The organism is Agrobacterium salinitolerans (genome assembly GCF_002008225.1).
GTDB lineage: Bacteria > Pseudomonadota > Alphaproteobacteria > Rhizobiales > Rhizobiaceae > Agrobacterium > Agrobacterium salinitolerans.
In genome coordinates, this window is sequence record NZ_MRDH01000006.1 from 279,943 (window position 1) to 1,161,597 (window position 881,655).

General features: G+C 59.8%; 846 protein-coding genes, 13 tRNA genes, 5 pseudogenes, 2 riboswitches and 1 other annotated feature (1 of these 867 only partly in view). Of the genes and pseudogenes, 392 read left to right on the plus strand and 472 right to left on the minus strand.

The window, feature by feature from the left end; translation table 11 throughout:
• Positions 1–266 carry the beginning of a TSUP family transporter gene (locus tag BS627_RS05435; protein ID WP_077982235.1) on the minus strand. It extends 538 nt beyond the left edge of the window, so 266 of the gene's 804 nt are visible here — the first part of the coding sequence; the start codon lies at positions 264–266; the stop codon falls past the left edge of the window.
• 183 nt (positions 267–449) lie between these two features.
• Between BS627_RS05435 and BS627_RS05440 the strand changes: the two genes are divergently transcribed.
• From BS627_RS05440 to recJ, 5 genes are all read left to right on the plus strand, one after another.
• Positions 450–1,409 (plus strand): nucleoside hydrolase, encoded by a 960-nt coding sequence (locus BS627_RS05440; protein ID WP_077982911.1) that lies wholly within the window; start codon positions 450–452, stop codon positions 1,407–1,409.
• Positions 1,410–1,702: 293 nt separating this feature from the next.
• A complete protein-coding gene (locus BS627_RS05445; RefSeq protein WP_077982236.1) occupies positions 1,703–2,923 on the plus strand; it encodes an LL-diaminopimelate aminotransferase in 1,221 nt (406 codons plus the stop codon).
• A gap of 60 nt (positions 2,924–2,983) precedes the next feature.
• Entirely contained in the window at positions 2,984–4,294 is a 1,311-nt protein-coding gene (locus BS627_RS05450) for a homoserine dehydrogenase (protein WP_077982237.1), read from the plus strand.
• 186 nt (positions 4,295–4,480) lie between these two features.
• A complete protein-coding gene (locus tag BS627_RS24475) occupies positions 4,481–4,705 on the plus strand; it encodes a hypothetical protein (protein ID WP_003524853.1) in 225 nt (74 codons plus the stop codon).
• A 97-nt stretch (positions 4,706–4,802) separates the two neighbouring features.
• Positions 4,803–6,611, plus strand: coding sequence for a single-stranded-DNA-specific exonuclease RecJ (gene recJ, locus BS627_RS05460; RefSeq protein ID WP_077982238.1), 1,809 nt, complete (start codon positions 4,803–4,805; stop codon positions 6,609–6,611).
• Between the two features lie 128 nt (positions 6,612–6,739).
• Here the strand turns inward: recJ and BS627_RS05465 are convergent.
• The 6 genes from BS627_RS05465 to BS627_RS05490 form a co-directional block, all read right to left on the minus strand.
• A tRNA-Glu gene (locus BS627_RS05465) sits at positions 6,740–6,814 on the minus strand.
• Between the two features lie 449 nt (positions 6,815–7,263).
• Positions 7,264–7,338 (minus strand) — tRNA-Glu (locus BS627_RS05470).
• Between the two features lie 303 nt (positions 7,339–7,641).
• Positions 7,642–8,415 carry an amino acid ABC transporter ATP-binding protein gene (locus BS627_RS05475; RefSeq protein ID WP_077982239.1) on the minus strand — a complete coding sequence of 258 codons (774 nt, stop codon included), beginning with the start codon at positions 8,413–8,415 and terminating at the stop codon, positions 7,642–7,644.
• Positions 8,416–8,426: 11 nt separating this feature from the next.
• On the minus strand, positions 8,427–9,584 hold the full coding sequence (locus BS627_RS05480; RefSeq protein ID WP_077982912.1) for an amino acid ABC transporter permease: 1,158 nt from the start codon (positions 9,582–9,584) through the stop codon (positions 8,427–8,429).
• Between the two features lie 2 nt (positions 9,585–9,586).
• Complete coding sequence (locus BS627_RS05485; RefSeq protein WP_077982240.1) at positions 9,587–10,783, minus strand: amino acid ABC transporter permease; 1,197 nt, start codon at positions 10,781–10,783, stop codon at positions 9,587–9,589.
• Positions 10,784–10,891: 108 nt separating this feature from the next.
• Positions 10,892–11,914, minus strand: a complete 1,023-nt coding sequence (locus BS627_RS05490; RefSeq protein ID WP_162520376.1) for an amino acid ABC transporter substrate-binding protein — start codon at positions 11,912–11,914, stop codon at positions 10,892–10,894.
• Between the two features lie 377 nt (positions 11,915–12,291).
• Between BS627_RS05490 and BS627_RS05495 the strand changes: the two genes are divergently transcribed.
• Complete coding sequence (locus BS627_RS05495; RefSeq protein ID WP_077982241.1) at positions 12,292–13,479, plus strand: cystathionine beta-lyase; 1,188 nt, start codon at positions 12,292–12,294, stop codon at positions 13,477–13,479.
• A gap of 2 nt (positions 13,480–13,481) precedes the next feature.
• Here BS627_RS05495 and BS627_RS05500 read toward each other — a convergent pair whose 3' ends face one another.
• Both BS627_RS05500 and BS627_RS05505 read right to left on the minus strand, forming a co-directional pair.
• Positions 13,482–14,663: an FAD-dependent monooxygenase gene (locus BS627_RS05500; protein WP_077982242.1), complete on the minus strand. Its 1,182-nt coding sequence runs from the start codon at positions 14,661–14,663 to the stop codon at positions 13,482–13,484.
• 30 nt (positions 14,664–14,693) lie between these two features.
• On the minus strand, positions 14,694–14,939 hold the full coding sequence (locus BS627_RS05505) for a zinc-finger domain-containing protein (protein WP_035261222.1): 246 nt from the start codon (positions 14,937–14,939) through the stop codon (positions 14,694–14,696).
• A gap of 170 nt (positions 14,940–15,109) precedes the next feature.
• Between BS627_RS05505 and BS627_RS05510 the strand changes: the two genes are divergently transcribed.
• The 3 genes from BS627_RS05510 (at position 15,110) to BS627_RS05520 (ending at position 17,198) form a co-directional block, all read left to right on the plus strand.
• The gene (locus BS627_RS05510) at positions 15,110–15,886 is read left to right on the plus strand and encodes an alpha/beta fold hydrolase (RefSeq protein ID WP_077982914.1); all 777 of its coding nucleotides are present in this window, start codon (positions 15,110–15,112) and stop codon (positions 15,884–15,886) included.
• Positions 15,887–16,029: 143 nt separating this feature from the next.
• Entirely contained in the window at positions 16,030–16,854 is an 825-nt protein-coding gene (gene cysE / locus BS627_RS05515; RefSeq protein WP_077982243.1) for a serine O-acetyltransferase, read from the plus strand.
• Positions 16,855–16,994: 140 nt separating this feature from the next.
• Positions 16,995–17,198, plus strand: coding sequence for a DUF3126 family protein (locus BS627_RS05520; protein WP_003502851.1), 204 nt, complete (start codon positions 16,995–16,997; stop codon positions 17,196–17,198).
• A 58-nt stretch (positions 17,199–17,256) separates the two neighbouring features.
• Here the strand turns inward: BS627_RS05520 and BS627_RS05525 are convergent, their stop codons facing one another.
• Positions 17,257–18,651: a cytochrome P450 gene (locus tag BS627_RS05525; RefSeq protein WP_077982244.1), complete on the minus strand. Its 1,395-nt coding sequence runs from the start codon at positions 18,649–18,651 to the stop codon at positions 17,257–17,259.
• A 116-nt stretch (positions 18,652–18,767) separates the two neighbouring features.
• On the opposite strand from BS627_RS05525, the gene BS627_RS05530 reads away from it, so the two are divergent.
• Positions 18,768–19,430 carry a TetR/AcrR family transcriptional regulator gene (locus BS627_RS05530; RefSeq protein ID WP_077982245.1) on the plus strand — a complete coding sequence of 221 codons (663 nt, stop codon included), beginning with the start codon at positions 18,768–18,770 and terminating at the stop codon, positions 19,428–19,430.
• A gap of 88 nt (positions 19,431–19,518) precedes the next feature.
• Here the strand turns inward: BS627_RS05530 and fdhA are convergent, their stop codons facing one another.
• Together fdhA and BS627_RS05540 are read right to left on the minus strand one after the other, a co-directional pair.
• Positions 19,519–20,709 carry a formaldehyde dehydrogenase, glutathione-independent gene (gene fdhA / locus BS627_RS05535; protein WP_077982915.1) on the minus strand — a complete coding sequence of 397 codons (1,191 nt, stop codon included), beginning with the start codon at positions 20,707–20,709 and terminating at the stop codon, positions 19,519–19,521.
• Positions 20,710–20,869: 160 nt separating this feature from the next.
• On the minus strand, positions 20,870–21,742 hold the full coding sequence (locus tag BS627_RS05540; protein WP_077982246.1) for an ATP-binding protein: 873 nt from the start codon (positions 21,740–21,742) through the stop codon (positions 20,870–20,872).
• 206 nt (positions 21,743–21,948) lie between these two features.
• Here BS627_RS05540 and yajC point away from each other — a divergent pair, with 206 nt between their 5' ends.
• The 5 genes from yajC to BS627_RS05565 all read left to right on the plus strand — a co-directional run bounded on the left by yajC (position 21,949) and on the right by BS627_RS05565 (position 26,804).
• Entirely contained in the window at positions 21,949–22,296 is a 348-nt protein-coding gene (yajC, locus tag BS627_RS05545) for a preprotein translocase subunit YajC (RefSeq protein WP_003524964.1), read from the plus strand.
• An 80-nt stretch (positions 22,297–22,376) separates the two neighbouring features.
• On the plus strand, positions 22,377–24,941 hold the full coding sequence (gene secDF / locus BS627_RS05550; protein WP_077982247.1) for a protein translocase subunit SecDF: 2,565 nt from the start codon (positions 22,377–22,379) through the stop codon (positions 24,939–24,941).
• Positions 24,941–25,333, plus strand: coding sequence for an Mth938-like domain-containing protein (locus tag BS627_RS05555; RefSeq protein ID WP_077982248.1), 393 nt, complete (start codon positions 24,941–24,943; stop codon positions 25,331–25,333). Before secDF ends, BS627_RS05555 begins: the two co-directional genes overlap by 1 nt.
• A gap of 23 nt (positions 25,334–25,356) precedes the next feature.
• Positions 25,357–26,202, plus strand: a complete 846-nt coding sequence (locus BS627_RS05560) for a phytoene/squalene synthase family protein (RefSeq protein WP_077982249.1) — start codon at positions 25,357–25,359, stop codon at positions 26,200–26,202.
• 143 nt (positions 26,203–26,345) lie between these two features.
• On the plus strand, positions 26,346–26,804 hold the full coding sequence (locus BS627_RS05565) for a hypothetical protein (RefSeq protein ID WP_077982250.1): 459 nt from the start codon (positions 26,346–26,348) through the stop codon (positions 26,802–26,804).
• 19 nt (positions 26,805–26,823) lie between these two features.
• Here BS627_RS05565 and BS627_RS05570 read toward each other — a convergent pair whose 3' ends face one another.
• From BS627_RS05570 to lipB, 3 genes are all read right to left on the minus strand, one after another.
• A complete protein-coding gene (locus BS627_RS05570; protein ID WP_165691197.1) occupies positions 26,824–27,759 on the minus strand; it encodes a DMT family transporter in 936 nt (311 codons plus the stop codon).
• A gap of 86 nt (positions 27,760–27,845) precedes the next feature.
• Complete coding sequence (locus BS627_RS05575; RefSeq protein WP_077982251.1) at positions 27,846–28,913, minus strand: NAD(P)-dependent alcohol dehydrogenase; 1,068 nt, start codon at positions 28,911–28,913, stop codon at positions 27,846–27,848.
• 66 nt (positions 28,914–28,979) lie between these two features.
• Positions 28,980–29,711 carry a lipoyl(octanoyl) transferase LipB gene (gene lipB, locus BS627_RS05580; protein ID WP_089153229.1) on the minus strand — a complete coding sequence of 244 codons (732 nt, stop codon included), beginning with the start codon at positions 29,709–29,711 and terminating at the stop codon, positions 28,980–28,982.
• A 189-nt stretch (positions 29,712–29,900) separates the two neighbouring features.
• Between lipB and BS627_RS05585 the strand changes: the two genes are divergently transcribed.
• Positions 29,901–29,985: transfer RNA gene (locus tag BS627_RS05585), tRNA-Leu, on the plus strand.
• Between the two features lie 497 nt (positions 29,986–30,482).
• Positions 30,483–30,980 (plus strand): PAS domain-containing protein, encoded by a 498-nt coding sequence (locus BS627_RS05595; RefSeq protein ID WP_244614230.1) that lies wholly within the window; start codon positions 30,483–30,485, stop codon positions 30,978–30,980.
• Positions 30,981–31,056: 76 nt separating this feature from the next.
• On the opposite strand, the gene BS627_RS05600 is transcribed toward BS627_RS05595, so the two are convergent.
• Positions 31,057–31,224, minus strand: a complete 168-nt coding sequence (locus BS627_RS05600; protein WP_003502827.1) for a Thivi_2564 family membrane protein — start codon at positions 31,222–31,224, stop codon at positions 31,057–31,059.
• 122 nt (positions 31,225–31,346) lie between these two features.
• Between BS627_RS05600 and BS627_RS05605 the strand changes: the two genes are divergently transcribed.
• Positions 31,347–31,775, plus strand: coding sequence for an OsmC family protein (locus tag BS627_RS05605; protein WP_077982254.1), 429 nt, complete (start codon positions 31,347–31,349; stop codon positions 31,773–31,775).
• Positions 31,776–31,778: 3 nt separating this feature from the next.
• Here BS627_RS05605 and BS627_RS05610 read toward each other — a convergent pair whose 3' ends face one another.
• Genes BS627_RS05610 through BS627_RS05620 form a run of 3 tightly spaced genes read right to left on the minus strand, consistent with a single transcriptional unit; the run spans position 31,779 to position 34,893 of the window.
• The gene (locus BS627_RS05610) at positions 31,779–32,273 is read right to left on the minus strand and encodes a peptide deformylase (RefSeq protein ID WP_077982255.1); all 495 of its coding nucleotides are present in this window, start codon (positions 32,271–32,273) and stop codon (positions 31,779–31,781) included.
• Positions 32,274–32,290: 17 nt separating this feature from the next.
• Positions 32,291–32,593 carry a hypothetical protein gene (locus BS627_RS05615; RefSeq protein ID WP_077982256.1) on the minus strand — a complete coding sequence of 101 codons (303 nt, stop codon included), beginning with the start codon at positions 32,591–32,593 and terminating at the stop codon, positions 32,291–32,293.
• Entirely contained in the window at positions 32,593–34,893 is a 2,301-nt protein-coding gene (locus BS627_RS05620) for an FdhF/YdeP family oxidoreductase (RefSeq protein ID WP_165691139.1), read from the minus strand. Before BS627_RS05620 ends, BS627_RS05615 begins: the two co-directional genes overlap by 1 nt.
• A 393-nt stretch (positions 34,894–35,286) precedes the next feature.
• Here BS627_RS05620 and mgtE (BS627_RS05625) point away from each other — a divergent pair, with 393 nt between their 5' ends.
• Positions 35,287–36,714 carry a magnesium transporter gene (gene mgtE, locus BS627_RS05625; RefSeq protein ID WP_077982258.1) on the plus strand — a complete coding sequence of 476 codons (1,428 nt, stop codon included), beginning with the start codon at positions 35,287–35,289 and terminating at the stop codon, positions 36,712–36,714.
• A gap of 72 nt (positions 36,715–36,786) precedes the next feature.
• Positions 36,787–37,173 (plus strand): MerR family transcriptional regulator, encoded by a 387-nt coding sequence (locus BS627_RS05630; protein ID WP_003524989.1) that lies wholly within the window; start codon positions 36,787–36,789, stop codon positions 37,171–37,173.
• Between the two features lie 287 nt (positions 37,174–37,460).
• Here BS627_RS05630 and BS627_RS05635 read toward each other — a convergent pair whose 3' ends face one another.
• Both BS627_RS05635 and BS627_RS05640 read right to left on the minus strand, forming a co-directional pair.
• On the minus strand, positions 37,461–38,426 hold the full coding sequence (locus BS627_RS05635) for a heparan-alpha-glucosaminide N-acetyltransferase (protein WP_077982259.1): 966 nt from the start codon (positions 38,424–38,426) through the stop codon (positions 37,461–37,463).
• Positions 38,427–38,491: 65 nt separating this feature from the next.
• Complete coding sequence (locus BS627_RS05640; RefSeq protein ID WP_077982918.1) at positions 38,492–39,184, minus strand: DUF599 domain-containing protein; 693 nt, start codon at positions 39,182–39,184, stop codon at positions 38,492–38,494.
• A gap of 503 nt (positions 39,185–39,687) precedes the next feature.
• On the opposite strand from BS627_RS05640, the gene cobU reads away from it, so the two are divergent.
• The 5 genes from cobU to ccoP all read left to right on the plus strand — a co-directional run bounded on the left by cobU (position 39,688) and on the right by ccoP (position 43,844).
• The gene (cobU, locus tag BS627_RS05650) at positions 39,688–40,209 is read left to right on the plus strand and encodes a bifunctional adenosylcobinamide kinase/adenosylcobinamide-phosphate guanylyltransferase (protein WP_077982260.1); all 522 of its coding nucleotides are present in this window, start codon (positions 39,688–39,690) and stop codon (positions 40,207–40,209) included.
• A 237-nt stretch (positions 40,210–40,446) separates the two neighbouring features.
• Complete coding sequence (ccoN, locus tag BS627_RS05655; protein WP_077982261.1) at positions 40,447–42,069, plus strand: cytochrome-c oxidase, cbb3-type subunit I; 1,623 nt, start codon at positions 40,447–40,449, stop codon at positions 42,067–42,069.
• Between the two features lie 10 nt (positions 42,070–42,079).
• Positions 42,080–42,811: a cytochrome-c oxidase, cbb3-type subunit II gene (ccoO, locus tag BS627_RS05660; protein ID WP_077982262.1), complete on the plus strand. Its 732-nt coding sequence runs from the start codon at positions 42,080–42,082 to the stop codon at positions 42,809–42,811.
• Between the two features lie 13 nt (positions 42,812–42,824).
• On the plus strand, positions 42,825–42,977 hold the full coding sequence (locus BS627_RS05665; protein ID WP_077982263.1) for a cbb3-type cytochrome c oxidase subunit 3: 153 nt from the start codon (positions 42,825–42,827) through the stop codon (positions 42,975–42,977).
• Between the two features lie 3 nt (positions 42,978–42,980).
• Complete coding sequence (ccoP, locus tag BS627_RS05670) at positions 42,981–43,844, plus strand: cytochrome-c oxidase, cbb3-type subunit III (RefSeq protein ID WP_077982264.1); 864 nt, start codon at positions 42,981–42,983, stop codon at positions 43,842–43,844.
• A 56-nt stretch (positions 43,845–43,900) separates the two neighbouring features.
• On the opposite strand, the gene BS627_RS05675 is transcribed toward ccoP, so the two are convergent.
• The 3 genes from BS627_RS05675 to BS627_RS05685 are packed head-to-tail and all read right to left on the minus strand — an operon-like array spanning position 43,901 to position 45,135.
• A complete protein-coding gene (locus tag BS627_RS05675) occupies positions 43,901–44,347 on the minus strand; it encodes a VOC family protein (RefSeq protein WP_077982265.1) in 447 nt (148 codons plus the stop codon).
• Between the two features lie 16 nt (positions 44,348–44,363).
• Positions 44,364–44,720, minus strand: coding sequence for a VOC family protein (locus BS627_RS05680; RefSeq protein ID WP_077982266.1), 357 nt, complete (start codon positions 44,718–44,720; stop codon positions 44,364–44,366).
• Between the two features lie 10 nt (positions 44,721–44,730).
• A complete protein-coding gene (locus BS627_RS05685; RefSeq protein WP_077982919.1) occupies positions 44,731–45,135 on the minus strand; it encodes an SRPBCC family protein in 405 nt (134 codons plus the stop codon).
• Positions 45,136–45,254: 119 nt separating this feature from the next.
• Between BS627_RS05685 and ccoG the strand changes: the two genes are divergently transcribed.
• The 5 genes from ccoG (at position 45,255) to gndA (ending at position 51,372) form a co-directional block, all read left to right on the plus strand.
• Positions 45,255–46,838: a cytochrome c oxidase accessory protein CcoG gene (gene ccoG, locus BS627_RS05690; protein ID WP_077982267.1), complete on the plus strand. Its 1,584-nt coding sequence runs from the start codon at positions 45,255–45,257 to the stop codon at positions 46,836–46,838.
• Positions 46,835–47,335 (plus strand): FixH family protein, encoded by a 501-nt coding sequence (locus BS627_RS05695; RefSeq protein ID WP_077982268.1) that lies wholly within the window; start codon positions 46,835–46,837, stop codon positions 47,333–47,335. Before ccoG ends, BS627_RS05695 begins: the two co-directional genes overlap by 4 nt.
• Positions 47,332–49,623, plus strand: coding sequence for a cation-translocating P-type ATPase (locus BS627_RS05700; RefSeq protein ID WP_077982269.1), 2,292 nt, complete (start codon positions 47,332–47,334; stop codon positions 49,621–49,623). The genes BS627_RS05695 and BS627_RS05700 overlap by 4 nt, the downstream gene beginning before the upstream one ends.
• Positions 49,620–49,778 (plus strand): cbb3-type cytochrome oxidase assembly protein CcoS, encoded by a 159-nt coding sequence (ccoS, locus tag BS627_RS05705; protein ID WP_077982270.1) that lies wholly within the window; start codon positions 49,620–49,622, stop codon positions 49,776–49,778. Before BS627_RS05700 ends, ccoS begins: the two co-directional genes overlap by 4 nt.
• Positions 49,779–49,941: 163 nt before the next feature.
• On the plus strand, positions 49,942–51,372 hold the full coding sequence (gndA, locus tag BS627_RS05710; RefSeq protein ID WP_077982271.1) for an NADP-dependent phosphogluconate dehydrogenase: 1,431 nt from the start codon (positions 49,942–49,944) through the stop codon (positions 51,370–51,372).
• A 67-nt stretch (positions 51,373–51,439) separates the two neighbouring features.
• Here the strand turns inward: gndA and BS627_RS05715 are convergent, their stop codons facing one another.
• The 3 genes from BS627_RS05715 to BS627_RS05725 all read right to left on the minus strand — a co-directional run bounded on the left by BS627_RS05715 (position 51,440) and on the right by BS627_RS05725 (position 55,590).
• A complete protein-coding gene (locus BS627_RS05715) occupies positions 51,440–51,766 on the minus strand; it encodes an RcnB family protein (RefSeq protein ID WP_077982272.1) in 327 nt (108 codons plus the stop codon).
• A gap of 190 nt (positions 51,767–51,956) precedes the next feature.
• Positions 51,957–52,988 carry an L-glyceraldehyde 3-phosphate reductase gene (mgrA, locus tag BS627_RS05720; RefSeq protein ID WP_077982273.1) on the minus strand — a complete coding sequence of 344 codons (1,032 nt, stop codon included), beginning with the start codon at positions 52,986–52,988 and terminating at the stop codon, positions 51,957–51,959.
• Between the two features lie 103 nt (positions 52,989–53,091).
• Entirely contained in the window at positions 53,092–55,590 is a 2,499-nt protein-coding gene (locus BS627_RS05725) for a beta-mannosidase (protein ID WP_165691140.1), read from the minus strand.
• Positions 55,591–56,079: 489 nt separating this feature from the next.
• On the opposite strand from BS627_RS05725, the gene BS627_RS05735 reads away from it, so the two are divergent.
• Positions 56,080–57,132 carry a LacI family transcriptional regulator gene (locus tag BS627_RS05735; protein WP_089153217.1) on the plus strand — a complete coding sequence of 351 codons (1,053 nt, stop codon included), beginning with the start codon at positions 56,080–56,082 and terminating at the stop codon, positions 57,130–57,132.
• Positions 57,133–57,321: 189 nt separating this feature from the next.
• Here BS627_RS05735 and znuA read toward each other — a convergent pair whose 3' ends face one another.
• Positions 57,322–58,314: a zinc ABC transporter substrate-binding protein ZnuA gene (gene znuA / locus BS627_RS05740; protein ID WP_077982275.1), complete on the minus strand. Its 993-nt coding sequence runs from the start codon at positions 58,312–58,314 to the stop codon at positions 57,322–57,324.
• A 104-nt stretch (positions 58,315–58,418) separates the two neighbouring features.
• On the opposite strand from znuA, the gene znuC reads away from it, so the two are divergent.
• Genes znuC through zur form a run of 3 tightly spaced genes read left to right on the plus strand, consistent with a single transcriptional unit; the run spans position 58,419 to position 60,560 of the window.
• Positions 58,419–59,339 (plus strand): zinc ABC transporter ATP-binding protein ZnuC, encoded by a 921-nt coding sequence (gene znuC / locus BS627_RS05745; RefSeq protein ID WP_077982276.1) that lies wholly within the window; start codon positions 58,419–58,421, stop codon positions 59,337–59,339.
• Positions 59,332–60,150 (plus strand): zinc ABC transporter permease subunit ZnuB, encoded by an 819-nt coding sequence (gene znuB, locus BS627_RS05750; RefSeq protein WP_077982277.1) that lies wholly within the window; start codon positions 59,332–59,334, stop codon positions 60,148–60,150. The genes znuC and znuB overlap by 8 nt, the downstream gene beginning before the upstream one ends.
• Entirely contained in the window at positions 60,147–60,560 is a 414-nt protein-coding gene (gene zur / locus BS627_RS05755; RefSeq protein WP_077982278.1) for a zinc uptake transcriptional repressor Zur, read from the plus strand. Before znuB ends, zur begins: the two co-directional genes overlap by 4 nt.
• Positions 60,561–60,596: 36 nt before the next feature.
• Here the strand turns inward: zur and BS627_RS05760 are convergent, their stop codons facing one another.
• Entirely contained in the window at positions 60,597–61,130 is a 534-nt protein-coding gene (locus BS627_RS05760) for a gamma carbonic anhydrase family protein (protein WP_077982279.1), read from the minus strand.
• 33 nt (positions 61,131–61,163) lie between these two features.
• Entirely contained in the window at positions 61,164–61,853 is a 690-nt protein-coding gene (locus tag BS627_RS05765; RefSeq protein WP_077982280.1) for a fumarylacetoacetate hydrolase family protein, read from the minus strand.
• A gap of 138 nt (positions 61,854–61,991) precedes the next feature.
• Here BS627_RS05765 and dusA point away from each other — a divergent pair, with 138 nt between their 5' ends.
• Complete coding sequence (gene dusA / locus BS627_RS05770; protein ID WP_077982281.1) at positions 61,992–63,002, plus strand: tRNA dihydrouridine(20/20a) synthase DusA; 1,011 nt, start codon at positions 61,992–61,994, stop codon at positions 63,000–63,002.
• A gap of 6 nt (positions 63,003–63,008) precedes the next feature.
• Here the strand turns inward: dusA and BS627_RS05775 are convergent, their stop codons facing one another.
• Both BS627_RS05775 and uvrA read right to left on the minus strand, forming a co-directional pair.
• Positions 63,009–63,809, minus strand: coding sequence for a DUF72 domain-containing protein (locus tag BS627_RS05775; protein WP_077982282.1), 801 nt, complete (start codon positions 63,807–63,809; stop codon positions 63,009–63,011).
• A gap of 56 nt (positions 63,810–63,865) precedes the next feature.
• Positions 63,866–66,787, minus strand: coding sequence for an excinuclease ABC subunit UvrA (gene uvrA, locus BS627_RS05780; protein WP_077982283.1), 2,922 nt, complete (start codon positions 66,785–66,787; stop codon positions 63,866–63,868).
• A gap of 264 nt (positions 66,788–67,051) precedes the next feature.
• Here uvrA and BS627_RS05785 point away from each other — a divergent pair, with 264 nt between their 5' ends.
• On the plus strand, positions 67,052–67,633 hold the full coding sequence (locus tag BS627_RS05785; RefSeq protein ID WP_165691141.1) for a single-stranded DNA-binding protein: 582 nt from the start codon (positions 67,052–67,054) through the stop codon (positions 67,631–67,633).
• Positions 67,634–67,701: 68 nt separating this feature from the next.
• Here BS627_RS05785 and BS627_RS05790 read toward each other — a convergent pair whose 3' ends face one another.
• Both BS627_RS05790 and BS627_RS05795 read right to left on the minus strand, forming a co-directional pair.
• Positions 67,702–68,850 (minus strand): CBS domain-containing protein, encoded by a 1,149-nt coding sequence (locus BS627_RS05790; RefSeq protein WP_077982284.1) that lies wholly within the window; start codon positions 68,848–68,850, stop codon positions 67,702–67,704.
• A 132-nt stretch (positions 68,851–68,982) separates the two neighbouring features.
• Complete coding sequence (locus BS627_RS05795; RefSeq protein WP_077982285.1) at positions 68,983–69,612, minus strand: MarC family protein; 630 nt, start codon at positions 69,610–69,612, stop codon at positions 68,983–68,985.
• A 217-nt stretch (positions 69,613–69,829) separates the two neighbouring features.
• On the opposite strand from BS627_RS05795, the gene gyrA reads away from it, so the two are divergent.
• Positions 69,830–72,622, plus strand: coding sequence for a DNA gyrase subunit A (gene gyrA, locus BS627_RS05800; RefSeq protein ID WP_077982286.1), 2,793 nt, complete (start codon positions 69,830–69,832; stop codon positions 72,620–72,622).
• A gap of 97 nt (positions 72,623–72,719) precedes the next feature.
• Here the strand turns inward: gyrA and BS627_RS05805 are convergent, their stop codons facing one another.
• The 3 genes from BS627_RS05805 to BS627_RS05815 form a co-directional block, all read right to left on the minus strand.
• Positions 72,720–72,980 carry a hypothetical protein gene (locus BS627_RS05805; protein WP_077982287.1) on the minus strand — a complete coding sequence of 87 codons (261 nt, stop codon included), beginning with the start codon at positions 72,978–72,980 and terminating at the stop codon, positions 72,720–72,722.
• Between the two features lie 83 nt (positions 72,981–73,063).
• The gene (locus tag BS627_RS05810) at positions 73,064–74,557 is read right to left on the minus strand and encodes a D-alanyl-D-alanine carboxypeptidase (RefSeq protein ID WP_077982288.1); all 1,494 of its coding nucleotides are present in this window, start codon (positions 74,555–74,557) and stop codon (positions 73,064–73,066) included.
• Between the two features lie 138 nt (positions 74,558–74,695).
• Entirely contained in the window at positions 74,696–75,415 is a 720-nt protein-coding gene (locus tag BS627_RS05815) for a hypothetical protein (RefSeq protein ID WP_077982289.1), read from the minus strand.
• A 137-nt stretch (positions 75,416–75,552) separates the two neighbouring features.
• Here BS627_RS05815 and BS627_RS05820 point away from each other — a divergent pair, with 137 nt between their 5' ends.
• The 4 genes from BS627_RS05820 (at position 75,553) to BS627_RS05835 (ending at position 76,729) form a co-directional block, all read left to right on the plus strand.
• Positions 75,553–75,816 (plus strand): hypothetical protein, encoded by a 264-nt coding sequence (locus tag BS627_RS05820; protein ID WP_003502742.1) that lies wholly within the window; start codon positions 75,553–75,555, stop codon positions 75,814–75,816.
• Positions 75,817–75,831: 15 nt separating this feature from the next.
• Positions 75,832–76,059, plus strand: coding sequence for a hypothetical protein (locus tag BS627_RS05825; RefSeq protein ID WP_077982290.1), 228 nt, complete (start codon positions 75,832–75,834; stop codon positions 76,057–76,059).
• A gap of 328 nt (positions 76,060–76,387) precedes the next feature.
• Positions 76,388–76,552 carry a hypothetical protein gene (locus tag BS627_RS05830; RefSeq protein ID WP_077982291.1) on the plus strand — a complete coding sequence of 55 codons (165 nt, stop codon included), beginning with the start codon at positions 76,388–76,390 and terminating at the stop codon, positions 76,550–76,552.
• An 87-nt stretch (positions 76,553–76,639) separates the two neighbouring features.
• Positions 76,640–76,729: transfer RNA gene (locus BS627_RS05835), tRNA-Ser, on the plus strand.
• Between the two features lie 131 nt (positions 76,730–76,860).
• Here the strand turns inward: BS627_RS05835 and BS627_RS05840 are convergent.
• Complete coding sequence (locus tag BS627_RS05840) at positions 76,861–77,199, minus strand: hypothetical protein (RefSeq protein ID WP_077982292.1); 339 nt, start codon at positions 77,197–77,199, stop codon at positions 76,861–76,863.
• A 318-nt stretch (positions 77,200–77,517) separates the two neighbouring features.
• Between BS627_RS05840 and BS627_RS05845 the strand changes: the two genes are divergently transcribed.
• The 28 genes from BS627_RS05845 to BS627_RS05980 all read left to right on the plus strand — a co-directional run bounded on the left by BS627_RS05845 (position 77,518) and on the right by BS627_RS05980 (position 118,091).
• Positions 77,518–78,606: a septal ring lytic transglycosylase RlpA family protein gene (locus tag BS627_RS05845; RefSeq protein ID WP_089153218.1), complete on the plus strand. Its 1,089-nt coding sequence runs from the start codon at positions 77,518–77,520 to the stop codon at positions 78,604–78,606.
• 75 nt (positions 78,607–78,681) lie between these two features.
• On the plus strand, positions 78,682–79,854 hold the full coding sequence (locus BS627_RS05850; protein ID WP_077982293.1) for a D-alanyl-D-alanine carboxypeptidase family protein: 1,173 nt from the start codon (positions 78,682–78,684) through the stop codon (positions 79,852–79,854).
• A gap of 137 nt (positions 79,855–79,991) precedes the next feature.
• Positions 79,992–80,666: a dTMP kinase gene (gene tmk, locus BS627_RS05855; RefSeq protein WP_077982924.1), complete on the plus strand. Its 675-nt coding sequence runs from the start codon at positions 79,992–79,994 to the stop codon at positions 80,664–80,666.
• Positions 80,659–81,684: a DNA polymerase III subunit delta' gene (locus tag BS627_RS05860; protein WP_077982294.1), complete on the plus strand. Its 1,026-nt coding sequence runs from the start codon at positions 80,659–80,661 to the stop codon at positions 81,682–81,684. The genes tmk and BS627_RS05860 overlap by 8 nt, the downstream gene beginning before the upstream one ends.
• A gap of 111 nt (positions 81,685–81,795) precedes the next feature.
• A complete protein-coding gene (gene metG / locus BS627_RS05865) occupies positions 81,796–83,346 on the plus strand; it encodes a methionine--tRNA ligase (protein ID WP_077982295.1) in 1,551 nt (516 codons plus the stop codon).
• An 11-nt stretch (positions 83,347–83,357) separates the two neighbouring features.
• Positions 83,358–84,140, plus strand: a complete 783-nt coding sequence (locus BS627_RS05870) for a TatD family hydrolase (protein WP_077982925.1) — start codon at positions 83,358–83,360, stop codon at positions 84,138–84,140.
• 2 nt (positions 84,141–84,142) lie between these two features.
• Positions 84,143–84,967 (plus strand): MBL fold metallo-hydrolase, encoded by an 825-nt coding sequence (locus tag BS627_RS05875; RefSeq protein ID WP_077982296.1) that lies wholly within the window; start codon positions 84,143–84,145, stop codon positions 84,965–84,967.
• A gap of 21 nt (positions 84,968–84,988) precedes the next feature.
• The gene (locus BS627_RS05880; RefSeq protein WP_077982297.1) at positions 84,989–86,770 is read left to right on the plus strand and encodes a chloride channel protein; all 1,782 of its coding nucleotides are present in this window, start codon (positions 84,989–84,991) and stop codon (positions 86,768–86,770) included.
• Between the two features lie 488 nt (positions 86,771–87,258).
• Positions 87,259–88,560: an MFS transporter gene (locus BS627_RS05885; RefSeq protein WP_077982298.1), complete on the plus strand. Its 1,302-nt coding sequence runs from the start codon at positions 87,259–87,261 to the stop codon at positions 88,558–88,560.
• Between the two features lie 265 nt (positions 88,561–88,825).
• Positions 88,826–89,905, plus strand: a complete 1,080-nt coding sequence (locus tag BS627_RS05890) for an efflux RND transporter periplasmic adaptor subunit (RefSeq protein WP_165691143.1) — start codon at positions 88,826–88,828, stop codon at positions 89,903–89,905.
• The gene (locus tag BS627_RS05895; protein WP_077982300.1) at positions 89,902–93,027 is read left to right on the plus strand and encodes an efflux RND transporter permease subunit; all 3,126 of its coding nucleotides are present in this window, start codon (positions 89,902–89,904) and stop codon (positions 93,025–93,027) included. The genes BS627_RS05890 and BS627_RS05895 overlap by 4 nt, the downstream gene beginning before the upstream one ends.
• Positions 93,024–93,785 (plus strand): 4'-phosphopantetheinyl transferase family protein, encoded by a 762-nt coding sequence (locus tag BS627_RS05900; RefSeq protein ID WP_077982301.1) that lies wholly within the window; start codon positions 93,024–93,026, stop codon positions 93,783–93,785. The genes BS627_RS05895 and BS627_RS05900 overlap by 4 nt, the downstream gene beginning before the upstream one ends.
• A 23-nt stretch (positions 93,786–93,808) precedes the next feature.
• A complete protein-coding gene (locus BS627_RS05905) occupies positions 93,809–94,588 on the plus strand; it encodes an amidohydrolase (RefSeq protein ID WP_077982302.1) in 780 nt (259 codons plus the stop codon).
• Between the two features lie 136 nt (positions 94,589–94,724).
• A complete protein-coding gene (locus tag BS627_RS05910; protein ID WP_077982926.1) occupies positions 94,725–95,384 on the plus strand; it encodes a TetR/AcrR family transcriptional regulator in 660 nt (219 codons plus the stop codon).
• 404 nt (positions 95,385–95,788) lie between these two features.
• Positions 95,789–102,910 carry a type I polyketide synthase gene (locus tag BS627_RS05915; RefSeq protein WP_077982303.1) on the plus strand — a complete coding sequence of 2,374 codons (7,122 nt, stop codon included), beginning with the start codon at positions 95,789–95,791 and terminating at the stop codon, positions 102,908–102,910.
• A 142-nt stretch (positions 102,911–103,052) separates the two neighbouring features.
• Positions 103,053–107,216: a hotdog fold thioesterase gene (locus BS627_RS05920; protein ID WP_077982304.1), complete on the plus strand. Its 4,164-nt coding sequence runs from the start codon at positions 103,053–103,055 to the stop codon at positions 107,214–107,216.
• A 14-nt stretch (positions 107,217–107,230) separates the two neighbouring features.
• Positions 107,231–108,877: a PfaD family polyunsaturated fatty acid/polyketide biosynthesis protein gene (locus BS627_RS05925; RefSeq protein WP_077982927.1), complete on the plus strand. Its 1,647-nt coding sequence runs from the start codon at positions 107,231–107,233 to the stop codon at positions 108,875–108,877.
• 26 nt (positions 108,878–108,903) lie between these two features.
• On the plus strand, positions 108,904–110,268 hold the full coding sequence (locus tag BS627_RS05930) for an aspartate aminotransferase family protein (protein WP_077982305.1): 1,365 nt from the start codon (positions 108,904–108,906) through the stop codon (positions 110,266–110,268).
• Positions 110,265–111,032, plus strand: a complete 768-nt coding sequence (locus tag BS627_RS05935) for an SDR family NAD(P)-dependent oxidoreductase (RefSeq protein WP_077982306.1) — start codon at positions 110,265–110,267, stop codon at positions 111,030–111,032. The genes BS627_RS05930 and BS627_RS05935 overlap by 4 nt, the downstream gene beginning before the upstream one ends.
• Positions 111,033–111,045: 13 nt before the next feature.
• Positions 111,046–112,275, plus strand: a complete 1,230-nt coding sequence (locus tag BS627_RS05940; protein WP_077982307.1) for an SDR family oxidoreductase — start codon at positions 111,046–111,048, stop codon at positions 112,273–112,275.
• A 102-nt stretch (positions 112,276–112,377) separates the two neighbouring features.
• Positions 112,378–112,731: an ArsR/SmtB family transcription factor gene (locus BS627_RS05945; RefSeq protein ID WP_077982308.1), complete on the plus strand. Its 354-nt coding sequence runs from the start codon at positions 112,378–112,380 to the stop codon at positions 112,729–112,731.
• A gap of 83 nt (positions 112,732–112,814) precedes the next feature.
• On the plus strand, positions 112,815–113,342 hold the full coding sequence (locus tag BS627_RS05950) for an arsenate reductase ArsC (protein WP_077982309.1): 528 nt from the start codon (positions 112,815–112,817) through the stop codon (positions 113,340–113,342).
• Positions 113,342–114,400, plus strand: a complete 1,059-nt coding sequence (gene arsB, locus BS627_RS05955) for an ACR3 family arsenite efflux transporter (RefSeq protein ID WP_077982310.1) — start codon at positions 113,342–113,344, stop codon at positions 114,398–114,400. The genes BS627_RS05950 and arsB overlap by 1 nt, the downstream gene beginning before the upstream one ends.
• Positions 114,401–114,402: 2 nt before the next feature.
• Positions 114,403–114,825: an arsenate reductase (glutaredoxin) gene (gene arsC, locus BS627_RS05960; protein WP_077982928.1), complete on the plus strand. Its 423-nt coding sequence runs from the start codon at positions 114,403–114,405 to the stop codon at positions 114,823–114,825.
• Positions 114,782–115,528: an arsenical resistance protein ArsH gene (gene arsH, locus BS627_RS05965; RefSeq protein ID WP_165691145.1), complete on the plus strand. Its 747-nt coding sequence runs from the start codon at positions 114,782–114,784 to the stop codon at positions 115,526–115,528. Before arsC ends, arsH begins: the two co-directional genes overlap by 44 nt.
• A gap of 141 nt (positions 115,529–115,669) precedes the next feature.
• A complete protein-coding gene (locus BS627_RS05970; RefSeq protein ID WP_077982312.1) occupies positions 115,670–117,052 on the plus strand; it encodes an ISNCY family transposase in 1,383 nt (460 codons plus the stop codon).
• Positions 117,053–117,201: 149 nt separating this feature from the next.
• Positions 117,202–117,486: a hypothetical protein gene (locus tag BS627_RS05975; protein WP_131829410.1), complete on the plus strand. Its 285-nt coding sequence runs from the start codon at positions 117,202–117,204 to the stop codon at positions 117,484–117,486.
• 341 nt (positions 117,487–117,827) lie between these two features.
• On the plus strand, positions 117,828–118,091 hold the full coding sequence (locus tag BS627_RS05980) for a hypothetical protein (RefSeq protein WP_131829411.1): 264 nt from the start codon (positions 117,828–117,830) through the stop codon (positions 118,089–118,091).
• Between the two features lie 327 nt (positions 118,092–118,418).
• On the opposite strand, the gene BS627_RS05985 is transcribed toward BS627_RS05980, so the two are convergent.
• The gene (locus tag BS627_RS05985) at positions 118,419–118,871 is read right to left on the minus strand and encodes a DUF5680 domain-containing protein (protein ID WP_077982315.1); all 453 of its coding nucleotides are present in this window, start codon (positions 118,869–118,871) and stop codon (positions 118,419–118,421) included.
• A 166-nt stretch (positions 118,872–119,037) separates the two neighbouring features.
• On the opposite strand from BS627_RS05985, the gene BS627_RS05990 reads away from it, so the two are divergent.
• Genes BS627_RS05990 through fghA form a run of 3 tightly spaced genes read left to right on the plus strand, consistent with a single transcriptional unit; the run spans position 119,038 to position 121,042 of the window.
• Positions 119,038–119,493 carry a YaiI/YqxD family protein gene (locus tag BS627_RS05990; protein WP_077982316.1) on the plus strand — a complete coding sequence of 152 codons (456 nt, stop codon included), beginning with the start codon at positions 119,038–119,040 and terminating at the stop codon, positions 119,491–119,493.
• A 25-nt stretch (positions 119,494–119,518) separates the two neighbouring features.
• Positions 119,519–120,178, plus strand: coding sequence for a DUF1345 domain-containing protein (locus BS627_RS05995; RefSeq protein WP_077982317.1), 660 nt, complete (start codon positions 119,519–119,521; stop codon positions 120,176–120,178).
• A gap of 30 nt (positions 120,179–120,208) precedes the next feature.
• Positions 120,209–121,042 (plus strand): S-formylglutathione hydrolase, encoded by an 834-nt coding sequence (fghA, locus tag BS627_RS06000; protein WP_077982318.1) that lies wholly within the window; start codon positions 120,209–120,211, stop codon positions 121,040–121,042.
• Positions 121,043–121,101: 59 nt separating this feature from the next.
• On the opposite strand, the pseudogene BS627_RS06005 reads toward fghA, so the two are convergent.
• From BS627_RS06005 to crcB, 6 genes and pseudogenes are all read right to left on the minus strand, one after another.
• A pseudogene (locus tag BS627_RS06005) lies at positions 121,102–121,491 on the minus strand (RidA family protein).
• A 231-nt stretch (positions 121,492–121,722) separates the two neighbouring features.
• The gene (locus BS627_RS06010) at positions 121,723–122,211 is read right to left on the minus strand and encodes a hypothetical protein (protein WP_077982319.1); all 489 of its coding nucleotides are present in this window, start codon (positions 122,209–122,211) and stop codon (positions 121,723–121,725) included.
• A gap of 60 nt (positions 122,212–122,271) precedes the next feature.
• Entirely contained in the window at positions 122,272–123,066 is a 795-nt protein-coding gene (locus BS627_RS06015; RefSeq protein ID WP_077982320.1) for an ATP12 family chaperone protein, read from the minus strand.
• A gap of 29 nt (positions 123,067–123,095) precedes the next feature.
• Positions 123,096–123,764: an HAD family hydrolase gene (locus BS627_RS06020; RefSeq protein WP_077982321.1), complete on the minus strand. Its 669-nt coding sequence runs from the start codon at positions 123,762–123,764 to the stop codon at positions 123,096–123,098.
• A 6-nt stretch (positions 123,765–123,770) separates the two neighbouring features.
• On the minus strand, positions 123,771–124,760 hold the full coding sequence (locus BS627_RS06025; protein WP_077982322.1) for an RluA family pseudouridine synthase: 990 nt from the start codon (positions 124,758–124,760) through the stop codon (positions 123,771–123,773).
• A gap of 66 nt (positions 124,761–124,826) precedes the next feature.
• Positions 124,827–125,204, minus strand: coding sequence for a fluoride efflux transporter CrcB (crcB, locus tag BS627_RS06030; RefSeq protein ID WP_077982323.1), 378 nt, complete (start codon positions 125,202–125,204; stop codon positions 124,827–124,829).
• A gap of 204 nt (positions 125,205–125,408) precedes the next feature.
• On the opposite strand from crcB, the gene BS627_RS06035 reads away from it, so the two are divergent.
• Positions 125,409–125,711, plus strand: coding sequence for a hypothetical protein (locus BS627_RS06035; protein ID WP_077982324.1), 303 nt, complete (start codon positions 125,409–125,411; stop codon positions 125,709–125,711).
• 234 nt (positions 125,712–125,945) lie between these two features.
• Here the strand turns inward: BS627_RS06035 and BS627_RS06040 are convergent, their stop codons facing one another.
• Both BS627_RS06040 and BS627_RS06045 read right to left on the minus strand, forming a co-directional pair.
• Positions 125,946–126,923: a copper chaperone PCu(A)C domain-containing protein gene (locus BS627_RS06040; RefSeq protein ID WP_077982325.1), complete on the minus strand. Its 978-nt coding sequence runs from the start codon at positions 126,921–126,923 to the stop codon at positions 125,946–125,948.
• Between the two features lie 87 nt (positions 126,924–127,010).
• Positions 127,011–127,391, minus strand: coding sequence for a hypothetical protein (locus BS627_RS06045; RefSeq protein ID WP_077982929.1), 381 nt, complete (start codon positions 127,389–127,391; stop codon positions 127,011–127,013).
• Positions 127,392–127,563: 172 nt separating this feature from the next.
• Between BS627_RS06045 and BS627_RS06050 the strand changes: the two genes are divergently transcribed.
• From BS627_RS06050 to BS627_RS06070, 5 genes are all read left to right on the plus strand, one after another.
• Positions 127,564–127,749, plus strand: coding sequence for a DUF3008 family protein (locus BS627_RS06050; protein WP_077982326.1), 186 nt, complete (start codon positions 127,564–127,566; stop codon positions 127,747–127,749).
• 158 nt (positions 127,750–127,907) lie between these two features.
• Positions 127,908–127,995: riboswitch (glycine riboswitch) on the plus strand.
• Positions 127,996–128,146: 151 nt separating this feature from the next.
• The gene (gene gcvT, locus BS627_RS06055; RefSeq protein WP_077982327.1) at positions 128,147–129,286 is read left to right on the plus strand and encodes a glycine cleavage system aminomethyltransferase GcvT; all 1,140 of its coding nucleotides are present in this window, start codon (positions 128,147–128,149) and stop codon (positions 129,284–129,286) included.
• A gap of 28 nt (positions 129,287–129,314) precedes the next feature.
• Positions 129,315–129,677 (plus strand): glycine cleavage system protein GcvH, encoded by a 363-nt coding sequence (gene gcvH / locus BS627_RS06060; RefSeq protein WP_077982328.1) that lies wholly within the window; start codon positions 129,315–129,317, stop codon positions 129,675–129,677.
• Positions 129,677–132,541 carry an aminomethyl-transferring glycine dehydrogenase gene (gene gcvP, locus BS627_RS06065; protein ID WP_077982329.1) on the plus strand — a complete coding sequence of 955 codons (2,865 nt, stop codon included), beginning with the start codon at positions 129,677–129,679 and terminating at the stop codon, positions 132,539–132,541. The genes gcvH and gcvP overlap by 1 nt, the downstream gene beginning before the upstream one ends.
• Positions 132,542–132,695: 154 nt before the next feature.
• Positions 132,696–133,502 carry an endonuclease/exonuclease/phosphatase family protein gene (locus BS627_RS06070; RefSeq protein ID WP_077982330.1) on the plus strand — a complete coding sequence of 269 codons (807 nt, stop codon included), beginning with the start codon at positions 132,696–132,698 and terminating at the stop codon, positions 133,500–133,502.
• Between the two features lie 38 nt (positions 133,503–133,540).
• Here the strand turns inward: BS627_RS06070 and BS627_RS06075 are convergent, their stop codons facing one another.
• Entirely contained in the window at positions 133,541–133,996 is a 456-nt protein-coding gene (locus BS627_RS06075) for a hypothetical protein (RefSeq protein ID WP_089153230.1), read from the minus strand.
• Here BS627_RS06075 and BS627_RS24480 point away from each other — a divergent pair.
• Positions 133,995–134,159 carry a hypothetical protein gene (locus BS627_RS24480; protein ID WP_165691147.1) on the plus strand — a complete coding sequence of 55 codons (165 nt, stop codon included), beginning with the start codon at positions 133,995–133,997 and terminating at the stop codon, positions 134,157–134,159. The genes BS627_RS06075 and BS627_RS24480 overlap by 2 nt on opposite strands.
• Before the next feature lie 58 nt (positions 134,160–134,217).
• Here the strand turns inward: BS627_RS24480 and BS627_RS06080 are convergent, their stop codons facing one another.
• The 5 genes from BS627_RS06080 to cysG all read right to left on the minus strand — a co-directional run bounded on the left by BS627_RS06080 (position 134,218) and on the right by cysG (position 139,143).
• On the minus strand, positions 134,218–135,030 hold the full coding sequence (locus BS627_RS06080) for a ferredoxin--NADP reductase (protein WP_077982331.1): 813 nt from the start codon (positions 135,028–135,030) through the stop codon (positions 134,218–134,220).
• Between the two features lie 146 nt (positions 135,031–135,176).
• Positions 135,177–135,683, minus strand: a complete 507-nt coding sequence (locus BS627_RS06085) for a DUF934 domain-containing protein (protein WP_077982933.1) — start codon at positions 135,681–135,683, stop codon at positions 135,177–135,179.
• A 10-nt stretch (positions 135,684–135,693) separates the two neighbouring features.
• Entirely contained in the window at positions 135,694–137,364 is a 1,671-nt protein-coding gene (locus tag BS627_RS06090) for a nitrite/sulfite reductase (protein WP_077982332.1), read from the minus strand.
• An 8-nt stretch (positions 137,365–137,372) separates the two neighbouring features.
• Positions 137,373–137,687, minus strand: coding sequence for a DUF2849 domain-containing protein (locus BS627_RS06095; RefSeq protein WP_077982333.1), 315 nt, complete (start codon positions 137,685–137,687; stop codon positions 137,373–137,375).
• A complete protein-coding gene (cysG, locus tag BS627_RS06100; RefSeq protein ID WP_077982931.1) occupies positions 137,680–139,143 on the minus strand; it encodes a siroheme synthase CysG in 1,464 nt (487 codons plus the stop codon). Before cysG ends, BS627_RS06095 begins: the two co-directional genes overlap by 8 nt.
• 218 nt (positions 139,144–139,361) lie before the next feature.
• On the opposite strand from cysG, the gene BS627_RS06110 reads away from it, so the two are divergent.
• A complete protein-coding gene (locus tag BS627_RS06110) occupies positions 139,362–139,994 on the plus strand; it encodes a deaminase (RefSeq protein ID WP_420836195.1) in 633 nt (210 codons plus the stop codon).
• 77 nt (positions 139,995–140,071) lie between these two features.
• On the plus strand, positions 140,072–140,917 hold the full coding sequence (mazG, locus tag BS627_RS06115; protein ID WP_077982335.1) for a nucleoside triphosphate pyrophosphohydrolase: 846 nt from the start codon (positions 140,072–140,074) through the stop codon (positions 140,915–140,917).
• A gap of 229 nt (positions 140,918–141,146) precedes the next feature.
• Here mazG and hflX read toward each other — a convergent pair whose 3' ends face one another.
• The 8 genes from hflX to dusB all read right to left on the minus strand — a co-directional run bounded on the left by hflX (position 141,147) and on the right by dusB (position 151,903).
• A complete protein-coding gene (hflX, locus tag BS627_RS06120) occupies positions 141,147–142,583 on the minus strand; it encodes a GTPase HflX (RefSeq protein WP_193600481.1) in 1,437 nt (478 codons plus the stop codon).
• Positions 142,584–142,675: 92 nt separating this feature from the next.
• Complete coding sequence (gene hfq / locus BS627_RS06125) at positions 142,676–142,918, minus strand: RNA chaperone Hfq (RefSeq protein ID WP_003496145.1); 243 nt, start codon at positions 142,916–142,918, stop codon at positions 142,676–142,678.
• 184 nt (positions 142,919–143,102) lie between these two features.
• Positions 143,103–144,479: a Trk system potassium transporter TrkA gene (gene trkA / locus BS627_RS06130; RefSeq protein WP_077982336.1), complete on the minus strand. Its 1,377-nt coding sequence runs from the start codon at positions 144,477–144,479 to the stop codon at positions 143,103–143,105.
• Positions 144,480–144,527: 48 nt separating this feature from the next.
• Positions 144,528–145,892 carry a nitrogen assimilation response regulator NtrX gene (gene ntrX / locus BS627_RS06135; RefSeq protein ID WP_003521348.1) on the minus strand — a complete coding sequence of 455 codons (1,365 nt, stop codon included), beginning with the start codon at positions 145,890–145,892 and terminating at the stop codon, positions 144,528–144,530.
• On the minus strand, positions 145,882–148,143 hold the full coding sequence (locus tag BS627_RS06140) for a sensor histidine kinase NtrY-like (protein ID WP_077982337.1): 2,262 nt from the start codon (positions 148,141–148,143) through the stop codon (positions 145,882–145,884). The genes ntrX and BS627_RS06140 overlap by 11 nt, the downstream gene beginning before the upstream one ends.
• A gap of 150 nt (positions 148,144–148,293) precedes the next feature.
• Positions 148,294–149,745, minus strand: coding sequence for a nitrogen regulation protein NR(I) (gene ntrC / locus BS627_RS06145; RefSeq protein ID WP_077982338.1), 1,452 nt, complete (start codon positions 149,743–149,745; stop codon positions 148,294–148,296).
• On the minus strand, positions 149,742–150,890 hold the full coding sequence (locus tag BS627_RS06150; protein WP_077982339.1) for a two-component system sensor histidine kinase NtrB: 1,149 nt from the start codon (positions 150,888–150,890) through the stop codon (positions 149,742–149,744). Before BS627_RS06150 ends, ntrC begins: the two co-directional genes overlap by 4 nt.
• Positions 150,887–151,903, minus strand: coding sequence for a tRNA dihydrouridine synthase DusB (dusB, locus tag BS627_RS06155; RefSeq protein ID WP_077982340.1), 1,017 nt, complete (start codon positions 151,901–151,903; stop codon positions 150,887–150,889). Before dusB ends, BS627_RS06150 begins: the two co-directional genes overlap by 4 nt.
• Before the next feature lie 276 nt (positions 151,904–152,179).
• Here dusB and BS627_RS06160 point away from each other — a divergent pair, with 276 nt between their 5' ends.
• Entirely contained in the window at positions 152,180–153,367 is a 1,188-nt protein-coding gene (locus BS627_RS06160; RefSeq protein ID WP_077982341.1) for a bifunctional 2-C-methyl-D-erythritol 4-phosphate cytidylyltransferase/2-C-methyl-D-erythritol 2,4-cyclodiphosphate synthase, read from the plus strand.
• Positions 153,364–153,873, plus strand: a complete 510-nt coding sequence (locus BS627_RS06165; protein ID WP_077982342.1) for a CinA family protein — start codon at positions 153,364–153,366, stop codon at positions 153,871–153,873. Before BS627_RS06160 ends, BS627_RS06165 begins: the two co-directional genes overlap by 4 nt.
• On the opposite strand, the gene BS627_RS06170 is transcribed toward BS627_RS06165, so the two are convergent.
• Both BS627_RS06170 and BS627_RS06175 read right to left on the minus strand, forming a co-directional pair.
• Positions 153,855–154,310 carry a type II toxin-antitoxin system RatA family toxin gene (locus BS627_RS06170; protein WP_035217445.1) on the minus strand — a complete coding sequence of 152 codons (456 nt, stop codon included), beginning with the start codon at positions 154,308–154,310 and terminating at the stop codon, positions 153,855–153,857. The genes BS627_RS06165 and BS627_RS06170 overlap by 19 nt on opposite strands.
• 9 nt (positions 154,311–154,319) lie before the next feature.
• Positions 154,320–154,888, minus strand: a pseudogene (locus tag BS627_RS06175) (P-loop NTPase family protein).
• A gap of 240 nt (positions 154,889–155,128) precedes the next feature.
• On the opposite strand from BS627_RS06175, the gene BS627_RS24485 reads away from it, so the two are divergent.
• The 3 genes from BS627_RS24485 to BS627_RS06190 all read left to right on the plus strand — a co-directional run bounded on the left by BS627_RS24485 (position 155,129) and on the right by BS627_RS06190 (position 157,190).
• Positions 155,129–155,305, plus strand: coding sequence for a hypothetical protein (locus BS627_RS24485; protein WP_003496171.1), 177 nt, complete (start codon positions 155,129–155,131; stop codon positions 155,303–155,305).
• 126 nt (positions 155,306–155,431) lie between these two features.
• Positions 155,432–156,166: a helix-turn-helix transcriptional regulator gene (locus tag BS627_RS06185; RefSeq protein ID WP_077982935.1), complete on the plus strand. Its 735-nt coding sequence runs from the start codon at positions 155,432–155,434 to the stop codon at positions 156,164–156,166.
• A gap of 94 nt (positions 156,167–156,260) precedes the next feature.
• Positions 156,261–157,190, plus strand: a complete 930-nt coding sequence (locus tag BS627_RS06190; protein WP_077982344.1) for a DMT family transporter — start codon at positions 156,261–156,263, stop codon at positions 157,188–157,190.
• Positions 157,191–157,391: 201 nt separating this feature from the next.
• On the opposite strand, the gene lipA is transcribed toward BS627_RS06190, so the two are convergent.
• The 11 genes from lipA to BS627_RS06245 form a co-directional block, all read right to left on the minus strand.
• Complete coding sequence (gene lipA / locus BS627_RS06195; RefSeq protein WP_077982345.1) at positions 157,392–158,363, minus strand: lipoyl synthase; 972 nt, start codon at positions 158,361–158,363, stop codon at positions 157,392–157,394.
• A gap of 102 nt (positions 158,364–158,465) precedes the next feature.
• Entirely contained in the window at positions 158,466–158,714 is a 249-nt protein-coding gene (locus BS627_RS06200; protein ID WP_063949028.1) for a GlsB/YeaQ/YmgE family stress response membrane protein, read from the minus strand.
• A gap of 95 nt (positions 158,715–158,809) precedes the next feature.
• Positions 158,810–160,255 (minus strand): dihydrolipoyl dehydrogenase, encoded by a 1,446-nt coding sequence (lpdA, locus tag BS627_RS06205; RefSeq protein ID WP_077982346.1) that lies wholly within the window; start codon positions 160,253–160,255, stop codon positions 158,810–158,812.
• Between the two features lie 57 nt (positions 160,256–160,312).
• Complete coding sequence (locus tag BS627_RS06210) at positions 160,313–160,957, minus strand: SGNH/GDSL hydrolase family protein (RefSeq protein ID WP_077982347.1); 645 nt, start codon at positions 160,955–160,957, stop codon at positions 160,313–160,315.
• A gap of 12 nt (positions 160,958–160,969) precedes the next feature.
• Positions 160,970–162,328: a pyruvate dehydrogenase complex dihydrolipoamide acetyltransferase gene (locus tag BS627_RS06215; protein WP_077982348.1), complete on the minus strand. Its 1,359-nt coding sequence runs from the start codon at positions 162,326–162,328 to the stop codon at positions 160,970–160,972.
• A gap of 14 nt (positions 162,329–162,342) precedes the next feature.
• Positions 162,343–163,764: a pyruvate dehydrogenase complex E1 component subunit beta gene (locus tag BS627_RS06220; protein ID WP_077982349.1), complete on the minus strand. Its 1,422-nt coding sequence runs from the start codon at positions 163,762–163,764 to the stop codon at positions 162,343–162,345.
• Positions 163,765–163,781: 17 nt separating this feature from the next.
• Complete coding sequence (gene pdhA / locus BS627_RS06225) at positions 163,782–164,825, minus strand: pyruvate dehydrogenase (acetyl-transferring) E1 component subunit alpha (protein ID WP_077982350.1); 1,044 nt, start codon at positions 164,823–164,825, stop codon at positions 163,782–163,784.
• Between the two features lie 153 nt (positions 164,826–164,978).
• Positions 164,979–165,296 (minus strand): FtsB family cell division protein, encoded by a 318-nt coding sequence (locus tag BS627_RS06230; protein WP_077982351.1) that lies wholly within the window; start codon positions 165,294–165,296, stop codon positions 164,979–164,981.
• 313 nt (positions 165,297–165,609) lie between these two features.
• Complete coding sequence (gene eno / locus BS627_RS06235) at positions 165,610–166,884, minus strand: phosphopyruvate hydratase (protein ID WP_077982352.1); 1,275 nt, start codon at positions 166,882–166,884, stop codon at positions 165,610–165,612.
• 136 nt (positions 166,885–167,020) lie between these two features.
• Positions 167,021–167,866: a 3-deoxy-8-phosphooctulonate synthase gene (gene kdsA / locus BS627_RS06240; protein WP_077982936.1), complete on the minus strand. Its 846-nt coding sequence runs from the start codon at positions 167,864–167,866 to the stop codon at positions 167,021–167,023.
• Positions 167,866–168,771, minus strand: coding sequence for a VOC family protein (locus BS627_RS06245; protein ID WP_165691148.1), 906 nt, complete (start codon positions 168,769–168,771; stop codon positions 167,866–167,868). The genes kdsA and BS627_RS06245 overlap by 1 nt, the downstream gene beginning before the upstream one ends.
• A 242-nt stretch (positions 168,772–169,013) precedes the next feature.
• Between BS627_RS06245 and BS627_RS06250 the strand changes: the two genes are divergently transcribed.
• A complete protein-coding gene (locus BS627_RS06250; RefSeq protein ID WP_077982353.1) occupies positions 169,014–169,493 on the plus strand; it encodes a MarR family winged helix-turn-helix transcriptional regulator in 480 nt (159 codons plus the stop codon).
• Positions 169,483–170,358 carry an amidohydrolase family protein gene (locus BS627_RS06255; RefSeq protein ID WP_077982354.1) on the plus strand — a complete coding sequence of 292 codons (876 nt, stop codon included), beginning with the start codon at positions 169,483–169,485 and terminating at the stop codon, positions 170,356–170,358. Before BS627_RS06250 ends, BS627_RS06255 begins: the two co-directional genes overlap by 11 nt.
• A gap of 288 nt (positions 170,359–170,646) precedes the next feature.
• On the opposite strand, the gene ligM is transcribed toward BS627_RS06255, so the two are convergent.
• Together ligM and BS627_RS06265 are read right to left on the minus strand one after the other, a co-directional pair.
• Entirely contained in the window at positions 170,647–172,062 is a 1,416-nt protein-coding gene (gene ligM, locus BS627_RS06260) for a vanillate/3-O-methylgallate O-demethylase (protein ID WP_077982355.1), read from the minus strand.
• A 155-nt stretch (positions 172,063–172,217) separates the two neighbouring features.
• Positions 172,218–172,952, minus strand: a complete 735-nt coding sequence (locus BS627_RS06265) for a GntR family transcriptional regulator (RefSeq protein ID WP_077982356.1) — start codon at positions 172,950–172,952, stop codon at positions 172,218–172,220.
• Between the two features lie 284 nt (positions 172,953–173,236).
• Here BS627_RS06265 and BS627_RS06270 point away from each other — a divergent pair, with 284 nt between their 5' ends.
• Positions 173,237–174,157 (plus strand): methylenetetrahydrofolate reductase, encoded by a 921-nt coding sequence (locus tag BS627_RS06270; protein WP_077982357.1) that lies wholly within the window; start codon positions 173,237–173,239, stop codon positions 174,155–174,157.
• A gap of 58 nt (positions 174,158–174,215) precedes the next feature.
• Here BS627_RS06270 and BS627_RS06275 read toward each other — a convergent pair whose 3' ends face one another.
• On the minus strand, positions 174,216–175,013 hold the full coding sequence (locus BS627_RS06275; protein WP_077982358.1) for a crotonase/enoyl-CoA hydratase family protein: 798 nt from the start codon (positions 175,011–175,013) through the stop codon (positions 174,216–174,218).
• 143 nt (positions 175,014–175,156) lie between these two features.
• Between BS627_RS06275 and BS627_RS06280 the strand changes: the two genes are divergently transcribed.
• The 9 genes from BS627_RS06280 (at position 175,157) to BS627_RS06320 (ending at position 186,193) form a co-directional block, all read left to right on the plus strand.
• Positions 175,157–176,992, plus strand: coding sequence for a feruloyl-CoA synthase (locus BS627_RS06280; RefSeq protein WP_077982938.1), 1,836 nt, complete (start codon positions 175,157–175,159; stop codon positions 176,990–176,992).
• Entirely contained in the window at positions 176,989–177,750 is a 762-nt protein-coding gene (locus BS627_RS06285) for an SDR family oxidoreductase (RefSeq protein WP_077982359.1), read from the plus strand. Before BS627_RS06280 ends, BS627_RS06285 begins: the two co-directional genes overlap by 4 nt.
• Positions 177,751–177,754: 4 nt before the next feature.
• Positions 177,755–179,347 carry an acyl-CoA dehydrogenase family protein gene (locus BS627_RS06290; RefSeq protein ID WP_077982939.1) on the plus strand — a complete coding sequence of 531 codons (1,593 nt, stop codon included), beginning with the start codon at positions 177,755–177,757 and terminating at the stop codon, positions 179,345–179,347.
• 67 nt (positions 179,348–179,414) lie between these two features.
• Positions 179,415–180,563, plus strand: a complete 1,149-nt coding sequence (locus BS627_RS06295) for an ABC transporter substrate-binding protein (RefSeq protein ID WP_077982360.1) — start codon at positions 179,415–179,417, stop codon at positions 180,561–180,563.
• 150 nt (positions 180,564–180,713) lie between these two features.
• A complete protein-coding gene (locus BS627_RS06300) occupies positions 180,714–181,748 on the plus strand; it encodes a branched-chain amino acid ABC transporter permease (RefSeq protein ID WP_077982361.1) in 1,035 nt (344 codons plus the stop codon).
• Between the two features lies 1 nt (position 181,749).
• Positions 181,750–183,522, plus strand: coding sequence for a branched-chain amino acid ABC transporter ATP-binding protein/permease (locus BS627_RS06305; protein ID WP_077982362.1), 1,773 nt, complete (start codon positions 181,750–181,752; stop codon positions 183,520–183,522).
• Positions 183,519–184,241 carry an ABC transporter ATP-binding protein gene (locus tag BS627_RS06310; protein WP_077982363.1) on the plus strand — a complete coding sequence of 241 codons (723 nt, stop codon included), beginning with the start codon at positions 183,519–183,521 and terminating at the stop codon, positions 184,239–184,241. Before BS627_RS06305 ends, BS627_RS06310 begins: the two co-directional genes overlap by 4 nt.
• Positions 184,242–184,539: 298 nt before the next feature.
• Positions 184,540–185,262: a transcriptional repressor LexA gene (gene lexA / locus BS627_RS06315; protein ID WP_077982364.1), complete on the plus strand. Its 723-nt coding sequence runs from the start codon at positions 184,540–184,542 to the stop codon at positions 185,260–185,262.
• Positions 185,263–185,515: 253 nt separating this feature from the next.
• Entirely contained in the window at positions 185,516–186,193 is a 678-nt protein-coding gene (locus BS627_RS06320; RefSeq protein WP_077982365.1) for a glutathione S-transferase family protein, read from the plus strand.
• Positions 186,194–186,197: 4 nt separating this feature from the next.
• On the opposite strand, the gene BS627_RS06325 is transcribed toward BS627_RS06320, so the two are convergent.
• The gene (locus BS627_RS06325) at positions 186,198–188,642 is read right to left on the minus strand and encodes a ComEC/Rec2 family competence protein (protein ID WP_077982940.1); all 2,445 of its coding nucleotides are present in this window, start codon (positions 188,640–188,642) and stop codon (positions 186,198–186,200) included.
• Positions 188,643–188,949: 307 nt separating this feature from the next.
• Between BS627_RS06325 and gltA the strand changes: the two genes are divergently transcribed.
• Positions 188,950–190,239, plus strand: a complete 1,290-nt coding sequence (gltA, locus tag BS627_RS06330) for a citrate synthase (RefSeq protein ID WP_003502585.1) — start codon at positions 188,950–188,952, stop codon at positions 190,237–190,239.
• Between the two features lie 78 nt (positions 190,240–190,317).
• Here the strand turns inward: gltA and BS627_RS06335 are convergent, their stop codons facing one another.
• The 19 genes from BS627_RS06335 to BS627_RS06425 all read right to left on the minus strand — a co-directional run bounded on the left by BS627_RS06335 (position 190,318) and on the right by BS627_RS06425 (position 208,420).
• Complete coding sequence (locus BS627_RS06335) at positions 190,318–191,052, minus strand: amino acid ABC transporter ATP-binding protein (protein WP_077982366.1); 735 nt, start codon at positions 191,050–191,052, stop codon at positions 190,318–190,320.
• A complete protein-coding gene (locus BS627_RS06340) occupies positions 191,030–191,689 on the minus strand; it encodes an amino acid ABC transporter permease (RefSeq protein ID WP_077982367.1) in 660 nt (219 codons plus the stop codon). Before BS627_RS06340 ends, BS627_RS06335 begins: the two co-directional genes overlap by 23 nt.
• Positions 191,686–192,357, minus strand: a complete 672-nt coding sequence (locus BS627_RS06345) for an amino acid ABC transporter permease (RefSeq protein ID WP_077982368.1) — start codon at positions 192,355–192,357, stop codon at positions 191,686–191,688. The genes BS627_RS06340 and BS627_RS06345 overlap by 4 nt, the downstream gene beginning before the upstream one ends.
• Positions 192,358–192,437: 80 nt before the next feature.
• Complete coding sequence (locus BS627_RS06350; RefSeq protein WP_077982369.1) at positions 192,438–193,223, minus strand: transporter substrate-binding domain-containing protein; 786 nt, start codon at positions 193,221–193,223, stop codon at positions 192,438–192,440.
• A gap of 6 nt (positions 193,224–193,229) precedes the next feature.
• Positions 193,230–193,940, minus strand: coding sequence for a GntR family transcriptional regulator (locus tag BS627_RS06355; protein ID WP_077982370.1), 711 nt, complete (start codon positions 193,938–193,940; stop codon positions 193,230–193,232).
• A gap of 161 nt (positions 193,941–194,101) precedes the next feature.
• Positions 194,102–195,286 (minus strand): lipid-A-disaccharide synthase, encoded by a 1,185-nt coding sequence (gene lpxB, locus BS627_RS06360; RefSeq protein WP_077982371.1) that lies wholly within the window; start codon positions 195,284–195,286, stop codon positions 194,102–194,104.
• A 4-nt stretch (positions 195,287–195,290) separates the two neighbouring features.
• A complete protein-coding gene (locus BS627_RS06365) occupies positions 195,291–196,163 on the minus strand; it encodes an LpxI family protein (RefSeq protein ID WP_165691150.1) in 873 nt (290 codons plus the stop codon).
• A 3-nt stretch (positions 196,164–196,166) separates the two neighbouring features.
• Positions 196,167–196,982 (minus strand): acyl-ACP--UDP-N-acetylglucosamine O-acyltransferase, encoded by an 816-nt coding sequence (lpxA, locus tag BS627_RS06370; protein WP_077982372.1) that lies wholly within the window; start codon positions 196,980–196,982, stop codon positions 196,167–196,169.
• A complete protein-coding gene (gene fabZ / locus BS627_RS06375) occupies positions 196,979–197,446 on the minus strand; it encodes a 3-hydroxyacyl-ACP dehydratase FabZ (RefSeq protein ID WP_065653924.1) in 468 nt (155 codons plus the stop codon). Before fabZ ends, lpxA begins: the two co-directional genes overlap by 4 nt.
• Positions 197,439–198,506, minus strand: coding sequence for a UDP-3-O-(3-hydroxymyristoyl)glucosamine N-acyltransferase (gene lpxD, locus BS627_RS06380; RefSeq protein ID WP_077982373.1), 1,068 nt, complete (start codon positions 198,504–198,506; stop codon positions 197,439–197,441). The genes fabZ and lpxD overlap by 8 nt, the downstream gene beginning before the upstream one ends.
• Positions 198,507–198,555: 49 nt before the next feature.
• Positions 198,556–200,880 carry an outer membrane protein assembly factor BamA gene (gene bamA, locus BS627_RS06385; protein ID WP_077982374.1) on the minus strand — a complete coding sequence of 775 codons (2,325 nt, stop codon included), beginning with the start codon at positions 200,878–200,880 and terminating at the stop codon, positions 198,556–198,558.
• Positions 200,881–201,079: 199 nt separating this feature from the next.
• Positions 201,080–202,201, minus strand: coding sequence for an RIP metalloprotease RseP (gene rseP, locus BS627_RS06390; protein ID WP_165691200.1), 1,122 nt, complete (start codon positions 202,199–202,201; stop codon positions 201,080–201,082).
• Between the two features lie 49 nt (positions 202,202–202,250).
• Positions 202,251–203,084 (minus strand): phosphatidate cytidylyltransferase, encoded by an 834-nt coding sequence (locus BS627_RS06395; protein WP_077982376.1) that lies wholly within the window; start codon positions 203,082–203,084, stop codon positions 202,251–202,253.
• Positions 203,084–203,827: an isoprenyl transferase gene (locus BS627_RS06400; RefSeq protein WP_077982377.1), complete on the minus strand. Its 744-nt coding sequence runs from the start codon at positions 203,825–203,827 to the stop codon at positions 203,084–203,086. Before BS627_RS06400 ends, BS627_RS06395 begins: the two co-directional genes overlap by 1 nt.
• Before the next feature lie 65 nt (positions 203,828–203,892).
• The gene (gene frr, locus BS627_RS06405) at positions 203,893–204,450 is read right to left on the minus strand and encodes a ribosome recycling factor (RefSeq protein WP_004441558.1); all 558 of its coding nucleotides are present in this window, start codon (positions 204,448–204,450) and stop codon (positions 203,893–203,895) included.
• 61 nt (positions 204,451–204,511) lie between these two features.
• On the minus strand, positions 204,512–205,234 hold the full coding sequence (gene pyrH, locus BS627_RS06410) for a UMP kinase (RefSeq protein ID WP_077982942.1): 723 nt from the start codon (positions 205,232–205,234) through the stop codon (positions 204,512–204,514).
• Between the two features lie 97 nt (positions 205,235–205,331).
• Positions 205,332–206,258, minus strand: coding sequence for a translation elongation factor Ts (gene tsf / locus BS627_RS06415; protein ID WP_077982378.1), 927 nt, complete (start codon positions 206,256–206,258; stop codon positions 205,332–205,334).
• Between the two features lie 358 nt (positions 206,259–206,616).
• The gene (gene rpsB, locus BS627_RS06420; RefSeq protein ID WP_003496241.1) at positions 206,617–207,384 is read right to left on the minus strand and encodes a 30S ribosomal protein S2; all 768 of its coding nucleotides are present in this window, start codon (positions 207,382–207,384) and stop codon (positions 206,617–206,619) included.
• 193 nt (positions 207,385–207,577) lie between these two features.
• The gene (locus tag BS627_RS06425) at positions 207,578–208,420 is read right to left on the minus strand and encodes a cell envelope integrity EipB family protein (RefSeq protein ID WP_077982379.1); all 843 of its coding nucleotides are present in this window, start codon (positions 208,418–208,420) and stop codon (positions 207,578–207,580) included.
• Between the two features lie 116 nt (positions 208,421–208,536).
• On the opposite strand from BS627_RS06425, the gene BS627_RS06430 reads away from it, so the two are divergent.
• From BS627_RS06430 to BS627_RS06445, 4 genes are read left to right on the plus strand one after another with little or no spacing between them, the layout of a single operon-like run.
• A complete protein-coding gene (locus BS627_RS06430) occupies positions 208,537–209,007 on the plus strand; it encodes a RidA family protein (protein WP_077982380.1) in 471 nt (156 codons plus the stop codon).
• On the plus strand, positions 209,004–209,744 hold the full coding sequence (locus tag BS627_RS06435; protein ID WP_165691151.1) for a glycerophosphodiester phosphodiesterase: 741 nt from the start codon (positions 209,004–209,006) through the stop codon (positions 209,742–209,744). The genes BS627_RS06430 and BS627_RS06435 overlap by 4 nt, the downstream gene beginning before the upstream one ends.
• The gene (locus BS627_RS06440; RefSeq protein WP_077982381.1) at positions 209,741–210,934 is read left to right on the plus strand and encodes a GNAT family N-acetyltransferase; all 1,194 of its coding nucleotides are present in this window, start codon (positions 209,741–209,743) and stop codon (positions 210,932–210,934) included. The genes BS627_RS06435 and BS627_RS06440 overlap by 4 nt, the downstream gene beginning before the upstream one ends.
• A gap of 23 nt (positions 210,935–210,957) precedes the next feature.
• A complete protein-coding gene (locus tag BS627_RS06445; protein WP_077982382.1) occupies positions 210,958–211,389 on the plus strand; it encodes an HIT family protein in 432 nt (143 codons plus the stop codon).
• Positions 211,390–211,511: 122 nt separating this feature from the next.
• Here the strand turns inward: BS627_RS06445 and BS627_RS06450 are convergent, their stop codons facing one another.
• Positions 211,512–212,363, minus strand: coding sequence for an urea carboxylase-associated family protein (locus BS627_RS06450; protein ID WP_077982383.1), 852 nt, complete (start codon positions 212,361–212,363; stop codon positions 211,512–211,514).
• 110 nt (positions 212,364–212,473) lie between these two features.
• On the opposite strand from BS627_RS06450, the gene BS627_RS06455 reads away from it, so the two are divergent.
• A complete protein-coding gene (locus tag BS627_RS06455) occupies positions 212,474–213,337 on the plus strand; it encodes a LysR substrate-binding domain-containing protein (RefSeq protein WP_077982384.1) in 864 nt (287 codons plus the stop codon).
• Positions 213,338–213,349: 12 nt separating this feature from the next.
• On the opposite strand, the gene BS627_RS06460 is transcribed toward BS627_RS06455, so the two are convergent.
• From BS627_RS06460 to BS627_RS06485, 6 genes are all read right to left on the minus strand, one after another.
• Positions 213,350–213,694 carry an AzlD domain-containing protein gene (locus BS627_RS06460; protein ID WP_165691152.1) on the minus strand — a complete coding sequence of 115 codons (345 nt, stop codon included), beginning with the start codon at positions 213,692–213,694 and terminating at the stop codon, positions 213,350–213,352.
• Positions 213,691–214,449, minus strand: coding sequence for an AzlC family ABC transporter permease (locus tag BS627_RS06465; RefSeq protein ID WP_020810567.1), 759 nt, complete (start codon positions 214,447–214,449; stop codon positions 213,691–213,693). The genes BS627_RS06460 and BS627_RS06465 overlap by 4 nt, the downstream gene beginning before the upstream one ends.
• 167 nt (positions 214,450–214,616) lie before the next feature.
• Positions 214,617–217,130: an ATP-dependent Clp protease ATP-binding subunit ClpA gene (clpA, locus tag BS627_RS06470; protein ID WP_077982385.1), complete on the minus strand. Its 2,514-nt coding sequence runs from the start codon at positions 217,128–217,130 to the stop codon at positions 214,617–214,619.
• Between the two features lie 10 nt (positions 217,131–217,140).
• On the minus strand, positions 217,141–217,497 hold the full coding sequence (clpS, locus tag BS627_RS06475) for an ATP-dependent Clp protease adapter ClpS (protein ID WP_003502541.1): 357 nt from the start codon (positions 217,495–217,497) through the stop codon (positions 217,141–217,143).
• 283 nt (positions 217,498–217,780) lie between these two features.
• Positions 217,781–220,369: a cell cycle histidine kinase CckA gene (gene cckA / locus BS627_RS06480; RefSeq protein ID WP_077982386.1), complete on the minus strand. Its 2,589-nt coding sequence runs from the start codon at positions 220,367–220,369 to the stop codon at positions 217,781–217,783.
• A 174-nt stretch (positions 220,370–220,543) separates the two neighbouring features.
• On the minus strand, positions 220,544–220,822 hold the full coding sequence (locus BS627_RS06485; RefSeq protein ID WP_077982387.1) for a hypothetical protein: 279 nt from the start codon (positions 220,820–220,822) through the stop codon (positions 220,544–220,546).
• A 234-nt stretch (positions 220,823–221,056) separates the two neighbouring features.
• Between BS627_RS06485 and BS627_RS06490 the strand changes: the two genes are divergently transcribed.
• Positions 221,057–222,304, plus strand: coding sequence for a flagellar biosynthetic protein FliO (locus BS627_RS06490; protein WP_165691153.1), 1,248 nt, complete (start codon positions 221,057–221,059; stop codon positions 222,302–222,304).
• Between the two features lie 111 nt (positions 222,305–222,415).
• Here BS627_RS06490 and dksA read toward each other — a convergent pair whose 3' ends face one another.
• A complete protein-coding gene (gene dksA, locus BS627_RS06495; RefSeq protein ID WP_003496274.1) occupies positions 222,416–222,835 on the minus strand; it encodes an RNA polymerase-binding protein DksA in 420 nt (139 codons plus the stop codon).
• Positions 222,836–223,137: 302 nt separating this feature from the next.
• Here dksA and BS627_RS06500 point away from each other — a divergent pair, with 302 nt between their 5' ends.
• From BS627_RS06500 to BS627_RS06515, 4 genes are all read left to right on the plus strand, one after another.
• Complete coding sequence (locus BS627_RS06500; RefSeq protein WP_245307050.1) at positions 223,138–223,614, plus strand: SixA phosphatase family protein; 477 nt, start codon at positions 223,138–223,140, stop codon at positions 223,612–223,614.
• A 128-nt stretch (positions 223,615–223,742) separates the two neighbouring features.
• Positions 223,743–225,221, plus strand: a complete 1,479-nt coding sequence (locus tag BS627_RS06505; RefSeq protein ID WP_077982389.1) for a YcjX family GTP-binding protein — start codon at positions 223,743–223,745, stop codon at positions 225,219–225,221.
• Positions 225,218–226,297, plus strand: a complete 1,080-nt coding sequence (locus BS627_RS06510; protein WP_077982390.1) for a YcjF family protein — start codon at positions 225,218–225,220, stop codon at positions 226,295–226,297. Before BS627_RS06505 ends, BS627_RS06510 begins: the two co-directional genes overlap by 4 nt.
• Before the next feature lie 129 nt (positions 226,298–226,426).
• A complete protein-coding gene (locus BS627_RS06515; RefSeq protein ID WP_077982391.1) occupies positions 226,427–226,987 on the plus strand; it encodes a hypothetical protein in 561 nt (186 codons plus the stop codon).
• Between the two features lie 14 nt (positions 226,988–227,001).
• Here BS627_RS06515 and folK read toward each other — a convergent pair whose 3' ends face one another.
• From folK to folP, 3 genes are all read right to left on the minus strand, one after another.
• Positions 227,002–227,517: a 2-amino-4-hydroxy-6-hydroxymethyldihydropteridine diphosphokinase gene (gene folK / locus BS627_RS06520; RefSeq protein WP_170985571.1), complete on the minus strand. Its 516-nt coding sequence runs from the start codon at positions 227,515–227,517 to the stop codon at positions 227,002–227,004.
• A gap of 4 nt (positions 227,518–227,521) precedes the next feature.
• Complete coding sequence (folB, locus tag BS627_RS06525; RefSeq protein ID WP_063951134.1) at positions 227,522–227,887, minus strand: dihydroneopterin aldolase; 366 nt, start codon at positions 227,885–227,887, stop codon at positions 227,522–227,524.
• 75 nt (positions 227,888–227,962) lie between these two features.
• A complete protein-coding gene (gene folP, locus BS627_RS06530; protein ID WP_077982392.1) occupies positions 227,963–228,748 on the minus strand; it encodes a dihydropteroate synthase in 786 nt (261 codons plus the stop codon).
• A gap of 179 nt (positions 228,749–228,927) precedes the next feature.
• Between folP and BS627_RS06535 the strand changes: the two genes are divergently transcribed.
• A complete protein-coding gene (locus BS627_RS06535; RefSeq protein ID WP_077982393.1) occupies positions 228,928–229,554 on the plus strand; it encodes a DUF922 domain-containing Zn-dependent protease in 627 nt (208 codons plus the stop codon).
• Positions 229,555–229,860: 306 nt separating this feature from the next.
• Here BS627_RS06535 and BS627_RS06540 read toward each other — a convergent pair whose 3' ends face one another.
• Positions 229,861–230,181 (minus strand): 2Fe-2S iron-sulfur cluster-binding protein, encoded by a 321-nt coding sequence (locus tag BS627_RS06540; RefSeq protein WP_077982394.1) that lies wholly within the window; start codon positions 230,179–230,181, stop codon positions 229,861–229,863.
• 129 nt (positions 230,182–230,310) lie between these two features.
• Complete coding sequence (locus tag BS627_RS06545; protein ID WP_077982395.1) at positions 230,311–230,679, minus strand: Hpt domain-containing protein; 369 nt, start codon at positions 230,677–230,679, stop codon at positions 230,311–230,313.
• 476 nt (positions 230,680–231,155) lie between these two features.
• On the opposite strand from BS627_RS06545, the gene BS627_RS06550 reads away from it, so the two are divergent.
• Positions 231,156–237,488, plus strand: a complete 6,333-nt coding sequence (locus BS627_RS06550; protein ID WP_077982396.1) for an apolipoprotein A-IV repeat region-like domain-containing protein — start codon at positions 231,156–231,158, stop codon at positions 237,486–237,488.
• Between the two features lie 186 nt (positions 237,489–237,674).
• On the opposite strand, the gene BS627_RS06555 is transcribed toward BS627_RS06550, so the two are convergent.
• Positions 237,675–239,624 carry an elongation factor G gene (locus BS627_RS06555; RefSeq protein WP_077982397.1) on the minus strand — a complete coding sequence of 650 codons (1,950 nt, stop codon included), beginning with the start codon at positions 239,622–239,624 and terminating at the stop codon, positions 237,675–237,677.
• Between the two features lie 249 nt (positions 239,625–239,873).
• Entirely contained in the window at positions 239,874–240,791 is a 918-nt protein-coding gene (locus BS627_RS06560) for a PhzF family phenazine biosynthesis protein (RefSeq protein ID WP_077982947.1), read from the minus strand.
• A 305-nt stretch (positions 240,792–241,096) separates the two neighbouring features.
• Here BS627_RS06560 and BS627_RS06565 point away from each other — a divergent pair, with 305 nt between their 5' ends.
• On the plus strand, positions 241,097–241,870 hold the full coding sequence (locus BS627_RS06565; protein WP_077982398.1) for an NAD kinase: 774 nt from the start codon (positions 241,097–241,099) through the stop codon (positions 241,868–241,870).
• 21 nt (positions 241,871–241,891) lie between these two features.
• Positions 241,892–242,392, plus strand: a complete 501-nt coding sequence (locus BS627_RS06570; RefSeq protein ID WP_077982948.1) for a hypothetical protein — start codon at positions 241,892–241,894, stop codon at positions 242,390–242,392.
• Between the two features lie 27 nt (positions 242,393–242,419).
• On the opposite strand, the gene BS627_RS06575 is transcribed toward BS627_RS06570, so the two are convergent.
• From BS627_RS06575 to BS627_RS06590, 4 genes are all read right to left on the minus strand, one after another.
• Positions 242,420–242,890, minus strand: a complete 471-nt coding sequence (locus BS627_RS06575) for a cysteine hydrolase family protein (RefSeq protein ID WP_077982399.1) — start codon at positions 242,888–242,890, stop codon at positions 242,420–242,422.
• Positions 242,891–242,964: 74 nt separating this feature from the next.
• Positions 242,965–244,096 (minus strand): peptide chain release factor 2 gene (gene prfB, locus BS627_RS06580; protein WP_103036232.1). Its coding sequence is split into 2 segments (ribosomal slippage): positions 242,965–244,026 and positions 244,028–244,096, totalling 1,131 coding nucleotides; the frame shifts between segments, so codons are not numbered across the junction.
• Positions 244,097–244,194: 98 nt separating this feature from the next.
• Positions 244,195–246,642, minus strand: coding sequence for a penicillin-binding protein 1A (locus tag BS627_RS06585; protein ID WP_077982401.1), 2,448 nt, complete (start codon positions 246,640–246,642; stop codon positions 244,195–244,197).
• Positions 246,643–246,969: 327 nt separating this feature from the next.
• Positions 246,970–248,229: an N-acetylmuramoyl-L-alanine amidase gene (locus BS627_RS06590; RefSeq protein WP_077982949.1), complete on the minus strand. Its 1,260-nt coding sequence runs from the start codon at positions 248,227–248,229 to the stop codon at positions 246,970–246,972.
• 645 nt (positions 248,230–248,874) lie between these two features.
• On the opposite strand from BS627_RS06590, the gene BS627_RS06600 reads away from it, so the two are divergent.
• Positions 248,875–251,763 (plus strand): Rne/Rng family ribonuclease, encoded by a 2,889-nt coding sequence (locus BS627_RS06600; protein ID WP_077982402.1) that lies wholly within the window; start codon positions 248,875–248,877, stop codon positions 251,761–251,763.
• Between the two features lie 138 nt (positions 251,764–251,901).
• On the opposite strand, the gene BS627_RS06605 is transcribed toward BS627_RS06600, so the two are convergent.
• The 3 genes from BS627_RS06605 to BS627_RS06615 form a co-directional block, all read right to left on the minus strand.
• Positions 251,902–252,606 (minus strand): SDR family oxidoreductase, encoded by a 705-nt coding sequence (locus BS627_RS06605; protein ID WP_077982403.1) that lies wholly within the window; start codon positions 252,604–252,606, stop codon positions 251,902–251,904.
• A gap of 131 nt (positions 252,607–252,737) precedes the next feature.
• On the minus strand, positions 252,738–253,097 hold the full coding sequence (locus BS627_RS06610; protein WP_077982404.1) for an antibiotic biosynthesis monooxygenase family protein: 360 nt from the start codon (positions 253,095–253,097) through the stop codon (positions 252,738–252,740).
• Positions 253,094–253,420 carry an NIPSNAP family protein gene (locus BS627_RS06615; protein WP_003521451.1) on the minus strand — a complete coding sequence of 109 codons (327 nt, stop codon included), beginning with the start codon at positions 253,418–253,420 and terminating at the stop codon, positions 253,094–253,096. The genes BS627_RS06610 and BS627_RS06615 overlap by 4 nt, the downstream gene beginning before the upstream one ends.
• A 74-nt stretch (positions 253,421–253,494) precedes the next feature.
• On the opposite strand from BS627_RS06615, the gene BS627_RS06620 reads away from it, so the two are divergent.
• On the plus strand, positions 253,495–254,178 hold the full coding sequence (locus BS627_RS06620; protein WP_077982405.1) for an ArsR/SmtB family transcription factor: 684 nt from the start codon (positions 253,495–253,497) through the stop codon (positions 254,176–254,178).
• Between the two features lie 24 nt (positions 254,179–254,202).
• Here the strand turns inward: BS627_RS06620 and BS627_RS06625 are convergent, their stop codons facing one another.
• Positions 254,203–255,360 carry a pyridoxal phosphate-dependent aminotransferase gene (locus BS627_RS06625; RefSeq protein ID WP_165691201.1) on the minus strand — a complete coding sequence of 386 codons (1,158 nt, stop codon included), beginning with the start codon at positions 255,358–255,360 and terminating at the stop codon, positions 254,203–254,205.
• Positions 255,361–255,533: 173 nt separating this feature from the next.
• Between BS627_RS06625 and BS627_RS06630 the strand changes: the two genes are divergently transcribed.
• From BS627_RS06630 to aat, 5 genes are all read left to right on the plus strand, one after another.
• Positions 255,534–256,301, plus strand: coding sequence for a DsbA family protein (locus BS627_RS06630; protein WP_077982407.1), 768 nt, complete (start codon positions 255,534–255,536; stop codon positions 256,299–256,301).
• Positions 256,302–256,426: 125 nt separating this feature from the next.
• Positions 256,427–256,864 carry a type II 3-dehydroquinate dehydratase gene (aroQ, locus tag BS627_RS06635; RefSeq protein ID WP_077982408.1) on the plus strand — a complete coding sequence of 146 codons (438 nt, stop codon included), beginning with the start codon at positions 256,427–256,429 and terminating at the stop codon, positions 256,862–256,864.
• 25 nt (positions 256,865–256,889) lie between these two features.
• A complete protein-coding gene (gene accB / locus BS627_RS06640) occupies positions 256,890–257,381 on the plus strand; it encodes an acetyl-CoA carboxylase biotin carboxyl carrier protein (protein WP_077982409.1) in 492 nt (163 codons plus the stop codon).
• A 12-nt stretch (positions 257,382–257,393) separates the two neighbouring features.
• Complete coding sequence (accC, locus tag BS627_RS06645) at positions 257,394–258,740, plus strand: acetyl-CoA carboxylase biotin carboxylase subunit (protein ID WP_077982410.1); 1,347 nt, start codon at positions 257,394–257,396, stop codon at positions 258,738–258,740.
• A 6-nt stretch (positions 258,741–258,746) separates the two neighbouring features.
• Positions 258,747–259,361 (plus strand): leucyl/phenylalanyl-tRNA--protein transferase, encoded by a 615-nt coding sequence (gene aat / locus BS627_RS06650; RefSeq protein ID WP_077982411.1) that lies wholly within the window; start codon positions 258,747–258,749, stop codon positions 259,359–259,361.
• Between the two features lie 15 nt (positions 259,362–259,376).
• On the opposite strand, the gene BS627_RS06655 is transcribed toward aat, so the two are convergent.
• The 5 genes from BS627_RS06655 to gatB all read right to left on the minus strand — a co-directional run bounded on the left by BS627_RS06655 (position 259,377) and on the right by gatB (position 263,135).
• On the minus strand, positions 259,377–259,814 hold the full coding sequence (locus BS627_RS06655; protein WP_077982412.1) for a DUF2155 domain-containing protein: 438 nt from the start codon (positions 259,812–259,814) through the stop codon (positions 259,377–259,379).
• Positions 259,815–259,946: 132 nt separating this feature from the next.
• Entirely contained in the window at positions 259,947–260,345 is a 399-nt protein-coding gene (locus tag BS627_RS06660) for an NADH:ubiquinone oxidoreductase subunit NDUFA12 (protein ID WP_077982413.1), read from the minus strand.
• A 109-nt stretch (positions 260,346–260,454) separates the two neighbouring features.
• Entirely contained in the window at positions 260,455–260,928 is a 474-nt protein-coding gene (locus BS627_RS06665) for a GNAT family N-acetyltransferase (RefSeq protein ID WP_077982414.1), read from the minus strand.
• Positions 260,925–261,422 carry a GNAT family N-acetyltransferase gene (locus BS627_RS06670; protein WP_077982415.1) on the minus strand — a complete coding sequence of 166 codons (498 nt, stop codon included), beginning with the start codon at positions 261,420–261,422 and terminating at the stop codon, positions 260,925–260,927. The genes BS627_RS06665 and BS627_RS06670 overlap by 4 nt, the downstream gene beginning before the upstream one ends.
• 207 nt (positions 261,423–261,629) lie before the next feature.
• On the minus strand, positions 261,630–263,135 hold the full coding sequence (gene gatB, locus BS627_RS06675; protein WP_077982416.1) for an Asp-tRNA(Asn)/Glu-tRNA(Gln) amidotransferase subunit GatB: 1,506 nt from the start codon (positions 263,133–263,135) through the stop codon (positions 261,630–261,632).
• 151 nt (positions 263,136–263,286) lie between these two features.
• Here gatB and BS627_RS06680 point away from each other — a divergent pair, with 151 nt between their 5' ends.
• Positions 263,287–263,619, plus strand: coding sequence for a DUF1294 domain-containing protein (locus BS627_RS06680; protein ID WP_077982417.1), 333 nt, complete (start codon positions 263,287–263,289; stop codon positions 263,617–263,619).
• Here the strand turns inward: BS627_RS06680 and BS627_RS06685 are convergent.
• Positions 263,601–264,110, minus strand: a complete 510-nt coding sequence (locus BS627_RS06685) for a GNAT family N-acetyltransferase (RefSeq protein ID WP_077982418.1) — start codon at positions 264,108–264,110, stop codon at positions 263,601–263,603. The two genes, BS627_RS06680 and BS627_RS06685, sit on opposite strands and share 19 nt — an antisense overlap.
• A gap of 275 nt (positions 264,111–264,385) precedes the next feature.
• On the opposite strand from BS627_RS06685, the gene BS627_RS06690 reads away from it, so the two are divergent.
• Complete coding sequence (locus tag BS627_RS06690; RefSeq protein WP_077982419.1) at positions 264,386–264,643, plus strand: YjhX family toxin; 258 nt, start codon at positions 264,386–264,388, stop codon at positions 264,641–264,643.
• A 58-nt stretch (positions 264,644–264,701) separates the two neighbouring features.
• Here the strand turns inward: BS627_RS06690 and gatA are convergent, their stop codons facing one another.
• The 3 genes from gatA to BS627_RS24490 form a co-directional block, all read right to left on the minus strand.
• Entirely contained in the window at positions 264,702–266,183 is a 1,482-nt protein-coding gene (gene gatA / locus BS627_RS06695; protein ID WP_077982420.1) for an Asp-tRNA(Asn)/Glu-tRNA(Gln) amidotransferase subunit GatA, read from the minus strand.
• Between the two features lie 56 nt (positions 266,184–266,239).
• Positions 266,240–266,527 (minus strand): Asp-tRNA(Asn)/Glu-tRNA(Gln) amidotransferase subunit GatC, encoded by a 288-nt coding sequence (gatC, locus tag BS627_RS06700; RefSeq protein ID WP_077982421.1) that lies wholly within the window; start codon positions 266,525–266,527, stop codon positions 266,240–266,242.
• A 125-nt stretch (positions 266,528–266,652) separates the two neighbouring features.
• The gene (locus tag BS627_RS24490) at positions 266,653–267,357 is read right to left on the minus strand and encodes a metal-dependent hydrolase (RefSeq protein ID WP_165691156.1); all 705 of its coding nucleotides are present in this window, start codon (positions 267,355–267,357) and stop codon (positions 266,653–266,655) included.
• 84 nt (positions 267,358–267,441) lie between these two features.
• Between BS627_RS24490 and BS627_RS24495 the strand changes: the two genes are divergently transcribed.
• A complete protein-coding gene (locus BS627_RS24495; RefSeq protein ID WP_165691157.1) occupies positions 267,442–267,744 on the plus strand; it encodes an alkylphosphonate utilization protein in 303 nt (100 codons plus the stop codon).
• A gap of 14 nt (positions 267,745–267,758) precedes the next feature.
• Positions 267,759–268,238 carry a Holliday junction resolvase RuvX gene (ruvX, locus tag BS627_RS06710; protein ID WP_077982423.1) on the plus strand — a complete coding sequence of 160 codons (480 nt, stop codon included), beginning with the start codon at positions 267,759–267,761 and terminating at the stop codon, positions 268,236–268,238.
• Here ruvX and BS627_RS06715 read toward each other — a convergent pair.
• From BS627_RS06715 to BS627_RS06740, 7 genes are all read right to left on the minus strand, one after another.
• Complete coding sequence (locus BS627_RS06715; RefSeq protein WP_003521478.1) at positions 268,190–268,507, minus strand: DUF6105 family protein; 318 nt, start codon at positions 268,505–268,507, stop codon at positions 268,190–268,192. The genes ruvX and BS627_RS06715 overlap by 49 nt on opposite strands.
• A complete protein-coding gene (locus BS627_RS24930; protein WP_269834464.1) occupies positions 268,504–268,638 on the minus strand; it encodes a hypothetical protein in 135 nt (44 codons plus the stop codon). The genes BS627_RS06715 and BS627_RS24930 overlap by 4 nt, the downstream gene beginning before the upstream one ends.
• A 276-nt stretch (positions 268,639–268,914) precedes the next feature.
• The gene (locus BS627_RS06720; RefSeq protein ID WP_020012359.1) at positions 268,915–269,559 is read right to left on the minus strand and encodes a TetR/AcrR family transcriptional regulator; all 645 of its coding nucleotides are present in this window, start codon (positions 269,557–269,559) and stop codon (positions 268,915–268,917) included.
• A 154-nt stretch (positions 269,560–269,713) separates the two neighbouring features.
• Positions 269,714–270,085: a type II toxin-antitoxin system RelE/ParE family toxin gene (locus BS627_RS06725; RefSeq protein ID WP_077982424.1), complete on the minus strand. Its 372-nt coding sequence runs from the start codon at positions 270,083–270,085 to the stop codon at positions 269,714–269,716.
• On the minus strand, positions 270,082–270,378 hold the full coding sequence (locus BS627_RS06730) for a type II toxin-antitoxin system ParD family antitoxin (protein WP_077982950.1): 297 nt from the start codon (positions 270,376–270,378) through the stop codon (positions 270,082–270,084). Before BS627_RS06730 ends, BS627_RS06725 begins: the two co-directional genes overlap by 4 nt.
• Before the next feature lie 63 nt (positions 270,379–270,441).
• Positions 270,442–271,053 carry a GNAT family N-acetyltransferase gene (locus BS627_RS06735; RefSeq protein ID WP_077982951.1) on the minus strand — a complete coding sequence of 204 codons (612 nt, stop codon included), beginning with the start codon at positions 271,051–271,053 and terminating at the stop codon, positions 270,442–270,444.
• Between the two features lie 137 nt (positions 271,054–271,190).
• Entirely contained in the window at positions 271,191–272,843 is a 1,653-nt protein-coding gene (locus tag BS627_RS06740; RefSeq protein WP_077982425.1) for an acyl-CoA dehydrogenase family protein, read from the minus strand.
• Between the two features lie 336 nt (positions 272,844–273,179).
• Between BS627_RS06740 and BS627_RS06745 the strand changes: the two genes are divergently transcribed.
• The 5 genes from BS627_RS06745 to dprA all read left to right on the plus strand — a co-directional run bounded on the left by BS627_RS06745 (position 273,180) and on the right by dprA (position 277,910).
• On the plus strand, positions 273,180–273,611 hold the full coding sequence (locus BS627_RS06745; RefSeq protein WP_077982426.1) for a DUF4440 domain-containing protein: 432 nt from the start codon (positions 273,180–273,182) through the stop codon (positions 273,609–273,611).
• A gap of 238 nt (positions 273,612–273,849) precedes the next feature.
• Positions 273,850–274,791: an aspartate carbamoyltransferase catalytic subunit gene (locus BS627_RS06750; protein ID WP_077982427.1), complete on the plus strand. Its 942-nt coding sequence runs from the start codon at positions 273,850–273,852 to the stop codon at positions 274,789–274,791.
• Positions 274,788–276,080, plus strand: a complete 1,293-nt coding sequence (locus BS627_RS06755; RefSeq protein ID WP_077982428.1) for a dihydroorotase — start codon at positions 274,788–274,790, stop codon at positions 276,078–276,080. The genes BS627_RS06750 and BS627_RS06755 overlap by 4 nt, the downstream gene beginning before the upstream one ends.
• Before the next feature lie 48 nt (positions 276,081–276,128).
• The gene (gene plsY, locus BS627_RS06760; RefSeq protein ID WP_162520362.1) at positions 276,129–276,746 is read left to right on the plus strand and encodes a glycerol-3-phosphate 1-O-acyltransferase PlsY; all 618 of its coding nucleotides are present in this window, start codon (positions 276,129–276,131) and stop codon (positions 276,744–276,746) included.
• A 21-nt stretch (positions 276,747–276,767) separates the two neighbouring features.
• Positions 276,768–277,910: a DNA-processing protein DprA gene (gene dprA / locus BS627_RS06765; protein WP_077982429.1), complete on the plus strand. Its 1,143-nt coding sequence runs from the start codon at positions 276,768–276,770 to the stop codon at positions 277,908–277,910.
• Here dprA and BS627_RS06770 read toward each other — a convergent pair.
• On the minus strand, positions 277,863–278,096 hold the full coding sequence (locus BS627_RS06770; RefSeq protein WP_077982430.1) for a hypothetical protein: 234 nt from the start codon (positions 278,094–278,096) through the stop codon (positions 277,863–277,865). The genes dprA and BS627_RS06770 overlap by 48 nt on opposite strands.
• A gap of 259 nt (positions 278,097–278,355) precedes the next feature.
• On the opposite strand from BS627_RS06770, the gene topA reads away from it, so the two are divergent.
• The 6 genes from topA (at position 278,356) to rpmG (ending at position 286,007) form a co-directional block, all read left to right on the plus strand.
• Positions 278,356–281,040, plus strand: a complete 2,685-nt coding sequence (gene topA / locus BS627_RS06775) for a type I DNA topoisomerase (protein WP_077982431.1) — start codon at positions 278,356–278,358, stop codon at positions 281,038–281,040.
• Complete coding sequence (gene rnr, locus BS627_RS06780) at positions 281,037–283,391, plus strand: ribonuclease R (protein ID WP_077982432.1); 2,355 nt, start codon at positions 281,037–281,039, stop codon at positions 283,389–283,391. The genes topA and rnr overlap by 4 nt, the downstream gene beginning before the upstream one ends.
• Before the next feature lie 42 nt (positions 283,392–283,433).
• Positions 283,434–283,877 (plus strand): DUF983 domain-containing protein, encoded by a 444-nt coding sequence (locus BS627_RS06785; protein ID WP_077982433.1) that lies wholly within the window; start codon positions 283,434–283,436, stop codon positions 283,875–283,877.
• Positions 283,878–283,939: 62 nt separating this feature from the next.
• Complete coding sequence (locus BS627_RS06790; protein ID WP_077982953.1) at positions 283,940–284,566, plus strand: NUDIX hydrolase; 627 nt, start codon at positions 283,940–283,942, stop codon at positions 284,564–284,566.
• A gap of 17 nt (positions 284,567–284,583) precedes the next feature.
• On the plus strand, positions 284,584–285,750 hold the full coding sequence (locus BS627_RS06795; RefSeq protein ID WP_162520391.1) for an MFS transporter: 1,167 nt from the start codon (positions 284,584–284,586) through the stop codon (positions 285,748–285,750).
• 89 nt (positions 285,751–285,839) lie between these two features.
• Positions 285,840–286,007 carry a 50S ribosomal protein L33 gene (rpmG, locus tag BS627_RS06800; protein ID WP_003496403.1) on the plus strand — a complete coding sequence of 56 codons (168 nt, stop codon included), beginning with the start codon at positions 285,840–285,842 and terminating at the stop codon, positions 286,005–286,007.
• A gap of 894 nt (positions 286,008–286,901) precedes the next feature.
• Here rpmG and BS627_RS06805 read toward each other — a convergent pair.
• Complete coding sequence (locus BS627_RS06805; protein WP_077982435.1) at positions 286,902–288,272, minus strand: PleD family two-component system response regulator; 1,371 nt, start codon at positions 288,270–288,272, stop codon at positions 286,902–286,904.
• An 18-nt stretch (positions 288,273–288,290) separates the two neighbouring features.
• The gene (locus BS627_RS06810) at positions 288,291–288,662 is read right to left on the minus strand and encodes a response regulator (protein ID WP_077982436.1); all 372 of its coding nucleotides are present in this window, start codon (positions 288,660–288,662) and stop codon (positions 288,291–288,293) included.
• A gap of 131 nt (positions 288,663–288,793) precedes the next feature.
• Between BS627_RS06810 and BS627_RS06815 the strand changes: the two genes are divergently transcribed.
• From BS627_RS06815 to BS627_RS06825, 3 genes are all read left to right on the plus strand, one after another.
• Positions 288,794–289,102 (plus strand): DUF3572 domain-containing protein, encoded by a 309-nt coding sequence (locus BS627_RS06815; protein WP_077982437.1) that lies wholly within the window; start codon positions 288,794–288,796, stop codon positions 289,100–289,102.
• Between the two features lie 69 nt (positions 289,103–289,171).
• Positions 289,172–290,455 (plus strand): DNA polymerase IV, encoded by a 1,284-nt coding sequence (locus BS627_RS06820; protein WP_077982438.1) that lies wholly within the window; start codon positions 289,172–289,174, stop codon positions 290,453–290,455.
• Between the two features lie 167 nt (positions 290,456–290,622).
• Positions 290,623–291,861 (plus strand): L,D-transpeptidase family protein, encoded by a 1,239-nt coding sequence (locus BS627_RS06825; RefSeq protein ID WP_077982439.1) that lies wholly within the window; start codon positions 290,623–290,625, stop codon positions 291,859–291,861.
• A 22-nt stretch (positions 291,862–291,883) separates the two neighbouring features.
• Here the strand turns inward: BS627_RS06825 and dnaE are convergent, their stop codons facing one another.
• From dnaE to BS627_RS24500, 26 genes are all read right to left on the minus strand, one after another.
• A complete protein-coding gene (gene dnaE, locus BS627_RS06830; protein ID WP_077982440.1) occupies positions 291,884–295,384 on the minus strand; it encodes a DNA polymerase III subunit alpha in 3,501 nt (1,166 codons plus the stop codon).
• A gap of 433 nt (positions 295,385–295,817) precedes the next feature.
• Positions 295,818–296,501, minus strand: coding sequence for an ABC transporter ATP-binding protein (locus BS627_RS06840; protein ID WP_077982441.1), 684 nt, complete (start codon positions 296,499–296,501; stop codon positions 295,818–295,820).
• Between the two features lie 15 nt (positions 296,502–296,516).
• Positions 296,517–297,824 (minus strand): lipoprotein-releasing ABC transporter permease subunit, encoded by a 1,308-nt coding sequence (locus tag BS627_RS06845; RefSeq protein WP_077982442.1) that lies wholly within the window; start codon positions 297,822–297,824, stop codon positions 296,517–296,519.
• Positions 297,825–297,949: 125 nt separating this feature from the next.
• Positions 297,950–299,272 carry a proline--tRNA ligase gene (gene proS, locus BS627_RS06850; RefSeq protein WP_077982954.1) on the minus strand — a complete coding sequence of 441 codons (1,323 nt, stop codon included), beginning with the start codon at positions 299,270–299,272 and terminating at the stop codon, positions 297,950–297,952.
• Positions 299,273–299,908: 636 nt separating this feature from the next.
• A complete protein-coding gene (locus tag BS627_RS06855) occupies positions 299,909–300,178 on the minus strand; it encodes a DUF1467 family protein (protein ID WP_077982955.1) in 270 nt (89 codons plus the stop codon).
• A gap of 166 nt (positions 300,179–300,344) precedes the next feature.
• The gene (locus BS627_RS06860; protein WP_077982443.1) at positions 300,345–302,012 is read right to left on the minus strand and encodes a ribonuclease J; all 1,668 of its coding nucleotides are present in this window, start codon (positions 302,010–302,012) and stop codon (positions 300,345–300,347) included.
• Between the two features lie 203 nt (positions 302,013–302,215).
• Positions 302,216–302,956, minus strand: a complete 741-nt coding sequence (locus tag BS627_RS06865) for a biotin--[acetyl-CoA-carboxylase] ligase (protein WP_165691158.1) — start codon at positions 302,954–302,956, stop codon at positions 302,216–302,218.
• Positions 302,957–302,982: 26 nt separating this feature from the next.
• Complete coding sequence (gene nuoN / locus BS627_RS06870) at positions 302,983–304,425, minus strand: NADH-quinone oxidoreductase subunit NuoN (RefSeq protein ID WP_077982445.1); 1,443 nt, start codon at positions 304,423–304,425, stop codon at positions 302,983–302,985.
• Positions 304,426–304,443: 18 nt separating this feature from the next.
• Entirely contained in the window at positions 304,444–305,955 is a 1,512-nt protein-coding gene (locus BS627_RS06875) for an NADH-quinone oxidoreductase subunit M (protein WP_063951192.1), read from the minus strand.
• Positions 305,955–307,952, minus strand: a complete 1,998-nt coding sequence (gene nuoL / locus BS627_RS06880) for an NADH-quinone oxidoreductase subunit L (protein WP_077982446.1) — start codon at positions 307,950–307,952, stop codon at positions 305,955–305,957. The genes BS627_RS06875 and nuoL overlap by 1 nt, the downstream gene beginning before the upstream one ends.
• A 7-nt stretch (positions 307,953–307,959) precedes the next feature.
• Positions 307,960–308,268 carry an NADH-quinone oxidoreductase subunit NuoK gene (gene nuoK, locus BS627_RS06885; protein ID WP_003521516.1) on the minus strand — a complete coding sequence of 103 codons (309 nt, stop codon included), beginning with the start codon at positions 308,266–308,268 and terminating at the stop codon, positions 307,960–307,962.
• Between the two features lie 27 nt (positions 308,269–308,295).
• Positions 308,296–308,910 carry an NADH-quinone oxidoreductase subunit J gene (locus tag BS627_RS06890; RefSeq protein ID WP_003521517.1) on the minus strand — a complete coding sequence of 205 codons (615 nt, stop codon included), beginning with the start codon at positions 308,908–308,910 and terminating at the stop codon, positions 308,296–308,298.
• 136 nt (positions 308,911–309,046) lie between these two features.
• On the minus strand, positions 309,047–309,538 hold the full coding sequence (gene nuoI, locus BS627_RS06895) for an NADH-quinone oxidoreductase subunit NuoI (protein ID WP_077982447.1): 492 nt from the start codon (positions 309,536–309,538) through the stop codon (positions 309,047–309,049).
• A 36-nt stretch (positions 309,539–309,574) separates the two neighbouring features.
• The gene (gene nuoH, locus BS627_RS06900) at positions 309,575–310,621 is read right to left on the minus strand and encodes an NADH-quinone oxidoreductase subunit NuoH (protein ID WP_077982448.1); all 1,047 of its coding nucleotides are present in this window, start codon (positions 310,619–310,621) and stop codon (positions 309,575–309,577) included.
• 13 nt (positions 310,622–310,634) lie between these two features.
• Positions 310,635–312,716: an NADH-quinone oxidoreductase subunit NuoG gene (gene nuoG / locus BS627_RS06905; protein WP_077982449.1), complete on the minus strand. Its 2,082-nt coding sequence runs from the start codon at positions 312,714–312,716 to the stop codon at positions 310,635–310,637.
• Positions 312,717–312,865: 149 nt separating this feature from the next.
• Positions 312,866–314,170 carry an NADH-quinone oxidoreductase subunit NuoF gene (gene nuoF / locus BS627_RS06910; protein ID WP_077982450.1) on the minus strand — a complete coding sequence of 435 codons (1,305 nt, stop codon included), beginning with the start codon at positions 314,168–314,170 and terminating at the stop codon, positions 312,866–312,868.
• Positions 314,171–314,180: 10 nt separating this feature from the next.
• Complete coding sequence (locus BS627_RS06915) at positions 314,181–315,278, minus strand: NADH-quinone oxidoreductase subunit E (protein ID WP_077982451.1); 1,098 nt, start codon at positions 315,276–315,278, stop codon at positions 314,181–314,183.
• 16 nt (positions 315,279–315,294) lie between these two features.
• Complete coding sequence (locus BS627_RS06920) at positions 315,295–315,555, minus strand: hypothetical protein (RefSeq protein WP_077982452.1); 261 nt, start codon at positions 315,553–315,555, stop codon at positions 315,295–315,297.
• Positions 315,555–316,745 carry an NADH-quinone oxidoreductase subunit D gene (locus BS627_RS06925; RefSeq protein WP_077982453.1) on the minus strand — a complete coding sequence of 397 codons (1,191 nt, stop codon included), beginning with the start codon at positions 316,743–316,745 and terminating at the stop codon, positions 315,555–315,557. Before BS627_RS06925 ends, BS627_RS06920 begins: the two co-directional genes overlap by 1 nt.
• A 1-nt stretch (position 316,746) precedes the next feature.
• Positions 316,747–317,175: a GFA family protein gene (locus tag BS627_RS06930; protein ID WP_077982454.1), complete on the minus strand. Its 429-nt coding sequence runs from the start codon at positions 317,173–317,175 to the stop codon at positions 316,747–316,749.
• Positions 317,172–317,774, minus strand: a complete 603-nt coding sequence (locus BS627_RS06935; protein ID WP_003496465.1) for an NADH-quinone oxidoreductase subunit C — start codon at positions 317,772–317,774, stop codon at positions 317,172–317,174. The genes BS627_RS06930 and BS627_RS06935 overlap by 4 nt, the downstream gene beginning before the upstream one ends.
• A 21-nt stretch (positions 317,775–317,795) precedes the next feature.
• Positions 317,796–318,380 (minus strand): NuoB/complex I 20 kDa subunit family protein, encoded by a 585-nt coding sequence (locus BS627_RS06940; protein ID WP_003496467.1) that lies wholly within the window; start codon positions 318,378–318,380, stop codon positions 317,796–317,798.
• Positions 318,371–318,736, minus strand: a complete 366-nt coding sequence (locus BS627_RS06945; RefSeq protein WP_003496469.1) for an NADH-quinone oxidoreductase subunit A — start codon at positions 318,734–318,736, stop codon at positions 318,371–318,373. The genes BS627_RS06940 and BS627_RS06945 overlap by 10 nt, the downstream gene beginning before the upstream one ends.
• Before the next feature lie 434 nt (positions 318,737–319,170).
• A tRNA-Asp gene (locus BS627_RS06950) sits at positions 319,171–319,247 on the minus strand.
• A 41-nt stretch (positions 319,248–319,288) separates the two neighbouring features.
• Positions 319,289–319,365: transfer RNA gene (locus tag BS627_RS06955), tRNA-Asp, on the minus strand.
• An 89-nt stretch (positions 319,366–319,454) separates the two neighbouring features.
• Entirely contained in the window at positions 319,455–319,604 is a 150-nt protein-coding gene (locus BS627_RS24500) for a hypothetical protein (protein WP_161596349.1), read from the minus strand.
• A gap of 208 nt (positions 319,605–319,812) precedes the next feature.
• Between BS627_RS24500 and BS627_RS06960 the strand changes: the two genes are divergently transcribed.
• Both BS627_RS06960 and BS627_RS24505 read left to right on the plus strand, forming a co-directional pair.
• Positions 319,813–319,888, plus strand: a tRNA-Val gene (locus BS627_RS06960).
• A 319-nt stretch (positions 319,889–320,207) separates the two neighbouring features.
• Complete coding sequence (locus tag BS627_RS24505) at positions 320,208–320,345, plus strand: hypothetical protein (RefSeq protein WP_165691159.1); 138 nt, start codon at positions 320,208–320,210, stop codon at positions 320,343–320,345.
• A gap of 205 nt (positions 320,346–320,550) precedes the next feature.
• On the opposite strand, the gene BS627_RS06965 is transcribed toward BS627_RS24505, so the two are convergent.
• The 5 genes from BS627_RS06965 to clpP all read right to left on the minus strand — a co-directional run bounded on the left by BS627_RS06965 (position 320,551) and on the right by clpP (position 328,597).
• Positions 320,551–322,749, minus strand: a complete 2,199-nt coding sequence (locus tag BS627_RS06965; RefSeq protein WP_077982455.1) for an esterase-like activity of phytase family protein — start codon at positions 322,747–322,749, stop codon at positions 320,551–320,553.
• A gap of 255 nt (positions 322,750–323,004) precedes the next feature.
• Positions 323,005–323,280, minus strand: a complete 276-nt coding sequence (gene hupB, locus BS627_RS06970) for a DNA-binding protein HupB (protein ID WP_003496481.1) — start codon at positions 323,278–323,280, stop codon at positions 323,005–323,007.
• A gap of 288 nt (positions 323,281–323,568) precedes the next feature.
• Positions 323,569–325,986, minus strand: coding sequence for an endopeptidase La (lon, locus tag BS627_RS06975; RefSeq protein WP_077982456.1), 2,418 nt, complete (start codon positions 325,984–325,986; stop codon positions 323,569–323,571).
• 410 nt (positions 325,987–326,396) lie between these two features.
• Positions 326,397–327,674 (minus strand): ATP-dependent Clp protease ATP-binding subunit ClpX, encoded by a 1,278-nt coding sequence (gene clpX / locus BS627_RS06985; RefSeq protein ID WP_063951205.1) that lies wholly within the window; start codon positions 327,672–327,674, stop codon positions 326,397–326,399.
• Between the two features lie 290 nt (positions 327,675–327,964).
• On the minus strand, positions 327,965–328,597 hold the full coding sequence (clpP, locus tag BS627_RS06990) for an ATP-dependent Clp endopeptidase proteolytic subunit ClpP (RefSeq protein WP_004441299.1): 633 nt from the start codon (positions 328,595–328,597) through the stop codon (positions 327,965–327,967).
• A 452-nt stretch (positions 328,598–329,049) separates the two neighbouring features.
• On the opposite strand from clpP, the gene BS627_RS06995 reads away from it, so the two are divergent.
• Together BS627_RS06995 and BS627_RS07000 are read left to right on the plus strand one after the other, a co-directional pair.
• On the plus strand, positions 329,050–330,297 hold the full coding sequence (locus BS627_RS06995) for a GGDEF domain-containing protein (RefSeq protein WP_077982457.1): 1,248 nt from the start codon (positions 329,050–329,052) through the stop codon (positions 330,295–330,297).
• A gap of 82 nt (positions 330,298–330,379) precedes the next feature.
• The gene (locus tag BS627_RS07000) at positions 330,380–331,633 is read left to right on the plus strand and encodes a cytochrome P450 (protein WP_165691160.1); all 1,254 of its coding nucleotides are present in this window, start codon (positions 330,380–330,382) and stop codon (positions 331,631–331,633) included.
• Positions 331,634–331,671: 38 nt separating this feature from the next.
• On the opposite strand, the gene BS627_RS07005 is transcribed toward BS627_RS07000, so the two are convergent.
• The 3 genes from BS627_RS07005 to BS627_RS07015 form a co-directional block, all read right to left on the minus strand.
• On the minus strand, positions 331,672–332,016 hold the full coding sequence (locus BS627_RS07005) for a cupin domain-containing protein (RefSeq protein ID WP_077982458.1): 345 nt from the start codon (positions 332,014–332,016) through the stop codon (positions 331,672–331,674).
• 12 nt (positions 332,017–332,028) lie between these two features.
• Positions 332,029–333,312 (minus strand): O-acetylhomoserine aminocarboxypropyltransferase, encoded by a 1,284-nt coding sequence (locus tag BS627_RS07010; RefSeq protein WP_077982459.1) that lies wholly within the window; start codon positions 333,310–333,312, stop codon positions 332,029–332,031.
• 73 nt (positions 333,313–333,385) lie between these two features.
• Positions 333,386–333,820 carry a CoA-binding protein gene (locus tag BS627_RS07015; RefSeq protein WP_077982460.1) on the minus strand — a complete coding sequence of 145 codons (435 nt, stop codon included), beginning with the start codon at positions 333,818–333,820 and terminating at the stop codon, positions 333,386–333,388.
• A 905-nt stretch (positions 333,821–334,725) separates the two neighbouring features.
• Here BS627_RS07015 and BS627_RS07020 point away from each other — a divergent pair.
• The 6 genes from BS627_RS07020 (at position 334,726) to BS627_RS07045 (ending at position 339,693) form a co-directional block, all read left to right on the plus strand.
• The gene (locus tag BS627_RS07020; protein WP_077982461.1) at positions 334,726–335,562 is read left to right on the plus strand and encodes an EamA family transporter; all 837 of its coding nucleotides are present in this window, start codon (positions 334,726–334,728) and stop codon (positions 335,560–335,562) included.
• 252 nt (positions 335,563–335,814) lie between these two features.
• Entirely contained in the window at positions 335,815–336,279 is a 465-nt protein-coding gene (gene rplM, locus BS627_RS07025; protein WP_077982462.1) for a 50S ribosomal protein L13, read from the plus strand.
• A gap of 2 nt (positions 336,280–336,281) precedes the next feature.
• Positions 336,282–336,749, plus strand: a complete 468-nt coding sequence (gene rpsI / locus BS627_RS07030) for a 30S ribosomal protein S9 (protein WP_003521540.1) — start codon at positions 336,282–336,284, stop codon at positions 336,747–336,749.
• A gap of 131 nt (positions 336,750–336,880) precedes the next feature.
• Positions 336,881–337,834 carry an agmatinase gene (gene speB, locus BS627_RS07035; protein ID WP_077982463.1) on the plus strand — a complete coding sequence of 318 codons (954 nt, stop codon included), beginning with the start codon at positions 336,881–336,883 and terminating at the stop codon, positions 337,832–337,834.
• A 70-nt stretch (positions 337,835–337,904) separates the two neighbouring features.
• Positions 337,905–338,837 carry an N-acetyl-gamma-glutamyl-phosphate reductase gene (argC, locus tag BS627_RS07040; RefSeq protein WP_077982957.1) on the plus strand — a complete coding sequence of 311 codons (933 nt, stop codon included), beginning with the start codon at positions 337,905–337,907 and terminating at the stop codon, positions 338,835–338,837.
• Positions 338,838–338,847: 10 nt separating this feature from the next.
• On the plus strand, positions 338,848–339,693 hold the full coding sequence (locus BS627_RS07045; RefSeq protein WP_077982464.1) for an aminoglycoside phosphotransferase family protein: 846 nt from the start codon (positions 338,848–338,850) through the stop codon (positions 339,691–339,693).
• Positions 339,694–339,699: 6 nt separating this feature from the next.
• Here BS627_RS07045 and BS627_RS07050 read toward each other — a convergent pair whose 3' ends face one another.
• On the minus strand, positions 339,700–340,803 hold the full coding sequence (locus tag BS627_RS07050; protein WP_165691202.1) for a COX15/CtaA family protein: 1,104 nt from the start codon (positions 340,801–340,803) through the stop codon (positions 339,700–339,702).
• Between the two features lie 141 nt (positions 340,804–340,944).
• Between BS627_RS07050 and BS627_RS07055 the strand changes: the two genes are divergently transcribed.
• Positions 340,945–341,157 carry a DUF2842 domain-containing protein gene (locus BS627_RS07055; RefSeq protein ID WP_077982466.1) on the plus strand — a complete coding sequence of 71 codons (213 nt, stop codon included), beginning with the start codon at positions 340,945–340,947 and terminating at the stop codon, positions 341,155–341,157.
• A gap of 97 nt (positions 341,158–341,254) precedes the next feature.
• On the plus strand, positions 341,255–342,481 hold the full coding sequence (gene uppA, locus BS627_RS07060; RefSeq protein WP_077982467.1) for a polysaccharide biosynthesis GNAT family N-acetyltransferase UppA: 1,227 nt from the start codon (positions 341,255–341,257) through the stop codon (positions 342,479–342,481).
• 28 nt (positions 342,482–342,509) lie between these two features.
• Here the strand turns inward: uppA and uppB are convergent, their stop codons facing one another.
• Complete coding sequence (gene uppB, locus BS627_RS07065) at positions 342,510–344,777, minus strand: polysaccharide biosynthesis protein UppB (RefSeq protein WP_077982468.1); 2,268 nt, start codon at positions 344,775–344,777, stop codon at positions 342,510–342,512.
• A gap of 210 nt (positions 344,778–344,987) precedes the next feature.
• Between uppB and uppC the strand changes: the two genes are divergently transcribed.
• The 6 genes from uppC (at position 344,988) to BS627_RS07100 (ending at position 350,787) form a co-directional block, all read left to right on the plus strand.
• Positions 344,988–345,560, plus strand: coding sequence for a polysaccharide export protein UppC (gene uppC / locus BS627_RS07070; RefSeq protein WP_077982469.1), 573 nt, complete (start codon positions 344,988–344,990; stop codon positions 345,558–345,560).
• A gap of 16 nt (positions 345,561–345,576) precedes the next feature.
• Complete coding sequence (gene uppD, locus BS627_RS07075; protein ID WP_162520438.1) at positions 345,577–346,719, plus strand: polysaccharide biosynthesis type 4 glycosyltransferase UppD; 1,143 nt, start codon at positions 345,577–345,579, stop codon at positions 346,717–346,719.
• 223 nt (positions 346,720–346,942) lie between these two features.
• Entirely contained in the window at positions 346,943–348,496 is a 1,554-nt protein-coding gene (gene uppE, locus BS627_RS07085; RefSeq protein WP_077982472.1) for a polysaccharide biosynthesis glycosyltransferase UppE, read from the plus strand.
• Complete coding sequence (uppF, locus tag BS627_RS07090) at positions 348,493–349,734, plus strand: polysaccharide biosynthesis O-antigen ligase family protein UppF (RefSeq protein WP_077982473.1); 1,242 nt, start codon at positions 348,493–348,495, stop codon at positions 349,732–349,734. The genes uppE and uppF overlap by 4 nt, the downstream gene beginning before the upstream one ends.
• 77 nt (positions 349,735–349,811) lie before the next feature.
• Complete coding sequence (locus BS627_RS07095; protein WP_003521552.1) at positions 349,812–349,961, plus strand: hypothetical protein; 150 nt, start codon at positions 349,812–349,814, stop codon at positions 349,959–349,961.
• A 172-nt stretch (positions 349,962–350,133) separates the two neighbouring features.
• Entirely contained in the window at positions 350,134–350,787 is a 654-nt protein-coding gene (locus BS627_RS07100) for a hypothetical protein (RefSeq protein WP_077982475.1), read from the plus strand.
• 59 nt (positions 350,788–350,846) lie between these two features.
• Here the strand turns inward: BS627_RS07100 and BS627_RS07105 are convergent, their stop codons facing one another.
• Positions 350,847–351,383 (minus strand): DUF1269 domain-containing protein, encoded by a 537-nt coding sequence (locus tag BS627_RS07105; RefSeq protein ID WP_077982476.1) that lies wholly within the window; start codon positions 351,381–351,383, stop codon positions 350,847–350,849.
• A 218-nt stretch (positions 351,384–351,601) separates the two neighbouring features.
• Between BS627_RS07105 and BS627_RS07110 the strand changes: the two genes are divergently transcribed.
• From BS627_RS07110 to BS627_RS07120, 3 genes are all read left to right on the plus strand, one after another.
• A tRNA-Pro gene (locus BS627_RS07110) sits at positions 351,602–351,678 on the plus strand.
• Between the two features lie 138 nt (positions 351,679–351,816).
• Positions 351,817–352,077, plus strand: coding sequence for a hypothetical protein (locus BS627_RS07115; RefSeq protein WP_077982477.1), 261 nt, complete (start codon positions 351,817–351,819; stop codon positions 352,075–352,077).
• A 222-nt stretch (positions 352,078–352,299) separates the two neighbouring features.
• On the plus strand, positions 352,300–352,503 hold the full coding sequence (locus tag BS627_RS07120) for a hypothetical protein (RefSeq protein ID WP_077982478.1): 204 nt from the start codon (positions 352,300–352,302) through the stop codon (positions 352,501–352,503).
• A 304-nt stretch (positions 352,504–352,807) separates the two neighbouring features.
• On the opposite strand, the gene BS627_RS07125 is transcribed toward BS627_RS07120, so the two are convergent.
• Together BS627_RS07125 and BS627_RS07130 are read right to left on the minus strand one after the other, a co-directional pair.
• Positions 352,808–353,362: a dual specificity protein phosphatase family protein gene (locus tag BS627_RS07125; RefSeq protein WP_165691203.1), complete on the minus strand. Its 555-nt coding sequence runs from the start codon at positions 353,360–353,362 to the stop codon at positions 352,808–352,810.
• Positions 353,363–353,500: 138 nt separating this feature from the next.
• Complete coding sequence (locus tag BS627_RS07130; RefSeq protein WP_077982480.1) at positions 353,501–354,088, minus strand: YqaA family protein; 588 nt, start codon at positions 354,086–354,088, stop codon at positions 353,501–353,503.
• A 521-nt stretch (positions 354,089–354,609) separates the two neighbouring features.
• Between BS627_RS07130 and BS627_RS07135 the strand changes: the two genes are divergently transcribed.
• A complete protein-coding gene (locus BS627_RS07135) occupies positions 354,610–355,254 on the plus strand; it encodes an exopolysaccharide biosynthesis protein (protein ID WP_077982481.1) in 645 nt (214 codons plus the stop codon).
• A 3-nt stretch (positions 355,255–355,257) separates the two neighbouring features.
• Here BS627_RS07135 and BS627_RS07140 read toward each other — a convergent pair whose 3' ends face one another.
• A complete protein-coding gene (locus BS627_RS07140) occupies positions 355,258–355,536 on the minus strand; it encodes a hypothetical protein (protein ID WP_077982482.1) in 279 nt (92 codons plus the stop codon).
• Positions 355,537–355,712: 176 nt separating this feature from the next.
• Here BS627_RS07140 and BS627_RS07145 point away from each other — a divergent pair.
• Positions 355,713–355,787 (plus strand) — tRNA-Asn (locus tag BS627_RS07145).
• Positions 355,788–355,871: 84 nt separating this feature from the next.
• Here the strand turns inward: BS627_RS07145 and BS627_RS07150 are convergent.
• Positions 355,872–356,231: a DUF2934 domain-containing protein gene (locus tag BS627_RS07150; protein ID WP_077982483.1), complete on the minus strand. Its 360-nt coding sequence runs from the start codon at positions 356,229–356,231 to the stop codon at positions 355,872–355,874.
• 167 nt (positions 356,232–356,398) lie between these two features.
• On the opposite strand from BS627_RS07150, the gene BS627_RS07155 reads away from it, so the two are divergent.
• Entirely contained in the window at positions 356,399–356,638 is a 240-nt protein-coding gene (locus BS627_RS07155) for a hypothetical protein (protein ID WP_077982958.1), read from the plus strand.
• Between the two features lie 57 nt (positions 356,639–356,695).
• Here BS627_RS07155 and BS627_RS07160 read toward each other — a convergent pair whose 3' ends face one another.
• The 3 genes from BS627_RS07160 to BS627_RS07170 all read right to left on the minus strand — a co-directional run bounded on the left by BS627_RS07160 (position 356,696) and on the right by BS627_RS07170 (position 358,216).
• Positions 356,696–357,139, minus strand: coding sequence for a TIGR02594 family protein (locus tag BS627_RS07160; RefSeq protein WP_077982484.1), 444 nt, complete (start codon positions 357,137–357,139; stop codon positions 356,696–356,698).
• Positions 357,140–357,252: 113 nt separating this feature from the next.
• Positions 357,253–357,810, minus strand: a complete 558-nt coding sequence (locus BS627_RS07165) for a methylated-DNA--[protein]-cysteine S-methyltransferase (RefSeq protein WP_077982485.1) — start codon at positions 357,808–357,810, stop codon at positions 357,253–357,255.
• A gap of 136 nt (positions 357,811–357,946) precedes the next feature.
• Positions 357,947–358,216 carry a DUF982 domain-containing protein gene (locus BS627_RS07170; RefSeq protein WP_162520436.1) on the minus strand — a complete coding sequence of 90 codons (270 nt, stop codon included), beginning with the start codon at positions 358,214–358,216 and terminating at the stop codon, positions 357,947–357,949.
• Positions 358,217–358,405: 189 nt separating this feature from the next.
• On the opposite strand from BS627_RS07170, the gene BS627_RS07175 reads away from it, so the two are divergent.
• The 4 genes from BS627_RS07175 (at position 358,406) to sseA (ending at position 363,193) form a co-directional block, all read left to right on the plus strand.
• Entirely contained in the window at positions 358,406–359,845 is a 1,440-nt protein-coding gene (locus tag BS627_RS07175; RefSeq protein ID WP_077982487.1) for a cryptochrome/photolyase family protein, read from the plus strand.
• A 122-nt stretch (positions 359,846–359,967) separates the two neighbouring features.
• Positions 359,968–361,005: a cysteine synthase A gene (locus BS627_RS07180; RefSeq protein ID WP_077982488.1), complete on the plus strand. Its 1,038-nt coding sequence runs from the start codon at positions 359,968–359,970 to the stop codon at positions 361,003–361,005.
• 12 nt (positions 361,006–361,017) lie between these two features.
• Entirely contained in the window at positions 361,018–361,755 is a 738-nt protein-coding gene (locus tag BS627_RS07185) for an alanyl-tRNA editing protein (protein WP_077982489.1), read from the plus strand.
• Between the two features lie 16 nt (positions 361,756–361,771).
• Complete coding sequence (sseA, locus tag BS627_RS07190; protein ID WP_077982959.1) at positions 361,772–363,193, plus strand: 3-mercaptopyruvate sulfurtransferase; 1,422 nt, start codon at positions 361,772–361,774, stop codon at positions 363,191–363,193.
• Positions 363,194–363,496: 303 nt separating this feature from the next.
• On the opposite strand, the gene BS627_RS07195 is transcribed toward sseA, so the two are convergent.
• On the minus strand, positions 363,497–364,378 hold the full coding sequence (locus tag BS627_RS07195) for a DUF4344 domain-containing metallopeptidase (protein ID WP_089153220.1): 882 nt from the start codon (positions 364,376–364,378) through the stop codon (positions 363,497–363,499).
• A gap of 164 nt (positions 364,379–364,542) precedes the next feature.
• Between BS627_RS07195 and BS627_RS07200 the strand changes: the two genes are divergently transcribed.
• From BS627_RS07200 to BS627_RS07210, 3 genes are all read left to right on the plus strand, one after another.
• Positions 364,543–365,010, plus strand: a complete 468-nt coding sequence (locus BS627_RS07200) for a DUF1203 domain-containing protein (RefSeq protein ID WP_077982490.1) — start codon at positions 364,543–364,545, stop codon at positions 365,008–365,010.
• Positions 365,011–365,107: 97 nt separating this feature from the next.
• Complete coding sequence (locus tag BS627_RS07205) at positions 365,108–365,443, plus strand: PilZ domain-containing protein (RefSeq protein WP_077982961.1); 336 nt, start codon at positions 365,108–365,110, stop codon at positions 365,441–365,443.
• A gap of 207 nt (positions 365,444–365,650) precedes the next feature.
• A complete protein-coding gene (locus BS627_RS07210; RefSeq protein WP_077982491.1) occupies positions 365,651–367,639 on the plus strand; it encodes a bifunctional 2',3'-cyclic-nucleotide 2'-phosphodiesterase/3'-nucleotidase in 1,989 nt (662 codons plus the stop codon).
• A gap of 172 nt (positions 367,640–367,811) precedes the next feature.
• Here the strand turns inward: BS627_RS07210 and BS627_RS07220 are convergent, their stop codons facing one another.
• Entirely contained in the window at positions 367,812–368,354 is a 543-nt protein-coding gene (locus BS627_RS07220; RefSeq protein WP_077982493.1) for a DUF2087 domain-containing protein, read from the minus strand.
• Between the two features lie 241 nt (positions 368,355–368,595).
• Positions 368,596–369,564 carry a LysR family transcriptional regulator gene (locus tag BS627_RS07225; RefSeq protein ID WP_077982494.1) on the minus strand — a complete coding sequence of 323 codons (969 nt, stop codon included), beginning with the start codon at positions 369,562–369,564 and terminating at the stop codon, positions 368,596–368,598.
• Positions 369,565–369,712: 148 nt separating this feature from the next.
• On the opposite strand from BS627_RS07225, the gene BS627_RS07230 reads away from it, so the two are divergent.
• Positions 369,713–370,330: an FMN-dependent NADH-azoreductase gene (locus BS627_RS07230; RefSeq protein ID WP_072494288.1), complete on the plus strand. Its 618-nt coding sequence runs from the start codon at positions 369,713–369,715 to the stop codon at positions 370,328–370,330.
• Positions 370,331–370,362: 32 nt separating this feature from the next.
• Here BS627_RS07230 and BS627_RS07235 read toward each other — a convergent pair whose 3' ends face one another.
• The 3 genes from BS627_RS07235 to ilvA form a co-directional block, all read right to left on the minus strand.
• A complete protein-coding gene (locus tag BS627_RS07235; RefSeq protein WP_077982495.1) occupies positions 370,363–371,628 on the minus strand; it encodes a GGDEF domain-containing protein in 1,266 nt (421 codons plus the stop codon).
• A 117-nt stretch (positions 371,629–371,745) separates the two neighbouring features.
• Positions 371,746–372,057 carry an HlyU family transcriptional regulator gene (locus BS627_RS07240; protein WP_077982496.1) on the minus strand — a complete coding sequence of 104 codons (312 nt, stop codon included), beginning with the start codon at positions 372,055–372,057 and terminating at the stop codon, positions 371,746–371,748.
• A gap of 71 nt (positions 372,058–372,128) precedes the next feature.
• A complete protein-coding gene (gene ilvA, locus BS627_RS07245; RefSeq protein ID WP_077982497.1) occupies positions 372,129–373,403 on the minus strand; it encodes a threonine ammonia-lyase in 1,275 nt (424 codons plus the stop codon).
• An 80-nt stretch (positions 373,404–373,483) separates the two neighbouring features.
• Here ilvA and BS627_RS07250 point away from each other — a divergent pair, with 80 nt between their 5' ends.
• Positions 373,484–374,941, plus strand: coding sequence for a TrkH family potassium uptake protein (locus BS627_RS07250; protein ID WP_162520435.1), 1,458 nt, complete (start codon positions 373,484–373,486; stop codon positions 374,939–374,941).
• Between the two features lie 106 nt (positions 374,942–375,047).
• Positions 375,048–375,302, plus strand: a complete 255-nt coding sequence (locus BS627_RS07255; protein ID WP_003521591.1) for a heavy-metal-associated domain-containing protein — start codon at positions 375,048–375,050, stop codon at positions 375,300–375,302.
• Between the two features lie 325 nt (positions 375,303–375,627).
• On the opposite strand, the gene BS627_RS07260 is transcribed toward BS627_RS07255, so the two are convergent.
• From BS627_RS07260 to BS627_RS07335, 16 genes and pseudogenes are all read right to left on the minus strand, one after another.
• Entirely contained in the window at positions 375,628–377,121 is a 1,494-nt protein-coding gene (locus tag BS627_RS07260; RefSeq protein ID WP_077982963.1) for an ABC transporter substrate-binding protein, read from the minus strand.
• A gap of 230 nt (positions 377,122–377,351) precedes the next feature.
• Positions 377,352–378,362, minus strand: coding sequence for an ABC transporter ATP-binding protein (locus BS627_RS07265; protein ID WP_165691204.1), 1,011 nt, complete (start codon positions 378,360–378,362; stop codon positions 377,352–377,354).
• Positions 378,363–378,373: 11 nt separating this feature from the next.
• Entirely contained in the window at positions 378,374–379,441 is a 1,068-nt protein-coding gene (locus tag BS627_RS07270; protein WP_077982498.1) for an ABC transporter ATP-binding protein, read from the minus strand.
• 138 nt (positions 379,442–379,579) lie between these two features.
• The gene (locus BS627_RS07275; RefSeq protein WP_077982499.1) at positions 379,580–380,485 is read right to left on the minus strand and encodes an ABC transporter permease; all 906 of its coding nucleotides are present in this window, start codon (positions 380,483–380,485) and stop codon (positions 379,580–379,582) included.
• Positions 380,475–381,419 (minus strand): ABC transporter permease, encoded by a 945-nt coding sequence (locus BS627_RS07280; RefSeq protein ID WP_077982500.1) that lies wholly within the window; start codon positions 381,417–381,419, stop codon positions 380,475–380,477. The genes BS627_RS07275 and BS627_RS07280 overlap by 11 nt, the downstream gene beginning before the upstream one ends.
• Before the next feature lie 74 nt (positions 381,420–381,493).
• Positions 381,494–381,982, minus strand: coding sequence for a Cu(I)-responsive transcriptional regulator (gene cueR, locus BS627_RS07285; protein WP_077982501.1), 489 nt, complete (start codon positions 381,980–381,982; stop codon positions 381,494–381,496).
• A 47-nt stretch (positions 381,983–382,029) separates the two neighbouring features.
• A pseudogene (locus BS627_RS07290) lies at positions 382,030–382,329 on the minus strand (2Fe-2S iron-sulfur cluster-binding protein); the annotation flags it as partial.
• An 11-nt stretch (positions 382,330–382,340) separates the two neighbouring features.
• Entirely contained in the window at positions 382,341–384,836 is a 2,496-nt protein-coding gene (locus tag BS627_RS07295; protein ID WP_420836196.1) for a heavy metal translocating P-type ATPase, read from the minus strand.
• A 237-nt stretch (positions 384,837–385,073) separates the two neighbouring features.
• Positions 385,074–385,159, minus strand: a tRNA-Leu gene (locus BS627_RS07300).
• A 236-nt stretch (positions 385,160–385,395) separates the two neighbouring features.
• Positions 385,396–386,124: a nuclease gene (locus BS627_RS07305; protein WP_077982503.1), complete on the minus strand. Its 729-nt coding sequence runs from the start codon at positions 386,122–386,124 to the stop codon at positions 385,396–385,398.
• Between the two features lie 164 nt (positions 386,125–386,288).
• Positions 386,289–386,819: a MerR family transcriptional regulator gene (locus tag BS627_RS07310; RefSeq protein ID WP_077982504.1), complete on the minus strand. Its 531-nt coding sequence runs from the start codon at positions 386,817–386,819 to the stop codon at positions 386,289–386,291.
• A gap of 272 nt (positions 386,820–387,091) precedes the next feature.
• Entirely contained in the window at positions 387,092–387,430 is a 339-nt protein-coding gene (locus tag BS627_RS07315) for an integration host factor subunit alpha (protein ID WP_003502236.1), read from the minus strand.
• A gap of 244 nt (positions 387,431–387,674) precedes the next feature.
• Complete coding sequence (locus tag BS627_RS07320) at positions 387,675–388,646, minus strand: beta-ketoacyl-ACP synthase III (RefSeq protein ID WP_077982505.1); 972 nt, start codon at positions 388,644–388,646, stop codon at positions 387,675–387,677.
• Between the two features lie 4 nt (positions 388,647–388,650).
• Positions 388,651–389,712, minus strand: coding sequence for a phosphate acyltransferase PlsX (gene plsX / locus BS627_RS07325; protein WP_077982506.1), 1,062 nt, complete (start codon positions 389,710–389,712; stop codon positions 388,651–388,653).
• A gap of 101 nt (positions 389,713–389,813) precedes the next feature.
• Entirely contained in the window at positions 389,814–390,377 is a 564-nt protein-coding gene (locus BS627_RS07330) for a YceD family protein (protein ID WP_077982507.1), read from the minus strand.
• An 8-nt stretch (positions 390,378–390,385) separates the two neighbouring features.
• Positions 390,386–390,925 carry a ubiquinol-cytochrome C chaperone family protein gene (locus BS627_RS07335; protein ID WP_077982508.1) on the minus strand — a complete coding sequence of 180 codons (540 nt, stop codon included), beginning with the start codon at positions 390,923–390,925 and terminating at the stop codon, positions 390,386–390,388.
• Positions 390,926–391,196: 271 nt separating this feature from the next.
• Between BS627_RS07335 and BS627_RS07340 the strand changes: the two genes are divergently transcribed.
• Positions 391,197–391,727: an outer membrane protein assembly factor BamE gene (locus BS627_RS07340; protein ID WP_077982509.1), complete on the plus strand. Its 531-nt coding sequence runs from the start codon at positions 391,197–391,199 to the stop codon at positions 391,725–391,727.
• A 75-nt stretch (positions 391,728–391,802) separates the two neighbouring features.
• Here BS627_RS07340 and BS627_RS07345 read toward each other — a convergent pair whose 3' ends face one another.
• The 12 genes from BS627_RS07345 to BS627_RS07400 form a co-directional block, all read right to left on the minus strand.
• Complete coding sequence (locus tag BS627_RS07345) at positions 391,803–393,941, minus strand: sodium-translocating pyrophosphatase (RefSeq protein WP_077982510.1); 2,139 nt, start codon at positions 393,939–393,941, stop codon at positions 391,803–391,805.
• Positions 393,942–394,159: 218 nt separating this feature from the next.
• A complete protein-coding gene (locus BS627_RS07350) occupies positions 394,160–395,383 on the minus strand; it encodes an MFS transporter (protein ID WP_077982511.1) in 1,224 nt (407 codons plus the stop codon).
• Positions 395,384–395,462: 79 nt separating this feature from the next.
• Complete coding sequence (nusB, locus tag BS627_RS07355; protein WP_010971444.1) at positions 395,463–395,960, minus strand: transcription antitermination factor NusB; 498 nt, start codon at positions 395,958–395,960, stop codon at positions 395,463–395,465.
• A gap of 4 nt (positions 395,961–395,964) precedes the next feature.
• The gene (gene ribH / locus BS627_RS07360; RefSeq protein WP_077982966.1) at positions 395,965–396,411 is read right to left on the minus strand and encodes a 6,7-dimethyl-8-ribityllumazine synthase; all 447 of its coding nucleotides are present in this window, start codon (positions 396,409–396,411) and stop codon (positions 395,965–395,967) included.
• Positions 396,412–396,575: 164 nt separating this feature from the next.
• Positions 396,576–397,208 (minus strand): LysE family translocator, encoded by a 633-nt coding sequence (locus BS627_RS07365; RefSeq protein ID WP_077982512.1) that lies wholly within the window; start codon positions 397,206–397,208, stop codon positions 396,576–396,578.
• Between the two features lie 124 nt (positions 397,209–397,332).
• Positions 397,333–397,944: a riboflavin synthase gene (locus BS627_RS07370; protein ID WP_077982513.1), complete on the minus strand. Its 612-nt coding sequence runs from the start codon at positions 397,942–397,944 to the stop codon at positions 397,333–397,335.
• Positions 397,944–399,188: a bifunctional diaminohydroxyphosphoribosylaminopyrimidine deaminase/5-amino-6-(5-phosphoribosylamino)uracil reductase RibD gene (gene ribD / locus BS627_RS07375; protein WP_077982514.1), complete on the minus strand. Its 1,245-nt coding sequence runs from the start codon at positions 399,186–399,188 to the stop codon at positions 397,944–397,946. Before ribD ends, BS627_RS07370 begins: the two co-directional genes overlap by 1 nt.
• A gap of 2 nt (positions 399,189–399,190) precedes the next feature.
• Positions 399,191–399,670: a transcriptional regulator NrdR gene (gene nrdR / locus BS627_RS07380; RefSeq protein WP_006312828.1), complete on the minus strand. Its 480-nt coding sequence runs from the start codon at positions 399,668–399,670 to the stop codon at positions 399,191–399,193.
• 12 nt (positions 399,671–399,682) lie between these two features.
• Positions 399,683–400,972, minus strand: coding sequence for a serine hydroxymethyltransferase (glyA, locus tag BS627_RS07385; RefSeq protein WP_077982515.1), 1,290 nt, complete (start codon positions 400,970–400,972; stop codon positions 399,683–399,685).
• Positions 400,973–401,326: 354 nt separating this feature from the next.
• The gene (locus BS627_RS07390; protein ID WP_077982516.1) at positions 401,327–402,658 is read right to left on the minus strand and encodes a L,D-transpeptidase family protein; all 1,332 of its coding nucleotides are present in this window, start codon (positions 402,656–402,658) and stop codon (positions 401,327–401,329) included.
• 366 nt (positions 402,659–403,024) lie between these two features.
• Positions 403,025–403,534 carry a transcriptional regulator LdtR gene (gene ldtR / locus BS627_RS07395; RefSeq protein WP_026363448.1) on the minus strand — a complete coding sequence of 170 codons (510 nt, stop codon included), beginning with the start codon at positions 403,532–403,534 and terminating at the stop codon, positions 403,025–403,027.
• 234 nt (positions 403,535–403,768) lie between these two features.
• Positions 403,769–404,206, minus strand: coding sequence for a DUF6163 family protein (locus BS627_RS07400; protein WP_077982517.1), 438 nt, complete (start codon positions 404,204–404,206; stop codon positions 403,769–403,771).
• Between the two features lie 174 nt (positions 404,207–404,380).
• Between BS627_RS07400 and hemB the strand changes: the two genes are divergently transcribed.
• The 5 genes from hemB to BS627_RS07425 all read left to right on the plus strand — a co-directional run bounded on the left by hemB (position 404,381) and on the right by BS627_RS07425 (position 407,590).
• Positions 404,381–405,394, plus strand: a complete 1,014-nt coding sequence (gene hemB / locus BS627_RS07405; protein ID WP_077982518.1) for a porphobilinogen synthase — start codon at positions 404,381–404,383, stop codon at positions 405,392–405,394.
• A 97-nt stretch (positions 405,395–405,491) separates the two neighbouring features.
• Entirely contained in the window at positions 405,492–405,950 is a 459-nt protein-coding gene (locus BS627_RS07410) for an RDD family protein (protein WP_077982519.1), read from the plus strand.
• A gap of 177 nt (positions 405,951–406,127) precedes the next feature.
• Entirely contained in the window at positions 406,128–406,886 is a 759-nt protein-coding gene (locus tag BS627_RS07415; protein WP_077982520.1) for an arginyltransferase, read from the plus strand.
• 96 nt (positions 406,887–406,982) lie between these two features.
• On the plus strand, positions 406,983–407,204 hold the full coding sequence (locus BS627_RS07420; RefSeq protein ID WP_059752528.1) for an AbrB/MazE/SpoVT family DNA-binding domain-containing protein: 222 nt from the start codon (positions 406,983–406,985) through the stop codon (positions 407,202–407,204).
• Positions 407,201–407,590 (plus strand): type II toxin-antitoxin system death-on-curing family toxin, encoded by a 390-nt coding sequence (locus BS627_RS07425; RefSeq protein ID WP_077982521.1) that lies wholly within the window; start codon positions 407,201–407,203, stop codon positions 407,588–407,590. Before BS627_RS07420 ends, BS627_RS07425 begins: the two co-directional genes overlap by 4 nt.
• A gap of 66 nt (positions 407,591–407,656) precedes the next feature.
• Here the strand turns inward: BS627_RS07425 and parC are convergent, their stop codons facing one another.
• Positions 407,657–409,909, minus strand: coding sequence for a DNA topoisomerase IV subunit A (gene parC / locus BS627_RS07430; protein WP_077982522.1), 2,253 nt, complete (start codon positions 409,907–409,909; stop codon positions 407,657–407,659).
• 229 nt (positions 409,910–410,138) lie between these two features.
• Between parC and BS627_RS07435 the strand changes: the two genes are divergently transcribed.
• The gene (locus BS627_RS07435; protein WP_077982523.1) at positions 410,139–411,329 is read left to right on the plus strand and encodes a hypothetical protein; all 1,191 of its coding nucleotides are present in this window, start codon (positions 410,139–410,141) and stop codon (positions 411,327–411,329) included.
• A gap of 43 nt (positions 411,330–411,372) precedes the next feature.
• Here the strand turns inward: BS627_RS07435 and BS627_RS07440 are convergent, their stop codons facing one another.
• The 4 genes from BS627_RS07440 to aspS all read right to left on the minus strand — a co-directional run bounded on the left by BS627_RS07440 (position 411,373) and on the right by aspS (position 417,036).
• Complete coding sequence (locus BS627_RS07440) at positions 411,373–412,854, minus strand: SulP family inorganic anion transporter (protein WP_077982524.1); 1,482 nt, start codon at positions 412,852–412,854, stop codon at positions 411,373–411,375.
• Between the two features lie 75 nt (positions 412,855–412,929).
• Positions 412,930–412,985: a sequence feature (sul1 is cis-regulatory element that is thought to sense ions involved in sulfur or methionine metabolism; They are found in Alphaproteobacteria), on the minus strand.
• Between the two features lie 77 nt (positions 412,986–413,062).
• A complete protein-coding gene (creD, locus tag BS627_RS07445; protein ID WP_165691162.1) occupies positions 413,063–414,514 on the minus strand; it encodes a cell envelope integrity protein CreD in 1,452 nt (483 codons plus the stop codon).
• A gap of 255 nt (positions 414,515–414,769) precedes the next feature.
• Complete coding sequence (locus tag BS627_RS07450) at positions 414,770–415,246, minus strand: FUSC family protein (protein ID WP_077982525.1); 477 nt, start codon at positions 415,244–415,246, stop codon at positions 414,770–414,772.
• 2 nt (positions 415,247–415,248) lie between these two features.
• Positions 415,249–417,036, minus strand: a complete 1,788-nt coding sequence (aspS, locus tag BS627_RS07455) for an aspartate--tRNA ligase (protein ID WP_077982526.1) — start codon at positions 417,034–417,036, stop codon at positions 415,249–415,251.
• 191 nt (positions 417,037–417,227) lie between these two features.
• On the opposite strand from aspS, the gene BS627_RS07460 reads away from it, so the two are divergent.
• From BS627_RS07460 to BS627_RS07495, 8 genes are all read left to right on the plus strand, one after another.
• Complete coding sequence (locus BS627_RS07460) at positions 417,228–418,499, plus strand: MFS transporter (protein ID WP_077982527.1); 1,272 nt, start codon at positions 417,228–417,230, stop codon at positions 418,497–418,499.
• Positions 418,500–418,581: 82 nt separating this feature from the next.
• Positions 418,582–419,742 carry a ribonuclease D gene (gene rnd / locus BS627_RS07465; RefSeq protein WP_077982528.1) on the plus strand — a complete coding sequence of 387 codons (1,161 nt, stop codon included), beginning with the start codon at positions 418,582–418,584 and terminating at the stop codon, positions 419,740–419,742.
• The gene (locus BS627_RS07470) at positions 419,723–419,971 is read left to right on the plus strand and encodes a hypothetical protein (RefSeq protein ID WP_077982529.1); all 249 of its coding nucleotides are present in this window, start codon (positions 419,723–419,725) and stop codon (positions 419,969–419,971) included. The genes rnd and BS627_RS07470 overlap by 20 nt, the downstream gene beginning before the upstream one ends.
• Positions 419,972–420,223: 252 nt before the next feature.
• Positions 420,224–421,252 (plus strand): adenylate/guanylate cyclase domain-containing protein, encoded by a 1,029-nt coding sequence (locus BS627_RS07475; protein ID WP_077982530.1) that lies wholly within the window; start codon positions 420,224–420,226, stop codon positions 421,250–421,252.
• Between the two features lie 152 nt (positions 421,253–421,404).
• Complete coding sequence (locus BS627_RS07480) at positions 421,405–422,763, plus strand: esterase-like activity of phytase family protein (RefSeq protein ID WP_077982531.1); 1,359 nt, start codon at positions 421,405–421,407, stop codon at positions 422,761–422,763.
• Between the two features lie 239 nt (positions 422,764–423,002).
• Positions 423,003–423,350 carry a YunG family protein gene (locus tag BS627_RS07485; protein WP_077982532.1) on the plus strand — a complete coding sequence of 116 codons (348 nt, stop codon included), beginning with the start codon at positions 423,003–423,005 and terminating at the stop codon, positions 423,348–423,350.
• A gap of 173 nt (positions 423,351–423,523) precedes the next feature.
• On the plus strand, positions 423,524–423,871 hold the full coding sequence (locus BS627_RS07490) for a hypothetical protein (RefSeq protein ID WP_077982533.1): 348 nt from the start codon (positions 423,524–423,526) through the stop codon (positions 423,869–423,871).
• Positions 423,872–424,019: 148 nt separating this feature from the next.
• A complete protein-coding gene (locus BS627_RS07495; protein ID WP_077982534.1) occupies positions 424,020–424,652 on the plus strand; it encodes a DapH/DapD/GlmU-related protein in 633 nt (210 codons plus the stop codon).
• A gap of 47 nt (positions 424,653–424,699) precedes the next feature.
• Here the strand turns inward: BS627_RS07495 and ppx are convergent, their stop codons facing one another.
• From ppx to BS627_RS07515, 4 genes are all read right to left on the minus strand, one after another.
• Positions 424,700–426,223, minus strand: coding sequence for an exopolyphosphatase (gene ppx, locus BS627_RS07500; RefSeq protein WP_077982535.1), 1,524 nt, complete (start codon positions 426,221–426,223; stop codon positions 424,700–424,702).
• Entirely contained in the window at positions 426,220–428,418 is a 2,199-nt protein-coding gene (locus BS627_RS07505; protein WP_077982968.1) for an RNA degradosome polyphosphate kinase, read from the minus strand. Before BS627_RS07505 ends, ppx begins: the two co-directional genes overlap by 4 nt.
• A 101-nt stretch (positions 428,419–428,519) precedes the next feature.
• Positions 428,520–429,248 (minus strand): DnaA regulatory inactivator HdaA, encoded by a 729-nt coding sequence (gene hdaA / locus BS627_RS07510; RefSeq protein WP_077982536.1) that lies wholly within the window; start codon positions 429,246–429,248, stop codon positions 428,520–428,522.
• Between the two features lie 2 nt (positions 429,249–429,250).
• Complete coding sequence (locus BS627_RS07515) at positions 429,251–430,408, minus strand: AI-2E family transporter (RefSeq protein WP_077982969.1); 1,158 nt, start codon at positions 430,406–430,408, stop codon at positions 429,251–429,253.
• Positions 430,409–430,648: 240 nt separating this feature from the next.
• Between BS627_RS07515 and BS627_RS07520 the strand changes: the two genes are divergently transcribed.
• The 5 genes from BS627_RS07520 (at position 430,649) to BS627_RS07540 (ending at position 434,989) form a co-directional block, all read left to right on the plus strand.
• Positions 430,649–431,443 carry a class I SAM-dependent DNA methyltransferase gene (locus tag BS627_RS07520; protein WP_077982537.1) on the plus strand — a complete coding sequence of 265 codons (795 nt, stop codon included), beginning with the start codon at positions 430,649–430,651 and terminating at the stop codon, positions 431,441–431,443.
• Between the two features lie 123 nt (positions 431,444–431,566).
• Positions 431,567–432,640 (plus strand): phosphoribosylformylglycinamidine cyclo-ligase, encoded by a 1,074-nt coding sequence (purM, locus tag BS627_RS07525; RefSeq protein ID WP_077982538.1) that lies wholly within the window; start codon positions 431,567–431,569, stop codon positions 432,638–432,640.
• Positions 432,637–433,311, plus strand: coding sequence for a phosphoribosylglycinamide formyltransferase (gene purN / locus BS627_RS07530; protein WP_077982539.1), 675 nt, complete (start codon positions 432,637–432,639; stop codon positions 433,309–433,311). Before purM ends, purN begins: the two co-directional genes overlap by 4 nt.
• 131 nt (positions 433,312–433,442) lie before the next feature.
• The gene (locus BS627_RS07535) at positions 433,443–434,378 is read left to right on the plus strand and encodes an omptin family outer membrane protease (protein ID WP_077982540.1); all 936 of its coding nucleotides are present in this window, start codon (positions 433,443–433,445) and stop codon (positions 434,376–434,378) included.
• 227 nt (positions 434,379–434,605) lie between these two features.
• On the plus strand, positions 434,606–434,989 hold the full coding sequence (locus BS627_RS07540; RefSeq protein WP_131829412.1) for a hypothetical protein: 384 nt from the start codon (positions 434,606–434,608) through the stop codon (positions 434,987–434,989).
• Positions 434,990–435,024: 35 nt separating this feature from the next.
• On the opposite strand, the gene BS627_RS07545 is transcribed toward BS627_RS07540, so the two are convergent.
• Together BS627_RS07545 and BS627_RS07550 are read right to left on the minus strand one after the other, a co-directional pair.
• A complete protein-coding gene (locus BS627_RS07545) occupies positions 435,025–435,651 on the minus strand; it encodes an NUDIX domain-containing protein (RefSeq protein ID WP_077982542.1) in 627 nt (208 codons plus the stop codon).
• Between the two features lie 55 nt (positions 435,652–435,706).
• Entirely contained in the window at positions 435,707–437,929 is a 2,223-nt protein-coding gene (locus tag BS627_RS07550; RefSeq protein ID WP_165691163.1) for a molybdopterin-containing oxidoreductase family protein, read from the minus strand.
• A 41-nt stretch (positions 437,930–437,970) separates the two neighbouring features.
• Between BS627_RS07550 and BS627_RS07555 the strand changes: the two genes are divergently transcribed.
• Positions 437,971–438,834 (plus strand): 23S rRNA (adenine(2030)-N(6))-methyltransferase RlmJ, encoded by an 864-nt coding sequence (locus tag BS627_RS07555; protein ID WP_077982543.1) that lies wholly within the window; start codon positions 437,971–437,973, stop codon positions 438,832–438,834.
• A 5-nt stretch (positions 438,835–438,839) separates the two neighbouring features.
• Here BS627_RS07555 and BS627_RS07560 read toward each other — a convergent pair whose 3' ends face one another.
• Entirely contained in the window at positions 438,840–439,787 is a 948-nt protein-coding gene (locus BS627_RS07560; RefSeq protein WP_077982544.1) for a lysylphosphatidylglycerol synthase domain-containing protein, read from the minus strand.
• Positions 439,788–439,994: 207 nt separating this feature from the next.
• On the opposite strand from BS627_RS07560, the gene BS627_RS07565 reads away from it, so the two are divergent.
• Positions 439,995–440,768: a ribonuclease T2 family protein gene (locus BS627_RS07565; protein WP_077982545.1), complete on the plus strand. Its 774-nt coding sequence runs from the start codon at positions 439,995–439,997 to the stop codon at positions 440,766–440,768.
• A gap of 112 nt (positions 440,769–440,880) precedes the next feature.
• Complete coding sequence (locus BS627_RS07570; RefSeq protein ID WP_077982546.1) at positions 440,881–441,477, plus strand: glutathione S-transferase; 597 nt, start codon at positions 440,881–440,883, stop codon at positions 441,475–441,477.
• A gap of 115 nt (positions 441,478–441,592) precedes the next feature.
• Here the strand turns inward: BS627_RS07570 and BS627_RS07575 are convergent, their stop codons facing one another.
• A complete protein-coding gene (locus tag BS627_RS07575) occupies positions 441,593–442,249 on the minus strand; it encodes an outer membrane protein (RefSeq protein ID WP_077982547.1) in 657 nt (218 codons plus the stop codon).
• A gap of 349 nt (positions 442,250–442,598) precedes the next feature.
• Here BS627_RS07575 and BS627_RS07580 point away from each other — a divergent pair, with 349 nt between their 5' ends.
• The 5 genes from BS627_RS07580 to BS627_RS07600 all read left to right on the plus strand — a co-directional run bounded on the left by BS627_RS07580 (position 442,599) and on the right by BS627_RS07600 (position 446,834).
• Complete coding sequence (locus BS627_RS07580; RefSeq protein ID WP_077982548.1) at positions 442,599–443,387, plus strand: SDR family oxidoreductase; 789 nt, start codon at positions 442,599–442,601, stop codon at positions 443,385–443,387.
• The gene (uvrC, locus tag BS627_RS07585) at positions 443,384–445,429 is read left to right on the plus strand and encodes an excinuclease ABC subunit UvrC (RefSeq protein WP_165691164.1); all 2,046 of its coding nucleotides are present in this window, start codon (positions 443,384–443,386) and stop codon (positions 445,427–445,429) included. The genes BS627_RS07580 and uvrC overlap by 4 nt, the downstream gene beginning before the upstream one ends.
• Before the next feature lie 103 nt (positions 445,430–445,532).
• The gene (pgsA, locus tag BS627_RS07590) at positions 445,533–446,120 is read left to right on the plus strand and encodes a CDP-diacylglycerol--glycerol-3-phosphate 3-phosphatidyltransferase (protein WP_077982549.1); all 588 of its coding nucleotides are present in this window, start codon (positions 445,533–445,535) and stop codon (positions 446,118–446,120) included.
• On the plus strand, positions 446,120–446,374 hold the full coding sequence (gene moaD, locus BS627_RS07595; RefSeq protein ID WP_077982550.1) for a molybdopterin converting factor subunit 1: 255 nt from the start codon (positions 446,120–446,122) through the stop codon (positions 446,372–446,374). Before pgsA ends, moaD begins: the two co-directional genes overlap by 1 nt.
• A gap of 4 nt (positions 446,375–446,378) precedes the next feature.
• On the plus strand, positions 446,379–446,834 hold the full coding sequence (locus BS627_RS07600; protein ID WP_077982551.1) for a molybdenum cofactor biosynthesis protein MoaE: 456 nt from the start codon (positions 446,379–446,381) through the stop codon (positions 446,832–446,834).
• A gap of 111 nt (positions 446,835–446,945) precedes the next feature.
• Here the strand turns inward: BS627_RS07600 and BS627_RS07605 are convergent, their stop codons facing one another.
• On the minus strand, positions 446,946–447,842 hold the full coding sequence (locus BS627_RS07605; protein WP_077982552.1) for a branched-chain amino acid ABC transporter permease: 897 nt from the start codon (positions 447,840–447,842) through the stop codon (positions 446,946–446,948).
• A 61-nt stretch (positions 447,843–447,903) separates the two neighbouring features.
• On the opposite strand from BS627_RS07605, the gene BS627_RS07610 reads away from it, so the two are divergent.
• Together BS627_RS07610 and BS627_RS07615 are read left to right on the plus strand one after the other, a co-directional pair.
• A complete protein-coding gene (locus BS627_RS07610) occupies positions 447,904–448,455 on the plus strand; it encodes a CGNR zinc finger domain-containing protein (protein WP_077982553.1) in 552 nt (183 codons plus the stop codon).
• Positions 448,452–448,964 carry a hypothetical protein gene (locus BS627_RS07615; RefSeq protein ID WP_077982554.1) on the plus strand — a complete coding sequence of 171 codons (513 nt, stop codon included), beginning with the start codon at positions 448,452–448,454 and terminating at the stop codon, positions 448,962–448,964. Before BS627_RS07610 ends, BS627_RS07615 begins: the two co-directional genes overlap by 4 nt.
• Positions 448,965–449,175: 211 nt before the next feature.
• On the opposite strand, the gene ndk is transcribed toward BS627_RS07615, so the two are convergent.
• Complete coding sequence (gene ndk / locus BS627_RS07620; protein WP_003496769.1) at positions 449,176–449,598, minus strand: nucleoside-diphosphate kinase; 423 nt, start codon at positions 449,596–449,598, stop codon at positions 449,176–449,178.
• A gap of 103 nt (positions 449,599–449,701) precedes the next feature.
• Complete coding sequence (locus BS627_RS07625) at positions 449,702–450,397, minus strand: glutathione S-transferase family protein (protein ID WP_077982555.1); 696 nt, start codon at positions 450,395–450,397, stop codon at positions 449,702–449,704.
• 256 nt (positions 450,398–450,653) lie between these two features.
• Between BS627_RS07625 and BS627_RS07630 the strand changes: the two genes are divergently transcribed.
• Together BS627_RS07630 and BS627_RS07635 are read left to right on the plus strand one after the other, a co-directional pair.
• Positions 450,654–451,700, plus strand: coding sequence for a GGDEF domain-containing protein (locus BS627_RS07630; protein ID WP_165691165.1), 1,047 nt, complete (start codon positions 450,654–450,656; stop codon positions 451,698–451,700).
• A gap of 69 nt (positions 451,701–451,769) precedes the next feature.
• Positions 451,770–453,653: an ABC-F family ATP-binding cassette domain-containing protein gene (locus BS627_RS07635; protein ID WP_077982973.1), complete on the plus strand. Its 1,884-nt coding sequence runs from the start codon at positions 451,770–451,772 to the stop codon at positions 453,651–453,653.
• Positions 453,654–453,874: 221 nt separating this feature from the next.
• Here BS627_RS07635 and BS627_RS07640 read toward each other — a convergent pair whose 3' ends face one another.
• The gene (locus tag BS627_RS07640; RefSeq protein ID WP_077982556.1) at positions 453,875–455,815 is read right to left on the minus strand and encodes an EAL domain-containing protein; all 1,941 of its coding nucleotides are present in this window, start codon (positions 455,813–455,815) and stop codon (positions 453,875–453,877) included.
• Between the two features lie 112 nt (positions 455,816–455,927).
• Positions 455,928–457,004, minus strand: coding sequence for a GGDEF domain-containing protein (locus BS627_RS07645; protein ID WP_245307022.1), 1,077 nt, complete (start codon positions 457,002–457,004; stop codon positions 455,928–455,930).
• A gap of 445 nt (positions 457,005–457,449) precedes the next feature.
• Between BS627_RS07645 and BS627_RS07650 the strand changes: the two genes are divergently transcribed.
• Positions 457,450–458,376, plus strand: coding sequence for a Gfo/Idh/MocA family protein (locus BS627_RS07650; RefSeq protein ID WP_077982557.1), 927 nt, complete (start codon positions 457,450–457,452; stop codon positions 458,374–458,376).
• A gap of 202 nt (positions 458,377–458,578) precedes the next feature.
• Here the strand turns inward: BS627_RS07650 and BS627_RS07655 are convergent, their stop codons facing one another.
• Both BS627_RS07655 and BS627_RS07660 read right to left on the minus strand, forming a co-directional pair.
• Positions 458,579–459,028, minus strand: a complete 450-nt coding sequence (locus BS627_RS07655; RefSeq protein ID WP_077982558.1) for a DNA polymerase III subunit chi — start codon at positions 459,026–459,028, stop codon at positions 458,579–458,581.
• 25 nt (positions 459,029–459,053) lie between these two features.
• Positions 459,054–460,547 (minus strand): leucyl aminopeptidase, encoded by a 1,494-nt coding sequence (locus BS627_RS07660; RefSeq protein ID WP_077982975.1) that lies wholly within the window; start codon positions 460,545–460,547, stop codon positions 459,054–459,056.
• 299 nt (positions 460,548–460,846) lie between these two features.
• Between BS627_RS07660 and BS627_RS07665 the strand changes: the two genes are divergently transcribed.
• The 7 genes from BS627_RS07665 to BS627_RS07695 all read left to right on the plus strand — a co-directional run bounded on the left by BS627_RS07665 (position 460,847) and on the right by BS627_RS07695 (position 469,301).
• Complete coding sequence (locus BS627_RS07665) at positions 460,847–462,016, plus strand: LptF/LptG family permease (protein WP_077982559.1); 1,170 nt, start codon at positions 460,847–460,849, stop codon at positions 462,014–462,016.
• Positions 462,013–463,101: an LPS export ABC transporter permease LptG gene (gene lptG, locus BS627_RS07670; protein ID WP_077982560.1), complete on the plus strand. Its 1,089-nt coding sequence runs from the start codon at positions 462,013–462,015 to the stop codon at positions 463,099–463,101. The genes BS627_RS07665 and lptG overlap by 4 nt, the downstream gene beginning before the upstream one ends.
• Positions 463,101–465,482 (plus strand): LPS-assembly protein LptD, encoded by a 2,382-nt coding sequence (locus tag BS627_RS07675; RefSeq protein ID WP_077982561.1) that lies wholly within the window; start codon positions 463,101–463,103, stop codon positions 465,480–465,482. Before lptG ends, BS627_RS07675 begins: the two co-directional genes overlap by 1 nt.
• 295 nt (positions 465,483–465,777) lie before the next feature.
• Positions 465,778–466,725 carry a SurA N-terminal domain-containing protein gene (locus BS627_RS07680; protein WP_077982977.1) on the plus strand — a complete coding sequence of 316 codons (948 nt, stop codon included), beginning with the start codon at positions 465,778–465,780 and terminating at the stop codon, positions 466,723–466,725.
• Positions 466,726–466,751: 26 nt separating this feature from the next.
• Positions 466,752–467,774 carry a 4-hydroxythreonine-4-phosphate dehydrogenase PdxA gene (pdxA, locus tag BS627_RS07685; RefSeq protein WP_077982976.1) on the plus strand — a complete coding sequence of 341 codons (1,023 nt, stop codon included), beginning with the start codon at positions 466,752–466,754 and terminating at the stop codon, positions 467,772–467,774.
• Complete coding sequence (rsmA, locus tag BS627_RS07690) at positions 467,774–468,604, plus strand: 16S rRNA (adenine(1518)-N(6)/adenine(1519)-N(6))-dimethyltransferase RsmA (RefSeq protein WP_077982562.1); 831 nt, start codon at positions 467,774–467,776, stop codon at positions 468,602–468,604. The genes pdxA and rsmA overlap by 1 nt, the downstream gene beginning before the upstream one ends.
• Before the next feature lie 73 nt (positions 468,605–468,677).
• The gene (locus BS627_RS07695; RefSeq protein ID WP_077982563.1) at positions 468,678–469,301 is read left to right on the plus strand and encodes an alpha/beta hydrolase; all 624 of its coding nucleotides are present in this window, start codon (positions 468,678–468,680) and stop codon (positions 469,299–469,301) included.
• A 1-nt stretch (position 469,302) separates the two neighbouring features.
• On the opposite strand, the gene gmk is transcribed toward BS627_RS07695, so the two are convergent.
• The 7 genes from gmk to fabD all read right to left on the minus strand — a co-directional run bounded on the left by gmk (position 469,303) and on the right by fabD (position 476,318).
• Positions 469,303–469,965, minus strand: a complete 663-nt coding sequence (gene gmk / locus BS627_RS07700) for a guanylate kinase (protein ID WP_077982564.1) — start codon at positions 469,963–469,965, stop codon at positions 469,303–469,305.
• Positions 469,966–469,970: 5 nt separating this feature from the next.
• A complete protein-coding gene (locus BS627_RS07705; RefSeq protein WP_077982565.1) occupies positions 469,971–470,858 on the minus strand; it encodes a YicC/YloC family endoribonuclease in 888 nt (295 codons plus the stop codon).
• A gap of 67 nt (positions 470,859–470,925) precedes the next feature.
• Positions 470,926–472,146, minus strand: coding sequence for an endolytic transglycosylase MltG (gene mltG, locus BS627_RS07710; RefSeq protein WP_077982566.1), 1,221 nt, complete (start codon positions 472,144–472,146; stop codon positions 470,926–470,928).
• Positions 472,147–472,453: 307 nt separating this feature from the next.
• Positions 472,454–473,716, minus strand: coding sequence for a beta-ketoacyl-ACP synthase II (gene fabF / locus BS627_RS07715; protein WP_077982567.1), 1,263 nt, complete (start codon positions 473,714–473,716; stop codon positions 472,454–472,456).
• Between the two features lie 250 nt (positions 473,717–473,966).
• Complete coding sequence (locus BS627_RS07720; RefSeq protein WP_003502080.1) at positions 473,967–474,203, minus strand: acyl carrier protein; 237 nt, start codon at positions 474,201–474,203, stop codon at positions 473,967–473,969.
• Between the two features lie 350 nt (positions 474,204–474,553).
• Positions 474,554–475,291 carry a 3-oxoacyl-[acyl-carrier-protein] reductase gene (gene fabG / locus BS627_RS07725; RefSeq protein ID WP_003520726.1) on the minus strand — a complete coding sequence of 246 codons (738 nt, stop codon included), beginning with the start codon at positions 475,289–475,291 and terminating at the stop codon, positions 474,554–474,556.
• Positions 475,292–475,373: 82 nt separating this feature from the next.
• Entirely contained in the window at positions 475,374–476,318 is a 945-nt protein-coding gene (fabD, locus tag BS627_RS07730; protein WP_089153231.1) for an ACP S-malonyltransferase, read from the minus strand.
• Between the two features lie 225 nt (positions 476,319–476,543).
• Between fabD and BS627_RS07735 the strand changes: the two genes are divergently transcribed.
• From BS627_RS07735 to rplI, 5 genes are all read left to right on the plus strand, one after another.
• Positions 476,544–477,587, plus strand: coding sequence for an aldo/keto reductase (locus BS627_RS07735; protein ID WP_077982569.1), 1,044 nt, complete (start codon positions 476,544–476,546; stop codon positions 477,585–477,587).
• Positions 477,588–477,875: 288 nt separating this feature from the next.
• A complete protein-coding gene (gene rpsF / locus BS627_RS07745) occupies positions 477,876–478,337 on the plus strand; it encodes a 30S ribosomal protein S6 (RefSeq protein ID WP_003502065.1) in 462 nt (153 codons plus the stop codon).
• Positions 478,338–478,350: 13 nt separating this feature from the next.
• Entirely contained in the window at positions 478,351–478,599 is a 249-nt protein-coding gene (rpsR, locus tag BS627_RS07750; protein WP_003502063.1) for a 30S ribosomal protein S18, read from the plus strand.
• A 148-nt stretch (positions 478,600–478,747) separates the two neighbouring features.
• Positions 478,748–479,722 (plus strand): DUF2232 domain-containing protein, encoded by a 975-nt coding sequence (locus BS627_RS07755; RefSeq protein WP_077982570.1) that lies wholly within the window; start codon positions 478,748–478,750, stop codon positions 479,720–479,722.
• A 14-nt stretch (positions 479,723–479,736) separates the two neighbouring features.
• Positions 479,737–480,312, plus strand: a complete 576-nt coding sequence (gene rplI, locus BS627_RS07760; protein WP_077982571.1) for a 50S ribosomal protein L9 — start codon at positions 479,737–479,739, stop codon at positions 480,310–480,312.
• Between the two features lie 103 nt (positions 480,313–480,415).
• On the opposite strand, the gene BS627_RS07765 is transcribed toward rplI, so the two are convergent.
• The 3 genes from BS627_RS07765 to BS627_RS07775 are packed head-to-tail and all read right to left on the minus strand — an operon-like array spanning position 480,416 to position 483,681.
• The gene (locus BS627_RS07765; RefSeq protein ID WP_077982572.1) at positions 480,416–481,483 is read right to left on the minus strand and encodes an HlyD family secretion protein; all 1,068 of its coding nucleotides are present in this window, start codon (positions 481,481–481,483) and stop codon (positions 480,416–480,418) included.
• Positions 481,484–481,501: 18 nt separating this feature from the next.
• Complete coding sequence (locus BS627_RS07770) at positions 481,502–483,229, minus strand: MFS transporter (RefSeq protein ID WP_245307026.1); 1,728 nt, start codon at positions 483,227–483,229, stop codon at positions 481,502–481,504.
• Positions 483,226–483,681, minus strand: a complete 456-nt coding sequence (locus BS627_RS07775; protein WP_077982573.1) for a MarR family winged helix-turn-helix transcriptional regulator — start codon at positions 483,679–483,681, stop codon at positions 483,226–483,228. The genes BS627_RS07770 and BS627_RS07775 overlap by 4 nt, the downstream gene beginning before the upstream one ends.
• A 325-nt stretch (positions 483,682–484,006) precedes the next feature.
• Here BS627_RS07775 and BS627_RS07780 point away from each other — a divergent pair, with 325 nt between their 5' ends.
• A complete protein-coding gene (locus BS627_RS07780) occupies positions 484,007–485,503 on the plus strand; it encodes a replicative DNA helicase (RefSeq protein WP_003520716.1) in 1,497 nt (498 codons plus the stop codon).
• A 99-nt stretch (positions 485,504–485,602) separates the two neighbouring features.
• On the opposite strand, the gene BS627_RS07785 is transcribed toward BS627_RS07780, so the two are convergent.
• The 3 genes from BS627_RS07785 to BS627_RS07795 form a co-directional block, all read right to left on the minus strand.
• Positions 485,603–485,905, minus strand: a complete 303-nt coding sequence (locus BS627_RS07785) for an AzlD family protein (protein ID WP_077982574.1) — start codon at positions 485,903–485,905, stop codon at positions 485,603–485,605.
• Positions 485,902–486,606, minus strand: coding sequence for an AzlC family ABC transporter permease (locus BS627_RS07790; protein ID WP_077982575.1), 705 nt, complete (start codon positions 486,604–486,606; stop codon positions 485,902–485,904). Before BS627_RS07790 ends, BS627_RS07785 begins: the two co-directional genes overlap by 4 nt.
• A 94-nt stretch (positions 486,607–486,700) precedes the next feature.
• On the minus strand, positions 486,701–487,558 hold the full coding sequence (locus BS627_RS07795) for an AraC family transcriptional regulator (RefSeq protein ID WP_165691166.1): 858 nt from the start codon (positions 487,556–487,558) through the stop codon (positions 486,701–486,703).
• Positions 487,559–487,644: 86 nt separating this feature from the next.
• Here BS627_RS07795 and alr point away from each other — a divergent pair, with 86 nt between their 5' ends.
• The 14 genes from alr to rarD all read left to right on the plus strand — a co-directional run bounded on the left by alr (position 487,645) and on the right by rarD (position 499,785).
• Positions 487,645–488,820, plus strand: coding sequence for an alanine racemase (gene alr / locus BS627_RS07800; protein ID WP_077982576.1), 1,176 nt, complete (start codon positions 487,645–487,647; stop codon positions 488,818–488,820).
• 65 nt (positions 488,821–488,885) lie between these two features.
• Positions 488,886–489,197 (plus strand): type II toxin-antitoxin system ParD family antitoxin, encoded by a 312-nt coding sequence (locus tag BS627_RS07805; RefSeq protein WP_077982980.1) that lies wholly within the window; start codon positions 488,886–488,888, stop codon positions 489,195–489,197.
• The gene (locus BS627_RS07810) at positions 489,136–489,444 is read left to right on the plus strand and encodes a type II toxin-antitoxin system RelE/ParE family toxin (protein WP_245307028.1); all 309 of its coding nucleotides are present in this window, start codon (positions 489,136–489,138) and stop codon (positions 489,442–489,444) included. Before BS627_RS07805 ends, BS627_RS07810 begins: the two co-directional genes overlap by 62 nt.
• A gap of 6 nt (positions 489,445–489,450) precedes the next feature.
• Positions 489,451–490,857: a DNA repair protein RadA gene (gene radA / locus BS627_RS07815; RefSeq protein ID WP_077982578.1), complete on the plus strand. Its 1,407-nt coding sequence runs from the start codon at positions 489,451–489,453 to the stop codon at positions 490,855–490,857.
• A gap of 89 nt (positions 490,858–490,946) precedes the next feature.
• Complete coding sequence (locus BS627_RS07820; RefSeq protein WP_077982579.1) at positions 490,947–491,534, plus strand: CvpA family protein; 588 nt, start codon at positions 490,947–490,949, stop codon at positions 491,532–491,534.
• Between the two features lie 139 nt (positions 491,535–491,673).
• Complete coding sequence (purF, locus tag BS627_RS07825; protein WP_077982580.1) at positions 491,674–493,182, plus strand: amidophosphoribosyltransferase; 1,509 nt, start codon at positions 491,674–491,676, stop codon at positions 493,180–493,182.
• A gap of 146 nt (positions 493,183–493,328) precedes the next feature.
• Positions 493,329–494,069: an SDR family NAD(P)-dependent oxidoreductase gene (locus BS627_RS07830; RefSeq protein ID WP_077982981.1), complete on the plus strand. Its 741-nt coding sequence runs from the start codon at positions 493,329–493,331 to the stop codon at positions 494,067–494,069.
• 212 nt (positions 494,070–494,281) lie between these two features.
• The gene (gene cysS / locus BS627_RS07835) at positions 494,282–495,667 is read left to right on the plus strand and encodes a cysteine--tRNA ligase (RefSeq protein WP_077982581.1); all 1,386 of its coding nucleotides are present in this window, start codon (positions 494,282–494,284) and stop codon (positions 495,665–495,667) included.
• Positions 495,668–495,982: 315 nt separating this feature from the next.
• A complete protein-coding gene (locus BS627_RS07840; RefSeq protein WP_245307030.1) occupies positions 495,983–496,291 on the plus strand; it encodes an endonuclease domain-containing protein in 309 nt (102 codons plus the stop codon).
• Positions 496,288–496,764 (plus strand): GFA family protein, encoded by a 477-nt coding sequence (locus tag BS627_RS07845; protein ID WP_077982583.1) that lies wholly within the window; start codon positions 496,288–496,290, stop codon positions 496,762–496,764. The genes BS627_RS07840 and BS627_RS07845 overlap by 4 nt, the downstream gene beginning before the upstream one ends.
• Complete coding sequence (locus tag BS627_RS07850; RefSeq protein WP_077982584.1) at positions 496,761–497,225, plus strand: GFA family protein; 465 nt, start codon at positions 496,761–496,763, stop codon at positions 497,223–497,225. The genes BS627_RS07845 and BS627_RS07850 overlap by 4 nt, the downstream gene beginning before the upstream one ends.
• Positions 497,222–497,707: a GFA family protein gene (locus BS627_RS07855; RefSeq protein WP_077982585.1), complete on the plus strand. Its 486-nt coding sequence runs from the start codon at positions 497,222–497,224 to the stop codon at positions 497,705–497,707. Before BS627_RS07850 ends, BS627_RS07855 begins: the two co-directional genes overlap by 4 nt.
• Positions 497,704–498,660 carry a prolyl aminopeptidase gene (gene pip / locus BS627_RS07860; RefSeq protein ID WP_077982586.1) on the plus strand — a complete coding sequence of 319 codons (957 nt, stop codon included), beginning with the start codon at positions 497,704–497,706 and terminating at the stop codon, positions 498,658–498,660. The genes BS627_RS07855 and pip overlap by 4 nt, the downstream gene beginning before the upstream one ends.
• Positions 498,661–498,876: 216 nt before the next feature.
• Positions 498,877–499,785, plus strand: coding sequence for an EamA family transporter RarD (rarD, locus tag BS627_RS07865; protein ID WP_077982587.1), 909 nt, complete (start codon positions 498,877–498,879; stop codon positions 499,783–499,785).
• Between the two features lie 83 nt (positions 499,786–499,868).
• Here rarD and BS627_RS07870 read toward each other — a convergent pair whose 3' ends face one another.
• Positions 499,869–500,489 (minus strand): LOG family protein, encoded by a 621-nt coding sequence (locus BS627_RS07870; RefSeq protein WP_077982588.1) that lies wholly within the window; start codon positions 500,487–500,489, stop codon positions 499,869–499,871.
• Positions 500,490–500,645: 156 nt separating this feature from the next.
• Here BS627_RS07870 and BS627_RS07875 point away from each other — a divergent pair, with 156 nt between their 5' ends.
• The 6 genes from BS627_RS07875 to BS627_RS07895 all read left to right on the plus strand — a co-directional run bounded on the left by BS627_RS07875 (position 500,646) and on the right by BS627_RS07895 (position 508,397).
• Entirely contained in the window at positions 500,646–502,658 is a 2,013-nt protein-coding gene (locus BS627_RS07875; protein WP_077982589.1) for a LysM peptidoglycan-binding domain-containing protein, read from the plus strand.
• A gap of 110 nt (positions 502,659–502,768) precedes the next feature.
• Positions 502,769–504,655, plus strand: coding sequence for an ABCB family ABC transporter ATP-binding protein/permease (locus BS627_RS07880; RefSeq protein ID WP_077982982.1), 1,887 nt, complete (start codon positions 502,769–502,771; stop codon positions 504,653–504,655).
• 106 nt (positions 504,656–504,761) lie between these two features.
• Positions 504,762–505,517, plus strand: coding sequence for a phosphatidylserine decarboxylase (locus BS627_RS07885; protein WP_077982590.1), 756 nt, complete (start codon positions 504,762–504,764; stop codon positions 505,515–505,517).
• A 22-nt stretch (positions 505,518–505,539) separates the two neighbouring features.
• Positions 505,540–506,409, plus strand: a complete 870-nt coding sequence (gene pssA, locus BS627_RS07890; RefSeq protein ID WP_077982591.1) for a CDP-diacylglycerol--serine O-phosphatidyltransferase — start codon at positions 505,540–505,542, stop codon at positions 506,407–506,409.
• Positions 506,410–506,581: 172 nt separating this feature from the next.
• Complete coding sequence (locus BS627_RS24935; RefSeq protein WP_264673018.1) at positions 506,582–506,713, plus strand: hypothetical protein; 132 nt, start codon at positions 506,582–506,584, stop codon at positions 506,711–506,713.
• A 391-nt stretch (positions 506,714–507,104) separates the two neighbouring features.
• Positions 507,105–508,397 carry a GGDEF domain-containing response regulator gene (locus BS627_RS07895; protein WP_077982592.1) on the plus strand — a complete coding sequence of 431 codons (1,293 nt, stop codon included), beginning with the start codon at positions 507,105–507,107 and terminating at the stop codon, positions 508,395–508,397.
• Between the two features lie 210 nt (positions 508,398–508,607).
• Here the strand turns inward: BS627_RS07895 and BS627_RS07900 are convergent, their stop codons facing one another.
• Positions 508,608–509,369 (minus strand): SOS response-associated peptidase, encoded by a 762-nt coding sequence (locus BS627_RS07900; protein WP_077982593.1) that lies wholly within the window; start codon positions 509,367–509,369, stop codon positions 508,608–508,610.
• A gap of 10 nt (positions 509,370–509,379) precedes the next feature.
• Positions 509,380–509,703, minus strand: a complete 324-nt coding sequence (locus tag BS627_RS07905) for a YnfA family protein (protein WP_077982594.1) — start codon at positions 509,701–509,703, stop codon at positions 509,380–509,382.
• Positions 509,704–509,837: 134 nt separating this feature from the next.
• On the opposite strand from BS627_RS07905, the gene BS627_RS07910 reads away from it, so the two are divergent.
• From BS627_RS07910 to BS627_RS07950, 9 genes are all read left to right on the plus strand, one after another.
• Positions 509,838–510,254: an NUDIX hydrolase gene (locus tag BS627_RS07910; protein ID WP_077982595.1), complete on the plus strand. Its 417-nt coding sequence runs from the start codon at positions 509,838–509,840 to the stop codon at positions 510,252–510,254.
• A gap of 98 nt (positions 510,255–510,352) precedes the next feature.
• Complete coding sequence (locus BS627_RS07915) at positions 510,353–510,790, plus strand: TIGR02301 family protein (RefSeq protein WP_077982596.1); 438 nt, start codon at positions 510,353–510,355, stop codon at positions 510,788–510,790.
• A 105-nt stretch (positions 510,791–510,895) separates the two neighbouring features.
• Positions 510,896–511,153: a hypothetical protein gene (locus BS627_RS07920; protein ID WP_003501987.1), complete on the plus strand. Its 258-nt coding sequence runs from the start codon at positions 510,896–510,898 to the stop codon at positions 511,151–511,153.
• 14 nt (positions 511,154–511,167) lie between these two features.
• Positions 511,168–511,935, plus strand: a complete 768-nt coding sequence (locus BS627_RS07925; RefSeq protein WP_077982597.1) for a hypothetical protein — start codon at positions 511,168–511,170, stop codon at positions 511,933–511,935.
• Between the two features lie 122 nt (positions 511,936–512,057).
• Positions 512,058–512,906 carry a CAF17-like 4Fe-4S cluster assembly/insertion protein YgfZ gene (ygfZ, locus tag BS627_RS07930; protein WP_077982983.1) on the plus strand — a complete coding sequence of 283 codons (849 nt, stop codon included), beginning with the start codon at positions 512,058–512,060 and terminating at the stop codon, positions 512,904–512,906.
• A 2-nt stretch (positions 512,907–512,908) separates the two neighbouring features.
• Positions 512,909–513,532 (plus strand): YfbR-like 5'-deoxynucleotidase, encoded by a 624-nt coding sequence (locus BS627_RS07935; RefSeq protein ID WP_165691168.1) that lies wholly within the window; start codon positions 512,909–512,911, stop codon positions 513,530–513,532.
• Positions 513,529–514,047 carry a tyrosine phosphatase family protein gene (locus BS627_RS07940; protein WP_077982598.1) on the plus strand — a complete coding sequence of 173 codons (519 nt, stop codon included), beginning with the start codon at positions 513,529–513,531 and terminating at the stop codon, positions 514,045–514,047. The genes BS627_RS07935 and BS627_RS07940 overlap by 4 nt, the downstream gene beginning before the upstream one ends.
• A 78-nt stretch (positions 514,048–514,125) precedes the next feature.
• Positions 514,126–514,947 carry a mechanosensitive ion channel family protein gene (locus BS627_RS07945; protein WP_077982599.1) on the plus strand — a complete coding sequence of 274 codons (822 nt, stop codon included), beginning with the start codon at positions 514,126–514,128 and terminating at the stop codon, positions 514,945–514,947.
• A 166-nt stretch (positions 514,948–515,113) separates the two neighbouring features.
• Positions 515,114–515,800, plus strand: a complete 687-nt coding sequence (locus BS627_RS07950) for a metal-binding protein ZinT (RefSeq protein WP_077982600.1) — start codon at positions 515,114–515,116, stop codon at positions 515,798–515,800.
• Between the two features lie 52 nt (positions 515,801–515,852).
• On the opposite strand, the gene BS627_RS07955 is transcribed toward BS627_RS07950, so the two are convergent.
• The 3 genes from BS627_RS07955 to BS627_RS07965 all read right to left on the minus strand — a co-directional run bounded on the left by BS627_RS07955 (position 515,853) and on the right by BS627_RS07965 (position 518,707).
• On the minus strand, positions 515,853–516,671 hold the full coding sequence (locus tag BS627_RS07955; RefSeq protein ID WP_077982601.1) for an ABC transporter permease: 819 nt from the start codon (positions 516,669–516,671) through the stop codon (positions 515,853–515,855).
• Entirely contained in the window at positions 516,668–517,456 is a 789-nt protein-coding gene (locus BS627_RS07960) for an ABC transporter ATP-binding protein (protein WP_165691169.1), read from the minus strand. Before BS627_RS07960 ends, BS627_RS07955 begins: the two co-directional genes overlap by 4 nt.
• Before the next feature lie 207 nt (positions 517,457–517,663).
• A complete protein-coding gene (locus BS627_RS07965) occupies positions 517,664–518,707 on the minus strand; it encodes an ABC transporter substrate-binding protein (protein ID WP_077982602.1) in 1,044 nt (347 codons plus the stop codon).
• A gap of 288 nt (positions 518,708–518,995) precedes the next feature.
• Here BS627_RS07965 and BS627_RS07970 point away from each other — a divergent pair, with 288 nt between their 5' ends.
• From BS627_RS07970 to BS627_RS07985, 4 genes are all read left to right on the plus strand, one after another.
• Positions 518,996–520,555, plus strand: coding sequence for a VOC family protein (locus tag BS627_RS07970; RefSeq protein WP_077982986.1), 1,560 nt, complete (start codon positions 518,996–518,998; stop codon positions 520,553–520,555).
• Positions 520,556–520,811: 256 nt separating this feature from the next.
• Positions 520,812–523,583 carry a DUF2339 domain-containing protein gene (locus BS627_RS07975; RefSeq protein ID WP_165691170.1) on the plus strand — a complete coding sequence of 924 codons (2,772 nt, stop codon included), beginning with the start codon at positions 520,812–520,814 and terminating at the stop codon, positions 523,581–523,583.
• A complete protein-coding gene (locus BS627_RS07980; RefSeq protein WP_077982603.1) occupies positions 523,580–524,224 on the plus strand; it encodes an HD domain-containing protein in 645 nt (214 codons plus the stop codon). The genes BS627_RS07975 and BS627_RS07980 overlap by 4 nt, the downstream gene beginning before the upstream one ends.
• Positions 524,225–524,235: 11 nt before the next feature.
• Positions 524,236–525,078, plus strand: coding sequence for an MOSC domain-containing protein (locus BS627_RS07985; protein ID WP_077982604.1), 843 nt, complete (start codon positions 524,236–524,238; stop codon positions 525,076–525,078).
• Between the two features lie 253 nt (positions 525,079–525,331).
• On the opposite strand, the gene BS627_RS07990 is transcribed toward BS627_RS07985, so the two are convergent.
• Positions 525,332–526,066, minus strand: a complete 735-nt coding sequence (locus BS627_RS07990; RefSeq protein WP_077982605.1) for a class I SAM-dependent methyltransferase — start codon at positions 526,064–526,066, stop codon at positions 525,332–525,334.
• A 166-nt stretch (positions 526,067–526,232) separates the two neighbouring features.
• Between BS627_RS07990 and BS627_RS07995 the strand changes: the two genes are divergently transcribed.
• Positions 526,233–527,447 (plus strand): MFS transporter, encoded by a 1,215-nt coding sequence (locus tag BS627_RS07995; protein ID WP_165691171.1) that lies wholly within the window; start codon positions 526,233–526,235, stop codon positions 527,445–527,447.
• Position 527,448: 1 nt separating this feature from the next.
• Here BS627_RS07995 and recO read toward each other — a convergent pair whose 3' ends face one another.
• The 11 genes from recO to rpoZ all read right to left on the minus strand — a co-directional run bounded on the left by recO (position 527,449) and on the right by rpoZ (position 536,731).
• Entirely contained in the window at positions 527,449–528,219 is a 771-nt protein-coding gene (gene recO / locus BS627_RS08000; RefSeq protein ID WP_077982606.1) for a DNA repair protein RecO, read from the minus strand.
• A 56-nt stretch (positions 528,220–528,275) separates the two neighbouring features.
• The gene (locus tag BS627_RS08005) at positions 528,276–528,653 is read right to left on the minus strand and encodes a response regulator (RefSeq protein ID WP_077982607.1); all 378 of its coding nucleotides are present in this window, start codon (positions 528,651–528,653) and stop codon (positions 528,276–528,278) included.
• A 134-nt stretch (positions 528,654–528,787) separates the two neighbouring features.
• The gene (locus tag BS627_RS08010; RefSeq protein ID WP_077982608.1) at positions 528,788–529,540 is read right to left on the minus strand and encodes a Crp/Fnr family transcriptional regulator; all 753 of its coding nucleotides are present in this window, start codon (positions 529,538–529,540) and stop codon (positions 528,788–528,790) included.
• Between the two features lie 239 nt (positions 529,541–529,779).
• Complete coding sequence (era, locus tag BS627_RS08015; RefSeq protein WP_165691172.1) at positions 529,780–530,730, minus strand: GTPase Era; 951 nt, start codon at positions 530,728–530,730, stop codon at positions 529,780–529,782.
• A gap of 74 nt (positions 530,731–530,804) precedes the next feature.
• The gene (rnc, locus tag BS627_RS08020) at positions 530,805–531,524 is read right to left on the minus strand and encodes a ribonuclease III (RefSeq protein ID WP_077982609.1); all 720 of its coding nucleotides are present in this window, start codon (positions 531,522–531,524) and stop codon (positions 530,805–530,807) included.
• Positions 531,521–532,267, minus strand: a complete 747-nt coding sequence (gene lepB, locus BS627_RS08025) for a signal peptidase I (protein ID WP_077982610.1) — start codon at positions 532,265–532,267, stop codon at positions 531,521–531,523. Before lepB ends, rnc begins: the two co-directional genes overlap by 4 nt.
• Before the next feature lie 206 nt (positions 532,268–532,473).
• Positions 532,474–532,878 carry a holo-ACP synthase gene (gene acpS, locus BS627_RS08030; RefSeq protein ID WP_077982611.1) on the minus strand — a complete coding sequence of 135 codons (405 nt, stop codon included), beginning with the start codon at positions 532,876–532,878 and terminating at the stop codon, positions 532,474–532,476.
• Positions 532,875–533,453, minus strand: a complete 579-nt coding sequence (locus BS627_RS08035; protein ID WP_077982612.1) for a DUF2062 domain-containing protein — start codon at positions 533,451–533,453, stop codon at positions 532,875–532,877. Before BS627_RS08035 ends, acpS begins: the two co-directional genes overlap by 4 nt.
• 177 nt (positions 533,454–533,630) lie before the next feature.
• On the minus strand, positions 533,631–533,777 hold the full coding sequence (locus BS627_RS08040) for a hypothetical protein (protein WP_003496944.1): 147 nt from the start codon (positions 533,775–533,777) through the stop codon (positions 533,631–533,633).
• 197 nt (positions 533,778–533,974) lie between these two features.
• A complete protein-coding gene (locus tag BS627_RS08045) occupies positions 533,975–536,209 on the minus strand; it encodes a RelA/SpoT family protein (RefSeq protein WP_077982990.1) in 2,235 nt (744 codons plus the stop codon).
• A 132-nt stretch (positions 536,210–536,341) separates the two neighbouring features.
• Positions 536,342–536,731 (minus strand): DNA-directed RNA polymerase subunit omega, encoded by a 390-nt coding sequence (rpoZ, locus tag BS627_RS08050; protein WP_077982613.1) that lies wholly within the window; start codon positions 536,729–536,731, stop codon positions 536,342–536,344.
• A 392-nt stretch (positions 536,732–537,123) separates the two neighbouring features.
• Here rpoZ and BS627_RS08055 point away from each other — a divergent pair, with 392 nt between their 5' ends.
• Both BS627_RS08055 and BS627_RS08060 read left to right on the plus strand, forming a co-directional pair.
• Positions 537,124–537,693 carry a LabA-like NYN domain-containing protein gene (locus BS627_RS08055; RefSeq protein ID WP_004440903.1) on the plus strand — a complete coding sequence of 190 codons (570 nt, stop codon included), beginning with the start codon at positions 537,124–537,126 and terminating at the stop codon, positions 537,691–537,693.
• A gap of 214 nt (positions 537,694–537,907) precedes the next feature.
• Complete coding sequence (locus tag BS627_RS08060) at positions 537,908–539,407, plus strand: methyl-accepting chemotaxis protein (RefSeq protein ID WP_077982614.1); 1,500 nt, start codon at positions 537,908–537,910, stop codon at positions 539,405–539,407.
• 186 nt (positions 539,408–539,593) lie between these two features.
• On the opposite strand, the gene smpB is transcribed toward BS627_RS08060, so the two are convergent.
• Both smpB and dapA read right to left on the minus strand, forming a co-directional pair.
• Complete coding sequence (smpB, locus tag BS627_RS08065) at positions 539,594–540,076, minus strand: SsrA-binding protein SmpB (protein ID WP_077982615.1); 483 nt, start codon at positions 540,074–540,076, stop codon at positions 539,594–539,596.
• A 161-nt stretch (positions 540,077–540,237) separates the two neighbouring features.
• Positions 540,238–541,122 (minus strand): 4-hydroxy-tetrahydrodipicolinate synthase, encoded by an 885-nt coding sequence (dapA, locus tag BS627_RS08070; RefSeq protein WP_077982991.1) that lies wholly within the window; start codon positions 541,120–541,122, stop codon positions 540,238–540,240.
• A 362-nt stretch (positions 541,123–541,484) separates the two neighbouring features.
• On the opposite strand from dapA, the gene BS627_RS08080 reads away from it, so the two are divergent.
• Positions 541,485–543,557, plus strand: a complete 2,073-nt coding sequence (locus BS627_RS08080) for a lytic transglycosylase domain-containing protein (protein WP_165691173.1) — start codon at positions 541,485–541,487, stop codon at positions 543,555–543,557.
• 144 nt (positions 543,558–543,701) lie between these two features.
• Here BS627_RS08080 and BS627_RS08085 read toward each other — a convergent pair whose 3' ends face one another.
• From BS627_RS08085 to BS627_RS08100, 3 genes and pseudogenes are all read right to left on the minus strand, one after another.
• Complete coding sequence (locus BS627_RS08085) at positions 543,702–544,766, minus strand: porin (protein WP_077982616.1); 1,065 nt, start codon at positions 544,764–544,766, stop codon at positions 543,702–543,704.
• A gap of 603 nt (positions 544,767–545,369) precedes the next feature.
• Positions 545,370–546,499 (minus strand): annotated as a pseudogene (locus BS627_RS08090) (porin).
• Positions 546,500–547,192: 693 nt separating this feature from the next.
• Positions 547,193–547,283, minus strand: a tRNA-Ser gene (locus BS627_RS08100).
• Between the two features lie 162 nt (positions 547,284–547,445).
• Here BS627_RS08100 and BS627_RS08105 point away from each other — a divergent pair.
• A complete protein-coding gene (locus BS627_RS08105; protein ID WP_077982618.1) occupies positions 547,446–547,787 on the plus strand; it encodes a hypothetical protein in 342 nt (113 codons plus the stop codon).
• 89 nt (positions 547,788–547,876) lie between these two features.
• Entirely contained in the window at positions 547,877–548,053 is a 177-nt protein-coding gene (locus BS627_RS24510; RefSeq protein WP_162854288.1) for a hypothetical protein, read from the plus strand.
• A 1-nt stretch (position 548,054) separates the two neighbouring features.
• Here BS627_RS24510 and BS627_RS08115 read toward each other — a convergent pair whose 3' ends face one another.
• A complete protein-coding gene (locus BS627_RS08115; protein ID WP_077982620.1) occupies positions 548,055–548,855 on the minus strand; it encodes an aldolase/citrate lyase family protein in 801 nt (266 codons plus the stop codon).
• Positions 548,856–548,862: 7 nt separating this feature from the next.
• Positions 548,863–550,080: an NAD(P)/FAD-dependent oxidoreductase gene (locus BS627_RS08120; protein ID WP_077982621.1), complete on the minus strand. Its 1,218-nt coding sequence runs from the start codon at positions 550,078–550,080 to the stop codon at positions 548,863–548,865.
• A 306-nt stretch (positions 550,081–550,386) separates the two neighbouring features.
• Between BS627_RS08120 and BS627_RS08125 the strand changes: the two genes are divergently transcribed.
• Together BS627_RS08125 and BS627_RS08130 are read left to right on the plus strand one after the other, a co-directional pair.
• The gene (locus BS627_RS08125) at positions 550,387–550,734 is read left to right on the plus strand and encodes a hypothetical protein (protein WP_035240153.1); all 348 of its coding nucleotides are present in this window, start codon (positions 550,387–550,389) and stop codon (positions 550,732–550,734) included.
• Between the two features lie 158 nt (positions 550,735–550,892).
• On the plus strand, positions 550,893–552,005 hold the full coding sequence (locus tag BS627_RS08130) for a pyridoxal phosphate-dependent aminotransferase (RefSeq protein ID WP_077982622.1): 1,113 nt from the start codon (positions 550,893–550,895) through the stop codon (positions 552,003–552,005).
• 328 nt (positions 552,006–552,333) lie between these two features.
• On the opposite strand, the gene BS627_RS08135 is transcribed toward BS627_RS08130, so the two are convergent.
• Complete coding sequence (locus BS627_RS08135; protein WP_003524109.1) at positions 552,334–552,597, minus strand: SEL1-like repeat protein; 264 nt, start codon at positions 552,595–552,597, stop codon at positions 552,334–552,336.
• A 581-nt stretch (positions 552,598–553,178) separates the two neighbouring features.
• Here BS627_RS08135 and BS627_RS08145 point away from each other — a divergent pair.
• The 7 genes from BS627_RS08145 (at position 553,179) to vapC (ending at position 557,090) form a co-directional block, all read left to right on the plus strand.
• Positions 553,179–553,517 carry a DUF2147 domain-containing protein gene (locus tag BS627_RS08145; protein WP_077982624.1) on the plus strand — a complete coding sequence of 113 codons (339 nt, stop codon included), beginning with the start codon at positions 553,179–553,181 and terminating at the stop codon, positions 553,515–553,517.
• A gap of 163 nt (positions 553,518–553,680) precedes the next feature.
• Positions 553,681–554,277, plus strand: coding sequence for a hypothetical protein (locus tag BS627_RS08150; RefSeq protein ID WP_077982625.1), 597 nt, complete (start codon positions 553,681–553,683; stop codon positions 554,275–554,277).
• Between the two features lie 148 nt (positions 554,278–554,425).
• Positions 554,426–554,608 (plus strand): hypothetical protein, encoded by a 183-nt coding sequence (locus BS627_RS24515; protein WP_162520419.1) that lies wholly within the window; start codon positions 554,426–554,428, stop codon positions 554,606–554,608.
• Between the two features lie 11 nt (positions 554,609–554,619).
• Positions 554,620–554,796 carry a hypothetical protein gene (locus tag BS627_RS24520; RefSeq protein WP_162520402.1) on the plus strand — a complete coding sequence of 59 codons (177 nt, stop codon included), beginning with the start codon at positions 554,620–554,622 and terminating at the stop codon, positions 554,794–554,796.
• A 105-nt stretch (positions 554,797–554,901) separates the two neighbouring features.
• Positions 554,902–556,407: an AMP nucleosidase gene (gene amn / locus BS627_RS08160; protein WP_077982626.1), complete on the plus strand. Its 1,506-nt coding sequence runs from the start codon at positions 554,902–554,904 to the stop codon at positions 556,405–556,407.
• A 66-nt stretch (positions 556,408–556,473) separates the two neighbouring features.
• Positions 556,474–556,704 carry a type II toxin-antitoxin system VapB family antitoxin gene (locus BS627_RS08165; RefSeq protein WP_077982994.1) on the plus strand — a complete coding sequence of 77 codons (231 nt, stop codon included), beginning with the start codon at positions 556,474–556,476 and terminating at the stop codon, positions 556,702–556,704.
• On the plus strand, positions 556,701–557,090 hold the full coding sequence (gene vapC, locus BS627_RS08170; protein ID WP_003524104.1) for a type II toxin-antitoxin system VapC family toxin: 390 nt from the start codon (positions 556,701–556,703) through the stop codon (positions 557,088–557,090). The genes BS627_RS08165 and vapC overlap by 4 nt, the downstream gene beginning before the upstream one ends.
• Before the next feature lie 3 nt (positions 557,091–557,093).
• Here vapC and BS627_RS08175 read toward each other — a convergent pair whose 3' ends face one another.
• The 3 genes from BS627_RS08175 to BS627_RS08185 all read right to left on the minus strand — a co-directional run bounded on the left by BS627_RS08175 (position 557,094) and on the right by BS627_RS08185 (position 560,099).
• Complete coding sequence (locus tag BS627_RS08175) at positions 557,094–557,564, minus strand: OsmC family protein (protein WP_077982627.1); 471 nt, start codon at positions 557,562–557,564, stop codon at positions 557,094–557,096.
• 59 nt (positions 557,565–557,623) lie between these two features.
• Positions 557,624–559,000 carry an aspartate aminotransferase family protein gene (locus tag BS627_RS08180; RefSeq protein WP_165691174.1) on the minus strand — a complete coding sequence of 459 codons (1,377 nt, stop codon included), beginning with the start codon at positions 558,998–559,000 and terminating at the stop codon, positions 557,624–557,626.
• Between the two features lie 190 nt (positions 559,001–559,190).
• Complete coding sequence (locus BS627_RS08185; protein ID WP_077982629.1) at positions 559,191–560,099, minus strand: diacylglycerol/lipid kinase family protein; 909 nt, start codon at positions 560,097–560,099, stop codon at positions 559,191–559,193.
• Between the two features lie 235 nt (positions 560,100–560,334).
• Here BS627_RS08185 and BS627_RS08190 point away from each other — a divergent pair, with 235 nt between their 5' ends.
• Positions 560,335–561,579 (plus strand): MFS transporter, encoded by a 1,245-nt coding sequence (locus BS627_RS08190; RefSeq protein ID WP_077982630.1) that lies wholly within the window; start codon positions 560,335–560,337, stop codon positions 561,577–561,579.
• A gap of 283 nt (positions 561,580–561,862) precedes the next feature.
• Positions 561,863–563,236, plus strand: a complete 1,374-nt coding sequence (gene mgtE, locus BS627_RS08195; RefSeq protein WP_077982631.1) for a magnesium transporter — start codon at positions 561,863–561,865, stop codon at positions 563,234–563,236.
• 65 nt (positions 563,237–563,301) lie between these two features.
• Here mgtE (BS627_RS08195) and BS627_RS08200 read toward each other — a convergent pair whose 3' ends face one another.
• Together BS627_RS08200 and BS627_RS08205 are read right to left on the minus strand one after the other, a co-directional pair.
• Positions 563,302–564,138, minus strand: coding sequence for an undecaprenyl-diphosphate phosphatase (locus BS627_RS08200; protein ID WP_077982632.1), 837 nt, complete (start codon positions 564,136–564,138; stop codon positions 563,302–563,304).
• A gap of 120 nt (positions 564,139–564,258) precedes the next feature.
• Complete coding sequence (locus BS627_RS08205; RefSeq protein ID WP_077982633.1) at positions 564,259–564,648, minus strand: winged helix-turn-helix transcriptional regulator; 390 nt, start codon at positions 564,646–564,648, stop codon at positions 564,259–564,261.
• 103 nt (positions 564,649–564,751) lie between these two features.
• Here BS627_RS08205 and BS627_RS08210 point away from each other — a divergent pair, with 103 nt between their 5' ends.
• Complete coding sequence (locus BS627_RS08210; RefSeq protein ID WP_077982634.1) at positions 564,752–565,768, plus strand: zinc-binding alcohol dehydrogenase family protein; 1,017 nt, start codon at positions 564,752–564,754, stop codon at positions 565,766–565,768.
• A gap of 77 nt (positions 565,769–565,845) precedes the next feature.
• On the opposite strand, the gene BS627_RS08215 is transcribed toward BS627_RS08210, so the two are convergent.
• The 3 genes from BS627_RS08215 to BS627_RS08225 form a co-directional block, all read right to left on the minus strand.
• The gene (locus BS627_RS08215) at positions 565,846–566,586 is read right to left on the minus strand and encodes a pentapeptide repeat-containing protein (protein WP_077982635.1); all 741 of its coding nucleotides are present in this window, start codon (positions 566,584–566,586) and stop codon (positions 565,846–565,848) included.
• 359 nt (positions 566,587–566,945) lie between these two features.
• Positions 566,946–568,610, minus strand: coding sequence for an electron transfer flavoprotein-ubiquinone oxidoreductase (locus BS627_RS08220; protein ID WP_077982995.1), 1,665 nt, complete (start codon positions 568,608–568,610; stop codon positions 566,946–566,948).
• A 353-nt stretch (positions 568,611–568,963) separates the two neighbouring features.
• A complete protein-coding gene (locus BS627_RS08225; protein WP_077982636.1) occupies positions 568,964–569,590 on the minus strand; it encodes a TetR/AcrR family transcriptional regulator in 627 nt (208 codons plus the stop codon).
• Positions 569,591–569,651: 61 nt separating this feature from the next.
• On the opposite strand from BS627_RS08225, the gene BS627_RS08230 reads away from it, so the two are divergent.
• On the plus strand, positions 569,652–570,521 hold the full coding sequence (locus tag BS627_RS08230) for a DMT family transporter (RefSeq protein ID WP_077982637.1): 870 nt from the start codon (positions 569,652–569,654) through the stop codon (positions 570,519–570,521).
• A 45-nt stretch (positions 570,522–570,566) separates the two neighbouring features.
• Here the strand turns inward: BS627_RS08230 and BS627_RS08235 are convergent.
• Positions 570,567–570,881, minus strand: a pseudogene (locus tag BS627_RS08235) (cation transporter); the annotation flags it as partial.
• A 196-nt stretch (positions 570,882–571,077) separates the two neighbouring features.
• Positions 571,078–571,425 (minus strand): hypothetical protein, encoded by a 348-nt coding sequence (locus BS627_RS08240; protein ID WP_077982638.1) that lies wholly within the window; start codon positions 571,423–571,425, stop codon positions 571,078–571,080.
• 198 nt (positions 571,426–571,623) lie between these two features.
• On the opposite strand from BS627_RS08240, the gene BS627_RS08245 reads away from it, so the two are divergent.
• Entirely contained in the window at positions 571,624–572,733 is a 1,110-nt protein-coding gene (locus BS627_RS08245) for a helix-turn-helix transcriptional regulator (protein WP_077982639.1), read from the plus strand.
• A 49-nt stretch (positions 572,734–572,782) separates the two neighbouring features.
• On the opposite strand, the gene BS627_RS08250 is transcribed toward BS627_RS08245, so the two are convergent.
• A complete protein-coding gene (locus BS627_RS08250; RefSeq protein ID WP_077982996.1) occupies positions 572,783–573,703 on the minus strand; it encodes a cation diffusion facilitator family transporter in 921 nt (306 codons plus the stop codon).
• Between the two features lie 180 nt (positions 573,704–573,883).
• Between BS627_RS08250 and BS627_RS08255 the strand changes: the two genes are divergently transcribed.
• On the plus strand, positions 573,884–574,672 hold the full coding sequence (locus tag BS627_RS08255; RefSeq protein ID WP_077982640.1) for an SDR family oxidoreductase: 789 nt from the start codon (positions 573,884–573,886) through the stop codon (positions 574,670–574,672).
• A 22-nt stretch (positions 574,673–574,694) separates the two neighbouring features.
• Here BS627_RS08255 and BS627_RS08260 read toward each other — a convergent pair whose 3' ends face one another.
• Positions 574,695–575,600, minus strand: coding sequence for a sensor domain-containing diguanylate cyclase (locus BS627_RS08260; RefSeq protein WP_077982997.1), 906 nt, complete (start codon positions 575,598–575,600; stop codon positions 574,695–574,697).
• 477 nt (positions 575,601–576,077) lie between these two features.
• On the opposite strand from BS627_RS08260, the gene BS627_RS08265 reads away from it, so the two are divergent.
• The 3 genes from BS627_RS08265 (at position 576,078) to BS627_RS08280 (ending at position 578,648) form a co-directional block, all read left to right on the plus strand.
• On the plus strand, positions 576,078–577,376 hold the full coding sequence (locus tag BS627_RS08265; RefSeq protein ID WP_077982998.1) for an Hsp70 family protein: 1,299 nt from the start codon (positions 576,078–576,080) through the stop codon (positions 577,374–577,376).
• Between the two features lie 43 nt (positions 577,377–577,419).
• The gene (locus tag BS627_RS08270; RefSeq protein ID WP_077982641.1) at positions 577,420–578,304 is read left to right on the plus strand and encodes a uracil-DNA glycosylase; all 885 of its coding nucleotides are present in this window, start codon (positions 577,420–577,422) and stop codon (positions 578,302–578,304) included.
• A gap of 152 nt (positions 578,305–578,456) precedes the next feature.
• Positions 578,457–578,648 carry a hypothetical protein gene (locus BS627_RS08280; RefSeq protein ID WP_003509784.1) on the plus strand — a complete coding sequence of 64 codons (192 nt, stop codon included), beginning with the start codon at positions 578,457–578,459 and terminating at the stop codon, positions 578,646–578,648.
• A gap of 302 nt (positions 578,649–578,950) precedes the next feature.
• On the opposite strand, the gene BS627_RS08285 is transcribed toward BS627_RS08280, so the two are convergent.
• A complete protein-coding gene (locus BS627_RS08285) occupies positions 578,951–579,886 on the minus strand; it encodes a DMT family transporter (RefSeq protein ID WP_077982642.1) in 936 nt (311 codons plus the stop codon).
• A gap of 440 nt (positions 579,887–580,326) precedes the next feature.
• On the opposite strand from BS627_RS08285, the gene pepN reads away from it, so the two are divergent.
• The 3 genes from pepN to BS627_RS08300 all read left to right on the plus strand — a co-directional run bounded on the left by pepN (position 580,327) and on the right by BS627_RS08300 (position 585,997).
• Positions 580,327–582,975, plus strand: coding sequence for an aminopeptidase N (pepN, locus tag BS627_RS08290; protein ID WP_077982643.1), 2,649 nt, complete (start codon positions 580,327–580,329; stop codon positions 582,973–582,975).
• A gap of 138 nt (positions 582,976–583,113) precedes the next feature.
• Positions 583,114–583,434 (plus strand): carboxymuconolactone decarboxylase family protein, encoded by a 321-nt coding sequence (locus tag BS627_RS08295; RefSeq protein ID WP_077982644.1) that lies wholly within the window; start codon positions 583,114–583,116, stop codon positions 583,432–583,434.
• A 226-nt stretch (positions 583,435–583,660) separates the two neighbouring features.
• Entirely contained in the window at positions 583,661–585,997 is a 2,337-nt protein-coding gene (locus BS627_RS08300; RefSeq protein WP_077982645.1) for a PAS domain-containing sensor histidine kinase, read from the plus strand.
• A 216-nt stretch (positions 585,998–586,213) separates the two neighbouring features.
• Here BS627_RS08300 and BS627_RS08305 read toward each other — a convergent pair whose 3' ends face one another.
• The 21 genes from BS627_RS08305 to BS627_RS08405 all read right to left on the minus strand — a co-directional run bounded on the left by BS627_RS08305 (position 586,214) and on the right by BS627_RS08405 (position 608,641).
• On the minus strand, positions 586,214–589,183 hold the full coding sequence (locus BS627_RS08305) for a bifunctional [glutamine synthetase] adenylyltransferase/[glutamine synthetase]-adenylyl-L-tyrosine phosphorylase (RefSeq protein ID WP_077982646.1): 2,970 nt from the start codon (positions 589,181–589,183) through the stop codon (positions 586,214–586,216).
• Positions 589,184–589,394: 211 nt separating this feature from the next.
• A complete protein-coding gene (locus tag BS627_RS08310; protein WP_077982647.1) occupies positions 589,395–590,804 on the minus strand; it encodes a sensor histidine kinase in 1,410 nt (469 codons plus the stop codon).
• A gap of 9 nt (positions 590,805–590,813) precedes the next feature.
• Positions 590,814–591,572, minus strand: a complete 759-nt coding sequence (locus BS627_RS08315; protein ID WP_077982648.1) for a response regulator transcription factor — start codon at positions 591,570–591,572, stop codon at positions 590,814–590,816.
• Between the two features lie 303 nt (positions 591,573–591,875).
• Entirely contained in the window at positions 591,876–593,444 is a 1,569-nt protein-coding gene (locus BS627_RS08320) for a Do family serine endopeptidase (protein ID WP_077982649.1), read from the minus strand.
• Positions 593,445–593,596: 152 nt separating this feature from the next.
• A complete protein-coding gene (locus BS627_RS08325; protein ID WP_089153223.1) occupies positions 593,597–594,061 on the minus strand; it encodes a cytochrome c-type biogenesis protein in 465 nt (154 codons plus the stop codon).
• On the minus strand, positions 594,058–596,049 hold the full coding sequence (locus tag BS627_RS08330) for a heme lyase CcmF/NrfE family subunit (protein ID WP_077982650.1): 1,992 nt from the start codon (positions 596,047–596,049) through the stop codon (positions 594,058–594,060). The genes BS627_RS08325 and BS627_RS08330 overlap by 4 nt, the downstream gene beginning before the upstream one ends.
• Positions 596,046–596,558 (minus strand): cytochrome c maturation protein CcmE, encoded by a 513-nt coding sequence (gene ccmE, locus BS627_RS08335; RefSeq protein WP_077982651.1) that lies wholly within the window; start codon positions 596,556–596,558, stop codon positions 596,046–596,048. Before ccmE ends, BS627_RS08330 begins: the two co-directional genes overlap by 4 nt.
• Positions 596,555–597,709 carry a c-type cytochrome biogenesis protein CcmI gene (gene ccmI / locus BS627_RS08340; RefSeq protein WP_165691205.1) on the minus strand — a complete coding sequence of 385 codons (1,155 nt, stop codon included), beginning with the start codon at positions 597,707–597,709 and terminating at the stop codon, positions 596,555–596,557. The genes ccmE and ccmI overlap by 4 nt, the downstream gene beginning before the upstream one ends.
• Positions 597,710–597,883: 174 nt before the next feature.
• Entirely contained in the window at positions 597,884–598,312 is a 429-nt protein-coding gene (locus BS627_RS08345; protein WP_077982653.1) for a hypothetical protein, read from the minus strand.
• Positions 598,313–598,417: 105 nt separating this feature from the next.
• On the minus strand, positions 598,418–599,818 hold the full coding sequence (locus BS627_RS08350; protein WP_077982654.1) for an ATP-binding protein: 1,401 nt from the start codon (positions 599,816–599,818) through the stop codon (positions 598,418–598,420).
• Positions 599,808–600,479, minus strand: a complete 672-nt coding sequence (locus BS627_RS08355; protein ID WP_006311298.1) for a response regulator transcription factor — start codon at positions 600,477–600,479, stop codon at positions 599,808–599,810. The genes BS627_RS08350 and BS627_RS08355 overlap by 11 nt, the downstream gene beginning before the upstream one ends.
• A gap of 93 nt (positions 600,480–600,572) precedes the next feature.
• Positions 600,573–600,827 (minus strand): hypothetical protein, encoded by a 255-nt coding sequence (locus tag BS627_RS08360; protein ID WP_077982655.1) that lies wholly within the window; start codon positions 600,825–600,827, stop codon positions 600,573–600,575.
• 136 nt (positions 600,828–600,963) lie between these two features.
• Positions 600,964–601,170, minus strand: coding sequence for a hypothetical protein (locus BS627_RS08365; protein ID WP_165691176.1), 207 nt, complete (start codon positions 601,168–601,170; stop codon positions 600,964–600,966).
• A 34-nt stretch (positions 601,171–601,204) separates the two neighbouring features.
• Positions 601,205–605,005: a baseplate multidomain protein megatron gene (locus BS627_RS08370; RefSeq protein ID WP_077982656.1), complete on the minus strand. Its 3,801-nt coding sequence runs from the start codon at positions 605,003–605,005 to the stop codon at positions 601,205–601,207.
• Between the two features lie 15 nt (positions 605,006–605,020).
• Positions 605,021–605,455 (minus strand): C40 family peptidase, encoded by a 435-nt coding sequence (locus BS627_RS08375; RefSeq protein ID WP_077982657.1) that lies wholly within the window; start codon positions 605,453–605,455, stop codon positions 605,021–605,023.
• A complete protein-coding gene (locus BS627_RS08380; protein ID WP_077982658.1) occupies positions 605,452–606,336 on the minus strand; it encodes a DUF2163 domain-containing protein in 885 nt (294 codons plus the stop codon). The genes BS627_RS08375 and BS627_RS08380 overlap by 4 nt, the downstream gene beginning before the upstream one ends.
• A complete protein-coding gene (locus BS627_RS08385) occupies positions 606,333–606,971 on the minus strand; it encodes a TIGR02217 family protein (RefSeq protein WP_077982659.1) in 639 nt (212 codons plus the stop codon). The genes BS627_RS08380 and BS627_RS08385 overlap by 4 nt, the downstream gene beginning before the upstream one ends.
• A gap of 45 nt (positions 606,972–607,016) precedes the next feature.
• Positions 607,017–607,598 carry a phage tail tape measure protein gene (locus tag BS627_RS08390; protein WP_077982660.1) on the minus strand — a complete coding sequence of 194 codons (582 nt, stop codon included), beginning with the start codon at positions 607,596–607,598 and terminating at the stop codon, positions 607,017–607,019.
• 70 nt (positions 607,599–607,668) lie between these two features.
• The gene (locus tag BS627_RS08395) at positions 607,669–607,878 is read right to left on the minus strand and encodes a rcc01693 family protein (protein ID WP_077982661.1); all 210 of its coding nucleotides are present in this window, start codon (positions 607,876–607,878) and stop codon (positions 607,669–607,671) included.
• Entirely contained in the window at positions 607,875–608,234 is a 360-nt protein-coding gene (locus tag BS627_RS08400) for a gene transfer agent family protein (RefSeq protein WP_077982662.1), read from the minus strand. The genes BS627_RS08395 and BS627_RS08400 overlap by 4 nt, the downstream gene beginning before the upstream one ends.
• Positions 608,234–608,641, minus strand: a complete 408-nt coding sequence (locus BS627_RS08405; RefSeq protein ID WP_077983002.1) for a phage major tail protein, TP901-1 family — start codon at positions 608,639–608,641, stop codon at positions 608,234–608,236. The genes BS627_RS08400 and BS627_RS08405 overlap by 1 nt, the downstream gene beginning before the upstream one ends.
• A gap of 89 nt (positions 608,642–608,730) precedes the next feature.
• On the opposite strand from BS627_RS08405, the gene BS627_RS08410 reads away from it, so the two are divergent.
• Positions 608,731–609,930, plus strand: coding sequence for an MFS transporter (locus BS627_RS08410; RefSeq protein ID WP_165691177.1), 1,200 nt, complete (start codon positions 608,731–608,733; stop codon positions 609,928–609,930).
• A 7-nt stretch (positions 609,931–609,937) separates the two neighbouring features.
• Here the strand turns inward: BS627_RS08410 and BS627_RS08415 are convergent, their stop codons facing one another.
• The 11 genes from BS627_RS08415 to BS627_RS08465 form a co-directional block, all read right to left on the minus strand.
• Complete coding sequence (locus BS627_RS08415) at positions 609,938–610,333, minus strand: DUF3168 domain-containing protein (protein ID WP_077982663.1); 396 nt, start codon at positions 610,331–610,333, stop codon at positions 609,938–609,940.
• Positions 610,330–610,665, minus strand: a complete 336-nt coding sequence (locus tag BS627_RS08420; RefSeq protein WP_077982664.1) for a phage head closure protein — start codon at positions 610,663–610,665, stop codon at positions 610,330–610,332. The genes BS627_RS08415 and BS627_RS08420 overlap by 4 nt, the downstream gene beginning before the upstream one ends.
• Before the next feature lie 3 nt (positions 610,666–610,668).
• On the minus strand, positions 610,669–611,238 hold the full coding sequence (locus tag BS627_RS08425; protein ID WP_077982665.1) for a head-tail connector protein: 570 nt from the start codon (positions 611,236–611,238) through the stop codon (positions 610,669–610,671).
• 198 nt (positions 611,239–611,436) lie between these two features.
• Positions 611,437–612,693: a phage major capsid protein gene (locus tag BS627_RS08430; RefSeq protein WP_077982666.1), complete on the minus strand. Its 1,257-nt coding sequence runs from the start codon at positions 612,691–612,693 to the stop codon at positions 611,437–611,439.
• Positions 612,694–612,725: 32 nt separating this feature from the next.
• Positions 612,726–613,298 carry an HK97 family phage prohead protease gene (locus BS627_RS08435; protein WP_077982667.1) on the minus strand — a complete coding sequence of 191 codons (573 nt, stop codon included), beginning with the start codon at positions 613,296–613,298 and terminating at the stop codon, positions 612,726–612,728.
• A gap of 29 nt (positions 613,299–613,327) precedes the next feature.
• Positions 613,328–613,648, minus strand: coding sequence for a DUF6107 family protein (locus BS627_RS08440; RefSeq protein ID WP_077982668.1), 321 nt, complete (start codon positions 613,646–613,648; stop codon positions 613,328–613,330).
• A gap of 194 nt (positions 613,649–613,842) precedes the next feature.
• Positions 613,843–615,009 carry a phage portal protein gene (locus BS627_RS08445; RefSeq protein ID WP_077982669.1) on the minus strand — a complete coding sequence of 389 codons (1,167 nt, stop codon included), beginning with the start codon at positions 615,007–615,009 and terminating at the stop codon, positions 613,843–613,845.
• 269 nt (positions 615,010–615,278) lie between these two features.
• Entirely contained in the window at positions 615,279–615,587 is a 309-nt protein-coding gene (locus tag BS627_RS08450; protein WP_003522330.1) for a Dabb family protein, read from the minus strand.
• A gap of 58 nt (positions 615,588–615,645) precedes the next feature.
• Positions 615,646–616,284 carry a lysozyme family protein gene (locus BS627_RS08455; RefSeq protein ID WP_077982670.1) on the minus strand — a complete coding sequence of 213 codons (639 nt, stop codon included), beginning with the start codon at positions 616,282–616,284 and terminating at the stop codon, positions 615,646–615,648.
• Between the two features lie 569 nt (positions 616,285–616,853).
• Positions 616,854–618,104: a DNA-packaging protein gene (locus tag BS627_RS08460; RefSeq protein ID WP_374638180.1), complete on the minus strand. Its 1,251-nt coding sequence runs from the start codon at positions 618,102–618,104 to the stop codon at positions 616,854–616,856.
• Positions 618,105–618,109: 5 nt separating this feature from the next.
• Positions 618,110–618,625 (minus strand): hypothetical protein, encoded by a 516-nt coding sequence (locus BS627_RS08465; protein WP_077982671.1) that lies wholly within the window; start codon positions 618,623–618,625, stop codon positions 618,110–618,112.
• A gap of 360 nt (positions 618,626–618,985) precedes the next feature.
• Between BS627_RS08465 and BS627_RS08470 the strand changes: the two genes are divergently transcribed.
• Positions 618,986–620,626: an alpha/beta hydrolase gene (locus BS627_RS08470; protein WP_165691206.1), complete on the plus strand. Its 1,641-nt coding sequence runs from the start codon at positions 618,986–618,988 to the stop codon at positions 620,624–620,626.
• Between the two features lie 23 nt (positions 620,627–620,649).
• On the opposite strand, the gene BS627_RS08475 is transcribed toward BS627_RS08470, so the two are convergent.
• The gene (locus BS627_RS08475; protein WP_077982673.1) at positions 620,650–621,489 is read right to left on the minus strand and encodes an SDR family oxidoreductase; all 840 of its coding nucleotides are present in this window, start codon (positions 621,487–621,489) and stop codon (positions 620,650–620,652) included.
• Between the two features lie 142 nt (positions 621,490–621,631).
• Between BS627_RS08475 and BS627_RS08480 the strand changes: the two genes are divergently transcribed.
• Positions 621,632–622,000 carry a winged helix-turn-helix transcriptional regulator gene (locus BS627_RS08480; RefSeq protein ID WP_003509204.1) on the plus strand — a complete coding sequence of 123 codons (369 nt, stop codon included), beginning with the start codon at positions 621,632–621,634 and terminating at the stop codon, positions 621,998–622,000.
• A 115-nt stretch (positions 622,001–622,115) separates the two neighbouring features.
• Here the strand turns inward: BS627_RS08480 and BS627_RS08485 are convergent, their stop codons facing one another.
• A complete protein-coding gene (locus BS627_RS08485; protein WP_077982674.1) occupies positions 622,116–622,547 on the minus strand; it encodes an Lrp/AsnC family transcriptional regulator in 432 nt (143 codons plus the stop codon).
• A gap of 144 nt (positions 622,548–622,691) precedes the next feature.
• On the opposite strand from BS627_RS08485, the gene BS627_RS08490 reads away from it, so the two are divergent.
• Positions 622,692–623,792 carry a saccharopine dehydrogenase family protein gene (locus BS627_RS08490; protein ID WP_077982675.1) on the plus strand — a complete coding sequence of 367 codons (1,101 nt, stop codon included), beginning with the start codon at positions 622,692–622,694 and terminating at the stop codon, positions 623,790–623,792.
• Between the two features lie 193 nt (positions 623,793–623,985).
• Here the strand turns inward: BS627_RS08490 and BS627_RS08495 are convergent, their stop codons facing one another.
• Positions 623,986–625,446, minus strand: a complete 1,461-nt coding sequence (locus BS627_RS08495) for a protein adenylyltransferase SelO (RefSeq protein ID WP_077982676.1) — start codon at positions 625,444–625,446, stop codon at positions 623,986–623,988.
• A 169-nt stretch (positions 625,447–625,615) separates the two neighbouring features.
• Between BS627_RS08495 and BS627_RS08500 the strand changes: the two genes are divergently transcribed.
• A complete protein-coding gene (locus tag BS627_RS08500; RefSeq protein ID WP_089153233.1) occupies positions 625,616–627,331 on the plus strand; it encodes a glycoside hydrolase family 32 protein in 1,716 nt (571 codons plus the stop codon).
• A gap of 69 nt (positions 627,332–627,400) precedes the next feature.
• On the plus strand, positions 627,401–627,574 hold the full coding sequence (locus tag BS627_RS08505) for a hypothetical protein (RefSeq protein ID WP_077982677.1): 174 nt from the start codon (positions 627,401–627,403) through the stop codon (positions 627,572–627,574).
• A 75-nt stretch (positions 627,575–627,649) separates the two neighbouring features.
• Here BS627_RS08505 and BS627_RS08510 read toward each other — a convergent pair whose 3' ends face one another.
• Complete coding sequence (locus BS627_RS08510; RefSeq protein ID WP_173989587.1) at positions 627,650–629,038, minus strand: MFS transporter; 1,389 nt, start codon at positions 629,036–629,038, stop codon at positions 627,650–627,652.
• A 176-nt stretch (positions 629,039–629,214) separates the two neighbouring features.
• Here BS627_RS08510 and BS627_RS24525 point away from each other — a divergent pair, with 176 nt between their 5' ends.
• Complete coding sequence (locus BS627_RS24525; RefSeq protein ID WP_077982678.1) at positions 629,215–629,463, plus strand: hypothetical protein; 249 nt, start codon at positions 629,215–629,217, stop codon at positions 629,461–629,463.
• Here BS627_RS24525 and BS627_RS08520 read toward each other — a convergent pair.
• From BS627_RS08520 to BS627_RS08555, 8 genes are all read right to left on the minus strand, one after another.
• The gene (locus BS627_RS08520; RefSeq protein WP_077982679.1) at positions 629,460–629,825 is read right to left on the minus strand and encodes a KluB; all 366 of its coding nucleotides are present in this window, start codon (positions 629,823–629,825) and stop codon (positions 629,460–629,462) included. The genes BS627_RS24525 and BS627_RS08520 overlap by 4 nt on opposite strands.
• On the minus strand, positions 629,815–630,084 hold the full coding sequence (locus tag BS627_RS08525; RefSeq protein WP_077982680.1) for a ribbon-helix-helix domain-containing protein: 270 nt from the start codon (positions 630,082–630,084) through the stop codon (positions 629,815–629,817). The genes BS627_RS08520 and BS627_RS08525 overlap by 11 nt, the downstream gene beginning before the upstream one ends.
• Before the next feature lie 69 nt (positions 630,085–630,153).
• A complete protein-coding gene (mazF, locus tag BS627_RS08530; RefSeq protein ID WP_077982681.1) occupies positions 630,154–630,513 on the minus strand; it encodes a type II toxin-antitoxin system toxin MazF in 360 nt (119 codons plus the stop codon).
• Positions 630,513–630,779 carry a type II toxin-antitoxin system antitoxin MazE gene (gene mazE / locus BS627_RS08535; protein WP_059753836.1) on the minus strand — a complete coding sequence of 89 codons (267 nt, stop codon included), beginning with the start codon at positions 630,777–630,779 and terminating at the stop codon, positions 630,513–630,515. The genes mazF and mazE overlap by 1 nt, the downstream gene beginning before the upstream one ends.
• A gap of 68 nt (positions 630,780–630,847) precedes the next feature.
• Positions 630,848–631,048 (minus strand): heavy-metal-associated domain-containing protein, encoded by a 201-nt coding sequence (locus BS627_RS08540; protein ID WP_077982682.1) that lies wholly within the window; start codon positions 631,046–631,048, stop codon positions 630,848–630,850.
• Positions 631,049–631,101: 53 nt separating this feature from the next.
• The gene (gene cueR / locus BS627_RS08545) at positions 631,102–631,524 is read right to left on the minus strand and encodes a Cu(I)-responsive transcriptional regulator (protein WP_006311241.1); all 423 of its coding nucleotides are present in this window, start codon (positions 631,522–631,524) and stop codon (positions 631,102–631,104) included.
• Positions 631,521–634,103, minus strand: a complete 2,583-nt coding sequence (locus BS627_RS08550; RefSeq protein WP_165691179.1) for a heavy metal translocating P-type ATPase — start codon at positions 634,101–634,103, stop codon at positions 631,521–631,523. The genes cueR (BS627_RS08545) and BS627_RS08550 overlap by 4 nt, the downstream gene beginning before the upstream one ends.
• A 175-nt stretch (positions 634,104–634,278) precedes the next feature.
• Positions 634,279–634,887 (minus strand): class I SAM-dependent DNA methyltransferase, encoded by a 609-nt coding sequence (locus BS627_RS08555; RefSeq protein WP_077983008.1) that lies wholly within the window; start codon positions 634,885–634,887, stop codon positions 634,279–634,281.
• 107 nt (positions 634,888–634,994) lie between these two features.
• Here BS627_RS08555 and BS627_RS08560 point away from each other — a divergent pair, with 107 nt between their 5' ends.
• Together BS627_RS08560 and BS627_RS08565 are read left to right on the plus strand one after the other, a co-directional pair.
• Positions 634,995–635,270: a type II toxin-antitoxin system RelB/DinJ family antitoxin gene (locus tag BS627_RS08560; RefSeq protein ID WP_077982683.1), complete on the plus strand. Its 276-nt coding sequence runs from the start codon at positions 634,995–634,997 to the stop codon at positions 635,268–635,270.
• Positions 635,267–635,602, plus strand: a complete 336-nt coding sequence (locus BS627_RS08565) for a type II toxin-antitoxin system YafQ family toxin (protein WP_077982684.1) — start codon at positions 635,267–635,269, stop codon at positions 635,600–635,602. Before BS627_RS08560 ends, BS627_RS08565 begins: the two co-directional genes overlap by 4 nt.
• Before the next feature lie 34 nt (positions 635,603–635,636).
• On the opposite strand, the gene blaOXA is transcribed toward BS627_RS08565, so the two are convergent.
• Together blaOXA and BS627_RS08575 are read right to left on the minus strand one after the other, a co-directional pair.
• Positions 635,637–636,461, minus strand: coding sequence for a class D beta-lactamase (gene blaOXA / locus BS627_RS08570; protein WP_077982685.1), 825 nt, complete (start codon positions 636,459–636,461; stop codon positions 635,637–635,639).
• A gap of 169 nt (positions 636,462–636,630) precedes the next feature.
• A complete protein-coding gene (locus BS627_RS08575) occupies positions 636,631–637,122 on the minus strand; it encodes a YcgN family cysteine cluster protein (RefSeq protein ID WP_077982686.1) in 492 nt (163 codons plus the stop codon).
• 253 nt (positions 637,123–637,375) lie between these two features.
• On the opposite strand from BS627_RS08575, the gene BS627_RS08580 reads away from it, so the two are divergent.
• Complete coding sequence (locus BS627_RS08580; RefSeq protein WP_077982687.1) at positions 637,376–639,568, plus strand: transglycosylase domain-containing protein; 2,193 nt, start codon at positions 637,376–637,378, stop codon at positions 639,566–639,568.
• Between the two features lie 205 nt (positions 639,569–639,773).
• On the opposite strand, the gene BS627_RS08585 is transcribed toward BS627_RS08580, so the two are convergent.
• Positions 639,774–640,673: a LysR family transcriptional regulator ArgP gene (locus tag BS627_RS08585; RefSeq protein ID WP_077982688.1), complete on the minus strand. Its 900-nt coding sequence runs from the start codon at positions 640,671–640,673 to the stop codon at positions 639,774–639,776.
• Positions 640,674–640,959: 286 nt separating this feature from the next.
• Here BS627_RS08585 and BS627_RS08590 point away from each other — a divergent pair, with 286 nt between their 5' ends.
• Positions 640,960–641,568, plus strand: coding sequence for a LysE/ArgO family amino acid transporter (locus BS627_RS08590; RefSeq protein ID WP_077982689.1), 609 nt, complete (start codon positions 640,960–640,962; stop codon positions 641,566–641,568).
• On the opposite strand, the gene BS627_RS08595 is transcribed toward BS627_RS08590, so the two are convergent.
• Complete coding sequence (locus BS627_RS08595; protein ID WP_077982690.1) at positions 641,565–642,953, minus strand: M20 family metallopeptidase; 1,389 nt, start codon at positions 642,951–642,953, stop codon at positions 641,565–641,567. The two genes, BS627_RS08590 and BS627_RS08595, sit on opposite strands and share 4 nt — an antisense overlap.
• Positions 642,954–643,064: 111 nt before the next feature.
• Here BS627_RS08595 and BS627_RS08600 point away from each other — a divergent pair, with 111 nt between their 5' ends.
• Together BS627_RS08600 and BS627_RS08605 are read left to right on the plus strand one after the other, a co-directional pair.
• The gene (locus BS627_RS08600) at positions 643,065–643,652 is read left to right on the plus strand and encodes a DUF1214 domain-containing protein (RefSeq protein ID WP_077982691.1); all 588 of its coding nucleotides are present in this window, start codon (positions 643,065–643,067) and stop codon (positions 643,650–643,652) included.
• Positions 643,645–644,193, plus strand: a complete 549-nt coding sequence (locus tag BS627_RS08605) for a DUF1254 domain-containing protein (RefSeq protein WP_077982692.1) — start codon at positions 643,645–643,647, stop codon at positions 644,191–644,193. The genes BS627_RS08600 and BS627_RS08605 overlap by 8 nt, the downstream gene beginning before the upstream one ends.
• 19 nt (positions 644,194–644,212) lie before the next feature.
• Here the strand turns inward: BS627_RS08605 and BS627_RS08610 are convergent, their stop codons facing one another.
• A complete protein-coding gene (locus BS627_RS08610) occupies positions 644,213–644,401 on the minus strand; it encodes a hypothetical protein (protein ID WP_162854287.1) in 189 nt (62 codons plus the stop codon).
• Positions 644,402–644,962: 561 nt separating this feature from the next.
• Between BS627_RS08610 and BS627_RS08615 the strand changes: the two genes are divergently transcribed.
• On the plus strand, positions 644,963–645,898 hold the full coding sequence (locus BS627_RS08615) for a DUF2336 domain-containing protein (protein WP_245307052.1): 936 nt from the start codon (positions 644,963–644,965) through the stop codon (positions 645,896–645,898).
• A gap of 56 nt (positions 645,899–645,954) precedes the next feature.
• On the opposite strand, the gene BS627_RS08620 is transcribed toward BS627_RS08615, so the two are convergent.
• The 3 genes from BS627_RS08620 to BS627_RS08630 form a co-directional block, all read right to left on the minus strand.
• Positions 645,955–646,308, minus strand: coding sequence for a DUF1491 family protein (locus BS627_RS08620; protein ID WP_077982694.1), 354 nt, complete (start codon positions 646,306–646,308; stop codon positions 645,955–645,957).
• A 261-nt stretch (positions 646,309–646,569) separates the two neighbouring features.
• On the minus strand, positions 646,570–647,472 hold the full coding sequence (locus tag BS627_RS08625) for a peptidoglycan-binding domain-containing protein (protein ID WP_165691180.1): 903 nt from the start codon (positions 647,470–647,472) through the stop codon (positions 646,570–646,572).
• Complete coding sequence (locus BS627_RS08630; protein ID WP_077982696.1) at positions 647,444–648,976, minus strand: sensor histidine kinase; 1,533 nt, start codon at positions 648,974–648,976, stop codon at positions 647,444–647,446. The genes BS627_RS08625 and BS627_RS08630 overlap by 29 nt, the downstream gene beginning before the upstream one ends.
• A 487-nt stretch (positions 648,977–649,463) precedes the next feature.
• Between BS627_RS08630 and BS627_RS08635 the strand changes: the two genes are divergently transcribed.
• On the plus strand, positions 649,464–649,889 hold the full coding sequence (locus tag BS627_RS08635; protein ID WP_077982697.1) for a DUF5330 domain-containing protein: 426 nt from the start codon (positions 649,464–649,466) through the stop codon (positions 649,887–649,889).
• 201 nt (positions 649,890–650,090) lie between these two features.
• Positions 650,091–650,507, plus strand: a complete 417-nt coding sequence (locus tag BS627_RS08640; RefSeq protein ID WP_077982698.1) for a SufE family protein — start codon at positions 650,091–650,093, stop codon at positions 650,505–650,507.
• A 3-nt stretch (positions 650,508–650,510) separates the two neighbouring features.
• Here the strand turns inward: BS627_RS08640 and BS627_RS08645 are convergent, their stop codons facing one another.
• The 10 genes from BS627_RS08645 to BS627_RS08690 all read right to left on the minus strand — a co-directional run bounded on the left by BS627_RS08645 (position 650,511) and on the right by BS627_RS08690 (position 658,981).
• Positions 650,511–651,338, minus strand: a complete 828-nt coding sequence (locus BS627_RS08645) for a DUF6456 domain-containing protein (RefSeq protein WP_077982699.1) — start codon at positions 651,336–651,338, stop codon at positions 650,511–650,513.
• Positions 651,331–651,753, minus strand: a complete 423-nt coding sequence (locus BS627_RS08650; RefSeq protein WP_077982700.1) for a helix-turn-helix domain-containing protein — start codon at positions 651,751–651,753, stop codon at positions 651,331–651,333. Before BS627_RS08650 ends, BS627_RS08645 begins: the two co-directional genes overlap by 8 nt.
• Positions 651,754–652,156: 403 nt before the next feature.
• Positions 652,157–652,585, minus strand: a complete 429-nt coding sequence (ros, locus tag BS627_RS08655; RefSeq protein ID WP_003497181.1) for a MucR family transcriptional regulator Ros — start codon at positions 652,583–652,585, stop codon at positions 652,157–652,159.
• 427 nt (positions 652,586–653,012) lie between these two features.
• A complete protein-coding gene (gene mnhG / locus BS627_RS08660; RefSeq protein ID WP_077982701.1) occupies positions 653,013–653,351 on the minus strand; it encodes a monovalent cation/H(+) antiporter subunit G in 339 nt (112 codons plus the stop codon).
• Entirely contained in the window at positions 653,348–653,734 is a 387-nt protein-coding gene (locus BS627_RS08665; protein WP_077982702.1) for a cation:proton antiporter, read from the minus strand. The genes mnhG and BS627_RS08665 overlap by 4 nt, the downstream gene beginning before the upstream one ends.
• Entirely contained in the window at positions 653,731–654,210 is a 480-nt protein-coding gene (locus BS627_RS08670) for a Na+/H+ antiporter subunit E (protein WP_077982703.1), read from the minus strand. Before BS627_RS08670 ends, BS627_RS08665 begins: the two co-directional genes overlap by 4 nt.
• A complete protein-coding gene (locus tag BS627_RS08675; RefSeq protein WP_077982704.1) occupies positions 654,207–655,784 on the minus strand; it encodes a Na+/H+ antiporter subunit D in 1,578 nt (525 codons plus the stop codon). The genes BS627_RS08670 and BS627_RS08675 overlap by 4 nt, the downstream gene beginning before the upstream one ends.
• 19 nt (positions 655,785–655,803) lie before the next feature.
• Positions 655,804–656,181 (minus strand): Na+/H+ antiporter subunit C, encoded by a 378-nt coding sequence (locus BS627_RS08680; RefSeq protein WP_077982705.1) that lies wholly within the window; start codon positions 656,179–656,181, stop codon positions 655,804–655,806.
• Positions 656,181–656,600: a Na(+)/H(+) antiporter subunit B gene (locus tag BS627_RS08685; RefSeq protein WP_077982706.1), complete on the minus strand. Its 420-nt coding sequence runs from the start codon at positions 656,598–656,600 to the stop codon at positions 656,181–656,183. Before BS627_RS08685 ends, BS627_RS08680 begins: the two co-directional genes overlap by 1 nt.
• Entirely contained in the window at positions 656,597–658,981 is a 2,385-nt protein-coding gene (locus tag BS627_RS08690; RefSeq protein WP_077982707.1) for a putative monovalent cation/H+ antiporter subunit A, read from the minus strand. Before BS627_RS08690 ends, BS627_RS08685 begins: the two co-directional genes overlap by 4 nt.
• Positions 658,982–659,182: 201 nt before the next feature.
• Here BS627_RS08690 and msrB point away from each other — a divergent pair, with 201 nt between their 5' ends.
• Entirely contained in the window at positions 659,183–659,590 is a 408-nt protein-coding gene (gene msrB / locus BS627_RS08695; RefSeq protein WP_077982708.1) for a peptide-methionine (R)-S-oxide reductase MsrB, read from the plus strand.
• Positions 659,591–659,774: 184 nt separating this feature from the next.
• Here msrB and BS627_RS08700 read toward each other — a convergent pair whose 3' ends face one another.
• From BS627_RS08700 to BS627_RS08715, 4 genes are all read right to left on the minus strand, one after another.
• Positions 659,775–660,272 carry a GNAT family N-acetyltransferase gene (locus tag BS627_RS08700; RefSeq protein WP_077982709.1) on the minus strand — a complete coding sequence of 166 codons (498 nt, stop codon included), beginning with the start codon at positions 660,270–660,272 and terminating at the stop codon, positions 659,775–659,777.
• 122 nt (positions 660,273–660,394) lie between these two features.
• Positions 660,395–661,063, minus strand: a complete 669-nt coding sequence (trhA, locus tag BS627_RS08705; RefSeq protein ID WP_077982710.1) for a PAQR family membrane homeostasis protein TrhA — start codon at positions 661,061–661,063, stop codon at positions 660,395–660,397.
• A 319-nt stretch (positions 661,064–661,382) separates the two neighbouring features.
• Positions 661,383–661,703, minus strand: a complete 321-nt coding sequence (locus BS627_RS08710; protein WP_077982711.1) for a TraR/DksA family transcriptional regulator — start codon at positions 661,701–661,703, stop codon at positions 661,383–661,385.
• Positions 661,704–661,783: 80 nt separating this feature from the next.
• Positions 661,784–662,194 (minus strand): universal stress protein, encoded by a 411-nt coding sequence (locus BS627_RS08715; protein ID WP_077982712.1) that lies wholly within the window; start codon positions 662,192–662,194, stop codon positions 661,784–661,786.
• Positions 662,195–662,471: 277 nt separating this feature from the next.
• Here BS627_RS08715 and BS627_RS08725 point away from each other — a divergent pair, with 277 nt between their 5' ends.
• Positions 662,472–663,332, plus strand: coding sequence for a VOC family protein (locus BS627_RS08725; protein WP_077983010.1), 861 nt, complete (start codon positions 662,472–662,474; stop codon positions 663,330–663,332).
• An 84-nt stretch (positions 663,333–663,416) separates the two neighbouring features.
• The gene (locus BS627_RS08730; RefSeq protein WP_077982713.1) at positions 663,417–664,577 is read left to right on the plus strand and encodes an AI-2E family transporter; all 1,161 of its coding nucleotides are present in this window, start codon (positions 663,417–663,419) and stop codon (positions 664,575–664,577) included.
• 17 nt (positions 664,578–664,594) lie between these two features.
• On the opposite strand, the gene BS627_RS08735 is transcribed toward BS627_RS08730, so the two are convergent.
• The 4 genes from BS627_RS08735 to BS627_RS08750 all read right to left on the minus strand — a co-directional run bounded on the left by BS627_RS08735 (position 664,595) and on the right by BS627_RS08750 (position 668,149).
• Positions 664,595–665,686 carry a bifunctional transcriptional activator/DNA repair enzyme AdaA gene (locus BS627_RS08735; protein WP_165691181.1) on the minus strand — a complete coding sequence of 364 codons (1,092 nt, stop codon included), beginning with the start codon at positions 665,684–665,686 and terminating at the stop codon, positions 664,595–664,597.
• Between the two features lie 270 nt (positions 665,687–665,956).
• Positions 665,957–666,682 carry a polysaccharide deacetylase family protein gene (locus tag BS627_RS08740; protein WP_077982715.1) on the minus strand — a complete coding sequence of 242 codons (726 nt, stop codon included), beginning with the start codon at positions 666,680–666,682 and terminating at the stop codon, positions 665,957–665,959.
• A 51-nt stretch (positions 666,683–666,733) separates the two neighbouring features.
• On the minus strand, positions 666,734–667,642 hold the full coding sequence (locus BS627_RS08745; RefSeq protein ID WP_077983011.1) for a dihydrodipicolinate synthase family protein: 909 nt from the start codon (positions 667,640–667,642) through the stop codon (positions 666,734–666,736).
• 105 nt (positions 667,643–667,747) lie between these two features.
• Positions 667,748–668,149 carry a DUF930 domain-containing protein gene (locus BS627_RS08750; protein WP_077982716.1) on the minus strand — a complete coding sequence of 134 codons (402 nt, stop codon included), beginning with the start codon at positions 668,147–668,149 and terminating at the stop codon, positions 667,748–667,750.
• A gap of 223 nt (positions 668,150–668,372) precedes the next feature.
• On the opposite strand from BS627_RS08750, the gene BS627_RS08755 reads away from it, so the two are divergent.
• From BS627_RS08755 to BS627_RS08785, 5 genes are all read left to right on the plus strand, one after another.
• A complete protein-coding gene (locus tag BS627_RS08755; RefSeq protein WP_077982717.1) occupies positions 668,373–670,472 on the plus strand; it encodes a S9 family peptidase in 2,100 nt (699 codons plus the stop codon).
• Between the two features lie 494 nt (positions 670,473–670,966).
• On the plus strand, positions 670,967–671,977 hold the full coding sequence (locus BS627_RS08765; protein ID WP_077982718.1) for an ABC transporter substrate-binding protein: 1,011 nt from the start codon (positions 670,967–670,969) through the stop codon (positions 671,975–671,977).
• A gap of 244 nt (positions 671,978–672,221) precedes the next feature.
• A complete protein-coding gene (locus tag BS627_RS08775; protein WP_077982719.1) occupies positions 672,222–673,130 on the plus strand; it encodes an ABC transporter permease in 909 nt (302 codons plus the stop codon).
• Complete coding sequence (locus BS627_RS08780; RefSeq protein WP_077982720.1) at positions 673,123–674,241, plus strand: quaternary amine ABC transporter ATP-binding protein; 1,119 nt, start codon at positions 673,123–673,125, stop codon at positions 674,239–674,241. Before BS627_RS08775 ends, BS627_RS08780 begins: the two co-directional genes overlap by 8 nt.
• 288 nt (positions 674,242–674,529) lie before the next feature.
• The gene (locus BS627_RS08785) at positions 674,530–674,817 is read left to right on the plus strand and encodes a hypothetical protein (RefSeq protein WP_077982721.1); all 288 of its coding nucleotides are present in this window, start codon (positions 674,530–674,532) and stop codon (positions 674,815–674,817) included.
• A 10-nt stretch (positions 674,818–674,827) separates the two neighbouring features.
• On the opposite strand, the gene dmeF is transcribed toward BS627_RS08785, so the two are convergent.
• Together dmeF and dmeR are read right to left on the minus strand one after the other, a co-directional pair.
• Complete coding sequence (gene dmeF / locus BS627_RS08790; protein WP_077982722.1) at positions 674,828–675,817, minus strand: CDF family Co(II)/Ni(II) efflux transporter DmeF; 990 nt, start codon at positions 675,815–675,817, stop codon at positions 674,828–674,830.
• Positions 675,818–675,894: 77 nt separating this feature from the next.
• Entirely contained in the window at positions 675,895–676,167 is a 273-nt protein-coding gene (dmeR, locus tag BS627_RS08795) for a Ni(II)/Co(II)-sensing transcriptional repressor DmeR (protein ID WP_077982723.1), read from the minus strand.
• Between the two features lie 129 nt (positions 676,168–676,296).
• Here dmeR and BS627_RS24530 point away from each other — a divergent pair, with 129 nt between their 5' ends.
• From BS627_RS24530 to BS627_RS08815, 4 genes are all read left to right on the plus strand, one after another.
• Positions 676,297–676,644: a hypothetical protein gene (locus BS627_RS24530; RefSeq protein ID WP_165691182.1), complete on the plus strand. Its 348-nt coding sequence runs from the start codon at positions 676,297–676,299 to the stop codon at positions 676,642–676,644.
• 60 nt (positions 676,645–676,704) lie between these two features.
• The gene (locus tag BS627_RS08805; protein WP_077983013.1) at positions 676,705–677,118 is read left to right on the plus strand and encodes a MerR family transcriptional regulator; all 414 of its coding nucleotides are present in this window, start codon (positions 676,705–676,707) and stop codon (positions 677,116–677,118) included.
• A gap of 203 nt (positions 677,119–677,321) precedes the next feature.
• Positions 677,322–677,810, plus strand: a complete 489-nt coding sequence (locus tag BS627_RS08810; RefSeq protein WP_077982725.1) for a GNAT family N-acetyltransferase — start codon at positions 677,322–677,324, stop codon at positions 677,808–677,810.
• A 21-nt stretch (positions 677,811–677,831) separates the two neighbouring features.
• On the plus strand, positions 677,832–678,398 hold the full coding sequence (locus BS627_RS08815; RefSeq protein WP_077982726.1) for a type 1 glutamine amidotransferase family protein: 567 nt from the start codon (positions 677,832–677,834) through the stop codon (positions 678,396–678,398).
• 85 nt (positions 678,399–678,483) lie between these two features.
• On the opposite strand, the gene BS627_RS08820 is transcribed toward BS627_RS08815, so the two are convergent.
• The 7 genes from BS627_RS08820 to BS627_RS08850 form a co-directional block, all read right to left on the minus strand.
• Positions 678,484–678,798, minus strand: a complete 315-nt coding sequence (locus tag BS627_RS08820; protein WP_077982727.1) for a hypothetical protein — start codon at positions 678,796–678,798, stop codon at positions 678,484–678,486.
• 4 nt (positions 678,799–678,802) lie between these two features.
• The gene (locus tag BS627_RS08825) at positions 678,803–679,513 is read right to left on the minus strand and encodes a CbtA family protein (protein WP_077982728.1); all 711 of its coding nucleotides are present in this window, start codon (positions 679,511–679,513) and stop codon (positions 678,803–678,805) included.
• An 11-nt stretch (positions 679,514–679,524) separates the two neighbouring features.
• Positions 679,525–679,707, minus strand: a complete 183-nt coding sequence (locus BS627_RS08830) for a CbtB domain-containing protein (RefSeq protein ID WP_010971223.1) — start codon at positions 679,705–679,707, stop codon at positions 679,525–679,527.
• 161 nt (positions 679,708–679,868) lie between these two features.
• Positions 679,869–680,097, minus strand: a riboswitch (cobalamin riboswitch).
• A gap of 138 nt (positions 680,098–680,235) precedes the next feature.
• Positions 680,236–681,156: a c-type cytochrome gene (locus BS627_RS08835; protein WP_077982729.1), complete on the minus strand. Its 921-nt coding sequence runs from the start codon at positions 681,154–681,156 to the stop codon at positions 680,236–680,238.
• 91 nt (positions 681,157–681,247) lie between these two features.
• The gene (locus tag BS627_RS08840) at positions 681,248–681,682 is read right to left on the minus strand and encodes a c-type cytochrome (protein WP_162520410.1); all 435 of its coding nucleotides are present in this window, start codon (positions 681,680–681,682) and stop codon (positions 681,248–681,250) included.
• Between the two features lie 260 nt (positions 681,683–681,942).
• Positions 681,943–682,788 carry a metallophosphoesterase gene (locus tag BS627_RS08845; protein WP_077982730.1) on the minus strand — a complete coding sequence of 282 codons (846 nt, stop codon included), beginning with the start codon at positions 682,786–682,788 and terminating at the stop codon, positions 681,943–681,945.
• A 112-nt stretch (positions 682,789–682,900) separates the two neighbouring features.
• Positions 682,901–683,503 carry a superoxide dismutase gene (locus BS627_RS08850; RefSeq protein ID WP_077982731.1) on the minus strand — a complete coding sequence of 201 codons (603 nt, stop codon included), beginning with the start codon at positions 683,501–683,503 and terminating at the stop codon, positions 682,901–682,903.
• A gap of 220 nt (positions 683,504–683,723) precedes the next feature.
• Here BS627_RS08850 and BS627_RS08855 point away from each other — a divergent pair, with 220 nt between their 5' ends.
• Positions 683,724–684,068 carry a hypothetical protein gene (locus tag BS627_RS08855; protein ID WP_165691183.1) on the plus strand — a complete coding sequence of 115 codons (345 nt, stop codon included), beginning with the start codon at positions 683,724–683,726 and terminating at the stop codon, positions 684,066–684,068.
• A 4-nt stretch (positions 684,069–684,072) separates the two neighbouring features.
• On the opposite strand, the gene BS627_RS08860 is transcribed toward BS627_RS08855, so the two are convergent.
• Positions 684,073–684,615: a GNAT family N-acetyltransferase gene (locus BS627_RS08860; protein WP_077983015.1), complete on the minus strand. Its 543-nt coding sequence runs from the start codon at positions 684,613–684,615 to the stop codon at positions 684,073–684,075.
• A gap of 96 nt (positions 684,616–684,711) precedes the next feature.
• Here BS627_RS08860 and BS627_RS08865 point away from each other — a divergent pair, with 96 nt between their 5' ends.
• Positions 684,712–685,599 (plus strand): LysR family transcriptional regulator, encoded by an 888-nt coding sequence (locus tag BS627_RS08865; RefSeq protein ID WP_077982733.1) that lies wholly within the window; start codon positions 684,712–684,714, stop codon positions 685,597–685,599.
• Between the two features lie 74 nt (positions 685,600–685,673).
• On the opposite strand, the gene BS627_RS08870 is transcribed toward BS627_RS08865, so the two are convergent.
• Positions 685,674–688,031: a methyl-accepting chemotaxis protein gene (locus BS627_RS08870; protein WP_077982734.1), complete on the minus strand. Its 2,358-nt coding sequence runs from the start codon at positions 688,029–688,031 to the stop codon at positions 685,674–685,676.
• A gap of 170 nt (positions 688,032–688,201) precedes the next feature.
• Entirely contained in the window at positions 688,202–689,083 is an 882-nt protein-coding gene (locus BS627_RS08875; RefSeq protein WP_077982735.1) for a branched-chain amino acid aminotransferase, read from the minus strand.
• Positions 689,084–689,418: 335 nt separating this feature from the next.
• On the opposite strand from BS627_RS08875, the gene tam reads away from it, so the two are divergent.
• Positions 689,419–690,189 carry a trans-aconitate 2-methyltransferase gene (tam, locus tag BS627_RS08880; protein ID WP_077982736.1) on the plus strand — a complete coding sequence of 257 codons (771 nt, stop codon included), beginning with the start codon at positions 689,419–689,421 and terminating at the stop codon, positions 690,187–690,189.
• Between the two features lie 237 nt (positions 690,190–690,426).
• Here tam and BS627_RS08885 read toward each other — a convergent pair whose 3' ends face one another.
• Both BS627_RS08885 and BS627_RS08890 read right to left on the minus strand, forming a co-directional pair.
• The gene (locus BS627_RS08885) at positions 690,427–690,795 is read right to left on the minus strand and encodes a VOC family protein (protein WP_077982737.1); all 369 of its coding nucleotides are present in this window, start codon (positions 690,793–690,795) and stop codon (positions 690,427–690,429) included.
• A gap of 48 nt (positions 690,796–690,843) precedes the next feature.
• The gene (locus BS627_RS08890) at positions 690,844–691,551 is read right to left on the minus strand and encodes a helix-turn-helix transcriptional regulator (RefSeq protein ID WP_077982738.1); all 708 of its coding nucleotides are present in this window, start codon (positions 691,549–691,551) and stop codon (positions 690,844–690,846) included.
• 204 nt (positions 691,552–691,755) lie between these two features.
• Here BS627_RS08890 and BS627_RS08895 point away from each other — a divergent pair, with 204 nt between their 5' ends.
• Entirely contained in the window at positions 691,756–692,583 is an 828-nt protein-coding gene (locus tag BS627_RS08895; RefSeq protein WP_077982739.1) for an aldo/keto reductase, read from the plus strand.
• Positions 692,584–692,607: 24 nt separating this feature from the next.
• Here the strand turns inward: BS627_RS08895 and BS627_RS08900 are convergent, their stop codons facing one another.
• The 3 genes from BS627_RS08900 to BS627_RS08910 all read right to left on the minus strand — a co-directional run bounded on the left by BS627_RS08900 (position 692,608) and on the right by BS627_RS08910 (position 695,128).
• Positions 692,608–693,219 carry a LysE family translocator gene (locus tag BS627_RS08900; RefSeq protein ID WP_077982740.1) on the minus strand — a complete coding sequence of 204 codons (612 nt, stop codon included), beginning with the start codon at positions 693,217–693,219 and terminating at the stop codon, positions 692,608–692,610.
• A 273-nt stretch (positions 693,220–693,492) separates the two neighbouring features.
• Complete coding sequence (locus BS627_RS08905) at positions 693,493–694,299, minus strand: AraC family transcriptional regulator (RefSeq protein WP_077982741.1); 807 nt, start codon at positions 694,297–694,299, stop codon at positions 693,493–693,495.
• Positions 694,300–694,369: 70 nt separating this feature from the next.
• Positions 694,370–695,128 (minus strand): SDR family oxidoreductase, encoded by a 759-nt coding sequence (locus BS627_RS08910; RefSeq protein WP_077982742.1) that lies wholly within the window; start codon positions 695,126–695,128, stop codon positions 694,370–694,372.
• Positions 695,129–695,231: 103 nt separating this feature from the next.
• Between BS627_RS08910 and BS627_RS08915 the strand changes: the two genes are divergently transcribed.
• Positions 695,232–695,663, plus strand: coding sequence for a winged helix-turn-helix transcriptional regulator (locus BS627_RS08915; protein WP_077982743.1), 432 nt, complete (start codon positions 695,232–695,234; stop codon positions 695,661–695,663).
• A 7-nt stretch (positions 695,664–695,670) separates the two neighbouring features.
• Here the strand turns inward: BS627_RS08915 and BS627_RS08920 are convergent, their stop codons facing one another.
• Positions 695,671–696,063 carry a hypothetical protein gene (locus BS627_RS08920; protein ID WP_077982744.1) on the minus strand — a complete coding sequence of 131 codons (393 nt, stop codon included), beginning with the start codon at positions 696,061–696,063 and terminating at the stop codon, positions 695,671–695,673.
• 313 nt (positions 696,064–696,376) lie between these two features.
• Between BS627_RS08920 and BS627_RS08925 the strand changes: the two genes are divergently transcribed.
• Positions 696,377–697,948: a helicase HerA-like C-terminal domain-containing protein gene (locus tag BS627_RS08925; RefSeq protein ID WP_077983016.1), complete on the plus strand. Its 1,572-nt coding sequence runs from the start codon at positions 696,377–696,379 to the stop codon at positions 697,946–697,948.
• Positions 697,949–698,002: 54 nt separating this feature from the next.
• Here BS627_RS08925 and BS627_RS08930 read toward each other — a convergent pair whose 3' ends face one another.
• Together BS627_RS08930 and BS627_RS08935 are read right to left on the minus strand one after the other, a co-directional pair.
• Positions 698,003–698,353 (minus strand): Atu4866 domain-containing protein, encoded by a 351-nt coding sequence (locus BS627_RS08930; protein WP_077982745.1) that lies wholly within the window; start codon positions 698,351–698,353, stop codon positions 698,003–698,005.
• 13 nt (positions 698,354–698,366) lie between these two features.
• Positions 698,367–699,089 (minus strand): SDR family oxidoreductase, encoded by a 723-nt coding sequence (locus BS627_RS08935; protein ID WP_077982746.1) that lies wholly within the window; start codon positions 699,087–699,089, stop codon positions 698,367–698,369.
• 121 nt (positions 699,090–699,210) lie between these two features.
• Here BS627_RS08935 and BS627_RS08940 point away from each other — a divergent pair, with 121 nt between their 5' ends.
• On the plus strand, positions 699,211–700,107 hold the full coding sequence (locus BS627_RS08940) for a LysR family transcriptional regulator (RefSeq protein ID WP_077982747.1): 897 nt from the start codon (positions 699,211–699,213) through the stop codon (positions 700,105–700,107).
• Positions 700,108–700,148: 41 nt separating this feature from the next.
• On the opposite strand, the gene BS627_RS08945 is transcribed toward BS627_RS08940, so the two are convergent.
• From BS627_RS08945 to BS627_RS08955, 3 genes are all read right to left on the minus strand, one after another.
• Positions 700,149–700,928, minus strand: coding sequence for a VOC family protein (locus tag BS627_RS08945; protein ID WP_077983017.1), 780 nt, complete (start codon positions 700,926–700,928; stop codon positions 700,149–700,151).
• A gap of 94 nt (positions 700,929–701,022) precedes the next feature.
• Positions 701,023–701,517, minus strand: coding sequence for a DUF1579 domain-containing protein (locus tag BS627_RS08950; RefSeq protein WP_077982748.1), 495 nt, complete (start codon positions 701,515–701,517; stop codon positions 701,023–701,025).
• Positions 701,518–701,544: 27 nt separating this feature from the next.
• Complete coding sequence (locus BS627_RS08955) at positions 701,545–702,273, minus strand: DUF899 domain-containing protein (protein ID WP_077982749.1); 729 nt, start codon at positions 702,271–702,273, stop codon at positions 701,545–701,547.
• Positions 702,274–702,420: 147 nt separating this feature from the next.
• Here BS627_RS08955 and BS627_RS08960 point away from each other — a divergent pair, with 147 nt between their 5' ends.
• The 3 genes from BS627_RS08960 to BS627_RS08970 all read left to right on the plus strand — a co-directional run bounded on the left by BS627_RS08960 (position 702,421) and on the right by BS627_RS08970 (position 705,318).
• Positions 702,421–702,867: a MarR family winged helix-turn-helix transcriptional regulator gene (locus BS627_RS08960; protein ID WP_077982750.1), complete on the plus strand. Its 447-nt coding sequence runs from the start codon at positions 702,421–702,423 to the stop codon at positions 702,865–702,867.
• Between the two features lie 102 nt (positions 702,868–702,969).
• The gene (locus BS627_RS08965) at positions 702,970–703,392 is read left to right on the plus strand and encodes a YciI family protein (RefSeq protein WP_077983018.1); all 423 of its coding nucleotides are present in this window, start codon (positions 702,970–702,972) and stop codon (positions 703,390–703,392) included.
• 411 nt (positions 703,393–703,803) lie between these two features.
• Positions 703,804–705,318, plus strand: coding sequence for an ABC-F family ATP-binding cassette domain-containing protein (locus tag BS627_RS08970; RefSeq protein ID WP_077982751.1), 1,515 nt, complete (start codon positions 703,804–703,806; stop codon positions 705,316–705,318).
• Positions 705,319–705,341: 23 nt separating this feature from the next.
• Here the strand turns inward: BS627_RS08970 and BS627_RS08975 are convergent, their stop codons facing one another.
• The 3 genes from BS627_RS08975 to BS627_RS08985 form a co-directional block, all read right to left on the minus strand.
• Positions 705,342–706,103, minus strand: a complete 762-nt coding sequence (locus BS627_RS08975) for an RES family NAD+ phosphorylase (RefSeq protein ID WP_165691184.1) — start codon at positions 706,101–706,103, stop codon at positions 705,342–705,344.
• On the minus strand, positions 706,063–706,446 hold the full coding sequence (locus BS627_RS08980; RefSeq protein ID WP_077983019.1) for an MbcA/ParS/Xre antitoxin family protein: 384 nt from the start codon (positions 706,444–706,446) through the stop codon (positions 706,063–706,065). Before BS627_RS08980 ends, BS627_RS08975 begins: the two co-directional genes overlap by 41 nt.
• Before the next feature lie 108 nt (positions 706,447–706,554).
• Entirely contained in the window at positions 706,555–706,977 is a 423-nt protein-coding gene (locus tag BS627_RS08985) for an organic hydroperoxide resistance protein (protein WP_003509379.1), read from the minus strand.
• A 191-nt stretch (positions 706,978–707,168) separates the two neighbouring features.
• Here BS627_RS08985 and BS627_RS08990 point away from each other — a divergent pair, with 191 nt between their 5' ends.
• Complete coding sequence (locus BS627_RS08990) at positions 707,169–707,627, plus strand: MarR family winged helix-turn-helix transcriptional regulator (RefSeq protein WP_077982752.1); 459 nt, start codon at positions 707,169–707,171, stop codon at positions 707,625–707,627.
• A gap of 176 nt (positions 707,628–707,803) precedes the next feature.
• Entirely contained in the window at positions 707,804–708,583 is a 780-nt protein-coding gene (locus tag BS627_RS08995) for a hypothetical protein (protein ID WP_131829414.1), read from the plus strand.
• A 42-nt stretch (positions 708,584–708,625) separates the two neighbouring features.
• Here the strand turns inward: BS627_RS08995 and BS627_RS09000 are convergent, their stop codons facing one another.
• The 3 genes from BS627_RS09000 to BS627_RS09010 all read right to left on the minus strand — a co-directional run bounded on the left by BS627_RS09000 (position 708,626) and on the right by BS627_RS09010 (position 711,499).
• Positions 708,626–709,654, minus strand: a complete 1,029-nt coding sequence (locus BS627_RS09000) for a calcium-binding protein (RefSeq protein WP_077982754.1) — start codon at positions 709,652–709,654, stop codon at positions 708,626–708,628.
• 55 nt (positions 709,655–709,709) lie between these two features.
• Positions 709,710–710,435, minus strand: a complete 726-nt coding sequence (locus BS627_RS09005; protein ID WP_077982755.1) for a L,D-transpeptidase — start codon at positions 710,433–710,435, stop codon at positions 709,710–709,712.
• Between the two features lie 155 nt (positions 710,436–710,590).
• Positions 710,591–711,499, minus strand: a complete 909-nt coding sequence (locus tag BS627_RS09010; protein WP_077982756.1) for a L,D-transpeptidase — start codon at positions 711,497–711,499, stop codon at positions 710,591–710,593.
• A gap of 166 nt (positions 711,500–711,665) precedes the next feature.
• Between BS627_RS09010 and BS627_RS09015 the strand changes: the two genes are divergently transcribed.
• Together BS627_RS09015 and BS627_RS09020 are read left to right on the plus strand one after the other, a co-directional pair.
• A complete protein-coding gene (locus tag BS627_RS09015) occupies positions 711,666–714,383 on the plus strand; it encodes a heavy metal translocating P-type ATPase (RefSeq protein WP_077982757.1) in 2,718 nt (905 codons plus the stop codon).
• 154 nt (positions 714,384–714,537) lie between these two features.
• Positions 714,538–715,320, plus strand: coding sequence for a glycosyltransferase family 32 protein (locus BS627_RS09020; RefSeq protein WP_162520407.1), 783 nt, complete (start codon positions 714,538–714,540; stop codon positions 715,318–715,320).
• Positions 715,321–715,354: 34 nt separating this feature from the next.
• Here the strand turns inward: BS627_RS09020 and BS627_RS09025 are convergent, their stop codons facing one another.
• From BS627_RS09025 to BS627_RS09040, 4 genes are all read right to left on the minus strand, one after another.
• Positions 715,355–716,320: an alpha/beta hydrolase family protein gene (locus BS627_RS09025; protein ID WP_077982759.1), complete on the minus strand. Its 966-nt coding sequence runs from the start codon at positions 716,318–716,320 to the stop codon at positions 715,355–715,357.
• 172 nt (positions 716,321–716,492) lie between these two features.
• On the minus strand, positions 716,493–718,118 hold the full coding sequence (locus BS627_RS09030) for a cisplatin damage response ATP-dependent DNA ligase (protein WP_077982760.1): 1,626 nt from the start codon (positions 718,116–718,118) through the stop codon (positions 716,493–716,495).
• Between the two features lies 1 nt (position 718,119).
• A complete protein-coding gene (locus BS627_RS09035; RefSeq protein ID WP_165691207.1) occupies positions 718,120–719,130 on the minus strand; it encodes a ligase-associated DNA damage response exonuclease in 1,011 nt (336 codons plus the stop codon).
• Between the two features lie 227 nt (positions 719,131–719,357).
• Positions 719,358–720,887 (minus strand): MDR family MFS transporter, encoded by a 1,530-nt coding sequence (locus BS627_RS09040; RefSeq protein ID WP_165691185.1) that lies wholly within the window; start codon positions 720,885–720,887, stop codon positions 719,358–719,360.
• A 140-nt stretch (positions 720,888–721,027) separates the two neighbouring features.
• Here BS627_RS09040 and BS627_RS09045 point away from each other — a divergent pair, with 140 nt between their 5' ends.
• Entirely contained in the window at positions 721,028–721,543 is a 516-nt protein-coding gene (locus tag BS627_RS09045; RefSeq protein WP_077982761.1) for a MarR family winged helix-turn-helix transcriptional regulator, read from the plus strand.
• Positions 721,544–721,625: 82 nt separating this feature from the next.
• Complete coding sequence (locus tag BS627_RS09050; RefSeq protein ID WP_077982762.1) at positions 721,626–722,285, plus strand: glutathione S-transferase family protein; 660 nt, start codon at positions 721,626–721,628, stop codon at positions 722,283–722,285.
• 140 nt (positions 722,286–722,425) lie between these two features.
• Here the strand turns inward: BS627_RS09050 and BS627_RS09055 are convergent, their stop codons facing one another.
• Both BS627_RS09055 and BS627_RS09060 read right to left on the minus strand, forming a co-directional pair.
• Complete coding sequence (locus BS627_RS09055) at positions 722,426–723,046, minus strand: glutathione S-transferase family protein (protein WP_077982763.1); 621 nt, start codon at positions 723,044–723,046, stop codon at positions 722,426–722,428.
• A gap of 134 nt (positions 723,047–723,180) precedes the next feature.
• Positions 723,181–724,179 (minus strand): asparaginase, encoded by a 999-nt coding sequence (locus BS627_RS09060; protein WP_077983023.1) that lies wholly within the window; start codon positions 724,177–724,179, stop codon positions 723,181–723,183.
• 73 nt (positions 724,180–724,252) lie between these two features.
• Here BS627_RS09060 and BS627_RS09065 point away from each other — a divergent pair, with 73 nt between their 5' ends.
• Positions 724,253–725,005 carry a DUF3750 domain-containing protein gene (locus BS627_RS09065; RefSeq protein WP_162520405.1) on the plus strand — a complete coding sequence of 251 codons (753 nt, stop codon included), beginning with the start codon at positions 724,253–724,255 and terminating at the stop codon, positions 725,003–725,005.
• A gap of 4 nt (positions 725,006–725,009) precedes the next feature.
• Here the strand turns inward: BS627_RS09065 and BS627_RS09070 are convergent, their stop codons facing one another.
• Positions 725,010–726,353: a chloride channel protein gene (locus BS627_RS09070; protein WP_165691186.1), complete on the minus strand. Its 1,344-nt coding sequence runs from the start codon at positions 726,351–726,353 to the stop codon at positions 725,010–725,012.
• Between the two features lie 145 nt (positions 726,354–726,498).
• On the opposite strand from BS627_RS09070, the gene BS627_RS09075 reads away from it, so the two are divergent.
• Together BS627_RS09075 and BS627_RS09080 are read left to right on the plus strand one after the other, a co-directional pair.
• Positions 726,499–726,774: a YlcI/YnfO family protein gene (locus tag BS627_RS09075; RefSeq protein ID WP_077983025.1), complete on the plus strand. Its 276-nt coding sequence runs from the start codon at positions 726,499–726,501 to the stop codon at positions 726,772–726,774.
• Positions 726,771–727,070 carry a type II toxin-antitoxin system RelE/ParE family toxin gene (locus BS627_RS09080; protein ID WP_077982765.1) on the plus strand — a complete coding sequence of 100 codons (300 nt, stop codon included), beginning with the start codon at positions 726,771–726,773 and terminating at the stop codon, positions 727,068–727,070. Before BS627_RS09075 ends, BS627_RS09080 begins: the two co-directional genes overlap by 4 nt.
• Before the next feature lie 3 nt (positions 727,071–727,073).
• On the opposite strand, the gene betA is transcribed toward BS627_RS09080, so the two are convergent.
• The 3 genes from betA to betI form a co-directional block, all read right to left on the minus strand.
• Positions 727,074–728,723 (minus strand): choline dehydrogenase, encoded by a 1,650-nt coding sequence (gene betA / locus BS627_RS09085; protein ID WP_077982766.1) that lies wholly within the window; start codon positions 728,721–728,723, stop codon positions 727,074–727,076.
• A 216-nt stretch (positions 728,724–728,939) separates the two neighbouring features.
• Positions 728,940–730,421, minus strand: a complete 1,482-nt coding sequence (gene betB, locus BS627_RS09090; protein ID WP_077982767.1) for a betaine-aldehyde dehydrogenase — start codon at positions 730,419–730,421, stop codon at positions 728,940–728,942.
• 11 nt (positions 730,422–730,432) lie between these two features.
• Positions 730,433–731,053 (minus strand): transcriptional regulator BetI, encoded by a 621-nt coding sequence (gene betI / locus BS627_RS09095; protein WP_077983026.1) that lies wholly within the window; start codon positions 731,051–731,053, stop codon positions 730,433–730,435.
• Between the two features lie 364 nt (positions 731,054–731,417).
• Here betI and BS627_RS09100 point away from each other — a divergent pair, with 364 nt between their 5' ends.
• From BS627_RS09100 to BS627_RS09110, 3 genes are all read left to right on the plus strand, one after another.
• A complete protein-coding gene (locus BS627_RS09100; protein ID WP_077982768.1) occupies positions 731,418–731,654 on the plus strand; it encodes a ribbon-helix-helix domain-containing protein in 237 nt (78 codons plus the stop codon).
• A 183-nt stretch (positions 731,655–731,837) separates the two neighbouring features.
• A complete protein-coding gene (locus tag BS627_RS09105) occupies positions 731,838–733,640 on the plus strand; it encodes a GGDEF domain-containing protein (RefSeq protein WP_077983027.1) in 1,803 nt (600 codons plus the stop codon).
• A gap of 87 nt (positions 733,641–733,727) precedes the next feature.
• Positions 733,728–734,741: an NAD(P)H-quinone oxidoreductase gene (locus BS627_RS09110; RefSeq protein WP_165691187.1), complete on the plus strand. Its 1,014-nt coding sequence runs from the start codon at positions 733,728–733,730 to the stop codon at positions 734,739–734,741.
• Positions 734,742–735,121: 380 nt separating this feature from the next.
• Here BS627_RS09110 and BS627_RS09120 read toward each other — a convergent pair whose 3' ends face one another.
• The 5 genes from BS627_RS09120 to BS627_RS09140 all read right to left on the minus strand — a co-directional run bounded on the left by BS627_RS09120 (position 735,122) and on the right by BS627_RS09140 (position 739,799).
• Positions 735,122–736,162, minus strand: coding sequence for a sulfate/molybdate ABC transporter ATP-binding protein (locus tag BS627_RS09120; protein WP_077983029.1), 1,041 nt, complete (start codon positions 736,160–736,162; stop codon positions 735,122–735,124).
• Positions 736,163–736,173: 11 nt separating this feature from the next.
• Positions 736,174–737,046 (minus strand): sulfate ABC transporter permease subunit CysW, encoded by an 873-nt coding sequence (gene cysW / locus BS627_RS09125; protein ID WP_077982769.1) that lies wholly within the window; start codon positions 737,044–737,046, stop codon positions 736,174–736,176.
• Positions 737,039–737,896: a sulfate ABC transporter permease subunit CysT gene (cysT, locus tag BS627_RS09130; RefSeq protein WP_077982770.1), complete on the minus strand. Its 858-nt coding sequence runs from the start codon at positions 737,894–737,896 to the stop codon at positions 737,039–737,041. The genes cysW and cysT overlap by 8 nt, the downstream gene beginning before the upstream one ends.
• 192 nt (positions 737,897–738,088) lie before the next feature.
• A complete protein-coding gene (locus BS627_RS09135) occupies positions 738,089–739,114 on the minus strand; it encodes a sulfate ABC transporter substrate-binding protein (protein ID WP_077982771.1) in 1,026 nt (341 codons plus the stop codon).
• Between the two features lie 244 nt (positions 739,115–739,358).
• Positions 739,359–739,799, minus strand: coding sequence for an RrF2 family transcriptional regulator (locus BS627_RS09140; protein ID WP_003494308.1), 441 nt, complete (start codon positions 739,797–739,799; stop codon positions 739,359–739,361).
• 204 nt (positions 739,800–740,003) lie between these two features.
• On the opposite strand from BS627_RS09140, the gene BS627_RS09145 reads away from it, so the two are divergent.
• The 3 genes from BS627_RS09145 to cysN are packed head-to-tail and all read left to right on the plus strand — an operon-like array spanning position 740,004 to position 743,267.
• Positions 740,004–740,801, plus strand: a complete 798-nt coding sequence (locus BS627_RS09145) for a phosphoadenylyl-sulfate reductase (RefSeq protein ID WP_077982772.1) — start codon at positions 740,004–740,006, stop codon at positions 740,799–740,801.
• Positions 740,802–740,829: 28 nt separating this feature from the next.
• Positions 740,830–741,783, plus strand: a complete 954-nt coding sequence (gene cysD / locus BS627_RS09150) for a sulfate adenylyltransferase subunit CysD (protein WP_077982773.1) — start codon at positions 740,830–740,832, stop codon at positions 741,781–741,783.
• Positions 741,783–743,267: a sulfate adenylyltransferase subunit CysN gene (gene cysN / locus BS627_RS09155; protein ID WP_077982774.1), complete on the plus strand. Its 1,485-nt coding sequence runs from the start codon at positions 741,783–741,785 to the stop codon at positions 743,265–743,267. The genes cysD and cysN overlap by 1 nt, the downstream gene beginning before the upstream one ends.
• 768 nt (positions 743,268–744,035) lie before the next feature.
• Here cysN and BS627_RS09160 read toward each other — a convergent pair.
• Positions 744,036–744,112, minus strand: a tRNA-Pro gene (locus BS627_RS09160).
• Positions 744,113–744,376: 264 nt separating this feature from the next.
• Here BS627_RS09160 and BS627_RS09165 point away from each other — a divergent pair.
• The 4 genes from BS627_RS09165 (at position 744,377) to BS627_RS09185 (ending at position 747,711) form a co-directional block, all read left to right on the plus strand.
• Complete coding sequence (locus BS627_RS09165) at positions 744,377–744,799, plus strand: hypothetical protein (protein WP_077982775.1); 423 nt, start codon at positions 744,377–744,379, stop codon at positions 744,797–744,799.
• A 385-nt stretch (positions 744,800–745,184) separates the two neighbouring features.
• Positions 745,185–746,900: a malate dehydrogenase (quinone) gene (mqo, locus tag BS627_RS09175; protein ID WP_165691188.1), complete on the plus strand. Its 1,716-nt coding sequence runs from the start codon at positions 745,185–745,187 to the stop codon at positions 746,898–746,900.
• Between the two features lie 228 nt (positions 746,901–747,128).
• Positions 747,129–747,410 carry a type II toxin-antitoxin system ParD family antitoxin gene (locus BS627_RS09180; RefSeq protein WP_077982777.1) on the plus strand — a complete coding sequence of 94 codons (282 nt, stop codon included), beginning with the start codon at positions 747,129–747,131 and terminating at the stop codon, positions 747,408–747,410.
• On the plus strand, positions 747,400–747,711 hold the full coding sequence (locus BS627_RS09185) for a type II toxin-antitoxin system RelE/ParE family toxin (RefSeq protein WP_077982778.1): 312 nt from the start codon (positions 747,400–747,402) through the stop codon (positions 747,709–747,711). The genes BS627_RS09180 and BS627_RS09185 overlap by 11 nt, the downstream gene beginning before the upstream one ends.
• A gap of 12 nt (positions 747,712–747,723) precedes the next feature.
• Here BS627_RS09185 and BS627_RS09190 read toward each other — a convergent pair.
• Positions 747,724–747,798 (minus strand) — tRNA-Gln (locus BS627_RS09190).
• A gap of 203 nt (positions 747,799–748,001) precedes the next feature.
• Between BS627_RS09190 and BS627_RS09195 the strand changes: the two genes are divergently transcribed.
• Positions 748,002–748,910 (plus strand): MBL fold metallo-hydrolase, encoded by a 909-nt coding sequence (locus BS627_RS09195; RefSeq protein ID WP_077983031.1) that lies wholly within the window; start codon positions 748,002–748,004, stop codon positions 748,908–748,910.
• A 249-nt stretch (positions 748,911–749,159) separates the two neighbouring features.
• On the opposite strand, the gene BS627_RS09200 is transcribed toward BS627_RS09195, so the two are convergent.
• Entirely contained in the window at positions 749,160–750,080 is a 921-nt protein-coding gene (locus BS627_RS09200) for a DUF1499 domain-containing protein (RefSeq protein ID WP_077982779.1), read from the minus strand.
• 320 nt (positions 750,081–750,400) lie between these two features.
• Between BS627_RS09200 and BS627_RS09205 the strand changes: the two genes are divergently transcribed.
• Together BS627_RS09205 and BS627_RS09210 are read left to right on the plus strand one after the other, a co-directional pair.
• On the plus strand, positions 750,401–751,765 hold the full coding sequence (locus tag BS627_RS09205; RefSeq protein WP_077982780.1) for a dicarboxylate/amino acid:cation symporter: 1,365 nt from the start codon (positions 750,401–750,403) through the stop codon (positions 751,763–751,765).
• A gap of 151 nt (positions 751,766–751,916) precedes the next feature.
• A complete protein-coding gene (locus BS627_RS09210; protein WP_077982781.1) occupies positions 751,917–752,189 on the plus strand; it encodes a hypothetical protein in 273 nt (90 codons plus the stop codon).
• Here BS627_RS09210 and ppdK read toward each other — a convergent pair.
• Positions 752,167–754,893 carry a pyruvate, phosphate dikinase gene (ppdK, locus tag BS627_RS09215; protein WP_077982782.1) on the minus strand — a complete coding sequence of 909 codons (2,727 nt, stop codon included), beginning with the start codon at positions 754,891–754,893 and terminating at the stop codon, positions 752,167–752,169. The two genes, BS627_RS09210 and ppdK, sit on opposite strands and share 23 nt — an antisense overlap.
• 226 nt (positions 754,894–755,119) lie before the next feature.
• Here ppdK and BS627_RS09220 point away from each other — a divergent pair, with 226 nt between their 5' ends.
• Positions 755,120–756,091 (plus strand): VOC family protein, encoded by a 972-nt coding sequence (locus BS627_RS09220; protein WP_077982783.1) that lies wholly within the window; start codon positions 755,120–755,122, stop codon positions 756,089–756,091.
• A 436-nt stretch (positions 756,092–756,527) separates the two neighbouring features.
• On the opposite strand, the gene BS627_RS09230 is transcribed toward BS627_RS09220, so the two are convergent.
• The 3 genes from BS627_RS09230 to BS627_RS09240 all read right to left on the minus strand — a co-directional run bounded on the left by BS627_RS09230 (position 756,528) and on the right by BS627_RS09240 (position 761,416).
• The gene (locus BS627_RS09230) at positions 756,528–759,995 is read right to left on the minus strand and encodes a chromosome segregation SMC family protein (RefSeq protein WP_077982785.1); all 3,468 of its coding nucleotides are present in this window, start codon (positions 759,993–759,995) and stop codon (positions 756,528–756,530) included.
• A gap of 84 nt (positions 759,996–760,079) precedes the next feature.
• On the minus strand, positions 760,080–760,760 hold the full coding sequence (locus BS627_RS09235) for a DsbA family protein (RefSeq protein WP_077982786.1): 681 nt from the start codon (positions 760,758–760,760) through the stop codon (positions 760,080–760,082).
• Positions 760,761–760,888: 128 nt separating this feature from the next.
• Positions 760,889–761,416: a DUF721 domain-containing protein gene (locus BS627_RS09240; RefSeq protein ID WP_077982787.1), complete on the minus strand. Its 528-nt coding sequence runs from the start codon at positions 761,414–761,416 to the stop codon at positions 760,889–760,891.
• Positions 761,417–761,514: 98 nt separating this feature from the next.
• On the opposite strand from BS627_RS09240, the gene mutY reads away from it, so the two are divergent.
• Together mutY and BS627_RS09250 are read left to right on the plus strand one after the other, a co-directional pair.
• Entirely contained in the window at positions 761,515–762,651 is a 1,137-nt protein-coding gene (gene mutY / locus BS627_RS09245) for an A/G-specific adenine glycosylase (RefSeq protein ID WP_077982788.1), read from the plus strand.
• A 46-nt stretch (positions 762,652–762,697) separates the two neighbouring features.
• The gene (locus BS627_RS09250) at positions 762,698–763,309 is read left to right on the plus strand and encodes an HAD family hydrolase (protein ID WP_077982789.1); all 612 of its coding nucleotides are present in this window, start codon (positions 762,698–762,700) and stop codon (positions 763,307–763,309) included.
• A gap of 333 nt (positions 763,310–763,642) precedes the next feature.
• Here BS627_RS09250 and BS627_RS09255 read toward each other — a convergent pair whose 3' ends face one another.
• Positions 763,643–764,788 (minus strand): site-specific DNA-methyltransferase, encoded by a 1,146-nt coding sequence (locus tag BS627_RS09255; RefSeq protein WP_077982790.1) that lies wholly within the window; start codon positions 764,786–764,788, stop codon positions 763,643–763,645.
• A 237-nt stretch (positions 764,789–765,025) separates the two neighbouring features.
• On the opposite strand from BS627_RS09255, the gene BS627_RS09265 reads away from it, so the two are divergent.
• Positions 765,026–766,126 carry a hypothetical protein gene (locus tag BS627_RS09265; RefSeq protein WP_077982791.1) on the plus strand — a complete coding sequence of 367 codons (1,101 nt, stop codon included), beginning with the start codon at positions 765,026–765,028 and terminating at the stop codon, positions 766,124–766,126.
• Positions 766,127–766,210: 84 nt separating this feature from the next.
• Here BS627_RS09265 and BS627_RS09270 read toward each other — a convergent pair whose 3' ends face one another.
• Entirely contained in the window at positions 766,211–766,684 is a 474-nt protein-coding gene (locus BS627_RS09270) for a DUF1284 domain-containing protein (RefSeq protein ID WP_077982792.1), read from the minus strand.
• Between the two features lie 45 nt (positions 766,685–766,729).
• Positions 766,730–767,410 carry a GntR family transcriptional regulator gene (locus tag BS627_RS09275; RefSeq protein WP_077982793.1) on the minus strand — a complete coding sequence of 227 codons (681 nt, stop codon included), beginning with the start codon at positions 767,408–767,410 and terminating at the stop codon, positions 766,730–766,732.
• A gap of 222 nt (positions 767,411–767,632) precedes the next feature.
• Here BS627_RS09275 and BS627_RS09280 point away from each other — a divergent pair, with 222 nt between their 5' ends.
• Positions 767,633–768,322: an HAD family hydrolase gene (locus BS627_RS09280; protein ID WP_077982794.1), complete on the plus strand. Its 690-nt coding sequence runs from the start codon at positions 767,633–767,635 to the stop codon at positions 768,320–768,322.
• A 194-nt stretch (positions 768,323–768,516) separates the two neighbouring features.
• Here BS627_RS09280 and BS627_RS09285 read toward each other — a convergent pair whose 3' ends face one another.
• Positions 768,517–769,056, minus strand: a complete 540-nt coding sequence (locus BS627_RS09285) for a PilZ domain-containing protein (RefSeq protein WP_165691208.1) — start codon at positions 769,054–769,056, stop codon at positions 768,517–768,519.
• 275 nt (positions 769,057–769,331) lie between these two features.
• On the opposite strand from BS627_RS09285, the gene thrC reads away from it, so the two are divergent.
• The 4 genes from thrC to BS627_RS09305 all read left to right on the plus strand — a co-directional run bounded on the left by thrC (position 769,332) and on the right by BS627_RS09305 (position 775,654).
• Complete coding sequence (thrC, locus tag BS627_RS09290; RefSeq protein ID WP_077982796.1) at positions 769,332–770,729, plus strand: threonine synthase; 1,398 nt, start codon at positions 769,332–769,334, stop codon at positions 770,727–770,729.
• A 21-nt stretch (positions 770,730–770,750) separates the two neighbouring features.
• Positions 770,751–772,049, plus strand: a complete 1,299-nt coding sequence (locus tag BS627_RS09295; protein WP_077982797.1) for a M16 family metallopeptidase — start codon at positions 770,751–770,753, stop codon at positions 772,047–772,049.
• A 93-nt stretch (positions 772,050–772,142) separates the two neighbouring features.
• Positions 772,143–772,742: a GNAT family N-acetyltransferase gene (locus tag BS627_RS09300; RefSeq protein WP_077982798.1), complete on the plus strand. Its 600-nt coding sequence runs from the start codon at positions 772,143–772,145 to the stop codon at positions 772,740–772,742.
• Positions 772,739–775,654 (plus strand): sensor domain-containing phosphodiesterase, encoded by a 2,916-nt coding sequence (locus tag BS627_RS09305; RefSeq protein WP_077982799.1) that lies wholly within the window; start codon positions 772,739–772,741, stop codon positions 775,652–775,654. The genes BS627_RS09300 and BS627_RS09305 overlap by 4 nt, the downstream gene beginning before the upstream one ends.
• 145 nt (positions 775,655–775,799) lie before the next feature.
• On the opposite strand, the gene BS627_RS09310 is transcribed toward BS627_RS09305, so the two are convergent.
• From BS627_RS09310 to BS627_RS09320, 3 genes are all read right to left on the minus strand, one after another.
• Positions 775,800–776,894: a zinc-binding metallopeptidase family protein gene (locus BS627_RS09310; RefSeq protein ID WP_077983032.1), complete on the minus strand. Its 1,095-nt coding sequence runs from the start codon at positions 776,892–776,894 to the stop codon at positions 775,800–775,802.
• A gap of 157 nt (positions 776,895–777,051) precedes the next feature.
• Positions 777,052–777,243: a CsbD family protein gene (locus tag BS627_RS09315; protein ID WP_077982800.1), complete on the minus strand. Its 192-nt coding sequence runs from the start codon at positions 777,241–777,243 to the stop codon at positions 777,052–777,054.
• Positions 777,244–777,349: 106 nt separating this feature from the next.
• Complete coding sequence (locus tag BS627_RS09320) at positions 777,350–777,955, minus strand: YqgE/AlgH family protein (RefSeq protein ID WP_077983033.1); 606 nt, start codon at positions 777,953–777,955, stop codon at positions 777,350–777,352.
• A gap of 161 nt (positions 777,956–778,116) precedes the next feature.
• Between BS627_RS09320 and BS627_RS09325 the strand changes: the two genes are divergently transcribed.
• The 3 genes from BS627_RS09325 (at position 778,117) to BS627_RS09335 (ending at position 782,579) form a co-directional block, all read left to right on the plus strand.
• On the plus strand, positions 778,117–778,968 hold the full coding sequence (locus tag BS627_RS09325; protein WP_077982801.1) for a protein-disulfide reductase DsbD domain-containing protein: 852 nt from the start codon (positions 778,117–778,119) through the stop codon (positions 778,966–778,968).
• A gap of 100 nt (positions 778,969–779,068) precedes the next feature.
• The gene (locus BS627_RS09330) at positions 779,069–779,554 is read left to right on the plus strand and encodes a peroxiredoxin (protein WP_077982802.1); all 486 of its coding nucleotides are present in this window, start codon (positions 779,069–779,071) and stop codon (positions 779,552–779,554) included.
• A gap of 502 nt (positions 779,555–780,056) precedes the next feature.
• Complete coding sequence (locus tag BS627_RS09335; protein ID WP_245307040.1) at positions 780,057–782,579, plus strand: autotransporter domain-containing protein; 2,523 nt, start codon at positions 780,057–780,059, stop codon at positions 782,577–782,579.
• A 14-nt stretch (positions 782,580–782,593) separates the two neighbouring features.
• Here BS627_RS09335 and BS627_RS09340 read toward each other — a convergent pair whose 3' ends face one another.
• The 12 genes from BS627_RS09340 to coxB form a co-directional block, all read right to left on the minus strand.
• Positions 782,594–782,902: a Dabb family protein gene (locus tag BS627_RS09340; RefSeq protein ID WP_077982804.1), complete on the minus strand. Its 309-nt coding sequence runs from the start codon at positions 782,900–782,902 to the stop codon at positions 782,594–782,596.
• A 135-nt stretch (positions 782,903–783,037) separates the two neighbouring features.
• The gene (gene rnhA / locus BS627_RS09345; RefSeq protein ID WP_060723001.1) at positions 783,038–783,478 is read right to left on the minus strand and encodes a ribonuclease HI; all 441 of its coding nucleotides are present in this window, start codon (positions 783,476–783,478) and stop codon (positions 783,038–783,040) included.
• On the minus strand, positions 783,475–784,443 hold the full coding sequence (locus BS627_RS09350) for a homoserine kinase (RefSeq protein ID WP_077982805.1): 969 nt from the start codon (positions 784,441–784,443) through the stop codon (positions 783,475–783,477). The genes rnhA and BS627_RS09350 overlap by 4 nt, the downstream gene beginning before the upstream one ends.
• Before the next feature lie 92 nt (positions 784,444–784,535).
• Positions 784,536–785,582 (minus strand): 4-hydroxy-3-methylbut-2-enyl diphosphate reductase, encoded by a 1,047-nt coding sequence (gene ispH / locus BS627_RS09355; RefSeq protein WP_077982806.1) that lies wholly within the window; start codon positions 785,580–785,582, stop codon positions 784,536–784,538.
• 77 nt (positions 785,583–785,659) lie between these two features.
• Entirely contained in the window at positions 785,660–786,394 is a 735-nt protein-coding gene (locus BS627_RS09360) for an SURF1 family protein (protein ID WP_077983034.1), read from the minus strand.
• Between the two features lie 10 nt (positions 786,395–786,404).
• The gene (locus BS627_RS09365; protein ID WP_077982807.1) at positions 786,405–786,791 is read right to left on the minus strand and encodes a DUF983 domain-containing protein; all 387 of its coding nucleotides are present in this window, start codon (positions 786,789–786,791) and stop codon (positions 786,405–786,407) included.
• A 292-nt stretch (positions 786,792–787,083) separates the two neighbouring features.
• Positions 787,084–787,959 (minus strand): cytochrome c oxidase subunit 3, encoded by an 876-nt coding sequence (locus BS627_RS09370; RefSeq protein ID WP_077982808.1) that lies wholly within the window; start codon positions 787,957–787,959, stop codon positions 787,084–787,086.
• A 61-nt stretch (positions 787,960–788,020) separates the two neighbouring features.
• Positions 788,021–788,638: a cytochrome c oxidase assembly protein gene (locus BS627_RS09375; RefSeq protein ID WP_077982809.1), complete on the minus strand. Its 618-nt coding sequence runs from the start codon at positions 788,636–788,638 to the stop codon at positions 788,021–788,023.
• A gap of 29 nt (positions 788,639–788,667) precedes the next feature.
• Complete coding sequence (locus tag BS627_RS24940; protein WP_077982810.1) at positions 788,668–788,799, minus strand: hypothetical protein; 132 nt, start codon at positions 788,797–788,799, stop codon at positions 788,668–788,670.
• Positions 788,799–789,752, minus strand: coding sequence for a heme o synthase (locus BS627_RS09385; protein ID WP_077982811.1), 954 nt, complete (start codon positions 789,750–789,752; stop codon positions 788,799–788,801). Before BS627_RS09385 ends, BS627_RS24940 begins: the two co-directional genes overlap by 1 nt.
• Before the next feature lie 498 nt (positions 789,753–790,250).
• Positions 790,251–791,957, minus strand: a complete 1,707-nt coding sequence (ctaD, locus tag BS627_RS09390) for a cytochrome c oxidase subunit I (RefSeq protein WP_077982812.1) — start codon at positions 791,955–791,957, stop codon at positions 790,251–790,253.
• A 16-nt stretch (positions 791,958–791,973) separates the two neighbouring features.
• Positions 791,974–792,837 carry a cytochrome c oxidase subunit II gene (gene coxB / locus BS627_RS09395; RefSeq protein WP_077982813.1) on the minus strand — a complete coding sequence of 288 codons (864 nt, stop codon included), beginning with the start codon at positions 792,835–792,837 and terminating at the stop codon, positions 791,974–791,976.
• A gap of 443 nt (positions 792,838–793,280) precedes the next feature.
• Between coxB and BS627_RS09400 the strand changes: the two genes are divergently transcribed.
• From BS627_RS09400 to BS627_RS09415, 4 genes are all read left to right on the plus strand, one after another.
• Complete coding sequence (locus BS627_RS09400; RefSeq protein WP_003521101.1) at positions 793,281–793,805, plus strand: invasion associated locus B family protein; 525 nt, start codon at positions 793,281–793,283, stop codon at positions 793,803–793,805.
• A gap of 82 nt (positions 793,806–793,887) precedes the next feature.
• On the plus strand, positions 793,888–795,303 hold the full coding sequence (tldD, locus tag BS627_RS09405) for a metalloprotease TldD (RefSeq protein ID WP_077982814.1): 1,416 nt from the start codon (positions 793,888–793,890) through the stop codon (positions 795,301–795,303).
• Positions 795,304–795,502: 199 nt separating this feature from the next.
• A complete protein-coding gene (locus tag BS627_RS09410; protein WP_077982815.1) occupies positions 795,503–795,940 on the plus strand; it encodes a bleomycin resistance protein in 438 nt (145 codons plus the stop codon).
• A 6-nt stretch (positions 795,941–795,946) separates the two neighbouring features.
• The gene (locus BS627_RS09415) at positions 795,947–796,621 is read left to right on the plus strand and encodes an HAD family hydrolase (RefSeq protein ID WP_077982816.1); all 675 of its coding nucleotides are present in this window, start codon (positions 795,947–795,949) and stop codon (positions 796,619–796,621) included.
• Here the strand turns inward: BS627_RS09415 and BS627_RS09420 are convergent.
• A complete protein-coding gene (locus BS627_RS09420; protein ID WP_077982817.1) occupies positions 796,610–796,918 on the minus strand; it encodes a pyrophosphohydrolase domain-containing protein in 309 nt (102 codons plus the stop codon). The genes BS627_RS09415 and BS627_RS09420 overlap by 12 nt on opposite strands.
• Positions 796,919–797,072: 154 nt before the next feature.
• Between BS627_RS09420 and BS627_RS09425 the strand changes: the two genes are divergently transcribed.
• Complete coding sequence (locus BS627_RS09425) at positions 797,073–797,852, plus strand: sulfite exporter TauE/SafE family protein (RefSeq protein ID WP_162520616.1); 780 nt, start codon at positions 797,073–797,075, stop codon at positions 797,850–797,852.
• A 29-nt stretch (positions 797,853–797,881) separates the two neighbouring features.
• On the opposite strand, the gene pdxH is transcribed toward BS627_RS09425, so the two are convergent.
• Positions 797,882–798,502 (minus strand): pyridoxamine 5'-phosphate oxidase, encoded by a 621-nt coding sequence (gene pdxH / locus BS627_RS09430; RefSeq protein ID WP_077982818.1) that lies wholly within the window; start codon positions 798,500–798,502, stop codon positions 797,882–797,884.
• A 56-nt stretch (positions 798,503–798,558) separates the two neighbouring features.
• On the opposite strand from pdxH, the gene BS627_RS09435 reads away from it, so the two are divergent.
• From BS627_RS09435 to BS627_RS09450, 4 genes are all read left to right on the plus strand, one after another.
• A complete protein-coding gene (locus BS627_RS09435; protein ID WP_077982819.1) occupies positions 798,559–799,008 on the plus strand; it encodes an RT0821/Lpp0805 family surface protein in 450 nt (149 codons plus the stop codon).
• Positions 799,009–799,220: 212 nt separating this feature from the next.
• On the plus strand, positions 799,221–800,321 hold the full coding sequence (locus BS627_RS09440) for a DnaJ C-terminal domain-containing protein (RefSeq protein WP_077982820.1): 1,101 nt from the start codon (positions 799,221–799,223) through the stop codon (positions 800,319–800,321).
• A gap of 131 nt (positions 800,322–800,452) precedes the next feature.
• Positions 800,453–801,271: an enoyl-ACP reductase FabI gene (gene fabI, locus BS627_RS09445; RefSeq protein WP_077982821.1), complete on the plus strand. Its 819-nt coding sequence runs from the start codon at positions 800,453–800,455 to the stop codon at positions 801,269–801,271.
• A 30-nt stretch (positions 801,272–801,301) separates the two neighbouring features.
• A complete protein-coding gene (locus BS627_RS09450) occupies positions 801,302–801,895 on the plus strand; it encodes a histidine phosphatase family protein (RefSeq protein WP_077982822.1) in 594 nt (197 codons plus the stop codon).
• 217 nt (positions 801,896–802,112) lie between these two features.
• Here the strand turns inward: BS627_RS09450 and BS627_RS09455 are convergent, their stop codons facing one another.
• Entirely contained in the window at positions 802,113–802,373 is a 261-nt protein-coding gene (locus tag BS627_RS09455) for a DUF1344 domain-containing protein (protein ID WP_162520615.1), read from the minus strand.
• A gap of 436 nt (positions 802,374–802,809) precedes the next feature.
• On the opposite strand from BS627_RS09455, the gene aroC reads away from it, so the two are divergent.
• Together aroC and ribB are read left to right on the plus strand one after the other, a co-directional pair.
• Positions 802,810–803,907 (plus strand): chorismate synthase, encoded by a 1,098-nt coding sequence (gene aroC, locus BS627_RS09460; RefSeq protein WP_077982824.1) that lies wholly within the window; start codon positions 802,810–802,812, stop codon positions 803,905–803,907.
• 11 nt (positions 803,908–803,918) lie between these two features.
• A complete protein-coding gene (gene ribB / locus BS627_RS09465) occupies positions 803,919–805,019 on the plus strand; it encodes a 3,4-dihydroxy-2-butanone-4-phosphate synthase (protein ID WP_077982825.1) in 1,101 nt (366 codons plus the stop codon).
• A gap of 274 nt (positions 805,020–805,293) precedes the next feature.
• Here the strand turns inward: ribB and BS627_RS09470 are convergent, their stop codons facing one another.
• Entirely contained in the window at positions 805,294–806,487 is a 1,194-nt protein-coding gene (locus tag BS627_RS09470; RefSeq protein WP_077982826.1) for a winged helix-turn-helix domain-containing protein, read from the minus strand.
• Between the two features lie 112 nt (positions 806,488–806,599).
• On the opposite strand from BS627_RS09470, the gene BS627_RS09475 reads away from it, so the two are divergent.
• The 7 genes from BS627_RS09475 to dxs all read left to right on the plus strand — a co-directional run bounded on the left by BS627_RS09475 (position 806,600) and on the right by dxs (position 812,947).
• Entirely contained in the window at positions 806,600–807,280 is a 681-nt protein-coding gene (locus BS627_RS09475; RefSeq protein ID WP_077983036.1) for an energy-coupling factor ABC transporter ATP-binding protein, read from the plus strand.
• Entirely contained in the window at positions 807,277–807,882 is a 606-nt protein-coding gene (locus tag BS627_RS09480) for an energy-coupling factor transporter transmembrane component T family protein (RefSeq protein ID WP_077982827.1), read from the plus strand. The genes BS627_RS09475 and BS627_RS09480 overlap by 4 nt, the downstream gene beginning before the upstream one ends.
• 31 nt (positions 807,883–807,913) lie before the next feature.
• On the plus strand, positions 807,914–808,477 hold the full coding sequence (locus BS627_RS09485; protein ID WP_077982828.1) for a biotin transporter BioY: 564 nt from the start codon (positions 807,914–807,916) through the stop codon (positions 808,475–808,477).
• 22 nt (positions 808,478–808,499) lie between these two features.
• A complete protein-coding gene (locus BS627_RS09490; protein ID WP_077982829.1) occupies positions 808,500–809,435 on the plus strand; it encodes a histone deacetylase family protein in 936 nt (311 codons plus the stop codon).
• A 2-nt stretch (positions 809,436–809,437) separates the two neighbouring features.
• The gene (locus tag BS627_RS09495; protein WP_003503059.1) at positions 809,438–809,692 is read left to right on the plus strand and encodes an exodeoxyribonuclease VII small subunit; all 255 of its coding nucleotides are present in this window, start codon (positions 809,438–809,440) and stop codon (positions 809,690–809,692) included.
• Positions 809,693–810,004: 312 nt separating this feature from the next.
• Complete coding sequence (locus BS627_RS09500; RefSeq protein ID WP_077982830.1) at positions 810,005–810,928, plus strand: pirin family protein; 924 nt, start codon at positions 810,005–810,007, stop codon at positions 810,926–810,928.
• A gap of 99 nt (positions 810,929–811,027) precedes the next feature.
• Complete coding sequence (gene dxs, locus BS627_RS09505) at positions 811,028–812,947, plus strand: 1-deoxy-D-xylulose-5-phosphate synthase (RefSeq protein ID WP_077982831.1); 1,920 nt, start codon at positions 811,028–811,030, stop codon at positions 812,945–812,947.
• Positions 812,948–813,136: 189 nt separating this feature from the next.
• Here the strand turns inward: dxs and BS627_RS24945 are convergent, their stop codons facing one another.
• From BS627_RS24945 to BS627_RS09515, 3 genes are all read right to left on the minus strand, one after another.
• A complete protein-coding gene (locus BS627_RS24945; protein WP_276327073.1) occupies positions 813,137–813,265 on the minus strand; it encodes a hypothetical protein in 129 nt (42 codons plus the stop codon).
• A 17-nt stretch (positions 813,266–813,282) separates the two neighbouring features.
• The gene (locus tag BS627_RS09510; RefSeq protein ID WP_077982832.1) at positions 813,283–813,738 is read right to left on the minus strand and encodes a DUF995 domain-containing protein; all 456 of its coding nucleotides are present in this window, start codon (positions 813,736–813,738) and stop codon (positions 813,283–813,285) included.
• A 139-nt stretch (positions 813,739–813,877) separates the two neighbouring features.
• On the minus strand, positions 813,878–814,339 hold the full coding sequence (locus BS627_RS09515) for a DUF995 domain-containing protein (RefSeq protein WP_120649311.1): 462 nt from the start codon (positions 814,337–814,339) through the stop codon (positions 813,878–813,880).
• 135 nt (positions 814,340–814,474) lie between these two features.
• Here BS627_RS09515 and BS627_RS24350 point away from each other — a divergent pair, with 135 nt between their 5' ends.
• The 3 genes from BS627_RS24350 (at position 814,475) to BS627_RS09530 (ending at position 817,656) form a co-directional block, all read left to right on the plus strand.
• Entirely contained in the window at positions 814,475–815,587 is a 1,113-nt protein-coding gene (locus BS627_RS24350) for a hypothetical protein (RefSeq protein ID WP_131829415.1), read from the plus strand.
• A 107-nt stretch (positions 815,588–815,694) separates the two neighbouring features.
• Positions 815,695–816,813 carry a helix-turn-helix transcriptional regulator gene (locus BS627_RS09525; protein WP_146032702.1) on the plus strand — a complete coding sequence of 373 codons (1,119 nt, stop codon included), beginning with the start codon at positions 815,695–815,697 and terminating at the stop codon, positions 816,811–816,813.
• A 96-nt stretch (positions 816,814–816,909) separates the two neighbouring features.
• Positions 816,910–817,656, plus strand: coding sequence for a polysaccharide lyase family 20 protein (locus tag BS627_RS09530; protein ID WP_077982836.1), 747 nt, complete (start codon positions 816,910–816,912; stop codon positions 817,654–817,656).
• A 66-nt stretch (positions 817,657–817,722) separates the two neighbouring features.
• Here the strand turns inward: BS627_RS09530 and BS627_RS09535 are convergent, their stop codons facing one another.
• Positions 817,723–819,744 (minus strand): methyl-accepting chemotaxis protein, encoded by a 2,022-nt coding sequence (locus BS627_RS09535; RefSeq protein WP_077982837.1) that lies wholly within the window; start codon positions 819,742–819,744, stop codon positions 817,723–817,725.
• Positions 819,745–820,012: 268 nt separating this feature from the next.
• On the opposite strand from BS627_RS09535, the gene BS627_RS09540 reads away from it, so the two are divergent.
• A complete protein-coding gene (locus BS627_RS09540; RefSeq protein ID WP_077982838.1) occupies positions 820,013–820,765 on the plus strand; it encodes a TlyA family RNA methyltransferase in 753 nt (250 codons plus the stop codon).
• Positions 820,762–822,012, plus strand: coding sequence for a class I SAM-dependent RNA methyltransferase (locus tag BS627_RS09545; protein WP_077982839.1), 1,251 nt, complete (start codon positions 820,762–820,764; stop codon positions 822,010–822,012). The genes BS627_RS09540 and BS627_RS09545 overlap by 4 nt, the downstream gene beginning before the upstream one ends.
• On the opposite strand, the gene BS627_RS09550 is transcribed toward BS627_RS09545, so the two are convergent.
• The 3 genes from BS627_RS09550 to BS627_RS09560 all read right to left on the minus strand — a co-directional run bounded on the left by BS627_RS09550 (position 822,013) and on the right by BS627_RS09560 (position 825,180).
• Positions 822,013–822,333, minus strand: a complete 321-nt coding sequence (locus BS627_RS09550) for a hypothetical protein (protein WP_077983037.1) — start codon at positions 822,331–822,333, stop codon at positions 822,013–822,015.
• A 293-nt stretch (positions 822,334–822,626) separates the two neighbouring features.
• On the minus strand, positions 822,627–823,385 hold the full coding sequence (locus BS627_RS09555) for a crotonase/enoyl-CoA hydratase family protein (protein WP_077982840.1): 759 nt from the start codon (positions 823,383–823,385) through the stop codon (positions 822,627–822,629).
• 10 nt (positions 823,386–823,395) lie between these two features.
• Entirely contained in the window at positions 823,396–825,180 is a 1,785-nt protein-coding gene (locus BS627_RS09560) for an acyl-CoA dehydrogenase (RefSeq protein WP_077982841.1), read from the minus strand.
• 220 nt (positions 825,181–825,400) lie between these two features.
• Between BS627_RS09560 and BS627_RS09565 the strand changes: the two genes are divergently transcribed.
• Positions 825,401–826,396, plus strand: coding sequence for a transporter (locus BS627_RS09565; RefSeq protein WP_077982842.1), 996 nt, complete (start codon positions 825,401–825,403; stop codon positions 826,394–826,396).
• Positions 826,397–826,453: 57 nt separating this feature from the next.
• Here the strand turns inward: BS627_RS09565 and BS627_RS09570 are convergent, their stop codons facing one another.
• From BS627_RS09570 to BS627_RS09585, 4 genes are all read right to left on the minus strand, one after another.
• Positions 826,454–826,969, minus strand: a complete 516-nt coding sequence (locus BS627_RS09570) for a BA14K family protein (RefSeq protein ID WP_077982843.1) — start codon at positions 826,967–826,969, stop codon at positions 826,454–826,456.
• 223 nt (positions 826,970–827,192) lie between these two features.
• Complete coding sequence (locus BS627_RS09575; RefSeq protein WP_077982844.1) at positions 827,193–827,654, minus strand: BA14K family protein; 462 nt, start codon at positions 827,652–827,654, stop codon at positions 827,193–827,195.
• A gap of 185 nt (positions 827,655–827,839) precedes the next feature.
• The gene (locus BS627_RS09580) at positions 827,840–828,922 is read right to left on the minus strand and encodes an FAD-binding oxidoreductase (protein WP_089153226.1); all 1,083 of its coding nucleotides are present in this window, start codon (positions 828,920–828,922) and stop codon (positions 827,840–827,842) included.
• A 7-nt stretch (positions 828,923–828,929) separates the two neighbouring features.
• Entirely contained in the window at positions 828,930–830,174 is a 1,245-nt protein-coding gene (locus tag BS627_RS09585; RefSeq protein WP_077983039.1) for an aromatic ring-hydroxylating oxygenase subunit alpha, read from the minus strand.
• A 331-nt stretch (positions 830,175–830,505) separates the two neighbouring features.
• Between BS627_RS09585 and BS627_RS09590 the strand changes: the two genes are divergently transcribed.
• From BS627_RS09590 to BS627_RS09600, 3 genes are all read left to right on the plus strand, one after another.
• Positions 830,506–831,114: a DUF6656 family protein gene (locus BS627_RS09590; protein WP_162520482.1), complete on the plus strand. Its 609-nt coding sequence runs from the start codon at positions 830,506–830,508 to the stop codon at positions 831,112–831,114.
• Positions 831,115–831,179: 65 nt separating this feature from the next.
• Positions 831,180–832,157 (plus strand): L-threonylcarbamoyladenylate synthase, encoded by a 978-nt coding sequence (locus BS627_RS09595; RefSeq protein WP_077983041.1) that lies wholly within the window; start codon positions 831,180–831,182, stop codon positions 832,155–832,157.
• A gap of 50 nt (positions 832,158–832,207) precedes the next feature.
• Positions 832,208–833,641, plus strand: coding sequence for an FAD-binding oxidoreductase (locus tag BS627_RS09600; protein WP_077982845.1), 1,434 nt, complete (start codon positions 832,208–832,210; stop codon positions 833,639–833,641).
• Positions 833,642–833,654: 13 nt separating this feature from the next.
• On the opposite strand, the gene BS627_RS09605 is transcribed toward BS627_RS09600, so the two are convergent.
• Positions 833,655–834,173, minus strand: a complete 519-nt coding sequence (locus BS627_RS09605; protein WP_077983042.1) for a glycosyltransferase family protein — start codon at positions 834,171–834,173, stop codon at positions 833,655–833,657.
• 274 nt (positions 834,174–834,447) lie between these two features.
• Here BS627_RS09605 and BS627_RS09610 point away from each other — a divergent pair, with 274 nt between their 5' ends.
• The 3 genes from BS627_RS09610 (at position 834,448) to BS627_RS09620 (ending at position 837,853) form a co-directional block, all read left to right on the plus strand.
• Positions 834,448–835,605, plus strand: a complete 1,158-nt coding sequence (locus BS627_RS09610) for a PA0069 family radical SAM protein (protein ID WP_165691189.1) — start codon at positions 834,448–834,450, stop codon at positions 835,603–835,605.
• Between the two features lie 336 nt (positions 835,606–835,941).
• Positions 835,942–836,595 (plus strand): ribonuclease HII, encoded by a 654-nt coding sequence (locus BS627_RS09615; protein WP_077982846.1) that lies wholly within the window; start codon positions 835,942–835,944, stop codon positions 836,593–836,595.
• Positions 836,596–836,677: 82 nt separating this feature from the next.
• A complete protein-coding gene (locus BS627_RS09620; RefSeq protein WP_077982847.1) occupies positions 836,678–837,853 on the plus strand; it encodes a S41 family peptidase in 1,176 nt (391 codons plus the stop codon).
• A 329-nt stretch (positions 837,854–838,182) separates the two neighbouring features.
• Here BS627_RS09620 and BS627_RS09625 read toward each other — a convergent pair whose 3' ends face one another.
• From BS627_RS09625 to BS627_RS09680, 12 genes are all read right to left on the minus strand, one after another.
• Positions 838,183–838,668 (minus strand): F0F1 ATP synthase subunit B, encoded by a 486-nt coding sequence (locus BS627_RS09625; RefSeq protein WP_077982848.1) that lies wholly within the window; start codon positions 838,666–838,668, stop codon positions 838,183–838,185.
• A gap of 1 nt (position 838,669) precedes the next feature.
• Entirely contained in the window at positions 838,670–839,311 is a 642-nt protein-coding gene (locus tag BS627_RS09630; protein WP_077982849.1) for a F0F1 ATP synthase subunit B, read from the minus strand.
• A 79-nt stretch (positions 839,312–839,390) separates the two neighbouring features.
• Positions 839,391–839,618 carry a F0F1 ATP synthase subunit C gene (locus BS627_RS09635; protein ID WP_003494147.1) on the minus strand — a complete coding sequence of 76 codons (228 nt, stop codon included), beginning with the start codon at positions 839,616–839,618 and terminating at the stop codon, positions 839,391–839,393.
• Positions 839,619–839,691: 73 nt separating this feature from the next.
• Positions 839,692–840,441 carry a F0F1 ATP synthase subunit A gene (locus BS627_RS09640; RefSeq protein WP_004440258.1) on the minus strand — a complete coding sequence of 250 codons (750 nt, stop codon included), beginning with the start codon at positions 840,439–840,441 and terminating at the stop codon, positions 839,692–839,694.
• A gap of 60 nt (positions 840,442–840,501) precedes the next feature.
• Entirely contained in the window at positions 840,502–840,867 is a 366-nt protein-coding gene (locus BS627_RS09645; RefSeq protein WP_077982850.1) for an AtpZ/AtpI family protein, read from the minus strand.
• A gap of 270 nt (positions 840,868–841,137) precedes the next feature.
• Positions 841,138–842,301, minus strand: coding sequence for a cell wall hydrolase (locus BS627_RS09650; protein ID WP_162520480.1), 1,164 nt, complete (start codon positions 842,299–842,301; stop codon positions 841,138–841,140).
• 146 nt (positions 842,302–842,447) lie between these two features.
• The gene (locus BS627_RS09655) at positions 842,448–844,367 is read right to left on the minus strand and encodes a potassium transporter Kup (protein ID WP_077982851.1); all 1,920 of its coding nucleotides are present in this window, start codon (positions 844,365–844,367) and stop codon (positions 842,448–842,450) included.
• 15 nt (positions 844,368–844,382) lie between these two features.
• On the minus strand, positions 844,383–845,360 hold the full coding sequence (locus tag BS627_RS09660; protein ID WP_162520479.1) for a magnesium transporter CorA family protein: 978 nt from the start codon (positions 845,358–845,360) through the stop codon (positions 844,383–844,385).
• Positions 845,361–845,698: 338 nt separating this feature from the next.
• Positions 845,699–846,829, minus strand: a complete 1,131-nt coding sequence (locus BS627_RS09665) for an Mrp/NBP35 family ATP-binding protein (protein WP_077983045.1) — start codon at positions 846,827–846,829, stop codon at positions 845,699–845,701.
• A gap of 122 nt (positions 846,830–846,951) precedes the next feature.
• On the minus strand, positions 846,952–848,175 hold the full coding sequence (locus BS627_RS09670) for a CmpA/NrtA family ABC transporter substrate-binding protein (RefSeq protein ID WP_077983046.1): 1,224 nt from the start codon (positions 848,173–848,175) through the stop codon (positions 846,952–846,954).
• A gap of 78 nt (positions 848,176–848,253) precedes the next feature.
• Entirely contained in the window at positions 848,254–848,994 is a 741-nt protein-coding gene (locus BS627_RS09675; RefSeq protein WP_077982853.1) for a helix-turn-helix transcriptional regulator, read from the minus strand.
• A 211-nt stretch (positions 848,995–849,205) separates the two neighbouring features.
• On the minus strand, positions 849,206–850,075 hold the full coding sequence (locus tag BS627_RS09680) for an IclR family transcriptional regulator (protein ID WP_165691190.1): 870 nt from the start codon (positions 850,073–850,075) through the stop codon (positions 849,206–849,208).
• Between the two features lie 71 nt (positions 850,076–850,146).
• Between BS627_RS09680 and BS627_RS09685 the strand changes: the two genes are divergently transcribed.
• The 4 genes from BS627_RS09685 to BS627_RS09700 are packed head-to-tail and all read left to right on the plus strand — an operon-like array spanning position 850,147 to position 853,380.
• Positions 850,147–850,929: an SDR family NAD(P)-dependent oxidoreductase gene (locus BS627_RS09685; protein ID WP_165691191.1), complete on the plus strand. Its 783-nt coding sequence runs from the start codon at positions 850,147–850,149 to the stop codon at positions 850,927–850,929.
• Complete coding sequence (locus BS627_RS09690; RefSeq protein ID WP_077982854.1) at positions 850,929–851,843, plus strand: 2-dehydro-3-deoxygalactonokinase; 915 nt, start codon at positions 850,929–850,931, stop codon at positions 851,841–851,843. The genes BS627_RS09685 and BS627_RS09690 overlap by 1 nt, the downstream gene beginning before the upstream one ends.
• 15 nt (positions 851,844–851,858) lie before the next feature.
• Positions 851,859–852,488 (plus strand): 2-dehydro-3-deoxy-6-phosphogalactonate aldolase, encoded by a 630-nt coding sequence (locus tag BS627_RS09695; RefSeq protein ID WP_077982855.1) that lies wholly within the window; start codon positions 851,859–851,861, stop codon positions 852,486–852,488.
• Between the two features lie 4 nt (positions 852,489–852,492).
• Positions 852,493–853,380, plus strand: coding sequence for an SMP-30/gluconolactonase/LRE family protein (locus BS627_RS09700; protein ID WP_077983049.1), 888 nt, complete (start codon positions 852,493–852,495; stop codon positions 853,378–853,380).
• Positions 853,381–853,514: 134 nt separating this feature from the next.
• On the opposite strand, the gene BS627_RS09705 is transcribed toward BS627_RS09700, so the two are convergent.
• On the minus strand, positions 853,515–854,867 hold the full coding sequence (locus tag BS627_RS09705) for a putative bifunctional diguanylate cyclase/phosphodiesterase (RefSeq protein ID WP_077982856.1): 1,353 nt from the start codon (positions 854,865–854,867) through the stop codon (positions 853,515–853,517).
• An 86-nt stretch (positions 854,868–854,953) separates the two neighbouring features.
• Positions 854,954–856,564, minus strand: a complete 1,611-nt coding sequence (locus BS627_RS09710) for a response regulator (protein WP_165691209.1) — start codon at positions 856,562–856,564, stop codon at positions 854,954–854,956.
• 410 nt (positions 856,565–856,974) lie between these two features.
• Here BS627_RS09710 and mutL point away from each other — a divergent pair, with 410 nt between their 5' ends.
• Together mutL and BS627_RS09720 are read left to right on the plus strand one after the other, a co-directional pair.
• Entirely contained in the window at positions 856,975–858,807 is a 1,833-nt protein-coding gene (gene mutL / locus BS627_RS09715; protein WP_077983050.1) for a DNA mismatch repair endonuclease MutL, read from the plus strand.
• Between the two features lie 139 nt (positions 858,808–858,946).
• The gene (locus BS627_RS09720; RefSeq protein ID WP_077982858.1) at positions 858,947–859,168 is read left to right on the plus strand and encodes a DUF2093 domain-containing protein; all 222 of its coding nucleotides are present in this window, start codon (positions 858,947–858,949) and stop codon (positions 859,166–859,168) included.
• Positions 859,169–859,278: 110 nt separating this feature from the next.
• Here BS627_RS09720 and lpxK read toward each other — a convergent pair whose 3' ends face one another.
• The 6 genes from lpxK to BS627_RS09750 all read right to left on the minus strand — a co-directional run bounded on the left by lpxK (position 859,279) and on the right by BS627_RS09750 (position 865,290).
• Positions 859,279–860,325 (minus strand): tetraacyldisaccharide 4'-kinase, encoded by a 1,047-nt coding sequence (lpxK, locus tag BS627_RS09725; RefSeq protein ID WP_077982859.1) that lies wholly within the window; start codon positions 860,323–860,325, stop codon positions 859,279–859,281.
• Positions 860,326–860,473: 148 nt separating this feature from the next.
• Complete coding sequence (locus BS627_RS09730; protein WP_077982860.1) at positions 860,474–861,211, minus strand: HAD family hydrolase; 738 nt, start codon at positions 861,209–861,211, stop codon at positions 860,474–860,476.
• Complete coding sequence (gene waaA, locus BS627_RS09735) at positions 861,205–862,527, minus strand: lipid IV(A) 3-deoxy-D-manno-octulosonic acid transferase (RefSeq protein ID WP_077982861.1); 1,323 nt, start codon at positions 862,525–862,527, stop codon at positions 861,205–861,207. The genes BS627_RS09730 and waaA overlap by 7 nt, the downstream gene beginning before the upstream one ends.
• Before the next feature lie 215 nt (positions 862,528–862,742).
• The gene (locus BS627_RS09740; RefSeq protein ID WP_006313175.1) at positions 862,743–862,982 is read right to left on the minus strand and encodes a DUF4170 domain-containing protein; all 240 of its coding nucleotides are present in this window, start codon (positions 862,980–862,982) and stop codon (positions 862,743–862,745) included.
• 61 nt (positions 862,983–863,043) lie between these two features.
• Positions 863,044–863,850 (minus strand): 3'(2'),5'-bisphosphate nucleotidase CysQ, encoded by an 807-nt coding sequence (locus BS627_RS09745; RefSeq protein WP_077982862.1) that lies wholly within the window; start codon positions 863,848–863,850, stop codon positions 863,044–863,046.
• A gap of 93 nt (positions 863,851–863,943) precedes the next feature.
• Positions 863,944–865,290, minus strand: coding sequence for a TldD/PmbA family protein (locus BS627_RS09750; RefSeq protein ID WP_077983051.1), 1,347 nt, complete (start codon positions 865,288–865,290; stop codon positions 863,944–863,946).
• A 116-nt stretch (positions 865,291–865,406) separates the two neighbouring features.
• Between BS627_RS09750 and BS627_RS09755 the strand changes: the two genes are divergently transcribed.
• Complete coding sequence (locus BS627_RS09755; protein ID WP_077982863.1) at positions 865,407–867,230, plus strand: monovalent cation:proton antiporter-2 (CPA2) family protein; 1,824 nt, start codon at positions 865,407–865,409, stop codon at positions 867,228–867,230.
• 200 nt (positions 867,231–867,430) lie between these two features.
• Here the strand turns inward: BS627_RS09755 and BS627_RS09760 are convergent, their stop codons facing one another.
• The 3 genes from BS627_RS09760 to BS627_RS09770 all read right to left on the minus strand — a co-directional run bounded on the left by BS627_RS09760 (position 867,431) and on the right by BS627_RS09770 (position 871,029).
• Positions 867,431–868,357 (minus strand): patatin-like phospholipase family protein, encoded by a 927-nt coding sequence (locus BS627_RS09760; RefSeq protein ID WP_077982864.1) that lies wholly within the window; start codon positions 868,355–868,357, stop codon positions 867,431–867,433.
• A 187-nt stretch (positions 868,358–868,544) separates the two neighbouring features.
• Entirely contained in the window at positions 868,545–869,102 is a 558-nt protein-coding gene (gene rsmD, locus BS627_RS09765; protein WP_077982865.1) for a 16S rRNA (guanine(966)-N(2))-methyltransferase RsmD, read from the minus strand.
• The gene (locus BS627_RS09770) at positions 869,083–871,029 is read right to left on the minus strand and encodes a pseudouridine synthase (RefSeq protein ID WP_077982866.1); all 1,947 of its coding nucleotides are present in this window, start codon (positions 871,027–871,029) and stop codon (positions 869,083–869,085) included. The genes rsmD and BS627_RS09770 overlap by 20 nt, the downstream gene beginning before the upstream one ends.
• A gap of 71 nt (positions 871,030–871,100) precedes the next feature.
• On the opposite strand from BS627_RS09770, the gene BS627_RS09775 reads away from it, so the two are divergent.
• Positions 871,101–871,559 carry a nucleoside deaminase gene (locus BS627_RS09775; RefSeq protein WP_077982867.1) on the plus strand — a complete coding sequence of 153 codons (459 nt, stop codon included), beginning with the start codon at positions 871,101–871,103 and terminating at the stop codon, positions 871,557–871,559.
• A gap of 46 nt (positions 871,560–871,605) precedes the next feature.
• On the opposite strand, the gene BS627_RS09780 is transcribed toward BS627_RS09775, so the two are convergent.
• The 4 genes from BS627_RS09780 to BS627_RS09795 form a co-directional block, all read right to left on the minus strand.
• Positions 871,606–872,259: a hypothetical protein gene (locus BS627_RS09780; RefSeq protein ID WP_077982868.1), complete on the minus strand. Its 654-nt coding sequence runs from the start codon at positions 872,257–872,259 to the stop codon at positions 871,606–871,608.
• A 142-nt stretch (positions 872,260–872,401) separates the two neighbouring features.
• Positions 872,402–875,323, minus strand: a complete 2,922-nt coding sequence (ileS, locus tag BS627_RS09785; RefSeq protein WP_077983052.1) for an isoleucine--tRNA ligase — start codon at positions 875,321–875,323, stop codon at positions 872,402–872,404.
• Positions 875,324–875,602: 279 nt separating this feature from the next.
• Positions 875,603–876,583, minus strand: a complete 981-nt coding sequence (locus BS627_RS09790) for a bifunctional riboflavin kinase/FAD synthetase (protein WP_077982869.1) — start codon at positions 876,581–876,583, stop codon at positions 875,603–875,605.
• Between the two features lie 47 nt (positions 876,584–876,630).
• A complete protein-coding gene (locus tag BS627_RS09795; protein WP_077982870.1) occupies positions 876,631–877,479 on the minus strand; it encodes a TIGR01459 family HAD-type hydrolase in 849 nt (282 codons plus the stop codon).
• A gap of 367 nt (positions 877,480–877,846) precedes the next feature.
• Here BS627_RS09795 and groES point away from each other — a divergent pair, with 367 nt between their 5' ends.
• The 4 genes from groES to BS627_RS09815 all read left to right on the plus strand — a co-directional run bounded on the left by groES (position 877,847) and on the right by BS627_RS09815 (position 881,531).
• Entirely contained in the window at positions 877,847–878,143 is a 297-nt protein-coding gene (groES, locus tag BS627_RS09800; RefSeq protein WP_077982871.1) for a co-chaperone GroES, read from the plus strand.
• Between the two features lie 73 nt (positions 878,144–878,216).
• On the plus strand, positions 878,217–879,851 hold the full coding sequence (gene groL / locus BS627_RS09805; RefSeq protein WP_077982872.1) for a chaperonin GroEL: 1,635 nt from the start codon (positions 878,217–878,219) through the stop codon (positions 879,849–879,851).
• Positions 879,852–880,512: 661 nt separating this feature from the next.
• The gene (locus tag BS627_RS09810) at positions 880,513–880,932 is read left to right on the plus strand and encodes a hypothetical protein (protein WP_077982873.1); all 420 of its coding nucleotides are present in this window, start codon (positions 880,513–880,515) and stop codon (positions 880,930–880,932) included.
• Between the two features lie 152 nt (positions 880,933–881,084).
• Positions 881,085–881,531 carry a DoxX family protein gene (locus BS627_RS09815; protein WP_077982874.1) on the plus strand — a complete coding sequence of 149 codons (447 nt, stop codon included), beginning with the start codon at positions 881,085–881,087 and terminating at the stop codon, positions 881,529–881,531.
• Positions 881,532–881,655: the final 124 nt, after the last annotated feature.

Here is an 881,655-nt window from a genome sequence, read left to right on the forward strand (position 1 = left end):
ATTCCGCCGGCCATGGCCATCAGCGCCATAGGCAGTTGCTCTTTGAGGCTAACGTGGCCTCGTCTCGCATAGGCCAGTGTCGCAGAGGCGGAACCGAACTGGGCCTGCAGCTTGTTGGTGCCGAGCGTATCGAGTGGGGCAATTCCCATGATCATCATCGCCGGAATGACGATGAGACCGCCGCCGCCGGCGATGGAATCGATAAAGCCGGCAAAGATGGCGACGCAGAAAAGGACGAGAAAAACGTTGAGGGCGATGTCTTGCACTGGGGATGTCCGGGCAGGCGGCGGGAGAGGGCTTCTTCTTTCACTGAAAAGACTGCCACGCAATATTTTTCTGCATGACATGCCGCTTGCGGGGGGATTGCGGTGTTGCCGCTTATCGTTATGTTTCCGTGGCGCGTCGCCGGAAAAAGCGGATGGCGCTTGAGACATATGGATGAGGGCATTATGCATAAAGTGATATTCGATACGGATCCCGGTGTGGACGACGCCATGGCGCTTCTGTTCCTGCATCGTCACCCCGATATCGATCTGATCGGCGTCACCACGGTTTTCGGCAACGCCCCCATCGATATCACCACCCGCAATGCACTCTTTCTCAAACGGGAATGGCAGATGAATGCACCGGTGGCGAGAGGCGCCGGGGTGACCTTCGATCCTGCCCGCAAGGAAGGCCATTGGCCGACCTTCATCCACGGCGAAAACGGCCTCGGCGATATCGATATCCCTGAAACCATCGATCTGCCGCTCGATCCGCGCCCGGCCCATCGCTTTATCATTGAGACGGTGAAGGCCTATCCCGGTGAGGTGACGCTGATCGCGGTCGGCCGCATGACCAATCTGGCGCTGGCACTGCGTGAGGAACCGGATTTCGCCGCGCTGGTCAAGGACGTCATCGTCATGGGCGGCGCCTTCGACATGAACGGCAATGTCTCGCCGGCGGCCGAGGCGAATATTCATGGCGATCCGGAAGCGGCCGACCTTGTCTTTACCGCGCCCTGGCGCGTCACCGTCGTCGGTCTCGACGTGACGACAAAAACCGTGATGACAAGCGCCTTCATGGCGGAGATGGCGGAGGCTGGCGGCAAGCCCGTGCAGTTGCTTTCCGACCTGTCGCAGTTCTATATCGATTTCTACAAGACCCGGACCGGCGACGGCATGGTGGTGCATGATAGCTGCGCCTGCGTTTATCTCGTTGCACCGGAACTGTTTACCACCCGCAGCGGCCCGGTGCGCGTCGTCTGCGGCGGACTTGCCGACGGCCAGACGATCCAGAAACCGGATGGCCGCGCTTTTCCGCCGGGCGACTGGGACGGGCATCCGAGCCAGCTTATCTGCACGGATATCGAGCCGGAACGCGTGCTTTCGGTCATCCGTGCGGCAATTGTGAAGGGTGAGCGCGGCTGAAGGGCCGTTCTTGAGCATGGCTTGCCTTGCATTTTCCAAGAATCTGGCGTTATGCAAGTTCCCTGATCATAGTGCGCGATCTGCCTTGCGGGAAGGGCTGCGAAGGCCGAACCGGAAGGACGGGCGGATCACCGTTATGCAGCGTGGGCCGAGAAAAGCCTTGTAGGTTTTCCCGTTCTTTGCGCTACAATGAATAACGCCTGCCGGGTCGGTTCGTGTCGGCGGCGTTTAAAAACAAAAAACGAACCTTCGTTATGGGCCGGTGGAACCGGTCCATTCCCATGAGGAAAGTGATGGAAGAGTTTCACAAGGTCCGGCGTCTGCCGCAATACGTCTTCGAACAGGTCAACCGTTTGAAAGCGAGCGCGCGAGCGGCCGGGGCCGATATCATCGATCTCGGCATGGGCAATCCCGACCTTCCGACTCCGAAGGCCATTGTCGACAAGCTTTGCGAGGTCGTCCAGGATCCGCGCACCCATCGTTATTCCTCGTCCAAGGGCATTCCCGGCCTTCGCCGCGCGCAGGCCGCCTATTATGCCCGCCGTTTCGGCGTCAAGCTGAACCCCGATACGCAGGTCGTCGCGACCCTCGGCTCCAAGGAAGGTTTCGCCAATATGGCGCAGGCCATCACGGCACCTGGCGACGTGATCCTGTGTCCGAACCCCACCTATCCGATCCATGCCTTCGGCTTCCTGATGGCGGGCGGCGTTATCCGCTCGATGAATGTCGAGCCTGACGACAGCTTCTTCGGACCGCTGGAGCGCGCCGTGCGCCACTCCATCCCGAAGCCGCTGGCGCTGATCGTCAACTACCCGTCAAACCCGACGGCGCATGTCGCCTCGCTCGATTTCTACAAGGACGTGATCGCTTTTGCGAAGAAGCACGAGATCATCGTGCTGTCCGACCTTGCCTATTCGGAAATCTACTTCGACGACAACAATCCGCCGCCTTCGGTTCTCGAAGTTCCCGGCGCCATCGATGTCGCGGTGGAGTTCACCTCCATGTCTAAGACCTTCTCCATGCCCGGCTGGCGCATGGGCTTTGCCGTCGGCAACGAGCGGCTCATCGCGGCGCTGACGCGGGTGAAATCCTATCTCGATTACGGCGCCTTCACGCCGATCCAGGTTGCGGCGACGCATGCGCTGAATGGCGACGGCTCCGACATCGCGGAAGTGCGCAGCGTTTATCGCCGCCGCCGCGACGTCATGGTCGACACGTTCGGCAAGGCCGGTTTCGAGGTTCCACCGCCGGCGGCGACCATGTTCGCCTGGGCGAAAATCCCGGAAAAATTCCGCCATCTCGGCAGCCTGGAATTCTCCAAGCTACTGGTCGAGAAGGCAGATATTGCCGTTGCTCCCGGCATCGGCTTTGGCGAAATGGGCGATGATTACGTCCGTCTCGCGCTCGTGGAAAACGAGCATCGAATTCGTCAGGCAGCGCGCAATCTGAAGCGTTTCCTGTCGAGCGCAGACGAAACGATGCACAATGTCGTTTCGCTGAACGCCCACAGATAAGGGCAACCGAAGGCGGCCGGGCCTCGGCCGCCACCATCACCAGCAATCAGGAACATACCCATGGCAGATTCATTGAGAATCGGCATAGCGGGGCTCGGCACTGTCGGCGCTTCGCTCGTGCGCATCCTCCAGCAGAGAAGCAACGAACTTGCGATTACCTGCGGACGCGCGATTGAGATTATTGCGGTGAGCGCGCGCGATCGTTCGCGCGACCGCGGCATTGATCTCAAGGGTATTACCTGGTTCGACACGCCGGAGCAGATGGCGAGCGAAGCCGATATCGACGTGTTCGTCGAACTGGTCGGCGGTGCTTCCGGCCAGGCGGAAAATGCGGTGCGCGCCGCACTCGCCCGCGGTCTCCATGTGGTGACAGCCAACAAGGCGCTGCTGGCCAAGCACGGCGTCGAACTGGCGACCCTTGCCGAAGACAAGGGCGCGCTGCTAAACTTCGAAGCGGCGGTGGCCGGCGGTATCCCCGTCATCAAGGCGCTGCGTGAGTCTCTCACCGGCAACCATGTGTCGCGCATCTACGGCATCATGAACGGCACCTGCAATTACATCCTGACCAAGATGGAGAAGGAAGGGCTGTCCTTTGAGGCGTGCCTGAAAGAAGCGCAGCGGCTGGGTTATGCCGAAGCCGATCCGGCTTTCGATATCGAGGGCAACGACACAGCCCACAAGCTTGCCATTCTGACAACGCTTGCCTTCGGCAACAAGATTTCGGCCGACGATATCTATCTGGAAGGCATCACCAATATTTCCAGCGAGGACATTCAGGCGGCCGCCGAACTCGGTTACCGCATCAAGCTTCTCGGCGTGGCGCAGGTGACCGAATCCGGCATCGAACAGCGCGTGCATCCGACCATGGTGCCGCTCGATTCCGTTATCGCCCAGGTGGATGGCGTCACCAATGCGGTGGCGATCGAATCCGACATTCTCGGGGAATTGCTGATGGTTGGCCCGGGTGCGGGCGGCAACGCCACGGCCTCCGCCGTACTGGGCGACATTGCCGATATCGCCAAGAGCCGTCCGGGCGCCCAGCAGGTGCCGGTTCTCGGACGTCCGGCGAAATCGCTGACGGAATATCGTCGCGCCAAGATGAAAAGCCATGAGGGCGGTTATTTCATTCGCCTGACGGTGAAGGATCAGGCTGGCGTCTTCGCCTCCATCGCCACCCGCATGGCGGATAACAACATCTCGCTCGAATCCATCGTGCAGCGCCAGCGCGTGCATGTGGAAGGCGCGCCGCAGACCATCATCCTCGTCACCCATGCGACGATGGAGGATGCGATCCGCAAGGCGGTGAAGGCGATCAAGAACGAGAAATATCTCGTCAGCGAGCCGCAGGTCATCCGCATCGAGCGGACCTGAGCCGTTTCATTATTTTGATGACATCAAAAGCCGCGCTTCCAGATGGAGGCGCGGTTTTTCGTTGTATTGCAGCCGGCATCACGCCGGTCGTCGGGCACCCATAAAATTTGAGGGGAAGGCATCGGAAACGCTGGAAAACAAGGCGATTCGGCACTATGGTCAATCCGTTCACCAAGCGAGGGAGGCGTGGCCGTGACATCGATCATCCTGTTCAAGGACAATAAGCGCGCAGGTGTTGCAGCCGCCCATCACCGGGCGCGGCCTCACAATGCCAACGACAATATTCGCAGCATGGAATTCGACATGGGGGAGCATGAGCGCAATTGGTGTTCGCTCGCGGTCTTTTCGTTGCTGCTGCTGGTCGGCGCCGTCTCAATCGTCAGCCCGTTTTTCTCGATTTTTTCGGTGTGACTCCGTCAAGGCGCGTTTTTGCTTGAAAAACACGCCTTCGCCATTTAGCCCGTTCTAACCAAGGCGCGGAACGCGCATGAGAAGATGAAGGGACAGGATGGCAATGTTGGAGCCGGCCGATACCGTGGCCCGCGCATTTCTAAGCGTGGAGCGGTCGGCGACAGAACAGCGCTGGGTATCGCGGCTGGATCAGGCCGGGCAGAACCGCGCGCTGGCAATGTCTCAGGTCCATGGGATTCCCGAATTGATTGCGCGGGTGCTGGCCGGGCGTGGCGTGGGCGTCGATGACGCTTTGGCGTTCCTCGATCCGACCATTCGTTCGCTGATGCCCGATCCGCATATGCTGACCGATTGCGAAGAGGCTGCCGAAAGGCTGGTGCGTGCCATCGAGACCGGCGAGAAGGTGGCGATATTCGGCGATTACGATGTTGATGGCGCTGCCTCTTCGGCGCTGATGTATCGCTTTCTCGCGCATTTCGAGTTGATGCCGGAAATCTATATTCCCGACCGCATTTTTGAAGGGTACGGGCCGAACCCGGCGGCAATGCAGCAGCTGGCCGCCAATGGCGCGACGCTGATCGTCACCGTCGACTGCGGTTCCACCAGTCATGAGTCGCTTCGGGCCGCAAAGGACGCCGGAACGGATGTGGTGGTGATCGACCACCATCAGGTCGGCACGGAACTGCCGCCAGCGGTGGCGCTGGTCAATCCCAATCGCGAGGACGATCTGTCGGGGCAGGGGCATCTCTGTGCCGCCGGTGTGGTGTTTCTGGTGCTGGTGGCCACGTTGCGGCTGCTGAAGGACAGACGCAACCGGCAGGCCTTCACGCTCGATCTGCTGTCGCTGCTTGATATCGTCGCGCTTGCGACGGTCTGCGACGTGGTGCCGCTGAAGGGGCTGAACCGCGCTTATGTGGTGAAGGGGCTGATTGCCGCACGGCACATGAACAATGCGGGACTTGCGGCGCTGTTCAAGAAGGCGGGGCTCGGCGGGCCTGTGACCCCCTATCATTTCGGTTTCCTGATCGGGCCGCGCATCAATGCCGGCGGCCGCATTGGCGATGCCGCGCTTGGCAGTCGTTTGTTGACGATTGATGATTCCTCGCAGGCCGAGGTGATTGCCGAGCGGCTGGATGAGCTTAATCGCGAGCGGCAGGCCATGGAAGCCGCCATGCTGGCTGAGGCCGAGGCCGAGGCGCTGTTCGAATATGGCGACGGCTCCGGTGCGGGCGTCATCGTCACCGCCCGGGAAAACTGGCATCCGGGTATTGTCGGATTGCTTGCCTCGCGTCTGAAGGACCGTTTCCGTCGTCCAGCCTTCGCCATTGCCTTCGATCCCTCCGGCAAGGGCACCGGCTCGGGTCGCTCGATCAACGGCTTCGATATGGGGCGCATGGTGCGCGCCGCCGTGGAGGCTGGGTTGCTGGTCAAGGGCGGCGGCCATGCCATGGCGGCCGGACTGACGGTGGAGCGCGCCAATCTCGGCAAGCTCAGGACATTCTTCGAGGAAGCGGCCGCAAAGACGGTGAACGAGCTGGTGCAAAGCAGCGTGCTGAAGATCGATGGCGCCATCGGCGCATCAGGCGTGACATTGCAGCTTGTCGACCAGCTGGAACAGGCCGGTCCTTACGGATCAGGCCACTCGCAGCCGGTTTTTGCCGTGCCGGCGCATCGCCTGCGCGATGTAAGGCTTGTGGGCACAGCGCACGTCAAAATCACGCTGGAGGCCATGGATGGCTCGCGGCTGGACGGCATCGCGTTTCGCGCCGCAGAAGCGCCTCTGGGGCAGATGCTGCTGAATGCACGTGGCAGGAACATTCACGTCGCAGGCACGGTGGGTGCCGATCTCTGGCAGGGCCAGAGGCATGTGCAGCTGCGCGTACTGGACGCGGCTTTCGCACCCTGACGGGGCTGCGGATCAAACTTCCATTTTATGGGAAAAGCTTACTGACCGCCGGAAGCGGTATGCGTCTTCATTCTCACGCATCGCGTGAGGATTCTAATGCAGATCACTGATTTTCAAGGAAAAGCAAGTGGCACGCCCTAGGGGAGTCGAACCCCTCTTTTCAGAATGAAAATCTGACGTCCTAACCGATAGACGAAGGGCGCGTGCGCTTGTGGTGTGGCGCCCTTATAGTCACGCTCCCGTTGCTCCGCAAGCGGAAAAATCGATTTTTCTCGCTTCGTGACGAGTTTTTTTATGGAGGACGGAAAGGCTGTGGAAAACTGCGCTGGAACCGGCCAAGGCCTTGAAATATCGCCGCTATCGCGGCGCGTCGGCAATGCCTTCATGCCTCGTGGAAGGCCCGGGAAGCGCTTTTCCAACCCTTAGCTGGCATCTGCTGCCCGCCAAACAGAACCGCGCTGTGATTTGGCTGGAAGGGGAAAGGCAAGCGGGTCGATTTGCCTGTTGGCGTTTCGGCCAGCTTGCCTTCCATCGGGGGGACAGCATTCTAACGTGCTCGGCGAGAATCGGTTCCGCTGCATTGATCGCGCGTAGCGATTTTGCGAACTGACGCGGTGCATCTACATTTTGAAGAGGAAAACACGAAGGCAAGTGGCACGCCCTAGGGGAGTCGAACCCCTCTTTTCAGAATGAAAATCTGACGTCCTAACCGATAGACGAAGGGCGCGTGCGCTTGTGGTGTGGCGCCCTTATAGTCAGGCTCCCGAAGGTCTGCAAGCGGAAAAATGCATGATTTGACAAAAAAATGACATGGGCCACCAGAACCCCTGGAAAACAAGGATTCTCGTTTCGTAACAATTGGTTAAACTGCGATGTCGAGCGCATTTTTGTGCTCTTGGCGCTTCGAGAGCGGTGGAATCACAAAATCGAAATCGTCGCGCTCGTGCATGGAGATAAAGATTTCAGCAGATCTCCAGAAACGAAAACGGGGCCGAAACGGCCCCGCTCGATATACGTGTCGATTGCAGTCTCAGTGCAAAATCTGGCTGAGGAACAGCCGGGTGCGCTCATGCTGCGGATTGTCGAAGAATTCGGCGGGCGAATTCTGTTCGACGATCTGGCCCTGGTCCATGAAGATGACGCGGTTTGCGACCTGACGGGCAAAGCCCATTTCGTGGGTTACGCATAGCATGGTCATACCGTCTTCGGCGAGGCTGACCATGGTGTCGAGCACTTCTTTCACCATTTCCGGGTCGAGCGCCGAGGTCGGCTCGTCAAACAGCATAATCTTCGGCTTCATGCAGAGCGAGCGGGCAATCGCCACGCGCTGCTGCTGGCCGCCGGACAGCTGGCCGGGATACTTATTCGCCTGCTCGGGGATCTTGACGCGCGTCAGATAGTGCATAGCCACTTCCTCGGCTTCCCTCTTGGGCATCTTGCGAACCCAGATCGGCGCCAGCGTGCAGTTTTCAAGGATCGTCAGATGCGGGAAGAGGTTGAAGTGCTGGAACACCATGCCGACTTCACGACGCACTTCATCGATCTTCTTGAGATCGTTGGTGAGTTCTATTCCGTCGACATTGATCGTACCTGACTGATGTTCTTCCAGCCGGTTGATGCAGCGGATCATGGTGGACTTGCCCGAGCCCGAAGGGCCGGCGATGACGATGCGCTCACCTTTCATGACCTTCAGGTTGATATCGCGCAGCACGTGGAAGTCGCCATACCACTTGTTCATGCCGATGAGTTCTATCGCCACGTCCGTAGTCGAGACGGCCAGTTCTTTTGCTTGGGTTTCTGCCATTTGAGCGTCCCTTATCGTTTATGCCCGGTGTCGAGGTGCCGTTCCATGAACAGCGAATAACGCGACATGCCGAAGCAGAATATCCAGAATACGAAGCCTGCGAAAATATAGCCAGTCATGGCGGTGACGGGCGTGGCCCAGTTCGCATCCGATTGGTTGAGTGTGACAATACCGAGCAGGTCGAACATGCCGATGATCGAGACCAGCGACGTATCCTTGAACAGCCCGATGAAGGTGTTGACGATGCCCGGAATGACGAGCTTCAGCGCCTGCGGCAGCACGATCAGTCTCGTCTTCTGCCAATAGTTCAGGCCGAGTGAATCTGCACCTTCATATTGTCCCTTTGGAATGGCCTGCAGGCCGCCGCGGATCACCTCCGCCATATAGGCCGAGGAGAATAGCGACACGCCGACGAGCGCGCGCAGGAACTTGTCGAAGGTCCAGCCATCGGGCAGGAACAAAGGCAGCATGATGCTGGCGAAGAACAGCACGGTGATCAACGGAATGCCTCTGATGACTTCGATGAAGAGCACGCAGAGCATCTTGATCACCGGCATGTTGCAGCGCCGGCCGAGCGCCAGAAGAATGCCGAAGGGCAGCGACACCGTGATCCCGAAGAATGACAGGATGAGCGTCACCATCAGGCCGCCCCAGAGCTGCGTTTCGACCACAGGCAGGCCGAAGACGCCGCCGATAAGCAGGAAAAACGCAATGAAGGGCAGGATGATGAAGAGCGCCAGCGCATTGAGACGCTTGAACGGCGCCTTCGGAATGAGCATCGGGATCAACAGGATGGTGAACATCACCATGACGAGGATCGGACGCCAGCGTTCATCGATGGGGTAGCGGCCAAAGACGAATTGGCCAAGCTTGGCCGAAACGAAAGCCCAGCACGCACCGGACTGGCCGTCCGGCAGGGCGCCGCCCTGCGAAGCGGTCAGGCAGGCGATACGATCGCTGCCGGTCCATACCGCGTCGATGAACAGCCAATCGATAATCGGTGGCACAATATAGGCCAGCAGAGCGATGGCAATGACGGTGAAAACCGTATCCTTCGGCGTAGCGAAGAGTTTGGTGCGCAGCCAATGCGTTACCCCGACCGCGCTGGATGGCGCGGGGCGGGCTTCTTCAATGGTCTGTCGCACGAAGGCTTGGTTGCTGATCGTCATCGTCATCTCTCCACCAGGGCCATTTTCGCGTTGAACCAGTTCATGACCACGGCCGTGAGCAGGGACAGCGAGAGATAGATGACCAGCCAGATTGCAACGATTTCAACCGCCTGACCCGTCTGGTTCAGGATCGTGCCGCCAACCGAGACGATGTCGGCGAAACCGACGGCGACTGCGAGTGACGAGTTCTTGGTCAGATTGAGATACTGGCTCGTCAGCGGCGGGATGATGATGCGCATCGCCTGCGGAACGACGATCAGTCGCGTCGTGGTGCTGGAACGAAGTCCCAGTGCATCCGCAGCTTCCGTCTGCCCCTTCGCCACGGCCTTGATGCCGCCGCGAACGATTTCGGCGATAAAGGAGGCGGTATAGAAGGAGAGCGCCAGGAACAGCGACATGAATTCAGGTGCGACGACCGCGCCCCCGGTGAGATTGAACCGTCCGGCGATCGGATAGTCGAATGTCAGCGGCGCGCCAAGCGCCAGAAATGTGGCCAGCGGCAGGCCGATGATGAGAAGCGTCGCCGTTATTCCGGTACGGAACTGCTGCCCGGTTCTCTCCTGTCTGGCTTTCGCCCAGCGATAAACGAAGAAGCTGAGGACAATGGCGACGAGAAAGGCCAGCGGCACGAGCCAGGTGCCTTCTCCCCACAACGGCTTGGGAAAGAAGAAGCCGCGATTGTTGAGGTAGGTTCCGAGTGGAAGTTCCAGCGATTCGCGCGCCTGCGGCAGAACCGAGATGACGCCCTTGTACCAGAAAAAGATGACGAGCAGCGGCGGGATGTTGCGGAAAATTTCCACATAGGCCTGCGCGAGTTTCGAAATCAGCCAGTTGTTGGACAGCCGGGCGATGCCGACGATGAAACCGATGATCGAGGCGGCGATGATGCCGAAAAACGCAACCTGGATCGTGTTGAGAATGCCAACGAGCAATGCCCGGCCATAGGTCGCATCGCTGGTATAAGCGATCAGCGACTGGCCGATATCGAAACCGGCTCTTCCATCGAGGAAACCGAAGCCGGACGAGATGTTTGACCGTTGAAGATTGGTGATCGTATTCGTCACGATGATCCAGACGAAGGCGGCCAGGACGACGACTGTCAGGACCTGATAAAAAATGCCGCGTATGCGTGGATCGTAGATAAATGACGACGCGCTTTGCGCGCGCGATCGTTGCGAACTGACCGCGTTGCCTGCCATAGGCACCTTTCCCTTTTATATGCTCTTTGCGAGCTTATTTATATAATTTGAAGCGGAGGCCGGGCGTTGCCCAGCCTCCTTATATGATCTAGCCGGTAATGGGGCCGATCAACGGACCGGCGGTGCGTATTGCAGGCCGCCCTTGGTCCACAGCGCGTTCTGGCCACGCTCGATCTTCAGCGGAGAGCCTGCGCCGACGTTGCGGTCGAAGACTTCGCCGTAGTTGCCCACCAGCTTGATGATGTTGTAGGCCCAGTCGTTGGTCACGCCGAGATCAGTGCCGATCTTGGTGCCTTCTTCCGTGCCGAGCAGGCGCTTCACGTCCGGATTGGCGCTGTTCTTCTGCTCATCGACATTCTTGGAGGTGACGCCAAGCTCTTCGGCGTTGACCATCGCATAGTGAACCCAGGTCACGATGTCGAACCACTGGTCGTCACCCTGGCGAACGGCCGGGCCAAGCGGTTCCTTGGAGATGACTTCCGGCAGAACGATGTTTTCTTCCGGGTTCTTAAGCTTCAGACGGATGGCGTAGAGACCCGACTGGTCGGTGGTGTAGACGTCGCAACGACCGGAATCATAGGCAGACGTCGCGTCGGATTCCTTTTCGAAAACGACCGGGTTGTACTGCAGATTGTTGGTCTTGAAGTAGTCGGCCAGGTTGAGCTCGGTGGTCGTGCCGGTCTGAACGCAGACGGCGGCGCCGGAGAGTTCAAGAGCGGACTTCACGTTGAGGCCCTTCTTGGCGATGAAGCCTTGGCCGTCATAATAGTTGACGGTGCGGAAGTTGAAGCCCAGCGACGTATCGCGGCTGATCGTCCAGGTGGTGTTACGGGTCAGAACATCGACTTCACCGGACTGGAGAGCCGGGAAGCGGTCCTTGCTCGAAAGGGCGACAAACTTGGCTTTCGAAGGATCACCGAAAACCGCGGTGGCGATACCACGGCAATAGTCAACGTCGATACCGGACCATTCACCCTTGTCATCGGGATTGGAAAATCCCGGAATGCCAGCACTAACGCCGCACGTGACGAAACCTTTCGACTTGACATCCTGAAGCGTCGCAGCCGAAGCGACCGAGGCTCCTCCCAAAACTGCTGCGCCGATGGCGGCTGACAGAATTGCCTTTTTCATTTTTCCCAACCTTTGTTTGTTATCGTCACTTGGAAGAGGACCGGCATATTTATTTTCCCCAGCTCCCCCTTCAGCGAGATCTTTTTCGATCCGCTCTTTCTATCACAATCGCAATTGGCAGCGGGGTCAAGACGTGCGGGCAATAATTGTGCCTATAAAACGGAATTTTCCAAATTTTGGTCGGGAAGTGTGCAAAGGGTGAAAATATAAGCATATTTTTGCGGAAATTTGCACTTGCTTAGTATTTGCATACTTCTTGTATTCTGGTTGGCGACGGGGTCGCTCCGACCCGCTCTGGCGTCCCTGCCGGACTTGACCTTGCGTTGCACTCTTAGCATTGTCGAACGCGTCAATGTTCCTTCGAAAGTTGATCTGAAATGACCAAGACAAATGACCTGCTTTCCGCCGCAGGTGTGAATACGCGCCTGGCCCACGGCGGCAACGATCCCGCCGACTGTTTCGGTTTCGTCAATCCGCCCATCGTGCGTGGCTCGACTGTGCTTTTTCCCGACGCGGAGACGCTCTCGACCGAAAACCAGAAATACACCTATGGCACCCACGGCACGCCGACGACGGATGCCTTGTGCAATCTCGTCAACGAACTGGAAGGTTCGTTCGGAACTATCCTTGTGCCTTCGGGTCTTGCGGCCATTACCGTGCCATTCCTTGCCTATCTCGCCGCCGGTGACCATGCGCTGATCGTCGATTCCGTCTATTTCCCGACGCGCCGTTTCTGCAATACGATGCTGAAGAAGCTGGGTGTCGAGGTGGAATATTACGACCCGGCAATCGGGGATGGCATAGAGGCTCTCATCCGGCCGAACACCAAGCTGGTGCATCTGGAAGCGCCAGGCTCCAACACCTTCGAGATTCAGGATGTCAGGCTGATCGCGGATATCGCTCACCGGCATGATTGTGTGGTGACGATGGACAATACCTGGGCGACGCCGCTTTATTTCAAGCCGCTCGATTTCGGCGTCGATGTCTCCATTCACGCCGCCACCAAATATCCTTCGGGCCATTCGGATGTGCTGATGGGTTTCGTTTCGGCCAATGAAAAGCACTGGAAGGCGCTTGATCAGGCCAATGCCAATCTGGGCATCTGCGTTACCTCTGACGATGCCTACCAGATCCTGCGCGGCATGCGCACCATGGGAATCAGGCTGGCGCACCATCAGAAAAGCGCGCTCGATATCGCCACATGGCTGGAGAGCCGTGACGACGTCGTTCGTGTACTGCATCCGGCGCTGCCGAGTTTTGCAGGGCACGAACTCTGGAAGCGCGACTTCAAGGGCGCAAGCGGTGTTTTCTCCTTTGTGCTGAAGGCGGAGGAAGGCAAATACAAGCAGGCGGCGGCCGCTTTCCTCAATGCGCTGACCTTCTTCGGGCTGGGCTATTCCTGGGGCGGGTACGAATCGCTTGCCGTTTCGGTCTCGCTTGTCGACAGAACCATTGCCAAGGGCCCTTCGGAAGGGCCGGTCATCCGCCTGCAGATCGGGCTCGAGGATATCGCCGATCTCAAGAAGGACCTCGAGGCCGGGTTTGCGGCTGCGGCCGGGATTTAACCTCAGCCTTTGGCGCGGTAGCCGTAGAGCCAGTCGAAATCCTTCAGGAAGGCGTCGGTGGGGCGCGTGGAAAACACGAAGTCCCGCGCAATACGCACCGGGCCTGTGGCGTGATAGGCAAAACGGTTGAGGGAGGCCCGCTTGCGGGCCTTTTCTATGCGCGGCAGGCGCAGGGCCTCAAAGCCGGCAAGGGCCTGCCGCAAGGGCAGGGGCTTTTCGGCATTGCCGCCTGCCGTCGCCCACGCAAGTTCAAACGCATCCTCTATCGCCATCGCGGCGCCCTGCGCGGCGAAGGGCATCATGGCATGCGCCGCATCGCCGATCAGCACCGTGTCACGGCCATTATGCCAGCGGCCGGGGCCGGCCTGATAGAGCGGCCAGAAGGTCGGATTTTCAGACGAATCGAGCAATCGGACGATATCCGGGCTGAAGCCGCGAAACTGTTCCAGCAGCATGGCTTTCTGCCGCCCGCCCGATTCCGCCCGCCAGGTTGCGCCCGGGTCGGCGCCGAGCGCGATGGCGACAATGTTGAAGCCGCCGACTTCCTTCAGCGGATAAGCGACGATATGGCCGCCGGAGCCGAGATAGGCGGTCACGGCGCTTTTGTTGATGGCTGACGGCACATCGTTTGCGGCGACCGTGAAGCGCCAGGCAATATTGCCGGAGAAGGTGGCTGCGGGGGCGGAAGGGACCGCGAAACGCGCCGCCGACCAGACGCCGTCCGCGCCGACGATCAGGTCATGGTCACGGAAGGTGGTTGCGGCAATCACGTCCACCGTCGCGTTTTCGATGCGCTTGCCGAGATGAAGGCGGCAGAGCGGGTTACGTGTCACCGCCTGGAAAAGTGCATTCTGCAGCGTCGAGCGGTGCAGTACGCCGTAGGGTGCGCCCCAGCGGCTGCGGGCCACCGCGCCCATCGGCAGGGAGAGCAGCGTGGCCAGCGATTTTCCGGAGGCGAGTTCGACGCTGAGAGGTTCGGTCCAGCGCGCCTCGATATCAGGCAGTACCCCAAGCGTGTCGAGAATGCGGGCGGCATTGGGCGAGAGTTGCAGGCCGGCGCCCACTTCCGTCAGCTCACCGGCCTGCTCGATGATGTCACAGTCGATCCCGTAACGGGCAAAAGACAGGGCAGCGGTGAGACCGGCGATGCCGGCACCGACAATGGCTACGGATTTGATGGGCATTGGTGCGCCCCGATCAGGAAAAGTGGAAGGTCAGGCGGCCTTCACATGGAAGACGCAGCCCGGAGGATTGGTCTGCTCGGCCTTCAGCGACGGATTGTAGCGGTAAAGGGTGGAGCAGTAGGAACAGACCTTCTCATTGTCGTCGCCCATATCGATGAAGATATGCGGATGATCGTAAGGAACGGAAGCGCCGGTGCACATGAATTCCTTGACGCCGATCTCGATCATGCGGTGTCCGCCATCGTTCTGGAAGTGGGGAATGGAATGCCCGGCCATGTTCGTCTCCAAATGCAATATCGTTATCGAGCCGCAATCCGTCTTTGCGTGCCGGCTCGTCGTTGCGGATATGTAGACTCAAACGCATTGCATCTCCATAAAAATCGTCAGCAAAACATGTTCAACATCGCTAATTCCTGCCATACGGTCCGGCAAAAAGGATGTCCTTGATGAATCTCAACGCGCCGCAGTTTTCCGATTTTTCCCATGACGGCCTTCGTCTTGCCTATTTCGACGAGGGTGATCCGGCGGGCGAACCGGTTCTTTTGATCCACGGCTTCGCCTCCAGCGCCAATGTCAACTGGGTGCATCCCGGCTGGCTGAAGACGCTGGGTGAGGCGGGCTACCGCGTGATCGCCATCGATAATCGCGGCCATGGCGCAAGCGACAAGCCGCACGATTCCGAAGCCTATTATCCGCCCGTCATGGCCGGGGACGCGGTGGCGCTGCTCAATCATCTCGGTATCGCCGAGACGCATGTGATGGGCTATTCCATGGGCGCGCGCATTTCCGCATTTCTCGCCATGGCGCATCCGGAGCGCGTGCGGTCGCTGGTCTTCGGCGGGCTTGGCATCGGCATGGTCGAAGGCGTTGGCGACTGGGATCCGATTGCCGCGGCGCTTCTCGCACCTTCGCTCGATGTCGTCACCCATGAGCGCGGCCGCATGTTCCGAGCTTTTGCTGACCAGACGAAAAGCGACCGGCTTGCGCTTGCCGCCTGTATCGAGACGTCCCGGGTTCTCGTCACCCGCGAACAGGCGGCAAAGATCGATGCGCCAACGCTGATCGCGGTTGGAACGAAGGACGATATTGCCGGTTCCGGTACGGAGCTTGCCGCGATCATGCCGCATGCGCGGGCGATCGACATTCCCGGCCGCGACCACATGCTGGCCGTCGGCGACCGGGTGTTCAAGGCGGCGGTGCTGGAATTTTACCGCTCGCTTTGAGCGGGCGCGGCAAGAAACGTTTTTTCATGCTGCATGAAGAAAAACTGAAGCCTTGCCGCCTTTAAAGTCGTCATTCGAATCCCATTTCTAATGCACGTCTTTTTCTGTATAAAGAACGACCACTGCAAACGAGGAGACCATTCATGGTCGCACGTACCGAGGCCCGTCAGCCGGAACAGCTGGCGATCGTCGATCCCATCTGGGGCAGCCTGCTCAATGAAGCTCGAAGTGCTGCGGCACAGGATCCGCTGCTGTCGGCCTTTCTTTATTCGACCATCCTCAACCACCGGTCTCTCGAAGAATGTGTGATCTACCGCATCTGCGAACTCCTCGATCATCCCGACATGCAGGCCGTGCTGCTGCGCCAGACCTTCCAGGACATGCTGGATGACTGGCCGGAATGGGGAAGCGTGCTGCGCGTCGACATTCAGGCCGTTTACGACCGCGACCCCGCCTGCACGCGCTTCATGGAGCCGCTCCTCTATTTCAAGGGGTTCCAGGCCATCCAGACCCACAGGCTCGCCCATTGGCTGCTGCAGAAGGGCCGCAGGGATTTGGCGCTTTATCTGCAGAGCCGCTCATCGAGTATCTTCCAGACCGATATCAATCCGGCCGCGCGCATCGGCAAAGGTATCTTCCTTGATCACGCGACGGGGCTGGTGGTCGGCGAGACGGCGGTGATCGGTGACAACGTCTCCATCCTCCACGGCGTCACGCTCGGCGGCACCGGCAAGGAAGGTGCGGACCGCCACCCGAAGATCGCCAATGGCGTGATGATCGGTGCGGGGGCGAAAATCCTCGGCAATATCGAGATCGGCAGCTGCTCGCGCATTGCCGCCGGTTCGGTGGTGCTGAAACCCGTTCCGCCGAAGACCACGGTTGCCGGCGTGCCGGCGCGGGTGGTGGGAGAAGCAGGGTGTTCGGAACCCTCGCGTCTGATGGACCAGCTTATCGGGGCCGATATCTGACCGGCCCTGTCGCGCTCTGATGGGCCGGCATTTTCACGGTTGTGCGTGTGGAAGACGCGGATGACGTGCCGCTTTCACTTTACTTTGGCCTTTATCCCATGCCAAAAGCGGGCCAACGTGAACCGCACAGGAGAATAGTGGTGAAAGCCGACGAAATCAAAAAACTCGACGCCTATTTCAAGCGCACTTTCAATGAAAAGATGATTGTGAAGGCGCGTCCGCGCAAGGACGATTCCGCCGAAGTGTATCTTGGCGAAGAGTTTCTCGGCGTCGTCTACATCGATGACGAAGACGGCGACCGTTCCTACAACTTCTCCATGGCGATCCTCGACGTCGATCTGTGATCGTCACCATCCGGTGACGGATGAGTTTCGCATTCAATGAAACAGTCGCCCGTGGTGGTTACACCGCGGGCGATTTGTTTTGACGCTCTGTGATCTGCATCATCAGCCGCTCCTGCGGCCGCAATGTCACCCGCATCAGCGGTTCCGCCGACGTGGTGGTTTTGTTTTCGAGATGGTTCGTCTGAAGGATGACGGCAAGGATCGCCACGGCCTCCATCATCGCGAACGCATTGCCGATGCAGACACGCGGCCCGGCGCCGAATGGCATATAGGCGTATCGGTGGCGCGCCTTCACCTTCTCGGGTTCAAAACGTGACGGATCGAAGCGTTCGGGTTCGTCCCAAAGGGCCGTGTGCCGGTGTACGGCATAAATCGGTACGTACAACACGGTTCCGGCCGGAATGTCATGTTCGCCGAGCCTGAAGTCTTGAAGCGCGGTGCGCGTTATGACGGGGGCAGGCGGGTAAAGCCGCATCGCCTCCGAAAACACCTGTCTGATATAGGTGAGATTGGCGACATGTTCGGCTGCAACCGGCTTGCCGGCGGTGACGGCCTCGATTTCCTCAACCACCTTTCTTTCCATTTCCCGCTTCTGCGACAGAAGATGAAATGTCCAGGCAAGGCCGAGGGCAGTCGTTTCATGGCCGGCGGTTATGAAGGTCAGCAGATTATCGATGATATCAGTGTCGTTCATTGTCCGGCCTGTTTCCGGGTCCCTGGCTTCAAGCAGCATGGAGACGAGATCGGCCCTGTCGGTGGGATTCTGCCGCCGGCCGGCGATCACCGTTGCAAGGCTGGTGCGCAGGTAATCGACCGCGGCGCGCGCTTTGCGCCGGCCGGGATGCGGCAGCCATTCCGGTGCGCCCAGCATGGCAAGTGCGAAGGTCCAGCCGGTCGGTTTCAGGTAATCGGTGATGCTCTGCTCCACGCGGCCGATATCGATGCCATATCCGCCCGACATCATGGTTTCGACGATGATGTCGAAGGTGGTCCGCATCATTTCATGGCCGATATCGATGTCGGCGGTGGAGGACGAGTGCCAGCGTGTTTGCGTGCGGCGGGCCGTTTCGATCATGACGGGCAGCAATTCCAGCAGCTTTTCATAGCGGAAGGCGGCGGCGACGGATTGCCTTTGCCACCTCCAGTGATCACCGTCGGCCGTCAGAAGGCCTTGGCCAAGCGCGGGGCCGAGTGCCCGGCGGACATCTTCACCCTTGCCGAGCAGAGCGGCATTCTTCACTAGAGCCTCGTGGATGAGCACGGGATCGGCCAGATGAACCCGCATGATGCCGCCGAGGTGGCTAAAGACCGCGGGTTCGCTGAAAATCTCCGGCGGCAATGCCTTCAACGGATTGCGGATAAGGGAGAGAGCGAGACGCGCCGTGGCGAGTTTCGATACGGATTGCGGTCCGGTCGTATCGGTGGACGGGGTGCGAAGGCCGGTTTCGGTCATCTGCTGGTCCTTTATGCCCGTTGAACAATGGCAACTTGCTGTTAAGGTGTGTACCTTATTTTTGAATAATTTAAGGTGATCACCTTAATTTTCAATAGCGGGATGCGATTTCGATAATGAGCAATGATGCGAAACGACCGGCGCGTGCTCGATCCTCCACGCGCGACAGGATTCTGGATACCGCTCTTGACCTCTTCAACGGGCGGGGGCCAGACCGTGTAACGACGGCGGAAATTGCCGGTGCGGTGAAGATCAACGAGGGTAATCTCTATTACCATTTCCGTACAAAGGAATCGCTGGTTCTTGCGCTGTTTGCGCGCTTCGAGGCCGATGCGGTGGCATTGGTCGCAACTGTCGATGGGGCGGATGAGGGCGCGGCGGAAACCTATGCCGGTTTCCTGCGGCAATGGTTCTCGCTGGTGTGGAACTACCGCTTTCTGTTTCGCGATCTCGTCGGTCTGCTTGCGCTTGCGCCGGGACTGGTGGAGCCGGTGAGGACGATAAGTGCTGAGATGCGGCTTGCCGTTGGAGACATCGTCGGGCGCATGCAGAAAGCGGGGCTGGTGATTATTCCCGAAAATGAGCGCGATGCGGTTTTGACCAATCTGTGGATCGTCTCGACCTATTGGGCGGCCTATCTCACTCTGCAGGACGGTGTCAGCGAATTTGGACCACAGCAACTAGAGTGGGGCTTGCGGCAGGTCTCCAGCCTGTTCAGGCCTTACCTCTCGGCGGACGCCATTGCCGCGCTCGAAGCGCTTGCCAGAAACGAAGCGTAATATCTCCATTCGGAGACATGGAGATAAAAAACGCCCGCGGCGAGATTGCCGCGGGCGCGTTCATTCCATGGAAGAATTGTCGGCTATATCAGGCTGCCTTTAGCAGATCGCCATGCGGATCAAGCACGAACTTGGTGGCCGCGCCCTGATCGAAGCTTTCATATCCCTGCACGGCATCGTCGAGCGCAATGATCTTGGCGTTGACGATATCGGCAATCGGCAGGCGGTCGTGCAGGATCGCCTGCATGAGCTGACGGTTATATTTCAGCACCGGCGTCTGGCCGGTGTGGAAGGATTGCGCCTTCGCCCAGCCGAGGCCGAAGCGCAGCGACAGGGCGCCCTGTTTTGCAGCGTTGTCAACCGCGCCGGGGTCTTCGGTGACGTAAAGCCCGGGAATGCCGATGGAGCCGGCGGCGCGGGTGATTTCCATCATCTGGTTGAGAACGATGGCTGGCTGTTCGCCGCCGGAATGGCCGCGGGCTTCGAAGCCGACGGCGTCGATGGCGCTATCCACCTCGTTGGTGCCGACGATTTCTGCAATCATGTCGCCCAGCCGGTCGCCCTTGGAAAGATCGACGGGTTCAAAACCGACTTTTGCCGCATGGGCGAGACGATCCTTGTTGAAATCGCCGACCATGACAACGGCCGCACCCAGAATGCGGGCGGAGGCGGCGGCAGCAAGGCCGACCGGGCCGGCACCCGCTACATAAACCGTGGAGCCGACGCCGACGCCCGCCTTCACCGCGCCATGGAAGCCGGTCGGCAAAATGTCGGACAGCATGGTGAGGTCGCGGATCTTCGACATCGCCTTGTCGCGATCGGGGAATTTCAGCAGGTTGAAATCGGCATAGGGGATCGTGACATAACGGGCCTGTCCGCCGATCCAGCCGCCCATATCGACATAACCGTAGGCGCCGCCGGCGCGGGCAGGGTTCACGGTCAGGCAGACGCCGGTATCCTGCGACTTGCAGCAGCGGCAACGGCCGCAGGCGACGTTGAACGGCACGGAGACAATGTCGCCGACCTGCAGCATCTCGACGTCGATGCCTTTTTCGATGACTTCGCCGGTGATTTCATGGCCAAGAACAAGGCCTGGCATCGCGGTGGTGCGACCGCGCACCATATGCTGGTCGGAGCCGCAGATATTCGTGGAAATCACCTTGAGAATGACGCCGTGCTCGATGCGGCGGCCATCCGGCGCTTCAAGCTTGGGGTCGTCGATGTCGCGGACTTCGACCTGACCCGGCCGCATGTAAACGACGCCTCTATTCCTGCTCATATCCATCTCCTCCATGGTTCGAACACCGTACCTGTCCGCTCCTCTGCGGCAGGATGACTGGGTGGGTGTAGCAAACCACGGGAGGGGAGATGTGGCGTTCGGGAATACGACACGCGGTGTGGTCGTAACGACACCGTGTTTCGCCCGATGTCAGGGCGCGTTATCTTTCGAGTGGCTTTCTGAGGCGGCCGGCGGCGTCCTGAATATATTGCCAGGCCACACGGCCCGAGCGGCCGCCGCGCGTGGTCGCCCATTCCAGCGCCTCGTGATGCAGCGTTTCACGGTCCAGACCCAGATCGAAATGCGTCGCATAGCTGTCGATCATCGTCAGATAGTCTTCCTGGCCGCATTTATGGAAGCCGAGCCACAGGCCGAAACGGTCCGAAAGCGAGACTTTCTCCTCAACCGCTTCGGATGGATTGATGGCGGTGGACTGCTCGTTCTCCATCATGTGGCGGGGCAGAAGATGGCGGCGGTTGGACGTCGCATAAAAAAGCACATTGTCGGGTCGTCCTTCAATGCCGCCATCCAGCGCCGCCTTCAACGACTTGTAGGCCGTATCGTCATGGTCGAAGGAAAGATCATCGCAGAAGACGATGACGCGATGACCTGACGTCTTCAGGATGTCGAGCAAAGCGGGCAGGGTGTGGATGTCCTCGCGGTGCACTTCCACCAGTTTGAGCGAAACGCCGCTCGCCGTGCGCACATCTTCGTGAACGGCCTTGACCAGCGAGGATTTACCCATGCCGCGCGCGCCCCATAAGAGCACGTTATTGGCGGCAAAACCTTCCGCGAAACGCAGCGTATTTTCGTGGAGGATATCACGCACATGATCGACACCGCGAATGAGTTTCAACGCGATGCGGTTGGGGCGGGGAACCGGCTGGATGAAGGAGTTGACTGGGACCCAGACGAAACAATCGGCCGCATTCCAGTCGTTTACGGCGGGCGCCGGCCCGGCCAGACGTTCCACGGCGATGGTGAGCCGGCGCAGTTCTGAAAGAAGCAGGGAGGCCGTTTCTTCTCGAATCATGGTGTTTCTTCCGCTTGTCTCGTGTTCAAAACTCTGTTTTGCGCCCGGCCTAGCATGGCGTTTCAGGCCCATAAAGGTTAAGAGGTCCGGAATCGGTACGGCGTGGGCCCTGCATCTGTTGCAATCCCGGCGTTCCCCACTATATTCCGGCGGCTTGAAAGCTGGGGCGGCATCCAAGGTCGTGCCGTAATTCTGAGGAGTTTTATATGTTCATTAGTCAAGCTTTTGCCCAGGACGCAGCAGGCGGCGCATCGGCCTTCGGTTCCGGCCTTGAAATGCTTTTCCTGTTTGCGCCGCTCATGGTGGTCTGGTACTTTTTCCTTATTCGCCCGCAGCGTGCGCAGATGAAGAAGCGCCAGGAAACGCTGACCAATATTCGCCGCGGCGATCAGGTCGTTCTCGGCGGAGGCATCGTCGGCAAGGTGACCAAGGTCATCGATGACAATGAGCTCGAAGTCGAAATTGCTGAAGGCGTGAAAATCCGTGCCGCCCGCGCCTACATTGCCGAAGTGCGTGTGAAGGGCGAAGTGGTCAAGACGGAAGCCGCTTCCTGATCCTGCCGGATTATCGAATGCCCGATTGCGAATTTTGACGGGTTGCGCGTAGCGCGACCCCAACCCTGACCGAGATCGAAATGCTTCATTTTTCCCGTTGGAAAACAGTCTTCATCTGGCTGCTTGTGCTGGCAAGCGTCGTCATCGCCTCTCCCAACCTGTTTACGGACAAGCAACTGGAAGGCATGCCTGCCTGGTACAAGGACAACAAGGTAACGCTCGGTCTCGACCTTCAGGGCGGTTCGCACATCATGCTCAAGATCGAGCGTTCCGACATCGTCAAGGAACGGCTTGAAACGATCGTGGGCGATGTGCGTACGCAGCTTCGCGACGCCAACATCCGCTATTCGGGGCTTACCGGCAACGGGCAGCAGATCCAGGTCCGCATCAGCGACCCCGCTCAGGTGGAAGCAGCAAAGAATGCACTTCGTGAACTGACGCAGCCGGTGTCCGCCGGCACGCTGGTTGGCGGCTCCATCACCGAAGTGACGATGAATGACGGCGGCGACAATCTGCTCAGGCTCAACCTGACGGATGAAGGCATCGACTACCGTCTGTCGTCCGCCGTGTCGCAGTCCATCGAGGTCGTGCGTCGCCGCGTTGACGAAGTCGGCACCACCGAGCCTCTCATCCAGCGTCAGGGGTCGGACCGCATCATCGTGCAGGTGCCCGGCCTTCAGGATCCGCAGCGCCTGAAATCGCTTTTGAACCAGACGGCAAAGCTGTCCTTCCGCATGGTAGATACCACCATGCCGGTACAGGAAGCTATGAATGGTCGTCCGCCCGCGACCTCCGAGGTTCTCTATTCGCAGGACGATCCCCCGGTTCCCTATCTGGTGGAACGCCGTGCGCTTGTTTCCGGCGACAATCTCGTCGACGCGCAGGCAAGCTTCAACCAGCAGACCAACGAGCCGGTCGTTACCTTCCGTTTCGACAGCCGCGGTGCGCAGCGCTTTGCGCAGGCGACGCAGCAGAATGTCGGCAAGCCTTTCGCCATCGTGCTCGATAATCAGGTCATCTCCGCGCCTGTCATCCGTGAGCCGATCATCGGCGGTTCGGGACAAATCTCCGGTAATTTCTCGGTGCAGGGCGCCAACGATCTCGCGGTTCTGCTCCGCGCCGGCGCGCTGCCGGCCACGCTGACCGTGGTTGAAGAGCGCACCGTCGGTCCGAGCCTCGGTAGCGACTCCATCACCGCCGGCCTGACGGCCAGCGCGATCGGCGCCGTCGGCGTCCTCATCTTCATGTTCGTCTTCTACGGCTTCTTCGGCCTGCTGGCGAATATCGCCCTTATCGTCAACGTCGTGATGCTGATTGCGGTGCTGAGTGTGATCGGATCGACGCTGACGCTACCGGGTATTGCTGGTATCGTCTTGACCATCGGCATGGCCGTGGATTCCAACGTTCTGATCTACGAGCGCATACGCGAAGAGGTGAAGAGCGGGAAACCGCTGATCCAGGCGCTGGATAACGGTTTTACACGCGCCTTTGCGACCATTGTCGACGCCAACCTGACGACGCTGATCGTGGCTAGCGTGTTGTTCTACATGGGTACCGGTCCGGTCAAGGGCTTCGCGGTCACGCTGGCCGTCGGTATCATCACAACCGTCTTCACGGCCTATACGCTGACGGCGTGGATGTTCGGCTACTGGGTTCGCCGCAGTCGTCCGAAACACTTGCCGAAGGGTGTCCGCACCGCCATGTTCGACGGCCGCGATATCCCCTTCATGCGCTACCGTCGCGTGGTCTTCATGATCACCGGCGCTGTGATGCTCGCCTGTGTCGGCGGCTTCGTCGCCAAGGGGCTTAACCTCGGTATCGATTTCCAGGGCGGCTCGGTCATCGAAGTGCGCGCCAAGCAGGGCGATGCCGATATTGCCGATATTCGCGATCGTCTGAACCAGCTGAACCTCGGTGAAATCCAGGCGCAGAATTTCGGTACGCCGCAGGATGTTCTCATCCGCATCCAGGCGCAGGACGGCGGGGAAAATGCCGAACAGTCCGCCATCACCATGGTGCGCGGTGAGCTTGAGGACAAATATGACTTCCGCCGTGTAGAAGTTGTCGGCCCTGCCGTTTCCGGCGACCTGACCACGTCCTCCACTATCGGCGTAGTGCTCGCCATGGCGGCGATCATGGTCTATATCTGGGTTCGTTTCGAGTGGCAGTTCGCGCTCGGTGCGGTCATCTCCATGGTGCACGACGTGGTCTTCACGATAGGCTTGTTCGTGTTCCTCGGAATAGAATTCAACCTGACCAGTATCGCGGCGATTTTGACGATCATCGGTTATTCGTTGAACGACACCGTCGTCATCTATGACCGCATCCGCGAAAACCTCAGGCGCTATAAGAAGATGCCGTTGCCGATGATTATCGACGCGTCGCTAAACCAGACGCTGTCGCGTACCATCCTTACCGGTCTGACCGTGCTGCTGGCACTGCTCGCGCTCTACCTCTTCGGCGGCGAGGTCATCCGCTCATTCACCTTCGCCATGCTGTTCGGCGTCGGTATCGGGGTGTTCTCCTCGGTCTATATCGCAGCTCCGGTGCTGATTGCGTTCAAGCTGCGCCCCGAAAGCAAGGATGCGGAAGACGAGAAGGACGACAAGTCCGGTAACGCCATCGGCGGCAAGCCTGCCGTCTGATGGCTGGCGGGATCGAAATACGCCCGGCCCATTTTCCCGGCCGGGCGCCCATCGATGCCTATGGCAACGGCGGGTTCCGTTTTGCCGACATGTCGCATCGCGGTTCGCTGCTGCTCCTGCCTTCGGGTATCTATGGGTGGGAGCCCGTTGATGCGAAAGAATTGACTGTCGGACATTTCGAAAAGCTTCTGGCGGAAGCGCAGGATATCGAAGTGCTGTTGATCGGAACGGGTGATGGCATGCGGGTTCTGCCGAAGGAATTGCGCGCCGCCTTCAAGGAGGCGGGCATTGCCGTTGACCCGATGAGCACGGGCGCCGCCGTGCGCACCTATAATATCATGCTGTCGGAATCGCGCGCTGTGGCTGCGGCGCTGATTGCCGTCGAAGGCTGACAGGACGTTTCGCGCGGGGAACCATGGCACCCACAGAAAATCTCGACGTCTGCCTCGCGACGCTGCGCGATACCGATCGCGATCGCTATCTCGCGTCTCTTCTGTCGCCCGCAGACAGGCGCAATGCCCTTGCCGCATTATACGCCTTCAACGCCGAAATCGCCCGCATCCGCGATTCCGTGCGCGAAGCACTGCCCGGCGAGGTGCGCATGCAATGGTGGCGCGATCTTCTCGACGGCAATCCACACGGCGACAGCCAATCCCACCCGGTGGCTGCAGCGCTTTTGACGACGATCGAGCACTATCGCCTGCCGCGTCCGGTTCTGGCCAATATGATCGAGGCGCGTATCTTCGATCTCTATGACGACCTGTTCGAGGATCGCAATGCGCTGGAAGGCTATGCCGGAGAGACTGCATCCGCATTGATCCAGCTTGCAAGTCTCGTGCTTTCCACTGAAGACGCCGCATCCAGCGCGGAGGCGGCAGGGCACGCGGGCGTGGCGCAGGCCATGGCCGGCATGTTGCTGCTCATGCCGCTGCACCGGCGTCGCGGGCAGGTCTATATTCCCGCCGATATGCTGGCTGCGGCCGGGCTAGACCGCGAAACATTTCTCGAAGGGCAGGACAGGCAGCGCATCGGTATCGCCATTGAAATTTTTGCGGCCCATGCGCTGGATCATATCGAGAAGGCGAGGCGTGCGAAGATTTCGAAAAATGTCTTTGCCGCCTATCTTCCCGTCGCCCTGTCCGGTCCGGTCATAGCTGCCGCGAGAAAGGCAGGGAGCGGCGTATTTGACGGCGACCTGCAACTGTCGCAGCTTCGCCGGCAATGGCTGCTGGCAAAGGCTTCCTTCCTCAAGCGTTTCTAATGGCGCTGACTGAGCCAGGCTGCGAATCGAGGTCGATCCCGCTAGCCACACTTCACACAAGCCTCGGTCTATATGAACCTGAATCGGTTCGCATCGTTTCGATTCGCGAATCTTGATGTTGTTATACTGAGGGAGCGCCCCGGATGAATATTGCGATCTGGATTATCGTTTTCGTGCTGCTTTCAGTCTTTGCCGTTTACGCCTGGCGCATGTCGCGGGCGACGGATGAGGATAACAGTCATGATGTGGGGCAGGCGATCATGGATTTCGCCCGCGCCTTTCCCAATGAGGCGATCAGAAGCCTGCATATGACGGCGGATGGTGGTGGTGCCTTCGTGCGGCTGCACGACAACAAGGCCGGCTTCATGCGCAATATGGGATCGCATTATGTGTGCGTGATGATCGATCCCGAGCGCATCCGGGTCGAAAGTCTTGAGAGCGGTGACGGTTTCGTCGTCACCTTCTTTGACATGCCGAAATATAGCGGCTCATACCGGTTCAAGTCGGCCGGAGAGGCGGCCGAGGTTTCCCTCTGGCTGCTTGGCAGTCTCGTGGAGGCGCAAGATCACCACGACGAAGGGCCGCTGCCCTCGAAGAGTTGAGAAATAACTGTGCCGGCTGTCATTGTCCGTCAAGCGGCGGGTTTGCGCCGTCTTTCTGGCGCTCGCGCCAGATGATGAACAGGCCGGATGCGACGATAATGACGATGCCAAGCCATTTCGACGGCGTCGGGAAATCTGAAAACAGCGCAAAACCGAGGATCGTCGCCGAGATGATCTCGAAATACTGGAACGGCGCCAGCAGAGAAAGCGGCGCCAGCCGGAAGGCCCTGACGATCAACAGGTGCATGTAGCCGGATATCGATCCCAATAATACGAGAAGGGCAAGGGCGAAGCCGGATTGCGGAAGCGAGACGGCGAAATCCCTGTCGCCTAGCGCATCACCGGCGAAGAGTGCGGCACCCATGAATACGGTCCCCGCGATGCCGGACATGGTCTGCATGACCAACGGGCTGTCGGCATCGCCGATGGCGCGGTTCAAAAAGAGGTAGAGCGTATAAAGAAAGGCGCAGGCAACCGGCAGAAGCGACGTCCAGCCGAAGATTTCGAAGCTGGGCTGGATGACGATCAGCGCGCCGCCGAAGCCCACCGCAATCGCGGTCCAGCGCTTCCAGCCCACTTTGTCGCCGAGGAAGAGGGCCGACATCATGGTCAGCATGAAGGGCTCGACGAAATAGATTGCGAAGACATCGGCGAGCGGCATGTATTTGACGGCGGCGAAGAACATCAGGCTGGCCGAGGCGTGCAGGACGCCACGCAGGCAGTTCATCCATGGCCGCTTGGCGCTGAACAGCGCCCTGGGCGACACCACGATCAGCAGCGGCAGGGTGCAGAGCAGCTGGAAAAAGAAGCGATAGAAGGTCACCTGCGCTGGCGACATGCCACCGCTTACCGCCATGTATTTGGCAATCGCATCCATGACCGGCAGCACCAGCATGCAACCCGCCATGATGGTCATGCCCCTGGCGATATCGTTGAAACCGGTCTGGCTGGTCATGGATCGGGAAGTCATGGGGCAGGCTGCGCTTTCGACCGAAAGGTCCAACGGGAAAGGGGCGCCCGCAAGGTCGCCCCCTTTCAGGGTCAGGCGGCCTTCTGGCGCGGCAGGCTCTTCATATCAATGACGAAGCGATAACGCACATCGCTTTTTATCATGCGTTCATAAGCGTCGTTGATCTGATCGATATCGATCATCTCGATTTCGGCGGCGATGCCTTTTTCGGCGCAAAAATCGAGCATTTCCTGCGTCTCGGGAATGCCGCCGATCATCGAGCCGGCAAAGGTCTTGCGGCCGGGAATGAGGCTGAAGGCCATCACCGAGAGCGGCTTTTCCGGCGCGCCCACCTGGACCAGCGCGCCGTCACGTTTCAGCAGCGCCAGATAGGCGTTGATGTCATGGTCGGCGGCCACGGCATCGATGATGAGATCGAGGCTCGAAGCGGCCTTCTTCATCTGCTCGGCGTCGCGTGAGACGATCACCTCGTGGGCGCCGAGCTTTTTCGCATCCTCCGCTTTGGCGGGCGAGGTGGTGATCATCACCACCTTTGCGCCCATGGCATTGGCGAGCTTGACGGCCATATGGCCGAGACCGCCAAGACCGACGACGCCGACACGTTTGCCGGGTCCGGCGTTCCAGTGACGCAGCGGCGAATAGGTGGTGATACCCGCGCAGAGCAGGGGTGCTGCTGCCGCCGGATCGAGGCCTTCGGGAATGTTGAGGACGTAACGGTCATCGACGACCACATGGGCGGAATAGCCGCCAAGCGTATGCGCGCCGGCGCCCATCGCCTTGTCGGGGGAATTATAGGTGCCGGTCATGCCGTTTTCGCAATATTGCTCCAGACCCTCGGCGCAGCTTGCGCATTCCCGGCAGCTATCGACAATACAGCCGACGCCGACGCGGTCGCCCGCCTTGAACCGGGTGACCTGCGAGCCGACACGGCCGACGCGGCCGATGATTTCGTGGCCGGGAACGCAAGGGTAGAGGGAGCCCGCCCATTCGCTGCGGGCCGTGTGGATATCGGAGTGGCAGACGCCACAGAATTCGATCTCGATTTCGACGTCGCGCGGGCCGGGATCGCGACGCTTGATGGTCGCAAGCTTCATCGGCGAAGAACCGTCATCGCAGGCATAAGCGGATGTTGTGAACATGATCGTTCCTCCTCTTGTGGTGATCGATGCTGGAAACACCGGCCTGCGGCAAAGGTTGCGGTGGGATCAGCCGCTTGCGCCGGTTTCGGGCACTGCCGGGCCAAAAACCTCCTCGAAGGCCTCGCGCAGCAGAACGTCGACGTCTCCGATCATAACCGGCAATCCAAGATCGACAAGGCTGGTGACGCCATAGGCGCTGATGCCACAGGGAACGATGCCGGAAAAATGCGATAGGTCGGGATCGACATTGATCGAGAGCCCGTGGAAGCTCACCCATTTGCGCAGCCTGATGCCAAGCGCCGCGATCTTATCCTCGGCCATGCCGCCATCGGGAAGCAGTGGTTTCTCCGGCCGCCTGACCCAGACGCCGACGCGGTCCTCGCGCCGCTCGCCACGGACATTCATCTTGTCGAGCGTGCGGATGATGACATCCTCCAGCGCCGCCACATAGGCGCGGACATCCTGCCGCCGCCGTTTCAGATCGAGCATCACGTAGACAACCCGCTGGCCTGGCCCGTGATAGGTATATTCACCGCCGCGACCCGTGGCGAAGACGGGGAAACGCTCCGGCTCTATAAGGTCGGCGGCATCGGCGCTGGTGCCGGCGGTGTAGAGCGGCGGATGTTCCAGAAGCCAGACGAGTTCATCGGCCTCGCCGCTGGCGATGGCGGCGACTTCACGCTCCATTTCCTCAATCGCCTGCTCATAGGGCACGAGGCCTTCCGAGATTCGCCAGCGAACGGGCGGCGAACCGGGAGCGGGCAGCATGTTTGTCTCTATATCGGTGCGTGTGAGCATGAAAAAGTCCTTTCCACAGCCTTCTCGCAAAATGGCGAGACGGCCGCAACCCCAGCATTTCCGGGCTTCCTGCATATAGGATGGTGCGGTGCGATTTTTAATTTCAAAAAACTGTCACGACGCTCTTGTGCACCGAAAATCCTTTTGCTACATGCACCCCCGTCGGCGCAAGTCGACGCCTACCACGATGCGGTCGTGGCGGAATTGGTAGACGCGCAGCGTTGAGGTCGCTGTGGGGCAACCCGTGGAAGTTCGAGTCTTCTCGACCGCACCAAAGAAACCCGCTTCGGCGGGTTTTTTCTTTTTTAGCCAGTCGTTTAGATAGCTTTCTGTTTTCTGCTCGCGGTTTCGTTGGAACAGAGCTCGGGCGGCTTCGATGTGATTTTCGTCACTACCCGGGCTTTATAATTTGGTTCGGAGAACTCTCGACCTGCCGCTACTTCAGCATGCTCGTCGCGACCTAGCGTCGAATGATATTTGAGGCGGTACCATTTCCCTGATGGTTGCCATCTCCGACGCGATACGGGTCACCGTCCATCACTTGGTCCATGCGCCATTGAGACCCTCGATATGGGCTTTCCCACGTCTGGCACCCGGCAAGAGCGGCAGTTGCCGTCAGCACTCCGAAAGTGAGAGCGGTTCGCAGCATATTAGCCTCCTATGAAATTTCGTCGCACAGTTATGTAGGACGAGGTTGGCGGCTTTGCGATGTCCCCCAGGAATTTATCGCTCCTTTGAGACCGTACTCGATCTGACCGGCGTGAAATTTCGGTGGATATCAATGCACGCTCCGGTGGACATCGGCCTCACCCTAAAAAACGAGGGGTGGAATATCAGAGGTCTGATGTTAGCTTTCGTCAGGAAAAATGTCCGGGGGGTTTCGTGCTGGGGGACAAAACGGATTCAGACAATGCGCTTGGCTATTACATGTGGAGTATTTCCGACAACAGGCTGATCATGGATGCCGTCACCGCGGAGTGTCATGGTTTTTCGGAACCGGTTGCGTCACGCGGGGTGACGATCGAGGCTATACTCGAAAGAATAGATGTCGAAATGCGCGATCAGGTGGCGCAGGCCATTTTTGAGAGCATTACGACAGGTGTTTTTTTTGACCAGCGTTATAAGGTCAATCTGCCGGACGGATCGAAACGATGGATCGTGGCGAAGGGCAGGGCGATTTTTGATGCCGACAATACGCCGTTTCTGGGCATTGGCAGCGTTCGGGATATTACCCTGAAAAAAACCTATCAGTTCGAGCCTCGGCAATAGCAATCCGGGCTTTTGAAACCGCGCATAAAAAGAGGCGGCCTTCGCCGCCTTTTTTCATCTGCACCGTGCTTGGACATCAGAAGACGGCAAGATATTTCAGCAGCGAAATAATGCCGATGATGATGACGATCACCTGCGCAATCTGTTTCGCACCGCCGCCGACCGGCAGGCGCGCGATAAGCCACAAGACGAGCACAATCACCAGAAAGGTGATCAGAATGCTGACGAGCGTAGATGTAACCATATGTCCCAGCTCCCTGTAAAATAAAGGCTTCAACGGTCGTTCACCGTTGTGTGAGTAAAAAGCGCCAGATAGATTTTTGTTCCATGCAGTTGATTGCGCGCGATTAAATTAGGACTTGCTGAATGGCAGATGGTGGGAAGGTGAAGTTGCGTCCCGTGGGGGCGAGGGCCGAGGTGGGGCGGCTCGGTCGCCCCGCCATTTCGACGGTGACAGGCGGTAAACTGGATCTCGTGACCGGCGTTGCAGAGCCGGGATTCAACCCGATTGATCTACTGTATTCGTCACTCGCCGCCTGTCTTGCACTCAGCGCCCGGATCGCCGCCAGTCGGCTAGGTTTGCTGGAGCGCTTCAATGGTGTGGTTGTCGAGGTCACGGGCGAAAAATCCGCCGAGGAGCCGTACAGCATTGTCCGTTTCGACATTGGCATCGCGGTGAGCGGCGATTTCGATGAGAATAGCCGCAACGCCATTGCCCATCTTGCCGAGGATATATGCACTGTCAGCAACACGCTGAAGGGCGATGCGGAATTCGCGATGTCTGTTACCGGCTGACGATCAAGGCTTCCGGGATTTCTCCCATTTTTTCACCAGCCGGTCGCGCTTGAGCTTCGAGAGGCGCTTCAGCCAGAAAATGCCATCCAGCTGGTCGATCTCGTGCTGGATGCAGACGGCGTGAAATCCCTCGGCGGTCTGCCGGTGTTCGCCGCCGGATATGTCCCGAAACCTCACCTCGACACTGCAAGGCCGCTCCACCTCGTCGGTAAAGCCCGGCATGGAGACGCTGCCCTCCATATGGCGCATGGTCTGCGTGGATTGGCTGATTATTTCGGGATTGATGTAGGTCAGGACGGTTCCCGGTGTCAGTTCCAACACGAAAACCCGCTGTTTTATGCCGATGTGGGCGGCGGTGATGCCGACGCCGGGTGCAGCGCGCATCGTGTCGATCAGGTCCGTTACCAGCTGTTGCAATTGCCCGTCGAAAGCCGTGACCGGCGCGCAGATTTCGGACAAACCGGGATGAGGGTAGGGCAGGATCGGCCTGATTGCCAAGGAATGCTCCGTTCGTTTCAAATCCGCAGGGACGCCGCCGCGAGGGCCTGTCCTTCTTCGGTTGCCTCCAGAAAGCTGCGCTGGGTGCGGGCATCGCGTTGTGTCACCCGCACGAAACGTGGCGACAGGGCTGTGATTTCGCGCAGAATGAGGGCGTGCGCAAGCCCCAGCCGATTGGCGATGCTGCGGCTGTCAGCGGCGATGTTGAGACGAAGCGAAAGAAGGATCGCCGCGCCCGTGGCTGTCAGCGCCCGTGAGGAGCTTTCCTGAACCCGGTCCACCGCCGCCATGAACGCGGCGGCGGACTGCGCCTCGTCCATCAGGAGGCGTCCGGGCGCAGGCGAACAGAGACGAGCACCGATTTCGATGTCGGCGTGAAACTGTCTTCGCCATAGCTCGATAGCGGCACCAGCACGTTCAGTTCCGGATAATAACCGCCGACGCTGCCCTGCGGGATATTATAGGGCACCAGCCGGAAATTCCGCGCAATGCGTTCCACGCCGTCGCCATATTCGCCGATGACATCGACACGCTGGCGGGAATGGGCGCCGAGCGTTTCCATGTCCTTCGGGTTCATGAAGATGACGTGGCGCTCGCCATAGACGCCGCGATAACGGTCGTCCATGCCGTAGATCGTGGTGTTGTATTGATCGTGGCTGCGGAAGGTCTGCAAGACAAACAGGTCATCGCGCGTGAGCGCCTGCTGGTGTTCGGTCTGTTCGGGTAGCGGACCGCTATAGAAGGTGGCCTTTTTCGCCGGCGTGTTCCATTCCCGTTCGGCTGCTGCGTTGCGCAGATGAAAACCGCGCGGCACGCGTACGCGCTCGTTGAAATTATCGAAACCGGGAATGACCCGCTCGATCATGTCGCGGATGAGGTCGTAATCATCGGCAAGCGCCTTCCAGTCGACATGGGCATTGCCAAGCGTCGCCTCGGCGATGCCAGCGACGATGGCCACTTCCGAACGCAGCTCATCCGAGGCCGGTGGATTGATGCCGCCGGAACCGTGCACCATGCTCATGGAATCCTCCACCGTGACGATCTGCGAGCGCCCGGCCGAATTGCGGTCGATTTCCGTTCGGCCGAGGCAGGGCAGCACAAAGGAGGTTTCGCCCGGCACCAAGTGCGAATGGTTGAGCTTGGTGGCGATGTTGACGGTCAGCTTCTGCTTTTCGAAAGCCTTGACGATCAGCGGGCTGTCGGGCGTCGCCCGCATGAAATTGCCGCCGAGCGCGATGAAAGTCTGAGCCTTGCCGTCCAGCATCGCGGCGACGGCTTCGACGGTATTGTGGCCGGGCTTGCGCGGCATGGGGACGCCAAGTTCCTTTTCCAGCGCATCGAGAAGCGCGGGCGGGGCTTTTTCATCGATGCCGACGGTGCGGTCGCCCTGCACGTTGGAATGGCCGCGCACGGGGCAAAGGCCGGCGCCCGGACGGCCGATATTGCCACGCAGCAGCATGAAATTGGTGATCTCGCGAACGATAATGACCGAATGCCTGTGCTGCGTGACACCCATGGCCCAGGTGGCGATGACGGAACCGGCGTTCATGTAGATGCGGGCGGCTTCCTCGATCTCCGCGCGGGTGAGGCCGGACTGGTCGAGGATGCTCTCCCAGCTCGTCGCATCGACGGCGGCGCGATAGGCATCGAATTCGGCCGCATGTTCGGCGATGAAGTCGTAGTCGATGATGGCGGGCTCGCCCGCCGCCCTTGCTGCATCGTCGGCGGCGAAGACTGCCTTGCTCATGCCGCGCACTGCCGCCATATCGCCACCCTGACGCGGCTGGTAATAGTTGGTGGCGATTTTCGTGCTGCTGCCGGTGATCATTTCGATCTTGTCCTGGGGGTCGGCGAAACGCTCGAGACCCTTTTCCCGGATGGGATTAAAGACAGCGATGCGGGCGCCGCGAAGGGCGGCGCGGCGCAAGTCGCCAAGCATGCGTGGATGGTTGGTACCGGGATTTTGCCCGATGACGAAAATGGCGTCCGTCTGCTCGAAATCCTCCAGCAGCACCGTGCCCTTGCCGACGCCGATCGATTCTTTCAGGCCGACGCCGCTCGCCTCGTGACACATGTTGGAGCAGTCGGGGAAATTATTGGTACCGTAAAGCCTGACCATCAACTGATAGAGGAAGGCCGCCTCGTTGGAGGCGCGGCCGGAGGTATAGAACTCAGCCCGGTCGGGACTGTCGAGGCTGTTGAGGATACGGCCGATTTCGGCGAAGGCATCGTCCCAGGAGACAGGCAGATATCTGTCGCTCGCCCGGTCATAACGCATGGGATGGGTGAGGCGGCCCTGTTTTTCCAGTTCGTAATCAGACCAGCTGCGCAGTTCGGATACGGTGCGGCTGGCGAAGAAATCCGGCGGCACCCGGGCTTCCGTTGCTTCCCATGACACCGCCTTGACGCCGTTTTCGCAGAACTCGAAAGAGGAGCCATGTTCCGGGTCTCCCCAGGCGCAGCCCGGGCAGTCGAATCCATCCGGCTGGTTGGTCTTCAAAAGCGTGCGGGCGCCGGAAATCGGGGCGCCGGATTCCAGGAGGCGTTTGCCGACGCTTTTGAGTGCGCCCCAGCCACCTGCGGCGGAGGATGCCTTGCCTATGAAATCCGTCTTGCTCATGATTGTGATTCCCGGGATGTGTCTTCTTGTGCGCGCCCGACGGCGCTTGCCGTTTGTCAAAAGCATCTTCAAAAGCGCTGATCCGCACCGCCTGTCAATGTCTTAATTGTGCATTGCGGCAAAACCTTTGTTCGCCCATTCGACATTTAAAACGGGAACGGCGTAAAGGGGGTGGACGTTGTCGTAAAACAAGCCGCGCAGATTGGCTAAACATGCTTATGGCCGCTGGCTGAGACCCTGCCGGCCAATAGGAAGAGGAATGTCGAATGGATTTTTTGCCGCGGCCGGAGAGCTTGCGTATTTGCTGCTACCCGGTTGTTGACAATATACCTTTTAACGCCATTCTGCCTGCGCATCCGTGCACTGCCATATTTGAATACAAGGGGACGCCAGATGACAGACCGTGACGACGATCCTGTCGCGCCCGAGGACATGAAGCCGACGGAAGCGCCCTCCGATATCTACGCCGAAGACGGTTCGGTACGCTCCGATTTTCTGACGATGGTGGGTGCGGCGATCGCTGACCGCGATCTGCTTTTCCTGCGCAAGAATGTGGCGCGGCTGCACGAATCGGAACTCGGTGACCTGCTGGAATCCATCCTGCCGGAACAGCGCCATGCGCTGGTGCGGCTTCTCGGTTCCGATTTCGACATGACGGCGCTGACCGAGGTGGATGAGGGCATCCGTCTCGATATCGTTGACCAGATGTCGAATGAACAGATTGCCGCCGGCATTGGCGAGCTGGATTCGGACGACGCCGTCTATATTCTCGAGGACCTCGACGACGAAGACCGCGAGGATATTCTCTCGCAACTGCCGTTCACCGAACGCGTGCGGCTGATGCGGGCGCTGGATTATCCAGAAAGTTCGGCCGGTCGCCGCATGCAGACGGAATTCGTCGCCGTGCCGCCGTTCTGGACCGTGGGGCAGACCATCGACTACCTGCGCGAGGAGGAGGAGCTGCCGGAATCCTTTTCGCAGATTTTTGTCATCGATCCCACCTTCAAGCTGGTCGGCGCGCTCGATCTCGACAGGGTTCTGCGCGCCAAACGTCAGGTGAAGATCGAAACGATCATGCACGAGACCAACCACTCCATTCCGGCGGAGATGGACCAGGAAGAGGCCGCGCAGCTTTTCGAGCAATATGACCTTCTCTCCGCCGCCGTGGTCGATGATAACGGCCGACTGGTGGGCGTGCTGACCATCGATGACGTGGTGGACGTCATTCAGGAAGAGGCCGAGGAGGATTTGCTGCGCCTTGGCGGTGTCGGTGACGAAGAGCTGTCGGACTCGATTGCCAGCACGTCCCGTTCGCGCGTGCCCTGGCTTGCGGTTAACCTTATCACCGCCTTTCTCTCCGCCTCTGTCATCAGCCTGTTCGATGCAACGATCCAGCAGATCGTCGCGCTGGCGATCCTGATGCCGGCGGTGGCCGGTATGGGCGGTAATGCCGGATCGCAGACCATGACGGTGTCGGTGCGGGCGCTCGCCACCAAAAGCCTCGATATTCACAACGCTGCGCGCATCATCCGGCGCGAGGCGGGCGTGGGTATTCTGAATGGCATGCTGTTCGGCTGCGCCATCGGCATCGTTGCCGGTATCTGGTTTCAGGATATCCATATCGGCGGCATCATCGCCACGGCCATGTGCCTCAACATGCTGGCGGCGGCGCTGGCGGGCATTCTCATTCCGCTGGTGCTCGACAAGTTTGGCGCGGACCCGGCGGTCTCGTCGGCAGTTTTCGTGACGGCGGTCACCGATATTGTCGGCTTCTTCGCCTTTCTGGGGATCGCGACCTGGTGGTACGGTATTTCCGGATAGGGCCAGACGGGCGAAAATTGACTTTTACGTGAAGGTCAAATAATATCTTCCGGTGATGAATCGGATAGGCCCTTGGACAAGTATTATAGCATAACCGAACTGACACGCGAATTCGGTGTTTCCACCCGCACCTTGAGGTTTTACGAGGACGAGGGACTGATTCACCCTGAACGTCGCGGGCGCACACGGCTTTTCAGGGCTGCAGACCGCCGCCTCATTCAGGAAATCCTGCGCGGCCGCCGTATCGGTTTCACGATCTCCGAAATTCGCGAGATCATTCACGTCTACAAGGAACCGCCGGGCGAATCGGGCCAATTGGTGCTTCTGATGAAGAAGGTCGATGAAAAGCGTGCCGAGCTTCGGCAAAAACGCAAGGACATCGAAGAGACGCTGGCGGAACTCGACAATGTCGAAGAAGCCTGTCTGACGCGGCTTGCCGAAATCGGCGTTGGGACATGAAAGCAGCTCGTGCTGCTTGATTCGTCAGTGATTTTATGCCGAAAACAGGCCTTAAGCCTTCTATCTTTACCGCATTCCTTTGGGGGACGATCGCCAGAGTGGTGATGGGCCGCGTTGGAGCGAGTATGTGCCGCTTGTCGCCTTCTCCCCGCCGGGGAGAAGGTCGCGGCAGCGGGATGAGGGGGCTAGGGTAGAGATATTCGGCAACGTTGCCCCCTCATCCGACCCTTCGGGCCACCTTCTCCCTCCTCGGGGAGAAGAAACAAGCGGCAAGCCCTGACGTCTCCCTACTGTGCCTCAACCGTGCACTGTTGCGCCACCTCACTGACCTTCGTCTGCTGATCGGCGTTGAGCTTGCCTTCCATCATCGTGTCGAACAGGTTTTCCGCCTGCAGCTTCTCCAGTGTGCAGCCGCAGAAACGCTGGCACAGTTCCAGCCCGTTGGCCTGCTCGACACAGCTCTTTTCACAGCTCGATTTGTAAAGCTCGACCTGATCGACAGGCGAGGGTGGGGCTATGAGCGACAGGGTATAGACAAGGCCGATAAGCACCGGCTGGTGGATGAGGTAGAATGCCAGGCTGTGGCGGCCGGCGCCTGCGATCAGGTTGCGAGGCGAACTCGGGCTTCGAAAGCGGTCGAGCCAGTCGCGCGGCGTGACGAATTGCGACACCGCAAGCCCGGCAAGGAAGGGCGCAAGCCAGGGCAGAAGCGGCACATAGTCGTTCGAACGGGGCGGCGTGGTGGAAAAACCAATCCAGGCCAACCATTTTGCGTTGAACAGTTCGGACTGCAGATAGTGAGGCAGGGTGAAGGCGATCACGGCAAAAAGCAACGTCACGGCCGCGGGGGCTCGCACGAACAGCAACCCGACAAGGCTTGCCGCGGCGATATTGTGCAATATGCCAAAGAAGATGAAGCTGTCAGGAAAGGCGAAATAGGTGGCGATGGTAATGAGCAGTGCCGAGCCGGCCACCATCGCAAAACGTTTGCCGAAAGACGGCCAGTTGACGCCCTTACCATGGGCGAGAAACAGGCTGAAACCGGCCAGAAACAGGAATGAGCTGGCGATGCCGCGCGCATAGAGTTTCCACAGGCCGGTGGTTGCCGTGCCGGGTTCCAGATAGCCGAAATATTCCAGATTCCATGTGAAGTGGTAGGACGCCATGGCGATGAGGGCCAGCCCGCGCAGGGTGTCGAGACCGCCTATGCGGCCTTTGCGGCGGTTTTCGTTTGCGGCTGCGTTCGTGTTCATGGTTTCCGTTTTCGGCTTTCGGGGGGCGGTATCACGCTCGGCTTGGCCCCTGAAGTGCGGCTATTTCAAGGCCTGTTTTCTTCCATAATGGCGCGCCGTGCTTCGGAAAAGAACTGGCGGCGTAACAACGCCACGATGATGATGAGCGTGCTGGCGATGAAGACATAGGGGCTGATGAACCAGCCGAGATAACCGATTGACAGAAAGATGGTCCGCAGGCCGTCATTGAAGTTCTTAGCAGCGATGATGTTCATCTTTATGACGTTTTCGGCTGCCCGCTCGGCCGCCCTGCGATCGGCGCCGACATCGTGGACCATGGGAATGGCGCCGAACAGGATGGTGCAATAGTTGAACAGGCGGTAGGACCAGCCGAACTTGAAGAAGGAATAACCGAAAAGACAGGTCAGCCCGATGACCTTCAGCTCGAAGGCCGTGCGCCCGGCATACTGCACGAACGGCATGTCGCGAAACACCGATTCGACCTGTTCTGTGGCGCCCAGCAGGGCGAAACATCCGCCGATGGCGAAGATGGAGGTGGAGGCGAAGAAGGCGGTGCCATTCTGAAGGCCGGCCATGATCTGCGTGTCGATCATCTTCAGGTCGCGCTTCAGCGAATTCATGATCCACTCGCGGCGGCGCTCGGCCATGGCCTGGTTGAGGCTGGCTCTCGAAAACAGCCTCGTGCCCGTCGTGACATGGGTATAAACGGCCCATAGCAGGATGAAAACCACGATCGAGATATAGTCCATCACGGTCATCACGGGCAGGCCACCTTGCTGTTTGCGAATCTTCGAAAGCATATTGATTTGAAGGCCATGGCAAGGCAATGGCGGCGGCTGCCGTCACTCCATATTCTCCTTGGGCGTTGCGGTTTCATCATTCGGTTTTTCGCTAACGTTCCGGTAACCAAGTCGCTTTATCAATCCAGTCGCGGACGATGTGTCTGCCGGTTCCGGGTTAAGGTTTTGCGTCCCGGTTCCGCCCGTTTTTTCGCCAGCGGCGAGGGCCGATTGACAGAATGGCCGTTCGCACCTAGCCTTTTATCTGGACCGGTGTTTCCGGTATCCGGAGCAGCCAAGGCTGATATGCCTCGCATCCTGCAGGCAGGTCTTGTTTTCTCCGGCCCGGTATCAGCGGCAGTCCGGCATGAGCAACCGGGGAACGCCTTTTTCTACGAATCGTTCCCTTCCTGTCTGTCTGCCCCTGGCTTGCGACACGGCGAAGATGCCGGTCCGTTTCATTCTCTTCCTTCAGGTTTCAGATGACAGATAAAAACCGCTCCGTTTTCATTCTTGGCGGCGCGCGCTCAGGCAAGTCCCGTTTTGCGGAGGAGCTTGCGGGCAAGTCGGGTGGAAGCCTGCATTATCTGGCCACTGGCCGGGCATGGGATGACGAGATGCGCGACCGCATCGTCCATCATCAGGCGCGGCGCGGCGGCGAATGGACAACGCATGAAGCGCCCGTCGATATTGCCGCCGTGCTGGACCAGCTCGGCGCGCCGGAAAATGTCGTTCTCATCGATTGCCTCACCCTGTGGCTCACCAATCTGATGATGGAGAACGCCGATATCGAGGCTGCTTTTGCGGCGCTCGAGACGGCGATTGCATCGGCTCGAGCTAAGCTGATTCTCGTCTCCAACGAAGTCGGTCTCGGCATCGTGCCGGAAAACCGCATGGCGCGGGAATTTCGCGATCACGCCGGCCGCCTGCATCAGCGAATCGCCGCCATTGCCGCAGAAGTCTATTTCGTCTCCGCCGGCCTGCCCCTGAAGATGAAGGGCTGAAGGGTACGCGCGCAAGCGGGGCCGGCATCGCTGCGCATTTTGCTCTTGTACAAATTTCTCTCGTAAAGTCGCGTCCCGTTTTGCCGGGGCTGCGACAGCTTTGCTTTCTTGACCTGGATCAAGGTGGCGCTCTCCCGCCGGTGGCAATGCTCCAACCGACGCATAGGCACGTTTTCGCTCTCTTGGGCGCGTGCCGTGCCTTTCGTCGGTCGGCTTGCACGTTGGGGGAAACCAACAATGAATTACACGTTAGAAACCGCGATCGTGGCGCTCGGCGCCTTTCTCGCGTTGCTTGGGGCAGCCTTTGCCCATGACAGTCTTTTCGCAGCCCATATGTGGGTATTGTTCTTTACGCTTCTGGTCAGCACGGTGCTTTTGCTGCGCCGTGTCTCCTTCGCGCCTGTCGGTTCTGCCACGCGTGCTCACTTGAAGTCGGAATATTTCGACGAGGTGGTGAAATACGGCGTCATCGCCACTGTGTTCTGGGGTGTCGTCGGCTTTCTGGTTGGCGTTGTCGTGGCGCTTCAGCTCGCCTTTCCCGATCTCAACCTCGCGCCCTATTTCAATTTCGGCCGGATGCGGCCGCTGCACACATCGGCGGTTATCTTCGCTTTCGGGGGAAATGCGCTGATTGCCACCTCCTTTTACGTGGTGCAGAGAACCTGTCGCGCGCGGCTGTTCGGCGGCAATCTCGGCTGGTTCGTGTTCTGGGGCTACAACCTCTTCATCGTCATGGCCGCCACCGGCTATCTGCTCGGCATCACGCAGGGCCGCGAATATGCGGAACCGGAATGGTATGTGGATATCTGGCTGACCATTGTCTGGGTCGCCTATCTGCTGGTGTTCCTCGGTACGATCCTCACGCGCAAGGAGCCGCATATCTATGTGGCGAACTGGTTCTACCTCAGTTTCATCGTCACCATCGCCATGCTGCATATCGTCAACAATCTCGCCATTCCCGTCTCGTTCCTTGGCGTCAAGAGCTATTCGGCTTTTTCGGGCGTGCAGGACGCGCTGACGCAATGGTGGTACGGCCATAACGCTGTCGGCTTCTTCCTGACAGCCGGCTTCCTCGGCATGATGTATTATTTCATTCCCAAGCAGGTGAACCGCCCGGTCTATTCCTACCGCCTGTCGATCATCCACTTCTGGGCGCTGATCTTCATGTATATCTGGGCCGGCCCGCACCATCTGCACTATACGGCGCTGCCGGACTGGGCGCAGACGCTCGGCATGGTGTTCTCGATCATGCTGTGGATGCCGTCCTGGGGTGGCATGATCAACGGCCTGATGACGCTTTCGGGTGCCTGGGACAAGATCCGTACAGACCCCATCGTGCGCATGATGGTGATGGCGGTGGCCTTTTACGGCATGGCGACCTTCGAAGGTCCGATGATGTCGATCAAGGCCGTCAACTCGCTCAGCCACTATACCGACTGGACCATCGGCCATGTGCATTCGGGTGCTCTCGGCTGGAACGGCATGATCACCTTCGGCGCGATCTATTACCTGACGCCGAAACTCTGGGGCAGGGAGCGTCTTTACAGCCTGCAACTCGTCAACTGGCACTTCTGGCTCGCCACGATCGGCATCGTCATCTACGCGGCCGTCATGTGGGTGGCCGGCATCCAGCAGGCGCTGATGTGGCGCGAATACGATACCCAGGGCTTCCTCGTCTATTCCTTCGCGGAGTCGGTCGCGGCGCTGTTCCCCTATTACGTGATGCGTGCATTGGGCGGCCTGATGTTCCTCAGTGGCGCGCTGATCATGGCCTACAACGTCACAATGACCATCCTCGGTCATCAACGCGAGGAGGGCGCCAGCAAGGGCGCGGCTCCTTCGCTGCAGCCCGCTGAATAAGGAGAGGCCGATGTCCATACTCGACAAACACGGCGTCATCGAACGTAACGCCACCCTGCTTCTGGTCGGCTCGCTGCTCGTCGTCTCAATCGGCGGTATCGTGGAAATCGCACCGCTCTTTTATCTCGAAAACACCATCGAGAAGGTGGAAGGCATGCGGCCCTACACGCCGCTGGAACTGGCCGGGCGCAACATCTACATCCGCGAGGGATGTTATGTCTGCCACAGCCAGATGATCCGACCGTTCCGCGACGAGGTGGAGCGTTACGGGCATTACAGCCTGGCAGCGGAATCCATGTATGACCATCCGTTTCAGTGGGGTTCCAAGCGCACGGGGCCGGATCTTGCGCGTGTCGGCGATCGTTATTCGAACGAGTGGCACGTGCAGCATCTGGCCGATCCGCGTTCGGTCGTGCCGGAATCGATCATGCCCTCCTATGCTTTCCTGAAGACCACGACGCTGAAGGTCACCGAGGTTTCTATGGAGCTGAAGGCCAACCGCGCCGTCGGCGTACCCTATAGCGACGAGATGATCGAAAAGGCGAGCGCTGACATGAAGGCGCAGGCTGACCCGAATGCCGATACCAGCGAGCTGCTAGCGCGTTACCCGAAGGCCAAGGTCGGAGATTTCGACGGCGATCCGGCCAAGCTCACCGAAATGGATGCGCTTGTGGCCTATCTGCAAATGCTCGGCACGCTGGTCGATTTCTCGACCTATGACGATGCCGCCGGATACCGGTGAGGAGGTGTGAGCCATGGAAACCTACACGGCCATGCGCCACTTCGCCGATAGCTGGGGTCTGCTTGCCATGACCCTGTTCTTTGCCGGCGTCGTTATTTTCACCCTTCGCCCAGGCTCGAGAAAAGCCGCGGACGATGCCGCCGGCATTCCGCTCAAGGAGGACTAGGATATGTCCGAAAAACACATCGATAAAATCAGCGGCGTCGAAACCACTGGCCATGAATGGGACGGTATCCGCGAGTTGAACAACCCAATGCCGCGCTGGTGGGTCTGGACCTTCTATCTCACTATACTGTGGGCCATAGGCTATACCATCGCCTATCCGGCATGGCCGCTGATCAACGGGGCGACGCAAGGGTTGCTCGGCTGGAACAGCCGCGGCGATATTGCCGCCGATATTGCCGATGCAAAACAGTTGCAGAGCGTCTTTGTCGACAAAATCGCCAATGCGTCGCTTGCCGAAATTCAGACCGACCCGGCCCTGAGTCAATTTGCCCTTTCCGGCGGCGCGGCCGCTTTCAAGGTCAATTGCATTCAGTGTCACGGTTCGGGCGCGGAAGGCGGGCAGGGTTATCCCAACCTCAACGATGACGACTGGATGTGGGGCGGCAGCGTCGAGGACATCTATACAACGGTGAAGCACGGCATTCGTTTTGCCGACGATGCTGATACGCGTGCTTCGGAAATGCCGGCCTTCGTCGACATTCTGAAGTCTGACGAAATCCGCGAGGTTGCCGCCTATGTCGTCAGTCTGACGGGAACGCCTTCCAATCCGGCGCTGGTGGAACCTGGCAAACAGGTTTTTGCGGATAATTGCGCTTCTTGCCACGGTGAGGATGCCAAGGGCAACCGCGAGTTCGGAGCACCCAATCTTGCCGATGCTATCTGGCTGAAGGCCCACGGCGAAGAAGGTATCGCTGCACAGATACGGTCACCGAAACATGGGGTGATGCCTGCCTGGGGAGAGCGTCTCGGCGATACGACCGTCAAGCAGCTTGCCATCTTCGTGCATTCGCTTGGTGGGGGTGAATGAGGTGAGCAGAATGTGAAGAAGGGGCGCCGGGGAGGCGCCCTTTTATCATGGGCAGATCAGGCGTTGTCCGCCCGTCCATCCGGATATTCGGCTGGTCCCTTCAACTCGATCTTGTTGCCGAAGGGATCACGGAAATAGAACGAATGTCCCATTCCTCTCGCGCCGCCGTGAAAGGCTTCCTGTTCTATCGTAACGTTAAATTTCGCCAGATGTGCGCGAAGCGCATCATGGTTCAGGGGACCGGTCGCTATGCAGATGTGATCGACATTCCGTCCTCCGGCGACGGGCGGAGCAGCCTTTGTGCCACCGGGATGTGTGACATCCCACAGCACGATCAAGGCATTTCCGCACCAGACCTGTTCCATGCCGAGAGCAGGATAAGAGTAACCATCAGTGCACCCCAGCACGTTCCGGTAGAAATCGAGCGCCCGCGCCATATCGTCGACGATGAAGACGATATGATCGATACCGACCAACGAAAAAGGCGGCGTTGTCAAAGTCATTGCGGGTTCCTGCCGATCAGTTTTTCGACCAGACGGCCAGTTCGTATCCATCCGGATCGGTGAAATGGAAACGCCGGCCGCCGGGAAAGGCGAAGATCGCGACGCTGATCTGGCCGCCGGCGGCCTCGATACGCCGTTGCACATCCTCGATATCGGCGGCGTAGAGAATGACGAGCGGTCCGCCCGTGGAAGAAACCGGCGCGGTGGTGGTGAAGCCGCCCGTCAGGCGGCCGTCGGAGAATTCGCAATATTGCGGACCGTAATCCTTGAAAGTCCAACCGAACGCGCCGCCGTAAAATTCCTTGCTGCGCTCGATATCGGCGACGTTGAATTCGACATAGTCGATGCGTCGGTCGTTTGTATTCGTGATCATCTTTCCTCCATCAATCCTTTTCGAGCAGCGCCTTCAGCGTTTCGAGATCGGCCGTGACCGCTCTTGCATCCTGATCGAAATCCTCGTCCGTCATGCCCTGAAGGCGAAGCAGGGTGAAACTCACCTCCGTACCGTCGCCATTCGGTGTCACCCGTAGCGCGTTATAAACTTTGATACCATCCGGCAATGTCACGACGTGGTCGATGACGCCCAATTCGTTTGCGGGCGCAAAATTGACGCGTACCTCGCCAAGCGGCCCGCCCTCGGCGATCCAGTCTTGGCCATCGGCTTTAAGACCGCCCGCAAGGCCCGCGGCCCAGCGGGGCATATTCTGAGGGTCGGAGGCGAAGTTGTAGACCTCAGCCCACGGTTTTTCGATGGATAGATGAATGATTCTCGACTGCATGACAGGCATTTCATCCTCCCTGACGGCGCTTTCCCGCGACTGCGCCACTTTGTCGTCACTTGATGCAAGTCAAGGATGTTTCACTGCGGAGATGGGAGAAAGCAAGGAGATAAAAATGGACTCCTATCATGAACATCTATCGCGCCGGACAGGATCGCCCGCAACAGCCGGTTGAAAGACTGGAGGCGGAAGCCGTCAATTCCGCAAAAACGCGCAAACCGCTCTATGAAGCGCGCAAGAAGATTTTTCCCAAGCGCGCCGAGGGCCGGTTCCGGCGGTTCAAATGGCTGGTAATGCTGATCACGCTCGGCATTTATTATCTGACGCCATTCCTGCGCTGGGACCGTGGCCCCTATGCGCCAGATCAGGCGGTGTTGATCGATATCGCCAACCGGCGCTTTTATTTCTTCTTCATCGAAATCTGGCCGCAGGAGTTCTTTTTCGTCGCCGGATTGCTGGTCATGGCGGGGCTGGGGCTCTTTCTCGTCACCTCCGCCGTTGGGCGCGCATGGTGCGGTTATACCTGTCCGCAGACCGTCTGGGTCGATCTGTTTCTGGTGGTCGAGCGGGCGATAGAGGGCGACAGGAACGCTCGCATGAAACTGGATGCGGCGCCCTTCACGTTTGGCAAGTTACACAAGCGGGTGTTGAAACATGCGGTCTGGCTGGTCATCGGTGTTCTGACAGGTGGAGCCTGGATCTTCTATTTTGCCGATGCGCCGACGCTGGCGAGAGAGTTCCTGACCGGCGAAGCACCCATGATCGCTTACACCACCGTCGCGATCCTCACCGCTACTACCTATGTCTTCGGCGGGCTGATGCGGGAACAGGTCTGCACCTATATGTGCCCCTGGCCGCGCATTCAGGCAGCGATGCTGGACGAGAATTCGCTTGTCGTCACTTATAATGACTGGCGGGGTGAACCGCGCTCGCGGCACGCTAAAAAGGCTGCGGCGGCAGGGGAGAGCATCGGCGATTGCGTCGATTGCAATGCCTGCGTTGCGGTCTGTCCCATGGGCATCGACATCAGGGACGGGCAGCAGCTGGAATGCATCACCTGCGCGCTCTGTATCGATGCCTGTGACGGGGTGATGGACAAGATCGGCAAACCGCGCGGGCTGATCGCCTATGCGACGCTGTCCGAATACCAGTCCAATATGGCGCTGGCGACCGGCAACGGCGAATACGCCATCCGTCCCGCCAATGTGCGCGAAGAGGACGGCCGTTTCAGTAGGCGCGTGCGCCACTTCAACTGGCGCATCATCTTCCGGCCGCGCACGCTGCTTTATACGGCCATCTGGGCTGCCGTTGGCATGGGCATGCTGTTTGCGCTGGTGACGCGCGAGCGGCTGGCGCTCAATGTCCTGCATGACCGTAATCCGCAATATGTGCTGGAATCGAACGGTTCGATCCGTAACGGCTACACGGTCCGAATCCTCAACATGGTGCCGCAGCCGCGCATAATGAGGCTGACGATGGACGGCCTTCCGAATGCGGTGATGAAGATAAACGGCATGGCCGATACGGCTGCCCGGGCTTTCGAGGTGACCGTGGAGCCGGATGAAGCGACGACGCTGAAGGTATTTGTCACCCTGCCGGGCGCGGATGTTGCGCGGGTAGCTGAAAATTTCGAATTCATCGTCAGCGATACGGCCGGCCACGAAACGGCCCGTTACGATGCGGTCTTCAATGCTCCGGGAGTGAAAAAATGACGGTGAACAATCAACGCGCCTCCGGTTTCACATTTACAGGCTGGCACATGCTCGGCGTGATGGTGCTGTTCTTTGGTACCATCATTACCGTCAACATGATCATGGCCTGGAACGCGATCCATAGCTGGAGCGGGCTTGTGGTGCCCAATACCTATGTGGCCAGCCAGCAGTTCAACGCCAAGGCGGAGGCCGCCAAGGCAAGGGCTGCAACCGGCATCAAGGGCAGGCTGGCGGTGGATGAAAAGACGGTGCGTTACGAAGTTTTCCATCCGGATGCCGGGCCTGTCGACACGGATACGGTGACGGCGCATTTCCGCCGGCCCGTGGGTGAGAGCCAGAATTTCGACATGGAGCTGACCCCGGTTTCCACGGGTGTTTTCACTGCTGCGCATGACATGTTGCCCGGCCAATGGATCGTCGAAGTGACAGCCGTCAAGGATGGCCGGATCATCGTGCATGAGGGCACGCGGATCGCCGTCATAAGGGGGCGCAAATGAGCTGCTGCGCACCGGGAACGGAAGGGTCGCTGCAACTCGGCGAACCGGTCAATCCGCCATCGTCGGAGGAATTGCTGCTGGCGAGCCGCGATCTGGGGCAGGGTCTTCGCCAGACCGATCTCAGCGTGCCGGGTGTTTATTGCGGCGCCTGCATCACCACCATCGAGACTGCGCTTCGCCGCGTGCCGCAAGTGGAGCGGGCGCGGGTGAACCTGTCGTCGAAACGGGTGGCGGTCGTCTGGAAGGAAGAGGTCGATGGTGTCAGGACCGATCCTGCCGATCTTGCCCGCGCGATCCTTTCAACCGGATACACGACACATCTTTTCGCGAGCGGACCGGATGCTTCGGACGCGTTGCGCTCGCAGCTTATCAGGGCGGTGGCGCTCTGCGGCTTTGCGTCCGCCAACATCATGCTGCTGTCGGTCTCCGTCTGGTCGGGGGCGGATGCGGCGACGCGTGACATGTTCCACTGGATTTCGGCGATGATCGCCGCGCCGGCGCTGATCTATGGCGGGCGTTTCTTTTATCGATCGGCTTGGAATGCGCTGAAACATGGCCGCACCAATATGGATGTGCCGATCGCGCTCGCCATCACGCTTTCCTACGCCGTTTCGCTGTGGGAGACGATCCATCACGGCGAACACGCGTGGTTCGACGCGACGGTATCGCTGCTGTTCTTCCTGCTGATCGGTCGCACGCTTGATCATGTCATGCGCGACAAGGCGCGCTCGGCGATTGCCGGATTGGCCCGCCTTTCGCCGCGCGGCGCTACCGTCATCGACGCGGACGGGGTGCGGGACTACCGGTCGCTTGCGGATATCGAACCCGGAATGTCGATTGCGATTGCGGCGGGTGACCGGGTAGCGGTGGATGCCGTGGTGGTCTCCGGCAGCAGCGATCTCGACATGTCCATCGTCAATGGTGAAAGCGCGCCGCGCCGCGTTGCGGCAGGCGACAGCCTGCAGGCCGGCACGCTCAATCTCACCGGTTCGCTTGTCGCCCGGGTGACTGCGTCCGCAAAGGATTCCTTCCTTTCGGAAGTGATCGGGCTGATGGAAGCGGCCGAAGGCGGGCGGGCACGTTACCGGCGTATCGCTGACCGTGCTGCAAGCTATTATTCGCCTGTGGTGCATCTTCTGGCGCTGGTGACGTTTCTCGGCTGGGGCATTTTCGGCGGCGACTGGAAACAGGCGATGCTGATCGCCATTGCGGTTCTCATCATCACCTGCCCCTGCGCGCTCGGCCTTGCCGTTCCCGTGGTGCAGGTGGTGGCCGCAGGAAGGCTGTTCCGGCACGGTATCATGGTCAAGGAAGGTTCGGCCATGGAGCGGCTTGCTGAAATCGACACCGTGCTGTTTGACAAGACCGGGACCCTGACCGTCGGAAAGCCGAGGCTGGTCGAGACCGGAGATGTAACGCCGGCCATCATGGCGATTGCCGCCGGCCTTGCCGCCCATTCGCGGCATCCGTTGTCGAAGGCTGTGCATGCTGCCTATAGCGGTGCCTTGCCGGCCTATGAAACGGTGCGGGAAATTCCGGGGTCGGGCGTCGAGGCCGAGACGGAAGCCGGCACTTACCGGCTCGGCAATCGCCGTTTCGCCTGTCTGGATGAGGCACGGGTCGACAATGGCGATGCGCGGTCGGAAGTGGTGCTTTCTCTCGATGGCCGGCATCTGGCGAGCTTTGGCTTTGAGGACAAGCCGCGCGCGGGTGCGGTGGCGGCATTGCGCAGCCTGTCTGGGCGGGGCCTTGCGCAGGAGATCGTCTCGGGTGACCGGGCAGCAGCCGTCAGCGCCATGGCGCAGCGGCTGGGGATCGGCAACTGGCGCGCGGACCTGTCGCCGAAGGACAAGGCGGCGCGCTGTGCCGCGCTTGCCGGCGAGGGGCGCAGAGTGCTGATGGTGGGAGACGGTATCAACGACGCTCCGGCGCTTGCCGCTGCGCATGTGTCCATGGCGCCCGCCACCGCCGCCGATATTGGCCGGCAGGCCGCCGATTTCGTGTTCATGCAGGAGAATCTCGATGCCGTGCCTTTCGCAATCGAGACATCGCAGCGGGCAGGAAGGCTTGTCCGGCAAAACTTTGCGCTTGCCATCGGCTATAACGTCGTCGCCGTGCCGATTGCGATTGCCGGCTATGCGACGCCGATGATTGCGGCCATTGCCATGTCGACGTCTTCGCTGGTTGTTGTTGCCAATGCGTTGCGCCTTGCTGGAGCGGCTGAAACTGTCCGTCCCCGGAGCGATGTAACAACAGGATTTGCGGGCGAGGGGGCGCAACTGGCATGAACATGCTGATCTATCTCATTCCCGTCGCGCTGTTCTTAGGGGCACTTGGCCTTTTCGCCTTCCTCTGGTCGGTGCGTTCGGGCCAATATGAGGATATGGACGGGGCCGCCTGGCGAGTAATCGATGATGGTGATGACCGGCCACGGCCCTCTTGACGGAAAAACAAACGGTCAGTTTTGAACTTGTATCGACCTGTCGCAAATATGCAAAGCTGACTTGCGTCATCAAAATTTAATCGTTTCAGTCGCGGCCAGCCTTGCCGTTTGGTGATTACAGTGCCACAACACGACCACCTAAAAGCAAGATGGAGGCACATCCGTGGAACAGGCAGAAATCGGTTTGATCGGTCTCGGCGTCATGGGCTCGAACCTGGCGTTGAACATCGCTGAAAAAGGCAACAAGATCGCCGTATTCAACCGAACCCCTGAAGCGACGAAAAAATTTTACGCTGAAGCCGGGGCGTTGCAGGGGCAGTTGATCCCCTGCGAAACCATCGAGGAATTCGTCGCCGCCATTCGCCCTCCACGCCCGATCATCATCATGATCAAGGCCGGCGATCCGGTGGACCAGCAGATGGAAATCCTGAAACCGCATCTCTCGAACGGCGACATCATGATCGACGCCGGCAATGCCAATTTCCGCGATACGATCCGCCGTTTCGATAACCTCAAGGACAGCGGTCTGACCTTTATCGGCATGGGCGTTTCCGGCGGTGAAGAAGGTGCGCGTCACGGACCGTCGATCATGGTCGGCGGCACCGAAGACAGCTGGAAGCGCGTCGAGAAGGTGCTGACATCCATCTCCGCCAAGTACAACGACGATCCGTGCGTGGCTTGGCTCGGCAATGACGGTGCGGGTCATTTCGTCAAGACGATCCATAACGGCATCGAATATGCCGACATGCAGATGATCGCCGAAATCTACGGCATTCTGCGTGATGGCCTTGGCATGAGCGCGGTTGAGATCGCCGACGTGTTCGCTGAGTGGAACAAGGGGCGCCTGAATTCCTACCTGATCGAGATCACCGAGAAGGTCCTGCGCGCCGCCGATCCGATCACCGGCAAGCCGATGGTCGATCTGATCCTCGACAAGGCCGGCCAGAAGGGCACCGGCAAATGGTCGGTCATCGAAGCCCAGAATATGGGCGTCGCCGCAACCGCCATCGAGGCGGCCGTGGCTGCCCGTATCCTGTCGTCGCAGAAGGATGAGCGTGAAGCTGCCGAGAAGATTTTCGGTCTGCCGACCCTCGCAGCGGCACCCGCCGACAAAAAGGCGTTTATCGCCGATCTGGAAAGCGCGCTTCTGGCCGCCAAGGTCGGCGCCTATGCGCAGGGCTTCGCCATCATGTCGGCCGCGTCGAAGGAGTTCAACTGGAACCTGCCGATGCCGACGATCGCCCGTATCTGGCGCGCCGGCTGCATCATCCGCTCGGAATTCCTCGATGAGATCACTTCGGCCTTTACGAAGGATCCGCATGTGGCCAACCTCATCGTGACGCCGGCCTTCTCCGCCATCGTCAAGGATACCGACGCGCCGCTGCGTCGTGTGGTTTCCTATGCCGTGCTCTCCGGCCTGCCTGTTTCGGCGCTGGCTTCGGCACTCGGCTATTTCGATGCCTATCGCCGCGGTCGCGGCAGCGCCAACCTCATCCAGGCGCAGCGCGACTTCTTCGGCGCCCACGGCTTCGAACGCACCGACGGTGTGGACAAACCGCACGGCCCTTGGGGCAGCGGCGCGGATAGCTTCTGATAGGCTGAAACAACAAACGACAAAAGGCCCGCGCGAGCGGGCCTTTTTCATTTCATCTATGCCTCGATTAGCGGGCGGCGGCGAGACCGACGATGAGGCCGCTGACGGCGTTGATGAGCAGGAACTGGTTGTCGACGCGCACCCAGCGCTGGTCGCGGCGCGGTTCGGCAAGGCGATAGCGGCGGTAGTCACGGCGGTCCACCATGTTGCGGCGCTCACGGGCCGAGAGGCGCTGGCCGCGATCCCAGCGGTGCTTCTTGACGATGACTTTCTTGGTGGTGACCTGACGCTCGACGGTAACGCCGCGATGGCGGTCGTCGTGGCGGCTCTGGGCCTGAGCCATCGGGGCTGCAAGAACGGTGGCTGCCAGAAGAATGGTGACGAACTTTTTCATGGACGTTTCCTCTCGTGTTTCGATGAGGAGAACTTACGAATAAACGAATGAACGGAAACTGAATTTAAAATTACATTTATGTAATGGTTATTAACGGTTAGGTGCGGACATTAATTCTTCGGTTGCAGATTGCAATCCGGCTTTTGGAGTGAGACCGCCCGGTATCCGCCGGACGGCCTTGCTTCATATATCAGGCCCGTTCGGCGGATTTTGCCCAGAGGTTGATATCAGCGTCCTTGGCGTAACGGTCGATTTCCGCAAGCTCGTCGGCGGAGAAATCGGCGTTGTCGAGCGCCTTCACGCAATCCTCGACCTGTTCGACACGGCTTGCGCCGATCAGCGCCGAGGTGATGCGGCCGCCGCGCAGAACCCAGGCGATGGCCATCTGCGCCAGCGTCTGGCCGCGGCGTTCGGCAATGCTGTTCAGCGCGCGGATGTTTTCGACATTGCGCTCGTTGAGAAAGGCCGGGTTGAGCGACTTGCTCTGCGAGGCGCGGCTACCCTGCGGCACGCCACCGAGATATTTCGTCGTCAACATGCCCTGCGCCAGCGGCGAGAAGACGATGGAGCCGATGCCCAATTCTTCCAACGTGTCGACGAGACCATCTTCTTCGATCCAGCGATTGATCATCGAATAGCTCGGCTGATGGATGATGCAGGGCGTGCCGAGGTCCTTCAGGATCGCGGCGGCCTCACGGGTGCGCTTCGAATTATAGGAGGAAATGCCGACATAAAGCGCCTTGCCCGAGCGTACGATCTGGTCCAGCGCGCCGCAGGTTTCCTCAAGCGGTGTGTTGGGGTCGAAACGGTGGGAATAGAAAATATCGACGTAGTCCAGCCCCATGCGCTTCAGGCTCTGGTCGCAGGAGGCGATTACATATTTGCGGCTGCCCCATTCGCCATAGGGACCTGGCCACATGTTGTAACCGGCCTTGGAGGAGATGATCATCTCGTCGCGATAACCTCTGAAATCCGTCTTCAGAATTTCGCCGAAGGCGGTTTCGGCGCTGCCGGGCGGCGGGCCGTAATTGTTGGCGAGATCGAAATGGGTAATGCCGAGATCGAAAGCACGGCGGCAAATGGCCTGTTTCGTCTGGTGCGGCGTATCGTTGCCGAAATTGTGCCAGAGGCCGAGCGAGATCGCCGGCAGCTTCAGGCCGGTCTTGCCACAATGATTATATTTCATGGATGTGTATCGGTTTTCGGCCGGTTGCCAAACCATGGTTATTCCTCCATTTGCTGATGACTGGCTGCCACAGAACCCGGCAACCCTTTGAACTGTCGACGACAGGCGCATGTGCACCTGTCATTCCCGAGAGGGATGGTTATGCCTTTCTCCGCATCGTTTCAATGTCGGGATTGGGCGAGGATTGGCAGGTGTGAAGATCGAAGATGTGGAAATGCGGCTGGGGGCCGCCCGCCTTCGGGGTGAAAATGATGCGGCGCGTTTCGCCGGCCGAAAGATCGAACAGATTGTCCGAATATCGACCCGGCTGGTCCGCCTCCAACATGACGAAGAGGGCGAGACCGGCGGCGGTGACATCGATTTCGAACTGGCCGTTTTTCAGCGGGCTGACGGAGAGATCCAACCCGGCGGGCTCAAGATCCAGCGCCTTGTAGCTATCGCGCACATGATGGCCTTCGCCGGTCATGCCGTTGGAGGCGATGAAGCTCCACGCAAGGATAGCGCCATCCGGCAGGCTGTCCATGTCGATGTCTGTCAGCGTCGCGGCCTTATCCGTCGCGCATGTGCCGTTGGCGGATTTCAGCGGCACGCGGTTGCCGTCCATGGTCAGCGCAACGATGTTCATGTCAATTTCCACATCCTCCGCCGTGTCGTTGACCATGGAGAATTTCACCCGGCGTCCATCCTCCGAGGGAATGGCCGAGACCGTGACTGGCTGGAAGAAACGGCGGGCAGCATAGTGCAGCGCTTTCCAGCCGCCGCCATAATCGAGGCTCGACCATGAGGCGACCGGCCATGTGTCGTTGAGCTGCCAATAAAGCGTGCCCATGCAATGGGGCTTGAGCGAGCGCCAGTAATCGACAGCCGTGCGTATGGCCAGCGCCTGCTGCACCTGACTGAGATAAACGAAATTCTTGAAATCCTTGGGGAAGCGGAAGTAGCGGAACATGGTGCCCGCAATCCGCTCATTGCCGCCGACATTCTTCTGGTGCAGTTCGATGACCGGGGAGGCGATGTTCATGTCCTTCTCTTCCGCATAGGTGCGGATGACAGGCATGGACGTATAGGATTGGAAACCGAATTCGGAGCAGAAGCGCGGCTTGACCGAGCGGTAATTGTCGAACGACTTGTTCTCGTGCCAGACGGACCAATAATGCATGTCGCCGGAGCCATCCGCGTGCCAGGCGTCGCCATAATCGAGATAGCCCGAGGCGGGGCTTGACGGCCACCAAAGCGCTTCGGGAGCGGCTTTTTTCAGGGCTTTTTCGATAGTGCGGTTCAGGCGGTCGTAAGCCACGAGATAACGGTCGCGATTGTTGCGGGATTCATCGAACCAGGTCAGCGCGCCCACCAGTTCGTTATCACCGCACCAGAGTGCAATGGACGGATGCGAGGAGAGGCGTTTGACCTGATAATCGACCTCGTGTTCGACATTGTCGAGGAAGTCATCGGTGCAAGGATAGAGATTGCAAGCGAACATGAAGTCCTGCCAGACCAGAAGGCCTAGACGGTCGCAGAGATCATAGAACCAGTCTTCCTCATAAAAGCCGCCGCCCCAGACACGTATCATGTTCATATTGGCCTCGACCGCGGAGCAGAGGAGATCTTCGGTCTTTTCCCGGCTGGTCAGCGAATAAAGCGCATCGGCGGGAATCCAGTTGGCGCCGCGGCAGAAGATTTCCCGTCCGTTGATGCGGAAGGCGAAGCGGCTGCCGGCCTCATCCTTGTCGGTCAGAAGCTCGATGGTCCTGAAGCCGATCTGCCGGGTCACGGTCTCATCGGGTAATTCCACGGTCAGTCTGTAGAGCGTCTGCTCGCCACTGCCGACCGGCCACCAGAGTTCCGGATTTTCCACGAAGAAGACGTGGCGTATCACCGTTTCGCCGGCGCCGACGCCGCAATCGAGCCTGAGCCTATCGTCATTCAGCGACAGATAGACCGGCAGGCTTGCCGGTCCCTCGGCAAAAAGGGTGACGGTCACATGCAGTTCGACACCGCCTTCGACATGGTGCTGCGAGGTAACGACATGTTCGATGCGGGCTGTATCGAGCCGCTTCAGCAGGATTTTGCCGTAAAGTCCAAGCGGCGCAATCGCGATATTCCAATCCCAGCCGAAATGGCATTGCGGCTTGCGCAGCATGTTGCCATTGGCAATGGGTGAATTGCCGGGGTGATAGGGAATATAAAAAGGCTGCCGCGCCTGCCGGTCCGCACCGGCAGCGATATTAGAATGGAAATGAATCCGGATTGTGTTTTCACCCGGCCGAACAGCCCGCGAAACATCCGGGCGGTAACGGCGAAAACAATTGTCGACGCTCAGGACCGGGACGTCGTTGACGAAGACGATGGCGACCGTGTCGAGGTAATCGATATCGAGATACCAGCTGGCGTCAGCCTCATCGAGAATGAAAGTGCGCTCAAGGATCCAGTCTCGCTGCGCGACCCATTGCACGGCCTTCTCGTTGGCGCCGTGATAGGGGTCTGGAATGATGGCGGCATTTTTGAGCGCGGAGTGAATATCGCCCGGAATGGAAATCTCGGTGGCATGGTCTCCTTCCACTGAGGCCAAGTGCCAAAGCCCGGCCAGATCGATGACGGTTTCGGGCGTGGAGGAAGAAATCATGATCGGACCCTGCATAATATGAATTCAACGAAGACGGCCGGCATTATGATGCAGGCTTGTGTCAGAATATGGGGAGAATGGATCGACGCAAAGCGGCCGTGATACGTTTATGCGGCTTTGCGATTTCCTCCCTCCGGCAACGTTACCGTAAAACTATCCTCCCGTCATTCCTTTGAATGTCCTGTGGACGCCAGAAAAATACCGGGCGTTTATTGAGTGGGACGCAGAAGTTCTGGTGAGTTACAATTTTTCTGTTTTATCAATTTATATCAGTAATTTATTCTATTTATTTAATTTAAATAATTAGGATGTTTGTCCGTCAATATCCACAATTTCCAGACCTTGAGGAGTGGCTGACGGCGGGGAGATATTTTCTCGATCTATATCGTTATAGCCGGATCGGCGGATATGCAGAAAAGGCCCACTCTGTGGCCGAGACCTTTGCCTTTGCAACAGAGCAAAAGCTATCTATGATTATCGTTCGGTAAAGCGTGGCGAAATGACATGAACGATACTGGAAAATCCGGCAGGGACGACATATCCGCGACGACGGGCGAGCGTCCGACCTTGAAGACCATCGCCTATATGACGGGTCTCGGCATCACCACCGTTTCGCGCGCACTGAAGGATGCGCCCGATATCGGCGCTGAAACCAAGGAGCGCGTGCGGCTGATCGCCCGGCAGATCGGTTACCAGCCAAACCGCGCCGGGGTGCGCCTTCGCACCGGCAAGACCAATGTGATTGCCCTTGTGCTGAGCGTCGATGAAGAACTGATGGGTTTTACCAGCCAGATGGTATTCGGCATCACCGAGGTTCTTTCCACGACACAATATCATCTGGTTGTGACGCCCCACATCCATGCCAAGGATTCGATGGTGCCGATCCGCTATATTCTCGATACCGGTTCGGCGGATGGGGTCATTATTTCGAAAATCGAGCCCAACGATCCGCGTGTTCGTTTCATGACCGAGCGCAACATGCCCTTCGTCACCCATGGGCGGTCCGATATGGGCATCGACCATGCTTTTCACGATTTCGACAATGAGGCCTATGCCTATGAGGCGGTCGAGCGGCTGGCGCAATGCGGACGCAAAAGGATCGCCGTCATCGTGCCGCCATCGCGGTTTTCGTTCCACGATCACGCCCGCAAGGGGTTCAACCGGGCGATCAGGGATTTCGACCTTAGCGAATTTCCGCTGGACGCCATCACCATCGAAACACCGCTTGAAAAAATCCGCGATTTCGGCCAGCGGTTAATGCAATCCGATGACCGTCCCGACGGCATCGTTTCGATCAGCGGCAGCAGCACCATCGCGCTGGTGGCGGGTTTCGAAGCAGCGGGTGTTAGGATCGGCGAAGATATCGATATCGTCTCGAAACAGTCCGCCGAGTTCCTGAACTGGATCAAACCGCAGATCCACACCGTCAATGAAGATATCAAGCTGGCGGGCAGGGAGCTTGCAAAGGCCCTTCTGGCGCGCATCAACGGCGCGCCGCCGGAAACCTTGCAGGGCATCAGCAGCCCTGTCTGGTCTTCGATGGCGCCGAAGCCGTAGCGAGCTGCTTTGCGATTGATGGCGCGACGTGCCTACGATTGTCGCGCCTCGTTTCCTTATGCGGTACTTTATATTTCAATCGCAAGTAACTGTTTTGAAATATGCGTTCTTCCGGTAATTCACGCTTCGGCCGTTTCCGGTTCAAAGCTGGAATGACGGCGCCGAAGCGTTTGGGGCAGCAAATGCGCTTCAGGACAGGCAGTCCTTCAGCGAGCCGGCAATGCCGCGCATCAGCTTGAAATAGAGGTCCGGGCCGGGTTCCAGTGTTGCAGCCTCCGGATCGAGCGTCGCCGATTTCGCGGCGGTGCCTTCGGTGATGACCGAAATCAGCTTCGGCTCGAATTGCGGTTCAGCGAAGACGCAGGTTGCGCCGAGTTGGCGAACCTTTTCCTGCATCTGTTTGACGCGGTCCGCCCCCGGCAGGGTTTCGGGGCTTACGGTGATCGATCCCGCCGTCTTCACACCGTAACGATGCTCGAAATATTGATAGGCATCGTGGAAGACGATGAAGGGCTTGTCCTTCACCGGCTCGACCGTTTCCCTGAGTTCGGCATCGAGCGCATCTAGGTCGTCTATCAGTTTTTTGGTATTGGCCTGATAGGTCGCGGCATTGCCGGCATCGGCGGCGATCAGAGCGGTTTCTATCGTCTGCGCCATGGCCTTGGCATTGGCGGGGTCGAGCCAGAGATGGGTGTCATAAGCGCCGTGGTCATGGTTCCCGTGGCCCTCCGCATGGTCGTGTCCATGATCGTGTGCGCCTTCCTCTTCGGCGTGGCCGTTATGTGCATGATGGCCTTCGTCGCCATGGTCGTGTGCTTCAAAGGGGCCGCCTTCCCGGAAGGGCAGCTTCTCGAGCCCCTTGGCGTCTTCCAGTTCAACGACGGTCGCCTTGCTGGCAAGCGCCTCCAGCGGCTTTTCCAGGAATGCTTCCAGTCCCGGCCCGACCCAGAAGACCACATCCGCCTTTTCCAGCTCGCGCGCATTGGAAGGTCTGAGATTATAGGTATGCGGTGAGGCAGCGCCGTCGACGATGAGCTGCGGTTCGCCGACGCCCTGCATGATGGCGGCGACGAGAGAATGGACGGGCTTGATCGAGACCACGACATCGGGCGCGGCGGTGGCGCCTGAAGCGGCCGCCGCTATTGCCACGGATGCCATGAGCGGGACCAGGAACGATTTCATGAAATGCACTCCACTTGAACAAGTATAGTTATGTTATTACATTTATTGCGTAACTCTATAACGTATGCAATAGCGGTAGGCAACATCGCCGAACGGACAATGCCATGCTTCATTCCGCCCGTAAGGGTAACGATACACTGGTTTCCCTTGCCAATGCCGGCGTGCAGCGCAACGGCCGATGGCTGGTGCGCGGCGTGGAGTTTTCCGTCAGCAAAGGCGAGATCGTCACGCTGATCGGCCCGAACGGTTCCGGCAAGTCAACGAGCGCGAAAATGGCAATCGGTGTGGTGAAGCCGACTGAGGGCGAGGTCTCGCGCATTGCCGGTCTGAGGGTCGGTTATGTGCCGCAGAAGCTTTCGGTTGATTGGACCATGCCGCTTTCGGTGCGCCGGCTGATGACGCTGACCGGGCCGCTGCCAGCCCGTGAAATCGACGCGGCGCTGAATGCGACTGGTATTGCGCATCTTGCCAATGCCGAGGTCCAGCACCTTTCCGGCGGCGAGTTCCAGCGCGCGCTTCTGGCTCGCGCCATCGCCCGCAAGCCCGATCTGCTGGTTCTTGACGAGCCCGTGCAGGGTGTTGATTTCTCCGGCGAGATAGCTCTCTATGATCTGATAAAAAATATCAGAAATTCAAATAATTGCGGAATTCTGTTAATCTCCCATGACCTGCATGTGGTGATGGCGGAAACCGATACCGTGATATGCCTGAACGGCCATGTCTGCTGCCGGGGCACGCCGCAGGCTGTGAGCCAGAGCCCGGAATATATGCGACTGTTCGGTGGCGCCGCGGCCAAGGCGCTTGCCGTCTACAGCCACCATCACGATCATACCCATTTGCCCGATGGCCGGGTGCAGCATGCGGATGGTTCGGTGACCGATCATTGCCACCCGGAGGATGGGCACCACCATATGCATGACCATGGCCACCATCACGACAACCATGACGAATGCGGCTGCGGCCATGAGCATGAACATGGGGGCCATACGCCTTCCAGTGAGCGACAGGGAGACCGCCATGTTTGACGATTTCTTCGTTCGCGCCATGGTCGCCGGTATCGGTGTTGCGCTGACTGCCGGTCCTCTCGGCTGTTTCGTCGTCTGGCGTCGCATGGCCTATTTCGGCGATACAATGGCCCATTCGGCGCTGCTCGGCGTCGCGCTGTCGCTGCTGTTGCAACTCAACCTCATCGTCAGCGTCTTTATGGTGGCGTCGGCCGTGTCGATCCTGCTTCTCTTCTTGCAACGGCGGCAGGCGCTTTCCTCCGATGCCTTGCTTGGCATCCTGTCCCATTCCGCGCTGGCGATCGGCCTTGTCATCGTCGCCTTCATGAGCTGGGTGCGCATCGATCTCGTCTCGTTTCTGTTCGGCGATATTCTTGCCGTCACCCGCAGCGATATCGCCCTGATATGGGGCGGCGGGCTGGTGGTCGTCATCTCCATGGTGTTCCTGTGGCGGTCGCTGCTTGCCTCCACCGTCAATACGGAGCTGGCCGAGGCCGAGGGGTTGAACCCGGAGCGTGCAAAGCTGATCTTTACGCTGTTGATGGCGCTGGTGATCGCCATTGCCATGAAGGTGGTCGGCATCATGCTCATCACCTCGCTGCTCATCATACCGGCCGCGACCGCCAGACGCTTTTCCGGCACGCCTGAGGTGATGGCGGTGGTGGCTTCGCTGATCGGTGCGGTCGCCGTTGTCGGCGGCCTGTTCGGCTCGCTGACCTATGATACACCGTCCGGCCCATCCATCGTGGTTGCCGCGGTGATCCTCTTCGTTATAAGCCTGTTGCCGGCGCCGGGTTTTTCCCGCGACGCGGAAGAAGGAGGCAGATCATGAATGCTCAGACCCAGCAGAACCTCACCAAGAACCAGTCGCTGGTCATGAATGCCCTCTCAAACGCGCATCAGCCGCTGAGCGCCTATATGATCCTCGACAAGCTGCGCGACGAGGGGTTTCGTGCGCCGCTGCAGGTTTACCGGGCGCTGGAAAAGCTGGTGGAATTTGGTCTCGTGCACCGGCTCGAGAGCCTCAACGCCTTTGTCGCCTGCACCCATACGCAGGCAGAGTGCTGCTCGCAGCACCATGGCACGGTGGCTTTCGCCATCTGCGAGTCCTGCGGACAGGTGACGGAATTCCACGATCACGAAATCGACCACCGTCTCGAGCGCTGGGTGAAGGACAGCAAGTTCAAGGCGGAAAAGACCACCATTGAAATTCGGGGCCTCTGCGCCGCCTGCTCGGCTTAATCTCACGACGGGGCGGGCGTAGGCGCCCGCCGTTTCCTATCCCTCGATGATCGCCAGATCCTTCGAAAAACGTTTCCAGTTTTCGATGTATTTCTCCGCCGAGCGGCGAAGCCCCGCGACGGTGTCATCATCCAGCGTCCGGATGGCGCGCGCCGGCGAGCCGACAATCAGGGAATTGTCCGGAAATTCCTTGCCCTCCGTCACCAGCGCATTGGCGCCGACGAGGCAGTTGCGGCCGATCTTCGCACCATTCAGGATCGTCGCGCCCATGCCGATGAGCGAATTGTCGCCAATGGTGCAGCCATGAACGATGGCATGGTGGCCGATGGTGCACATTTCGCCGATGACGGCGGGAAAACCGGGGTCGCTATGCACCATCACGCCTTCCTGAATATTGGTGCCGCGCCCGATGCTGATCGGCTCGTTATCGCCGCGCAGCGTCGCGCCGAACCAGATGCCGACATCCTCGCCGAGCGTCACCGAACCGATGACATTGGCGTCGGGCGCTACCCAGTAGCGATCAGCCGCAGGGGTTTGTGGCACCCGGTCGGCGAGGCGGTAAAGCGGCATGGCGGTGTCCTTCCCTTTTGTTTTTTACGGCCTTTAGGCAACCGTCACGGCAAGCGTGCCGACACCCTCGACGCCGCATTCGATGCGGTCGCCGCGCACGATCGGGCCGACGCCGGCCGGCGTGCCGGTCATGATGACGTCACCGGCGGCAAGCGTGAACAGCTTGGAGAGCTCGGCAATCACTTCCGGCACCTTCCAGATCATCTGGGCAAGGTCGCCCGTCTGCTTGCGTTCGCCATTGACGTCGAGCCAGATCGCGCCGGTGGCGGGATGGCCGATCCTGTCTGCGGGAACGATGGGGGAGACCGGTGCGGAATATTCGAAGGCCTTCGCGCCTTCCCAGGAGCGGCCCATCTTCTTCAGGCCGTCCTGCAGGTCGCGGCGGGTCATGTCGATACCGACCGCGTAACCCCAGACATGGTCCAGTGCCGAGGACGCCGGGATATCGGCGCCGCCGCCTTTCAGAACCACGACACATTCGACTTCGTAATGTACGTTCGATGACAGCGGCGGGTAGGGGAAGTCCTCACCGGCTGGCAACAGATTGTCCGGGTTCTTCTGGAAATAAAAGGGCGGCTCGCGCGAGGGATCGTGGCCCATCTCAATGGCGTGATCGGCATAATTGCGGCCGACGCAATAGACCCGCCGTACGGGAAACAGGTCGCCCGTGCCTTCAACGGGCAGGAGAACGGGTTTGGGAGCGGGGATGACGGTGGCGGCCATGTGGATTTCCTGTCGTCTTTTTTGAGTGCAATTCTTGTCCCGCGATTCCGGGGCGATTTCCAGTTCAAAATGACCCTGCCTGCAAAACTGGCTTTTTACGGTCCTTTGTTGTAGAAGCCGGCGCAAAGAGGTTAATCCATGTACAGACAAGCGCTTGCAAGCGGCGAAAAAATCTTCGCCGTGGCCCCCATGATCGATTGGACCGATACGAGGTGCAGATTTCTGCACCGGCAATTGTCGAAGCGCGCGCTGCTTTATACCGAAATGATCGTCGCCGACGCCATCATCCATGGTCAGCGTGAGAGGTTGCTCGGTTATCATCCTCAGGAGCATCCCGTGGCCTTGCAGCTCGGCGGTTCTGATCCCGCCAAGCTTGCCGAGGCGGTGCGGATTGCCGGCGATTACGGTTATGACGAAATCAACCTCAATGTCGGCTGTCCTTCGGACCGCGTGCAATCCGGCACCTTCGGCGCCTGCCTGATGCGTGAGCCTGACGTCGTTGCGCAATGTATTTCCGAGATGAAGGCCGTTGCTGCTGTGCCCGTCACGGTCAAATGCCGGATCGGCGTTGATGACCAGGAGCCCGAAACCGTCTTGCCGGATTTTCTGGCGCGGGTGGTTGCTGCCGGTGCGGATGCGGTCTGGGTTCATGCGCGCAAGGCCTGGCTTCAGGGGCTTTCGCCGAAGGAAAACCGCGAGGTGCCGCCGCTTGATTATGATCTCGTCTATCGCATGAAGCGGGAGAACCCTCACGTCTTTATCGGTATCAATGGCGGTATCGCTGATCTGGATCAGGCGAGCAGGCATCTCCAACATATGGATGGCGCGATGCTCGGCCGCGCCGCTTATCACAACACGTCTATTCTTGCCGATGTCGACCATCGCATCTATGGCGAAGAGGCTCGCCAGCCGGACTGGATGGCGCTGCGAGATGCGATGATGGCCTATGCCGCCGACTATATCGCCGCAGGCGGACGTCTCAACCACGTCACCCGCCACATGGTCGGACTGTTTCAGGGCATGCCTGGCGCGCGTCGTTTTCGGCAAATCCTTTCCAGCGACGCCACTCGTCCGGGGGCAGGGCCGGAGGTGATCGAGGCCGCTTTTGCGACAATCGATTTCAGCCCGACGAAAGAAATGGTGGGCTGAAAGCGCTCAGACCGCTTTTTGCAGTTCCTGCGCACCCACGGGTGCATTGACCTTGCCGCCGGTGATGAAGAAGGCGAAGACGTCACGCGGGGTCTTTTCGACCGACCGCTCAGGCGCAATCAGCGGCAGATCGTCAGGCACGCCGCCCGCCGCATAGGTCTTGACCCGTTTGGCCCAGTCGCTGATCCCGGTCTGCGGATAACAGGTCTTGATATCGTCCTCGCCCTTCTGCAGGCGGCAATAAACGAAATCGGCGGTCACGTCAGGCAGCATCGGATAGTCATGATGATCGGCGCAGACGACCGCGACCTTGTGTTTGGCGATGAGATCGATGAATTCCGGCACCTGGAATGTCTCGTTGCGGACCTCCACCACATGCCGCAGGGAGATACCGTCCTGTTTTTCCGGCAACAGCGCCAGAAACGCACCGAAATCATCCGCATCGAATTTCTTCGTGGGCGCAAACTGCCAGAGGATCGGGCCGAGGTGGGCGCCGAGTTCCGTCAACCCTTGAGTCAAAAACTTCGTCATGGATTCACCGGCCTCGGCCAGAACCCTGCGATTGGTGACGAAGCGGCTTGCCTTCAGCGAGAAGACGAAATCCTCCGGCACTTCGGAAGCCCATTTGGCGAAGGTCTCCGGCTTCTGGCTGCTGTAATAGGTGCCGTTCACCTCAATGGCGGTAAGCTGCCGGCTGGCGTGCTCCAGCTGGCGCTTCTTCGGCAATTTTTCGGGATAAAACGTGCCTTCCCAGCGCTCGAAGGTCCAGCCGCCGATACCGGTGCGAATCGTGCCTGATGTCGACATGTGTTATTTCTCCTCCGGCCTTCGGCCTTTCGTACCCTTGCGACGAAAGCTGCGGATTACTCCGCAGCCTCCCGTTTTCCGGCTGGCCGGCGCTCCAGAAGCTCCTTCAGGAAATGACCGGTATAGGAACGCTCGACCTTCACAATGTCCTCCGGCGTGCCAGTCGCCACCACTTCGCCGCCGCCCGTGCCGCCTTCAGGCCCGATATCGATGATCCAGTCCGCCGTCTTGATGACTTCGAGATTGTGCTCGATCACCACGACGGAATTGCCCTGTTCGACCAACGCATGCAGCATTTCCAGCAGCTTGTTGACATCGTGGAAATGCAGGCCGGTCGTCGGCTCGTCGAGAATATAGAGCGTGCGGCCCGTCGAGCGCTTTGACAGTTCCTTGGCGAGCTTGACGCGCTGCGCCTCGCCGCCGGAGAGCGTATTGGCCTGCTGGCCGACCTTGATGTAACCGAGGCCGACATCAAACAGCGATTGCAGCTTGTCGCGCACCGCCGGAACCGCCGCGAAGAACTCCACACCTTCCTCGACCGTCATGTCCAGCACATCGGCGATGGACTTACCCTTGAAGGTGACATCCAGCGTCTCGCGATTGTAGCGCTTGCCGTGGCAGACGTCGCAGGTGACGTAGACGTCGGGCAGGAAGTGCATCTCGATCTTGATGACGCCATCGCCCTGGCAGGCCTCGCATCGTCCGCCCTTGACGTTGAAGGAGAAGCGGCCGGGCGCATAACCGCGCGCTTTTGCTTCCGGCAGGCCGGCGAACCAGTCGCGGATCGGCGTGAAGGCGCCGGTATAGGTGGCCGGGTTGGAACGCGGCGTGCGGCCAATGGGCGACTGGTCGATATCGATCACCTTGTCGATGAATTCGAAACCGTCGATGCGGTCGTGTTCGGCCGGGATTTCGCGCGCACCCATCACCCGGCGCGCCGCCGATTTATAAAGCGTCTCGATCAGGAAGGTGGACTTGCCGCCGCCAGATACGCCGGTTACGGCGGTGAAGACGCCAAGCGGCACAGCTGCGGTGACATTCTTCAGATTGTTGCCGCGTGCACCGAACACCTTGATCTCGCGGCCCTTCTTGGGCTTGCGGCGCTCAGCCGGCACGGCAACGCCGAGTTCGCCGGAGAGATATTTGCCGGTCAGCGATTTTGGATTGGCCATCACCTCCTGCGGCGAACCTTCGGCAATGACCTGGCCGCCGTGGATACCGGCCGCCGGGCCAATGTCGACCACATAATCCGCCGTCAGAATGGCATCTTCGTCGTGTTCGACCACGATGACGGTATTGCCGATATCGCGCAGATGTTTCAGCGTATCGAGCAGGCGGGCATTGTCGCGCTGATGCAGTCCGATCGAGGGTTCGTCGAGAACATAGAGAACGCCTGTCAGGCCCGAGCCGATCTGCGAGGCCAGACGGATACGCTGGCTTTCACCGCCGGAAAGCGTGCCTGAATTGCGCGACAGGCTGAGATAATCCAGCCCGACATCGTTGAGGAAGCGCAGCCGTTCGCGGATTTCCTTGAGGATACGCACCGCGATTTCGTTCTGCTTGGCGTTGAGGTTTTCCGGCAGCACCTCAAACCAGTCGCGCGCCGTACGGATCGACATTTCGGTAACTTCACCGATGTGCAGCTTGTTGATCTTGACGGCGAGCGCTTCCGGCTTCAGGCGATAACCGGCGCAGGCCGGGCAGGGGGCCGCCGACATGTAACGTTCGATTTCCTCGCGCGCCCAGGCGCTGTCCGTCTCTTTCCAGCGACGTTCCAGATTGGGCACGATGCCTTCGAAATTCTTCACCGTCTTGTAGGAGCGGGCGCCGTCCTGATAGTTGAATTCGATCTTGTCATCGGTGCCCTGCAGGATGGCGTGCTGCGCTTCTTTCGACAGGTCCGACCATTTGCTCGACAGCTTGAAGCCGAAAGTCTTGCCGAGCGCTTCCAGTGTCTGGTTGTAATAGGGTGAGGAGGATTTGGCCCAGGGCGCTATCGCGCCGTCGCGCAGCGTACGGGCCGGCTCCGGTACGATGAGGTTTTCATCGACCTTCTGCTGCGAGCCGAGACCGTCGCAGCTGGGACAAGCGCCGAAGGGATTGTTGAAGGAGAACAGCCGCGGCTCGATTTCCGGAATGGTGAAACCGGAAACAGGGCAGGCGAATTTTTCCGAAAACAGCACCCGTTCATGGGTCTCGTTAAGCGACTTGTTGGCGGAGCCACCGGCGGCGGTCTCTTCGGGCGGCAGAGGCTTGTCGGCGAATTCGGCAATTGCCAGCCCGTCGGCAAGCTTGAGGCAGGTTTCGAGACTGTCGGCGAGGCGCGCGGCCATATCCGGGCGCACGACGGCACGGTCCACCACCACGTCGATATCGTGCTTGTATTTCTTGTCGAGGGCAGGAACGTCGGCGATCTCGTAGAACTGGCCATCCACCTTGACGCGCTGGAAGCCCTTTTTCATCAGCTCGGCGAGTTCTTTCTTGTACTCGCCTTTGCGGCCGCGCACGATCGGCGCAAGAATATAAAGACGCGTGCCTTCCTCGAAAGCGAGGATACGGTCGACCATCTGGCTGACCGTCTGACTTTCGATCGGCAGGCCGGTCGCAGGCGAATAGGGCACACCGACACGCGCGAACAGCAGGCGCATATAGTCGTAAATCTCGGTGACGGTGCCAACCGTGGAGCGTGGATTGCGCGACGTGGTCTTCTGCTCGATGGAGATTGCCGGTGACAGACCGTCGATCTGGTCGACATCCGGCTTCTGCATCATTTCCAGGAACTGGCGCGCATAGGCCGAAAGGCTTTCGACATAACGGCGCTGGCCCTCGGCATAGATCGTGTCGAAGGCAAGCGACGACTTGCCCGAGCCGGAAAGCCCGGTCATGACGATCAGCTTGTTGCGCGGCAGATCCAGATCGATGCCCTTGAGATTATGCTCGCGGGCGCCACGGATGGAAATCGTCTTCAGTTCACTCATGACAGGGCTCGGACAAAAATAACAGGCTTGATGGCAGCGCGTCCTTATGTAGTGACGCAGCCGGAGGTGTCGAGGTCTATTTCCTATCGGTCGCAGCTTTTCGGAATGCTTGACTCGAAATCTGCGATTTAATAGAACAAAAAAGGAACGAATTGCAAGCGCGAATGTCTGCTCCCGCAGCTTAAGATTATTCTTTGTGGATAGTTCCCCGGCTGCGGTGCCCTTTGTGGGCGGCGGCGGTTATTGTGTGGCGAATTTTTTGAAATGCAATTGCCGGTCATGATGGCCGGCGGACAGGATGACGAGATGGCTGGTAGCGTAAACAAGGTAATTCTGATCGGAAACGTGGGCGCCGATCCCGAAATCCGCCGGATGCAGGATGGCCGCCCCATCGCCAATCTGCGCATTGCCACTTCGGAGACCTGGCGGGACCGTAACAGCGGCGAGCGCCGCGAGAAGACCGAATGGCACACCGTCGTCGTCTTCAACGAAGGCCTGTGCAAGGTGGTCGAGCAATATGTCAAGAAGGGCGCCAAGCTCTATATTGAAGGCCAGTTGCAGACGCGCAAATGGCAGGACCAGACCGGTAACGACCGTTACTCCACCGAAATCGTGCTTCAGGGCTTCAACTCTACGCTGACCATGCTTGACGGTCGCGGCGAAGGCGGCGGCCGTAGCGGCGGTGGAGATTTTGGCGGCGGCAACGATTATGGCAGCGGCGGCGGCTCCAGCTATGGCGGCGGTTACGACCAGCAGTCCTCGTCGCGCGGCGGCTCTTCCCGTAGCGGCGGCGGGCAACCTTCAGGCGGCTTCTCCAACGACATGGATGACGATATCCCGTTCTGAGCGGAAGCTCGCAGATTGTGGAAGGCGGGCGTAGCAAGGCTGCTGCCCGCCTTTAATTTTAGATCGGCTCAGGCCGCCACCTTGTCCGCCAGCATCGCAACCATGACATCCGATTGCGACACGATGCCCACCATCTTTCCCTTGGCGTCGATAACCGGCAGGTAATGTAGACCTTCCTCCGCAAAACGGATGATGGCCTCCTCGATCGAGGTTTCAGGCTGCACGGTTTTTACCGGGGAGGTCATGATGTCCTTGACGGTATCGTTGGGGGCGCTTGCGCCTGATAGAATCCGGCGCAGCCGCTGCAGGAAGCCAATGGAGGGGCGACCGTTTCTCCAGCTTGCCTTCTCCAGGAAATCGGTCTGGGTAACGATGCCGAGGATTTCGGCCTTATCATTGGTGACGGGCAGTGCCTTGAAATGGTGGCTGCGCATCAACGCATGGGCGTGGCGCAGGCTGTCATCGGGGGCGACACCGATCACATCCCGCGACATGACACTGGCGCAATCGAGATGCAGCGCGCGGCGGCGGTAAGAGCGCAGTTCGGTCTTGCGCAGGATGGCTTCGAGCTCGTCCCGGTCAATATCGAGAAACTCGTCATATTCCTTCAGCACCTCATCGAGATCGCTGGAGGAAAAGCCGATTTTCTGGATAGGGGTGGGATCGGTAGTGCCATGGGCGGCCTTTCCAGACTTCAGGCCGTGGGGATAAGTGCGGCCGGTGGCATTGTTATAGACGAGCGCGAGTGCCAGAAGGATCAGTGAGTTTCCGGCGACCGGCCAGAGCAGGAAGTCATAACCGAGGCTGTGTACGGCGGGGCCGCCGAGAACGGCCGTCAACGCGACGGCACCGCTTGGCGGATGCAGGCAGCGCAGCGCCATCATGGCGGCAATGGCAAGGCTGACGGCGAGCGCGCTGGCGAGGAATGGATCCGGCACCAGTAGCGCTGCGGTTACACCCACGAAAGCCGATACGAGATTGCCGCACAGGATCGACCAGGGTTGCGCCAGCGGGCTGGAGGGCACGGCGAATAAAAGCACGGCCGAGGCGCCCATCGGTGCGATCATGGCGGGCAGGGTGGGATCGAAACGCAGAGCCAAACTGCCGAGAAGCCCAGTCAGCAGAATGCCTAAAAAGGCGCCGCTTGCGGAGCGCAGCCTTTCCCTGTTGCTGACGGGGGCGGCATCCGGGATGAGGCGGCGCAGCGTGGAGCGCATGAGAACAACTTTCGAGACCGGAAAAGATGCGCGTCTTTTAGCCGAAATGCCGGCCGGATTTAAAGCGCGGATTTTCCGGAGTTATAACCGCATACGGGATTTTGTTGCGCGGACATGGGATCGCACCGAAGATCAGAAATCAAAGGCCGATTTTATGCCGTCGACCACGAATTGCACTGATAGTGCCGCCAGCAGCACGCCGAGCAGCCGGGTGAGGATCGCACGGCCGGTATTGCCGAGAAAGCGGTCCATGCGTTCCGAGACGATCAGGGCTACATAAACGAGGGCCATGGCGAAAGCGAGGATCAGGATGAGCACCACCATCTCGACCGTGGTCTTCATCGATCCGGCTAGCAGCACGGTGGCTGAAATCGCGCCCGGCCCGGCGATCAGTGGCAGCGCCAGCGGAAAGACCGCCAGATTGTGAAGCTGGTCCCTGGTGATGGCGATTTCGGAAGTCTTTTCCTTGCGCTCCTGGCGTTTTTCGAAAATCATCTCGAAGGAAATCCAGAACAGCAGAAGGCCGCCGGCGATGCGGAAGGCGCCGAGCGAGATGCCGAGAAGATTGAGGATCGCGAGGCCGAAAAGCGCGAAGACGGCGAGAATGCCGAAGGCGATGATGGAGCCGCGCAGCGCCACCTGGCTGCGCTGGTCGCGCGTCATGCCGACGGTGAGCGCCAGGAAAACGGGGGCGAGACCCGGTGGATCGAGTGTGACCAGAAGTGTGGTGAGCGCATTGATGAGCGTTTCGCTGCTGGCCATTCTTTCCCCGCTTATTGCCTTTTTGCATATGACCCTACGCAAGTCGTGGCTGCTTTGAAAGGGAACGGACCCACTTTTGCCGGGCTAAATCGTGAAAAGCGGCGTTCGTCTTGCAAATGACGCAAAAGCCTGTTCAAAACTCGCCGGGAAATTGGCTTAACGTTGCTGTTTCCGCTATAAAAATCCATCCGATTCTTAACAGAGAATGTGATCCGTTTTGACTGACCAGAGCCCCCCCGGCGGCGGAAAACTTCCGCCAGGCATTGAACCGATTTCCATCATGGAGGAAATGCAGCGGTCGTATCTCGATTACGCCATGAGCGTTATCGTGTCCCGCGCGCTTCCCGATGTGCGAGACGGCCTGAAGCCGGTCCATCGTCGTATCCTCTACGGCATGTCCGAACTCGGCATCGACTGGAACAAAAAATACGTCAAATGCGCCCGCGTTACCGGGGACGTGATGGGTAAATTCCATCCGCACGGCAATTCGGCGATCTACGACGCTTTGGCGCGCATGGCGCAGGACTGGTCGCTCCGCCTGCCGTTGATCGACGGGCAGGGCAATTTCGGCTCCATCGACGGCGATCCCCCGGCGGCAGAACGTTATACCGAATGCCGTCTGGACAAGGCCGCGCATTCGCTGCTCGACGATCTCGACAAGGAAACGGTCGATTTCCGCGATAACTATGACGGCACATTGCAAGAGCCAGTCGTCATTCCGGCCAAGTTCCCGAACCTTCTGGTCAACGGGGCAGGCGGCATCGCCGTCGGCATGGCCACTAATATTCCGCCGCACAATCTTTCTGAGGTTATCGACGGCTGTATCGCTCTCATCGAAAATCCGGCGATCGAGCTGCCGGAACTGATGCAGATCATTCCTGGCCCGGATTTCCCGACCGGCGCGCTGATCATGGGCCGGTCCGGCATCCGCTCGGCTTACGAGACGGGTCGCGGATCGGTCATCATGCGCGGCCGCGCCACCATCGAACCGATGCGCGGCGACCGCGAGCAGATCATCATCACCGAGGTTCCCTATCAGGTGAACAAGGCGTCGATGATCGAAAAGATGGCCGAACTGGTCAAGGAAAAGCGCATCGAGGGCATTTCCGACCTGCGCGACGAGTCCGACCGCCAGGGCTACCGCGTCGTCGTCGAGCTGAAGCGCGATGCCAATGCCGATGTCATCCTGAACCAGCTTTACCGTTACACGCCGCTGCAGACCTCCTTCGGCTGCAACATGGTGGCGCTGAACGGCGGCAAGCCGGAGCAGATGACACTGCTCGACATGCTGCGCGCTTTCGTTTCGTTCCGCGAGGATGTCGTCAGCCGCCGCACCAAATATCTGCTGCGCAAGGCGCGCGAGCGCGCGCATGTGTTGGTCGGTCTGGCGATTGCGGTCGCCAATATCGACGAGGTCATCCGCGTCATTCGCCATGCGCCCGATCCCGCTTCGGCCCGCGAAGAGCTGATGACGCGGCGCTGGCCGGCGCAGGATGTGGAAAGCCTGATCCGTCTGATCGACGATCCGCGCCACCGCATCAATGAAGACGGCACCTACAATCTCTCCGAAGAGCAGGCGCGCGCCATTCTCGAACTTCGCCTTGCCCGCCTCACAGCGCTCGGCCGCGATGAAATCGGCGACGAACTGAACAAGATCGGCGCTGAAATATCCGAATATCTGGAAATTCTGTCGTCGCGCCTGCGCATCCAGCAGATCGTCAAGGACGAGCTTGTCGCCGTCCGTGATGAGTTCGGCACGCCGCGCCGTTCCGAGATTGTCGAGGGCGGCCCAGATATGGACGATGAAGACCTCATCGCCCGCGAGGACATGGTCGTCACCGTTTCGCATCTCGGCTACATCAAGCGCGTGCCGCTGACCACGTATCGGGCGCAGCGTCGCGGCGGCAAGGGTCGTTCCGGCATGGCGACGCGCGACGAGGATTTCGTCAACCGTCTCTTCGTTGCCAATACCCATACGCCTGTCCTGTTCTTCTCCTCGCGTGGAATCGTCTACAAGGAAAAGGTCTGGCGTCTGCCGATCGGCACGCCGCAGTCCAAGGGCAAGGCCCTCATCAACATGCTGCCGCTGGAGCCCGGCGAGCGCATCACCACCATCATGCCGTTGCCCGAGGACGAAACGACCTGGGAAACGCTGGATGTAATGTTCTCGACGACGCGTGGCACGGTTCGCCGCAACAAGCTCGGCGATTTCGTACAGGTCAACCGCAATGGCAAGATCGCCATGAAGCTGGACGAGGAGGGCGATGAAATCCTCTCCGTCGAAACCTGTACGGACCGCGACGACGTGTTGCTGACGACCGCGCTCGGCCAGTGCATCCGCTTCCCCGTGGACGATGTGCGCGTCTTTGCCGGCCGCAACTCCGTCGGTGTGCGCGGCATCAACATGGCCGAGGGCGACCGCATCATCTCCATGACCATTGTGGGCCATGTGGAAGCTGAACCGTGGGAGCGCGCGGCCTATCTGAAGCGTTCGGCTACCGAGCGGCGTGCCGCAGGCGTTGATGAGGACGATATTGCGCTCGTCGGCGAGGAAGTTACAGAAGAGGGTGAACTCAGCGAAGAGCGTTATCAGGAACTGAAGGCGCGCGAAGAATTCGTGCTGACGGTTTCCGTGAAGGGCTTCGGCAAGCGTTCCTCTTCTTACGACTTCCGCACCTCGGGTCGCGGCGGCAAGGGCATCCGCGCCACCGATACGGCAAAGACCAACGAGATCGGCGAACTCGTCGCTGCCTTCCCGGTGGAGGAGGGCGACCAGATCATGCTGGTTTCCGATGGCGGTCAGCTCATCCGCGTTCCGGTCAACGGAATCCGCATCGCCAGCCGCGCCACCAAGGGCGTGACTATTTTCTCGACCGCCAAGGATGAGAAGGTGGTTTCCGTGGAGCGTATCAACGAGCCGGAAGGCGACGACGAAGCAGAAAACGGCAATGGCGAAGACGCCGCCGCCGATCTGCCTGATACGCTGGAGGCGCCGGAAAGCGAGGCGTAAGCCGCCTCGTTATCTTCGGTTACCAATCAAGAAAAACCCCGCGGCGCTCAGGCTCCGCGGGGTTTTTTGCTTGCGTCTTGTCGACTGCGTTTGATTTTCAGCGGATCCGAATATGCACCGGTGCGCGGCCCGAGCGGCTTGCGACATGAAGGTGGATGTTTGCTTCCGGCTGATTGGAGCGCCAGGCGCGGGCGCCATGCGACAGAAGCAGCGCCACGAGATCGCGCGTCTTCGCCTTGGAACGGTTAAGACCGAGATCGGCGATACGCATCGCCGCCTCGTGAATGGGATGCAGAACCGACAGGTTGCCATGCCCGTTGCCAGACGCAATGTCCGAATAATTCTCGTTGACTGCCATCTTGGAAAGCCTCGCTACACATTACAAATTTCGAGGAGACAGGCGATGTTTCGAGCGTGAACCACCGCCTGCGAAAACGTCTGTTACTGGAGTGACGCCCAGCAGCTGACGCCTTTCTTTTTCAATGCATTGCATGCATTCACCGCGGCGTTCTGGCCATCGAAGCCGCCGAAACGGGCGCGGTAGATCTGGGAGCCGTCCTTGTTGAAGGCAACCGTGAAGGGCTTTGCGGAGCGCAGCGCCGCACCGCCTTTTTCCTGCGCGTTGTGCAACAGGCCGCGCGCGGAGTTCTCGTCGGGAGATGCTCCGATCTGGATCACCCAGCTTCCCTGCGGAATTTCCGACCTGGCCGAAACTGAAGGGGCGGAGACGACAGGTGTCGTAGTGGACGCGGTGACGATATTATCCACCTTGGTCGAGTTGGTGATCAGCTTACGGTCCGGCGCGGAAGGCGCACGAGCAATCGGGTCCTTGCCCTTCTGCCAGGTTGCGGCTTCCATTGCCTTGACGGCCGCATTGGAAGAGGAGCCTGCAAAAGCGGTGACCGGCGCTTCCTCGTAACGGGCCTGCGGGACTGGACCGGAACTGGGCAGGCCGGCTGCCGTTGCAGCAACCGGCACGGAAGGAACGGCAGCGGCTACGGCGGCAGGCTCCTCGACCGGTGCGGAGCGGGTTTGCGCGATCAGGTTGCTGTTGCCGCCACGCGATGCCTGCGGCAGGTATGTTGCGACAAGCTTGCGCATGGTGGCGTCACGGGCAGCGCTGGAGCGACCGCCGAGAACGACGGCGACGATGGAACGTCCGTCAAGCTGAGCCGATGTGGCAAGGTTGCTGCCGGCTGCACGGGTATAACCGGTCTTGATGCCATCCACACCCTTCACGGTTCCGACAAGGCGGTTATGGTTGCCGATAACCTGCTTGCCGAAGTTGAAGGTACGGGTGGAGAAGTAGCCGTAATATTGCGGGAAATGCTGGCGAAGCGCGATACCGAGACGGGCCTGGTCGCGTGCCGTTGTCATCTGCGCCGTGTTGGGCAGGCCGTTGGCGTTGCGATAGGTCGTGCGGGTCATGCCGAGCGCCCGGGCCTTGGCGGTCATCATTCTGGCGAAACGGTCTTCCGAGCCGCCGAGATATTCGCCGAGCGCGGTTGCCATGTCATTTGCGGACCGGGTGACCAGTGCAAGGATGGCCTGTTCCACGGTGATGCTGCCGCCGGCGCGTACGCCGAGCTTGGACGGCGGCTCCTTGGCGGCGTTGGCTGACACCGGCACCTTCGAATCGAGCGAGATACGTCCGGTATTGAGCGCCTCGAATGTCAGATAAAGCGTCATCATCTTTGTCAGCGACGCCGGATAACGCAGCCCGTCCGGATCCTCGCCATAAAGAACCTTGCCGGTCTTGGCATCGACGACGATGCCCGCATATTTCGGATCGGCCTTTGCGGTTTGAACGGATGTTGCGGTTATGAACGCCGCAGCAAGGGTTAACGCAATAAACCTCACAAAAGACGTCGCACCCGCTTTGCGCGAATGTGCCCCGGATAGACTTTTCAACACTGCTGAACTCTTCAATCGCATATTTCTGTTCCGCTCGGACACGCCCCGCCCGATGCTCCGAGACAAAACTTTATCGGGTTGGCGTTACCAAGTGGTTTATGAAAGGTATCCGCCTTCCATAAAATGCGACTTTTCGCACCCAATCTGTGCCGTGCTGTTTCACCGATTTCCGTCTTTTACGAGGCGGCGCTCGATATAGTTTTTCACCTCCGCATCCAGCTTTTGCCATTGGGGCAGCAGGGCGGAGGAGAAACGGTAGAACAGGCTGAGGTCCTGTCCGGCGTGAATATCCCTCTGACAATCGCTGCCGGTGGCCGCCTGCGGCGTTTGCGGCAGCAGGCAGCGCACCACATAAACGCTTTTGCCATCGCGATCGCCGGTCAATATGACTTCCTTGCCATAGCCGGAATCGGTCCGCAGACGGTGCAGCAGCAGGCCGTGCTTCAACGGCATCGGCTCTCCCTCCGTCAGCCGCGAATAGATCGGCCCGAAACGACCGGACATGTCCTCGGACATGGTGCTTTGTGAAAGCTGGATGAAAATCAGACCTGCCGCCTGCGCGGGATCGTCGAAAACGGCGCGATTCGCTTCCTCATACCCCTTGAGATCAGGCCAGCTTAGATAAAGGTCGACGCGCTCCCGTTCTCCACCGAGGCGCTCGGAAGGCGCCCGCAGGGTGTTTTTGGCAAGCTTCAGCCGGTCGTTGCCGATGACGATCTCGACCTCTTCGGTGTCCGTCGTCTGGCCGGCCTGAAGAATCCGCTCGCCATACCATTTGATGCCGACATTTAGGACGCCGAGAAAGACGAGCAGAATTGCGGCGATAAGGACGGACCGCAGGACGAGTGATGATGACAGCAGAGGTTTCTGGTCGTTCATGGGCTTCCATATTCATTCCGGCCGCCGGATGCGTTTCCCGCCGGGAAATAGCCGTGCAAAGCTTTAACCCGAGGCGATCGGCATTGAAATGATGTTTTGCCGCTGCTACCTGATAACAACCAAGCAAAGGACGGCATATGGCAGCGCGCGACAGATATTCCCGGAAGCTCGAATGTTCCAAATGTGGTCATCAGGGTTTTGCCGAAGCGTCGGAATCGGATGACAAGAGCCGCCGGGACGTCGATTTTCGCATCGATGAAATGCCGCGCGGATTTCGCGCGGAGCGCGTCTCGGGCGATCCGACGGATTTCATGATCCGCTGCGCCCAGTGCGGCAATATATTCCGTTTCTTGCAGAAAACCGCCTATGCGCCCGGAGGCGAGCCGCGCGTGAAGGCCTGAAGGAAAGGTGCCGGCATGACCTTACCACAACAACCGAACGGAGCGCCGCAAAGGCGCAAGCCGATCTGGCCGTGGATCGTGCTGCTGGTGCTGACGCTCTCGGCCATCTATTCCTATAATCGCGCCAACGAAATCATCACCGAGTTGTCCGATAGCTTGCCGCCGGCGCTGCTAAATCTGTTCGAGGATATTCTTCGAGGTGACGGCCGGCACGGCAATGGCGGGCCGAGCATCGGCGTCTGAGACGATGGCGGTTATCGGCCGCTGGCCTTTCGGTCACGCTTCTTTTTTTGTGGTCATAATAGAAAAAAAGCCCCGCAAAGAGGCGGGGCAGGTTGATCGCTCGGGGAAAGTTGGGCAATGCCCGGGAGCGATGGCCTGATATAAATGACAATAGTGCTGACGCGATAGGCCATTTCCGTCTCAAACAGTACGCCTATGCATAAATTTCACCCAATTCGCGGATTTTTGAACGATAAGTTCGCCGAATCTGTAAGACAACTTGACAGACTTTCACTTTGTTCTTTGCGTTGCCCAGAATTGCACATATTCGGCTTTAAGATAACGTGACATGAGCAAACGCATGGATAAATCGGGAATCCTCTTTGTGGCGCTTTTGCTGGCGCTTGTGGCAATCGTTTTAAGCCTGACGCTATTCGATACGGCTCAGCAGGCGCCGTCGATACCTTCAGGTGACGGATCCCTGTTGCCGCCGGCAACGACACCGGGGCAATGATCTGCCAACCACGAAAGAAGAGCGACGCCGCTCGACCGGTCGGGATTGACGACCTTTTTCAAACCGCTATAAAGCCTCACCACCGATGGATGGGTGTCCGAGTGGTTTAAGGAACCGGTCTTGAAAACCGGCGTGCGTGAGAGCGTACCGTGGGTTCGAATCCCACCCCATCTGCCATCAAGCTTTAAAATCATTCGAACAATGCTGCGGTGAGGGATGCTTCGACCCCGCTTCCTGGCTTTGGAATGGCTGGAAAACAGCGCGAGCGGGAATCCCGCTGTGCAGCGGGTTCCATTTTGTCGATGCAATCATATTTCCGGGCAGCCCCGCTCATTGGCGAAGGTGATGCGATCCGGTCCCCGGCGCGTGAAGCCTTCTACGACGACACGACCCGGGGTGACGCGCACGACCTCGGGATCGCGCAGGCCGGCGTCACGGGCGGCGGCGCGGGCTTCGCGTTCGCTACAGCCGCGCATGCGGGGCGGGCCGCGGCGGTCTACGTCCCGGTCACGATCGCGGATGATGGGGCGAACGCCGTCGGGGCCAATTCTGAGTTCCATGTCCTGCGCACCTGCGGGGATCGGCGCGGCGAAGGATACCAAGGCGATGACCATTGCCAGAGCTACAGTTTTCATTGGCTTGATCATGTTTCCTCCCTCAGCCGAAACCGGCGGAAAGCTCGTTTCTTTGCGGGGAGAGAACGCGGTTGCCCTCCGTTTGTTCCTTGCGGATGCAGTGAGCGGGAGATGTTGAGGCGGGTAAATCCGGCCCGATGGGTGGGCTCAAAAGATAGAAATCATTAACCACGTTCGTTACAATTTTATCGAATTTGCAGCAGTCGTTCGCATTTTCGCCACGTTATGCACAAGATTAAGCGACTGTTAGGTGCTTCGATGGCAGGGGCAAATAATCGAGGCAAGTGAGGGTGCGGTTCTCCGAGCCAATAGCAGCGTGGGGCAGACGATTTGAATTCTAGGGTCAAGAAACTCGGCATCAACGCCAGGTCGGGCGTGAAGTGGCTTGCCATTTCCGTGCTTTGCGCCGCAACCGCATCGTGTTCCACGACATCCGAGACCAAGCCTAAGCCCAAGCGCAGCAAGGAATATTTTTCCGAATCCGAATATGGCGTCAAAGCCAGTCCGCGTGTGGCCGATGGCAAGGCCATTCCCAAGGGCGGCGGGCGCGAGCTGATCGGCAATGCCTATACCGTCAAGGGCCGCCGTTATTTCCCCAAGGAAGAACCGGGTTACAACAAGACCGGCCTTGCCTCCTGGTATGGTTCCGCCTTCCATGGTCGCCTGACCGCCAATGGCGAAGTCTACGACAAAGAACATCTTTCTGCCGCACATCCGACATTTCCCCTGCCGAGCTACGCGCGCGTTACCAATATGGACAATGGCGCGTCGGTTCTGGTGCGCGTCAACGATCGCGGACCGTTCCATGAAGGCCGCCTGATCGACGTTTCAAGCAAGACGGCCGATCTTCTCGACATGAAGACCACTGGCACGGCCAATGTGCGGGTACAATACGCCGGACGTGCGCCGCTCGATGGTCACGACATGCCTTATCTGATGGCATCTTATATTCCGAAGGGTTCTCGCTCACCGGGTGTGGCGCCGGAAGGGCAGATCGCGACAGGCGTGATGGTGGCTTCAGCCTCGCCGAATTTCGTTCCGGCTCCGGCGTCCAACCCGAATTATGGCGGCTCGACCCAGACAGCGCTTGTCGGCTCCAGGAAGAATGCAGCGCTGCAGGCCATGCCGCTGGTCAATGGTTCGGCACCGGCTTTCGAACAGTTCGCGATCCTGCCGGAAATCGGTCCTTTCCTGGCCGAACGTCCGGAAGGCAATTTCATGCGTGAACCGGCGGCGCCCGGCGGCAATTATCTGCGTGTGCCGACGCCTTCCTCCAAATTTGCGGCGGCCTATTCCGAAGAATCGGCTACGGTCTCCAGGACCGCGAGCGCCTTCGACAGCGTGCTCGTCGACCGTGGCGCACTTAACGAGCAATCGATACTCGCCCATGTGAAACGTCAGCAGGCGAAGTCGCGCTGACGAATTGAAGGATACGGCCGGCCTTTTGCCTTTGTCGCGGGCAGCCGGTTACGGCAGGCAGGACTGGGCGGTTTCATGCGCAAGGCCATTCATCGCTCCTATTGTTCGCTCCTGGCAGCGGCAGCGTTTGCGCTTTTCAGTGCAAGCCCGGCACAATCGCAGACCGGCCCCTTCATCGCCAAGGCGGAACAGGCCTATATGATCGATGCCGAAACAGGCACGGTGCTTCTTTCGCAAAATGAGGATCAGCCTTTTCCGCCCGCATCGCTCGCCAAGCTGATGACGGTGGAAGTGGTGCTGGATGCGCTGTCAAAGGGGCAGGTGACGGCAGAGACGGCTTATCCCGTCTCGGAATATGCCTGGCGCACGGGCGGCGCGCCTTCACGCACCTCGACGATGTTCGCGGCGCTGAAATCCTCGGTCAGCATCAACGATCTCTTGACCGGGATCATCGTTCAGAACGCCAATGACGGCTGTATCGTCGTCGCCGAAGGCATGGCAGGTTCGGATGCCGCTTTCGCCAAACGCATGACGGTGAGGGCGGACGAACTGGGCATGAGCCGCAGCACCTTTACCAATTCGACCGGGCTTCCCGACCCCGGCAACCGGACGAGTGCGAGGGATATGGTGCGCCTTGCCCAGCATCTGCATGACACCTATCCCGACCGTTACGGGCTTTTTACCAAGCCGGATTTCGAATGGAACCGGATTTTCCAGCGCAACAAGAATACGCTCCTGATGCCCGGTAGCGGTATCGACGGTCTCGGTCTCGGTTTTGCGGAAGGCAGCGGTTTTGCGGCTGTCGTTTCGGCCGAGCGGGGAGGCCGCCGGGTCTATCTGGCGCTTGGCGGCATCGCGGACGACAAGACGCGGCAGGAAGAGGCCCGCCGGGTGGTGGACTGGGGCCTGACCGCCTTTGAAAAACGCCATCTCTTCAGCAGGGACGAAGCCGTCGGGTCTGTCAGCGTTTATGGCGGCGATGTTTCGCATATCGATCTTTCGCCGAAGGAAGATGTGAGCGTGCTTGTGCCGGTCAATAATCCGGACCGTATTTCTGGCCGGATCGTCTATCGCTGGCCCCTGAATGCGCCGCTGGACGTCGGTGCAAATGCCGGAACGCTTAAGATTTTCTCGGGCGAGCGCCTGTTGCGGGAAGTGCCGCTTTACACGAAGGCGGCGGTCGGCAAGGGGTCGCTCACCCAGAATGCGACAGGCGCGCTGAAGGAACTGCTGCTGTTCTGGCTCTGAAAGCCTGTTGCACGGGCGGCCTTGTTCCTATGCTTTTGTTCAGGCATCGGATTTTCTGAAAAGCGCTTCACACTTTTCCGTTCGATGCTGTAAACAGGCATTTCAACATTGACGTGAATTCCTCGCAGGACGTGACATTGGCCGAAAAGACCGGATTGTTCATCAGCTTCGAAGGCGGCGAAGGCGCCGGCAAGTCGACGCAGATTCGCACGCTTGCCGAGGCGCTTCGCGGCCGTGGTTTCGAGGTGGTCGTGACGCGTGAGCCGGGCGGCTCGCCGGGTGCGGAGGCCGTTCGGCATGTTCTGCTCTCGGGTGCGGCAGAGTCCTTCGGGGTGCGCATGGAAGCAATCCTGTTTGCGGCGGCGCGCAACGACCATGTCGAAGAGGTCATTCGTCCGGCGCTTGCGCGCGGCGAGATCGTGCTCTGCGACCGCTTTCTTGATTCCTCGCGTGTCTATCAGGGCACGACCGGCAATCTGGAGCCTGATTTCATCGAGACGCTGCAACGGATAGCCATCGATGGCGTCGTGCCGGAGTTGACGCTGATCTTCGATATCGCCGCCGAAAAGGGGCTCGCCCGCGCCAGAAAACGGGCGGATGAGGGTGCTACGCCGGATCGGTTCGAAAAAGAGGAAATCGAGACCCACGAGAAGCGTCGTGAGGCCTATCTGGATATTGCGCTCGCCGAGCCGCGTCGTTGCCGGATCGTGAACGCCGACCAGCCGCAGGAAAAGGTGACAGAGGATGTCATGTCCTTTGTCGAGCCGTTGCTCGAGCGTGCGGGAAAAGCTGCGGACGCCGTGCATGAGTGAGGTTCAGGGCGTTCTCGACGGCGCGATTGCGCCGCAGCAGAACACGAGGCTTTTCGGGCACGAGGAGGCGGAGGCCTTTCTTGCGCAATCCTATCGCTCCGGCAAAGGCCATCACGCGATTCTGATCGAGGGACCGGAGGGGATCGGCAAGGCGACGCTCGCCTTTCGTTTCGCCAATCATGTGTTGACCCATCCCGATCCCGCATCCGCGCCGGATTTCCTTGCCGATCCCGATCCGCAATCACTGGTCAGCCGGCAGATCACCGCCGGCGCCTCGCACAATCTGCTGCATCTGACCCGTCCTGTGGACGAAAAGACGGGCCGTGTGAAATCCGCCATTACGGTGGACGAGGTGCGGCGGGCAGGGCACTTCTTTTCGCAGACATCCGGCACGGGCAACTGGCGCATCGTCATCATCGATCCTGCCGACGATCTTAACCGGAACGCCGCCAATGCCATCCTGAAAATACTGGAGGAGCCACCGAAGCGGGCGATGTTCCTGGTGCTTTCGCATGCACCGGGAAAATTGCTGCCGACCATCCGTTCGCGCTGCATGCCGCTCCGGCTCGTGCCGCTTTCCGATGCGGCGATGGTGCAAGCGCTCGATCAACTCGACATCAGCCCCGAAGGTGAGAAACGCGACGCTCTGCTTGCCGCCGCCAAGGGCAGCGTGGCGCAGGCGCTGAAACTGATGAATTATGGCGGTTCCGACATTGTCGAGGTCTTTGCCGAAGTGATGACTGCCGAAGGGCCGGGCGCGCGCAAGCGCATGCACAAGCTTGCCGAGGTTCTGGCGCAGAAAGATGGCGACATCGTTCTCGGATTCTTCATGGAGCATGTGACGGAAGAGCTGATGGCGCGAGCGCGGGCGGCGGCAATGGCGGGTGACCTTGCGGCGGCAGAAAAACATGCCCGGCTTTCCTCGACGCTTTCGGAGCGCATCACTGTGGCGCAGGCCTATAATCTCGACAAGAAGCAGATGGTGCTTTCCATTCTGGAAGATATTCGTTCGGTTTAGGCGCCGGGATATGAATCATACCCGAAATGGGGAAGTTGTTGTTTCGCTGCTGCGAACAATGGTTTAAGAGCGGTCTATCCAAAAAACAGCCTGTAAAGTCGATAGACCGTCATGACAGACAAGACACCGTTCTACATCACCACCGCGATCTCCTATCCCAACGGCAAGCCGCATATCGGCCATGCCTATGAATTGATTGCGACGGACGCCATGGCACGCTTTCAGCGCCTGGACGGAATGGATGTTTTCTTCCTGACCGGCACCGACGAACATGGCCAGAAGATGCAGCAGACGGCGCGGGCGGAAGGTATTTCGCCGGAAGATCTCGCCCAGCGCAACTCCGACCAGTTCCGCGAGATGGGCAAGCTGCTCAACGCCTCGAATGACGATTTCATCCGCACCACGGAAGAGCGTCACCACGGGACCTCGCGCAATATCTGGAACCTGATGGCCAATAGCGGCGACATCTACAAGGACAGCTATGCCGGCTGGTATTCCGTGCGCGACGAGGCCTATTACGCCGAGGACGAAACGGAAGTGCGCGCCGACGGTGTCCGCTACGGGCCGCAGGGCACACCGGTGGAATGGGTAGAAGAGGAAAGCTATTTCTTCAAGCTCTCCGAATATCAGGATAAACTCCTGAAGCTCTATGAGGAAAACCCTGACTTCATCGGTCCGGCCGAGCGTCGCAACGAAATCATTTCGTTCGTGAAATCCGGTCTTAAGGACCTGTCGATTTCCCGCACAACCTTCGATTGGGGCATCAAGGTCCCCAACGATCCGAAGCACGTCATGTATGTCTGGGTCGATGCGCTGACCAACTACATCACCGCGACCGGTTACATCGAGGATAAAAACGGCCCGCGTGCGAAATATTGGCCTGCCGACGTGCATATCATAGGCAAGGACATCATCCGTTTCCACGCGGTCTACTGGCCGGCCTTTCTGATGAGCGCCAAGCTGCCGCTGCCCAAGCGGGTCTATGCACATGGCTTCCTGCTCAACAAAGGCGAGAAGATGTCGAAGTCGCTCGGCAACGTCGTCGATCCGGCCAATCTGGTAAACCATTTCGGTCTCGATCAGGTCCGTTATTTCTTCCTGCGCGAAGTCTCCTTCGGCCAGGACGGCAGCTATAGCGAAGAGGGCATTGCCACCCGTATCAATGCCGATCTTGCCAATGGCATCGGCAATCTCGCCAGCCGTTCGCTGTCGATGATCGTCAAGAATTGCGACGGCCAGATCCCGACGCCCGGTGAGTTCACCGAAGAAGACAAGGCGATGCTTGGCTCCGCCGATGGGCTGCTTGAGATTTGCCGCGAGGAGATGGGTAAACAGCTCATCCACCGTGCGCTTGCGGCCATCATCGCCGTCGTCTCGGAAACCGACCGCTATTTCGCCTCGCAGGAGCCGTGGTCGCTGAAAAAAACCGACCCTGAGCGCATGGGCACCGTGCTTTACGTTACGGCGGAAGTGGTGCGCCAGATCGGCATTCTCCTGCAGCCTTTCATGCCGGAATCCTGCGAGAAGCTGCTCGATCTCGTCGCTGCGCCTGCCGATAAACGTGATTTCGCTGCTTTGGGCGCAGCTGGCCGTCTGGTTCCGGGCACGCCGCTGGAAGCACCGAAGCCGGTTTTCCCGCGTTATGTCGCGCCGGAAGCTTGAAGGCGACAACCATGCTGATCGATACCCATTGTCATCTGGATTTTCCCGATTTCGAGGCCGAGCGCGACGACATTATCGCCCGCGCCCATGCTTCTGGCGTCGCCCAGATGGTGACGATCTCGACCCGGGTGCGTCGGCTGCCGGAGCTTTTGAAGATCGCGGAAAAATATCCGTCGGTCTTCTGTTCGGTCGGTACGCATCCCAACAATGCCGACGAGGAACTGGATATTTCCGCCGACGAGCTTGTGCGGCTCGCGGAGAGCCACGACAAGATCGTGGCGATCGGTGAGGCGGGTCTGGATTATTTCTACGATACGCAGAAGCCGGAAGACCAGAAGACCGGCCTCATCCGCCACATCGAGGCCGCAAGACGAACGAAGCTGCCGCTCGTTATCCACAGCCGCAGCGCCGATGAGGACATGGCCGCTATTTTGCGCGAGGAAAGCGACAAGGGGGCGTTCCCCTTCATTCTGCACTGCTTCTCTGCCGGCCTTGAATTGGCGAGAACCGGCGTCGAACTTGGCGGTTATGTGTCCTTCTCCGGTATTCTGACCTTCCCGAAATCGCAGGATATCCGCGATATCGCCGCCGCCGTGCCGCTGGACAGGCTGCTGGTGGAAACGGATGCGCCTTATCTCGCGCCAAAGCGCTGGCGCGGGAAGCGCAACGAACCCTCCTATGTGGTCAACACGGCGGAGGTTCTGGCCGAGGTGCATGGCGTTTCCTTCGAGCGCATGGCCGAAATCACCACCGAAAACGCCTTCCGCTGCTTTTCCAAGATGACAAGGGTGTAGGCGTGGCAATCTACCGTCGTCGCTTCACGGTTCTCGGCTGCGCGTCATCGCCCGGCGTGCCGCGCATCAACGGCGACTGGGGCGCCTGCGATCCCGAGAACCCGAAGAACCGGCGCACGCGCACGGCCTTTATGGTGGAGCAGATCGGCCCGGATGGCGGCAGGACGACCGTCGTTATCGACACCGGCCCGGATTTTCGCGAGCAGATGATCGCCGCAAAGGTGGAAGCCGTCGATGCGGTGCTTTACACCCACGCCCATGCCGACCATCTGCACGGCATAGATGATCTGCGCATCTATTTCGCTCTCCAGAAACACCGCATCCCGATCTGGGCCGATCCCGTCACCATGGCGCGAATCCGCGACGGTTTTGCCTATTGCCTGGAGACGCCGGCGGGCAGCAGCTATCCACCGATCGTCAGGCCGCAGCTTATCGCCGATATCGACGAGCCTGTTATTATCGACGGGGCGGGCGGGCCGATCCCCTTCAAGGTGCATATGCAGCAGCATGGGGACGTGCATTCGCTTGGTTTTCGCATCGGCGACGTTGCCTATTGCACCGATGTCAGCGATTTTCCGGCGGAAAGCTTGCCCAAGCTTACCGGCCTCGACGTGCTCGTCATCGATGCCTTGCAGTATCGATATCACCCAAGCCATTTTTCGCTGGAACAGGCGCTCGGCTGGATCGAGGCATTCGCACCCAAACGGGCGATCTTGACCCACATGCACATCCCGCTCGATTATGAAACGGTGATGCGTGAAACGCCTGATCATGTTGAACCGGCTTATGATCAGATGCGTTTCGAAATCGAGATCGAAGCAGCCTGACGCCGCCTGAGAAGGAATAACATGTCGACCAAGCCTTTCCGTGCACCCAGTATGGCGAGCTTTTTCGACAATCTGCGCGCCAGCCGCCTGCGGGCGATGTTTCGGCGCGGTGAAGTGGGGCTGGTGCTTCTTGCCGTCTTGATCGGCATTGCAGCGGGCCTTCTGGTGGCGTTGATCGGCGCCCTGAGCACGGCGCTGCATGTTATGGTTTTCGGCGTCGAGCGGCTGAGCAGCAGCGATCTCTCCGGCCGTATCGTGCTCGCCGGGCCGATCGTCGGCGGCATCGTGCTCGGCATAATCATCTTCATTCTTTCGAAGACACGCAAAAAACCCATGATCGACCCCATCGAGGCGAATGCGCTGCATGGCGGTCGCCTGTCGCTAACGGACAGCATCATCGTGTGCGTGCAGAATATCGTCTCCAATGGTTTTGGCGCTTCTGTCGGGCTTGAGGCCGGCTACACGCAGATCGCCAGCGGCGTTGCCTCGAAGATCGGCATCAAGCTGAAACTGCGGCGAGGGGACATGCGTATTCTTGTCGGCTGTGGTGCGGCGGGCGCTATTGCTGCGGCCTTCAACGCGCCTCTGACCGGGGCGTTCTACGCCATCGAACTCATTATCGGCACCTATACCGTGGTGACGCTTGCGCCGCTCATCGTCGCGGCGCTGGTGGCGACGACGGTCATCGGAATTATCGGTGGCCATGGCATCTCGATCGATATTGTCGATGCCAGCCGTGTGACGCCGGCCGATTATGTGCCCGCCATCTTTCTCGGCGTCGTGTGTGCGGCCATTGGCATCGTGCTGATGCAGGCAGTGTCCTTCATCGAAGAAACTGCGCGTAAAAGCGCCATTCCGGGCTGGCTGCGTCCCACGATAGGCGGCGTGGCGGTGGGTGCTCTAGCGCTGATTTCACCGCAGGTACTGTCGAGCGGCCATGGCGCACTGCATCTCAACATCGATGCCGAACTGACGATATATGGGGTGGCCGGGCTGTTTTTGCTGAAGGCAGCGGCCAGCGCCATTTCCATCGGCTCGAACTTCCGCGGCGGCCTCTTTTTCGCGTCGCTGTTCATGGGCTCGCTGCTCGGCAAGATTTTCGCGCTTTGCGCACCCTATATCGGTTATGGATCGACCGCGCCCATCGTTTATGCCGTGATTGGCATGAGCGCCTTTGCCGCCGCCATCATCGGCGGCCCGCTGACAATGACGTTTCTGGCGCTGGAACTCACAGGCGACTTCCAGATCACGGCTCTGGTGCTTGCCGCCGTCATCACCACCTCGCTCGTGGTGCGCACCACCTTCGGTTATTCCTTCGCCACCTGGCGTTTTCACCTGCGGGGCGAGAGCATTCGCAGCGCCCACGATATCGGCTGGATCCGCGACCTGACGGTCGGCAAGATGATGCGCGCCGATATCCGCAAGGCCAATGTCAGCATGGGGCTTCCGGCCTTCAAGGAGAAGTTCCCGCTCGGCTCCACGCAACGGGTGATCATGACCCATGATGACGGGCGTTATGCCGGCATCGTCCTTGTCCCGGAAATCTACGCCGACCCGATGGATCGCGACCCCAGCAAAATCAGCCTCGAAACCTATCTGCATTACAAGAACGACGTGTTGCTGCCGACCATGAATGCCCGGCAAGCGGCGGCAGCCTTTGATGCGGCGGAGAGCGAAGCGCTGGTTGTCGTCAATGACAAGATCGAAAATCGTCCTGTCGGATTGCTCACCGAAAGCCATACGCTGAGGCGCTATAGCGAAGAACTGGACTTGAGACGTCGGGAGGCGTCTGGTGAGTTCTGATATTACATTATATTGCCTGCTTTAAATGTTGATATAATTATATTAGTTCTATCCATATTCACCTCAATTCTTCGCGGAAAAGAGGCTTTTCTCCTCGCAAGCACGCGTCGGCTGAATCCCTGTGACAAGCACGGAAATGAGGGTCGAGGACTGGCTCCGGCCCGGGGAGCCAATTTGTCGCGTATGGGCGCAGAAAAAGCTGCCCCAATGTCCAGTCTTCACCATCGCCTGACCTCGCCTGCACACGCGACCCCAAACGACATTTCCCGTCACCCTGTCATTTTTCTCGAGCCCCGCTTGACAAAAAAACATTCGTCGCAATAAATAGACTGACTACTTAATTAATGAAATGTACGGCTAAGATGAGCCGGGCAGGCGAGGTGTGAGGATCGTTCACACGGGTCCGCTCCGGGAACCTGTGCGACCGGATATTTACTGCCTTCATCCTTACCGGCAGCGCCGTGAGCCGATGAAACTTGGGGAGTGTTATGCCTTCAGACAGCAGCACGGTTGAGACGATGCCTCTTGCGACGTCTTGCGGCCAACTCGAAACGGTTTCCGCATCCGGGTTTCGCGGGCTCGGTCTTCCGCATCGCCGTGCGCCGCTTTATGGCGTCATTGTTGCCGGGGGGCTGTCGCTTTTCGGCAATGCGGTGGCGGCCGTTGCGCTGCCCTGGATCGTGCTGTCCCTGACCGGCAATGCCGCATGGACGGGGATAGCGGCGGCGGCGGGCATGATACCGCTGGTTATCGGCGCTTTCTGCGGCGGCCCCGTCGTCGACCGTTTCGGTTCGCGTATCGTTGCGGTAACCGCCGATCTCGCTAGCGCCCTGAGCGTCGCGGCCATTCCCTTTCTGATGATGACCGGGCAGATGGATATAGGCCTGCTACTCTGCCTGATCGTGGTCGGGGCGCTGCTCGACGGTCCGGGTATGATCGCCCATGATGCAAGGGTGCCGGAACTTGCTCGCATCGCCCGGATGCCGATCGAGCGGGTCACCTCGATAGATGAGTTGCTTGATAATGCGGCGATGATTTTCGGCCCGCCGGTCGCGGGGATCGCCATTGCCGCTTTCGGGATGGAATACGCCTTGATGATCACGGCGGCCTGTTCGCTGCTCGCTGCCGTGATCGGCGCGATCTGTTTGCCGCGTCATAGGCGCAAGTCCGTCGATGCGGATCGCGGCGATGCGACTTTTGCGGGTCTGCGCTTTCTGCTCACGGAGCCGATTCTGCGGCTTCTGCTCATCGTCGCCATGGTGATGCTGGCGGTTTTCGGGGCGCTCAACGCCGTTGTCCTGCCGGTGCTGTTCAAGGCCAGCGGAGCGGATGTCCTTAATCTCGGGCTGTTTCTCTCGGTTTCCGGGGCAGGGGCGGCTTTGTCGGCGGTGGTTTTCGCCATTCGCGGCCACTCCTGGAACGGCAGGGCCGTCCTGCTCGCAGGCATATCCGGCGCGACGCTCTCCATCGGCCTCGTCGCTTTCCTTCAGAGCGGTCCCTTGCTGCTCATCGCGGCGGCCCTGGTCGGTCTTTCCACCGGGGCGCTCGGCCCGCTCGCCAATGCGATATTTCTGAAACGCGCGCCGGCTGCAATCCGCGGCAGCGTGCTTGGAACCACGGCGGCGATTGCGATGACGGCGACGCCGCTTGCCGTGCTGATCGCCGGTTTCGGCCTTGAGGCCGCCGGCGCTGCCCGGTTCTTGTGGGGGCTCAGCGCCACGCTCTGTCTGCTGCTGCTCTGGGTTTTCCTCAACCCGGTCGCGCGCGCGCTGAAGAAATCGCCGCCATGATCGGGCCTCCACCTTTTTTGCGATGCAATCAAACCATCCGTGCGCCGCAGTTTTTGCCACACCCGATGTTCGAACCCGGACCCGTCCTGCCATGAACGACCTGAATTCCTCTTTCCCAAACCACCAGCCCACAAATCCTCGGCCATTGCTCGGAGAAACGACAGGACGACGGCCTTCCAGACGCCTGCTCTGGTGGACGCTGCTAGCCATTGGACTTGCAGGCGGTGCTACCTGGCTGATATCGCCGGTTGAGGAGGCGCCCGCCGTGAGTCAGACCATGACGCCCGTCAAGGTACGGCCGCATGTGTCCGTCGTCACCGCAGCGCCTTATGGTTTCAACGCCGGGCAGGATGTTGCCGGGCTTCTCGCCGCCCGCAACGATATTTCCATCGGTACGGCCGTCACTGGCCAGCGCATCGTCGAGGTTTTCGTCGATGTCGGCGATACGGTTGCGGCCGGGCAATTGCTGGCGCGGCTGGAAAGCAAGACACTCGCGGCCCAGGTTGAGCAGACAGAAGCAACCGTCGCCCGCGCCCGCGCCGCACTTGCCGAGGCCGAGGCGGCTGAGATAGAGGCGAGCGAGAATCTGCGCCGCGCCGAAGGGCTTTCCGGCTCCAGCGTCAGCAAGGAACAGCTTGGCCAGCGCCGCGCCGCCGCGGCCATGGCGCAGGCAAAGATCGAGGGCGCCCGTGCCGAACTGGCGGGTGCACAGGCGCAACTGACCCAGCACCTTCTCGAGCTGGAGCGGACCGAGATTCTTTCGCCGAAACCCGGCCTCATCACACAGCGCCATGCCCGTATCGGCGCGATGCCCGATGGTACGGAGCCGCTGTTTCGCCTGTTGCAGGATGGCGAACTGGAGTTTCTGGCCGAAGCGCCGGAACGGGTGCTGCCGTCCCTGCAGACCGGCCAATCCGTAGCGATCGCGGTCAATGGCGTCGGCCGCGCCATTCAGGGGACCATCCGGGTCGTCGAACCGGCGGTCAACACACAAAGCCGTCTCGGCATCGTGCGCATCGCCGTTCAACCGGCCGCCGATCTGAGGGCAGGTGCCTTCGCGCGCGGCAAGGTCGATCTCGGCGAGCGCCGCTTCCTCGTCTCCGTTCCTGAAGCAGCATTGCGGCTGCGCCGCGAAGGTGCGGCCCAGCTTGTGGTGGTCGATGGTGAGAACAAGGTGGCGCGCCGCGCCGTTCGTGTGGGGCAGGCGCAGAACGGCGTCGTTGAAATCCTTGAAGGGTTGAGCGCGGGCGAGCGCGTCGTGGAAAGCGCCAGCGCCTTCCTGCGCGACGGCGATGAGATCGTCGGCATCAGCGAAATTGCACAGAAAGAGGAGGGGCGCCGATGACCAATATTTCCTCATGGGCCATCCGCCGTCCCATCCCCACCATCGTTCTTTTCCTGCTTCTGACGCTTATCGGCATCCAGTCCTTCATGAAGCTGCCGGTCAACGCCAATCCGCGCGTCGATTTTCCGATTGTCACGGTCTCCATCGTTCAGGCGGGCGCGGCCCCGGCTGAGCTTGAAACGCAGGTCACGCGGCGGGTCGAAGGTGCGATTTCGGGCCTTGCCGGCATAAGGCATATCCAGTCGACCATCGGCGACGGCCTTTCCACCACGACGGTGGAATTCCAGCTCGGCATCGATACGGCCCGCGCCACCAACGATGTGCGTCAGGCCGTCTCGCAGATCCGCTCCGAAATGCCGCGCGATATCGAGGAACCGACAATCGCCAGCCTCGATGTCGAGGGTGGCGCGATCCTTTATTTTGCGGTTCGCGCCCCGCAAATGTCGCCCGTCGATCTCTCCTGGTTCGTTGACGAGGCCATCGGCCGCGAATTGCTGACGACCAAGGGCGTGCAGCGGGTGCAGCGCATTGGCGGCGTCAGCCGTGAAATTACCGTCCAGCTCGATCCAGACCAACTCACCGCTTTCGGCATCAATGCCGAGGATATCAACAATCAGGTTCAGGCCTTCAACACCAATGTGCCCGGCGGCAGAAGCCGGCTCAACGAGAAGGAACAGTCGATCCGCGCCGTCGGCGGCGCGATCAGCGCCGGCGAGCTGGCGGAGCGGCCGATCAGCCTGCCGAACGGCCAATGGACGACGCTCGCCACGCTCGGAAAGGTGACGGATGGCGCGGCTGAGCCGCGTGAACTGTCACGCCTCGACGGTGAGCAGGTGGTCGGCTTTTCGGTGTTCCGCGCCAAGGGGTCGAGCGACACGGCAGTCGAAGACGTCGTCAATGCCACGATTGCCCGGTTGGTCGCCATCTATCCCGGCGTCGAGATCGACCGGGTGCTTTCGACCGTCGATTATACCCGGGCGAGTTATCAGGTTGCCATGGAGACACTGATCGAAGGTGCTGCGCTGACCGTCGTCGTTGTCTTCCTCTTCCTGCGCGACTGGCGGGCGACGCTGATTGCGGCCGTGGCCATGCCGCTTTCGATCCTGCCCACCTTCACGGTGATGTTGTGGTTCGATTTCACTCTCAACAGCATCACCCTCCTGGCGCTGACGTTGGTGATCGGCATTCTCGTGGATGATGCGATTGTTGAGGTGGAAAATATCGACCGGCATCTGCATATGGGCAAGCGGCCGTTTCAGGCATCCATCGATGCGGCCGATCAGATCGGTTTTGCGGTTCTCGCCATCACCGCCACCATCGTCGCGGTGTTTCTGCCGGTCAGCTTCATCGGCGGCGTCATTGGCCAATATTTCAAGCAGTTCGGCCTGACCGTGTCGGTTGCCGTGCTCGCCAGCATGCTGGTGGCGCGTCTCGTGACGCCGCTGATGGCCGCCTATATTCTCGTACCGAAGGCGGTGAAGCACGAAGAACGCGGTGCGCCGAAGTCCCGCATGGGCCGGGGTTACGTAGCGCTTCTGGAACTTGCGCTTCGCCATCGGCTGAAAACCTGCGGCATCGGCGTTCTGGTGCTCGTCGGTTCCTTTCTGCTGGTGCCGCTTCTGCCCTCAGGCTTCCTGCCGAGCGACGACCGCAGCCTGTCGCGTATTCTGATCGAGCTGCCGCCGGATTCGACGCTGCGCGATACCGACAGTGCCGTGCAGTCGATAACGACGGCGCTCCGGGAAATGCCGGAGGTTAAAAGCGTCTTCGCCTCCATCGGCAGGACGGATGACGGCCCCGACGTTGCCCGCGCCTCCCTGCTGGTCAATCTCGTGCCGGCCTCCGAGCGTACGCTTTCCCAGCGTCAGTTCGAGCTTGGTGCAGCAGACCTGATTGCTCGCACACCCAATATCCGCTTCGCTTTCCAGAATGAAAATGCGGCGCGCGATATTTCCGTCATCCTCGTCGGCGACGAGCCGGAGAAGCTGGCCACTGCGGCTCTTGCCGTGGAAACCGGCATGCGCGGCATCGAGGGAATTGCCAATGTGCAGACCGCCGAACCCCTGCCGCGGGCGGAATTGCAGGTCAGGCCGCGTTTTGACGAGGCGGCTCGGCTTGGCGTTTCCACGCAATCCATCGCCGCCGTCACGCGTATTGCCACGACTGGCGATACGGACGCCAATTCCGCCAAGTTCAATATCGGCGACCGGCAGGTGCCGATCCGCGTGATGATCGACCGGCGCGCGCAGAGCAACCTCGATACGCTCGGCATGCTCAGGGTGTCGGTGGCGAATGGCAGCCTGCCGCTGTTATCGGTGGCCGATCTTTCGGTCTCGGAAGGCCCGGGGCAGCTCAACCGCTTCGACCGCATGCGCCGGGTGACCGTCAGCGCCGATCTCGCGGGCATTCCGCTTGGCGTCGCGCTGGAGCGCATCAATGCGCTCGACGCCGTGACCTCGCTTCCGGCCGGCGTGCGGCAGGTGCAATATGGCGATGCCGAATATATCGGTGAGATGTTCCAGAGTTTCAGCGCCGCCATGCTGTTCGGCCTCATGATGGTGCTGGCCGTGCTGATCGTTCTCTTCAAGGATTTTCTTCAGCCGATCACCATCCTCGTGGCATTGCCGCTTTCGGTGGGCGGCGCAATTGTCGGTCTGCTGCTTTATGGCGGCGCGCTCGATCTGCCGGCGGTCATCGGCTTGCTGATGCTGATGGGCATTGTCACCAAGAACTCCATTCTGCTGGTGGAATTCGCCATCGAGAAGCGCAAGGGCGGGCTCAGCCGCCAACGGGCGCTGGTGGAATCCGGCGTCGAGCGCGCCCGTCCGATCATCATGACCACGCTTGCCATGGTTGCTGGCATGATGCCGGCAGCGCTGGGGGTGGGGGCGGATGCCGGTTTCCGCGCGCCCATGGCGATTGCCGTGATCGGCGGCCTCATTACGTCCACCCTGCTGAGCCTCGTCTTCGTGCCCGTCGTCTTCACCTATATGGACGATCTGCGCGGCTGGCTCAGCCGCAGGCTGCAACGTCTCACCTCCGTGACCGCCGCAGACCGGGCAGCGGCGGAGCGCCGGATAGCCGCTGGCGAGGCTGAAACTGCGCAGGGGCACGGAAGATGACAGACGCTCCGGTCTCAGGCCTGACGGCGACCGCCATACACGAGCATATCGCCGCCGCCGGGCGATCCGAGGGGTTTCTGTCCGGCCCGGTTTTTCTTGATACCGGATCGGAAGACGTCATCGCGCTCGAGGTGCAATATCACCTGCCATTCTACCGGATGGCCCTGTTCGACCGGCTGGACGTGGCGATGCCGAAACTGCTGGCGGAAGCGGTTCCCAAGCGGCAGGCGGAGTTTCTCGCGGGCCGTTTTCTGGGGCAGGCGGCGCTCACGCTTTTCGGGCATGACCCTCAGCCGATCGGCATCGGCAACAGGCGCGAGCCGGTATGGCCTTCAGGCATAAGCGGCTCGATCAGCCATTCCCACGGCATCTGCGTGTGCATGGTAACGCAGGAGCACGATGTCAGGGTCGGTGTCGATATAGAAAAGATTGAGCCAGGGGCGGTAACGGAGATCATCCTGAAGCGCGCCCTGGCACCGCTGGAGCGTAGGCTGATTGCCGAACTGGAAGAATGTGACGCAAGCATACTGCCTTTTCTGGTGTTTTCCGCCAAGGAGACGCTGTTCAAGGCGCTTTATCCGGTGGTTGGACGCCATTTCGATTTCCAGGCGGCGCGTCTTTTCGAAAAACCCGGTCGCGATGAACTGCGGCTGGAACTGACGCGCCCGCTACATCGCTCACTTCCGGCGGGACGCCGTTTTTCCATACGCTTTTCGGTGGCGGGCGGTTTTGTCCGCACCTGGCTTGTTTGTCGTTAAACCCATATTTCAGGGAGATATAGATGAGTGACAGGGATCTTCGCGTAACGCTTGTGCAGGCCGATCTGGCCTGGGAAAACATCGAGCGGAATTTGCAGCAGTTCGACCGGCATCTCAATGAGATCGAGACGACGGATCTGATCGTCCTGCCGGAGATGTTCACCACAGGTTTCAGCATGAACCCGAAGGCCGTGGCGGAACCCATGGACGGGCAGGCAGTAAATTGGTTGCTGGAAACCGCACGCCGGCATGACGCGGATATCGTCGGCAGCGTGGCGATTGCCGAAGACGGCCGTTATTTCAATCGGCTGATCTGGGCGCGTCCCGACGGCACGCTCATTCATTACGACAAGCGGCATCTATTCACCTATGCAGGCGAGCACGAGCATTATACGCCGGGGCAGGCGCAGCAGTTGATCGAGCTAAAGGGCTGGAGCATCGCGCCTTTCATCTGTTTCGATCTGCGCTTCCCGGTCTGGTCGCGCAATCGCGGCCAATATGATGCTGCGATCTATATAGCGAGCTGGCCCGCCCGGCGGGCCTCCCACTGGAAAACGCTGCTGCCGGCCCGGGCCATCGAAAACCAGTCCTATGTCGTCGGCGTCAACCGCATCGGTATCGACGGCAATGATCTCTCCTATGACGGCGACAGCATGGTCATCGACCCCCTGGGTGAGACATGTTTTCACGCCAATGTGAACGCAACCGTGCATCAGCAGCGGCTCTCCCGTCAATTGCTGGATGAAACCCGGACGAAACTGCCTTTTTTGCGCGAATGCGAACGCTTTGAATTGACCGCCTGATGCCGCTGGCAACCGAAATTCGGTCGGGGCGGGTGCTCCTCCGCCCTCCATTCACCTCTTACGGGTAAGAGCGGGTTGACAAGGGGCCGCGATATAATTAATGGACTAAGCGCTCAATTAATTTATGGGAGCAATCATGGCCCGCAAGCTGGATCCAGCCAAGCATGAAGCCAAGCGGCAGCAGATTCTTGAAGCCGCCATTACCTGCTTCGCGCAAAACGGCTTTCACCAGACCACCACGGCGCAGATTTGCGCGGCGGTTGGCATGAGCTCCGGCAATCTCTTCCACTATTTCGACAGCAAGGAAGCGATCATTGAAACGATCGTTGCCGAAGAACGTCGGGAAACCGCTGACTATTTTGCCGAACTCGGCGCGGCGGACGATCAGTTCGGTGCGATTTTGGGTTTCGTCGACGCCTCGCTGGAGCTTGCGACCGATCCGACCTATGCCCGGCTGGTGCTGGAAATCGCTTCCGAAGCCATTCGCAACCCAGCCATTCATGCGCTTGTACGCACCGCAGATCAGGAAATTCGCGCGGGCATCGCCAATCTCGTGCGCAAGGGAATGGAACGGGGACAGATCGACACCAACCTCGACGCCGAGCGGGCCGCCACCTGGATCGCGGCGTTGATAGACGGTGTTTTCTCGCGTCTGGCGGTCGATCCCGATTTCCAGCCACTTAAAGAAGCTGAGATGATGCATCTGATCGTCGGCCGCTTCCTATCGGCACGGCGATATTCCAAAGCAGCGGATGAAACCGGCCAATGTGCGACGCCGGCAACGGCTGGGGCATAGGCCCGTACCGAATAGTCCTGGAAAACCGGACTGCGGTTTTCATTTTATGTCTCCGGCAGCCGCCGACATGCGGCGGCTGGCTCGCTTGTATCTATGAGAAATCCGATCGTTGATGCGTGGATTTTGACAGCTAGTTTTCACCAACTCAACCAAAGATGTCTGAATTATGAAATTTCAACGTAAAGTATATTAATGCTTTTCAATTGAATGAATATGTGTTTTATACGGTATCAGACACTTAAGTTCGAAATTAACTTACGAATATACTTAATAAATATTCCGATATCGGAGTATTGATTTCGCCTAATTACGCGATAAGACGCGATTATTTCGAATTACATCCTGATTTTCTTGTCTCTGACGGGAGCTTTGCTTTCCGTCCCCAGGGAAGGACTATTATTGTGATGCTGCAGAACCACACACCTACACCGCCCCCTCTGGATATCGCGATCGTCGGCATGGCCAGCCATTTTCCCGATGCGGCCGATCTTTATGATTTCTGGTCCAATATCGTGAACGGTCACGACGCGATCCGCGACGTCGAAACGGTCGATCCGGTGGAATATTGGAAACCGGAGGATTATTACGATCCCGATCCACGCGCTGCCGACAAAGTCTATGGCCGCAAGGCCGGCTTTGTGCCACCGATCAATTTCGATCCGGTCGGTTTCAAGTTGCCGCCGCTGATGCTGCAATCGATCAGCACGGCGCAGCTTTTCGCGCTGCATGTTGCTAAACAGGCCATGGCGGATGCTGGTCTCCTGGGGCCGGGGGCCGACAAGGTCGACCGCGACCGGATCGGCGTCATTCTGGGCGGCTCCGGCAACGGCAATACGGCGTTTTCACTGGCGGTGCGTCAGCAAATCCCGTTCCTGCGTAATATCCTCCTCAATAGCGGTTTGTCCGCGGAGGTGGCGGAAGACACGGTCGAGCGATTGCAGGGCCTGTCGCTGGAATGGAACGAGGATAGTTTTCCCGGCTTTCTCGGCAATGTGGCCTGTGGCCGCATCGCCAGCTATTTCGATCTCGGCGGCACGTCCTACATGGTCGACGCCGCCTGCGCGAGCAGTCTCGCCGCCATCAAGGCCGCTATCGGTGAATTGACGGATGGCAGCTGCGACGCCGTTCTGACCGGCGGCGTCAATCTCGAAAATTCGATTTTCTCTTTCCTGTGCTTCAGCAAAACGCCGGCTTTATCGAAAAGCAACCGCTCGCGGCCCTTCGACAAGAAATCGGACGGCATGATGCTGGGCGATGGCGTTGGTTATCTGGTGCTGAAGCGGCTTTCGGACGCCGAGCGTGACGGCGACCGCATCTATGCGGTGATCCGGGCGCTCGGCGCTTCCAGTGACGGCCGCGCCAAGAGCATTTTCGCGCCGCGTTCGGAAGGTCAGGTAAAGGCGCTGAAGCGCGCCTATGCCCAGGCGGGATTGACGCTGGCCGACATTCAGTTGATCGAGGCGCATGGCACCGGCACGGAATCCGGCGACGAGACCGAGATCAAGAGCCTCCTCAGGCTGTCCGAGGAGCAGGGTATCGATGGGAGCCATTCCATCGCCATCGGCAGCATCAAATCGCAGATCGGCCATACGCGTTGCGCGGCCGGCGCGGTGGCGATGATGAAAGTGGCGCTCGGCCTTTATCACAAGGTTCTGCCGCCGACGATCAATGTGGAGGAACCGACAGAGGCTCTGACCCGGCCGTTCTACATCAATACGTTGGCGCGGCCGTGGATGCGCCCGCCGGGCGGCGAATTGCGGCGCGGGGCGCTCAGCGCCTTCGGTTTCGGCGGCACCAATTTCCACGTCATTCTGGAAGAATACGAAGCGGAAACGCGCGAAGAGGCCTATAGGCTGAGCCGGTCGGCGCAGGTTCTGGCGTTTCATGCGCCGACACCCGCCTTGCTGGCGGCGACGTGCCTAGACGCTCTTTCGCAGCTTTCCGGGGAGGCGAAGGCTGCCTTTTTCGAAGCCCATCTGGCGGATGGCGGCAGGCTCGCCCCTGAGCCATCCTCCGCCCGTCTCGCTTTCGCGGCAGCGACGCCGGAAGAAGCGCATGAACTTCTGGCGCAGGCCGTGCCCCTGCTGCAATCCGGGCCTGACAAGGCGTTCGAACATCCGGCTGGCATCTATTACCGGCCCGAGGCGGCGCCGGTTGCAGGCCGTATCGTTGCGCTTTTCCCGGGGCAGGGCGCGCAATATGTCAATATGGGCGCGGGCGTGACCCTTGATTATCCTGAGCTGCGTCAGGCGGTGGAAGAGGCCGATGCCGTGGCGCTCGATGCCGGCTTTCCGCCTTTGTCGGCTGTCATTTACCCGCAGCCGGCCTTTTCCGATGAGGAAACTCTCGCGCAGGCCCGCGAGCTGACCCGCACCGCCAATGCGCAACCGGCCATCGGTGCGGTGAGCGCCGGCTACTTCCGGCTGCTGCGACGTCTCGGCTTTGCGCCTGATTTTGTCGCCGGGCACAGCTATGGCGAGTTGACCGCGCTCTGGGCGGCGGGCGTGCTTTCGGATGCGGATTTTCACCGTGCCTCGATAGCGCGCGGCCGCGCCGTCGAGATGCCGAGCGGCCTTGCCGATCCGGGTGCGATGCTCGCCGCGCAGATGCGTCAAGAGGAGGCAGGAGAATTGCTTGCCGCCGTCCCGGATATCGTGATCGCCAATGACAATGCACCGGAACAGCTTGTTTTCGGCGGTTCCACGGAAGCCATTGCGCGCGCTCATGCCTGGCTTTCGCAGCGTGGCCGCCGCAGCCAGACCCTGCCCGTTTCGACAGCCTTCCACACGTCCTATGTCAGCCATGCGGCCGATCCCTACCGGGAAGGTATTGCCGGCGTCGAATTCACAAGACCGCGCTGCGCGCTTTATTCGAGCGTGACGGCCGAACCCTACGGCGATGACCCCGCGCATTATCGCGATGCGCTGGTGCGGCAGCTCGTACAGCCGGTGCGTTTTCGCGAAATGATCGAGCGGCTCTACGCCGATGGCGGTTATCTGTTCGTCGAGATCGGTCCCAAGGGCATTCTCGGCAAACTGACCGCCGACATTCTAAAGGGCAAGCCGCATGCGATGGTTTCGCTCAATCCAAGCGCCAATGGCGAAGAATCAGTGCAATTGCGCAGGGCGCTGGCGAAGCTGGTGGTGGAGGGCGTGCCCCTTTCCGCGGCTGACCCTTACGCCCGCAAGCGTTCGCCGGAGGAGCGGCCGTCCAGGCAGGCTTCCAGCTTTACCCTTCAGGGCGGTTTTTACCTAACCGAGAAGAACCGCAAGCGACGTGAACATGCGTTGCGCCACGATACGCGCGTGGTGGAGAAATTCCTCGCCGAGCGCACGGCCCGAGGCGGGACCGAACCGTCCGTTTATCCGCCGCCCCAAACCGCGCCTCAGCCCGTACAGAACGCTCCCGCACTGGTTGCAGAACCCGTCTCCCCCAATTTGTCCTCCTCCACTCAGCCCTCCCATGCCACTGACAGGATCGAGATAACAATGACGCGCCAATCCGAGAATATTCCGAAGCCGGACCAGATGGACAGGCAGATCGAAAGCCAGAATTTGCTCAGCCAGCTTCACCAGCAGTTCCAGATCAACCAGAAAGACTATATCGACATGCTGGGGTCTCTGGTCAGCAAGCAGCACAGCCTGCTGGAGAAGTTTCATGGCCATCCGCAGATGGAGAGCATGACCGCAAGTCTGGCCCGCAGCCTGCAATTGCTCGAGCGCAATCAGGAACTCTACCATTCCAACCATGAGCGATATTTCGACAACCAGATGTCGCTGATGAGCGGCGAGGCGGTCCGCAGCCGTGCGCCTGTGCCGGCCCTTTTGCCGAACACGCTGGAGATGCCGAATCCGGCGGAACCGCTGGCATTGCCGCATCATCAGAGTTTGGCGCCCGCGCCGCAGACGGAGACAAAGCCCGCCATTGTGTCGGCTACGCAGCCGTCCGCTGCCCCGGTTACGGCCATTGTCGCTCCGAAACCGGTTGTGCCGACAATGTCCGTTCCTCAGTCAATGCCGGTGGCTGCGCAGGCTCCGTTTCTCAGCGCCGAGGATCAGTCGCGAATCGCAGTCCTTGAAGCCATAACCGAAGAGCGGCTGATCCGCGAATTAACGGAAATCGTCAGCGAGCGCACGGGATATCCGGTCGACATGATCGGCGACCAGATGGATTTGGAGGCCGATCTCGGTATCGACTCCATCAAACGTCTGGAAATTTTCGGCGCGATGTTCGACCGTCTGTCGAATGGCACGCGGCTTCTGGACGACGCGGACAAGAACCGCAACGACGAGAATTTCGATATCGAAACCATGAGCAATATCGCCAAGATGACGCAGTTCTTCCTGCGCACGGTCGAAGAATTGCTCGCCGGCATCAAAGGCTCGTCGCCCGCCGTCACACCCGCCGCAGAAGTCGTAACGCCGTTAGCGGTGGCGGCTCGGACTCTCAGCCCCGAGGATCAGGCGAGAATTGCGATGCTTGAAGGGATCACCGAGGAGCGGCTGGTGCGTGAATTGACGGAAATCGTCAGCGAGCGCACGGGCTATCCGATCGATATGATCGGCGACCAGATGGATTTGGAGGCCGATCTCGGTATCGACTCCATCAAACGTCTGGAAATTTTCGGCGCGATGTTCGACCGTCTGTCGAATGGCACGCGGCTTCTGGACGACGCGGACAAGAACCGCAACGACGAGAATTTCGATATCGAAACCATGAGCAATATCGCCAAGATGACGCAGTTCTTCCTGCGCACCATCGGCGAATTGCTGGCCGATATCAAAGGCGTGTCACCCGTGACCGCCGTTATGGAAACGCCGAAGCCTGCCGCCCCCGCCAGCGCGTCTGCCGCGGTCGGTGCTTCCGTCGTGACCCTCCAGCGTCTCGGTGTGGTGACATCCACGAAGCTCTCCGGCACGGGCGACGAGGAGGACTCCCAACCAAAAAAAGCTTTGGCTGAGCGGGATGCATTCGCGCCTCTTGCTCAGCCGGTTATCGCCGCCCCTGTCGTCTATCGTCACCTTGTGGTGCGTCAGGACCTTTCGCGGCCGGACAGAATGCCGCTGGCGCTCGCCGCCGGCCGCATCTGGCTTATCGTCGATGACGGCAAGGGATTGAGCGAGATATTGGCCGCGCGCCTGATGGGGCAGGGGCAGAAAGTCACCCGTATTCAATTGTCCGCGCCGGCAAAACCGGCAAAGGGCAAAAGAACCGCAAAGCAGCAAGCTGCCGGAACGGCCGTGGAGGGTGTGAGAGATTACAGTCTCCAGGACCGAGGCAAAGCGGCCATCGAGACTTTGATCGCCGAAATCGAACAGGCAGAAGGTCCGATTGGCGGCTTCATCCATCTGCAACCTGCAACTGGAGCGGCATCGCTCGGTGAAGTCTTTGCCGAGGTCGGTTATGACGCCGCCGAGACGCTATTCACCATGGCCGGCGTCCTGCAACCGCGACTGACGCATGCAGAGGGGCGCAGCACCTTCTTCGCCGTCAGCCAATATGACGGTGGGCTGGGAACGGCGGGCAGGGGCCTCTTCAACGCGGCCGGCGCGAGTGTCGGCGGATTGGCGAAATCGCTCGCCGTCGAATGGGAAGACGTCTTTTGCCGCTGGGTGGATATTGATCCGGACCTCACGGCTGAAGAAGCGGCCGACCTCATCATCGAGGAGCTGGAAGACCCGCAGACAGCGCTGGTGGAGGTTGGACGCGGTTCTGAAGGATCCCGTATGACCCTGACAGGCCGCGCCGAACCGGTGACTACCCAGCAGGAGACCGGGCTCAATGCGGACAGCGTGCTGCTCGTCAGCGGCGGAGCGCGCGGAATTACCGCCGATTGCGTGATTGCATTGGCCGAACGTCACCCGGTCCGTTTCGCCCTGCTGGGACGCACGGATATCGATGCGCCGCTGCCCGAATGGGCCGAGGGCATCGAGGGCGATGAGGCCCTCAAGGCGGCGGCGATTGCGGCCATGCAGGCCGAAGGCGAACAACCGACGCCGGTAAAAGTGGAAAAAATGCTGATTGGTCTGCGCCATGCGGCACAAATCCGCCAGACCTTGGTCAGGATTGAAGAACTGGGCGGCAAGGCGGCTTATTTCGCCTGCGATATCGCCAACGCGAATGATGTCGAGCGCACGGTCGTCGCCGTCGAGGAAACCCTCGGCAAGGTTACTGGCATCATCCATGGCGCTGGCCTTTTGGCCGACAAGCGTATCGAGAAAAAGACCGCTGAGGATTTCACTGCGGTTTTCGATACCAAGGTGCGCGGCCTGCAAAACCTCATTCAGGCGCTCCGGCCGGAGGCAATAAGGCATCTGGTGCTGTTTTCGTCCGTCTCAGGTTTCTTCGGCAATGCCGGGCAAACCGACTACGCCATGGCGAACGAGGCGCTGAACAAGTTCGCGCATATGTTCAAGGCGAACTATCCCGATGCTTTCGTCCGCAGCATCGGCTGGGGTCCGTGGGATAGCGGCATGGTCAATGACGTGCTCAAGAAGGCGTATAGTGAGCGCGGGCTGGCGATCATTCCGGTGGAAACGGGTATCAGGTTCTTCGCCGACGAGTTCGGCTCCGGCGAGGCTGCGCAGATCCTGGTGGGCGGCGACAGCTACAAGGTGGCGTACACAGTCAAGACGATAACGGCCTCGCGCATTGTCGAACGCGTCGTCAATCTCGATACCGCGCCTTTCCTCGCCGACCATGTGGTCGACGGGCGGTTCGTCCTGCCGGCGACGGCGGCAGCGAGCTGGCTGGTGAAGCTAGCGGAAGACATGTTGCCCGGCTACCGTTTCGAGACCCTGCTCGGCTTCAAGGTTATCAAGGGCGTTGCTTTGCATAGCGGGGAAACCTGCCTTCTGGAAGCGCAGATCGAACCGGCGGTGGCGACCCATGGCCTGGCTGCCGGCGACCGGCATGCGCTGACGATCTCGGTTTCCAGCGGGTCTGGTTCCGAACGTCACAACCGCTATATCGGCACCGTGGTCCTGAGCCGTGAAATGAGCCTTCGCCCGCGCCTCGGTTCCTTTGATCTGCGCAAAGATGATGAGCCGCTGGGTTATCCGCTCTATGGCACGCCGCAGGAAGGCCCGCTGCTGTTCCACGGTCCAAGTTTCCGGGGGCTGCGGGAGGTGCTGAATGGCGGCGACCATGGCCTGACGCTCGCCTGTGAGCTCACGCCGGTGGAAGAAGCGATGCAGGGGCGGTTCCGCACCACATCCTTCAACGCCTATATCGGCGACGTCTTCATGCAGGCGCCGTGGCTGTGGTTGATCCTCGGCAGCGACTATGCCGGATTGCCTTCCGCCATCGGCCGTGTCGACCGGTTCGCCACGCTCGGTTTCGGTGAACCGTTCTTCCTCTCCATGACGATCAAATCCCTCACACAGGCAAGCCTGCTGGTGGATATCGCCGTGCATGACGACGTGGGGCAGCTCCATTTCCGGCTGTCGGATGTCCAGTTCACCATTTCCCGGCAATTGCGCGAGCGGCTGGTGGGACGTGAAGAAAAGGTCGAGGCGGCTGAATAGCCGCCCAACAATTCTTCGGAAAAGCGAAGGCTTTCCGGGGCACCCGTAACAACAGGCAGAGAGACTCATTCCACATTCCGCTTCTGGTCGTTCAGGCCGGGAACGCTCTCTTCTGCGCGCAATTTGACGAAGGACTATGGCGATGGGACAGATAGCAATCACGGGACTCGGATGCGTTTTCCCAGGAGCGGATTCGCCGGACCGTTACTGGCGCAATCTGGTCGAGGGCAGGGACTGCACCTCCCCGCTTTCCGCCGTCGAACTGGGCGTCGATCCCGCCCTTTATCATCATCCCGAGCCGGGAACGCCAGACCACATCTGCTATACTCGCAATGGACATGTGCGTGACTTCCGTTTCGATGCCGAGGGTTACCGGCTGCCGCCAAATGAGCTTCGCGCGCTCGATCCGCTGTTTCACTGGACGATGCATGCCGCACGGCAGGCGCTTGAGGATAGCGGCTCGTCGCCGCAGCGCTGCGGCCTGATTGCCGGCAATATCGGCATGCCGACCCATTCGGGCAAACGGCTGATGTCGGGTTTTTACCATCGCATCCTCGAGCCTTATCTGCGCGAATTGCTCGACAGGCCGGATTTTAATTTCGCCTCCTATTGGGATGCCTCGGGTCTTTCCGGGCTCAACCTCATGACCGGCAGCCACAATGCCACCATCGCGGCTCTGGCGCTCGGCCTGTCCGGCCCGACCTATGCCATCGATGCGGCCTGCTCCTCGGCGCTTTATGCGATCCGCGTCGCGAGTTCCTACCTTCTCGACGGCAGCGCCGACATGATGCTGGCCGGCGCGGTCTGCCATGCCGATCATATTTATCTCGACCACGGCTTCAACGTGTTGCAGGCGTTTCCGTCCGATGGGCGTTCCGTTCCCTTCGACCGCGCTTCGCAGGGGCTGAAGGCCGGGGAGGGCGCTGGCATCGTGGCGCTGAAACGTTACGAGGATGCACTCCGTGACGGAGACCGGATTTACGGCGTTATCGAGGCGATCGGCGTTTCCAACGATGGCGGCGCCAAACATATGCTGCTGCCGGACTCGCATGGGCAGATGCTGGCGCTGCGGCGCGCCTATGCCGGCATTTCGCCCGACATCGACTATCTGGAATGTCATGCGACCGGCACGCCGGCCGGCGATCAGGTGGAGCTTTCCACCATCGAGCGTTTCTTCGGCGAAACCGCGCTGCCGCTTCTTGGCGCAAACAAGGCCAATAACGGCCACAGCCTCACCGCATCCGGCATGGCGAGCCTTCTGAAAGTGCTTCTGGCCATGCGCCATGATCTGATACCGGCGACGCTGGATATCGAGAACCTCGTCGCCACGCCGAAGGGCCTCGTCAACCGCGACCATATCGTGCGGGAAAACCACCCCTGGGCAAAGGGGGGAAAACCACGCCGCGCCGGCATCAACGCCTTCGGTTTCGGCGGTGTGAACGGCCATATGGTGCTGCGCGAACATGTTGCCGATGGGGCTGTTCCGGTCGCCGCGAGCACGCGGGTCGTGGCTCCGGCAGAACTGGATATTGTCGGCATCGCCATGGCCCTACCGGGAACTGACAATGTGGAAATCTTCCGCGAGACCATCACCACCGGACGCCAATGGTTCCAGCCCCTGCCGCGCACGCGCTGGCTCGGCCTCGAGCAGCGCCGCGATATTCTCGCCATCGGCGGCATGGATGAAGCGCCGGAGGGCGGTTATATCGAGAGCTTCGATTTCGATTGCCGCCATTTCAAGCTGCCGCCCAAGGTCATCGGCAATCATCTTCTCGCCCATGCCTTCTTGTTGCCAGTGGCCGAGCGGGCTTTTCTCGATGCGGGTTACGCGCTCGACGGGCAGAGACGCAATATTGCGGTGATCGTCGCAAGGGATGTCGATCATAGTTGCCTGCGCTATCAGGCGCGCAACGAGATCGGTTGGCAATTGCGCGATAGCCTCGATCGGTGCGGCATTACGCTTTCCGCCGAGCAGATGCAGGCGCTGCAGGAGATCGTCAAGGACAGCCTGTTTCCGGAACCCTTCCCCGAAGGCATCACCGGCGGGGTCGGCAATATTGCGGCAAGCCGTGTCGCAGCGCATCTGCGGCTCGACGGTCCGGCCTTCGCACTCTGCTCGCATGAAAGCTCGGCTTTCAAGGGGCTGCAACTGGCACGCTACATGCTCTCCGAACATATGGTCGACGCGGTCATTCTGGCGAGCAGCGCCTGCGATGGCGGGCTTGAAAACATGGTCTATGCCACGCCCCATCGCAGCCAGCCGGTGGGCGAGGGCTGCGGCGTGCTGATGCTGGAAAAGGCCGGGAGCGGGGCGGTTGGCCGTGCCTATGCGCGCCTGCGCGGGCTCGAAATTCAGCACGACACGACCCCTGACGTGACCTTCCAGCCATCGGCGGATGCGGTGGCGCGCACGGCGCAAACCTGCCTGCAAAAAGCCGGCGTCGCACCTGCGGATATCAGCTATATCGAGCGCTACAGCATGGCGCAGGACGCGGAGGCGCGCGTCGAGGCGGATGGGCTGGAAAAGGTCTATGGCACGTCGGTTCCGGTTGGAAGTTCCAAGAATAATTACGGACATCTCGGTGCGGCGTCCGGCATGCTCAGCCTGATCAACACGGCGCTGGCTCTACATTACGGCCTGTCGCCGCGATCCACCAACGGGCGGCAGCTGGCGGCCGTCAGCGGCATGGGTGTCGACCGGGCCTATGCGCATATCGTGCTCGAAAGTCCGGCCTCGGCGCGGCCGCATGCCACGGGTCCATCGGTGAAGGCGCCGGTGGCCGATCCGCTGCTGGTCAGGGTTTTCACCGGACGGGAACGCACCATCCCCGAGGTCATTCTCGATCCCGCCAATATCGCCCTCTTTCAAAAATCACGGTTCGGGACGCCGCATCGGCCGTCCCCGGCGGTGGTGGCCGAATCTTTCCCCAAACCGGTTACCGACTGCCTCCAACGCCTGCCGCTGGACTGGCAGCAGAGGCAGGCGGTCCGCAATGCCCGCACAAATCTGCGCTTCATGCAAACGGAACAGGGGTTCTATCGTCGCCTGCGCCATATGATAGCCAGCGAAACGGTCGTGCCTTCGCGCCCCGTGCTGTTCGACGAAGCGCAACTGGTCGAGCTGACGGACGGTTTGGTGAGCCGCGTGCTCGGGCCGGATTATGCACTGGCCGATAGCTACGCGATCCGCACACGTATGCCGTCACCGCCCTATATGTTCGCGTCCCGCATCACCGATACGACCGCAAAAGCAGGAGCGCTGGAGCCGTGCCGCATCGAATGGGAACTCGATCTGCCTGACGACGCCTGGTTCATGTGCGAGGACAAGGTTCCGGCTTTCGTGGCGCTGGAATCCTCGCATGCGATGATCGTCGCCTTCACGCTCATCGGCTGCGACCAGCTCTTCAGGGGCGAGTTCCGCTATCGGGCGGTGGACAGCCGCACCTTCGTTTACGGCGAAATGCCGCGCACCGGCGAATTGCTGCGCGGGCGGGTGGATATCAAATCCTTCCTCAAGGTCGGCCGCAATATTCTGGTCTCCTATGAATATTGGTGCCTTGCGGATGAGCGGCCCGTCTTCCGTCTAGAGGCGAATTCCGGCTTCTTCCTGCCGCGCGATCTGGAACGGTCAAAGGGGGTGGATCCAGCGCCTTTCCTCAAGAATGACGGCCCGGTGCGAAACCCGTTCACGCCGCTTCTCACCTGCACGAAACAGCATTTCGGCAATACCGAGATCGAGGCGCTGGGCGCTGGCGATCCCGTCGGCTGCTTCGGACCCGACTATCGAACCGACGCCGTTCCGCCAAAGCTCTGGACGCCAATGGCGCGGATGCTCGACCGGGTCGTCTCCGTCGACCCGAAAGGCGGGGCGTTTGGCCTCGGCTTGGTGGTGGGCGAGCGCGATATCGATCCCGACCATTGGGCTTTCAGGGCGCATTTCAAGAACGACCCCTGCCTGCCCGGAACGCTGCTGGTGGAAGGCTGCGAACAGCTCCTCAAATTCTACCTTGCCTATCTCGGGCTTTATTCGGCTCCCGGCCTCCATGGCCACACGCTGACCGATCACCAATACAGCGCCAAGTTCCGCGGCGAGGTTAAGCCGCAGCGCGATATGCTGCGCTACCGGCTGACCTGCAAATCGATCGACGTCGCCTATGGCGAGGATGGCGTCACGCTGGAGGCCGCATCCTTCGTTTTCGTCGCCGAGATCATCCACAAGGACAATGTCATCGGCATTTGCGACAATCTCGGCGCCGGTTTTTCCCGTCGCCGCAACGACCAATCATCATGGGTGGCCGCAGCATGAAAGAGAACCTGCACATGAATTCCAAACCGCTTCTGCGGGCATGGCGAAAACAGGCCGGTAGCCCCGCTTCCATCGAGACGACCGGCCGGCTTCTCGCCGATCTCGGCCGCCGGCTCTATGTGGTGAATGCAGGCGACCGGCTGTCGCTTGAAACGACATGCAACGACGCGCAGGCGTGCGAGGGCATGGTGCCGGCGCTGGAACCGCAGCAGCTCGGCGATCCAGCCTTCCTTCACGATTACGGCGTGCGCATGGCCTATTACGCCGGCGCAATGGCGAATGGCATCAATTCCGAGGACATGGTGATTGCGCTAGGCCGGCAGGGGCTTCTCGGCTTTCTCGGTGCGGGCGGGCTCGGCCGCGAGCGTGTCGCATCGGCGCTGGCGCGCATCGGCGCGGCTCTCCCACATGGACCCTGGGGCGTGAATCTTCTTCACAATCCCGGCGATGCCGAATGGGAGATGGACGTGGTGCGCCTGTGCATCCGCCACGGCGTCAGGGTTGTGGAAGCATCAGCCTATATGAACCTGTCGCCGGCCGTTGTTTACTGGCGTGCGTCCGGGCTTGCCCGAAATGGGCAGGACGGCATCGACATCCGCCACCGCATCATCGCCAAGGTTTCGCGGCGCGAGGTGGCGCAGCATTTCATCCATCCGGCCCCGGAAAAAATATTGGCGAGGCTGGTGGAGGACGGCCTGATATCTGCCGATCAGGCGGAGATGGCGGGCGAGGTGCCGATGGCAGACGATATCACCGTCGAGGCCAATTCCGGCGGCCATACCGATAATGGCGTGCTGAGCTGCGCCTTTCCTTCCATTGCGGCGTTGCGTGACGACATCGTCGAAACCCGCGGCGAGGCGTTCCGCGTCCGTATCGGTGCGGCGGGCGGTATCGGCAATCCGCAGGCGGTTTACGCCGCTTTCGCCATGGGCGCGGCCTATGTCTGCACCGGTTCGATCAACCAGGCCTGCATCGAGGCAGGCACCTCGCCACAGGTGAAATCGCTGCTCGGACGCGCCAAAATGGACGATGTGGCGATGGCGCCATCCGCCGACATGTTCGAGATCGGCTCCAAGGTGCAGGTGCTGAAGGGGGGCACCATGTATGCCATGCGTGCGCAGAAACTCTATAATCTCTACAAGCAATATGACGGCCTCGAAGATATTCCGGCCGCCGAGATCGCCGGTCTGGAGAGCGTGATTTTCCAGAAATCGCTGCCGCAGGTCTGGGAGGAGACACGGCAGTTTTTCAAGGCGCGCGGCAATCCCAAAATTCTCGAAGCGGCGGAAGCGCATCCGAAGAAACGTATGGCGCTGGTCTTCCAGTGGTATCTCGGCCAATCCTCCCGCTGGGCGATTTCCGGGGCGAAAGCCCGCGCGGTCGACTACCAGATATGGTGCGGCCCGGCCATGGGCGCGATCAACGAGTGGCTGCGCGGCAGCCCCTATGAGGCGGTTGAAAGCCGCTCAGTCTTCACAATCGCTGATCTTATGATGCGCAATGCGGCCTATCTGGCGCGGCTTGCCGCCCTTAAACATGCGGGCATGCCGGTGCCGGAAGCGCTTTATCGTTACCGGCCTTGGGCGGGCCATTCCGCGCCGCACCTCATGCGGTCCTCACCAAACTCCTCCCTGCCAATCGGAACCGTCCCGGCAGCATAGCCGGCCCAACTGGAGAAAGCACAGCCATGATCACAGATACAGACAGCAAGCTGACGCTGAAGATTTCGCGCGATTTCTACAAGCGGCTCTGGGAACTGATGCCGGGCGGCACCCACTATAATTTCGGCGATGCCGAGCGCGCCTTCGTCGTGCCCTTCAACAAGGGCCGCAATTCCCGCGTATGGGATCTGGATGGCAACGAACATCTGGATTTGTTCTGCAAATTCGGCGCGCTTTTCGTCGGTCACCACAACGAGGCCTATAATGAGGCGCTGATCCACTACATGGAAAAGGTCACGTCCGTCGATACCTGCGATCTGGAGATCGAGGTGGCGGAGTTGATCATCAAGCACATCCCCTGCGCCGAGATGGTGCGCTTTTGCCTCAGCGGCACGGAGGCGGTGCAGAATGCGCTGCGGCTGGCGCGAGGTTTTACCGGCAAGAACCGTTTCATCCGCTTCCATGGCCATTATCACGGTAATGCCGACAACGTCATGGGTTTCCGCAAGAAGGACAATCTCGATTTTCCCGTGCCGGAGAAATACCAGGGCGACATGCTCGATACGCTCGGCCGTGCGGAAGGTGTGCTTGAAAGCCAGAGCTTCATGCTGCCGTGGAACGATATCGATGCGCTGGAAGCCACCATCCGCCGTTACGGTAATGAGATCGCGGCCGTGCTGATGGAGCCGATCTGCATCAATGGCGGCGGTATCTTCCCGGTCGAAGGTTATCTGGAGCGGACGAAGGAACTGTGCGAAGAGAATAATATCGTTCTGATCTTCGACGAGATCATTACCGGCGTGCGCCTCGGCCTCGGCGGTGCGCAGGATATTCTCGGTGTGACGCCGCATCTCGCCACCTTCGGCAAGGCGCTCGGCGGCGGTTCGATGCCGATTTCCGCCATCGCCGGCCGGCGCGACATCATGGACCTCTATACGCGCGGCAAGGTCATCCATGCCGGCACGTTCAACGGTTATCCGTTGGGTCTCGCTGCGATCAAGGCGACTTTCGACATCGTTGAAAAGGATCCCGGTTGCTACGACCGGATGCGCCGCTACACCGAGCAGATCTCGGGCGTCTTTACAAGGGCGGCGAAGGCAGCCGGCATGCCGCTCGTCATTCAGGGCATGCCGACGGCGCTGGTCTATCACTCGCGGGAAGAGCCGGTGGATCGTTCCGAGGGCTATTCGCACAAGGTGAAATTCTGCGACATTATCATCCGCGAGGTGAGCAAGCGCCACGGCATCCAGTTCTCGCCGCTTTCGCGCATCTATTCCAACCTCCTGATGAACCAGGACGATGTGCATTTCTTCGAGGAACGCATTTCCGATGCGCTCGTCAATGCGCGCAAGGTCATGGAAATCGCCTTCAAGGACGAGGAAGTCGCGTGAGCCAGCAAGTTGCGGTCGTGACAGGTGCTTCCGGGGGCTTCGGCGCCGCCATTACCCTCTCATTGCTGGAGGTGGGTTATGCTGTGGCGGCAACGGATATCGACGTCGCCGCGCTGCAACGCCTTGCGCGGGAGGCCGGCAATCCCGAGCGGCTCGGCATTTTCGCCATGGATGTGACGAACCATGGCAGCGTCGAGCAGGCGTCGGGCGCTATTGCCGATAAAATGGGACTGCCGGTGACCGTGCTGGTCAATAATGCCGGCATTCTCGACCGCACCTATTGCGTCAATGATCGCAGCCAGACGCAGTCCCGCAAGGTCATCGACGTCAACCTTGCGGGCGCGTTCAACTGCACCGGCGTATTCACGCGCTCCATGGTGCGCCAGCGTTACGGGCGCGTCATCAATATCGCATCGATTGCGGGCATCTGGGGGGCAGGGGGCGGGGCTGCTTATGCCGCCTCCAAGGCTGGCCTCATCAAGGCTTCGGAATCCTGGGCGCAGGAGCTTGGCCAGTTCAACATCAGCGTCACGGCGATTGCGCCGGGTATCTGCAAGACCAACATGTCGAAGCCTTTCGAACAGGAAGGCATCAACGACACGGTGGCCGATGAACGTCTGGTGCGCTCCATCGTGCCGGTCGGGCGCTGGGGCACGCCTGAGGATGTGGCGGAAGTCGTGACTTTCCTTGCCACCTGCAAAACCAATTATCTCAATGCCGCGGTGATCCCCATGGATGGCGGCATGCGGGTCGGAACGCTGTGAACGGAGATCGGCGATGACATATGGGAACGATATAGAAAACATCCTGCTGACCGGCGCCACCGGCGTGATGGGCGGCCGTCTGCTGCAGGAACTATTGAGCGCGACGAAAGCGACGATTTATTGCCTTGTACGCGCGACCGATGCGGCAGAGGCAAAAAGCAAGATTGAAAGCGTTTTGTTCTGCTACGATGAGGAGCGAAGCCTGAAGCAGGAGGCCGACGCGCGCATCGTGCCAGTTCTCGGCGATGTTTCCCGGTCCAATCTAGGCTTGCAACGGCAGGTGTGGCGCGATCTTGCCGCCAGGATAGACCTTGCGCTGCATTGCGCGGCCAATGTCAATCTGATCGCCTCCTACAGCAGGATCGCGCCAGTCAATGTCGGCGGTTCGGCTAACATGGTGGAGCTGTGCCTCGAGGGGGAAATTCCCCTTTTGCACACATCGAGCTTCAGCGTCATTGGCGACAAGATCTATGAGGATTTCACGCTTTATGAGGATGCGCTCGATGTCGGTCAGCGTTTTCCCGACATGGATTATGAACGCTCCAAATTCGAGTCGGAAAAGCTGATGCATGCCGCCGGGCAAAAGGGCCTCGATTTCATTATCGTGCGGCCGGGCAATATCTGGGGCGACAGCCGCACCGGGCGTTATCCGTTGACGCAGACCAAAGTGAAGGGCATTTATTACGAAGCCGTGCGCGCCATCGTGGAAACCGGCTTCACCTTCGCGTCTGATGAGGATTTCGACATCACGCCGGTCGATTATGTGGCGCGGGCAAGCCTTCACCTCGCCATGAACTGGCGTGCGCATAACCGCCGCACCTTCAATCTCGTCAACCCGAAGCCCATCGACTGGAATACGTTGGTGGAACAGGTGCGCGATTGCGGCTACGTGATCCGCGAACTCTCGCGCGACAATTATTTCGATGCGCTCAATCAGGGCCGAATGCTGCGGGAGGGCAAGGCATACAGCTCGGTCTTCACCGATCTGCTGTCAATGCTGGGAAATGGCGACTATGTACGCGACAGCGGCAAATACGATACTGCCAACACCCGGAAGGCGCTCTCGGGAAGCGGGATAAGCTGCCATGAATGCGATGTCATGCTGATGATGCGCTATCTCGACTATGCCTTCGAAAAAGGTTTTCTGCCGCTCGCCGGTAGCGGCTTTCCGCTGGCCGAAATTTCCAGGACCGTCGTGCCGCGCGGTTTCATGGAACGGCTTTACGACGCGAAGCTGGTTTAAGCGCGTGCAGGGGCAGGGCGAGGGGGGATGCCTTCGCCCAACCTGACGACCATGACGATATTCGGTACTTGACACATTCAATATATCCATTATTCTGGATTTATGGATAACAGTAGTGCAATCACCGCGCTTGGCGCGCTCGCCCAATCTACCCGACTGGAGACCTTCCGGCTTCTCGTGCGCCACGAGCCGGATGGCGTTCCCGCAGGTGAGCTTGCGCGTCTTCTCGACGTTCCCCAGAACACGATGTCGGCGCATCTCGCCACGCTTTCCCGGGCCGGTCTGGTCAAGAGTGAGCGGCAGAGCCGGTCTATCCTCTATCGCGCCGATCTTGACGGGTTGCGCCTGCTGACCCTGTTTCTGCTGAAGGATTGCTGCGGTGGTTCGACCGAGCTTTGCGCGCCGTTGATTGCCGAGCTGACGCCCTGCTGCAGCTTGCAGGCGACGCCGTCATGAACGCCGCCTGGCTGGTGTCCATCATCTCTTCTGCTTCGATCGCGGGGCTTGCCAGGCCACCGATCTAACCACGGACCGAAACCATGACCGATAAGATCTATAACGTGCTCTTTTTGTGCACGGGCAATTCCGCTCGCTCCATTCTTGCCGAATCCATTCTCGCCAAGGAAGGTGAGGGGAGGTTCAATGCCTATTCGGCCGGTAGCCAGCCGAAGGGAGAGGTAAATCCTCACGCCCTGAGGGAACTGGCCGTGCTGGGTTATCCGACCAGCGGGTTCACCTCGAAAAGCTGGGACGTGTTTGCCGGACCTGATGCGCCACGGATGGATTTCATCTTCACGGTGTGCGACAGCGCCGCCGGCGAAGCCTGTCCGGTCTGGATCGGCCATCCGATGACTGCCCATTGGGGGATAGAGGATCCCGCCGCTACGGTCGGCTCTGAGATCGAGGTTCAGCGCGCCTTCGCGCAGGCCGCTCGTTTCCTCAAGAACAGGATCGCGGCTTTCGTCAGCCTGCCGCTGCAATCCATCGATCGTATGGCGCTGGAGACCCGGCTTCGACAGATCGGTGCATTGGATGGAACCACCAATCCTGAAGGAAAGTCGGCCTGATGTCCCTGTTCGAACGCTATCTGACCGTCTGGGTGTTTCTGTGCATTGTCGCCGGTGTGGCGCTCGGCCATCTGATGCCCGGTGTCTTTCAGCTCATCGCTGCGGCCGAGATCGCCAAAGTGAACATTCCGGTTGCGATCCTGATCTGGCTGATGATCATTCCGATGCTGCTGAAGATCGATTTCCGGTCTCTTTCGCAGGTCGGCATGTTCTGGCGCGGCATTGGCGTGACCTTGTTCATCAACTGGGCCGTCAAGCCGTTCTCGATGGCGCTGCTCGGCTGGTTTTTCATCGGCTGGCTGTTCCGCCCTTATCTTCCGGCCGGTGAGATCGATTCCTACATTGCCGGGTTGATCATCCTTGCCGCGGCTCCTTGCACGGCCATGGTCTTCGTCTGGAGCAACCTTACGCGGGGTGAGCCGCTGTTCACGTTGTCGCAGGTCGCGCTCAACGATGCGATTATGGTCGTGGCTTTTGCTCCGGTGGTCGGCCTGCTGCTCGGTCTTTCCGCCATTACAGTGCCGTGGGCTACGCTTCTTCTTTCCGTTGCGCTTTATATTGTCGTTCCGGTCATCCTCGCGCAACTGGTCAGGCGCCGGCTCATGGCTGACGGAACCTCACGGACGCTGGATTACGTTCTCGCGAAATTGCAGCCGATTTCGCTGGCGGCGCTGCTTGCGACACTGGTTCTTCTCTTCGCATTTCAGGGCGAGCAGATCATTGCCCAGCCGGCCGTCATCGGCCTCCTCGCCATCCCCATCCTCATCCAGGTCTATCTGAATTCGGGGCTCGCCTACGTCCTGAACCGCATGACGGGTGAGCGCCATTGCGTCGCTGGGCCTTCCGCACTCATTGGCGCCAGCAACTTCTTCGAACTCGCGGTCGCGGCCGCCATCAGCCTGTTCGGGTTTCAGTCGGGTGCGGCGCTGGCAACCGTTGTCGGCGTCCTCATAGAAGTTCCGGTCATGCTTTCGGTCGTCTGGATCGTGAACCGCTCGAAGGACTGGTATGAGGCTGCACCCGCCGTTTCCCGAACGATAACGACCGAAAGGCAATGACCATGGACGCCACCATCTATCACAACCCGTCCTGCGGGACGTCGCGCAACACGCTGGCGCTGATCCGCGCGGCAGGGATCGAGCCGACCGTGATCGAATATCTGCGGGAACCGCCGACACGCGAGCAGCTTGCACGCATGATTGCGAATGCGGGGCTGACGGTGCGCGAAGCCATGCGCAAAAAAGGGACGCCTTATGCCGAGTTCGGTCTCGACAATCCGGACCTGACTGACGATCAGTTGCTCAATGCGATGATGGAAACGCCGATCCTCATCAATCGTCCCTTTGTCGTAACGCCACTCGGCACCAGGCTCGCCCGTCCTTCAGAGGTCGTGCTGGATATTCTGCCGGACACATTCAAAGGGCCGTTCTTCAAGGAGGATGGCGAGCAGGTCCTCGACAGTGAAGGAAAGCGCGTTGCCTGATAGTTTTCCCGCGTTGCAGGGGCATCACCTGCACAGCATCGACCCGGACGCCCTGCGTCCGGTGTTTTCGACCCATAAACCACGCATCCTGATCCTTTACGGCTCGCTGCGCGAAGTCTCCTATAGCCGTCTGCTGGCATTCGAGGCCGGGCGGCTGCTCGAACGGCTCGGTTGCGAGGTTCGGATATTCGATCCGAAGGGCTTGCCTTTGCCCGATGAAGCGCCGGTCAGCCACGCCAAGGTGCAGGAATTGCGTGAACTTTCAGAATGGTCGGAAGGACAGGTCTGGGTAAGCCCCGAACGCCATGGCGCGATGACCGGCATCATGAAGTCGCAGATCGACTGGATTCCTCTTGCAATCGGTTCTGTACGGCCGACACAGGGCAAGACACTCGCCGTCATGGAAGTGTCTGGCGGCAGCCAGTCCTTCAATGCCGTGAACCAGATGCGAATTCTCGGCCGATGGATGCGGATGATTACCATTCCAAACCAATCCTCGGTGGCAAAGGCCTATCAGGAATTCGACGCGGAAGGCCGGATGAAGCCGTCATCTTATTATGACCGGGTCGTCGACGTCTGTGAGGAACTGGTGAAATTCACGCTGCTGACGCGTGACGCTTCCAGCTATCTCACAGACCGATATAGCGAACGCAAAGAGTTGCCAGATGAACTTGAGAAACGTGTTTCGCTAAAATCAATCTGACGGGCTGGGTTCGGTTCACCGTTTCGTGCTTTTCAATCGTGGTTGAATGCGGCTGAAATCCAGAGCCACAGCATCAAATAAGTTCCATAATCTATCTTATGCGATTAACAGCTGTAGCCGCAAAGTTAAAGTGTCCTGTTTCTGCAAAGTTGGAATGTCACACTCCCCAGTGAGCGCGATTTGCAGCGGATCGAGGTTTTGTCGAAAGTCGTTGATGGCCGCATGACCATTGTCGCAGCGGCACATGTACTGGCAATCAGCGTTCGGCATGTTCAGAGACTGATTGGTCGTATTGAGGCTACCGGCGCTGCCTCGATCAGACATAAAGCGATCGGTCGACCGTCCAACAATAAAATCGCCACCGGCGTCCGTGATTACGTTTTGAAGCTGGTGCGTGAACGCTACCTTGATTTCGGACCTACGTTCGCGGCCGAGAAGCTTCAGGAAGAGCATGGCGTCACAATCTCGCGTGAGACGCTGCGCAAATGGATGCAGGATGCCGGCATATGGCTTTCGAGAAAGCAGCGGCGAACGTTTCATCAGCCGCGGTTGCGGCGTGAGGCCTATGGCGAGTTGGTGCAGATCGACGGGTCGGAGCATCGCTGGTTCGAGGATCGTGGTCCGGCCTGCTCTCTACTGGTATTCGTTGACGACGCGACCGGTAAGCTGATGCAGCTCCGGTTTGTTCGATCTGAGAGCGCGTTTACGTATTTCGAGGCATTGGCGCTTTACCTCAAAGAGCATGGCGCACCGATTGCCTTCTATTCCGACAAGCATTCGGTCTTTCGGGTGGCAAAGAAAGACCCCAAGGGCGGGCAAGGCATGACGCAGTTCGGCCGCGCTCTATCGGAGCTGCATATCGAGATTCTTTGCGCCAATTCCAGCCAGGCCAAGGGACGCGTCGAGCGCATGAACCGGACCTTGCAAGATCGCTTGGTCAAGGAATTGCGACTTGCCAATATCAGTGACATGGAGGCCGGCAATGCCTTCGTGCCTGCTTTCATCGAGCGATACAATGACCGCTTTGCGGTGACCCCTACCCGCCCCGAGAACCGTCATCGACCCGTCAGTCTGGCAGCAAACAGGCTGAACGACGTGCTCTGCAAACGGGAGCAACGTTATGTCGGTGCGCAGCTGACGTTCTCTTATGAGCGCAAACGCATCATGCTCGAGGAGAACGACATCACACGCGGCCTGGTCGGAAAGTATGTCGAGACATATGCTTACGCCGATGGTCGGCTGGATATCCGATGGAAAGGTCACTCTTTACCTCACAGAACCTTCGATAAGGACCAAAGCGTGACACATGCGGGGGTCGTGGAGAACAAGCGTCTCAGTGATGTGTTGGCTTACATAAAAGATCAGCAAGATCGACACCACGTCGGGAAGCCGAAGACCAACAGCAACAAGAACGGCTATAAGCCAACAGGTCGCAAGCCCGGTCGGCGGACGGATTTCATGAATGATCCGGACGTCATTGCGAGACGGCAAAGGGCTCTTGCTCAAATGGATGCGGCTGAGTGAAGGCCGCTTTCGGCCGATAGTGTTGAAAAACTCGTCGTTGTCGTCGCGGACTTAATGCTGCTATTTCTTCGCTAAACCGAGGGAATGATATGTCACCACAGCGCCTCAATGATAGGTATCGCACCTACGTTTTGCAGCCAGACCGAGAGATGAGCGATGCCGAATTGGTCACTCTCATGTCTAAGCACGGCGTACGCGGTTCTGTTTTTCAGATTTTAAGGCATATACCGGAACAAGGTGAGGACCTTTATACGGTGCTGGTTGACGACAGTTTGGTTGTTGAATTTGAAGTTCCACGAACGACGAAGATGACAGTCGTTTCCGAATTCTCCAGTTTTTCGCTTGCTACGTATCGACATGAACTGGGTCAAGGGAAGAGCCGCATCCGCCTCGACCAAGCAACGGCAAATGCACGCAAGCTTTTAGATGCGTGAATAAATGATCTCGCTTGCGCGAGACGAATTCCTGCTTGCCGCAACGGCGCAGAACCTGAGGAGGCTGGCAAAACTCAGGCCACAAACGCCGCCATATGGCGTTATTGCTACATGAGAGCCGCATGATTTGAGGCCCTGCGCCGCGGCGTGGGCACAAAAGCATTGGTACGCCGCCCGGAAAAACGAAATCGGGCGGATGAACAGCCAATCCAGCGAGTTTTTCAACGAAATCCGCCCGAAGGAGACATTTGTACTAGACTGATACGATACCCGCCCGCTTTTCAGATCGAGTAAAAATGATAGACAATTGGCACTCTGATCCAGAGATACAGGAGTCGCCATTGTCAAACGCGTCGCTCGTACACAAAATTGAGCAATCGCTTTTGTCATTATGTCGTCGGGAAATTCTTCCGTCATCTGCTGCAAGTTCCTTCCTGCTTAACGGACGGGCGCTGGAAGCACTCCCGTATCATCTCGTCAAAGAGATGGAAGACATCGGAATGGACCTTGAGATTGCGGCTTGGCACGATAAAGAAGAGTTTAGTCCAAATATTGGCCCTGTTATCTCCCGTGCAGAAGAGTGGCTGGCGAAGGTTCCTCGGTAACTTTTCGCTGAGAGCTGATGGCCGTTATTGGCGCAAAGCAGCCAAGACGCTGAGGAAGCTAAAGCCGAAGAGGGGGGGGCCATCACCCGCCCCCTCCCTGCCCTTGCAACCCGGCCCAGCCGGTCCGGTCGGGGGCTGGCCGTCGGCGCCAGTGTCGCATTTCTAACTGGTTGGCAGAGCGACAGATGACATTTTAACTTTGCACGATCCGCGACATTCCAACCTTGCCGCCACAACGACATTCCAACCTTGCCGCCACAACGGCCCTGCTGATTTGAAGCCTGGAGATGGAGCGTTGAAACATCATCGTCCCATCCTTCGCCTCTTTTACGGCTTTATCATTCCGCCATGATAATCGAGCCGGTATGTCTCGACGTGTCCCCGGTAAATGCGCTCCAAGCCGGTGAAGGACTGGAACTCTCCGGCATTCGTGTCGACATAGACCAAATCCTCCACCGGGTGGGTGAAGCCGCCGAGAAAGCGGCCCTCACGATAGAGCGTGGAAAGCGACCTCTGGATGACCCTGCCGGCCGTGGCGCCATCGATCATGTCGGGCCGGAGGATGCGGCCGTAATAACTCATCGCCCACACCGCCGTTCCCTGATGCCAAACGACCTCCTGACCTATGAAATCAGTTCCCCCGAAATAGCTGTCGATATAGTGCCAGTCGCCGTTCCGATAACCGAGATCGTGCGATCCCTTGCGAGTGGGCGTCGCGGAGTTGTTGCCGCCGCCAACATACGTCGCGGACTTGGCCTGCACGATGAAATCTTCCAGCATGGGAAACCTTTGGGAGACAAGAACATAAAGTGAACATAGGTGATTTTTGGGATGTTCGCAAGTGCGCCCCTGCCCTGTGTCGAACCCGCATTTCAACAATGGCGGGCTTGGTAATCGCGGCGTTTGCGCTTAGAAGCATGGCAGGAATTATCCGAAAAGAGTGTCCATGCCGCAAAACCCGCAGATCTATGTCGATGCCGATGCCTGCCCCGTGAAGCCGGAGATTCTCAAGGTGGCGGAGCGGCATGGGCTGGAAGTGACCTTCGTTGCCAATTCCGGCCTGCGTCCGTCGCGCGATCCTATGGTAAAAAACGTCATCGTATCCGCCGGTTTCGACGCGGCGGACGACTGGATCGCCGATCATGCAGCCGAAAACGACATCGTCATCACCGCCGATGTGCCGCTGGCCGGCCGCTGTGTCGCCAAGGGTGCGCTGGTGACCGGGCCGACGGGCCGCGTTTTTGACCAGTCGAACATCGGGATGGCGACGGCGATGCGCGATTTTGGCGCGCATCTGCGCGAAACCGGTGAAAGCAAGGGATATAACGCGGCTTTTTCACCGCGCGACCGCTCGGCTTTTCTGGAGACGCTTGACCGTTTCTGCCGCCGTGTCAAAAAATGACGGCGACAACGGAGAGGCGCCACCCATGAACCCGGCCGCTATGAAAAGCAACAGCTATCGTCGCCATCAACCTTTCGTCATTGCTTTTTTGGTCGGCGCCGTGAGCCTTGGCCTGGCGCTGGTTTTTGCGCCGCCGCTGGCGATCGAGATCGCGGCCGTTCTGTTCTTCCTGACCTATCTCACCTTGATTGCATTTCGCCTGTCGGGGTTGACGGCGCAACATCTGAAGGCCCATGCCGATAGCGATGATCTGCCTGCGGTCGCCATCATCGCCGTCACGCTGCTTGCCGTTGCCGTCGCGGTGGTATCGCTGTTTCAGGCCCTCAATCATACCGGCGAAACAGTCTGGGCGCTGCTCATCGCCTTCGCCTCGGTGATCTTCGGCTGGCTGACCATCCACACCATGACCGCCCTGCACTACGCTCATCTTTACTGGCGGCCGGCGATGGCCGACGGCAAGCCCCAGCATCGCGGCGGCATGGATTTTCCGGGGACGAAGGAACCCTGCGGCTACGACTTTCTCTATTTCGCCGTGGTGATCGGCATGACGGCGCAGACGTCGGATGTGGGCGTAACCACGACCGCCATGCGTAAGGTCACGTTGCTGCACTCCATCGTTTCTTTCTTTTTCAATACGGTTCTGGTAGCGGCGGCGGTGAATGCCGCCGTCTCGCTTGCGGGCTGAACCGATTTTCTTTTCAAGAGGACTGTCTTCATGAACATTATTTCGCAAAATACGGCCTTTGGCGGCATGCAGGGCGTATTTTCGCATACATCGGAAACCCTGAAATCTGAGATGACCTTTGCGGTTTATGTGCCGCCGAAGGCGATTCATGAGCCCTGCCCGGTTGTCTGGTATCTCTCGGGCCTCACCTGCACCCACGCCAATGTCATGGAGAAGGGCGAATATCGCCGCATGGCGTCTGAACTCGGACTTGTCATCGTCTGCCCGGATACCAGCCCGCGCGGCAACGACGTGCCGGATGAGCTGACCAACTGGCAGATGGGCAAGGGCGCCGGTTTTTATCTCGACGCCACGGAGGAGCCGTGGTCGGAGCACTACCAGATGTACAGCTATGTGACGGAAGAGCTGCCTGCCCTGATCGGCCAGCATTTCCGCGCGGATATGAGCCGCCAGGCCATTTTCGGCCATTCGATGGGCGGTCATGGCGCGATGACCATTGCGCTGAAAAACCCCGAGCGTTTCAAGAGCTGCTCGGCTTTTGCACCCATCGTTGCACCCTCTTCCGCAGACTGGTCGGAACCGGCGCTGGAAAAATATCTCGGTGCTGACAGGACCGCATGGCGTCGCTATGACGCCTGCTCGCTGGTCGAGGATGGCGCACGGTTTCCCGAATTTCTGATCGATCAGGGCAAAGCCGATAGTTTCCTGGAAAAAGGCCTGCGCCCCTGGCTGTTCGAAGAGGCGATCAAGGGCACGGATATCGGCCTAACGCTGCGCATGCACGATCGTTACGACCACTCCTATTATTTCATCTCCACTTTCATGGATGACCATTTGAAGTGGCATGCGGAGCGGCTGGGGTAAGGATAGAAAGAAGGTTGGCGGCGCCCTTTAAGCGCCGCCGTTTCAGATCTAACCTGGCATTACGGGATACGGGCAATGACCTTGATCTCGAAATCGAAGCCGGCAAGCCAGTTGACGCCGACGGCGGTCCAGTTCGGGTAAGGCTTTTAGCTGAAAATCTCCTGCTTGACGGTCATGATCGTTCCGAACTGGTTTTCCGGATCCGTGTGGAACGTCGTCACATCCACAATGTCGTCAAAGGTGCAGCCCGCCGCCTCAAGCGTTGCCTTGAGATTTTCGAAGGCCAGCCGGACCTGTCGCCCAAAATCAGGTTCAGGCGTTCCATCGGCACGGCTGCCGACCTGGCCGGAAACGAAAAGAAGGTCACCGGATCGGATAGCTGCGGAATAGCCATGCTCCTCGTAAAGCGCATGCCTGTTAGCGGGGAAAATTGCTTCGCGTGCGGTCATTGTGAATATCTCTTTTGGCTGGAGTGGTCATGGACGCGAGAAGCGTTGCTCTTGTTCAAAGCAGGCTTCGGACGTCCATTTACATACGTTACGTATGCCAGATAGTTACATACGCGTCGCATGTCAATTATATATACGCGACGTATGTTAGCTTACGAGCACAGAAGATGCGCCCGATTGAAGCTGAAATGCGGACGAATAGCCGTCACGCCCTCGCCTTTTGTGTCCTGCTTATGGAAACAGAGCCGTCGCAAGCGTCGTCGGAGCGCGCCGGTTCAGCCTGAATTCGCGGATCACGCGTTCGGCGACGCCATAGGCAAGTTCCTGCTCTATTGACTGATCGTCGAAGCTGACGACGGTGGCGGTGAATTTGGCTTCTGCAATTACCTCTCCCGTCGCAACGGCGGCGGCGCGGACGATAACCTTGGCTGACGCCCTTTCCCCGAACAGGAAGGGACCGCGTGTAACGGATGCAAGTCGGATGGTCAGCACCACGCGCGGCCTTGTTTCTCCACGCGCCGTAGTTTTGATCGCATTTTGCACCTGTGCATGGATGGACTGCATCAGCGCCGGGGCGACATCCGGGCGTGCAGCGACGAACGCGCCGCGCACGTCGTAAAGCAGCCGGTCGGTATTCGTCGCTTCCGGTTCCAGCCTGAAAGACATGAGCACGAAACACGCCAGCAAAAGAATGCCAAGGCGTTTTAGCGTGGTAATCATGATCAGCGGCTCCCCTAACGTGAGGTAGCCATATGTTCGACGATCAGGGTTAGAAAAGCGTTAAGAGCCGCTCTTCAGCGACTCCAGAACATTGAGGGCCGCGCGCATGTCGACAAGCCTGACGGCGCGGCGCTCCAGCGCCTCCTCGTCCTCGCCCCATTGCTCGGCGGTCCAATCCTCGTCCAGATGGGCGAGCGCCCATGTTTCTTCCAGCTTCAGCTGCCCTTCCGCCAGCGCCAGCGCCAAAATGGCTGAGCCGGTCAGCGACGTCATGGTGTGAAGAGCGGCAAGCGCAATCGGTGTGTCGTATTTCTTCAGCGTTACCGCAAAAGCGGCGATGGCTTCGCGCGGCTGGTCCTGATGCATCACGCCTTCTACGAGAAGGAAACGCGCGCCGAGCACATTGGCCGCCCAGTCCAGCACGGGATCCCAGTGGTCCGTCTGCCGCGCAACCAGCGCTTCCGGGTCGCCCGCCCTATAGCAGAGGAGATCGGAAGAAGAAAAACGAAGTACGTCCTCAAAAACCGCCTGCGTGTCGTTGGCGACGCCATCAATGGCCGTGTTCACATGCCGAGAGACGGGCATGACCACCGGATTGACCACGTCTTTCTGGGCGTCCCATTCATCGCGAAGCAGCTCCGCCAGCGCACGCGTCGGGACGGTCAGTGGCTTCTTGGCTGGAGTGCGCAGCGGCTTGCCATCGAGAAGGATGGTAAAACCGCCCTCCTCCGCCTCGCCGACGGTGACATCCTTGTAGAACCGCTTCGGCAGAGGCTTCTGCATCTGGATCTGCGCGCGCAGGATCGGGTCGGGATGGCTCAGGCCCTCCGAAAGGTCGTTCAGGAGATCACGCATGGCACGTCCTCGTCAGTCGGATAGAAAGGTTATTCAAGAATATCGGCCGGAACATAGGCCTGAATTTCGCGCGGGTGGTTGACGACCGCATCGGCGCCCGCCTTCCAGAGATCGTCGACCGAGGCATAGCCCCAGGCGACGCCGATTGCTTTTGCGCCCGCAGCCTTGGCCATCTGCATGTCGTAAATCGCATCGCCTATTACGACAGTATCGGCCGGAACCATGCCGGTTTCATGGCAGCATTCCATCACCATGGCCGGATGCGGCTTGGAGGGGCAATCATCCGCCGTACGCGAAACGATGAAGTGATCGGCAAGGCCATGGGTCTGCAGTATATGGGTAAGACCGCGCCGGCCCTTGCCGGTCACCGCCCCGATCAGCACATCGTCACGTTTCGAAAGCGCATCGATCAGCGGGGCGATACCGTCGAAAAGCGGCACGGTCATTTCCGAGCGCTCCCGCAGGGGATGATAGATTTCCCTGTAGCGTTCTGTCATCGCCTGCGCCTCGTCATCCACATGTGTCTTGCCGAGCATGCGGGCGATGGCAATATCGAGCGTCAGTCCGATGATCGCCTTGGTTTCGGAGATATCGGGGCGCGGCTTGCCGAAATCAGCGAAAGTGTCTGCCATGACGGCATGGATCAGGCCGGCGCTATCCACCAGCGTTCCGTCGCAATCGAAAAGAACCAGTTTCATGGGCTGTCAGTCTTCCCTATCGCCATCGGCCACGTCGAGACCGAGCAGGTTCCAGGTTTGCACCATATGCGGCGGCAGGGGTGCGCTGACCCGAAGCCGGCCGCCATTCGGATGCGGAATATCGATATGGCGTGCATGCAGATGCAGGCGCTTCTGGATGCCGCCGGGAAAATCCCAGTTCGGATCGTCGATGTAATATTTGGGATCGCCGATGATCGGGTGGCCCATATGCCGCGCGTGCACGCGAAGCTGATGGGTGCGGCCGGTATAGGGTTCCATTTCCAGCCAGGCGAGGTTCTGCGCGGCGGTATCGATGACGCGGTAATAGGAGACTGCGTGATCGGCCCCCTCCTCGCCATGTTTGGCGATACGCATACGGTCGCCATCCATCGTCTGTTCCTTGACGAGCCAGGTGGATATCTTGTCCTGATGTTTGCGGGGCACGCCCTTGACCAGCGCCCAATAGGTCTTCTTGGTGTCGCGCTCGCGGAAGGCGGCGGTCAGCTTCTGCGCAGCGCCGCGGGTGCGGGCAACCACCAGCACGCCCGACGTATCGCGGTCCAGGCGGTGTACCAGACGCGGCTTTTCGCCCTTCTGGTTGGTCCAGGCTTCCAGCAGCCCGTCAATATGGCGGGTGACGCCGGAGCCGCCCTGCACGGCGATGCCGGCCGGCTTGTTGAAAACGAAGACCTTGTCGTCTTCATGCAGCAGCATGCGCGCGAGAAGCTCGCCATCTTCGGAATGTTTGAGATCCTTCGATCCGATCGGGCCGCTTTTGACCTTGAGATCGGAATCGACCGGCGGAACGCGCACCATCTGTCCCGGCTGCACGCGTGCATCCGTCTTCACCCGGCCGCCGTCCACACGCACCTGGCCGGAGCGCAGAAGCTTCTGCAACTGCCCGAAACCAAGTCCCGGATAATGAATCTTGAACCAGCGATCGAGGCGCATACCGGCCTCGTCGGCCCCGACCTTGATGTGCTCGATACCTGCCATGAAATTTCCAGTCTTTCTGTCCTGATCGCGCGCCCTGTTCGCCAGCGCGCCGTTTGGACCAAGCCTTTAGAACAAACTGCGGCCCAAGGCCAGCCCGGCGAAAACCGCAGCGATGGAAACCCCAAGGCTTGTCAGGACGTAAATGGTCGAAAGGCCAAGCGCGCCGCGTTCGAACAGCGAGACCGCGTCGAGCGAAAACGACGAGAACGTTGTAAAGCCGCCGAGCACGCCGGTGACGAGAAACAGGCGCATTTCCATCGATGCATTCAACCGCCTTGCCACGAGCTCCACCAGCAGACCGATCAGGAAAGATCCGGCCACGTTCACAGCAAGGGTTCCCCATGGAAAATTCGGTCCGGCCAACCGCATACACAAGACCCCGACCAGATAACGGAACACGGAACCGATTGCACCGCCTGCGGCGACAAGGGCGATATTGATCATGGGAAATTGTGTCTCCGGAAGAAATCGTCGGACCGCGCGGTCCAAGGCATTTTTAGACCATGAGAACTGCTGGCGAAACCCCAAAATCCCGTGCTTTCGGTTATTAAAATACGATTAAATTGCAGCTCCGCGATTTAGCCTTCCAACAATGGGCAGCTGCTAATCTCCGGTTTTTCAGGGTCGGCTAAGATCGCCGGAGGTTCGATGACACAGGTTCTTTCCGTTTCCGCGAATACAGCGGCCTATGCACTCGAGGCCGTAAAACCGCTGCAACGCACGCCGCGCAAGAGTGAAATTGAAGAGGCCATTCACGAACTGGCGCGCAAGGCCGAAAACGGCGACGATTTCCAGCTCAGGGGCCTGATGACGACGATCAAGCCGCCGGCCCTCACCCTCTATTTCCTGATAGCAAGCAGCCAGCGTCAGGAGCCGCAGGCGACACTGGAGCAGGCCGTGGAGGCTTACGAGGAAAACAGCCTTACATCAAAATCTGAAAGTAATTTATAGATCAGGTGGATACATAGGTATTTTAATGTTGTTTCTTCAGTTTTTCGACATATAGACGGGATCCCCACATTCAGCCTGGTGCCAGACTGATCTTCTAGAGATTTACGACCGGGTTCCGGAAAATCACGTGGGCGACCCCTGCCTTTTCCGCCAAGGCGCCGAAGAACAAAAACGATAGATCAAAATTTGCGGCTACCGGACGTGTCACGCGTTCCGGTAGCCGTTTTTCATCGGTCAATTATGCTGGTGGTCGCCGCCGCCCTTGGCTGCACCCGTCGAAAGCACGATCTCGACCTTGCCGGCCTTTTCGAAGATGAGCGTCACCGGCACCTTGTCGCCTTCGGCAAAAGGCTTTTTAACATCGAAGAACATCATGTGCAGGCCGCCGGGCTTCAGTTCCACCGTCTGGCCGGCGGGAATAACGATACCCTCATCAAGCTTGCGCATTTTCATGACGTCGTTGACCATGGCCATCTCGTGGATTTCAGCGCGACCGGCGGAAGAGGACTCGACCCCAACCAGCTTGTCGTCGCTGTCGCCGGTGTTCTTGATGGTGACGTAACCGCCTCCGACCGGCTGGCCCGGTAGCATCGCCTTGGTTGCGCCATCAGAGATTTCGAGGTTGCCGGCCTTCACGACATCCATATCCATCGCCATGGCGGAATGATCGTGCCCACCGGCATGTTCCGACTTCGCGGTTACCTTGATGGTCGGCGCCGGGCTTTTCAGCGAGTGCGGATCGACACCGGCGGCTGCGACTTCATCCCAGGAGACCTTGCCCTTGTCGCCGCAAAGCTGCGTCACCTTGAACGGCAGGTCCTGCCCCACTTCAACGCCGGAGATTTTGCCCTGCACGGCGAAAGTGTCGTAGAACTCGTCCGGCAGGTTGCCACCTTTCCAGCGGATCTCGACCGGTCCGCTTTTAATCTCCTTGCCGTGGTTCTTGTAGGTCTTCTGGTAGTCGCCCTTGATGATTTCCAGTTCCCAGCCGGCCTTGGGCTGCGGCTTGGCGGAAATGAATCCTTCCGGCAGCTTGATCTGAACTTCGGTCGTGGCGAGCCCGCCGTCGCAGCCATGCGGCACCTGGAGGGCCGCGACGACGGTGCTTTCCTGTTCGGCGGAACCGTCAACGAAGGTGGCGTGGGCGAAAGCCTGCGCGGTCGATACCGAAGCGACGAAAAGGCTGCATGTGATGATCTTGGTAGTTTTCATTTGCTTGTCCCTGCGACTGCTCTCCCTCTGGGTCCGCGCAGCCGCTCCGTGCCGCCAAAGGCGGCGATGATACCGTAAAACGAATAATCAGTCGGACAGGGTTGGCGGGCCGCGCGCAGCGGGTTTCTGGATCGTCAGCACGGAGCGGAAGCTCCATTCCGAAGGCAGGCGATTGTCGAGCCAGGCAAATTCAGTTCTCAGCCAGCCAGCCATATCAGGCGTCGGCAGAAGAATGGACGAGGCCAGGAGGCAGGCCTCGCAAAACAGAATGGCGTCGCGGGAATGGGCGGGGCCTTCCTTGGTATGGGAAGCGTTGACGCCGTCGCCATGACCAAAACAGATTTCCGCAAAGGTGCCGTCCGGCAGCCGGTAACTCTCGTCAAGGACAACCTGAGAGCTGACGGCAAGCGCGGGCTTGTGGGCAAAACCGAGCGACAACATCAGAGCAGCGCAGAAAATGCGAAGCATCTTCTCCAATTCTGCCAGCCGTCTCTTTCGATCTGTATCCATACTCTACGCGATATCTCGCTTTCCTGCCGATTTCAAAGGGGAATTTTGCCGCAGGCTCGATAGTTGCGAGGGAACAATCAATGCAAGCCGGCATTTTTCTGCTGGAGCCATCGTTTCAAAGGAGGCAACCATGCCAGCCAAATCGAAAGCCCAGCAGAAAGCCGCGGGTGCAGCTCTCGCCGTCAAACGCGGCGAAGTGAAAAAATCAACTTTACAAGGCGCTTCAAAAAGCATGGAGAAGTCTATGACAGAAAAGGAACTTGTGGATTTTGCCTCAACGAAACGGAAGGGCTTGCCGGAGAAAAAATCCGATTAGCATTGCATCTTTACGCTGGCCGAATCCCGGTCGTTGAAACGCATCTGCAAACCTTTCGACGAGACGGTTGCTATGACGATGACGCAGATGGAGCAAGAATCTGTTCAGATGCGTCATTTGGTCCTTGCCAATAGCGGGGCTTCAAAGATAATGAGCGCGCATCATCGTTGGGAGAAACCGCTTCAATGCGGTGCCGAAGGAGCAACCGCCCCGGAAACTCTCAGGCAAAAGGACCAGCGGTGACGACGGAACTCTGGAGAGAAGCCACCTTGATCTAAAGGACGGCTCGCCGAAGGGATAACAATCTCAGGCGACAAGGACAGAGGGGGCTCTTGAACCGGCGCATCGCGCCATGACCTGAGCCCGCGCGATATATCGCGCAACCCTGGAGGCGTCCTTGGACGATACCGCCGCGCTGAAAACCACGCCGCTGCATTCCCTGCACCTATCGCTTGGCGCCCGCATGGTGCCCTTTGCCGGTTACGACATGCCGGTGCAATATCCGGCCGGTGTGTTGAAGGAGCATCTTCAGACCCGCACCTCCGCCGGCCTGTTTGACGTGTCCCATATGGGCCAGGTGATCGTGAAGGCGAAGTCCGGCAACAATGAAGATGCCGCGCTCGCCCTCGAAAAACTGGTGCCGGTGGATATTTTCGGCCTGAAGGAAGGCCGGCAGCGTTACGGTTTCTTCACCGATGAAAACGGCTGTATTCTGGATGATCTGATGATCACCAATCGCGGTGATCACCTGTTCGTCGTCGTCAACGCCGCCTGCAAGGATGCCGATGTTGCCCATATGAAGGCGCATCTTTCCAATGCTTGCGAAATAACGCTTCTCGATGACCGGGCGCTGATCGCGCTTCAGGGACCGCGCGCGGAAGAGGTGCTGGCGGAGCTTTGGACAGGCGTATCCGACATGAAATTCATGGATGTGCAGGAAGTGCCGTTGCATGATGTGCCCTGCATCGTGTCCCGTTCCGGTTATTCCGGCGAGGACGGTTTTGAAATCTCGGTGCCTGCCGAAAAGGCGGAAGAGATCGCCAAGGCCCTGCTCGAACATCCCGATTGCGAGCCGATCGGGCTTGGCGCGCGTGACAGCCTGCGTCTGGAAGCCGGTCTTTGTCTCTACGGCAACGATATCGATACAACGACCTCCCCCATCGAAGCCTCGCTCGAATGGGCGATCCAGAAGGCGCGCCGCGCCGGCGGTGATCGCGAAGGCGGTTTTCCGGGGGCGGAACGCATTCTCGGCGAACTCAAGGACGGCACATCGCGCCGGCGTGTCGGCCTGAAGCCGGAAGGCAAGGCTCCGGTGCGCGGCCATTCGAAGCTTTTTGCGGATGCCGAAGGCAAGACGGAAATCGGTGAAGTCACCTCAGGCGGTTTCGGCCCCTCGGTCGAAGGTCCCGTCGCCATGGGTTACGTGCCAACGGCTTACACGGCTCCCGGCACGGTGATCTTCGCGGAAGTGCGTGGCAAATATCTGCCCGTCACCGTCGCCGTCCTGCCCTTCATCAAGCCCACTTATAAACGCTAATCCTCATTCCATCTCCGGAGAGAACACGATGCTGAAATTTACCGCAGAACACGAATGGCTGAAGTTCGAAGGCGACGTCGCCACCGTTGGCATTACCAGCCACGCCGCCGAACAGCTTGGCGACCTCGTCTTCGTCGAATTGCCAGAAGTGGGCGCCACCTTCTCCAAGGATGGCGACGCAGCGACCGTTGAATCCGTCAAGGCCGCGTCCGATGTCTATTGTCCGCTGGATGGCGAAGTGGTGGAGATCAATCAGGCCATTGTCGACGATCCCTCGCTGGTCAATTCCGACCCGCAGGGTGCCGGTTGGTTCTTCAAGTTGAAACTCTCCAATCCGGCCGATGTCGAGACGCTGCTCGACGAAGCAGCCTACAAGGAGCTGATCGCGTAATGACGACGCCCACCGAATTCCATTTTACCGACTACCAGCCCTATGATTTCGCCAACCGGCGTCACATCGGGCCGTCGCCGTCGGAAATGGCGGAGATGCTGAAGGTTGTCGGCTATAAGAGCCTCGACGCACTGATCGACGCCACCGTCCCCTCCTCCATCCGCCAGAAGGTGCCGCTGACCTGGGGTGCCGCGCTGACCGAACGCGAGGCGCTCGACCGCCTGCGCGAAACGGCCAACAAGAACCAGGTACTGACCTCGCTGATCGGCCAGGGTTATTACGGCACGATCACGCCCCCGGTCATCCAGCGCAACATTCTGGAAAACCCGGCCTGGTACACGGCTTACACGCCCTACCAGCCGGAAATCAGCCAGGGCCGCCTTGAGGCGCTCTTGAACTACCAGACTATGGTCTGCGATCTGACCGGTCTCGATGTCGCCAATGCATCGTTGCTCGATGAAGCGACGGCGGCCGCCGAAGCCATGTCCATGTGCCAACGCGTCGCGAAATCCAAGGCGACCGCCTTCTTCGTGGACGCCAATTGCCATCCGCAGACCATTGCGCTGATCGAGACCCGCGCGGCCCCGCTGGGCTGGAAGGTGATCGTCGGCAACCCGTTCACCGATCTCGATCCCGTCGACGTGTTCGGCGCGATCTTCCAGTATCCCGGCACACACGGCCATGTCAGCGATTTCTCGGGCCTGATTTCCCGTCTGCACCAGACGGGCGCGATCGCCGCGGTTGCCGCCGATCTGCTGGCGCTGACGCTGCTGAAATCTCCCGGCGAAATGGGTGCTGACATCGCCATCGGCACCTCGCAACGTTTCGGCGTTCCTGTCGGTTACGGTGGCCCGCATGCGGCTTACATGTCGGTCAAGGACGCGCACAAGCGTTCCATGCCCGGCCGTCTGGTCGGCGTCTCCGTCGATGCGCGCGGCAATCGCGCCTATCGCCTGTCGCTGCAGACGCGCGAGCAGCATATCCGTCGCGAAAAGGCCACTTCCAACATCTGCACTGCGCAGGTGCTGCTGGCCGTCATGGCCTCCATGTACGGCGTCTTCCACGGCCCGCAGGGCATCAAGGCGATTGCCCAGCAGACCCACCAGAAGGCCGTTTTGATGGCCAAGGGCCTTGAGAAACTTGGCTACGTCATCGAGCCGGAAACCTTCTTCGACACCATCACCGTCGAAGTCGGCCATATGCAGGGCGTCATCCTGCGCTCGGCCGTTGCGGAAGGTGTGAACCTGCGCAAGGTCGGCGCGACCAAGATCGGCATGAGCCTCGACGAGCGCACGCGCCCTGCAACGCTTGAGGCCGTGTGGCGCGCATTCGGCGGCAATTTCTCGATTTCGGATTTCGAGCCGGAATATCGCCTGCCGAAGGAACTGCTGCGTACCAGCGAGTACATGACGCATCCGATCTTCCACATGAACCGTGCCGAAAGCGAGATGACCCGTTACATCCGTCGCCTTTCGGACCGTGATCTGGCGCTCGATCGCTCGATGATCCCGCTCGGTTCCTGCACCATGAAACTGAATGCGACAGCGGAAATGCTGCCGATCACCTGGCCGGAATTTTCCGACATCCATCCCTTCGTGCCGGCCAATCAGGCGCTCGGCTACAAGGAGATGATTGACGACCTCTCGGAAAAGCTTTGCTCGGTGACCGGTTACGACGCCTTCTCCATGCAGCCGAATTCCGGCGCGCAGGGGGAATATGCGGGGCTTCTGACCATCCGCAACTATCACTTGGCCAATGGCGACAGCCATCGCGATATATGCCTCATTCCAACGTCCGCCCATGGCACCAACCCGGCCTCGGCGCAGATGGCCGGTATGAAGGTGGTGCCGGTGAAGGCACGCGATAACGGCGACATCGATATCGATGATTTCCGTGCAAAAGCAGAGCAGTATGCAGAAAACCTCTCGTGCTGCATGATCACCTATCCGTCCACCCACGGCGTGTTTGAGGAGACTGTTCGCGAGATTTGCGAGATCACCCACAAGCATGGTGGACAGGTCTATCTCGACGGGGCCAACATGAACGCCATGGTCGGCCTCGCCCGTCCCGGTGATATCGGCTCTGACGTTTCGCACCTCAACCTGCACAAGACCTTCTGCATTCCGCATGGCGGCGGCGGTCCGGGCATGGGGCCGATCGGCGTCAAGGCGCATCTGGCTCCCTATCTTCCCGGCCATCCGACGACGGACGGTCGTGAAGGTGCCGTTTCGGCTGCTCCCTTCGGCTCGCCGTCGATCCTGCCGATTTCCTGGAGCTACTGCCTGATGATGGGCGGCGAAGGGCTGACGCAGGCGACCAAGGTGGCGATCCTCAACGCCAACTACATCGCCGAACGGCTGAAGGGCGCTTACGATGTGCTCTACAAGTCCGAAACGGGACGTGTGGCGCATGAGTGCATCATCGACACCCGGCCCTTAGCGGACAGCTGCGGCGTGACGGTGGACGATGTCGCAAAGCGTCTCATCGATTGCGGTTTCCATGCGCCGACCATGAGCTGGCCGGTAGCTGGCACGCTGATGATAGAGCCAACGGAATCCGAGACCAAGGCGGAGCTTGATCGTTTCTGCGATGCCATGCTGGCGATCCGTGAGGAAGCCCGCGACATCGAGGAAGGCCGTGCGGACAAGAGCAACAATCCGCTGAAGAACGCGCCGCACACGGTGGAAGACCTCGTCGGCGAATGGGATCGTCCCTATAGCCGCGAAAAGGGCTGCTTCCCGCCCGGTGCCTTCCGGATCGACAAATACTGGTCGCCGGTCAACCGCATCGACAACGTTTATGGCGACCGCAACCTCATCTGCACCTGCCCGCCAATGGAGGCCTACGCCGAAGCGGCGGAATAAGGCAACGGTGCAAGCCGACACGCGAAGGCCCGGAGCAATCCGGGCCTTTTCCGTCAAGGCGACATTTTCGCTATCTGGCTCACGCTTCCGCATGGTTGATCCCGGCATGTCCCGTGTTAAATAGATGACGCTGCGACATGGGGATGGAGTTGGAATGCGTCTGATTTGCCTGAACGGTTGGGGCGGAAAGCTCCACGATGAACTTGTCCCTTATATTGTCTCGTCCGACCCCGATATCTTATGTCTGCAGGAAGTGGTGCACACACCGGCCGCCACACAGGACTGGCTGAGTTACCGTGATCACGGCATCGAACTACCGCAGAGGGCGAATTTCCTGCGTGATGTCGCCGAGGCCTTGCCGGATCATGTGGCGATATTTTGCCCTGCGGCGCAGGGCGATCTCTGGCAGGGCGAGACTCGATATTCTTCCCAATGGGGACTGGCGACATTCGTACGCAAGTCCATAGCCATCGTTGCGCAGGCGCAGGGGTTTGTGCATGGAGCCTTCTCCGCGGATGGATATGGCGATCATCCACGTTCACGCACGGGCCACGCCATCAGGGTTTTTGACTTCACGACGGGTCAGCCCGCCGTTATCGCCCACATGCACGGCCTGCGAGATCCCAACAACGGCAAGCACGACACCTCCGACCGTCTGGCGCAGGCAAAACGTCTCGTCCAACTTGTAAAAAACATTGCGGAGGATGGCGACAGGATCGTCGTCTGCGGCGACTTTAATGTCCTGCCAGAGAGCCAAACCTTTGCCATACTCAAGGAGTTGGACCTCGTCGAGCTTGTCACCACACGCGGCTTTACCGATACTCGGACGTCACACTACCCCAAACAGAACCGCTATGCGGATTACGTGTTGGTCAATGAGGCCGTGAAAATCGACTGCTTTGACGTGGTGAGAAGGCCGGAAGTATCGGACCACTGCCCCCTGCTCCTGGAATTCCACTGACAATTGGGTTGCCTTTCCCGACATTGTCATTTGCTCGATCAACGCACCAGCCTTATATCGCTCGTTACCACCGTCTTGCCTGTCTTCCCATCCTTGTCCGTGGTGCGCAGCCGCAGGCCGTTATCGCCGATTTTCTCTATGGTCATGGCGGCGGTACGGTCACCATTGATGTCGCGTTGCCAGCGGACAGTGAGATTGATCGCATTTCCCCGACGATTACCAGCGAGCGCGGAAGGGCGGCCGGAAGGTCCCGTGTAAGTGCCGCTGTAACGCGCACCGCTTGCTGCCAGATCGGCGGCGATGGAGCGTTTTACCACGAGGAGTCCGCGGCAGGTTCCGGACATGCGCAGCGCCGTTTGCCGAGCGTTGGAATTCAGCGTGCAATTTACGTTGATTGCCGGCCTGCCTATGCGGGTTATCACCGTCCCCTTCCCGGTCCACGTGCCCTGAAGCGACGACAGAAAGGTGCTTTCATCGGCGGCGGCTGGCCGCATGGCAAAAAAACCTGCCGTAACGGCAATGATCGTGGCGCTGATTGTTCCTGTTCTCATCATGGAGCGGTTACGTTGGTTTGGTTTCGTTCAAACGCTAACGCGCCATCGCGCCCGGATGTTCCATCGCGATGATGCCGCACAGGTCACCCAATCGGCTTTATAAACAAAAAAGGAGGCCCAAAGGCCCCCTGGTCTTTATTCAATTGTATGGAAATCCGGCGTCAACCGACGAATGCCCGCTCGATCACGAATTCGGCCGGCTTGTTGTTGGCGCCTTCGTTAAGGCCTGCCTTTTCAAGCAATTCCTTGGTGTCCTTGAGCATCGCCGAAGAACCGCAGATCATGCCGCGATCGACGTCGGGATCGAGCGTCGGCACACCAAGATCAGCAAACAGCTTGCCGTTCTCGATCAGCGTGGTGATGCGGCCCTTGAAGGGGTAATCTTCGCGGGTGACGGTCGCATAATGCTTCAGCTTGTCGCCGACGATCTCGTTCAGGAATTCGTGGTTGCGGATTTCCTCAACCAGATCGAAGCCGTATTTCAGCTCGGCCACGTCACGGCAGGTATGGGTGAGGATGACTTCCTCGAACTTCTCATAGGTCTCCGGGTCACGGATCAGGCTCGCAAAAGGCGCGATGCCGGTGCCGGTGGAGAACATGTAAAGCCGTCTTCCGGGCGTCAGCGCATCCAGAACCAGCGTGCCTGTCGGCTTCTTGCGCATCAGGACGGTATCGCCGGGCTTGATCGCCTGAAGATGCGATGTCAGCGGGCCATCCGGAACCTTGATCGAGAAGAATTCCAGTTCCTCGTCCCAGGCGGGGCTGGCGATGGAATAGGCGCGGTAGATCGGTTTTTCTCCGACCATCAAGCCGATCATGGCGAATTCGCCGGAACGGAAACGAAAACCCGCCGGACGCGTCATGCGGAAACGGAACAGGTGATCCGTATAATGCTCCACCGATAAAACCGTCTCGGCGTAAACACCGTCAGGTATCTTGATCGCGAAATCTTCCGTCTTGGCTGGCGCGTTCATTTAAGGTTCCGTCCATTCTTATTGGATGCGACATTCTCCAACCGGGCAATTATACCATTTTTGCTCCGGTTTGAAGGCATGAGAACGTCAATACTGCCATGTGCGTAGGAAATATGTATATAATACTCATATTTCCACGCAACGTGTCATAGAGACGCACGACGACGCCAGCTATAGGCCTCGCCGCCACTCGCCGGCTTGGCTGTCGGCTGATAATAAACCGGAATTTCCGGCAGGCGATTTTCGGACAAACGGCTGATGGCCGTGCCGTTCGTCACCGCAAAGCTGGTGAATCCGGTGCGAAGCATCAGCGGCACCTGATCGATCAGGACGTCGCCAACCGCCCTCACCTCGCCCGCAAAATTAAGACGGCTGCGCAGCAACGAGGCGTGGCTGAATCCGCGACCGTCATTGAAGGCCGGGAAGCTTACGGCGACAAGGTCGATACGGTCGAGATAGGGTCCGAGCCGCGTCACATCGTCGGCGGGCGTGATCAGAACACCGAGACCGATATCGTTGCTTTCGGCGGCACGAACCAGAAAATCGGCAAGCGGCAGCACCGGCTTCTGCTCCGCTGTCGCTTTCACTTCTTCCGTTTCAATCACCCAGGGATCGTTTTCCACGAAGCCGTCGCGGTTCCAGATTTTTGTCATGGCATTCTCCTCAGGCGGCTTCTGCGGCGGAACCGTAAAGCGCGTGCTTGAACGGCTGCGGTCCAACGCGGCGATAGGCTTCAAGGAAGTTTTCTTCCTTCGAAAGGCGAAGCCCGAGATAGGTGTCAACGATGGTTTCGATGGCGTCGGTGACTTTTTCCGGCTCGAAGCCGCGGCCGATGATTTCACCGATCGAGGTGTTTTCATCACCCGATCCGCCAAGCGTGATCTGGTAGAGTTCCGCACCCTTCTTCTCAACACCCAGAAGGCCGATATGGCCGACATGGTGGTGACCGCAGGCATTGATGCATCCGGAAATCTTGATCTTCAGCTCACCGATTTCCGCCTGACGCTCCGGCGAACCGAAACGGGTGGAAATTTCCTGCGCCACCGGAATGGAGCGCGCATTGGCGAGCGCGCAATAATCCAGCCCGGGACAGGCAATGATATCGGTGATGAGCCCGGCATTGGCGGTCGCAAGGCCAGCGCCTACCAGCGCGCGATAAACCGGCTCGAGATCGGCCAGCGCCACATGCGGCAGTATGATGTTCTGCTCATGGCTGATACGGATTTCGTCGAAGGCATATTCCGCGGCGATATCGGCGACGAGTTCCATCTGCTCGTCGGTCGCATCCCCCGGAATCCCGCCGATCGGCTTCAGTGAGATCGTCACCATGCCGTAATCGGGATGCTTGTGCGGCGCGACGTTCTGCTCGACAAAACGGGCAAAGCCTTCATCTGCCCGCTTCCAGCGCGCCAGGCTCTCCCAGCCTTCCGGCCGGTCCTTCAGTGCCGGCGGCGCGAAATAAGCGGTGATTGCCGCGATATCGGCATCCGGAAGCTTCAACTCGGTGTTCTTGAGTTCGGCGAATTCGACCTCGACCTGGCGGGCCAATTCTTCCGCACCGGTCTCGTGCACGAGGATCTTTATGCGCGCCTTGTATTTGTTGTCGCGACGGCCATGCAGGTTGTAAACGCGCATGATCGCCGTGGTGTAGGACAACAGGTCCTCTTCCGGCAGGAAGTCGCGGATTTTCTTGGCGATCATCGGCGTGCGGCCCTGTCCGCCGCCGACATAGACGGCGAACCCGATCTCACCCTTGTCGTTCTTCTTGAGATGCAGGCCGATATCGTGAACCTGAATGGCCGCACGGTCGCGTTCGGCGCCGGTGACAGCGATCTTGAACTTGCGCGGCAGGAAGGAGAATTCCGGGTGCACGGAAGACCACTGACGCAGGATTTCCGCATAGGGGCGCGGATCGGCGACCTCATCGGCAGCCGCGCCAGCGAAATGATCGGCGGTGACGTTGCGAATGCAGTTGCCGGAGGTCTGGAGCGCATGCATCTCCACGCCCGCCAGTTCGGACAAGATGTCCGGCGTATCGGAAAGGCGCGGCCAGTTGTACTGGATGTTCTGACGGGTGGTGAAGTGGCCGTAACCCCGGTCATATTTGCGGGCGATATGGGCCAGCATCCGCATCTGCTTCGAATTCAGCGTGCCGTAGGGAATGGCGACGCGCAGCATATAGGCGTGCAGCTGAAGATAGACGCCATTCATCAGGCGCAGCGGCTTGAACGCATCTTCGGCCAGTTCGCCGGACAACCGGCGTTCGACCTGGTCGCGAAACTGCGCCACGCGGCCTTCAACAAATGCGTGATCGAACTCGTCGTAACGGTACATATTCTTCCTCAGACTGCGATGAATGCTGCATCGGCCGGCTTGTAACCGGCGGCATAGTGCATGGTCGGGCCGGCGGCGCGGATGCGTTCGCGAAGACGCGTCGGCCAAAGCTTGCCATTCTCCTCGACGACGTCGATGATGGCCACATCAACGACCTTGTTGGCGGAAAAATCCCGCTTGCCTATTTCCTCGAGCGAGGCGACCGCCTCCGCATGGCGGGCAACGATTGCGCCCTGCAGGTTCTCCGTCCACTCCCCGTTGGCATCGAGCCAGACGGCGATGCCATCGCTCAGCCGGTTGGCGGTCAACACCTTATCAGCCATTTGCATACTCCCGTTTGAAATCCGCCGGCCGCACTGACGATGCAAGCGCCTCGGACCTGTCAAAATTAGCGCCCGCCACCGCATCGCCAATGATGACCATGACCGGGCCGGTCAGTTCATCATGATATTCGAGTTCGGGCAGATCGTTCAGTGTGCCATGCAGCAGGCGGCGATCCGCGCGGCTGGCGTTTTCGATGACGGCGACGGTGGTTTCCACACCAAGCCCTGCATCGATCAGCCGCTTCGCGACCGAAGCAGCAACGCTGCGGCCCATGTAGACGGCAATGGTCGCGCCGGAGACGGCAAGTCGTGCCCAATCGGGCAGAACATCGCCCGCCAGATCGTGGCCGGTGGTGAAAATCAGAGATGAAGCGACACCGCGCAGAGTCAGCGGCAATTCGAAATCCGCAGCCGCGGCAAAGGCCGAGGTGATGCCGGGCACGATCTCATAGGCAATACCGGCCTCGCGCAGCGCCGCCATTTCTTCGCCCGCCCGGCCATAGACCAGCGGATCGCCGGATTTGAGGCGCACGACGCGCTTGCCATCTTTGCCGAGGCGCACCAGCAGGCGGTTGATCTCATCCTGCGATTTGCTGTGGCAGCCCTTGCGCTTGCCAACGGAGAGGCGCTCGGCGTCGCGGCGACCCATATCGACAATCGCCCGCGGCACAAGCGCGTCGTAAACGATCACATCGGCTTCCATCAGTACGCGCTGCGCGCGCAGCGTCAGCAGATCTTCAGCGCCCGGCCCCGCGCCGACGAGCCAGATACGGCCTTCGCTGCGTTCGGGCGATTGCAGCAGGCGGCCGACGGCCTGACGAGCGGAGAACGTGTCGCCAACAGCGACGGCATCCGCCACCGCACCTGAAAAGAACCGTCGCCAAAAATTGCGCCGCAAGGCGCCCTTCGGCACGTTCTCCTCGGCCGCATCACGATACTGCACGGCAAGGCGCGCAAGCTTGCCGAGCGACGGCGACAGCATCTGGTCAATGCGGGCGCGGATCATCTGGGCGAGAACAGGCCCTGCCCCTTCCGTGCCGATAGCCACGGCGACGGGCGCGCGGGCGACGAGCGCGGGGGTAAAGAAATCGCAGAATTCCGGCTGATCCACCGCATTGGCAGGGATTTTCGCGGCGCGCGCGACGGTGACGATCTCACGGTCCAGCGCCTCGTCGCCGGTAGCGGCGAAGACCAGCGTGGCGCCTTCGACCAATTCGCCGGCGAAAGCCAAAGCCCGATGATCAATGCTGTTTTCGCTGATATAACGGGCAAAATCGGCTTCCGGCTGGTCGGCATAGGCAATGATATGCGCGCTGGTATTGGCGAGAAGCCTTACCTTCGCGAAGGCTTCATCGCCATTTCCGAAAACAGCGACCTGCTGCCCCTCGACCCGGAAGAAAGCGGGGAAGGTTGAAAGGCGGTCGCCAGCAGCGGAAAAATCATGTTCGTTGTGCATTGGATATATATCCCGCATTGCGGTGCAAGATTGAAGAAACAGAAATTCAAGCCTTTCCGGCACCTGGATTTTTATTTCTCGAAGACCCCGGTTTTGGAGGAAAACAAACCGGCGATGCTTTTCCACACCCGCGCTAGCCCTGAGAATCCCCTCGCAATCCCTTGACAAAGCGGGTCCCCACGCCGAACAAGGAGCGACAATCGACTGTCGGTTTCCCCATGCGAAGACCGCTTTTTCTTAAAGCGGCACGAAGGACCAGACCCTTGACCAACCCCACCCTCGCCGCCCGCCTTCTCGATGTCATCGAACACGATATTCTGCCCTTGACGTCGAGGGGCGTCAGCCTTGGCAACAAGGTTTTCGGTGCGGCGATCCTGCGAAAATCGGACCTGTCGCTGGTTATCGCCGAGACCAATAACGAGCTGGAAAATCCGCTCTGGCATGGTGAAGTGCACACGCTGAAGCGGTTTTACGAGCTGGGCGAAAAGCCGAACACGAAGGAACTGATTTTTCTCTCCACCCACGAACCCTGCACCATGTGCATGTCCGCCATCACCTGGGCCGGTTTCGACAATTTCTATTCCTTCTTCAGCCACGAAGATTCCCGCGACGCTTTCGCGATCCCGCATGACCTGAAAATCCTCAAGGAGGTCTTCGGACTGGAACCGGGCGGCTATCGCCGCAACAATGCGTTCTGGAATTCGTATTTCATCGCCGATCTGGTGGAGCGTGAAGAGGACCCGCTGAAAACCGCGTTGAAAACGCAGACGGCCCGTATCAAGACCGCCTATGACGATCTTTCCACCAGCTACCAGTCGTCCAAGAGCGGCAACGATATTCCATTGAACTAAAGCTTTTCCGGCGGACGTGCGTGGCGGTTTTCCGTCCGGGCGATGCGCGGAAACAAAGAACGAAGGTTTGAGACATTATGGAAGCCTCGAAGGATATTTCCCGCCTGATCGAGATCATGGAAGCGCTGCGTCAGCCGGAAACCGGCTGCCCCTGGGACGTCGTGCAGACCTTCGAGACAATCAAGCCCTATACGATCGAAGAGGCGTATGAAGTTGCCGACGCCATTGAGCGCAAGGATATGGACGATCTTTGCGAGGAGCTGGGCGACCTGCTGTTACAGGTGGTTTTCCATGCCCGTATTGCCGAAGAGATGGGCGAATTCGCCTTCGGCGATGTGGTGCAGGCCGTCACCGCGAAGATGATCCGCCGTCATCCCCATGTCTTCGCCGTATCCGACGCCGACACGCCGGACGGCGTCAAACTGCAATGGGATCGCATCAAGGCGGAAGAGAAACGCGAGCGTGCAGAGCGACGCGCGCGACGGGGCATCACCGAGGATTTCAAGGCAGGCTTTCTGGGCGGCGTACAGCGTAGCCAGCCGGCGCTGACCGAGGCCCTGAAGCTACAGGAACAGGCAGCGCGTGCCGGTTTCGACTGGTCGAACCCCGCTCCCATTCTCGACAAGATCGAGGAGGAAATCGCGGAACTGCGTGAGGCGCTGGCGGAAGGAAAACCGGAAAAGGTCTCGGACGAGCTCGGCGATCTCATCTTTGCCCTCGTCAATATCGGCCGGCATGTCAAAGCCGATCCGGAAGATGCGCTGCGCGGTACGAATACGAAATTCCGCAGGCGTTTCAATCACATCGAAACGTCGCTCACCCAAAATGGCGAAACGCTGGAAGAAGCAAGTCTCGAGAGAATGGAAGATCTCTGGCAGGCGGCGAAACGCATCGAACGTTCGCTTGATACGGTTACATCTTGATCGCAGGGATATGCGGTGGATCCGGTAAGGCACAGCTTTTCCACTATGACTGCCGAATGCATCTGGCAGCAGCGCAGCATCCGCAACCGTCACCCCGGATTTAGAGCGAGGTCCAGCGCGACCAGGTCTTTGATCGCAAAAGACTCTTCTCACAGCGCAGACGCGATAAGGCTGTATTCCGGCTCAAGGCCGGAATGACGGAGAGAGTTTGGCACAATGCAGGGAGCGCTCAGCGCTCCCAGTCTTCCCGCTCGCGAACCGTCGCTTTTCCAAGCTTCCGTTCCAGTTCGGCCGCTTGCGCTTCCGACAAGCGCACATCGAGCGCGACCGATCCGTCCTCGTGATCTTCACGATTGTCGACGATGGAATTGCTGTAGACCCAGGATATCAGCGGCAACTGCTCAACGGAAAGAACCACGGTGGTTTCCGTCAGAACACCGGAAAGACGCTTAGAAATCTCGTCCATCAGGGCATCGACGCCCTCACCCGTGATGGCCGAAACGGCGCGGATATCGGAACGACCTTCGGCGCGCTGCATGATGGCGTCATGCGCTTCCGGCTCCAGACGGTCGACCTTGTTCCAGACCTCGATGATGCGCTTTTCCGCTTCCTTCTCGTCAATGCCGAGGTCACCGAGAATACGCAACACATCCGCAGACTGGGCAGCATTGTCCGGATCGGACATATCGCGCACATGCAAAACGAGATCGGCTTCCAGCACCTCTTCCAGAGTGGCGCGGAAAGCGGCGACCAGATGCGTCGGGAGATCGGAAATGAAACCGACCGTATCGGACAGGATGACGGTGCGGCCATGCGGCAGCTTCATGCGGCGCAAGGTCGGGTCGAGCGTGGCGAACAGCATATCCTCCGCCAGAACGCCAGCGCCGGTGATGCGGTTGAACAGCGTGGATTTGCCGGCATTGGTGTAACCGACCAGCGCGACGATCGGATGCGGCACCTTGCGGCGCTTGGCGCGGTGTAGCTGCCGCGTGCGCACCACCTGCTCCAGCTCGCGCTCCAGCTTGACGATGCGTTCCTGCAAAAGCCGGCGGTCGGCCTCGATCTGTGTTTCACCCGGACCGCCCATGAAGCCCGCACCGCCGCGCTGGCGCTCAAGGTGGGTCCAGCTTCGGACGAGGCGGCCCTTCTGGTAGTTCAGATGCGCAAGATCGACCTGCAGCGTGCCTTCCTTCGTGGAGGCGCGGCGGCCGAAGATTTCAAGGATCAGACCCGTGCGGTCGATGACCTTGCAATTCCACTGCTTTTCGAGATTGCGCTGCTGCACCGGGGTCAGCGGATGATCGACGATCACCAGGCCGGAATCGGTCTCATCGAGAAGATGACCGATTTCTTCGATCTTGCCGGTTCCGAACAGCGTGGCCGGGCGCGGCTGGTTCACCGGAACGATGAGACCCTGCGTCACTTCCAGATCGATGGCGAGCGCCAGTCCCTTTGCTTCCTCAAGCTTGGCTTCGACCGAACGGCCGGGGGTAGCCGGGCCGGCAGCCGCATCGCGGGTTTCGCGCTGCTTGAGGACCGGCACGAGGACGACCGCACGCATGTCGTCGCGGCGCTTTTCCTGCTCCGGAATAATCGATTCGTTCGAGGTGTCGCGCGTTGAAATGGGTTCAGCCTTGTCCAGAAAGAGGATTGCGGCCGACCGCATCGGCGCGGGCGGCCATGGGAATTAACCTGACGGCACGGGAAATGTTCCCGGTCCGGGTCAGTCTATGTCGAATATTCGTCGAGGGAGCCCGATCAGGCAGCGCCTTCTTCGCTTTCGAACATCTGCATCGGCTGGCCGGGCATGATGGTGGAGATCGCATGCTTGTAAACAAGCTGCGAATGACCGTCACGGCGCAGAAGCACGCAGAAATTGTCGAAGGAGGTGACAACGCCCGTCAGCTTGACGCCGTTGATCAGGAAAATCGTGAGCGAAATCTTTTGCTTACGAACGGTATTGAGGAAGAGATCCTGAAGGTTTTGAGAACGTTCCGCCATGGCGCCGCTTCTTTCTTTTTTGCCGGCAGGGATACCGGAAAATAATCAATCAATAATAAGCCGGCCGAGTCTTGTCCCCCGCTTGGCCGACCTCAAACTCTGGTATCAAATCGTGTTCCGTTCCGCAACGGTCAAAACAGCCGAATGAGTACGAGTATTGACCCACATTTTCAATTCGGGACAGTCAAAAATATTGTATCGACACACGGAAGAGTTGTTCAACGTCGCGCACCGCATCGGCGGATGCAAACAGCACGACGCGGTCCTTCGCCTTGATTTTCGTGCTGCCATCCGGGCGGATCACCACGCCGTCGCGATAGATCGCCCCGATGCGCACACCCTCCGGCATGTCGATGTCGCGGAAGGACTGGCCGACCAGCGGCGACGTTTCCAACGCTTCCGCTTCGATCACCTCCGCCGAGCCGCGCTGGACGGCATAGACTGAGCGGATGCGCCCCTTGCGCACGTGCTGAAGCACGCGGGAGATCGTAACGGCCCGCGGGTTGATATAGGCATCGAGGCCCAGAGAGCGGGAGACATCGTGGAACGACGTACTGTTCAACAGCGCCAGATTCGATTTGCAGCCGAGTTGTTTGGCGATCACCGCAGCCAGAATATTGGTCTGGTCGTTATTGGTGAGCGTCACAATAAGATCGGCATCCTGAATATCGGCCTGCATGAGGATTTTCTGGTCAAGCGCCGAGCCATGCATGACGATGGTGTGGCTTAAGTGTTCAGATGCGGCAACCGCCCTGTCGCGGTCCGCCTCGATGATCTTCACCCGCGTTTTCGGCTGCAGTTCCTCGATCTTGCGCGCGACGAAGTGTCCGATATTGCCGGCGCCCGCAATCACGATTCGCTGCGCCTCCTGCTCCTCATGGCCGAAAAGACTTAAGGTGCGGCGGGCGTGATGGCGCTGGCAAATGACATAGGCAAGGTCGCCCACCCGCAATTGCTCGGAGGAATGCGCAACCTTGAGAACGCCGCCCCGGTAGACGCCCACTACCGTGGCGATGAGGTCGGGAAAGAGGCTGGAAAGCTGGTGCAGCGGCGTGTTGATGACCGGACAATCCTCCATGCACTCGATTGCCAGCATGGAGATCGTATCGTCTGCAAACCGAACCACATCGGTCGCGCCCGGAAAGGCGATGCGCCGCAGCACCATCTTGCCAACTTCGACTTCGGGGGAAATCGTTACATCGATGGACATGTTCTCGCGGCTGAAGAGATCGGCATATTCCGGCTTCAGATAGCTCTGGTCGCGGATGCGGGCGATTTTGGTCGGCACGCTGAACAGTGCATGCGCCACCTCGCAGGCGACGATGTTGATCTCGTCATGCAACGTCACGGCGATGATCATGTCGGCCTGATCGGCGCCGGCCTTGGCCAGCATGTCGGGATGGGCGCCATGACCGACGTAACCGCGCACATCCAGCGTCTCGGTAATGGCGGTGATGAGCGGCGCGGCGGTATCGATCACCGATACTTCGTTGTCCTCTCGAGACAATTGTTCGGCGATGCCGTAACCCACCTGCCCTGCGCCGCAAATGATAACTTTCATGCTGTCTCTCTGACGGAATAATCGGTTACGCCGAAGCGCCTTCTTCCCTTATACGCCGAGAGATTTCAGTTTGCGATGCAATGCAGACCGTTCCATGCCGACAAATTCCGCCGTTCGCGAAATATTGCCGCCGAAGCGGTTGATCTGCGCCATCAGATAGTCACGCTCGAACATCTCACGGGCCTCGCGCAGCGGCAGGGTCATGATGTGCTGATCGCCCTGCGCCGAAATCTTCGGCAGCATGTCGCCAATATCCGAGGGGAGCATGTCGGCCGAGATCGGCGCTTCGCCGCCTTCGGGACGGGCAAGAATCATCAGCCGTTCGATATTGTTGCGCAACTGCCGGATGTTACCCGGCCAGTCATGTGTCTGGAGAACGGCCATGGCGTCGTCACCGATCTTGCGCGGGCGGATGCCGGCCTGCTCGGAAATCTGACGCATGAACATGTCCACGAGGAAAGGAATATCCTCGCGTCGTTCGGAGAGCGCCGGGACCTTCACCGGCACGACAGCGAGTCGATGATAAAGGTCTTCGCGGAACTGGCCTTCGGCGATCAGGCTTTCGAGGTGATGGGCGGTTGAGGAAATGATGCGCACATCCACCTTCACCCGCTTGCCGCCGCCGACGCGCTCGAACTGTTGGTCGACCAGCACCCGCAGGATCTTGTTCTGCGTTTCGCGCGGCATCTCGCCGACTTCATCAAGATACAGCACGCCGCGATGGGCTTCTTCCAGAGCGCCGACCTTGCGCGGCTGCCCGGGAAGTCCTTCCGTGCCAAAAAGCGCGATTTCCATGCGGTCCGGCGTGATCGTCGCGGCGTTTAGGGCGACGAAGGGTCCGCTCGCACGCGAGGACTTCTTGTGCACCATGCGCGCCACGAGCTCTTTGCCGGAACCGGAAGGACCGAGGATCATTATGCGGCTGTTGGTGGGAGCAACCCGGTCGATAGTCTGGCGAAGCTGCGACACCGCAAGCGACGCGCCGACGAGTTCAACCGCGTCACCGGTGCGCTTCTTGAGTTCCTGAACCTCACGCTTGAGCTTGGAGTTTTCCAGCGCCCGCTCGGCGATCAGGATGAGGCGGTCGGCCTTGAAGGGCTTTTCGATGAAGTCGAAAGCGCCGCGCTTGATGGCGTTGACAGCGGTTTCGATATTGCCGTGACCGGAGATCATGACGACAGGAATTTCGGGGTGACGGCTCTTGATTTCGTCCAGCAGCGCCAGACCGTCGAGCTTCGAACCCTGCATCCAGATGTCGAGAAATATCAGGCGCGGCACCCGCTCCGAAATGGCGGCCAGCGCGCTGTCACTGTCAAACGCCATGCGGGTCTCGTGGCCTTCGTCGGAAAGAATGCCTGCTACGATTTCGCGAATGTCCGCCTCGTCATCCACGACCAGAATATCAGACGCCATATGCTGCTTCCTTGTTATTTTCGCCGCCGACCGCCTCGATATAGGGCAGCAGCACTCTGATCATGGCGCCGTGGCCGTGATCGAACTCCGGCGGGGCATCGTGGAGTTCCAGATACCCGCCATGCTCTTCGATGATTTTCTTGACGATGGCCAGACCGAGGCCCGTGCCCTTGTCCCGCATCGTCATATAGGGTTCGAGAATGCGGTGACGGTTCTCGACGGGCAGACCACGGCCATTGTCGATGATATCCGCCACGAAACGCGAATTGGCCTCGTCGAAGGATGCGCGCACCAGGATTTTCCCCGGCCGTTTTTCGCCTTCTACCGCCTCAATCGCCTCCGTCGCATTCTTGATGAGATTGCCGAAGGCCTGACCCAGCATGCGGGCATCAAACATGCCCTCCAGCGGGACATCGCCGAGCTCGGTCGAGAACTTCGTATCGGCCGCGCTGATTTCGCGCAGGAATGCCGCATCCTTCAAAATCGCCCGCAGGTCCGATTTCTCCTTCGTCGGCTTTGGCATGCGCGCAAAGGCCGAGAATTCATCGACCATACGGCCGATATCGCCTACCTGCCTGACTATGGTGTCGGTACACTGATCGAAGATGGCGCGGTCGTTTTCATCGATCTGCTTGCCGAAACGGCGCTTGATGCGCTCTGCGGAAAGCTGGATCGGCGTCAGCGGGTTCTTGATCTCATGGGCGATACGACGCGCCACATCCGACCATGCGGTCGAACGCTGAGCGATGACGAGATCGGTGATGTCATCAAGTGTGATGACGTAGCTGTCACGGCTGTCGCGAGCATCCTCACGGGTCACCTGCACATTCAGCGTCCGTTCCTTGCCACGCCGCATGATATTGATCTGCTTGCGGAAGTTGCCGCGAGACCAGGTATTGGCCTCGTTGACGACCTGTTCGATTTCAGGCGCGATCTCCGACAGTTGCGCGCCGATAAGCTGTTCGGAGGTCTGCGCCAGAAACTCTTCGCCCGACGGATTGACGATGGTGATCCTGCGGCTCTCATCGACACCGATGACGGCGGCGGTGACGCCCGACAGCACGGCTTCGATGAAGCGGCGACGGTCGTCGATATCGTCCTTGGCCTCAATGATCTGTTCCTGCTGACTGCGCAGTTCAGAAACCATCTTGTTGAAGGTACGCGACAGACGCCCGACGTCGCCATCGACAGCGCGAACGGGAACCAGCACATGCATGTTGCCGGTAGCGACGCTGTCTGCAGCACTGATGAGCAGGCGGATGGGCCGCACGATACGGTCAGCCACCGCAATCGCCGTCCAGATGGCCGCCAGAAGAACGATCAGCGCAAAACCGAGATAGAGGATCGCAAAAGCGATCTGCAGCGGCGCACGGCCCGCCTCCATAGCCTTGTATTCGGCGCGGTTCTCCTCCATCAGCCGCATGGCGCCCATCACCTTGGGATCGACGGCGCGCACTGTGTAAAGGAAGGTGCCGCTGATGCCTTCAAGCTTGATGATTGCGCCAACGAGGTTGGTGATACCGGGCGGGATCAGCGTCGGTTGGCCGGCGGCTGCTTTTTCAAGCGCGTCGTGCGGTATGGCGGGAAGCGGTTTTTCGGTCTTGATGTCGGCCTGAGCGACGGCATCACCGTCTTCCTGCACCAGAAACGCGCCAAGAAGACCGCGCCCCTTGGCCTGACGGGTCATCAGATCGACGAAGCCGGTGCGATCCAGATAAAAAAGCGCACGGTTGCGGTCGAGATCGGTCGCCATCGACAGGGTCTGCCCCTGAAGATAACCGGCATTCTCCATCATATAGGCTTGGGCGATATTGCTCGATGAATCGACAATCGACTGCGTGCGCAGCGAAAACCAGCGGTCGAGGCCCACATTCAACGTCAAGCTGGCGAAGATGGCGACGAGGACCGCGGGCGTAATCGCCACGATGGAGAAAAGCACGACGATGCGGACGTGCAGGCGCGCCGCCGCCCTGCCCTTTTTGCGCGCTTTCAGCAGCCGGTTGATTTCGCGCCCGATAAGGAACATCAGGCCGATCACGAAGATCGAATTGATGACGACAGAGGCGATGACGACGTTCGATGTCGGTGCGATTGGCGTGACGCCCAGAAGTACGAACAGGGTGATGATGGCGCAAACGAGAGCGACGCCGGCGAGCACCAAACCCGGCAGAGCGAAAGACATCCTGCGATCGGCAACCACCATGCCCGCTGCTTCGTCGGCAACGGCGTTTTCGGCGGCGGGTTTCCGCATGCACTACTCCCAATCGCTGGCAAGCCAGCACCACATTTCTGAAGTCAGGCGAGACGCGCCTCAGACCGGCGAATCTCTTCCCTTCCTAGTGTTTTTCAAGCAACACAATGTGGCGAAAGTGCAACGATAAAGGCGACCTTGTCAACATTCTCAGGTAGGACGGGAACTACGATAAACGGAAACGCCAAGCTCGCGGATTTTCTTGCGCAGTGTATTGCGGTTCAAGCCAAGAAGATCGGCGGCCTTGATCTGGTTGCCGCGCGTCGCAGTCAAGGCGGCGAGAATCAACGGATATTCGAGTTCCCGCAGAACGCGGTCATAAAGACCGGGCGGCGGCAGGCCATCGCCGAAACTGGCGAAATAATCCCGCATATTTTCCTCCACCGCCTGTGAAATGGTGAGAGAACCTGTGCGGACCGCCATCTTGTCGAGCGGGCTGTCCGGGACATCCGACTGCAATTCCTGCTCGATGATCTCGCGGGTGATGACTTCCTGCGGATAAAGCGCCATCAGGCGGCGGATCAGGTTTTCCAGCTCGCGCACGTTGCCTGGCCAGGCATAGGCCTTCATGACCTCCAGCGCCTCGCTCTCGAAACGCTTTCCTTCCAGCCCTTCCTTCTCGCCATGCTGGATGAAATGGCGCACCAGATCGGGAATATCCTCGGCGCGGTCACGCAGCGGCGGCAGCCGCAGCGGCACGACGTTCAGGCGGTAATAGAGGTCTTCGCGGAAAAGGCCTTGATTGATCGACTGCTTCAGGTCCTTGTTGGTGGCCGCGACGATGCGGACATCGGTGCGGATCGGCGTGCGACCGCCTACCGTCGTATATTCCCCCTGTTGCAACACGCGCAGCAGCCGTGTCTGGGCGTCCATCGGCATGTCGCCGATTTCGTCGAGGAACAGCGTGCCGCCCTCGGCCTGTTCGAAACGGCCGGTCGAGCGGTTCTGCGCGCCGGTGAAGGCGCCCTTCTCATGGCCGAAGAGTTCGGATTCAATGAGGTCGCGCGGGATGGCCGCCATGTTGATCGCGACGAAGGGTCCGTTGCGACGCTTGCCGTAATCATGCAGCGCGCGCGCCACCAGTTCCTTACCCGTGCCGGATTCGCCGGTGATCATCAGCGTCAGGTCGGTCTGCATCAGGCGCGCAAGAACGCGGTAGATTTCCTGCATCGCCGCCGAGCGGCCAACGAGCGGCATGCCGTCCTGCATGTCGTCATCGAGCTTCGCCGGCTTGCGCTTCGGCTCAGACAAAGCGCGGCCGATGATGGCGATCAGTTCCGTGAGGTCGAAGGGCTTAGGCAGGTAATCGTAAGCGCCTTTTTCCGAGGCCTTGATGGCTGTCATGAACGTGTTCTGCGCACTCATGACCAAAACGGGCAGGTCCGGGCGGGCCTTCTTGATGCGCGGCAGCAGGTCAAAGGCATTTTCATCCGGCATCACGACATCGGTTACGACAAGATCACCCTCACCCGCCGACACCCAGCGCCAGAGCGTTGCAGCATTGGAGGTGATGCGCACGTCATAACCGGCGCGGCTCAGCGCCTGATTCAAAACGGTGCGGATTGCGGCATCATCATCGGCGACGAGGATCGTAGCTGTCATCTGTCATTTCCTGTCGAGTTCGGCAAAGAGCTGTCGTCGAGCGCCACTTCCGGCGAGACGGGCATCAATACGCGGAAGGTCGTGCGGTGGTTCTGGCTGTCGCATTCGACGATGCCACCATGGGCGCCGATCAACTTCGCGACCAGCGCCAGCCCGAGGCCGGAACCATTCGTCTTGGTGGTGATGAAAGGATCGAAGAGGTGCGGCAGAAGGTCGGCCGGGACGCCGGGGCCATTGTCATGTACGCAGAATTCGAGCGGCAGCGAGATGCGTTCGCGGCTGCCGGCAACCGAAAGACGGATGCCGGGGCGATAGGCGGTCGTCAGCACGATTTCGCCATCCGGCTGATTGCCCACGGCTTCCGCCGCATTCTTCACGAGATTGAGAAAGACCTGCACCAGCTGGTCGCGATTGGCATAAACCGGCGGCAGCGACGGGTCGTAGTTCTCGGAAATCTTGATATTGCGGGCAAAGCCGGCCTTGGCGATGGCCTTCACATGATCCAGCACGGAATGGATGTTAACCGGCACGCGATCCACCGGCCGCTCGTCGGAAAACACCTCCATGCGGTCAACCAGCGAGACGATGCGGTCGGTCTCATCGCAGATCAGCCGCGTCAGCGCCCGGTCCTCATCGGCAACCGAGGTCTCCAGCAACTGGGCAGCGCCGCGAATGCCGGAGAGCGGGTTCTTGATCTCATGCGCGAGCATGGAGGCAAGGCCGGTAACGGAGCGTGCCGCAGCGCGATGCGTCAGTTGCCGGTCGATCTTGTCGGCCATCGACCTTTCCTGGAAGACGACGACCACCGATCCCGGTTCGCTGACAACAGGCGCAACGTAAAGATCGACCAGCTTGTCCTGGCCGAGACGCGGCGAACTCAGATCGACGCGATATTCGTTGACCGGCGCGCGGCGCTCGCGCACCTGATCGATCAGCGCAAGCAGCGGGCTGCCGAAGGGAATGAAGGTAGAAACACGGTAGCGCGCGAGATGGGAGGCGCTCGCCCCGAAAAAGGCTTCGGCTTCCCAATTGGCGAAGGCGATGAAACCTTCGGCATCCACCAGGATGACGGGGTTCTGCACCGCGTTCAAAACCGCCATGGCAAGCGGGTTTCCATCTGCCGGGCTATGTTTGTCAGCGCTCATGCGGCCTTCCTTGCGGCGTTTTCGCCCGCATTTGCGCAAAGGGCGGTGCGCAGCAGATCCGCCACCTCTCCCGTGTCACGCGATGTCATGATTTGAGCCTTGTCGGAGGTGGCGAACTCAAGTGCAAAACGGTCGAGATACCAGCCCAGATGTTTGCGGGCGTGCCTAAGACCGGCTTCCCTTCCGTAGAATTCCAGCATCATCTCGTAATGTTCGATGGCGATGGCGGGAATATCGTCGCGGTGCGGGGCTGAATGTCCGGCGAGCACCGCCGGCAGCCATGGCTGCCCCTGCGCGCCGCGACCGACCATGACGGCATCCGCACCCGAACGGCGCAGGATTTCGCGTGCATCATCGGCCGTTTCCACATCGCCATTGGCGATCAGCGGCACGGAAATCACCTCACGCACGGCGCGGATGGCATCCCAGTCTGCCCGTCCCTCGTAAAACTGCATACGGGTGCGGCCGTGAATGGTCATGAGCTGAACGCCAGCGGCTTCGGCACGGCGGGCGATCTCCGGCGCATTGATGGTGTTCTCGTCCCAGCCGAGCCGCATCTTCAGCGTCACAGGCACGTCGACTGCATTGACCGTTGCCTCGATGAGCGAGAGTGCATGATCGGGATCGCGCATCAAAGCCGAGCCGGAATAGCCACCCGTCACCTTCTTGGCAGGACAACCCATATTGATGTCGATGATTCCAGCGCCGTTATCGGCGGCAATCTTCGCCGCCTCGGCCATGAAATGCGCCTCGCGGCCGGCGAGCTGCACCATATGCGGACACATGCCGGCGTTTTTCAGCCGCGCCCAGGATTCGCCTCTGTTAGCGACGAGCTCACGGCTTGCCACCATTTCCGTCACGACAAGGCCTGCGCCAAAACGCCAGGCAAGTTGCCGAAACGGCAGATCCGTCACGCCCGACATGGGCGCCAGCACGGCACGATTACGGATCGTAACTGGGCCGATGCTGAACGGTTCTGACAACTCCGGAAGATGCAATTGATGATCTTTCATGCAGAAGGTTTATTTGCATTATTTTTAGACAGTGTTTGTGCGGTTGCCAAGCACTTTTAGAGGGTTGCACCTTTTATTTGCTGGGCGATTGCCTGCCTGTTTTGCTGTCGGCAGCAATTTGTGCAGGTTTGAACGCGCAATGGCTGCTGATCCTGCGGCATGCAGGGGCGAATGCGCGTCATATCGGGCTGGCCATCCGGGTTTTGAAACGCTAGAGCAGGACTGTCAACCGCTAAGGGTTGCGCGCAAAGCATAAGACCAATGCAGGAAAGTACTATGAAACTCGGCATCGTCATCGTCGCCGCCGGACGTGGAGAAAGAGCGGGCTCTCCCGAGGAAGGGCCGAAACAATATCGCCCGATCGGAGGCCGGGCCGTGATCGAGCATACATTATCCACCTTCCTCGATTGGGATCATGCCTCCGCCATCGTGATCGTCAGTCATGCAGACGATGCAGCACTGCTGTCGCCAATCCTCCAGCGGCTTGATTCCGGCGGGCGGATCGTCACCGTCACGGGCGGCTCAACACGCCAGCAATCAGTGCTTGCCGGGCTGGAAGCGCTTGCCTCGGAAGAGCTGACGCATGTGATGATCCATGATGCCGTGCGGCCTTTCGTCCCCGTGGACATGCTGGAACGGATCGTCGCCCTGCACCGGGCCGGCGCCAGCAGCGTCCTACCCGCCCTCCCCGTCACCGACACGCTGAAGCGCGGTGCGGGTAACGTTGTTGCAGAGACTGTTTCACGCCAGGGACTTTATGCTGCGCAGACGCCACAGAGTTTCACGTTCGGCGATATTCTTGGAGCACATCGCGCCGCTTCCGCATCTGGCAAAACCGATTTCACCGATGATGCATCGATTGCCGAGTGGGCAGGACTGACGGTGACGCTGACAGAAGGTTCGGTCGATAATGTAAAACTCACTCTCAAGCGGGATATCGCCATGGCCGATGAAAAGCTCTCCAACGGATTGCCGGACGTGCGCACCGGCAATGGTTACGACGTGCATCAGCTGGAGGCCGGCGATGGCGTGACGCTCTGCGGAATCTTCATCGAGCATGACCAGAGACTGAAAGGCCATTCGGATGCCGATGTGGCGCTGCATGCGCTGACGGACGCCCTGCTCGCCACCTGCGGTGCCGGCGATATCGGCGATCACTTCCCGCCTTCCGATCCACAATGGAAGGGTGCAGCCTCGCGCATCTTCCTGGAGCATGCGGCAAAGGTCGTACGCGACAATGGCGGCACGATCATGAATGCCGATGTCTCGCTGATTGCGGAAGCACCGCGCATAGGTCCGCACCGCCAGGCCATGCGCGAAGCACTTTCGGACATGCTCGGCATTGCGCTGGAGCGCTGCTCGGTGAAAGCGACGACCAATGAGACGATCGGTTTCGTCGGCCGCCGGGAAGGCATTGCTGCAATCGCCACAGCTACGGTCGTCTACAGGGGCAGACCGTTATGAGCCTTTTTCCCGCGGACATAGAAGAGTTGGCGCGGCGGATCATTGCCGATTTCACCGCGCATGGTTTCATGGTCTCGACCGCGGAAAGCTGCACGGGCGGCCTGATTGCCGGCGCGCTGACGGAGATTGCCGGCTCTTCCGCCGTCGTCGACCGCGGTTTCGTTACCTACACGAACGAAGCCAAGAGGGACATGCTGGGAGTTGGCGCCGACACCCTGACAACATTTGGTGCGGTCTCCCGGCAGACGGCGCTGCAGATGGCGCATGGCGCCCTCTTCCGCTCGCGCGCGAATTTCGCCGTGGCGGTAACCGGCATTGCCGGCCCGGGCGGCGGCTCAGCCGAAAAACCGGTGGGGCTTGTGCATCTGGCCGCCAAGGCGCGCAACGGCAACCTCCTGCATCACGAAATGCGCTACGGAGATATCGGCCGCACCGAAATCCGGCTTGCGACGGTGAGAACGGCGCTTGAGATGCTGATCGCCCTCAATCAGGCGGGGTCCGTATAGATTTTATCGGCACGCGTTTCGAAGGCTTCAGCAAACATGCGGAAAGCCCGGTCGAACATCGAGCCCATCACCGCGCCGAGCAGGCGATTCTTGAATTCGTAATCGATGAAGAAATGAATGGCTGAGCCGCCCTCGTCCGAGGCCTCGAAACGCCAGCGATTGTCGAGATATTTGAACGGGCCGTCGATATATTTCACGTCGATGGCGCGCTCTGCCGGGTTCAACAGCACCTGCGTGGTGAAGGTTTCGCGAATGGCCTTGTAACCCACAGTCATATCCGCCACCAGTAGCACCTTGCCATCGCGCTCCTTGCGCGAGCGGACGGTGAGCGCCTCGCAAAGGGGCAGAAACTGCGGATATTTCTCCACATCGGCGACGAGGTCGTACATGCGGTCGGGCGAGTGTTTGACGTGGCGATGCGTTTCGAACTGTGGCATGAGCGGCAGTTAATCCTCGATACGCAGAAGATCAAGAAGGCGGCGAAACTGTTTTCGGCTTTTCAGCTGGAATACCGGCACATCAGGACCATACAACGCGAAATTCCGCTCGAAGATCGGCGTATGGCGCCGCTCGAAATTCCAGATATAGCGCAGGAATTCGACGTCTATTCTTTCAGGGCACCCCTCCGCCATTTCCGGGCGGGCCTTGCCATAGCCCTTGATCGCCCGGCTGACGGCGCCCCACAGGCAGAGCCAGCGCGGCATGCGCACCCACAAAACGATATGGGATCGCGGCAGCCGCATATCGAAAGACGACGGATTGCTGCCGTCCATCAGCCAGCGCTCTTCGGTAATGATGGCGGCTATCCTTTCTCGCTGCTCTTCGCGCGGGCGCGCCCGCCAGCCGGGCAGCCAGAAAACATCCCGATCCATGGAGATGAGCGAAGCCCGAAATTGTGCGCGAGCTTCTGCGAAAGCGTCGATTTGCCGCCGCCGGAACAGCCCACGACCATGATTCGCTGCGCCCCGGCGATGATCGCAGCAGCATCCTCCACCCTGTGAAGATAATTTGGCATTTCTGACACCTCATCTGACTGCCGGATATTTTCTGCCATCTTCTCGCAGCGATATCGTCACCGCGCATGACAGTTACGGAAAATTGACTATTGTAACCCCGTCGCAGGGATTGCTATTTATTTGCGACTAATATTACACCCATTGGATGTAACGACGCTGGAAGCTCCCGATTTCACCCAGCGTATTCATCCTTGGGTTCAGACCCGACATATAACCGCTTTGAGCCACTGAGTGAGCCGATGGACGATTTTTCCAACATCATCAACCTTCTCGAATCCGCCAAGCAACTCGCATCGATGAACGGCATGCCGGTGCTTGCCTATCTGATCGACGTCGCGAAATGCGAAGCAAGAGAGAACAAGCCGGTTCTGCGCAAGCGCAAACGCGGCGAATCGACCGCCAAGGAAGACTGTTAATTGCCGGCGCGCAGAGCCGACCGATAAAGCCGACTGGCCCATTCTTCAAGACGATGTCATAATCAAGTGATGAACTGGCCGCTTTTTCGAGGCGGCCATTTCTTTGCAAATGGAAACGACAGCGTCATGACAGCCGCATCCGCCGACATCAGAATCTACAGGGAAGAAAGACCGAAGGAACGTCATGGCTTCGTTCAGATCGTTCTTCCTGTCTCCGGTCGTCTGCTGATCGATGTGGCCGGACGGCAGGACGAATTGTCGACCGGACGCGGCGTGTTCATCCATCGCGATGCGCCGCATACGCAGGAAGCGACGGCAAGCAACCACTCGCTGGTGGTCGATATCGATGAAGGCGCCCTTCCCGAGCAAACGCTCGAGAAATTCGCCCATTCGCCGTTTGTCGACATAGCGCAGGATACGCGGCAGTTGATCGCCTATATGCGCGGCGTCATCGGAACAGAGGGGCGACGCGACGATATCGCCGGCCTGTGGACGCCACTTCTGGTCGACAGCCTTGCCAACGAGAAAGTCGACATCCGCCAACGCCTGCACAGGCTCGTTGCACTGGTCAGGGCTGAGCCGTTCTTCCCCTGGACCATCGAGATGCTCGCCTCCTGCGTGACGATCAGCGACAGTCGCCTGCATGCGCTGTTTCTCGAGGAATTCGGCCTCCCTCCTCACCGTTGGCTGGCCGGGCTGCGCATGGACAAGGTCTGTGCCTTGCTCACCAATTCCACCCTGCCTATTGCCGAGATCGCTTTGCGGGCCGGCTTTTCCGACCAGACTGCACTGACGCGGGCCATGCGCAACGCAGTGGGTGAAACGCCCGCAGCCTACCGTCGAACCTACGGGATTCATTAAAACCGCCAGCGCATCAGGTCAGGAGTTTTTGTCAAGACAGCCGCAGAGGGCTGTGGCACATCGCAGGAAAATACGAATGCGGATGTGACATGACATGAACAGAACAGGTCTCGGTGTTTTTTACGGCATGCTGGCGGGTGCGCTCTGGGGCGGTATATTCCTCGCGCCGAAACTCGTGCCGGATTTTTCCGCGCTGCAACTCTCGACGGCGCGTTACCTCACCTACGGGCTGATTTCCCTCATCATCATCGGGCCGCGACTGAAAAGGGTATCGGCCCATTTCGGTACGCGGGAATGGATCGCGCTCGGCTGGCTGAGCATGATTGGCAACATCGCCTATTATGTCTTCATATCGACGGCAGTGAAGCTGAGCGGTGTCGCCTTCACGTCGATCATTATCGGCTTCCTGCCGGTCGCCGTCACCATCATCGGCAGCCGTGATCACGGCGCGGTGTCGCTGAAGCGGCTATGGCCATCGCTCGTTTTCGGCGCAATCGGCATTGTCGGCATTTCCTGGCAGTCGCTGACGGAAAACGACGCTGGGCTGGACATGTCACGTATCATCGGCCTTGCCTGTGCGCTGGGTGCGCTGGCGTCGTGGACGGCTTTCGCTGTTGGCAATGCCCGCTGGCTCTCCCGCCTCCATGACGTCAGCGCCGACGACTGGAACATGATGACGGGTGTGGTGACCGGCGCTCTTGCGCTCGTGCTCGCTGTTCCCGCCTTTGGCTTTGGCGGCGAAAGCCATAATTCGGGCGACTGGCTGCATTTTGTGGCTGTTGCAGCCGGGCTGGGTTTCACCGCCTCCATTCTCGGCAATGCCCTATGGAACCGCATGAGCCGCCTTCTGCCGCTCACCATGGTCGGGCAGATGATCCTGTTCGAAACGCTGTTTGCGCTGCTTTACGGTTTTCTCTGGGAAGGGCGTGGCCCGACACTGATTGAGGTCGTGGCAATATGTTCGGTGGTGCTGAGTGTCGTGCTTTGCATGCGGGCGCATCGGCCGGAGAAGGTTGTGGTGTGATCGGTTGAAGGCCGGGAACAGGCGGCAGAGCCATTTCACAAGCCTCGCCTCCTACTCACGTCATCCTCGGGCCCGTCCCGAGGATCCAATCACGTATCGTACAATCGATAGGTTGCAGATGCTCGGGACAAGCCCGAGCATGACGGTGGAGAGAGTGTATATCGCCCGATGCAGCAACCTATGTTGCCGAACCTTTGTCCCTTACTCCGCGGCAGCCAGCAGCTTTTTCTCGCGGGCCGCGCGCAGGCGTTCGAAATCGTCGCCGGCATGGTGGGAAGAGCGGGTCAGCGGGCTGGAAGAGACCATCAGGAAGCCCTTGGTATAAGCCACCGTCTCGTAGGACTTGAATTCCTCCGGCGTAACATATGCCTCGACCTTGTGGTGCTTGCGGGTCGGCTGCAGATATTGACCGATGGTCAGGAAATCCACGTCGGCGCTGCGCAGGTCGTCCATCAGCTGCAGCACTTCGTTACGCTCTTCACCGAGGCCGACCATGATGCCGGACTTGGTGAACATGGTGGGGTCCAGTTCCTTGACCCGCTGCAACAGGCGCACGGAGTGGAAATAACGCGCGCCGGGGCGAACAGTAAGGTAATTGCCCGGAACGGTTTCCATATTGTGGTTGAAGACGTCAGGCTTGGCGGCGACGACACGCTCCAGCGCACCGGGCTTCTTCAGGAAGTCGGGCGTGAGGATTTCGATGGTCGTCGTCGGAGAGGCGGCGCGGATCGCCCAGATGACCTTCTCGAAATGTTCAGCACCGCCATCGGCGAGATCGTCACGGTCAACAGAAGTGATGACGACGTGGGACAGGCCCATCTGCTTGACGGCCTTGGCGACATTTTCCGGCTCATTCATATCGAGCGGATTGGGCTTGCCGGTGGCGACGTTGCAGAAGGCGCAGGCACGGGTGCAAATCTCACCCATGATCATGAAGGTTGCGTGTTTCTTGTCCCAGCATTCGCCGATATTCGGACAGCCGGCTTCCTCGCACACTGTTACCAGCTTGTGGCTACGCACCAGCTCGCGCGTCTCGTGATAGCCCTTGGAGGTCGGCGCCTTGACGCGAATCCATTCCGGCTTGCGCATGACCTCGGTATCGGGCTTGTGCGCCTTTTCCGGGTGGCGGATACGCTTTTCGTCGGACGACGTCCTGTCGAGAATAGTGACCATAAAAACCTGCTTCCATCGCCCTTGGCGATCCAGACATCTTTGGTGCGATGCTTTAGAACAATTCCAGAAAAAGCGTAAGCCCCTTCCGGTCACGAAGCCTTGTCAGCGCCGCACGAGCTTTGCCATGAACAGCAACAGGCTTGCGCCAAGGAACGACGTCACGAAATAACCGAGCCTGCTATCCTGCACGAACACATCGAAGGTTCGCAGCACGGCGACAGCGACGACCGAACCGACAATACCAAGCACGATGTTCATGAAAATGCCGAAACGCATGTCCATGAGCTTGCCCGCAAGCCAGCCGGCGAGACCGCCGATGATGATTGCTGCAATCCAGCCTACACTTTCCATTCCCACGCTCCCTGAAACAACAGCCCGCCTTAAGGCTGCATCGAGACATATGGGACACCCGGCAAGGTTAGACAATGCCGGGCATCACGCGGCACTTATGCGTTGAGCACACGCCCATAGGCGTCGAGCACGCTTTCCTTCATCGACTCCGAAATGGTCGGATGCGGGAAGATCGTGTGCATCAAATCTTCTTCTGTCGTCTCCAGATTCATGGCGACGACGAAGCCCTGGATGAGTTCGGTGACTTCCGCGCCCACCATATGCGCGCCGAGCAGCTCGCCGGTCTTCTTGTCGAAGATGGTCTTGACCATGCCCTGATCTTCGCCGAGCGCGACAGCCTTGCCGTTCGCCGCAAAGGAGAAACGGCCGACGCGGACATCGCGGCCCTGTTCCTTTGCCTTGGCTTCGGTGAGACCAACCGAGGCAACCTGCGGGTTGCAATAGGTGCAGCCGGGGATCTTCAGCTTGTCCATCGGGTGGACATTCGGCAGACCGGCGATCTTTTCGACGCAGATGACAGCCTCGTGCTCCGCCTTGTGGGCGAGCAGCGGCGGGCCGGCGACGTCGCCGATGGCGTAGATGCCGGGAACATTGGTCTTGCCGTAACCATCGATGACGATGAAACCGCGATCTGTCTTCACGCCGGCGGCCTCAAGGCCGATGCCTTCGATATTGGCGACGACGCCAACGGCGGAAATCATCCGGTCGGCGGTGATCTTCTCGGAAGAGCCGTCCTTCTTCTCGAGCGTCGCGGTGACAGAGTTCGCGCCCTTCTCGACTTTGGAAACCTTGGTTTCCAGATGAATTTTCATGCCCTGCTTTTCAAGCTGCTTCTTGGCGAAGGTGGAGATTTCCGCATCTTCAACCGGCATGACCTGGCTCATGATTTCAACGACGGTCACGTCGACGCCCATGGTGCGGTAGAAGCTGGCGAACTCGATGCCGATGGCGCCCGAGCCCATGACGAGCAGCGACTTCGGCATTTCTTCCGGCTTCATCGCCTCGAAATAGGTCCAGATCAGCTTGCCATCGGGCTCGATGCCGGGCAGCGCGCGCGGGCGCGCACCTGTGGCGACGATGATGTGCTTGGCAGTGTAAGTGCCCTCGCCCAGCGTGTTCTTCGGAACCGGACCCTGCGGCTGAACCACCGGCTTGGCGGACTTGCCGACGACGATTTCGCCCGGCTTGGTGATCTTGGCTTCACCCCAGATGATATCGACCTTGTTCTTCTTGAACAGGAAACCGACGCCGTTGTTCATGCGAGCGGCAATGCCACGCGAGCGCGCCACGATGGCCTTCACGTCAGGCTTGATCGAGCCCTCCAGCGTCAGGCCGTAATCTTTGGCGTGGGTGGCGGTGTGCATGACATCGGCGGTGCGCAGCAACGCCTTGGTGGGAATGCAGCCCCAGTTGGAGCAGATGCCGGCCAGATGCTCACGCTCCACGACGGCAACCTTCATGCCGAGCTGGGCTGCGCGGATCGCAGCAATGTAACCGCCCGGTCCCGAACCGATGATGATGACGTCATAAGATTGAGCCATTGGAAATCCTGCCTTGTCCTATCGGGTCGCGAACAGCGCCACGACCGGGAATTGTTCCTAAAGTCCGAGCATCATGCGGACGACGGGCTCCAGCCCTCGCCCGATGGCCCGCGTATTTTCAGCATCGAGATGGACGCCATCCACCGGCGTCGTCCGGGCCACGGAACCCGCATCGAAGAAGCCGCAATCGAGCTCGTCGGCGAGATCGCGGTAAACGGACGCGAGCATTGCTGATTCATCGATCGCATCGCGAAAGATCGCGCCCATCACGGGGTTGGCCGTTTCGCAAAGCTGCGGCGGCGCGACGACCAGCACATCAGGCGCCTCCCAATCGGCCACCTGCCAGATGTGGTTGCGCGTGAGTTTCACAAGCCGCTCCACACCCTTCATGGCAACAATCGCCGACCCATGGATCGCCGGCTTCATATCGTTTGTGCCAAGCATGATAATCACGAGATCCAGCGGCGCATGGCTGTGCAACAATGTCGGAAGAATCCGCGCGCCGTTGCGGTCGCAATCGGCGGTCAAATCGTCATAAGCCGTGGTGCGACCGCCTAGACCTTCGTGGATCACATGCACATCAGGACCGAGCGCCTTTTGCAGGACGCTCGGCCAAAGATCGTCATGGCTGTGCCGGCCACCCGTTTCCGCATTTGATCCCCAGGTAAGGGAATCGCCAAAGCAGAGGACCGATTTCACCATCTTACTCTCCGATCAAACCAGCATACCCATCGGGTTTTCGATGTAGCGCTTGAACGCACCGATCAGCTCGGCTCCGAGCGCGCCATCGACGCAGCGGTGGTCGGTGGAAAGCGTGACCGTCATGACATTGGCGATCTTGATCTCGCCGTTCTTCACGACTGCCCGCTGTTCGCCCGCGCCAACCGCCAGAATGGTGGCATGCGGCGGGTTGATGACGGCGGAGAAGCTCTTGACGCCCATCATGCCCATGTTGGACACGGCGGTCGTGCCGCCCTGATACTCCTCGGGCTTCAGCTTGCGCTCCTTGGCGCGCTTGCCGTAGTCCTTCATCTCGTTAGAGATGGTGGAGAGCGACTTCTCTTCCGCCTTGCGGATGATCGGCGTGATCAGGCCACCCGGAATGGAAACGGCAACGCCGACATCCGAGTGCTTGTGCTTGACCATGGCGCTTTCGGTCCAGGAGACGTTGGCATCAGGCACGTCACGCAGCGCAAGGGCCAGCGCCTTGATGACCATGTCGTTGACCGACAGCTTGTAGACCGGCTTGCCGTCCTTTTCAGGAGCAGCGGCGTTGAGCTGAGCGCGCAGTGCCAGAAGCGTGTCGAGTTCGCAATCCACGGAAACGTAGAAATGCGGAACCGTCTGCTTGGATTCGACCAGACGCTTGGCGATGACCTTGCGCATGCCGTCATGCGGCACAAGCTCGTAGGAGCCTTCTTCGAACAGCTTGAGAACGGCTTCGTCCGACTGGCCCTTGGCGAGCGCCGGAGCCGGTGCACTTGGCGATGCTGCGGCGGCAGGAGCAGCCTTCGCACCGCCGGAAGCGGCAGCCTTTTCCACGTCGGTCTTGACGATACGGCCATGCGGACCGGAACCGGAAACGGCCGTGAGGTCGAGACCGGCTTCCTTGGCGAGACGGCGCGCAAGCGGCGAAGCGAAGATGCGCTCGCCGGACTTCGCAACCGGTGCCGGCGTAGAGGACGCGGGCGCCTGATCGGCCGCCGGCTTTTCAGCCTTGGCCGGCGCAGCTTCTTCCTTCGGCGCTTCGGCCTTGGCAGCTTCCTGCTTCGGAGCTTCCGCCTTGGCAGGCGCGGCATCGCCGCCCTTTGCCGCCTCGGCCACATCCTCGCCATCAGCGGCGAGGATGGCGATCAGGGCGTTGACCTTGACCGCTTCGGTGCCGGCCGGAACGACCAGCTTGGCAACGGTGCCCTCGTCGACGGCTTCCACTTCCATGGTCGCCTTGTCGGTCTCGATCTCGGCGATCACGTCACCGGGAGCGACCTTGTCGCCTTCCTTGACCAGCCACTTGGCCAGATTGCCCTCTTCCATCGTCGGAGAAAGGGCAGGCATGGTGATGTTTATCGGCATCGAAACGCCTCCCCTTACTTGTAGCAGACGGTTTTGACGGCCTGAACGACTTCATCGACGTTCGGCAGAGCCAGCTTTTCGAGGTTTGCCGCGTAAGGCATCGGAACATCCTTGCCGGCGATCGTCAGGATCGGCGCATCGAGATAATCGAAAGCGGCGCGCATGACCTGGTTGGCGATGAAGTCACCGACCGATGACTGCGGGAAACCTTCCTCGACCGTGACCAGGCGACCGGTCTTCTTGACCGATTCGATGACGGTGGGCAGGTCCATCGGGCGAATGGTGCGCAGGTCGATCAGTTCGACATCGATGCCGAGCTTTTCGAGTTCCGCAACCGCCTTGATGGCATAGGTCATGCCGATGCCGAAGGAAACGATGGTCGCATCCTTGCCCTTGCGGTGAATACGCGCCTTGCCGATCGGCAGCACGAAATCATCGAGCTTCGGCACTTCGAAGCTCTGACCGTAGAGAATTTCATTCTCAAGGAAGATGACCGGGTTCGGATCGCGGATAGCTGCCTTCAGGAGACCCTTGGCGTCGGCTGCCGTGTAAGGCATGACGACCTTGAGACCCGGAATATGGCTGTACCATGCGGCGTAACATTGCGAGTGCTGCGCGCCAACGCGGGCAGCAGCACCGGACGGACCACGAAATACCATCGGCGCGCCCATCTGGCCGCCCGACATATAAAGCGTCTTCGCAGCCGAGTTGACGATCTGGTCGATCGCCTGCATGGCGAAGTTGAAGGTCATGAATTCGACGATGGGGCGCAGCCCTGTCATCGCAGCGCCGACACCGATACCGGCAAAACCGTGCTCGGTGATCGGGGTGTCGATGACGCGGCGCTCGCCGAATTCCTGCAACAGGCCTTGGGTAATCTTGTAGGCACCCTGATATTCGGCGACTTCTTCACCCATGACGAAGACTTTTTCGTCGGCGCGCATTTCTTCGGCCATGGCGTCGCGCAGCGCTTCACGCACGGTCGTCATCACCATTTCCGTACCGGCAGGAATATCCGGATCGGCAGCGACTTCGATCTTCGGGGCTGCCGGCACCTTGGCGGCTTCCTTGGCAGCGCTCGGCTCTTCGACCGCTTCGCGGGTCTTGCCGCCGGCGGCATCAGACCCGGAATTTGCAGCTTCAGCCTTCGGTTCTTCCTTCTTGGCAGAGGAAGAGATGTCGTCGGCGCTTTCGCCTTCCTGAATGAGAACGGCGATCGGCGTATTGACCTTGACGCCTTCGGTGCCGGCGTCGATCAGCAGCTTGCCGATAACGCCTTCATCGACGGCTTCCACTTCCATGGTCGCCTTATCGGTCTCGATTTCGGCAATCACGTCGCCGGAGGTGACCTTGTCGCCTTCCTTTTTAAGCCACTTGGAAAGCGTGCCTTCCTCCATGGTCGGGGAAAGGGCGGGCATAAGAATTTCTACAGGCATGGGTTTCCCTTTCCCGATCAGAGCAGAATGTCGGTGTAGAGCTCGGATACATCCGGCTCGGGGTCGTTCTGGGCGAAGTCGGCGCTGTCGGCAACGATATCACGGACATCCTTGTCGATGGCCTTCAATTCGTCTTCGCTTGCCCAGCCCTGCTCCAGAAGCCGTGCCTTGACCTGCTCGATCGGGTCATGTTCGGAGCGCATCTTCTGCACTTCATCCTTGGAACGGTATTTCGCCGGGTCGGACATGGAGTGACCACGGTAACGGTAGGTCAGCATTTCCAGAATGATCGGGCCCTTGCCGGAACGGCAATGTTCCAGCGCCTGATCGGCGGCGGCCTTGACGGCACGCACATCCATGCCATCCACCTGAACGCCGGGGATACCGAACGACTGGCCACGCAGCGAATAGTTCGACTGGGCGGTAGCGCGGGCGGTCGAGGTGCCCATGGCGTAACGGTTGTTCTCGACGATATAGATGATCGGCAGTTTCCAGAGGGCCGCCATGTTGAAGCTCTCGTAGACCTGACCCTGGTTGGCCGCACCGTCACCGAAATAGGTCACGGAGACGTTGTCGTTGCCACGATATTTGTTGGCGAATGCGAGACCGGTTCCAAGCGAAACCTGCGCACCAACGATGCCATGGCCGCCGTAAAAATGTTTCTCTTTCGAGAACATATGCATCGAGCCGCCCTTGCCCTTCGACAGGCCGCCGCGACGGCCGGTCAATTCGGCCATGACGCCACGTGCGCTCATGCCCAGAGCCAGCATGTGGCCGTGGTCACGATAAGCGGTGATGACCTGATCGCCTTCCTTCTGCGACATCTGCATGCCGACGACAACGGCTTCCTGGCCAATGTAGAGGTGACAGAAACCACCGATAAAGCCCATGCCGTAGAGCTGGCCGGCCTTTTCCTCGAAGCGGCGGATGAGCAGCATTTCACGGTAGGCGTGAAGTTCGTCTTCCTTGGAGAAGTCGGGGCTGTTCTTGCCGGTGAATTCGGTTGCAGCCTTTGCCGTGGTCTTGCGGCCGGATACGGTCGCTGGTTTTCGCGGCGCCATTCATCCCTCCCTGAGTTGCCATTTGAATGGATAGAGTGGCGCGTACCATATGCAAGAAAATGCCATGCAGCAATGCTTTAAACGCATGGCACATATTCACGCTAAGATGCTGTGAATAAATCACAAATGTTAAATTAACTCGATTTCGGTTAATCAGAAATATGCGTTCATGATGACGATTTCGTCCGTTCGGGACATATTCAGCTGGTAACGCGAAATCTCGTCGATCATATCCCGTTCCAGCGAACCGTCACTCAGCAATTCCACCTGCCGCTCCAGTGCCACACGCGCCTGCGTAAGCTTTTGAAGCTCGGCAGTACGAGTAATACGCTGCCGCTCCAGCCGCTCTGTCGCCTGCAGGCCGAAGTCACCATGGATGGAATGATAACCGAAATAGGAAAGAAAAGCGATCGTGATGGCCGGAACGATCAAACGGCCGAATCGTCTCTTTTTATGATGTCTGGTCCACATGCCGGAGAGAAGCCTTAAAACGCATAACGTGAGTCTCAAGACTAAAGCGGATTGTTTAACTATCCGTTGACCTTAAATAGCGAACGGCAAATTGACGCAAAAAAGCCCACCGGAGGGCGGGCTTAAGAGGGAGATGAGACCGTCAAACTCTCCTTCGTCATGTTCGGGCCTGTCCCGAGCATCTGCAACGTATCGAATTGACGAGACATTGGCAGATCCTCGGCACAAGGCCGAGGATGACGTCGAATATGTTGCCAGGCCTGATACCAATCCCGTCACGGGCAGTAACGACCTCCCTCAAAATGAGGGCGAATTAACCGCGCAGGATGGAACGACCGGCGTAAGCCGCCTGCGGGCCCAGCATTTCCTCGATGCGGATCAGCTGGTTGTACTTTGCGAGCCGGTCGGAACGGGCAAGCGAGCCGGTCTTGATCTGACCGCAATTGGTGGCGACCGCGAGATCGGCGATGGTGGAATCTTCGGTTTCGCCCGAACGGTGCGACATAACGGCGGTGTAACCGGCTTTGTGTGCGGTTTCGACCGCATCCAGCGTCTCGGAGAGCGAACCGATCTGGTTGACCTTGACGAGGATGGAGTTTGCAACGCCCATCTTGATACCGTCACGAAGACGCGCAGAGTTGGTGACGAAGAGATCGTCGCCGACGAGCTGGCACTTGTTGCCGATGAGATCGGTCAGCGTCTTCCAGCCTTCCCAATCGTCTTCGGCCATGCCGTCTTCAATGGAAATGATCGGATATTTGGCGACGAGTTCCGCCAGATATTCCGCCATAGCGCCTGGCTCCAGAGTGCGGCCCTCACCTTCGAGAACGTATTTTCCGTCCTTGAAGAATTCGGTCGAGGCACAGTCAAGACCGACGAACATGTCGTCGCCCGGACGGTAACCGGCCTTTTCAATCGACTTCATGATGAAATCGAGCGCGGCCGGTGCACTTTCGAGACCCGGTGCGAAACCGCCCTCGTCGCCGACATTGGTGTTGTGCCCCTGGGCAGCCAATTCTTTCTTCAGCGTATGGAAGACTTCGGAGCCCATGCGCACGGCTTCGCGGATGTTTTCCGCACCAACCGGCAGGATCATGAATTCCTGGAAATCGATGGGGTTATCGGCATGGGCACCGCCGTTGATGATGTTCATCATCGGAACCGGCAGCAGATGCGCGTTCGGGCCGCCGACATAACGATAAAGCGGCAGGCCGGAGGCTTCAGCGGCAGCCTTGGCAATGGCGAGCGAAACGCCGAGGATGGCGTTGGCGCCTATGCGCGACTTGTTCGGCGTGCCGTCAAGCGCGATCATCATCTGATCGATCTGGATCTGGTTCTCAGCATCGAAGCCGCCGATGGCGTCGAAGATTTCCGTGTTGACGGCTTCAACAGCCTTTTCCACGCCCTTGCCGAGATAACGCTTGCCGCCATCGCGCAGCTCAACCGCCTCATGCGCGCCGGTGGAGGCGCCGGAGGGAACGGCGGCACGGCCCATGGAGCCGTCTTCGAGGTAAACATCGACTTCAACGGTCGGGTTGCCGCGGCTGTCGAGAATTTCGCGCGCGATGATATCGGTAATGGCAGTCATGGTCTCTCCCTTGGGAATGGAACAGATATTTTCCGTCGCCTGTCTTAGACGATGACGAAGAAATTACAATGACGACGGGCGGCAGAAACGGAGCGCCCGCCATTAAAATCGATTGGCACAAACCAAACGCACAATCTCAGGCTTTGGTGATGGCGTCGAAGGCGAGGAGCTTTTCAAGCAGTTTCGGCATGTCCTTCAAATGCACCATGTTGGGGCCGTCGGACGGCGCGTTGTCCGGGTCCTCATGGGTTTCGATGAAGAGGCCTGCTACGCCGACAGCAACCGCCGCCCGCGCCAAAGTCTCGACGAATTCGCGTTGGCCGCCCGTGGAGCCGCCCTGCCCGCCCGGCTGCTGGACCGAATGGGTTGCATCAAAGATGACAGGTGCACCGAGCGAAGCCATGATCGGCAGCGAGCGCATGTCGGAAACCAGCGTGTTGTAACCGAAGGACGCGCCGCGCTCGCACAACATCACATTCGGGTTGCCGCTTTCATTCAGCTTGGCCAGCACGTTCTTCATGTCCCAGGGGGCAAGGAACTGACCTTTCTTGACATTGATGACGCGGCCGGTCTTGGCGGCAGCGACGAGAAGATCGGTCTGGCGGCTGAGGAAGGCCGGGATCTGCAGCACATCCACCACTTCGGAAACGATGGCGCATTGCTCTTCCGTGTGGATGTCGGTCAGAACGGGAAAACCGAACTCCTTCTTAAGATCGGCGAAAACCTGCATCGCGCTATCAAGGCCGATGCCGCGCTTGCCGGAAAGCGAGGTGCGGTTCGCCTTGTCGAAGGAGGATTTGTAAACGAGGCCTATACCCAGCTTATCGCAGAGTTCCTTGAGTACACCGGCGATCATGAAGGCATGGTCGCGGCTTTCCATCTGGCAGGGGCCGGCAATCAGCGAAAAACGCTCGCTGTTGCAGAAGGAAACCTTGCTGGCGCCATCGCCGGCGGTGACTTTGAGATTGTTCGTAACGCTCATCATTTTTCCTCGAAGGCGAAGGTGACGCCCTGACCGGGTGCTGCGGGCACCACCAGTCGGCCGCCCGCTTCCATGCTGGAGACGCCATTAGCAGCAAGCACTGCCGCTGTCACGGCAAGATCGCGAACGGAAAAGACGATGCCCGCGCCGCGCAATCCGCCTGCGCTTTGGCTGGACGCATCTATGGATGCGTCGCCGAAGGCAGGTTTTTCCGTCAATCTTATTGCGGCATTTGCCGTCGCAAACGTTCTGTCGCCGCTGGGGGACAAGGTGGATGAAAAACCAAACACCGCCTCGGCCAGCGCCCCTGCCCTCGCATCCGCGCCTGGGATCAGGATGATTTCTGAAAGCCCTGTGACGCCGTTGGCATGGCGCTCCAACGCTGACCGGTCACCCGGCAGGGCCTTGATCCGCTGGCAACTGAACATAAAAAAATCCGCAGCAGATCCGCTTGCCGCAAACGCCAATCGAAACGAGGCTTCGCTTCTCGATCCGTCGGGCATCTGCACGGGTCGCGAAAATTCGAAAATATCGCCGGCGGATAAGTTTGCGGAGATAAACCGCTGATGATCGTCAAAGGCATCTTTCGTTCCAGCGACAAGGGCGGAGAAACCTTCTCCATGGCTTGCCCTGAAGTCGCGATCCCGGCGGGTGAATACATCGCCATTCCCCACGGAATCACAATATTTAGCCGGATCATGAACAGCAAGCGGTTCAAGATAGGTGCCGTCCGCGAAGAAGACGCACGCATTCATCGTGCCGAACGGATGGATTGCCTGAGGCGCAACTGTGAAACCGAGGTTTGCCAGGCGCGCCGTGGCGACATCAATGTGGGCAACGGGCAGGACAAGATGATCGACGGGATAAGGGTTCAACTGAACGGCCTCCGCAGCTGGGAAATCCATCGGGCCAGAAAAGCACGGCGAGGATGAAGAGGCAAATGGTCGGCTCGGAACAATAGACGTTATCTCGAACTCCTTCCATGTGGGCATCAGGCATAATTGTTGACTTGTAAACAATCTATATATAGATTTTATCGTCGACTTACTGGGTTTGAAGAGGCTTCATGTGGGGGATATGATGCGGGCGGCCGTGCTCCATTTGAGAGAAACGGTTTACCTCTGGCAAAGCATGAAACGGGAATAACATGGATCAACTCCCCCGCAGGGCGACTGACGTCAATATCGACCGGCTGGAGACAGCGCTTGGTTTCCTCATCCGCCTCGCCCAGCTCAAGACCTATGACGATTTCTTCACGGCGCTCGGGGATTCGGGCATGCGGCCGGGGGAATTCTCGGTGCTTTTCGTCATCATGCATAACCCCGGCATTCGTCAGACGGCGCTCGGCCAGCGACTGATGATCAAGCGCGCGCACATGACCAAACTGATCCGTGCTTTCGAAGACAGGGGCCTGGTAACCCGCCGTGTTCCCGATGACGATCGCCGGGCCATCGAACTGACGCTTTCGGCGGAAGGCGTGGCGCATGTGCGCAAGGAGAGCGAGTGGTTCTTTTCGCACGAGGCGACGCTCGGCGCGGGCCTGACCGCGGCCGAGCGCGATCAGTTCATCGCCCTGCTACATAAATTTCTGGGCATGAACTTGGGAGAAACAGGCCGTGAATATTGATGAACTCGTCGCTATAGATGTGCATACCCATGCCGAGGAGCCGTGCTGCGGCCCCCGCGACGACGGTTATGATGAATTTCAGGCGGGTATGGCGAAATATTTCAAGAACCCCGCCGGCCACAAGGGCATGTTGCCGACCGTGCAGGAAACAGCCGCCTATTATCGCGAGCGTAAAATCGGCTGCGTGATTTTTCCGGTCGATGCGGAACGGGAAACCGGTTTTCGCCGATATGAAAATGAAGAGGTGGCGAAGATCGCTGCCGACAACAGCGACATCATGATCCCTTTCGCGTCGATCGACCCCGCCAAGGGAAAGGCCGGAGCGCGCGAAGCGAGGCGTCTGGTGCGTGACTTCGGGGTGAAAGGCTTCAAGTTTCACCCGACGATGCAGGGCTTTTACCCCAACGACCGCATGGCCTACCCGCTTTATGAAGCCATCGCCGAGGAAGGCGCAATCACGCTTTTCCACACCGGGCAGACGGGCGTCGGCGCGGGCTTGCGCGGCGGCATGGCAATGCGGCTGAAGTTTTCAAATCCCATCCATCTCGATGACGTCGCGGTCGATTTCCCCGACATGCCGATCATTCTCGCACACCCCTCCTTCCCCTGGCAGGAAGAAGCTCTCTCCGTCGCCACCCATAAGCCGAATGTCTACATCGACATGTCGGGCTGGTCGCCAAAGTATTTCCCGCCGATCCTGGTGCAATATGCCAATTCGCTGCTGAAACATAAGATGCTGTTCGGATCGGACTGGCCGGCGATGACGCCGGAGCGCTGGCTCAACGATTTCGCCAATATTCCGATAAAAGACGAGGTTCGTCCGCTGATCCTCAAGGAAAACGCAAAAAGGCTGCTGAAGCTCTAGACCTTAAGGACTACTGTCATTTTATGGGCCTCGGTTTTGAACCGGGGCTATCGTTTGCACGAATAAGCGCTCGGAAGGCGTCGGCAATCATCGCCAAAAGACAAAGGTCCACCGTTTCCGGCAGGCCTTCTTCATGAGCTCAAGCGTTTCCAACGAAAAAACTGGAAGCCTCACGGCTCCGGCTCCATCTCGTTGTCCGCGTCCTCGGGCTGCAAAAGCCACTGACGCGCGTTTACCGGCCCTTCGCCGGGTCCCGCCGCGTCATCTGCACGGCGCTACCCGAACCTGTCAGGACGCTTTTTTGGTACGCCAGCTGTCCGCGTAATTGTCACGTGCTTCGGCCGCATAAGGCGTCGGCGAGACGCGGACACGGATTTCTTTCTGCTTGTGGCGCTCCGTCGAGGTCTTGCCAGAACCGCCGTTCGGCTCTCCCCAGACAAGGGTGAGAACGTCGCCGACCTGAATATCGTTATCGACGATACCAAGCGAGAGCATGCAGCGCTCATTATACGAGTAGCCGGTGAACATCGACATGCCGACCTGCTTGCCCCCCTTCAAGATGATATCTGCTCCGGTCGAAGCGTAATTGGCCTGCGGGAAGTCGATCCATTTATAATGGTCTTCGCCCGGACGGAACGCGGATGCGATGACATCCACCACATCTTCGGCGTTCCACTCGAAGGTGACCTTCTTGCGCTGCGTCTTGCCTTTCATGATCTCCAGCGCCGACTTGCCGATGAAGTCGTCTTTTTTCCAACCAATATAGAAGTCGTAACCCAGCTCGAACGGGTTAACGTAATAATCCTCGATATTATCGGAAACGAAGCTGCCGCCGATCGCACCCGTCGCCTCATAGCTATCGGCGCCCAGCCAGTCGCGATAGTCCTTCAACATGCCATCGCCGGTGTAGATGCCCGGCAGTGGCGACGGGATCCAGCCCGATTCAAGCGTGTTGGTGGAATAGGCGCGGCTGCCGCAACGCACGAGATTGACGCCGGCTTCGTTGGCCGCGGCCAGAATGCAGGAGAGGATGTAGCTCTTGTCCTCATAGGGTCCCCAGACCTCGAGGCCTGGCGCGCCAGACATGCCGTGGCGCAACGCCTGCACCTTCTTGGAGCCGATATTGATCCAGTCGACGTGGAAGAACTTGATGTCCGGGATAGGGCCGCGGTTCAATTTCTCGAAAACTTTCGGCGCATCGGGGCCCTGTATCTGATAGCGGTAATGGGTGCGCAGCACGCGCTCGCCCTCCGGCCGCGACGGGGACCTAGGATCGTGTTTGATGCGAACGTTCCACTTGCCATAGGCCGCGCAGAACATCAGCCAGCTGGAGGTCGGCGCACGGCCGACGAGAATGAACTTGTCCTGCCGTTCACGGAAAATGATGTGGTCACCGATGACGTGGCCGTTCGGCGTGACCGGCACGAAGTGCTTGGCGCGATTGAGATCGAAATTCGAGAAAGAGTTGATGCCGTGATGGGCGAGAAATTTTTCGGCGTCGGGGCCTTCGACGATCAGCTCATCCATATGATGGGACTGGTCAAACAGAACCGCGCCATCGCGCCAGGCAGCCTGCTCGGAGCGCCAATTGCTGAACTCTCCGGCAACGACAGGGTATACATACATGCCAATTTTTGAGTTTCGAAGCATTTCAACCGGGTTCGGATATTGCTTCAAAACCTCGGTCAGACTGGAATTCGCCATTCTAATCTCCTCCCTGGAAATCACGCCGATGTATACATGAAACGCCGGGCATTGATAAATTGCAAGCGGAAAATTTCGTCCTTTACGAGCGCATCGGCAAAAATAAAGGCGGCTCCGCAAGGGGCCGCCCTCATAATTCCCGCGTTCTCCGGGGCTTAGTCGCTGATCAGCGCCAGACCCGGCATCTGCGCGATCAATTCAGGCGCTTCGCGGATCATGTATTCAAGATTGGTGCGCGCTGTGCGGGAATGCTCCCGCGCGATCGCCTCCGCACGTGCGCCCTCCCGCGCAGCAATGGCCGCCACGATTGCCTTGTGCTGCTCCTGCGCACCCCTTAGCGAACGGCGAAACGCGCCGATATTCGCCTTGTCGGGGAGAAAAGCGGAGGGGGAAGCAAAAGGCAGCGAACTTGCCCGTTCCACCTCACGGCGAATCATCTCGCTGCCGCAGAGCGCCGCAAGCTGATGGTGAAACACCTGATTGAGCGCCGAATAGCGATCGAAATCGACGTCATCGACACGGTCGCCGAAGCACAGATCCAGCTCGCGTATCGTGTGGCCAATCTCCTCAAGTGCCCCCCTGGAGGCGCCACGTTCCGCAGCCAGCCGGGCCGCCGTGCCCTCCATAACACCTCGAATTTCAATGGCATCCACGACGTCCGCAAAACCGAACCGACGCACGACAAACCCGCCGCCCGGCAGACGGTTGAGCAACCCTTCCTCCGTCAGGCGTGAAAGCGCTTCGCGTACGGGCGTGCGGGAAATATCCAGAAGTTCGGCGGTCGGCACTTCAAAGAGCCGCATACCTCCTGGAAGCTCGCCACTCAGAATCTTCTCCCTGAGTTCGATCACCGCCCGACCGCCATGTGTTGCCGCATCGCCCTGCTTCATGCCACCCCTCCAACCTGCCGCCATCGCGTCGCAGCACCTGTTCTGCGATGTATACACCGCCTCCCGATCGTTGCGAGACACAATCTTCGCCATGGGTCTCAATCAAACAGGACAGCACAAGGTTTTCATTAAGAGATTGTAATCCCGCTACAGACCCGATCAGTGTATTCATTTACACTAATCAACGAAGCGGAGAAGATCAATATTTTGGGTATTTGGCAAATTTTCGATTGAACCAGCGAACCTCATGTATACATAATCAGACCTCGCTAAGGGAGAAAGCGATGGGATGGTCAAGTTTCCGGGAGAATCAGGCTTCGGTGGAACACACGGTTACGGCCGGCGACATAGTGAGCGGCTGGTCAATCGAGGTCATGCCACGCACGGCTGCAAAGATCGGCAACTTCAGAGATATTCTGCCTGAGGGAACGCGGGTTTATATCGCCCACATAGAGGGCACGCCGATTGCCGACATGATATCGACCGCAAAACGCCTGCACCATGAAGGCTTTCCGGTCATACCGCACATTCCGGCCCGGGGCATCGAGGGGAAAAGCGATCTGGAGGAATGGCTGAAGCGCTATCGGGGCGAGGCCGGCGTGACGCAGGCCCTGCTGCTCGGCGGCGGCCAGAAAGAAGCGATCGGAAGCTTCTCGAGCTCGATCGACATGATCGAAACCGGCCTTTTTGACGAGATGGGCTTCACGCACCTTCATCTGGCCGGTCATCCCGAGGGCAATCGCGACATCGATCCCGACGGCTCATCCCGCGCTGTCGATCAAGCCCTGCTGTGGAAGCAGAATTTTGCCGACCGAACAGACGCCCGGCTCGCTTTGACGACCCAGTTTGCCTTCGATGCCGATGTCGTCACTGAATGGGCGACGCGGATCCGCGCGATGGGCGTCACGATCCCGATCCATGTCGGCGTTGCCGGCCCGACCAAGCTGCAGACGTTGATCAAATTCGCCGTCGCCTGCGGTGTTGGGCCGTCCCTGAAGGTGCTGCAGAAGCGAGCGCTCGATCTTTCGAGGCTTTTCGTTCCCTATGAGCCGACCGATGTCATCGCGGGGCTCGTTGCCCATAAGGCGGCTCATCCGGACAGCCTGATCGAGCAGGTTCATATCTTCCCGCTGGGTGGCATTACACCTGCCGCTGAGTGGATGAAGAAGCATACATCATCAAGGACTTTCGCCCATGTCGCCTGAGAAAACATCTCTTCAGGCGACATTGCCCTGTTGCGACGTGATCGCCCTTTCGAACAGATCAGGCCGTCGCATCCGGCGCTTTCAGCCTCGTAGCACGCTTTTCAAGGAAGGCGCGCAGGCGCTCCTCGGCTTCGGGGCTGGCTGCCGTGAAAGAGGAAATGAAGGATTCCACGAACAATCCGTCTTCCTTGGCCATATCCTGGATACGGGGAAGCGCATTGATTACCGCATAGTTCGACAGCGGCGCATTGGACGCGGCCGCGGTGGCCAGCTGGTGCGCCCTGACTAATGCCTCACCGCGCGGCACCACATATTGCACGAGGTTCCATCGCTCGGCTTCGACAGGCGAGGCAACGCGGCCCGTCAGCATCATGTCGCTCATGCGGGCAACGCCCATCAGTCGGGCGATGCGCACCGACCCGCCGCCTCCGACGAAAATGCCGCGCTGCCCCTCTGGAAGGGCAAAAAAGGCGCTCTCATCGGCAACGCGCAGATGGGTGGAGGCCGCAAGCTCCAGTCCGCCGCCGACCACGGCGCCGTGCAGCGCCGACACCCAGGGAATGGTGCCATGTTCGATCTGCGAGAAGACGGCATGCCAGCGGCGCGAGCCGCGCACACCTTCAATCGGCGTCTTGGAAATATGCTCGCCAAGATCGAGCCCAGCGCAAAAATGATCGCCATGCCCGAAGATAACGGCAGCGCGCGCTTCATTTTCCGCCCTCGCCGCGGCACCGGCAATGGCTTCAACGAAACGGTCGCTGATGGCGTTGCGTTTTTGCGGCCGGTTCAGCCCCACAAAGGCGATGTCGCCGCGCAGTTCATAGGTGACGAATTCGTCTGTCGTTTTTTCGCTCATGGCGACGTCTCCGATAGTCCAGGCAAATGTACAATTAACTTTCCGCATTTTGTTTACAAGGATATTATTTTCTTGTAATCATTTTTTTGACAAAAGATTATTTGCATGGTCGCGTGAATGACGTCTGGGAGGAGGTCGTGACGATGAAGGTGAAGCTTTGGTCGCCCGATGTCGCATGGGAGAAGCGGCCGAACGGCGAGATCATGATCTGGCGGAACGATCCGCTTGGCCCCTACCCGCGCAAACTCAATGAGCGCCTCATTCACTGGGCGGTGACAACGCCTGATCGCACCTGGATGGCGGATCGACGGGGGCGTGAGCCGTGGCGCGAGGTCAGCTATGGGCAGGCCCTCGACAAGGTCCGCCGTATCGCCCAGTTCCTGCTCGACAAGGATCTCTCGGTCGAAAAGCCGCTTCTGGTGCTTTCGGAAAACTCCATCGAGCATGCGCTGATGGTGCTTGCGGCCCAACATGTCGGCATTGCCTCGGCGGCGATCACCCCGGCCTATGCAACCGCGTCCGATCTTTGCAAGCTTCACGATATCCGCAGGCAGATCACACCCGGAATGGTTTTTGCCGAGGATGCGGCACCGTTCCACCGCGCCCTGCAAGAGGTGTTCGATGACGGCACGCCGCTCGTCGGCCTCAGCAATCTGCCGGAAGATCGTCCCAACACATTTCGGTTCGACGCGTTGCTCGAGACCGTACCCACGCAGACGGTGGATCACGCCTTCGATTCGGTCGGCCCGGATACCGTCGCCAAATTCCTTTTCACATCAGGCACCACCGGTTCGCCCAAAGCCGTCATCCAGACACAGCGGATGCTGTGCTCCAATCAGGAGATGATTGCCGACTGTTATGCCTATTTTCGCGATGAGCCGCCCGTTGTCGTTGACTGGGCGCCGTGGAACCATACGGCGGCCGGCAACAAGGTTTTCAACCTCGTCATCTATAATGGTGGCACCTATTACATCGACCGCGGCAAGCCGAGCCCTGCCCTGATCGGCCAGACCATCGATAATCTGCGCGACGTTTCTCCTACCTGGTATTTCAACGTTCCCGCTGGCCACGAGATGCTGGTTCAGGCGATGCGTAAGGACGAGGCGCTGTGCCGCACCTTCTTTCGTGACCTGAAATTGCTGATGTATGCCGGCGCCGGCATGGCCCAGCACACCTGGGATGCGCTGATCGAGCTTTCGGTTGCGACGGTCGGCCATGCGGTTCCGATGGGTGCCGGCCTCGGCTCGACGGAAACCGCCCCCTTCTCGCTGTTCTGCACCGAACCGCAGGATAAACCCGGCAATATCGGCATCCCGGCGCAGGGCGTGACAATGAAGCTCGTGCCGGTCGATGATCGATATGAGCTGAGGCTGAAAGGCCCCAATATCACGCCGGGTTACTGGCGTAACGCCGAACTGACGGCAGCCGCTTTTGATAAGGAGGGCTTCTACCGCATCGGCGATACCGTGAAGTTCGCAGTTCCTGACGATCCGCGCCGGGGGTTTTATTTCGATGGCCGCATGGCCGAGAATTTCAAGCTACAGACAGGCACCTGGGTTGCGGTCGGGCCTTTGCGTGCTCAATTCGTCAACATGTTTTCGGGCCTCATCCGTGACGCCGTCATAACCGGCGAAAACCGCTCTGAACTGGGGGCGCTCGTCGTTCCCTTCATGCCGGCCTTGCGCGAGCTTGTTCCGGGCTCGCATCAGCTGTCCGATGCAGAGATCATCCAGCATCCCAATGTCAGGGTCCAGATTGCCGCAAGGCTTTCCGCTCACCAGAAACAGGCAAGCGGTTCGGCAAGTCGCATCATGCGCCTTCTGGTCATCGAAGACCCGCTTCGCTTCGAAAAGGGTGAGGTGACCGACAAGGGGTCGATCAACCAGCGTGCCGTGCTTCTGCATCGCAGGGATTTGGTCGACGCACTCTACGGCGATACGCCCCAGGTCATCACGGCCAGCAAAGAGGTGGCAGCATGAACATCGAAGGCGCAGGCGCTCTTGTGACAGGCGCGGCATCGGGCCTTGGCGCGGCAGTGGCCAGAATGCTCGCGGCGCGCGGGGCTGCGGTCACCATCTTTGACCGTAACGGCGAAGCCGGCCAGAAACTGGCGACGGAAATCGGCGCTACGGCCGTTCAGGGCGATGTGGCAAGCGATGCCGATGCGCAGCTCGCGATCGACGCGGCAGCCTCCGCCAAGGGCGGGCTTCGCATTCTCGTCAATTGTGCGGGGGTGGGCACGGCCGGCCGCATTCTCGGGCGCGAAGGCCCTCAGACGCTTGGTGATTTCGAAAAGGTTATCCGCGTCAACCTGATCGGTACGTTCAATATGATGCGGCTTGCCGCCGCCCGTATGGCGCAGACCGAGCCGATGGACGGCGCAGACAACGGCGTGATCGTCAATACCGCCTCGGTTGCCGCCTTCGAAGGTCAGGTCGGACAGGCAGCCTATGCGGCATCGAAAGGCGGCATCGTTTCACTGGCCTTGCCCGCGGCGCGTGAACTTGCCCGCTTCCGCATTCGGGTCAACACCGTCGCGCCGGGCATTTTTATGACGCCCCTGCTTCAGGGTTTGCCACAGGAAGTTCAGGAAAGCCTTGCGAGCCAGATACCCCATCCGTCCCGGCTCGGCGATCCCGCCGAATTCGCCGACGCGGTCCGGTTTCTTATCGAAAACGATTACATGAACGGCGAAGTCATCCGTCTGGATGGCGCGATCCGAATGCAGCCGCGGTGATGCGATGAGTTTTTCAACGCAGGCGACAAGCACATTAGAGCTTCTGAAAGCAACGCCGGGCTGGCGTCGTATCCAGTCTATTCGCGGCGATTGTGACGATGCTCTCGTAGAGGCCGTTCTCGATGAAGCGGCGCGCTTTGCTGAAACCGTTCTTGCGCCGCTGAACACAGCGGCTGATCGTCAGGGCTGTACTGTCGTCGATGGCCGCGTTCTTGTTCCCGACGGTTTCGGTGATGCTTTCAGCCAGTATGCAGGCAATGGCTGGCTCGCCATGGACGTGCCGGAACGCTTCGGTGGCCAGGGCCTGCCGCTTTCGATCCAGACCGCCTGTGCACCGCTTTTCGAACGCGGCTGTGTGGCGTTGATGATGGCCTCTGGGTCTACCCGTGCGGCCTGCCATTTGATCGCCGAGGTGGCGGATTATGCCGTTGCGAAGGAATGGGTTCCGTATCTTGCACGCGGCGAATGGGCGGCGACCATCTGCATCTCCGAGCCGGATGCCGGTTCTGATCTCGCGCGGCTGCGCAGCCGCGCTGCCTTGAGAGACGGTGCGTGGCGCATCACCGGTTCGAAAATCTGGATATCTTTCGGCGATCACGACATGGCGACCCGTATCTGCCACTGTCTGCTTGCCCGTACAGGTGAGGAAACCGGGACACGCGGCCTCAGCCTGTTTCTTGTGCCCGATGAAATCGACGGGCAACGTAACGGCATCAGCGTTGACCGCATCGAGGAAAAGATGGGCCTGCACGGCTCGCCCACCTGCGCCCTGCGCTTTGAAGCTGCGCGCGGCATTTTACTCGGCGAGGAGGGACGCGGTCTTGCCCAGCTGTTTGCAATGATCGAGTTGATGCGCCTGCAAACGGGATGTCAGGGGCTGGGGCTCGCCTCCGCCGCCATCGACATTGCGGAAACCTACGCGCAGGAGCGTCACCAGGGTGGCGATCCGGCAAAACCGGCCATCCCGATCGCACACCATCCCGATGTCCGCCGCCAGCTCGAAGAGGCACGGCTGCGCACGGAAACCCTGCGTGCTGCAACGCTCGAACTTGCCACCGTCATGGACCTCGCGCGCCTTGAGCCGGACGAGAATTTGCGCGACGATTTGCAGGCGCTGTCGCGCTGGCTCTTGCCGCTCGTCAAGAATTTCGGCGCGGATGCCGGCTTCACAGTCTCCAATCAGGCCATACAGATCTTGGGCGGGGCGGGTTACACGCGGGAATGGCCACTGGAGCAATATCTGCGCGATGCGCGCGTGATGACCATTTACGAAGGCACCACCGGCATGCAGGCCATCGACCTTCTGACCCGCCGGCTGTGGCGAGAAGGCGGAAAAGGCCTCGACGTTTTTCTGAAACGCGCCCGCGAGGATCTCGCCAATTGTCCGGCTGCAACAGCAAGAGCCGCGGAGGCAACTCTTAACGCGTTCGAGGCCGAGAGCCAGCGCATGGCCGCACTCGTGGATCAGCCTGAGGCGGGCCTCTGGCAGGCCAACGCCTATCTGAACGCCGCATGGGACGCTTTCGCCGCCTGGCTGGCTGTTCGGGTGGAGGCCGTTTCAGCGCTGCAGCAATCGACGGCGGGAGAAGCGGCCTGATCTCGACGATATATTGAAATGCATTTTCCGGGCGTTCGTGAACGTCCGCTCATTGGGAGGAGAGACAATGAAAAAGCGTATAATGACATGGATGGCAACGGCTGTTGCCCTGACGATGACGGCAGGCTCGGCTTTCGCCGATATCACCATTGGTGTGACCATACCCACGACCGGACCGGGCGCTGCGCTGGGTATACCGCTCAAACAGTCGATCGAATTGTGGCCGTCCGAAATCGACGGTGAAAAGCTGAAGGTCATCCTGCTCGACGATGCCGGTGATCCCTCGGTTGCAACCACCAATGCGCGTCGCTTCGCCAGTGACGACAAGGTGGATGTCATCGTCGGTTCTGCCCTCACGCCGGCCGCGATTGCTGTCGCAGGCGTGGCGAATGAGACGGAAGTGCCGCATTTCGCGCTCTCGCCAATTCCGCCAACGGCCGCGAAGAAATGGAACTTCGTCATGCCGCAGTTCTCAACCGTCCTGGTGAAGAGCATGTTCGCCCGCATGCAGAAGGACGGTATCAAACGTGTCGCCTTTATTGGTTTTGCCGATTCCTACGGCCAGCAGTGGGTCGATGCGCTGAAGACCACGGGTAAGGACTATGGCCTCGAACTGGTTGCGGAGGAGCGTTATGCCCGCGCCGACACCTCTGTTTCCGGCCAGGTACTGAAGTCGCTTGCCGCACGTCCGGATGCCGTCTTCATCGGCGCATCGGGCACGGGTGCTGCCCTGCCCCAGATCGGCGTGCGCGAACGCGGCTTCAAGGGCAAGATTTATGTCGTTTCGGGTGCAGTCACCTTCGATTTCCTGCGGATCGCCGGCAAGGCCGTTGAGAACACCGTGTTTTCCTCCGGCCCGGTCATGGTCGCGGAAGATCAACCGGATAGCTCGCCCACCAAGGAACAGGGCCTTGCCTATCTCAAGGCTCTCGAGGCCAAGTTCGGCGCAAACGCCCGAACCCAGTTCGGCTCGCATGTCTGGGATGTGATGGTGATTCTGAAGAAGGCCGTTCCGGTTGCGCTCAAGAAGGCAAAGCCCGGCACGCCCGAATTCCGCATGGCACTGCGCGATGCCATCGAAACAAACGGGCCGTATAACGCCACGCACGGTGTCTACGAATTCACGGCCGACGATCATTATGGCCTCGACCAGCGGGGCGTCGTGCTGCTGACGGCGAAAGACGGAAAGTTCGTACTGCTGCCCGACGATAAATAATCCGCGGGACTGGAAACACCGTCGGGGAGCCTGTCTCCCCGGCCTACCCCACGAGGGAAAACGCCGCGTGCCGTGGCGAAACCGGCCCCGGATCGCCTGCACTTGAACTATTCGTCACGCCTTACCGAGAGCCAAACCAGAGGGTGCATTTTGGACGCGACTATTGCCACATTCCTGATCCAGGACGGCGTCACCAATGGCGCGATCTACGCGCTGCTGGGGCTCGCTATCGTTCTGGTCTTCGCCGTCACCCGGGTGATCTTCATTCCGCAAGGTGAGTTTGTCGCCCATGGCGCGCTGACGCTGGCGCTGCTCGATGCCGGGCGCGTGCCTGGCACGCTGAAGCTGCTGTTGTGCATGGGCGCTGTGGCCCTCGTTCTCGACCTTTGGGGAATGCGGCTGGGCATGCGCCTTTCGCCGCTGCTGCGCGCGATGGCCATCAACGTTGCGCTCCCGGGTCTGATCTATGGGCTGGTCGCCATTCTGGCACCCATGCAGCTGCCATCGTTCCTGCGCGCCCTCATCACCATCGCCATCATCGCCCCGATGGGATATTACGTCTATCGTATCGCCTACCGACCGCTTGCCGACGCCTCCGTGCTTGTGCTTCTCATTGCTTCCGTTGGCGTGCATCTGGCACTGATGGGGCTCGGGCTTGCCTTTTTCGGCCCGGAGGGCCTGCGCGCAGCGCCGTTGAGCGACGCGGGCTTCACGCTCGGGCCGATGCTCGTCAGCGCGCAAAGCATCTTCATCTATCTCGCGACGATCCTCGTGATGGTCGGCCTCTACTTCTTCTTCGAAAAGACGTTGCTTGGCAAGGCCCTGAAAGCAACGGCCATCAACCGGCTCGGCGCGCGACTTGTCGGTGTTCGAACGGAACTGACCGGTGTCACCGCCTTTGTGCTTGCCGCCGCAATCGCGGCCATATCAGGCGTGCTGATCGGTCCAATCACCACCATCTTCTACGACACGGGCTTCCTGATCGGCCTCAAGGGCTTCGTTGCTGCCATTCTCGGCGGCATGGCGAGCTTTCCCGTTACTGCCATTGCCGCGATCGGTGTCGGGCTGATTGAGGCCTTTGCGTCCTTCTTCGCCAGCGATTTCAAGGAAATCATCGTGTTCGGTCTCATCGTGCCGGTGCTGATCTGGCTTTCCTTCGGCGCCAGCCATCATGAGGAAGAGTGATATGACCCTCGGCAGACACCTCTATCCCGCCATTGCCGCGCTTCTTCTCGTCGCCGCCTTCCCGCTGCTGCCGGTTCCACCATTCTGGGTGACGCTCGCCAACAATATCGGGCTTGCATCTCTGGTCGCCATCGGGCTGGTGCTGTTGACCGGAGTTGGTGGCATGACCTCCTTCGGCCAGGCGGCCTTTTGCGGTTTCGGCGCCTATACGACGGCGGTTCTGACCACGGCCTACGGCTTTTCACCCTGGCTCACGCTACCGCTGTCTCTCGTTGTCGGCGTCATCGTGGCCCTGCCGCTAGGGCTGATGACAGTCAGGCTTTCCGGACATTACCTGCCGCTCGGCACCATCGCCTGGGGGCTTGCGATCTATTACCTTTTCGGTCGCATCGAACTCCTCGGCCGGTATGACGGGATCTCCGGCATTCCACCACTCTCGGTCGGCGACGAACCGCTGATGAGCAGCAGCTCGATCTATTACGTGATCTGGATATTCGTCGTTGCCGTGGCGATCGGCGCGCAGAACCTGCTCGACAGCCGTGTCGGGCGCGGCATTCGCGCCCTGCGTGGCGGCTCGCAGGCAGCGGAGGCGTTCGGCGTGAATATCGAGCGGGCCAAACTGACCGTTTTCGTCTTCGCAGCCGTTGTAGCGGCGCTGTCAGGCTGGCTTTACGCCCATATGCAGCGCTCGATCAACCCGACGCCTTTCGGGCTCGACATGGGCATCACCTATATGCTGATGGCCGTCGTCGGCGGTTCGGGCCGGGTCGTGGGCGCCATCTTCGGCGCAGCCGTGGTGCTGGTGCTGAAAGAGGTGCTGCAACGGGTCCTGCCCGGCCTTGTCGGCACCTCGGTGAATGTAGAAATGATCGTGTTCGGCGTGCTGCTCGTCCTGATCCTGCAGCTCTCCCGAGACGGTCTTTGGCCACTTCTGGAAAAATACCTGCCTGCCCGGCCGCCGCGCGCCATCCGCCGCGACGGCGCCAGTCTTGAAACGCGGGACATGCCTGCGCCCGGCAGTCCGCTGGTCCGGGTCGATCGGGTACGGAAGACATTTGGCGGACTGACGGCGGTCAACGATGTCAGCTTCGATATCAAGGCCGGGCAGATCGTCGGCCTGATCGGCCCGAACGGCGCCGGCAAGAGCACGACTTTCAATCTCATCACCGGCATCCTCGGCCTTTCCGGCGGCAACGTCACCTATCAGGGACAGAAGCTTTCAGGCCTCAATCCCCGGCTGATCGCCAAACGCGGCATCGCCAGAACCTTTCAGCATGCCAAGGTCCTTCCGACCATGTCGGTCCTCGAAAACGTCGCTCTCGGCGCGCATCTGCGCGGCAATGCCGGCGTTTTCCGAAGCTTCTTCCGGCTGGAGCGAAAACAGGAGCAGGCGCTGCTTGCCGAAGCCGCCCATCAGCTCGATCGCGTCGGTCTCGGTGCTCATCGCGACCGTCCCGCCGGCGACCTCGCTCTCGGGCAGATCCGAATTCTGGAAATTGCTCGCGCGCTCTGCCTCAACCCGACGCTTCTGCTGCTCGACGAACCGGCGGCCGGTCTGCGCCACGGCGAAAAGCAGGAGCTCGGCACACTGCTGAAAAAACTGCGGGCCGAGGGCGTGAGCGTGCTGCTCGTCGAGCATGACATGGGTTTCGTCATGGGGCTGGTCGATCACATCGTCGTCCTCGATTTCGGCACCCTGATCGCCGAAGGCAAGCCGGCTGAAATCAGGCAACATCCAGCCGTGATCGCGGCTTATCTTGGGGGTGCAGCGTGAGCGGACATCTACTCGACATCAAAGACATCCACGTTGCCTATGGCCGGGCGGAGGTGGTGCATGGCATCTCGCTTTCCATGACATCCGGCAGCATCGTCACGGTCATCGGAGCAAACGGGGCGGGCAAGACCACGCTGCTCAACGCCATCATGGGCGTCGTGCCTTCGCGCGGGACCATTCTTTACGACGGCGCGCCAGTGCCCGATACCATCGAGGCCCGGGTTGCCGCTGGCCTTTGCCTCGTGCCGGAAAGGCGCGAATTGTTCGGGTCGATGACCGTCGAGGATAATATCGAGCTCGGCGGATTCCTGCGCTCACGCCAGGAGCGCAACGAAACCCGTGAGGAAATACACGCACTCTTTCCACGCCTTCGCGAGCGCAGCAAGCAGCTTGCCGGAACGCTTTCCGGCGGCGAAAGGCAGATGCTGGCGCTCGCCCGGGCACTAATGAGCCGGCCGAGGCTTTTGCTGCTGGATGAGCCTAGTCTCGGGCTTGCGCCGTTGATCGTCGCCGAAATCCTGCGCATCGTTGCCGAACTGCGTCGTACCGGTGTCTCCATCCTGCTGGTCGAACAGAACGCCCGCGCCGCGCTTGAAATCGCCGACGAGGCCTACCTCGTCGAACTCGGCGAGGTCCGCCGCTCAGGCCCGGCCGCCGAACTCGCCGTCGATCCGGCACTGATGGCGAGCTATCTCGGACCGGGCGAACACGCCCTCTAAGAAAATCCTCGTAACGGATATGAGCGATTTGCCGTCTTAGACGGACGGATCGTCGTACCGGATGCCTGAAACACAGAGCTGCCTTCAATTGCCCACTTCAGACGGCAGTTCCTCCGATTATCAAAATAGTCACCAACCCTACCGGCTCTCGGCAGTTCAGGCTTTCGAATATCAAATCACCATCTGAGATGCACCCTTCACGAAATTTTAGGGGATTGCGGAACACATATGGAACATATAGTGTTCGTTCTGTATTTGTTTCGCGACTTCAACGACGATTCTCAAGGGTGTTTTCCTCATGCTCACGCGCAAACAGCAGGAATTGCTTCTCTTCATTCATGAAAGAATGAAAGAGTCCGGCGTGCCGCCCTCCTTCGATGAAATGAAGGACGCACTCGATCTTGCTTCCAAATCCGGCATCCACCGGCTGATTACCGCACTCGAAGAGCGCGGGTTTATTCGCCGGCTACCCAACAGGGCGCGAGCGCTGGAAGTGATAAAATTACCTGAGGCCTATACGCCGGGCGCAAGGCCGCAGCGTGGTTTCTCACCGAGCGTCATCGAAGGCAGCCTGGGCAAGCCGAAGGCGCCGGAGCCGGCCGCGACCCCCAAGGCGCCTGCCAATGATCTCGGCGGTGCCGTCACCGTGCCGGTCATGGGCCGCATCGCCGCCGGTGTGCCGATTTCCGCCATCCAGAACAACACCCATGATGTGGCTGTGCCAGTGGATATGCTGGGTTCGGGCGAACATTACGCTCTGGAGGTCAAGGGTGATTCGATGATCGAGGCCGGCATTTTTGATGGCGATACCGTCATCATCCGCAACGGCAATACGGCCAATCCGGGTGATATCATCGTCGCGCTGGTGGATGATGAAGAAGCGACCCTGAAGCGTTTCCGCCGCAAGGGAGCCTCCATCGCGCTGGAAGCTGCAAACCCGGCCTATGAGACCCGAATTTTCGGGCCTGATCGGGTGAAGATACAGGGCAAGCTGGTGGGATTGATCCGCAGATATCATTGATGCCGCCGCCGGTTTGGATAAGCCGAAACGGTTGAACGGCGGCATATCTGGCCTGCAAGATGAAGGGCGCGTCATTTCGTTGAATTGATGCGCCTTTTCTTTTTTAAATGGCAAACGCGCTCGTCGTTGCGAAAATGCGGTCGCGCACGACGGCCCATCCATCAATTGGCGTTATGGGAGCCATGGATTCTTTGCGATATTCCAAGACCATTCGCAGATATAGAAATGCGCATCCTATCGGGGGAAAAACGCCATGTACGATCTTTATATTGCCAACAAGAACTATTCCTCATGGTCGCTGCGGCCTTGGGTTTTGATGCGCACGCTCGGCATCGCCTTTGATGAAAAACTCGTTCCCTTTGGCGAAGGTGTTGCCTTCTCCAGCTTTTCGCCGACGGGCAAGGTGCCGTGCCTTGTTGATGAGGGCGTGACGGTTTGGGAGTCGCTGTCGATTGCCGAATATCTGGCCGAGAGACATCAGGGTGTCTGGGCAAGTGACAAGCAGGCACGGGCCTGGTCACGCTCGGCGGCAAGTGAAATGCATGCGGGCTTCTCTTCGCTGCGCAATCTCTATCCCATGTCGGTCGGTATCCGCGTAAAACCGAAGGGCGGCGATGCCGGGCTTGCGGCCGACATAAAACGCATTGATGTGCTGTGGAGCGAAGGCCTCGCAAAATTCGGCGGACCGTTTCTCGCCGGTCAGAAATTCACGGCGGTCGATGCCTTCTTCTGCCCGGTGGCGTTCCGTTTCCAGACCTATGGCGCTGATCTTTCGCCAGCGGCGAAGGCCTATTGTGACAGGCTGCTTGCCCTGCCCGCCATGCGCGAATGGTATGAGGCCGGGCTGAAGGAAATCTGGCGCGATCTGCCGCATGAAGAAGAGATCGGCAGCATTGGCGAATTGACCGCGGATTTGCGCGCCACGGCCTGACAAATCATGCTGGCAGCACTCGCTGCGATGCCGTCAGCAACCGGGTGACGGCTTGAGGCACCTCATGGTCAAAGCGCCCGCTCTTCCAGTCGTAGAAGCGATGTTCGCTCCACGGCCTGTTGGTGCTGGCGGTTGCCGCGCGCATCCGCCCCACCACCCCGGCCTGTTCGCTGCCGGCGAAATTTATCTCTACCGAGCCTATGCGCCTTAATATGTCGCGATTGAGCAGAAGGGCACCCGAGCGGCATTGCGTAAACGAGGTTCTGCGGGAGACGATGACGATATCGGCGATGTCACAGGCTTTCCCGGCAAACCGACCGTCTTCCAGCACGATGATAAACTCGCCGCTTTTCGCGCGCGCCGCACACCAGATGCCTGTCCTGCAGGTGAAGACACCGGGCGCGGCATCTCTCAGCGTCGTTATCATCTCTCGGGCCACGACCTTCATGTCCTCCGGCGCAAGGTTGGATTTTGTGGTGAGAGCAACGGTTGTTGTCGGAGCCCCCGTCTTGAGAAGGACCGGTGGGAGCGGTTTCTCCGGCAACAGCAGCGCCCTCTGCCATTGCTCATAGATGAAGCCCTGCGGTCGCGTTTTCGTTGTATAAACCTTACCCTCGTCCAGAAGCGCCACCAGCCTTCCTTCCTCATGGATAAGCAGATCGGGCAGATTGCGTTGGGCGACGGCTCCAGAGAGGCCGAAGGCCAATATCAGAGTGGGCAAGCCGAGTAGCGCCAAACGGGTGCGCAGCAATGTCAGCAGCAGAAAACCCACGGAGGCGATGCCGATGAACCAGCCATGCGGCCGCCCGGTCGCAGCGCTGCCGCCCCAGGACGCAACTTCATCAGCAACCTCGATGACAAGCGCCATGCCGTAACCCATGACCTTCAGGAATGGCGCATCGAGCCCGAAGGGCATCAACAGCATGGCGATGAGGCCGAAGGGCATGACGATCAGCGACATCAGCGGCATGGCTGCCAGATTGGCGAAAAGTCCATAGGTGGTGACACGCTGGAAATGCTCGGCGGAATAGATCGCCGTCGAGAGCCCGCCGATCAGCGATGTAGTGACGACACCGCCGATGACGGCGCCTGCCGTTCCCGCCACCGTCATCCACGCCGGTTTGCGCCCGATAAACAGACGCTCCCGGTCGGTGCGCCATCGGCTCCAGGCGGCATAGGCCGCAACGAGCGCGATCGTTGCGGCGAAGGACATCTGGAAGCTCGGCCCCATGATTTCCGAAGGAGACAGCGCGAGGATGACGAGAGCGGACAGCGCAACATTTCTGAGGCTGAGCGACGGCTGATCGAAGAGAACAGCGATCAGCATCACCGACATCATCAGCCAGGCGCGTTCGGCAGAGACGGCAAAACCTGATATCAGGTAATAGGCGAGCGTCATCAGCAGCGCCGCAAAAGCGGATATCTTCTTCACCGGCCAGCGTTGAGCAAAGGCCGGAAACAGGCTGAAGGCGAGCCGCAATCCCACGAAGAATATCCCTGACGCCAGCGCCATGTTGAGCCCGGATATGGCAACGATATGGGCGAGGCCGGAAAGCCGCAGGGCTTCCATTGTTTCCGCCGATATGGCCTGTCTCTCATCGGTGACGATGGAGGCGGCAAAAGCGCCGGCGTCACCGCCGATGGTGCTGCGGATGCGCTCGGCAATGGCGGTGCGCAGGCCGTAAAGCCGCATATCGGCCCATTCCAGCCAATCATCCTTTGCGTCGATATCAGGGGCAGTGATCGTCTGCGGCGGCTTGTAAAAAAAGCCAGTCGCGCCTATGCCCCTGAAATAGGACGCGAAGGCGAAATCGTTGAGACCGGGCAAAGCCGGACCGGATGGCGGCGAAAGCCGCGCCTTGCCGCGAATGGTCGCACCGAGTGCCACCGGCTTTCCGCCGCCGCGGGCCAGCAGCGAAACCTTTCCAGGCAGGCGTGACAATGCCGGCGCTTCTGTCGCAGCCAGCTGCACCACATACCGCCAGTCGCCGCGGGCATCGACCTCTCGGCGCATCACCGTGCCGGTAATAGTGGTGGTAACGGGCGTATCCAGCACCACCGTCCCTGCCCTCCGCGTTTCAAATTCGGCGAAAAGCATGCCCAGCAACAGCAGTGCGACGAGGCTGCACGCCGTGGCCACCAGAGTCGCGTGATATCGGGTGGCGAATGCCAGGCCGGCGGCGAGCAAAAATAGAACAACAAGAAGCGGCAATGAGGGTGCTGCATCAAGGGAAAACCAGAGGATCGCCCCACAGCCGATGAAGACCGGCACGAAAAGAAAATCATGGCCGAATGCGCGTTCTTCGGCGAGGCAGTTGGTGATTTTCCGGATAATGGCCGTTTGCGGTTTCGGCCTGCTGACTAGGGCCGGCAGACCATACGTCGCGATCTCGCCGGTCCGGCGCAGCGGTGACAGGATATCCGTCGTGCGGGGCAAGCCGCCCTGCATCGTTTCGGCATATCCGAAATACTGTTTTTCCCCTTGATCAAGCAATCTGCGCCGCGCCCCTGCCGCACCGGAAACAGGTTTGCAGGTGGACGCGCGGGATTGCAATGTTTTCCTTTAACCCTGCGTTGACCGAGATTGAGTTGCCATGATCGATAAAGCGAAAAGCGACGCAATTGCGTTTGCCGCAATGCACAATTTGACCTTTGGATAGCTTGGCATCGGCGCAAGGATCATATAGCTAATCGGTAGACGCTTAACCGCGGGGTGTTTCTCAACGCCCCCACCCGCATGTTTTCGGAGGATCAGTATGACGGAAAAAAGCGCTACAGTGACACTTGGCGAAAAGCAGGTGGAACTCCCGGTCAGGGAAGGCACGATTGGACCAAGCGTCGTCGATATCGCCACGCTCTACAAGCACACGGGCTCCTTCACCTACGACCCGGGTTTCACGTCGACGGCCTCCTGCGAATCCAAGATCACCTATATCGACGGTGACGAGGGCGTTCTCCTGCACCGTGGTTTCCCCATCGAGCAGCTCGCCGAACAGGGCGACTTCCTGGAAACCTGCTATCTGCTGCTCTACGGTGAGCTGCCAACGGCTGCGCAGAAGAAGGACTTCGACACCCGCGTCACGCGCCACACCATGGTGCATGAGCAGATGAGCCGCTTCTTCACCGGCTACCGTCGCGATGCGCATCCGATGGCCGTCATGTGCGGCACGGTCGGCGCGCTCTCGGCCTTCTATCACGACTCGACCGACATCACCGATCCGCACCAGCGCATGGTCGCTTCGCTGCGCATGATCGCGAAGATGCCGACGATCGCCGCCATGGCCTACAAGTATCATATCGGCCAGCCCTTCGTTTACCCGAAGAACGATCTGGATTACGCCTCCAACTTCCTGCACATGTGCTTTGCCGTGCCTTGCGAGGACTACAAGGTGGATCCGGTTCTGGCCCGCGCCATGGACCGAATCTTCATCCTGCATGCCGATCACGAGCAGAACGCGTCCACCTCCACGGTGCGTCTTGCCGGTTCGTCGGGCGCAAATCCGTTCGCCTGTATCGCGGCTGGCATCGCCTGCCTCTGGGGCCCGGCTCACGGCGGCGCCAACGAAGCGGCGCTCAACATGCTCAACGAAATCGGCACGGTTGACCGTATTCCGGAATATATCGCCCGCGCCAAGGACAAGAACGACCCGTTCCGCCTGATGGGCTTTGGCCACCGCGTCTACAAGAACTACGACCCGCGCGCCAAGATCATGCAGAAGACGATGTACGAAGTGCTGGAAGCCACCGGCAATTCCGACGATCCGATCATGCAGGTCGCGCTCGAACTGGAAAAGATCGCCCTTTCCGACCCCTACTTCGTCGAAAAGAAGCTCTACCCGAATGTCGACTTCTATTCGGGCATCACGCTGAAGGCGCTGGGCTTCCCCACGACCATGTTCACCGTTCTCTTCGCTCTCGCCCGCACCGTCGGCTGGATCGCACAGTGGAACGAAATGATCGAAGATCCGCAGCAGCGTATCGGCCGTCCGCGCCAGCTCTATACGGGCGCCGGCAAGCGCGATTACGTTCCGGTTTCCAAGCGTTAAGCCACGAAACCCTGTAAGATCAAAGGCCGGCAGGTTTTCACCCGCCGGCCTTTTTGTTGGACGTCTCCGGGATATTTCTCAGTGGCGTGCAGCTACGCCGAGAAACTGCTTCAGTTCGGGCGTCGCTGGATTGGCGAACACCTCTTCCGGCGGGCCGATTTCATGCACCCTGCCCTCATGCATGAAAACGACGCGGGAGCAGACGTCGCGCGCAAACTTCATTTCATGCGTCACCATCAAGAGCGTCATGCCTTCGCCGGCCAGTTCACGCACCACCGCCAGCACCTCCGAGACCAGCTCGGGATCGAGCGCCGAGGTGATCTCGTCGCAAAGAAGCGCGATCGGCTGCATCGCGAGTGCCCGGGCAATGGCGACGCGCTGCTGCTGGCCACCGGATAATTCGTCCGGATAGGCGTCGAACTTATGCGCCAGCCCCACCCGCTCAAGCATCTTGCGGGCAACGGCCTCGGCCTCCGGCTTCGGTGTCTTCTTCACCACGGTCTGCGACAGCATGACGTTGCCGCCAACCGTCTGGTGCGGGAAGAGGTTGAACTGCTGGAAGATCATGCCGACCTTCAGCCGCAGGGCTTTCAGATGCAGATCATCGTCGAGAAGCTGCGCGCCGGCAACCGATATGGAGCCGGCCGAAATCGTCTCCAGCCCATTGATGCAGCGAAGCAGGGTGGATTTGCCCGATCCGCTCTTGCCGATGATGGCGATGACCTCACCGGGCTCCACATCGAGGTTGATGCCTTTCAGAACCTCGTTGCTGCCATAACTTTTGCGGACTTCAGTGATTTCGATGAGCGACATTGAGCTTCCTTTCGAGGATCTGGCTGCTCTTCGACAGAGGCCAGCACAGCGCGAAATAGATAAGGGCGACGAGGCCATAAACGGTGAAGGGCTGGAAGGTGGCGTTGGTGACGACCGTGCCGGCCTTGGACAGTTCTACGAAGCCGATGATTGAGGTCACGGCCGTTCCCTTGATGACCTGCACGAAGAAACCGACGGTTGGCGGAATGGCGACCCGCATGGCCTGCGGCAGGATGACGTAGCGCATCTGTTGCAGGCGTCCCATGGCAAGGCTTGCCGACGCTTCCCATTGGCCTTTCGCGACGGATTCGACGCAGCCACGCCAGATTTCGGTGAGAAATGCAGCCGCCCACAGGATCAGCGTCAAGCCCGCCGCCAACCAGGCCGGCACATCGATGCCGACCAGGCCGAGGCCGAAAAAGGCGATGAAAAGCTGCATCAAAAGCGGCGTTCCCTGAAAAAGCTCGACATAATAGCGTGCGAAAGCCCGCATCGATTTTTTGCGGGAAATGCGCATGAACAGCAGAAGCAGCGCCACCAGACTACCGCCGGCGAAGGAGACGAGCGACAGCAGCACGGTCCAGCGCGTGGCGAGCAGCAGGTTTCTGAGAATATCCCAGGTGGAGAATTCAATCATCGGACACTCCTGCGGGGAAAGATGAGGTTGCCGCCCATGACAAGCACCTGCCTCAAGAGAATGGCCAGCACGAGATAAATGACGGTGGAGACCATGTAGGCTTCAAAGGCGCGGAAAGTGCGCGACTGAATGAAGTTGGCCGCAAAAGTCAGGTCCTCGGCGGCGATCTGCGACACGACCGACGAGCCGAGCATGACGATTACCACCTGCGAAGATAGCGCTGGCCAGATGCGTTGCAGTGAGGGCACCAGCACCACATGCCGGAAGGTTTCGAAACGGGTCATGGCAAGGCTTGCCCCGGCCTCGAACTGGCCCTTGGGCGTCGCCTGAATGCCGGCACGGATGATCTCGCAGCTATAGGCTCCGAGATTGACCACCATGGCGATATTGGCCGCGCTCAATTCCGACAGTTGCAGGCCAAGCGACGGCAGGCCGAAGAAGATAAAAAACAATTGTATGAGAAATGGCGTATTGCGAATGAGCTCTACATAGGTCGCAACCGGCGGCCTCAGCCATTTGGGGCCAAGCGCGCGTACCCAGGCGCAGAATATGCCGAGCGCGATGCCAAGAACGCCGCCGACGGCGATCAATTCCAGCGTGATGGCAATGCCCTTGGCGATCTGCGGGTAATAATCGAGAAGCCATCCAAAATCGAATGTATATTTCACCCGATATTTCCTTTCGGGGAGGACAAACCATGCGCCGGGCCGCGATTAGGCACGGCCGGCGCATGGATTTGCCAGGTTGGTCAGAGATCCTTCGGAAGATCGGTTTTCAGCCATTTCTGCGCGATCGTGTTCAACGAACCATCGGTCTTTGCAGTCGCAATGATGGCGTTGACCTTTTCCAGAAGCGCCGGCTGTTCCTTGTTCAGGCCGATATAGCAGGGGGAATTCTTGATCAGGAACTTCAGTTCGGGGCGCTTAGGCGGATTCTTCGCAAGAATGGCGGCGGCGACGACATTGCCGGTGGCCACGGCTTCCACCTGGCCAGCGAGGAAGGCGGAGATCGTGCCGTTATTGTCCTCATAACGCTTGATGGTCGTATCGGCCGGCGCAACCTTGGTCAGCTCCAGATCCTCGACAGCGCCACGGGTAACGCCGATGGTCTTGCCGGCTAAATCTTCCGCCTTGGTGACGGCAACCGAATCCGGTGCAAAGACGCCGTTGAAGAAGGGCGCATAGGCGGTCGAGAAGTCGATGACCTTTTCACGGTCCGGGTTCTTGCCGAGGCTAGAGATGACGAGATCGACCTTGTTGGTCTGCAGATAGGGAACACGGTTGGCGCTGGTGACCGGCACCAGCTCGACCTTCACGCCAAGCTTCTCGCCGATCAGATTGGCGACATCAATATCGTAACCCTGCGGCGCCATATCCGTGCCGACGCTGCCGAAGGGCGGGAAATCCTGCGGAACCGCAACGCGGATCGTGCCGCGGGACGTGATATCACCGAGCGCATCGGCAAAGGCTGCCGGCGAAAAACCGAGTGTTGCGGAAATTGCGGCGATGGCAAGCAATGAACGTCTGGAAAACATTGGGAATTACTCCTTGAGGCTTGAGGAAAGGGGCTGCATTGAAAGGGAATTGCGAAGCTCGTAGAGCGGGTCCGGCCTGCGGGTGAGATCGAGACCCGTTTCAACTTCGTCGAGATGGCGGATGGCGAGTTCGGCGGCGCCATGAAAATCGGCTGCCTTGATCGCTTCGAAGATACGGCAATGTCCGTCGTGCGACTGCTGCGCATGGAAATCGGACTGGTAGAGCATGGAGATGAGGATGGTTCTGGCGGTCAGGTCGCGCAGCGTTTCGACGATGATATCGTTTCCGGCGATTTCGGCGATACGGATGTGAAAATCACCCATCAGGCAGGTCAGGCGCTGGCGATCGCCTTTGGCAATCGCCGCCTTCTCCTCATCGAGATGATTGGCGAGGATTGCGATGCCTTGCGCGCTGACGCCGGAAAGATTGCGCAACAGTCCATATTCTATGATTCGCCGCGCCTCATAGACCTTGATGGATTCTTCGGCAGAAGGCTCCACCACGAACCAGCCGCGGCGCGGACTGACGGTGACGATGCCACGCGTCTCCAGCCGCATCATCGCCTCGCGGATGCGCGTGCGTGACACGCCGAAAAGGCTGGCGAGCTGGTTCTCGCTGAGGCGGGTGCCCGGGCGGATGCGCGCGGAAAGAATGCCGGAGATGATGGCGTCTTCCACCGCGCTCTGGGCGCTTTCTGATGTATGGCTATCTTGCATACAAGATTGAAAGCAAGAGGTGTGCCAGATGGAAATTTATGGGCCGGGAGACCTCCGGTGGTCAGCCGTTTGCCGTCCTAACGATCAAATGCAGTAAAATCGCCCCCTCTCCTGCCTGCATCGGCGGCAGGACATAAGCCGGTGGAGCGAGAGGGCTATGATTATTGTGAGGGACGAGTTTTGCTCTTCAGGACATCCAGAAGAATGCGCGCGCCGGTTTCCCCCGGCGGCACATCCGTGTGCAAGCGTTGCTGTACAAGTGCATAACCTTCGAGCATCGCCTGCCGCTCGGTGGTGTCGGAAGACAGACGCTCTGCCCAGCGCAGCATCGAACCTGCCCTTACCACCTCGTTGAAATATTCCGGCACGACGGCGTAATCAGCAATCAGGTTCGGCAGCGCGCCCGTCCACGTCTTGACACGCTTGCTCAGCATGGTGAAAATCCAGTCGGTCTTGTAGACCGAGATGGTCGGCACGCCCGCGAGCGCGAGTTCCAGAATGACCGTGCCGGAAGCGGCTATGGCCGCATCGGCTTCAGCAAACGCATTCCATTTGAAGGCGGAATCGATACCGATTTCGGGCCTGATATCCTCCGGCCACGACGCTGCCAGTTCGCGAATGCGTTTTTCCTGACGCGGTACAGTGGGCAACAGGAACCGCGTCGGACCGTTGCGCTCGACAAAAGCTCTCGCCGCCGCCTGAAACGGCTCCATCAGCCGCGTCGTTTCAGTGGAACGAGACCCTGGCAGGAGAAGAATGGCCTTCGGTTCGCCATCCGCCGGCAGAGAGCGTTCCGCTCGCTTCTGTCGCACTGACAGCACATCGGGGTCGACGCTCAGTCGATGACCGACAAAACTTGTCGGCGGGCCGCCGAGACGGCGCATTGCTTCCGGCTCGAAGGGCAGAAGAGCCAGCACATGATCGACATAGGAGAGCATCGCGGTGGCGCGATATTCCTTCCAGGCCCAGACACTGGGGCAGACGTAATTGACGACCGGCAGATGCGGTAATTGTTTGCGGACTTTTTTCGCAACGCGATGGGTGAAATCCGGGCTGTCGATGATCAGCAGAATATCGGGCTTTGCGGCAGCGATTGCCTGAGCGGTCTGGTTGATCCGCGCAATGAGCTTCGGCAGTTTTTTCAGAACCTGCGTGAAGCCCATGATGGAGAGCTCGGAATAGTCGAACAGGGAAACCAGTCCCTGCGCTTCCAGCGTTTCGCCGCCCACACCCACCAGCTCGACAGGCCCCGCATACTGGGCCTTGAGCGAGCGAATCAGATCCGCGCCTAAAAGATCGCCGGATACCTCCCCGGCTATGACCGCCACTTTTAATGCCGCCGTCATCCGATCAGGCCTCCCCCATCATATCGCCGCCAAGTGACGTATCGATGCCGCAGACGAATATGCCCGCCTCATCGGCCGCTTTCAACATCGCCTCGCGATCGAGTACCAGCGCCCGCCCGGCTTCGACGGCGATACCTGCCAGCCCGGCCATTCGCGCATTCTCCACCGTTTCCACACCGATTGTCGGCAGGTCAGCGCGCACATCCTGCTGCGGCTTGCACAGCTTTACGAGCACGCCCTTGCGGCGCGGGGATATCCGTCCCTCCGCACGCAATGCCGCGACGCGCGCCAGCATGGCATCCGTTCCCTCAACGCCTTCCAGCGCGACGATACGGCCACCGACGGCGACCGCGCCCTGCCCCACATCGAGCTTGCCAAGCGCGAGCGCAGCCTCAGCCGCCTTGCGTATATCTCGCAGATCATCCTCGGCAGGTTTTTGCGTACCGAAAGGGCCTATCGCGGCCAGCAGGCCGGGTGCGATTTCGTGGGCACCGATGACTTTTGCGCCAAGCGTGCCGATGATCTTGATAACCATCTGAAGAACGGCGTCGTCGCCGCTCGACAGCAGCGTCCTGACAATCGAAGGCAGTTTGAGCAGGATGCCGAGTGTGGGTCGAATCTCGCGCCATTCCGGACGCCGCGCCACGGCGCCGGATAGCACGACACGGTCTACCCGGTTTTCACGCAGCAGACGGCCAAGCCCGGCGACATCGCCGACACTGATCACGGCATTGTCGAAGCCGCTCCAGTCGAAACGGGAATCATCGCGCAGGCGCACGATGAAAGGGTTCTCGCCCATCTCACGGGCGGCGGCCGCCACATATAGCGGCAGCTGGCCGCTGCCGGCCACAATGGCGAGACGCCCGCCGCCTGTCACGGCTCACTTGCCCCGGTTGGGCGAGGAGATTGCGCGGTCGCTATCCGCACCGATGAAATCGATGACTTCAAGCGCCTGCGGGCAATCCAGATAGTCGTTACGGTCAATGGCTGCGGCATTGCCGCGGATCGTGCCTTCGGCCTCGAAAATCGCCTTGTAGACGCGTCTGACCTTGTGGATATCGGCGCGCTCAATGCCGGCGCGGGTCATGCCGACGACGTTCAGACCGCCAAGGATGCCGGGATTGCCATTCAGCATGCCATAAGGAATGACATCGTAGTTGACCGCCGACAGTCCGCCGATGAAGGCCTGGCGGCCGATGCGCGTGAACTGGTGCACGGCGCAGCCGCCGCCCAGAATCGCGCGGTCCTCGATGGTGACATGGCCCGCCAGCATCACATTGTTCGACAGGATGATATGGCTACCGAGGCGGCAATCATGCGCCACATGCGAATTGGCGAGGAAAAGATTATCGTCGCCGATAACGGTCTTGCCGCTGCCATCGGAACTGCCGGCGTTCATCGTTACGCCCTCACGCATGATGCAGCGCTCACCGATCTCGAGCGTCGTTTCCGAACCGTCGTGGCGAACCGCCTGCGGCGCGCCGCCGATGACCGCCATGGGATGGACAACCGAGCCACGGCCGATCACGGTCAGGCCGGAAACAACGGCGTGATTGTGCAGCTGGACATCGTCATGCAGCGTGACTTTTGCACCGACATAGCTCAGCGCACCGATGACGACGTTTTCACCGATCACCGCACCGTCTTCGATCACGGCGCTCGGATGAATTCTGGCCGAGGCGGCGATCGTGCTCATTGCTGATCCTCGGGGATCATCATGGCGCCGACATCAGCCTCCGCCACCAGCGCGCCGTCCACCTTCGCTTCGCAATGGAATTTGAAGACATTGCCGCGCTGGCGCTGCTTGACGACGTGAATTTCCAGACGATCGCCGGGGACCACGGGTTTGCGGAAACGCGCATTGTCGATTGTCATGAAATAGACTAGGTGACCGCCCTCACCCTGGCTGCGAGCACAGATCGCACCCGCCGTCTGGGCCATGGCCTCAACGATCAGAACGCCGGGCATGATCGGCCGGTCCGGGAAATGACCGGTGAAATGCGGTTCGTTGACAGTGACGTTCTTGATGCCGATCGCCGAATTGTTACCATCGATCTCAATGATCTTGTCGATCAGCAGGAACGGGTAACGATGCGGCAGAAGCTTCATGACTTCCAGAATGTCAGCCGCGCCGAGCGCCGTCTTCGTTTCTTCAGTCATTTTTTTTCTCTCCTGTTTTTTTATCACGCCCTTCAGCGCGCGCCAGAATTTCGGCCATGTCGCGCAGGAAATATTTCATCGGACGCGCAGGCGTGCCGCCATAACGGGCGCCTGCCGGCACGTCCGCCACAACACCGCTCATCGCCGCGATCTGTACGCCGTCGCCAATGTTGATATGGCCATTGATTCCGGCCGCACCGCCAATCATCACACCGTCGCCTATGCGGGTGCTGCCCGCGATGCCAACCTTGCTGACGATGCCGCAATGGCGGCCGATGCGCACGTTGTGGCCGATCTGGACCTGATTGTCGATCTTGGTGCCTTCGCCGATGACCGTGTCATCCATGGTGCCGCGATCAATCGTGGTGTTGGCGCCAATCTCGACATTGTCCTGAATGATGACCCGGCCGATCTGCACGATCTTCAGCATGCCGCGCGGACCGGGCGCATAACCGAAACCATCCTGACCGATGCGCGCGCCGTTATGGATAATCACATTATTACCAATGAGGGCCGCAAGAACGCTTGCGCCGCCGGCAATGGTGCAATCGCGCCCGATCTGCACATCCTGCCCGATGATGACGCCGGGACCGATGCGCGTACCCGCGCCAATATGGGCGCCAGCTCCAATCACGGCGAGCGACTCGACGATGACGCCCGCCTCCAGCTTCGCGGATGGATCGACATGCGCAGCATGGGAAATTTCAGCGTCCATACGCGCAATCGGACCAGGACGCATGGCGGAAGGATGCAGCAAGGCACCAACCTGCGCAAACAGCGTGTGCGGGTTTTTCGATATCAGCGCAGGGGTGTGAGACGGAAGCATGTCCACAAGTGCGGCGTCACAAATGACGGCGCCAGCGTCGCAGGTCTGCAGCTCGTCGCGGTTCTTGCGCGAAAGAATATAGCAGAGCTGATCGGGTTTTGCCCGGTACACCGGCGCGACGGAGCGAATGATCCGCTCTCCCGCTGCGTCATCAGACAGTTCCGCCCCAAGACGGTCTGCGATATCTTTCAATCGCAGTCCCTCGTGGGGCGGAAAAAAGGCGTTGTATTCCATCAGCCGGAAACTCCAGAACGTTCAAAGTTGCAGTTCTGGACTGCCGATATCAGAAAGTGTTGGACATGCCAAACCGGAAACGCTGTTCCTCGTCGTAGTCTTCCTTGGCGAAAGGCACGGCGTAGTCGACACGGATCGGACCGAAAGGCGACGCCCACATCACACCCACGCCGGCGGATGCGCGGATGGAGTTGTCGTCCTTCACACCTGCGCTGTTGGCAACCTTGTTGCCATACAGCGTGCCTGCATCCACGAAGCCAGCAAGGCGCAGGCCGAAATCTTCCGGAACGCCAGGCATCGGAGCCGAGACTTCAGCGGAAGCGGCGAAATAGGTCGTGCCGCCGATGGAGTCGGAGCCGATGCGCGGACCGATACCATCGTTCTTGAAGCCCCGAACCTGACGACCGCCGAACTTGAACTGATCGAACACAAGCAGATTGTCGCCTGTCGGCACCACGTGACCGGCCTGGCCGGTCAGAGAGCCGATGACATCGTACTCATCGGAAAGCGTGTAGAAGAAGCGAGCCTTGGCGTAAATCTTGTAATATTCGGAATCGCCGCCGAGACCTGCAAATTCGTTCGTCAGAGCAGCCTGCCAGCCTTCGCGCGGCATGTTGCGGTCATCGAGCGTATTGTAGTTCAGCGTGTTCGAAATGATGGACTGCGTCCAGTCACCGCCACGGATCAGGTCCTTGTAGGGAGCGGCAAGGTTGCTGCCGGTTTCCCAGTCGCCTTCGCCGTCATAATTGAGCTGCTTGTAGGTGTACTTGAACGTCGTTGAGAGGTCTTCGGTGATCGGCGCGGTCACGCGCAGCGAGAAGCCCTGCTCGTCGTAGTCATAATAGTCTTCGCTGCGGCTCTGGCTCTTGAACAGGTCGAAACCTGCTGCCAGACGGTAGCCGAGGAAATAAGGCTCCGTGAAGGACAGCGTATAGCTGCGCGCATCATCTTCACCCGCACCGGCGGCGAGACGGATGTATTGGCCGCGACCGAGGAAGTTCTTTTCTTCGATGGAAGCTTCGAGCAGAACGCCGTCGTTCTGCGAGTAGCCCGCGCCGATACCAAACGAACCCGTCGACTGATCTTCAACGTCAACCACGATCACGACACGGTCAGGCGCGCTGCCGCCGGCGGTCGAAATATTGACTTTGGAGAAGTAACCCAGCGCTTCGAGACGACGCTTCGCAGCGGTGATGACTGTCTGGTTGAACGCATCGCCTTCGGAAATATCGAATTCGCGACGGATGACATAGTCACGCGTGCGGGTGTTGCCACGGATTTCGATACGTTCGACGTAAGCGCGCTCACCCTGGTCGACGATATAGGTCACACCGATGGTATTGCCCGCCATGTCGCGGTCACCACGCGGGGTTACGCGGGCGAAGGGATAGCCTTCGCCGGCCACGCGCTTGGAAATCGCCTCCATGCTCTGCTGAACTTCCTTGGCGCTGTAGCTTGCACCCTGGCGGGTTTCAACGAGACCCTGCAATTCCGCACCATCAACACCCGGAACGGTCGATTCGACAACGACGTTGCCGAAATCATATTTCTTGCCTTCATCGACCGTGATCGAGATGGTGTATTCGTTCTTGGATTCGTCCAGCACCGCGTCAGACGATACGACCCGGAAGTCGGCATAACCGCGGTTATAGTAGAACTGGCGCAGCGCCTCTTCGTCGGCGCGCAGCTTGTCCTCGTTATAAACGTCCTTACGCGTCAGGAAGGACAGCATGTTGGACTTCTTGGTATTGATGACAGCGGCCAGACGACCATCGCTATAGGCATTGTTGCCGACGAAATCGATGCGACCGATCTTCGTGCGCTCGCCTTCATTGATGACGAAAGCAATGTTCACCCGGCCCTGACCGACGGAAACGGTCTGCGTGGTGATTTCGACATCGCTGCGGCCAATGGCTGCGTAAGCTTCCTTGATACGAGCGATATCCGCCGTCACGATTGCCTGATTGAACGGACCCATCGACTGGGTCTGCACGATGCCGGCGAGCTTGTCGTCCTTGATCTTGCGGTTGCCGTTGAAGACCACCTGATTGACCAGCTGGTTCTCGTCGACCGTCACGACCAGCGTACTGCCGGAAACGCGCATGGAGACATTCGAGAAATAACCTGTGGCGTAAAGACGCTTCACCGATTCATCGATGTCCGAATTGGAAAAGTTCTTACCCGGCGCAATGGTGATGTTGGAACGCACGGAGTCCGCGCCCGACCTTTCGGCCCCGCGAACATCGATCCTGCTGATGACGGCTGCATGTGCAACGCCAACAGAGGCAAGCACACCAAGGCCCGCAACCGAAGAAACACCGGCAGACAGAGCAACCGCCGACACAGCGTTCAAAAATCTTGAACCAGCCTTCATTTCAATTCTTACCTTTTTACGTTGTCCCTCAGCGGGCGGAACCCGACTCCGGCCATGTGCGTCGTTTTACCTGCTTTTCCCCTACAAGCAAGCGTGAACGTTAAATTCTGTTTACTTCGTGCTTCAGAGTGGCTCATTCGCCACTTCGGCATATAAACACGGTAAACAAGTCACTAACAAAACCGTTAAAACACAATCATCAGCCGATCAAGCTGCTGATATCGTTCCATGTTGCAAAAACCATCAGGCCCAAAATCATCATCATTCCGATACGGAACGCGACTTCCTGCGCGCCCGCACCGAGCGGCCTGCCGCGAATGGCCTCGATGGCGTAGAACACAAGGTGCCCGCCGTCCAGAACCGGCACAGGCATCAGGTTCAAAAGACCGATGGAGACGGAAAGAACGGCGGCAAGCTGGATAACGGCGGAAATACCGAGTGTCGCCATCTGGCCGGACGCCTGCGCCACCCGGACCGGACCGCCAAGCTGATCGGCATTCATGCGCCCAGTCACGAGATTGCCGATATAATTGAAGGTGCCGGTGATAACGTGGCCGGTTTCGCGCACACCTTCAGCCAGCGCCTCAGACGGTGAATATTCAATATGGCGAAAGTTACCGCTGGTCTGGTCGGTGACGATGCCGATAATACCCATCTCCAACTTGTTGCCGAACTGGTCCGTTGTCTCCGTGCGGGTCGGAACCATCGGCAGCTTCAGCTCCTCGCCCGCCCTTTCAACCGTTACGGTGATCGGCGTGCCCGGGCGGATGCCGACATAACGGCGGACATCCTCGAAGGTCATCACTTTTTCGCCATCGATCGCCACCAGCCTGTCACCGGGTTGAACGCCGGCTGCGGCAGCAGCACTGTTTTCGCGGACTTCCGCCACGACCGGATCGGCGATCATCCGGCCATAAATGCCAAAGAGCACCGCAAAGATGAGAATGGCGAGAATGAAATTCGCGATCGGGCCTGCGGCAACCGTGGCCGCCCTCTTCCACAGCTTAGCACCGGAAAGCGTCTGCGCCCTCTCCTCCAGCGACATATGCGACAGGCCGGAACTATCCGGCTTGCTCGCCGCGTCCTCATCGCCGAAGAACTTGACGTAACCGCCGAGCGGAATCGCCGAAATTTTCCATCGCGTGCCGCGCTTGTCGGTGAAACCGATCAGCTCCGGGCCGAAACCGATGGAAAACGCGGTGGAGCGGATTCCGCACCAGCGACCAACAAGATAGTGGCCCATCTCATGCACAAAAACGAGCAGCGACAGCACCAGGATGAAGGGCACGATATAGCCGGTCAGAAAACCGGTCGCCGCCATTACTGTGTTCATGACAATCTGCCCTTTGTGTCGTGACCTTTCGCGCCGCTCAGAAACCCGGCAACAGACCGCCGCCCGATCCGGGCACGTCGCCGGTTGCCGCCGCATGCACGAAAGCTATGAGGAATACCGCAAAGCAGGCGAAAACAAGACCGTCAACTCGGTCCATGAAGCCGCCATGGCCTGGAATGAGATGGCTGGAATCCTTGACCTGGAAACGCCGTTTCACGAAGGATTCGAAGAGATCGCCTATCTGGCTGAATACCGAAAGAATAAGAGCGAGCACCAGCACCAGCACGCTGATCCTGCCGTGATAGGCCATAGACACCGCGCCGCCGCCGATCACGGCCGCCACCGCCCCGCCGATGGCGCCAGACCAGGTCTTGCCGGGCGAGATCGAAGGTGCGAGCTTCGGCCCGCCAATGGCGCGCCCTACGAAATAGGCAAGAATATCCGTCGACCAGACGACGGCGAAGATGAACAGGATGGACACGAAGCCCGTCAGCTCGTCACCACGGATGGCCGAGAGCGATATGCCGCTCAGGCCCGCATAAAAAATACCACCCACCAGCCACCAATTTTTGCCGCGCAGGATCGGAAACAGCGCAGCGGTCAGCGTGAAGCCGGATAATAGAGGCAGATCGAGCGAGGATTCGCCGAAGATCGTGTTACCGGCGATGACGGCAACCGCGAACCAGCCCCAGGCGTTGCCTGTCGGGTTCGACTCCGACAGCCGGCTAATCGTCGACCATTCATAATAGATGAGGATCGCCAGAAGGCCCGCAACGATGCGGAACAGAATGCCGCCATACCAGGTCGCGGCCAGAATGACCGCCGCCATGACGATTGCGGACACAATCCGCAGTCTGAGTTCACGGCTCATCAGGCGCCTGCCACGGCAACCTGCTCGGTGAGTGCGCCGAAGCGGCGGTCACGCGTTGCATATTGCTCGATTGCGGAGAAGAATCGCTGGCGGTCGAAGTCCGGCCAATATTCGGGAACGAACAGAAACTCGGAATAAGCAGCCTGCCAGAGCAGGAAGTTCGACAGGCGCTCTTCGCCGCTGGTGCGGATAATGAGATCCGGATCGGGCATACCGGACGTGTCTAGTCTGGCCGAAATCATCTCCGGCGTAATGGATTCGGCATTAATCCTGCCTTCGGCGACATCGCGCGCAATCGCCGCTGTCGCACGCGCAATCTCGTCGCGACTGCCGTAATTGAAAGCGATCACCAGCGTCAGCTTGGTATTGTCCGCCGTCATCTGCTCCGCCTCTTCGAGGAGCGCGCGTATGTCGTGCTTCAGCCCCTGCCGGTCGCCGATGATCCGCACGCGGACATTTTCGCGGTGCAGTTCCGCAAGATCACGCCGGATGAAGGCTTTCAAAAGCCCCATCAGATCGCTCACCTCGGATTCGGGTCTACGCCAGTTTTCCGAGGAGAAGGCAAAGAGCGTGAGATAGCGTATTCCGCAGTCGCCGGCCGCGCGAACGGTCTCGCGCACGGCCTCCACACCGCGGCGATGCCCCATCACGCGCGGAAGACCGCGCTGCTTTGCCCAGCGTCCATTGCCATCCATGATGATGGCAACGTGCTCGGGAATGGAGGAACGTGTCGTCGTCGGCATATCGATCCAGTAACAGGGCAGCGCGGAATTAAAACGAATAAAATACAGATCTATCGCGAACGATGTCAGACCTGCATGATTTCCTTTTCCTTCTCGGCAAGCAAGCGGTCAATTTCCGAAATCGTGTCATCGGTCATTTTCTGAACCTTTTCCGACTGTCCACGGCTTTCGTCCTGACCGATGTCACCGTCCTTTTCGGCTTTTTTCAGACCATCCATGCCATCACGACGCACATGGCGAATCGCCACCTTGGACTTTTCGGCATAATCATGGGCGACCTTCACGAGCGATTTGCGGCGCTCCTCGTTGAGTTCAGGCAGAGGAATGCGCAGGTTCTGGCCGTCGACGATGGGGTTGAGGCCGAGATTGGATTCGCGGATCGCACGGTCGACAGCGTTGACCATCGACTTGTCCCAGATGTTGACGCCGAGCATGCGCGGCTCCGGAACTGTGATGTTGGCCACCTGGTTGAGCGGCACACGCGAGCCATAGGCGTCGACGGTGACCGGATCGAGAATATTGGCCGAGGCGCGGCCGGTGCGCAGCGACGCGATATCGCTCTTGAACGCATTGATGGCGCCATCCATACGGCGCTTGATATCGTTGAGGTCAACACCACTCATCTTGATACTCCATCTTGTCGGCCAGCGGCCGTAATCGCCCCTTGAGGCGGCATCGTTTTGATTATTTGTCGTGCACGATGGTCTTGCGGCCGCCGCCGGTCAATATCTGCGCAAAACCGCCCTTCTCGTGGATCGAGAAAACAATGATCGGAATGTGGTTTTCGCGGGCCAGCGCAACGGCGGCGACATCCATAACCGCCAGCCCCTTGCCGAGCACTTCACTGTGGGTCAGTTCGTCGAAACGGGTCGCCGTCGGGTCCTTCTTCGGATCGGCGGAATAGATGCCGTCCACCTGCGTGCCCTTGAAGATCGCTTCGGCGCCCATTTCGGCCGCGCGCAGTGCAGCAGCGGAATCAGTGGTGAAGAACGGGTTGCCCGTACCGCCGGCGAAAATCACCACGCGCCCCTGCGCGAGATGATGGAGCGCCGCACGTTGCGAGAAGCTTTCACAGATTTCAGGCATGGCGATTGCGGAAAGAACGACGGTATCGATGCTGAGCTTGCGTAGCGAGGTTGCGAGCGCCAGCGCGTTGATGACGGTCGCCAGCATGCCCATATGGTCGCCGGTAACGCGGTCGCCGCCCTTGGAGGCCACGGCGACACCGCGGAAAATATTGCCGCCGCCGACGACAACACCGACTTCGACGCCCATCGCCCTCGCCTGCGCGATATCGGAAGCGATGCGGTCAGCCACCGCCACATCGATACCGAAACCCTGATCGCCCATGAGGGCTTCACCGGAAGCCTTGAGAAGAACACGTTTGTAGATCGGCTTGGAAGACATCATGACTCCTCGGAAATGTAACCGAAACGCGGATACACGAAGGGCACCGCGTTGTCACGCGATGCCCTCCCGTTTTCCCAAGATTGGGTAAATATAATCAGCCCTTGGCGACGGCTGCGACTTCCGCTGCGAAATCGCTTTCTTCCTTCTCGACGCCTTCGCCGAGCAGCAGGCGAACCATACCCGTCACTTCGATGGAAGCGCCGGCTTCCTTTTCGGCTGCCTTGACGGCGTCGCCGACGGTCAGGTCAGGGTTGATGACGAAAGCCTGCGACAGAAGGGCGACTTCTTCGAAGAACTTGCGCATGCGGCCATCGACCATCTTTTCGATGATGGCTTCCGGCTTGCCGGATTCGCGGGCCTGTTCGATGAAGACGTTGCGCTCGCGCTCGGCAACAGCGGCGTCAACTTCTTCAGCGCGGATGGCGAGCGGGTTGGTCGCAGCGATGTGCATGGCAACCTGACGGCCGATGGAGTTCAGAACGGCCTTGTCGCCTTCCGACTTCAGGGCAACGAGAACGCCGAGCTTGCCGATGCCGTCGCCGGCAGCGTTGTGAATGTAGGTCGCAACAACGCCGTGCGGCACTTCGAGTGCAGCCGAGCGGCGCAGCGTCATGTTCTCACCGATGGTGGCGATTGCGTCCTTGATGCTGTCGGCAACGGACTTGCCGGTTGCCGGGTAGGTGGCGGCGGAAACGGCGTCAACGGTGCCATCGGTGGTGAGGGCGACCTGGGCGATACCGCGGATGAGGTCCTGAAACGCATCGTTGCGGGCAACGAAGTCGGTTTCGGAGTTCAGCTCAACGACAACAGCCTTGTGACCCATGGTGGCGACACCGACCAGACCTTCGGCAGCCGTGCGGCCGGACTTCTTGTCGGCCTTTGCGATGCCCTTGGCGCGCAGCCAGTCGATTGCCGCTTCCATGTCGCCATTGGTCTCAGCAAGAGCCTTCTTGCAGTCCATCATGCCTGCGCCGGACTTTTCGCGCAGTTCCTTCACCATTGCGGCTGTGATTTCGGTCATTGTGTGCCTCTTATCGGTTCGATCGGTCAGCCGGCTGAATTCGCCGTGCCGAAGTTCTGGGTGATGACTGTACCCGGCCGCACACCCTTTGAAACCCGGAAGTCCGGCAAGGGGCATGCGCATTCCCAAGTGCTGCGGCGTCGCCAAACATCGAAATGATGGGTGCCGCTCTAGTGTGACAGCGTTATGAAGACTACCTACCGTTCCAACCACATCGGACGCCTGCGGTTTTTAAAAACCCATGGCGGAGCGGTTAGAAACGAACAAGGCCGTCAACCCATTGAAGGTCTTTGACGGCCTTGTCATATCCTGGTCGAGGAGACGGCGATTAAGAAATCGCCGCCAGACAGGGCCTAGATCAGGCGCCAGCCTCGTCTTCGAGAGCGGGCTCGATCGGAGCTTCTTCGGAAGCGCCGATGTCGCGGCCGGAAGCGCCCTGCTGACGTGCGATACCGTCGATGGCGGCGCGGGCGATCAGGTCGCAGTAAAGCGAGATGGCGCGCGAAGCATCGTCGTTACCCGGGATCGGGTAGTCGATATGGTCAGGGTCGCAGTTGCTGTCGATGATCGCAACGACCGGAATGCCAAGACGCTTGGCTTCTTCGATCGCGATCTTTTCCTTGTTGGTGTCGATGATGAACATCAGGTCAGGTACGCCGCCCATATCGCGGATACCGCCGAGAGCCTTTTCGAGCTTTTCGCGCTCGCGCTCAAGGTTCAGGCGTTCCTTCTTGGAGTAGCCGGAAGCTTCCGAGTTCAGGATCTCGTCGACCTTGCGCAGGCGCTGGATCGAGTTGGAGATGGTCTTCCAGTTGGTCATCATGCCGCCGAGCCAGCGGGAGTTGACGTAGTACTGGGCCGAACGCTTTGCGCTGTCGGCAATGATTTCGGACGCCTGACGCTTGGTGCCGACGAACAGAACGCGGCCGCCACGAGCGACGGTGTCGGACACGACCTGAAGGGCGCGCGACAGCATCGGAACGGTCTGAGCCAGGTCGATGATGTGGATGTTGTTACGGTCGCCGAAGATGTACGGCTTCATCTTCGGGTTCCAGCGGTGCGTCTGGTGGCCGAAGTGAACACCAGCTTCCAGAAGCTGACGCATAGAAAAATCGGGCAATGCCATGCCTTGTTACTCCTTTTCCGGTTTAACCCCCGCGAAGCGAACAGCGCCAATTTTCATCGACACCACCGGGCGGAACGAACCGGATTTCTCCCGGAACATCCCAAGCTTCGCGTGTGGAATGGTGAGCCGCATACAGTCGCCCGCATGAAAATGCAAGCATTTATGCGAAAAAACCGCGAGAACGGCCCGCGTTTCAGCGAACCGGCTTGTTTTCGCAGGTTTCTGGCTTGAGAATATCGAGCTTCGTAAGCTTTCCCGTCAGAACAAAATCGCCGTAATCCATCGTCAGATCGCGGGTGATTCCGTTTTCGTAAAGCTTGAACGACATGCGGTAAATCGGCAGGGCGTCGGTGCCGGTCTTGTCGTTATAATAGGCGATCGTTACCGGCCAGAATGCCGCTTTGGCGAATTCGCCAGCCTTGCCGGCATCGGCATCGCCATCCTTCGGTATCTGCGACTTGCCGACCAGGGTGGACGTGATCAGGCTTTCATCGCCATCATCGGAACCGTCGAAAATGCGGGATTCGAAGATGCGTTTTCCCTGCTTTGCATGTTCGATGACCTGAAACATATGCTGCGTCGGGAATTCGCTGGCGACGAGGCTGACCTGGCGGGCATCCGGCCGGGTCAGATCGACCTTCACGCCGTCAGTGCCGTCGATCGCCGCCCCCTGCACTTCCTTGTCCAGCTTGTCGTCGGTGTAGGACTTGGTCTCGAAGGTAAATTTCTTGGCCGCGATATCTTCGAACGTGGTGGTCTGCTGGTCGGTCATGCGCACGGCGTCGCCAGTGTTGATCTGCGTCACGAAACGGAAATCCGTCTTGTAACCCTGACAGGCAGAGCCGGTGAATTCATAGACCATGCGGCCGGTCATGCCCTCGATGCCGGAACGGTCAGACGCATCCTTGAGTTCGAGATCGTAGACGGCGCGGTGCGATACGAGATCAGGAACCGCGACGGGCAAGGCATTGGCAGCGTTTGACAGGCCGGTCATAAGCCCTGTTGCGGCAACGAAACCCAGCGTCCTGACAAACATGCAATATCTCCTGTTGGACTCGCTGCTCATATTGTACAAGCAACCACCCGGCTTTTGGATCAACATCTTCTGAATGCCGGATTCTTGAAGGATTTACAACAAAACCGGAGACGAAAATGTCTGACGTCATCGAAGGCCGCCTCAAGGAACTCGGCTTTACGCTTCCTGTCGCCGCAGCACCAGCCGCAAACTACGTTCCGTTCACCATCAGCGGCAATCTTCTTTATGTATCAGGTCAACTGCCGATGGAATCGGGCAAGATTGCGGTGACGGGCCTTGTTGGCCGTGATGTCGACGTTGCCAGCGCCCAGCGCGCGGCAGAATTATGCGCCGTCAACATTCTCGCACAGGTCAAGGCCGCTTTGAATGGCGATCTCTCGAAAATCCGTCGTGTCATCAAGCTGAATGGCTTTGTCGCGTCGGTTCCGGAGTTCGTGGAGCAGCACCTTGTCATCAACGGCGCTTCCAATCTCATTGCCAATGTTCTCGGTGAGCCCGGCAAACACGCCCGCGCCGCCGTCGGCATGGCTTGCCTACCCTTCAATGCCGCTGTCGAAATCGACGCCATCCTGGAAATCGACGTATGACGCTGAAACTCTCCTGGTTGACGGCTCAGCCCGTCGCCCATCGCGGTTATCATGATCTCAACAAGGCGGTCTGGGAAAACACGCTTTCCGCGTTTTCCCGCGCCATCGAAGCCGGTTTCGCCATAGAATGCGACGTTCAGCTGGCAGCGGACAGCGTGCCGGTGGTTTTCCATGACCACGACCTGGAGAGGCTGACCGGCATCAAAGGCGATGTGCGTGAACGCACCTCGGCAGAGCTGGCGATGCTTTCCGTTGGGCAAACCAAGGATCGCGTCCCTACCCTCAAGCAACTTCTGGTGCTCTGCGCCGGCAAGGTGCCGCTCGTCATCGAGCTGAAGGGCCGCGAAGGCGAAGGCGTCGACGACGGTTTTGCCGAGGCGGTGCTGGAAGACCTCGAGGGCTATAAGGGCCACGTCGCGCTGATGAGCTTCGACCACCATCTGCTGAGAGATCTGAAGGCCGCCGGCTCGCCCTGGCCGCTCGGGCTCACGGCCGAAGGCGACAAGCCGGAGGACTTCTTTAAACATGACGAAGCGATGCAGATGGGGCTCGATTTCATTTCCTATCATTGGGGTCATCTGCCCAACAGCTTCATCGAAGCGCAAAGAAAACTCGGGGTTCCGGTGATTACCTGGACGGTCAGGGATGAAAATGCGCGCGCGACTACTTATAAATATGCGGACCAGATGACATTCGAAGGTTTCTACCCGAGAGAGAACCCATCCGCTACGGCATGACAGAAGACTATTCCATCAGCATTGCGCAATCCTTCAGGGATATCGATCCGGAAAGCTGGAAGCGGCTTTCCGGAACCTCGCGCAATATGTCAGGAAAAATATACAACCCCTTTATTTCCCATGAATTTTTATCATCCATGGAAGAATCTGGGTCGGCGACTGGCAAAACCGGCTGGCTCGGGCATCATCTGCTTCTCGAAAACGCCTCCGGTGTTCTCGTCGGCGCGGTGCCGGCCTATCTGAAGAACCACAGCAAGGGCGAATATGTCTTTGACCACGGCTGGGCGGATGCTTTCGAACGGGCGGGCGGGCATTATTACCCTAAACTGCAATGTTCAGTGCCCTTCACACCCGCAACCGGGCCACGTCTGCTCGTTTCAGAAATCGAGGACGAGACCCGATTCAAGGCGTTACTGGCCTCCGGTCTTGCCCAGGTGACGGAGAAGATCGGTGTCTCCTCGGCACATGTCACATTTCTGGAAGAGGGCGATCTGTCCGCCCTTCTGCCGCGCGATTTCCTGCACAGGACTGACCAGCAGTTCCACTTCATCAATGACGGTTATCGCGACCATGATGATTTTCTTGACGCCCTTTCCTCACGCAAGCGCAAGGGGTTGAAAAAGGAACGCCGCGCGGCGCTGGAAAGCGGCATCGAGATCGACTGGCTGACTGGGAGCGACCTGACCGAGGATATCTGGGACCAGTTCTTCGCCTTCTATATGGATACCGGCAGCCGCAAATGGGGCCGGCCATATCTGACCCGGGAGTTTTATTCGCTGATCGGCGAACGCATGGCCGATGATGTGCTGCTGGTAATGGCGAAACGCGAGGGGCGCTATATTGCCGGTGCGATCAATTTCATCGGCTCGGACGCGCTTTACGGCCGCCACTGGGGCTGCATCGAGGATCATCCCTTCCTGCATTTCGAGGTCTGTTATCATCAGGCAATCGATTTCGCGCTGGCGAAGGGATTGAAACGGGTGGAAGCCGGTGCCCAGGGCGAACATAAGTTGGCGCGCGGTTATATGCCGGTCACCACCCACTCGGCACATTTCATTGTCCATCCGGGCCTGCGCCGCGCCATTGCCGATTATCTTCAGCGTGAGCGTGAGGAAGTCGAGCATATCGGCGATTATCTCGATGAACACACGCCCTTCCGCAGGGGCGAGAGACAGGAACCGGACGTATAAGTCCGCCATGAGGAGAGATCACGATGACGGCCAGCGCCTATGACGACAACAATATCTTCGCAAAAATACTGCGCGGCGAAATTCCGTGTCACAAGCTTTACGAGGACGAGCATACACTTGCTTTCATGGATGTGATGCCGCAGGCCCCCGGCCATCTGCTCGTTGTTCCCAAGACCGGCTCCCGCAACCTGCTCGATGCCGACCCGGAAGTGCTGGCGAGGACCATTCCCGTCGTTCAGAAACTGGCGGTTGCGGCAAAGGAAGCCTTCGATGCCGATGGCGTCTTCATCGCGCAGTTCAACGAGCCGGCGGCTGGCCAGACCGTTTTCCATCTGCATTTCCACGTTATTCCGCGCAAGGAAGGCGAGCCGCTGAAGCCGCATTCCGGCGTGATGGCCGATGGCGACATATTGAAGGCCCACGCGGAGAAGATAAAGGCCGCGCTTGCTTCGTGATGGTTGCCTGGTCGACTTTATCCTCGGCCTTGCGCCGAGGACCCAACCTCGTATCGAAAATCAATCGGTTGCAAATGCTCGGGACAGGCCCGAGCATGACGCAGGAGCGGTTTTCGGACTGATCATTCCGGAGAGCGGTAAGCATTCCTCTCCGGCCACGGCCAGCCTTCAAGCGCCGTCATATCGGGCCGGAATATTTCCACCTTCAGCGGATAACAGGCCGCCGTATCGCTCGAATGCGTGGCGCTGCAATCACCGCCCGGACAGGCGGAAAGCGCGCCGATAAGATCGATCTCGGCGAAAAGCTCCAGATAATCACCCGGACGCACCGGGCTCGCCTTCATGAAATATTGGTGTGTGTCGCGGGTGAAACCCGTGCACATGAAGACATTGAGGACGTCATGCACATGCGGTTCCGCCTGCCGGAATGACAGGCCCCTTGAGGAGGCCAGCGCATTGGTCAGATTGGAATGACAGCAATGGTGGTAATCACCGCCGCTCAGGAGCTTGTTGGTATAGGGATCGCAGCGTGTGCCGATTACGTCATGCACACCGCCGCCGTCTTCATCGAAACCGTACCACGATAGCGTGTCATGGGTGATCGTCGCCATCGGCCGCAGGGACGGCAGGTTGCTCCACAGCCGGTTGCCGACCGAAACATGGGTGGCGTGCAGGGCGCGGGTCTTGCCGCTGAAAAACCGCTCGGTCAGATCATGGGCGTTCCAGAGGTTCAGGTCTCCGACCTGCGGACCTTCAACACTTACGATGCGAAAAAAATGCCCCTTCGGAACGTTGAAGGTGCGGCCGTCACGCGGCGGCACAATGACCTCATCGATCTTTTCCATGCTTCGTTTGGCTTCTTCCAGACGTGCAAGGTCCGGCATTTCAAGCGTCCCGTTCGGATAAACGACAACAGGACGGACGGCGCGGCGTTCAGCGGCGTCGACGGGTTCGGTGGCGGTCAAGGGGGTCATGAAATCCTCAGGCAATCAAAATCTAGAGGCGAAATTGCGCCATGTGCGCGCGCCTGACAAGACGGGTTCTTCTTGCGCTCAGGCCAAGTCTTACTTACCCTTGAGACACCATGAAATTACCGCCGCTCACCACCCTCCGGGCATTCGAAGCCGCAGCCAGAAGAACGAGTTTTTCTCTGGCTGCGCAGGAACTCGGCATGACGGCAACTGCCGTCAGCCAGCATGTGCGCAATCTGGAGGCATGGCTCGGTGTAGCGCTGTTCGAGCGGCATGCGAGGGGTGTGAGGCTTACCCCGGCCGGAAAAGAATTCGGCACGACGGTTTCGACTGCCCTACGCCAGATTGCCTCTGGCGCCGCCCGGATCCGTCAGGGCCGTGACCGCATGACCGTTCGCCTTGCCAGCCTGCCCTCAGTCGTCGCGCATTTTCTGACGCCCCGCCTGCCTCGCTTTCGGGCGCTTTACCCCGATATACAGGTATCCATCAGCTATTCCGGTGCGCATCACGCAATACCGGCCGATCTCACCATAGGGCATGGCGTCGCGTCCGGGGAAAATGCGGTCGCGCTTTTCAGCGCAGAGACGCGACCGACATGCGCGCCGGGCTATGTCGCTAAATTCGGTCCTTTCGACAATATTGACAGCCTCTTAGGAGCGGAATTGCTGCATGACGACACCGAGGCGGCTTGGCAGAACTGGTTCGCAGCCGGGGGAATATCCCTGCCCGATAACGCCGGTCCGGTTTTTGCGGATTTCAATCTGCTCGTGACCGCGCTCAAAGCCGGTCAAGGCATTGGCCTCTGCCCGACGGCGCTGTTTCACAAAGAGATCGCCGAAGGTCAACTGATCGTGCTCTTCGATCGGGCGACGGATACGGAGAAATATTACTGGCTGATGGAAGCAGACGAGATGACCGCACCGGCTAGACTTCTTGCGGATTGGCTTGTTGCGGAAGCCCGACGGAGCGGTCTCTGACGTAAACCAATCTCAGAAACCGAGCGCGAACAACCCACCCGCCAGAAGCAGGATCGGCACCGCCACACCGACGATGACCCGCTGGCCTGCCATCAGAAATGCGATGAAACCGAGTGCGGCAGCGCCGATGCGCAGCCACAGGGGGGATGCTTCCAGCGTTCCGGTTGGAAAGACGATCAGCTTGGCGGTGACGGCCATGACGAGCGCCGTGGCGACCGCCCTCACCCAGTGCAGCGCTTCGGAATCCTCCTTCAGGCGGTTACCGGCGAGAACGCCGAGCCACCGCCAGAGATCGGTCGCCAGCCAGCCGGCAATCGCGATGAAGAGATAGGGCGCCCACCAATGTTCCGTAATCATGGTTCGCTCTCCGGTGAGACGGGTTTTATCCGGCGGCGGAACACGAGGCGGTCGATCAGATAGGCAGCCGTGCCCCCGCCTATCCCGGCATAGAGAATATCGAATTCCGGTGCGATGACCGCGAAGGCGGGCCCGGCGATGACGCCGATGACGAAGGCGACCTTGACGACGGAATGACGGGCCGAAGCCCAGATCGATGCCACGAAATAGACCGGTGTGAGAAAAAACAGCACGCCGGCGACGAGTGGTGGAAAGGCGGCGACGACGCCGTAACACAGGCCGACGATGATGGCATTGACCACGGTGAGCGTCATGCCAAAACCAGCGAACCAGGCGGCGCGGGCTTCACGCGGCACCCTGGAGAGGTTCTGCGTAGCAAAGACCCAGGCCGTGATCGCAACGAAATGCGACAGAAACAGCAAAATCCATGTCGGCGTCTTCGCGCCGCGCATTTCCGGAACGATGGAGGCGACCATCGGCATCATCCGGACCGACGACAGCGTCACCGCCAGAAAGCAGGCAGCAAGATTGGCGCCGCCGACCATGGAGCCGATCAGGATCATCTTGGCCGGCAGGGCCCAGATCATCAGCGTCATGAAGACGGCTTCGCCGCGCGCAACACCCGATTCCAGCGCGAAGGCGCTGAAACCGACGAAAGATGTCATAAGAATGAGCGAGGGCAGCGAAAATATGCCCCGCATTCCCCGGAAAAACCAGCCACTCAGGGGGATGGTATCGCTGTCGGCAGTCTGCATTGCTGACCCACTTGTGCATATCACCCGAAACTGTGCCGCAGCTTCGGGGTAACGTCATGCATAAAATAAAAAAGAGCGTCGCAGGCATCAGGGAAAAACGCGACGCGCTTCATACATGAAAATGCCGGGCTTTCGCCCGGCATCGGTTTATCGGTCGAAGACCTCGATCATTTCTTCTTCGGCACTTTCGGCACCGCATTGGTCTTGCGCCGCGGCTTGCTGTCATCGTCCGACTTGTCGGCCTCGGCAACAAGAACATCCGCCTCTTCATTGGCCTTAGCCGCCTTGGACGCCGTTTTCGCCTTGGCCTTCGGTTTGCCCGGCGATTTCGCCGCCTTCAGCTCGGCCTCCGGCTGCGGTTTCACGGGTGCGGTCTCCGGCAGAACCTCAAGGATCAGACCGTCGGAACCGTCATCCTTCTTGCCGACGGTGACGCTGACGACGCCGCCCTTCTTGAGCTTGCCGAAGAGGATTTCATTGGCGAGCGGCTTCTTGATGTTTTCCTGGATCACACGCGACAGCGGGCGGGCACCCATCTTTTCGTCGTAACCCTTCTCCGCCAGCCAGGAGATCGCATCTTCATGCAGATCGAAGGTGACGTTGCGCTCGGAGAGCTGGGTTTCCAGCTGCATGACGAACTTTTGCACGACCTTGTGGATAACGGCGGTCGGCAGCGGCGAGAACGGAATGATCGCATCCAGACGGTTGCGGAACTCCGGCGTGAACAGGCGGTTTATCGCCTCTTCATCCTCACCCGTGCGGCGCGAAGAGCCGAAACCGATCGCCGATTTCGCCATTTCGGACGCACCCGCATTGGTCGTCATGATCAGGATGACGTTGCGGAAGTCGATCTTCTTGCCGTTATGGTCTGTCAGCGAGCCGTGGTCCATCACCTGCAACAGGATGTTGTAGATATCAGGATGCGCCTTTTCGATTTCGTCCAGCAGCACCACGGAATGCGGATGCTGATCGACGCCATCGGTCAGGAGACCGCCCTGATCGAAGCCGACATAACCGGGAGGCGCACCGAGCAGGCGCGAAACGGTATGACGCTCCATGTACTCCGACATGTCGAAGCGCAGCATCTCGACGCCGAGCGAAGCGGCAAGCTGCTTGGCCACTTCCGTCTTGCCCACGCCCGTCGGGCCGGAAAAGACATAGGAGCCGATTGGCTTGTTCGGTTCGCGCAGGCCCGCACGCGCCAGCTTGATGGCCGTGGCAAGCGCCTCAATGGCGATGTCCTGACCATAAACGACCGAGCGCAGTTCTTTTTCAAGGTTGGCGAGGACCATCTCGTCATCCTTGGAAACCGTCTTCGCGGGAATACGGGCCATCGTCGCGATGGTGGCCTCGATTTCCCGTTCGGTGATCAGCTTGCGGCGCTTGGAAACAGGCAGCAACATCTGTGCGGCACCGGTCTCGTCGATCACGTCAATCGCCTTATCCGGCAGCTTGCGGTCCGAAATATAGCGGGCCGACAATTCGACGGCAGCCTTGATCGCCTCGTTGGAATATCTGAGGTGATGGTAGTCCTCGAAATAGGGTTTCAGGCCCTTCATGATGGCGATTGCGTCATCGATCGACGGCTCGTTGACGTCGATTTTCTGAAAACGACGAACGAGCGCACGGTCCTTTTCGAAGAACTGGCGATATTCCTTATAAGTGGTCGAACCGATGCAGCGGATCGCGCCAGAAGACAAGGCAGGCTTCAAGAGGTTCGATGCATCCATCGCGCCGCCGGAAGTGGCGCCGGCACCGATGACGGTGTGGATTTCATCGATGAACAGAACCGCGCCCGGAAACTCCTCGAGTTCCTTGACGACCTGCTTCAGCCGCTCCTCGAAATCACCGCGATAGCGGGTGCCGGCCAGCAGCGTGCCCATGTCGAGAGAGAAGATAGTGTCATTGGCAAGCGCTTCCGGCACCTTGCCTTCGACGATACGCTTGGCCAAGCCTTCGGCAATCGCCGTCTTGCCCACGCCCGGATCACCCACATAAAGCGGGTTGTTCTTGGAGCGGCGGCAGAGGATCTGGATCGTGCGGTTGACCTCGTCGTGTCGGCCGATCAACGGGTCGATCTTGCCGTTCTTGGCCTTCTCGTTGAGATTGACGCAATAAGCCTTCAGAGCATCCTGCTGCTTTTTGGCGGACGAACCGTCCTCTTCCGGATTGCTTCGGTTCGGCTTGTTCTCGCTTTCCGGCTCATCGGCGCCGCGCGGCGGGCGCGTCTGCGACGTGCCGGGGCGCTTACCAATGCCGTGGGAGATGTAGTTGACCGCGTCGTAACGGGTCATTTCCTGTTCCTGCAGGAAATAGGCGGCATGGCTTTCGCGCTCGGCAAAAATGGCCACAAGCACGTTCGCGCCCGTCACTTCCTCGCGGCCGGACGATTGAACATGGATGACGGCCCGCTGGATGACACGCTGGAAGCCGGATGTGGGCTTGGAATCCTCGTCATAACCGGTGACGAGGTTGGTCAATTCATTGTCGACGTAATCGCTGACAGTCTTGCGAAGAGCATCCAGATCGACATTGCAGGCGCCCATGACGGCTGCGGCATCCGCGTCGTCGATCAGCGCCAGAAGGAGATGTTCGAGCGTCGCATATTCGTGGTGACGCTCATTTGCAAAGGTCAGTGCCTGGTGCAGCGCCTTCTCGAGACTCGGGGAAAAAGTTGGCACGTTGCGATCCTCATTTCTTTTCCATGACGCACTGCAGCGGGTGCTGGTGCTGTCGGGCGAAATCCATGACCTGGCTTACTTTCGTCTCTGCGACCTCATATGTAAACACCCCACATTCGCCCACGCCGTGCTGGTGCACGTGCAGCATGATGCGGGTTGCCGCCTCGCGATCCTTCTGGAAAAACCGTTCCAGAATATGGATGACGAATTCCATGGGAGTGTAATCGTCATTCAGTAAAAGAACACGGTACAAATTCGGTCTTTTCGTTTTCGGCTTGACGCGGGTGATAACAGACGTTCCGCGGTTGGTGCCGCCGCCGTCTTCCCCTTCGCCCTCGCCCTGCATGTAGATCGGCTTAGCGATCATCTTTCATCATTCTCCAAACTGTTCTCAAACCGACAGCTGATTGCCAGGAGGGAGAACTTCGCCTCTCCATATCTAGGTCGTTAAGATGCGATTTTAAGCCCCTTGCGCAAGGGTGCAATCACTATTGCGTTTGCGAAGAGGCAAACCTCGGGAAAAGTGCGAATATGGGGGCAGCGAGGGCGCAGGAAAAAACGAACCTGCCGTCGAGGTGCATTTTTCAAGCCCGATGCCAATGGGCGCGACAGGTCGCGGCGCAGCCGAATCCGGTTCGCCGCCGCGGACCTTATTCCTTTTCGTCGAGCATTTCTCGAACGGCGATGGCCAGCTGCTTGAGCGAGAAGGGCTTCGGCAGGAAACCGAACTTGGCGTCGGCAGGCAGGTTCTTTGCGAAGGCATCTTCGGCATAACCCGAAACAAAGATGAATTTCAGGTCCGGATAGGATTTGCGCAGTTCTCGCAACAGCGACGGACCGTCCATTTCCGGCATCACGACGTCGGAAACGACGATATCGACCTTGCCTTCCAACTCCTCCATCACCTCCAGAGCTTCGGTGCCGGAGCCGGCCTCGTGCACGGTATAGCCGCGGGTTTCCAGCATGCGCTTGCCGCCGCGCCGCACCGCTTCCTCATCCTCCACCAGAAGCACGACGGCGGATTTTCCGGTGAGGTCCAGCGGCTCTTCCTTCACCGGCTCGGCTGCGATGGCCGGAGCAAGCGCCGCTGCGCCGGGCTGCTGCCCGTTGTTCTGAACGGCCTCCACCACATGGCGCGGCAGGTAGATGCGGAAGGCGGTGCCCTTGCCCACCTCCGATTCGGGATAGATGTAACCGCCCGACTGTTTGACGATGCCATAGACCATGGACAGGCCAAGGCCGGTGCCTTTGCCGACTTCCTTGGTGGTGAAGAAGGGCTCGAAAATCTTGTCCATGATCTCCGGCGGAATGCCCGTACCGTTATCGGAGACTTCCACCATCACCATGTCCTCGGCCGGGAATTCCGGACGGCCGAGCGCTGCTATTTCCTTCGCGTCGACGTTACGCGTCCGGATGGTGATCTTGCCGCCGTCGGGCATGGCGTCGCGCGCATTGACGCAGAGATTGATGAGCACCTGCTCAAATTGCGAGAGATCCGTCTTCACGGGCCAGAGATCGCGGCCATAATCGACCTCCAGCTTGACATTCGTGCCGGAAATAAGCCTGTCCACCAGCATGCGCAGATCGCCGATCACATCCGTCAGGTTGAGGATAGCCGGACGCATGGTCTGCTTGCGCGAGAACGCCAGAAGCTGGCGCACCAGCACGGCCGCGCGGTTGGCGTTGCGCTTGATCTCCATGAGGTCGGCGAAGCTCGGATCGGCGGGCCGCGCCTGCAGCAGAAGATGATCGGACGAGAGCAGAATGGCGGTGAGCACATTGTTGAAATCGTGGGCGATGCCGCCCGCCAGCGTACCGACCGCATTCATCTTCTGGGTCTGCGCCATCTGGGTCTCGAGTGCCTTCTGCTCCGTCACCTCGATGGCATAGACGATCGCCACTTCTTCCGGCGCTTCATCGTCCTGATCGATGACAGCGTTGACGTAGAATCGGAAATGCCGGCCTTCGTCGCTCGGGTGACGGGAATCGAAGGGGGCAATATCGCCCTGGCGGTCCTTTGCCTCGGCCAGCGCCTGCTCGAGCCTCGGCTTCTCATTGTCGTGAAGAATGGTCTCAAGCGCCACGCCGCGGTCGATATCATCGCGTCCGACGACGCCGGAAAACAATTTCAGGAAGGGCGCGTTGATCCGCAGGATGCGGCCTTCGCCGTCAAGCGAGGCGATCGCCATCGGCGTATTGTTGAAAAAGCGGGTGAAACGCATGGCGGAGGAGGATTCCGTATCCTCCTGCCCCTTGGGGCGCTTCAGGACGATGGTGCGGCTCTCACCGGGCGCGCCATCCTTCGAGGTGACCTGATGCACGAGGCGAGCCGGCATGCTCTGCCCGTTCACCCGTCGCATGTCGAGGTCGAGGATTTCAGTGCGCTTCGCCGTGCCCTGCGGATGCACCGATTCGATAAGCGCCATGCCCTCGCCGGCGACGATATCGGAAACGGTCATGGAACCGGGTGAAAACTGTGCGAGATCGATGCCGAGCCATTCCGACAGGGTGGCGTTCAGATAAACGATCTCACCCTTGCGTCCGGCGGAAAAGAAACCGGCCGGGGCGTGATCGAGGTAATCGATGGCGTTCTGCAATTCGCGGAAAAAGCGCTCCTGATCCTCGCGCTCCGGCGTGATATCGGCGATCTGGAAGACGTGCAGCCCCTCGCCGCCCGCATCCTTCAGCACCCGGCCCTTCAGCCTGTACCAGTGCGGACCCGCATTGGAATCCTCGCCCAGCGGCTTCAGCAACCGGAACTCTTCGTAGCCTTCGCGGCCTTCGCGCAGCACGTTGATGAGCCGGTAGAGCGCTTCGGTCGATTCCCGGCTGCGCGACAGGAGCGTTTCGAGACTCTGGATATCGCTCGCCTTGGTGGTGCCGCTCATCCGGCAATAGGTGGCGTTGGCGTAGACCATATGCCCCTTGGCGTCGGTGATGAGCGTGCCTTCCGGGTGCGCCGAGAGAAACCGGCGGGCAAGGCCGTCCGATTGCGACTGCGGCATGACCTCGATGAAACCGATGATTGACGAGACCAGAAAGAAAATGCCCATCATGGCCAGCACGCCGAGTATGCCGAGCACGATTTCGTTTTCCAGCTGATCCCTGAAATAGACGAAGGCGGCGGCGGCGGCGATCAGAACCAGCGCCAGAAGCAGAATGCGCAAGACGGTGCCGGAACGGGCGCGCCTGTCCACCAGCGGAAGGTCGTTGTCGCTTGTATCGCGCACCCGTGTCATCTTGGCCTCGCAGTCGTGCAGGTCGTCATTCGGTCAGCCCTATTCCCTTGACGGAATCGGACACTAAAATTTCTTGTAGCAACTCGCTTGACCGGCAAAAAGCTCCGCCAGGACACAAAGGCTTAAAAACGCACAGCGAAAACGGCCTGAAAGGTGTATAAAAGCCTTAAAAGACTACGGCCTGGTGCAGGTCAACGCCTTTACCTGACATTGAATGCGTGGCGCGGAACAGACGATCTTGCCATCGGTGACGGTGCAAACCGAGCATCCGTCCGTGAAGTCGACACAGGAAGGATTGTCGCGCACGAACTCCGCCATGGTCGCTGCGCTATCCGGCGCCTTGTCTTCGGCCCACGCCATCGAAGATAGAAACGCGTAAAACGATGGCAACAGAAAAACAATACGCATCAAACGCAGCGCTAGGGAGCTATCGATGCGTAATGACTGGGACATCCCGGAACGCTCCTTCGGCAAAAGAATTGCAACTTTCACTGTCTTTTAGCATTGAAGGACGAGAGCTGGCGCGTTGGTGGCGTCGTTACGGTTGAGGCGGCAATCCTGTGGGCGAAATCAATAAACCTTGTATCGCGCCTAAAAAAATCGTCTTTTCCTGCTTGATGTTCACATTATAAGAACCACGGCAATATTAATTGCCCAAGAAACGAAAAAGCCAAAAAATCTGAAGGGATGATCTCCATGATGGAAGATTTTATCGGCGCTTATGGAAACCGTCTCATCGTCGCCGTTGTTGGAGTGGGTGTGGCCCTGCTCATTCTGGCGATTGCGCTGTGGCTTCTGCGCAGACGCAGCGGTTCGGCCCCTTTCATTCGAGGCGGCCGCAACCGGCAGCCGCGCCTGCAGGTCCTCGATGCGACAGCCGTGGACGCACGCCGCCGTCTGGTGCTGGTGCGCCGTGACAATGTCGAGCATCTCGTCATGATCGGCGGCCCGACAGATATCGTCATCGAGAGCGGTATAGGCGCGATCCCCATTGTCAGGGACGTGCAGGAGCCGGAATTGAAGGCGCTCCCGCGCCAGGAAAGCGAGCAGAAGAGAGCCGAGCCGGCGATCCAGCCGGAACGTCGCCCCGCCCTGCCGCAACAGCAGCCCGTTGCGGCTGCGGCTCCCGTTTCCGTGCCTGAGGAACCCGTGAAGCAAGCACAGCGGCCGGAGCCGTTGGCACCGGCGCCGTCCCCGCGTCCAGCACCCGTTGCGGCGGCCGCCGCTCAGCTTCCTCCACGCCCATCGACCCAGCCGCAGCCCGTACGCACGCCTGCACCGGCGCGCGAAACCGCGCCGCCGGCACGACAGGCGGCACCCGAGCGGGAGACCGCGCGCGCCACACCGCCGCCGATACCGGTTGCAACGGCTCCGGTCGCTGCCGTCTTGCCGATGGCGGCGGCATCGCTCGACATGGCGGCGGCCCGAACGGAACCAAGGCGTGCCGAGCCCGTCGTGCAGGCTCCGGCGCCGGTCGCACCGCCGATCCCTGCACCGGCGCCCGTCGAGGCAAAGGCGGAAGAACGGACTGCGGAATTCGCCCCGCCGGTCTTTGCCGCGCGAGAGCCGGTGATCGACCAGTCCATCGCCGCCGATTTTCTCGACGCTGCGCGGGAGCGCGTCCTTCCAGACCTGAAGCCGGGACAGACGACGCCGCCCGCACCTTTCCCGCCCAAGCCTGAAAATCCGGCAGTGGCTTCGAACGACGCCGAGCCGAAATTTTCCGATGAGCTCGCCAGCGATTTCGAAAGCTTCCTCGAGGCGGAGATCGCCAAGAGCAAGGCGGATAACGAACCGTCCATCGCCCCTGTCGGGGATAAGCAGATCAAGCCGCAGCCAGCTTCCCCGCCTGTTACCGGCGCTTCACCGGATGGAGACATGCAGAAGGAAATGGCGCGTATCTTCGGGGAACTTTCCGTGACCCGCGACCGCTGACGGGCGCAGGTCTTCCGGCCAGAAATTTGAAATAGAAAAAGGGCACGGAAGCGATTTCCGTGCCCTTAATTTATTTGTCATGCGATTCGCCAACCTGCCGGCCACAGCGCCTTATTCGTCGCGATAGACTTTTTCGCGACGCTCGTGACGCTCCTGCGCCTCGATGGAAAGCGTTGCAATCGGGCGGGCGTCCAGACGCTTGAGGCCGATAGGCTCACCCGTTTCCTCGCAGTAACCGTAAGTGCCGTCTTCGATCCGCTGAAGAGCCGCATCGATCTTGGAAATGAGCTTGCGCTGACGGTCACGGGCGCGAAGTTCAATCGCACGGTCCGTTTCGGAAGAAGCCCGATCGGCGAGATCAGGGTGGTTGGCGCTTTCTTCGGCGAGATGTCCGAGGGTCTCGCGCGCTTCTCGCAGGATGTCATTTTTCCAGGCGACCAGCTTCGCGCGGAAATAAGCCCGCTGGCTGGCATTCATGAACTCATCGTCTTCCGAGAGCACATATTTGCTAAGATCGATCTTCTCACTCAACGCGATTCTCCTCGAAGAACATCTCAATGCGGCGGTGTATACTCCAATGATAGTCAACGATTCAAGTCTGCAGATCAGTTTTCAGGCATTTTTAAAACTGACACAAAAATCATCTAAATGACTATTTTTTATCCTTTATTCGTATTGAAGCGAACTCTTCTTCAATCACTTCAACGCGACTTACTAACAGGAAAGAGGACTTGCGGTCCTGCAACCCTATCCTGTAGCATTCAACCCGTGCCCTGACATTCGAACGCCGGTCCCCGCCCTTGACAGCATCTTCCCCGAGCCGAGTTTACCTTCTGCGTCACGCCAAGGCCGCTTGGGCGGCGCCGGGAGAGCGGGATTTCGACCGGGGATTGAACGAAGCGGGTTTTGCCGAGGCGGAGGTCATCGCCGACCTTGCCGCCGACCGGCGCTACCGTCCCGATCTGCTTCTGTCATCCACCGCCGCGCGCTGCCGGCAGACTACGCAGGCCTGGCAGCTTGCCTTCAACGAAGCCGTAAACATCTTCTACGTCGATGAGATGTATAATGCCCGCAGCGAGACCTATCTGTCGCTCATCGCCGCGCAGACGGAGGTGCAGTCGGTGATGCTGGTGGGGCACAACCCCACCATGGAAGCAACGCTGGAAGCCATGATCGGCGAGGATCTGCTGCATGCCGCCCTGCCCTCGGGTTTTCCCACATCGGGTCTTGCGGTTCTGGATCAGGACGACAGCGCCGCAAGCGGTAAAAATCGCTGGCGGCTGATCGATTTCCTCGCACCGGGTAAATAGCTGCCGCCGCGGGCAACAGCGGCGCCGGCAGGCATCGCTGCCGAAAACCCGCTGGAGCGCTTCTTTTTTGGCCAGCCGCCACTTCCTATATGAAGCCGTGACCGTGAAAAACAGCCAGGAAACTGCCATTGCCGCCTTCCCTTACGTCCCTGACAGACAGCGCGCTTATCGCTTTCGACAATCTGGCCGACCGTGCGAGCAACCTCACCCATCCGACATTGCGGCTTGGTGTCACCGGCCTTTCGCGGGCGGGCAAGACGGTTTTCATATCCTCCCTCGTCCATAACCTCCTGAATGGCGGCCGGTTGCCGCTGTTCGAGGCCATGCGATCCGGGCGCGTCTCGAATGTTCGCCTCGAGCCGCAACCGGACGACGCCATACCCCGCTTCCAGTATGAAGACCACATCCAGGCGCTGGTACGCGACAGGCTCTGGCCGGATTCGACACGGGCGATCTCGGAATTGCGGATAACGCTGGATTATCAGAGCGCCAGCGGTTGGGGCCGATGGTTTTCGGCCGGCAAGCTCTCCATCGATATCGTCGATTATCCCGGCGAATGGCTGCTCGATCTCCCGCTTCTGTCGCAGGACTATAAACAGTTCAGCGACGCGACGGTCGCCCTTGCCGGGAGCGGCATCCGCGCCGAACTGGCGCAAGAATGGCTGGCTATCGCCTCCTCGCTCGACATCAACGCGCCCGCCGATGAAATGACGGCCCGTCGTCTGGCCGAAAGCTTCGCGGCCTATCTGAAGGCCTGCAAATCCGACGAGAGGTCGCTTTCCACCTTGCCGCCCGGTCGTTTCCTCATGCCGGGCGATCTCGAGGGATCGCCGGCGCTGACCTTCGCACCGCTTCCGGGCCTGACAGACGAAAAGGCACCCAAGGGCTCGCTGCGCGCCATGATGGAACGGCGCTACGATGCCTATAAGTCGATTGTGGTCAAACCCTTCTTCCGCGAGCATTTCGCCCGCCTCGACCGGCAGATCGTGTTGATCGACACGCTGCAGGCCGTCAATCGCGGACCGGAAGCTGTTCAGGATCTGGAACGGGCGCTCGGCGATGTTCTTGCCTGTTTCCGCCCCGGCACCAACAGCCTGCTGTCATCGCTGATCGGCCGACGCATCGACAAGGTGCTGATCGCTGCCACCAAAGCCGATCACCTGCATCACGAAAGCCATGACCGGTTGGAGCGCCTGACCCGGCGCCTGGTGGACCGCGCCATCACCACTATAGGAATGAATGGCGCCGGCATCGAGGTCATGGCGCTTGCCTCCGTGCGCGCCACCCGTGAGGCAAGCGTGCGGCAGGACGGCCACGAGCTTCCCGTCATCGTCGGCACGCCGATGGCGGGTGAAACCATCAATGGCGAGACGTTCGACGGCAATCGCAAGACGGCGATCTTCCCGGGCGACCTGCCCGACGATCCGGAACCGCTGTTCCGCAGCATCGACCAGGATGGCGACAAGGCGACACTGCCTGACGTCAATGTTGTGCGTTTTCGCCCGCCCAACATTGACGAGCCGGGCAGTGGCGGCATCCGGCTTTCCGTTCCCCATATCAGGCTAGATCGCGCCATGCAGTTCCTGTTCGGAGACAAGCTCGCATGAAGGCTTCCACACCAAACGATCCGCAGACACGCCGTCCCACCGCTTTCTCGCTCGAGACCGAGGAGACGGCACGGCCGGCCGCCACACAAAAACGCGCGCCGCGCAGCTTCGACGCCGAGATTTCGCTGACGCCCGACGAGGACGATCCGTTTCTGGCGCCTGAGGAGATTGATGCGGCCACGCTGCCGGTGGCGTCTCCGAAGAAAAGCCGATTCTCCTTCGGCAAGCTTGCGCTCGGCGCGCTTGGCGTCCTGTTCTCGCTCGCCTTCGGGCTGTGGGCGGATCAACTCATCCGCAACCTGTTCTCCCGTTCCGACTGGCTGGGTTACACAGCCACTATCGCTCTTATTGTGGCGCTTTTCGCCGTTCTCGCCCTTGTCGGCCGCGAGGTCTTCGGCATCATGCGGCTCAACGCCGTGCAATCCTTGAAGGCCGATGCCGAGACGGCGACACTCGACAAGAGCCCGAAACCCGCACGCGCCATCGTCACCCGCCTGAATGCCGTCCTCTCCCACCGGGCTGAAACGGCAAAGGGACGTGCGGCGCTGAAGGAAACGGAAAACGACGTGATCGACGGCCCGCATCTGATCGAGCTTGCCGAACGTGAATTGCTCGTTCCGCTCGACCGGCAGGCCCGCGCCCTCATCCTCAATTCGTCCAAGCGCGTCTCCGTCGTCACCGCCGTCAGCCCGCGCGCGGTGGTCGATCTCGCTTATGTGCTGTTTGAAGTGACGCGGCTGGTGCGCGCCATGGCGGAGCTTTATGGCGGCCGTCCCGGCACGCTCGGCATGTTGAAGCTCCTGCGCGATGTCGTCGCCCATCTTGCCGTCACCGGCTCGATCGCCGTTGGCGACGGGCTTGCCCAGCAGGTTCTCGGCCATGGCCTTGCCTCGAAACTCTCCGCCCGCCTCGGCGAAGGCGTCATCAATGGCCTGATGACGGCGCGAATCGGTATTGCCGCCATGGACCTTTGCCGTCCGCTTCCGTTCAGGGCGGTGAAGCGGCCGGGCATCGGCGATTTCATGTCCGACCTCACACCTGATTTAAGCGGTGGAAAAAACACTGAAAGAGCCTGATCCGCCGGGCATTCGCGGTTCAAAAGGTTACGGATGAAGCCGTAAATGAGAGCGAAATAAACCAAGCATTAACCATTCCACCGGTAGATTGCAGCCTATCGAACAGGCTTCTTCGCCGGGGAAAGTATCATGTATTCGCGCTTCTTTTCGCTTGTGGGCGGGCTTGCCGCCATTTTGTCCGTCAGCGGCGGTTTCGGCATGTCTGATGTGCAGGCAGCATCGCGCGATCGCGACGACGTGTTCTTCCGCTCGGTCGCCGGTGTCTGGAAAGGCCCGGGCGAAATCGTCGCCGGCAAATACAAGGGGACGAAGTTCACCTGCGATCTGACGGGCGAACCGCTCGACGACAAGCAGACCGGCATCAAGCTCGGCGGCACCTGCCGCGTCGGCGTCTTCAGCCAGCCCATGTCGGCCGTCATCAGCCAGAAGGGCAATTCTTACGAGGGCAAGTTCCTCGACGGCGCCGAAGGCAAGGGACTGGACATCACCTCAGGACAGGTCAGCGGCGACAAGGTCGTCGTCGGCATCAATCGCGCCAAGCTGAATGGCGCGATGGTCGCACGCGTCTCCAAAGACAATTCGATGAATATCACAATTTCCGTCAAGGTCGCCGATCAGATGATCCCGGTCATCGGTGTGACGCTGGCGCGTGATATAGACCAGCTCGCCGTCGGTTCGATCAAGCCGTAAAAGCCCTACTCTTCTCAGCCATCGCCAAGCGGGAGTGTCCACCACTCCCGTTTTTCGTTTGCGCTGACAATGCCGGTCTTGTCCGCCTGCTGAAGCCATTCCCGCACGGGCTTACCTTTTACCTCAAGATCGGGCGCGATATCGGCAAGCGGCATCAGCACGAAAGCGCGCTCCGCCATGCGCGGATGCGGCACTTCGATGCTCTCTGTAACGATAGTATCATTCCCATAGGTCAACACATCGATATCGATGATGCGCGGACCCCAGCGCTCCGTGCGCACCCGCTTCATGCCCCTTTCGATATCGAGGCAGAGTTGCAGCAGCGCGGGCGCGCTCAGCGAGGTCTCGACCAGCGCGCAGCAGTTGAAGAAATCGGCCTGATCGGTCTTTCCCCAGGGCGGCGTGCGGTAGAGGCCGGAAACAGCTTGCACCCGGCATCCATCATGTGCGTCAAGTTCGCGCAGCGCGCGCGCCATGGCAGCGGCTGGATCACCGATATTGCCGCCGAGGCCCAGTGCGGCGACGGTCATCTTTTCAGGCACGGTGTTCAACGCTCACCTGCGCATAGTCGAGAATTCCGGGAACCGGCGCCGAGGGTTTACGCACCGTGATCTTGAGCCAGACGATCTGCGGATAACGGGCGCGCAGCGCCTTGGCGATATCGTTCGCCAGCGCCTCGATGAGATAACGACGCTGCCCGACGACGATTTTTTCGATGACGGCGAAGGCCACCCCATAATCGACGGTATTTTCGATATCATCGGTTTCCAGCGCATCACCTGCTTCGACCTCCATCTCGGCATCGACGAAAAAGCGCTGGCCCAGCACCTCCTCCTGCTCGAGAAGGCCATGACGGGCGAAAAAGGAACAGTTTTTCAGGATGATGGTATAGCGGCTCATCGCCTCGCCTCCATGGCAGGATTGTTCACCTGAAAGCCGCGCATCTTCGGACACGGCATTCCGGCACTCATAAATCTACGCATCGGCCTTTGCCGACGATTTGGCAAGAACCGCATCGGCAATAGCCAATGCATCGCGGGTAGCGGCGACATTATGCACGCGAAAAATCGAAGCACCCGCAAGCCTCAGGATCGCGGTGGTCGCAGCCGTTCCGATATCGCGTTCTTCCGCCACATCCCTGCCAGTCAGCGACCCGATGAAACGCTTGCGCGACGTGCCGGCAAGAACCGGCAGGCCAAAAGCGGCAAGTTCCGCGAAACGGGCAATCAGCTCAACATTTTCCCGCTCGTCCTTGGCGAAACCAAAACCGGGATCGAGCACCACGGCGTCGCGGGCAATGCCTGCATCCTCGGCTATCTCGAGAGAGCGATTGAGGAATTCGAACTGGTCGGCGATGACATCGGCAAGCTTCTGCCGGTCGCGGCCGGTATGCATGATGCAGACACCGGCGCGGGTGGCAGCAACCACGCCCGCCATCTCCGGGTCCTTCTGCAGGCCGAAGACGTCATTGACGATATGTGCGCCCGCTCCAATCGCCAGCCTTGCCGTCGACGCACGATAGGTATCGACGGAAATCAGCACATCGGTCTCGCGGCGCAATTTCTCGATGACCGGCAGCACCCGGTCCTGTTCCTCTGCCTCCGTGACAGCGGCAGCACCCGGCCGCGTGGATTCGCCGCCGATATCGATGATGTCAGCCCCCTCTTCCACGCAGGTCAGCGCATGGGAAAAAGCCGCATCGACGGCGAGATAACGGCCGCCATCGGAAAAGGAATCAGGCGTTGCGTTGACGATGGCCATAATACGGCCACGCCCATCAAGTTTCAGGGAGCGGCCATGGGCCGCTTGCCACGCGTTGCTGCCGACTGTTATCACGTAACACGCGCCTTTCGGGAATAACGGAGTGTTATGTCAATTCTTATAAGTTCCGCTCCGCCTATGCAGCAAACCTTTTTCAAGTTCAACCGGAAGGCCGGGTCATGACCAAATCATCAAGCGCTCTCTGCGCCGTTTTCGCAGGCGCATTGGCCTTTTCCCTGTCCGGACCGGCTTTTTCCGACACCATTGTCCGCAAGACCTATTCCTATTTTTCCATCGGCGGCAAAACCGCAGCAGATCTCGACCAGCAGCTTTCCAAGCACGGTCCGCTGACCCGCAATACCGGCGCGCGCCATCCCGGTGCGACCGAGATCAAATTCGGCGGCGAACTCACCTATGTCGAGAAAAACGGCATGTGCAGCGTCGGCACGGCCAAGGTGCTGCTGAACACCCGCATTCTGCTGCCGCAATGGAAAAACCGCCGCCGCACCACGGCGGAACTGGCCTTCATCTGGGATACGCTGCTTGCCGACATCAAGCGCCACGAGGAACGCCACGCGGAAATCGCCCGAACCCATGCCCGTTCGCTGGAAAGACAGCTGACGTCGCTTCGCCCGCAGAAGAGCTGCGAGGCGTTGCAGGACATGGTCGGCAAGATCACCCAGACCGTGATGGACGAGCACGATCGCGACCAGTTGCGCTTTGACGTAGTGGAATCGAAAAACTTCGATGCCCGCATGACCCGGCTGTTGAAAAACCGGCTGGAACAGGGGCAGGCCCGCCGCTGACGGTTGTTCGCAGCTCAGCCAAATCTTCAAGGAACAACAGGGACATGACGTAACGTCATGTCCGATATCACCCGTGAATTCTCGTCATGGTGCGGGCGGCAAGACTCATTGTAGCTTGTTCATACGGTTTGGAATGGTTGCGGCCCACGGCGGTCCGACGGTTGCAACCGTCTCCGGTTCTCCCGGTGCGCACTTGAGGGCTCGCAGGTGTTTCCTCCCTCGCCTGCATGCTGCGTACCCGCCTCGCCCCGCTCCCCACTACCAGGTGAGCGGGGCTTTTTCTGCGCTGGGCAACGTCGAAAGTTTTCAGCCCTGGCGTTCGGGAACATGAACAACGAGACCATCAAGCTCGGCATTCATCTTGATCTGACAGGAAAGCCGCGAAGTGGGACGAACCTCGAAGGCGAAGTCCAGCATGTCCTCTTCCATCGGCTCGGGGCCGCCGACACGCTCCGCCCAGGCATCGTCGACATAGACGTGGCAGGTGGCGCAGGCGCAGGCGCCGCCGCATTCCGCATCAATACCGGGAACGGAGTTGCGCACCGCATTCTCCATGACGGTGGAGCCGTTGCTCACGTCGAGTTCATGAGGCGTGCCGTCAAAGGCAACGATGGTGAGTTTTGTCATGCCGGAAATCCAAAATGTGATCTGAGAATTGTTCTAAACACATAGAAAGGCCGGCCCGCCTTGGCAACCCGCTTCGGGGCACACAGGCTGAACCGGCCTTGCAAAATGACAAATTTGACCGCTTGCGTCTCAGCGGCAGAGCTTGAGGATGAAATTTTCAGCTTCGACAATGGCTGCGGCGAGTTTTGCGATCAGCGCGCTGTCATTGCCCTTCTCCTCCACCGCTGCCGCGGCTGCGGAAACGGCAGAGGCGCCGACGGCCTGCGCCGATCCCTTCAGACGGTGAGCGGTGGCCATGACGGCCCGGGTGTCTGCACCCGCCATTTCATGCAGGGCTGCGCGGGCGCTGCGGCTGAACAGCTGCAGCACCTCGATTTCCAGATCCTTGTCGCCCATCGTCTGCTGGGCAAGATGATCGAAATCGATTGGCTTGTTGCTGAGAGAAGGCGCGCCGCCGTAATTATCGGGAGCTTCGAAAACAATACTGACCGCTGCCATGGCTTAAATCCTGTCTCGCCGTTTCCTGTTTCATGTCACATATGTGTCGTATTCACGCATGCTGGCGGCTGCTATCGGCTTAAATTACGGCGTGACGCGGGCGAAAATCTTCTGCTATGGTTAATTTATGTTAAACTTATGCGAAACAAGGCGTTCAGTGTGAAACTCAGGTTTAAAAACTGTTAAAAAGCCGACACTTCGCCGCCGTCGCAAATCCGCATTAATTGTTTCGAACACCTAAATGTGTCACTACGGTACTGCCGTTCTCACAGGGCTTAAGCTCAAGCTTTGTTATTACGGCACAGTGATGTAATTTCGCCCGAAAGCTGGACCACCAGCAATTCGGGATTTGGTAAGTGGCGGAACTGCTCTCTCTTGAGGGAAAGTTTCGTTGGCATGATGGCGGCAGTCCGCTTGCTGATCGCAAGTGGGTCAACGGCATGAAGCCGGGCGTATGTGTAACGAGGCGTAACCGCATGGCGAATAACAAGATCAGCGACTCTGTCGACGAGACTGCATTTCAGGCATTGGAAGATGCCTTGCAGCTTGGCGCTTTCGAAGAAAAGCCGGAGACGCGGAAAACTGCAAAGCCGAAGCAGCCGGAGGCCAGAGTGAAGGAAGCAAGCAGACAGACCCCTGCTCCCGAGGCCGCCCGCGCGCCTGCCGAACAGACGCCCAGATCCCCCAATCTCGAAGCCGCCAATGACGGCTCCAAGCGCAGCCCGGCGATGATCCTGAAATCGCTGGAAGGCGGCTCCATCGGCGGCGCATTGCGCAACGCCACGATCATGTCGGTCATCTGGGCGCTTGGCGGCCTTGGCATCGCCCATCTTCTTTACGGCAATGCGCTTTGGAGCATCGGATCGGTCGCCGATCTCACCGCGATCCCCGGACTGATGGCGATCGTTGTCGCCATTCTCGTTCCCGTCATGCTGTTCTTTGCCTTTGCGATCATGATGGCGCGCGCCCGCGATCTGCGAAATGCCGCCCGATCCATGGCCGAAGTCGCCCTTCGCCTCGCGGAACCGGAAACGGTCGCGTCCGACCGCATCATGTCCGTCGGCCAAGCGGTTCGCCGCGAAGTTTCGGCCATGAATGACGGTATCGAGCGCACCATTGCGCGAGCGACGGAACTCGAAACCCTCGTTCATTCCGAAGTCAATGCGCTTGAGCGCAGCTACGCCGACAACGAACTGCGCGTGCGCAGCCTCGTCCAGGAACTGACCGCCGAGCGCGACGCTATCGTCAACCATGCCGAGCGCATCCGCTCCTCCATCGTCGGCGCGCAGGAACAGATCAAGGAAGAACTGTCCATCGTCGGCGAAGAGCTGTCGATGCGGATCGCCACGACCGGCGAGGCCGTTGCCTCGATGATCGACACGCGCTCGGCCGCGCTGCTCGAAAAATCGCGCGCTTCGACCGAAGCGATGGGCAGCCTGATCGCCGCCAAGACCGAAAATCTGTTGCAGGCGTTGAACTCCTCCGGTTCGACGATATCAAACGAATTCGACATGCGCCTGCACAATCTCACCTCGACGCTGGACGAGCGCGGTGAAGTGCTGCTGGAGCGTTTCGCGATCCATGCATCGACGCTGGACAGCGGTGTGGAAAGCCTCAACAGCGCGCTTGAGGAACGCACCCGTCAGCTCAACGAGACGCTGTCCACGCGCACGCTGGAACTCAATCGCAATATCGAACGCGGCCAGCAGGTCATCGGCGGTTCGCTGGATACGGTTCTCGACAAGCTGTCCACGACGCTTGAGGAGAAGGGCCTGTCCTTCCGCCAGAGCCTGCAGAGCACCGCCGACGATGCGATCATGGATCTCGATCTTCGTTCCGGCCTCTATGAAGAGCGCATGCAGGCGACGGTCGGCCAGGTCAATTCGGCCTTCGACGAGCATGTGGCGCAGTTCGCCAGCGCCTTCGACCAGCGCGCCGGCAGCCTCGACAGCAAGTTGATGGAAAGCCTCGCCCGCATCAACGAAACCGTTGCAGGCGGCTCCGAAGCGCTTGACACCATGCTGAATGTCGGTCTTGAGCGGATCGGCACCACCATGACCGACCAGTCGCTGGCGCTCGCAACCGCGCTGGGCACGGGTCAGGAAATGCTGGAAAGCGCACTTGACAGCCGGACCCAGGCCTTCAGCGATGCCATCGGCCAGCGCACCGCCGAAATCACCGATGCCTTCGCCAATTCGCATGCGAAGATCGACACCGTTCTGGCGGAACGCAGCAACGCCCTGTTCGGCGCGCTTTCGGCCAGCCAGGACCGTTTCGACGAAGCGCTCGCCAGCCGCTCCCTCGCCATTACCGGCGCGGTTTCCGGCACGGCCGAACACCTCGCCGCGATGCTCGACGAACGCGCCGCTGCGATCAACAGCGTTGTTGCCGATGTGGAACGCCGTCTTGCCGAAACGCTCGAAACCCGGGCAGCAGCCATCACCGGCGCGGTTTCCGGTATAGAAGACCGCATCTCCGACACGCTGGAAAGCCGCACAGCTGCGCTGCATGACGTCGTCTCCGGTGCGGAGAGCCGTATCGCCGAGACGCTCGACGGCCGCACTGCCGCGCTTTCCAGTACCATTTCCGGCGTCGAGGAGCGCATCGCCGACACCATGGACAGCCGCACGCTGTCTCTCGACATGACCTTCGCCAATGTCGAGGAACGGCTTTCGGAGACGCTCGACAACCGCACCTCCGCCCTGACAGGCATTGTCGCGAGCGCTGAGGAAAAAATTGCCGGGGCGCTCGACAGCCGCACGGCTACCTTCGGAGACGTGGTAGCGGGTGCGGAAACCCGTATCGCGGAAACGCTGGACGGCCGCACCGCCGCTCTCAACGCCGTTGTTTCGGGTGCCGAGGAACGCATCGCCGATGCGCTCGACAGCCGTACCATGGCTCTTGACATGACATTCTCCGGCGCGGAAGAAAAAATCAGCGAAGCGCTCGACACGCGCACCGCGGCCCTTGGCGAACTCGTGGCCGGTGCCGAGATCCGGATTGCCGGCGCGCTCGACAGCCGCACAGAGTCGCTGAAGACCGTCGTGTCCGGCGCCGAAGAGCGGATCACAGATGTGCTCGACAGCCGCACCATGGCGCTCGATATGAGCTTCTCCGGTGTCGAAGAAAAGATCGCCGATATTCTCGATGGTCGCACAGCCGCTCTCAATAACGCCGTTGCCGGTGTTGAGGACCGCATCGCCGGCGCTCTGGACACGCGTACTGCTGCACTTTCCGGCATTGTTTCCGGTGCCGAGGAACGCATCGCCGATGCGCTCGACAGCCGTACCATGGCGCTCGACATGACGATTTCCGGTGTCGAAGAGCGGATCGCCGAAGCCATGGATGCGAGAGCGTCGTCGCTCTCGCTTGCGGCGGCCGGCGTCGGCCAGCGTCTGGAAGCCACCGCATTCACGCTTGAAAACGCGCTGGCAAGCGGCCACGATCGCCTGGAGACCATGCTCGGCTCGCAGGCCGAGCGCATTGCCGGTTCGCTGGAGCGCAATAGCGGCCTGATCGAACAGAGCGTCTCGGGCGCGGCCGACCGCATCGAAAGTGTCGTCGAAGACGGCAGCAGCCGCTTTGCCCAGACGGTGGAAGAAGGCGTCTCGCGTCTGGAAAGCAATCTGTCGCAATCGCATGAGAATATTCGCACCGCGCTCGACCAGCGTCAGGCGGACCTTGCCGCGACGCTCAACTCCGCCACGGCCCAGATGGGCGACATGCTTTCCGAGCAGGCGATGATGATCGGCACCACTGTCGCCTCCAGCGCCAGCATGCTGGAACTGTCGCTCGAAACCCAGCAGGAAGCGCTGCAGAAGACGATTGACGGCAGTGCTGCAACGCTGGAAGAACGTCTTCGCAACAGCGCCGGCGATATCGCCGTCAAGATCGGCGAAGCAGCCCGCGAAATCGGCGGAGCCACCGACGCCCTCTCCAACCGCATCGAAACCTCAATCGGCAATGTCAACACCCGTCTCGACGAGACTGGCGCACGCATCGAGAGCTCGCTCGATACGTTGCAGGCACGCATCGGTGGCGATCTGGCCAATGTGAACACCTCAATCGAGGATTCCGGCCGCCGCTTTGCCGAAGCGCTGGAAGACAAGACGGCCGTGTTCGCCCGCACCAGCGACGAGGCAGCCGAGCGCATCACCGGCATTCTGGACGAGCAGACCACGCGCGTCGCAGACACGTTCGAAAGCCGCACCAGCCGGCTGGCGGAAACCTTCGATAGCGGCACGGCCCGCATCGATGAGCGCCTCGGCACCATGGACCGGGCGCTGACCATCGGTCTCGAAAATGTCAACCGCACCATTGAAGGCAAGGCTACTGATCTAGCGCTGAGCCTGCGCGGCGCGGTCACCTCGGCCACCCAAAGCATCGGCGACGAAGCGGCCCGCTCCTCCGCCCTGCTCTCGAAATCCGGCTCGGAGTTTGCAGAACAGGTGCAGGCGCAGAACGAAGCCTTCACCAAGGCCATCGAAGAGCGCTCCGGCGAGATCGTCAACCGCATTTCCGATGCGCAGACCCGTCTCTCCGGCCAGGCCGCCGCCGTCGCCCAGACCTTCTCCGAGGCGGGCAACATCATCGTCAACAAGGTTGCCGAGGCTGAAGCCGTCGTCCGCTCTCAGGTCGGCGTCATCTCCGAAACGCTGACGGGCGTCGAATCCGCCCTCGACGCGCGTGGCGAATCCATTCGCTCGGCGCTTGATAACCGCACCCGCGAACTCAACTCGATGCTGGCCAGCCGCTCCGCCGAACTTTCGCGCCTGATCGAAGAGAAGGCGAAGCCCGTCGTCGACGAATATGCCACCATCGGTCGCGAAGCCGCCGAGAAGATCGTTTCCGCAGCCCAGCAAAGCGCAGATCTTCTGTCGCAGAGCAACAGCGGCATGGTCGGCATGGTGGAACAGGCGATCAGCGATTACGCCGCTGCCGGAACGGATGCGGCCAGCAAGCTGGTCGCCGCCACCCGCCAGAGCACCGACATGCTGTCGGAAACCCATACGGCCATGGCGGACGCCGTCGAACAGGGCATCGACAAATATGCTCGCGCCGGCAGCGATGCGGCCAACAAGCTGGTTGCCGCCACCCGCCAGAGCACGGATATGCTGTCGCAGACCCATAACAGCATGGCGGAAATCGTCGAACAGTCGGCAAGCAACTTCAACTCCGCTGTCGAGCGCGCCGCACAGGGCTTCGGCGCGGCAGATGAAGCGCTGAACGCCTCGGCGACCCGCTTCTCTGAATCCGCCTCGCAGGCCGCCGACATGGTCTCCAGCTCCAGCCGTCTGCTCGAAGGAAAAATCGACCGCCTGTCGAATATTTCCGGCCAGACACTGGCGCAAGTCGCCGGCATCGTCGGCCGCTTCGAGGAACATTCGAAGGTGCTGAGCCAGGCTTCCGAGCTTCTCAATGCGGCACAGTCGAGCCTCGTCGGCACGCTGGAAGAACGTCAGGATGCGCTTCGCAGCCTGTCCGTCGGCCTCGTCAAGCGCTCCGAGGAAATCGAAAGCGCCATGCGTAACGTCGTCGGCGTGGTGGAAAACACCCTCAACGAGGCCGAGGAGCGTTCGCAGAATGTCGCCGGCAATCTGCGTGACAATCTGCAGGCGTCCTTCTCCGATATCGGCCGTTCGCTTGATGAAACGGAGCAGCGCGCCCGTTCGGCGGCCCAGACAATGCGGGGCGCCCTGCTGTCGGCCGGTCAGGATGCCAGCCGTTCAATCGAAAGCACACTCTCCGACGCGCAGAAATATTCCGACGAGCTGGTCAACCGCCTGCGTGGTGGTGTCGAATCCTCGCTGTCGGAAGTCGACAATCTTCTGGGCACCGCTTCGGAAAAATCGAATGCCGCCGCAGCCAACCTCAAGGAAACATTGCGTCAGGCCGTCGAGGACGCTGTCAGCCGCTTTGCCGGCGCGACGGACGAAATCCGCCGCTCCAGCCACGATATCCGCCGCGAGCTCGATGCGACCCGCGCCGAACTGAAGCGTGGCGCTTTCGACCTGCCGGAAGAAGCCAAGGAAAGTGCGGCAGCCATGCGCCGCGCGGTTTCCGAACAGATCAAGGCGCTTCAGGATATTTCGCAGCTCGTCGGTCGTTCGACCCACCAGATGGAAGTCTCCGAACCGGTCGCCCGCGCCATTGCTGCGACCCAGCCGGCAACCGAGCGCCGTGTCGAGACGCGTCCGCAACCGGCAGCCCCGGCTCCGGTTCAGCAGCGCCCGGCGCAACCGCAACCGGCCCCCACCTTGCGTGGCGCGCTGCCGCTCGAGAACCGCCAGGCGCCTGCACCGGCGCAGCCGGTCGCAACTAACCCCGCCGGACGCCGTGAAGAAGGCGGCGGCTGGATCAGCGATTTGTTGCGCGGCGCATCACAGGAAACGCCAGCGGCGTCCGCACCTCGCGCCGGCGCGGAACAGCAGCCCACCCGTGCGGCCGACACCCGCAATCCACGCCACATGGTGGAATCGCTGAACTCGCTCTCGGTCGACATCGCCCGCGCCATCGATCACGACGCCTCCGTGGAGCTGTGGCGTCGCTACCAGCGCGGCGAGCGTGACGTCTTCACCCGTCGCCTCTACACACTGAAGGGTCAGACGACCTTCGACGAAATCAAACGCAAATATGAGCGGGAAGCGGAATTCCGCACCGCCGTGGACCGCTACATTACCGATTTCGAGAAGCTGCTCGCCGACGTGGCTCGCACAGACCGCGACCGTACAGTCACGCAGTCCTACCTCACCTCCGATACCGGCAAGGTCTATACGATGCTTGCCCACGCGGCGGGCCGGTTCAATTGACGAAGGGGAACGCGGAGATGGATACCTCTCCGCGTGCCTATACAGCCTTACTAAAGCGTGGCGCGTTTAATCCGATTCATGCGACACGCTTTGGATTTTTGTTTTTAAGCATGTCTTGCTCCCGAAAACGCTGCACGCTTTTGGGAGATATGCTTTAATAAATGACCGTCGCGGACTAAGCGGCGGTCATTCTGCATTTCGGCCTATGCGCAGTAGATAGTCCCGCTCGTTGAACGGATCGGAACCTGAGCGCCGGCGCGGAGGTGGGGGATTGTCAGTTCGCGCATAGTGGTCGAACGATGTTTCCATCACGCCCATGCCGCTGGTCAGTTCCGGCAGCCGCTGTTGGATACCCCGAACCGCCGCAGACGCAATTGTCCCCTCAAGCCTTGCCACGCCCCCGGAGATAACAGAGTTTCCAGGGGCCGCCCCTGCCTTGGCAAGCAGGGCGATCAACCGCGTCATGGCTGCGGCGGGTGCTTCGAGATGAAAGTGGTCGAACGGCTCGCAAACGAAGGTTTGCGCTTCCTTGAGCGCCGTTGCCAACACCCACGGCGTCAGTTGCCGGAAATCCGCAGCAGTGCTCGATGGAGAGGTATGCCGCGCAGCCGTCATTGCGACGTGACAATCCTGCACCTGCCAGCCGAAGACACCCTGTTTCAGCGTTTCGAATACGGTTTCCTCCACCGCACGATAGAAGCTTGCCGGCATCTGGCCGATTTCCACCTCCAATGCAAAGCTGTTGCCGGTGCCAGCCGCGCGGGGCTCGACGCGAAGCCCCACGGTTGCGAGAAACGGGTTGGGTTCCTTAAACAGGATTTGAAGCCCCTGCCCGATGCCGGAAAGCCTTTCCACGCAGATAACCGTGCTGTCTTCAAAATCGGCCTTGATACCGAAACCTGTCGACAACTCAGACTGAATGATCTCCTTTTGCACCTCACCGTAGAGCGATACGAAAACATCGTTTGTCTCATCGTTCCTTCGCAAACCTATCAGCGGATCCTGCTCGGCCAATTGGTTGAGCGCCAGCCACAGGGCCGCGTGTCCGGACGGCTGCCGAGAAACGACGCGCGTCTCGAGTGTAGGCGGCGCAAAATGAAATGCGCCACCGGCAACGACGTTCACACCCACCCGGTCGCCAACCCTCGCTCCGGCAAGACCGGTGACGCGGGCAATTCGCCCAGCGCAGAGACTTGTCGTATTTTGAACGCGACCGTCCTTGAAGAGTTGTATTCCCGTGATCCTCGCCAACCCCCGCGGCATAGGCAGATAATGCCGAAGCCGGATCGTTCCCGATTCAAGGTACAGATAGGACAGTTTTTCACCGCCCCATCCGCGCTCGATCTTGAAGATTTTTCCTACGACCTCACCGTCGGGATCGGGGTTACGAGCGGGCAGCATGTCGGTAATAGCCGAAATCAAAGCCGGCAAACCGGCCCCCGTCATTGCCGCACCGGCAAAAGCCGGATGCACCAACCCGCGGGCAGTCTGCTGCCTGAGCGATCGCGAAAGTTTTTCGAGGTCCGCCCAGTCTGGCGTCAAAAGATAGTCATGCAGCAACTCTTCATCGTTGTCCGCAAGCGTTTCACAGAGACCGGTGAAAAATGGTTCGCTCCCCATATCGGTTGCCGCCACCCGCGCGCGCTTTCCGCCCGCATCGGTGACTGTCGACATAGCGACCGGGCGCACCCGCAACTGACTGGCGAGGTCGTTCACAACCTCGTCATAACGCGCACCGACTCGGTCGACCTTGTTGATGAAGAACAGGAATGGCAGGCCAAGACGTTGCAGCGCCCGCACCAATACACGCGTCTGGGCCTGCACGCCCTCCACGGCGGAAACGACGACCACGGCTGCATCGAGCAGACCCAGCACCCGCTCCACCTCCGCGATAAAGTCGGGGTGGCCGGGCGTATCAATGAGATTGACGTTAGTATCGCCGATCAGGAAAGAGACGACGGCGGCCCTAATCGTGATGCCGCGTTGCCGTTCCAGTTCGAGACTGTCTGTCTGCGTATTGCCGGTATCGACGCTGCCCAGCTTGTCGATCACACCGGCGTCAAAAAGGAGACGCTCCGTAAGGCTAGTCTTACCTGCGTCCACATGGGCGAGGATGCCCAGATTCAAAGTGCGCATGAACCCTCAACTTCTCAAAAACTCCAAGGTGATTTTTTTGAGAAGGGACTCGGCGCATTGGGACCTCTATGTGCGGAAACCGTGAGTTATTAAGCGCATCTCCAACAGTTTGCGGAGAGGCTGAGGAATTTAGAACCTGGGTCGCGATAGATGTCAAGCATGACAGGATCGGCACCTCTACCGGCGCAAACAGGGTGAGGCCACCGTAAAATTCCGCGACCCCCGGAATGCTGCGCCATTATGCCGATGTCAAATCTCGAACGTGCCCGATGCCACCCGCACCGCGTGGCCGCCGATACGGGCGCGGGCGATTTCGCCGTCCTTGATGTCCATACGCAAATGGATATGAGACGGTCGTTCCATCTCCACGCCTTGTTCGATGAGCAGCGGATAATGGCCGTCGGTCAGGCCGTCGAAATGGTGGATGGCGCCGGAGAGAGCGGCCGCGGCTGAACCGGTGGCAGGGTCTTCCGAAATGCCCATATCCGGAGAGAACATGCGGGCGTGGAACTTTGCCGCGTGATTGACGCCGCCGCGACAGTAGATATAGGCCGCCGTCAGGCGTCCTTCCACCAGCGGCGCGGTGCGCAACCACAGATTAGCATCGAAATCCATCTCCCTGATGGCGGCGATATTGTGCAGGGGTACGAGCAGGAACGGCACACCGGCGGTCCAGATCGACGGCACGTGATTCTCAAAGCCGAGATGTCCTTCGCTAACGCCCAACGCATCGGCAAGCGCCGTGTGATCGAGCGGCAACTCGACGCGGGACGATTTGCGCGGCAGGTCGAATTCGGCGAAGCTGACCGCACCGGGGCGCATCTTCACCGCACAACGCACCGGACCCACCTGCTCTTCCAGTACGCAGACCATATCGATGTCGTCATCGCCCTCGCCGCGATTTCGCTCGGCGATGGCCACCGCCGCGCCGACTGTCGGATGGCCGGCAAAGGGTAACTCGCCCGAGGGCGTGAAGATGCGCAGCGAGGCCGCATGGGCCGGATTGCTGGACCGGTTGACGAAAACCGTTTCGGAAAGGTTCATTTCCCGCGCGATCGCCTGCATCGTGGCCTGGGGAAGATCATCGGCGTCATACATGACCGCCAGCGGGTTCCCCGCCATTTTCGTTTCGGTAAAGACATCGTAGATATCGTAGTTCAGCGCCACATCCATCTCCTGCCACTCGTCATTCCGACTGCCTTAGGCAAACTGCATCAGGCCGCCCCGCATCGCAACCCTTGTCCGTGAGTGGAAATCAAGAAGCTGTGGACCGGATCGGGTGCGGTCCGCCGTCCGGGAACGCCTGCGCCTGTGAAAGGCCTTGTCGCCAGCCGCCGTCTTCATGTACCAAGGGTGCGTCTGGCGGTTTGTTATCGACCTCCCTGTCGAGGTTTCAAGATTTCGAGCCGCTTCAACGGTTTACAGCGCCTTGCGTGGACGGTTTCCGGTCTGCGCCTTGTCGAGGGAAGCGGATGTCGCATTCTACCTATTCACTGTCCTTCGTCGCCTCCGCAACCGAAGAGGCGCAGGCCGCGCTGAAAGAGCTGAAAGGCATTTACGGCGATACACCTTTCGAAGAGGCTGAAGTGATCGTCGCGCTCGGCGGCGACGGCTTCATGCTGCAAATTCTCAACGAGACGATGAATTCGGGCAAGCGGGTCTATGGCATGAACCGGGGGTCCGTCGGTTTCCTGATGAATGACTACCGGGTGGACGGCCTGCTGGAGCGTATCGCGGTGGCGAGCGGCAATGATTTCCATCCCCTGCGCATGACGACGACGGATTCCGACGGCGACGAGTTTACGGCGCTTGCCATGAACGAGGTCAGCCTGTTTCGCCAGTCCCACCAGGCCGCCAAGCTGCGTGTGGAGGTGGACGGCAAGGTGCGGTTGGAAGAGTTGATCTGCGACGGCATGATGGTTGCGACGCCGGCAGGCTCCACAGCCTACAATTTCTCCGCCCATGGACCGATCCTGCCGCTGGAATCGCCGCTGCTGGCGCTCACCCCCGTCAGTGCTTTCCGCCCACGGCGCTGGCGCGGCGCGCTTTTGCCGAATAAGGTGACGGTCGATATTCATGTTCTGGAACGCGACAAGCGCCCGGTGAACGCGGTGGCCGACCACACCGAGGTGAAATCCGTTCGTCATGTTCGGATTGCACAATCGCAGGACCGGACGGCAAGGATTCTCTCGGATCCGGACCGTTCATGGTCGGACCGCGTTCTCGCGGAACAGTTCAACAATTGACGCTCGCAATCGACAATGGCCATGCAACTGACAAGACCAATCCTCGCTGCCCTCCTTTTTGCCGCCGCCGTGCTTCCCGCGCGCGCGCAGACGGAAGCGATCGACGCGCTGCCGGTTTCGGCAATCTTCGTCGTCAGCAGCGGCATGTGGGAAGACCGCAATCTTGAGCCGGTGAAAGGCCCCGACGGGCAATTGCGGCCGCCGCCTGCCTCGCCCACGCGCGGCTACTACAAGGTCATCGCCATCCGCCAGGGCGACGGCACGGCAAAAATCTACCTGCAGCGAATCGTCTTTACCGCAGAAGGGCCGAAACTTCTGGAAAATATCGAACTGGAAGAATTCAGCCAGATGAAATCCTATGTCACGGATATTCGTCCCGAAAGTTCGAATGGCGCGCCCGCCTCGCCCGGCTTGTTCGTGACTGTCTACCTGAAAACGGACCCGATGAGCAAGGAAGCTGAAAGCTGGACGATCCTGATCGACGAGCTGGGCGAGATGAAGGTCGAGAAAGCGACAAACTGATCGGCCCGGTGCGCGGGCCGGGAAAGATTACGCTTGCAGCGCCTCCGGGCCGCCAAGAACCGCACCGAAATGATGTTTCCATAATCTCGCCCCGAGTTCACCGCTGCGGTCGAGACTGGAGCCCACCGTAAGCCACGGCAACAGCGTGGGATGCAGCCCCGCATCGAAGAGGGCAAAACCGGCGGCCAGCACGCAGGTATCGGCCTGAATGCCGCAGACCAGCACCCTGTCGAGTTTCAGCGACAGAAGATGGTCGATGACCTCCCGGGGTGGCGCATAACCGTGTTTGATGAATATGCGATCTGCCGCAACAAGCGACTCGTCGTCCCTGCCCGGTTTCCAGCCGAGTTGCCGCTCAAAGGGTGTTACGCTTTCGTCATGGCGCTCGACGGTGGCGATACTGGGCATTGTCAGGGCGAGAGCGGATATTTCCGCCACCAGCGCAGCCGGCGGATTGAAGCTCGACTGGACGTCGACGATATAGAGCGCCTGTTTCATGCTTGTTCTCCAACGAAAAAACCCTCGCAATGGGTTTGCGAGGGTAATCTTCTTCAATCGACGCACTTGAAGCGTCAGTCGATATCCGCGACTTCCACATCCGCGCCGCCGCTGATGCGGTGCGCGAGAGCGGCTTCCATGAACTCGTTCAGATCGCCGTCCAGCACGTTGCCGGGTGCAGTGCTTTCCACACCAGTGCGCAGATCCTTGACCAGCTGGTAAGGCTGCAGAACATAGGAACGGATCTGGTGGCCCCAGCCGATATCGGTCTTGGAAGCGGCCTGCGCATTGGCTGCCTCTTCCCGCTTCTGCAACTCCACCTCGTAGAGGCGGGCGCGCAGCATGTCCCACGCCTTGGCGCGGTTCTTGTGCTGGGAGCGCTCCTGCTGGCAGGCAACGGCAATACCGGTCGGAATGTGCGTGATCCGCACGGCCGAGTCGGTGGTGTTGACGTGCTGGCCGCCGGCGCCGGATGAACGATAGGTATCGATGCGGCAATCGCTTTCGTTGACGTCGATCTGGATCGAATCGTCGACCACCGGGTAAACCCAGACGGAAGAGAACGACGTATGGCGACGCGCATTGCTGTCATAGGGCGAAATACGAACGAGACGATGCACGCCCGATTCCGTCTTCAGCCAGCCGAAGGCATTGTGGCCCTTGACGAGGATCGTCGCGGACTTGATGCCGGCTTCTTCGCCGTCGTGAACTTCGAGCACCTCGACCTTGAAACCTTCACGGTCGGCCCAGCGGGTATACATGCGCAGCAGCATGTTGGCCCAATCCTGGCTTTCGGTACCACCGGCGCCGGAATGCACTTCGAGATAGGTATCGTTGGCATCGGCTTCGCCTGACAGCATGGCTTCCACCTGACGGCGGTTCGCTTCGCTTCTCAGTGCCTTCAACGCGTCTTCGGCATCCTTGACGATCTCGTCGTCGCCTTCCATCTCGCCGAGTTCGATCAGCTCGATATTGTCCTTGAGCTGCTGCTCGAGCGCCCTGACGCCATTGATGCTGTCATCCAGCTGCTGGCGCTCGCGCATCAGCTTCTGAGCCTCAGCGGCATCGTTCCAGAGGGTCGGATCCTCTGCCTTGTTATTCAACCAGTCCAGTCGTCTTATCGCCTGTTCCCAGTCAAAGATGCCTCCTCAGCAGGCTTATGGCCTGCTTGATTTCGTCGACTACGTTCACGATTTCATTGCGCATTTCGCTGGTTCTTCACCTTCATTGAAACTCGTTGCTCAAATAAATGCGGGGGGCGCGGATGTAAAGACCCGCGCCCCCGCCAAACGTCAGGAGTGATATCAATAAAGACCGCCGCCACCGCCGGTGATGGCCTGCTGCGCCTGCGGCGAGGTCTTCAGAATGTCTTCCTGCGACATGTATCCGTCATCGCCGATGACAGAGAAGGTGGAAGCGGGACCGGTGCCGGGCTTGAAGGCTTCCATGATGGTGTCCGGCTCGCCCTCGACCGCCGCCATGCCGGTCTTGCGGTTAACGGCGACGAAGTTCATGCCAGCAGGAACGATGAACTTGCTTGGCTCCATGTGCTTGGCCGCATCGGCGATGAATTCGCCGAAGATCGGCGCCGACAACGAGCCGCCCGTGCCGCCGCGGCCGAGAGGCGCCGGCGAATCGAAGCCGATATAGAGGCCGGCGACCATGTCCGGCGTATAACCGACGAACCAGGCGTCCTTTTCATCGTTTGTCGTGCCCGTCTTGCCGGCAACCGGCAGATCGACCTTGATCTTGCCGGCCGCCGTGCCGCGCTGCACGACGCCTTCCAGCATTGAGGTCGTCTGATAGGCGGTCATCGGGTCGAGAACCTGTTCGCGATTGTCGACGATCACAGGCTCGTCCTGGTTCTGCCAGCTTGTCGCGTTGCAGCCTTCGCAGGCGCGTTCCTCATGCCGGAAGATCGTCTTGCCGTAGCGGTCCTGAATACGGTCGATCAGCGTCGGTTTGATCTGCTTGCCGCCATTGGCGAGAACCGAATAGGCAGAGACCATACGCATGACGGTTGTTTCACCGGAACCGAGCGACATGGCCAGAAGCGGCGGCATCTTGTCGTAGATGCCGAAACGTTCCGCATATTCCGCGACCAGATTCATGCCCATGTCCTGCGCCAGACGCACGGTCATGAGATTGCGGGATTTCTCGATGCCGAGACGCAGGGTCGACGGACCCGCAGATCCTCCGCCGTAATTCTGCGGCTTCCAGACCTGACCGCCGGAAACGACCTCAATCGGCGCATCGAGTATGACCGATGCCGGCGTATAACCATTGTCGAGCGCCGCCGCATAGATGAACGGCTTGAAGGAGGAACCCGGCTGGCGCATCGCCTGCGTCGAGCGGTTAAATTCCGACTGCGCATAGGAGAAGCCGCCGACCATGGCCAGAACACGTCCGGTATGCGGATCCATCACCACCATGCCGCCCTGCACTTTCGGCGGTTGGCGCAGGCGATATTCATTACCGGACTTGGCAAGCGGCTGCGCATAAATCACGTCGCCGACGGCCAGAACGCCGACCGGGGACTTGGTGGTCGCCTTTTTACCCGTCGCGTCGCGAAAGGCCCAGCGCATATTTTCTGCGGCGATATGGCCACGCGTACGCTTGTCGCCCTCTTCCGTTTCCGCATCCGCCTGCACGCCTATATCGACTCCATCGGCCGCAACCGCGAGGACCACGGCGATTTTCCACTCCGGAACGTCGCGCAAACCCTTGACCTTGGCGAGCGCCGCCGTCCAGTCGCCCGTTGTATCGATCTGCTCTACGGGGCCGCGAAAACCGCGACGCTCGTCATATTGAACCAGACCGTCCTGGAGAGCCTTGCGCGCCTCCATCTGGATCTGCGGATCGAACGAGGTACGGACCGATAGCCCGCCTTCGAGAAGCGCTTCCTCGCCGTATTTCTCGACGATTTGGCGGCGGACTTCCTCGGCAAAATAATCGGATGCGAAAATATGGGCGCCGCCGCGACGCAGATTGACGCCAAGCGGCTGCTTTTTGGCGTCCGTCGCGTCGTCCACAGTGATATAGCCATTCTCGGCCATACGGTCGATCACCCAGTTACGACGCTCGAGAGCAGCCTTTTCGCGACGGATCGGGTGGTAGTTGGCCGGGCCCTTCGGCAGCGACGCGAGATAGGCGGTTTCCGCAATCGTCAGTTCCGTCACCGACTTGTTGAAATAGGTGAGCGCCGCACCGGCAATGCCGTAGGAGTTCAGGCCGAAGAAAATCTCGTTGAGATAAAGCTCGAGAATCTTGTCCTTGGAATAGGTCTGCTCGATGCGGAAGGACAGAATGGCTTCCTTGAGCTTGCGGTCGATGGTCTGGTCGTTGGTCAGAAGGAAGTTCTTCGCCACCTGTTGGGTGATGGTGGAGGCGCCGACCGGACGGCGGCCGGAGCCGAGATTCTGGATGTTGACGAGAATGGCGCGGCCGAGGCCGAAGACATCCACACCCGGATGATTGTAGAAATTCTTGTCTTCCGCCGAAAGGAAAGCGGCCTTCACGCGGTCGGGAATGGCCTGAATCGGCAGGAAAAGGCGTTTTTCATGCGCATATTCCGCCATCAGCGCGCCGTTGCCGGCATGCACGCGGGTCGTCACCGGCGGCTCATAGGTGCTCAGAACTGCGTAATCCGGCAGGTCCTTTGTCACGCCGTGCAAATAAATTGCACCGGCGGCGGCTGCGCACAGAAAAAGCACGCTGGCCAAGCCGAAAAAATATCCAATCAGTCTGATCATACTAAGCTACCGATAATTCGAATCGTAACCATCAACGCCCGACGATATACGGGCGCATCCTTGCATATCGCGTGCCGTTTTGCACACCATACCTTCTATGACAAGCCGGATACGGCAGCATTCGCTGATATGTTACCGGGCGGCAGTCCGCAATCGCGCTCAGGACGCTTTGCAGATTGCCACCGAATCCGCATTCCGAGTAACGCGGCGAATGTGAGTAAAATAGGGCTTCGCCTTCGCAATCGTCCGCAAGACCCAAGAATTGAACAGGTTTTCAGCGGTCAATGGCAGGTCTGCAACAGCATTGCCGCTTCGCAGGCAGCCCTCTCAGCCGCCATTTGCCATGGCCTTGGCGCGGTATCGCCCAATGGCGGTTGCGAGCGTATCGGCCACCTTCTTGCGCCACTCCCCATCGAGAAGCAGCTTTTCGTCTTCCGGATTGGAGAGGAAACCGAGTTCCAGCAGCACCGACGGCACATCATGGGCGCGCAACACCATGAAACCGGCGTAACGGTGCGGGTTGTTGATGAGCCCCACCTGCCCCTCGAAGGAGGAGACGATGTTTTCGGCCAGCGTCACAGAAAAGGCCTGGGTTTCGCGGCGGGTGAAATCGAGAAGAATATCGGCGACCTCAGGCGGCTCGCTGGAGGCGGCAACACCCGCGATCTGGTCGGACTTGTTTTCGCGCTCCGCCAGTTCCTGCGCCTGCCGGTCCGACGCCCGGTCCGACAACGTATAGACCGTCGCGCCACGGATGCCCTTTTGTCTCAACGTATCCGCATGAAGGGAAATAAAGAGATTGGCGTTGTTCTGACGGGCGATGGTCACCCGTTCGGACAAGGCGAGAAAAGTATCGGAATCGCGCGTGAGGAACGCCTTTATACCAGGTTCGCGGTTCAACCGCTCGGCAAGTTCCTTGGCGAAAGTCAGCGTGATGACCTTTTCCTCGGTACCGGTAGTGCCGCCGCTGGCGCCCGCATCGATGCCGCCATGGCCGGCATCGACCGCGATGACGAATTCCGCCGGCCGCGACGTCTTGCCGTCGGGCGTGATCGCTGCAGTTGTCACCGGCGCTGGTGTCCGCCACTGCTGATGCTTCACCAGCTCCGCGAACTTGCCCTTGGTGGTGATTTCCGTATCGAGCACGAAATGGAAAGATTGGCCTCCATCAGCTTTCTTGGTTTCGGCAACCGCCACCTGAACCGGCTTTTTCGCCGTCAGCACGATCCGGGCGCTGTTCTGCCCCATGGTGCCGAAACGGATATCCGAAAAAAGACCGGTCGGCTTCAGGTCGGATGCGGGGAAGCTGAAATTCACCGCCGGAAAGTCCACAACGATGCGGGCGGGCGAATCGAGATAGTGAACATCGAATTCCGGCTCCTCGGCGAAGTCTAGAACGATGCGCGTGCGCGCCTCATCGCCGATGATCCGCGCCTGATGGACAACGAGCGGCTCCACGGCATGGGCCGACTGCGCGACGGAGAAAGAAGCGGCGACGGAAAATGCCAGAGCCGACGCAAGCCGCGCGATTCGCGCGCCAAGCCGCCCTCTCCCACAGAATATCGCTGCGTTGCGCGTGAAATTCATGGCCTTCAAGAAATTCCGTATTTCAGTTATTTTCGATAAACGGCAAGGAAAAACGCCGGTAACAGCGCCATTTCAACCACGCCGTACGATAGTTTGCGCGTTTGCGCCCCACAATCGCAGGCCTTGGTGAACCAATTGTTAACCCGGAAATTCCACCAATAATATGGCATATTTAGCCAGCCTATTGCTATTGTGACAGAGAAAACATACAACACGGATGAGGGTTAAAAGTGTTGACGGGATAGATGCCCGCCGGCTGCCAATCGAAAAAGACGCTGGCGCTGCAAATCGGGCAATCATCTGCCGTCGTTACATTTATCCTGAAACTCGATCAATTCCGGCCGTGGCCGGAGACCTACCCGGTGGCGCTGCCACCGCCGCTCTGAGGAGAGCAAATTCATCGGATCCCAAGGGGTCTATATATTATTGTCGTTCCGCCTGGCCAATGATGTCGCAGCAGTTTTCACATGAACCGGATACCAGGAGCAGGCCAAGCGCCTCGCCGTCGGTCCGGATGCTGCCAGTTTACGGACGCCCGGCAGGAGACTTCATTTCCGGCACATCCTTGCACTCATATGAAAGGCTCGTCCGTGTGGCGGGCCTGTTCTCGTATAAAACAAGGCTGCGCCGAGGAGCACAGCTTACATGGCAGACAAAATGCTTATCGACGCCTCCCACGAAGAGGAGACACGCGTAGTCGTTGTCCGTGGGAACCGGATCGAGGAATTCGATTTCGAATCGGAGCACAAGAAACAGATCCGCGGCAATATCTATCTTGCCAAGGTCACCCGCGTTGAGCCCTCGCTTCAGGCGGCCTTCGTCGATTACGGTGGAAATCGCCACGGCTTTCTCGCCTTTGCGGAAATACACCCGGATTATTACCAGATCCCGCTCGCTGACCGACAGGCCCTGCTGAAAGCAGAAGCCGAGGATCATCGCCGCAGCGACGATTTCGAATCTGCAGACGCCCCCGAGCCCGGTGCGCCCATGATCGACCTTTCGCAGGTGGATCAGCCGGATGTCGGCATTGTTTCCGCAAGCGAAACCACCGAGACCGTTGTCACGGAAGAAGCTGCACCCGTTGTGGAAGCGGTTACCGAAGAAGCAGCCGTCGAGGTCGTCGCGGAAGAAACACCCGCTGAGGAAGAAAAGCCGAAGAAACGCACCCGCCGCCCCCGCGCCAAGAAGAAGACGGCGGAAGAAGAAGCCGCTGCGGCCGAGGCCGCCGAAGCGTCTTCCGAAGACGAGGGCAGCACCGGCGGCGAAATGGCCGCCATGGTCGATACCGACACGATTTCCGAGGAAGTCGAGGGTCTTCGCCGTGGCAATGACGACGATGACGACGACGATGACGATCATCACGAGAAGGAAGTGATCGAATCCGTCGGCGCCGAAGACGCCATGGAAGAGGTTCCGGACCGCGTCGCCCGCAAGCCGCGCAAGCAGTATCGCATCCAGGAAGTCATCAAGCGCCGTCAGATTCTTCTTGTGCAGGTTGCCAAGGAAGAACGCGGCAACAAGGGTGCGGCGCTGACCACTTACCTGTCGCTTGCCGGCCGTTACTCCGTTCTGATGCCGAATACGGCGCGTGGCGGCGGTATTTCCCGCAAGATCACCCAGCCGGCCGACCGCAAGCGCCTGAAGGAAATCGCGCGCGATCTGGACGTGCCGCAGGGCATGGGCGTCATCCTGCGCACCGCCGGCGCCAACCGCACCCGCGTCGAAATCAAGCGCGACTTCGAATATCTGATGCGTCTGTGGGAAAATGTCCGCACGCTGACGCTGAACTCCACGGCCCCCTGCCTCGTTTACGAGGAAGGCTCGCTGATCAAGCGCTCGATCCGCGATCTCTACAACAAGGATATCGGCGAGATCATCGTTTCGGGCGAAGAAGGCTATCGTGAAGCGAAAGACTTCATGAAGATGCTGATGCCGAGCCACGCCAAGGTGGTTCAGCCTTACCGCGACATTCACCCGATCTTCTCGCGCTCCGGTATCGAGGCCCAGCTCGACCGCATGCTGCAGCCGCAGGTGACGCTGAAGTCGGGCGGTTACCTCATCATCAACCAGACGGAAGCGCTGGTTTCCATCGACGTCAACTCAGGCCGTTCGACCCGCGAGCATTCCATCGAGGAAACCGCGCTGACGACGAACCTCGAGGCGGCGGAAGAAGTGGCGCGCCAGCTTCGCCTGCGCGACCTTGCCGGTCTTGTCGTCATCGACTTCATCGACATGGAAGAAAAGCGCAACAACCGCGCTGTCGAGAAGAAGCTCAAGGATTGCCTGAAGAACGACCGGGCACGCATCCAGGTCGGCCGCATCTCGCATTTCGGCCTTCTGGAAATGTCGCGCCAGCGCATCCGCGCTTCGGTGCTGGAATCGACCACGCAGGTCTGCCAACATTGCGGCGGCACGGGCCATGTGCGCTCCGAATCTTCCATCGCGCTGCATGTTCTGCGCGGCGTCGAGGAATATCTGCTGCGCAACACCACCCACAACATCACTGTGCGCTGCACGCCGGAAACGGCGCTTTACCTGCTCAACCACAAGCGCGGCACGATCGTCGATTATGAAGGCCGCTTCGGTGTGTCCATCATCATCGCTGCCGACGCCGGTGTCGGTGCGCAGCATTTCGCCATCGATCGCGGTGAAGCCGTCGAAAATCCTGTGAAGATCGAAAGCCTCATCCAGATGCTGCCGAACTTCGTCGAAGAGGAAGACGATTTCGTCGCAGAGGTGGAAGAGGACGAAGACGAGGAAGAAATCGTCAAGGCCCAGCCCTCCGAGCCGCGCCAGCAGCAGGGCGACAATGGCGAGGAAGGCAAGCGCAAGCGCAAGCGCCGCCGCCGTCGTCGCGGTAAGGGCGGTCAGAACGACCAGAACGGCGCGCTTGACGCCCAGTCCGAAGGCGACGATGCCGAAGGTGACGACGACGGCGTCGAAACCGATGAGGCCGATGCTGAAAACGAAAATGGTACAGCGGAAGCACTGACGTCCGATGAGGATGGCAAGCGCAAGCGCCGCCGTCGCGGCAAGCGTGGCGGCCGCCGCAACCGTGCGGAAGACGAGGCACTCGACGCCGCGGACGCCGAATCCGGCGAGGAAGGCGAAAGCGAAGAGGTTTCCGCCGAAGCATCCGTGAATGAAGAACCGACCGCCGCCGAAGTGGTGGAAGGTGTGGTTACCGACGTCGTTGAGGTTGAAGCACCGAAAAAGCCGCGCCGCACCCGCAAGGCGAAAGTAAAGACTGAAACCGAAGAAGCACCGAAGGCAGAAGCCGTTGAAACGGTAGAGCCGGTGATCGTCAAGGAAACCGTTGTCGACGTCGCCATCGAAGAAGCAGGTGAAGCCTCGGCCGATCTCGCTCCGGAAGCGGAAACAACGGCGAACGAAGAAAAGGTCCGCGCGAACCGAGGCAGTAATGTCTCGCATTCGGAGCCGGTGGTGACCTCTTCCGGCTCACCCGCAACGCCTGAAGGCGATGAACCAAAGCCGCGCAAGGGCGGCTGGTGGCAGCGCAAAGGCTTCTTCTGAGAGAAAGCCACATCTTGGATAAAAGACGCCCGTAACGATGTTGCGGGCGTTTTCTTTTATCGGTGCAAAGAACTTTTTTTCGAACCGCTCACAATTCCTGCGACAGGCACGGGATGAGGAATGGGAAAGGTCGACCGGTCAAACGGACCGCGTCAACCCGCCATCAACGCGGATATTCTGACCGGTAATATATCCCGCCCCCTCAGAGGCAAGGAATGCCACGGTTGCGGCGATTTCCTCGCTCTTGCCGTAACGCTGCATCGGCACGCTCTCTCGGCGCTCCTCCGTTGCCGGCAGGCTGTCGATCCAGCCGGGCAGCACATTGTTCATGCGCACATTGTCGGCCGCATAGGTATCGGCGAAAATCTTGGTATAGGAGGCAAGGCCGGCGCGGAACACGGCGGATGTCGGGAACATGCTGCTCGGTTCGAAAGCCCAGGCAGTCGAGATGTTGACGATGGCGCCCGCCTTCTGTTTCACCATGATGGGGGCGACGATCCGTGTCGGGCGGATGACGTTCATGAGGTAGACATCGAGGCCGATATGCCATTGCTCGTCGGTGATCTCGAGGATGGAGGCGCGCGGACCATGGCCGGCGCTGTTGACCAGCACATCGATGCGGCCGAATTTTTCGAGCGTCAAATCCGTTAGCCGCTGGAGATCGTCATTGGACTGGTTGGAGCCGGTGACGCCGATGCCGCCCAGTTCCTGCGCCAGCGCCTCTCCCTTGCCGGAAGAGGACAGGATCGCGAGTTTGTAGCCATCCGCGGCCAGACGTTTCGCCACGGCAGCTCCCATGCCGCTGCCGCCTGCCGTTACAATCGCTACCTTCTCCGCCGACATCGCTATTCTCCTTGTCCAATTCCAAGGGTGCCCCGCACCATATTGGCCCATCTATAACGGGTTTCAAAGGCGAGTTCGAACCAGAAAGCCTTGCAGCGGCATGCAGAAAAACTGATGCTGAAAAAGTCAGCCTAGCCATTTCCCCCTGCCGGATGGACTTCCCGGCTGTCGGCTGGCGCTTCCTCCCGTTCCTCCAGGCCGTAGTCGCGGATCACCTGCGCGATACGCAGCCGGTAATCGGAAAAAACGCCGGACCGGCCAAGCGACTGCGCGGCGCGATGCGGCAGGGTGTTGCGCCACGCCCTCACCGCCTCCTCATCCCGGAAGAAGGACAGAGAGAGCATCTTGTCCGGATTGCCGATACTTTGAAACCGCTCGACGGACAGAAAACCGTCGACGGTCTCCAGTTCAGCCCGCAGGCCTGCCGCGATGTCGAGATAATGCTGCTTCTCGCCTTCAGCCGGCCAGACCTCGAAAATAACGGCAATCATTGTCCGCCTCCGGCGTGCGGAGCGGAGGCGAGACGCAGGAAAAGCCGGTCCTCTCTGCGAATGAACTGTTCGCGGCGGGCGAATTCGTAGTTTTCCCGCCCCGCGGGATCGGCGGCGAGCCGTGCCCTGTAGGCTTCGTAGGCGGCCAGATTTTCGATGTTGTAGACACCGTAGGCAATGGTGCTCGATCCCTCCTTCGGCGCGTAATAACCGATCAGATCGGCCCCGCAGCGCGGTATCGCCTCACCCCATGTGCGGGCATATCGCTCAAAAGCATCGACCTTGAAAGGATCGATCTCGTAGCGGATGAAACAGGTCAGCATCGTTTGTCTCCTCGTATTTTGCCTCTCTCTTTTACGCCATTGCTTTGCATTAATGCTTCGGCTAGCATCGAAGCATGAAAGACGGACCTCTGATCGCCAATGTCGCCGCGCTGATCGGCGACCCTGCCCGCGCCAACATCCTGACGGCGCTGATGGACGGACGTGCGCTGACCGCAAGCGAGCTTGCCGAAGCCGCCGGCGTGACCCTGCAGACCGCCAGCGGTCATCTGTCGAAGCTCTCCGAGGCGCAACTCTTGAAAGCGGAAAAACAGGGACGTCACCGCTATTTCCGTCTTTCCGGCGAGGATGTGGCGCATGTTCTGGAAGCGTTGATGGGTCTTGCCCAGCGCACGGGCGCAGTCCGCGTCCGCACGGGACCGAAGGACAAGGCGCTGCGGGAAGCGCGCATCTGCTACGATCATCTGGCCGGGGAAAGCGGCGTGGCGCTGCTAGCCGCCATCACCGCAAAGGGGCTCGTGACGTTAGGTGATGATCCTGCCTTAACGGAGAGCGGACGCGAGTTCTTCTCAAGCTTCGGCATAGACCTTTCACCGCTCGAGAAGGCCCGTCGCCCGGTCTGCCTGCATTGCCTGGACTGGAGTGAGCGCCGCCATCATCTCGGCGGTGGGCTCGGCGCATCGCTGCTTGAAGCCATGCAGCAACGGGACTGGCTGCGGCGCGGAAACGGAAGGGTGCTGACCTTCACGACAAAGGGCGAAAAGGCTTTCAACAGCACCTTCAGCTGCACGCCCGCCTGAGCACCACGAACGGATGATCCCGGCTTATTTCAACCAGCCGGCAATACGTCCAACGGCCTCGGCAATGTCAGACACGGAACCCGCATAGGAAATGCGCAGCGCCCTGTGGCCTTCCTCTGGATCAAAATCCATGCCTGGAGTCGTCGCCACATCGATTTCCGCCAGCATGCGCCTGGCGAAATCCATACTGTCGTTGGAAAAGCGGCTGGTATCGACATAGGCGTAAAATGCGCCATCCATCGGGGACGCCAGCGGCAGGCCTATCTCCGGCAGGCGCGCCATCAGGAAATCGCGGTTGGTGCGATAGCTTTCCCGGTAGACATCCAGTTCCTCCGCCGCCGAAAAGGCTGCCGTCGCCGCAAGCTGCGACAGTTCAGGCGCGGAAATATAAAGGCTCTGGGCCAGACATTCGACGGGACGGACCAGATTTTCGGGCAGCACCATCCAGCCGATGCGCCAGCCGGTCATGCAATAATATTTGGAGAAGGAGTTGATGATCACGGCATTGTCGGTGATTTCGAGCGCGCTCGTCTCCTCGCCGACAAAAGTAAGGCCGTGATAGATCTCGTCGGAAATGAAAGCCATGTCGCGGCTTTGGCAATAGCTGGCCAGCCGCTTCAAAGCCTCGCGGCCGGTCACCGTGCCGGTCGGATTGGCCGGACTTGCCAGAAGCACGCCCTTCAGCTTGCAGCCGGCCTTTGTCTCCGCCCGCTCCAGACTTGCCGGCGTCAGCGTATAACCCGTTTCGGCCGTGACCGGCACTTCCACGACGTTGAGGCCGAGAGCTTTCAAAATATTGCGATAGGCCGGATAGCCGGGCCTTGCGATAGCGACATAATCGCCCGCATCGAAAAGGCTGAGGAAAGCGAGATTGAAGGCGGCAGATGAGCCAGTGGTCACGGCGATGCGGGCCGGATCGATGGCGACCTGGTGGCGTAACCGGTAATGGCCGGCGATCGCCTCCCGCAACTCACGCAGGCCGAGCGCATCGGTATAACCGATCCGCCCATGCTTCAGCGCAACCTCAGCCGCCGCAAGCGAGGCTTTCGGTGCAGGATGGGAGGGCTGACCGACCGCCATGGAAATGACGGGGCGGCCCGCCTGCCTGCGCCTGTTCGCTTCCGCCAGAATGTCCATGGCGTGAAAGGGTTCGACGGCGCTCCGCTTCGAGATCGTTATCAAGGGCATGCTCTTTCCTGAACCGTATTTCAGAGACTTGCCGCAGAATCACAATCTTCACAATCATGCGATCATAATGCGGACAAGTATTTTTGCCGTATGGCATTTGGCTTAAAGTAAGGTAATTGCCTTCATAAGATTTCAAGAGGCTCCGGCCGCAAAGAATGAGGACCGATATGGCGCATTTTCTCCGTTCCACCCTTCTTGCCAGCGTGACGGCCCTTTCGACGGTATTCGCCTCCCTGCCCGCCCATGCGCTCGACGAGCAGCAGAAGAAGGAAATGGGCGAGTTCATCAAGCAATATCTGATCGAGAACCCGGAAATCATGCTCGAGGTTCAGGATGCGCTTGAGCGCAAGCAATATGCGGCGCGCAACGCCAAGGCGGCGGAGGCCGTTGCCGACAACAAGAAGACCATCTTCGAATCAAAATACGATCTGGCGCTCGGCAACCCGGATGGCGATGTGACGCTGGTCGAGTTCTTCGACTATAATTGCGGTTACTGCAAACGCGCCATGGGCGATATGGACGCGATTTTGGAGGGCGACAAGAAGGTGCGCGTCGTCCTCAAGGAATTCCCGATCCTCGGACCGGAATCGGTTGCGGCCCACCGAGTCTCCAACGCCGTGAAGCTGCTTGCTCCGGCCAAATACGCAGAATTCCAGCGCACCCTGCTTGGTGGTCGCGGACGGGCGAATGAGGACAGCGCCATGGAAGTCGCGACCTCGCTCGGCCTCAAGGAAGCAGACATCCGCAAGTCGATGGCGGAAAACCCGAATGATGCGCAGGTGCAGGAAACCTACAAGCTGGCCAACAGCCTCGGCATCACCGGAACGCCGTCCTATATCGTCGGCGACGAGGCGGTTTTCGGTGCGGTTGGCGCCGACCCTCTGAAGGAAAAAATCGCCAATATGCGCAGCTGTGGAAAAGCCACCTGCTCCTGATTGCTAAAAAAGCCACTGCATTCCCTGTGAGATGCCTGCCCAGCGGCCGGTTTAGGGCTTGCGGGGGCTTTTCCTTGACGGCTGCGCAGTCTATAGGTGTCGCTGATTTTCTTATGGAAACGTGAATGAGCAACATCATCATCGTCATCAACGGCCCCAATCTCAACATGCTGGGAAAAAGGGAACCGGGTATCTATGGTGGCAAGACGCTGAAGGACATCGAGAATGATTGCCTTCAAGCCGGTGCCGATCTCGGTTTCGCAGTGGAATTCCGCCAGTCGAACCACGAAGGCGTGCTGGTGGACTGGTTGCAGGAGGCGGGTGAGCGGGCGGCTGGCGTCGTGATCAATCCCGGCGCCTACAGCCACACATCCATCGCGTTGCATGACGCCATTCGCGCGATTTCCACGCCCGTCGTGGAAGTGCACATTTCCAACATCCACGCCCGCGAAGAGTTCCGTCACAAATCGATGGTATCACCCGCGGCTAAGGGCATGGTCTGCGGTTTCGGACCATATGGATACATCATGGCGCTTCACGCGCTGAAAAACATCACGGCATAAAAAGAAACAAAGAATAGGGTTTGTCATGTCTGAAAAGAAACAGGGTATCGACAAGGAACTGATCCGCGAACTCGCGAATATCCTCAACGATACCGACCTTTCGGAAATCGAAGTGGAGCAGGACGACCTGCGCATCCGCGTTTCCCGCGCCGCTCCCGCCGCCACGGTCTATGCCGCAGCGCCTGCTCCTTATGCGCCCGCACCGGCGGCAGCCCCCGTTGCTGCGCCGGCCGCAGCCGCGCCGGCAGCCTCTGCGTCCTCCGCAGCACCTGCCCGCAACCCGGCCAACACCGTGTCCTCGCCGATGGTCGGCACGGTCTATCTGTCGCCTGCCCCGGGCGCACGTCCCTTCATCGAAGTGGGTGCAACGGTCAAGGAAGGCCAGACCATCCTCATCGTCGAAGCCATGAAGACCATGAACCAGATTCCGGCTCCCAAGTCCGGCAAGGTCGTGGAAATCATCGTCAACGACGCTCAGCCCGTGGAGTATGGCGAAGCCCTCGTGGTCATCGAATAAAGGCGGTTCAGCATGGTTTCGAAGATCCTCATAGCCAACCGCGGCGAGATTGCGCTACGTGTCCTGCGCGCCGCCAAGGAGCTTGGCATTCCGACGGTGGCCGTGCATTCCACGGCCGACGCGGATGCCATGCATGTGCGCCTCGCCGACGAGAGCGTCTGCATCGGCCCGCCGCCTTCGCGTGACAGCTACCTCAACATCCACCAGATCGTTGCGGCCTGCGAAATCACCGGGGCGGACGCCGTTCATCCCGGTTACGGCTTCCTGTCGGAAAATGCAAAGTTCGCCGATATTCTCGACGCGCACGGCATTACCTTCATCGGACCGACCGCCGAACATATCCGCATCATGGGCGACAAGATCACCGCCAAGCAGACGGCGATGGAGCTTGGTATTCCCGTTGTTCCCGGCTCCGACGGCGAAGTGAAGCCTGAAAACGCCCTTGAGATCGCTCGCGAAATAGGCTTTCCCGTCCTCATCAAGGCGACGGCGGGCGGCGGCGGTCGCGGCATGAAGGTGGCGAAGACCGAAGCCGATCTGGAAGAGGCCGTTGCGACGGCCCGCTCCGAAGCGGCGGCAGCCTTCGGCAACGACGCGGTCTACATGGAAAAATATCTCGGCAAGCCGCGCCATATCGAAGTGCAGGTGTTCGGCGATGGCGAAGGCAATGCCGTACACCTTGGCGAACGCGATTGCTCGTTGCAGCGCCGTCACCAGAAGGTGCTGGAAGAAGCCAATTCGCCGGCTCTGACCGTCGAACAGCGCATGAAGATCGGCGAAATTTGCGCGAGCGCCATGCGCAAGCTGAAATATCGCGGCGCCGGCACCATCGAGTTCCTGTATGAAAACGGCGAGTTCTATTTCATCGAAATGAATACCCGTCTGCAGGTGGAGCATCCGGTAACGGAAGCGATTACCGGCATGGATCTCGTGCAGGAACAGATCAGGGTCGCTTCAGGCCAGGGCCTGTCGGTCACGCAGGCGGATATCGAATTCCATGGCCACGCCATCGAATGCCGAATCAATGCCGAAGACCCGCGCACCTTCGTTCCCTCGCCGGGCACGCTGACCTATTTCCACACGCCGGGCGGTCTTGGTGTGCGCGTCGATTCCGGTGCATATCAGGGCTACAAGATCCCGCCCTATTACGACAGCATGATCGGCAAGCTCATCGTTCACGGCCGCGACCGTGACGAGTGCATTCGCCGCCTACGTCGCGCGCTGGATGAGTTCGTCGTCGACGGCATCAAGACAACACTGCCGCTTTTCCAGGATCTTCTGCAGAACGAAGATATTCTGAACGGCGATTACGATATTCACTGGCTGGAAAAATATCTGGCCGGTGACGCGTCTCACTAAGACGATATGGCTGGGCGGCGCAGCAGAAATAACGACATAACGGTCGATATTCTGCTGCGCGCCTATTCAGCCGGCCTGTTTCCCATGGCCGATTCGGCCGATGATCCGGAACTGTTCTGGGTCGAGCCGGAAATTCGCGGCATCATTCCCCTCAATAGTTTTCACGTTTCCAAAAGCCTCGCCAAAGCGATGCGCAGGAAGCCGTTCGAGATTCGCTTTAACACCGCTTTCGAAGCGGTGATGGCTGGATGCGCGGCGGAAGCGCCGGACAGACCCAGCACCTGGATCAACGCCGTCATCCGCAGGCTCTATAGCGAGTTGCACCAGATCGGCCACGCCCATAGTGTCGAAGCGTGGGAAGGCGAGGAACTTGTCGGCGGGCTTTACGGCGTCTCGCTGGGCGCCGCCTTCTTCGGCGAGAGCATGTTTTCCCGCCGCACCAATGCATCGAAGATTTGCCTCGTGCATCTGGTGGAGCGCTTGCGACAGCAGGGTTTCACCCTGCTCGACACGCAATTTACGACAGAGCACCTCAAGACGTTCGGCGCGATTGACGTACCGAAGCAGGATTATACGAAAATGCTCGATCTTGCCGTCAACCGGCCCAGTCTGCAATTTTGAAGACTTTACGTAAGGTTATTTGCTTGCCGTTGAGGGAGCAGGAACGTCAGAATCCTGCTTGCAGCCCGTCAGCCACACGTCGTAGATCGGGTGTTCCACAGCGTTGAGGCCGGGACTGTCGGCGAACATCCAGCCCGTGAAAATTCGCTTGATCTTGCGGTCGAGCGTGATTTCATCGACCTCGACAAAAGCGTCGATCTTCTGAGCTTCCGTCTGGTCGCGGGAATAACAGACTTTCGGCGTCACCTGAAGCGCGCCGAACTGCACGGTCTCATCGATATAGACATCGAAAGACGTGATGCGGCCGGTGATCTTGTCGATGCCGGAAAACACCGCCACACGGTTTTCGAGACGGGCGGCGGAGACGGGTGATACGAGGAGAACAGCAGAGACCGCTGCAAACAGCGAGACTGTCAGCGCACGCAAAGAACGATCCCGCGTGATTTTCCTCATACGATATGTCTCCAAATATTTGCCTGTGTCGAACCGCCGACCGGATCAACGCCTAAGGGCGGAATGTGGCAAAAACCGGTGAGGGCGGAAGCAAGCGCGATGTTTTGCACAACACCGCGCATCACAAGATGCTTAGTTGCCGGGGGTCCAGGCGTCGTAGTCGCCGGTTACGCGCGGGCGCTCGCCGGCCACAGCCAGCGACCCCTGCGGGCGATAGGCATTGGACGAACCGGTGAGATTGGGCTGGTGCGGCTTTTGCCAGTCACGCGCAACGTAGCTTTCCTGGCTCGGCGGCACGTCGGTGCGGTAATGCATCCAGCCATGCCAGCCGGGCGGAATGGCCGAGGCCTCAGCATAACCATTGTAGATCACCCAGCGGCGCGGCATGCCCCAGGATGTGGTGCCGCCTTCGTAGTAGGTATTGCCCAACTCGTCCTGTCCTACCTTCTTGCCGAAGCGCCAGGTGTGAAACCGCGTTCCGATCGTCTGGCCGTTCCACCAGGTGAAGATTTGCGTCAGGAGAGTCTTCATTCTACGTTCCTCGGGCTTGAATGCGCCGCAGCGATTTTCCGTGCACGGCACAAGACATGCTTATGCCGCCCCTCACGGCAATTGTCCAGCATTTCGAGATATATCCGCGCTATTTCAGCTTCATCCTGAAGCCCAGATGCCGCTTCTCGAAACCGAGCCGCTCGTAAAAGCGATGCGCGTCTAGCCGGGCCATGTTGGAGGTGAGCTGCGCGGCGTTCAGACCCTGACGGCGGGCTTCTTCCAGGCAAAAATTGATCATCACCGCACCGATGCCGCGACCGCGCATATCGGCCCGCGTCTGCACTGCCTCGATCACCATGGACTTCGCCCCTCGCCCGACGAGCTTGGTGAGGATCGCCGTCTGGAAGGTGCCGACCACCTCGCCATCCAGTTCAGCGACATAAAGCGTCTCGCTCGGCGACGCCTCGATGGCCCGGAAGGCGGCGAGGTAATCGGGCTGCGCCGATTCGTCTGCCGTATCGCCGTGGCCACCGATCTCGTCGGCGGCAAATATGGCGGCAAGCGCCGGCACATCGTTTTCGCTCGCCGTTCGAATTACAAGATTTTCCAAGGTCGCATTCATCGGGTCAGGCTCTTTTCCATAACGATGCCGGGCAGCCCCTCGATGCCAGCCATGCGCTCGATTCGGTCCACCTCGACAAATCCGACGCCTTCATAAAAGGCGATTGCGACAGTATTTTTAGGCTCGACTTCAAGCCGCATGATTTCCGCATCCGGAAAGCAGGTTTCGAGTTCCGCGAAGAGATCGCGGCCTACACCCTGCCGCTGAAGATCGGGCGCCACATAAAGCTGGTGCAGCAGGGCGGTCTTCGCCATCTTGGTGGACATCGAGCCATAGGCCATGCCGCCGATCCGCTTGCCGTCATCGGCCACCAGAAACTCGCCGCCCTTTTTCTCGACCCGGTCCTTCATGGCCTGCGGCGAATGCCATGCGAGGATCAACTGGTTCACCTTGTCTGCGCCGTAGATCGCGTCATAGGTGGCGTGCCATGTCGTGGCCAGCAACGTGCGTACGGGCTCGATATCTCGCAGACCTGCGGTGCGGATGAAAAACATGATTTGGCTCCGTCTCAGAATAGAAAAAGCCGGGCGTTGATCCCGGCAGAAGTGATGTCAGTCCTTCGTACTCGACGTCATCCTCGGGCTTGTCCCGAGGATCTGAGCACGTTTGACCTTGTGGGTCGTTAGATCCTCGGGACAAGCCCGAGGATGACGGATGAGAGCTGTCGGCCTCAATGCTTCTACGGCAGAGGCAGCCTCCGCTTATTCGTCCTCAATGCCAAGCTTGGCCTTGACCAGCGCCTGCACCGCCTGCGGGTTGGCCTTGCCGCCCGTCGCCTTCATGACCTGACCGACGAACCAGCCGGCGAGCGTTGGCTTTGCTTTGACCTTCTCGACCTGGTCCGGGTTAGCGGCGATGATTTCATCGACGGCCTTTTCGATGGCGCCGGTATCGGTCACCTGCTTCATGCCGCGGGCTTCGACGATCTCAGCCGGATTGCCGCCCTCGTTCCAGACGATCTCGAACAGGTCCTTGGCGATCTTGCCAGAAATGGTCTCGGCCTTGATGAGATCGATGATACCGCCGAGCTGTTCTGGCGAAACCGGGGTCGTCTCGATATCCTTGCCCGATTTGTTCAGTGCACCGAGCAGATCGTTGATGACCCAGTTGGCAGCGGCCTTCGCATCGCGACCGGCAGCAACCGCCTCGTAATAATCGGCAATTGCCTTTTCCGAAACGAGGATCGAGGCGTCATAGACCGACAGGCCGAGATCGGCCACGAAACGTGCCTTTTTGTCGTCAGGAAGCTCCGGCAGATCGACCTTCAGCGCCTCAACGAAAGCATCGTCGAATTCAAGCGGCAGCAGATCAGGGTCCGGGAAATAGCGGTAATCATGCGCGTCTTCCTTGGAGCGCATGGACCGCGTCTCGCCCTTGCCGGGATCGAACAGGCGGGTTTCCTGATCGATCACGCCGCCATCTTCCAGAATGGCGATCTGGCGACGCGCCTCATATTCAATGGCCTGACCGACGAAGCGGATGGAGTTGACGTTCTTGATTTCGCAGCGCGTACCGAAACCTTCGCCCGGACGGCGCACGGAGACGTTGACGTCGGCGCGCATGGAGCCTTCATCCATGTTACCGTCGCAGGTGCCGAGATAACGCACGATGGAGCGCAGCTTGGTGAGATAGGCCTTCGCTTCATCCGACGAGCGCATGTCCGGCTTGGAGACGATTTCCATCAGCGCCACGCCCGAACGGTTGAGGTCCACGAAGGACATGGTCGGGTGCTGGTCGTGCATCGACTTGCCAGCGTCCTGCTCCAGATGCAGGCGCTCGATGCCGATCTCGATGTCCTCGAAATTGCCCTGACGGTCTGGACCAAGCGAAATGGTGATAGTGCCTTCACCGACGATCGGGTCCTTGAACTGCGAAATCTGGTAGCCCTGCGGCAAATCCGGATAGAAGTAATTCTTGCGGTCGAAGATCGAACGGTTGTTGATCTTTGCCTTCAGGCCGAGACCGGTACGTACCGCCTGCTTGACGCACTCCTCGTTGATGACGGGCAGCATGCCGGGCATGGCGGCATCGACCAGCGACACGTTGGAGTTCGGCGCATTGCCGAAGGTGGTGGAGGCACCGGAGAACAGCTTGGAATTGGAGAGAACCTGCGCATGCACCTCCATGCCGATCACGATTTCCCAATCGCCGGTGGCGCCGGGAATGAAGCGTTTCGGGTCGGGGGTGCGCACGTCTACAAGGGTCATCTGAAGCTCACGATATACGGGTTCTTTGGCCTTGGTGGGTAGAACAAATGCAGCGCGGGCGCAAGACATGTTGCGCCCTCTCGCCACCGGCCTACGATTTTCGCCAATGCCGGACACGCCTTTTTTACGCTTGCCGGTTTCAAATCACGCTATGGACACGATGACCTTCTGCCTCATCGCCTATATCGGCTTCAATCTCTTCGTTTTCCTTGTCTATTGGTGGGACAAGGAAGCCGCAAGACAGGGCGGATGGCGTATCCGGGAAAGCACGCTGCTCCTGCTTGCTCTCGTCGGCGGCAGCCTGGGGGCCGTGTCGGCCCAACATCTGTTACGGCACAAAACACGCAAGGAGCCGTTCCGCAGTATCCTGCTGTCCATCGTGATATTGCAGAGTGGCCTTCTCGCATCGCTCGCCATCATGCCGGACTGGCCGGTGCGGTTGGCGGTTGCGCTGAAAACGCTGTTTCAGAACCCGGGTCCGTAAAGGCCACTCTCGATCTCGGCCAACTGTTTTTGCAGCCCCACCGATTGCACCTCGCGGTCCAGCTTCGGCGCATAAGAAACGGAAAGCCAGCGCACGCTATAGCCATGGTGGCGGAAAAAGGCGACTGCCGGTTCGTTCTGGGCATGTGTCTCAAGCCGGATTGTCTCGAAGCCCTTGTCCTCTATCAGTCTTTCAATATCTGCAAGCAGACGGCTGCCGACGCCCCTCCGTTGAAAATCGGGATCGATCCAGAAGTCGGAAATAACCTCGTCAAAATGCTCCCGCGCGGCCCACCCCGCAACCGAGCCTCCAAGTTCCGCGACGCGGATGGCAAGCCATGATGAGCGGGTGAAATTGGAAAAGGCGCTGGCCGCATTGTCGTAAAGCGTCGATGTGATTCCCAGCGCCGCGGTCGCCTGCCGCCATGCCCTGATGCCGATGGCCGCAAGGACTTCCGCTTCCCGCTCATGCGCATTGCGAATGACGATCAAACCGCGCCCTCCTTGGCCGTAAAAATTAAACCATTGCGAGTGTGATTCGGCCAGCGTGCTTTTGCTGGGCAAGCCACCGGCTTGACCCTGCTGGACTTGCCCGCTATCCAAAAGAAGCAAGAACGGAGTTTTTATGTTCGCTCAATCGGAGTCCCGGTAAAGGCCCTGCCCGCAAGTTTCTTGCGCGCCGGGCCAGATGAAACCGAGCCGGCTGCCTTAACGGCACCCGGGTTTGCTTTCACGCGTCCATGTGACGCCGACCGGACTTCCAAAAAATGGACATTTCCCGCGCCGAACAGCGCATTCTTCACCTGCTCGCCCAGGGCGGCAGAATTGAACTCGTTCGAGACGATGCCCGCAAAATCGAAAAACTCTCGCTTTTTACGCGCGAGGGCTGGATTTTCAGCGGCCTCGATCTCCTCACCTTCCGCAAGCTGAAACGGAAGAGAGCGATATCCTCCTCCGGCGGCAAGCCCTACCGCATCACCACGCGCGGGCTGGAGCTCGTGCGCGGTGAGTTGGACAATCGCTGAAAACAAAACGGGCGGCACTTGATGCCGCCCGTTCTTGTACAAAACTTGGTGGATGGATTCACCACCACTTGGCGGGGGTAAACTTGCCGGCAGCCTGCTCGATGGCATGGGCCGTCTTGAACAATGTCTCTTCCTCGAAAGGCTTGCCGATGAGTTGCAGGCCGAGCGGCAGGCCCTTGCCGTCGAGACCGGCAGGCACCGAGAGGCCCGGAAGGCCGGCCATGTTGACGGTGATGGTGAAAACGTCCTGCAGGTACATCTTCACCGGATCGGAGGCGAGTTCCTCGTCACCCACTGCGAAAGCAGAAGATGGGGTGATGGGCGCTAGGATCGCGTCAACGCCCTCATGGAAGACGTTTTCGAAGTCGCGCTTGATGAGCGTGCGGACCTTCTGCGCCTTCAGGTAATAGGCGTCGTAATAACCGGCCGACAGCACATAGGTGCCGACCATGATGCGGCGCTGCACTTCCTTGCCGAAACCGGCAGCGCGGCTTTTTTCGTACATGTCGGCAATGTCCTTGCCATCGACGCGCAGGCCGTAGCGGACGCCGTCATAACGGGCAAGGTTGGACGAGGCTTCCGCCGGTGCGACGATGTAATAGGCGGGAAGCGCGTATCTGGTGTGCGGCAGCGAGATATCGACCACCTCGGCACCGGCATCACGCAGCCATTCCACGCCCTTGGCCCAGAGCTTTTCGATTTCGTCCGGCATGCCGTCAACACGGTATTCCCGGGGGATACCGATCCTCAGGCCCTTCAGCGATTGACCGATGGCCTTTTCGTAATCCGGCACAGGAAGGTCAACAGAAGTCGTGTCCTTGGCGTCAACGCTTGCCATGGTCTTGAGCAGGATTGCGGCGTCGCGTACGTCACGGGCAATCGGTCCTGCCTGGTCGAGCGAGGAAGCATAAGCGACAATGCCGTAACGCGAGCAACGGCCGTAAGTGGGCTTGATGCCGACGGTGCCGGTGAAGGCCGCTGGCTGGCGGATGGAGCCGCCGGTGTCGGTTGCGGTTGCGCCGGCGCACAGATGCGCGGCCACGGCTGCGGCGGAACCGCCAGAAGAGCCGCCGGGCACCAGCTTCTGCTCGGAGCCATTGGCGCGCCAGGGGTTGATGGCGGGGCCGTACCAGGAGCTTTCGTTCGACGAGCCCATGGCGAATTCGTCCATGTTGAGCTTGCCGAGCATGACGGCGCCCTGATCCCAGAGGTTCTGGGTGACGGTGGATTCATACTTCGGCTTGAAGCCGTCGAGGATGTGCGAGCAGGCCTGCGTGTGAATGTCGCGCGTGGCAAAAAGGTCCTTCACGCCGAGCGGAATGCCTTCCAGCTCGCCGGCCTTGCCGGCGGCGATACGCTCGTCGGAGGCACTGGCCATCTCGCGCGCCTTTTCAGGCGTCAAGGCAACATAGGCGTTCAGCGCGCCGTTGGCCGCATCGATGGCGGAGAGGTAGGCGTCGGTCAGCTCTAGGGCGGAGAATTCTTTGCCTTTCAGCTTTGCGCGGGCTTCGGCAATAGTCAGGCTCGTCAGGTCGGTCATGGTCGGCAACGGCTTTCGAAAATCTCGGAAAAATCAGGCGGCAAACGGCGATCGGGTTATTCGACCACTTTCGGGACCATGAAGAAGTCCCGGTCGGTCGCAGGCGCATTGGCGACAATGTCTTCCGCCTTGTTGCCGTCGGTCACCACGTCGGCGCGCTTTTTCATCTCCACCGGGGTGACTGACGTCATCGGCTCGACGCCGTCGACATTCACTTCCGAAAGCTGCTCCACGAAACCGAGTATGCCGTTCAACTGGCCGAGCATATTCTGCGCTTCATCTTCGGTGACAGCGATACGGGCAAGGCGCGCAACGCGCTTTACGGTGGCGAGATCGACGGACATGGTTTTACTCCGGTAGGAATTTTCCTACCCGCTATAATCACCATGTCCGTCCTTCGCAACGGTAGAAAGCATGTCGCGTCAAACTGCGGAGCGGTTTTGCGGCAACGACATGCTCTCACGCAGCTTCAGAAGGACAGCGTATCGCCGGCCTTCGGCGTGTGGACACGCGCTTCCGCGCCTTCCATGCCGGCCACGAACTTTTCCGGCGTCTGGTCGATGATCGGGAAGGAACCGTAGTGGCAGGGAATGACATTGCCGAAATTGAAGAAGCGCTGGCAGGCGAGCGCCGCGACAGCTCCGCCCATGGTGAAGCGGTCACCGATCGGCACGAGGCCGATATCCGGCTGGTGCAGTTCGTTGATCAGTTTCATGTCGGAGAAGATGTCGGTGTCGCCCATGTGATAGACGGCCGGGCCGTCCTCGAAATGCAGCATCAGGCCATTGGCATTGCCGAGCGAATGGGAGACGCCATCTTCGGTGATCTGGGCGGAGGAATGCAGTGCATTGGTGAAGGTGACGGAAAAGCCGTCGAAATGGACCGTGCCGCCGGTATTGCCCATATCGACCTTGGCGACGCCCTTGGCGGACAGCCAAGCGGCAAGATCGGCATTGGCCAGCACGGTCGCGCCCGTTTCGCGGGCAAGCTGCACGGTATCGCCGACATGGTCGCCATGGCCATGGGTCAGGAGAATATGAGTGATGCCTTCGGCCGCCGATTTGCCATCCTGCCCGGCAAAACCGGGATTACCGGTGAAGAAAGGATCGATGAGGATCTTCGCGCTACCGTTTTCAAGGCGGAAGGCGGAATGGCCGAGCCAGGTGATTTTCATGGGAAGTTCTCCTTTGTATTGCCGGTATAGTATGACATAGGACGGCCTGCACAACCGCACTACCAATATTTCAGAGAGGCGACAATGGCCGCGGATAATGACGATTACGTGTATGACGAAGCGAGCGGCGAATGGCGGCCGGCTTCGGAACTCGCAGCCGAGGCAGCCCGTGCAAATGAAGTGCGCGATGCCGCCGGCAATGTACTTGAAGATGGCGATTCCGTAACGCTGATCAAGGATTTGAAGGTCAAGGGCACCAGTACGGTCATCAAGCAGGGTACCGTCATCAAGTCGATCCGCCTGACCGACAATCCCGAAGAGATCGATTGCAGGCATGATGCGGTCAAGGGTCTGGTGCTGCGCACCGAATTCGTCCGCAAAAGATAAAGGCAGCACGCGACATGGCGACACTCACCATTGAGGAACTGGCGCAGGTGCTTCAGCCCGGCCAGGCTATTGCCGGCCTAGACCTCGGTACGAAGACAATAGGGCTTGCCATGTCGGATCTGTCGCGGCGTTTTGCGACACCGCGCCCGGTGTTGAAGCGTGTAAAATTCACACAGGACGCCCAGGTGCTGCTGGCCTTCGCTGAAAAGGAAAAGGTCGCCGCCTTCATCATCGGCCTGCCGATGAACATGGATGGCTCCGCCGGACCCCGCGTGCAGGCAACCCGCGCCTTCGTGCGCACCATGGGCGAAAAAACCGCCCTGCCCTTCGTTTACTGGGATGAGCGGCTTTCAACCGTTGCGGCAGAGCGCGCGCTTCTGGAAATGGATGTCTCACGCGCCAAGCGCGCCGAACGCATCGATTCAGCCGCCGCAAGCTTTATTCTTCAGGGCGCGCTGGACAGGCTTTCCGCACTCACCCGCGCCGCCGACTGACGGCCCTGCCACCAAGCAGCAATCTGCTTTCTTTTGCGAAATGCGAGAATTGCAAAAACGATCAGGCTGTCGACCGCGATGGCGCGCGCCACCAGCGGCGGCAGGCTTTCCGGCGGAAGACCGAGAATATTGCCGTAAATCTCGAAGACGAGATCATGGGTCTGACGCGTCAGCATGTAAAAGCCGAAGCTCATGTCGTAATAGGAGAGCCAGTACCAGCTGCCCAGCAATGCGACGGGACCGGCCCATAGGATAAGAAACCACTTCATGCCGCCTGCCCCCGTACAAACATCGTATCGGGAAAGCCGGCAAGCACCGCCCAGCGCACCGCAGCCATCAGGCAGAGGTTCAGCGCCGGCGCGTCGATATCCAACGGCAGCATCACAAAAAACGTCATCATGACGCCTAAAGCTGTCCAGCGGCTCACTTGCGGCTCCCTTATGCGCAGTCATTGCGCATGGTTAACATTTCGTTAATCCACACTGGACCGGCAGCCATGGCGAGGCAAATGAAAGCTGTTATTATGGTTAATGGCGGTCGGGCGAGTTGTGGAAAAGAATGTGTTCCTGTGAACGGACGGAAGCACCGGGCGGTTGCGCGCCCGGTGAAAACATGGCTGATTTTTCGTTAATTTCGGGCTTGCCTCGGCTGTTCCCATCAGCTCCGGCAACGCGTGTCAGCCGTAAACGCCGCGCACCAGTCTTTTGACGGCGGTGGTGATCTTGTCCCAGTCCCGGTCTGATTTGAGCGGCACGCCAGCGAACTGACCGCTGGTGGCAGCAGAAATGACGAGGTGCTGAATTGCGGCGAACAGGACAGCATTGACGGCGGCGGTATCCACGCCCTTCGGCGCAGCGAGCGAGCCTCGCATGCGCTCCAGCCATTTGCCCAGCGACTTGGCGCGGGCTTCGGCCAGTTGACGCACCTGCGGTGACCCGTCAGACACTTCCCAGGCGATGATCTTGCAAACGAGAGGATCGCTGCGCAGCGCATCCATGAAATAAAGCGCCAGCTTTTCCATGAGATCGCCATAGGTCAGCAGAAACATGCCGCCCGTGTCTTCGGGAATGCGATCTTTCACCCAGGAACCAAGATCCTCGCCGATCGCCTCGATCAGACCATCAAGGCCGCCGAAATACCGATAGATGAGCTGCTTGTCGCAGCCGGCGCGGCGGGCAACGGCGTTGATGCCGAAGCCTTGAAACCCCTCTTCGGCAAGCAGCGACCGTGCCGCATTAAAAATCGCCTTCTCGGTCTGAGCGCGATCCTTGATGCGCTTTTCCGGTCTGTCGGCTGAAATCGCCTCTGCGGTCGCCAGCATGATTCCCTACCCGTTTTCTGAAAGGCCTTCCTCAACGGGTTAACAAAGCGTGTACGGAAGAACAACGTGGCGGGATGGATGGTGAGAAGGTTCCTGTGGATGACGAGTCCGCCATACCGTTTTCGGCACAGGACAGGGACGCCTCCAGACATTCTTAGGAAGTATCACCATAGTCGGCCGGAAGATGACGTTCGATTTCCATCGAATCATGAAGAACGCGACCGACGCCCACCAAACCGGATCGTAGTGCACGATAAAGTAACAAATGTCTCGGGGTTTTAACGAGACCTGTTTCGCTTTTTGCCCGCTCACGACTATAGCGAAGGTGATAACTGCGCACGTCATCACCAAGTTCAGCGCGAATAGTCGTGCCGGCACGCAGGGGATCGCGAGCAACATCACGTAACGCAGTTGCTAGCAACTTTTCGTAGCGTTTTCTCGCTGCTGCTCCAAATGTCGCGTGGGTCCATCCAAGGATTTCGATGATGTCCGATTGTGCGGCGTCGGACAGACGATATGTCGTCATTTGTCGCCGGACTTGCCGAGCTGCACTTCAGCCTCGCGCCCAAAAGCGGAAATGAAATCGTCAAGGTCATCATCCGAAACATCAGTATAACGTCCCTGGTCGAGGTCGGCGAATCCCTGTTGCGCCGCTACCTTCAAGGCCTCCACTCTGGCTGCCTCGAGGCGCTCCCGCCTCTCAATTAACCGCAAGCCTTCACGTAGCACTTCACTGGCGTTTTGATAGCGGCCGGATTTGACGAGCTCGTCTATAATCTCTTCGTGATGCTGTGTCAGGACGACGTTACGCGTTGGCATCGGAGACTCCATCGGACTTCATTTATGCCTATCCATACCATCGATTGGCATAATCTGCCAATCTCACTCCAGCGCCATCCCAAACCAGACACTACCCGGCGTTTCGTGGCTTTCGAGGCGTTTGAACCCGCGGGTTTCCCAGAAGCGCATACCCGCATGGTTGCGTTCGCTGGCGCCGAGGTGGATGCCGTAGACGTTGTTCTGTCTAGCCATATCGAGCCAGCGCGACAGAAGCCGGGTGCCGCCGCCCTTGCCCTGTGTACGCGGCAGGAGGTTCATGTGGATATGCGCCGGAAACGGATCGGTGAGCCAGGCTGGCGTGCGGCGCGGATGGTGGATGAACTGGGCGCGACGCTGGTCGGCGTCCCATGTCCGCTGGTCACCGCCGGGATCGGGGTAAAGGCTGCGCAGATGCGGCCACCATTCCCGCTCCAGCCGCTCTTCGTGCACCGCCGTATCGAGTGCGCCGACGATATAACCGCACACACCGTCCTCATCCTCCGCCACGAAAACGGCATCGGGCCAGAGATGCAGATAGGGCACGGAGTAGATATGCCCGACCATGCGGCCATCCTGGTAAAGGGCGGCGGCGTCCTGCCCGGCATCGCCGGTGGCGAGGCTTATGGCGTAGAGCGCGTCTTCATCCTCGGCGCGGGCGGAACGGAAGGTCAGCATTGGCAGCCGCCTTCCCTTGCCGCGCATCGACGCGCGAGGACATCATGACAGATAAGAACACGCCTCACGCCATTGCTATTTTTCAAATCCGAGACCCCTCCCGCCGGGACTGCAAAACCTTCATCCGCATGCATCGGTCAAGATGCAGGCGGATAAAGAAGATCGATTATATAATTCGGATCGAAGCGGGAATCGAGCATGCCGTAAGTGTGCCGCCAGCCGCCAGCCAGGCGGGTCTCGAGGAAGGCATCGGCGATCTTGCCGGCGCCAAGGCGGCAAAGCTCGGCGGCAGCCGCCGCGAGTGCAAACTGCTCCACCAGCAGGCGGGCCGCACCCTCGTCACGCTCGGCAAGGGCGATCGCGGCGCGCAGCACGTCGGTGGTCTTCTTGCCGGCCGCTCCGAGATCGCGCTCCAGCGTCTGGAAGACGAGATCGAACAGGTCCTTGCCGCGCTGGAGAACCCGCAGCACATCCAGCGCCATGACGTTGCCGGAACCTTCCCAGATGGCGTTGACGGGCGCTTCGCGGTAGTGGCGGGCAATCGGCCGCTCTTCCACGTAACCATTGCCGCCAAGGCACTCCATGGCCTCATAGATAAGCGCTGGCGCGATCTTGCAGCACCAGTATTTCACGATGGGCGTCATCACCCGCGCATAGGCGGCCTCAGCCGGATTGTTACGGGCGGCGTCGAATGCCGTCGCCAGCCTGAAGGAGAGAGCCGTGGCCGCCGCCACATCCAGCGCCATGTCGGCGAGAACGCGCGTCATGATCGGTTGCGTGACCAGCATCTTGCCGAAAACAGAACGGCCGCGGGCATAGTGCACGGCTTCGGCAAGCGAGGCGCGCATCATGCCGGCCGATGCGAGCGCGCAGTCGAGCCGCGTCAGCGTCACCATGTCGAGAATGGTGCGAATACCACTGCCGGGATCGCCCAGCAGATAACCGAAGGCATCGGTGAATTCGACTTCGGCGGAGGCGTTGGAGCGGTTGCCGAGCTTGTCCTTCAGGCGCTGGAAATGCAGGCCGTTCTTCGAACCGTCTTCCAGATAACGCGGCACGAGGAAGCAGCCCATGCCGTCGCCCATCTGGGCGAGCATGACGAAACCGTCGCTCATCGGCGCAGAAAGGAACCATTTGTGACCGGACAGGCGATAGATTCCCTCGCCCACCCGCTCCGCCGTGGTGCGGTTGGCGCGCACATCCGTGCCGCCCTGCTTTTCCGTCATGCCCATGCCAATGGTGACGGCGGTTTTCTGCAAAGCCGGCTTCTGCGAGCTGTCATATTTGCGCGAGAGTATCTTCGGCGCCCATTCCTTCTGCACGCGCGGCGAGGCCATGATGGCGGCGACGGAGGCGCTGGTCATGGTCAGCGGGCAGAGATGCCCCGCTTCCAGCTGCGAGGTCAGATAGAATTTCGTGGCGCGGGCCTTGTGCTCATTGCCGCGCGTATCGGGAGAATTTTCCCAGACGCTGGAATGCAGGCCGGACGACATGGAACGGCGCATCAGCGCGTGCCAGGCGGGGTGGAATTCCACCTGATCCAGACGCTCGCCGCGCGGACCGTGTGTATGCAGCTGCGGCACGCCCTGATTGGCCATGCGCGCCAGTTCCTGCGCCTCATGCGACGTGACATAGCGGCCGAGCTGGTCGTACTCGTCCCTCAGATTGCGCGACAGGCCGGAGGTGAGGTCGACGATCAGCGGATCGGAACGATAGGCGTTGATACCGGACCAGAGGTTTGGCTGGTTCAGTTCGGCGAGCGTTTCTTCTATCCGGGAATTCTGGGTCATCCGCTGCTTCTAGCTGTTTTGTACTGGCGTTGCATAGTGGGGTGATATTGCATAATTCCACCCGCAGGAAGCGATTGGGACGATTAAACCGCCGCTATCAGCAATTTTCGGGAATGACCCTGATCTAGGTATCCGACCCGGCGAATGCCAGACACGTTTCCGGCAAGACCGGCGGCAACGTCCGAAACAGCCCTGAGCGGCGGCGCGCAGAGATTGCGGCCACGACTGACGTGGCATGACAGATAAAGCATTCCCCAAAATCCGCAGCCAGATGTGGAACCCACGACGGGCTTTTTCGGTTGGCGACTTGATGAACGGCTGCACAGGGAGGGAACCATGGAGGCCAGCGCAAGAAAGCTTTTCGAGCGATATGAGCGATTTTTCAATAAGTCTCTTGAGGGTGACATGGATGTGGAGGAGATCGCCGAGCTCTACGCCTCCGACTTCATCGCCGCATCCCCCGCCGGGGTGATGACCGGAAAGAACGATGACCACTTAAAGCAGGTCATGATGAAGGGTTACGAGCGCTATCGGATGATCGGAACGAAGGAGATGCGGATACGCAATCTCCGTATCTCGCCCATCGATGAACATCATTGTGTGGCACATGTCGCCTGGACTGCGACCTTTGCCCGTAAGCGGCAACCGGATGTCGCAATCGATTTCGATGTTCACTACTTCGTCCAGAGGCTGGATGGAACACCGAAGGTTTTCGGTTGGGCGTCAGGCGACGAACAGGCTCTTTTGAAAGAACACGGCATCGTCTGATGTCTGTTCCTTCCGTCTTAGGACCCTTTGCCCTCGAGGATTGGGGAAACATCGCCATGTTTTCATTTCAGGAGTTGCGGGCGCTTGCCCCGCGACCATGCAGTCTCTATAGAGCGCAGGACCGAATTCCGCCGCACTCCTGAGGCGTGTTCACAGCGAAGGGGAGCGCGCGGATCAGCATTCGGGCGTTCCGGGCATTTTCACGGGAAAATGCGACGCCCGTCAGGAGGCAAACCGCATGGTCTTCTTCCCCCATCGCCATCTCCTCGGCATCAAGGGGCTTTCCCATCAGGATATCACCCTGCTTCTCGACAAGGCCGACGAGGCGGTAAAAATCAGCCGCCAGCGCGAGAAAAAGACCTCGACGCTCCGGGGGCTGACGCAGATCAACCTGTTCTTCGAAGCCTCGACGCGGACACAATCTTCCTTCGAGCTGGCCGGAAAGCGCCTCGGCGCCGATGTGATGAACATGTCGGTCGGCAATTCCTCGGTAAAGAAGGGCGAAACGCTGATCGATACGGCAATGACGCTGAACGCCATGCGCCCGGATGTGCTGGTGGTTCGCCATTCGTCGGCCGGTGCGGCCGCGCTTCTCGCGCAAAAGGTCGCCTGCTCCGTGGTCAATGCCGGAGACGGCCAGCATGAGCACCCGACACAGGCGCTTCTCGACGCGCTGACCATCCGCCGCGCCAAGGGCGAGCTTTCGGGTATCACAGTGGCAATCTGCGGCGATGTGCTGCATTCGCGCGTTGCCCGCTCCAACATCATCCTGCTCAACCAGATGGGTGCGCGTGTGCGCGTCGTCGCTCCCGCCACGCTTCTTCCCTCCGGCATTCGCGACATGAGCGTGGAGGTTTTCCACGACATGAAGGAAGGATTGAAGGACGCCGATGTGGTGATGATGCTGCGCCTGCAGCGTGAGCGTATGTCCGGCTCCTTCGTGCCTTCGGTGCGCGAATATTTCCACTATTACGGTCTGGATGCCGAGAAGCTGAAGGCAGCGAAGGAAGATGCGCTGGTCATGCATCCCGGCCCGATGAACCGCGGCGTGGAAATCGCCTCCGACGTGGCAGATGGTCCGCAGAGCGTCATTGAAAGCCAGGTGGAAATGGGGGTTGCCGTGCGCATGGCTGTCATGGAAACCCTGCTTGTTTCGCAAAATCAAGGTGAGCGCGTATGAGTGCCGCGACCGTTCTCAAGAACCTCCGCATCGTTGACCCTTCCCGCAATCTCGACGAGACCGGCAGCATCGTCATCGGCGCCGATGGCACCATTCTGGCGGCTGGCAAGGACGCACATAATCAGGGCGCTCCGGAAGGGGCGACGGTTCGCGACTACAAGGGTATGCTGGCCGTTCCCGGCTTGGTGGATGCCCGCGTCTTTGTCGGCGAACCCGGCGCCGAGCACCGCGAAACCATCGAATCCGCCTCACGCGCGGCAGCGGCCGGCGGCGTCACCAGCATCATCATGATGCCGGATACTGATCCTGTGATCGATGACATCGCGCTTGTCGAATATGTGAAGAAGACGGCGCGCGACAAGGCAATCGTCAATGTCCATCCCGCAGCCGCTTTGACCAAGGGCCTGCGGGGCGAGGAAATGACCGAGTTCGGCATGTTGAAGGAAGCCGGTGCGGTGGCCTTCACCAATGGCCGCAAGGCGCTTTCCGACACGCTGGTGCTGCGCCGCGCCATGACCTATGCCCGTGAACTCGGCGCGGTGATCGCGCTCGAGACGCGCGACAAATATATCGATGGCGGCGACATGAACGAGGGGCTTTTCGCGAGCTGGCTCGGCCTGTCAGGCGTTCCCAAGGAAGCCGAGATCATTCCGCTTGAGCGCGACCTGCGCATTGCTGGACTGACGCAGGCGATCTACCACGCCGCCAAGATTTCCGTTCCGGAATCGGCAGAAGCGATCCGCGTTGCGCGGCAGCGGGGCGTGAAGGCCACCTGCGGCATCTCGATCAATCACCTCACGCTCAATGAGAACGATATCGGCGAATACCGCACCTTCTTCAAGCTTTCACCTCCCTTGCGCGCTGAAGACGACCGCAAGGCGATGGTGGAAGCGCTGAAGGACGGCACGATCGATATCATCGTCTCATCGCATGATCCGCAGGATGTCGACACCAAGCGCCTGCCGTTTTCGGATGCGGCGAGCGGCGCGGTGGGGCTCGAAACCATGCTGGCGGCGGCGTTGCGCCTCCATCACAGTGGCGACGTTCCGCTGATGCGGCTGATCGATGCGCTCTCCACCCGCCCAGCCAAGATTTTCGGACTGGATGCAGGAACGCTCAAAGCCGGTGCGAAGGCAGATATCACGCTGATCGACCTCGATGAGCCGTGGCTCGTGGCGAAGGACCAGCTGGTCTCGAAATCCAAGAACACGCCGTTCGAGGATGCCCGTTTCAGCGGCCGTGCTGTCGCCACTTATGTGGCTGGCAAAGCCGTTCATTCCTTGGCATAAGATCACGAACAGAGATCACGCTGACGGCGGGACAGAGGGGACATTGGAATGAGTGCTTTGACTGAGTGGCAGACCGCGCCTGCCCTTCTCGCGCTGGCGGCGCTGATCGGCTATCTATTGGGCTCCATTCCGTTCGGCCTCCTTCTTACCCGCATGGCCGGTCTGGGCGACGTGCGCAAGATCGGCTCCGGCAATATCGGCGCCACCAACGTGCTGCGTACCGGCAACAAGAAGCTCGCCGCCGCAACCCTTTTGCTCGACGCGCTGAAGGGCACGGCGGCGGTTCTGGTCGCCAATGCGCTCTGGGGTTACGAAGCCTCGCTGGTCGCCGGTTTCTTCGCATTTCTCGGCCACCTGTTTCCCGTGTGGCTGGGCTTCAAGGGCGGCAAGGGTGTGGCCACCTATATCGGCGTTCTTCTAGGCGCGGCTCCCCTCATGATGCTTGCCTTTGCGCTCATCTGGATCGCGACCGCCTTTATCACCCGTTATTCGTCGCTCTCGGCGCTGGTGGCAATGGTGATCATCCCCGTAGCGCTTTGGGTGCTCGGACCCGAGAAGACGGCGCTTCTCGTGACGCTGCTCAGTGTGATTTCCTGGTTGAAACACCACGAAAATATCAGACGTCTGATTGCGGGCACGGAAAGCAGGATCGGACAGAAGAGCTAAGGTTCACCTTGGGGACATGTCATGCCGAATACGGAAACTACACGGCAGGGCATAGAGCTTTCCGCGCGGCAGCGGGTGGCGTGGCTACGGTTGATCCGCAGCGATAATATCGGTCCCGTGACCTTTCGCGAACTTATCAATCATTTCGGCAGTGCTGAAAAGGCGCTCGATGCCCTGCCCGAACTGTCGCGCCGTGGCGGTTCTTCGCGCAGTCCGCGCATTGCCACCCAGGCGGAAGCGGAAGGCGAGATCGAAACCGCCGATAAATTCGGCGCGCGTTTCGTCGGCATTGGCGAACCGGATTATCCGCCAGCCCTGCGGCAGATGGATGGGGCGCCGCCGCTGATCGCCATGAAGGGATCGGCGGATGCGGCGACAAGAGCCTGCGTCGGCATCGTCGGTTCACGCAACGCCTCCATCAACGGCGCGAAATTCGCCGCCATGCTGGCACGCGACTGTGGGCGGGCCGGTTATACGATTGCATCGGGACTGGCGCGGGGCATCGATGCGGCCGCGCACAGGGCAAGTCTTGCAACCGGCACAGTGGCTATGCTGGCCGGCGGTCTCGACCGCCCCTACCCGCAGGAAAATTTCGGACTTTTGCAGGAAATATACGATCAGGGCGGCGCGACAATCAGCGAAATGCCGTTTGGCTGGGAGCCTCGCGCGCGGGACTTCCCGCGCCGCAATCGGCTGATCGCGGGCGTCTCGCTCGGCGTCGTCATCGTGGAAGCGGCGGAACGTTCGGGTTCATTGATTACGGCGCGGCTTGCAGGTGAAGCCGGACGACTGGTGTTTGCCGTGCCCGGCTCGCCGCTCGACGCGCGCTGTGAAGGCACCAACCGGCTGATCAAGGAAGGCGCCATGCTGACCACGGGTGCAGCCGATATCCTCGACGCACTGCGACCGCTAATGGAGCCGCAATTGCCCTATGACCGCAAGATCGAGGAACCGAGATCCGACACCGAGATGTCACCACCGGGGGACGACGAGCGTAGCATCATCGCCGCCGCTCTCGGTCCCTCGCCTGTGGAAACGGACGATATCATCCGTCACACGGGTTTCTCCGCTGCCACCGTTCACCTGGTGCTGCTGGAGCTTGATATTGCCGGACGTCTAAACCGGCATGCCGGGGGACGTGTTTCGCTCTTCATCGCGGATTGACAGCTTGCGCCGTCCGCTCTGGATATCGCCGACTTCGACATAGGCCATCTCGATCAGATAACACAGCATGTCGGCGCCTTCCCGGTGCGCTACCTGCCGCAGTTCCGCCAGCATCTGGCGGATGTATGCCAAGCTCTCTCTGGTCCCTTCATTTTCGGCATTATTGTTTGTCGCGTTCGGGACCATATATTTATCCTGGAAATTCAGCCTGAAACGGGAAGCATTAAGTCTGTTCAAATGATGTTGCCCATCATAACCAATTTACCAAAGATTGCAATACAACAATAGATTATCCATAGGTTGCACTCATCTTGAAGCGAGAAAATCGGGCTTGCCTCTTGACCAGCGGGCATTACCTGTCCATGTCGAATTATAAAGAAGGCCAATTGCGGCACCACGCTGCAACCGGGGCCACGTTAACGGACCAGTTCCAGAGAAGAACAATATGAATGTCGTCGTCGTAGAATCTCCTGCCAAAGCCAAGACGATCAATAAGTATCTTGGCTCGGGCTATAAGGTTCTTGCATCCTTTGGCCACGTCAGAGACCTTCCTGCCAAGGACGGATCGGTGCTGCCCGATCAGGATTTCGAAATGTCCTGGGAGGTCGATAGCGCGTCCGCCAAACGCATGAAGGATATTGCCGATGCGGTAAAATCCTCCGACGGCCTTTTTCTCGCAACCGACCCGGATCGCGAAGGCGAAGCCATTTCCTGGCACGTTCTCGATCTCCTGAAGAAGAAGCGTGTGCTTGGCGACAAGCCGGTGAAGCGCGTGGTCTTCAACGCCATCACCAAGAAGGCGGTTCTGGACGCCATGGCCAACCCGCGCGACATCGATGTGCCGCTGGTCGACGCCTATCTCGCCCGCCGTGCGCTGGATTATCTCGTCGGTTTCAACCTCTCCCCGGTCCTGTGGCGCAAGCTGCCCGGCGCGCGTTCCGCCGGCCGCGTCCAGTCGGTGGCGCTGCGCCTCGTCTGCGACCGCGAATCCGAGATTGAGCGTTTCATTTCCGAAGAATACTGGAACATCAGCGCGCTTCTGAAGACACCGCGCGGTGACGAGTTCGAAGCCAAGCTGGTTTCGGCCGATGGCAAGCGCCTGCAAAACCGCTCGATCAAGACCGGAGACGATGCGAACCGGCTGAAGGCGCTGCTGGAAGGCGCGACCTATGTCGTGGATACGGTCGAGGCGAAGCCGGTCAAGCGTAATCCCGGCCCGCCCTTCACCACCTCGACGCTGCAGCAGGCCGCGTCTTCGCGCATGGGCTTTGGCGCCTCGCGCACCATGCAGGTGGCGCAGAAGCTTTATGAAGGTATCGATATCGGCGGCGAGACCGTCGGTCTGATCACCTATATGCGTACCGACGGCGTACAGATGGCCCCGGAAGCCATCGATGCCGCCCGAAAGGCCATTGGCGAGCAGTTCGGCGACCGTTATGTGCCGGAAAAGGCGCGCTTTTACTCCACCAAGGCAAAAAACGCCCAGGAAGCGCACGAAGCAATCCGCCCGACCGATTTCAACCGCACGCCGGATCAGGTGAAGCGTTACCTCGATGCCGATCAGTTGCGTCTTTACGATCTGATTTGGAAGCGCGGTATCGCCAGCCAGATGGCGTCGGCAGAAATCGAGCGTACCACAGTGGAAATCCTTGCCACCAATGGCGGCGAGAAGGCTGGCCTGCGCGCCGTTGGCTCTGTCATCCGCTTCGACGGCTTTATCGCCGCCTATACCGACCAGAAGGAAGATGGCGAGCAGAGCGACGATGGTGACGATGAAGGCCGTCTGCCGCCGATCAATGAGCGCGAGAACCTCGCCAAGCAGAAGATCAACGCCAGCCAGCACTTCACCGAACCGCCGCCGCGTTATTCGGAAGCCTCGCTTATCAAGAAGATGGAAGAACTCGGCATCGGCCGTCCTTCCACCTATGCGGCAACGCTGAAGACGCTGAGCGACCGCGAATATATCGTCGTCGACAAGCGCAAGCTGATCCCGCATTCGCGCGGCCGGCTTGTGACGGCTTTCCTCGAAAGCTTCTTTACCAAATACGTCGAATATGATTTCACCGCCGCCCTTGAAGAAAAGCTCGACCGCATCTCCGCCGGCGAGTTGGACTGGAAGCAGGTTCTGCGTGATTTCTGGAAGGATTTCTTCGCCCAGATCGAAGACACCAAGGAACTGCGTGTCACCAACGTTCTGGATGCGCTGAACGAGGTTCTGGCGCCGCTGGTCTTCCCCAAGCGCGAGGATGGCTCCGATCCGCGCATCTGTCAGGTTTGCGGCACCGGCAATCTTTCGCTGAAGCTCGGCAAATACGGCGCTTTCGTCGGTTGCTCCAACTATCCGGAGTGCAACTTTACCCGCCAGCTCACCTCCGATGGCTCGGAAGCCGAAGCTTCCGTGTCCAACGAGCCGAAAGCACTCGGTGCCGATCCGATGACCGGCGAAGAGCTGACGCTGCGCTCTGGCCGTTTCGGGCCTTACATCCAGCGCGGTGACGGTAAGGAGGCCAAGCGCTCCTCGCTGCCCAAGGGCTGGAAGCCTGAAGATATCGACCACGAAAAGGCCTTGGCGCTCATCAATCTGCCCCGCGATATCGGCAAGCACCCGGAGACGGCCAAGATGATCTCCGCCGGCCTCGGCCGCTATGGGCCGTTCCTGCTGCATGATGGTTCCTATGCGAACCTTGAAAGCATCGAGGACGTGTTCTCGATCGGTCTCAACCGCGCCGTGACCGTTATTGCCGAAAAGCAGAGCAAGGGACCAGGACGCGGCCGCAGCGGCACGCCGGCTGCTCTCAAGGAACTGGGCGACCATCCCGATGGCGGCGCCATCACCGTCCGCGACGGGCGGTATGGCGCTTACGTCAACTGGGGCAAGGTCAATGCCACCATTCCGAAGGGGCAGGATCCGGCTTCCGTGACGCTGGACGAGGCGCTAGTGCTGATTGCCGAGCGCATTGCCAAGACCGGCACAGGCGGCAAGCCTGCCAAGGCGAAGAAAACCACCGCCAAGAAGGCCGATGGTGAGGCAGCGGCAAAGCCGAAAACCACCAAGGCCAAGGCGGCAACCAAGAGCAAGGCGTCCGCCAAGCCGAAGGCAGCGGCCAAACCCAAGAAGGCAGCAGAGTGAGCAAGGCGCCACGTCAGAGACAGGGTTCCGCCAGTGACGGTTTCGGACGCACCGGGCGCGGCAAGCGGGTGAGCGAAGGTGAAGGCATCATCCATGGCGAGGTGCCTTCCCGCGAAGTGCTGCTGAAATTCATCGCGGACCATCCGCAGCAGGCCTCCAAACGCGAAATCGCCAAGGCTTTCGGGCTGAAGGGCGAAAACCGCATCGTTCTGAAAGCCCTGCTGAAGGAACTCGAAGTCGATGGCATGGTGCACAAGAGCCGCAAGTCGCTGACGCGGCCGGGCGGCCTGCCGCCCGTCACGGTTCTCGACATCACCACCCGCGACAAGGACGGCGAATTGATCGGCCGCCCGGCGGAATGGCCCGAGGATTTGGGCGCAGCGCCGGCCGTGCTGATCCGCCAGTCTTCGCAGGACCGCGGCAAGAAGGCCCCGGCAGCCGGTCTCGGTGACCGTATTCTGGCGAAAATCTTCCCCTCCAAGGAAAACTCCGGCCCGGCCTATACGGCCCGCGTCGTGAAGCTCATCGACCGTCGCCAGAACGCGCTGCTCGGCGTCTTCAAGGAAGCGCCCGGTGGCGGTGGTCGGCTGATGCCGATCGATCGCCGCGGCGAAGAAATGGTGATCGATCCCGATGGCGTCGGCGATGCCAAGGATGGCGATCTGATAGAGGTTGAAACCTCGCGCAACAGCGGCCGTTATGGCCTGACCCGCGCCAAGGTGCTGTCGGTCATCGGCTCGGTGGCCTCGGAAAAGGCGATCTCGATGATCGCGATCCATGCGCACGGCATCCCGCATATCTTCCCGCCGAATGTTCTGGCGGAAGCGGATGCGGCCAAGGCAGCGACCATGTCGCACCGCGAGGACTGGCGCGACCTGCCGCTCATCACCATCGATCCGGCCGACGCCAAGGACCATGACGACGCAGTTTATGCCGAACCTGACCACTCGTCCGACAATCCTGACGGTGTCATCGTCACCGTCGCCATTGCCGATGTCTCCTGGTATGTGCGGCCCGGCGCGCCACTCGACCGCGAGGCGCTGAAGCGCGGCAACTCCGTCTATTTCCCCGACCGTGTCGTGCCGATGCTGCCGGAGCGCATTTCCAACGATCTCTGCTCGCTGAAGGAAGGCGTCGATCGCCCTGCCCTTGCCGTGCGCATGACGTTTTCAAAGGAAGGCCGCAAGGCGAGCCACACTTTCCATCGCATCATGATGAAAAGTGCCGCCAAGCTGTCTTACCAGCAGGCGCAAGCCGCAATCGACGGTACGCCTGACGACAAGACCGGCCCGCTGCTGGAACCGATCCTGAAGCCGCTGTGGCACGCCTATGAGGTGATGAAGCGCGGGCGCGACCGCCGCCAACCGCTGGAACTCGATATGCCAGAGCGCAAGATCCAGCTCAGGCCCGACGGCACGGTAGACAAGGTCGTCATTCCCGAACGCCTCGATGCGCACAAGCTGATCGAGGAAATGATGATACAGGCGAATGTCGCCGCCGCCGAGACGCTCGAAAAGAAGAAGCAGCCGCTGGTCTATCGCGTCCACGATGCGCCCACACTTTCCAAGCAGGAAGTGCTGCGCGAATTCCTCGGCACCATCGGCATTTCCATGGCCAAGGGTGCGGCCATGCGCGCCAATTCCTTCAACGGCATTCTGGCGCGCGCCATCGATACGCCGCACCAGATCATGGTCAACGAGATGGTGCTGCGCAGCCAGAGCCAGGCGATCTACAGCCCCGAAAATATCGGCCATTTCGGCCTCAACCTGATGAAATACGCCCATTTCACCTCACCGATCCGCCGTTATGCCGACCTCATCGTGCATCGCGCGCTGGTGGGCTCGCTTGGCCTCGGTGAAGGCGGCATCACGCCGCAGGAAGAGGCGACGCTGGACGATATCGCCGCCGAAATCTCGACCTTCGAGCGCCGCGCCATGGCGGCGGAGCGAGACACGGTCAATCGCCTCATCGCGCATCACCTTTCCGAAAGGGTCGGCGAGGAATTCGAGGGCCGGGTCGGCGGTGTCACCAAGGCGGGACTATTTGTCGCGCTTCCGCAGTTTGGCGCTGATGGATTCGTTCCTATATCTACGCTTGGAACCGATTATTTCCTGTACGACGAAGCCCATCAGGCCCTCACGGGGGAAAAGACCGGTCTCGGTTATCAGCTTGGTGACACGGTACAGGTGAGGCTCGCGGAAGCGGTACCGCTGGCGGGTGCGCTGAGATTCGATATGCTGAGTCCAGGGCGCAAGATGCCGATGGGCGTACGCTCGTTCCATAAGGCCGGACGGCGGACAGCACGGGCTGCCGCCAAGCCCGGAACACGGCCGCCGAGAAGGCGACGATAACAAGGCCGCCTCGGCGGTTGAACGGACGGGAAGGACTTAAGGATGAGTGCACATCGGGGCTCGGAGACCGTTACCTTCGGAAACGACAGCGCCGAACGGCCGCTTGGCCGGTCCATCATGCGCGGCATGGCAAACCGTTGCCCGGCCTGTGGCAGCGGTCGCCTCTTCCGTGCCTGGCTAAAGCCGGTGGATGCCTGCGCGGCCTGCGGCGAGGAAATGCACCATCACCGCTCGGACGACCTGCCACCCTATATCTCCATCGTCATCATCGGCCATATCGCGGTCGGCGGCTTCATGATGACCGACATGGTCCTCAACATTCCCATGTGGGCCCATTTCGCCATCTGGGTGCCGATCACCATTCTGGCAGCACTTCTGACGCTGCAACCGATCAAAGGCGGTGTCATCGGCTTGCAATGGGCGCTGAAGATGCACGGATTCGACCGAAAACAACAGAAAGTGCAGATCGACGGCTCTTCTCACTGACGGCGGACGGGACCTTGCACGTGCCTCCGCCTCCCCGGCGCGCCGAAACGACGAACACGCCCATGCGGCCGCGCGACGCCGCCTCCATGATTTTGTTCGACCGGTCCGGCTCGCAACTCAGGGTGTTGATGGGCCGGCGCAGCAGCGCCCATGTCTTCATGCCGGGCGCTTATGTGTTTCCAGGCGGCAAACGCGATCCGCGCGACCATGCGCTGCCCTTTTCGAGCGATCTGCATCCCACCGTTCTCCACAGTCTCACTGCCTCCGCGGCACGGCGGCTCAGCGCCGCCGGCGCAAGAGCGCTGGCGCTTGCCGCCGCGCGCGAGCTTTTCGAGGAAACTGGCGTGGATCTTGGCTTGAACACCAGGGGTCCCGATCTTTCCCGTTTCCGATATGTGGCCCGTGCCATCACCCCGCCCGGCAATGTGCGGCGCTACGACACGCGATTCTTCTGCTGTTATGCAGATGAACTGCACCTCGATATTAGCCTCACACGCGATTCCGACGAACTCTCCGACGTGCAATGGCTTGACATGACAGACCTTTCCAGTCTGAACATGCCGAAAATCACGCGCACGGTTCTCGAAGATGTCACAAAGCTCATGATAGGTGATCCCTCATTGCCCTTTGAAAGCCCCGCGCGGCTCTATGTCACGCGCCACGGCCGGTTCATTCGAGACTTTGTATAAAGGCCGTCATGTCACAAATGAAATGCGAAGAAGCGGACGCCATCCACTGGCCCTCACTGATCGCCGCCATTTCCGCCATCAGTGCGGTCGGCGTCGCCATCGGCCTCGGCCTTCCGCTCCTGTCGATCATCCTTGAGAAGCGCGGCATCTCTTCCACCATGATCGGGGTGAATTCGGCTATGGCCGGCGTCGCGGCGATGATGGCGGCCCCCGTGACCACCAAGATCGCCCATGATTTCGGCGTGGCGCGAACCATGCTGTTCGCAGTCGTCGTTTCGGCGCTGAGCGCGCTCGGTTTTTATTTCGCCGAAGCCTTCTGGATGTGGTTTCCGCTGCGAATCGTTTTCCACGGCGCCACCACCACGCTGTTCATTCTTTCCGAATACTGGATCAACATGACGGCGCCACCCAGGAAGCGCGGCATGGTTCTCGGCATCTACGCCACCGGCCTTGCGGTCGGATTCGCGGTTGGTCCGCTGCTGTTTTCCGTGGTGGGCAGCGAAGGCATATTGCCGTTTCTGGTCGGCGCGGCGATCATCCTGCTCGCCGCGATCCCGATCTTTATGGCGCGCGGCGAAAGCCCGGAGCTGGACGAGCGGCCCAACCACCATTTCGTCCGTTATGTCTGGCTGGTGCCCATGGCGTCCGCGGCGGCCTTCGTCTTCGGTTCGGTGCAGGCCGGCGGCCTTTCGCTGTTTCCGATCTATGCGACGCGGGAAGGCTTCAACGAATCGCAGGCAGCGCTTCTCCTTACCGTGATGGGCATCGGCAACATGGTCTTCCAGATACCGATCGGCCTGCTCTCGGACCGGATGAAGGACCGGCGGACGATGCTGGGGCTGATGGCCTTTGCCGGCGTCTGCGGCACGCTGGCGCTGCCTTTCCTGGTGGAAAACTGGCTTCTGGTGGCGGCCCTGTTGCTGTTCTGGGGCGGCCTGGTCTCGGGAATGTATACTGTCGGCCTCACCCATCTCGGATCGCGCCTGAAAGGCGCCGATCTGGTCGCCGCCAATGCCGCCTTCATCTTCTGTTACGCGATCGGCACGATTGCGGGGCCGCAGGCCGTGGGCATTTCCATGGACATTGCCGGAACCGACGGGTTTGCCTGGTCGCTGGCGGTATTTTTCGGGCTTTACGTGGTGCTTTATATCGTCCGTTTTGTTTTCCGGGCGAAACAGGCTTGACTTTTCGGGCGCGATACGTAGTTTCGCGCCAGATTTAGCCGAGGTCAGAAGCGCCTGCGGCTTCTCTTTTGTTTAAAGGCAGGACGACCATGGCGAAAGCTACAACAATCAAGATCAAGCTGCTGTCGACAGCCGACACCGGTACTTTCTACGTCACCACCAAGAACAGCCGTACGTTCACGGACAAGATGACGAAGACGAAGTACGACCCGGTTGTACGCAAGCACGTTGAATTCAAGGAAACCAAGATCAAGTAATTTCTTGATCTGTCTCCGACAAAAGCGCGCCCAACGGGCGCGTTTTTTGTTTGCGCCGAAGGGAAGATGCTGCCGCCAGCCTCTTCGCGCCCAGACGCCTTCCAAGGGGCAAGCAAGGCCCGTCTCCCCTGCTGTCCGGGGAATTGTAGCCGTGAATAACAAAGCACGAGAGCAGCCATGGGTAAGTCCGACCACATGGTTTGACGCCTCGGCCGATGTAGCAATCATTCAGGTGCTCTGAAGACACATCGCCAAGGCTCCGTCCGCCCCTGCCCCGTATCGCAGCTTCGCACGTGACGTTAACAAAGACGGATTGCATGCGTCGCGAAGCCGCGACGCGCACACCACGAAACGGCAATTTTCAGGAAGAAGGCGGTCGGCCAACGATGTGACTACGGCACGAGGAACCGATTCGAACATCGTCAGCCGACCGACCCCACGATTCAGGAGATGCGGCGGACCTGAGCATCATGGGGCATTCAAACTACGCAACACCAGCCCCTGACGAACGAAATCGCGACGGCTAAAGCCGCTATCATTCATCATCAAAAGACGGATAAGCCGCCGGAAGAACTGTTACTCTCAATAAGGAGTGTGCGCAGAAGTGAAATAAAAATCAACAAATTCTTAAGCCAGGGACACATCACCTGGGAAACATGGTTAAGTATACGAAGCTGACACACTATAGTTGCCGGAGAGATTGAATTCAACGTATTTTTCAACTTGAACTCTATTTATATCGTCGATCTGCATCTAGTCATTGCAAAGTGATAAAATACATACAAGGTCAATGGCTTGCAGCCTTACGACGATCAACTTGCTTCGTGAATAATTACTTCGCCGGAACACGACGGCAAGATTGCCGCAATATTTTAGTTAATCGGCCATTAGGGTTCAGGCAGCGGCAGCGACGACGCGGTTGCGTCCGGCGTGTTTCGCCTCGTAAAGCGCTTTGTCCGCCTGCTTCAGGATTTCGTCCGGAGCGCCGAAGGCGCCGCTGCTGGTGGCGATGCCGAGGGAAGCGGTAATGCTCAATTCCCGGTCGATGGAACGAACATAAAAAGGCTTGTCTTCCACGATCGCCCGCAGGCGCTCGGCGACGCTTGCCGCAAGCTCCATCGGCGTATCGGGCATGACCACGACGAACTCCTCCCCGCCATAACGGCAGGCGAGATCGGCACCGCGCACGGTGCTGCGGATGCGCGCTGCAAATTCCCGCAGCACCTCATCGCCCACATCGTGGCCATAGGTATCGTTGACCAGCTTGAAGCGGTCTATATCGGTCATGCAGATGGAGATCGGGCGGCCACGAACGGCGGCGCGGTCGAAGAGTATCTTCAGGTGGCTGTCGAGGTAACGGCGATTGTTGAGGCCGGTCAGCCCGTCGACAATGGCAAGTTCCATCGTGTGCTGGAGATTGAGCCGCAGATGCTCGTTATAGCGCTTGCGCCTGATCTGCGTCAGCGTCCGGGCGACGAGTTCGTTCGGATCGATCGGACGGAGAATGTAATCATTCACGCCAAGATCGAGCGCCCGCGCCACCATATCGTCCGCCCCCTGCTCCGCCACCAGAAGCAGCGGCAGGAAACGGGTGCGTTCCAGCGAGCGAAGCTGTGAACACAGCCGCAGCGGATCGTAATCCTCGAAATTGGAATTGACGATGACGAGCTCGAAAGGATTGCTCGCGGCCTTGAGCAGCGCCGCCTGCGGTTCCGTGACGGCGTCGACCTCGGCAACCGGCTTCAGCGCCCGCACAATACGTTCCTGCGAGCTGGCGCGGCCATCCGCAACCAGCACGTGGCCCGGCGTCTGCATCAGCCCGTCGCTACGCAGCATCTCCTCGATGCCGATCTGACGTGCGGTTTCGGCGCGCAGCCGCAATTCATCGCTGACGGCCTTGAGCCGCACGAGGCTTTTGACGCGGGCGATGAGTTGAAGGTCGTTGACCGGCTTGGTGAGAAAATCGTCAGCGCCGGCCTTGAGGCCACGCACGCGGTCAGACGGTTGATCGAGTGCGGTGACCATGACCACCGGAATATGGGCGGTATTCGGATTGGCCTTCAGCCTTTCGCAGACCTCGAAACCGTCCATGCCCGGCATCATGATATCGAGCAGGATGATATCGACCTGCTCCTTGTCGCAGATCGCCAGCGCCTTGAAACCATCCTCGGCGGTGACGACATCGAAATATTCCGCCAGAAGACGGGCTTCGAGAAGCTTCACATTGGCCGGAATATCGTCAACAACCAGAACTCTCGCCGTCATAACCGTTCCCCAGTCGCCTCAAGCATCGCCCAGATAAGTCTTGATGACTTCGATGAATTTTGGAACGGAAATCGGCTTAGACACATAGGCCTCGCATCCGCCCTGGCGAATGCGTTCCTCGTCGCCCTTCATGGCGAAAGCCGTGACCGCGATGACCGGAATGATATGCAGCTCGTCATCTTCCTTCAGCCACTTCGTCACCTCAAGCCCTGAAACTTCCGGCAGCTGGATATCCATGAGGATGAGGTCCGGGCGGTGCTTGCGGGCAAGATCGAGCGCTTCCATACCGTTGCGCGTCTGGATCGTCGTATAACCAGACGCCTCGATCAAGTCGCGAAAGAGCTTCATGTTCAGCTCGTTGTCTTCGACTATCATGACCTGCTTGGGCATGGTGAGCAGTCCCCGTTTCGCTTTGAAACCTTCACCCAGACATATAAGTTGTCAGAGAGCCGATTCCATCGTCCATTTGTTGCGCAAGGCTAGAGGGATTTGGTTTCAAAATAGGTAACTTCGGGGAAGAAATGCTGCGCGATACAAAAAACAAAGGCAATGTCGGTCAGGATCCGCAAGAAACGGCGGCCGCCATACTTGGCTGGCTGGCAAACGAACCGGACATGCTGGCGCGTTTTCTGGCGCTGAGCGGGCTGCAGGCCAACATGCTGCGCCAGGCTGTCAACGATCCCGGCTTTCTGGCAGGGCTGACGGATTTCCTGATGAGTCACGAGCCGGACCTGATGGCCTTCTGCGCCGCCACCGATACATCCCCCGAAACCGTGGCCGCTGCCTGGAACCATTTTTCCGGACCGGGGCTGGATTCAGGTGTGTATTGACGAGACGCCCCTTGAGTGGCCATCGCAGCCGGAGTATGGTCGGCAACGTTCTGGTTTTGTTTTCGCCCCATGTCCACGTCGCACCGCTATGATCCCGGTTTTTGCCGTGACTGTCTGGCCGGCCAGCCAGAAGGGCTAAGGCGTTGCCGCGCCTGCGGCAGCCCGCGTCTTCTCTATCATTCCGAACTCTATGATCTGAGCATCGCCCATATCGATTGTGACGCCTTTTACGCCTCGGTCGAAAAGCGCGACAATCCGGAACTGGCCGACAAACCAGTGATCGTGGGCGGCGGCAAGCGCGGGGTGGTTTCCACCGCCTGTTATATCGCCCGTATTCACGGGGTGCGTTCCGCCATGCCCATGTTCAAGGCGCTGGAAGCCTGTCCCGATGCTGTCGTCATCAAGCCGGATATGGAAAAATACAGCCGTGTCGGGCGCGAAATCCGCGCGATGATGCAGGAACTGACGCCGCTCGTGCAGCCGATTTCCATAGACGAAGCGTTTCTCGATCTTTCCGGCACCGAGAGGCTGCATCACGATCCACCGGCTCGTGTGCTGGCGAAATTCGCCCGGCGGGTGGAAAAGGAAGTGGGGGTGACTGTTTCCGCCGGGCTTTCCTATTGCAAGTTTCTCGCCAAGGTCGCGTCCGACCTGCAAAAACCGCGCGGTTTTTCAGTTGTCGGTGAAGCAGAGGCGCTGTCCTTTCTGGCAGCAAGGCCTGTCACCACCATCTGGGGCGTCGGCAAGGCCTTTGCGGCGACGCTGGAGGCGGACGGTATCCGCATGATCGCGCAGCTGCAAGAGATGGAGGAAAGCGAGTTGATGCGCCGCTATGGCGTGATGGGGCAACGCCTCTTCCGGCTTTCGCGCGGCATTGATGAGAGGCATGTGCACAATAACGACCCCGTCAAAAGCGTGTCTTCCGAAACCACCTTCTTCAACGATATTTCCCGCCATGAAGATCTCGTACCGATCCTGCGCTCGCTTTCCGAAAAGATTGCCTGGCGGTTGAAGAAGAGCGGCATCGCCGGCCAGACGGTGGTGCTAAAGATGAAGACAGCAGACTTCAAGCTCCGCACCCGCAACCGCAAGCTGGACGATCCGACGCAGCTCGCCGACCGGATTTTCCGCACCGGCCTTTCGCTGCTGGAAAAAGAAACGGACGGCACCAGGTTCCGCCTCATCGGCATCGGCGTCAGCGATTTGCACGATGCGGGGCTGGCCGATCCTCCCGATCTCGTTGACAGAGAGGCCGGCCGTCGGGCCGCGGCGGAAGCGGCGATGGACAAGCTGCGCGACAAGTTCGGCAAGGGCAGCGTCGAGACCGGCTATACGTTCGGAACACGCAAATAACAGTGGCGGGATTGTGCGACAGGTCGCAATCCTATCCTAGCCGCCTCGCTCCGGATATATTTTAGATTTTACACAAATTAGTGATGTTGCGAAGGAGCGGTCCTTAAGCTTCATTAAACTTCGCATGATTGAGTGAGGCAAGTTTTGTACATGTGGTGTATTGCGTCATGTCCCTTCGCCTCCGTCTTATGGCCGGCATGCTGTCGGCCAGCATTCTTGCCTTTCCGGCGCTTGCCGCTGACAGCAGGTCTCTGCAGATACTGGTATCGAAAAGCGATCAGTCGCTCTCGCTTTATGAGAACGGCCAAATCGTCGCCACCTCAAAAGTCTCCACCGGCAAGGCCGGACATGAGACACCGAGCGGCATATTCTCAATTCTGGAAAAGCGGAAATACCACGAGTCGAATATCTACTCGGCCGCACCCATGCCCTTCATGCAGCGGCTGACCTGGTCCGGCATCGCGCTGCACGAAGGCAAGGTGCCGAACTATCCGGCCTCGCATGGCTGCGTGCGCTTGCCGTCCAAATTCGCCAAGTCCCTTTTCGGCGACACCCGGACCGGCGTGCATGTCATTATCACCGACCAGCCGGTCTCGCTGCGCTTTGTGCAGCATCCGGCGTTGTTTCAGCCGCGCGACGATGCCGATGACGGCAAGCTTCTTCTGTCGGATGTGGAATTGCGCCCGGCAACTTTCGATGCAGCCTTGGGGACGGTCGAAGTTGCCGTCAATGAAAAGACCCAGGCGCTCAAGCCGGCGGTAAAGACCAGGGAGCCCTCGCCCCTGCGCATTCTCATCACCCGGCGCGGCGAACGGGAAAAGGTGATGGATATCCAGACCATGCTGAGCCGCCTCGGTTTCGAAGCGGGTGCAGCCGATGGTTATGCCGGGGAGATGACGATCAGCGCCATCAATGGTTTCAAGCGCTGGAAAGGGCTGAAAACCACCGGGCCGCTTCTGACAGACGCCTTCGTGACGGCGCTTTATGCCTCCGCCGGTGAAGACCACCCACTGAGCGGCCAGATCATGGTGCGGCAGGATTTCAAGCCGCTGTTTGAAGCAGCCATCGACATCAAGGACCCGGAAGTGGCGCTCGGAACCCATTTCTTCGAAGCCGTGTCCGTGGATCGCGCCGCCGGAAACGCCGAATGGAACGGTGTGACGCTGGAAAACCATCTGCCGGCGGCTGCCCGCAAGCGGCTTGGCATCTCCGTTACCGAACCGCCGGGCGGTTTCGATCAACTGAGCGCCGTGCTCGGCCGCCTCGAAATTCCCGCGGAAATACGCAGCCGGATCGAGCAGGAGCTTTCAAGCGGCAGTTCGATCACCGTTTCGGATATCAGTCACCAGCTGGAGACAGGCACTGGAACGGACTTCATCACCGTGACCAAAGAAGGGCCGGTATGAGCGACGTGTGAGGCCTCAGGCCTCACACCAGTTCCACATCGACGACACCGGGCGCGGACCGCAGCGCAGCGGCGATTTCTGGGGAAATGCGGTATTTCTCCGTCAGCTCCACCTCGATCTCACGGCTGCCCTCATCCTTGATGACGATGAAATAGACCGAGCCATCACCCTTTGTGTTGAGGTGGCGGGCAACGGTCTTCAGCGGGCCGGAATCGCGCACATAAACACGCAACGCCTTCTGCATCTGCACGGATTTTTCTTCCAGCGACTGCGCCGTCTGGATACGCAGGCCGATACCTTCCGGGCGCTCTTCCGCCTGCACGGTGATGACCAGCGATTTGCCGACTTCGAGCAGATCGCGGAACTGGCCGAGTCCTTCGGAAAACAGCACCGCCTCATATTGGCCCGACGCGTCCGAGAAGGTGACGATGCCCATCTTGTTGCCGGTGCGGGTTTTGCGCTCCTGCTTGCCGGTCACGGTGCCGGCCAGACGCCCGGCAGTCGCGCCCTGTTTCACCGCGGCGGAAAAATCGGCGAAATTCTGCACCCGCAGCTTTTCCAGCACGGGGCGATAGGTATCGAGCGGATGGGCGGTGAGGTAAAAACCGAGTACCTGATACTCGCGCAGCAGCTTTTCGGAGGCAAGCCAGGGCTGGAAGGCCGGAAGAACCAGTTTTTCCGGCCCGCTTCCGCTACCGGAGCCGAACATGTCCGATTGTCCAATGGTGCGGTTATTCTGCGCCATCTGCGCGTAACCGATAATGCGGTCCAGCCCGCCGATCAGTTCGGCGCGGTCGCGGCCAAAACAATCGAAGGCGCCCGCATTAATCAGGCTTTCCAGCACACGCCGGTTGATCTGCTTGGGATCGATGCGCAGGCAGAAATCCTCAAGGCTCGTGAACGGCTTGCCGTCGCGTACCTGGACGATGTGCTCCACCGCCCCCTCACCCACGCCCTTGATGGCGGCCAGCGAATAATAGATGCGGTTTTCGCCCGTCTCGAACTGGCGGAAGGAGGTCTGTACCGAGGGTGCGACGACCTCGATGCCAAGGCGGCTGGCATCCTGACGGAAATCGTTGAGCTTTTCCGTGTTGGCCATATCGAGTGTCATCGAGGCCGCCAGGAACTCCACCGGATAATGCGCCTTCATATAGGCGGTCTGGTAGGACACGATCGCGTAGGCCGCGGCGTGGCTCTTGTTGAAGCCGTAATTGGCGAATTTTGCCAGCAGGTCGAAGATGGTGTTGGCCTGCGGTTTCGAGACGCCGTTCTTGATGGCTCCGTCGACGAAACGCTCGCGCTGCTTGTCCATCTCCTCCTTGATCTTCTTGCCCATGGCGCGGCGCAGAAGATCGGCTTCGCCGAGCGAATAACCGGAGAGGACCTGGGCGATCTGCATCACCTGTTCCTGATAGACAATAACGCCCTGCGTTTCCTTGAGCAGATGGTCGATGGTCGGGTGGATCGATTCCAGCTCCTCCTCGCCATGTTTGCGGGCGTTGTAGACCGGGATGTTTTCCATCGGTCCGGGGCGATAAAGCGCCACCAGCGCGATGATGTCCTCGATGCAGTCCGGTCGCATGCCGATCAGCGCCTTGCGCATGCCCGCACTTTCCACCTGGAACACGCCGATGGTTTCGCCGCGCGACAACATCTCGTAGGTTTTGGCGTCGTCCAGCGGAATGGCCGCGAGATCGACCGCGATGCCGCGCTTGGCGACAAAATCGACGGCGACCTTCAGCACCGTCAGCGTCTTCAAGCCGAGAAAGTCGAATTTGACGAGGCCCGCGCTTTCCACCCATTTCATGTTGAACTGCGTAACCGGCATATCGGATCGCGGATCGCGATACATCGGCACCAGCTTGGAGAGCGGTCGGTCACCGATGACAATACCGGCGGCATGGGTGGAGGCGTGGCGGTAAAGTCCTTCGATCTTCTGGGCGATATCCAGGAGGCGGGCGACGACCGGCTCCTTGTCCGCCTCCTCCTGCAGGCGCGGCTCTTCCTCGATCGCTTTCGACAGGGGTGTCGGATTGGCCGGGTTGTTGGGCACCAGCTTGCAAATCTTGTCCACCTGCCCATAGGGCATCTCCAGCACGCGGCCAACGTCGCGCAGGGCCGCGCGCGCCTGTAGCGAACCGAAGGTGATGATCTGCGCCACCTGCTCCCGGCCATATTTGGCCTGCACGTAACGGATCACCTCTTCACGGCGGTCCTGGCAGAAGTCGATATCGAAGTCGGGCATCGAAACGCGTTCGGGATTGAGAAAGCGTTCGAACAGCAACGAGAAGCGCAGCGGATCGACATCGGTAATGGTCAGCGCATAAGCGACGAGCGAGCCCGCACCCGAACCGCGGCCCGGGCCGACCGGAATATCATGCTGCTTTGCCCATTTGATGAAGTCGGCAACGATCAGGAAGTAACCGGGGAACTTCATGCGCGAGATGACGCCGAGTTCGAAATCCAGCCTTTCGCGATAATCCTGTTCCGTATAACCGGGCGCCATGCCAAGCGCGGCAAGCCGCTGATCCAGCCCCTCCACCGCCTGTCGGCGCAGTTCCTCGGTTTCGGCCAGCTCGGCTGCTTCCGGATCGTCGCTGGCGCCGGTGAAACGCGGCAGGATCGGCCCGCGCTTTTTCAGCACATAGGAGCATCGGAGCGCGATCTCGACGGTGTTCTCCAGCGCCTCGGGAAGATCGGCAAACAGCGCCGTCATCTCGTCACGGCTTTTGAGGTAGTGATCGGGTGTCAGGCGGAACCGGCTGTCATCGGACACGATGGCGTTATGCGCCACTGCCATCAACGCGTCATGCGCCTCGTAGTCGGCCTTGGAGGGGAAGAACGCCTCGTTGGTGGCAACGAGTGGAATATCGTGTTCGTAAGCCAGACCAATCAGGCGCCGCTCATGGGAGCGGTCGTAACCGGACTGGCGCTGCAATTCGATATAAAGCCTATCACCAAAGAGTGACTTCAGCGTCAGCAGCCGCTCTTTCGCCTGCGCGGCGTGGCCTTCCTTCAGGGCCATATCGACGGGGCCGCCGGAAGCACCGGTCAGCGCTATGAGGCCGGCATTGGAGGCCTCCTCCAGCCATGCGCGGGTAATATGCACGGAATGGCTGCCGCCCTCACCGTCCAGATAGGCGCGGCTGACGAGATCCACCAGCCGCTCATAGCCTTCCGCATTGGCGGCAAGGAGAACGATGGCGGGAAGTTTCTGAAGATGGCTGTTGTGGTTGCGGCGATCCTCCGCCGCATCCTGCATGTCGATGGACAACTGGCAGCCAATGATCGGCTGCAGACCTTCGTCCCGCGCCTTTTCGGAAAATTCCAGCGCGACGAAAAGATTGTTGGTATCGGTAATGGCAATGGCCGGTTGACCGTCCGCGACGGCCTTGGACATGATTTTCTTGAGGGGCAAGGCCCCCTCAAGCAGGGAATAAGCGGAATGAACCCGAAGATGGACAAAACCGGGCGTCTTCAACGTTTCGCCAGAGATCTCTCCACGCATAACCGCATCGCCCATATCATCATCCTGTCACTCTGAATCACGAGGGCGATTTTCCGATTTCCGGCGCTTAATGTCCACCGCTTTGCGGCGTCCATACAGGCTTCTGCGCCGGTGTCTTCTTCACAGGGCGGTGAGGATCACCGAAAAGCTGGCAACAAAGACAGCGATGGAAGCGAAAGCAGCAACGTCACGGATGAAATCAGTCATTGGTCTCTCCTTACTCGTTATGTTCCAATTTTGTTCTCATTTTGTTCGATTGTCAACAGGGTTCTGGCGATATTCCTCTTGCCAATGCGGCAGAATCGCCTTCGGTTCCCGCGTGGGGAACAGCAAGCCACTGACTCCAAAACGAAAAAACCCGGAGGTAAAACACCGCCGGGTTCGGAAAAAATTCAAATGGGGAGAACCGGTGTTCTCTGGAAAGCACCGGATGGATCGGCTTGCCAGTTCAGAAATCGACGATCTTGCCGTCGGCCAGCGTCACGCGTCTGTCCATGCGGGCGGCAAGTTCATGATTGTGGGTGGCAATCAGCGCCGCGAGGCCGGATTGTCGCACCAATGCCTCCAGCGCGTCGAATACGTAATGCGCGGTTTCCGGATCGAGATTGCCGGTCGGCTCGTCGGCGAGCAGCAGGAGCGGCGCGTTGGCGACAGCGCGGGCAATGGCGACACGCTGCTGTTCACCGCCCGAGAGTTCGGCTGGACGGTGTTCGCCGCGATGCCCCACGCGCATATAGTCTAGCAGCGCGCTTGCACGCTTGCGGGCCTCCACCTGGGTGAGACCGGCAATGAGCTGCGGCATCATCACATTTTCCACTGCCGAGAATTCCGGCAGGAGGTGATGGAACTGATAGACGAAACCGATGTCGCTGCGGCGGATCGCGGTGCGCGTTTCATCCGGCAGGCCGTTGCAGGGCGCGCCGTTAATATAGACCTCGCCTGCATCGGGATGTTCCAGCAACCCTGCCAGATGCAGCAGCGTCGATTTACCAGTGCCCGAAGGGGCGACCAACGCGACCATCTCACCGCTTTTCAATTCAAAATCGGCCTTGCGCAGAATGGAAAGCGACGTCTCGCCCTGACCATAGGTTCTCTCGACGCCGGTGAGCCGCAGCACTGTTTTTTTTGCCATATTGCGAAGCGGTCCTTATTCGTAACGCAGGGCCTGCACCGGATCGAGCTTGGAAGCCCGCCAGGCTGGAAAGATCGTTGCCAGGAAAGAAAGGGTCAGCGCCATGATGACGACGGTGATGGTCTCGCTCAAATCCATTTCGGCCGGTAGCTGGCTCAGGAAATAAAGCTGCGGGTCAAACAGCACTGTGCCCGATACCCATGAGAAGAACTGCCGGATCGATTCCACGTTCAGGCAGACGATGACACCGAGCGCCACGCCGGCAAAGGTGCCGACCGTGCCGATGGCAGCCCCCGTCATGAAGAAGATGCGCATGACCGCGCCAGAGCTGGCGCCCATGGTGCGCAGGATGGCGATATCGCTGCCCTTGTCCTTCACCAGCATGATGAGGCCGGAGATGATGTTGAGCGCCGCCACCAGAACGATGAGGGTGAGGATCATGAACATCACGTTTCTTTCCACCTGCAGGGCGGAGAAGAAAGTCTGGTTCCGCTGTCTCCAGTCGGTAATGTAGACCTGCCTTTCGGCCGCCTGCTCCACCAGCGGCCGGATGCCATCGACATCATCCGGGCGGCTCACATAAAGCTCGATGGACTGCACGAGGCCTTCGGCATTGAAATAGAGCTGGGCTTCGGACAGAGGCATATAGATCATCGACGCGTCATATTCCGACATGCCGATCTCGAAGACGCCTGATATCTTGTAGGATTTGACGCGCGGATTGACGCCCATCGGGGTCACGTCACCCTCCGGTGATATGAGGGTGATATCGTCACCCGCCGTAACACCCAGCTGGGCGGCGAGCCTGGAGCCGACGAGAACGCCGTCACCCGCCATGAAGCCGACGAGGTCGCCGGTCTTGATGTTGGTGGCGACTTCCTTGACCTTGTCGATATCCTCCTGGCGCACACCGCGCACCAGAGCGCCGGAACCCGCACCGCCGCGCCCGGAGGCCAATGTCTGGCCCTCCACCAGCGGCAGAGCCATGGTGACGCCCGGAACGGCTGCGAATTTCTTCGCCAGCTCATCATAATTATTGAAGGGCTGGTCGATCGGCTGAACGATCATATGTCCGTTGATGCCGAGAATGCGGGAAATCAGCTCCGTGCGGAACCCGTTCATGACGGCCATGACGATGATCAGCGTCGCCACACCCAGCATAATGCCGACGAAAGAGAAACCGGCGATGACGGAGATGAAGGCTTCCTTGCGCCGCGAGCGCAGATAACGCCATGCCACCATACGTTCAAAAGCAGAAAACGGCCGAGCGGTCTTTGCCCCGGCTGAAACAGCCGCACCCTTGTCAGCCTCGGCTTGTGCCATGTCGTCTCCCTGATCTAAAACTATAAGGCCGGTCTTTTCCGAAAACCGGCCTACATTTCCACGGCATCTGTCTTACGAAAACCGGAGCGGACTTCGCGTGAAGCCGCTCCGTCTTCCGCTCGCTCTTAGCCGAGCACCCTGTTCATCGCCGCCTCGATCGTCACGGTTTCCCGCTCGCCGGTCTTGCGATCCTTGACTTCGACTTCGCCATTCGCGACCGAACGCGGTCCAACGATGATCTGCAAAGGCACGCCAATCAGATCGGCAGTCGCGAATTTCTGGCCAGCACGGTCGTCCGTATCGTCGTAGAGAACATCCTTGCCGGCGTTGGAGAGCTGATAATACAGCTTTTCACAAGCCGCATCGCAGGCCGCATCTCCAGCCTTCATATTGATGATCACGACGTCGAAAGGAGCGACCGAGGCCGGCCAGATGATTCCATTCTCGTCATGCGATGCTTCAATGATGGCGGGAACAAGGCGTGTCGGTCCGATACCATAAGAACCCATGTGGACAGGGTGTTCCTTGCCATCCTTACCCTGCACTTTCGCGCCCATCGGCTCGGAATATTTGGTGCCGAAATAGAAGATGTGGCCAACTTCAATGCCGCGCGCAGAAAGGCGCTCGCCTTCGGGAATGGCGTTATAAGCCGCTTCGTCATGCATTTCGGACGTGGCGGCATAATCGGCCGTCCACTCGTCGAATACGCCCTGCAAAGCTGCGACATCGTCGAAATTGGTGTTTTCAGCGGGAATCGGGCGGTCGAGGAAGCTCTTGTGGCAGAAGACTTCGGATTCGCCGGTATCGGCCAGAATGATGAATTCATGGCTGTGGTTGCCGCCGATCGGGCCGGTATCGGCGCGCATGGGAATAGCGCGAAGGCCAAGGCGCTCGAAGGTGCGCAGGTAAGCCACGAACATCTTGTTATAGGAATGGATCGCGTCTTCCTTGGTAAGGTCGAAGGAATAGGCGTCCTTCATCAGGAACTCGCGCGAACGCATGGTGCCGAAACGCGGACGCACCTCGTCGCGGAACTTCAGCTGGATATGATAGAGGTTCAGCGGCAGGTTCTTGTAGGACTTCACATAGGAACGGAAGATGTCGGTGATCATCTCCTCATTGGTGGGGCCATAGAGCATCTGGCGGTCCTGGCGGTCCTTGATGCGCAGCATTTCCTTGCCGTAGTCATCGTAACGACCGCTCTCCTGCCAGAGCTCGGCGGTCTGCAGCGTCGGCATCAGAAGCTCGATGGCGCCGGAACGATCCTGCTCCTGGCGGATGATCCTGTTCACCTTGTCCAGCACACGCTTACCGAGCGGCAGCCAGGAATAGATGCCAGCCGATTGCTGCCGGATCATGCCGGCGCGCAGCATAAGGCGGTGAGAAACGATCTCCGCTTCCTTGGGATTTTCCTTCAGGATGGGCAAAAAGTAACGGCTGAGACGCATGACGGCTTCCATTGATGCGGACGACAGCGCCACAGGCGCGGGAATCGCCCCGAATAGAGGGATATTGGCGCCGGATATAGCCGTTTCCGGCCCAGATGAAAACCCGCCATGAAAAGAGCGATAAAGGCCATTTCAAGGTATTTTCGCGATAGCTAATTCGCGTCAAAACGCTTTGATCGGAATAATATTCTTGATCCGGTGCGACAAATTGCACCACAGAGAATTTTTTGCCGACTGTAACAAATATGCAAAAAATGAGATGACAAGCATGGGGGTTTGAGCTAGCCTTAGCTTACAAAAGAGGCAGGAAGTTTAAATTCTTGTCATTTTCGCGGTCAGTCTTGGGAGGATCAGATCTTAGGCGCGCTCGTTCGCAGCCCCGGCAACGGTTACAGATCACGCGAAACCTGGAAAACAAGGCTGAAAGGCCTTGTTTTTTTTTGCTTCTGCACAAAGAAACACGCTCATAGCAATATTCCGGTAAAATTATGGCGTTGAATCAGGCACCGGAATGTTCCTGCTGTTTGCACGACGGATATGACATCCATATGACAGAACATCGGTCATATCCGCGGCAAATCGCCGTTAGTCTGAGCGTACGGATGCGCGCGGAATGGCGATTATCTGTGCAACTTTTCAATCGAAAACAGGAATAATTCTCGGAAGATCATCAAGGCTGACGCCGAACCACCAGGTGCCACCGTACCAGAGCCCACAGATCAGGGCCGAGATCAGGGTGGTCCACAAAACGATCCGCCCACCTCTGAACCTTGATGGCGCACTGGCGACCGTGCCCAGCGCCACATCGCCCTCCTCATCCTGAGTACGTAGGCCAATCGGCAGCACGATGAAGAGCACCGTCCACCAGACGATGAAATAAACGGCGAAGACCGAAAGAAGCGGCATGTGATCCTCCTGCACAATGCGTCCTTGTAACGCATTCATCCGCAGATCGGAATCACTTCTCCGCAAGAAAGCCGAAAGAAAAAAGAAGAGCCGCGCTTTGCGGCGCGGCCCTGAAATCGACGGAGAAGAGGCAGACGCCCAGGCCGATTGCCGGGAAGCTACCCGCTCAAACCTTGGTCACGAAAACCGTCACGATCGGCTTCTTGCCCCAGCTCTGATTGGCAGCGGCGCGCACGGCGCGGCGCACCGATTCGCGCAGCAGTGCGAGGTCCTTGCGACGGGCGCGCGGAATGCTCTCGACGGCGCCGAGTACAGCATCATAAAGCGTGTCTTCCATCGCCTCATCCTCGTCGTCGAATTCCGGCAGGCCGAAAGGCACGACGTCGGGATCGCCGAGGAAGTCGTAACGACTATCCAGCACGACATTGACCGCGACATGGCCGGCAAAGGACAGCTTGCGGCGGTTGCTGATGCCCATTTCGTCCATGTCACCGACGAGATTGCCGTCCTTGAAGACGCGGCCGTGCGGCACGTCATCGATGACTTCCGCAGGACCCGGCGCAAGGCGCAGAACGTTGCCGTTGCGCACCTTCGGCACCTGCGAAATACCGGCTTGTTCGGCCAGTTCCTTCTGCGCCACCAGATGTGCCGCCTCGCCATGGACGGGCACGACGATCTGCGGCTTCGTCCATTCATACATCCTCAGAAGCTCGTTGCGGCGCGGATGGCCCGACACATGCACCAGCGCCTCATTGTCCGTGACAATGTGCACGCCCTGTTCGATCAGGCCGTTCTTGATCTCGATAATCGCCTTTTCGTTGCCGGGAATGGCGCGTGAGGAAAAGACGACAGTATCTCCCGACGCAAGCGCCACATTGCGCATCTCGTCGCGGGAAAGCTTGGCGAGCGCTGCACGCGGTTCGCCCTGCGAACCGGTCAGGATCAGCACCACACGATCACGCGGAATATAGCCGAATTCATCTTCAGCGAGGAACGGCTTGATGCCTTCCATGATGCCGAGATCCTGCGAGACGTTGACGACGCGCTTCAGCGACGAGCCGAGCAGCAGCACCTCGCGGCCGGCAGCTTCCGCAGCCTGCGCAATCGAGCGGATGCGCCCGACATTCGAGGAGAAGGTGGTAACGGCAACGCGGCCTTCAGCATTTTCGATGATCTGACGCAGGCCTTCGGACACCTCGTGTTCGGAGGGCGACACGCCATCGCGCAGTGAATTGGTGCTGTCGCACATCAGTGCCAGCACGCCCTCTTCACCGATGGCGCGGAAGCGGGCTTCATCCGTCAACGGCCCAAGCGACGGCGCTTCGTCGATCTTCCAGTCACCGGTGTGGATGACATTGCCGAGCGGTGTGCGGATGACCAGCGACATCGGCTCCGGTATAGAATGGTTGACACCAACAGCCTCGATTTCGAACGGCCCGACATTGATCCGGTCACCAGCCTTGAAGATCGTCAGCGGAATTTCAGCGCGCGTGCCCTCATAGGCGCGCTTCGCCTCCAGCATGCCGGCCGTGAATGGCGAGGCATAGACCGGCACATTGAGGCCGGGCCACAGATCGTTCAGCGCCCCATAATGATCCTCATGGGCGTGGGTGATGATGATGCCCTTGAGGTTCTTTTTCTGCTCGGCGATGTAACTGATGTCGGGCAGCACGAGATCGACACCAGGAAGATCGAGACCGGCAAAGGTCACGCCGCAATCCACCATGATCCATTCGCGCTTGCTTGCCGGCCCGTAGCCGTAAAGCGCCAGATTCATCCCGATTTCACCCACGCCGCCGAGCGGCACAAAGACCAGTTCGTCCTGTTTAGCCATTGTTTTTCTTATCCATTCACGAAAGCGCGCAGGCAACGGCAATTGGCCGTGCCCGCCGCTCTCTCAAGCATCGGACCTGTTGAACCATCTGATCGACCGGGCCGATGCGGAACCGGTTTGTCACCCTGCATTTCATGAGCCGCAGGAAAGCTCCAACCTCTGGGACAGGGTTCGGCGCGGCCTTTTAGCCATCACCGTTCACCTCATCCGAAAAACACATCGCCGGCGGCGATCGAGCGTCTTGCGCCCTCGTCCTCATCCAGCAGCAGATAACCATTATCATCAATTCCAACAAAACGCCCGCCAATCGAACGGTCAGGGAAATTGACGGTGATATGTTCACCAATACCGCAGGCCGCTGCCCGCCAGCTGGCAATGATGCCAGATACGCCCCTGCCCTCATCCCATTCGCGCAGAACCTCGGCCGTCTCACGGAAGAGATGTGCAAACAGTTCATCGGGCGAGCAAGACGCACCGTGCTCGGAGAGCATGGTGACGGGATAAAGTGGATTGTCCGGCTTATGGGCGATATTAATACCGATACCGATGACGATGGCGCGCCGGCCGTCAGGCAAAAGCTCCGCTTCCATCAGAATGCCGCAGGTCTTGCGGCGGCCGATCAGCACATCGTTCGGCCATTTGATTTCAAGCGCTTCACCGCCCGGCGGCAGCACCGCGCGAATGGCGCGATAGACAGCCAGCGCAAAAGCGAGCGGCAGGGAGCCGATGCGTTCCATCGGTGCGGGATCGATCAGAAGAAGCGAAGCGTAAAGATTTCCGGGTTCCGAAACCCAGGGCCTGCCACGGCGGCCGCGGCCGCCGGTCTGGCGGATGGCGGTAACCCACAGGTTGCCGCCATCACCCGCCCGCGCCCGGGCGAAACATTCCAGATTGGTCGATGGCGTTTCCGCCATCGCCTCGTGCCTGATATCATCGATGGACATCCGGCCCGTATTCCTTCGTGTATTGCTCAAAAGAAGGTCTTCGCCGCAGCAGTGACGGCGTTGCCAAGCGCACCGCCGAAGACGATGAAGGCGACGGTGAAGAGAGCCGAAAGCGCGTAAACCACCTTCAATTCACCCGACGGACGCTCAAATTTGTCCTTGGCCTCATCGAACCACATGACCTTGACGACGCGGATATAATAATAAGCGCCGACGACCGAGCCGATCACACCGATGATGGCGAGCGGATAGAGCTTCGCTTCGATGGCGGCCAGGAAGACGTAGTACTTGCCGAAGAAGCCGGCGAGCGGCGGAATACCGGCAAGCGAGAACATCAGGATGGTCAGAACAACCGCCATGAAGGGGTTGGAGGACGACAGACCGGCCAAATCCTCGACGGTTTCGACATTGCCGATCTCCTTGCGGCGCATGGAGAGAATGCAGGCGAAGGTGCCGAGCGTCATGACCATGTAGATGGTCATGTAGAGAATGACGCCAGCAACACCGGCTTCAGTGCCCGCAGCAAGACCGACCAGCGCATAACCCATGTGACCGATCGAAGAATAAGCCATCAGGCGCTTGATGTTCTTCTGACCGATCGCGGCAAAAGAGCCGAGCAACATCGAGGCGATGGAGATGAACACGACGATCTGCTGCCAGTCGGCGAAGACCGGCTGGAACGCCTCGATGACAATGCGAACGAGGATCGCCATGGCGCCGATCTTCGGTGCAGCCGACAGGAAGGCCGTAACCGGGGTCGGTGCGCCTTCATAAACATCCGGCGTCCACATATGGAACGGCACAGCGGAAATCTTAAACGCCAGACCGGCGAGAACGAAGACCAGACCGAAGACGAGGCCGAGCGAACGGGTTTCCGATGCCAGAACCTGCGCGATTTCGGTGAAGCCGGTATTGCCGGTGAAACCGTAGACCAGCGACATGCCGTAAAGCAGCATACCGGAAGACAGCGCGCCGAGCACGAAATACTTCAGGCCTGCTTCCGTGGAGCGCAGGCTCTCACGGTTGATGGCGCAGACGACGTAAAGCGCCAGCGACTGCAGTTCCAGCGCCATGTAGAGCGAGATAAGGTTATTGGCCGAGATCATCAGCAGGATGCCGAGCGTCGCGAGCACCAGCAGCACCGGATATTCGAAACGGCCGATGGGTTCGAAACGGCCCTGGCCGACGGCCAAGATCATGGCGGTGATGGAGCCGATCAGCGCCAGCACCTTCATGAAATTACCGAAGGTATCGGCGATGTAGACACCGCCGAAGGCCACGCCCGAAGCGGGGGCAAAGATGATCCAGAGACCGACGACGAGCAGGAGGGCAACGGCAAGGCCGGTGACCGTCGTTGTCGACTTGTCGCCCGAGAAGACGCCAATCATGAGCAGCGCCAGCGCGCCGACCGCAAGGATCAGCTCGGGCGTCGCAATGTGCAGACTGGCAAAAAGGATTTCAGCGGTCATGTCCAACGGGTCCTGTCGTCAATTCATAGAGAGCGCAACATTTTGCGCCGCCTGCAGTGCAGCCGAATAGTTGTTTACCAGAAGATCGACCGATGCGGCTGTCGCATCGAACACCGGTGCCGGATAGACACCGAAGAAGATCGTCAGCACGACCAGCGGATAAAGGATGACCTTCTCGCGGGTCGACAGATCGAGCAGGCTCTTCAGGCTTTCCTTTTCCAGCGCACCGAAGATCACGCGGCGATAGAGCCACAGCGCATAAGCGGCCGAGAGGATAACACCGGTGGCGGCAAAGAGTGCGACCAGCGTGTTGGCGCGGAAAACACCGATCAACGTCAGGAATTCACCGATGAAGCCGGACGTGCCGGGCAGACCGACATTGGCCATGGTGAAGATCATGAAGGCCACGGCATATTTCGGCATGTTGTTGACGAGGCCGCCATAGGCCGCGATCTCGCGGGTATGGAGACGGTCATAAACAACGCCGACGCAGAGGAAGAGCGCGCCCGACACGATACCGTGCGACAGCATCTGGAAGATCGCGCCCTGCACGCCCTGAACGTTGGCGGCAAAGATGCCCATGGTCACATAACCCATGTGGGCAACGGAGGAATAGGCGATCAGCTTCTTGATGTCGTCCTGCATCATCGCCACCAGCGAGGTGTAGATGATGGCGAGAACCGACAGCGTGAAGACAAAGGGAGCGAAGTAATCCGACGCTAAGGGGAACATCGACAGCGAGAAGCGGATGAAACCGTAACCGCCGAGCTTCAGCATGACGCCGGCCAGGATGACCGAACCTGCGGTCGGGGCCTGAACGTGGGCATCCGGTAGCCAGGTGTGCACCGGCCACATCGGCATCTTCACCGAGAAGGCGGCGAAACAGGCAAGCCATAGCCAGGTCTGCATTCCCGCCGGGAAGCCGTATTTCAGCAGTTCCGTCATATCGGTCGTGCCGGCCTGCCAATACATGGCCATGATGGCGAGCATGGTCAGAACCGAGCCGAGCAGCGTGTAGAGGAAGAACTTGTAGGAGGCGTAAACGCGATCCTTGCCACCCCACACGCCGATTATGATGAACATCGGGATCAGCGTCGCTTCGAAGAAGACGTAGAAGAGAACGGTATCCAGCGCCACGAAGACGCCTATCATGACGACTTCCAGAAGCAGGAAGGCGATCATGTATTCCTTGATGCGCTTCTCGATCGAATCCCAGCTTGCCAGCACGCAGAACGGCATGAGGAAGGTGGTGAGGATGACGAAGAGCATGGAGATGCCGTCGACGCCCAGATGATAGGCGGCGATGTTGCCGAACCATTGATGCTTTTCGACCATCTGGAAACCGGGGTTCGAATTGTCGAACCCGATCCAGATGAACAGCGACACGATGAAGGTGAAGACCGTTGTCAGCAGCGAGACGTTGAGAATGTTGCGGCGACCATAGGGGCCGTTCTCATTCGTCAGAAGCAGGAGCACCACGCCGACGAGCGGCAGAAAGGTGACCGTTGAAAGAATGGGCCAATCGGTCATCAGAGGGCACTCCCGAGCATCATCCAGGTGACAAGCGCCGCGATGCCGATCAGCATCGCAAAGGCATAATGATAGAGGTAACCGGATTGCAGGCGAACCATGCGGTTGGTCACGTCAACCACACGCGCTGCAATGCCGTTCGGTCCGTAATGGTCGATCACGGCGACGTCGCCCTTCTTCCACAGGAAGCGGCCAAGCGCCTTTGCGGAACGAACGAAGAGGAAGTCATAGAGTTCGTCGAAGTACCACTTGTTCAGAAGGAACTGGTAGAGGCCACGGTGGGTCGCTGCGAGACGCTTCGGCGTCTCGGGTGACTTGATGTACATGTACCAGGCGGTCACGAAACCAAGCGTCATTGCGACGAACGGGCTCCATTTCACCCACAGCGGAACGTGGTGGAACTCTTCGAGGATCTCGTTTTCCGGAAGCGTGAACAGAGCGCCCTTCCAGAACTCGGCATATTCGTGGCCGAAGAAATAACCTTCGAAGGCAACACCGGCAAAGATCGCGCCGACGGTGAGGATGAAGAGCGGGATCAGCATGACCATCGGCGATTCATGCACATGGTGCATGACGTCGGCAGAAGCGCGTGGCTTGCCGAAGAAGGTCATGAAGGCCAGACGCCAGGAATAGAAGCTGGTGAACAGGGCGGCGATGACCAGCAGCGTGAAGGCAAAACCGGACAGAACCGAATGGGACGCGTAAGCGGATTCGATGATGACGTCCTTCGAGAAGAAGCCGGCAAAACCGATCATCGTGCCCGGAATACCAACGCCGGTCAGCGCCAGAGTGCCGACAGTCATGGTCCAGAAGGTAATGGGGATATGCTTGCGCAGGCCGCCCATGTAACGCATGTCCTGCTCGCCATCGACGGCATGGATGACCGAGCCGGCGCACAGGAACAACAGCGCCTTGAAGAAGGCGTGCGTGAAGAGGTGGAACACGGCAGCGCCATAAGCACCGACGCCGAGCGCCACGAACATGTAACCGAGCTGCGAGCAGGTCGAGTAGGCAATCACGCGCTTGATGTCGTTCTGCACGAGGCCGACGGTTGCCGCAAAGAAGGCGGTGATCGCGCCAATCAGCGTCACGACGGTCAAGGCATCATGCGACAGTTCGAACAGCGGCGACATGCGAGCGACGAGGAAGACACCGGCGGTGACCATGGTTGCGGCGTGAATGAGGGCAGACACCGGGGTCGGGCCTTCCATCGCGTCCGGAAGCCAGGTGTGCAGCAGGAACTGCGCCGACTTACCCATCGCGCCCATGAAGAGCAGCAGGCAGACGCCGGTCATCGCATTGGCCTTGTCCAGATGCATACCGAACAGGTTGATGACCGTATCAGTGGAAGCAGCACCCTCAGCCGGCAGATAGGTCGCGGCGGCAGCGAAGATCGTTTCGAAATTGATCGAGCCGAACAACACGAATACGCCGCCAATGCCGAGAATGAAGCCGAAGTCGCCAACGCGGTTGACGATGAAAGCCTTCATGGCGGCGGCCGATGCGGACGGCTTCTTGAACCAGAAACCGATCAGCAGATAGGACGCCAGACCCACGCCTTCCCAGCCGAAGAACATCTGCAGCAGGTTGTCGGAAGTCACCAGCATCAGCATGGCGAAGGTGAAGAGCGACAGATAGGCGAAGAAGCGCGGACGATGCGGATCGTGGTGCATGTATCCGATCGAATAGAGATGCACGAGCGTCGAGACGGTGTTGACCACGACGAACATGACGGCCGTCAGCGTATCGATGCGGAATGCCCATTCGACATCAATGCCGCCGGACTGGATCCAGCGCAGCACGGTGACCTTGATCACCTCGCCCGGCTCGCCATGGGCAAGCGCTACGGAGAAGAAGACGATCCACGACAGAATGGCGACCACGATCATCAGACCGGTGGTGACATATTCCGAAGCCTTGGCACCGATGGAGCGGCCGAACAGGCCGGCGATCAGGAAGCCGATCAGGGGAAGAAAGACGATAGCCTTGTAGATCATAGCCTTATCAGCCCTTCATCATATTGACGTCTTCGACGGCGATCGATCCGCGGTTGCGGTAGAAGACAACGAGTATTGCAAGACCGATGGCCGCTTCGGCGGCCGCAACGGTCAGAATGAACAAAGCGAAGACCTGGCCGACGATATCGTTCAGGAACGCCGAGAACGCCACCATGTTGATGTTGACCGCCAGCAGGATAAGCTCGATCGACATCAGGATGACGATGACGTTCTTCCGGTTGAGGAAGATGCCGAAGACGCCGATCGTGAAGAGGATGGCGCTGACCGTCAGGTAGTGGGAAAGACCGATTTCCATATTCTGTTTCCTTGGATCCGTTCGCCTTCAGATGCCCTGACCCGGCTTGACCTTGACCGTGGTAACGGCGGTCTTCGGGTCGCGGCCAACCTGCGTGGAGATATCCTGCCGCTTGATGTCGGTGCGATGACGCAGGGTCAGCACGATGGCGCCGATCATGGCCACCAGCAGCACGAGACCGGCGAGCTGGAAGAAGTAGACGTAATTGGTATAGAGCACATCGCCGAGTGCGGCCGTATTGGTGCGTTCGGTCACAGGCGGGATGGGCATAGTGATGGACTTTGCCGCAATCGGGTTCAGCATGCTGCCGCCGACCACAACGATCAGTTCCGCAGCCAGGATGACGCCGATCAGCGCGCCGACAGGTGCATATTGCAGCACCCCGGAGCGCAGCTCGGCAAAATCCACGTCCAGCATCATCACGACGAAGAGGAACAGCACCGCCACCGCGCCGACATAAACCACCAGCAGGATCATGCCGAGGAATTCGGCGCCCGTCAGCAGGAACAGCGCGGCCGCGTTGAAGAAGGTCAAAATCAGAAACAGCACCGAATGAACAGGGTTCTTCGATGCGATGACCATGAACGCAGACGCCACGGCGACGAAAGCGAATATATAAAAGAATACAGCGTGCAGACCCATGTTGGTGCCTTCTTGTCCTCATCGGGCAAAGATGGCTCGAAGGCCCCTCACCCGTTTCGTCCCCGCCGGCGAAAACCGCGCAGGCATTTTACTTTTCATCGCTCTCCGGGGTCGCCCCCGGAAAGACGGTTGCACCTTAACGGTAAGGCGCATCCAGTGCGAGGTTGCGCGCGATTTCACGCTCCCAGCGGTCGCCATTGTCGAGAAGCTTCTGCTTGTCGAAATAAAGCTCCTCGCGGGTTTCCGTCGCGAATTCGAAGTTCGGGCCTTCGACGATGGCATCGACCGGGCAGGCTTCCTGGCAGAAACCGCAATAAATGCACTTCACCATGTCGATATCGTAACGCACCGTGCGGCGGGTGCCGTCATTGCGGCGCGGACCGGCTTCGATGGTGATCGCCTGGGCAGGACAGATAGCTTCACACAGCTTGCAGGCGATGCAGCGTTCTTCACCGTTCGGATAACGGCGCAACGCGTGTTCACCACGGAAGCGCGGCGAGACCGGACCCTTTTCGAAAGGATAATTGATCGTCGCCTTCTGTTTGAAGAAGTGGCGCATCGTCAGCAGGATCGCGCCAACGAATTCCTTGAGGAACAGCGAGTTGACGGCTTGGGAGAGGCTTGCCATCTCAGTCTCCAGATCTTTGAGCGAGGAGTTCAGACATCAACCGGCCCACCCCGTCAGCTTCAATACGAATGCAACAATAACGACCATGGCGAGCGACAGCGGCAGGAACACCTTCCAGCCAAGACGCATGAGCTGGTCATAACGGTAACGCGGAACGAATGCCTTGGTGAGAGCGATCATGAAGAAGACCATGCAGCCCTTCAGCGCGAACCAGACGATGCCCGGAACCCAGTTCAGGAACCATACATCCACGATCGGCAGCCAGCCGCCCATGAACAGGATCGTCGTCAGGCAGCAGATCAGGACGATCGCAGCATATTCGCCGAGCATGAACATCATGTAGGGCGTGGAGCCGTATTCGACCATGTGACCGGCGACCAGTTCCGATTCCGCTTCCGGAAGGTCGAAGGGCGGACGGTTGGTTTCGGCAAGGCCAGAAATGAAGAACACGATGAACATCGGGAACAGCGACAGCCAGTGCCAGTCGAGGAACGATGGCGGCAGGCCGAGCATCGTACCGAGGCCGGTCTTCTGGGCAAGCACGATGTCCGTCAGGTTCAGCGAGCCGACGCAGAGCAGAACGGTGACGATGACGAGGCCGATCGAGACTTCATAGGACACCATCTGCGCAGCGGAACGCAGCGCGCCGAGGAAAGGATATTTCGAGTTCGAAGCCCAGCCGCCCATGATGATGCCGTACACTTCAAGCGACGAAATCGCGAAGATGTAGAGAATGCCGACATTGATATTGGCGACAACCCAGCCATCGGCGAAGGGAATGACCGCGTAGGTGGAAAGCGCCAGCGTCACCGCAACCAGCGGCGCCAGAAGGAAAACGGCCTTATTGGCGCCGGCCGGAATGACCGGTTCCTTCAGGATGAACTTCAACAGGTCGGCGAAAGACTGGAAGAGACCGAAGGGACCAACGACGTTCGGACCACGGCGCAGCTGCACGGCCGCCCAGACCTTACGGTCGGCTAGCAGCAGGAACGCGATGGATACCAGAAGGCAAACGAGAAGCAGCAGGGACTGGCCGACCATGATCAGCGCGGGCCAGACGTAGCTCCAGAAAAACTGTTCCATAAATCCCCTACCCTTACTCTGCCGCAGCCTGGAAATTGTTGCGGGCCAATGCGGAGCACTCGGCCATGACGGCGGATGCGCGCGCAATCGGGTTCGTCAAATAAAAGTCTTTTACCGGCGAGGCAAACGCCGACTTCACGAGCGAGCCGGTCTTGCCGGCCAGCGCCTCAATATCCGCGGCCTCGCCGGCGACGATCTCGTCGGTTTCCGCCAAATGCGGATGCGCGACGTAGAGCTGGCCGCGCAGGGCAGACAGCGAATCGAACGGCAGCTTCTTGCCGAGAACGTCGGACAGTGCACGCAGGATCGCCCAGTCTTCGCGGGCTTCGCCCGGTGCGAAACCGGCGCGGTTGCCCACCTGAACGCGGCCTTCGGTGTTGACCCAGATACCGGATTTTTCGGTATAGGCCGCACCCGGAAGGATGACGTCGGCGTTCATCGCGCCCTGATCGCCATGGCTGCCGATATAGACGGTGAACTTCGCACCCTTGTTCGAGAAGTCGAGTTCATCGGCGCCGAGCAGGAAGAGAACGTCCATGGACGTTACCATTTCGGCAGCAGCAACACCGCCCTCGCCCGGCACGAAACCGATATCGAGACCGCCAACGCGGGCAGCGGCAGTGTGCAGAACGGAGAAACCGTTCCACTCTTCGGTGACAGCGCCGACCGACGTAGCCAGCTTGGCAGCGACGGCCAGTACGGCAGCGCCATCCGTACGGGACAATGCGCCCTGACCGATGATGATCAGCGGGTTCTTGGCGGACTTCAGCTTGTCGATGAAGCTGTGCGAACCATTGGCCAGATCAGACAGCGTTTCCGCGCCCGAGCCGAGATATTCGTAATTGTAGCGCAGCTCACCGGCTTCACCGATCACACCGATCGGGAAACCGCCACGACGCCAGCGCTTGCGGATGCGGGCGTTGAGCACGGCCGCTTCGAAACGCGGGTTGGAACCAACGATCAGCAGGGCGTCGGCCTGTTCGATGCCTTCAATGGTGGAATTGAAGATGTAGCTGGCGCGGCCAAGTGACGGATCGAGCGCTGCGCCGTCCTGGCGGCAATCGACATTGGCGGAGCCGAGCGACGCGAGAAGCGACTTCAGCGCGAACATTTCTTCAACGGAAGACAGATCGCCGGCGATCGCGCCGATCTTGGAACCGGATGTCGCAGCCACTGCGTTCTTGATCGCGCCAAAAGCTTCGCCCCAGGTTGCGGGCTGCAAACGGCCGTCCTTGCGGACGTAAGGCCGGTCGAGGCGCTGGGTCTTCAGGCCGTCCCAGATGAAGCGGCTCTTGTCGGAGATCCACTCTTCGTTGATCGCCTCGTTAACGCGCGGCATGACACGCATGACTTCGCGCCCACGGGTATCGACGCGGATGGCCGAACCGAGAGCGTCCATCACGTCGACGGTTTCGGTCTTGTTCAGTTCCCACGGACGGGCAGTGAAAGCGAAAGGCTTGGAGGTGAGAGCGCCGACCGGGCAGAGGTCAACGACGTTACCCTGCAGCTCCGAGGTCATGGCCTGCTCGAGATAGGTGGTGATTTCGGCATCCTCGCCGCGGCCGATCAGGCCGAGTTCGGCAATGCCGGCTACTTCGGTCGTGAAACGGACGCAGCGCGTGCAGTGGATGCAGCGGTTCATCACCGTCTTGACGAGCGGGCCGATATATTTGTCTTCAACCGCGCGCTTGTTTTCCGCATAACGCGATCCGGCGATACCGAAGGCCATAGCCTGGTCCTGCAGGTCGCACTCGCCGCCCTGGTCGCAGATCGGGCAATCCAGGGGGTGATTGATCAGCAGGAATTCCATCACACCTTCGCGGGCCTTCTTGACCATCGGCGTGTTGGTGAAAACTTCAGGCAATTCGCCGTTCGGGCCGCCGCGAACGTCGCGCACGCCCATGGCGCAGGAAGCGGCCGGCTTGGGCGGTCCGCCCTTCACCTCGATGAGACACATGCGGCAGTTACCCGCGACCGACAAGCGCTCATGAAAACAAAAGCGCGGAACTTCGGCGCCAGCCTCCTCGCACGCCTGCAACAGCGTGAAATGATCCGGAACCTCGATCTCTTTACCGTCAACCTTGAGCTTTGCCATGGTTCTACTTACGTCCTGTTGCCTGTTCGTCCCATGTCTCACACGGTCCGCAACAAATCCTTAATCACACCCGGCACTCGTGTCGTATGCCAGACGCTTCATGGTGTCGCGAGGCCGGAAATTCCGGCTCCGCTCGAAGCCTTTGATGCTTACTCAGCGGCTTCCAGAACAGCGCCATCATCCATGGCCCTGTAGGTATATTGGTCGATGCGCTTTTCGATTTCCGGACGGAAATTGCGGATCAGCGCCTGTACCGGCCATGCGGCGGCGTCGCCGAGCGCACAGATGGTATGGCCTTCGATCTGCTTCGTCACTTCGAACAGCATGTCGATTTCGCGCTTCTGCGCGTTGCCCTTGACCATGCGTTCCAGCACGCGCCACATCCAGCCCGTGCCTTCGCGGCACGGCGTGCACTGGCCGCAGCTTTCATGCTTGAAGAAGGCCGCGATGCGGGCAATCGCCTTGATGACGTCGGTGGACTTGTCCATGACGATCATGCCGCCGGTGCCGAAGGAGGACTTCACTTCGCGCATGCCGTCAAAGTCCATGATGGCGTCCTTCATGTCCTCACCGCGCACGATGGGGCAGGATGCGCCGCCGGGAATAACGCCGAGCAGATTGTCCCAACCGCCGCGAATGCCACCGCAATGGTGTTCGATCAGCTCACGGAAGGACAGGCCCAGCGCATCTTCGAAGGTGCACGGACGCTCGACATGGCCTGACACCATGAACAGCTTGGTGCCGACATTGTTCGGACGGCCGATGGACGAGAACCATGCAGCGCCACGTCGCAGGATGGTCGGCGCAACGGCGATCGATTCAACGTTGTTGACGGTCGTCGGGCAGCCGTAAAGACCCATATTGGCCGGGAACGGCGGCTTCAGGCGCGGCTGTCCCTTCTTGCCTTCAAGGCTTTCGAGCAGAGCCGTCTCTTCGCCGCAGATATAGGCACCGGCGCCGTGATGGACGTAGATGTCGAAATCCCAGCCGTTCTTGTTGTTCTTGCCAAGCAGGCCGGCATCGTAGCACTCGTCGATAGCCGCCTGAAGCGCTTCACGCTCACGCATGTATTCGCCGCGCACGTAGATATAGGCGGTATGCGCGCCCATGGCGAAACCGGCGATCACGCAGCCTTCGATCAGCGTATGCGGATCGTTGCGCAGAATTTCGCGGTCCTTGCAGGTGCCGGGTTCGGATTCGTCGGCGTTAACGACGAGATAATGCGGACGGCCGTCATTCTCCTTCGGCATGAAGGACCACTTGAGACCCGTCGGGAAGCCAGCGCCGCCGCGACCGCGAAGGCCGGAAGCCTTCATCTCGTTGATGATCCAGTCACGGCCCTTTTCGATGATCTGCTTGGTGCCGTCCCAATGGCCGCGCGCAAGCACACCCTTCAGGGACTTGTCCTTGAGGCCGTAGAGATTGGTAAAGATGCGATCCTGATCTTTTAACATGCTTCACCTCTTACCGCGGCTTCTTGCCGAAGACCCTGATATACTCGGCTTCGCCACCCTTGGCGAGCGCCTCGGCCTGCTTGATCCACTCATCGCGTTCGATGCGGCCCTTGAAATTCAGATAACCGTCGACCCAGTCGCATTCGGCCTTTTTCCAGCCGGCGATCTGCGCATAGGTGAAGATGCCGAGCTCGTGCAGCGTGCCTTCGATCTTCGGACCGACGCCGGAAATGAGCTTCAGGTCGTCGGGCGTTGCGGGCTTTTCGATAGCGGCCGGACGATCCTTGGGATCGAGCGACGGCTTCGCAGATCCCGAAGCTTCCTTTTCGGCGGTCTTTGCATTCGCTTCGGCAGCCTTCGGTGCGGTCGCAGGCGTCTTCAGCTTCGGATCGGTTTCCGGGGCGTCCGTCTTCGGCTTGGCGGCATTGGACGGCGGAACTGACGCGGCGTCCGCAGGCGCTTCGGCCGGCTTGTCGAGATTGGAACGGTCCGGCTTGATCTCTTCCGTCAGCGTCGTCAGGCCGCCGACCGGGACCGACTGGTGGCGGTCGATCTGAGGGCCGGTCTTGACCGTGTCGCCCTTGCCTGCCTCGAACGTGTCGATGATCTCTTCCAGACGCTCGGGCGTCAGGTCCTCATAGGCATCCTTGAAAATGATGACCATCGGCGCGTTGACGCAGGCGCCCTGACATTCCACTTCTTCCCAGGAAAGCGTGCCGCTCTCGTTGGTGTGCAACGGATCGTGGTGAATCTTCTTGCGGCAGACATCCATCAGCGCTTCCGAGCCGCGCAGCATGCAGGGCGTGGTGCCACACACCTGAACGTGGGCGCGCGTGCCAACCGGCTTCAGCTGGAACTGGGTGTAGAAGGTCGCCACTTCGAGAACACGGATATAGGCCATATCCAGCATGTCGGCGATTTTCTCGATGGCGGCGCGGGTAACCCAGCCGTCCTGCTCCTGCGCACGCATGAGCAGCGGGATCACCGCCGATTGCTGGCGTCCCTCGGGATATTTCTTGATCGTCTTTTCAGCCCATGCGGTGTTTTCCGCATTGAAGGCAAAAGCCACGGGCTGGAACTGATCTTCGGCTAGTCGACGAACGGACATACTTCCTCACGCCTTTTCAGTTTAACGTCTCACACCGCGATCTCGCCACCGTGACGAATTCGCAGGCATAAGCCGCCTTGTCTTTTTGCATGAACACGATGAACTTGCTGCCATTGGGAACCGAGGCCTTGATCTCGTATCCCGAAGACAGAAGCTGCTTGATGGTCGAAGAGCCGCCGCTCGACAGCGATACTCCGCCCTCGTCCGTCGCCGTCTGGGCGAAAACGGGAGTAGACATCGCAGCGAGAAAAGCCGGAATGGCCAGCGGCAGACGCATCAGCGGTCGACCTCCCCGAACACGATGTCGAGAGAGCCGAGTACGGCTGTAACGTCGGCGAGCTGATGGCCCTTGCACAGGAAATCCATCGCCTGCAAATGGGCGTAACCCGGCGCGCGGATCTTGCAGCGGTAGGGCTTGTTCGAGCCATCGGCGACAACGTAAACGCCGAATTCGCCCTTCGGCGCTTCGACGGCGGCGTAAACTTCGCCGGCGGGAACGTGATAACCTTCGGTATAGAGCTTGAAGTGATGGATCAGAGCTTCCATCGAACGCTTCATCTCGCCGCGCTTCGGCGGAACCACCTTGCCATCCAGCGAGGAGACCGGGCCGATGCGATGCTTGCCGGAGAGAAGATCGACGCATTGCTTCATGATCTTTACCGATTCGCGCATTTCCTGCATGCGGATCAGGTAACGGTCGTAGCAGTCGCCGTTCTTGCCGACCGGAATGTCGAATTCGAGATCAGAATAGCACTCGTAAGGTTGCGAACGGCGCAGATCCCAGGCAGCGCCGGATCCACGCACCATCACACCCGTGAAGCCCCAGGCAAACGCATCTTCCAGCGACACGACGCCGATATCGACGTTACGCTGCTTGTAGATGCGGTTGTCCGTTAGAAGACCTTCGATATTGTCGAGAACGTTCAGGAACGGATCGCACCACTTGCCGATATCATCAACCAGTTCCGGCGGCAGGTCCTGATGGACGCCGCCCGGACGAACGTAAGCCGAGTGCATGCGGGCGCCACAGGCGCGCTCGTAGAACACCATCAGCTTTTCGCGTTCTTCAAAGCCCCAGACCGGCGGCGTCATGGCGCCGACGTCCATGGCCTGCGTGGTGACGTTCATGATGTGCGACAGGATGCGGCCGATTTCCGAATAGAGAACGCGGATCAACTGGCCGCGCATTGGAATTTCGAGGCCCAGCAGCTTTTCGACGGCGAGCGCGAAAGCGTGTTCCTGGTTCATCGGCGCGACGTAATCGAGACGGTCGAAATAAGGAACGGCCTGCAGATAGGTCTTGGTCTCGATCAGCTTTTCAGTGCCGCGATGCAGCAGACCGATATGCGGATCGACGCGCTCAACGATTTCGCCGTCCAGTTCCAGAACCAGACGCAGCACGCCGTGCGCGGAGGGATGTTCCGGACCGAAGTTGATCGTGAAATTGCGGACGTTATGCTCAGTCATTCTAGTGCTCCGCCGAGGTGATCATGGCGATGAATTCGGGGCCGGTCATGTTCTGCGTGGTCTCAGCGAAAGAATAGCTCGAAGGCTTTTCATCCGTAAAAATCTGCTGCGCGAAGGTGAAGCTGGACGGCTTGTCGAACGCCTGCAGCGAAACGGCAAAATGTTTGCCATCCTTGGAACGCCACAACAGCGTGCTGCCACAATTCTTGCAGAAACAACGCTCGCCCCACTCCGACGAAGAATAAACGCCGAGGCTCTGCTCGTTTTCAAAGGCGATATCAATGCATTCGACAGCCATAAACGCACCGCCGGACCAGCGGCGGCACATGGAGCAATGGCAGACGCCGAATTCGCGGGCACCGAGCGTGGCTGTGAAGCCGACGGCGCCGCAAAGACATTGTCCATGCTCTGTCGCGGGGGCTTCGCTCATTGCTTGGCCTTTTCGTCACCCGGGAGAACATATTCCGTTCCTTCCCAAGGGGAAAGGAAATCGAAATTGCGGAATTCCTGCTTCAGTTCGACCGGTTCATAAAGAACCCGTTTCAGAACGTCATCGTAACGCACTTCCACAAAGCCGGTAACCGGAAAATCCTTGCGCAGCGGATGGCCTTCGAAACCATAGTCCGTGAGGATGCGGCGCAGGTCCTTATGGCCCTCGAAAGGAATGCCATACATGTCCCAGGCTTCGCGCTCGAACCACTCCGCGCCCATGTAGACGGAGGTCGATGAAGGAACGCCTTCGTCTTCCGCCACCTGCAGCTTGACGCGCACGCGCAGATTCTGGCGCGGCGACAGCAGATGGTAGACGACATCGAAACGCTTTTCGCGCTGCGGCCAGTCAACGCCGCAGATATCGATGATATTGACGAAACCGCACTGCACGTCGTCACGCAGGAAGGTCAAAAGCGCGATCACGCTTTCAGGCGTCGTGTTCAGCGTCAGTTCGCCATAGGCGATATCGGCAGACACCACGAGGGAACCGCGCGCTTCCTTAACGTAAGCAGCAAGATCGTTGAGAGCTTCGCTCATTACTTAATCCGTCCTTTGCCCTTAGCGCTCGATCGTACCGGTACGCCGGATTTTCTTCTGCAGCAGAAGCACGCCGTAAAGCAGCGCCTCCGCCGTGGGGGGACAGCCCGGAACGTAGATATCCACCGGCACGACGCGGTCGCAACCGCGCACCACGGCGTAGGAATAGTGGTAATAACCGCCACCATTGGCGCAGGAACCCATGGAGATGACGTAACGCGGCTCAGGCATCTGGTCATAGACCTTGCGCAGAGCGGGCGCCATCTTGTTGGTCAGCGTGCCGGCAACGATCATCACGTCCGACTGGCGCGGTGAAGCGCGCGGAGCAACGCCGAAGCGCTCCATGTCGTAACGCGGGCCGGAAGCCTGCATCAGGCCTTCGACGGCGCAGCAGGCAAGACCGAACTGCATCCACATCAGCGAGCCTGTGCGCGCCCAGGTGATCAGCTCGTCGGTCGATGTCACGAGGAAGCCCTTATCGGCCAACTCGTCGTTGATTTCCGTGAAGTAGGCATCGTTGCTGCCAACCGGCTTGCCGGTCGAGGGATCGATGATCCCCTTCGGCTGCGGCGCAACGAGCGTGCTGTTGTTCTGGCTCATGCCCATTCCAGCGCTCCCTTCTTCCACTCATAGATAAAGCCGATGGTGAGGACGAGAAGGAACACCATCATCGACCAGAAACCGAACCAGCCCATCTCGCCGAAAGACACCGCCCAAGGAAACAGGAAGGCGACTTCCAAGTCAAAGATGATGAACAGAATCGAAACCAGATAAAAGCGGATATCGAACTTCATGCGGGCGTCGTCGAAGGCGTTAAAACCGCACTCGAAAGCCGAAAGCTTTTCCGGGTCCGGCGCCTTATAGGCGACAGCGAAAGGCGCGATCAGAAGCGCCAGGCCGATGACGAGAGCGATACCGATGAAGATTGCGATCGGAATGTAGGAACTGAGGAGTTCAGTCATGGTCTCTTCCTTGCCCGGCCGGGCGCCGGGCCTGCCTTTGCGACCCAAGTCTCAAAGAACGGACAAATATGTTGCAACGCCAAAGTGGTTAGCGCAGCCGCGCCCTCTCTGCAAGAGTTTAGCATCCATTTCAAGACACCTGCCGCATTGATTGGCAACAATATTGCCGGAATTGACGCAAATTTGGGCCACAATTCCGGCCTAAGCCCCTCAAATACAATAATAATCGATTGAACGACGCAACCGCAAAAAAGTCACACGAATTTTACGTCCGGAAGGCGGCGAAGTGACGATATCGGGAAATCGAAACTTGATAAAAAAAGGCAGGAAAAATCATGACTGGAGAGCCCGGAATCAGACGCCGGAACGGTCAAAAACAGAGACGCGCGACGAGCGCTTTATTTTCTTTTAAGAGACATTTCATGAAGAAGAAATGGCGCGAGTGACGGGGCTCGAACCCGCGACCTCCGGCGTGACAGGCCGGCACTCTAACCGACTGAGCTACACCCGCGCTCCACAGACATTCGCCTGCGTATTTTCCGAGGAACAGGATGGCGCGAGTGACGGGGCTCGAACCCGCGACCTCCGGCGTGACAGGCCGGCACTCTAACCAACTGAGCTACACCCGCTTATCCTGACCGACAGAACCTTGGTTCCGCCGTACGAACCAGCCTCGGCTGTTCGTTGAGCGGCTAACTACGGCGTTCGTGCGGGGGTGTCAAGCAGGTTTCACGACAAAAGAATAAGCTTCTTCATTTTGATCATGAAAAACCGGACGGGCTGTGAACGCGATTGCCGCAAACGCCCTGTTTTGCGGGCTTTTCCCAACGAAAACAAAAAACTTGTCCACAGCCGGCGGCTTCTCCAACGGCATTTCCCCAAGGCCAGAAAGGCGTCGTCGGCTTCTGGTTTTGCCAAAAAGCCCGCAGTTCCAGGCTTTTTACCCCTCCTCTTCGGCGGAGGGAAAAACCTCGCCTAAAAAAAACAAAAAAACTTCACAAAAGCCCTTGCGGTTTTTTTCCGATCCGAATACATCACGGCCACCGACGCGGCGGACATGATCCGCAAGACGCGAAGGGCGATTAGCTCAGTTGGTAGAGCGCCTCGTTTACACCGAGGATGTCGGGAGTTCGAGTCTCTCATCGCCCACCATTTTTCCAGAAGATTTAAATATCACCCGTGAAACCGAAATTCTTCGTGTTTGCGTTCGCGATGCGATAAGCCCTCGAGTATTCGGAATTATCGCCCCCTGCCCTTACTGCGGGCGGTGAAGCGTTGTCATGATTCCCAACCGCTGGAATCGCTTTTCTCCAGTTACACCATGCCAAATCGGTACTGCTGTTCCATATTCCGACAGCTCGGCTGCCCCCTGTATCACCCCGCAACATACCGGAAAATAAGGAAGATTCAGACTTTCTAAAGAGATTTCAGGCATTGTTTGCGCACCGTTTCATGATGAACGGTTGAACTGATGGATGAAGCCATGTCGATCGACGCGTTTGTAACACTCGCGCTTATTGCGCTGCCTGTTTATATTTTTTTCCGCTGGGTCCAGCAGGATTCGGAAAAACAAGACACTCCCAAAAGTCCAAAGTCCATGGGACGCTGATCCGTCAGGATCGGTCCGCGACATTTTTAGGGACGGCATCTGGACGAAATTTATAAAGATTCGATACTGAGAGAGCGATACCGATATTACGGCGTGCCTCTTGATGGGTCGTTCAAGATTGGCGACAGCCCAGGTGGCTCTCCTCGCCAAATAAAAAGCCGGGCATCGCCCGGCTTTTCTCTTTTTTCGATACAGTTCGGCGCAATCAGTTGATCGCCTTCATCTCAACCTTGAAGAACAGCGTCTCGCCGGAGGAATCATCGACGCCGTCATTGTCTGTCACGGCGTAGGCGGTTCCCGCCTTGTCAAAGGTGAAGCCTTCCAGCTTGTCGACGACGTAGCCATTGGTCTGGGCCTTGAGATCGGGAAGGAAATCATGCGCTTCCTGCTTGGCTACCAGCGGCAGCTCACCGCCGATCTTGCCCGGCTTCAGGTCGGCGATAGCAACGCGGTAGAGCTTCTTGATCTTGGCCTTGTCGCCGATCTGATTGTCGCGCTCGATGATATAGACATAGTCGCCCTGCGCGGTGATTTCAGAAAGGCCGACCCAGCCTGCCTCGGTCTTGTCGAGCGGGTAACGCACAGCGCCCCACTCCTTGGACTTCGGATTATAGGAGACGAGCTTGACGAAGCCCTTCTCGTCCGTGCCCCATTCGCGCTGCACGGCCATCCACAGCGTGGCGTCGTCTCCCTTGCCGACCATGGTCACGCCTTCGAAACCGAAGCGGGTGTCACCGGCAAGCAATTCCTTCGGCAGGGCGATCTCGGCCTTGATCTCACCCTTGGCGTTGACATTGTAGAGCGCGTGCGGGACGAGCTTGGCGCTATCGCCCTCAGAAGCCAGCCAGAAGCCGCCCTTACCATCGAGGGTAATACCTTCAATATCGAGTTTCTGGGCCGCGATGCCATCACGCTTGACGCGCAGGACGCTGGTGATGGTAGCGGGCTTCTTGGTGGCATCGATGGTGTAGATCGACGGCTGGTTGCCATAGACCGAGTCGGACACGGCGTAGAGAATGCCGGGCTTTTCGGCATCACCAACAAGGCCTGAAAGAGCACCCCAACCGATCGGCGCGCCATCGACGGTGGCGGAGACGAGCTGCGGATAGGCCGCCTGGCCTTCCGCACGTTCATAGAGCATGACATGCGAACGTGCACCGCCATCCTCGACCAGATCGGCCTCGTTGGCGGTGACGAGAAGGTTGCGCGCGGGAATGGCAACAGCACCTTCCGGCGAAATGCCCGAAGGCAGGAGCTGCGTCAGTTGCGGCTCTGCACCGGTATCCTTATAGACGGCAACGACCGAGGCGCGCTCGGCAAGAACGAAGAAATACTTCTGGCCATCGAAGGTTGCCGTCTCCAGACCTTCCGGCTCGATGCCCTTGGCCTTGGAACGTTTTTCCGGATAGTGGCCGATGGCCGCAACCGCGTGTTCGAGCGAAGCACCGGCTTCATAAAGAAGCTTGCCGGTTTTGTCGAAAATGGTGAAGCCGCGCGCACCGCCCTGCCAGTCGCCCTCATTGGCGATGACGATACGGTCATTGTCCAGCCACTTCACGGCATCCGGCTCGCGCTTGCGGCCTTCCTGCTTGTCGGTGAACTTCAGCTGGCCGTCGGTCTTCGTATCGATGCCTTCAAGATCGACCTTGCCGGCGGAGAAATGCGTCTTCACCGTGCCGGTCTTGCCGTCGATGATGACGATATGGTTGTTTTCCTGCAGCGTCAGCGCGATCTCGCCATTGGCGTTGATGGAAACAAATTCCGGTTCCGGATCCTCCGGGGAAATTTCAGCGAGACCGGTAACGTCGATCTTCTTCAGCGTCGCGCAGTCGGCAACACCATCCTTCAGGCCGACGGTGACGAGGTAACCGGCTGGCATCTGCGGCAGGGCGCCTTCGTTCACCTCTTCATCGCGCTCGTTTTCGATCGCAATGGCGGCAAAAGTCATGTCCGGGGAAACGGCGACGGAATCGGGTTGGCCGCCGAGGTCGCAGCTTGCCTCAACCTTCTTCGTGGCGAGATCGACCGTCACCAGCTTGCCGGAAGGCTTGGCACGACTTTCCGACGTATTGACGCCAGCCAGTACCTTGAGACCGGCAACGGCAACGGAGGTCGGCTCGCCTTCCAGCAACAATGCGCCGCCGGCCTTTGGAGCCTTGGCGTCTGTGATGTCGATGAAACCGATGCCGCCAAGCGGGCTGTCCGAATAAATCAGCGTCTTGCCGTCTTCGCTGGCGGTGATGATTTCAGCCGAAGTGACAGACTTGGCGTCCTTGTCCGCCGGAAGGTTTTTCGCCACCGGGAACGATGCAATGCGGTTGAAAACCGGCTCGGCAGCGGCCGGGATGGCCGCGGACGCAAGCAGAGCTGCAGTCAAAGCCATTTGAGAAAATCGGAACGCCATTTTAATCCCCCTTGGGTCCAGAAATACCCCATGGCTTCTGCGTCAAAGACATGACAGTGGCATGACATTTCCTTGCGGGAGAATCAAAAAGCCCGACTGCTGGAGCCGGGCTTTCGCGTTTATGCGCACATTCCGCGTTTCGAAACACCACCCGCTTTAGCGTCGATGTGACGGCGTCAGGGCATCAAAACATGTTTCCTCGTGAACCTGAAAAGCCGCCCGCCCGCCGCCGGGCGTTGCAGCTTTCCGGAAACCTTACGAGTTGACGGCGTCCTTCAGGCCCTTGCCTGCGGAAAACTTCGGTACGTTGCGAGCCGGGATATCGACTTCAGCACCCGTGGAAGGGTTACGACCCTTGGAGGCTTCACGACGGCTAACGGAGAAGCTGCCGAAGCCAGCGAGACGGATGTCGCCACCGCTCTTCAGTTCGTTCTGTACGGTTTCGAATACGGCATCAACAGCGGAAGCAGCATCTGCCTTCGTGAGACCAGCCTTTTCGGCAACAGCAGAGACGAGCTCGTTCTTGTTCATGTTTCCACCCCTTTCAATGGTTTGAAACGACTAAAATTAAGCCGGCGCAGAATACATTCACATCCGCGCGCAGCAACTCAAAAGCGCTGGAATCGCCTGAAAAACAAGGGGTCTGCGATTTTTTTCACAAAAAAGGCCGACATTTCTGCCGGCCTTCCACATATTCGTGCCAATTTGGCATCAGTTGCGCAGAGCTGAGCACCGCGCACGCACTCCGACACCTAACGCATTGATTCTATGCGCTGCCCGCCGCGAAAGGCGATTCCCGCCTTCGCGACGATGCATGTTTCAATGGGCAATCGTCTGGTTGCCGTCATCAACACCTTCGACGGTTGCGATCACCGGCGTCTCGATGCTGCCGTCCCACTCGATGGGTTCCGGCTGGCGGATAAGGGCGTGCTTGATAACCTCGCCCATACGCGACACCGGAATGATTTCCATCTCGTTCTTCACGTTATCCGGAATCTCCGCCAGATCCTTGGCGTTTTCTTCCGGGATCAGCACCTTCTTGATGCCGCCGCGCAGAGCCGCAAGCAGCTTTTCCTTCAGGCCGCCGATCGGCAACACGCGACCACGAAGCGTGATCTCGCCCGTCATCGCCACATCCTTCGAGACCGGAATACCGGTCATGATGGAGACGATGGCAGTTGCCATGGCAACACCGGCAGACGGTCCGTCCTTCGGAGTTGCCCCTTCAGGAACGTGAACGTGGATGTCACTCTTGTCGAAACGCGGCGGTTCGATGCCGAAATCCACGGCGCGCGAGCGGACATAGGATGCCGCCGCCGAAATGGATTCCTTCATCACTTCCTTGAGGTTGCCAGTAACCGTCATGCGGCCCTTGCCCGGCATCATCACGCCTTCGATGGTGAGCAACTCACCGCCGACTTCCGTCCAGGCTAGACCGGTGACGACACCGACCTGATCCTCGCGCTCGGCTTCGCCATGGCGGAACCGCGGCACGCCCAGATAGTCGGGAACGTTTGCAGCGGTGACTTCCACGGACTTGACCTTGCCCTTGATGATCTCGGTGACAGCCTTGCGCGCCAGCTTCATCAGCTCGCGTTCGAAGCTGCGCACGCCCGCTTCGCGGGTGTACTGCTGGATGACGACCATCAGGGCATCATCGGTGACCGAGAACTCTTCTGGACGCAGGGCATGCTCCTTGATCGCCTTGGGCAACAGGTGACGCTTTGCGATTTCGCGCTTTTCGTCTTCCGTGTAACCGGCGATGCGGATCACTTCCATGCGGTCCATCAGCGGGCCGGGAATGTTCAACGTGTTGGCCGTGGTCACGAACATCACGTCGGACAGGTCGTATTCCACTTCCAGGTAATGATCCATGAAGGTGGAGTTCTGTTCCGGATCGAGAACCTCCAGCAGTGCCGACGACGGATCGCCACGGAAATCCATGCCCATCTTGTCGATTTCGTCGAGCAGGAAGAGCGGGTTCGCCTTCTTGGCCTTCTTCATCGACTGGACGATCTTGCCGGGCATGGAGCCGATATAGGTACGGCGGTGACCGCGGATTTCCGCTTCGTCACGAACGCCGCCCAGCGCCATGCGGACATACTCGCGGCCGGTCGCCTTGGCGATCGACTTGGCAAGCGAGGTCTTGCCGACGCCGGGAGGACCGACGAGGCACAGGATAGGACCGCGGATTTTGGAAGCACGGGCCTGTACGGCCAGATATTCGACAATGCGCTCCTTGACCTTGTCCAGACCGAAGTGATCCTGATCAAGGATCGTCTCGGCGGCATTGAGGTCGGTCTTGATCTTCGACTTCTTGCCCCAGGGCAGACCCAGCAGCCAGTCCAGATAGTTGCGCACGACTGTGGCTTCCGCCGACATCGGGCTCATCTGGCGAAGCTTCTTCATTTCCGCCTCGGCCTTTTCCTTGGCCTCCTTGGAAAGCTTGGTCTTGGCGATGCGCTCTTCCAGTTCGGCCATTTCGTCACGACCGTCTTCGCCGTCGCCGAGTTCCTTCTGGATCGCCTTCATCTGCTCGTTCAGGTAATATTCGCGCTGGGTCTTTTCCATCTGGCGCTTGACGCGCGAACGGATGCGCTTCTCGACCTGCAGCACGGAAATTTCGCCTTCCATGAAGCCGAGCGCCTTTTCAAGCCGCTGCTTCACGCTGACGGTTTCCAGCATTTCCTGCTTTTCGGTGATCTTGATCGACAGGTGCGAAGCGACCGTATCGGCAAGCTTCGAATAATCGTCGATCTGGCCGGCAGCGCCGACAACCTCGGGCGAAATCTTCTTGTTGAGCTTCACGTAGCTTTCAAATTCGGACACGACCGAACGCGAAAGCGCTTCGATCTCGACCGGATCTTCGGCAGGCTCCTGCAAAGGCGTCGCGGAGGCTTCATAGAAATCCTCGCGGCCAGTGTAATTGTCGATCTGGGCGCGGCCCTTGCCTTCCACCAGCACCTTTACGGTGCCGTCGGGAAGCTTCAGGAGCTGCAGGACATTGGCGACCGTGCCGACCTTATGGATGGCTTCCGGTGCCGGATCGTCGTCGCTGGCGTTGATCTGGGTGACAAGCATGATCTGCTTGTCCGAACCCATGACTTCCTCGAGCGCACGGATGGATTTTTCCCGCCCGACGAACAGGGGAACGATCATATGCGGGAAAACGACAATGTCGCGCAGGGGAAGTACCGGATAGGTACCGCCAGATGCCGCAGACGTGATGTTCGTCATATCATTTCCTTTCCATGGTCCCTTTCGGGACACTTTGCCGGACAGCTTGGGGCATCCGGCGCATTCATTTCTCGAGACTGAAAGTGGAGTTTCGAAACACCGATTTCAAGTCGCCGGAACAGACGGTCCAGCAAAGCGGCAAGACCGTGAAATTCAACAAAACCCAGCGCTGGCTCATACTCCCGACATTCCGGTTATCCTCAAGGGCCAGGAACCGGGTCGCCGACGGAATTCACATTTCCGTCATAACGCGCTGCAAATCAGTTGTAAGACTTTATCAGCAAAGCGCAATCCGCTCCAAACGCAAAATCGGGCTTCGTCAAGTTAGACGCAAGTTTCGTGAGGTCGCTCTAATAGAAAAGGCCCGCACGGATGCGGGCCCTGATCTTTTCCAACATTGCATCAGCCGATCAGGCCGAAACGTTGGTCTTTTCTTCCTGGCGGTCCGCATAGATGTAGAGCGGACGGGCGACACCGCTGACGACCTCGTCGGAAATGACGACCTCGCGCACGCCTTCCAGCGTCGGCAGTTCGAACATGGTGTCCAGCAGGATCTTTTCCATGATCGAGCGCAGGCCGCGGGCACCGGTCTTGCGGGTGATCGCCTTACGAGCGATTTCGCGCAGCGCGTCCTCGTGGAAGGTCAGCTCGACATCTTCCATCTCGAACAGGCGCTGATACTGCTTGACCAGCGCGTTCTTCGGCTCGGACAGGATCTGGATCAGCGCATCTTCGTCTAGGTCTTCCAGCGTCGCCAGAACAGGCAGACGGCCGATGAATTCCGGAATGAGGCCGAACTTCACCAGATCTTCCGGCTCCAGCTCGCGCAGCACTTCGCCCACACGACGATCGTCTTCCGCCTTGACGGTCGCACCGAAGCCGATCGAGGTCTTTTCGCCTCTGGCCGAGATGATCTTGTCAAGGCCGGCGAATGCGCCGCCGCAGATGAACAGGATATTGGTCGTATCCACCTGCAGGAACTCCTGCTGCGGATGCTTGCGGCCGCCCTGCGGCGGAACGGAAGCGACCGTGCCTTCCATGATCTTCAGAAGCGCCTGCTGAACGCCCTCGCCCGACACGTCGCGCGTGATGGACGGGTTGTCCGACTTGCGGGAAATCTTGTCGACTTCGTCGATATAGACGATGCCGCGCTGGGCGCGCTCGACATTGTAATCCGCAGCCTGCAACAGCTTCAGGATGATGTTTTCCACGTCCTCGCCGACATAACCGGCTTCGGTCAGCGTCGTTGCGTCCGCCATGGTGAAGGGAACGTCGATGATGCGAGCGAGCGTCTGGGCAAGATAGGTCTTGCCGCAACCCGTCGGACCGACGAGCATGATGTTCGACTTCGCCAGCTCGACATCGCCGTTCTTGGAGGCGTGCGCAAGGCGCTTGTAGTGGTTGTGAACGGCCACGGACAGGATTTTCTTCGCCTGCTTCTGGCCGATGACATATTCATCGAGGATCTTGATGATGTCCTGCGGGGTGGGCACACCCTCGCGCGACTTCACCATAGACGTCTTGTTCTCCTCGCGGATGATGTCCATGCACAATTCGACGCATTCATCACAGATGAACACCGTCGGTCCGGCAATGAGTTTCCGGACTTCGTGCTGGCTCTTGCCGCAGAATGAACAATAGAGTGTATTCTTAGAGTCGCCGCCGTTGCTGCCGCTGACTTTGCTCATATCTCTTTCCTTCCAGCACGCCGCAGGTCCGCCAAACGGATCGCGGTCAACTTACCGCCCGCAGATACGGCAGCCCTTGGGGTGCATCGCCGTATCCGCCTCGTTTCCCGGGGTACTAACCGGTATCAGATACATGAGCTGATACCCGGCTGCAACGAATTCCCCATCAAACCTAGCTACGTCATAAAAACTCAACATAGCCTTTATATATACTAATATCGCTTTCTGTTGCGGTTGAAAGCCCCGAAATTACTTTTGCGGCTTCAAACAAACGTCAAAAGCGGCGCGCCTCAATTCGCGACGGCGCCTTCGATTTCCTGGCGCGAGGTCAGGATCTTGTCGATCACGCCCCAGTCCTTCGCCTCGTCTGCATCCATGAAATGGTCGCGATCAAGGGTTTTTTCAACCTCTTCGAGCGTACGGCCGGTGTGCTTCACGTAGACTTCATTGAGACGGCGCTTCATCTTGATGATGTCGCGGGCGTGGCGCTCGATGTCCGATGCCTGCCCCTGGAAACCGCCGGAAGGCTGGTGAACCATGATGCGGGCGTTCGGGGTCGCAAAACGCATTCCCTTTTCACCGGCGGCGAGAAGCAGCGAGCCCATGGACGCGGCCTGGCCGACGCAGAGCGTCGAGACCGCAGGGCGAATGAACTGCATCGTGTCGTAGATCGCCATACCGGCGGTCACGACGCCACCCGGCGAGTTGATGTAGAGCGCAATTTCCTTCTTGGGGTTTTCAGCCTCGAGGAAAAGCAGCTGCGCGCAGACGAGCGACGCCATCTGGTCCTCCACCGGGCCGGTGAGGAAAATGATGCGTTCCTTGAGAAGACGGGAAAATATGTCGTAGGAGCGTTCGCCGCGATTGGTCTGCTCAACGACCATCGGCACCAGAGCCATGGCGGTATCAACTGGATTTTTCATGTCCGTCCTTTGTCAAACTCTGCCCTTCGCGGAAAGCCGCTCCGGAATCACTTCTAACCTTCATACTCCCTACATAGAGTGTCCCTGCCCCGTACTTCAAGACACGAAGCCGCATATCCTTAACGGCTCAACAGCGTTTGCAGGCCTTTCAGGCCGAGGTTGACAGGGCTTTCGGACCGGGCGGCGCCAGCCGGGCCTCTTTCCCACGCTGCCACCATTTTTTTACTATGGCGCGCGACGACGGCAAAAATCGCCCGCCATGCACAGATATAACTTCTCACCGGCAAGAACTCGTTAGTATTTGCTGCTGATACTGGCCAGCGAATTTCCGGTTCCCGTTGGGGAATGGGCCCATCCGGGCGAAATGGCAGCTCAACAATTCCAGCGGGCATAACGCACCTCGTGCGGAAGGGCCCGCTTTTACCGCATTATGGCGCAGATAGGATTTTGCAATGCTGGATGCAAAGACGAGCACGCTACTGTGGGCGGCGGAGACGCTCACCCTTGCCGTGCTTTTGGGAACGCTGTGGCTGCACCGCCCTTCCCGCCGGCATAATCTCTATTTCGCGGCCGGTTTCCTCGCCACGGGCATCGGCACGGTAATGGTGGCGCTTCGTGGGGATATTTCCAGTTTTTTGTCCATCCAGGTCGGCAATACGCTCGCACTTTCCGCCTTCGGGTTCTGGCTTGCGGGCCTGCTGTGCTTCGAACAGCGGAAAATCGGCGGCTGGGTCGCCATTCCGGCTCTGCTGTGGATCGCGGGAATGTTCCTGCCGCCCGTGCGTGAAAATATGGTGCCCCGCATCCTGCTCTATCACGCCAGTGCCGCCACCGGTTATTTCATGCTCGCCGGCGTCCTTCTGGCCAGCAAGGCGCGCGCCTCACGCAGCCGCCGGGTTTTAGCCGCAATTCTGATCATGCAGGCTTTTGCCGGGGCGTTTGTCGCATCCATCGTCATACCGGCCAATGCCGCGGCCCCCAACGCTATTCCGCTGACATCGGCGCTCGCCTTTTCCGGCATGCTCGGCTTCACGGCCATCATCATGATCAGTGCCAAGATCATCATGGAAGACACAGAAACGCGCCTTCACCGGCTCGCCATGACCGATCATCTGACCGGCGTTCTTAACCGTCGCGGCCTGCTGGAGGAGTTTGAGCGCATCAAGAAGAAGTCGCCGGCCTCCAGCCGTTACGTGGCGCTGGTGCTGTTCGATATCGACCATTTCAAGAAGATAAACGACAGATACGGCCACCAGTCCGGCGATGCGGTCCTCGTGCATTTCTGTAATATCGCACAGCGTACGATCGGCGATCGCGGGCTTTTCGTCAGGATGGGCGGCGAAGAATTCGCCCTGGTTGCCGAAGTGGAAAGCTCTTCCAGCACCGCGGCGCTTGCAGAAGCCATCCGCAGCAATCTGCGCCTTTCGAAGATCAGTTCGCGCGGTGAAGGTATCGAGGTGACCACCAGCGTCGGCATATCGGAAGCCATGATCAAGGATGCCGACCTGAATACGATGATGACAGAAGCCGACCGCGCGCTTTATGCCGCCAAGAAGGCCGGGCGCAACCGGACCGTCATCCATGTCAATTCGGCCAATGTCGTCGTGCCAGCTTCGGACCGCGACGAAAATCCGATGGACAACAATGCCGACCGCCAGGTGGCGGCGCTGAACCGGATATCCGCCATCGCCGGCCGGTGATGATGTAACCATTCAGTGACATGCGCAGAGTTATCGCAATGGATTTGTCTCCCTTCCCAAAGCGCCGCGCGCGGAATAGACCATGGGCATGACAGCGACATTTCCCTTTCTCAAAATCGACCACGCCACCCGCCGCATCTCCCTCGATGCCCGCGACCCGGCCTTCTACAACGATCCGAACCCGGTTTATGCGGCCCTGCACGCGCAATGTCCCACTTTCTACTGGGAAGAGCAGCGGCAATGGTTCTTCACCGGTTACGACCATGTCAGCGCCCTTCTGCGCGACCGCCGCTTCGGACGGCAGATACTGCATGTGGCTAGCCGCGAGGAAATCGGCCTGCCGCAGCCGCTGGAACATGTGAAGCATTTCGACGCCGCCGAGCAGCATTCGCTTCTGGAGCTCGAGCCGCCGGAGCACACACGGCTGCGCACGCTCATCAACCGCGCCTTCGTGTCGCGGCACGTCGACAAGATGAAGCCGGAAATAGAGGAACTCGCCAACCGCCTCATCGACGCCTTCGAAAGCAAGGGCGAAACGGAACTGCTCTCGTCTTATGCCGATATCATCCCGGTGACGATGATCGCCCGTATGATCGGAATTCCCGAGGAAATGGGGCCGCAGCTTCTGAAATGGTCGCATGCCTATGTCGGCATGTACATGTTCAAGCGCACGCCCGAAGACGAGCTTCTGGCCGACAGGGCCGCGCATGAATTTTCAGACTATGTACGCAGCGTGATCGCAGAGCGTCGGGCAGAGCCGAAAGACGATCTGCTGAGCCACATGATCCATACGCAGCACAAGGGCCAGTATCTGACCGACGATGAGCTCGTCTCCACCACCATCGTGCTGTTGAATGCCGGGCACGAGGCGACCGTACACCAGATCGGCAATTCCGTGCGCATCATTCTGGAAAGCGGCATCTCCCCCGAGGTCCTGTTCCGCGACGAGACGGCAACCGAGCGGACAGTGGAGGAGACGCTGCGCATCTGCGCCCCAGTGCATATTTTCCAACGCTGGGTTCTGGAGCCAGTCGAAATCGACGGCGTCGCGTTCAAGCGCGGCGACAAGGTCAGCCTTATCCTGGCCGCCGCCAACCTCGATCCGGCGAAATTTTCCGACCCTCTGGCCTTCCAGCCGGACCGCAACAAAGGCGCCAACGTCTCCTTCGGCGCCGGCATTCATTTCTGCATCGGCGCACCACTTGCAAGACTGGAACTCAATCTCGCCCTGCCCCTGCTTTTCAAACGTCTGCCGGGCCTGAAGATCGCCGAGCCGCCCAAGGTGAAGGACGTCTATCATTTCCATGGTCTGGAGCGGCTCGACCTGGCGTGGTGAAATCTGACTGTTAAAGTATTCGAACGGGGCATCCGGCCTCACAGCCGGATAACGTAATCCTTCCGCGTGGTTTCCACGACCTCCCAGGTGCCGGTGAAGCCCGGGCGCAGGACAATCCTGTCACCCGGCCTCAGATCGCGCGGTGTGCCGCCGTCTTCGGTCAGGATGGAATGGCCTTCGAGAATGCTGAAATATTCCCATTCATCATAGACCACCCGCCATTTGCCCGGCGTAGACTGCCAGATGCCGGCATAGATGCCGCCGGGAGCCTCTTCGAGATTCCATGTCGTGAATTTGGGATCACCTGATATCAGTCTTTCCGGCACGGGCGCGCCGTGCTCCACCTCAACGGCGCTGCTTTCAAAAGACACAAGATTTGTCATCGCGGCAGGTCCTCAGATTTTTTCAAAGGACTGTTCGAGATCGGCGATGATGTCCTTGACGTCCTCAATGCCGATCGACAAGCGCACCACATCCGGCCCGGCGCCGGCGGCCGTTTGCTGTTCCGGCGTCAACTGCGCATGAGTGGTGGAGGCCGGGTGGATGACGAGCGAGCGTGTATCACCGATATTGGCGAGATGCGAAAAAAGCTGCAGCCCTTCCACCAATGCCTTGCCGGCGGCATAACCGCCCTTGACGCCGAAGGTGAAGACGGAGCCCGCCCCCTTCGGCGAATAATGCTGCTGGATGGCATGGTTGTCGCTGTCCTCCAGACCCGCATAATGCACCCAGCCGACTTTGGGATGTGCCTTCAGCCATTTCGCGACGGCGAGCGCATTGTCGGAATGGCGCTGAACGCGCAGCGGCAGCGTCTCTATTCCGGTCAGGATCAGGAAGGCGTTGAAGGGCGAAATTGCCGGGCCGAGATCCCGTAATCCCAGAACGCGGCAGGCGATGGCAAAGGCGAAATTGCCGAAGGTCTGGTGCAGCACGACGCCGGAATATTCCGGCCGCGGCTGCGACAGCGCCGGGAACTTATCGGTCGCCGACCAATCGAAGGTGCCGCCATCGACAATGATGCCGCCCATGGAATTGCCGTGTCCGCCAAGGAATTTCGTCAGCGAATGTAGCACGATATCTGCGCCGTGTTCCAGCGGCCGCAGCAGATAGGGGCTCGCCATGGTGTTGTCCACGATGAGTGGCAGACCGTGGCGGTGGGCGACATCGGCGATTGCGGCGACATCCACGAAAGTACCGCCCGGATTGGCGAGGCTTTCGATGAAGACGGCACGGGTACGATCATCGATCTGCGCCTCGAAGCTCGCCGGGTCCGCGGCATCTGCCCAGCGCACCTGCCAGTCGAAACCCTTGAAGGCGTGGCCGAACTGGTTGATCGAGCCGCCATAAAGCTGGCGGGCCGCGACGAAATTATCGCCGGATTGCATGAGCGTGTGGAACACCAGCAATTGCGCTGCGTGGCCGGAAGCGACGGCAAGCGCCGCCGTGCCACCTTCGAGCGCCGCCACGCGCTCCTCCAGAACCGCCTGGGTGGGATTCATGATGCGGGTGTAGATATTGCCGAACTCTTTCAATCCGAACAGGGCGGCGGCGTGATCGGCATCGCGGAAAGCATAGGCCGTGGTCTGATAAATGGGCGTGGCGCGCGCGCCGGTGGTCGGATCAGGCTGCGCGCCTGCGTGAACGGCCAGCGTCGAAAAACCGGGATTGTTGCTCGGCATGATGTTTCCTCCATTGGAATTTTGGAGGGATCATAATGCCTTGGCGGCAAATGATAAGTGCAATCCGTACCAACTATCGCGCAATATTGAGACGCGGATACTCAATTGCGGGGCAACGGTCCATCACCACGTCCATGCCATAGGCTTCCGCCTTGGCGGCGGCATTGTCATCGCGAACGGAGAGCTGGCCCCAGATCACCGAAGGGCGGTCAGGCAGCAATATCGCCTCTTCGACAATGGCCAACAAATATTCCGGCGCCCGGAAAACGTCGATCATGTCCACCGGCTCGGGAATATCGGCGAGTTTGGCATAGACCTTCTGCCCCAATATCTCCTTGCCCGCCTGGCCAGGATTGACCGGAAACACGCGATACCCCTTGGACAGCAGAAAGCGCATCACGCCGTGGCTGGGCCTGTCGGGATTGGGAGAAGCACCCAGCAGGGCGATGGTTTTGACGTCAGTCAGAATTTTTCTGAGGTACTCGGGTTCATAACTATCATGCTGCATGTCAACTTATCCCTTCTGGAGCATCGCATTGTTTGAAGAATACCAATGCAGGTGCGCCATTTAAAAGCGCCCGAGCATGGCGTCTCATGCATAATTCCACCGACGCATTCCTGACGCTGCCGGTTGCGCCCGTCCTTTCTATCTAGGAAGGTTCTTCGCTTTCTTGAACCCCTGCCGATCTGTTTGACCGCCATTACCGCAGACTCCATGTCGCGAAGAGGCGCTTTTTTCGTTCACGCAAAATGATTTCACCAAACGCCAGAACGCCAGTTTTATTGACTATTCTTGCCCAGTTTTCGAAATGACGCGAATTGTCGCAAATGCGGGCTTAAACAACATTAGCGTGAAATTCATGCGCCCTTCGTCTCCTGTTTGTTTTCATTCCGTTCGCAGGAAAATTAGACATGTCTAATTTTCAAAAAGTTATTCAGTAAATCAATCCTTATACGAACCTGCAACGTTACAGAGCCTGATTGAGGAGAGATTTGAAATTTTTTTTCATGCGCGCCTCCCCCCGATTGATACAGTTAGAGCCCGAGGAGCCGTCGGATATCCATCAGGATATTTGACAAAACAGGTAGTATTTTGAGCGAAAATTGATCCCGACGCGAAACTAGAAGCTGTGCATGCGACGCTCCTACCTCCATCTGGCGGATGAAATTGTGAGCAGAAGGCCATATCGCCCCGACGCAAAATCATTCCACTGATCCGTGACATGCACAAAGCATAAAGTTTACGCGCGTCGCAGTATCCGCCGCAATCACAGGCTATTTGCGGACGGCTCCACCGCGCAAAACGTGTACGCGAACAATTGGGAAAGGCTTGCCGCGCGTAGCGAAAATCGATTCCGGTTTTCAAACCGATGCTGTAGGTTGCCCAAAGTAGCCCGCGAGCGAGTCTCTATTGTGACATTTGACATTCTTCTTCTGGTGCTCATGGGCGCGATGCTGCATGCCGGATGGAATGCGCTGGTCAAAGCCGGATCCGACAAATCGCTGGACGCCTCGCTGATCGCGGCTGGCGCTGCGGCCTGTTCGCTGCCGTTTCTACCTTTCCTGCCATTTCCAGCTCCGGTCGCCATTCCTTTCCTGATCGCTTCGGCCGTTCTGCAATTCGCCTATTTCCGGCTTGTCGCCGCCGCCTATACGATCGGCGACATCGGCCTTGTCTACCCCGTCATGCGCGGCGTGGCGCCCCTGATCGTCGCTGCGACGAGCAGTCTGTTCCTGAGCGAGATTTTGAGCCCGGTGGCGCTTGCCGGCATCGCCATCATCTCAGTCGGCATCCTGACGCTCGCTTTCGAGGCGCGGCGCGGCGGCGCAAAGGCGATCATGGTCGCCCTGCTCAACGCCTTCGTGATCGCATCCTACACCTTCGTCGACGGTGTCGGCGCAAGGCTTTCCGGCAACGCCATCTCCTATACGCTGTGGATGTCGCTTCTGCCGCCCGTGCTGCTTTTCGGCTTTGCCCTTTACCGGCGCGGTGTGGGCCCGGTCGCAAACCATGCCCGGCGCAACTGGCGGCGCGGACTGATCGGCGGCGGCGGCTCCATTCTCTCTTACGGGCTGGCGCTCTACGCCATGACCAAGGCGCCTGTCGCGGTCGTCGCGGCGCTCCGGGAAACCTCCATTCTCTTTGCACTGGTGATCTCCGTGGTGATCCTGAAGGAACGCGCCAGCGTCTGGCGTTATCTTGCCGGAGGCATCATTGCAGCAGGCGTTCTGGTGATGCGACTGGGGTAAAACGGCCCCGCCTGATGAGGTAAAATAATACCCCATGATCAAGTCATTGTTTTTTCTATCTTATTTTTACGGCCTCCAAAACCCGTCATATTGACGCTTTCGTTCGCGCACCGTATAAGCGCGCCAGATCGGATTCCAGCCGGAATTGGGTCATTTGCGGTTGTCTTTCACGGCAACCAAACCAAGCAACAAGAAACGCCCGTATGCTCTTCATGCAAGAGGATGACGGGTCCACGTTAGAAAGTGAAATTCATGTCTACTTTCGTTCAGAAGCCCGCTGAGGTGGAGAAGAAGTGGGTCATCATCGACGCCGAAGGCCTCGTTGTTGGTCGCCTCGCCACCATCGTTGCAACCCGCCTGCGCGGCAAGCACAAGGCTACCTACACCCCCCACGTTGATGATGGCGACAACGTCATCGTTATCAATGCGGAAAAGGTTGCCCTCACCGGCAAGAAGTATTCCGACAAGAAGTACTACTGGCACACCGGTCATCCGGGTGGCATCAAGGAGCGTACGGCTCGCCAGATCATCGAAGGCCGCTTCCCGGAGCGCGTCGTTGAAAAGGCCGTCGAGCGCATGATCCCGCGCGGCCCGCTCGGCCGTCGCCAGATGAAGAACCTGCGCGTTTACGCCGGCTCGAACCATCCGCACGAAGCACAGCAGCCCACCGTTCTCGACGTGGCCGCGCTTAACAAGAAGAACGTAAGGAGCGCCTGATAATGGCCGATCTTTCCTCTCTGAAAGACCTCGCCCCGGCATCGGAAGCTTCGGCTCCCGTGCATGTCCGCAAGGTTGACACCCTCGGCCGCTCCTACGCGACCGGCAAGCGCAAGAACGCCGTAGCCCGCGTATGGGTCAAGGCCGGTTCTGGCAAGATCATCATCAACGGCCGCGATTTCACCACGTATTTCGCCCGTCCGGTTCTGCAGATGATCCTTCAGCAGCCGATCGTCGCCGCTGCCCGCACGGGTCAGTTCGACATCATCGCCACCGTTGCCGGTGGTGGTCTGTCCGGTCAGGCCGGCGCCGTTCGTCACGGTCTGTCCAAGGCCCTCACCTACTTCGAACCGGGCCTGCGCTCCGTTCTGAAGAAGGGTGGCTTCCTGACCCGCGACAGCCGCGTTGTCGAGCGTAAGAAGTACGGTAAGGCCAAGGCCCGCCGTTCGTTCCAGTTCTCCAAGCGCTAATCGCTTCTCAGAACGGTTCGTTCAGAACTTCGAAAGGCGGGGCTTCGGCTCCGCCTTTTTTTCATAATCGCCTCCCTTGTTTTTTTAGCAGGAAGACAGCAACCTCGGCGCAAATCGCAATGGGGTGATCAATGCCGTCCAAAACCATCGACCATGCCTTCACCGCAACGACCCTGACATCGGCCGCCACCGACCCGACCCATGCGGGCGTCCTCTCCTTCATGCGGCGCAAATATACCAAGAACCTCAAGGGTGTATCGACGGCCATCTGGGGCATTCCTTTCGACGCTGCCACCTCCAATCGGCCGGGCGCCCGTTTCGGGCCGCAGGCGATACGCCGGGCTTCAGCGATCTTCGACAACGATCCGCAATATCCTTTCGCGCGTGATCTTTTTGCCCAAATGCCGACCATAGATTACGGCGACTGTCTGCTCGATTACGGCAATCACTGGAAGACACCTGATACGATCGAAAAGGAAGCGCGAAAGATCATCTCCAAGACAGATTATCTGCTGACGCTCGGCGGCGATCATTTCATTACTTGGCCGCTTTTGAAGGCGCATGTCGCGAAGCACGGCCCGCTGGCGCTGGTGCAGTTCGATGCGCATCAGGACACCTGGTTCGACGACGGCAAGCGCATCGACCACGGCTCCTTCGTGGCCCGCGCCGTGCGGGATGGACTGATCGACCCCGACCGCTCGATCCAGATCGGCATCCGCACCCATGCGCCTGACGATTTCGGCATTCGCATTCTCCACGGTTACGAGGTGGAGGAAATGCGGGCAAGCGATATCGCCTCGCTGATCGTCAAGCACACGGCCGGCATGCCCGCTTATCTGACCTTCGATATCGATTGCCTCGATCCCGCATTTGCGCCGGGAACAGGCACGCCAGTCGCTGGCGGGCCGACCAGTGCGAAAATTCTCTCCGTTTTGCGCGGGCTTGGACAGCTCGATATTCGCGGCTCGGACGTGGTGGAGGTCGCGCCCGCCTACGACCATGCGGATATTACCGCCATTGCCGGAGCGACCGTTGCAATGTATATGCTTGGCCTGCGTGCCGAACGGCTGGCGAAGGCTGGCTGACAAAGATAACGGCGCTTGCCAAACTGATTCCGAATACCCTCGCAACACTCTGAAAAGTCAGGACAAGGACATGACAGCGAAGATCTTCATCGATGGCGAACACGGCACCACGGGTCTGCAGATCCGCACGCGCCTTGCCGGTCGCCGCGATATCGAGTTGCTGTCCATTCCCGAGGCCGAGCGCCGCAATGCGGCGATGCGCGAGGATATGCTCAACAATGCCGACATTTCGATCCTCTGCCTGCCGGACGATGTTTCCCGGGAAGCGGTCTCGATGGTGGCCGGCAATAACAATGTCCGCATTATCGATACCTCGACCGCCTATCGTGTCCATCAGGACTGGGCCTATGGGTTTGCCGAAATGGATAAGGAACAGGGCGAGAAGGTTCGTTCCGCCCGCCTCGTCGCCAATCCGGGCTGCTATCCGACCGGCGCGATCGCCCTTCTGCGCCCGCTGCGCGCCGCAGACCTCCTGCCTGACGGTTATCCGGTCAGCGTCAATGCGGTTTCCGGTTACACTGGCGGCGGCAAGCAGATGATTGCCCAGATGGAAGACCAGAGCCGTGATGACGCCATCAGCGCCAATAATTTCCTTTATGGCCTGACGCTCAAGCACAAGCATGTGCCGGAGATGACCATTCATGGTCAGCTCGACCGTGCACCGCTGTTTTCGCCCTCCGTCGGTCGTTTCCCGCAGGGGATGATCGTGCAGGTGCCGCTTTTTGCCGCTGACCTGAAGGAAGGCGCGACCATCGAAACGATCCACGCGGCGCTGACCGCCCATTATGCGGGCCAGGACATCGTCAGTGTGGTGCCGCTTGCTGAAAGCAAGGGGCTCTCGCGCATCGATGCCGAGGAACTGGCGGGCAAGGATACGATGAAGCTTTTCGTCTTCGGTACGCCCGGCGGTGAGCATATCAACCTCGTGGCGCTGCTCGACAATCTCGGCAAGGGCGCGTCTGGCGCAGCGGTACAGAACATGGAGCTGATGCTCTCTGCATGAGACTTTTCTCATGAAGATTGCCCCGCCCTCTTTTCCGGCCTCGTGGAATATCGAGGCCGCGAAGTCTATCGCCGATACGCCGGCCGGGGTGGTGTACGAGCTTACGCGCGGCGATGGTTCCCTCGCTGTTGCCAAGGTTCTGAAAAAGAAAGTATTGAAGGACAGCCTTCGCGGCGCGGATTTCATCGCATGGCGCGCCGGCATCGGCTGTGTGGAACTGCTCGACCGCTCCGACGATATTCTGCTGATGGAACACGCCGGTACGGAGACCCTGCGCGACCTGCTGTTTCGCGACGGCGACGACGATGCCGCCACGGAAATCGCCGCCGATGTCCTGCTAAAATATCATCAGCCATCGCAGCAGAAGCCGCCTTCGAGCCTGTTGACGCTGCCGCTCTATTTCGAGAGCCTGTTTCGCAAGGCCGAGCAGGATCGCACCGACGGCATGGACAGCCCCTATATCGAGGCGGCCACGCTGGCGCAGGCGCTGATCGACCGGCAGCGGGATGTGAAGCCGCTGCACGGCGATCTGCATCACGAGAACATCATGCGCAGTGAACGCGGCTGGATCATCATCGATCCGGCTGGCCTGATCGGCGATGCGGCGCTCGATGTCGCCAATATGTTCTCCAATCCGCTCGACCGTTTCGACCTTACCCGCAGCGAGGCGCGCATCGCCTCCATGGCGGCGATCTTTGCAAAGGCTCTGCAACGGGACGAACGGCTATTGCTGCAATACGCCTTTGCCTATGGCTGTCTTTCTGCCGTGTGGCATGAAGAGGACGGCAATGCGGAGGAACGCGACAACGAACTCGCCGTCGCGGCCACCATCAAAACGGTGCTCGGGCAGTTCTAAGCCGCCTCAGTCCCTGACTTCGACCGCAACGGGGGCCGGATATTCGCCAATGAAACCGCGCCAGTGGGCGACGGCGAAACCCAGCACAATCAGCGCCATGCCCTGATGGGCGAGCGCCACATGAATATCCACATGCATGAGCAGCGTGGTGATGCCGAGCCCCGCCTGAATGGAGACGAGCACGAAGAACAGCACCGCCCGGCGGGCATGTGGCGTACTGGGCAAGGCGCGGGCCATCGACACCATATGCCAAAGCGTGGCGGCAAACAGCGTATAGGCGCCGAGGCGGTGGACGAATTGCACCGTCTTGGGGTTCTCGAAGAGGTTGATCCACCAGGGTTGTTGCAGGAAGAGGTCGCCCGGCACCAGTGAGCCGTCCATTAGCGGCCAGGTATTGTAGGAAAGGCCGGCATTCAGCCCCGCCACCAATGCGCCGAGATAGATCTGGAAGAGACAGAGCACAGTCAGCAGCGCGGCAAAGCCCCTGCCCGTCTTTTCATCGGCGGCGTCGGGCGAGTGGTGCGACAGGCCGCGCAATATCCACATGCAGCCCGCAAAGATGAGGCAGGCAATGGTCAGATGCGTAGCAAGCCGATATTGCGAGACATCCGTGCGGTTGACGAGGCCTGACGATACCATCCACCAGCCGATGAAGCCCTGAAAACCGCCAAGCGCAAGAAGGCCAACGAGCGGCAGGCGCAGGCGCTTTTCGACGCGGCCGGTCAGCCAGAAAAAGGCGAGCGGCAAAGCGAAGATGAGGCCGATGGTGCGGGCAAGCAGGCGATGCGCCCATTCCCACCAGAAAATCGTCTTGAACTCGTCGAGCGACATACCCTTGTTGATTTCCTGATATTGGGGAATGCGCTTGTAGAGCTGGAATTCCTCTTCCCATTCGGCGACGGAAAGCGGCGGAATGGCGCCATGGATCGGCTTCCATTCGGTAATCGACAGGCCGGATTCGGTAAGCCGCGTGGCGCCGCCGACGAGGACCAGACAGAAGAGCGTGAAGAGCACGACGCGAAGCCAGATGCGCAGCAGGCGGCGGTCCTTCTCCTGTTTCTGCAGGGCAGCCTCCACCACCATGTCCGCAGAACCATTTGCCATCGTCATGCCGCTCGAACGCATCTTTCAGGTCTCCCTCATACAGTCATGTTGATTAGCCCCATCCGGCACCACAAAACAAGGCCTCAGGGTTTGCGGCATCCGGTCGCGGCGGTATAGTCGGTCAGTTGTTCAATCACGGAAGATTTCATGCACCCTCGCCTCAGATCGCTCATCGGCACTATCGTCATCATCTGCCTCGTCGTCGTTTACGCCGTGGTGGCGACGGCCATTGCATCGGCGGCGCTGACGCAATCGCCCTGGTGGGTGCATCTCGCTTATTTCGTGCTGACCGGAATCCTGTGGGTTCTGCCGGCGATGCTGATCATCAAATGGATGGCTGGACCCAAAAAACAGGGTTAAGCGCCGGCCATTGCATGACACCCTGAGGTCGCAATTTTATAAACCGATTGTTTGCCGCTCAGCGATATAGTCCGACCGAAACAACCGGAGAGAGTGGATGGCGGCTGAGGGGCCGGTCTTTATCAGCGACGAGCAAGCGCCGACCGCCGTGCAAAACGAGCGGCGGGGTGCTGATCGTCTGTTGATCGATCTGGTCGATGACGCCTCCACCATCCGCGTCGACTGGGAGCGGCTGGAAAACGATCCGCTCAATTCGCTGCATCAGAGTTTCGGCTGGTGCTCCATTTGGGCACAAACGCAGGATAGCGCGCTCCTGACGCTTCGCGGCCGGCAACGCGGCAAGACGATCTTTCTGCTGCCTCTCGAAATCGTAATGGAAGGCGGCGTTCGCAAGGCGCGTTTTCCCGGCGGCCGTTTCAACAATATCAATACGGGGCTTTTCGACCCCTCCTTTGCCGGACAGGCCGGACAGGAAATCGCGGCGGCGATTGCCCGGGAGGCGCGGAAGCTGTTGCATGGTCGAGTCGATATTCTGGCTTTGCAGAACATACCGCTGAGGTGGCGCGACAGGACCAATCCCCTCTCGCATCTTGCTTCCGTCGAGAACCAGAATCCGGCCTTCCAGCTTCCCCTGCTCGAAAGTTTCGAGGCCACGCTTCGGCAGGTCAATGCCAAGAGGCGACGGAAGAAATTCCGTATCCAGAGCCGAAGGGCCGAGGAAATGGGCGGCTACAGCCATGTGATCGCTCAATCGCCACAGGAAAAATGCGAAATGTTGCAGGCGTTTTTCCGCCAAAAGGCCGCCCGTTTCGCCTCGCAGGGCATTCCGGATGTGTTTCGCGATCAATCGGTGAAGGATTTCTTCTACGATCTCGCCAATTTCCCACAGACAGGCACGGACAGCCTGCTGGAGCTGCACGCCATTCGCCTGCATGGCGAAAACGAGGGCGTCATCGCCGCGATAGCCGGCCTTTCACGCAAGCAGGATCACATCATCTGCCAGTTCGGTTCGATCGATGAATCCGTTTCGGAACTCAGCCCCGGTGAATTGCTGTTCTGGTTGATGATCGAAAGGGCCTGCCGCGAAAAGGCGGCAATCTTCGATTTCGGCGTCGGCGACCAGCTCTACAAGCGCAGTTGGTGCCCGCTTTTCACCGTGCAGCACGATATATTCCTGCCGGTGACGTTGAAGGGTCGTGTTGCGGCCTCGGCCTATGTCGCCATCGCCCGGACGAAGAGCCTGATCAAATCCAATCCGGCGCTTTATGCGTTGATACAGCGGTTTCGCGCCGGACGGCCGAAGATGGACAGCGCCGCCGACTGAGTTGCCGGCGCTGTAGGTATGCGGCGCCTCAGGCCGCGCTCAGATGGTCCGGCTTGCGCATGCCGGTCAGCGGCAGCGCCTGTCCATAACCCTCGGCAACCAGTTCACCGAGCGTCTTTTCCAACAATTCGCTATCCTTGCCCGGAACCGAGACGATAATTTCCGCCGGCAGGTTGCGCAGCATTTTCCCGAGGCTCGAGATCTGTACCGCGCCGCACTCGACGAGGACGGTATCATAAGCGTCGGAGAGCGCGCCGAGGATCATCGTCAGACGGTCAATCGCACGCATGGCCTCGCGCGGCTGCGCATTGCCACGCGGCACAATATGGGCGTCGGACAGGCGGTCGCCGTGAATGGTTTCACCAAAGGCGGCCGCGCCCGCCAGAAGGTCCATCACACCGGGAAGTCCAGCCTCCGGCGCCATCAATCGCGTCGGACAGGCTGACGCCGTCATGTCGACGAGAACGACCGAACGCCCCATTTCGGACAGAGCACGCGCCAGCATGACGGTCGTGGTCGAACCGCTATCACCGGCGGGAGACACGATCGCGGCGACCGGCTTGGCAAGGCGGGTAGCCAGGAAACCTGCAACGGCGCTAATGGAGAAGTCGTCATTGGCGTCGACCTCCTCCTCCACTGCCTCCTCTTTCGCGGCCGTGACATCCTCCACCGGCAGGGCCGGTATGGCGGCCGCAGCGGCGGCCGGTACACGCCGTTCTTCCTCTTCGGCAACGGGCTGGTATGCGGCGACCGGCATGGCTCGCGCAGCAGGCTGTATGGCTTCATGGCGCGCGACTACAGGCTGTTCCGACACGTCCGTCGTTTTGTCCGGATCGGCTGGGGAACGGGAAGGAGAAGGCGGATCGGAGAGCGGCGGAACTTGGTTCCTGCCCAACGGCTTCAAGGCCCGGCCGGTGAAGAGCTCCACCAGCATGACGACGATGCAGGACAGCAGAAAGGCCGCCAACGTCACGACGATGGTGATGGCGCCGGTCTTCGGGAAATAGGGTTCGCGCGGCTCCACCGCCGTCGAGATGACGCGCGCATCGGCCGGCGTGGAATCCACCGAACCGGCGCGCGAAGTCGCTTCGCGGTAACGGGCAAGATAGGTTTCCAGAAGCTGCCTTTGCGCAGAAGCTTCCCGCTCCAGATCGTTGAGACCGACCTGCTGTTCGCCGGCACGAACGCTTTCCGATTTCAGCATGTTCAGCTGCTGAACCAGTTGCCGTTCCCGCAGACGCGAAACATTGGCCTCGTTTTCGAGACTTGCCAGCACCTTGCGGGTTTCTTCCTGAATCTGCCGCTGTATGCCGTCAAGCTGATTGCGCAGCGCGCGGATGCGCGGATGGCCTTCCAGCATCGAAGACGAGAGATCGGAAATCTGGCTGCGGATCGTCGTCTCGTTTTCCTTCAGCCTCTGGATCGTCGGGGAACCGACGACATCGGGGAAAGTATCAAGCGGACGGCCGTTAGCAAGCGCGCTGCGCACGCCTTCCGCCCGCGCTTCCGCATTGGCGCGCTCGCCACGGATACGGCCGAGTTCGGTGGAGATATCGCTGAGCTGGCGGGTGGCAAGCGTTTCGCCCTGCCCTGCCGAGAGAAGATCGGCGGAGGCGCGGTAATCCGCGACCTTCCTGTCGGCCTCGCGCACCTTTTCGCGCAGATTGGCGATTTCCGGCTCCAGCCAGCGCGCCGCTTCCGTGCTTGTATCCAGCTTTGCGCCGCTTTGCAGGGCGATATAGGCCTTCATCATCTCATTGGGGATGGCAGCGGCAAGCTTCGGGTCCTGCGAGGAGAATTCGACCGTGATGACGCGCGAACTTTCGACCTGATAGACCTGCAACTTCTCCCGGAAGGCCGTCAGCACCCGCTCCTCGGGCAACACCTGAAGCGGGTCCTTCTTGACGCCGACGGCGACCAGCAGCTGCGAGATGAGCGAAGGATGGGCCTCCGGATCGAACTCATCAAGCTCATAAAGCTTCATGTCTTTCGCGACCTGTTTGATGAGATCGACCGATTGCAGGATCTGCACCTGGCTGGAAACGGTCAATTCATCGAGAACCGGCTCGGCGGGCGCATTGGACTGCTGCGAGGCGCCGAAGGAGGCCGTGCGGGATTCGATGAGCACGCGCGCCTCGCCCTTATAGGCGGGCGACATCATGCTTGAGATCACGAAGGCGGTGCCTCCGGCCAGAAGCGTGATCGCCGCGATCCGCCCCTTGCGCTGCCATATGGCTGCGACAAGCTGCGCAAGATCGATATCCACATCCCTGTCGTCAATGCGATCGCCGTTCATGCAGGCTCCGTAACCGAGACAAACCTCGGGCGTTCAAATATAGATGGTCAATTTTCGCGAAGCTTAAGTCTTGCGGGTAACACAACAGTTAATCCCGGAGAATCCGACGAAATAAAGCCGATATTACCATCGCTCGCGCCGGCTGTTTACCGCACATTAACCCTAACAGAACGATAAGAATGATCAAAGATCGACTCGGAGCCAGATGAGATGCCGCTCGCCGGATCACGACATGTCACCGCACTGACGCTCGCCGTTTTGACGGCCCTCTCCGGCTGCGCGGCATATCAACCCGCGCCGAGGTCCTTTAACGAGGCTGCGCTGCAACCCTATCATGTCGATAGCGGCGACAGGCTGCGCATCAACGTGTTCGAGCAGTCCGGGCTGACCAACACCTATACGGTCGACCAGGCCGGTTATGTCGCCTTCCCGCTCGTCGGTCAGGTTCCCGCACGCGGCAAGACGCTGCCGCAGCTCGAAGCCGCCATAGCCGCCAAATTGCGGCAGGGTTACCTTCGCGATCCAGACGTGACGATCGAGATCGACCGTTATCGCCCGGTCTTCATCATGGGCGAAGTCGGTCGTCCCGGCCAATATTCCTATGTGCCGGGCATGACCGCGCAAAACGCCATAGCCATTGCCGGCGGCTTTACTCCGCGCGCCAATCAGGCCGATGTCGACATTACCCGCAAGATCAACGCCGAGGTGATGACCGGCCGGATCGGGATCACCGCGCCCATTCTGGCGGGTGATACCGTCTATGTGCGTGAACGCTTCTTCTAAGAACGGAGTGGCGCACGTGTCGGATGACGGCCCTCCCCTGCGTATCATTCATTGCTTCCGCTCCCCGGTGGGCGGTGTTTTCCGCCATGTGCGCGACCTCATCGAAGAACATGTGAAGCAGGGCCACAAGGTTGGCATCGTTTGCGACAGTTCCACCGGCGGCGCGCATGAGGAGCGGCTTTTCGCACAGATCACCCCGATGCTGGAACTCGGCCTCACCCGCCTGCCCATCAGGCGGTCCATCAGCCCCGGCGACCTCATGGCGCTGTGGAAATCCTACAAGCACATCAAAAGTTTGCGGCCGGACATTCTGCACGGACACAGCGCCAAGGGTGGCGCTCTTGCCCGGCTGATCGGCTCACTCCTGCGGGCGAACAGGTATCGCGTAGCCCGCCTCTATTCACCGCATGGCGGCAGCCTGCATTACGCCAGAAACAGCCTCAAAGGGCAGCTCTTCCTGCGGCTGGAGCGGTTCCAGGAACATTTCACCGATGCGCTCTGTTTCGTCTGCAATTTCGAGCAGGCGACGTATGAAGCCAAGGTCGGCAGGCCGCGCACCCGCACCGCGATGATCTATAACGGCGTTCAGGAAAGCGAGTTCGAAACCGTACCCGCGCGCGAAGATGCAGCCCGTTTTCTCTATATCGGCATGTTGCGCGACCTCAAGGGGCCGGATGTCTTCATCACGGCATTTGCAAAGATGGAACGCAGTCTCGGCAAGCCCATGTCCGGCGTGATTGTCGGCGACGGACCGGACAGGGACAAATATGCGGCGATGATCGACAAGGCTGGGCTTTCCCGGCGTATTTCCATGCATGCGGCCATGCCCGCCAGACAGGCCTTCGAACTGGCGACGACGGTGGTGGTGCCTTCGCGCGCCGAAGCCATGCCCTATATCGTGCTTGAAGCGCTTGCGTCGGGAAAGACGGTCATTGCCTCGCATGTCGGTGGCATTCCCGAAGTCCTCGGAGAAGACAGCGAAGCGCTCGTACCGGCTGGTGACGCCGACGCGCTGGCGCGGATCATGGTCAAGGATGCGGAGGACGCCGACTGGGCGCAGCGGATCATGCCTCGTCCCGACAGCTTCAAAGCGAAATTTTCAACCCCGGTCATGGCGGATGAGATGATGAAACTCTATCGCGACCTGTTATCCACCTGATAGTCATTTCAAAAACACGATTTTTAATTGTATATTCCGGCCATCCTGTAGAAAATCATCATAAACGTTTCTTAGCATGTTTCGGCTAGTTTCCTGCTCGTAGAGCGCGTGCGCCCATTCGGATGCATACAAGGCGCTCTGCCACTTTGAGGTTGCGCATCGTTCCGTTCGAAAATTCAATGCGATTTTCAGGCCGATGTGCTGGAGGGTGCGGACCAAGGCAATGACCAAGACTGACAAGGACAGAATGCAATTCGATCTGGCGTCATTGCGCAAGAAACTCTCTGACCATGAAGCCGGCGGGTCTTCGGCGTCCGAAACGGTCGTTCTCAATCCGCTTGCACGGCAGATCGCCAACCAGCTTCGCGCCGGCAACCATTCGCCCAATATGGTGATCGGGCAATTGCGGCTTATGGAATTCACGATGCTCGTCGTCATCGCCGCCATCGTCAACGGCATCGCAGCCGATCGCGGTCTCGAAACCTTTCTGTCGGTTTTCGGCGGCGGCGTATTGGGGGCGGCGCTCTGCGTGTTTCTGTTGCAGGCCGGTGACTGCTATCAGCTTCCGACGCTGCGCACGCCGCTGAAGATGTTCGCCCGCATTCAGGGCGCGGTGTGCCTCTCCTTCGTGGGAATTGCCTGTTTCCTTCTCCTTTTCTTTCCCGATGCGCTGCATTCCTGGCAAGCATTTGGCGTCTGGTATGCAACGGCTGCGGTCGCGATCTTCGCCGGGCGGCTGATCCTCGGTTTCGCCATTCGTCATTGGGGCCGCAACGGCGTCATGGAACGCCGCGCCGTCATCGTTGGCGGCGGCGATGCCGCCAAGGACCTTATCCGCTCGCTGGAGCAGCAGTCCGACAACGATATACGCATCTGCGGTATCTTCGACGACCGGAAAAGCGCCCGCTCCCCCGAAGTTGTCGCCGGTTATCCCAAACTCGGAACCTTTGCGGAGCTGGTGGAGTTCGCCCGCCTGACGAAGCTGGACATGCTGATCATCGCCCTGCCGCTCAGCGCCGAGGCGCGCATTCTCCAGCTTCTGCGCAAACTTTGGGTGCTGCCGGTCGATATCCGCATTGCGGCGCATGCCAATAAATTGCGTTTCCGCCCCCGCGCCTATTCCCATGTCGGCAAGGTACCGATGCTCGATGTGTTCGACAAGCCGATCCGCGACTGGGATTCGGTGGCGAAACGGGTGTTCGACATCACCTTCAGCCTCATCGGCATCGCCCTCTTATGGCCGGTGATGGTGGGGGCGGGAATTGCCGTGAAAACCACCTCGAAAGGCCCGATCCTCTTCAAGCAGAAGCGCCACGGCTTCAACAATGAGACGATCAATGTCTGGAAGTTCCGTTCCATGTATACGGAGCTCGCCGACCCGACCGCGAAAAAGGCCGTGACAAAGAACGATCCGCGCGTGACGCCCGTCGGCCGCTTCCTGCGCAAATCCTCGATGGACGAATTGCCGCAGCTTTTCAACGTTCTTTACGGCGATCTTTCGCTCGTCGGGCCGCGCCCGCATGCCGTTCACGCCCAGACGGGCGACTTGAAATATACCGAGGTGGTGGAGCACTATTTCGCACGCCACAAGGTCAAGCCCGGCGTCACCGGCTGGGCGCAGATCAACGGCTGGCGCGGCGAGATCGACCATGGCGACAAGATCAAGTTCCGGACCGAATATGATCTCTATTACATCGAGAACTGGTCGCTGTTTCTCGATTTAAAGATTCTGTTCCTCACGCCGATACGGCTGCTGAAATCGGAAAACGCCTATTGACCCACACCGGTTACCAGCACGCGGCGGGTTTTGACGCACCTTTGGCCACCATGCGGCTCATCGGTGCGTTCTTCATCGCGTTTGGCGTGTTCCTTTCCGGCTTCGTCATCTCCGAGCCGGCGCCTTATGAGTTGATGATGGTGGGACAGGTGGCGCTCTGGTTCCTACTCGGCCTTCGCCTTTCGCGCACCGTCGTCCTGCTTCTGTGCCTGCTGCTTGCCTTCAATGTCGGCGGTTATCTTTCGCTCACCACCATGGCCGATCTGGATGAGGGACCGCTTTATCTCGCCGTCTCGACCTTTCTGGCGCTGACATCGGTTTTTTACGCGGCGATCATCGAGGACAAATACCAGCGGCTGCTTTTGATTTTCCGGGCCTGGCTTGCAGCGGCGCTGATCACCGCCCTGCTCGGCATCATCGGATATTTCCACGCTATTCCGGGTTTCGAGGTCTTCACCCTCTACGACCGCGCCAAGGGCGCATTTCAGGACCCGAATGTTTTCGGCCCCTTTCTGGTGACCCCATCGCTTTATCTGATCTACGGCCTCCTCACCGGCAAGGCGATGCATGCGCCTTTACGGATCGTCGGGCTACTCATCCTGTCGCTCGGCATTTTTCTGTCATTCTCGCGCGCGGCCTGGGGCTTGTTTCTGTTTTCCACCATCCTCCTCGTTTTCGTCATGCTGCTGAAAGAACGAACGGCCGCCTTCCGTCTGAAGATACTCGTGTTGTTTCTCGTCGCCGCGGGCCTCATGGTCGCGGCTATTATCATCGCGCTGCAGTTCAAACAGGTGGCCGATCTGTTCCTTAGCCGCGCCTCTGCGGTGCAATCCTATGATGGTGGGCATCTCGGCCGTTTTGCCCGCCACTATCTCGGCTTCCTGCTCGCAATGGATCATCCCCTCGGCATTGGCCCGATGGTGTTCGACAATATCTTTCCCGCTGCCGAACATAATATCTGGCTGAAGAGCCTGACGACGCATGGCTGGTTCGGCTTCGTGATCTATCTCGTGTTGATCTGCTGGACCGTTGCCGCCGGTTTCAGGCATCTGCTGCGGCCACGCCCCTGGCAGCCGTTCCTCATCATTTCCTGGGTTACTTTCGTGGGACATGTGATGATCGGCGCCGTCATCGATACCGACCACTGGCGGCATTTCTTCCTGCTGCTCGGCATATTGTGGGGGTGCATGGCGCTCGAAAAACGTGAAAGCCTGCGCCGCCGCGCACGCGCCGCGTAAAGACCTACCCTTACGGAACCTTACACCACTTCATGCGTTTAGCCCCCGATTCCGATTGTCAAACGGGGAGACATCTTATGACGCAGACCAATAATCTCTATCTCATTATCGGTGCCCTCATCGTGGTCATTGCCGGTCTCGGCATCTATGTCTGGCACGAGGAGAGCAAGCCGAAGGGAATCGAGATGAACATCGGCCCGAACGGCGTCTCCGTTCAGGAGAACTGATCCGCAAGCGTCGCGCAAAGTCCGGCCATTAAGACCGAGTGCATCCCAAGCCGAACGCGGCCGGGATTCGCCCGGTCTTCTTATGAGAGGAGACGAAAGGCGGGATCGATGCCCGCCGAGCCAGTTCGGTACGAATGATGCGTATCGCCCGATCAAGGAAACAGCTAGCGCAATGGTCTCCTCCATCGACCTGTCCACACGCCTCACCGCAACCAGAATGGCCCTCAAGGCCATCAAGGAGCAGGAAGACAATCCCGCCGTCACGTCCTCATCCTCGACTCGGACGTCTCTGCTCGGTTCCTACGGGCTCGACACCACCAACTCCTCCTCGTCCACCAATACCAGGCTCACGCAGCTTCTGGCGCAATATGCCCAGACCTCGAACGAGGATACGCAGACCGACGACACGGATACCCGGCTTTCTTCCGGCGATATTACCAAGGCCGATTTCATGAAGGCGTTGAAGGAGACGCTGGAAGAACTGACCGCGGATCCGGACAAGGCTTCGCAGGCCAAGGCCATGCTGGAGGCTTTGACGGCCGGCACGCTGACCGTCTCCGATCCCGCCGAAGGCGCGCAGGTCAAAGCCTGGGACGTGGCCGCAGATACAAAAACCACTTCCGGCCCTGCTATGAATATCGCCATGACGGGATGGAGCGACTTTCTGAAAGACCATCTCAAACGCGACGGCTCGACCTATGCGAGAAGCGAAACCGGCGCCTATGTCGATACTATCTCTGGCGACAACGCGTTTTTCGGCAGCGTCGGCAGCCGCTATTATTATCTCACCTGGCCACAGGCGAAAAACGGCACTTTGACCGTGTAAGCCGCATTCCCGGATGGCTGCGACATGGAACATGCCGCAGCCTCGCTTTCACCGCCCGTTCAGGCGGCAGGCGCGGCAGCAGGTTCGGCTCCGCCGGAAAGCGCCTTTTGTAACTGCGCTTCCTGCGCCGGCGACAGCGACGTCTTGATGACCCGTCCGCGCAGGCCTTCGAATTCCGCCAGTACCTTTTCCGGCTGCACCTTGCGGATCAGCACGAACAGCGCCGAAGAACCATTGGGAATGGTCTCGCCGAGCGATTTGATGAAATCGTCATCGATACCGAAATCCGTCAGCGAACCGGCAAGAGCGCCCGTGCCCGCACCGATCGCGCCGCCGATGGCAAATCCCGCCAGCGGGTTGAGGAACAGCAGGCCGACAAGGCCGCCCCAGAGGCCGCCGGACAGGAAACCGGAGCTTGCACCTATCGCAGTCAGATTGACGCTCTGCTTCAGATGCACCTTGCCGTCGTCATCGCGAACGACAACCACGGCATCCTCCAGATCGACCAGATATTCCTTTTTCAGGCCAGCAAGCTTCAGAAGCACCCTGTCGGCCACTTCCGTTCCGTCAAAACCAACAACGACAAGTTCAGACATAGTTCGTCTCCCTGAGTTTCAATTCCGCTGCGATTGAACGCCGAAGCGGGCGGCTTGTTCCGGCAATGATGGAAAGAGGATGTGTCATGCGTTTGACGACCGCCCGTCCGGACTGCTTCAGGCCTTCTACACCATCCACATCCTTTGCTCCTTTTTTTATGAAAAGACCATTTTCCGCTTGCGCCCTAACAGGCTTATATATAAACGGCGTTCAGGTTCGGAGCGTAGCGCAGCCCGGTAGCGCACTTGACTGGGGGTCAAGGGGTCGTGGGTTCGAATCCCGCCGCTCCGACCATTAAAATCAGATAGATAGCCAGTTCCCCCAGAGCTGGCTATATTTGTTTCAGCCATCTGGTAACCCGCGCCATGCGCGAATTTAAAAGACCGGATTCGGCTATACATTTGTCCAGGCCTGAGAATGAGGTGCGCCGAGATGGCCAAAAAAACGAAAATAGAACACTCGGAATTCTCGGGCGAGTTTGAAGACGACGGCGTCACGGTTTTGGTTGATATCTACCGGCCCGCCGGCACCCAGCAGGATTGGACGCTCGAAGTCATCAGCGAGCATGACGATGTCACCACCTGGGACGAACCCTTCGCGACCGATAAAGATGCCTGGGAAGAATTCCTGGCAACGTGTGAGAAGGACGGGATTCGCAGCTTTCTGGATGGCGAGGATCCGTCCATCCACTGACGTTCGAATGCTCGACGCCGGACCGTTGGGGGTCCGGGGCAAAATCCCGTACTGCGACCATTGTGGTGAGGGAGAACATTCTCCGCATAGTTTTTGAAAATACAGTCTTCACTGTAAAGCCGCCGACCACCGAAGGGCAATCCCCACTGCATTGTCGACTCTCCGTTGTTGACTCCTCGCTAAAATTAGAACATTTAGTGAACAAAAGAGAGGTCATCCGATATGTCCAACGCTGGAAAAATCACCCCCATACGGCCTGACGACATAGCGGGCTATGTCATCCAGTGTCACGACGGTGATGCGAAAGCGGCTGTTGAAGCCCTTCTCGGCGAAATCGAACATCTGCAGGAACAGCTTTCCCTGGCGGTCGCCATTATGGGAAAGGGATATACGCGCGGATGGACGCCGGATATCGGACGCGATTAGAATCGTCTTCGCCAGCCTCTTTTGGACGCGACGATACATGCGGCGAGCTCGAGCATTTCCCGTAAAAGTGCGAAGCGGTTTTACGTCCGGAAATGCGTGAAAACAAAAAGGGAGAGCACGTCCACCGATTCCGCTTAAACCGGACGTGCTCTGGGGGACGATTGGACCTAAGGCGTCGCGCCCCCGCCATTTTCTCCCGATACTGCCGAGGCGAAGGGATGAGTCATAGGCTGCTTAATAACTGACCGGAGACCGGAAACAGGCGGCCCGGCATCCTTGCCTGCGTCGCCTGCCATTAACACATTCAATATTCGTTAGAGGCGATCGCAAAATCGTCGACGATGGGCATCTTTTCCGCGTTTTCCCAGGTCCGGTCCATGGCGTAGGTTTGCGAGAGATAGGGAATGCCGATATGGCCGAAGCGGAAGGAAAGCTGGCTTTCCGCCTGTTCCTCGTCAAGCTTTGCCACGCGGCTGAGATAGAGCGCGGTGGCGAGGCCTGTCCTGTCCGCACCGGCCTTGCAATGAATGAGAATGGGCTTCGGCGCATCGCGCATGAGGGCGACCAGTTCGTTGACCCTGTTCATATCGAGCTCCTGGCTTGCCGACATGCCAAAATCGATATGATTAAGTCCGAGATCGCGGGCGGTTTCGACCTCATCGCGATACCAGGCCTTGGATTCGTTCGCGCCGCGCAGATTGATGACCGTCCTGATACCGTGATCTTTGGTATAGCGGACGAGCTGCTCATTGCTCGGCTGATTGGAGCGATAAAGCTGCCCTGCGACAACCTCGTGAAAATTGCCCAGAAGCTGAATGGCGTAGAGATAACAGCCTGCCGCGAGCACAACAAAACCCATGCCCCAAAGCGAGCACTTCCAGAATCTTCGCATAATAAAACAGTTCCCCTATTCGACGAGAGAACCGATACAGGTGGATTCTGACAGTAAGCTGAAAGTTCTGCGACAGTATTGTAAGAGTAGAAAAATTGCGCTTGATCAACGCACGAAAACGTAAACTGCATAGACCGCGATGAGTGCAGCGGCCGCCGCCGCAGTGATGGCGCCAAGGCGTTTCTCAATAAAATGACGTACCGATTCCCCGTATTTCTGCAGCAATCCGGCAAGGATGAAAAAACGCGCGCCGCGCGTGACGACGGCAGAAAGAATGAACAGGCCAAGGCTGATATTGGCCGCGCCGGAAAGGATCGTCACGACCTTGATCGGCGGCAGATGCGCGAGCCCTGATGTCACCAGCAGGAGAACGATGGTTTCGTAGTCCACCGAGTTCTTCAGATGCTCGAAGCTGTCGAGCTTGCCGTAAAATTCGAGAATGGGCCGGGCGATGCTCTCAAAGGCATAATGACCGAGGAACCAGCCGGCGATACCGCCGAGAACCGAGGCGACAGTTGCCACGAGCGCATAAAACATCGCCTTTTTCGGCTTTGCCAGCACCATGGGCAGGAAAAGCACATCCGCAGGCACGACGAAGACGGAGCTTTCCACGAAAGCCACGATTGCCAGCCACCACACGGCGGTTTTACGCGCGGCGAGCGCCATCGTCCAGGCATAGATGTTTTTCAGCATGTGGTTTCTCCGGGAAGAGTGTTGCGGAGTGATGGCAGGCGGGAGCCAAGGCATATCGGCAGTTATTGATGCGGTTTACCGACAGCTGCCGGAGGGCGGAGAACCGAACCCTGAATGAGGATTAGAGACAACGCAAGAGAATGGCAAATGTTGGAAGATTTATTTTTGCATCGCAAAAAATCATAAAGACGCGCGTTTCCGGCCTATTCCGAAGACCGGTTGCTGCAATGCAAAATTTCACCCTGCGGTAGATTAACTCGCCTTTTTGCTGTAGAATAAGAGGTGGAGGAAAGAGGAGGAAGTTATCATGGACTATGTAAACTTCGTTACATCGATTAATCCGGTCATACTTGTCATTCTGCTGGTCGTTCTTCTTGCAGGCGCATACAGCAGCTGGGTTTCGCACTAAACAGGGCGAAACCGCACGACCAAATGTGAAGAGGCTCGTTTCTATCAGCGATAGGCATCGGGCCGGATGAATGGTATCAATCCCGGAGTTAAATCAACTTCCGGGACGACGCATGACGAACGAATTCGCATTCACTGATACGTCTGAAAAGCTCAGCACGACGCTTGAGAAGCTGATAGGAAAATTGCAGGGCCAGACGATCACTTTGCGCGAGTTGATGGAAGCGATCGGCGAACAGGGCCTGTTGCTCATCTGCGCTATCGCTTCCCTGCCCTTTCTCATTCCGGTTTCCATTCCCGGCGTCAGCACCGTCTTTGGCGCGGCGATCATCCTTGTCAGCCTGGCAATTACCCTCAACCGCCTGCCATGGCTGCCGGCGAAAATCCTTGACCGGAAGATGGAGACGGCAAAGCTCGTCCCGGCACTTCAAAAAGGTATCGCCATTGTCTCCAAGCTCGATGCTTTCATCCGCCCGCGCATTCCCGCGCTGACGACGGGCATCATCGCCAACCGGATCAACGGACTTGCGCTGATGACGGCGGGCGTATTGCTGATGATGCCGCTTGGCTTCATTCCTTTCTCCAACACCCTTCCAGGCGTTGCGATCCTGCTTTTTTCGGCCGGGATGATTCAGCGGGATGGCGTCACCGTGCTTGGCGGCTATCTTTTCCTGGGACTGACATCGATTTATTTCGCGGCGCTCGCCTATGCGGCGTTGTGGGCCGGCCAAGGCATCAGCAGCTCCATCGGCGCATAAGACCTAGTGCCGACCGTTATTGCGAGTGTCGCGGCGGTTCTGTCGCGACGCCCACCACACCGCCATCCGTCGCCGCCGGCGGCGAACCGCAGGGAGATCGTGCGAAAGCACAATGAGCCCAAGCGGTATCATCCAGAATCCGAGAACGGGCAGGAAACCCAGCGTTCCGCCCACCACCAGCGCCGAGCCCGTCGCAATCCTGCCAACGCGGGAACGCGGCATGGCAAGGCTCCATTTTCCGATATGGAGGCGCTGTGTTCTGTGGTCGATTCCGAATTTCATTCCATCCTGCCCTTTAACATCTGGCCTGTGGATATTTTTTTCATCGGCGATAAGCCCGGAAAATCGGGACTCTGACGAGATAAAACAAGAGGAATGCGTTTTTTTTGAAAAAACCGCTTGGCAAATCGGAAAAGCATTTGTATTACCCCGCTCACACCGCGCCAAGCGGTGGACGTTCCCTGGTAGCTCAGCGGTAGAGCATTCGACTGTTAATCGACAGGTCGCCGGTTCGAATCCGGCCCGGGGAGCCATTTTCTCTCAAAACATATAATGCAGAGCTTAAAGTGGCTTTCCGCCCGGCCGGATGGACGCATCGCGTTTTATACCTGAAGGCTTCAGGATTTTTTCGGTGCGCGTTTGGTTGCCCGGGTTGTCGTGGTAAGCGCTGGCGGATCGCTCGCGGGGAAACTTTCCTCAAGGCTTTCGGTCAAATCATCGTCCTTGTCCATCTGAGATGCCGTCTGCTCTTTCTGAAGCGACTTTACAGCCGGTGACTTCGTTTTCTTTGCCGGCGTTTTAGCGGCGGGGGATTTTTTTGCGCCGCTTTTGCTGGCAGATTTCGCCTTGCCGGCATTGTTGGAGACTTCCTGCTCCGCTTCCATCCAGTGCCGTTCGTGATGACCCTCCGGTCTTCCCTCTTTCTCCCATATTGCGCGGGCTCTTTCCCGGATTTCGGCTTCGCGATCATGGTCCATAAAGGCCTCCCTCTTTTCGTGGCACCGGCTTTATTTTGCCCATGGAAAACCCGAAAAAGCTAGAATTTGTTCCGCCTTCGAAAGCCGTAGATGCGGATTTCGCGATCATCGAAGGAACCGCCCCGGCGGCCGATCGTTTGCTCCACGATAACAACAGGAGAATTCCGATGACCGGCGCCAGGCATAAAAGTCCCGAACCTCTCGATATTCGACAAAAGGACGTGGCGGATTTTGAAACCGACAGCGATCTGAAGTCTAAAGACAGTGAAATCTATCCGGATGAATCGATCAGCCTTCGCGCGCGCAGGCAGGCGGCGCGGCAGCATGAGGACGCCTTTATCGTGGCGACCGACCTGGAAGACGACGATCAGCGAGACGCGGCACCAGGCACAAGAGAGCAGCCTTAGACCTGAAAAAGGAAAAGGCGGGTCAAAGCCCGCCTTTATCAAAAAATGCAAGGAGATTTATCGGCGGACCGAAACGATGGCCTTGCGATTGAAGTTCGACACCTGCACCCGGCCGGACTGGTTACCGCCGAGGATCTTGGCCGTCTTGCCGCTCATGCTTTTCAATATTCCGGCATGGTAACCACGGCCGTTGCGAATGACAACGACATCGCCCGGCTTGGCCTGACTGACAGGCACGGCATAGCCGAAGGATCTCCAGGACTTCGCAAACCCATAGGATTTTGGAGATTTCCGCCCGACCTTGCTGGCGACAGCATGCAGGAAAAGGCCGCACCAAGGGGTACTACGTGGATTTGCGCCAAGAATGTTCTTGAGGCTCTTGTTATTTTTGGACTCATGCAGCCCGGTGTATTTTTCTGCCTGGTTCAGCATGCCGGCGGAGGCCGATGCAACGACTGTAAAAGACAAGGCAACCGATAGAATTAACGCGGATACTTTCAAACGTTTCGCCCTTATGTTAGAGGGCGCCCGTGTATTGTGACAATTTAGCGACAATTTGACGAGAAATGGGCAGAAATCAGACGCCTATTCATGTGCGCTCATCTGTCATTGCTTCAAAACAGGCTGCCCTGCGCCTCATCGGCCCGGCTGCGGCCGGCATTTTCGAGATCCAGCATACGCAATTTGGTGGTGGTTCCACCCGGCGCAGAGAAGCCGCCAAGCCTGCCGCCGGCGGCAAGCACCCGGTGACAGGGAATGATCAGCGGCACCGGATTTTTCGCCATGGCCTGACCGACATCGCGGGCCTTTTCCATACCAAGACCAAGCGTCTTTACGATGCCGCCATAGGTCGTCGTGTTGCCCCAGCCGATCTGCCGCGCGACGGCGTAAACATCGAGGAAAAAACGATCCTGCCCGGCGAGATCGAGTTCGACTGTGGTAAAATCGACTTTCTCGCCGCCAAAATAACGGGTGATCATTGCAACCACCTCACGCGTGCGTGTTTCCGGAACAGCGAGAGAGGCGGACGGCAGGCGCTTCAGGAGAAGCTTTTCTGTCTCGCCGGCATCAGGGCTGGGCAATTGCAGACGCGCGATACCATGCCCCGCCCATGCCAGGCCGCAATGGCCGAGGGCCGTGGGAAAAACAATATAACCGTGGTGGTTACTCATCGCCGTCACTCATTCGCCTTTTCGTATGCACGATGCCATATCCCACATTCGAAACAACCCCGTTCCCACCCTCTCAACACACAAGGCCACCCGTTTTTGGCGGGTGGCCTTTTACACGTCAGTTCCGAAAATCCGTTCAGGATGCGATTTTGTCCGGCTCTTCCACCAGGCACTGCGCCTGCCGACTGGCGGCGACGAAGGCCGTGCGGGCGATTTCTCCCGCTACGTCGCCCATCAGCGAGGCGCGGCACAGGCGCAGCGCCTGTTCATGTACCTTGTCGCCCCGTTTGGGCCATTCATGCTGGAGAAAATCGAAAGCGTCGTAAACGCCGTTGAAAATCCGGGGAGCGCCGTTTTCAAGAGAGATGGTAACGGGCTTTTCCCACTTAACGTCATTCAGCAACATTGATTGCACTTCCATGCTCTATTAACCCGCGACAAACGCCGGCTCCTCCAGTTGGTTCCCTTTATCAGCGGTTTCAAGGGCGAAAAAATAACCCCCTAGAAACCGTGCGCCCCCATCTTTTCATTGTAGCCGATTTGCGGAACAAAGCGGTTCAACACTCGTTCAAGCGGAAGTGAACCGGGACCCTTCATGTCAACAACAGCCTCCCCCGCAATCGTCTGGTTCCGCAAGGACTTGCGCCTTTCGGACAATCTCGCCTTGCTTGCCGCCGTGGAGCACGGGGGGCCGGTCATCCCCGTCTATATCAGGGAAGAATCATGTGGCCCGCTGGGCGGCGCACAGGAATGGTGGCTTCATCATTCGGTCGCCTCGCTTTCCGCCGCACTGGAAAAAACCGGCAGCCGTCTTCTGCTTTTAAGCGGCGAGGCCGAAAAGACGTTGCGCGCGCTAATATCCGAAACCGGCGCCGACGCGATATTCTGGAACCGCCGATATGATCCGGCTGGCATGGCCACGGACAAGGCGCTCAAACAGAAGCTACGCGACGACGGGCTGACCGTCCGCAGCTTTTCCGGGCATCTCCTGCACGAGCCATCACGGCTGCAGACGAAATCCGGCGGGCCTTACCGGGTCTATACGCCCTTCTGGCGGGCGCTGGAGGGCGGCGAAGAGCCACACGCGCCGGCGGATGCGCCAAAGAGCCTGAAGGCGCCCAAGGTCTGGCCGAAGTCCGAAAAACTCGCCGACTGGAAGCTGCTGCCCACCACGCCGGACTGGGCAAAGGATTTCAACGACATCTGGACGCCCGGCGAAAACGGTGCGCAGGAAAAACTCGATGATTTCATCGATGGTGCCCTGAAAGGTTATGAAGAAGGCCGGGATTTTCCGGCAAAACCCGCGACGTCGCTGCTTTCACCGCATCTTGCCACGGGCGAAATATCGCCGGCGGCCGTCTGGCACGCCACGAAAGGGCTTTCGCGGCATATCGCCTCCAATGATATCAGCCGTTTCCGCAAGGAAATCGTTTGGCGGGAATTCTGCTACCACCTGCTGTTTCATTTCCCGGAACTGGACGAAAAGAACTGGAACGACAGTTTCGACGCCTTTCCCTGGCGGGATGATGAGAAATCCTTCCAAGCCTGGACACGTGGGATGACGGGATATCCGATCGTCGATGCCGGCATGCGGCAATTGTGGCAACACGGCATCATGCACAACCGGGTGCGCATGATCGTGGCGTCTTTCCTCATCAAACATCTGCTGATCGACTGGCGCAAGGGCGAGAAATGGTTTCGCGATACGCTTGTCGATGCCGACCCGGCGTCCAATGCCGCCAACTGGCAATGGGTGGCGGGTTCGGGAGCGGATGCCTCGCCGTTCTTCCGCATCTTCAACCCCATATTGCAGGGAGAGAAATTCGACGGCGATGGAGATTATGTACGCCGCTTCGTGCCTGAGCTTGAAAAACTCGAGCGCAAATACATCCACAAGCCGTTCGAAGCGCCGAAGGATGTACTGAAAAAGGCGGGCATCGAACTCGGGAAGACCTATCCGCTGCCGATCGTCGACCACGCAAAGGCGCGCGAAAGAGCGCTCGCCGCCTACGCCGCAGTGAAGAAGGCCACATAAAACTGGGTATCGGCAAAATTTTGCGTGGCTAAGCCAAAGCCGGGAAGATAATTTCTTGTCTTGAAGCGGTTGTAACGGGACATAACGGCACCTAATTTCCGCTCAGACAAGAAGGCTCGATCATGACCATTCATCCCTCTGCGCTCAGTGCTATCGGCAACACGCCGCTCATCCGTCTGAAGGCTGCCTCTGAAGCGACGGGGTGTGAAATCCTCGGCAAGGCGGAATTCCTCAATCCCGGCCAGTCGGTGAAGGATCGCGCCGCGCTCTACATCATCCGCGACGCCGAACGGCGCGGACAGTTGCGCCCAGGCGGCACCATCGTGGAAGGGACGGCCGGCAATACCGGCATCGGCCTGTCGCTGGTCGCCAATGCGCTTGGCTACAAGACCGTCATCGTCATTCCCGAGACGCAGAGCCAGGAAAAGAAAGATGCGCTGAAACTTCTCGGCGCCAAGCTGGTCGAGGTTCCGGCAGCACCCTATTCCAACCCGAACAATTACGTGAAGGTTTCAGGCCGGCTGGCAAAACAGCTTGCCGCAACGGATGAGAACGGCGCGATCTGGGCCAACCAGTTCGATAATATCGCCAACCGCCAGGCGCATATTGAGACGACGGCCCCGGAAATCTGGGACCAGACAGACGGCAAGGTGGATGGCTTCATCTGCGCAGTCGGTTCCGGCGGGACGCTTGCGGGCGTGGCCGATGGCCTGCGCGATTTCAATCCCGACATCAAGATCAGTCTTGCCGATCCTGAAGGTGCCGCCCTCTACGAATTCTACAAGCACGGCGTCCTGAAATCCGAAGGTTCTTCCATCACGGAAGGGATCGGCCAGGGCCGCATCACCGCCAATCTGGAAGGTTTCGCCCCGGACTTTTCCTATCGAATTGCAGACGCGGAAGCCTTGCCCATTCTCTTTGATCTGGTCACGAAAGAAGGCCTTTGCCTCGGCGGTTCTTCGGGCATCAACATTGCCGGTGCAATCCGCCTTGCCCGCGAGCTCGGTCCGGGGCATACAATCGTGACGATACTTTGCGACTACGGCAATCGTTATCAGTCGAAGCTCTTCAATCCGGATTTCCTGCGCTCAAAGGGGCTTCCCGTGCCGCAGTGGCTGGCGACCAAGAGCGAGATTCCGGTTCCCTACGAAACCGTTTAAGGAAATGCCGAAATGCCTGTGAATGCCCTGTTTCGTGACGATTTTTATCTTTCCACCGCAGAAGCGATCGTCACGGCGGTGCATGAGGATGGCGGCATAGAGCTAGACCAGACCTGCTTTTACGCCACCTCCGGCGGCCAGCCGGGCGATAGCGGCTTTCTCGAGCGGGCCGATGGGTCGCGCATCGAACTCGGCATCACCAGAAACGGTGCCGACAAGAGCGTGATCGTCCATGTGCCGCTCGAAGGCCAACCTTCACCCAAGGTCGGCGAAAAACTGACGCTGCATGTGGACTGGCCGCGTCGTTACAAGCTGATGCGCATGCACACCGCCTGCCACCTGCTCTCCGTCGTCTGCCAATGGCCGATCACCGGTGCGGCGGTCGGCGAGGATGAATCGCGTGTCGATTTCGACATGTCGGAAACCATCGACAAGGACGAGGTGACCGCAAAGCTGATGGAGCTGGTGAAAGCCAACCACCCCGTCTTCCTGCAATGGATCACCGACGAGGAGCTTGCCGCCAATCCGGGCATCGTCAAATCCAAGAATGTGCGCCCGCCAATGGGTCTTGGCCGGGTCAGCCTCGTCTGCATCGGCGAAAATTCCAGCATCGACAGCCAGCCCTGCGGCGGCACCCATGTTTCCGAAACGCAGGAAGTGGGCGATATTCACATTGCCAAGATAGAAAAGAAGGGCAAGGAGAACAGGCGGTTCCGCATTCGTTTCGGCGCGCCTGAAGCTGTTGCCTGAGATCGGGAGAAACATCGTGAGCACGGATAAGAGCCGTTTCGTCGTTTCGGCGGACTGGGTGGAAAAACAACTCGGCACGGCCGGGTTTCGTGTCGTTGATGCCTCCTGGTATCTGCCGGCGCACAAACGCAACGGTGCGGAAGAATTCGCAGCCGGCCATCTGCCCGGTGCGGTCTTTTTCGATCAGGACAAGATCGCCGATCATACCACCGGCCTGCCGCACTCCCTGCCCTCGCCGGAATTCTTTGCGGAACAGGCCGGTTCGCTCGGGCTCAGCGACACCGATACGATCGTGGTCTATGACGGCCCCGGTTTCTTTTCCGCGCCGCGTGTATGGTGGATGCTGCGGGTGATGGGCGTGCGCAAGGCCTACGTGCTGGATGGCGGCCTCGACGGCTGGAAGCGCGAAGGCCGGCCGCTTGAAACCGGCACGCCGGAGATAGAACCCGCCACCTTCACGCCCGACTTCAACGACAAGCGCGTGACCTCGCTATCGACCATGCGTGGCATCGTCGATAGTGGCGAAAAGCAGATTGCCGATGCCCGTGGCGCGGGGCGCTTCACCGGCGATGAGGCCGAGCCGCGTGCCGGCATGCGCTCCGGCCATATGCCCGGCGCGCGCAGCCTGCCCGCAACGGCCTTTTCCGAAAACGGCCACTTCAAGGACCTCACCGCCATCCGCAAGATGGTGACCGATGCCGGTATCGATCTTTCCAAGCCCGTCGTCACCAGTTGCGGCTCGGGCGTCACCGCCGCTGTCATCACCCTAGCCCTGGAATCGCTCGGCCATAAGGATAATTCGCTTTATGACGGCTCATGGTCGGAATGGGGCGGATTGCAGGATACGCCGGTGGTTACCGGTCCGGCGGATGCAATCCCCACATTGTCGCACGGGCCGCTGAAGGCGCATGTGACGCAGCTCGAAATGACGGCGCCGCCGAAGGTCAGCCTGCCGATCCCCGTGAACATCCAGACGGCGCTGATGCGGGTCAACAATATTCCCCTGCATTTCTACCGCTATCTTTACTGGCGGGTGGGAAAACGCTGGCACTGGCAAAAGCGCATGCGCATGAGCGACGCCGAGCTTTCCGCCATCCTGCGCGATCCGAAAAACAGCGTTACGGTTCTTTATATGAACGGTGCGCCCGCCGGTTTCTTCGAACTGAACAGGGCGAGCGACGAGGTGACCGAGCTTTCCTATTTCGGGCTGCTCGAAGAGGCGATCGGCGCGGGCGTTGGCAAATGGTTCCTGTTGCAGGCGCTTTACGCCGCCTGGCAGGACAATCCGCAACGGGTGACGGTGACGACCAATACGCTCGACCATCCGCGCGCGCTGCAGCTTTACCAGATGATGGGTTTTTCGCCCGTCGGCACCTATGAGGCCTGGGTGGAGCCGCTCGCCGATACCGAGCTTCTGGAGATATCGCTGCGCAATTGAGTAGCGCCATTGAAAGCAACGCGTGCCATTCTCCGATAAGGAGTGTCTGGTCCCCGCTCCCTCATCCCTGTGCTCGTCACAGGAGTCCAGCCAGCCCAAGTCCTTGGGCTGAAAAAGACTCTCTCGCCGCGCAGACGCGCGTCAGCTAGATTCCTGTGACAAGCAACAGGAATGAGGGGGTGAGGGAAATGTCAGCGCAGGAACCGCTGCGCAATGTTGGTGGGGATACTTTTTACGGCGCAGCAGCACGGCACTTTCCTCCCATATCAGGAAGCCAGATCGCCAGCGGCCGGCAATCTGCCTTCAGATTTCCCGTTCCAGATTAACGGCTGCCGTCGGTATTTTCCCGCCTACAGCACCTTTGTCTTCCGTGACGGTGTTCTGCAGATGATCGGCAATCAGTTCCGCCTGGAACTTGCCGAGTTCATAACAATAGGTGATCTCGCGCTTTTCCGCCGACCAAAAGACGTCGGGACGGCCGCAGGATTTGGCCGTCAGCTTGACGTCCCCTTTCAGGCCATAGCTGCTAAAACTGCGGCTGATGAGATCGAGAACTTTGGATTCCTTGATCATGATGGCGTATGGTTCAAGTTCCGGGTCGCGCGGCGGCATGTAGCTGATGGAGAATCTGGAAGGCGCCTGGCTGCGGTGGGGCGCGAGAAAATTCTCCCACGCCGACGCAACGCCCGGATAGGCGGCGGCGCATTTGTCGAATTCGGCATTGTTGAGCCCCATCATGGCGGCCAGATCGCCATAACCGTCCTTGTCGCGGCCAACCATCAGGCAGGCCATTTTGCGATCACGGCTCCTGTCTGGCACCAGCACGGAGAAGACCGGGGCTTCATGCTCAGGCAGGGTCTGCGCCTCACGCGCCAGATACCAGCTATCCGTGGCATTGACGAGCGCGGTGTCGAGCCACTCCTCGTTGGCCTGGAGGATAAGCGTTCCTGCGAGTTGATCCGCCGGGGCCTGAGAACTTGCCGTCTGCGCCGTTCCGAAATCCGAGATCAGCATGCGCGCGCCCTCGTGATAAAGCGAGAAGATCGCATTGCCGATGACGAAATTGACCGCCTGCTGAAGCTGTTCGTCGGACAGGCCATCGAGGCCAGACGCCATCTGGGCCTGAGCGGGAACCGTCAAGGAAACGAAAGCCAGTGGAACGACGGCCAGAAAACGACGGAACATAAAATCAGACCTTCCGGGAACGAGGAGCGTCACTGATTCCCGAAGCTAACGAGTCACGCAATGGGCCGGTTGCATCGCCCGTCAAGAATCGGGTGGATAGCGATCCGTTTCGGGACCATAGCTGCAAAGAAGCAACGCCGATCCCAACATAGGAGGTCCCCGACATGACCGATCTCGTTTTCACCGCAATGCCGGCTAAGGAAGCCGAAGCTTACCGGGCAGGAGCCGCCGACGCTTATGGCAATGCACCGGAGAACGCCGTTTCTCCTGGAGGTATGCCATGCCGCCACTGCCTTCGCCAGATCGGTGAAGGCGACGCGATGCTGATCCTCGCCTACCGGCCCTTTCCCTCGCTGCAGCCCTATGCGGAAACGGGCCCGGTGTTTCTGCATGCCGACGCCTGTGAGCGCTACCCGCAGACGCAGACCATTCCGCCGATGCTGGACAGCCCGGATTACATCGTGCGCGGTTATGGGGCCGATGACCGCATCGTCTACGGCACCGGCGCGGTGACGGCGACAAACGAAATCGTGTCACGCGCGCAGCAACTTCTGGAACGTTCGGATGTCGCTTATGTCCACGTGCGCTCCGCCCGCAACAATTGCTATCAGTGCCGTATCGACACAGCATAATCGGTAATTACATGCAATTTTAAGAGAAGAACTAAACGGCTCTCAAGTTTTCCGCGCCATGATGCAGGTATCGGAAACAATTCATTTGAGCAGCAAAATGACAAACAACCTCAATATGGCGACCCGGACCGCGCCCCGCAGCAAAACCAGGATTTTTGCGACCGTGCATTATTTCAGCCAGTCGACCAGAGGGCGTGTTGTCGATCTTTCCGCCACCGGAATGGCGCTCGAACTGGACGGGCCTTTCGCGGCTGCCAAGGGCAGCCGGGTCAAGGTGCAGAGTGAAGATCTGGGCTTCATCGAGGGCGTCGTGCAGTGGCAGCACATGAACCGCCTTGGCCTGCAGCTCAAGCTTTCCACCAATACGCTGGCGCAGCTATCCTCCTATTTTCGCTTCTTCCACGAAGAAGTGAGACCAACCCTCGCGCGCTGATCCAGAGCACGGCAATGCGCAGAGCGAAGAATGCGCATTCTCCAGTGCGGCGACACCTGCGCCGCACTGCCGTGATAAAAAATTTATCAAACGGTTGAAAACCGGCCCATCTGTCACGGCCCTGTCATTTTGGTGATGGACTCCTCTGCGATTGCTTCTACCCTGTCATTTTTCAAGACAGAGCAAGCTTCATCCGAAGGAGTTCCCATGTCGTCGCTTCTCGCTCTCCACCCCATTACCCGGCGTTCGCTGCTGGGCGGCATCGCAGCCTCCTCGGCGCTGGTGATGCTGCACCCTTTTGCTGCGCGTGCGGCGACCAACCAGGCGCATCTGCGCATCATGGAAACGACCGATATCCATGTTCACGTCTTTCCCTATGATTATTACGCCGATAAGCCGAACGACACGATGGGGCTTTCGCGCACCGCCTCGATCATCGACAAGATCCGCGCCGAGGCCGGCAATTCGATGCTGGTGGATAATGGCGACTTCCTGCAGGGCAATCCGCTCGGCGACTATATCGCCTATGAGCGCGGCATGAAGGCCGGCGACAAGCACCCCGTGATCAACGCCATGAACGTGCTGGGGTATGATTGCGGCACGCTCGGCAACCACGAATTCAATTACGGTCTCGACTATATGTCGAACACGCTGGCGGGCGCCGGTTTCCCTTATGTCTGCGCCAATCTCACCAAGGGCCAGCTTGCTTCCGATCCGAAAAACGACGAGCTGTTCTTCAAGCCCTATATTATCCTGGAAAAGCAGATACGCGACGGCGGCGGCGTGACGAGCCCGGTCAAGGTCGGCATCATCGGCTTTGTGCCGCCGCAGATCATGATGTGGGATTCCAAGAACCTCGAGGGCAAGGCCCAGACGCGCGACATCGTCGAGGCGGCGAAAGCCTGGGTGCCCGTGATGAAGGAAGAAGGCGCCGATATCGTCATCGCCCTTTCCCATTCCGGCATCGATGGCAAGGGCCAGAGCGACCGCATGGAAAACGCCTCGCTTTATCTGGCGGGCGTGGAAGGCATCGACGCCATCTTCACCGGCCACCAGCATCTTGTTTTCCCCGGTCCGAAGACCTGGGACGGTATCGAGGGTGCGGATGCGGTGAAGGGCACGCTGATGGGCAAACCGGCCGTGATGGCTGGTTTCTGGGGTTCGCATATGGGCCTGATCGACCTGCTGCTCGAAAAGGACGGCAAGAGCTGGAAGATCGTCGACTTCACCTCCGAAGCCCGGCCGATCTATCATCGTGACGACAGCCGCAAGGTCGTTGCCGACTACACCGACAAGCCAGAGGTTCTCGCCGCCGCCAAGGCAGATCACGAGGCGGCCCTCGCCTATGTGCGCCGTCCCGTCGGCAAGACCTCCGCACCGCTCTATTCCTATTTCGCGCTGGTAGCCGACGACCCTTCCGTGCAGATCGTCTCCAATGCCCAGACCTGGTATATCAAGGACATGCTGAAGGAAGGGCAATACAAGGATCTGCCCGTGCTTTCGGCAGCAGCCCCCTTCAAGTCCGGCGGTCGCGGCGGCGCGGATTATTATACCGATGTCCCCGCCGGTGACATCGCCATCAAGAACGTCGCCGATCTCTATCTCTATCCCAACACGGTGCAGGCGGTGCTGATCAACGGCGCGCAGGTGAAGAACTGGCTGGAAATGTCGGCCGGCATGTTCAATACGGTCGAGGCCGGCGCCAAGGACGCACCGCTGCTGAACGCCGACTTCCCGTCCTATAATTTCGATGTCATCGATGGTGTCACCTATCAGATCGACATTTCCAAACCGGCGAAATTCGACAAGGACGGCAAGGCGGTCAACCCGGAGAGCAACCGCATCGTCAACCTGCAATTTGAAGGCAAGCCCATCGATCCCGAGCAGAAATTCGTGGTGGCCACCAATAATTACCGCGCGAGCGGCGGTGGCAAATTCCCCGATATCGCCGGTGACAAGGTGATTTTCGTGGCCCCCGACACCAACCGCGACGTGATCGTGCGCTACATCATCGATCAAGGCACCATCAATCCGTCCGCAGACGCCAACTGGTCTTTCGCACCGGTGGCCGATACCACGGCGATCTTCGAGACCGGCCCCAAGGGCCGCCACTATGCAACCGATATCAAGGGCGCAAAAATCGAGGATGCCGGCGATGGCGCGGAAGGTTTCGCGAAGTTCCGTCTGGTTCTTTGAGGGCTGCGGCCTTTCGGCTGTTGGCGGCAGGGTGAAGCTCTGCCGTCATCCTTGGGCTTGTCCCAAGGATCTAACCACGTCAACAAAATCAATCCGTAGCAGATCCTCGGGACAAGCCCGAGGATGACGCCGAGTTTGATGGAAACTATCGGCAATACCGAGGGCTATCCCCTCAATCGCGCCCACCGAGCGTTCGCAGCAGAAGCGGCAGTTCCAATGGCGGCTTCTGCTCTACACGCCGATAATCGCTACCATCGCGGTTGCGGCGGATGAGCCTCAGGCCGACCATGTCGCGCCTCAGCATGGCTGCATCCCCGAACAGGTGCAGGCTATCCAGAAAGCTGCTGAATTCGCGCTCTGAAAAGCTCTGCCCGGCGGGAATTTTCGCCCACAGATACCAGAGGCACAGTTCCTGATGCGAGCGGCGGGCCGGCCATTGCATCATCCGGCCGGCAGCGTCGAAGACACGAACTGTCTTCAGCACCCTGCCCTCATTGGCGGCCGAAAGCATCTCAGGTCGGGATTGCCCACTTTCAGCGGATGGGTTTCTTGACGCGCGCAGATGCTGGAAATTTCGGAACCCGGCAGCGCGGCTCAGCAGATTGAGCATCTCCACATGGCTTGGCTTTCGGTCCAGCCTGCCGATCTGTTCACGGACGGATTTGGCGAAAGTCGACAGGTCAGCGATATCAATGGAAAGGATCGAACGTGGCATGACTTACCCTCATGTGCCATTCCGAAAAGGTGTCGCTGATCGCCGGCTTCCGACATGGCACAGGATAAGTGCTGTCAAACTTTAAAAATGCAGGTTTAGCTTCCCTTACGGGACGGCGATGCCTCGGTGAACTGCTGACCGTAATTTAGGTATAGGCAGGCGATCCACCCACGTCAATTGGCCTTGCTGGCATAGCGGCACCTTCTCAGCCTAAAGGTAATTGTCGCAACTTCAATCAATGTCACTCAGCGGCGACAGCAATGGTCCTCTGCTTTTGGGCAGCAAGCATCCCGTTGAAATCCTTATGCTTCGGACAGGCCGACAGGCGCTGCTGAAATGCTTCGGTGAGCCATTGGCCGGCGGGGCCGGCGGGTGAATCGACACGCCGCAGCGCAAAGAGCGGATATTCGCCCTGCTCATAGGCCTCGAGTTCAAGCGCTTTGAGGCCGCCATTGGCCAGGTCGTTCCGCACGATCGATGCGGGCAGGCCGCCCCAGCCCAGACCGCCCTTAATGAGCTGGTATTTCGTGGCGATGTCGCTGACCCGCCATGTCTTGTAGGACAGCACGTTGAAATCCCGCCCCTTGGTGAGGCCCGATGCATCGGTGACGACAAGCTGAACTTCCTCGCGCACGTCAGCGAGAACCAGAGGCCGCTCGATCTGCGCCAGCGGGTGGTCTGACGCAACCACCGGCAACATGAAGGAATGGCCGACCTTTTCCATCACCAGTTCATCGTCCTGGCGCAATACCGCCCCGCCGATGCCGATGCCGGCCTTGCGGGAAAGCACCATCTCCATGACCATGCCCAGCTCGCCGACATTGAGGCTGAGGGTGACGGTGGGGAACTGCTGGCGAAAATCCCGCAGCACGGCCACGACAGCCTCGGCCGGCACCATGGTGCTGATGGCGACCGAGAGTTCCGCCTCAAGCCCCTGCTTCAGCCCCTTGGCGCGGGCGCGCATCTCCTGCAGGCCGGCGACAATACGCCTTGCATCCTCCAGCATGGCGCGACCTTCATCCGTCAGCTTCGGCTGGCGCACGCCGCTGCGCTCGAACAGTGTCACTTCAAGCTGCGCCTCAAGATTGGCGATGGTGTAACTGATCACCGACTGCGCACGGTTGAGCGCCCGTGACGCGGCGGAAAAACTGCCGGTCTCGGCCACCGTCAAAAACACCTGCAATTGATCGAGTGTCGGGTTCGCGTCCATGTACCATCCATTTCATCGATAGATTGCTTCCACATTATCACAGTTTTCTTGATGGCAACAATTTTCCATATAGGGGCAAAGGAAGGGCATCGTGCTCTCCCGCCCTCCCAAGGCGCCCGTCAATTCATCGCTTATGCAAGGAAAGACCATGTCCAACATTCTTCTCATCACCTCCAGCCCGCGTGGCGACGAATCGGTTTCCAACAAGTTCGCCGGTGAACTCGCCAGCAAGCTGAAGGCAAAGTCGGCTTCCAACACCCTTGTCCACCGCGATCTCGCTGCTGACCCGATCCCGCATCTCGACACCGTCAAGACCGCCGCCATCCGCAAGGCGCCCGACCAACGCACCGCTGAAGAAGCGGTTGCCGCCGATTATTCCGACAAGCTGGTAACCGAGCTTCTGGCCGCCGATACCGTCGTCATCGGCACCGGCCTCATCAATTTCAACATTTATTCCGGTCTGAAGTCCTGGATCGACAATGTCGCGCGCGCCGGCCAGACCTTCAAATACACCGAAACCGGCCCGGTCGGCCTTGCCACCGGCAAGAAGGTCTACATCGTTCTGGCCGCTGCCGGCGTTTATTCCGAAGGCCCGGCCGTATCGATGAACCACGCCGTTCCTTACCTGAAGACCGTCCTCGGTTTCATGGGCATGACGGATGTGGAAGTCATCTACGTCGAAGGCCTGGCATTCGGTCCGGAAGCAGTCGAAAAGGCCGTAGCTGCCGCCGAAGCCAAGGTTGAAGAGCTGGCGCAGGCCGCCTGAGACAATTTAATGGAGGCTGATGCGGTAATGTATCAGCCGACCCACATTCCGTAACGGCCGTGGACCTGATCACGGCCGTTATTTTTTGCCGCATAGAGCCGCGAGTCGGCTTCCGATAGAAGTTCCATAAATACCCGCCCGTCCTCAAGACCAGTTGCAACACCGATACTGACGGTCAACGGCGTTCCATCGGGCCGGCGCAGACCCGCCAGCACGGCGGCGCGCAGACCTTCCGAGAAGGCGAGCGCGGCCTCATGCGACATCGCCGGAAGCAGGGCCACAAATTCCTCGCCGCCGAAACGGTAGAGATGACCATGTGGCTGGACCGACCGCTTTAGCACGGCTGCGAATTCGCGCAGAATTTCATCGCCCTGTAGATGACCGAAGGTGTCATTGACGGTCTTGAAATGATCGATATCGACGATAAGCACACTGATCGCCCGCCTCTTTTCGGCGCAGTCAAGCACGATGGAAGGCGCGTCGAGTTCCATGCGGGCACGGTCCGAAACACCCGTCAGCATGTCGCGCCCGGAGCGCGACAGCAGTTCTTCGTAACGTTCGCGGAAAGTCAGATCGTTGAAGACATCCGCTATGTTGCGGCGCGTGAGGAAACGGCCCTTGGCGGATGTCAGCCCAAGATAGATCGCGAAGAGCAACGAATAAACGGCAACGGCCGACATCTTCGCTTTCCAGCCATCGTAAAAGACATCGAGAGGTGCGTTGAACAACAATCGCAGCGCTCCATAAAAACCTGCCTGATCGAGGCTCAGGATAACGACGCCGCAAATCGCGAAGCGCAGCACGATATGGCGCTGCAGATAACGACCCAGCTTTTCGTAAAACAGGATGATGGCGATGGCGTCGATGTAAAGCAGGCTGGTTCCCCAAACCATCAGCACGCCCATCTCATCCAGAAATGCGGCGCTGACCGACTGCCCGGGAACAATCGCCACCGTCTGATGAAAACGGATGATCTGCGCCATGATGACGGTCAATATATTGCCGAGAAACAGGCCGTAGATCGGTTGCCGAACAACCGCCGCGTCCTCGCGCATATAGAGCATGAGGATCATCATCAGCTTGCCGGCAAAAAGGATCGAGGAGCCGGGCGACGCCACGCCAAAGGGCAGCTGCACATAAAAAACGGCCGCCAGATAGGTTTCCAGGAAGTGCATGACGCCCAGCGCGGTGAGAAAAACACCGATGCCGAGAATATGCCGGTAATGAAGGAATGCCGTCATTACCGAAAAATAGACGATGGCCTCCGTCAGGAAGAGGGCCAGATTTGCCCATTGCATCGGCACACGCCCTATCGATCCACATCACGCCGGTCTATCGGCGCGACTCCATGCCCTTCACAGACGATAGGCCCAAGCAACCAACGGAATCTTAATTTAGAGAATAAGAAAACGTCATCATTTTCCTGGAAAAAGCGACGCGCCGTTCTGCTCAATGATGAGCTTCGCCTTGCGGATCGTGAACTCCACGGCATCGTCCATGCTCGTGAAGACGTCGGCGCGCACAAATTCATGCACCAGCACTTCGTCGCCGGCCTTTTTCTCGATACGGCCCGCCAGGCGGAACTGGCCGCCTTCCTTGATCGGCGTCGCATAAATCAGATAGTCGCCATGCGCATGCGGCTCGGCCTGTGCCACCTTCTGCGGCGCGTCGGCGGACGGCTGGCCGGAGCCGAAGGCCGAGAGGATTTTGGAAAAAAACGATGCCATGGCTTTCACTCCCTCAATCAATCATACGTGGAAAGGCGGCGCTACACCGCCCTTCCCTGTGCCTTGCCGGATCAGATGATCAGGTTCGACAGAATGTCGTTTTCGGTGATGTCTTCATAACCGAGACCCGCCGCTTCAAAGCGCTCCAGCAACCCGGCGAAGTTTTCCTGCGCATTGGTTTCGATGCCGATCAGGATCGAGCCGAAGTTGCGGGCCGATTTCTTCAGATATTCGAAACGGGCAATATCATCGTCCGGGCCGAGCAGATTGAGGAAATCGCGCAGCGCACCGGGGCGCTGCGGCAGGCGCAGGATGAAATACTTTTTCACGCCCGTGTAACGCATGGCGCGTTCCTTCACGTCCGGAAGGCGCTCGAAATCGAAATTGCCCCCGGAAACCACGGCAATCACCGTCTTGCCTTCCAGCCTTTCGCGGCCAAGCTTTTCCAGCGCGGCAATCGAAAGGGCACCAGCGGGCTCCAGCACTACGCCTTCGAGGTTCAACATCTCGATGATCGTCACGCAGATGGCGTTTTCGGGGATGAGCTGGACCTGATCGGCCGGAAAATCCTTCAGCGCCTTGAAATTCAGGTCGCCAATGCGGGCGACGGCAGCGCCGTCGACGAAATTGTCGATCTTGTTAAGCGTCACTGGTTCGCCGCGTTCGAGGCTCTTCTTCAGGCTCGGCGCGCCCTCAGGCTCGCAGAACACGAAGTTCTCCTTCTTCACCGTACCGGCCAGAAAACCGGTGAGGCCAGCCGAAAGCCCACCACCACCAACGGGCATGACGACGATGTCAGGCTTCGTGCCTTCCGGAAGCTGATCCATGATCTCGGCGGCGACCGTCGCCTGTCCCTCAATGATGTCCTCATGGTCGAAGGGCGGCACCATGTAGCCGTCATTATCCTGCACGTGCTGGCGTGCGGCGGCATAACACTGGTCGAATATATCGCCCACCAGACGGATCGAGATAAATTCGCCGCCGAAGATGCGGGTTTTTTCGATCTTCTGCTGCGGTGTGGTCACCGGCATGAAAACGACGCCGTGAACACCGAAATGACGGCAGGCGAAGGCGAAGCCCTGCGCATGGTTGCCGGCCGAAGCACAGACGAAAACCTTGCCCTTGCCGGCCTTGGCCACCGCTTTGCGCAGAAAGTTGAATGCGCCTCTAATCTTGTAGGAACGAACCGGGGACAGATCCTCACGCTTCAGCCAAATCGACGCGCCATACCGACGGCTGAGATGTTCATTCAACTGCAGCGGTGTTTCGGGGAATATTTCCCGCACTTCCCGCCGCGCTGCTTCCACAAGCTGCTTGTCCACGATAGTCAATCCATTGAAATTCATAATGGCACCCGCTATGCCATAGGAAGGCGTCCGAGACAAAGACTCATTTCAGCGCGGCAACAAACTCCAGGTTTCATTTCTTGAACAGCAACCTTCTGCGCTCGGTCATATATGTGGCCTCCATTTTCGGGCTTTACATGGCGACAGCCATGTTTCTGCCGGCGCTCACCGATCTCTATTACGGCAATGACGACTGGATGGTGTTTGCGCTGTCGGGTTTCATGTGCGGGGGCTTTGCGCTTGCCTGCGCGCTGGCGACGCGCGGGCCGATTGCCGCCTTCAACAAACGTTTCGGCTTTTTGCTCGTCAACCTGCTCTGGCTGGTCTTTTCAATTGTCGGCGCGGTTCCGCTTTACCTGTCCGAACTCGGCCTGACACTTGGCCAAGCGTTTTTCGAATCCGTTTCCGCCATTACGACAACGGGATCCACCGTTGTTTCCGGGCTTGACCACGCCCCGCAGGGCATCCTCCTCTGGCGCTCGCTGCTGTGCTGGCTTGGCGGTATCGGTATCGTGGCGCTCGGCCTCTTCATCCTGCCGCTGCTGCGCGTCGGCGGCATGACCTTCTTTCGCATGGAATCCTCCGATACCGGCAATGACCGGCCTTTCGCGCGGCTCGCAAGCTTCACCCGGGCTTTCGTGGCCATTTACATCATCATGACGCTTGCCTGTACGATCGCTTACGATTTTGCCGGCATGTCGCACTTCGATGCGCTGAACCATGCCATGTCGACGGTCGCGACCGGTGGTTTCTCCACCCATGACGCCTCTTTCGCCTATTTCAACAATACGGCACTGCTGTGGATCGCCACCGTCTTCCTGATCTTCGGCAGTCTGCCCTTCTCGGTGATGATCCTGTTGGCCGTGCGCCGCCGGCTGGAAACGCTGCGCGACCCCCAGATCGTCGTCTTCCTGGGATATCTCTGCGCGATTTCCATCGCCGTCGGCGTCTATCATCATCTCAGGAACGGCGTGCCGCTGAACGACGCGCTCAGCCATTCCTTCTTCAACATGACCTCGATCCTTTCCACCGGCGGCTTTGCCAGCGACGACTATACGCTCTGGGGGCCTTTCGTCGTCGTTGTCGCCTTTTTTGCCACCTTCATGGGCGGTTGCTCCGGGTCCACGGCGGGTGGCATCAAGGCCTATCGTTTTCTCATCATGTTCAACGTGGCGCGGGCGGGCCTGAAGAAGCTGATCTATCCGAACGCCGTTTATTCGGTTCGTTATGGGCAGCAGGTGGTCGATCCCGATACGATCCGGACGATTTTCCTGTTCGTCAGCTGTTATGTCGCGCTTTGGATCGCCGGCAGCCTCGCCATGAGTCTGATGGGTTATGATTTTCTCACTTCCATATCTTCGGTGGCAACGGCGCTCGGCAATGTCGGACCGGGTATCGGCCCCGTCATCGGCCCCTCTGGTAATTTCGCCACCATTAGCGATCCGGCGCTTTACGTCCTGTCGATGATGATGCTGCTAGGGCGTCTGGAAATACTGACGGTCCTGGTGCTGCTGATGCCAATTTTCTGGCGCAGCTGATATCGTGGCACACTTGTTGAGCGCCGGCGAATAAAGCGCTTGACCTTCCCACGTTGGAATAGTTCAGGCTCCTCCCGTTAGAATTCCAAACCATGGAGAACCGCCTATGTGCACCGCTCACCAGCATCACGCCGAAACCACGACGGCGCCGGTTGATGCAGACCTTTCTTTTCACGTTGAGGACATGACCTGCGGTCACTGCGCCGGAGTGATCAAGGGCGCGATCGAAAAGACCGTTCCCGGCGCTGCCGTGCATGCCGATCCGGCAAGCCGCACGGTCGTGGTTGGCGGCGTCTCCGATGCGGCACGTATTGCCGAAATCATCACCGCTGCTGGCTATACGCCCGAAGCGCGCGCCTGAACGAAAAAATGCTGGCGGCAGCTTTTCCATGCTGCCGTCGGTCTGCCTTGCCACTCGGTTCACGCTCGATTTCAGCGTAAGGAATGGATGAGGTCCAATATCTCTCCATCGCTCCTCGGCAGATATCCCCTTTTTATCGGACAAGACGGCAGTACGTTGCGCAAAATGAATTGGCGACGTCGCCCACATCGATCGTGGCGAAAACCGCGTCGCGGGCGGGCCTATCCCCATGCGAGCGCGGGGAGCGTTGAGCGGGTCTCTGAAGCCATGCGATTTCTTTGCGCAACCCGGCTCCTCAGAGCCGGGCTCCCTTCGCAATGCCGATCTACTTGATCGCCATATCCTTCGTCAGCACGAAATAGTTGATCGGATGCGGCCGGAAGTTTTCGAGTTTTTCGGAATAGGCATCGAACACGGTTTCATGGACGAGAAAGACCGAGACGGCATCATCATAAATCTTCTTCACTATCTCACCATAAATCGCGTAACGCTTGGTGGGCTCCACTTCGGCATAAGCAGCCTTGATCAACTTGTCCGTCTCTGCATTGCAATAATGCGAGATGTTGTATGTGCCGGTGCAGGAATAGTCGGCGTTGAGATATCCAGCCGGCTCAATCACATCCGTGGCATAACCGCGCGACAGCAGCACCATGTCGAAGTTGCCGGCAAGAAGATCAGGCTCAATAGCACTATATTCTGCGACACGGACACCCGCCGTGATCCCGATCTCCTGCAACTGCGCCTGAATAATAGCGGCCACATCCTTCAGCTCGGTCTTCATCGTGTAAGCAAGTATGGTGACTTTCAGACTGCCCGGGGCGATGCCGGCCTCCTGGAGGAGAGATTTTGCCTTTGCCACGTCATAGGCCGATGCGGGTTCTTCCACCGCCCATGGCTGCCCCGGGGCAAACGGCATGCTCGCGCTTTTGACCTTCTCTTCGTAAATACTGCTGGCGATGCCGGCGGCATCGATTGCCGCACGCACGGCCTCACGAACCTTTTTATCGTTGAACGGTGGCCTGGAATTATTCAGCAGCAATTCTGTGATGCGCGGTACCGAAATGGTGGCGACCTTAACTCCCTTGGTTGCCTCGATGGATTTGATCGACCACGGCGGGACCAGGCGCGAAATCTGCACTTCGCCCGTCCTTATCTGGGTGGCGCGCGTGTCTGCGTCGGGAACGAAATTAACGCGACCCCCGTCAAGTTTCGGCATGCCGCCCCAATATCCGTGATTGGCCTTCATGACCATATATTGATTGGGATCGACTTCCGTGATCTCGAACGGCCCGGTGCAGGTGCCGATAGGATTGATCTTGCCGTCCTTATAGGCCGATGGCGCAAGAATGGCGGTGGCGGGGCTTGCCAACTGCGCAGGCAACAGCACCGACGGTTCGATCGTCGTCACCTTCACAATATCATCGCCAACGGCCTCCACACTGGCGATCTGTTTCGGCGAAAAGGCACGGGCAGGAACGGATGCTTTCAGGAGATTGGTGAGCGCGTTGACGACTGCTGCGGCGTTAAAGTCTTCGCCGTTCTGGAATTTGACGCCCTTGCGCAGCTTGAACTCCCACACTTTAGGCTCGATCTGCTTCCAGGACTCCGCAAGAGATGCCTCCTGCCTCATGTCGAAGCCAATTCTGACAAGGCCTTCATAGCACCCGACACGCATGCCCATTGTGGAATCATCCGACGCCATCTGCCATGCGGCTTTTATGGCGTAGTTGTCATCATAGGTCACAGTGCCGGCATTTGCGGCATTAGCCCCGAAAGCCCCGGCAATGGCGCAGGTGGTTAAAAGTGCGTGCTTTATCATTGCATAATTCCCCTTATCTTTGATGGCGACGCTCACAATCTAGTTTCCCTAAGCTTTTAATATTATCTATCATTAATTACAAAGAATCACGTTGACGGACACGACAATACATCCGCCTTCTTTACATTCATTTTATGTTTTTTATTCGGAATTTTATTCCGTTGTTACTTCACGTACGCACTATTCGACTGCTTTTCACATTCCCTGAAAAACATTCAGTGCACCGTTTCTCAACCCAGTTCCCGCCAGCGGTGGCAGCGCGCAAAGTGCTCTCCGGAAACGCCTTCCAAAGCCGGCTCCACCTCACCGCAGATTGCGGTCGCATATTTACAGCGGGTGTGAAACTTGCAGCCACCAGGAGGGTTGAGAGGGCTCGGCAGATCACCGTCCAGAAGCATTTCCGGTGCATATAACCCCGTCTCGTCCAGCATCGACGAGGCGATGAGAGCTTTCGTGTAGGGATGCTTGGGCGCGCGGAAAAGCTCGTCGCGGTCGGCGATTTCAACGATGCGTCCGAGATACATCACGGCAATGCGATCACAGAGATAACGCACCACGCGCAGGTCATGAGAAATCATCAGAACCGTCAGGCCGTGGCGGCGCTTCATGTCCATCAGGAGGTTCAGGATCTGCGTGCGCATCGAGGCGTCGAGTGCCGATGTCGGTTCATCACAGACAAGGAAACTCGGATTGAGAAGAAGCGCGCGGCCGATGACGACGCGCTGCAACTGGCCGCCGGAACACTGGCTCGGATACCGATCGTAAAAGGAACCGTCGAGACCGACTTCCTCCAGCATTCGGAAAACACGCGCCGTGCGCTCCTCGCGGGTGCCGATGCCGTGCTGGGCAAGCGGCGCTTGCATGCTCTGGCCAATGCACATACGCGGATCGAGTGCGGAATAAGGGTCCTGAAACACCAGTTGCACAACCCGGCGCACGCGCCGGAGCGCCTCGCCCTGCATGTGCAATATGTCGTGATCTCCGATGCTGACCTCACCCCGCGTCGCGTGCGTCAGGCGCGTGATCAGTCCGGCAACAGTGCTTTTGCCGCAACCGGATTCGCCGACAAGGCCCAATACCTCCCCCTCGCCGATCGTCAGGGAAACATCGTCGACGGATTTCACCACACGGTGACCAAGGCCCGATATGGGATAATATTTGCAGAGATTCTTCGCGACTACATAGGGCCGGCCGCTGTTTTCCGCCGATGGCGGCATCTGTGTCATGGCTTTGGATAACATCATCGCCTCCTTCAACAAACCGCATGGTCGGCATGGTCGTGACCGGCCTGGTCGTCGCCGACTGCCCAGCACCGCGCCTTGCGCCCTTCAGGCAAGGCATTCAATGCAGGCTCCATTGCCATGCAGCGGCTTCCCATGCCTTCAGACTTTGCGAGCGCGCAACGCGGATGAAACCGGCAACCGCAGGACATGTCGTGGGCCTGTGCGCCCGAACCGGGGATCGTCAGCAACTGTCCCTCGCCGTCGGTGGTCAGCAGCGAACAGCTGATGAGCGCCTTGGTATAGGGGTGCTGCGGCGCCTTGAGGATCGCCTGGGTCGGCCCTTCCTCGACAATGCGGCCGGCATACATGACCGCGATCCGGTCTGCGAAGGCGGCAACGACCGAGAGATCGTGGGTGATGAGCAAAGTGGCAAGCCGGCGCTTGCGGCGCTCGTCATCGAGCAGGCGGAGTATCTGTGCCTGAACGGTGACATCAAGCGCCGTCGTCGGTTCGTCGGCGATCAGAAGCTGCGGATTGCCTGACAGTGCAGCGGCAATCATGACACGTTGCGCCATGCCGCCGGAAAGCTCATGCGCAAAGCATTGCGCCCGCGCCGACGGATCGGGAATGCCGACATCCGAAAGAAGGCCGACGACCCGGTTAAGTGCGGCGTGCCGGCTCATTTTACGGTGGATCCAAAGCGGCTCCGCTACCTGCGTCCTCACCCGACTGGTCGGGTCGAGCATGGCCTGCGGCTGCTGGAACAGCATGCTGATATCGGCCCCGCGTAGTGCATCGAGTTCGGAAGATGAAAGAGCGAGAATGTCGCGGCCGGCAAAGGAAATGCGGCCGGAATTGATTTCCGCGCCCTGCGGCAAAAGTCGCATCAGCGACAGCGCCGTCATGCTCTTTCCCGATCCGGATTCGCCGACGAGAGCGACGACTTCGCCGGCGTTGACGGAAAGCGTCAGGCCCGAAATAACAAACTTGCGGCCATTTTGCGCCGGCACTGAAACGTGCAGGTCCTCTATCTCCAGAAGCGGTGCGCATTCAGGGGATATGGCCGTATTTGCAAGCGTTTGTCCTTCGATATTCATAAGAGTTCCCCTTATTTTTATTGAATCGGAGGCATTGCGTATTTTCATGCGGCTTCAGACGATATTACTCTCCCTCCTGCTCCGTTGCGTCGTCCATGTTTGACAATCGTCAAATCCGTCATTGCCCGCCCGCAGGCGTCAATGACCGTTGGTTTTCTTTGTTTCCAGATTCAGGCCATGGCCGATCCACGTTACGCTGAGCGCCGCCAAGAAGATCGCCAGACCCGGTGCGATGACGAGAACGGGCATCCGTTCCGCGTAAGCCTGCGCATCGGCCAACATCAGCGCCCAGTCGGCGGCCGGCGGCTGTACGCCAAGGCCCAGAAACGACAACCCGCCAACCGTGATCAGCTTGTGGCCGAAGCGCAGGAACGCCACCGCCGCAATCGGCCAGATCGTGTTGGGAATAATATGCCGGAAGATAATGAAGCGCCGTGTGCAGCCGAGCACCTCGGCGGCGCGGATATATTCGCGCGAATTGATCGAGAGCGTCAGTCCCCGCGCCAGTCGTGCAAAAGGTGTCCACCCGACGATCGTCAGCGACGCGATCAGCGTGCCATATCCCGGACCGAAAATGGCCACGAGGAAAATCGCGATTACCACGTCCGGTATGGCGATGAGCAGGTCCACGATGCGCATCAGCACCTCGTCGAGGATGCCGCGGCTGCGGCCGCTGATGATGCCGATGAAGGTCCCGATCACGACAGAGAGAATGACGGTGACGGCGGCAATGGTGACCGTGAAGCGGCCGCCGACCAGCAGCCGGCTGAGCACATCGCGGCCCAGGTGGTCCGTTCCCAGCCAGTAGAGGGCGCTCGGCGCGTTCAACCGCAGACGCAGGTTCTGCTTTGCCGGATCATAGGGCGAAATCCACGGCGCGATGACCAGCAGCAGGATGATGACCAGAAAGATCGCCGCACCCGCATAGAAGGTCCAGTGACGGCAGCGGATGAAATCCGTAAACCGGGCGAGGCTCGAGGGGCGCTTGGGCGCAGTCATCGGCATGGCGGCGGCAGGCGCGCTCGGGAAGTGACTAATGGTCATGGTGACCTCGCATTGCTGGATTGATCAGGACATAAAAGCTGTCGGCCAAGGTATTGATGAGGATGGAGAGCGCCACGATGCAGATGAAACCGCCCTGCAGCATCGGGATATCGCGATTGACCACGGCGTCGTAGAGAAGCCGGCCCATGCCGGGGATGGCGAAGATGACTTCCACGACCACCGATCCACCCAAAAGGCCCGCGAGCCACAATGCGAAGAAGGTGACGACCGGCAGCGAACCGTTGCGGACGCCATGCCGCAGCACCGTGCTATGCATGCCGAGACCGCGGCTGCGGGCCGCCGTGATATAAGGCGCGCGCAGTACCTCGGCCATGGCCGCGCGCGTCACCTGGGTGAAATAGGCGAGCGGCCTGAGCGTGAGCGTCAATGCGGGAAGCACCAGCGAGCGCCAGCTATCCCATCCGGCTGACGGCAACCAGCCGAGATAAAGCGCAAAGACCAGAGCCGACATGGGCGCAAACCAGTACTCGGGCGTTGCGACGAAGGTCTGGATCATCAGCGTCGCAAAATTATCGAGCCGTCCGCCGGGACGCATGGCCGCCAGCGTACCGAGCGGCAGGGCGACGGCGACCGCGAATGCAAGCGCCGTCAGCGCCAGCGTTACCGACACCCAGAGCGAGCGCATAAGTTCGGCAGCGACGGGCTGGCTGCTGGTGAAAGAAAAACCGAGGTCGCCGCGCAACGCATTCGACAGCCATGCGAAATATTGCACATAAAGCGGCCGGTCGAGCCCGAGACTGACCCGTAGCGCCTCCACCGCATGCGGATCGAGCGCGGTATCGCGCATGCGTGAAAACAAGATGGTGCGAGCCGGATCGCCGCCCGCCATATAGGGCAAAAGAAACGCGATGACGGACACAATCGCCAGCATCAGGCACAGAATAAAGAAGCGCTGTATTACCTGTATCCACATGGCTTGGTCTCCTTCATCGTGATTGGCAATTCGCACTGCATTCATTGCCCGCTCCCCCAAAAGGAACCGGGGGCTTATTTCACTGGGCGCTGTAAATCCATCACCGGACCTGCTGTGCCCTTCAGCATGCCGGTGCGTTTGGGCACGACGGCAACCGCTGAAAAATCAAGATCTTCCGCATGAGCAAGGTCATGAATGATCGGGCATTCCGGCTCACCATTGTCCGGGCAATAGGTCGCGAGGTTTCGGAGCGTGTCCGCCATCTCCCGCAGCGTATCCATCTTCGCTTCCAGGTCGACGACATGTTCCATGACGATGCGTTTGACATCACAGGAGGCGCCACCGGGGTCGCGCCAGAGGGTCATGAGTTGCCTGATTTTTTCGATGGAAAAACCGAGATCGCGTCCGCGCCGGATAAAGCGCAGCGTTTCCAAGTCGTTGGCAGTGTAGACCCGATAGCCGGATTCCGTGCGGTTTGCCGATTTGATCAGGCCGATTGTCTCGTAATGCCTGATCATCTTCGCAGAAACACCGGAGGCGGTGGCGGCTGTGCCAATATTCATCGATCCTGCTCCTATCTTTCCGAGGTAGAAAATACATCCGCGCGATTGTCGGAGAGCGGCTCAGCTCCATTGAGCCAGCCGATCACCACGTCGCCTAATGGTACGGCTCGGCATGCAAGCGTCAGACCATCTGCCTTCTCTTCCTCTGTCAGAGAAAAGGGCGTGTGCTTGAGAAGATCGACATCGCCGGAGATCAGCCTGGATTTGCAGGCGCCACAGCGGCCCATACGACAGCCATGCGGATAAGCGATCTCAGCCGCCAAGGCGGCCTGGAGGACAGTCTCGCCCGGCGCCACAGAGATGCTGCGTTCGATCTGCGGCAGGAAAACGGTGTGTTGAAGCGCCATGTCTGCTCCTCCTATTCCGCCGCTGCGAGCTTAAGGCCCGCAGGTCTGTCCACCAGGGGCGCACGGAAGCTCTTCAGGCGTAGCGCGTTCGTCAATACGAAGACGCTGGAAAGCGCCATGGCTCCGGCAGCAAGGACTGGCGACAGCAGAACGCCGTTGACAGGATACAATATTCCGGCCGCGACGGGAACGAGAGCGGCATTGTACGCGAAGGCCCAGAACAGATTCTGGCCGATATTGCGGATCGTGGCCTTGGAGAGTGCGATGGCGTTGGCGACGCCGCGTAGATCGCCGGACATCAGCACCACGTCGGCGCTTTCAATCGCGACATCCGTGCCCGTGCCGATGGCAAGCCCGACATCGGCGGCGGCCAGCGCCGGTGCATCGTTGATGCCGTCGCCGACGAAGGCGACACGTCGACCGTCGGCGGCGAGCCTCTTGACCGCCTCGACCTTGCCGTCGGGCAGGACTTCCGCCACCACCTCGTCAATGCCGAGCCGACGGGCGATGGCTTCAGCGGTGCGGCGGTTGTCACCCGTGATCATCGTCACTTTAAGGCCGAGCGCATGCAGCGCCGCAATCGCCTCCGGGGTCGTCTGCTTGATCGGATCGGCAACGGCGACGATCGCGGCCAGCCTGCCATCGACGGCGGCATAAAGCGGCGACTGCCCTTCCCTGCCCAGCCGCTCGGCATCTTCTGCGAACATCGCGACATCGTAACCGAGCTTGGTCATGAACCGGTCCGCACCTGCTTCCACCCTGCGGCCGTCGACCATGGCTGCAACACCAAAACCGGGGGTCGCCTCGAAGCCCTCCGCATCGACAAGCGTCATGCCGCCATGTTTCGCAGCCTCGACGATCGCTTCGGCAATCGGATGTTCGGAATGGTTCTCCAGCGATGCGACGAGGCGCAAAACCTCATCCACATCGAAGCCCTCTGTCGTGGTAAAATGCACCAGCTTCGGCTTGCCGAGCGTCAGCGTGCCTGTCTTGTCAACAGCGACCACGTCGGCGTCGCGCAGCGTCTGAAGCGCATCGCCACGGCGGAACAACACGCCCATTTCCGCGGCGCGGCCGGTGCCGACCATGATCGAGGTCGGCGTGGCAAGGCCCATAGCACAGGGACAGGCGATGATGAGCACCGCAACCGCATTGACGAGCGCGAAGGTCAAGGCCGGATCTGGCCCGAACATGAACCATACGATGAAGGTGGCGAGCGCTGCCAGCATTACCGCCGGCACGAACCAGTTTGTCACCTTGTCTACCAGCGCCTGAATGGGCAGCTTGTCGGCCTGCGCCTCCTCCACCATGCGGATGATCTGGGCTATCAGCGTATCTGCGCCGACCTTGGTGGCGCGGAAGGTGAAGGAGCCATTGCGGTTCACCGTGCCGCCGACCACTTCGGAACCCTCGGCTTTGGTAACCGGGACCGGCTCACCCGTGATCATCGATTCATCGACATAAGAGGAGCCACTCAGAATCAGACCATCGACCGGCACTTTCTCACCGGGGCGAACGACGATCACATCACCCGTTCGCACATCCTGTAAGGGTACATCGATTGTTTCGCCATCGCGCAACACGCGGGCCGACTTGGCCTGCAGGCCGACGAGCCGCTTTATCGCCTCGCTGGTGCGGCCTTTGGCGCGCGCTTCCAGGAAACGACCAAGGAGGATGAGTGAGACGATGACCGCTGCTGCCTCATAATAGACATTGGCCGTGCCACTCGGCAGGATTTTGGGCATGAAGGTTGCGACGACCGAAAACCCCCAGGCGGCGGCGGTGCCAAGTACGACGAGCGAATTCATGTCCGGCGCAAACCGCAGAAGCGCGGGTATGCCTTTTTTGAAGAAGCGCAGGCCGGGACCGAACAGAACCAGCGTGGTCAGCACGAATTGCAGATACCAGCTTTCCCGCATGCCAACCGTTGCCATCACGAAATCATGGATGGCGGGCACCAGATGCGAGCCCATTTCCAGTACGAAGACCGGCAACGTCAGTGCAGCGGCGACGGCAAGGCTGATTTTGAGGCTCCGCAGTTCCGCCTCGCGCTTGTCCTGCTCTCCATCCGTGGCTTTGTCGGCGACAACCTCACTTGCCTTATAGCCCGCCCGTTTGATGGCATCCGAAAGGTTGGCCGCAGACACGGCGTTGCCGGCAACGCGGACGGTGGCGCGTTCCGTCGCCAGATTGACGCTTGCACCGGAAACACCGGAAACGGCCTTCAACGCCTTTTCGACACGTCCGACGCAGGAGGCGCAGGTCATGCCCTCAATATCGAGTTCGATGGTTTTTTCTTCGACGCTGTAACCGGCCTGCCGCACCGCCTCGATAACGGCCGGCACATCCGGCGACCCGGAAAAGGAAATGTCGGCACGTTCCGTTGCCAGATTGACCGAAGCTTTCAGAACGCCCGGCACCTTGGCAATCGCCTTTTCCACGCGGCCGACACAGGAGGCGCAGGTCATGCCATCGATCGCAATCTGATGACTCGCCCGGAGCTCCATTTGTGACATGCGTATGACCCCTCTTTTCTTGTGTTGAAAAAAGATAGGGCTTCCCATCGTGGCAAGGTCAAGAGGTTCTTTTTGATGATTCCCGGGGAAAAATGCCGCCCTCGTAATCAAGCTCATTTTTTAGGCGCGCGCGGGCGTTCGCGCGATCTATACCCAAAAAGCCGGGAACCCCGTTTAAATGCCCCGAAATCTCAGGAAAACGAAAAGAAAATTTTAATCAGGATGATATGGTGCGGACGGCGGGACTTGAACCCGCAAGACCAATGGTCGGCAGATTTTAAGTCTGCTGCGTCTACCGATTTCGCCACGTCCGCATTGCCGCGCCACGAACCGTTCCGGCCGGGGCGTTACAAAAAATCGTCATGCTGCCGGCGCCCGGCGCTGGGTTCCGGTCCCGAAGATGACTGAGCCTCATCTACACAGGCCGAACCGTTTCGGTCAACGGGGCCTCCGAGCATTTCCAGGAAAAGTGGAACCCGGTTTTCCGTCCGGGAAGGCGGCGAACCAAGAGCGAGAGCGTTTTCGCGATTCGACAAAAAGCGAGAATGCTCTACCCACACCAGGACTGATTTTTTGCCGATGCCGGATGCGCGAGCCCTTCGCGCACGAGTTGATCGGCGAAGGATACGCCCGAACGCGAAAGCCGTTTGCGTTCCGTGGCTTGCCCGCCCGCAGCGCCGCCGGACGCCACATCGAAGGCCCCGGCATTCAACATGTCACGAAGCCTGACCTTCGCAATGAAACCGCGCTGGCGCTCTTCCATGCAGCGCGCCCGGTCGATCTGCGGCACTTCTATGCCGGCAAGCTGCATTTTCACGCCCTTCATCCAGAAGGTGTTGCCGTCGGCCACGCAATTGTTGAGGCCGGAACGACCGCAGAAAGCAAAAGTACCGCTTTTTTCACCGAGCGAAATTTTTTCGACCGAAGGACGGGTTTCCGGCAAGATAGCGGCGACCTGGCTCGGCTGCGAGGCGGACGGCATGGCGATCGAGCGCGGTGGCACCGGGCCGTTGCCGGGCAGAGCCGGCGATGCGGGGCGAATGGACGCCACTTTCTCCCGCGTGACGGAATCGCGTTTGGCCGCCGTGGCAACTTTCGAAGAACTCGTGGTCGAAGATGTCGCCTTTGCAACATGCCGCTGCGGCAAAAGACTGTCGCGATGTTCGTAAGCCTGAATGCCGCCGGCGACGACGCCCAGCATCAGCACCCAGGGCCAAACGCTACCGCCGCTCGATTTCTTCGCCGTGCGGCGTCGTGCTGTCGATTTTCGGTTGCTCACGATCGGACTCCTTTCAACGGAGCCGCATTATCGGCCAAAGGAGTTTCCGAAAGGTTGGCGTTGCCGGGCGTTTTCGCTTTTCACAGAAAAGGGGGAAACGCCCTAACCCCTTGTTTTCTCAATTTCCCGAATGGAAAGCACGCAAATGAGCTGTGGATAAACCGTCAGCGAACCTGATCGAGAAGGCGCTTGCATTCGAGGAGGTCGAACAGGGCTTCCTGCAAAAGCGCCTGATCGTCCTTGCCGATACTCGACTTGCCGACCGATATTTCCGCATCGCCGCCACCGCCGAAGCCAAAAAAACGGCCGCTTGGCTTGGCCTTCGGACGGCCGACGACCTCGTCCCCATCGGTATCGACGACACGCGGTTCGGCGACTTCCTTTTCACCGCTCGCCGCCATGATGGCTTCCATGGTTGCGAGATCACCGGAGGCGATGGCCGCCACGAAGCGGTTACCATTGGCTTTCAGCAGCTTCTGTACGCCCTTAATGGTGTAGCCATGGTCATAAAGAAGGTGACGGATACCCTTCAGGAGATCGATATCGTCAGGGCGGTAATAACGGCGGCCCCCGCCCCGTTTCATCGGCTTGATCTGCGGAAAGCGTGTTTCCCAGAAACGCAGCACATGCTGCGGCAGGTTCAACTCATCCGCCACTTCACTGATCGTCCGAAACGCGTCGGGGCTTTTATCCAAATTTCCACTCCCATCCGAACCGGAGCGCCATGCATCCGGCCGGACACTGAACGAGAACGCTTTTCACACGCCGGTCAAACATCGCGCGACATCCGTTCTGAACCCGCGCAGACGCCATTGCGGCGAGATACAAATCACTAAAATTGATTATGATGTGAGTCGACCGGATTTCAACGGCTTGCACGTTGAAATTCAAGCATGTTCACAAGAAGAATGGGAAAAAGGCTTACGATACGACAAAAATGCGTGTCGCTTATAACTCTAGAGAAGGATTATGCTCCGGCCTTCTGGCCCTTCTGCTTGGCCTTGCGGGCCGTATGCGCCTTCAGAATACGCTGCTTCAGCACATTCGAGGCCTTGAAGGTCATGACGCGACGTGGGGAGATCGGAACTTCCTCGCCCGTCTTGGGGTTGCGGCCGATGCGCTCGTTCTTTTCCCGGATTTGAAACGTCGCGAAGGAAGAAAGCTTGACGACTTCGCCGCGGGTTATCGCGTTGCAAATTTCGTCAATGATCGTCTCGACCAGTTCAGCGGATTCGGTGCGGGACAGCCCGACTTTACGAAACACAGATTCTGCAAGATCTGCGCGTGTCACTGTCTTCCCGGCCATTTTTCCCCACAAACCGTGTCTGAACTCTTCTCTAGGAGCCGCCGAGATTATTTCCCTTGTGGCGACCGGTCAAGGGATTGTTCCAGATTCATTTGAGGCTTTCGGCAATCAGTGCAAGGGCTTAGGGCGAGTGATACGCTTTTGACACAGGCTCGGGCCGCTCCGGCGCGTCCGATCGAGGCGTGAGCGCGAAAATCACAACCGATTTCGCGCCATCGCCCCGGCAAACGCGAAAATCGCGCCTTTACCAGCGCAGCAGCACCGCGCCCCAGGTGAAGCCGCCGCCCATGGCCTCCAGCATCACCAGATCGCCCTTCTTGATGCGTCCATCACCGGCGGCAACAGCGAGCGCCAGCGGAATGGAGGCGGCCGAGGTATTGCCGTGCTGATCGACGGTGATCACGACTTTTTCCGGGTCTATGTTAAGCTTCTTCGCTGAACCGTCGATGATGCGCTTGTTGGCCTGGTGCGGAACCAGCCAGTCGAGATCGTCGGCCGTTGTGCCGGTCGCCTCGAAGGCCTGCTCGATGACGTCGGTGATCATGCCAACGGCGTGCTTGAATACTTCCCGGCCTTCCATGCGCAGATGACCGACCGTGCCTGTGGTGGAAGGACCGCCATCGACATAGAGCTTTTCCTTGTGCGAGCCGTCGGAGCGCAGCTGTGCGGTCAGGATGCCGCGATCGGCGGAGGTGCCTTCACCCTCACCGGCCTCCAGAACCAGCGCGCCGGCGCCGTCACCGAAGAGGACGCAGGTCGTGCGGTCCTTCCAGTCGAGGATGCGCGAGAAGGTCTCAGAGCCGATCACCAGAACGCGCTTGGCCATGCCGCCGCGAATATAGAGATCGGCGGTCGATACGGCATAAACGAAACCGGAGCAGACGGCCTGCATGTCGAAGGCGAAACCGTGGGTCATGCCAAGACGGTTCTGGATGTTCACCGCCGTTGCCGGAAAGGTGTTATCCGGGGTCGAGGTGGCCAGAATGATGAGGTCGATATCGTCGGGCGTGAGGCCGGCATTGTCGAGGGCGGCACGCGCCGCCGCTTCACCGAGAGACGCGGTGGTTTCACCTTCGCCGGCGATATAACGCTGTCTGATGCCTGTGCGCTGCACGATCCATTCGTCTGACGTCTCGACGACACCTTCGATTTCACTGTTGGTCATGACACGCTTCGGAAGCGCTGCCCCGAAACCACGAACTATAGAGCGGATCATTCCCTTATTCCTCGTCAGCCACGAGAGCTTCGGGCGCCGGGGGCGGAAGCCGTCTTGCGTGGTAAATTTTCAGATCATTCTCAATCTTGGCCGTCAGGCCGTTATGAACCATGTCGTAGCCGACATCCACGGCAGAGGCAAAACCAACGGCATCCGTGCCGCCATGGCTCTTGATGACGATGCCGTTGAGGCCGAGAAACACGCCGCCATTGACCTTGCGCGGGTCCATCTTTTCCCTCAGCACATCGAAGGCACTTTTTGCGAGGATATAACCGATCTTGGCGAAGAAGCTGCGGGAGATCGCCTCACGCAGCAGCGTGGTGATCTGGCGGGCGGTGCCTTCGGCGGCCTTGAGCGCGATGTTGCCGGTGAAACCTTCGGTCACCACCACATCCACCGTGCCCTTGCCGATATCGTCGCCTTCGACGAAACCACGATAGTCGATGGTGGCGAGATCGGCCTCGCGGATCAGACGTCCGGCCTCACGCACCTCTTCCTGACCCTTGACCTCCTCGACGCCGACATTCAGCAGGCCGACGGTCGGACGGTCGATATCGAACAGCGCACGCGCCATGGCGCCGCCCATCAGGGCGAAATCCAGCAGCTGCTGGGAATCAGCGCCGATGGTCGCGCCGATGTCGAGCACGATGCTTTCGCCTTTCAGTGTCGGCCAGATGCCGGCAATCGCCGGGCGCTCCACCCGCGCCATGGTGCGCAAACAGAATTTCGCCATGGCCATCAAGGCGCCGGTATTGCCGGCGGAAACGGCGACATCGGCTTCACCGAGCTTCACGGCTTCAATGGCGCGCCACATGCTGGAGACGTAGCGGCCGCGGCGCAGCGCCTGGCTCGGTTTCTCGTCCATGCTGACCGAGACTTCACAATCGTGAAAGACCGACTTTTCCCGAAGCGTGGGATATTGTGCCAGAATGGGGTCGCATTTGCTCTTCTGCCCGTAGAGCAGAAAAGTTACATCGTTGTGCCGTTCAAGCGCCTTGGCGGCACCGGGTATGGCAACATCTGGGCCGAAATCGCCGCCCATGACGTCAATTGCAATTCTGATCACTCGTCCCTTATCCTTACTTGCCGCCAATCAAGCGGATTTTGCGCGAAAATACCTTTTCCGGCTCTTGTTACAATAAAATTATTTCAGCCCGGCTGGGCCATTCAGTCTTTTTTCCAATCTTTCAACACGGCAAAGGGCGATGGCGGCTTGTCATCGTCGGCCTCTTTTTCAGCCTTTTCGGCAAATTCCACATTCGGCTTGCGCGGATAAGGGTCGATGGCAAGGGCCGCAAATTCGGCAACCACGGCACCGACATCGATGCTGTCGCCGGTGAACTGGTCGGGAATGTCGGGACCATCGGGATCGAGTACGATCTCGCCTTCTTCGTTCGTCACCATCCGCGCCAGCTTCGATCCTTCCGGCACGAAAATATGCTCCACGGTCTCATCGATCTTGCTCGAAACCGGTTCCAGCGTCACGACGCAGGATTGAGTGACCGCCGCATGCACTTCGCCCTTGATCTTGATGCCATCCTTCTTCCAGCGGGTTACCTGCAGCTCCGCCTTCAGATATTCGACGGAGACCACATCCCAGAATTTCGCAAGCGCCTTCAACTCCTCGGCGCTGGCTTCGAGACCAATCCTGACCGGATTGGCGGAAATATGGCCTACCTTGACGGGATAGGAAAAAGGCAGGTCATCATTTGCGGGGTGTCGCGCGTTCATCGTGAACCTCATTGTCCAGGCAGGGGCAGCGTCAGGCTTCCGGTTGCTATCGTTTCTTCGGACTGGGCGGCAAGGGCATCGGATGTCTCCATCATCCAGCCCGCCAGCCCTTCCATCTCGGGTGCCTTCTCATCTACCTGCGGATATATATTGCGCCGGAGCGCTGCGGCAAGGGCGACGCGGTCGGAAGCATCCAGCGCCGCCGCATAGGATTCCAGCCGCCCATAGAACATGCCGGCGAATTTCTTCATGCGTTTCGGCACACCCTGATCGCCTATCCCCAATTCGCGGATGGAATGATCGAGGTCCTGAAAAAAGGCGTCGACGATCTCCTGGGCGATCTCCTGCCCGCTGACACCTGACGATTTGGTGCGGCGAAAATAGAGAATCATGATGACCGACAGCATCTCGAAGCGGCCCATGACCGTGTCGGGCACACCGAAGTCGAGATAAAACCCGGGCGCGCGGGCGGCAGCCGTTAAGGTCGCATATTGCCGGTCGACTATGGCGCGATTGTTGTTTTTCTGTCTGAACAGCCCGAATATCATCGTTTTTTTTCCGAAGGGGACGGGTGAATTCGCTTACCGCCCATCGCACTTGTTGCATGATCGTCAAAGCTGGTTTACCGAAGCATCCACGAATTGCAATGCTGTCACGGTCACGTTCGTCTTTGGGCTGAAACAGTCGAAGAGAACCGGAGGAGTTCCAGAAGGTCGGGAAAGCATTGAATTTGGGGGGTGATCGGGATTTTCCGTCCCCGGATTGACACAATCATGTGCACAGACACTGTGCACCACGCAATGCCGGAAGGTGCCATTCATGATCGCAGTCGGGGAAAAGCAGTTGAGCAAGCAGAAATCCGCAAGTCACGGCAAAATTCTGAGCAAGACCGCCATCGCAATCGTGCTCGCATCCGGCCTGCTTTCCGCCTGCACGAGCACGACAGACGTATTTCACAACGGCTACGTCATGGACGAGCAGGCCCTCCAGCTGATCCCCGAAGGTTCCAGCCGTGAGCAGGTTCTCCTGACCATGGGCACGCCTTCCACCACGGCGACTTTCGGCAACGAGGTGTTCTATTACATCTCGCAGAAGCGCGTACGCCGCGCGGCTTTCATGAAGCCGTCGCTGGTCGAGCAGAACATTCTCGCCATCTACTTCAACAAGGACGGCGTGATCGAGCGTAAGGCCAATTATACGCTGCAGGACGGCAAGGTATTCGACACGATTTCGCGCACCACGCCGACGGGCGGCAAGGACCTCACCTTCCTGCAGCAGCTGCTTTCCGGCGGTACCTCGGGCGCCAATATCGCCAAGAGCATTCTCGGTCAGGGTGGGAACACACCCTGATCGGAAGAAGGATAATAAATTCAAAGGCCCGGGGAGCGATCCCCGGGCCTTTTCATTTGGCGGAAACGTCAGCCTTCAGTGGGCAAGAACAGCCAGCAGCAGCAGCGCCACGATATTGGTGATCTTGATAGCCGGGTTGACGGCCGGACCCGCGGTATCCTTGTAGGGATCGCCGACCGTGTCGCCCGTTACCGATGCCTTGTGCGCCTCGGAACCCTTGACGTGGCGCACGCCGTCCTTGTCGATGAAGCCATCTTCGAAGCTCTTCTTGGCGTTGTCCCAGGCGCCACCACCCGACGTCATGGAAATTGCCACGAACAGCCCGTTGATGATGACACCCAGCAGGGACGCACCCAGCGCGGCAAAGGCTGATGCCTTGGAGCCCGAGATCAGCAGAACGCCGAAATAAACCACGAGCGGCGCCAGAACCGGCAGAAGCGACGGAATGACCATTTCCCTGATCGCCGCCTTGGTCAAAAGGTCCACGGCCCTGCCGTAGTCCGGCTTTTCCGTACCGGCCATGATGCCGGGTTTTTCGCGGAACTGGCGGCGGACCTCCTCAACGATCGAGCTTGCCGCCTTGCCCACCGCCGTCATGGCGATGCCGCCGAAGAGATAGGGAATGAGACCACCGAACAGCAGGCCGGCAACCACGTAAGGATTGGCGAGGCTGAAGGAAATCTCGCCTATATCCTTGAAGTAGGGATAGGTCTCGCCATTGGCGGCGAAATAGGAGAGGTCGTTGGCATAGGCCGCAAATAGCACCAATGCGCCGAGACCAGCCGAACCGATGGCGTAACCCTTGGTCACCGCCTTGGTGGTGTTGCCGACGGCGTCCAGCGCATCGGTCGCCTTGCGCACGTCGGGATCGAGACCGGCCATTTCAGCGATACCGCCCGCATTGTCCGTGACCGGGCCGAAGGCGTCGAGCGCGACGATCATGCCCGCCAGCCCGAGCATGGCGGTGACGGCGATGCCGGTGCCGAACAGGCCGCCGAGCTGGTAGGTTCCGATGATGCCGCCGACGATGACGATGGCCGGCAGCGCCGTCGATTCCAGCGAGACCGCAAGGCCCTGGATGACGTTGGTGCCATGGCCGGTGACCGATGCCTGGGCGATGGAGTTGACCGGTCGCTTGTTGGTGCCAGTATAATATTCGGTAATGACGACGATCAGCGCCGTTACGACGAGGCCGACCAATCCGCAGAAGAAGAGGTTGGTGCCGGTGATTTCCATGCCGGCCACCGTGCCAACCGTTCTCCAGCCGACCGTGGCATGAGTGGCGACCGCAAGACCGGCGACCGAGAACACGCCAGTGGCGATCAGCCCCTTGTAGAGCGCGCCCATGATGGAGTTGTTGGTGCCGAGCTTCACGAAGAAGGTGCCGGCAATCGAGGTCAGGATGCAGGCACCGCAGATCGCCAGCGGATAGACCATGGCGCTTTCCAGAATCGGCGTTCCCGCAAAGAAGATCGCGGCGAGAACCATGGTCGCGACCACGGAGACAGCATAGGTTTCGAACAGGTCGGCCGCCATACCGGCGCAATCACCGACGTTATCGCCGACATTGTCGGCAATGGTCGCCGGGTTGCGCGGATCGTCCTCCGGAATGCCGGCTTCCACCTTGCCGACGAGATCGCCGCCGACATCCGCACCCTTGGTGAAGATGCCGCCGCCGAGGCGGGCGAAGATGGAGATCAGCGATGCGCCGAAACCGAGCGACACCAGCGCGTCGATCACCTCACGCGATCCTGCAGGATGGCCCATCACCGAGGTCAAAACGAAATAATAGATCGAGACGCCGAGCAGCGCGAGGCCCGCCACCAGCATGCCGGTGATGGCGCCCGATTTGAAGGCGATATCGAGGCCGGCACCAAGGCTATGAGATGCAGCCTGCGCCGTGCGCAGATTGGCGCGCACGGAGACATGCATGCCGACAAAACCGGCGACACCAGACAGAACCGCGCCGATGATGAAACCTATGGCGGCCATGGATGACAGAAGATACCAGGCCAGAACGGCGACGATCAGCCCGACGATGGCGATGGTGAGATATTGACGGGTGAGATAAGCCTGCGCACCTTCACGGATAAAACCTGCTATTTCACGCATACGCTCGTTGCCCTGATCGGCGTCGAGAACGCTCTTGGTCGCCCATACCGCGTAAACCACGGACAGGACACCGCATAAAATTACTATGGGTATTACGGTCATGCGCACTTACCTCCCAAAAGGCCGGGTCTCACTCCCTCCCCGGCGTGGCGAAACCTTGTGCAGGGAGATGCGGACGGCCTGTCCCAAATCCCGTCTTGGGCATTTGTTCCCCTCCCAAGGAAAAATGTCCTCGCAGCGGAGATTGCGTTGGCGCGAGGTGTCGCGTCAAGCCCACAAATTTGCCTGAAACTTGAAAGGAGTAGAGCGTGGCGCGAGACTCAGGCCGCTTTTTTGCGACTTGTCAGGACGAGCGACAGGACAAGCAGAAGGCAAAGCCCGGCAACCGGCCAAATAACGAGGTTCATTACCGACCAGCCCCAGGCCGTAAACACCTTGCCGGAAGAGAAGGATGACAGGGCCACGGTGCCGAACAGCACGATATCGTGGAAGCCCTGCACCTTGTCCGCCTCATGCGGGCGATAGCTTGACGTGATGATTGCGGTTGCGCCGATGAAGCCGAAATTCCAACCGAGGCCGAGCAGGATGAGCGCCGCCCAGAAGTTCCACAACTCGATGCCCATATGCGCGACGATGGCGCAGGCCATCAGCACGATGAGGCCCGCCGCGACGATTTTTTCCGAACCGAATCGGGAAATCAGCATGCCGGTGAAGAAGCTCGGGCCGAACATGGCGAGAACGTGCCACTGGATGCCAAGCGTGGCGAGTTCCGTCGGGAAGCCGCAGCCGACTACCATGGCGAGCGGTGCGCCGGTCATCATGAAGGTCATCAAGGCGTAGGAGCCTATGCCGCAGATCATGCCCGTGATGAAACGCTGGGTTCGGACGATTTCCGACAACGGCCTTGGCGCCTCAGCGTGCGTGGCGGCAGCCTTGGGATCGGGCAGTTTCAAGAACGCCAAAATGACAATGGATAAAAGCCCCAGCGGAACGAGCGCGATAAAGGCCCCCGCAAAGGTGACCGGCGCAAGCAGGTCCTTGCCGAAAATCGCGAGCTGTGGTCCGACGATGGCCGAGATGATGCCGCCAGCCAGAATCCAGGAGATCGCTTTCGGTTTGTAGAAGGATGGCGAGGCGTCAGCTGCGGCGAAGCGAATTTTTTGCGTAAAGCCGCCGGAAATGCCGATCAGCAGCAGACCGAGGGCAAACAGCCAGAAATCGGAGCGGAAGAGCGCGACCGCGGCAATGCCGCCGCCGACAGAGCACATCAGCGCCCCGACCATGAAGCCTGCCTTGCGGCCGAGGAAGCGGGATGCGGCCGCCACGCAGATCGCGCCGAGCGCAACGCCGATATTGAAGCCGGTGAGAGGCGCGGTCGCCAGCGACTTGTCCGTCCCGAGCAACTGATAGCCGGCAAGCGCGCCGACCGAAAAGCTTAAGGGCGCGGCCGATCCCATGATCGCCTGCGCCATAGTCAGGAGGAAGACATTGCGCTTCGCCTCGTCCAGTTGAACTTCAAGTCCGGGGACGGAAACCGCGCTCATCTCTTCCTCATTTGTTATAGAGAATTTTCGCATTTCCGGACGGAAAAGCGGATTCCGTTTTTCCTCGAAATGCTCTCATTCAGCGTTTTGCCTCGCCGCGAACCTGTTTGGCAATGCGATCCAGAACCGCATTCACCAGCTTGGGCTCGTCATGCTCGAAGAAAGCGCGGGCGATTTCCACATATTCCGTGACGATGACGGCGACCGGCACGTCCTTGCGCTCGAGAATCTCGAAGGTGCCGGCACGCAGGATGGCGCGCACGGTGGCATCGAGACGCGACAGCGGCCAATCTTCCAGAAGGGCGGAGCGCACCAAGGGATCGATCTTCGTCTGATCGCGGACGACGCCGGAAACAATCGAACGGAACCATGAAGGATCGGCCTTCAGGTAGGTATCGCCATCGACTTCCTGGCCGAGACGGTGCGCTTCATATTCGGCAACAACTTCCATCACACCGGTTCCGCCGACATCCATCTGGTACAGCGCCTGCACGGCCGCAAGGCGGGCCGCGCCGCGCTGGTTGGCGGGCTTTACCGAAGGCTGGCGCGGTTCGCCGCCGTTTTCAACATCCGACATGCGTTCAGCCACCCAGTTTCTTCTTCAGCTCAATCATCGTCAGAGCCGCACGGGCCGCGAAGCCGCCCTTGTCCTTGTCGGAGCGGCGCACGCGCGCCCAGGCCTGCTCGTCATTTTCGACGGTGAGGATGCCATTGCCGATCGGCAGCGATTCGCTGACGGCGAGATCCATCAGGGCGCGGGAGGATTCATTGGCGACGATATCGAAGTGATAGGTCTCACCACGAATGACCATGCCGAGCGCAACGAAACCGTCATACTCCGTGCCGTCATTGTCTGCGCCATCGAGCGCCATCGCGATGGCCGCGGGGATTTCCAGCGCGCCGGGAACGGTGATGACGTCATAGGTGGCGCCGGCTTCATCAAGCGCGAACTTCGCGCCTTCGAGAAGCGCATCCGCCATATCGTCGTAAAAACGTGCTTCCACGATAAGAAGATGGGGTTGGGACATGATATTTTCCTGAAAAGCTTGACGCCGGATCATACCGGCTTTTGCGGCGGTCAAACCACGGCTGGCTGTTTTTGGCAAGTAATTTCATGTGTCGGCGGCGCAAGAGGCCGCGTCTGCCGGGCATTTGGCCCGGTTTCAAGCTTCCCAGCGCGGCTCCGCGACAATCAGGTTTTCTGGAAGGCGAGATGGACGCCGAGCCCCATCAGTACCGTTCCGGCAGCGCGGCGGGCAAGCACCTGCACCGCGCTGGAACGCTTCAAACGTCCGACCATGGCGCCCGCCAGAAGGACACCGACGAGATCGGCCGAGGAAAAAATGAAATTGACGGCGATGCCGAGGATCAGGAACTGCAACCAGACCGGAAAGGCAGCCGCCGGATCGACAAATTGCGGCAGGAAGGCCAGAAAGAACAGCGCCGTCTTCGGGTTGAGCACATCGACGATGATGCTGTCGATAAAGGCGCGGCGGGCCGATTTCGGCTCGATGGTCAGATTGACCGCCTCGCCCTCGAGCTTGCTGCGCAGCATCGAGAAACCGAGCCAGACGAGATAAAGCGCGCCGCAGAGCTTCACGGCGAGATAAAGCCAGGGAACGGCCAGAAACAGCACCGAAAGCCCTGCCGCAGAAGCGAAAATGTGGAAATAGCAGCCGACATGGATGCCAAGCACCGCCATCAGCCCGGCAAACCGGCCGCGCGCCATGGTTTGCGCCGCCGCATAAAGCATGGCGGGACCGGGGATATAGGCGAATAAGGCGGTGGTTATGAAAAAGGCTGTCAGCAGTTCGAAGGACGGCATGATGTATTTCCCCTACCCCGTTTGGAGCCCCAAAATGTCTTTATAACGTTTACGCTCCAATCGGAAGCAGGGTGTCGGACAAGAATTGATCTGCCGCGACGTCCGCTGACTCATCCTCCTCAGTTTAAGCCGACGGAAATTCTGCAAGCCTTGCGGCGTAACGCGCCATGGTGTCGACTTCGAAATTCACGAAATCGCCCGGCTGGCGTTCGCCCCAGGTGGTGACGGCGAGCGTATGGCGGATCAACAGCACGTCGAAATCTGTGCCTTCGACGGCGTTGACGGTCAGCGAGGTGCCGTCGAGCGCCACGGAACCCTTGGGCGCCACGAATTTCGCCAGATGCTCCGGAGCGCGCAGGCGAATGCGCACCGCCTCGCCTTCGGGTTCCACCGAAAGTATTTCCGCCTTGCCATCGACATGGCCGGAAACGATGTGGCCGCCAAGCTCATCGCCGATCTTCAGCGCCCGTTCCAGATTGACATGGGTACCCTTTTGCCAGCCGGCAATCGTTGTCAGGCGCAGCGCCTCTTCCCAGGCCTCGACCTCGTACCAGCGCTCATTGCTGCCGTCCTCCGGCAGTCTCGTTACCGTCAGGCAGACGCCGCCATGGGAGATCGATGCGCCCATATCGATGGTCTTTGGATCGTAATTGGTCGCCACCCGCAGACGCACGCCTTCGGCCAGAGCTTCCAGCTCGGATACGGTTCCGACATCGGTGACAATTCCGGTAAACATCAAATCGGCCTTTCATAACAGAAGCAGCGATCCGGCCCATGGGCGGTCTCGCTGACCAGAGCATAGTCGCCCGTGATATCGGCACGGTTGAGCGGCGTTTCAATGCCGCCCTCACCGATCACGACCGGGCTTTCGAACAGCATGATACGGTCCACCAGCCCGGCTTCAAGGAATGATTTTGCGGCAAAGGCGCCGCCTTCGACCAGAAGTTCCGACATGCCGCTTTCGGCGAGGATGTGCAGGAGATTTTCGAGGGTGGGGGCTTCGAGAATCTCGACGCCGGCTTCGATCAGGAGTTGGCGGCGGCGGTCGCGGCTACCCCCCTTTGCCCTGCCGGGCATCTCCCCCTCAAGGGGGGAGATCGATGGGGCACCGTCCTGCCCGGCATTGACAGACAGAGAATGAGAAGTGGGTTCAAAATTTGAACGAGCGGGCAACGTCTTGCCAATTTCCCCCCTTGAGGGGGAGATGCCCGGCAGGGCAGAGGGGGGTATCGCCGCAACGATCACCGGCACCTCCCGCGCTGTCTTCACCAGCTTCGATGTCAGCGGCAACTCAAACTGCCGGTCCAGCACGATCCGCACCGGCGAGCGATTTTCAAGACCTGCGATTCGAACCGTCAGCTCAGGATCATCCGCAATAGCGGTGCGGATACCGACGAGGATGCAATCACAACGCGCCCTAAGCTCATGCACGGCATGGCGGGCCTCGGGCCCGGTGATCGCCACCTGCCCCTCACCTTTCCTGCCGATCATGCCATCGGCAGAAATTGCAAGCTTCAGAATCACATGCGGGCGTTTTTTCATCTGGCGCGTAAGGTAGCCTGCCAGCGCCCTTTTACCTTCGTCCCGCAACAGGCCGGTTTCCACGACAATACCGGCATCGCGCAATATCTGATAACCGCGGCCGGAAACGCGCTCATCGGGATCATCCACCGCCACCACGACACGGGCGACGCCGTATTCCACCAAGGCATTGGCGCAGGGCGGGGTTTTGCCCCAGTGGGAACAGGGTTCGAGCGTCACATAGGCGGTGGCGCCGCGCGCCGCCTCGCCGGCGATTTCCAGCGCCTGCCGTTCGGCATGCGGGCGGCCGCCAACGGCGGTCACGGCCTCAGCGATGATTTGCCCGTCTTTGACGAGAACACAGCCGACGGAGGGATTGGTGAGCGTTTTGCCCTGATGGCGAAGCGAAACCTCGATGGCGCGGGCCATGAACCTTTCGTCATCGGCACGGGTGGTCACGGCTAGACTCCGGCGTCCGTATCGCGGGCGATCTTGGCGTTGATTTCGGCAATCACGTTCTCAAAATCCTCGGCATGGCTGAAATCACGATAGACCGAGGCGTAGCGCACGAAGGCAACGTCATCGAGGCTCTTCAGTGCTTCCAGGACCTGGAGGCCGATTTCTTCCGAGGGAATTTCCGTCTCGCCGGAGCTTTCGAGACGACGGGCGATGCCTGACACAGCCCGCTCGATCCGGTCGCGATCGACCGGGCGTTTGCGCAGCGCGATCTCGAAGGAACGCACCAGCTTTTCCCGGTCGAAGGGCAGCTTGCGGCCGCTTTTCTTGATGACCATCAGCTCGCGCAGTTGCACGCGCTCATAGGTCGTGAAGCGGCCGCCGCAATCGGGGCAGATGCGCCGCCGGCGGATGGAGGTATTGTCCTCCGCCGGACGCGAGTCCTTGACCTGTGTGTCTTCGGAACCGCAAAATGGGCAGCGCATCGTCTTTTTTCCTTACATGTACGGGTACATCGGGAAACGGTCGGTCAGGCCGACGACCTTTTCACGCACCGCAGCCTCGACGGCGGCGTTGCCCTCGTCCGAATTGGCAACCTTCAGACCATCGAGAACCTCGACGATCAGCTTGCCGATTTCTCGGAATTCCGCTTCCTTGAAACCGCGCGTCGTGCCGGCCGGCGTGCCGAGACGGACACCCGAGGTGACGAAGGGCTTTTCCGGATCGAAAGGAATGCCGTTCTTGTTGCAGGTGATGTAAGCGCGGCCAAGAGCTGCTTCCGCGCGCTTGCCGGTGGCGTTCTTCTTGCGAAGGTCAACCAGCATCAGGTGGTTGTCCGTGCCGCCGGAAACGACGTCCAGACCGCCTTCGATCAGGGTTTCGGCCAGCGCCTTGGCGTTCTTTACCACCTGTGCGGCATAATCCTTGAACTCCGGCTGCAAAGCTTCACCGAAGGCAACGGCCTTGGCGGCGATGACATGCATCAGCGGGCCGCCCTGCAGGCCGGGGAAGACGGCCGAGTTGAACTTCTTGGCCAGATCCTCGTCATTGGTGAGGATCATGCCGCCACGTGGGCCACGCAGAGACTTGTGCGTGGTGGTGGTGGCAACATGGCAATGCGGGAACGGCGACGGATGCTGGCCACCGGCAACGAGACCGGCGATGTGGGCCATGTCGACCATCAGATAAGCGCCGACTTCATCGGCGATCTCGCGGAAACGCTTCCAGTCCCAGACGCGAGAATAGGCGGTGCCACCGGCGAGGATGAGCTTCGGCCGGGTTTCCTTGGCCTTGCGCTCCACCTCGTCCATGTCGAGAAGGTTGTCGCCTTCGCGCACGCCGTAGGACACGACGTTAAACCACTTGCCGGACATGTTGACTGGCGAACCATGCGTCAGGTGACCGCCCGAATTCAGGTCGAGGCCCATGAAGGTATCGCCCGGCTGCAGGAGTGCGAGGAACACGGCCTGGTTCATCTGCGAACCGGAGTTCGGCTGGACGTTGGCGAAGTTGACGCCGAACAGCTTCTTGGCGCGCTCGATGGCGAGCTCTTCAGCGATGTCTACGAACTGGCAGCCGCCGTAATAACGCTTGCCCGGATAACCTTCCGCATATTTGTTGGTCATGATCGAACCCTGCGCTTCGAGCACGGCGCGGGAAACGATATTTTCCGATGCGATCAGTTCGATCTCGTGGCGCTGGCGACCCAGTTCCTTCTCGATCGCGCCGAAAATATCCGGATCGGCTTCGGCAAGCGGGCGGGAGAAGAAAGCATCTGTGTTCGACATGATGAAGGCTCCTGAAACAGTAATGCGATGGCGTCTTAGCGCCCTGCCCGGACAAGAGCAATACGGGCAGCGAGATTTGCCCGTCAAACTGCGACGTTGGGGCGAAAAGTGACGGTTGTTTTTATGAAAAACAGGATGCGACGGAAAATAAAGGCGGCGCTTCGATGATGCGCGGCCAAGCCGCACACTCGCGTCATCCTCGGGCTTGTCCCGAGGATCTGCAACGCTTCTATTTTACGATAGGTGATTAGATCCTCGGGACAAGCCCGAGGATGACGGCGGAGGGACTGGCCGGCTTTCCAGCGATCACCTCTCCCCTCGCCCACAATTCCAAGCTGACGGCAAAAAGCCTGATCAGTTGCGCGGCAGCAGATCGTCGTCCACGGCACCTGCCGGCTGCTCCATGCCCGCGGTGGTGTTGAGCGCCAGTTCGGCATTGCCGTCCTTGCCGTAGATATCGTCGCGGAACTGAACCACGCCGTCCTTTGCCGACCATGCGGTGATATAGACGAAATAAACGGGAACTTCCTGAGCGAGCTTTATCGGCGTGTTGACGCGGGTGGCGATGACGCGTTCCATCTCCTGGCGCGACCAGCCGGGCGTGTCGCGCAGCAGCCAGCTCGTCAGGTCGCGCACGTTCTGCACGCGCACACAGCCGGAGGATTCGAAACGCATCAGCTTGTTGAACAGGCCCTGCTGCGGCGTGTCGTGCATATATTCGTTATTGGGATTGTGGAAGTTGATCTTCGTGGACGACATGGCGTTGATCTTGCCGGGGTCCTGACGGAACATCAGGTTCGGAGCCTTCGGCGCGAACCAGTCGACTGCGGTTGGCGACACTTCCTGTCCCTTGCCGTCGATGAGGCGGATATTGTTCCGCTCCAGATAGGTCGGGTCCTTCTGCATCAACGGCACGATGTCCTTTTCGACGATCGAGCGCGGTGCGGTCCAATAAGGGTTCAGGATGACTTCGTAAATCTTGGAGTTGATCACATGGGTCGGACGGCTGGCGCGACCGACGACGGCCGTGTTGCGCAACACGACGCGTTCATTCTCCACTGCCTCGATGGCGGCGGCCGGGATATTCACCATCAGGTGACGCTGGCCGAGATCGCCCGACATGGACTGGATGCGAACAAGGTTGGTCTGTAGCTGCGCCAGACGAATCTGCGCGGAAACATTGAGCGCCTTCGTGGTGTATTCGCCGATGACGCCATCCGCCGGAAGACCGTGACGGGCCTGAAAACGCTTCAGCGCGCCATCGACATAGGAATCGAAGGCGCTGGAGATGCCGGCTTCGCGCGGCAGGTCGCCGGACACCATCAGTCGCTGACGCAGCGCCTGCACGGAAGGATCGGAGACGCCGATCTGGAGACGCTGCTGCGACGCGGGCACTTCCGGCCAGCCGCCATTCTGCACTATCTGCTGATATTGCATGATCGCCTGCTGCATATAGACAGGCGCTTCGCGTCCAAGAACCGGATTGTTGGAAACGACACCCACGGCCGAACGCGAGGAATTGGCATCGAACTGGTCATCCCAATTGCCACGGCGCGACGAGCCCATGAGATCGTTCAGCGCGTTCTGCGCAAGAGCCGGCGCAGCGAGTGCTGCAACACCAACGGAAACGGCCGAACGCAGAAGCGTGCGGCGCGATACGGATTCGGAAACGGTTTTTTTTGTCATTCTACCTACCAGCCACTCTCTTCGGCATTATCAACAATGCCTAAATCAATATGATTAACAAACACGTACAACGTGTCTGCCGGCTGGTAGTACTCACCACCCATCTGTTGGGCGCTATTGTCTGGCAGAACAGTCGGCACTTGCCGCAACAGCAGGAGAAACAGCCGGCTCCTTCACCTTTGCCGGTCCCATATCAATATGGCCGATTCGTGTCACGGGCCTCACCTCACGAAGCTTTGTTCGCCTGAAAAACAGCGCGAAGGCCCGAACGAGGGTTATGCGTGACAGGGAAAACCGCGGAACGCGGAATCCGCAAGCCGGAAGCAAAATAATGCTCCCGGCTTAAACAGTGGAACCGTCTTGCGGTTACAGGCGGTAAGCGATCGAGTCGTTCCAGAAGCGATCGAGGCGCTGCAGCAGCTTGTTCATCTCGGAGAACTCGCCGGTGCCGATGCCGCCGACCTTTTCGATCGAGCCGACGTGGCGTTCATAAAGGCGGGCAACCGTTTCGGCGATTTCCTGGCCCTTTTCGGTCAGGCTGATGCGGACCGAGCGGCGGTCGACGCGCGAACGCTGGTGGTTGATGAGACCGAGATCGACCAGCTTCTTGACGTTATAGGAGACATTCGAGCCGAGGTAATAACCACGCGAACGAAGCTCGCCAGCCGTCAGTTCGGAATTGCCGATGTTGAACAGCAGCAGGGCCTGAACGGCGTTGACGTCATCGCGACCCTGACGGTCGAACTCGTCCTTGATGACATCGAGGAGGCGGCGGTGGAGGCGTTCCACCAGGTGCAGCGACTCCATGTAGAGCGAGCGGATGGTATCTTCATGTGCATCGGCAACAACGGCCTGCGGCTTAACTTTGCTATTGATCATGACTGCCTCACTGTTTTGTTTGGCGGTGTGTTTGTTTGTCTCCCGCCTTGAGTGAGAACCTAATCAATGCGCATAAAATTCTACTTAAAAGCTACGATTAACAAATGCTTACCTGCATTTCCCCCGGAGGGCCAAACTTGTGGCGAAGCGGGAATGCCCTGAGCGTGAACATTATAAATCAATGACTTAACGGGAAAAATTGGCGTGAAAACGGACCGAATTGCTTTATTCTTATGGTAAATCAATTCTTGCGCGTTCTTCATTCTGGCGGTGATCCAGCCAGAAAGCGACCAGGAATAGTATATAAATGGTTGCCACGAGACCGTGCATGACGGGTACGAGCGTGTTGGCGCCGAAGATATGCGGCCACACCTTATACATGGCGATCTGCGCACCCGCGCCCATGACCCACATGACCGCGCCCCAGGAGGCTCCGAGCCATAGACCGAGTGCTGCGACGGGGAAAATAACGGCCAGCGCGCTGCCAGCCACGCGCCAGGGCAGGTTCAGCATATCGAACCGCCCATGGCCGCCAAGCGAATAGCCTGTCAGCATCGCCCAATATTGCAGGCCGAACCAGAAACAGGAAACCGCAACCAGCCTCATGAAGACCAGAAAGAGGATTTCCGCGAGCGGGCGTTTCGGCAGAGGTTGAGAATCAGGTTCCATGGCCCGAAGATACGGTCTCGACGAACGGGCGACCAGCCCATATTGAATCTCGCCGCCCGCCTTGTCAAAGCATCATCGTCGTCGCAGGACGCTGATGAGGGAAGATTGTCGCATTCGCATGGGCCACGCTTCATGATATGCAGCTTTCGAAATTTGATCGAAGGACATTCTGACATGCAGGACAAAACGCATCTGGTCGACGAGATCACCGGCCATCGCCGCATGCGGCGCAATCGCAAGGCGGATTGGACGCGCCGTCTGGTGCAGGAAAATCGCCTGACCGTTGACGATCTCATCTGGCCGGTCTTCATCGTGCCGGGCAGCAATATTGTCGAACCCATCCCCGCCATGCCCGGTGTCAACCGCATGAGCGTCGACCGGCTGGTGGAAGCAGCGAAGGAAGCCGCCGATCTCGGCATTCCCGCCATCGCCACCTTCCCGAATATCGAGATGGAGCTGCGCGACGAGACCGGCTCCAATGCCCTCGAGGCCAACAATCTCATCAATCAGGCAACGATCGCAGTTAAAAAAGCCGTTCCCAACATCGGCATGATCACCGATGTCGCGCTCGACCCTTTTACCAGCCACGGGCATGACGGTATTTTGCGTGGCGACGAGATCGTCAACGATGAGACTGTGGATCAGGTCGTCAGGGCGGCCATCCTTCAGGCGGAGGCAGGCTCGGACATTATCTCCCCTTCCGAGATGATGGATGGCCGCATCGGCGCCATTCGCCGTGGTCTCGACGCCGCCGGGCACCAGAATGTCGGCATCATGGCCTATGCGACGAAATTCTCGTCGGGCTATTACGGCCCCTATCGCGAGGCCATCTCGACGGCGGGCCTGCTGAAGGGTGACAAGAACAGCTATTACATCAGCCCCGCCAATGGCATGGAGGCTATCCGCGACGCAGCACTCGACGTGGAGGAGGGAGCCGATATGCTGATGGTCAAGCCCGGCCTGCCCTATCTCGATATCTGCTGGCGGCTGAAGGAGAATTTCGGCCTGCCGACATTCGCCTATCAGGTGTCCGGCGAATATACCCAGATCAAGGCGGCCGCCATGAACGGCTGGATCGACGGCGAGCGGGTGATGATGGAAACACTTCTCTGTTTCAAGCGTGCGGGCTGCGATGGCGTACTCACCTATTTCGCCATCGAGGCCGCACGCAAACTGGCAAAGGGCTAAAGCCCACGCTTATTGTATTCGGTCGTTTTCTTCCCATATTGTCTGCTGACACGGCACTCATGCCGCGCTGTCATGCCCTCTCAGGAGAAAACGACCGATGAGCCTCGACCAGAACCCCACCTATGCCGCACCGGATGACTGGCGCGCCTATAGCGGCGTCCTGAGCCGGCGGGTCTTCGCGTTTCTGATCGATTACGCGATCGTGCTCCTCTTGTGTATCCCGGCTGCCGTGATCGTCTTCTTCCTCGGCATTATCACGCTGGGTCTCGGCTTCTTCCTTTATCCGGCGCTGTTCGTGATCGTTGCCGTGCTCTATTTCGGCATGACACTCGGCGGCCCGTCGCAGGCCACCCCGGGGATGCGGGCGATGGGGATTGCGATGGCGCGCATGGACGGACGGCGAATCGATTTCCTGCTGTCGACCGTTCACATCGTGCTTTTCTGGGTCATCAACTCGGTTTTGACGCCGCTGATCCTGCTTGCAGGCCTGTTTACCGAGCGCTCGCGCCTCGTTCACGACTTCCTGCTTGGCACCGTTATCGTCAGAACGCGCTAATATGGCGGAAAGCCGCGTAAACGCGGCTTTCAGCCCTTACAATACCTCATCCCGCAGTTGACGTTTTCCGTCATTTTGCCATTCTGTGGCATTATGCATGTCGCTTGAAGCGCCGCCGCCGGCCCCGTGAAATCGCGGCGCGCTTTCATAACAGACGCAGGAGGCGATCACGGTTCGATGAACACGCAGGCGACGCCCTCTCCCCAATTCTATCTTACGGCGCCGGCCACCTGCCCCTATCTGCCGAACCAGATGGAGCGGAAGGTCTTCACCCATCTGGTTGGCCCGCGCGCCGCGGAAATGAACGACCTTTTGACCCAGGGCGGTTTCAGGCGCTCGCAGAACATCGCCTATCGCCCGGCCTGCGAAACCTGTCGCGCCTGCGTGTCCGTGCGTATCCTCTCCGAGCAGTTCCAGCCGACCAAATCGATGCGACGCGTTCTTGCCGCCAACAGCGATGTCGTCGCAACAGTTCATGCCGCCGAACCCTCCACAGAACAATTCGCCCTCTTCCGCCGCTACCTCGACCACCGGCACCAGTCCGGCGGCATGTCCGACATGTCGGCGCTGGACTATGCGATCATGGTGGAAGACACGCATGTGAACACCCGCATCATCGAATACCGCGTGAGAGAACCCGGTTCCGGCATCGATTCCAGCAAGCGCGGCGAACTGCTGGCCGTGGCACTCAGCGACGTGATGAGCGACGGCCTGTCGATGGTCTATTCGTTCTTCAATCCGGAGCTGGAAAAACGCTCGCTCGGCACCTTCATGATCATCGATCACATCACCCGCACCCGCGCACTCGGCCTGCCGCATGTCTATCTCGGCTACTGGGTCGATGGTTCGGAAAAGATGGGCTACAAGACCCGCTACCATCCGCAGGAGCATCTGACGCCGCGCGGGTGGGAGGTTTATACGCCCGAAGAAAAGTAACCGGCATTTGGAAGTGTCACATCCAACCTCCGGAAATCGTACATTGTGTGCGAAGCTTAGCCCTGTTATAACACCGTTATAACAGGAGCTATCGTCATGAACATAACGATCCGCAAAATCGGCAATTCCGAAGGCATCATCATTCCGAAGGAAGTTCTGGATCGCATGGGTCTCAAGGCCGGCGACGCGCTGGAACTCAGAGAAACTGCCGGCAATATCGAACTCGTTCCCGAGCATGCGGAACTGAGAGAACAGCTTGAAGCCGCCCGGCGTGGTATGAAAAAATACCATACAGCTCTGAGAGAACTCGCCAAGTGAGCAATATAAAGTGGCTCTCCCGTGTCGCCATCGAAGTTATACATCAAGAGCAATTAGCCGAACACGGTGGCTTGCCGGGCCTCAAGGATGAAAACGCACTCGAGGCAGCTTTGGCGCGTCGATTGCACAAAGCAGCCTATGGAGAAGAGGAACCACTGAAACTCGCCGCCGCTTATCTTTACGGTATAGCGCGCAACCATCCCTTTTCCGACGGTAACAAACGCACGGCTTTTCTTGCCGCCTACACTTTCCTTTTTATCAACGGACTTGAAGTCGTTGCCGAGCAAGCAGACATCGTGGCTTTTGTTCTCGATGTCGCTGCAGGTGAGATCGATGAGGACGGCGCATACCGTTTTCTCAAAGATCACACTATACCGCTCCATTGAACAGAAACGCCGCATATAGTTTCGATACGCGGCGCTTCATCGATAACCTGTCAATACCAGACGGCTTTACCCGCCAAACTTCCCGCTACGTGGAAAGCCCTTCGGCACAGTGCGGCCCGCCGTCGCGCGGTCGGCCAGCCATTCGCGCAGCTCTTCACCGACCTTGTTGAAGAGACGCCCGGCCGTGTCGGACCAGCTGAGGCCCTCGGCAAGCGCGAAACATTTCACGTCGACAACGCCGCCATCCTTGTAGCGCTGGAGGCGCACGCCCTTGCCACGCGACATTTCCGGTATCTGCGCTAGCGGGAAGGCCAGGAGTTTGCGGTTTTCGCCGACGACAGCGACGTGGTCGCCGGTAACGGGAACCGCGAGCTTGGCTTCGTCAGGCATGGATACGTTCATGATCTGCTTGCCCTTGCGGGTATTCGCGACCATTTCGCTTTCCGCAACGATGAAGCCGTTGCCGGCGGTGGAGACGAGCAGCAGTTTGCGTGATGGATCATGTACGAAGGCGGTCAGGATATCCTGATCGTTCTCCATGTCGACCATGATGCGGATCGGCTCGCCATGTCCGCGGCCGCCCGGCAGCTTGTCGGCGCCGAGCGTATAGGCCTTGCCGCCCGTCGTCAGCAGCAGCAGCTTGTCGGTCGTCTGTGCCGGGAAAGCGAGCTTCGGGCCATCACCCTCCTTGAAGGTGAGCGACGAGGTATCGGACATGTGCCCCTTCAGCGCCCGGATCCAGCCCTTCTGCGAGATGACGATGGTGACCGGTTCTTTCTCGATCATCGCCTGCTGGATGGCCTCGATATCGGCATCCGGCGCATCCGCGAACTGCGTGCGGCGGCGGCCAATCTCGGTCGCCTTGGCGTATTTCTTTTTGACTTCGCCGATTTCCCAGGCGACCGTCTGCCACTGCTTGTCGTCGGAGGCAATCAGCGCTTCGATTTCGGCCTTCTCATTGCTGAGGTCGTCGAACTCCTTGCGGATTTCGAATTCCTCGAGCTTGCGCAGATTGCGCAGCCGCATGTTGAGGATGGATTCGGCCTGCAGGTCCGTCAGCGACCATTTCGCCATCATCACCTGTTTCGGCTCATCCTCCTCGCGGATGATGCGAATGACTTCATCGATATTCAGGTAGGCGACAAGCAGGCCGCCCAGAATTTCCAGCCTGCGGTCGATGGCCGCCAGGCGGTGGCGGGAACGGCGGACAAGAACGTCCTTGCGGTGCGCCAGCCACTCGCTCAGCACCTCGTTCAGCGCCATCACCTTCGGCACCTTGCCGAGCGATAGCACATTCATGTTGAGCGGCAGTCGGCTTTCGAGATCAGACAGGCGGAACAGCGATTCCATCAAGAGCGTCGCATCGACCGTTCGGCTCTTCGGCACCAGCACGATTCGCACGTCTTCGGCGGATTCGTCGCGTATATCCTCAAGAAGCGGCAGCTTGCGGGCAATCAGCAGCTCGGCGATCTTCTCGATCAGGCGCGATTTCTGCACCTGGAAGGGTATTTCGGTGATGACGATCTGGTAACCGCCGCGGCCGAGATCTTCCGTCTCCCATTTGGCACGCACGCGGAAACCGCCACGACCGGTCTTATAGGCATCGAGAATATTCTCGCGGCTTTCGACAATCACGCCGCCCGTCGGAAGATCGGGGCCGGGAATGAATTCCACCAGCTTCTCCACCGACGCATCGGGATGCTTGATAAGATAAAGCGCCGCATCGCATAATTCATGAGCATTGTGCGGCGGGATTGACGTAGCCATGCCGACAGCGATGCCGGATGCTCCGTTCGCCAGCAGGTTCGGGAACGCGCCCGGCAGAACAACCGGCTCTGAATTTGACTCGTCATAGGTGTCGCGGAAATCAACTGCATCCTCGCCGATACCCTCGAGCAGAAGCTCGGCCACCGCCGTCATCTTACTTTCGGTGTAACGCATGGCGGCGGGGCTATCGCCATCGATATTGCCGAAATTACCCTGGCCGTCCACCAACGGATAACGCAGCGAGAAATCTTGCGCCAGACGCGCCAGCGCATCATAGATCGCCTGATCGCCATGGGGGTGGTAGTTACCCATCACCTCGCCGACAATCTTCGCGCATTTGCGGAAGGCGGAATTGGGCCGCAGACCCATTTCGCTCATGGCGTAGACAATACGCCGGTGAACCGGCTTCAGGCCGTCGCGCACATCCGGCAGCGCACGATGCATGATCGTGGACAAGGCGTAAGCGAGGTAGCGCTCTTCAAGCGCTGCCTTCAAATCGACCGGATGGATGTTATCGTCTCCGCCGGACGGAGGTACAAGATTTTTTCCCATGGTGCTTGACTAGCGGAAATGCCGATTCCCGGCAAGAAATTCAGGGGTCGCAGCTGTGGATGAACGCAACCCTTTCATGCGATTTTTTGTTAACCGCGTTGCAAATGCCGCAATGCCGCCGTCATGGGAATCGATCTAAATCCTATAGACCTTTGAATAATCGCGAATATAAGTATCAGCATTCGAATTCGAACACGGTGCACAGCCGTACGTTGAGGGAAGAAACATCATGAGACTGAAATCCACCCGGCAGGTTCTTTTCGCGAGCGCCGCGCTTCTTACGCTTTCGGCGCCCGCTTTCGCGCTGGATGGCGGGGATGTCCTGAAGAAGATCAATGCGGCCTATGCCGCACAGGGCGGCGAGATCGCTGCCAGCTCCGTCGCCGTTAACGGCTCGACGGTGACCCTGAACAGCGTGACCTTCAACCCGGTCGCCGATCCGGCCAAGAAAATCCCGGTTGGCAATATCACGCTCGAAGGCGTCGAGGAAAACAACGGCGGCTACAAGATCGAGAACGCCCGTTTTGACGATATCGACTACCGGCAGGACAAGGTTGAGATCAAGGCGAGCGACATCTACATCTCCGGTCTCGTCATTCCCGCAGACTCCACCACCGGCACCATCGATGCGCTGATGTTTTATGACGAAGCGCATAGCGGCCCGATCTCCGTTTCTGTCGACGGCAAACAGGCTTTCTCGCTTGAGGAAACCAGCGCGACGATGTCGGTCAGCGATGACAAGAACTCCATTGGCTTCGACCTTGACGCTTCCGGTTTCAAGGCCGATCTCAGCGAAGTCACTGATCCCGCGACCAAGGACGCGATCGAAAAGCTGAAGCTGCAGGCGCTCTCCGGCGACATGACCATGAGCGGCAGCTGGGAAGTGGCCTCCGGTACCATCGATGTTGAAGAATACGCCATCGACCTCGATGATGTCGGCCGTCTCAACATGTCGTTCGGTTTCTCCGGCTACACGCTCGCCTTCATCAAGTCGATGCAGGAGACGGTGAAGGCGCAGGCCGCCAATCCGAACAAGGAACAGGCGGATCAGGCGGCGAGCCTCGCCATGCTGGGCCTGATGCAGCAGTTGTCCTTCATCAACGCGGAGATCAGCTTCGAAGACGCCAGCATCACCAAGCGCGCCATCGACTATGCCGCAAGCCAGCAGGGCATGACGGGCGATCAGCTTGCCCAGACCATCAAGGGCATGGCCCCGATCATGATGGCTTCGCTCAATGTTCCGGAATTGCAGAACATGGTGTCGGCGGCAATTAACACCTACATCGACAATCCGAAAAACTTCTCGATTACGGCGGAGCCGGAAAAGCCGGTTCCCTTTCCGATGATCATGGGCGCTGCGATGGGCGCGCCGAATACCCTGCCCAAAATGCTCGGCGTGACGGTGACGGCAAACGAATAGGACGACAAAGCCCCGGTTCAAAACCGGGGCTTTTCATTTTCACTCAATGCAATGGTGCGGCAGCGCCTTCCTGCTTGTCGTGCAGGGCGAAGCGGTCGATCATATGGGCGCTCGCCTCATTGACGCCGATCACCTCGACCCTTTTGCCGCCTCTGCGGAACTTCAGGACCACCTTGTCCAGCGCGCCGACCGCGGAAATATCCCACAGATGCGCCTCCGTGACATCGATCGTTACCGCCTCCACCTCTTCGGCAAAATCGAAAGCGGCGATGAAGCTTTCCGTCGAAGCGAAGAAAATCTGGCCGTCGACGCGATAGATCCGCTCCCGGCCATCGGCTGAAAGCTCCGGCCGGACATGGAAGAGTTTTGAAACCTTGCCCGCAAAAAACACGCCGGAGAGAAGGACGCCGGCCAGCACGCCCTTTGCAAGGTCATGCGTTGCGAGCACCGTGCCGACCGTCACCAGCATGACGATGCTGGAGGATGGCGGATTGCGGCGCAGATCAAGAATGGAGCGCCACGAGAATGTGCCGATGGAGACCATGATCATGACAGCCACCAGCGCGGCCATGGGAATGATGCGCACGAGATCATCCAGCACCAGGATGAGGAACAGCAGGAACGCGCCCGCGACGAAAGTGGACAAACGGCCCCTGCCGCCGGAACTGACATTGATGACGGACTGGCCGATCATGGCACAACCGCCCATACCACCGATGAGGGCAGACGCTATGTTGCTCGTCCCCTGCCCGATGCATTCCTGGCTCTTGTTGCTGCCCGTATCCGTCATGTCGTCGACGATCTGGGCCGTCAACAGCGATTCCAGCAGGCCGACAGCGGCGAGCGCGACGGAATAGGGAAAGATGATCTGTAGCGTCTCGAAGGTCAGCGGCACCTGCGGCAGGGCCAATATCGGCAGCGTCGAGGGCAACTCGCCGAGATCGCCGACCGTGCGGATATCCATGCCGGAGAAAACCGCCACGCAGGTCAGGGCGACGATGGCGACCAGCGGTGACGGGATGATCTTCGTGACCAGCGGAAAGAGATAGATGATCGCAAGGCCAGCCGCGATCATGACATAGGTTTCGACCGGCACGCCGATCAGTTCCGGCAATTGCGCCATGAAGATCAGGATCGCCAGCGCGTTGACGAAACCAGTCATGACTGAACGCGAGACGAAGCGCATCACCCGACCGAGCTTTGCAAAGCCCGCCGCGATTTGCAGTACGCCCATGAGGATGGTGGCCGCGAAGAGATATTGCAGCCCGTGTTCCTTGACAAGCGTGACCATCAGGACGGCGGTGGCGGCGGTTGCCGCCGAGATCATCCCCGGTCTGCCGCCGGTGAAGGCGGAAACGCAGGCGATGGCGAAGGAGGCAAACAGCCCCACCTTCGGATCGACACCGGCAATGACGGAAAAGCCGATGGCTTCGGGAATGAGGGCGAGCGCCACGACGATGCCGGAAAGGAGATCGCCGCGAATATTGGAAAACCACTCACGTCTGTAAGTCTGAAATCTGTTCATTTAATTTTTTTCGCAAAGAATGACGCACCGGCCGGAGCCATGTCCGGTAGATTAAGAAGGACTGTCGGTGCTTTGCGTTGTCTGGCGGATCGGCGGCCAGAAGAGCCACCCGGAATTTCACCGGGTCCGTGGTGAATGCCCCATCTATAAACGGCAAAAAAGCGGGCCGCAAGTTGTGCGCCCGCTTTTAAGATCAAGCTATCCCACCTCAGGTGGCGTTGGTCCGAGTGCTGTTTGCGACGTCGATCGAAACAGCCGCTCCAGACCAGTCCACTTTGCGTGTTGCAAACATGGTCGCCGCGATGGCGATGAACGATATGACCGCGCCGGCAAGCAACGCATACTCGTCCTCATTCAAGACCAGATACATCACGCCATAGGCCACCGCCAGAACGCTGAAAAGCGCAAGACCGTTGCTGCGACTACGGGTGGCACTGCCAAGATAAAAGGCAATCAGGGCCGCTGTGGAGAAGGAGGCCGCCGCATAGGCAACGGTGAAACCCGTATGTTCGGCGAGCGCGAGCAGCAGCACGTAGAAGACGATGAGTGCCAGACCCGTCAGCACATATTGTATCCAGTGCACAACGCTGCCGCCCTTGAGTTCCACAATGAAGACGGCGAGGAAGACAAGCGAGATGAAGCCGATGGAATATTTCAGTGTTCGGGCGATGACCTGATAGAACTTCACCGGCTCAACGAGATTGATCGTCATCAGGCTGTTGGAGAGCGGCAGCCGCGAACCCTCGACAACACGGTCTATGCCTCTTGCGAGATAGGGAATAGTCCAGCTGGCGTTGAAATCCGAAGCCGTGACCGTTTTGATTTCCGGCAGGAACAGGCCTTCGAAACCCGGATGCGGCCAATCGGCTTTTGCCGTAAAGCCAGTCGTCTGGCCGGCTGGTGCGACGGCGAAACTACCCGACCCATTCAGCGAGAATGCGATATCGAAATCAAAGCCGCTCTCGATCAGGTTTCTGTCGATCGGCCTGTGCACGCCCGCATCTGATCTTATGGAGCTGTTTTCACCGGCGCGGCTTGAGATCACAGAAATATCGCGCATACCGGGATCGAAGGGCAAAACAGTGCCGCCGTTTATGCGAACCCCGGCGCTCGACCTGATACCGGTAATATCCTCTATGCTGAGGACGAGGATGGCATTGTCGAGACGCGGTGTGCCGGAAAAACGGGCGAGATCTTGCAGGACGCCCTGCCCGAAGCGGCCTTTGAGCACGAGAGCACCATTATAGACGGGCAAGCTGTAGATCGAGAGCTTCTTTTCCTCGGTTTTGAGGTCCGCTGTCACCTGCAGCGTTTCCGGCATGACCAGCGCCCACTCCGTCACGCGATCCACGATGGTTCGGCCATCAACCTCGCGGCGGCGCTCCACGTCGAAGGGCACGGCAAGATAAGGGCCGTTCACAACCTGATCGCCGCCCCACCCATTCGCGATCCGACCGGAAACCTCCCTCGCCCGGGAGGCGCGCTCTTCCGTCAGCCCCCAGACGAGCATGAGTGGAACCAGCAGGATCATCGAAATGAGACCGATCATCAGAAACTTCGCGCCGGGTGAACGCAGGCTGGCGGCAAAATTGCCGCGCGGCATGGCTGGAGGAATTGGCCCGACCGGCGGTGGCGGCTCTTTGTTCGTCTCGTGTACCATTCTGAAATCCTCATAAATATGATCGCGCCAGAACCGGAAAAATTTCGGCTGGCGCCGTCCCAGTTTTAAAATCAAGTGGCTTGCATCCCCGAATTGGATACAGCCCCATACTGGGGTTGGATTTCGGCCGTTTATTCGCGGAATTCGGTAAATCTCGCGGAGAAATTGTGGCGACGCCGGGATTGGTGTGCCAGCAATAGTTCACATCGCGAGTGGTAGCTGGCTTTGGGACGAAAGTGATGAGCGCAAGCGGAGCTAGAGCTTCAGCCGCTCGCGAAAGAAGACGAGCGCGACGGCCACACCGGTCGCGACGCCCACAATAACATCGACAAAACGGACAAGCCCGGCAACCTGCGGCCCCATCAGGAGCACCAGCATGGCTGAAGCGCCAGCCTGTATCGGCACGACCGGCGGCAGGCCGAATATGGAGGCGAGGATCATGGCGATGAAGGTCGCCGAGGCCAGCCGGATTTCAGCGAAATCATGTGGGACAAGGAGCGCGACCTCCCCGACGAGAATGCCGATGGTGACACCGACCATCAGCCCAAGTCCCTGACGGACATGGCTTGGAATTCCCGCAGCAAGGCAGATAAGCGCGCTGATCGCAGCAAAGACGGGTTGTGGATGGCCAAGCCACCGATGCGCCACCCAGAACGCAAAAGCGGCCGCAAGTGCGGCCGCCAATGCACGGGTGAAGGCTGCGCGAACCCGGTCGAGCAGCGTCTTCAACACGATCAGTCTTTCTTGGACGGAACGACGCGCAGCGCCAGTTCGCGAAGCTGCGTCGGCGTTGCCGGCGACGGCGCGTTCATCAGCAGATCCTGCGCCTGCTGGTTCATCGGGAATAGCGTGATTTCGCGCAGGTTCTTCGCGCCGACCAGCAGCATGACGACACGGTCGATGCCGAATGCGCAACCGCCATGCGGAGGCGCGCCGTACTGGAACGCGCGGTAGAGGCCGCCGAAGCGCTCTTCCACGTCGGCCTGGCTGAGGCCAACCTTTTCGAAGGCCTTGACCATCAACTCGGGCGACTGGTTACGGATCGAACCGGAGGCGATTTCGAAGCCGTTGCAGACCGCGTCATACTGGAAAGCCTTGATGGAGAGCGGGTCCTGCCCTTCCAGCGCTTCCATTCCGCCCTGCGGCATCGAGAAGGGGTTGTGGGCGAAATCGATCTTCTTTTCTTCCTCGTTGTATTCGAAGAAGGGAAAGTCGACGATCCAGCACATTTCGAAACGGTCGCGATCGATCAGGTTCAGCTCGTCGGCAGCGCGGGTGCGCGCTTCACCGGCGAACTTGTAGAACTTGGCGGGATCACCGGCGACGAAGAAGCAGGCGTCGCCCGCCTCAAGGCCGAGCTGCTGGCGAAGCGCCTCGGTGCGTTCCTCGCCAATGTTCTTGGCGAGCGGGCCGGAGCCGCCGACCTTGCCGTCTTCTTCCTTCCAGAAGATGTAACCGAGGCCGGGCTGGCCCTGGGACTGGGCCCAGGCGTTCATGCGGTCGCAGAATGCGCGCGAACCGCCGGTCTTGGCCGGAATTGCCCAGACCTGAACCTTCAGGTTGGAGGCGATCATGTTCGCGAAGACCTTGAAACCCGAACCATCGAAGTGCTCGGTCACGGCCTGCATGACGATGGGGTTGCGCAGGTCCGGCTTGTCAGAGCCGTATTTGCGGATCGCTTCATCATAAGGAATGCGCGGCCATTCTTTGGTGACAGGCTTGCCTTCGGCAAACTTTTCGAAGACGGCCGTCATCATCGGCTCCATCGTGGTCCAGACATCTTCCTGGGTCACGAAGCTCATTTCGACGTCGAGCTGGTAGAATTCGCCCGGCAGGCGGTCGGCGCGCGGGTCTTCGTCGCGGAAGCACGGCGCGATCTGGAAGTAGCGGTCGAAACCGGCCACCATCAGAAGCTGCTTGTACTGCTGCGGCGCCTGCGGCAGAGCGAAGAACTTGCCTTCATGAATACGCGACGGCACGAGGAAGTCGCGCGCGCCTTCCGGCGAGGAGGCCGTGAGGATCGGCGTCGTATATTCAGCAAAGCCGGCATCGGCCATGCCTGTGCGCATGGCGGAGATGATCTGCGTGCGCTTGACGATGTTCTTGTGCAGCGTTTCGCGGCGCAGGTCGAGGAAGCGGTATTTCAGGCGAACGTCTTCGGGGTAGTCAGGCTCACCGAAGACCGGCAGCGGCAATTCCTTGGCCACGCCGAGAACCTCGATCTCCTGGGCGTAAAGCTCGATCTCGCCGGTCGCCATGCCCTTGTTGACGGTGTCTTCCGAACGCGCCTTGACGAGGCCGTCGATGCGGATGACCCATTCGCCGCGCACGGTTTCGGCAACCTTGAAGGCCGGGCTGTCAGGATCGGCAACCACCTGGGTAATGCCGTAATGGTCGCGAAGGTCGATGAAGAGAACGCCGCCATGATCTCGCACGCGGTGAACCCAACCGGAAAGGCGAACGGTTTCGCCGACGTCGGACTTGCGGAGAGCGGCACAGGTGTGGCTGCGGTAACGATGCATTTTTATATCCTGGAACGTGTCGTGCGCCCGTTGGAGGCCAGATGGGCGGCACTGTCGAAATTTGCCGGAAAAGCGCATGGCCAGCCTGATTTGTCAAGGCAAAGCGCAACAATGTCGCCTTCAGCCTGTCCTTTCCTCTGCCTTCGCTTTAGATAGGACTAATCCAGCCCGCCAAACCGAGTCGGCCCGCAATGAGCCAGATCAGACCTCTTATCCCGCTTCTCGTGACTGCCGGTATCCTCATCGGCGGCAACGGCCTGCAGGGAACCTATATAGCGCTGCGCGGTCTCTCCGAAGGTTTTTCCGCCAGCACCATCGGCCTCATCAGCGCCGCCTATAGCATCGGATTTGCACTCGGCTGCATTTCCGTAACGCGGCTTTTGCGCAAGATCGGGCATATCCGAACCTTTGCGACCATGGCCGCGGTCGCCTCCGCCGCTTCCATCGCCATGCCGCTCATCATCCACCCGCTATTCTGGATGCTGATGCGTTTCGTCATTGGCATTGCGGTCGCCTGTCTTTTTGCGGCTATCGAAAGCTGGATCAACGCGCAGGTCACGAATTCAAATCGGGCGCGCACGCTCTCCATCTATCGTTTCGTCGATCTCGGCTCCGTGACGCTGGCGCAATATGTCATTGCCGTGATGGGTGTCGAAGGTCCGGTGGTGTTTTCGTTAATTGCGATAGCGCTGGTGCTGTCGCTGGTGCCGATCTCGCTTGCCGACAAGTCCAACCCTGCCCCGCCGAAACAGATTCCCTTCGATCTTTTCGCCGTCTGGCGCATCTCCCCGCTTGCGGTCGTCGGTTGCGTGGCGGTTGGCCTCAGCATGGCAGCCTTCCGCAATATCGGGCCTATCTATGCCGAGCAGATCGGCTTTTCCGTTACCGCCATTGCCACCTTCATGAGTGCGGGCATTATCGGCGGGGTCGTGCTGCAATATCCGCTCGGCGTTTATTCCGACCGTTACGACCGGCGCATCATCATTCTCGCCACAACGGCGGGCTCGGTCATCGTCGGCCTGTTTCTCGCATTCTTCGCCGGCACGAATGAATGGAGCAACATCATCGGAGTCTTCATCTTCGGCGCTTTCGCCCTGCCGCTTTATTCATTGAGTTCCGCCCACGGCAACGACCACGCCAAGGAAGGCGAACATGCGATGATGTCGGCTGGACTGTTGTTTTTCTGGTCTGTCGGAGCGACGGTCGGGCCGCTTCTTGCCTCCGTCCTGATCGATCATTTCGGCCCGAAGGCGCTGTTCAGCTATACGGCCGCAATACAGATTGTTTTCATCGCTTACACGATTTACCGGCTGCAGGTGCGCGAAGGCGTACCACTTGAGGAACGGAACTGGCGGTTCAGCTCGCTGTTGCGCACCTCGGCCTATTTCCAGAAGCTCGCCGCCCCCAACCCACCCAAAAAGGATGGGCCGGAGCCCAATCCGCCTGAGAAAAACGATCCTTGAGCCTTGAAAAGCGGGCTTTGTATTGACATGCGCGCGGCAAAGGGAAAGTAAGACGGATAATTTTCACGAGTGGCCATTTGCAATGATTGAAACGACTGCCGCCCTCGCCGAGGCCTGCACGGAACTGGCGAAATCGGAATTCATTACCATCGACACCGAATTTTTGCGGGAAACGACCTTCTGGCCAGAGCTTTGTCTCGTCCAGATGGCGAGCCCTACCCTTGAGGTGCTGGTCGACCCACTCGCCAAGGGCATTGACCTTACGCCGTTGTTCGAACTGATGGCCAATCCAAACGTCGTGAAGGTTTTCCATGCGGCGCGTCAGGATATCGAAATCATCTATCATCTGGGCGGGCTGATACCGCATCCGATCTTCGATACGCAGGTCGCCGCCATGGTCTGCGGTTTCGGCGATTCGATTTCCTACGATCAGCTGGTCCAGAGAATCAAGAATGTGCAGATCGACAAATCCTCGCGCTTTACGGACTGGAGCCGCCGCCCGCTGACGGAAAAGCAGCTGGATTATGCGCTGGCCGACGTGACCCATCTGCGCGATGTTTATCTGGCGCTGAAAGCCCAGCTGGAGCGCGAAGGCCGCTCGCTGTGGCTGACCGAAGAGATGGATATTTTGGAATCGCGCGACACCTATGACATGCACCCCGACGATGCATGGCTGCGGTTGAAATCGCGTCTGCGAAAGCCGACGGAACTTGCGATCCTCAAATTCATCGCCGCCTGGCGCGAGCGTGAGGCGCGCTCCCGCAACGTGCCGCGGTCGCGCGTCCTCAAGGACGATGCGATCTTCGAAATCGCCCAGCAGCAGCCGAAGGACGCCGAGGCGCTGTCGCGGCTTCGCACCATTCCCAAGGGTTGGGAACGGTCCGCCTCCGGCACCGCCATCATCGAAACGGTGAATGCGGCGCTGGCACTGCCGAAAGAAGAGATGCCGAAGGCGCCGCGTCACAGCCACGCACCGGAAGGCTCCGGCGCTGCCGTGGAACTTTTGAAGGTTCTGCTGAAGCTGACGGCGGACAAGCACGGCGTCGCCGCCAAGGTTATCGCCAATAGCGACGATCTGGACAAGATCGCCGCCGAGGGCGAAAAAGCGACCGTGGCGGCGCTGACCGGCTGGCGGCGGGAACTCTTCGGCGATGTGGCCCTGAAGCTCATCAATGGCGAAGTCGCGCTGCGCTTTGCCGGCAAGAAGGTCGAGGCGGTGGAGGTTGCGGCAAGCGAGCCATAACGGCCCGCTGCTTTCCACCCCCGACGACGACCTCCTCGACCACTATAATCGCGGCCCGAAAGGCATGGGCTGCGGCTGGAGAGGCTGGAAGGAGAACGTTCCCTTCATTGACTGCGCCACCTGCACCCGCACGAGAGAACGCTGTTCGACCGGGCCTTGGATCGACGGCGACCGGCTGCGTTTCGTCGCCTTCCCCGTCAAATGGTCGAAACGCTCGCCGGATGACTGACCGCAATCCCCGCTTGAAACCGCCTATCACAGAACATTCTATCAGGCGTATAAGAGCGGCAACGCCGATTTTGCGGCAACGGCGCAACAGCCTTACCAATCCTTCATGCAACCTTACCGATTGCTCACTTTTTGCGGCGCTTTTTCCACATTAATGTCGCATATGACCTCAACAGAAGCTTCGCACGAAGGGAGCGGCCTGCCCTTCTTTCCCAAGACCAAAGCCTTCCCTTCCCGAGACCCAAGAACCGACATGAGAAAATTGCTGCCCATTCTGGATTACGTGGTGCTCTTCGTTGCCGTGGCCGGCAGCGGCGTGGCATACGCCTTTCTGGAATATGGCGGCGGTGCATTGATCGGTGCGACCTATGCGCTGTTTGCCTGCGCACCCATCCTCGCTTTCGAGCGCGGTTACATCATGCCTGGCCTGTCGCGGCAGGTGAGTGCCCTGCCGACGCCGGCCTATATCGCCGTCGGCCTCGTCATTTATGCCATCCTCGTCTTTTGCGGCTTCGGGCTTGGTGGCACGATCCTGTGGTTGAGCGGGATATTTCCAGGTACCTGGAAACGCGCCGTCCATGCCGAGCTGCAGACGCTGATCTTCACCCTCATTGTCTGCGGCATCATCGTCTTCATCATGAGGGTGCGCGAGCTTCTCGGCCGCGATATCTTCATCGACCTCATCCTGGGGCGTTATCGCCGGCCGGTCAGCGAAGACCGCGTCTTCATCTTCATCGATCTCGTCGGCTCCACCTCCTTCGCCGAGACCCATGGCGACCTGAAGGCCCAGGAATTTCTCGGGGAAATCTTTGCAAGCTATGCCGCACCTGTCAGAAAACACGGCGGCGTCATCGACGACTATATCGGCGACGCCGCCATCATCACCTGGCCCTATCACATGGCGATAAGGCGGGCGGCCTGCGTGCGCTGCGTCTTCGATATTCAGGCGACCATTGAAAATTCCCGCGACGTGTGGCTTTCCCGCTTCGGCGAGGTGCCGCGCCTGCGCTTCGCCATTCATGGCGGGCCGGTCATTACAGCGGAAATCGGCGTCGACCATCACAAGATCACCTATTTCGGCGATACGGTGAACACGACCTCGCGGCTCGAATCGCTAAGCAAGATGCTCGGCCATCCGGTGCTGATTTCCGCCGACCTCGCCCATCAACTGGTGCTTCCCAAGGGCGTGCGCAGCGAATATCTCGGCGAACATGCCGTCAAGGGCCGTGGCCAGACGCTGGGCGTTTGCACGCTCAGCCAATATCAGGCGCCCGCCGCATAAGGACCATCGACGGAGAAAAGCCGTGCGGCCATCTGCCGATGATGGCCGTCATCAAAATTCATTAAAGCTTCAAACGGCAATCACCTGCCTGTCATGCGACACCCCTATCGCGTCAATCCTGTCTTCAACAGGTCTTGAGAGGGGTCTCCATCATGAAGCATATTCTTTTCGCACCTTTCGCGTTTTTCGCACTCGCCGCCGCGGCGCATGCGACGGAAAAGGAATTTCCGGCAAAGCTGGTCTCCCACGCCATCCTGCCGGCAAACACCATCATCCCGGCGCCCACGGACGCGCCTGAGCACCTCAAGACCTCCGCCAAGTTCACCACCGCCGACCGCAAGCGCGCGGAAGGTCTCGGCACCGTACCCGGCAAGGACGGCGTGCGCCTGACCGGCCTTTCCATGCCGTTCAACGGCCAGCCGATGCAGGGTTTTTCCGGCATCAAGGCGATGCCGGACGGCAGCTTCTGGAGCCTTTCCGACAACGGTTTCGGTTCCAAGTTGAATTCCAGCGACGCCATGCTGATGCTTCACCATCTGAAGTTCGACTGGGACGCCGGAAAGGTCAATGCGCTTGAAACCGTGTTCCTTTCCGATCCTGACATGAAGGCGCCCTTTCCCATCGTTCTGGAAGGCTCGAGCACGCGTTACCTCACGGGCGCGGATTTCGACGTTGAATCCATTCAGCCGGTTGCCGATGGTTTCTGGGTCGGCGAGGAATTCGGTCCCTACATCCTGAAATTCACCCGCGACGGTAAGCTGACCGACGTCATCTCTACCAAGGCCGGCGACATCGAGGTGAAGTCTCCCGACCATCCGGCTCTTGCCCTGCCCGGCAACCCGACGCAGAAAATGCCCGCTTTCAACCTGAAGCGTTCAGGCGGTTATGAGGGCATGGCGCTCTCCAAGGACGGCTCGAAGCTCTACGGCCTGCTGGAAGGCCCGCTTTACACAGCCGACGGCCAGGTGGAAAAAACCGACGACGGCGCGACCGCGCTGCGCATCGTCGAACTCGACACCGCCAAGAAGGAATGGACCGGCCGCAGCTGGCTTTATCCCCTAGCGGAAGGCGGCGAGGCAATCGGCGACTTCAACATGCTGGATGACGCGACCGCCCTCGTCATCGAGCGGGACAACGGCGCCGGCACCACCGACAAGGCCTGCGCCGACCCCAAGGCTCCAGCTGCAGACTGCTTCGCCCGCCCTGCCAAGCTGAAGCGCATCTACAAGATCGAATTCAACGACGCCAATGTCGGCAAGTCCGCCCGCAAGATCGGTTATATAGACCTGATGAAGATCTCCGACCCGGACAACAAGAAGCGTCAGGGCGGCGGCAACGGCTATTACGACATGCCTTTCGTCACCATCGAGAATGTCGACCGTGTCGATGCCAACCATATCATCGTCGGCAACGACAACAACCTGCCCTTCTCGGCCGGTCGGGCTCTGGACAAGGCTGACGACAACGAATTCGTCCTGCTGGAGGTCAAGGACCTGCTGGACGCAAAGTAAGACGAAGGCTGCTGTCACTTGCTTTGACGGCTGCGAATGATCCCGACGGAGCGCCCGGCAGACACAAATGTCTGCTTGGTGCTCCGTTGCTATTTTCCAGAGCTAGAGCAACTCCGGTGAACGCCGGCTCACCTCCATGGCTCTAACTCTTTGTTTTTGCGCATTTTCAGACGTAAACCGAGCGCACTTCTGCTGAAAATGCTTTAACCGAAACATACGTGTGGAAAAGAAGACGTTTCATGCAGGACCATGCAGAAAGACTTTATTACGCCCTGAAGAAGAGTTGGTCGGGCGAGACGAGCGGCTTCTGGTCGCGGGAAAACCCCGCCAAGGGCCAAGGCAGCGTCACCGCGCTGGTGGTGCAGGATATTCTTGGCGGCGAACTCGCCAAAACCGCCGTCAGCGGCACCGAGCATTTTTACAATATCGTTGAAGGCACGCGCTGGGATTTCACCTTTAGCCAGTTCGATGTTCCGGTCGGCTATCAGGACAGGCTTGCCAGCCGCACCGAAGCCATGGCGACAATAACGCCATTGCAATATGCCTATCTCAGCGCCTGCATCCGCAAGGCGCTCGGGCACGGCTGAGCCGTTTGCAAAGCAACGCCAGCCCATTGCCGTTTCGATCCGCGCATCGCGGCACGGTGGTCAGCCAGTGTGTTGCGTTTCAGGACCATGATTTCAATCTTTCCCGCAAAGCGGACACAATCCATGCGATAATATCGCCAGCAAAATGGTTGCACCGACAGGAGAGACATTCGATGAGTGAGAGTTGCCCGGTTCTGACACCGGCTGAGCGGCAAGTTCAGAACATATTGGAGCGGACGGAAGCAGCGATGATGGCAACCGTTCATGCAGCGCTCGAACACGCCAGCAAAGAGGTCACTGAGGCGTTCCGGGCCGTTGGTTCAGACATGCAGCCACCGCCCCACGATTATTTTGCCGCTGTCGCCCATCAGCAACTCTTCCTGATGTTATGCGGGGCCGACCCGAAAACCTTCGAGGGCGGCGACCCCGACATCGCCGGCCACCTTATCCGGAACGCGCAAAACATATCCGACCACTACTGGAAGAAAACGCCTGCCGCGGCAGATGTCCCTGGCAAGTGATACGCTCTGCGTAAGACAGGGCTTCGCGGCACGCGGCGGCACGCGCGATCTGCGTTTCAGAAGGATGCCCGGCCGGACACCTTTTGCCATTCCACGTCACAGCACCTTCATCATCACCGGTTAAGCAGGCGCAAATTCGGAGGCTGGAATGGATTCGACCGCACAGATCAAGCGCCCGAAAATCGCAGAGACCGTCATCCATGCGACGGCGAGCATAAGAGATTCCAATATCGGCGAATGCTGCGAAATTCTGGCTGACACCGCCCTGCACAATGCCGACCTCGGCAATTACTCCTACCTTGGACCCCGTTGCATGGTCGGCGATGCAACGATCGGAAAATTCTGTGCCATCGCCGCAGAGGTCAGGATAGGCGCTCCGAACCATCCCATGGACCGGCCATCCATGCACCGTTTCAGCTATTGCCCTGAATATTATTCTGCGGATGCCGTGCGCGATGGCGCCTTTTTCGAGCGGCGCAAGGCGGATCGCGCCATCATCGGTCACGATGTCTGGATCGGTCACGGCGTTATCGTCTTGCCAGGTGTCACGGTTGGAGACGGCGCAGTGCTCGCCGCCGGCGCGGTCGTCACCAAAGATGTGCCGCCCTACACCATCGTCGGCGGCGTTCCCGCGAAGATCATTCGCGAACGATTTTCGCGATCCATCGCGGAAAAGCTGTCTTCAATCGCATGGTGGGACTGGCCATTCGAAACAATCATGGCGCGGCTTTCCGACTTTCAGTCGAGCGACATAGAAGCATTTTGCGAGCGCTGGTCATAGCATACACAAGGACCGTTCCTGTCACAAAACGGAAACATCGCCGTTCGTTACTCGAACACGAAGGCCAGCCGCTTGCCCGTCAGCTTCGCCAATTGCTGCAGGCGGCCATCCAGTCGCTCGCCGGCGAAATCGCAATAATCGTGCGGCACGACGAATTCCAGATCGAGATCGGGGTTGCCGGATTTGCGAAATTTCAGGTGGTCGACGACGCCCGGCATCGAGGCCGAGAAGAGGTAAACGACGCGGAGCAGGCCGCCCAGCAGCTTGCCGAGTTCCTGCAACCGGTCTCCCGCCATGGCGGCGAGCGGCTGTGTGGTGCCGTTGTCGTTCAGACCTTCGAAGCGATAATAATTGGCGAGCGCAATATAGGCGCGGCCGGGATGGGTGATCGCCACGAAGGAGGAATGGGCGATGATGTTGAGCGCCTGCAACCCGCGATAATCCGGATGGGCGCGCCAGCTGATATCGGCCAGCAGGCAGGCCGCCTGCCGGTAGCGGCTTTCTTCTTCCGTCTCGTCAACACCGAAGACAGGAAAGGTGCGACCGCTCCAATCCGCCAGTTCGCGCGCATGTTCGGGAGAACGGGCACGCAAAATGGCAAGCTCATCCGCCGCGACAAGCAGCGGATCAGAATTCCGCTCTTCTTCCGTCAGCAGCGAATAAAGATACCCTTCACGCACGCCCTGCGCGGAGAAGGCGATCTTGGCCGGCTTCATCGCTCTCAGAACTTCCCGCATGGCGATGGCACCAAAGGGAAGAAGCGAGCGGCGGTTCTTGGAAACCGCCTGCCAGGCCGGATCCTTGCTATCCCGGGAGACGATGACTTCTTCCAGAAAATTCAGCATTTCCGCCAGCGGCAATTCATATCCCTGCATCATGTGCAGCGGATAGCCCGATATCTCCATGTGCAGCTTGGCGATGTTTCGCCATGTGCCGCCCACCGCGTAAAAGGTGCGCCCCTCACCCGCCGCCAGAAGTTTGGCGAAGGATTTGACGTGTTTTCTGGCAATCGTCGCCGCTTTTTCCAACGAACCGTCCGACTGCTCCGACAGCCGCAGACCGCCGAGCGGCAGGGTGATGCCCTCGCCGCAGTTCTTACCCTTGATGTCGATGAGTTCGAGCGAACCGCCGCCGAGGTCGCCGGCGATACCGTCTGGATCATGGAAACCGCTGATCACGCCATAGGCGGAATAAAGCGCTTCCTTTTCACCCGACAGGACCTCAATCTCGCAGCCGAGGATGGCTTCAGCCTCACGGATAAAATCTGGACCATTTTCCGCCTCACGCGCGGCCGCCGTCGCCAGCACATAAAGCTGTTGCGCCTGAGCCTGCTCGGAAAGCGCATGGAAGCGCCTCAGCGCCATCAAAGCGCGGGTGACGCCCTCCTCGTGCATGCGCCCCGTCAGCGCCAGTCCTTTGCCAAGGCCGCACAGGACCTTTTCGTTGAACAGCACGGCGGGCGCGCGGGAAAGACCTTCATATACGACGAGACGAACGGAGTTCGAACCAATATCTATGACGGAAACGGGGGCGAGGCCGGTCAGCCGCCCCTGTGCTTCTGATCGAGTCATTCAGCCTGTTTCTTGCGGGACGAAATCAACCCGGCAATCAATTTGGGCGCACTGGATTTCAAGGCTTCACCACGTCCGGAAAGGCTGGGATTGGTCATGAAATAGTGCTGCGCGTTGAACGGTTCTTCGCCTTTACGCACCTCGATGCGCCTCGACGTTCCGTCCGCAAGTATCTCGTAGCTCTGCTGGTTGTCAATGAGATTGCCCAGCATAATCTGTGAAAGAACCTGCTCATGCACGGTGGGATTGGTGAGCGGGACCAGCGTTTCCACACGCCGATCAAGGTTGCGCGGCATCATGTCGGCCGAGCCGATATAGACCAGCGCCTTATCGGACGGCAGGCCAAAACCATTGCCGAAGCAGAAAATGCGGCTGTGCTCGAGGAAGCGGCCGACGATGGATTTGACGCGGATATTGTCCGACAGGCCCGACACCTGCGGGCGCAGGCAGCAGATGCCGCGCACGACGAGGTCGATCTCCACGCCAGCCGCGCTGGCGCGGTAAAGCGCATCGATGATTTCAGGATCGACCAGCGAATTCATCTTCATCCAGATCGCCGCCGGCGCGCCGCGCTTGGCATGCTCGATCTCTTCGTTGATGTGCTTCACGATGCGGGCGCGCAGCGTATAGGGCGAAACGGCCAGCTTCATGCCCTCTTCCGGTTCGCCGTAACCCGTGATGAAGTTGAAGATGTTCGCCATGTCATGGGCGATCTTCGGGTTGCATGTGAAGAAGGACAGGTCGGTGTAGATCTTGGCGGTGATCGGGTGATAATTGCCGGTGCCGAGATGGCAATACGTTCTCAGCTTGCCATCCTCGCGGCGCACAACCATCGACATCTTGGCATGGGTCTTGAGTTCGATGAAGCCGAACACCACCTGCACGCCAGCGCGCTCCAGGTCGCGCGCCCAGCGAATATTTGCTTCTTCGTCGAAACGCGCCTTCAGCTCGACCAGCGCAGTGACAGATTTGCCGGCTTCGGCTGCGTCGATCAGCGCGCGAACGATCGGGCTGTCGTTGGAGGTGCGGTAGAGCGTCTGCTTGATGGCAAGCACTTCGGGGTCGCGCGCCGCTTGCAGCAGAAACTGGACGACGACGTCGAAGCTCTCATAGGGATGGTGAACCACCATGTCCTTTTCGCGGATGGCGGCAAGGCAATCGCCGGCATGTTCGCGCACGCGCTCCGGGAAACGCGCGTTGTAAGGTTCGAATTTCAGGTCGTCGCGCGGCGCGCGCACGATTTCCGAAATGGTGTTGAGCGCGAGAAGACCCGGCAGAACGGCGACGCGGTTATCCGGCACGCCAAGCTCATGCACCACGAACTGGCGCAGCGACTGCGGCATTTCGCTATCGGTCTCGATGCGGATGACGGAACCGCGGCGGCGGCGCTTCAGCGCGCTTTCGAAAAAGCGGACCAGATCTTCCGCCTCTTCCTCCACCTCGATATCGCTGTCACGGATGATACGGAACGTGCCAAAGCCCCGGACGCTGTAGCCGGGATAAAGCCGGTGGATGAACAGGCCGACCACATCTTCAAGCGTGATGTAGCGGATGGCGTTCTTGTCGTCCGGCAGGCGCACGAAACGGTCGAGCGCGGGCGGCAGACGCAGGAGCGCCGTCATCGGCTCGCGGCCGTTGACGCTGTCAAGCTGCAGGCCCATGGAAAAGCCGAGATTGGGAATGAAGGGGAACGGGTGCGCCGGGTCGATGGAGAGCGGCGTCAGCACCGGGAACATGCGTTCCTCGAACTCCGTTTCCAGCCAGATGCGGTCGGCGTCCGAAAGTGCGGCGGGGCGCACGATGAAAATTTCTTCTTTGGCGAGATATTGCTGCAAAACAGCGAGCGATGCCTGCTGCTCCATCTGCAGATTATCGATTTCCTTCAGAATATCTTCGAGCTGCTCGGCCGGCGTCTTGCCGTCAGGCGTCCTGACGGTGATCTTCTGGCGTACCTGGCCTTCGAGGCCGGCGACGCGGACCATGAAAAATTCATCGAGATTGGCGGCCGAAATGGACAGGAAGCGCAACCGCTCCAGCAGCGGGTGATCCGTGTTCAGCGTTTCCTCGAGAACGCGGCGGTTGAACTGCAACCAGGAGAATTCGCGGTTGATGAAACGCGCCGGGCTGTCCCAGAGGTTCTCGCCCTCAGCCACAGGCTGAACCTTGTTGAAGTCTTCCTGCGCGATAGCGTCCATGCCCTGTTCCGTCCCCTGACCGATTTCCGTCCCGTGATCTTGCTGCATCGCGCGATCGTCCTTCTTGCCCGTATAACAGTTTGACGACGGAACTGTGACAGTCAATCGACGTCCAGTCCGCTGCCCGCCGTTGCGTTGTCCATCGCATTGAGGACTTCCGCCACCAGCGGACGGGTAATTCTCGTTCCACGCGCGAGCGCCAGACGATCGATCCGATCCACGATCGTCTGCGCCGTGTCGAGCGAACGCTCCATCCTATTGACGATGTAACCTATGAGTTTGTCATCCATGTAAAGCTGCCGGTCGGCAAAGAGTTTTACCAGTACCTGCGCCAGCAGCCCTTCGTCCGGCTCGCCGGTTTCCACCACCGTTACCGCTTTGAGGCGCGAGCGCAGATCCGGCAGCGTCACCGGCCATGCGGCGGGCCATTGCCGGCTGGTCATCAAAAGCGTCGTGCCGTGCTGGCGAACGCTGTTGATGACATGGAAAAGTTCGGTCTCGTTAAAACCGCGCCGGTCGGCGTCCTCGAAAAGAACCGGTCCCGTTTCGGCAACACGCGCGGCATCGGAGCCAGCTTCAGGGTGAATGTCGCGCGCGTCGCTGATATTTTTCCAGATATTGGCGAGATGGGATTTGCCCGAACCCGGCGGCCCGGCCAGCACCACGACGGGCGAGCGCCAGTTCGGCCATTCATCAATAAGGCTGACGGCAGCCGCGAGCGAGGCGGAGACGAGGAGATCATCCCTGCCGGAGGCGGACTGGTGCGAGAATGCGAGCGGCAGCTGCTCGGCCTTCGACCGGGCGTTGTCGGTTTTGATTTGGTCAGTCATCGTCAGCTCTGAGAGTCAACCTTGCCGGAGGACGTTTCCCCTTCTTCCAGGGCGGGGTTTGTGTCCCAGGGAAGGTTGGCGGCATGCCCGTGGTAAAGATCGCTTTCAAGATACCGCGACAAGGCGAAGCGGACAAGCACACCAACCGCCGCCGCCGCCGGCACAGCCACGAGAAGCCCGACGAAACCGAAAAGCGCGCCGAAGGCGAAAAGGGCGAACATGAGCCAGACCGGATGCAGGCCAACGCTTTTGCCGACGAGCTTCGGTTGCAGGATATTGCCTTCGATAAACTGCCCGGAAAAGAACACGACGAGCGTCAGAAACACATAGATGTAATCCGGCCAGAACTGCACGATGGCGACGCCGACGGCAAGGATGAGGCCGACCATGGAGCCGATATAGGGAATGAAGCTGATGAGGCCGGAGAAAAGGCCGATCAGCAGGCCGAAATTCAAGCCCACCAGCGACAGGCCGACGGCATAATAAACGCCGAGAATGATGCAGAGCGACCCCTGCCCGCGCACGAAACCGGCAATGGTCTTATCCATGTCGCGGGCGATCTGGCGGACGGTATGGACATAATCGCGCGGTATCCAGCTATCGACCTTATCGATCATCCGGTCCCAGTCGAGCAACAGATAGAAGGCGACCACGGGCGTGACGACCAGCAGCGACACGACATCGACGAGCGATTTGCCGGAATTCCATATTTGCGTCAAAAGCGTGCCGATGAAACCCGCGCCTTCGGTCAAAAGCTTTGAAAAATTCTCCTTCACGGCGTCGATCTGGCTGCTGACCCAATCCGGCAGGAGATTGGTGTCGGCGCCGGCGATCAGTTGCTGCAGCGAGGAGATATATTGCGGGATGCGCGTGATGAATTCCGAGGCCTGGGCGGCGATCAGGGGAATGATGATGATGAGCGACAGCGCGAAGATCAGCACGAAGGAGACGAGAATGACGACGGTCGCCATCAGCCGGCTCAAGCCGCGCCGCTCCAGCCAGTCGGCAACCGGGTCGAGGAAATAGGCGAGCGCCATGCCCGCCACGAAAGGCAGGAGAATGGAGCTGAAGACCATCAGGAAAAGGATAAATACGGCAAGCACGCCGATCCAGAAAAACACCTGCCGGCGCAGGCTCGTCCCGCTTACATGTGGTTGCATCCGTTCATCCTTTATCGCCGCACCGTCACCGCCCATGATGGAGATAGGATGCGCATATGCACATGGTCAAGACGGCGCTTTCACGCGCCGACAGAAGGAGACTGCCCGTACAGCAGCAAAATCCCTCATTTCCGGCCATCCCTCGCAACGGCAGGTTGACCGGCGGTAAATATTAGACAACTATCAAATATTGCCGGGAGAGCCAGCGTCGCTCTTTCGTATCCGGCGACCGGGGGCACGATGCAGAACAGCAGCGAAAATGGCATCGCGGAATATAATGCCGGTCTCTTCGATAATCCCGAAGTTGCCGAATGGTATGACAACCAGCAGCTTTACCCGGCCGAACGCATCATTCTCGATCAGTTCCGCCATGCCTATGCGGGCAAGCGGCTGCTTGACCTCGGCGTCGGCACCGGACGAACGACGAAGCCGCTTCTGCCGCTGGTGGAAGATTATATCGGCATTGACCGTTCGCAGCCGATGCTTGCGCTGGCGCGGCGCAATTTTCCCGCCGCCACGTTTCTCGACATGGATGTGCGGGCGATCGGCCAGTTCGGCGCGGAGCGTTTCGATTGCGTGCTCGGCGCGCTCGCAATTTTAAGCGCCTTCGATCATGAGGACCGGCTTGCCATCATCCATGCCGTGCGAAGCATTCTCGCACCCGGCGGATATTTCATCTTTTCGTTTCACAATCGCGAATGGAAGCGGGCCGGCGGCATGCCGCTGCACCGACGTTCCTGGCACCCGCGCGAGGTGGTGAATTCGCTGCATCCGCAAAGCTGGATCAACTATCTGCGCCTGCAACCTTCGACACGGCGAACACCGGAATACGCCATTCTCGCGGATCAGGCGCACCGCTGGAGCGGCTTGTTTTATTTCATCGACCTTGCCGCCCAGACCCGCCAGTTGCAGGATGCGGGCTTCGAGGTGGTCGCCCGTTATGGCGAGAACGGACGACAGATCGAGAAAAATTCCGATACGTCCAATGACGGCCTGCTCAATCTCGTCTGTCGCGTCGCGCCGCAGCCATCGTGAGCACCCAATCCGGCTAGCACCGCCAAAGCCGTTAAAAACCGGAGCTTTTGCCACTCAAACCCTTGCATCAGGCCCCGTCCCGTGCGAATGGCGACGCCAAAGGAACCAGCGGAGACGAGAGCCATGAGCCAGTCGGGCAAGAACGGTCTTACCTATAGCGATGCGGGTGTGGATATCGACGCCGGCAACCTGATGGTCGAGAAGATCAAACCGGCGGTGCGCTCCACGCGGCGTCCCGGCGCGGATGGCGAAATCGGCGGCTTCGGCGGCCTGTTCGATCTGAAAGCCGCGGGCTTCACCGATCCGGTTCTGGTGGCCGCCAATGACGGAGTCGGCACCAAGCTGAAGATCGCCATCGATGCTGACTACCACGACACCGTGGGTATCGACCTCGTTGCCATGTGCGTCAACGATCTCGTTGTTCAGGGCGCGGAGCCGCTGTTCTTCCTCGATTATTTCGCCACCGGCAAACTTGACCCTGACCAGGGTGCGGCCATTGTTTCCGGCATTGCCGCCGGTTGCCGCGAATCCGGCTGTGCGCTGATCGGCGGCGAAACCGCTGAAATGCCCGGCATGTATTCCGATGGCGACTACGACCTTGCTGGCTTTGCCGTGGGTGCGGCCGAACGCGGCCAGCTTCTGCCGGCCGGCGATATTGCCGAAGGCGACGTCATCCTTGGCCTGTCGTCCTCCGGGGTGCACTCCAACGGCTTTTCGCTGGTGCGCAAGATCGTGTCGATTTCCGGTCTCGACTGGAGCGCTCCCGCTCCCTTTGCCGACGGCAAGAAGCTCGGCGAAGCGCTGCTGACACCGACCCGCATCTATGTGAAGCCGCTTTTGAAGGCGATCCGCGAAACCGGCGCACTGAAGGCGCTGGCGCACATTACCGGCGGCGGTTTTCCGGAGAATATTCCGCGCGTTCTGCCAAAGCATCTCGCCGCCGAAATCGATCTCGGCGCGATCAAGCTTCCCGCTGTCTTCTCCTGGCTTGCGAAAACCGGCGGTGTTGAAGCCAATGAAATGCTGCGTACCTTCAATTGCGGCGTCGGCATGATCGTCGTCGTTTCGGCTGAAAATGCCGAAAAGGTCACGGAGGTTCTGACCGCCGAAGGCGAAACCGTTTTCCCGCTCGGCCGCATGGTCGCCCGCGAAGAAGGCGCGCATGGCACCATCTACAGGGGCGCTCTCGGCCTATGATGAGCGCCGCCTTCCCGTCCGGCCGCAAACGCGTCGTCGTTTTCATTTCCGGCAGCGGCTCCAATATGGTGTCGCTGGCCAAGGCCTGTCAGGCGGCGGATTTTCCGGCGGAAATAGTCTGCGTGATCTCGGACAAGGCGTCTGCGGGCGGGCTGCAAAAGGCACGCGATCTCGGTATTCCGACGCTGGTCTTCGAGCGCAAGACTTATCCCAGCAAGGCCGAGCACGAAGGCGCCATTCTGGCGGCACTTGGCGAGATTGCGCCTGATATCATCTGCCTTGCCGGTTACATGCGGCTGATATCTGGGGATTTCATTGCCCCCTATGAAGGCCGCATCATCAATATCCACCCTTCCCTGCTGCCGCTTTTCCCCGGCCTGCACACCCATCAGCGTGCCATCGACAGTGGTATGAAAATTTCCGGCTGCACCGTGCATTTCGTCACCGAAGGCATGGATGAAGGCCCGACCATCGCGCAAGGCGCGGTGCCGGTGCTTTCCGACGATACGGCCGATACGCTTGCGGCACGCATTCTAACCGTCGAGCACCAGCTCTACCCACTGGCGTTGAAGCGGCTTGCCGAAGGCAAGGTTCGAATGGAAGACAGCAAGACTATATTCGCTGACGACGAGATTAAATCCGAACCTCAAAGCCTGATATCCGTCTTGTAACTTATTTATTACTAAATTACAAAATTATTAATATTGTAATTTATGCCGAATAAACCGATTATTTACCATAATCATCTTTAATGGCATCAACGGCCTTTCATTTCAGGCTCTCCGGTCATTCAGGAGCGATTATGCCATTTTCGAGATTTTCACTGCCGCTCTCGGCCGCCTTGGCCATCAGCACGACCGTGCCAGCAATGGCGGAACCGGGCGGCATTACCGCCTCGCTGGATGCAGGCGTTCTTAACATCAAGGCCACCGAGACTCTCTACAGCGGAAGCCATAAAAACAGTCAACTCGACTGGAAAACGACGAATGCTATGGCCCTGCGCGGATCGCTCGGCCTGGAGCTCTCGCCCGACTGGCGGATCAAGACGGAAGGGCGAATCGGCTTTGCCGGTGACGGCTACATGACCGATTATGACTGGCTGTATCCTTATTATAAAGATACGTCCAAGGAAGGATGGAGCCACCGCTCGCAGCATGGTGACACCCGACTTGATCATTACCTGGCCGGAAGCATCGAACTGAACAGAACTCTCCTGGAGGACCCGCTGCAACATCTCAGCGCGGGTATAGGCTTTCGTTACACAGACGTACAATGGTCGTCATATGGCGGGAGTTACATCTATAGCTCGCGCGGCTTTCGAAATTACGTCGGGGATTTTGGCAACGGTGAAAAGGCGATTACCTACCGGCAGCAAATCCCCGTATTTTACGGCAACCTGAACGGCGGACGCAAATTCGGCAACTGGTCGCTGAACGCCGGAGTGGAAGGGGGCGCAATGGTCTATGCCAAGGCAACCGATGATCATTGGATGCGCTCCATCCGCTTCACCGATAAATTCGATATTGGCGGCATGTTCGGGGCAAAAGCTGGCATCGCTTATAACCTGACCGAGAATGCCTCAATCTATCTGGATGGCGCTTACGAATATACGAGCTTCGGCAGGGGTGACAAAACCGCGACATCCTTCGGAAGCGGCAGCGGTACGGTTTATGGCAATGCCGGCGGCGGCGACATGCAGTCGCTTTTCGTGGGAATGGGCGTCAAGGGACGGTTCTAGCATGCGGTAACTTTGAGACGGAAGCGCAGCATAGGGCGCTCGCTGATGGTCAGCGGACATCACCGCATATTGATGAGACGCACACCGTATCGTCGCTCCCATGAAAAGCCGCGTTCGGGCGATGATTGACCTCTTGTTTTCATCGGCGTTACTTTATAGTTGTTAAGCAATCTGTTTCAGAAATTATTATTCAATTTATTCTCACTAAAAAAATTTGGATATTTATGATGAAATCAATTTTTATTGTTTCCGCTTTTTACGTGACAGCATTCTCCATCTCCTCCGCGATGCTGGCTCCGGTATTTGCAACCGAGAAATTTGCGACCAAGGCTGAATTCATCACAGCCACCGCCGGAAAGACGCTCACAACGAAGACCAAGAAAGGTGATACTTTTACGGCTACTTATGACGCCAATGGCAAGGGCAAGTTTTCCATCGAAGGCAAAACCTCGGGCGACCTCAGTTGGACGTTCAAGAACGATACCTTGTGTTCCGAATTCAAGTCGATGAAATTCAAGGAATGCAACAAAGTCATCGTGGGCAGTGGAACGGAACTGAAATTTCTGGACGCGAAGACCGGTAGCCTCAACAACACTTACAGCGTTAAATAGGCTAACTTGTCCGCATCTTTAAGGGTCGGCGCTGATCAGCTCTTGTTTAGGAGGCCGCGATTTAACATCGCCCACTGCAGCAGAATGATCGTCTTGGAGTCGGTGATTTCACCCGATGCGATCATTCCGAAGGCTTCATCCAGCCCATAGGTCAGAACCTCCAGATCCTCGCCTTCGTCCTCCAGCCCGCCGCCGTTGCCGGCCTGCACGTCGAGGTCGATGCGCGCGACGAAGAGGCTGACCTTCTCCGTCAGCGTGCCGGGGCTGGCATACATATCAAACAGATAATCGACCTTTTCGACAGCGTAGCCGGATTCCTCCATCGCCTCGCGGCGAATGGCATCGGAGGCATCGTCGTCATCGAGAAGCCCTGCCGGCACCTCGATCATGAAGCTCGGATCGCCGTTCACGAAAGCGGCAGGGCGGAACTGGCGCACCATCACCACGCTGTCGCGCTTCGGGTCATAAAGGAGAATGGCAGCCGCGCTGCCGTGGTCGTGGACTTCCCGGACGATGCGGATGGTTTTGCCATCCGGCATGCGCTGGTCGAAAACGAGCTTCTGCATGTGCACAAAGCCCTTCCAGACGGTTTCCTTTTCCACCAGCCGGATTCTGCCGGCATCCGCGTCTGCCGGAATGTTTTTCGCCTGCGTCTGTGTCACCGGATATGTCCTTGCCTGTCGTGGGAGTTCAGCCTGCCCGTGTTGCGGCGCAATATCAAGCCTCGCGGCTCTCATCGTCGCGGTGGAGCCAAACCTTGTTGTCGTGGAATGCCGCGCCGCCATAAGGTGCAACGGCATCGGCGCCGGTCAGAACATTGATGCCCTCGCCGTCCAGATGCGCCTTGTTCGGCCACAGCCCTTCGGCAATCAGCACACCCGGCCTTGCGCCCTCCACGATCTTCGCATGGAGGCGGACCTCGCCGCGTGTATTGCCGATGCGGACGATATCGCCATCCGCAATATCGTTGCGGGCCGCATCCTCGGGACAGACCATCAATTCCGGACGACCTTCCTTCTGCACGGAAGTTTTGGTTTCCGCGAAAGTGGAATTCAGGAAGTTGCGCGCCGGTGACGTCGCCAGCCGGAAGGGATAGTCCGCATCCGCAACCTCGATGACATCGACCTGATCCGGAAATTTCGGAAACTCGGACACCGGTCCCATGACACCGATGTTTTTCGGGGGCTTGTTGGGAGAAGGCCCCGTTGCCCAGTCGGGACTGAAACGGAATTTGCCGTCGCCATAACCAAAGCCCTCCAGATAATGCGCGACCTCGAAAGGCGGCTGCGCATCGATCCACTTCTCTTCGGCCAAAGTTTCAAAATCGCCCCAGCCGCTGATTTTCAGCATACGGTCCACATGGTCGCGAGCCGAAAGGCCGAAGCCCGGCATATGGTCGACACCGAGGCGTTTTGCCAGTTCTTCGATGACGAAGAGATTGGTGCGCACCGTTTCCGGCGGCTCCACCAGCTTCGGGCCGAGTAGGATATGGTTCTGGCCGCCAGCGCGGTAGATGTCGTCATGCTCGAGAAACATGGTGGCGGGAAGCACGATATCGGCCAAATCGGCCGTCTCCGTCATGAACTGCTCGTGCACCGCGACGAAGAGATCGTCACGCAGAAAGCCCTGCTTCACCAGCCGCTGCTCGGGCGCGACATTGACGGGATTGGTGTTCTGGATGAGCAGCGCCGTCACCGGGCCGCCATGGCGCAGAGCTTCTGCGTCCCCTGTCAGCACGCGGCCGATTTGCGACTGGTCGAGCTGGCGCACATTGGGGTCGGCATAGGCCGTTCCCATCAGCTCCGCCTTGTTGAGACGGAAGATGTCACCATTATTGTGGAACGCACCGCCGCCCTCATATTGCCAGGAGCCGAGAACCGTGGCGATGGAAAGCACCGCATGCATGGCGACCGCACCGTTGCGCTGGCGGGCAAAACCGTACCCCAGCCGGAAGAAGGTCTTTTTCGTCGTACCGACGAGCCGCGCGAAAGCCTCGATCTCTTCAACAGAAAGACCGGTGATGTCGGACGCCCATTGCGGCGTCTTCGACTTCAGATGTGCTTCGAGCCCCGCCGGGTCGTCGGCGAAACGCGCCATGTAATCACGGTCGGCATAACCGTCGCGGAAGGCGATGTGCATGACGGCGCAGGCAAGAGCTGCATCCGTGCCAGGGCGAACGACGAGGCGCATATCCGCCTGTTTCATGGTCGGATTGTCATAGATATCGACAACGACGATCTTCGCGCCGCGTTCTTTTCGGGCTTTCACCGCATGGGTCATGACATTGACCTGGGTGGCCACCGCATTGGTGCCCCAGATGACGACGACATCGGCCTTGGCGATTTCTCGCGGATCGGGGCCGCGCAAGGCGCCGGTGCCCATCACGTAACCGGTCCAGGCCATGTTGGTGCAGATCGAACCGAAAAAGCCGGAATATTTCTTGGCGTGACGCAGGCGCTCGATGGAATCGCGCTGCACCTGCCCCATCGTGCCGGCGTAAAAATAGGGCCAGATGGCCTCGGCACCGTGCCGGGCTTCGGCTTTGACGAAAGCGTCGGCCACCTCGTCCAGCGCTGCTTCCCAGGAAATTTCCTGCCAGTCGCCCGTCCCCTTTGCGCCCTTACGGCGCTTCGGCGTCAGCAACCGGTCGGGATGGTAGATGCGCTCGGAATAACGCGCCACCTTGGCGCAGATGACGCCGGCGGTATATGTATTGGCATTGGCGCCGCGCACACGGCCGATGCGGCCATCGGCATTGATATCGACCTCCAGCGCACAGGCGCTCGGACAGTCATGCGGGCAGACCGTGTGTCCGATACGGACTTCGGCCTTCGGGGCGGCTTTTTCAGCGGAAATCGGGGTCGCAACGTTCATGTCTTTTGTATATTGCATCAACGATGCGGCAAAAAGGCCGAAGTGACGTCCATCAAGAATATTCATCCAGACCATTCATCCCGGTAAACGGCAAGCGAGACATATCCATGAACTACCGCCACATCTATCACGCCGGCAATTTCGCGGATGTCCTCAAACATGCCGTTCTCGCCCGCCTCGTGCGTTACCTCCAGAACAAGGACAAGGCGTTTCGGGTGCTGGACACCCATGCCGGCATCGGGCTTTACGACCTCACCTCGGAAGAGGCACAAAAAACCGGCGAATGGCAGACCGGCATCGGCAAGCTGATGGAAGCCGACCTGCCCGCACCCATCGCCGAATTGCTGGAACCCTATCTTGCCGCCGTGAAGGAATTGAACCCGGAAGGCGGCGTGAAATTTTATCCCGGTTCGCCGAAACTCGCACGTATTCTGTTTCGCCCGCAGGACCGGCTTTCGGCCATGGAACTGCACCCGGATGACAGCCGGGCGCTCGCGCGTCTTTTCGAGGGGGACTATCAGGTGCGTGTCACCGAGCTGGACGGCTGGCTGTCGCTCGGCGCGCATCTGCCGCCGAAGGAAAAGCGGGGCCTGATCCTCGTCGATCCGCCCTTCGAGCTTGAGAACGAATACCAGCGGCTGGCAGATGGTCTGAACAAAGCATATCGGCGGTTTTCAACCGGCACCTATTGCCTGTGGTATCCGCTCAAAAAAGGCGCGCCGATCAAGGATTTCCACGAGCGGCTGCAATCCTTCGATATTCCCAAGATGCTGTGCGCGGAACTTTCCGTCAAAAGCGACCGCCTGGATGGCCTCAGCGGCTCCGGCCTCATCATCGTCAACCCGCCCTATACGCTGAAGGAAGAGCTGCACACGCTGCTGCCCTACCTGAAGACGACGCTGGCGCAGGACAGGTTCGCTTCGCAGCGCGCCTTCTGGCTGCGCGGCGAAGAAAAAGCGGAAGATAATTGAGGGGGCTACCTCAGCCCTTCCCGCTTCTGCGCCTGCGCAAGCTGTGACCGTTCAAAGAACAGGATCACAAACAGGGCCATGATGAAGGGAATAATGAGGTAGAACAGGCGGAAGACCAGAAGCGCCGCGATGACGTCCGCGGGGTTCATGTCCGGCAGGCCGGTGACGAAGACCAGTTCCAGCACCCCCAGTCCGCCCGGGGCGTGCGAGATGAGCGCCGCCGAGAAGGAAACCAGAAATATGCCGAGAATAACCATATAACCGGGATTTCCGGCTTCCGGCAGCGCGAAATAGATGATGCCGGCCGCGCCGATCAGTTCGATCGGGCCAATGACGAGCTGCTGCGCAACAAGCTTCGGTGCGGGGTAAGGCAGCACGAAGGAGCCGATTTTAAGGGGCTTCAGCCTGAGCAGGCTGCCGAGAACATAAAGGCTGACGAATAGCAGCAGCACGACGCCTGTCGTGGTGGAGGCTTCGACCGGCAAAATGCCGGTGAACCGTTCGGTGATGTCAGGCTCGTAAAGCAGCACCAGCCCGATCAGCATGATCGTGCCGATGAGAAAGGTGAACGAGCAGAGGCCGACGAGCACGCCCACTTCCGCCACACTCAGCCCCTTGGACGTATAGGCCCGATATCGCACCACGGCACCCGAGAATACCGAGGCCCCGACATTGTGGGAAAGCGCATAGGTGGTGAAAGAGGTAAGCGTGATGAAGAACCAGTTCACCTTGCGGCCAAGATGCTGCAACGCGATACGGTCGTAACCAGCGAGCGCGGCATAGGCCAGCAGGGTTGCAAGGCCCGAACACAGCCAGTCCCGCACGCGAATGGCTTTCAGGCTGTCCCAGAGATCATCGAGCGACAGCCCGCGCAGTTCGTGAAAAAGCAACCATGCGGAAAAACCGATCGTCGCAAAGCCAACGACGGGCCAGATATATTTCTTGAATTTCATGCGGTCATGCCCGCCAATTTCCCCCAGCTTCACCCCGCCCCGTTCCGTCTTTTGCGGAAGATTCGTTTGACTTTATTCGTTATGCGGCAAAGCTTTCAACCTTTTCATCAAAGATTGGCGGTTTGCCCCGTTCACAAGTTGATGTAAGACCGGATCGTCGCCCGCCGGCGATGTGAGGTCGTCCACTTTCCGGAGAACGTACACGGAATGAAGCGTTATGCCGGTTTCATCGCCCTGGGCCTTCTATCGCTCGCCGCGTTATGGTTCGCGCGGGGAAATCCGGTGCCGACCAGCCCCGCCAGCAACCGGCAGACACAATCCCAATCGCAAACCGCCGGCAATTCCCGGCCGGACGCTCAAGGGCGCGAAGTTTTCCAACAGGCGACAGGTAAAAACCCTGCGCCCCGCGGAGACGGGTTCGATTTTTACGTGCTGTCGCTCTCTTGGTCACCGGCATTCTGCGCCAGCTCCGAAGGCTCGGGCAACCGCCAGCAATGCGGCAGCGACCGGCGTTACGGTTTCGTGGTGCATGGGCTGTGGCCACAGAACGAAAACGGCTACCCTGAATTCTGTCGAAGCGGCGAACCCGACCGTGTTCCGGACGCGATCGGCCGCCCCCTGTTCGACATCATGCCGTCCATGGGCCTGATCGGCCACCAGTGGCGCAAGCACGGTTCCTGCTCCGGCCTGTCGCAGCGAGACTATTTTTCGGCGACACGAGCCGCCTTCGAAGCCATCCGGCTGCCGGAAAAGATCGCCTCGGGCGCCGAGGCCACCACTCTCTCCGCCGACGCCATAGAAACCGCCTTCACCGACGCCAATCCCGGCCTGTCGAAACGCGGCATCTCCATCAGTTGCGACGGCAGGCGCCTTGAGGAAGTGCGCATCTGCCTTAACAGAGACATGACATTCCGCGACTGCCCCGAGCTTGACCGCAAGGGCTGCCGCGCCAACACCACGGAAATCATCCCCATTCGCTAGCGCGCATCGGATATTCCCTGTTGCGTTCTTCTACATATTTTCCAGAAATAAAACCGCTATGCAGTCTTATAGACTAATCCAGTCCACAGACGACAACCCACAGGACCCGACCATGGAACTGCTCTACTCGCCCGCCTCCCCCTACTCCGCCAAGGTACGTATGGCCGCGCGCCACCTTGGCATCGACATTACCTCCGTGCGTGTCGATACCAGTGCCGAGCCGGCAACGCTGATGGACAACAATCCGCTCGGCAAGATTCCGGTCCTGCTTCTGGATGAAGGCGGCTCGGTCTATGACAGTGTGGCGATCATGCATTATCTCGACCGTCTTTCGGGCGGCAAGCTCTACCCGAAAAAGAACGGCAAGCGTACGGATGTGGAAATTCTCGAAGCGCTGTGCGACGGCATCATGGATTGCCTGCTGGCCATCGTTTACGAGCGTCGTTTTCGCCCGGAAGATAAGATCCACCAGCCATGGATCGACAAGCAGTGGAGCAAGGTGGCTCGCGGACTTGATTATCTCAATGCAAACCTGCCGAAAACCGGCAAGAAGCTGCATGGCGGGCATTTCGCCCTTGCCGCGATGATCGGTTATCTCGACCTGCGTTTCGCCGGGGAATGGGCCGAAGGACGCGATGCTCTGGCGGCTTGGCCTGAAACCTTCGGCAAGCGTTTCGAGGCCTATGCGGAAATGAAGGCCGCCGCTTGAGGCTTTGACTCGAACAACGCCCGGCCTGATCGCCGGGCGTTATTCTGGCCCTATGCCAAAAAACAAAAAAGCCGAGGCGTAAACCCCGGCTTTTCTTTGACCGATCCGAAAAGGATCAGAATTTGACGCCGATACCGGCCTTGACGGAGTGATCGTCGAAACCACGCGAGAAGGCGCCGGAGTCGAGACCGTAGTCCTTTTTCTGGTAGTCGCTATAGCGATATTCCAGACGGGCGGTGATGTTATCGGTCACCATGGCTTCCACACCGGCACCAACAGTGTAACCGAGAGCGGTGGCGCTGTCCTTGGAGGTCGCGTCACGCACCTTGTTATCGGAAACTGCCAGACCGGCCGTGCCGTAGAGCAGGAACGGGTTCATGTCGTAACCGACGCGGGCACGCAGCGAGCCGTTGACGCCCTGCTTGCCTTCGATGGCGTTACCGGCAACCGTACCGGCAGAGCCCTTCTCGTCACCGAGATTGATGTCGGCTTCACCACCGTAAACGATCTGGCCGTTCTGCATGTTGTAACCGCCGTACAGACCGCCGCCGAAGCCCTTGGCGTCACGGCCGTCATTGCTGGAGCTGAAACGGCCCCAGTCATAGTTGACCGTACCACCGAGGTAGGCGCCGGACCAATCCTTGACCGGTGCGGGCTGGTCGTAGGACACCGGTGCCTGTGGCACTTCATTTACGGCGTCAGCGGCGTGAGCAGCCGAAAAGCCGGCGACTGCCATGGTCGAAGCCATAAGGGTTGCTACGAAAATACGCATGCTATTCTCCTTTCAGGACCGCTCTGTACTCAAAACATTGTTCTCAGACGCGGTGTAAACTCGTCGGGTTAATCGCCCCTCTGGAAACTGAATTTGATAGGAGAATGCGGAGATCAAAGAGCCAAAATGTGAATTGTTTGGGGCGGCGGCGTGACTAGAATTAGACGTTGCCCAATTGCCACAAGGAGTTTATTAACCCTAACAGAAACCTAACCAGCAATAGATCGCCTTTAAACTTAGTTATATTCAAATTAAACCGAAATTGCATTGCGAATAAAAAATCGCCCAATTCTTTTGGGGATGCGTGACAGCTTGCGATTTGCATCTATATCCAGCACATAGGGAATATATGAGCAAATGCAGGTCCGTCGTGAAAGAACATATACCGAAGACAGTCTTGATAACGGGGGCCGCCCGGCGGCTGGGGCGGGCAATCGCCACCGATCTCGCAGCCCACGGCTTTGCGATTGCCGTCCACGCCAATGAATCGATGGCACAGGCGGAGGAATTCGCTAACGAAATAAGGCAGAAAGGTGGCAAGGCCGTGGCCGTTCAGGCGGACCTGACACAATCTGCGTCAACAATGATGCTTGTCGAAAAGGCCGCCTCAGCCCTAGGGCCGATTGGTGTCGTCGTCAACAATGCCTCGGTTTTTCTGAAGGATTCGGCGGAAACGCCCGATCCTGATGTCTTCGATGCGCATTTTGCGGTTCATGTGCGGGCCCCTTCCCTCATCGCCGCCGCCTTCGTCGAGCAATTGCCTGCGGATACCTCCGGGCTGATCGTCAATATAATCGACCAGCGCGTGCTTGCGCTGACCCCGCGTTTTTATTCCTATACGCTTTCGAAATCGGCCCTTTGGACCGCAACACAAACCATGGCACAAAGCTTCGCGCCACGGGTGCGGGTCAATGCCATCGGGCCGGGTCCCACCTTCAAAAGCGAAAGACAGGCGCCCGAGGACTTTCAGGCGCAGATCGACGGCCTTATATTAAAGCGTGGTCCTGCGCCGGACGAGTTCGGGCGGACGATTCGCTTTCTTTACGACACGCCGTCGGTCACCGGACAAATGATCGCGCTCGATGGCGGCCAGCACCTCGGCTGGGAAACCCCTGACGTGGCGGAGATAAATGAATGAACGGAAAGAAGCTGCCTGACGGCGGTATTCTCTTCGATGAAACCGACGACGAAGACGACGATGCAAACCTTGCCGTGACCGATGCGGCCGAGGCATCGAGCGACGTTGCCGGCATGGACTGGAATGCGGGCTGGAAGAATGAATCCGGCCTGAAGGGCATGGATCTGATCGGCGAATTCGTCAAACACCTGCCGAATGCGCCGGGCGTCTATCGCATGTTCAACGAGGCGAACGATGTTCTTTATGTCGGCAAGGCGCGCTCGCTGAAGAAGCGTGTAGGCAATTACGCGCAGGGCCGCGTGCATTCCAACCGCATTGCCCAGATGGTGCGGCTGACCGCGCATATGGAATTCGTCACCACCCGCACGGAAACAGAGGCGCTTCTTCTGGAAGCGAATCTGATCAAGCGCTTGCGGCCGCGCTTTAATGTGCTTTTGCGCGACGACAAGTCGTTTCCTTACATTCTCATCACCGCCGACAATCGTGCCCCGGCGATCTTCAAGCATCGCGGTGCGCGGGCGCGCAAGGGCGATTATTTCGGACCGTTCGCATCGGCCGGCGCTGTCGGCCGTACGATCAATTCGCTGCAGCGCGCCTTCCTGATTCGAACCTGTACGGACAGCGTGTTCGAAACCCGCACGCGTCCCTGTCTTCTTTACCAAATCAAGCGCTGTTCCGGCCCCTGCACGCATGAGATCAGCGATCAGGGGTATGAAGAACTTGTCAAGGAAGCCAAGGATTTCCTGTCCGGCAAGAGCCAGAGCGTCAAGACCGCGATTGCGCGGCAGATGAACGAGGCGGCCGAGGATCTCGATTTCGAGCGCGCCGCCGTCTATCGCGACCGGCTGGCCGCACTTTCCCATGTCCAGAGCCATCAGGGCATCAATCCCGCCGGCATCGAGGAGGCGGATGTCTTCGCCATCCATCACGAAGGCGGCATCTCCTGCATTCAGGTGTTCTTTTTCCGCACCGGCCAGAACTGGGGCAACCGCGCCTATTTCCCCAAGGCCGACCCTTCCCTGCCCGGCTCGGAAATCCTCAACGCCTTTCTGGCGCAGTTCTACGACGACAAGCCTGTGCCGAAGCAGATCCTGCTGTCGGAGGCTGTCGAAGAACAGGAACTCCTGGCGGCTGCCCTCGGTGAAAAAGCCGGGCACAAGGTGACGATCAACGTGCCCCAGCGCGGCGAGAAGAAGGACATTACCGACCATGTTCTGGCCAATGCCCGTGAGGCGCATGGCCGCAAGCTGGCGGAAACATCGTCTCAGGCGCGGTTGCTGAAAGGCATGGCCGAGACGTTCAACCTTCCCTATGTGCCGCGCCGCATCGAGATTTACGATAACTCCCACATCATGGGCACCAATGCCGTGGGCGGCATGGTGGTGGCGGGGCCGGAAGGTTTCGTGAAGAACCAGTACCGCAAATTCAACATCAAATCGACCGACATCACCCCCGGTGACGACTTCGGCATGATGCGCGAAGTGATGACCCGTCGCTTCTCGCGCCTGCTGAAAGAAGAAGGCAAGCCGGATCGCGAACGCGTCCCGACACCGGAAGAAGCCGCCGACCTGCCCTTCCCCGCCTGGCCGGATGTGATCCTGATCGACGGTGGCCAGGGCCAGATGACCGCGGTGCGGGCCATCCTCGACGAACTCGGCATTCGCGACTGCGTGACCGCCATCGGCGTCGCAAAGGGCGTTGACCGCGAGGCGGGCCGTGAACGCTTCTTTGCGGATGGGCGCGCCGATTTCTCTCTGCCGCCGCGCGACCCCGTGCTTTATTTCATCCAGCGCATGCGCGACGAGGCGCACCGCTTCGCCATCGGCTCGCACCGGGCACGACGCAAGAAGGAAATGGTGCGCAATCCGCTGGATGAAATTTCGGGAATCGGTCCGGGACGGAAGCGCTCCCTGCTGCAGCATTTCGGCACGGCAAAGGCGGTTTCCCGCGCCGGCCTCAACGATCTGATGGCTGTTACCGGCATTTCGGAGACGGTGGCGCGACAAATTTACAATCACTTCCACGAGAGCGGCAGCGATTGACGCAGAACGGTGGGACCGAACTGCTAAAAAAACATAATCACGTGTTGACGCTATGCCTTGGCGGCGGCATCAAGACAGTTGATCTCAGACTGACAGGTTTCCCATGGCTTCGCGCGCATACAGCATTCCCAACCTTCTCACCTATGGCCGCATCTTCGCGGTTCCTGTCATTGTCCTGTGTTTTTACGTCGAAGGGAAACTGGAAAGCTCGGATTTCGCGCGCTGGACGGCTCTGTGGCTGTTCATCATCGCTTCGCTGACCGATTTCCTCGATGGTTATCTGGCGCGTATCTGGAACCAGACCTCCAACATCGGCCGCATGCTGGACCCAATTGCCGACAAGCTTCTGGTCGCCTCCGTGCTGCTCCTTATGGCGGCGGATGGCACCATTGCCGGCTGGTCGCTTTGGGCGGCCATCACCATTCTCTGCCGCGAAATTCTGGTCTCTGGCCTGCGCGAATATCTGGCGGCGTTGAAGGTCAGCGTTCCCGTCACCCGCATCGCCAAATGGAAGACGACCATCCAGATGGTCGCCATCGCCTTTCTTCTTGCCGGTCCGGCCGGCGACAAGGTTCTGCCCTACACGACCGAAATGGGTATTACCCTGCTGTGGCTCGCGGCGGCGTTGACCATGTATACCGGCTATGATTACTTCAAGGCCGGCCTGAAACACATCGTGGACGAAGACTGATGACGCGGATCGTTTATTTCGCCTGGGTTCGCGAGAAGATCGGCACGGATGAAGAGGAGCTGGACATCCCCCCCTCCATCACCACCGCCGGCGAGCTGATCGCGTGGCTTTCGACGCGCGGTGAAAATTACGAAGCGGCCTTCGAATTCCCCAATGTAATCCGCGTCGCCGTCAATCAGGAACATGTCGAGCACGATGAGAGCATCGTCGGCGCGCGCGAGATCGGCATCTTCCCGCCGATGACAGGGGGATGAGCGGGTGCAGCCGACAGTCCGCGTTCAGGCAAAGGATTTCGACGCTGCGGAAGAAACCCGCCGGCTGACGGAAGGGGACAGGAGCATCGGCGCGGTCGTGGCCTTCACCGGGCTCTGCCGGGATGATGGCGGCACGCTTGCGGCGCTGGAACTGGAACACTATCCCGGCATGGCAGAGGCGGAAATAACCCGCATCGCCAAGATTGCCATGGAGCGCTTCGGCCTTCTCGGCCTCACCGCCATCCACCGCCACGGTAAGATCACCACCGGCGAAAATATCGTCCTCGTCATCGCAGCTTCATCGCATCGACAGGCGGCCTTCGATGGCGCGAATTTCGTGATGGACTATTTGAAGACATCCGCCCCGTTCTGGAAAAAGGAACATGGCAAGGATGGCTCGGCGGGCGACTGGGTGGCGGCAAAGACAACCGATGACACGGCGAAGGACAAGTGGCGATAGAGCATTTCCAGGAAAAGTGGAGCCCGGTTTTCCGTCCGGAAATGCGACGAAACAAAGAGTTAGAGCGCTTTCGCGATTCGAAGAAACGCGAAAGCGCTCTAGGGGCCAGACTCAGGGTGCTTCCACCCTGCTGCGCATGACAATCAGCCAGCCGACCAGCATCGCCAAAACCACCGCATCGCGCCAGGCGGCCGGTCCGTAACCGACCCAGAACGTTTCCGCAAAGCCGACGGCGGCGGCCCCAAGGCCGCAGATGAGCGGACTGGCATAACCGCCCGCCGCTGAAATCAGCACCACCTTCAGCCCAAAAACCAGACCGGCCCCGAAATCCATGGTGCCGTAATAAAATGTGGCCAGCACACCGGCGATGGCGGCGACCAGACCCGCCGCGCAATAGGACAGCAGAAATATCCTGCCCGCATTCACCCCGCATAAAGCGGCGGCAAAAGCATCGTCCGAGACCGCCTTCCAACGCCTGCCGAAAGCGGAACGGTCAAGATAAAACGACCCTGCGAGAATGAGCAGGCAGAAGGCCGCCGTGTTCAGTATCTGCATCGGTGTCAGGGTCACGGCAAAGCTGCCATCGGCCCAGAAGCGCACCGGCTGAGATAACAGCGGCGGCAGCCATAATTGCCTTGTATCGGCGGCGAGCCTTGCGCTTTCGGTCAGCGCGATCAGCACGCCGACGGAGGCGACGGTCACGGCATTGGGAGAGGCTTGCGCCAGCGGCCGCATCACCGCCCTGCCGACAAAACCCGCCACCCACAGCCCGCCGAACAGGCCTGCCCCCGCCCCGAGCGCCAATGTTGCCGGCAGAATCAGCCACAGCCGGTTCCAGCCGAAATCCGCAAATAACAGGCAGGTCTGGCCGGCAAAGGCGAATATGGCGCCATAGGTTAAATCGGCGCGTTTGGTCACCGAAAAGGCGACGGCATAACCGAAGGCCAGAACCGCATAAAGCGAGGCGACCGGCACGGCATTCAGCAATTGTTGCAGGAAATAGGCCAAGCGCTTCCTCCCTCAATTATTATAACTATTAAAACTCATTTTGACAGTTATAATACGTGGCATGACCTTTCGCTGGACAGAACATCGTTTCGCAGGCGGCGCATTGGCGCTAGATGTCGCCAACAGCGTGATCCTGCGCTCGGATGCGGCAAAAACAGTCGACCGTTTTGCCGTGCCGGCGCAGATCGCGGCCTTTGCCGAAGCGGCCACAAAGCTCGGCGCGGAACGTGACAGGTTTCCCACACTCATCGCGCCCGAGGCGGAAAAGCAGGCGGTTTTTCTCGATCTTCGCGAGGCTGTCGACGATTATTTCCGCGCCGCCATTGCCGGCGACGACGATGGTGACGACAGGCTGGCCGGGCTTCTCTTCGCCTGCGGCACGGCGCTGCGGACGTTTCCGCTTGCCGAAAACCTCGGCAACGCCACCGCCCATTCCGCCCTCTCGCTGCTTGCCGGCGAGACACGGGAACGGCTGCGCATCTGTGGCAATTGCGGCTGGCTTTTCATCGACCGCAGCAAGAACAGAAGCCGTATCTGGTGCGATATGGCGGTGTGCGGCAACCGACGGAAGGCCAGCCGGCACTATCATCGGAAAAAGGAGGCGCAAACATGAAAGGAATCGCCCTTCCATTGCTGACGATTGCAGGGATGCTCGCCCTTTCCGGCTGCCAGCGGGACGAACCGCGTGAGGTGGCGAAGATCTCCGGCCGGATGTTTGTGTTTAACTACCGCGTCGCCATCGCCACCTATCTGGTGACGCTTCAGCGCATCGCCCCCGTTCGTGACGGCAGCACCATTGAGGCGACGTTCGAAAACCCGCGCGGTGGTCCAGACCTCGCCAGCCGCGAGAAGATTTTTCCGAAAGACGAAAAGATCACGGTTCAGAGCCCACCCGTGGAATGTGTGAAGCAGGACCGGCCCTATAAGGTCACCATCCGCATCAAGGGGCCGGAAGGCAATATTCTGCAGACCATCGAGACCACGATCCGCTCCGACACTGACCAGTCGCTTCTTCCCGCCAAGCCGCTGGTGGTCGGCCCGCTCTATACGCCCAATCCGGAGGTATTCAAACCGGATGGCACGACGGATATGCGGCCAGTTCAGGGATGCCCGGCATCGTAGGCCAGACGGAATGAATGACGTGAAGACTTTTCCTCTCTCATTCCTGTGCTCGTCACAGGAATGAGAAAGGTGGAATGACTGCGGCTGCAGCCTAGTCCTTTACCGCCTGTCCAAACAAAAAAACGGAGCCTCTCGGCCCCGCTTCTTCGAGTCTTTTCAGCAGCTTCGTGCAATCGCCTGCAACGACGATTCAAGCCGTTGAGATTTTGAATCAGCCGACGATTTCGGTTTCGGCGAACCAGTAGGCGATTTCCTGAGCGGCGGTTTCCGGAGCGTCGGAGCCGTGAACGGAGTTTTCGCCGATGGAGAGCGCAAAGGTCTTGCGGATGGTGCCTTCAGCGGCCTGGGCCGGGTTGGTGGCGCCCATGATCTCGCGGTTCTTCAAGATAGCGTTTTCGCCTTCCAGAACCTGAACGATGGTCGGGCCGGAGGTCATGCCTTCAACGAGTTCGCCGAAGAAGGGACGCTCTTTGTGAACCGCGTAGAAGCCTTCGGCTTCGCGCTTGCTCATCCAGACGCGCTTGGAGGCGACGACGCGCAGGCCGTTGTCTTCAAATACCTTGGTGATCGCGCCCGTCAGGTTACGCTTGGTTGCGTCCGGCTTGATCATCGAAAATGTGCGTTCAATCGCCATATGTCCGTTTCCTTTTCCTTCAGAGAAAGTGGGCGGTCTTTACCCGCCCAAAGGCCCGAAAACAAGGGGGATCGACGAGATTGCGACGATCATGCCAGACATTTCACGCCGCTGTCACACTGCGGCCTCTCGCATCGTAGAGATCGAGACAACCTTCGAACCAGTCCCGCACGGGGTCGTTTTCGGCGAACAAATCCGCCCCGGTGGTAATGCGCGCCCATTGCAGGGCGCCGAAGACGATATAATCCGCAAAGAGAGGCGATGCGCCGCCGATGAAAGGCTGGAAGCTCAGCATACGCCGGATCGGCGCAAGCAATGCCGGGAAGGCTGCGATTTCCGCCTCGCGGTTCGCCACCACATCCTCAAGCGGGCGGCCGAGGGCTTTCGTGCGGCTGTCGCGGAAATAACGGCGGTCCGGCTCGTCCAGCATATTGTGGATATCGAGCACGGCAATACGGACGATGGCCGGGTGAAGCATCGTCTGCGACCAGCTTTCGACGAAACGGGCCATGGCCTTGCCGCCCTCGCCGTTGAACAGCGACGGGCGCTCCGGGTAAGCCTCGTCCAGATAAAGCGCGATCTCAAAACTGTCACTCACCAGCTCGTCACCGTCTCGCAGGATCGGCACGGTCTTCGAAAAACCATCCTCCACCGTCGGGATCACCGTGAAGGGTAAAGGCCGCTCCTCGAAATCCAGCCCCTTATGCGCCAGCGAAAGCACGGTTTTCCAGCAATGGGGAGAAAATGGCCGGGAAGTATCGCTTCCGCATAGCGAATAAAGCGTTCTGGAAGTCGTCATGGGCTGCCCTCTTCTGCAATATCGATAAAACGATATAAGAACGGCCGGACGATGAAATCAAATCAGGATTTGTCATTCAATCGATCACAAGCGCATGTGATCCGTGAGTCTGTGCGAAGTGAAATTTTTCACTTCGCAGCGCAACAATTTTTCCCTGATTCAATCAATTTTAAAGCGTTGCTTGTAAGAATAACACCATTCAACAATCGGTTATTGCCGGTCTATTCATAATAATCTCTCGGTATTGGGGCTGTCAGTGACGACATCGGCGGGCGATAAAAAACGTGATCAGGCGCGAAGTTCTCTTGTCGTCACCAAAATTACGCAGTTCATCGCCAAGATGAACATTGCGCCTCTGCCGCGCAATTATGAATTGATCTACGAAATATTGTCCGGACACAATCCTGCCATGGGTCGCGACATTCTTGCGCTCGGCAATGCGCCGCAGCAGCATGAAATCGACCTCATCGGCCAGCGGCACAATCTGCCCGGCTTTTCGCGCATCGAAGCCGAACAGATGGCAAGCGAGGCCCTCGATACACTGACGCAGATTTCCGTGCGGCTTGATGCAAGCCTTCGACGCACAGAGACTTTCCTGGCCAGCCTTGAGCAGGATGAAGATGGCGAGCGGTCCGCAGCGGAGCGCTTGGTTGATTTGCTGGGCGACATCCACGAAGAGCAGACGAGCCTTCGGAATTTCATCGCCATGGGACTGGTGAAAATCCGCGAGGTTGAAAGAAACCGGGGCGAGCTTCAGGTCGCCTCGTTGCGCGACGCGCTGACGGCTCTACCAAACCGGGCCGCCTTTCTCGAAAAGCTGGACCTTCTTTTTTCAAAGGACCGGGCTGCATCCGCCACCTCGCTCGTGCTGCTGGATATCGATCATTTCCGGGAGATCAACGGCAAATACGGCTCGTCCGCCGGCAACAAGGCATTACGACGTCTCGCCGCCCTGTTTCGCAAAACCATCAAGAAAGACGATTTCGTCGCCCGTATCGGCGGTGATGAATTCGCATTTCTGTTTGCCGGCGTATCGCAAAACACGGCCGAGGCCATTGCCGAGCGGCTGCGGCAGAGCGTGGAGGCGTTGCGCTTTGCGACCGCTGGCGGCGATGGCGAACATCTGACGGTGTCGATCGGCGTCGCAGAAGTGGATGGCACCGCCACGCCCGCCGAATTTTTCGACCATGCCGAACTCGCGCTGCTTTCGGCCCGCTGCGGCGCACGCAATTGCGTCGTCGGTTATTCGCGGGAGGTGGCGCAGCATAGCCGCAACAGCTATCTGGTGCAGCTCGGCGATTGACCGTTTAATCTCGCGCGATGTGGCGCGGGCGCTCTTGCCTTGGCCAGACAGTTCGGCCAAAACGGCGCCATGATTACGATTACCGATCTTTCCGCCCGCATCGCCGGGCGTCTGCTTCTCGATCATGCCAGCGTGACGCTTCCCGCCGGTGTGAAGGCGGGACTTGTCGGCCGCAACGGCGCCGGCAAATCCACCCTGTTCCGGGTCATCACCGGCGACTTCTCGGCGGAAAGCGGTTCGGTGACGATCCCGAAGCAGGCGCGCATCGGCCAGGTGGCGCAAGAAGCTCCAGGCACCGAAGACTCGCTGATTTCCATCGTGCTTTCCGCCGACAAGGAGCGCAGCGCGCTTCTGGCCGAGGCGGAAACCGCAACCGATCCGCACCGTATCGCCGAAATCCAGATGCGGCTCGTCGACATCGACGCCCATTCGGCGGAAGCGCGCGCCTCCAGCATTCTTGCCGGTCTCGGTTTCGATCATGAGGCGCAGCTTCGCCCCGCCTCCTCCTTCTCCGGCGGCTGGCGCATGCGCGTTGCGCTCGCCTCCGTGCTGTTTGCCGAACCGGACCTGTTGCTGCTCGACGAACCGACCAACTATCTCGACCTCGAAGGCACGCTCTGGCTGGAGGATTATATCCGGCGGTATCCACACACTGTCATCATCATCAGCCACGACCGCGATCTTCTCAACAACGCCGTCAATTCCATCGTGCATCTGGACCAGAAGAAGCTGACCTTCTATCGCGGCGGCTACGACCAGTTCGAGCGGCAGAAGGCCGAGGCCGACGAATTGCAGATGAAAGCGAAGGCGAAGAACGACGCCGCGCGCAAGCATCTGCAAAGCTTCATCGATCGTTTTCGTGCCAAGGCCACCAAGGCGCGCCAGGCGCAGAGCCGCATCAAGGCGCTGGAGCGCATGGGCACCGTGGCCGCCGTGATCGAGGATCATGTCCAGCCGATCACATTTCCCGAGCCGGAAAAGCAGCCCGCCTCCCCCATCGTCGCCATCAATGGCGGTGCTGTGGGTTATGAGCCGGGCAAATCGATCCTGAAGCAGCTCAATCTGCGGATCGACAATGACGACCGCATCGCGCTGCTCGGCTCGAACGGCAACGGTAAATCCACCTTCGCGAAATTCATCTCCGGCCGGCTTGCCCCCCAGGCGGGCGATCTTCGCGTTGCTCCCGGGCTCAAGATCGGTTTCTTCGCGCAGCACCAGCTGGATGACCTCGTGCCGGATGAAACGCCGGTCGAACATGTGCGCAAACTGATGCCGCTGGCGCCCGAAGCGCAGGTGCGCGCCCGTGTCGCCCAGATGGGGCTTGCGACGGAGAAAATGGCGACAGCGGCGAAGGACTTGTCCGGTGGCGAAAAAGCCCGCCTGCTGATGGGGCTTGCGGCCTTCCATGCGCCGAACCTGCTGATCCTCGACGAACCGACCAACCACCTCGACATCGACAGCCGTCGGGCGCTGATCGAGGCGCTGAACGATTATAGCGGCGCAGTCATCCTCATCTCGCACGACCGCCACCTGATCGAGGCGACGGTCGACCGGCTGTGGCTGGTGGCCGACGGCACGGTCAAGACCTTCGAAGGCGACATGGAGGAATATCGCGATATCGTCGTTTCCTCTGGCAGGAAGAAGGAAGACAAGACCGACGCCGTCCCCGATCAGGCATCCAAGGCCGATCAACGCAAGGCCAACGCGGAAAAGCGCGCCCAGCTCGCGCCGCTCAAGAAAAAGATCAATGAAATCGAATCCCTGACGGCAAAGCTTGAGAAAGTGATTCAGTCGCTCGACAAGGAGCTGGCGGACCCGGCCCTTTATGAAAAAGCCCCCGCGAAGGCTGCCCAGAAAGTGAAGGAACGTGGTGAGGCGGCTGCAAAGCTCTCCGATGCGGAAGAGCAATGGTTGCTGCTTTCCAGCGAATATGAGGATGCGATGGCGGGCTGACGAGGCCGGGTTTGCAGTGCATCCCCTCTCCGTCCGGCGACCTCCAAGGAAGCCGCCGAACCTATTGTCGATCTTACTTCGCGTCGATCGTATTGAGGCCTTCACGCGCGCATTCGACAGCGTTTGCGCCGTTGCGACCGAAGGAGTTTCCCAGCACAGACCGGGAAAACATTCAATGCAGCGGTCACCGAATTCACCCCAGACCGCCATTGGCCTCCGCGCTAAGCGCAAGCCCTGCGCGGCTGCAATCGCGCAAGCGGTACGGCTGGGGAATAAAGATAACCCTGCCCGAAGCGAATGCCCATCTGCATGAGGAGCCGGCTCTGTTCCTCGGTTTCTATGCCTTCCGTCACCAGCTTCGCACCATAGCGCTCGGCGCTCTCGAAAGCGAGCGCGATGGCCTCCCTGAACCGCGACTGGTCGAGCCTCGACGTCATCCAGTGATCGATCTTGACCTCTTCGAATGGGAACCGCGCGAGCAAAGTGAGTGCGGCATAACCGGTGCCGAAATCATCGAGCGCCAGCCGGACGCCCGCGGCAATCAGCGTGTCGAAATTTTGCTGTACGACGTCGGTGGTCGGTATTCTGCTCATCTCCGTCACTTCGATTGAGAGGCGATGCGCCGGCACCGCCATTTCGTGCAGCAGCGCCACGACCCGGTCTGCGAAATGCGCGCTCGCAAAAGACGATGCGGAGATATTCACCGCCAGATGAAAATCCGCCTCAAGGCCCTGCAGGTCTCGAAGGTCACGCACGACGGCTTCTATCGTCGACCATTCGAATTCCACCAGCAGCCGATGGCGTTCGGCGATCTCCAACACATAATAAGGCGATAGCGCCTGCCCCCGCGCATCGACCGCGCGCAGGAGCGCTTCAGCGCCGATCATGCGGCGATTGCGCAGTTCGAATTTGGGCTGATAACAAATGGGCGGCGTGCCGGATTTGATCCAGTTGACCAGCATCTGCCGCACCGCCTCGTCCCGTGTCGCTTTCTCGGCAAAGGAGAAGGGGAAAATCTGCACCGGATGATCGCTTCCCTTCAGCGCGAGGCTGAGGTGCCTGAGGAACGAGGCCGTGTTCTGCCGGGAAAGCCTGTCCAGATTCGCCGCACCGATTTTGAGATGCGGCACCGGCCCCGCCTCCGCCAAGCGGCAAAACGTGCTCAACCCGTCATGCAGATGCATCATGAGTTTTGTGCTTTCGGACTTCTCCAGCGAAATCCCCCGCATGACGACCGCAAGCGTCGTATCGCCGAACATGAAGCTGCACGGCGTATCGGAGCTGCATAGCAGGCCGTCCTCCCTGTCGCAGATTTCACGCGCCAGCCTCGGCCAGAAAAGATCGCTCCAGTCCTCGCCCGCGCAGGCGGCGACATCGGCAATATTGACGATCTCGATCAGAATGAGGGCATGCGAAACCGCCGGCTCCTGCCGCATCATCGCTTCTATATGGTCCCTTAGGGCGCGCCTGTTGGGCAGGCCGGTCAACGAATCCGTGCGTGCCGCCGATTCGCGTTGCCTTGTCTCTTCCCGCGCTCGCGCCTCGTTGCGCAGAAGGATGAACAGGCAGAAGATCATCGGCAGGCCGACGGCAACGGCGCCCAAGGTTCGGCGGCCTATTGCACTTAAAAACAGCGACTGGTCGACCAGCCCAAGGACGAACGAGACCGAGACGGCAAGCAGCACGGCAATGAACCTGACCGCGAAGACGGTGAGGATATCCCGAATTCCCAGATCGGCGAGGCGGCGCTTGCGCATCCAGCCATACATGATGATGCCGCTGGCCGAAATGACAACCATGTCCTGCAGGGCCGCAAAAAACAGCACGGGACCACCGAACACGAAACGCCCGGCCGCCACGAGGGACAGGCTGATCAGCCCGCCCTGCCAGGAGCCAAGCACCCCAGCCAGAAACAGCAGGTCGGAGCGGATATAGGGCTTGGAGGGCAGCTTGATGAATTCGGACACCAGCAGCATCAGCAGAAAGCCCGCCATTCCAAAGATGATGCCGTAATAGATTTTATAGCGCGGGTCCTCGAGTGCTATATTTCGCCGCACAAGAATGAGCACAGACACCATGCCAATCACGGCGGCGGCCTGAAGCAGCAGGAATGGAAGCTCGGCAGCCGATGCTGCCGCTTGTGCGGCGATCAATTCCATCATCTGCGTTCCCCGGTTATATTTTGTTCTGGCGTCGGCATTCCGGCACCTGGCCTTCACAAACCCTGCTTCTGGCAGGGCAGACTTTACAACACATCGCCAGACCTTCGCCGGCCTATGCCGACATCGCGGATTCGACGTCGTAAATCTCCGCTGGCTCGACAATCGTTCCAATATTCCCGGAGGCGAGTACCAGCCGATCGCGGCCTTGACGCTTCGCCTCGTAAAGCGCCACATCGGCCCGGTTCACCATCTCGTATATGATTTCCCTGCCGTCACCGGAAACGGCAATGCCGAGGCTGACCGTTACGATCTCTCGTCCGTCGGGGCGGTTAAGATGGGGTATGGCCTCGTCGATCACGGCCAATCTGAGCCTTTCGCCAATGGCGAGCGCGGCGGAAACAACGCAATTATCGAGCAGAACCACAAATTCCTCGCCACCGTAACGCGCGACAAAACTTCTGTCGCCATCGTCGCTACAAAGGGCGTTGCGCAGTCTGCCGGCGACCCTGCGCAGGCAGTCGTCGCCGGCCACATGCCCCTCTGAGTCATTATATTTCTTGAAATAATCGACATCGAGAAGGATGAGCGCCCGGGGCCGGCCGCTGCCGCCCGAGGCGTGGCTCGCCGCTTCGTCAAAGCTGCGGCGGTTGCGAATGCCGGTGAGCTGGTCGGTATTGGAAAGCTGCTGAAGCTCGTGATTTGCCCTCTGGATCCTCTGCAGCAAAGTCTTTTCACGCAGCGAGGCCAGATAATCCCGCCTTTCCACCTGTTCGATACGATAGGCCGCAAACAGCGAGACGGCGCTGATGCCGACGGAACACATGATCGCCGGCAGCTTGGCCACCTCACTCGTCACGGTGACATATTCCATGCCGACTATGAAAACCGCCATGCAGCCGACCGTTCCCATGACCGCAACCGGAAACGGTTTTCGGTGTATCGTGTTCATATAGAGGACAACGGTGACGATACCCATGTAATATTCGCTCGCCGACGAGGTCCGAGCATTGGCGTAGATGAACATGATCGATGCGACGACCAACATGCAGCCCAGCCCGTGAAGGACCTCATGCGCCACCGCATCCGCCCGCTCCCTGAGCGCATAGTATCGTGCCGGAAAATAAAGAAAAAGAAGCGGCGTGATGATAAGCAAACGGACCGTCAGATCCAGCCAGATGATATCCGGCACCAGACTTAGGTCCACAAACACGTAGAGATTGTAAAGGATGACACCGAAAATCAATCCATATGTATTGAATTTCCGACTGCTTTCGTTGACTTTCCGAAGAAAGCCAGACAAACGATCATCTTCAAACAAAAACACAAAACACCTGCTTCGTAAAATATATTCAAGTGAAATCTAAAATTATTACGGATAACTACACAATACATCGGAGAAAATTAACACTATAACTATCAAAATTCAAAAACAACACTCAATAATCCAGAAAAATATTTGAAACAATCGAATATTAATTGATCTGCGGATACACACACCGAAACTTGTTGCGATATTACGGCTTGAAAAAAGACGCGCCGCATGGAAACGATCACCTTGCTCCTTGGAGCGTTTGTGCTAGAAACTTGTAAAAATCACACTTTATCCCACGCAGCACTCAGACGGGTTCCACTTCATGTCAGCCACCAAGCTTGCCATCGTCGGCGTCGGCAAAATCGTTCGCGACCAGCATCTTCCCGCCATTGCAGGCAATCCGGATTTTGAGTTGATCTGCACCGCAAGCCGTCACGGCACCGTGGACGGCGTCGCTTCCTATGGCACCATCGAGGCCATGCTGGAGGCTGTGCCTGATATCGATGCGGTGTCGCTGTGCATGCCGCCGCAATATCGCTATGAGGCGGCTTACGCAGCGCTGAATGCCGGCAAGCATGTCTTCCTTGAAAAGCCGCCGGGCGCCACCCTTTCGGAAGTGCAGGATCTCGCTCGGCTGGCGGATTCGAAGGGCCTTTCACTGTTTGCGAGCTGGCATTCGCGTTATGCGCCCGCGGTCGAGGCTGCGAAGGCGTTTTTGGCCTCGACGACAATCGACAGCGTGCATGTCATCTGGAAAGAGGATGTGCGTCACTGGCACCCGAACCAGGCCTGGATCTGGCAGGCGGGCGGTCTCGGCGTGTTTGACCCCGGCATCAATGCGCTTTCGATCATCACCCATATCCTGCCGCGCGCGCTGTTCCTGACCAAGGCGACACTCGAATTCCCGGAAAACCGCGACGCCCCGATCGCCGCCGACCTGCATTTTTCCGATGTGACGAAAATGCCCGTCCATGCCGAATTCGACTGGCGTCAGACCGGCAAGCAAAGCTGGGATATCGTTGCCGAGACGGCCGCGGGACAGATGGTGCTTTCGGAAGGCGGTGCGAAGCTCTCGATCAACGGCGAAGAAAAGCTCTCCCAGCCGGAGCGGGAATATCCGGCTCTTTACGAGCGTTTCTCGGAAATCATCAAGGCAGGCCGTTCCGATGTCGACCTCGCGCCGTTGACCCATGTGGCTGACGCTTTCCTGCTCGGCCGCCACAAATTCGTGGATTCCTTCTACGACTGAGAAGCCGAAACGCTTGCCAAGAACGCTGATTCAAAGGGCGCGACTGACGAAACGGTCGCGCCCTGAATTTTTGGCCTCATACAGCGCTCTTCGATGCTGTGCAGCGGCCCCATGCGGTCTGCATCCACATGAAGGGGCAAGCGCACCACCAATGCCGAGACGGGCATCAACCGCCTGTCGGGGAGGCACGGTCCCTGGTGGATCAGGCTTTTTTCTGCCAGCGGCCTTCTGGCGATTGCTGCCAATAGGTCAGGGAGTGCCCCTCCGTCTTCAGCCTCTTCCAATGGTTACGTGCCATTTCCAGCTGGTAGGCATCGTATCCATCGAACATGAAGACGACGCGTTCATAAGCCTCCACCGCCGGCGGCTCGGCGCCATCAACGAGAAAGCGGACACTTGCCGCGTTGGCGTTCTCGCCCGACGCCGTCAGGAGAATCGGCTGATTTTGCGGTGCGGGCGAAATATCGGTGGCGTGCGGCAGGAAGCTGTCGTCACGAAAGGTCCAAAGATGCGTGTCGAGAAAATCACGGCGCTCCTCGCCCACCGTCTGGATCGCGACCTTCCAGCCGCGTTCCAGCGATTTCTCAAGCAAGGGCGGCAGCGCGTCCTCCAGCTTCGATTCCGTCAGGTGGTAGAACAGAATTTCAGTCATTCGCAGACGCGCAGCTCCGCTCGCTTCAATCTTCGTAATGGGCGCGAACGAGTTCGTTCAGAAGACGCACACCATAGCCCGAGCCCCAGGACTGGTTGATCTCGGTCAGCGGCGAGCCCATGGCGGTGCCGGCGATATCGAGGTGCGCCCAGGATGTTTCGCCCACGAAACGCTTGAGGAACTGCGCAGCGGTGACGGAACCCGCAAGGCGGCCCGAGCTGTTCTTCATGTCGGCGAATTTGGAATCGATGATCTTGTCGTAATCCTTGCCGAGCGGCATGCGCCACAGTTTTTCCGCCGTCACATCGCCCGCCTGCGTGAGGCGCGCTGCAAGTTCGTCGTCATTGGAGAAAAGACCGGCCTGAAGATTGCCGAGCGCAACCGTGATCGCGCCCGTCAGCGTGGCGAGGTTCACCATGAATTTCGGGTTGAAGCGATCCTTCGTGTACCAGAGCGCATCGGCCAGAACCAGCCGGCCTTCGGCATCGGTATTGATGATCTCGATGGTCTGGCCGGACATGGAGGTGACGATATCGCCGGGGCGCTGGGCATTGCCATCGGGCATGTTCTCGACCAGGCCAATGACGCCGATCACATTCGCCCTGGCCTTGCGGGCCGCCAGCGTGTGCATCAGGCCGGTAACGGCCGCAGCACCACCCATGTCGCCCTTCATATCTTCCATATTGAGGCCCGGCTTCAGCGAAATACCACCGGTATCGAATACGACGCCCTTGCCGACAAAGGCGATGGGCTCATCCTTCTTTGAACCGCCGTTCCATTGCATGACCGCCAGCCGCGGCGGACGGGCCGACCCCTGCGCCACGCCCAGAAGCGCGTTCATGCCGAGCTTTTTCAGTTCCTTCTCACCGAGGACTTCCACCTCGACGCCGAGCTTGCGCAGCTCTTCGGCCTTCTCGGCAAATTCGACAGGTCCGAGAATATTCGGCGGGAGGTTGACGAGATCACGCGCGAGAATCACACCGTCCGCGACCGCTTGCGACAGGGCAAATGCCTTCTCGGCCTCCTTGTGAGCGGCGGTGACAATGACAACCTCGACCTTCTTCGGCGCCTTCTCGTCGTCCGACTTCTTCTTGGTCTTGTAGGCATCGAAACTATAGGCACGCAGCAGCAGGCCAAGCGCGAAATCACCTGCCGCCCGTGCGCCAACCTCGACACTCGGTGCGTCGAGATAGATAACGACCTTTTCCGCCTTCTTGAAATGGGCGGCCGCAGTACCGCCAGCACGCAACCAGTCGTGCGCAACCAGTTTGGATGGTTTGCCAAGACCGATGACAAGCAAACGATCGGCGGCGGAACCCTGCGGTGCGATCACATCGAGCGTCGCCATGGATTTTGCGGAAAAACCTGCGATCTTCGCCGCCCTTTCGATCACACCGCCCGGATCGGCCTCGGAGGCGCCGGCGACGGCCTGAGCCTCACCCGAGGCCTGCAGCACAACGGCGAGCGCATTTTCCAGCACGGCGGAATTGGCGAAAGAAATATCGAATTTGGCGGACATGTTTTCCTGCTCTTCTTCTACGACTTGCACGATGCGCATGATCATGGCCTTTTCGGCCCCGGGCGCAACCCTTGCATTCTTTAAAGCCCCACAGTCGTTAAAGGAAAGGCATTTTTGTGGAATGCGAAATCACGTCATGAAACCGACAGCTTGTTTCACAAAAAGACACAGGCAGCGGAAAAATCGTCGCGCAAAACATATTTGTGAGCGCGCCGGAATAGCCAATTGCAAACGATGCGATTAGATAGACGAAAATTCGGCGAGCGATCGCACGTAAAAACAATGTCGAACAGGGCCGTATGAAGCTTCTCGAGAACTATATCCTGCGGCGGACAACGCAGATGTTTCTGGTCGCGCTGCTGCCGGTGCTGGCCATCATCTGGACCATCCAGGTTCTCCAGAGAATCAATCTCGTCACCGATACGGGCCAGTCGATGGGTTCCTTCATGGCGCTCGCGACCATGATCCTGCCGACGCTGATCCCAGTCGTCCTGCCTTTTGCGCTTGTCATCGGCATTACCCAGATTTTCACGACGATGAACAACGATTCCGAGCTTGCCATCATTGATGCGGCCGGATCGCCGCGGTCGGTGATGTATCGCCCGGTTCTCATTCTGGCCGCCGTTCTGAGCGCCTTTTCCTTCACCATCACCAATTTCATCGAGCCGCCCGCCCGCAGCTCCGCCCGGCAGATGGTGGCCGCCGCCTATGCCGACCTCCTTTCCTCGGTGATCGAGGAAAAGACTTTCCGTACCATTCAGGATGGTCTTTACGTGCAGATCGCCCAGCGGCAGGGCCGTATTCTCAAAGGCCTGTTCGTCGCCGACCGCCGCGATCCGAATTTCGACCTCATTTATTACGCCAAGGAAGGCATGATCGATGAAAGCGGCACGTCGCTCACCATGCGCGACGGTGAAGTGCAGCAGAAGACGCCGGACGGCAAGGTCTCGATCGTCAAGTTCCTGTCCTATGCCTTCGATCTTTCGACCATGTCGGAGAAGCAGGATTCCGAGCCGTCGCTCTCTCCGGGCGACGCCAGCCTCGGCTTCCTTCTCGCGCCCGACGAGAACAATGCGAGCTACAAGCGCTCACCGGAAAACTTCCGCAGCGAGTTGCACAAGCGTCTGTCGGACTGGATGTTCGCCTTCTCCTTCGCGCTTATTTCGCTGGTCATCGCCGCCGACGCCCGTTCGCACCGCGAGGCGCGCCTGCATCCGATGGTGGCCGCACTGGTGACGGCCTTCATGCTGCGCTGGCTTGGTTTTTACGTCACCAATCAGGTCAAGCAGAGCGCGGCCTTCATTCCCCTGGTTTATGCCGTGCCGGGCCTTAGCGGCGGCGCTGCCGCCTTCATTCTGCTGACCGGCCGAAAGCCGAAAATGCCGACAATCCTCGTCGATGCGATGGGTCGTCTGCGCCGTCTGTTCTCCAGCCGGATGGCCAAAAACTCTGGGAGCGGCAGCGCATGATTTTCAACACGCTCTCCCGGTATTTCCTGAAGCGATATCTGATCACCGCCGTCTGGTTCGTGCTCGGCGTATCTTCGATCATTTACCTTGCCGATTTCAGCGAAACGGCACGGCGCATGTCCGGCCTGCCCGGCTATTCCGTTCCGGCCGCCCTTGGCCTGACGGCGCTTCGCCTGCCGCTGATCCTGCAGCAGACCGTGCCCTTCATCGCGCTTTTCGTCGGCATGACCACGCTGATCTCGCTCAACCGGCGCTATGAGCTGGTGGTGACGCGCGCCGCCGGCATTTCCGCCTGGCAGTTCATCCTTCCGTTCGTGCTCGGCGCGGTTTTCATCGGCATCCTGTCGGTCACGATCCTGAACCCCATCGCGGCATGGGGCCAAAACAAGTCGCTGGCAATGGAAGCCGGCCTGCGCAACGAAGCGGGCGGCGGCCGCCAGCAGGAGATCGTTCCGTGGATGCGCCAGTCGAGCGGCGGCAAGGATACGATCATCGGCGCCAAGAGCTTCGAGGACAACGGAACGCTGCTTCTCGATGTGGTTCTGATCGACATCGACAAGGACGGAAACATCGTCTCGCGTAAGGATGCGAAGTCGGCTAAATTGGAAGATGGTTACTGGCTTCTTAACGGCGTTTCGGAAACGCGCGCCGGGCATGTGTCAGTTCGGCAAGAGAGCATGCGGATCAGTACCAATCTGAGACGGGAATTCGTCCAAGAACGCATGACGCAGACGGAAACCGTTGCTTTCTTTGACCTTTCTCACAAGATCGAAGTTGCAAAGTCCTTTGGACTATCTTCAAAGGCGCTTGAGACGCAGTATCATTTCCTGCTATCGACGCCCCTGCTTCTGGTCGCGATGACCTTGATCGCCGCGACCGTTTCATTAAAGTTCAGCCGCTTCGCCCAATCGCGCTCCGTGATTCTGGGTGGAATCGTTTCCGGCTTCGTGCTTTATGTAGTAACCGTGCTCGTAAGGGCATTCGGGAGTGGTGGTGTTGTCCCTCCCACCGTCGCGGTCTGGGTTCCAGTCATCGTGGCGTTGGCTTTGGGGGCAACCATTCTGCTTCATCAGGAGGACGGCTAGTGGCGGTAATTGACCGCGGGAATATCAGGCGGCTTTGGACGGCCCTTCTGACAGGTGCCGCTGTGTGCGCGTATTTGGCATCCAGCCCGGTCGCTTTCGGCCAGGATGGTTTGCTTGCGTCGGCAAGCCAAGACGATTCGAAACTCCTGCTTACAGCAAATGAACTGACCTATAATCGCGATTCCCAGCGCGTGATTGCGAAGGGCGTCGTTCGCATGAAATATTCGGGCTACCGCATGGTGGCCCAGCAGGTGGAATACAACCAGCAGACCGGCCGCGTGATCGCCCATGGCAACATCGAGCTGATCGAGCCGGGCGGCAACAAGATTTATGCCGACGAGATGGACGTGACCGATGACTTCGGTCAGGGCTTCGTCAATGCCCTGCGCGTTGAGACAACGGATAACACTCGTATTGCGGGTGAAAGCGCCGAGCGTCTCGAAGGCGACCGGATGGTTCTCAACAACGGCGTCTACACCGCCTGTCTGCCCTGCGCCGAACGGCCCGAAAAGGCGCCGCTGTGGCAGGTCAAGGCCGAGCGCGTCATTCAGGACGGCAAGACCCATACGGTGCGGCTGGAAAAGGCCCGCCTTCAGCTTTTCGGCCACTCGATCGCCTATCTGCCGTTCCTCACGGTTCCGGACAACACAGTGAAGCGTAAATCGGGCTTCCTGTTCCCGCAGATGAGCTTGACCAACAAGCTTGGTTTTGGCCTTGGCGTTCCCTATTTCCAGGTTCTTTCCGACACGTCGGATTTGACCATCACGCCGACCTACTACACCAAGCAGGGTCTGTTGCTGCAGGGCGAATTGCGGAACCGTTTCGAAAGCGGCATGCATACGTTGACGATTGCCGGCATCAGCCAGCAGTCGTCTGACACCTTCAACGCCGGAACGAGTGACGCGTTGAACGATCAGCGCGGCATGGTGGCAACCAAGGGTGATTTCAGCATCAACCCGCGCTGGGCTTTCGGCTGGGACGCCATGGTGCAGTCCGACAACAACTTCTCGCGCACCTATAACCTCAAGGGCTACAAGAACGACGTCCAGACCAACCAGATTTATCTGGCGGGCACTGGCGAGCGTAACAGCTTTGACGCCCGTGGTTATTATTTCAACGTTCAGGACACGGATAATTCGGAGCTCAAGGAACGCAAGCAGGCGATCGTTCATCCGGTCGTAGACTATCGTTACTTCCTGCCGGATCCGATCTATGGCGGTGAACTGTCGCTGACCACGAACTTCACGAGCATCAGCCGTTCGACGCAGGATTCCTACGCGATGGGCGGCTTCCCCCGCTTCAACGGTCTGGAAGGCTCTTATACGCGCTGGACCACGGAAGCGGAATGGAAGCGCACCATTACGATGGATAGCGGTCTTCAGATCACGCCGATCCTTGCCGCGCGCGGCGACGCGCTGTGGACCGACATGAATGCGGCAAGCTTCACCTCCGGCGGTACATCCTATGCCTATGAAGGCATGATCCATGACGATGCTGCCCTGCGTGGCATGGTCACCGGTGGCCTTGAGGTGCGTTATCCCTGGCTGTTCACTGCCCTCAACAGCAGCCACGTGATCGAGCCTATCGCGCAGATTTTCGTTCGGCCGAACGAGCAATATTCCGGTCGTTTCCCGAACGAGGACTCGCAAGCCTTTGTGTTCGACGCTACCAACCTCTTCGAGCGCGACAAGTTCTCCGGCTTCGACCGTATCGAAGGCGGTACGCGTGCCAATCTCGGCTTCCGCTATAACGGCACGTTCGACAATGGTTACGGCATTCGTGCCATTGCCGGCCAATCCTTCCATCTGGCGGGCGACAATTCCTTCGCGTCTTACGATCTCGTCAATGCAGGCGCTAATTCCGGCCTCGAATCCGACCGTTCGGATTATGTCGCCATGGCCGCTTTCGATGCGCCGATCGGACTCTCGCTCTCGTCGAGCCTGCGTCTCGACAAGGACGATTTCGACATCAACCGCTCGGAAACCGGTATCAGCTATTCGGACCGTCGCCTTACCGGCAAGCTCAGCTATACGCAGGTCAAGGCACAGCCGAAATATGGCTATAACGAAGACCGCGACATCATTCAGGCGTCCGGCACGCTGCGCATGGACGACAACTGGTCGCTTTTCGGATCGATCAATTACGATCTGAACGGGAAGTTTGCCGCTGAACGCCGTATCGGTATTGCCTATCAGGATGAGTGCACAATCCTGACGGTCAGCTATTCGGACGAAGGCAATATCAATTCCAGCCGTCAGGCCGCCAATGACTGGTCGATCAATGCGCGTCTGGCCTTCCGCACGCTCGGCGATATCAGCATCGGCTCAGCCAATGAGGACTGGAACGACATGGATATCGGCTGGAAGCCAAACAACTACTGAGTTTAGAGGCAGGTTACGCAGCATCGTGACCTGCCTTTTTACCATTTGGCCAGTAAAGCCACGGTTTCGCCGCAACAACACGCCAATGTCGGCCGCACATGGAACCTATCGGGTTTTCTTTCAACAAACCGACACATTGCCGTCTTGCGGATCGCGATGATATATACGTGGCAAATTCGCGGTGCGGACGCACAGGTGCAGGTCTGAAAGCGGGAAAGTTCAATATTCCCCCATCAGGCAGAACAGATTGGCGGGACAGGGCAACAGGACCCTGCCCGACGAAAGGGAGAAGGATATGATGAATTTCGGAAAGACGGCTTTGCGTGGCGCTGCTTTCGCCTTTGCGATATTCGCCGTTCCCATGGCCGTTGTGCCCTATACTGGCCAGGCCTTCGCCGATAGCACCGTCAAGATCGTCGTCAACAAGACACCCATCACCAACGACGATATTGCCAAGCGCGTCGCCTTCCTCAAGCTGCAGCGCCAGTCCGGTAATCTCAATGAAAAGGCGCGTGAGCAGCTTGTCGATGAAGCGCTGAAGCGCGAGGAAATCGCCCGCGTCAAGATGTCGGTCAGCACCGACGATGTCGACGCGGCCTTCGCGCGCTTTGCCGGCAACAACAAGATGAGCCCGCAGCAATTGACGAAGGTGCTTGCGCAGGCGGGCGTCGGCGCCGACCATTTCAAGGCCTTCATCGCCGTTCAGATGAGTTGGCCGCGTCTTGTCAACGCTCGTTACGGTGCACGCGGCAAGATGTCGACGCAGGATCTCGTTACCCGCCTGAAGGAACGTGGCGACAAGCCCGTCACCACGGAATATTTTCTGCAGCAGGTTATCTTCGTGATACCGGAATCAAAGCGCAAGGCCATTACCGGCAAGCGCAAGGCCGAGGCTGAAGCCTCGCGCAAGCGTTATCCCGGCTGCGACCAGGCCATGAGCTTCGCCGCGACCATGCGTGATGTTGCGATCAAGGACCTTGGCCGCATTCTGGCGCCGGAGCTGCCGGAAGACTGGAAGGCGCTGGTGGAGAAGACCAAGGAAGGCGGCACCACCGGCACGCGCGTCACCGAAAAGGGCGTCGAATATCTGGCCATCTGCAAGCAGCGTCAAGTTTCCGACGACTATGCGGCGGAAATGGTGTTCAAGTCCGAAGATCTGATGAAGGCCAAGGACGGCGAAAACCCGAACGAAAAGAAATATATGGATGAGCTGCGCAAGAAGGCGCAGATCGTCAACACCTGATATTGATTAAAGAGCCGGGTCTTTCCGTGACATATGCATCCCTGCCGCTTGCCCTGACACAGGGAGATCCAGCCGGTATCGGCCCTGATATCGCCATCACCGCCTGGGCCAAGCGCCGGGAGAACGGCATGCCGCCCTTCATCTTCATCGGCGACCCCGATGTGGTGGCGAGCCGCGCGGCGTTGATCGGCGTGCCGGTCAATATCGAGACCTGCGGTGCGGAAAGCGCCGTCGACCTGTTCGAACAAGCCTTCCCCATCCTTTCCCTTCCCGTCGGCTTCGAAGTGCAGGCGGGTCAGCCGCATGTCGGAGCGGCGCACGCGACAATCAAGGCCATCGAGACCGCCGTTTCCCTCACGGTCGAGGGCAAGGCTGCGGCCGTCGTCACCAATCCGATCGCAAAATCGGTGTTATACGAGGCCGGTTTCGGCTTTCCCGGTCATACGGAATTTCTGGCCGATCTCGCCCTGCGCGAGACCGGGGAGCAAGTCATACCGGTCATGATGATTGCCGGCCCCAAGGTCCGTGTCGTCCCGGTGACGATCCATATCCCCGTGAAAGACGTGCCGGCCGCTCTTACCGAAGAGCTGATCGTTACGACCTGCCGGATCATCGATGCCGATCTCCGGCGAAAATTCGGCATTGCGGCGCCGCGTCTGGCGGTTGCCGGCCTCAACCCGCATGCGGGGGAAGATGGCGCACTTGGCACCGAGGATCGCGATATCGTTCACCCGGCGACCATGCGGTTGCGGAAGGACGGGATCGATGCCTTTGGCCCCCTGCCCGCCGACACCATGTTCCACGATGCCGCCCGCAAGCGTTATGACGTGGCGGTGTGCATGTATCACGATCAGGCGCTCATTCCGGCCAAGGCGCTCGGCTTTGACGATTCCGTCAATGTCACGCTTGGCCTGCCCTTCATCCGCACCTCGCCCGACCATGGCACCGCCTTCGGCATTGCCGGCCAGGGCATCGCTAATGAGGCGAGCCTTGTGGCGGCGCTGAAGATGGCGGCGGACATTTCGCTCCGCAGCCGGGCCAACACATAATGGCGGCCATCGACGGACTGCCGCCGCTGCGCGATGTCATCCAGCGCCACGGGCTCGACGCGAAGAAATCGCTCGGACAGAACTTCCTGTTCGACCTCAACCTCACCCAGAAGATCGCCCGTACGGCCGGGCCGCTCGAAGGCGTGACGGTGATCGAAGTCGGCCCCGGTCCCGGCGGCCTCACCCGCGCTATTCTTTCGCTCGGGGCAAAAAAGGTCATCGCCGTCGAACGCGACAGCCGCTGCCTGCCGGCGCTGGCGGAAATCGAAGCGCATTATCCCGGGCGGCTCGAAGTCATCGAAGGCGACGCGCTGCAGACGGATTTCGAGGCTCTGGTTGCCGTCGGCGAACCGGTGCGGATCATCGCCAACCTGCCCTATAATGTCGGCACGCAATTGCTGGTCAACTGGCTGCTGCCGAGGGAATGGCCGCCCTTCTGGCTTTCGATGACGCTGATGTTCCAGAAGGAAGTTGGGCAGCGCATCGTGGCCGAAGAAGGCGATAATCACTACGGCCGTCTCGGCGTTCTCGCCGGCTGGCGCACGGTTTCCGAAATGGCCTTCGACGTCCCGCCGCAGGCCTTCAGCCCACCGCCAAAAGTCACCTCCACCGTCGTGCACCTGTTGCCGAAGGACAAGCCGCTGCCCTGCGATGTCGCCAAGCTTGAAAAGGTGACGGAAGCCGCCTTCGGCCAGCGCCGCAAGATGCTCCGCCAGAGCGTGAAAAGCCTTGGCGGGGAAACGCTGCTGGAAAAAGCGGGCATCGATCCCACGCGCCGGGCGGAAACGCTGTCGGTGGAGGAATTCGTCACTTTGGCGAACTGCCTGTAAATCCGTCGTGTAATGTGCCATTCCGAGCAGCGGGACACGGGTTCGTGGAGACTGCGAATAAAGGAACAAGCGCGTGGAGAGTGCCGGTTTTCATTACAAGCTCGACATTCCCGCTGAAACGCCCGACTGCGCGGTTGTCTTGCTGCATGGATCGGGGCGAACGGAAGACGATCTCATTTCTTTTGGCCGCGCCGTCTTTCCCAAGGGTGTCTTATATGCGCCGAGGGGCGCTGTTCCCTGGGAGAATGGTTTCGCGTTTTTCCGCCGAAAGCCCGACAGACAGCTTGATATTGACGACCTCAAACATCAAGCCGCCAGACTATGCCGGTTTTTCACCATGGTCTTTCAGCAGACGGGGCAAAGACCCTTTCTCGTCGGATACTCCAACGGCGCGATCATCGCCGCTGAAACGATATGTCAGGACCGTCATCTATCGAAAGGCACCATTCTGCTTCGCCCGCTATCTCCGAGAAAGGACCAGTCTTTTCCGAGCCTGGCAGGATATCCCATACTCCTGCTGGCGGGCGTGCGTGACGACCGGCGGCAGCCTTCCGATGCTCCAGATTTGGCCGAGCAGCTGGCGTCGGCCGGAGCGGAGGTCGTTCTTGAAACGATCGAAACGGGTCATGGCTGGGCGGAAGACGCGGCGGACGAACGATTGTCACGGCAATGGCTGGCGCGCGGACTCATCGCGTAAGTCAGAGCTTTGGCTCTTCCTCCAGCAACGCCCGCACGAAATCGAACATGCCGTGGCGGCGGTCGCGGCGGACGCGTTCGGCCTTCACGATTGCTTCGACGGCCTCGAAGGCGGCCTGCAGGTCGTCATTGAGAATGACGTAATCATAGTCGCGCCAGTGCTCGATCTCGGCACGGGAATTGAGGAGCCGGGTCTTGATCACCTCTTCGGTGTCTTCGGCGCGGCGATGCAGGCGCGATTGAAGTTCGGTCATGGTCGGCGGCAGGATGAAGATCGAAACGACGTCGGCCTTCATCTTGTCCTGAAGCTGCTCGGCGCCCTGCCAGTCGATATCGAACAGCATGTCGCGGCCTGCGGCCATGGCTTCTTCCACCGGCTCGCGCGGGGTGCCGTAGAAATTGCCGTGAACCTCGGCCCATTCCAGCAGCGCGTCGCTGTCGCGCAGGCGCTCGAAATCGCGCTTGGAAATGAAATGGTAGTGGATACCGTCAATCTCGCTCTGGCGGCGCGGACGTGTCGTGACGCTGACGGACAGGCCGATATTCTTGTCCTTGTCGAGCAGGTTGCGCGCAATCGTGGATTTTCCCGCGCCCGATGGCGAAGAAATCACCAGCATCAGCCCTCTGCGGGCAATCGTGACGGGAGAATTATTCACCGGGACCATGGGGTCTACTCCAGATTTTGGACCTGTTCGCGAAACTGGTCGATCACCACTTTCAACTCTATGCCCGCTGCGGTTACCGCACTGGCATTCGATTTGGAACAGATTGTATTCGACTCGCGGTTAAATTCCTGTGCAAGAAAATCGAGCTTGCGGCCGACAGGTCCGCCATTCTCCAACAGTTCGCGTGAAGCCTGGACATGGGCGTGCAGCCGGTCGATCTCCTCACGCAGATCCGCCTTGGTGGCGATCAGCGCCGCCTCTGCATGAAGCCGGTCACGATCGAGCCCGTGCAAGCCGTCGCCGATGAGGGCGATCTGCTGGGCGAGCCGTGCCGCAATTTGCTCGGGCTGGCGGGAAGGATCGTTTTCAATGATGTCTGCGAGCTGCTCGATCCGGTTGATGTGACCGGACAGGATGGCAAACAGCGAAGCCCCTTCGCGCTCGCGCATATCCTTCAGCTTCTCGACCGCGGCGGCGAAGCCGGCAAGCACATCATCGTTGCGCGCGGCCTGCACCTCCGCATCGTCTTCCGCCTCGCGAAAATCGACGAGCCCGCGCAGCGTCAGCAGCGTGTCGAAGCTCAGCGGCTTGTCTTCCACGACATCGCCAAGCTCCTTCTTCAGCGCCAGAACAGCCGCCAGAGCATCGCGGTTGACCACCGCCTCCAGCCGGTTTTCCGCAATCGCCAGCGTCAGACCCGCCTGGATATTACCGCGGGAAAGATGCTCGCCTGCGATTTCGCGCAGGGCCGTTTCCAGCGCTTCAAGACCGGTCGGCAGACGCAGGCGCACATCGAGCCCCTTGCCGTTCACGGACCGCAATTCCCACGCCCAGCGGTAACGGCCGGAGGTTCCTTCGCTGCGCGCAAAGCCGGTCATCGATTGCAATGTCATATCTGAAAGCCCCCCGTCATGCCTTACAAAACCGGGCCCTGTGGATCACAGAGCCCGGTCGAGATTATCAGTTGTTGGCGGGTTTCTCCGCCTCGGTTCCACCTGGCTGGCCATCCACGACAACATCGGGATTGGCGCCGGAAGCAGCCTTCTCAGCCTCGATCTTGCGCCAGCGGCGAACATTGGCGTTGTGCTCTTCAAGCGTCTTGGCAAAGACGTGGCCGCCGGTGCCGTCCGCAACGAAATAAAGGTCATCCGTGCGCCATGGATTGGCGACAGCCTCAAGTGCCGCGCGGCCCGGATTGGCGATGGGAGACGGCGGCAGGCCCTTGATGACATAAGTGTTGAACGGCGTCTGCTTCTGCAGGTCCGACTGGTAGATCGGGCGGTCCGACGGTTTGCCGTCACCACCGAACAGGCCGTAGATGATCGTCGGGTCGGATTGCAGGCGCATGCCCTTCTTCAGGCGGTTGTAGAACACGGAGGCGACATGGGCGCGTTCGTCGTCCTTGCCGGTTTCTTTCTCGACAATCGAGGCAAGCGTCACGAATTCCTCGACGGTCTTGATCGGCAGATCGGGATCGCGCCGTTCCCAGATCATGTCGATCAGCTTGTCCTGCGCCGCACTCATCTGGTTGATGATCTCTTCGCGCTTGGTGCCGCGGGTGAAGCGATAGGTATCCGGGCGCAGGCTGCCTTCCGGCGGCAGCGTGGCGGGAAGCTCGCCGTCCAGCACTTCATCCGCAGCAAGACGCGCGAACATCTGCTTTACGGTCAGGCCTTCCGGCAGCGACACGGAATAAAGGATCGACTTGCCGGACTCCAGCAGCACCATGATGTCCTTCATCGATGCGCCAGCCTTGATCTCGTATTCACCCGTCTTCAGCGTCTGGTCCTTCTGCAGATAGCTGCCGGTCATCAGGCGGAAAACGCGGGCGTTGGAGATGATGTCATTGCGTTCGAGATTATTGGCGATCTCGATGATGCCTGCGCCGTTGCGCACTGTGAAATGGGTGTTCGTCTGGAGCGGACCGGGCTCCTGGAACGCATTGATCATGTAATAGAAAGCGGCAATGGCCAGCACACAGACGGCGACGGCCAGCGTCATCAGAAAGTTCAGGAAGATCACAAGCTGGCCGTGGGCCTTGCGGGAGCGCTTGGGCGGAGCCGGCACTTTTTCCGGCCGCAGCGCCTCCGTCGGGGATTTCGGAATGATCGGGCCGCGATTGCCTTCGCCCGCGCCGGTTTGTCCGTATGGTCCCTGGCTGTTCTGGTTCGTGTCGCTCACCGTCGGTCCTTTTCAGTTCGGCGTTGTCAGCGCTTTTTGCGCAGGTAATGCGGCAAAAACAGGTTCGGAATGCCGTCCCGCACCACATAGAGGTATCGTGAAGCCTGCTGTTCCGCTTCACGAACATCGTTTCGGACAAAGCCGATTGAGGGAGCAGCCGGCACCGGCAAACGCTTCCCATAAAACGACTACAATAGCGGCGCGAAAACCGGAATAGCTTTCACAGGCCGCAATGCGTTCTTCAAATGAAAGAACGTCCTTTGTCAGCACCCGGTGGGAGGGCGCCAGCGACGGCAGAGCCGCCGCATTATGCTTCGTAACGACGCAGCACGAGGGAGGCGTTGGTGCCGCCGAATCCGAAGGAGTTCGAGAGCGCCACGTCGACCTTACGCTTGCGCGCCTTGTGCGGCACGAGATCGATCTTCGTCTCCACATCGGGATTGTCGAGGTTCAGCGTCGGCGGAACGATGTTGTCGCGGATCGCAAGCGTCGCGAAGATCGCCTCGATAGCGCCCGCCGCACCGAGAAGATGGCCGGTCGCCGACTTGGTGGAGGACATGGAAATCTTCGAGGCCGATTCGCCGACAAGCCGCTCGACCGCGCCAAGCTCGATCGTATCGGCCATGGTGGAGGTGCCGTGAGCGTTGATGTAGTCGATATCGTCAGGCGTGAGACCTGCGCGCTTCAGCGCCATCGACATGCAGCGATAGGCACCTTCACCGTCCTCGGACGGTGCGGTGATGTGATAGGCATCGCCAGAGAGGCCGTAACCGACGACTTCCGCATAGATCTTCGCGCCGCGCGCCTTGGCGTGTTCCAGCTCTTCCAGAACGACGATGCCCGCACCTTCACCCATGACGAAACCATCGCGGTCACGGTCATAGGGGCGCGAGGCCTTCTGCGGATCGTCATTGTGTTGTGTGGAAAGCGCCTTGCAGGCGGCGAAGCCGGCGAGCGCGATGCGGCAGACCGGCGATTCGGCGCCGCCGGCGACCATGACGTCGGCATCGCCGAGCGCGATCAGACGGGCGGCGTCGCCAATGGCGTGCGCGCCGGTCGAGCAGGCCGTCACCACGGCATGGTTCGGTCCGCGCAGCTTGTGGCGGATGGAAACCTGGCCGGATACGAGGTTGATCAGGCGGCCGGGAATGAAGAATGGGGAAATGCGCCGCGGGCCCTTGTCGCGCAGCGTATAGCCCGCCTCGACAATGCCTTCCAGGCCGCCAATGCCGGAGCCGATCAGAACGCCTGTCGCGATCTGGTCCTCGTCCGTTTCCGGATGCCAGTTTGCGTCGGCAAGCGCCATGTCGGCGGCAGCCATGCCGTACAGGATGAAAGGATCGATCTTGCGCTGTTCCTTGGGTTCCATCCAGTCATCGGCATTGAAAGTGCCGTTGGAACCATCGCCGACGGGAATACGGCAGGCGATCTTTGCGGGCAAGTCTTCGACTTCGAATTCAGTCACGAGACGGGCGCCGTTCTGGCCGGCCAAAAGCCGTTCCCAGGTCACTTCCGTTCCGCATCCAAGAGGAGATACCATGCCGGTACCGGTGATAACGACACGCCTCATCGCCAACGCTCCGCCCTTATCCAAATCATCGGTCTTCCTGCAACACCGGGCACCATGAGATGGCACTCTCGGCAGGCTGCAGTACGTCTCAATCTTTGCTTGAAGGTTACAGGCAGCGTTATCGCAGCCCGTGACCTTTAGGACAACGGGAAAGCGTGCCTTTGCGGCACCCACCGTCTGCCTATAAAACATTGGCCCGGACAAGCCGGGCCAAGACGGGAAGATATGTCACCCTCCCGATGAAGGTCGATCAGGCCTGGGCCTTCTCGATAAACTTGACGGCGTCGCCGACCGTCAGGATCGAGTCAGCTGCGTCGTCGGGGATTTCAACGCCGAATTCTTCTTCGAAAGCCATGACCAGTTCAACGGTGTCGAGCGAATCAGCGCCCAGATCGTCAATGAAGCTGGCGCCTTCGACAACCTTGTCGGCGTCAACGCCAAGATGATCAATTACAATTTTCTTTACGCGTTCTGCGATATCGCTCATGTCGGTTTCCTCGACCTTTATTTTGAAGGGAATGCCTTGCGGCACCCTGCCCTGTTAGAAGCCCTCATGCGCCGTTCAAATCCGGCGCTGCTGGCAAACCCGTTCAACCCGTTCCAAGCTAGACATCGTCACGCAAAATCGCAACGGCTTCCTGTCTCTCCGGGACGACTGTTCACAGTCTTGGCCCGCTTAACATGGTTTCAATCGGTCGAAAAGCCTGAAAACGCGCTAAGCACAGCGTATGACAGGCAATTTCGCCGAAAACCAGTCGGCGGAGCCTTGCGGCGCCAGCTACCCAAGAAGGTGCTTAAACAGCGCCGCAATCCTTTTCATGACAGCCTTAGGCGCCGTCAGATCATAGCCATGCCGCCATTGACGTGCAGGGTCTGGCCGGTCATGTAGCCCGCCTCGTTGGAGGCGAGGTAGAGAACGGCCGAGGCGACCTCAGCACCGGTTCCCATGCGCTTCATGGGAATGGCGCCCATGATGGCGTCTTTCTGCTTGTCGTTCAGCTTGCCGGTCATGGCGCTTTCGATGAAGCCCGGCGCCACGCAGTTGACGGTGACGTTGCGGGTGGCGATTTCCTGGGCCAGCGACTTCGAAAAACCGATCATGCCGGCCTTGGAGGCGCAATAGTTGGCCTGGCCGGGATTGCCGGTGACGCCGACGATGGAGGTGATGTTGATGATGCGGCCGAAACGGCGGCGCATCATCGGATGCGTCAGCTCACGCGTCAGGCGGAACATCGCCGTCAGGTTCACTTCGATGACGTTGTCCCAGTCCTCGTCGCTCATGCGAACGAAGAGGCCGTCCTTGGTGATGCCGGCATTGTTGACGAGAATATCGACACCTTCCAGTTCGGCTTCAGCCTTTTCGCCGAGCGCCTTGACCTCGGCGCGGTCGGCAAGGTTGGCCGGGAAAATCTTGACGCGCTCGCCAAGTTCCGCCGCCAGCGCCTCGAGCTTTTCAACGCGCGTGCCGTGCAGGCCGACGGTTGCGCCCTGGCTGTGCAGAAGGCGGGCGATTTCTTCGCCGATGCCGCCGGTTGCGCCGGTTACGAGAGCCTTGCGGCCTGTCAGATCAAACATGTCCTATTCCTTCTTTAGAGCTTCGGACTGAAAATGTTCAGCGCTGTTGCGCCCGATGAATGCGGCAGCCGGAGTATCCGTCTCAGCCGATAAGCGTGGCAAGAAGCTGGTCGATATCGGCAGCGCCGTTGACGGCAACGCCGTTCACCGTCTTGTCGATGCGGCGGGCAAGGCCCGTCAGCACCTTGCCGGAGCCGATCTCGTAAAGCTGCGTGACATTGTTGGCGGCGAACCATTCCACCGTCTCGCGCCAGCGCACCTGCCCCGTCACCTGCTCGACCAGCAGGGCGGCGATCTCATTGGCGTCGGAAACGGGAGCGGCGCGCACGTTGGCGATAACAGGCACGACCGGATTGTGCTTCTCGACTTTCGCCAGAGCCTCACGCATCGCTTCCGCCGCCGGCGCCATCAGCGCGGAGTGGAAGGGGGCGGAAACCGGCAGCATAATGGCGCGCTTGGCGCCCTTGTCAGACGCGATCGCAGCAGCCTTCTCGACGGCGGCCTTGCCGCCGGAGATGACGAGTTGGCCACCGCCATTGTCATTGGCGATCTGGCAGACGCCGAGAATGGCCGCTTCTTCGCAGATTGCCGAAACGGCGTCATGCTCAAGCCCGATAATCGCCGCCATGGCGCCCTCACCCACCGGCACGGCGGCCTGCATGGCATTGCCGCGAATGCGCAGAAGACGCGCGGTATCGGCAACCGAGAAGGTGCCGGCGGCACAGAGCGCCGAATATTCGCCGAGCGAGTGGCCGGCGACATAAGAAACCGTATCGGACAGCTTGAAACCGCGCGCTTCGAGAACCCGCATGACCGCCATGGACACTGCCATGAGGGCCGGCTGGGCGTTGGCGGTCAGCGTCAGCGTCTCTTCAGGACCGTTCCACATGATATCGGAGAGCTTCTGGTCGAGCGCCTCGTCGACTTCCTGAAACACGGCGCGCGCTTCCGGATAGGTATCCGCCAGCTCCTTGCCCATGCCGACGGCCTGACTTCCCTGTCCGGGAAAAGTGAATGCAATACCCATGGGATGTCGTCCTTCTTGTCTGGCGTTGCCTTTATTCTTGTCGACTTCCATTCACATTCCCGCCAGCGAAGTCAAGGCTTGAAGCCCCATGGCGGGCCCTCGCCAGGGGTTTTGCCGACCTGTTTTCCCCTTTTCTTTTCATCATATTTTTTCTTGCACTGCGGCAAATCCCCATTACTTTCACCCCACCTTCCAAACTATCTGGCCAAGCACCGGGACATTTCCATGAAACAAAGACTATTGGGCCGCACGGGTATTTCCGTGTCTGAAATCTGCCTCGGCACCATGACGTGGGGCACGCAGAACACCGAAGCCGACGCGCACGCGCAGATGGATTACGCCGTCGAAAACGGCGTCAATTTCTTCGATACGGCAGAACTTTATCCTACCACCCCCGTTTCCGCCGAAACGCAGGGGCGGACGGAAGACTATATCGGCACCTGGTTTGAAAAGACCGGAAAGCGCGATCAGGTCGTGCTCGCCACCAAGGTCGCAGGCTCTGGCCGTGACTACATTCGTGGCGGTCGCGATATCGACGCCGCAGCCATCCGCGAGGCGGTGGACACCAGCCTCAAGCGCCTGAAGACCGACTATATCGACCTCTACCAAATCCACTGGCCGAATCGCGGCACCTATCATTTCCGTGGCGCATGGAGCTTTGACGCTTCCGGCCAGGACACCAAGCGCACGCTCGCCGAAATCACCGAAAAGCTCGAAACGCTCGGCGAATTGGTGAAGGCCGGCAAGATCCGCGCCATTGGTCTCTCCAACGAAAGCGCCTGGGGCACGCAGAAATATATCGATATCGCGGAGGCTAACGGCCTGCCGCGCGTCGCCACCATTCAGAATGAATACAACCTGCTGTACCGCAGCTTCGATCTCGATATGGCGGAAGTCGCCCACCACGAGGACGTCGGCCTGCTCGCATATTCGCCGCTGGCGGCAGGGCTGCTGACCGGCAAATACCAGAACGGCGCCCGCCCGGCGGGTTCACGCGGCAGCATCAACAAAGACCTCGGCGGTCGCCTGCAACCGCTTCAGGAAGCGCCGGTCAAGGCTTATCTGGAGCTTGCTGCCGCTCATGGCATCGATCCAGCAAAGCTCGCCATTGCCTTCTGCCTGACGCGCCCCTTCATGGCCTCCGTCATCATCGGCGCGACGACGATGGAACAGTTGAAGGTTGATATTGCGGCTGCGGATGTGACGCTGTCGGACGAGGTACTGAAGGGTGTAGCGGCGATCCACCGGCAATATCCAATGCCGATCTGACGATGCAACAGCGCGCTTTTTCGCACTCGCCCTTGCATTCCGGGCAAAAATCCGTATAAGCGCGCTGTTCACAACACCCGGTCCAATTGGCTGGTGGCTGAACGGAGGGCTGGTTCCGGTAACGGAACAGCAGGAACCATAAGGTTTTTCCGGCCTCCCGTGTCTCCGCTCTCGACCGTCTCGAACAACGCTTTTCTTGCTTTAAGGCTCACGCCTTTTCAGGAGCAGTCGTTGAGGCTTAGCGCCGTTGCCGGGTGAAGGACGAAACGCAAGAAAGGCAAAGCTTAAATGGCTCTTTACGAACACATCTTCCTTGCCCGGCAGGATATTTCTGCCCAGCAGGTTGACGCACTTGTCGAGCAGTACAAGGGCGTTATCGAATCGTTCGGCGGTAAAGTCGGACGCGTCGAGAACTGGGGTCTGAAGTCCCTCACCTACCGCATCAAGAAGAACCGCAAGGCTCACTACGCTCTCATGGACATCGACGCTCCGGCGGCCGCCATCCATGAAGTCGAGCGCCAGATGCGCATCAACGAAGACGTTCTTCGTTACATGACCATCGCCGTCGAAGCCCACGAAGAAGGCCCGTCCGCGATGATGCAGAAGCGCGATCGCGACGACCGTCCGCGCCGTGACGGCGACCGTCCGGACCGTGGCCCGCGTGAAGATCGTGGTCCCCGCGCACCGCGCGAAGGTGGCTTCGGCGACCGCGAAGACCGTCCGCGCCGTCCGCGCGAAGACCGTGCATAAGGAGAATTGACCTATGGCTGACGCATCCTCTTCCCAGGCACGCCGCCCGTTCCACCGCCGTCGCAAGACGTGCCCCTTCTCCGGCGCCAACGCTCCGAAGATCGACTACAAGGACGTTCGTCTCCTGCAGCGCTACATTTCCGAGCGCGGCAAGATCGTTCCTTCCCGCATCACGGCCGTTTCCCAGAAGAAGCAGCGCGAACTCGCCCAGGCGATCAAGCGCGCCCGTTTCCTCGGCCTGCTGCCTTACGTCGTAGCATAATGAATTGAAGCGAGGCTGCGTTTTGGCGCGGCCTCGCTTTATCTCAATCCTTCCGCGTTGGGCGCGGATCGATACCAAAAAACCCATGTTGGGGATGAGGCTCCAAGGAGCGATCCTCTAACTGCTTAAGTTTCAGCAGGACAGCGAAGTGCAGAAGTTGAATCAGACAGTGCTGATCTCCGGCGTTCTCGCCGGCATATGCGCCGCGTTTTTAACGCTTGGCGCAACGGCACAGTCGTCGCTTTCTTTCCTGCTTTATGCCGGTTCCGCCATGCCGATTTTCATCGCCGGCATGGGCTGGGGCAACCGCGCCGCCATTATCGCAATCATCACCACGGCCATCATCGGTGCTTTGGTCATGTCGCCGCTTTTCGCGCTGACGATTGCCATCTTCACGCTGATTCCCGCGGGCTGGCTTTCGCATCTCGCCAATCTGGCGCGCCCGGCCTCCGAACTCGGCGGCCCGGATGATCTGCTTGCCTGGTATCCGCTGTCCGGCATCGTGCTGCATCTGTGCATTCTGGTTTCCGTCGCCGTCGTCATTCTCGGCTGGATGATCGGTTACGGTCCCGATCTCGTCGCGCGCATGGTCGATGTGATGATGACCTCGGTTCAGAGCCGCGAACCCCTGTTCGAGCCCAATGTCGAGGCGCTGGCGCAAACAAAGACCCTGTTGGTGCTGATGCTGCCGATCGTTCAGGGCGGCCTCTGGGTCATCCTTTTGTTTGCCGCCTATTATTTCGCGACGCGAGTGGTCGGCACCTTCGGCAAGGGTCTTCGCCCGCGCGAGGACATCGCTTCGGCACTGCGCATGCACCGCAACGCCATCTTCATTTTCCTCGCTGGCATCGTCGCCATGTTCCTTGGCGGCGTCGCGGCCATGGTCGGAGCGGTCATCTGCGGCACCTTCGGCGCGGGCTTCCTGATGGCGGGTTACGCCTCGCTGCACAAGCGCGCGCGTGGAAAGGACTGGCGTCTGCCGGTTCTCATTCTCGCATATCTCTCGGCGGTCTTTGTCTTTCCGCTGTTCATCATTCTCGTGTTCGGCCTGAGCGACGTGCGCAGCACGATCTCTCTTACTCCGACGCGGAAAACCGACAATACGAACGAAACCAACAACTAGAAAGGATCAAGAAGATGGACGTTATTCTTCTCGAACGCATCAACAAGCTCGGCCAGATGGGCGAAACCGTCAAGGTTCGCGACGGCTATGCCCGTAACTTCCTGCTGCCGCAGGGCAAGGCGCTGCGCGCCAATGCTGCCAACAAGACCCGTTTCGAAACCGAGCGCGCAACGCTCGAAGCCCGTAACCTCGAGCGCAAGTCGGAAGCCCAGAAGGTTGCCGAAGCCCTCGAAGGCAAGTCCTTCATCGTCGTCCGTTCGGCTGGCGAAACCGGCCAGCTCTACGGTTCTGTCGCTGCTCGCGACGTCGTCGAAATCCTCGGCGCCGAAGGCTTCAACATCGGCCGCAACCAGGTTGAGCTGAACACGCCGATCAAGACCATCGGTCTGCACAACGTTACCCTGCACCTGCACGCCGAAGTCGAGCTGCAGGTCGAGCTGAACGTTGCCCGTTCGGCTGAAGAAGCAGAGCGTCAGGCCAAGGGCGAAAGCCTCACCTCCGCTGACGCCATTTACGGCGTTGACGAAGACGCGCTGCGTCCGGAAGATTTCTTCGACCCGGAAGCTGACCGCGACGGCGACGACGAATAAGATCTGGCCTAACGGTCAAAGGAAAACCCCGGATGGCGACATCCGGGGTTTTTTGTTTGTTGTGTTTGTAGAGGGGGGTATCCCTCCGCAAACTCAACGCCCACTACCTCGCCGCCGTCTCCGTGCGCTCAGGCGCCTTGCTCTTGTCCACATGCACCACCACCGACATGCCCGGAGAAAGCTCCGCCGTCAGGGGCTGATCGGCATCGATCGCGATCCGTACGCCGAGGCGCTGGGCGATCTTTACGAAATTACCCGTCGCATTGTCAGGCTTGATAACGGCGAATTCCGAACCCGTCGCCGGCGAGAACCGTTCCACATGGCCGGTAAGCTTGCGGCGATGCAGCGCGTCCACCGAGATCGTCACCGGCTGGCCAACCTGCATGCCGGCGAGCTGGGTTTCCTTGAAATTGGCGATAACCCAGACATCATGCGGCACAACGGCCATCAGCTGCGTGCCGGCGGTGACATATTGGCCAGTGCGCACGCCGATTTCGCCGAGCCTGCCATCGACCGGCGCGTGGATTTCGGTATTGGCAAGATCGATCCGGGCCAGTTCGACGGCGGCTTCGGCATTGGCGACGGCTGCCTGCAGCGAGCTGCGGTTGACGATGATCGTCTGCAAATCCTGTCGCGACACTTCCAGCGCCGCCTTTGCCTGCGACAGCGATGCCCTCGCCTTTTCCAGCGCGGCATGAGCTTCTTCCTGGAGGCTTGAGGTTCCTACCCCGCTTTTGATGAGATTGTCCTGCCGGTCGGAGGCGAGCTGCGCCTGTTTCAGCGAGGCCTGCGCGCTGTCAACCGCCGCCTCGCTGGAGCGAATATTGGCATTGGCCGCATTTTCCTGCTGGCGGGAATTGTCGAGTGCCGCCTTATGCGTATCGAGCGTTGCTTCCGCCTGGGCCTGTTTCTGGCGATAGATGCGGTCGTCGATCTTCGCCAGCAGGGTGCCCTGCTTGACTTCCTGATAGTCCTTCACCGGAACATTCACCACATAGCCACTCACCTGCGGGCTCATCGTCGTGACATAACCCCGCACGAAGGCATTGTCGGTCATTTCGACGGTGGAAAGGAACGGCGGCAGCCGCCAGGCGTAAAGCACCAGCGCCACACCGGCGATGCCGCCGAGCAGCACGAGAATGGAAACGGGGGTAAAAAACTTCTTCAGCATGATGTCACTCTTGGATGTTCAAGACTGTGTCGCTGGCGCAGCACCGGCATTTCCCGAAAGGAGTGGCCAGATGCGTCGCCAGGCAAGATGGATTAAAAGGAAGGCAAGCGCCAGCGCCGAGACAACGGCGATCAGCAGAAACGTATCGTTATAAGCAAGCACATAGGCTTCCCTGCTGACCTGCTGACCGAGCAGCGACAGCCCCTCGGCCTTCAGCAATGCCGGATCGGTGATGACATGACTGTAAGCGCCGGAAAGTTGCGAGACGCGCTGGGCGACTGCGGGATTGGTGAGCAGGATATTTTCCACCAGAATATTGGAGTGGAATTTTTCCCGCAGCGTCACGAAACTGCCGAGCAGGCCCGTCATCAGCATCGATCCGGTAATCTGCGTAAACAGGAAGATGGTGATGAAATTCACCAGATAGGGTGTGCCCCTTGCAATCGCTGCGCCAAAACCCTTCGCCATGACAGGCGGCAGGAACATGGCGGCGCCGAACGCAATCATCATCTGGCTGAGATACATTTGCTCCGGGCGGGTCAGATTCGTGGACTGACTGTCCATAAAGGACCCGGCGGCAATCAGCGTCAGCGCAATGACATGGGCCGTATCGACATATTTCGTCAACATCAACCAGGCGCAGGCCGCCCCACCCAGGAGGGTCGCCAGCAGCACCAGCGCATAAAGCGGAATTGTCTGATCATTGAGCAGGCCGAGCTGCTGGTAAAAGCTGACGGCCGTCGAGGATTGTTCAGACGATACCGCTCTATAGACCAGCAGGACCGCGATGGCGTGCAGGTTGGTTTTGGAGAAAATCCAGCGCAGGTCGAGAAGCGGGTTCTGGCGCGGCAATTCAATGAAAGCCATCAGTGTCAGAAGAGCAATGGATGTCGCCAGCAGCGCACCGAGCCACCAGGTTTCGAACCACCAATAGAACCGGCCGAGCGTCAGCATCACCGCGAGGCAACCGAGACCGCCAGCAAACAGGAGATAGCTTAGAATATCCATGCGCTCGATGACTTTCGCGCGCGGCGGCGGCGTGACCTTGAGGACATAGATCATGGCAAGCGAGATCAGCGCAAAGCCGACTTCCATTGAATAGAGGGCGTTCCAGCCGTCAATCGCCAGCAGCGAGGGTGAGACCATGCGCGCAATCGGCGCGGACAGCAGGGTTCCCGTCAGCGCAATGCTGAAGCCGAGCGAGAATTTTCGCGCGGGCGGAAAAGCTTCTAGTATGTAGAGGAAGCCGAGCGAGGAAATCGGTGCGGCGGCCATGCCGCTGATGAAGCGGATGACGATCGCCGAATGCAGATCGGTGACGAAAAGATTGAGGCAGTTGGCGATGACAAAGGCGACGATCGAAAGCTCGGCGAAGGGTCGCAGGCCATATTGCGCCCTGACCTTGAACAAAGCGATGGAGAAGGTGGCATAGGGCGCCATATAGGCCGCCGAAAGCCAGGCCACCTCAGCCACGGTTGCGGAAAACTCGCCCTGCAGCTGATAGAGATTGGCCATGACGAGGTTCATGCCGAGACCCTGCGTGATGAAAAAACACAGCCCAGCGAAAATGAAGCAGAGCCGCAGCCACAGCGGCCGTTCCGGCTGAACGGGCGCGGCAAGCGTTGGTTCCGGTTCCGCAACTGTCGCAGAAACGACCGCAGGTGTCACATTCGCCTGCTTCTCCGCCGCATCCGGTTCCTGGTTAAGCCTCACATCGTGATCATTCTGCGATACCACAGAGCTCATGCCTGCCCCCTTCCCGAAGCGAGATTTTGCAGGTTGGCCGACAGGCGGCGCATGACATCCAATGCCATCGCCAGATCCCGCGAGGAAATATCGGCGGTAATCTCGGAACGCAGCGACTTTGCCATCGCCTGCACCGTCTCCGACGTTTTCTCGCCTTCCGCCGTCATGTGGATGCGTTTGGCGCGGCGGTCGTTCTCATCGGAACGGCGTTCGATGAGGTTCTGCTTCTCCATGCCGTCGAGCACGCGCACCAGGGTCGGCGTCTCGATTTCCATTTCCTCGGCAAGTTCCGTCTGCGTCAGCGGACCTCGGCGAGAAAGGGCGAAAAGCGCCCGCGCGCGGGCCAGCGTCAGGCCACTTTCCCCCACCCGCGCATCGAAAAACGCGCGCAGTTTGCGGGTAAAAGCGGAGACTTCATCCAGAAGCTGTTCCTTGTCGGTCTCGCGGGACATGTCAGTAAGCCTTATAATTAGCACACTACTTATTTTCTACCTATTTATTCGTAAGACTGACGAATTTCAAGTTTCTTTCACGCCGGGTCTGCCATGCGGTAAACTCATGGCAGCGAATCACGTTGCCGCGAATTCCGGGCCGGTAATTTTTCCCGCCTCTTGTCTGCGCCCCCTGTGGATTGCTGGGGACAACTGAAGATGTGATCGAGCGCAACGGGGCAGACGTCACCCTGCCATGGAGTGTTGCAACAATATCATTGACTGCCATGCCCCAGGAAGCCAAAGCCTGAGGTGTAAGAAAAGGCAAAGGGAGATCGCGCAAACCATGAACGACGCTGTGAGAAAGATCACCCCCGCGCAACCGGCGGAACCGCATTACCGCGAAGCGCCGAACAACATCGAAGCGGAACAGGCGCTGCTGGGCGCCATCCTCGTCAATAACGACGCCTATTATCGCGTGTCGGACTTCCTGAAGCCCGTGCATCTTTACGAACCGCTGCACCGTAAGATTTTCGAGGTGGCGGGCGATATCATCCGCATGGGCAAGACCGCCAATCCGGTGACGATCAAGACCTTCCTGCCCGCCGACGACAAGATCGGCGATCTGACGGTGGCGCAGTATCTCGCGCGTCTGGCGGCGGAAGCCGTCTCGATCATCAACGCGGAAGATTACGGCCGGGCGATCTACGATCTGGCGCTGCGCCGCGCACTGATCCAGATCGGCGAGGATGTCGTCAACATCGCCTATGACGCGCCGCTCGACATGCCGCCGCAGGCGCAGATCGAAGACACCGAACGCCGCCTGTTCGAACTGGCGGAAACCGGCCGTTACGACGGCGGTTTCCAGTCGTTTAACGACGCCGTGGCGCTGGCGATCGACATGGCCGGCGCCGCCTTCGAACGCGACGGCAATCTCTCCGGTATTTCCACCGGTATTCATTCGCTCGACGCCCGCATGGGCGGGTTGCAGCGTTCCGACCTTATCGTGCTTGCCGGCCGCCCGGGTATGGGCAAGACCTCGCTTGCGACCAACATAGCCTACAACATCGCCGCATCCTATGAGCAGGAAGTGCAGCCGGACGGGTCGTACAAGGCGAAAAACGGCGGCGTCGTCGGCTTCTACTCGCTCGAAATGTCGTCCGAACAGCTCGCTACCCGTATCATTTCCGAACAGACGGAAGTGTCTTCCTCGAAAATCCGCCGCGGCGACATCACCGAGGCCGATTTTGAAAAGCTCGTCGCCTGCTCCCAGATGATGCAGAAGGTGCCGCTTTACATCGACCAGACCGGTGGCATCTCGATTGCCCAGCTTTCCGCCCGCGCCCGCCGCCTGAAGCGCCAGCGCGGCCTCGATGTTCTGGTGGTCGACTACGTTCAGCTGATGACCGGCTCCGGCAAGAGCGGCGAAAACCGCGTGCAGGAAATCACCCAGATCACCACGGGTCTGAAAGCGCTCGGCAAGGAACTCAACGTTCCGATCATCGCGCTGTCACAGCTATCCCGTGCGGTGGAAAGCCGCGAAGACAAGCGTCCGCAGCTTTCCGACCTGCGTGAATCGGGCTCCATCGAGCAGGACGCGGACGTGGTGCTGTTCGTGTTCCGCGAGGAATATTACGTCAAGAACATGGAGCCGCGCGATATATCCGATCCCAAATATGCCGAATGGGAAGCCCTGTTCGACAAAGTGAAAGGCACGGCTGACGTCATCATCGCCAAGCAGCGTCACGGACCGACCGGCACGGTGAAGCTTGCCTTCCAGTCCGAGTTCACCCGCTTTACGGATCTGGCCGATCCGAGTTTCAGCCAGTACGAAGAGCATTGATCCGGCAACAATGGCAAAGAGGGTATGTTTACCGTCTCAACCATGTCTCACATTGCGTAAACAAGGCTGGAATCTTTTCAGGGTCTTGGCGGAATTTTCTCACAATCCGATTCCGCGCAGCAGCGCCACGGCCGCAACACCGAGCGTTGCGGCCGGCAGAAGGCTGAGGCGCAGCGCCGCAACCGCGGTGATTGCACAGGCGATCGTTTCCGCCAAGCCACTGGCGAGCGCCGTCGGCGTCACCACGGCCATCAAGACGGCGGGCGGCACCACGCCGAGCGCCTTTTTCAGGCGCGGTGTCAGCGAAAAATGAGTGACCAGCAACAGGCCGCCAAGGCGGGTGGCGACGGTTGCCGCCATCATGGCAAGGATTGTCAGCAGCGTATTCGGGTCGAGCGTCATGCCGGCTGCTCCACCTGTTCTTCATGCCCGAAGGCGGCGACGGCAAGCCCCGCCAGCGCGCCGGCGGCGATATACCACGCGCCTGGAACCAGCGTGTGGGTGAGACAGGCGGCGGATGCGCTTGCCAGAAGCACGAAGCCGGTTTCCCTGCCCTTCCAGAACCCCATGAGCAGCACGATGAAGACGGCGGGAAAGGCGAAATCCAGACCGATGACCGACATGTCTCCCACCACCGAACCGAGCAGCGCGCCGGCAAGGGTTGCAAGGTTCCAGACGAGATAGATCGAGAGCGCAGCACCGGTGAAGAAGGCCGCCGTCAGCCTGTCGGCGATGACGCGGAATTCGGACAATGCCCAGGATTCGTCGGTCAGCACCAGCATGGCGGCATATTTCCGCCAACCCCTGAAATCCTCCAGCTTGCCCGCGATGGAGGCGCTCATCAACACATGGCGCAGATTGACGAGAAGCGCCGCAAAACCGAGCGCTGTCCAGCTTGCGGGATGCGTCCATAGATCCATGGCAACGAATTGTGAGCCGCCGGCAAAGACCAGCAGCGACATTAGCGAGGCCTCGAGCGGCGACAGGCCTTTGCCGATGGCGACAGCACCGAACACCGCGCCGATCGGCACCATGGCGACCAGCAATGGGGCGGCGGCCCGCAACCCCGCGATAAATTCCGCGCGTTTCTCCGATATGAACATCGCATTCTCCCTTTCGAAGGAAAGGGATTACGCCTGAGAAATACAGTCGTCTTGAACAAAAGTGACGCCGCGTGACGGTAAGGTCTGCGGCAAGTCAACCCGTCCGAAATTGTCCTGGTGTTACGCCAGTACGCGCTTTGAAATGCCGGGTGAAATGCGCCTGATCGGCGAAACCACACAGAACCGCCACCTCGGCCGGCATCTCCCCTGCACGCAGAAGCCGACGCGCCCTGCGGATACGCACATCCGTCAGATAGGCATGCGGGGTGATGTGAAACTCCTTGCGAAAAGCGCGGATGAGATGCGCCCGGCTGAGACCGGCGATAGAGGCGAGTTCTTCAAGGCCAATATCGGTCTCGTAATTATCGGTGAGATAATCGCGGGCGGTATGAACCGCCCTTTTCTCGCGGGTTTCAACCGGCAGGATGATGGCGCTGCCATGCCTGCCGAACAGCGCCGCCAGAACCGAGAACATGCCCTCATCCGCCTCCAGCGCGCCGGATTTCGTCTCCAGCCGCCGGTGGGCCATCTGAAAGGCGGCCGCCATCTGCGGATCGTGCGGCAGGAATTTGGGAAAGCACGGCGTGCCATGAAATGCCCTGCCCGTTACGTCCTCGATGATGTCGCGCAGCAGTTCCGTGTCGGGATAGATCATCCGGTAACGATAACCGCCGCCGCCCGGCGCGCCGTCGTGAATCTCGTCTGGATTGATGAGATAAAGATGCCCCGGCCCCGTCTGTTCGGTGGTGCCCTGAATGGTGGAAATCTGCGAGCCGCTTTCGATGGCACCGATGGAAAACGTGTCATGTGCATGCGGTGAGTATTCATGGGTGAGAAACGTCGCGCTGAGGCATTCCATGCCGCCAAAACGTCCGTCCCGCCAGAAACGCGTGGTTTCCGTCGTGGCAACGGGCATAAAATCAAGGGCCTGTTCCTGCGAAACATTGTGCATGAGCGAAGTTTAGAGCATTCCGTCCTTACCGTCTTGAACAAAAGTGCTAGGGTCTGGCCGGTTCCAAAATCAACCGGACGCATGGCATGACAGACGACTTCGAAGACAGCTTTCCCGAAAACGAAAATGATGCTTTCGAGCACGCGCCGCTGCGGCTGACCGTCGATCTCGGCGCGCTCGCCGACAATTGGCGGGACATGAAGAAGCGGTCCGGAAGCGCCCGCACGGCGGCTGTCGTCAAGGCCGATGCCTATGGTCTCGGTATCGAGGATTGCGGCGCGACGCTTTACCATGCCGGCGCGCGGGACTTCTTCGTGGCGACGGTGGCTGAGGGCGCTACGTTGCGATCCTATGCCCCGGAAGCGCGCATCTTCGTCCTGTCAGGCATCTGGCAGGGGCAGGAACGGCAGGTCTTCGACAACGATCTTGTGCCGGTGCTGGCGTCAGAAGAGCAGCTGTCGTTCTGGATGGCGACGGTTGCCGAGCGCGGAGACCACCCCTGCGCGCTGCATGTGGATACCGGCTTCAATCGCCTCGGCCTTCCGCTCGACGACGCCCTGTTCCTTGCCGACGACGTGACACGACCGGCGAGTTTCGACCCGGTTCTGGTGCTGTCGCATCTCGCCTGCGCCGACACGCCCTCCTCACCGATGAACAGGGCGCAGCTCGAATCATTCCGGAAGGTTAGCGCCGCTTTCGAAGGTATCGAATCAAGCCTTTCGGCTTCCGCCGGCATCTTTCTCGGTCGCGACTATCATTTCGACCTCACCCGCCCCGGCATCGCCCTTTATGGCGGCGAGGCGGTCAACGACATGGCCAACCCGATGCGGCCCGTGGCGAAGGCCGAGGCGCGGATCATCCAGATACGCGAGGCAGGTGAAGGCCAGACCGTCAGTTACGGCGGCAGCTTCCTGCTGAAGCGCGCCAGCCGGCTTGCCATCGCATCCGTCGGTTATGCGGATGGATATCAGCGTTCGCTTTCCGGTTCCGGCATTCCGCTGCGTGAAATGGGCCATGGCGGCGCTTACGGTGTCGTCAACGGCCATAAGGTGCCCGTGGCGGGACGCGTGACCATGGATCTCACCATTTTCGACGTGACCGATGTGCCGGCAAATGCCATCCGCAGCGGCGACTATATCGAGCTTTTTGGCCCCAACGTTCCGGTCGACGAGACCGCACGGGCGGCCGGCACCATCGGTTATGAGATGCTGACGGGGCTCGGCCTGCGTTACGAACGGCAATATCTGATGGCCGACGACTGAGGGCTGCCTTTAGCTCTTGGAAAGCCGATGTGACCTGTGCTAAAAGAGAACAAAAGGAGATCGAAATGCCCGAAATCCATTTGAGCGAGCAGGACGAGAAGTTCATCGAGGAGCAGGTGGCGGCTGGCATCTTTAAGGACGCGGATTCGGTCGTCTCAGCTGGTCTGCGTTTGCTGGGCAGCAGGGAAGGCAAGCTTGTAGAGCTTCAACGGCTGATTCAGGAAGGGCTCGACGATGTGGAGGCTGGCCGGGTGATGGAGTTCTCTAGTGCGGATGATTTTACCGCGCACATTATGAAGCTGGCGGGGGAGCGGAATGAAGCCAAGGCGTCTAGTGGTCACCGCACAGGCGCTGAACGATCTTCTGGTCGATCATGACTATATCGCGCAATTCAATCCCGTTGCTGCCAGACGCTTTCTGGACGACATCAACGGCAAAATGATCTCGCTGGCGCGATACGGGATAACGGGCGTGCCTCGGAGCTTCGCACCGAATTTGCGGGCTTTCCCCTATCGTGAGCGATGCATCTATTTCGTTGTCGATGACCAGAAGATGTATGTGCTGCGCGTACTGCACGGCCATCAAGACATTTCCGCCAACGATTTCAAACAAGAAGAAAACTGACAAAACATGGCCAAAGCCAAGACCCAATTTGTGTGCCAGAACTGCGGCACGGTTCATACCCGCTGGGCAGGAAAATGCGAAGGCTGCGGCGAGTGGAATACCATCGTCGAAGAAGACCCGATGGGCGGTATCGGCTCCGGGCCGGGCAAGGTGCCGAAGAAGGGCAGACCTGTCACGCTCACCTCGCTTTCCGGCGAGATCGAGGAAGCGCCGCGTATTCCGACCGGCATCAGCGAGTTGGACCGGGCGACTGGCGGCGGCTTCGTGCGCGGTTCGGCCGTTCTGATCGGCGGCGACCCGGGTATCGGCAAATCGACGCTGCTGATGCAGGCGGCGGCTGCCCTGTCGCGGCGCGGCCATCGCATCGTCTATGTCTCGGGCGAAGAGGCGGTGGCGCAGGTGCGTCTGCGGGCGCAACGTCTCGGCGCTGCGGATACGGACGTGCTCTTGGCGGCGGAAACCAATGTCGAGGATATTCTGGCAACGATTTCCGAGGGCAAGCGGCCCGATCTCGTCATCATCGATTCCATTCAGACGCTGTGGAGCGACACGGCCGATTCCGCCCCCGGCACGGTGACGCAGGTGCGCACCGGCGTGCAGGCGATGATCCGTTTCGCCAAGCAGACGGGCGCGACGATGGTGCTTGTTGGCCATGTGACCAAGGAAGGCCAGATCGCCGGTCCGCGCGTGGTGGAACACATGGTCGATGCCGTGCTTTATTTTGAAGGGGATCGTGGTCACCATTACCGCATTCTGCGCACGGTCAAGAACCGCTTCGGGCCGACCGATGAAATCGGCGTTTTCGAAATGTCGGATCGTGGCCTCAGGGAAGTGTCCAATCCGTCGGAGCTGTTTCTGGGCGAGCGCAACGAAAAATCGCCGGGTGCAGCGGTTTTCGCCGGCATCGAAGGCACACGTCCCATACTTGTCGAGGTGCAGGCGCTGGTCGCTGCCACGTCGCTCGGCACGCCGCGCCGCGCGGTCGTTGGCTGGGACAGCTCGCGACTCGCCATGATTCTCGCCGTGCTGGAGGCCCATTGCGGGGTGAAGCTTGGCCAGCATGATGTTTATCTGAATGTCGCGGGCGGATACCGAATTTCAGAACCGGCCGCCGATATGGCGATTGCCTCGGCGCTTGTTTCCTCGCTTGCCGGTCTTGCCCTGCCCGCCGATTGCGTCTATTTCGGCGAAATCAGCCTGTCGGGTGCGGTGCGCCCGGTTTCGCATACGGGCCAACGGTTGAAAGAAGCTGAAAAACTTGGCTTTTCCGCCGCACTTCTGCCGTCTGGTTCGGCTGAATTGCCCAAAGCGGGCAAGGGTCGGTGGGCGGAAATTGAAAGCCTTCCGGACCTCGTGGCCCGCATCGCCGGCTCCGGCAACCGGTTCAAACAGGTTGAGGACGACGAATATTGATCCTTTCGCCAAGGGAAACAGTGGTGTAAGAGGATCGCAAAATTGGCAAGGCAGCGTCTGACAAGGCGTCGCACCTCCGGAGTTGGTATATGCCCATTACAATTTTCGACGGCATCGTCATCGCCGTTGTTCTTTTCTCTGCCCTTCTTGCAATGGTGCGCGGTTTCTCACGCGAGATTTTGTCGATTGCGAGCTGGGGCGGCTCTGTCGCCGCCGCCTATTATCTTTATCCGGTCCTCTTGCCCTATGCGCGCAACTATACCGATGACGACAAGATCGCCATCGCCGGTTCCGCCGGTGTGGTCTTCCTCGTCTCGCTGATCGTGATTTCCTTCATCACCTCGCGTATTGCCGATTTCATCATCGACAGCCGCATCGGCGCACTGGACCGTACGCTCGGCTTCCTGTTCGGCGCGGCGCGCGGCATCCTGCTGCTCGTCGTCGCTGTCGCCTTCTGGAACTGGCTGGTGGATGTGAAGACGCAGCCGGAATGGATGACCCAGGCCAAGTCCAAACCTTTCCTCGACGGGCTGGTCGGCAAGCTGGAGGCGGTTCTTCCTAACGATATCGAGCCGCAGATCCGCGCCCGTATCCTTGGAAAACCGCAGGAACCGACAGCAGCGCAGGCGCCTGCGGAAGATGTGCCGGCGACAAATCAACCGGCAACGAATAATTGACACAGTGTCGCGCCTTGCAATGCATGCAAGGCGCGCTATTTGTGCTAAATATCAAGCACGACACAGACGGACCGACCGGGAGAGATACTCACCGGAGAGGTCTTTCTTTTTTTCTCGGTAGAGAGCAAGGGCAAGCCGGATGATTGAGCCGCTTTCGCATTCCACATTCCATGGGACCACTTTCAAGGAAGAGATCGACGGCGATACGCTGCATGAAGAATGCGGCGTGTTCGGCATTCTCGGCCATGCCGATGCCTCGGCGCTGACCGCGCTCGGTCTGCATGCGCTCCAGCATCGCGGCCAGGAAGCAGCCGGCATCGTCTCCTTCGACGGTAAGCGCTTCCATCAGGAACGCCATATGGGCCTCGTTGGCGATCATTATACCGATCCCGCAACGCTCGCCCGCCTGCCAGGCTCCATCGCCATTGGCCACACCCGTTATTCCACCACTGGCGAAGTGGCGATGCGCAACGTGCAGCCGCTGTTTGCCGAGCTGGAAGAAGGCGGCATTTCCATTGCCCATAACGGCAATTTCACCAACGGCCTGACGCTGCGCCGCCAGATCATCGCGACAGGCGCCATCTGTCAGTCGACGTCGGATACCGAAGTCGTCCTTCACCTCATCGCCCGCTCACGCCACTCTTCCACCGCCGATCGTTTCATTGACGCGATCCGCCAGATGGAAGGCGGTTATTCGATGCTGGCGATGACCCGCACCAAGCTGATCGCCGCGCGCGACCCTATCGGCATCCGCCCGCTCGTCATGGGCGAACTGGACGGCAAGCCGATCTTCTGCTCGGAAACCTGCGCTCTCGACATCATCGGCGCGAAATTTGTGCGCGACGTTGAAAACGGCGAAGTCATCATCTGCGAAATCCAGCCTGACGGTTCGATCACCATCGACGCGCGCAAGCCCTCGAAGCCACAGCCGGAACGTCTCTGCCTGTTCGAATATGTTTATTTCGCCCGCCCCGATTCCGTCGTCGGCGGCCGCAACGTCTATACGACGCGCAAGAACATGGGCATGAACCTTGCCAAGGAAGCGCCGCTGGAAGCTGACGTCGTGGTACCGGTTCCCGATGGCGGCACGCCGGCAGCGCTCGGTTTTGCGCAGGAAAGCGGTATTCCCTTCGAATACGGCATCATTCGCAACCATTATGTCGGCCGCACCTTCATCGAGCCGACGCAGCAGATCCGCGCTTTCGGCGTCAAGCTCAAGCATTCTGCCAACCGGGCGATGATCGAAGGCAAGCGCGTGGTGCTGGTGGACGATTCCATCGTGCGCGGCACGACCTCGGTCAAGATCGTGCAGATGATCCGAGAAGCCGGCGCCAAGGAAGTGCATATCCGCGTTGCCAGCCCGATGATTTTCCATCCGGATTTTTACGGCATCGATACACCTGACGCAGACAAGCTGCTCGCCAACCAATATGCGGACGTCGAAGCGATGGCGAAATATATCGGCGCAGATTCGCTGGCCTTCCTGTCCATCGACGGGCTTTACCGTGCGGTGGGTGGCGAAAACCGCAACCCGGCGCGGCCGCAGTTCACGGACCATTATTTCACCGGCGATTATCCGACCCGCCTTCTCGACAAGAATGGCGAGGCCATGGGCAGCAAGATTTCCATGCTGGCCAGTAACGGCTGATAGGTGCGACAGAACAAGCGGCCACCGGTCTCCGGCGGCCGCTTTTTTCTTGCCTTTTATTCCGCACGTCAGCTGCGACAATTTAATTGCTTGCAGCGGGCGTCCGCGGCTTCGTAGAAGAAGGCGCAATCATTTCGGGAGAGACCATGACTATCGATCTCAAGGGGCGCATCGCTCTCGTTACCGGCGCATCGCGCGGCATCGGCTATTTCACCGCGCTGGAGCTGGCCAAAGCGGGCGCGCATGTCATCGCCTGCGCCCGCACGGTCGGCGGCCTTGAGGAACTGGACGACGCCATCAAGGCCGTCGGCGGCACGGCGACGCTGGTCCCCTTCGATCTCGCCGACATGAAAGCCATCGATGCGCTGGGCGCCAATATATACGAGCGCTGGGGCAAGCTCGATATTCTGGTCGCCAATGCCGGTGTTCTCGGCGTGATTTCCCCGGTCGGCCATATCGAGGCGAAGGTCTTCGAAAGGGTCATGAACATCAACGTCACCGCCACCTGGCGGCTGATCCGCTCGGTCGAGCCGCTGCTGTTGAAATCGGATGCCGGCCGCGCGCTCATCCTGTCTTCGGGTGCGGCCCATAGCTGTCGTCCCTTCTGGGGCGTCTACGCCACCTCCAAGGCGGCTGTTGAAGCGCTCGCCCGCACCTGGGCCGCGGAAACGCAGAAGTCCCCGCTACGCATCAACAGCATCAATCCCGGCGCCACGCGCACGGCGATGCGCGCCCAGGCTATGCCCGGCGAGGATCCGGCCACCGTGCCGCATCCGTCCGAAGTTGCCGCCGCCATCCTTCTACTCGCCTCGCCCGATCTTACCGAAACCGGCAAGCTCTTCGTCGTGCGTGAGAGGAAATTCGTGGAATATCGCCAGCCAGAATAAGCTTTTGGCCTGCGTCATTGCGGCACCGGCGAGAAACGCTTGACCACACAGAACCGCCGCGCCATAAGGCAAGGTATGAAAACAACGATCTGCACCTGCTGCTGAATAAATTTTGCTGGTTCGCCACCGGCCAGATCGTTTTCGTCTTCCCGCAAGGTCCAACAGACAAACGGTCCGGTCAGGACAATTGACTGCCTCTAGGGAACACCCGCATGTCCTTGCGCCTGAAACTCTACAATACCCTGACACGCGAAAAGGCGGAATTTGCGCCGATCGACCCTGATAATGTGCGCATGTATGTCTGCGGGCCGACGGTCTATGATTTCGCCCATATCGGCAATGCGCGCCCGGTCATCGTGTTCGATGTTCTCTATCGCCTGCTGCGCCACGTCTACGGCGAAAACCACGTCACCTATGCCCGCAACATCACCGATCTCGACGACAAGATCAACGCGCGGGCATTGCGCGACTATCCGCATCTACCGCTGAACGACGCCATCCACGCGGTGACGAAAAAGACGGCCGACCAGTTCCATGATGACGTCGCCGCCCTCGGCTGCCTTCCGCCGACCGTGGAACCCCGCGCCACCGACTATATTGCCGAGATGATCCGTCTCATCGAGCGGCTCATCGAGCGCGGCCACGCCTATACGGCGGGCGGCGAGGTTCTGTTCGACACGCGGTCGATGGCCGATTACGGCCAGCTTTCCAAACGTCCGCTGGACGAACAGCAGGCCGGCGCGCGCGTGGCGGTGGAAGCCCACAAAAAGAACCCCGGCGATTTTGTGCTTTGGAAACTGTCGTCCCACAACGAACCTGGCTGGGAGAGCCCCTGGGGTCTCGGCCGCCCGGGCTGGCACATCGAGTGCTCGGCCATGGCTGGCCGTTACCTTGGCGAAGTCTTCGACATTCACGGTGGCGGGCTCGACCTCATCTTCCCGCATCATGAGAACGAAATCGCGCAATCCCGTTGCGCCCACGGCACACATGTCATGGCCAATGTGTGGATGCATAACGGCTTCGTGCAGGTGGAGGGCCGAAAGATGTCGAAGTCCGAGGGCAACTTCGTGACGATCTACGAATTGCTGCACACGGAAAAATTCGGCGGACGGCAATGGCCGGGCGAAGTACTGCGCCTTGCCATGCTGATGACGCATTATCGCGAGCCGATCGATTTTTCGGTGAAGCGTCTGGAAGAGGCCGAACGCCTGCTGGCCAAATGGCCGGCGGCCGAAACCTCCGAGGCCGCGCCGGATGACACCGTCCTGGATGCGCTTGCCGACGACCTCAACACCGTTGCCGCCGTGCAGGCGCTGCATGCGCTGGCCCATGCGGCCAATACCGACCCTTCCAGACTACCCGCCTTCGCCGCCAGCGCCGCCCTGCTGGGTGTTCTGCCGAAGAAGACGGAGGTGGATGAGGCCATCGTTTCGGCTGTCGATGCGTTGGTGGAATTGCGTCTTGAAATGCTGAAGGCGAAGAACTTTGCGGAGGCGGATCGTGTTCGCGACGAGCTTTTGGAAAAGGGCATTCAGTTGAAGGATGGGAAGGACAAGGAGACCGGGGAGCGGACGACGACGTGGGAGATTAAGCGGTAATTTACTGCTGCGGCTTGGGGTTTACCCCCCTCTGCCCTGCCGGGCATCTCCCCCTCAAGGGGGGAGATCGATCTGTGGCGCGGTCTCGCCCATCTCAACGCTTAAGAGTGAAGTTGAGGTAGCGCCTCCTGCTGATCTCCCCCCTTGAGGGGGAGATGCCCGGCAGGGCAGAGGGGGGTAAGTCCCACGACACGCCCTTGCTTTCGACCACGCCATACTCCAATCTCGCAGCACCCATCAAGCCGCGAGCATCCCGTGCCCCACGCCAAGGTCAATCCTCAACATCGGTCACACGCCCGGCAGATGCGAAAGGCCATGACCGACGCAGAACTGAAGTTCTGGAACGCCGTCCGCGCTCACCGCCTTGACGGCATGTCTTTCAGACGCCAGCTGCCGGTCGCCGGATATATCGTTGATTTCGCTTGCCCCTCGCATAAGATCATTGTCGAACTGGACGGGTTTCAGCAGGCGGACGACGCTGCGGTAGCCTATGACCGAGAGAGAACACGCACGTTTGAGGAACTTGGCTGGACAGTCCTCCGTTTCTGGAACGAGGATATCCTCGGAGACATCGACAATATCTGTCTCCACATTATCCGAACGGTGAAGGAGGAACGACCATGACGACATATACCGGCGGATGCCAATGCGGCGCGGTCCGTTTTCGCGCCACAGGCGACCTGAAAGACAGTTCCATCTGCCATTGCCGTATGTGCCAGAAGGCTTTCGGGGCCTATTACGCGCCGCTGGTTTCGGTGCGCAACGTGGAATTCGAATGGACGCGCGGCGAACCGAAGCGGTTTCAATCCTCGAGCGTCGTCAAGCGCGGTTTCTGCCCGGAGTGCGGCACGCCGCTGACCTATGAGGCGCCGGATGGCGTGGCGGTGGCTGCCGGGGCATTTGACGATCCCGCAGCGCTGCCGCCAACCATTCAGTGGGGCGTGGAGCGCAAGATCGATTTCGTCGACACGCTTCACACGCTGCCTGCCGTTCCGACGGAAGACGACCTGACCTCGGTGGACTATCTCACCAATCTCGTCTCCTATCAGCACCCCGACCATGATACGGCACAATGGCCGCTGGAGAACAGACAATGAGCGAAAGTGGTTTTTCCGGCGGTTGCCAGTGTGGCGCGGTGCGTTTCCATGCGGGCAAGCTTGGCCGGGCCTCCATCTGCCATTGCCGCATGTGCCAGAAACATTTCGGCAATTTCTTCGGCGCCCTCGTCACAGCCGATCAGGCGCATCTGACCTGGACGCGCGGCCAGCCTGCCCTCTTTCGTTCGTCGCAGAAAATCCATCGCGGTTTCTGCAACAAGTGCGGCACGCCGCTGACCTACCATTATCCCGGCGGCGTCGAGATCGCCATCGGCGCTTTCGATGAGCCCGAGCGGATCGAGCCGCAGGTGCAGGTCAATGTCCACAAGCGCATGCCGTGGATAGAGCAGCTCTTCGGCAAGCCGACCGTGGAACAGGGCGTGGACGAGGCGGAGATCACCTCCTATCAGCACCCGGATCACGACACACAGGTCTGGCCGCCGGAAGACGAGCGCGCATGAGCGGAGCCGAGGGTTTCAGCGGTGGATGTCAGTGCGGCGCGGTGCGTTATCGGATAGAGGGCGGTCTTCGTTATCCGCATCTGTGCCATTGCCGCATGTGCCAGAAGGCATCGGGCAATTATTTCATGCCGCTTGCCGCAAGTACGCTTACGCAGTTTGAAATCACCCGCGGCGAAGCAACCTGGTTCCAGTCCTCCGATCACGTGCGTCGCGGTTTCTGCGGCCGGTGCGGCACGCCGCTGTTCTACGACATGCCGGGCGCCGATTTCATCAATATCGCCCTCGGTTCGCTGGACGAACCCCAGCGGATCAAACCCGAGGCGCAATCCAATCTCGCTGGCAAAATGCAGTGGTTCGGCGCACTCGATGGCTTGCCGATCGAGCCGGAGCCTGCAACGGATAGCCCTTCCCCTCGGGTGAACAATTGCCAGCACCCGGACCATGATACGGCCGAATGGCCAGCGAAGGATGATGACCCATGACCGAAGAATTGCGCGGCTTTTACCCCGAGATCGAACCTTTCGAGACCGGCATGCTCGATGTCGGCGACGGCCACACGATCTATTGGGAACGAGTGGGCACGCGCGGTGCAAAACCGGCGGTTTTCCTGCATGGCGGTCCCGGCGGCGGGGTGAATCCCACGCATCGACGCGTTTTCGATCCGGCCCTTTACGACGTCATCCTGTTCGACCAGCGCGGCTGCGGCCGCTCCACGCCGCATGCGGAACTGGAAGCCAACACCACATGGCATCTCGTTGCCGATATCGAAAGGCTGCGCGTGCTTTGCGGCTTCGAGAAATGGCTGGTTTTCGGCGGTTCCTGGGGCTCGACGCTGGCGCTCGCCTATGCCGAGACCCATCCTGACCGCGTCAGTGAGCTGGTTCTGCGCGGCATTTACACCGTCACCAGGCCGGAACTGGACTGGTATTACCAGTTCGGCGTTTCCGAAATGTATCCGGATCAGTGGGAAAAATTCATCGCACCCATCCCGCAAGCCGAACGCGGCGAGATGATGCAGGCCTATAACCGCTATCTCACCGGTACCGACGAGGCGAAGAAACTCGAATGCGCCAAGGCATGGAGCCAGTGGGAAGGGGCAACCATCTCGCTCGTCAGCGATCCCGACCGGGTCGCGGATTTCGGCGAGGACAAATACGCCATCGCTTTCGCCCGCATCGAAAACCACTTTTTCGTCAATGGCGGCTGGCTGGAAGAAGGCCAATTGCTGCGCGACGCCGGCAAACTTAACGATATTCCCGGCGTCATCGTGCATGGGCGTTATGACATGCCCTGCCCGCTGAAATATGCCTGGCAGCTGGCCAAAGCCTGGTCGAAGGCGGATTTCCACATCATCGAGGCGGCCGGACACGCGGTGAGCGAGCCGGGCATTCTTGATCAACTGATCCGCGCCAACGACCGTTTTGCCGGGAAATAACCAGTCCTTTCATCACCTTGCAACGGACGGATAAGAGAATGATTCACGCAGGGCGTCCTGCGCGGATCATTTCCTTCCGTCGCGGAGCAGCCCATTTCAAGGGCAGCGCGCCTTTTATTCATGCAGTTTTTCTCATGAACCCTTCACGGAAATGAATTGGCCGCCACTGTGGCGATCCGTTATAAAACGCCATCCGAACAATTGGCGGTACTCCCCATGGCACTCGACAAATCGCTCCCGGCCCAGGAGGGCGGCGACAGCGCGCGCGGTTTTGCTTTCGCGCTTTCCGCTTATCTGCTCTGGGGGTTTCTTCCCTTCTACATGAAAGCGGTTGCGCATATTTCGCCGATCGAGGTCATTGTCCATCGCGTCGTCTGGTCGGTGCCGATTGCGGCGGTCGTGCTGATTGCGCTCGGGCGCACGGCGGAAATCAGAACCGCGCTCAGAACCCCGAAGATGCTGGCTATGGCGAGCCTGACGGCCATCCTCATCAGCATCAACTGGGGCGTCTATATCTGGGCGATCGGCGCAGGCCGCGCGCTCGATGCCGCGCTTGGCTATTTCATCAATCCGCTGTTCAGCATTTTCCTCGGCGCGGTGCTTCTCAAGGAAAAGCTTTATCCGGCGCAGATCGCCGCTATCTGCCTCGTGGCGCTGGCGGTGGCGATCCTCACCTGGCATGCGGGTAGCCTGCCCTGGGTGTCCATCGCGCTCACCGTGTCCTGGGGTTTTTACGCCTTTTTCCGCAAGACTTTGCCGATTGGCGCAACGCAGGGTTTCCTGCTGGAAGTCATGCTTTTATCCATCCCTGCCGTGCTGGTGATGATCTGGCTCGCCTTCAGCGGACAGGCGCATTTCATGGGCGGCAACTCCGCCGATACTTGGCTTCTGGCGGCAAGCGGGCTTATCACCGCCGTTCCGCTCATCCTTTATGGCAATGGCGCAAAACTGCTGCGGCTGTCGACCATCGGCATCATGCAATATATCGCACCGACGATGATCTTCCTCATTGCCATCTTCATCTTCAAGGAGCCGTTCGACATGGTGCGCATGGCCGCCTTTGCGATGATCTGGGTGGCGCTGGCGATCTATACCGGCTCCAGCCTGCTGCGGCTCAAGCGGTAGTCTGTACTATCGTGGTCACCTTTCCGCTGTCTGGGGCAAATGGGTCTCAACAATTCGCCAGCAATCGCGGATACGCATAGTCGTTAAAGGCGGGAAATCACCGAAGGGTCGCCTTCCGGGTTCTGCTGCGCCAGCGCCCGGTCGATGATGGCGGGCACGATATCCTTCACCTCGTCGATGACGAGCGGGTTGAGAAGATGCGCGCGGTGAATGAAGCCCTGGTCGCGCATGTGTTGCACCAACTCGAGCATCGGGTTCCAGAAGCCGTTGATATTGGCAAAGACCATCGGTTTGGAATGGCGGCCAAGCTGCGCCCAGGTCATGATCTCGACGATCTCCTCCAGCGTGCCGACACCGCCCGGCAATGTCACGAAGGCATCGGACCGCTCGAACATCATATGTTTGCGCTCGTGCATGTCCTTGGTTATGACAAGCTCGTTCAATTGTCCGAGAGAATGGCGCGTCGCCTCCATATCGACCAGAAATTCCGGTATGATGCCGGTTACTTCGCCGCCATTGGAAAGAACGCCGCTGGCGACCGCGCCCATGATGCCCTTGGTGCCGCCGCCATAAATGAGGCGAATGCCGCTTTCGGCAAAGCATTTCCCAAGCGCGCGGCCTGCTTCCATATAAGCCGGATCACGTCCGGGCTGGGAGCCGCAATAAACGCAGATGGATCGAATCGATGTATTTTTGTCCGTCATGAAGGGAAGGAACTATGTGCGATGCGGCACGTCAAGAAAATTTGGGAAATCCCTTGCAAATATGGCCTTTTAGCCACTCGCCGCTTGTCTGGCGCAAGGTAAGGCGCTAGCAATCTCAACTTGTGTGAAAAGCTTGAAATACCCGGAGATTCCAGGATGAAAAATAATAAAGCCGGTTTGCTGGCGCTGGTCGTGCTGGGGATTGCGTCCCTGCTCATGATCTTTTTCGTCCTGCCGCGGATTTCAAACGACGGCAAACCGATCGGCGACGCTATCAACGAGGCCGGCGACGCTGTGAAGAACAGCGTTGAAATGGGCGCCGACAAGGCGGGCGACATTCTGTCCGACGCGGCCGAGGAAACCGCCAACATCGCCGACAAGGTCGGGCGGCGGGCGGCTTCCGCCACCCAGTCGATCAAGGATCTGACGACGCTTTTCGCCGACAGCAAGGTTCCCTCCGACGCCGATTTCGCAGCGGCGCGCAAGAAGGTCGAAACCTCGCTGAAGGAACTGACGAATATCGAAATTCCCGAGTCGCTGGACGAAACGACGTCGCGGCTCATCACTACGGCGCGCGCGGCCGCCGAGCGCACCACGGCGTTCCTGCGCGGCCTGCCTGACAATGCGGCGGCGGCGGCGGCCCAGGTGCGTCGTCTGGCTGGCGTCTTCGCCGGCACCGACGATGGTGCGCCAGAACCGGAAAAACCGGCCGCAGCACCCGCCGATGCGGCGCAATCATCATCCGCCACGCCGACTTTCGACGTGCTGCGCGTCGAGCCGGATGGTTCGGCCGTGATCGCCGGCAAGGCGCAGCCCGGTGCGAAGCTCGAAATCTTGAGCAACGGCAAAGTGGTCGCCCAGACGACGATCAACGGCGCCGGCGATTTCGCCGCCGTTTTCGACAATCCGCTGCCCCCGGGCGATCACGAGCTGGTGCTGCGTTCAACCGATGCCAATGGCAAGGCGACGCAGTCCGAGGAAGTGGCGACGGTTTCCGTGCCGGAGACCAAGTCGGGCGAGCTTTTGGCCATGGTTTCCAAACCCGGCAAGGCAAGCCGTGTGCTGGCCATGCCGGAGGCAGCACCGCCGGCGCTCCAGCCGCAGCAGGCAACGCCGTCGCAACAGCCTGCGGCATCTTCCGAAACCACAGCCAACACCGCGCCGGCCCCCTCCTCCGCCACGGCCGCCCCCAACGCAGCCGGTGCCTCGCTTACGTCGAGCGTTCAGGTCACCGCCGTCGAATTCGAGGGATCGAAGATCTTCGTCGCCGGTTCCGCGCCTGCCGGTTCGACGGTGCGTGCGCTGGTCGATGACAGGGAAATCGGCAAGAGCATCACGGAAGCCTCCGGTCATTTCGTCGTCGAAGGCGATGTCGAGCTTAGCGTCGGCAGCCATATCATCACCGTCGAGGAACTGAACGCCGACGGCGCCGCGAAACTGCGCGTGCGCGTTCCCTTCGAGCGGCCGCAGACCGACCAGGCGACCGTCGCCATGCAAACGCCGTCCGCTCCGTCGTCAGCCACAGCGACTGCGGCGCCGGCTGAAAACCAGAGCACGGCAAGTGATCGCGCAACTTTTGAAAAGCTGCGCGACGATGTTGCCAAGGCCTTCGGCATTCTTTCCAATCTCTACAAGGATCAGGCCACGCCGGCGCTCGATCAGGCCATTGCCGGCCGCTCCGCCGTCGTCATCGGCCTCAAGTCGCTTTCGGAATTCCGTACCGCCGCCGCGACAGATCCGGCCTTCACCGCTTTTGCCGGCGACATCACCGCCAAGGCGCGCCAGCTGCTGACATCGGTCGAAGCATGGCCGAACGATGTGGCGGCAATCGGCAAGGGTATCGCCTCGCTGGCAAGCCGCCTTGCCGAGCTCCACATCACGGCGCCCGCCGCTCCCGCTCCACAGGCGCCCGCCGGTCCGCAGACCTTCGAGCAGGCGCCGCTGGCAGAGAGCCAGAACAGCGTCATCATCCGCCGCGGTGATACGCTGTGGCAGATTTCCCGTCGTGTTTATGGTCAGGGCGTGCGTTATACGACGATCTATCTCGCCAACGAAGACCAGATCAAAAACCCCGACCTGATCGAGCCCGGCCAGATTTTCGGCGTGCCGAAAGAGGCGTTGCCGAATGCCGAGGAACTTCACCGCAAGCGGCTGAAGGGCGGCTCCTGAGCATTTCTAGCGTTGCGGTGAACGCGCAACAACCCTATCTGTGACACGCGCGGCGGCTTGACCAAAGCCGCCGCCCTGCTGTCGGCTTCCGGCAGTCACCGGAGCGAATGATGGCCACGAAGAAAAAAACCATTTCTGCGGATTCCAGCAATCCCATCCAGACGCTGATCAATCTCTGGCCCTATATGTGGCCGGAGGGGCGTTGGGATCTGAAGATGCGGGTGGTCTGGGCCACCGTGTATCTGGTCGTCGCCAAGCTGGTGCTGATCTCAGTTCCCTATTTCTTCAAATGGGCGACCGATGCGCTGAACGGCCGGCTGGATATGGCCGGGCTTGTTCCCGCCTTCCTGCTCGGAGCCGTCGCGCTGGTGATCGCCTATAATCTGACGCGGCTGATACAGGTGGGACTCAACCAGCTGCGCGATTCGCTTTTTGCAAGCGTCGGCCAACATGCCGTGCGTCAGCTCGCCTACAGGACCTTCGTTCACATGCACCGGCTTTCTTTGCGGTTCCATCTGGAGCGCAAGACCGGCGGACTGTCGCGGGTCATCGAGCGTGGCACCAAGGGCATTGAAACCATTGTCCGCTTCACCATTCTCAACACCGCGCCGACCCTCATCGAATTCCTGCTGACCGCGATCATCTTCTGGGCCTCCTACGGTTTTTCCTATGTGCTCGTCACGGTCATCACGGTCTGGGCCTATATCTGGTTCACCGTGCGGGCCAGCAACTGGCGCATCGGCATCCGCCGCGCCATGAATGACAGTGACACCGACGCCAACACCAAGGCAATCGATTCGCTCCTGAATTTCGAGACCGTCAAATATTTCGGCAATGAAGAGATGGAGGCGCGGCGTTTCGATGTCGCCATGGAGCGTTACGAAAAATCGGCGATCTCGATCTGGACCTCGCTCGGCTGGCTGAACTTCGGCCAAGGCGTTATCTTCGGCATCGGCTCCACCGTCATGATGGTGATGTCGGCGCTTGCCGTGCAGCGCGGCGAACAGACAATCGGCGATTTCGTCTTCGTCAATGCGCTGCTGTTGCAGCTTTCCGTGCCGTTGAATTTCATCGGCTTCGTTTATCGCGAAATCCGCCAGGGCCTGACCGACATCGAGCAGATGTTCGATCTTCTGGAAGTAGAGGCGGAAGTCACCGACAGGCCGGATGCGAAGCCGCTCGCAGCCGGACCGGGCGCGATCTCCTTCCGCGACGTGCATTTCGCCTATGACCCCGACAGACCGATCCTGAAGGGCGTTTCCTTCGACGTACCGGCGGGCAAGACGGTGGCCATTGTCGGCCCTTCGGGCGCGGGCAAATCGACGATCTCGCGGCTGCTTTATCGTTTCTACGATATTCAGGAAGGCTCCGTGACCGTTGACGGGCAGGATATTCGCGATGTGACGCAGAAGAGCCTGCGCTCGGTGATCGGTATGGTGCCGCAGGATACCGTGCTTTTCAACGACACGCTCGCCTATAACATCCGTTATGGCCGCCCCTCCGCCACCGACGAGGAACTGAGGGCTGCGGCGGATGCGGCGCAGATCAGCGCCTTCATCGGCAAGCTGCCGGAGGGTTACGCCACCATGGTCGGTGAACGCGGCCTGAAGCTTTCCGGCGGGGAAAAACAGCGCGTGGCGATTGCCCGCACGATCCTCAAAGGGCCGCCGATCCTCATTCTCGACGAGGCGACCTCTGCGCTCGATACGCATACCGAGCAGGAAATCCAGAGCGCGCTCGACATCGTCTCGAAGAACCGCACCACGCTGGTCATCGCCCATCGTCTTTCCACCGTCATCGGCGCGGATGAGATCATCGTGCTGAAGGACGGGCAGATCGCCGAACGTGGCACGCACAGCTCGCTGATGGGGCAGAACGGCCTCTACGCCTCGATGTGGAGCCGCCAGCGCGAGGCGATCCGTGCGGAAGAGGTGCTGCGCCATGTGCGCGAAACCGACGATCTGGGTGTCATCGACCGCGGTGAACCGGCGCATTGACGCGCATAACCCCGGCCAACCGGGCCTCATGGCCCCCGGCCCATTGCCCGGCGGCGCGTTTGGCTGTAACCAGCTAGGCAAAATTTGTCGCATTGCCGTGTGGCTCATGTCGTATCACGACCACATACAGACGCGACAGACGACAACCGGAGCAAGGAATCTCATGAATTTGTTCGACACCATTCGCAACACCATCGTACCGATCCACAAGGAAGGTTATGTCTTCGTGGCGGCCTTCTTCGTCGCATCGTTGGTGCTCGGCTGGATCGCCGAACCGCTGTTCTGGGTCGGTCTCGTGCTGACGGCCTGGTGCGCCTATTTCTTCCGCGATCCCGAGCGTGTCACGCCGCAGGATGACGACCTCATCATCAGCCCGGCCGATGGCAAGGTTTCCGCCGTGCAGAGCGTCGTTCCGCCGCTGGAACTGGAACTCGGCAGGGAGCCGATGGTTCGCATTTCGGTGTTTATGAACGTGTTCAACTGCCATGTGAACCGCGCGCCCGTGCGTGGCCGCATCGTCAATGTCGCTTACCGTCCCGGCCTCTTCCTCAATGCCGAAGTGGACAAGGCTTCCGAAGACAATGAGCGCAACGGCCTCGTCATCGAGACCTCGCACGGCAAGGTCGGCGTGGTGCAGATCGCCGGCATGGTTGCCCGCCGCATCGTCTGCTGGGTAAAGCCGAATGAACCAGTCGACGCCGGTGAGCGTTTCGGTCTTATCCGTTTCGGTTCGCGCCTCGATATCTTCCTTCCCGCAGGTTTCGAGCCGCGCGTATCGGTCGGCCAGACGGCGATTGCCGGTGAAACCGTGCTCGCCGAATTCGGTTCCGCCAAGGGTCCGGTCGTCAGCCGCCGCGGCTGACGGAAACAGGAAGGGCATGCGCATGGAAACGCCGATCGCCGAACCGCAACAGAACGGCAAACCCGAAAGCCGCAGCGACAGCGGCCGTGGACCACGGCTGAGGGAAATTCCCTTTCGCCTCGTCGTTCCCAATCTCATCACCGTTCTGGCCATCTGTGCGGGCCTGAGCGGCGTGCGTCTCGCCATAGAGGGCCGCTTCGAGCTGGCCGTCGGCATGGTGCTGCTTGCCGCCTTCCTTGACGGCATAGACGGGCGCATCGCCCGCATGATGAAAGCGACGTCCAAATTCGGCGAGCAGATGGATTCGCTGGCCGATATCGTCAATTTCGGTGTCGCCCCTGCCCTCGTGGTCTATGCCTACCTTCTCGACCAGGCGCGCTCCATCGGCTGGATCGCCGCCCTCATCTATGTCATCGCCGCCGGCCTGCGTCTGGCGCGTTTCAACGTCATGATCGAGCGGCCGGTCAAGGCGCCGTGGCAGAATGAGTTCTTCGTGGGCGTCCCCGCCCCGATGGGCGCCATGCTGGTGCTGCTGCCTGTCTATCTCGGCTTCCTCGGCGTCGAGCCGGACAAGCCCTTCGCCTATGTGGCCGCCGCCTATACCGTGCTGATCGGTTATCTCCTCATCAGCCGCCTGCCGGTCTGGTCGGGAAAATCCGGCACCAGCCGCATCCGTCGCGATCTGGTCCTGCCGATGATCCTCGTCGTCGTGCTCTATGTCGCAATGCTGATGAGCTTCACCTGGGAAGTGCTGGTTCTGACGGTTGCCGCCTATCTTGTCTTCATTCCCATCAGCGCCCGCCTCTGGCACCGCCGCTACGGCACGCTGACCATCGAGGAAGACGCACATGACGACGCCAATGGCGGCAACGGCCTCGATCGCGGCATTTAAAACCACAGGTTTATTTTTTCTCACACAAGCCGGCGCAGGATGTGACGCAAAATGTCGCAGTCTGGAAAGCCGGCTTCGTTTTTCTTCGCCTCGAATCCGTCAAGATTAGCCGCGAAAGAAGTGGCTCACACGCATCGCAACGGCGATTGACGTGAATTGTGGAGAGAGAGAAATGACGAACGAGACGAAGGCGCAGCCGCCGGCGAAGCCCGACCTCAACAGCCACTACCGCCCGCTCGGACTGAAGGCCGTAGCGGCCGCAACCCTGATGCTGAAGCGCAAGCCCGCCGCCAAAACCGCCTGAAAATATTAGCTTTTTTGATTTTTTTGGATTTTGCGAATCTTCCAGAAAACGGAACGTTGCCGACGGAAAATCGACAATCACGCGGCGCCTTTTTCGGGCGCCGTTTTTTTGTTTCAGGCACCGCCGCGATACTGCAAAGCTTCAGTCATTCACGCAATCGGCAGCCTTCTGTAACGAAGCTGCAACGAAAGTGTAGTAAAAGGCTCGCCTTCCACAAGAAGGCTATACGAACACCGACGTATAGATTAGTGAATACAAAAGAACTTTTCTATTCCGCATTTTTTTCCACAACAATGCATAAGCCGGCTCTCGAATCCGCAGACACGCGGATGGCGGATGTTCGGCGTTGAGGGAAGATTGTGAAGACAGGCCAGGGGGGCTTGGGACGGCCATGCAGGATAAAATCCTTCTGATTGAAGATTCCGTTGCTCTTTCCATGCTGCTGAAGACGCGGCTTTCGGAAGAAACGGAAGCCGAAGTCGTCCATTGCGACAGCATGGCCGCGGCCGATACCCTTATGCAGGCCCATGATTTCACGCTGGCGCTGACGGGCCTCAACCTGCCCGATGCGCCGAAGGGCGAGATTCTCGCACTTTTATCCGAGCGCAAGGTGCCAGCCATCGTTTTCACCGCCACGGTGGATGACGAGGCGCGCAAGCGCTACGCCGAAAAGAAGATCATCGACTATATCGTCAAGGACGGCCATCGAACCGTCGATGCGGTCGTCAGAACGGTCCAGCGGATTTTGAGCAACAAGCTCTTCTCCGTTCTGGTCGTCGATGATGTGCGAACAGCCCGTTCCGGCCTGGTGGAAATTCTGGAGCGGCAGAATTTCAGGGTCAGCGAGGCCCATTCGGGCAAGCAGGCGCTGGAGATACTGTCGCAAGACCCGACGATCCAGCTTGTCATCACCGATTATCATATGCCCGACATGGACGGCTACGAGCTCACACGCCGTATCCGCGACAGCCGGTCCTCCGAAGATTTGCGGGTCATCGGCATCTCCTCTTCAACGGATCGTCTCCTTTCGGCAAGTTTTCTCAAGGCCGGCGCGTCGGATTTCGTCTACCGCCCCTTCGTGCCGGAAGAATTGCAATGCCGCATCGACAACAATATCGAGACTTTGAAACAGCTCAAACGCCTGCGCGAACTGGCAGAGCGGGACCACCTCACCGGCCTGCCCAATCGTCGCTCCTTCTTCGAGCGCACGCGGGCGCTGATGGATGTCATCAATGGCAATGACGAGAGCGGCGCCGTCGCCATTCTCGACATCGATCATTTCAAGAAGATCAACGACACGCTGGGGCACGATGCCGGCGACAGGGCGCTGAAAAAGCTGGCCGAACTGCTGCATGACATGTGCGACGAGCAACGCCATATTCCCGCCCGCCTCGGCGGCGAGGAATTTGCCGTGTTCCTGCGCGGACTGGATGCCCGGGCTGCCTATGCCTTCTGCGAGGAACTGCGCGAACGGGTGGAAAGGAACGGCCGCCAGCTGAGCGGCAGCAGCCTGGCGCTGACCATTTCGCTCGGCGTCGTGGAGATCGAAAAGGGCGAGCCCTTCGACAACCAGCTGAATGCGGCGGATCAGTTGCTCTATCTCGCCAAGGCGAATGGCCGCAACCGCGTCTATTCCGACATCATGATCCAGGAAGGCCTGCAAAAGATCGGGCTGAACGGCTGATTGTCTCTGAAGTCTTCTATGGGACCGAGCAAGTGCCACTTGTTTCTTCTCCCCGCCGGGGAGAAGTCCGCGGCAGCGGGATGAGGGGGGCAAGCTCTCCGCATATCTCTACCGTAGCCCCCTCATCTGACCCTTCGGGCCATCTTCTCCCCGGCAGGGAGAAAAAAGAGGCGGCTCGCTCAGCCCTCGTCATTGGCCTCGCGAAACACCTCAAAACAACGACATCTGCCCCTCGTCCTTCGGCGGTTTGATCTTTGCCAGCGGCGCGCTTTCCGGCACCGGTTCGATGAGGTCGGCGCCGACATTAGCGACCTTGTTGACCTTATCCGAAACGGGAATCATCTCGAAAAAATCATCCTGAACGGGCCGCATCAGATCGGCGACCTCGCGTGGCTCCTGGGTCTTGCAGTCGAGCCAGCGGCTGAAATCTTCCGGCGCAATGACCACGGGCATACGGTCGTGAATACGGCCAATCGCGGCATTGGCGGCCGTGGTGAGGATTGCGCCGGTATCGACTTCCGAACCATCGGCGGACGACCAGGTTTCCACGAGGCCGGCGAAAGCGACGATGCCGCCGTTTTTCGGGCGGATGAAATAGGGTTGCGGTTTGCCGCCCTCCTCCTTTGGCGGGCGCCGCCATTCGTAAAAACCCGTTGCCGGGACGAGCACGCGGCGATGGCGCATGGCGGCGCGGAAGGAGGCCTTTCCGATTGCGGTTTCGGAACGGGCATTGATGAGCAGCGGAAAATCCTTCGGATCCTTCACCCAGCCCGGCATGAAACCCCAGCGCACCAGCAGGGCGCGGCGATTGGGCAGGTTGCTGCCGCGCCCCTGCCGCTCGCCTTCCATGACGACCAGAATGGGTTGGGTCGGCGCGATGTTGAAACGGGCGGGAAAGTCCTCAAGGCCGATCAGATCGAGATAATCGGCGATCTCTTCAGGCGTCGCCTTCAGCACGAAACGTCCGCACATCGCCTTCTCCTTATGCCCTTGGTCCGAACAGGATGATGGCGGTGCCGGCAAGGCAGACGATGCCGCCGGCGATATCCCACCTGTCCGGCGTTTGCCCTTCCACGCCCCAGAGCCAGAAAAGCGAGGCAGCAATATAGATCCCGCCATAGGCGGCATAGGCCCTGCCCGCCGCCTCTGTCGGCACCAGCGTCAGAAGCCAGGCAAAAGCCGCCAGCGCCACCATGCCGGGCAACAATATCCAACCGGTCTTACCGAGTTTCAGCCAGGCCCAGAAGGAAAAACAGCCGGCGATTTCGGCAAGAGCCGCCAGAACGTAGATAAGATAGACCTTCATTCCACCGTCTTTAGCATGCACAATCGCGTCCGTTCCGGACTATAACCATCGGCGCGGAAACCGGAATCGATTTTTCCGAGCCACGATACCACGATAGACAGGCCGGAAACGGCCGAAACAAGCGAAAACCCTTCATGACCCTTCGTATCAAGCCCCGTGCCGCCTCCTCCGCCATCGTCAGGAATGGAGACCGGCTGCTTCTCGTGCGCCGCATCAACCCACCCTCCAAGGACATGTTCGCCTTTCCGGGCGGTCGCGGCGAAGACGGCGAAACCCCGGCCGAGACTGCACTGCGCGAATTGCAGGAAGAAACCGGCATCGTCGCTCGCCGGCCGCAGCTTTTCGCGACATACGATCTTCCCTCGCGAGATGCGGCAGGCCTGCTGACGAGCCATTATTTCCTGTCGGTTTTCACCGTGGAAACCGATGCCGACCCCCTCGTGACTGTCGGCGACGATGCGGCGGATGCGGGCTGGTACACATTGGCGGAAATTCGCCTGCTGCCCGCGCCCGAAAGCGTCGTCGAATGCGCCGAACGCCTGCTTGCATGATTGCCAGCCAGCCAGAATCGCTATTATCTAGGATCGATCCGCCCGCCGGATGGTCACGAGCCAACAGTTCACGCGTATGTGTGGGGCAGAATAGAATTTTGATACGACCAACCATCTTCCTGTCTCTTTTTGTGACAATGCTTGCCGTATCAGGGCAAGAGGGCATCGCTTATGCGCAGCCTTCAAAATCCGTTTCTACGGCGCGTCCTGCGGAAGCGACACCGCCCAAACCCGCTCCTTACGACGACAAGCTGGCGCGGCTTTCGGAAATATTGGGCGCGGTGCAATATCTGAGAACGTTGTGCCCCTCCTCCGGACCGGAGGACTGGCGCAAATCGATGAGCGACCTTCTGGCCGCTGATACGGCCAACGAACCCGAACGCCGCCAGCGCATGACGGCCGCATTCAACCGTGGATACCGCTCCTTTGCGGCTATCCACACCAGTTGCACACGCGCCGCCATCATGGCAGAAGAGAACTACCGTAACGAAGGGGCAACACTCGCGCAGGAAATCGCGTCCCGGTTCGGAAATTAGAGGATTATTAACCTCTTTTCGCCGCAGGCCGTGCCGTTTTGATAAATGGCTGCTAGTGTTGTTAACAGGGTGGTAAGGACTTGCCCGCCCTGTCGAGGATGAAAAATGCAGACAAGCCGTAACGAAATCGACGATATGATCGTGCATGAAAAAATGCAGGTCGCTCTGGAACACCAGAACGAGGCATGGGCTGACGGCATGGCCGACGGCATCGAGCCGGAGATCATCGCCGATGCCGCGATCGCTCTGGCCATGCGCGAAACCATCCGTATCCATGGCGAGGCCGGCGCTGAAGCAATGCTGGAATCGCTGCGCCAGCGCATGCTTCAGGGCGAATTTTCGCCGCAGCGGGTAATACAGTAAAGCCGGGGTCTATCATGTCTTGCCTGAGCAAGGGGCTTTTGCGCTCTTCCGCCCTGCTGTCCATCCTGCTTGCGCTCGCCGCCAGCCCGATTGGCATGCCAGGCAGCGCCTTTGCCCTTTCCGAGCTGAAGCCGGCGCAGAACACCGAAAGCGAGCCGAAGGCTGAGAATGGCGGTGAACCGCAGCAGGCCCAGCCCGCGGAGCCGGACGAAATCGAAGGCGATTCGGAAGGCATTCCCCTGCCCGACCCGCTGGTGGACCGTTCCGCCAATCAGGCCAACCAGCAATCCTCCACGTCCGACAACACGCCTGAAATGTCTGTCGTGATCGAGCACGACATTTCCAAGGCGCCGGAACCCGTGCGCAAGCTGCGCCAGCAGATCATCGATGCCGCCGCCTCCGGCGATATCGAAAAGCTGCGCCCCTTCATCGCCGCCGGCCAGAACGAATTCCGCATCGACGGCAATGACGGCGAAGACCCGATTGCGGCGCTGAAAACTTATTCCGGCGATCCTGACGGGCTGGAAGTGCTGGCGATCATCATCGACCTGCTGTCGACCGGTTATGCCCATGTGGACGCCGGCACGCCTGACGAAGCCTATGTTTTCCCCTATTTTTCCGGAAAACCGCTGAATACGCTGACTGCGCCGGAAAAGGTGGAGCTTCTGCGAATCATTACGGCGGGCGATCTGGCTGACATGCAGGAATTTGGCAATTACAGCTTTTATCGCGTCGGCATTTCGCCTGACGGCAAGTGGAAGTTCTTCACCGCCGGCGATTGATCGCACCGCAGCGCTTGCCGTTCTTTTGCAAAAATCCTAACTGTGCGGAATGAGCATTCCGGCAAATGCATCTGCATCTTGCCTGCTATCCGCATAGTCTCGACGAACCGAACGGTGACGCCATGCCTTCCGCCTTTCTTGCCGACCGCCGTCTGATCCGGGTTTCCGGTACCGGCGCCGAGGAATTTTTGAACAACCTCATCACCGCAGATGTTGAAAACCTGCCGCAAGGCGAAGCAAGGGCCGCAGCCCTTCTGACGCCGCAGGGCAAGATTCTGTTCGATTTTCTGATCTGGCGCGATGGCGGGGACTATCTGATCGAGACGGGTGCGGCCGAACTGGACGCGCTGTTGCGCCGCCTGACCATGTACAAGCTGCGTGCACCGGTCGACCTCAAAGCCGAGACGGTGGAAGGCGTGAGCGTTTTCTGGAACGAGACTGCGCCGGCGGCAGGCATCCGGGATGGCCGTTTCGCCAAAGCCGGCATCGATCTCTACCGTATACCGGGCGCCTCCGCATCCGGCGACATCGCTGCCTATGATGCGCTCCGTATCGAGCAGGGCATTGCCGAATCGGGTCGGGATTATGCGCTTCAGGATGCTTTTCCGCACGATGTGCTAATGGATGTGAATGACGGCGTTTCCTTCAATAAGGGTTGTTTTGTCGGTCAGGAAGTCGTCTCGCGCATGAAACATCGCGGCACGGCAAGACGCCGCGTCGTCAGCGTTTCGGCCGAAGTCGCGCTTTCCGCCAGCGGAACGGAGATTACTGCCGATGGAAAGCCGGTCGGCGTGCTCGGAACCGTTTCCGGTAACAGGGCGCTCGCCATTGTGCGGATCGACCGTATTGCCGATGCGCTTGCTTCGGGTACGCCGCTTCTTGCCGGGAATGTTCCCGTGACGGTGGCCCTGCCGGCGTGGAGCGGCCTTTCCTTGCCGACGGCCGATCCGGCAGCGCGCGCGGAGGACTGAGAGTGACGCCCGCAAAAAGCCTGCGCGCCTGGCAGCGCATGCTGTCCGGTCGGCGGCTCGATCTGCTCGACCCTTCGCCGCTCGATGTGGAAATCGTCGATATTGCCCATGGCCTTGCCCGCGTAGCCCGCTGGAACGGCCAGACGCGCGGCGACCATGCCTTTTCCGTGGCCCAGCATTGCCTCATCGTCGAGACCATCTTCTGCCGCATGTGCACCGGTGCCACGCCTGACGAGATGCAGATGGCGCTTCTGCACGATGCGCCGGAATATGTCATCGGCGACATGATCTCGCCGTTCAAATCGGTGGTCGGCGGTGGTTACAAGACCGTGGAAAAACGCCTGGAAGCCGCGGTGCATCTGCGTTTCGGCCTGCCGCCGCATGCATCGCGCGAATTGAAGGACCGCATCAAGAGGGCCGATACGGTCGCCGCCTTTTTCGAAGCGACGGAACTTGCCGGTTTTTCCACCGCCGAGGCGCAGAAGTTCTTCGGCCTGCCCCGCGGCATCACCCGCGATATGTTCGACATGACGCCCCTGCCCTCGACTGAAGCGCAAAAGCTTTTCATTGAGCGTTTTGAGGCGATTGAAGAACTGCGTATGGTCAAGACGGGAAGTGCGACATGACCGCCATTGTCGTATCGCCGCTGTCGCGGATCGCGGAGATGGCCGTGAAGCACAAGGCCCGCGAAATGGTGACGCTGATCGCCAAAGAGCAGTCCTTTCACCGCCCTGCCGTCATTGCCGCAGACCGGCACCTGACGCTTGCCATGAACGACATTGCATTCAAGGGCACCGCCGATCTCATCGCGCCGGACGATGCGCATGTGCTGAAGCTAATCGATTTTGCCCGGCAATGGGACCAGTCCGCGCCGCTGCTCATCCATTGCTGGATGGGTGTTTCGCGCTCACCCGCCGCCGCCGTCATCGCAGCCCTCAGCCTTTATCCGGACCAGGATGAGAACGAACTCGCCGGGCGATTGCGGGCGGTTTCCCCTTACGCCACGCCGAATGCCCGTATCATCGCCATTGGCGACCGGCTTCTGAGGCGCGACGGGCGACTTGTCAGCGCGATAAAGGCGATCGGCAGGGGTGCGGATACCGACGGCAACGTGCCTTTCGTGCTGCCGCTTGGCGGCTGAAGCCCGAATTTTGGCGGAACCGCCAAGGCGCCCGTTCGTTACCAACGCTGAACAGCAATAAAGATTACGGGACAATTCATGGAACAGCAGGCAGCGGATATCTTCGTCGCATCGCAGGCAGCCGTTCGGCAGGCCAGCGCCCTGGCAGTGCAATATTCCTTTTCGGTCATTGGCGCGCTTCTTCTTCTGATCATCGGCTGGTTGGCCGCAACATTCCTGCAACGCTGGGCATTTCAGGGCCTGTCGCGCGTTCGCGGCTTCGATGCGACGCTAGCCGGTTTTTTTGCCGGGGCGGTCCGCTATGTCGTGCTAATTCTGGTTCTGGTCATGGTGCTTAGCCAGTTCGGTGTACAAACAGCGTCCATTCTTGCAGTTCTCGGCGCCGCCGGCCTTGCCATCGGCCTTGCGTTGCAGGGCACGTTGCAGAACATCGCCGCGGGCATCATGCTCGTGGTGCTGCGTCCCTTCCGCGTCGGCGAATATATCGAGACGACCACCGTCAAGGGAACCATCATCGAGATCGGGCTGTTCGCCACCGAGCTCAAGACGAGCGACGGGCTTTATCGCCTTGCACCCAACTCGACCCTGTGGAACGTGCCGATCACCAATTACAGCCGCTTTCCGTCGCGCCGTCATGAAGTGAGCCTGACGGTCAAGAACGACGAGGACCTCGCCGCCGCACAGGATATGCTGATGCGGGTGGCGCGATCCGAAAGCCGCGTGCTGCTGGATCCAGCCCCCGTGACCTTTGTGGATTCAGTCAGTGCGGACAGCGCCACGGTGAAATTACGCTACTGGGTGCGCAGCGACAGTTACTTTACAACGACCCGCGACGTGACGAAGGCCATGAAACTCGCCTTTGACGAGCGCAAGGCGGACATAAGCGCGCAACCCGCCTGAGGCGTTGCACCTTACCCTCTTTCAAGCGCGACGGCTGCAAAGCCATCGCGCTTTTTCGTTGCACCGAGCCGGGACGCCACTTGCATCCCTCGAACGCGGCCTTTATGGATCATGATGTAATGTTATTACGTAACTTGCCATTATGAAGATAAGAGGGCCGAAACAAATGCAGAAGATACTCACCCGCGTCACCGGCGCCGTCGCACTTGGTTCCATGCTGCTGGCGACGACCGCGGCGATGGCCGCCGGCGGCGACAAATCCGCTGCCCACAGCCACGACCATGGGCACGATCATGGCCACCAGATGACCGAGGCGGAAAAGCAGATTTACAAGGGCTACTTCGAAGATGCCCAGGTGAAACCGCGCGCGCTTTCCGACTGGGAAGGCAACTGGCAATCGGTCTACCCCTATCTGCTGAACGGCTCGCTCGATTCCGTCATGGCCGAAAAGGCGGCGCATGGCGACAAGACCGCGGCGGAGTACCGCGCCTATTACGAGATCGGCTACAAGACCGATGTGAACCGCATCGTCATCAAGGCCGACAGCGTGGCATTCTACAAGGACGGCAAGCCCGCTGAAGGCACCTATGTCAGCGACGGCCATGAAATCCTGACCTACAAGAAGGGCAATCGCGGCGTACGCTATATCTTCAAGAAAACCGCCGGCGACGAGGCCGCGCCGCAATTCATCCAGTTCAGCGACCATTCCATTGCTCCGGTCAAAGCCGGCCATTACCATCTCTATTGGGGCAACGACCGCAAGGCGCTGCTGGACGAAGTGACCAATTGGCCGACCTACTACCCGTTCCTGATGGACGGCGGCGATATCGTGGAAGAAATGGCGGCGCATTAACTTCGCATGACATTCCGGCACGGGCATATTCTTCATGCCCGTGCTGCATTCCTTATTGCCCCATGGTGGAGCGATGCGCCCAGCCGGTCATGCGCTTTTCAAGCCACGCCATGATCGCATACATGGCGATGCCTTCCACCGCGAGCATCAGCAGGCCAGCAAAGACCAGAGGCACGTTGAACTGACTCTGCGCCGAACTCATCATGTTGCCGAGGCCGTAATTAGAAGCGACGGTCTCCGACACGACCGAGCCGACGAAGGCGAGCGTGATGGCGATTTTGAGCGAGCCGAAGAAATAAGGCATGGACCGCGGAATACCGACCTTCAGCATGATGTCCATCTTCTTGGCGCCGAGCGCCCGTAGCACATCTTCGGTTTCCGGCTCGATGGTGGCAAGGCCGGTGGCGACATTGACGACGATGGGAAAGAAGGAAATCAGGAAAGCGGTCAGAACGGCGGGGACCGTGCCGATGCCGAACCAGATAACGAGGATAGGCACCAGCGCCACCTTCGGAATGGCGTTGAAGCCGATCATCAGCGGATAAAGCCCGGCATAGATGGTTTTCGACCAGCCGATGAACAGGCCGATAGCGAGACCGGCGGCCACAGCAATGGCGAAGCCCAGCGTCGTGGTATACAGCGTTTGCAGCGAATTCTTCCAGATCGGCGACCAATATTGCACGATGGCCTGCCCGACCCTGACCGGCGACGGCAGGATGGTGGGCGGCATTTTCAGCGCGTAGACAAGCAGTTCCCACAATACGAAAAGCGCCAGCGTATAAAGCCATGGGGCGGCTTTCACCCAGTTGACGCAGGCAATCAGCGGTTTGCGCGGCTCAGTCGTGACGGTGGTTTCCATGATCGCGCTCATGCCGCCACCCTCGCCTGCGCGATTTCGCCATGCAGTGCCTGCACCATGTCGTTGAAACCTTTGTCATACATGATATCGAGCTGGCGCGGGCGGGCGAAAGGCACGCGATGTTCCGCCAGCAACCGGCCCGGCCTTGCACTCATCACAAAAATCTTGTCGGCCAGAAATGTCGCCTCGCGCAGATCATGGGTCACGAGGATGATGGTGACGCGCTGCGCGGCGTGCAGATCGCGAATGACGCACCACAACTCCTCGCGGGTGAAGGCGTCGAGCGCGCCGAATGGCTCGTCGAGCATCAGCAGTTCCGGCTCATGGATCAGCGCCCGGCAGAGATTGGCGCGCTGCTGCATGCCGCCGGAAAGCTGCCACGGATATTTGGAGCCAAAGCCCTTCAGACCGACGATCTCCAGAAGACGCTCGGCTTTCGCGACATATTCCGCCTTGTGGGCGCGCAGGCGACGACGGTGTTTCTCGACGATCTCCAGCGGCAGCAGGATGTTCTCAAGCGTCGTGCGCCAGGGCAGCATCGTCGGATTCTGAAACGCCATGCCGACGATGGAGACCGGCTCCGTGACCTGCCGCCCGGCAACGATGACATTGCCCCTTTGCGGAATATGCAGCCCCGTCACCAGCTTCATCAGCGTGGACTTGCCGCAGCCGGACGGGCCGACGACAGCCGCGAATTCCCCCTTGTCGACCGTCAGGTTCAAACCGGATACGGCCAGCGTTCCGGCGGAACCGCCGTAACGCATGTCGACATTATCTATTTCCACGAGACGTGACATCGCAGTTCCGTTTTCAGTTGCTGATCGGGCTTTTGAACCCCGCAGCGTTGCCGCTTGTTTCTTCTCCCCGAGGGGGAGAAGGTGGCCCGAAGGGTCGGATGAGGGGGCAAGCGTAGAGATATACGGAGAGCTTGCCCCCTCATCCCGCTGCCGCGGACTTCTCCCCGGCGGAGAGAAGAATCGGGCCGCACCCGCTCATTTCACCCATCAGGGAAGCATGCGTTCTGCCTTGGCCGGCAGGTAGGTCGCGTCGAACACCTGCTCCGCCTTGACGTTGCCCTTCAGGCCCATGGACACCTTGAGCGTTTCCAGTGAAGCGGCAAGCCGGGCCGGATCGACCCCGCCCATACCGTTTTCCACCACATAGGGCGTCTTGATGTTCATGCTGTTGGCCATGTTCAGGCGCTCCAGCTCGATGGCGCTGTCCAGCGTCTCGTTGCGCTTGAGGACGGCCGCCACGCCCTCTTCCGGGTTCTTGACGGAATCAGCGAAACCCTTGGCCAGCGCTTTCAGGAAACCCTTCACCGCTTCAGGGTTTTCCTCAGCGAAATCAGTGTTTACCAGCACCGCATTGCCATAGAGATTCAAGCCATGCTCGGCCATCAGGATGGTCGAGATATCGTCATCGGCTATGCCCTGTTTCTTGAGATTGAGGATCACCGAAAAGGCAAAGCCGAAAACGGCATCGACGTCGCCCTTGGCGAGCATAGGTTCACGCACCGGGAAACCGATCGATTCGATCTTGATCTTGCTGTCATCGAGACCTGCGACCTGCTTGAAAGCCGGCCATTGCGCAAAAGCACCATCCGGCGGCGGTGCGCCGAGCTTCTTGCCTTCCAGCGACTTCGGATCACCGGTAACACCGAGCGACTTGCGACCGACCACGGCGAATGTCGGGCGCTCATAGACCATATAAACGGCCTTGATCTTCTGGCTTGGATCCTCGTCGAGGAACTTCATCACCGAGTTGATGTCGCCAAAACCCATCTGATAGGCACCGGTCGCAACACGCGGGATCGCCTCCACCGAGCCGTTGCCGCTATCGATGGTGACATCGAGCCCTTCAGCCTTGAAGTAACCCTTGTCGAGCGCCAGCAGGAAACCGGCGGCGGGGCCTTCGAACTTCCAGTCGAGTGTGAATTTCACCGGCGTTTCGGCCCGCACCTCTACCGCCGGCAATGAAAATCCGGCGGTTACACCGATGGCGGCAATGGCGAGCGTTCTGGACAACAACCTGCGCGTTAAAATCATCTGTTCCCCCTGATGGTTTTGTTGGATTGGTTGCATAAGACCCAATTCCAACTCTCAAGGCAAGATAAAATTGCATACAAAATAGCCGTTATTTTGTATGCTTATTTTGTATGCACAATCAGTCGCAAGACAGGCAAAAAGCCGGCAATCTGCTCATCGCGCATGCAACGAAGCGAAAGCGGGATCGTTCACGCAGAGAACACAGCGTTCTCATTTGCCGAGGTTGCGGATCAGGGGCAGCGTGCGACAAATAGGGCCACGAACAGCAGGCAAACGCGGGACGGCAAGATGAATTCTGCACTTGGTATACACCACATCACCATGATCACCCGGAAGGTGCAGGCGAATGTGGATTTTTACGCCGGCTTTCTGGGCCTGAGGCTGGCCAAGCGCACGGCCGGTTTCGAAGACGCCATGCAGCTGCATCTGCTTTATGGCGACGATATCGCCTCGCCCGGCTCGCTTCTCACCTTTCTCGTCTGGGAAGATGGCGGCCAGGGCCGTGTCGGGTACGGCCAGACGCTGGAAATTTCCGTGGCCATCGATCCCGCCGCCATCGGCTTCTGGCTGACGCGGGCGCTGAGATTTGGTATCCGGGCGGAAGGCCCCTCCGATGAGTTCGGTGCCCCGGTCATCCGGCTGAAAGATCCTGACGGCCTGATCGTCAAGCTGGTCGGCACCCACGCCTTTGCCGATGCCACGCCGCATGTGACGGACGATATTTCCGCCGCGGACGCCATTCGCCGTATCTATGGCGCGACGGTGCTAAGCGAAGTGCCGGAAGAAACCGTGGCGTTTCTGGAGAAACATTTCGGTTACCGGCAGGAAAGCCAGGCAGGCGCAATCCGCCGCCTTGTTTCCGACAGCGGCGACATTATCGACGTGCGCGACGCCACCGGCTTCTGGTCCAGCGCGCCGGGCACCGGCACCGTCGATCACATCGCCTTCCGCGCGAAGGATATGGATGAGCTGAACACGGTTCTAACCGGGCTGAAATCGCTCAATTCCAGCACCACCAACGCCCATGACCGGAAATATTTCCACTCGCTTTATGTCCGCGAACCGGGCGGCGTGCTGATCGAAATGGCAACCGACGGGCCGGGCATGACGGTGGACGAACCGCTGGAATCGCTCGGGGAAAAACTGTTCATCCCGCCGCTCTTCATGAAGGACGAGGCGGATGTACGCGTTGCCCTGCCGCAATTTTCGATGCCGGGCGAAGAACGCATCGTCTATCGCGACCTTCCCTTCGTGCACCGGTTCTACACGCCGCAGGAGCCGGATGGCAGCACCATCATCCTGCTGCACGGTTCCGGCGGCAGCGAAACCAGCCTGATGCCGCTGGCGCACCGGGCAGCACCGCGCGCTACCCTTCTCGGCGTGCGCGGCCGCAGCACGGAGGAAGAGATCGCCCGCTGGTTCCGTCGCAATCCCGATTTCAGCTTCGACCAGAAGGATATCGCCTCGGAAGCGGAAGCCTTCGCCGCCTTCGTGGAGGGGGCGATACGGTCCTATGGCCTAGACCGTTCGAAACTGCGGTTTATCGGCCATTCCAATGGCGCGAACTTCTACGCGGCCTTTGCAGCGCTCTATCCCGACCTTGCCGGCGACGCCCTGCTCTATCGCCCGATGCCGGTTCTCGAAACATGGCCGCAGACCGATCTTTCCGGCCGCAATCTCCTGCTTGTGGCGGGAGAACGCGACAAATATCTCGACAAGGCGCACGAACTGCAGGGCCGGCTCGCCGCGAGCGGCGCAAGTGCCGAGCTGGAAACGGTTGAGGACGGGCATGAACTCGGGCTTGCCGATATCGAAGCGGCACGGCACTGGCTGGCGGATGTTTCCTGACACGAGGCCGAGCGCGTGCCACCTATTTCTTCTCCCCGCCGGGGAGAAGGTGGCCCGAAGGGTCGGATGAGGGGGCAAGCTCACCGAATATCTCCACCCTCACCCCCTCATCCCGCTGCCGCGGACGTCTCCCCGGCGGGGAGAAGAAACAAGTGGCACACGCCCGCTCCTTCGCCACCCATATCATCCATCAACCGGGCCTTGCATAAATTCACCAAAAGGGCTTTAAAAACAGCTTCGTAATTGGAGAATCCGTTTGGAAATCCCGCTGTTTATCCTCGCCCTCGTCGCGGCCTTCATCTACACGCTGGTCGCGAGCATCCGCAACTCAAGCCGAATCAAGTCGCTGGAACGGGAAGTTCTCAGTCTCAAGCGGCTGATGGCTGCGGGCGTGACCTCTCCCGTGGCGGCACAGGCGCAGAGCGCGGAATCCACGGCAAAACCGGATTTCGAGGCGGAAGAGGAAAGCAGGACGCCTGCGGAAGACGCAGCCTTCCAGGCTGAATACGGCTCCGAACCCCAGGAAGCCGCCGCCATGGCGCAAGCGGAAGACGCCGTCCGCGAGGAAGCACCTTCCGCTCCTGCGAGCGATACGGCATCCGCTCCGGCGACGAAGGAAAGCTTCGAAAGCCTGCTCGGCGCCCGTTGGGCCGTCTGGGCCGGTGGACTGGCGCTCGCGCTCGGCGGTATTTTCCTCGTCAAATATTCGATCGAATCGGGGCTGCTCAGCCCGGCGGTCAGGCTGTCGCTCGCTGCCATTTTCGGCCTCGTTCTCGGCGTTGCCGGCGAAGCGATCCGCCGCAAGGCGGTGCCGGGCATCGCCGCCACCTATTCCAACGCCATGATACCGGGCGTGCTGACGGCGGCCGGCGCCTTGACGCTGTTCGGCGTCGTCTACGCGGCCTATGGCATTTACGGCTATATCGGCCCCGGAACGGCTTTTGGCCTGCTTGGGCTCGTCGCCTTCGCCACCATCGGGCTTTCGCTGCTGCACGGGCAAGCGCTGGCCGGCCTCGGCCTTCTCGGTTCGATGTTGACGCCGGCGCTGATCTCCACCGAAACGCCGAATATCTGGGCGCTCTTCGCGTTCCTGACTATCGCCTGGCTGGCAACAGCGGCCGCGGCGCGCAGGCAGGGCTGGACCGTGGTTCCCTCTCTCGCCAATGCCGGGCTTGGCCTCTGGGCGCTCGGCTATATCGGCTTTTCCGAAACGATCAGTGCCGAACCACCAACGCTTGCCCTGCTTGTCATGCTGGCGGGAACCATATTCCTCTGGCCCGGCAAGACATTCGACACGCCGCCTGCCGAAACCGGTGAACCCGCCGTTCCCGCGCGGCGCGCCATCCGCGGCATGCGGCTTCTGCTGCGCCCGTCGCTCGCCCTCAATCTCACCGTCTCGATGGCCGTGATCCTGCCGGCCATCGGCTTCCTCTTTGCCGATGGCGGCGTCGATACTCATCCGGCGATCATCGTTTCAGCGCTCATCGCCGCCCTTGCGGCGCTTGGCGCCGCCCGCCATTATGCGGCCTGGCCAGCCATTATCGCAGCGCTCGGTGCGCAGGCTGCCGTGTCGCTGATGTCGCGGCGAGGCATCGATTTTATCGGCCTTATCAACGATACGTCCGTTTCCCTTCCGTCCGTGCCAGTCGGCTACACAGCGGAAATTGCCATGGCGCTTGGCCTCGGGGCTGTCTTCGTGCTCTGCGCCTTCTCCTTCCTGAAACGCAAGGGCGCTGACGATTCGGATTTTGCCCAGCTCTGGGCCGGTATCGCCGCGCTTTTCCCGGTCTGGCTCGCCACCGCAAGCTTCGTCGAATACGGCAATCTCGGCCGTGACTGGCTGCACGCCGCCTATGGCCTCGGCCTTGGACTGGTGTTGCTTGCAGGCGCCGAGTGGCTGCACCGGCAGAACAACGAGGCCTATCGCAAGCCGCTGAACATCCTCGTGCTCGGCTCATTCGCCGCCTTCGCGCTCTGCCTGCACACGCTGACGCAGGGGCTTGCGACAACCGTGCTGCTCTCCGTCATTGGTTTTGTCTATGTGCTGGCGACACGTCATCGCAACTGGGAGGTTCTGCCCTGGGTGATGGCCGTGGCGAGCGTCGCCGTTCTCGGCCGCATCGCCTGGGAGCCCACCATTGTCGGGCCGCAGAACCTCGGCACCACGCCTGTTTTCAACGCGCTTCTTCCGGGTTACGGCATTCCCGCACTGCTGGCCGTTGCCTCGGCCTGGCTGCTGCGCGACTGGCCGGGGGTCAGGGCGAAGAACTTCCTGCAGGCGATTGCCAGTGTTATGGGGCTTCTCGCCGTCGCCATCCTCATCCGCCATGCGATGAATGGCGGCACGCTTGACAACAGCGTACCGACGCTCGGCGAACAGTCGATCTACACGCTGCTGACCATTGGCTTCTCGGGCGTGTTGATGACGCTCGATCTCAAGAGCCCCAGCCCGGTCTTCCGTTACGGCTCGATGATTGCCGGCGTGATTGCCGTCATTAACGTGCTGACGATGCATTTCTTCACGCTCAATCCCTATTTCACCGGCGAGAATACCGGCCGCATCCCGGTCCTCAACCTCCTGCTGATCGGTTACCTTCTGCCGGCGCTCGCTTATGGCGGCCTTGCCTATTATGCGCGGGGGAAACGTCCGCCAGCCTATGTCAGCATGCTGGCGGTGGCGGGTGCAGCACTCGGCTTTGCCTGGGCGACACTTTCGGTGCGCCGTTTCTGGCAGGGCGAGAATATCGCAGACTGGAAGGGTTTTATGCAGGGTGAGACCTACAGCTATTCGGTGGTCTGGCTGCTGATCGGCGTGTTGCTGCTTGTGCTCGGTTCGCGCTTCAATGCCCGCAGCCTGCGTCTGGCATCGGCTGCCTTCGTGCTGATCTCGGTTGCCAAGGCCTTCCTGATCGACATGAGCAATCTCGAAGGTGTGCTGAGAGCACTGTCCTTCATCGGGCTCGGCGCGGTGCTGATCGGTATCGGCCTGTTCTACCAGAAAATCCTGACCCGGAAGCCGCAGGCATGATCGCGGCTGAGGCTTTCACGCCCTATGCGGCGCTTGCGCAGGAACTGATACCGCACGCCGCCGATGCGGGCGACGGCTCGCATGACCTTGCCCATATTCACCGCGTCTTTCGCAACGCCATGCGCATCCATGCCGGTGAAGGCGGGGATGGCACCGTGCTGGCCGCGAGCGTGCTGTTGCATGATTGCGTGGCGGTGGAGAAGAACTCGCCCTTGCGGGCGCAGGCCTCGCGGCTGGCGGCGGAAAAGGCGGCGGGCATTCTAATGGGGCTCGGCTGGAAACAGGCGGATATCGACGCCGCCGCCCACGCCATTACCACCCACAGCTTTTCCGCCAATATCGAGCCGCAGACACTGGAGGCGAGAATCCTTCAGGATGCCGACCGGCTGGATGCCATCGGCATGGTGGGCGCGGCGCGCTGCTTTTATATTGCCGGGCGCCTGGGCTCAGCACTTTACGATCCGGTTGACCCGCTGGCGAAAGAACGGCCGCTTGACGACCGCGCCTTTGCCATCGACCATTTCGAAACCAAACTGTTCAAGCTGGCCGACGGCTTTCGCACCGAGACAGGCCGGCAGATGGCCAAGGCCCGCCATGAGCGGCTGAAACAGGTGCTGGACCTGTTTCTCGACGAGATTTGAGGAGACCCGAGATGCGTGTGACCGAACTGAACATCTATCCGCTGAAAAGCGCGCGCGGCATTCCCCTCTCCGAAAGCACTGTTTCGGCCGAAGGCCTGCCGGGCGACCGCCGCGCCATGCTTGTCGACCCATCGGGCCACTTCATCACTCAGCGTGAATTGCCTGCTATTGCCACGGTTCTGGCTCGCCATGAGGACGAGGGCATGCTGCTTTCAAGGGGCGAAGACGGCGAGGTAGTCGCACAGCCATCAGGCCAGCGCATGGATGTGGCGGTGTGGAAATCGATCGTCAGCGCCAATATCGCCGATGACGAGACCAATGACACGCTTTCGGCCTGGCTCGGACGCGAGGTGAAGTTGGCGTTCTTCGATGATGCCTCTAAACGCATTGCGAGCCTCGAATGGACGGGCAATGAAACCCCCGTCACCTTTGCCGACGGTTACCAGATTCTCGTCACCACCACCGCCTCGCTTGCCGCGCTGAACGACAATATGCGCGAAAATGGCGAGGAGGCCGTTGGCATGGAGCGTTTCCGGCCCAATATCGTGCTCGACACGGACGAAGCATGGGCGGAGGATCGCTGGGCGGCCATCGAGATGGGCGGCATTCGTTTCGATCTCGTCAAGCCCTGCGCCCGCTGCATCATGACCACACAGGACCAGATGACCGGCTCCCGCGATGTGCCCTCCCCCATGAAGGCGATGGGCCGCATCCGCATGTCCGGCGACCGACGCGTGCCCGGCCCGCTGTTCGGCTGGAACGTCACGCCGCGCGGCGAAGGCCGGCTATCCGTCGGCGATGTTGCCAGGGTGATCGAGGAAAGGCCGGAAGGCTGGGCGATCAAGCGGCGGTAGGCCGGCGGCTTGGTTCTGACCGGGCACACCTTCTCTCCCTCACTCCTGTGCTCGTCACAGGAATCCAGCTAACGCGCGGCGGCGCAGCGGAGAGACTCTTTTCAGCCCAAGGACTTGGGCTGGCTGGATCCCTGTGACGAGCACAGGGATGAGGAGGAGCGCGCTACGGTCATCGCTCAACAACCGGCTCAGAGCTGGACGCGCCGATCTCCATCATTGTTTCACACTCGCAAATGCGACGCGCAGTCTGAAGTCACGGCTTTTTCGCCCCGACAATCAGAAAGATCGGGCGGCGATCCTCGTGTCTCAATTCCGGGCGCTCGGCCATCAAAGCCGGATCTGGCCTGGGCTCGGCCAGACGCGTCAGGGTAAAACCGGCAGAAAGCAGGCTGTTGAGAATGCCTGACAACGTGCGGTGATATTTAACCACGTCATCCGCCATCCAGTTGGAGTGGCGCACGCCTTCGTTCTGATAATTGTCGAGCGGCCAGTGGAGGATTTCGCCCTCCTCGTCATAGAACCAGTCCTGTTTTTCCAGCGCCGTGAAAACAGGATGTTCGATGGAAAAGATGAAATCGCCACCGGATTTCAGCACGGCAAAAATCTTCGCGAATGCCACGTCGAGATCGCGAACGTAATGCAGGGCGAGAGAACTCAGCACCACATCGAAACTTTCCTGCGGAAAATCGATGTCTTCGATGGCGGCGCGGCGATAGTCTATGCCCGGACCGCCATTGATCTCGACGGCGCGGCGCAGCATGTTTTCGGAGAGATCGACGCCAACGATATGGGCAGCACCCTGCTCCGCCGCATAACGGCAATGCCAACCGAAACCGCAACCGAGATCGAGGAAAGACCTGCCTTTCAGGTCCGGCAACATGGCGCGCAATTCATGCCACTCGCCGGCCTGACGCAGACCCTCCACGGAGCGCGGCATGGCGCTGTAGCGCTCGAAAAACCCTGCGTCGTCGTAGATATTCTGTTTCATCGTCGTCTCTTCTTCCGCATTCCATCAATGGCATGAATAGTGGCCGTCAAGAAAAGTCGCTAGTGGGACCGGCTGACAAAAGATAATATTCGTTCCATCGTAGCGGATTCTGCGGCAAGCCATGCGCCTTTTCCCTGAGGCGAGGCACCGCGATGGGGGAATATTCATGTCGCAAGCCACACGCCAGACCATGCCCTGGGTGATTATCGCCGCCGGGTCGCTGATTGCGGTCATGACCTTCGGTCCCCGCTCGGCAATGGGTTTCTTCCAGTTGCCGATGCTTGCCGATACCGGCTGGGATCGCTCGACCTTCGGTCTTGCCATGGCTTTGCAGAACCTCTTCTGGGGGCTTGGCCAGCCCTTCTTCGGCGCCATCGCCGATAAATACGGCACGGGTCGCGTGCTCGTTCTTTCCGGCCTGCTTTATGCTGCCGGCCTCATCTGCATGTCTTTCGGGACCTCGACGTTCTGGCTGCATTTCGGCGGCGGCGTTCTCGTCGGGCTCGGCATTGCCGCCGGCTCCTTCAGCGTCATCCTTTCGGCCTTTGCACGCCATGTGACGCCGCAGCAACGTTCGCTCGCCTTCGGCATCGGCACGGCGGCGGGTTCGGCCGGCATGTTCCTGTTTGCGCCGATCAGCCAGGGGCTGATTTCCAACTATGGCTGGTCGGACAGCCTCGTCTGGCTCGCAGCGATGATGATGCTCGTGCCGCTGCTCGCCTTTTTCATGCGCGGCAATTCATCCTCCGGCAGCCAGTCGCAGGCGCAGTTCCAGCAGACGGCGGGCGAAGCTCTGAAGGAGGCGCTCGGCCATAAAAGCTACCTGCTTTTGACCACCGGTTTCTTCGTCTGCGGTTTTCAGGTGGCCTTTATCACCGCGCATTTTCCGGCCTATCTCGGCGATATCGGCATCGAACCACGGTACGCCGTCATCGCCATGGCGCTGATCGGCTTCTTCAACATCATCGGCTCGCTTGCCGCCGGCGTCATCGCCCAGCGTTATTCCAAACCCTATCTGCTGGCTTATATCTATATTGCCCGCTCGGTCGTGGTCACGGCCTTCCTGCTGCTGCCGCAATCGCCGCTTTCGGTCATCCTCTTCGCCTCCGTCATGGGCATTCTGTGGCTTTCCACCGTACCGCCCACCAATGCGCTGGTGGCGATCATGTTCGGCACACGTCATCTCGGCATGCTGGGCGGTGTGGTTTTTCTTACCCACCAGATCGGCTCCTTCCTCGGCGTCTGGCTGGGCGGTTTCCTTTATGACAGGTTCGGTTCCTATGATCTCGTCTGGTGGCTGGGCGTCGGCATGGGGATTTTTGCGGCCATCGTGCATTGGCCCATTCAGGAGCGGCCGGCTCCGAGGCCTGCAATGGCCTGATCTAAGCCTGCACGGCCCTGTTGAGCGCAGGCGCCGCCACTCGGCCTTCCAGCGCCTTCAGCGCCGCCTGCACGAAACCGTCGCGGGCGGCGTTTTCGTTGAGGCCACGCGGATCGTAGACATGCCGGTTGAGAAAATGAGCGGTGAGGCGGAAAGCCGCCGCAAGGCTGTCAGGATCGGCCGCCTTCGACTGGCCTTCGCTCAAGAAAGCCGGAAGCGACAGCATCCGCTCCGCATAGGGCGCACCTGCCGTGCGGCAAACCGCCCTGCCCGTTTTCGGCGATACATAGATGAGATCGGTGCGCAGCCCCGTCGCCGCACATTCGGTAAGATCGAGCCCGAAACCGAGCTCGTTCAGCACCGCCAGTTCGAAACGCACGAACAATTCCCCGGCATCGACGGGGTCATGCAGATTATCGAGAATGATATCCAGCGCCTGATAGAGATGCGGGTGCGGATCGCGCTCCGGCAGAAGCCTGAGCAATGCGCCCATGGCCTGCACGCCATAAACGGCGGTCGCCGTTTCCATCAGCTGTGCTGCGCGCAATTGCAGCGGCTCGATGCGGAACTCGCCCAGATGATCGTGAAGGCGCGCCCGCCAGATGACATCCACCCGGTTTCCGGCCTGCAACACCGGCTGCATGCTGCGGGAACGGCCGGAACGCACCAGCCCCAGATGGCGGCCACGCGAAGGGGTCATCACCTCGGCGATGACACTCGTCTCGCCATGGCGTTTGACGCCGAGAATGATTGCCTCTTCCTGCCACTGCATGAAACGCGTCCGGATTTCGATTCAGGTCCGAGCATACCCGATCTGGCGGCAAAACGTTATTCTTTTACGGCGTCGCCGACCGTGCCGACGAGATTGAGAACGAAATCGACAATTTCGTTTTCACCGAAAGGCTTGCCGAGCAACGGCGCGTGCATGAGATCTTCCGGAAAACCCGTCGTGTCGCCATAACCGCTGACGAAACCGAAGGGAATGCCCACTTCCCGCAAATCGCGCGCGAAAGCGTAACTTTTGCCGTCCGTCAGGCTGACATCGAGAAGAACGCAATCGGCACCATCCTGTTCGACGGCCTGCTTTGCTTGCCCAAGCGTCGTTGCGATTACGATCGTTTCCACGCCCATGGACTGGAGAACCGCTTCGACATCAAGGGCCACCAGATATTCATCCTCAACGATGATAACCCGTTGTGGCACCATATCTTTTCTTCTTCCTAAATAGAGAGCCCATGGCTCAAAGTCGCAGTCTGCGACGTGATCTCAAGCGAGATATCACCACAGAAGTCGCAAATTATGGCTCCAGCGTCATTTAAAAAAGACATGTCGGAAGAAGATCAAATGAAGGGCCTTTGGCGCTTTTGGTCGCTTTCCCAGCCGGCAACATTGGCCAGCCCGGCATTATCAAGCACCAGACAACCCTTGTCCGTCCAGCGTATGAGGCCGCGATCGACCAGCTTTCTCAAGGTCTTGTTGGTGTGCACAATGGAAAGGCCGAGCGTATCTGCCACATGCTGCTGGGTGACGGGAATAGGTGTTTCGTTGCGGATGAGATCAACCGCCTTCGCCTTACTATACAGGAAGGCGATGAGATAGGCCGCGCGCTCCAGCGCGGTGCGTCGGCCGATGCTGAGGAGATGGTCGTCGAGCATGCGCTCCTCGCTTGCCGCGATCCAGGTGAGATCAAAGGCAAGAGTCGGGTGATCGGTGAAGAGATTGTTGAGCCGCGATCGCTCGAAAACGCAGAGCGTCACCGGCGACAGGGCCTCCACCGAATGCTCCATTTCCCCCATCACCGTGCCCTGAAGGCCGACGAGGTCACCCGGCATGACATAATTGAGGATCTGCCGGCGTCCGTCTTCCAGTGTCTTGTATCGGAAAGCCCAGCCTTGCAGGACGGTATAAAGATGGGCGCTGTGCGAGCCTTCCATCAGGATGACGGAGCCGCTTTCAACCGCGAGTTCTCCTGTCTTGAAACGGGAGACGAAATCGAGTTCAGGGGAGGAAAAGTCCCGAAAATGCGGCAGGTCGCGCAGGGGACATTGCTGGCAGGGGGTGGTGGAAATTCCGTTCGGTTTTTTCGGCGACATGAATATCCATCATCAAAAAAGGTTGCGCCCAATCGTTTTGGAACAACACGCCCGAACGTATTCGGTTCCCGATAAATATTGAAGATATTCAAAGCCCTTGCGCCCTTTATTCCTGTGCTCGTCACAGGAAATTGGTCAGCCCAAGTCATTGGGCTGAAAACGCTCTACTCGCCGCGCGCGAGCCGCATCGGCTGGAACCCTGTGACAGGCACAGGGTTGAGGGAGGATGCCTTTCGGCCTTAGCCCCGCGGAAATTCCAGACCCATTTCACGGAAGCGCTCGGGGTCATCGCCCCAGTTCTCGCGCACCTTCACGAACAGGAAGAGATGCACCGGCTGCTCGAGGATCTCTGACAGTTCCTTACGCGACGCGGTGGAGATCGCCTTGATCGCATCGCCGTTCTTGCCGAGCGCGATCTTCTTCTGGCTGTCGCGTTCGACATAGATCACCTGCTCGATGCGCACGGAGCCGTCCTTGCGTTCCTCCCACTTTTCCGTCTCGACATGCGAGGCATAGGGCAGTTCCTGATGCAGGCGCAGGAAGAGTTTTTCGCGGGTGATTTCGGCAGCGAGCTGGCGCATCGGCAGGTCGGAAATCTGGTCCTCCGGATAATACCACGGACCTTCCGGCAATTCGGCGGCCAGGTAGTTCATCAGGTCTTCACAGCCCGAGCCATTGGTTGCCGAAATCATGAAAGTGCGGTCAAACGCGACCGTCTCATTGGCGGCGGCAGCGAGCTTCAGGAGGTCTTCCCGCTTCACCTGATCGATCTTGTTGAGGCAGAGGATTTTCTTCTGCGGAACATCCTTCAGTCCTTCGAGAATGGCCTCGGCATCGCCCTTCAGGCCGCGTTCGCTATCGATCAGCAGCAGGATGAGATCGGCATCCTTCGCGCCACCCCAGGCGGACGTGACCATCGCGCGGTCCAGCCGGCGGCGCGGTTTGAAGATACCGGGCGTGTCCATGAACACGATCTGGGCGTTGTCGTGAATGGCGATGCCGCGCATAACGGCGCGCGTCGTCTGCACCTTGTGGCTGACGATCGAAACCTTGGCGCCCACCAGCCGGTTCACCAGCGTCGACTTGCCGGCATTGGTTGGGCCGATGAGGGCCACGAAGCCGGAATGGGTCGGAAGGGCATTGTCTTCGCCTTCAACGGCGGGGTTTTCGTGATCGGTCATGATATCCATCAAGGTCAGAGGTATTCAACATGCGGCCATAGGGTCCGCCATGCGCTCGATTGCAGCACCCTGTCGTCGGGTGCTCAGTTTCCGGTGGGGCTTTTCTGCCAGACGCCTTCGCGTTCCAGCAATCTCGTTGCCGCCACCTGTTCGGCCGCGCGCTTGGAGCGCTCGACACCGGTCTCCGGCTTCACGCCGGGAATTTCCACCGTCACCGTAAAGCGTGGATCGTGATCCGGTCCGGAGCGATCGTCAATACGGTAGGAGGGCGTGGTCGCAAATCTGGCATGCGCCCATTCCTGCAATTCGGTCTTTGCATCACGACGCCCGGCATCCACGCTCGTGGCCCGGCCTTGCCAGTATTTCAGAATGAATTTGCGCGACGCTTCCAGCCCGCCATCCAGATAGATGGTGGCAATCAGGCTTTCGACAACATCGGCGCGCACGTTGAGCATCGCCTTGCCAGTCAGCTTCTTCACATCCGAACCGGTGCGGATGAAATTGTGCAGGCCCATCTCGTCGCCGATCGCGGCGCAGGATTCGGCGCTGACGAGCTGGTTCAGACGAACCGAAAGCTCGCCTTCGGTGGCGTTGCGGAAGGTGGAGAACAGCAGTTCGGCAACGCAGAGACCGAGAACGCGGTCGCCTAAAAATTCCAGCCGCTCGTAATTGCCGGCCGCGGCGGAGCGGGCGCTGGCATGGGTCAAGGCCCGGTCGAGCCGGGCCTTTTCCTTGAACTCATATCCGATCAACGCTTCCAGACGGGAAATCTCATCCGCCGAAAGCGGCTTGGTCTTGCTCATTCCACAACCTTGAAGAGGCGGTCCCAACGCATGTTGGCGGGCCAATCCCAAATGCGGCTGAACGGCGTGTCATTGCCCAGCGAGAAGAAGATGACGCTGGCGCGGCCGATCAGGTTTTCTTCCGGTACGAAACCGACGTCGAAACGGCTGTCGAGCGAATTGTCTCTGTTGTCACCCATCATGAAATAATGGCCTTCGGGCACCACGAATTCGCGGGTGTTGTCGCCGCGCGAGTCGGGCGACTGGTCGAGCGTATCGTAGGTGACGCCATTGTCGAGCGTTTCGCGAAAGACAGGCACATTGGCGCCCGGATCGGCGCGGTAATCGGAGGTGAAGGTGCCGTCGGACTGCTTGGGAACCGGCTGACCGTTAATGAACAGCACGCCGTTCGTCACCTGGATGCGATCACCGGGTAAGCCGACCAGGCGCTTGATGTAATCGACTTCAGGATTGGGCGGCAAGCGGAAGACCACGACATCGCCGCGCTTCGGCTTGCTGAATTCGAGAATGCGGCCCGAAAACAGGTTCGGCGAAAAGGGCAGCGAATATTTCGAATAGCCGTAGGAGAACTTGTTGACGAAAAGATAGTCGCCCACCAGCAGCGTCGGCATCATAGAGCCGGACGGGATCGTGAAGGGCTGAAACAGCACGGTGCGGATGACCATGGCCAGCAGCAGCGCCTGAATGATGACCTTGACGTTCTCCCAGAGGGCGTTCTGCTTCTTTTCAGCTTTTTCCGACACTTAAAGACCTGCCTGATTGTTTCCCGGCTTCTTCGATTTCAGAAGCTCCCGGGCCGTTGCTTATCGCGCCTGCGGCGGGTGATGCTGTCTCACGCGGCCGGCAAGGCTTTCATATTTCTGCGACTTCTCTAGAACCTTTCCAGCCCGAAGGGAAGCGCTTCTGTGACACGTCCGCAAATAGGACGCCAATGCGGCTTCACCGGGTCTTACCCGTTCACGGGAAGCGCCTCGATAATCACAAATGCCTGAGCATAGGGAAAATCATCCGTGATCGTCAGGTGAATATTGGCGCGGTGGCCGGCGGGCAGCAGCGCCGTCAGCCTTTCCCCTGCCCCATTGGTCAACACCATGGTCGGCTTGCCGCCCGGCAGATTGACGACGCCCATATCCTTCCAGAAAACGCCGTTCGCAAGGCCGGTCCCCAGCGCCTTGGAACAGGCTTCCTTGGCGGCGAAACGCTTGGCATAGGAAGCGGCGCGGTTCTTGCGGCCATCGGATTTGGCGCGCTCGATATCGGTGAAACAGCGATGGGTGAAGCGCTCGCCGAAACGTTCGATCGATTTTTCAACGCGGCGGATGTCGATCAGGTCGCTGCCCAATCCAATGATCATTTCAACATCTCCAGAGAAGCATTCTTGTTGGCGGCGCGATGCGCGAGATTTTCCATCTTGCGCCGCTGGAAACCGCTGATGAGACCATAAACGGCGATATAGGCGACGACCGCGCTGACAAGGGCGGGAAAAAACGCGCCGATTGTCATGGGTTCCAGCACCGGCGTCCATATCTGACGGAATTCGAGATGGCTGAACAGCGCCACGAAATCCACATCCGCTGCGCTTTCGATCTTCCGCCGCCCGAGGATGAAGTGCCCCAGTTCCCAGGTAGATGCCCAGATGAACGGAAATGTCAGTGGATTGGCAAAGGTGGTGCCGAGCGCGGCAGCGACGAGATTGACACGCATTAGAAAACCGAGCGCCATGGCAATGATGATATGGACACCGAGAAAGGGTGTCCAGGCCACGGCCACACCGATGGCGACACCGGCGGCGACGGAATGCGGAGACGCGGAAAGCCGCAGCAGACGCAGCTTCATATAGCGCAGCGAACGGGAAAAACCCGTGCGCGGCCAAAACAGGTCGCGAATCTTGTCTGAAAAACCAACGGGTTCACGGCGGCGAAACGGCATGGGGTGCAGTTTATTTCATCGCCCGGGCCGAGCCAAGAGGCACAAGGCCATATTCAGAAGCGCGCCAAAAGCGGCAGGGACATGCGGCGCCGACTATCCATGCGGGAATGGCCACACAGCCCGCGATGCCCGCGCTGATCCAAACGCATGGCGAAGGGCTGCCATGCGCTGTGCGCATTACCGGCGGAACAGGCCGCGGTCGATTTCGCGCTGGCGGAATTCGAGGTCGACATTCGATACCGAACCGCTGAGATATTCGAATTCGCGTTCCTGGGTGGTCTTGCCACGAACGGCGCGGGCGATCTTGCGAAGCGGAGTAAACATGATTTTCGGTCCTTTCGGTTTGGAACTGGCGTTTCTCATCGGTGTTCATCCACCGGCACGCCGCATTTCCTTCTCTTCAATTTCTGAGATGAAAATAGTCGCAAACCGCCTCCGCCACCAGAGACAGGAAAAGGCCGCTGCCATGCGTTCAACGCATAACAACGGCCTCGCAGTGCTTACAAAAGATCAAAAATGCCTCAATCGAAGGCACGCGTTACGGTCGAAACGCAATCGAGATCCTTGAGCTGCGACAGAAGCTGGTTCAGCTGCCTGAGATCCCAGACTTCGACATCCAGCGCCAGCTCGGAGAAATCCGTGCCGATGCGCACCATGTTGAGGCCGCGAATATTGACGTCCAGCGTGGCGATCGACTGCGCCACGGAGGCGAGCGTGCCCGGTTCGTTCAGCGCATTGATCATCACCCGCGCCATGAAGCGCGACTTGTTCGCCTCATCGAGGTCCCAGCGCACATCGATCCAGCGCTCCGGCTCATCGTCGAAGCGTTGCAGCGCCGGAGCCTGAATGGGATAGATGGTGATGCCTTTGCCATTTTCCATGATGCCGACGATGCGATCACCCGGTACGGCGCCGGCGGAACCGAAATGCACGTCGACATTGCCGGAAAGGCCACGGATGGGCAGCGGGTCCGGCCCATCCAGCATCTCGGCGGCACCATCGTCCTCAAGTACGGAGCGCGACTTGCCGGGTATCTTGAAGACCATGCCGGAGGCGCTGCGCATGTTGAACCAGCCATCGTCGCCGGTCATCTTCACCGTCACACGCTCATCCTGATAATCCGGATAGACCGCACGCAGCACATCGAGCGACGAGACTTCACCACGGCCGACGGCGGCGATGGCATCTTCGACATCCTTCTGCGCCAGACGATGCAGCACGGGTTTCAAAGCTTCACGCGAAAAGGCCTTGCCGGCGCGTTCGAAGGTGCGTTCCAGAATGCGATAACCGAGGCCGGAATATTGCTTGCGGATGGCCATGCGGGTGGCGCGGCGAATGGCAGAACGCGCCTTGCCTGTCACCACGACCTCTTCCCAGGCGGCGGGCGGCACCTGCACGCCGGAGCGGATGATCTCCACCTCGTCACCATTGTTCAAGCGGGTGACGAGCGGCATGATCCGCCCGTTGATCTTGGCGCCGACCGTGGTGTCGCCGATATTGGTGTGCACCGCATAGGCGAAATCGATGGGGGTGGCGCCGCGCGGCAGGGCGATCAGCTTGCCCTTAGGCGTGAAGCAGAACACCTGATCCTGGAACAGCTCGAGCTTCGTATGCTCGAGGAATTCTTCCGGGCTGTCGCCTTCGGCCAGCGATTCGATGGTGTGGCGCAGCCAGGAATAGGCGTTCGATTCCGGCGAGAGCAGATCGCCCTCCCCGTTTTCGCCATCCTTGTAAAGCGCATGGGCCGCGATGCCGAATTCGGCGATCTCATGCATGCGCTTGGTGCGGATCTGCAGCTCGATACGCTGGCGTGAAGGACCGACGATGGTGGTGTGGATGGAACGGTAGTCGTTCTGCTTCGGTGTGGAGATATAGTCCTTGAACCGGCCCGGCACCACGCGCCAGCGCGTATGCACGATGCCCAACGCCCGATAGCAAGAGGGAATGTCATCCACCAGAATGCGGAAACCGTAGACATCGGAAAGCTGCTCGAAGGAGAGCGACTTCGACTGCATCTTGCGAAACACCGAATAGGGCTTCTTCTGACGCCCCTTCACGCCTGCCCCGACCAGCCCGTTTGCCACGAGAAGCTCGCGCAACTCGTCCTCGATCTTCTTGATCAGCCCTTCATTGCGCGTTTCCAGCTCCTGAAGACGGTTGGTCACCGTCTCATAGGCTTCAGGGTTAAGGTAACGGAAGGACAGGTCCTCCAGCTCGTCGCGCATATCCTGCATGCCCATGCGGCCGGCGAGCGGCGCATAGATTTCCATGGTTTCTTCGGAAATGCGGCTGCGCTTGTCGGCCGGCATATATTCCATGGTGCGCATATTATGCAGACGGTCGGCAAGCTTCACCAGAAGAACGCGCACGTCGTCGGAAATGGCGAGCAGCAGCTTGCGCAGGTTTTCGGCCTGTTTCGCCTTGCGGGTAACGAGATCGAGCTTCTTGAGCTTGGTCAGTCCCTCCACCAGCCGGCCGATATCCTCGCCGAAAAGCTCGTCGATTTCTGCGCGGGTGGCGGTGGTGTCCTCGATCGTATCGTGCAGCAGCGCCACCGCGATGGTCGATTCGTCGAGATGCATTTCAGTGAGGATTGCGGCAACTTCCAGCGGATGCGAAATATAGGGGTCGCCATTGGCCCGCTTCTGCTGGCCATGTTTCTGCATCGCGTAAACATAGGCCTTGTTGAGCAGGGCCTCATTCGCATCCGGTTTATATTTTTGAACCCGCTCGACGAGTTCGTATTGCCGCATCATGCGATATTCCACAAAAAGAAAGCGCGCCAACCTTGGGGTCGGCGCACAATGCTGCATCAATAGGGATCAGATTATGACGGCAACTATTGACAGACAGTAACCGTCGCCTGCCAAAGGCATCATAAAACCGGATCAATAATCGTCGTTTTTTTCCGGCGGCACAAGGCCTTCGATACCGGCCAGCAGTTCTTCTTCCGACATCTGGTCGAAAGTGACGGTTTCCGGCTGGTCGTCGTCTTCGCCCTCGGCAGCGGAGGCGGCGAGCGTGACCGGATCGGGCTCGGGCTCGTCCACTTCCACGTGCTTCTGCAGCGAGTGGATCAGGTCTTCCTTCAGATCGTCGGGAGACAGCGTCTCGTCAGCGATTTCGCGCAGCGCCACAACCGGGTTCTTGTCGTTGTCGCGGTCAACCGTGATGGAAGACCCTTGAGAAATCTGGCGCGCACGGTGGCTGGCGAGAAGCACCAGCTCGAAACGGTTGTCTACTTTATCAATGCAATCTTCAACTGTGACGCGGGCCATTGCCTGTCCTTTGCGGGTCGTAATGTCGTGGATCAGAGCGCCGTGCGATGTTCGGGGTGCACAAGGGTTACTCTAACCTATTGAATCTGCGCTTCGTGCCTTGCGAAAAACATTCAAGATTTCTCGCGACGACGCTTTCCAGCCTCCGATACAGCCATTGGCCGCGGAATTCAAGTTTTTCCTGTCTTTGGCGTCTTTTGGCACCATATCGCCCATGTTTGGCGTCTGATGAGCAAAATGTCTAGAAGAATTGTCTTGGAATAAGGGGGAAGGTAGCTTACTTAAAACGCAACGGCGACACGCAAAGCGCGTTGATACGACATGTTTTTTTGCGTCATCGACCGGATATAAAAGCCAGATAATGGCCTTTCCAAGAAAAGGAATGGGATGGAATGTTCGATCCACGGGAGAAAATTGCGCTCTTCATAGACGGGGCCAATCTTTATGCAGCATCGAAAAGCCTGGGATTCGATATCGACTACCGCAAGCTCCTGAAGGCGTTTCAAAAGCGCGGATACCTGCTGCGTGCCTATTATTATACGGCGCTCATCGAGGATCAGGAATATTCCTCGATCCGCCCGCTGATCGACTGGCTGGATTATAACGGCTACAAGGTCGTGACAAAGCCGGCGAAGGAATTCACCGACGCACTCGGCCGCCGCAAGATCAAGGGCAACATGGACATCGAACTGGCAGTCGATGCCATGGAACAGTCCGAGACGGTCGATCACCTGGTGCTCTTCTCCGGCGACGGCGATTTCACCACTCTGGTGGATGCGCTGCAGCGCAAGGGCCGCAAGGTTTCGGTGGTTTCCACCATGGCCACGCAGCCTGCGATGATCGCCGACGACTTGCGCCGACAGGCCGATCACTTCATCGATCTGATGACGCTGAAGGCCGAGATCGGGCGCGACCCGAACGAGCGCCCCGCCCGGCACGCAGAGGGTCCGGAGACGGTTTGACCCTGGTTTAGACACCGCAGACTTTTAAAGGCGTCCGTTGAAAAACGGGCGCCTTTTTTGTTTTGCGTTGATCGCCCAAGGTAAAATTCCTTTTAAACTTAACAAACATCAAATCCGGTCAGTCGAAATTATATCTTGGTTAATTTTAGACGTGTCTAAATCACGCAAAGACACCAGTTACGTGATTTGGGGTGTCAAAGCAGGATGACTAGACATGCACGGCCAAGCAAAAACCGACCGACAACTTGATGAACGACTGAATTTTCTGGGGCTTGGCCACGGTGAGCGGCAAAATCTTTCAGACATGAAGGGCGTCATTACCGGCTCCCTCGATGCGTCCCTCGATCGCTTTTACGCCAAGGCCCGCTCGGTGCCGGAGACGGCGAAGTTCTTCACTAGCGAGGCCCATATCCAGCACGCCAAGGGCATGCAGCTCAAGCACTGGGAGAGGATAGCCTCCGGTACATTCAATGCGGATTATACCGATGCCGTGACCGCCATCGGCCGCACCCATGCAAGACTGGGGCTGGAGCCGAGGTGGTATATCGGTGGCTACGCGCTGATGCTGGATGGCATCGTCAAGGCCGTGATCGAGTCCGAATTGAAGGGCCTTTTCATGGAGAAGAAGGCCAAAAAGGTGAAGGACGCCTTGTCGGCCACCATCAAGGCCGCCCTTCTCGACATGGATTATTCGATCTCCGTCTATCTCGACGTGCTGGCCGCCGAGCGGCAGAAGGTGGAAGCCGAACAGGCGCAGATGAAGAGGGAGCAGGATCACGTTCTCGAACTGCTCAACAATGCCCTCAACAAGCTGGCAAACGGCGACCTCACTTCCAGCATCGGCGAAAAGACCGCACCGCAGTTCGAGGGGCTGATCGCCAACTTCAACGCCGCGGTCGGCAATCTCTCCGGCGCCTTTGCGCAGATCGTCGAGGAAGCAAACAAGATTTCCAGCAATACCCGTGAACTGACTTCCGCGACCGACGACATGGCCCGCCGCACGGAGCAGCAGGCCGCCGCCCTTGAGGAAACCGCCGCTGCCGTCGAGGAAATCACCACCATTTCCAAATTGTCGGCGCAGCGTTCCGAAGAGGCCAAGGCCATCGTTGAAAGCTCGGCCGTTGAAGCCGCGCGCTCGCGCGATGTGGTGACGGAAGCGGTGAAGGCGATGGGCGCCATCGAGGAATCGTCGCAAAAGATCACCCAGATCATTTCCGTCATCGACGAGATTTCGTTCCAGACCAATCTTCTGGCGCTGAATGCCGGCGTGGAGGCTGCACGCGCCGGTGAGGCCGGCAAGGGCTTCGCCGTTGTCGCCCAGGAGGTGCGCGAACTCGCACAACGCTCCGCCAACGCCGCCAAGGAAATCAAGACGCTGATCGCCAAATCTTCCGACGATGTGATGCAGGGCGTTTCGCTGGTCAACAAGACGGGCGAATCCTTGAATACGATCGGCAACAAGGTCGATCATATTCAGGAACATATCGTCTCGCTGACAAAGGCGGCGCAGGAGCAGTCCGTCGGCATTCAGGAAATCAACGCCGCCATCAACAGCATGGACAACCTGACCCAGAAGAATGCGGCCATGGTGGAAGAGACGAATGCGGCGACGCATAATCTGAGCGATGTCAGCGCCAATCTGGCGGCGCTTGTCAGCCGGTTCAGCGTTTCTGCAACGCGGGCGCATGTGGAGCGGACGTATCGGGCTGCTTGAGACATGACCGGAGTGATCTTTACTCCGTCACCCCGGAGCTGATCCGGGGGCCAGCGTGATCAAGTCCTTGATCGCCAGAGACTCTTTCACGGCACAGAAGCGCCGTGGCTGGATGCCGGATCTAGCCCGGCATGACGGAGGTACATGTCGCGAAAGGCGGCAAATCCCCTGCCCGGCCAAACCGGTTCAGGCGTTGCCGCCCTTCAGCAACCGCGACTTCTGCCGGTTCCAGTCGCGTTCCTTCTCGGTCTCGCGCTTGTCGTGCAGCTTCTTGCCCTTGGCGAGCGCCAGTTCCAGCTTGGCGCGACCCTTGTCGTTGAAATAGACCTTCAACGGTACCAGCGTCATGCCTTCACGGTTGATGCCGGCGCGCAGGCGGTTGATCTCACGCTTGTTCAAGAGCAGCTTGCGGCGGCGGCGTGGCTCGTGGTTGAAGCGGTTGGCCTGCAGATATTCCGGCAGGTGGGAATTGATGAGCCAGATTTCATCGCCCTCGTCCGAAGCGTAGGATTCGGCGATATTCGCCTTGCCTTCGCGCAGCGACTTGACCTCGGTGCCGGTCAGCACGAGCCCTGCCTCATAGGTATCGATGATTTCGTAGTTGAAACGGGCCTTGCGGTTTTCCGCAACGATCTTGTTCACCACGCGCTGGCTGCCTTTGGGGGCCATGATATTTCAATCCCTTATTTTTCTTATTGCGCCTTCGGCTTACCGCCGAGAGCGGTTTTCGAACCTCTATTTAATGTTGTCGTCGCGAAAAGAAAAGGCGCGCCGAACGGCTTCTGTCGCGAAGCGGTTCATGGCGCGCCTTAAACGCTTTCGGGCCTGCCTCAGTTCATCAGGCCGGCGTGCTTCAGCGCCGCATCGATGGCCGCTTCCGTTGCCGGTTCCAGCGTGCTCATCAAGGGCGAGCGGACCCGGCGATTGCCGCCGCGCGTCTTCGACAGCGCATATTTGGTGCCGCAGACGCCGGGCTCCATGAAGATCGCCTTGTGCAGCGGCATCAGGCGATCCTGATATTCCAGCGCCTTGGCATAATCGCCGGCGAGCATTGCCGCCTGGAATTCCGAACAGAGGCGCGGCGCGACATTGGCGGAGACCGAAATGCAACCAACGCCGCCATGGGCGTTGAAGCCGAGCGCCGTGCCATCCTCGCCCGAAAGCTGGATGAAGTCCTTGCCGCAGGAAATGCGCTGCTCGGAAACGCGGTCGATCTTGCCGGTCGCGTCCTTGACGCCAATGATGTTCTTATGCGCCTTGACCAGCGCACCCATGGTTTCCGGCGACATGTCGACCACCGAGCGCGGCGGGATATTGTAGATGACGATCGGCAGTTTCACCGCTTCGGCGACAGCGGAAAAATGCGCGAACAGGCCCTTCTGCGTCGGCTTGTTATAATAGGGTGTGACCACCAGCAGCGCATCCGCACCGGCCTCCTGCGCATGCAGCGCAAGCTCGATCGCTTCATCGGTATTGTTGGAGCCTGCGCCCGCAATGACCGGAACCCGTTTCGCCGCCACCTCGATGCACAGCTCGACGACCCGTTTGTGTTCGTCGTGGGAGAGGGTTGGAGATTCCCCTGTCGTGCCCACGGGCACAAGTCCGCTGCTGCCTTCGGCGATCTGCCATTCCACATGGGCGGCAAATGCCTGTTCGTCCACGGCGCCATTGTCCGTGAACGGGGTAATGAGGGCGGGAATTGATCCCTTGAACATGCAAAGCTCCTGGCGCCGAGCCGGTTCATGCTTCGGCCGCATTCGATGGTTAAAACCGGCACACATTAGAGCCAGCCCTTGACGCCGACAAGCGCAAAGGCACCGTATTTTGTCCGAAATTGTCGGAAGTGTGACAGTCTCCGGACCATGACCGGCAAGTGCAAAAAGCCGGCGCCGAAAAGAGACATCGCTCGCGGGCCGGTGAATAAAAGTTGATTGAATCGCGGGGCGGTTATTAAGATTTCATTAAGGCTGAAATCTCAAGATTCCGGTGTGGGACATCAGACCGTTTTCGGCAATCCTGCTGCAATGAAGCGATATTACAGGAAAATCGGCAACTCCTTTACACAATGAAGAACGGCATGAAAAAGACAGTCTGGGGATTGATGGCGGCGGGTCTTGCCGCAACCGTTTGGAACGCACTGGCCGGGCCGCTGCCGGAAGGTGCGGTGCCGCTTCCCTATGTCAAGCCGAATGCGCCTGCTGTTCCGGCCTTCATGCCGGCCTCGCCCGAGATCACCGGCGCCATACCGCGCCTTACCCGCCCCGATGATACCAGCCAGCTGAAGGCCGGCCTCGACGCGCTGTCCAGCCGCGATGCGGCCAGGGCAATCGCGCTGCGCAACACCATGCCGAGCGGCAGCCTCGACCGGCATATTCTCTCCTGGGCAATTGCCGTCTCCGGCCAGAAGGACGTGCCATCAGCCGAGATTGCCACTGCCCAGCGCGAACTGGCCGGCTGGCCCGGTGCCGCCACCCTGCGGGCCAATTCCGAAAAGGCGCTTTACCGGGAAGATCCGCCGGCCGCGCAGGTGCTTTCAGCCTTCGGCAGCAGCCGGCCGGAAACCGCGGAAGGAACCGTCGTGCTTGCCAAGGCGCTCGCCTCCTCCGGTAAAACAGACGAATCGCAGCGCTTCATTCGCCAGCTCTGGGTCAGCGAAGGCATGGACAAGGACATGGAAGACCGTGTGCTTGCCGAGTTTCCCACCTATCTGACGCCGGCCGATCACAAGGCGCGTATGGATTATCTGATGTATCGCAGCCGCATCGGCCAGGCGAAACGTTTCGGCGATCTCGGCAAGGCGCAGTCGCTTTATAATGCCTGGGCGGCGGTGCTACAGCGATCCGCCAATGCCACGGCGTTGCTGGGCAAGGTCGACGCCTCCTGGCGCAACGATCCGACCTATCTCTTCGCGCGCATCGAGAACCTGCGCAACCAGCAGAAATATCCGGAAGCCGCCGTGCTTCTGCGGCAGGCGCCGAAGGAAACGGCCAGGCTCGTCAACCCCGGCGAATGGTGGAACGAACGCCGTATCGTCGCCCGCGGCCTTGCCGATCTGGGTGATTTTGCCGAAGCCTATCGCATCGTCGCCAATCATTCGGCCACTTCAGCCGTCGATATTGCCGATGCAGAATTCCATGCCGGCTGGTATGCGCTGAGGGCGCTGCGCGATCCGGCGGCAGCCTCTCGCCATTTCAATACGTTGTTGCAGACGTCGAACCGGCCGCTTTCGGCCTCGCGCGCCTATTATTGGCTCGGACGGGCGGCGGAAGCGGGCGGACCGGGGAATGCCCGTGACTATTTCGAAAAAGCCGCCGCGCATCCCGGCACGTTTTACGGCCAGCTCGCCGCCGCGCGGATAGGTACGAAGACACTGAACGTCACCTATCCAAGCCCCAGCAGCGGCGACCGCGAACGTTTCGCCGGCCGCGAAGCCGTGCGCGCCATCGACCGGCTGGAAGCGGCCGGGTATGGCTGGCGGGCCGACAGCCTTTACCGGTCGCTCGCCGAACAGCTCGACAGCCCCGGCGAACTTGCCATTCTTGCAGCACGGGCCGAGGGCAACGGCAACCATCAGGTTTCGCTACAGATCGGCAAGACGGCGTTCAGCCGCGGCATCGATGCGGCCGCACTCGCCTATCCGCTCGGCGTCATTCCCGCCAGCGCCAATATTGCCGGCTCCGGCAAGGCGCTTGCCTATGCCATCGCCCGGCAGGAAAGCGCCTTCAACCCGGCCGCCGTCTCCGCCGCCAATGCACGCGGCCTCTTGCAACTGCTGCCCGGAACAGCCAAAGGCGTGGCCGGACGGCATGGCCTGCCCTACATCCAGGCGCGACTGACCACCGACGCGGGTTATAACGCTACGCTCGGCGCGCATTATCTCGGCGAGCAGATCGACAGTTTCGGCGGCTCCTATATCCTCACCTTCATCGCCTATAATGCCGGGCCCAAGCGCGTGCCGGAATGGATCGCCCGCTATGGCGACCCGCGCGGCAAGCCAATCGACGAGGTGATTGACTGGATCGAGCGCATCCCCTTCCCCGAAACCCGCAATTACGTGCAGCGGGTGATGGAGAATTATCAGGTCTACAAGACGAGGCTCGGGCAACAGGCCGATATCGTTGACGACCTGCGCCATGGGCGGGCGGGATAGAAACCCGGCACATCGGTTGATCGCTGTCAAACTATCGAAGCACCGGCAGGCCCGGTGCTTTTTTGTTTAATGGACTGACCGCACTCAAACAAAAAACCCCGGCATTTCTGCCGGGGTTTCCATCACTGACAATGTCAGATCAGATTAGAACGAACGCTGAAGGCGAACGAAACCGGTCCAGCTGTCGCCAGCGCCGTTAACACCATCGGTGCCGTCGACGTCCTGGTAGTTGACAGCAACCTTGGCATCCAGACCCTGAGTGATCTTGTAGTCAACCGTTACACCAGCGCGCCATGCATCGCGGTCGCCAGTGAAGTCGTTGTCAGGAGCGATGTCGATCGTGCCGAGGTACTGAGCAGCAGGGGTGATGGTCAGCTTATCGGTTGCCTTGATTGCGTATTCAGCAGCAACTGCCCATTCGGATTCTTCGTAGTAGTAGTTTGCGCCAGAAGCCCAAACGCCGGAGAGGCCGAACGTGCCGGGACCGATGTCAGCATACACGATAGCGCGGATTGCACCGTTTTCCTGGTCGGTGTCGTAAGAGCCGAGCAGGTTGGCAGTGACTGCACCGAACTTGGCGCCGATGATACCGCTTACGCCAACGTTGTTCGGGCCTTCGAACGAACCGCCCTTTACGATGTCGCCGGAGATGTTGGAGCCGCCACGGCTAGCATCCAGTTCTTCAACGCTGATACCTGCGTAGAACGAACCAGCGTCATAGGTGTAACGCAGAGCGTTGCCGCGGGTCGTGTTCGAAGACAGGATATCGGTTTCGCCGGAGAGATCGTCATCCCACCAGGTGTACATGTAACCGACCTTCAGGCCGCCGAGTTCGATGAAAGCCTGGTCGACGTTGACGCCACGGTCGCTGTCGTTGTCAGCCTGACCGCGCAGACCGATGTAGCCACGCAGAGCGCCGAGCTCGGTGTCGGTGCGGGTGTCGATGTTGAACTGGGCGCGCGTGAACGAGTTCCAGTCAGACGTACCGGACTGATTGCGGCCGAAGTCGGTCTGGAAACGGATGTAACCGTCGAACTTCAGGCAGGTTTCGGTGCCGGGGATGTAGAAGAAGCCGGTGCCGAAAGCGTCGCAAACGCGAACGTATTCGAGGGGCTCGGGCTCGGCAGCGACGATAGCGTCGGCAGCGTGAGCGCCGGATACTGCTGCGAGAGCGGCAGCGGAGCCGATGAGAAGGCTCTTGATGTTCATGGTTGACCTCCAGTCAAACGCTTAATCTTCTAAGCAGCAGGTGGGAAGCACTTCAGAAATGCGTGCCGCTTATGAAGATGATTAGAGCCAAAACCGGTCGCACAGGCAATCGCAATCGTGACAGAAGGAAGACAGTAAGGTGTCCTTAGTTTTTCATTGTTGCGAAATAGCTACAATTCTAACCGACAGGAACCCATTCGTTAAAAAATCATTAATAACTTATGCTTTTCAGTTACTTAACAAGAGTCTCGAAAAATCCGCCGCGAGAAAACCCACGAGATCACCTGAATCTTGACACGATCAGGCCACCGGAAATTGTTCAAAAGACGATTGCAATGTGCAGAGGACCCTACTTCTGCAAGAAAAAACTGACCGAAAAGAAAAAGCCCACAGGTTCGGATTCCTAAAACGACTCAAGGCTCCCGGTACCGGACGAATCGATGGGCATGCATAGCGATCTGTTCCGAGGACAAAGCTGCGGAAAATCGGAACGCCGCCACGATCTCGCCACCCGCCGCGATGTCCGCCCTATCACGATACCATTCAAACAAAAAAGCCCGGCTCAAGAGCCGGGCTTTCCATCACTGACAATGTCAGATCAGATTAGAACGTGCGCTGAAGGCGAACGAAACCAACCCAGCTGTCGCCAGCGCCGGTGTCAACACCTTCGGTGCCGTCGACGTCCTGGTAGTTAACCGAAACGAGCGTGGAGAGGCCGTCGGTGATTTTGTAGCCAACAGCTACACCAGCGCGCCATGCATCGCGATCGCCAACCCAGTCGTTATCGAAGCCGAGGTCGATCGTGTTGAAGTACTGGAAGCCGGGGGTGATGGTCAGCTTGTCAGTTGCCTTGATGGCGTATTCAGCAGCAACCGCCCACTCGGACTCTTCGTAGTAGCGGTTTGCGCCAGAAGCCCAAACGCCGGAGAGGCCAAGCGTGCCCGGACCGATGTCAGCCGTGACGATAGCGCGGATTGCGCCTTCTTCAGCGTCGGTGTCGTAGCCACCGAGCAGGTTAGCGTTTACGCCGCCGAACTTCGCGCCAACGATGGCGGATACGCCAACGTTGTTGGAGCGTTCAAAGAAACCGCCCTTTACGAAGTCGTCAGAGATGTTGGAACCGCCGCGAGCAGCTTCGAGTTCTTCAACTGCAACGCCCACGTAGAACGAGCCAGCGTCGTACGTGTAACGGATAGCGTTCAGACGGGTCTGGTTAGAGCTGAGAACATCAACTTCGCCGGAGAGACCGTCATCCCACCAGTTGTAGTAGTAACCGACCTTCAGACCGCCGAGTTCGATGAAAGCCTGGTCAACAACAACGCCGCGGTTGCTGTCGTTGTCGGCCTGGCCGCGGAAGCCGATGTAGCCACGCAGAGCGCCGAGCTCGGTGTCGGTGCGGGTGTCGATGTTGAACTGAGCGCGGGTGAACGAATCCCAGTCAGACGTGCCGGACTTGTTACGGCCGAAGTCGGTCTGGAAACGGATGTAACCGTCGAACTTCAGGCAGGTTTCGGTGCCGGGGATGTAGAAGAAGCCGGTGCCGAATGCGTCGCAAACGCGAACGTATTCCATGGGCTCAGGCTCAGCAGCGACGATAGCGTCAGCGNTGCGTCGCAAACGCGAACGTATTCCATGGGCTCAGGCTCAGCAGCGACGATAGCGTCAGCGGCCTGTGCGCCGGATACTGCTGCGAGAGCCGCAGCGGAGCCGATGAGAAGGCTCTTGATGTTCATGGTTGACCTCCAGTCAAAGTTTTTAAGTGGGTCTGGGTACTTTCGCTGAAGGACAGCATTCCCTGCCCCATTCCCGTGTTCTTAGAAGCCAAACGATCCACCGCCTCGCTTCTGGTGGTGAAAATACAAAAGGTTTCGCCGCATGCAATCGCCAACATCCGATAAATAGCATTTACGTATATGCTTCATTTCGATTTGTTGCGGAAACAACACACCATGCGCAGCCACCCCGCAGGCGGGTTTACCATGCGTTAAGAAATTGCTTGAAAATCCGTTAGTTAGTGAGATTAACAAGATATTTACAAACTGCCGGCTTTTTCGGAGAAACCTTGCCTCGTCGGGCAAGAAAGGTGGAAACCGTCGCATCCTTACACCCCTGCATCTGACACACCCTCACAGCGCGCGTGGAGAGACTAGGGAAAAGCCAAGCCGTTTGACACCGATTCCCCACGCAACGATTCGAGGGACCAACGTCGTATCGATCGCGTCTATTCGCTCGGGATATCTGATGTGATGAGGAGGCGTCGCATTCGACAATTGGCTTTTATGATCGGCAGCAGCCGATTTGTTGCGCGCGCCAATTCGAAACGGACGGAAGAACAGGTGACAAGCGGCGACAGTCGCCAAAGCGCTCCGGTTGCAGTCTTGAAGTGAAGGATCGGGCGGGCTGGAATTTCCGGTCTTGCGCCGAAATGGCGGAGAGGATGGGATTCGAACCCACGATACGCTTTTGACGTATACTCCCTTAGCAGGGGAGCGCCTTCGACCACTCGGCCACCTCTCCGGTGCGGCCTGATTATTGCGTAAAAAAAATGATTGCAAGGCTTTTTCGCCAAGAAGCACAAAAACCTGTTGGCTGAACATCCTCCTGCGAAACTTTGCGGGCCTTTCGGGAACTTCTTGCACGCCGGCACGTTCTGGCTTCGGTAACAAAAGAGGTGTTCTAATGGCTCAGACCAAACTGAATGTTGTCGAAGACACGATCGAAAACCAGATTGCGGAGCTGCGTTCGCAGATCGCATCCCTCTCCAAATCCGTCTCGGCCCGCGCGGAAGGCGTGGGCGAAGATGCATCCGAATTTCTGGATGAGGCGCGCGGGCGCGTTCGCAAGGCGGCCCACAATGTGCGCGCCCAGGGCCAGCATGTCGTCGAAGCGGTCAAGGAGAACCCCGGCACGGCAACCTCCCTGCTGACGATCGTTGGCGCACTCGGTTTTGCAATCGGTTATGCGGTCGGCACAAGCACGCAGCAGAATTCGTCGAACGGAAGCCTTTATCGCTGGCGCTGATGGCCGCACGGGCTTAAAATTCAGGCAAGGCGGGTCAATCCCGCCTTGCCTTTTCGTATTGATTTGAAATGGGATGAATGGGGGCGAATATGCGGTTCAGCGACGATCTTGAAACGGCTTTGTCGGATTTTGCGAGGGATCACGGCATCGACAGGGATGAAGCCATCCAGCGCATCGTTCGCGCCGCCCTTATCAATGGCGGTTATCTCGCCTCCGGCGAAGAAGGCATTCCGCCGGAAAAGCTGAACGCCAGCAACGACGACTGAATCAATATCCCGACCGCGATGGCGCAGGTGCTGCCCCGCCCTTGTAACGGGCCGATAGCGCACGCAGGGTGCTGGCGAATTCCGTAACATCGGCGCCGACGGCCACGAAGGAAGCGCCGAGTTCGAGATAGCGGCGATTGTAGGTTTCGTTGAAGGTGAGAATGCCGGCGGCCTTGCCCGCCTTGACGATCTTGACAATGGCTGCCTCTATCACCGTCTGCACTTCCGGCTCGTCTATCCTGCCGAGATAACCCATATCCGCCGCCAGATCCGCCGGGCCGATGAAGACGCCGTCCACGCCTTCCACCGCAAGAATATTGTCGAGATCGTCGATCGCCGCACGCGTTTCGGCCTGCACCAGCAGGCAGACGCCGTCCGAGGCGCTGTCGGCGTAGTCGGTTATCGTGTTAAAGGCGGAAGCGCGGGCGACGGCAGCCCCCATGCCGCGAATGCCGCGCGGCGGATAATGCATGGCACTGACCAGATCTTTCGCCTGATCGGCCGAATCGACCATAGGCACGAGAAGCGTGCGCGCACCCGCGTCCAGAAGCTGCTTTATCATCCAGCTTTCGCCGACCGGCACGCGCACCACCGGCTCGGCGGGCGATGTGGCAAGCGCGCGAAGCTGATCGATGATGCTGCGCAGATCGTTCGGCCCGTGTTCTCCGTCAATCACCAGCCAGTCAAAACCCGCAGTGCCGGCGATTTCCGCCGTGATGGCCTCGCCCATATCGAGCCAGAGGCCAATCTGCGGCTTGCCGGCATGGATGGCGGTTTTGAAACGGTTTTCGGGAGCGGGCATGATGTCCTCAGGAAAGCAGTAATTTCAGATCGGCGGAAGCATCCGCCAGGATGGCGCGATCCGGCTCCGCGCCGGTATCGAGCAGTTTCTTGCCCGCGACATAGGCCTTGGCGTCGTTGACGGCATCCACCGCCACGAATCGGCCATCGCGGAAATACCAGACGGACCAGCTGCCCTCGCGCGCGCCTTGCCTCAGCATCGTCTCGTCGTAACCAAGATTGAAGCCGGCGATCTGCAGTTTGGCGTCATATTGATCCGACCAGAACCATGGCTTGGGATCATAGGCGGTTGCAGCCCCGGTGAGCACGGCAGCGGCCGCCTCAGCCTGATCGACTGCGTTCTGTACCGATTCGAGACGCACATGCTGACCGCGCCAAGGCAGCAGCGCGCAATCGCCCACCGCATGAATGGCGCTGTCGGAGGTGCGGGTATGGTCGTCCACCACGATGCCATTGCCGACGTCGAGGCCCGATTCGCGAGCGAGGCGATCATTCGGTGTTACGCCGATGCCGACAATCACAAAGTCCACATCCAGCGTCGAGCCGTCGGACAGTTCGGCGGCGGCCACCCGGCCATCCATGCCGACAAGGCGCACAAGACCGGTCTTTTCGCGAATGGAAACGCCGTGGGCCTGATGGATGCCGCGCATGATATCGGCGGTTTCCTTCGCCGCCACACGCTGGAGAATGCGGTCGGCCATTTCGATCAAGGTCACTTCGAGGCCGAGCTTGCGGGCGACGGCCGCTGCTTCGAGGCCGATATAACCGCCGCCGATCACCAGCAGCCTGCGGCCCGGCTTCATCTCCTCCATCAGACGGTCGGCATCGCGCTTGTCGCGAACGGTCAGGACGCCTTCCAGATCGCCGCCAATGCTGGCGGGCAGCAGCCGGGGAGCCGCCCCGGTCGCCAGCACCAGCCGGTCATAGGAAAGCGTGCCGCCGTCCTGCATGCGCAGGGTTTTGGCTGAGCGGTCTATCTCCTCGACCAAGGTGGAAAGCCGCATATCGACATTGTTCTCCGCGTACCATTCCTCCGGCCGGAACATCAGCCGGTCGAAGCTCATCTCGCCGAGGAGGTATTTTTTGGAGAGCGGCGGCCGCTGGTAGGGATAGGCGTCTTCGGAACCGATGATGGTGATGGGGCGCTCATCCTTCAGCGCCCGAAGCTTCGACGCCAGCGCGAAAGCGGCCTGCCCCGCCCCGACGATTACAAGCCTTTCCGTCACAGTCCACTCCCAGAAGAATCACGAAGCGCCGGTCCTGTCGGGCCTCGTGAAGCGATATTGCAAGGCTCAGGCGTAACGCCAAGTACGGCCCCAGTCAACACCAGCCCCGTGCAAGCGTGACGCAGTATCAGCACAGACTGCAACCGGATGAGACCGAACGCATTTCCATAGTGGAAACATCGGCTTCCGATGGGAAGACTGGTTGAGATCGATACAGACAACAGACAATTGCTTGCATTTCCTTCATGCCCTGGCAAGGAAGCGGCGTTAAAATCGGCATCAAAAGAGGCAATCCGGGAGGTTGTCATGGCTTTGCATATGGATCCCCGTCAGAACGTCCCCCAAGACGAGATGTACGAGAAATTTCAGATCGACCGGCCCGGCAAGATCACCTTCATCGGGCATCATCTCAGCGCCAAGGACACCATGCGCTGCCTGGTGCGGACCATTTCCCTTTACGGCGCGGAACTGGATGTCAGTCCCGACCTGGAAATGCCGGCCAATTTCTATCTGGAAATTCTCGGTATCCGCGATGAGATCGGCTGTACGCTGATCCGCCGCGAAGAGGAAAAAGTGACGATCGGCTTCAATATGCTGATCGATGCGGAGTTCCTGCACCATGTGCGACGCCTGAGCTTCGAGACCAACGCGTGACCCCGGCACGATAGGCCGATGGCTTTTCCGTCCCCTCACCGGGACGTAAAATTCTGTTCCAAAACAGTCATGCCGCAACCGGCTGCGCCTTGCGTCCGGTTTTTTTGGACCTATTGTGAGCCGGGTTTTAAACACAGATACCGGAAACTCTGAAGCCAATGTCCGCTTTTTCACGCCTTACCCCCCTCGCCGTCTCGCTACCCTCCACCGTTCCCTTCGTTGGCCCGGAGGCCATCGAGCGGAACCGCGGCTTGAAGGTTGAAGCGCGTATCGGCGCAAACGAAAGCGGCTTCGGCCCTGCCCCTTCCGTGCTTGTGGCCATGCGCGATGCGGCAGCGGAGACATGGATGTACAGCGATCCGGAAAATTTCGAGCTGAAGGAAGCGCTCGCCATCCACCATGGCGTCTCGCGCGGCAATATTGCCATCGGCGGCGGCGTCGATGGGCTGCTGGGAGAAATCGCCAGGCTGATCGTCGAGCCGGGCACGCCTGTCGTCACCTCTTTCGGCGGTTACCCCACCTTCAATTACCATGTGAACGGTTTTGGCGGGAAACTCATAACCACGCCCTATGTCGACGATCACGAAGATCTTGACGGGCTGCTCGATCTCGTCATCCGGGAAAATGCGCCACTCGTTTATTTCGCCAACCCTGATAATCCGATGGGAAGCTGGTGGGAAGCGAGCGAAGTCGTCGCCTTCGCCCGCGCATTGCCGGAAACCTGCCTGCTCATTCTGGATGAAGCCTATTGCGAAACCGCGCCGGCCAGCGCCGTGCCGGCCATCGACGCGCTGATCGGCCAGCCGAACATCCTGCGCATGCGCACCTTCTCGAAAGCCTATGGGCTTGCGGGTGCGCGCGTGGGTTACGCCATCGGCACGCTCGGCAATGTCGAAGCCTTCGACAAGATCCGCAACCATTTCGGCATGGCACGCATTTCGATCGCCGGCGCTTTGGCGGCACTGAAAGATCAAGCCTATCTGCATGAAGTCGTTGGTAAAATTTCTGACGCCCGTGAGCGCATTTCGGCAATTGCCCGAGATAACGGCCTATCACCGCTCCCCTCCGCCACCAATTTCGTCACCATCGATTGCCATCGAGACGGGGCTTATGCCCGCGCCATCGTCGATGGGCTGATGGAACGTGGCGTCTTCATCCGCATGCCGGGCGTTGCGCCGCTCAACCGCTGCATTCGCGTGAGCGTGGGGCCGGGTGACAAGCTCGATCTTTTCGAGCAAGCGCTGCCGAAGGTTCTCAAGACGATCGGGTAAGTTCCCAGCCCACCCTCATCCCTGTTCCCCGGAACAGCGATGAGGGTTTCAGGCGAGGCGCGCCTATAATCCAATACTTCCGCATTCCACGCATCGATTCAACAACCTCCCGCAAGCTCCTGCCCGCGAATCATTTTCCGGCAACGGACATCGCCCAACATAAGAAAACCGCGCCGGCCTTGTTCCTGCCGGTCGCGGTTTGATGTGTCAGCGCAAAAGCTTGTTTTCAAAGCCCTCGCCGCGTTCCCCTTCGGGTTTACTTTCCTTTGCGCCGGTCATCGGGACTGGAGGGAACCGGACCGGAAATCTCAATGATGGCGTGGGTCAATCAGTGCATCGTCATCCAGTCGCGGGCAGCGCGCAGCGCTTCGGCCAGTTCCGATTTCGTCATGTTGCGGGCGAGATCGGCGCGCAGCGAAGCGGCTCTTTCCGATCCGCGGATCGCGGCGATGTTGAGCCATTTATGGGCTGCGATCAGGTCCACCTTGCAGCCCCGGCCGGTCGCATAGACCAGGCCGAGATTGCAAAGAGTGTCGGCGCGGGTTTCGCCACCGGCAGCCATTTCGATATCGCGGATTTCAAAGCGTGCCATCGTTTTTATCCCTGTCGTTCAGAGCTTTCCGCTTTTCGTCAAAAAGCGAAGCGCTCTGTCTCTTTGTTTTTTTTCGCATTTCCCGACGCAAAACCGCTTCGCACTTTTGCTGGAATGCTCTCGCCTGTTTCATCATTGCCTTCTTGCCGAGGCTATCGTCCGGACCCGCCGTCTTTTGCGGCCTTTTTTGCCCTTCCGTCCGGCAGGTTTTCCCTGCGCTTTTGATGAGTTCACTATGCCACCGGGCCTTCAACACCCGCTTAAAAGGCATGATTAATGGGCCGCAAACAAACTGCAAACGATTGGTAAAATTGGGTTTTCGTTAAATATCACGAGGTGCGGAAATTAAGGACTTTGCGGCGAATTTTACGAAAAGTTTAGGATTGGATTTAAACCCTTCGTTCACCACGATCCAAACACCGATTTTCTGTTTTCCTCTTTTCTTCGCTTTCAAACGTCGCAAATGCCGTGCAATGGGCGCAAATTTCTGTTTCCTTTTACGTTAACGTCAAATACTATCCGCCTGCCCGTGCGGAGGATGAACGGGCAAAGACCAGCGCGACGTGAACGGAGGAGTTTCCATGAAGCGTGTGATGATGATGACCGCTGCCCTGCTGATGGGCAGCAACCTTGCCTTTGCCGCAGAAGCCATTGAGGGCAACTGGAAGACGGCCAGCGGCGAAACCGCCGTGATCGGCCCCTGCGGCGGCGCTTTCTGCGTGACGCTGAAGACCGGCAAGCATGCCGGAAAACAGATTGGCAAGCTTTCCGGCAAGGGAAACAGCTATTCCGGCGAGATCACCGATCCTGCCAATGACAAGACCTATAGCGGCTCCGGCACCGTTTCCGGCAACTCGCTGAGCATGAAGGGTTGCGTATTGAAGGTTCTGTGCAAATCGCAGACCTGGACGCGGCTGTAATCGACAAGGCGGCGGGTGGGCTTTCTGTCCTGCCGCTTGCGACTCTACGGCTGACGGTGCGGTGCGCCGCCCAAGGACTTCGCCCGAACCTGCGGGCGCAGGCCGCATGGAAGCCATATATCCGTTGATGTATTGTTGCGCCCAACACCAACGAGAGCGACGCATGCGCCCCATCCTTTCGACAATCCTGATCGCAGGCACTTCGCATGTCGGCAAAAGCACCCTTGCGGGCCTGTTGAGCGATAGGCTGCGTTGCGAGGCAACATCGACCGACAGTCTCGCCCGCCATCCGGGAAGGCCATGGCCGCGCGTTCCGGTGCCCGTGGAGGAATATTACTCGCAGCTCTCGGCGGAAACGATCCACTGGTTTCTCAAGATACATCATCAGAACATATGGCCATCGATCCGCACGATGATCGACAGCAGGTCAGGCACCGGCACGCCCGCAATCTTCGAGGGCGCGGCCCTGCGGCCGGAATTGATTTCGCCCCTGCTCGGCGAGGAGGTCGCCGGTGTCTTTCTCCATGCCGGCAATGATTTTCTTCTCGAGAGAATGCGTTCTCACGCCCGCTATCAAGATGCAGCGGCTGAGAAGCGGCGGATCATCGACGCCTTCATCGAGCGTTCGTTGCGGGAAAACACGGACATGCTGGCATCCGCGCAGGAGCACCGTGTGCCGGTTGTCAATGTGACCCAGCCTCGGGCATTCGAGACCCTGCTGACCGATCTTGCGGCGCGTGCGGAAGCCCCTCTGCCCTGATCGAAAAGCGGGTGCTCCAGCGCCACTGTGGCATCAATCCACCATGTCACCACCCGTTAACATCCCTGAACACCATATGAACCGGGACCTCAGGGTCCGTTCAGTCCGAGTGTGGCAAAACTCTGTCCATCAACTCCAATAAAGGGGAATGGGCATGACAAAGCTGATCAGCCGACTGGCAATCTTCGCGTTTCTCATGGCGATCTTCGCCATGTCCTTCGCCTCGCTCGTCGTTAATCCCAACCGCAGTTTCCAGCGGGTGAATGCCGGTGCGGCAATTGCCTGCCAGCACAGCCCGGCGCCCGCCGCCAATTGCCCCGTCGTACTGTAAGAAGGGATCTGATGATGACGACAAGCTTCTCCAACGGCCTGTTTTCCGCCCTGCGGCTGATGCTGATGGCCTCGATCTTTCTCGGCCCGGTGGCCGGACTTGCGGTTTACAAGGCCGATCCCCGCCCGGCCTCGAAGGGCGCCGGATTCGTACTCCTCATGAGCCTGCAGCGCGGCGCGCTCGGCTGAAATTTCTGCCGCCCCACAGTTATTCGAACTGCATTTTCGCGTTTCTTTTCAGCTTCTTCGTATTTCTGTCGCTTGCCTGTCGAAATTGGCCTCTTATAATGGGCCATGACAATAGCAAAACGAACGATTCCGCCCCTCACCTTCATCAGCCCCGAGCCTTTCGCGCCGCAGACATTCACGGATCCGAAAGAAGCCGTGGCGGCTTTGACCGCGCTTTATGAACGCAATACGGCGTTCCTCATCAACTCCTTTACCGAACTCGCCAAGGGTGCGCCGATTACCGGCCGTTACCGCGCCTGCTACCCGCAGGTCAGCCTTGAGACCGCAACCTTCGGCCATGTCGATTCGCGTCTCTCCTACGGCCATGTCACCGCCCCCGGCGTCTATACGACGACGATCACCCGCCCTGAGCTTTTCCGCCACTACCTGAAAGAGCAGCTGGGGCTTCTGATCAAGAACCACGGCGTTCCGGTAACGGTGTCGGAATCGGCCACACCCATTCCGCTGCATTTCGCCTTCGGCGAAGGCGCCTATGTCGAGGCGGCGGCGGCGTCTTCGCTCTCCGACGTGCCGCTGCGCGATCTTTTCGATACGCCCGATCTCAACAATACCGACGATCTCATCGCCAATGGCGAATATGATCAGGTGCCCGGCGAACCGGCGCCGCTTGCGCCCTTTACCGCACAGCGCATCGATTATTCGCTGGCCCGCCTCAGCCACTATACGGCGACGAGCGCCAGCCATTTCCAGAACTTCGTGCTGTTCACCAACTACCAGTTCTATATCGATGAATTCGCCGCCTGGGCGCGGAAATTGATGGCCGACGGCGGTGAAGGTTATACGGAATTCGTGGAGCCGGGCAATATCGTCACGCTTGCCGGTTCCGACAGGCCGACAACCGATATGACACTGGCGCGGCTGCCGCAAATGCCCGCCTATCACCTGAAGAAAAAGGGTCATGCCGGCATTACGCTCGTCAATATCGGCGTCGGCCCTTCCAACGCCAAGACGATCACCGACCACATCGCCGTGCTGCGCCCGCATGCCTGGCTGATGGTCGGCCATTGCGCCGGCCTGCGCAACAGCCAGCGGCTGGGAGACTATGTTCTGGCGCATGCCTATGTGCGCGAAGATCATGTTCTCGACGACGACCTGCCGGTCTGGGTGCCCATCCCGGCTCTCGCCGAAGTGCAACTGGCTCTGGAAGGCGCTGTGGCAGAAGTTACCGGCTACGAGGGCTTCGAGCTGAAGCGCATCATGCGCACCGGTACCGTCGCCACCATCGATAACCGCAACTGGGAGCTTCGCGATCAGGCCGGCCCCGTCAAGCGCCTGTCGCAGTCGCGCGCCATTGCGCTCGACATGGAATCGGCCACCATCGCCGCCAACGGTTTCCGCTTCCGCGTGCCCTACGGCACCCTGCTCTGCGTTTCCGACAAGCCGTTGCATGGCGAACTGAAACTGCCGGGCATGGCGACGGAGTTCTACCGCACGCAGGTCGCCCAGCATCTGCAAATCGGCATTCGCGCCGTGCAGAAGCTTGCGGCCATGCCCACGGAAACGCTGCATTCGCGCAAGCTCAGAAGTTTTTACGAGACGGCGTTCCAGTAAAAACAGCTGTCGCGGAAAGCGTCCTTGGTGTATAATTTCGAAAATCGCTACACCAAGGATTTTTCGATGCGCACCAACATTGAACTCGATGACGCCTTGCTCGCCGAGGCAATGGAAATCACCGGCCTTTCGACAAAAAAGGCGACAGTGGAAAAGGCGTTGCGCGATCTGGTGCGCATTCATCGTCAGATGCGTGCCCTCGACGCGTTGGAGGGCATGGGCTGGGAAGGTGATCTGGACGAGATGCGGACGGATTGGGATGCTGAGACGGACTGGGACGTGAAGAACACCAAATGATCGTAGCAGATAGCTCTGCCTGGATTTCATTTATTCGAAAAGACGCGCCTACCCTCTCCGCCAAGTTTCGCGCCTTAATGGCGCAGGGCGAAATTCTGATCGGCGACATCATTCTTCTTGAGGTGCTTAGAGGCGCGCGTGACGGTCATCATGCGCGCCGACTTGAGCAGATGCTGGGCGAATTTCCCTGCGTCGCGATGATGTCGCCCCAGCTCGCCATCAAGGCCGCCGCCAATTACCGCTTCCTGCGGGAGCGCGGCTATACGATCAGAAAAAGCAACGACCTCATTATCGGTACCTACTGTATCGAGCACGGGCACAAGCTGTTGCAAAATGACCGAGACTTTCAGCCGATGGCCGATCATCTCGGTCTGCGACTGGCGTGAGCCTCAAACCATCTTCACCGTCCCCTCCACGCGGATGGGAAAATTCACCGACCGTGCGATGAAGCATTTGTCATGCGCATCATGGTGCAGCTCATCCGCCCGGGCGGGATCACCCTTCGAGATGGTAATGACCGGTTTCAGCACCACTTCGCTGAACTGCCCGGCACCATCCTTTTCCATGACAAGCGTGCCTTCGGCATTGTCGACATAGTCTTCGACGATGATGCCGTTGACGGAGCAGAAATGCAGGTACCAGAGCTTGTGGCACGCCGAGAGCGAGGCGACGAGCAGGTCTTCCGGGTTCCAGCGGGAGGCGTCGCCGCGGAAGGCGGGGTCGGAGGAGCCGGCGATGTCAGCCTTTCCCGAAGTGGAAATCGTATAGTCGCGCTCATAATCGCGGTAACCCGACGTGCCTTTGCCGCGATTGCCGGTCCATTTCACCTGCACGGCGTAATGATGTTCCTGTTCTGCCATTTTAGTTCTCCCTAAGAGTTTTTCGTCGCCTTTTCCGGATGTAAAACCGCTACGCGGTTTTACTGGAAATGCTCCCGCGTATCGCGCAGGTGGTCGAGCCCCTTGCGCAGTGTTTCGATGATTTCATCCACTTCCGAGCGGCTGATGGTCAAGGCCGGTGAGGCCAGCATACGGTCGCCGGTGGCGCGCATGACCAAGCCGTTGGCCAGGCAATGGTTGCGCACCGCGGTTCCGATATCGTCCGGCTTGGCGAAACGCCGGCGCGTCGCCTTGTCGGCCGTTATCTGCAGGCCGCCCATCAGGCCGATATTCACCGCCTCGCCGACCAGTTCGTGATCCGTCAGGCTTTTCCAGCCTTCAGAGAAATAAGGGCCGATATCGTCGCGCACCCGCTCCACCAGTCCTTCCTCCTCGATGATGCGAAGGTTTTCCAGGGCGGCGGCGGCGCAGACGGGATGGCCGGAATAGGTGAAACCGTGATTGAAGTCACCGAGCTCGGAAAGCATCACCTCCGCCACCCGGTCGGAGACGATGACGCCACCGATCGGCAGATAACCTGATGATAGCCCCTTCGCGACAGGCGCGAGATCCGGTTCCACGCCAAAATGCTGGTAACCGAACCAGGAACCGAGACGGCCGAAACCGCAGATCACCTCGTCGGAGACGAGAAGAATGTTGCGCGCCTTGCAGATGCGGGCGATTTCCGGCCAGTAGGTTTCCGGCGGCACGATGACGCCGCCGGCGCCCTGAATGGGTTCGGCCACGAAAGCGGCGACATTTTCCTCGCCGAGTTCATCGATCTTCGCCTCCAGTTCGCGCGCCGCCTTCAGGCCAAATTCGGCCGGCGAAAGATCGCCACCCTCCGCATACCAATAGGGCTGACCGATATGGGCCACGCCCTCGATCGGCAGATCGCCCTGCTCGTGCATCCATTTCATGCCGCCGAGCGAAGCGCCTGCCACGGTCGAGCCGTGATAGCCGTTGCGTCTCGCGATTACCCTGGTCTTTGTCGGATGGCCGAGCGCCTTCCAGTAAACCCGCGCCATGCGAAACCAGGTATCGGTGGCTTCCGAACCGGAATTGGTAAAGAACACATGGTTCATTTTCGGTCCGGCGCGCGAAGCGATCTTCTGCGCCAGAAGTGTGGCGGGCGGCGTGGTGGTGCCGAAAAACGCGTTGTAGTAGGGCAGCTCGTTCATCTGCCGCTGTACGACATCGGCGATCTCGCGGCGTCCGTAACCGATATTCACGCACCAAAGGCCGGCAAAGGCGTCGAGATATTTTTTACCGGTGCTGTCATAGATGAACACCCCTTCGGCGCGCTCGATGATGCGGGTGCCGGCGGCGTTGAGCTTGCCCATGTCGGAAAAAGGGTGAAGGTGATGGGCGGCATCGATGGCGGCGAGATTGGACATCGGCTTGGAGATTTCATTCATGACAGATCGCACTCCCATAAAGGCAACGGCGCTCACGCCGTCACGCCCGCCGAACATGGCCGGGCGGCTTCGATTTGGCAAGGCTGGCGTTTTTTAGCGAGGCGGCTTGGACAAGCGGAGGCGGCTGGGTTTCTTCTCCCCGGCGGGGAGAAGAAACAAGCGGCGATCGCTCGATTCACAGTCGGTTGCGCTATGCGAAAAACGACCGCCCCACCAGAACCCTCAATTCGCCCGCATGAACTTTGAGAGCCACATCCCGTTCCATCGGCAACAATTCGCCATCGATCACGCATCGCACGTCGTGGCGTTTCTTCGGAAAATGAAGCTCCACATCAGTCGAGGTCATGGCCGTCACGGCGTCGTTCTCCTTGAGCTTGCCGCGCAAAATGTCTAAGGCGAGTTTTGCAACGCCCGAGGGGCGTAGCGGATCGGTGAGGTAAAAGCCGAGATGGCCGCCGGAAACATTGTCTGCCACCAGGAGCGAGTTCTGGCCGAACTCGTTGTTGGAGACGGAGATGGCCGAGACTTTACGGTACTGGGTTTCACCATTCACGGTATATTCCACCTCGAACACCGGCGGATTGAGGATAACGCTGATGGCGGCGCGGATGCTTGCCTTGATCTTGCCGAGACGGGAGGCAAAAGCGAGATTGTTGCGGTAGCGCACCATGCGCGAATGCAGGCCAGCCGAAAACTGGTGAACGAAGAGGCGGCCATTGGCGCTGGCGATATCCACACTGGCAACTTCGCCATGCGCCAACGTCTCCAGCACCTGGCGAATATCGAGCGGCAGCTTCAAAGAGCGGGCAAAGAGGTTCATGGTGCCGGCCGGCACGATACCGAGCGCGATGCCGTGTTTCCAGGCGATGGCCGCCGCTGCGGAAATCGTGCCGTCACCGCCGCCGGCGATGATGCCTTCAATGCCCGGCTCATCGGCGGCGCGCTCCATTTCCTCGACGATATCCTTTCCGGAGACCAGGCGGCACTCGATGGCGTGGCCGGCGCGGCTGAAAACCTCGCGGGCATGGTCGCAATAGGCCTCCATGCCTGTGGTGCGAAACGTGCCACCGTCACGATTGAAAATTGCAATGAGCTTCATGTTTCCAACCCGATCCAACAAGGCAGCCGCGCGTAAATGCCTGACCTTATATAGGGTTCCGAACACCATCGCGTGAAGATGCTCTTTTGCCGAGAATCGCTCTACCGCAACGCATCATTTCATGTTAGGGATCACTTAAGGTCATTTTCATGACCGCGCATCTCCAGTCAGGGCAGACCGCTCCCATACGGTCTTGCCCTTTTTTCTGTGGGCCCTTCCCGCTTTTCAGGTCACGATGAGCCACTCGAATTTCTCTGAAGCCCGCCTTGGCGCGGAGAATGAAGCCGTTTACACGGCCGCCCCTGCCGTGGCCCTCTCCCCGCTTGCCATCGCGCTCATCGAACTGGCGCTTGCCGCCGGCGGCTTTGGCATCGGCACCGGCGAATTCGCCATCATGGGCCTGCTTCCCGACGTCGCCGCCACCTATGGCGTCACCGTTCCGCAGGCGGGTTATGTCATCACGGCCTATGCGCTCGGCGTCGTCATCGGCGCGCCGATCATCGCGGTTCTCGCCGCGCGCATGACGCGCCGCACCCTGCTTCTCGGCCTGATGGGGCTTTTTGCGGCCGGTAATATCTTGAGCGCCGTTGCACCGGATTTCCTGAGCTTCACCGTTCTGCGCTTCATCACCGGCCTGCCGCACGGCGCTTATTTCGGGGTTGCGGCACTGGTGGCGGCCTCCATGGCACCGATCCACAAGCGCGCCCGCGCCGTTGGCCGCGTCATGCTCGGTCTCACCATCGCCACCCTGCTCGGCACGCCGCTCGCCACTTTCTTCGGCCAGCTGCTTTCCTGGCGTGCGGCCTTCATGCTGGTCGGCGGCATCGCACTTCTGACGGTGGCGCTGCTCTGGTTCTTCCAGCCGCGTGATCGGGTGGAGGAAGGCGCCAGCGTCTGGCGCGAACTCGGCGCTTTCCGCCGTGTGCAGGTGTGGCTGACGCTCGCCATCGCCGCCGTCGGCTTCGGCGGCATGTTCTCGGTCTTCAGCTATATCGCCAAGACCACTACCGATGTGGCGATGATGCCGGTTTCCACCGTTTCCATGGTGCTGGCGCTGTTCGGCATCGGCATGAATGTCGGCAATGTGGTCGGCTCGCGGCTGGCCGATATCTCGCTCAACGGCACGATTGGCGGCATGCTTGCCTTCAACGTGCTTGTCATGACGGTGTTTGGCATGACGGCGGACAATCCTTTCATGCTCTGCCTCTGCGTCTTCCTGATCGGCTGCGGTTTCGCCGCCTGTCCGGCCGTGCAGACGCGGCTGATTGATGTGGCGCAGGATGCGCAGACGCTGGCCGCCGCCTCCAACCACTCCGCCTTCAACATCGCCAATGCGCTCGGCGCCTGGCTCGGCGGCCTCGTCATCGCCATGGGTTTCGGCTACGCCTCCACCGGTTATGTGGGCGCGGTTCTTTCCCTGCTCGGGCTTGGCGTTTTCCTTGTTTCGGTCACTGTCGAGCGGCGTGAAAAGGTGGCTTGAGGTCGCCTTTTTAACAGCCAGCACCACCGCCTCCTGCCGCGGTACGGACCCTTGCGGAAATTTCACAATCAGGCGCTTGACTCTTTTCGGTTTCAGGCGCAACACGGCCTTACGCGCATGCCGATCAGGCACTGCGCGGATTTCAACGGAGCATCATTGGATGTCTAGCGACAGTAGCAGTCGATTGCCTTTGCCGAGACCGGCGAACGTGAACTGATCCGACCGCTGTCGGCTCACCACCGCGTTCGCCGTGATCGGCGAATCGACGGAAAGGTGAGCAATCATGAACTTCCACAACCTCTCCCAGAGGGCCAGCAAGGCCGCACGTCTTCTTCGTAGCGGAAACTCCGGCTCCACCACCATTGCCGAACGCGTCGAGCACCTTAATACGCTGGATGTCGCCGAGGCCGTAACCGCCATCCTCGCCATGCCGCAGGCAAAGGCCGTCGCCATTCTCGACCGGCCGGAACTGCATGGCGCCGCCGCCATCATCGCCGATCTTCCGGTCGAACAGGCCGCCCGCCTCGTCAACCTGATGTCCGACGACCGTGTGGCCGACGTTATGGCGGAAATGGCCGAAGAGCCGCGGGCAAAGCTGTTTTCCCGGCTGGACCGCACGACAGCGCTCTCCATCCAGCACCTGATGGGTTATCCGCCGCGTACCGCCGGCTCGATCATGACCACGGAATTCGTCAGCGTGCCGGACAATTGGACGGTGGAACAGACCCTTTCGCACATCCGCGTCGTCGAGCGCTCGCGTGAAACGGTCTATGCCATCTATGTGTTGGCTGAGGACGGAACGCTCTCCACCGTCGTGACGCTGCGCCGCCTGCTGACCGGCCAAGCCGGCGCTTCCATCCTTTCCGTCGCGTCGAAAGAAGGCATTGCCTATGCAAGCCCGCTGATGTCGCAGGAGGATGTCGCCCGGCTGATCCGCAAGCACGACCTGCTGGCGCTGCCCGTCGTCGATGACCGCTCGCATATCCTCGGCATCGTCACCGTCGATGACGTGATCGACACCATGATCGCCGACACGACGGAAGACGCCCACAAATTCGGCGGCATGGAAGCGCTGGGCAAGCCCTATATGACGATCGGCTTTCCGGACATGATCCGCAAGCGCGCCGGCTGGCTCGCAGCCCTGTTCCTTGGTGAAATGCTGACGGCCAGCGCTATGCAGCATTTCGAAGGCGAGCTGGAAAAGGCCGTGGTGCTGACGCTGTTCATTCCGCTGATCATGTCCTCGGGCGGCAACTCCGGTTCGCAGGCCACATCGCTCATCATCCGGGCGCTGGCGCTCGGCGAGTTGAAGCTTTCTGACTGGTGGCGGGTGTTGCTCCGGGAAATCCCGACGGGCCTGACGCTCGGCTGCATTCTGGGCGCCATCGGCTTCCTGCGCCTGAGCCTCTGGCAGCAGGCCGGGTTTTACGATTATGGCGAGCACTGGCTGCTGGTCGGCGCCACCGTTTTCGCAGCCCTCGTCGGCATCGTGACCTTCGGCTCGCTGGCCGGCTCGATGCTGCCTTTCGTGCTGCAACGCCTGCGGCTCGACCCCGCCAGCGCGTCCGCCCCCTTTGTCGCGACGCTGGTGGATGTCAGCGGCCTCGTCATCTACTTCTCGGTAGCGCTGGTGATCCTCAGCGGCACGTTGCTCTAAAAGACGAAAGGCCCGCTCGGAGGAGCGGGCCTACTCATTTGGGTATACGCACGCGTCAGCACTGATCAACCGCCGGCATTGATGACGCCCGTTGCCAACAGTCCAAGCAGAATAAAGCCTATGACCACGCGGTACCAGACGAAGGGCATGTAGCTCCTGGTGGAGACCAGCTTGAGGAAGACGACGATCACGGCATAACCGACCACGAAGGCGATCAATGTCGCCAGCCCCGTCGGACCCCAGCCGACCGGATTGTCCTCGCCGATGCTTTTGAAAAGCTGGTAAAAGCCGGAGCCGAAGACGGCGGGAACGGCGAGCAGGAAGGAATAGCGGGCCGCCGCCTCGCGGGTATAGCCTAAAAGCAGGCCGGCACTGATGGTGCCGCCCGAGCGCGAGACGCCGGGAATGAGCGCCATGGCCTGCGCGAAACCGAAGAGAATGCCGTCGCGCCAGATCAGCTGGTTCAGTTTGTAGCGCTTTTTGCCGATCCTGTCGGCGAGGCCAAGGACAATGCCGAAGACGATCAGCATCACGGCGGTGATGTAAAGGTTGCGCAGCGAATGTTCGATCGCGTCCTTAAAGAACAGCCCCAGAAACACGATCGGCACCGAGCCGACGATAATCAACCAGCCTAGCCGGGCATCAGCCTTGTCATATGGCCCAAGGCGAAGATTTTGCCTGAGCCAGGCGGCAGCGATCCGCATGATATCGGACCAGAAATAGACCAGCACCGCCATTTCCGTGCCGATCTGTGTAATCGCGGTGAAGGCGGCTCCCGGATCCGCGCCGGAGGGCAGGAACTCCCCGGCGATGCGTAGATGCGCGCTTGAAGAAATCGGAAGAAATTCCGTAAGCCCTTGCAAAAGGCCGAGAAATGCGGCCTCCAACCAACCGATGCTCATGTGTGCTGATGTCCCTGCTGCGAATCGAGATCGCAGCATTATGCATCAATCAGGGCAAATACATGTTGCATCGCACCATAAAAAAGGCGCGCGGCGGGGTGCGCTTTTACCCGTGATTTTTCAGGCGGCCTTTTCCTTCATCTCGGGAAGACGGGTATATTTCGCGCCGTTCTTGCAGACGATATGGGCATCGCCCCAGCTTTTCAGGGCCGAGATCACCGGCCTCATGGTCTCGCCAAGCGGCGTCAGCGCATAGTCCACACGCGGCGGCACCACCGGAAAAACGGTGCGGGAAATCAGGCCGGCCTCTTCCAGCTCGCGCAGCTGTTTGGTGAGCATGCGCTGGGTGACGCTGGGAATATGGCGGCGCAGCTCGTTGAAGCGCAGGGTGCCCTCATTGATGAGGTGATAGAGGATCACGCCTTTCCATTTGCCATCGAGAAAACTCAAGGTCGATTCCACCGGGCAGCCGGGAAAGTTGCCGGTGAGCTTGGCGCGCGGTCGCGACATCACAGTATCCTTTTTGTATGTATCATCACAAAATGTGCATTCTTGCGATCGATGTTCATATGTATCAAGTAAGAGGCACGCAAACAAGCAAAGGAGACTGTTCATGCGCGCCATCGGTTACAGGACGAACCAGCCCATCACGGCGAAAGACGCCCTCATCGATATCGACCTGCCCCAGCCGGAAGCGAAGGGACATGATATTCTGGTGCAGGTGAAGGCCGTTTCGGTAAACCCTGTCGATACCAAAGTGCGCCGCAACCAGCCGCCGGAAAACGGTGAACCGCGCGTGCTCGGCTTCGATGCGGCGGGTGTGGTGAAAGCCGTCGGTGACAAGGTCTCGCTGTTCAAGCCCGGCGACGAGGTGTTCTACGCCGGTGTCATCAACCGCCCCGGCTCCAACAGCGAGTTCCATCTGGTCGATGAACGCATCGTCGGCGCAAAGCCGAAATCATTGAATTTCGAAGAGGCCGCCGCCCTGCCGCTGACAGCGATCACCGCTTACGAGACGCTGTTCGACCGGCTGCGGGTGAAGGAGCCGGTTCCGGGCGCTGCCAATGCCATTCTGGTGATCGGCGGCGCCGGCGGCGTCGGTTCGATTGCCATCCAGCTTCTACGTGCACTTACGGATATCACCGTCATCGCCACGGCATCGCGGCCGGAAACCATGGAGTGGGTGAAGGAACTCGGCGCGCATCACGTCATCGATCACAGCAAGCCGATTGCCCCGCAGGTGGAGGCGCTCGGGCTAGGTGCGCCGGGCTTTGTCTTCTCCACCACCCATAGCGACGTTCATGCCGCCGACAGCGTGGCGACCATCGCGCCGCAGGGCCGTTTCGCGCTGATCGACGATCCGGCCGGCGGTTTCGACGTCATGGCCTTCAAGCGTAAATGCGTGTCCATCCATTGGGAAATGATGTTCGCCCGCGCCGTCTTCCAGACGCCTGACATGATCGAACAGCACAGACTGCTGAACCATGTGGCCGGGCTTGTCGATGCCGGCAAGATCAAGACGACGCTGACCGAGGTTTTCGGCACCATCAATGCCGCAAATCTCATCAAGGCGCATGCGCTGGTCGAGAGCAACAAGGCCAAGGGCAAGATCGTGCTTTCCGGCTTCTGACGACCAATGAAGCGTCCGCATTGCGGGCGCTTCTCTTCCGCTTATAGTGATATATCGAGGTCCCGCGGCTTTTCCTGTCAATCGTCGTCTGGCTCTTCCGGGCACGGCCAGGAGGCCGGCGCAGTCAGACCGTTCGGCAATTTGGTCTTGGCGTCACCGCAGGCAATGTCGATCTGCTTCTGATCAAGGCCGGTGGCCATGGAAAGATCGACCCCTTCAATCCGGGTCAGCAGCAGGAAGGCGCTGGTGAAATCCACCGGGCCGCCGAGCTTGGCGCCGCCGAAACGGGCCCGTGACAGGTTGGTCAGCGAGAATTTCGAGCCGTTCAGCGAGGCGCCCTCGAAATCGGCCCGGCCAAGTTCGGCCTTGGTGAAGTCCGTGCCGTCCAGCTTGGCTTTTTCGAATTTGGTTCGCTGCATTTCAGCATTGATGAATTTGGCATTGGTGGCGTCGGCGGCGGAAAAGTCGCTACGATAGGCTTCCACCTTGGTCAGATTGGCGCCCTGCAGGTTCGCACCGCCGAGAGCCGTGCGAATAAGCTTCGCCTTTTCGAGATTGGCGCCCTTGAGCGACGAGCCGCGCAGGTCGGTATAGGTGAAATCCGTGCCGTAGAGCATTGCCGAATCGAGATTGCTGTCGCCCAGCATCAACAGACGCTTGTTGCATTCGCGCCAGTCGATACCGGCCATGGCGTCGGTGCGGCAGCTTGCGGCCACCAGCGGACCGCCGCTGAAAGAAACGGCAATCATCGCAAGCGTCGCCAAACCGGCGCCGAACCCTGTCTTCCGCACGATATTCAGCCTTTGAAAGCCGGACATTCTTTCACTCCCTGTCGTCGGGCGACGGCGCAAACGCAACAGCTCCTGAGCCGGCCCAAGGACCATATGCACATTCAAGGCGTTACCGCATTCACCGCCCGCAATCCACGGGCGACGCGATGCTACAACACCCCAACATCCTATATGTAAGAAATCGAAGGGCAATCCACAAATACTGAGGGGGAGCGGGCCGTAGACGCCGATCATGCCGGACGGGACCCGACCTCGCAACCGGTCCCAACACGCTCGACGTCATCCTCGGGCCTGTCCCGAGGATCCATCCACGTCTCGTCAAATCAATCCGTTGCAGATGCTCGGGACGAGCCCGAGCATGACGAGAGAGAGTTTAAGCTGCGCCATCACATATTGGCGTAGACCGGCCCCTCGCCGCCCTGCGGCGGCACCCAGTTGATGTTCTGGTTGGGATCCTTGATATCGCAGGTCTTGCAGTGCACGCAGTTTTGGGCGTTGATGACGTAGACCTCCTCACCGTCCTTCTCCACCCATTCATAAACGCCGGCGGGGCAATAACGGGTCGAGGGACCGGCAAAGACGTCATGCTCGGAGCGCTTCTGCAGCTCCATGTCCTTCACCTGAAGATGCACCGGCTGGTCTTCCTCGTGGTTGGTGGAGGAGAGGAACACCGAGGACAGGCGGTCGAAGGTAAGCACGCCGTCAGGCCTTGGATAATCGATCTTCTTGTGCTTCGAAGCCGGTTCGAGGCTCTGCGCGTCCGTCTTGCCGTGCTTCAGCGTGCCGAAGAAGGAGAAACCGAACAGCTGGTTGGTCCACATGTCCAGCCCGCCAAGGCCGACGCCGACAAGCGTGCCGAATTTCGACCAAAGTGGCTTGACGTTCCTGACCCGCTTAAGGTCCTTGCCGATATCGCCTTCACGCCATTCGGCCTCGATCTCGGAAACCTCGTCATGGGCGCGGCCGGCGGAAAGGGCCGCGGCGATCTTTTCCGCCGCCAGCATGCCCGACAGCACCGCATTATGGCTGCCCTTGATACGCGGCACGTTGACGAAACCGGCGGAACAGCCGATCAGCGCGCCGCCCGGGAAAGTGAGCTTCGGCACCGACTGATAGCCGCCCTCGGTGATGGCGCGCGCACCATAGGAGATGCGCTTGCCGCCCTCGAAGGTCTCGCGGATGGCCGGATGCGTCTTGAAGCGCTGAAATTCCTCGAAAGGATAAAGATAGGGGTTCTTGTAATTGAGATGCACCACGAAGCCGACGGCAACGAGGTTGTCTTCCAGATGATAAAGGAACGAACCGCCGCCGGTCTTGAAACCCAGCGGCCAGCCGAAAGAATGCTGCACGAGGCCCTGTTTGTGCTTCTCCGGCTTGACCTGCCAGAGTTCCTTGATGCCAATGCCGAATTTCTGCGGCTCGCGATCTCTGGACAAGTCGAATTTGGAAATCAGCTGCTTGGCGAGCGAACCGCGCACACCTTCGCCGATCAGCACATATTTGCCATGCAGCTCCATGCCGCGGGTGAAGTTCGGACCCGGCTCGCCATTCTTCTCGATGCCCATATCGCCGGTGGCGACGCCGATGACGGCGCCCTGCTCATTATAAAGCACTTCGGTTGCGGCAAAGCCCGGATAGATCTCGACGCCGAGTCCTTCCGCCTTTTCCGCCAACCAGCGACAGACCAGCCCAAGCGAGACGATGTAATTGCCGTGATTGTTCATCAAAGGCGGCATCATGAAATTCGGCAGGCGGATGGAGCCGGCCGGTCCGAGAAACAGGAACTGGTCATCCTTGACTTCGGTCTTGAAGGGATGCCCCTCCTCTTCGCGCCAGCCCGGCAGCAGCCTGTCGATGCCAATCGGATCGACCACGGCACCGGAAAGAATATGCGCGCCGACTTCGGCACCCTTTTCGAGAACGACAACCGAAAGCTCCGGCTCTACCTGCTTCAGCCGGATCGCCGCGGCAAGGCCCGCAGGACCAGCGCCAACGATCACAACGTCGAATTCCATCGCTTCGCGTTCCGGCAGTTCCATCGCTTCCGTCATGTCCATCCTCTCCGCATCGCCGGTCCCATCCGGCTGTTGTTATATCCGCTTATCGGCATTCCTGGCGCATCGACTGCGCCGGTCAAAAAGCCATCCGCGACACTGCACCCGCCAACGCCTGTCTTCGCAAAGCAGGACGCCTTTGTCGAGCTTCTATAGCGGCAAAACATGTCGCAAGCCAGTCAATTGTCAGACAACCTGATGATTGATTTATTACCTTTACGTTCACGTAATAAAAAGGATAAGCATTGCCCTTCCAACCGTCAAGCGTGATCGGTTTAACCTCTCGAAACGAGAGGTCGCAAAGGCAGAACTTTAACCCTGGACTTCGGCGCCACCCTGAGCGCGGTCAATCAGGCGTCCCTGCTGGACAACAAGCGGTCATCGCACTGGATCTGCGCCATCAGCCTTTTCAACCCCCTGGTGCGAAACCGCGTGAGAGCGCCAATATCGCCCGTGGCTTTCACGCGAATGAGTGCGCCCTCATACGCCTCGATGATGCATGCGCATAGATCCGAGATGTCCTCATCGCCGGCGATGTCGCCTTCATATTGGGCTTGCATGAGCAGTTCGCGCATACTCGTCTCCCATCGCCGAAATGAAGTGACAAGCGCGTCCCGAACCAGAGCGCTGCGGCCCGCAGCAGTTTGCGCAATGACCCCGTAAAGGCAGCCTGCATAAGGCCCGTCTTGCTTAAGCTCCAGTTCGAGCGTTTCAAAATATACCGATAGGCGCTGCAAAGCGCGCAGAGAGGTATCAGAAAAAAGTCTTTCCCTGATCCGCGCATATTTCTGCTCATAGGCATCGATAACCGCCACCACGAAGTCGTCCTTGCTCGCAAAGAAGTAATAGAATGACCCTTTTGGGACATTCACTTCCTTCAGAACCGGACCGATTCCCACCCCCTCATAGCCATGAGCGAGCAGCTGGCGCATTCCCTCCGAAATGAGACGCGTGCGCGTCGCAGATTGACCACTCATAACTAGACCGATCGTCTACATTGCTGATTACACATACTTACCTCCTGGGAGCGATGCCGATATGAGTTTAGCACACGACCGTTATACAGGCATATATCTTGTGGCAGCTTCCGCAGTTTTATGGAGTACAGCGGGGCTGTTCGTCCGCATGGCGGATATGGACGTATGGTCGATGGTGGCGTGGCGCTCCGCCTTCACCTTCTTGACTCTCGGGGCGTTTCTTCTGCTTCGAAACAAGATCGTCAGGCAACGGTCGTCGATGTCATTCGGTCTGCCCGGCGTTGCTGCATGCTTGGTATCTGCAATTGCGGCGATCACATATATCGCGTCCTTGCGATGGACGACCGTCGCCAACGTCATGACAATCTATGCGACACTACCTTTTGTTGTGACCGGAATCGCTTTTATATGCCTGCGGGATCGGGTTACCCATCGTTTCGTCATCGCTGGCTGTGCGGCTTTCGTCGGCGTATTCATTTCGGTCGGCGCGGCGGTATCACCAAAGGACATGCTCGGCATCTTTGCCGCCTTCATCATGACCACGGGATGCGCCACGCAAATCGTCATCGCAAAGCGCTTCCCTGACATGGACGCCACCCTGATGACCGCTCTTGGCGCTCTGACCTGTCTGTGTATCGCGCTGCCGCTGATGCAGTTTGCGATTCCAGCTCCGATGCAGATCATCGCCTGCGCCCTCTACGGCGTCCTAACCACAGCACTCGGCTATATACTTCTGCTCCAAGGGTCCCGGCGTATGAACTCCGGGGAGGCCGGACTGCTTTCCATGCTGGATGTCATCCTCGGGCCGGTGTGGGTCTGGCTCTTTTATAACGAAGAAATGTCGCCCCTCGTTCTGACGGGAGGCGCTATCGTGCTGTCTGCTGTCGCCTGGTATCTGGCGGGAGGTCGCAGAGCCGCGACAGCACCATGACACACAATCTTACCGGAACTGGCGGCTCCGCCACACTCAAACCGCTCATTCCTCATCCGTCGTGAACACGATCGTCAGCCAGCGGCCGCTCCCCTCGCCGCCCAGCGCATCGCCGATCTCGTCGCGGATCGCGTCCCACTCCTCCAGACGCCGGGGCGGCCAGTCTTTCGGGACGATGAAAAAGAGTTCGATCTGACGGCCGCGGGCGACATAGAAATAGTGCGAGGAGAAACCGAATTTCTCCACCGTCTCGGCCGCCACCCGGTCCACATGCTGCTTGAAATCCAGCGGGGTCACCAGAAGGATGTCAGCCAGCGCCTGTTTCACATTGCCGAGCGGCATGGGGATGATGACGCCACAATTGCCAGACGACAGGCGTCTGCATGGTGGGAGCGCCTTTAAAGCCCATGGACCCGGGCTGGAAAGGCGCCCCCATAAAGTACAGACGTGAGAAAATGAACCGCCAGCAGACAGCAAACATCGCGACAGGAGGATCGGACTCCGCTTTTTTGCTCGTGAGCGCCGGCGGCGCTCTTACGACACTAAACCGTCAGGCTCACTTCACAACGATGGAAATGACATCCTGATAGCGGTGCGTTTCAGTTCCCTTAGCTATACCCGTCGCATTCACCGCACGTGTCGGAACGTTGCGGCCGCACTGCTTGCTTAAACGACTAGAAATGCCGCCATCTGAATAAGAGATGATCTTGGATTTCGGCAGCTTGGGCGCCAGCGCCGCAAAACTCAAAGGAGTCGCACCGCAGCTATCCGCTCTGTAAGCCGTGAGGTGGCGCGTCTGACCAACCGAAAGTTCCACCGTCTTGTCCGCACTGCCGGCGCTGACGCAACCCGAAAGAGCAAGGACAGCAACCGATACGCAGGTCAGTGAAATATATGACTTCATAATTTCTCTCCATTAATAGGTCGGCACATCTTAAAAAATAAACGAGAACTTGCACCGCATCCCTTTACACGCGCTAGTTCAAGACTGGACGATTTTTAGAGCTTCACCTATCATCCTCAATCACCCGATCGGGTGAATTAGTCGAGGTTAGAGGAACTGACTCTTTTGTTGAGGGCTACTCGGGGCAGGGATTGAGGCATGAGCATTCGTGGCTTAAGGCACTCGGACGACGACCTGATAGACCTCATTTATGCGGCGCTGCTCGGCGAGGCGTCGTGGCAGCAATTTCTCGACAGGCTTTCTGGGAATGCACCTGATGGCCGAACGATCTTGTTCTCCATGAATACGCGCGAACCCGACGATTACGTTGGCATGACCTCAAAATTCGATCTGTCGGAGCTTGAAAGCTATGCGGCATATTATATCAACACCAACCCATGGTTGGAGCATTGCGGCAGGCGAAGCGTAGGCCTGGGCGTTTTCTCGGATCAGATCGTCCCCAGAACGCAGCTGGTTAGAACCGAGTTCTTCAATGACTGGTTGGCGCCCAACAACATTTCGTCCTCCATCGGCGTCACTATTGACAAGAATGGAGACAGCCCCCTGATCGTATCCACCGTTACCAGCCGCGACGATCCCGATGAAAACAGCGCTTTTGCCGACCAGCTTACTCGTATCGCCCCCCATCTGAGGCGTGCCGCGCGTTTTTACAGGAACAGCTCGGCGCGATGGGCGGCCTTCGACCTCAATACGTCGCTGTTTGACGCCGTTGGCACGGGTATCGTCATTGTCGGAGAGAACGCACAAATAAATACAACTTCCCCGATCGGGCAGAAGTTTCTGGACAAAGGGACGCTCATATCGGTTTCACCGCTCGGAAAGTTACGCCTGCGCGGCGAGGACGCTCAGACCGTGCTGAACGCCATGTTGATGCGAAATTATGCCGGTCCCAGAACAGCGGATTTTCTCTCGCACGGCATCAGGCTCACGCTTGTCGCAATGAAGAAAGAACGCCTCTCGCTGTACTTCGAGGGCCCCACCGTTGCACTCCTGATCCAGCCTTCCGGCGCGCCTGGCGGAACACCCGGAATCGACCAGTTCTCTGAATTTCATCGGTTGACGATGGGAGAGCGGCGCGCATTTCTCGGCGTCATAAATGGTAAGACAATCACGCAGATAGCGCAGGACGCATCCGTGTCGCGCGAGACGATACGCACACAGCTCAAAAGCCTATACGCAAAGACAGGGACGCATAGCCAGAACGACCTGCTGCGTCTCGCTTACCGAATGGCGAACCCAGCCCCCTAGGTGTTCTTCGATTCGTACAACGCGTCCTTACTGAAGATGACCCGCCGACTCAAACCGCCCACTCTTCATCCGTCGTGAACACGATCGTCAGCCAGCGGTCGCTCCCCTCGCCGCCCAGCGCATCGCCGATCTCGTCGCGGATCGCGTCCCACTCCTCCAGACGCCTGGGCGGCCAGTTTTTCGGCACGATGAAAAAGAGTTCGATCTGACGGCCGCGGCCGACACGGGCGACATAGGAATAGTGGGAGGAGAAACCGAATTTCTCCACCGTCTCGACCGCCACCCGGTCCACATGCTGCTTGAATTCCAGCGGGGTCACCAGAAGGATGTCAGCCAGCGCCTGTTTCACATTGCCGAGCGGCATGGGGATGATGACGAGGCAGACCAGCGCCAGCACGGCCGGGTCGATATAGGGTGCAAGCCATGCCTGCGCCGTTCCCGTGAGCCCGTAACCCACGGCGAAGGCGACGAAGAGCGCCATGCTTAGAAGCGCGCTCATCAGCCAGCTTTTGGCATCCAGCGCCACGAATGCGGATTTCAGCCGGCGGTTCTGCCGTTTGACGAACCATGCCATGGCAAGTGAGACGGCGAAGCTGACGAAGGTGACGACGATGGCGTAGTCGAACTCGATCGATCTGCCGCCATCCATCAGGCTGTCGACGGCGTTGATGAGGGCGTAGATCGCCGCCCCCATCAGGAGCGTGCCGTTAAGCCCGAGCACCATCGGCTCCAGATGCCAGAAGCCCATGGTGAAACGCTCCACCAGCCGGCCGCCGGGTTTGGGCGCGGCGGAAGCGGCGATCAGCCGCGCGACAAGCAGCGCCAGCACCGTCATGAAAGCATCGGTCAGCGCATAAACACCGTCGAAAACAACCGCGAAAGAGCCGGAAAACAGGCCCGCGCCAATGCCGAACAGCGCCAGCAGAACCGTGACGGCAATGGAGAATTTCAGCAGGGATTGTTCTGTCATGACGTGTATTCGACCTTCAAAGGCGGACGCCGCCTTATAGAGGTTTTCGCTTTTCTGCGAGTGGCGAAAAATCTCTAACTCTTTGTTTTGTTGCATTTCCGGACGGAAAACCGGGGTCCACTTTTCCTGGAAATGCTCTATAAACACCACATACGGCACTCACAAGACAGGACAAACTCCATGGATTTCGGCATTTCCGGCAAACGCGCCCTCGTTCTCGCCTCCTCTCGCGGCCTTGGGCTGGGCATTGCGACCGCGCTGGCAAAAGAAGGCGCAAACGTCCTTCTGGTTGGCCGAAGCGGTGAAAAGCTGGCGGAAAATTGCAAGGCGATCAATGCGCTTGGCAACGGCAAGGCCGACTGGGTGTGGGGCGATCTTGCCGAGGATAATTTCGTCGAAGCCATGGTTCAGGCCGTCAACGACAAGCTCGGCGGCATCGATATTCTCGTCAACAATACCGGTGGTCCAACGCCCGGCCTCGCACAGGACATGACGGTCGACAAGCTCGACACTTTTTTTCAGTCCATGGTGCTGCGGGTCATCACGCTGACCAATGCGCTGTTGCCGCAGATGAAAGAACAGGGGTTCGGCCGCATCCTCACCGTCGCCTCGTCAGGCGTGTTCGAACCGATCCCCAATCTCGCCCTTTCCAACACGCTGCGCGGCGCGCTCGTCGGCTGGAGCAAGACTCTGTCCTCAGAAGTCGCCTCCTTCGGCATCACCTCCAACCTGCTGCTACCCGGCCGCATCCACACCGACCGCATCGACGAGCTGGATGGCGCCAATGCCAAGCGTCTGGGCAAGAGCGTCGAAGAAATCCGTGAAGCTTCGGTCAAGAGCATTCCGGCCGGCCGTCTCGGCACGGTGGAAGAATTTGCCGCCGCCGGTGCTTTCCTGTGCTCGGTGCCGGCAAGCTATATTACCGGCACGATGCTGCGGGTGGATGGCGGCGCGGCGAAGTCGAACTGAACGCCGGCAGCCTCAAGCGGCATTACGGAGCCGTTCCATAAACGACGTAACGGTTCCGTCCGGTATTCTTCGCCTCATAAAGTGCTGTATCGGCGTGGCGCAGCACATCGCTGGCGCTTTCACCGGGACTGGCATAGGCAATGCCGGCCGAACAGCTGTAGCGAAATTCGGGCCTGTCAGGCAGCGGCGCGGCATCGGCCAGAGACAACTGAAGCTGGCGCATCAGCGTTTCGGCGCTGTGCATGCGCGCGCCGCTGAGCACCAGCAGAAACTCTTCGCCACCGATTCTCCCGAGAAGGTCGTCACGGCCGGCAGTTGAAGACAGCCGCGCCGCGAAATCTTTCAGCACGAGATCGCCACAGGCATGGCCGAAGCGGTCGTTGACGCTCTTGAAATGGTCGATATCCATGATGATGACGGCGAGCGCCTGCGCCTTGTTTGGGCCGAGCAGGTGGTTGAGAGTGTCCATGGCGTAACGGCGGTTGCCGAGGCCGGTCAGCTCATCGCTCAAGGCGGATTTCAGCGCCCGGTCCCGCTCCTGGCGCAGATCGCGCAATTCGACGCCGAGTTCGGATACATCGGTTATGACGCAAAGCATCCAGCCGCCCGGCAACGTCGTTTCGGTCGTCAGCATCCACCGGCCGTCCTTGAGGCTGGTTTCGATGGTGCGAAAAGGCAGTTTGCCACGCCGCGTCTTTGCCGAGCGCAGCCACAATTCGAAATCCGACGTCTCTATGGCCGTGCCGGTTGCGGTTTGGTAACCGCTGCGCATCAGGTCCACCCAGCTCGGAAACACATTCGGGCCGACGCCGAGCGCGGTGCGGAAGGCAGTGTTGGCAAAACGCATCTCGTCATGCCCGTCAAACAGCGCATAGCCCTGCTGCGATGCTTCCATGAGGCTCATGAGCTGTTGGATGAAAACGTCCATATCACCTTGAATGAGACCGATATGCCCGGGTAGCGCGTCATTCACGGCGTGTTGGCTGATCTGGTGAGACATCGAATTTCCAAGACTACGACAAGATGGAACCATACGGACGGCAATAGTACGACACCAATTTTTTTGATAAAATATTCATATTCCAAAATAACGTCGTATCGACTGAAGTACATTTTACGCTCCAGCCCTACCTAACAGCAAAATCCTAAAAGTATTTCCGAAAACTACAACGTTCTTTCATTCCGGCATAAACATCCTGTTCACCATGCGCCGTAGCTGTCCGCATGTGAGAGCTCATGCGACGAGGCGCATGGCTCAAAAACAATAGGCGGCGCTTGCCATTCCGTCGGCCTTGTGCAATCAACCGCCCTCCTCTGACATCGGGGTGCCAAAGGCATCCCTTATCCTCACGCCGGGCCGCCCAAGGGCCGGGTGGGTTCTTCTATCGGCAACAAGGATATGGCGATGACGCAAAAGCGGGCTCTCGGCCTCGATTTCGGCACGACCAACACGGTCATGGCTCTTTCCGACACGGGCGGCGCCAGCCGTTCCATGCGCTTCACCAGCAGCGCGGGCACGGATGACAGCATGCGCACGGCGCTCTCCTTCATGAAGGATGCCGGCCTCGGTGCGGCCGCCCTGCATGTGGAAGCCGGCCATGCCGCTATCCGGCAATTCATCGACAATGCCGGCGATTGCCGTTTCCTGCAGTCGATCAAGACATTTGCGGCCTCGCCGCTGTTTCAGGGTACGCTGATCTTCGCCAAGCGCCAGAGCTTCGAAGACCTGATGGACGTGTTCCTGCGCAAGCTGAAGACCTATGCGGGCGAGGAATGGCCGGGAGACGTCTCCACCGTCATCGCCGGCCGGCCGGTGCGTTTCGCCGGCAGCAATCCGGATGAGGCGCTGGCGCTCGCCCGGTACAACGAGGCGCTCACCCGCGCCGGTTTCCCGGAAATCCACTATGTCTACGAACCGGTGGCGGCCGCCTATTATTTCGCCCAGAGCCTGAAGAAGGATGCCAATGTGCTGGTGGCGGATTTCGGCGGCGGCACGACGGACTATTCGCTAATCCGCTTCGAAACCCATGCCGGCAAGCTTTCCGCCACCCCCATCGGCCATTCCGGCGTTGGCGTCGCGGGCGATCATTTCGACTTCCGCATGATCGACAATCTGGTCTCGCCTGAGATCGGCAAGGGCAGCAAGTTCAAGAGCTTCGACAAGGTGCTGGATGTGCCCTCCGGCTATTACGTGAATTTCGGCCGCTGGAACCAGCTGTCGATCTTCAAGACCTCGAAGGAATTCACAGACCTCAAATCGCTGGTGCGCTCGGCACTGGAGCCGGAAAAGCTCGAACTCTTCATCGATCTCGTCGAACATGACGAGGGTTACCCGCTCTATCAGGCGATTTCCGCCACCAAGATGGCGCTCTCCTCGGCGGAAGAAGCGGAATTCAACTTCGCACCATTGGGCAAGGCCGGGCGCAAGATGGTGAAGCGCAGCGATTTCAACAATTGGATCGCCGAAGACCTCGCCAAGATAGAAGAAGCGCTCGACGAGGTTCTGGAAAAAACAAAAGTTGCGCCCGAAGCCATCGACAAGGTGTTCCTGACCGGCGGCACCTCCTTCGTGCCGGCCGTGCGCGAGCTTTTCACCCGCCGTTTCGACGCCGACCGGATCGAAAGCGGCGGTGAGCTGCTCTCGATTGCGCATGGTCTCGCCATGATCGGCGAAAGCGACGATATTCAGCGCTGGACAGTGTGATTTGCGGGTTCCCCGGGCGGGGAACATGGGGTAATTTCCGCCCATGATCGCCGCTCACGACCTCTCCCCGGCCGAACTCGCCGCCCTACTGCATTTCCATGCGGATGCGGGCGTGGACTGGCTGCTGGAAGAGACCCCGGTCGACCGTTTCGCCGAATTTGCCGCCGCCCGCCCGGCCCGATCCGCGCCTGCGCGGGAGGTGCCCGAGGCATCACGCCAGATGGAAAGGCCGGCGGAACGCCGTGCCGATGCGCCTCAGCGGCAGGCGGCGACGCGCAGCACGCCGGCGGCCCCCGCCATCCAGCAGAATGTCGCCATGCCGGACGAGCAGGCCGTGGCGGCCGCGCGTTTTGCGGCGGAAAGCGCGCGCTCACTCGGCGAGCTGAAAACCGCGCTTGAGGGTTTCAACGGCTGCAACCTCAAGAACAGCGCGCGCAATACGATTTTCACCGAGGGTGACCCCGCCTCCGCCATCATGGTCATCGGCCCCATGCCTGACGCCGATGACGACCGCGAGGGTCTGCCCTTTGCCGGCAAGACCGGGTTGCTGCTCGAGCGCATGCTGGCAGCCATCGGGCTTGAGCGCAGCGCCATCATGCTCGGCAACGTCGTGCCATGGCGGCCGCCGGGCAACCGCCCGCCGACTCAGGCCGAAATGGATATCTGCCGCCCCTTCATCGAGCGTCAGATTGCGCTTGCCGAGCCGAAACACCTGTTGCTTCTCGGCAACTTCACCGCTCGTTTCTTCTTTGGCGGCACCGGCACGATCCATACGCTGCGCGGACAGTGGCGTGATGTCGCAGCCGGACACCTGATTGTGCCGGCGCTCGCAAGCCTGCATCCGCAGGAACTGTTGAACGCTCCGGCCAGCAAGTCCCTGGCATGGCAGGATTTATTGGCTTTTCAGGCCAAGATTACTGAAGGCTGATTGCCTCATTCCTGGTCAATGTAAATGAATTATGAAAAAAGCCATGCGCATTACGCATAACAGCGGCGCATTTGGTCCGCTTGCCAAATCCATGCTGCGCTGCGATATATCGGACGTGTCTTGGGAGGAATTCGGTTAAAGGAACCAAGGCAATGACCACTCGCTTCCGTCCGGTACATTCCGGCTTTGAAACGCTCCGCCTGGCGGGCCTCGGCCCTCGCTCCAGTCAGGGTTACCATCGTTTCGGCGCAGCCGCTAACGAACAGATGACCGCACGCGCTGCCATGCAGCAGGTCCGCGTGACGCGTCCCTCGGCAGTCTTTGCGGATTTCCGCGAGCGCTGAGATGCTCTCAGGCCAGTTTAACGCTGGTCCCTAGATATGATTGCGCGCTGGCGTCTTTCTTCGGGAAGGCGCCTTTTGCTTTTTGTGGAGCTTTTTTCGCGAGAGGGTTGCGAGGTTTTTGAGCCCCCCCCCCAATGCTCTGACGTCATCCTCGGGCTTGACCCGAGGATCTAAGCACCTCAACAAAATCAAAACGTTGGCAGATCCTCGGGACAAGCCCGAGGATGACGCCGAGAGAAGAGAGACCCGCCGTCGTCAACTTCAAGAGAACGGCACGCAAGCATACCGTGGGACTAGCAACGTCACCCCTGCGGCGTCGAGGCCTTGCGGGCCGCGCGTCTCGCCAAACCCAGTTGATGCTCGCGGAAGATGATGAAGATGCCGGCGAGAATCACGATCGCCGTGCCGATAAGCATCGTCAGCGTGGGAATATCTCCGAACAGAATGTAGGAAACAGCGATCCCGAAAACGATGGAGCTGTATTCGAAGGGCGCGATGACAGAGACTTCCGCGTGGCGATAACTTTCCGTCAGGAAGATTTGCGCGACGCCGCCGCAGATGCCGCTGGTGATCAACAGCACGGCCTGTGTCATCGTCAGCGTGCTCCAGCCCAATGGCACGCTGATCAGCGATAACAACGTAGCGGTCAGCGAAAAATAGAGGACGATGGTCGGGGTCTTTTCCGTTTCCACCAGCTGCCGCACCTGGATCATCGCCAACCCGCCGAGTGCCGCGCCGCACAGCACGGCAATGGCGCCCAGCCCCTCGCCCGCGGCAAAGCCGCCCTCCCGCAAAAGCGTCATCTTCGGCCACAGAATGACCAGCACGCCCATCATGCCAACGAAGACAGCACTCCAGCGATAGATGCGCACCTTCTCACGCAGGATGAAGGCGGCGAAAACGACGGCAAGCAGGGGGGAGGCATAACCGATGGCGATGAATTCCGGCAGCGGCAGCATGGTCAGCCCGTAAAAGCCGCAGACCATGGAAAGAATGCCGAGAAAACCGCGTTTGAAATGGCCGAGAAGATTGTTGGTGTGCAGCGCGCTTGCCAGCGCATGCAGCCAGGCGAGATAAACGACAATGGGCAGAATGGCAAAGGCGGAGCGGAAGAAGGTGATCTGGCCGGCCGGCACATCACCTGCGGCCTTGATACAGGTCTGCATGACAAGAAAGAAGCCGACCGAAATCAGCTTCATGCTAATCCCACGAAAGGGATTCATCGGTTCGGCGTTCATTGGCAGTTACTCATATCGGCTGCGCAGACACGCCATCGGGAGGTTTTCATGCGGGAAAGGACGACGCAGGAGAAGTGGATGCGCCAAGGCTAGAGCATTCTTCCGGGGCTTTACAGCAAAAAATGCTATTTACCCATGAATTCGGTTGATCTGGGGCAGCTTCGTTTGCCCGGCTGGCGGGATGGCCGCGCACCAAAAGCGACACGCGCTAAAATTTGAAGAAAATAAAATATAATTTCAGCAATCGTTCAACATTTCCTGCGATGGTCCTGAAGTCCGGCGGCGGGAGGATCGTCTGCGGGGCCGACGAAGCCTTCCATGGCGGGACAGAATGTCCTCCGATGCGCACATGAACGTGACCAATACTCCACCTATTTTACATCCGGGCCTTATGACGACATGATGCCGGGAAGACCACGCCAAGTTATTCAGGGATAGTCATGCGAACAGACACGGGCCAGATCGTTCACCTGGCAGATTACCGCCCCACCGATTTCGTTCTGGAGCGGGTGGATCTCACCTTCGAACTCGACCCCAAGAATACCAAGGTCGAAGCCCGTCTGATCTTTCATCGGCGCGAAGGTGCTGAGCGTGAGGCGCCACTGGTTCTCGATGGCGACGAGCTGAAGCTCTCAAGCCTGCTGCTCGACCAGGTGGAACTTCCCGCCGGCCAATATGAGGCAACGCCCGACAGCCTGATCATCCGCGACCTGCCGGCCGAATCTCCCTTCGAGATCTGCGTCACCAATTACATCAACCCGCAGGTCAATACGCAACTGATGGGGCTTTACCGCACCAACGGCGTTTATTGCACCCAGTGCGAGGCGGAAGGTTTCCGCCGCATCACCTATTTCCCCGACCGCCCCGATGTTCTGGCGCCCTATACGGTGACGATCATCGCGGCGAAGGAAGGCAATCCCCTGCTGCTCTCGAACGGCAATTTCCTCGGCGGCGGCAATTACGATGAAGGCCGTCACTTTGCGGCCTGGTTCGATCCGCATCCCAAGCCCAGCTATCTCTTCGCGCTTGTCGCCGGTGATCTCGGCGTGGTGGAAGATAGCTTCACCACCATGTCCGGTCGCGAAGTGGCGTTGAAGATTTACGTCGAGCACGGCAAGGAGCCGCGCGCGGCCTATGCCATGGATGCGCTGAAGCGTTCGATGACATGGGACGAAGAGCGCTTCGGACGCGAATATGACCTCGATATATTCATGATCGTCGCCGTGTCCGATTTCAACATGGGGGCGATGGAGAACAAGGGTCTCAACGTCTTCAACGACAAATTCGTGCTGGCCGACCCGGAAACCGCCTCTGACGCTGACTACGCCAATATCGAGCGTATCATCGCGCATGAATATTTCCACAACTGGACGGGCAATCGCATCACCTGCCGCGACTGGTTCCAGCTCTGCCTGAAGGAAGGCCTGACGGTTTATCGCGATCAGGAATTTTCCGCCGACATGCGCTCGCGTCCGGTCAAGCGTATCGCCGATGTACGTCACCTGAAATCGGAGCAGTTCCCGGAGGATTCCGGTCCGCTGGCGCATCCGCCACGCCCGGATACCTATCGCGAAATCAACAATTTCTACACGACGACCGTTTATGAGAAGGGTGCCGAAGTCACCCGCATGATCGCCACCATTCTTGGCGCTGAGGACTTCAAGAAGGGCATGGACCTCTATTTCGAACGGCATGACGGCGAAGCAGCGACGGTCGAAGATTTCGTCAAGAGCTTTGCCGATGCCAGCGGTCGCGATCTCTCGCAGTTTTCGCTATGGTACACCGAGGCCGGCACGCCGCTGGTCTCCGTGTCGTCCGCTTACGATGCCGGCAAGGCCACTTTCAGCCTGACGCTGGAACAGACCGTGGCACCAACGCCCGGCCAGTCGGTGAAGCAGCCGCGCCACATTCCGCTCTCGCTGGCGCTGATCCTCGATAACGGCCAGATCGCCGAGCCGCAGGCCGTCGAAGGCGGCGAGTATCGCGATGGCGTGCTGCATCTGACTGAGCGCAACCAGACCTTCTCCTTCTCCGGCATTTCCTCGCGCCCGGTGCTGTCGATCAACCGCAGTTTTTCGGCACCGATCAATCTGGATTTCGAGCAGAATGCGGCCGATCTGGTGCAGATCGCCCGGCATGAAACCGACATGTTCGCCCGTTTCCAGGCGCTGACCGATCTTGCCCTGCCGGCGCTGATTGCCGCCACCAAGGCGGTGCAGAACGGTGAAGAGATACAGACGGATGCGGCGCTCTCTACCACGCTCATCGAAATCATCGGTGACGATACGCTGGAGCCGGCGTTCCGGGCACAGGCGCTTGCCCTGCCGAGCGAAACGGATATCGCCCGCGAACTCGGCGGCAACACCGATCCCGACGCCATCCACAAGGCGCGCAATGCCACAATCAAGGCCATTGCCACGACCGGCCTCGAGACGCTGCGACGGCTTGCCGATAGTGCTGCCAATGCCGAGGCCTACAGCCCCGACGCCGACAGCGCCGGACGCCGTTCGCTGCGCAATGGCGCCCTGAGCTTCCTCGCCTATGCCGAGGGAACGCCGGAGCGGGCGGCGAAGGCCTATGCCGACGCCACCAACATGACCGATCTCGCGCATGCGCTGAGTGTCCTGACCCAGCGTTTCCCTGATAGCGCCGAGACGAAGGAAGCCCTTGCTGCCTTCGAAACGCGCTTTGCCGACAATGCGCTCGTTCTCGACAAATGGTTCTCGCTACAGGCCGCCATTCCCGGCGACGGGGCGCTTGACCGCATCAAGACACTGATGAAATCGAAACATTTCATCGCCACCAATCCGAACCGGGTGCGTTCGCTGGTCGGCACGCTCGCCTTCTCAAACCCCACCGGTTTCCACCGTGCGGACGGCGCGGCCTATCGCTTCCTGGCCGAGCAGATCATCGCCATCGACAAACGCAATCCACAGCTTGCCGCGCGCATCCTCACCTCCATGCGCTCCTGGCGTTCTCTGGAGGCAAGCCGTGCCGAACACGCGAAAGCCGCGCTTTCGACCATTGCCGAGGCAAAGGGCCTCTCGACGGATGTGAGCGATATTGTCGGGCGCATCCTGAAGGGCTGAACCTCCGCCGAGGCTGCACCGCCACCCTGATCGACGCCATGACGCCGTCTTGATTTCCATCAAGGCGGCGTCATGCATTGCGCGGCATCATGCTGCACAAGGGGCCGAAGCCGGCCCGGGATCAGAAAGGAATGGCAGATGACGGACATGTCGAAAACGAGCGCCTCGTTTCAGCGTTTCATGACCGATGCCCCGGCCCACAAGGCGGCATGGTTTCAGGCCGTGCAGGGTCTGGGTGCAGCCTCGACGCTGGATGTGAAGACGCAGAGCCTGATCTATATCGGCATTCTGGCCGCACTGCGCCTGGAAAGCGGCATCGGTTTTCATGTCATGGAAGCCAAGGCGCGCGGTGCAAGCCGCGACGATATCATCAGCGCGGTGCTGACCGGCCTCCCCGCCGCCGGCAATGGCGTGATCGGTGCGCTTGGGCCTGCACTGGATGCTTTCGACGGCGTTTGAGCACATCCCTGCACCGCCGGAATTGAGGTTCCGGCTCACTGATTTTGCTGACAAAACCCGCTTTTTCCTGAGCAGCATCAAACCGTCCCGAAAAAATACGGAGTCGGTTCAAGGGGTTAAAATTCTTTTAACTTTTGCCTCTGGACACGGCGAATCGCATTTGATTCATTAGGGATATTCGAGCGGCGGCGCTTCGAATCAGTGGGGATATCTAAAAGGCGGGACAATGACGAACGTGCGGCGGGCGACTGCGGGCGATGAGCGGCCGTATGCCAAATTTTCTGATCTGGCGGCCTGGGGCGAAAGGCTTTCCAGCGACCTGATGGGTTTGATGAATGGCACCGACCGCCCGCCGGCGCAGGTCGAGACCCTGCTGAAACGTCTGATCCCCATTCTCATCCTCGCCTTCCTCGTCGTCGTTGCCGCCTCGCGCATGATGGGCATCGTTGCCGAATATAGCCGCATGGAAGAAGCCGCCCGCCATTCCACCGCGCTGACGGCGCTGACTGCCAAAGCGGCCCTTCTCAACAACGACACCGTCTTCACCACGCAGGATCGGACCCGCGCCGAGGCGAACCTTGTCGCCGCTTTGCCATCGGGCAGCCTTGCCGATGGCACCATGGTGCTGCTCTCTGGCAGCAATGGCCGCATCTTCGCAGGCGCCGGTAAGGATGCCTTGCTTTATGTCGGCACCTCGCTGCCCGCCCTGCTTCCCGAGATTGCCATCGTGCAGCGTTTCCCCGGCGCACCCGGCACCATCGAGACCAATATCGATGGCCAGCAGCATTATGCGACGATGATCCCCTTCGGCGACGATGGCGCGATGGTGATCGCGGCGCGTTCGCTGCAGCCAATCCGGTCCTTCTGGCGCAGCGAAATCGCCATGAACGTGACGTTGTTCGCCGGCATCTCCTCCATCCTGCTCGTCGTGCTCTACGCCTATTACATGCAGGTGAAGCGCGCCCGCGACGCGGACGACATCTTCGCCGAATCGAACCTGCGGGTGGAAACGGCGCTGTCGCGCGGCCGCTGCGGCCTGTGGGATTTCGATCTTGCCAGCCGGCGCATGTTCTGGTCGGGCTCACTCTACGAAATTCTCGGGCGGCCGCCGAAGGCCGCACCGCTCTCCTTCTCCGACGCTGCCCGCATGATGCATTCCGAAGACGGCAATCTTTATGAGCTTGCCCGCGCCGTCGGCTGCGGCAACCTGCGCCAGATCGATCAGATTTTCCGCATGCGCCATGCCAAGGGCCATTACGTCTGGCTGCGCGCCCGCGCCCAGGTCATCCGCACCAATAACGGCCCGCGCGTCATCGGCATCGCCATGGACGTCACCGAACAGCATCGCCTCGCGCAACGCTACGCCGAGGCCGACCAACGCCTTGCAGATGCGATCGAATCCACATCGGAAGCCTTCGTGCTGTGGGACAAGAACGATCGCCTGGTGATGTGCAACACCCATTACCAGAAGGCCTATGGCCTGCCGGACAGCGTGCTGGTTGCGGGCACCGAAAAAAGCACCGTCTATGCTGCAGCCGCTCGCCCTGTCGTTGAGCGTCGCGTTGCCGATCCGGACCAATCCGGCCTGTCGCGCACCACGGAAGTGCAGCTTGCCGATGACCGCTGGCTGCAGATCAACGAACGCCGCACCCGAGATGGCGGCCTCGTTTCGGTCGGCACCGATATTACCCTTTTAAAGCGCCATCAGGAACGGCTGCGCGATTCCGAACGCCGGCTGATGGCGACCATTGGCGATCTCTCCGCCTCGCAGCACAAGCTGGAGCGGCAGAAGACGGAACTTTCGGACGCCAACGCCAATTACCTCGCCGAAAAAGAGCGCGCCCAGGCGGCAAACCGGGCGAAATCGGAGTTCCTGGCCAATATGAGCCATGAGCTGCGCACGCCGCTCAACGCTATCCTCGGCTTTTCCGAAATCCTGCTGAACGAGATGTTCGGGCCGGTCGGCTCGCCGAAATATTCCGAATATGCGCGCGATATCCACGATAGCGGCAAACACCTCTTGAACGTCATCAACGACATTCTCGACATGTCGAAGATTGAAGCCGGCCATATGCGCATCAACCGCGAGACCATCGATCTCGCGCCGCTGATCGAGGAAACGCTGCGTCTCACCGCCATTCAGGCCGAGCAGAAGAACATCACAGTGCAGCAGAAGGTCTGCGCTGGCCTCACCATGCAAGGCGACCGCCGCGCCATGAAGCAGATCATGCTCAACCTGCTCTCCAACGCCGTGAAATTCACCGGCGAGGGCGGCCGTATCGCGCTGCGCACCCATGTGCACGAAGCCGCGATGATCCTCACCATCGCCGACACCGGCATCGGCATCCCCGCCCAGGCGCTCGACAAGATCGGCCAACCCTTCGAACAGGTGCAAAGCCAATACGCCAAAAGCCAGGGCGGCTCCGGCCTCGGACTTGCGATTTCCCGCTCGCTCGTCAAGCTGCATGGCGGAACGATGAAAATTCGCTCGTGTGAGGGTCGCGGAACGGTGGTGACGATTATCATTCCGCATACGGCGGGGCGTTGCGGGATGGTGCATTGAGGTGGCGTTGGATGCGCTGACTGTCCTGTAATAAGTAAAGGTCGAGTGCGCGATCCCCCCCTCTGCCCTGCCGGGCATCTCCCCCTCAAGGGGGGAGATCAGCTAGACGGATGCTCCCCGCCAAATTCGCAACATTTGAGATGATCGCGCCGTTGCCGCATACCGATCTCCCCCCTTGAGGGGGAGATGCCCGGCAGGGCAGAGGGGGGTGAAGCCTCACCCACCATTCTTCACCACCGCCACAAACGCTTTCCGCACCGCTTTCGCCAGCCGCTTCACCTCACCCTCCAGCGTTGAGATATCTGGGCAATCCCCCGCTCGGCACACGAGATCGATCAGACCCGCCGGCGCCTCTTTCGGATTGAACGCCCCATCGATGCACAGCCGCACGATCTGGGATATCTCGGTATAAAGCCCCATCGCCGCCATACAGTCATCGAGAGCCTGCGGCTCCATGACGGGTGCTGCGAGCGCCTGCAGCGCTTCGGCGGTGTTGCGCCCCGGTTCATGCACGGCAAGTCCTTTCACCGGCCCCACCAGCGCCAGATATTGCGCGATGAATTCGAGGTCGATCAGGCCGCCATTGATGAGCTTGAAGTCCCAATTGTTTTCCGGCGGTTTTTCCTGCTCGATGAGGCTGCGCATTTCCAGCACATCGGCCGAAACCTTGGCCACGTCGCGCTTTTGCGAAAGGATGGAGGCGATGATGCGGCGCGCGTCCTCCATCAGCGAGGCTTCGCCGCAGATGAGCCGCGCGCGCGACAGCGCCATATGTTCCCAGGTCCAGGCTTCCTCGCGCTGGTATTTCTCGAAGGCGGAAATGCGGGTCGCCACTGGCCCCTTGTTGCCGGAGGGACGAAGCCGCATGTCCACCTCGTAAAGCACGCCCTCCGCCGTCGGTGCGGAAAGCGCGGCAATCAGCCTTTGCGTGACGCGGGTGAAATAACGCACGACATCCAGCGGTTTTGCGCCGGTGGATTCATGGGCGGTGTCGTCATAATCGTAAAGCAGGATGAGATCGACATCCGAACCGGCGGTCAGTTCGAAGGAGCCGAGCTTGCCCATGCCCATGACGGCGACGCGGCCGCCGGGATAGGACCCATGCGCCGCTTCCATCTCCGAAAGAACCGCATTCAACGCCGCCTCGATGACAAGATCGGCAAGATGAGTGAAAGCACGGGCAGCGACCTCACCGCGGATTGCGCCGGTCAGCAGCCGAACCCCGATCAGGAAGCGCTGTTCGGCGGCGAAGATGCGCAGCCGGTCGAGAATATCCTCGTAGTGGCGGGCATTGGATAGAAAGTTGCCCATGCGGTGGGCGAGATAATCGCGGGTCGGCACGTCGCTCATCAGAGCCGGGTCGAGCATGCCATCGAAGACATGCGGGCGGGCGGCGATGATTTCAGCCAGACGCGGGGCCGAGGACATGATCGTCACCAGCAGCGACAGAAGCGCCGGGTTGTTACCGAGCAACGAGAAGAGCTGGATGCCAGCCGGCAGGCCGGAGAGGAAATTATCAAAACGCAGCAGCGCCTCATCGGCCCGCTTGCTTTCGCCGAAGGCGCGCAGCAGGTCGGGCGTCAGTTCCGTCAGCCGCTCGCGCGCCTCGACGGATTGCGTCGCACGATAGCGGCCATTGTGCCAGGTGCGGATGACGCGGGAAATATCCTCCGGCCGTTGAAAGCCAAGCGTGGAAAGTGTCTTCAGCGTATCGGGATCGTCCTTCTGGCCGGTGAAGACAAGATTGCCCGCCTCGCCTGACAGTTTCACCTCCTGCTCGAACAGCGCCGAATAACGCCGCTCCACCAGCCGCAGCACCTCTTCCAGCCTCTCCGAGAAGGCCTTGGTGTCATCGAAGCCGAGCATGAAGGCAATGCGCTTCAATTCAGTTTCAGTGTCTGGCAACACATGGGTCTGCTCGTCGCGCACCATCTGGATGCGGTGCTCGACCTCGCGTAAAAACCAGTAGGCTGCCGTCAGGCTGTCGCGGGTCTCGGCGTCGATCCATTTCGCCTCGGTCAGCGCGGCAAGCGCCTCTTCCGTTGCACGCACGCGCAGCGGCGGCATGCGGCCGCCGGCAATCAGCTGCTGCGTCTGGGCGAAGAACTCGATCTCGCGGATGCCGCCGCGCCCGAGTTTGACATTGTGGCCCTTCACCGCGATCGCGCCATGGCCCTTATGGGCGTGGATCTGCCGCTTGATGGAGTGGATATCGGCAATCGCCGCATAATCGAGATATTTGCGGAAGATGAAAGGCGTCAGCTCGCGCAGGAAATTCTCGCCCGCCTTGATATCACCGGCAACCGGCCGCGCCTTGATATAGGCGGCGCGTTCCCAGTTCTGGCCCCTGCCCTCGTAATAAAGCAGCGCCGCCTCCACGGGGATGGCAAGCGGTGTCGAGCCGGGGTCCGGCCGCAGTCGCAGATCGGTGCGGAACACGTAACCATCGGCCGTGCGCTCCTGCATGATGCGCACGAGGCGGCGCATCATGCGGCCGAAATTCTCCGTCGCATCATAGGGGTCGTCCATGATGCCCGCAGACGGTTCGAAGAACACAACGGCGTCGATATCGGAGGAATAGTTGAGCTCGCGCGCGCCGAGCTTGCCCATGCCGAGCACGATGAGGCCGGACCCTTCGCTGGGTGCTGCGACATTCTTCAGTTTCAGCTTGCCGCTCTCATGGGCGGCGAGCAACAGGTGATCGATGGCGGCGGAGAGCGATGCATCCGCCATATCGCTCAGCCAGCGTGTCGTATCGCGCGCGGTGAAGATGCGCGCCAGATCGGCAAGTGCTGCGATGAAAGAGAGCCGCCGCTTGGCTACCCGCAGCCGCGACATCACCTCGTTTTCGCTCGGCGCCCCACCTTCTTCGCCCGGCTTCCAGCAATCGCGCGCATCACGGACAAGCTCGGTCAGCAGCGGCTCGAGCGGTTTCGAGATCGCCAGCGACAAAAGCCCCTCATCCGCCGACGCCATGTCACGCAGATAGGGGGACAGCGTGAAAGCCGCGGCGATAAATTCCTTCAGCGGGCTTTCTCCGGCAAGCAGCGCGGCGACCGCAGGCTCGCTTTTGCCGATATCCTTCAGCGTCGAAAGAACGGATTTCAGTTCCGTCTGCGTATAGGGGCGGATCACGCCCGGCAGAACCTCGCTCAGCCGCCTTTCGGCGGTTTCCCGTTTCGTCACTGTGTCTCTCCCTCTTCCGCCCGTCCTGCCAGAGCCTGCCGGCGCGCCTCTCTGGCGTTTTAACAAATGCCGAGTGCTTTGCGATCAAAAAACCGCTGAGGGAGATGCTTTCCCGGATCCGAGATCGGTGCAAGCGTACCAATCCATCGCATCCACCCTCCAAGGCAGGGCGAACGGCGTGCTGGCTGCCAGGGGCGAGCGTGACCCCCGCTTACAGTTTGGTCAGCGGAAACACCATCGAAACGGTCAGCCCCGGGCAGGCCGCATTCGCGGCGTCCGTGTCCGACAGCTTCAGCGATCCGCCATGCAGTTCCATCACCGCTTCCACCAGCGACAGGCCGAGCCCGGTCCCGGGTTTCGAGCGGCTTTCATCCAGCCTGACGAAGCGTTTCAGCACCTCGCCGCGTTTGTCGGCGGGAATGCCGGGGCCGTTATCGGCGACGGAGAGCACAATGGCCTCCTGCTCTCTTGCCAGACGCACGACGAGTTTTTTATCGCCCTCGCCCTCGCAGGCATATTTCATGGCGTTGTCGATGAGGTTGGAGAGCGCCTGGCCGATCAGTTCGCGGTTGCCCTTGACGACGAGGCCCTGCTCGATTTCGGTTTCCAGAGCCAGCCCCGCATCCTCGGCCACCGGCTCGTAGAGTTCGGCGCTGTCTTCGGCAATCGCCGAGACGTCCACATCGGTCATTTCGGCGGCGATCGAACCTGCCTCGACGCGGGAGATCATCAAGAGCGCATTGAAGGTGCGGATAAGCTGATCGGATTCGGCGATGATGCCTTCAAGCGCTGCGCGGCGTTTCGTCTCGTCATCGTCGTCGAGCGCTGCGGCCGCCTTGTTGCGCAGCCGCGTCAGCGGCGTCTTCAGGTCATGGGCGATGTTGTCGGAGACCTGCCGCAGACCCTCATTCAGCTTTTCGATGCGGCCGAGCATGGCGTTGAGCGAACCGGACAGGCGGTCGAATTCATCTCCGGAGCGGCCCTGCGGCAGGCGCTGGGAAAGGTCACCGGCCATGATCTTCTTGGTCGCCGCCGACATGCGGTCGATGCGTTTCAGCGCATTGCGGCCGATGCCGAACCAGATGAGCAAGGCACCACCGCTCATGATCGCCAGCGCCACCATCAGCGCATTGCGCACCAGCGCCCGGAACTTCGTCGGCTCGCCGAGATCGCGGCCGATCAGGATGCGCAGACCGTTGTCCAGCGTGAAGACATTAGCGGTGGCCAGATGCTGAACGCTGTTGCCGCTTTCGGAATAACGCTCGTAACGGAAAGGGAAACCTGTCCAGCCTTCCTTGTCGAAGACGCCGGGCTGCACGGAGGCGACGTTGCCGGCCAGGATTTCACCATTCGGGCCGGCAATGATGTAAAGGCTCGCGCCCGGCTGGCGGGCGCGTCGCTCCATCATCCGCAGCAGCGGGTTGATGCCGCCGCGATTATAGATGCGCTGCACATCCGAGACTTCCTGCAACACGGCGTCGCGCGTCTGCTGGTTCAGCAACCGTTCGGAGAGAGCGGTGACATAGAAGACGAGGAAGGCGGCGCAGAGCGCGAACAGCAGAATATAGAGCGCCGAAAGGCGCACCGCCGTCGATCTGAACAATATTCTGAGGCGGGCCATTTTCGCCAATCAGCCCTCGTCCTTCATCATGTAACCGGCGCCGCGAATGGTCTTCAAGAGCGGCTTTTCGAAGTCCTTCTCGATCTTCGAGCGCAGGCGGGACACATGCACGTCGATGACATTGGTCTGCGGGTCGAAATGATAGTCCCAGACATTTTCGAGAAGCATGGTGCGGGTCACCACCTGGCCGGCATTCTTCATCAGATATTCGAGCAGGCGGAATTCGCGCGGCTGCAGCAGGATTTCCTTGCCGTTGCGGCGAACATCGTGCGACAGCCGGTCGAGTTCGAGATCGCCGACGCGGTAGATCATGTCCTGCTCGGGCTTGCCCTTGCGGCGACCCAGCACCTCGATACGGGCGAGCAGTTCGGAAAAGGCATAGGGCTTCGGCAGGTAATCATCGCCGCCGGCGCGAAGGCCGGTCACGCGGTCATCCACCTGACCCAATGCGGAAAGGATCAGCACCGGCGTCTCGATGCCGCGGCGGCGCAGCTCGCTTATGACGGAAAGCCCGTCGCGGCGCGGCAGCATGCGGTCGATCACCATCACGTCGTAAGCGTTCTCGCAGCCCATGAACAGGCCGCTCTCACCGTCGCTGGCATGATCGGCGACGATCCCGGCTTCGCGGAACGCCTTGGTCATATAGGCCGCAGCCTCTAGGTCGTCTTCAATGACAAGAATCTTCATGTGCGGGACAATAGCGCCCTCGCCCTTTTCCGCACAACCGGAAACAGATGCGGGAGTAACTTCCTGAACTTTGTTTTCCATGAGGTTTCCTCCGAAGACTTAAGGCCTATGGCGTTATCTCGCTTCAAGATGGGCGACTACCTGTGGAGCGAGTGGTCGCCGCTTGTTTCTTCTCCCCGCCGGGGAGAAGTCCGCGGCAGCGGGATGAGGGGGCAAGGGTCAAGATAAAACGAGGGCTAGCCCCCTCATCCGACCCTTCGGGCCACCTTCTCCCCCCTCGGGGAGAAGAAACGGGCTGCAACGCCCTGCCATACTCAACCGCCCCATCTGAAGAGCGGAATACGATGCCGGCTCCCGAAAGAACCGGCATCGCCTGTCAATCTATCAACCCTGGTCGATATCCAGAGCGATGAAGCGGCTGCCATCGTCCGTCTGGATCTGGAACAGGGCCTTGGAACGACCGTCCTTCTTGGCCTGCTCGAGGATCTTCTCGACATCGGCGGCGGAGGCGACCTGCTGGTTGTTGACCGAGGTGATCTTCTCACCCGTCTTCAGACCACGGGCAGCGGCATCGCTGTCGGGATCGACATCGGTAATGGCGAGGCCATTTCCGTCATCGGAAGGCGAAACCGTCAGGCCGAGGCTGGAGAGCACCTTCTCGCTGGAGGACTGGCTGCCCTTGTCGTCGTTCTGGCCTGGTGTCGCCTTGGAGGCCTCGTCGCTGGTGAGATCGCCGAGCGTCACCGTGACGGACTGCGACTTACCACCACGCCACAGCGAGATTTCGACCTTGCTGTTGGGCGCCATGCCGCCGATGCGGCGCGACAGATCGCGGGCATCCTTGACGGGATCGCCGTTGACGGCGGTGATGATGTCACCCTGCTTGATACCGGCCTTGTCGCCCGGCGAGCCGGACTGCGGCGAAACGACCAGCGCACCCTTGGCTTCGGCAAGGCCGAGCGATTCGGCGATATCCTTGCTGACGGGCTGGATTTGCACACCGAGCCAGCCGCGTTCAACTTTGCCGTCCTTTTGCAGGTCGGCGATCACATCCTTGGCGACCGAGGACGGGATGGCGAAGGCGATACCGACATTGCCGCCGGAGGGCGAGAAGATGGCGGTGTTGATGCCGACCACTTCACCGTTGAGGTTGAAGGCGGGACCACCCGAGTTACCGCGGTTCACGGCAGCGTCGATCTGGAGATAGTCGTCATAGGGGCCGGAGCCGATATCACGGCCGCGGGCCGAAATGATGCCTGACGTCACCGTCCCGCCGAGGCCGAAGGGGTTACCGACGGCGACGACCCAGTCACCAACGCGGATTTTGGTGTCATCGGCAAATTTCACATAGGTGAACTTGCGGTTCACATCGACCTTGAGCAGCGCCAGATCGGTACGCGGATCGCGGCCGACAAGCTTGGCGTCGAGTTCGGTGCCGTCATTCATGACGACCGTATAGGCGGAACCGTCATCGACGACGTGGTTGTTGGTGACGACATAACCGTCTTCGGAAATGAAGAAACCGGAGCCTTGCGCGACCGGGCGCAGCGGACCTTTGCCGTCACGATGGCGGTTCGGACCACGGTCGGAGCGATCCTGGTTGGGGCCGCCGAATTCCTTGAAGAAACGCTTCAGCGGATGGTCATCCGGCAGCTGGTCGAGGCCGCGGCCGCCGAAATTGAAGGAGAAGTTGCTGGAATCGTCGGAAGCAGGCTGCACGTTCGACTGCACGCGAACGGAAACGACGGCGGGCGAGACGGCATCGACCACATTGGCGAAGCTCGGAACCTGCGGCGCGGTTACTTCGACAGGGGCAGCAAACGAGTGAAGGATCGGAGCGGCGAGGCCGGTCGAGAGCATCAGCGCCGCAAGGCCGCCAACGGTCGTGGCCTTCAGGGCCGTCTTCAGCGAGGCCGTCTTTAGCGAGGAATGGCCGTTTTGCGAATGAGACATGGTGTACCTTCTTTCTTCATTCAGACTGGAACCCGTGTGACCGGGGAAGCGGTGGATGATGAAGATATAGGAGGCAACACCTTACGGCGAAGTGTCTGATGAATGAAAAATCCGTAATGTTGAAAAAGAACCGGAAGAAAAAAGGAAACCGATTATTTTTCAATGAGATTACGAATTCGCTCTTCTTCGTCCGCACTCAGTTTTTGTGGCTGTTCCTGGGTGGCGCGGCGACGCGAAAACACGAAGACGGCGAAAATCCCGGCAAGGGTGAGGCCGATGGGCGCGCCCCACAAAAGCACGGTGCGCAGGCTGAGGCGGGGTTTCAGGAGCACGAATTCGCCGTAACGCGACACGACATAATCGATGACGGCCTTGTCGCTGTCACCCTGAACCAGCCGGTCGCGCACGAGGACGCGCAGGTCACGCGCCAGTTCGGCGTTGCTGTCGTCGATGGACTGGTTCTGGCAGACCATGCAGCGGAGCTGAGACGTGAGGTTGCGGGCGCGTTGCTCCAGCACGGGGTCTTTCAGCACTTCGTCGGGGTTGAAGGCGAAGGTCGGCCATGACGTAACCATGAGGACGAGAAGGAGCGTGAGCCCTGCCACAACCTCCCTCATTCCGCCGCCTCCGGCATTGCAGCCCGTACAGGTTTTGCCTTGCGGGTCGGCGCGCCCACGCGCAATCGCCTGTCGGAGAGCGAGATCAAACCGCCCGCCATCATGAACAGCGTGCCGCCCCAAATGCAGAGGATGAAGGGTTTCCACCAGATTCGCACCACCATGCCGCCATCGGCCATGGGGTCACCCAGCGAGACGTAAAGCTGGCTGAGGCCGAAGGTCAGGATGCCTGCTTCCGTCGTCGGCATGCGTCGCGCGGTATAGAGCCGCTTGGACGACCAGACATCGGCCACCTCCACCCCCGCCTTGCGCACGGTGAAATGGCCGCGATCCTCGGTGAAGTTCGGGCCGACGGCGTGGCGGATACCATCGAAGGTCAGGCTGTAACCGCCCGCTTCCGCCACCATGCCCTGTTTCATTTCCAGAACCGTTTCGGTCTCATAGGTGGTCACGATGACGATGCCGAGCACGGTGATGCCGAGACCCATATGCGCCAATGCCGTGCCGAAGGCCGAACGCGGCAGGCCTTTCAGGCGGCGGAATGCAATGCCGAAGGCGAGTTTGCCGAAGTTGGCGCGATACCAGAGGTCGGCGAAAGCGCCGAAGATCAGCCAGAAACCGGCGGCGATGCCGAGGGCGGCCAGCACCGGACCGCCATTTTCGATATACCACAGCGTCAGCCCGGCAAGAGCGGCAAGCGCCGCGGCCACATAAAGCCGCTGGAAGGCTCCGAGAAGATCGCCGCGCTTCCAGGCGAGCATCGGGCCAAAGGGTGTGACGATCAGGATCGGGATCATCAGGAGGCCGAAGGTGAGGTTGAAGAAGGGTGCGCCGACCGAGATTTTTTCGCCCGTCAGCGTTTCCAGAATGAGCGGATAGAGCGTGCCGATCAGTACGGTCGCGGTGGAGACCGTCAGGATCAGGTTGTTGAGAACGAGCGATCCCTCACGCGAGATCGGCGCGAACAGGCCGCCTGCCTTGAGCGACGGCGCACGCCACGCAAACAGCGCGAAGGCGCCACCGATAAAGATCGTCAGAATGCCGAGAATGAAGATACCGCGGCTCGGATCGGTGGCGAAAGCATGTACCGAGGTCAAAACGCCGGAGCGCACGAGGAAGGTGCCAAGCAGCGACAGCGAAAAGGTCATGATCGCCAGAAGCACGGTCCAGATCTTCAGCGCCTCGCGCTTTTCCATGACCAGCGCCGAATGCAGAAGTGCCGTTCCGGCAAGCCAGGGCATGAAGGAGGCGTTTTCCACCGGATCCCAGAACCACCAGCCGCCCCAGCCGAGTTCATAATAGGCCCAGTAGGAGCCCATGGAGATGCCGGCGGTCAGGAAGGTCCATGCGGCGAGCGTCCACGGCCGTACCCAGCGCGCCCAGGCGGCGTCGATGCGTCCTTCCAGAAGTGCCGCAACGGCAAAGGAGAAACAGACGGAAAAGCCGACATAACCGAGATAAAGCAGCGGCGGATGGATGGCGAGGCCGAAATCCTGAAGAATGGGATTGAGGTCCTGCCCCTCCGCCGGCACCGGCTCCAGCCGCAGGAACGGGTTGGAGGTGAGCAGGATGAACAGCAGGAAAGCGACGGAAATCCATGCCTGTACGGCAAGCACATTGGCTTTGAGCGTTTCCGGCAGGTTGCGGCCGAAGGCGGCGACGAGCGCGCTGAAAAACACCAGAATGAGCAGCCACAGCAGCATCGAGCCTTCGTGGTTGCCCCACACGCCGGTCAGCTTGTAGAGCATCGGCATCAGCGAATGGGAGTTTTCCCAGACGTTGCGCACGGAAAAATCCGAGACGGCATAGGCTCTCGTCAGTGCCGCAAAAGACAGGCCGACCAGAAGGAACATCAGAACAGAGCCGATGGACGCGATATCCATCAGCGCCCGATCGTTGCGGCGCGCGCCGATGACCGGCAGCGTCGAGACGATCAGCCCCACACCGAGCGCCAGAACCAGAACATAATGGCCGATCTCGTTGATCATCTGGTCGCTCCGGTCTTGTCGGAAGAAGGTGCGCTGGCCGCTGGCGTTGCGGCGGCAGGTTCCTCGCCGTCTCCCGCATGCTGCCACAGGCCCTTGTCCTTCAGCCGGTCGGCCACTTCCTTCGGCATGTAGTTCTCGTCATGCTTGGCCAGCACGCTATCGGCCACGAAACCGTGGGTCGCGGCATCGAACATGCCTTCAGTCACGACGCCCTGCCCTTCGCGGAAAAGATCGGGGAGGATGCCGGTATAGCTGACCGGCACGGTTGCCTCGCCATCGGTCACCGTGAAGCTGACCGTCCGGCCCTCGCCGCGCTTGATCGAGCCTTCCGCCACCAGCCCGCCGAGGCGGATGCGGGTGCCGGGGTTGACCGGCGTCTTCTCCAGATCGGCCGGCATGTAGAAATAGGCAATGGACTGGCCGAAGGCGAACATGACCAGCAGCACGGCTGCAACAATGAAGCTCATCCCGCCGCCGATGATCGCCAGACGTTTCTGTTTGCGGGTCATTGCGTCACTCCCTGCGGCGCGGCATCCTGCTGCCCGTTCATGCGGATCGGTCCGGCGGAAACGCCCAGTTCCTTCGCCAGCGCCAGAAGCTGCCTGCCCTCTTTGCCCTCCGGCGGGAAAGCCTGCAGGCCGGCCCGCAAGGCTTCACCGGCCTTGGCCTCGTTCTTCAGCACGGAATAGGCGCGCATGAGGCGCATCCACCCTTCGAAATCATCAGGGTTATCCTTCAGCTTGGCATCGAGGCTCGCCACCATGCCCTCGATCATCGCCTGCCGGTCGGCTGGCGCCATCTCTTTGGCAGCAGCAACATCGGCGGCAGTTGGCCCTGTTCCGGCTTTTCCGCCAGTGCGGGCGATATGTTCCTGCACCAATGGCAGCCACGGAGCACCGGCGGGGGCGGCGGCGGCAAGGGCCGCAAAGGCCGACTGCGCCTCCTCAGACTTGCCCGATTGTTCGAGCGCCAACGCCAGATAAAAACGGGTGCGCGGATTTCCGGGGCTCAGCCGGTCAGCCTCGGCAAAAGCGTCGCGCGCGGCCTCGATAACGACACCGTCATTGCTGGCCACCAGCGTTTCGCCAAGGCCTGTCAGCCGTTCAGCACTCGGCCCCTGGATGCGCAGCGCGTTGCGGTAGGCAAGCTCGGCATCGCCAAGGCGCTGCATCTTGAAATAGATCGGCGCCAGAATATCCCAGCCAGCGCCATCCTCAGGGTTCTGCGCCAGATGCCGTTCCGCGCGGGCCACCAGCATGTTCATATCGTTGCCGGGATTTTCAAGACGCGCCTCGAGCGGCATGTCCGGCGTATCCGGGCTGCCGTTCCAGATGTAAAGACAGAGGCCGAGCGCCGGCAGAAGAAGGGTGATGAAGCTTGTGGCGAGATGGTGTCGACGCGACCGGCTTTCTTTCGCCGGCGTTTCCTCGGCTTCGGCGGCGGCGAGAAGCCGGCGGCCGATTTCGGCGCGGGCATAATCCGCTTCGGTGTCGCCGATGAGGCCGGCGGCGCGTTCGCGGTCCAGTTCGGCCAGCTGGTCGCGATAAACGGCGACTTCACCGTCGCGGCGCGTCTGCGGCGCCTCGGTCTTCCGCATCAGCGGGTACATCAGGACGATGGCGACAGCCGCCGTCAATATCGCAACGACAATCCAGAACATAAGGCTCAATTACTCGAATGCGCGGCGCATGGAAACACGAAGCGCGGGGATGACGCGAATTTGAGACATCACGCCGCACCGCAGACCCTCTCCCGGCTGCACCGCCATGCCTCTTCCTGTCATCGCAAAAGGCCCGTGACCTTGATTTACGTCAAAGTATTTTACGCAAAGTCATTACGTGAGAGGCGACCAGCTTCCGTCGGCATTACGGCATGCTGCGCCGCGCACTTTGGTTTCACGTCCGTCGACCGTCAGGGTGTGCGAATATTGCCGGCAATTCTGGTTGCCGACCTGATAGGGCGCATTGGCGACCACCTGTCCCTTGGCGTCATCGCCGGCCCAGGAAACCGGCGTGCCGACGGGCGCCGCTTCCAGCGCCTTATATTCGGCTTCCAGCGCCTTGGTCTGGTCACCCCTGTCGAGCTCAACGCCGCTTCGCCCGATGATGCCGCCTTGCAGGTTGGCCAGGAACGGCGTCGAGGGCTGCGACGAGCGGCCGAACAGGCCGCCGCCCGCCGGGCGGGTGCCCGTGGTGGTGCAGGCGCTTAGCATCGATACGCACAGGATCGAGACAAGCGCCGGGCGTGACACCAGCGAGCGCATCGTCACGGAGCGACAGCCATCATACACGTCAACCAAACCCTGTCCTCTTTCCTACCGCATTGCACCTAATATATCGCCATTGAATTTCTTGCCTTTTTTCTTGCCTCACGCAAGCTCTTTCGAAAGGCCCGGCAAAATCAGATCGGCTTTCAGCCCACCGATGCCGCTGCGCGACAACGAAAAGCGGCCATGGTACTCTGACACCACCTCGGAAACGATCGACAATCCAAGGCCCGTGCCCGGCCGGCTCTCGTCCAGCCGCCGCCCGCGCTTCATCGCTTCGCTTATCTGTTCCGGCTCAAGCCCCGGTCCGTCATCCTCCACCGTCAGTTCCACCCAGGCGCGACGGGCGATTTCCGCATCGGGGGACGGGTGCGTGCCAGCGGCGAGCGTGATGACCACACGCGTCTGGGCAAACCGCGCGGCATTTTCGAGGAGATTGCCGACGACCTCTTCCAGATCCTGCTGTTCCATACCGAGCACGGCGCCGGCCTCGTCAATGTTCAGAATAAACTGCTTGTCCGGGTTCAGACGGCGCATCACCCGCACCAGCCGTTCCAGCGCCGGCTCCGCTTCGACGCGGGCAAGGATCGAGCCGCGCTGGGCCGCGATGCGGGCGCGGGAAAGGTAGGATTGCACCTGCGCCTGCATGGCATCCGCCTGCGCCCGCACCAGATCGCCATGTTGCGGTTCCAGCGTGCGGGCCTCGTTCAGAAGAACGGCGATCGGCGTCTTCAGCGAATGCGCCAGATTGCCGACCTGCATGCGGGCGCGCTCCACGAGGCGGCGATTGCTGTCGATCAGCGCATTGACCTCATTGGCCAGCGGCTGGATTTCACGCGGGAATTCGCCTTCGAGGCTTTCCGCCTCCCCGCCCCTGATCTTGCCGAGCGCCACGCGGGCCTGATCGAGCGGCCGCAGACTGTAGAGAATGGCAAGGCCGTTGACGACGAGACTGCCGACACCGAAGACCGCCAGCGCCAAGTAGAGGCTGTTGGAGAAATCGCGCACATCGTCTTCCACGACGTTCAGATTGCCGGAGACACGGAAGCGCGCCGCGCGCCCTTCGCCATCCAGCACGACTTCGGTTTCCGCCACGCGCACCTGATTACCCGCCTCGTCGGTCACGGCATAAAAGCGCTCATAGCGGTTGTCGAAGGGCGCATCGAGAATGCTCGGCACCGGCAAAGTGGAGACGCCGAGCGACGATGACACCAGTGGCGCGGTCTGAAAATTGCCGAGCGGCTCGACAACCCAGTACCAGCCGGTATCAGGTTGCGAAAAGCGCAGATCGCCGAGCTGCGGGCTGCCGGCCAGCGTGTTCTCGTTGGAAATCGTCACGGAATTGATGACGTTATAAAGCTGCGCCCGCAGAAGATCGGTGAAGCTGCGCTCCACTCCCTGCCGGTAAAGCGTCGAGATCACGACGGCGATCACCACCAGCGCCAGCACCGACCAGAGCGAGGCGAGCAGCAGAACGCGGGCGGTGAGGGAATTACTTCGCATCTGCCGGCGCTTGCATCCGGTAACCGAGACCACGGATCGTCTCGATCAGATCAACCCCGATCTTCTTGCGCAAACGTCCGACAAACACCTCGATCGTGTTGGAATCGCGGTCGAAATCCTGATCGTACATGTGCTCTACCAGCTCCGTGCGCGAGACGACCTCGCCCATGTGGTGCATGAGATAGGACAGGAGCCGGAACTCGTGCGAGGTGAGCTTCAGCGTCGTGCCGTTGACGGTCGCCTTGGAGGATTTGGTGTCGAGCCGGACAGGGCCGCAGACCAGTTCGGAAGAGGCGTGGCCGGCGGCGCGGCGGATGAGCGCGCGCACGCGGGCAAGCACTTCTTCGACATGGAAAGGCTTGGTGACGTAATCGTCGGCGCCGGCATCGATGCCGGCGACCTTGTCGCTCCAGCGGTCGCGGGCGGTGAGGATGAGCACCGGCATGGCCTTGCCGGCCGCACGCCATTTTTCAACGACGGTGATGCCGTCGAGCTGCGGCAGGCCGATATCGAGAACGATGGCGTCATAGGGCTCGGTATCGCCGAGGTAATGGCCTTCCTCGCCGTCGAATGCCTGATCGACAACATAACCGGCTTCTTTCAGCGCATCGGTCAGTTGACGATTGAGATTAGCATCGTCCTCAACAACGAGAATACGCATTGTCCGCCCTTTCCTTCCGTCCCGGCCCACGCGGGTGGCCGGTCATGCTACATGTGTCGGGTTGTTTTCCGATATTTCAGCGATGCGGGCAAGCTACATCGGCACGCGCATCGTTACCTTGCGCGGGCGTTCGCCATTGCCCTGGACGAGAACGGTGACGACACAGGACTGACCGTCACCGGAAGGATAGACCGAAAGCAGCTGACCACCGGTTTCGCGCACCACGCGGGCGACGGCTGCGCCGCAATCGCTCGCCGCCAGAATGTAATGGCCCTGCAGATCAGCCTCGGGCGCCATGAAACCGGAAAGCCCGGCTGCAAGCGTCGCGATGATGAGAGGTGATGCCATTCTACAAACTTCCAAAAACCGGGTGCGTCTCGAACCTTATTGTGAGCGAATATGTAGCGCAAAGCGTCTGAATGGCAAATGAATGCCGCCCCCGCCGCATGGGCGCATGGCGGGAACGGCGGCGTCGTGGGCGCTGTCAGCGAATGGCGCTGGTCGCCGAAAGACGGCCGTAAAGTGCGACCAGACCGCCGATTCCGCCCGCAACCGTCACCAGCCCGTCCGCAAGTTCGCCTTGCAGACCGGTGGGCAGATCGAGGCCGGCAATGCTGAAAAGCGGTGCGAAAACCGCGACCAGGGCGCCCCAGATCGTGCGCGATTGATACCATGCTTTGGTGCTGTCCATCGTCTCATCCTTTGTGTTGTTTTTCAGGCATATGTCAGATCGGGAGGGTGGCCTGCGCCACCACGCCCGAGGGCACCGCGCGACCGAGCATTCGGACACGCACGGAAATGTGATCCCGCAATGCCGGGAAATCTGTGAGTTCGTCTGCGGCGGCGTAAAACCAGAAGGGTTGCGAAACCTCCGCCACCCTCCGCACGGTCTCGCCGTCCAGCACCTCGATGCGATAGAGCTCGAAGGGTTCGTCCAGCGGGATGTCGCTCGCATCCCAGCCGTCGGCCTCCACCCGGCCCCGGCGTTTCCACCCGATGAAAACGCCGTCCCTGCGCCGTTCGGCGGCAAGATGCACCGGCGCGAGCGGTGTCAGCGCCCGCAAGCCGCCCTCGAAGGCAGAAGGACCGCTCGGCGCGCCCGCCATTCCGGCAGCTTCCGCAATCCAGTTCAGGCGTCGTCCGCGCTCGCTCGCGGCAAGACCGAGAGGCCGCACCGCCGCATCCAGAACCACCACCGGCGCACCTTTCGGCGCGCCTGCGGCGAGCGCGTCTTCCGTGCCGGCCAGTCCCCGCAGAAGAGCGGAGAGCCGCCAGCGTGCGGGTGCTATTTCCTCGGCCTTTGCAAAGGCGACGATTTCCCACACGCCGTTCGCCGCCTTGATGGCGATACGGTTGTCGCCATTCAGCACCGAAAGCTCCCCGGCCGACGATACCTCGCCGAAGGGCAGATCGACGAAGACGGTGTTTTTCCGGTCGAAGCGGCCGGTGGGGCCCGATGTCAACGGCATCGCCAGCGCGCCGATCATCGCCGGCCGGTCCAGCAGCACGCGCTGCCCGTAACCTTCCCTGCCCGGCGACGCGGAAATGATGATTGGCCGCCAGGGCTTGGCAAGCGCCGCAATCCGCGCCGAATCCTCCGGCGCAGTGCTGTCATGGTAGGGCAGATCGAGAAACAGCACTTCCGGGGCGAAACCTTCCGCTCCGCTTGCGCCGCTGCTGCGCCGTTCCTCCGCGCCGCCGGCAAAGACCGGAAAGACAGCGGAAAAAGCCCGCGCCTCCACCTGCCGCACCGCGCCGTCCTCGATCCGGCTGACCAGAAACCGCCCTGCCGGCGCCTGTGGAAAAGCCCCTTCCGGCAGACGAATACAATCACCCGGTTCAAGCGCGATATCGCCAGGCGGCAGAGCAAAGCGTAGGCTGCGCCGAGCCTGCCGGTTGTCGCGCAACAACGCCTCGACAGCGGCTTCCGCCGTTTCCGCAGGCAGGGCAGCGTTGAGATCGAGCCGCATCACCCGGCTGCCGGCATTGTCGATGCGGCGGGACCTTACACTTGCCTGCTCGTAATCCAGCGCCGGGTTGAAAGACGTCAGCACGGCTTCAGCCGCGAAATCGCTGTCATGGCCGCGATTTTCCGACCAGAGCGGCTCGTCCTCCAGATCGGCCAGCACGGCAATATCCCGCACCGGCAAGACCGCCGTGTTGCGGGAGCGGAAACGCAGGGTTCCGCCATCTTCCGTCACATCCACCTGAAACGCCGCCATCAGCGGCTCCAGGAGGTTGCGGGCCGAGGTCACGTCGCCCTGCACATAACCTCCCAGATCGCCGCTGACGGCCGAAACGTCGAAGTCGGAAAAGCCGTGATCGGCGAGGATGGCGGCGATGGCATCGGAAAGCGTTGCGGTGCCCAGCCTTCCGTTCAGCCAGTGGCCGGTGCGCCAGTTGCCGCCATCGCTCCAGGCCGCACCATTCTGTGGAAAGGCGGGAAAGGGCCGTGCATCCCAGGTCCACAGATAGACCCTGCCTGCATCGACCATCGCCGCATCGCCTTTTCCCCAATGGTCGAGATGCGCCTCCAGAAACCGTCGCTGCTGGCTGTCGGCGCGGTTGCGGCGGGAAAAATAGGGGAAGGCGTTTTCCGCCGATTTCGGATCGGGAAAGACATTGGGGCGCGTCGCGCTCTTGTCCACCGCCGGGCAACCGAGTTCAGTGAACCAGATGGGCTTCGAGCGCGGCGCCCATGCCGTCGGCGTGGTTTTCTCCACACCCCGCACCCGGTCGTAGTGGAGGTTTCCCCACCAGTTGCGCAGGTCCTTGTAACGGAACACCCACGCCTTGCCCTTCAGCCCGTCGGTAATCGTCGTGCGCCGCCGCGCAGCGCGGTCCGCATCGCTGGCATAATACCAGTCGAACCCCTCTCCCGCCGTAATAGTGCGGCGCAAGGCGCTCACATCGTCCGGGCCGGTCATGCCGTCCGGATTGCCGTTTGCGGAATCCCCGTCGCGCCAGTCGGAAAGCGGCATGTAATTGTCGATGCCGATGGCGTCGATATTCGGGCTCGCCCAGAGCGGATCGAGATGGAAGAATAGGTCGCCCGAACCGTCCGCCGGCTGGTGGCCGAAATATTCGCTCCAGTCCGCCGCATAGGTCAGCTTCACCGCCGGCCCCAATATCGCCCGCACATCGCCCGCCAGCCGTACCAATTCCGCCACGAAGGGAAAGGCGTCGTTCTCGTCTCTCAGCGCCGTCAGCCCACGCAGCTCCGAGCCGATCAGGAAGGCATCCACCCCACCCGCCCGGGCCGCCAGCGCCGCATAGTGCAGCACCATGCGACGGTAGCCTTCATCGCGGTTGCAGAAGGCGGAAACCTGCGCCCTTGCACCCGCGCTGCGATCCGCAGAGCCGGCTCTGCCGGGGGCGGGAAAGCAGGTGATGCGCCCGCGCCAGGCATAGGCGTCCTGCTCGCTTTTGCCATAGGGGTCCGGCAGCCGATTGCCGATGGGAACATCCATCATCACGAAGGGGTAAAGGCACACCCGAAGGCCGCGCGCCGTGAGATCGGCTATCGCCTGCAACACGCTTTCGTCGTTCGGCGTGCCGCCATAGGCCGGGCCGCCGCCATGATGGCTGACAGGATGTGCCTCATCGCGCGACAGGCCGGCCACCGACCAGGGCGTGGTTTCCCCATCCCGACCGACCACTTCCACGCCCGGCAGAATGCGGCATTCCCCCGCCCGCATATCCGTGCCGAACCAGCTCACCACCAGCGCCACGCTCTCAAGATTGGGGCAGAGCGCCTGCAATTCGTCGATTGCCGCCTGCCAGTCGGTCGAAGCGGTCAGGCCGTTGCGGTTCATGATGCGGCTTTGGCCGATGCCCGTGCGTTCGCAAACCTGCGCGGTGGCGTATCCATGCTCGGTGGCGCCAGGAATGACGGTGATGGCGCGGATGGCTTTTTCCAGCCGCCCGACAGGCCGCACCACTTCGAACTGCATCAGCGGAATGCGGTTGCCGAAGCCGTCGAGCGGCAGGCGTTCGAAGACCACATAGGCCAGTCCGCGAAAGGCCGGCGCATTGCCCGCCCCCTGCTTCGCCTCGATCAACGGATCGGGCATTTGTGTCTCGCTGCCGGGATAAAAACGCATCTCGATGGCGCTCAGGTCCAACTCCCGCCCATCGGCCCAGACACGCCGCACCATGGCCGCCTCACCTTCGCAAAGGCCGATGGCGACGTTGGCAAAATAACTGAAGGTTTCGACCTTCGGGCCACGGTTGCCCTTGCCGCCACGGCGCTCCACCTCGACGCTTTCTTCAAAACGCGTCGCCCAGATCAGCGTGCCGCCGATCCTTGCTGCGCCATAAAGCCGGTTGATCGCCGCGCCCTCATCCGCCCCCGGAATGCGCGCGGTCGAGAGCCGCGCGCCCGTTACCGTCCGCCCGTTGGAAAGCAGCGTGCGGTCGATGGCATTGCCCGCCAGCGCCCCGGCCGCCCGGCCGATTACTGCGCCCAAAGGACCGAAAATGCCGCCGAGTGCCGCGCCCGCCGCCTGAAAAACGATTGTCGCCATGCTTGCCTCGAAAAATCAGGGATCGGGAAAACGGAAAACGCCGGCGATGCGCCGCCGCCAGCCCGGCACCAGCGCCGAACGCACGACGGCCGCCTGTTCATAGGCATGGATGAAATGCTGCGGCCCGGCCAGAATGCCGAGATGCTTGGCCGCCGCATCGGCCCGCCAGCGAAACAGGAGCAGGTCTCCCGGCCTTGCCTCTTCCATGCCCGACACCGCCGGAAAATGGCGTCTTGCCGCCGCCATCAGCCGGTCCTCGCCGCCGCGTTCGGCCCAATCGGGCGCATAGGGCGGCGGCAATTCCGGTTCGAGGCCGTAAAGGTCTCGCCAGACGCCGCGAATGAGGCCGAGGCAATCGCAACCGACACCCTTCAACGAAGCCTGATGCCGATAGGGCGTGCCGATCCAGCCTTCGACGAGCGCCAGCACTCTTTCGCCGGTATCGCTCATGAAAACAGCGCCCCGCCGTCATGGCTCTCGCCGCCTGCGGCATAGGAATAGGCAAAATCCGACCCCGGAAGATGCGGAAAACCACGAAAATTCAGATGGTTGGCGAATTTTGCCCGGCAGGTGGAAAAACTCTTGTCGCAGCCGGCGGTGACGGAAAACGTGTCTCCCGGCGAAGGCGCCTGTTCCGGCGGCAGCCAGAAGGACAGAAGAACGCCACCGTCTCGTCGCTCTTGCCCGTCGAGATCAAACCCCTTGCCGGCGAGCGGACCGGTCAGAAAACGCAGCTTCCCCCGGCTGAAAAAACCATCGGCAAAGGCATCTAGCCCGGAGACGATCAGGCCGCCCGAGGCGTCCACCGCCGCCACGCGGCCGTGCCCGGTAAAGCGCGCCAGATCGACGCCGCAACGCCCGTCGCCAAGGGCGGCGTCGCAGCGCCGCCCATAGACCCTGCCCTGCGGCTGGCTGAGACGGTGGGCGAGGCTGCGCAGCTCGGCGCGAAACGCCCCGCCGGCCCGCGTCACCTCGCCAATCTCGCGCCTGTTCAGCAGCACATGCTGCTCGGGCGCCTGCCAGTTGACGAGGAAAAGCTCCACCCTCGCGCCATCGAAACGTCCGACGGCCAGATCGCCCTCGGCAATCGCCTCGCTCGAAAAACCACCCGCCACCTCCCCGACGCCTGCGCCGAGCCCCGTTTCGCCCTCGCTATCGCTGGCAGAAAAGCCACTGGCGGCAAGGTAGGAGGTGCCGGCAAACGAAATCGCCTCGTCATGATCGGTAAAACCAATCACCGCACCATCTTTCAGTGTCACCTTCCAGCAATGGCATGTCGTCGTCGCATCGGCCTTGAGATGCTCCGCAAGCGCGGCGGGAATGGTTTTCATGGCAGGATTTCCATCAGTGGAATGGAGGGAATGCGGCCCGCTTCGAAAGCGGTCAGATTCACGTCGATACGGTCGATCCCGAAGCGGACCGGCACGTCGAATTCGAAACCGGCGCGGATCGCGGCGCCGGCGTGCGGAACCCGCCCCGCCCGGAACACGATCATGCCGGTTACATGATCGACCGCCACATCGGCCGCTTCAACCTTCACCCCCTCGACCGAAACCATGACCGAGCCTTCGACCGGCTTCTCGATCCGCCGGGAGAACGCGCCGCCCGCATCGGCATAGATCTTCCGCAAGTGAAAACCTGCTGTCGTCCCGTCACCGGTGCCGATCTTCTGATCGGTCGCGGCGGGCGTCTTCCCCGGCGGGCAGGATTTGAAATCCACAGGGTCGCGAAAACGAAAGCCATATAGTTCGCCGCGCCGCGCCTCGAAAAAGGCAAGCACCTCATAAAGATCGGCGATGGAGCGGATACCGGACCCGGCGTCATAGCTGCGTCTGGCGTTCCTCCAGCGCTGGTTGCGGCTTTCGCGGCCATTGGAGAGGTTAACGATATCCGTTCGGCGCACCGGCCCGCCGCTGACGCCGAGCGCAAGCCGCAGCGGAAACCGCACTTCATGAAATGCCGCCATGTCGTTGTTCCTGGATTCTTTTCTGTGGTCTGGGAAAAGAGCGCGTCACAATCCGCGCTGGCCGCGCCCGACGCTGCGCGCCAGCATGGCGGCGATCTGGCCTTCGCTTTTCCGAAAGCTCGCAGCATCCGTCGCCGTCACGTTAAAAACGATCTGCGCCCCGCCGCCGCCCGACGGCGCGGCAACGCCGAGAGCGCCATCCGAACCGCGCTTCAGCGGCAGGATCGCTTCCGCCCCCGCCTCGCCCATCAGGCCAAGCCCGCCGCCCATCGGAAAAAAGGCGGGGCTGGAAACGACGCCGCCATCGGCAAACGGCGTGATGCCGCGTCCCGGCACACCGCCATCGGCAAAGGCGAACAGCGAACCGCCGCCGTTCAACAGCCCGCTGACGGCATTGCCAATCATGCCCTCAAGCGGTTTCAGACCGGCAGAGAGCGCAATGCCGGACAACCGCTGCCCCAACCCGCGCAAGACGTCGTCCAGCCCTTTGCCGCCCGCCGTCGCCGCCTGCAGGGCCGAGGACAGGGCCGCCCCGAACCGCTCGGACCGGCGTTCGAGATCGCCCATCGCCTCGGACAGCGCCTCCGCCTCTTGCCGGTTTTCCGCCATCGATCCTTCGCCCGCCATCGCGCTTGCCTTTCTGATTCAAATCGGAACCATAAATTTTTGAAATGCTTGATCGTTTTAGGGAATTAACTCACCGATCCGGAAACCGCCGCATCATCGCTTCCATCGCCGGACGGTCGGGGCCGCGGGGAACGGCGTTGCCGCCCGTCATCGCGAAGAATTCCCGCGGGGTCAGCCGCCAGAAGGTTTCTGAGGAGAGCCGCAGCAGGTAGAAGCCGGCATGGACAACCGCCTCCCAGGGGAACGGGCGCGGCGTCGCTTCGCCTGCTGCGGCGCTCAAGGGTCCGGTGGCGTCTCACCTTTCAGGCCGCCGAAGGTCGCGGTCAGAAGATCGGCGACAATGGCGGCATGGCCGGCAATGCCGCCTTCCACCGTGGCGGCGGCCACATCGTCGTCGGAAAAGACATTGCCCGCACCTCGCAGGCCCGCGCCTATCACTCTAATCATGTCGGCCGCCTTCATGCGGCCGCTCGCGAAACGTTCGGCGAGCGCGGTGAGGTCCTCGGCTGCAAAGGCGGTTTCGAGTTCGGCGAGAGCCCCGAGCGTCAGGCAGAGAATGCGCCTTTCGCCGTCGATCAGCGCTTCGATCTCGCCGCGATGGCGGTTCGCCCGCCCGTAACGCAAACGCTCAGCCATCACAACGCTCCGAAATTGAGAAGACCGGCCGATTCCAGCGCGATCTCGAATTGCACCTCGCCATCGTGGCGGCCGAAATATTCGAGCGCCACGATCTGAAACGGGCCGGCAATGGTGCCGAAATCGGGAATGACGATCTGCCAGCCCGGAATGGTGCCGGCGAAAAATGCGCCGCGCACCAGTGCATCGCTAGCCGCATCCTTGAAGATGCCCGACGCCGTCAGCGCGGCTCTCTGCACGCCAGCACCCGCCAGCAACTCGCGCCAGCGACCGGCGCTTTCCCCATCGGTAATGTCCACCGCCTGGGCGTTGAAGGCCAGCCGCTTGGTTCTGAGCCCGGCAACAGTGACATATGTTCCGGTATTGTTGAATTTCAGCAGAAAATCCTTGCCCTTCTGCGCCACCATCATGTTTCCTTCCGTTTCGATTGCGGTTGCAGGGTGTTGCGGGCCTGCGACCAAAAATGTTTCTTCCTCTCGCATTCAGCGATCTTGCCATGTCCGACGCTGCCACCCTGACGTCCCGCGCGCGCCTTATCGGCGTGCTTGCGCTCGGGCAGATCGTGAGTTGGGGCACCGGTTTCGATATGCTGGCCGTTCTTGCGCCGCGCATTGGCGGCGAACTGGCGATCGGCAATGAGGTCGTTTTTGCCGGCCTCACCATCATGATGCTGATCAGCGCGCTTTGCGGCCCGCTGCTGGGAAGAATGCTCGTCCGCCGCGGCGCGGCCCCCGTGCTGACGGCCGGTTCCGTGCTGTTCGCCGTCGGTTTTGCCGTGCTTGCCGTTTCGAGCGATATCGCAAGTTATCTTTTCGGCTGGGCCGTCATGGGTCTGGCCGCGACCTGCGGGTTGACGACAGCTGCCCATACGGCGGTGGTGGAGCGCGTGGGCGCGGAAAGCGGCCGGTTGCTGACGCTTCTGATGCTGTTCACCGGGCTTTCGGGGGCGGTTTTTCTGCCCCTCACCGCGTTTGTTGAACAGCATCTCGCTTGGCGCGGCACACTTCTGCTTTATGCCTGCCTGCAGATATTCGTGCTTCTGCCCCTCTATCTCTTTGTCCTTCCCGCCCGTCCGCCCCACAAGGAATCGCATCGGCAGACATCCGACGCTCCTTCGTCTTCGCCGGTCGATACACGCCGGGCTTTTCTGCTTCTGGCGGCCATGACGACAATCAGCGCCTTTACGACCTTCGGCCTGTCGCCGCTCTTGCCGCTGCTGCTGGTTCAGGCGGGCGCAACGCAATCGCTTGCGGTGCAGCTGGCATCGGCGCGCAGCCTGCTGGCAATTACGGCGCGCGGGCTGGATTTTCTGCTGGGAAAACGCGGCGGTCCCTTTCTTACCGCCATGATCGGCCTCTGTCTTCTGCTCCTGTCGCTGCTGCTGTTGCTGGCCTTTGCCCCGGCCATACCGGCCTTCATCGGCTTCATCGTGTTTTTCGGTTTCGGCGCCGGCGTGCTCACCGTCAGCCGGGCCGTTTTGCCGCTGGCGGTGTTTTCCCCGGGGGAATACGGTCTTCAGGCGGCGCGCATCTCGCTGCCGCAGAACCTCGCCATCGCCGTTGCACCCGTTATTTTCACGCTGGCGCTGGAGCGCGGCGGGGTGGCGGCCATGCTTGGCATCGCCGCCGTGCTGATCGCCATTTCGTTCGTGCTGTTGCTCCTTCTGTGGAAAACCGTACGCAGGCAAAGCGCCTGAAACGGCGCTACTCCGTCACCGCCCTGAAACGCATCTCCGCGATGAAGTTCCGGGACTTCCCCTCGCGCCTCGAGCGGCTGGAAAGAAGCCGCAGGTTGACGAGAGAGACGCCGGCAATCGGCAGCGCGGCATCATCGAGCAGGATCGTCACCCGGTCGACGATTTCGCCTGCACCCCTGCGGCCATTGGCGTCGCTCCATATATGCAGCGACAGGAAATGCTCCTCGGCCCTTTCCGTCGCCGTCGAATAGTCACGGCTTTCGAGATCATCGATAACGATGCACGGCAGAACCGCGCGCGGCAGAAGCCGGTCGACGACACCGCCGGGGATGAGCGCCGTCAGCGCCGCATCGCCCGTCAGTCGCGCGAAGATCGCCTGAAGAAGCAGGTTTGCGGCGCTCATCGGCTTTCCTCCTCACAGCGGCAGACGATGAAGCGGCGTGTTTCATCCGGGTCAATGACCGCCCGGATCGCCAGAATGCGGCGGCCCTTGCGAAAGCGCATGCCGGGGGCGATGTCGCCACGGTAAGCCAGCCAGACGCGGTGGGTGATCGTCACGCCCTCGGCCGAGGCCCTTTCATGAGATGCCTCGGAAAGGGGTTCGATCGCAGCCCAGAGCGAGCGCAGGAAATTCCAGCTTTCGGCAGCACCGCCCTGCCCGTCCGGCGTTTCGGTCCGCACCTCCAGTTCCAGCCGCGCCGTCAACCTGCCGGGATCGAGAAAAACAAGGTTCATGTCTCAAAGCCCCAGACGGCAGAAGGGCGCCACCAGCCGCTCGTAGCCGGCGGGAACAGCGGCGGGCTGGTTTTCCGGGGCGACCGCGCCGCGAAGTGCGAACATCTGCGCCACATGTATCAGCATGGCGCGTTTCAGCGTATCGGGCACATCCGTTCCCGCTTCGCCGTAGCCGGCAATGAAATCGATCTCGATGCCGTTCATCGCCCGTCCAGGGGCTGGCGGATCGCGCAGCCACAGCCTTGCGGGACGCGCCGCGCCATCGAGCAATTTTTCCCCGGCGGTAATGTCCGCCGGGCGCCCCTCGCCGTCAAAAACCAGTATGGTTTCGATGGCTTGCACCGGTGTCCTGCCAATCAGAATCACACCGTTCTCAGGCCACCGGTCGAGATAAAGCCGCCAGGTCTGGCGGATCAGGCAAAGTCCGGTCGTGCGTTCCAGATGCTCGCGGGCGGTGCGGATGAGCGCGGCAAGAAGCGCGTCCTCATCGCCGCTGTCGAGACGCAGATGCGCCTTCGCCTCGGCAAGCGTCAGCGGCTCCGCCTGCGGCGGATGAATGAGGGCATAGGTCATGGGGTCTCCGGGGTGACGGCAATAAAGGCTGGATGAGCGAGTGGGCGCAACGAATTTCTTCTCCCTGTGGGGGAGAAGTCCGCGGCAGCGGGATGAGGGGGCAAGGGTTGAGATATTCGGCAACGTTGCCCCCTCATCCGGCCCTTCGGGCCACCTTCTCCCCGTCCGGGGAGAAGAAAGGAGCGGCGCCGTTGAGGTTCAATTCACCCCGAATTTCACCAGCTTGATCGCCTCGAAATTCTGCACGCCGCCGCCCACGCGTTTGGTGGTGTAGAACAACACATAAGGTTTGGCCGAATAGGGATCGCGCAGGATGCGCACCCCGGTGCGGTCAACGACGAGATAGCCGGCGCGGAAATCGCCAAAGGCGATGGCAAAGCTGTTGGCCGCCACGTTCGGCATGTCCTCCGCTTCCGTCACCGGAAAGCCCATCAGCGAGGCCGGCTGGCCGGCGGCGGCCGGCGGATGCCAGAGATAGGCGCCGCTGGTATCCTTGAACCGGCGCAGCGCCCCTTGCGTCTTGCGGTTCATCAGGAAGGTGCCGTTCTGGCGGTGGCCGGCTTTGAGCGCATAGACGGCGTCGAGCAGCACATCCATCGGCCCGGCGGAGGCGAAACCGGCCGAAACGCCGGTCGCGACATACCCGATATTGCCCCAGCTCCAGCCATCATTGGCGACGGCGGTGTAGGAGAGGAAACCCTTGGGCTTGTTCACGCCATCGCCGGCGATGAAGGCGGCGGCCTCCTGTTCGGCAAAAGCAATGTCAACTTCGGAGGCGATCCAGGCTTCGATATCGACTGCCGCGTCATCCAGCAACCCTTGAGTCGCGGCCGGCATGGCGTAGAGCTCCATGGTCGGAAAGGACAGTTCGGCAAGCTGCGGCGTTGCCGTCTGCGGGCGTGCCGCCGTCTCGGAAACCCAGCCGGTCGTCATGCCGCCGGGCGAGAAGGGTTTCTTCAAAACGGCGGCCGAAACCTGCCGCACGGTCGCCAGCGCCCGGATCGGCGAAATCGCCGTCATGCGCCGGCCGATCTCGCCATCCGTCTCGTTCGGCAGCAGAAAACCGCCATCGGCCCCGGTCGAACCGGCAAAGGCCTTGGCCTCCAGATCGCGCAGCGCGCCCTCCTCGCCGCGACGGATATAGGCCTCGAAAGCGGCCTTGTGTTCCTCGGCATCGTGGGAAAGCGCGTCCTTGCGGCCAAGCGCGGGGCGCGCTTTCTTGAGCGCCAGGTCGTCCATGATTTTGCGGTTGTCGTCGAGCGCCCTGTCGATGCGGTCGAGCTTGTCGCGGGTCACGACATCAGAGCCCATCTTGCGCTCGATATCGGCAAGCCGCTGATCGTTGGTTTCGCGGAAGACCTCGAAAGCCTCCATGAACTCGTCGAAGGCGGCCGTCACCGTATCGGGTACGGCCTTCACCTGCGGCGCGGCGGTCATCGGGGCTGGTTTCGTCATCTGGTTTTCCTTGTTCGTTGATATCTTTGCGGTCAGCGTTTGAAGGTTGTGTCGAACAGCGAGCGGGCGGCGCGGCGCATGCTGCGCACCAGTTCGGTCTCGCGGTCGCGGAAGAAGCGGGCATGCTTGACGTCGGAAACCCGCGCCGAGGGCAGCATCGGAAAGGTCACGACCGAGATTTCCCACAGATCGGCTTCCAGAATGCGCCGGACACCCTGGTTCGCCGCCTTGCCGGAACGTACGGTGCGAAAGCCGATGGACAGCCCGTCCAGCGCCCCGGTCTTCATCAGCGAATGCACCTCGCGGGAGCGGGCAACGCCGGGGGCGAGAACGCCCTCGACATAAAGGCCGCGCTCGTCTTCGCGGATGGTGCGCCAGGCGCCGATAGGCTCGGCCGGATCGTGCTGGTAGAGCATGCGGATGCCGGCTGCGCCCCGCTCCTCGATGGAGCGGCGGAAAGCGCCGCGCTCGATGACATCCTGACCGAGATCGACCTCGCCGAAAACGCTGGCATAACCGGAAAAGGTGCCGTCGACGGTTATGCCGCGCAGCTCCAGACTGGCGAATTTGCGCGTGGCGGGACGCGGCCCGCGATAGACGTGCATGGGTAACTCCTGCGATGTGAAGAGGAATGTCAGCCGCGTGGACGGGCGCTGTAGCGGTCGGCGATGCGCACCAGCAGGCCCAGCCCCCACCACGCGCCCATGCTGGCGGCGGCGGAACCCGCCACCATGATTTCCCGGCCCGAAAGCGCGCCGGCGATATCGAGCTGCTGCACGATCCACAAGCCGATAGGCCCGCCGAAGATCATGCCGCAGGAAACGCCGGTGATGAACCGGCTCGCAGCCTCGCGTTTGCTTTTCGGCAGGAGATAAACGAGCGATACACCCGCGCCCGCCACGGCGCCGGTGATGCGGGCGGCCCAGATGCCGGCCTCATTGGCGAATTCAGACATGGGTAATCATTCCGTTCTAGGATGTTGTCATCGGGCGGACGCGCCGCGTCGCACGCAGGCGTTTTTTGCGTGCCTGCGCCGGGTGATTTTGCGAATCTTCGGAGAAGCTTGGGCGGAACACCTCACAAAGAGAGTCCGGTTCTTCAGAAAATGATTGAACAGGAAACCGGGGTTTCGATCCCGCCGGACGGCGATCAATAACCGACGGCTTCGCGCTTTTCCTCGTCGCTCAGGAACGAGGCCGCGCCGATGCGAGACCAGAGCGCATCCCGCTCGCCGGCAAGCCCGGCAATCTTGTCGAGATCGGGTTCGAGCCTCAACCCCGGGCCGAAGACCGGAGAAAGCCAGCCGCAGAGCCGTGCCGCCGTGCGATAAACCAGCGGCAGCACGGTGAGGCGATAAAAGGCGCGGTTCGCCTCCTGGTAATTGGCATAGGTATTGTCGCCGGGAATGCCGATCAGCATCGGCGGCACGCCGAGCGAAAGCGCGATATCGCGCGCCGCCCCGTTGCGGGCCTCCAGAAAATCCATGTCGCGCGGCGAAAGACCCATGGCCTTCCAGTCAAGCCCGCCCTCCAGCAGCAGCGGCCGGCCGGCATTCATCGCGCCCTGATAGCCTTCCTCCAGTTCACGCTTCAGCCGCTCATATTGCTCGGTGGAGAGATTGCCGCCCTCCTTCGGCTGATAGACCAGCGCCCCGGAAGGCCGGGCGGAATTGTCGAGCAGGCGCTTGTTCCAATGGCTCGCCGCATTGTGGAGATCGAGCGCCGCACCCGCGGAGGCGAGCGGCGCAAAACCCGACCGATCATCGAGCGGATGGAAAAGTTTCACATGCAGAAGCCCCAGCCCGTCGCGCTCGGCGGCGATGTGGCGGGAGGCGCGGCCTTCGGCGCGGTAGTCATAGGCTACCGGCCAACCATCCGGCCCTTCGACGATGCTGACCCGGTCGGGCCGCAGAAGATGCAGCTCTCGCAGCCGCCCGCCCACCGTCAACGGCTCGATATAGGCGTTTCCGGCGAGCATGAGGTGGCCATAAAGCGCCTCAAAAAAATCCGGCCCGCCCATATGGGCGCTCGGTTTTAGAAGCAGCGCCAAAAGCGGGTGATCGGTCAGTTCCTCATCGCCATCATAAAGCAGCCAGCTGACCGAGGCCGACGCCTCCGCCACCATGCGGGCGGCCCGGTGCGCGACCGGGTTTTTCATGAAGCCTTCGCGGGCAAGCGCGGCATAGGACCGGCCCGACCAGAAGGCCTGCCCGCCCTGCACGGCAACCGCCATGAAGCCATCGGCCATTTTCCGGCTTTCAGGCGCGGCTCTGCCATCCGCCGGGCGCAGCCACGGCAGGGAGAAGGGAAATCGCATGGAGTTGTCCTTGTTTTGATGGCGCGCGGCGTCGAGTCCTGCGGCGTCGCCCGCGTGGGGTTTTCACCGACAGGCTAGACCCTGACATTTCTGACGAAGTCCTGAAAGCTCTCTTTCGTCATGCTCGGGCCTGTCCCGAGCATCTGCAACGTCTCGATTTTATTGGACGTGATCAGATCCTTGGGACAAGCCCAAGGATGACGTCGCGCGTGAGGCACCCCGTCCGCACAGCGGCAATATCTCGCGCCAACTTCGGCGAAACCGGACGTTTACCGGATCGGGGCTTTCACCGCCGTATCGCTGTCGAAATCGGCGGCGACGCGGGTCTCGCGCAGCGGCTTTACCGTGCGGGTCGAAAGATCATAAGCGGGGTCGGCCTTATAGGCCGCCAGCGCCGCCTCGTTTTCAAACTCGCCATAGACGATGAAATCGACCGAATTGCCCCATTGGTCCTTCTTCACGTTCTCGCCGATTTCCAGCTTCAACGAATGCGGTATCGCGGTCAGGCCGGAAAGCCCCCTGCGCACGGCGTCGCGGTTTTCCTCGGGAACGGTGAAAAAGACGATATGGCGGATCACGGTGTCACCTGTCATGCAGAATTCGAAGGCAGCTTTTTCGGCGCCGGGTAACGGGTTATCATCTGGCCCGCCCGGGTTCAATCCGCGCCGCGACAAGCGCGTGATGAAATGCGCGCCCGTAACCGCCCACCAGCCGCGCCCTGTCGCTGCCATTGATGATGGCGCGGGCGCCGTCCCAATCCTCGCGCCTGTCGCCGAAGAAATCGGAAAGCCTGCGGCCGGTAAAACCGCCGCCCGTCATGCCGTGGATCAGGATCGCGGTGGCCACCTCCGCCTCCATGGCCCGTTCCGGCCGCTCCAGGAGATCGACGCCGGTCAGCACCGACATGGCCTTGTAATTGCGCCGATGCGTCAGCTGCACGAAGCCGCGACCCAGCCAGCTTTTACCCTCCTCGTCCGGCCGCCAATAGGGCTTGCGCACATTGGGCAGCCTGCCCGCCGCAAAGGCGCGGTCGAGCCTGACGATTGCTTCGGCGTCGCTTGCCGCCAATGTTTCGCGCACCGGCTGCATGGTCGCCGCCGTCTCGTGAAAGGCGGTCGCCAGCATATAGGCGAGCCAGCGCGGGTCACCGCGCGGCAGCGCCTTTTCGAAACCGGCAAGCACCGTTTTCGTGCCGGCAAGCTGGGCGGCGCGCAGGCGGCCTCCAAAAATGGAAATTCGCACCGACGCGAAGAATCGCGCCTCGTCATAGGCCATGGAAGGCTCCTGAAAGTGACGGGCGACAGGACGCCCGGTTTTTTCCACATGACGGCCGTCAGGACTAAATCGATTTGAAAAAACCTTAATCGATTTTAATCCGAGGCCCGGGGTTTTGGGGTAAAAAATTCCTTGAATTCCGGAACCTTAGCGCGCTAACTCCATTCACCGCGCAGTTCAGCTGCGTTAACCAACCAAGGAGGAATGCCACCATGACAGCGACAATCCCCCAGACCGTTTATGACCGCCTCGAAAACGAGTGGCGCCAGATGCGCGAAACCGGCTCCCAGCCGAAGCCGGCGCAATCTCCGAAGAAATAAGACCTGCCAGACGCCCGATTTCGGGCGTTGACGGCACCCCACTTTTCTTCTCCCCGCCGGGGAGAAGATGGCCCGAAGGGTCAGATGAGGGGGCAACATCTCCAGATATCTCTACTGTCTCCGCATATATTGACCGTGGCCCCCTCATCCGGCGCTGCGCGCCACCTTCTCCCCGGCGGGGAGAAGAAACCGGGGCATCCGCTCGACCGGTAATTGGCTTTCCTTCGCGGGAGCCAATAATCAGCCAACTCACATCCCCCGCACCTTCGGTTCACTCACCACCATCGTCGTCAGCGCCGTGATCGCCCAGACGAGCGCATCCAGCCTGTCCGGCGAGCGCCCTGACGACAGACCATCCGGTCCGAAATCCGTCATCTGGTCTTCCAGCTTTTCGAACCGTGCGGCGTGGCTCACCCTGCCCTGCTCGTAAAGCGCCGCAACCGGCTCGGCGCGGGTGAATTTGCCGCGACTTGCCCGCACCAGCGTCAGCGGCAGGTTGGCGTCGATGCTCTGCAGCATCGCCCGCACCATCTCGCCGCCCTGATTGACCTCCGCCACCACCCGGTCCGCCTCGTGGCGACGAAAAGCGGCAACCACGGCGCGGGCCCAGCCGGCCGGCGTTTCGCCTTCCACCGAACAATCCCCAAGCACGTTAAGACGCCCGGACATGCCGAGCCCCGCCACGACGATGCCGCAGCAGGAATGTTCACCGACGCCGGCGGGCGGGTCTACCGCCACGACGATGCGCGTGAGCGGCTCATGCGCCGCTTCGATTATCGCTTCCAGATCGGCGCGTTTCCACAGCGCGCCCTCGCGCTCGTCGATCAGTTCGCCACCGATTTCCTGGCGCCCCAGCCGCGTGCCGCCGTAACGATCCTGCATGGCCTTGAGAAAACCGGGCGAGAGATTGCGGGCATTCATGGCCGTCGGCATCCGCGCCACCCGTGTCGTGGGATCGGCGAGAAGCTCCTTCAGCAGCGGAATGGGCCGGGGCGTGGTGGTCACCAGTTGCCGGGGGGCCTCACCCAGACGCAGGCCGAATTGCAGCATGTCCCAGGTTTCCTGCGGATATTTCCATTTGCCCAACTCATCCGCCCAGGCCATGTGGAATTGCGGACCACGCAGGCTTTCCGGGTCTTCCGAGGAAAACACCTGCGCCATCGCGCCATTCGGCCACAGCAGCCGCCGGCGCGATACCTCGAAGGCGGGGCGATGGCGGCGGGCAATGCGGCAGATGCCGGAAATGCCGTCGATCATCACCTCGCGGGCGTCGCCCAGCGTCTCGGCAACAAGCGCGATGCGCAAATCCGACTGCTTGCCGGCAGAGGCGACACGATGCACCCATTCCGCCCCGGCCCGCGTCTTGCCGGAACCGCGCCCGCCGATCAGCAGCCATGTTCGCCAGTCGCCTTCAGGCGGCTGCTGTGGCAGGTTGCCGATGAAACGCCAGTCGCGCAGAAGGTTGAAGACCTGCGCTGGCAGATGGGTTCCAGTCGACATATCCATCATCTGTCAGCTTCAGCGGGGGGGCTGCGGGCGGGATCTGCTTCCATCTTCGCGCGGCATTTCTGTTCAGCCAGTTCGTCGATGCGGTTGAGGAAATGCGCTACCGCCGCCTCATAATCCTGCGTATCGTTTTCATCCTCGCCCATAAGCGCCTGCCGTTCTTCCGCCAGCACCCGTTGCAGAGCGTCGATCCGCTCCAGTGTGCGGACGATGAGCGACAGCTGATCCGTTGCAACTTTCACATCGGCTCGGGCCTGCTTTCCCTCCGTGTCGTCGGCGTCAGGCAAAAGGCCCGCCTCGCCCGATTGCCGAAGATTGCGATACAGGCAGACCTGATCCCGCATCTCCTCCGTCAGCTCGTTCAGCAACTGCCGCAGACTGCCGTTGCGCGCCGCATCTTCGGCGACCAGCCTGTCCGCCCGCGATTTGGTCTCAGGCGCAGCCTCATCCGCATAAGCAGGTCTGTCCGGCCAGGCTCCGTAGAGCGCGGGGTCGCAATTATCAGCGTTTGTCATCGGATTGGCCTGAGAGGGAAATGGAGATGAACATGGGCATGCGATGCGGTTCATTTGCGGGTGGTGCCTCCGCACAGCCCTCATTTCTGTGACAAGCACAGGACTGAGGGAAGAGAGCAGAGCCTTGTACTCGAAAATCCAGCGCTCTGATATTTCTGAACCAACCGCGACCCAGCCGCAAATCTCCGACTGTAGCCAAACACTACCAAATCACCGTCACGCTGTAAAGGATTATTTTCCTATTTTTGTGATTCTTATCCTTCCCGCAGGATTTGCACCGTCGTCCGTCACATATTACACTCAGCACCACGCGGTGAGTACAAGGGGCGAGAGAAGTTGGTAAAACAATGGGTTGAGCGGTTGTTCGCAGGTCTTTCGGCAACCGGCATCGTCTTTGGCACTATTCTGTTCTGCGCTTCGCTTACTCCCTCGCTCCTGCCGCGCACCTGGCTGATGCAGGGCGTGCTGTGCGGTTTCTCCTTCGCCATCGGTTATCTGATCGGTGTCGCCCTGCATGCCGTCTGGACCTATCTGGAACTGCCCGAACCCTCGCGCCACAATGTCCGTGGCATTCGTTTTCTCATCGCGCTTGCCGCCGCCATCACGGCCATCACGTTTTTATGGCAGGCGAAGGACTGGCAGAATTCCATCCGCGTTTTGATGGAGCTCGATCCGCTGCCGAGCGCCCACCCGACGAAGACGGGCGGCCTTGCGATGCTGGTCGCCGCCATTCTCATCGGCGCCGGTCGGCTGTTCCAGCTTATCCGCCGGTTCTTTGCGGCGCGCAGCCGCCATTTCCTGCCGCGCCGCCTTGCCAATGTTCTCGGCATCGCAGCGGCGATCATCCTCTCATGGATGCTGCTCAATGGGCTGATCTTCGATATCGGCCTCAGATTTGCCGATTCCTCGCTGAAACAGGTGGATGCGCTGATCGAACCGGATGTGCCGCGCCCGTCAGACGCGCTCAAGACAGGCAGCAGCGCCTCGCTGATGACATGGGAATCGCTTGGCCGTCGCGGGCGTGAATTCGTCGCCGAAGGCCCGGCGGCTACCGAGATATCCGCCTTCACCCATCGTCCGGCAAAAGAGCCGCTCCGGGTCTATGCGGGCCTCAATTCGGCTTCGACGCCGGAAGAAAGAGCAGCCTTGGCGCTGGAGGAGCTGAAACGGGTCGGCGGCTTCGAGCGCAAGGTGCTTCTGGTGGTCATTCCCACCGGCACCGGCTGGATCGACCCGGAAGCACTCGATACGGTCGAATATCTGCATGATGGCGATATCGCCAGCGTCGCCGTGCAATATTCCTATCTCTCCAGCTGGATCGCGCTGCTGACCGAACCGGATTACGGTGTCGAGACGGCGCGCGCTTTGTTCGAGGCCGTCTACGGTTACTGGACGACGTTGCCGAAGGAAACGCGACCGAAGCTCTACCTGCATGGCCTGAGCCTCGGTTCTCTCAATTCGCAGAAATCCTCCGATCTCTACGATGTGCTCTCCGATCCCTTCCAGGGCGCATTGTGGAGCGGGCCGCCCTTTTCCAGCCCCACCTGGCGCATGGCGACCAATGGCCGGGTGAAAGGCACGCCGGAATGGCTGCCGCGCTTCCGCGACTCTTCCGTCATCCGCTTCGCCAACCAATATACGACAGCCCATATGCCCGACGCGAAATGGGGGCCGATGCGGATCGTCTATCTGCAATATGCCAGCGACCCCATCACCTTCTTCGAGGCCGCCTCGCTTTACCGGCGGCCGCAATGGATGGTGCATCACGGGCCTGACGTTTCCACGTCCTTCCGCTGGTTCCCGGTCGTCACCCTGCTGCAGCTCGGTCTCGATGTTGCCGCCGCGACCACGGCGCCGATGGGTTATGGCCATGTCTATGCGCCGGAACATTATATCGACGCGTGGATGGAAGTGACCCAGCCGCAGGGATGGAATGCGGACGATATCCAGCGGCTGAAGATGTTCTTCAAGGCCCGCCGCGGCTCCACCGATCCGGCGTGAGCGCGGCGGGCTTGCCTGGAGCCTCAACCCTTCAGCCGGTCCAGATTGTCGATGATATAGGTCTCGAGTGAACGCGGCGCATGGCCTGTCAGCGTTTCGACATCGCCGGTCACCAGTGCTGTCCAGCCTTCGCGCACGGGATAAAAGATCGAAGCGAGGAACGAGGCGTAGTCCTGCGGCACGCCCGCACCGGTGAGAATGCCGATGAAAACCTCATCCGAAACGGCGGCGTAGGACACCGGCTTGCCGATCGCCTGCGATATCAGCGCGGCCGCTTCGCCGTAACCCAGGGCTTTCGGACCCGTCAGGTTGAAAGCCTTGCCGTTAACGGCGTCAGAAGTCAGGGCGGCGGCAGCGCTGTCGGCGATATCGCGCACATCGATGAAACTCGACTTGCCCTCACCGGCCGGCACGGCGATCTGGCCGTGGTCGATGCCGGCTTTCCAATAGCTGTGGAAATTATCGGCAAACCAGTTGGGGCGCAGGATGACGTAAGGCGTGCCCGAAGCGATGATCTTCAACTCGATCTGGCGATAGGGAATGGAATCGTCGGCATCGACGCCAAGGACGCTGAGGAACACGATCTTCACCTTGCGGCGCGCCGCCTCCTCGACCACGGGCGTCAGCGCGTCGATAGCGTCCAGACGCCCACCGGAAAGAAGCAGGAATAGTCTGTCAACGCCGTCGAAGGCGTCCGCATAAGTCGAGGCGTCGGTATAATCGAAGCGCACCCCTTCCGCGCCGTCCGCCGCCTTGCCGCTGCGCGAGGCGGCCTTCACGCTTTCGCCCCTGGAAAGCAGCGCTTTCACCAGCGGCGTGCCGATGGTGCCGGTGGAACCGATTACGAGTATCTTGCCTGTCATCTCAAATCTCCTTAGTATCTAATGGAAACCATGTTTCGAAAACACAGGTACTGCGTTTGCGAAATCATGAAAAGAGAGCACTTTTCGGTTATCTGGTATCCTCGCGGAAACCGGGATGGCCCTGAAACGATGGAACAAACCCATGGAACGTATCTATGACGTCTATGAAGACCGCTGCCCCACCCGCATGGTGCTGGACAGGATTGCCGACAAATGGGCGCTGCTGATCCTTGACCGGCTGCGGGTGGAAGCGGTGCGCTTCAACCTGCTGCGGCGGGAGATCAAGGGCATTTCGCAAAAGGTCCTGTCGCAGACGCTCAAGAAGCTCGAGCGCGACGGGCTGATTTCGAGGCAGGTGTTTCCGACCGTGCCGGTGACGGTCGAATATTCGCTGACGCCGCTGGGGCGGACGCTGACCGACACGGTGGCGGCGCTTGCCCACTGGGCGGAGGGGAATATCGACGCTGTGATGGCGGCGCAGAGGGCATACGATGAACGGGCGGTGGTTTAAATCGAGGCGCGGCATACCCATGCGCCCCTCATTCCTGTGACAAGCAATGGGATGAGGAGGAAGAGAGCGTCCGCAATAACAGTCAGCGCTGCACCCACTGCACTCCCCAAAATCCCTACCGCGAAATCCGCGTCGACAGAATGATCGACGACAGCGTGCGCTCCACGCCGTCAAGCGCGCCGATGCGGTCGATCAATTGGTCTAGATCGAGGATCGAAGGTGCGGCCAGAATGGCGATGAGGTCAAAAGTGCCGCTCACCGAATGCAGCGTCGTCACCTCCTTGATGGCGGCAAGGGCCGCCGTGACGCCGGGCAAGGCCTTGGGGGCGATGGTGATCAGCACATGGGCGCGCACCAGCCCGGAAAGATAGCTTTCCGAAAGCCTGAGGCCATAACCCGCAATCACCCCGTCCGCTTCCAGTCGCTCGATACGGGCCTGTACCGTGGTGCGCGAAAGGCCGAGTTTGCGCGCCAGCTCCGCCACCGGCATGCGGGCATTTTCGGAAAGCAGGGCGAGCAGCGCCCGATCCTTGTCGGTAATTGTCATAATGACCAATCCTGTCGTCTTATTGCCTAACATTAACCTGCTATCCGCACATAGTGAAGCTGCGAATCGTCAATAAAAACTGGCATTCTGTCTTGGAAGCGTATCTGCGCTGACACATTTGCATTCACTGCGGGGAACAAAAACATGAAAAACATTGTCGTCATCGGCGCGGGCAATATCGGTTCGGCAATCGCCTGGATGCTGGCCGCATCAGGCGATTATCGCATCACCGTCGCCGATCGTTCAGCCGATCAGCTGGCCAATGTGCCGGCGCATGAAGGGGTCGACACCGAGATCGTCGACATCACCGACCGTCCCGCTCTGGAAGCACTGCTGAAAGGCAAATTCGCCGTGCTTTCCGCCGCCCCCTTCCACTTGACGGCGGGTATTGCCGAAGCGGCCGTTGCCGTCGGCACGCATTATCTCGATCTTACCGAAGACGTGGAATCCACCCGCAGGGTCAAGGCGCTGGCGGAAACCGCCGAAACGGCGCTCATTCCGCAATGCGGACTCGCCCCCGGCTTCATCTCCATCGTCGCTGCCGATCTCGCCGCCAAGTTCGACAAGCTGGACAGCGTGCGCATGCGCGTCGGCGCTCTGCCGCAATATCCGTCCAATGCGCTCAATTACAACCTCACCTGGAGCACGGACGGGCTGATCAACGAATATATCGAGCCCTGCGAAGCGATCGTTGAAGGCCGCCTTACAGCCGTTCCGGCTCTGGAAGAACGTGAGGAATTTTCGCTGGACGGCGTTACCTACGAGGCCTTCAACACCTCAGGTGGGCTTGGCACGCTCTGCGCCACGCTGGAAGGCAAGGTGCGGACGATGAATTACCGCACCATCCGTTATCCCGGCCATGTGGCGATCATGAAGGCGCTTCTGAACGACCTCAACCTGCGCAATCGCCGCGATGTGCTGAAGGACCTGTTCGAAAACGCCCTGCCCGGCACCATGCAGGATGTGGTCATCGTCTTCGTCACCGTCTGCGGCACCCGCAACGGCCGCTTCCTGCAGGAAACCTATGCCAACAAGGTCTATGCCGGCCCGGTTTCCGGCCGGATGATGAGCGCCATCCAGATCACCACAGCCGCCGGTATCTGCACGGTTCTCGATCTGCTCGCCGAAGGCGCGCTGCCGCAGAAGGGCTTCGTGCGACAGGAGGAAGTGGCGCTGCCGAAATTCCTCGAAAACCGGTTCGGCCACTATTACGGCGCGCATGAGCCACTGGCGCGGGTTGGGTGACTTGAGGGCACAGCATTGCCGCCGGTTTCTTCTCCCCGCCGGGGAGAAGGTGGCCCGAAGGGTCGGATGAGGGGGCGACGCCAGCGATGGATCGTACCCTTGCCCCCTCATCCCGCTGCCGCGACCTTCTCCCCCTCGGGGAGAAGGCGAAACAGGCACTCGCTCGCTCCGGCGTTGCGGATCAGCGCTACGCTTACGTCCCGCAAAAAGTCCTGAACACCCGTTCATGGCTCATCGGCGGCTGCATATAGACGAAGTTATCCGGCCGCTCTTCGAAAGGCGTGGCGATCGCTCTCAGCATGGCGTGGAAGGGCTCGAAATCATCCTCTTCCACCGCCGCTTCGATCAGTTCCTCGATCCGATGGTTGCGCGGGATGACGGCCGGATTGGCGGCCAGCATCGCCGCTGATCTTTCGGAATCGGAAATCCCCTCGCGACCGGCTCTTTCCCGCCAGCGCTCCAGAAATTTGTCCGCCCCCGCAATATCGACGAACATGCCGCGAAATGGCTCGGCGTCACCATTGGCCGCATGGGAAAGACGCCGGAAGGTCAGCGTATAATCCGCTTCCGATGCCTGCATCAGCGCCAGCAGCGCCTGCACCAGATCCATGTCGCCCTCTTCCTCCACCGTCAGGCCAAGCTTTCCGCGCATGCCGGCAAGCCAGCGTTGGGGAAAGGCCGCGGCGAAATCGGCGAGAACGGCATTGGCGCGTTCGGCGGCTTTTTCCACCTGCGGATCGAGCAGCGGCAACAGGCATTCCGCCAGCCTGGCAATGTTCCATTGGGCGATGCCGGGCTGATTGTTGAAGGCATAACGGCCCTGCGCATCGATGGAGGAAAAGACCTTGTTGGGGTGATATTCATCGAGGAAAGCGCAGGGGCCGAAATCGATGGTTTCGCCGGAAAGCGCCATATTGTCGGTGTTCATGACACCATGGATAAAGCCCACCATCATCCAGCGGGCGATGAGGTCGCATTGCCGTTGCGCAATGCCCTGCAGCAAGGCGAGATAGGGATTATCCGCCTGTTTCGCCTCGGGATAATGCCGATCGATGACGTAATCCGCGAGGTTTCTGACCGCTTCGTTGTCCTCGCGCGCGGCGAAAAACTGGAAGGTACCAACGCGGATATGGCTTGCCGCAACGCGGGTGAAGACGCCGCCCGGCAGGCCGACCTCACGCTGCACCCTCTCGCCGGAAAGGACAGCCGCCAGCGCCCGCGTGGCGGGAATGCCGAGCGCAAACATCGCCTCCGACACGATATATTCCCGCAGGACGGGGCCGAGCGCCGCGCGACCGTCGCCCCGGCGCGAAAACGGCGTCGGGCCGGAGCCTTTCAGCTGGATATCGCGGCGTTTTCCGTTCCTGTCGATCACTTCACCCAGCAGAATGGCGCGGCCATCGCCCAGCTGCGGCACGAAACCGCCGAACTGGTGGCCGGCATAGGCCATGGCCAGCGGCTCGGCCCCCTGCGGCACGACATTGCCGGAAAAGATCGCCGCCAGCCTTTCATCGTCAAGGCCGGCCACATCGAGAAGGAGTTCATCGGCCAGCTCGCGATTGAAGGCGATGAGACGCGGCGCCTTCACCGGCGTCGGCAATACGGCGGCGCTGAAGCGCTCCGGCAGGCGGGCATAGGAATTGTCGAATTTCATCACGGGTAAACTCCCTGCTTTGCCCCTATATGGGGCCGGAAGACGGCGGATGCGAGCGATAAATGCGACAGCTTCCGGATTGCTTCATTCAATTTTGCGCAATGAACTTTACTGCGCCATCATCGTTCCTATGCTTGATCCGCAGAATGCCGAAGGAAAGGGAAAAGCAATGACCGTCGTTGAAGCCGCAGCCGAACCGGAAAGCGCCATCCGCACCATTCATACCGACTTGCCCGTCAACGCCACCTTCCATGTCTGGTTAAAAGCGAAAAAAGACGCCGAGCCGGGTGCCGTCTCCTTTTCCAATCAGAATGGAAAATTCGCTGAGGTTTCAAGCGTCAACACGGAAGAGTTCGGTTTTCGAATCTATCAGGTTTTCGGCGGCGGCCATGTGGAGATCAGTTACGATACGGTCACGACCGCCGTTTCCGTCATCTACTGGTTCACCGCGTCAGATGTGCTCGAAACCGGAATCACGGTCGTCCATACCAAGCCGGACAATGCCGCACCCGAACTTCCCGGCAGCTATCATTTCCGCCCACCCTTCGGATGGATGAACGACCCGAACGGTTTCGGTCGTTTCGAGGGGCGGCCGCATCTCTTCTATCAGCATTATTCGCATGGGCTGCGCTGGAACACCATGCATTGGGGCCACGCCGTCTCGTCGGATTATCTGCGCTGGCGGCACCTGCCTATTTTCCTTTTCCCTTCGGAAGATCTGACGACAAGACCTGACAAGCGGGGCGGCGCCTATTCCGGCTCCACCATTCCGCTGGTTGAAGGAACGGGCATCCGCGTCTTCTTCACCGAGCAGGTGCAGGACCGTATTCCCGAACAGCAGATTCAGCTCACCGCCACCTCCTCCGATCTCATCATGGCCGGGCAGGCCGAGGTCATTCTGGGCCACCGCCCGGACGGACAGGGGCTGACGCCGGATTTCCGTGACCCCTATGTTTTCCGCGGTCCCGATGGCTTATGGAAAATGGTGCTCGGCAGCCAGAGCGATGGCGGCGGCGTCATTCTGCTTTACGAGACGCAGGACCCCACCGCTGCATCGGGCTGGACCTATGTGGGCAAGCTGTGGGTGGAAACGCGATATAAAACCACGGCCATCGAATGCCCCTGCCTGCTGCCGCTCGATGGACCCGCCAATGCCCGCTCCACCCGCTGGGTGCTGGTCTATGGGCTGATGCATTCGGAGGACCCGGAGACCGGCCGCAAGAACCTCACCATGGCCGATGTCGGCTGGTTCGACGGCAAGGTCTTCACAAAGGAAACCGGGCAGGAGCTGGATTTCGGCACCGACAATTACGCCTTCCAGGCCTTTCTGGATGGCGACAGCATCATCGGCATCGGCTGGCTGGCCAACTGGGCGGATGCCAATCCGGAAATCGACTTCCCCACCTCCATGACCCTGCCGCGTCGGATTCATTATGTGAACGGCGAGCTTCTGACCCCGCCCATCGGTGCGGCGGAAAGCCTGCGCAGCCATATCCTTGACCGCACGCGGCTTGCCGCGGGCGAACGCGTCACCTTTATCAACGGGGCGGTGGAAATATTGTTCGAGCTTGCCTCGCCCGGCGCGCCCTTCGAACTGATGCTCGATCATCCGACGGTCACTCTGGGCGTCGTGTCGGATGAAACAGGGCTGTGGATCCGCCATGAGGACGGCCGTGACGGCGCCTCGCCACATTATATCGCCAAGGGAGCCAAGGCATCCCGCATCCGCATCTTCCTCGATTACGGCTCCATCGAAGTCTTCGCCAATCGCGGCCGATATGTGGGCACCAAACGCATCGAAGGGTTCGAACCGGTGCGTTCGGCGCTATTGAAGGCCGCCCCCGGCGCGGTGGTGCATGCCACCAGCTGGGCGCTGAAACCCTGAGGAACCTTTTGGCGGATTGGGCGGTTGATAGACCCGACAGCGCCCATTCCACGGATAAGGAGAAACGGCATGACCAAAATCCGCGACACCAGCGATCCGATCCTGTTTCCGACAGAAGCCAATGAAAACAAGGCCGAGAAAAAACGCGCCGGCAAGGGCATCGTCGTCATCATCGGCGCAATCGCGATCATGGCCTTCGTCGTTTACCTGGCGGCGATCACCATCGCCGCCACCCAGTCCTGACGGCGGCGGAAGAGCCGCCTTTCGCTTTGCCGCATTTCGGACGGAAAACCGGATCCCACTTTTTCTGGAAATGCTTCAGCGCCTTTCGCCCCGCAATCCGCTGGCGGTCATGATCGCCAGCACCGATACGATAACACCCAGCCCATAGAGATAAACCATCGGCATCGTCACATCCGCCCGCTCGATCTGCCCCACCAGATCGGTAGCGGCGGCGACGGTGCCGCTGGCGCCCGCACCGGCGGCGGCGCCCAGCGTCGCGACAGTTGGCAAGAGCGCACCCGTCATCTTGCGCTCCTCCTCAGGAGCTGCCTCCATGGCGGCCTGACTGATGCCGGCCCAGGACATGCCAAAAGCCGATCCGATCAGGATTTGCCCGACGAGCATTTCTCCCCAGTTGCCGGTCGCCAGCCCGAGCCCCAGCAGCGCGCAGCCCGGCACCATCTGGTAGGGACCGTAATGCAGGCAAATCTCCCGCAGACGGGCAGAACGCAGGCTGCCGATCAGCATTGCCACAAAGCTCCAGGCAAGCGGCATCGTCACCACGATGAAACCGGCAAAGGTCGGCTCATGCCGCCACAGATTGATGGCGACATAAGCGAGATACACGCTGCCCAGCGCATGGGCATAGGACATCAGGAACAACACCCAGAAACCGCTGCCGAGCACCGTCTTCAGCCGGAACGAATTCTTCGGGAAAAGCCCGATCGAAGGCCGGATGCCCGCCCGCAGAGAGGCCCACAGCAGCGCTGCCCCCGCCAGCAGGGAGAGCGCCCGCAGGCTCGCATCCTCGAAGGCGGAAGGGGCGGAAAAGGCCAATGCGCCGACAAGGCAGAGAACCAGCGGCACAAGCGGTCTGCGCGTCGCCGCAACCGGCCGCTCAGCGGAAACGGCAATCGCGGTATAGGCCAGAAGCAGCAGGATCAGCGGCGCCGACAGCAGGAAGGTGGCGCGCCAGGAAATATGCTCGGTGGCAAAACCGCCGGTCAGCGGACCGATGAAGGAGGCGACCGCCCAGATCGCCGCTTCGATCGCGAAGACCTTCGGCAACAGGCCGGAGCGGAAACCGGCGGGAATGAGGCTGTAACACACGGCCACGATCAGCCCGTCGGCCAGTCCCTGCAAGGCTCTGCCAATAACGACCCACAAAAAGTCGCCGGCGATTGCCGAAAGGACCGAACCGAAGGAAAATATCAGGCAGCAGAGAAGCAGGACGGCGCGCGCGCCGAAACGTTCGCGGAACAGCACGGCGGTGACACCGCCTGCGACGGAACCGACGAAATAAAGACTATAGGCCCAGCTATAGAAAGCAGCGCCGCCGATTTCGTTGACGGCCACGGGCAAGGCCGTCACCACCGCGAACTGGTTGAAAGCGTGCAGGCCGATACCTGAGGAGATGACGGTCAGAAGCGAGAGGTTAGCCCCGCTCAGCAATTCGCCCCAGCCGTTTTTCTCCACCATTTCCATACTCGACAAAGCCGTATCCTTTCCATTTTTTCAGGCACGGCGGGCAAACTAGAACCTCAAGCACCATTGAGGTCAAGACGACTTTTTCACGTCATTTGTTTTGAAGGTATCCCGCACGGCAGGAACCCTCCGCGCGCCCGCTCGTTTGCCGAAGGACCGACAGAAAGGACACCGTCATGGACCGCAAGAAAATCCTGCCCCTTAACGAAGACGCCATGGACGAGGATTTGCTCGATCTCGACATCGACTCCCTGCCCGCCAAGGGAGAGATTCCGCAATCCATCGAACAGGAAATCGAGGAAGAAGAGGCGGAGACCGAGGACGACCCCTATCAGGAAAGCGACGAGGCCCTGCCCGACGATGCCGAGGAACGGGTGATCAACCGCAACCCTTCGCGGGAAGGCGGAGCTTTCGACGAGGTTTAGGGAAGATTCAGGGCGCGACGGGACGAAAGGCGGGTGAGCATATGGCGTAGATGATCCTGCCCGCCGAAAAAGACTGCAAGAATACGCACGATCTTTTCGCCCTCATCGACATCGAAATAAAAGACAGCCTGATTTTTCGTTACCCGGCGAAGGCCGGGTAATATTTCGGGCAACAATGTCCCCTGAAAAGGCGCTTTGTGAAGCGCTTCCATGTCCGCTTCAATCGACCCCACGCGTCGCGCGGCGCGCGTGAAAGCCGCTGGCAAGGCATCGCCGAGGTCGAGATAGGACTGGATAAGATGATCGAGAATGAGGTCGAGGTCCTGATCCGTCTGCGTCGAACGCAGGACCTTAAAGGCCATGGCTGGCCTTCCGGGCTGCTATCATCGCTGCCGTTCTTTGCTTGCCGTCTTCCACGGAGACGAAGTCACCCTGCCCTCGCTCAACCAGCAAATCACGAAGCGCGGCAAGTTCGGCGTCCCGCAGCTCCGTTTCCTGCCGAAGCAGTTCCAGCCCACGCTGCACGACGGCACTGAGGCTGGCATAACGCCCTTCCTCCACCAGCCTGCGGGCGAAGCTATCCTGTTGATCGGAGATGGAAACTGACGCCTTGACGGACACTGTGGCACTCCCGGTTCAAAAGAGATACTACTCAGTAGCATATTTCGCCCATTGTTCCAATGGGTGTTCTCAGGCGGGATCGATCATGCTGATGACACGACCGGCGATTTCGTCGATCGTCGCATCGTCAAGGGTTTCGATATATTTCGCTTTCTTCTGGGCGGCACGGGCAACAATGTCCATGCTTCTCACCTGGTTGCATAGTGCGACACCGGTTGTCTTATGGCCCGATATGTTCACGGCAAGCCCTGCCCTGCGTGTGAATACTCCGCCCGTCGTCACGGGAACGACAAGGCACAGTCCAACCGCGTTGATTTCTCTGGGCGTGATGACGATACAACGATGTTCGTCCCTGATTTCGCTGCCGATCACAGGATTGAGGTCGACCAGATAAACGTCGCCACGTTTTGGAACCTGACTGCGGACCATCAAAGAGCTTCTTTGCCGACTGGCGGCGCTTCGTCCCATTCCCGCGCGCTGGCATTGAGGGCGGCGACTTCATCCGCCCCCTCCAGCAATTCGGCAAGCGTGAAGCGCTTCTTTTCCTGCCGAACCGGGCTTGCGACCAGCGCGCCGTTATCGACCTCGAGCGTCAGTTGCTCACCGATTTCCAGCCCCAGCATCTTCAAAAGAGCGGGCGGGATGGTCATCACCGCCGCACCGCCCTGACGTCTTATTCTCGTCGTTACGGTCATCAGTCTGCGCTCCATTTTGTGCAATATATGTAGCACATTTTCAAGCCTGCGCAAACGGAGGTCGTGCCTCAACCCGCCCGTTCCGGCGAATAACCGGCTTCGCGGATCGCCGCTTCCGCGGTTGCGGCATCGCCCATAACCGTCAGTCTGTGGGCATCGAGGTCGATGCTGACGGATGCGCCGGGAAGCACTTCCGTCAGAGCGCCGCGCAGCGTCTTTTCGCAATGGCCGCAGGTCATGTCCGGAATGAGGAAGGTGGTTGCACTCATGGTTTTCTCCTTCTGGCCGGTAGCGATATTGTCGCGCCGGTTGTCATTAAAGTTCAGTGAGTTCTGGCTGGCTTGCCGTCTGTCTTGTCGGCACCCGCGAGATCATCGAGGATGGGGCAATCGGGCCGGTGGTCGCCGCCGCAGCAATGGGCGAGATGAGAGAGCGTTTTCACCATGCTCTTCATCTCGGCGATCTTCTGCTCGAGATCGGCGATGTGGACGAGCGCGATTTCCTTCACCGCCGAACTCTCACGGCTTTTGTCCTGCCAGAGTTTCAGCAGCGTCTCGGTTTCTTCCAGCGAGAAACCGAGCGTGCGCGCCCGCTTGATGAAGCGCAGATTGTGCACGTCCTGCTCGCCATAGACCCGGTAATTATTGCCGGTGCGGGCGGCCGGCGTGATGAGGCCGATCTGCTCGTAATAACGGATCATCTTGGCGGAAACGCCCGATGCTTCCGATGCCTGCCCGATATTCATGACGTCACCTCCCGATGGACCACCTTCGCCCGTTTCAATCTCAGCGCATTGGCGAGAACGAAGACGCTGGAGAGCGCCATCGCACCCGCGCCGATCATCGGCGACAGGGTGATGCCGAAGGCCGGATAGAGCACGCCCGCCGCAACCGGTATCAGCGCCACGTTATAACCAAAGGCCCAGAACAGGTTTTCCTTGATGTTGCGCATGGTCGCCCGGCTCATCTCGATGGCGTTGACTGCGCCCAGAAGATCGCCGCCAACCAGCACCACATCGGCGCTTTCGATGGCGACATCCGTGCCCGTGCCGACGGCAATGCCGATATCGGCTTCGGCGAGCGCCGGCGCATCGTTAATGCCGTCCCCCACGAAGGCCAGCACCTTGCCGCCTGCCCGCATCTCATGGATCGCCTTCACCTTGCCCTCGGGCAGTACTTCCGCCACCACGCGGGAAATGCCGACCTGCCGGGCTATGGCGTTTGCCGTGCGTTCATTGTCGCCCGTCACCATCGCCACTTCTATGCCCATCGCCTGCAATGCTTTGATCGCAGCGATACTCGAGGGTTTCAGCGGATCGGCGACGGCAATCGCGGCCACCAGCCTGTTGTCAATGGCGGCATAAAGCGGCGTCTTGCCTTCATCTCCCAGCCTTGCGGCGACCTCAGCGAAAATATCGACGGAATGGCCGAGTTTGGCCATGTAACGATCCGCACCGACTTCCAGCCTGCGGCCATTGACGGTGGCGGCGATGCCGTAACCCGTCACGCTCTCGAAGTTTTCGACGGTTGTGGGTTCGAGTCCTGCCGGGGTCGTCACATTCTTTTCTTCCGCAGCCCGGACAATGGCTTCGGCAATCGGATGTTCCGAGCGGTCCTCGACGGCGGCGACCAGCCTCAGCACCTCGTTGTCGGCAAATCCTTCGGCAACCACAAGATCGGTCAGTTCCGGGCGGCCCTTAGTGACAGTGCCGGTCTTGTCGACCACGACGATTTCAGCCGAACGTAGCTCCTGCAACGCCTGCCCCTTGCGAAACAGCACGCCCAGCTCCGCCGCCCGACCGGTGCCGACCATGATGGATGTTGGCGTGGCGAGACCCATGGCGCAGGGGCAGGCGATGATGAGCACCGCGACCGCATTGACCAGCGCGAATGTATAGGCGGGTTCGGGGCCGAAGATCGCCCAGACGATGAAGGTCAGAACAGCGATTGCTATGACAACGGGCACGAAAAGCGCGGTGACGCGGTCCACCAACAGCTGGATCGGCAGCTTGGATCCTTGCGCCTCCTCCACCATGCGGATGATCTGCGACAGCATGGTATCCGCGCCCACCTTGGTCGCCTTGAACTTGAAGGCGCCTGTCTTGTTGATAGTGCCGCCGACGACCGTTGCGCCGATCTTCTTTTCCACCGGCACGGGTTCGCCCGATATCATGGACTCATCGACATAGGACGAGCCTTCGACGACTTCGCCATCGACCGCCAGCCTCTCGCCGGGACGGATGACGACGATATCGCCCATCACCAGATCGTCAGGGGAAATATCGATGGTGGCGCCGTCGCGCTCTACGCGGGCAGTCTTCGCCTGCAGGCTCATCAGCTTGCGGATGGCGTCTCCCGTGCGGCCGCTGGCGCGGGCTTCGAGAAGCCGTCCGGTCAGGATCAGCGTCACGATGACGGTTGCCGCTTCATAATAGACGAACTGCGCCTCCGCCGGCAGCAGATCGGGCGCGAAAGTCGCCACGACGGAATAGGCGTAAGCCGCCGTGACGCCCAGCGCCACAAGCGAATTCATTTCCGGCGCACCGCGCAGCAGGGCCGGAAAACCGGTCTTGAGAAAGCGCAGGCCCGGCCCGAAAATCACCGCCGTCGCCAACACGAAATAGATGTAATAGAGGTTCTGCGTCTCGATGATGCCCATCAGCCAGTGATGCAGCGGCTCATAGAGATGGCCGCCCATTTCCAGCACGAAAAGCGGCGCGGTCAGGATCGCGGCAATCGTCAGGTCGCGTTTCAGCGCGCCCTCTTCGCCCGCATGCTGCATATGGTCGTGGCCGCCAGTCTCGCCCGCCGCCATCTGACCGTGGCCCTGATGATGTCCGTGGTGCTGGCCGTGACCTAGATGGGCGGAATTGTCGCGCGGTCCCGGCGTCTTCAGCGCAAAACCGGCGAGCTTTGCCGTTTCCACCAGCGTATCCCGTTCACGTCGGCCGCCAATCGTTTCCACGGAGGCCTTGCCGGAGACCGCATCGACCTTGACGACGATTGTGGTGGCGACCGCTTCCAGAACGGCCTTCAGCCGCCCGGCCTCAGCCTCGCCCCGCAAGCCTTCCACCGCGAATTCGTGACGCTCCGGCGCGATGTCGTAACCGACCTTCTTGATGGCGGCATCAAGCGTTCTGGCCGAAAAACCTTCGGCCGGCTCGACGGTGAGCTTCTTCGTGGCGAAGTTCACGGAACTCGACATGACACCCGGCACCTTGGCCGCGGCCGTTTCCACCCGACGCACGCAGGAAGCGCAGGTCATGCCTTCCACGGGAATGGAAACCGGTTCATGTCGATGGGCGTGTTTGACTGTCTCGTTCATGGGAAATCCCCTTTCGAGACCCTATGTAGAGATTCCCATGATGGGAAGGTCAAGGGAAGCGGAAACTTTTTGTCGAACACACAATCGTGAGTGCGGCCCCCCGCTGCAAAATATGACGTTGGCCGCAATCATACGATCTGTGGAGCCGATACCGGGCGGGGCCTGCCGAGCGCGTTCAGAGGGCTGTGTGTCTTGCCAGATAAACCGTGGCGCCGCCGCATCCGGGATCGTTGACGACATGATCGAGAAGCCGGAAACCGTGCGCGGCGAGCAGGATTTCATATTCATCGCGTGCAAGGCTCGCATGATAAAGCGGCCGGCCCTGAAAGGTGCCGATCGCTTCCCCGTGATCCGGTCCGGCCGTGAACATCAACGCCGCACCGTCATTGGCGTGCTGGTGGAAAATGCCGAACATGCGGCGCTGATCCTCCACCGTCAGATGGAAAAAACTGTGCCACGCGATCAACCCGTCGAAGCGGCGGCCGAGGGCCAGCTTTCGCATATCCGCAACCGCCCAGAGGTTGCCGGGAAATCTCTTCCGGCAAAGCTCGACCAGCGGCAGGGACGCATCGATGCCCGTCACCTCATAACCGCTGGCGATGAAGTAGCCGGCGATCGGCTCACCGGAACCGCAGCCAATATCGAGAATGGACGCGCCCTTCGGCAAGAGCGACATGAACCTGTCGAGCCAGGGTTTTTCGGCAAGGGAGCGTCCACGCTGCCTGTCGAAATCGGCCCCGTGTTCGGTATAGAGCCCGATGACATCGCAGGAGGCATTCGACATTTCCGCTCGTCCCTTCCCAAGTTCAGGATAACCCGTTGCCTGTGCATCGAACATTGAAACTGATGCTCATTTGAGCTACATACAGCATTATCCAAAGGAGGTCGATCATGACCGCAAATGCTTATGTGAGAGCGCGCATCGATCAGGCGCTCAAGGATGACGCGACTGCCGTGCTCGACAGTCTGGGGCTGACTGTTTCCGATGTCATGCGAATGATGCTGACGCGCATTGCCCGAGAAAAAGCACTGCCGATAGAACTGACGCAACCGAACGCTGAAACGCTCGCCGCGATTGAAGAAGCGCGCGCCATCGCGGCTGCCAGGCGCAATCGTTTCGGCACGGCGGAAGCCCTGTTTGACGCCCTTGATGGTAACAAACGGTGACGGATAAAAAAGGTCACGGAAAAGACGCGGCATCGAAACGAACGGTGTTGCCGCGTAGTTCGGATTTCACCAGGCAATTTATCAAGGACTGGCAACGGCTGAACAATTCCGGGCGCTATGACATGGTGAAACTGAAGGAGATCATGCTCCTTCTCATCGCCGGCGAAGCGCCATTACCGGCGCAGTTTCGTGACCATGAAATGACCGGAGAATGGCACGATCATCGCGAATGCCATGTCGGCGGGGACTTTCTGTTGATCTATAAACTTGATGAGAAGCAGAACCTTCTCATCTTCACCCGCGCAGGAACGCACGCCGAGCTTTTCAGGTAAACGCGCAATCCGAAAGATATTGAGGTCGATCTCGCTATCGGTGCACGGCCAGCCGGGGAATATCGCGCAGGAAGGCATCGCGCACGGCGGGGCCGAGTGGCTCGTTTGACGGTTTGTCGGAAACGCGCAGTCTCGCAAAGACGATGTGCTGGCCTTCGCGCTCCGCCCAGCCGACGAACCAGCCGAAGGGACGGTTGCGGTCGGGATTGCCCTTTTCGTCGCGCATGTAGCCGGTTCCGGTCTTGCCGTGCACCGCCCAGCTTTCCGGCCCATCGAAGACCGGCACGATTGCCCTGGTCTTCGCCTGCGCATCGCGCGAAACCGGCAGATTGCCGGCCAGAAGGCGGCGCAGGAAGCCGACCTGTTCCACCGGCGAGACCGTCAGCGACGATCCGAGCCAGGAATGGGTCAGGCCGTTATTCTTGCCCGGCTCACCGGAAACATCGGCATTGCCGTAACCGAGACGCTTCACATAGGCGGCGAATTTTTCCGGACCGAGGCGGCGGGTGATCTCACGCGAATACCACAGGACCGAATCCTGTTCCCATATGGAGGGATCGACCGTCTTGCGGTCGGAGGCGCGCGCCTCTGTGCCGGGTTTCCAGTCCCAGGCGGGCGTCTTTTCATCCTGAAGGATGCCGGCGTCGTAACCGATCAGCGCCAGCGGCACCTTGAAGGTGGAGGCCGGCGCCACGCGCTGGTCGCAGGCGCCCTGCTGGTTGATGATGGCGCCGGTCTCGATGGACGTGACCAGCGTGCATTCGAAGGCCTGTGGCTGTTGCTGGGCGTCAGCGGAAAACGGCAGGAGCCCCGGAAGGGCAAGGCATGAAAGAACGATGGCGGGCAGCCGGTAGCGCATGCGTTTCGATGTCCCTCGTCCGCTTCTGCGGATCATTTGCCGGAATGGCCGGAAGCTGTCTTTGTTTTCAGACAAGTCGTACCCCGAAACCGTGACACGCTTTCGGATGACATGCCTTTAGGAGACGGATGGGGCAGGAATAGGACCAAACAAAAATTGACGTTTTCCGTCAGGTCCGTTCCTTTTCGCCCGCCCTCTCGCCGACCGTCTCACCCACTGTCAGGGGCCAGTCGACCACATAATCCTCGAAGTCGTCAACATCCACATCGGCCTCGCTGACGGTGCGGCCGCGGGCGGAAATGCCGGCCTGATGCACCGTTTGCGTATCGCCGGAGACGAGATAATGCCACCAGTAGAGATCCTTGCCGTCGCGCACCAGCGCATAGGCACAGGTTGGCGGCAACCAGCCGATCTCATGCACCTTCTTCAGGTCGAGCTGGATACAGTCCGGCACCGTGGCGCGGCGGTTTTCGTAATCGGAGCATCGACAGCTCTCGCCGTCGAGCAGCACGCAGCGGACCGAGGTGAACACGACTTCGCCGGTGTCCCAGTCTTCCAGCTTGTTCAGACAGCATAGGCCGCAGCCGTCGCACAGGCTTTCCCATTCCTCGCCGGTCATCTCCGTGAGTGATTTGGTTTTCCAGAACGGCGCGTCATTCATCGTTAACATTTCCGTTTCATTTTGATCTCTTGGACGGGAGTGTTTAACCGGTCCCTAATCCTTTATATCGTATCGCCAAGGGCTGGTTTGTACGATATTTTAGCATATTGGCAGGCGGCTGGGGGTCATTGGCCCGCGAAAGGCCGCCGCGTCAAGCACTTCCGACACAACCATGCCACGGTTTTGCGTCGGGAATGGGTTGAAGCGCAGAATATCGATGATCGCGTTGCGTTGAACAGGAAAACATCGCCAGGTGCAGGAAGAAAAAAACGAAAAAAAAGGCCGTAAAAAACGGCACATCCTGCTCCGGATCGATAGCTTCATCGACTCCGGCCTGTGGACGGCTGCGGCAAGACTGGTGGATTTCTGGGAAGACGTCACCATCGCCTCGCGCAAGCTGCATATGCGGGGCTGGAAGAAGCTTCTCGTCAACCTGACCTGCGACGCACTGACGTTCGGAACGGCGGGGTCCGTCGTGCTTCTGGCGCTCGCCATGCCGGCCTTCGAGGAAACCAAGAAGGACTGGCGGTATCGCGGCGACTTCGCCGTCACCTTCCTCGACCGTTACGGCAACACCATCGGCCACCGCGGCATCATCCACGAGGATTCCGTTCCGATCGACCAGATGCCGGATCATTTCATCAAGGCAGTGCTGGCGACTGAAGACCGGCGTTTCTTCGACCATTTCGGCATCGATTTCATCGGCCTTGCCCGCGCCATGAGCGAAAATGCCCGCGCCGGCGGCGTGGTGCAGGGCGGCTCGACGCTGACGCAGCAGCTTGCCAAGAACCTGTTTCTCACCAATGAGCGCTCGCTGGAGCGCAAGATCAAGGAAGCTTTCCTCGCGCTGTGGCTCGAGACCAACATGTCGAAGAAGGAAATCCTCAGCCTTTATCTCGACCGCGCCTATATGGGCGGCGGCACCTTTGGTGCTGCGGCAGCGGCGCAGTTTTATTTCGGCAAGAATCTCACCGACGTGACGCTCGCCGAATCCGCTATTCTGGCCGGCCTGTTCAAGGCCCCGGCCAAATATGCGCCGCATGTCAACCTGCCCGCCGCGCGTGCCCGCGCCAACACCGTGCTGTCCAACCTGGTGCAGAGCGGGTTGATGACCGAGGGGCAGGTGATCGGCGCGCGGCGCAACCCGGCCACCGTCATCGACCGCGCCGATGTGAAGGCGCCTGATTATTTCCTCGACTGGGCCTTTGACGAGGTGCAGCGGCTGGCCGCCGAAGGCAAGTTCAGGGACCACACCGTGGTCGTGCGCACCACAATCGATACCGGCCTGCAGCAGGCGGCCGAGCAGGCGATGGAAATGGGCCTGCGCGAATTCGGCGAAGGTTACCGCGTCAAGCAGGGCGCGATGGTGATGATCGAGAACGGCGGCGGCGTGCGCGCCATGGTCGGCGGGCGCGACTATGGCGAAAGCCAGTTCAACCGCGCCACGGCGGCGCTGCGCCAGCCGGGCTCCTCCTTCAAGGTCTACACCTACTCGGCCGCCATGGAAAAGGGCATGAAGCCGGAGACGCTGATCTCCGACGCGCCGGTGACCTGGCGCGGCTGGTCGCCGCAGAATTACGGCCGCTCCTATGCCGGCAAGGTGACGCTGCAGATGGCGCTCGCCAAATCCTACAACACCGTGCCCGTGCGTCTTGCCAAGGACGTGCTCGGCACGCAGGTCATCGTCGATACCGCCAAGGCCATGGGTGTCGCCACGCCGCTGCGTAGCGACAAGACGATTCCGCTCGGGACATCGGAAGTCACGGTGCTCGATCAGGCCACCGCCTATGCCGTTTTCCCTGCCGACGGCATGCAGTCGCGCCGCCACGGCATCGAGCAGGTGCTGGATTACGAGGGCAATGTCCTCTACGATTTCAGCCACAACGAAGCGCCCGCCAAACGGGTGCTTTCCGAAGACGCCAATTCGAAGATGAACCAGATGCTGGTGACCATTCCGGTCATGGGCACGGCCCGGCGCGGCGCGCTGGATAACGGCATCGTTTCCGGCGGCAAGACCGGCACCTCGCAGGCCTATCGCGATGCCTGGTATGTGGGTTTCACCGGCAATTACACCACGGCCGTCTGGTTCGGGAACGACGATTTCACGCCGATGAACAATATGACGGGAGGCGCGCTTCCGGCCATGACTTTCAAGCGGCTGATGGACTATGCCCATCAGGGCATGGAGCTGCGCCCCATTCCCGGCATCCAGAACCCGTTGCCGACAGGTGCGCGCCCGCAACCTTCGGCGCAAGTGGCGGCCGCAGCCGCCAGCGCCCCCGCTTTGCCGGCCCTCACCCGCCCACGCTCGCTCTCGGCCGAGGCAACGCGTGTGATCCGCTCCATCGCCAGGAAGATGAAGGACGCTTCGGCCTTGAGTGTGACGACGCAGAAAGTGGCGGATGCGTCGTTGCGCGAGGGCAAGGAGGATGCGGCACGGCGGTGAGGTTCACCTCCCCCTCTGCCCTGCCGGGCATCTCCCCCTCAAGGGGGGAGATCGGCAGGAGGCGCTACCGCCACTTCATTCGTAAACGTTGAGATGGGCGAGACCTATCCGCGCGTCGATCTCCCCCCTTGAGGGGGAGATGCCCGGCAGGGCAGAGGGGGGTAAAGCCATGCACCCCATCGCCACCGCTTCTCCAAACCGAAACTTATCGCAACAACACTCCCCTCGCCGTCTCCACCACATGCGACGTCAACACCCCCAGCCGCTCCGCCGCGAGCCGGTTGACCTGCCAGTAAAGCGGAATATCGAGCGGCGTGCCGGGAACGACCTCCACCAGCCTGCCCGTCTTGAGGTGATCCCCCACAAGCTGCACCGGATTGAGCCCCCAGCCCATGCCGGAAAGGCTCGCCTTCACGAAACCGTCCGTCGAAGGCAGCCAGTGGGTGGGATAGGCGATTTCCTCGCCCAGCACCTTCCTGACCCAACTCGCCTGCAGCCTGTCCTTCTGGTTGAAGGTGAGCCCGGGCGCGCGGGCAAGGGCGGCGGGCGTGACACCTCCGGCGAAATGGCGGGCCATGAAATCCGGGCTGGCGGTGGCATGATAGCGCAACACGCCGAGCGGCGTTACCCGGCAACCCTGCACAGGCTTGGCATGGGCCGTGACAGCGGCGAGCACCCTGCCGCCGCGCAGCCATTCCACCGTGTGGTCCTGATCGTCCACCGCGATATTGACGAGATAATCGCTGCCGCCGGTGAATTTCGAAACCGCATCCAGAAACCATGTGCCGAGGCTGTCAGCGTTTGTGGCGATGTTGAGCGTCACGCGCTCCTGCGCTGCGCCGGCTTCCGCCAGCACCGGAAGCTGTCGGAACAATTCGCTTTCCAGCATGCCGACATGATCGATGTGACGGCAGAGCCATTCGCCCTTTTCCGTCGCCACGCAGGGGTTGCCGCGCACGATCAGCACCACACCCAGCCGCTCCTCCAGTTGCTTGATGCGCTGGGAGACGGCCGATGGCGTGACGCACAGCACCTGCGCCGCCTTTTCGAAGCTGCCGGTCTGGGCCACGAGCGCCACGGCCCGCATGGAGGGATAGTCGAGCATTACGGCACCTCATGCGGGGTTTGGAGGTGGCGTGATGGCCTTGGAAGCCATAGGCGACGGCCTCTCCTTCCCTCATTCTTGTTCCGGGGAACAGGAATGACGGTGGAGAGATGGCAACGTGGCGGAAAATCGAGACGTTGAAGAGAGAAGTGCGCCATTAGCTCAGCTTATCTGGATTGAGTTTATTTAACTGGATTAAACCATCTGGCGGAAATATCCAAGCACTCGGTCGGGAGCAACGCCCCCGGCCATTCCACAATGGACAGAGGCAGGGGCCGCGACGCGCATGGACATCCAGATTTTCTTCACCGGCCTGACGATGGGCCTCAGCCTCATCGTCGCCATCGGCGCGCAGAATGCGTTTGTGCTGAAACAAGGGCTGGCGCGTTCGCATGTGTTTGCCGTCTGCACCACCTGCGCCCTTGCCGATGCGCTGTTGATTACGGTGGGCGTGTTCGGCTTTCAGCGGATCAGCGCCATCATGCCGGCGCTCGATCCCATCATGCGTTATGCGGGGGCCGCTTTCCTCGTCTGGTATGGCGCCAAAAGCCTGCATTCGGCGCTGCGCTCTTACGCGGCGCTTTCGGTGTCGGAGCGGCAGGAGGCGAGCCTGTGGCAGACTTTGGCCATTTGTCTCGCGCTGACCTTTCTCAATCCGCATGTCTATCTGGATACCGTCGTGCTGCTCGGCACCATTTCAACGCAGTTTCCCGGCTTCGAAAAAACCTTCGCGGCAGGCGCGGCCACCGGTTCGCTGGTGTTCTTCTTTTCACTTGGTTACGGCGCGCGCTGGCTGCGGCCAATCTTTGAAAAACCCTCCGCCTGGCGCATTCTTGAAGGCGTCATCGCCGTCACCATGTGGGCCATCGCCTTCAAGCTTGTCATGGGGGCCTAAAGCGGCGGCGTGTCGCCGGCTCCGATATCCCAATAGAGCCCGGCCATAAGGGTAAGCGCCTCGCGTACGATCTCCTTCGGCAAATGTTCGTTCGGCGCATGCTGCGAGCAGCCGGGATAGGAATGTGGCACCCAGATGGTGCGCAGTTTGAGGATATCGGCAAAGATATCGTTGGGCAGCGAACCGCCGAGATTGGGCAGAAGCGCCGGTTTTCTGCCCGTGGTGCGGGCAATGGAGCGCAGCGTGAAATCCACCCATGGATCCTGCGGATCGAGCCGGGTCGCGCGGAAAATCTCGTCGCCGGCAGGCGCGATTTCCACCATGGCAAAACCCTGCCGGTCGAGATGACGCCGCACGGCGGGCAGAACCGCCTCCGGATCGATACCGACAACGAAGCGCAATTGCAGCCGCGCCCACGCCCGAGGCGGAATGGCGTTGACCGGCGCACGCGGATTGCCGGTCTCGAAAGCCAGCACTTCCAGCGCGCACCAGCCGAACACCCGCTCGGCGGTGGAAAGGCCGGGCTCGCCCCAGTCCGGATCGATCTTCGGGCCGTCCGGCCCGCCATCGATTTCACAATCGGCAAGAGCCTCACGCACCGCTTTCGGCAATTCCTCCGGCGCCAGTTCCGGCACGCGGATCTGGCCGGTCGGGCCGACGAGACTTGCGACGGCATGGGCCAGCTGCACGCCGGGATTGGAGAGCGCCCCGCCCCAATTGCCGGAATGATGGCCGCCCTCACGCGCCTCGATCACCAGATCGAAGGTGATGCCGCCGCGCGCGCCGAGAAAAACCGTCGGTCGTTCCGCATTCAGGCGCGGGCCGTCGGAGGCGATCAGAAGATCGGCTTTCAGCCGCTCGCCATGGTTCCGGCAAATCTCCCTCAGGCCGGGAGATCCCCTCTCCTCGCCCATCTCGATCAGATATTTGGCGTTGAAACCAAGCCTGCCGCGTGTCTCGAGCACGGCCTTCAACGCCGCCATATTGACGGAATGCTGTCCCTTGTTGTCGGCCGTGCCGCGCCCATACCACCTGCCATTGCGTTCAGACATCACAAAGGGCGAAAGGCCCTCGGCCCAGCCCTCGTCCTGACCGCGCACCACATCCCCGTGGCCGTATCCCAGCACGGTCGGTAGCGTGTCGCCCTCGAAACGCTCGGCGATCAGAAACGGCAAATCCGCCGCCGGGTCGCGCAGGATGGTGCAGGAAAAACCCATGGCGGCGAATGCGGGCAGCATTTCCTGTTCCAGATAAAGCGTCAGTTCCTCGCCCTGCTCCTCATTCTGGCTTTCGGTCCGTCGCAAAACGCGTCGCGACAAATCCCGCTCGAAGCCGCCATCGTCAAAACAGGCGGCGGCACGGTCGATTGCGGATTGTCGCGACATGATGGAATATCCCCGGTTGTGATCATTTTCACGAAGACTAAACAAGCCGCGCCATTTTCCAAACAGGGAATCAGTGATAGTCCTCGACCTGTTCAAAAACGGGAAAACAGCGTGTTCCGAGTTCCATTCCTTGTCGGCATCGCCCTTCTGATCGCCTTTGGCGGCGGTATTGCCGCAACGCTGGCAGCCCTTGAGGCGACATCCGGCTTTGGATCGATCCGCGTCGGCTCCTGGGACGCCTTTCCCGTGGCGCAGACGATCGAGGCCGATCCTTACGCCAAATCGCACCGCGCCGACGCCGGCAAGCTGCTTTACGGAACCGCGGAAGGGCTGGCCTTCACCGCCTCCGTCGACAGCGATGGGCAACGCTTGAGCGGCGAGTGCCGCTACCGGCTGGCCGGCGCCGTGCCGCCCGCACGGTTCTGGACGATTTACACCGCCGATCAGCAGGGCAATGTGCTGGCGGAAGATGCGGGGCGGCCCTTCGCGCTGAATTCCCGCACGCTTTTGCGCAGCGCCGATGGCGGCGTCGACATCACCATCGCCGCTGACGCCCAGACCTATAACTGGCTGTCGGTGCCGCAGGGCCAGACCTTCAGGCTGGTCATGACCCTGCTCGACACGCCCGTCGCGGGCAGTTCCGGCCTGATCGACATCTCCATGCCGCAAATCCGCAAGCTGGGGTGTGGCAATGCTTAGGGTTCTGCTCGCCATCCTCACCGGTCTCGTCGGCGCAGCCGTGCTGCATGTCATCATTCTTCTGGCGATACCGCATTTCAGCAATCGCGACGCCTATACGCGCGCGGTGGCGGAAGGAAAGCCGCATCAGTTTCATCTGCTCGAAGAGACGGCGGAGAAAAAGACGCTTGGCAGCGGCGATCCCTTCATGCGGGTCGCGGTCTGCACCTTCGATATCGAGGACAAGCCGGTCAGGCTGACTGCCATCGGGGCCGTGCCCTTCTGGTCGGTCGCGGTTTACGACAAGGCCTCGAATGAGGTTTTCAGCATGAATGACCGCACGTCCGCCGGCGGGGTGATGGATATTCTGGTGGCGGATGCGGTGCAGATCGCCGCCATCCGCAAGGCGCAACCACCCGCGCTTTCGCAGGCCATTCTGGCGGAATCGGATCAGACGAAAGGATATGTGGTGTTGCGGACCATGGTCCCGCAGCCGAGTTTCGGCGAAGAGGCGGAACGGTTCCTGAACGAGGCGAAATGCCAGCCGACGGCGTGGAAATAACGTCGGTTGTCGTGCGCCGTCAGGATTTGAGGGCAGTTTCCGCTGCGGATTTGCCCTTGCGCGCGACTTTTCCGGTCGGCTCGGTATCGCGTTTTTCATAGCGCACGCCGGTAAACAGCACGACTTTCGCCGGGCCGATCACGGTTGCCACCGCGCCGGCGGGGCGCAGGTTTCGTCGGGCGTCGCCGATTGGAATAATCTCTGCCATGCTCATCTCCTCTTCGGGACATGATTGTCAATGTTGCCCATGGGAACCGCGCAAGCCTCGTCTTGCGTCGGGAATTTCATCACCATCACATTGCGCATAGGCCAGTCCACAGACTGGTTTTCGCACGATCCAAAAATCCAAGGCGATTCTTATAAAGGGACCGTGCGCAGATTCAGGCTTCACATGCCATTTTCTCATTTATTCCGTCGATAAGAATAACATGGAATCCTAATACTGCCCATGAAATTACAAACAGACAGAGGTTAATGATCCGTTAACCTTAATTGCCGGACCCCAACTTATTCCGGCCGGAGCTGCCCGCCTTGAAAACAAAGGCGATGCGGTAAAGTTCCACGGTCCTGCGTCCGTCATCAAGGTTTTAAAATTTCCTTGTTGAAAGATGCGGATTCTCTCTTGCCACCCCCCATAGTTAACAGGGCGTCAACGCATTTGCTCTAATTTGAGCCGATATTGTGTTTGCGTTTGTTGGGTAGTGCGTTGACCGACCGGTTTCGAGAACTTGAGAGGCCAAGAGCCGTGAGGAAGAAAGATGTGGTGCTGATGGCCACCGTGACGAATTTCGAGAATGTTTCGCATCCGTCAAAAACGGACCTTCGGCAGTTCGCCGAACTTTTCATGCCGCTTTTCAACGCCTCCACCGATGAAGCCAAGCGGGAGGCGATCGCCGCGCTCTCGCAGCATCCGAGCGTGCCTTCGGCTGTCGCCTTCTTCATCGCCTGCCAGCCGATTTCGCTTGCAGCGCCATTCCTCATTTCCTCCAAATGCCTCGATGACGACACGCTGATCACCATTGCCCGCACGCAAGGTGCGGCGCATGCGCGCGCCATCGTGCGCCGCGAGGACCTTTCCCCCACCGTCATCGACGCGCTTGTCGGGCTGCGTCATGCCGAAGATCTGAAGCGGCCGGATGAACAGACGACGGCTGCCGAACCGCAGGCGGCGGAAAGCCCTGAAGAGCCGAAAGCGGAAGAAAAGACGGACAACATCGCCGCCGCCTCCGCGCTCGAAGAGGAAATGCGCCAGCGGATCAAGCAGATGGCGCATCACCTCAACCGCCCGGAAAGCGACGTTCTCGGCCTTCGCCGGCTGAGCGAGGTGCAGGAAGCGCTGCTGGTGCGTTTCGCCCGCGAGCGCAACGCCCGGCAATTCGCGGTGACGCTGGCGGATTCTCTCTCCTCCAGCTACTGGCTGTCGGAGCGCATCATGCTCGATATATCAGGCGCGCAGCTGGCAACGACGCTGACCGGCCTTGGCATGGAATTCTCCGAGGCGGCTTTCGTGCTGCAATGTTTCTATCCGCATCTTTCCGCCGTCGCAGGCGATATGAACCGTGCCGAAGCCCTGCTCGACGGTCTCGACATCGTGGAATGCGAAGAGCGGCTGGAAAGCTGGCGGCGGGCCGACAGCTATACGCATGGCCGCGAACGACCGGGCCACAACACACCGTCTGCGCAAAGAACCGGGACGCAAGGATAATCAGGTCTGGCCTTGCGCCTTCACGGATTGAAGAGGCGGGCCATCGCCGGCCAATTCTAGGCCTTCGGCCCATCAACCAGCGTCAGCAGGCTCCCGATCTCATCGGTTTCGATCTCCACCACCCACAGGTCGCTGTCGAAGCGTCGTTCCCTCTCAAGAAGAGCGGCACTTTCCTCGCCATCCGCACCCGCAAGACGCGTTTCGAAACGGCGCTCGGCGCGGATGTCCTCATCATCGGCGAAACTTTGCGGCGCGGGCCCATAGAGGTTCTCGCGGCCATCACGCAGGCGCTGGCGGATAAAGATCGCCCCCGCCTCCTGCGCCCCCTTCTTTTCGACAGCCGCAAATCCGCCGGCGGCGAAGACGCGGCGGATGAGGGCTGAGACGAATATTTCGGATTTGAGGCGCATGGGGTTGCTTTCGATAGAAACGGTGGGCGTGCTTCGCAATGTTGAATTTAAGGGGCGATGGTGCGCGGGGCTTCACCCCCCTCTGCCCTGCCGGGCATCTCCCCCTCAAGGGGGGAGATCGGCAGGAAGCGCTACCACCACTTCATTCGCAAATGTTGAGATGGGCAAGACTTATCCGCGAGTCGATCTCCCCCCTTGAGGGGGAGATGCCCGGCAGGGCAGAGGGGGGTAAGCCCCACGCACCTCAGCCGCTGTCAAAATCTAAAGCGCCCCGATCGACTTCAGCTTCTTCAGCACGACCTCACTCGGCTCGCCGGTTTCCGGCAGGCGATAATGTTTTTCAAACGCCCTGATAGCATTACGGGTCTGCTGGCCGGCCACACCGTCCACTTTCACATCGGCATAAGCGATGTTGATCAGCCCCTGCTGTATCCTGGCTATAAGATCCCGGCTGGCAGGCTTGGACGTGCTATTAAGGGAAACGGGTTCGGCCTTTACCTGCGGCTTCTCCGCCTTGCGGATGGCGGCCGCGACCGGGTCGATTTCCACTCCACCGCCGCTGGTGTCGGAAGGCCGGTCTTTCGGGATCGCGGCAACGGTCGCGCCATCGATCCTGAGCGCCGCGAGCACCCGGGTCGTCGGCTCGCCGGTCTGTTCCATGCCGAGCGTTTCCTCGAAGAACATGATGGCGGCGGCGGTGCGTGGGCCCATGCGGCCATCCGCCTCGCCTTCGTAAAGCCCGCGTTTCTTCAGTTCTGTCTGAATATCGGCAACGATCTGCTGCGGCTTCTGGCTTTCTGCGACGGATTGCGCCGGCGTTTCGGCCGTCGCTTGCTGCGCGTTTTGCGTCTCCGCCGGTCGTTCTATGCGGAAGGTGGTGACATTGCCCTGCACGCCGAGATGCTCGGCCGGGCGATAACCGGCAATGCCATTTGGGTTTTCCGCGTCGCGCGTGCGCAGGAAAGGCGATGGGTGCACGCCCGGCTGATACCAGAGCGCATTGGCGGCGACAAAACCGAAGACGACCGCAAAGGCGCCTGCGCCGCCCACCAGTTTCGGACGGCGCAGGATTTCTCGCCCGATGGCAGAAACCACCAAGGAAACAAGCCCGGCACCAATCTGGGCCGTTGTTTTCTTAGGCGGTTTTCGCTTTCGCGGGGCCATTGTCACCATCCTTTTTCATCTTTGCGGCCATATCGCCGAGCTGCCGGATGCGGGGCGGAAATTCCACCATGCTTTCGGCTTCGGCGCTTTCGCCGCCACCCGCCATGCCCGAACCGTCGGCAGGCAGGGTGATCGTTACGACCGTTCCCTCGCCGGGCTTGCTGGCGATGGCGAAAGTGCCGCCATGCAGTGCCACAAGCCCCTTGACCAGGGACAATCCCAGACCCGTGCCCTCATAGCGACGGGTATATTCATTCTGAACCTGCATGAAGGGCTGGCCCAGCAATTCGATCTTGTCGGAAGCGATGCCGATGCCGGTGTCGCTCACCGTCAGCTTCAACATCGCGCCCTCACGCGCGGCGTCGATCGACACCACACCACCCGCATCGGTGAATTTTATGGCGTTGCCGGCAAGATTGATCAGAACCTGCCGGATGGCGCGCTGATCGGCCGAGATTTCGCCGACACCGCGCTGGATGCGGCTGGTCAAAGTCAGACCCTTTTCCTTCGCCTGCAGGCTGAGCATCGCCTCGCAGGACGAGATGGTCTCGGCAATCGGGAAGCTTTCCATCATCAGCTCGTAACGGCCGGCTTCCAGCTTGCTCATATCGAGCATGGTGTTGACGACAGAGAGAAGATGCGCACCCGACTGGCGGATGAGACCGACATATTCCCGCTGGCGGTCGTTCTCCAACCGGCCGAAATATTCGCCGGCCAGAATATCGGAAAAACCGAGGACGGCGTTGAGCGGCGTGCGCAGCTCGTGGCTGACGGCGGCGAGAAAACGCGATTTCGCATCATTGGCCGATTCCGCCTCGGCCGCCTTGCGGGCGACATCGCGGCGCAGGCGTACCATGTCGGTAACATCGGTCAATTGGGCGACGATACGGCGCAGGCGGCCCGTTGAACCGCGAATGGCTGTCATTTCGATGCGGCCGTGCATGAATTGCGCCTGACGCGACTTCGCGCCGGTCTCGAAGCGAAGTTCCACCGTCGCCCTGTCCTCCCCCTGCCGCAACATGTCGAAAGCCTGCATCAGTTCGATGCGGTCGGAAACATGGACGTATTCAACGAGGACATGGCCCTTGCTGGCCTGGAGGTCGTTCGGGAACGCCGCGAGATCGCGACCGGAGACGTGCTCGACGAAACCGGTCTCACCGATCATCAACACAAGGCCCGGCACCTGCGATGCCGTGATAAGGTCGTCGTGCACCGGCGAGACCGAATGAGAAGATGCGCCGCGTGCGGAGTGGGAAAAGGCGATCAGAAGTGCGGCGGCAGCCAGAAACAGCGCCAGCACCAGAGCAGCGCCAATGGGCAGTGCGATGGCGGGGCTGACGACAAGGCTGAAAAGGGCCGGCGTCACCACAAGACCGACGGCGCTGAAGGCGATCAGCCAGCGCAGGCGCGCAACGGTTCCGGCGCGCCTTTCGGTGTCCTCTTCCATGCGCGCAAGCCATCTGCCTGCGGCATGGTCGACCAATGCGACCGCTTTTTCTCTCATATTACGCAATACCAACACCGAATCCCTGAGGCGGTTCTAACGGCTCCGACAATAGAAGGCGGCGGCTTAAGGAATGGATAAAAAGAATGGCCTCAAAGGCCCGTCAAATGCTGCGCAGTCCCATTACGGGGCATTTCTTCGAAGCTTTCCCAATCATGGTTAATGACGGGTAAGCGACGGATTTCGCTTCATTTTTGCCATCATGTTAACTTTTGTGGCAAAGCCGTGCGCCGCTTTCGCCCGGAACGCGCGGCCTCTGTCGCAATTATGCTTAACATCGACTGTTAAAATTCGAATGAATTCTCGGCAGGCGTCCCGATACGAGGAGAATAGGTACAATTTGAATTAAATTGCGTCGCTTTTTGCAATCGGCTGTTCGCCGGTCGCCTGTAGCTTCTTCACAAGCCCGAAAAACGGGACAAAGGCCGATGACCCGAAACCGGGCGGGGCTTTAGAAAACAAAGATCATCTGGCAGGGTGTCTGACAATGTGGTTTCTGATCAAGGGAACATTCTGGTTTTCGCTGGTGCTAGTGGCGCTGTCCTATTTCGGCAGCAGCAACGATCCGGCCAAGGAACCTTCGGCCTTCGATATTCCCAGCGCCGTTTCGGCCGCCGGTGAAGCCTATCGTTATGTCAGCGCCATCTGCATCGAAAAGCCCGATGTCTGCGTCAAGGGCGCCGAAACCTTCCACGCGCTCGGTGAGCGGGCAAAGGAAGGCGCGAAGGTCGCCTATGAGCTGCTGGACAAGCAGCTTGCTTCCGGTGACAAGCCCGCTCCCGCCGCTGAACTCGCGGCCGAGACCGAAAAACTGGCCGAAGTCCCGGTCGTCAGCGTCGAATTTCCGAAGGATACCGACATGCTGAAGACCGGCACCGTCATTCCTCTGCCGCAGAAGCGCCCTGCGCCCTGATGCTGTCGCCCTGATCCCTGCCGGCCAGCGCGCCACAACCCCTTTTTTGCAGCCGAAAATATCCGGCTGCCGATTGCCTGCCTGACTTGCCCACGGAAACCTGTTTTCCGTGGGCTTTTTCATGGTCCATGGTTCAAAACCGGCCGCACTTCCCCTATATCCTAGCAAACACCTTGCAATGATGGATGATACGGCGCGCAAATGGCCTCTCTCGAAACGATCCTTGACGACTTCGCCTTCCTCGACGACTGGGAGGATCGCTATCGCTATGTCATCGAACTCGGCAAGGCGCTTCCCGATCTGCCGGAAGACAAGCGCGCGCCCGAGAACAAGGTGCATGGCTGCGCAAGCCAGGTCTGGCTCGTCAGCCATAGCGATGGCGCCGAAGACCCTCTCCTGACCTTCGAAGGCGATTCGGATGCGCATATCGTGCGCGGCCTCGTCGCCATCGTGCTCGCCGTCTATTCCGGCAAGAGAGCCTCCGAAATCGCCGATCTCGACGCGATTGAGGTGTTCGACAGGATCGGGCTGGTGGAACATCTGTCGTCGCAGCGCGCCAACGGCCTGCGCTCCATGATCAAGCGCATCCGCGAGGAAGCCCGGCTGCTGGCAGCCTGACTTTCACCTCGTCATCGACGGGCGATAATCCGCATCGCCCCAATGGTGTTCCTTCCTGCCCGCGCGGGCCGCAGGCGGCGCATAATGGCGGGCGAGCGCCAGCAGTGCTGCGCGCAGCAGCAGTTTTGCCGACCGCGCCGGCCATTGCCTTTCGCGCTCCACCGTCTCCAGCCCCTTTTCGAAGCAGCAGATATCGATGGCGACGCCCGCCAGTTCAGGCCCCATCGCATCGGCCGCGCGGGAAAACCGCGTTCTTGCGGCCATTGCCGCCTCGGTGAGATCGAGCGCCCCTCCCGCCTCACCTTTGGTGCGGTTCGCTATTCTCGGCTCCCATGTCGCTGTTACCTTCGGATTGAGATGGCCGCGATGAAAATCGGCGGCAAGGCGTTCACCCGCCCCCAGAGCATCCGCCGGGAAAAACGCCGCACCGTCCCGTTCCTTCAGCCTTGCAAGGCTGGTCAGGGGAGAGCTGTTGAGATTGCGCCGGGCCGGCTGCTTTCCTTCGCCGACATCCACAATAACCGTCTGCATATGCCGGTGCTGGTCCTGAAAAACCTCATCCCGGTCTTTCGCCATTGCACGTTTCAGCCAGGAAGCGAGCGGCGGCGCGGCGGAAAGGGTGTTTTCCCGCTGCTCGACCAGCCCGGAAGAAATGGCAAACCGCACCGTCGCGGCCGAAAACCGCAACACAGGATGGCCTGCCCGCACCCGGCGCAGGACGATGTCGCCACCCTCCTGCGACATCTCCACCGCGCCCGCGGCGATGCAACGCAGCAGCCGCAGGAGATGTGGGTTCTGGGGGGAGATCGGGGCGCTTTTTTCCTCACTCATCCCGGGCGCCTTTCATCGCATTGAAGATATTGCCGGTAAGTCGCTCCAGCGCGGCGACGAACTCATCGAATGCCGGTTCGTCACGCCGGTCCTCCACCACCTGGCAGGCATGGCCCACCGTCGTCCTGTCCCGGCCGAAACAGGGTCCGATATCCGACATGGGAATGCCCAGCTGCACATGGCACACATACATGGCAATCTGGCGGATGTGGCATTCCGTGCGCCGGCTGTCGCGGCGCACCAGCGTTCGGTCGCCGGTCAATTGCACCATCTCGCCGGTGAGCTGCCGTACCAGACGGCAGAGACGGGAAATCTCCTCCCGCCCCGCCGCAGACGGCCAATGACGAAAAGGTCGATCACCGACACGCACGCAAGGCCGCGCGGCGGCAGGCAGAAACACAGTATCCGACGGCATATGCAACTCCTCTACGAATAGGAATTAATTCATAAGCCTGAGGAAGTGCGTGGGGAAGCGTGAATTTGCAGAAGAAGAACATGCCTCTGATATGGTTCTATATTTTTTAGAAATGAGGTCTTCTATAAAGGATTTTTTTCCTCACCAAATATTCGAAGCGGCAATAAAAAAGCCGGTCTACGGACCGGCTGGATATTCATGTGATGTAAAGACAGTTTCTAAGGAAACATGGGGAGCGGGCGAATGCGCACTGCCGCCTTCTCCCCGCCGGGGAGAAGGTCACGGCAGCAGGTTGAGGGGGTAAGGGTACAGATATGCGGAGAACTTGCCCCCTCATCCGACCCTTCGGGCCACCTTCTCCCTGACGGGGAGAAGAAACACCCCCCGCAGATCCGCGTTAAAATCAACGGCTGGCCTTGCGGCGCTGACCGAGACCCATTTCCTTGGCGAGCCGCGAGCGGGCTTCGGCATAGGCGGGCGCAACCATCGGATAGTCGACCGGCAGGTCCCACTTTTCGCGATATTCTTCCGGCGTCATGCTGTGATGCGTCGTCAGATGCCGCTTGAGCGACTTGAACGAGCCGCCGCATTCCAAACAGACGATGTGGTCATCCTGAACCGACTTGCGGACGGAGACGGCAGGCTTCTGCTTTTCGACATTGACCGCCACCGACGCCGGCGCCGATGTTCCGCTGAGCGCCGTGTGAACATCCGAAATAAGACCGGGAAGGTCAGTTACCGGAACGACGTGGTTGCTAACATAGGCAGCCACAATATCCGCCGTCAGTTCGACCAGCAGATCCTGGGCGTTACCGTATGCAGTTTCCGTCATTTAAGTATCTCCTGTTTATTGATCCCCTGACGCGGGCAAACGCCGCATCGAGCGATGTGAAGTTACCCGGTGCCCCACCTTCGCCTTGTTGAAACCAACATGAAACCTACCCCTAGATTTCGAGCGAAAACCGGAAACGAATTGGTCCGAGATTCAACGTATGGCCCGCGACATGGGCAGCAATGGCCCGGCGGGCCATAGATTAGACATTAATAAAATGCCTATGCCGACTATGAAGAGGCTAGATGCAAATTACGACTAGCAATTTTACACTTAATTTGGATAACAGCAAAACAGCAAAAGTCAAATTCCTATTGCGGATTTTTCAGTTCAAAACAGTCTAATTGGAATACAAAAAATTACGGGTAATAAAATACTAGACCAAGTAGCAATTGAAAATGAATACCCCCAATTATTGGGGGTATTTTCAACTTGAAATTTTCTTCATGTCATCAACTACCGATTTAACGGCAAGCGGATAACCTGCCTTATGAGCGGCCATAGCAAGAAGATGCGCCGAGACCGGCGCTGTAAGGACAAAGAAGAAGAAACCGGCAAGCGCCCGCGCCAGCGTCGATATTTCCATGGAATGAATGCCGACCGCCAGAAGCAGCAGGCCGGAACCCACCGTTCCCGCCTTGGAAGCCGCATGCATGCGGGTATAGACATCCGGCAGCCGATTGAGCCCGATTGCCGCGATCAGCGAGAAAATGGCGCCCGAGAGCAGCAGCACTGAAACGAAAATAGTCACAACCCAATTCATCATCGCCGGCCTTTTCCCTTTCCGCCTACAACACCGTTTTTCATCGTTTTTTCAACGACTTCAGATGCCCTTTCACCGTCGAGAACCGTCGTCGGCCCGCGCCGCTCGTCCAGGCCCCGGGACAATACGAAGCGGGCGAAGGCCACCGTTGCCAGAAAACCGACCAGCCCGAGCGCGATGGCGATGTCGACATAAAGATTGAAGCCGGTGCGGATGGCGATGACCGCGATGAAGCCGATGGCGATGCCCACCAGCATGTCGAGCGCAACGATACGGTCCGGCAAGGTGGGGCCGACGACGACCCGATATACTGTCAGCAAAAAGGCGGCCGACAGAACAACCGATGCAAGTATAGTTGCAAATGAAACTGTCTGTTCTGGCGTCATATTTGAAACGCCTCCATGATCTTTTTTTCAAAGCCGTTGCGGATGTCGTTTTTCGTGGCCTCGACATCGCTGCAGTCAATCGCGTGCACGTAAAGCGTTTTTCTGTCCGCCGAAACATCGACCGAAAGCGTGCCCGGCGTGAGCGTGATGAGGTTGGCGAGCAGCGTGATCTGGAAATCCGTCGTCACCGTCAGCGGATAGGCGAAAATGCCGGGCTGCACGTCGAGCTTCGGCCGCGTCACCAGCATGGCGACCTTCCATGCGGAGAGCGCCAGCTCCTTGAAGAACAGCAGCACCAGCGACAGCATACGGGCGAACCTCAGCCAGTGGTTACGTCCGGCGGGAAGCTGGTGGCGGATGATGCCAAGCGCGAGCGTCGAAACGACGAGGGCGAACAGGATGTTCGCCAGACTGACGCTGCCCGTGACAGCGAGCCATACGGCGACGAAAAGCAGTTGTACGACATAGAGGCTCATGGTTTGCCCCCTTCGGAAAAGACCGAGTTGATATAGGCCCGCGGGTCACCGAGGCCTGCGGCCGCCTGCTGGCTGAGATTGAGCAGGCTTTCCGGAAACAGGCCGAAGAATACCACCAGCAACGTCAGACCCACCAGCGGCGTAAAAGACGGCGCTGCCGAGGGTGGCGCCTGCGGCAGGGACGACTGACCTGAGGATGCCGCCACCGGACGCCAGAAACACAAAAGGAAGATTCGCCCGAAAGCGATGGTTGCGATGAAGCCGGAGGCGAGGATGGAGCCGGCGAGCCACCACGCGCCGATATCGATCGCCGATTTGACCAGCACCGCCTTCGGCCAGAAGCCGGAAAAGGGCGGCAGGCCGGAACCGGCAAAGAACAGCGCCAGCGCCAGCGCCGAAAACCACGGAGCCTGCTGGTAAAGGCCCCTGAGTGAGGTGAGGCTGAAACCTCCGCCAAGGCGGGCGGCGTGGCCGGCGGCAAGATAAAGCGCCGTCATCAGCACCATGGAGTGCAGCGCGTAAAAAATTGCGCCGGACACACCGGAGGGCGTGCCGATGGCGATACCGGCCATCATGTAACCGATGCCCGAGATGACGATATAGCCGAGCATGCGGCGGATATCGTTCTGAGCGAGCGCGCCCATGGCCCCGAGCACCATGGTCAACGCCGCCGAGATGGCGATGACGATGCTGAGTTCTTCCCGCTCGACCGGAAACAGCATGACCATGACGCGCAGCAGCGAATAGATGCCGACCTTGGTGAGCAGGCCGCCGAACAGGGCGGACACGACGATGCGCGGCGTGTGATAGGAGGCCGGCAGCCAGAAATTTACCGGAAAGGCCGCGGCTTTCATGGCGAAGGCGAGCGCGAACAGGCTCGCAAGCGTCATCAGCGGCGCTGCGTCGCGCAGCGTCGTCGCCTTCCGGGCTATATCGGCCATGTTGAGCGTGCCGAAGATGGCGTAAAGATAACCGACCGTGATCAGGAACAGCGTCGTGCCGATGAGGTTCAGAATGGCGTATTTCAGCGCGCCGTCGATCTGCTCGCGCGTCGAGCCGAGCACGATGAGACCGAAGGACGAGATCAGCAGCACCTCGAACCAGACATAAAGATTGAAGATGTCGCCGGTCAGGAACGCGCCGGTGACACCGGCCATCAAAAGCATCAGGAACGGATAAAAACCGTATCGCCTGCCGCTGGCATCGATATCCGCGCCAGCATGGATGGCGCCCGCAAGCGCCACGATGGCGGCCGCAAGCGACAGCAGCGCGCCCGTCAGGTCGGCGGTAAAGGCAATGCCGAAGGGCGGCAGCCAGCGGCCCATCACCATGGTGAACGGGCCTTCAGCGGCGACCTTCCACAAAAGCGCGGCGTCGAGCAGCACCAGCAGGAACAGCGCCGCTATGGCGACGGTCGCGTGGTGGCGGATGGCGTGGCGCATCATCATCAGCACCGCGCCTGCGCCAATGCAGAGCGCGATGGGAAGAATGATCAGCCAGTCGGTGAGCGGCACGGGCGTCGTGACGAGCGCTGCGGAAAGATCGGTGACTGCGGAAGTGGTGGAAGATGCCATGTTGTCTCAGCCTCGCCGCTCAATAACCGAGCGGCGGCATCGGCTCGCCTGCGGGTTCTGCGGTGCGCATTTCGTCCGTGTCGTCGGTCTGCAATTCCTGAAACGCACGCCAGGTCAGCACCAGAAGGAAACAGAAGAAAGAAAAGGAAATGACGATTGCCGTGAGGATGAGCGCCTGCGGCAGCGGATTGGCCGCACCCGGGGGCAGCGTGTCCATGCCGGGCGGAATGATCGGCGGCACTTCGCGCGTCAGCCTGCCCGCAGTGAACAGCAGGAGGTTCACTGCATTGCCGAGAATGGCGACGCCGAGCAGCATGCGGATGCTGTGACGCGACAGCATGAGGTAGATCGCCACCGAAAAGAAGATGCCGACGAGAATGGAGAAAACCGCTTCCATCAGTCGCTTTCCCTTTCTTCCAGCGCCAGTGCGATGGAGGTGATGGCGCCGACCACGACAAGGTAGACACCGATATCGAAGGACATGACGGTGGAGAGCGGAATTTCGACACCGAAAAGGCTCGGATAGACCCAGAGCCCGGTCATGAAGGGCACGCCGGCGGCCATGGAAACGAGGCCGGACAGCATGGACAAAAGCAGCCCCGCCCCGGCGATGGCGAGCGGATGAAACACGATGGCGCGCCGAACCGCGGTCACGCCATAGGCTATGCCGTAGATCGCCAGCGCCGAGACCGCAATCAGGCCGCCGATGAAACCGCCGCCCGGCTCATTATGGCCGCGCAACAGCACGAAGATGGAAAACAGCACCATGAGGCTGGTGACAACGGGAGTGACGGTGCGCAGAATGAGCGTGTTCATACCCGCGCTCCTTTCTTCTTCGCGGTTCTGGCCGGTCCCTTGACGGCGGCTCCCTTGACGGCGGCGGCCGGGCGGATGCGGATCAGCGCAAGGATGGCAAGGCCCGTTATCATCACGACGGCGATTTCACCGAGCGTATCCGTGCCGCGGAAGTCGACGATGATGACGTTGACCACATTGGCGCCGTGGGCGATGGCCTTGGAATAGGTGTTGTAGAAGTCCGTCAGGCGGTTGTCGAAGCTCGCCTGCGTCGCGCGCATCAGGAACAAAGCGAAGCCGGTTCCGCAGGCGATGGCGATGGTGCCGTCCATCAGCTTCTGGCCAAGGCCGCGATGGTCTGACGGCGACAGGCGAAGCCGCGTCATGACAAGCGTCAGAATGACCACCGAAAGCGTCTCGACCATGAATTGCGTGAAGGAGAGATCAGGCGCGCCGAACAGCAGAAAAATGACCGCCACCGCAAAGCCCTGAATGCCGAGCGCGATGATGGCGGTGAGCCGGCTCGACGCCGTCGGCACCGCGATGAGGCCCGCCACGGCAATGACGATGAAGGTGAGTTCATGGACCTGCATATCGTGCGGCCATGACGGCATGGACGGCAGCTCCCCATAAAGGAACAGCGGCACAAGCAGCACGGCGGCGATGACGGCGAAAGTGGCGGTAACGTAAAACTCCAGCCTACCCGGCTGAATGAGCCGGGTGATGTGGAACGAGACTTTCACCAGCATGTCGATGAAAACGTCAAAGCCCCTGTCCGGCCCCGCCCCCAACGCCTTGAAGGTGCGGTCGATCAGCCCACGGGCGGTGGAAAGCTGCGCATAGAGAGCAATGCCGAGCGCGATCGTCAGCAGCGACAGGCCGAGCGGCACGCCAATATGCGGGATGAGCGAGATTTCCACCGGGCGCGCTTCACCGGCGATGGCGCTCGCCATCGGCGTGGAGACATAGAAGTGCGCGACGCCGGAAAAGAGCGCGATCGTCAGCCCCTTCAGCGCCAGAAGCGCCGGTCCGAGCCAGAGCAACAGCGAGCCTTCATGCGCGTGTTTCGGGGTCTTCACCGGCTTGCCGAGAAAGGGTTTCAGCGCCACAGCGAAGGCGACGGCGAACATCAGCGCGTTGCCGAGGATGGCGATGCCGGTGAACAGCACGGCCCGCGGATTGCCATGCGCCAGCGCGTAATAGATCTCTTCCTTGGCGAGAAACCCGAAGAAGGGCGGCAGGCCGGCCATGGAAATCGCAGCCGCCAGCGCCGCTGTAAAGGTGATCGGCATGGCTTTTCGCAGGCCGCCGAGCTTCGTGACGTCGCGGGTGCCGGTCTCATGGTCGATGATGCCGGCGACCATGAACAGCGCGCCCTTGAACAGCGAATGCGCCACCAGATAAAGCACCGCCGCCTCGATGGCATGGGCGGAACCAAAGCCCGTCAGCATGACCAAAAGGCCGAGCGACGACACCGTGGTATAGGCGAGCATCAGCTTGAGATCGGTCTGGCGCACGGCCAGTAGCGCGCCGATAAGCATGGTCAGCCCGCCGAAGAAAGGCAGCAGGATCTGCCAGGCGGCGGTATCGCCGAGCACCGGGTTGAGCCGCATCAAGAGATAGACGCCCGCCTTCACCATGGTCGCCGAATGCAGATAGGCCGAAACCGGAGTGGGCGCTTCCATGGCGTTGGGCAGCCAGAAATGGAAGGGAAACTGCGCCGATTTGGTGAAGGCCCCGCCGAGAACCAGAAGCAGCGCGGCCAGATAAAACGGGCTGTCGCGCAAGACATCGCCGCCGCGCACCAGCATCGACAATTGCGTCATGCCGCTGATGTCCCAGATGAAGATCAGCCCTGCGAGCAGCAGGAGACCGCCGCCGCCCGTCACCACCAGCGCCTGCAACGCGGCGCGGCGCGAGGCGGCGCGCTCATGATCGAAGCCGATCAGCAGGAAGGAGGTGATGGAGGTGAGTTCCCAGAAGACGAACAGCATCAGCAGGCTGTCGGAAACGACGACGCCCAGCATCGCGCCCATGAAGAGCAGCAGGAAGGACAGGAACCGGCCCTGCTGCGGATGGCCCTTCATATAACCACCAGCATAGAGCACGATCAGCAGGCCGATGCCGGTGATCAGCAACGCGAAAGTCAGCGACAGGCCGTCGATGAACCAGGAAAAACTGAGATTGAAGCTCGGCACCCAGGCATAACCGCCTGTCACCACCCCGCCTGCCGCGATCTGCGGCAGCATCAGCGCGAAATGCGCAAAGGCGAGAGCAGGCGCAATCGCCAGAACCCATGCCGCGTTGTGGCCAAACCGTTTCACCAGGGCCGGCGCAGCGAGCGCTGCCAGAAACGGCAGAAAAAGCGATAGGAATGTCAGCGGCGTGACATCGGATGTCATTCACGTCTCCCGGGATATACCCCATCCCTGCGCGCCAATAAATGGCGTTCTTCTTTCAAATCGATTTTCCAGTTAAGGCATAGACACGCCCTTCTCAACCCAAATCGGTACTCCCGTCCCATAACGAACGCGTTATGACGTCGTTCCCCTTTCAATCGGCGGCGGCGATGACTATCTGAGACGCAAAGAAAGGATCATTCCATGAGCGATCTGACATCCCCCAAGATCAAAAAGACCGATGCCGAATGGCGTGAGCAGCTGACGCCGGAACAATATCGCATCCTGCGCGAACACGGCACCGAGCGCGCCTTCACCGGGCCCTATTGGGATACATTCCAGAAGGGCCTCTACCGCTGTGCGGCCTGCGACGAGCCGCTGTTCCTCTCCGATACGAAATTCGATGCCGGCTGCGGCTGGCCGAGCTATTTCGAGCCGGTAAAACCGGGCGCGGTGACGGAACATCGCGACGCCAGCCACGGCATGGTGCGCACGGAAATCCGTTGCGCCAATTGCGGCGGCCATCTCGGCCACGTCTTCCCGGACGGCCCGAAGCCCACCGGCCTGCGTTATTGCATCAACGGCCATTCGATGGTGTTCGAGCCGGTTTGAGGGGGTAGACCGTGCCGCGAGTTTCTTCTCCCCGCCGGGGAGAAGATGGCCCGAAGGGTCAGATGAGGGAGTAACGTTGCCGTATTTCGGGGAGCTCGCCCCCTCATCCCGCTGCCGCGGACTTCTCCCCGGCGGGGAGAAGAAACAAGCGGCATAAGCCCGATCCAGAGGTGGCCTTCAGCTTTCAGCCCAGCTTTAGTTCCATACACGTCAAATCCAGCCAGCGTCCGAACTTGGTGCCGACTTCCGAAAACCGGCCGACGACCCGGAAGCCGAGGCTTTCATGCAGGCGGATGGAGGCGATGTTTTCCGCCTCGATGGCGGCGATCAGCACATGCACGTCGTTGCCGCTCGCATGATCGATCAACGCCTGCATCAGCTTTTTGCCGATGCCGTGGCCGCGCGCATCCTTATGAACATAGACCGAATGTTCGCGGGTGTGGCGATAACCGTCAAAAGCGCGCCAGTCGCCATAAGAAGCGTAGCCTGCGACCTTGCCGTCGAGGATGGCGACGATGACCGGAAAACCGCGCGATGTGCGGGCTGCGAACCATTCCTTGCGGTTCTCCAGATCGACCACGACCTCGTTCCAGATCGCGGTCGTGTTCACCACCGCATCGTTATAAATCGCCATGATGCCGGAGAGATCGTCCACGGTCGCGTCGCGCAGTTCCACGCTCATTATTGCTTCGCCCTCATATTTCTAGATGAGCGGCTGCAAAAGACAGCTGCTCCTCTGACGAGCCTTAAGGGATGACGCCGCGCAATGTCCAGCGCGTTGCTTACCCCGTCAAAAAAAGGGCGTCAGGATGCCATCGGGACGAGGCTGAAGGCGGTGACAACGGCGAAATAATGGACAGCGGCTGCCGAGACGACGAAACCGTGCCAGATGGCATTCTGGAAGCGCAGCTTTTCCCAGACATGGAAAATCACGCCGAGCGAATAGATGACGCCGCCGGCGACGATGAGCCAGAGCGTGACGGGGGCGAGGTGCGACGACAAAGGTTCCACCACCATGATGCCGCTCCAGCCCATGGCAAGATAGAGACCAATGGCGACCCGGTCGTAGCGGCCGGGAAACAGGCATTTGAGGAGGATGCCGCAGATGGCGGCAAGCCAGATCAGCCCCAGCATGACGGCGATCAGCGGATCGTGAATGCCGCGCATCAGGAATGGCGTGTAGGTGGCGGCTATGAGGATGAAGATTGCCGAGTGATCCAGCCGGCGCAGGAACCATTTTACCCTTGAGTGCGGCCAGATATTATAGGTGAAGGACACGGAGAGGCAGGCGACAAGTCCGAGACCGTAAATCCACGCGGCGGCGATCGCGCTGAGCGTCCCCCAGGCGGTCGCGTAGAAAATCAGCGCCGTGGCACCCACCAACGCAAATACGATACCGACACCGTGGACGATGCCATCGGCGACGATCTCGTGAAAATCATACTGGCGCCCGAACCGCCACATCTCGCTCATTCGTCCAATCCCGTCTGCGTGCTTTCATCAAAGCATGGAGACAATATTAGACAGGAACAAGACAGCGGCCGGTTAACGGCGATCAAATTGCGTTCGGCGTTGTTGCGAAAGGAGAGGTCTTGTTTCGGCCTGTACCGGTGTAGCGAGCGACCGCCGCCTGTTTCTTCTCCCCGCCGGGGAGAAGGTCGCGGCAGCGGGATGAGGGGGCGAGGGTAGAGATATCCGGAGAGCTTGCCCCCTCATCCGACCCTTCGGGCCACCTTCTCCCCGCCGGGGAGAAGAAAGACGTCGCGACAACCTCGCTTATTTTTAGCCGCAATCACAAAGCCGCAGCGCATTCCTGGCAGAACGGCGTGTATGGCACCGCCTTCAGCCGATCCTCCGAAATCTTCTTGCCGCATTTGACGCAGGTGCCGAAGGTGCCGCTGGCGATACGGTCGAGGGCTGCGTCGATGGCGCGCAGCTCGTCCTGACCCACCTGCCCCAGTTCGTCCAGCACCTCGTCATTGCTGCGTTCGGTGGCGCGATCCTCGTCGTCGGGATTGCGAGGCTCTTCGAAATCGGCCTCGATTTTGTGCAGGCGGCGATAAAGCTCGCGCTGGCGGTCTCGCAGGATTTTCTCGTAAGTTTCGACATTCATGTTTTTTCCTCCAGCCGATCTTCTTGCATCGTCGCATTTCCAGACGGAAAAGCCGCCCGCAACCCTGAAATGTCAGGCTTTTATCGGTCGACCAGCACCGAGCATTTGGCGTGGCGCACCACGCGGTCGGCGGTGGCGCCGATGAAATAATTGCTGAAATCCGGCGTGTGCGACGCGATGATGATGAGGTCGGCCTTATGTTCCTCGGCGGCGGCGATGATTTCGCGCGCGGGCGCGCCGCTTCGGATTTCCTGGCTGCCCTTGAAACCGGCCCTGGTCTTGATATCCGAAAGCCTGGTCTTGGCGTCCTTGATGGCGTTTTCGATCAGGTCGACCGGCAGGTCGATCGCCATATAGCCCGGCAGCTCCTCGACAACGTTGATGAGAACGATCTCGCCATCGGGATCCAGAAGCGCCTTGGCCTTTTCGAGAATCTTTTCGCCCTTGTCGGTGGCGCTGAGGTCTACCGGTACGATGATCTTCTTGTACATGGCTGTCTCCTTTGGCTTGATCCGCCGTTTGGCGTGTCGGACTAGGCTTATATTCCCCGTTGGCACGGCCTTCACCTTGATCGAAGTCAAAGCCGGAGCCGGGCCGGAACGGGGCATTGTCAACGAATAGTGGACGGTCAATCGTCAGACGACGATCTTTGCTGAACGACGAAACCAGCCCATATTTGCCTTCGACAAACGCCGCAAAGCGGCGTCGGCCGATAATTTCGGCGACCGATCCGCCCCAGGGCGCTTCGGATTCAATATGGAGATCATGATGAGTGAAATCAAACAATTCGCCCTGACGCGGCCGGCCTATGTCGGCCAGGCGCATCTCGTCGTTCACGATCTGCCGCGCGTTTCGGATTTTTACCGGAAGATCATCGGTCTTTCCGTTCTTGAAAACAACCCGAGCGGCGAAGTGCTGGGTGTCGGCGGCCAGCCGCTGCTTACACTTTCCACCTCCGGCACGGCGCAACGCGCGCCGCGCAACGCCGCGGGCCTGTTCCACACCGCCTTCCTGATGCCGAGCCGGAACGATCTGGCCCATTGGCTGGCGCATGCCGCCCACAACAATGTCCAGTTTCAGGGCGCGTCCGACCATCTGGTCAGCGAGGCGATCTATCTTGCCGACCCGGAAGGCAACGGCATAGAAGTCTACCGCGACCGTTCGCCGGACGAATGGACCTACCAGCAGGACGGCACGGTGGAAATGGCCACCCTCGGCCTCAACCTTCAGGCGCTTTACGACAGCGCGCCGAAGACGGCCTTTACCGGTGCGGCGGCAGGAACAGCCATCGGCCATATCCATCTGCAGGTGGGCAATATTCCGCAGGCGGATGAATTTTACCAGGATGTTCTGGGGCTGAAGATCATGGCGCGTTATCCCGGCGCGAGCTTCTTCGGGTCGGGCGCCTATCACCACCACGTCGCCGCCAATATCTGGAACAGCCGGGGTGCGGCCGCCCGCAAGGACAATATGACCGGTCTTTCCGGCTATTCGCTGACCTTTAACGAGCCGGCTGCGCTTGAGACGGCGATTGCCGCGCTCGACCGGCTGGAAATCGCCACAGAGCGGCAAAGCGACGGCATTGCGCTGAAGGATCCGTGGGGCATCGGGCTGAAGCTTTCCGCATAAACACAACAGGGGCGGCAGAAATTTGTGCCGCCCCGGAACCGCCGGATTTGTCGGACGTTAGCCACCTTATTGGGGGATAGTTCGATGAATGAGAACGCCAAGCCGGATCTCGCCGACACTGCGGCCTTGCTGCTGGACAAGGCCGATCCACTTGCGACACCGGCTTCGGTTTCGCAGCGCGATGACGCGCGTAGCCAGCAACCGCTCGGACGAGAGGCGCTTGATGTCTTCGTTGCCTGGTCGATCATCGGCATTTTCCTGATCGTGTCCATGGCGGTCATCCATGAATTGTCGATGATCCTGATGCCCGTTGTGATGGCGGTTGTCGTCGGTATGATCCTCGGCGTCTCGGCCGAGAAACTGGCCTCCTACGGCATCCCGGGCGCAGGCGTCGCCATCATCCTGTCCACACTCGTCGCCGCCGTCATTTTCTTCGTGGTCAATTCGCTGGTGGACCCGGTCTCGCAGCTGGCATCGGAGGGCCCAGCCCTGATCGAGCGGACCATTGATCGCTTCTTGCCCTATTTCGAAAATATGAGGTGGCTGAATATTTCTGCGGCCACCTTCAGCATGGGCTCCATGTCCATGGAATCGCTGCTGTCGCGTAGCGGCGAAATCATCTCGTTGCTCGGCGCGAACGTGACGCCCGCGATCGTGCAGGGGCTGATCTTCCTTGCGGCGCTCCTGATGTTTCTCTACAGCCGCCTGCGGCTGCGCAAGGCCCTCATCATGGCCTTCCCGGCGCGCCATCAGCGACTTAGAACCATCCGCATCATCGGCTCGGTGGAAAAAGTGCTCGGCACCTATTTTGCCACGGCGAGCCTGATCTACGCCGCGCTTGGCGTCACCATGATCGTGATCGCTTATCTCGGAGGTCTCTCCATGCCGCTATTGTGGGGTCTTTTTGCCTTCCTTTCGAGCTTCGTGCCGTTTCTCGGCATTACCCTCATGACCATATCGCTCACCGTCGCCGGCATCATCACCCATGACAACATGGTCCTCGCGCTGCTGCCGGCGGGCGCCTTCTTCACCATTCACCTGTTGATGGAGAACCTCGCCTTCCCGGCTGTCGTCGGCCGTAACATGGAAATCAATCCCTTCCTCGTTTTCGTGATGATCATCTTCTGGACGTGGATGTGGGGGGCGGCCGGCGCGATGCTCGCCCTGCCGCTATCGTTGATCGCCATGACGGTGACACGCGAACTCTTCCCCACCCGCCGGGTGGTGCCGAACCTGCCCGACTAGCCTCTTCTTCGGCGCCATCAGGAGGCGAGCGGAACTTTTTGCACGCCGCGGAGCGTCTGCGCCATGCGGCGCTCGTGCTCGATCAGCCATTTCTTGCGCCACAGCCCGCCGCCATAGCCAGTCAGGCTGCCATCGGCGCCCAGCACACGGTGGCACGGCACAACAATGGCGATCTGGTTCGCGCCATTGGCACGCGCGACCGCACGTACGGCGGATGACCTGTCCATGGCGGTTGCGAGCGAGGAATAGCTGACGATCTCGCCCGCCGGGATTTCCCGCAGGTTGCGCCAGACATCGCGCTCGAAGGGTGTGCCATGGCCGGCAAGACGCGTTTTGAAGGCAGCCGAATGACCGGCGAAATAGGCCTTGAGTTCCGCTTCGATCTGGCCGGTCACGGCCGTTCGGCCAAGCACCATATCCGCGCCGGTGCGCGTCTTCAGCCGCTTCAATTCAGCGGCGAGCGCCGGCCGGTCGGCAAATTCGAGGAGATGCAGGGCGTGATCGTCAGCGACGGCGAGCATCGGGCCGATCGGCGTATCGATCCAGTCGCCCTTCAAGAACCCCTTGCCTTTCATCGCGACGGGCGAAGAGCCGAAGAACTGGTTGATGGCGGCGCGGAAGCCGCTGCCGGATTCATAACCGGCGTCGATCTGGGCGCCTATCACCGCTTCGCCGGAAGCGAGGCTCTCCGCCGCACCGCCCACCCGCCGCAATCTGGCGATTTCCAGAAAGCTCATGCCGAAACGGCGCTTGAAGGTGCGGCGCACGGTGGAAGGATCATGGCCGAGCGCCACCACATCCTCCTCGCGCCAGCGCCGCGCCGGGTCGCTTTCCAGCGCCGTCAGCAGCGACGTCACGGTTTCGTCGGCGGAGCCATAGGACAGCATCGGCTTGCAGCGCTTGCAGGGACGGAAACCCGCCTCCAGACATTCGGCGATGGTCTCGCGGAACCGGCAGTTTTCGATCTTCGGCTTTCGCGCCGTGCAGGTGAAGCGGCAGAAAATCTTCGTCGACGTCACACACACATAGGCCACGCCCTCATAGGCGGGGTCCTTGTTCACAAGGGCGGAATAGAGCGTTTCGGTATCGGGGCGTTTGAACAGCATCATGGGGAGGATGCTAGCGCAAATTTTTGACCCGCGCCGCCGAAAAACAGGCATGGATGTGGAAGGATGTATCTTCATCCTTCAGCCCTGACGACGGCTGCTTTCAGTGAGGTGAGCCGGTGCGGCATATTTCTTCTCCCCGCCGGGGAGAAGGTGGCGCGCAGCGCCGGATGAGGGGGCGACGGTGGAAAAATGCGGGGAGCTTGCCCCCTCATCTGCCCTTCGGGCATCTTCTCCCCGGCGGGGAGAAGAAACGGGCGGCGACCTTGCGGATCAATTCACCGGCGGTGCGAAGGACGGGTCGTCCAGCCGTGAAAAAATCACGCCGCGCGCCTTCAGCGCCAGAAGCCCTTTCACCACGCCCTCGCCCGCCTCATGGGTGGGCTGGTTGATGTGGGAGATGATGACATCGCCATCTTTTGCCGAAGCGATGTGTTTCGCCGTTGCAGCCGCACCCAGCAGCGAGCCGCCATCGCCATTGATGGAATAACCGGCCACCCGCATGCCCAGCCGGTTGATGGTGGCCATGGAGGAGTTGGTATATTTGGCCGTCGCACCGCGGAACCATTGCGGCTGGAGGCCGGTGGCGGCGACGATGGCCTGACGGCCGCCCTCCACCTCCTGCTCGACCGCCGCTTCGGAGCCGGCGGCGGCGATGCCGTAGATGGAGACCGGCTTGTCCACTGCCGGCACATGATTCTCGCCGTGATTTTCAATCTCGAACAAATCCGGATGCGCCATGAGCACGGCCAGCGCCTCGCCATTATGCTTCAGCCAGCGGGCGGTGACGAAGATCGTCGCGGGAATGCGCTCCTTCACCAGCGTATCGAGGATGCGGTGGTCGGTCTTGCCCATGCAGGCGTCCAGCGTCATCGCCACCCGCACCTTACCGTCATGCTGCGGCGACATTTTCAGCGACGGCTCGACAAGGCCGGTTCCCGCAAAGGCGACGGATGAGGCGGAGAAAAACAGGGTGGCGATGAAGAGGCGACGCAGCATTTTGTGTTCCGGAGTGTGAAGAGCTGGCAATCCGCCCGCAAAGCGCCCGAATTAAGGCGCGGTTTCCAGCGCAGACAGCGCCTCCAGCGCCTCTTCCACCCGCTGGCGTTCGGCGCTGGTGAGCGGCAGGATCGGCCGGGGCGGTTCGCTCACCGTCAGCGTCAGCATGTTGGCGGCGGCGTAAACCACGCGAATGCTGCCGAATTCCTTAAACAGCGTCCAGAGCGGCTGGAAGGCCACTTCGATCCGCTTGACCTCTTCCGCATTGCCGGCCTGAGCCGCCCGCATCAGCCGCAGGGCTGGAACCGGCAGCAGGCCGGCGACCACGCTGTACCAGGCGTCGCCGCCGGCAAGCGTGGCGTCAGCGCAGCCCCAGTCGCCGCTGTAACCGATGGCGAAATCTTGCCCCAGCTTCGGGCGCAGCCGCGCAAGCTCGCCAGCATAATCGGAATCGGCCGGCAGCGGCATCTTGATGGCGCGGATATTGGGGATATAGGCAAGCCGCACCAGAAGCTCGTCGCTGAAGGTGAAGCGCGTGGTCGTCGGGTTGTTGTAGATGGCGAGCGGCAGCGCCGTCGCACCCGCCACGGCGGCGAAATGGTGATAGGCCTCTTCCTGCGTCAGCGGCGTGTAGGACACGGGCGCCAGCAGCAACGCATCGGCGCCGGCGGCTTCCGCATCCTTTGCCAGCGCCACGGCGTCATCGGTGCGCAAGGCGCCGACGCCTGCCATCAATATGCGCTTGCCCTTGAGGATGCCGGCGGCCGCTTCGATGGCACGGCGCCTCTCCTCACGCGTGAGATACATATAGATGCCGGTGCTGCCGAGAATACCGACGGAATCGACCGCCGCCGCATCCAGCCGCTCGATCAGGGCGCAGAAGGCCTCGACATCGACCCGCCCGGCCTCATCGGCGGGCGTGATCGGAAAAGCAGAAAGCCCCTTGAATCGTCTCGCCATGTCCATGTCCCTCACTTCGATCGGAAGTCAGGGTTACAGAGCCGGCCGCACGGCCGCAACAAAAGCGGCGGTTAAAGACTGACCTGAAATCGAAAAATTCCGTGCTCAGTCATAAAGATACAACTTCTTCCACTGCTGTTCGGGAATTTTGTCGCCCACACGGTAGTCGAAGGACTGGATGCTGAGACTGTCGCTCTTGAGCTGGCACTTATATTTCAGCTTATACCATTCGCCCGCACTCCTGAAGACTGCGCCGGGCGCCTTGATGGAGTTCTTGCCCACTTCCGGATCGCCGAAAGTATAGGCGATGACCTTGTCGGGTTTCATGCCCTTCTGCTCCGTTGCAATGCGCTCCATCGCCTCGATATCGCAGCGCTGTTCCAGCCGCTCCTCGGGGGCCAGCGCGTTCAACTGCCGCATGACGCTGGCATCGATCGCAAAAGCGGGGGTGAAGGTCTGCAAGCCAAGGAAAAAGGCAGAAAGGGCAGCGGGAAGAAGCTTTCGCATGGGGTCCTGTCAGTTTTTTCGTTTGTTCTTGTGGTGGGCGGCAGGCCGGGCAGCCTGCATCCATCATCGCTGATTTGCCGGATATTGCCAGAATGTGATCGAAAGCTGACGAAATTGTGCCCGAGCCGCATTCCGCCTGTGGAGATTTGAAACTTGATCGGCCGCAAGGCCCGCTCTACATCTTGGTGCCGCCCAAGATTTTTTACAGGAAAGCGAGTTTCCCTTGCCGATTTTCAAGAACCTGCCCGCCGCCCCGACCGCCGAAAAAAGGCCCGTTCAGGATACGCATCACGGCATTACCCGCACCGACGATTACGCCTGGTTCCGGGCCGATAACTGGCAGGCCATGTTCAAGGACCCTACCCTGCTCGACCCCGCCATCCGTACCCATCTGGAGGCCGAGAACGCCTATATGGAAGCGGCCATGGGGGACACGAAGGCGCTTCAGGAAAAGCTGTTCGAGGAAATGAAAGGCCGTATCAAGCAGGACGATTCCTCCGTTCCGGTCAATGACGGTCCTTACGCCTATGGCACCCTGTTCGTGACCGGCGGCGAGCAGCCGCATTATTTCCGCACCCCGCGCGGCGGCGGCGAAAAACATGTGCTGCTGAACGGCGACAAGGAAGCGGAGGGCAAGGATTATTTCCGTCTTGCCGGTCTCGACCAGTCTTCCGATCATAGCCACGGTATCTGGGGTTACGATGACAAGGGCTCGGAATATTTCACCCTGCGCATCCGCAACCTCGAGACCGGCGAGGACCTTGCCGACGTCGTCGAAAATACCGGCGGCGGCGGGGCATGGGCACCCGACGGCAAGAGCTTCTTTTATACGCTGCAGGACGAGAACCACCGCCCCTCCAAGGTCTTCCATCACATCATCGGCGAGCCGCAATCGGCCGACCGGCTGGTCTATGAGGAAAAGGATCCCGGCTTCTTCATGGGTGTCGGCGCATCCGTGCTCGACGATTTCATCTTCATCGACATTCACGACCATGAGACCAGCGAATATCGCATTCTCTCCACGAAAGACCTGACCGCCGAGCCTGCTGTCGTGGCGGAGCGCGAAGAGGGCGTCGAATATTCGATGTGCGAAGGCGGCGATGTGTTCTTCATCCTCACCAATGACGGCGACGCCAAGGATTTCCGCATCGTGGAAGCGCCCGTCACCGCACCCGGCAAGGAAAACTGGAAAGAAGTCGTGCCCCACGAGCCGGGCCGCCTCATCCTCTCCGTCGACGCCTATGCCCGCCACCTGATCTGGTTGGAACGCCGCGACGGCCTGCCGCGCATCGTCATCCGCGATCGCCGCACGGGCGAGGAACATTCCATCGCCTTTGCCGAGGAAGCCTATTCGCTTGGCCTGCATGGCGCGGCGGAATATGACACCGATGTCATCCGCTTCTCCTATTCCTCGATGACAACGCCGAGCCAGCTGTTCGACTACGACATGGTGACCCGCGAGCGCACGCTGCTGAAGACGCAGGAAGTGCCTTCCGGCCACAATCCGGACGATTACATCACCCGCCGTATCATGGCGCCTGCCCATGACGGCGAACTGGTGCCGGTGTCCCTGCTCTATCGCAAGGATGTGGCGCTTAACGGTTCCGCCCCCTGCCTGCTCTACGGATATGGCGCTTACGGCATCACCATCCCCGCCTCCTTCTCCACCACGACGCTGTCGCTCGCCGACCGTGGTTTCATCTATGCCATCGCCCATATTCGCGGCGGCAAGGACAAGGGTTTCGAATGGTACGAAACCGGCAAGATGGAAGCCAAACAGAACACCTTCAAGGATTTCATCGCCGCTGCCGATCATCTCGTTCAGGAAGGTTTCACCTCCTATCAGGGCATCGTCGCTGAAGGCGGTTCGGCCGGCGGCATGCTGATGGGGGCGGTCGCCAATATGGCGCCGGAAAAATTCGCCGGCATCATCGCCGCCGTTCCCTTCGTGGACGTGCTGACCACCATGCTCGATGACACTTTGCCGCTGACACCGCCGGAATGGCCGGAATGGGGCAACCCACTGGAATCGGCGGAGGAATATGGCTGGATCGCCGCCTACAGCCCCTATGACAATGTGGGTGCTAAGCCCTACCCGCCAATTCTCGCGCTTTCCGGTCTCACCGATCCGCGCGTGACCTATTGGGAACCGACCAAATGGGTAGCGAAGCTGCGCGAAAAGACGATAGGGGAAGCGCCCATCCTGCTAAAGACCAACATGGCGGCAGGCCATGGCGGCAAGTCCGGGCGTTTCCAGCGGCTGGAGGAAATCGCCTTCGAATATGCCTTTGCGCTGAAGGTGGCCGGCAAGGACGCTGTTTGACATCTGATCGTGGTCGGGCGGCGACAGGGCCGCCGCCCGCACCGAAACAGCATAAAAATACCTTCACAAACCCTCTTTCCGAATATTTTTTCCACAAAATCGCGACTTTATTTTCTCCTTGAATTCCGACTTGATTCCACCGGGATTTTTATTTCGCCATACTGAAATATGTAATATATTTCTAAAAAATTAGAATATATTCCATGTATTACACCAAATAAAAAACGCTCCAAAAATCGAACGCATGGCTGCGATGCGCCATTTTGCGTTGCAATATCACTTTTTGGCCGTATTATGCCGACCGTTGACATATTCATGCGCATTTTCGCCGTTGTTCTTGCGGCAATTCCGCAGCGTGTTCTGCGGTTATTCTTCTTGCCGTCAATTTTCGGCTTTTTCACGCGCTATGTCAGTTCGCCCTTGGCAATCCGGGCTTTGCAGTGCTCCCGCTTTGCCAACTGAAAACACTGCATCAGACTTGGGGGTCTTACACCATGAAGAAACTCCTAGCCTCGACCATTCTCGTAACGGGCTTTACCATCGCTGCCGGTGCAGCAAATTCCGCCAATGCCGCCGAAGAGTGCGGCAGCGTCACCATCGCCGAAATGAACTGGGCATCCGCCGGCGTCGCGGCTTATGTCGACAAGTTCATCATGGAAAACGGCTATGACTGCACGGTCAATGTCGTCAGCGGCGACACCATGCCGACCTTCGCTTCCATGAACGAAAAGGGCCAGCCGGACATGGCGCCCGAATTGTGGGTCAATGCCGTGCGCGAGCCGCTTAATGCCGCCGTCAAGGAAGGCCGGCTGATCGAAGCCTCGAAAATTCTCACCGATGGCGGTATCGAAGGCTGGTGGATCCCGAAATTCATCGCCGACGAACACCCCGACATCAAGACCGTCGAGGATGCTCTGAAACATCCCGAACTGTTCCCGGCGCCTGAAGACGCCAGCAAGGGCGCCGTGCATAATTGCCCCTCCGGCTGGAACTGCCAGGTGACGACCGCCAATCTCTACAAGGCGCGCGAAGGCGACAAGAAGGGCTTCACGCTGGTCGACACCGGTTCGGCCGCCGGCCTTGACGGCTCCATTGCCAATGCGTTTGAAAAGAAGCAGGGCTGGCTCGGCTATTATTGGTCGCCCACCGCCATTCTCGGCAAATACGAAATGGTGAAGCTGGACGATGGCGTCGAACTAGACCGCGCCCATTTCGACGAATGCACGGCGAAGGTCGACTGCGCCGACCCCAAGGTCAACGCCTATCCGGTGGCCGATGTCTATACCGTCATCACCAAGGACTTCGAAAGCAAGGCCGGCGTGACGCTGGACTACATCAAGGCCCGCAGCTGGGACAACAAGACCGTGGCCGAAATCCTCGCCTGGATGGATGAGAACCAGGGCACCAACGAGGACGGCGCGGAATATTTCCTCGAGAACCATGAGGACATCTGGACAAAGTGGGTGCCGGCCGAGGTGGTCGAGAAGATCAAGGCTTCGATGTGATTGCTGGCGGGGTTGGCGCAAGCCGCTTACCCCCCTCTGCCCTGCCGGGCATCTCCCCCTCAAGGGGGGGAGATCGGCTGGGTGCGCTTTCACCGCTTCATCCTCAACCATCGAGATGGGCGAGACCTTGCCGCAGATCGATCTCCCCCCTTGAGGGGGAGATGTCCGGCAGGACAGAGGGGGGTGCCCGCGCACTCCAACCTCCACCACCCATCCCCCAAAACCCATAGGGAAAACAACAATAATGGCCCTCTGCAATTACTTGCCGGACATGCTCTGCAAGTTCCCCGCCATCGACAATTCAACCATGCGTGTGGCACGCAAGACCATCGATGACGGCTTTCGCGATCTCGTGCGCAATTACGGCGATGCAATCGACGTCGTCGTGCATCCGCTGCAACTCTTCCTCAATTCCTCGGAGCGGCTGTTTATTCAGACCCCGTGGATCATCACCATGCTGGTCATTCTTGCCATTGTGCATTTCGCCGGTCGCAGCATCAAGATCACCGCCGGTACCGCGGCGTCGCTGCTGATGATCGGCGCAGTGGGCCTCTGGCGCGACGCGATGACAACGCTGTCCATCGTCGCCATCGCCACCCTGATCGCCATCGTCATCGGCCTGCCGCTCGGCATCCTGATGGGACGCTCGGAACGCCTTCAGCGCCTCATCAACCCCGTGCTGGACGTGATGCAGACCATGCCGAGCTTCGTTTATCTCATCCCCGTGGTGGTGATATTCGGCATCGGCAAGGTTCCGGGCCTGATCGCAGTGGTGATCTACGCCATTCCGCCCGTCATCCGCCTGACCAGCCTCGGCATTCGCCTGGTGGACCGGGAAGTGCTGGAAGCGGCGGACGCCTTCGGCTCCTCCAACCGCCAGAAGCTGTTCAATGTGCAGCTGCCGCTGGCGTTGCCCACCATCATGACCGGCATCAACCAGACTATCATGATGGCGCTCGCCATGGTCGTCGTCGCCTCCATGGTCGGTGTCGGCGGGCTCGGCAAGAACGTGCTGCAGGCCATCAACAACCAGTTCTTCACGGTAGGTTTCCTGAACGGTTTCGCTCTGGTCGCCATCGCCATCATGTTCGACCGGGCGAGCCAGGCTTTCGGCAAACGCCTGCAGAAATACCGCGAGGTCTCCCATGGCTAAAAGCATCGAAATCCGCAACCTTTACAAGATCTTCGGCAAGCATCCCGAGAAATATCTCGAAGCGGTACGAAGAGGCATGGACAAGGTCGAGCTGAACGACAAACACAACCACGTACTCGGTCTCAATAACATCAACATCACCATGCCGGGCGGCAAGATCACCGTCGTCATGGGGCTTTCCGGTTCCGGCAAGTCGACGCTGATCCGCCACATCAACCGGCTGATCGACCCGACCGCCGGTGAGGTTCTCTACGACGGCGAAGACATTTGCGGCATGAGCACGTCGGCGCTCCGGAAATTCCGCCGCCACAAGACGGCGATGGTGTTCCAGAAATTCGGCCTGCTGCCGCACCGCACAGTGCTGGAAAACAGCGTTTACGGCCTGGACATCCAGGGCATGCCGCGCAAGGAGAGCGAAGAGAAAGGCCGTTACTGGCTCAATCGTGTCGGCCTTGACGGCTACGAGGATTATTATCCGAACCAGCTTTCCGGTGGCATGCAACAGCGTGTCGGCCTTGCCCGCGCGCTTGCCAATGACGCCGATATTCTCCTGATGGACGAAGCCTATTCGGCGCTAGATCCGCTGATCCGCGTCGATATGCAGACGATGCTGCTCGATCTGCAACAGGAGCTGAAGAAGACCGTGGTGTTCATCACCCATGATCTGGACGAGGCTCTGCGGCTCGGCGACCACATTGCCATCCTGAAAGACGGCGAAGTGGTGCAGCAGGGCGACGGCCAGAGCATCATCCTTTCACCGGCCGATGGTTACGTCACCGACTTCGTGCGCGACGTCAATCGCGGCCGCGTGCTGCAGGCGACCACGGTGATGGAGCCGCTGGACAGCAAGCCGGAAGGCATGTCCGTGCCTGAGAACGCGACGCTGGAAACCATTGCCCGCGACATGTCCGAGGCCAATGAAACCCAGGCCCATGTGGTGGATGAGGACGGCAAGCCGGTCGGCAGCATCGGTCTCGACACGCTGGTGGCCGCCATGGTGACGCCTGCGCAGCAGGAGACGGTGGCGACGGTTGAGGTGGAGGTGAAGGCGACGGATAAACCGGAGAAGGTACCGGAGCCCGTTGCTCCGGTGCAGAAGGAAACGGTGTGATCCGCTTGATCCTGTCTATAAAGTTCTAAAACTCTCCACGTCATCCTCGCCCTTGAGGCGAGGATGACGTGGTGTGTGAGGCAGGCCTTTCGGCACCCATGCGATCCTGCCTCGTCTCGCATATAAACGGCTGCTGCATCCTCGCACGCCCCGCCCCCTCCATGCAAAAACGAAGCACTACTTCGCCGGCTGTCAACCCTCGGCGATCGCTGCAACGCAGCAAGCGCAAGCTTCGGACAAGTTGCCGCCGTTAACCATTCGTTAACTTTTGAACGCGGAATCATCGACATGCAGATCGAAAGCAATATTGGCGGATATAATTATCAGGGTCGCATCCGCGACATCGAAAAAGCTGGCAGCGCGCAAAGTGCGCCGGAAGAGCAGGCCGTGAAGCGCGGCCCCGGCAACCCCACCGTTTCCAGCACCATTCTTTCCCAGTCTCTGGCCAATGTTCTTTGGGCCGTGGGCAATGGCAGCGCGCCCGCTTATCAGGAGACGGTCGCGGCCTCCGCCGAAGACACGGCGGAAGCCCAGGCTGAATGGGTGCGCAGCGCCTATTCGGAATATACCGAATAGGCGATTCCAATCAGGCCCTTGCCGGGCTGACCTCCACCGTCACATGCGACAGTTCATGTATGGCGGCAAGTTTCTGCTTATAAAAGGCCGGCGCTTTCGGCGCCCGCGAATGGATTGCCACAATGGCCGCATGGTGGCCGGGACCTACCTGCCAGACATGCAGGTCGGTGATACGATCTTCTTCCGTTTCCACACTTTCACGGATTTCCTGCGGCAGGTCGTCCGCCAGCGGCACCGCATCGACAAGCGTCGTTGCCGTGGAACGAATGAGCCCCCATGACCAGCGGGCGATGACCAGACCACCGACGATACCCATCAACGGGTCGAGAAAGTTCCAGCCGTTCCACTTGCCGAGCAGCAGTGCAACGATGGCAAGGACCGAGGTCAGCGCATCCGCCAGCACATGCAGATAGGCGGCGCGCAGATTATTGTCCCGCCCGCCTTTTGCACCCTGCTCCGCATGCGAACCGTGATCGTGGTGGGCATGGCTGCCATGGTCATGATGGGCATGCGACCCGTGGCCATGATCGTGGTGATGGTCATCCTTCAACAGCACGGCGCTGACGAGATTGACGACAAGTCCGATGACGGCAACGAGAATCGCCTGGTTGAAATCGATCTGGACGGGGCTGATGAGGCGCAAGCCACTTTCAACCGCGATCAGCAGCGCCACCACGGCGAGCACGACGGCGCTGGCGAAACCGGCGAGATCGCCGAACTTGCCGGTACCGAAGCTGAAGCGCGGATTGCGCGCCTCGCGCCTTGCATAGAGATAAGCGAGCGCCGAAATCAGCATTGCGCCCGCATGGGTGGACATGTGCCATCCGTCAGCCGTCAGCGCCATGGAGCCGAACCAGTGACCGGCGACAATCTCCGCCACCATCATGACGGTGGTCAATGCAATGACCATCCAGACGCGCCTTTCATTGCGCTCGTGATTCTGGCCAAGATAAATATGGTGATGCTCCGCCGTGGCGAAAGGCTCGGAAGTCGTCGTCATGTCGCTCAATCCTCTCTCGACTCTACCGGCGCTTCTCAGCTGTGCCGGCCTTTTCCATTCCGCTGGCCTGCGTCGACCTACCGGATGTAGGTCTTCAGCACCTGGGCCAGTTCTTCCGCCGCCCGCGCCCGTTCATCTTCATTTTCGGCATGAACGACATGTTCGTGCAGGTGCTCCTGCATCACCTCCCCCGTCAGGCCTGAAAGCGCGCCGCGCACGGAGGCGAGCAATTGCAGCACCTCACCGCAGGGCTTGGCCTCGTCCAATGCGCGCTCCACCGCCTCCATCTGCCCTTTCAGGCGGCGGATGCGGGCCAGCAGCTTGTCCTTGTTGCGGATCGTGTGGGACATATGCACCTCATATACTATAGGGGGGTATAGTATATTGCGTCTAATTTTTGCACAAGGCGTGCATGACGCAATCTTCGGGAATGTTTCGGACCTTAAAAATGCCCCATCAGAACTAGGGGACTCACAGTCATGACGACTCTCGCAGCAACCAGCAGCATCAATTTCGCCTCTCCGGTCCGCGGCATCGCGCCTGCGCACAACCGGGAGAGCCAGTCCACAACCGAGGCTTTGCAGGAGCTGACGCGGGCGGCCCATCGCGCCATTTCGGTGGCAGGCAATGTCGCCACCGCTGTCGCTCCGCTTGCCGGTGCCTCCGCCAGCCTGGCCGCCGCTCTCTGGAACATGGATAGCGGCGCTTCCGCCCCCACTGGCGCCAATGCTGACGTGGCCGCTTCCGCCCAGCCGGACATGGCAAGCCTCGAATCGCAGATTCTGAAGGCGCTGGCCCATGCTCTTGGCGTCAACGACGCCACTTGAGGCCATTGAACCGGGCGCGAAAAAGCCATATCTCTAGAGACTGGAGATATGGAGAAAGCCATGCTGTCCATCGGTGAACTATCGAAACGCACCGGCGTGAAGGTGCCGACGATCCGCTATTACGAGCAGATGGGCCTCATCCGCGAGGCGGATCGTTCGGAGGGAAACCAGCGCCGTTACGAGAAATCCGACCTCGAAAGGCTGACCTTCATCCGCCATGCGCGCGATCTCGGCCTCAACATTGATGCCATTCGCGAACTTATCGCGCTCAGTCAGCACCGGGAAATGCCGTGCGAGGGTGCGGATCGCATCGCCGCCGAACATCTTGCTGACGTGCGCGAGAAGATTGCCAGCCTGAAGAAGCTGGAACACGAGCTCGAACGCATCGTCTCCCATTGCCACGGCCATTCGATCGAGGATTGCTACGTCATCCGCGCGCTTTCCAACCATGGCATGTGCGAGGGTGAGCATTGAGCCGAAAACCGGGCTTGACAGAATATGGATTCGGGCGCATTGCATTCCCCATGATCAACGAACGCGCACCCATCTCCTGCTCGTATTTTTGGGCCTTCCTTTAAGGGCGGCTCGACAGATCATATTGTCAACAAGCCGCCGTCAGGCGGCTTTGTTGTTTTCAAACGTCCTGACGGCACCGATAAGACCAAAGGACCGAAAAAATGACCGAAGATAGCTCCCTGACACTGGAAAGACCGCCCGTCGTCATCATTCGCGGCGCGCGCAAGACCGATCTGCCCGAACTCAATGAGATGATCACGCTGCTTGCCTCCTACCATGGCGATGCGGCGGCGATCACGCCGGCGAAGCTTGAGCGCGACCTGTTCGGCGCCCTGCCCTGGGTGCATGGTCTCGTCGCCGAAGCCGATGGCGCGCTGATCGGTTACGCCCTGCTTCTGCCGCTCTACAGGGCGCAGGAAGGCCGACGCGGACTGGAGCTGCATCATCTCTTCGTGCGTGACGGCCATCGCGGCCATGGCACCGGCCAGCATCTGGTTTCCCGCGCCCGCGATATCGCCAAGCGTCTCGGCTGCGACTATCTTTCCGTCAGCGCCACGACCGGCAATGTGGCGGCACATCGTTTCTACGAAAACATGGATTTCGCGCCGCGGCCGGTTACCGGCATGCGCTACATGCAGTCCATCGCCTGATTTCAACCCACGGAGACGGTCATGACACGGATCGCCATTGCGCTCGCGCAGGATTTTGCCGACTGGGAGCCGGCGCTGCTTACGGCGGCAGCGCGCAGCTATCTCGGTGTCGAGATCGTGCACGCCACGCCTGATGGCAGGCCCGTGACCTCGATGGGCGGGCTGAAGGTGACGCCGGACACATCCTATGACGCGCTCGATCCCGTTGACATCGATGCGCTCGTCATTCCCGGCGGTCTCAGCTGGGAAAAGGGAACGGCTGTCGATCTTGGCGGGCTGGTGCACCGGTTTCGCGACAGGGATCGGCTGGTGGCCGGCATCTGCGCGGCGGCAAGTGCGCTCGGCGGCACGGGTGTTCTGAACGATGTCGCCCATACCGGCAATGCACTGGCATCGCATAAGGCCTATCCGGCCTATCGCGGTGAGGCGCATTATCTCGACCAGCCGAAAGCGGTCAGCGATGATGGCATCATCACGGCACCCGGCAGCGCGCCGGTCAGTTTCGCCGTGGAAATCCTGAAACACCTCGGCCTCTTTGGTCCGGAAGCCGAGGCGGAACTTCAGGTTTTTGCGGCAGAGCATCGGTGAGGCGTACCGGCCTTTGCTGTCCGTAACATGTTCTCTCCGTCATTCCGGCCTTGAGCCGGAATGACGGAGGCGAGAACGGCGATGACTACCCCCGATCAAGCACCCGGCAAACGCGGGGCGTGACGTCCTCCACCTCACCGGCAATTGCACGGCGAATGTCGCGGCTGTTCAGATGCAGGCTGCGACCCGCGGGCAAATTCGAGCGTTTTATCTTGCTGAGCGCAGCAGCGATAAAAGCAGCCTGGTGTTCATGAAAACAGGAGAGAGCCGCCTCGCGCCCCGGAGTTGCCCCGAGGAGCGCCTTGAAAGCAAGGCGATGCACGGCGCAGAAAGCGCCGTGGCCGGGAACGGCAAACCGCAGCGCATCGAGTTCCTCACTCCATTCCGCTGCGTCCTGCATGGTTTCAAGCCTGCTGGAAGCGCTTCAGGAAAAACGCGCTCAACGTGCCGATCAGCGCCCAGAAGACGAAGCTGGTGACGGTGGCGGCAACGATGAACTGACGTTCCAGCGGCAGCGGCGCCAGCGCATGTTCGCCTTCCGGCGGCAGGGGGGCGCCCACCACATGCGGCGCGACGATCAGCACCATCGCCAGCAGAGCTGCCCACGGTTCGCGGCGGAACGCGATCAGCGCAATGCCGCCCGCGGTTGCGGCAACGGTGGCGAGCCACCAGATCTGGCGCGCCTCAAGGGCGGCGGCCGGGCTGCCCGGCAGTTCCGGCGGCAGGCCGATCATCGGGGCCAGCATGACGGCAGCAAAACCCGCAACGCCCCAGAGAAGGCCTTCACGCCAGCCGGTATCGGCACCACGCAGCGACATGAGGCCGGTCAGCACCAGCGCATAACCGATGGCGGTCAAGACATTGGCGGCGACGGTATAGGCCGTGCGCTCGAAACCATCGGCCGGCGCCCAGGCCTCGTCATTGTGCTCATGGGCGGGAGCCGCAACGCCAGGCGCCGGCGCATCATGGCTGTGGGACGCTTCGCCGGCGCTTTCATAGGTTTCCGCCTGAAGGATGAGCGGCGTGGTGCCAAAAGCCTGCATGGCGGAAACGGCAAAGCCACCAAGGATACCGACAAGAATGGCGGTGAAGACGATATTGCGAAAAGATGACATGCCGTTTCCCCTCAATGGCAGGGGAAGGCATTGGCATGGCGCGTGTCATGCGCGGCATTGTGAACGGCTTCCACATGGGAAAAGCCGACAAAACCGACGACGAACAGGCCAAGCACGATCGCTGTCAGCGACTGCGCGACGCTGGCTGTTTTTACGGAAACGGCTGAATTGGCCGTATTCAGGTTGGTGGACATGGTGACCCCTCTCCCGGCGCGACCCCGCGCCTTTAGATGCGGCCGAACGGCAAAGCCGCAGGACCGCATGCGATATACTTCACCACGGGGATACGAGACTGACACAGGGAGGCATTGATGCCACCACCCTGAAATTCCGCTCTTCCGGACACCCCGCCGGCATGGATATTTCCGCGATGGCAGGTCTCCTGGCTTACGGGTCAAAACCTGAAACACCTTCCCGGCATCGCCCTCACCTTTGAATGGAGGCGAGATGGCTTGCCAGTGGCATTTCGTTTCAGGCTCTCCGCTCACAGTTGCGGGGGCAGCCACGAATGAGGATTTCTCCCTATCGTGTTCCCTTTTCACCTTCCGGAACGCCCGGAAGGAACCATCACGGACATGTTATCGGATGGGCGGGGCCGGGAGTCAATGGCGCTTACCCACCTCTCGTTCGTCATCCTCGGGCTTGACCCGAGGATCCATGGGCTGGCGTGGTGGTGGATCCTCGGGTCAAGCCCGAGGATGACGGAGGAGAGGTATCAGGCCCTACCGCGCCGGTATGGCTTTCAGATAGGCGGAAATCGCATCGCGGTCTTCGGCCGTCAGATGCGCCATATTCTGCTGCACCTTGACCATCGAGCCGCCGACGCTGTCGAATTCCGGGGTGAAGCCGGTTTCCAGATAGCTGGCTATATCCGCTTTGGCCCAGCTGCCGATGCTTTGCGAGCCGGGGGTAATGTCGGGAATGCGGCCCTCGCCTTCCGGATTGGGGCCGCCGGCCAACCACTTGTCTTTCAGGAAACCGCCAAGCGCGTTGCGCGGCGTGTGGCATTCGCCGCAGTGGCCCGGCCCCTCCACCAGATACTGGCCGCGCAGCAATTCGGCATTGGCATCGGCAAGCTCGACGCGGGGCCGCGCCGAGGGGTCAAAATAAAGGAATTTCCAGCCGCCCAGCACCATGCGCAGATTGAAGGGGAACGGCAACTCGTGATCCGGCGCATCGTTCTGGCTGGCCGGCAGGGCTTTCAGATAGCCGAAGAGATCGTTGACGTCCTTCTGCGTCATGCGGGCATAGGAGGCGTAGGGAAAGGACGGATAGAGATGTTCGCCGTTCCTGCCCACCCCGCGCGTCATGGCATCGCCGAATTCCGCGAGCGTCCAGCCGCCGATGCCGTGCTGCGGATCAGAGGAAATATTGGGAACGTGAAAGGTGCCGAAGGGGCTTTTCAGCGCCTGCCCGCCCGAAAGCGTCAACAGCGCCTCGCCCTTCGCGTCGGGTGCTGCATGACAGCTTGCGCAGCCGCCCGCCCAGAACAGCGTTTCGCCATTGGCCAGATCCGGTTCGCCCAGGCTCACCCAATGGCTCGGCGCCTGCCGCTGCGGCGCGGTAACCCAGGCGAAAATGCCGTAGCCCGCAATGGCCGCGACGACGGCCCCGCCGACGAGTTTCGTCCAGATGGAGGACATGCCCCTCTCCCCATTCTCACCTGATCCGGTCAGATGCCTTTCGTGCCTTGAGAAAACGCCGCCGGGAAGCGGCGTTTTCAAAGTGCTGCGACTACTTCTTCAGACGATAAGTCTGGTGGCATGCGCCGCAATCGGCGCCGAGCGTCTTCATGGCGGTGGCGACGCCGGCCTGATCGGTGGGGAGATTGGCGAGAACCATGTCCGCATCCGTGCCGAGCTTGGCGGCCTTGGCCTTGAAGTCGTCGAAGTTTTCCCAGATGGCGGGAGCAGCCGCGCTGCCGGTCTCTGAGCCCACGGGGAACTGGTCCGGGAAAGCCTTGGCATTGGCGCCGATGGTGGTTACGGCAGTCTTGACGGTATCGGCGTCAAAGGGCTTTTCACCCTTGGAGATGGCGGCAAGCGAACCCATCGCCCCACCGATCTGCTTCATCATGCCTTCACGTTTTTCGACTTCGCCGGCAGCGTAGACCGCTCCGGCGCAAAGACAGCCGAACAACATGGCCGCCGTGATGGTTTTCAGTTTCATGCAACTCTCCTTGATTCCGGCCGGGACACCGGGCGCTAGATGGAACGGCGCGAGGATGCCCTTTCCGGATGGCGAAAAGAAGTCACATTGCAGTGAATTCCATCGTGAAAACAGAAGCCTAAGACGAGGTGACAATGCACGTCACCCCCCGGCTCCAGGGCCTCACTCTGACGGCAGGCTGAATGAGAATAATTGGCTGAAAGCAAGCGGCGCGGCGTATTCCCCCACGCAGTTGCCGATTGGAGAAGCCGAGGCCCGGCTTAGAGGGCCAAAATGCGGTCTTCCTCACGCCCAAAACCGCGGATCGCTATGCGGTCGGCAAAGACGTCTGCAATGGCGAAGGTGTTCTGGTCAGGCGTATCGACCATGCCCTTGAAATTCACGAAGTGGGTATTGCCCAACAGGCCGTAATTGCCCTCGTGATTATGGCCGTTGAACCATGCGACGGCTGACGGGTGGGAGCCGAGAAGCTCAAGGATACGCGGCGCGTCCCACATGTTGTGGGCGTTTTCCGGATAGACAGGATAATGGCAGAGAACGATCACTTTTTCGCCCGCCGCATCCGCCTTTTGCAAAACCTCCCGCAGCCATTCGAACTGCTCGTCGCCAAGCGAGGCGTTCCAGTCCTGCGCATTGATGGCACCCGCATCGTTGAGGCGCTTCAGCCGGTCTGCGGCAAGCGCCCGTCGCGGATCGCCGGGCGGCGGGGCGAACAGGCTGACCTCGTTGCCGTCAAGCACGACGAAGCGGATATCACCGATGGAAAAATCATGCCAGGGGGCGGACATGCCGAGGCGGGCGTGGATAGCCGGCAAATGCTCGGCGGCGACGGCGAAATCGTGATTGCCCGGCAGCAGGACCGAGCGGTGTCGAAGCCCGTCGTAAACGGCAAGGATCGCATCGAAATTGTCGAAGCCGCGATCGATGATATCGCCGAGCGTTACCACGAAGGCCAATTCCTCGCGGTTGAAGGCGTCGATCGCGTCTGCGAGCTTTTTCGGGCTCTCGGCGTAATAACGACCCATCTCCGGGCGCGGATCGGCATCGGCATATTGGGGATCGGCGACAATGCCGAAGGAGAAGAGAGGCGTGGTTTTTTCAGTCATGATGCGCCGCGATAAACCCGGCGGATGACAAGCTTGTGACAACGCGCGACATGCCAAAAACAGAACACCCGGCACAAAGGCCGGGTGTTTGAAAAATTCCGTTCGCCAAGCCTTACTTGGCAGCGGCTTCGTAACGCTCCAGGACGTAGTCCCAGTTGATGAGGTTATCAACGAAGGCTTCGAGGTACTTCGGACGCAGGTTGCGGTAGTCGATGTAATAGGAATGTTCCCAGACGTCGACGCCGAGGATCGGCTCTGCACCGTGAACCAGCGGGTTTTCGCCGTTCGGGGTCTTGGAGATTTCAAGCTTGCCGTTCTTGACGGAGAGCCATGCCCAGCCGGAGCCGAACTGCGTGGTGCCGGCAGCGATGAAATCTGCCTTGAACTTGTCGTAGCCGCCGAGATCGGAGGCGAATGCCTGTTCCAGCTTGCCCGGCAGCTTGTTGCCGCCGCCGTCCTTCTTCATCCACTTCCAGAAATGGACGTGGTTGTAGTGCTGCGCGGCGTTGTTGAAGAGACCGGCATTGGTGCCAAAGGACTTCTTCACGACTTCTTCGAGCGACAGGTCGGAAAGACCTGCTTCGGCAGCCAGCTTGTTGCCGTTGTCGACATAAGCCTTGTGGTGCTTGTCGTGATGGAACTCGAGCGTCTCGCGCGACATGTAGGGTGCAAGCGCGTCGTAGTCGTAAGGGAGTTCGGGAAGTTCGAAGGCCATGGTTTTTACTCCTTTTTGCAGCGGGTTACCGCTCCTAGAAACCGTGTGAGCGGACCATAGGAGCGAAGCTCCATTTGGGCAACCTGTGAAATATCAAAATGTTCCGCCAAAGGGGAAAATTCCTCCAGCACCGGCAGCCACCATATTTGTTTCACAACCCCGGCGTACCGTTTTCCACCCTATCGGTTCGCTTTTACCGAGATTGCAGGAAGGAAATTCCATGACCCGCGCTTTGATCCGTCCTCTTATTCTCGCCGCCGCCCTCTCCTCCCTCGCTCTGCCGGCCGCCGCATCGTCTGATGATGCCTGGAAGGAATTCGTGGCGGATGTGCAGACAGCTTGCCTTGCCGGAGCGAAGGACATGATCGAGGATGCCAAGGCGGTGGTCGATCCTGTCGGTAGCGAAAATTACGGTCTCGCCATCCTGACCGGCAAAGCGAAGGGTGCGGATGCGACGGTCAGCCATATCTGCGTCTACGACAAGAAAACCAAGGCCGTGGAGCTGGGTAGCGAGCTTGCCGGGGACACGCTGAAGGTGGAAATCCCAGGTTCCACGAAACCCTGATCGTTCAGAAACGCGGCGTGGTATCGCCCTCGCCCAGCGAGCGCTGCATCAGCACCGTATCCAGCCATTGGCCATGTTTCCAGCCGATGGACTTGAACGTGCCGACAAGTTCGAAACCGGCAGCGCGATGCACGCCGACTGAAGCCGCATTGGCGCTGTCGCCGATGACGGCGATCATCTGCCGAAAGCCGCGCGCGGTGGCTTCCGCAATCAGCGCATCGAGCAGTTTGCGGCCGATGCCCATGCCCTTCATGGCCGGATCGATATAAACGGAATCCTCGAGCGTCGCGCCATAGGCCGGGCGGGCGCGGTAGGCGCCGGCATAGGCGTACCCGGCTACCTTTCCATCGTGTTCGGCGACGAGATAGGGGTAATTGCCCTCCACCAGCAGGCGGCGACGCTCGGCCATGGTCTCCACATCAGGCGGATCGATCTCGAAGCTGGCGCGGCCATGCAAGACGGCATCCCGGTAAATTTCGGTGATGGCTGGAATATCCGCCTCATCACAGGGGCGGATTAAAAGGCTGGAAACGGTGGAAAGGGTCATTCTTTTGTCCTGCGGATCATTCACATCCTCATTGTGCATTGCGACGCAGCCAAAATAAAGATTATCTATCTTATACAAACGATAAGGTTTTCTTTGATGATGGACCTCGACCTGCGGCAGTTGCGCAGCTTCATGGATGTGGCCGATCTCGGCAGTTTTTCCGCCGCCGCCGACAAGGCCGGGCTGACGCAGCCAGCCGTCAGCCTGCATATAAAGCTTCTGGAAAAACAACTGGGCGTGCGGCTGATCGAGCGGGTCGGCAGGCGGGCGCAGCCAACGGCGGCGGGGCGGGATTTTCTCGTCAATGCAAGGCGCATATCCGAAGAGGTGGCGCATGCGATCGAGACGGTTGCGCCGCACCGCAGCGGGGCGACAGGAAGCCTGCGTATCGGCACGGGCGCCACCGCCTGCATCTATCTGCTGCCGCCGGTGCTGGGCAAAATCCGGCAGGCCATGCCCGGCATCGAGATCGTTGTGCAGACCGGCAATACCCACGATATCCTCCGGCTTCTGGAGGCCAATACCATCGATGCGGCGGTGGTGGCCCTGCCCGCCAGTGGCCGCAGCCTCGATATTCGCGACATCCATCTCGACGAACTCGTCGCGGTTTTCCCGCAAGGTTCCGTCTCTGACGCAACGGTGCTCAACGCCGAGACGCTTTCGGCGCGGCCGCTTCTGCTTTACGAGGGCGGCAATACGCGCCGGCTGGTGGATCAATGGTTTTCGGTGAGCGGCCGCACCGTGCAGCCCGCCATGGAACTGGGCAGCGTCGAGGCCATCAAGAAACTGGCGGGCGCGGGCCTTGGCATTGCCATCGTGCCGCGCATGGCGATGGAGCATGAAGATGCGGCGTCCGGGCTCGGACACCGCTCGCTCGAACCGCCGCTTGAAAGGCGGATCGCGCTGGCGATGCGGAGAGACAAACACATGACGGCGCCGCTGCGGGCGCTTGCCGCTGCGCTGCCGGATGTGCGGAAACGGTGAAACCCGCGCCGGTCTCCGGCGCGGGCTTCATGATACTCTTCTTCCGTCATGACGGACCTGAGACAGCCCCGCTTTCAGAACTCCGTCCAGTCGTCACCCTTCACGGCCAGCGCCGCATTGCCACGGGCGGCAGCCGGGCGGGCTTTGGGGGAGGAAGTGACCGGTGCGACGGGCGCGTGGACCGGATTTGCAGCACGCTGCATCTGCCGCGCCGTCTCCCGCAAGGCAGAAGTCTGCTGACCCAGCTGGAACTGTGCCAGCAGCGCCTGGAGATTGGCGCATTCCTGCGCGAGGCCGGCACCGGCCGCATTCATTTCCTCGACCATGGCGGCATTCTGCTGCGTGGCCTGATCCATGTGGTTGACGGCCGTGTTGACCTCGGAAAGGCCGGCCGACTGTTCCTGTGCTGCGGTCGCGATGGCGTCCATATGGCTGTTGACGGAAAGCACCAGCTGCTCGATCTCGGAGAGCCCGACGCCGGTATCGGCCACCAGCTTCACGCCTTCACCCACCGCAACGGCTGACGCGGTGATGAGCTGCTTGATTTCCTTGGCGGCGTTGGCGGAGCGCTGCGCCAGTTCGCGCACTTCCTGTGCGACGACGGCAAAGCCCTTGCCGGCATCGCCCGCCCGTGCCGCCTCGACGCCGGCATTCAGCGCCAGAAGGTTGGTCTGGAAGGCGATTTCGTCGATGACGCCGATGATCTGGCCGATCTGGCGCGAGGAATGTTCGATGCGCTCCATAGCGGCGACAGCATCGCGCACAACCTTGCCGGAAAGATCGGCCTTTGTCCTTGCCTCACGCACCGTGTCGCGCGCGTCGCTCGCCCGTTTGGAGGTGGCGGAAACATTGGCGGTAATCTCTTCCAGCGCAGCGGCGGTTTCTTCGAGAGAAGCGGCCTGCTGCTCGGTGCGGCGGGAAAGATCGTCGGAGGCCGACGACACCTCGTGAGCGCCGCCATTCACCGTCTGCACGGACTGGCCAACGCTGCTGAGCGCCTCGCGCAGCTGGTGCACGGAGCTGTTGAAATCGTGCCGCAACGCCTCGAATTGCGGTGCGAACGGCGTGGCGATCTCACAAACCATATCACCGGAGGCAAGCCGGCGAAGACCGCTTGCCAGCGAACCGGTCGCCTGATTGAGCCGCTCTTCGGCCTCCGCCTCCGCACGCTGCTGCAGTTCGGCCCGGTCGCGTTCGGCCTGCTCCCGGTTGGCGACGGCGTCGGCTTCCAGCTGCCTGTTGCGGACGGCCGCCTCGCGGAAGATTTCCACGGCGCGGGCCATCTCGCCGATCTCGTCGCCGCGTTTTGCACCGGGCACATCGATGGTCAGGTTGCCGGTGGACAATTCCATCATCGCATTTGTCAGGCGGCTGATGGGACGGGTGACGCGGCCGACGATGACGGCAAGGCAGAGAATGCAGATGCCAAGTGTGAGGATGAACGCGCCGAGATAGATCATCGCGCCGATAAAGGCGTCCTGTCTCGCCTTTTCGGCATTGGCGTTGAGAACATCCATCGCTTCAGAGGCGATTTTCGCAACCGTATCGAGGCTTTCGGTGACGGTATTGCGCCATGTATCGATGGTGAAGGTTGGCGTGCGGCCGTTGTTCAGATCATCGATCAGCTTTGCGCGCTGCGCGACGAAATCACCCTTGAAATAGGTTCTGTCGGCAACGGCATAGATATCTTTCAGTGCCTTCGGCGTCGATTCATGCGCGACGAGGTCGCCGGTGGCTTTCCAGGCAAAAGCCGCGCCGGCATCGAAATTGCCAAGCTGCTGGGTTTCCTGCGGGGTCAGCGGCCGCTGCTGGGCCACGACCGCATTGATGACAACGGTGGCGCTGCCGCCGAGCGCTCGCGCCGACCAGCCATAGGACCGCAACTGGATGAGGCCGGTCAGGCTCTGGTCCAGCGAACGAACCTCACCTTCCACCGCCGTCGAGCCCGCTTCTAGCGCCGTCAGGAAATCCTGGCCGAGCGCCAGCACGGTCTTGTCCAGCCCATTTTCACGACGGTCGAGCGGCAGGGTCACGTTGGCGTCAACCTTTTTGCGCAGCTCCAGGAATTGCGTGTAGACATCCTTCACGCGGGCAAGCGGGGCCTTGAGGCCAGCCTGATCGAGCGTGGCGGACTGTTCGAGAAAGGCGCCCATGGCGGCATCCACCTTCTGGCGCGACGCCTGCACGCTGGCGATGGTACTGGCCGTCTTCGCCGGGTCGACCGTCAGCGCCGAGGCGCTGTTGCCGCGTTCACTGCGAAAGTTCAGCAAGGCGTTGAAAAGCAGCCTGTCCAGCGAAACGAGCTGCGCCACCTCCGAAAAGCTGCGGGCACGCTGCACGGACTGCAACATGCCATTGCCCACGAAGCCCGCCAGCGCGATGCCGACGAGCAGAAAAAATCCCACAAGTATATTACGTATGCTGAAAGACATTTGGCGGCCCCCATTAGCCCGGATCGGTAATGCCGCAAGCTAACCAGTGGTCCTCTAAAATTGGATTAAATTCCCCTGAATTTTTATGGGAAATAATGCGGTTCAAAATAAAAGGCCGCGGCAGGGATGAGCCCGCCGCGGCCTTTTGAAAAATTGGGGTTTACCCGGCCTTAAACATCCGCGCCGAGACGCGCCCAGTCCATGTAGAGATCGAGAGCCTTGCGCGCGACCGGGCCTGCCTGCAATTCGCGATCATCGAGCTTCACGACGGGCGAAACCTTGGAATAATTACCGGAGCAGAAGATTTCATCGGCCTCCCGGAAATCCTCGACCGAAAGCGTCGCTTCGCGCACGTCGAAACCGGCCTGGCGCAGAAGACCGATCACGCGCGAACGGGTAATGCCGGCAAGGAAGGTGCGGTTGGGAACCGGGGTAAGGACGACGCCGTCCTTGACCATGAAGATATTGGCCGAGGCGGATTCGGCGACATTGCCGTTCATGTCGCGCATCAGGGCATTGTCGAAACCGCGCGAGCGTGCTTCCAGAATGGCGCGACCGCTATTGGGATAAAGGCTGCCGGCCTTGGCGTCGGTCATGGCGGTTTCCGGCGAAGGGCGGCGCAGCGGCGAAACGGTGAGCGTCAGCGGCTTGCCGGCATCCATCGGCGCTTCGAACAGGCAGAGCGCAAAACGGGTGGAACCGGCATCGGGCGCCACGACGCTGCCGGGCATGCCGTGTTCGGCCCAATACATCGGCTTGATGTAGATCGCCGTCTTGCCGTCGAATTTCTTGACGCCTTCCAGCGCCAGGGACTCGATCTCCTCGGCCGTCATGGTCGGCTTCATGCCCATATTGACGGCGGAGCGATTGACGCGCTGGCAGTGCAGATCGAGATCGGGCGCCACGCCATCGAACCAGCGGGCACCGTCGAACACCGTGGAGGCCAGCCACATGGCATGCGAGGTCGGGCCGATGAGCGGCGGGTTGCCGGGCAGCCATTGACCGTCAACATAGGTCCAGGTGGTTGATCGGGGTGCGGTATCGACGCTCATGATGGTCTCCTGTCTCAAGCGTTTTCGTTCGATAAAACGCTCCGTCTTTTTTTCTGATTCATTGCCGGATGAAGAACGCTGCGCGCTCTCGACTGGGCGTGTGCTGGAAATCGGCCGGAGTGAATGCCTCTCCCCTGACGAGGTCAAGTTTTAATTGCAGTGATTTCTGATTTTGATGGAAAATAACAAAGCGACGGCCCCGCAGGTACGTTTTATAAGGTGAAACAAAAGCTTGATGAATGAATTCATCACCATAATTCATTGATCGGATGATGGCGGGGCAATGTGGCCCATGCGATGCTGAGGATCTGACGGCAGTCTGCAGGAGAAAAATAATGGTATGGTCCGCACAGCAATATCTGAAATTCGAAGACGAGCGGACGCGTCCCGCGCGGGATCTTCTGGCGCAGGTGCCGCTGGAGCGGGTGCTGAACGGCTATGACCTCGGCTGCGGCCCCGGCAATTCCACCGAGCTTCTGACCGACCGTTACGGCGTCAATGTCATTACCGGCATCGACAGCGATGACGACATGCTGGAAAAGGCGGCGGACCGGCTGCCCACCACCAGTTTCGGAAAGGCCGATCTTGCCACGTGGAAGCCGGCGCAGAAGGCAGACCTGCTCTACGCCAATGCCGTGTTCCAATGGGTGCCGGATCATCTCGCCGTTCTTTCGCAATTGATGGACCAGCTGGAAAGCGGCGGCGTTCTGGCCGTGCAAATGCCTGACAACCTGCAGGAGCCGACGCATCGCGCCATGGAGGAGACCGGAGCGAACGGGTCCTGGAAGGACACGTTCGCAGATGGCAGGCTGCGCCGCAAACCCCTGCCCGCGCCTTCGGATTATTTCGATGCGCTGACACCGAAATCCGCGCGGGTGGATGTGTGGCACACCATCTATAATCATCCGATGAAGGATGCGGAAAGCATCGTCGAATGGGTCAAGGGCACGGGACTGCGCCCCTATCTCACCGCCGTCGGCGAGGAGAACCGCGAAGCCTTCCTCGCTGATTACACGCGGCGCATCACGGCGGCCTATCCGCCGATGGCGGACGGCCGTTTGCTCCTGCGCTTTCCACGGCTTTTTGTGGTGGCGGTGAAGAAGTAGGGCACGCTACACGATGTCGCGTTTTTCGCATACTGGCGCATCCTCTCAATCCTCTTACTTTGCTTGTCACAGGAATCCAGCCGACGCGCGTCTGCGCGGCGGGGAGAGTCCTTCAAGCCCAAGGACTTGGGCCGGCTGGATCCCTGTGACAAGCACAGGGATGAGGAGCGTACCGGATACGGAGTACGATGAAAAAGGTCAGGCTTCCTTAGCCAAACAGTCCTCAACGCATTCTCTCTAACCAGCAAAGGCATAGACCCGGAGACGGTGGCTGTCCGGGTCGGCGGCCGTGAAGGTGTAGCCGAACTCCATTTTCGCGGGCTGCTGCAGCATGGCAATGCCTCTTGCCTTCCACCCGGCAAAAGTCTCATCCACCTGCGCATCGTTTTCGACCCGGAAGGCAAGCTCGCCGCCACCGCCTGTCACCGATGCCATGGGCTCCACGGTGTGCCGCGACCAGAGGCCGAGCTTCATGCCATTGGCAAGGACGAAGAGGGAAAATGTCGGGGAAGATTCGACGGGATCGACACCCAGCAGGGCCTTGTAAAATTCGGTGCTGGCCGGCGGGTTGTCGACGTAAAGGATGGTGAAATCAGGGTGGGTCATGGCTGTTCTCCTGTGTTGCGGATGAACGGTTCCTAGACCCCGCTGCTGTCAGTTTTTGTCAGCATGATGCCGCCGCCGCTGTTTTTCCCGTTCGCGCCATTCTTTCAGCAGCGCCTGGCGGCGGCGCGGATAACGGCTGTCGAGGGGACGGAAATCTTCGATGCGGTCGGCCCGGAAATTGCGGTAGTCCTGCCGTGTCTCGCACCAGCCCAGCACCACCCGCACCAGATCGAAAAAAGCAAGCGCGAAAGGCCAGATCACCCGTTCCGTCACGTCTCCCTTTTCATCGCGATAGGTGATGGCGACCCGGCTTTCCTTGCGGATCGTATCGCGAATGGCCGCCAGATCGACATGGATGGCCGCAAGGCCCTGCCCTGGACCGACAAGCAGGGTGGAATGATCGAGTTCCTCGCGCAGCGCATCGGGCAGGACGGCGCCGATCTTGACGAGAGCGGCGCGGGCGGCCTGCGCCAATCCCGCATCGGCGCGACCCGCCACCCAGCGCGAGCCGAGTACCAGCGCCTCGATTTCCTGCTGCGAAAACATCAGCGGCGGCAACAGGAAACCGGGGCGCAGCACATAACCCACGCCCGCCTCGCCTTCGATATCCGCACCCTGTGCCTGAAGCGTCGCTATATCGCGGTAGAGCGTGCGCAGGCTGACGCCGGTCTCAGCGGCAAGGGCCGCGCCGCTGACCGGCATGCGGTGGCAGCGCAGTATCTGCAACAGATCGAGAAGCCGTTGTGAGCGTGACACTTGATACTCCTGCGTTGAACTTGCCTGGTTCGCCAGGGCGCGACGCGGTTGAGACTGGTAGCGCCGGAACGACCAATCCGCAACGAGCGCGGTTTCCCGCTATGGCAAAACCTTGAAACCGATTACGCTGTAACGAGTTAGTAAGGAAACGTCCCCCACCGGCTGTCTCTGCCGGCCATCACTTCAATGACAGGAGAAATATCCATGTATGACGTCAGCGCGAATGGCGCGAATATTCCCGCCCTCGGTTTCGGCACCTTCCGCATTCCGGAAGACGATGTCAGGCGCATTCTGCCGGAGGCACTGAAACTCGGCTTCCGCCATATCGATACCGCGCAGATTTACAAGAACGAGGGCGCCGTCGGCGAGGTCATCGCGCAATCGGGCATTTCCCGACATGATATCTTTCTTACCACCAAGGTCTGGGTGGACCGTTTCCGCCACGACGATTTTCTCGCTTCCGTCGATGAAAGCCTTGTAAAGCTGAAGACCGACTATGTCGATCTGCTGCTTTTGCATTGGCCGAAGAGCGATGTGCCGCTTGCCGAGCGCATGGGCGCGCTGAACGCGGTGCGCAAGGCCGGCAAGGCGCGCAATATCGGCATTTCCAACTTCAACGTGGCGCTGACGCAAGAGGCGGTGAAACTGTCCGACACGCCGCTTGCCACCAACCAGATCGAATATCACCCCTATCTCGACCAGACGAAGGTGATTTCGGCGGCGCGCAAGCACGGGATGTCGGTGACGGCCTATTATCTGATGGCCGACGGCAAGGTGCCGAACGATCCCGTGCTGAAGGATATCGGCGCAAAACACGGCAAGACCGCCGCGCAGGTGACCCTGCGCTGGGCGGTGCAGCAGCCGGATATCGTGGCGCTTTCCAAGACGGCGACGGAAAGCCGCCTCAAGGAAAATTTCGATGTTTTCGATTTTGTGCTGACGGAAGAGGAAATGCGGGCGATCCACGCGCTTGCAAAGCCGAATGGCCGCATCGTCAATCCCGGCCACCTCGCGCCCGACTGGGACGATTGAGGCGGCCTCCCCTCCGCTTTGGTCTCATCGTTCGGTCAAGGCCAGCTTCGCACCCAGCGCCACGAAAGCGGCCGCGAAGCTGCGCCGCAGCCAGGCGAGGACCGCCGGGCGTGACACCACCTGCCGCCGGACCGAGGCGGCGAAACAGCCATAAAGCGCAAAGACCAGAAACGTCATGGCCATGAAGATCAGCCCGAGATCGATCATGCGCCATGTCGGCAAAGCCTCATCCGGCGCGATGAACTGCGGCAGAAAGGCGAAAAAAAAGATCGACAGTTTCGGGTTCAGCAGATTGATGAGAATTGCCTCCCCGATGATGCGGGCGGCCTTCCGGGGTTCTCTGGTATCGTCGATCTTCAGCGCGCCATTCTCCCGCAGCGTGTTCCACGCCATATAAAGCAGATAGGCAACCCCCAGATATTTGACCACGCCAAAAGCCAGCGCACTTGTGTGCAGGATGGCGGCAAGGCCGGTGATGGCGGCGAGCAGATGCGGCACGATGCCAAGCGTGCAACCAAAGGCCGCAACGACGCTCGCCCTCGCCCCTTGCGAGAGGCCTGCGGCCAGCGTGTAGACCACGCCGGTTCCGGGAGAGGCAGCGACAATGAAGGATGTGATGAGGAATTCGGGTGTCATGGTGCGGGTATGTCCTGTGGGTGGAGGACAGGAGCATGATGGCGCGTGGGGTGGGTGTCTTGGATGAAATTGCGGCATTGGTGCTCGGAGGCCGGTGCCAAAATGGGAGGCTACGGTGTCGGCCTAGTCCGGTTCCGTCCGGTTCCGTTCATTCCAGCTCACTTCAAAACGAGAAAATACGACTGATTTGATGAGGGTGGAGAGGTGCGTCCCGCGCTCCCCCGGATCCCAAGGCTGCCGCATAAGGCTATTCCCCATTTGCGCTAACATACCTTACGAAAGTGCCGCCCGATAAACCGCCGGCGTCACGCCGAATTGTCGCACAAAAACGCGGTTCAGATGGCTCTGGTCGGCAAAACCGGCAATAAAGGCAGCCTCGGCGGGCGAGGTGCCGCCAGCCAGCGCGTGGCGCGCCAGATGGACGCGGCGCTGGAGAAGGTAACTGTGCGGCGTCAGGCCCGTGGCCTTCGCAAAAGCCCGCAGGAAGCGGAACTGGCTCATGCCGGCCTCCCTTGCCAGATCGGCAAGGCGGAACGGCCGGGCGGGGTCGTCATCGATGCTGCTTTTCGCCCGCCTTATGGTGGCGGGCGCCGCCACGACAGGCGAGTTGGCCGGGGTCTCCATCGCACCCGCCAGAAGCGTCAGCAGGGTCTCGTCACTATCGAGGGTTTCGCCCGGCCGTTCCCTTGCCGTCATGGCTGCAAAGACTGCATTGAACCGCTTCGCCAGCGGCCTGATATCGACGGGATGGGCGAATTCGAACGAACCTCGATCCTTCTCGCCGATATCGGCAACAGCGTCGCGGACGATATCGATGTCGAGATAGAGCATCCGCCATGCGCGGCCGCCCTCCCCGAGCGGAATACCGTCATGCACCTCGCCCGGATTGACGGTGATGAGATGGCCGGCGCCCGCTTCCACCATGCCACGGCCGGAGAGCGATTTCTGCGCGCCGCGATGGATGAGGCCGATGCCGAACTGATCATGCATATGGCGCGGAAAGGAACGGTCGCTATCCGCCGCCACGGCGACGACGCCGGGCAGACTGGTTTTCGGCATCAGGAACCGGCCTTGGGCCATGAATGCGCGCGCTCCACAAATAAGAGCGCGACGCTATCACAGGATGTCCAGTCGCGACAGATGCTGCCCTTTACGGATGCATATGGTTGATCATGGCGAAGACCTGATCGAAATTGCCGTTCTGCGCGGCAAAACGCAAAGGCTTGCAGCGTTCCACCACCACTTCCTTCTCATCCGGGCGATTTTCAAGAATATCCATCACCTCGGAAATGAAAGCGTCGAGCGGCATGGCCCTTTCATCGCTCGCCTGCCCCTCGCCCATCAACGTCGTCTGCACATAGGGCGGCACGATTTCGATGACCTCTACCGCCGTTTCCTTCAGCTGCTCGCGCAGCGCGACCGAATAGGCGTGGATGGCCGATTTGGTGGCGCTGTAAGTGGGGGTCAGCACCATGGGCACGAAAGCGAGGCCGGAAGAGACCGTCAAAACAGTTGCGGCAGGTTGCTTGAGGAAATGCGGCAGAAGCGCCGCCGTCAGGCGAATGGGCGCGAGAAGATTGGTGGCGATGGTTTCTTCGGCCGTGTCGAGATAATCCGGTGCTGCGGCGATGTCTTCCGGCCGCATGATGCCGGCATTGTTGATGACGGCGTTGAGGGTCGGATGGGCCTTCACCAGAGCTTCGGCAAACGCGCGGATGCCCGCGGCGTCCGTCGCGTCCATCACCATCGAGGCCATGCCAGGATTGGCGGCCGTCACCTCGTCGAGCACGGCCTTGCGGCGGCCGGAAATGATGACCCGGTTGCCGGCCTTGTGAAACGCCTCCGCCAGCGCCCGGCCGATGCCGGAACCGCCGCCGGTGATGAGAATGGTGTTATCAGCGATTTTCATTGCAACATCCTTTGCTTGTTGGCTGAAAGGAAGTTAGCTATTATGCTCTCTAATCGAAAGTAGGCACCCAAAAGATTTATACTTACCAAAAGGAGAGTGTGAAATGAAACGGCACGCCGCCGACCCGGCCATCGAGAGCCGGCGCAAGGTTCCGCCGCCCACGGATACCGATCCGGCAATAGAGGCGCTGGTTCAGGACATCATTGCCAAGGTGGCCGACAAATGGACGATGCTCATTCTGGAAGTGCTGGAAGAACATGGCACGCTGCGCTTCACGCAGATCGGCAGGCTGGTCGGCAACATCAGCCAGAAGATGCTGACGAAAACGCTGCGGCAGATGGAAAGCGACGGGCTGGTGCGCCGCACCGTGCATCCCGTCATCCCGCCGCATGTAGATTACGGCCTGACGAACCTCGGCCGCACGCTGGGCAGCGCCTTTTGCGGCGTGTGGATATGGGCGGAAACACACCATGCCGAAATAGAAGAGGCGCGGCGCCTGTTCAATGAACAGCCGCCGCGCCCCGCTACTGAGTAGTTTCGCCTCAGGCGAACTGGCTGAGGCCCGGAACCGAGGCAATCACCTGGTCGACGACCTCATCACCCGCATGCTGGCGGGCAACGGCGATGGTTTCCTTGGCGATGGTGGAAATTTCGCCCATGCCGAGGCCCTGGCTCATCAGTTGCTGGCCCAGCCCCATGATGCCGCCGCCGCCGATCGCGCTCATCAGGCCGCCGAGCAGACCGCCACCGCCCGCACCTTCGCCATTAAACTGCGCCACCAGTTCGCTGGCGCCGGGAATGGCTTCGATCATGCGGGCGATCGGGCCGTCTGCGGCCTCACGCTGAAGAAAACCGAGAATCATGCCAATGGCCTTTTCGGCCAGCTCGGGGCTTATTCCCGCCTTCTCGGCGATCTGGCTCACGACTTCGTTCATTCTTGCCTCCTGTTGAAAAACGACGCCAACATCGAATAACTGACGTTAACGTCAACGTAAAACAATATGGAGCCGCATTCAAGCGGCCACGGACAGGTGCGGCAACTTTCACCAGGCGGTTTTTCTTCATCGCCATCAAGCAGTTGTTGCGCCTTGAAACTGTCCTTATAAGATCATCACAACCAAACTATGAAAAGGCCGCTATCGTCAGAAGTGGCCACAACATGGTGGTGACGCTTTAAATTCGGACATGACTTTTACAAAATCCACCGCGATTTTTTGGGTCAGGCACAAGCCGCAGGAGAAATGGTCGATGTTGCAGGACGGACAGCTCTATATCGGGACCAGCCGCAATCCGGACGACAGCCTGAACAAGGGCGAATATCTCGAACTGAAATTCGGCAACCGCCACGGCCTCATCACCGGCGCGACGGGAACGGGCAAGACCGTGACCTTGCAGGTGCTGGCCGAAGGTTTTTCAAAGGCCGGCGTGCCGGTTTTCTGTGCCGATATCAAGGGCGACCTTTCCGGTATCGCCGCTGAGGGCGAAGCCAAGGACTGGGTGCAGAAACGCGCTGAACAGATCGGCTTCACCGATTTTGCCTATGGCAAATCGCCGGTGATCTTCTGGGATCTCTACGGTGAAAAAGGCCATCGCGTGCGCGCCACCATCGCCGAGATGGGACCGCTGCTGCTCGCCCGGCTGATGGACGCTTCCGAAGCGCAGGAAGGCGTGCTCAACATTGCCTTCAAGATCGCCGATCAGGGCGGGCTGCCGCTGCTCGATCTCAAGGACCTGCAATCGCTCCTGAACTATATGGGCGAAAACGCAACCGAGCTTTCCAACCAGTTCGGCCTGATTTCCAAGGCCTCGGTCGGTTCGCTGCAGCGTGGGCTGCTGGTTCTGGAACAGCAGGGTGCGGCGAATTTCTTCGGCGAACCGGCACTGAAAATCGCCGACATCATGCGTGTGGGTACGGATGGGCGCGGCACGATTTCGGTTCTCGCCGCCGACCGGCTGATGATGAACCCGCGCCTTTACGCCACCTTCCTGCTCTGGATGCTTTCGGAACTGTTCGAGGAGCTGCCGGAAGTGGGCGACCCGGAAAAGCCGCGACTGGTGTTCTTCTTCGACGAGGCGCATCTGCTGTTCAACGACGCGCCGAAGGTGCTGGTCGAGCGCGTGGAACAGGTCGTGCGGCTCATCCGCTCCAAGGGCGTGGGCGTCTATTTCGTGACGCAGAACCCGCTCGACGTGCCGGAAACCGTTCTTGCCCAGCTTGGCAACCGCGTGCAGCACGCGCTTCGCGCTTACACCCCGCGCGAGCAGAAGGCGGTGCGCACCGCGGCTGACACCTTCCGCCAGAACCCGGCCTTCAACACCGCCGACACCATCACCACACTCGGCACCGGTGAGGCGCTGATTTCCACCCTGCACGACAAGGGTGCCCCCTCCATTGTCGAGCGCACGCTGGTCCGTCCGCCATCCGGCCGTGTCGGGCCGCTGACGGATGCGGAGCGCAAGTCCCTGATCGATGTGAGCCCCGTCGCCGGGCAATATGACAAGGATATCGACCGGGAATCGGCCTTCGAAATCCTCGCGGCCCGCGCCCAGAAGGCGGCAGAGGCCGAGGCCGCCAGGCGCGCGGAAGAGGAAAACGCCAAAAACCAGTCCGACAACGCCTCCGGCCGCTGGCGCCTGCCCGGTTTTGGCGATGACGAACCCGCGCAAAATTCCAGCGGCTCCCGCAGCGGCGGCGCCCGCCGGTCCGGCTACCAGCGCGAAACGGTGATCGAGGCGGCGATGAAAAGTGCTGCCCGTTCGGTCGCCACCTCCGTCGGCCGCGCCATCGTGCGCGGGATTCTGGGAAGTCTGAAGCGATAAATGGAGACGCCGCCCGTTCTCGATGAGACGGGCGGCGCTTTATTGGCGTCGCGGTCACTTCTGGCGATAGAAGATCATGCCGCCGTGATGGAGCACATCGTCGACGAATTCACCGTCCGCCGTAAAACCGGCATCATCCCAATAATCGATGTGGTTTCCCTTCACCTCATATCGTCCCCGATAGGCGCTCTTGCGGCTGCCCCGCGCCTCGTCATAACGACCATTGGGCAAAAGCTCCTGACGGACATGCCCATCGCCGGTGACCCACATGCCGACATAAGGGTGGTTCTTGACTTCAGCGGTTTCGGTCATTGTCAGCTCCATAGCGTTATCTGCTTTGCGGGTCTCGGCCTCGGCGGAAGCCGCTGCGAGCAGAACCGCAACTGACGTTGAAACAATATTCATTGCCACATCCTCCTCAGGCGGCGGTGGGTCGCACGACGATTTCGTTGACGTCCACATCGTCGGGCTGCTCGATGGCGTAACGCACCGCGCGGCCGATGGCGTCGGGCTTCAGGGCGATGGCCCGATAGGTCTGCATCAATTCCGCAGCCGCCGGATCGGTGATGGTGTGGGCAAGTTCGCTTTCCACCACGCCGGGGTGAATGCAGGTGACCCGCAGGTCGCGGTTTTCCTGACGCAGCCCGTCCGAAATGGCGCGAACCGCAAATTTCGTCGCGCAATAGACGGCTGCCGTGGGCGAAACGGCGAGCGCACCGATAGAGGCGATGTTGATGATATGGCCGGAGGCACGCGCCGTCATTTCCGGCAGCACGGCGGCAACGCCATAAAGCACGCCCTTGACGTTGACGTCGATCATCCGGTCCCATTCATCGACCTTGAGCGACGACATCAGCGACAGCGGCATGATGCCGGCATTGTTGACGATAACGTCGATCTGCCCGAAAGCCTTGCGCCCCGCTTCCGCGAAGGCATCGACGCTGTGCCTATCGGTCACGTCAAGCGGGTGAACGACGACGTCAGCCCCCGTCCGCCGCAGCTCTTCGGCCAGTGTCTCGAGGCGATCCAGCCGGCGCGCGCCGAGCACCAGCTTCGCGCCGGCGGCGGCCAGTTCCCTGGCAATCCCCTCACCGATCCCGCTCGATGCACCGGTGATGAGAACAACTTTGTTCAGTGTCATGGCTATCTCCTTGCTGTTACGGCCGGTTTTTTCGAAACCGACCGTTGCAGGGAAGATAACGCTCAGGCATTGTCGTGATAACCTCGTCAATAATTAACTCAATGGATAGAATTTCTAACCAATGAATATTGATCTCAACGCTGTCTCGACATTCTGCCTTGTTGCCGAGGAACGGAATTTTCGCGCCGTTGCCGACAGGCTGGGCGTGACCCGTTCCGCTGTCAGCCAGACCATTCGCAAGCTCGAAGAAACAATGGGAATTGCACTGGTGCAACGGACCACCCGCAGCGTCAGCCTGACGGAAGCGGGACAGCAGCTTTACGCCGATGCCTCGCCGTCCATAGGCGCGATCTCGCGGGCAGCGCAGGCGGCCTCATCGCTCGGCGGCACGGTGCGCGGTCAACTTCGGCTCGCCGTTTCCTCCATTGCCGAGCGCTTCTTATCCGGCCCCCTGCTCGCGAGTTTTGCCGAGTCGCATCCACAGGTGCAGCTCGATATCGTCGTGACGGATGAGGAATTCGATATCGTTGCGGAGCATTACGACGCGGGCGTGCGACTGGGAGAGCTTATCGAACAGGATATGATCGCCGTTCCCGTCTCGGTTCCACAGCGGCAGCTGGCCGTGTGCTCGCCGCACTATCGGAACCGCTTCGGCCTGCCGACGCAGCCCCGCGAATTGATAGAGCACAGGTGTATCGGCTGGCGACCCCGCCCGGGCGTGGCGCCATACAGGTGGGAATTTGCGGAAAACGGCCGAGAATTTGCCGTGGCGGTGGAGCCTGATTTCACCACCAACGACATGCAACTGATGATAAAGCTCGCCTGTGCCGGTGCGGGCATCACCTTCGGCATGGAAGAGACGTTCCGGCCCTATCTGGAGCGCGGAGAGCTTGTTCCCATGCTTGAAGACTATTCACCCAGCTTCGCAGGGTTCTATCTCTATTACCCCAGCCGTCGAAACCTCGCGCCGAAGCTGCGCGCCTTCATCGATCATGTCCGCTTGTCGAGGGAGCGCTGATCTGCCGGATATTACCCCGGCAGATCGTCGGAAAAACATGATTACTTCTTCTGGGAAACCAGCGAGAAATAGGCACCCTGGGGATCGACGCAATTGACGATCCAGCTATCGCCGGGCACTTCCATCGGGCCGTTGACGACCTGTCCGCCGCCGGCGCTGACGCGGGTGACGGCATCATCGATACCGTCCACATTGAAGTAATAACCCCAATGGCAGACGGGAACCTCCGGCATGCGTTTCATGACGCCGCCGACGGCCTTGCCGTTATGGGCGAAGATGCGGTAGGGGCCCATTTCGCCCATGTCGAAATCGTGGTCCTTGGTCCAGCCGAAGACTTCACCATAAAAGGCCATGGCCTCGTCGACATTGTCGGTGAAGAGTTCATACCAGCCGACATGGCCCTGCTTTGCCTGCTTGTCTTCAGGGAAGCCGCCGGTTTCCATCGGCTGCGGCGTCATGATGCAGAGCACCGCGCCGAAGGGATCGGCAACAACGGCGAAGCGGCCGATTTCGGGAATATCCTGCGGCGGACGCCTGACCGCGCCGCCCTTCTCGGCGAAAAGCCTCGCCGTGGCGTCCACATCGTCGACATCGACATAAGCGGTCCAGTTGGGCGGAATGCCCTGCCCCTTGTGTTCGTCGGTCAGTTCCATGACCCCGCCCATGCCGCAGCCGTCGGCCTCCAGCACGAGATAGGGCATTTCCGGCGAGCCGAAATCCTTGGTCTGCCAGCCGACGACATGACCGTAAAAGCGGGCGGCCGCTTCCATGTCGGGCGTCATCAATTCAACCCAGATGAATTTTCCATGCGTATCGGACATTGTCGTCTCCTGTGGACGGTTTGGCGAGGTGTTCGGCGCGCACCCGCCGCAGGATGCGGCGGCGCTGTTGTCGACGGGCAATACCGGCCGGGCATCAGGCCTTGCGGCGGAATTCCGATGTCATGAAGGTCTTGAATGTGCCGTCCGGCTGCCTGACGCTGCCGGAAAAGCTGCGGTGATTGTCGTCATGCAGCACCAGCACGTCGTGATAGGTAGCGGTTCCGCCGGAACCGTCGAAGGCCGGGCCTTCCGCTTCCAGCGTCAGGGTCTTGCCGTCATCTTCCAGCCAGCCCTTGTAGACCCAGAGATTGGTCATCATCGACCCTACCCAGGTGCCGACGAAATTGCCCTTGGCCGGGTCGAAGCCGACCGTGATCACCGCCGTCATATCCGTACCATCAGGCATCTTGCCGGTGCCGTTGCCGATGATCCACAGACCGCCGACGGAGCGGACGGATTCGGTGAATTGCTGCGACGGGTCGCTGGCGTCGTAGTTCTCATGGCCGGAACTGGAGGTCATGACCCAGTCCCCGACGATTCTCTTGAGGAATTCATGTTCCTTCTGCGGCTTGGCGATTTCCATTTCCATTGTCTTCTCCTCCTCATCCGTCCGTTTTCAGTGGCAGCAGGCCGCCGCCTTCGGCGCGTCCTCATACTGGTCGTGGCGACGCACCCAATCCATTACCTCATCTTCATTACGGCCCTTTGGCACCAGGTCGAGCAGCATCAGCGTGCCGAGCGTCTGTTCCGCACCGCGGGCGTATGTGGAATAGGTATGGTAGATCTTGCCGTCATCGCCCTTGGCGAAAACGCTGATGCCGTGCAGGTCCTTCAGGTCGCCATAGGGCGCCATGTTACGGTAATTATAGGTGATTTCGCCTTTGGCCATGTCCTCGTCGCGGAACGAGGCCTGATAATCATAGTTGAAATCGCCGCCCTCGGCCGAAACCCAGGGGAATTTCCAGCCCATGCGGTTTTTGTAGCTTTCGATCTTCTCAAGCGGCGCACGCGACACGGCGACGAAACCCGCATCGCCATGCTTGAGGTGGATCAGCGCACCATCGACGTGATCGGCAAAAAAGGAGCAACCGACGCAGCCCTCCTCCCAGTCCGGTGCCAGCATAAAGTGATAGACGATGAGCTGACTGCAGCCGCCGAACAGTTCCGTGAGCGACTTGGGGCCGGAAGGGGCATCGAAGATATAATCCTTCGTCACCTCTTCCCAAGGCAGCGCACGCCGGGCCTCGTTCAGCCTGTCGCGGGCGCGGGTCAGTTCCTTTTCCTTCACCAGCAGGTCGCGGCGGGCCGCAAGCCACTCCTCTTTCGAAACGACGGGATGAGACATGATCTTTCCTCCTTGGATCCGTCTTTCACTGCGGCTTGGCCTCTCCGTGGCGGGCGCCGCGCATCTCTGTGTTGAAATCCGAGAAATGGAGCCACAGAGCATCAAGTTCCGCTTGACTATTTAGGTTGATATCAACATATTTAGCGCATGTCAAACGCCAACGCGATTCCTTTTTCGACAACTCTTCTTGTGCGCGATTCCTGCCTGTGCCTGCATGCGCAGCGCGCGGCGCGGGCGCTGGCACGGCTGTTTGATAATGCGCTGAAGCCGGTGGGCATCAATAATGGCCAGTTTTCGCTGCTGATGTCGCTGAACAGGCCGGAGCCGCCGCCAATGGGGCCGGTCGCCAATCTTCTGGCGATGGACCGCACGACGCTGACGGCGGCGCTGAAGCCGCTGGAACGGCGCGGGCTGGTCAGCATTGAGCAGGACCCGAAGGACAAGCGCGGCAAACGGTTGCGGCTGACGGCTGACGGGATGGCCGTGCTCGCCGCCGCCTTCCCCATCTGGCAGCAGACCCATGCGGAAATAGAAGCCAAGATTGGCAGCGGCGACCCTGAAAGGTTGCGCCGCGATCTTGTCGACCTCGGCTGACAGGATTGACGGCATGGCGCCACTTTTGTCGGCGAAAATGTCATCCGGCCGTCGTGCCGGGGAGCGACACTACGAAGAAAGCGCAATCAAGGAGGAATGATCATGCGTGCAATCGTTTTTGTGAAAGCCACCAAAAGCAGCGAAGACGGCGTGATGCCAACGACGGAGCTAATTGAGGCGATGGGGAAATTCAACGAGGAACTGGTCAATGCCGGCATCATGCAATCCGGCGATGGCCTGCACCCCTCCTCCAAAGGCAAACGCGTGATTTTCGACGGCGACAGCCGCACCGTAGTCGATGGCCCCTTCCCGCACACCAATGAGTTGGTCGCCGGTTTCTGGATATGGCACGTGAAGGACATGGATGAGGCCGTGGAATGGGTGAAGCGCTGCCCGAACCCGATGCTGGAGAAGAGCGAAATCGAAATCCGCCCGATGTTCGAGATGGAAGACTTCGGCGATGCCGTGACGCCCGAGATCGCCGCCCATGTGGAAGAACTGCGCGCGCGTGTCGGCAAACAATGATGCCAGCGCGCTGAACAAATCCGCGTAAAATGATCCGGTGCGGCACCTGTCACCCTCCCGTCAGGGATGGATCCGGCCGCACCGCCCTTCCCAAATCTTCACCCTTCTCTAATCGGGTTGCCATGGATCACCACCGCTGGTAATGGTCAGTTGGTTCAACACGTTTCAAGAAAGGAGGCTTCGCATGGATATTTCCTGCTTCTGGCGCAATCGTCAGCTCTGCCACCTTTTTGCCCTGCGGACACGTTTGCAGGGCTGACCGGAACAACCACCCTCTGGTTTGCCTAAAAGGCCGCGCAGGACGCAGTTTGTCTGCCATTGCGCATAGTTTCACGACGGATCACCGAGAACCGAAACCCGTCCTGCACGCGCAGGCAACGGTACGGGTCCGTCTTTGCCAGAGACGACATCATGACCATCATCACGCTGCGCAACCTCGGAATCATTCTGGGCAAGCCGCTTTTTTTCAATCTCAACCTCACCATCAATGCGGGAGACCGCATCGGCATCGTCGCCGCCAATGGCTGTGGCAAATCCACCCTGCTTAACTGCCTCGCGGGTGACATGGAACCCACCAGCGGCGACATCACCCGGCTGCGCGGGCTGACGCAGTCCATCGTCCACCAGCACCTACCCTCGCCGCTAATGGAACGGACGATGCGCGACGCCGTGCTTTCCGCCCTGCCGGCGGACACGATCGACAGCGACAGCTGGCGCGCCGACATCATCTTCGATGCCATGTTGGTGCCCGAACCGTTCCGCGAGCGGCGGCTGAAAGAATTGAGCGGCGGCTGGCAAAGGCTTGCCATGCTGGCCAAAGCCTGGATCACCGAACCTGACGTGCTGCTGCTCGACGAGCCGACCAACCATCTCGACCTCGAAAAAATCAACGTGCTGGAAAGCTGGCTTGGGGAATTGCCGCGCGATACGGCCGTCATCATCGTCAGCCACGACCGGGCGTTTCTCGACAACGTCACCCGGACCACCCTCTTTCTGCGACCGGAAAACTCGGCGCTGTTCCGCCTGCCCTATGGCCATGCGCGCGCGGCGCTGGAGGAGGAGGATGCCGCCGATGAGCGGCGTTTCCAGCGCGACATGAAAACCGCGCAGCAATTGCGCCGGCAGGCGGCCAAGCTCAACAATATCGGCATCAATTCCGGCAGCGACCTGCTGACCGTCAAGACCAGGCAATTGCGCGAGCGGGCGGAAAAGATCGAGGAAAAGGCGCGGCCCGCCCATATCGAGCGATCCGCCGGCAAGATTCAGCTCGCCAATCGCGGCACCCATGCCAGGGTTCTGGTCACTCTGGAGGACGTGCCGGTCTCGACGCCGGACGGAACATTGCTGTTTCGCACCGGCCGGCAATTTATCCGCCAGGGCGACCGAATCGTCATTCTCGGCCGCAACGGCGTCGGCAAGACAAGACTGATGTCGCTTCTGCAGGCGGCTGTATCGGGCGCAGCCCAGATACAGGACGGCATCAAGGCGACGCCCTCGCTGGTGGCCGGATATGTCGACCAGTCGCTCGCCGAGATCGATGACGACAGCACGCCCGTTTCACTGCTGTCCCGCCGCTTCGACATTGGCGACCAGCGCATCCATGGTCTGCTTGCCAGCGCCGGCATCGACATGGAAATGCAGAAACGCCGCATCGCCGCCCTTTCCGGCGGGCAGAAGGCGCGGCTTGCCATGCTGGCGCTCAGGCTGGCGGAGCCGAATTTCTACCTGCTGGACGAGCCGACCAACCATCTGGATATTGAGGGGCAGGAAGCGCTGGAGGCGGAAATCGTCAGCCGCGAAGCCAGCTGCGTGTTCGTCTCGCATGACAGGCGTTTCGTTCGGGCTGTCGGAACCCGCTTCTGGCTGATCGACAAGCGCAGGCTGGTGGAAGTCGACGATCCCGAAGGATTTTTCGCCTCGGCCTGATGGTTTTGAAAAGCAAACGCCCGTCAGCCCAAAAGGCTGGCGAGGCGTGGATCGCCGGCGAAATCCAAAACCGCAAAACCCGTTCTGCGCATCGGAAATTCGCAGAGCGCCTGAACTCCCGTTTTCGACAGGTGGATGCGCCAGCTCATCCGTTCCACCGGCGTCTTCGCGGCAAAAGCCGTCGGCGACAGAACTGCGATGTTGAGGCCGCCGGCGGGATCGCGCACCGAACGGTAGAGGATCGCCTCGATCTTCGCCAGACGTGCCTGATCGGCCAGCGCCTGGCATGGCTCGTAATTCTGCAGATCGGTCCACAGGCGAGTATCCCGGCTCAGTTCCGGTTTCGTCAGGTTGAGCGCCGCATCGGTGGCGATACGGGCGGCGAAGGCGGAATAGTCGGCGGGATTGGCGGGCAGCGGCGTGCCCGGCGATTCGGCATAAAACAGCAGCCGGTAAAAGGCCATTTCGGCGAGCGCCGTCTCCACTTTTTGGGCGGCGTAATAAACGCCTTCGGTATAGCCCGCGCGACGGAAGCGCGAACCATGCGGATAGGCGGCTCCATACCGGAAGGGCGTGGCGAGAAGATAGTCGAAACCAGCGCAATCAGGCGGAAACGGCCGCTTGCTGGTCTCCAGAATATCTTCCAGCAGGGATTGCTCCTCCACCGTATCCACCAGTTTCATGGTGGAAACCTGATGCTGCGCTTCCACCAGCCGCCAGTATTTTCCCGATACGGTGCGTTTTTCAGACAGGAGCGCGTCGGGCGTCCAGATAGGAGAGGACATCGATCAATCCGGTAATGGTGGTGAGCCTTTCGGCAGGCACGGCATCAAGCGCCGTATTGTGATTGCGCAGCCAGTTTTTGGCCGTTGCCTCATCTCCACCGGTAATCGCATCCAGCGAACGAAACACCCGGATCAGCAGCACCGCAAGCTCGAAGGACTTGGCGCCCGGTTCCAGCAGGAAATCAAGACGCTTCATGCGCGAGACCGTTGGCGCGGACACACCCAGAATATCGGCCGTGCGGGCGGCGTTCAGGCCCAGCCGCTCGGCGGCGGCGATAACGGCCTTGGTGACGACCCTACCCTGCGATGCGGGGTCCATGGCGGTCTTGGCGTGAATATTCATGGCGCACATCCTTTCCTTGGAAAGAATATAGCATTTTTCTTTCTGAAAACAAGAAGGCCGGGATAAACCCGGCCTCATTGTTCACATGGATTGCTCCCGCGAATTGGATCAGGCCACCGAGACCGGCACTTCCGTGGAGGTGCGCATGGCGTGGCTGTACGGGCAGACGATGTGAGCGGCGGCAACCAGCTTTTCGGCAACTTCGCGCTCGACGCCCGGAATATTGGCCTTCAGCGACACTTCGATGCCGAAACCGCCGCCGTCTTCGCGCGGGCCGATGCCGACGGTCGCCGTCACAGTCGTGTCTTCAGGAATTTTTACTTTTTCCTTGCCGGCGACAAATTTCAGCGCGCCCAGGAAGCAGGCGGAATAACCGGCCGCAAAGAGCTGCTCCGGATTGGTGCCACGGGCGCCATCGCCGCCCAGTTCCTTCGGAACGGTGAGGGTGACGTCAAGAACACCGTCTTCCGACTTGGCGTTGCCGGCGCGGCCACCGGTGGCGGATGCTTTGGTCGTGTAGAGAATGGGCATGACATTTACTCCTTCGGGTTGATGTGAATATCTTGTAGCTCACAATTAAATTGTGCGCAATATAATTTTGCACATTGAATGCGATTTTGTTTTTTGCGATAATTTTCAAGAAATTTCGCCGCGCATCCATGCGGCAGGAACCGAAAGCGGGGGCTGATTGTTCCCTCCCCGGTTGATTTTGGAGCAGGAAAATGGACGCAGCGGGCGACGAGAAGAAGATGGAAAGCCTGTTGAGGCTGGACCAGCAGATATGTTTTGCCCTTTATGGCGCGGCGCACGCCTTCACGCGCGCCTATAAGCCGTTGCTCGACCCGATCGGGCTGACCTATCCGCAATATCTTGTCATGATGGCGCTATGGGAAAAGGAGACATCCACCGTCAAGGCGCTCGGCGAAATGCTGGGCCTCGATTCGGGCACGTTGTCGCCGCTGCTGAAACGGCTCGAACATGCGGGGCTGATCACCCGCAAACGCGGCACGGTGGACGAGCGGCAGGTGCTGGTGGCGCTGACGCCTAAAGGCGCCGACCTCAAGAAAGAGGGCGTGAAGATCATGGCCGCCATCGGCGGCGCCACCGGCTGCGGACTGGAGGAACTGGCACAGCTGCGGGACCGGGTGAATGCGTTGAAGGATGGCCTCTCGAGGGGTTGACCCCCTGAAAAACAAGGGGTCGGAAAGGATTTATTAACCAGCTCCCGATAAAGTTGCATTTATATTTTATGCAGCTAATATGATTTGCAGCTGCATTTCCAGCCCCAAAAGCCGATGAAGGCATTTTGCGGCAGATTTCAAAAGGCATATTGATGACTTTGATCTCTGCGAATTCGATGGCATTGACCATTCTCAATCAAATTTTTTCCACGCGGGACATCTCACAGAATAGAGCCGCTAACTCGATCCTCAATATTGTCGCAGACAGCCCACAGAAGACTACGCAAGCCATTGACACGATCGTATCGCTTGCTTCCCGCGTTACCAAAGTAAAACAGGAGACTGTTGCCACAAAGGAGATAGTCTCCGCCGCCATTCCACAGGCAACGGTAAGCGCGATGAACGCCGCGGCGACGTCTATAATGTCGTCCTCTTACATCAAGCCGATCGAACGGACAGCGGAGAATGCAGAAGCGATTGTAAAGGAGCTAATATCCATGGCTTCGAGAGCCAGTCCGCGCCAAGTATCAAAAATCATTGTGCCAGCGCGCGAAGAGTACGATGCCCAGTACACTGAGTGGGGTGCAAAACGCATCGCGAATGGTGAGGATGAGGCGCTTGTGAAAAAGCAGGTCGCGTATTTTATCAGTGACCGAGTTTACGAAGGCCAAGTCAAAATGGCGGAACTCAACAACTCTCTCGATGGAACATATTGCGAAGTGTCGAGACAGTATATGCATGACAGCGAAAAAGCGCTTAAGGAATTTTTCGGTTCCGCCATAGTTCTTAAACTGGGTGAAAATGGTCAGGTGTCGGTTACACCCGGTACGCTATATTACGGCAACGGGCAGAAAATGGTTGAGTACAAAGAAACCGGCGAACTGGAAATTTTCGACAAAATGGGGAGCTTGGTAAAAGCCTACAAAAAATCGGAACTCCAGTCGTATTCAAGTTGAGAGTGCCCCGTCGGTTTTCCGACGGAGCGCCGACCCTTTAACTCATGCAAGCAAGCCAAATTCAAACATAGAAGGGACCAGTGATGCAGCCGAGACGTCAGAAAGCATAATCTGCAAACCGTCCACGCTAATATTGGCGTGTCCGTTGACACCGTCTGCAATCATAAGATCCGCAAAATCGTCTGCTATCGCGGTGTCAAACCGTATTCTATCACTTCCTAACTGGAAGTCTTTGATAGTGTCTTGCGCGTTCCTGACGGAAAAATAGAACGTGTCAGCGTCAGCCCCACCCCAAAGAACGTTTTCACCATCTCCACCTTCGATCAAATCGCTGCCTGCGCCCCCGTCGAGAACATCGTTTCCAGCTCCGCCGCGCAACTGGTCATTTCCAGCTTCACCAAATAGCTTGTCTGCGCCGTCCCCACCGCTCAGCTGGTCGGTTCCAGTCCCACCATAAAGACTGTCATCGCCTCCATCGCCATACAGAAGGTCGTTACCACCTTGGCCGTTAAGGTAGTCGTTTCCATCACCACCATAGAGCTTATCGTTCCCGGCCGCGTTCAAATCCGCAACCCAGCGATTAGCACTGGTAGAGTCGCCGAATAGTCTGTCATTGCCACCATTGCCGTAAAGCGTGTCGTTCCCGCCATCGCCTTGAACTGTCTCACCGAGCCTGCCGCCGATGAACGTATTATCGTTCGCCCTGCCATAGATCGTAACGCTGGAATCCATGTACTTAACACTCGAAAAATCAACTTTTCCTGCAAAGTAGACGGGCTCCACCGGCCATTGGCTAAACTGATTGAATTGAATTTTTTCAATACTGCTCAAGCCATTATCGGCAATCATGATGGCGGTCCACGAGTAGCCCGACGTTGGAGAGACATAAATTCTATCCTCCCCTTCACCGCCATAAAACCGCTCCCACCCGTTCTGGACTCCACCTAGACCGCCAAACGCACTGCCACCAAGCTGAAACGTATCGTTCCTAACCGCGCCGTAACGATCACCATAATAACCCGTATTCATTATAACAAAAAATGGCCGCAGCACGTTTCGTGTTGCAGCCATTATTTTTCAGCTCGGTCAGCTTATGTACTGAATGTGGTTCGGATGCTCCGTCAGCTTACTGCCACACCACCACACGCGCCTTTTGCGGCACGCGGTCGTAGAGGTCGATGACGTCCTGGTTCATCAGGCGCACACAACCGGAGGAGACGGCCTTGCCGATGGAGTTCCATTCCGGCGAGCCGTGCAGGCGGTAGAGCGTGTCCTTGCCGTTCTGGAAGATATAAAGGGCGCGCGCGCCGAGCGGATTCTTCAGGCCGGGCGGCATGCCACCGTTCTTGGAAGAATATTTGGTGAGTTCCGGCTGGCGGGCGACCATTTCGTCCGGCGGGGTCCATTTCGGCCATTTCTGACGCCACTGGATGACGCCCTCGCCCGACCAGGCGAAACCTTCGCGGCCGATGCCGACGCCGTACCGCATGGCGCTGCCGCCCGGCTCCACCACGTAAAGGAAGCGCGAGCGCGTATCGACGACGACGGTGCCGGGGCGTTCGCCGGTCGGATCGACAACCCGCTGGCGATAATAACGGCGGTCGATCTTCTGATAGGGCACGGCGGGAATGACGTAACCGCCATCCTCAACAGAGCCGTACATGACGGCCAGTTCCGCATCGCTGACGCCCGGCGAGAACATCTGCCGGAAATCGCTGCCGATGGCGCCTGCCTGCTGGCGAATGGCGCCTCCCGGACCGGATGAGGCACAGCCTGCGAGAAGCGAAGCGGAGGAGATGCCGAGAAGGGAAAGGAAGGTGCGTCTGGAAAAATCTGTGTCGGTACTTGTCATAAGGCCGGGTTGTCCCACATTTCGAACGGCTATATCGCCGTTGTACGTCATTTGTTCCGTTTCATGCGTATTGCGAAAATAGTTAACCGACCGCTAAAAGCCAGTCACAAGGCGCTGGCGGAATGGGTCTGGCAACTCTTTCTTTTAGAACGTGTTCAGATAACCACAATCTGCGCCCCTTGCGGCACACGCTCATAGAGATCGATCACATCCTGATTGAGCATGCGCACGCAGCCGGAGGACGTCGCCTTGCCCACGGATTGCCAGTCCGGCGTGCCGTGCACGCGGTACAGCGTGTCCTTGCCGTCCTTGAAAATATAAAGCGCGCGCGCGCCGAGGGGGTTGTTGAGACCTGGCGTCATGCCGCCATTGGCAGCGGAGATGGAGGCGAGTTCCGGCTGGCGCTTGACCATTTCATCCGGCGGCGTCCAGCGCGGCCATTTTGCCTTCCATTGGATTTTGCCGCGACCCGACCAGGCATAACCGTCGCGCCCCAGCCCAACGCCGTAACGGATCGCCTTGCCGTCGGACTGCACGAGATAAAGAAAATGCTGCTTCGTATCGACCACGATGGTGCCCGGCGCTTCCGCCGTCTGGTAGCTCACTTCCTGCCTGAGATAACGCGGATCGATGCGGCCATAGGGAATGGCCGGCAACGAGCGATCATCGTCGCGGATCGGGCCATATATGACCCGGTGCAGCGGATTGGAAACCGGCAGGCCATAAGCCATGGCCTGACCACGTCCCTGAGGGGCGTTATAACCTTGCACCTGCGGGGCTTGCAGCCCCTGCCCGCGCACTGGCGGACCGTATTCCTGATGGAAGCGGGTTCTGAACAGATCCGGCGAGCGGGTTGAAAGCTGGCCCGGCTGCGGCGGCAGTTCCGGCTGGCGATTGGAGCTGACGGAGTTGAAATTGAACACCGGCGCCGTTTCCCTGACGAAAACATCCGGGTCCATCCGGGTCGTATCCGTCACAAAAAGGCAACCGCCCAGCAGCGGCAGAACCGCAAGAGCCATCAGAGAGGCCGCCCGGCGACCATTTTTCAAAAGGAGTGCTATCATCTGAACCGCTTCATGGAATCCAATCTGCCGGCATGATGGACCCCGCGGCTGGCGCGAAGCTGGCGTCGTTTTTTCAAAAAAAATCGAAAACCCGCATTTTTCCTCTTGAAGCTCTAGTTGCTAGAGGTGCCAGATTGGCTGTCGAGTGGAATTCAGGAGCGAAACCATGAATATTTCGACACGCGGCAGTTTGAACGGAGCATCGGAGGACCTGACCTTTTCGGTCGGCGGCATGGATTGCGGCAGCTGCGCGGCGAAGATCGAAACCGCGCTTTCCCGTTTGCCCGGCGTCGGCGACGTCAAGGTTTCCGTCGCTCGCGAAAGGCTGAACCTTTCGTTGGCGGAGAACAAGACTCCGGTCGAAAAGATCGAGGATACGTTGCGCAAGCTCGGCTTCAAGCCCGCTCTGCTGCCGCGCGACAAAGCGCCCGCTGCAAAGGTCGAAGCCGATCATCATGATCATTCCTCCTGCGGCGGCCACCACCATGACGAGGCCGAAACGGGCGCGGACAAGAGCAACGCGCTGATCTTTTCAGTCGGCGGGATGGATTGCGGTAGCTGCGCGGCCAAGATCGAAACCGCGCTTTCCCGTTTGCCCGGCGTCGGCGACGTCAAGGTTTCGGTGGCCCGCGAAAGGCTGAACCTCTCGCTTGCCGAGAACAAGACCCCGGTCGACAAAATCGAGGATACGCTGCGCAAGCTCGGCTTCAAACCCGCTCTGCTGCCGCAGGAAAAGACCGCACGCGAAAAGACGCCGGATCATAAGCACGAACATGACCATGATCACGCGACATGCGGTGGCCATCACGATCACGACCATTCCGGGCATGATCACGCAGCACACGACCATTCGGGACACGAGCACCATTCCTGCAACGGGCATGACCACGGTCACTCCGGCCATGATCATTCAGGCCACGATCACGGACACGACCATGCGGGCCACTCCCACGCTGCCGCGCCTGCCGCCGCAAGCCAGAGCGCCGAGATAGGGCACGCCCATGGCGCGGACGAAAAAGGTGCATGGTGGCGCACCGCCAAGGCGCGCAACACCTTCACCGGCACCATTCTGGTCGCGATTGCCTATGCCGCGGAACTGACCTTCCCGGCCTGGGGAAGTTACGCCTTCGTCGTCGCGACGCTCGCCACGCTTTTCCCCATCGCGAAGAACGCCGTCAACGCCGCCCGTTTCGGCGCGGTCTTCACCATTGAGATGCTGATGACGATTGCCGCCATCGGCGCGATCATCATCGGCGAGGCGGAAGAGGCAGCCATCGTCGTGCTGCTCTTCTCCGTCGGCGAATTGCTGGAAGGTTTTGCGGCCGCCCGCGCTCGCTCCGGCATAAAGGCGCTCGGTTCGCTCTTGCCAAAAACCGCGATGGTGGAGGAAAACGGATCGCTTCGGCAGATCTCCGCCGATCAGGTGCGCATTGGCCAAGTGGTCGTGGCGCGCCCCGGCGACCGTATCGCCGCCGACGGCGTTGTCATGGAAGGCCAGTCCAGCGTCGACGAATCGCCGATGACCGGCGAGAGCATTCCGGTCGCGAAAGAAAAGGGCGACCGCGTCTTTGCCGGCTCGATCAACCATGACGGTTCGCTGCGCATCCGTGTCGACCGCGCGCCGGAAGACAACACCATTGCCCGCATCATCACGCTGGTCGAGGAAGCGCAGGATGCCCGCGCCCCGACCGAGCGCTTCATCCAGAGCTTCTCGCGTTATTACATGCCGCTGATCGTCGCGATCTCGGTGCTGACCATCATCGTGCCGCCGCTTGTCGGTCTTGGTGACTGGGATACCTGGATTTATCGCGGTCTCGCGCTGCTCCTCATCGGTTGCCCCTGCGCCCTGGTCATTTCCGTTCCCGCGGCGATTGCCTCCAGCCTTTCGGCTGCGGCGCGCCACGGCATGCTGGTGAAAGGCGGCGCTGTCATCGAGATGCTGGCGCGCACCGAAACCGTCGCCTTCGACAAGACCGGCACGCTGACGCTCGGTGAGCCCGTCGTGACGGATGTGATCGCGCTTGACGGCAACGAGGCCGAACTGATTGCGCAGGCCGCGACCATCGAAAACGAGTCGAGCCACCCGCTCGCCCGCGCCATCGTCAATCATGCCGAAAAGGCCGGCGTGAAGCCCCTGCCCGGCTCCAACATCAAGGCGATTTCCGGTCGCGGCATGCAGGGCACTGTCGGCGGCAAGGAGCTGTTCATCGGCGCACCGCGCTTTGCGACTGAGGTCGGAACGCTCTCGAAGGACCTTTCCGATCGCATTTCCGCGCTGGAAAGCGAAGGCAAGACGGTGGCTGTCGTGATGACCGGCGGCGCGGCAAGCGGCCTCTTCGCCATGCGCGACGAGCCGCGCAAGGATGCGGCCGAAGGTGTGAAAGCGCTGAAGGATATGGGCATTTCCTCGCTGATGCTGTCGGGCGACAATGCCCGCACCGCACGCGCCATCGGCAACAAGCTGGGCCTTGAGGCGCGCGGCGAACTGCTGCCGCAGAACAAGGTCGAGGAAATCCGCAAGCTGGCCGAAAAGAAAACCGTTGTCATGGTGGGCGATGGCATCAACGATGCCCCTGCCCTTGCTGCCGCCAGCGTCGGTGTCGCCATCGGTTCCGGTACGGATGTGGCGATGGAGGCGGCGGATGCGGCGCTGATGCGCAACAATGTCGGCGACGCCGCGCGCCTCATCGGCCTGTCACGCGCCACCATGAGCAATATCCGCCAGAACGTAACCGTCGCGCTAGGTCTGAAAGCGGTCTTCCTGGTGACCACCGTAACCGGCGTTTCAGGCCTGTGGCTCGCCGTTTTCGCCGACACCGGCGCGACGGTTCTGGTCACCGCCAACGCTATGCGGCTGCTCGGCTATTTCAACCGCAAGGGCTGAAATTCCATTTGCGTGCACGACGGCCGGGCCTCGTCCATCGAGGCCCGGCCGTCTTATTTACGGCATATTGACAAACTAATTGCGTCCAATACATACCGCGTACCGCCGTTTTCCACGCGCGTGACAAACGATTCCACGCGCAGGAGCGCTGACATTGGCAAAGACTGGCTATAACCGCATTGCGTATCGCGCGATCAAAATCGGCGGCAATATCGTGAAGGTTATTTTCTCCATCGATCTTTTTTTGCGGCCAGGCAGAAGAAAAACGCTTCCGCAGTATCGGCCTGCCAGGCGCAGCCCGAAATCGGAAAAAGCCATTCCCCGCATCATCTGGCAGACCAATTACTCCAACCGGGTAACGACGCCGATCTATGCGAATTTCCTGTTCAACCGTTGGCTGACGCCGGAATTCGAATATCGCTATCATGATGACGAGGCATGCCAGGCCTATATCGACCGGCATTTTCCCGGACGTTACGCCGATGCCTTCCGCCGCCTGCAGGTGGGCGCCGCCAAGGCCGATTTCTGGCGTATTCTGGTGCTTCTGCAGGAAGGCGGCATCTATCTCGATATCGATTCCAATTTTGCGGCTCGCCCGGAAGATGTGATCGGCACGGATGAAGAAGCCGTTTTCATTGCCATGAAAGACGGCGAAATCACAAATTACTTCATGGCATCAAAACCCGGCCACCCGGCGCTCAGGCTGATAGCCGATCGTATTGCCCAAAATATCGAAGACGGGACGCTCGTCAGCGTCTATGACATGACCGGCCCGACGGTGGTGCATGCCGTCGTCAAGGAACTGGGCCTGCCTGTCCGCAATTACCGCGAAATGTGTACCCAGGGGCAGTTCACCAACAAGCGCGCCCAATATGCCGACAAGAAGGACGGCGCATGGTGGGCGGAGCAGGCCAAAACCGCAATCGTCAAAAACTAGCGGCGGCCTTTCTGCTGGAGGCGAAACTGGCGCCTCAGGCGAAACTGTTGAAAAAGCGGATGCTTTCCTCGACCGCATGCGGCACAACACCATTATGGGTGCCGGGCAAGAGCTTTTTGTCGACCTTGAAACCCGATGTCAGGGCGCGATCCACGAAAAGCTGGTGATCGGCATCGAAAGGCCGTTCCTCCGTGCCCCGCAAAAGCAGCGCCGGACATTTGAGGCTGGGGCCGAAACAGACGGAGGAGCGCATGATGAATTCGCGCTCGTCGGTCTCGTCGAAACAGATCTCGTCGCTATAGCGGTTGAAATAACGCCAGGAACTGACGCCGGCGGAGATGGGTGCTGCGGCGCGAAACGTCCGGCTCATCGCGGCCAGAAGCGTCAGCGTGCCGCCATTGGAATGGCCGGCGATGAAGAAGCGGTTTCTGTCGATGCCGGGAAGATTTTCCAGATAGGCGGCGGCGGCCAGCGCATCCGTCGTTTCGTCGTAAAAACCGGAATAATTGCCGCTCTGGCCGTTTTCACCACGGAAGGATGGCAGAAGCACGACATAGCCCGCTTCCCAATAGGGCTTCATCAGCGCCCAATGGCCGTCCCCGGTGGCGTTGCCGCCGTGGAGGAAAAGAACGGCGGGCTTTAGCGTTTTTGAGGGCTGGTAGCGGGAGAGCCACGCGACAAGCGCAATGGAACCGTCCGGCCCGCCCGGATAGGTGATCCGTGTCGCCCCGGGCGGCGTGCCGAGCGCGGAAGATTTTTCCGGTGCCGGCATTTTTCGCAGGAGATGGGTGTGGAAATGCCGACGCGCCACCGCATAATCCTGCCGCTCCAGCGGCAGCACCTCTGGCGCAGCAATGCCCGCTTTCGCACGGGGTGGTAAAAATGCGGACGCTGACAGCCCCATGGCGCCGGCCACAAGGCTTCGCCGCGTCAGGCCCGGCGAGATGGCGCCGCTCTTTTCCTGTCCGAAGGCTTGGGAAAGAAAGCGTTTGTCTGCCATATGGTCACCTGCGGGGGATGGTTACTAGAGCAGTTCAACACTGCGGCTGGAGGCTGTCCAATCACGGATTCGCGAATGACAACAATGTATTCGCAGCCATCATGGCAATTTCGGGACAGCGTCTCTCCGTTCCTGCGCCTGCCGCGGGGGATGAGGGACGGTCAAGGCGCCTTTACCCTTCCACGCCGTCGATCATCGCCACCAGAGTCGAGAGCCTGTCCGCCTCCGCCGGCACCTTGTCGGCGCGAAGCCGCGAAATGCGCGGGAAGCGCATGGCCACGCCGGATTTGTGGCGGGTGGAGCGGTTGATGCCTTCGAAGGCCACCTCCAGCACGAAACCGAAATCCGGCGTCGCGCGCACCGCCCGCACCGGGCCGAAACGCTCGACGGTGTTGTCGCGCACGAATTTGTCCAGCACCTCCAGCTCCGCATCGGTGAAGCCGAAATAGGCCTTTCCGACCGGCACCAGCTGTTCGCCATCCTCGCCTTCCGCCCAGACGCCAAAGGTGAAATCGGAATAATAGCTCGATCTTTTGCCGTGGCCGCGCTGGGCATACATCATGACGGCGTCGATGTTATAAGGATCGCGTTTCCACTTGAACCAGGGGCCCTTGGCGCGCCCGGCCTGGTAGGTGCTGTCACGGCGCTTGATCATGACGCCCTCGATCACAGGATCGGGCGGTGCGGCACGAAGCGTATCGAGTTCCTGCCAGCTGAAAAAGCCAATCAGCGGCGAGAGGTCGAAGCGATCATGCGGCGCGTGCTCGATAATATCCGAGAGGCGGCCGCGGCGCTCCATGTAGCTTTCGGCGCGAATATCGCTTTCGCCCTCGAACAGCAGGTCATAGGCGCGAATGAAGGCGGGATAATCATCCAGCATCTTCGCAGTCACCGTCTTGCGGTTCAGCCGCTGCTGCAAGTCGGAAAAGGTGCGGGTGAGATTGTTGGAGCGCGACGTGCCTCCAATCAGCAATTCGCCATCCATCACGCCTTCGAAATCGATTGCCTCCAGAACATCGGGAAAGGCGGCGGAGATATCGTCGCCGGAGCGGGAATAGAGTTTTCGCGTGGCGCCGGCGCGGGACAATTGCACGCGAATACCGTCCCATTTCCATTCGGCGGCATAGTCGGCCGGGTCCAGCGCATCGAGGTCGCCATCGGAAACCGGCGTCGCCAGCATGACCGAATGGAAAATGGCGGGCGTCGCCAGAACCGGCCGCCCGGACTTCCCCTCAAGCCACGCGAAAAGCGGCGTATAGGGCGGCGTCAGCCCGTGCCAGAGGGTTTCGATCTCGGTGATGTCTTTGCCGGCAAAATCCGCCAGCGCCTGCCGTGCCAGCCGCGCCGAAACGCCGATGCGCAGGCTGCCGGTTGCGAGTTTGAGGAAAGCGAAACGCGAGGACGTATCGAGCCTATCCAAGAGGTCGCGCACCGCGCCGCGCACCTCGGTACGTCCCAGCGAATTCATCAACGTTACGACCTCTCCGAGGCGCGGGTCCTGCGCCTCGGCGTGATCCGCGCCACCGATATTGCCCCAGACCAGCGAGATGGTCTCGGCAAGATCGCCGACATAATCATAGGAATAACGAAACAGCACCTCGTCCATCCGCTCCATGACCAGTTCGCGCAGCATGGCCGGCTTGACGCTCTTGAGGTCCAGCGTGCCGGCAATCGCCGCCAGACCGTAACCCCGGTCGGGATCGGGCGTATCGCGGAAATAATCGGTGAGCAGCTTCAGTTTGCCGTTGCGCGACGGGGTGAGAACGAGACGGTCGAGCAGCGTGGCGAAGGCTTTCATCTCAGTCCCCCTCATCCTCGTAACCGACAAGATGCAGCGGCTTGGCGGCAATACCCTGCAATTGACACCAGCGCACCAGCGCCTCCTCACGGCCATGGGTGACCCAGACGGCCTGCGGGGAAATTTCCTTGATCGTCTCCAGCAGTTCCGGCCAGTCGCAATGGTCGGAGATCACCAGTGGCAGCTCTACTCCGCCCTGCTTCGCCCTCTGCCGCACCATCATCCAGCCGGACGCGAAGGCGATCAGCGGTTCGTTGAAGCGCCGTGCCCAGCGTTCCTGAAAGGCGGAGGGCGGGCCGACGACGATCGCGCCCTTGAAGGCGGAGGGATCGCTTTTTTCGAGCGTTGCGGGGCGCAGATCGCCGAGATCGATGCCCTGCGAGATGTAATAATCACACAGCCGTGCCAGCGCGCCGTGAATGTAAATGGGATCGGAATAACCGTTGTCGCGGAGCAGACGGATGACGCGCTGCGCCTTGCCAAGCGAATAGGCCCCGACGAGGTGGGTGCGGTCGGTAAACTGTTTGATGGAGGTGAGCAGCTTGGCCGTTTCCACGCGCGGCAGCGGATGATGAAACACCGGCAGGCCGAAGGTGGCCTCTGTGATGAAGACATCGCAAGGCACCGTCTCGAAGGGCGCGCAGGTGGGGTCCACGCCGCGCTTGTAGTCTCCCGAGGCGACGATGCGAATCCCGTTCATTTCCACGGAGATTTGCGCCGAACCCAGCACATGGCCTGCTGGATGGAAACCGACGGTAACGCCGTTTACCTCCACCCTTTCGCCGAATGCGACCGCCTGCTCGCTGCCGCAAAAATCCTCGCCATAACGGATGCGCATTATATCCAGCGTCTGGCGCGTAGCCAGCACCGCGCCATGGCCGGCGCGGGCGTGGTCGGAATGACCGTGGGTGATGAGCGCCCGCGCCACCGGGCGGACGGGATCGATATAAAAATCACCCGCCGGGCAATAAAGGCCCTTGGGCGTGGAATTCAACAGCTGTTCCGGCTTCATATTCATTGAGATAGGGCCGCCCGCGCGAATCTAAAGTGATGCGAGCATAACGCGGAACGTGCATTAAATTTCCAGCGGCGGTGTTTTTGTTGTGTAGGACCGTGATGGTGAAACACATTGCACGGCCCGTCCTTTCCCTCATTCTGCGCTCGTCACAGGGATGAGGGTATGGTGAGCAACGTGAACAAGGCGCATCAATCCCATCGAACCGTATTGGGTGACGGCCTTTACTCCCCCGCCCCTTCGGCCGGCTTCGCCTCAACCGCCGCCGGTAGCCGCACCGGCTTCAGCATCAGCGCCGCGGCAAGGCCGATGGCGGCGGTTGCGGCGGCCGCGAAGAACAGCGGCGTAAACGCATCCGAGTAGAGCGCGGCGACGGCGGCCTGTGAGGCGGCGGGGAGTTCGGAGAGGCTTTTCGGCGTCAGTTCCTCGATCTTGCCGACACCGGGAATATTGACCGCGACGCCTTTCAGGCTCGAGGACACGATGGCGCCATAGACAGAAATGGCAATCGCCGCGCCGCCCATGCGGGTCAGCGTCACCGCGCCGCTCGCCGCGCCAATATCCGCCTTGGGCGCGGAATTTTGCACGCCGATGATCGGCGCCTGCTGGCCGAGCCCGACAGCAAAGCCTTGTGCCAACATGAGGACCGCAATCACCCAAAGCGGCGTTCCGGCATGCATCTGCGTGAAGAGCAGCATGGCGATGACGTTGATGGTGAGACCCGCCACAGAGAAGGGCTTGTAGACGCCGGTGATCGAAATCAGCCGTCCGGCCGAAAGCGAGCCCATGACGATGCCGCCGGTGACGGCGATGAAGAACAGGCCGGCATGGGAAGGCGAAAGCCCGGTGGTGGTCTGCAGGAACAGGGCATAATAATTGACCATGCCGATGCCGATGCCGCCGCTGGTCAGCGAGACGATCATCAAGAGCGGAAAGGTGCTGTCCTTGAAGAGCCTGAGCGGCACCACCGGTTCCGGCGCGCGGCGTTCCACCTGCACCCACAGGAAAGCGGCGATGACGGCAAAGGCGATGATACCGAGGCTAGGGCCGGCGATCAGCGAGCCGAACAATTCGCTGCTGTCGGCCCAGAAGACCACGCTGGCAATGGTGGCCGCCAAAAGGACCGCGCCGAGATAATCGATCTTCGGCTGGCGCGCCGGGCGGCGGTAAGGCAGCATCAATGCCAGCCCTGCAATGACGACGATGCCGAGCGGCAGGTTAATGAGGAAGATTGACCGCCAGCCGAACAGGTCGCTCATCGTACCGCCGAGGATCGGGCCGACACTGCCTGACGCCATGATGGTGAGGCTGGAATAGCTCTGGTAGCGGGCGCGTTCACGCGGCTCGAACAAATCTGCATTGACGGAAAAGATCGAGACCATGATGCCGCCGCCGCCAAGCCCCTGCAACACGCGGGCGGCAATCAGGCTGTCCATCGACCATGCCAGCCCGCAGGCCAGCGAACCCAGCGTGAAGATGACGACCGCCGCGATCATCACATATTTGCGGCCGAACAGATCGCCGAGCTTGCCATAGACAGGCATGACAGCACTGGTCGCCAGCAGATAGGCCGAGCCGATCCAGCCGAAACGCTCCAGCGCGCCGAATTCACCGACAATGGTGGGAAGCGCTGTCGATACGATCTGGTTATCGAGAGTTGCCATGAACATGGCCAGCATCAGGAACAGAAAGACGATGAGCCTGCGCCGATGATCCGACACAAGCGGCGCCACGGGGGCGGTGGACATATCCATGAAAAATCTCGTTGGCTACGGCGGTTTTGCTACGGCAATTTGTGTGCTATCAGCATATATATGTCAATGGCAAGTTTTTGACATCCATGTTATTCGCGCTAAATGTGATCGCGAACTGGCAATGAAAGGAACGGCAAAGCGTGGCGAGCGAGGAAAACTGGAACGAGGATCTGCCCGAGGACATCAAGCGGATCGGCAATACGATGACGCGCATGCGCATCATGATCGGCCGCCGCATCATCGGCCGCATGGCGCTTGCCAAGCTCGCTCCGGGTCTTGAACTCTCCCATATAGACGTTCTCGACATTCTGCGCCGCACCGAAGGCGATGTTACCGTGGGTGCGATTGCCGAGGGCATGCGCATCGATCCCTCACGCGGTAGCCGGGTGGTGGCGGATATGGTGGGACGCGGCCTGCTGAAACGCAGCGTTTCCCAGGAAGACGGCCGCCGCAGCATTGTCGAGATTACGCCGCTCGGCACCAGCCTTTTGCAGGAAATGCGCCGGACCAAGATGAGCGTCATCGAGGACGTGATGGATGGCTGGCCGGCAGAGGATGTGGAGACATTCGCCCGCCTGTTCGAACGCTTTATCGACCGTTTCGAATATCGCCTGTCACCGGATACGGACTTATTCGCGGATCAGAAAAAATCATAGTTGGCACGGGGATCTGCAACTTCACTTTAAAGCGACGAAACCGTAACGTGCGGCGCATCGAACTGGTCAAGGGGTAATTTCGATGTTGACGATTTACGGTGTCTACCGTTCCCGCGCCACGCGCACGCTGTGGCTTGCGGGTGAACTGGGCATAGAATTCAAGCATGTGCCCGTCATACAGGCCCGCCGCCTTGCCGATCCGCTGGCTGCGGATGCGCCGCTCAACACGCTGTCTCCCGCATTTCTCGCCGTCAACCCGATGGGTACCATTCCCTGCATTGAGGATGACGGCATGGTGCTTTACGAATCCATGGCCATCAATCTCTACCTTGCCCGCAAATATGGCGGACCGCTTGCGCCGGTCGATCTGAAGGAAGATGCGGCGATGCTGCAATGGTCCTTCTTCGCCGCCACCGAAATCGAGGCCAATTCGCTGAAGATTTCCTCCGCCATCGCCGAGGGCCTGTCGGAAAGCGATACTGGTAAGGCTGTTATTGACGTCGCCGCCCGCCTGCTGAAGCGCCCCTTCCGGGTGCTGGAGCAGCATCTCGCCACCCATGATCATCTGGTGGGAGACCGTTTCACCGTGGCCGATCTCAACGCGGCGGAAATCGTTCGTTACGCGCAGGGCCACAAACCGCTGTTCGATGCCCATCCGGCGCTGAAAGCCTGGCTGGATCGTTGCCAGGCCCGCACGGCGTTCAAGACCATGTGGGACAGCCGGGCCGCCGAGGCGGCTTGACACGAGCTTTGGGCGCGGACTGGAGACGTCCCTCCGTACTCAACGTCATCCTCTGGCTTGTCCCGAGGATTCAACCACGTCAAATAAAATCAATACGTTGCAGATCCTCGGGACAAGCCCGAGGATGACGACAGTAACTATTAACCCCTCTCGCCCGCAAGCGCCCGCTGCACCGCCGGCCGGTCGTTCATGCGGCGGAAATGGTCGTGCACCTTCGGGAAGCGGGCAATATCCACGCCGTCGCTTTCCAGCCAGCCGGACATGACGAAAAGATAGGGATCGGCAACCGAATAAGCGGTGCCCAGAACCCATGGGCCGTGCAGCATGCCATGTTCGATCAGTTCGAAGCACTCGCCCATGGTCTGCGGCACTTTCGCCTTCATATCGGCCAGCGAACTTTCCTCATTCGCCCAGCGGCTGCCCCGCCGGCCGTGGGCATGGGCGACATGCACCGTCGAAGAAATGAAGGAGTTGAAGGACTGCATCAACGCGAATTCGAAGGGATCGTCGAGTGGCGCGAGTTTCTTCTCAGGCGCCATCTGGGCGATGAAGGCGAGGATGGCGGGCGTCTCCGTCAGCACGCCGCTTGCCGTTGCCAGCGCCGGCACGCGGCCCTTGGGATTGATCTTTAAAAATGCCTCGGAGCGTTGCTCGCCTTCCGCAAAATTGACGCGGTGGGCCTTGTAAGGCAGGCCGGATTCCTCAAGCACGATATGGCTGGCGCGGGAACAGGAACCGGGAGAAAAAAACAGTGTGAACATGGGTATGCGACCTCCAAAGCAATGAAGCGCCCGTTTCTTCCTCGTACGGACGCCGACCCGCGGCGGCCATGGGACGGCCGTCACACGCAGGGCGCACCATCATCGTGCCGGCAAACGGCCGCGTCAAAGGTTATTTAGAGACCGACGACCCTGACATCGCCGACATGGATGCCGTTCCAGTTGCGCATCTGCCGGTTCGCCATGCCGCTCAGCGCCTGTTGTTCGGCGCTGCCTTCATCGAAATGGCGGGCGAGCAATGCCGAAACCATGGCTTCTGCCGCACGCGTCGTGCCGTCTTCGCATTTCACCGCCATGGCGATGCCCTTTTCCGGCAGCGCGGCGATGAAGACGCCCTCCGCGCCGGTCTTTGCGAAGATTTTTCCCGGCGCGATCTGCATCAGCTTCGTGCAGGCGCGGCCAGTGCCCGCCACGTAAAAGGGTTCAGCCATGCAGGCCTCGATGAGACGACGCGAGGCTTTCGCACGGCCCGGTTCCAGCCCCCTGCCCGTCGCCATTTTCGCGAAACCATGGGCCAGCCCCTTGAGCGGCACGGCATAGGTGGGGATGGAGCAGCCGTCCACGCCGCAATTGTCATGGCCGAGAGTAGCACCCGTCAGGCTTGCCATCGTGGCGCGGATTTCCCGCTGCAGCGGATGATCGTAACCGACATAACCCTCAGGGTCAGTGCCGGCGTGGCAACAGGCGCAGATGAAACCGGAATGTTTGCCGGAGCAATTATTGTGAAGCGCCGTCGGCTTTTCCAGCGTGCGGGCCTGATGGATGATGGTTTTCTGGTCGGAAGACCAATGCGCGCCGCATTCCAGCGTATCCACGTCCCTGCCCGCCTTCGCCAGCATCGAAGCGGCGAGTTCCACATGCGCGTCCTCGCCGGAATGGGAGGAACAGGCAAGTGCGAGTTCGCGGCTGCCGAACTGATAGGCATCCGCAGCACCGCTTTCCACCAGCGGCAGCGCCTGCATGGCCTTGCAGGCGGAACGCGGAAAGATGCCGCGCTCAATATCGCCAGCCGAAAACAGCACGCCGCCATCGCCATCCACCACCACGGCGAGGCCATGATGGCGGCTTTCGACCAGATTACCCCTGGTGACTTCGACGGTAACGGAATTGTTCATTTTTGCGGCCTCAAAAAATTCTGATTTCATGTGGTTGATACCGCAATTGATTTTTCGATGCACGGGGCTATCAGTGAAATTTGCAAAACGTCTGCTGCTGGCGATTGCCGTTATCTATCTGCTTCCCGCGCTGGCATCGGCCGGCCTGTGGGCCATGAAGGACCATCCGCGCGGCTGGAATGCCGCGAGATGGTCGTCCTCCGGCATGCTGCCGGCCGCGTCCAGCAACAGAGAAGCCGCCGTCTACGTCTTTTCCGCCATGACCGGCGGTTTCAAGGGCTCGGTCGCCAGCCATGCCTGGGTCGTGCTGAAAAAGCCGGACGCCACAAATTATGACCGTTATGACAAGGTGGGCTGGGGCACGCCGATCCGCCACAATGGTTATGCGGCGGATGCCTACTGGTATTCCAACATGCCGCGTCAGGTGGTGGCCATTCACGGCGCGGAAGCGGAAAAGCTGATCCCGAAGATCGAAAAGGCGATTGCCGACTATCCCTACGGCAAGCCGGGCGGCTATCGCATCTATCCCGGCCCCAACTCCAACACCTTCGTCGCCCATGTGCTGCGCAGCGTGCCGGAACTCGGCGTCGTGCTGCCGCCGGATGCGGTCGGTCGCGATTATCTGCCGGACGGCGCGTTTTACCACATCGCCGACGACTGGAAGGATGTAAGCGTTTCGCTTGGCGGCCTGTTCGGCGTTTCGGCGGGTGCCCGCAGCGGTCTCGAGGTGAATTTTCTCGGCCTTGTCGCCGGCATCGATTTCAGCCGGCCCGGCGTAAAGATACCGGGGCTCGGTTATTTCGGCGTGGCGGGCATCCGCGCGTAAACGGTTACGTTTCGCTGGCCTGAGCGGCGCGTCGGGCGCGGATGCTCTGGGCGATGAAGACCCGCGACAGGCCATGATAAAGCGGCTCGCGGGAGAAAAGCCGCGATGTCAGATATCCCAGCATCGATGCGGCCATGATGGGCATGACGCCTTCATGATTGCCAGTCATTTCAAGGATAATGACAAAGGCCGTCATCGGCGCCTGCACCACGCCCGCAAAATAACCCGCCATGCCGACGATGGCGCCAAGGCCGATGCTGGTGCCGAGCAAGGTGGCCATAGTGCTGCCGAAACCCGCGCCCACGGACAAGGACGGCGCGAAAATGCCGCCGGGAATGCCCGAGATCATGGCAAGGAACGTCGCCGCCAGTTTCTCGATGAAGAAGAAGGTCGGCGCGGCCTCGCCCTCGATTGCGGCGCGCGCCTGTTCGTAACCGGTTCCGAAGGTGGCGCCTCCAGACACTATTCCGATTGCCGCGGAGGCAAGGCCGCAGACCGCCGCCACTGCCAGCATCCGCTTTAACGGCATGGTCTGGGCGAAACGGCGGATGCGCGCAGATAGGCGCAGGGCGCCAGAGCTGAAAAGAGCGCCAAATGCACCACCGCCGACACCGCAGACGAGCACCAGCAGCCAGTCCATCGTCGTTTTCGCCATGACCGAGCTGGTGCCGAAATAGGTATAGCTGCCGACCAGAGCCAGCGAGGCAAGGCCCGACAGGATGACGGCAGTGAGAACCAGACCATTGGCGCGGGATTCATAGGTCTTGCTCATTTCCTCGATGGCGAAGACGATGCCCGCAAGCGGCGTGTTGAAGGCCGCCGCAATGCCTGCCGCCGAACCGGCGAGAATGAGGCCCTTCGCCTGCGCCATGCCGCCCCAGCGGGCTGCCTGCAGCATGATCGAAGCGCCAACCTGAACGGTCGGGCCTTCACGGCCTATGGACGCGCCGGAGAGCAGACCGGCGACCGTCAGCACCACCTTGCCGAAAGCGAGCTTCAGCGACAGAAGCCGCGAACGGTCCGCATCTTCCCGCAGGTGCCGCGCAGCGATGGCCTGCGGAATGCCGCTACCGCCGGCATTGGGAAAAACCGTGATCGCGAGCCAGGCGCAGAGCGTGAAGCCGAGCGGCGTGATGATGAGCGGCAGCAGAAACGCCCATTCCCCCGATGAGGTTGCCGCGAAGAAAAGGTGCTGGGCCCGATCCGCCGCCCAGGCAAAAGCGACGCTGATAAGGCCAACCGCAATCGCACCTATCCAGAAAACCGCCCTCGGCCTCCACACCCGCCATGAGCCCCAGACGACACGGGAACGGCGGAGCATCTTCAGCTTTTTGTAATCGACGGGCATGGCAATCCGGATCGGTAATTGGTGTTCGGCAGAGGTTAAGCCCGTTTATCTGCCTCAAGGCCCGCGATTGCAAGGTTTTGCATTTGACTTATCGCTGCAGATGACCGATCTTATGCATCGCAATTGCAACGCAGGGAGAAAATCCATGAAAACGGCAACAATTCCTTCGCTGCGGGTGACAGCGGATTTTCGCGAGGCAGCCGAAAGCGTGCTGAAGGACGGCGAGACGCTTTCGGCATTTATGGAAGAAGCCGTGCGCAAGCAGGTGGAAATCCGTAAATCTCAGGCGGAGTTCATTAAGCAGGGGCTTGCAGCGCGCCAAGAATCCAAGCGAACGGGCGTCTATCACAAAGCCGAGGACGTTCTTGCAGAGCTGAAAGCTATGCTCGACGAAAAGCTTGCTGAAGACAACGACAAGTGACATATCGGGTTTTTCTTGCCGACAGAGCGCGCGACAATATAACACGCCTCTATGCACATCTCCTTCGCCAGGACAAATATGCGGCGAAGCGAGCCTACAGGGCCATCGAAAAAGGAATTGCCGCACTTGCGGATTTTCCGCTGAGCTGCCGGAAAGTAGATGCAGAAAATCCCTTTCTGAGGGAGTTTCTTATTCCATTTGGCTCTTCAGGCTATGTCGTTCTTTTTGAGATAGAAAGTGCCGAGAAAGTAACAATCCTCGCGATCCGCCACCAGCGCGAGGATGATTATCATTGATTCTCAACGGTCGCTGACGGCCGCACGCGGGTTCGCCCACGGCTCCTGATTGGAGCGGGGCAGCGGGGTTTTGCCGAGAATATGATCAGCGGCTTTTTCGCCCGTCATGATCGAGGGGCCGTTGAGGTTGCCGTACGTCACGTGCGGGAAGATCGAGCTGTCGGCGACCCGCAACCCCTCCACCCCGATCACCCGGCATTCGGGATCGACGACCGCCATCGGGTCGTTCCGGTCGCCCATCCGGCAGGTGCCGCAGGGGTGATAGGCGCTTTCCAGATGCTCGCGCAAAAAGGCGTCGATCTGTTCGTCCGTCTCGATGTTTTCACCCGGCTGGATTTCTGGCCCGCGAAAATCGTCAAAGGCTTTCTGGCCGAAAATCTCGCGGGTCAGGCGCACGCAATGGCGGAATTTTTCCCAGTCTTCGGGGTGGCTCATATAGTTGAAGCGAATGACCGGATCATCGGTCGGATCGGCGGAGCGCAGCGTGACATTGCCGCGCGATTTCGACAGGTTGTAACCCACATGCGCCTGGAAACCATGGCTTTTCGCTGCCGCCTTGCCGTCATACGAAATCGCGACGGGCAGAAAATGATATTGGATATCAGGCTGTTTCAGGCCAGGTGCGGAGCGCAGGAAGGCGCAGGCCTCGAACTGGTTGGAGGCGCCGAGCCCGCCTTTCGACAACAACCATTGCGCACCGGCTACGCCCTGCCAGAACCATGGCAACCATGAATAAAGCGAGACCGGCTTGGTGGAGACCTGCTGGAAATAAAACTCCATGTGGTCCTGAAGATTGGCGCCGACACCGGGGCGATCCGCCTTCACCTCGATGCCCATGTCTTTCAGATGCGCGGCAGGGCCGATGCCCGACAACATCAGCAGTTTCGGCGAATTGAAGGAGGATGCGGACACGATGACTTCACGACCGGCCTTGATGGTTTCCACCACGCCCCTTCGCTCGATCTCGACACCCACGGCACGGCCATTCTCGATGACGATCTTGCGGGCAAAACCATTGACCAGCGTGACGTTGCCGCGCTTCAGCGCCGGTTTCAGATAGGCGTTGGCGGCGGACCAGCGGCGACCATTGTGAATCGTCTGCTCCATCAGGCCGAAACCTTCCTGCTTGGAGCCGTTATAGTCATCGGTCAGTTCAAAACCGGCCTCAGCGCCGGCCTGAATGAAGGCGTGAAACAGCGGATTGTTGACCGGCCCGCGCTGTACATGCAGCGGCCCATCCGTGCCGCGCCAGCCTTCCTCGCCGCCATGGCTGTGCTCCATGCGCTTGAAGTAAGGCAGGACATCCGCATAGGCCCAGCCATGCGCGCCAAGCTCTTCCCAGCGATTGAAATCCTCCGCATGGCCGCGCACGTAAACAAGGCCGTTGATGGAGGACGAGCCGCCGATGACTTTTCCACGCGGGGCGGTGATGCGGCGATTGTTCAGCCTCGGCTCAGGCTCCGAGAGATAACCCCAATTGTAGCGCTTCATGCTCATCGGCCAGGCGAGAGCCGCCGGCATCTGGATGAAGGGGCCGAAATCGGAACCGCCGGCCTCGACGACGATGACGGAATAGCGGCCATCTTCCGACAGGCGATAGGCGATGGCGGAGCCTGCGGAACCGGAGCCGACGATGACGTAATCTGCTTGCATTTCGAAACATCTCCAGAATGAACATCTGCGCCTGTGGCTTCACCCCCTCTGTCCTGCCAGACATCTCCCCCTCAAGGGGGGAGATCGATCTGCGGCGAGGTCGCGCCCATCTCAACGTTAGCGAATGAAGTGGTGGTGGCGCCGCTTGCCGATCTCCCCCCTTGAGGGGGAGATGCCCGGCAGGACAGAGGGGGGTAAAGCCCCACCCGCCGACCATCAATAAGGCGCGTCCACCTTCCCCGTGCTCACGTAAACCGTCTTCAACTCGCTATAATGCTCCAGCGCCGCCGCCGAATTCTCGCGTCCGAAGCCGGATTGTTTCGAGCCGCCGAAGGGAATTTCCACCGGGCAGAGATTGTACGTGTTGATCCACAGCGTCCCCGCCTCCAGCTGATCCACCACACGGTGAGCGCGGGCGAGATCAGCGGTGAAGACGCCGCCGGCGAGGCCGAACTCGGTGGCGTTGGCGCGGGCGAGAACCTCTTCCTCGTCGTCAAAATCCAGCACGCACATGACTGGGCCGAAGATTTCTTCACGGGCAATGGTCATGTCGTCGGTGACATCGGCAAACACGGTCGGCTGAACATAGGCGCCCTCGCCCGCGACATTGTTGGGAATGCCGCCGCCGGTGATGAGGGTCGCGCCTTCCGCCTTGCCCTTTTCGATATAGGAAAGCACTTTCTCCTGCTGGGCCTTGGAGACCAGCGGGCCGAGATGGGTGGCGTAATCGAGAGGATCGCCGAGGATCATCGCCTCAGTGCGCTTTTTCAGGTTTTCGAGGAAACGTTCCTTCGCCTTTTTCTGCACGAAAACGCGGGTGCCGTTGGAGCAGACCTGGCCGGAGGAATAGAAGTTGCCGAGCATGGCCCCACCGACGGCGCTTTCAATATCGGCGTCGTCGAAAACGATCATCGGCGACTTGCCACCGAGTTCCATGGTCACATGTTTCAGATGCCCGGCGGCAGCGGCAGCCACCTTTCGGCCGGTCGGGACTGAGCCGGTGAGCGAAACCTTGGCGACATCCGGGTGGTTGACGAGCAGCGGCCCGGTATCGCGATCCCCCTGAATGACGTTGAACAGGCCCTTTGGCAGACCGGCTTCGATGAGGATTTCGGCGATCTTCAAGGCGCCAAGCGGGGTGTTTTCCGAGGGCTTGAAGACCATGGCGTTGCCGGCGACCAGCGCAGGCGCGGCCTTCCAGCAGGCGATCTGCTGCGGATAGTTCCACGCGCCAATGCCAACGCAGACGCCGAGCGGCACGCGCTTGGTATAGGCGAAATCGCCACCGAGGGGGATGTAATCGCCATTCAGAGCCGAAGGCGCGATGCCGCCGAAAAATTCGAAGGCATCCGCACCCGAGGTCGGGTCGGCGACGATGGTTTCCTGAATGGGTTTGCCGGTATCCAGCGTTTCCAGCGTGGAAAGCGCATCGTTGCGTTCGCGCATGATATCGGCGGCGCGCTTGAGGATGCGACCGCGGGCCATGGGGCTCATCGCCGCCCATTCCTTTTGGGCGCGCTTGGCCGAGGCGATGGCACGCTCGACAATCGCCGGCGTTGCTGCGTGAAGCCGGGCGATGATCTCGCCGGTTGCGGGAAAGACGCTGTCGAACGGCGTGCCGGTATTATCTTCGACATAATCGCCGTCGATGAAATGCGATGCTTTCGGCTGCGCCCTGAACGGCGTGGCGATGGTCATGTCGAAGTCTCCTAGAGAATACGGACGGACGGCTTGGCGCGCTGTCCATCGGGAAAAGATTTGAGCTGCGTGTCGAAATAGTCCTCGACGAGCGCCGGCGCGGAAGCGAGGCCGAGCGGCGCGGAACGCAGGCTGTGCCTGATATAAAGCCCGTCGATCAGCGCCGCCGCCCCTTCCGCAATGCGCGCGGCATCATCGGGCGGGCAGAGCCGGTTGAGGCTCGCCATGAGGTTGGAGCGCAGGCGGCGGGAATAAAGGACCAGCAGGCGGCGGGTTTCTTCCGAGCGCTGCGCCTCGACATAAAAGGCAAGCCACGCCGCCACCGTTTCCGGCGTGAACTGGTCGCTCTGGAAGGAAACATGCACGATGGCGCTCAGCTTTTCGCGCGGACCGGAGGCGCGGATCAATGCCGCCACGGCATCACGCCTCAGATCGCGCAGCAGGCTGCGAATGGTTTCCAGAAGCAGCTGCTGCTTGCTGCCGAAATAATGATGCGCAAGGGCCGCCGACACGCCCGCTTCCCGGGCGATGTCGGACATTGTCACATTCAGCGAACCATGGTGACCTATGGTGCGCAGTGCCGCATCCACCAGCGCCTTGCGGCGCAAAGGCTCCATTCCGATCTTGGGCATAAGCGTCTCCTTGATGGCGGGCAAAATATTCTTGATTGATCAATCAATCAATAAAAAACGCGCCATTTTTTTGTCGCTGATTTGCGATAGATCATATTTTCCGCCGCCGGGGAGCTTTAGGTTGCCGCTCATCCGCCAAGCATGGCGAGCCACGCCGCCGCCCGGCTCACGCGGGAAAAACTAAACCGTGATTTACTGCGAATTGGGAATGGAACGCGTTTCGTGCTAATATTGATGGCGATATAAATTTCGCTGGAAGCGGCGCCAGACGAAAGACGATAAAAACGCCCGCCATAGACCACGACGGCACCCGATCCCATACATCGAAAGACCGTTCGCAGTGTTTAAAGAAGGGAGTGATATCATGCCAATGGTGACAGTGTCGATTTCCCCGGAACAGGCAGCAAGAATGCGCGAGGCCGTGAATTGCGGCGCTTACGCATCCGGCAGCGAGGTCGTCAGGGCAGCGCTGAGACTATGGGCGGCCTCCGCCGAACATGGCGTCGGCGCAACGTCGACCGAACCTGTCGAAGCGGACCGGGAACGCATGAATGTTGCGGAACTTTATGCCGCACACACCGGGCATATCCGCCGGGCATAAGGCCCGGCGTAACAACCTTCCATATTGAAAGGGTTGTAACAAAACGTTCATCAAAGCTTCACAGTCGTGAAAGCTTTTGTTGACCTGTAATCTGCAATTGTTCGCCGCAAAAGAGACGGGTTCCCGATGGCGCATTCCATACGGCGCGCCACCAAAGGGACCGGCAACAGCGGAGAAATAGAAATGCAGGCCGTCACGCGGGAGAACGATGTCATAAGACGTTTTGCCTCCGGGCACATGTTTCCCATGGCGAAACTGGTGCTTGAAACGGCGTTTCAGCCGATTGTCGAGGCGACGACAGGCACGATCTTCGGTTATGAATCGCTGATGCGCGGCCATGACCGGCTCGGTTTTTCCAGTCCGCTGGCGCTTCTCGACCAGGCTGCCGCGGATGGCGAGTTGAAGGCGTTCGAGCAGATGCTGGCAAGCCGCGCGCTCGCGAAATTTTCCACCCTGCCCGACTTCTCCTCCGCCACGCTTTTCCTCAATCTCGATGTGCGGCTGATCCCGCATGGCGACGCCATTTTGGACAAGCTCGTCGGCTATCTGGCGCGGGCGGGCATACCGGCCTCCTCGATCTGCTTCGAGCTTTCCGAACGTTTCGACAATACCAGCGTGCCGGAATTCACGGCGCTGATCGCCCGCATGCGCAAGGAAGGCTTCAAGCTGGCGATCGACGATTTCGGCGCCGGCCATGGAGAGATGAAGCTGCTCTGCGACTTCCCGCTGGATTACCTGAAGATCGACCGGCATTTCATCACCGGCGTCGACCAATTGCCGCGCAAGCAGCACCTTGTGCGCAACATCGTCAATATCGCTCATATTCTCGGCGTCAGGGTCATTGCGGAAGGTATCGAAACCGAGGCGGAGTTCTTGACCTGCCGCGAATTCGGCGTCGATCTGGTGCAGGGCTGGCTGATCGCCAGACCGACGGTCTTCACCAGCGAATTGCCCGAAAGTTTTCCGCACCTCAACCGCATGGGCGTGGCGCGGCGCAACAGCCAGACGCTGGACGAGATTCTTATCCGCCGGGAAATAGAACGCCTTCCCACCGTATTCGAACATGACAGCGTCGATAGCGTCTTCGAGCTGTTCCGCAGAAATCCGCAGCAGGCATTCTTCCCGGTTCTCAACGCCAATGGCGAACCGCGCGGCGTCATCAACGAATATCACCTCAAGGAATATATCTACCGGCCCTTCGGCCGCGATCTGCTCAAGAACAAGATCTATGAGCGCACCATTTCCCATTTCGTCGACCCCGCACCGATCGTCGGCCTCGACGCGGATGCGGACCAGCTGATGAACATGTTCGCCAGCATGGGCGGCAGTGCCTGCATCATCCTGACCGAAAACATGCGTTATGCCGGCATCGTTTCGGCCGCCTCGCTCATCAAGGTCATCAATGAAAAACAATTGAAAATGGCGCAGGACCAGAACCCGCTGACGGCGCTGCCCGGTAACCGGGCGATTGGCGGCTTCATCGCCGACAGCTGCAGCGACGGCGACGAGACGCGTTTCTTCTGCTACTGCGACTTCGACAATTTCAAACCCTTCAACGACAAATACGGCTTCAACGCCGGCGACCACGCCATCACCCTGTTTTCGGCGCTGATGCGCCGCTATTTCTTCGCCGGTGACTGCTTCCTTGGCCATATTGGCGGCGACGATTTCTTCATCGGTGTGCGGGACTGGTCGGTGGAGGAACTGATGGAAATCCTGGAGCGGCTGCTCAGCGATTTTCACGACGACGTCGCCGGGCTCTATTCCGACGAAGACCGTGCCGCCGGCTGCATGAAGGGCCAGGACCGCAACGGCAATGAACGGGATTTTGCGCTGCTGCGCTGCTCCATCGGCGTTCTCACCTTGCCGAAGGGATCGATCATCGCCAATCCCGAGCGGATCGGCAGCGAGATTGCCAGCGTCAAGGCGGCAGCGAAAGAGAACGAAGGCGGTCTCGTCGTCAGGGTATTCGGCGAGGCAAATTGACGTCGCGACAAACGGCCTTCTTCCCACGAGCACACATCTGACCTACATCTTCGGGTGAGGCCGACAAGTGAGGAGTTGCCCCTGCCCATGTCCGACACCAAGACCCTGCCCGAAACAATGCGCTTTATCGACCTGCCGTCCCATGGCGGCCCGGAAGTGATGCAGTCTTCAAAAGCGCCTTTACCGAAACCCGCCAAGGGCGAGATATTGGTGAAGGTCGAGGCGGCTGGGGTCAACCGTCCCGACGTCGCGCAAAGACAGGGCATCTATCCGCCGCCAAAAGGTGCAAGCCCGATTCTCGGGCTGGAAATCGCCGGCGAGGTGGTCGCGCTCGGTGACGGCGTTGACGAATTCAAGCCAGGCGACAAGGTCTGCGCGCTCGCCAATGGCGGCGGTTACGCCGAATTTTGCGCCGTTCCCGCCGGGCAAGCCCTGCCCTTCCCCAAGGGCTACGATGCCGTCAAAGCGGCCGCGCTACCGGAAACCTTCTTCACCGTCTGGGCCAATCTCTTCCAGATGGCGGGCCTGACGGAGGGTGAGACCGTGCTCATCCACGGCGGCACCAGCGGCATCGGCACGACGGCGATCCAGCTTGCGAAAGCCTTTGGCGCGGAGGTTTATACAACGGCGGGCTCAGCGGAAAAATGCGAGGCCTGCGTGAAGCTCGGCGCTAAGCGCGCGATCAATTACCGCGAGGAGGATTTCGCCGAGGTCGTGAAATCCGAAACCGGCGGCAAGGGCGTCGATGTCGTTCTCGACATGATCGGCGCGGCCTATTTCGAAAAGAACCTTTCCGCACTCGCTAAGGACGGTTGCCTCTCCATCATCGCCTTTCTGGGTGGTGCGACAGCCGAGAAGGTCGACCTGCGGCCGATCATGGTCAAACGCCTGACCGTCACCGGCTCGACCATGCGGCCCCGCACCGCCGACGAGAAGCGCGCCATCCGCGACGAGCTTGTCGGAGAGGTCTGGCCGCTCATCGAAAGCGGTCAGTTGTCACCTGTCATCAACCGGGTCTTTACGCTGGACGAGGTCGCGGAAGCACACCGGCTGATGGAAAGCAGCAGCCATATCGGCAAGATCGTGATGAAGGTGTCGTGACGAGTGCCCCTTGCATTAATGACGAATCGTACTACCTTCTAATTATGTTCAACGTATCGGAAGGAGGTGATCCAATGTCTAGTGAGATTTCGGTCTCTGGTGCAGGCAATGGAAAGGGTGGTTTTGCGACGGGGCAGCCCTCGGCGTAAACTTCTTTGCCTTCGGAACGTTGAGAAACAGTCCCGGGTCTGTAAACAGGACCAAACTCATGGAAGGGTCGCTTCGGCGGCCCTTTTCCGTTTCTGCGTATTGCTTTGAGTATTGGGGAGATCTGCGCCTCGAGTGCCGGTGCGGTTCTCTCGCGACGAGAAAATCTCCTTAATCACATCGCAGTTCACCGCAGTTGAAATCATCAACTGCCAACTGCGGTCACGTCTCCCTTATTTCTTTCCGAACACCTTCCACCGCGTCGGGCGGAAGCGCAGTTGCGCGCCCACGGCCACGGCGGCGTTAAGCGGCACTTCGATTTCGAGGTGATAGGGCTCGTGGCCGTTATTGGCGATGTCGATTTCGGCGATGCGGGCGCCCGCGAGGCGGCGACAGGTGGTGACCTTGCCGTAAAGCGCGTCCTTCTCCTCAGTCAACACTACATCTTCCGGACGGAAGAAAAGCTCGCCCTCGCCTGTGCCGTTCCCGTCGATGCCGATGCTTTCGCCCTGAAACAGCACGTGGCCGTCGCGGATCGCCACCGGCAGGTTGGAGGATTCGCCGATGAAGGAGAAGACGAAGGGGGAGTTGGGCGTGTCATAGACATCATCCGCCGTGCCGACCTGCTCGATCTTGCCCTGGCTCATGACGACGACGCGGTCAGCCAGTTCCAGCGCCTCTTCCTGATCGTGAGTGACGAAGACAGTGGTGTGGCCGGTACGGTCGTGGAACTCGCGCAGCCAGCGGCGCAGCTCCTTGCGCACCTTCGCGTCCAGCGCGCCGAAGGGCTCGTCGAGCAGCAGGACCCTCGGTTCGATGGCGACGGCGCGGGCGAGCGCCACGCGCTGACGCTGACCGCCGGAAAGCTGCGAGGGGTAACGCTTCTCAAGGCCGGAGAGATGCACCATGTCGAGAAGTTCGGAGACGCGCCTGCGGATTTCCGCATTCGGCGGACGCGTGGCGGAGGGGCGTACCTTGAGACCGAAGGCGATATTGTCGGCCACCGTCATGTGGCGGAACAGGGCGTAATGCTGGAACACGAAACCGACATTGCGCTCCTGCACCGTGCGGTGCGAGGCATCCTCGTCGCCGAAGAAAATCTGGCCGGTCGTCGGCTGATCGAGACCGGCGATAAGACGCAAAAGCGTCGTCTTGCCGGAACCGGAAGGACCGAGCAGCGCGATCAGCTCGCCGGAACGAATGTCGAGCGACACGTCGTTCAGCGCCGGAAAGCGGTCGAACTGCTTGGTGATGCCGGAGACTTTCACTTCCATGAAGATGCCTTTCAATGCTTGCCGGCTGCGTTGCCCGCGCCAAAGCGTAGTTCGAGAATGGTTTTGAGAACGAGCGTCACCAGCGCCAGACCGGCGAGCAGCGTCGCCACAGCAAAGGCCGCGCCGATATTGTACTCATTATAGAGTATCTCGACATGCAGCGGCATGGTGTTGGTCTCGCCGCGAATATGGCCTGACACCACAGAGACGGCGCCGAATTCACCCATGGCGCGGGCGTTGCAGAGCAGTACCCCGTAAAGCAGGCCCCATTTGATGTTGGGCAGCGTGACATACCAGAAGGTCTGCCAGCCGGAGGCGCCGAGCGAAATCGCCGCCTCCTCATCGCCATTGCCCTGATCCTGCATCAACGGGATAAGTTCGCGCGCGACGAAGGGAAAGGTGACGAAGATGGTGGCGAGCACGATGCCGGGCACGGCGAAGAGGATTTCTATGCCGTAACTCTTCAGCCATGGCCCGAGCACGCTATGGGACGAGAACAGGATGACATAGACCAGACCTGAGATGACCGGCGAGATCGAGAACGGCAAGTCGATCAGCGTGATCAGGAACGCCTTGCCCTTGAACTCGAATTTCGCGATCGCCCAGGCGGCCATCACCCCGAAGATCAGGTTCAGCGGCACGGAGATGGCGGCGACGAGCAGCGTCAGGCGAATGGCGGAGAGTGCATCCGGCTCGACAATCGCCTCCCAGAAGCTTTCCGTGCCCTTGCGGAAGGCTTCGAAGAAGACCGATATCAGCGGCAGAACCAGAAAGGCGGCGAGGAACACGAAGGCAATCGCGATCAATGCCAGCCGGGCGGGAAAGCTCTCGCTGGCGGGGTCGCGGAACGGCCGGGGGGACGTGCGGGAAGCGGTCTCAGACATAACCGTACCTCCTGCGGCTCCAGGCCTGAATGAGATTGATGAGGAACAGCATGGCAAACGAGATGATCAACATGATGGTGGCGATGCCCGTCGCGGCCGCATAATTGAACTCCTCCAGCCGGATGACGATGAGGAGCGGCGCGATTTCCGAGACGTAGGGAATATTGCCGGCGATGAAGATGACCGAGCCGTATTCCCCAACGCCGCGCGCAAAGGCGAGCGCGAAACCCGTGAGGATGGCGGGCGTGAGGCTCGGCAAAAGAACGCGGGTGATGGTCTGGAAACGGTTGGCGCCGAGTGTTGCCGCCACCTCCTCCACCTGCCGGTCGATCTCCTCCATGACAGGCTGCACGGTGCGGACCACGAAGGGCAGGCCGATGAAGATCAGCGCAATGACGATACCGGTCGGCGTAAACGCGATCTTGATGCCGAAGGGTTCGAACAGCGAGCCGACCCAGCCTCTGTTAGCATATAGCGTGGTGAGCGCGATGCCCGCCACCGCCGTCGGCAGGGCAAAGGGCAGATCGACGATGGCGTCCACAAAGCGGCGGCCGGGGAAGCGATATCGCGTCAGCACCCAGGCGACGATGACGCCGAAGACGGCGTTGACCAGCGCGGCAAGAAATGCCGTGCCGAAACTGACACGCAGCGCATTCAGCGTGCGGCTATCCGTGGCGATTGCAATGAAATCTGAAAAACCGAGTTTCGCCGTGGACCATATGAGACCGCCCAGCGGAATAAGAATGATGAGAAACAGATAGGTCACGGTGTAACCAAACGTCAGGCCGAAGCCCGGTATGACGCTCGACTGCCGCCATTTCCACCTGTTTCCGGATGTATTATTGCTCATCAAGGCTCCGGATAAACTTTGTTCTATTTTATTTTCAGGACAGAAACCGGGGTCGGTTGTCCTGAAGATGCCCTATGGGACCCGGTATTCCCGGCGTCCATTACAAAGTATCGACCGGCACGGGGTCCGGTCGATCAGGCTTTCATCGCCTTTTCCCGCGGACGGATGACGACGTTTCACCCCATCATCCGCTTACTTGGCGGGCTTGTAAATCTGGTCGAAGATGCCGCCGTCGCCGAAATGTTCAGGCTGCGCCTTCGCCCAACCGCCAAACTGCGGGTCGTCAATGGTGACGAGCTTGATCTCGGGCAGCTGCTTGAGCAGATCCTTGGAAACCGCAGCGGGATTGGACGGGCGGTAGAAGTGTTTCGCCGCAATATTCTGGCCCTCGTCGGAATAGAGATATTGCAGATAGGCTTCTGCCACCTTCCGGGTGCCCTTGGCATCGACATTGGCGTCAACCACGGCGACCGGCGGTTCCGCAAGGATCGAGATCGGCGGCACGACGATATCGAAAGCGTCAGCGCCGAATTCCTGACCGGCGAGATAGGCTTCGTTTTCCCAGGCGAGCAGCACGTCGCCGATCTGGCGCTGTGCGAAGGTCACCGTGGAGCCACGGGCACCGGTATCAAGAACCGGGGCGCGCTTGTAAAGCTCGCCGACATAGGCCTCGATCTTGTCCTTGTCACCCTTGAACTCTTCGTTCGCCCAGGCCCAGGCCGCCAGGTAGTTCCAGCGCGCGCCGCCCGAGGTCTTTGGGTTCGGCGTCACGATCTGCACATCGCCCTTCACCAGATCGCCCCAGTTATGGATGCCCTTGGGGTTACCCTTGCGAACGAGGAAGACGATGGTGGAGGTGTAAGGCGAGGAATTATGCGGCAGGCGGCTGCGCCAGTCCTTGTTGATCTTGCCGGAGTTCTGAACGATGGCGTCGATGTCGCTCTGCAGCGCCAGCGTCACCACGTCGGCTTCCAGACCGTCGATAACCGAACGGGCCTGCTTGCCGGAGCCACCATGCGACTGCTGGATGGTGATATCCTCGCCGGTGTCGGCCTTCCACTTCTTGGCGAAGGCTTCGTTGAAATCCTTGTAGAGTTCACGGGTCGGGTCGTAGGACACGTTGAGCAGCTTGGTCTGCGCAGCGGCCGAGCCAGCGCCGCCAAGCGCCAGTGAAAGGCCAAGCGCCACAACGCTCAAACCGGACAGAAGCTTGGACATCGGTATTCCCTCCTGATTGCGACGGCTTAACTCTACCGGTTGAGTAGAGTTGGTCAATGAGGCCGAATACGATCGAAAAACTGTTTCCCGAGAGCGTTTTTCCGGGCAACAAAAACAGCGCAGCGTAAGCGAAAGGCGCAACAAGCGTCGTGTAAAACTTTGCTGAATGCAAAAGCGTTTCACATTTTTGATGATTTTTTGCGCTGGCGCGAAAAATATTATGGGGTTTTAGACGATTTTTTCGTCAGGCTGTCAGAAGCTCGGGCACGTCCACCCCCGCCACCGCATCCGCAATAGTGGTATTGAAAAGAATGTTGCGGGTGGCGTCGGCCACGCGGGCGAAGACGTGGCGGATCTCGCACTGTTTTTCGCCATCGCAATCCTCGCAGCGGCGATAGGCGGTCTGTGACAGGCAGGGCAAGGGCGCGAGCGGCCCGTCGATGAGGCGCAGCACCTCGCCGAAGGTGATGTCTGCGGCCGGGCGCGCAAGAAGATAACCACCCTGCTTGCCGCGCCGGCTTTCGACCAGGCGTTCCTTCTTCATTTCGAGCAGGATCTGTTCCAGAAACTTTTTCGGAATGGCCTGTTCGCGGGCAATGTCGGAAATCTGCACAGGACAGGCGCCGTCGGCCTTGGCCAGCGAAAGGAGCGCCCTCAGCGCGTATTTTGCCTTCTGCGAAATCATCGTAAAACCAGTAGACCACAAGCCCGGATACCCGGCAATTCCCGCTTAGCGCAGAAGTTGTCACAATTCAAATCCAAGCTGCAAAGAAGGTGAACGGGCATCTTTTGCTCATAGATCGTGCGCGTGAGGCATTTTTGCTCTGAAGTGCAGCGCACAAAGACTGTCATTTCTGTTCGCATAGCCGGATTTCAACAATAATCGGCCATGGAAATCCCGGACGTGACAATGACGATCAATTCAGCGACGATCAATTCAGCAAATGCCTCCGCCGATGCCGCTTCTCTCGACGCCACGCTTGCCGGGCTCGATCTTTCGGGTCGGCTTTCGTTTATCGCCGGCCTTGGCGGGCGGGCGGTGTTCACCACCAGCCTCGGCATCGAGGATCAGGTCATTACGGCCGCCATCGGCACGCACCGCCTGCCGATCGACGTCGTGACGCTCGAAACCGGCCGGCTGTTCAAGGAAACTGTCGATCTCATCGACGAAACCGAAGAGCGTTTCGGCATCGAAATCCGCCGGTTCCGACCGGAGCAGGACGATATCGACACCTATGCCAAAAAATACGGCCTGAACGGTTTTTACGAAAGCGTCGAAGCCCGTCACGCCTGCTGTCATGTCAGAAAGCTGATCCCGCTTGGCAAGGCGTTGGAAGGCGCCGCCTTCTGGATCACCGGCCTCCGTCGCGGACAGTCGGGCAATCGCGCCACGACGCCATTTGCCGAATTCGACGCGGATCGCAATCTCATCAAGATCAATCCGCTGGCTGACTGGGATATCGACCTCATCCGGGCGCATGTCGCCCAGGAGAACATTCCCGTCAATCCGTTGCATCAGCGCGGTTACCCCTCCATCGGCTGCGAGCCCTGTACGCGCGCCATCAAGCCCGGCGAGCCTGAGCGCGCCGGACGATGGTGGTGGGAAAACGACGAGAAGCGCGAATGCGGTCTTCACGTCGCCGGTGCGGAGCAGACACCCGCCGTTTCCGCCATCCCGCAACGATAATCATTCAGACCATCTCCCGGAGTTCACAATGTCCAACGCAGTCCACGAGACGGACAGCAAGAATACTGTCGCATCCAAGCCGCCGCTCGATCCGCATCTGAAGGCGCTTGAAAACGAAGCTATTCATATTTTCCGCGAAGTCGCCGCCGAATTCGATAATCCCGTGATGCTCTATTCCATCGGCAAGGATAGTTCCGTGCTGCTGCATCTCGCGCGCAAGGCTTTCTTCCCCGGCCGCGTGCCCTTCCCGCTGTTGCACGTCAATACGGGCTGGAAGTTCAAGGAAATGATCGAATTCCGCGACAAGATCGTCAAGGAATATGATCTTGACCTGATCTCCTACACCAACCCGCGCGGTGCGAGTGAAAACGTGACGCCCTTCACCCATGGTTCGGCGCTTTATACCGACATCATGAAGACCGAGGCGCTGCGTCAGGCTCTCGACGCCGGCCAGTTCGACGCAGCCTTTGGCGGCGCACGCCGTGACGAGGAAGCGAGCCGCGCCAAGGAGCGCATCTATTCCTTCCGCACGCCTGACCATAAATGGGACCCGCGCAACCAGCGCCCGGAATTGTGGAACATCTATAACGGCATGGTCCGCAAGGGCGAAAGCGTGCGCGCCTTCCCGCTCTCCAACTGGACCGAAGTGGATATCTGGCGTTACATCGAGGCGGAAAACATTCCGCTGGTGCCGCTCTATTACGCCGCCGAGCGTCCCTATGTTGAACGCGACGGCATGATGATCCTTGCTGAAGACGAGCGTCTGGAGCTTCTGCCTGGCGAAGAGATCAAGCATGGCTCGATCCGCTTCCGCACGCTCGGCTGCTTCCCGCTCACCGGTGCGATCCGTTCCGAAGCGGCGACGCTTCAGGAGGTGATCGCGGAACTCGAAATCGCCACCGTTTCCGAACGACAGGGCCGTGCGATTGACCGCGACCAGTCCGGTTCCATGGAGAAGAAGAAGCGCGAGGGGTATTTCTGATGAGCACCGCCGCCGCCAACACCCCCTCCTCTTCCGCCACCATTCTGCCGTTTGCCGAACATTCGAAGGCGGCCCGCGACACGCGTCCGCTTCGCCTCATCACCTGCGGCAGCGTCGATGATGGCAAATCGACCCTGATCGGCCGTCTTCTCTGGGACACCAAGGCCGTCAAGGAAGATCAGGCCGCCACCCTGCATCGCGACAGCGGCAAGCAGAACGATCTCGGCCTGCCCGATTTTGCCCTGCTGCTGGATGGTCTTCAGGCGGAGCGCGAACAGGGCATCACCATCGATGTCGCCTATCGTTATTTCGCAACCGACCGGCGCGCCTTCATCGTCGCCGACACGCCCGGCCATGAGCAATATACCCGCAACATGGCGACCGGCGCTTCCACCGCCGATCTTGCCGTGCTGCTCGTCGATGCCCGCACCGGCATTCTGGAACAGACCCGCCGCCACGCCACCATCGCGGCGCTGATGGGCATCCGGCAATTCGTGCTGGCCGTCAACAAGATCGACCTGACGAATTACGACAAGGCCGGTTTCGAACTGATCGCCCACGAGTTCCGCGATTTCGCCTCCAACCTCGGTATCAAGCAGATCACCGCCATTCCGATGTCGGCGCTGAAGGGTGAAAACGTCGTTCTCTCCGGCAAGGCCGCCATGCCCTGGTATGAAGGCCCGACGCTGGTGGAAACGCTGGAGTTGGCCACCGTTCGCTCCGCGCAGTCCGGCGGCTTCCGCCTTCCGGTGCAGCGCGTCTCGCGGCCGGGTGAAAGCTTCCGTGGCTATCAGGGTACGGTTGCCGGCGGTTCGGTGAAGCCGGGCGACAGCGTCGTCGTCCTGCCTTCCGGCATGGTCGCCAACGTCAAGCAGATCGTCACTTTCGATCTGGTGCGCAATGCCGCCGTGGCGGGCGATGCGGTCACGCTCGTCCTCGACCGTCAGGTGGACGTCTCGCGCGGCGACATGATCGTTTCCATCGAGGCGCAGCCACAGACGGGCCTTGCCTTCGACGCGCAGATCGTGGCCTTGCAGCCCGGCGGCATCGAAGCGGGCAAGCGCTACTGGCTCAAAAGCGGCAGCCGCCGCCAGCGTGTCAGTGTGCAGCCCGTCAGCCAGCTGAACCTGAAGGAAGGCGAATGGCAGGCGCATGAAACCGCACTGCCGATGAACGCCATCGGCAAGGTGCGGCTTTCCTTCGATGAGACGGCGATCTTCGATCCCTATGAACAGAACCGCGCGACCGGTTCCTTCATCCTGATCGATCCCGACACCAACAACACGGTCGCGGGCGGCATGATCGCCGGCAAACGCAGTGTCGGTGCGTCGGAAGAACAGGGCGACCGGGTCATTCTCTCACTGCCCGCCGATCTTGCGGAAAAACTGCTGGCCAGCGAGCTCCTCGCCAAGCACCGCGACGAGATCGACATCCGCCGCACCGACGGCGCAACGGCCGCGCGGCTGATCGGCGATCTGGGCTGACACGCCCCCCTCAAACAAACAAAAGGCGACCGTCAACGCGGTCGCCTTTTTCGTTTCAGGGCCTTTTCCGCGTCAGAGACTGCGGATTGGCTTAAAACACGAACATATAAAGCAGAATGATCACGAAGATCGGAACGCCCATAGCCCACAATGCAATACCCTTCAGCATGTTATCCTCCATTGTTGTATGGTTGAATAACGACTGAGGCGGCTTTCCGATCCATGCCGCTCTCCTGATTTTTACGGGTTGTTTCTCGGCGGCAGAAAAAGCTGCTTGTTCATTCGACGTTCATGCACGAAAGGCGAATTTGCATGCGGTCGCTCCGCCAAGCGGCCCAACAGAGGCTCGTTGTTTGAAAAAGCAGCGGGCCTCTTTTTGATCGCGATAAGTTGATCGCGACGAGGCCCCTGAAACTCAGGGCCCATGACGGTGAGGGATAACTTCTTGGATTGTGGAGAAGAATTGAGACTTCTAAGACGGTTCCTGTCGCGCGTCCCCTGAAACAGGCCGCGACATTGAGGCCTGGCGCTTGGCGGAGCGACGGGCCTCTTTTGCTGGTATGCCGTGTGGCGACACCAAAAGCCCGCCGAAGCGGTCCATCCCTATTTTTTGAAGGCGCTTATTCGCACCTGCGCCCGGATTTCGAGAAGTAAGCGGCGAATGCAGTCCAACCGGCGCGGCTTTTGACAGCCCGGTTTCTGTGCGAGATTTCGATCTTGGAAGTTTCGGGATGAGTTGCAAGCCGCCGTAACTATTGGGCTTCAAGCTGGTCGGAGTGAGAGGATTCGAACCTCCGACCCCCACGTCCCGAACGTGGTGCGCTACCAGACTGCGCTACACTCCGTGACCAGCAGCGCGTCTATAGACCAGCCTCCGGCATTCGACAAGCGGCTTATTGCATTTTTTGTGACAAGTTTTTCCCATCCGTTGAAGCAACCCTGCCAAGCGCCTGCGCCGCCGGCTGGAAGGCCTCAAAACGTTACAAAAAAGCAATTGTGGCAGGAAATTTTCATCGAACCGCACACCTCCCCTGCCCGTTGCCGCCAAATCTGCTAGGGGAACGGAATGACCGGCGGGAAGCCGGACACGGCACAAAGGACATTTCACCATGCTATCTCGCAGCGTAACGCTTGCAGCGTTTGCCATTGCGCTCTCGGCCTGCACCACCTCCACGGGCGGTTCCACTCCCTCCTTCACCCAGAAGAGCCCCGTTGAGACCCGCTGGGTCGGCCAGTCCGCAGGCGTTTTCTTTGCAAAATTCGGCCCGCCGCAAAGCGATACGGAAACTGGCAGCTCCACCGTGTATAACTGGCGCGGCGGCTACAGAAAGGCCACCATTCCGGCCAGGTTCGAAGAAGGCAAGGATGGCAAGAAGGGGCGCCAGATCTCGCCCGCCCGCACCGCCTCGCTCTCCTGCACGGTGCAGCTCGTCGTTTCCAGCGACTACAAGATCACCGCCGTGCGCACGGTCTCCGACCGCCCCGGCATTAACGGCCCGAGCTATTGCGCGGAGTTCCTCGCCGCAGATTGATCTTCGGCCATAAACCGAATGCCCAAAGCCCGCCCGAACTGGCGGGCTTTTTCATTTTTTCGGGATTATTGCCACTTTTCTGCAAAATTTTTGCCTGTAGCCGCACCCTGCGACCCGCAACGCGCCGGAAACAGCGTCATATGCGCCTTTCCGCGACACCCCGCTTTCAGAACCCTTTCAACCGTTTGAAAGCACCGGCTAATCTTCGCCGTCACAAAAATGACGATCGGCAGGACTGCAAAATTGGCCGTTGCGACCATATTTCCTGCAAAATCCCCGCAAAACTGCTTGTACCGGAGTGCAGAAGGTCGGGTTGTGCCGCTTTGCGCTTTGCTATAACGGGGCGCTCGGGAGGAATGTTTTTAACACAAAACAAGAATCAGGTATGGCCGTGACTCCCATCGATCAAGACAAATCCCAGCTCACTGATCTCTCCCATGCATTTCCGCTGAACCGCCGACAGGTTCTAGGCGGTGCGCTCGCCGGAATTGCCGCAGCGGCGCTGCCCTCTTCCCCACTCCTCGCCAATACGGCCGCCAAGAAGGTGGACGTGCTTCTCATCGGCGGCGGCATCATGAGCGCGACGCTCGGTGTGTGGCTGCGCGAACTCGAACCGACCTGGTCGATGCAGATGCTGGAGCGGCTGGATGGCGTGGCGCTGGAAAGCTCCAACGGCTGGAACAATGCCGGCACCGGCCATTCCGCGCTTGCCGAGCTGAACTACACGCCGGAAGACGCCAACGGCAACATCAAGATCGCCCAAGCCATCAACATCAACGAATCCTTCCAGATTTCCCGGCAGTTCTGGGCATGGCAGGTGAAGAACGGCGTCTTGAAGAACCCGCGCTCCTTCATCAACCACACGCCGCATATGAGCTTCGTCTGGGGTGACGAGAACGTCGCCTATCTGGAAAAGCGTTATCAGGCGCTGAGGACCAGCCCGCTTTTTGCCGGCATGGAGTTCTCCACCGATCCCGAGCAGATCAAGAAGTGGGTGCCGCTGATGATGGAAGGCCGCGACCCTTCCCAGAAGATCGGCGCCACCTGGTCGCCGCTCGGCACCGACATGGAATTCGGCGAAATCACCCGACAATTCGTCTCGCATCTGCAGAGCGACCAGAATTTCGACCTGCAGGTCAATAGCGAGGTTTCCGACATCCAGCGCAATGCCGATGGCAGCTGGCGCGTGACCTATACCAACACCAAAACCGATGCCGAACAGGTGGTGGATGCGAAATTCGTGTTCATCGGCGCCGGCGGCGGCGCGCTGCATCTGTTGCAGATGTCCGGCATTCCCGAAGCCGATGATTATGCCGGTTTCCCGGTGGGCGGCTCGTTCCTCATCAACGAGAACCCTGATGTGACGATGCAGCATCTCGCCAAGGCCTATGGCAAGGCCTCGGTCGGCTCGCCGCCCATGTCGGTGCCGCACCTCGATACCCGCGTGCTGGGCGGCAAGCGCGTCATCCTGTTCGGACCTTTCGCCACCTTCTCCACCAAGTTCCTGAAGGAAGGCTCCTATTTCGATCTCGTCTCCTCGGTCACAACAAGCAATGCCTGGCCGATGGTGCGCGTGGGCATCGATGAATATCCGCTGGTGGAATATCTCGCCGGCCAGCTGATGATGTCGGATGACGACCGTTTTGCCGCGCTGAAGGAATATTTCCCCAATGCCAAGCAGGGCGAATGGCGCCTGTGGCAGGCAGGCCAGCGCGTGCAGATCATCAAGCGCGACGAGGAAAAGGGCGGCGTGCTGAGGCTCGGCACTGAAGTCGTCTCCGCCAAGGATGGCAGCATCGCCGGTCTGCTCGGCGCTTCGCCGGGCGCCTCGACGGCGGCACCGATCATGCTCAGCGTTCTGGAAAAGGTCTTCAAGGACAAGGTCGCGACGCCGGAATGGCAAACGAAGCTGCGCCAGATCGTGCCGAGCTACGGCACGAAGCTCAATGACGACCCGGAAAAGGTGCAGCAGGAATGGGCCTATACCGCCGAACACCTGCAGCTGCCCACCCCGCCGCAGATCGACCTTGAGGCACTGAAGGGCGCCGGCGCGGCGCCTGCGGGTGCGCCAGTGAAGAAGGTGCCGGATATCGCGCTTTAAGGCTTGGTTGCGATTTTTAGGATTGAACGCCGCGTGTCTCCGGATGCGCGGCGTTTTTATTGGATTATACCTCCGCCCGCATCTTCTTGGCCCTCTGCCGATGGTCTGCCAAGCTCAATGAAATCGATCCGCCGCAGATGCCGGGGACGGACCGAGCATGATGAAATACCTCGCATCGCAGATGATTTGGTAGTAATAATTCCTACCAATTATTCGTGGAGAAATGACGTGGCCAATGTGGAAAAGATCAGTGTCTCGATGACACCCCAGCATGCCGAAATCTTGCGTGATGCCGTCGAAAGCGGGGCCTATGCCAGCAGCAGCGAGGTGATCCGCGAAGCGATGCGTGACTGGTCTGCGAAATGGGTTCAGCGACGCGATGACATAGCCAAGTTGCGCGCATTGTGGACTGAAGGCAAAGCCAGTGGCAGTTCAACCGAAGTGGATTTTGACGACACACTCAGTGAAGCGCGTGCAGAACTGGCTTCGTTGAAAAATCGTGACCATTAAGCTTGTCTGGACACCCCGCGCTCGCCGCGATGTGAAGAAAATCTACATCGACATTGGTAAATCACAGCCTCTTGCGGCGGAGCGGTATTTCGCTCGGTTTCGCGCCAAGGCGGAGCGCTTGATCTGCCACCCCCATCTTGGCGAGCGCCACCCGGAAATTTTTCCATCCGCCCGCATGCTGGTTGCAGCGCCTTACATCATTCTCTACGAAACCGTGCCGGATACCGATGACGGCGAGATAGATTCCGTAGAGATTGTACGTGTCATTGACGGTCGCCGCGACCTGCGAACACTGTCCTGATTTTGGAAGAAATGGCTGGGGCGCCAGGATTCGAACCTGGGAATGCCGGTACCAAAAACCGGTGCCTTACCGCTTGGCGACGCCCCAACAGGGCAGCGAGAGCGAAACGCCGCTGCCTGAACCGCGCCTGATTAGCAAAGCCTGCCCGGCCCGGCAATGACCCGGCGACCAATTTTTTCACAAAATACAAGCTTTTTGGGTGCCCGGCCGCGGGCAGCATGATAGGGCTTGGCGATTGTGCGGCGGGTGCCGTCGGCACGGGCGGCATGGCATTCATTCAGGAGGTCTCGATGGCAGACCCGGCATTCGATCTCGATTTCAAGCCGGCCTATGGCGAGGCGGTTCCTGTTGCCCCGCTCATCCAGCGCCTCACCGTCAATAACCCTTCCGCCTTCACCTTTCATGGCACCAATTCCTATATCGTCGGCGACCGCTCCGTTGCCGTCATCGATCCGGGCCCGGAGGATGAGGCGCATTTTCAGGCTTTGATGGCGGCGCTCGAAGGCCGCGAGGTGACCCATATCTTCGTCAGCCACACGCACCGCGATCACTCGCCGCTGGCCCGCAGGCTGGCGCAGGCGACCGGGGCGGTGACCGTGGCGGAAGGCCCGCACCGTGCCGCGCGCCCATTACACGCGGGCGAGACAAACCCCTTTGCCGAGAGTTCCGATACGGCTTTCGTGCCCGATATCGCACTTGGCGACGGGCAGAGCCTTTCCGGCGATGGCTGGACATTGACGGCGCTACATACGCCGGGCCACACCGCCAATCACGCCGCCTTTGCGCTTGAAGGCAGCGGCATCGTCTTTTCGGCCGATCACGTCATGGCCTGGGCCACCACCATCGTGGCACCTCCGGATGGGGCGATGAGCGATTACATGGCCTCGCTGGAACGGCTGCTCACCCGCGACGACCGGCTGTTCCTGCCTGGCCATGGCGGCCCGGTCACCGATCCCGCCGCCTTCATGCGGGGCTTGCGCGCCCACCGCCGCATGCGGGAAAAGGCGGTTCTGAAGCGCATCCGGGACGGCGACAGGCGGATCGCCGACATGGTGAAGGTGATCTATGCCAGCACCGACAAGCGCCTGCATGGCGCGGCCGCACTTTCCGTGCTGGCGCATATCGAGGATCTGATCGAAAAGGGCGAAGTGCGGACGGATGGCGCGCCTTCGCTCACGGGTGAATATTTTCCGGCGTGACGGGTTTTGAGAGGCAGCATTTCAAATCTTGCTATCGCCTCAGCCATCGCTCTCCCATTGATGGCGCGGGCGAGTGCCACTCGTTTCTTCTCCCCGTCGGGGAGAAGTCCGCGGCAGCCGGATGAGGGGGCGACGGTAGAGATATTCGGAGAGCTAGCCCCCTCATACGACCCTTCGGGCCACCTTCTCCCCCTCGGGGAGAAGAAACCAAGCCGCAGCGCCATGCGCTACCTCACACCAAAAAACGTATCAATTATCGTTCAACCCTTGCATTTCCGCATCCAGCGCATCGAGATAGGCCTCGGCAATCGCCGCACCCATGCCGAGATCATGCGGGCCGTAGCGGGAGGCGACGCGCACGTCGACGATGGTGGTTTCCGCCTCTTCCTTCAGGCGGATGAGGATATCGAAACGCAGGCCCCAGATGCGGGTGCGGGTTTCACCCTGCATCAGCACCACGCCGCTGCCGTTGAAGAGGGTGGGTAACGGCGCATCAGTCGGGCGGGCCATGGGCACCGGCACGATGGAGGGCAGGTCTTCCACCGGCGCATCTTCCGTCGGCTGCGTCCTGTCCTGCGGCGGCACGCCGATGGAGGCGGCATCTTCCACGCCGATCACACCCTTCGTATGGGTGATGTGGATGGACTGGGCGGCGGCCATTTTTTTGGCGGCGGTGTAGATGCGGTCGATTGCGCCTTCATAACGGCGCCCGGCGAGGCTGGCATAGGCCTCCATCTGCGCGTCGCGGTCGGCCCTGGTGATGACGGCGGGCCGCACCAGCCATTGTTGGTTGGCCGCTGGTGCCGCCAGCCACTCCGGCACGTCGCTCAGGTCCGTGGAAATGTCGTAAATCTTTGGCTGCTGCCAATAAAGAAAAGCGCCGTAACCGACCACGCCGAGCGGCAGGGCCGAGAGAAGCAGCGCCGCCAGCGCCGAAAGCCCGCCGCGCGCACCCCTGGTCCAAAGCCGCTCGAGGCCGATGAGCGCCAGAAGCACGGCGAGAAGAGCGATACCGGCGGCAATCAGGAGCAGCCCGACAAGATCTGGCGTCGTCAACGGTCCGAAACGGTGGATACCGGCGGCGATGAGAAAAAGCGCCAGCGCCGCAAGGCCCAGATACCGGGAAAGATAGGCTGCAACCGAAAAAGGCCGGACGAAACGCACAGTCATGGAAGCGGATATCCGTTAGATCGCATTGGCTAAAAAGCGTTGCACCCGAATTCTGACAGGGAATCACCTGCATATGATGTCATAGACCGGATTTGCGACGAGGAAAACAAAGGACAATGGCGATCTGCGCTACGACGGCGAGAGCCTGGAATAATTTTCCGCATCGCACATGTTCCAGGGAATAATTCCCCGACAATGAAACAAATACGCAAGTCCATCTCTTAATTGCTGAGGAAATCGGCGTATTGTCGGCGACCTCCCTCGAGAATGCGTGTAAAAAGTGCAACATTCTCGTTTTTTGCACAATAAAGAGACATCTCATGTCACAGGCAACGACGTCCGCCGGCCCCTCCGGGCCTAAACCCTTTTACCGCAATTTCGGCTTTCAGGTTCTGATCGCCATGGTCATCGGCCTGCTGCTCGGGCTTGTTGCGCGCAACATCGGCCCCGATGCCGCCGGCAGCCCGAACTGGCTTTCGGTGACGCTGCAGACCATCGGCAGCATTTTCGTACAGCTGTTGCGCGCGCTTGTGCCGCCGCTGATCTTTACCGCCATCGTCGCCTCCATCGCCAATCTAAAGAACCTTTCCAATGCGGCAAAGCTCGTCTGGCAGACGCTTTTGTGGTTCGCCATCACCGCCCTGATCGCCGTGGTCATCGGCATCGTGCTCGGCCTCGTCATTCAGCCGGGTGTCAACACGGCGATTGCCAATACGGCAGCGGCCGCACCCTCCTCCACCGGCTCCTGGCTGGACTTCCTCAAGGGTCTGGTTCCTGCCAACGTCTTCGGCCTTGAAGCGTCCACCAAAATCAACAACGGCGCCGGCAGCACCTCGCTGAACTTCAACGTGTTGCAGTTGCTCGTCGTATCGATCGCCTTTGGCGTCGCAGCCCTCAAAGCCGGCAAGGCGGCGGAACCGTTCCTCGCCTTCAACCAGTCGCTGCTGGCCATCGTGCGCAAAATCCTGTGGTGGGTCATCCGCCTCACCCCCATCGGCACCATCGGCCTGCTCGGCCGTGCGGTTGACCAATATGGCTGGACGACGCTGTCGCAGCTCGGCTGGTATGCGGCGGCGGTCTATATCGGTCTGGCGCTCGTGCTGTTCGTGGTCTATCCGGCGCTCCTTCTCGCCCACGGCCTGAAACCCTCACGGTTCTTTGCGGGCGCATGGCCAGCCATCCAGCTTGCCTTCGTCTCACGTTCCTCCATCGGTACGCTTCCCGTCACCGAAACCGTGACGGAAAAGAGCCTCGGCGTGCCGCGCGAATATGCCGCCTTCTCCGTGCCGCTCGGCGCCACCACCAAGATGGATGGCTGCGCCGCGATCTATCCGGCAATCTCGGCGATCTTCATCGCGCAGTTCTTCCAGGTGCCGCTCGGCATTCAGGAATATGTTCTGATCGTCTTCGTTTCCGTGCTCGGTTCCGCTGCAACGGCCGGCCTGACGGGTGCTGTGGTGATGCTGACGCTGACACTCTCCACCCTCGGCCTGCCGCTGGAGGGCGTGGGCCTGCTGCTCGCCATCGACCCGATCCTCGACATGGGCCGCACGGCGGTCAACGTCGCCGGACAGGCACTGGTGCCCACCATCGTCGCCAAGCGCGAAGGCATTCTCAACGAGGCCGTCTACAACAACGCCAAGGACATCGACGCGCTCGATGACCGGGAAGTGGCGGCGGCCTGAGAACATCTGCCGGCGGTAGCGGTCGTCACGCGCGATCGCTACCGTTGCAATGCAACTTTCCACCCCGATGCGGCTTTTCCCAAAATGCAAACAGGCGTATCAATCGCGGCAATAAAACTGCCGTACGGCTGTCATATCAGGGAGAAACAAGATGCGTGTTTCCATCGTCCTCGGTTCGCTTGCCGCCATGCTGGCGCTCACCGCCTGCCAGACGCTGACGCCGGAAGAGCGGCGGGCGCGGGATGAGGCGACATGCCGGGGTTATGGTTTCCGCCCCGGCACGGACCCGATGGCCGGTTGCCTTCTCGATCTGGAGATGGACCGCCGCGCCGATAACCGCGCCTGGCAGGCGCAGATGAACCGCGACATGTTCTACCGCCCCGTGGTGGTGGAGCGGCGCATCATCGTCCAACAGAACCCCTGACGGGAATGAAGGCGACATTGCTTGGCGTCTCGCCCTCTCTCGCCTTTGCAGCCAGCGTCGCCTGCGCCGCCGCAAGCCGGGCGATGGGCACGCGGAAAGGTGAGCAGGACACGTAATCGAGATCCGCATCTTCGCAGAAATGGATCGAGGCCGGATCGCCGCCATGTTCGCCGCAGATGCCGAGCTTCAGTTCCGGCCGTGTCTGGCGGCCGCGCTCGGCGGCGATGCGGATCAGTTCCCCCACCCCGTCGAAGTCGAGCGAGATGAAGGGATCGCGTTCGATGATACCCTTGCGCTGATAGGTATTGATGAACCGCGCCGCATCGTCTCGGGAAATGCCGAAGGTGGTTTGCGTCAAATCGTTGGTGCCGAAGGAGAAGAATTCCGCGGCTTCCGCAATGACATGGGCGCGTAGTGCCGCACGCGGCAGCTCGATCATGGTGCCGGTGAGATATTCGATCTCCATGCCGGTTTCCTGCGCCACGGCTGCGGCAACACCATCGATGACCGCAGTCACGTAATCCAGCTCGGAGCGGAGGCCGACCAGCGGCACCATGATTTCGGGCACGACGGGTGCGCCGGTGATGCGCGCCGCAGCGACGGCCGCTTCAAAAATGGCGCGTGCCTGCATTTCGGCGATTTCCGGATAGGAAATGGCCAGACGGCAGCCGCGATGGCCGAGCATGGGGTTGAATTCGTGCAGCGCATCCAGCCGCTGGCGGAACACCGTCTGCGGCATGCCCATGGCGGCGGCGACCTCGACGATCTCACCATCGGTCTTCGGCAGGAATTCGTGCAGCGGCGGGTCGAGCAGGCGGATCGTTACCGGCAGGCCGTGCATGATCTGGAACAGTTCGGTAAAATCCGATCGCTGCATCGGCAGAAGCTCGTCAAGCGCTGCCCGCCTGCCCTTTTCGCTTTCGGCGAGGATCATTTCGCGCATCACATGGATGCGGTCGCCCTCGAAGAACATGTGTTCGGTGCGGCAGAGGCCGATACCCTCGGCACCGAAGGCGCGGGCGGCACGGGCGTCGGCAGGCGTATCGGCATTGGTGCGCACCGTCATGCGGCGCAGGCTATCAGCCCATTCCATCAGCTTGCCGAAATCGCCCGAAAGTTCCGGCTGTGTCATCGGCACTTCGCCCTTCAGTACCCGGCCGGAAGAACCGTCGATGGTGATGATGTCGCCGCGTTTCAGCATGCAGCCGACGCCGATCAGCACCTTGTTGCGCATATCGACGCGCATGGAGCCGGCGCCGGTGACGCAGGGAATGCCCATGCCGCGCGCCACCACGGCGGCGTGGCTTGTCATGCCGCCACGCGTCGTCAGAATGCCTTCGGCGGCATGCATGCCGTGAATATCTTCCGGGCTGGTTTCGATGCGCACCAGAATGACGCGGCGTCCCTCCGCTTCGGCGGCGACCGCCTCTTCCGAGGTGAAGACGATCTCACCCGTCGCCGCACCCGGCGAGGCCGGCAGGCCGGAGCCGATGATGGGGCGGGAAATACCGGGATCGATGGTGGGGTGCAGCAGCTGGTCGAGCGATGAAGGCTCGATGCGGCAGACGGCCTCCTCCTGCGAAATCAGCCCGGCTTCCACCATATCGACAGCGATCTTCATGGCGGCGCGGGTGGTGCGCTTGCCGGAACGGGTCTGCAACATCCAGAGCTTGCCGCGCTCGATAGTGAATTCCAGATCCTGCATGTCACGATAGTGCGTTTCCAGCCGCTTGCAGATCGCCAGAAATTCGGAAAAAGCCTCCGGCATCAGCTTTTCCATGGAAGGCTTGTCGGAACCCGATACCAGCCGCGCGGCCTCGGTGATGGATTGCGGCGTGCGGATGCCTGCAACCACGTCTTCCCCTTGCGCATTGACGAGGAATTCACCGTAAAGCTCTGCCTCGCCGGTCGAGGGATTGCGGGTGAAGGCAACGCCGGTTGCCGAGGACGAGCCAAGATTGCCGAAGACCATGGCCTGAACGTTGACCGCCGTGCCCCAGTCGCCGGGAATATTATGCAGGTGACGATAGGTCACGGCGCGGTGGTTGGTCCAGCTGGCGAAAACTGCGCCGATGGCACCCCAGAGCTGGACATGACAATCCTGCGGGAAGGCTTCGCCAAGCTCGTCCTCGATCAGCTTCTTGTAGAGCGAAACGACGTGCTGCCATTCGACCGCCGACATGTCGGTATCGTATTCATGGCCAAGCCGGCCTTTTTCGTCCTCCAGGATTTCCTCGAACATTTCATGGTCGAGGCCCATGACGACATCGCCATACATCTGGATGAAACGGCGATAGCTATCCCACGCAAATCGGGCGTCGCCCGCATCGTGGCCAAGCGCCTCGACCGTGCGATCGTTGAGCCCGAGGTTGAGGACGGTGTCCATCATGCCGGGCATGGAGGCGCGGGCGCCGGAGCGCACGGAAATGAGCAGCGGCGACTTGCTGCCGCCGAAGGTTTTGCCGGTGACGATCTCCATGCCATGCAGCCCGGCCATGACCTGCAGCTTCAGCTCTTCGGGAAGATCGCGGCCATTCTTGTGATAAAGCGCGCAGGCATCGGCGATAATCGTGAGGCCGGGGGGAACGGGTAGGCCGAGACTTGCCATTTCGGCAAGGTTCGCGCCCTTGCCGCCCAATATAGCAACGTCACCTGCCCTGCCTTCGGCAGCACCATTGCCGAAGGTATAAACCCATTTTTTCATTCCACGCTCTCCACCCAGAAGCGTTGTCATTTTTCTATCATCTACAGCATTGCCAGCATGTTGGGAACGCCGCAACGTGCAGTTTACATCGCAGTGCAGCATAATTGCGGCGAATTACGCGCAAGAATTGCCGCAAAGGCCAAATACGGCATGATTGACGCATTCGTGTAGTGCGCTGAAACGGAGTGTTGCCTAAGCCATTCAAATCGCTGCAAAGAGATTATTCATGCAATTTACCCGCCGCCATACGTTGAAATTTGCCGGAATTTCCTGTGCCGCCACCGCTCTTGCCGGGGCGCTCAAAGCGGAAGGGGGTGCAACTCCCGCAAATGCCACCCTGCCCTTCGCCTTAACGACACCGATGCATGTGGGTCAGGCGGCGCTGCGTGTGCGCGATCTCGATCAGATGATCGAGTACTACCGCTCGGTGCTCGGTATGAACGAGGTGGAACGCACGGCAAGGGGTGTGACGCTCGGTATCGGCAACGTGCCGCTGCTCGATCTCGTGCACAAGCCGGCGGCGGATTTCGAGAGCCCCACTTCCGCCGGCCTGTTCCACATCGCCTATCTGATGCCCTCCCGCAAGGATCTGGCGCGATGGCTGGTGCACGCGGCGCTGAAGCAGGTGCCGCTAACGGGTTTTGCCGACCACAATGTCAGCGAGGCGATCTATCTCAACGATCCCGAGGGCAACGGCATCGAGGTTTACAGCGACCGGCCGAAGGACACATGGGTCTGGAACGGTAACGTGGTGAAGATGGGCACCGAACAACTCGATGTCGATGATCTCGTGACGCTGACCGATACCAGAAAAAGCGATTATGAGGCTGCCCCGGCGGGGATGCGTATCGGGCATGTTCACCTGCGGGTCGGCGAAATCGCCGCCGCCCGCGCCTTTTACGAAGAGGCCATCGGCCTGCGACCGACGCAGGATGCGCGCTCGGACGCGTCTTTCCTTTCTTCCGGCGGTTATCACCATCATCTGGCGGTGAATACATGGAACAGCAGGGGTGCGAAGGCACGCAACGCTTCCGAAACCGGCCTCGACTGGTTTTCAATTACCGTTCGCAATTCCGCCGATCTGGAAGCGCAGAAGACGCGGCTGCGGGCCGCCGGTTGCGTGCTGGTGGAGATGGAGAATAACGTCGTGGAAGCGATCGACCCCTGGGGCACGCGGCTGCGGCTGGTGCCGGGTTGAGGTTTGAGGCTTTAATTTTGCGGCGAGGAGATGCCGAGAACGCCTGCGCCATATCGTTCGAATTCCGCAAAGCACAGCATCCGCATTCCCTCATTCCTGCGCTCGTCACAGGAATCTAGCCAGCCCAAGTCCTTAGGCTGGAAGGGCTCCTGTCGCCGCGCAGACGCGCGCCGGCTGGATTCCTGTGACGAGCACAGGAATGAGCGAAAAAAGGGGCGTGTGCCCCCTAGGAAGAAAGCCTTGCGAGGCCACGGCAGCGGCCTCGCAAGGCATTCCATCCGGTACAGGAAACCGGATGGTGGGGTCTGGAGAGAGCCCTAAGCTTGTGACCAATACATAGCAAAATGCCGCGCGAAGTCGCTCACCCGAATGGGTGAGACAGCGCGATAAATTCCCATTGAGCAAAAGTCGGGAACGTATCCCCCAACAAGCCGCCTCAGACGGCTTCGCGTAACTGTTCGGCGGTCTGCAAATCCACGGAGACGAGTTGCGACACTCCCTGCTCTGCCATGGTGACGCCGAACAGGCGGTTCATGCGCGCCATGGTGATGGGATTGTGGGTGATGATAACGAAGCGGGTTTCGGTGGAGGCCACCATCTCGTCCATCAGGTTGCAGTAGCGCTCGACATTGTGGTCATCGAGCGGCGCGTCCACCTCGTCCAGCACGCAGATTGGTGCGGGGTTGGTCAGGAAGACCGCGAAGATCAGCGCCATGGCCGTCAGCGCCTGCTCGCCGCCCGAAAGCAATGTCATGGTCTGCGGCTTCTTGCCGGGCGGGCGGGCGAGGATTTCAAGGCCGGCTTCCAGCGGGTCGTCGGATTCGATCAGCTGCAATTCCGCTGTGCCGCCGCCGAAGAGATGGGTGAACAGCCGCTGGAACTGCGAATTGACCACGTCGAAGGCGGCGATCAGCCGTTCTCGGCCCTCGCGGTTGAGGTTCTGGATACCGGCGCGCAGCTTGCGCACGGCGTCGATGATGTCGTCCCGCTCCTTGATGAGCGCCTCGAGCTTGGCGGAAAGCTCGGCCTGTTCTTCCTCGGCGCGCAGATTGACGGCGCCAAGCCTTTCGCGCTCGATCTTCAGCCGGTCAAGATCGCGCTCGACATCGCGTATATCCGGCTTCGGCTGATCCGGGCCAAGGCCGGTCAGGCGAAATGCCATATGTGGCTCGGTATTCAGCGTTTCGCGGATGCGATGTTCCGCCTCCTGCCGTTTTTCGCGGGCGGAGACCAGCCGCTCTTCGGCACGGCCGCGCTTCTCGCGGGCTTCGGCCAGTTCAGAAAGCGCCGTCGCCGCCACCCGGTCGGCGGCACGTTGCAGGTTTTCGGCCTCGGCCAGCCGGTCGGCGGCGGCGCGGCGGGCGTCTTCGGTCTTTTGCAATTCGTTGAGCAGGTTACGGCGTTTCTCGTCGAATTCCTCCGGCGCAATGTCCAGTTCGGCGATTTCCTCGCGCGCTTCTTCCTCGCGTTCGCGCAGCGTGGCGATATGATCGGCAGCACTTGCCGCCCGCGATTGCCAAGTGGAACGCTCCTGCCCTATCGCCTGGATTCTGCGCTGGCGGCTTTCCGCCTCGCGGCTCACGCCCTCATGGCGGGCGCGCGCTTCCGCCAACAGGCCGCGGTCGGTGGCAACTTCGAGCTGGCTTTCGCGCAGCTTGAGATCAAGCACGGAAAGGTCCGGCGCATCTTCCATTTCGATACGGGCATTTTCTTCCTGGACGGCGATTTCGTCGATCTGCGCGCCAATCTGGTTCAATGCTTCGGAGACGATATCCCGGCGGCGCAGCAGATCGCCCGAAGCCCGTTCGGCAGAAGTCAGCGCCTCACGCGCCTCGGCAAGCTGTCGGGTCGCAAGCCGGCTCCGGTCGCGCACGTCCGAAAGCCGCAATTCGCTGCTTCTGATGTCCTCGGTTTTCGCGGCAAGCTGGTCTTCGGCGTCTTCCAGAATGGAGCGGGCCTCATCCAGTTCCGTCTCGATTTCGGCAAGGCGGTTCTTCTGCGACAGGCGAAGTGCTGCTGCACCCGGCGCATCGGCGCTGGCGATATGCCCGTCCCAGCGGAACAGTGCGCCCTCGCGCGTGACCAGTCGCTGGCCGGCTTTCAGCGAGGGCAACAGGCGCCGGGCCTCCGATACGTCTGCAACGACGCCGATCTGCGCAAGGGCACGTCTAAGCGCATCCGGCGCCTGCGCATAATCCAGAAGCGGTTTGGCACCCTGCGGCAGGGCGGGATCGCCAGCGCCGTCGCCATTGCCGCCCCAATAGGCGGGGGCGCTCGCATCGAGCGGGCTTTCGAGATCGTCGCCCAGCGCCGCGCCCAATGCGGCCTCATAACCGCGCTCCACCGTCATTTCTTCCGCCACCGGCGTGAAACTGCCATTGGCAGCAGCGCTGGAGGCGAGGATTTTGGTGATGGTGCGCGCTTCTATATCCAGTGCGTTCAGCCGGTTTTTCGCGGCTTCCAGCGGCCCACGCGCCAGTGCTTCGGCGGAACGCGCCTCGGCAACGGCGGCCTCGGCCTCTTCCACGACAATCAAAGCGTCCTCGACCGCGATCTCAGCCGCCTCTACAGCTTCGCGCCGCTCCGCAGGATCGGGAAGGCCGGAGAGCTTTTCGTCGACGGCGTCAACCTCGGCGGATGCTTCCTGCGATTGCCGCTCGAGCCTCAGCTTGCGGTCGGAAAGATCGCGGATCGCCCGCTCCAGCTGCTGACGGCCGGCAGCGGCTTCCGCGCGTTCGGCGGTGATTGATGTGAAGATGGCTTCGCTTTCCGACAGCTTGACGGTCGCAGCCTCGAAGGCCTCGCGCATCTCGTCGGCGTGGCGACCGGAATCGGAGAGGATTTCCAGAAGCTCGGCCTCTTCTTCATCAAGCCGCGCGAGTATCTGGGCATTATCGGCGACCAGCCGTTCCTCGCGGACGATATCTTCGCCAAGCTGCGAGAGACGGCGGGCCAGCTCGTCGCGGCGGCGCAGCAGGCGGTTCGCCTCGTCATCCAGCTGAGTGCGGGCGATCTGCAGGCGTTGCAGGGCGGCGGCGACGCGGGCCTCGTCCTCGCGCAGTTCCGGCAATTTCAGGCTGGCGATGGCCTGCTGCTTGGCCGCCTCCATCTGGCCTTGAGCCTTTTCGGCGACGATGTTGGTCGCCTGATTAAGCGCGCTTTCCGCCTCGCCTTCCGCTTCCTTTGCCTCCACCCAGCGGATGTGCAGAAGGGTCGCCTCGCGGGCGCGGATATCCGCCGACAGCATCTTGAAACGGTTGGCCTGACGCGCCTGGCGTTTCAGGCTTTCGATCTGGCTTTCCAGCTGGGCGGTCACATCCTCCAGCCGCTCCAGATTGGTTTCGGCGGCGCGCAGGCGAAGCTCGGCCTCGTGGCGGCGCGAATGCAGGCCGGAAATGCCGGCGGCCTCTTCCAGCAGCTGGCGGCGGGCCTGCGGCTTGGCATTGATAAGTTCGCCGATGCGGCCCTGCCCCACCATGGAGGGCGAGCGTGCGCCGGTGGAGGCATCGGCAAACAGCAGTTGCACATCCTTGGCGCGCGCTTCCTTGCCATTGATACGATAAACGGAGCCGTTTTCACGTTCGATGCGGCGCGTCACCTGAATTTCATCGGCATCGTTGAAGGCGGCGGGCGCGGTGCGGTCGGAATTGTCGAGATAAAGGCCGACTTCGGCGGTGTTTCTGGCCGGGCGGTTGCCGGAGCCGGAGAAGATGACGTCATCCATGCCGGATGCGCGCATGTTCTTGTAGGAGTTTTCGCCCATCACCCAGCGCAGCGCTTCGACCAGATTGGACTTGCCGCAGCCATTCGGACCGACAACGCCTGTCAGACCGGGCTCGATGATGAATTCCGATGGTTCAACGAAGGACTTGAAACCGACGACGCGGAGCTTGTTGAACTTCATGCCGCCATGCTCCGGATATAAAAACGGCAATAAAAAACGGGCGTGCGGAAATTTCCGCCGCCCGTCTCTTTCAGGCTTCGGTGATCAGAGCAGCTTGTCGATGACAGCCGACATGGTTTCAACCGACATGTCTCCTGCGTATTTCTTGCCGTTGATGATGAAAGTCGGCGTGGAGTTGATGCCGAATTCCGTCGCACCGCGTTGCATGGTTGCGTTCACATCATCCAGAAGTTTCTGGTTCGTCAAGCAGGCCTCGAAAGACTCCTGTGAGAAACCGGCCATTTTCGACATTTGCAGCAGGGCGGCACGCGCATCCTGGGCGGTCGCCCAGCTCTGCTGCTGCTTGAACAGCATGGAAACGAAGGGGAAATACTGTCCTTCCGGTGCGCAGCGCGCCAGCATGAAGGCGGCAGCGGCGCGCGGATCGAACGGGAATTCGCGCAGCACGAAATAGACCTTGCCGGTATCGATGTACTTCTTCTTGATTTCTTCGAAGGTCTTGTTGTGGAAGTTAGCGCAGTGCGGGCAGGTCATCGACATATATTCGACGATCTTGACGGGTGCGTTGGCATCACCGAGCGCTGCTTCCGGCAGCGGGCCGGGCTTCATCACCGCAGCCATATCCACATCACCGGTGGATTCAGGCAATTCCTGCGCCTGGGCAATACCGGGCGTGAAGGCAAACGGCAGAGCCGTGGCAAGGGCGGCAAAGGCAACACCGCCGAGAAGGCTGCGACGGGAAATGGTCAGTTCGGGAAAATGCATGAAAGCACCTGTTGGTAATAGACTCTATTGTCCGTTGATTCCGATATAGCGACGGCCTGTTCATCACAAGCGGGGTTTTGAACTCTTCTTGTCAAAGAATTGTGACCAGTCAAGGACGGCATCCTTCATCAAATCGTCTTGCGCCCCGGCTTCTTCTGCAACACCGCCGTTCCAAGCCTTTCCACCGCCTTGCGCAATGCCTCGCTCTCGATGCCTTCCATCATGTCATCGAGACGTTTTGCCGCATCGCCGCGCAGGGGCTGCGGTTTGCGCCGGCGGGTGATGGCCTGCGACACCGGCTTCTGCACGATCCTGATCTGGCGCACCGCCGGAAAGCCGAAAAAGCCGTTGATGCGGGCAATCAGTTCGCCCTGCGCATGGGTGAGAAACAGGGCGCGCGCGCCTTCGCAGGCAATCGTCAGCACGCCGGGCTGATAACCACCGCGATCCGGGCCTTCGTCGCGGCGCGGCCAAGTGATCTTTTCGGGCCGTGTGCAATCGGCAAAATCGTCGCCGGCAATCTCGTCCCAGGAGCCGAGCAGCGCGGTGTTGATGCCGGCGCGTTTCGACAGGACCGGGTCCATGATGCCATTGGCAACTTCGGCGATCTGGACGACGCCTTTCCTCTGTTGAACGCCCTTCTGGGGATAACGCATGTTTCACTCACGTTTTGGGAGCCGGCGAATCCGCATGTTCTTGATCGCCCGCTTCTTATGTCCCAACTATAGGCCAAATCGAACAGAAACGGCAAACCATGCTTCAAAAAACCGCCTCGTCGTCTTATGCGCAGATGCTGCTCGCATGGTACGACCGGCATCATCGCGAATTGCCCTGGCGCACCTCCCCGGCCATGGCGGCGCAGGGAAAACGTGCCGATCCCTATCACGTCTGGCTTTCCGAAGTGATGCTGCAGCAGACGACGGTGCAGGCGGTCAAACCCTATTTCCTGAAGTTTCTCGCCGCCTGGCCGCGTGTTGACGATCTGGCGGCGGCACCGGTCGAGGATGTCATGGCCGCATGGGCGGGGCTGGGTTATTACGCCCGCGCCCGCAACCTGAAAAAATGCGCGGAAGCTGTGTCGCGCGAACATGGCGGCGTCTTTCCGGATACGGAAGAGGGCCTGAAGCAATTGCCCGGTATCGGCGACTATACGTCCGCCGCCGTCGCTGCCATCGCATTCAATCGTCAGGCGGCTGTCATGGATGGCAATGTCGAACGGGTCATTTCGCGGCTCTTTGCCATCGATGCACCCCTGCCCGGCTCAAAGCCCGCCATGAAAGCGAAGGTGGCAGAGCTGACACCTGCCGAAAGACCCGGCGATTTTGCCCAGGCGATGATGGACCTCGGCGCAACGATCTGCACGCCGAAGCGGCCGGCCTGCGCGCTCTGTCCGTTCAATGGCGTCTGTCTGGCGCTTGCGGAAGACGAGCCGGAACGGTTTCCGGCGAAAGCCGCGAAAAAGGCAAAACCGGTGCGGCTCGGGGCTGCTTTTGTGGCCGTCAATACAGAAGGTGAAATCCTGTTGCGGCGGCGCATCGACAGCGGGCTTCTGGGCGGCATGACCGAGGTGCCGACAACGGCATGGACCGCCCGTCTGGATGGCGGCACGGAGGTCAGCCACGCGCCCTTTCCCGCCGACTGGCAGGCGGCGGGCGTCATCGTGCATGTCTTCACCCATTTCGAACTGCGGCTCACCGTCTATCGCGCACAGGTTCCGGATGGCCTTCAAACCGGACCGGATGACGGATGGTGGGAGCCGGTTACAAATCTTGACGCGCAGGCGCTGCCAACGGTGATGAAGAAAGTCATCGCGCAGGCTATTCCATCCACGCATCGGCCCGAAAATCGGAATCGATTTTCGACAGGAACGATGCGCAACTCAAAGCTTTAGAGCGTCTTTCAGACGCTCTAATATCCGATAAAAGCAGGAACATTCGATGACCAAGATTGAGCATATCGTATTCGACATCGGCAAGGTGCTGATCCACTACGATCCGCATATTCCCTATAGCCGCCTTATCCCCGATGCCGATGAGCGCCAATGGTTCTTCGACAATGTCTGCACCCATGACTGGAACCTCGAGCAGGATCGCGGCCGCCGCTGGGAGGACGCCGAGGCCTTGTTGGTTGAGAAATTCCCGGACCGGGAAGAGCACATCCGCTCCTTCCGCAAGTTCTGGCATGAGATGGTCTCGCATTCCTACGACGACAGCGTCGCAATCATGGTCGGGCTGATCAACAGCGGCCATGACGTGACGATGCTCACCAACTTCGCCTCCGACACTTTTCGCGAAGCGCAGAAGATGTTTCCCTTCCTCACCTTGCCGCGCGGCGTCACCGTCTCTGGCGATGTGAAGCTGCTGAAACCTGACGTGGCGATCTATGAGCTGCACGCCAGGGAATTCGGCCTTAACCCCGCCGCTAGCATCTTCATTGACGATACGCTCGCAAATGTCGAAGGCGCAAAAGAAGCCGGCTGGCAGGCGGTGCATTTTACCGGCGCCGAGAAACTGAAGCAGGATTTGCATGCTTTTGGGGTGGTCGTTTAATCATCCACAGATCAGTAAAAGAAATTGGCGCAGGCGGAAATGGCGGTCTCCGGCCTGCGCCAGTCCTGCCGCAAGCGGCATCGGACGCAATGTTTTTGTGAGCTTTCCGAACCGGATTTTCACAACCATTGCTCTGATTTGAGACAGTATTGTTCGTCTCTTGCGCGAAACTTGCCTGACTAAAATAATATATTCGAAAATACCAACGCCCGACACCGAGGTGCCGGGCGTTGGTCGTTCTCCATCCGGGACTGAAGGTACTAAACCGGACGGAGACGTATGCTGGCAAGGGCGGGCGGTGGATCGTCCGTCTTCAGCCTTTTGGGCTTTCGACTATTCGGCCTTTGCCATTTCACTGCGGATGATGGCTCTGAGATCGTCGATCGGCTTCAGGTCGTCGCCGTCTTCGAAGTGCCAGAACGTCCATCCGTTGCATGCGTCGAGACCCTGCACCTTCGCGCCGAGGCGGTGGATGGAGCCGGCGGTTCCGGCGGATGCAAGCGTACCATCCGCACGAATAATGGCGCTATAACGGCGCTTCGCATCCGTCAGCACCTGGCCGGGGCGGACGAGGCCGCTTTCCAGCAAGGTGTTGAAGGCAACGCGGGGCTCGGCCTTCTTGCCGGTCATGACCGTCAGTTCCGCCTTGCCGAGCGGCTCGACGGCGGCGATGCGGGCGGACGCCGCATCGATGTAATCCTGCTCGCGCTCAATGCCGACAAAGTGACGGCCGAGACGTTTTGCAACAGCACCCGTGGTGCCGGAGCCGAAGAACGGATCGAGCACGACATCGCCCGGCTTGGTGGACGCCATGATGATGCGCGCCAGCAAGGCTTCCGGCTTCTGGGTGGGATGCACCTTCTTGCCGTCCTCGCCCTTCAGCCGCTCATTGCCGCTGCAGATCGGGAACAGCCAGTCCGAGCGCATCTGCACATCGTCATTGGAAGCCTTCAGTGCGTCGTAATTGAAGGTATAGCTCTTGGCTTTCGGATCGCGGCTCGCCCAGATCATCGTCTCATGGGCGTTCTGGAAACGGCGGCCCTTGAAATTGGGCATGGGGTTGGTCTTGCGCCAGACGATATCGTTGAGGATCCAGAAATCGAGGTTCTGGAGCATGGCGCCAACGCGGAAAATATTGTGATAGGAGCCGATGACCCAGATGGTGCCATTGGGCTTCAGCACACGACGGCAGGCGAGCAGCCAGGCGCGGGTGAAGGCATCATAGGCCTCGAAGGAGGCGAACTGGTCCCATTCGTCATCGACGGCGTCGACCAGCGATTGATCGGGCCGGTGCAGCGTGCCGCCAAGCTGGAGATTATAGGGCGGATCGGCGAAAATCGCGTCCACCGACTGGCTCGGTAGGGCATCCAAGGCAGCGACACAATCACCTTTGATGATGCTGTCTTTCCAGGCGTCACTCTCACCCGCACGATCAAAACCGGCACGCCGAAAATCGGCCAGCGGAAAAACTGCTGCCATTGGTACTCGCTCCATACGCTTACTCTCTACTGATGCTTATGGTTACCGAAGATGGTTATCAAAGCCTGAACAAGTCACGGAAAATGCGAAATAAATCGCTGTCGCGGCACGCAGGCGCGATTTGCGGCGGCCGGCGGGGGAACCCGAAGCCGGGCAAAAACGTTGTGCACAATGGGTTCTCCTGTCCCCGCATATCGGCGCGGCGGGAGGAGCCATGATGGCAGGGGGTAATCCGCAATGGGGTCCGTGATGAAAATGGCTTCTTTTTCCATGAGTGTCGTCTGCGCTGCACTTTTCGCAACGGCGCTGCCAGCGCCCTCGCAGGCGCAGCAACCGGCCCCGCAATATAACGTCGTCACCGATGCGGTCCTGTTCGATGGCGGCCCCTCGCTCGGCAACAGCGACAGGGTGCGTTGGGATTTCTACAAGGCAGACCGCTCCGGCGGCCGCACCGACGACAATGCCGGCGGGTCCTATGACGCCACCTTCGAGGCGAAACTGCCGGCGGGCAAATATGTCGGGGTCGCGGCGCTCGGCAATGTGACCCGCGAAGTGTCGTTCGAGGTCAAGGACGGAAGCGTCGCGAGGCCGAAAGTAAATTTCGATGCGGCCGAATTAACCGTCGTGCCGAAGCGCAGCGCCGGCGGCGATGTGGAAACCCAGGCGAAAACCGAAATCACCAAGGGCGACTTCAAGGACAGTGTCTATGGGCAGAATACTGTCTTCGTGCCGGCCGGCGAAATCACCCTCACCGGCAGCATCGGCCCGGCGCGGGCTGAGGAGACGCTTGCCATCAAGGCCGGCGATAAGATCAGCCACGAGCTGGTGATTCCAAGCGGCGTTGTCGTTGCCAAGGCGGTTTATGCGGAAGGCGGCAGGGCCGTCGAAACGGATGATATCCGCTTCGAGGCCATGTCGGCCAAGGAAACACTCGATGGCACGCGCCAGACCATCAACGGCACTTACGGCACCGGCAAGATGATGGAAATGCCGGCCGGGGATTTCGTCATGCGCGCCCGTCTCGGCAAGGTGACGGTGGAACAGCCCTTCACCATGACTGCCGGACAACGCACGGAAATTACCCTCAATCTCGATGCCGGCGTTCTCGCCATCACCGCCCCTGGTGCTGAACGGATCGATATCGTCGAAACGACCAAGGATCTTCAGGGCACGCAGAAGGAGATTTCCGGTCGTTACGGCACGAAACATCAGGAAACCCTGCATCCGGGCGATTATTCGGTGAAGGTAAGCTACGACAAGAAATCCGGTCGCGAGCCGAAGGAAATCAAGGCGACGGTCAAGGCGGCGGAGCGGACCGAGACGACGGTGGCGGAGTAATTGCGGCGGGGCGCTTGTTCCCTGCTTCCTCTCACCTCATCCCTGTGACAAGCACAGGGATGAGGGCCGGCGGAATTTAGAACATCACGATTTCCGGCCGGAAGGCCCGTATTTGGGCCTGAGCATCGGATGGCTGGAAAGACCCGCCGCATCCTTCGGCACCACCTGCAACGGCGCGCCGATTTTCACGCCGGCAAATCCCGAGGCCGCGATGCGGTCGCACAGCCTGATCCACTGGCAGCCGCGACAGGCCTGCCGGATGTCTCCAGCGACAAAAGCCAAGCGCATCTTGGTGAGAAAATCCGGCGTCACCCGCAGCCTTTTACCGGCGGCCAGTGCCTCGCCCAAAAGCGCCGACACCGACAGACGGGCCGTCTCGTCCCGTTGGACAATGCCTTCGTTGAAACAGTGGGCGTGGCTTTCGCAGAGCAGACCTTCGCAGATATCGTCCGCCCCTTCCACCAGTTCGATATCCTCGCCCGCATTCAGCCGGGCGGCGACACGGTCATAATTTTCGACGAAGCCGGACGTATATCCCTTGCCCACATAGGTCAGCATACAGAGAAGATGGTGGGGGCGGAGACGGACGGTCACGGGCCCGTCCTATCCGACGATGGCGAAGGCGTCGCGCACCGAGCCGGACGAGGTGCGGATCGCCTTGCGGCCGATCCATTGCACATGCCCGTCGAGGATACGCACCGCCTCTTCGGCGCGGCCGCCGCGCAGCGCGTCGATGATCGCGCGGTGATCGGTATCGGTACGACGCTCCCAGCCGGCGCGCCAGGCGGAAAACAGGAAGCGGGCGCTCGCCGCATGCAATCCGTCGATCGCCTCCATCAAACGTGGCATGTTGCAGGGCGCGGTGATGAGGCGATGGAAACGACGATTGGCCTCCTCCCAATGCTGCACATCGACGGCGCTGTCGCCTTCGAGCGTTGCGGCCTCCGCCTGGTCGAGAATGGCTGAAGTCATGTTGGGAATGGCGTGGCGCAGCGCCAGAACTTCAAGGGCGGCGCGCATTTCCGCCACCTCGCGCACATCGTCAAGGCCGAAATCCGCCACCCGGACACCCCGGCGCGGAATGCTGGCCGCCAGTCCCTGCGCTTCCAGCCGCCGGAATGCCTCGCGCACCGGCACATGCGAGGCGCCGAATTCGGCGGCAATGTGGTCCTGCCGCAACCTTTCGCCCGGTGACAGCTCACCGCGAACGATACGCTCGGCAAGCGTGCGGCTGATGCGCGCGGCAATGGTGTCTTCAGGCGTATTCTTCACTGTCTTGGGCATAACATCCCATAACGCATATGGCGCGGCCGTGTGTAGCGGTTTTTGCGCGAAAGAGGAACGCCAAACCAAATATTCGAGGCGACGCAGTCGCTTACACAGGCCGACCGAGCTATGAGCCTGATGGGACCGACCTCTGCGGGCGAGCCGGTTGAGCTTGGCGCAGACATGGTCTAAAAGCCCGGCATCATCTTCTTCCAGCCAAATTCGATACAGGGAGCGCCCATGAGCGGCTTCGACCTCATTATTTTCGACTGTGACGGCGTTCTCGTCGATTCCGAAATCATCGCGGCGCAGGTGGAATCGCGTCTCCTGACCGAAGCCGGATATCCGATCTCCGTCGAGGAAATGGGCGAGCGTTTCGCCGGCATGACCTGGAAGAATATTCTCCTGCAGGTGGAAAGCGAAGCCAGCATTCCGCTGTCGGCATCGCTGCTCGACAAGTCGGAAAAGCTGCTCGACATGCGGCTGGAACGCGACGTGAAGGTCATCGAAGGCGTCAAATTCGCCCTCTCGCGCCTGACGACACCGCGCTGCATCTGCTCGAACTCATCGAGCCACCGCCTCGACATGATGCTGACGAAGGTGGGGCTGAAGCCCTATTTCGCGCCGCATATCTATTCCGCCAAGGACCTTGGGGCCGACCGCGTGAAGCCCAAGCCCGACATCTTCCTGCACGGTGCGGCGCAATTCGGCGTTTCCCCCGACCGCGTGGTCGTGGTCGAGGATTCCGTGCACGGCATCCACGGCGCTAAGGCCGCCGGCATGCGCGTCATCGGCTTTACCGGCGCATCCCACACCTATCCGAGCCACGCCGACCGGCTGACGGATGCGGGTGCGGAAACGGTGATTTCGCGCATGCAGGACCTGCCCGCCGTGATCGCGGCGATGGCGGAGTGGGAAGGCGCTTTTTAGTTGCTGGCTTTCGCCCAAACGCCATTTCGTCATGCTCGGGCTTATCCCGAGCATCTGCAACGGTTTGAATTTACGTGAGGTGTTTGGATCCTCGGGACAAGCCCGAGGATGACGTCGCGTATGAGGAATATTCCTCCGTAGTCCAACCGGAGCCCGCAAAAGCAGCCCCGGTTTTTTACATCTAGCCCGTCAAATCACCGGCGTTTGGTCTTGGCCTTCGCGCCCTGCTCGGCAAATCCGATATAGACGCTGACAGACCGCGGCGCGCCGCCCGGTCCGTTCGGGATGGCGACGTGGTCGTTGTTGAAGATGAACTGCGTGCCAGCACCGCCTGCGGGGAGATCGATGGCGAAGTTGGTCGTTTCGCCGAAAATCTCGCCGTCGCCGTCCTTCACCGTCACGCGGATCGGCACGGTCACGCGGCCGGGCTTGCCCATCGGGCCGGGAACGAGGCGGCCCTGCGCCAAGACGTTCACAGTCAGTGTCGATTCATTGGCGGTGCAGGAGCGTGTCGTGTCTGACAGCGAGACCTGATAGGCGAGTTTCTGCGGATCGTCCTTGGCGCCACCGGCGTAAACGCGATGGACGGCATTGGCGTCGAGAACCGTCACCGTCGGGCAGTTTGCCTGCACAACCGGGGTCACGGCATTGGCCTGCGCGGCTGGAGGATTGACGGCAAGCGAGTCCGACGGGTTGGATGAATTGCATCCTGCAACGACGGCCAGAAGCGACATCGCGGCGGACAAACGCAAGAAATTCCCTGACACTCTTCTAATTCCCTCTCCATTGTCCCGGAACCGAACCGGAGACGCTGTTTATTGACCTTTCACGCAGGTTGGCGATGGTCTATAGCAGCGACGCCGGAAAAAATCGATTGGCATGTTCGGTTTTGCTTGAATTTTCAAAAAAGCCCTTCATTACCTCGCCAATCGCCTCATTCCGGCGGGATGCTGCTGATAAAGAGCCGGCAACGGCACGGACAGACCGGTAAACGACAAGGGACTATCTCGTGAAATATGTATCGACCAGGGGTGCGGCCCCTTCGCTTGGTTTCTGCGACGCGCTTCTGGCGGGCCTTGGCCGTGATGGCGGGCTTTACGTGCCGCGCGAATGGCCCTCCATGTCGAAAAAGGAAATCCGCAACCTGCGCGGAAAATCCTATCAGGACGTCGCCTTCGAGGTTCTCTACCGTTTCACCGGCGGTGAAATTCCGGCCGACAAGTTCAGGGCGATGATCGACGACGCCTATTCGACGTTCCGCCATCCGGCCGTAGCACCCCTGACGCAGACCGGGCCGAACACCTTCGTGCTGGAGCTTTTCCATGGCACCACGCTCGCCTTCAAGGATGTGGCGATGCAGCTTCTTGCCCGTCTGATGGATTATACGCTGACGCAGCGCGGCGAACGCGCCACCATTGTCGGCGCCACCTCCGGCGACACGGGCGGTGCGGCGATCGACGCCTTTGCCGGCCGCGAGCGCACCGATATCTTCATCCTTTTCCCCAATGGCAAGGTTTCGCCGGTACAGCAGCGCCAAATGACGACATCCACCGCTTCCAATGTTCACGCAGTGGCGATCAACGGCAATTTCGACGATTGCCAGACGCTGGTCAAAGAGATGTTCAACGACGTGAAGTTCCGCGACGGCGTGAAGCTTTCCGGCGTCAACTCCATCAACTGGGCGCGCATCATGGCGCAGGTGGTCTATTATTTCACCGCGTCTCTCTCGCTCGGCGGTCCCGACCGGAAGATTTCCTTCACGGTTCCAACAGGCAATTTCGGCGATATCTTCGCCGGTTACGTCGCCAAGAAGATGGGTCTGCCGATCGACAAGCTTGTCATCGCCACCAATGACAACGATATTCTGGCGCGCACGCTGAAGACCGGCCGTTACGAGATGCGCGGCGTCAAGCCGACCACCTCGCCTTCCATGGACATCCAGATTTCGTCCAACTTCGAGCGCCTGCTGTTTGAGGCTTATGACCGCGATTCCGCTGCGGTGAAGGCGTCGATGGACGGGCTCAAGCAGTCCGGTGCGTTTGAAATTCCGGCGAAGGCACTGAAATTCATCAAGAAGGATTTCCGCGCCGGCCGCGCCACCGAAAAGCAGGTGGCGGCGACCATTCGCGACACGCTCGAGAAAACCGGTTACCTCATCGATCCGCATACGGCGACAGGCGTTTTCGTGGCTGAGAAACACGAAAAAGCGTCAAGCCCGATGGTGGTTCTGTCTACCGCCCACCCGGCAAAATTCCCGGCCGCTGTAAAATCCGCTTGCGCAATCGAGCCTGCGCTTCCAGTATGGCTAGCCGATATTATGAACCGGGAGGAGCGTTTCGACATTCTGGACGCAGAGCTGAAGGCCGTGGAAACCTTCATCGGCCAACATGCACGCGCCGGCAAATAGAGACGCGGAAAGACGTTGAGTATGAAAGTTAATGTGACCCGGCTTTCGTCCGGGTTGACCGTTGTTACGGAAAGAATGCCACATCTCGAAAGCGTTGCTCTTGGGGTGTGGATCAAATCCGGGTCCCGCAACGAGACGACTGCCGAACACGGCATCGCCCATCTTCTCGAACATATGGCGTTCAAGGGCACGGCGCGCCGCACCGCCCGGCAGATCGCCGAAGAGATCGAAAATGTCGGCGGCGAAGTCAACGCCGCGACATCGACGGAAACGACCTCCTACTACGCCCGCGTCCTGAAAGACCACGTCCCCCTCGCCGTCGATATCCTTGCCGACATTCTGACGGAATCGCTGTTCGACGAAGACGAGCTGGAGCGGGAAAAAAACGTCATTCTGCAGGAAATCGGTGCCGCCACCGATACGCCCGACGACGTGATCTTCGACAATTTCTCCGGTATCGCCTATCGCGACCAGACCATCGGCCGCCCGATCCTCGGCACGCCGGACACCGTCCAATCCTTCACCACCGGCCAGATCAGGCACTATCTCGCCCGCAACTACACGACGGACCGCATCTTCGTCGTGGCGGCCGGCGCAGTCGATCACGAAAGCTTCGTGAAGCAGGTCGAAGAGCGTTTCGCTTCGCTGCCGCTCGTGCCAGCGGCAACGCCTGTCATGGAAAAGGCGATCTATACCGGCGGCGAAATCCGCGAGACGCGCGACCTCATGGATGCGCAGGTGCTGCTCGGTTTCGAAGGCAAGGCCTATCACGCCCGCGATTTCTACTGCTCGCAGATTCTCGCCAATATTCTCGGCGGCGGCATGTCATCACGCCTGTTCCAGGAAGTGCGTGAATCCCGTGGCCTGTGTTATTCCGTTTACGCCTTCCATTGGGGCTTTTCCGATACCGGTGTCTTCGGCGTTCATGCGGCGACCGGAGGCAATGACCTGCCGGAACTGATGCCTGTCATCATCGACGAATTGCGCAAGTCGTCGGAGATCATCCATCAGGACGAAATCAACCGTGCCCGCGCGCAGATTCGGGCACAGTTGCTGATGGGACAGGAAAGCCCGGCAGCCCGCGCCGGTCAAATTGCCCGGCAGATGATGCTTTATGGCCGCCCCATCCCCAATGAGGAGATGATGACGCGGCTTGAGGACATTACCCGTGAACGCCTGACCGATCTTGCAGGACGACTGTTTTTCGAGACAGTACCGACACTCTCCGCCATTGGTCCGCTCGAACATCTGCCGCCTCTCTCAGACATGACTGCCGCGCTTTCCGCGCAGCAGCCTGCAAGGATAAAGGCGAACGGATAAACCACTATGAGAGCGGGACTTAAAGGCGGAGACCGCTCACATCATTCGCCACCCCGCCCGCGGGTGGCGAAATCTGCCGAACAGGGATCGTGAATGCTGCGTTTTCTTTCCCGACATAGCGACACGCCCGAACTGCGCAGCGCCAATCACCTTCTCAGACTGCCCCGTTATGGCGATTTCAAGCAGTGGCATGTGCTGCGCTCGGAAAGCCGCCACTTTCTGCAGCCATGGGAGCCGACCTGGCGGCCGGACGAGCTGACGGAAAGCGCTTTCCGAACGCGCGTGGTGCGCAACGGCCAGGAATTTTCCTCCGGCACCGCCGTTTCCTTTTTGCTGTTCGAGAAAGAGACGCTGCTGGTCGGCGGCATCACCATCGGTTACATCCGCCGGGGTGCGGCGCAAAGCTGCATGATCGGATATTGGATCGGCGAGCGGCACGCCGCCCAAGGCCATATGTCTGCCGCATTAAAATTGGTAATACCATACATCTTCAACGGACTTCAGTTGCACCGTATCGAGGCAGCCTGTATTCCGGAAAACTTCAAAAGCATCCGGCTTCTCGAAAATGCCGGGTTCCAGCGGGAAGGTCTCTTGCGGGAATATCTGAAAATCAATGGCCAATGGCGGGATCATATGATGTTTTCCCTTCTTGCCGACAAGCAAAGCTCCGGCGGAACGAAGTACGATACATGACCTACAATCACACTGCGCCTCGCCTTGCGAAACGTCTGGCGGCACTCGTGCTGGCTGCGCCGATTTTCCTGCTTTTCCTGCTTTTCTCCTCCTATTCCTACGCCTTCGAACCGGTGAAGATTTCCCGTGACGACACGGCGCTCGATCTCACCGCGACGACCGATATCTATGCCAATCAGGGCGAAGCCTTTCAGGTCTCGACCGCACCCGGCCCTGACGGTATCCGCCGCCGTATCGAAGTGCGCGCCAGTTCCGAAGACCATCAGGGTGACTGGGCGGTCTTTGCGCTTGCCAATGTCTCCGAAGAGCAGCTGGAGCGCGTGATCGTCGCGCCGCATTTCCGCCTTGTCAATTCCAAGCTGTTCTGGCCCGATCTCGGCTCGCAGCGCATCATCGCGATCACGCCGAGCGAGGGTTTTGCGCTCGACCGGCAGCCCAGCCCGGATGCTGACGTCTTCCGCATCACGCTCAATCCCGGCTCCGTCATCACCTTCGTGGCCGAGCTTTCGACGCCGCAGTTGCCGCAGATTTATCTTTGGGAACCGGAAGCCTACAAGGACACGATCAACGCGTTTACGCTCTATCGCGGCATCGTGCTCGGCATCGCCGGCCTGCTGGCCGTGCTGCTCACCATCCTGTTCGTGGTCAAGGGAACTTCGGTCCTGCCAGCCTCGGCTGCGCTCGCCTGGGCGGTGCTCGCCTATATCTGCGTCGATTTCGGCTTCCTTGAAAAGCTCATCACCGTCACCTCAAGCGATCAGCGAATATGGAGGGCGGGCGCCGAAGTAGCGCTCGCATCCAGCTTCGTCGTCTTCCTCTTTACCTACCTCAACCTCAACCGATGGCACGCGCATCTGGGTTATGCGACCTTTGCCTGGGTGGTGGGACTGGCGCTGCTGTTCGGCGTGGCGATCTATGATCCTTCGGTTGCGTCGGGTATTGCGCGCGTTTCCTTCGCGCTGACGGCAACTGCGGGCATTGCGCTCATCATCTATCTCGGTTTCAACAAATACGACCGGGCAATCCTGCTCGTCCCATCCTGGGCGTTGATCCTCGTCTGGCTGTTCGGCAGTTGGTTGACCGTCACCGGGCAGCTCGACAATGACATCGTCCAGCCTGCCCTTGGCGGCGGGCTGGTACTGATCGTGCTTCTCATCGGCTTCACCGTCATTCAGCATGCTTTTGCAGGCAGCGCCTATCAGCAGGGGCTGTTCTCCGATCTCGAACGCCAGTCACTGGCGCTGACGGGCAGCGGCGACACGGTCTGGGACTGGGATGTGACGCGCGACCGCATCGTCACCACACCTGACATTTCCAACCGGCTTGGGCTGGAGCCGGGCACCATGCACGGTGCCGCGCGCAACTGGCTGCCGCGTCTGCACCCTGATGACCGCGACCGGTTCAAGGCGACGCTCGACGTGCTGCTCGACCATCGCAAGGGCCGTCTGAACCACGAATTCCGCATTCGCGCCGAAGACGGGCATTTCCACTGGCTGCAAATCCGCGCCCGTCCGGTTCTTGGCTCCAACGGCGAGATCATCCGCTGCGTCGGCACCATCACCGATATCACCGAACAGAAAAATTCGGTGGAACGGCTGTTGCAGGATGCGATGAACGACAATCTGACCGGGCTTCCGAACCGGCAGGTCTTCCTCGACCGGCTGCAATCTATCCTCAACCTCTCCCCCGACAGCGAGGGTGTGCGCCCGACCGTGATGGCGATCGATATCGACCGCTACAAGCTGGTGAATGACACGCTCGGCATTGCCGCTGGCGACAATATTCTGATTGCGTTGACCCGCCGCCTGCGCCGCCTGCTCAAACCGCAGGATACGCTGGCGCGTCTCGGCGGCGATGAATTCGGCCTGATCCTGACCTCGGAGCGTGATCCGCAGCGTGTCGCGGATTTTGCCGATGCGGTGAACAAGGCGATCATGGTGCCGATCAACTTCGCCAATCGCGAAATCATCCTCACCGCCTCCATCGGTCTCGTCTCGTGGATCGACCAGCAGGAAAGTGCGGCCGGATTGCTCAGCGATGCGGAACTCGCCATGTATCGCGCCAAGCGCGCCGGCGGCAACCGCGTCGAGCCGTTCCGCCCCGCCTTCCGCACGTCCGGCACCGACCGGTTGCAGATGGAAAGCGACCTGCGCCGGGCTATCGAGCGCAAGGAGCTGTCGCTCGCCTATCAGCCGATCGTCAAGCTTGACGATGGCGAACTGGCCGGTTTCGAGGCATTGATGCGTTGGGAGCATCCCAAGCGCGGCAATATTCCGCCGAGCGAGTTCATTCCGATTGCCGAGGCGTCCGGACTGATCGAGCCGCTCGGCATGTTTGCGCTGGAGCGCGCCGCGACCGACCTGATGGACTGGCAGCACGCCATCGACAAGATGCCGATCTTCATTTCCGTCAATATTTCCAGCGCGCAGCTGCTGAACAATGAATTGTACAATGACGTGCGCGGCATGCTGACCCGCACCCGTTGTAATCCGCAGCAGCTGAAGCTGGAACTGACGGAATCCGTCGTGATGGAAAACCCGGAGCAGGCGCGGTTGGTGCTCTCCAAGCTCAAGGAAACGGGCATCAGCCTCGCCATGGACGATTTCGGCACCGGCTATTCGTCGCTCGCCTATCTCACCCGCTTCCCCTTCGACACGATCAAGCTCGACAAGGCGTTGGTCGCCAATACCAGCGACAAGCGCAACGTTCTCTTGCGCTCCGTCATCGCCATGGCGCGGGCGCTCGACATGCAGGTCGTGGCGGAAGGCATCGAAACACCTGAAGATGCGGCCGAACTGGCACGCATGAACTGCCATTTCGGCCAGAGCTTCCTGTTCGGCACGCCTGTCTCCGGCGACGCGGCGCTGAAGCTTCTGCGCGAGCGGTTCCAGCCGACGAAGCGGGCTTCCTGAGCGAAGGGGGGGCGGTGATGTGTCTACCCTGGACGAGTGCGACGTCATCCTCGGGCTCGTCCCGAGGATCTAATCACGCATCCTAAAATGACCATTGGAGAGATTATTCCTTCTCTTCAAAAGTCTTGGATCTCACGCCAAACGGTCACTGACCCATCGCCATCTGCGGCGCATCAACCGCCACGTTCCCGTGCAGCAGGTCATGAACGAACTCCATCTTCGCCACCACAGGCGGTGTCAGCACGAAGGGATAGAGGTCCGCCTCCCCCATGCTGCGCTGGATGGAATTGATGGCAACGCTGAGCGGTATCCAGGCCTTGACTAGCTGCGTGGCACTGCGGGCATTGTAGGGATCGAAGGTGACCTCCGCCGCCATTTCCTCGTGTCCGTCGGGGTCTATCGCCACACCGAAAGCGCGTGCGGTCTCCAGCGCATCGACGATATGCAGATAATGGGCGAAACATTCGGCGAAATCTTCCCACGGATGGACCGAGGCATAGGAGCTGATGAAATTCTCCTGCCAGTCGGGACGCGGTCCCTGTTCGTAATTGCGTTGCAAGGCGGCGGCGTAATCCTCGCGGTCGTCGCCGAAGACGGCGCGGCAGGCCTCCAGGCGGTTCTCATCCCGCACCAGCTTGTTCCAGATGAAGTGACCGACCTCGTGACGGAAATGGCCGAGCATGGTGCGATAGGGCTCATTCATATTGGCGCGCACCTGTTCGCGCGTCGCATCATCCGCTTCTGCGGCGCGGATGGCGATCAGGCCTTCGTCGTGACCGGTCATGGCGGGAATGATGGAGCCATCGGGCGCCACCTCATCCACCAGAAAGTCGAAAACGAGACCGCCGGCGGGATCAGCATCGCGGTTGGGATGTGGCAGGCCAAGTTTCAGGATCGAATAAAACAGATGCCGCTGGGCCTGGCTGAGACCGCGCCACTGCTCGACCCCCTCTTCCGTGGCAATGTCTGGCACCAGGCGATTATGGCTACAGGCCGGGCAAAAGGCGCTGGCGCTTTCCGCCGGCACCGACCAGTTGCAAATATCGTTCACCTCATTGGCGCAGAAGCGCACCAGCTTTTGTGGCTCCGCAATGATCTGCCAGTTCGGTTCACCCGCAGGTGCGAGCGCCTCCATGGACAGCCGTTCCGGCACGAAGGCCAGACGATGGCCGCAGGCGACACAGAAGCGATTGTCGAAATGAACAGGCTGGCCGCAGGACGCGCAGGAGAAAAGCTTCACGGATGACACCCTTGCTATGGTCGGAGGAGGAAGGCAGACATAAATACCGGCGTGACGAACGAGTCAGCCTTGGCCCACGCACGACAAGAGCGCATGTGCGATAACACATGCGCTCCACGCGCCCTATTGTGGGAGGGGCGCATCATTTCATGCAATATTACATGCGGTCGACAGCGCCCTTGACAGCGTCTTTCGCCTTGCCAACGGAGGACTGAACCTTGCCCTTGGTTTCCTGAGCGGCACCCTTGGCGCGCAATTCATCATTGCCCGTGGCTTCGCCGACGTTCTTCTTCACCTTGCCAGCAACTTCATTGGCTTTACCGGCGATCTTGTCAGATGTGCTACCCATATTACTTCTCCCTAGTTAAGCCGTACTTTCTGTACGGCTTTTCGGGTGAGTAACGTTGGGGATCAGGATTTGGTTCCAGTAAAAAACTATCGAGAACAAAGTGGGCTCAGGCGTGCCCGGCATCCGTGGAAAGCATACGGGGATCAACACCCATCAGGGCCAGCGCCCGCTCGTATTTATCGTCCAGGCCACGGTCGAAGATCAGCTCTTCCGCAGCGGGGCAATTCAGCCAGCCATTATTGGCGATCTCGTTTTCCAGCTGGCCCGGCCCCCAGCCGGCATAACCGAGCATCATGGTCGCCTTTTGCGGGCCGCGGCCGTTGGAGATGGCACGGACGATATCGAGCGTCGCCGTCAGCGAAATATCATCGCTGACCGGAATAGACGATTCGCTTAAGTAATCGTCCGAATGCAGCACGAAACCCCGACCGGATTCGACCGGGCCGCCGCACTGGATCGGAAATTCGCGGGTGCGGTTGGGCAGCATGATGGCATCGTTGCTGTCAACCAGCTTCAGATGCAGCAGGATATCCGTGAAGGTGATCTGCTGCGGGCGATTGATGATGAAACCCATGGCGCCGGCATCCGAATGGGCGCAGATATAGATCACCGAACGGGCAAAATTGCCGTCCTCCAGTCCCGGCATCGCCATGAGGAACTGACCATCGAGAAAGCCACGTTCGCGTTTGTCCATCAGGGTAGAAAAGCTCACAGGTGCCTCCAGCAGACCGCATTTCGTCATTGAACGAAAAACGGTATTCGCACTTCGACAAGGGATAGGATGCGACATAGTATCCGATCAATCAACCGAAAATGATGAACCGCACGAATTCGTAACTGGTCCGGAGTGCCATGTTGGGTTAGACGGGAAGCATGAGCCTCAGCCTATTCTTTCGATTTTCACATCTTCGCATTGCGGCCGCATTCGCCGCCTTCCTCGGCGGCGCGCAAGCCGCCCGGGCCGAAATTACCGACTGGGCGCGAAGCGAGGGCGGCCAGATGCGCGTGGCAAGCCTTGCCATGGATGCGGACGGCGTGGTGCGCGGCGTGCTGCAAATCGAGCCGAAGGACGGCTGGATTACCTATTGGCGCGAACCGGGCGAAGCCGGCATACCGCCGCAGATCACGCCCGACCCGGCAAGCGGCGTTAGCTTGACAACGATGGCCTATCCTGTCCCGAAACTGATCGAAAACGGCGGTATCACCGATATCGGTTATGACCACGCGGTCAGCCTGCCCTTTCAGCTGAAGGCCACGGACCCGGCGGCGAGCGGAACGATCAACCTGACCGCCTTCATCGGCGTGTGTCAGAATATCTGTATTCCGTTCGAGGCGAAATTTTCAATCGACCGCGGCAATGTTTCTGCTGATGATGACAGCGAGGAACGTCGTATTCTCGAAGAGGCACGCGAGACCCTGCCCGAAGCGGCCTCCGACGATTTTAAGGTCATTGATTTTCACATCACGCCCGACAAGACCATGCTCGGTGTGCAGCTGCAGCTCCCGGAAAATGCACCCAAGGAGACCGAGATTTTCATCGCCGGCCCTTCCGGTTTTGCCTATTACGAGCCGCAGAACCTAGTGCGCGACAAGCGCAAGCTCTCTTTCTACATGAACATAAAGGGCCTGCCGAAAACCTATCAGGTGCCAGGCAACAGCTGGCCAATCCTGGTCAAATCCGGCGACCGCGCAATGGAAACGATACTGAATTTTCCCAAGCCCTGAGCGGATGTCCGACAGTCGACATTTCAATTGAAAACCGCATGACAGATTTCATGTCCCTGCTCTATAGTCGCGCAAACCGAACGGCCACAGGAGCACGGACATGACGATCAAGATCGGCGATAAACTGCCTTCCGCAACCTTCAAGGAAAAGACGGCCGATGGCCCGGTGGAAACCACCACTGACGCGCTTTTCGGCGGCAAGAAGGTGGTTCTCTTTGCCGTTCCCGGCGCTTTCACCCCCACCTGCTCGCTGAACCATCTGCCGGGCTATCTCGAAAACCGCGACGCCATTCTCTCCAAGGGCGTGGACGATATCGCCGTCGTCGCCGTCAATGACTGGCACGTCATGGGCGCCTGGGCGCAAGCGTCGGGCGGCCAGGGCAAGATCCACTTCCTCGCCGACTGGGACGCTTCCTTCACCAAGGCGCTCGGCCTCGATGCCGACCTTTCCGGCGGCGGTCTCGGCGTTCGCTCCAAGCGATATTCCATGCTCGTAGACGACGGCGTGGTGAAGTCGCTGAACGTCGAAGAAAACCCCGGCCAGGCGACTGTATCGGCCGCCGCTGCAATGATCGAGCAGCTTTAAGAAGCTTATTCTTAAATACACAAATTCATACATCAAATATTAAGCAGGCCCGCGAACTTATCTTTCGCGGGCCTTGACGAATCATGCGCCAATAATGAAAATTATAATTGGAAAAAAGCAAATATTTACATGTTTAATTTTAGTTCATAAGAATATTTTGCTTTTGTTATATTCATATATCTGAACTGATGCGAATTATACTTACTTTAATATCCACCCGCATCACGTAGATAAAAATCTTCAGGGGTATTGATGCGACGGATTACAGCACCGGTGGCGCGGAGCAACCATGTCTGAGAAACGCCCCGGATCGGCCCCTTTTTTCAGCGGTAGACTTGGCGATCTGACCCGGAGAAATCGTTTTTCTGCACATCGACGCATATTTGCGCGCAAAAATCACGGTCGCTTTGCTGCCCACTTGAGGGCATTTGCACAAAGTGGGGCCCGATCCTGTCCGACCAGCGCAATCGATCTTTCGCGATATCTTTCCGGTATGATCGCAATGCTGATCGCAGCCGGATGGAGCCAGACGGCAAATGCCGGCGATCCCGAGGATTATCCCTATGTGCGCCGGCTGAGTGAAACTGGAAGTTTCACGGTCAGCGACATCAGCGCCAATGGGTCTATCGCGGTTGGATACTCCAGTACCAGCAGCGGACCACGCTCTTTCCGCTGGGATACCGCGAGCGGCGGCCTGTTCTATGTCAACGACATGACCGGTACAAGCCGAGGCCGCGCCGAGAAGGTGAATGCCGATGGTTCGGTCTTTATAGGCACCCTGAGCAGCGGCCAGGCTTTTCGCTGGAGCGCGTCAACGGGAGCGTGGAACCTCGGCGCACTCGGTGGGGACCGCCAATCCACCGCAAGGGACGTCAGTGATGACGGTTCCGTTGTTGTTGGCGGGTCGGGGGCAAACGAGACGCAGAAAGCGTTCCGCTGGTCGGCGGCGACAGGCGCCATGACCGCGCTCGACATGCCCCCTTATACGGTTTCATCCGTTGCCCATGCCGTCAATGCTGACGGTTCAGTCATCGTCGGCCAGTATTATACGGCGATCGGCACCCATGCTTTCCGCTGGACTGCGGCAACCGGCGTCGCACACGACATGGGAACCCTGCCTGGCTCATTCGACGCCCGTGCCGTCGCCGTCAGCGCCGATGGTTCTCTTGTCGCAGGAGAGTCGAGATTCGTCGTTGATACCCCTTTCGATGAATTGGAAGACAGGATGAGCGACGGCTATACCTCATCGTCTTTCCCATATTCCCGGGACGATTTTTCGTTCGGAAGCGATATAATTTCCGTGGACGAATGGCGCGGCTTCCGCTGGAACGCAACCACCGGCGTCATGCAGCCCCTCGGCGCGATTGGCAGCAGCGGCGGTTCCAGCCCCTATGCCATGAACGCCGACGGCTCCGTCATCGTCGGCGCTTCGCAGGCCGGCAGCCGGCAGCGCGGCTTCCGCTGGACGGAGGCGACAGGCATGGTTTCCGTCGAGGACTGGCTGCGCGGCAACGGCGTCACCGTCGTTGCCGATTTCACCCACAATGCCACCGGCGTCAGCGCCGACGGCAATATCATTGTCGGCCAGACGAAAAACAACACGCCTTACATCGCCCGTATCGTGCTTGCGGACACCGGCACGATGGAACCGCGCACCAATCTGAGTGACGTGGATACGGTAACATCTACAGATTCAGGGAGTAGCGGCAGACAACCGCGGGGAATCAATCTCACCGGCGAGTCGGGCACCTCGACTACTCCTTCGACATCGTCCGGCGCCTCCTCTCCATCGTCTACGTCACCTACGTCATCTACGTCACCTACGTCGTCAACGTCGTCAACGTCGTCAACGCCATCTACGCCATCTACGTCGTCAACGTCCGCCCAGCCCTCCGGCTCTTCCAATGCGTCCACATCTCCCACAACCGCGACATCTTTGGCAGCGCCTGCATCTGCTGCACCTTCTGCATCTGCTGCACCTTCTGCATCTGCTGCACCTTCTGCATCTGCTGCATCTGCTGCACCTTCTGCACCTTCTGTTTCCCCACCCGATTCCGCCGCCAAGACTGGCCATTCCGTCCTTCCCGCGCGTTCCGGTATCATCGATCTCGATCAATATGCCCGGACGCTGGCAGCCAGGCCGAATGCCGGTATTGGCCTCGACATTGCCAATACCGTTCTCGACGGTGCTCATGGTGCGCCGATGCGCAGCCTTCTGGAGCCGGGCCGGCAATCTTTTTCCATCGTCAGCGATGTTGGGCACAACGACGGTCGCGACACGGCTGGCGGTTTCGGTGTTGCCGATATCGGCTATGGCATCGGGCTTGAAGGTGATGCAACCGCGCGCATCGCCTTCGGCGGCCTCTACGACCAGCGCGATATAAACACCGGCGGTGACTTCATTCACAGGGGCTTCTACATCGCACCCGAAATCAGCATGCCGCTCGCTGGCGGCCTCTACGCCACCGTTGGCGGCTATTATGCACCCGGCAGGATGTCGATCGAACGCGGCTACCTCAATGGCGGCGCGATGGATTATTCGCGGGGCGAAACCGATCTCAATGTCTGGGCGGCGAAACTACGCTTCGACTGGCTGTATGCGTTCTCAATCGGCGGATGGAAGCTGACGCCTTATGCAGGGGCGACCTATGCCAAAGCCGAGATGGGCGCCTATGCGGAAACCGGTGGCGCGTTCCCAGCGCTTTTTGATGCGAGCGGCGAGCAATCCACCATCATTCGCGCCGGTCTCGATGGGGTAACTGATCTCAGCGACTCAATCCGCATCATGGCACGCGCCGAGGCGGGATATCGGCTGGAAAAGAAGACGGCAACGACCACGGGCGCCATTGACGGGCTGATGGGGTTTTCCTTTTCCGGACGGGATATCGACCGCTTCTGGTTACGCGGCGGCATTGGCGCGGAATTCGATGTGGCGGGCGGCACAGCGTCGCTGAACCTCAACGTCACCAGCGAGGGCGGCGATCCAGACCTGTGGGTTCGCACCGGTTGGAAAATCACTTTCTGACGGGCCGCCTGACTTTAGACATTCATGTCGAACACCAGAAGCCCGGCAAGGCCACCATCGGTCAGCGACACCAAACGTTCCCCCACTTCGAGATGCTGCGGATGGGCGAGATAGTCGTCGCGGGCCTCGGGGCTTTCCAGGGTGACGATAAAGCCATCGACGAAACCGCCATTCAAGCCTTCGGGCGAGACATTCTGGCCGTATTTCACATCGATGATGCCGGGTATCACATCCTTCAGGGCGGCAATCGCCTCGAATATCGCCTGTTTCTCAGAAGAGGCCGTTGCAGCCTTGAAGCGTAGAAATACACAATGCAGGATCATCCGGATTTCTCTCCTCCGTTTGGCGCTAACGGAGCGCCCCTTGACGACAAGATAGGTCGGGTTTCGGTTTTCACAACCCCCGAGAAAAGGGCCGCTGGCGCGGATTTACCCGGCCCGAAATAGAGCAGGCCTGCGTTACCGGCGTTTGAAGGGCTCCATGCCCTTTCGCGCCAACTCGTCGGCGCGCTCGTTTTCCGGGTGGCCGGCATGGCCCTTTACCCAATGCAGGGTGACCTTGTGACGTTCCTGCGCCGCCTCCAGCGCCTGCCATAGCTCGACATTCTTGACCGGCTTGTTATCGGCGGTTTTCCAGCCCTTTTTTTTCCAGCCGAAAATCCACTTGGTGATGCCATCTTTCACATAGGCACTGTCGGTATAAAGATCGACCTCGCAGGGGCTTTTCAGCGCATTGAGCGCCGAAATCGCCGCCATCAGCTCCATGCGGTTGTTGGTGGTTTCCGCCTCGCCGCCAGAGAGTTCCTTCTCTACCTCGCCGTAGCGCAGCACCGCACCCCAGCCGCCCGGACCGGGATTGCCGGAGCAGGCGCCATCGGTGAAAATATCGACGTGCTTCATTCGCCCGCCAGCCCATATTCGGCGACAGTGACGATGGAACGGTGGAACCGCAGCTTGCGCAGATATTCCAGCGGGTCCTTCTTGACCACCAGCGCGCCCTCCGGCGTCGTCAGCCAGTCATAAAGGCGGGTGAGGAAGAAACGCAGCGCCGAACCGCGCGCCAGAAGCGGCAGCGCCTCTAGCTCTGCTTCGCTGAGCGGCCGCACCGACCGGTAACCTTCCAGCAACGCCTTGCCTTTGGTGACGTTGTAAGCGCCATCCTTTTCGAAGCACCAGGCGTTGAGGCAGATCGACACATCATAAGCGAGCAGGTCGTTGCAGGCGAAATAAAAGTCGATCAGGCCGGAGAGTTCGTCACCGAGGAAAAACACATTGTCCTGGAACAGATCCGCATGGATGACGCCAGCCGGCAAATCTTTCGGCCAATGGGCCGCGAGATAATCGATCTCAGGACGGATCTCATCCTTCAGGCCCTTCTCCACCTCGTCGGCGCGCGCTTCGGACTTGTCCCACAGCACCTTCCAGCCTTCGACGGAGAGCGCGTTCGGCCGCTTGATCTCGAACCCCTCGCCGGCCAGATGCATGGCGGCCAGCGCCTTGCCGACTTCGCGGCAATGTTTCGCTTCCGGCTTTCTCAGCCACATGCCCTCGAGAAAGGAGATGAGCGCCGCCGGCCGGCCCGACAGCTCTCCCAGCAGTTCTCCATCCTTACGCGGCAGCGGCAGGGGGCAGGACAGGCCTTTGGCGGCCAGATGCTGCATGAGGCCAAGGAAGAAGGGCAAATCGGATTTCTCCACGCGCTTTTCATAAAGCGTGAGAATCAGCGGGTCCTTGGTGGTATGCAGCAGGAAATTGGAGTTTTCGACGCCTTCGGCAATGCCCTTGTAGGAGGTGAGGCTGCCGACGTCATATTGCGTGAGGAAATTCCTCAGATCATCTTCGGTGATGTCCGTATAAACTGCCAATTTCAAATCTCTTGATGAAGGATGGAGTGGAAATCTCGAGAGGAGGTGACGCAGGAGAGACGGAAACCGCCCGCATTCCGCGCCATCCCGCTTCAGATACTGGCGGCGGTTTTCGGCGGCAGCGCATCATTGGCGTTGCCGTTCACGAAAGCCATGTCGTCCGTCGTCAGCTCAATGCTGCGCAGCTCGCGATTGACGAGGAAATGTTCCGTTTCCTCAACCGTCACGGCGAGATCGAGCGTCGTATCGAAGCGCGCCTTGAAGGCTTCGATGATCTCATCGACGATGACCTCCGGTGCAGATGCGCCGGCCGAAAGGCCGACGGTGCGGATATCGCCGATTTCATTCCAGTCGATTTCCGAAGCCCGCTGCACCAGCACGGAGCGCTTGGCACCGGCCCGCAGCGCCACTTCCACAAGCCGCTTTGAATTGGAGGAATTGGGGGCGCCGACGACGATGAAGAGATCGCAGCCGGGGGCCGCCTGTTTCACCGCGTCCTGACGGTTGGTGGTTGCGTAACAGATGCTGTCGGCGGCGGGTGCCTGCATGGCCGGGAAACGTTCCTGCAGCCTGGCGATGACGCCGGCCGTATCATCGACCGAAAGTGTCGTCTGGGTGACGAAGCCGAGATTTTCGCGGTCCAGTGGCTCGTAGCGGTCCGCATCTTCCACCGTCTCGATGAGCGAGACAGCGCCTTCGGGAAGCTGGCCCATGGTGCCGATGACCTCGGGGTGGCCGGCATGGCCGATCAGCACCACATGGCGGCCAAGCCGCTGGTGGCGCATGGCCTGCTTGTGGACCTTGGAGACCAGCGGGCACGTCGCATCGAGATAAAACAGGTTGCGCGCCTGCGCATCTTCCGGCACGGATTTCGGCACGCCATGGGCAGAGAAAACCACCGGCTGCTCGCGATGCTCGGCGGGAATTTCATGCAATTCCTCGACGAAAACCGCGCCCTTGGCTTCCAGCCCTTCCACCACATAGCGGTTATGCACGATTTCGTGGCGAACATAGACCGGCGCGCCATAGGCCTTCAGCGCCAGCACGACGATCTGGATCGCCCGGTCCACGCCCGCGCAAAAGCCGCGCGGTCCGCACAGCCTTATCGTCAAAGGGGGTTTGGAAACGGCGATGTTCATTCCAGCTCCTTGGCCTGTTCCTTGGGCCGTACGTCATGGCCTTGCCCGACAAGCTGCCTTACCGGGCGGGCTGCGCTTTATTCACCCTGCGCCTTGCCGTTCCGGAAATAGGCAAAACCGGCGACGATGACAAGGGCCGCCGCCAACCCATACCACGTTATCGCATATTGCAGGTGATTGTTGGGCAAATCTATCAGCGTCACGCCGCCCTGCGGCCAACCGCCCGGATTAGGCGCGCTGTCAGCATCCACGAAGAGGTTGACCAGCCGCTCGGGCGGGATATCGGCGCTGGAGGCCATGGCCGCCAGATCCTTCCAATAGAAAATGTTCTTGGCGATATCGTTATCAGGCAGCATCGAGGACGGTTTTGCGACCAGCGGCGCGCGCGAAAGCCCGATGATCGTCACCTCACCGGCAACCTGCCCGTCGGGCCGTTTTGACGGTTCCTTCATCTCAAAGGGCACGAAGCCGCGATTGACAAAGAGAATGCGGCCATCGGCAAGCGTCAGCGGCGTATAGATGTAATAGCCGGTTCGCCCCTGATGGGTGGCGAAGAAATGTCGCTCGCGGGCGTGATCGAAGGTGCCGGAAAGTCTGACCGTGCGGTATTCGATATCGCCGCCGCTTTTCGCGATCGCCTCTATGTCGGAGAGCGGCACCGGGCTCGCGCTCCGCCGCTCCTCGATATCTCCAATCAGCGCCTCTTTCCAGTAGAGACGCTTCACCTGCCAGGTGCCGAGCCCGAGAAGAATGGCAAGCGCCAGCAGCACCAGCGGCGCAGCGAACCAGACCCGCCTTTCCGCCGCCTTCATGTGGGAAACGTCATTCACGATCAAGCCTGCCTTCGCTTGCATTGTTACGGTATTGCAGCGCGATCATGATGCCCTTGAGTTTGCGCAGCAGCACCAGGGAGACAATCACCGTAAACGGCAACCACAGCAGGATATGCACCCAAACGGGGGGCGAAAAACGCTGATCGAACCAGAGCGCCAGCCCAACGACCAGAAAACCGACGATCAGCATGACGAAAACCGCCGGGCCATCGCCCGCATCGGCAAAACCGTAATCCAGTCCGCAGGCGCTGCAGGCGGGTTTTAGGGTCAGAAAGCCATCGAACAGCCGGCCGTTTCCGCAACGCGGGCAGCAGCCCTTCAAGCCCACCTTGATAGGGTCCACCGGCGCGAAGTTGCCGTTTGATGGTTCAGACATGATGACCTCCTGCGAAGTTGGCCAAAGCCCGAGGGTGACGTCGAGTCTCTTGGAAGCTTGCCTCAAAACCCGGGCACTTGTTTGTTACTCGACGGCGCCTCGTATTTCTTCTCCCCGCCGGGGAGAAGGTGGCCCGAAGGGTCGGATGAGGGGGCTAGCTATCGGTCAATCTCTACCCTTGCCCCCCTCGTCCCGCTGCTGCGGACTTCTCCCCGGCGGGGAGAAGAAACAAGTGAGACCCGCTCGCTCGACAAGCCATGCCCTGCTTGGGGCGAGACTCTATCCGATCCAATCAGCCGTGCAGCGGCGCGCCCCAGCCACCCCAGATATAGATGGCGAAGAACAGGAACAGCCAGACGACGTCAACGAAGTGCCAGTACCAGGCAGCCGCTTCGAAGCCGAAATGCTGCTTGGGTGTGAAACCGCCGCCAATGGCGCGGAACAGGCAGACCAGCAGGAAAACTGTGCCGACAAAGACGTGGAAACCGTGGAAACCGGTGGCCATGAAGAAGGTCGCGCCATAGATCGAATTCTTGAAGTCGAACGGCGCGTGCATGTATTCGTAAACCTGCACGGTGGAGAACAGGACGCCGAGCGCGACGGTGAGCAGCAGACCGCTGATCAGGCCCTTGCGGTCATTGTGCAGCAGGGCATGGTGCGCCCAGGTGACGCAGGTGCCCGACAAAAGCAGGATGACGGTATTGTAGAGCGGCAGGTGCCAGGGATCGATCACCTCGATGCCCTTGGGCGGCCATTGCCCTCCGGTATATTCGAGGCGCGACGCCTGAATGGCCTCGTGCGGGAAGAGGCTGGCATCGAAATAGGCCCAGAACCACGCCACGAAGAACATCACCTCCGAGGCGATGAACATGATCATGCCGTAACGCAGGTGAAGCGAGACGACGCGGGTGTGGCTGCCCTCATGGGCTTCCTTGATCGTGTCGGACCACCATGCGTACATGGTGTAAAGCACGATGACGAGGCCGATATAGAACAGCCAGGGATTGGCCAGTTCCGCGCCGAACAGCTTGAAAGAGCCGCCCGACAGGTAACGCATGTAACAGACGCCACCGAAGGTCAGGATGAAGGCGCCGATCGAGGCCAGAAGCGGCCAGGGGCTTGGATCGATAATGTGGTAGTCGTGGTTCTTCTGATGCGTATCTGCCATTGCGACAATCCCCGAATGTCTCTTCCCTGATCCGGCCTCGGATAAAAGGCCAGATCTCCTCTCACAATTTACTTTCGCCAGATGAAGTCTTTACCGGCAAGGACGCAACCGGTTTTTCGGTTTTCGCCGGATAAAACGTATAGGACAGCGTTAAAGTATGAATGCTCTTGGTTTCGCGCGCCGTGGCGATGTCAGGATCGACGAAGAAAACCACCGGCATCTCCAGCGTTTCACCCGGCTGCAGCGTCGTTTCGGTGAAGCAGAAGCACTCCACCTTGTTGAAATAGGCGCCCGCTTCCATCGGTGTGACATTGAAGACGGCCGTGCCCGTGGTCGCCACGGATGAGCGGTTCGTCGCCTTGAACATGACCTGCACCGTTTCACCGATCTTCGGCGAGACCTTCCTGTCGATCGGCTGGAAATCCCAATTGAGGCCGTTCGAGGTGTTGGCGTCGAAGGTCACGTTGATGGTCTTGTCAAGGATGACGTCGGAATATTGCTCGACGCGCTGGGTGGTGCCGTTATAGCCGGTGACACGGCAAAACAGCGTATAAAGCGGCACGGCGGCATAGGCCATGCCGATCATGGCGCAGAAGAACACGAGACAAAGCACGAGGATAGAGCGATTGCTCACCTTCTGTCTGACGGTTTCTGCTGTCTGCGCTTCCATATTCGCCATGTCCTCCTCCTCTCCCCTCAATCAGCGCATCAATGCGAGCCGATCTTGATGATGGTGATGATATAGAACAGCACCACCAGACCGGCGAGCAGGACGCCGAGAGCGATGTTGCGCCCGCGTCTCGATTTTTTCTGCGCCGTGCTTAGTTCCACCGTTTCCATCACAGGACTCCCGACATGGCGGCCTTCAGGGCCGGCGCGAAATGATCGGCCAGAAGGCCGGAAAAAATAGCAAAAAGGTAAAGCACCGAGTAGGCGAACATCTTCTTGGCCGGCAGCATCTTCTCGTCGCCTTCAGGCATGCGACGGACATCGAGCGAACAGTAAATGAAGATGGCGCTCAGGACGGCGGCGAAAATGCCGTAGCCGGCGCTCGCCAGACCCGTGAAATAGGGGGCGACGGCCGCCGCCGCGGTCAGCACCGCATAAACGATCATCTGGTTCTTAGTCGAGCGTTCGCCGGCCACGTTCGGCATCATCGGAATACCGACGGCGCCGTAATCACGCATCTTGAACAGCGCCAGCGCCCAGAAATGCGCCGGTGTCCAAAGGAAGATGATGAGGAACAGGATGATGCTGTCCAGCGAAACGCCGCCGGTGACGCAGGCCCAGCCGAGCATGGGCGGGAAAGCGCCGGCCGCACCGCCGATGACGATGTTCTGCGGCGTCGAGCGTTTCAGCCACATCGTATAGACGACGGCGTAAAAGAAGATGGTGAAAGCGAGCAGACCAGCCGAGAACCAGTTGACCGCAAGGCCGAGGATGACCACCGAAAAGGCCGAGAGCGTCAGTCCGAAGGCCAGCGCCTCGCGCGGCGCGATGCGGCCGGACGGGATCGGCCGTCTGGCGGTGCGGCTCATCACGGCATCGATATCGGCATCGTACCACATGTTGAGCGCGCCGGATGCACCGGCGCCAACGGCGATACAGAGAATGGCGATGATGCCGAGGATGGGATTGATTTCACCCGGCGCCAGCACGAGGCCGGCAAAGGCCGTGAAGACGACGAGCGACATGACGCGCGGCTTCAGCAATTCGAAATAATCGCGCGCGCCGGCTTCCGAAAGTTCGGAGCCCTTCACGCCCAGCATGTCGCGATTGTCGATAATGCTCATTTCCTGTCCTGTTTTCCTTCAGGTGCCGCCTGTCGCGACATCCCCTGCACCGGCCCGAAAAACGAATGTGATTTCCGGCATGCGCGATGCGTCAATTCATTGGCCCGAACGTCCCGGCATGGGCGATATCCGGAACAACCAATACCATTCATTTGCCCGGCCTGTGACCGCGCCCATCCCGCCATTCGTCTGCGCTGCTCATACATAAACGCCAGACTTGGCATTTATCACGTCCGGGGCATGTATCATGTCGGACGATATGCTTCGCTTGGACAAAATGTCACGCGGCAGCGGGCATTACCTGCCTAGAGCTTTTTCGCGTTTCTTCGAAACACGAAAGCACTCCAACTCTTTGTTTCGAGGCATTTCCGGACGGAAAACCGGGTTCCACTTTTCCTGGAAATGCTCCAAGGGAAACGGCGCTGGCCAAGGCCGCACCGTTCCTTGTTCTGAGCGTCCGGAATTCGCGAACCCTGCCCGCGCCTTCCGGCCCGCGCATCAGCGAATGCGCGGTAGCTGTTCCCACTGGTGGTAGGGCGGCGGCGAAGACAGCTGCCATTCGAGCGTCGTCGCACCTTCACCCCAGGGGTTGTTGCCGGCGATCCGCTTCTTGGCGAAGGCTTCCCATACGCAGAAGAGGAAGATCAGCACGCCGACGGCCGAGATGTAGGAACCGTAGGACGATACCATATTCCAGCCGGCATAGGCATCGGGATAATCGATATAGCGGCGCGGCATGCCGGCAAGACCGAGGAAGTGCTGCGGGAAGAACACGAGGTTCACGCCCACGAACATGACCCAGAAATGCAGCTTGCCGAGGAACTCGCTATACATGTAGCCGGTGATTTTCGGGAACCAGTAATACCAGCCGGCGAAGATCGCAAAGACGGCGCCGAGCGACAGAACGTAGTGGAAGTGCGCCACCACGTAATAGGTGTCGTGCAGCGAACGGTCGAGACCGGCATTGGCGAGCTGGACGCCGGTGACGCCGCCGACCGTGAACAGGAAGATGAAGCCGATCGCCCAGACCATCGGGGTCGAGAAGGTCAGCGAACCGCCCCACATGGTCGCAATCCACGAGAAGATCTTGATACCCGTCGGCACCGCGATGACCATGGTGGCGAAGACGAAGTAGCGCTGCGCTTCGAGCGACAGGCCGACCGTGTACATGTGGTGCGCCCACACGATGAAGCCGACCGCGCCGATGGCGACCATGGCATAGGCCATGCCGAGATAACCGAAGACCGGCTTCTTGGAGAAGGTGGACACGATGTGGCTGATGATGCCGAAGCCCGGCAGGATCAGGATGTAGACTTCCGGATGGCCGAAGAACCAGAACAGGTGCTGGTAAAGGATCGGGTCACCGCCGCCTTCCGGCGAGAAGAATGCCGTGCCGAAGTTGCGGTCGGTCAGAAGCATGGTGATGCCGCCTGCCAGAACCGGCAGCGAAAGCAGCAGCAGGAATGCGGTGACCAGAACCGACCAGGCAAAGAGCGGCATCTTGTGCAGCGTCATGCCCGGGGCGCGCATGTTAAGGATGGTGGTGATGAAGTTGATCGCACCGAGAATCGACGACGCGCCTGAAACGTGCAGCGCGAAAATCGCCAGATCCACCGCCGGTCCCGGCATGCCGTTGGTCGACAGAGGCGGATACATCGTCCAGCCGCCGCCGACGCCGTAGGCGCCCGCAGGACCCTCGACGAAGAGCGAGAGAATGAGAAGGATGAAAGCCGGAACGATCAGCCAGAAGGAAATGTTGTTCAGGCGCGGGAAAGCCATGTCCGGAGCGCCGATCATGATCGGGATCATCCAGTTGGCGAAACCGCCGATGAGCGCCGGCATGACCATGAAGAAGATCATGATCAGCGCATGCGCGGTGGTGAACACGTTGAACATATGCTTGCCGCCGTCGATGGCGGCGTCACCCTCGAAGCCGTAGACCATGGACGCCAGACCGTGGAAGATCTGGATACCCGGCTCCTGAAGCTCCATGCGCATGACCACGGAAAGCCCGCCGCCGACGATGCCGGCGATGATCGCGAAGATCAGGTAAAGCGTGCCGATGTCCTTGTGGTTGGTCGACAGGAACCAGCGGGCGAAGAAGCCCGGCGTATGGGAATGATGCGCATCATGCGAATGATCATCATGAGCGTGTGCGGAATGACCATGCGAGTGATGATCGTCGTGTGCGGAAGGTCCAGCCATTGTCCTCACTCCAGAGTCAGTTGGTTTCGTTGGCGGCGACGTCGAGCGTGCGCGGAGCGCCATCGACCGAGGCCATCAACGCCCGGTTCGCACCGTTCAGGTCAGAAGCGGCGGCGGAGAGCCAGGTGTTGTACTGCTGTTCGGAAACCACCCGAATGGCGATAGGCATGAAGGCATGGTCCTTGCCGCAAAGCTCGGAACACTGACCATAATAAAGGCCCTCTTTTTCCGCCTTGAACCAGGTTTCGTTCAGGCGGCCAGGAACGGCGTCGATCTTGACGCCGAAAGCCGGCATGGCGAAGGAATGGATCACATCCGTCGGCGCGGCGGTAACGAGCAGGCGAACGGTCTTGCCGACCGGAACGACCATTTCATTGTCTACCGCCAGAAGTCGCGGATAGCGGGCCTTGTCTTCCTTGCCGGCGGCGGCGCGATCCTCATCCTTCAGCAAGTAGCTGTCGAAGGAAAGGGGTTCCGCACCTTCGGCGGCCGTATATTCATAGCTCCACAGCCATTGCGTGGCGGTCGCCTTCAGCGTCACGTCGGGGTTTTCCGGCTGCGTCAGCTGCGCGTTCAAGAGATTGAACGAGGGGAAAGCAAGGAACAGGAGAATGAGCACCGGCGCCAGCGTCCAGACCACTTCGATCGCCGTGTTATGGCTGGTTTTGGAAGGCACCGGATTTTTCGCGGCGCGGAATTTCAGGGCGACGACGATGAGCAGCGCGAGAACGAAAAGCGTAACCGGAACAATGAACCAGAGCGTATATTGTTCAAACCAGCGTATTTCGTGCATGATCGGCGTGGCGGCCTCCTGCATGCCCATTTGCCAATGCACCGGCTGATCGGCGTGGGCGCCGACAGCCGTGAGCAGACAGGTCATCCCCGCCAGTGCTGCGTAAATCCTATTCGTCACGGTACCCTCTCCCTCACGCGTCTGATCCAGATCAATCACAGACGCAGAATCCATGCTTATGTTACTAACTTCAAACCACAGTTTGTCCTCTGCCGCAATATGCGTCGGGACACGGATGCGCCCCAATTTTGCCATTGGTCAATCCGCAGCGACTTTCTCTCACCCTGCACCTCACCGGGCCGACCGAACGCGGTTTCAAACAGCCCAGTTGCGACAAAGCCCCTTGTCACAGCCGGTTTTGCCGCCAGTTTCATCGCCGGATAATGAATGCCGCGCCGGGCAAATCAGACGCCCATACCGGAAGACAGGTCCTATTTCCGCCCAACTCCGCTGGAATTGAAGTCGCTAGGCTTTTTTTTCCGGATTATGGCGTCAAAATAGCCGCACTGATTCGAATCCCAGAGGTATCCATGCGTCTTTCCCCGCTCGCGCGCACTTTTCTTGCCGCCGCCGGTCTTGCAATCATCGCTCCCGCTGCCGCGGCGCTGGCGCAACAGCAGCCGCCCGGCACGCCGAAGTCGACGCACGGAGCATGGTCGGTCATCTGCGACAAGCCGGCAGGCGCATCCGAAGAACAATGCGCGCTGATGCAGAACGTGATCGCCGACGACCGCCCGGAAGTGGGGCTTTCGGTGGTGGTGCTGAAGACAGCCGACCGCAAGTCGCGCATCCTGCGCATCCTCGCGCCGCTTGGCGTGCTTTTGAAGGATGGCATGGAGCTTTATATCGACAATAATAATATCGGCCGCGCCTATTTCACCCGCTGCTTCTCCGAAGGCTGCTATGTGGAAGTGGATATTGACGACGAGCTGCTGAAGGTTCTGCGCGCCGGCAAGAATGCGGTTTTCGCGCTGCGTGAAGCCGTGGATCAGGATCGCGTCGGTATTCCGATCGAGCTTTCCGGCTTTGCCGAGGGCTACGACGCGCTTCCTTAAAGCCCGCCATTGCCGGACAGCCTTGCGTCCGTCCGCTCCAGTGCCTAAATCGGTCACTGAACGATAATGACTGGAGCCTCCCATGACCGACGATCTTGTAAAACTCTTCGATTGCGACGAGACGCAATTGCGCAAGCTCGTCGGCGAGGCGCTCGCCGGCGCTGACGATGGCGAGCTCTTCATCGAACATGCCCAGGCCGAATCGCTGACATTCGACAACGGCCGGCTCAAGGGCGGCTCCTTCAATACAGACCAAGGTTTCGGCCTGCGCGCCGTTGCCGGGGAGACGGTGGGCTACGCCCATGCGGGCGAGCTTTCGCAAGGCGCGTTGAAGCGCGCTTCGGATGCGGTGGGCGCGGTGACCAAGGGTTATTCCGGCTCCTATGCCGCAGCACCCCAGCGCACCAACAAGAAGCTTTACGGCGACGAGAACCCGATCGGCAGCCCGAGCTTCGAAGAGAAAGTGAAGCTGCTCACCGATATCGACGCCTATCTGCGTGATAAGGATCCGAACGTTCGGCAGGTGACGGCGACAATTTCCGCAAGCTGGCAGGTGGTGGATATTCTGCGCGCCGACGGCCATCGCGTCAGCGACGTCAGGCCGATGACGCGTATCAACATTTCGGTGGTGGCGGGTGAAGGCGACCGGCAGGAAAGCGGCTCCTATGGCATCGGCGGCCGCGTCGGCTTTGGCGATTTCATCACCACGGAAAACTGGCAGCGCGGCGCGGATGAGGCGTTGCGGCAGGCGCTCGTCAACCTCACCGCCATCGATGCGCCGGCTGGCACCATGGATGTGGTGCTCGGCTCCGGCTGGCCGGGCGTCATGCTGCATGAGGCTGTGGGGCACGGTCTGGAAGGCGATTTCAACCGCAAGAAGACCTCTGCCTTCGCTGGTCTGATGGGCGAAATGGTCGCAGCACCCGGTGTCACCGTCGTCGATGACGGCACCATCGACAGCCGGCGTGGGTCGCTGACCATCGACGATGAAGGTACGCCTTCCGGCTATAACGTGCTGATCGAGAACGGCAGGCTGGTCGGTTACATGCAGGACCGGCAAAACGCCCGGCTGATGGGTGCGACGCCCACGGGTAATGGCCGTCGGCAGGGTTACGCCTATGTGCCGATGCCGCGCATGACAAATACTTACATGCTCTCGGGCGATAAAACGCCGGAAGAGATCATCGCCTCCGTCAAGAAGGGCATCTACGCCGTTTCCTTCGGTGGCGGCCAGGTGGATATCACCTCCGGCAAATTCGTGTTCGGCTGCACCGAGGCCTATCTCATTGAAAACGGGAAGATCGGCGCGCCGGTGAAGGGCGCGATGCTGATCGGCAACGGGCCGGATGCGATGAAGCGCGTCTCGATGATCGGTAACGATTCCAAGCTCGATACCGGCATCGGCAATTGCGGCAAGGCCGGACAATGGGTGCCTGTCGGCGTCGGTCAGCCGCATCTGCGCATGGATCAGATCACCGTCGGCGGTACCAAGGCCTAGTTCCGCGGCGCATGGTCGGTTGCGGGAAACATCGAACCTGCCGCGACAGTCCTCACCCATAGCGTCGCCATCCCAGCCCATGACCCCGCACATGGCTGCCATGATGAGGTTTCCTCTGGCGTGCGGCCGGGAAGACGTTAAGATCACCCCTTATGGCAGGCCCCTCCTCCCATCCCGGGCCTGCGCGGCAAAGGAGACCATGACCATCATACGAAATGCCCTCGTTCCTGAACTTGCCGTCAGCGACTGGCAGAAAAGCCGCGCTTTTTATTGTGACCTGATCGGTTTTCATGTGGTCTATGAGCGCCCCGAAGAGGGTTTCACCTATCTGGCGCTAGGCGACGCAGAACTGATGATCGACCAGATCGGCGCAACACGGACCTTCGTGGCGGGCAATGCCTCGCTCGATACGCCGTTTGGCCGCGGCATGAACCTGCAGCTCGCCGTTCCTTCCCTGCAACCCATTCTTTCCCGGCTGGAGCGATCCTCGATTGACCTCGTCATGCCGCTGGAGGAAAAATGGTACAGGCGCGGCACGGTCGAAGTAGGCAACCGGCAATTCATTGTCGCAGATCCCGATGGCTATCTGATCCGCCCGTTCGAAAGCCTTGGCGAACGTCCCTTCCGGTTCGGCTGAGCGACCATGCTGCCTTTTCTGCCGCACGCCGTGGTTTTCGACATGGACGGATTGCTGATCGAAAGCGAGGCGCTCTATCGCGATTCGTTTCTGGCGGCCTCGGATGAAGGCGGCCATGGCATGAAGGTCGAGACCTATCAAAAGGTCTGCGGCAGCCCCTGGGATGTCATCACCGGCACCATCTTTGCCGATTATGGCGCCGATTTTCCGATGGCGACCTTCCGTGATGCCTGGCTCCGGCATCTCGGCCTGATGATGGCGGAGGGAGTGGCGCTGAAACCCGGCGTCATCGAAATCCTCGATCTTCTCGACCGGTTCGATATCCGCCGCGCCATCGCCACCTCGTCGCGGCACGATTCGGTGACGCGCCATCTCGGCCCTTACGATCTTCTCGGACGTTTCGACACCATCGTCGCGCGGGGCGACTATACCGAGCCGAAACCGGCGCCCATGCCGTATCTGACCGCAGCCGGACGACTTTCCCGCGATCCGGGTCGCTGCCTTGCGCTGGAGGATTCCTATTCCGGCGTGCGCTCGGCCACATCGGCGGGCATGATAACGATCATGGTTCCCGATGTCGCGCCGCCGACCGAGGAAATGCGGGAGAAATGCGTTGCGGTTGCAAGCGACCTTCATGCGGTGGTGGCCATGTTGGAAAAGCTGGAGCCTTCAGGGTTTTGACGGCGTAAAGCGCCACTTACGCTCGATCGCTCCTTCAATATCGAGACCGTTATAATGGGCCAGCAACAGCACATGGCCGAGGAGATCGGCGGTTTCGTCGGCCAGATCCCGCTTCATCTCCTCTTTGCTCCTGCCCTTAACGCGTGCCCGTCCCGTCAGCCGGTTCCAGGCCTGCGTCATCTCGCCAACCTCTTCCTGAAGCTTCAGCATGTACCAGTCCGGGTCGCGGAATATTCCGTTTTCAGCGGCATATTTTTGCGACGCCTCTTCAAACCGACGCATCATGTCAGCAAACATTTGTTCATCCTTTGTTCACGCGCCACAACTCTAATCATGATTCTCTGACCGCGTCGACCCGTCAGTGCGTCATGCAGCCATGAACGGAAATTTCCGAGACATGCGCATGCAAGCGAGATAGAGAAAAGATATTCGAACAAACGTGCCATCGCCCATGCCCCATCTCGACTTCCTGTCGTCACTCGTCACCGCGCACAGCCCGGCGCTGCTCGCCATGTTTGCGGGTGCCGCCTTTCTTGCCGGCCTTGCGCGCGGATTTTCCGGCTTCGGTGCGGCACTCATCTTCGTTCCCCTGGCCAGCGCCATCGTCGGGCCGCGTATCGCTTCGGCGGTATTGCTGGTGGTGGACGGCGTGCTGACGCTCGGCATGATACCGCCCGCCTTTCGCATGGCGGACCGGCGCGAAGTCTTCACCATGGCGGCCGGCGCCTTTGTCGGCGTGCCCGTCGGCACAATGCTGCTTTCCAAGGGTGATCCACTGACGCTACGCTGGCTCATCTCGGGCGTGGTCGTGGTGCTGCTTGTTTTTCTGGTGTCCGGCTGGCGTTACAGCGGCCGGCCGAAAACGCCGCTCACGCTTTTCACCGGGCTTCTAGCCGGGCTGTTTTCAGGGGCGGCACAACTGGGCGGCCCGCCCGTTGTCGCCTATTGGCTGGGCGGCGCGCTGAAAGGCGCTTTCGTGCGCGCCAATGTCATTCTTTATTTCGCGGTTTCAACGGTGTTTTCCATCGCCAGCTACTTTCTTGGCGGCCTGTTTACCGTCGATGTCTTCGTGTTTTTCCTGCTGGCCCTGCCCTTTTATGGGCTCGGTCTTTATGCCGGTGCGCGACTGCACGGGCTTGCCGATGAGGCGGCGTTCCGGCGCATCTGCTACGGCCTGATCGCGATTTCCGCCGTCATCGGCCTGCCGCTGTTTGACCAGTTGCTGAAATAGGCAGGCCGAGACGGCCTGCCCGGATGGTGTTACGGATACATGCGGACCTTGGACCAGGCACCGTCAGGGGTGTCGCGGCGGAATTCGATGCGATCATGCAGGCGGAACTTGCGGTCGTGCCAGAATTCGATGCTGAGTGGCCGGATGCGGAAGCCGGACCAGTGGGATGGGCGCGGAATATCGCCAATCGCATATCTGGCGGTATATTCGGCTACCGCTTTTTCCAGCGCAAAACGGCCTTCCAAAGGCCGCGACTGCTTGGATGCCCAGGCGCCAATGCGGCTGCCGCGCGGGCGAGAGGCGTAATAGATATCCGCCTCCTCGTCGCTCACGATCTCCACCTCGCCGCGCAGACGCACCTGCCGCCGCAGGCTTTTCCAGTGGAAGCACATGGCCGCTTTTTTCTGGCCGAGAATCTCCTGACCCTTCTGGCTTTCGAAATTCGTATAGAAAACGAAACCGCGATCATCGACGCCTTTCAGAAGCACCATGCGCACGTTCGGCAGGCCATTTTCGTCCACGGTGGCGAGCGCCACCGCGTTCGGATCGTTGATTTCGGAAGCCGTCGCGTCCTTCAGCCATTCGGCAAAAAGCGTGAACGGTTCATTTTCTTCCGTGAAGTCACTGGATGTTAACCCCGTTTCCGACATATTGAATAAAATGCTCCCGAGCTGATTTGGACGCCAGAGATGATCTCCGGTGAAAGATGGTGACCGTCATAGCAAAGTCGAACAGTCGAACAAAGAGCCTCCTTTCGTCGATAGCGGAAGTTTCCGCCGTCGTGTCAATGCTCGCGGTGCTGAGCGGCTGCGTCAGCCTCGACCTGTTCGGCGGAGACAAGGTTGACCGCTCGCTTTCCACGGCCTCCGTTCCCAACCAGCCGAACAATGCGCCGCAGACGGACGATGCGACGATCCGCAATGCGGTCACATCGGCCGACCTCGCCAAGCTCGCCGACCAGCCTCTGCCCTGGGCCAATGCCGCCACCGGCAGCGCCGGCGTCGTCACCGCCATTCACGAAGACAAGTCCAGCGGCTTCGTCTGCCGCAATTTCAGGACGACACGCCATTCCTTCGAGGGTGTGGCGAGCTATTCGGGACAGGCCTGCCTGTCGGAAACCGGCGAATGGCTGCTGACGCGCTTCGAGCAGAAATAATCTGTTTACCCTTAAATATGGAATAGAGCCCGCCCGGGTGTAGCACGTCTCCTCCGTAAAGGAGTGATTAGCAACTTATTGCAACAGTCGACGTTGATTAAACCGAGGGCGTGCTGGCGAATGATCGCGGGCATCCCTTTTCGGAGGGGTTAGTTTCAGGATTGCGCCATGAGCGGCAGCACGCGCCTGAGCCAACGTAACTGGTGTTTCGCATGCGCGATCCATATTCCATCCTCGGCGTGAAACGTGACGCCCGCCACGAGGACATCAAGGCCGCCTGGCGCACGAAGGCGAAAACCGTCCATCCGGACGCCAATCGCGACGATCCCGACGCCTCGGCGCGCTTTGCCGAAATCGGGCAGGCTTACGATCTTCTCAAAGACCCGAAAAAGCGCGATCTCTACGATCAAGCCCGCAAGGCGGCCGAAAAGAAACAGCGCGGCGAAACCATCATGCAGCAGCGAGAAGCCGCGCGCGAGGCTGCCGAGCGCGCCAAGGCCGCCGAAAAGCTGATGGAGGAACTGGCCCGTGCGGACGCCCGCAACCGGGCGCAGACCGGCCAGAAAGCCGATAGCAAACCGGAAAGCGCCGAAGACATCGTCGAGCGCATTTTTGGCGCCGATGCCCAGAACGATCCCAAGGTGCAGCAGGCGGCGGAAGCCGCAAAGGCGGCCGCGAGCGCTGCAAAAGGCGATATACCCGCAGCCACCGCCACCGGCGATGACAAGACGTCACCCGCCTCGCTTGCCGCCAATCTTTTCAGCGCGCTGGTGCGGCGGTTCCGTGCGCCGCAGCCGGCTCCGGAAAAAGCGCCTGACATCACCGCTGAGGCCACCGTCACGGTCGCCGATCTGCTGGAGAAAAAATGGATTACCGTTTCTCTTGCCGATGAGCGGGAAGTTCGGTTTCAGCTCGAGCCCGGCATGACCGACGGACATGTGGTGCGGCTGAAGGGACAGGGGCTGAAGCTTCCCAACATCGCGCGCGGCGATCTTGCCGTGACATTGCTGACCGACCGAGAGGACGCTTTCTCCCTTCGTGGCTTCGATATTCACACGACCCTGCCGATATCGCTCAGCGACGCGGTTCTGGGGTGTGAAACGAAAGTCAAGACACCGCTCGGCGAAGAAAACATCACCATTCCGGCCTGGTCCGGCTCAGACCGTGTGCTGAGGCTTGCCGGCAAGGGCCTTGCCGACGGCAAGGGCGGCTCCGGCGATCTCGTCGTCGAATTGCGCATCGTCCTCTTGGAAAAGCCCGATGAAAAGGTAACCGACCTGATGCGGCACATGCGCGAAGGCCTTTATTTGTGAAAGTTTTGCGAATAGCCGGGACAACGCACCCTTTGTTACGCTCCCTAACAGTTGATGATCTTTGGCAATCTTGAACAGGATTGCAGCCTATGCCATAGGCAGGACCGATCATAAGTACTAGGGAGCATAAAATGGCTCAGGCATCCGGCCTTATGGCTGGCAAACGCGGCCTCATCATGGGTGTCGCCAATAATCGTTCCATCGCTTGGGGCATCGCCAAGGCCTGTGCCGACGCGGGCGCGGAAGTTGCGTTGACCTGGCAGGGCGATGCGCTGAAGAAGCGCGTAGAGCCGCTGGCGCAGGAACTCGGCGCCTTCATGGCCGGTCATTGCGATGTGACCGATCTCGAGACGATCGACGCCGTTTTTGCCTCGCTGGAAAAGCATTGGGGCAAGATCGACTTCGTCGTGCACGCTATTGCGTTCTCCGACAAGGACGAGCTGACCGGCCGTTACCTCGACACCAGCCGCGACAACTTCAACCGCACCATGGATATTTCCGTGTTCTCGCTGGCCGCCATTGCCAAGCGCGCCGAGCCGGTCATGAATGACGGCGGCTCGATCATCACGCTGACCTATTACGGCGCCGAAAAGGTCATGCCGAATTACAACGTCATGGGTGTGGCCAAGGCTGCTCTCGAGGCCAGCGTGCGTTATCTCGCCGTCGACCTCGGCAATCGCGGCATCCGCGTCAACGCCGTTTCCGCCGGCCCGATCAAGACGCTTGCAGCTTCCGGCATCGGCGACTTCCGCTATATTCTGAAGTGGAACGAATACAATGCGCCGCTGAAGCGCACCGTTTCCATCGAGGAAGTCGGCAAGTCGGCGCTGTACCTGCTGTCCGATCTTTCGACCGGCGTGACCGGCGAAATCCACCATGTCGATTCCGGTTACCACACCATCGGCATGAAGGCCGTGGATGCGCCTGACATCTCGGTGGTGAAGGACTAAGCCTGAAAAGTGTAAGAACGGGGTATCGCCTTGCTCGTCTATGTGATCCGGCACGGACAAACGGACTGGAATGCGATACGCCGGCTTCAGGGCCAGAAAGACATTCCGCTCAACGATTTCGGCCGCCAGCAGGCGGTCGGAAACGGCAAGCTCCTCGCGCAGCTGCTGGGAGAACAGGCCACGGATTTCGACTATGTGGCGAGCCCGCTCGGGCGCACGCGCGAGACCATGGAACTGATGCGCGGCGCGATGGGCCTCGACCCTCTTGCCTACCGCACCGACGATCGTCTGATCGAAGTCTCTTTCGGCGACTGGGAGGGACAGACCCTGCCGGAGCTGAAGAAAGAGTTTCCGGACCGGGTGAAGGCGCGCAAGGCCAATAAATGGGATTTCATTCCGCCCGGCCAGGACGCCGAAAGCTATGAAATCCTCTCCTGGCGCATCGGCGCATGGCTTTCTTCGGTTGAGAGGCAAACCGTCTGCGTCTGCCACGGCGGTGTGATCCGCTCGATCTTCCGGCTGGTTTCTGGGATGGACAAGGACGAGGCGTCGAGGACGCAGATCCCGCAGGACCAGATCTTGAAGGTTCAGATCGACAGGAATAGTGCGGAGTGGATTTCTTGAGGGCTGTCAAGGTTTGCTAAGACTGGCAGGACATCGCGGCTCGTTTCTTCTCCCCGCCGGGGAGAAGGTGGGCCGAAGGGTCGGATGAGGGGGCGACGTCGCCGAATCCCTCTAGCCGTGCCCCCTCATCCCGCTGCCGCGGACTTCCCCCGGCGGGGAGAAGAAACACGCGACACCCGCTCGTCTCGCAACGAAGGTCTGGCATAAGGCCTGGAGCTTACTCAACGACCTGAAGGTCGTCGACCACGCGTTTTCCATCCACTTCCGTGTAGAAAACCACGACCTTCACGCCCGCTTTCAAACCTTCGAAATTGAACTCCTCCGGCACGCGGTAGGTCTTGCCGTCGTTCAAGGTAATGCTCAGCCCATTGGCATCGATCTTGCTGATCGTGCCTTCCACATCGACGCTCTGGGCGTAGCCGTTAATGGGCATCAGGAGGTTGGCGGTGGCCAGAAGGGCGGCAATCATCATACGCATCGATCTAGCTTTCGTGGATTTGCGTGAAAACCTTACATGCATGAAGAATTGCCTTTCGAATGTGGCGGAAATTGCCCGCAACCATGACATTTTCAGCCCAATTGATGAACGGATTTCAAATCCTGTTCAAGCCGTTAGTGGTTTTTACACCGCATTTTCCGGCAATATTGGAAAACTCCGGTTTAAGGTGGAAAACCTCCGTCCCTTTACAATTTCGTCATCTCGGAAATCCGTTGAAACCGTCGAATCGCTTTGCGCCGCCCATCCCGGGGAGTGTCGTTTTTCGTCATTTCACCAGTCGTGAACGGTACGTCACCTCCATATCCCGTTTGCGATGAAAGAAAGGCTTTTGCCTTGCCCGGATTTTCCACTAAGACAAATCCGCTTGTTTTAAACGGCGCCGTCCACAGGCGCCCTGTTTCCGGTCTTGAGAACGATGTCGCATAACAGTTTCGGTCACCTTTTTCGCGTTACCACCTGGGGAGAAAGCCACGGGCCGTCGCTCGGCTGTGTGGTGGATGGTTGCCCGCCCGGCATCCGCTTTACCCTTGCCGAGCTGCAGCACTGGATGGACAAACGCAAACCGGGCCAAAGCCGTTTCGTGACCCAGCGCCGCGAGGACGACATCGTGAAAGTTCTTTCCGGCGTGATGCTGGATGAGGACGGCGAGACGATGACGACGACAGGCACGCCGATCTCCATGCTGATCGAAAATACCGACCAGCGCTCCAAGGATTACGGCGAGATCGCCAAACGTTTCCGCCCCGGCCATGCGGATTTCACCTATGACCTGAAATACGGCATTCGCGACTATCGTGGCGGCGGTCGCTCCTCCGCACGCGAAACGGCGGCGCGTGTCGCCGCCGGCGCAATCGCCCGCAAGGTGGTGCCCAGCCTGAATGTGCGCGGCGCGCTGGTGCAGATCGGCAAGCACAAGATCAACCGCGACAATTGGGATTGGGATCAGGTCGACCAGAACCCATTCTTCTGCCCCGATGTCGAGATGGTGCCCGTCTGGGAAGAATATCTCGATGGCATCCGCAAGGCTGGCTCTTCCATCGGTGCTGTGGTCGAGGTTGTGGCGGAAGGCGTTCCGGCCGGCATCGGCGCGCCGATCTATGCCAAGCTCGATCAGGATATCGCCTCCAGCCTGATGTCGATCAACGCCGTCAAGGGCGTGGAGATCGGCGAAGGTTTTGCCTCGGCCGAGCTTTCCGGCGAGGAAAATGCCGACGAGATGCGCATGGGCAATGACGGCAAGCCGATTTTCCTGTCCAACCATGCCGGCGGCATTCTGGGCGGCATTGCGACCGGCGAGCCTGTTGTTGCGCGCTTCGCCATCAAGCCCACCTCGTCGATCCTGACGGAGCGCCTGTCCATCGATACCGATGGCAACAATGTCGATGTGCGCACCAAGGGCCGCCACGACCCCTGCGTCGGCATCCGCGCCGTTCCGATCGGTGAAGCGATGATCGCCTGCACCGTTGCCGACCATTATCTGCGAGACCGCGGCCAGACCGGCCGCTTGAAATAGAGGGAACCGCCATGGCCTATGACCAGAAACGCGTTGTCGACGCCATCCGCGCTTTCGAAGCCGGCGAAATCGTCGTCGTGACCGATGATGACGACCGTGAGAACGAAGGCGACCTGATCATTTCGGCGGTTCACTGCACGCCGGAAAAAATGGCGCTGATCGTGCGCCACACCTCCGGCATCGTCTGCGCACCCATGCCGCGCGAGGAGGCCAAGCGGCTGAACCTCAACGCCATGGTGGCGGAAAACGACAGCGCCCACACGACGGCCTTCACCGTCAGCGTCGATTTCAAGCACGGCACCACGACCGGTATTTCAGCGGATGACCGCACCTTGACGGTTCGCAATCTTGCCAACCCCAATGTCGGCGCTTCCGATTTCACCCGACCGGGCCATATTTTCCCGCTGATTTCCCGCGAAGGCGGCGTGTTGATGCGCTCCGGTCATACCGAAGCGGCCGTCGATCTCTGCCGGCTCGCCGGCCTGCCGCCCATCGGCGTCATCAGCGAGCTGGTGAATGACGATGGCAGCGTGATGCGCGGCCCGCAGGTTCTGGATTTTGCCGAAAAACACGGCATGAAACACGTATCGGTCGCCGATCTCATCGCCTATCGCCAGCGCAAGGAAACGCTGGTGGAGATGGAATCCTCCTTCACCATCGAAACGCCCTTCGGGCCGGCCAAGGCGCAGACCTATTCCCTGCCCTGGGATCCGATGCAGCACATGGCGGTGATTTTCGGCGACATCAGAGATGGCGTCGACATTCCCGTGCGCCTGCACCCGGAAAATGTCGCTGATGATGTCTTCGGTGACAGGCAGCCGGTGCGGCACTATATGCAGAAGATTGCCGAAGAAGGCCGCGGAGTCATCGTTTATCTGCGCGAAGGCTCCGTTGGCGTCGGCCAGGTAGCTGGACGCCGCAAGGCGCGCGACCCGGATGAAGCGCATGCACAGGCCCGTTCTCGCGAAAACGAATGGCTGGAAATCGGCCTCGGCGCACAGATTCTCAAAGACCTCGGCATCAGCTCCATCAAGCTGCTGACGACGCGCGAGCGGCATTATGTCGGGCTGGAAGGGTTCGGCATCCAGATTTCGGCGACGGATATCTGCTGATTTTAAGATTCAGTCTAGCTTCACAGCGCAATTGTGAGGCGAGCGTGTTCCGTTTGTTTCTTCTCCCCGCCGGGGAGAAGTCCGCGGCAGCGGGATGAGGGGGCGAGCTCTCCGCATATCGCTAGCGTTGCCCCCTCATCCGACCCTTCGGGCCACCTTCTCCCCGGCGGGGAGAAGAAATATGCTGCAACGCCTTGCTACAATATTGCCCAAAGTGCGAGAATACGTTGCGTGTGAAACGCACCGGTCTAACAATATTCTCAATCGACTGACTTCACTTCTCCTCCCGCCAGCCCTCCAGATAATTCACGCTCTCCACCCCAGTAAACTTCGCCAGCCTCACCAGCTCCGCGTCCAGCTTTTCCAGCCGTCCAGCCGAGGCGCGCACGCCCGGCTCCAGCCACAGGCGGCGTACATCCAGCGTGCTGCGCTTGCGATCCGCCTTCATGTCGATGCGGCCGATAAGCCTATCACCCTCCAGAAGCGGGAAAACATAATAGCCGTATTGCCGCTTTGGCTCCGGCACAAAGACTTCGATGCGGTAATAAAATCCGAACAACCGTTCCATACGGTTGCGGTCTCGCAACAGGGGATCGAAGGGGCTCAGCACACGAACGCGGGCGGAAGGTTCGGGCACGTCAGTCAGGTCAGCGGTAAAACCGGCAAAGGCATAGGACGGGCGGGCCGTGCCGTCGCGGGCGAGAAGCGACACCTCGCATAGCTCGTCGCGGTTGCTCTTGACCCAGTCCCTCGCCTCCTGCGGGGTGACGAGATCGAAAAAGGCGGCGATTTCGCCATGGGTGGCGAAACCCAGCCGCTTCAGCGCCTCGCGGCAGGCCCAGTCAACGAATTCGGCGTGCTCCACCTCGGTCTCGTGATGCTCACCGGGAATGACCCGTTCGGCCAGATCATAGACCTTCTGAAAATTCACGCGGCCGGATATGGCAAGCTTGCCGGTGTGCCAGAGATATTCAAGCGCGGTCTTGGAGGGATGCCAGTTCCACCAGCCGCCAGACTGGTGCCCCTCCTCCTTCAACTCCCGCGCCAGAACCGGACCGGTTGCGGCAATGCGCTGAAGCGTCTCGCCGAAGGCGGCATCGAAACCCTCGCCATGCCATTTGCGCCAGCGCTCCTGAATGATCGGCTCACGGCGCCGGAAGCGATGTTTCCAATAGGGATAAAATTCCGTCGGCACGATGGAGGCGTCATGCGTCCAGTGCTCGAAAAGCGCCCGGTCCTTTTCCAAGAGCGTGGTCAGATGGCCGCGCCGGTAGGTCTGGTTGCGGGAGAAAATAATCTGGTGGTGGGCGCGCTCCACCGTGCCGATGCTGTCCACCTGCACAAAACCGATATCGGTGATGAGCTGCAGCAGGTCGCTCTTGGAAAGCGCCTTGCCGGGCGGAGAGGAAAGCCCCTGCCGCGCCAGAAAAATCCGCCTTGCCGCTTCGTTCGAAACCTTGATCGCCATGGTGGCGAAGGTAGAACGGCTTTTTCAGGATTGCAATGTTCTTTTTTTGTTCCTTGTTTCACTTCTGTTGATGACGGGGTATAGAACCGGAAACGAGCGTGAGGATGTAAGCTTGGAAATCCGTTTCGACGCCGCGGGTGTCGCTTTCGAGGGCCGGCAGGCCTTGCGGCCGCTGTCTTTGACCTTGACCGAACGGCGTGTCGGCGTGATCGGCCTTAATGGTTCCGGCAAGACTACCTTTGCGCGGCTGATCAACGGGCTGAACAGACCGAGCGAAGGCACGGTTTCGGTGAACGGTCTCGATACCGTGACGGACGCCAGGGCGGTCTTGCAGACGGTCGGCTTCATCTTCCAGAATCCGCAGAACCAGATCATCCTGCCAATCGTACGCGACGATGTTGCCTTCGGGCTGAAGCAGCTCGGGCTTGGCAGAGCCGAGATCGAAAACCGGGTGAAGGCCGTTCTTGCCCGGCTCGGCATTTCTCATCTCGAGAAACGACGCGCCCATGAGCTTTCCGGCGGGGAATTACAGCTTGCGGCGCTGGCCGCGCTGCTGGTCACCGAACCGCAAATCCTCATTCTCGACGAGCCGACCAACCAGCTTGATCTCAAGAACCGCGCCATCGTGGAAAAGACCATGGCGGCGCTGTCGCAGGCGCTTGTTGTCATCACCCACGATCTGCCGCTGGTTGCGGGTTTTGACCGGGTGCTGGTTTTCCATGAAGGCGCACTGGTTGCCGACGCCGCCCCCGAAGAAGCGGTGGCGCGCTATCTGGAGGTGGCATCGCGATGAAATCGCTGCATGTGGAAGGCACCGGCTGGCTCTACCGCGTCTCGCCGCGCCTCAAGCTCCTGACGCTCATGGGTTTCAGCATCGCATTGTTCCTCACCCGCGATCTGCTGGTTCTCGCAGGCGCGACGGTTCTGGCCGCCCTTATTCTGGGCGCTACGCGGCTGCCCTTCCGCGAGATCGCTTTGCGGCTGCGGCCGGTGATGCTGACCATCTTCCTTGTCGCCGCCTTCAGTTATCTCCTGCTTCCCACACATGATGCGAGCGTCAATCTCCTGCGGCTGACGGCGCTGGCGCTGCTTGCCACCGCCGTCACCATCACCGTCAGTATTTCGCAGTTCATGGACGAGATCGCACTTGCCGCTGCGCCGCTTGAAAGGCTGGGGCTGGTGAAGGCCGCCGATATCGGGCTTGCCGTCGGGCTGGTGGTGCGGTTCGTGCCTGAGATCGTCAATCGTTACCATGCGGTGCGCGATGCGCACCGGGCGCGCGGCCTGCCCGTGCGGATGGCCACCATCATCGTGCCGCTGGTGATTATGACGTTGAAGGATGCGGACGCCATTGCCGACGCCATTGACGCGCGCGGTTTCAGAGGCCAAAGCTGACGGCCAGATAACCATCCGGAGTTTCCGAGCCATGACAACCCGCGACCTCGTGCTGATTTCGCTGTTTTCCGCCATCATCATCGCACTCGGGCTTTTGCCGCCGATCACGCTCGGCTTCATTCCGGTGCCCATCACCGCGCAGTCGCTCGGCGTCATGCTGGCGGGTGTCGTGCTGGGCGCTAAGCGCGGTACGCTTGCGGTTCTCCTGACAATTCTCATCGCTGCCATCGGTCTTCCTGTCCTGTCGGGCGGACGCGGCGGCCTTTCGATCTTCACCACGCCGACGACGGGCTTCCTGATCGGCTGGATCGCAGCTGCCTTCGTTACCGGCACGCTCTCGGAAAAACTCGTCAATCGCGGCCAGTCCGCTCTCACACAGGGCATCGGTTTCTTCGTCGCCAGCCTGATCGGCGGTGTGGTCGTGCTTTATTCTTTCGGCATCACTTATCTGGCGCTGGTTGTCGGGCTCGGTTTCGAAAAGGCCTTCATGGGTTCGCTCGCCTTCATTCCGGGCGATGCGCTGAAGGCCGTGCTCGCAGCCCTTGCCGGCCGCGCCGTGATGGCGGGTTATCCGCTTCTGCCGCAGCGTGCCTGAACGTTTTCTCCTGGAGGATAGAATGGCGACACGTCTTTACGAACATCCGATCTTCCTTGAACACATCACGCCCGAAGGTCACCCCGAACGGCCGGACCGGCTGCGGTCGCTGAACATTGCGCTCGAACATCCGAATTTCGAGCGGCTGGACCGGAAGGAAGCACCGCAGGCCAATGAGGATGCGGTGCTGCTGGCGCATCCGGAAGAGCATCTGCTTGCCGTCATGCGGCAGGTGCCCGAAGAGGATGGCGAGATCAACCGGATCGAGTCCGACACCTATCTCTCGCCAAAAAGCCTGCAGGCGGCGCTGACCGGCATTGGCGCTGCCATGGCGGCCGTGGATGACGTGTTTACCGGCTCGGCCGACAATGTCTTCGTCGCGGCCCGTCCGCCCGGCCACCATGCCGAGACAGCCAAGGCCATGGGTTTCTGTCTTTTCAACAATGTGGCGATTGCCGCCCGCCACGCGCAGAAGGCGCACGGCGCGGAGCGCGTGGCCATCATCGACTGGGACGTGCACCACGGCAACGGCACGCAGGACATCTTCTGGAACGACACGTCAGTGCTGTTCTGCTCCACCCATCAAATGCCGCTTTATCCGTGGAGCGGCGATAAAAACGAAACCGGCGTAAAGAACAACATCGTCAACGCCCCGCTTTCGCCCAACACCGGCAGCGAATATTTCCGCGAGGCGTTCAAATCCCGCGTGCTGCCGGCCATTGCCGATTTTTCGCCAGACCTCATCCTCATCTCCGCCGGTTTCGATGCGCATCATCGCGATCCGCTGGCGCAGATCAATCTGGTGGGCGAAGATTTCGACTGGGCGACGGGCCGACTTCTGGAAATGGCCGACAAATACGCCTCGAACCGGGTCGTCAGCCTGCTTGAAGGCGGTTATGATCTGGAAGGGCTGGCGGAATCGGCAGCCATGCATATTTTGAGAATGATGAAGGGTTGAACATGACGGAAAATGCCAACACAGCCGATGTCAGCGGTTATTCTTTCGAAAAAGCCGTCGCCGAGCTGGAAAGCATTGTCGCACGTCTGGAACGCGGCGACGTGGCGCTGGACGAATCCATCGCCATCTACGAGCGCGGCGAAGCCCTGAAGAAACATTGCGAGACGCTGCTGAATGCCGCCGAGAAGCGGATCGAGAAAATCCGTCTTGACCGGGCGGGCAAGCCGCAGGGTGTGGAGCCGCTCGACGGGGAGTGACTGCGTTTAGCGGGAGCGTTTTGATGTGCCCCCACACGCGGCCACGTCCCCGATCTGCACACTCGACGTCATCCTCGGGCTTGTCCCTGTTATCTGCAACCGATTGATTTTATTCGACGTGGTTAGATCCTCGGCACAGGGCCGAGGATGACGGAGGAGAGGTTTGCAAATCTTTGTCAGCGATGATCGCGTGAATTAAGCATCTCACAATCTCGTGTTCCCTCGGGTCAGTTAACACTGCGTTCTATATCGCTATGCTCCCCAGACCTTCGGTTATGCTAAACTCCCGCCAGACGATACGAGGAGCAAGCCATGTCCTTCTTTCCCGGTAACGATCCCGTCGCGGGTGATGCTTTTGCCTGCGACGCCATCGAGAACCTCATCATTCCCCGCACCAGCGATATTGGCGGCTTTGCGGTGCGGCGTGCGCTGCCGACCCGGCAGCGGCGGCTTGTCGGCCCGTTCATCTTTTTTGACCGCATGGGCCCGGCGATCCTGAAGGCCGGTGAGGCGCTTGATGTGAAGCCGCATCCGCATATCGGCCTTTCCACCGTCACCTATCTGTTCGACGGCGAAATCAAGCATCGCGACAGTCTCGGCACCGAGCTTGTCATCCGCCCCGGCGACATCAACCTGATGACCGCCGGGCGCGGCATCGTGCATTCGGAACGCACGCCGGAAAACCTGCGCGGCCATCCGCTGTCCATGTCCGGACTGCAAACTTGGCTTGCCCTGCCAGACAACATGGAAGAAATCGCCCCGGCATTTGCTCACACGGCGAAAGAAGACATGCCGCTGATCGATATCAAAGGTGCGTCGGGCCGGGTGGTGATCGGTGAATTCGAGGGGCTCACCTCCCCTGTTTCGGCCTTTACCGATACGCTTTATGTCGACCTGACTCTGGAACCGGGTGTAAAGTTTCCCTTTTCCGCCGACCATGAAGAACGGGCGATCTATATTCTCTCCGGCTCGCTGGATGTGGCCGGTGATATCTTCGCCGCCGACCAGCTCCTCGTTTTCCGGCCGGGCGACGACATCACTCTTCAGGCCGGCAGCAATGGCTGTCACATCATGATCTTCGGCGGGGCGGCGCTGAATGAGCGCCGTTACATCTGGTGGAACTTCGTTTCGTCATCAAAAGAACGCATAGAACAGGCCAAACAGGAGTGGAGAACCGGACGCTTCGATATCGTTCCCGGCGACGAAGAAGAGTTTGTCCCTTTGCCGGAAGGTTGAAATTCTATAGAAGTGTACGACATGCAAGGCCGAACCGTTGGCTTTCACCATGAAAGCCGCTCTGGCGCGCCCTGCTGACGACAAGAAAAGGCCGAACGATTGACCGGAATGCCACAGACACCATTGCTCGACCGGGTGAATTTCCCCTCCGATCTCAAGGAGATCGATGATCGCGACCTGCCGGAACTGGCGCGGGAACTGCGCGACGAGATGATTGACGCCGTGTCGAAAACCGGTGGCCATCTGGGGGCCGGCCTCGGTGTGGTGGAACTGACGATTGCCATTCACAAGGTCTTCAACACGCCGGAAGACCGACTGATCTTCGATGTCGGCCACCAATGTTATCCGCACAAGATCCTGACCGGCCGTCGTGACCGCATCCGCACGCTGCGCCAGGAAAACGGGCTTTCCGGCTTCACCCGCCGTGCCGAAAGCGACTATGACGATTTCGGCGCCGGCCATTCCTCCACCTCCATTTCCGCCGGTCTCGGCATGGCGGTGGCGGCAGGTCTCGAAGGCAGCGACCGCAAGGTGATCGCCGTCATCGGCGACGGCTCGATGTCGGCGGGCATGGCGTTTGAGGCACTCAACAATGCCGGTGCGCTCGATGCGCGGCTGATCGTCATTCTTAACGACAACGATATGTCTATTGCGCCGCCGACCGGTGCCATGAGCGCCTATCTGGCGCGGCTGGCCTCCGGCCGCACCTATATGGGTTTTCGCGATTTCGGCAAGAAACTGACGGCCTATCTCGGCAAGACCATCGACCGCGCCATTACCCGCGCCGTGACCCATGCGCGCGGTTACGTAACCGGCGGCACGCTGTTCGAGGAGCTTGGCTTTTATCACATCGGCCCGATCGACGGTCACTCCTTCGATCACCTTTTGCCGGTGCTGCGCAATGTGCGCGACAATCAGAAAGGCCCCGTCCTCATCCATGTGGTGACGCAGAAGGGCAAGGGTTACGCGCCGGCGGAGGCTGCCGCGGACAAATATCACGGCGTCAACAAGTTCGACGTCATTACCGGCGCGCAGGCGAAAGCCAAGCCGAATGCGCCGAGCTATACCAGCGTCTTTGCCGAAGCCCTGATCCAGGAAGCGACGCTCGACGACAAGATCATCGGTGTGACGGCCGCCATGCCGAATGGTACCGGTCTCGACAAGATGGCCGAGCTTTTCCCGGCCCGCACCTTCGATGTCGGCATTGCCGAACAGCACGCCGTCACCTTTGCGGCCGGGCTTGCAGCCGATGGTTACAAGCCGTTCTGTGCGCTTTATTCCACCTTCCTGCAACGCGGTTACGACCAGCTGGTGCATGATGTGGCGATCCAGAGCCTGCCCGTGCGTTTCCCCATCGACCGCGCCGGTTTCGTCGGTGCCGACGGCCCGACCCATGCCGGCTCCTTCGACACGACGTTCCTTGCCACCCTGCCCGGCATGGTGGTGATGGCTGCATCGGACGAAGCGGAGCTGAAACATATGGTCCGCACGGCGGCAGCTTACGATGAAGGCCCGATTTCCTTCCGGTATCCGCGCGGCGAAGGTGTGGGCGTCGAAATGCCTGTACGCGGCGAGATTTTGCAGATCGGCAAGGGCCGCATCATCAAGGAAGGCACCAAGGTTGCGCTGCTCTCCTTCGGCACACGCCTTGCGGAATGCCTGGCGGCTGCCGAAGACTTGGATGCTGCCGGACTTTCGACCACGGTTGCCGATGCGCGCTTCGCCAAGCCGCTCGATCTCGATCTCATCCGCCAGCTTGCCAGCCATCACGAGGTGCTGGTGACTATTGAGGAAGGCTCCGTCGGCGGTTTCGGCGCGCATGTGCTGCATTTCATGGCCAGCGCCGGGTTGCTCGACCACGGCCCGAAGGTTCGCACACTGACCCTGCCCGACCAGTGGGTGGAACAGGCAAAGCCCGAGACCATGTATGCCAATGCCGGCCTCGACCGGGCCGGCATCGTTTCCACCGTGTTCAATGCGCTTGGCCAGCGTCAGGCCGGCGTGGGATTTGCCGGTTAAGCCCGGTCGAAGGAAATGACGGAGCATTCGGCGTGACTGCCATCACCCGCATACTCCATCACCGGAAAATCGGAAGCCATGGTCTTACGAACGCCCGGCACAACGGATTCCCGCAAAAACCTTCGCTGGATGCGGGCCGGAGATGATCTGCGAGGTTCCGTCGGCATTGTGACGCGCGCAGGCTCTTCCTTATTTCGTGTCGACGCACATGATTTTGCCGATGACGTCGCTCTTGATCTTGTCGGCGGAAAGCGTTTCCGCATAGGTAGCCGTGGAACTCGCCAGGACGGAAATCAGGACCGTAAAAAACATTCGCATTTGCAGGTTCTCCCGATTTAGTTCGACTTCATAAGCTCTTGATATATTGCCGTGACCTGATCGCCTTTCGACAGTTTTTCTAGCTCGTCATCGTAATAACCGCCGCCCTTGTCTTCGTCGCCGTTCCAGAGTGTCCAGTATTTTTTACCCTCTCTGTACCACGCCCAGCAATCCTTGCCTTTTTTGGTTGAACTGCCTTTGAGGTCCATCAGCTCGTAACTTGCGCAAAGTTCATTTTCGCGGACAGACCATGTTCCGCTGGCGACGAATTCGTCGTTTTTCCCCACGAGCAGAAACGTGCCATCGGGCGAGAAGACAGCACGACTTCGGCGCCATTCGATCGTTTTACCAGAATAGATCGCCACAACCTCCTGCGACGTCAGTTTGACCGCCTGCTGAGGAAGATTGTCCGCAGTGGCCATGCCCCCGAAGAGAAAGGTCGCAATAACAAAAACAAAAGGATGTATTTTCATTTTATTCTCCACCTAACTATCTATTTTTAAATATAAATTTTTGAAAAGCGGATTCCCACTCATTGGCGCACGCTATCCGTTTGCGGATGACTCTTTATCTTTTGCTCTCCAGCATCGTTCCGCCTGCATAGACTGCGCTTCAATTCGATTTTGCCATGATCTCCTGGTAACGCTTGGTGACCTTGTCGCCATTCGACAACTTTTTCAGCTCGCCGTCGTAATAGCCGCCGACTTTGTCCTTTTCTCCGCTCCAGAGCGCCCAGTATTTTTTTCCCTGCCTGTACCAGGTCCAGCAATCTTTGCCGGTGTGGATTTTTCCTTCCTTGAGGCTCTTTCCCTGAAATTCGGCACATACCTCGTTGTCGCGCGCCGACCATTTTCCCTGGCCGGCAAAATTCCCGCTTTTACCGACGATGAAATAGCTGCCATCCGGAGAGAAGTAAGCGTTGCTGCGGCTCCACTCACTGGATTTCCCGGCATAGAGAGCCTGCGCCTCCGCCTGAGTCAGCTTCATCGCATCCTTCGGAAGCCGGTCGGCCAAGGCCGTTGCGGAGAAACAACCAATTACAGTAAAAATTATAATCGATCTCGTTATAACCATTTTGACTCCCTCCAGATTGCGATGAGGAAGTCTAGCAGTGAAAAAATCAAAGCAGATACTCCCAATCGGGAGCGTTTTTTGAGATATCTAGGTTTATATCATAGCGTCATTCTGCCGATTTCGAGGAACGCAGATATGAACTCAAATAGATTATTGGAAATTTCCGATGAAATATCCTCTTCCATTCAAGCGGCAGCTGTAGGAGCGAGCTCGTGGAAGAATGTGTGTACAAATTTCACGAAAGCTTTTCCTGGCTCTTATTCAGCACTCATAAGTCAAAGTTTCAGAAATCCCGACTTAAACCACGCCGTTTGCTCTGAACTGGAAGAAAGCCACCTGAACTCCTTTCTCAACCATTATAGCAACATCAATCCCTGGCGTGCGTTTTGGCAAGGCGCGAGAAACGGGTCTATAATTGTCGCAGAAAGAGACGATCCCGCAAGGCAGTACCATGGAAGCAGGTTCTACAATGAGTGGATGAAAGCTGTCGGAGACTTTGACGCCGCGGTAGGACTCCGTCTGCAAGTGGCAGACGACGAGGTTATTTACCTGCCGGTTCACTTCTCCGCCAGCCTGTCGTCAACCTATGATTGGCAATTGGAAGCGGTGATGCAAAATACGCGCCGCTCGCTGACGAACGCACTGGAAATAGCAACCTATATCCGGGATACCTCAAGCGGGATCGCCGCGAGATCGGCGCTTGTCAGTCTCGAAAACGTCATCGCTTTTGTCGTTGACGACCGGTTGAAGCTGAGGGAAGCAAATCAGGCTGCGACCGATGCATTTGTTCGCGATTTTCCTGTTGGATGCCGGCACAACGCGATTTCCTTTGCCACACCGTCCGTGACAGCCTCTCTCACGAGATGCCTCAGAAACAGACCCCGTGATTTCGCCACCAAGTTGGTGATGCAAGCGGAAAACGACCGATGGCTGATCGTCGTCAACCAGTTGCCCCAGCTTTCGGGATTTCTATTGGCAAGAGGGTGTGATCAGTTCCTTTTGCAGATGCGAAAGCTGACATCGCACAATGAGACGCTGGATGGCGATATTCTTGTCCAAACCTATGGTCTGACACGCTCGGAACTCAGCCTCTGCAGAGCATTGGCGGCAGGGCTGCTGCTTGCCGATGCGGCGGCGGCCAATCGGATCAGTTATGAGAATAGTCGTCAGAAACTGAAATCCATATTCAGAAAGACCGGGATTTCTTCCCAATCGGATTTGAAATCATTGCTGCGCGTATTGAGCTGACGCCGCTTGGAGGCTTGGGGGCTTGGCGGGATTGAAGATTGCGACGATGCGGTCGATCGTAACCGCGTAGAGTCATACATATTGCCGTTCCGTCGATTTCGAGGACAATGATGATGCTCTCAATAAATACACGCGATATTTCCGATGAAATCTCCTCTTCCATTCGTGAAGCAACTCTCGGATCTGGTTCGTGGAGCGATGTCTGCTTAAATTTTACGGAAGCTTTTCCAGGATCATTTGCCGCTATAGTCAATCAAAGCTTCATGCGTCCCGATTTAAGCTTAGCGGTTGCCATCGGCCTGGAAGAGAAACACTTGCATAGTTTCCTTAGCCACTACTGCCACGTCAATCCATGGCGTGGCTTTTGGCAATATGGCAGGAACGGCGCCATCGCTGTCTCGGAGCGCGATGATCCGACAAGCCAATACTTTGGCAGCGAGTTCTATAATGACTGGATGCGGCCTGTTGGAGATGTTGACGCCTCGGTGGGTCTTCGTCTGCAAGTGGCGGATGATGAGGTCAGTTACCTGTCGGTCCACTTCTCGGCCAGCCTGTCCTCGTCCTATGATCAGCAGCTGGAAGCGGTGATGCAAAACACGCGCCTTGCGCTGAAAAACGCACTGGAAATCGCGTCCTATCTGCGGGACACCTCGGGCAGGATCGCCGCGAAGTCTGCGCTTATCAGTCTCGGAAACATCATCGCTTTCGTCGTTGACGAGCGGCTGAAGCTGAAGGAGGCAAACCAAGTTGCGACAGAAGCCTTCGCCCGTGATTTTCCCGTGGGATGCAGGCAAAATGCGATTTCCTTCACCACACCGTCCGTGACAGCCTCTCTCACGAAACGCCTCAGAAACAGACCCCGTGATTTCGCCACCAAGTTGGTGATGCAAACGGAAAACGACCGATGGCTTATCACCGTAAACCAGTTGCCACGGGCTCCGGGAATTTTACTGGTGAGGGAACGCGAGCAATTCCTTGTGCAGATGCGCAGGCTCACATCGCAAAATGAGAGGCTGGATGGTGATATTCTCGCCCAGACTTATGGTCTGACGCCATCGGAGCTTGGCCTGTGCAGGGCCTTGGCGGCGGGACTAATGCTTGCTGACGCGGCGTCGGCCAATCGGATCAGTTACGAAAACAGTCGCCAGAAACTGAAATCCATATTCAGAAAGACCGGCGTTGGAAGCCAGTCGGATTTGAAAGCGCTGCTGCGGATTTTCGGCTGACAGTTGTCACCACCCCTCCCAGCTGGGACGCGCGCACCGAGCCCTGTCTATGCGATATGCTTGCAATCTGGAAAACCCTACTTCACGGAGACGCCGATGAAGCATTTCATCTTTTTTCTGGCCTTTTCGATCCTCCTACCCTCGTACAACATCCGTGCTGGAGGGTTCAGCAGTTTTGATCTTCAAACGGCCGGTAAATCTTACGCACATTCTCGATCGCGGGCACCGGATGGATCGGTTGCGGAACGCTTCGAACTGCGTTCCGGCGATTGCCCACAATCGACTGGCGATTGCCGAGCCGACCGGGAGCGTGTCGAAAAATCAGAACAACTGCCCGCATCCAGGGTTGGATCGGAGTTCTGGTACAGCTTTTCAGTGTTCCTACCATCGGACTGGCCATCAACTGGGCGGCTCACCACAAAGCTGGGGCAATTTCATCAGAAGGGCGACGGCAAACCTCCGGTGTTGTTTCAACTCGACGACCAGACTTATGAGTTTGAACTCGGCGATCCGTCCCGAAGGCAGGGCAACCCTATGAAACCCATCGGGGCCTTCAAGAACATCAGGTTAAAATCGGCTGCGGCCATGAAAGGCAAATGGACGGATGTCGTCGTTCACGCCAAATGGTCAAGGAAAAACGACGGCTTTATAAAAGTGTGGGTGGATGGACGGCAAAAGGTAAATCTTACTGGCGCGAATGTAGATCGGGATCAGCCAGTTTACTTCAAGTACGGCATCTATCGGAGCTTTGTGAGTCGCGCGAAAAAGCCGTATCCGACACTTGTAGCATGGTACCGTAATATCAATCGTGGCGTGGCGAGGGCTGAAGTGGAGAGAAAATAGGGCTTGCATAAGATGGGGCGCAGAAGCGCCCCACAGTCTGTTTCTCTTGATAGCTCAAAACCCGTCTCAGAACTCCGTCCAGTCCTGATCCTTGGCGGCCGGCGCTTCGGCCGCACCGCCGAAGGCGCGGGCGAGGCTCTGGCCAAGTGCACGGGCTGGCGATGCTACCGGCCGTGCGGTTGCGGAAGCCGGCTTGACCGGAGCCTTGCGGACCGGTGCGGCGGGCGCGGGCTGAAAGGCGGGCTTGGCGGAGGACTGGCGCGGCGCGGAATATCCTCCGGCACTGGCAACGGCAGCGCGCGCGCCGCCCATCCTGAACTGGCCGAGCAGGCCGTTCAGCGCTTCCGCCTCGCGCGCCAGCGAATGGCTAGCGGCGGTCTGCTGTTCCACCATGGCGGCGTTCTGCTGCGTGCCCTGATCCATCGTGTTCACAGCCGTGTTGATCTCCTGCAGGCCGGTTGCCTGTTCGCGGGAAGCGACGACGATGGCGCTGACATGGGCGTTGATCTCTTCGACTTCCGCCACGATGAGTTCCAGAGCCTTGCCGGTTTCATCGACCAGATTGACGCCGTTTTCCACCTGCTGGCTGGAGGCGCTAATAAGTGTCTTGATTTCCTTGGCGGCGTTGGCAGAACGCTGCGCAAGTTCGCGGACTTCCTGCGCAACCACGGCGAAACCCTTGCCGGCGTCACCGGCGCGGGCGGCTTCCACGCCGGCGTTCAAGGCCAGCAGGTTGGTCTGGAAAGCGATATCGTCGATGACGCCGATGATGTTACCGATTTCGCCCGAGGATTTCTCGATTTCGCGCATGGCGGCAACCGCCTTGCGGACCACGACACCGGATTTCTCCGCACCGGCGCGGGCGCGCTGGACCAGATTGCCGGCATCTTCTGCGCCGCGGGCGCTGTCGCGCACCGTGGTGGTGACTTCTTCGAGCGCTGCGGCGGTTTCCTCGATGGATGCCGCCTGTTGTTCGGTGCGGCGCGAAAGATCGTCGGCGGCGGAGAGCATTTCCGCAGCACCGGCATTGATCGCGGCTGCATTCTCACCGACGGTGCGCAGCGCCTGCTGGAGTTTTTCGACGGCGCTGTTGAAATTCACGCGAACGGGATCGATGGCGGGCGCAAAAGGCGTCTCGATGCGATAGGAAAGATCGCCATCTGCGAGAGCGGCAAGGCCCTTGCCAAGCTCGGCGCTGGCAAAAGCGCTGGCGGCTTCGTCCTTGGCCTTTTCTTCCTCGTTGCGGCGGCGTTCAGCCTCTGTCGCGGAGCGCATGCGATCGGTCTCGCCGGCAAGGCGCGACTTTTCGAGACCAGCTTCCTTGAAGACAAGAACCGCCTTTGCCATCTTGCCCACTTCGTCTCCCCGATCCGTGGCGGGTACTTCCGTCGTCAGATCGCCATCGGCAAGCCGGCTCATGGCCGCCGTCATGCCGACAATCGGCGTAACGATGGAGCGCGACAGCGCCCAGATAAGGGCGACGGCCAGAAGACCGGCAACCGCGCCGCCGCCCAGAAGCGCATATTTGAGGTGGAGCGCGGCTGCCTGCTGTTCTGCGGCGTAAGCGGCGGACAGACCGTTCAGCTGCTCCTTGATCTTGGCGGCGGAGGCGCGGAAGCCGTCGAGCTGGCCCTTGGCCTGATTGCGGCCGATCTCGATGATGTCGGAAATCGGCGCTTCGGTCGTCTTGCGCGCGGCAATCTGCGGTTCCGCCAGTTCCTTGAAGAAGACGGTCGCCGATTTTTCCATATCGTCAATGGATTTCAGAATTTCGGGCTCACCGGCGGCCAAAGTGCGCGCCTCATTCAGCTTCTTCAGCATGATATCGCGCTGAGCGAAAACATCACTATAGGTGCTATCGCTGCGAAACAACAGAAAGCCGCGCTGGTTAACGGCCTGCTCCAGCATGGCGGCCGTCGCACCATCCACGGCGTGCATGATGTTGTTGGTGCGATTGTTCTCAATCGCGATTCGCTCGCTCCCCAGCGTCTGCCAGAATACGACCGCGGAAGCGAGCAGGCACACGCTCATCAATGCACAGAAGGTGGCAATAAGCTTCAGGTTAATGGGGAGGTTTTTCAGCGACATCGCAAACTCTCTCGGCGACCCGATGCCTCGAAGCAAGCGTCTGCGCTGCAACGGCCGCAATTTTGTGAATGGGAGGAGACGCCGTCATGGCAGGTTCCGGCGGCCGCACGGGCCGTGGGCACAAAGTGCAATACAAGCCTTTATATTGGATTAATCGAACATTCGGACTTTGCGGTGCAACATCCATGGAAGGCGACGGGCATCGCCGGTCCCTTTTCGCGATAAATCGCTTGCATCGGCGGGGTTTGGCGGTCATTGACACGGGACCATGTCCAAAACATCTGAAAATGAACGGCTTGACCAGCTTCTTGTGTCGCTCGGCCACTTTGCCAGCCGCTCGCGTGCGCGCGACGCGGTTGCGCGCGGCACCGTCAGCGTCAACGGCAAAATCGTCACCAAACCGAGCCAGACGGTCGCCGGCGATGCCGAAATCGCCATCAGCGACCCGGCACAGGCCTATGTTTCCCGCGCGGCGCTGAAACTCGTGGCCGCGCTCGATCATTTCCGGCTCGATCCTTCGGGCCATGACTGTCTCGACGTCGGCGCTTCGACGGGCGGTTTCACCGAGGTGCTGCTGGAACGTGGCGCCAGACACGTCACCGCCATCGATGTCGGCCACGGACAGATGCATGCAAGGATCGAGAACGATCCGCGTGTCACCAATCTGGAGGGGCTGAATGCCCGCTTCCTGACGGCGGAAGATATCGATGACCGGCCCATCGGCTTCATTGTCTCCGACGTGTCCTTCATTTCGCTGAAGCTCGCGCTTGCTCCGGCGCTCGAACTTGCTGAGCATGGTGCTCTCGCGGTTCTGCTGGTGAAACCGCAATTCGAGGCGGGGCGTGATGCCATCAGCAAGGCCGGGCTTCTGAAAGAGCCGGAAACGGCGCCTGCCGTGGCCGCCGAGCTGGAGCGCTGGCTGACGGAGGACATGGGCTGGAAAAGCCTCGGCCTCATTCCTTCGCCAATTTCCGGCGGCGACGGCAATATCGAATTTCTTCTCGGAGGCGAAAAGCCATGAGCACACAGATCGTCACCATCAAGAGCCTCGGCGCGCAGGGCGACGGCATCGCGCACTGTCCCGACGGCCCGATCTATGTGCCCTTCGCACTGCCTGGAGAAACGGTGGCCATCGCCAAGGTGAAGGATCACGGCACCGTCATGTCGATAACGGCAGCCTCGGCGGAGCGCCGTGAACCGGCCTGCCGCCACTTCGGTCCCGATGGCAAGAACGGCACCTGCGGCGGCTGTTCGCTGCAGCATCTTTCCGATCAGCCTTACCACGCCTACAAGCGGGAGCTGGTGGTTTCGGCACTGAAATCGAAGGGCCTGACTCCTGATGTCGACGATCTCGTCATCTGTCGTCCCGGCGAGCGCCGCCGCGCGGTGTTTGCCGCCCGCAAAACGGAAAAGGGCCTGCTGCTCGGTTTCAGCCAGGCGAACAGCCATCACATCGTCGCCATCGAGGAGTGTCCGGTCACATCGCCCGGCATCGTTTCGCGGCTGGATGCCATTCGCGCCATCGGCCTTTCCATGGTGGCGAATGCCGAACCGTTCCGCATCACCGTCCTCGAAACGCTCTCGGGCCTCGATATTTCGGTCGAAGGCATCAAGTCGGTCAGCGACAAGCAGCGGCGCACACTCACGGAAACGGTGCTTGCCATGCGCGGCATTGCCCGTGTTTCGCTCTCAGGTGAAATTCTGATCGAACCGCAAAAGCCGATCATCGAATTCGGTGGCGTGGCGGTTTCCCCGCCAGCCGGCAGCTTCACGCAGGCGACGAAGCAGGCGGAAGACGCCATGGCCGAGCTGGTGCTGGCCCATGTCGGCAAGTCCAAACGTATTGCCGATCTTTTCTGCGGTTCCGGCACTTTCGCGCTGAGGCTTGCACGCATCGGCAAGGTGCATGCGGTGGAAGCGGAAGACAAGCCATTGAAGGCGCTGGATTTCGCCGCCCGCAACACACAGGGCCTGAAACCGGTGAGCGTCGAGAAACGCGACCTCTTCCGCCGGCCGCTGATGACAAGCGAACTGAAGAATTACGATGCCGTCGTGTTCGATCCGCCGCGCGCCGGTGCGGAATTCCAGTGCAAGGAACTGGCCCGCAGCACGGTGAAGAAGATCGTTGCGGTGAGCTGCAACCCGCTGACACTTGCGCGCGATCTCACCATCCTTACGGAAGGCGGCTATCGCATCACCCGTGTCACGCCGGTCGACCAGTTCCTGTGGTCGCCGCATGTGGAAGCGGTGGCGACGCTGGAGAAATAATCACCAGGCCGTATCGACCGTGCCGTTGCCGACGACCCCCGAGCACCGGCAGGCGCCGCCAACACGGCCGCGCTCGATAGGGCAGATATAGGGCCGGCGGCGATTGGCGCTCTCCGGCGGGGTGATGACGCAGACGAAACGGGCGCGGCGCTGGCGGTCGCGGTTGCTGCCGGAGTAATAGTCTTGGCTGCCATCGTCATAAGACTGCGCCAGAATAACGTTATTGCCCGAACCAACGGGCAGAAAAGATGCGGCCGCTGCCGCTTCGGCGACGGTTGCACCGGAGAGCAGGACGGTCAGGGCAAAAACGGAGTAACGCATATGGTGGCCTTCGAACGGAGAGTTTGGTCGATCCATCTTTGTCGGACAGGCTCCATCGACCATACATAATCCGCATTCAAAAGCACAGCGGCTTCAAACACAGAGGATGCCGCCTATTTCTTCTCCCCGCCGGGGAGAAGGTGGCCCGAAGGGTCGGATGAGGGGGTAAGCTCTCCGCACATCTCTACCCTCACCCCCTCATCCCGCTGCCGCGACCTTCTCCCCCTCGGGGAGAAGAAGCAGGCGGATATCGCCCGCTCCATAATAAGTGGCAATGACGATTCCCGCGGCACTCAGCGACGCATGAATGCCTCGAAGGCGGCGCGCGCTTCCGCACTCTGCAGCTGCGCGATGAAATGGCGGCCTTCCTCTTCGATGCGGGTGAGAAGATCGTCCGGGTTGCCGCGAACCAGATCGCGGGCGATCTTCAGCGCCTGCTGCGGTTTGGCCGCAAGCCGGGTGGCGAGCGCCAGCGTTTCGCTCTCCACATGTTCAGGGGCGACGACTTTCCAGATCATTCCGGCCTGCAATGCCTGCTCGGCGGAAAAACCTTCGCCCATGGCAAGCAGCGCAAAGGCGCGCTGGTGTCCCATGAGTTTCGGCACGAGCAGGCTGGAGGCCGCTTCCGGCACCAGAGCGAGGTCCACGAATGGGGTCTTGAACAGGCTGCGGCTGGAAGCGACCGTCAGGTCGCAATGCAGGTTCAGCGTCGTGCCGATGCCGATGGCGAGCCCGTCGACGCCGGATACCATTGGTTTTTCGAAGGCGACGAGCGCTTTCAATAACTCAAGCGCGGCGAGCTTGCCCTTTCCGCCCGACATGGCGAAGGCGAGGAAATCGGCCATGTCGTTACCGGCAGAGAAGCAGCCTTCCGTGCCGAGAAAGGCGACGACGCGAATTTCCGGGTCCGCATTGGCGGCATGCAGGGCGTCTGCCATGCGCAGATACATGGCATCGGTGATGGCGTTTTTCTTGTCCGGCCGGTTGAAGCGAATGGTCAAGACTTCCGGCGCATGGCCGACGCGCTCGACGAGAATGTGTTCGTCCGACATCTGAGCCTCCTCAAGCCAATACGGTGCGGGCGGCGGCAAGGCTTGCCGCACCTGATATAACGCGATCCTTCAGCGCTGCGGTTTCCGCCAGCAGATTTTCCGCTGCGAAACGGCAAAGGGCGGCGCGATGCCCGCCCCTGCCATCATCGACGGCGGCCAATGCGCCCTTGGCGAGATAGGCGCCTGTCAGCGCCAGACCGAAGAGCCGCTGATAGGCCGTCGCGCCGGCAAGCGCGGTTTCGGTTTCGCCAGCCTTGATGCGCTCCAGCAGCCAGTCAGTCGTGATTTCCAGATCGTTGAGGCTCGATTCGAGATAACGGGTGGTCTCGCCAAGGTCATCGCGGTTAGACGCGGCCGTCCGGGCAGCAATCTCACGCAGCTCAGCGATGAAACCGCGCACCTGCGCACCCTCGGAGAGCGGCAGCTTGCGCAGCACCAGATCGATGGCCTGAATACCGTTGGTGCCTTCATAGATCGGCGCGATGCGGGCGTCGCGCAGATAACGCGCAGCACCTGTTTCTTCAATGAAGCCCATGCCGCCATGCACCTGAATGCCCATGGAGGCGACATCGACACCGGCATCGGTGGAGAAGGACTTGGCGATCGGTGTGAGAAGAGCAGCGCGCTCCTGCCAGTGAGCGCGCTGCGAGGCGTCTTCAGTCGCATGCGCCATGTCGATGGCATGCGCGCAGCTGAAAGAAATCGCCCGTGATCCCTGCGTCAGTGCCTTCATCGTCAGAAGTGTTCTGGCGATATCAGGATGTTCGATGATCGGGCTCATGCCGGAACCCTGCCAGCCGGGCGCCTTGCCCTGCGTGCGCTCCCTGGCATATTCGATGGCCTTCTGGGTCGCCGCTTCGCAGATCGCCACGCCCTGCATGCCGACGGCAAGGCGGGCGTTGTTCATCATGGTGAACATGCAGGCGAGACCTTTGTTCTCCTCGCCGATCAGCCAGCCGAGCGCGCCCGTTTCGTCACCGAATTTGCCATCGCCGAAGATCATCGTGCAGGTGGGCGAGCCGTGAATGCCGAGCTTGTGTTCGAGCGAATGGCAGAACAGATCGTTGCGGCTGCCCGGCGCACCGTTTTCATCCGGTAGGAATTTCGGCACGAGGAAAAGCGAGATGCCGCGCGTGCCGGCCGGCGCATCCGGCAGGCGGGCGAGAACGAGGTGGATGATATTGTCCGCCGCGTCGTGTTCGCCCCAGGTGATGAAAATCTTCTGGCCGAAGATGCGGTAGGTGCCGTCGCCGTTGCGCTCCGCCCGGGTCTTCAGGACGCCGAGGTCCGAACCCGCATGCGGCTCGGTGAGGTTCATCGTGCCGGTCCATTCGCCGGAGACGAGTTTCGGCAGATAGGTGCGCTTGAGGTCATCGCTGCCGTGGGCGACAAGGGCTTCCACCGCGCCCATGGTCAGCGTCGGGGCCAGCGCAAAGGCCATGGAGCCGGAATTCCACATTTCGAGAGCGGCGACATTCAGCATATGCGGCAGGTTCTGGCCGCCGAATTCTTCCGGCGCCGTGAGGCTATTCCAGCCCGCTTCCGCCCAGCGGCGGTAAAGATCGGCCCAGCCATCCGGTGTCGTCACCTTACCATCGGTTAGCTTTGCGCCCTGGCGATCGCCGATTTCGGCGAGAGGTGCGACCTCTGCGGTGGCGAAGCGGCCGGCTTCGTGCAGAATGGCATCGACCAGATCTTCCCCAAGGTCTCCCAGCGCACCCGTCGCAAGCGCGTCTTCAAGACCTGCCACATGTTTGAGTGTAAAGGCGATATCGTCCACCGGCGCGCTATACATGCTGCCTCCTCCCGAAGCTCTGGCATCTTGCTACTGCCTTCGGGCTAAATGATTTTTACGTAAACGTCAATTTGAAAATTCCGGCCTATTCAGCGGGATTGTTATAAAACTGTCATGTGAATTTGTTCAGCATGCGCTGAAAGGCGCCTCGCCGCCGCCGCTCCCACACCGGAACGACGGACGCCTCCTTCCTCCCATCCAGCCGGTCAGGACTGCCACGATGGATCTCGTTACACCCGTTATTCCGGGCCTTGTCTGGGCCTATCAATTCCACCCCGGCACAGCCCCGTGCCGCCGGCTTGCGCCCGATGCCGGCTTTGATGAAATGGCCGGATGCGCCGGGTTCTTCTGGTTGCACCTCAACCTTGCGGATCAGCGTGTGGCGGGTTTTCTCGAGACCATCGACGGCCTCGACCCGGCGGCGCGCGCAAGCCTCACCACCCATGAGACGCACCCTTCCATCGTGGTCGATGAGAAATCGCTCTATGGCACGTTGGTCGATTTCCAGCGGGAATTCGACAAGGAAACGCGCGATTTCGGCTGGCTGCATTTTGCGGTGAGCGACCGTTTCATCATCACCACCCGCCTGCAACCGCTGCATTCGGTGGACCGGCTGAAGGCCGCGGTGGACAAGAATTCCAACCGGTATCTGACGCCATCGCATGTCTTCGAAGGTCTCGTTGCCGAATTCCAGCGCTCGCTCATCAATCTGGTGATGGAGACGACGGAGGAGCTGAACACCATCGAAGATCTGGTCTATGACAGCGAGACACGCGACGAACGGCGGCGTCTTGCCCCGTTGCGCCGCACGGTGGTTCGCCTGCACCGGCATCTGCGCACTGTGCTGACCCTGATGCGGCGCGCTTCGGCCGCCGATGATGACGAGATGCCGGATGGTTTCGAGGATGTCGCCTCACGCCTGATGGGCCGTCTGGAGGCTGTCGATCACGACGTCTACGCCCTGCAGGAGCGGGCAAGGCTGCTGCATGAGGAAATCGATTCCAAGCTCTCCTCCGAAACCAACCGACATCTTTATATCCTGTCGCTGATGACGGCGTTCCTGCTGCCGCCCTCGCTGGTGACCGGTTTTTTCGGTATGAACACGGATGAACTGCCGTTTACCGTCGGCACCGGCGGCACGCTGTCGGCCAGTATCTTCATCGTTATTTCGGTGGCGCTTGCCTGGTTCGTGCTGAAGCGCGCGCGAATCCTGTAACGCAAAGAGCCGCCCGGTATGATCGGACGGCTCTGTCAATTTCAGCCTGGCAAGCCATCAGCTATAAGGCGAATAGCAAAGCTGGCGCGGGCCGTGATAGGGCTGGAAGGTGTTGGTGCGGGCATCGTAGGAACGATAGCGACCATAGCACCAATTCACATGCGCCTGGCTCAGACCGCCACGATAGATCGGGCGGTATTCCCGATAGACCGGGCGCGGACGATATTCCGGAACCGGGCGGTAGACTTCACGCGGTTGCGACAATGCGCCGCCGATGATGGCGCCCGTCGCAAAGGCTGCGAGCGGGAACCAATAGCCGTCGTGGTGGCGGTAACCCGGACGATATTCGCGATAACCGCGATGACCGCGATACCAGCCGCGGCGATCGCCCCAGCGGTCGCGATCACGCCAATATTGCACGTTCACGACATTGTTGCCGGCGTCACTGCCGGCGGTCTCGACGCTCTTCGGCGCGGTCGGCAATGGCATTGCCGCTTCCGCCGGAACGATCGCTCCTGCAACCACGATTGCAGAAAGACCGGCAGCCAGGATATTTTTCATATAGCTTTTCATCTGACTTCCTCCATCCACGACGGTCAACAGGCCGTTGTCCGTGAATAATAACACTTTCTTCTTCCCATTGGGCCAGTTTGTTTCATCTGGCTGCAACTTACGAAATAAAAGCTAGGCGTTTGCGCCTGAACCCAGCATTAACGGCGTCATCACGCTTCGTTTATCGACAGCGGCGCTGCAAAAGCAAAAGCCCGGATTAATCCGGGCTCTCGAAAAACCGTCATCAGCGGCTGTAAGGCGACACGCATATGCGGCGCGGACCGTTATACGGCTGGTAGGTGTTGTCATAGGCGCGATACGAGCGCCAGCGGTTCTGACACCAAGCCACATGGCTGCCGCCATAGGCCGGACGCGGCTGCTGCATGGCGCCGCTGATAATCGCACCTGCCGCAAAGGCTGCCAGCGGGAACCAGTAACCGTTGTGGTAACGGTAACCCGGCCGACGATCGCGATAACCACGGTGACCGTTGTACCAGCCGTTTCGATGCGGTGGCGGGCGACGCATGTGTCGCCCATCCCAATGGCGGCGACGATCCCATTCACGGTACTGCACCGGCACCACATTTTCAGTCGCCACAGCCGGCTGCGTCACCGGAACAGGAACCTGAAACGCCTGCGATGGGGTAAAGCTGGTCAGGAACACGACAATCGCTGTCGCGACACTCGTTCTCCGGAAATTCATCATGACCTTCCTCCATTTGCTTCAGCGCGTTGACCGCGCCTTTTTCACTCACTCGCTCTTGTCGGAGATCAAGGTTAGCCCCCGCTCTATGCCCGAAAAGAATTCGATGACGTGCAAACGAATTTAGGAAAATTTGGTTCCATGACAACCATCCGGTGAATGAAGGAGGTTTGAAACGCCTGCTGGCGTCAGGCCTCCACCTTCACATCTGTCAACGGGCGCGAGCAGCAGGCGAGAATATAGCCTTCCTCGATTTCCTCGTCGAGAATGCCGCCATTGTGGTTCATCTCCACCTCGCCGGAAAGCTTCAGTACCCGGCAGGTGCCGCAGATGCCGGATTCGCAGGCCGCCCCGATACGGACGCCGGCGGCGCGCGCCGTCATCAGGACCGTCTGGCCGGGCTGGCAGGCCATCTCTTTTCCGGAAAGGGTGAAACCCACCATCGACAGCGTTTCGCCATCCGCACCAGTAAGTACGGTTTCACCAACGGTGACCGGCGCAGCTGGCGCGAAGCTTTCCTGATGATAGCGCCCCATGTCGAAACCGGACGCGTCGAGCATCGAACGGACCGCCGCCATGAACGGTTCCGGACCGCAGCAGAAGACGGTTCGCTCCATGAAATCGGAAGCCAGCAGCGCGATCTTGGCCTTGTCGACCATGCCTTTCAGCCCCGACCACAGATCGGTGCGTCCGCATTTTTCGACAATGAAGCCGAGCGACAGGTTCGGCATGAACCGGGCGAGATATTCCAGTTCGTGACGGAAGACGATATCGCCGGGCGTGCGCGAACAATTGATGAAAGCAATATCGCTCTGCGGGGCGCGGTCGCTCATGTCGCGCACCATCGACATCATCGGCGTGACGCCGGAGCCTGCCGAAATGAACAGATATTTGTCGCCGGGATGCTTGACGTAGGAAAAGTCGCCGAGCGGGCCGAGCGCCCGGATTTTCATGCCGGGTTTCAGATTGTCGAACATCCAGCGCGTGCCGATGCTGTTGGCCTGCGCCTTGACCGTGACCGACAGCGCATAGGGCCGCGACGGGCTGGAGGACAATGTGTAGGTGCGGTAAAGCGGCTCCTTGCCCACCGGCAGTTCCAGCGTGACGAACTGGCCCGGCAGATAACGGAACCAGTTCTGATCCTCCGAACGGAACAGAAACGTCATCACATCCGCCGTCTCGGGCGTCACCGAGATGCATTCCAGAAGCTGGAGCTTGTCGCTCCAGGGCTTCATCTCATCAATATGTTTATAGGTCACAACCATATTCATCTTCGCATCACGCTACAGCCGAAAGCCGGGACTTGTCGCCCGAGAGCCGGTCGATCATGAAATCGGAATACCAGTTGACGAACTGCATCACGCCACCTTCGTCCTCCATGGAATAGGGGCCGGGCTCATAGGCGGGGGAACGGATGCCAAAGGCATTTTCCTCGACGATGCGGCGATCCTGATCGTTGGTTTCGTTCCAGACGTGGGTGAGGTCTTCGAGATCGTAGTCCACGCCTTCGACGGCATCCTTGTGCACCAGCCATTTGGTGGTGACCATGGTCTCCGTGGCGCTGAGCGGCAGCACACGGAAGGAAATGGTGTGGTCGCCGAGGAAGTGGTTCCAGGTCGTCGGGTAATGGAACAGCAACAGCGCGCCGATATGGCTGATGCTCACATCATCAGACAGCGGCCGACGCACGGCGGGCTTGCCGGACATGGTGTAGCTTTCCGCCTCACCGATCAGCGGCATACGGGCGACACGGAACTGTCCGTTCTTGTCGATCTTGAAACGGCTCGGCAGGCCGGCGGCCTCGCAGCGCGCCCAGTGGCCGCCGATCTCGGGATCGCTCGCACCGCCGTCCGTTCCCGTCACGCTCGGGTTTTCGGGATAGGTGCGGCACAGTTCCGGGTGGTTTGCGGCGCAATGGTAGCACTCGCGGTTATTTTCCCAGACGAGCTTCCAGTTGCCCTTTTCGATGATCGTGCTCTCATGCGCGACCTTCGCCTCCCAGATACGGTGCGGGGCCATGTAGCTCTCGACTTCCTTGCGCATCGGCTCGAAATCGGCCGGCTGATCGGCAAGGCAGATAAAGACGTAACCGGCGACGGTTTCGCAGGCGACCGGCTTCAGGCCAAAATCGCCCTTGTCGAACTCTTCGCCCATATGGCGCGCAAACAGCAGCTTGCCGTCGAGATCATAGGTCCACTGATGATAGGGACAGACAAGGCGGGCCGACTGGCCCTTCTGCGTGGTGCAGACGCGGGAGCCGCGATGGCGGCAGGAATTGTGGAAAGCGCGGATTTGCCCGTCACGGCCGCGAACGATGACCACAGAATAAGCGCCGACCTGCACGGTGAAATAGCTGCCGGACTTCTGGACTTCGCAATCATGGCCGACAAACAGCCAGTCGCGATACCAGATGGTTTCCATGTCCAGTTTGAAATAATCCGGGTCCGTGTAGAAGGGCTGCTCCAGGCTGAAGCCTTCGCGGCGGTTTTTCAGCTGGCGCAATACGGTATCACGCAATTCCATGGCCAAATCCTCGATCAAACCGCCCTGCCCGACACCATTTGCGGGGTTGCGGAAGCATGTACTCATCTAAACACCGGCGGTCATTTGCGGCAGCACAGACAGCGACATCGGCTTCCGCATTGGCGACAAATTGCGACATGCGCAATCCGCCGCCACAAGCCATTCCACTGCTAAATCCGACAGCTATTTAGCGCCTGCAACGACGTCGCAATATGACGCATAATACCGCACTCTTTACTCCCCACCCGTAAGAAAACGGGGGATGCGGCGCAACGGAGTATTAACGCACCCCAATTTATCTTGCCGGACCGCAGCAACGAGGGTGTTCCTGGTGGAGAAGGCGACACGCATACGCTATTTCGATGCGAGCAGGCATTCGGTCGCACCGATACGCTCGAAGACCGCGCATTCCGATTTTCTGCGGACAGGGCGGATCAGCCGTTATGAAGAGCGATGGCTGCCGAAAGAACGTGCCTATTACAGCCATGACGAAGTGGCTGCTCTGACGGGGCGAAAGCTGGAAGCTGCCGCCGACGCCACCCACAGCCGTCTGAACGGCTTTCACCAGTCCATCCGTTTTCCGAAGATGGTTTTTCACCATCTGCTCAATGACCGGCCGCATCTCGGCTATTGTCACGTCACGGCGGCGAAAACCAGCTTCGATGCCGAGCGCCATGTGCTCTGGTCCTTTTATTTCGCGAATTTCTTCGCCGAACTGAGCGGGGCTGAAAACTTCTTCGAAAATATCGATGCGCGCTACTCGCGGATGTATTTCGCCGTCGCCATCAACGCGCTTCCCGACCAGGAGGTCGCCGTCGATACCTCCGTGCATCGCGGCGGCCTGCTGTTCCAGACCCACGATCCGCGCGTGGCGCTGAAAAACGTACTGATGCTTGGCGCGCGGTCCGAGGAGATGCGCAGGATCATCAAGGCGATATAAAAGCCGCGATAGCGATTTCCATTCCAGCCTGAAATACGCTATTGACCGCCCTGAAAGGCAGCATCATGGCGCGTCACATCAACATTGAACATGAGCGGGAAACAGCCCTGCAAGCATCCGTGGCGGAGCTTGCCGCCGGCCAACCCATCGCCCTGCCGACGGAAACCGTCTACGGCCTTGCCGCCGACGCCACCAATCCGGCGGCGATCACCCGCATTTACGAGACGAAAGGCCGGCCGCAGTTCAACCCCCTGATCTGCCACATGGCCGATATCGCCATGGCCGAACGTTACGCCGTCTTCGATCCCATATCGCTGAAGCTCGCAAAGGCCTTCTGGCCCGGCCCGCTGACGCTGGTGCTGCCGCTGAAGGCGGGAAGCGACATTCATTCGCTGGCGACGGCCGGGCTCGATACGGTCGGTATTCGTGTGCCGCAGGGTTTTGCCGGTGATCTGATCCGCCGATTCGACAGGCCGCTCGCCGCCCCCAGCGCCAATAGTTCCGGCAAAATCAGCCCGACAAGTGCAGCCCATGTGGAGGCGGATCTTGGCCAGAAGATCAATCTCATTCTCGATGGCGGCGCGGCCACCGTCGGCGTCGAATCCACCATCGTCAAGGTGGAAGAGGATGGCCGGGTGCGGCTGCTTCGTCCCGGCGGCGTCATCACCGAGGATATAGAACGCGTTGCGGGAAGAAACCTCGAACGGCCGAAAAAAGCCGCCGCCGCCATTGAGGCGCCGGGAATGCTGGCATCGCATTATGCGCCGGGTGCGGCCGTGCGCCTTCACGCCACATCGGTTCAGCCAGATGAAGCGCTGATCCGATTCGGCGGCGTCGCCATTGCCGGCGAAGAGATGGCGCGCGCCGTGCTCGATCTCAGCCCTTCCGGCGATCTTGCCGAGGCCGCCGCCAATCTGTTCGATTATCTGAAAGCCGCCGATGCAAGCGGCGCAGACATGATCGCCATCACCGCCATTCCCACCCATGGCCTCGGAGAGGCGATCAACGACCGCCTGTCCCGCGCCGCCGCGCCGCGAGGCTAACGGCGCCCAATCCTTTCGCCCATGTTTCAAAAGCCAGCGAGACGCCGCCCATGACGACCACCGCCATCCCCTCCTCCGACATTCTCGACCGCTTTGCCGTCATTGTCGGCGAAAAGAACGCGGTCCGCGACGCGGCGGAAATGGCGCCGCGCCTCGTGGAAAATCGCGGGCTTTATCGCGGCGCCTCGCCGCTGCTCATCAAGCCCGGTTCGGTCGAAGAGGTTGCCGCCATCCTCAAGCTCGCCAGCGAAACCGGCACCGCCATCGTGCCGCAGACCGGCAACACCGGCCTCGTGGGCGGACAGACACCGCGCGCTGATGGCACCGACATCATCCTGTCGCTGGAGCGCATGAACCGCGTTCGCGATATCGATCCGGTCGCCAATATCATCGTGGCGGATGCCGGCTGCATTCTCGATGACATTCACAAGGCTGCTGATTCCGTGGAGCGGATGTTCCCGCTGTCGCTCGGCTCTCAAGGGTCCTGCCGCATCGGCGGCAATCTCGCCACCAATGCCGGCGGCACGGCGGTGCTCGCTTATGGCAATATGCGCCAGCTCTGCCTCGGGCTGGAAGTCGTGCTGCCGACCGGAGAAATCTGGAACGGGCTGCGCCGGCTGAAAAAGGATAATACGGGTTACGATCTGCGCGATCTCTTCATTGGTTCCGAAGGCACGCTTGGCATCATCACCGGCGCGGTGCTGAAGCTCTTCCCGAAGCCACTCGGCCATCAGGTGGCCTTTGCGGGGCTCACCTCCACCGAAGACGCGCTGAAACTGTTCGAAATGGCCTCCAATCTCTGCGGCACGGCGCTGACCGGCTTCGAACTCATGCCGCGAATCGGCGTCGAATTCACCGCCCGTCATATTCCCGGCGTGCGCGATCCGCTGGAACAGCCGCATGATTGGTACGCGCTCATCGATATCTCCACCTCCGATTCGGCCGAGACGGCGGATAGCATGATGCAATCGCTGCTGGAGCGCGGTTTTGAGGCCGGTCTGGTCGAGGATGCGGTGATCGCTTCATCGGAAGCGCAACGGCAGGCGCTCTGGCATATGCGCGAAAGCATGTCGGAGGCGCAGAAACCCGAAGGCGGCTCGATCAAGCACGATGTTTCCGTGCCCGTTTCAAAAATACCGGAATTCATGGCGACGGCGGAAAAGGCGGTTCTTGCCGCCATCCCGGGCGCCCGCGTCTGCGCCTTCGGACACCTGGGCGACGGCAATATTCACTACAATATTTCCCAGCCGGTGGGAGCCGACAAGGCCGAATTCATTGGCCGCTGGCAGGACATGAACGAGATCGTGCATGGCATCGTGCTGTCGCTCGGCGGCTCCATTTCGGCCGAACACGGCATCGGGCAATTGAAGCGCGACGAGCTGGCGGCCATCCGCCCCGGCATCGAAATGGAACTGATGCGGCGCATCAAGCACGCTTTCGATCCCGCCGGCATCATGAACCCCGGCAAGGTTCTGGCCGGCTAAAGCGGCCCCGAGGTTACGCCGAGGCCCGCAGCGCCCAGGCGGGCACCATTTCCGCATTCAGCCGGCGCGGCTTCTGCGCGCCGACAAATTGTGTCAGGCTCATGCCCGATTTCGCAATCGACACCGCATGCTTCTTTGGCAGAAGATATCCGTGTTCCAATGGCGGAATACGCCGCAGCATACGGCTGAGGACATTGCGCCGGTGATAGCGCGAGGGCGAAAACCGGGCCGGCTGCGCGCAGATCGCCACATATTCGAGAATCTCGTCGATCCAGCCCGCCTGCGGGCGCGCGCCGGGCTCAATCAGAAGCAGCCAGCCGCCGCGTGCAGACTTCACCACGTCTTCGATGTCCCACTGCCCATAAAAACGGCAGCCGGCGGCATCGGCGACGCGCGACGATCCATCGCGCGAACCGTGATCGAGGATCACAACATCGCTTACAAGCCCCTCCACGGCCCCGGTGACGAGCGCAGACAATGTGTGCGCCAGTTCCGGCTCGTGATCCCGGCATTCCATTATGACTGTCAACATCTGCATAGCTCTAACGCATCGCACAATAAATTGCCACTACGCTCATCGCGGTAAAAATCCAAGGCTGTCCTTGCCCACCCGGCGCACAGTCTCCGGACGGGGCCGCGCCCACCTCTGGAGAACGAGCCGAATTTGCAATTTTGTTCTTGTATTGTTCTCATTCCTGATGTAGGAATTTAATCATTCGGAAGGCGGTTAAAAGCCTGTCCGGATGGAAACGGTTTAGGGCGTTGAGCGTGCCTTGAGAGGCGTGCGGCGTCCTGGGAGCATCCAGATGAGAAACCATACGCTTTCGTGGCAGGCTGCATTCCAGCCGAGCCATATGCCGGATATTGCCAATGCGCTGGCCGATGCATCCGGCCTGCGCATCGAGATCGACCGCCGTCGCGGCCGTGGCGCCGGGCTGAACCCGGATGGACGCTTCGAGACCCTGCAGCACGAGGTTTTCGACGATGGCTGGCAGACTCTTGAGGACATGCCGGAATTCCGCACCGAGGTGCAGGTGGAAAAGCCGCGCAGCATCATCACCCGCAATGAATCGCCCGACATCCCCTTCGACCGCTCCATCAATCCCTATCGCGGCTGCGAACATGGCTGCATCTATTGCTTTGCGCGCCCTACGCACAGCTATATGGGGCTTTCGGCCGGGCTGGATTTCGAGGCCAAGCTCTTCGCCAAGCCGGATGCGGCAAAGCTGCTGGAACGGGAACTGGCGAAGCCGGGCTACAAGCCGCGGGTGATCGCCATCGGCACCAATACCGATCCCTATCAGCCGATAGAGCGCGAATGGCGCATCATGCGGCAGATACTGGAAGTGCTGGCGGAGGCCGATCATCCCGTCGCCATCGTCACCAAATCGGCGCTGATCAGGCGGGATATCGACATTCTGGCACCGATGGCCAAAAAGGGGCTCGCCAAGGTCGGTATTTCCGTCACCACACTGGACCGGAAGCTCGCGCGCAACATGGAACCGCGCGCCGCCACGCCGGAGAAGCGGCTGGAAGCCGTCAAGGCGCTGACCGAGGCCGGCATTCCCGTGGCCGTGATGATGGCGCCCGTCATTCCGGCGCTCAACGATCATGAGATCGAACGTATTCTCGAGGCCGGCAAGGCTGCCGGTGCGACCGAGGCGTCTTATGTGCTTTTGCGGTTGCCGCTGGAGGTGAGCCCGCTCTTCCGCGATTGGCTGCTGCGCAACTATCCGGACCGCTACCGTCATGTCATGTCGCTGGTGCGCTCCATGCGTGACGGCAAAGACTATGACGCGGAGTTCGGGAAACGCATGAAGGGTGCCGGCCCCTATGCCTGGCAGATAGGCAGGCGTTTCGAGATGGCGACAAAAAGGCTCGGCCTCATCCGCCGTGGCATCCACCTACGCGACGATCTCTTCGTTCCGCCGGGCGGTGCAGGCGTGCAATTGTCGCTGCTTTGAAAGACCGATGCTGAAAAGAACTCGGCCTGATCGAAGCACCATACGGAACGTGCGGCGATATCAGGCAGACTATGACAGGGAGCGGTGGCCTCTTTTATAGACCCGCCACACTCCCACGAAATGCCCGGTGGGTTTTCCCTGGCCTGCCGGACATTGCCCCCGGAACCGCCGCCTCGCGTGCGATCGTTTTTCCTCCGCCGCCCCGTTGGAGGATCAAAGGTCATGATGACCTCAGGGGCACGGTGAGCCACGCCCCTTGACCCCGGCTCACCGTGCCTGTCATCGCCCGCTTCCGGGGGCTTGCAGGAGATCGGGTGTGTATGCGAGTTTCGCCGCATGAAACGCACGACCACACCCGATTCTCCTGCTCTTTTCGACCTTGCCGATACCGGCCCGGATTTTTCCTTCGAACTGGAAGCGAAAAAGAAGGGCCTCTGGCCCGTGGCCGGCACGGATGAGGCAGGCCGGGGACCTCTGGCCGGACCGGTGGTTGCGGCAGCCGTCATTCTCGATCCGGACAATATTCCCAAGGGTATGGACGATTCCAAGAAGCTGACGAAGCAGAAACGGGAAAGCTTGTTCGTCCAGATCATGGAAAGCTCGATCGTATCCGTCGCCTCCTCCGGCCCCGGCCTGATCGACAGCGTGAATATCCTGCGCGCCAGCCTCGACGCCATGCGCCGCGCCGTGCTGGGCCTCGAAATCTCCCCTGCCCTCGTTTTGGCCGACGGCCGCGACCGCCCGCCCGGCATCGCCTGCGAAGCCAAGGCCGTCATCAAGGGCGATTCCCGCTCCCTCTCCATCGCCGCCGCCTCGATCGTCGCCAAGGTGACCCGCGACCGGATGATGGAACGAGCGGGTGTGGTGCACACATCCTACGGCTTCGAAGGCCATGCCGGTTACGGCACGCCGGCCCACCTGCGCGCCATTGAAAGCCACGGGCCTTGCCCGCTGCACCGGATGAGCTTTCGGCCGCTGAAGCGGGATTGATGACAACTAATGGAGTTCCAACCAGAACAACAGCTATCGACCCGATCTGGACATCGACGAGCAACTATGCGCACCGTAAATCATGTCCCTGACGCAAGATCTCGAGAAAATTCTGGACACCGTCCTGCCAACCGATCCCAGCTTTCGGCGGATCGAACAGGCAATGATAGACAACTGCATTTGTGACATTCGACGATACGCTTTGGAGGGCTCCAAAGAGGCTTTTCTGTTTTCCGCGATGCGCCTGCTCGCACTTCCCGACAACGGACACACACGGCTGATCCCGAACGATTGCATCTCGGTGCTGCCGCTGAGGTTCGTGAGCGTCGGGACGGCGGTGCAGTTAACTGAAACGGCACTGGAAACAACTGCACCAAGAGGAGAGCTGATAGCAGTCAACGGCACACCGTTGGGCCAAATTGAAGCCGCCGCAGAAAAATTTCTGGCAGGAACACGTCAGAGGAAAAGGGTCATCGGACCGATTCTTCTCGCATGGCCGTATGCATTGACCCGCCTCGGTTTCTCTTCAAAAGAGAATACGACCGAATATTGCGTGAAAGACGATAATGGGCGGATATCCAATTTCAAACTGGAGAACGGGCAGACAGTTCCTGCACCGATGCTTTACCCGAGAAACGAGCATGGCAAGGCTGATCCAGCCTGGAAACCCGAGCGATTTGTGGAGATCGAGGACTGGCAGGGGCTTGGGCTTTCAATATCATTGCCAAGTTTCTTCGATCCAAGCGAAACTGCGCTGCCGAAAGCCATCTCCGGTGCGGCGGGGCATGTAAGCGCCTGCCCGAACAAAAAACTCTTGATTGACGTTCGCGGAAACACCGGTGGCGACTTCCTTCAAACGATGCCCTTGATCGACGCCATCTCAGAAAACGCGGGCGGGCAGGTCGCTGTGCTTGTCGACAAATTCACGTTTTCCGCAGCGATAGTATTTGTAGCCATTCTCAAACATCGTCTGGGACGCAGGCTCAAACTCATCGGGGAAGAAATGGGCGACGGGTTGAGTTTTTTTGCCGAGGGAGGGTTGCTCGATTTGCCGACTAGCGGAGCGGTCGTTCGATACTCATCAGCATTTCACGACTGGGAGAACGGAACCAGCAACGAAACCACACCGGCTGAGATCGCGCAGCAAATGGTCCCGGCAGGAAAACTGAATTTGGATTGGGAATGGGTCATAAGGTCGACTGCTGAGAATGCACAAGGCGCGTTCTATCAACAAGTGCTAAAGAGTCTGAACGATTAGACGAGCGGCGGCTCAGCCCACACTGCTGACGGTCGACCCTCGGAAAATGCTGCGCCAGGTATGGAATGGCCGCCTTCGCTTTCGGCGCCACGGCAATCATGCGATGCACACTTCATCCGTTCGCTTCTGGCGCAAAGCGGAAGCGCAATCCGACATTGAGTATCAAAAACAATAAAGCCAATCACCGCCCCTCCGAGGGAGGCCTGCTGGAGCGCATGCCGCATTTCCATAGTACAGGCGGCACCATATCCCGAACCAGCTTTTCCACCTCAAACAAAAAACCCCTCACGGCGTGCGCCGGAGGGGTTTTGAACAATGCCGAGATGAACTCAGTTCAGCTTAGACTTCACTTCGCCGATCGTGGCGGCGAAAAGTTTGGCCTTTGCGGCAGCCGTTGTCTTTTCCGCCAGCAGCTTCTCGGAAGCGGCGATGGCGATGTCGACGGCGGCGGAACGGACGGCGCCGATGGCGTCTTCTTCGGCCTGCTTGATCTTCTGTTCCGAAAGGGCCGTACGGCGGGCGACGAATTCTTCCGTCTTCTGCCTGGCTTCTTCCGTCAGCGCTGCTGCTTCGCGTTCAGCGGCAGCAACAATACCTGCGGCTTCGGCTTCTGCTTCCTTGCGCTTGCGCTGGTATTCGGCCAGCAAGTGCTGAGCCTCTTCGCGCAGGCGCTTGGCTTCGGCCAGCTCGTCCTGGATGTTCTGGGCGCGCTCATCCAGAGACTTGGAGAGCATGCCGGGAACCTTGAGATAGGCGATCAGAACGAAGAAAAGGACGAGACCGACGAGAGCGAAAAATGATGCATCAAATGCCATATCAGGCTCCCTTCACGGCAGAAGCGGCAGCGATGGCGGCCTTGACGTCGGCATCCTTGACCTTGGCGCCGACCAGCTGGTCAACGATTGCGGTCGCGGTTTCCTCGGCGATGGCGCCGACATCGGCGAATGCCTGATCCCTGATGCCGGCAATGCGCTTTTCGGCGGCGGCAAGCTTTTCAGCAAGACCAGCTTCGATAGCGGCGCGGTCGGCATCAGCCTTGGCCTTGGCGGCGTCACGGGCCGCGGAGCCTATCGAGCTTGCCTTGGCGCGGGCTGCCGCGAGTTCTTTTTCATAGGTCTCGACGGCTGCGTCGGCTTCGCTTTTCAGCCGTGCCGCCTCATCGAGATCCTGTGCGATGCGTCCATGACGGTTCTCGAGAATGCCGCCGACGCGCGGAACGATGACCTTCTGCATGAGCAGATAGAAAAGGCCGAACGTGATCGCCAGCCACAGGACCTGCGATGCATAAGTAGACTGGTCGAACGGCGGGAAAACGCCGGAAGCGCCGTGTTCGGCGCCGTGCGCCACACCGGTTTCCGTGTGCGTGGCTTCCGGTTGCGGCTGGCCGACAGCCGGAGTTTCCGTATGCGTTTCACCTACGGTCGGTGCTGACTGGGCATAAGCCTCGGTCACGAACATGCTCACCTCCAGGGGTACTGCAAATGCGAAGGATCACGGCACGCCATTCGCGGGCCGTGATCCAGACCTGATGCCGGTATTAAACAGCGAACAGGAGAAGGAGAGCTACGAGCAGCGAGAAGATGCCCAGAGCTTCCGTAACGGCGAAGCCGAATACCAGACGGCCGAACTGGCTGTCGGCAGCAGAGGGGTTGCGCAGTGCGCCGGACAGGTAATCACCGAAGATACGGCCGAGTGCGAGGGACGTACCAGCCATGCCGAGGCATGCGAGACCTGCGCCGATGTACTTTGCTGCTTCCGCTTCCATGTGAGACTCCTTGAGATATAGGTTGTTGCGGCTATCTTTTGGCGCCCGTTGCCGGGGCCAGCGACTTTACTTCTCAGTGACCACCATGCACGGCGTCGTTCAGGTACATGCAAGTCAGTACCGCGAACACATAAGCCTGCAGGAAGGCAACGAGAAATTCGAGAGCGGTCATGGCGACCGTCATTATGAGAGGCAGGACAGCACCGCCGACGCCGAGCGCGCCGAGCGCGCTCATGGAGGCGACGAAGCCTGCGAAAACCTTGAGCGTGATATGGCCGGCCAGCATGTTCGCGAAAAGACGAACGGAAAGGCTGATCGGGCGTGACAGGAACGAGATCATTTCAATCGACGCGACCAGCGGCAAAAGCGCCTTCGGCACGCCCGAAGGGGCGAAGATGCCGAAGAAATGCAGGCCGTGCTTGTAAAAACCATAAACGACGACCGTGCCGATAACGAGGCAGGCGAGCGCGAAGGTGACGATGATCTGGCTGGTGACCGTGAAGAAATACGGGAACATGCCGAGAAGGTTGGCCGTCAGCACGAACATGAAGAGCGAGAACACGAACGGGAAGAACACCATGCCCTTCTTGCCGGCGCCTTCGCGCAGCATGGAGGCGATGAATTCATAGGACATTTCGGCAACGGACTGCATGCGCGTCGGGATCAGACCGCGGTTCGACGTTGCGAAATAAAGGAAACCGGAAGCCGCAGCCACGGTCGCGACCATGAAGAGCGACGCATTGGTGAAGGAAAAATCGACGCCGCCAATTTCGATCGGAATGATCGGCTGCACCAAGAACTGATGGGTCGGATCGTTTGCCACCGGCTGCCCTCTTTACCTGTCGCCGCCTGTCGCGGCATCTCAACTGTAAGGAAAAACAGCCTAAAGGCCGCCTTTTCCACCCTCATCCTGCCTGTCCGCCTTCTCAAGTAGCGGCGGCTTGGCCACCGCGCCCGTGGAGCGCAACACATTCAATACGCCTGCGCAGAAACCGAGAAGAAGAAGAACGATCATCCCCCACGGCGTCGTGCCGGCAAAATAGTCCAGAAGATAACCCAGCATAGCGCCGACCACGATGGCAGAAATGAACTCCGATGAGAGCTTGACCGCCATCGCAAAACCTTTCCGGTTTTCCGCAGCGTTGGTCTCCGCCCTCACTTCCGCCTCATCCTCCGCCTTCACCTTCGCCAACTCATCGGCTAGGCGCTTGCGACGCTCGTCCAGACTATCGTCACGGTTGCCAGTCATCTTAAAATCCCACCCATTTTCTCCGTTCCAGCCATGCCAGAACCCTTTGGAGTTGTAAACGGTGACGGATTAAGCCTGTTCCAGCCCGCTCTGAAGTCGCGCGCAACATAGTTTTAGGGGCTTCTCTAGTCAAGGCACTGTCGACGGTTGTTTCGACACAAATTAATCATGCAAAAACAACGGCTTGACATCAAGTCGCGGTTTGGCGGCGATGTTTCCCCAGGGAATCGGCATTTTTGACACGCAAAATGCGACAAATTGGCGGTGGTATCAGCTCCAGCCGCCGCCATAGGTACGGTAAAACACGTGCAAACCTATCCTGCCGACCTTTTTCATCGTGCGACCCCAGGCGGGACGCACATAAACGGCGTGATAGTGGGTTGCCGATCCCACTTCCTTCAACCAGATTTTGCCAGCCGTTGTGGCCATTGCCACTTCGCGCGCCATTTTCCAGTGGCGTTCGGAATTCACGCGATCCTTGATATTGTCGCAGGCGAAGGAAAACTGGCAGCGGTTGCGCCAGTCCTTGTTCTGGTAAACGACACCGCAGATGGTTTTCGGATAGGCGGGATTGCGCACGCGGTTGAGGATGACCTGTGCGACCGCCGCCTGTCCCTTCACCGATTCTCCGCGCGCCTCGAAATAGATGCCGGAGGCGAGGCATTGTTGTTCGGCTGCCGAAAATACGGCGGCGGGCAACGGGGTGGCCGCCCAGGCGTGGTCGCCCTCGGCGATTTGCGGCACGAAACGGCCGGCGTCGGGCTTCTTGAGAATGGCGTCGAAGGGTGACTCGCGGGCGAAATCCGGTTCGGCCGGCGCATAGGCCGTGGCAAGAATATCCGGCGTACGATTGTTGATGAGTTCGGCCAGCATCGGCGAGACGCTTCTGTCCGCCTTCTTTTCCTCGCGACGGAAATAGAAGGAGGCGAGTTCCACGTCCTTGCCACGCTTCGGTTTGACGAAAGCGGTGCGGTCCTTACGCTTCAGCGGCTCGATGTCCAGCATGCTGGTGCGCTGCAAGACGGAACCGGCGGTGAAAGCCTTGGGCGGCTGCATGATTTCGGTGGCGACGACACGACCCTTCTTGGCGGCGCGGTTGACGCGCTCGCTGTCGGGCGTCGTTGCCTCGCCCTTCTTGTTGGTGACGAAAGCGACCTTGCTGCCATTGGGCAGGGTCATGCCGCCGCCGTGCAGCGCCGCCTCCCCTGCGGCATCGTTGAAGGTGAGCGAGGCATTGTGTACCGAGCCCGCCGGAGAGGCCGTCAGCACCATGCGCCATTGCTCGCCGCCATTATCCAGACCGGCCAGAAGCGAGGCCAGATCCGCGCGCGCAGCGAGGGAGGGAAAAACGAGCCAGGCGGCAAGGCCGAAGACGACGGGCGAGGTCCATTTTGACGCCCACGCCTCACGGGACACGGGGGACCGACGACGCATTACTCTTTTCGAACGCAAAACCAGCACTCCGAACACCGACAACCAAATTTGCTACAGGTGTTCGAGAATCTCTTATTAACCTTGATGCTTGGTTAACGCCGCGCGCGGACGCGGATTCACGTTAATGTGTAACCATCTTCTAATAGTCACACGACGACGTGCGAACCCAGCTCCACCACGCGGTTGGCCGGAAGGCGGAAATAATCCGAGGGATCGGCGGCGGTTTCGGCGAGCGCGATGAACAGGCGGTTCTGCCAGCCCGGCATGCCGGATTTCGGATCCGGCACCAGCTTGCGGCGGCCGAGATAAAACGAGGTCGACATGATGTCGAACTTGTAGCCGGTGCGTCTCAGATAGCCCAGCGCCTGGGTGACATTCTGCGTCTCCATAAAGCCGAAATGCAATTCGACCACGGCAAAACGGTCGCTCAGCTTCGTCAGCGTATAACGCTCTTCGGGGTGGACGCGCGGCTGGTCCTCGGTGCGGATCGTCAGGATGACGTTCTTGTCGTGAAGGACGTGGTTATGTTTGAGATTGTGCAACAGCGCCGCCGGCGCCGTCTCGGGATCGCCGGTAAGGAAGATTGCCGTGCCGGACACACGCACCGGCGCATGGGCGCTCTCCTTTTCCACCGAGGCGACGAAGGCCTTCAGCGGCACATCGATGCGGCGGGTCTTGGCAAAGAGTATCTTTGAGCCGCGCTGCCATGTGGTCATGATGATGGTGAAGGCGATGGCCAACAGCACCGGCACATAACCGCCGTCGTGGATCTTCAGGAGGTTCGCTCCGAGGAAGATCAGTTCCAGCAGCAGAAGCGGCGTCAGCACCGCAAGCGCCAGCCAGATCGACCATTTCCAGCGCTTGCGCACGAATTCGAAGAACATCAGGCTGGTGACGACCATCGCGCCGGTCACGGAAATACCGTAGGCGGTGGCAAGCGCATCCGAACTCTTGAAGGTGATGACCAGTGCGACGACGCCGAACAAGAGGATGGTGTTGACGGCCGGAAGGTAAATCTGCCCCGTATTGGTTTCCGAGGTGAAGAGGATTTCCATGCGCGGCAGATAACCGAGATGGATCGCCTGGCGCACGAGCGAAAACGCGCCCGTTATGACCGCCTGGCTGGCGATGATGGTGGCGGCGGTTGCCAGAATGACGGCCGGCAGGATCGCCCATTGCGGGAACATCAGATAGAAGGGATTGGACATCGCCGCCGGGTCTTTCAGCACCAGCGCGCCCTGCCCGAGATAATTCAGCGTCAATGCCGGGAAAACCAGACAGAACCACGCCCACTGGATGGGACGACGGCCGAAATGGCCGAGATCGGCGTAAAGCGCTTCCGCCCCCGTGATCGTCAGGAAGACCGCGCCGAGCACGACGACGCCGTAGAAACCTTCATTGGCCAGAAATTCCACCGCATGCCACGGATTGAAGGCGAAGAGGATGCTGAAGTCATCGGCGATATGAAGAAGACCGGCCAGACCCATGACGATGAACCAGACGGCGGTGATCGGTCCGAAGAATTTCGCCACCGTGCCCGTGCCGTGGGACTGGATGGCGAAGAGGCCGATGAGGATGCCGACGGAAATCGGAATGATGAAGGCGTCCATTTCCGGCGTGACGAGCTTCAGGCCTTCCACCGCCGAAAGCACCGATAGCGCCGGCGTGATCATGGCGTCGCCCAGAAACAACGCCGCGCCGATGAGGCCGAGCACGATGAGAACGCTGCGGTGGGTGCCAGCCGTCTTCATCAGCAGCGCCAGCAGCGAGAGCGTTCCGCCCTCGCCGTCATTGTCCGCACGCAGAAGAAGCGTGATGTATTTGAACGTCACGATGATCGTCAAAGCCCAGATCATCAGGGACGTGAGGCCGATGACTTCTTCCTGCGTCACGCCGTCATAGGCGATCGGCCGAAGGGCTTCGCGGAAGGCGTAGAGCGGGCTGGTGCCGATATCACCATAGACGACGCCGATGGAACCAAGGATCGCGGCATAAAGCCCTTTGTTCTGATGCTTGTCATCCGCATCCGGTTTCTCGGCAACATCCTTGTCGACGATTTGAGACATGATGATCCTGGCTCCTCAGAGCCAGCCCTTCCAACGAAAAAAGAGAAACGGAATGATCGCGGACATCACCATGACGATCAGCGCAAGCGGATAACCAAATGTCCAGCTCAACTCCGGCATGAGCTGAAAGTTCATTCCGTAAATGGAGGCCACCAGCGTGGGTGGCAGGAACACCACCGACGCGATGGAAAAAATCTTGATGATGCCGTTCTGCTCGATATTGATGATCCCGAGCGAGGCGTCCAAGAGAAAGGTCAGATTGCCGGAAACGAAGGAGGCATGTTCATTCAGCGACTGGATATCGCGCCCGATCGACTTGCCCTGCTCCCGCGCGCCCTTGTCCTCGCGCACCTGATCGCTGGTGGACAGAAAGGTCTGAAGGCGCGCCAGCGATGCAAGGCTCACGCGGACCTTCGATATCAGCCGGTGATAGGCGGCGATGTTGCCGAGGCGGTCTTCGAGATAGCGCGGCGCCTTGCGTTTGGAACGAGCCTGGCTGCCGAGAATATCGGCGGCGAGATTGTCGATCCCCGTAACCGAGTTTTCGAGAATCTCCGCCGTGCGGTCGACGATGGTTTCGAGCAGCTTCAGGAGCAGCGCCGCGCCGCTGCGCATCTCATGCGGAACGCGCGTGATGGCGGCGGTGAAGAGATGGAAGGATTTCGGCTCGGCGTAACGGATTGTCACCAGACGCTTGCCGGCAAGGATGAAGGCGACGTCGGTGAGGCGGGGATCGTCCGAATCCGCCTTCCACACCAGAGAGGCGGTCATGAAGACATTACCGTCTTCCATATAAAGCCGACTGGAAGGTTCGATATCCTTCAGATCCTCACGGGTGGGCAAATCAAGCCCCAGCAGCTTTTCCACATGCTGCTCTTCCGCCCTGTCCGGATCGACGAGATCGATCCAGACGATGTCGTCGGGGACCTGTCCGGAGCCGTCGTCTGACGACAGGCTGATCGCCTCGCAATTGGCGCGATAGGCTTTTATCAATCCGTTTCTCCGCTCCACATTGCAGGCTTCAGCCGCAATGCTGCTTAACATATCCTGTTTGCGCTCGGCAAACCTTTGGACGACACTTCAGGGACCGTCGGAACAGGCGGGATTTCGACAATCTCGCCGGCCCGATGGACCAAGAGCCAAACGGCGCAGGCGTATGCGCCCAAAGCGAGACGCAATCAAGCAATATTTTTTCGCGACAGCATTGCAGGCGAAGCATTTCTGGATCTCAAATCCGGAAATGCTTTCGGATACTTCCGTTTAATCTTATGTTTTCAAACGACTATCGAGGAAGAAGAAACCCTGTCCGGCTTTGCCCCATGGCTGGGGTGTTATTCGAAAACAATCCTCGGGGCGGCTTTTTGCTCGCTTGCACCGATGCGCGCCCAGACTTTTTGCGCGATATCGCGGTAGACTGCGGCCTGCGGGCCATCGGGTTCTGCGGCGACGACCGGCGTTCCGGCATCTGACATTTCGCGGATGGATATGGTGAGCGGCACTTCGCCGAGAAACGGAACGCCGATCCTTTCCGCTTCAGCCTTCGCGCCGCCATGACCGAAAATATCGTAACGCGCACCGGTATCGGGCGCGATGAAATAGCTCATATTCTCGATGACGCCCAGCAGCGGTACTTCCACCTTGCGGAACATGGTGACGCCCTTGCGCGCATCGGAGAGCGCCAGATCCTGCGGCGTGGAAACGATGACGGCGCCGGCGAGCGGCACCTGCTGGGCGATGGTAAGCTGCGCATCGCCGGTGCCGGGCGGCATGTCCAGCACCAGCACATCCAGTTCGCCCCAGGCCACTTCGCGCAGCATCTGCATCAGGGCGGACTGCACCATCGGCCCGCGCCAGATCATCGCGGCTTCCTCATCCACCAGAAAGCCCATGGACATGACCTTCAGTCCGTAATTCTCCATGGGGAGGATGATGCGGTCTTCCTGTTGCTTCGGACGGCCGGAAATTTTCAGCAGCCGCGGCAGCGAGGGGCCATAAATATCGGCATCGAGCATGCCGACCTTGAGGCCGAGCGACTGGAGGCCGAGCGCCAGATTGACGGCGGTCGTCGACTTGCCCACCCCGCCCTTGCCCGAGGCCACGGCGATGATGGATTTGACCCCCGGCACGCCGACCTTTGACGAGCCGGGCTGGGTGGTCGGCCGGCCGGTTGCGGCGGCGGGGCGCGCCGGCGCGGGCTGCTGCTGGCCAGGCTTGCGGTCGGCCGTCAGCGCCACGACCGCGCCGACGATGCCCTCAACGCCCTTGGCCGCCTGTTCGGCGGCAAGCCGCAACGGCTCCATCGCCGCAGCCCTGTCGGCCGGGACGGTGATCGAGAAATAGGCCTTCGCATCGGCGATGAAAATTTCCGAGACCATGCCGAGTGCGACGATGCTCTTGCCGCTGCCGGGATAGACCACCGCTTCCAGCGCCTTTTCCACCTGGCTCCTGCTGACATCTGCCATATTCCTGCTCCGCTTCATCATCCGACCGGGTATTGCGTGCCATCCATAGACAAGCCGGAGCGCTTCGCCAATGCCAAAGCGCGACAACAGTCAGGCATTCGCGACGATTTGACGCTGCGGCTTCAGATCTCGTCGTCCATCTCCAGCGTTTCCGGGTCGAAAACATGACCGTCGAAAAAGCAGTCGGGGCCCAGCACCAGACCCGTGCGCGATGCGCCGACATGAACAGGCTCACGCAACGTGCCCTCAAGCTTCAGATTTGCGCCCGGCACCGGCGCAAAAAGCGGCTTCATCGCTTTGCGGAAAATATCCGGCCGGTAGGCGTTACGGGCCGCCTCCACCATGGCGGGATCGAACCGGTAATCGGCGGAAACCTCGCCCCAGCGCAGCATCTGGCTGAAGAACCACAGGGCCTGACTCTGCCATGGAAAATTGGCGGCCTTGGCGCTCGTCACGAAAAATTCCTGAAAGCGCTGCATGTCCTTCTGCGAGGTGGAAATATAGCCCGTCAGCGCCGGCAGCAGGAATTCACCGTTCTCATCCATATATTGAGGAGCGGCGAGGATGCCGGCCAGTTCCTCGATATTGGCGGTATTGGCGCACCATTCGCCGGCGCGGTAGAGGGCGCGCAGCAGCCCTTCCAGCAGGGCTGGGTTCTCCTCCGCCCAGCGCTTCTTCGCGGCCAGCATCTTTTCCGGCGCATTCTGCCAGATCAACGCCCCGGTGGTGACGATACGCCCCGCGCCGCCGAGCACCACGGCGCTGCCCGCCGGCTCGGCGGTACAGAGCGCATCGACCTTGCCGTTTTCCAGGAGCGCCGGCATGGCCTTCGGCAGCGCCTCAACGATTTCCATATCCCGGCCGAGCAGCACGCCGCAGCTTCCGAGCAGGTAACGCAGGGTATAAAAAGGCGTGGAGACGATATCTTCGACCGCAAAGACCGGCGGATTTCCGCCCGCCGCCCGGCGCGCGGCGCAGACACGGGCCATGGCGCGTCCAAAAGCCGCCGGGTCCGGTAACTTCAGCCCTTCGCGGTAGAGCTCGTTATAAAATCCGTGGGAAACGGTCGTCGCCGATCCGCCGAGGGAAAGCGTGAAAACGCCGACAATATCGGCGGGCAGATCGTCGAGGCCGACAGCCGAGCCGACCGGAACCGGGGCGGGCAGGTGCGCGACGTGAACGCCATCCTCGCCAAGCGCCGCAAGCACGGCGCGGGCGGACTGTTTTCGGAAAAGTTCAAGTTCTATGCCTTCATCGGCAGCAAAGCCTTTTTCGGCAGCGGCTATCAGCACGGCGCAATCGATAGTCGGAGAAAATCCTGCTTTTACCCTATGCCGTTCCGGCAAACGATTTCTCCTTTCCGGTGATTCGAAAAGAGGATCGCCCAGGAAACGGTTTATCACAATGATAAAATTACGGTTTCGCTATTTTATCAGGCCGACCCGCAGCGCTTTTGCGACGGCCTGGGTGCGGTTGACCGTGTCGAGTTTTTTCGTCGCGCGGTTCAGGTAATGATTGATGGTATGTTCCGACAGCATCATGATTTCAGCGATTTCGGCGCTGGTCTTGCCAGCGGCGGTCCAGTTCAGGCAGTCGATCTCCCGCTCGCTCAGTGTTTCGGGGACCCTGAGATCGAGCCGGCGGATTTCAGACAGCCGGGCGAAGACATGGCTGGAAATATATAAAAGCTCGGCAAGCCGGCTGGTGGCCACGGCCGTCTTGTTGCCGGAAAAAGATACCGCGCCGCGTCGCATGGTAATGTCGTGAACGGGAAACCAGACCGAATTGATCATCTCGAAACGTTCTAAAAGGTTGATCACGGTTTTCCTGGCGATTTCTCCCTCGCCTCCGACCAGAAAATCCATTGAGACGGAAAAGGGAACGGTCGATTTTTTCAACTGCGCCATCACCCGGCTGTTTTGCAGCATGCCCTCTTCATCGTAACGCTGCAGAAGCTCCGCCGGCCAGCTGGTAATGATCGTATATTGCGACAATTCGCTCGCCGCTTCCGACGACAGGTCAAGAACCATGAAAGCCTTGAATTCCCAGGCTTCCGTTAGCCGTTTCAGGAACCGGAATATATCGAATTGCGTGTTCAGGCCGGCGATCTCGCGAACGCAATCAACACCAATCGACTGAACGGCGGCCGCCTCTGTTTTTTGCATCAAAGCTGTTCTTCGAGAATGAGAAATGCCGCCGCAAAGGCCTGCCCTTGCCCGGAAATTGTTGCGGATGTTACTCACCAAAACGATTCATGCAAACGAAAGTTGAAAACTTAATTCAGAATAGTCGAAAATAATATTGAACGTGTCTGAATGGGTGCAAGGCCGGCAGTTTCACCCCGTAAAATCCAAGGGTCAGAAGTCTTCGTTTTCCTCAACCATCCGCCACCGGGGACAATCTGCACGCAAGATCGTCGGAAATTCTGTCGGCGGTTTCGCGCACCAGGGGGCCCCATTTGCGAAGCTGTTCCACATCCACGCGATAGGCCGGACCGGTGACGGAAATCGCCGCGCGAAAATTGCGGCCGGGCGCCCGGACCGGTGCGGCAACGCAGTGAATTCCGATCTCGTGCTCCTGAAGGTCAAAACCGTAGCCGTTGTCTCGAATTGTCGCCACTTCCCTCATCAGCGCTTCCGGCGTCGTGACCGTGCTTTCCGTGAAGCGATGAAAATCCAGTTCCGCGGCCAGCTGCGCCAGATCGTCGGCGGAGAGCAGCGACAGCGCCGCCTTGCCCACGCCGGTGCAATAGGCTGGGGAGGTTTTGCCGACCTGCGAATGCATGCGCAATGTGTGCCGGCCCTCCATCTTGTCCAGATAGGTGACCTGTCCGCCGTTCAGCACCGCGAGATGCACCGACTCCTGCGTCACCGCCTGCAAGGCCGCCAGATGGGGTGCCGCGACGCTGCGCAGGTCGTTACCGCTCCAGGCTTTCGCGGCCAGTTGCAGCAACCTCAGCCCCACGGCATAGGTCTGATCGGCAGCGTGATCGACAAGGCCTTCGGCAACGAGATGGGCGAGCTGGCGGTGAACTGTGCCGCGCGGCTGGCCACAGGCTTCGACCACATCGGTAAAGCGCATCGGTTTTTCAGCAAAGGCGATCAGCTCCAGCAGCGAGACAGCTTTGCCGAGCGTGCCCGTCTCAACGCCGGCCTTCCGCTGCGCCATTGGAACCGCATCAGGCTTTTGACCATTGGGCTTTTTATTATCGGGCATGGCAACATCCACCGTCATCTGCCTTGACATAAGCGTGACGCCAAGAGAATAATTCCATTTAGTAAAATCTAGTTCCATATATTGGAACAAGCAAGCCTTTCATGGACGAGATGACACCGATGACGCAAGCCCAATTTCCGGACCTCAAGGATGCGGGCGTGCTCGTCACCGGCGGCGGTTCCGGCATCGGAGCATCGTTGGTGGAAGCCTTTGCGATGCAAGGCGCGAAGGTTTCTTTCATCGACATCGCCGAAGAACCAAGTCTGGCGCTCGTCAAGCGGCTTGCGACAACGGCGCCGCATCCGGTTCACTTCTTCAAGACTGACCTTCGCGATATTGCGGCGGTCGGAAAGACGGTGGAGGCGGCGGCCTCCGCCACCGGCGGGATCAAGGTACTGGTCAATAACGCCGCCTGGGACGACCGCCACGACATAGACACGGTGACGGAGGCCTATTGGGACGCCAATCAGGCGGTCAATCTGAAGCAGATGTTCTTCACGGTTCAGGCAGCCCTGCCCTATCTCCGGCAGGCGAAAGACGCGTCCATCGTCAATTTTTCATCCATCTCGTTTCTGCTCAATATGGGCGATCTGCCCTCCTATGCGGCGGCCAAGGCCGGTATCATCGGGCTGACGAAAAGCCTGGCAGGCCGGCTGGGCCCGGAAAACATCCGCGTCAACACGCTTTTGCCCGGCATGATCGTGACGGAGCGGCAGAAGGAACTTTGGCTGACGGATGAGGGCATTGCCGCCACCACCGCGCGGCAATGCCTGAAACGCACGCTCGTCGCTGCCGATCTCTCGGGCCCGTGCCTGTTTCTCGCATCATCGGCATCGGGCGCCATCACGGCGCAATCCATAATCGTAGACGGAGGCCTTCTATAATGTCTGAACCCGCTTTCATCGCCGTCGACTGGGGTACGACCAGTTTCCGGCTCTGGCTCATGAGCCGATCGGGCGCGGTGCTGGCGGAGCGCAGAAGCACGGAAGGTATGACGACCGCCATGCGGACCGGTTTTGCCGACGTACTACAATCGCATCTCGACGCCATCGGCGCACCGGAAGATCTGCCGGTTATCGTCTGCGGCATGGCAGGGGCGCGGCAGGGCTGGGTCGAGGCGGGTTATATCGACGTGCCGGCGTCGCTTTCGGCGGTTCCGGGCGGCGCGGTTCGTGTGCCGCGCCAGGCGCGGGATGTGCGCATTCTACCGGGGCTGGCGCAGCGGGACAAAACCGCGCCCGACGTCATGCGCGGTGAGGAAACGCAATTGCTCGGCGCTCTCGCCTCCTCGGATGCCGGTGAAAAACTCGTCTGTATGCCCGGCACCCATTCCAAATGGGTGACCGTGCAGGATGGCGGCGTGACCGGCTTCGCCACGTTCATGACCGGCGAGCTCTTCGAAGTCGTCTCGAAACAGACGATCCTTTCCCATGCGGTGGCCGAGGCCGAAGCCTTTACCGGCGAGCATGAGGCTTTCACGGCGGCGGTGCGCGACATCTATGCCAATCCGCAGCTTGCGACCAATCGCTTTTTCACCCTTCGCTCCGGCCAATTGCTGCACGGCCTCACCGCCACCGACGCCAAGGCCAAGCTGTCCGGTATCATGATCGGGCTGGAAATCGCCGGCGCGCATTCCACCGCCCGGCGCGAGACACCGGTGGTGCTGATCGGCTCCGGTGCACTCGGCGCGCTTTACGAAGGCGCCTTCACCGCTCTTGATATCCACTATACGGTCATTGATGCAGACGAGGCCGTGCGGCGCGGATTGCTGGCCGCTGCAAATGCCATCTGGCCATAAGAAGAAAGATCGACCATGCGTATTCCCTTCCCTTCCATCCAATATCCGCTGATCGCCATTCTGCGCGGCCTGAAACCCGAGGAAACCGAAGGCGTCGTCGGCGCACTGATCGAAACCGGCTTCCGCGCCATTGAAATTCCGCTGAACTCGCCCGATCCGTTCCGCTCCATCGAGATCGCCGCGAAGATGGCGCCCGCCGATTGCCTGATCGGAGCCGGCACCGTGCTCAGCGTTGAAGACGTGGCGTCGCTGGATGCGGCCGGTGGAAAGCTGATGGTGAGCCCGAATGCCGATGCGGAGGTCATTACCGCTGCGCGTGAAAAAGGCATGGTGACGATGCCGGGGGTCCTCACCCCCACCGAGGCGCTGGTGGCAGCGAAGGCCGGTGCGACCGGGCTCAAATTTTTCCCCGCCAGCATCATCGGCCCCGCCGGCATCAATGCCATCAGGACGATTCTGCCGAAGGATCTGGTCATCGCCGCCGTCGGCGGCGTCTCGGACAAGAATTTTTCTGAATATACCTCGGCCGGTATCGTGGCTTTCGGGCTTGGCACCAGCCTTTACAAGCCGGGCATGACGGCGGCGGAGGTGCGCGAACGCGCCACTGTCACACTTTCAGCCTATGATGCTGCCATCGGAGGATAAGAGCTTGGCCACTGTTTTTCCCTTTACCGGACGCGTTCTGGACGAAACGCCGATGCTGCTCGGCGAAGGCCCGACCTTCGACCCCGCGACCGGCACCGCCTGGTGGTTCAATATTCTCGAGCGTGAACTGCATGAACTGCATTTCGCCTCCGGCCGCAAGACCGTGCACGCTTTGCCCTTCATGGGCAGTGCGCTCGCCAAGGTCAGCGACAGCAAGCAGCTGATCGCCTCCGATGACGGGCTTTTCCTGCGCGACACGGCAACCGGCGTGCTGACCCTGCATGCTGAGCTGGAAATGGATTTGCCCGACAACCGCTCCAATGACGGGCGCATGCACCCCTCCGGCGCGCTATGGATCGGCACCATGGGCCGCAAGGCGGAGACCGGTGCGGGCAGCATCTATCATGTCGCGAAGGGCACCGTGACCAAGCTGTTTGCCGGGATCAGCATTCCGAATTCGATCTGTTTCTCGCCCGATGGCGCGACGGGATATTACGTCGATACCAAGGTAAACAAGGTGATGCGGGTGCCGCTCGATGCCGAGACCGGCCTGCCCTCCGGCAAGGCTGAAGTCTTCATCGATTCCACGGGTATCAAAGGCGGCATCGACGGGTCGGTCTGCGATGCCGAAGGGCATATATGGAACGCCCGCTGGGGCGTGGGCGCCGTGGATCGTTACGACACGGACGGCAATCATATCGCCCGATATGAGGTGCCCGGCGGACAGACGACCTGCCCCGCCTTCATCGGCCCCGACGCATCGCGCCTTCTCGTGACATCCGCGCGCGAGCATCTCGACGACGACGCCCTTGCCACCAATCCGCAGCATGGGTTGACGTTCGAGCTGGGGGTTGACGTCAAGGGTCGGTTTGAGCCGCTTTACCGGTTGTGAAGCGCGGCATCCGCCAACCTCTTCTCATTCCTGTGCTTGTCACAGGAATGAGGGTTGTGGGGATGCGCCGGCGCGCACAAGCTCGGCTGAGATACTGCTTTCTCCAACAAGCGTAACGACCAAGCCGCACCGCATCAGGAAATATCCGACAATATCTCGCGGTAATTCTCGTGCAGATAACGCTGGGTCGCGGCGGCGTCGGCGGGGCGGCCGTAGAAATAGCCCTGCCCCATGGCGCAGCCGAGTGCGAGCAGCTTTTCCTCTTCCGCCCGTTCTTCTATCCCCTCGGCCACCACCTCGAGATCGAGGCCTTCGCACATGGCGACGATGGCCTTGATGATATGTTCGGAAGGGCGGTCGCTGCTGATACGCGAGACAAAGGCGCGGTCGATCTTCACCTTGTCGAAGGTGAAATCCCTCAGGCGGCCGAGGCTGGACTGGCCGGTACCGAAATCGTCGAGGGAGATGCGAACACCCGCGCTCTGCAATTCGCTGATGATACGCTGCGCGGTATCGGCAGACGTCATGACAGCCGTTTCGGTGATTTCAAGCTCCAGCCGGTGCGGGTCGAGGCCGACACGCGAGAGAATGGACAAAATATTGTCCGCCGTGCTTGGGTCCATCAATTGCGCGGAAGAGAGGTTGAAAGACAGGAAAAGCTCGCGCGGCCAGAACAGGGCCGCCTCCGCCGCCTTGCGGAGCAAAGCTTCCGATAGTGCGTCGATAAAGCCGCGCTCTTCTGCCAGCGGCACGAAAACGGCAGGCGATACGAAGCCGAGATCCGGGTCGTTCCAACGGGCGAGCGCCTCGAAACCGATGACCTTCGCCTCTTCCAGTCTGACGATGGGCTGGAAATGCACGTCGATGGCGTCGGTGATGATGGCGTTTCTGAGCGCCTGTTCCAGCTGCGTGGCGCGCTTCATTTCCTGCGCGATCTCGCGCGAATAGACGGTGATCTGGCCGCGGCCGCGTCTCTTGGAGCGATAAAGCGCTGTTTCAGCGCTTTTCAGCAAATCCTCGAATTCATCGCCGGCGAAGGGATAGATGGCAAAACCGAAGGAGGAGGACAGACGGACGTTGCGGTCGCCGAGATCGTAAGGGGCCGAAAGCACGTCCTTGATCATGTTGCCAATGCGTTCCGCGCCGATGCGCTCAAAGACCAGCGGCAGCACGAAGGCGAACTCGTCGCCGTCATGGCGCGTCACGATCGCGCCGTCGGGAATGCAGGCTTTCAGCCGGTGCGCGACCTGGCAGAGGATTTCATCGCCCGCCTGCACGCCGAACAGATCGTTGATAGGTTTGAAGCCGTCTATATTGGCGATGCCGACCGTGAAGGGCGCCGGATCGCTGGAGCGCTCGCTGGCAAGCATGCGAATCTTGTCCCGCAGACGGTAGCGGTTGCCGAGCCCCGTCAGCGGGTCGCTGTAGGCCATCGCCTGCAGCTCGTTCTGGCTGACCTGCAACGTTTGCGGCTCTGCCCGTTTCATTCCTGCATCTCGTGAATCCTGTGTCGCCCGCGGTCACAATGCAGTGCAAGTATTAAAAAAGCCATAGCCTTTCGGCAATGGCAATTTCAGGCCCGTAGCCGCAAGCCGTCCTTGCCGAAAAGCCGCAGGAAAACCGCCTCGACCATGTCCGGGCTGACGGGTTTCAAAAGCATGTCGTCCATGCCGGATGCCCGGCATTTGTCGAGATCGCCCTCGAAAGCGTGGGTGATGACGCCGACGATGGGAATGTGCTTGTCTCCGCCAAGGCTGCGCATGCGGCGGGCGACTTCGAAGCCGTCGATATCGCCCAGCGTCGTATCGAGCAGGACGGCGGAAGGCGGCTGTTCGGCAAAGAGCCGCAGCGCCTCTTCGCCCGAGGTGGCGAGCCGCCAGGAAAGCCCAAGGCCTTCGAGTATCTGCGAAAAGACGATCTGGTTAACCCTGTTGTCCTCGACGAGAAGTATTTCGCAGACACCGCCGGTCTTCAAGATTGCAGGCAGATCATCCGTCATGATCTCCCAGTCTTCGTCAGCGGCTTTCTCCTTCGGGGAGGCAGCGGCGAGATAATGCAGCAGGGAGGCCTCAATCTCCTCTTCCTCGATAGTGACGACGGGCAGGGCATGCGCCGAGGCAATATCGAGGCATGCAACGCTCATTTGGGCATCGACAACCACCACATCGATGCTCACCCCGGCGGAGGCTGCGACCTCGATGAAGGCACGCTGTTCGTCCTCACTCGTCACCGCCGCATGGTCCATGCCGCCCGCCGTCAGCCGGCGACCGGCGGCTTCCGCAAAATGTCCGCTTGCAGAGACGATCAGCACTGCCTTGCTTTTTAATACCCCGCCATGATTGTCCGGCTCTTCGTCCTTGCCATAGGTGGAGGCGACGAAGGGGACATGTTCGAGCGAGGGGATGACGGGCGTGCCGTTGGCGTCGATGGTAGCGAGAGCGGTCACGTCCTCCATCGTCGTTACCAGAAAATATCGGCCGGGCCTGCCCACACGCTGCTTGCGGGTGATGGTCAGCACCTCTTCGCCATTCAGACGCCGCACTCTTTCCGGGATGATGCTCGGCACGCCGCTATCCAGCACCATACGATCGGCGACATCGATCCGTCCGGCAACCTTGCGCGAGTGGAGATCGAAAACGGTACGGCCAAGAATGCTCTCGGGACTTGTCTCGACAAGGGCACAGGCGGATTTGTTGACAGCGGCATAGGCCATGTTCCGATCCTTGACGAAGACGGGAAATGGCAGATTGTCGAGAATATCCTCGATGAGCTGCACGCGCTCGAGATCGATGCGCCATTGCTCTTCACGTTTCTTCTGTTCGGAAATATCCGCAACCACGCTGATGCCGAGGCCGGACGGCAGGCGGTTCATGACGAAGCGCAGGAAGCGCTCTCCCTTCAGCCGTTCGGTTTTTTCCGATCTTTCCTTCCAATGCAGCGCCAGGCGTTCGCCGATCCATTCCTCCCGGCCGAGCGGGCGGGCATTGGCGGAAAGACTTTCCGCTTCCAGCAGATAACAATCATATAGCGCGCTCAGATAGTCGCGCAGCCGCGCACCCGGGCCGATAACGGCCTCTTCCAGTGGAAAAAAGCTGAGGAGTTTCCGGCTTGCGAAAATAATGTGATCGTTCCGGTCGTAAACGACTATCGCCGCGCCAAGCGCGTCGCAAAGGGCATCAAGCATCACCGTATGAACGCCCGCGCCAGAGGACGCCAAATCACTCAACTGCAAACTCCCGCCTGTTTTTCAGGGGTCAGGCTTATGTTTCTAGTGGAATCGTCCAGGGCAAATGCCGGGATGAAACGAAAAATTCCGCAAAAGAGACATCAGGGTTTGCAACTTGAAGCAGTCTTGAGGGGAAGATGACGCTCACCCATAGTCGACGTCACACGCCACCCGGCGAAGGCGGCCCCCGTTCCTGCGGTCATTTCAAGCCGCCTCACCATAATCAAGGCCGATTAAAGGCGGATTAACGCTTAGCGCCATGTTGACGGAAATGATCAAATGCCAGACAGGCCGCAAAACATGTGCAAATTTCCGCAGCCCGAGTTTTTTGCTTTCGAAGCCGTAGCGAATCCGCGAAAATGACGATCATGGCCATCAAGCAGCTTTCAGAAACCCTTATCAACCAGATCGCCGCCGGCGAGGTCATCGAAAGACCCTCCAGCGCCACGAAGGAACTGGTGGAAAACGCCATCGACGCGGGCGCGACGCGGATCGAGATCGCGACGGCCGGCGGCGGTAAGGGACTGGTGCGGATTACCGATAACGGTTCCGGCATGTCGCCTGCCGATCTGGAGCTTGCGGTCAGGCGTCACTGCACCTCGAAAATTTCCGATACGCTGGATGATATCCGCACGCTCGGGTTTCGCGGCGAGGCGCTGCCCTCCATCGGCTCCGTCGCCAAGCTGACGATTACCAGCCGGCAACAGGGCGCTGAACAGGGTTCGGTGATTTCCGTCACCGGCGGCAAGGTGTCCGATGTCCGGCCCGCCGCTTCGAATGCCGGCACCATCGTCGAGGTGCGGGACCTGTTCTTCGCCACCCCCGCGCGGCTGAAATTCCTGAAGACGGAACGGGCGGAGGCGGCCGCGATCACCGAGGTCGTCAAACGCATGGCGATCGCCTTTCCGCATATTCGTTTCGTGCTATCGGGCACCGATCGTTCGACGCTTGAAATCCCCTCCACCGGCGATGACCATCTGGCCCGCATGGCGCAAATTCTCGGCGCCGAGTTCAAGGACAATGCGATAGAGATCGACGCCGGGCGCGAGGATGTGACGCTCTCCGGTTTTGCCGGCGTGCCGACCTTCAATCGCGGCAACTCGGCGCATCAATATGTCTTCGTCAACGGCCGGCCGGTACAGGACAAGTTGCTTTTATCCGCTATTCGCGGCGCTTATGCCGAAACCGTGCCGCATGGGCGATATCCTGTCGCGGTGCTGTCCATCACGCTCGACCCCGCCTTTGTGGATGTGAACGTGCATCCTGCAAAGTCCGACGTGCGTTTTCGCGATCCCGGCCTCATTCGCGGGCTGATCGTCGGCGCGATCCGCCAGGCGCTGACGCGCGACGGCGACAGGGCTGCGACGACGGGGGCGAGCCAGATGATGAACGCCTTCCGCCCCGGCTACAGCCCGTCCGGCCTTCGGCCCTCGCCTTCCATAGCAGCCGCCGCGCCATGGTCCGCTGCCACCTCGCCTTCGCGCCCGCTTGCGGTTTCCGGGGACATGCAATTTGCCGAGGCGGTGCAGTCACGTTTTTCCGACATCACCATGCCGACTGCGAGGGCCGAGCCTCGGGACACTGACGAGACCGCCGCAAGCCCCCCGTCTGAACCTTTGCTATATCCGCTCGGAGCCGCGCGGGCGCAACTACACGAGAACTACATCATCGCGCAGACGGAAAACGGCCTCGTCATCGTCGACCAGCATGCCGCGCATGAGCGGCTGGTGTTCGAACAGATGCGCAATGCGCTGCATTCGAGGCGGCCGCCTTCGCAGGTGTTGCTCATCCCCGAGATCATCGACCTGCCGGAAGAGGATTGCGACCGGCTGATGGATCATGCCGCCGGTTTCGATGCGCTCGGGCTCGTCATCGAGCGTTTCGGGCCGGGCGCCGTCGCCATCCGGGAAACGCCGGCCATGCTGGGCGAAGTCAATGTGCAGGGGCTGGTGCGCCAGCTCGCTGACGAGATCGCCGAATGGGACGCAGCCTCAACGCTTGCCAACAAGCTGGAATATGTCGCGGCCACCATGGCCTGCCACGGCTCTGTGCGTTCCGGCCGGCGCATGCGGCCGGAGGAGATGAACGCGCTTCTGCGGCAAATGGAAAACACGCCGGGTTCCGGCCAGTGCAATCACGGCCGTCCGACCTATATCGAACTGAAACTTTCCGATATAGAACGGCTCTTCGGCCGTAGCTGACGCCGCAAGCAGGCGGGGCTGGCCTTGCGCCACGCCGCGCTATATAAATTCGAGATACTGGAGCACCCAATTGTTCAGGAAAACGCTGCGCCGTTTCGGACTGGGTGCGCTCACAGGACAGAGCAGGAGACGAGAACGGATGAACAGATTTGAAGGAGGCGGTAACCGCCTCGCCGTCATCGAATATCTCGACGGTGATTTCCGCATCGTCCAGACCGGCTCGCACGTCATCTGCGCCATGACGGCCAAGACCATTCCGCTCGATGAGCTGCGCTACTGGAGCGTGGCGCGGCAGGAGGCCTATGTGGATGCGGCGGCTTCGCTGGAAGCCGAAAATAAGGCTGGCGATTTGCCCGCGTGAGTTGGGACGCGGCGCGTTGAGTATTGCGCGTCGTGTGCCTTCCCTCATCCCTGTGCTTGTCACAGAGATGAGAAGAAGTGGGTGCACGGCGGTTTATCTTCTTCGGTACTCTAAACCGACGTCCGCGCATTTTCCCGCAGCAAACGCGCGCGGCAGTTTCCCACCGCCGTATCGATGATCGCCGCGGCCGCGTTGGGGTCGTCGAACACCATGTCGATTTCGATCACCAGACTGTTCCACAGCAATTCTTCCGCCCTGCCGTGGTGTCCGTTAAGCCGCACGGCATCCTTGGCCGTCGTCACCAGCTGCAGATCATCTTTGCCGGCGTCCTGCAAAAGATCGGCGATCTCGTCGTCGCTGAAATGGTGATGATCCGGGAAAGAGCGCTGCAGCACGATGTCACCGCCGAGCGCCTCGACGGTTCGATAAAACTTGGCCGGGTCGGCGATGCCGGCATAGGCCAGCACGCGTCTTCCCCTGAAATCCTGCGGCTCCTGCGGCGTGATTGCCGCAACGAAGACGGGCTTGGCGGCCTTTGCCGCCTGCCTGACCAGCGCATCGGCCGCGTGGCCTTTGCCGACCTTCAGAAGCCCTGTCATGTGCCGCATCTGTTCAGCAAGCGGCGCCCTCACCGGACCGCCCGGCACGAGATGGCCGTTACCGATGCCGCGCATCGTATCGATGACGACAAGCGCATAATCCAGCGTCAGGCGCGCGCTCTGGAAACCATCATCCATGATGATGAGATCGACGCCTTCTTTCACCAGACGGTGTGCGCCTTCCACGCGCTTGCGGGAAATGACTGTGACCGCCTCTCGCGCCAGAAGCAGCGGCTCATCGCCGACATCGGCGGAGCGGTGACGCCGGGGATCGACAAGGGTGGTGACGTCGAGCGTGCCGCCGTAGCCACGGCTGAGAAATCCGGGTTTCAGGCCCTTGGCGACGGCGGCTCTCGCAATTGCCATCGCCGTCGGTGTCTTGCCGGCCCCTCCCACGGTGAAGTTGCCGATGCAGATGACCGGAACGGCAACGCTTGCCCTCTTCGCCGTTTGCATCCGCCGGCCGGCTATCTTGCCGTAAACAAGCGAGAAAGGAGACAGGAGCCACGCCTGCCATCCCGCTTTCTGCCACCAGAACGGCGGCGCTTCAGAAACCATCTATTCCCGCTCCCGGCCGCGTCGCCCACGGCATTCCGTTCGCCCGTCACATGTCAGGAGGTTGTTTGCCAGAAAAAACCGTAAATTGCAAAAATGGAATAAACGGGTTTGACGGAGCCGCACCCCGCCCGGCGGAAACCAACCGGGTTCAGAGAGCCCGTTCCGGCAAAAGCGCTTCGAGCGCGGTAATGTCATCGAAACAATAATCGGCATCCGCGCCAAGGCTTTCGCGTGAGCCTGTTCCGGTCAAAACGGCGATGCGCAGACCGGCGCCAGCACTCTTTGCCATGTGCAGATCGTGGTTATTGTCGCCGACAACAGCCACGCGTTCCGGCGGGAAACCTATCGCCTCGCAGAAACCCAGGACCATACCGGGCTGCGGCTTGGTGCCGTAACCGCTGTCATATCCCGCGACAAAATCGAGGTCCTTTTCGAAACCGAAGCGGATGGCGGTCTGGCGGATGGAGTTTTCATTGTCGCTGGAGGCGATGCCAAGCTTGTAGCCCCGCGCCTTCAACCTTGCGAAAAATGCCTTGAGATCGGTTACCGGCACGGATTTATCCGCAGCCTCGGTAAATAACCGGTCGAGGCGCGCTGTCAGTTCCCCGACATCGCAGGGCGAGCCGGCGGCAACCAGACCGGCGGCGATTTCCGCCGTATTGCCGGCGGCCAGCAGGCTGTCCGGCACCACATGACCGGTGACGGGGTCCATGCCGCAGGCGGAAAGAAGCCGGTCGGCAAGAACGGGATCGCCATTGGCCGCGATGGCCGCAAGCTCGCGGTTGACCGGACCCCAGCTGGCGTCATAGCCGAGAAGCGTTCCGTCCTTGTCGAAAAGGACTGCGGCAATCGATTGTGCCGCATCAAGTTCAATATCCGCTACCATGAACCGATGGCGCTCCGCGGTTGCAGCTTGGCGGAAACGGTAAGCGGATTGATATAGGGTTCCAGCGCCTTGACGGTGGAGGACAGCGCACCGCGCATATCCTGAATGACCCGGTTGCCCGCATCGATCATCTTGTAACGCTCATTGTCGTTGACCAGCAGATAATGCACCGCCTTGGCCAGCATCTCCACATCGCGGATGATACGACCGCCGCCGGCGCGGATCAGCTTCTGATAGGCCTCGCGGAAATTCTGCACATGCGCACCTGAGAGGACGGCGCAGCCGAGCATCGCCGGCTCCAGCGGATTTTGCCCGCCTTCGGCCGTCAGCGACCGGCCGACAAAGGCAAGCTCGGTCAGCCGCAGGTAGAGCCCCATTTCGCCGATGGAATCGCCGAGGAAAATATCGGTTTCCGGGGTAATCACATCATTGCGGCTGCGGCGGGCGACGGAAAGGTTCATGCCCTTCAGCATGGCTTCCACATCATCGCCGCGCTCGGGATGGCGCGGCACGATGATGGTCAGTTGGCCGTTGCGCGACTTGATCGCCGCATGCACGGTGGCGGCAGCCTTCTCCTCGCCGTCGAAGGTGGAGATGGCGGCCCATGTCTTGCGATTGCCGACCTGCTTGCGATAGTGCTCCAAAAGCGCCTCGTCACAGGGCGGCGGATCGGTATCACCCTTGAGGTTACCCGAAATCACCACCGGCCAGGAGCCGAGATCGCGGAAACGTTCAGCATCGAGATCGGACTGCGCAACCACCAGCGCCAGTTTTGAGAACAGCGATTCCGCAATGTCGTGGCGGGCTTTCCAGCGGTCAAAGGAACGGTCGGAGAGGCGCGCATTGACCCTGATCTGCGGGATGTGCCGGCGCTCCAGTTCCATCATCGTCACCGGCCAGATTTCCGATTCCGCTGTTATGGCGGCATCCGGCGCCCAATAGGTGAGGAAACGGTTGACCGCGATCTTGATATCGAGCGGCACATATTGGTGGATCACGTCGTCGCCGAGCCGGGTGCGGGTGAGTTCAGCCGACGTGACGGTGCCGGTGGTCAGAAGCACGTAGATATCGCGCTTGCGGATTTCGCGGATCAGCGGGATGAGGGCAAGGGTTTCACCGACACTTGCGGCATGGAACCAGACGAGCGGCCCGCGCGGGCGCTCGGCGCTCGCATAACCGAAACGTTCGAGCCGGCGGCGCTTGTCTTCCTTGCCTTTCGCGGCCCGATAGGAAAGATAGGGCTTGGCGAACGGGTAAGCGGCGATACCGGCAATGCGGTAACCGGAAAGAGCGAAACGTGCGAGACGGCTGCTCATGACATTCTGCCCTTGATCATTCCGCGCAATGCCCTGCCCCTGTTCTGGTTGTTATCGCCGCCTACTTCTTCTCAAATTGCGTCATTTTTTGTCATCGGAAACGAAAGCGCGATCACATTTTCTCGTGTCGCAATACCGTGCCCTGCTGTCTCAAGCAGGAATCACGGGAAAAACCGCCCTCACCCAATAGTATTACAACGCAAGGGGAAAAGGACTCAAATTTTGTCGTCAGGATTGAGAAGACGGTGCATATGCACGATAAAATAACGCATATGGGCATTGTCGACCGTCATCTGCGCCTTGGACTTCCATGCGGTCAGCGCAGAAGCGTAATCCGGATAGATGCCAACGATATCGAGTGCGTTCAAATCCCGGAACTGAACATCCTGAAGGTTTTCAAGTTCGCCGCCGAAGACGAGGTGCAGCAGCTGTTTCGGTTTGCCAGTTTCCGTCATGTCTTTATCTCTTTCTTAAACGCTGAGAGAGGCCTTCATCTGCGGGATTTCCCGGCAAACGTCAACCGTCAGACAGATGTGAAAACGCTTTCAAAAGTGCCGGCAGTGCATAATTTGCTGCGGCGCACAATGCGGGGTGGTTTACCTGCCGGCGATTATACATCAAAGGTTTTCCATCGAGCCCGACCAGCCGGCCGCCCGCTTTCTCCAGAATGAGGTCGGCGGCGGCGAGATCCCACTCGTGCGAGTTGGCCTTGACCAGCGTTCCGTCAATGCGGCCATCCGCCACCATGGCCAGCCGGTAGGCAAGCGAGGGGACGTGCGGAATGCGCTCCACGGTGTTGCGCAAGGCTTCCGGCAGATGCGCGATCGCTTCCGCCGCTGCGGCAAGATGGAAGGTTCCGCTATTGTCACGGGTTGCCGAGATGGCGGCTCCGTTCTTCAACGCCACGCCGCCTTCCACCGCGGTGAACTCCTCCGCCAGCGCCGGCGCGACGAGCACGCCGACGACCGGCCGACCCTCATGGACCACTGCAACGCTGACGCACCAGGTGTCGCGGCCGCCGATGAAGGCGCGGGTTCCGTCAATGGGATCGACGACAAAAACGGTGGAGCGCGACAGCCTGTCCGTGTCGTCGTCCGTTTCTTCGGAAAGCCAGCCATAGTCAGGCCGGGCGGAGCGGAGAATGGTTTCGAGAATGTCGTTGGCGGCATAATCCGCCGCGCTGACCGGCGAAAGCCCACCATTCTTCCACCAGACCTCGGGGTCCTTGCGGAAGAAACCCAGCGCCGTCTCGCCCGCCTTGCGGGCGGCTCCGAGGACCAGCCTCAAATCGGAGGCCCAGCGGGCCTCAGCCATATCGTTCATTTTGCCGTCTTTTCCGCGCGCCTCACACGGCGCGCCCGTTTTTCTCTTCGCACTTGCACATAAAGTGCCCGCGAAAACAACCCGCAGGCCGCCTCACTTGCCAGCGATCGTCATACCTTCGATGGCGAGCGTCGGGGCTGCGACGCCGTATTTGCGGTCGATATCATTGGCAGGCGTCACCCGCATGAACATGTCCTTCAGGTTGGACGCGATGGTGACCTCGGAAACCGCGAAGGTCTTTTCGCCATTCTCGATCCAGAAACCGCTCGCGCCGCAGCTATATTCACCCGTGATCATATTGGCGCCGTGGCCGATCAGCTCGGTGACGTAAAAGCCGGTTCCGACCTGTCTCAGCAGGTCCTCCGGCGAGAGATCGCCCGGCTCCAGCGCGAGATTGGTAGAAGCTGGCGAAACCGCCGTGCCGCCGCGCGCACCGCGACCGTTGGTTTCAAGACCGAGTTCCCGCGCCGCGGAGGTGGAGAGGAACCAGTGCTTCAAAACACCGTCCTCGATCATTGTCATCTTCTCGCCGCGAACACCCTCGCCATCAAAGGGACGCGAGGACGGGCCACGCACGATCTGCGGATCGTCGGTGAGATGAAGGCCCTTCTTCAGAACCTGCTGACCCATCTTGTCGCGCAGGAAGCTGGTCTTGCGGGCAACCGAGGCACCGTTGATCGCACCGGCAATGGCGCCGACGAAACCGCGGGCTATACGGGGATCGAAAACGACAGTGATATTGCTGCCGGTATCGACCTGACGCGGGCCGACCCGCCGAACGACTCTTTCACCGGCGCGGCGGCCGATCTCTTCGGCTGCATCGAGATCAGCATAATAAAGGCGGCTGTCGAAATCGTAGTCGCGCTCCATCTTCGTGCCTTCGCCGGCGATGACGCTGACGGAGCGGCTGAAACGGCTACCCATGTAGCTGCCGGAAAAACCGTGTGAGGTAGCGAGGACGAGGCCGCCCATACCGCTCGATGCGCCGGCGCCGGAGGAATTGCTGACGCCTTTGACGGCCAGCGCCGCCTCTTCCGACGCAAGGGCTGCCTCGCGCAGCTGATCGGCCGAGACTTCGGTCGCATCGAAAAGCTCGAGATCGTCGTAGGACGTCGCAAGCCGCTCCTTATCCGCCAGGCAGGCAAAGGGATCTTCGGGCGAGACCTTCGCCATGGCGACGGCCCGTTCCGCCAGCGTCTTCAGGTCAAAGCCGGGATTGGCCGAAACGCTCGCCACCCGGCGGCCCACAAAGACGCGCAGGGAAAAATCGTCGCTTTCGGAGGATTCGGTGCTTTCCACCTTGCCGAGCCGCACGCCGACCGACTGCGAGCGGGAGCGGACGACAACGGCATCCGCCTCATCCGCACCGGCGGCGCGGGCAAGATCGACAAGCTGGCTGGCGCGATCGAGAAGTTTGGAAGAATCTATTTCTGAGGACATGAGTTGGCCTTTCATTCCTGTTCCATTTATTGTGCCAGCAACCCCGCATCAAGGGCGAAACGCCGCTTTCTCCATTCGGACGGTATTGTCGCCACCCTATTCGAAAGTCCGCAGCCATGACCGAGCACGACGCTCTCTTTTCCGAACCATTGCTGCTTCTGGCCGGCGCGGTCATCGCGGCCTCGGTTTTCCGCAAGCTCGGGCTTGGCACCGTGCTGGGCTATCTGGTGGCGGGCATCGTCATCGGGCCGTTCCTGCATCTGGTCACCGATGCGAAGGACATCTTCAATGTCTCGGAACTGGGCGTGGTTTTCCTGCTCTTCATCATCGGGCTGGAACTGAAGCCATCGCGCATCTGGCAGATGCGGCGCGATATTTTAGGGCTGGGGATGGCGCAGGTGCTGGTGACCGGCAGCGTGCTGGCGGCGATTGCCTGGTGGGCGGGGCTGATCGACTGGCGCGGCAGCCTCGTCGCGGGTTTCGGTCTAGCGCTTTCTTCCACCGCCTTTGCGCTGCAAATTCTTGCCGATGACGGCGACATGAATACGCGGCACGGCAACCGGTCCTTCTCGATCCTGCTGTTTCAGGATCTCGCCATCGTGCCGCTTCTTGCTCTCGTCACCATTCTTTCCAACCGGCCGGATGTGCCGACGGATTCCATGGTATCCGATCTCATAGCCTCCGTCGTTGCGGTGGCGGGCATGATCCTTGCCGGGCGCTATCTTCTGACGCCGATGTTCCAGATCATCGCCCGTACGGGTGCACGCGAGGTGATGATCGCCGCCGCCCTCTTCGTCGTTATCGGCGCCGCCGCCGTCATGGAAGCGGTGGGCCTGTCGATGGGCATGGGCGCGCTGCTGGCGGGGCTGATGCTGTCGGAATCCTCCTACCGGCACGAGCTGGAGGCCGATATCGAGCCGTTTCGCGGACTGCTTCTGGCGCTGTTCTTCATGGCCGTCGGCATGTCGCTGCATATCCATATCGTCTATGAAAACATCCTGCTCATCCTGATCACAGTGCCGGCGATGATGGCGGTGAAGGCGGGGCTGATCTATGGCCTCTGCCGCATCGCCGGCTCTTCGCGCTATGCGTCGAGCCGCATCGCCCTGCTTCTGGCGCAGGGCGGCGAATTCGGCTTCGTGCTCTTCACCACGGCTGCCGCCTCCGGGCTGTTTCCGCAGGCGACGGCCTCGATCCTCGTTGCCGTCGTCACGCTTTCCATGGCGCTGACGCCGCTTCTGGCGGTGATTTCACGGCGTCTGACCGCGGAGGATGCGGAAGAGGACAAGCTTGAGGAGGATTTCGACGGCGCGGGCGCGGATGTGCTGATGATCGGTTTTTCCCGTTTCGGCCAGATCGCCTCGCAAATCCTGCTCGCTGGCGGGCGCGACGTGACCGTCATCGACAGTTCGGCCGACCGCGTGCGGCAGGCCGCCCGTTTCGGCTTCCGCATCTTTTTCGGCGATGGCACCCGCAAGGACGTGCTGATCGCCGCCGGCATCGAGCGGGCAGATCTGGTTGCGGTCTGCACTCACAAAAAGGAGGTGACCGACCGCATCATCGACATGATCCAGTCGGAATTTCCAAGCGTGCGCATCTATGCTCGCTCCTATGACCGCATCCATTCGCTGGGCCTCAGAAAGAAGGGCGTGGAATACGAAATCCGCGAGACGCTGGAATCCGGCCTGCTGTTCGGCAGGCGCATTCTGGAAGGGCTGGATATGGATGGCGAAAGGGCGTTGGCGATTGCCGACGACATTCGCGAACGCGACGAAGAGCGGTTGCAGTTACAGGCCGTGGAAGGCATCGCCGCCGGCCGGCAGATGCTGCATAACAAGCCGGTACGCGAAGTGAAGCCCGAACCGCTGATGAAGCCGAAGACCAAGGCTGAAAAGTGGGAAGAGGATGCGGAAGACAGCGAGACGGAAGTATCGCTGTGAATTGAGTTCAACTTAGTGACTGGGAGAGCGCCACTTGTTTCTTCTCCCCGCCGGGGAGAAGGTGGCCCGAAGGGTCGGATGAGGGGGCAACGTTGCCGTAACTCTCTACCCTCGCCCCCTCATCCCGCTGCCGCGACCTTCTCCCCGCCGGGGAGAAGAAACAAGTGGCACCCGCTCGCTCCCTATTCAGGATTTAACGCTCAAGCCTCCACACCCTGCCCGCGGTGAAACAGCTCCACCTGCATCTCGATATGGCGTTTCAGCTCGTCTTTGATACCGCTGGAGGCATTCAGCACCTCCTCCGACTTCAAAAAATCCAGCACGCCGAAACGGTGGACCGGGGGGCGAAGGAAAATGTGTGGCGGGCGTAACCTCAGTTTCAGGGCAATCGCCGCCTGCATCATCAGCTGGCTGGCGCCGAACAGGCTATCCAGCCGGTTCGGCATGGTGGTGCCGTCACCTTCCGGGCCACCGACGACGTCGACGCCGATGACGATATCGGCCCGATCCAGCAGATGTTCATAGGGCACGGGATTGAAGATGCCGCCGTCGATCATGATGCGGCCATCGATGCGCACCGGCATGAACAGTGCCGGAATGGCGGCGGATGCCGCCAGCGCCTGAATGATCTCGCCGCTTTCCACCAACACTTCGGTCTGGGCGTAATAATCCGTCGTTATCACTTTGAGCGGAATGGCAAGCTCGGAAAAATCCTTCGGCAGGGCCTGCGGCATCAAGGCGTGCAGGATGAGTTCGAGGTTGAACTGCCCGAGGCGAAAACCGTCCACCGCATGGCGCATCGATGCCGGGCCGAGGCTCCAGAGCCGGTTGGCGACCGATCCTTTTCGTCCCATGAGTTCAAGCGTGTATTCGCGGATTTCCCGGCCCGTCATGCCGGCCGCCATGCCCGCGCCGATGATGGAGCCTATGGACGAACCGGAAATCGCAACGGGCCGGATGCCGAGTTCGTCCAATGCCTCGATGACGTTGATGTGGCAGATGCCGCGTGCGCCGCCGCCGCCGAGCGCCAGTCCGAAAGTCGGCTCATGGCCACCCGCGCCGTCACCTTCGAGAACCTCTTCCCCGGCGCGGACGATCGTTATGCTCTCGTTTACACCCTGCTCCATGCGAATACCCAAATTCTTTCCACGGCAAAGATTCTGCCTATTGCGCAAACAAGACAAGACCGTGGCATGACGGTAAGGTGTTCCTGTCGGAGTGTTTTCGCTTTTCTTCCAAGCGCGGAAACACTCCAACTCTTGTTCTGTCGCATGTCCGGACGGAAAACCGGGCTCCACTTTTCCTTGAAATGCTTCAGGGCTCGTAGCGGTAGAAATGCATTTTCGTATCGCCGAAGATGCGGCTTTCCAGCGGTTTGAATACCGGATCGACCTTCACCGCCACATCGCCGCGCTCTTCGAGAATGGCAAGCGCGCCAGGTGTCAGCCAGCCGCCGCTGTGCGCTGCCGCGAAAGCCTTTTCACCATGGCCATTGCCATAGGGCGGGTCGGCGAAGAGAAGATCGAAGGGCTCTATATTGTTGACGCCGCCGAGCTTGGTGGCATCACGCCGCAGGATGCGGGCGCGGCCATGCAGACCCAGCGCATCGATATTTTCCCAGAGCAGCCCCCTGCCCTCCACGCCGTTTTCGACGAAGAGCGCCACACGACAGCCGCGCGAAAGCGCCTCCAGACCGACGGCGCCGGTTCCGGCGAAAACGTCCAGAACGCGCGTGCCGTCCAGACTTTCCGGATAGGCGTGGCTCAGAATATTGAAGAGGCTTTCCCGCGTCCTGTCGATGGTCGGACGAATGGAATTCGATTTCGGCGCGGCCAATGTCCGGCCGCGGAACTCACCGCCTACGATCCGCATTACGTGTCATTCCCCTGCCTCCAGAAGGTTTGCCACCCGGGCCTTTGCCGCCCGGCTTGCCGCCGCCGGGACCGCCGGGGCCTTTGCTCTTGCCTGAGAAACCTGAACGTTCGCCCGATTTTCCGAAAGATGGTTTGCCGAAACCGGGTTTGCCGCCCGGCTTGCCGCCACGCGGCTTGTCGCCCGCCGGGCGCTCGCCGCGTGGGCGATCACCCTCTTCACGGGGCCTGTCGCGGAACGGACGGTCACCGAAGGGTTTTTCACCGCGGGCGGTGCGATCACCGAAACTCTTTTCGCCGCGTGGGCGGTCGCTGCGCGGACGATCACCCTCTTCACGCGGCTTGTCACGGAACGGCCGGTCACCGAAAGGTTTGCCGCCGCGTGCCGGGCGGTCACCGAAGCTCTTTTCACCGCGCGGACGGTCGCCGCGCGGGCGATCACCCTCTTCACGCGGCCTGTCGCGGAATGGCCGGTCGCCGAAAGGTTTGCCACCGCGTGCCGGGCGGTCACCGAAGCTCTTTTCACCGCGCGGACGGTCGCCGCGTCCGCGACCACCTTCTTCTTCGCGGGGAGAATCCGAGCGGATCCACTCGCCCTCGGCATCCGCATGCCGCACGACGTTGCGGCGCGCCTCGTCCTGGGCGGAAGGCTTCTTGAAGAGGTTTTCGGCTTCCGCGCGGGCGGAAGACTTGCGCTCCTTGCCGTCACGGGTGGGCCTTGCACCGGGCGCCATCCAGACATTGGCCGTGCGGCTGGTGCCGGCAGGCTGGCGGGGGCGACGGTCGTCGCCCTCATCCTCGCTGCGGCCCTTGGCGGCAAATTTCCCGGCGGGCTTGGAACCGAACTTGCCAGCCGGCTTGTCGCCGCGCTTGGTATCCAGCCGTCCAAGCGCCTTTTCACGACGATCCTCGGACTTACCGCTTTTTTCGAAACGCGGCTTGCCTTCCGGCGCATCGCTCTTTGCCCATTCGGATTTCACGGGCCGCTTCGGCGTGTCGTCTTCTTCATCCTCAACGGGCGCATTGTAGATCGGCGCGTCGAAATTGGCGCCGGCCTGTTCGATGAGACGCGGGCCGAGCTGGTCGCGCAGCATGCGGCCGCGCACTTCCAGCACCTTGCCTTCGGGCAGATCGCCGAGCTGGAACGGACCGTAGGAAACGCGGATCAGGCGGTTGACCTCGAGACCGAGCGCGCCGAGCACGTTCTTGATCTCGCGGTTCTTGCCTTCACGCAGGCCCATGCTGATCCAGACATTGTGGCCCTGGGTGCGGTCGAGCGTTGCGTCGATTGCGCCGTAGAGCACGCCGTCAACGGCAATGCCTTCCTTCAGCTTGTCGAGCGCTGCCTGATCGACCTCGCCATGGGCGCGCACGCGGTAGCGCCGCAGCCAGCCGGTGGTCGGCAGTTCCAGCACGCGGGAAAGACCGCCATCGTTGGTGAGCAACAGCAGGCCTTCGGTATTGATATCGAGACGGCCGATGGAGAGCACGCGCGGCAGTTCACCCGGCAGATTGTCGAAGACGGTCGGGCGGCCTTCCGGGTCGGAATTGGTCGTCACCAGACCGGCGGGCTTGTGGTAAAGCCACAGGCGCGTGCGCTCGGCGCCGCGAATAGGCATGCCGTCGACTTCGATCTTGTCGGACAGCGTGGCGTTCACCACCGGCGTATCCAGCTTGACGCCGTTCAGCGATACGCGGCCTTCCATGATCATGCGCTCGACATCGCGACGCGAGGCGACGCCTGCGCGCGCCATGATCTTGGAAATGCGCTCGGGCTTGGAGCCGCCAACGGTTTCCGGCGCCGGGGCGGCCTTTGCCTCGGTCGGTTTCTTTTCGCGCTCTGCGGCGGGCTTACCGGGGCCTTTCGGCTTCCTGTCGCGGCTAATTGTCTTGCCGCCGTCACGCTTCGGCTTGTCTTTAAAAGTCATTTGCTGTTTGCCTGTTGTTTGGGCTGTCCTATCAGGTCCAAGCACAAGGGTTAAGAGGAAATTGAATCGCAATGGCCGAAAGGACGCATTTCATGGAGCTGGCGCTTGTCGAAGCCCGTGCCGCGGCTGAGCGGCAGGAGGTTCCGATCGGCGCTGTACTGGTTCTGGACGGCCGCGTCATCGCCCGTTCCGGCAATCGCACCCGTGAATTGAACGATGTGACGGCGCACGCCGAAATCGCCGTGATCCGCATGGCCTGCGAGGCGCTGGAGCAGGAACGCCTGCCCGGCGCCGATCTCTACGTGACACTGGAGCCTTGCACCATGTGCGCGGCGGCGATTTCATTCGCCCGTATCCGCCGGCTTTATTACGGCGCGCAGGACCCCAAGGGCGGCGCAGTGGAGAGCGGCGTGCGTTTCTTCAGCCAGCCGACATGCCACCATGCGCCGGATGTCTATTCGGGTCTGGCGGAAAGTGAAAGTGCGGAGATTCTGCGGCAATTTTTCAGAGAGAAACGCCTCGAGGATTGAGCGGCGGGCGGGAGAAACAAATTTCCCGCCAGCCATCAGTCATATTTTACTGAAAGGGGTTCCACCAGCTCTTGCCGGTGTTCGCCACGGCCGCTTCTTTCTTGCGGCGCTTTGCCTTCTTCTGCTCCGGCTCACCGAGATCGGTCAGCTGATCCTGCGGAAGGCTGCGATATTCGGCTGGCGGATCGGTCAGGAACTTGCGCTGGGCATTCACCACGGAGCCGCCCTGGGCGTCAGCCTTGGCCTTGCGGAAGGCTTCCCATTTCTGACTTTCGGTCATCTGGCCGGCGGTGCCGTTGCCGGCGAGCAGCGGCGAGCGGTAATGCGGGTTGTTTTTGTTGGCGTCCGCCTCATCGCGCAGACGTTCACGGGTTTCTTCCGGCGATTCGACCCATTGCGGATTGTTTTCGCGGTTCGCCATGTTCTGCTGCGGCGTGGTCAGCTGTTCGGCGCGGGCCTGTGCGGGAACGACGAGGCCCGGGCGGGGGCCGTATTTCAGGTTGCGCTTGCTCTGGTCACCGGTGATCGAGGTCGCGTTGCCGAGGTCGTCGACCAGCTGTTCGGCCGCCGTCTTGCCCGTACCGTAGGTCGGGCTGGTGCAGGCGCCCAGCAGCACGCCTATCGTCGTGACGCCAACAACCGTGCGAAACATGCCCAAACCCTGCGCACTACCCTGCCCAAAAGCCTTCATCATCTTCATTGAAACCCTTCCAGCCGTCCGTCCCACTTCGCCAGACATCGTCTTTCGGCAGGCGGCAGCCCGCATTGCCGTGCAAATCCGGCCATTTTCAGGCAGGTGTACCGGATGAAGAGGCAAAGCGCAATTCATCCGGTCATTTTCGTTACGAGAGTGCGGCTAGCTCACGCAGGGCCGCCGCATCGCGGGCCGAGACGTCGGGATACTCCGGATCGGACCCGACATCGGTGGTGATGCGCCAGGAGCGGGCGCATTTTGCGCCTTCCGCCAGCTTCTGTTCGACCACGACCTTCGCCACTTCCGGCAAACGGAAGCCATCGGCCGGGCCTTCATCGCCCACCACCGAGATGGCGGAGGTGATGCAGATTTCGGCAAAATCCTGCCCCTTCAGCGCCGCCAGAAGATCGGCGTCGGCAATGTGGACGACAGGGGCAGCTTCCAGTGAAGAGCCGATACGCTTTTCACGGCGTTCCACTTCAAGCGCGCCAGTGACGACCGTGCGGACCTTGCGGATCTTCTCCCACTTCGCTTCAAGCGCATCGTTTTTCCATTCCGCCGGAATTTCCGGGAACTGGACGAGATGCACCGATTCCGCATCCGGATAGCGCGACAACCACGCTTCTTCCGTCGTGAAGGGCAGCATTGGCGCGAGCCACGATACCAGGCAATCGAACAGCTTGGCGATGACGGACAGGGCCGCGCGGCGCTTCAGCGACGACGGCGCGTCGCAATAAAGCGTGTCCTTGCGGATATCGAAATAGAAGGCGGAAAGCTCGACATTGGCGAAATCCACCAGCGCGCGGGCGATCTTTTTGAACTCGAAACCGTCATAACCTTCACGCACGACGCCATCCAGTTCGGACAGGCGGTGCAGCACCAGCTTTTCCAGTTCCGGCAGATCGTCATAAGCGATCTCCTCGCCCTCGTAATGGGCGAGCGTGCCGAGCATCCAGCGGATGGTGTTGCGCAGCTTGCGATAGGCATCGACATTGGTCTGGATGATGGCCTTGCCGAGGCGCTGGTCATCCCAGTAGTCTGTTGTCATGACCCACAGGCGCAGGATATCGGCGCCCGCGTCCTTCATGACTTCCTGCGGCGAGACGACGTTGCCCTTGGACTTCGACATCTTCTCGCCCTTCTCATCCATGGTGAAACCATGGGTGACAACGGCGTTATAGGGCGCACGGCCGCGCGTCGCACAACCTATGACGAGCGACGATTGAAACCAGCCGCGATGCTGATCGGAGCCTTCCAGATAGACATCCGCCGGCCATTTGAGATCAGGGCGGTCTTCCAGTGTGAAGGTATGCGTACAGCCGCTGTCGAACCACACGTCGAGAATGTCCATGACCTGCTGCCATTTGGCATGGTCGTGGTCATTGCCGAGGAAGCGTTCCTTGGCGCCTTCAGCAAACCAGGCATCAGCGCCTTCAGCCTCAAAGGCCTCCACAATCCGTTGATTGACGGCATCGTCGAGCAGAACCTCGCCCTTCTCGTCCGCGAAAATCGCTATTGGGACGCCCCACGCTCTCTGCCTCGAAAGAACCCAGTCGGGTTTGCTTTCGATCATGGCGCGCAAACGATTCTGACCGGAGGGCGGCACGAAACGTGTCGCCTCGACTGCACTGAGCGACCGCGAGCGTAGCGTGGTGCCATCGCCCAACTCCGTTTCCATGCTGATGAACCATTGCGGCATATTTCGGAAGATGACCGGCTTCTTGGAGCGCCAGCTGTGCGGATAGCTGTGCTTCAGGCGGCCGCGCGCAAACAGGTTGTTTTCCGCGATCAGCGCCTTGATGACGCGCTCATTGGCATCGCCCTTCTTGCCGTTATCGTCCATGACACGGGCAGCACCGCCTTCGGCCGACGGGCCGAAACCGGGGGCGTCTTCGGTGTAGAAACCGGCGTCATCGACCGGGAACGGGATTTTGGTATCGATCCCGCGTGCTTCAAGGGTGCGGACGCTGTTCGTCCAGGCATCAAAGTCCTCGCGGCCATGGCTTGGCGCGGTGTGCACGAAACCCGTACCGGCATCGTCGGTGACGTGATCGCCATCGAGAAGCGGAACCGGAAAGGTGTAGCCAAGCGACGCCAAAGGATGGGCGCAGGTGATGGCGGCCAATTCTTCGCTTGTCACATCGCGAACGAACTTGAAGGTCAGCTTCGCCTTGGCAGCAGCCTCATCGGCAAGCTTCCTGGCGAAGATGAGCTTTTCACCCGGTTGCGGGCCGAAATCGTTCTGCGCGCTTTCGACTTCGAACAGGCCATATTCGACCCGCGACGAAAACGCGATGGCGCGGTTGCCGGGGATGGTCCACGGCGTCGTTGTCCAGATGACGACTGAAGTACCAAGCAGATCCGTCATAGTGGGACCATCGCGTAGTACAAACTTCACCGGGAATTTCACCCAGATCATGTCGCTCTCGACATCGTGGTATTCGACTTCGGCTTCCGCCAGCGCCGTGCGCTCGACCACCGACCACATGATCGGCTTGGAGCCGCGATAAAGCTGGCCGCTCCGGGCGATCTTCAGGAGTTCACCGGCGATGCGGGCTTCGGCGTGGAAGTTCATCGTCGTATAGGGGTTTTCGAAGTCGCCTTCGATGCCGAGGCGCTTGAACTCTTCCGACTGAACCTTGATCCAGCCGGCCGCGAAGTCACGGCATTCCTTGCGGAATTCGTTGACCGGAACCTCGTCCTTGTTCTTGCCCCTGGCGCGATAGGCTTCCTCGATCTTCCATTCGATCGGCAGACCGTGACAATCCCAGCCGGGCACGTAATTGGCGTCGTAACCGCGCATCTGGAACGAGCGCGTGATGACGTCTTTCAGGATCTTGTTCAGCGCATGGCCGATGTGGATGTTGCCGTTGGCATAGGGCGGGCCGTCATGCAGCACGAATTTTTCGCGGCCGGCGGCGGAGGCGCGCAGCTTTTTGTAGAGGCCCATTTCCTGCCAGCGTTTCACCGTTTCCGGTTCCTTCTGCGGCAGGCCGGCGCGCATCGGAAAATCCGTCTGCGGCAGATAGAGGGTGGAGGAGTAATCCAGTTTTTCTGCGGTGTCGCTCATAATCATACCGTTGTTGCGCGCCGTGTCGGTCGCGCCGTCTCAATTTCAAAGAGGGCAAATACGGAAAGCGCCATGACAAAAGTCATGACAAGCGCCAAAATCCCGGACCTTCCGGCTCGTCAGAGCGGGCGGAAGGCCGGGCCAATAATTCGGCCAATCTGAGTTTTAAACATCAACCGGTATTGGGACATGGCCGGTTGTTTATGCGGTTTTCCGGCAAAAAGGAAGAGAAAAGCGACGGCGTTCTCGGCCGGAACAGTGCTAACCGGCCTTACCCGGTCAGAACGCGATCCTGGCGTCCAGTTCGCTGAGCGGGCGCACGCCCGATAACATCGCCCTCGCCTCTTCTTCATCGCGCCTGATCTGGGCGACGAGCGGATCAAGACCGTCAAATTTCAATTCATCGCGCAGGTGCCCGAAGAAGGAGACCGAACAGACCTCGCCATAAAGATCGCCGGAAAAATCGAAGACGAATGTTTCGAGCAGCGCCGCACCGTTTTCGGTGACGGTCGGGCGGTAACCGAAGCTCGCCACGCCATCGCGGATCGAACCGTCCGGGCGGCGGAACCGCACGGCATAGATGCCGGCCTTCAGCTCCGTTTCCGGCGCCAGCGCCATGTTGGCGGTCGGATAACCCAGCGTGCGACCGAGCTTCTGGCCGCCGATGACTTCGCTTTCCACCGTGAAGCGATAGCCGAGCAGGCCGGCGGCGCCCACCACATCGCCTTCGCACAGAAGCGAGCGGATGCGGCTGGAGGAGACGACATCCGCACCTTCGTCGCGGAAGGCATCCACCAGCGTCACGTCGAAACCGTGGCGTTTGCCGGCCGCCATCAGAAATGCCGGGCCGCCTTCGCGGCCCTTGCCGAAATGGAAATCGAAGCCGGTGACAACAGCGCTGGCGTGAAGCCAGTCGACCAGAATGGACTGGACGAATTCCTCCGCCGAGCGCTGCGAAAATTCCCGGTCGAAGGGATATTCGATGACGGAGCGGAAACCGATGGCCTCGAGAATGCGCGCCTTCAGCGGCGCGGGCGTGAGGCGGAAGACCGGCGTATCGGGACGGAAGACGGAACGGGGATGCGGCTCGAAGGTCAAAACCAGCGCGGGCACGCCGCGGGCTTCCGCCAGTTCCAGGGCACGATCCAGCACCGCCCGGTGGCCGCGATGCACGCCGTCGAAATTGCCGATGGCGATGACGCCGCCGCGAAGGGCTTCCGGCAGCGGCTCCTTTTTTTCATTGCGGTGAAAGACGGTCATGGCAATCGATCCATTCCTGCGCCAGCTATTCCTTAGCCGAGACGGCTTCAAGCAAGACGGGGCATCCACCAGCCGGGAGCAGCACCCTGCCCCTTGAGATAGGCGTTGAGAAGCGCCTCGTCCGTCTGGCCGTTCAGCGTATATTCGGCGGCGTGAATGCCGCCGCTGATATAAAGAAGGTTTAGGCCGCTCGCAATCGCGCCCTTCACATCCGTCGGCATGCCGTCGCCGATGGCGAGCACGCGGTCCTTGGCGAAGGCGCCGCGCACTTCCTTGGCCGCCGCAAGGCAGGCCTCATAGATCGGCGCATGCGGTTTGCCGGCAATGCGGACTTCGCCGCCGAGCTGTTCGTAATAGGCCGCCATGGCGCCGGCGCAGGGAATGATGCGCTCGCCGCGCTCCACCACAAGATCGGGGTTGGCGCAGATCATCGGTGCATTGCGGGCGATGAAGCCCTTGAGCATTTCGGTATAATCTTCCGGCGTTTCCGTCTCGTCGTCGAAAAAGCCGGTGCAGACCACGGACTGCGCTTGTGTCTCGCCAACGACGTCAACATCAAGGCCTTCCAGCAGCGGCATGTCGCGCTCGGGGCCAAGCAGGAAGACCTTTTTCGGGCCTTCCGCAATCAGTCCGCGGGTCACGTCGCCAGAGGTGATGATCCGATCATAAGCCTCATCCGGCACGCCGAGAACACGAAGCTGGGCGATGACGCCGGGAGCGGGGCGCGGCGAATTGGTGATGAGCACCACCGTCTTGCCAGCCTTGCGCGCTTCGTGCAGCGCAACTGCCGCATCCGGAAAGGCGCTGACGCCATTGTGCAGCACGCCCCAGACATCCGAAAGAATAACGTCGAACCCAGCCGTGATTTCGCCGAGAGTGAGAATGCGATGGGCCATGAGATGCTTTCCGGATGCTAGAAAAGGGTGAGCGTCACATCGCAAAGCGGGACGCCAATGGCAAGGAAAAAAGCGCCGCCAGGGCGGTCTTTGACCCGCCTGACGCAGCATGAACACAAATACCCCCTAGATACGATGCGGCCGCAACCCGCGAAAAGAATGTCGTCGCGGCGCCTGCCCGCACATGGGAAATTTCTGTCATGGAACGCTGATAACCATAAGCCATGAAATTTTTCAGACAGGGCGTTCTTGACTCCGGCAGAAGCCCTCCTTATCTCGGTTCCGCTGGCACTCGATAAACGAGAGTGCTAACACCCATCAGGCGAGTGCAAAAACTCGCGCAGTCATTTGATCGAGGGATTAGACAATGACAAGCACCAACTTCCGCCCGCTTCACGATCGCGTCGTCGTTCGTCGCGTTGAGTCCGAAGAAAAGACCAAGGGCGGCATCATCATTCCCGATACCGCCAAGGAAAAGCCGCAGGAAGGCGAAATCGTCGCCGTCGGTTCCGGCGCACGCGATGAGTCCGGCAAGGTCGTCGCTCTCGACGTCAAGGCTGGCGACCGGGTTCTGTTCGGCAAGTGGTCGGGCACCGAAGTCAAGCTCAACGGCGAAGACCTTCTGATCATGAAGGAAGCCGACATCATGGGCATCATCGGCTGATTTCGGCCAACCCATCCTTCCTTAAATTTCAAGCCGGACCCGTTCCGGCCATTCGAAACCAGGAGTTTTGAACATGGCAGCCAAAGAAGTAAAATTCGGCCGCACAGCACGCGAAAAGATGCTCAAGGGCGTCGACATTCTTGCTGATGCAGTGAAGGTCACCCTCGGCCCGAAGGGTCGTAACGTCGTTATCGACAAGTCCTTCGGCGCTCCGCGCATCACCAAGGACGGCGTTTCCGTCGCCAAGGAAATCGAACTGGAAGACAAGTTCGAGAACATGGGCGCGCAGCTCGTTCGCGAAGTTGCCTCCAAGACCAACGACATTGCCGGTGACGGCACCACCACCGCGACCGTTCTGGCCCAGGCCATCGTTCGCGAAGGTTCCAAGGCAGTTGCTGCCGGCATGAACCCGATGGACCTGAAGCGCGGTATCGATCTGGCCGTCGCTGAAGTCGTCAAGGACCTTCAGGCCAAGGCCAAGAAGATCAACACGTCCGAAGAAGTTGCACAGGTCGGCACGATCTCTGCAAACGGCGAGCGTCAGATCGGCCTCGACATTGCTGAAGCAATGCAGAAGGTCGGCAACGAAGGCGTCATCACCGTTGAAGAAGCCAAGACCGCTGAAACCGAACTCGAAGTCGTCGAAGGCATGCAGTTCGACCGCGGCTACCTGTCGCCCTACTTCGTGACCAACCCGGAAAAGATGATTGCGGACCTCGAAGACGCATACATCCTCCTGCACGAAAAGAAGCTCTCGAACCTTCAGGCCATGCTGCCGGTTCTCGAAGCCGTCGTTCAGACCGGCAAGCCGCTCGTCATCATCGCTGAAGACGTCGAAGGCGAAGCTCTTGCAACGCTCGTCGTCAACAAGCTGCGTGGCGGCCTCAAGATCGCTGCTGTCAAGGCTCCTGGCTTCGGCGACCGCCGCAAGGCCATGCTGGAAGACATCGCCATCCTGACCGGTGGTACCGTCATCTCCGAAGACCTCGGCATCAAGCTCGAAAACGTTACTCTCGACATGCTCGGCAAGTCGAAGAAGGTTTCGATCTCCAAGGAAAACACCACCATCGTTGACGGCGCCGGCCAGAAGTCCGACATCGAAGGCCGTGTTGCCCAGATCAAGGCGCAGATCGAAGAAACCACCTCCGACTACGACCGCGAAAAGCTGCAGGAACGTCTTGCCAAGCTCGCTGGCGGCGTTGCCGTTATCCGTGTCGGCGGCTCGACGGAAGTCGAAGTGAAGGAAAAGAAGGACCGCATCGACGACGCTCTCAACGCGACGCGCGCTGCCGTTCAGGAAGGCATCGTACCGGGCGGCGGCGTTGCCCTGCTGCGTTCCTCCACGAAGATCACCGTCAAGGGTGAAAACGACGATCAGGAAGCTGGCGTCAACATCATCCGCCGCGCCCTGCAGGCTCTGGTTCGCCAGATCGCAGACAACGCGGGTGACGAAGCTTCGATCGTTGTTGGCAAGATCCTCGAGAAGAACGAAGACAACTACGGCTACAACGCCCAGACCGGCGAATATGGCGACCTGATCCAGCTCGGCATCGTTGACCCGGTCAAGGTTGTCCGCACGGCTCTGCAGAACGCAGCCTCGGTTGCTTCGCTGCTGATCACCACCGAAGCCATGATCGCCGAGCTTCCGAAGAAGGACGCTCCGATGCCGGCAATGCCGGGCGGCGGCATGGGCGGCATGGACTTCTAATCAGTCCTGTCACCGGAATTAAGAAAGGGCGGTCTTCGGATCGCCCTTTTTCTTTGCCGGTACCTACGTGATTGACGGAAGGCGGCGCAGCTTAACGGCCTCATCCTTGGGCCGTCCCCAAGGATATAATCACATCCAATAAAATCAGTCGTTTGCAGGTTCTTGGGCCTCTCCCAAGAAGGACGTCGACGCTCTCGCGAGAGATGCCACATGGAATCAACAGGTTGCACAATTCTTAAGGCCGCAGGAGGAGAAGTTCGTGTATTGTCCCGTTTTGGAACAGGCGTGATTTTATCCGGCTATTTTTTGCAGCCCTATGCAATAATGGGGCACATTCACCAGCGAATCACCACCCCATACGGGGCCGACCTCAACTCGGACCGTCTTATAAGTGCGCTGTTTAGTTGTACTTTTTCGCATGCCTCACGATTTTGAAGAAGAAATACATAATATTTTTGATTTTCTCACTGAGTGGTTGTTGTAGGTAGTGGAAAATAAACTATAAGTCAGCCCCCGTAAGGGTTCCGCGCCGAGGCGGCCACGCATTGAAGGGGTTTCGATGTATGGCAAATATGCTCGACTGCGGGGGGCGGTAAGGGTTCAACCTAGCAGTGGCGCTTGAAGCGACGGTGCTGGCACGTGTTCATGCGGGGGGCGCGATTTGTTTGAAATATCAAGACGCAACGATGCTCTGCCTGCGGCGGTAACAACCACGCCCGATCCCCGGACCCTGTCGCATTTCTTCATGTCGGAGGAGTGGAGCAGCGATCTTTCGAGCGGCGTCATCCGGCTCGGCGAACATGCGTCATTTATGCACGGCCTGCCGCCGGGCGAGTGCGGATTGCTCAGCCTTGTCCGCTGTTACGACCGCGCAGACCACGCCCGCGTGCTGGAACTTTTCGAGCAGGTTTCCACCGCGCCCTCACGTTTCTGTTTTTCAACCGGCCTTTCCATCTTGCCGGCGATGCGGCAGCCGGTCATCTGCATGGGTGAATCTTCCGGCTTCGAAAAAGGCCAGCAAGGGCGCATAACCGGACTTTTCCTGTTTCCGCGCTTTGAGGATATTCGCTTCGCCGCCTGAACATAATCCGGATAGACACCCGAGACCGTTCACAAAATGAAGACGATTTGTCTTCTATTGTTCATCTTTATGGGCGGATGATTTTCGGTCATTGATATCTCCAGACATTGCAGTTCAACCGGCGACACGCCGATTATTTACCGGAGATATCCATGTCCACCAGCCAGAACGTTCTCGTTCTCATCGCCCGTCTTCTGCTTTCCTTCATCTTCATCACCTCGGGCTTCAGCAAGCTCGTCGATCCGGCCGGCACGGCCGGCATGATCAACGGTGCCGGCCTGCCCGCCGCAACCGCGCTTGCCTATATTGCAGGCCTGTTCGAACTCGTCGCCGGCCTTGCCATTCTCGCTGGTTTCCAGACCAAGATCGCTGCCTGGGCGCTTGCCGTTTTCTGCATCTTCACCGGTCTGGTTTTCCACAGCGGCACCGTTGCCGTTCCTGGCTGGCCTGAGCCGGCTCTTGGCTGGATCAACACGCTGAACGGCATCATGATGGTCAAGAACATCACCCTTGCCGGCGCTTACATCCTGCTTGCCGCCTTCGGCGCTGGCGCCTATTCCGTCGACGCCAAGCGCGGCGCGGCTGTCGCCCACGCATAAGCGAAACCGATTACCAAAAAAAAAGCCGCCGGATCACTCCGGCGGCTCAGACTGCTGACAAACCCCTGGCGTGAGCTGGGGGTTTATGATTCATTGGGACATGTTGAAGAAACCTGCTCCTGAA

Bases quoted from the DNA above. Each gene is read 5' to 3' on its own strand.
- BS627_RS07995 (WP_165691171.1), top strand. From the start codon at position 526,233: ATGTCGCAAGCCACACGCCAGACCATGCCCTGGGTGATTATCGCCGCC.
- cueR (WP_006311241.1), bottom strand. From the start codon at position 631,524: ATGAATATCGGGCAGGCATCGGAAGCATCGGGCGTTTCCGCCAAGATG.
- BS627_RS05685 (WP_077982919.1), bottom strand. From the start codon at position 45,135: ATGCCTGTCATGCAGTCGAGAATCATTCATCTATCCATCGAAAAACCG.
- BS627_RS06515 (WP_077982391.1), top strand. From the start codon at position 226,427: ATGTATTCGCGCTTCTTTTCGCTTGTGGGCGGGCTTGCCGCCATTTTG.
- ccoO (WP_077982262.1), top strand. From the start codon at position 42,080: ATGTCCATACTCGACAAACACGGCGTCATCGAACGTAACGCCACCCTG.
- ros (WP_003497181.1), bottom strand. From the start codon at position 652,585: ATGACGGAAACTGCATACGGTAACGCCCAGGATCTGCTGGTCGAACTG.
- BS627_RS08805 (WP_077983013.1), top strand. From the start codon at position 676,705: ATGCTGTCCATCGGTGAACTATCGAAACGCACCGGCGTGAAGGTGCCG.
- BS627_RS08360 (WP_077982655.1), bottom strand. From the start codon at position 600,827: ATGGCATCACCTCTCATCATCGCGACGCTTGCAGCCGGGCTTTCCGGT.
- BS627_RS07220 (WP_077982493.1), bottom strand. From the start codon at position 368,354: ATGCCACGTTCGATCCTTTCCATTGATATCGCTGACCTGTCGACTTTC.
- clpP (WP_004441299.1), bottom strand. From the start codon at position 328,597: ATGAAAAATCCAGTTGATACCGCCATGGCTCTGGTGCCGATGGTCGTT.
- ccmE (WP_077982651.1), bottom strand. From the start codon at position 596,558: ATGACCCGCAAACAGAAACGTCTGGCGATCATCGGCGGCGGGATGAGC.
- BS627_RS09255 (WP_077982790.1), bottom strand. From the start codon at position 764,788: ATGGCAGCAGTTTTTCCGCTGGCCGATTTTCGGCGTGCCGGTTTTGAT.
- BS627_RS08845 (WP_077982730.1), bottom strand. From the start codon at position 682,788: ATGACTGAAAAAACCACGCCTCTCTTCTCCTTCGGCATTGTCGCCGAT.
- BS627_RS06535 (WP_077982393.1), top strand. From the start codon at position 228,928: ATGACCAAATCATCAAGCGCTCTCTGCGCCGTTTTCGCAGGCGCATTG.
- BS627_RS06090 (WP_077982332.1), bottom strand. From the start codon at position 137,364: ATGTACCGTTACGACGAGTTCGATCACGCATTTGTTGAAGGCCGCGTG.
- BS627_RS05635 (WP_077982259.1), bottom strand. From the start codon at position 38,426: ATGAACACGAACGCAGCCGCAAACGAAAACCGCCGCAAAGGCCGCATA.
- eno (WP_077982352.1), bottom strand. From the start codon at position 166,884: ATGACTGCCATTACCGATATCATCGCGCGCGAAATTCTCGACAGCCGC.
- BS627_RS08995 (WP_131829414.1), top strand. From the start codon at position 707,804: ATGGCATTGACCATTCTCAATCAAATTTTTTCCACGCGGGACATCTCA.
- BS627_RS08345 (WP_077982653.1), bottom strand. From the start codon at position 598,312: ATGCGCTCGCTGGTGTCACGCCCGGCGCTTGTCTCGATCCTGTGCGTA.
- BS627_RS06190 (WP_077982344.1), top strand. From the start codon at position 156,261: ATGAACAGAACAGGTCTCGGTGTTTTTTACGGCATGCTGGCGGGTGCG.
- BS627_RS09555 (WP_077982840.1), bottom strand. From the start codon at position 823,385: ATGTCGGACGAACACATTCTCGTCGAGCGCGTCGGCCATGCGCCGGAA.
- BS627_RS09070 (WP_165691186.1), bottom strand. From the start codon at position 726,353: ATGCCCGTCGATTACAAAAAGCTGAAGATGCTCCGCCGTTCCCGTGTC.
- BS627_RS07435 (WP_077982523.1), top strand. From the start codon at position 410,139: ATGAGACTGAAATCCACCCGGCAGGTTCTTTTCGCGAGCGCCGCGCTT.
- cysS (WP_077982581.1), top strand. From the start codon at position 494,282: ATGTCCTTGCGCCTGAAACTCTACAATACCCTGACACGCGAAAAGGCG.
- BS627_RS09760 (WP_077982864.1), bottom strand. From the start codon at position 868,357: ATGGAGCAGGGTGTAAACGAGAGCATAACGATCGTCCGCGCCGGGGAA.
- BS627_RS08115 (WP_077982620.1), bottom strand. From the start codon at position 548,855: ATGCCCGCTCCCGAAAACCGTTTCAAAACCGCCATCCATGCCGGCAAG.
- BS627_RS08885 (WP_077982737.1), bottom strand. From the start codon at position 690,795: ATGACCCACCCTGATTTCACCATCCTTTACGTCGACAACCCGCCGGCC.
- BS627_RS07770 (WP_245307026.1), bottom strand. From the start codon at position 483,229: ATGAGCTCTGTGGTATCGCAGAATGATCACGATGTGAGGCTTAACCAG.
- BS627_RS06770 (WP_077982430.1), bottom strand. From the start codon at position 278,096: ATGGTCCCGAACGCGACAAACAATAATGCCGAAAATGAAGGGACCAGA.
- fabG (WP_003520726.1), bottom strand. From the start codon at position 475,291: ATGTTTGATCTGACAGGCCGCAAGGCTCTCGTAACCGGCGCAACCGGC.
- BS627_RS09645 (WP_077982850.1), bottom strand. From the start codon at position 840,867: ATGACTGGCAACCGTGACGATAGTCTGGACGAGCGTCGCAAGCGCCTA.
- BS627_RS06840 (WP_077982441.1), bottom strand. From the start codon at position 296,501: ATGGCAAAAAAAACAGTGCTGCGGCTCACCGGCGTCGAGAGAACCTAT.
- BS627_RS07255 (WP_003521591.1), top strand. From the start codon at position 375,048: ATGTGCACCGCTCACCAGCATCACGCCGAAACCACGACGGCGCCGGTT.
- BS627_RS09755 (WP_077982863.1), top strand. From the start codon at position 865,407: ATGACCGAGCACGACGCTCTCTTTTCCGAACCATTGCTGCTTCTGGCC.
- BS627_RS08250 (WP_077982996.1), bottom strand. From the start codon at position 573,703: ATGACAGAACAATCCCTGCTGAAATTCTCCATTGCCGTCACGGTTCTG.
- BS627_RS09680 (WP_165691190.1), bottom strand. From the start codon at position 850,075: ATGTCAAGGCAGATGACGGTGGATGTTGCCATGCCCGATAATAAAAAG.
- BS627_RS08435 (WP_077982667.1), bottom strand. From the start codon at position 613,298: ATGCACGTCTATCGCGGGCCGCGTCCCGCCACGCGCAAATTCGCCAGT.
- ilvA (WP_077982497.1), bottom strand. From the start codon at position 373,403: ATGAATTTCAATGGATTGACTATCGTGGACAAGCAGCTTGTGGAAGCA.
- BS627_RS09515 (WP_120649311.1), bottom strand. From the start codon at position 814,339: ATGGTTATAACGAGATCGATTATAATTTTTACTGTAATTGGTTGTTTC.
- BS627_RS05570 (WP_165691197.1), bottom strand. From the start codon at position 27,759: ATGACCAGCCAGACCGGTTTCAACGATATCGCCAGGGGCATGACCATC.
- BS627_RS06660 (WP_077982413.1), bottom strand. From the start codon at position 260,345: ATGAAGACTCTCCTGACGCAAATCTTCACCTGGTGGAACGGCCAGACG.
- BS627_RS08945 (WP_077983017.1), bottom strand. From the start codon at position 700,928: ATGTCCGATACGCATGGAAAATTCATCTGGGTTGAATTGATGACGCCC.
- BS627_RS08355 (WP_006311298.1), bottom strand. From the start codon at position 600,479: ATGCGTATTCTCGTTGTTGAGGACGATGCTAATCTCAATCGTCAACTG.
- BS627_RS07295 (WP_420836196.1), bottom strand. From the start codon at position 384,836: ATGGAGCTCCGGGCGAGTCATCAGATTGCGATCGATGGCATGACCTGC.
- rplM (WP_077982462.1), top strand. From the start codon at position 335,815: ATGTCTACTTTCGTTCAGAAGCCCGCTGAGGTGGAGAAGAAGTGGGTC.
- BS627_RS08365 (WP_165691176.1), bottom strand. From the start codon at position 601,170: ATGGACAGCACCAAAGCATGGTATCAATCGCGCACGATCTGGGGCGCC.
- BS627_RS06610 (WP_077982404.1), bottom strand. From the start codon at position 253,097: ATGATTGCCGTTATTTTCGAGGTCTGGCCGGCTGAAGGCGAGAAGCAG.
- BS627_RS06095 (WP_077982333.1), bottom strand. From the start codon at position 137,687: ATGGCTGATAAGGTGTTGACCGCCAACCGGCTGAGCGATGGCATCGCC.
- BS627_RS06285 (WP_077982359.1), top strand. From the start codon at position 176,989: ATGAACATCGAAGGCGCAGGCGCTCTTGTGACAGGCGCGGCATCGGGC.
- BS627_RS08900 (WP_077982740.1), bottom strand. From the start codon at position 693,219: ATGACACCCGAATTCCTCATCACATCCTTCATTGTCGCTGCCTCTCCC.
- rnd (WP_077982528.1), top strand. From the start codon at position 418,582: ATGATTGAAACGACTGCCGCCCTCGCCGAGGCCTGCACGGAACTGGCG.
- crcB (WP_077982323.1), bottom strand. From the start codon at position 125,204: ATGATCAATATCGCCCTTGTCGCCGCAGGCGGTGCAATCGGTTCCGTG.
- BS627_RS24930 (WP_269834464.1), bottom strand. From the start codon at position 268,638: ATGATGACGTTTTTTGTGATGCTGCCGTTGGATATCGACGCGCCGGCG.
- betI (WP_077983026.1), bottom strand. From the start codon at position 731,053: ATGCCCAAGATCGGAATGGAGCCTTTGCGCCGCAAGGCGCTGGTGGAT.
- BS627_RS06590 (WP_077982949.1), bottom strand. From the start codon at position 248,229: ATGAATTTCACGCGCAACGCAGCGATATTCTGTGGGAGAGGGCGGCTT.
- secDF (WP_077982247.1), top strand. From the start codon at position 22,377: ATGCTTCATTTTTCCCGTTGGAAAACAGTCTTCATCTGGCTGCTTGTG.
- BS627_RS06210 (WP_077982347.1), bottom strand. From the start codon at position 160,957: ATGGTGAAATCGGTCCTCTGCTTTGGCGATTCCCTTACCTGGGGATCA.
- BS627_RS06340 (WP_077982367.1), bottom strand. From the start codon at position 191,689: ATGATTGAATTCTCCACCTGGGATATTCTCAGAAACCTGCTGCTCGCC.
- BS627_RS06305 (WP_077982362.1), top strand. From the start codon at position 181,750: ATGACCCTCGGCAGACACCTCTATCCCGCCATTGCCGCGCTTCTTCTC.
- BS627_RS09295 (WP_077982797.1), top strand. From the start codon at position 770,751: ATGAAAGTTAATGTGACCCGGCTTTCGTCCGGGTTGACCGTTGTTACG.
- BS627_RS08970 (WP_077982751.1), top strand. From the start codon at position 703,804: ATGACCATCATCACGCTGCGCAACCTCGGAATCATTCTGGGCAAGCCG.
- BS627_RS05860 (WP_077982294.1), top strand. From the start codon at position 80,659: ATGAGTGAGGTTCAGGGCGTTCTCGACGGCGCGATTGCGCCGCAGCAG.
- BS627_RS07925 (WP_077982597.1), top strand. From the start codon at position 511,168: ATGTCTTGCCTGAGCAAGGGGCTTTTGCGCTCTTCCGCCCTGCTGTCC.
- clpS (WP_003502541.1), bottom strand. From the start codon at position 217,497: ATGATCGCTAAGCCGATCTACATGCAGGGCGAGGGCGAAGGGGAAGAC.
- BS627_RS08350 (WP_077982654.1), bottom strand. From the start codon at position 599,818: ATGCGAAGTAATTCCCTCACCGCCCGCGTTCTGCTGCTCGCCTCGCTC.
- BS627_RS07665 (WP_077982559.1), top strand. From the start codon at position 460,847: ATGAAGCTTCTCGAGAACTATATCCTGCGGCGGACAACGCAGATGTTT.
- BS627_RS07785 (WP_077982574.1), bottom strand. From the start codon at position 485,905: ATGACGCTCGACCCGAATACGCTGCTGACAATCCTTGCCATGATGGCG.
- BS627_RS07345 (WP_077982510.1), bottom strand. From the start codon at position 393,941: ATGACCGTAATACCCATAGTAATTTTATGCGGTGTCCTGTCCGTGGTT.
- ppx (WP_077982535.1), bottom strand. From the start codon at position 426,223: ATGACTCGATCAGAAGCACAGGGGCGGCTGACCGGCCTCGCCCCCGTT.
- BS627_RS09610 (WP_165691189.1), top strand. From the start codon at position 834,448: ATGAGAAACCATACGCTTTCGTGGCAGGCTGCATTCCAGCCGAGCCAT.
- BS627_RS05700 (WP_077982269.1), top strand. From the start codon at position 47,332: ATGAGCTGCTGCGCACCGGGAACGGAAGGGTCGCTGCAACTCGGCGAA.
- BS627_RS06465 (WP_020810567.1), bottom strand. From the start codon at position 214,449: ATGCAGACTGCCGACAGCGATACCATCCCCCTGAGTGGCTGGTTTTTC.
- BS627_RS08815 (WP_077982726.1), top strand. From the start codon at position 677,832: ATGACACGGATCGCCATTGCGCTCGCGCAGGATTTTGCCGACTGGGAG.
- BS627_RS08465 (WP_077982671.1), bottom strand. From the start codon at position 618,625: ATGACAAACGCTGATAATTGCGACCCCGCGCTCTACGGAGCCTGGCCG.
- nuoN (WP_077982445.1), bottom strand. From the start codon at position 304,425: ATGACCGCTGAAATCCTTTTTGCCAGTCTGCACATTGCGACGCCCGAG.
- BS627_RS24485 (WP_003496171.1), top strand. From the start codon at position 155,129: ATGGACGATTTTTCCAACATCATCAACCTTCTCGAATCCGCCAAGCAA.
- purM (WP_077982538.1), top strand. From the start codon at position 431,567: ATGAGCCAGTCGGGCAAGAACGGTCTTACCTATAGCGATGCGGGTGTG.
- dmeF (WP_077982722.1), bottom strand. From the start codon at position 675,817: ATGACGACGACTTCCGAGCCTTTCGCCACGGCGGAGCATCACCATATT.
- BS627_RS05555 (WP_077982248.1), top strand. From the start codon at position 24,941: ATGGCTGGCGGGATCGAAATACGCCCGGCCCATTTTCCCGGCCGGGCG.
- BS627_RS08495 (WP_077982676.1), bottom strand. From the start codon at position 625,446: ATGAAATTCGACAATTCCTATGCCCGCCTGCCGGAGCGCTTCAGCGCC.
- glyA (WP_077982515.1), bottom strand. From the start codon at position 400,972: ATGTCGAACACAGATGCTTTCTTCTCCCGCCCGCTTGCCGAAGCCGAT.
- BS627_RS08300 (WP_077982645.1), top strand. From the start codon at position 583,661: ATGACGAACGTGCGGCGGGCGACTGCGGGCGATGAGCGGCCGTATGCC.
- BS627_RS07780 (WP_003520716.1), top strand. From the start codon at position 484,007: ATGAACGACGCTGTGAGAAAGATCACCCCCGCGCAACCGGCGGAACCG.
- BS627_RS09300 (WP_077982798.1), top strand. From the start codon at position 772,143: ATGCTGCGTTTTCTTTCCCGACATAGCGACACGCCCGAACTGCGCAGC.
- BS627_RS08750 (WP_077982716.1), bottom strand. From the start codon at position 668,149: ATGCGAAAGCTTCTTCCCGCTGCCCTTTCTGCCTTTTTCCTTGGCTTG.
- BS627_RS07920 (WP_003501987.1), top strand. From the start codon at position 510,896: ATGCAGACAAGCCGTAACGAAATCGACGATATGATCGTGCATGAAAAA.
- zur (WP_077982278.1), top strand. From the start codon at position 60,147: ATGAATGCTCAGACCCAGCAGAACCTCACCAAGAACCAGTCGCTGGTC.
- dmeR (WP_077982723.1), bottom strand. From the start codon at position 676,167: ATGTCCCACACGATCCGCAACAAGGACAAGCTGCTGGCCCGCATCCGC.
- hdaA (WP_077982536.1), bottom strand. From the start codon at position 429,248: ATGACTGACCAAATCAAAACCGACAACGCCCGGTCGAAGGCCGAGCAG.
- tsf (WP_077982378.1), bottom strand. From the start codon at position 206,258: ATGACCGAAATCACAGCCGCAATGGTGAAGGAACTGCGCGAAAAGTCC.
- BS627_RS24935 (WP_264673018.1), top strand. From the start codon at position 506,582: ATGACGAACGAGACGAAGGCGCAGCCGCCGGCGAAGCCCGACCTCAAC.
- BS627_RS07055 (WP_077982466.1), top strand. From the start codon at position 340,945: ATGCACCCTCGCCTCAGATCGCTCATCGGCACTATCGTCATCATCTGC.
- BS627_RS09470 (WP_077982826.1), bottom strand. From the start codon at position 806,487: ATGGCGATCAAGGTTTCGAACGAAGCGGCAAGGCGGATTTTTCTGGCG.
- BS627_RS08175 (WP_077982627.1), bottom strand. From the start codon at position 557,564: ATGGCAGAACAGGAACATCATTACGCCGTGCAGGTGAAATGGACCGGC.
- BS627_RS06735 (WP_077982951.1), bottom strand. From the start codon at position 271,053: ATGCTGACCTTCCGTTCCGCCCGCGCCGAGGATGAAGACGCGCTCTAC.
- BS627_RS07015 (WP_077982460.1), bottom strand. From the start codon at position 333,820: ATGCAGCATGATAGTTATGAACCCGAGTACCTCAGAAAAATTCTGACT.
- betA (WP_077982766.1), bottom strand. From the start codon at position 728,723: ATGCAAGCAGATTACGTCATCGTCGGCTCCGGTTCCGCAGGCTCCGCC.
- BS627_RS06855 (WP_077982955.1), bottom strand. From the start codon at position 300,178: ATGCCGCTTCTTTCGGTCTTCGCCGTTTATTTCATCGTCTGGTGGACG.
- BS627_RS08045 (WP_077982990.1), bottom strand. From the start codon at position 536,209: ATGATGCGGCAATACGAACTCGTCGAGCGGGTTCAAAAATATAAACCG.
- mazF (WP_077982681.1), bottom strand. From the start codon at position 630,513: ATGGTCCGCAGTCAGGTTCCAAAACGTGGCGACGTTTATCTGGTCGAC.
- BS627_RS09200 (WP_077982779.1), bottom strand. From the start codon at position 750,080: ATGACTGTGCGTTTCGTCCGGCCTTTTTCGGTTGCAGCCTATCTTTCC.
- ppdK (WP_077982782.1), bottom strand. From the start codon at position 754,893: ATGAAAAAATGGGTTTATACCTTCGGCAATGGTGCTGCCGAAGGCAGG.
- BS627_RS07280 (WP_077982500.1), bottom strand. From the start codon at position 381,419: ATGTGGATACAGGTAATACAGCGCTTCTTTATTCTGTGCCTGATGCTG.
- cysW (WP_077982769.1), bottom strand. From the start codon at position 737,046: ATGTCTGAGACCGCTTCCCGCACGTCCCCCCGGCCGTTCCGCGACCCC.
- hflX (WP_193600481.1), bottom strand. From the start codon at position 142,583: ATGCGGTCGGCCGCAATCCTCTTTCTGGACAAGGCTGAACCCATTTCA.
- BS627_RS05530 (WP_077982245.1), top strand. From the start codon at position 18,768: ATGAGCAATGATGCGAAACGACCGGCGCGTGCTCGATCCTCCACGCGC.
- pssA (WP_077982591.1), top strand. From the start codon at position 505,540: ATGGAAACGCCGATCGCCGAACCGCAACAGAACGGCAAACCCGAAAGC.
- BS627_RS07985 (WP_077982604.1), top strand. From the start codon at position 524,236: ATGCGTGTGACCGAACTGAACATCTATCCGCTGAAAAGCGCGCGCGGC.
- lpxA (WP_077982372.1), bottom strand. From the start codon at position 196,982: ATGAGCACGATCGCCGCCTCGGCCAGAATTCATCCGAGCGCCGTGATC.
- BS627_RS08205 (WP_077982633.1), bottom strand. From the start codon at position 564,648: ATGTCGCGACCGCGCGCCAAGCTCACCGGCAACTTTCCCGGCTGCCCG.
- BS627_RS07905 (WP_077982594.1), bottom strand. From the start codon at position 509,703: ATGAAGGTCTATCTTATCTACGTTCTGGCGGCTCTTGCCGAAATCGCC.
- BS627_RS08685 (WP_077982706.1), bottom strand. From the start codon at position 656,600: ATGAACACGCTCATTCTGCGCACCGTCACTCCCGTTGTCACCAGCCTC.
- BS627_RS09500 (WP_077982830.1), top strand. From the start codon at position 810,005: ATGTCCTTCTTTCCCGGTAACGATCCCGTCGCGGGTGATGCTTTTGCC.
- BS627_RS07885 (WP_077982590.1), top strand. From the start codon at position 504,762: ATGTCGTATCACGACCACATACAGACGCGACAGACGACAACCGGAGCA.
- BS627_RS07520 (WP_077982537.1), top strand. From the start codon at position 430,649: ATGCAGAACAGCAGCGAAAATGGCATCGCGGAATATAATGCCGGTCTC.
- BS627_RS05850 (WP_077982293.1), top strand. From the start codon at position 78,682: ATGCGCAAGGCCATTCATCGCTCCTATTGTTCGCTCCTGGCAGCGGCA.
- BS627_RS09195 (WP_077983031.1), top strand. From the start codon at position 748,002: ATGGCAGACCCGGCATTCGATCTCGATTTCAAGCCGGCCTATGGCGAG.
- BS627_RS07225 (WP_077982494.1), bottom strand. From the start codon at position 369,564: ATGGACGCGAACCCGACACTCGATCAATTGCAGGTGTTTTTGACGGTG.
- BS627_RS09120 (WP_077983029.1), bottom strand. From the start codon at position 736,162: ATGGAAGTGAAAGTCTCCGGCATCACCAAGCAGTTCGACCGCTTTCCG.
- BS627_RS07870 (WP_077982588.1), bottom strand. From the start codon at position 500,489: ATGACGGACAAAAATACATCGATTCGATCCATCTGCGTTTATTGCGGC.
- gatB (WP_077982416.1), bottom strand. From the start codon at position 263,135: ATGACCCTTGTAGACGTGCGCACCCCCGACCCGAAACGCTTCATTCCC.
- BS627_RS09795 (WP_077982870.1), bottom strand. From the start codon at position 877,479: ATGGCCCATCGCATTCTCACTCTCGGCGAAATCACGGCTGGGTTCGAC.
- BS627_RS08810 (WP_077982725.1), top strand. From the start codon at position 677,322: ATGACCGAAGATAGCTCCCTGACACTGGAAAGACCGCCCGTCGTCATC.
- ntrX (WP_003521348.1), bottom strand. From the start codon at position 145,892: ATGGCGTCTGATATTCTGGTCGTGGATGACGAGGCGGACATTCGCGAA.
- BS627_RS06575 (WP_077982399.1), bottom strand. From the start codon at position 242,890: ATGAAACAGGCGCTCTATATCGTCGACGTCCAGTCGAGCTTCAATCCG.
- BS627_RS09560 (WP_077982841.1), bottom strand. From the start codon at position 825,180: ATGTATAGCGCGCCGGTGGACGATATCGCCTTTACACTCAAACATGTG.
- BS627_RS07315 (WP_003502236.1), bottom strand. From the start codon at position 387,430: ATGGCCGGGAAGACAGTGACACGCGCAGATCTTGCAGAATCTGTGTTT.
- BS627_RS06245 (WP_165691148.1), bottom strand. From the start codon at position 168,771: ATGGATTTCCCAGCTGCGGAGGCCGTTCAGTTGAACCCTTATCCCGTC.
- BS627_RS05820 (WP_003502742.1), top strand. From the start codon at position 75,553: ATGGCAGCGCGCGACAGATATTCCCGGAAGCTCGAATGTTCCAAATGT.
- BS627_RS06730 (WP_077982950.1), bottom strand. From the start codon at position 270,378: ATGCCAACGCGTAACGTCGTCCTGACACAGCATCACGAAGAGATTATA.
- BS627_RS05615 (WP_077982256.1), bottom strand. From the start codon at position 32,593: ATGGACGAGGCGCAGTCCGCCGCCGCGTTCATGGCGGCGGTGGACCGG.
- ccoN (WP_077982261.1), top strand. From the start codon at position 40,447: ATGAATTACACGTTAGAAACCGCGATCGTGGCGCTCGGCGCCTTTCTC.
- aat (WP_077982411.1), top strand. From the start codon at position 258,747: ATGGCTGGGCGGCGCAGCAGAAATAACGACATAACGGTCGATATTCTG.
- BS627_RS06615 (WP_003521451.1), bottom strand. From the start codon at position 253,420: ATGCTGACCTGTTTCATCCGCTACGAGATCGATCCTTTCAAGGTCGAT.
- ntrC (WP_077982338.1), bottom strand. From the start codon at position 149,745: ATGACAGCTACGATCCTCGTCGCCGATGATGATGCCGCAATCCGCACC.
- BS627_RS06510 (WP_077982390.1), top strand. From the start codon at position 225,218: ATGAAGGCTTCCACACCAAACGATCCGCAGACACGCCGTCCCACCGCT.
- ccmI (WP_165691205.1), bottom strand. From the start codon at position 597,709: ATGTTCTGGATTGTCGTTGCGATATTGACGGCGGCTGTCGCCATCGTC.
- BS627_RS07880 (WP_077982982.1), top strand. From the start codon at position 502,769: ATGGCCACGAAGAAAAAAACCATTTCTGCGGATTCCAGCAATCCCATC.
- nuoH (WP_077982448.1), bottom strand. From the start codon at position 310,621: ATGGAACAGTTTTTCTGGAGCTACGTCTGGCCCGCGCTGATCATGGTC.
- alr (WP_077982576.1), top strand. From the start codon at position 487,645: ATGACAGACGACTTCGAAGACAGCTTTCCCGAAAACGAAAATGATGCT.
- nuoG (WP_077982449.1), bottom strand. From the start codon at position 312,716: ATGGCAAAGCTCAAGGTTGACGGTAAAGAGATCGAGGTTCCGGATCAT.
- BS627_RS09770 (WP_077982866.1), bottom strand. From the start codon at position 871,029: ATGACTTTTAAAGACAAGCCGAAGCGTGACGGCGGCAAGACAATTAGC.
- msrB (WP_077982708.1), top strand. From the start codon at position 659,183: ATGAGCGATCTGACATCCCCCAAGATCAAAAAGACCGATGCCGAATGG.
- BS627_RS08895 (WP_077982739.1), top strand. From the start codon at position 691,756: ATGTATGACGTCAGCGCGAATGGCGCGAATATTCCCGCCCTCGGTTTC.
- BS627_RS08820 (WP_077982727.1), bottom strand. From the start codon at position 678,798: ATGCAGGACGCAGCGGAATGGAGTGAGGAACTCGATGCGCTGCGGTTT.
- BS627_RS07390 (WP_077982516.1), bottom strand. From the start codon at position 402,658: ATGACAAAAAAAACCGTTTCCGAATCCGTATCGCGCCGCACGCTTCTG.
- rnc (WP_077982609.1), bottom strand. From the start codon at position 531,524: ATGAGCAAGACCAAGCCGCTTTCGGCGGATGAGATTTCCCGTCTGGAA.
- BS627_RS06170 (WP_035217445.1), bottom strand. From the start codon at position 154,310: ATGCCACAGTTCGAAACGCATCGCCACGTCAAACACTCGCCCGACCGC.
- BS627_RS09580 (WP_089153226.1), bottom strand. From the start codon at position 828,922: ATGAATATGGTTGTGACCTATAAACATATTGATGAGATGAAGCCCTGG.
- BS627_RS24530 (WP_165691182.1), top strand. From the start codon at position 676,297: ATGACGACTCTCGCAGCAACCAGCAGCATCAATTTCGCCTCTCCGGTC.
- BS627_RS07820 (WP_077982579.1), top strand. From the start codon at position 490,947: ATGCCCATTACAATTTTCGACGGCATCGTCATCGCCGTTGTTCTTTTC.
- BS627_RS06620 (WP_077982405.1), top strand. From the start codon at position 253,495: ATGAAAGACGGACCTCTGATCGCCAATGTCGCCGCGCTGATCGGCGAC.
- BS627_RS08540 (WP_077982682.1), bottom strand. From the start codon at position 631,048: ATGAGTGCAACCACCTTCCTCATTCCGGACATGACCTGCGGCCATTGC.
- rseP (WP_165691200.1), bottom strand. From the start codon at position 202,201: ATGGCGGCGACCGGTTTTCTGACCGGCTATATCGTGCCCTTCATCCTG.
- BS627_RS07705 (WP_077982565.1), bottom strand. From the start codon at position 470,858: ATGACATTGCAATCGATGACCGGCTTTGCGCGCAGCGAAGGAACCTCC.
- BS627_RS05450 (WP_077982237.1), top strand. From the start codon at position 2,984: ATGGCAGATTCATTGAGAATCGGCATAGCGGGGCTCGGCACTGTCGGC.
- BS627_RS09790 (WP_077982869.1), bottom strand. From the start codon at position 876,583: ATGACCGTCTTTCACCGCAATGAAAAAAAGGAGCCGCTGCCGGAAGCC.
- BS627_RS06925 (WP_077982453.1), bottom strand. From the start codon at position 316,745: ATGACTGAGCATAACGTCCGCAATTTCACGATCAACTTCGGTCCGGAA.
- BS627_RS07400 (WP_077982517.1), bottom strand. From the start codon at position 404,206: ATGGAACCTGATTCTCAACCTCTGCCGAAACGCCCGCTCGCGGAAATC.
- BS627_RS09340 (WP_077982804.1), bottom strand. From the start codon at position 782,902: ATGATCCTGCATTGTGTATTTCTACGCTTCAAGGCTGCAACGGCCTCT.
- aspS (WP_077982526.1), bottom strand. From the start codon at position 417,036: ATGCATCGTTACCGCAGCCACACCTGTGCCGCTCTCCGCAAGTCCGAC.
- ccoP (WP_077982264.1), top strand. From the start codon at position 42,981: ATGTCCGAAAAACACATCGATAAAATCAGCGGCGTCGAAACCACTGGC.
- dprA (WP_077982429.1), top strand. From the start codon at position 276,768: ATGCCGAATACGGAAACTACACGGCAGGGCATAGAGCTTTCCGCGCGG.
- BS627_RS09530 (WP_077982836.1), top strand. From the start codon at position 816,910: ATGAAGCATTTCATCTTTTTTCTGGCCTTTTCGATCCTCCTACCCTCG.
- BS627_RS06805 (WP_077982435.1), bottom strand. From the start codon at position 288,272: ATGACGGCGAGAGTTCTGGTTGTTGACGATATTCCGGCCAATGTGAAG.
- BS627_RS08010 (WP_077982608.1), bottom strand. From the start codon at position 529,540: ATGTCGCCGAAAAAACCGAACGGAATTTCCACCACCCCCTGCCAGCAA.
- BS627_RS06425 (WP_077982379.1), bottom strand. From the start codon at position 208,420: ATGTTTGTCAGGACGCTGGGTTTCGTTGCCGCAACAGGGCTTATGACC.
- BS627_RS06350 (WP_077982369.1), bottom strand. From the start codon at position 193,223: ATGTTTTCCAGACGTTCATTGCTTGCCATCGCCGCAATTTCCGCAACA.
- hfq (WP_003496145.1), bottom strand. From the start codon at position 142,918: ATGGCGGAACGTTCTCAAAACCTTCAGGATCTCTTCCTCAATACCGTT.
- BS627_RS09400 (WP_003521101.1), top strand. From the start codon at position 793,281: ATGCGTCTTTCCCCGCTCGCGCGCACTTTTCTTGCCGCCGCCGGTCTT.
- BS627_RS09615 (WP_077982846.1), top strand. From the start codon at position 835,942: ATGAAACGCACGACCACACCCGATTCTCCTGCTCTTTTCGACCTTGCC.
- BS627_RS07555 (WP_077982543.1), top strand. From the start codon at position 437,971: ATGAACTACCGCCACATCTATCACGCCGGCAATTTCGCGGATGTCCTC.
- BS627_RS06630 (WP_077982407.1), top strand. From the start codon at position 255,534: ATGGCGCATTTTCTCCGTTCCACCCTTCTTGCCAGCGTGACGGCCCTT.
- BS627_RS08165 (WP_077982994.1), top strand. From the start codon at position 556,474: ATGCGCACCAACATTGAACTCGATGACGCCTTGCTCGCCGAGGCAATG.
- BS627_RS09110 (WP_165691187.1), top strand. From the start codon at position 733,728: ATGTCCGACACCAAGACCCTGCCCGAAACAATGCGCTTTATCGACCTG.
- BS627_RS08475 (WP_077982673.1), bottom strand. From the start codon at position 621,489: ATGACAGGCAAGATACTCGTAATCGGTTCCACCGGCACCATCGGCACG.
- aroQ (WP_077982408.1), top strand. From the start codon at position 256,427: ATGAGCAACATCATCATCGTCATCAACGGCCCCAATCTCAACATGCTG.
- BS627_RS24525 (WP_077982678.1), top strand. From the start codon at position 629,215: ATGGACCGCAAGAAAATCCTGCCCCTTAACGAAGACGCCATGGACGAG.
- BS627_RS08650 (WP_077982700.1), bottom strand. From the start codon at position 651,753: ATGCCGTCGGATACTGTGTTTCTGCCTGCCGCCGCGCGGCCTTGCGTG.
- BS627_RS24940 (WP_077982810.1), bottom strand. From the start codon at position 788,799: ATGGAAACGGTGGAACTAAGCACGGCGCAGAAAAAATCGAGACGCGGG.
- BS627_RS06450 (WP_077982383.1), bottom strand. From the start codon at position 212,363: ATGACCCCCTTGACCGCCACCGAACCCGTCGACGCCGCTGAACGCCGC.
- BS627_RS05795 (WP_077982285.1), bottom strand. From the start codon at position 69,612: ATGGCCAGCAGCGAAACGCTCATCAATGCGCTCACCACACTTCTGGTC.
- rpoZ (WP_077982613.1), bottom strand. From the start codon at position 536,731: ATGGCCCGCGTCACAGTTGAAGATTGCATTGATAAAGTAGACAACCGT.
- accB (WP_077982409.1), top strand. From the start codon at position 256,890: ATGTCTGAAAAGAAACAGGGTATCGACAAGGAACTGATCCGCGAACTC.
- BS627_RS08985 (WP_003509379.1), bottom strand. From the start codon at position 706,977: ATGCCCATTCTCTACACGACCAAAGCATCCGCCACCGGTGGCCGCGCC.
- BS627_RS05830 (WP_077982291.1), top strand. From the start codon at position 76,388: ATGAGCAAACGCATGGATAAATCGGGAATCCTCTTTGTGGCGCTTTTG.
- gltA (WP_003502585.1), top strand. From the start codon at position 188,950: ATGACGGAAAAAAGCGCTACAGTGACACTTGGCGAAAAGCAGGTGGAA.
- BS627_RS08430 (WP_077982666.1), bottom strand. From the start codon at position 612,693: ATGACGAAACCAGCCCCGATGACCGCCGCGCCGCAGGTGAAGGCCGTA.
- BS627_RS06320 (WP_077982365.1), top strand. From the start codon at position 185,516: ATGTACGATCTTTATATTGCCAACAAGAACTATTCCTCATGGTCGCTG.
- nuoI (WP_077982447.1), bottom strand. From the start codon at position 309,538: ATGGCAAGCCTCTCCCAAGCCGTCAACTCGCTGTTCCTCAAGGAATTC.
- BS627_RS05805 (WP_077982287.1), bottom strand. From the start codon at position 72,980: ATGGCAGTCAACGAGAATTATTCGGACATTGCGTCTGGCAACGGGCAT.
- BS627_RS08765 (WP_077982718.1), top strand. From the start codon at position 670,967: ATGAAGAAACTCCTAGCCTCGACCATTCTCGTAACGGGCTTTACCATC.
- BS627_RS06140 (WP_077982337.1), bottom strand. From the start codon at position 148,143: ATGCGGAAACCCGCCGCCGAAAACGCCGTTGCCGACGAAGCAGCGGGC.
- clpX (WP_063951205.1), bottom strand. From the start codon at position 327,674: ATGAGCAAAGTCAGCGGCAGCAACGGCGGCGACTCTAAGAATACACTC.
- cueR (WP_077982501.1), bottom strand. From the start codon at position 381,982: ATGAATATTGGCACAGCCGCCACCGCCTCCGGTGTTTCTGCGAAGATG.
- rplI (WP_077982571.1), top strand. From the start codon at position 479,737: ATGGACGTTATTCTTCTCGAACGCATCAACAAGCTCGGCCAGATGGGC.
- BS627_RS08670 (WP_077982703.1), bottom strand. From the start codon at position 654,210: ATGAGCCTCTATGTCGTACAACTGCTTTTCGTCGCCGTATGGCTCGCT.
- BS627_RS06715 (WP_003521478.1), bottom strand. From the start codon at position 268,507: ATGAAGTGGTTTCTTATCCTATGGGCCGGTCCCGTCGCATTGCTGGGC.
- BS627_RS06085 (WP_077982933.1), bottom strand. From the start codon at position 135,683: ATGACAAAAATCTGGAACCGCGACGGCTTCGTGGAAAACGATCCCTGG.
- BS627_RS07910 (WP_077982595.1), top strand. From the start codon at position 509,838: ATGACCCTTCGTATCAAGCCCCGTGCCGCCTCCTCCGCCATCGTCAGG.
- coxB (WP_077982813.1), bottom strand. From the start codon at position 792,837: ATGACCTGTCTGCTCACGGCTGTCGGCGCCCACGCCGATCAGCCGGTG.
- BS627_RS08620 (WP_077982694.1), bottom strand. From the start codon at position 646,308: ATGCGCCTCAAATCCGAAATATTCGTCTCAGCCCTCATCCGCCGCGTC.
- BS627_RS06600 (WP_077982402.1), top strand. From the start codon at position 248,875: ATGGCAGACAAAATGCTTATCGACGCCTCCCACGAAGAGGAGACACGC.
- BS627_RS07130 (WP_077982480.1), bottom strand. From the start codon at position 354,088: ATGCTGAAAAACATCTATGCCTGGACGATGGCGCTCGCCGCGCGTAAA.
- plsY (WP_162520362.1), top strand. From the start codon at position 276,129: ATGAGTGCTTTGACTGAGTGGCAGACCGCGCCTGCCCTTCTCGCGCTG.
- BS627_RS08615 (WP_245307052.1), top strand. From the start codon at position 644,963: ATGGCCACCGTGACGAATTTCGAGAATGTTTCGCATCCGTCAAAAACG.
- BS627_RS07120 (WP_077982478.1), top strand. From the start codon at position 352,300: ATGTCCAACGCTGGAAAAATCACCCCCATACGGCCTGACGACATAGCG.
- BS627_RS09010 (WP_077982756.1), bottom strand. From the start codon at position 711,499: ATGATAGCACTCCTTTTGAAAAATGGTCGCCGGGCGGCCTCTCTGATG.
- BS627_RS08645 (WP_077982699.1), bottom strand. From the start codon at position 651,338: ATGAGTGAGGAAAAAAGCGCCCCGATCTCCCCCCAGAACCCACATCTC.
- moaD (WP_077982550.1), top strand. From the start codon at position 446,120: ATGACGCGGATCGTTTATTTCGCCTGGGTTCGCGAGAAGATCGGCACG.
- BS627_RS08590 (WP_077982689.1), top strand. From the start codon at position 640,960: ATGGACATCCAGATTTTCTTCACCGGCCTGACGATGGGCCTCAGCCTC.
- BS627_RS08210 (WP_077982634.1), top strand. From the start codon at position 564,752: ATGCGCGCCATCGGTTACAGGACGAACCAGCCCATCACGGCGAAAGAC.
- BS627_RS06215 (WP_077982348.1), bottom strand. From the start codon at position 162,328: ATGCCGATAAACATCACCATGCCTGCCCTTTCTCCGACGATGGAAGAG.
- BS627_RS07810 (WP_245307028.1), top strand. From the start codon at position 489,136: ATGAAGCCAAGGCGTCTAGTGGTCACCGCACAGGCGCTGAACGATCTT.
- BS627_RS06165 (WP_077982342.1), top strand. From the start codon at position 153,364: ATGAGCCTTTTTCCCGCGGACATAGAAGAGTTGGCGCGGCGGATCATT.
- BS627_RS05490 (WP_162520376.1), bottom strand. From the start codon at position 11,914: ATGAAAAAGGCAATTCTGTCAGCCGCCATCGGCGCAGCAGTTTTGGGA.
- BS627_RS07180 (WP_077982488.1), top strand. From the start codon at position 359,968: ATGACCATTCATCCCTCTGCGCTCAGTGCTATCGGCAACACGCCGCTC.
- BS627_RS09435 (WP_077982819.1), top strand. From the start codon at position 798,559: ATGGTGACCGTCATAGCAAAGTCGAACAGTCGAACAAAGAGCCTCCTT.
- BS627_RS08595 (WP_077982690.1), bottom strand. From the start codon at position 642,953: ATGTCGCGACAATCCGCAATCGACCGTGCCGCCGCCTGTTTTGACGAT.
- BS627_RS08500 (WP_089153233.1), top strand. From the start codon at position 625,616: ATGACCGTCGTTGAAGCCGCAGCCGAACCGGAAAGCGCCATCCGCACC.
- BS627_RS07795 (WP_165691166.1), bottom strand. From the start codon at position 487,558: ATGCACAATGTTTCGCAGGAACAGGCCCTTGATTTTATGCCCGTTGCC.
- lipB (WP_089153229.1), bottom strand. From the start codon at position 29,711: ATGCTCACACGCACCGATATAGAGACAAACATGCTGCCCGCTCCCGGT.
- speB (WP_077982463.1), top strand. From the start codon at position 336,881: ATGCCGTCCAAAACCATCGACCATGCCTTCACCGCAACGACCCTGACA.
- BS627_RS08225 (WP_077982636.1), bottom strand. From the start codon at position 569,590: ATGAGTGGTCAATCTGCGACGCGCACGCGTCTCATTTCGGAGGGAATG.
- BS627_RS08215 (WP_077982635.1), bottom strand. From the start codon at position 566,586: ATGTCCGGCTTTCAAAGGCTGAATATCGTGCGGAAGACAGGGTTCGGC.
- BS627_RS08420 (WP_077982664.1), bottom strand. From the start codon at position 610,665: ATGAACCTTGTTTTTCTCGATCCCGGCAGGTTGACGGCGCGGCTGGAA.
- BS627_RS09730 (WP_077982860.1), bottom strand. From the start codon at position 861,211: ATGGTAGCGGATATTGAACTTGATGCGGCACAATCGATTGCCGCAGTC.
- BS627_RS06965 (WP_077982455.1), bottom strand. From the start codon at position 322,749: ATGGCGTTCCGATTTTCTCAAATGGCTTTGACTGCAGCTCTGCTTGCG.
- BS627_RS05990 (WP_077982316.1), top strand. From the start codon at position 119,038: ATGCCGCAAAACCCGCAGATCTATGTCGATGCCGATGCCTGCCCCGTG.
- BS627_RS08980 (WP_077983019.1), bottom strand. From the start codon at position 706,446: ATGAATATTCACGCCAAGACCGCCATGGACCCCGCATCGCAGGGTAGG.
- dusB (WP_077982340.1), bottom strand. From the start codon at position 151,903: ATGAAAGATCATCAATTGCATCTTCCGGAGTTGTCAGAACCGTTCAGC.
- BS627_RS08640 (WP_077982698.1), top strand. From the start codon at position 650,091: ATGGCCTCTCTCGAAACGATCCTTGACGACTTCGCCTTCCTCGACGAC.
- BS627_RS06290 (WP_077982939.1), top strand. From the start codon at position 177,755: ATGAGTTTTTCAACGCAGGCGACAAGCACATTAGAGCTTCTGAAAGCA.
- BS627_RS06810 (WP_077982436.1), bottom strand. From the start codon at position 288,662: ATGCCCAAGCAGGTCATGATAGTCGAAGACAACGAGCTGAACATGAAG.
- trhA (WP_077982710.1), bottom strand. From the start codon at position 661,063: ATGAGCGAGATGTGGCGGTTCGGGCGCCAGTATGATTTTCACGAGATC.
- BS627_RS06655 (WP_077982412.1), bottom strand. From the start codon at position 259,814: ATGAGGAAAATCACGCGGGATCGTTCTTTGCGTGCGCTGACAGTCTCG.
- BS627_RS07175 (WP_077982487.1), top strand. From the start codon at position 358,406: ATGTCAACAACAGCCTCCCCCGCAATCGTCTGGTTCCGCAAGGACTTG.
- BS627_RS08005 (WP_077982607.1), bottom strand. From the start codon at position 528,653: ATGGTGCCACAACGGGTTATCATCGTTGAGGATGAATATCTGGTGGCC.
- BS627_RS07980 (WP_077982603.1), top strand. From the start codon at position 523,580: ATGATCGCGGCTGAGGCTTTCACGCCCTATGCGGCGCTTGCGCAGGAA.
- BS627_RS07155 (WP_077982958.1), top strand. From the start codon at position 356,399: ATGACCGGCGCCAGGCATAAAAGTCCCGAACCTCTCGATATTCGACAA.
- ruvX (WP_077982423.1), top strand. From the start codon at position 267,759: ATGGCGACACTCACCATTGAGGAACTGGCGCAGGTGCTTCAGCCCGGC.
- BS627_RS09275 (WP_077982793.1), bottom strand. From the start codon at position 767,410: ATGCCCAAGACAGTGAAGAATACGCCTGAAGACACCATTGCCGCGCGC.
- BS627_RS06110 (WP_420836195.1), top strand. From the start codon at position 139,362: ATGCGAAGACCGCTTTTTCTTAAAGCGGCACGAAGGACCAGACCCTTG.
- BS627_RS08040 (WP_003496944.1), bottom strand. From the start codon at position 533,777: ATGTTTACTCCGCTTCGCAAGATCGCCCGCGCCGTTCGTGGCAAGACC.
- BS627_RS08255 (WP_077982640.1), top strand. From the start codon at position 573,884: ATGGATTTCGGCATTTCCGGCAAACGCGCCCTCGTTCTCGCCTCCTCT.
- purF (WP_077982580.1), top strand. From the start codon at position 491,674: ATGATTGAGCCGCTTTCGCATTCCACATTCCATGGGACCACTTTCAAG.
- dapA (WP_077982991.1), bottom strand. From the start codon at position 541,122: ATGTTCAAGGGATCAATTCCCGCCCTCATTACCCCGTTCACGGACAAT.
- BS627_RS09205 (WP_077982780.1), top strand. From the start codon at position 750,401: ATGTCACAGGCAACGACGTCCGCCGGCCCCTCCGGGCCTAAACCCTTT.
- BS627_RS05925 (WP_077982927.1), top strand. From the start codon at position 107,231: ATGAATTCCAAACCGCTTCTGCGGGCATGGCGAAAACAGGCCGGTAGC.
- BS627_RS06790 (WP_077982953.1), top strand. From the start codon at position 283,940: ATGCGGCCGCGCGACGCCGCCTCCATGATTTTGTTCGACCGGTCCGGC.
- BS627_RS05620 (WP_165691139.1), bottom strand. From the start codon at position 34,893: ATGAGCAAGACGGATTTCATAGGCAAGGCATCCTCCGCCGCAGGTGGC.
- fabF (WP_077982567.1), bottom strand. From the start codon at position 473,716: ATGAGGCGTGTCGTTATCACCGGTACCGGCATGGTATCTCCTCTTGGA.
- BS627_RS06845 (WP_077982442.1), bottom strand. From the start codon at position 297,824: ATGGCACAAGCCGAGGCTGACAAGGGTGCGGCTGTTTCAGCCGGGGCA.
- BS627_RS09745 (WP_077982862.1), bottom strand. From the start codon at position 863,850: ATGAACGATATGGCTGAGGCCCGCTGGGCCTCCGATTTGAGGCTGGTC.
- BS627_RS06915 (WP_077982451.1), bottom strand. From the start codon at position 315,278: ATGTCCGTTCGTCGACTAGCCGAAGATCAGTTCCAGCCCGTGGCTTTT.
- cckA (WP_077982386.1), bottom strand. From the start codon at position 220,369: ATGACACGGGTGCGCGATACAAGCGACAACGACCTTCCGCTGGTGGAC.
- BS627_RS24520 (WP_162520402.1), top strand. From the start codon at position 554,620: ATGATGACGACAAGCTTCTCCAACGGCCTGTTTTCCGCCCTGCGGCTG.
- BS627_RS07610 (WP_077982553.1), top strand. From the start codon at position 447,904: ATGACCTTTCGCTGGACAGAACATCGTTTCGCAGGCGGCGCATTGGCG.
- gcvP (WP_077982329.1), top strand. From the start codon at position 129,677: ATGACGACGCCCACCGAATTCCATTTTACCGACTACCAGCCCTATGAT.
- BS627_RS08625 (WP_165691180.1), bottom strand. From the start codon at position 647,472: ATGGCCCCGCGAAAGCGAAAACCGCCTAAGAAAACAACGGCCCAGATT.
- BS627_RS08700 (WP_077982709.1), bottom strand. From the start codon at position 660,272: ATGAGCGTGGAACTGCGCGACGCGACCGTGGACGATCTCTCCGGCATC.
- BS627_RS05810 (WP_077982288.1), bottom strand. From the start codon at position 74,557: ATGCGATTGAAGAGTTCAGCAGTGTTGAAAAGTCTATCCGGGGCACAT.
- BS627_RS08935 (WP_077982746.1), bottom strand. From the start codon at position 699,089: ATGACACTGAACAAAGTTGTTCTCATCACCGGTGCATCGAGCGGGATC.
- BS627_RS07490 (WP_077982533.1), top strand. From the start codon at position 423,524: ATGAGTGAGAGTTGCCCGGTTCTGACACCGGCTGAGCGGCAAGTTCAG.
- BS627_RS09815 (WP_077982874.1), top strand. From the start codon at position 881,085: ATGTCCACCAGCCAGAACGTTCTCGTTCTCATCGCCCGTCTTCTGCTT.
- BS627_RS09420 (WP_077982817.1), bottom strand. From the start codon at position 796,918: ATGTTTGCTGACATGATGCGTCGGTTTGAAGAGGCGTCGCAAAAATAT.
- ygfZ (WP_077982983.1), top strand. From the start codon at position 512,058: ATGCCTTCCGCCTTTCTTGCCGACCGCCGTCTGATCCGGGTTTCCGGT.
- BS627_RS07165 (WP_077982485.1), bottom strand. From the start codon at position 357,810: ATGAGTAACCACCACGGTTATATTGTTTTTCCCACGGCCCTCGGCCAT.
- BS627_RS05995 (WP_077982317.1), top strand. From the start codon at position 119,519: ATGAACCCGGCCGCTATGAAAAGCAACAGCTATCGTCGCCATCAACCT.
- BS627_RS06930 (WP_077982454.1), bottom strand. From the start codon at position 317,175: ATGAGCGAAGCCCCCGCGACAGAGCATGGACAATGTCTTTGCGGCGCC.
- BS627_RS08285 (WP_077982642.1), bottom strand. From the start codon at position 579,886: ATGAACGCCGAACCGATGAATCCCTTTCGTGGGATTAGCATGAAGCTG.
- BS627_RS08555 (WP_077983008.1), bottom strand. From the start codon at position 634,887: ATGTCGAATGCCTCCTGCGATGTCATCGGGCTCTATACCGAACACGGG.
- BS627_RS08310 (WP_077982647.1), bottom strand. From the start codon at position 590,804: ATGGCCCGCCTCAGAATATTGTTCAGATCGACGGCGGTGCGCCTTTCG.
- BS627_RS09210 (WP_077982781.1), top strand. From the start codon at position 751,917: ATGCGTGTTTCCATCGTCCTCGGTTCGCTTGCCGCCATGCTGGCGCTC.
- BS627_RS09060 (WP_077983023.1), bottom strand. From the start codon at position 724,179: ATGAACAATTCCGTTACCGTCGAAGTCACCAGGGGTAATCTGGTCGAA.
- BS627_RS06750 (WP_077982427.1), top strand. From the start codon at position 273,850: ATGGTCTTCTTCCCCCATCGCCATCTCCTCGGCATCAAGGGGCTTTCC.
- BS627_RS08550 (WP_165691179.1), bottom strand. From the start codon at position 634,103: ATGAACGAGACAGTCAAACACGCCCATCGACATGAACCGGTTTCCATT.
- argC (WP_077982957.1), top strand. From the start codon at position 337,905: ATGACAGCGAAGATCTTCATCGATGGCGAACACGGCACCACGGGTCTG.
- BS627_RS06995 (WP_077982457.1), top strand. From the start codon at position 329,050: ATGCTGGATGCAAAGACGAGCACGCTACTGTGGGCGGCGGAGACGCTC.
- BS627_RS07840 (WP_245307030.1), top strand. From the start codon at position 495,983: ATGACCGACGCAGAACTGAAGTTCTGGAACGCCGTCCGCGCTCACCGC.
- BS627_RS05510 (WP_077982914.1), top strand. From the start codon at position 15,110: ATGAATCTCAACGCGCCGCAGTTTTCCGATTTTTCCCATGACGGCCTT.
- BS627_RS08825 (WP_077982728.1), bottom strand. From the start codon at position 679,513: ATGTCATCTTTTCGCAATATCGTCTTCACCGCCATTCTTGTCGGTATC.
- BS627_RS05565 (WP_077982250.1), top strand. From the start codon at position 26,346: ATGAATATTGCGATCTGGATTATCGTTTTCGTGCTGCTTTCAGTCTTT.
- BS627_RS07170 (WP_162520436.1), bottom strand. From the start codon at position 358,216: ATGTTGCTGAATGACGTTAAGTGGGAAAAGCCCGTTACCATCTCTCTT.
- BS627_RS08330 (WP_077982650.1), bottom strand. From the start codon at position 596,049: ATGATCAACGAGATCGGCCATTATGTTCTGGTTCTGGCGCTCGGTGTG.
- BS627_RS06670 (WP_077982415.1), bottom strand. From the start codon at position 261,422: ATGTTTTTCATCCGCACCGCAGGTCTGCGAGATATCGAGCCCGTACGC.
- BS627_RS06545 (WP_077982395.1), bottom strand. From the start codon at position 230,679: ATGGCAGCGGTCAGTATTGTTTTCGAAGCTCCCGATAATTACGGCGGC.
- aroC (WP_077982824.1), top strand. From the start codon at position 802,810: ATGTCGCATAACAGTTTCGGTCACCTTTTTCGCGTTACCACCTGGGGA.
- BS627_RS07050 (WP_165691202.1), bottom strand. From the start codon at position 340,803: ATGACGATGGCAAATGGTTCTGCGGACATGGTGGTGGAGGCTGCCCTG.
- BS627_RS06325 (WP_077982940.1), bottom strand. From the start codon at position 188,642: ATGCAGGGCGGCTTGCCCCGCACGACGGATATCCTGTCACCGCTGCGC.
- BS627_RS05725 (WP_165691140.1), bottom strand. From the start codon at position 55,590: ATGCAGGGTCCGATCATGATTTCTTCCTCCACGCCCGAAACCGTCATC.
- BS627_RS08875 (WP_077982735.1), bottom strand. From the start codon at position 689,083: ATGAGCGTCGATACCGCACCCCGATCAACCACCTGGACCTATGTTGAC.
- BS627_RS07535 (WP_077982540.1), top strand. From the start codon at position 433,443: ATGCCATTTTCGAGATTTTCACTGCCGCTCTCGGCCGCCTTGGCCATC.
- cobU (WP_077982260.1), top strand. From the start codon at position 39,688: ATGACAGATAAAAACCGCTCCGTTTTCATTCTTGGCGGCGCGCGCTCA.
- BS627_RS07635 (WP_077982973.1), top strand. From the start codon at position 451,770: ATGATTACGATTACCGATCTTTCCGCCCGCATCGCCGGGCGTCTGCTT.
- BS627_RS08265 (WP_077982998.1), top strand. From the start codon at position 576,078: ATGACGCAAAAGCGGGCTCTCGGCCTCGATTTCGGCACGACCAACACG.
- BS627_RS09750 (WP_077983051.1), bottom strand. From the start codon at position 865,290: ATGTCCTCAGAAATAGATTCTTCCAAACTTCTCGATCGCGCCAGCCAG.
- BS627_RS09325 (WP_077982801.1), top strand. From the start codon at position 778,117: ATGAGCCTCAGCCTATTCTTTCGATTTTCACATCTTCGCATTGCGGCC.
- pdhA (WP_077982350.1), bottom strand. From the start codon at position 164,825: ATGGCGCCGCGAAAACCAGCGACCGTATCCGGCCGCAAGACCACGGCA.
- BS627_RS09050 (WP_077982762.1), top strand. From the start codon at position 721,626: ATGTTGACGATTTACGGTGTCTACCGTTCCCGCGCCACGCGCACGCTG.
- rpsR (WP_003502063.1), top strand. From the start codon at position 478,351: ATGGCTGACGCATCCTCTTCCCAGGCACGCCGCCCGTTCCACCGCCGT.
- waaA (WP_077982861.1), bottom strand. From the start codon at position 862,527: ATGAGCAGCCGTCTCGCACGTTTCGCTCTTTCCGGTTACCGCATTGCC.
- BS627_RS07940 (WP_077982598.1), top strand. From the start codon at position 513,529: ATGACCGCCATTGTCGTATCGCCGCTGTCGCGGATCGCGGAGATGGCC.
- BS627_RS07095 (WP_003521552.1), top strand. From the start codon at position 349,812: ATGACGCAGACCAATAATCTCTATCTCATTATCGGTGCCCTCATCGTG.
- BS627_RS24505 (WP_165691159.1), top strand. From the start codon at position 320,208: ATGGATGAAGCCATGTCGATCGACGCGTTTGTAACACTCGCGCTTATT.
- BS627_RS05915 (WP_077982303.1), top strand. From the start codon at position 95,789: ATGCTGCAGAACCACACACCTACACCGCCCCCTCTGGATATCGCGATC.
- ispH (WP_077982806.1), bottom strand. From the start codon at position 785,582: ATGAACATCGCCGTTTCCAAACCCCCTTTGACGATAAGGCTGTGCGGA.
- hemB (WP_077982518.1), top strand. From the start codon at position 404,381: ATGCAGGACAAAACGCATCTGGTCGACGAGATCACCGGCCATCGCCGC.
- BS627_RS07370 (WP_077982513.1), bottom strand. From the start codon at position 397,944: ATGTTTACCGGAATTGTCACCGATGTCGGAACCGTATCCGAGCTGGAA.
- uvrA (WP_077982283.1), bottom strand. From the start codon at position 66,787: ATGAGTGAACTGAAGACGATTTCCATCCGTGGCGCCCGCGAGCATAAT.
- BS627_RS09605 (WP_077983042.1), bottom strand. From the start codon at position 834,173: ATGTTGACAGTCATAATGGAATGCCGGGATCACGAGCCGGAACTGGCG.
- BS627_RS08135 (WP_003524109.1), bottom strand. From the start codon at position 552,597: ATGGCACGCTTTGAAATCCGCGATATCGAAATGGCTGCCGGTGGCGAA.
- BS627_RS05895 (WP_077982300.1), top strand. From the start codon at position 89,902: ATGACCAATATTTCCTCATGGGCCATCCGCCGTCCCATCCCCACCATC.
- BS627_RS08775 (WP_077982719.1), top strand. From the start codon at position 672,222: ATGGCCCTCTGCAATTACTTGCCGGACATGCTCTGCAAGTTCCCCGCC.
- dnaE (WP_077982440.1), bottom strand. From the start codon at position 295,384: ATGGGCGATGCGGTTATGCGTGGAGAGATCTCTGGCGAAACGTTGAAG.
- BS627_RS07575 (WP_077982547.1), bottom strand. From the start codon at position 442,249: ATGCGTATTTTCGTAGCAACCCTTATGGCTTCGACCATGGCAGTCGCC.
- pyrH (WP_077982942.1), bottom strand. From the start codon at position 205,234: ATGTCTTCCAAGCCGATCTACAAACGTGTTCTTCTCAAGGCTTCCGGT.
- BS627_RS08950 (WP_077982748.1), bottom strand. From the start codon at position 701,517: ATGGAAATGGAAATCGCCAAGCCGCAGAAGGAACATGAATTCCTCAAG.
- BS627_RS06540 (WP_077982394.1), bottom strand. From the start codon at position 230,181: ATGACAAAACTCACCATCGTTGCCTTTGACGGCACGCCTCATGAACTC.
- cysN (WP_077982774.1), top strand. From the start codon at position 741,783: ATGAGCACCGCCGCCGCCAACACCCCCTCCTCTTCCGCCACCATTCTG.
- BS627_RS09540 (WP_077982838.1), top strand. From the start codon at position 820,013: ATGTCCAAAACATCTGAAAATGAACGGCTTGACCAGCTTCTTGTGTCG.
- BS627_RS08925 (WP_077983016.1), top strand. From the start codon at position 696,377: ATGTTGCAGGACGGACAGCTCTATATCGGGACCAGCCGCAATCCGGAC.
- BS627_RS07805 (WP_077982980.1), top strand. From the start codon at position 488,886: ATGCCCGAAATCCATTTGAGCGAGCAGGACGAGAAGTTCATCGAGGAG.
- mgtE (WP_077982258.1), top strand. From the start codon at position 35,287: ATGACAGACCGTGACGACGATCCTGTCGCGCCCGAGGACATGAAGCCG.
- BS627_RS07260 (WP_077982963.1), bottom strand. From the start codon at position 377,121: ATGATAAAGCACGCACTTTTAACCACCTGCGCCATTGCCGGGGCTTTC.
- fabI (WP_077982821.1), top strand. From the start codon at position 800,453: ATGGCTCAGGCATCCGGCCTTATGGCTGGCAAACGCGGCCTCATCATG.
- BS627_RS06435 (WP_165691151.1), top strand. From the start codon at position 209,004: ATGACGCTGAAACTCTCCTGGTTGACGGCTCAGCCCGTCGCCCATCGC.
- BS627_RS09375 (WP_077982809.1), bottom strand. From the start codon at position 788,638: ATGGCGAATATGGAAGCGCAGACAGCAGAAACCGTCAGACAGAAGGTG.
- BS627_RS06605 (WP_077982403.1), bottom strand. From the start codon at position 252,606: ATGTCGGCGGAGAAGGTAGCGATTGTAACGGCAGGCGGCAGCGGCATG.
- BS627_RS09455 (WP_162520615.1), bottom strand. From the start codon at position 802,373: ATGCGTATGATGATTGCCGCCCTTCTGGCCACCGCCAACCTCCTGATG.
- BS627_RS24945 (WP_276327073.1), bottom strand. From the start codon at position 813,265: ATGCGAATGTTTTTTACGGTCCTGATTTCCGTCCTGGCGAGTTCCACG.
- BS627_RS07515 (WP_077982969.1), bottom strand. From the start codon at position 430,408: ATGCAACCACATGTAAGCGGGACGAGCCTGCGCCGGCAGGTGTTTTTC.
- BS627_RS08415 (WP_077982663.1), bottom strand. From the start codon at position 610,333: ATGAGCGCCGCAAACCTGCTTCTTCAGGCGATCTTCGCGCGACTGACG.
- BS627_RS09415 (WP_077982816.1), top strand. From the start codon at position 795,947: ATGCTGCCTTTTCTGCCGCACGCCGTGGTTTTCGACATGGACGGATTG.
- BS627_RS07845 (WP_077982583.1), top strand. From the start codon at position 496,288: ATGACGACATATACCGGCGGATGCCAATGCGGCGCGGTCCGTTTTCGC.
- BS627_RS09035 (WP_165691207.1), bottom strand. From the start codon at position 719,130: ATGAAGCCGGAACAGCTGTTGAATTCCACGCCCAAGGGCCTTTATTGC.
- rsmD (WP_077982865.1), bottom strand. From the start codon at position 869,102: ATGCGGATCGTAGGCGGTGAGTTCCGCGGCCGGACATTGGCCGCGCCG.
- BS627_RS08270 (WP_077982641.1), top strand. From the start codon at position 577,420: ATGATCGCCGCTCACGACCTCTCCCCGGCCGAACTCGCCGCCCTACTG.
- BS627_RS08865 (WP_077982733.1), top strand. From the start codon at position 684,712: ATGATGGACCTCGACCTGCGGCAGTTGCGCAGCTTCATGGATGTGGCC.
- proS (WP_077982954.1), bottom strand. From the start codon at position 299,272: ATGCGTCTCAGCCGTTACTTTTTGCCCATCCTGAAGGAAAATCCCAAG.
- lipA (WP_077982345.1), bottom strand. From the start codon at position 158,363: ATGGTCACTATTCTCGACAGGACGTCGTCCGACGAAAAGCGTATCCGC.
- BS627_RS06295 (WP_077982360.1), top strand. From the start codon at position 179,415: ATGAAAAAGCGTATAATGACATGGATGGCAACGGCTGTTGCCCTGACG.
- arsC (WP_077982928.1), top strand. From the start codon at position 114,403: ATGGACGCCACCATCTATCACAACCCGTCCTGCGGGACGTCGCGCAAC.
- BS627_RS08905 (WP_077982741.1), bottom strand. From the start codon at position 694,299: ATGGCCCAAGGCCGGTTCCTGATGCCGAAAACCAGTCTGCCCGGCGTC.
- BS627_RS08635 (WP_077982697.1), top strand. From the start codon at position 649,464: ATGTGGTTTCTGATCAAGGGAACATTCTGGTTTTCGCTGGTGCTAGTG.
- lpxK (WP_077982859.1), bottom strand. From the start codon at position 860,325: ATGGTTTCTGAAGCGCCGCCGTTCTGGTGGCAGAAAGCGGGATGGCAG.
- BS627_RS08780 (WP_077982720.1), top strand. From the start codon at position 673,123: ATGGCTAAAAGCATCGAAATCCGCAACCTTTACAAGATCTTCGGCAAG.
- fabZ (WP_065653924.1), bottom strand. From the start codon at position 197,446: ATGACTGAAGAAACGAAGACGGCGCTCGGCGCGGCTGACATTCTGGAA.
- BS627_RS07200 (WP_077982490.1), top strand. From the start codon at position 364,543: ATGACCGATCTCGTTTTCACCGCAATGCCGGCTAAGGAAGCCGAAGCT.
- BS627_RS09535 (WP_077982837.1), bottom strand. From the start codon at position 819,744: ATGTCGCTGAAAAACCTCCCCATTAACCTGAAGCTTATTGCCACCTTC.
- ribH (WP_077982966.1), bottom strand. From the start codon at position 396,411: ATGTCCCAACCCCATCTTCTTATCGTGGAAGCACGTTTTTACGACGAT.
- BS627_RS08725 (WP_077983010.1), top strand. From the start codon at position 662,472: ATGAGTGAAATCAAACAATTCGCCCTGACGCGGCCGGCCTATGTCGGC.
- BS627_RS08505 (WP_077982677.1), top strand. From the start codon at position 627,401: ATGACCAAAATCCGCGACACCAGCGATCCGATCCTGTTTCCGACAGAA.
- pdxH (WP_077982818.1), bottom strand. From the start codon at position 798,502: ATGTCGGAAACGGGGTTAACATCCAGTGACTTCACGGAAGAAAATGAA.
- BS627_RS06185 (WP_077982935.1), top strand. From the start codon at position 155,432: ATGACAGCCGCATCCGCCGACATCAGAATCTACAGGGAAGAAAGACCG.
- lexA (WP_077982364.1), top strand. From the start codon at position 184,540: ATGCTCACGCGCAAACAGCAGGAATTGCTTCTCTTCATTCATGAAAGA.
- BS627_RS08425 (WP_077982665.1), bottom strand. From the start codon at position 611,238: ATGACCTATGCCCTCATTCATCCGCCGCAGGCGGAGCCGCTGACGCTT.
- BS627_RS05575 (WP_077982251.1), bottom strand. From the start codon at position 28,913: ATGTTCACAACATCCGCTTATGCCTGCGATGACGGTTCTTCGCCGATG.
- BS627_RS06440 (WP_077982381.1), top strand. From the start codon at position 209,741: ATGACAGAAGACTATTCCATCAGCATTGCGCAATCCTTCAGGGATATC.
- BS627_RS06865 (WP_165691158.1), bottom strand. From the start codon at position 302,956: ATGTCCATCGATGATATCAGGCACGAGGCGATGGCGGAAACGCCATCG.
- BS627_RS08745 (WP_077983011.1), bottom strand. From the start codon at position 667,642: ATGGCGAGACGATTCAAGGGGCTTTCTGCTTTTCCGATCACGCCCGCC.
- mqo (WP_165691188.1), top strand. From the start codon at position 745,185: ATGGCCGTGACTCCCATCGATCAAGACAAATCCCAGCTCACTGATCTC.
- BS627_RS08830 (WP_010971223.1), bottom strand. From the start codon at position 679,707: ATGTCCACCAACCTGAATACGGCCAATTCAGCCGTTTCCGTAAAAACA.
- BS627_RS08145 (WP_077982624.1), top strand. From the start codon at position 553,179: ATGAAGCGTGTGATGATGATGACCGCTGCCCTGCTGATGGGCAGCAAC.
- lpxB (WP_077982371.1), bottom strand. From the start codon at position 195,286: ATGACGGCGGCATTAAAAGTGGCGGTCATAGCCGGGGAGGTATCCGGC.
- BS627_RS05950 (WP_077982309.1), top strand. From the start codon at position 112,815: ATGACCGATAAGATCTATAACGTGCTCTTTTTGTGCACGGGCAATTCC.
- gatC (WP_077982421.1), bottom strand. From the start codon at position 266,527: ATGTCCGTCGATCTCGCCACCGTAAAGCGCGTTGCGCGCCTTGCCCGT.
- BS627_RS08910 (WP_077982742.1), bottom strand. From the start codon at position 695,128: ATGAAAATCGCTGATAACACCATTCTCATCACCGGCGGCGGTTCCGGC.
- BS627_RS07830 (WP_077982981.1), top strand. From the start codon at position 493,329: ATGACTATCGATCTCAAGGGGCGCATCGCTCTCGTTACCGGCGCATCG.
- BS627_RS08460 (WP_374638180.1), bottom strand. From the start codon at position 618,104: ATGTCGACTGGAACCCATCTGCCAGCGCAGGTCTTCAACCTTCTGCGC.
- BS627_RS09720 (WP_077982858.1), top strand. From the start codon at position 858,947: ATGAACAGATTTGAAGGAGGCGGTAACCGCCTCGCCGTCATCGAATAT.
- radA (WP_077982578.1), top strand. From the start codon at position 489,451: ATGGCCAAAGCCAAGACCCAATTTGTGTGCCAGAACTGCGGCACGGTT.
- BS627_RS06275 (WP_077982358.1), bottom strand. From the start codon at position 175,013: ATGAGCGAAAAAACGACAGACGAATTCGTCACCTATGAACTGCGCGGC.
- BS627_RS08060 (WP_077982614.1), top strand. From the start codon at position 537,908: ATGCACGGCCAAGCAAAAACCGACCGACAACTTGATGAACGACTGAAT.
- BS627_RS08490 (WP_077982675.1), top strand. From the start codon at position 622,692: ATGAAAAACATTGTCGTCATCGGCGCGGGCAATATCGGTTCGGCAATC.
- topA (WP_077982431.1), top strand. From the start codon at position 278,356: ATGAATGTCGTCGTCGTAGAATCTCCTGCCAAAGCCAAGACGATCAAT.
- BS627_RS07480 (WP_077982531.1), top strand. From the start codon at position 421,405: ATGAAGCATATTCTTTTCGCACCTTTCGCGTTTTTCGCACTCGCCGCC.
- BS627_RS09695 (WP_077982855.1), top strand. From the start codon at position 851,859: ATGCGTATTCCCTTCCCTTCCATCCAATATCCGCTGATCGCCATTCTG.
- BS627_RS07235 (WP_077982495.1), bottom strand. From the start codon at position 371,628: ATGCAATGGGCAAATCTGGCCCTCTTCCTGACGGAGGCCATCGTCTAT.
- uppE (WP_077982472.1), top strand. From the start codon at position 346,943: ATGACCAAGACTGACAAGGACAGAATGCAATTCGATCTGGCGTCATTG.
- BS627_RS08230 (WP_077982637.1), top strand. From the start codon at position 569,652: ATGAGTTTAGCACACGACCGTTATACAGGCATATATCTTGTGGCAGCT.
- BS627_RS08835 (WP_077982729.1), bottom strand. From the start codon at position 681,156: ATGTCCTCCATCTGGACGAAACTCGTCGGCGGGGCCGTCGTCGCGGCC.
- ccoS (WP_077982270.1), top strand. From the start codon at position 49,620: ATGAACATGCTGATCTATCTCATTCCCGTCGCGCTGTTCTTAGGGGCA.
- BS627_RS07210 (WP_077982491.1), top strand. From the start codon at position 365,651: ATGTCGTCGCTTCTCGCTCTCCACCCCATTACCCGGCGTTCGCTGCTG.
- BS627_RS08035 (WP_077982612.1), bottom strand. From the start codon at position 533,453: ATGCCGTTTCGCCGCCGTGAACCCGTTGGTTTTTCAGACAAGATTCGC.
- BS627_RS06825 (WP_077982439.1), top strand. From the start codon at position 290,623: ATGTCCCTTCGCCTCCGTCTTATGGCCGGCATGCTGTCGGCCAGCATT.
- BS627_RS08280 (WP_003509784.1), top strand. From the start codon at position 578,457: ATGACCACTCGCTTCCGTCCGGTACATTCCGGCTTTGAAACGCTCCGC.
- BS627_RS09545 (WP_077982839.1), top strand. From the start codon at position 820,762: ATGAGCACACAGATCGTCACCATCAAGAGCCTCGGCGCGCAGGGCGAC.
- BS627_RS08380 (WP_077982658.1), bottom strand. From the start codon at position 606,336: ATGAAAACCATTCCCGCCGCGCTTGCGGAGCATCTCAAGGCCGATGCG.
- BS627_RS09230 (WP_077982785.1), bottom strand. From the start codon at position 759,995: ATGAAGTTCAACAAGCTCCGCGTCGTCGGTTTCAAGTCCTTCGTTGAA.
- ileS (WP_077983052.1), bottom strand. From the start codon at position 875,323: ATGAGCGACACCGCAGAAAAACTGGATTACTCCTCCACCCTCTATCTG.
- BS627_RS07625 (WP_077982555.1), bottom strand. From the start codon at position 450,397: ATGACGACTTCCAGAACGCTTTATTCGCTATGCGGAAGCGATACTTCC.
- BS627_RS06150 (WP_077982339.1), bottom strand. From the start codon at position 150,890: ATGAGCGCTGACAAACATAGCCCGGCAGATGGAAACCCGCTTGCCATG.
- BS627_RS08955 (WP_077982749.1), bottom strand. From the start codon at position 702,273: ATGTCTCATCCCGTCGTTTCGAAAGAGGAGTGGCTTGCGGCCCGCCGC.
- rsmA (WP_077982562.1), top strand. From the start codon at position 467,774: ATGGCGGCCATCGACGGACTGCCGCCGCTGCGCGATGTCATCCAGCGC.
- blaOXA (WP_077982685.1), bottom strand. From the start codon at position 636,461: ATGCGCTACCGGCTGCCCGCCATCGTTCTTTCATGCCTTGCCCTTCCG.
- BS627_RS07540 (WP_131829412.1), top strand. From the start codon at position 434,606: ATGAAATCAATTTTTATTGTTTCCGCTTTTTACGTGACAGCATTCTCC.
- BS627_RS06265 (WP_077982356.1), bottom strand. From the start codon at position 172,952: ATGAAGCAGGGCGATGCGGCAACACATGGCGGTCGGGCGGTGATCGAA.
- mnhG (WP_077982701.1), bottom strand. From the start codon at position 653,351: ATGATGAATTGGGTTGTGACTATTTTCGTTTCAGTGCTGCTGCTCTCG.
- BS627_RS07955 (WP_077982601.1), bottom strand. From the start codon at position 516,671: ATGAGCGCGATCATGGAAACCACCGTCACGACTGAGCCGCGCAAACCG.
- BS627_RS07960 (WP_165691169.1), bottom strand. From the start codon at position 517,456: ATGTCACGTCTCGTGGAAATAGATAATGTCGACATGCGTTACGGCGGT.
- BS627_RS05765 (WP_077982280.1), bottom strand. From the start codon at position 61,853: ATGGCCGCCACCGTCATCCCCGCTCCCAAACCCGTTCTCCTGCCCGTT.
- BS627_RS05825 (WP_077982290.1), top strand. From the start codon at position 75,832: ATGACCTTACCACAACAACCGAACGGAGCGCCGCAAAGGCGCAAGCCG.
- BS627_RS09330 (WP_077982802.1), top strand. From the start codon at position 779,069: ATGACGATCAAGATCGGCGATAAACTGCCTTCCGCAACCTTCAAGGAA.
- purN (WP_077982539.1), top strand. From the start codon at position 432,637: ATGATGAGCGCCGCCTTCCCGTCCGGCCGCAAACGCGTCGTCGTTTTC.
- BS627_RS09250 (WP_077982789.1), top strand. From the start codon at position 762,698: ATGACCAAGATTGAGCATATCGTATTCGACATCGGCAAGGTGCTGATC.
- BS627_RS09630 (WP_077982849.1), bottom strand. From the start codon at position 839,311: ATGTTCGTGACCGAGGCTTATGCCCAGTCAGCACCGACCGTAGGTGAA.
- BS627_RS08325 (WP_089153223.1), bottom strand. From the start codon at position 594,061: ATGAGGGAGGTTGTGGCAGGGCTCACGCTCCTTCTCGTCCTCATGGTT.
- BS627_RS09025 (WP_077982759.1), bottom strand. From the start codon at position 716,320: ATGGCAGACAAACGCTTTCTTTCCCAAGCCTTCGGACAGGAAAAGAGC.
- tldD (WP_077982814.1), top strand. From the start codon at position 793,888: ATGACCGACGATCTTGTAAAACTCTTCGATTGCGACGAGACGCAATTG.
- BS627_RS09240 (WP_077982787.1), bottom strand. From the start codon at position 761,416: ATGCGTTATCCCCAGAAGGGCGTTCAACAGAGGAAAGGCGTCGTCCAG.
- BS627_RS07415 (WP_077982520.1), top strand. From the start codon at position 406,128: ATGAACACGCAGGCGACGCCCTCTCCCCAATTCTATCTTACGGCGCCG.
- BS627_RS07230 (WP_072494288.1), top strand. From the start codon at position 369,713: ATGTCCAACATTCTTCTCATCACCTCCAGCCCGCGTGGCGACGAATCG.
- rpsI (WP_003521540.1), top strand. From the start codon at position 336,282: ATGGCCGATCTTTCCTCTCTGAAAGACCTCGCCCCGGCATCGGAAGCT.
- BS627_RS08975 (WP_165691184.1), bottom strand. From the start codon at position 706,103: ATGTCCTCTCCTATCTGGACGCCCGACGCGCTCCTGTCTGAAAAACGC.
- BS627_RS06430 (WP_077982380.1), top strand. From the start codon at position 208,537: ATGTCTGACGTCATCGAAGGCCGCCTCAAGGAACTCGGCTTTACGCTT.
- BS627_RS05525 (WP_077982244.1), bottom strand. From the start codon at position 18,651: ATGACCGAAACCGGCCTTCGCACCCCGTCCACCGATACGACCGGACCG.
- BS627_RS07005 (WP_077982458.1), bottom strand. From the start codon at position 332,016: ATGACAAATCTTGTGTCTTTTGAAAGCAGCGCCGTTGAGGTGGAGCAC.
- BS627_RS24350 (WP_131829415.1), top strand. From the start codon at position 814,475: ATGAACTCAAATAGATTATTGGAAATTTCCGATGAAATATCCTCTTCC.
- BS627_RS07185 (WP_077982489.1), top strand. From the start codon at position 361,018: ATGCCTGTGAATGCCCTGTTTCGTGACGATTTTTATCTTTCCACCGCA.
- BS627_RS07205 (WP_077982961.1), top strand. From the start codon at position 365,108: ATGACAAACAACCTCAATATGGCGACCCGGACCGCGCCCCGCAGCAAA.
- BS627_RS08190 (WP_077982630.1), top strand. From the start codon at position 560,335: ATGAGCCACTCGAATTTCTCTGAAGCCCGCCTTGGCGCGGAGAATGAA.
- BS627_RS08295 (WP_077982644.1), top strand. From the start codon at position 583,114: ATGACGGACATGTCGAAAACGAGCGCCTCGTTTCAGCGTTTCATGACC.
- BS627_RS09490 (WP_077982829.1), top strand. From the start codon at position 808,500: ATGGCGACACGTCTTTACGAACATCCGATCTTCCTTGAACACATCACG.
- BS627_RS06940 (WP_003496467.1), bottom strand. From the start codon at position 318,380: ATGGGCATGAGCCAGAACAACAGCACGCTCGTTGCGCCGCAGCCGAAG.
- BS627_RS09665 (WP_077983045.1), bottom strand. From the start codon at position 846,829: ATGGCAGATGTCAGCAGGAGCCAGGTGGAAAAGGCGCTGGAAGCGGTG.
- BS627_RS08260 (WP_077982997.1), bottom strand. From the start codon at position 575,600: ATGGACGTTTTCATCCAACAGCTCATGAGCCTCATGGAAGCATCGCAG.
- BS627_RS09410 (WP_077982815.1), top strand. From the start codon at position 795,503: ATGACCATCATACGAAATGCCCTCGTTCCTGAACTTGCCGTCAGCGAC.
- BS627_RS08605 (WP_077982692.1), top strand. From the start codon at position 643,645: ATGCTTAGGGTTCTGCTCGCCATCCTCACCGGTCTCGTCGGCGCAGCC.
- BS627_RS08715 (WP_077982712.1), bottom strand. From the start codon at position 662,194: ATGTACAAGAAGATCATCGTACCGGTAGACCTCAGCGCCACCGACAAG.
- BS627_RS06050 (WP_077982326.1), top strand. From the start codon at position 127,564: ATGCCAGCCAAATCGAAAGCCCAGCAGAAAGCCGCGGGTGCAGCTCTC.
- BS627_RS06355 (WP_077982370.1), bottom strand. From the start codon at position 193,940: ATGCAAGATAGCCATACATCAGAAAGCGCCCAGAGCGCGGTGGAAGAC.
- BS627_RS08055 (WP_004440903.1), top strand. From the start codon at position 537,124: ATGTTCGATCCACGGGAGAAAATTGCGCTCTTCATAGACGGGGCCAAT.
- BS627_RS09585 (WP_077983039.1), bottom strand. From the start codon at position 830,174: ATGGAATTGCGTGATACCGTATTGCGCCAGCTGAAAAACCGCCGCGAA.
- BS627_RS05675 (WP_077982265.1), bottom strand. From the start codon at position 44,347: ATGACTTTGACAACGCCGCCTTTTTCGTTGGTCGGTATCGATCATATC.
- mazE (WP_059753836.1), bottom strand. From the start codon at position 630,779: ATGACCGTAACGACGAGAATAAGACGTCAGGGCGGTGCGGCGGTGATG.
- BS627_RS05760 (WP_077982279.1), bottom strand. From the start codon at position 61,130: ATGCCGCTTTACCGCCTCGCCGACCGGGTGCCACAAACCCCTGCGGCT.
- groES (WP_077982871.1), top strand. From the start codon at position 877,847: ATGACAAGCACCAACTTCCGCCCGCTTCACGATCGCGTCGTCGTTCGT.
- BS627_RS06555 (WP_077982397.1), bottom strand. From the start codon at position 239,624: ATGCGCACTTTGAATCTGGGCATCCTCGCCCATGTGGACGCAGGTAAG.
- BS627_RS09495 (WP_003503059.1), top strand. From the start codon at position 809,438: ATGACGGAAAATGCCAACACAGCCGATGTCAGCGGTTATTCTTTCGAA.
- BS627_RS08860 (WP_077983015.1), bottom strand. From the start codon at position 684,615: ATGACCCTTTCCACCGTTTCCAGCCTTTTAATCCGCCCCTGTGATGAG.
- BS627_RS07550 (WP_165691163.1), bottom strand. From the start codon at position 437,929: ATGAATATTCTTGATGGACGTCACTTCGGCCTTTTTGCCGCATCGTTG.
- BS627_RS07855 (WP_077982585.1), top strand. From the start codon at position 497,222: ATGAGCGGAGCCGAGGGTTTCAGCGGTGGATGTCAGTGCGGCGCGGTG.
- BS627_RS06160 (WP_077982341.1), top strand. From the start codon at position 152,180: ATGAAACTCGGCATCGTCATCGTCGCCGCCGGACGTGGAGAAAGAGCG.
- BS627_RS09055 (WP_077982763.1), bottom strand. From the start codon at position 723,046: ATGTTCACACTGTTTTTTTCTCCCGGTTCCTGTTCCCGCGCCAGCCAT.
- BS627_RS09145 (WP_077982772.1), top strand. From the start codon at position 740,004: ATGGAAATCCCGGACGTGACAATGACGATCAATTCAGCGACGATCAAT.
- BS627_RS07850 (WP_077982584.1), top strand. From the start codon at position 496,761: ATGAGCGAAAGTGGTTTTTCCGGCGGTTGCCAGTGTGGCGCGGTGCGT.
- lpxD (WP_077982373.1), bottom strand. From the start codon at position 198,506: ATGGAATACAACGCCTTTTTTCCGCCCCACGAGGGACTGCGATTGAAA.
- BS627_RS06860 (WP_077982443.1), bottom strand. From the start codon at position 302,012: ATGGCTAAACAGGACGAACTGGTCTTTGTGCCGCTCGGCGGCGTGGGT.
- BS627_RS05500 (WP_077982242.1), bottom strand. From the start codon at position 14,663: ATGCCCATCAAATCCGTAGCCATTGTCGGTGCCGGCATCGCCGGTCTC.
- BS627_RS08920 (WP_077982744.1), bottom strand. From the start codon at position 696,063: ATGAACGAAGTCGTGAGCCAGATCGCCGAGAAGGCGGGAATAAGCCCC.
- rnhA (WP_060723001.1), bottom strand. From the start codon at position 783,478: ATGAAGCACGTCGATATTTTCACCGATGGCGCCTGCTCCGGCAATCCC.
- BS627_RS07365 (WP_077982512.1), bottom strand. From the start codon at position 397,208: ATGCCGTCCTTCGAACTGCTGACAGCCTTTTTCATAACCACCGCCTTA.
- BS627_RS06680 (WP_077982417.1), top strand. From the start codon at position 263,287: ATGGACACGATGACCTTCTGCCTCATCGCCTATATCGGCTTCAATCTC.
- BS627_RS08740 (WP_077982715.1), bottom strand. From the start codon at position 666,682: ATGCTGCGTCGCCTCTTCATCGCCACCCTGTTTTTCTCCGCCTCATCC.
- BS627_RS08150 (WP_077982625.1), top strand. From the start codon at position 553,681: ATGCGCCCCATCCTTTCGACAATCCTGATCGCAGGCACTTCGCATGTC.
- parC (WP_077982522.1), bottom strand. From the start codon at position 409,909: ATGGGAAAAAATCTTGTACCTCCGTCCGGCGGAGACGATAACATCCAT.
- BS627_RS05975 (WP_131829410.1), top strand. From the start codon at position 117,202: ATGAGCGATGCCGAATTGGTCACTCTCATGTCTAAGCACGGCGTACGC.
- BS627_RS08080 (WP_165691173.1), top strand. From the start codon at position 541,485: ATGAAAAAGACAGTCTGGGGATTGATGGCGGCGGGTCTTGCCGCAACC.
- BS627_RS24515 (WP_162520419.1), top strand. From the start codon at position 554,426: ATGGGCATGACAAAGCTGATCAGCCGACTGGCAATCTTCGCGTTTCTC.
- smpB (WP_077982615.1), bottom strand. From the start codon at position 540,076: ATGGCCCCCAAAGGCAGCCAGCGCGTGGTGAACAAGATCGTTGCGGAA.
- metG (WP_077982295.1), top strand. From the start codon at position 81,796: ATGACAGACAAGACACCGTTCTACATCACCACCGCGATCTCCTATCCC.
- BS627_RS05885 (WP_077982298.1), top strand. From the start codon at position 87,259: ATGCCTTCAGACAGCAGCACGGTTGAGACGATGCCTCTTGCGACGTCT.
- BS627_RS08440 (WP_077982668.1), bottom strand. From the start codon at position 613,648: ATGTCTGAATTCGCCAATGAGGCCGGCATCTGGGCCGCCCGCATCACC.
- BS627_RS08410 (WP_165691177.1), top strand. From the start codon at position 608,731: ATGTCCGACGCTGCCACCCTGACGTCCCGCGCGCGCCTTATCGGCGTG.
- BS627_RS09690 (WP_077982854.1), top strand. From the start codon at position 850,929: ATGTCTGAACCCGCTTTCATCGCCGTCGACTGGGGTACGACCAGTTTC.
- BS627_RS06045 (WP_077982929.1), bottom strand. From the start codon at position 127,391: ATGCTTCGCATTTTCTGCGCTGCTCTGATGTTGTCGCTCGGTTTTGCC.
- arsH (WP_165691145.1), top strand. From the start codon at position 114,782: ATGGCGAGCAGGTCCTCGACAGTGAAGGAAAGCGCGTTGCCTGATAGT.
- BS627_RS05680 (WP_077982266.1), bottom strand. From the start codon at position 44,720: ATGATCACGAATACAAACGACCGACGCATCGACTATGTCGAATTCAAC.
- BS627_RS09385 (WP_077982811.1), bottom strand. From the start codon at position 789,752: ATGAGCATTATCGACAATCGCGACATGCTGGGCGTGAAGGGCTCCGAA.
- BS627_RS09620 (WP_077982847.1), top strand. From the start codon at position 836,678: ATGTCCCTGACGCAAGATCTCGAGAAAATTCTGGACACCGTCCTGCCA.
- BS627_RS07475 (WP_077982530.1), top strand. From the start codon at position 420,224: ATGAGAAAATTGCTGCCCATTCTGGATTACGTGGTGCTCTTCGTTGCC.
- BS627_RS07115 (WP_077982477.1), top strand. From the start codon at position 351,817: ATGGCCAAAAAAACGAAAATAGAACACTCGGAATTCTCGGGCGAGTTT.
- BS627_RS06875 (WP_063951192.1), bottom strand. From the start codon at position 305,955: ATGACCGATTGGCCCATTCTTTCAACGGTCACCTTTCTGCCGCTCGTC.
- BS627_RS07335 (WP_077982508.1), bottom strand. From the start codon at position 390,925: ATGATATTCGGGCTGTTCAGACAGAAAAACAACAATCGCGCCATAGTC.
- rpsF (WP_003502065.1), top strand. From the start codon at position 477,876: ATGGCTCTTTACGAACACATCTTCCTTGCCCGGCAGGATATTTCTGCC.
- BS627_RS08245 (WP_077982639.1), top strand. From the start codon at position 571,624: ATGAGCATTCGTGGCTTAAGGCACTCGGACGACGACCTGATAGACCTC.
- BS627_RS05440 (WP_077982911.1), top strand. From the start codon at position 450: ATGCATAAAGTGATATTCGATACGGATCCCGGTGTGGACGACGCCATG.
- BS627_RS06815 (WP_077982437.1), top strand. From the start codon at position 288,794: ATGCTGCGCGATACAAAAAACAAAGGCAATGTCGGTCAGGATCCGCAA.
- BS627_RS07275 (WP_077982499.1), bottom strand. From the start codon at position 380,485: ATGACCATTAGTCACTTCCCGAGCGCGCCTGCCGCCGCCATGCCGATG.
- BS627_RS08320 (WP_077982649.1), bottom strand. From the start codon at position 593,444: ATGTCTCATTCGCAAAACGGCCATTCCTCGCTAAAGACGGCCTCGCTG.
- BS627_RS05640 (WP_077982918.1), bottom strand. From the start codon at position 39,184: ATGACCGTGATGGACTATATCTCGATCGTGGTTTTCATCCTGCTATGG.
- BS627_RS07265 (WP_165691204.1), bottom strand. From the start codon at position 378,362: ATGTTATCCAAAGCCATGACACAGATGCCGCCATCGGCGGAAAACAGC.
- BS627_RS09485 (WP_077982828.1), top strand. From the start codon at position 807,914: ATGACAACCCGCGACCTCGTGCTGATTTCGCTGTTTTCCGCCATCATC.
- BS627_RS08735 (WP_165691181.1), bottom strand. From the start codon at position 665,686: ATGATGCTGTTCAAACGCCCCGATACCGAAACGCTCTATTCCGCCCTT.
- BS627_RS07655 (WP_077982558.1), bottom strand. From the start codon at position 459,028: ATGACTGAAATTCTGTTCTACCACCTGACGGAATCGAAGCTGGAGGAC.
- BS627_RS08125 (WP_035240153.1), top strand. From the start codon at position 550,387: ATGGCTTTGCATATGGATCCCCGTCAGAACGTCCCCCAAGACGAGATG.
- BS627_RS06015 (WP_077982320.1), bottom strand. From the start codon at position 123,066: ATGCGTGATCTCCTGAACGACCTTTCGGAGGGCCTGAGCCATCCCGAC.
- BS627_RS09005 (WP_077982755.1), bottom strand. From the start codon at position 710,435: ATGACAAGTACCGACACAGATTTTTCCAGACGCACCTTCCTTTCCCTT.
- BS627_RS05945 (WP_077982308.1), top strand. From the start codon at position 112,378: ATGGATAACAGTAGTGCAATCACCGCGCTTGGCGCGCTCGCCCAATCT.
- BS627_RS06035 (WP_077982324.1), top strand. From the start codon at position 125,409: ATGACACAGGTTCTTTCCGTTTCCGCGAATACAGCGGCCTATGCACTC.
- BS627_RS09015 (WP_077982757.1), top strand. From the start codon at position 711,666: ATGAATATTTCGACACGCGGCAGTTTGAACGGAGCATCGGAGGACCTG.
- BS627_RS05930 (WP_077982305.1), top strand. From the start codon at position 108,904: ATGATCACAGATACAGACAGCAAGCTGACGCTGAAGATTTCGCGCGAT.
- BS627_RS06075 (WP_089153230.1), bottom strand. From the start codon at position 133,996: ATGCGGCCAGCCGCCGCCGATGAAAGCACCTTTCTGTCGTCGCTTCAG.
- BS627_RS06460 (WP_165691152.1), bottom strand. From the start codon at position 213,694: ATGATTACGGAACATTGGTGGGCGCCCTATCTCTTCATCGCGATTGCC.
- BS627_RS08200 (WP_077982632.1), bottom strand. From the start codon at position 564,138: ATGAGCATCGGTTGGTTGGAGGCCGCATTTCTCGGCCTTTTGCAAGGG.
- BS627_RS06395 (WP_077982376.1), bottom strand. From the start codon at position 203,084: ATGAGCCGTGAACTCAGACTGCGGATTGTGTCCGCAATCGTCATGGCG.
- BS627_RS08850 (WP_077982731.1), bottom strand. From the start codon at position 683,503: ATGGCCTTCGAACTTCCCGAACTCCCTTACGACTACGACGCGCTTGCA.
- BS627_RS07570 (WP_077982546.1), top strand. From the start codon at position 440,881: ATGGAACTGCTCTACTCGCCCGCCTCCCCCTACTCCGCCAAGGTACGT.
- BS627_RS09650 (WP_162520480.1), bottom strand. From the start codon at position 842,301: ATGCGTCGTCGGTCCCCCGTGTCCCGTGAGGCGTGGGCGTCAAAATGG.
- fghA (WP_077982318.1), top strand. From the start codon at position 120,209: ATGAACATTATTTCGCAAAATACGGCCTTTGGCGGCATGCAGGGCGTA.
- BS627_RS07735 (WP_077982569.1), top strand. From the start codon at position 476,544: ATGAAACAAAGACTATTGGGCCGCACGGGTATTTCCGTGTCTGAAATC.
- tam (WP_077982736.1), top strand. From the start codon at position 689,419: ATGGTATGGTCCGCACAGCAATATCTGAAATTCGAAGACGAGCGGACG.
- BS627_RS07485 (WP_077982532.1), top strand. From the start codon at position 423,003: ATGCAGGACCATGCAGAAAGACTTTATTACGCCCTGAAGAAGAGTTGG.
- gmk (WP_077982564.1), bottom strand. From the start codon at position 469,965: ATGGTCCCGGTGAATAATTCTCCCGTCACGATTGCCCGCAGAGGGCTG.
- BS627_RS09140 (WP_003494308.1), bottom strand. From the start codon at position 739,799: ATGATTTCGCAGAAGGCAAAATACGCGCTGAGGGCGCTCCTTTCGCTG.
- BS627_RS07000 (WP_165691160.1), top strand. From the start codon at position 330,380: ATGGGCATGACAGCGACATTTCCCTTTCTCAAAATCGACCACGCCACC.
- BS627_RS08220 (WP_077982995.1), bottom strand. From the start codon at position 568,610: ATGACGGAAGCGATGGAACTGCCGGAACGCGAAGCGATGGAATTCGAC.
- BS627_RS05540 (WP_077982246.1), bottom strand. From the start codon at position 21,742: ATGATTCGAGAAGAAACGGCCTCCCTGCTTCTTTCAGAACTGCGCCGG.
- BS627_RS08710 (WP_077982711.1), bottom strand. From the start codon at position 661,703: ATGAATGTCGAAACTTACGAGAAAATCCTGCGAGACCGCCAGCGCGAG.
- gatA (WP_077982420.1), bottom strand. From the start codon at position 266,183: ATGACCGACCTGACGAGCCTGACTATTGCCGAAGCCCGCGCAAAGCTG.
- BS627_RS24495 (WP_165691157.1), top strand. From the start codon at position 267,442: ATGGCCGCGGATAATGACGATTACGTGTATGACGAAGCGAGCGGCGAA.
- BS627_RS06400 (WP_077982377.1), bottom strand. From the start codon at position 203,827: ATGCCGACGACGACACGTTCCTCCATTCCCGAGCACGTTGCCATCATC.
- BS627_RS08510 (WP_173989587.1), bottom strand. From the start codon at position 629,038: ATGGAAATGGTGGAGAAAAACGGCTGGGGCGAATTGCTGAGCGGGGCT.
- BS627_RS09370 (WP_077982808.1), bottom strand. From the start codon at position 787,959: ATGGCAGATACGCATCAGAAGAACCACGACTACCACATTATCGATCCA.
- BS627_RS08405 (WP_077983002.1), bottom strand. From the start codon at position 608,641: ATGGTGGCGCAGAAGGGCAAGGATTTTCTGCTGAAATTCAACAATACC.
- BS627_RS08385 (WP_077982659.1), bottom strand. From the start codon at position 606,971: ATGGCGGCATTTCATGAAGTGCGGTTTCCGCTGCGGCTTGCGCTCGGC.
- nuoF (WP_077982450.1), bottom strand. From the start codon at position 314,170: ATGTTAAAAGATCAGGATCGCATCTTTACCAATCTCTACGGCCTCAAG.
- BS627_RS07990 (WP_077982605.1), bottom strand. From the start codon at position 526,066: ATGAAACAGAATATCTACGACGACGCAGGGTTTTTCGAGCGCTACAGC.
- groL (WP_077982872.1), top strand. From the start codon at position 878,217: ATGGCAGCCAAAGAAGTAAAATTCGGCCGCACAGCACGCGAAAAGATG.
- BS627_RS05910 (WP_077982926.1), top strand. From the start codon at position 94,725: ATGGCCCGCAAGCTGGATCCAGCCAAGCATGAAGCCAAGCGGCAGCAG.
- BS627_RS06270 (WP_077982357.1), top strand. From the start codon at position 173,237: ATGGGATGGTCAAGTTTCCGGGAGAATCAGGCTTCGGTGGAACACACG.
- BS627_RS09425 (WP_162520616.1), top strand. From the start codon at position 797,073: ATGCCCCATCTCGACTTCCTGTCGTCACTCGTCACCGCGCACAGCCCG.
- mgtE (WP_077982631.1), top strand. From the start codon at position 561,863: ATGAACTTCCACAACCTCTCCCAGAGGGCCAGCAAGGCCGCACGTCTT.
- BS627_RS08665 (WP_077982702.1), bottom strand. From the start codon at position 653,734: ATGACGCCAGAACAGACAGTTTCATTTGCAACTATACTTGCATCGGTT.
- BS627_RS06025 (WP_077982322.1), bottom strand. From the start codon at position 124,760: ATGGCAGGTATCGAGCACATCAAGGTCGGGGCCGACGAGGCCGGTATG.
- lpdA (WP_077982346.1), bottom strand. From the start codon at position 160,255: ATGGCTCAATCTTATGACGTCATCATCATCGGTTCGGGACCGGGCGGT.
- acpS (WP_077982611.1), bottom strand. From the start codon at position 532,878: ATGATCATTGGATTGGGCAGCGACCTGATCGACATCCGCCGCGTTGAA.
- BS627_RS08940 (WP_077982747.1), top strand. From the start codon at position 699,211: ATGAATATTGATCTCAACGCTGTCTCGACATTCTGCCTTGTTGCCGAG.
- BS627_RS07640 (WP_077982556.1), bottom strand. From the start codon at position 455,815: ATGATGGAATTGATCGCCGCACAAGCGGCAGCATCGGCTGCCGAGCTT.
- BS627_RS05495 (WP_077982241.1), top strand. From the start codon at position 12,292: ATGACCAAGACAAATGACCTGCTTTCCGCCGCAGGTGTGAATACGCGC.
- BS627_RS09305 (WP_077982799.1), top strand. From the start codon at position 772,739: ATGACCTACAATCACACTGCGCCTCGCCTTGCGAAACGTCTGGCGGCA.
- BS627_RS05485 (WP_077982240.1), bottom strand. From the start codon at position 10,783: ATGGCAGGCAACGCGGTCAGTTCGCAACGATCGCGCGCGCAAAGCGCG.
- BS627_RS08585 (WP_077982688.1), bottom strand. From the start codon at position 640,673: ATGCTCGACTATCCCTCCATGCGGGCCGTGGCGCTCGTGGCCCAGACC.
- BS627_RS07135 (WP_077982481.1), top strand. From the start codon at position 354,610: ATGACGAACGAATTCGCATTCACTGATACGTCTGAAAAGCTCAGCACG.
- BS627_RS08520 (WP_077982679.1), bottom strand. From the start codon at position 629,825: ATGGCCTTTAAGGTCCTGCGTTCGACGCAGACGGATCAGGACCTCGAC.
- BS627_RS08390 (WP_077982660.1), bottom strand. From the start codon at position 607,598: ATGGCGGGCGAAGGATCGATGGCGGAAAACCGGCAAGAGGCGGAGGCG.
- BS627_RS09270 (WP_077982792.1), bottom strand. From the start codon at position 766,684: ATGCTGACCTATGTGGGCAAGGGATATACGTCCGGCTTCGTCGAAAAT.
- BS627_RS05735 (WP_089153217.1), top strand. From the start codon at position 56,080: ATGAACGATACTGGAAAATCCGGCAGGGACGACATATCCGCGACGACG.
- BS627_RS07565 (WP_077982545.1), top strand. From the start codon at position 439,995: ATGAAGCGTTATGCCGGTTTCATCGCCCTGGGCCTTCTATCGCTCGCC.
- BS627_RS06820 (WP_077982438.1), top strand. From the start codon at position 289,172: ATGTCCACGTCGCACCGCTATGATCCCGGTTTTTGCCGTGACTGTCTG.
- BS627_RS09775 (WP_077982867.1), top strand. From the start codon at position 871,101: ATGGCCGAAAGGACGCATTTCATGGAGCTGGCGCTTGTCGAAGCCCGT.
- BS627_RS07650 (WP_077982557.1), top strand. From the start codon at position 457,450: ATGTCAGCCACCAAGCTTGCCATCGTCGGCGTCGGCAAAATCGTTCGC.
- BS627_RS07410 (WP_077982519.1), top strand. From the start codon at position 405,492: ATGAGCCTCGACCAGAACCCCACCTATGCCGCACCGGATGACTGGCGC.
- BS627_RS06935 (WP_003496465.1), bottom strand. From the start codon at position 317,774: ATGAGCGAAGCTCTCAACGATCTTGCTGCTTACGTTAAGGAAGCGCGC.
- BS627_RS09165 (WP_077982775.1), top strand. From the start codon at position 744,377: ATGCTATCTCGCAGCGTAACGCTTGCAGCGTTTGCCATTGCGCTCTCG.
- BS627_RS07765 (WP_077982572.1), bottom strand. From the start codon at position 481,483: ATGCTGAAGAAGTTTTTTACCCCCGTTTCCATTCTCGTGCTGCTCGGC.
- BS627_RS06490 (WP_165691153.1), top strand. From the start codon at position 221,057: ATGATCTCCATGATGGAAGATTTTATCGGCGCTTATGGAAACCGTCTC.
- recJ (WP_077982238.1), top strand. From the start codon at position 4,803: ATGGCAATGTTGGAGCCGGCCGATACCGTGGCCCGCGCATTTCTAAGC.
- BS627_RS06565 (WP_077982398.1), top strand. From the start codon at position 241,097: ATGTCGCATTCTACCTATTCACTGTCCTTCGTCGCCTCCGCAACCGAA.
- BS627_RS07340 (WP_077982509.1), top strand. From the start codon at position 391,197: ATGATCGCAGTCGGGGAAAAGCAGTTGAGCAAGCAGAAATCCGCAAGT.
- BS627_RS05480 (WP_077982912.1), bottom strand. From the start codon at position 9,584: ATGACGATCAGCAACCAAGCCTTCGTGCGACAGACCATTGAAGAAGCC.
- BS627_RS07950 (WP_077982600.1), top strand. From the start codon at position 515,114: ATGCAGAAGATACTCACCCGCGTCACCGGCGCCGTCGCACTTGGTTCC.
- BS627_RS08370 (WP_077982656.1), bottom strand. From the start codon at position 605,005: ATGGCGACAATCGTTTTTCAGGCGGCGGGCGCGGCACTCGGCGGCATT.
- BS627_RS09030 (WP_077982760.1), bottom strand. From the start codon at position 718,118: ATGAAAGCCTTCGCCACGCTGCTCGACCGTCTCGTTCTCACCCCGTCG.
- BS627_RS08375 (WP_077982657.1), bottom strand. From the start codon at position 605,455: ATGAGCGATACCGGCGAAAGAGTGCTGGCGCTCGTCGAAGGCTGGATC.
- ligM (WP_077982355.1), bottom strand. From the start codon at position 172,062: ATGGCGAATTCCAGTCTGACCGAGGTTTTGAAGCAATATCCGAACCCG.
- uvrC (WP_165691164.1), top strand. From the start codon at position 443,384: ATGAACGGAAAGAAGCTGCCTGACGGCGGTATTCTCTTCGATGAAACC.
- BS627_RS08085 (WP_077982616.1), bottom strand. From the start codon at position 544,766: ATGAACATCAAGAGCCTTCTCATCGGCTCCGCTGCCGCTCTCGCAGCA.
- uppB (WP_077982468.1), bottom strand. From the start codon at position 344,777: ATGAACGGCGATCGCATTGACGACAGGGATGTGGATATCGATCTTGCG.
- BS627_RS05900 (WP_077982301.1), top strand. From the start codon at position 93,024: ATGACAGACGCTCCGGTCTCAGGCCTGACGGCGACCGCCATACACGAG.
- BS627_RS07440 (WP_077982524.1), bottom strand. From the start codon at position 412,854: ATGAACAGATTTCAGACTTACAGACGTGAGTGGTTTTCCAATATTCGC.
- BS627_RS06785 (WP_077982433.1), top strand. From the start codon at position 283,434: ATGAGTGCACATCGGGGCTCGGAGACCGTTACCTTCGGAAACGACAGC.
- BS627_RS05880 (WP_077982297.1), top strand. From the start codon at position 84,989: ATGTCGACCAAGCCTTTCCGTGCACCCAGTATGGCGAGCTTTTTCGAC.
- cysD (WP_077982773.1), top strand. From the start codon at position 740,830: ATGTCCAACGCAGTCCACGAGACGGACAGCAAGAATACTGTCGCATCC.
- BS627_RS05985 (WP_077982315.1), bottom strand. From the start codon at position 118,871: ATGCTGGAAGATTTCATCGTGCAGGCCAAGTCCGCGACGTATGTTGGC.
- rpsB (WP_003496241.1), bottom strand. From the start codon at position 207,384: ATGGCATTGCCCGATTTTTCTATGCGTCAGCTTCTGGAAGCTGGTGTT.
- BS627_RS09105 (WP_077983027.1), top strand. From the start codon at position 731,838: ATGCAGGCCGTCACGCGGGAGAACGATGTCATAAGACGTTTTGCCTCC.
- BS627_RS07240 (WP_077982496.1), bottom strand. From the start codon at position 372,057: ATGGCATCGTTTTTTTCCAAAATCCTCTCGGCCTTCGGCTCCGGCCAG.
- recO (WP_077982606.1), bottom strand. From the start codon at position 528,219: ATGCAGTGGCAGGAAGAGGCAATCATTCTCGGCGTCAAACGCCATGGC.
- BS627_RS09040 (WP_165691185.1), bottom strand. From the start codon at position 720,887: ATGGATATGTCCACCGCCCCCGTGGCGCCGCTTGTGTCGGATCATCGG.
- hupB (WP_003496481.1), bottom strand. From the start codon at position 323,280: ATGAACAAGAACGAGCTCGTCTCTGCTGTTGCCGAAAAGGCTGGTCTC.
- BS627_RS07105 (WP_077982476.1), bottom strand. From the start codon at position 351,383: ATGTCTGAACTTGTCGTTGTTGGTTTTGACGGAACGGAAGTGGCCGAC.
- BS627_RS07895 (WP_077982592.1), top strand. From the start codon at position 507,105: ATGCAGGATAAAATCCTTCTGATTGAAGATTCCGTTGCTCTTTCCATG.
- BS627_RS05695 (WP_077982268.1), top strand. From the start codon at position 46,835: ATGACGGTGAACAATCAACGCGCCTCCGGTTTCACATTTACAGGCTGG.
- BS627_RS06795 (WP_162520391.1), top strand. From the start codon at position 284,584: ATGAAATGCGAAGAAGCGGACGCCATCCACTGGCCCTCACTGATCGCC.
- amn (WP_077982626.1), top strand. From the start codon at position 554,902: ATGACAATAGCAAAACGAACGATTCCGCCCCTCACCTTCATCAGCCCC.
- BS627_RS09360 (WP_077983034.1), bottom strand. From the start codon at position 786,394: ATGAAGGCGGCGGAAAGGCGGGTCTGGTTCGCTGCGCCGCTGGTGCTG.
- BS627_RS24480 (WP_165691147.1), top strand. From the start codon at position 133,995: ATGGCAAAAAAACCTGCCGTAACGGCAATGATCGTGGCGCTGATTGTT.
- BS627_RS08840 (WP_162520410.1), bottom strand. From the start codon at position 681,682: ATGAAACTGAAAACCATCACGGCGGCCATGTTGTTCGGCTGTCTTTGC.
- BS627_RS07140 (WP_077982482.1), bottom strand. From the start codon at position 355,536: ATGAAATTCGGAATCGACCACAGAACACAGCGCCTCCATATCGGAAAA.
- BS627_RS08675 (WP_077982704.1), bottom strand. From the start codon at position 655,784: ATGGCATCTTCCACCACTTCCGCAGTCACCGATCTTTCCGCAGCGCTC.
- BS627_RS05785 (WP_165691141.1), top strand. From the start codon at position 67,052: ATGCAATTGCCGGTCATGATGGCCGGCGGACAGGATGACGAGATGGCT.
- lptG (WP_077982560.1), top strand. From the start codon at position 462,013: ATGATTTTCAACACGCTCTCCCGGTATTTCCTGAAGCGATATCTGATC.
- BS627_RS06010 (WP_077982319.1), bottom strand. From the start codon at position 122,211: ATGATTACCACGCTAAAACGCCTTGGCATTCTTTTGCTGGCGTGTTTC.
- BS627_RS05940 (WP_077982307.1), top strand. From the start codon at position 111,046: ATGACATATGGGAACGATATAGAAAACATCCTGCTGACCGGCGCCACC.
- betB (WP_077982767.1), bottom strand. From the start codon at position 730,421: ATGACCATCGCCACGCCGTTCAGGGCGCAGCCGAAAGCATCGCATTTC.
- BS627_RS08915 (WP_077982743.1), top strand. From the start codon at position 695,232: ATGAAACGGCACGCCGCCGACCCGGCCATCGAGAGCCGGCGCAAGGTT.
- yajC (WP_003524964.1), top strand. From the start codon at position 21,949: ATGTTCATTAGTCAAGCTTTTGCCCAGGACGCAGCAGGCGGCGCATCG.
- uppA (WP_077982467.1), top strand. From the start codon at position 341,255: ATGGCGGCTGAGGGGCCGGTCTTTATCAGCGACGAGCAAGCGCCGACC.
- BS627_RS09565 (WP_077982842.1), top strand. From the start codon at position 825,401: ATGGATCTCGTTACACCCGTTATTCCGGGCCTTGTCTGGGCCTATCAA.
- BS627_RS06040 (WP_077982325.1), bottom strand. From the start codon at position 126,923: ATGAAAACTACCAAGATCATCACATGCAGCCTTTTCGTCGCTTCGGTA.
- znuC (WP_077982276.1), top strand. From the start codon at position 58,419: ATGCTTCATTCCGCCCGTAAGGGTAACGATACACTGGTTTCCCTTGCC.
- BS627_RS07195 (WP_089153220.1), bottom strand. From the start codon at position 364,378: ATGTTCCGTCGTTTTCTGGCCGTCGTTCCACTGGCTTTCGTTTCCTTG.
- BS627_RS07270 (WP_077982498.1), bottom strand. From the start codon at position 379,441: ATGAATATCGAAGGACAAACGCTTGCAAATACGGCCATATCCCCTGAA.
- BS627_RS07945 (WP_077982599.1), top strand. From the start codon at position 514,126: ATGGAACAGCAGGCAGCGGATATCTTCGTCGCATCGCAGGCAGCCGTT.
- BS627_RS06745 (WP_077982426.1), top strand. From the start codon at position 273,180: ATGGAGGCCAGCGCAAGAAAGCTTTTCGAGCGATATGAGCGATTTTTC.
- trkA (WP_077982336.1), bottom strand. From the start codon at position 144,479: ATGAAAGTTATCATTTGCGGCGCAGGGCAGGTGGGTTACGGCATCGCC.
- BS627_RS07100 (WP_077982475.1), top strand. From the start codon at position 350,134: ATGGTCTCCTCCATCGACCTGTCCACACGCCTCACCGCAACCAGAATG.
- accC (WP_077982410.1), top strand. From the start codon at position 257,394: ATGGTTTCGAAGATCCTCATAGCCAACCGCGGCGAGATTGCGCTACGT.
- BS627_RS08870 (WP_077982734.1), bottom strand. From the start codon at position 688,031: ATGTCTTTCAGCATACGTAATATACTTGTGGGATTTTTTCTGCTCGTC.
- BS627_RS07045 (WP_077982464.1), top strand. From the start codon at position 338,848: ATGAAGATTGCCCCGCCCTCTTTTCCGGCCTCGTGGAATATCGAGGCC.
- mutY (WP_077982788.1), top strand. From the start codon at position 761,515: ATGCTTCAAAAAACCGCCTCGTCGTCTTATGCGCAGATGCTGCTCGCA.
- BS627_RS06455 (WP_077982384.1), top strand. From the start codon at position 212,474: ATGAAATTACCGCCGCTCACCACCCTCCGGGCATTCGAAGCCGCAGCC.
- ribB (WP_077982825.1), top strand. From the start codon at position 803,919: ATGGCCTATGACCAGAAACGCGTTGTCGACGCCATCCGCGCTTTCGAA.
- BS627_RS09710 (WP_165691209.1), bottom strand. From the start codon at position 856,564: ATGCTTGATGCCCTTTGCGACGCGCTTGGCGCGGCGATAGTCGTTTAC.
- BS627_RS09675 (WP_077982853.1), bottom strand. From the start codon at position 848,994: ATGCAAAAAACAGAGGCGGCCGCCGTTCAGTCGATTGGTGTTGATTGC.
- BS627_RS06220 (WP_077982349.1), bottom strand. From the start codon at position 163,764: ATGCCTGTAGAAATTCTTATGCCCGCCCTTTCCCCGACCATGGAGGAA.
- BS627_RS05840 (WP_077982292.1), bottom strand. From the start codon at position 77,199: ATGATCAAGCCAATGAAAACTGTAGCTCTGGCAATGGTCATCGCCTTG.
- BS627_RS07775 (WP_077982573.1), bottom strand. From the start codon at position 483,681: ATGTCCCGCGAGACCGACAAGGAACAGCTTCTGGATGAAGTCTCCGCT.
- folP (WP_077982392.1), bottom strand. From the start codon at position 228,748: ATGGCCATCGTCAACGCAACGCCTGATTCCTTTTCCGATGGCGGCCGT.
- BS627_RS06720 (WP_020012359.1), bottom strand. From the start codon at position 269,559: ATGCTGGCGACCGCAGAGGCGATTTCAGCCGACAGACCGGAAAAGCGC.
- cysE (WP_077982243.1), top strand. From the start codon at position 16,030: ATGGTCGCACGTACCGAGGCCCGTCAGCCGGAACAGCTGGCGATCGTC.
- nrdR (WP_006312828.1), bottom strand. From the start codon at position 399,670: ATGCGCTGCCCATTTTGCGGTTCCGAAGACACACAGGTCAAGGACTCG.
- BS627_RS09575 (WP_077982844.1), bottom strand. From the start codon at position 827,654: ATGATGAATTTCCGGAGAACGAGTGTCGCGACAGCGATTGTCGTGTTC.
- BS627_RS07790 (WP_077982575.1), bottom strand. From the start codon at position 486,606: ATGTTCATATCGGAGAAACGCGCGGAATTTATCGCGGGGTTGCGGGCC.
- BS627_RS09075 (WP_077983025.1), top strand. From the start codon at position 726,499: ATGAAAACGGCAACAATTCCTTCGCTGCGGGTGACAGCGGATTTTCGC.
- BS627_RS07560 (WP_077982544.1), bottom strand. From the start codon at position 439,787: ATGAAATTCAAGAAATATATCTGGCCCGTCGTTGGCTTTGCGACGATC.
- BS627_RS06335 (WP_077982366.1), bottom strand. From the start codon at position 191,052: ATGTCGCTCATCGAAATCACTGAAGTCCGCAAAAGTTATGGCAGCAAC.
- BS627_RS08560 (WP_077982683.1), top strand. From the start codon at position 634,995: ATGACCGCAAATGCTTATGTGAGAGCGCGCATCGATCAGGCGCTCAAG.
- BS627_RS06230 (WP_077982351.1), bottom strand. From the start codon at position 165,296: ATGTGGACCAGACATCATAAAAAGAGACGATTCGGCCGTTTGATCGTT.
- dusA (WP_077982281.1), top strand. From the start codon at position 61,992: ATGTACAGACAAGCGCTTGCAAGCGGCGAAAAAATCTTCGCCGTGGCC.
- BS627_RS08480 (WP_003509204.1), top strand. From the start codon at position 621,632: ATGGAACGTATCTATGACGTCTATGAAGACCGCTGCCCCACCCGCATG.
- mutL (WP_077983050.1), top strand. From the start codon at position 856,975: ATGGCCATCAAGCAGCTTTCAGAAACCCTTATCAACCAGATCGCCGCC.
- BS627_RS09280 (WP_077982794.1), top strand. From the start codon at position 767,633: ATGAGCGGCTTCGACCTCATTATTTTCGACTGTGACGGCGTTCTCGTC.
- BS627_RS08575 (WP_077982686.1), bottom strand. From the start codon at position 637,122: ATGAATGACGCGCCGTTCTGGAAAACCAAATCACTCACGGAGATGACC.
- BS627_RS08455 (WP_077982670.1), bottom strand. From the start codon at position 616,284: ATGGCCTATGACGAGGCGCGATTCTTCGCGTCGGTGCGAATTTCCATT.
- BS627_RS08180 (WP_165691174.1), bottom strand. From the start codon at position 559,000: ATGAATGAAATCTCCAAGCCGATGTCCAATCTCGCCGCCATCGATGCC.
- BS627_RS06020 (WP_077982321.1), bottom strand. From the start codon at position 123,764: ATGAAACTGGTTCTTTTCGATTGCGACGGAACGCTGGTGGATAGCGCC.
- BS627_RS08630 (WP_077982696.1), bottom strand. From the start codon at position 648,976: ATGAGAGAAAAAGCGGTCGCATTGGTCGACCATGCCGCAGGCAGATGG.
- era (WP_165691172.1), bottom strand. From the start codon at position 530,730: ATGGATATCATGACCGATCACGAAAACCCCGCCGTTGAAGGCGAAGAC.
- fabD (WP_089153231.1), bottom strand. From the start codon at position 476,318: ATGGGTATTGCATTCACTTTTCCCGGACAGGGAAGTCAGGCCGTCGGC.
- BS627_RS24490 (WP_165691156.1), bottom strand. From the start codon at position 267,357: ATGAAAATCACCTGGCTCGGCCATTCCGCCTTCCGCCTTGAAAACGGT.
- BS627_RS09685 (WP_165691191.1), top strand. From the start codon at position 850,147: ATGGACGAGATGACACCGATGACGCAAGCCCAATTTCCGGACCTCAAG.
- BS627_RS07010 (WP_077982459.1), bottom strand. From the start codon at position 333,312: ATGCCGAGCAACAATCCCGGTTTTTCGACGCTGGCCGTTCACGCAGGC.
- BS627_RS05665 (WP_077982263.1), top strand. From the start codon at position 42,825: ATGGAAACCTACACGGCCATGCGCCACTTCGCCGATAGCTGGGGTCTG.
- BS627_RS09220 (WP_077982783.1), top strand. From the start codon at position 755,120: ATGCAATTTACCCGCCGCCATACGTTGAAATTTGCCGGAATTTCCTGT.
- BS627_RS05605 (WP_077982254.1), top strand. From the start codon at position 31,347: ATGGCAGATGGTGGGAAGGTGAAGTTGCGTCCCGTGGGGGCGAGGGCC.
- BS627_RS08855 (WP_165691183.1), top strand. From the start codon at position 683,724: ATGACCCGCGCTTTGATCCGTCCTCTTATTCTCGCCGCCGCCCTCTCC.
- BS627_RS06725 (WP_077982424.1), bottom strand. From the start codon at position 270,085: ATGACGACATATCGTCTGTCCGACGCCGCACAATCGGACATCATCGAA.
- BS627_RS07495 (WP_077982534.1), top strand. From the start codon at position 424,020: ATGGATTCGACCGCACAGATCAAGCGCCCGAAAATCGCAGAGACCGTC.
- BS627_RS07580 (WP_077982548.1), top strand. From the start codon at position 442,599: ATGAGCAAATGCAGGTCCGTCGTGAAAGAACATATACCGAAGACAGTC.
- BS627_RS05775 (WP_077982282.1), bottom strand. From the start codon at position 63,809: ATGTCGACATCAGGCACGATTCGCACCGGTATCGGCGGCTGGACCTTC.
- BS627_RS09265 (WP_077982791.1), top strand. From the start codon at position 765,026: ATGGGGTCCGTGATGAAAATGGCTTCTTTTTCCATGAGTGTCGTCTGC.
- ccoG (WP_077982267.1), top strand. From the start codon at position 45,255: ATGAACATCTATCGCGCCGGACAGGATCGCCCGCAACAGCCGGTTGAA.
- BS627_RS07460 (WP_077982527.1), top strand. From the start codon at position 417,228: ATGAGCCAGATCAGACCTCTTATCCCGCTTCTCGTGACTGCCGGTATC.
- BS627_RS08240 (WP_077982638.1), bottom strand. From the start codon at position 571,425: ATGAAGTCATATATTTCACTGACCTGCGTATCGGTTGCTGTCCTTGCT.
- BS627_RS07900 (WP_077982593.1), bottom strand. From the start codon at position 509,369: ATGTGCGGACGTTTCGTGCTGAAGGCGACGCCTGAAGAGATCGCCGAT.
- BS627_RS08690 (WP_077982707.1), bottom strand. From the start codon at position 658,981: ATGACATCCGATGTCACGCCGCTGACATTCCTATCGCTTTTTCTGCCG.
- BS627_RS24510 (WP_162854288.1), top strand. From the start codon at position 547,877: ATGCGGTTCAGCGACGATCTTGAAACGGCTTTGTCGGATTTTGCGAGG.
- BS627_RS07505 (WP_077982968.1), bottom strand. From the start codon at position 428,418: ATGGACGCTATCGCGCAGGAAGACTTCAACAAGGTTCAGCCTGTGGCT.
- BS627_RS09780 (WP_077982868.1), bottom strand. From the start codon at position 872,259: ATGAAGATGATGAAGGCTTTTGGGCAGGGTAGTGCGCAGGGTTTGGGC.
- BS627_RS08990 (WP_077982752.1), top strand. From the start codon at position 707,169: ATGGACGCAGCGGGCGACGAGAAGAAGATGGAAAGCCTGTTGAGGCTG.
- bamA (WP_077982374.1), bottom strand. From the start codon at position 200,880: ATGAAGGCTGGTTCAAGATTTTTGAACGCTGTGTCGGCGGTTGCTCTG.
- BS627_RS06690 (WP_077982419.1), top strand. From the start codon at position 264,386: ATGGACATTTCCCGCGCCGAACAGCGCATTCTTCACCTGCTCGCCCAG.
- kdsA (WP_077982936.1), bottom strand. From the start codon at position 167,866: ATGAGCGTTACGAACAATCTCAAAGTCACCGCCGGCGATGGCGCCAGC.
- BS627_RS09550 (WP_077983037.1), bottom strand. From the start codon at position 822,333: ATGCGTTACTCCGTTTTTGCCCTGACCGTCCTGCTCTCCGGTGCAACC.
- BS627_RS09600 (WP_077982845.1), top strand. From the start codon at position 832,208: ATGACGACCACCGCCATCCCCTCCTCCGACATTCTCGACCGCTTTGCC.
- BS627_RS06585 (WP_077982401.1), bottom strand. From the start codon at position 246,642: ATGATCAGACTGATTGGATATTTTTTCGGCTTGGCCAGCGTGCTTTTT.
- BS627_RS09635 (WP_003494147.1), bottom strand. From the start codon at position 839,618: ATGGAAGCGGAAGCAGCAAAGTACATCGGCGCAGGTCTCGCATGCCTC.
- BS627_RS07720 (WP_003502080.1), bottom strand. From the start codon at position 474,203: ATGAGCGATATCGCAGAACGCGTAAAGAAAATTGTAATTGATCATCTT.
- BS627_RS09365 (WP_077982807.1), bottom strand. From the start codon at position 786,791: ATGTCTGAACCATCAAACGGCAACTTCGCGCCGGTGGACCCTATCAAG.
- BS627_RS09100 (WP_077982768.1), top strand. From the start codon at position 731,418: ATGCCAATGGTGACAGTGTCGATTTCCCCGGAACAGGCAGCAAGAATG.
- BS627_RS08610 (WP_162854287.1), bottom strand. From the start codon at position 644,401: ATGGCAGAGATTATTCCAATCGGCGACGCCCGACGAAACCTGCGCCCC.
- BS627_RS06755 (WP_077982428.1), top strand. From the start codon at position 274,788: ATGAGTGCCGCGACCGTTCTCAAGAACCTCCGCATCGTTGACCCTTCC.
- BS627_RS06945 (WP_003496469.1), bottom strand. From the start codon at position 318,736: ATGACTGAACTCCTCAGTTCCTACATTCCGATCGCAATCTTCATCGGT.
- BS627_RS05790 (WP_077982284.1), bottom strand. From the start codon at position 68,850: ATGCGCTCCACGCTGCGCCGCCTCATCCCGGATGCCGCCCCCGTCAGC.
- BS627_RS05505 (WP_035261222.1), bottom strand. From the start codon at position 14,939: ATGGCCGGGCATTCCATTCCCCACTTCCAGAACGATGGCGGACACCGC.
- BS627_RS06740 (WP_077982425.1), bottom strand. From the start codon at position 272,843: ATGACCCAGAATTCCCGGATAGAAGAAACGCTCGCCGAACTGAACCAG.
- nuoL (WP_077982446.1), bottom strand. From the start codon at position 307,952: ATGATCTACAAGGCTATCGTCTTTCTTCCCCTGATCGGCTTCCTGATC.
- uppC (WP_077982469.1), top strand. From the start codon at position 344,988: ATGCCGCTCGCCGGATCACGACATGTCACCGCACTGACGCTCGCCGTT.
- BS627_RS08315 (WP_077982648.1), bottom strand. From the start codon at position 591,572: ATGGAAAACAAAGTTCAGGAAGTTACTCCCGCATCTGTTTCCGGTTGT.
- BS627_RS09315 (WP_077982800.1), bottom strand. From the start codon at position 777,243: ATGGGTAGCACATCTGACAAGATCGCCGGTAAAGCCAATGAAGTTGCT.
- cysG (WP_077982931.1), bottom strand. From the start codon at position 139,143: ATGCACAACGAACATGATTTTTCCGCTGCTGGCGACCGCCTTTCAACC.
- BS627_RS07615 (WP_077982554.1), top strand. From the start codon at position 448,452: ATGAAAGGAATCGCCCTTCCATTGCTGACGATTGCAGGGATGCTCGCC.
- BS627_RS08105 (WP_077982618.1), top strand. From the start codon at position 547,446: ATGGCTCAGACCAAACTGAATGTTGTCGAAGACACGATCGAAAACCAG.
- BS627_RS09525 (WP_146032702.1), top strand. From the start codon at position 815,695: ATGATGATGCTCTCAATAAATACACGCGATATTTCCGATGAAATCTCC.
- mgrA (WP_077982273.1), bottom strand. From the start codon at position 52,988: ATGGTTTGGCAACCGGCCGAAAACCGATACACATCCATGAAATATAAT.
- lon (WP_077982456.1), bottom strand. From the start codon at position 325,986: ATGACGAACATCACGTCTGCGGCATCTGGCGGTACCTATCCGGTACTT.
- znuB (WP_077982277.1), top strand. From the start codon at position 59,332: ATGTTTGACGATTTCTTCGTTCGCGCCATGGTCGCCGGTATCGGTGTT.
- BS627_RS06445 (WP_077982382.1), top strand. From the start codon at position 210,958: ATGACGGCCAGCGCCTATGACGACAACAATATCTTCGCAAAAATACTG.
- BS627_RS09480 (WP_077982827.1), top strand. From the start codon at position 807,277: ATGAAATCGCTGCATGTGGAAGGCACCGGCTGGCTCTACCGCGTCTCG.
- BS627_RS09740 (WP_006313175.1), bottom strand. From the start codon at position 862,982: ATGACGGAAACTGGCAAACCGAAACAGCTGCTGCACCTCGTCTTCGGC.
- BS627_RS05445 (WP_077982236.1), top strand. From the start codon at position 1,703: ATGGAAGAGTTTCACAAGGTCCGGCGTCTGCCGCAATACGTCTTCGAA.
- BS627_RS05715 (WP_077982272.1), bottom strand. From the start codon at position 51,766: ATGAAAAAGTTCGTCACCATTCTTCTGGCAGCCACCGTTCTTGCAGCC.
- BS627_RS07330 (WP_077982507.1), bottom strand. From the start codon at position 390,377: ATGAACGCGCGACACCCCGCAAATGATGACCTGCCTTTTTCCTATCCC.
- BS627_RS06890 (WP_003521517.1), bottom strand. From the start codon at position 308,910: ATGGGTCTGCACGCTGTATTCTTTTATATATTCGCTTTCGTCGCCGTG.
- BS627_RS07420 (WP_059752528.1), top strand. From the start codon at position 406,983: ATGAACATAACGATCCGCAAAATCGGCAATTCCGAAGGCATCATCATT.
- BS627_RS05905 (WP_077982302.1), top strand. From the start codon at position 93,809: ATGAGTGACAGGGATCTTCGCGTAACGCTTGTGCAGGCCGATCTGGCC.
- folK (WP_170985571.1), bottom strand. From the start codon at position 227,517: ATGACCGTCGCCGCACTGGGCCTCGGCGGCAATATCGGTGATCCAGCC.
- pgsA (WP_077982549.1), top strand. From the start codon at position 445,533: ATGGCTTCGCGCGCATACAGCATTCCCAACCTTCTCACCTATGGCCGC.
- gcvH (WP_077982328.1), top strand. From the start codon at position 129,315: ATGCTGAAATTTACCGCAGAACACGAATGGCTGAAGTTCGAAGGCGAC.
- folB (WP_063951134.1), bottom strand. From the start codon at position 227,887: ATGAGCCGCTATACCATCATCCTGAAAAACTGTTCCTTTTTCGCCCGT.
- BS627_RS08680 (WP_077982705.1), bottom strand. From the start codon at position 656,181: ATGGAAGCGGTTTTCTCCATTCTCGTCGGCATCTTCTTTTCGGTGGCG.
- cysT (WP_077982770.1), bottom strand. From the start codon at position 737,896: ATGAGCAATAATACATCCGGAAACAGGTGGAAATGGCGGCAGTCGAGC.
- znuA (WP_077982275.1), bottom strand. From the start codon at position 58,314: ATGAAATCGTTCCTGGTCCCGCTCATGGCATCCGTGGCAATAGCGGCG.
- BS627_RS06250 (WP_077982353.1), top strand. From the start codon at position 169,014: ATGGATCAACTCCCCCGCAGGGCGACTGACGTCAATATCGACCGGCTG.
- BS627_RS06080 (WP_077982331.1), bottom strand. From the start codon at position 135,030: ATGAACGCGCCAGCCAAGACGGAAGATTTCGCGATCAAGATACCTGAC.
- ctaD (WP_077982812.1), bottom strand. From the start codon at position 791,957: ATGGCTGGACCTTCCGCACACGACGATCATCACTCGCATGGTCATTCC.
- BS627_RS08965 (WP_077983018.1), top strand. From the start codon at position 702,970: ATGCGTGCAATCGTTTTTGTGAAAGCCACCAAAAGCAGCGAAGACGGC.
- BS627_RS09135 (WP_077982771.1), bottom strand. From the start codon at position 739,114: ATGTCCAAGCTTCTGTCCGGTTTGAGCGTTGTGGCGCTTGGCCTTTCA.
- BS627_RS09570 (WP_077982843.1), bottom strand. From the start codon at position 826,969: ATGAAAAGCTATATGAAAAATATCCTGGCTGCCGGTCTTTCTGCAATC.
- BS627_RS09235 (WP_077982786.1), bottom strand. From the start codon at position 760,760: ATGCATTTTCCCGAACTGACCATTTCCCGTCGCAGCCTTCTCGGCGGT.
- BS627_RS09705 (WP_077982856.1), bottom strand. From the start codon at position 854,867: ATGAAACGGGCAGAGCCGCAAACGTTGCAGGTCAGCCAGAACGAGCTG.
- BS627_RS07965 (WP_077982602.1), bottom strand. From the start codon at position 518,707: ATGATTTTAACGCGCAGGTTGTTGTCCAGAACGCTCGCCATTGCCGCC.
- BS627_RS05600 (WP_003502827.1), bottom strand. From the start codon at position 31,224: ATGGTTACATCTACGCTCGTCAGCATTCTGATCACCTTTCTGGTGATT.
- BS627_RS05870 (WP_077982925.1), top strand. From the start codon at position 83,358: ATGCTGATCGATACCCATTGTCATCTGGATTTTCCCGATTTCGAGGCC.
- pip (WP_077982586.1), top strand. From the start codon at position 497,704: ATGACCGAAGAATTGCGCGGCTTTTACCCCGAGATCGAACCTTTCGAG.
- vapC (WP_003524104.1), top strand. From the start codon at position 556,701: ATGATCGTAGCAGATAGCTCTGCCTGGATTTCATTTATTCGAAAAGAC.
- BS627_RS07150 (WP_077982483.1), bottom strand. From the start codon at position 356,231: ATGGACCATGATCGCGAAGCCGAAATCCGGGAAAGAGCCCGCGCAATA.
- BS627_RS06070 (WP_077982330.1), top strand. From the start codon at position 132,696: ATGCGTCTGATTTGCCTGAACGGTTGGGGCGGAAAGCTCCACGATGAA.
- nuoK (WP_003521516.1), bottom strand. From the start codon at position 308,268: ATGGAAATCGGTCTTTCCCACTACCTGACGGTCAGCGCCATCCTCTTC.
- BS627_RS08485 (WP_077982674.1), bottom strand. From the start codon at position 622,547: ATGACAATTACCGACAAGGATCGGGCGCTGCTCGCCCTGCTTTCCGAA.
- BS627_RS08930 (WP_077982745.1), bottom strand. From the start codon at position 698,353: ATGAATATTGTTTCAACGTCAGTTGCGGTTCTGCTCGCAGCGGCTTCC.
- BS627_RS08400 (WP_077982662.1), bottom strand. From the start codon at position 608,234: ATGGCTGAGCGTTTGCGTTACGGGCGGGCGAACCGCCATCGCGGCGAG.
- BS627_RS06200 (WP_063949028.1), bottom strand. From the start codon at position 158,714: ATGGAAAGTGTAGGCTGGATTGCAGCAATCATCATCGGCGGTCTCGCC.
- BS627_RS06485 (WP_077982387.1), bottom strand. From the start codon at position 220,822: ATGTCCCAGTCATTACGCATCGATAGCTCCCTAGCGCTGCGTTTGATG.
- BS627_RS06920 (WP_077982452.1), bottom strand. From the start codon at position 315,555: ATGCGTCTGCCGCTGGCCATTCCGGCTTTTCTCGCTGCGATGTCTACT.
- mazG (WP_077982335.1), top strand. From the start codon at position 140,072: ATGGAAGCCTCGAAGGATATTTCCCGCCTGATCGAGATCATGGAAGCG.
- BS627_RS09285 (WP_165691208.1), bottom strand. From the start codon at position 769,056: ATGTCGCTTCTGGCCGTCGTTGCAGGATGCAATTCATCCAACCCGTCG.
- BS627_RS06280 (WP_077982938.1), top strand. From the start codon at position 175,157: ATGAAGGTGAAGCTTTGGTCGCCCGATGTCGCATGGGAGAAGCGGCCG.
- BS627_RS08130 (WP_077982622.1), top strand. From the start codon at position 550,893: ATGTCCGCTTTTTCACGCCTTACCCCCCTCGCCGTCTCGCTACCCTCC.
- ndk (WP_003496769.1), bottom strand. From the start codon at position 449,598: ATGGCGATTGAACGCACATTTTCGATGATCAAGCCGGACGCAACCAAG.
- rarD (WP_077982587.1), top strand. From the start codon at position 498,877: ATGGCACTCGACAAATCGCTCCCGGCCCAGGAGGGCGGCGACAGCGCG.
- BS627_RS08785 (WP_077982721.1), top strand. From the start codon at position 674,530: ATGCAGATCGAAAGCAATATTGGCGGATATAATTATCAGGGTCGCATC.
- BS627_RS08960 (WP_077982750.1), top strand. From the start codon at position 702,421: ATGTCAAACGCCAACGCGATTCCTTTTTCGACAACTCTTCTTGTGCGC.
- arsB (WP_077982310.1), top strand. From the start codon at position 113,342: ATGTCCCTGTTCGAACGCTATCTGACCGTCTGGGTGTTTCTGTGCATT.
- BS627_RS07660 (WP_077982975.1), bottom strand. From the start codon at position 460,547: ATGTCCGCCAAATTCGATATTTCTTTCGCCAATTCCGCCGTGCTGGAA.
- BS627_RS05475 (WP_077982239.1), bottom strand. From the start codon at position 8,415: ATGGCAGAAACCCAAGCAAAAGAACTGGCCGTCTCGACTACGGACGTG.
- BS627_RS05560 (WP_077982249.1), top strand. From the start codon at position 25,357: ATGGCACCCACAGAAAATCTCGACGTCTGCCTCGCGACGCTGCGCGAT.
- BS627_RS09510 (WP_077982832.1), bottom strand. From the start codon at position 813,738: ATGAAAATACATCCTTTTGTTTTTGTTATTGCGACCTTTCTCTTCGGG.
- BS627_RS07320 (WP_077982505.1), bottom strand. From the start codon at position 388,646: ATGATCCGCTCTATAGTTCGTGGTTTCGGGGCAGCGCTTCCGAAGCGT.
- BS627_RS05920 (WP_077982304.1), top strand. From the start codon at position 103,053: ATGGGACAGATAGCAATCACGGGACTCGGATGCGTTTTCCCAGGAGCG.
- nusB (WP_010971444.1), bottom strand. From the start codon at position 395,960: ATGTCGGATGTTGAAAACGGCGGCGAACCGCGCCAGCCTTCGGTAAAG.
- BS627_RS06550 (WP_077982396.1), top strand. From the start codon at position 231,156: ATGGCGAATAACAAGATCAGCGACTCTGTCGACGAGACTGCATTTCAG.
- BS627_RS07875 (WP_077982589.1), top strand. From the start codon at position 500,646: ATGAAAAATAATAAAGCCGGTTTGCTGGCGCTGGTCGTGCTGGGGATT.
- frr (WP_004441558.1), bottom strand. From the start codon at position 204,450: ATGAGTGGTGTTGACCTCAACGATATCAAGCGCCGTATGGATGGCGCC.
- BS627_RS09000 (WP_077982754.1), bottom strand. From the start codon at position 709,654: ATGGCTGCAACACGAAACGTGCTGCGGCCATTTTTTGTTATAATGAAT.
- BS627_RS09625 (WP_077982848.1), bottom strand. From the start codon at position 838,668: ATGGCATTTGATGCATCATTTTTCGCTCTCGTCGGTCTCGTCCTTTTC.
- BS627_RS07970 (WP_077982986.1), top strand. From the start codon at position 518,996: ATGAATTCTGCACTTGGTATACACCACATCACCATGATCACCCGGAAG.
- BS627_RS08185 (WP_077982629.1), bottom strand. From the start codon at position 560,099: ATGAAGCTCATTGCAATTTTCAATCGTGACGGTGGCACGTTTCGCACC.
- BS627_RS08445 (WP_077982669.1), bottom strand. From the start codon at position 615,009: ATGCGATTTCCCTTCTCCCTGCCGTGGCTGCGCCCGGCGGATGGCAGA.
- BS627_RS09335 (WP_245307040.1), top strand. From the start codon at position 780,057: ATGCTGATCGCAGCCGGATGGAGCCAGACGGCAAATGCCGGCGATCCC.
- BS627_RS06665 (WP_077982414.1), bottom strand. From the start codon at position 260,928: ATGAATGCGACCTTGGAAAATCTTGTAATTCGAACGGCGAGCGAAAAC.
- BS627_RS06570 (WP_077982948.1), top strand. From the start codon at position 241,892: ATGCAACTGACAAGACCAATCCTCGCTGCCCTCCTTTTTGCCGCCGCC.
- creD (WP_165691162.1), bottom strand. From the start codon at position 414,514: ATGGTACACGAGACGAACAAAGAGCCGCCACCGCCGGTCGGGCCAATT.
- BS627_RS09440 (WP_077982820.1), top strand. From the start codon at position 799,221: ATGCGCGATCCATATTCCATCCTCGGCGTGAAACGTGACGCCCGCCAC.
- rpmG (WP_003496403.1), top strand. From the start codon at position 285,840: ATGGCGAAAGCTACAACAATCAAGATCAAGCTGCTGTCGACAGCCGAC.
- BS627_RS09595 (WP_077983041.1), top strand. From the start codon at position 831,180: ATGGCGCGTCACATCAACATTGAACATGAGCGGGAAACAGCCCTGCAA.
- BS627_RS09655 (WP_077982851.1), bottom strand. From the start codon at position 844,367: ATGTCTCAAATCGTCGACAAGGATGTTGCCGAGAAACCGGATGCGGAT.
- fdhA (WP_077982915.1), bottom strand. From the start codon at position 20,709: ATGAGCAGGAATAGAGGCGTCGTTTACATGCGGCCGGGTCAGGTCGAA.
- BS627_RS07680 (WP_077982977.1), top strand. From the start codon at position 465,778: ATGATGAATTTCGGAAAGACGGCTTTGCGTGGCGCTGCTTTCGCCTTT.
- BS627_RS08730 (WP_077982713.1), top strand. From the start codon at position 663,417: ATGAATGAGAACGCCAAGCCGGATCTCGCCGACACTGCGGCCTTGCTG.
- BS627_RS07350 (WP_077982511.1), bottom strand. From the start codon at position 395,383: ATGAGCGCGGTTTCCGTCCCCGGACTTGAAGTTCAACTGGACGAGGCG.
- pepN (WP_077982643.1), top strand. From the start codon at position 580,327: ATGCGAACAGACACGGGCCAGATCGTTCACCTGGCAGATTACCGCCCC.
- BS627_RS07125 (WP_165691203.1), bottom strand. From the start codon at position 353,362: ATGGGTTTTGTTGTGCTCGCGGCAGGCTGTTATCTCTACGCCATTCAG.
- BS627_RS05815 (WP_077982289.1), bottom strand. From the start codon at position 75,415: ATGAACGACCAGAAACCTCTGCTGTCATCATCACTCGTCCTGCGGTCC.